Consider the following 922,746-nt stretch of genomic DNA (forward strand, 5'->3'; position numbering starts at 1 on the left):
GCTACTGCCAGAAGTCACGTGAATTGCTGGGAGAGTACAATATACCATTTTATGAGTATGATATTGAGAAATCCCAGGTGGGCAGGTTTCAGTATGATCGCCTAGGCGGTAAAGGTGTTCCTGTCTTGCTTATCAATGGAGAGGTAATTCACGGATATAATGCTAAAAAAATATTAAGTGCTTATTCAAATACTCAGAGTACTAGCTTTTTGTGATTAAGGTTGAGAATGATAATAAAAAAATCGTTTCGTACAATAGCCCTTGCAATTACTATGGCTGTGGTATGTAGCTGTTTAGGATTCAGCTCTATAGCAGTTGCAAATACTATTAGCACCAAGCTGGAAAAGAAGGGAAATGGTAACTGGTTTGTTACCTTTGTGTCAGAAAAGCCAATAAAGAAGCTCGCCTTTAAAAGCTCTCCGGATAACTCAAGAAGCAAGCGTTGGGCTCCTACTTCTAACGGGTATCAGTTTGAGTTTGTTGATGAGGTAGAGAGTTTAGTGCGTGAGGACGGCAGTGCCTTTACAGAAGCTACTTTTCATCTTACCCCTACTTATACGGCCCTCCCCAAGGAATATGCCCCTTTCACCCCGTTTTCGGATGGAAGTTATCTATTGCATACGGGGAGATTTTTTGCCTGCGCAGATTCTTGTCAACCTAGCCTAAATAAGTGGTATTTGACGATTGTTACTCCCGAGTCTGACAATATTATCCTGCATGGCAGGATCTATCAGGGGAGTATTGGGTGGACGGCTTTTGATGAAGGCAGCAAGGTCTATATTGGTCATGGAGAACCGATACAGAGTGATCACTTTGTTAGCGTGATCGATGAACTTCTACCAGAGAAGCTGCTACATCAGATGAGCACTCAGTTGCCTGAGTTGATGGATTTCTTTGCCGATAAAATGGGCGCACTTGGCTATAGGCCCGCATTGTTTGCTTCTTTTAGTTCTACAGACGATGGTCGACATGGTCATCAAGGCGGAACTCTGCCAGGCCAGATATTTATGCATTGGTATGGTAAGAAGTCTGTTGTTGAGGCAATTGATGTCGATGAACTGTTTTGGCTTTTTTCCCATGAAGTTGCTCACTTATATCAGAGAGAGGGCGCAGATGTTATAGATACAGCTGACTCCTGGCTTCATGAGGGAGCGGCTGATTATTTTGCCGGTTTGGCGTTCGAGAGTATCCTTTCTAAGGGTTATCTGTCGCAGAAGATAAAGTAAGCAGAGCAGAAATGCCTTGCCAGCCTGGGGGAAAATCCGGTTTATCTGGATGCGTCACGTAAGAATCCACGCATTCACTATAATTGCGGTCTTCTGATTATAAATGCGATAGATACATACTTGAAAGAGCAGGGCTCTATTTCCATTTATGAATTATGGAATCTCTATTCTTCTAAGATTTCAACTGAATCACCAGCCGGGGCGGCTCAATTTCTGTTTGCAGCCAAGCCTTATCTACCGTCAGCAATGGTTAAAAATTTAGAAAAATTAAACACCCCTGGCTTCTCTGCTTTAAAATTTATTAGCAAGTTGATAGCTGACAGTACCTAATAATCAATTTTTCAATACTAAGGTTTTCTTACTGATGGGTGAGTTTGGGCTTACCCTCTAAATATGTTGGACCTAATTTTTATATATGTGTTCGAGCTGATTTGATAGGTCGCTTAGGGACAATATCAATTAACTGGTTCTGCTGTACCACCTCCTAGGAAGTAACTTGCCAAAATAGTTTACGCCTCGCCATTTACCACTTGTCTGTGGTTTCTAACTCCATTCAGCCCAAAGATTTCCCGTTTATCCCTCTCCTTCCCCTTTTGTCGCACGATGAAGACCACCTCCATAACCAGCGCTAATCTGCTCCCAACCTAAACGCAAGGAGAGAAATCATGAAGAAGATTATTGCAGCGGCACTGATTCAACTGGGTATGTCTACTTCCGCTTTTGCCGCAGTGGATGCGCAGTTAGAAGGGCTATATAACAAGGCGGCGCAGCAGGGTGGGGATGCCATTGAAGTTTCTTACGAGGCTTTCAAAATTGCCCAGCAGCAAGACCCCACAGACCCTGCAGCCCTATTCTACCTGGGTGCCAGTGAGACTCTGATGGCCAAGGAGAGTTGGTTGCCGTGGAAGAAGGTGAGCTATGCAGAAAATGGGATCGCCCGTATGGACAAAGCCCTATTGATGTTGGAGGAGCTTGAAAATCCTGGCCGCTCGGCTAGGGGGGTGCCCCGGGATTTACTTTTTAAGGGGATTGCAGCCACCACTTTTACCAAGGTACCCGCTTTCTTCAATGCTTTTGATCGAGGATTTGAGCTCTATGGGGAGCTGATGAATGATCCGCGTCTGTCGCACATGCCGGTACAGGCAGTGAGTTGGATCTACTGTGGTGCCCTGGAGGCTGCGGATTTGGGTGAAAAGTCAGATCAGAAAAGTGAGTGGCAGGCAAAGGTCAATACAAGAGGGGCTCAGGCACTTTGTAAGCTGGATACTGAGTAGTAATTGGGATTGGAGAAAGACCGATGTTGCAGCTGACACATATAGAAAAGACCTATACGACAGGTGAAATAAAGCACCAGGCTTTGCGAGATGTCAACCTGGCTATTCGCCCCGGTACTATGGTGGCCCTCTGTGGGCCTTCAGGCTCCGGTAAAAGTACCATGCTAAATATCTGTGGCTTATTGGACCAAGATTATTCCGGTGTGGTGCATTTTGCCGGTGAATTAATGACCAGGGACTACCAGCAGGCAATGAAGATACGTCGCACTCAGATGGGGTTTATCTTTCAGAAATTTAATTTGGTTCCGGTGATGAGTGCCTTTGAAAATGTTGCCTACCCATTACAGCTCAATGGAGTGAATTCTGCTGAGGTAAAACAGCGGGTAATGCAGATGTTGGATTATGTGGGTTTGGCCAAGTTTGCCCGATATCGCCCCGACCGCCTCTCCGGCGGCCAACAACAACGGGTGGCGATAGCTCGAGCACTGGTGCACAAGCCCAAATTGGTGATAGCTGATGAGCCCACCGCTAGCTTGGATAGTGTAACGGCTCAGCAGATTATTGAATTAATGAAACACCTTGGCAGGGAACAGAAAACGGCCTTTATTGTGGCCAGCCACGATGATCGTATGACTCAGCACTGTGACAGAGTGATCAATTTACAAGACGGTGTGATTTTGCAGGAGGAAGCCCCATGCGTCGCTTAAAACTGGCAGTTTTGAATTTATTACGCAACCGCCGCCGCAGCCTTTTGACCGTCGCAATTGTCGCTATTGTAGTGATGGCTCTGATGACTTCCGGGGGCTTTGGTCTATACACTTATAAATCCCTGAAAGAAGGCGCGGCGCGCAGTCAGGGGCATCTGGTGTTTACCCAGCCGGGATATTTCAATAGCGATGAAGAGTATCCATTACAAAATGGCTTGGAAAATGCCGACGAATTGAGAAAGCGCTTATTGACCGATAGCCAGGTTAAGGCGGTACAACCACGTATCTATTTGAATGGCTTGATCTCCAATGGAGATAAGTCGACCATATTTTTGGGGCAGGGGATTTTGCCGAGCGAGTTTCGGGTAAAAGGGCCTTTCTTAAATATGACCGAAGGTGGCATTCTGAGTAAGAATGAAGATCCTACCGATCCGCAGATTATGCTGGCCAAGGATCTGGCCAGAAATCTGAATGTAAAAACAGGGGACTATATCACCCTGATGTCGACTACTGTAGATGGGGCTCTTAACGCACTGGATTTTAAAGTGCAGGGAATTTTTGGAACTGGTGTTCCTGATATGGATAAGCGTCAGGTGTATCTCTCGATAAATTCTGCCCAGTTTATTCTCGATAGTGAAAAGGTCAGCACCATGCACCTGTACGGTTATGAGCTGGAAGACACCGAAGTATTAAAGGCGCGTCTGGCTGAGCAGGCTCCCGAGTTGGAAATTACCACCTGGGAGGATCGCGCCTTCTTTTACCAGGGGGTGAAAAGTCTTTACGACCGAATTTTTGGTCTGATGGGCGTGATCATGGCGATGGTGATTTTTGTTTCTCTCTTCAACACCTTGGCGATGTCGGTTACAGAAAGAACCCGTGAGATCGGCACTCTTTCCGCATTGGGTACGTCCCGCGCCGAATTATTGCTGGGCTTTGTGTTGGAGGCATTGGTCTTGTCCCTGGTAGGAGCGATCGTGGGCATCTTGCTGGCAGCTGCAGTGAGTATGGGTTTGATGGTGTTTGAAGTCACCATGCCGCCCCCTCCCGGTAAAACCGAGAGCTATCCCCTGGTGGTGTATTTCTCAATGAATCTTGCTTGGATGATCTCGTTAACAGTAGCGGCAATCTGTGTTCTGTCTTCCTTTATGGCAGCGCGCAAAGGTGTAAACAAACCGATAACAGAGGCATTGGTACATGTATAAGTTAGCGAAACTAAAAACTGCTTGGAAAGTTTTGGGCAGCGCTCTGGTAATAGCAATGGCTCCAATGGCATTGGCCAATTCACTCAATACCAATAGTGGGGCCAGCAACGAGATTATCTACACCACGCAGCAAGTGGAGGGCATGCTTGCCAAAGCCGATTTTTACCGTCTGCAAGAAAATTCCGCGCGAGTAGTCACTGAGGTGCAGGTCTACAAAAATGGCGAGCTGGACAGTATGGATAATTACCATGTGTACACCCGCCCACAGCGCAAATCTCTAGTGGTATTCAAAGGCAAGGGAGAGGAGGGCACCAAAATGTTAATGCTGCAGGATAACTATTGGATGCTGATGCCGCGCAGCCGCCGCCCTATACGGATTACACCCATGCAAAAATTGTTGGGGGGGGCATCGGTGGGGGATGTGGCCACACTTACCTGGAGTGAGGATTATCAGGGCGTTTATGCCGGGCAGGAGACATTACAGGATCAGCTGGTAAACCGTTTGAGCCTTACCGCTAAAACCAAAGGGGCCAGTTATCAGCGTATTAACTTGTGGGTGGATAGCAAAAGTAATTTTCCGGTAAAAGCCGAGCTTTACCTGAAATCCGGCAAGTTGGCTAAGGTTGCGCACTTTACCTCTGGGCAAAGAGAGGGGCGGCAGTTAGTGGTGGAAATGCGGCTGCAGGATACGATCAATACTGGCACAGAGACGCGGGTTATTTATGAGAGTGTCCAGGCCCATGATTTGCCGGAAAAGTATTACAACCCGGCTTACCTAAGTCGCCAGTCAACCGCTGAGCTTTAACGAACTTTGCAGCCGCTATTAAGCGGCTGCAATAGCTTTCTGGTTAATTATTTCCTGGGGTGACTCCAATTCCTGGGAAAAAATGGCTTCAATAGCCTCAGCCTCGCGCAGGCGTTTAAGTTTCTCAAAAAATACTTGGGCCTCTGGAAACGCGAGCTTGAGATAGGCGAGCCACTGCTTGATCCGGTTACCCAGATACTTGGCCGGGTAGACTTCCCGGGTAATTTGATAGTAACCCCAGAGTAACTCGACAATCTGTGGCCATGCCATCGGCTGATATTCTACTCCGGCGCAGAAGGCCTTGATCTGCAGCCCCAAATCAGGCCTTGCCAACAGGCTGCGGCCAAACATAAAGGCTTGGCAACCGGTTTGCTCGTGGCAGCGCTGAAATTCCGCCAGTGTCCAGATATCGCCATTGGCGACTATTGGAATCTGCAGTTTTTCCCGAATCTCACCGATATATTCCCAGTAGGCCGGGGGCTTGTAGCCATCGACTTTAGAGCGTGCGTGAACCGCCAACTCATTGGCTCCACCGGCGGCTGCGGCCAGGGCGTTATCCATATAAGTAGAGCGATCGTTGAACCCCAGGCGGATTTTCGCGGTGACAGGGATGCGATCCGGTACGGCCCGGCGCACAGCGCCGACAATCGCCTCTACCCGATGTGGGCTTTGCAGTAGGCAGGCACCCCCATCGCTGTTATTGACCGACTTGGCTGGGCAACCAAAATTCAGATCGATCGCCTTTGCCCCCACGGCAACCGCTTTGGCGGCATTGATGCCCATGGCCTCGGGATTGCCGCCCAGAAGTTGCAAGCGTACCGGGACATCATTGGCGGTTTTGGCGCCCTCCAAGAGCTCCGGGCACAGACGTGTAAAAACCCTGCGGGGTAGGCGGGTATCGGTAACGCGCACAAATTCGGTTACACAGATATCGACTCCGCCAATCATTGAAAGCAGTTTGCGCACATGGTGGTCGATAACACCTTCCATGGGGGCCTGGTAAATCTTCGGCTGCAGGGAAATTGTCTTATCGGTCATAAAGCTGGAAATAGGAAAAATTGGTGTGATGGTTGGCGCATATTCTATCAGCAAGTGATCGCTATTCCGTAACAATGATCATTCGGCTGGTAGTTTTAATAGGAGATTTGAACTCAAATTCGAGCGTGTTTGCACCAATAAAGGACGCAATGAACCATGCGCCACCGTTGCCACTGAAACCATTAAGTGTTTGATTTTAAAAGCAACTTGTATTGATAATAGAAAATTGACTGCACTTCCATGCTGCAGAAGAACCCTCTGGCAGTAGATAGTATGGTTGCTTGTCGGGGTGGAACCGCCAACGAGGTTGTATTTGCCCTGCTTGAAGACTAGATTGCCGGGCGTAAATGGGTTGCCAGCCAGGCAGGTTACCAATTAGATCACTGCGCTCAGTCGCAGAATTTTGGGGATTGCAGTTGGAGTGGCTTGGTGTTGGTCAAGCTGGGAATTGTGCGGAAGTTTAGCGGTGCTGTTTGGCAGTTTTTATAGGCGCCCAAGCATAGTGGCTGCTTAACATTAAACGGCCACAGGCCGAAGAATAATCGCCCGGATATTAACCTTTTATTATCCGAAGGCTTAGGGGGATACAGAGTGCAAGATACGCTACTTCAACAGGGGTTGGATATTACCCTGTTCGGTATGGGAATTGTTTTTACCTTCCTGCTGTTACTGGTGATAGGCACCGGTATCATGTCCCGAATTATTACTCGCCACTTTCCCGAAGCGGAGCCCGTCGCCACTCCGCCCGCTAGCGGTAACGATGACAATGCCCGCTTGCACGCCATTATCAAGGCGGCCATCGAACAACATCGAAAAAAACGTTAATCGCCAAATTTCGCTTCATTAGAACATCCAATAATTTCTGCCGAGAGAGATAACCCATGACTGAGGTTAAAAAGCCATTGGGGATTACCGATGTAGTCCTGCGTGACGCCCACCAGTCACTATTCGCCACCCGCCTGCGACTGGACGATATGCTGCCGATTGCAGAAAAGCTCGATCAAGTCGGCTTTTGGTCGCTGGAATCTTGGGGGGGCGCCACCTTCGATGCTTGTATTCGCTATCTCGGCGAAGACCCCTGGGAGCGGATTCGCGAATTAAAAAAAGCCATGCCCAACACCCCGCAGCAAATGTTGTTCCGAGGGCAAAATATTCTGGGATATCGCCACTACGCCGATGATGTCGTAGAAAAATTTGTTGAGCGTGCCGCGGTCAACGGGGTGGATGTCTTCCGCGTATTCGATGCCATGAACGATATGCGCAACCTGAAGACGGCCCTGGCCGCGGTAAAAAAACAAGATAAGCACGCTCAGGGCACTATCTCCTATACCGTGAGCCCGGTACATACCATGGACTTGTGGGTAGAGCTGGGGCGTCAGATTGAGGATATTGGGGCGGACTCCATTGCCATTAAGGATATGGCCGGCCTATTGCGCCCCTACGAAGGCTACGAGTTGGTAAAGCGCCTTAAAACAGCGGTGGATATTCCCATCCATCTGCATTGCCATGCGACCACGGGTCTTTCTATTGCCACCGCACTCAAATGTATCGAGGCGGGCGTCGACAATGTGGATGCCGCCATCAGCTCCATGTCCATGACCTATGGCCACAGCCCCACGGAAACACTGGTTGCCATGCTTGAAGGTACCGAGCGGGATACTGGCCTGGATATTAATCTGCTCGAAGAAATTGCCGCGTATTTCCGCGAGGTGCGTAAAAAGTACGCGAAATTTGAAGGTTCCCTTAAAGGCGTGGACTCGCGCATTTTGGTGGCCCAAGTGCCCGGTGGCATGTTGACCAATATGGAAAACCAGCTGCGCGAGCAGGGTGCCAGTGAGCGCCTGGATGAGGTACTCGAAGAGATTCCCCGCGTACGCCAGGATCTTGGTTATATCCCCCTGGTAACGCCCACCTCACAAATTGTAGGCACCCAGGCAGTATTAAATGTGCTGACCGGTGAGCGCTATAAATCTGTCTCTAAAGAAACGGCAGCTGTTTTGAAAGGGGAATACGGCGCGACCCCTGCCGAAGTGAATCAGGAGCTGCAGGTGAAGGTATTGGAAGGCGCAGCGCCAGTGACCTGCCGCCCTGCGGATTTGATCGCTCCAGAGTTGGACAGGCTCACCTTGGAGTTACAGGAAAAAGCCGGGGCAGAGGACATTGCCCTGACCAATGGCGAAGGTGAAATTGACGATGTGCTCACCTATTCACTCTTCCCACAAATCGGCCTCAAGTTCCTGAAAAATCGCGGCAACGCCGATGCCTTTGAGCCGGTGCCTACTGGCAATGAAAACTCCACAGTGAAAAATGACAACGGGGAAGAGGTGTATACGGTCACTGTGGAAGGCCAGAGCTACACCGTGACAGTGGCCGATGGTGGCGATCTGACCAATATTGCCCCGGTAGGTGCGGCCGCCCCTGCAGCCAGTTCAGCCAGTTCGGTTCCAGCCACTGGAGGTGAGCCGGTCAATGCGCCCCTAGCGGGCAATATCTTTAAGGTGATGGTGATGCCTGGTGACAAGGTCAGCGAGGGCCAGGCCATTATTGTGCTCGAAGCCATGAAGATGGAAACCGTAGTGAGTGCGCCGCGCAGTGGCAATGTTGCCAGCGTAGCGGTAAAAGAGGGCGATTCCGTGGCGGTGGGTGATGCCCTGCTGTCTATCGCATAGATTGGGGTAGGAGTCGCAAGTGGATAATTTACTCACGCTTTGGCAGTCCTCCGGCATCGCACAAATGATGCCGGGGCAGCTGGTCATGATCTTTGTTGGATTGGGGCTGCTGTTTCTGGCTATTCGCAAAAACTTTGAGCCACTGTTGCTGGTGCCAATTGGCTTCGGCGGTATCCTGGCCAATATTCCCGGAGCAGATCTGGCACTCTCTGCAGCAGAGACCGCATTGGCCCAGGGAAATGCAGCAGTTCTTGCCCAAATGGCCCAGATCTTGGGGTTGGAGACTGTTGCCAGTCTCGAGGATTTAAAAGCTGCCCTGGGTGCTGCCCCGGCTGCGGTGCAGCTACAGGCCGCAGAGTTTGCCAGCGATGCCGGTTTCAGCAACGGCATGCTGTATAACTTTTATTCTGTGGCTATTGCTTCGGGTGTCGCGCCGTTGGTGATTTTTATGGGGGTGGGGGCCATGACCGATTTTGGCCCGCTGCTCGCTAATCCGCGTACCCTGTTCCTTGGTGCGGCGGCACAGTTCGGTATCTTTGCCACTGTACTGGGTGCTGTCGGACTCTCAGTTGCGGGGATTATGGACTTCTCCATCGCCGATGCCGCGGCTATCGGTATTATTGGCGGTGCAGATGGCCCCACAGCAATCTACGTTTCCAGCATTTTGGCCCCTGATTTGCTCGGTGCGATTGCGGTAGCAGCCTATTCCTATATGGCATTGGTGCCCATGATTCAGCCACCGATTATGCGCGCACTCACTACAGAGCAGGAGCGCAAAATTGAGATGGTGCAGCTGCGTCATGTAAGCAAGCGCGAGAAAATTACCTTTCCGCTGTTGCTGTTGATTCTGGTTGCCCTGTTTCTCCCTGCTGCAGCTCCGCTGTTGGGTATGTTCTGCTTCGGTAATCTGATGCGTGAGTGTGGTGTGGTGTCTCGCCTTTCCGAAACCGCTCAGAATGCGTTGATCAATATCACCACGATTTTCCTAGGTCTCTCGGTCGGCTCGAAACTGGCCGCAGATAAATTCCTTGACCCAAAAACTCTGGGAATCCTCGCCCTGGGTATCGTGGCATTTGCCATTGGTACTGCCGCAGGGGTATTGATGGCCAAGCTGCTCAATGTATTCAGTAAGCACAAGGTAAACCCACTGATCGGTTCTGCCGGTGTATCTGCCGTGCCCATGGCTGCACGGGTATCCAATAAAGTGGGGCTCGAATCCAATCCGCACAACTTCCTGCTGATGCACGCTATGGGTCCGAATGTGGCTGGGGTTATTGGCTCTGCGGTTGCTGCGGGAGTCATGATCAGCATGGTACGCAGTTTAACCGGCAGCTGACTTGGCCCACAAAGCCATTCCTGATAAGGCGAACTTCGGTTCGCCTTTTTCTTTGATAAAATTTAAAGTGGAATATGGCTGTATTTGCAAGGTATTTGTCAGGAATATCTATTTACCTGTTTAATTTTCGATGGACAGGCAAACAAAATACGGCTCTCTAGCTCCCTGAATGCTTTTAAATGGCTTCTTACTACATATTCTCTCAAGAGCTGCGTGGGTAGTATTAATGGGTGCTCGACACGATTCATTTTGAGTTAAGGTTTTTTGCGCTATATTCCTTCCCGAATTTTGGCTTGTAATAAGAAATTTTACTGGAAGTAAGACCATGCGTAGTTTGCCGCTTTTAATTTCCCTTGCTCTGTTCTCCTCTCCTGTACTGGCCCACGACAATCATCGCACCGCTGAAGATTTGCACGAGATTAAAAGAGAGATGGTAAAACTTCGCAAAGAAGTACATGCCCTGAAGGATGAAAATCAAGAGGCGGATGAAATGCGCAAACTCAAGAAAGAGGTTGTCAGGTTGCGCAAGGATATTCGCTCCATGCAGGACCTGATTGTGGACCTACAGGCCCTGGTAGAAGGTCAATCTAACAATGCCCAACCAGAAGTCGTTCTCCATCCAGTAAAGGAGCGCCCCAGATGGGCCTGCTATATGAAAGATATGCGGGCTGGCGGTATGCACTCCAAAGGCTTTTCTGAGGTAGAGGCCAAAGGCAAACTGCTGGAAACCTGTTCTACTCGGGGCGGTGTTTGTTTTGAAAATAGAATTACCTGTTCAGCTGAGTAATACTGGGTTCACTACAGTTTAAGACACTCGGGGAGAGATCTGGAGCATACCTAAGGAAGCTTTGCTGGCCAATGAGATATATATCGTTTTAAGGCCAAATTTCAGTGAAGGGTAGTGGCTATATATTTCTCTGTTTTAGGATTCAAGGCTTTGTCGACGGATAATAATGTTTACGTTAACTTATAAAGCAAGGCTGTAGTGCTTGGTTGACTCAGTAGCGTGAGCTTTGATTTTATTGAATTTTTGGTTTTCGTTTTTGGCTTAAAATTTTGATTGTTTTGCTTTAGGTAAGTTGGATATGTGATTTTTAGATACACCAGATTCTAGGTCTGGTGTATCTAATACGTTAACTTTCAAATGTCTTATTCACCCTGAACTGTAATCATTAACGTACCTGTAAAAGGCGCGTCAGGTTCTCTACCATTCCATACTGTGGCTGCGATATCAATATCAAATCGTGCATTGTCATTAAGGCAATTACTTGCCTGTATTATCTGTCCTCCCAGAGCAACACCAGCCATTACAGGCTGTGCTGGTCCTCCAGTACTATTGGCGTAGCCTACATTGTAAGGAATGGCTGGCGTGCCATTATTACTCTGTAAGAGAAAGGTTGGGTCTGAGCCAACATTAGCAAATGTGATGCTAAAACTACCAAAGCCACTTGCTGCAACACAGAAGATGTCTGATCCCATTGCATCGCTTCCGGGAGTCGGATCTGCAATAGTTACTGCATCTACATTATCTATGATAATAAAATTAGAAAATGTCAAGGTGATAATACTTGTATCGCTATCCATTGCTTGAGATAGCGCAATATTGGTTGAGCCTAATGTCAGGCCAGCCACAATAATGGATGTGAATAGCTTTTGCTTGAGAATTTTCATAAGAAACCTCCTTGTGAAAAATAATTTTCTTCAGTTAATGTCAGCGCCAAAATATAGCCTTGTGTAGATGGCTAAAAACTCTTGGTGAATGAATGATAGCGGATGTTATATTTTTTGGTGTGGAAGGTTATGTTTTGCAGGGGAAATTTGGGAATAAATTATTGGCGCTTAGGAATAATTTCTTATTTGTTTTTGATGTCAGTTTAAGTTTTTATTGTTAGGGTGGTTTTTTATATGTAGGTCGTATAATTCTATGGTTGTTTATTGTGGTTGGAAATGATTTTTAGAGGGTCACTTTGAGGTGTTTGTATTGTGTTGCAGTTGTTAATGTGTCTGTAAGTTGGTTGTTGGGGGGGGGCTGTCGTTTCATACGTAAGTGGTGTTTAGGTGTCAAGTGAAGGTGAGTTCCAAATAATTCCGTTATATGTTTAGGGCTCTTTTATTGGGAGTGTGCGTTTTATGAGTTTTCGGGGGTGAAGTTAAAAATTTTTTAAAGGTTCAGTGTTGAGGGGTGGGGGCAAGGTCTAGATCGGTAGCGGCTAAAGGTGTTAGTGATTTGAGGGTGGAGATTATTGTAGCTACTTCCTTTTGCATAAAAGTACACAATGGTTGTGCATAAAAAATATTCAAGCTAAAGATAAGTGAAGATGCTTGTTGAGTGAGTGTGATTAGTTTTTGATTCAAATAAAATCTAGAGGGGAGGTGCTAATAATTGAGGGTGGTTTGTTGGTTGGATCATGTTTTTAAGTTTTCTATTTTTCTTTTTAAGTGCTGCGCCAGAATAAAAGCCTGGCGCAGCTAGAGATGATGAAGGCTGAATTTAAGCTTATTCAGCCATGACCATGATCTCGAGTACGCCAACAAATGGGGCGCCGGCTGCTCTGCCAGTCCATTCTGCATTGGGAATGCTGATATCAAACTTTGCGTTATCCATTGTTGGGTCCATGCACATAGCTGTTTGTATCATGTTTCCAAACTCGGGTGTGTCGGGGGAGACCATCATGCCTGGTCCTGGACTAGTGTCGTTTTTAAAGAAAACTTCATAGAATATTGGTGACTCGCCGGGTACGGAAGAGTCTAATTCAAACGGTCCACCTGTAGGATTGTTTGGATTTCTAAAAACAATACTAAAAAGTGTAAAGCCCATTCCAGAAACGCAGAATGTATCATCGTCGACTATGGGGCCTGGAGTACCATCTGGTGGTGCCAGGAGGTCAAGATTATCCACAAAGGCGATGTCAATAATTGGCGTAGTCATGTAATTTAGTGTGATAGTGCTGAATTCGGTATCCGTTTGGGATAGTACCGATGTGGTAGAGCCGAGTGCTAGGACGGCAGTGGCTATGGATGCCAGGGCTTTTTGGCTTAATATCTTCATTTGAAACATCCTTGTACAAAAAAAATAACATTCATGTTATAGAAAATGCAAAGATCAATCTTTGGTAAGCAGTCTTTGCCTAAAAATAATAGACCGTAAAGTAAGCTGAATGATCTCAGGCGTTTTTTCTGGAAGTATTCGGGAAGAAATTACTATTTTGTGATAGTAATTTCCTATTTTTGGGAGAGGTTTTTTTGTAAAGGGCGCGGGTTGATTGGGTGTCTACTTGATTGACTTTTTTTCTGCATGAGGCGCTCTTTTGATGTGGATTATTTATGACTCTTTAATGTAATTTTTTATTGGCCGCTTAATGAAGTGATTATTCAGTAATTCAAATAGTATCTCACGGTTAGCTAAGTGATTGTTCTCAGGTGATCCGTATTTTTGGGTGTACTCTGGGAAGAGTTGTGTGACCTGTTGTTGCGACCACTCCAAGTGAAATTGAAGGCCCAGAATATTGTTTTTGTATAAAAATGCTTGATTTTGGCATAGCTCTGAACTTGCTAGGCGCTTAGCGCCTTCTGGAATGTCAAAATAGTAACTATGTGCTTGGAATGCTTTATCTATTGTGAGGGGTTCTTCAGCCGTCCAATGAATAGGCTGCCAGCCTAGTTCTTCCTGCTCCATTGATTTGATATCTGCTCCCAGTGTATGGGCAAGGATTTGTGCACCGAGGCAAATGCCCAGAATGGGGGCTTGCCGATTAATAATACTTTTTACCCAGTGTATTTCACCGGCAAGCCAGGGTAGTGAGATGTGATCTTTTACGTTCATCATCCCTCCTAAAATAATCACTCCTCTAAAGCCCGTATTGGGAAATGTTGAGATCTGTGGTTTGATAAGAATTGTCGGAATCTGGCGTTGACTCGCCCAATCTGCAATATATCCAGGCCCTTCGTGTTCTTCATGCTGGATAATAAGAATTGGCTCTTGCATTTTATTGGAAGTCCCGTGTTTCCAAATAAACTTGTCTACGAAAAGCAATACCTGCTTCTTTGAGAGCTTCAGGCCAATTTTTTTCTGAAATGGGAAGTTTGCTGCCGGTATCTATGGATTTAGATAGAGTTGCTTTTGCTGTAACTTCCACGATTTGGTCAAAACTTGGCGGGGAGGCTATTTCATGAATAAGTAGACTCGTGTCGCCCAGATGCACCAGGCGGTAATGACCATTCTTTTTACGGGAGAGCGGTAGGTCTAATAGCTTGTCGGTTACCGTAAATTCTATTGAGCTAAGCAGAATTTTGCCTTTTCGCTCAAAGTGGCCATTAAATACTTCGCCGCTAAAGAGGCCTAACTTACCGTTGCGCAATTGGTTTAAAGAGAAAACTTCAGGCTTGAGAGAGATAAGCGGCGTGTTCTGGGCCAGATTCATCACTTCTTCTTTATTTTCAGATTCCAAAGCAAGAATAAGCTGATGTCCGTGGCGTTTACCGTGAAGAGGCATATGCGATGCAATGAGCTGCCCGTTAACTGAAAATAACGCCATTCCATGAGTGCCAATGGAGTCGTCTGCATAACTGATTGTGGAGGCCATGGTTAAGACAGCTGCGATAGTAATACTGCAGAGCCTATTAAGCGTGATCATAAATCATTCAGTTCCTGTTCTTTACGGGTTAGCGGCAGGCTTTCCTATTGAGCCTCTGCGTACTTGGCAGCAAGCGATTCTAGACGTACATTAGTTACGAATCGATTCATTTTGGGCAACTTTTGATTCCAATATGGAAATAGAAGATCTTGAAAAATTTCTTGTTATTGCCGCGACAGAAAACCTGCAGCGCTCGGCAGATCGTTTAGATACAACGCCAGGGGCCTTAAGTAAGGTTTTACGTCGCCTGGAGACGGCGCTGAATACTCGCGTGTTCGACCGGGTAGGTAAGCAAATCCGACTAAATGATGCTGGTCGCCGGCTACAAGGTAAAGCGGCTGAGATCACTTCCATTGCACGCCAGGTGCAATTTGAACTGGGTGAGCTGGGAAAGTTTTCGGAGTGCCGGGTAGCTGCCCCAGCAGTCTTGCAATTGACTTGGGCTGCATTTATTCAAAGCAAGCTGGCAGAAATCCAGCCAAAAGCGTGCCTTTCATTGACTTCCGCCTATGAATCCTTGGCCTTGAGAATGTTGGTTAGGGGAGAGGTAGATTTGGCCATGATTACCGGTGCGCTGTTGGGACAGGTCCCCACCCAGATAGCAACGCGTAAGCTGGGCACAGAAAGCTTGTGTATTGTCGCGGGCTCCGGCCACCGATTGGTTTCTGGGGAGTGGGCAAATGTGGAAGTGCCAATCGAAGTTATTCAGCAGTATCCCTTTGCGGCTCCTAGAATCTCTCCTTTCTGTGGCGAGGAGAGGGGTATTGGCAGTGATGGGTGGGGGGATAACCTACCTGTCCGTAAGGTCCAGGTTGTGGTAAATGATTACGGTGTATTGTGCGGCCTGGTAAAAACGGGACAGTTTCTTGCCTTATTGCCAGAGGGGTTGGCAGAGGATATCGGTGGGGTAAAAATCGATGTCGCTGGCCAATTTACTGGGCCCAGAGAAGAGATTTTTATTGCCTGGCGAGGGGGAAGTGATGGTTGGTTAGAGGACTTGGCTCAGGCCATCTCAGGAATTGAGGGGCTCAATTAGCGCCCCTCTTATTTGGATTTATCAGGGGTTAACTTTTAGGGGTTAACTAGATGGTGCCTGGGGTGGGCAGGGCGTTCCCGCGGCTATCCAGCTTTTCAATGCCTCAACTAGCTTGCCGTGGGGGATATTGACTGGTTCTCGTTTACCCCCAGGGTTCCATCCCCATAAAGCTAGGGGGTTCTCACTCATAAACAGCATCAATTGCTCTGGGGAGCGGCCGCCATTGTCCTGGGGAGTGGTTAACAGCGCACAGATTTGGGCCGATGACATACGAGACCAATTAAGGGTTATTGGAGCCATGGCCCAACCGGGTGCGCCGGGTGCGCCTGTCACAGGGTTGTTCTGGTCAGAGTGGCAGTTACTGCAGCGCATTGTCCCCATCCCCATATTTTCGGGTCCTCGCTCAACCCGGGGTACATGGGGGGAGCCCTGATTGATAAGTGGCAATTCCAGCTGGTGACAGTTTAAGCAGCGGGGGTGCAGGAGAACTTCGACAATCGTCTCCCAGTCTTGATGGCCAGTATTATCAACCTGGGAAGTTTGTGACTGGCTATCCTGACCAGTAGTGTCCTGTCGGTTTCCACATCCTGTAAATGCCAGTAATAAAAGAAGACTTATTGTTATGTGGCGCAATAAGTCTACCTCTTGCCGCAGTTTCATTTAGCTGTTCCTCATTTCCTATGAGAATGCCCTGTACATCATTGTGGCAGATAGCTGGGGACTGTTAGGCAACTAAATGTACCTGGCAGTGATCGAAGTGACGGCTTAATGTGAGGCTCATTTGACCTTGTGGTCACGCCTATCCGTTGACGCTCTCTTACACGTGGTAAGATAGGCCGGATGTAAATGTTTGATTTAGATGACAGTGGAGCGCTATTTGGCGCTCAGAGGAGAGAATATGTCCTGGTTAGGGGCGGGTATAGGTGCCGGATTTGGTTTTATGTTTGGGGGCCCTATTGGTGCGGCCTTGGGTGCCTGGATAGGTAGCTCCTTTGGTTCTGGCCTCAAGCGCCTGGGTAATGCCGCTGCGGTTCTGAATAGGGAAGGGGCTCAGAAAGTTTTTATCGTTACCCTGTTTTCCATGCTGGCGAAGATGGCTAAGGCAGATGGCCAAGTATCCAAAGCAGAAGTTCAGCTGATTGAGGATTTTATTCAGAATAATCTTCGTCTGGGCGCTGAGGATCGCAAGCATGCCATCAAGATTTTTGAGAATGCGAAAACGGATAAGTACAGCATTTACGATTACGCAAAGCAGTATCGGATGTTGGTGCAGAATCAGGCGATGCGGGAAATGGTTTATCGCCTTCTATTTGCAGTGGCGTATGCCGATGGTGAATTACATGCTTCTGAAGAGGTAATTCTCAGGAAAATTACCGCGGATCTTGGTTTACATGAATCGCTTTTTGATGCCATGCAAAATCAATTTGGGCATGGGAGGGGAGGCAGTGCTTCCGATCTTCAGCAGCATTACGCAGTGCTAGGTTGCACTGAGGAAACTAGCGATAAGGATTTAAAACTGGCCTATCGCCGCAAGGCTGCTGAGTATCACCCTGATAAGATCGCTTCCAAGGGGCTTCCAGAGGAGTTTATGCGCCACGCTGAAGATCAAATGAAGAGTATCACCGTTGCGTATGAGGCGATTGTTGATGCGCGAAAGAGTAAAGCAAAAGTTGTCAGTTAATCTTGGTGTGACATTAGCGTATTAGAGCTTGCCAAACGGCGGGATAACCTGCGGGTAATTTAGTGGTTTGCTCTGGCTAGATATTACATAGGTTGATTGTTTCAGCGCAATTTCTGAATTTAAACCCCTGCATAATCATCTGGAACACTGCGAAGAGAGTTTATGAGTCTTGCAAAGCAAATTGAAGAAAAGTTAACTGCCAATTTCCATCCCCAATTTATTGAGGTTCAATGCGAAAGTCATTTGCATAATGTGCCGGCGGGGTCTGAAATGCACTTTCGTGTGGTGCTTGTGAGTGAGGTTTTTGATTCCGTTCGGAAAGTCCAGCGTCATCAAAGGGTCTATGCAGCGCTTGCGAATGAAATGGCTGGCCCGATCCACGCCCTTGCCCTTCATACTTATGCGCCGGATGAGTGGGATGGCGATGCTCCCAAAAGTCCTGAATGCCAGGGTGGTAGCAAGAAAGGGTAAGTAGCAGCAGAGTTTAGCTAGCAAACTCTAGAGTTTATTTGCGAATTTAACCTGCTATTTCTTGCAGGTTTTAGTGACGCTCCTTCCTCAGAAGTACGCTATGGGTTGGGGCGTTTGAGATCAAAAAGTTGGCTGGAGTTCCACTGGATTGAATAGCCTGAATCCCTTTCGCCAGTGAAGTCACAATTTCCCTGTGTATCTGTTTGTTGTTTCTTATTTACCTTTTACCGGCTAATTAACCTCTGTGTGCATTCAGTTGGATTTCACTTCTCCCGAAATATCATAACTTGGCGCTTTTCGGCGTCTCTGTCTTTTTTTTTGAGTGAGAATATTTCAGCTCCTGTTCAAAGCAGGTTGTGGAATTCGAAGCAGTGCACGTTGTCCAAATTTGCAGTGCAGTAATAATGGGTGTCGTTGGTTTTCTCTTGGAAGCAATACCAATATGTGAATTTCAACGACAAAAGATATTTTGTGTGCCATTAAAACGTAGAATTATATTTGAGCGCCAACATTTGTTTGTTTTTTCTACATCTGTGATTTCGTGCGACTAGACTGACCATTGATTGGGCTGATTGCTGTTTGATCTGCTGAATATCAATGGAGTTACCACAAATGAAGATGACGCGTATTCTGATCCCCGTTATGACGCCCCTCGCCTTAGCAATCTCTAGTGTCGCTTCGGCAGGACCTGCTGGCTATGCCCCACCACCCCCTCCTCCTACCCAGGAGTTTAAGATACGGATTGGCGGTTCATACTGGTCACCAAACTCAGACAATGTAACCTTTGCTGATCGGTGGCTGCGCTTTTACGATGACGATGATTATGATGATGACTATCATCGTTTCCGTGATTGGGGTGCTTTCCGAACCAATCTTGATCCAGATGGCGAGTGGGGTTGGTTTATTAATGCTGAATGGAAGCCTATCGATCACTGGAGTGTTTCACTGAGTTACCAGCAAGGCGATCGCCATACTGGTGGTAGTCGTGATCCCTGGCTTTATCGTTTTTGGGATGATGACTGGGATGACGATATATTATTTGATCGTCGTCGTCGCGGTGATTTTGCTCGTTGGAAGCCCCAAACGACTGCTGCATACCTGAATTGGTATCCACTGGATCCCAGCTGTTTGGTGCAGCCTTATATTGGTATCGGTATTAACTATACCGACTTTAGTGATGAGCGCCTAAGACACTGGGGCTTCTGGCATCGTAACGATGATGATGATCTGGTTTTCCGTGACTGGGATGGCCGTGTGAATTTTGGCGATAGCTGGGGTTATACATGGCAAATTGGTGTTGATTTCACCTTTGGTCACGATAGTAGCTGGCTGATCAATCTGGCAGCTATTTACTATGATGTCACTACCGATGTTGAAGTAGATACCTTCTATCGCAACTTCCGTGATGATGATGATGACTTCGGTCGCTTTTGGGAGCACAGATTCGGAGGTGACTACGAGTTTGATCCCTGGGTGTTCCAAATCGGTGTAGGCTATAAGTTTGATTTCAACTGGTAATCACTCTTATCCTTTGAAAAGGGGCGCGTTGCGCCCTTTTTTATTGTTTTTATAAACACTTAGAGGGTGAAGTTGAGGTTATTCTGCGTTGTGTTTAGCGACTTTAACCCAACCTTCTTCCGTACCTGCTGCATTTATTTTTTCTAAATTTGTCTCGGTATTTTCGAATTTTTCCTTTCCATTCATCCATTTTTTTACCTGATCCGCCCTTTTTCCTTTTTTCCTGGTAGTGCTCAATTTTATTGCTCCAGCTTTGGCACTGTTTCAGCGTCGCACTCTGGGCTAGAGCTATAGAAGATGTAGAGAGCGTAAGCAAGAAAAAAGGTAAGGCTGAAAATACTTTTATTTTTGTTTTTTTATTGGTTCTTTGAAACATATCTATCTCCTAAGATTGCTGGGCTTATGTTATTGCCGATACATCAAGGGAGGCTTGATTGTTTAGATGGGGAAGGAGTGCTTAAACGGTTAGAGGGCGGGTATCCGCCCCTAACTTTAATAATTAGCCATTGCTTGGGAAACTGTATTGTGCTCCCTCTCTCACCCCACTTGCCGGCCAACGCTGGGTGATGGTCTTACGCTTGGTATAGAATCTTACAGAATCAGGTCCATAAGCGTGCAGGTCCCCAAATAAGGAGCGCTTCCAGCCGCCGAAGCTGTGGTGTGCAACAGGTACTGGCAAAGGCACATTGATGCCGACCATGCCTACTTTAATGTTGTCACTAAAGTAACGGGCAGCTTCCCCATCTCGAGTAAACAAACAAGTACCGTTACCGTACTCGTGAGCATCAATGATATTCATCGCTTCCTGCATGGTATCTACACGCATTACGCAGAGGACGGGACCAAAAATTTCACTGCGGTGTATCGCCATCTCCTCGCTAACACGATCAAATAGGCAGGCTCCCAGATAATTGCCCCTTTCGTAGCCTGGAACCTTCATATTGCGGCCATCTACCACCAGCTCCGCGCCTTCTTCGATACCGGCACTGATTAAGCCTTCCACCTTGTTTAGGTGTGCTTGGGTAACCAAAGGTCCCATATCGTTTTGGTTGTTCATGCCATCGCCAATCTTTAGTTGGGCAATTTGCTCTTTCAGCTTTGCTACTAAAGTGTTGGCTGTTTCATCGCCAACCGCAACGGCTACAGAAATAGCCATACAGCGCTCGCCACAGGAACCATAGGCTGCACCCATTAACGCAGCGACCGCATTGTCCAGGTCAGCATCCGGCATTATGATGGCGTGATTTTTTGCGCCACCGAAGGCCTGAACTCTTTTGCCGTGGGCAGTCCCTGTGGTGTAGACATATTCTGCAATGGGAGTTGAGCCAACAAAACTGACCGCTTGAATACGCTTGTCTGTCAGCAGTGTATCTACTGCCTCTTTGTCGCCGTTGACGATATTTAAAACCCCAGCTGGGATGCCAGCTTCGATACCCAGCTCGGCAATAAATAAGGCGCAAGAGGGGGTGCGTTCAGAAGGTTTTAAGATAAAGGTGTTACCGCAAGCAATCGCCATTGGCCACATCCATAGAGGCACCATGGCGGGAAAGTTAAATGGGGTGATTCCCGCACAGACGCCCAGAGGCTGGAATTCACTCCAGGAGTCAATAGCCGGGCCTACATTCTTACTATGCTCCCCTTTGAGCATCTCTGGGGCAGAGCAGACATATTCAATGTTCTCGATGCCCCGTTGCAGTTCACCCATGGCATCATTAAGTACTTTGCCGTGCTCCAGAGTGATCAGCTCGCAGATCTTCTCCGCATTTTCTTCCAGCAGGTCGCGCAAGCGGTACATGATGCGTACACGCTTTGCTGTGGGTAGGTTGCGCCAGGCGGGGTAGGCAGCTTCTGCGGCAGAGATAGCCTCTTCAACGGTAGCTTTACTGGCCAGCGCGACCTTGCCGATTATTTCATTCGTTGAGGGATTGGTTAGGTCTTGTAGGCGAGGGTGCTGGGCCGAATCGTCGCTGGCAGATAGTTTGCCATTAATCAGGTGACCAATAACTTTCATGGTTTCCTCTCGTTGGGGATTTATACGTTATTTTTTACCTCTTTGTGCCTTTGTAACACAGGTAACCCCAGGTAGGAAAATTCATCAGTTGTTGCAGCCCGAAATAGAATGGACCTCTTGTACCGCTTTAATTTCTTACTAATTAAATGAGTTTTTGGTCCTTAATCATGTTTGGGGAAGCCCCTAAGTACGGCGAGAAAAGCATCGCCGAAACGTTCCAATTTGCTATCGCCAACACCGGAGACGGCCAGGAGTTCACTGTGGGTTTGCGGGTGTGCTTTAACCATTCCGCGCAAGGTGGCATCGTGAAAGACGACATAAGGCGGTACCCCGCGCTCTTCGGCCAGTTGTTTACGGCAGCTGCGAAGTGCTAGCCAGAGGGGCTCCTCTCCTGGCTCTAGGTCTTCTAGAACTGCCGTATTTCGGGTTTGCGCGCGAGGGGCTTTCTTGGGGAGTTTGCGCAGTTGCAGTTTTTCCTCTCCACGCAGTAATGGGCGGCAGTTTTCTGTGAGTTTGAGCCCCTGAAATTCACCTTCAACTTCCAAATAGCCTCTTACAATTAATTGGCGCACCACAGCCTTCCACTCACTGCCGCTGAAATCCTTGCCAATGCCGTGGGTAGTGAGTTTGTCGTGATTGAACTTGCGAACCTTTTCATTATCTGAGCCGCGCAGCACGTCAATGACATGACTGGCACCAAAGCGCTGTCCTGTGCGGTAAACGCAGGAAATCAACTTGATAGCGGCTTCGCTGCCATCCCAGGTAGCGGGTGGCTCCAGGCAGATATCACAGTTGCCACAGGGTTGCTCGAGAGTTTCAGCAAAATAATGCAACAGTGCTTGACGTCTGCAGCTGGTCATTTCGCATAGCCCCAGCATGGCATTGAGGCGTGTGCGTTCATGGCGTTTGTGCTCTTCACTACCTTCGGAAGATTCCACCATTTGTCCGAGTTTGACCACATCTTCCAGGCCATAGAGCAGTAATGCTATAGAGGTTTCTCCATCTCGTCCCGCTCGCCCGGTTTCCTGATAGTAGGCCTCGACGCTTTTGGGCAGGTCTAGATGCACAACGAAACGCACATCCGGCTTGTCGATACCCATACCGAAAGCAATGGTTGCGACTACGATTACCCCTTCCTCGCGTAAAAAGCGACGCTGATGTTCAGCGCGGGTTTCCGCCGGCAGACCCGCATGATAAGGGAGGGCGGTATAGCCCTGCTGGCTGAGCCATTCGGCAGTACTTTCCACTTTGGCGCGGGACAGGCAGTACACGACGCCTGCTTGGCCTTCCTGTCCATTTTTTAGAAATTGCAGGAGCTGTCGTCGCTGGTTGTCCTTGGGCTCGATCCGGTATTGGATATTCGGTCGGTCGAAACTGCTCACAAAGTGTCGGGCGCTTTCCAAATCGAGGCGCAGGGCAATCTCCGCGCGGGTGCGCTTGTCCGCCGTAGCAGTCAGCGCTATGCGCGGTACTCTGGGGAACTGCTCGTGCAAACAGCTGAGTTGCAGGTAATCAGCGCGGAAGTCATGGCCCCATTGAGAGACACAGTGAGCCTCATCAATGGCAAACAATGAGAGTTCTACTCTCTGGAGAAGAGCCAAGGTTCTGGGTTGTAGCAGGCGTTCCGGGGCCAAATAGAGCAAGTCGAGTTCGCCGTAGAGCAACTGGTTCTCAATGGCCTGGGCCTCGTCATAGGAGATGGAGGAGTTGAGGTAGGCGGCTCGAATACCGGCTTCCTGCAGGGCTTCCACCTGGTCCTGCATCAGGGCAATTAGTGGAGAGATCACCACGCCGCAACCGGGCCTGGCCAAGGCAGGAATCTGGTAGCACAGAGATTTGCCGCCTCCGGTGGGCATAAGTACCAGGGCGTCATCGCTGGCCATCAGTGTATTGATTACCGCTTCCTGAGGATCGCGGAAGTGGGTATAGCCGAAGACGTGTTCGAGAATATGTTGTGGGGAATTCATGGCGGCGGAGTATACCCCGCGTAGCGACTTTGTGCGGTGGGTTTTAGGATGGGGTTGCCTTGAAATACCCTGCAATGGCAGCTTAGGAGTTGTGACTGAATTCACGGGTTATAATCACATCTCACCCCGCATCTCATCACAGCGATCGCCTAAGGATAGGTCTATGCGCACATTGATCGTGCTTTTTGTGTTGTGGTTGACAGTTCTGGCTGGGCTTTCTGGCTGTTCCTCTAGTGCTCCGCGTAGTTTTGCGCAATCTATTGTAGCGGATACTCACCTGGGCTGGCGGCCAGCACCGGAGAATCAGTTAGCCTTCTCCCTGGCGACAGTTTCCGGTGTCGCGCAGGTCGAGCTGCAGCCGTTACCGGAGCAATTTACTCTGGTAACTTTGGAACTCCCCGGCATGCGCAATGTGGAGGGGATTCAATGGCAGGGTGAAGAGGGGGAATCCACCATGCTTTACGATGGGCAAGCCGGGCTTGATGGCGTCAGCTTGCAGAGTCGCGATCATGGTTTTCGGCTGCAGTTGCAGCTCTCCTCTATGGACTACTTGCGCAATGGTGGGGTGCTGACCGTGATAGATCGCAGGCGCTAGCCTTATTGGGCTGCGCTTTTTCTAAACCCCAGCCCTTCAGGCCGGATCAGGTACAGTTGTTTCCAAAATTTTCCTGTTACCCAGAGCCCATTTCGCTTCTTATCCCAGGCGATCCCATTGGCAACCGTGTCAGGGTGTTTACGGACATTGGGATTTAACCGATTCAGGTCAACAGCACCGCGCACTTGTCCGCTTATGGGGTCTATGGCGATGATGCGGCTGTCTTGCCAGATATTGGCCCAGATCAGGCCCTCGGCGAATTCCAGCTCATTCAGATTCGACCAGACCTCCCCGGCGCCATGTACCTTGAGCTGACGCTTGACTTCAAAAGTATCTGGATCGCGGTAGGTCAGTTTATTACTGCCATTACTCATAATCAGGGACTCGCCGTCACTGGTAAGGCCCCAACCCTCGCCGTTGTATTGCTTAACCTCCAAATGTTGTAGGTTGCTGGCATTGTAAATATGTAGCTCACCGGCTTTATAAGTCAGTAGGTAGAGCTTATCGCCCAGAACAGTAAGACCTTCGGCAAATAGCCTGCCCGGCAGCCACTTTCTCCTTACAGGTTTTTCACTGGGGTCGGTATACTCGGCAAGCCAGGAACGACGGTAAAGGCCACTGCTTTCCCACCAGCGCTGGCCATCGAAATAAAGCCCCTGGGTGAAATGATTCCCACCACGTTGACGCTCCTCCAAAATGGAGAAGGGGGTTGCCTTCAATTGTGCTTGTGCTGCTATTGGCAGCAGGCAGGATAAGAGCAGCAGTATGTAGCTGCGGATAGTAAGTCGGTACATCAATTATCTATGACCAGAGTAAAAACCTTTGTCACCTTGACCCTTTTGGGTGGTTTGGCGGTAGTGCTGCCCATTGCAATCTTAGTACTTTTATTCCAGTGGCTGTTTGGCCAGGTCAGTGAAATTGTCGCCCCCGCCGTTACTTGGCTGGAAGCCCATACGGAGTTTAAGGATACCCTCGCCAGACTTGTGGTGATAGCACTGATTCTTGGGGGCTGTTTCTTGATTGGTCTATTGGTAAAGACCAGCATTGGTAACTGGCTACACCGCCATGTTGACCACTGGCTTGGTCGCCTGGCACCTGGGTATAGCACTATTAAAGATTTGGTTGTGCAATTTATTGGCGGTGGTGATGAGGGGGTACTTTCCGGGCCTGTGGCTCGGGTGCGCATCCACGGTGCAGACAATCCGCTTGCGGTAACGGCGATAGTGACCTCTCAGCATGCCAATGGTGAGATGACGGTTTACGTGCCAACGGCTCCAGTACCCACTTCGGGTTTTGTATTCCATGTGCCGGCGGAGTGTGTAGAAATACTGCCCGGTGTTAGCGTTGAGGCTGCCATGAAAACCATCGTGGCCTGTGGCGCCGGTAGCGCTAGTCTGTTGGCCCCACCGGGGAGGCCTCAGGCAGAGAAAGCTTAGGGAGGGGGCGTTTAAAAGCTTTGCGATAAGAGGAGCCTAAGCCCCACTCGACTAGCGATTTTTACCCAGGTTGCGGATGGCAAAGCGCGCTGGATGCAGGGCTTTCGCCAGATCTGAGCTAACAGGTAAGGGCCCGCCCATAATCCAGCTGGCGAGTAATTCGGCGGTTAGCGGTGCGTAGGTAAAGCCGCGTGAGCCCAGGCCGCCCATTACATAGAGTCCCGCCTGATAACCTGAGTGCTCGGGGATGAATAATTTTCGGTTTTTACGCAAGCTTGCGTAGGTGTTGTTCAGGGACTCCCAGTCGGGAATTGGTCCGGCAACTGGTAAATAATCCGGTGTAGCGGCGCGCAGTGCGGCGCGGCCATTGAAATCCTGGCTGGAGAATTCCTCGGCAAAGTGTGGCAGCAGTTCTGCCAGTGTTTGCAGGTTCTCCTTGTGTTCACTTTCCCGTAACTCTGTGGCGGTTTCCTTGAGCTTGAAGGTGGCCCCGAAACTCTGGCACCCCTCGTGGGCGGGTGTGATATAGCCTTCGCCACAGAGGGCAATTTTTAATTTTGCAGAGACCTCTGTGGCGTGCACGCGCGATACCTGACCGCGTATTGGCCGCAGGGGTAGGGCTGCAGCCGGTGCAAAGCTGCGGATATCATTGGCCCCACAGAGAATGACCGCTTCCGTTTCTATCTCTTTGCCTTCTGTACGCAGCAGCCACTTGTCATCTTGGCGAGTCAGTGATTCTACTGCGCGGCCCTGATAACGGGTGATGTTTCGGTGTTCCAGTAGCGCAGCACATACCTTTTGGGGTTCCAGCCAGCCTGCATTGGGGAAGTAGAGCCCGTCAAAAGGAAGATCTACGCCGGCGAGCTGACAGGCCTCCTCACGGGTAACCATTCTGGCCAGGTTTTGCCCTTGGTGTTCTGCCAGGCTAGCGGCGATCTGTTCCTGTAGCAGCTTTTCCCTATCACTCTGAGCCAGTTGCAAGAGGCCGTTAAAATGTGCGAGCCGTGGGCAGTGCTGTTTGTAAAAGCGCTGGGCGAACATCAGAGCGTGCAGGTTGAAGTCCCCATTGGGACCCGGCTTGGGGGATAGCTTGCCGTAGAGTATGCCCTGGTCGTTGCCGGAGCCACCGCTGCCGGGGGCCGGCCCGCGTTCAATAATTTGTACCTGCACGCCGCGCTCTGCCAGTGCCCTGGCAATGGTGGCGCCGGAAATACCGCCGCCGATCACTGTGGCAGATTGTGGATGCTGTGCTTCGGTGCAGGGTAGGTGCCAGGGGGTGCTGTGCTGCTGGCAGTCGTGTAACTGCTCCAGGGTGCCACACAGCATTTCCCGCTTGCTGCCAAATCCCGGTACTTTGCGTAGGGCGAAGCCCGCTTCTCGCAGTCCGCGCTTAACCAGCCCTGCGCAGGTAAAGGTGGCGAAGGTGGCACCGGGGCGGCTCAAGTGGGACATATTGGTGAACAGCTCTTCTGTCCACATGTCCGGGTTCTTGGCCGGCGCAAAACCATCCAGGAACCAGGTGTCGATGTAGCGATCGCGTTTCTCTTGTTGTAAGCGCAGGCTATCCAAAGCCCGGCTGGCCTCCCCAATAATCAGAGTAAGTTTTACTGGGCCGAACTGTAGGCGGTGAATACCTTCGGCTAATAATGGTGGGTAGGCTTCAATCAGTGGCTGGGAGTAGGCCTGCAGTTGTGGCCACAGTGCTAGGGCACGCTGCAAATCCTGGGGGTGTAGGGGGAATTTCTCCACACTAACAAAGTGCAGCTGTGCACTTTTCGGAGCGGTTTTCTGCCATAGCTCCCAGGCGGCGAGAAAGTTTAAGCCGGTGCCAAATCCGGTTTCGCCGATAGTAAAAGTGGCATTCTCGGGCAGGGTCGCCCAGCGTTCCGCCAGGGCATTTTGTTGCAGGAATACGTAGCGAGTTTCCTCCAGACCGGAAGCTGTGGAGAAATAGATATCGTCATAGGCGAGGGACAGGGGTTGTCCGTCTTCGCGCCATTGGATGTCCGCGTGTTTGCCGGATTTGCTCACTTCACTACTATCCTCAGGCTCCGTCCTTAAGGCCGAATTCATGCATTACCTGGTCACACCAGCGGCCAATACGCTCTTCACTGAGGTCAAATTCATTCTCTTCATCGAGGGCGAGGCCGACAAATTGGCTGCCATCTTCAGTCAGTCCTTTGGATTCCTCAAATTCATAGCCCTCGGCAGGCCAGTAACCCACGGCGCGGGCGCCGCAGGCGAGCAGTTGGGCATGCAAATAGCCCAGGGCATCCTGGAACCACTGTGGATAGCCTTCTTGGTCCCCGAGCCCAAACAGAGCAAAAGTCTTACCGCTCAGATCGAGCCCGGCCAGGTCGTCCCAGATATTCTCCCAGTCTTCCTGCAGTTCACCGTAATCCCAGGTGGGAATGCCAAATAGTAGGAAATCGTAGCTTTCGGCCAGGGCAATATCCGCTTCGGCTACGTTGTGTAGGTCGATCCACTGGGGGCCAATGTATTGGCGGATTTTTTCTGCAGCCATTTCGGTGTAGCAGGTGCTGGAACCGTAAAACAGGCCTATTGGAGCTTGGGAGCTTGGCATAACAAAAAATTCTTACTGCTGGTCTATGGCGCCGTTGAAGTCGAGCTGTCGCCAGGCTTCATAGATCACAATGGCGGCGGCGTTGGACAGGTTGATACTGCGGCTCTCGGCGCGCATAGGAATGCGCAGGGTGTTCTCTGGGCCCACCATTTGTAGAAACTCCGCCGGCAGGCCGCGAGTTTCGGGGCCAAACACAATCGCATCGCCGTCTTGGTATTCCACTGATGTATGGCTGTGGCTGCCTTTAGTGGACAGGGCCAACACCCGCGAAGGTTTCTCACTATCGACAAAAGCCTGCCAGTCTGGGTGTCGAACCACGCGGCTGTATTCACTGTAATCAAGCCCGGCGCGGCGCAGGCGTTTGTCGTCCATATCGAAGCCAAGGGGTTCGATTAGGTGTAGCTCGGCGCCAGTATTGGCGCAAAGTCGAATAATATTGCCTGTGTTCGGGGCAATTTCCGGTTGGAACAGAACAATTTTGAACATTACTTGGCGGATGCCCTGGAGCGGTACTATCTAGCTTGAATGATTTGAGCCGGGCGGTGGGCCCGGCTCCGCATGGCAGCAGATTATTCCACAATTAGAGGGGAGTGGCGATCTCCTCGCAGTCGATCTCCACCCCCAACTCATTGGCGATCTGGTCGAGTTCGTCGCGCAGGCCATCGAGATCCATATCTTCATCCACATTGATCTTGCACTCGGCAGTGAACAGAGGCTCGCCACTCCACGGAGTACTACTGTAAGTAGTTTCCAACTGATCCATATTGATATGGTGGGCGCTGAGTGCGCGGGATATTTCCCGCACAATACCGGGGCGGTCGTTGCCTACCAGCTTCAATGTCAGTGTCTGTTGAGGCTTAGTGGAAACGGCGATCGCGTCTTCAACGATCAGGTTATAGCCATCCTGGGCGAGGCTAGTGAGAGCGACTTTTAAGCCTTGGGTTTTGTCACCGGGAACAGCAACGCGCAATATACCGGCAAATTTTCCGGCAAAATGGGCCATATGGCTGTCTTCCCAGTTGCCACCGTTATCCGCAATGACTGCAGAAAGCTTTTCCACAACACCGGGCTTATCGTTGCAGATCATGGAGATAACGAGATGCTGTTGCATATAGTGTTCCTTTGCTTCAGTGGAGACGTATCATTTGCATTGTAATAGGATCTCGTCGGATAACTCTATCGTCCAATCTCAAAGCCATTTTTCTTTTCCCGGCAACAGGTAACTTAGCGAGGGACTGTCAATGAAGGTCATTGCCGATTTGTGCGTGATACCCATGGGTGTGGGGGTGTCTGTCAGTAGGTATGTTGCGGAGTGTGAAAAAGTACTGGTGGAAGCCGGACTGACACACCATCTACATGCCTATGGCACCAACATAGAAGGGGACTGGGATACGGTGATGGCTGCGGTAAAAACCTGCCATGAGCGAGTACACGCGATGGGCGCCGATCGCATCACTACCAGTCTGAAATTGGGAACCCGTATAGACCGGGAACAGTCATTACAGGATAAGATCGACAGTGTGCGATCGAAGCTGGATTAACGATAACAACACAGGAACGATTATGACGATCAATATCAAGAAATCTCTGCTCGCTATGGCCGGCGCTCTGGCCCTGGCTGGTGGCGCCCAGGCTGCCGACTTGAATTCTGTCATTCAGGGGGATCACCGCAGCAAAGAGTACGTTGCGCGAGACCAGTACCGTAACCCGGCAGAAACCCTGGAATTTTTGGGCATTAAGCCAGATATGACGGTAGTAGAGGTTACTCCTGGCGGTGGCTGGTACACCGAAATCCTAGGGCCCTACCTGGGCAAGAAGGGCAAGCTCTATGCAGCGCACTTCCCCGAGGATAGCGAGTCTTCTTACTATCAGCGTTCTTTGAAAAGCTTTAAAGACAAGCTAGCTGCCGACAAGAAGGCCTATAAGAATGTCGTAGTGACCGAGTTTTCACCGCAAACCGGCCGTGAGATAGCCCCAGCAGGCAGTGCCGATGCGGTGGTGACTTTCCGCAACGTACACAACTGGATGTACCGCGGTTATGAAGATAAGGCTTTTGCCAGCTTTTACAGCGCTCTGAAACCCGGCGGTGTTCTCGGTGTGGTTGAGCATCGCGCCAAGCCTGGTACCAGTAAAGAGGATATGGTCAAGAGCGGTTATGTGACTCAGGAGTATGTTATCGAAGCAGCCAAGAAGGCTGGTTTTGAGTTGGAAGAGAGCAGTGAGGTCAACGCCAACCCGAAAGATAGCGCCAAGCACCCGAAAGGTGTCTGGACTTTGCCACCCTCTCTCCGCTTGGGTGATGAGGACAAAGACAAGTACCTGGCCATCGGCGAGAGTGACCGCATGACTCTGCGCTTCCGCAAGCCAAAATCCTAAGTTTAAATAACCACTTACCAGTACAGGTAAACACCGGGAGCGGCGTTCGTCGCTCCCATCTCACCCGGATATGAAAGTTGTATGATCATTCCCTTTGCGCAGTTGGATCCCAACACTTTGCAGAACCTATTGGAAGAGTATGCTACCCGTGAGGGCACCGAGTATGGTGAGCGCGAGGTGGAACTACCGGAGAAGGTGGCTAGCCTGCGCCGTCAGTTGCAGTCCGGTGACGTGGTAATTTGGTTCGATCCCGGCGAGGAGACCGTCAATCTGGTGCTGGCCGAGGATCTGCCTACCGATGTCTGAATACCTCATTGATGAGCCTCAAGCTCCTAAAGCGCGCTTTCTGTTTGCCCATGGTGCCGGTGCGCCCATGGACAGTGAATTTATGCAGACGTTGGCCACTGGGTTGTGTGAGCAGGGTATCGAAGTGGTGCGTTTCGAGTTTCCCTATATGGCCCAGCGCCGCAGCGGAGGTGGCAAGCGGCCGCCTAACACTATGTCGCAGTTACAGGAGAACTTTAACGCCCAGATTGAGCAGTTTGCCGGTGATTTACCCCTGTTTATTGGGGGCAAGTCGATGGGAGGGCGGGTAGCGAGCCTCCTGGCCAATGACAGCTATGCGCAGGGGGTGGTTGCCGGACTTATCTGCCTGGGGTATCCATTTCACCCCCAGGGCAAGCTGGAGAAGCTCCGCACTGAGCACCTGCTAGATTTTGCCTGCCCCACTTTGATTGTGCAGGGAGATCGCGATCCACTTGGCAGCCTTGCAGAGGTGAATACTTATGGATTGGCGGAGGCTATTGAGATTGAGTGGCTTGCCGATGGTGACCACGATTTTAAGCCCCGTCGCGCGAGTGGATTTACCCAAGCCCAACACTGGCAGACTGCGGTGGATAAAGTGGCGGGGTTTATGCAGCGGTTTCCAGGATCGTGACGCGCTCTTCCCCCACTAGCAGTGGGGCCAACTGGGCCATTTGGGCGCGTCGCTCCTCGCTGGTGTACCAGTGTTGCCAGTGCAGTTCTGACTGCCACTTAGACAGGGTAAAGCGGCGCAATGGATTGCCCTTTTCGATATAGGTCTGTCCCTCGATAAAACCGACGGTGCGGTAGGCACAGGTAAGGACTCTTCGTGCGGCCTCCTCGTAGCTGCTCTGCATTTCGGCGGCAATTTCTCGCTCAATCAATACATAGATCATCATCTCCCCACAATGCGATAGGGCCTAAATGGATTTTAGCGCGGCTGTCAGCGGAAGAGTCGGCAGCCAGTTTCTAGATGACGAAGTGCGCTAAATTGCGCACAATAAATACTATGAAGTTTGATCACACCCTCGATGCCCGCGGCCTGTTGTGCCCGGAACCCGTAATGATGCTGCACTCAGCGGTGAGAAATGTTGCCGATGGGGAAGTATTGAAAATGATGGCCACCGATCCCTCGACGCAGCGGGATGTGCCCAAGTTCTGCCAGTTTCTCGGCTATGAACTGGTGCAGCATGCAGAGGAGAATGACGAGTTCGTGTATTGGATCAAGAAAGCGGAATAGTTGGTCAGATAGCGCCCCGGTCCCGCTTCGACGGCACCGGGGGCACACTCCCGAATAAGTTTTGTACTGACTCTATGGCCTGTTAACTCTTATGGCGCCGTTACTAGAGCGGCGATCGCGGCTAGTGCCTCAGGGTCCTCAGATTTGATCTTGTTGGCGATATGATGTTGGAAGAAGTAGCGAAAGCCTTCACTCTCCTGTGCTGGGTATAGACAGTGATCTCCCGGTAGTACCGGAGTGGTCTCAACGACATCGTGATCGATCAGCATACCGTGAATAACGCCGTCGGCGTGCAGCCTCCAGCTGATGACCTCGATCAGTGTCAGGTTCTCCCTGTCCTTATCCATAAACACCGCATGGGTGCCGATGGTATCGGGAATCTCCTGCAGAACTTCCTCGGGTTTGCTGCTCTCAAACTCAAAGTATTCCGCCGCAGTCTCCAACTCGACGACTTTGTGGATTGGGGGATGGTGGAAGATGTCTTCAATACCGGGGTCGTAGTAGCCTTCGAAGCGTCCATCCAAAGGGTCCTTGATATCTGGACAGGCCACTATGGTGTTTAACCAGGGAACGAGGCCAACGACCTCGCCATTCGCTTTAAGCCCCCAGCAGAGTATTTTTAAGCTGTATAGGTCTGTACCGCTGGAGTTGTTGGAGTAGAGCATTTCCAAGCCGTCTAGCTCCGGCGAAAGGCGAATAAAGCGCCTGTCCGCAGAAGTTTCGATCGGCTCGCCGGTGAAGAGGTCAACCACATTGTTGATGCTGTGGTCTGTCATGGAACACCTCCTGGCAGGGCCGGTTATATACCGTCTCCGATCAGATCAAGGTGCGACTGCCAAGGCCCTATCTCTGAAAGAAGACCGGGGCAGGAGGGTATTTGACTGCATTAGACCCCTCCTCGGGGAATACGCTGAAAAGGCAGGTGTTCAGCGGCCTCCCTGTGAGTAAAGGTATATGTTGATTTCCGGAAATACAACCGGCCCGCTAACGCCTGCAGAAGCGGCGCGGCTTTGATCGAGGCGCTCCCGTTGATATAGTCCCCGCCTTTGCGGTATCCCGGAGAATATCTTGCCCGTCACTCACTTAGAAATGGCTCCAGTTTCTAATACTCCCCTAGCAGCCAGATCCACTGCCGAGCGTATTGTGGCGGTCTTCAATCGCTGTTTTTCCAGTCCAGAAGGACTAAATACCCGACTTTGCGGCGGTTTTTCCGAACCTTACTATCGGCCCGCCGGGGGCCAGCAGGGCCATCATCAGGTCGAGTTCACTCTCGACTATGCGGCCAGCGCACTGCACGAGGTGGCCCATTGGTGTGTGGCCGGTGAGGCCCGCCGGCAGTTGCCCGACTATGGCTATTGGTATGCTCCAGATGGGCGTAGTGCCGAGCAACAAGCAGAATTCGAGTTGGTGGAGGTCAAACCCCAGGCGCTGGAGTGGATTTTCGCCCGTGCCTGTGGCCTCCGCTTCCGTGTCAGTGCGGACAACTTGGAGAGTGGCCTTGGTCCCAGCACCAGTTTCAAAGAGGCTATTTGGCGCCAGGTTCAGCGCTATTGTGCGGAGGGGCCCAATGAGCGGGCGAGTACTTTCGCTCTTGCGCTCGCAGGGGCGTTTACTCAGCCAGATCCTTTGAGCGGCGATGTCTATCAGCTGCGGGAGCTATCGTGAGCAGTTATCTGGTCGACTCTTCTGTCTATATCTTTCGCTACTACTTCGCCTTGCCACCCAACTGGCAGAGTCGCAGTGGTTACGACACAGAAGCGGTCTACGGCTTCACCAACTTCCTGGTGGATCTTTTGGCGAGAAATCCACGTCATATCGCCTGCGCTTTCGATGAATCTCTCGGCAGTTGCTTCCGCAATACGCTTTACCCGGACTATAAATGCAGTCGCGCATTGCCAGATGAAGCCCTGGCCTTTCAGTTGGCGGCCTGCCGGGAGATGGCGGAAGCCCTGGGTATCGCCAGTTTCTCCAGTGAGCGTTATGAGGCGGACGATATTCTCGCCAGCTTGACGCGAAAACTGCGCAATCATGCCCCAATCATTGTGAGTCGGGATAAAGATCTGGGGCAGTTACTGGCTCGTGGAGCCTCCAGTCTTTGGGATTTTGCCGCAAACCAGCATATGGACAGCGTGGCCATTGAGCAGAAGTTTGGTGTAAAACCCGCTCAGATTGCCGACTACCTGGCGCTGGTGGGTGATAGCAGTGACGATATTCCCGGAGTACCCGGCATTGGGGCCAAGACTGCAGCGCGATTGCTAGGCGAGTTTGATGATGTCGAAGCGCTGTTGGCACAGCGAGAGAGAGTGACAACACTGCCCATTCGGGGTGCGAAAGGGCTCGCCCAGCGGCTGGAGGAATATTCCGACCAGCTGCGCTTGGCAAAACGCCTCGCAAGCCTGATGGAGGATATCCCCCTTGGCATTAAGGTGAGTGATTTGCGTCGGCAACCTGTGGATGTTGACTTGGCCACGGCTCTGGCCAAGGAGTTCGGGATCGGCGGGCTGGCAGGAAAAATAGAGCGCACACTAGTGAGCGCTGAAGGAGAACCTACATGAGTGAAAGCCACGCACAGGGCGTTGGCCTCAAGATTGTTGCCGATGAGAATATACCGGCACTGGAGCAATATTTTGGCGATCTGGGTAAGCTGGTTCGCTATCCGGGCCGCACACTGACGCGCGAGCAATTGATTGATGCCGATATCCTACTGGTGCGCTCCGTCACACGAGTGAATCAGAGCCTGCTGGAAGGCACGCCGGTACGTTTCGTGGGTAGCTGTACCATCGGCACCGATCATCTGGATACCGATTGGATGGAGCGTAATGGTATTTACTGGAGCGCCGCGCCGGGCTGCAATGCCAACTCCGTGGTTGAATATGTATTTTGCACTTTGGCCGCCCTAGACGTGGACTGGCGCGGGCGCAGCTTTGGCATTGTCGGTTGTGGCAATGTGGGAGGGCTGCTGCAGAAGCGCTTGCATGCCCTGGGTGCGAGCTGTGCTGTCTACGACCCCTGGCTGCCAGATAACCCCAACTTTGCCCCCCTTGAGCACGTACTGAGTCAGGACATTGTGTGCCTGCACGCCCCCCTGGTTAAAGATGGGCCCTTCCCCAGTTTGCATATGATCGGTGCTGAGCATTTGGCACAGATTCGCGACGGCGCTGTTTTGATTAGTGCCGGTCGCGGTGCGGTGGTGGACAATCGCGCGTTATTACAGGTGTTACAGCGGGCAAAGCGTTTTATGACCGTGCTGGATGTCTGGGAGGGGGAGCCGGGAATTAACACTGAGCTGTTGGAGTTGGTGGACCTGGGTAGCCCGCATATTGCCGGCTATAGCCTGGATGGCAAGCTCACAGGCACCCGCATAATTCGCGAGGCGCTCTCCAATGCGCTGGATCTGGCCCAGCCAGAAAACACTGGCGCCACCTGCGATACGCAAGCTGAAGTCTCTAGAAGGCAACTTGAGCCGGTGATTAGTGGGGCGGCGCCAATAGCGAATTTGTTATTGCAAATGTATGACCCACGCGAAGATGATGCGCGCCTGCGCGAAGCGGCTCGAGGGATAGAACCTATGGCCAAGGCTTTCGACCGCCTGCGCCGAGAATACCCCGAGCGTTTGGAGTTTTCCCATTACCGCGCCGCAGCGCAGGCCCTGGGTAAAAAAGAGAGAGAAGAGTTGGCAGTACTGGGGCTCATGTGCGATTAGAAAAACAAGTTAAGAAGCTGGGTTTGATTATCAATCCTTGGGCCGGTGTTGGCGGCCCAGCGGGGCTTAAGGGCAGCGATGGAGCCGAGACAGTGGCGCAGGCCCTGGCGGCTGGTATTGAGCCGCAATCCCACCAGCGCGCCGCGATTGCCCTGGAGGCCTTGCTACCGTTTCGGCAGCAGCTGGAGTTTTTGTGTTTTGCCGGTGATATGGGGGCGGATACGGCTAGTGCACTGGGCTTTGCCGTGCGTGAGGTGGGTGCAGCCGAGTCCTCCCCATCAACCTCCGAGGACACTGAGAGAGCGGCAATGGCGATCCGCGACGCCGGTGCCGACCTGATCGTCTTTATTGGCGGTGACGGCACTGCGCGCAATATGACCAATGTCCTGGGAGATCACTTTCCAGTACTGGGTATTCCCGCCGGTGTCAAAATGCACTCCGCTTGTTTCGCGATTTCCCCCAAGGCCGGTGGAGAAGTTTTGCGTAAATTACTGGCCGGTGAGCTGGTGGATTTGTGTGAGCGCGAGGTGCGTGATATCGATGAAAATAGCTTCCGCCAGGGGCGGGTGAGCACTCGCCACTACGGCGAGCTGCTGGTGCCCCAGGAGGGCCACTTCCTGCAGGCAGTAAAGAACGCCGGGCGCGAGGTGGAAGAGCTGGCTGTGGCGGATATCGCCGCGGAGATTGTCGAGGAACTAGAGCCGGATACCTTGTATATCGTCGGTCCCGGTTCAACTACCTTAGCTGTCTTGAGTGAATTGGGGTGTGACGGCACCCTGCTGGGGGTGGACCTGCTGTGTGATGGCGCCCTCTTGCAAAAAGATGTGAGCGCGCCGCAGATTGAGGCAGCGATTGCCGCACACAAGAGTGTGAAAAAAAATGGTCAGGTAAAAATTATTCTCACTGCCATCGGAGGCCAGGGCCATCTGATCGGCCGCGGTAACCAGCAATTCTCCCCCAGAGTCCTAAGCCAAGTGGGTCGTGAAAACCTGGTGGTTGTCGCCACCAAAACCAAAATAACTGAACTCGGCGGGCGCCCCCTGTTAGTGGATAGTGGTGACCCCGAACTGGATCGGCAGTGGAGCGGCTTTATCCGTGTGGTAACCGGCTACCGTGATGCGATCCTCTACCCCTTAAGCAATGGAGAAGTCTGAGTGTCTACCGATTGGCAAGTGTTGCTGCAGCAAGTAGAGCCCAAGTTAGTTCAGGGCGGCGGTGACAGCCGGCGTTTGTTTCATGGGCGTGGTCGCTGTTTTACAGGCCTGGAGCAGGTTTGTGTCGATAGTTTTTTCCCTGCATTACTGGTTACTTTTTTTGAGGAGTACGAGGGGGAAGGGGAGTTGTGCGAGAAGCTCTGGCAGATGGCCGAATCATTCGGTTATCAGGGGGTGGCCGCGCAGCGTCGCTATCTCCCCGGTGCACCATTGGAGTGGTTGTGTGGCGAATCGGTGGCCGCACCAGTGGCACAGCGCAACGGTCTGCAGTTTCCGCTGACCTTTGATCGCCAGAATGTTGGCTTCTTTCTGGATATCGAACCCGGTCGTGCCTGGCTTGAAGCGCAGGTGCGGGAGCGCTCGGAGCGCGCATCGGTGAAGATGCTGAATTTGTTCGCGTTTACCTGTGCTTTTTCTGCTGTGGCTCGAGCCGCTGGGGATATTGAGATCGTCAATGTGGATGTGAACCGGGGCGTTTTGAATCGCGGCCGAGAAAACCATGAGGTGAATGGCCTGTCCCTGCGAGGTATTCAATTTTTGCAATTCGATGCACTGCGCCAGTTCAAGCGCTTCGACCGCCGGGGGCCCTTTGATCTCGCTATCGTAGACCCACCCACACGCCAGAAAGGCCGCTTCGATGTGAGTCACAACTACGAAAAACTGCTGCAACAACTGCCTGCCTGCCTCGCGGATGAGGCAGACCTGCTGATGGTGATCAACTCCCCGCGCCACAGCGAAGCGCACTTTCGCGAGTTGATACTCGGTGCCGATAGCGGCTATGAAGTGGTAGAGCGGCTGGCGCAAAACCCGGATTTCCCCGATCGGGACCCGGATGCCGCCCTAAAAATGCTGCACGTTAAATATCGTCGTCAGAATTAGCGATACTAAATAGCGGTGATGCCCAAACCACTCTATTTACAGTGCGGCAAACTCCCGCATCAGGCGCTCCACCAGCGCTTGTAACTTTGCAGAGGAACCATCGCGCACGGCGCTGTTGAGCAGCTGTGCGTTACTCTGGCCAGAATTTTCTTCCTTGTTGATCAACAGCAGAAATCCCCGGTGGCTCAGTACCACTTCCTCCGCAGCTTCCTGGCGCACCAGCTGGGAGAAGTGAATGTAACCGCTCTGTTTTAACCAGCTGAGGGCACCCAGACAGGCCAGGTGCCGTGGTGAGTGCAGGCCGAATTCGTCGGGGGTGTCTGGCCCGGCAATGTCCTCTACGTAAATGGTGGAGGGCAGGGGGAACTGGCCAAACAGTGCCAGTAGAATTCTGCCGGCATCGCGATAAAAGTCGTGGATATGTAAATCGTCCAACATCAGCGGGTATATCGCTCCAAAAAGTAACCCAGCCGCTCAATCGCGTGGGAGAGGTCGTCGGCGCGGGGCAGAAAGACAATACGCAGGTGATCGGGCGCGTCCCAATGGAAAGCGCTGCCCTGTACCAGCAGGATTTTCTCCTGGCGCAGGAATTCCAATACCAGCTGTTCATCACTATCGATTTTGTGGTGGTCCAGGTGCAGCCTGGGGAACAGGTAGATGGCGCCACTAGGTTTGACACAGCTGACACCGGGAATGTCGTTGAGCATGCGGTAGGACAGATCGCGTTGCTGGCGCAAGCGGCCGCCGGGCAGTATCAAGTCGTTAATACTCTGATAGCCCCCCAGTGCGGTTTGCACGGCATACATGGCCGGTACATTGCCGCACAGGCGCATAGAGGCGAGTATTTCCATCCCTTCAATAAAGCCTTTGGCGCGATGCTTGATTCCACTGATGATCATCCACCCGGAGCGGAAGCCGGCCAAGCGGTACGATTTGGACAAGCCATTGAAGCTCAGGCAGAGCACATCCGGGGCCAGTTTGGCCATGGGGGTGAACTCGGCGTCGTCGTAGAGGATCTTGCTATAGATTTCATCGGCAAAAATCACCAGATTGTGGCTGCGCGCCACCTCTACAATCTCTTCCAGCAAAGCCTTGGGATAAATCGCCCCCGTGGGGTTGTTGGGGTTGATCACGACAATGCCGCGGGTGCGAGGCGTGATTTTTGCTTTTATGTCCTCAATATCGGGCAGCCAGCCGGATTCCTCGTCACAGCGGTAGAGTACCGGGTTGGCACCAGCGAGATTGGTAGCGGCCATCCACAGGGGGTAGTTGGGCATGGGCAGCAGCAGCTCATCGCCATTGTTGAGCAGTGCCTGGGTGGCCATGGAGATTAACTCGGAGACACCGTTGCCCAGATAGATGTCATCAATTTCAACTCCCTGGATACCCAGGGTCTGGCACTCCTGCATAATAGCTTTACGCGCGGCGAATAGTCCCTTGGACTCCACATAGCCCTGGGCTTGGGAGAGATTGTGGATGACGTCCTGGATGATTTCATCGGGGGCGTTAAAGCCGAAGGGGGCGGGGTTGCCGATATTCAGCTTGAGGATACGGTGGCCTTCCTCCTCCATGCGATGGGCTTGCTCCATCACCGGGCCGCGAATCTCATAGCAGACGCCGTGCAGTTTTTCAGATTTATGGATGTCCTTCATGTTGGTGCGGCAGCCCTGTAGCTTGGCAGGAGCAGCCTCAGCCGCGAGCGAGCTGCGCGATAGGCGGGATGTCCACTGGCGGCGGTTACCGCTCCTGCGAGAACGATTAAAACGGAACGAGACAGTATGGCAAAAGCAAAAGACGATAACTACTGGCGAGATCAGCTGACAGATGAGGAGTTTGAGGTCTGTCGCAAAGGGGGGACAGAAGCGCCATTTAGCGGGGAATATTGGGATGTTTTTGACAAAGGTCTCTACCGCTGCCGCTGTTGTGGCGAGGTTTTGTTTGATGCGGGAGCAAAATTCCAGAGCTACTGTGGCTGGCCCAGCTTCGATGAGGAATTTAGCGTGGGGATTATTCGAGAGCTAGCCGATAATAGTTTTGGTATGGAGCGTATCGAGATTCGCTGCAGTCAATGCGACAGTCATCTAGGGCATGTGTTCGATGATGGGCCTACTGAAACCGGCCTTCGCTACTGTGTCAATTCCTTGTCGGTGAGGCTGGACCAGGAGTTCAACGAAGACGGCGAAGAGGAGGGCAAGTGAGGAGAGTACACTGGAGCCGCTGGCTACTCAGGGTGCAGTGGGGGCTACTCGGGATTATTGTGCTCGCAGGCATGGCACTGCGGTTCGGATTGCTGCGCTTCGAATTGGTCTTCATGATATTTACTTACGCGGGTGGGGCGGCACTGATTGTCGCACTGGTGAGTTTACTGGTGTTTGTCTGGGGGTCGCGCAATCACAGGCCTCAGGCACGCAGCAATGCCCTCTGGGCTGCGTTGCTGGGACTGCTGCCAGTAGCTGTGCCCCTCATTACTGTGGGCAAAGATAATTTCAATGCGCCAAAAATCCACGATATCACTACCGATACCCGCAACCCCCCGGCATACCAAGCAGTCCTCGACTTGCGTAAGCCTTGGGACAATAGTGCCGCATACGGCGGCGAGCCTGTGGCGAGCCTGCAGCGTGAAACCGATATCTATTCCGACATCTATCCACTGCATGTCCATATGCCTGTTGCCCGCACCACTGAGCTGGCGGCGGAGGTTGCCAAGAAGCTGGGCTGGAAGATTGTGTCTTACGAACCGGAGAAGGGGCATATCGAGGCAACCGACCGAACCCTGCTGTTAGGCTTTACCGACGACATAGTGGTGCGAGTACGGCCGGAAGATGATGGTGGCTCGCGGGTGGACGTGCGTTCCAGTTCCCGTGTGGGAGTCAGTGACCTAGGGGCCAACGCAAAGCGTATTCGTGAGTTTATTGAGGAGCTGCACCTGCGTGTACTCAGCGAGCAGTACGGAGTGCCCTCTGACGCCTAAATTATCTTCCCGCAACCGGCAGTGTTAGGTAAGTATCTGACAATAAAAGAAAAAAAATTCAATTCGGGTGTTGACAGTATCCCGAACGGTACATAGAATGCGCCCCACTTCTGACGCAGAGCTACACTTTAAAACGCAGCGAAACGACAGAAGGTTTCTGGGTCCCCATCGTCTAGAGGCCTAGGACACCGCCCTTTCACGGCGGTAACAGGGGTTCGACTCCCCTTGGGGATGCCACGCGGGAATAGCTCAGTTGGTAGAGCGCAACCTTGCCAAGGTTGAGGTCGCCGGTTCGAACCCGGTTTCCCGCTCCAAGTTTCCGCTTTGCGAGATGATCTCTAGTCAGCTCACAAAGCACGCCACCGAGAAATCAGTGGCATTGCCATGGACAGCATGGCAGCACCGGACCATAAGGTCGAAGTGCAAGTTTCTGTCCCCATCGTCTAGAGGCCTAGGACACCGCCCTTTCACGGCGGTAACAGGGGTTCGACTCCCCTTGGGGATGCCAATACGACCCGGTAGCAATGCTACCGGGTCAAATTGCGGGAATAGCTCAGTTGGTAGAGCGCAACCTTGCCAAGGTTGAGGTCGCCGGTTCGAACCCGGTTTCCCGCTCCAATTTTATTTTTGGATGGATCTTTGGCCCCATTCAAAAGTAAAGTCACCGCGAGGTGGCAAAGCCATGGACAGCGTGGCAGCACGGGACCGAAGAGGTTGTAGTGCAAAGTTTCTGTCCCCATCGTCTAGAGGCCTAGGACACCGCCCTTTCACGGCGGTAACAGGGGTTCGACTCCCCTTGGGGATGCCAATACGGCCCGGCAGCAATGCTGCCGGGCCAACACAAAATGCGGGAATAGCTCAGTTGGTAGAGCGCAACCTTGCCAAGGTTGAGGTCGCCGGTTCGAACCCGGTTTCCCGCTCCAAAATAAAAAAGCCGCTCAATCGAGCGGCTTTTTTATTTTCCGATATATTGCTTCTAAGTTTATTACTTGCACTGGTATTGCCGGAGTGCGACTGTGCGCCTGGAATTCCGCCTCCGCGGCTTTGGGCTTCCCTGTGTTTCCGCCGGTTGAAATTATTCGGGCAAGCACGTTGAATGGCGCCTTCAGCATAGGAATTCACAATGACCGCCGCGCTATCTATCCATAACCTGCAAAAAACCTACGAAGGCGGCTTCCAGGCCCTGAAAGGGATCAGCTTCGAAGTACAGCCGGGGGACTTCTTTGCTCTGCTGGGCCCCAATGGTGCAGGTAAGTCCACTACTATTGGCATTATCTGCTCATTGGTGCGCAAGACTGCCGGTAGCGTGTCGATTTTTGGTGTCGATATCGACAGTGATTTTGCCGCTGCCAAGCGTCTTTTAGGCGTGGTGCCGCAGGAGTTCAATTTCAGTCAGTTTGAAAAAGTCTTCGATATTGTGGCTACTCAGGGGGGATTCTATGGAATGCCGCGCAAGTTGGCAGAGGAGCGCACAGAGCAATATCTGAAGCAGTTGGGACTTTGGGACAAGCGACACACCCAGGCGCGTATGCTGTCTGGGGGGATGAAGCGCCGCCTGATGATTGCACGGGCACTGATTCACGAGCCAAAACTACTGATTCTGGATGAGCCTACTGCTGGGGTGGATATCGAGCTGCGTCGCTCCATGTGGAGCTTCCTGGAGGAAATTAACGCTCGGGGTACCACCATTATTCTCACTACCCATTACCTGGAGGAGGCGGAGAGCCTGTGCCGCAATATCGCCATTATCGATAAGGGCGTTATCGTTGAGAATACCTCTATCAAGTCCCTGCTGAAGACTCTCAACCGCGAGACATTTATTCTCGACTGCAGCGAATACCTAAGTAAGGCACCGGAGCTTACGGGGTTTAAATGCTGCCTGTTGGATAATCATTCCCTGGAAATCACTGTAGAAAAAGGGCAGTCACTGACAGAGGTCTTTGTCGAGCTCAAGGCCCAGGGCGTTACCGTGACCAGTATGCGCAACCGTGCCAACCGCCTGGAAGAATTGTTTATTTCCATGTTGTCCGAGGAAAAAGAAGAGGGGTTGGATTCGTGAGCGGTAAGTTGACCTGGATATCCTTCAGCACCATTTTCCGCCGGGAGGTGCGCCGCTTTATGCGCATCTGGCCACAGACCCTGGTGCCGCCGGTGATCACCATGACGTTGTACTTTGTGATCTTCGGCTCTCTTATTGGCAGCCGTATCGGGGAAATGGGCGGATACCCTTATATGGAGTTTGTGGTGCCTGGGCTGATTATGATGTCAGTGATCACCAACTCCTATGGCAATGTCGTGTCCTCTTTTTACAGTGCTAAGTTTCAGCGCAGTGTTGAGGAGCTGCTGGTATCGCCCACGCCAAATTGGGCGGTGATGGCTGGCTATGTACTGGGCGGTGTGGCGCGTGGCTTGGTTGTAGGCCTGATTGTCACTCTAGTAGCGATGTTTTTTACTTCTCTCAGAGTCGAACACCTGGGAGTCACCATCGCTATTGTGTTTCTCACATCGGCGCTATTCTCTCTGGCGGGTTTTATCAATGCGATTTATGCCAACAGCTTTGACGCCATATCGATTATTCCCACTTTTGTTTTGACCCCGCTTACCTATCTGGGTGGTGTTTTCTACTCCATCGATCTGTTGTCGCCCTTTTGGCAAGGATTGTCGAAATTGAACCCGATTCTCTATATGGTGAACTCCTTTCGCTATGGAATCCTGGGTGTTTCCGACATTAATGTGGCCTGGGCATTTGTTGGGGTCTTGGTTTTTATTGCGCTTCTCGCCAGCTGGGGACTTTACCTGATGAGTCACGGCAAGCGATTGAGGCACTGAGGTTGAGTATGAGCAGAGAAGATTGGCAGAACCTCCCGCTGGGTCGGGAAACCGTTTACGAATCCAGCTATAACCCAGAGCTACTGCACCCGATTCAGCGATCCATTTCCCGAGCCCAACTGGGGCTGTCCGTTGGCGCCCTGCCATTTTTTGGGGAAGATGAGTGGTGGGGATTTGAGCTCTCCTGGCTCAATACCAGAGGCAAACCCCAAGTGGCGGTGGCGCGCTTCAGCTTTCCCGCGGAAAGCCCCTGTATGGTGGAGTCCAAGTCCTTCAAATTGTACTTAAACTCCTTTAACCAAAGCCGCTTCGATTCCTGGCAGCTGGTTCAGGATACCTTGGTGCGGGATCTAAGCGCTGCGGTGGGTATGGCTGTGGAAGTGACTCTGCTGGAGGTGGAAGATATCTCCCTGGATGTGCAGAGGCCGCAAGGGTTCTGTCTCGACCAGCTGGATATTGCCGTAGAGCAATACCAGCCGGACTCGACACTGCTGGCGCTGGAAGGGAGTGGTGTGGAGGTTACTGAAACTCTCTACAGCCACTTGCTGCGCAGTAATTGCCCGGTTACCGGCCAGCCGGATTGGGCGACGGTAATGGTGGAATACAAGGGGCCGATGCTGCAGCGCGAAGCGCTATTGGCTTACATTATTTCCTTCCGTGAGCATCAGGATTTTCACGAACACTGTGTGGAGCGGATTTTTTGCGATTTGCAAAATCTTGCGGACTTTTCCGAGTTAACAGTTTGTGCCCGCTATACCCGCAGGGGAGGGCTGGATATCAACCCGCTGCGCTCCACCCGTATTGAGAAGCCTCTACCGCCGCGCTTCGCCCGTCAGTAAATTATTGCTAATACAGGTGATATTGGTCTCAGGTATTTCTGTGGCCAATATCGTCAAATCCCACAGCATTAAAACACTCCGGCCTTAAACCTTGTGTCACACGTGGCGCTGTTCCCTCTTGGGCTAAGCTTTCCTGGATAGCTTTTTGGGTGCAGGTGTATTGGATGTAGCCTATCGATGGGCCTGTACAGTTACATTAGTGGCTATTCACTTTTCTTGGCTCGATAAAAAGTAAATAAGCTGCAATTGGTGTATCGCCAATGATTTACACAGATCCATAGGCCCCCTAGATATGGAAATCCAAACACAGTCTCCAGCGCTACCCGCTGTGCTTGTGGTTTTCATCCAAATTATTTCCTCCACTCCCGCCAATGCCCAGGTTTATGTTGAAGCCGATCAATTGATGAAGGTGATCGAGGCGCAGCAGCGCCAACTCGAGGCACAGGAAGCGCAAATCCGACAGCAAAAGGCTGATCTAGAGGCTTTGCGGCAACAGGTGGAGGAGCTGCGCAGGACGAGGCCCCCAGAAAATTCCCCGGCTGCGCCAGTTCCGGCAGTACCAATGCCGTCAGTTCCTCCATCGAGAGAATACAGTGAGCCTGTGAATGGCGTTGCGCTCGATGATTTGCGCGATCAATTAGAGCTCATACGCAAAGATATCCCGCCTGGCTCCCTACCGCCCCCTCGGGCCAGGGGAGACCCAAAGCATCCGGAGCAGACGGATATCGAAGAAATCATTTCCAGTGTACCGACCGACTGGCCGGGGTCTATCCCTGTGCTCGGCAGTCGCACTCGAATAAAAATTAATGGCTTCGCCGAGCTGGATGCTAACTATGACACCGGCGCCATTGTCAGCCCGGCTGAGTTCACGACCAGTGCTATTGTCACCAGCAATAGAACTGCAGCGGAGGGTGAGGATGGTCAGACCAATGTTTCCGTTCAGGTATCGAGATTGGTGCTCAAGTCAAGAACGCCCTGGGGCGGCCGTTTAATCGAAAATGAATTTTCTATGGATTTCCTGCGGGATCCGACAGTCAGTGAGCCTCTGCTGCGTCTGCGCAAAGCATACGGCCAGGTCAGTGATATTTTACTGGGCGGAGATTTACGGTTGGGCCTCGACTGGTCCACGTTCAGTAATTTAACCGCCTCACCAAACACCCTGGATTACGAAGGCCCCAACTCACTGTTAGCGCTCATGCGCCCGGTTGCACGTTGGAGCCGTAAATATGATCCAACTCTCACTCTGCAAGTCTCCCTGGATGCGCCAACTGATCGGGTTTTTCAGAATGCACTGGAAGTGTCTCGCTGGCCGGACTTTGTGGTAGCGGTTATTTCCCAAACAGACCGCATTAACTTTCAGGGCAGTTTTATCCTGCGGGACCTGCGTGGCAGTGGGGAACCACAGTCTGCCGTTTCGGATACCGGATGGGGTATCAATTTAAGTGGCGTGATTGATATGCCCGGTAGGCTTGCGCCGGATTTTGCCTCCTACTCCTTTAGCTATGGCTATGGCTATGGAAGCCTTCTGGATGATGAGCCCCCCGACGCGAGCTATGACTTCGTCAATAATCGGCTGGAGGCAATTCCAACTCTGGGTTGGTATCTGGCTTATCAACACTGGTGGAGCCCGTGCCTCTATACCGTGGCAACCTATGGGCTGGTGCATCAGGACAACCTGGATTTCCAGCCGGGCTCCTCATTTTATCAAACCCAATACAGCAGTATTAATCTGACCTGGACCCCGACGCCGCATTGGCTGTTTGGCGTTGAGGCCCTTTATGGAACCAGGGAGGACAAAGATGGAGCCTATGGTTCAGTCTGGCGGACTCAGTTCACCAGCCGTATCTCGTTCTAGTGGTTTCAAATGTGCGATATCAATAATGTTGCGCTTTATTTTGCTATGCGGTTTTTTAACCTCCTGTAATTCACCGAGAACAGTGGTGACTGACACTTGGCATTCGCCGCTGATTGCGGAGCGCTCGCTGGGAAAAACTTTGGTCCTGGCCTTTACCCTGGTTCCTCGCCCAATAGTTGGCATCTATGTGGAGAGTATTTGGGTGGAGCAGTTGGGTTGCTACGGCGTGAATGCCCTCTCATGGAGTGATTTTGCGGCCGATGGCAAGGTTCCCACGATGGGAGAGCTGGCTGATGTCCTGGCTGAATATCAATTTGACACGCTATTGGTGACACAGTTGATCAGCTTTAAACAACTGAATAGGAATGTTTCCAACTCTCAAGTGGCCATTGTCGAAACCCGTTTATATTTTGCGCCATCGGAAGAGGTGTATTGGTCCCTGGAATCTGAAAGTTTCCTGGCGAACTATATGATGGGGGAAATTCGCCGTCCCAGGGAGGGAGATGCCCTGGAATATGTGGAAACAGTTATTCAACAAATGATGAAGGATGGTGTTTTCTAGGCGCTGATGTCATCGTTTCATGGAGTTGGTCACCACAAACCATTTCCTCCTGCGGGGTAGGTGAAGTTAAAACATAATTTGTTCAGCTATTCTGGTGAGAAGAGCCGTACGGAAGGGTGTGCTGAGCATCTGATGTGGTTTATGTGTACGGTGAATTTTTTGTGGCGGGTAATCTGATAGGAATGCCTGCTGAATCCTAAGGTCGGTAGGCATTGCAATGGATTGGAATACCGTGGCCCCTGTCAGGTTTGTGCAATACTGGGTTCGCTACTGGGGATGTATTGAGCACCGATCCTTCTGGTTAGTATGCCTTCTTTTCGCATTTCTTTTTCTTTTTTTGATTCCCTCTTCAAGCTCTGCCACTGAAAGTTTTCTGATGCCTTTGGGGCCCGTTGCCCATGAACAGAAAACCCATTTTTTCTGGGCGACAGCACTTACCATGGTAGCGGTGCTGCCCGTATTTATTCTGGTGCCAGTCATTCTATTTAAGTATCGCCGTAAGAAGGGAAAAGGTATTTATGCGCCCAAGTGGGAGTCTTACGGCCCTTTGGAAGTCGTCATGTGGGGTGTTCCCTTTATGGTGATTTTTGTTCTCTCTTTTATGCTTTGGCGCGCAACTATTGCTCTGGATCCCTATGAGGAAATAGAAGGCGTATTTCCTCCTGTCCAAGTGCAAGTGGTGGGGCTGGACTGGAAGTGGTTGTTTATCTACCCAGACTTAAAAATTGCCACAGTAGGTGAACTGGTTGTTCCTGTACACACCCCGGTCTCCATGATTTTAACCAGCGATACCGTGATGCAGTCTTTTTGGATTGCGGCGTTAGCGGGGCAGATCTATGTGATGCCGGGCATGACCACACGACTCAATTTTATTGCGACTAAGAATGGTAAAACCCAGGGTGAAAACACCCAATATACGGGCAAGGGATTTACTGAGCAGAAATTTGATGTATTGATTAAGAGTGAAGAGGATTTTCAGGCCTGGGTGGCACAGGTCCGCGCCAGGGGGGTTGAGCTGGATGCTCAGACCTATAATCGCCTGGCTGAAAGAAGTACCCGCAAAGAGATGCAAAAGCAGTTGGCCACGCCTCAAATGCCCAGCAATGCCCTCTATTTTACCATTGCCGATCCCGAGCTGTTTCAAAGCATTGTTATGCGATATCACTCGGGCAAGCCCCTTAGTATGGAAGAGCAACCCGGCACGGTGAAGTTTGGTCAGGGTGAGGATAAAACAGAGGGTGCGCAGCCATGAATATTACCGACTATGGCTGGCTGGGAAAGCTGGGCTGGGATTCTATCGTTTTCAGCAAGCTGTTTACCGATTTTTCGGTGAGTGAAGTGGTGGCCAGTACCGCTGGTGCCATTGTTGTTTTTGCCACCATCGCCATCCTCGCTCTACTGACCTGGTTTCGCGTATGGGGCACTTTATGGTCTGAATGGCTGACCAGCACAGACCATAAAAGAATTGGCATCATGTACATAGTCTTTGCACTGGTGATGATGACCAGAGGACTACTGGAAGGCATGGTGATGCGGGCACAGCAGGCTGCTGCCCCAGATGGTTTTCTCTACGCAGATCACTTCGCTCAGCTATTTAGCACCCACGGCACAATAATGATTTTCTTTGTTGCCGTGCCTTTTGTTGTGGGTCTGGTCAACTTTGTAATGCCATTACAGATTGGTGCCCGCGATGTTGCTTTCCCAGTACTTAACCAGATTAGCCTGGCGGTCACCGTGTCTTCTGGGATTCTGTTGATGGTCTCGCTGGTGGTGGGGGAATTCTCTACTGGGGGCTGGTCTGCCTACCCGCCTTATACGGGGGCGGACTTTAATCCCGGCGTGGGACCAGACTACTGGGTGTGGGCGATTGTATTTTCCGGGGCCGGTACCACTCTTACGGGGATTAACTTTACCGTCACCATTTTAAAATGCCGTGCTGCGGGCATGAAATTTTTCCGCATGCCCATGTTTTGCTGGACGGTATTGTGTTCCTCCATCCTGATGATTTTTGCTATGCCGCCACTCAGTGTTGCGGCGTTAATGCTCGGTTTCGACCGCTATTTGGATTTTCACTTTTTCACCAATGATCTCGGTGGCAATATGATGAACTATGCCAATTTATTTTGGCTGTTCGGGCACCCGGAGGTCTATTTGTTGGTGCTGCCGGCCTACGGTATTTTTTCTGAGGTGTTCTCCACTTACTCCGCTAAGCGCCTATATGGCTACAAGTCATTGGTAATTGCCACCATGTCGATTGCCGTATTGAGCTTTACCGTGTGGCTTCATCACTTCTTTACCATGGGGCAGAGTCCCACCATCAATATTGTATTTGGTATCGCCACCATGCTGATCGCGGTGCCAACCGGGGTCAAAGTCTACGATTGGATGGCGACGATGTATCGCGGGCGAATTCGCTTTACCACTCCAATGATTTACGCCATCGGATTTTTGATTTTATTCGTGATCGGTGGCTTGTCTGGAGTGATTCTGGCGAACCCCACGGTAGATTTCCAAGTACACAATACCCTGTTTTTGGTGGCGCACTTCCATAATGTACTAATTCCAGGAGTGCTATTTGGTTTGCTGGCCGGATATAACTACTGGTTCCCCAAGGCGTTTGGTTTTCGCCTGGATGAGCGCTTGGGTAAGTGGTCGGCATATCTTTGGGTAGCCGGGTTTATGCTCACTTTCTTTCCCCTTTATGGTGCAGGATTACTGGGGATGCCAAGGCGCTCATTCAGCTATATGGATCTGACTTTCAAGCCCTACATGGTGGTGGCTTTTATCGGGGCCATGGTGGTGTTATGCGCATTGATCAGCCTGGTATTGCAGTTGCTGGTCAGTTTACGGGATCGCAAGAAAAATCGCGTTCCTGTGGGGGACCCTTGGGATGGGCGCTCTCTGGAATGGTCGATCCCAGCCCCTGCGCCTTCCTACAATTTTGCGGAACTGCCGAGGGTAACGGACCGGGATGAATTTAATGAGGCTAAGGAGCAGGGGCGTGCTTATTTACCGCCAAAAGTCTATCGGGATATAGAGATGCCCAAGAATAACCCTTTGGGATTTATTCTATGCGCTCTGAGCGGCATCCTGATGTTTGCATTGGTCTGGTACATGTGGTGGTTGGCCCTGATTTCCGTTCTGGCCATTATCATTGTGGTAATCGTCTCTACCTTCCGCTGGGACAGTGAGCAAATTATTCCGGCGAGTCAGGTACAGCAGGATACGGAGAAGTGGCTGACACTAGTGAAAAATACCGAACCGGTGGGCAGGGATCTGGAAAATACTCCGCAAAACCATGGCTACGCTAAGTTGGAGCATTAGTTACCGATGAACGGGAATTCATCAGCGCTAAATAAGGGGATGAGAGAGAGCCCTGGAGCCATTCATAAAGACCCGGATATGGTGATCTTTGGATTCTGGGTTTTTATGATGAGCGACCTGATTTTTTTCGGGGTCGTTTTCGCTATCTATATCACCATGATTGGTGCGACCGCAGGCGGCCCTGGTCCCAGGGAGCTATTTGATTTCGGCAGCCTTTTTGCGCAGACCATGTTGCTACTCACCAGCAGTCTCACTGTGGGGATAGCCACTATCACCATGAAGCACCAGCGCAGCCAGGGCAGTTTCCTGTTTTGGGTGGTGGTGACTTTACTGTTGGGGCTGGGCTTTTTAACTCTTGAGTTGCTCGATTTCTCTGAAATGGCAGCCAAGGGAGGGACGCCCCAGCGCAGCGGCTATCTATCAGCCTTCTTTGGTTTGGTGCCCCTACATGGTTTACATGTCAGCTTTGGCTGCCTGTGGATGTTGGTCATGATCGCACAGGTACTTACAGTTGGCATGACTGATTTGGTGAAGTTGCGGTTTTTACGGTTGGCGCTGTTCTGGCATTTCCTGGATTTGATTTGGATTGGGATTTTCTCAGTAGTTTATTTTGGTGGCTGGGTCTATGGCTGAAAAATCCGGTTTTTCCGCACATTTGCGCACCTATCTTACCGGGTATGTGCTGTCGGTTGTGTTTACGTTGGCTGCATTCTGGGCAGTACTGGCTCTGGGTAAGGAATACAAGAGTGTACTTATATTGGTAGGTTTGCTTGGGGTAGCCCAATTGGCGGTACAGCTCAAATGCTTCTTGAATGTGACAACGCAAAAGGAAGGGCGGGATAACCTGGCTCTGATCCTTTTTTCAACGCTGATTTTACTGATTATTGTCTTGGGGACTGCCTGGATCATGGGGAACCTGGCAATGAGAATGCATACCACAATGTGACGGGTCCCTAAGCTCAGATAATTACTTTGCTTTTAAGGCTGGTTGTGGCTTTTTCCAGGGATTGCAGTACCTTGACCTTGTCGTAGTTGCGAATCTTATCCAGGTCTAGGTGCATAGAAAAGCCTGGGGCGTGCTCCTCCAGGTAACTCTGCTGTCCGCCGAGATTCTTGCGCAAGTCGGTGACTTGGTAGACTTTAACCGGGGTGCTGATGCCCTTCACCGTAATATGCCCTTTGTCCCGGCACATAACAGTGTGCTTGATCATTGCCCAGGTCTCATGGCTAATCAGGATTTCCCCCGGCTGTGCTGCGCCTTCCAGGCGGGAAGCCAGGTTCACGTGGGTGCCCATTACGGTGTAAGACTGGTAGTTGGCTGTGCCGAAGATACCCACGGTGCAATAGCCAGTGTTAATGCCCATGCGCACCTGCAAAGGGCGTGAGATCCCTTTGTTGTACCACTCCTGCTTCATTTCCCTCACCCGCTTGCGCATCGCCAAAGCCATAGCCACACAGCGCAGGGCGTCGGATTTGGGGCCCTTACTTTCATCATCCCCAAAGACCACCATCACCGCATCGCCGATAAATTTGTCGATGGTGCCCCCATACTGGCCTGCGATTCGGGCCATCTCCGAGAGGTAGTTGTTGAGTAGGAGGGTAAAGGTTTCCGCTTCGAGCTCTTCGGTCAACTGGCTGAAATCTTTGATATCGGAAAAGAACACCGTAAGCAGCTTGCGCTGGGTAGTCAGTGCTTCTTCATCGCCGGTGGTTACGGAGCGCCACAGGCGTTGTGGCAAATACTTGGAGAGTTTGTAAGAGCGCACCTTGCTTACGCGCTGCTCTGTTGCCAGGGCGTGGTTGGCTTCCTTGAGCTTGCCAATCTGGCGGTGAGTAAAAAAGGCATAGGCACAGAGGTAGACCAGGATACCAATCAGGCTCATGGTGCTTATGGTGAGGTCGGCGTTAATCAATAATGCCGGCCTGTGCATCAGGTAACCCAGTACCACGCCGACTAAAAGGCCGGTGTTGTGCTCAAACCACTGGCGCCCCCCCCCCAGGGAAAGCGCATTGAGTTGAACCATCGTAATGAATAACAGAGATGGCAGCATGCTGAAATTAGCCAGGGCAACGGTAATGCCTACCAATACGGTATCGGAAAATCTCAGGATGCGACGGGTTTTATAAGCCTTCTTATCGCGGGATCTGTAGAGTATGAATTGAGCAAAAGTGCAATAAACCAGCATAAAAGCCGCTGCACCAACATTGAGCAGTTTGTCTGGTTGCCAAGAAGATGACCACTCGATTGCAGTTACCAGGGTTCCCGCAGCCGCAAAAAGAATTAGGCAGCGAAAATAAGTCGAGTAATGCGGGCTGATATTTCGCCCTTTGTTCCCCTCAAGCTGGTCCTGCATTTGTGGTTATCTTTTTGTCCGTTAAGCAGTAATAAACAAACCGCGGGCAGGCCACAGATTGGTCCCGGAAAGTTCTGGGAGCGAGTGGTTGCGCAGTGATTTACTGGGCGAAGTGTACTCCTACAAAAGCCAGATTGCTAAAAAACCGATGCCTGTACAGGGTTTTTATGTGGGGCGTACGTATGCGCTGCGCAGATGGGTTAGGGTACACTCAGCGCTCAGTCAGTAAATGGAGAGAACGATGGATGCCCTGACCGCCCTGCATAATAGAGTTTCAACGGGCAAGCTGGTCGAGCCTGCACCCAATGAGCAGCAGCGGCAAAATATCTTTCGCGCAGCACTGCGTGCAGCGGATCACGCCTGCCTACGCCCCTGGCGGTTTCTAATGGTAGAGGGCCAAGAGCGCGAGCGCCTTGGGGAAATATTTCTAAAAGCGGCTGAGCAGTCTGAAGGTGTTCCTCTAACTGAAGCTCAGCGTCAACGCACCTTGGCGATGCCCCTGCGCGCCCCCTTGATTATTGTGGCAATTACACGGTTACAGGAACACCCCAAGGTTCCCCATCTGGAGCAACATATGTCCACAGCAGGGGCGGTGCAGGCAATGCTCACAGCCGCTTATGCCGAGGGGGTGGGTGTTTACTGGCGCACCGGACCATTAGCCAATAATCCCCAGGTTGCCCAAGGTTTGGGTTTGGCTGAAAATGAACGTATTGATGGGTTTATTTACTGTGGAACCCCCGATAAAGCGGCACGCCAGGCACCGGATTTACAAGTGGATGATTTTTTTTCACAGTGGAAAGCAAATTAGTACTTGCACAACCGGAAACATTTGGGTAAAGTGCGCGCTCTCTCGATGAGACGGCAGCTATCTTCCTGATTTCCTTGAAGATTTTGCTAAAGAGAGAGCTCCTCTGAAAAGAGGATTACCCTCGCGGAGGGTGACAATTTGGTGAGGTGTCCGAGTGGCCGAAGGAGCACGCCTGGAAAGTGTGTATGTCGAAAGGCATCGAGGGTTCGAATCCCTCCCTCACCGCCATATTTTAAAGCCCGGCTGATGCCGGGCTTTTTCGTTTCAAGAATCTTCAGTCCCCTGTCAGGCCTCCGCTTTGCTCCTTAACAGGCAATTATTCAATGATGGTCGTAGATAGAGAGCAGCTCGGCTTCGACCTAGCATTATGTGTTGCTATCAAACCTTACATCTATTTCAAGTACTTCAAGCCTCGATCTTCTGGCTATGCCAACTCACGGCTCCTGGGTCTATTTGTCGTTGATGAGGAAAGCCTTTTTCTTAAATCATTCGATAAATACTACTATGTTTATAGTCTGTGAATCTTTCGACTTTATGTCAACGAGGTATGCTAAGAAATTTTCTAGATATTAAGGCTGATGCCATTCCACATCCCTCGCCATATTAATTTGTATTACTCTCGGCATGGATAAATCTAATTCACTATACATATTGCAAATCGGGGCAGCAGGCGACAGCACCAAGTGTTTTATAGGTGGGTAACTGTTGTTCTCGTGGCATACCAATCGCTGACTTGCTGGGTATGCCACCTTCTACTTTATGTGGTGCAACAGGGAGACGAATTAATCTTCGTCAGGAACCGCATTTGCTTAGGTATAATAAAGGTCAGTGGGGTCGAGAATGTCGTAGGATTTGGGGTTGGCAAGATAGGTTGCTTGACCCTTAATTATGTCGAGCACTTGCCCATTTTTAGCAGCTTCCTTAAAGCGGCGTCAAATCTAATTTTATATCTAATGTGGATGTTTAATTTCGAGTGTAACTTTGTTGCTATCATTCTTGATGTGAGTCTGTTGGCAGGTAAATCAATTAGGCTAAATGGAAGTATGTGTTAGTAAAGTAAGAGATAACACTAGGGTGCTATTGTGAAAACTTTTTTTCTTTTTCAGGTTGCGGTCTTTTGGGTGTTTGTTAGCTTCCCTTTGATTGGTTTCTCAAAAATTATTTACATGGCGACGGATGGGGATGATGAAAATTCAGGGCTTTCTCTTTCTGATCCCGTCAAAACCTTGAGCAGGGTGCATTATCTAGTCGATTTCAGTGACGGAGATACTACTGTTTTCATTAGGGGGGGAGTCTATTATGGTGAGACTATTTCTTGGACTAAAACATCGCGTGAATTTAAGTTGAAATTAACTGCTTACGGTGATGAAAAGCCTGTTTTTGAGGGGGAGGGGAATGCTGTATTTTTTAGGCTAGAAGTGGGAGTTGGAGAGTGTACTAATGTAGAGATAAGCCGTCTAACTATAAGTCACTACGCTAGCTATGCAATTCTTCTCAATGGTGGGAGGGATAATAGATCAACAACTTGGAATGGGTGTAACCATATACATGATAACTATTTCATAGAGATTGGGACTCTTTTTGATGTATCTAATTGTCCTGGTGACTGCAAAGGGTATGGCGTAGTCGATTTTGTAAATTCAGATAATAATTCAATATATAACAATGTGTTTTATAGGGCGGAAAATATATCTTCTCAGGAATCCTTGCTTCATGCGGTCTATCTCGCCCATGATAGTGTAGGCAATAAAATTTATGACAACTATTTTTACTTGGTCTCTGGTGATCCGATCAGAGTTAGAGATCGGAGTAGTGATAATCGTATATATGATAATTACGCAGATAGAGTTGGGCAGAGGGCGTTTTTATCTAGCTGGCATAATTCTGTTAATGGTGAGCAGTCCTCATATGACAATGTTGTTGAAAATAACATTGTAACCTTTCCATATAAAACATCTGAAAATATTAATCTGACAGCAAATCTGGGTGGGAGCGGGGATGAAAGTACTTTTGTTGATGAAGGGCAAAAATACTTCCATGGGGCCCAGATTGATAGCGAGGAGGTTGTCGCTACAGCCGCGGGCGACTTTGATGGAGATGGGGTGGATGAATTGCTGGTTGCCTTTAATTATGGCACTTTTAGTAAGGTTGTAAGAACAATAGGCGGGCAGGGTAGGTATCTAAAAGACGTCCTTTATATATCTCCTTATCTTAATGTTACTGATTTTGCTGTTGGGAATTTTTCGGAAAGAGGTAAGGATGAGGTCATAACTGTATTTGAGCTTGACGGCTCTGGGCACACGATTGTTTTTCGTGGAGATGGTGACTCTAGCTTACTGAACTATGGCCTCATTTACTCAAGTGGGCGAGTGAAAGTATCCGCGATGACCTCTGGTGATTTTGATGGTGATGGTGTTTCAGAGGTAGTGACTGCTTTGAAGATGAACTCTGATGAAACTAAGGTTTTTCGAGGCGATGGGGTTAGAAGTATATTAAATTTAGGTAGTCTCTACAGTATCAATAACTGGGATATAACTGCAATGACTTCCGGTGATTTTTCTGGTGTTGGTAGAGACCAGGTTATTACGGCTTATAAGTCTTCATTTGGGACAAGGATCTACCGAGGTGAAGGTACAAGCTCTGTTGTTAATTATGGGTATTTCTACTCAAGTTCCCAGTGGACCGTTAGTGATATGGAGGCAAATCGTTACAATAATTCGGTGGTGCCCTCCTTGGTCACGGCATTTAGGCATGAATCGAGTGGGGACGTTAAGATTTATAATGCGGATGGAATAAATTCTGCGACTACTCATTCTTTTTATGATAGTACGATTTGGGATATTTCAGCACTAACCTCAGGCGTTTTTGATGATAACGGAGTGGTGAGTTTGGTAACCTCTTTTACAACTTTACACCTTACTCATACTCAGATTTGGGCGGGTAATGGGACAACAAGTGCTTTAAACAATGGAATTTATCATAGACTGGATCTAAGGTAGTAAGTAACTCTTCTGAGATTGATTAAGAGTTTTTTCCAAAATGGGGGGGATAAGGTTAACCCCCTCTATGTCAGAACTCTATAAAAACCCCATGCCGGTTATCCTTCTTCAGTAGTGATCTTGCCCCGATAAAATGGACATAGCACTTTTCATACTAATATTCGCTCATCTGTAGTAGTTCAAACTTAACCTGATAGAGCACCTCCTGAAAAACCGGTAACTGTCAGATCATGTCTGAACTAATCCAGCTAATACTTATATTTTTGGTACAATGAATTGTCTATTATAAGAGTCTGGTTCGCCCTTTTCTGGTTTGATTCTTGAGTCAATAGTATGCATTATCATTCCTGCTGGCATTTCAGAGAACCAGTTGGCGATCCTGTATGATTTGGATTTGTATAAGTTTTCGGATATATGCCAGTTATTCTCTTCCATTTTCCAAGCTATGGCGGCAATAAGTAGTTTTCCTTCAATACCAAGTTTTGAGCCATAACCAGACACTACATACTCGGAGTTTTCCAGATCTAACTCTATGTTGTAGTTCGCGCTAGCAACCCTGATGGTTATGTTAAGAAAGTCTGGGTTACTCTGAGATTTTTCCGTAATAAATCTTACTGATTGACCATCAACAGATAAATCTGCCTGTATGGATGCGTCAGATTCTTCTACTTGAAACTGCGCTCTATTTGTGAGTTGAACTAAGTCTGAGCGAGAAATATCTTCATTGGCTATTGAGCGTTCGGAAACGGATTTTAGCGAATTATAATTCGAATCCTCTAATACGTTATCCATGCTTTTATTGGCGAATGTATTACTTGAAGAAAATAAGTTAATTATTAATGCAAAAATTATCGGGTAGGCCCTCATTGGTCCTCTCCATTTTTGATTAGGCGGCGATGCAAAATTTAATGTAAGGCGAAGTTAATATGTCAAGCGGTAAACCTATGCTGGCAGTTTAATAAGCGATAAAAGTTAATGTGGTGCCATATTGGCAAGTAGAATACCTTTGACTTTCTCTTTGTCAGAACTATATAGAAGCCCCATACTGGGATAAGTACGAAATTCCTTAGCTAAATGTCCCGAAATTCCCTGAATGCGGGGTTTTTTGTGCCAGTTTGGCGAGTTGAAACTTAAGTCAATACATACAGCTGTATAAATTTACAGTTGTATGTATTGACAGTGTGTGTGGGCGGGGGTTACTATACCCATAGCTGCTCTGGTTTTCATGCAGCGACCGTTCATCCTTTCTTAAGCCGGCCCCCAGCCGGTTTTTTTATGCCTAAAATTTGAGACTGCCAATGTCCCAAAAAGACTACTTCACAGAGCCGGAGTTCACCTGTTGTTGTGACAAAAACCATTTCAAAGATGAAACGCTCAATCGCCTGATTAAAGTCAGGGAGTGCCATGGCAAGCCAATAGTCATTAATTCCGGTTGCTGCTGCCCCGTACACAACGCCCATGTTAATGCCACCATGACTCATACTGCCAGGCAGGCTGTCGATGTGCAGGTAGCTTTAGGGGGAGCCTATCGGTTAATCCAAATAGCCCAGGAGGAAGACTTCACCGGTATAGGGGTAAAACAGAAGGGAGCATTTAAAAGGACGATTCCTTCACCTGGATGACCTTGAATCTATGCCAGGCGAGCGCACCTGCCTCACAGAGTGGAGTTACGATCCACTAACAGCAATTTTTGATGCAGGCACAATGGCTATTGAGCGCATATGGCCTGACCCGGTTAAATGTGCTGGGGAAGTACAGAAGCTGAAGGAGCTCAAGCAAAGGGGCAGCTTGGTAGAGCTAAATACTCAAATTCAATTGCTTCTCGGACAGCTGGAGGTCAACAAAGCCGAAGCCCGGCATAAAAGCATATTTGTCGCTGGCTGGCGTCCCTGGATTGGATGGGTTGGGGGCTTGGCCTTCGCTTATCAGTTTGTTTTATATCCATTGCTGTGTTGGGTCTGGGCCCTCTACAGTGCTAAGGGTTCAATACTTACAGGGGTGACTCCACCGCTAGTACTAGAAACTGGTGCGCTGTTCTCGATGATAGCGGCCATGCTCGGAATGGGTGCCATGCGTTCATATGATAAAACGCATGGTACTCAGACGGACAAATTATAAATAGTGATTTTTAAGGGTTGTCAGTTAATCAAGCTTCACTTTTTGGTTTATAGTTTTCCCAGATTTCAGGGTATCTTTCCCAAGGAGGGGCTTCAGGACTGAACGCGCTATCAGAGTTAGCGGCATCTTGATACCAAAACTGTATTCGTTTCATGAAATCTGCGTCATTCCTGTTTCTATAGATAAATCTAATTTCTGCATATGTAATTACACGGTTTTTTAAACCATTACCGAAGTCATACTGATACATTGTTTTTCTTTCAAATGGAAATTTTGCTTCTACTAAACCTTCACCTTGTCCTGGTTTAGTAATTACGGCATTCCAATCCATATCATAGTCTATTGCAAAATGTATGAAGTGATGGTGTTTTACTAAGAACTCGATTCCAGCTTTACTTTTTCTTCTGAACCTTTTGTTGTCTTCAGATTCCTCCCCTGTTTGGGGTGGCTCTGTACTGGAATCATCTGATACAACACATTTATATTTCTCTTTACTACGACAGAAATTATTAAAGTCTTCATTTAAGTAATGACAATCGTGTACAGCAGTGCCGGTTAGTAATTGATCAAGCCATGCGACCGTGTTTTTGCTGGCAAAATCCTGCATGGTTCTTTGCGTTAGCTGTTGAATTAGCCTCGCTCTACTTCCCGAAAACCCATAAAAAAAGTCTCCAGAACAGTATCTTCTCCATGGTTCTGCGAATGGCATAGTGACTCTCCTTGTAAAAGCACCACTAGGTGGCATGAGTAGACTTTTATACTAACTAAATAACCTTGCTCTAACATGAACAATTTTCTTGGATATCGCTTGGCTGGTTTTAAGTTTTGGACATAAATTTTTAGATTTTGGACCTTTTTTAAAGCGAGGGATGTCGAAATATGGGCACTTAAAGGGCTATAATCGAAGTCCCTTTTGCCCTCAAAGCAAACCTTCTATCAATCAAATTTCGTAGAAAATTAATTCTGCTTGGTAAATCCTATGACCCAAGCAGCAGAATGTTGGCATCTTAGCAAAAGCATAATTATTACCCAAATTGCCAGCATTATCTTATTGGTGGCTGGTTTTTTCATGTAGGGTTCTTATGTTGAGAAAGGGATAACCGCCAACACCCAGGCAATTCAGCATGAATCAGCTATGCACGTTCTGGGGCAAAAACACATAGTTGAGTTTAAGGGCGACATTCAAACCAGGCTCCAGCGCATTGATAGCAAGTTGGAGCGGTTGATTGAGCAGGCCACAAAGCTCATTGAATTGGTTCTGGCTGACAAAGAGCTAGGCCAATTCTTTGAGGCAACACAGCAAACAATCAACAATTGGAAGAATAAGCATCCCGAACTTTTTGAGTCAAAAAAAGGGTAAGAATTTAGCTGATGCCAACTAGCGGAGAGCCTCTTTCGAATATAGCTATGAGACCGTAAAGAACATGCAGTACAACAGCAATTCTATCATTCAGGAATATACAGAGTGCTACCCTCCAGACGCTATAGCTTGTTTAGTCTGGCCTCACAATTGGGTGGCTCAGTTCCAGAATGAGCAGGCTGGTAAATAGTACAAGCCGATTCCCTGTGAGTGTGAAACTCCCAATAGATGTTTGAGGCTACAGCAGGTTTGTTACCTCACCTGCTTACATCAGCAGAGGTATTTGTCTTGGTTGGTAGCTTGAGGGGTTAAAGAAATAAGTCTTGGCGTGGCATTGAGGGTCAGCGAATATTTTACTGTCACTCTTACTTACCACAATACTCTTCAAAATCATCTGAGGTGTTTGGAAAATCAGCCTTCTCTGCCAGCTCCCATGGGCGTTCACACGCGTTTGTTTTTGCGCACCAAAGGTAGCCAGCTGAAGCTATACATCCATGTTTATCCTTATCTGAGCCTACACCAGGGCTAGGATCTCCAGAATTATCTGAAGAACATCCCATTAAAAGTAGCATCAGAGTAAAGCTAGTAAGCTGCAAATATTTCAATATAAAAATCCTCGTTAAGTTAAAAATTGAGATACTGGTTAAATGCGTGTGGAAATCTAGGCTAAAGAAGTTTCTTATGATCATCAAATGATAGTTTTGTACTATTCCAGCCAATAGTAGCAGAAGTGTATCCAGATACCATTAAGTGGCTGGATAAACGGTAATCTACTTCTATTAGAGGAATGTCTTGTGTATGACTAAGTATGCAATAGTGGTTGTATGTTCGATGAGGATGTAGGGGTTGCACTTGGCTCTTGATTTGGATGCCGAGATTGTGTTGGATACTTTCTTTTTGCCCTTTACTGGCCGGCTGGTCAGCCTATATAAAGTTTTTTTATGACATTGATTTTCAGGCTCTTTCAAACTGATTGTTGGCCAGTAGTTGAACGCTTGTTCTTCTTGGGGTTTGGTTCTTTATAAGCCTTCTTCTTAAGGTTAAATAGAATAATGATCTTTTTCTTAAGTTAGGAAGTGGAGGTTTGTTGAGACTTTTTTATAAGTTTATGGTTTTAAATATTTAAGTACGGTATTGCAATGGTTTTCTATTTCTGATTTCGTTGATGAATGCTGATTGTTTTGATTGGGTGAAGCTGTAAATTATTTTGTGCTTGTAATGCCCATTTATTGGATTCTGGTTCTAGATAATAGCCGCTGAATGGGTTGTTATATTTGTAATTTTAATTTAAAAAATTTCACATGGCTTATCTTTTAAATATCATTAGAGGTTCGCCTTTTACTTAATTTTCTCCAGAGCTGCTAATTTCTATTCAAGCAGATTAATATCTAATTAGAGTACTTTTGTTATTTCCAATTAGTCTTCTCGGAAGCGGGTAGTGGTTTGAGCAGGTTAAATCTTGCTGAAAAGTTGATTGAGAGTCATTTGATTAGTGGAAAAATGGTTCCAGGGGAGGTTTTGCAGCTCAAAATTGATCAGGTTCTCAGTGAGGATGCCACGGGTACATTGGTCATGCTAGAGCTTGAGGCTCTGGGGGCTAGATCTGTAAAAGCTGAGCTTTGTGCGCAGTATGTAGATCATAACCTTCTGAAGGCAGACCACAGAAATGGGGATGATCATGTTTTCCTGGAGAGCGCCTGTCGAAAATTTGGACTTTGGTATTCACGCCCCGGAAACGGAATTAGTCACCCTGTACATATGTCTTGTTTTGGAATTCCTGGCAAAACAATGCTTGGAGCTGATAGTCATACCTGTGCTGCAGGTTCACTTTCCATGCTGGCAATGGGCGCAGGGGGAATTGAGATTGCTTTAGCGATGATAGGGTGTCCACTCACCTTGGTCATGCCGAAAGTTTTAGGGGTGTATTTGGAGGGTAATCTGCAGTCATGGGTAAGTGCAAAAGATATTATTTTGGAGCTTTTACGTAGATACACCGCTAGTGGCTGTTGGAATAAGATTGTTGAATATCACGGACCCGGATTAAAAAACCTAACCGCTATGGATCGGCATGTTATTGCCAATATGGGGCATGAGATGGGGGCTATAACCAGTGTTTTCCCGGCTGATGATCAAGTTAGGTTTTTTCTTCGCCAGCAGTCTAGAGAGGAAGATTTTACGGAGCTGAGCGCTGATGAAGGTGCTACTTATGATGAAGAGGCCTTTATTAATCTGTCCGAGCTCGAGCCAATGATTGCTTGCCCTTCGCGACCAGATAAGGTGGTGAAAGTTAAAGAAGTTAGCGGTAGACCAGTCTCCCAGAGCTATATAGGGTCTTCGGCAAACCCCGGATTACGTGACTTCTCTATACCGGCATTAATAGTGAGTGGTCGTCATGTGCCAGATAATATGTCTTTTGATATAAACCCCTCCTCGCGCCAAGTGTTACATGGCCTGATCCAGAGCGGTGATCTCGAGAGGTTAATAGGGGCGGGTGCTAGCTTACATGATACCGGTTGTGGTGGTTGTATTGGGATGGGGCAGGCCCCGGCGAGTGGTCATAATAGCCTCAGAACGGTACCGCGCAACTTCCCTGGCCGCTCAGGAACCAAAGAGGACCAGGTTTATTTGTGCAGCCCAGAAACCGCTACTGTGAGTGCGCTCACTGGGAAAATTACAGACCCCAGAGAAATGGAGATGGATTATCCCGTTTATGAAGAGCCGGAAACCTTGTTGGATATGCGACCGCTGATGGGGGCCCCGCAAGAAATTCCCGTAAAAGTGGAGTTAAAAAAAGGGCCCAATATTAAAAAACTGCCGGTTATGGAGAAAATGCTTAGCGTGATTGATGGGCCGGTTATATTGAAAGTAGAGGATAATGTCACTACGGATGATATTATTCCCGCTGGTGCTGAGGTATTGCCAATGTGGTCAAACATCCCAGAATTGAGTCGCCACACCTTTTCCAGAATTGATAACTCCTTTTATGAGCGAGCGAGAGAAATTGAAGAGGATCTATTTCTTGTAGCGGGGCACAATTTGGGCTATGGATCTGGACGAGAACATGCGGCAATTACTTTGCGCTATTTAGGTGTTCGTTGCGTCATCGCTAAAAGTGTTACTTTGCCCTATAGGAAAAACCTTATTGATCACGGAGTATTGATATTGACCATGGGGAATGAGAGTGATTATCAGTTTTTTGGTGAGGGAGATAGACTTCAGTTTTTTGATCTTGCGAGTCTCACTGGTGACAATACGTATTTGGAGCTTAAGAATCTTAGCCGTAATAAAACGATATGGTTAAGGAATGACTTATCTGATAGGGAAGTTGAGGTAATTAAGTTTGGCGGAAGGATTAACTATATCAAGGGTGTTTCTGGTGGGTAAATAGAAGGTGGTGGAATATTTTAATTAAAATTGTAGGTTTTGTTGGTAGGTTGGCTTATCAGAAAATTGTATACTTATTAGGATAAGCGTTTAGAAGTGTTGTTACTTTTTCGGGTTGTTTTTTGATGTTCCTACGTATTATATCCATGGTATTGATATTTGTAATTGTTGGTTGTAATGAGGGTACATTGCAATCGTCATCTGATTTGGCGGGGCCTATAGAAGGGGAGGCTTCAGAGGATTGTGAAAGCAATCGGTATAAGTTGTTAGTCCGCCTTTCCCTGGCTCCAGTCACACTGGGCGGAGAAGATGGCTGCAAGGTGGCCTCAGGTTTGTGGATGGACCCCTATAGCGGCAAGTTTATTCAACAGGCTTCCGATCTGGATGTTGAATCGGTTGTTCCTGAGTCGTGGGCTCTTCGTCATGGCGGGAGGGGCTGGAGTAGCAAGCAACGTAGGATCTTTGCTGAAGACCCGGCCAATACCTGGTTGATTGGCAAGGGGCACGGCCTGAGCCGGAATGGCCGAGGGCCTGATAAGTGGTTACCTCCTTATCAGCCCGCTCGAACTATTTATATGCAGCAGTTTAGAGCTATTGCCAGAAAGTACAGGCTCGCTCAGTAAAAAATTGAGAAGTACACCCCATAGCAAGCCACTTATTACTGGCTTGCTATAAAGTGATCTCTTACATTGTGTGTAATCATTTGCAATCAAATTATATTGTTTCAAGGCTGCTAATTCTGTTATCGATCCTTCCTCTTCTTTTTTGAATTTCCAATATCCCATTTTACTTTCTTGGCTGGCTAATTTATTTGCTGGTAGCTGGTTGTTGTATCTGAATTGTGGACATCAATAGAAATCTCTTTGGGGTTCTTAAAGAATTCTGACATTAATTTCAGCTTAGTGATAAGGGACACCTTCTACCTTTGGCTTAAAGGCTAGGTTCTGCGATCACTTGAACTTCTAGTGCGTTGGGGATTGTGGTAGTGATTATTGAAGGCCGCATAATTGAAGATATTCTTGATCCGTTAGGCATCATAAATTGGTAAAGTAATTCCTTAAATCAGTTTCCAGTTAGAGGAGAGGGTATGAATAGAATTGCGGGAGTTTCGGCCGTAGGTATGGGGCTAATCTATATCGCTGCTTTTATATTTTTTGGTTTATTTTGGGCTTTCCCGTCCGCCGGAAGCCCTGCTGAAAAGATGAATTTTTTGGAGGAAAGTCAATTGCTTTTTAATATTGTATACACATTGATGTATTTAGTCTTTGCTGTCTTGTTGGGGTGTTTGGTAGTAGGTTTATATGAAGAGCTAAAAAATAAAAATGCTGGACTCACCATTTTGGCGTCGCTGTTTGGGGCAATCTGGGTGGGATTGGTAATTGCTAGCGGTATGATTGCCAATATTGGGCTTGCCTATGCCATTGGATTGATGGAGCTCAGCCCGGATAAGGCTTTTGAAGCTTGGGGTGTGATTTACCTGATGGTTGAAAGCCTGGGGGGTGGCAATGAGTTGGTGGGTGGCCTCTGGGTACTCATAATAAGTTCAGTCGCTTTGCGAGCGAGAGTGTTTTCAATATACCTGAATCTAGTTGGCCTGATCGTTGGTACTGCAGGTGTCGCCACTATTTATCCAGAGGAAATTTTTAAGGAAATATTTGGCGTAAGCCAGATCGTCTGGTTTATCTGGATTGGAATTTCCCTGCTTGGGAAAGAGCAAGAGGGAAATGATTGGGTGGGAGCAGAGATAGTTAATAGGTAGCTGAGAGATCAAGAGAATTTTCCGACGGTTCTTTGAATGGCACGCCAAAAAATGAAAAAAGCGTCTATCCTTTCATTGGGTCAGGTAGTCTTTCACGAGGTGCCTTGGCTAGTGTTTCCGCTGTTATGGAGCTGGAGTGAGGCCTGTAAGGTAGTAACTCGCTATATTGCGCACAGCCCAAAGTGACCAGTCGGTGTCGGCTTGGTCTGCTCCTGGGAAGCGAGCGGATTGCATATTACCTGCTGTCAATTCACGGGGTAATGCCCCTGAAAACCTTGGAGATTTTATTGTGAAAAGCACGCATTTCATCCTTCCCTTGGTAATTGCCAGTCTTGCTGCTTCTGCTGCCCTGGCAGACAAACATCCCAAGAAGCCAGCAAAGGACTGGACCTGTGCCGACTTCCTGGCTATTGACGATGAATTTAAGCCAAAGGCGGTGTACTGGGCTTCAGCTTACTCAAAGCGTGGTAAGGAAGAGGGTGACATGTTGGATATCGATGGCACTGAAAAGGTGACACCGATGATTATTACGGCTTGTACCAAAGCGCCGAAGGAGTCTTTTTGGGCCAAGTTTAAGGATGAATGGCATAAAATGGGGCGTCATCACGGCAAGGACAAGTCTGATAATAAGATGATGAATATGCAGGGTGGTAGCGGTACTAATAATACAGGTACCAGCCCGAATGGCACTACGAATCCAGGCACAACCCCCAATGGCACTAATGATGGCAGCGGTAACAATAATATGCAGAAGCAAAAGCAGAAACAGTAGCGCCTATCAGCTAACTAAGGTGATACAAGCCCGGCTCAGCCCGGGCTTTGCTTGTTTGGGAGAGGGGCTTGGGGAGGCCTCTAAGCGTGCTGTTTTGAGGAGGAGCTGCTATTGTTGCCCGATAGTGCGCAACAAAGGGAGTTGAGTTATGACGAAGGCGGCGAGGGAAGAGGCGAAGCGAGGCAGGAATATAAACCGCTCTGCTAGGATGTTTTGGGGTGGTCTTCTTCTGGCGGGGCTTTTTCTGGCGCTTTTTATGCATTCAGCTAAAGCTCTGGTTTCATAAGCTGGCAGAGGTGTTGAAGTAAAGTTGATGCGTTGCGGGGGAGTGATTAATGGCGCCCCCGGGTGGACTCGAACCACCAGTCCGGACTTAGGAGGTCCGTGGTTTATCCTGTTAACCGACGGGGGCAGATCGCAGTTGGTTGCGAAGGGCGGCCATTCTATCTGTTACGAGGACAAATGTCATGTCGTGTTTATCTTCTCTGTCTATCTGAGAGTGTCCCCTTACTTTCCCAGAAACCGCTAAAAATTTGAACCTTGTCACTTGAAGTAACATGACGGCGACAGGGTTACTGCACTTCCCGCAGTTTCTCTTCTCTTTCACTTTCGGCAATTCTTGGTAATTTTCTCAACTTATCTTGTTAGCTTTGTAACATTTAATGGGTTAATTCGCGGATGATTTTGCATGACGGAATTTTAAAAGATTCTGCAGTAAACCTGTCATAGTTGTCTTGTAAATTTCTGCTTGACCAGGATTGTTTGGCATCGCTAATCTGCCAATGCACCGTAAAGTGCGATAAGGATGTTTCTGCTTTCACGGATCAAGATTATGGAGTTTCGTATGGGTGTTAACGTAAACGAAAAGCACATGGTTTTTGATGATGTGGATATTCCACAAATTGCAAATGAAGTACTAAGGCAAGCTACATCTCAGCCGCCACGGGATGCTCGTCGCATGGTTGAGGATAAACTGGAGGAAAGACGCTTAAGTCGAGAATTAATGGATTACGACTTTGATGCCTAGTTAAAAAACAATTAACCAATAGTCTTAGGATAGTGCGGTGTCTGTCAGGTTGATGTAGGTGATATAAGAGCGTTAACAGGGTTCGCCGCACAATTAAATTTTTCGCCTTTGCACTCTTTCTTGTTAATGCTTGGTTTGCATTAGTACCAGCTAATTGACGCAAGCTGGATCTGCGTTATAAATATCTCCCCTACTTTCTTTCGTCTCTTTCGGTTGATAAAAATCAAGTGGCCAACAGCCGGTCATTGAGCTTTACCCTGAGGGTTTTTGGTATTTTTAAACCATCTCTGGTGCTGATTTCTAAAATGGGAATTAATTTTGGGGTTGGGTAGGAAGGGGGTGCCGGCCATAGGCCAGAACCCTCTGTGAAACATGAATGGCCAGAACAATTTACATTTGTGTAACCGTATCTTCCTTGTCTTCTTTTTTCTTGCCGCCAAACCAGCCCATCAACTGCTTGAGTTTGTAAGAAAACTTTCCTCGCTTGGCTTTGCGTTCTTTATCGGCAGCGCTTACCAGCCAGGCAACTTGAATAACCAGGCGCTGTCCCTCAAAGGGGAGGTGGCCATGGAAGGAATTCTCGGCGCGCTTAAAAGCAGCAAGTGTTCCGTAAGAAGGGGGAACTTCTGGGGCGACGGTATCTTCGAAGTCGTCAATGCGCTTTAGGAAGCGTAAGCAGCCGTTGCCATCCAGCGTCCACTCAGGATTGAGGTAGAGTAAGGCCGTGGCAATTTTCGATTTGCCGTCGGTGTGAATTCTGCCGTGACGCTTTTTCAGGGTACGGCTGATAGATACATAGGTTGGATACTGGGAGAGTTTTTCTATTCCTAGATTTTCCCCAATCGCATCGGCGAATTCTGGATGGGTAAATTCCTCAATCAGGGTATTGATGGAGTCTCCACATTCATGTTTCTCGTAAGGGAGGTAGCCGGCCCCTTTTAATTGGGGAAAGTCCTTTAGAAATGAAGGCATCATCTCTTTGGTTAAAACGTCGCTGGCTACAAAGAATGGGAAGGGTTGGTGATTGACTAAGGTATCGTCGCTTTTAATGGCGCTGGTATCAAGCCAGCGTTTGGCATCCATAGCTAGGCTAGTCATTATTGTGTGTCCTTACAGGCTGGTCCGGTGTTTTTATTCAGCACCGGGTTACATCAAAAGTTTTTGTTGATGTTGACTACTGAGTCTCCCTCGAATTCCTATGAGGGGTGGTACTGGGTACCAACTCACAACCCTCAGGAAAATATCAGAGCTTGTGCATGGGGCCAATACTGGCGTAAAAAAACCCGCTGAATTCCTTAAGATTCTTGCTTGAGATCAAGTTAGTGAGGTCAGGAGCGTTGAATATCATGCAATTAGCACAAGTGCCGGTATAATGCCGTTCAGATTTTCATCAGAGTGGTTTAATCCAAGCAATGTCTGTGACTCCCAAGTCCCCAGCTGTATTGCAAGTGCGCGACCTCGCCTGTGAGCGAGATGGCCGGCGCTTGTTTGAGGGTCTTGATTTCTCCCTGGATGCCGGTGGGGCAATCCAGATCAAGGGAAGTAATGGTGCCGGTAAGACCACACTGTTACGTACCCTGATCGGTAGCACCAGTGATTTCAATGGGGAGATTCTATGGCGCAATAGCCCCTTTCCCAAGGGACTGCGCGCTATGCGTGAGTCCCTTTTGTATATCGGCCACCGCGGTGGGGTTCGGGGAGGTCTTACGCCTCTGGAAAACCTTACTTGGTATGGGGCTACAGAGACCTCGGCGATGGAGGCTCTGGACAGGGTTGATCTATTCGGCTTTGAGGGTGCTCTTTGCAGCAGCTTATCGGCGGGCCAGAACCGCCGAGTGGCGCTGGCGCGACTCTTTCTTCCCTTGTCGCCCTGCTTGTGGATTCTTGATGAGCCTCTGACCGCTCTGGATGTCACCGGTGTTGCGGCACTGGAAAAACAAATGGCTGACCATCTTGCATGTGGCGGCTCTCTCCTTCTGACCTCCCACCAGCCTCTCAACTTGCCTGGCTTGGACTTTGTCGATTTGTCTGACTATGCAGTTGAGGAATCTTTTAATGATATGGGGGGAGAGCATGTCTTTAACTGATGTCCAATTACAGTCCGTTGGAGCACGCGCTACTCCAGGCTTTGTGGCGCTCTTTAAAATTGAAATGCTCCTGGCATTGCGCAAGCGAGCAGATATTGCCAACCCACTATTATTTTTTGTAACAGTTCTCGCCCTCTTACCATTGGGAGTGGGACCAGAGCCCGAACTGTTGGCGAAAATGGCGCCGGGAATGATTTGGGTGATGGCGCTACTTGCCACCATGCTCTCTCAAGAGAGTTTGTTCCGTGGGGACTTTGAAGATGGCACTTTGGAGCAGTTAGCACTGTTGCCCCAGCCCCTGTATTTTGCCGTATTGGCTAAATCCCTGGTGCATTGGGTCGCAACGGGCCTGCCACTGGCACTTTTATCTCCGCTCCTGGCGTTGATGTTGAATCTGCCCTCTGAAGGGTATTTGTGTTTGTTCGTGTCGCTGTTTCTGGGGACCGCGAGCCTCAGCCTGATCGGCGCCATAGGTGCGGCGCTCACTGTGGCTCTGCGCCGCCCAGGGTTGTTGCTGGCGTTAATTGTTATGCCACTCTATGTGCCCGTGCTAATCTTCGGCACCGGCGCGGTGCAGGCGGCAATAGATGGCTATGCCTACAGCGCGCAGCTGGCGATTCTGGCCGCACTGTTGGCTGCTGCCGCAGCCCTGGCACCACTGGCGGCAGCGGGAGCAATACGTATCAGCCTGGATAATTGATTCGGAGGTCTTCTTGGCTTGGCAATGGTTTCACCGTTTGGGTTCACCGCGTTGGTTCTATCAAAAAACCAGTGGCTGGTTGCCCTGGCTGGCATTGGCCAGCGTTGTTTTGTTGGTGACGGGTTCGGTATGGGGTCTGGGGTTTGCCCCTGAGGATGCCAAGCAGGGCAACAGCTACCGTATTATCTTTATCCATGTGCCGGCGGCCTTCCTGGCCCTGGCGGGCTATTACATTATGGCAATCAGCGGCGCCATAGGCCTTATCTGGAAGATGAAACTCTCCTTTGCGGTGATGCGCGCAGCGGCCCCAATCGGCGCGGTACTCACCTTTATATCCCTTTTTACTGGCGCGGTCTGGGGAAAGCCCACCTGGGGCACCTACTGGGTTTGGGATGCCAGGATTACCTCGATGTTGATCCTGCTGTTTCTTTATATCGGTGTGATGGCGCTGTCCCAAGCGGTTAGTCGCGAGCAGGTGGCGGACAAAGCCAGTGCGCTATTAGCCCTGGTCGGGACGGTGAATATCCCAATTATTTACAAGTCGGTAGACTGGTGGTTCACCCTCCATCAGCCGGCAACTATCCGCCTGACAGAATCCAGCAGTATCGATCCCAGTATGTTTTACCCGCTGCTGGTAATGATTATCGGTTTCTATTGTACCTATGCCTGGACCCTGCTTATGCATACTCGCGCGTTGATACTACGCCGCGAGATGAAAACCCAATGGGTACAGCAGGAATTAGCTGGGGAGAAGTAAAGTGCAGTTTCAATTTGCCAATTTTGCAGACTTTCTGGCGATGGATGGCCACGGCATTTATGTGTGGATTTCCTTTGCTGTTACTTTTGCGGCCCTCGCAGCCTTAGTTCTCTACCCACAGTTGGCGCGGCGGCGTCTACAGCGGGAGTTGCTTAAGCAGCAGCGCATTGCACAGCGCCGGCGCAAGGCTAAGGCGCAGCAGGCAGATATGGAAGAGCCAGCCTAGCTGGTAATTGATAGGGTTTTTCGCCCGGTGGCTACAGCGGCCGGGCAGATAAGATCAAAAACTTATGGAGTTCACCTAAACAATGCATCCCGTACGCAAGCAACGTCTGATCCTGGTACTTGTTCTGGTCGCCCTTTCCAGTGCCGCAGTAGGTTTTGTCACCTATGCGATGCGAGAAAATATGGATTATTTCTATGCTCCCAGCGCATTTGCCGCAGGTGAGGTGCCTTTTGAGAAGCGCATCCGCGCCGGTGGTTGTGTCGTGCCGGGCAGTGTTCAGCGCGCGGAAGACAGCCTGGATGTTCAGTTTGTTATTACCGATGGTGAGGCGGAACTGGCGGTCGTGTTCGATAAGATTCTGCCGGACCTATTTGCGGAAGGTGAAGCTGCAGTGATTAGCGGGCAGCTGATGCCCAGTGGCGTCTTGCGTGCCGATCAGGTACTAGCCAAGCACGATGAAAACTACACGCCTCCTGAAGTTGCGGAAAGTATGGTTTCCCACGAAGGCTGCACCGATGGAGCGAAGATATGATCCCTGAACTGGGCCATTTTGCGCTGATAGTCGGCTTGCTGCTGTCTCTTGCGCTTTCGATATTGCCAATAGCTGGCAGTTATAGTGCACGCCCCCTGTGGATGGAGGCCGCCAGGCCACTGGCCTTGGGCGTCTTTGCGTTTGTTTTTATCGCTTATGTCTGCCTGACGGTCGCTTTTATCCAGAGCGACTTCACCGTTAACTATGTAGCGCAGAACTCCAACAGTATTCTCCCGATTTACTATAAGATCACCGCGGTATGGGGTGGTCACGAGGGCTCTATTCTGCTGTGGCTGTTGATCCAGGCAGGCTGGGCTGCGGCTGTGGCGCTATTTGGCCGCCAGTTGCCGCCGGAGCTGTTAGCGCGAGTGCTTTCAGTGCTGGGTATGGTACTGATCGGCTTTTTCCTCTTTATTATATTGACGTCTAATCCCTTCGATCGCACTTTGCCATTCCCGCCTATGGAGGGGTCCGACCTGAATCCGCTGCTGCAGGATCCAGGGATGATTTTCCATCCGCCTCTATTGTATATGGGCTACGTGGGGTTCTCTGTCGCCTTCGCTTTCGCCATTGCTGCGCTCTTGGGCGGGCATTTGGATGCGGTTTGGGCTCGTTGGGCCAGACCCTGGACGGTAGTCGCCTGGGCTTTCCTCACTCTTGGAATCGCTCTGGGTAGCTGGTGGGCCTATTACGAATTGGGCTGGGGCGGTTGGTGGTTCTGGGACCCCGTGGAGAATGCCTCGCTGATGCCCTGGTTGGTGGGCACCGCACTAATGCACTCATTGGCAGTCACGGAAAAGCGCGGCTTGTTTAAAAGCTGGACAATTTTGCTGGCAATTTTTGCATTCAGTTTAAGCTTGCTGGGTACCTTCCTGGTGCGCTCCGGGGTGATTACTTCCGTGCATGCTTTCGCCACTGACCCGTTGCGCGGTAGCTTTATCCTCGGATTCCTGGCGGTGGTTGTGGGGATTTCCTTACTGTTGTTTGCGCTGCGTGCGCCAGCAGTGAGTGCTCGCAGTGTATTTTCCTTCCGCTCATTGGAGACCTTCCTGCTCGGTAACAATATCCTGCTGATCTTGATTATGGCGATGGTGCTGACTGGCACTTTATATCCGCTGGTGGCAGATGCCTTGAACCTGGGCAAAATCAGTGTTGGTCCTCCCTTCTTCAACCTGTTCTTTGTGCCCCTGATGGTGGTGCTTTGCCTGCTGCTAGGGATGGGGGTGCGTGCGAACTGGAAAGACAGTCGCTGGGACAAGCTTCTCAGCGCCTGGCGCCTGCCATTCCTGGCAGCCCTGGTGGTGGCTCTGGTTTGGCCTCTGGCCTTTGACCATTACCACTGGGGTGCGGTACTCGGCCTCTTTATTGGCGCCTGGGTATTTTGCGCGAGCCTTGCAGATATCGTTTCCAAAACCCGCAATGCCAAATCTTTTGTCGCCGGCCTTAAGCGTCAGCGCGCCAGTTACTACGGGATGCATCTTGCCCATATAGGCTTGGCAGTGGCAGTGCTGGGGGTAGTGTTAACGACCGTATACAGCGTGGAAGAAGATTTGCGTATGGGTGCTGGCGATAGCCACAAGGTGGCTGGCTATGACTTTGATTTCGGTGGAGTACGCCTGGCACAAGGCCCAAATTACCGTGCTTTCGAGGGCGTGATTCACGTTAGCAAGAATGGCAAGCCGGTTGCAGAGTTATACCCGCAGAAGCGCAATTATTTCTCTGGCGGCAACACGATGACCGAAGCGGCAATTGATACTGGCTTATTCCGTGATATTTACGTTGCCCTCGGCGAGCCATTGGACCGCAGTAATCCCAGTGGGGATTGGGCCGTGCGCCTGCAGTACAAGGCCTTTGTGGTGTGGATTTGGTTGGGTGCCTTGCTAATGGCTATTGGTGGTGGCATTGCCGTGGCGGATAAGCGTTACCGCAAAGCTAGGGCGGCGCGCGAGGCATCTCTCAGCGGTAATTTGGCGGCGGCCTAAGTTTCGGGAAGAATTAAATGTCGAGATTAAAACTCTTTTTACCCCTGATAATTTTTGTGGCCCTGGCGCTTTTGTTTTGGCGTGGTTTGTTTTTGAATCCCCAGGAAATGCCTTCGGCATTGCTGAATAAGCCAGTGCCAGAGTTTTCCCTGGAAAAGGTTGCTGATAACAAGCAAGTCATGCAAAAAGGCGACCTGCCTAAGGGGCCGCACCTTCTCAATGTTTGGGCCACCTGGTGTGTGGCCTGCCGTGTTGAGCACCCCTACCTCAACGCCCTTGCAGAGCAGGGCGTACCTATTATTGGTGTTAACCTCAAGGATGATGATTCAGCGGCTATAAAATGGCTGGATAAATTTCACAACCCCTATCTCTTTAGCGTTGCCGACAGGGACGGGCGCCTGGCCCTGGACCTGGGAGTCTTTGGTGCTCCAGAAACCTTCCTGGTGGATGCCGAGGGCACTATCCGTTGTAAACACGTTGGCATCGTGGACGATAAGGTGTGGCAAACTAAGCTACAGCCACTTTACGAAAAACTAAAAAGCCAGCGCTGGGACGCATTTGCCGGTGACCTATCAGATTCCCTCATCTCCCGTTGTCAGTGAGACTGAAGAGAAGAAAAGCCGTTTTATCTGTTGGTTGGGACCAGTAACAGATAAAACGGCCTTTCAGCATCAACTCAAACAAATTCGCCAGCAGTACCCGGATGCCAGTCATCACTGCACGGCGTTGATTATCGGCAATCCCGCCAACCCCACTATGATGCAATCCGATGATGATGGTGAGCCCGGCGGCAGTGCAGGGCGCCCAATGCTGGAGCTGCTCCTCAAGCAGGGTGTTGGCAATGTGGGCGCTATAGTGACCCGCTATTTTGGTGGAACCAAATTAGGGGTTGGCGGCCTGATGCGTGCCTATCGGGGATCGGTGGGTGCTGCTTTACAGGCTATGCCTTTGGAGAGCTTTGTGCCGTTACAGCAGGCTTCTGTATGCTGTGATTTTGCCCAGGAATCTCGCTTGCGTTTTCTGGTGGCCCGTCATCAAGGCAGTTGCGGCCAGGCGGATTATGCTAGCAAGGTAACAGTGTCTATTTCTTTACCGCAAGATCAATGGCAGTCCCTACGAGAGCTGCTGCTAGCGGAGGCATTTGAGTTTCAGGACTAATTTTTCCAGCTTGCTCGAGGTGTTTAAATAATCCCGTAGAAGCTGAGCTATTTGGGCTAGATGATACGTTGTTTGGCGAATTTTCCGATCTCTTCGGCTGAGTAACCCAATTCTTGTAAGATAGACTCATTATCTTCCCCCAAATGTGGAGCTCGCCGGAATTCTACCGTTTCATCTCCACAGTGTATTGATGGCGCCAGGATTTTGATCTCGTTGCCCGCATCGCTAGTCATGGAGCGAATTCTGCCGGTTTCCGCAACAAAAGGATTATTCAGGGCTTGCTCTACATCATAAATAGGAGCTGCAGGTACCCGCCCGGTTAGTATCTTGAGCCACTCTGTTGTAGTTTTTTTTGAGAAAATTTTGTCCAGCTCTGTCGTTAGACTGTCGCGGTGTTTTAAGCGCGCTTTAAAGTCAACAAATCTTGGGTCTTGGCACAGCCCTGAGTGCCCTACGGCATTGCATAGCTCAACCCAGAATTTTTCCTTATTGCACATCAAGTAAATCCAGTCATCTTTGGTGGTGTATAGCTGGCAGGGGGTTAGGGAAAAGTGTGCAGAGCGAGGCGGTCTCTGTTGATTGTGACCGGCATTTAATTGCCACATGGCGACGTAACAGAGGTTATACAGCGCGTTATCAAATAAACTGACATCTATATCGCGGCCGCGACCCATTTCCTGGGCGCTGAGGATGCCGGATACCAGGGCTAGAGCCATAGCCACTCCCGTAGATAAGTCCACCAAAGAGAGCCCACAGCGCGTAGGGGGGCTGTCGGGTTCTCCTGTTAATTTGAAATATCCCGCCTCTGCTTGCATGGGGTAATCATAACCGGGCCAGGTTGCTCTGCTTCCACTCCTGCCATAGGCCGTAAGGTGGGCACACACAATTCGTGGATTAATTTTTCTTAAGGCTTTGTAGGTGATGCCTAGCTTTTCTGGGACATCGCCGCGAAGGTTACAGCTAACTCCATCGGCAGTGGCAATAAGTTTTTGCAGTATCTGCTGTCCCTCCTCGGTTTTGAGGTTGAGTGACAGGCTTTTTTTATTGTGGTTAAACCCTTGGAAAAATAAGCTGGTGTTATCCTTGTTTTCCTCCTCCTCTTCGCCTTTTACAAAGTAAGGGCCAACTGTTCGGCCTACATCACCACCCTGAGAGACATCTTCCACCTTGATGATTTCCGCACCTAAATTGGCCAAATAGAGTGTGCCAAAAGGACCGGCACCATATTGCTCTACAGCAACTACGCGTACGCCTTTCAGGGGGAGCATAGAGTGACATTCCCGATGATTTCTATATTGATGAGTGCAAGTTTAGGTTAGATAAAAAGTGTATAGCGGGAAGGTTCTTTGCATAGGCAAGGTTATTGCTAAATCTAATGTACCTTTTATTTTAAGGCGGAGGTCGGCTGCTACTATGCATGGGTACAAGAACGGTCGGGGAATGGGTCCAATAAGTGAATACTACTGCCATGCATTTAAAGAAGAGCTTTCTTTGTCGCAGCATTTTATTTGTGCCTGCCAGTCGACCGGATAGATATCAAAAAGCCTTCACGAGTGGCGCAGATATAGCCTGTGTAGATTTAGAGGACGCCGTCGCCCCAAAGTTTAAAAATGCGGCGCGACAGAATGTAGCAGAATTTTTTCCACCGCCAGACACTCAATCGTCCTTGAGAGCGCTGCGTATCAATCAATTGTCATCAGAGGCGGGGTTAAGGGATGTTTTGTTACTGTTGGGGCAGGGGCCAAAACCAGATATTGTAATTCTCCCCAAAGTGGAATCTGCCGAAGAAATCACCTGGTTTAATGACTTGATGGCGCCCGTTGAGCAATCAATCGGGCTTTTGCCGCTGGTTGAATCGGCAAAAGGCCTGCAGAACAGTTTGGATATTGCCAGTTCCGATAATGTACTGGCCATTGGTTTTGGTTTTGCAGACTTTTGCGCAGAAGTGGGGGCAGATATAAGCTGGGAATCTTTACGTTATGCTAGGGGGCGTATTCTACAGGCTGCGGCATACGCGAATATAGATGCTGTGGATGGCCCATATCTGGATCTAGAGGATCTTGAGGGTTTGTTACAGGAAACCCAAAATGTAGCCGCATTAGGTTTTCGAGGAAAAATAGTTTTGCATCCAAGGCAAATCGACCCTGTTCACCAAGGGCTTTCCCCCACAGAAGAAACTGTGCAAAGAGCGCGAAAAATCGTGCAGGCGTTTAAAGAGAACCCCAGTGGTGTAGTGGTGGTTGATGGGCGCATGGTGGATCTACCAGTGGTAGAACGGGCGAGAAAATTGGTTACCTTGGTAGATAGACAGTAATTCAAGCAAGACTACCGGTATTAATGCCTAAAACAGAGGGCTCTTATGGATCGATATCGTTTCCCCGCGTATATTTTTCTTGGTAATAATCGCTACCGGGAGCGTTATGGTTTGGATTTCGAGGATTTTAAGGTGGGGCAGGTTTTTCGTCACCGACCGGGGGTGACGATCAGTCAGCAAGATAATGTCGAAGAATGTGTGAATACTTTTAACCAGGCGATGATTCATTTTGATGAGTACTATGCCGAACACACCGAATTTAAAAGACCTCTCATTAATACTACTCTGATCGTTCAGCGCTTAATGGGTATGATTTGGAAAACTTACTACCGACGCAAGAGAATTGTTGAGTGGGGTAGTATTGATATGCTGGCTCCGGTATTTGGAGGTGATACTTTATATGCCGAGAGTGAAGTGCTGTTTGTCGGTGCCAATCTGAAAGATTCGGAGTCTGGCCTGATTGAGATTTTACTGAGCGGCTCCAATCAAAAACAACAAAAAACTTGTGAGATACGTTGTACCATGCTGCTTTACAAGCGAGAACATCTGCCATTTTCCGCAAAAAATTATTGATTACTATTTTGCTTGGGAGAGAGTTGTGAAGGATTCGTTGCATTTTCTCAGGGAGGTTGAGCCAAATACCTATATCGAAACCTGTGGCGTTGACTTTGAAGATTTCGAAGAAGGGCAGGTATTCGAGCACCGGCCAGGCCATACTTTCTCTGAGGCTAGCTGCTTACGCTATGCGCGCCACTCTTTTGATTTGAGCCCTGGATATTCTGACCAACGCTACGCTCGTAGAGTTTATGGTGACAGAGTTAGAGTGCCTGAGACCTTTGTTTTGAGTGCAATGGCTTTGACAACCCGGACATTTGGTAAAGTGGTTGCCAACTTGAGCATGGTAAATTGCAAAGTGGATGCGGTTTACGCTGGAGATACTTTATATTTGGAGTCGGAAGTATTGGGTAAGCGAAAATCCAAATCACGCCCCGATCAAGGTTTACTGCATGTTAGTTCCCTTGCTCTCAACCAACATGGTGCCTGCGTATGTTCTTTTGAGCGTAAGCTATTGATCTATCGACGCAATCTTGGGCCCTATGAAAGGGCTGGATATTAACTTCGATACAATCGAGAAGCTCCAGATTCTTGTTCAAGAGCGCCTACAAGAATTCCTGATGTTCAACCAATGTGATAATGCCCTCCCTGTGGGACCTATAGGTTCCTGAAAACAGCTGCCCTTTACTGACAGCGGTACACAGATCGCACTTGATAGTTAATACTAATTTGTGGTTTTTACAGTCAATATGCACTATTTCGGCATCGAGAAAATCGAAGTATTGCTTAACAGTAGGGTAGAGTGCCTTAAATAAGCTCTCTTTAGTAGAAAAGGCAATGGTCATCCACTGTCGGAAGGGTAACCCGCTTTTACTAAGGAGGGCTTCCTCTGCTCGGTTGATTATATGGCTTTTTATTTCATTCGCAGTGTTTATAGCGATTGTCGGCTCATAATCAATGCCTAGGGCCTGTGGCTTATTGTTTATGGCACATATGGCAAGGTTATCCGCATGGGTGATAGAGCCTGCGATATCTGCTGGCCATAGAGGGCTTCGGTTGGGGCCAATGGGTATAGGTGTGTTCATAAGCCCAAAATAACTTAGTGCAAGGTGCGCACAATACCTGCCTGCAAGGAATTCGGCTTTGCGTTTTTTATAAGCGTGGGTGATTTCAGATGGGAATTGGATACCCAGCTTTGAAAACAAATCATCCTGATAATTGTCCTGGTCGAATTGGCATTCCAGTACCAGGCCTGAAAAATTCAGGGGCTTAATGGGTGAAGCATCTGTAATAAATCCAAATTTATAGTTTAAAGGTGCTTCTTGCTTGGTGTGTAACATTACGGCTATTGATGCTTGTGGCTGCTGCCTCTACCTGCTTGTAGAGTGAGTTTTACAAAGTAAAATTTTGTAAGACATTCTGCCATAGAGCAGTTGCCGATGCAGCTGTACTTGGCTGCACCGGGGCATGTTGTATGAATGACTATGCTCCAGAACTAAAAATCAGTAATTTTTATGGGAGCCGGATGCATCTAATTAAAAAAGCCAGTAAGGGCTATTTTTGGCGTAAATCTGCCACAATCGTTCCAAAACTCCGTGCCTCCTCCTCATGAGCGGTCTCCCTCCAGGGTTCTTGAATCGCATCCGCTATCCACTTTTGCATTGAAGGAAGATTGTGAATCAGCTCAATATACTGCTTCGCGGTTTTGCTAACAGGTAAATGATAGTTTTTGGCCCTAATTGTTACTGGAGCAAAGAAGGCGTCGACAGCGGTAAATTCCTCGCCAGCCAAAAATGGTCCGCCGAATCTCTGGATACCTTCATTCCATAACTCATCAATCCGCTTGATATCTTTTTGCAGGGGCTCTGAAATTTCATGCAGCTCAACGCTTAGGCCGCAGTTCATTGGGCAGATATTTCTCAGCGTAGAAAAACCAGAATGCATTTCTGCGGAAGCGCTGCGTGACCAGGCACGAGTTACTCGCTCACTCGGCCAGACCTGCGGGAAGTCTTCGGCAATGTACTCAGTAATCGCTAGGGAATCCCAAATCGTCACGTCTTCTGTTTTCAGACAGGGCACTTGTCCGGTTGGAGAGAAGCCGTGAAATTTTTCCCAACTGCCGCCTTCCTCAAAGGTAACCAGCTTTTCATTAAAAGGTATCTCCAAATGGTGCATCAACAACCAAGGTCTAAGAGACCAGGAGGAGTAGTTTTTATTTCCAATAAACAATTGATACATAAGCTTCCTCTATATGTAGTTTTGGTGTTGGAGACATGGTTGGACAGCGGTTTTTGGCTTCCATCATCGCCGGACGATATCTGATCAATATCACTGCCTGAGGAATAGTATCCTCATAATTGCTATCCGCTGCGATTGGCCTGAAGGCCAATTAGCGCTAACTTTGCGCCAATGACGTTTTCTTTGTGGTTTAGTCGGAACGTGCAAGGAATTTGGTTATAGGAGTGGAGACCAGCATGACAGGAAAGGGGGAGACTTTACACGTAGACATATTGGCACACAGTGAGGTTGCACAGGTTGAATTGGGGTGTCCTACATAGAAAGGCGCTGGAGTCGGTGAGTTATCAGCCCAGCTGGTCGGTTTTGAAAGTTGCACCACTCTTCGTCACTACTTTCGCAGAGCCTTCGGGGTTTCAGCCAGTCAGTACCGCGGGAAGTTTTCTGCTGAAGTCGGGTTCTCTGGTGTTTTGGCGTTAGGGACAGCGATATACGTACTCCGGTATGGCTGGAGCAAGGCCTGGAAGTGGATCCCTTCGGCTGATACAACCTCGGGCGCGAACAGGTTATGATTCCTCCTCTATTGCCTGAACTCAGTACGGAAAACGAAGGATTTATGAGCAAACAGCGCGTATTGACCGGTATCACGACCACCGGTACTCCCCATCTGGGTAACTATGTTGGTGCGATTCGCCCGGCCATCGCCGCAAGCCAGGACGAGAACAACCAGTCTTTTTATTTCCTGGCGGATTATCACGCGTTGATTAAGTGCCAGGACCCGGAACAGGTGCATCAGTCCACCTTGGAGATTGCGGCAACCTGGCTGGCGCTGGGATTGAATACAGATAATGTGGTTTTCTATCGTCAGTCGGATATCCATGAAATCCCCGAGTTGACCTGGCTGCTTACCTGTATGACTGGTAAAGGCTTGATGAATCGCGCCCATGCCTATAAGGCCGCCGTGGATTCCAACCGTGCAGATGGCGAAGACTCCGATTTTGGCGTCACCATGGGGCTCTATAGCTACCCGATCCTAATGGCTGCAGACATATTGATGTTCAATGCCAACAAGGTGCCGGTGGGTAAAGACCAGGTGCAGCATATTGAGATGGCCCGCGATATCGCTCAGCGCTTCAATCATCACTATGGTGAGCATTTTGCCCTACCCGAGGCGGTAGTGGATGACCACGTGGCTGTTCTGCAGGGACTGGATGGCCGTAAGATGAGCAAGAGCTACGGCAATACCATCCCCTTATTCCTGCCTGAGAAAAAACTGAAAAAGCATATCAACAAGATCAAGACCAATCTCTTGGAACCGGGCGAGCCCAAAGACCCAGAGACTTCCACGGTTTTTCAAATTTGGCAGGCATTTGCTACTCAGGAGCAAACTGCTGAAATGCACAAGGCCTTTGCAGAGGGCATTGCCTGGGGTGAGGCCAAGAAGCAGCTATTCGAACTGGTCAATGGCCAGATTGGCGAGGCGCGTGAACGCTATAATGCTCTGCTTGAGAACCCTTCCCAAATTGAAGAGGAGCTGGAGAAAGGCGCAGCCAAGGCCCGTGCCTACTCGGCACCGTTTATCGAGAAGTTGCGTCACGCGGTGGGTATTCGCAAGATTGGCCAGTAGTCATTTTTACAACGTGGGAAGCTACGGTTAAGAAGTTCTTCCCACGCCTTTCACTCTAATAATAAATAACGAAAGTACAGGGTTTCGATATGGAAAACGTTCAGGCAAGCCCCACTGGGGGCGATGATGCCAATAACAAAAATGGTTGGATCAACCGGGCTCTAAATTTTATTGAGGTCGTGGGTAATAAACTGCCCGACCCCGCGGTGCTCTTCCTGGTATTGATGGTGGCCATTTGGGTGCTGTCCTGGCTGCTATCTGGTGTGAATTTTGATACTTTGCATCCAGCCACGGGAGAAGCGATTCAGGTAACCAATCTTCTCTCCAGTAGTGAGCTGGCCCGCTTTCTCTCTAGTATGGTGACAACCTTTACTGGCTTTGCGCCTCTCGGCGTCGTGTTGGTGGCTATGTTGGGTGTGGGTGTCGCGGAACAGAGTGGCTTTATCAATGCAGTGTTGAAAAAGCTGCTGGCGATAACGCCACAGATGCTGCTTACCCCCATGTTGATTCTGGTGGCGATTGTCAGTCACACCGCAGTGGATGCCGGCTATGTGCTGGTGATTCCCTTAGGTGGTGTGATTTTCTATGCGGCCGGTCGTCATCCACTGGCGGGAATTGCCGCCGCTTTTGCCGGCGTGTCAGGTGGTTTCTCGGCGAACTTTGTGCCCTCGGCAATTGATCCCTTACTCCAGGGCTTTACTCAAACCGCGGCACAGATCGTTGATCCGGAGATGCAGGTCAACCCGCTTAACAACTGGTTCTTCACCTCTGCGTCCTGCCTAGTGGTGACCATGTTGGGCTGGTGGCTGACCGATAAGGTGATCGAACCCCGCTTGAAGAATGTTGCCATTGATGGCGATAAAGAAGATATGCCGGTAATGCAGGAGCTGGGCGCCCGCGAGAAGAAGGCGATGTACCTGGCAGTTACCGTAATGGTTGCCGGTATTGTTGGCCTTATCGCCTGGATGTTGCCGGAGACCTCTGCATTGCGCGATTCCCAGGGGCAGCTCGCCTCCTTTGCTGCGCCGGTGATGAAGTCTATTGTGCCGCTGATCTTCCTGTTGTTCATTATCCCGGGAGTCGTTTTTGGCTTTGCCGCTGGGACTTTCCACAAGAGTAAGGATGTAATCGATGCGATGTCCAAGACCATGGGTTCCATGGCCTATTACATCGTGATGGCCTTTTTCTGTGCGTTGTTTATTTCCGAATTTGCCCGCTCAGGCCTAGGTACTTTGTTGTCGATTGAGGGGGGTGGTCTACTGGCGGCTATGAACCTGCCGGGCCCGATCACCCTGATGGGGATTATTGTACTGGTGGCGTTCATCAATCTGTTTGTAGGGTCTGCCTCCGCCAAGTGGGCGTTGCTCTCCCCGATTTTTGTGCCCATGCTGATGCAGATTGGATTCTCTCCGGATCTGACTCAGGCGGCTTACCGGGTTGGTGACTCCTCCACTAACATCATTACGCCATTGATGCCTTACTTCCCGCTGGTAGTGGTTTATTGTCAGCGCTATGTGAAGAGTACAGGTATAGGTACTCTGGTATCTATTATGCTGCCTTACTCGGTGGTGTTCCTGATCTGCTGGACCCTGTTCCTCGTTCTTTACTGGAACCTGGGTTTGCCTTTGGGGCTGCAGGCGAGCTATACCTATCCGACACCTTAATGAGTGGTTGGCCCCAGAGTGTGTTTACCCGCTTTGGAGCCAAAACAATTCTCTATAAGAGGCGCCCCAATTCTGGGTGCCTCTTATCCCTCTCAGCTGCGGTTGAAAATTAACCGAACACCTGCCAGCCTGCTCTGCACGCTCTCGCCAAAATATAAAAATATTGGCTAATTTCTGCTCTTACAGATTGGCTGTATTAATCAGCTCCATCGTGCCTAAGGTTCTCAACTTATCATTTTTGGGGTGTCAGTTAAGTTTCTACCCCGGTTTAGTCCTGTCTGTTTACGAGTCTTTGTCTACTTGGTGAGTTGCACTAGTAAAAAAATGTTCTAATAATGTTGTAAGTGATAACGATTCCCATTAAGATCCGCGTCATCAAATGTCGGCAGCAGCAGCTGTGGCAATAAAAATCTTCCAATGATTGTTGAGGGATCCCCATGGGCACCGCTCGTTTCCAAGGTTTACGCCAAAACTCCTCTCCTGTTATCTCCGGCCTTAGCCGTTCTCTGTTGGCGCTGGCTGTTGCTGCAGGCAGTTCAGCAGCTTTTGCTGCCGAAGATAAAAATGAAATTCTTGAAGAGGTTAACGTAACCGGCGAGCTCAACCTGTCCCGCCAGACTTCTATTGGTAAGCAAGATATTCCAGTTGATGAGACACCGTTCTCTATCTCTCTGCGTGATAAAGACTTCTTCGATGTTACTGGCTCTAAAACTGTGCAGGATATCCTGCAGTACTCTGCTGGAGTGAATGGCGGCTTGTTTGGTGTTGATGCTCGCGGCGACTGGTCTACCGTGCGTGCTGTTGACCCAGTCATGTTTGTCGATGGACTAAAAACAACCTTCGGTAGCTATACCGGCTCACGTGCAAACCTCTACGCTTTTGAGCGCGTGGAAATTCTTAAAGGGCCGTCTTCAGTCCTTTATGGGCAGGGTTCTACTGGAGGTATCGTCAACTTGGTTTCCAAACGTCCCAAAGAGGAGTTTGGTGGTGAACTGATGGTGCAGGGCGGAGACTATGATCGTAAGGTAATTGCTGGCGATGTTACCGGAGCCCTGGATAGCGATGGAGAGTGGCTCTACCGCGTAGTGGGTTATGCTCGTGATGCCGATGCTCAGGTTGATCATGTCGATGACGACAGCATTCTGTTCATGCCTTCCATTTCCTGGCGTCCCAGTGCGGATACCGAAATTACTTTCTTGGTGAACCATCAAGAAGAAAACACAGGTACCACTGCGGCCTTCCTGCCCTGGGGCGGCACCATTGTTGATAATGTAAACGGTGAAATCCCGACCGATACCTTTATTAGTGAGCCAGGTTGGGATAAGTACGACACGGAACAAACCGCTTATAGCTTGTGGGTTGATCATCGCTTAAACGATAGCTGGGGCATCAATGCAGGCCTCCGTTATTCAAAAGGGGATGTCGACTACAACTCAATGTATGCTGACTACACTCATGATCTGCGCTTACAAAAAGATCTTCGTGAAGTGTCGCGTACTGTCTATATGAAAGATGCGAAAAGCGATCTTTTGATTTTTGACCTGCGCTTATCAGGCGAGCTGACTACTGGTGCTTTTGAGCATCAGATTTCTGCAGGTATTGATAGCCAGAATGCAGAAATCGATAACAGCATTTTGAGAGTGCGTGGCCTCGGTGGCGACATTGATATTTTTGACCCGGTTTATGGTTCTGTACCAGAAGGACTGGAAGAGCGGGAGAGAGAAAATACCGATGTCAATGCTGAGCAGGTAGGTATTTATTTCCAAGACCAAGTTAGCCTTGGTAACTTTATTTTTAACTTGGGCTTGCGTGAAGATAGATTATCATCGAGAACACAAAGTAATGTTGCTAAAAATGTAAGTGGCAAACAGAGAGAGACGGAACTCACTAAAAGATTTGGCTTAATGTATGCCTTCGACAGTGGTGTATCGCCTTATGTTAGCTATTCAGAATCTTTTGAAGCTGTTTTAGCCGATCCGAATAGCCAGGGTGGTACCTACGAGCCTGTTAAAGGGGAGCAAGTTGAAGCCGGTATTAAATACCAGCCAGAAGGTACTAATATCCTGATGACTGCTTCTGCTTTTGAGATTAAGCAGAAAAATCGCTTAACTTACGGACTTGACGGATCTTTCCGACAAATCGGTGAGGCGCAGATTGATGGATTTGAGCTTGAGGCCAGTGGACAGTGGGGCAATCTGACACTGGTGGCTAATTACAGCCAGATGGATACTGAAGTACTAGAAAGCAGCAATCCATTTGAGGTTGGCACTGAGATCGAGACTGTACCTGAGGAGCAATTCTCTCTCTGGGGCAACTATGACTTTAGTGAGTGGGTTCCCGGTCTAAGCGTTGGGGCAGGTGCTCGTCATGTTGGTGAGAGTTATACCGGTATTGATAAAGTGCTTCCACTTTATGCACTTTATTATGGTGGCCTTCCTGCTGGCTCAGCAGATTTTCCCACAGAAAATCCATCCTACACCTTATATGACGCAACCATCGGCTACACCCTGGAAAGCTGGAAATTCCAGCTCAATGTGAAAAACCTGACCGATGAAGTTCACACCACTTCTTGCTTGAGCCGTGGTGATTGCTTCTACGGCGAGCGTCGCTACGTGACTGCTGAGGCACGTTACACTTTTTAAGTTAGAGTAGACTGGGAGTTTGTCCGCAGGGGGAGTCTGTGGGCAAGCTCCCTTTTTTGCGTTTCACTATCGGGCGGGAGTCGAAATCTCCCAGTGTGATATTTATGCCGAGTTCCTTCTATTTTATTGCCGGACTGGCCACTATTTTTGCCATTGCCGGTATTTTTAGCCTCTATTCAGCCTGGCTGCGTAGCGGCTCCCAGCCGTTGCGCCGCTGGAGCGGCTGGGGCCTGCTGTTGTTATCGGCATTCGCTTGGAGTGCAGTGGTGGGGGTGGAATATGGTGTGAGTATTGCCACTCTCCTGGCCATGCTGGCCGCCCTGACCTTGCTCGTATCAAAAGGTGATTGGCCGAGCGGCCCCCCGCGGAAGGAAAAACAGAGGTCGGGTGGGGCTGCATCTAATGAGGCCTTGCTGCAATTATGGCTGCGAGGTGTTTTACGTTTCCTGGCTATCGCATTGTTACCAACAGCCAGTGGCCTTTTGGCCGGCCTTCTTTATTTTGGCTTCACCGGGTTTGGTGAGAGTGCCCGTCTTGTAGGGGGCGCTTTTGTTGCCGTTATTGTTTGGACCCTGGCGATGGTTTGGTGTAGTGCGGATAAGAAACTGCTGCGCCCCAGTGCAGCGCTAGTAGTTTTTTCACTGGCGAGTGGCTTTGCCGTAATGCCAGCGGCGTAAGCTAATAACGATTTTGAGATCAAAGAGACCTCACTAGGAATTCAACGTGAAATTTTCCCTAAAGCCAACCCCTGCTTTTGTGCGTGATATGACTGACGGACATTCGGTTCTCGGTCTGGCCATCTCCACTTTGCTCTATATCGTTTGTGTCAGTGGAACACTTGCGGTTTTTTACAATGAATTTGAACGCTGGGAGCAGGCTTCAGAGCTGGAAAATCTCGATGTCAGTCCCTCTGTATATCAGCTTGCCACTGAACAGGCGGTTGCCCTGGCGAAAGAGCAAAACGAAGAATTTGAATCAGTAAAATTTACCATCCCCAACTCAGATATGCCCAGGTTGACTGTGGAAGTGGGTGATATTGAGCGTTATGTCGACGAGGATGGTTCTTTATTGGGTGAGGTTCAGCACGAGTGGACGCACTTCCTCGCCTATTTGCATTTTGCACTAAATCTGCCCTTGGGGTTGGGGGTTCCTCTTGTAGGCTTGATCGGTGTATTGATGACCGCACTGATTATCTCTGGATTATTGGCACACCCGAAAATCATTAAGGATGCCTTCTCTCTGCGCCTGGCGGGTTCAAAGCGTTTGCAGCAAGTGGACTTGCACAATCGACTGGGCGTCTGGGCTGCACCATTTCACTTGGCGATTGCTATTACCGGCGCTTTTATTGGACTTTCACAGGTTGCGGCTTTTGCAATTGCTGGTGTTTTCTTTGCTGGGGATACCGAGAAAGTTGAGCATATGTTGTATCGCGAGCACCCGGTGATGAAAGAGAATGCCGCACAGGTGCCTCTTCCAGATTTTGCTGCGATTCTTGCGCAAATGGAGCAGATCGCACCGGGTGAGGAGCGTACTAAGCTAGAGGTTGCCTTCCCTGGCCGCGAGGGGCAGGTAGTGGAGGTTTGGACGCGGGTTCCCGCAAAGCTGGTTTGGGGAGAGCGCTACCACTTTAATGGGGATGGCAGCCTGATAGAAAAAGAGGGATGGTCTGAAGGTGATGCGGCCAAGCAAGTATACCTCTCCACATTCCGTCTGCACTTCGGGCATTTCTCCGGTTTCCCAGTAAAAATTGCCTATTTCTTACTGGGCATTGGCATGTGTGTGCTGGTGGTTTCAGGTATTAATATCTGGTTGGTGCGCAAGCGCCAGCGGGGGCAGCCAGCGGTGCGCCTTGAGCGTATTTGGATGGCTCAGGTCTGGGGAATTCCTTTTGCTATTGCATTCAGTGCTGTGACTTACCTAGCCTTTGCTATTCCTGCCGCTCAGGTATTCTGGTTGACCACAATCGTTTTAAGTGGGATAGCTGCTTTTGTGGGGACTGTTGCCGGTTGGTCTATGTTGCTCCGCGGAGCTACCACCGCAGCCTGCATTCTGGCTGTGGTTGTTCACGCTTCCCTGTATGGGGCGGATTCCTTTGTGAGGGCCTCACTGGTTGCCAATGCTGTGTGGCTGCTGATTGCTGCAGGTATCGCGGCCTCCTGCCTCTATACCTGGGTGCGCCACCGGGATGGCGCCTTTGCTTCCACTGTTGGTGGGGCAGTTGGAAGTAACTAAGCTGGTATAGCCCGGTATCTACTCCGATGCCGGGCGCAACATTTCGATATGAGGTATACCGTCTTCCTCGTAAGGGGTGGAGACCTGCTCAAAGCCAAAATCTCCATAAAACTTACGTAGGTGCTCTTGGGCGGAAATACGAATCCCCAAACCTGGATATTCATTCAGGGTTTGTTCTACCGCGCGGCGGATCAGTTCTTTGCCCAGCCCTGTGCCACGGCTAGACTCTGCGGTAAGCACACGGCCTATTGAGGGCTCGGAATATTTTTTGCCCGGAAATACCACTCGTAGGTAAGCCATCAATCGTGGGGATTGGCTTTCCTTGTCCCAGCAGATTAGGTGCCAGGCTTCTTGATCTTTGCCATCTGCATCTTGATAAGGGCAATCTTGCTCTACCGTAAAAACTTCCTGGCGTGCCCGCAAGATTTCATAAAGCTGATCGATAGAGAGTTGTTGAAAGCTACACCATTGCCACTGCACTTGTATTGCCTCTTGGTTTACTAGGTTTGTATTTTTTATTAGGAGTAGATTGGATATTAAACCGGCAGGTAGGGTAAAAAAAGTCAGTATGTAGTGGGCCTCTGATTTTTTCACAAAGGCCCAGTGGCTGGTTGCTATTTTAATTGAGAGGGGCTTCCTGAGTACCCCTTGCAAAGGAGCCGTGCTCGAGATAATGGAGTACCTGCGCAATAACCTTTTTGTCCTTCATCATGAAGACATGGGTGACTGGCATTTCCAAGTGATCATTCATGCCTTCCAGCTTGGTACTGGCAACCGAGACTTTTCCGTCATCAGTCTCAGGGATTAGTCGTGACAGTATCAGGTTGATACTGCGAGTACCCGCAATAATACCCACATCAAAATTAGCGCTGCCTAGTTTATTGGGGATGCTCAGCTCGCCTGTACCTAGTTGTAGGCCGGCATCTCCAAAGGCAAATTCAAACCCTGGGAAACTACCGAGCTTATCCACCACCTCACTGCCCTTATTGGGAGGGCCCAGCATAACCACTCGGTTGAGGTTCTCAATCTTAACCTGGCTCAGATACTGGCGAACCAATATGCCCCCCATGGAGTGGGTAACAAAATTGATTTCAGTCTGTCCTGCGCAATGATCCAGTGCCGGTGCTATGGCCCTGCCGGCCAGCTCCTCAATGGGGAAGCGGGTAGAGGGGTAATCTACATTGACGGTCTTGTAGCCTGCGGCGCTGATCGCTTGCTCCAGCTTTGTCATGGAACTATCCGATTTGGCCAGGCCGTGCAGCAATATTACACAGGCCGAGTGGGCGTTTACTGACGGTGCGCCCAGGAATACAGACCCAAGGCATAGCGATAGGGTGAGAAAAAACTTCTTCATTGATTTTCTTTCAGCAGTGGCTCTCGTGGCCGCAGTATGCTGCGGGGCCTGTAAAAATCCAAGATGCTCGCTCAGTGAGGAGGGGAGCATCATTGAAGGGTACCGCTTGGTCATCTAATACGTTGGCGCAGTAATTCTGCCATGCGTTCGGGTTTGTCCGGGGTGATGACCAGAGTTTTACCGGGGAAATATAAAACAACAGCTTTCTCTTGATCCGTGACGAAGGCCCGATAACGACCCAGTTGCTGGTTTTGGAAGAGCCCGATGTAGCCAAAGAGGCCGGAGTTGCCAAAGATGCGGACCGATCCTTGCATGGCTGTTGGGTCGACTTTGACCTCCTGCAAGCCTTCTAGGGAGATGGAGGTTCTCCAGCCTGGTCTTAGTATCTGCAGGCAGTCGTTGGCGAGGGTATAACCGCGGATGGCAAATACGGCACCTAGTAGCAAAATGACCGGTGGCAGGGCAATAGCAACGCTATAGAGGAGGGAAGGGCTTTGCTGGGATTTTGCTATCAGCACGAAGGGTATTGCCAAAAGTAGTAAAGTACTCAATGCGCTGATTATTTTCAGTTGGCGGCTCCAGGGGGCTTGAAAAACAACAAGAGGCATAAATTACTCAATAAGTAATGGACAGTTTGAATGTCTCAATCATAGTGCTGATGGAATCGGCTTGGCAAAGTCGCAGTCTATGTAATTGGCCCTTTATAAAAGGAGAGGCTAAATAGATTTAGCGCGGCTTAGGTTTTCAAAAATAGATTTTGAGCAACATCGATTTTCACAATGGATTAACTATGGCGAATCGGATTGAAGAGCGAGATAGCACGTCAGCCCTTGTGGTAGAGGGTGGCGCTATGCGCGGAATTTTTGCAGCCGGAGTTTTGGATGCTTTTATCGAGGTGGATTTTTGCCCCTTTGACTTCGCTATTGGCGTTTCTGCGGGGTCAACCAACCTGATTGGCTACCTGGCGGGAGACCATGGCCGCAGCCGCCAGATTTTACTTGACCATGCCACGCGCGCGGACTTTATTGACTGGCGGCGCTATTTGCGAGGGGGGCATTTTTGCGATATCAGTTGGTTATGGCATGCCTCTTACAATGATGTCCCTCTGAATATTGAGCGCTATACGGAAAATGGCGTGCCTCTCTATGCGGTGACAACTAGCATCAACAGCGGGCAGCCCCATTATGTATGCGTCACGCCCGAGAATATGCATGAAGTGTTCCCTGCATCCTGCGCTATCCCCATGGCTTACCGGGAGTTCCCTCCTGTTGCTGGGGAACCAATGACCGACGGTGGCCTGGCTGACTCAATCCCGGTTATTCGAGCATACGAGCAGGGGGCGCGGGATATTACTGTGATTCTGTCTCGCCCACTGGGTTATAGAAAACCAGTGGGTTCAGCCCCTAAGTTCATCAAGCAGTTTTTCCACGATCACGCCCGCCTGTTTGAAGCGGTCTTGGAGCGCGGGGAGCGCTACAACCGCGCCTTAGACTTTATCCAGGCGCCACCACCGGATTGCCGGGTGTCTGTGATAGCGCCTCCTGCGAACTTTCCCGTTAAGCGTTTCACTCAGGAGGTTGAGTTGCTGGAGAAAGGGTATCTGGTTGGCAGTGAGCTGGGTCGAAGCTTCCTAAGAAATTCAGGGGATTAGTTGCCGCCAATAGGACCTGACAGCCCGTAAAGGGCTGCGGGTGCTCACCACTAGGGTGGCAGCTGCATGTATGCCAGTAAGGCTGGGGGGCGTGTTGGCTAGAGGCTTTACTGGAGTTTGCCCAGTATTGGCATTTACTTCTTCTTTGACCTGTAGGAGTCTTGTGTGAAGGGGGGAGAATGTTGCTAACCTAAGGAACCTTTGAATTTTCATAGTGTTTCTGCCGGCTTGAAGGGTTGCCTGGCTCGGGTTTAGTAAGTTGCCCCTTCTTGCCGTGATGGGATGAGTTGTAGGGCTATAAGGAGAATGGTTCTGTGACTCGTGGGATTCCAAGCAAAATTTTGAATAACAAACTTAAGGTAAAGGAGTAGATAATGAACGGAAAGTGCCTCTGCGGCGCTGTTGAGTTTCAGCTGGAAGAGCCGCTGCCCGGTCTCTATCAATGCCACTGCTCACTCTGCCGCAAGTTAAGTGGTTCCGCATCAGATACCGCATTATTTATCAGTCGTGAACAGTTTCGCTGGGTGCGTGGATTGGACAAAATTTCCTCTTATCGAAAACCTACCGGTTTTCGTTCTGACTTTTGTAGTGAATGTGGTAGCTCTGTTCCTCACTTGATGAGTAATACCACGCACTTTTGGGTGCCGGCTGGACTGCTAGACGGAGAGTTTCGCGGTAAGGTGATGGCCCATTTACATGTTGATTCCAAAGCGTACTGGGATGAGATCGGTGGTCAGGCCGAGCATTTTGCGGAAATGCCTGAAATGGATGAGCTGAGTAGACTGCTGCACGAAGTGATCGAAAGAGAAGAGGGTGAGTTACTGGAAAGTTGAGGCACAGCAAACTCTAAAAAGCCTCTAGGCAATTCTACTTTCCTCAATCTCTGTTGATTATTGGCGCATACAAAAAAGCCCCGCTCTTGCGAGCAGGGCTTTTTTGTATATGGCGGACCGGACGGGACTCGAACCCGCGACCTCCGGCGTGACAGGCCGGCATTCTAACCAACTGAACTACCGGTCCGCATTCCTGCTTCTCTTGATGGCTCTTGCCTGGCAAGAGTAAGAGAAGTGGTGGGTGGTACAGGGGTCGAACCTGTGACCTACGGCTTGTAAGGCCGTCGCTCTCCCAACTGAGCTAACCACCCCGTGTCAGGAGCTGCGTATCTTAATGATTTTTTATCTGTGGTAAATAGCTTTAACAAAAAAAATTAAATAAAAATTTATTTAGATCGAAAAATCATCAATTCTCAATTGTTTTTTTTAATTTACCTTTTAGCTGAATGTTTTTCTGGCAGATAAAGAGCTGTTCTGTCTTTGCTGGTCGTCAGTAAAAATTAAATCTAAAGAATATTTCGGTGTGGACTGGCAGATTATTTCATCGGGTGAAGTGATTGATTTGTGTGGCCCACAAAGGAAGCTTTTGGTAAGAGTTTGCTTCGATGAGGTTTTCTGTAGCAGGCTGGCGATCACTCAGACTTGCGCCGCCCCTTTAACGGGTTGCCGGATATAGTTTCGAAATTTAATTAATTTTTTTAACAAAAATTTCTTTGAGCTGCTTATGGGATCGGAGCATATACAAAAAAGCCCCGCTCTTGCGAGCAGGGCTTTTTTGTATATGGCGGACCGGACGGGACTCGAACCCGCGACCTCCGGCGTGACAGGCCGGCATTCTAACCAACTGAACTACCGGTCCGCATTCCTGCTTCTCTTGGTTGCTCTTGCCTGGCAAGAGTAAGAGAAGTGGTGGGTGGTACAGGGGTCGAACCTGTGACCTACGGCTTGTAAGGCCGTCGCTCTCCCAACTGAGCTAACCACCCCGTGTCAGGAGCTGCGTATCTTAATGATATTTTTTTAGCGGTCAACAACTATGGCAAAAAAATTCTAAAAACTTGATTTAGGATAAAAAAACATCAGTTAGGTGGTGGATTTTCTTTCAGAGTTTTATCCGCTGAATTTATTTTACTTAAAAATAACTTGCTGGTTTTTTATCCTGCTGACAATTAAATGGTAGTGAAAGAAACCCGTTTCGGGTTGGGAATTGCTGGTTGCCTTGTTACTGGCGATTAAAATTGTGTGCACGTGAGGCTGGTAATAATGGTTGTGCGGGGGGATTTTTTACTGCCGTGTATTGTTGTTAATTACTTGAGTTGCTGCAGGTGGGTGTTGGGTGTGGCGCAGGAGCTTGGAGAAGGAGTTTTACAGGGTGTTAATGTCTGCGCATACAAAAAAGCCCCGCTCTTGCGAGCAGGGCTTTTTTGTATATGGCGGACCGGACGGGACTCGAACCCGCGACCTCCGGCGTGACAGGCCGGCATTCTAACCAACTGAACTACCGGTCCGCATTCCTGCTTCTCTTGGTGGCTCTTGCCTGGCAAGAGTAAGAGAAGTGGTGGGTGGTACAGGGGTCGAACCTGTGACCTACGGCTTGTAAGGCCGTCGCTCTCCCAACTGAGCTAACCACCCCGTGTCAGGAGCTGCGTATCTTAATGATATTCTTTGCGGCGTCAACGCCTTTTTTGAATTTTTTTTTGTCTTTCAATGAGTTAAGGCGTTTAAGAACGAGATGGTGGGCGTGTCCGGCAAGTGGCGACACTGTTATAATCGCGTAAATTTCCAGGGTGTGAGCGTGGAGTAAGCCGTGAAACAGATGAGCTGGTTGGGGCAATTTCTACTTGCGTTTGGCCTCTTGTGCCTATCCGTAGTGGCGCAGGCGGTGGTGGAGACGGAGAAGTTGTCCTCTTCGGAACTGGAGGCGCGCTACCGGGTGCTGATCGAAGAAATGCGTTGTCCAAAATGCCAGAACCAGAACCTGGCCGACTCGGATGCGTCGATTTCCGCAGATTTGCGGCGGGAAATTCGCCGGCTACTGGAAGAGGGTTTTACAGACAAAGAAATTACCGACTACATGGTGGCCCGCTATGGGGACTTTGTTCTCTACAGGCCCCCGGTACAGCGCAATACTCTGGCGCTTTGGCTGGCTCCCGGCATCTTTGCCTTGGTGGGTCTACTGGCTTTGATTGTGATTGTGGTGCGTTCTCGCAGTGGCACTGGTGCCAGTCAGGACGATGACTCTGGAGAATTGACTGCAGAAGAGAGGCGCCGTCTGAAAAAACTGCTAGGTGATGACCTGGACGATTTGACTGACCCTGGGAAGAAGAGCAAATGACTGATATTTGGTTTGGTTTAGCGATCCTGTTATTGCTGTTGGCATTTATCTTCCTTTTACCGGGATTGCGTGGAGCCGGTGCCCGGCGTTCCGGTGGAGATAAGCGTGAAGCCCTGGCGCAGCTGTATCGAGAGCGCACGCGGGAGCTTCGCGCAGCGGTGCAAAGTGGCGCTATGGATGAGCGGCAATTTGCCCAGCTGGAAGCGGAGATGGCACGCGAATTATTGAGCGCCAAAGAAGAAGCGAATGCCGTAACTCCCTCGCGTAAAGGCTCCGGGTTACTGATTGGTCTGGCCGTTCTTGTACCTGCGATTGCAGTGGGGGCCTATGTCTTTTCTGAGCGCCCCCAGGAAGTATCTCTGTACCGTGAAATGTTGGCCAGTCAGCAGGGGCAAACAGACTCCTCAGCTGAAGAGCGCATCACCCAGCAGTTAAAGCAGCGGGCAGAAACTCACCCTGAGGATTTGAGCAGTCGCTTTGTTCTGGCTCAACGGCTTCTGGTCACTGGTGATATCGCCGGAGCGGTAGAGGCCTATCGCTATGTGCTGGCACGCGAACCCGAGGCAGTTATGGTTAAGGCCGAGCTGGCGCAAGCGTTATTTTTTGCGGGCGGCTCTAAAGTAACGGATGAAATTCGCACTCTGGTCGATCAGGTGCTAGAGGCCCAGCCCAGCAATGGGACAGCATTAGGCTTGGCGGGAATTGCAGCCTATGAGGACAAGGATTACCGCAAGGCGCGTGATCATTGGCAGGGTGCCCTTGCGCAGCTGGCTCCAGGGTCTACGGCGGCAGAGGCATTGGCGGCGGGTGTTGCCCGCGCCGAAAAGGCCCTGGGCGAAGATGGTAAAGATGGTGCGGTTGAGATAGTTCAAGCCGCTGTAGAGGAAAATGCTGGAGCTGAGGGTGAGGCCGCAGCGGAAATTCGAGTGCAAGTGAGCTTGGGTGACCAAGTTAAAGCAGATCCGTCAACGCCGGTGTTCATTTATGCCCGCAGCACTGATAGCCCAATGCCTTTGGCGATTGTTCGGCTAACCGCTGGCCAGTTACCAGCCGAAGTGGTGTTGGATGAATCCCGGGCTATGATGCCAGGGCGCTCCATTTCAACCGTAGATACGGTGCAATTGGTCGCACGCTTGGCTTTGCGTGGTGACGCGCGCCCCGCGGCGGGCGATTGGCAGGGCTCTATCAAGACCCTACCTAAATCCAGTTGGAGTGAGTCGCAGTCTATCGTTATTGACCGGGAGCTTTAGGCCCTATTCAAGTATCGCGTTGGCAGGCTGCAGTGTTCAGGGGAGTGCTGCGGCCTGAGAACTATTTGGCGCCTGGGCGGTCACAGCCGCACGGGTAGAAATAGATTTTGTTTTGCCACAGGTGATGATTTTGTGCCGCTTGAAATGTTGGCATTGGGTACCAGTTAAAGCCATTGCGCGATCTTGACTTGACCACTGGCCATTCCGGCCGATAATCCGCGTGAAAAGATACTGTGAAAAGCCGCGCTGAAAGCCCCGGTGGCGCCATGTACAATTGAGTGCTTGGTGATCGGGCCGGCAAAGATAAAAATACCGAGTTTAAGAATACATGCGTCTGAAGTGCATCAAGCTTGCGGGTTTCAAATCCTTTGTTGACCCCACCACTGTTTATTTCCCGACAAACCTCAACTCGGTGGTTGGCCCTAACGGCTGTGGTAAATCGAATACGATCGATGCTGTGCGCTGGGTAATGGGTGAGTCGTCCGCAAAAAATCTGCGCGGCGACTCTATGACAGACGTTATCTTTAATGGCTCCAGTGGTCGTAAACCTGTAGGCCAGGCCTCTATTGAGCTGGTATTTGATAATTCTGCCGGCAAATTAACTGGCGCCTACGCCGCATTCTCCGAAGTTTCGGTAAAACGTAAGGTCACGCGCGAAGGCCAGAATAACTATTACCTAAATGGGGAGAAGTGCCGTCGCCGCGATGTAACTGATCTGTTCCTGGGGACCGGTCTCGGTCCGCGTAGTTATGCGATTATCGAACAGGGCATGATTTCCAAGCTGATTGAGGCCAAGCCCGAGGAACTCAGGGTCTATATCGAAGAGGCTGCAGGCATTTCCAAATACAAGGAGCGGCGGCGGGATACGGAAAACCGTATGCGCCGTACTTCGGAAAACCTGGAGCGTCTCACCGACATTCGCGATGAACTGGATCGGCAATTGTCTCGCTTGGAGCGACAGTCCGCCGCGGCAGAAAAATACAGCCGCTTTAAAGAGGAAGAGCGCAGCCACAAGGCAAATTTGCAAGCCCTAAAATACCGCGAACTCAATGAGCAGGCTGTCGCCAAGCAGCAACAGATTGGCGAACTGGAGCTTACCGTTGAGGAATTGGTAACCCGGCAGGTGAACTGTGATACCGGCATTGAGCAAAAGCGCGTTGGCTATCACGAGTTATCCGATGGTTTTAATGAAGTGCAGGGACGCTTCTATGCGGTGGGTGCGGACATTGCCCGCCTGGAGCAGAGTATCGCCCATGCCCGCGAGCGCTCCACTCGCCTGCATTCCGATTTGACTCAGACCGAGCAGGAGTTCCGCGAAGCGGAGACCAACCTGGAAGTAGATCGCGAGAAGGCTGCCCAGTTTGAGGAAGAGCTAGAAGTAATTGTTCCAGATCTGGAAATGGTGCTCGCCGCAGAGGAGGATTCCGCCACCGGGCTACTCGAAGCCGAAGAGCAGATGCGCAACTGGCAAAACGAGTGGGATCAGTTTAATCAGGGGGCTTCTGGCTCTCGCCAGAAAGCAGAGGTGCAGCAGTCTCGCATCCAACATCTGGAGACTTCCGGGCAGCGACTTCTGGAGCGGATTAACAAGCTCACGGCAGAGCAGTCCGGCCTTCAGGTTTCCGAGGATGATGAGGAAACCCAGCAGTTAAATGAACAGCTTGCCGAACTGGAAATGCAGGTACACGAGCGTCGCGAGGAAGCTGCCGAGCGGACAGAATCCCTGCAGGAAATACGCAATCGCGAGCGGGAGCTGGCGACAGAGCTGGACCAGCTGCGCCTGCAGTTGCAAACCAGCCGGGGCCGCCAAGCTTCTCTTGAGGCGCTGCAACAGGCTGCGTTGGGGCAGGGCAAAGCGGTGGAAAATTGGCTGCAGCAGCAATCCCTGAGCGATCGCCCACGCCTGGCTGACCAAATCCAGGCACAAGCGGGCTGGGAAACAGCGGTGGAAACCGTTCTCGGTCAACAGTTACAGGCGGTCTGCGTCGAGCGGTTGGAAAGTCTGACTGAGAGCTTGGAGCAGCTGCAAAATGGCCAGGCTGTCTTTATCGATGGCACCGTGATGGGAGCAGCGACCGTTGGGCAGCTGCCCACGTTGGCAAGCGTTGTACAGGGGCCGTCCTCTCTTACCGGTCTGCTCGCCGGCATCTATACCGCGGACACTCTCAATGAAGCGCTGGCACAGCGCACTGGCCTGCAACCCCATGAGTCTATTGTGACGCGGGATGGGCTCTGGCTGGGTCCTAACTGGTTGCGAGTGAGCCGTGCCAGCGATGCCGAGACTGGGGTGCTCGCCCGCAAGCAGGATCTGGAAACACTGTCCGCAGAGATATCCCTGTGCGAAGAGCAGATTGAGCAGTGCAGTGAGCAGCGTGAATCTCTGCGCGAACAAGTGACCGGTGTTGAGCGGGCGATTGAACAAGCCCGCAACGACTCCGAGCAGCTCGGGCGGCGCGAAGCCGAATTACGCAGCCAACTCTCTGCCCGTCGCGCTCGCGCCGAGCAGATGAGTGAGCGCCGCAATCGCATCGAACAGGAAATTGCCGAGGTGCGTGAGCAGCAGGAAATTGAAGGTGAGTCGCTTTCTGAGGCGCGCCTGATGCTGCAGGAAGCCGTGGAGGCCATGAGCGATGACACCGATCGTCGCGAAATGCTGATGGAGCGGCGCGAAGCCCTGCGCGAAGCTCTGGATGCCGCCAGACAGCGTGCGCGCGAGGACAAGGATCGCGCCCACGAGCTGGCTATGCGCGAACAGTCGGTGCGCACCCAGATGGTTTCTCTGGAGCGCACATTGCAAGTGATGGGTGAGCAGCTGGAGCGCTTGCGTAGCCGCCGGGCCCAGCTGCAGGAGCAGATGGCTGAAACCCAGGACCCCTCCCAGGATTTCCAAATGGAGCTGGAGGAGAAGCTGGGTGAGCGTATTGAGGTGGAAACGGAGCTGGCTGAAGCCCGTAAAAAACTCGAAGAGGTGGAGACGGGGCTGCGTGAACAGGAACAGGAGCGACACAAAGTAGAGGCGGCTTTACAGGGGGTGCGCGCCCAGCTGGAGCAGGAACGTCTCTCCGCACAAACCCTCGAAGTGCAGCGCAACGGCCTGGTAGAACAGCTGCGCGAAGATGAACAGGATTTGGATCAGCTGCTCGAACAGCTACCCGGGGACTTGACGATTCCCCAGGTGCAGGAAGATCTGGAGTTGGTAGCCGCGCGTATCTCACGTTTGGGCCCGATCAACCTCGCCGCTATTGATGAATACAAACAGGAGTCTGAGCGTAAACATTATTTGGATCGCCAGTACGGTGACCTGATGGAGGCGCTGGAGACTCTGGAAAATGCAATTAAGAAAATCGACAAAGAGACGAGAAGCCGCTTTAAGGAGACCTTCGATCAGGTCAATGCGGGCTTGCAGGAACTCTTCCCGAAAGTTTTTGGGGGCGGTAACGCCTATCTGGAGCTGACTGGCGAGGACCTGCTCGATACTGGGATCGCGATCATGGCGCGCCCGCCGGGCAAGCGCAACAGCACGATTCACTTACTCTCCGGTGGGGAAAAAGCGCTGACGGCAATCGCCCTGGTATTCTCTATTTTCCGCTTGAATCCAGCACCTTTCTGTATGCTGGACGAAGTGGATGCTCCTCTCGATGACGCTAACGTAGGTCGCTACGCACGAATGGTTAAAGAAATGTCAGAACACGTTCAGTTCATCTATATTACCCACAACAAGATTGCGATGGAGATGGCTGATCAGCTGTTGGGTGTGACCATGCATGAACCGGGTGTCTCTCGCCTGGTATCGGTGAATGTGGAAGAAGCAGCTGAGCTGGCTTCTGCATAAGGCGTAAAAGGAGGAGCGCTTAAATGGATAACTGGCTGGTTACGATCCTCGTGGTAGTGCTGCTTGTAGTGGTGCTGGACGGCGTACGCCGCGCAATTTTACGGCAGAAGGCCGCGGTGAAGGTATCGCGAAATCTGTCCAAAGCGATGCAATCCGAAGTGGGGGGTGATGCGGACCCCCTTGTGCAGGAACCGGCTCGCCCGCCTGAAATAAGTGGGACCCCCGGAGATTCCCAGGAAGAGACAAAGCCGCGACCGGCAACCAGTGAATTGCCAGGTCAGGTGCGTGTTGTGCAGAGGCGTGCTATGGAAGATGCACTGCATGTGAACCGCCAAGTGCAGGAGAGCTTTATTTCCTCGCGCAAGCCCCTCGCAGGCAGTGCACCGCAGCGCAACGCCCATGAGCAGGGGGTGCTGGACCTGGAGGAGCAGGTGCCCACTTTGATGGATTCTGTGGGCGAGGAGCAGCGCTTTGAGCCGGCGCTGGATGAGTCTGAGAGCTTCAATGCGCTCACCGAAGAGCGCCCAGAGCCCATATCCCCACGGGATGAACCCCAAGCCCGCGAAGCCGATACGGTTGTGTCGCCAAGCAAAGAATCCGCTGTAGAAAAAAGCTCGGTCCGCGATGAAGTGCTGGTTATTAATGTGATGGCACCCGAAGGCGATTACTTTGAGGGCAACGATCTTCTGCGGGTAATGGTGGCCTCTGGTATGCGTTTTGGAGAGATGAATATCTTCCATTACCACGAGGGAGGCGGTGCCGATGGTGCGGTGATATTTAGCCTGGCCAATATTGTGGTGCCGGGTGTTTTTGACCTGGCACAAATGGAGGAGTTTGCCACCCCGGGGGTCAGTATGTTCCTGGCGTTACCGGTTGAGGGCGAGGCGATCCAGGCATTCAATCAAATGCTTTCTACCGCTTACAAAATTGCCGAGTTGCTCGGGGGCGAGTTGAAAGATGAAAATCGCAGTGTTTTCACTGCCCAGACTGCTGAGCACTATCGTCAGCGAGTCGTGGAGTATCAGCGTCGCCGGGCCCTGAGCAAGGCGCAAGGCTGATAACCTGCGACACTATTTGTTCGCATAGTTTTACAATTCTTGCTTTGTTACAACGCGGCCCCAGGCCGCGGTTGAGCCTGAGGGCTTTTCCGCGAGCTGGGGCCGTTGTTGCATTTGAGTTTAATTTTTTTGATTTATTTTCACTCGAACTGTCGATGACCAAACAATCCATACCCCAGTCAATACGCGAGCGAGTAGAGGCTTTGCACGAGCTGCTCCTAAAAGCTAATTATCAATATTATGTGCTGGATAATCCGGAATTACCGGATGTGGAGTACGATCGCCGCCTAAGAGAGTTGCAGGATATAGAGCAACAATACCCAGAGTTGCTGAGCCCGGATTCGCCTACCCAACGGGTCGGCGCAGAGCCGCTATCCTCCTTTTCGGAAGTGCGCCACGAAGTGCCCATGCTTTCTCTGGATAATGCCTTTAGCGACGAGGAGCTGCTGGAGTTTGATCGGCGGGTGAGAGACCGCCTGAATAGCAAGGGCGCAATCGAATATGCCTGTGAGCCCAAGCTGGATGGTATCGCTATCAGTCTGCTCTATCGCAATGGCATTTTGGAGCGTGCGGCGACCCGTGGTGATGGCACAACTGGCGAAGATATAACGCAGAATGTACGCACTGTGGGCTCGGTGCCACTGCGTTTGCGTCAAGAGACGGGGGTCACAGCGTATCCGGCAGTGCTGGAGGTGCGCGGTGAAATCTATATGCCCAAGGCGGGCTTTGCCGAGTTAAATCGCAAGGTTGCCGCCGCGGGCGAGAAGCTGTTCGTCAATCCTCGCAATGCGGCGGCGGGCAGTCTTAGACAGCTCGATTCCCGCATTACCGCGCAGCGCCCGCTTGAGCTTTGTGTCTATGGTATTGGGCTGGTCGAGGGGGCCTCTCTGCCGGAAGAGCATCTGGCAACGCTCGAGTTACTGGGGCAGTGGGGATTTCGGGTGAATAGCGAAATGCGTTTGGCGGCGGATATTCAGGCCTGCATCGAATACCACCGCGAGCTCGGCGATAAACGCGAGGGCTTACCCTACGATATCGATGGCATTGTGTTTAAGGTCAATAGTATCCCTCTGCAGCGCCGTTTGGGCTTTGTTGCCCGGGCGCCGCGCTGGGCCATGGCCTATAAATTTCCCGCTCAAGAAGAAATGACCGAGCTTCTGGATGTGGAGTTCCAGGTGGGACGCACTGGGGCAGTGACCCCAGTGGCGCGCCTTAAGCCGGTGTTTGTGGGCGGGGTAACCGTCTCCAATGCGACTTTGCACAATCGCGATGAAATCCAGCGCCTCGGTGTGATGATCGGCGATACCGTGGTAATTCGCCGTGCTGGGGATGTGATTCCCCAGGTGGTTTCGGTTGTGGAGAGTAAGCGCCCGAAAGATGCCCGTGTAATTGAATTTCCAGCGCACTGCCCGGTGTGTGATTCGCCGGTAGAATCCACTCCCGGGGAAGCCGTTGCCCGTTGCAGTGGTGGTTTGATTTGTAGCGCTCAGCGTAAGCAGGCGATCAAGCACTTCGCTTCGCGCAAGGCGATGGATATCGATGGCCTGGGGGATAAATTGGTAGAACAGTTGGTGGATGAGGGGCTGCTGCACTCGGTTTCCGGCCTCTACCACCTCGATCTCGAGCAGGTTGCCGGGCTCGAGCGCATGGGACAGAAATCTGCACAAAATCTACTCGATGCCTTGGAGCGCAGCAAAGATACAACCCTGCCCAAATTCCTTTATGCCCTGGGTATTCGCGAGGTGGGAGAGGCGACTGCGCGCAACCTAGCTCGCCATTTCGGCTCCCTGGAGGTATTGATGGCGGCCAGTGAAGAGTCACTACAGGAGGTGGAAGATGTGGGACCTGTTGTTGCCCATTTTGTTGCCGAGTTCTTCCAGCAATCCCACGCCCAGGAAGAGATCGAAGCCTTGCGCCAGGCGGGTGTGCACTGGGTGGTGGAAAAAGTCGCAGCCGAGGAGCAACCCCTAGCGGGCCAGACCTGGGTGCTGACTGGAAAATTGGAAACGCTGTCACGCAGCGAGGCCAAGGATTACCTGCAACGTCTTGGTGCCAAGGTGGCTGGTAGTGTCTCTGCAAAAACGCACCATGTAGTGGCGGGCCCCGGTGCCGGTTCAAAATTGAACAAGGCACGGGAGTTGGACATTCCGGTGATGGATGAAGAGGGTCTGATGGATATGTTGCGCCAACGGGGATTTGAAATTTAATCTGTCGCTGCGGGCACTGTGAATTGGTGCTCGCGCTTCTCGTTAAATCTCACAAATTATTTATAAATAAATCGGCGATGGTCATGGTAATGCCAATGATCACCTGTGGAGTTATGGCTTTCTGGCCGCTTCGCCGTTAAAGTGCATCTCCTAGATCTTTTTTGCCCTGGGTACCTGATGTCCGGTGGCGCTGTGGTAAGGAAAGGAATTAATGCTTCAGGGCGATCAGGAATCCATAGTCTACGGTTGTATCAAAGACAGCAATAGCCTTGCCGGAGGTAGCGAACGCCGTCGCATTAACCGCAATGCGGTACTCGCTCTGCCCAGTGCCGACGAGTGGCCCTTTCTCTGTCGCGATATGTTTTCTATCCCCACCATTAAAATGAAGCAATCCCAATACCAAACGGATGTGATCCACTTTGGCGCCTCCTATCGTGCGGTAGAGTATGAATGGGATATGTGGATTCAGAAGTTTGAGGAATTGTTGAGAAGCATGTACTGGGTGTCCGCCACTGTACACTTGGAAACCGAGCTTTCCGGAGTGCATTCCTTTAGTTGGGAGGCTGCTGGCCTCTATCATGAACCCGGAAGTGGTGACATGCAGGTACGCTGTGAATGGACTCAGGAGGGGCGGGTGAGTGTCTAACTTGGCAAGCTCACTCTGCGCCTCAATCCCCGGTATCTTGGGTCTTTTCTTTTAGCTCTTAATAATTCCTTCTTTCAGAGGCTTCCTCTGCCTAAGGCTTTTCGCGAGGCGTCAGTCACAGATTTTGGCGCTCGCCTTCGGTTCGGCAACTATATTCCCTGGAACCCCCTTTCAGTGGGACTTTGGTCTGGTAAAGTGCTGTTTGCCACCCCGCCGCAGAATGTGGGGTTGGTGGGCTGTTCAGCCAGATGATAAGAATTGGCGTCGTAGGCGCCTTATCAGGAAGCAAAGATTATGATCAAAGTGAACTCTCTACTTTTCGCCAGTGCCTTGATGTTGTCGCCGCTGTTACAAGCTGCGGAACACGGCAGCAAGACCGAAGCTGCGGAACACGGCAGCAAGACCGAAGCTGCGGAAAAAGCCCCGCAGCAAACCAAGCTCTATATTATCTCCCCGAAAGATGGCGAGAAGGTGCCACAGACTTTCACTGTGAAATTTGGCCTGTCCGGCATGGGTGTGGCTCCGGCGGGTGTAGAGCGTGAAAATACCGGCCACCACCACCTGCTGATTGATGTGGATGATATGCCGGACCTGAGTAAACCCCTGCCCGCGACTGAAAATATCATTCACTTTGGTGGTGGTCAGACAGAGACACAAGTCACCTTGCCGCCCGGTAAACATACGCTACAACTGGTGCTGGGCAACTATATGCATGTGCCCCACAAGAATCCGGTGGTATCGAAAAAGATTACCGTTGTAGTCGAGTAGATCCCGGGCAATTCCACATTTCTGAACGGTGCACAGGAGTGCACCCTGAGGGACACAAATGGGCGATAAATTCCGCATTGAAAAGGACAGTCTCGGCGAGATCCAAGTGCCACAGGAGGCGCTTTACGGAGCACAGACCCAGCGTGCCGTAGAGAACTTCCCTGTCAGTGGCAAGCCCCTACCCGCTGAATTTCTCCGGGCCATAGTGCTGATTAAAAAGTCTGCTGCCGAGGCCAACAGGGATCTGGGCTTGCTGGATAAGGCGAGGGCGACAGCGATTATCGACGCCTGTGATCGACTTGGCGATGAGGAGTTTGCGCGCCATTTTCCTGTGGATATTTACCAAACTGGTTCCGGCACCAGTTCAAATATGAATGTGAACGAGGTGTTGGCGCACCTCGCTGCAGAGGGCAATGGCTTGTCTATTAGCCCCAATGATCATGTCAATATGAGTCAAAGCAGTAATGACGTGATTCCCACGGCGATACATGTATCGGCTCTGCTGGCAGTGCGCGACAAGCTGCTGCCGGCGTTGCGTAATCTTCATACCGGGATATGCAATAAGAGCGTCGAGCTGGAGAGCGTGGTCAAGACAGGCCGAACCCATCTGATGGATGCTGTTCCTATCACTATGGCGCAGGAGCTGAGTGGTTGGGCGGCACAGGTGGAAGCTGGTCGAGAGCGCATCCGTGGCTGTATGCCGCGCCTGGCACAGTTGGCCCAAGGCGGCACTGCGGTGGGTACTGGTCTCAATGCCCACGCTGACTTTGCCGAGCTTTTTGCGCAAAAGTTGAGTGCACACACTTCTCAGCAATTCCGCCCAGCGGAGAATTTTTTTGAGGCGATTTCCAGCCAGGATACTTCAGTGGAGCTGTCTGGGCAGCTCAAGGTTTTGGCTGTATCCATGATGAAGATTGCCAATGACTTGCGTTGGATGAACAGTGGTCCCTTGGCAGGTCTCAAGGAGATTGAGCTCAAAGCCCTGCAGCCGGGCAGCAGTATTATGCCCGGCAAGGTGAACCCGGTAATTGCTGAGTCTGCCGCAATGGTGGCGGCAAGGGTGATGGGTAACGACGCAACCATCACAGTGGCCGGACAAAGTGGTAATTTCCAGTTAAATGTAATGCTGCCCCTCATGGCCAGCACATTGTTGGAGAGCGTTCACTTGCTCGCCAATGCCGCGCAGTTGCTGGCGGATCGGGCTATCGCAAGCTTTACCGTGAATCGCGCCCATATTGACGAAACCCTGGGGCGGAACCCTATCTTGGTTACCGCCCTGAATCCGGTCATCGGGTATCTGAAGGCCGCTGAAATTGCTAAAGCGGCCTATAAAAGTGGTCGTCCGGTGATGGATGTGGCGCTGGAGATGACCGATTTGGATCGCAAAACTCTTGAGGGACTGCTGGATCCGGCACATCTGGCGAAGGGAGGGTTGGTGGGGGAGTAGCGACTCTTTAAATAGGGGGGGGTTAGGCGAAGACCGCGATGCCCAGCATTATCAGGGTGACAATCAGTGTCATAAGTATCATCCAGCGGAAGAGACGCAGCAGGGTAGCCTGATCTTCGGGTTCCAGCATTCTTCTGGGCATTTGCGCCTCCTGCGGCGTTGACAGATACCTGCCGATCCCTCACGATTCGACGCCGCGTCGGTAGCTGGGGAACATTTGATTAATTTCACAATGTTTCATGGGGGCTTTTTACAGGCTCTTAGGTGCCGACAATACAATGGTAGCGCCACAAGAAGTGGCTATCTCACCTGTTTTAAAAATCAATGTATCCAGATCACCATGGCCAATAAAAGTCGCCGCTCCTTTATTACCAGCGTGCTCGCCTGTGTCGCATTTGTTGCGGCGGCGATCTTTAGCTGGGACCTGCCTGTCAAGGATGTCCTTTATTACCTGGTCCTTTTGCTGTTAGCGCTGTTTGTCATTATTGCAGCTGCGTTGGGTTTTGGGGCCGTATTGAGCTGGTTACGCAGGCGAAAGTAGACAGATGGCGGCATCAGAAGAGGATATTCGTATACCCATTGCCTACCTGGAGCGATTGCTAGAGGAGGCGATACGCCACGGCTGCGACAAAGCCGAACTGCTCGAGTCGGTCGGTATTGATGAGCATGAGCTGGAGGGTGTGGCGGCATTTTCCGCGATAAAATACGGCCGTCTTTACCAGCGGGTTATGTGGCTGGCCCAAAATGAATGGTTTGGCATGCTCAGTGGCGGGCGAGTGCGTTCGGGCTCTTTCCGTTTGCTGTGTATGGCGGTGGTCAATTGTGCCACTCTGCGCCAGGCAATTACGCTCTGTGCCGAGTTTATGGAGATCTGTCGCGGCTTTAAGGTGAAGCCGGAGCTGCAGGATGGAGAAAATGGCCGCGTGCGGGTAGAAATCCACGGTATCAGCTCCCTGGAAAAAGGGGAGTTTGATCGGCTGTTGGCCGCCACTAGCCCCAGTGTGGTGCGCACTACCTTGGCAGTTTGGCACCGTTTCTACTGCTGGTTGGCAGGGCGTGAAATCCCGCTGGCACGTTTGCATTTTTCTTTCTCCTGTCCGGAAGAGTTTCGCAGCTTGGCTCAGAGCGAAGCGGGCGAACTGTCTTTTGAGCAGCCATTCAATGCCCTCGAGTACGATGCACGTTATCTCGATTACCCGGTGGTGCAGAGCCCCCAGATGGTGGAGGATTTTATCCGCACCGCGCCTTATCATCTGGTGATTAGCGACGGCAGTGCCAACAGCATCAAAACCAAGGTTAAAACCATCCTCAACAGGGATGTCAGCGAATCCATGCCCGCCGCCGAAGCTGTGGCAGAGCGGCTCAATATGTCGGTGACTACTTTGCGCCGCCGCCTGCAGCAAGAGGGCACTTCTTACCAGAAATTGAAAGATGAGTGCCGTATGGAAGCGGCATTCCACTACCTGAGTTGCCCGGATCTCTCCAATGGACAGATTGCCGAGATGCTCGGGTTTGATGAATCCAGTGCTTTTTTCCGCGCCTTTAAGAAGTGGACTGGGATCACGCCAGGCGAATACCGCCGCGGGGGGCGAGCCGCTGCTGGCCTGGATATTTGACTGGCTTGGTCACATTTTTTCGAATTCCCGCCTCGATTTGTCACCGCTTTGGACGGATTTCGCCATAGAGAGGGCTGTAGCCTTACTACTATGATGAACCAATCTTATTAATTAGTCACAAATATGACCGGGCAGTTTCTGGCTGGTCTTAACATAACCGAATTGAGGGTATCAGGATGACCGATATCAAAGTGCCACTGCGTGAAATGCGTTTCGTAATGCGCGAGATGCTGGACTCAGATAAGCATTACGAGTCTCTGGGTTTTGAGGAGGCCACTCCTGATGTCGTGGATGCCATCCTGGAAGAGGGTGCTAAGTTCTGTGAAAACGTACTAGCTCCGCTGAATCAGATCGGCGACCAACAGGGCTGTACCTGGAAAGACGGTGAAGTCACCACTCCAGAAGGCTTTAAAGAGGCCTATCAGCAGTTTGTAGAAGCCGGCTGGCCGGCGCTGCCCCACGATCCCGAATACGGCGGTCAGGGCCTGCCGCCCTCTCTGGGCACCATCATGAGTGAAATGGTGGGTATTGCTAACTGGTCTTGGGGTATGTACCCCGGTCTTTCCCATGGTGCCATGAACACCCTGGAAGAGCACGGTACCGACGAACAGAAGGCGGTTTATCTGACCAAGCTGGTTGAAGGCAGCTGGACCGGCACCATGTGTCTGACCGAGCCTCACTGTGGTACCGACCTGGGTATCCTGCGCACCAAGGCTGAGCCCAACGACGACGGTTCTTACGCGATTACCGGTACCAAGATCTTTATCTCCGCCGGTGAGCACGACATGACCGATAACATCGTGCATATCGTGCTGGCACGCCTCCCAGATGCGCCGGCTGGCACCAAGGGGATCTCCCTGTTCATCGTGCCCAAGTTTATGCCTAACGCTGATGGCTCTATCGGTGAGCGCAACGGTGTTGTATGTGGTTCTCTGGAACACAAGATGGGTATTCACGGTAATGCCACCGCAGTACTGAACTTTGACGGTGCTAAAGGCTTCCTGATTGGCGAGCCCAACAAAGGTCTGAACTACATGTTCACCTTTATGAATACTGCGCGTCTGGGTACCGCTTTGCAAGGCCTTGCCCACTCCGAGATCGGCTTCCAGAAGTCCTTGGCTTACGCTAAAGATCGCCTGCAAATGCGCTCCCTGTCTGGCGTTAAGAACCCAGAGGGTCCCGCTGACCCAATTATCGTGCACCCTGATGTACGTCGCATGCTGATGACCCAAAAGGCCATCTCTGAAGGCAGCCGTATGTTGGTTGTTACTTGTGCGCAACTGGTTGACATCACTCATAAAGGTGATGAGGAAGCGAAGAAAGAAGCGGAAGATTTGCTGGCATTCCTAACGCCGATCGCTAAAGCATTCATTACCGAAGCCGGTCTTGAGTCCGCCAACCTGGGCCTGCAGTGCTTCGGTGGCCACGGCTACATCGCCGAGTGGGGCATGGAGCAGAATGTACGCGATGCGCGTATCTCCACCATCTACGAAGGCACCACTGGCGTTCAAGCACTCGACCTGCTGGGCCGTAAGGTATTGATGAGTCAGGGTGAGCTGCTGCGCCACTTCACCAAGAAAGTGCACAAGTTCTGCCAGGCGGAAATTGATAATGAAGCGCTTGCGCCTTTTGTTACCAAGCTGCAAGAGCTGAACAAGCAGTGGGGCGACCTGACTCTGCACGTAGGCGGTAAGGCCATGGAGAATGCGGATGAAGTTGGTGCGGCTTCCGTGGATTACCTGATGTTCTCCGGCTACACCGTGCTGGGTTACCTGTGGGCGCGTGCTGCTAAAGTAGCTAACGAAAAGTTAGCTGAAGGCACTGCTGAAGTAGATTTCTATCAAGCCAAGCTGAAGACTGCCCGTTTCTATTTCGAGCGCATCCTTCCGCGTACCTCCAGCCATGCTGAAACCATGCTGAGCGGTGCGGCCAACCTGATGGATCTGGACGCAGAACATTTCGCGTTCTAAATCCAATCTCAATAAAAAACCGCCGGTCTTCACCGGCGGTTTTTTTTACCGGCGCCGAAGTGGCCAATGACGGAGACATTCCGATGCAATTGCCGGATTCAGTTCAGGAGCGCCTGCGGCGCATAGCTTGTTTGCACCCACTTGCTCGGGTACAGTTCCGCCTGCCGGATGCCTGTGACTTTTATGTTTACGTAAAAGGAGCTCCGAATGATCTCGAAGTGGTTTCTGAGTTCGGGCAAACGGAAGAACCGGCGCTAATATTGGAAATGGCTAATCACACTTTGAATGCGATTTTGGCTGGCCATTTAAACGCTAGACATGCTTTTTTGTTGGGAGATGTCCAATACTCTGGAGATAGAGAATTGGCCGCTGCGTTGGCAGGTTTGTTTCCTGCGCAGGGTAAAGAGGACGATGGGTTTGGAGAGGCATGAATAAGCCTCTTTTTTATTGTCTCGCAACATACTACAAACAATAAATAAATTCTCGCTGGCTCCGAAAAATGGCAGGTTTCGTCTATAAGGGCGAGAGATGTGAGCAAGCGATAACAACAATCAGGAATGGGAGAAGAGAGTTGGACATTGATCGCGGCATTCTCGATGTATTTAAAGGCGCTTGCGCCAAATTTGGTGACCGACCGGCTTTCACCTGCCTGGGGCGAACTCTGACTGTCGGTGATATCGACACCTTGAGCGCGAAGTTCGCATCTTATTTGCAAAATCACACCAATTTGAAGCCCGGTGATCGCATCGCTATCCAGCTGCCCAATGTACTGCAGTACCCTGTAGTTGTATTTGGTGCTTTGCGAGCTGGACTTGTGGTCGTCAATACCAATCCGCTGTATACCCAGCGTGAATTAAAGCACCAGTTGAATGACTCCGGTGCCAAAGCATTGGTTGTACTGGCGAATATCGCTGATACCGCTTCGGCTGTTGTTGATGAAACTAGTGTTGAGAAAGTGATCGTTACTGAGATCGCAGACCTGCACAGCCCTTTAAAGCGGGTTCTGATCAACGGCGTTGCCAAGCACATCAAAAAAATGGTGCCGGAATTCTCTTTTGCCCAGCAGGTAAATTTCCGTGAGGTACTGGCTCTCGGTGCACAGAAGGGCAGTGAGGATGTTGAGCGCGCACCAGAAGATATCGCCGTGTTGCAATACACCGGTGGCACCACCGGTGTTGCCAAGGGTGCGATGCTGACCAACCGCAACCTGGTTGCCAATATGCAGCAGGTTCTTGAAGCGTTTGGTAGTGGTATGAAAGAGGGGGAGGAGTTCTATATTGCGCCGCTGCCGCTCTACCATATCTACGCTTTCACCATCCATTGCATGTGCCTGTTCTCCACCGGCAACCACTCTCTGCTGATTCCAAACCCGCGCGATATTCCCGGCTTTGTGAAAACCCTGAAAGGGCAGCGCTTTACCGGCTTTGTTGGCCTGAACACCCTGTTTAACGGCTTGATGCTGAATAAAGATTTTGCCGAATTGGATTTCAGCAAACTGCACTCCACGGCTTCTGGTGGTATGGCTCTGACCAGAGACACTGCCAAGCGCTGGGAAGATATGACCGGCTGTGTGGTTATGGAAGGCTACGGTATGACCGAGACTTCTCCGGTTGTTTCTTTTAACCCCACCGAGGGCGTACAGCTGGGTACTGTAGGTATCCCGGTTCCGGGAACTGAAGTTAAAGTCGTGGATGAAAATGGCAACGATCTGCCGAATAATTCTCCCGGTGAGCTCTGTGTGCGTGGTCCCCAGGTAATGAAGGGATACTGGCAGCGCCCAGAAGCTACTGCTGATACCCTCGATAGTGAAGGTTGGTTGAACACCGGTGATATGGCGGTGATCCAGGATGATGGATACATCAAGATTGTGGATCGCAAGAAGGACATGATTATTGTGTCTGGCTTCAACGTATATCCCAACGAAATTGAAGATATCGTCAGTGCCCATCCAAAAGTGACCGAAGCCGCTGCAATTGGTATTCCCGATGAAAAAAGTGGTGAACAGGTGAAGCTTTTTGTTATCAAGGCTGACCCGTCTTTGACTGAGAAAGAAGTTATCGCTTTCTGTCGAGAGAATATGACGGCATACAAGGTGCCGAGAAAGGTCGAGTTCCGTGAAGATTTGCCAAAGACTAATGTCGGTAAAATCCTGCGTCGTGAACTGCGCGATGAAGAACTGAAGAAAAAGGATGCTATCGGCGCTTAGTTATAAGTTTATCCGGCAATTAATTGGCGGATAACTGCGACACAAGGATGTGTCGCCAACGATAGCCGTTTCCTAAATCCCGCCCCCTAGTAAGCCTGTTTAAATCTGCCATTCTCCGCTGGTCTCAACTGTTTCAATATATCTTCAGTTGCGACTAGAACACTTAAGTGCACCTTGAAAAAGTGCTCGGATCTTTCCGCTGTTAATGCTTTCGTGGCCAACTTTTTTTATTGTTAATTTCCTTATCTTTTTTTGGGATAACCCATTGAAGTTAAAGTGACCATTTATTAGTAGGCTATCCTCACCCCGATGTACACAGGTCTAATGGAAGGGGGCTCTCTATAACGCGTGACAATTATCTAGGATTTGCTTGGGTATTTTTATCTTGTGTAGGGGGAGTTTAGCTTTTGTCCGATTGCCATGCCTCGCGATTAAAGTGACGGCAGGTGCTGCAAAACTGAATGAATCAATTTCCAAAGAGTTTATAGTGGTGGCAAGGTCGATGAGGAGGATATGGACTCTACGGCAGTAGTACTGATGGTATCACTGCCGTAGAGTGGCTGGAGAGAGGGTTACTTACGGGCTTCGGCACTCGCATCGCGAATTGCGCGGAACTCGTTGCCCTCATACCAGTTGGGCCAATCGCGGCTGTTGGCCAGTTTCAGGCCTAGTTTTAGGCCAAGCTGCAGGTCCATTGCCGAGCCCTTCAGATTCCAAGAGGGGTCGTACTCATCGCCAGGCTTGTGGTAGTGCTGGCTAACATACTCGGCACCTTTTGCCTGGGCCCACTCGCGGCCATGCTCAAAGTTGTCGCTGCCGGAGTCGAAATACAGCATGGGCACGCCTTTCTTCGCCAGGCTGAAATGATCTGAACGATAGAAGTAGCCGCGCTCCGGGTGCTCTTCCGGGGCTAAATAGCGGCCTTGTCCTTTGGCGGATACCTCCAGCATTTGCTCCAGCTCACTGCTGCCATAACCGATTACAGTAATGTCGCGGGCTGGGCCCAATACGTTCATGGCATCAAAGTTAATGCCAGCAACGGTTTTCTCCAAAGGAGCGACAGGTTTTTCGGCGTAGTACTTGGAGCCGAGCAGGCCTGACTCTTCAGCCGTTACGGCAACGAACAGCAGTGAGCGCTCTGGGCGATCCAGCTTCACCGCCTCAGCGGCCATAGCGATTAAACCAGCGGTACCGGTGGCATTATCGACGGCCCCGTTAAAGATCTGGTCTTCACCATCTGCATTTTTGTTAACGCCCAGGTGGTCCCAGTGCGCGGTGTAGACAATCACCTCGTCGGGGTGCTTGTTGCCCGAAAGCTTGGCAACCACGTTGCGAGAATTAGACTTCTGCAGGCTGTTTTTCAGTTGTAGGCTGGCGGTTATCCCCAGAGCCTTGGGTTTGAAGCCCTGAGTTTTGGCTGCGTCCATTTCCTTTTGCAGATCGAGGCCGGCGGAGCGGAATAGCGTATTGGCGGCTTGATTGGTCATCCAAGCTTCAATAGCAACCCGGTCTGCATTCTTATTTTCGGCTTCGAGGCTGACTTGCGCACCGGACCAGGAGCCACTAACCACTTCCCATGGATAGCCCGCAGCACCGGTCTCATGAATGATAATCGCACCGTCAGCTCCTTGGCGGGCGGCTTCCTCGAACTTGTAGCTCCAACGGCCGTAATAGGTCATGGCATTGCCGTTGAACAAGGCCTTGTCCTGGGTCGCGTAACCGGGGTCATTCACCAAAATAACCGCAGTCTTGCCTTTCATATCCAATCCGGCGTAATCGTTCCAGTTATTTTCTGGAGCGACAATGCCGTAGCCCACAAATACCAACTCGCTGTTCTCCAGGGAAGAGCCTGCGGTCTGTCTTTGGGTGAAGGCCACCATATCGTCTATTGGTTGCAGGTTTTGCTCGAAACCATCGCCCTTGAATGTCAGGGGGGTGGTTTCAATTTCCATTTCCACGATAGGGACTTGCTGGAACCAGCTGGGTTTGCCGGCCGCATCCATAGCCCCAGGCTCCAGACCCAGCGCCTTGAATTGCTCTGCCAGGTAATTCACGGTGAGTTCTTCACCCTTGGTAGCGGGAGCGCGCCCTTCAAACTTGTCGGAAGCAAGGATCGCAATGTGTTTGTGCAGGTCTGCAGCTATGGCATCGACCTGAGCCTGTTCGGCTTCACCGAGAGATAACTTGGCACCGTCAGCATGGTGGTGTTCGGCATGGGCTGCGTTGTGATCAGCCTCCGGCTTGGCCGCTTCAGTGGTGCTTTTGCCACAAGCGGTTAGTGCGCTGCCGACGGCAATGGTCAAACCAAGGCGACGCCAAAGAGTAGGGATTCGCATAATTATGTCCTGTGAGTCTTGCTCAGACACGGATTATGCACGATATAGAGCAAACTAACGACAATTCTTCGGTAGTCGGCTAGTCAAGCAGGCTGGTACCGCTGGGAAGAGAAAAGGGAGAGCCCGCGCATACTAACGCGGGCTCTAAAGGATGTTTGTAAGTGAAGAGTTGGGCTGGGATTACTCGCTGCGCAGCCACTGGCCTTCAGTGGATTGGTCTTGATAGTTAATCCAGACCTTGTCGTAGCCCGTGGCTTCCTTCGCTGCTTTTAGGGCTTGGTTGTCTTTGCTGTTGGTGGGTACCTCAAAGACGTATTGGCTGCCAAGGGCTTGGCAGTTGGCACTACCGTAAGCCCAGGGTCCGGTAGAGGCAGTGGCTACCCAGCTACCGTCGGTTACATTCTTGCAGGCGAAGCTGTATTGATTGCTGCAGTTGGCATCATTCCAACGTCCGTTACCCCACTGCATTGCACAGTCTTCATTGTTGAGGTTATTGGGTTCGTTCTGATCCCAGGACCAGATTGCGGCGGCGATACGGCCGTCACTAGTATTCATATTGTCCAGGTTGATAATGTTATGCCCCTGGGCAAAGCCATTGCGTACATCGTTAGCGGTGATCCTCTCAATACCGCCATTGAAGATTTCTCCAATGGTGCCGATAGTGGTGCTGTCTTCCCAGACGCGACCAATCTCACCGAGGCCGGTAAATGCCATATTCTTCATGCTGTTATTACCCGAGCATCCGCCATCTTTCCATACGACAACCTGTTTTCCGGCAGCCAGTACCTGATTCTTGGTCAAGGTGCTTGGAAAACTCTGGCAGCCGCCGCTGTAGTAGATTCTATTGCCAAAGCGGCTGGTAATCTGGTCGTAAAGATCCTTGTGGCGTCCGTCGGAGTGGTCTTCGATGTATAGGATAATAACCTCATCCTGGTTGGCGCTGTCCTCAAGCCAGGCTTTCACCTCATTAAAGCCCTCGGTAGCATACTTGTCGTTCAGGCTGCACAGCCCATGGCAAAGCAGCAAGCGTTTGGGGTAGGAGAAGAGGTTCTCCATTTTTGCCGTCCAGTGGACGTCCAGTTCAATAAACCTTGCTCCCATTCGCAGTTGATCCTTAATGGAGTATTCCTGCTGGGGGTCGAGATAGCGGCAGCCAACGGAGAAATTACAGGCTCGATAGACCTCTGAGTTGTAAGTGTTGTGGGTGCCGAGAATATTATTCTCACTCATTGGGGTGTGGTTATCGATTTTACGTTGCAAGTCCAGGGCTCTGCCTGTCCAGCTATTTTGAAAGTCGGAAACTGTGTCTGCCCATAGTGGTGAACAGATAAGCAGCGACAAAACGGCTGTAATCTGGATTGATTGCATGATATTGAGTTTCATTATTATTCTCCGGGGGCTTTCTGGATAGATAGCCTTTTCGTTCGTTTGGGGTTTTAAGATAAAGAGAGAGATTTTTTAATCTTTTATGTTCAATTATTTTGCGGAACCCTATTGGTACCTTTTTATTGTTTTCTTTTTTTACTATGGGCGGATTTTTCTGTCTAGAGAAAGTGGTGTGATTTAGCAGCTTTTGGGATATTGGTTTGGTTTTGTTGGGATTGCTTGGATAGAAAGTTCCAATATCCCATTGATAATGTTCTGTAGTGACCAGGCATTCCATTTTTGCGGGGTTTTTTAATACAAAAATACTCCAGTTAAGGGTCGCTATTGATGCCATAGGGCAAAGTTGTTGGCATGATAAACCCCTTATACCCACTTGCCTCGGAAGCTGTGTGATGGGTTGGTGGGTTTTTTTTCTTTTTGGCTATTGCCATAAGCCATAGATGTTTGATCTGAACTTTTTGTTCCTTTTGCCTTTGGAAGGGGGTGGGAACTCAGGATTTGAAGTTGCGATACTATTTCATTCAATTTTAAGTGGATTTATGGGGTGCCAATATTGAGCTATTTTGAATCAATAAAATTCATATTTTTTTAAATTTTATATTGCTCTTTGGTCGCCCTCTAAGATAGCAGTACTTGCATATGATTAGTTGCTTTTGGGGGTGTTCTGCAAAGTGTACATCGGTTTGACTTGAGTTTAAGTGATTTCAGCTTTTATGCTTTTTTGTGTTCTTGTAAATGAGGTATAAAATTTTATGTGTTACAAGAGGGAAAAGTATATTGCTCTCTAATTTAATGTTGGATAATTGCTGGTGCTAAAAATGATAAAAATAAATTGTTTGTTGATAAGTTTATTCTTTGGTTTTTCTGTTGCTGTCAATGCGTATCAGTCAGCGTATTGTGCCGATCCCATCCTGGAAGTAGATTTTGATGGAGTTGTGATTGCTGGTTCCAAGCAGAGACTAGTGAATGTTGCCCTCAGTGGGGAGCCGATGCGGGTGGGTTGGGATTTGGATTTCGATGGAGATAAACAATCAGATCTCACGCATTGGTCAGATGCACAATTTACCAGTGTGGTATCGGGAGAGGTGGCGACCAAGGTCCAGTCTGTACACCGACAAATTCCCAGACTTGAGGATGGAAAAATAGAGCTTTCCACAGATTTTGGGCAGTGGCATGGTCTGCTGGATAGTCGTGGGATTCTACTCGGGCGTTTTGAGCACTCCAAAAGAATAAATGAAGATCGCGTCCATTCAATCTGGTGCTTTACCGAGCCCACTCGTAAAACCTGGCAAATGGTGTTTCAACATGATCGCGCCGGTAACACTATCGAAGGTAAAAAGTCCCAGTTAGTGGATGCTGTAGAAGGAGGGTGGGCGATACGGCTTGGTAGGCTAGATTTGACAAAGGAAAAATTAGAAAAAGAAATTGCTGCAAACAAAGTAGCGGAACTAGTACCTATCTCAGTGCAAATTTCACCTGAGGGAGAAGTCATTGCGCAATTACCGCAAACTTTTCTTCCAAAGCATTTCCTGGATTCCAGTATCAACCAATATGCAAATAGTAAGGTTCTTTGGGGGGCTAAAGTTAGTACTGCAGGTGAGCTTGATTTAATTTGGGAGGATTTACACAGCGGGCAGATCTCTCGTCAACGGCGCAGCCAGATGGGGCTGGCTTGGTTTGTTGAGCGACCTGTAAAGTGAATTGCTGATAGGCTCAGTTTTATTTCGGAGAATGCCCCGGCTTATTGGGCCGGGGCTCAAGCTGATTTGAAATTACTTCAGGATTTTTAGGGTCTCGCGTATTGGGAACAAAATATCGCGGGCTAATTGCTGGCTGCGGGCTGGGGACCACCCCTCTGCAGGGTCAGGCAGGTTGTCGTTATCCTTAAATGGCATTTCCAGGGTCAATGCCAGAGTGCGGAACTGATGACCGGCCCAGGCGGTGCCAATGGTAAGGTTGGCTTCGCCAGGTTTGTCTAGCTCATAACCGTGCTCGGTTTGAAAGTCGGGGCTGATAGCCTCGTAGGCCTGTTTAAAGGTTTCTTCCAGTTTTGCGTGGCGCTCGTCATAGCCGGGAATACCTTCACAGGCAGCAACGAAGTTATAGGGAAGTGCTTCGTCTCCATGAATATCTAAGAAGATATCCCCGCCGATTTCCAACATCTTTTCCCGAACGAGGAATACTTCCGGGCTGCGATCCATGGTGGGATTGAGCCACTCGCGATTCAGGTTGGCACCAGCGGCATTGGTGCGCAGGTGGCCGCGAACGCTGCCGTCGGGGTTCATATTGGGGACTACGTAGAAAACGGTATCTGCCAGCAGTTTCTGGGCTTGAGGGTTGGCATCATCCAACAGCGCCTCAAGGAAGCCCTCTACAAACCACTCCGCCATGGTTTCTCCGGGGTGCTGGCGTGCAATCATCCATACCCGATGCTTGGCGGTTTCGGCATCTCCGATAGTGAGCATGGTCATATCGCGTTGGTCGAGGGTTTTGCCAAGGGTTTGGATTTTTACCCGCTCATTGCTCTGAGCCCAGGCCAGCAGATCCAGGTGGCGCTCCCAGGAGTAAGGTGCGAAGTAAGCCAGGTAAATACTGGGCTCATCCAGGGTTACGGTAAAGTCGAGAGTCTTGCCATCGTAATTGGCGCCGATGCGGAACCAATTCTGACGGTCATAGGAGGCGCACACCCGATAGTTTTCCCAGCCTTCCGGGTAGGCGGATTTACCTGCATTGGCAATACTCAGTGGATAGCTTGCGCCCACCTCACCCTCTAGTCGAAAGTGAAACCACTGGTAGAAATCGGAGTTATTATCCTGGCGTATAGCCAGCTGAATAGGGCTGCTTTCAGCGTTGATCACTTCGATATTGCCGCTGTCAAAGGCACTGGTTATGTACATGTAGTGAGCTCCACTCTTGTTGTTGGGCGCAGGATACAGCTCTGGAGGGATTTTTTCAGGGGGAGAGTGGGGGATTTCGCCACTTGAGGGTGCAATTTTGCGCTTTCTGAAATTAAAAAAGCACGGTACCGAATTCGATACCGTGCTTTAGCCATTCCATGGCGGCACCCGCTACGACTACTGCTCCCTGAAATTTCCGGTGTCGGACCCCTGGCGACTGCTCACTGCCCGGCCTGATCACAAGTGCGTCAATCCACACTGTCAGAAATCGACTACATCTCCTTAACATCCCGCAACAAGTGCTGGTTAAAGTTTAGGCAGTTCGATTGGGCAATTGTTGTACGTTGGTGCAGATAGGCGTAAATTTGCTTATCTTTCACCCCGTCGATAATGAGTTGATTGAGAGCTGTAGGGGAGAAACACGAAAGCTTGGCGGAGCCCATTACAGGGGAAGTATCCGCCTGGACAATATTATCAAAGTTAATAATAGAGGTAGGCCATGAATAGAAATCTAAAGCGTGGCATTGTATTCAGCGGTTTGCTGACCGTGGTGATCAATATGAGTGCTTGTGGTTACTTCCTGTATCCTGAGCGCAAAGGGCAGAGTGGTGGACGGGTTGACCCGGCTGTATTGATACTAGATGGGGCCGCACTGTTATTTGGCATCATCCCCGGTATTGTGGCTTTTGCGGTAGATATCACCAATGGCACCATTTATTTACCGCCGGGGAGTAGCTCTGTAATCGACCGTCACGTCAGTAGCCTGGATGGAGGCGAAGTGCGTCAGGTAATCGACGAAGAGGGGCAGGCCTGGCTTGAGATGCCGATAGAAACTTTCACCTCGCAAGAGAAGACCCTGCAAAGCCTGGGGAAAACCTTATCTGATGTCACCGAAAGCCAGATCGATGCCAGTGATATCGTTTGGCTAGAGGATTCCGCAGCCTTGCGGGCTGCAACTGCCACCCAGACCGCATCGCGCTAAATTTTTTCGCTTTCTTTCCTTCATTTATGGGGACTACAAGTTGGCACTTGTAGTCCCTTTTTCCTGCGTCTCAATGAGCGCTGGTTCAATACAGACCTTCTAGCGCCAAAGGAACCACGCTGGCTGCCAGTAAAAGGCCCATGGTGATATTAAACAGTCTCAGGTGGTTGGGTTTGGTCAGAAAGCGCTTTAGCCCTATACCAAAGAACAGCCAAACAGCGACACAGGGACCGCCTATGGCTATAAAGGCTAGGGCGATCTGCAATATGTCTTTCCACACTTCGCCATTTGGGCTGGTGAATGCTGCTAGGGCACCTATGGCCATAATCCAGCCTTTGGGGTTGACCCACTGAAAGGCGATGGCCTGAAAAAATGAAAAGGGGTGGCGATCGCTGGCGGAGTCTATCTCGCGTGTTGAAGCGATCAGCCAGGCCAGATATAGCAGATAGCCAATGCCTACCCAGCGGATAATCTCGTGAAGTACTGGAAATTGGCTGAAGACCGAGCCGAGGCCCAACCCTACTGCAATGACCATTGCGGGAAACCCAAGCCAGATACCCAGCAAGTGTGGTAAGGAGCGGCTGGCGCCGTGATTTAATCCAGAGGACATGATCATTAAGTTATTGGGGCCAGGGGTGATACTGGTGGAAAAGACAAAAAGGGCAATGGGCAACAGCGTTTCTATCAAGGGGGCCTCAGGGTCCATTGTGGGCATCATGCTAAGATGCAGGCAAAACCAGAGAAGCACAAGTGAAATTGATCGACAGCCATTGTCATTTTGATTTTCAAATTTTCGAGACTGATCGGGCTCAGGTCTGGCAGCGCTGTGTCGCCAAGGGGATCAGTCAGCTGATTATCCCCGGTGTTTGTAAATCCCAGTGGCAAAAGCTTGCGCTATTGGTTGACGGTCAGCCCCATTGGCATGCGGCTGCTGGAGTCCATCCTTGGTGGGTGTCAAAAAACTGCCAGGAAGATGAAGAGTGCATCAATGAGGTGCAACTGAACCGTGCACTAGCCGAGCATCTACAGCAGTATCGCTGTATTGCTGTCGGAGAGTGTGGCCTGGATGCCGCTATAGCAACTCCGTTGGAAAAACAAATTGCTGTATTTAAAACACAGCTGGAAGTTGCCAGTGACTTACAGCTACCACTGATTTTACATGTGCATCGGGCGCACAACGAAGTACTTAAGCTATTGAAGCTATACCCTCTACCAAGGGGAGGAGTGGTACATGCATTTAGTGGTGGTGAGCAGATGGCTATGGACTACTGGAAAATGGGCTTTTATTTGGGCGTTGGTGGCACTATCACTTACAGTCGCGCGGCCAAAACCCGCAAGACCGTTACACGTATGCCGTTAGAGAGCTTGATACTGGAATCCGACGCACCCGATATGCCACTGTCAGGGCGGCAGGGGCAGCGAAATAGCCCGGAAAATCTGCCATTAATAGCCGCCGAATTAGCGGCGCTGCGCGGTATTTCTTTACAAGAAATTGCCAGCGCAACACGAAAAAATACTGAGATATTATTTACCCTATGAGTTTTTCTGCAGAGCAATTCAAGAAGCAGTTTCCACTTTTTGCCCAGGAGGAAAATGCAGGGTTAGTCTACCTGGATAATGCAGCTACCACGCAAAAACCGCTATCCGTTATTAATGCGATGCGGGATTACTATATTCACAGTAGTGCCAACACTCATAGATCTAGTCATCGATTAGCGCGCAGGTCTACTGAAATGGTCGAGCAGGTGCGCAATGAAACCAAGCAGTTTGTGAATGCCGTTAGTGCCAAAGAAATCATTTTTTGTCGCGGTGCAACTGAGGCCCTGAATCTGCTCGCCCATTGTCTTTGTAGTGAATTACAGCCTGGCGATGAGATAGTTATTTCCACCGCTGAACATCACGCGAATATCGTACCCTGGCAGATGATGGCCAAGCGCCATAATCTGATTCTGCGTTATGTGCCCCACTCTGCAGGAATTCCCCAGTTTGATCGACTGGGAGAGGTGTTGAACGATCGTACACGAGTGGTTTCTCTGACCGGTGGTTCCAACTCAATAGGTTTGCGTCCAGATCTCTCATTAATTCGAAAATTGTTACGACCTTGGCAACTTATATGGATCGTGGATGGCGCTCAGTTGGCCGCTCATGAAGAAATTGATGTACAAAAAATTGGTTGTGATTTCTTTGTTTGTTCCGCACATAAGTTTTACGGCCCCAGTGGGATCGGTTTTCTCTACGGGCGTGAAACCCTTTTAGAGTCAATGCCCCCTTGGCACGGTGGGGGTGAGATGATCGCGGAAGTGGAATTCCAGCAGAGCCACTATGCAGAATTACCTCATAAATTTGAGGCGGGCACATCACCTCTGGCTGCAATAGCCGGGCTGGGGGCGTCACTGGATTTCCTCTCCCGACAGGATCGTACCGCTATGGCCGAACATGAACAAAGACTGACACACTGGCTGCACCGGGAACTCAATGCATCCCCAAACTTTCGTTTGATCAGTCAAGCTAGTCACAACCTCGGAATAATTTCATTTGTGCCGGTCGAAGGCAGTGCTACGGATTTAATGCACTGGCTGGATGAGCGGGATATTGCCGTGCGGGTGGGGCATCACTGTGCGCAAATACTGGGGCGAACGAGTGGCAATCAGGTTACGGTGCGCGCCTCTATAGCGGCTTATAACACCGACGATGATATCAGGGCATTTCTGCAGGCGTTAGAGGACTATTGCGAGGTCCAACAGCTGGCCACATCTGGGGTAGAGGTTCACTCCAAAAGCTGGGCAAGAGATGATTTTTCCCTGTTGCAACTTGAGCGTCTGGCCTCTTATCAAAATTGGCAGGGGCGTTATCGTGAGCTATTGCAGTGGAGTAAAGTGGTTACCCGTAAGCCCGAGATCCGCAATCCGGAGAATCTCGTTCGTGGCTGTGAATCTGAGGCCTGGTTAGTACACAGGGAAATAGATGGGCGTCACTTCTTTGGACTCGACAGCGATAGCCGGGTTGTGAGGGGGCTCGGGGCACTGTTGCTTTCTCAGATAGATGGTTGCACTTCGGATGAGGTCCAAGCATTGGACCTGCCCCAACTATTTAATGAATTGGGGCTGAGTAAGCACTTGAGTCAGTCTCGCAGTAATGGGTTCTATGCTTTGATGCGCCGCGCATTACATCAGATAGAGAGCGGCGCAGAGCGGTCTTGATAGGGTTATACACCTTGGTTGGCAGGGCTGAGGCTTGGGACTCTACCGGGCGTTTTAGCTTTCAGGCCGAACAGTAATCGCAGCAAGGGCACCCGCCGAATGATAAATTCATGAATAGCGAGACACCCTATCACCGTTATTAAAAAGACCAGTAGGGGCTCGATAACCGGCCCCATGGAAAACTCTTTCAACTTAAAGAGCGCCGCAACAGTAATTGTCTGGTGCAGGATGTACCAGGGGTAAACTGCCTCTGTGGCATAGGGCAACCATGTAAACGGGCGGTTGAGGCAGTAGTGTCCCCAAGCTAATACTGTAAGTAGCCAGAACCAACGATTGGCATAAATTACTATTAGTTGAATTAAAGACTGCCCAGGAATTATATCCTCTTCCAATACCCGATCGAACAGTAGGAATAGGCAAAAACAAAGCGGAGCCCCAATCAGCAGGAAGAAGCGCAGGCGCACTAGCAGTTTCCATGGAGCCTCATTGCTGACAAGCAGGTAGCCGAATAGAAAGAAAGTGAAAAATTGTGCATGGGTATACCAATCACCAACAACGGCGTAGTTAATTCCACCAAAAAGCGGGAAGAGATAGAGGCCGTATAAAGTGAGGGGTAGCAGCGGCATGAATAGAAGCTGCCAGGCTCTAAAGCGAGATAGCCAGTTTCCTAGTCCTGGCCCGTAGGTATGCAGAAAATAAGATACTGGAATAATGGCTAGCGTGTAGCAGAGCAGGTAGGGTAAATACCAGAGGTGATTCCAGGTGAAGCCAACATGGCTACCTGCAAAGCTCTCGGCCGGCCAGGGTTGAAACGTAAAGTATTGCCAGAGGAAGCTTAGGTAACCTGGCTCTATGACGCCGTTGGAGAGCGCCTCATAGTAAGCTTGTGGTGGCACTATAACCAGTATGCCGAAGAGAAGTGGGATAAGTAGCTGTCGCAATCGCCTCAGCAGAAACCGAGCGCTCCCAAGCTTAGCTAGCAGAAAGTATGTTGCGGCCCCAGAGATCAGGAACAGCAATGGCATTCGCCACTGGTTAACTGCCAGCATCAGGATCTGCAAAGGTTCACTCTGGTAAGTGCTCTTTACATGCCAGCCCCATTCAGCCACATAGGCCATCCCCAGGTGATACAAAATGAGTAGGGCAAAAGCGAGCACGCGCAGGGCATCAATGTCATGGCGGCGATGAATGTTTTTTTGCATGGCGTCCTTCATTTGGATTTGAAACAAGTTTCGCTATGTTCCTTGGGAAAATACCCTGTCTGCTATGCAAAGGACGTGAGATGCATTGCTAAAGGTGTGAATGGTGGTTTTCAGGGATGAGTTGAAGCTATGCTACCGGCAAAAATGCATGGGGATTGGAATAAATGACGGTACAAATGTACCTGGCGCGCAGGCGGCAATTTGAAATAGGGCTCTGCATTCTGTTCTTATTCGTACTATGGCTGGTGCAATTTACAGTAGTGTACCTGGAGCATCTCGGAGCGGAGTCCAGATTTAAGCCTTGGGAGTTTTTGGTTTGGGAGGGCACCAGTATTCTGGTTGTGGGGCTGTTGTTCCCATTGATTCTGATCTGGGATCGTCGCTTTCCCCTAAGTAAGGAAACACTTGCTCGACATTTATTTATACATCTACTGCTGACCCTGCCTTGGTCGCTTTTACATGTTGTTGCTATGGTGGCACTGCGTACGGCGATCTACTACCTCGAAGGTGGCTCCTACAATTTTGGACACTGGGGAATTGAATTTTTCTATGAGTACCTGAAAGATTTTCGTACTTATGGCTTTCTACTGGGGGCTGTTTATTTATATCGTTTTCTCCTACGCCGCATACAAGGTGAGTCACTAGAACCCCCGGATGAAGGGCGACCTAAAGACTCTATTGAGCGCCCGGAACGCCTTTTAATAAAGAAGCTGGGTAAAGAATTTCTGGTGAATGTAAGAGATATCGAGTGGGTGGAAGCCGCTGGGAATTATGTAAATTTACATTTGGGAGACAGAATTTATCCCCTTCGCGATACCATGGCAAAGTTACTGGAACGTTTAGACCCAGATGACTTTGTGCGGGTGCACCGCTCTTATATTGTGCGTTTGGATTCCATTGCCGAGATAGTTCCCCTTGAAAGTGGAGATGCGCGTATTTGCTTAAAAGGTGGCCAACAAATCCCTGTAAGTCGTCGCTACAGGGATCTGCTCAGGACTCAGTTGAGGTCGGCTTAGCTTGTGCTTTTTGCCTGTAGAAGCCTTTCTATAGCTCGGGAAGCTGCCACAAAGCCAAAAGTGCCGGTAACCATGGTGGCTGCACCAAAGCCACCACTGCAATCTAATTTAACCCCATTCTGCATGGCGCTTTTCTGCTGGCAAACGTCACCATCGGGTTTCGGGTAAACCATCGACTCGCGGGAGAAAATGGCGTCCACACCGAACTGCCGTTTGCTGCTCTTTTGGAAATTGTGAAAACGATAGAGATGCTGACGCACCTTGGCCAGCATGGGGTCGTTGATGGTGCGACCGAGATCCGCACACTCAATGGCCTGTGGGGAGCGCTTACCACCGGCGGAGCCAACGGTGATCAGGCGCAATTTTCGCGCTTTGCAGTAGGCAACCAGCGAAGCTTTAACTCGCGCATTATCGATGGCGTCAATAACAACATCCAGACAATCTCTATCGGGGTCGATCAGCTCGGCCAGATTGTCTGTGGCGATAAAGTCATCGATAGAGGTGACCTGAATCTCCGGGTTGATCTGCCTGAGTCGGTCGGCCATGACCTCGATCTTCATGTGTCCAACCGTTGAGGAGAGGGCGTGGCACTGGCGATTAGTGTTGGTGATACATATATCGTCGAGATCAATTAGTGTCAGGGCGCCTACACCACTTCGGGCAAGTGCCTCAGCGATCCAGGTACCCACACCGCCGATGCCGATAACTAATATATGGGCCCGATTCAATATCTCCAGGGCATGGTTACCATACAGGCGGGCGATACCGCCAAAGCGTTGTAGGTATTGTTCAGACAGACTCATTGGGGCTCTTTTCCGATACTTCTTCCAGAAAGCGGTGCTTGTCTACCGCAGAGGGCAGTAAACAACTACTGCGCCGGCCAAACCAGCGGTAGCGATTGCGCGCTACCAAATCGTAGAGCCAATCCCGCACTGAGCGCGGAATGTAGCGCAAAACCACAAGATAACGCCAGTAGCCATCAAGGTTGGCTGAGATACGAAGGGCCGCCTCACTCTTATGGTATTGCTGGAAGCAATCTCCCTGTCGCTCTAATAGAATCACGCTCTCATAGGTTTTCAGGGGTAGCCCAAGCTTCCTCAAGTAGTGCTGGCCAGCCTGGGACTGTACTCGGCAGAGCGTGAAGCGACAATGAGGGTCGTACTTTATGAGCAGATGGCTCCAGCCGTTACAAAGGTTACACTGGCTGTCGAAGAGGACGATTTTTTCAGGAAGAGAGGGGGGCATGGGGGAAAATAGCGGCCCGGAGGCCGCCAATATCTTTAGTGAACGTGGCCGTGATCGATTTCTTCCGCGGTTGCGTCGCGCACTGAGATAACTTCGATCTCAAAGTGCAGCTCCACTCCGGCCAGAGGGTGGTTGCCGTTAATAGTAACTTCATCGCCATCAATATCGATAATTTCGACTTCAATGGGGTGGCCATCGGTGCTCTGGGCGTGGAAAGCCATGCCAACTTCGAGCTCTTCTACACCGGAAAAGGCGCTGCGGGGCATAGTTTGGATCAGCTCTGGGTTTTGCACGCCGTAACCTTCCTCAGGAGAGATCACCGCAGTGAACTTGTCCCCTGGTGCTTTTTCCAGCATTTCCCGCTCAAGGCCAGGAATAATATTGCCCACGCCCTGTAAGTACTTAAGCGGCTCCCCATTTGCGGAGGAGTCGATGACCGTTCCGTCAGCATCTTTCAGGGTGTAGTTGATTTCCACAACTGTGTGGTTGGCAATCTTCATGGATAGTCTCTGATTGAAGAGTGAGTGAATTAGCGCTTACCGCTGCGCTGGAAAACGGGAGGTAAAGGCTGTGAGGATGCAATTGTATTGAGAGGTTACATACGCCGCAACTTGTGCGGCGCAAGTGGGGTTAACAAGCGATGGAAAGGTCTTGCTCACAGCCACCGTAAAGACTACTCGCTGTTTGTATAAGACTTGTACTAAGTTGCCATGGAAACCCCAGCTCTTCCAAGCGCGCTTCCAGATATTCGAGCAGGGCGTCAAACAGAGCTGGATTCAGGCCGCGAGCCAGAAAGCTGGCGCGACTACTGCGATCAGGCTCGGGCTGTTCAGAAAAGGCGTGGTTTAGGAATTGTGCTTGGCGGCTTTGTTGTTTGCGATGATCACAGGTTTCGTAACTGGAAAGGTGGCGGCCTATGGTTTCGTAAAATTCATTGACTGTATGACAGACAAATTTAGCACCACCGACCTGTTCTAACAGGCTGTTCATATCTCTCCCCCCGGTGAGCAGTTGGTACTGAAATATAAAATTCCGCAGAGCCCAAAATATTGTGATAGAAAAAATGCACAGGATGCACTGGCTCATTAACGGTACAACATTAATTGCTCAGCAGCGTAAGTCATATTCTCTCGGACTGCCAACGTGCTTTAAGAAAATTGTCATTTTGTTCGACAGGTAGTAGTCCAGTTTGCCTTTATCTACGCCAAATAAAAAATTGCTTTTAAGATAGTGTTTTTTATCCCTTTATTCTGAGTTTTTTAGCGTAGATGTTAGACTGCACGCTTGAACTAAATAAAAAATTTGCAACTGATTGGATTAAATTATGGCAAGCATTTTTACTCAAATTTTGAATGGGGACTTACCGGGCCACTTTATCTGGAGGGATGAAAAAGCGATTGCAATCATGACCATTTCCCCCATTAAGCCGGGGCATTGCCTGGTAATCCCGGTTGAAGAAATTAACCACTGGGATGATGTTCCAGCCGAGCTTGCGGCACACTTAATGTTGGTTGCACAAAAAGTCGCCAAGGGACTAAAGGCAGTGTATTCACCCAAGCGTGTAGGTGTGATGATTGCAGGGCTGGAGGTACCGCACACCCATATACACCTGATTCCTGTCGATGAATTGACAGATTTTGATTTTTCCCTGCAAAAGAGTGCAACATCTGAGCAGTTGGCTATTGAGGCTGAGAAAATTCGTAGCGCACTCGTTCAGCAGGGCTGTTCGGAGGCAGAGTGTGTCAGAGGTTAATTTCTGAACGCATTTTATAGACTATTTGGTCACCCTCGTTGTGCCTTCATAAATTTTCTGGAGGCACTGCATCCAATTCGTATACTCGGGTAGTCAAGTAATACGTAACAGTGATAATTACGAGAATTTTGCAATGGCAACCATGAAAAAAGCTTTTTTAGCCCCGCTGTTTGCTCTTTTGGCCTTTTTTGTCCTCAGCAGCGCCCAGGCTGAAGGAGATAAAAAAGAAACTAAAAGCTTCGATGTCAATGGCTTTACCCGGGTATCTCTACGAGGCAGTTCTCACGTTGAAGTGATTCAGGGGGATCATTTTGCCGTGAATGCCAGTGGTCCGGCTGAAGTTATGCCCCATGTCAAAGCGGAGGTGAAGGGCAACACTCTGGAGCTGTATGTGGATGACAACACTCAACACTGGTTTGGTGTGATTACCATTACCCGTGATAGGGACCAGAAGGTGCACTTCACGGTCACCATGCCAAAGGTTGAGGCATTAGAGGTAGCTGGTTCCGGGCAGGCCGTGGCAGAAACCTTAGAAAGTGAAACCATTGACCTTGGAGTCACGGGTTCTGGTACTGTGCGTGTTGCCAAGGCTGCGGCAGAAAATCTCAGTGCTTACGTGACAGGCTCTGGGGACTTGATTCTGGATAAGGCACTATCGGTCAACAGCGAGATTGCGATCAGCGGTTCCGGCGATATTTTCCTCGGAGGCATCACAGGAGAGAAGCTCTCAGCGGAAATCAGGGGCTCCGGTGATATGCGAGTCGGTGGCCGTGTAGCAGATGTCAATATTCGTATCATGGGATCTGGTGACTTTGTCGGCCGCAGCCTGCGCGCAGATAATGCCAGTGGCGCGGTCATGGGATCAGGGGATATCGTTCTAAAACGCCCGCAAAGTGATTCTTTTTCCGTTATGGGGTCTGGTGATGTTGCACTGGTAGACTAACCACTCTATTGATCTGCATAGTAGGCACTGCCACAGCGCAGTGCCCTCCTCATTAGGGCCAAACCTTCTTCGGCCCAGTTTTCTATTTTGGAAGTGAACTCCCCATGGAATCGCAGGCGACAGGGTCCGGGCAAGTGAGCCTGGAGTACCCTTTAGATCAAGCAGACAAACGCAGTAAGCGTCTCAAGGAAAAGTTGCGTCACTGGGGACGGGGTGCGCAGGAAAAATCTCATTGGTTGGCAGAGCGCCTTATGGACCGCCGTGTCTGTGTTGGAGTGACAGGTTTGAGTGGGGCTGGTAAATCGACTCTGCTTACCAGCCTTATCTACCAGTTGAGTCACCCCCAGAAAGCACAACTACCGGGCTTTGCCCCAGCGTTAAATGGAGACCTTTTGGGGGCGGAGTTAAAGCCCGCTCTCGATTCTGGTCTGCCAGTCTTTGACTATGAAGGCTGCTTGAGTGCTTTGATGTCGCATCCACCGAGATGGCCAAAAAGTACCCGAGATGTATCGGCAATGGAATTGCACATTCACTTGCGACGGCATCGTCGTTTAGGGGGGGGCGATTATAAAACCTTGATCCTGGAGCTGCGGGACTACCCAGGTGAATGGTTGATGGACTTGCCGATGCTGAGAATGGATTTTCGCGACTGGTGTCGCCATCAAGCCCATATTATTGCGAGCGATACGCGCGCGGGGCTGGCCCCGGGGCTGCTGACACGCTTGGCAGCGCTCTCCCCCGAGGCTGAGGCAAAGGAGTCAGAGCTGCAGGCATTGTGGCGGGAATATCGTCAATTTCTATTGGACTGCCGCGAAAAGCGAAAGCTCAGCTATCTGCAGCCTGGACGAGCATTGTTGGATGACGAGGATTATCAGCTATTACCTCTGCTGGATCTCAGAGGCTTTAGTGCCGATCAATTGAAACAGTTGCCTGATGGTAGTAATTATCAGGTTCTGCGTCGCCTTTATGAGGCTTATGTGGAGGGGAAGGTGGCCCCGTTTCTCGAGAGCCATTTTAAACACCTCGATCGGCAGCTGGTCCTGGTGGATATGATCGGCACCCTGTTTGCGGGTGAGCAGGCCTTGGAGGATATGCGCCTGGCTTTTACCCATATTGCCGATACTTTCCGCTATGGAGAGTCTGGGTTCTTGAGTAAGTTATGGCGTCCTAAGGTGAATCGCTTGCTCTTTGCCGCGACTAAGGTTGATCAGGTGCTCGCGGCTGATCACGATGCCTTGCGTCAGCTGCTTGGCCAGCAACTGCAGCAAACTTTTACCGGAGCGCGCCACCGTGGCTTGCCGATCTTTAGTGAAGCCATCGCTGCTGTGCGTTGTTCCCACGAGGATCAGCGTAATGGGCGGCGTATGCTGGTTGGATATGACCTGGATGGTCGCTATCTGGGTTTTGAGAATGCCGAGATATTCTCGCGCCTGCCCAGTGAAAAGAGTGGCTGGGGTCATTATACCGGGGCTGCTCCACCCCAGTTGCGTCCCCCGCAAGGTATGGACTCAGGTTCCATTCCTCATATCCGCGTCGATGCGCTTTTGAATTTGTTGCTTGGAGATAAAGTTTGATGGGTGATGAGAATAAACAGGCTCCTCGCCGGGTAACGCGGATAGAGTCCCTGCAGGAACCAGAAAGTGAAGCCCCTCACCGGGATACTACGCGTGTAGAAACCCTGCAAGAGGAAGGGGAGGACATTCCGAGATCTATTACCACGGGAGAATCACTACCCGATAGGATTGCCTTTTCTGAGTTGCGCCTGCCTGTTTTTCGCCTGAAATGGTTAAAGCCGGCACTGCTTTCAAGCGTAGCATTAATAGTGGCTGTACTCGCTTGGGAATTACGCCAGATGTATACCTGGGCGGCAGATAAGCACTGGAGCCTTGGTATTCTCGCGGGAGTGGTGATAGCGAGCCTTGCAGCGGCAATAGTCAGTTCCCTGTGGGAATTTTTCCGTGCTGGTCGGCCACTGCGCAAGCTGCAAAAAACACAGGCAATGGCGGCCGACATGCGAGAGTGTCGCAGCCATGAAGAAGCGGAATCTCTCCGTCGACAGTTGCAGCTGCATTTTTCAGGAAAACCTCAGGGTGTACTGCTCAACCGGGTACTGGATGAGGCGCCAGATTATTATGACAGTAGTGAGTTACTGCAGCACTTGGAAGTGACTTTTCTCGATGCACTCGACCAGGAGGCACAACGCCGCGTAGTTCGTCACGCAACAGCAACTGGGGCATTGGTAGGTCTCAGTCCTTTTGCCAGTATTGACATCCTTGTTGCCCTGCGCCAATCGTTACGAATGATTGATGATGTTGCACAAATTTATGGCATTCAACCTTCGCTTGTAGTGCGCTGGCGCCTTTTCAAGAAAGTACTTGCGCTGGTGGCTTATAGTGGTGCAAGTGAATATGCGATCAGCGAGATATGGCCAGATTTGGTCGGCGACAGTGTTGTTAGTACAGTTTCTACCCGTTTGGGGCAAGGTGTGGGCGCAAGTTTTTTTGTGGCGCGTATTGGACTTTCTGCGATGCAGAGCTGTAGACCCATCCCTTTTACTGAAAAACAGCGCCCGCGCCTAGGCGCATTGGTTAAACGCATTGGAATCGGGTTGAAAGAGCGGATGCCGGATGTTTTTTCTATGGTCGGGCTTGGCAGTCGGGCTGGCAGCTCCCCCGCTAAGCCCGCGACGAAGTTCACCAGAAAAAGCTGATTTCGTCGCTGCGACAAGGCTCGCAAGATACTGCGGGCCGAATGTTTTCAGGATGTAGTGACGGCCCTACTGGAACTGCTTTTTCATCAGCAGACGTGTATGGTGGCGATCCACCAATTCTGCCAGGGTGGCAAAGCGTCGTTTGATAAAGGGGGCGGGGTTGTTATTTCCAGCATCGTCCCGGTATTCAACACCTGAGCGGACATGTTGCAGTTCTCGAGTTAACTCGTTTATCGCCGAAAAAATATTTTGAGTATCGTCCTGGCTATGAAAAACGTAAGCGTTATTGGTATCCACCAAGTAGGCGTTACATTCATTTAGCCACTCAAGCCGCTGTTCAAGAAATCGAATTGTATTGCGGATACCGCCTTTATATTCTGGGTTGAAGTGCTCGTTTACATATTTGTCTAGGCTGCGCATGCCTGCCCCGACAAACTGCTCTACCACACTGCTGCAGTATTCTTTTGTGAGATAACTAGGATGGGTATTGGCATTGCTAAGGGAGCTTGAAATCAGCAAAGACAAAAGCCCCAAGGTTCGAAGGATGGCTAAAGAAGGAGAGTTCATTGTCTTGCCCATGGGTTACTCTTTCTAGTGACTGTTATTCTATCCGCCAAACCTGCTCAGTTGTTCTAACACTTTGTTTAGCGAAGTATTTTTTGTGATAGTTGTCACATGAATATAGAAGCGACAAATAGGTGTCAACGGTTATTAAGTGCGGAGTGACAGCTCTGGCGCGAAAGGTGTGTTGTGGGGAAGTATCTCCTGCGTTGTAAGTTAGGTAATAAATTAAAGACAGAGGTTTGCTTTGGCTGAATATGAATTTGATCTATTTGTGATTGGGGCGGGCTCTGGTGGTGTACGAGCTTCGCGTATGGCTGCCGCCCAGGGAATGAAGGTGGCAGTGGCTGAAGATCGCTACATGGGGGGGACCTGCGTAAACGTCGGGTGCGTTCCCAAAAAATTATTCGTCTATGCCAGTGGATTTAAAGAGGACTTCACCGATGCTAGAGCCTATGGTTGGAACAGTTTGCCGGCTGAATTTCACTGGCCAACATTGCGTGAAAATAATGCACGTGAAGTGTCCCGCCTCAACGATATTTATCGAAACCTATTAGCAAACTCAGATGTGACGGTCATTGACGGCCGTGCCAAAGTTACTGGTGCCAATAAGGTGATGGTGAATGGTCGCGAATACACCGCACAGAGAATTCTGGTAGCAACAGGAGGTTGGCCTTTTGTCCCAGATATTCCTGGAAAAGAATTCATCCTGACTTCCAACGAGGTGTTTTCCATGGAAGCCTTCCCCAATAGGGTACTGGTTGTTGGTGGGGGGTATATTGCCGTTGAGTTTGCTGGGATATTTGCTGGTTTAGGTGCTGAGACCCACCTCTCTTACCGGCGTGATTTATTCCTACGTGGCTTTGATCGCGATATTCGCCATTTTGTCCGTGATGAGATGGTAAAAAAGAATATTGATTTGAAGTTTAACCATCAAGTGAGTGCCATTGAAAAGTTGCAAGATGGTAGTTTTTTAGTACATGTCGAGGATGGCTCCAGTTTAAATGTGGACATGGTCCTCTATGCAACAGGCAGAGTTGCCAATACTGAAGGGCTCGGTTTGCAGGAGCAAGGGGTCGTGTTGCATCGCGATGGCACAATCTCAGTGGATGACAATTTCCGCACGAATGTCCATTCTATCTATGCCCTTGGGGATGTTACCGGTGAGCCACAGTTAACGCCTGTGGCCCTTGCGGAGGCGATGGCTCTAGTAAAGCATTGGCGTACTGGAACAACTGCGGAGATTGATTATAACAATATTCCCACCGCAGTATTTTGTCAGCCCAATATTGGAACTGTAGGGTTGTCAGAGGAAGAGGCCAGGGACTCCGGAGTTAGAGTTACCATTTACAAGTCAGAGTTCAGACCAATGCGTCATACAGTAAGTGGGAATACCGAGCGCACCCTAATGAAGTTAGTGGTCGATGCCGACACTGATAAGGTGATTGGTGTTCATATGGTTGGTGATGATGCTGGTGAGATTATCCAGGGCTTGGCTGTTGCTTTGAAAGCGGGGGCGACCAAAAAAGTCTTTGATGAAACCATCGGAATTCACCCAACGGCAGCAGAAGAGTTCGTCACTATGCGTACACCAGTGCAGTAAGGTGTTTATCTGGTAGTGGATATAATTTGTGGTGACTATGCTCGAGGCGCCTCTTGAGTATTTAGCTCTAAAATTGAGGGCCGCTAAAGAAAAATCTTAAAATCCCCCCCCTGCTTTTAAAGCGGGGTTTAATGCAAAAACGGCGCTGGTGCGCCGTTTTTGCTCTCTTCTAGGATTCTTCTTCGACTTCATAAAGCGCCTGATGACGCTGCGCTTTTTTGCGCTCGCTACGCTCTTTTAGGCAGCGTTCTGCGGAGGCAAATGTGTCATTCACCGCTCGGTGGATAGACTCATTTTCATTACTGATGGTCACGGGATTGCCACTAATGGCAAGTTCAAGGGAGGCTTTGTATTGCTTGCCTTTGCTTTTGTGTTGGTGGGGAGCTTCCAGAACTACACGACTATGTATGATGTCGCCACAATAACGTTCCAGTTTGTGTAACTTCTTAGATACCGTATTTGACAGGGCAGCAGATTTGTCGATATCGCGGAACACAATGTTATCGTTAGGCGCTGATTTCATGGATAAATACCTCCGGTTATAGGAAACCATGCAGGCCGCTTGTGCGGTTTGCTATTCAAAGAAGGTAGGGCGCCCTAATGGGAGGGGTCGAGTCCGCAGTTGAATCGCCGAGTCGCCGGTAGCGCAACGAATAATTGCTGTCTGAGCAGCTCTGGGTGTTTTACGTCCGGGTCGGGTTTCCGCTGTGTTCAGCGATCGTCTCCCTGTTACCCATAATGCTTCCGCTAAAAAAAAAATCAAGCGCTATCGCTTGAAAATGTCACATAAAATTCGGCGAAGCGTCATTAAGACGACTTTAGCACTTAGGTTTAAGGGGATTATTCATCAAATGGGGGCAAAGGGTGGACGAGAGGTCATTGCTCGCGAGCTCAGGCCTGCGTAAAATTGACAGTGCTGCGACAGAGTACATAAAGTTTTGAACAAAATTTAACCTCTGTGCTTTTATCTTACGAGTGTCGAAAAATCGAGAAACAGGTTCTGGACAATGGCGGTAAAGCGGTATTGCTCGCTCTTCTTTGCGGGCTTAGTAGTTTTTAGCGGAATGGCAGCGCAGGCGCAGTCAAACCTCACTGTGGAAAAAAACCGACTGGCGCGCCTGGAGCAGTCCCTGGAAAACAGGCAGGTTGAGCTGGAAGATATTGAGAATGAATTGCTTTCTTATGAGTATAAGCTCGAGCGTGCGCAGGAATCTCTCAACGAGCTTCGCAAAGAGTATGAGGCGAGCCGTGTCGAGCTCGAGGAGGCGCGTAGGCTCCATGAATCCAATGGCACCTCAGATTCTGAGCGTCGCCTGACCAAAGCCAAGCACGGCTTTGCAATGGCCGAGCGAGGGGTGGATAGCCGCAGCCGACGTTTAGAGTTTATCAAGGTGAACCACCAAGAGCTTTTGGCTAGGCTCGACGAAGAGAAAAAAGGCATTGCCGAGACCAAGGCCAAGGTTTCTGCTCAGCAGGATAAGATTAGCCAGGTGGTGGATTCTATGCTGGCCAAGGCAGAGGCTTCTGAGAGGCGTGCCGCTTTGGCAAAAAGTGCTAAAGCTGAAGCAGCAAAGCCAAAGCCTCCTAAGCTGAAGACAGCGGCAATTGAGAAACCCCAGAAACGACAGGTGCAACCTGAGCCGGTTCCGACTGTTAAGAGAGATATTGATCCCGAGTTGCTTGCCTATGTCAAGCGGGAACAGAAACGTCTGAGTCTTTTACTTTCCGATAAAGAGGGGGAAAACAAACAGACTTTCCGCAATTTGCTTCTGAAGCCATCTAGTGGGGGGCGTCAACCTTTTGAGTTCCTGGGGAAGAACCAGTATCGTTTAGTGGCAACAGTTCATGCTGGTCGACAGACATACAAAATCAACACTTGGAAGTTCCGTCGTACCATACCTGCAGAAGATGATGGCGAACGCTATGTTTTTATTTTTGATGCTCGGCGCCTTTCACGTCCCCGCCTAGTGATGTATCCAGAATATGTCTTAGACGCTCTCAAATAGGAAGTCTCAGCCTCTCAAGAGGATGCAAAAAGTCCGCTCAGTGCGGGCTTTTTTATTCTACGCTTTAGTCATTTAGTAAGGGTACTTTGAGTAAGGAGTGGTAGTGGCTTTTTCCTGCCAGGGGAACACTCTCATAAAGAATGACATTTTCGACTAACACGGATGAGTTTAGGTTGCGCGGTGCAATATGCTGAAATCCCTCTTTATTGCGACTGCGCGCTAAGGTGATATGGGGTCGATATTCCTGACTTTCTGGTTCCATTCCAAGCTCGCCAATAAATTGCCGGCATTCCTCATGGAGTTCAGTTAAATTAGGATTTAGGGCTAATTCTACAGCAAGAATTTTGGAGTGCTGTTTTGGGAAAGGGGTTAAAGAACAAACCCTACTTTGAAAACTTCCTTTGCAGTGTGCAAGCTCAATAAGTCCCTGCTTAAGCTGGGGGATTTTTTCTTTCGGAGTGCTCCCAAGAAAAGCCAAGGTCAGGTGCCAGTTATTGGGGGTTGTCCAGCGTATATGGTTAGTAGTTGTGTCTTTTAGCTGCTTTTGGCACTGAGTGGTTATCTCGTCTAGGAATGCTTGTGATGCCACATCAGGTTTAATACCAATAAATAACCTGCTAGTGGATTGATCTGACAAATTTTCTTCTCTTTGCATTTTTTCCCTTTGGGACCTTGAAATAAAACTTGTGGCCCATACCTATTGAGTACGGCTGGTAGCTTTGAGTGTGAAAGTGCCCCGTTAGCAATGCTCGTGCTTATTGGCGAGCAAAATTGAATATTGCTCTGAATTGAGGATATAACTATGCGTAATTTTGATTTTTCCCCTCTGTATCGATCTGCAATTGGTTTTGATCGTATGGCCAGTCTGCTGGATGCAATGAGCTCCAGTGAGCAAAAACAACCCTCATACCCTCCCTATGATATAGAACTTACTGGTGAAGATAGCTATAGAATTACTATGGCTGTGGCTGGGTTTGAGCAATCTGAACTCGATATTCAGGTTGAGCAAAATCGCTTAAGTGTGAGCGGTAAAAAACCAGAAGATATTGCACAAAGAAACTTTCTCCATCGAGGAATTGCTGCGAGAAATTTTGAGCGACGCTTCCAGCTAGCAGATCACGTCAAAGTGACTGATGCGAAGCTTGCCAACGGCCTGCTTCATATAGAGCTGGTTAGAGAAATACCTGAAGCGATGAAGCCTCGAAAAATCCAGATCAGTGAAGGCGCTTTACTGAATCATGAGCAGGCTGAAAGCGTCACGGCGAAAAAAAAGCCTGACACGGTAGCTGCATAAGTTGACACTTTCTTGCCCCCTGTGCCGCCATCGCGCGGCACAATTCTATTATCGAGATAAATTTCGCAGTTATTACCAATGTAATAACTGCGAATTGGTGTTTGTACCCGCAGAATATCATTTGACTCCAGTTGAAGAGCATGCCTATTACAATCTGCATGAAAATTCTATGGAGGATGAAGGGTATCGCCGTTTCCTAAGCCGTTGTGCCAAGCCCTTATTGAAAGAGCTTTCTGTTACTAGTGTGGGGCTGGATTTTGGCTGTGGACCAGCGCCATTATTGGCGCGAATTTTAGAGGAGCAGGGCCATAAAGTTGAGTTGTTTGACTGTTATTACTTCCCTGAGCGTCGGGTGCAGGAAAAAAGCTACGACTTCATAGTGGCGACAGAAGTGGTGGAGCACTTGAGCGCGCCTGGCGATGAGTTGTCGGCTTTGTGGGCACGATTACGTGTTGGCGGTGTGCTGGCACTGATGACCAAGCTGGTTATTTCTCGAGAACGCTTTGCCAGCTGGCATTATATTCGCGACCCAACACATATTTCCTTCTTTTGTGTTGAAACCTTTCAATGGCTGTCGCGAAAATTAGGTGCGGAACTACACTTTGCAGATAGTGATGTTATCTTCCTGAAAAAATCAGGTATTGACCCGGAATAGCTTGGCTCTGACGGTGGCCCGATATTCGCTTGGTGTAGTGGCAAGGAATTTTTTGAACAGTGCAGTGAAGTGCCCCATATCCTGGTAGCCGACTTTTTCGGCAATTTCATTCACGGATAGATTACTGGATTGCAGCAGTTCCCGAGCCATATCTACGCGAACATTTTGCAAATATTGCAGCGGTGTCTGTCCTGTAGCTAATTTAAAGCGGCGGTTGAAAGAGCGCACACTCATGTCGAACATTTGTGCCACCTCACTGAGGCGCACCTCGGTATTACAGTGCTCTTTTAGCCATGCCTGGGCCTGTACAATATCCTCGTCTGGATGTAGATGCACGGAACCTTCTGAGTAAGCAATTTCCTCAAATGGTCGGCGAATTTCATGGGAGAAGTTACGCTCCACATGACTGGCTACAGCGGCTCCATAGAGCTGGCGAATCATATGAACCGTGACATCTGCCAAGGCATTTACGCTGGCGGCACAAAAAAGTTTGTCAGCCTGAGTGATAAAATACTGGCGCTTCAATTTAACTTTTGGGTAGTCCGCGCTGAACTGGTCGAAATAGTGCCAGTGTGTAGTGGCGGGTTTGCCATCAAGGAGGCCTGCTTCGGCTAGAAAGCAAACTCCAGTACCCACGGCGTTGATCGCAGCTCCACCTTCGGCCTGGCTCCGTAGCCATCTTAAAAGCTTTCCACTGCGCTTCAGGGCTGGGCGGGGATTGCGCCAAAGCGCAGGAATGTAGATCAAGTCGCTGTCTGGTGCCTCTTCCAAAGACACGTCAGGTTGAAAGGTAAAGCCGCAGCGGGTTTTTACCGCTTGTCCATCTACGCTGGCTGTTACTAGGCGCAAGGGCTCTGCCAGCCTTTCCACTCGGGCGCGGCTTTCGGCACCGCGCAGCATTTCTAAGGGCAGAACTGTGCCGGTGGCCAGCATTTGATCAATCAGAAGAAAGGTAACCGTTCGCATTACATACTCAGGCGGGGTTGCGCCATTGGCCAAAACACTCAATTTTGCTGGCCAGTATGCCCATAACTGGACGGAATCGCCAGCCCCTACACTCCCAAATATCAAATTTGTAGTGTTTAGCTTGGCTGGAGGTCAGGATGCAGCGCCTTCCCGTAATTACCGCGTTCGGTGGTTTTAACCCTGCAGGACGCAGCTCCTTTCACCGGGGCTATGCCCGCATGGTGCTCGACAAACTCGGACAGAGGGAGCGGACTGATACGCTTTCTGATCTCGCCGCATTGATGGGGTTGCGTACAGGCGTCGAGGCCAAAGGCCCCCTCGAGTCAGCGCTGGAGGAAAAGGTTCTCAAGGGCACCTTGGTGCGAGAATTGGAAGCGCGAATCTACGATTATCACAGGTGTCATTTTCACCAGGCGGCGAATCTTTCAAATCCCGCTGGTATTTCTTTTGAGATTTCTACCCGCCAACTGCCCCATCCACTGCCAGAAGGATGGCAAGTGGAGACTATTGGTAGTGGCAGGGTTCGTGTGGCTACATCAAGTTTGTCAGTCATGCTGGATAGCTTTCGCGAGATCCCAGTGGGGGCGGCAGGACAGCTGCCCACAGGCTTTGAGCCTGGTGAGCTTTACAATTCCCGATTCCACCCGAGGGGATTGCAGTTGGCAGTGTTGGGTGCATCTGATGCTGTTCTCTCTATGGGGGTGGATTGGCAGGATGTTGTTGCTGCAGCTGGTCCCGGTAATATTTCTGTTTACGCCTCCTCAGCCATGAGCCAACTCGACCCCTATGGAAACGGAGGCTTGATGCAGTCCCGCTTGCGCGGTTCCAGGGTTAGCTCCAAGCAGTTGGCGCTTGGGCTGAATAGTATGCCGGCAGACTTTGTGAACGCCTATGTATTGGGTAATGTTGGATCTACTGGGGCGGTTACCGGAGCTTGTGCGAGCTATTTGTACAATTTGCGCGCAGGGGTAGAGGATATTCGCAGTGGTCGGGCCAGGGTGGCCGTTGTTGGTGCTACTGAAGCGCCATTGGTTCCCGAGATTGTTGATGGTTACTCAACCATGGGAGCGCTTGCTACCACTGAAAATCTGCGAAAGATTTCTTCGGGCGAAGTGGACTTCCGCCGCACTAGTCGCCCGTTTGGGGAGAATTGCGGTTTTACTTTGGGGGAGGGTACCCAGTGGGCCATCTTAATGGATGACGCTTTGGCTGTTGAACTGGGGGCGAGTGTCCACGGTGCGGTTACAGGGGTGTATATCAATGCTGATGGCTTCAAAAAGTCGATTTCCGCACCGGGGCCAGGTAATTATCTAACGATGGCCAGGGCGATGGCGGAGTCGAAAGCTATTGTCGGGGATAAAAGTCTGAAGAAGCGCAGTTTTGTTCAGGCCCATGGATCTAGCACACCGCAAAATCGCGTAACAGAGTCTGCGATTCTCGATCGTTTGGCTTCCGTTTTTGGTGTGCAGGAATGGCCGGTTTGTGCTGTTAAAGCTTATCTTGGGCACACGATAGCGGTGGCGAGTGGTGACCAGTTAATTTCGACCCTGGGAGTTTTTGATAGGGGAATTTTACCGGGTATCGTCACGATTGACAGAGTGGCAGATGATGTTCACCAGAATAACCTGCAGATCTCTTGTGAGCATGTGGAGAGGGATCCCGCTTCACTGGATCTCGCTTTCCTGAATTCTAAAGGTTTTGGGGGGAATAATGCGACTGCGGCTGTACTCTCTCCTCACTTGACCCGCTCAATGCTGGAAAAACGCTATGGGTCAAAAAAGATGCTTGCTCATCATAGAAAAAATGAGTCTGTCGTGGAGCTTGCTGTAGCGTACGATGAAAAAGCAAGCAGGGGAGATTTACAAACTATCTACCGTTTTGGAGAGGGACTGGTAGATGATGCTCAAATAGGTCTTTCTGTCGATAAGGTCTCATTTCCAGGGTTTCCTCCTGTAGAACTCGATGTTGATAACCCCTTTACCGATATGGTTTAAAAGGCCCGTGCATCGGTAATGTATGATGCTTAAAATTTTTCCTGCCAATTAAGGGGGAGACCTCCTTTGGCAGTTGGCGGAGTGAGAGATTCAATGTCAGACATGGATGTTTGTAGTGAAGTTAGTGATGCCGGGGATCTAGGTGCCCGGCTGAAGCTGGTGCGAAAAATTTATGGGATTTCCCAGCGACAACTTGCGCGGCAAGCGGGCGTTACCAATGCCACTGTGTCTTTTATAGAGCAGGGTCGGGTCAGCCCATCTGTGGGATCGCTTGAGAAGATATTGAATAGTGTGCCCATGTCTCTGGCTGAGTTTTTCTCCCTGGAACTTGCCGAGCCAGAACAAATTTTTTTTCGCGCCAATGAAATGCCCGATATTGGTAATGGTCGGGTTTTCTGTCATTTGCTCGGCGGCTCCCGCCAGGGTCGCGCCATGACAATCCTTCGTAAAGTGTTTCCCGCTGGGCAGGATACCGGTTCAGGCCAATTGCTACTCAATGGGGAGGTGGGGGGGATTGTTATTGCTGGAGAGTTGGAGGTTACAGCAGGATCAGAGTTTGCCCTGCTAGAGGAGGGGGATGGTTATTACTTAAATGCCCGGCGCCCACATCGCTTCCGCAACCCCGGAAGTATTGACTGTGTGGTTTTCAGTGCCGTGGCTGCCACTCCCTCATCGAATATTTCCTGCGCTTCCCGTCCAAACGAGCCTTTCTATAAAGGGTGATTTGCGCCACCGTGCTGAAAAGGTGGATTGATCCGCGATAGACTGGCTCCGCCTGTGTAACCAGCCTGTGAGATATGGCTGGTTGTTTTCTGTACTTTGGCGCTCTTGGTGCCAGTTCTTTTGTAAGAAATAGTATTCAAACAATCGTTTGAATCTGGCTATACTACGGCTGACCATATTGGGCCAAAGTGTCACCGCACCCTGCGGGGCGGCCCTTGGTTGCAAAAAAATTCCGACCCCGGGTCCAGGATTGCGGCCCAGAATAAAAGAGGTCAATCAATGTTATTTAGTGGCAAAGCGCTCACGGTTCAGATGCTGGATAACGGCATCGCCGAGCTTAAATTCGACCTGCAAGGCGAATCCGTCAACAAGTTCAACCGCCAAACGGTTTCCGAATTCTCTCAGGCTCTGGATGCAATTGAAGCAGCAGATGGCATCAAAGGTGTGCTGCTGACCAGTGGCAAGAGCGTCTTTATTGTCGGTGCTGATATCACTGAGTTTGGCGGTGCTTTTTCTGCAGGCGCAGAGGGCGTTGCTGATCTGATGAATCAGAACAACGAAAATATCAACCGTCTGGAAGATCTGCCGGTACCGACTGCGGTGGCAATTAATGGCTACGCGCTCGGTGGTGGTTTTGAAGTGTGTCTTGGCTGTGACTTCCGCCTGATGGGCGAAGAGGCCAAAGTTGGCCTTCCGGAAGTTAAACTGGGCTTGATTCCGGGCTGGGGCGGCACCGTTCGCCTGCCGCGTGTAGTGGGTGTTGATGTTGCTGCTGAGTGGATTGCAGCAGGTAAAGAGCAGAAGCCGGCTGCCGCTCTGGAGGCTCACGCTGTTGATGCGGTGATCCCCACTGACAAACTCAAAGATGCAGCGGTCAAGCTGCTTGAGCGCGCTATCAATGGCGAGCTGGACTACAAAGCCATTCGCGAACTCAAGAAATCTCCGATTCCCTTGAATGATACCGAAGCGCTGATGGCCTTCTTTACCACCAAGGCATTTGTGGGTCAGCAGGCGGGCAAAAACTACCCTTCTCCTGTAGCTGCGGTTGAGTCAATCGAGCAGGGCTACAAGCTGACTCGCGATGAAGCGCTGAAAATCGAGCAAGAGAAGTTTATTTTCTGCGCGCAGACTGGCACTGCGAAATCTTTGGTAGGGCTGTTCCTGGCTGACCAGGCAATCAGTAAGGTTGCCAAAGGTTGGGAGAAGAAAGCCGATAAGCCGATTGAGCGTGCGGCAGTATTGGGTGCTGGCATTATGGGTGGCGGTATCGCTTACCAGTCTGCCTACAAGGGCACTCCGATCAAGATGAAGGATATCGACCAGAAGGGTATCGACCTTGGTCTGAATGAGGCGAACAAGCTGCTGTCCAAGCTGGTTGATCGCAAGCGCCTGACCCCCGTTAAAATGGGTGAAGTGCTCAACCGTATCGAGCCTACCTTGAGCTACGACGGCTTCAACGATATCGATGTTGTTGTGGAAGCCGTGGTTGAAAATCCCAAGGTGAAGCACGCAGTATTGAAAGAAGTGGAAACCAAAGTAAGCGAAGACACTGTAATCGCTTCTAACACCTCCACTATTTCTATTAACCAGCTGGCTGAGCCGCTCTCCCGCCCGGAAAACTTCCTCGGCATGCACTTTTTCAACCCAGTGCACAAAATGCCGCTGGTTGAGGTGATTCGCGGAGAGAAAACTTCCGACACAGCTGTAGCTCGCGTTGTTGCCTACGCAAACAAGATGGGCAAGAAAGCTATTGTTGTACGCGACTGTCCGGGATTCCTGGTTAACCGCGTTCTCTTCCCTTACTTTGCCGGTTTCTCCATGCTGGTGCGCGATGGCGCTGACTTCCAGGCCGTTGACAAGGTGATGGAGCGCTGGGGTTGGCCGATGGGGCCCGCTTACCTGATGGACGTTGTTGGAATTGATACCGGTGTTCACGCGGAAAGCGTAATGGCTGAAGGCTTCCCCGATCGTATGGGTAAAACCTTTACCGCTGCTTCCGACGTTATGTATGAAGCGGGTCGTTACGGCCAGAAGAACAACAAAGGCTTCTACAACTACGAGCAGGACAAAAAAGGTCGCCCGAAGAAAGTGGCTACTGAAGAGTCCTACGAGCTGCTTAAGCCGCACGTTGCTGAACGTCGCGAGTTTGAAAAAGACGAAATTATCGAGCGCATGATGGTGCCTATGGCAACCGAGCTGGCTCGCTGCCTGGAAGAGGGTATCGTGGATTCCCCAGCTGAAGCCGATATGGCGCTGATCTACGGCATTGGCTTCCCTCCATTCCGCGGTGGAATCTTCGCGTGGCTGGACAGTATTGGTCTGGATGAGTTCGTGAAGATTGCCGATAAGTACGCCGATCTGGGTGAGCTGTACAAGCCGACCGATCGCATGCGTGAAATGGCCGCAAGTGGCAAAACCTACTACGGCGAAAAGTAAGGAGAATAGCGATGAGTTTAAATCCTAGAGATGCCGTAATCGTCGACTACGCGCGTACGGCCATGGGTCGCTCGAAGAATGGTGTATATCGCCATGTTCGCGCTGATGATATGTCCGCTGAACTGCTGAAAAAGTTCATGCAGCGCAATGACAAGCTCGATCCTGCCGAGATCGATGACCTGATCTGGGGCTGTGTTATGCAGCGCGATGAGCAGGGCTTTAATGTAGCTCGCTTTATCCTGCTGCGCGCAGGTCTGCCACACACTATCCCGGCGCAAACCGTCAACCGCCTGTGCGGCTCCTCTATGTCCTCCCTGCATACTGCAGCTGCCAACATCCAGGCTGGCGTTGGCGATGTGTACGTTGTGGGTGGTGTTGAGCACATGGGTCACCTGAACATGATGGAGCATGTTAGCCCCAACCCAATGCTGGGTCGCTATATGGCTAAAGCTGCCGGCTCCATGGGTATGACCGCTGAATACCTGGCGATGATGCACGGTATCCAGCGTCAGCAGATGGATGAGTTCGGAGCGCGCTCTCACCATCGCGCCGCTGAGGCTACCAAGGCTGGCAAATTCAATCGCGAAATTATCGCTATTGAAGGCCATGACGATGACGGCGTACCTTTCCTGGTTGAGACGGACCAAACCATCCGTCCTGACACCACCGTGGAAGGTCTGGCTCAACTGAAGCCGGCATTCGACCCGAAGCACGGCCAGGTAACAGCTGGCACTTCCTCTCAGATCACCGACGGTGCTTCTGTGATGCTGGTAATGTCCGCTGAGCGTGCTCAGGCTTTGGGTATGACCCCTATTGCTCGCGTGAAGGAAATGACGCTGGCCGGTGTTGATCCGTCCATTATGGGTTACGGTCCGGTGCCTTCCACCAAGAAGGCGCTCAAGAGAGCGGGTCTAACTGTCGGCGATATCGACAAGTTTGAGCTGAATGAGGCATTTGCAGCGCAGGCGCTGCCGGTGCTGAAGGACCTGGATCTGCTCGAGCAGATGGATGAGAAGGTCAACCTGTACGGTGGCGCTATCGCTCTTGGCCACCCCTTCGGTTGCTCAGGCGTTCGCATTACCGGTACCTTGTTGAGCGTTATGCAAAACGAGGGTGGAAACCTTGGTGTATCCACCATGTGTATCGGCTTGGGGCAGGGAATCACTACGATTGTTGAGCGAGTTTAATCTCCCGCACCCCACAAAAGGCGCCTTTCTGGCGCCTTTTTTATTTTTTTTCAGTAAAGTGTTGATGCCTTTAAAATGCTGTGGCACAATCTGCACCCCTTGTCGCGATGAGGTCTTAAAAAAGATCGAAACCCTATATATATCAATGGGTTAGCGGTAAGAGAGTTTCGGGGACGTGGTGAAATTGGTAGACACGCCAGATTTAGGTTCTGGTGCCGAAAGGTGTGGGAGTTCGAGTCTCCCCGTCCCCACCAAATCAAAAACCTTGAAGTCCGTGTGACTTACCCTGGAGGGGTGGGTGCGGGCTTCTTGTGTATTTGGCGGAAGCTCAAAATCTTGTTTTGATGTTTCCCCATGAGGTTGCTGACTAAGTCTCGGTGACCCGGTATTCGTTGGCGCTGCGGCGCGATTAAAGAGATAGTCTCACGAGGATAAACATGCAGGTTTCCATCGAAACTACTTCCGGTCTGGAGCGTCGCTTAACGGTCAACTTGCCGGCGGAAGTCGTCGATAAAGAAGTGGACAAGCGCCTTCAGCAGGCGGCTAAGACTGTTCGTATAAACGGTTTCCGCAAAGGCAAGGTGCCGATGAAAGTTGTGCGTCAGCGCTTTGGTGCCGGCGTTCGCCAGGAAGTGCTCGGCGAGGTTATGAGCCGTTCCTTCTACGATGCGGTTCAGCAGGAAGAAGTTAAGCCTGCCGGTCAGCCAAGCATTGAGGCAAAGCAAACTGCAGCTGGCGAGAATCTGGAATACGTCGCCACTTTTGAAGTTTATCCAGAAGTAGAATTGGCCGACCTGGCTGAGGTTAGCGTTGAGCGTCCAGTTGCAGAAGTAACTGATGCGGATGTTAACAATATGGTTGATGTGCTGCGCAAACAACAGTCTTCCTGGAAGGATACCAAGCGCAAGGCACAAAAAGGTGATCGTGTTGTGATCAACTTCTTGGGCCGTAAAGATGGTGAAGAGTTTGAGGGCGGTAAGGCCGAAGGTCACCAGTTGGTACTGGGCTCCGGCCAGATGATCCCCGGTTTTGAGGAAGGTATCCTCGGCATGAAGCCCGGTGAAGAGAAAGATCTGGACCTGACCTTCCCTGAAGACTACCAAGCTGAAGAGCTACGTGGTGCTGCGGTAACCTTCAATATTAAAGTTACCTCTTCTGAAAAGCCTGAGCTGCCCGAGCTGAATGAAGAATTCTTCGCGGCATATGGTGTTCAGGAGGGTGGAGAAGAGAAGTTCCGCGAAGAAGTTCGCGGTAACATGGAGCGTGAGCTGAAAAACGCAGCGCTGAACAAGGTTAAAACCCAGGTGATGGACCAGTTGTTTGAACAGCACCCGGTCGAATTGCCTTCTGCCCTGGTCGCAGGTGAGGTTAGCACTCTGCGTGGACAAATGGTTCAGCAGTTTGGTGGCCAGATCAAAGCTGAAGATGCTGAGCGTATGTTGCCGGACACTATGTTCGAAGATCAGGCCAAGCGTCGTGTAGTTCTAGGCCTTGTTGTTGGTGAGATCGTTAAGAAAAACGAACTGTCTGTAGATGCAGACCTGGTGAAGGCTAAGGTTGAGGAACTGGCTTCTACCTACCAGCAACCGGAAGAAGTGGTTGAATACTACTACAATAACCGCGAGCTGCTCTCTGGAGTTGAATCGGTAGTTCTGGAAGATCAGGTTGTGGACTTTGTACTGAAGTCTGCAAAAGTCGAAGAAGTTAAAAGTACTTATGACGACGTGATCAAGCCGCAGAAGCAGGGTTAATTATCCCTTTATCTCCGAATGCATTGGCGCCCGCTTCAGTCGGGCGTCGTTGCATCTCCTTCCTTTTTACCGGCTGGCTTTATCCTGCCTGACCGGTTAAGCTCTGAAAACCTAATTTTCAGCACGGGCGCCTAGCGCTTGCATGCTGGCCTGCCGAACACGCCACAAAAGGAAGCAATGGTACCTATGGCACGAATCGATTATCCCCAAGCCTCAATTGACCCCTTAGCGACTGGTTTGGTGCCCATGGTGGTAGAACAAACTGCCAGGGGTGAGCGTTCCTTTGATATCTACTCACGTCTATTGAAGGAAAGGGTTATTTTCTTGGTTGGCCCTGTGGAAGACCACATGGCTAATCTGGTAGTTGCCCAGTTACTGTTTCTCGAAGCAGAAAATCCTGATAAAGACATTCATCTGTATATCAACTCTCCCGGTGGATCTGTAACTGCAGGTATGTCCATTTATGACACCATGCAGTTTATCAAGCCGGATGTGAGCACCATGTGTATTGGTCAGGCTTGCAGCATGGGAGCCTTCCTGCTGACGGCAGGAGCGCCAGGTAAGCGGTTTGCCACCCCTAACTCCCGGGTGATGATCCATCAGCCCAGTGGTGGCGCTCAAGGGCAGGCTAGCGATATTCATATTCATGCTCAGGAAATCCTCAAAATTCGTCATCGCTTAAATGAGTTGATGGCCCACCATTCTGGGCGTCCGGTCAGTGATATTGAGAGAGATACTGAGCGTGACCACTTCCTGAGTGCCGATGAGGCGAAGGAGTATGGTCTAGTGGATGATGTACTTTCCCGCCGTCAGGCTCTTGAAAAGTAACACTATCAACAAAAATATTTTGCTAAAGGCGTGAAGAGAGAACCAGAGTTCTTTCAAAGTCATTTCTCAGGCAGAGGGGGCTTGAAAAAAACGCCAAGAGACAGCATCTTGCTGTAATAGCTGAATTAAAGGCCCTGGTAGGCCAGTGACCACGGAGTATTTTGATGACCGACAAAAGCAGCGGAGAAGATAGCGGCAAATTGCTGTACTGCTCCTTCTGTGGCAAAAGCCAGCAGGAGGTGCGGAAGCTGATTGCTGGGCCGTCAGTCTTTATCTGCGATGAGTGTGTCGAGCTCTGCACCGATATCATTCGCGAAGAGGTCCAGGAGACTGCGGAGGGCCCGGAGGGGCGCCTACCCACGCCGCGTGAAATCACCGAGATTTTGGATCAGTACGTGATTGGCCAGGAGAGGGCCAAGCGTGTCCTGGCGGTTGCGGTTTACAACCACTATAAGCGCCTGCGTAGTAAAACTGGCGTTAAAGGCAAAGATGATGTTGAGCTGAGCAAGTCCAACATTCTTCTGGTGGGTCCAACTGGTAGCGGTAAAACCCTGCTGGCTGAAACCCTTGCGCGGCTGCTGAACGTGCCGTTTACCATCGCCGATGCCACCACTCTTACTGAGGCTGGCTATGTCGGTGAGGATGTAGAAAATATCATCCAAAAGCTGCTACAAAAGTGTGATTACGATGTTGAGAAGGCCCAGCAGGGAATTGTTTACATCGATGAAATTGACAAGATTTCACGTAAATCCGATAACCCATCCATCACCCGGGACGTCTCTGGTGAGGGTGTGCAGCAGGCACTGCTAAAACTGATTGAAGGTACTGTGGCTTCCGTTCCCCCTCAGGGTGGTCGTAAGCACCCGCAGCAGGAATTCCTGCAAGTGGATACCTCTAACATCCTGTTCATCTGTGGCGGTGCCTTTGCGGGCCTTGACAAGGTGATTCGCGATCGCTCAGAGAAGGGGGGGATTGGGTTTAGCGCTGAAGTGAAGTCTAAGGATGGAACCAGTAACTTTGGTGAAATTCTGCGTGACCTCGAACCCGAAGACCTGGTTCGCTATGGTCTTATACCAGAGTTTGTTGGGCGCCTGCCGGTTACCGCGACCCTGGAGGAGCTCGATCGCGAGGCTCTGGTGCAAATTCTCACTGAGCCGCGCAATGCTCTGACCAAGCAGTATGCAAAACTCTTCGAAATGGAAGATGTAGAGCTGGACTTCCGTCCAGACGCCTTAGATGCTGTGGCTACTAAGGCTATGGAGCGCAAAACTGGTGCCCGGGGACTTCGCTCTATCATGGAGTCGGTGTTACTGGAAACTATGTATGATATTCCATCTTCTGATGATGTCGCTAAGGTCGTTATCGATGAGGCGGTGATAAAGGGGGAGTCGGCACCGCTGTTGGTTTACGAAAGTGAAAGCCAGCCGCAAAAGGCGGCGCCAGAGGAATAACTCTCCATATTAAAAAGCCCCACTTGTGGGGCTTTTTTTATAGCCAATTGTTATTCAAATCTATCCTTTCTACCTGTTTGACATGCTTAACTACCAGCGGCCAGCCAGTATTCAGTTGAATTCGGCACAAATTGGTCGCGAGATTAGACTTGTATTCCGGGCTCTCCCCCCCCATCTCTAGCAACTGACGGGCGGTGGCCCAAATTAAGCTGTCAATTTCAACAGCAGCATGATGCCGCGCCAAATACCCAGTGATAGGGCCGAGAGGAGTTCTATGGATCAGTCATCCGACACCAAGCTTGAATATCCATTGTTGCCATTGCGCGATGTTGTTGTTTACCCCCACATGGTGATTCCGCTGTTCGTCGGCAGGGAAAAATCCATTGAGGCTCTGGAAGAGGCCATGCGCAGGGATAAGCAAGTGCTACTCGTAGCCCAGAGGAGAGCATCGGAAGATGACCCTGGCGCCGAGGACATCTATCGCGTTGGTACTATTGCCAGTGTTCTGCAGCTTCTCAAGCTTCCAGATGGCACTGTGAAAGTGCTTGTGGAAGGGGGGGAGAGGGTCAATATCCTCGATGTTGCCGAGCACGATAATCACTTTGAGGCTACTGTCGAGCCTATAGAAACTACTGAGCTGTCCGAGGGAGAGGCTGAAGCCTTGGTGCGCTCGGTTATGTCTCAGTTCGAGCAGTATGTCTCCATCAGTAAGAAGGTCCCCAATGAGGTCATTACCTCGCTGTCTGGCATTGATGAGCCGGGGCGCCTGGCGGATACCATCTCCGCGCACATGTCCCTCGAGCTGGCTCAGAAACAAGAGCTGCTGGAAACCTCCAATGTCAAAGAGCGGCTGGAACATTTGCTCGGTTTGATGGATTCCGAGATCGACCTGATACAGGTGGAGAAGCGTATTCGCGGCCGTGTTAAGAAGCAGATGGAAAAGAGCCAGCGCGAGTACTACCTCAATGAGCAGATGAAGGCGATTCAAAAAGAATTGGGCGAAATTACTGAAGAGCCCAATGAAATTGAGGAGCTGGAAAACAAGATTGCAGATTCAGGAATGTCTGCAGAGGCGGAAAAGAAAACCCGTGCCGAGCTGGCCAAGCTGAAAATGATGTCGCCCATGTCGGCAGAAGCATCGGTATTGCGTAGCTATATTGATTGGATGTTGAGCCTTCCTTGGAAAAAAGCTAGCCGGGTGCGACATGACCTAAAGAAAGCCGAAGAGATTCTCGAGAAAGAGCACTATGGCCTAGAAGAGGTGAAAGAGCGCATCCTCGAATATCTTGCTGTGCAAAAACGTGTCAAGAAAGTGAAGGGGCCGATCCTTTGCCTGGTTGGGCCTCCCGGGGTTGGTAAGACCTCACTCGGGCAGTCTATCGCTCGTGCGACTAACCGCCAGTATGTGCGTATGGCCCTTGGTGGCGTTCGTGATGAAGCAGAAATCCGCGGGCATAGACGCACTTACATAGGTTCTCTGCCAGGTAAGCTGGTACAGAAAATATCCAAAGTCGGCGTTAAGAATCCGCTTTTCCTGCTCGATGAGGTCGACAAAATGGGTATGGATCAGCGTGGTGACCCCGCGTCGGCCCTGCTCGAAGTACTTGATCCAGAGCAAAACAAGACATTTAACGACCACTACTTGGAGGTGGATTACGACCTTTCGGATGTGATGTTTGTGTGCACCTCAAACTCCATGAACATCCCCGGTCCCTTGCTGGATCGCATGGAGGTTATTCGTATCCCCGGTTATACCGAGGATGAGAAGCTCAACATTGCTCAGCGCTACCTGGTACCCAAGCAACGTAAAGCCAATGGGTTGAAAGAGGATGAGCTGGAGCTTTCTGACCAGTCAATCCGGGATATCGTTCGTTACTACACTCGTGAAGCGGGTGTGCGGGGGCTCGACCGGGAAATTGCCAAAGTTTGCCGCAAGATTGTAACGGAGCATGTCCGTAATCCTTCGGACAAAAAAGCGATAGTGCAGCCTGAGGAACTGGAAGAGTTGTTGGGTGTGCGCAAGTTTGACTTTGGTCGCGCCGAGGAAGAGAACAAGATCGGGATTGTTACCGGCCTAGCCTGGACAGAGGTGGGTGGTGAACTTCTCAATATTGAGGCCTCTGCTGTTCCGGGTAAAGGGCGCATGATCAAGACCGGTTCTCTCGGCGATGTGATGCAGGAGTCTATTCAGGCTGCATTGACAGTGGTGCGCTCACGCTCCCAGGCACTCGGTATTGGCCCAGATTTCCATGAAACCAGGGATATCCATATTCATGTTCCGGAAGGTGCAACGCCAAAAGATGGGCCCTCTGCGGGTATCGCCATGTGCACGGCACTGGTTTCCGTACTGACCAATATTCCAGTTCGTTCGGATGTGGCAATGACCGGAGAAATCACCCTGAGGGGAGAAGTTTTACGAATTGGAGGTCTGAAGGAAAAGTTATTGGCGGCGCATCGGGGCGGTATAAAAACTGTGCTGATTCCTGCCGATAACGAGCGAGACTTGAAGGATATTCCCGACAATATTCTTCAGGATCTGGTGGTAAAACCGGTTAAATGGATTGATCAGGTTCTTGAATTGGCGCTTGAGCACAAACCCGAGTCTCTTACTGATGAGGAATATTCTGCTTTGCAAAAGCAGGCTGAAGAGCGCTCACAGAGATCCGTTCAAACCCATTAATCGCATTCGGGGTGACAACTGTCACCCCGTAACAATTTACAAGACCAAAATCTAACCACAAAATTGATTTTTGTTACCTGAGGTTTGTCTTACCGGCCGGAAACCCGCATGGTTCCTTGACCCGCTACCGGGCAGTTGGTATAAAACGGGCCTTATTTGGCCGGCGCTAAAATTGCCGGTGGTTAGAAAGTTACGAGAAGGGATGCCTTGCCTGAGGGCATGCCCTAAACATATTTAAAAGAACAGAGGGATTAAGCGTGAATAAGTCCGAACTGATTGAAGCTATTGCTGAGTCTGCAGATATTCCTAAAGCTGCAGCTGGCCGTGCTTTGGACGCAATGGTTGACAGCATTACTGATGCGCTTAAAAAAGGCGATCAGGTTGCCTTGGTGGGCTTTGGTACTTTTGCAGTAAAAGAGCGTGCAGCCCGCACTGGCCGCAACCCACGCACTGGCGACCCGATTGAAATTGCAGCGGCAAAAATTCCTAACTTCAAGGCCGGTAAAGCCCTGAAAGACGCCGTAAACTAAGTTTCGGTGAACTTCGAAACCTTGTAAAAGTCGAAGTGCAAAGAGGCGTGTCAATTTCGATACGCCTTTTTTGTATCTGCTAACAGTTGAACAATTAGAGTGAAAATTCGGAGCTGAGCATGCTTCAGTCCATGCGCGATAACCTGAAGGGAACGGCAGCCATTATTGTTGCGGCATTCTTTGGGTTCATTATGGTCATTGGGGGAATCGATTTTTTTACCGGTGCCAGTGGTGGTGCCACCGACGCGGTCGCCGAGGTCAATGGTGAAAAAATCACTAATATGGATTTGCAGCGGGCCATACAAAACCGCCGCAGTATGATCATGAGCCAATACGGAGAGGATGTTCCGGCGGACTTGATCAGTGATGAGCAGCTGCGTGAACCGGTTTTACGCCAATTGATTTCCACTTCAGTCATGCGCCAGGCTGCTCAGGAGAGTGGTATGGTAATGAGTACCGCTGCGGTTAATAAGGCGATTACCGATATTCCGGCCTTCCAGGTCAACGGTACCTTTAACACCCAGCTATATCGTGATGCTTTACGCCGTATGGGGTATAGCACAGCTAGTTTCCCGCAAATTGTTGAGGGCGATCTGTCTTTGCAACAATATGCGGATAGCGTTACTGCCAGTGCCTTTACCACCAAGGAAGACGCTGAGCAGATAGTTGCAGCCTCTATGGAAGAGCGCGACTTTTCCTACGTTGTGTTGCCTGTGCAGGAGTTATTGGCCTCTACAGACGTTAGTGATGCTGAAGTTGAGCAGTATTACCAAGCCAACCAGAGTCAATACCAGCGGCCTGAGCAGGTAGCGGTTGAGTATATCGAGCTGACTCCGGAGGTTTTTGCCTCCAACATTGATATCTCTGAAGAGGATGTTCGCGCTCAATATGACCTGGAGCTTGCTAATTTTGGTTCTGATCTTCGCCGTCGTGCAGCGCATATTCTTTTGGAAGATGCAGATCAGGAAAAATTGAATGAAATTCAGGTGAAACTCGACGCCGGTGAAGATTTTGCTGAACTGGCCAAAAGTTACTCGGAGGATATTGGTTCCCGTGATGAAGGGGGAGACCTCGGCTTCACTACTGGCGATGTATTCCCGCAAGCTTTTGAAGAGGCCCTTGCTTCTCTGGAAGTTGGGCAGGTTTCTGCTCCAGTTACCACTGATAGTGGCACTCATTTTATTAAGCTCTTAGAAGTGGAAGAGAGTGAGCCGCCGGTTTTTGAAGAGCGTAAGAGCGCTATTGAAAATCAGTTGCGTACTGCGGCAGCGGAAAGAGAGTTTCTGGATGCCCTGAGTCGCTTGGCAGATCTGGCCTACAATGCTGAAAGCTTGGCAGGCCCGGCTGAGGAATTAGGGGTATCCTTACAAACCAGCGGTCTTTTCTCTCGCTCAAATGGTAGTGGGGTACTGGCTAATGGCCAGGTAGTAGAGGCTGCTTTTTCTCCAGAGGTGATGGAGGACGGCAATACCTCTGATGTGCTGAATCTCAATAATGAGCATTCTGTCGTATTGCGAGTGACAGACTCCAAACCTGCAGGTATTTACCCGCTGGAAGAGGTGCGCGAGCAGATTGTTGACGTTCTGAAGCGTGACAAGGCGAGCGCTCAGCTTGCCCAAAAGGCGGAAAGCTTGAAAGAAAGTTTGGCATCTGGCGGTGATTTTGCCGAGCTGGCCCAGGAGCAGGGCTTGACCCTGGAGGCTAGTGATAAGACTCGTCGAGGTGGTTTCGGTGAGCGCGCTGAGATCAATAGTAAAGCTTTCTCTATGCCTGTGCCTACGGCAGGTTCTGAGGAGTTGGCTGTTTTTGCAGTGAGCAACGGCAACCAGATTGTTTTGGCATTGCGTGATGTGCGTCCAGGCGACCTCTCCCAGCAGAGTAAGGAGCAGCGCCGAGCCTTGATGCAGCAGTTAGCATCAGTGAATGGTGGTGCAGAATTGGCTGCAATTCGCCGTTACCTGTCTGATCAGGCCAAAGTGGAGCTTAGTTCTACAGGCGAATAGCAGGTAAGCCTGTATAGGCCGGTCAATTTGGCCAATAAAAAACCCGGCTTTTGCCGGGTTTTTTATTGCGGTTAATAGCGTTTGGAAAAAAGATTAGCTGTTATGTGCACTATCGACGAAGAGAGTTAAACGCTGGCCGGGTTGTAGATATTTCGACTTGGGAATTTTGTTCCAGCGTAAAATATCGTCGATTTTGATACTGAACTTATTGGCAATTCGGTAGAGGGAGTCTCCGTTTCTTACCTTGTATGAGAGTTTGCGAGTGGTACGGTTGCTGCTACCTGAATCCCCATTGTAGGCAACCAGTGTCCGGCCTGGGCGAAGGGTGTCCCCTGGAGCCATGCTATTCCAATGAGCGAGCTCCTTGACGCTCACTTTCAGTTTGCGCGAGATGGCCCAAAGGCTGTCACCGGGTTGTACTGTGTAGCTCGACCTCTGCCCTTGGTCAGTAGCTTGGCGCTGTTTCACTCTCTGGTCTACGGTGTACGCATACTGGCCCTCTGGACCAGAGGCGCTAGGGATAAGTAGGGTTTTACCCGCGCGAATATTGTTATTTCGCAGCTTGTTGGCTTCACGAATGGCTGAGATGGTTGTCTGATAGCGCCGCGCGATGGTAGAAAGCGTATCTCCGCGGGCGATAGTATAGCGCTCCCAGGTTACGCGTTGCTCTACGGGCAGTTCTTCCAAGGCCGACTCAAAGCGCTCTAGGCTTTCTACTGGAATAAGCAGGTGGTGATTGCCATTGGGGTCAGTGGCCCATCGGTTAAACCCGGGGTTGAGTAGGTAAAGCTCATCTAACTCGATTTGAGCAAGCTCTGCGGCTTGGGAAAGATCTATCTGGCTGCCAACATTGACGCGGGCATAGTAGGGTTCGTTAGCGACTTCGTGTAGAGGTACCTTGTAATGCTCTGGGCGGGATACTACCTCAGCAAGTGCTAGAAGCTGTGGTACATAGCGCTTTGTTTCGCGTGGTAACTTGATTTCCCAGAAAGAAGTTCCTTGTCCTCTGCGGCGGTTGCGCTCTATTGAGCGACGCACAGTTCCTTCCCCAGCATTGTAAGCTGCTAGAGTAAGCTCCCAGTCGCCATCAAAACGCTCGAATAAGTATTTGAAGTATTTTACGGCTGCGCGGGTCGATTCATGTACATCTCGGCGTCCGTCATACCACCAATTTTGCTGGAGGCCGAAAGAGCGACCGGTTGCGGGGATAAATTGCCACATTCCGGAGGCTTGTGCATGCGAGTAAGCAAAGGGATCGTAGGCGCTCTCCACTATAGGCAATAAGGCGAGCTCAAGAGGCATATTTGCCTGCTCTAACTCCTCTGCAACATGAAAGATATAGCGGCGAGACCTCTCTGTAACCCGCGACATATAGCCTTCATTACGAGAGAAATAAGCGATGTAATCCTGCACTTTCGGATCTTCAGTGCGGTGATTGAGGCGAAATCCCCGGCGCAGGCGCTCCCAGATATCTGTAGGGGGCGGGGTTGCTTCCGTGGAAATAGGGGAAGATATCTCAAGGTTATTTGCAGGGCTGGTTTCTTGCGTCTGCTGACTTTCGCTATCGGGAGATGAGCCAGTCTCAGGTATTTGCGAGCAAGCTCCAACCGTAGCGGCCAGCAATGCTGCGGCAAAATTCTTGTGAACCATGTTTGATATCCGCGAGTAATTCTTTTAATTCCCACTCAGCTCGCGCGAAGGCGCTTATTTTTTGCTAACACTGAGCATTGGATCATAGCCTTCTGATTCTAATTAGTGGGAATAGTTTCGGTCAATGTAGATGGATAAAAAACAGACAGTATTTGAGGGCGCTAAGCGGCTGGTCATGACTTATGGCGTTATGGCCACCTCTATTAGAAATGGTCTTTCCAGTCGCGAAGGCTGGAAAATATTTCAACTTCACTGAGCTCTTCGGGCGTTTCCCGCCCCAGATGATGGGCACCACTTTGAGCAACCTCTGGAAATTGGCAGCGCAAGAAAGGGTTTGTTGCCAGTTCCTCGGAAATGCTGCTAGGCAGGGTCGGCTCGCCGGATTGCCGCAAGGTTTGGGTGTGGGCTAGTCGTTCACTAACCGCAGTATTTCCAGGTTCTACAGTATGGGCAAACCGGAGGTTACTGAGCGTGTATTCATGGGCACAGTAAACAAGGGTATGTTTTGGTAGTTTGGTTAGCATTTGTAGGGAATTGAGCATCTGCTTTGGGGTTCCCTCAAATATGCGGCCACAGCCGGCGGCAAAAAGTGTATCACCACAAAATAGATGAGGCTGCCGACTGCCGCTGGCAGATTCCTCTTTCAGAATTATCGCTAAGTGGTCCAGGGTGTGGCCGGGAATACCCCGGACTTCAGTTGGTAGTCCTAACAGTAAAAATGTATCCCCGTCGGCAATTGGATTGGTTACTCCTTTGATGGATTCGGGGCCGAACACTGGGCATTCATAATGCTTGTGCAGTGTTTTGATGCCGCCTGTATGATCATAATGATGATGAGTAATTAAAATGCCACTTAGGGGGGCTTCCCCTAAGGTCTTGATTACCGGCTCGGCTTCACCGGGATCGACGACCCAGTGCTCACCATCCTTCTCAAGATGCCAGATATAGTTGTCATTTAATGCGGGAATAGGGGTTACGGAGAGCATATTTGTTCTGCCTGCCAACTCAATGCCGGAACGATATCATGGATATTAACCGAAAGGTGTAGAGGAGTGTGCTTGCCTAGCAGCAAGCTTTCTGTAGTGTCTCGTAAATGAATGATCGACATGATGTTAAACTGCATAGCATTTAGAGCTAACCACCGTAAAGGATGGCTACGGGAGTGCAGGATAATCAATTTGATTTCTGCCTGGTTCTTAAGGAGAGTGAATGACTGATAAGTCCAGATCTCGTGAGTCGATAGAGTCATCGCTATTGCGCAAAGCCAGTCCGGCCCTTTCTCACTGGTTTTCAAGTAGTCTAGGGCAGGAGATTCTTTCTCAGCAATTGGCGCTGACCCAGCCTTTGGTTGAAGGATTCTTTGGTTACCATCTATTGCAGGCGGGGGTTACTGATGCCGTAGATTTTGCCGCTTCTAGCCGTATTAATCATTGCTTTCGCTTGGCGGTTTGCCCGGAGCAGCAAGGGTCGGCTATTGTAGAGATGGAACACCTGCCACTCCCCTCTGAGTCAATTGATGTGGTCCTTTTACATCATTTGCTGGACTTTTCCACTCATCCCCATCAAATTTTGCGTGAAGCGGCGCGAGTACTGATACCTGGCGGTCACATGCTGCTAATGGGGTTCAATCCCTTTTCTTTGTTGGGTCTATCACGCCTGTTATTTTCACGTGGAGCCTATCAAAAAGGCAATCAATTGAGGGCAGCCAGGATTGCTGACTGGATGAACCTACTGGATCTCCAGGCTGAACAGATGCATCGAGGCTTCTTCCGTCTGCCTTTACAGCAACGTGAGCTACTCGCTAAGTCGGCCTGGATGGAGAGGCTCGCTAACCGCCTGCGCTTGCCTTGGGGTGGCTTTTACATCATAGTCGCGCGCAAAGAAGTGGCGCGGGTGCGGACAATCAAGATAGATTGGCGTGCTGAGCGTAAGCCTGCCCTGGTAGCAACACCTACAAGTCCCCGTGTCGCTGCACGGGGAAAACATCAGAAGCGATAGCTCTGGGGGAGTCTCCAGAAGCTGATTTACTCCTATTTCTGGCACTGATTTTGAAGCAAATTACTATCTACACAGATGGCGCCTGTCGTGGCAACCCGGGTCCAGGTGGCTGGGGAGCTCTACTGGTTTACGGAGAGCATGAAAAAGAGTTATGTGGAGGGGAGTCCCATACCACCAATAACCGTATGGAGCTGATGGCTGCGATCAAGGCATTGGAAGCCCTGAAGCAGCCCTGTGAGGTTGAATTACATACCGATTCCCAATATCTAAGGCAGGGGATCACTGGTTGGATCAATAACTGGAAAAAGAATGGTTGGAAGACGGCGAGTAAAAAGCCAGTAAAAAATGCCGATCTCTGGCGTCAGTTGGATGAAGGCGTTGCCAGGCATCAGGTCGAGTGGCACTGGGTGAAGGGCCATGCTGGCCACCCTGGAAATGAGCGGGCTGACCAGTTAGCCAATCGTGGTATAGATGAGCTGTAATTCTGACGGGGAGTGAGTTATGCGCCAGGTTGTACTGGACACCGAAACTACCGGCCTAGATCCCAAGAATGGCCACCGAATTATTGAAATAGGCTGTGTGGAGCTTGAAAACCGTAAGCTTACAGGGCGTCATTATCATCAATATATAAACCCTCAGCGGCAGGTTGATGATGGGGCGATTGAAGTTCACGGTATCACCAACGAGTTCCTTGCGGATAAGCCCGTTTTTGCGCAGATCGCCGACGAATTTATGGCTTTCTGCGAGGGTGCTGAGCTCGTTATTCACAACGCCCCGTTTGATGTTGGCTTTATAAATGCCGAGCTAAAGTTGTTGGGCAGTCCACGCTGGCAGCATGTGAATGCTCATTGCAGTGTGTTGGATACTCTGGCCCTTGCGCGAGAAAAGCATCCTGGTCAAAAGAACAACCTGGATGCGTTGTGTAAACGTTATTTCGTCGACAATTCACAGCGAGATCTGCATGGCGCTCTGCTAGATGCGGAGATACTTGCCGACGTCTACCTGATGATGACTGGAGGCCAAACCGATTTGGGGTTGGCTCAGGGGGGCGATGGGCAAAGCTCTGAGGAGAGTGAGCAGGCAAAGGGGGAGAGTGTATCATCGGTAATTCGCAGGCTTCCGCAGAATCGGCCCTCTCTCAGGGTAATCCAGGCTTCGGGACATGAGCAGGAAGCGCACCTGTCTATGCTTGAGCTTTTGCAGAAATCTGCTGGGAAGCACTTCTGGTAAGCAATAAAAAAGCCCGCTAAGCGGGCTTTTTTATTGCTGGTTACTCTTCTTATCGTTGGGTCATAGCTTTGGGGCTGCCGGCTAATACTGGGTATTTGCCGGCGAATTATTCTCTAGAGAGTGTAAATCACACAAAACAGAGCTACAGCACTGAGTACTAATGTATAGGGTAGGGCCATAATCACCATGCGGCCGTAGGATAGGCGGATGAGGGGCGCAAGGGCCGACGTCAGAAGAAATAAGAATGCCGCCTGCCCATTAGGTGTGGCAACACTCGGTAAGTTGGTGCCAGTATTGATGGCAATAGCTAGTTTGTCGAAGTGCTCCCGAGTTATATCGCCAGCAACGAGAGCCGATTTAACTTCATTGATATATACGGTGGCGACAAACACGTTATCACTGATCATGGATAGAATACCGTTGGCAACAAACAGTAAAGCCGGTTGTTGTTCAGGCTTTTGCGATAGTACGAAGTGAGTCACGGGTTCAAATAGGTGTTGTTGATGAATGACTGCAACAATCGCGAAGAACACAACTAAAAGTGCAGTAAAAGGCAGTGCTTCTTCAAAGGCATGGCCGATACGAGCTTCTTGAACCACCCCATTAAAGGCCGTTAGCAATACAATAATCATCAGGCCAATCATGCCAACTTCTGCAACGTGGAAGGCCAGGGCGAATACTAGAACTAGTGCAACAATACCCTGTATCCAGAGCTCAGCAACCTGGGCGCTGGTACGTTTGCTTTCTTCTTCCTTGGAGAAGTTTACTAAAACTTCCCTAACCGCTAGGGGAAGCTGTACGCCGTAACCGAATACCTTGGTTTTTTCCAAGACTACGCAAGTTATTAGTCCGGCAAACAGGGTGGGGATGGTCACTGGAGCCATTTGTAGGAAAAACTGCACAAATTCCCATCCGGCTTTCTCGGCAATGAGGAGATTTTGCGGCTCGCCCACTAAGGTACATACTCCGCCGAGTGCGGTGCCGACAGCGCCGTGCATGATCAGGCTGCGCAAGTAGGCCCGGAACTGATCTAAATCCTCACGGTGATACTCGACCACATGCTCATCGTTGGAGTGATCGTGACTATGGTGGTGATGGGGTTGTTGTGATGCAACCCGGTGGTATACCGAATAAAAGCCAACAGCAACGGCAATCAAAACAGCTGTTACGGTAAGTGCATCCAAAAAGGCGGAAAGCACAGCTGCCACTGCACAGAACAATAGTGACAATAGGCTTTTAGAATTTACATGAATAAGGATCTTGGTGAAGACAAATAGTAACAGGCTCTTCATAAAGTAGATGCCTGCCACCATAAACATTAGCAACAAGATAACTTCTATATTCTCTACTACCTCGTGGTAAACCGCATCAGTACTGGTCATGCCCATCAACACGGCTTCGATTGCAAGCAGTCCGCCTGGTTGCAATGGGTAGCATTTTAAAGCCATGGCCAGGGTAAAAATAAATTCCCCGATTAGCACCCAGCCGGTGATGAAGGGGCCGCTGACATAGAGTAGGAGAGGGTTTAAAAGTAGGAAGGCGGCGATGGTTAATTTGTACCAGTCCGGAGCCTCACCGAGAAAATTATCTGCAAAAGCCCGGCCAAAACCGCTTCCAGACGCGGTAATTGCATTGTTGTAGGTGTTCATCATTTACTTCCATGGTTTACCCAGTTAAGGGCCAAATTGGAGTGTTGGAATTGATTGGCGAGAATAGCAGTGATGTGCCTACTCCCCTGTCTCTTCCCCTTGCGGCAAAGCTGTTAATTTTTGTACTGGTTGTTTTTTGTGCGCAAGAACAAAATGCGTACAGACGCAAATATCAAAATAGCAAACGCTACTGGGTTTTCCGGAAAATTCAAGTAATTTAGGGCTGTCTGCCTTATTGCCGGGGGTTTTGTCGAATATTCGGTGGAATTTGTCTGCGGAAAGGTGGACTCTTTTCGCTATTGGTATAAATTGCCGTTTATTAGGCCTACTCCACTGGAGTTGGTTGTTTTTTGTTCGGTTACAGGAAGAATGTAGTGGTGCAGGCAAAAAGTGAATTGCGCAAGATCAACATCACTTCTGTCAATGTAGTCAAGGACGAGCTGGTTGTTGCAATAGACAATGCCGCCGCTCACCTGGATAAGTTTGCAGCAGATACCACCCAGAAACAGTCTTTGGAGCAGTGTGTCGCTGTTCTTAGGCAAGTGAGTGGAGTGCTGCAAATGGTGCAACTCCATGCGGGTGAATTGCTAGCGCAGGAAAAGATCGCCGCTTTGACCGAGGTGCTGGAGGGGCGCCAACAGCCCACAGAAGAGCTGATGGAAGCCTTGGGTACGGGTTTTTATGTGCTGGGTCGTTATCTTGACTTCGTGCAAAACCGAGCGATTGCGCGCCCAGAGCTGTTAATACCTTTTATTAACAATTTACGTGCGGCGCGTTCCGAGCCTCCTGTGCCAGAGAGTCACTTTTTTAGCTGTAATCTAAGTGCTTCGATACCTGGCCTGGGGGCTTCGGCGGTAATGTCCGAAGACCTTCGCAGTTTTGTGCGCAGGTTTCGTCATATGTACCAAGTTGGTTTATTGGCGCTGTTGCGTGGAAAGCCTAGGGGGCCCGCTTTCACGATGATGGCGCGAGCACTAGAGCGTATTGCCAGTATTACCACAGGCCGCCCCAATGGGCGCCTATGGCTGGTAGCTGGAGCCGCACTTGGCGGCATGGCTGCGGCTGAAATGCGGATCAGCCGTTCGCGGGTGATGGTTTTCAGTATGTTTGACCGCTGGCTGCGTGCATTACAGAAAGAGTGTGATACGGCCCTGGATCAACCGGCTCCGCCAATTCTTTTAAAAGAATGTATCTATTGGCTGGCTCTTTCACGCCCTGATAAAAGTGGAGAGAAACTGCTTGAAGCTTTTTCTGCGGAGGAACTCGAATACACTGAGGATGAACTGGAAAGAGAGCGCGCAAGCCTCGGCGGCCCTGGTGCAACGGCTATTGCTGCAGTTGCGGGTGCCCTTGATGAAGAATTGTCTAGTGTGCGGAGAATGCTTGATGACATCGAGATGATTGGGGTATCGGGTATTGATGAGGATGATGGCCTGACTACTACCCTGCAAAAGGTTGCCGGCACCTTACAAATGCTCAATTTCAGACGGATTGGGGAGAGCCTGCGTAATGCCATAGCTGAATACCAGAGCGAAGCAGGTGCTGGTGGCTCCGTTGCGGATGCAGCGTTGCAAAAGCTCACAGGCCAAGTGCTAATGGTAGATAGTACTGTACGGGCGCTAAAGCAAAGCACCAGTATTGATCTTGATGAGTACGGTCATGCGGATATTGCATTTGAGTGCAGCCAGCTGGCCGAGGCCGAGGTGGCAGTACTTAAAGAGGCGGAAGCGGGCCTTGCCCTCATCAAGCGAGCGCTGGCTGCCTATGCAGACTCTGGTTTTGATCACGGGCATATCCGCAATGTTTCCACCACTTTAAATTCCGTTCGAGGGGGGCTGATTGTGCTCAACCTCCGCCGTGCCGCAGCCGTGGTTGAAGGTTTGCTGAACTTTGTTGAAAGCTCGGTGGATAGGCATGATGCGGCCCCTGAGGTGGAGCAGCTGCTGGATATCTTTGCCGATGCGATTATTAGCCTGGAATACTACCTAGGCGAAGTAAAGCTACATCGCCAGGCAGATGTTCAATCTCTGAATCTTGCAGTGGAGAGCTTGGCAGCGCTAGGTTGTCCTGTTGAAACGGCCTAACTTGAGAAAGGAGTCACTTTTTGGTTGATCGCTTTGAGCCTGCCGCAAATGTTTGGGAGGCTCCTGAGTTCTCCCAGCAAATTATTGTAGCGGAGGGCCTGGTTCTCTGTAGTGGAGACCGGTTCATTCACGAGGTGGATCAATTGCCACCTACTACTGCTATCTCAAGCCACTATCTCGGTGAGCTGGGAGGTCGCAGTTGCGGTGTTAGAGTACTTTCAGCTCAGTTTGAGATTCATGGGCATGACTGGCGTAACCTGCGTAGTCTACTTACTTCGACAGAGGAGTATCTATTTGCTTTAGCTGGCCGAGCTCTGCAGGTGGCTTATTGGGATCGAGATCACCGCTTTTGCGGCCGCTGCGGCACGGAAACCCATTACCATTCTCTAGACCGGGCCAGGACCTGCCCAAATTGTCAGTTGACGGTTTACCCAAGAATTTCTCCCTGCGTAATCATGTTGGTTACCCGTGGGGAGGAGTGCCTACTCGCTCGCCATGCCAATCGAAGAAATATCACCTATACCGCGCTGGCTGGATTTATTGAACCAGGTGAAAGTGCAGAGCAGGCTTTAAGGCGAGAAGTCCGAGAGGAAGTTGGACTTGAGGTGGGAAAACTCAGGTACGTCGGTAGCCAACCCTGGCCTTTTCCGGGGCAGTTGATGTTGGGATATCTGGCAGAGTGGCAGGGGGGGGAGCTATGCCCCGATCCAAATGAGATTGAGGAGGCTCAGTGGTTCCACTATCGTTCGCTGCCAGCTATTCCGCCAGTGCAAACTTTATCTGGACAGTTGATTCATACGTTTGCCAATTTATTGGCAGGCGGATTGAAGCTGTAGACCTTCCGTTTTTAAGGAATTGGCAGAGAGGAGTTAAGTATCATCATGTATATCGTGATCACCTTCCTAATAGCGGTAGTGGCTCTGTTCCTCGTCTTTTGGGGAGCGAGGGTACTATTGAGTGGCTCTTGGGTGATGGGTTTTTTGCGCGGCTCTGTAGGGCTGGTTTTCTTTGGTTTGGCCCTTTGGATCGTTTTGGTTGCTGCGGATGTATACAGTTATCGAAATCTAGGTAATGAGCATAGCGTTGGCGTTGTGTCATTTAAAAAGATCGCGGAGCAGCAGTTTGAAGTGAAGTTTTCTGATGCCGATGGTATTTCGCAAAAATTTGAGCTGTATGGAGATCAGTGGCAATTGGATGCCCGTATGCTGAAGTGGCAAGGCCCTTTGATACGCTGGGGTATCGAGCCAGCTTATCGCCTGGATCGCCTGAGTGGTCGTTATCTTACCTTGCAAGATGAAAGAGTACGCGAACGCTCTGTGCATCAAATTGATGGCGCAAATTATGGGGTTGATATTTGGCAGTTTGTACGAGGGTTTGATAAAAATCTTCCTTTCGTTGATGCCGTCTACGGGAGCGCAACCTTCTTGCCGATGGAGGATGGTGCAGTTTATGAGGTGCGTATCAGTCACAGTGGCTTGTTGGCGCGACCATTAAATCAGCAGGCGACCACTGCCTTGGATGGTTGGCAGTAGGGCGGCTAAATAATTTTTAATTTGCATGGCAGCAATCTGGAGTATAAGTGGAATTTTTAATTGAATACGGCCTGTTCCTGGCAAAAATAGTAACTGTTATCGTTGCTCTGATGGTGTTGATAGGTTTTATTTTTGCTAATCGAGAGCAGCTTAAAGAGAGGGTGCAGGGACACATCAGTGTTACTCGATTGAATGACCGCTACGAGCAGTTTAAAGAAACTCTGCTCGAAGCTGTTATGGAAAAACATGAGTTTAATCAACGTAAAAAGCAGCTAGCAAAGGATAAGAAAGCTGAGGAAAAAGCCCTGGCTAAAAAGCATAAGGCGGCGGCCAAAGAGAAAACCTCCAAAGAAGGTAATCTAGGCGGTGAGACGAAAGAGCCACAAGCTGATGCCCGAGAGGCAGAGAAAATCTCGGATTCGACAGATGGGCGCAAGCGTATTTTTGTCACCCACTTTAATGGCGACATCAAAGCCAGTGAGCTTTCGCGTTTGCGGGAGGAAATTACTGCAATTCTTCAAGTTGCAGAGGCTGGTGATGAGGTACTGCTCTGCTTGGAAAGCCCCGGAGGAATGGTGGCCAACTATGGTCTGGCCGCAAGCCAGTTGGCACGTGTACGTAGTGCGGGCATTCAGCTCACTATTGCAGTGGATAAAGTGGCGGCAAGTGGCGGTTATATGATGGCCTGCGTGGCAGACAGAATTCTCGCTGCACCTTTCGCAATGTTGGGCTCTATCGGTGTTTTGGCGCAGCTGCCTAACTTTAATCGCTTGCTAAAGCGTCACGATGTGGATTATGAGCTTTTCACTGCGGGTGAGTTCAAGCGCACAGTAACCATGTTCGGAGAAAATACTGAAGAGGGACGTGAGAAGTTCCAGAGTGATCTGGAGGAAATACATGTACTTTTCCAGCACTTTATCAGTGAGTACCGCCCCAACTTGGATGTTGCCAAGGTTGCGACAGGAGAAGTTTGGTTTGGGCAAAAGGCTCTGACAATGGGCCTTGTGGATGAGCTGAAAACATCTGATGAGTACCTGACAGATTGTGCTAAACATGCTGACCTGTTTCAGGTGGAATACAAAGAGAAGAAAAATATCGCCAAGAAAATGGGGTTGGCTGCTGAGGCCGGGGTAGAGTCGGCCCTGACACGTCTATTCTCAAGATTGAGCGCATGGCGTCATCACGCCCAGTAAGAGATATCGACAAGGGCAATTTATAGGGAAGTTTGTCATTAGGATAAAGCAGGCATGAATAGTTCTCAGGAAAGGGAGTTTCGGGCCATTAGGGTGGAAGAGGTGGCCGCTGGAAAATTTGATCAACTACTGGTGAAGCGACATCTCCGAGATTTGCCTAGTAACCCCTTGTTGCTTAGAGTTTCCTATTCCTCTCTGAACTACAAGGATGCTATGTCTGCATTTGGAAACCGCAGTATTACCAGAGAGTACCCGCACACTCCAGGGATTGATGCGGTAGGCTCAGTGCTCGAAGACCAAAGTGGTAAATTCACGCCAGGAACTGAACTCTTAGTCACAGGTTATGATTTAGGCATGAATACCCCAGGCGGCTTGGCGGAGGTTACTGCTGTTCCCTCTGAGTGGGCTCTACCGCTTCCAGAGGGGCTCAGCGCCAGGGAATCTATGGCGCTTGGTACTGCTGGGTTAACCGCAGCCCTCTGTGTGGACCGGCTATTGGAGGCTGGAGCCATGCCAGAAGATGGTGAAGTATTGGTCAGCGGTGCTACTGGCGGAGTCGGCTCAATTGCGGTGGCGCTGCTGGCAAAGTTGGGCTTTCGAGTAGCTGCGGTGACCGGGAAACTTGAAGCGGCAGACTTTCTCGCTGAATTGGGTGCTTGGAAGGTACTTGACCGAGATACTTTAGCGCCATTTGCCAACAAGGCCATGGCTAAACCCTTATGGGCTTGGGCTGTAGATACAGTAGGCGGTGAAACCCTTTTTAATGTGGTTAAATCCCTAGCATACGGTGGTGGTGTAGCGGCATGTGGTATGGCTTCGGGCGCACAGTTTCATGCAAATGTATTCCCTTTTATTTTGCGAGGTATCAGTCTGCTGGGTGTTGATAGTGTAGAGCTGCCAGTAGAAAAGAAAGCTGCGGTTTGGCAAAAGCTAGCTGGCCCATGGTATATCGGCGATAAGCTAAAACTTATTGCGGAAGATATATCACTTGAACAGGCACCGGAATTTCTGGCACGGTTACACCGAGGCCATGGCATCGGCCGCTATGTCGTTAATATGGCACTTTAGATTTCTTGAGTATTTCAGAGTTTATTTGGAGAAAAAATTACAGCTGAACAGGCGATTGACAGTCATCTGCCTCTTTATATAAGTAATGGTGTTTGTCTGTGCCTGTGCTTTTCAATAGCCTTATAGCCAGTAGCGTGATTTATAGCCTGTTTCTGTTGGAAGATGACAGTGTCTCAAGGTAACGAAAAGTCCCTGATTCCGGTGCAGAACAGCGCGTTAGTGCTCTCGGGTGGTGGCGCCCGTGCTGCTTATCAGGCCGGGGTTCTCAAAGCCCTAGCAGAAGTTGTGCCCGAAGATAACCCGCGCCCTTTTAAAATTATTTGCGGCACATCTGCTGGCGCTATGAATGCCATGATGCTGGCCGCTCACCCAGGTACATTTAAAGAAGCGATCGAGAGTATGTGCTCGGTGTGGATGAACCTGAGTGTGGAGCGGGTGTACCGCACTAGCTGGTTTAGCTTAATAAGTAATTTATTATCTATTAGCCGTTCGCTGTTTAATCAGGGTGTTGGGCGAGAAAAACCTCTTGCACTTCTCGATAATTTCCCCTTGCGTCAGCTTTTACTGGATGTAATTAATTTCGATAATATCCAAAAAAATATCGACGCAGGCCATCTACACGCAACTTGCATTAATGCGCTTTCATATAGTGAGGGCGAGTCGGTGAGCTTTTATCAAGCTGCGGATGGTGTGAGAGGTTGGCAGCGCTTTCGCCGGTTTGGAGTTTCCACCCGCTTGACGGTGGATCACCTGCTCGCCTCATCTGCAATCCCCGCAATTTTTCCTGCAGTAAAAATCGACGACATTTACTACTGCGATGGTGCAATTCGTCAAATGGCTCCCATCAGCCCGGCCTTACACCTTGGAGCTAAGCGTGTCTTTATCGTAGGTGTTTCCGATAACCGCTCTCCAGTTCACTGGGGTAGTCGGCGTAGCAATAATCAGGTCCATTCTCCTTCAATGGCCCAGATTACTGCTCAGTGGTTCAATGCTGCTTTTATTGATAGCTTGGAAGGGGATTTGGAACATTTGGATAGGGTTAATACCTTACTGGATTCTGTGGAAGAAGATAAATTTGCCGATCTCTCTCCTCTTCGGCCAGTAGAATCCGTGGTTATTGAACCATCGCAGAGTCTCGCCAGATTGGGAGGGAGAAAATTAAAGTATCTACCGCCGGCGTTGCGTTGGTTATTTCGCTCCACAGGTGCGACGCGGTCTGGAGGCGGAGTCTCCGCGGCAAGTTACTTGCTTTTTGAGCGGCCTTATATTGAGGAGTTGATTGAGCTTGGCTACCAGGATGCAATGTGGGAGAAAGATAAATTGCGCTATTTCTTGAGGCCTCAGCCCAAACTTGAGGTGGAGCGAAGAGGCCTCTTTGGTTCACGTAAAAAGAGTATCGAGGATCAGCTTGGGCAGGGAGATGTTTCGTCGTAATTTGGACTGCCTGCTAACGATTTGAATTAAGTGTGATTTCTATTTGGGAGATCTCGCTCGAACACAGTGTTTCTTGGTTTTCTAATTTTATTCCCTTTGCTTCAGTGGTTGAGTGCATCAGACCAGCCAAATGTCTGCAGAAGCTTCATGAACTTTCCTCGTGGTTCGGCCTGTAATACTAATAATTTTTGACTAGCTGGGTGCTGTAATTCTAATTTTACGGCATGTAGTAGCAGTCTCCCACAATTAAACTGCTGAGAAAAAAAATGGTTGTGGGAAGATTTTCCATATTTGGGGCAACCAATTAAGGGGTGGTGAATATGCTTGAAGTGTCTGCGGATTTGATGTCGGCGACCAGTTTTCAGCTGAATTTCTACCAGTGAATATCGGCTGGTGGGATAGCGATCCACCTCATAAGGTAGTTCTATGGTGGCGAGCCGCTGAAAGAGGGTGATGGCCTCCTGGCGGGGAAGCTCTGACTTGGGGCGTTTCCTCTGGTGTTTAAAGTCTGCTACCGGTGGGAGTGGGTAATCAATGGTCTCCTGTTCGGGGCAGTATCCGCGGCAAACAGCAAGATATTTCTTTAGGGAGCCCTTACCTTCCAGTTGATGTTGGAGCTGAGCGGCGACCGCACTGCTTTTGCCAAAAATAATAACTCCAGATGTAGGCTTATCTAGTCTGTGAACTGGGTATAAATGATAACCACTTAGATTGCGGAGGTGCTGCAGGAGGATACGTGTCTCGTGACGGTCTATCTCGGAGCGGTGAACGAGCCAGCCTTCAGGCTTATAAGCGGCAAGCAGGTGTTCGTCCTCATAGATAATCTCTGGTTCACAACTCATGGTTTGATCTGATACAGGCTCATATGTCGGCTGCTTAGTGTATTGCCGAAACGTAGTGATTGCATATAAAAAATGCCTCAGTTAATTGGTATTAATACCTGATAGTAACTTGCTGAGAAAAAATACTAAAAAGTAGTTTAAATTTAGGTTGACTTATTACGGCTAGGCAATAAAATTTGTCACATAGTTTGTTGTCGGCATGAGTTGCTTAAAGCTGGCATTTTTTATTAGTTATTTCTTGATTGACGTGGAACGCAGCCACGAAGGAGCCATGAAATGCGAAATGTGGATATTAACAACCTATTTTTTTGATCGCTTTTCATGTGCATCTGCTTGAAAAGTGATTGAGCTTTTCAAGCCAGAATTCTCTAGAGCCCTGGCATTTGCCGGGGCTTTTTTGTTTGGGGCTTTGGAGGGCTTTTAATGATTTATTGGATCAATCCAGGGACTCTATATGCCTGTAAAAATTGTGCTAAATAAAAATGCACAGCAAGGTAGTGTGCCGGTAAAAATATATACCGATGAAATCGAGCCGCAGGCCTTGCAGCAGCTAAAAAATATTGCTCAGTTACCAATCGTACACTCCCATGTTGCGGCAATGCCGGATGTACATTTAGGAAAAGGGGCAACCGTTGGTTCTGTGATCCCAACAGTAGATGCGGTAATCCCATCAGCGGTAGGGGTGGATATTGGCTGCGGAATGAATGCAGTGCGAACTTCGTTACATGCCCATCAGTTGCCTGACAACCTGAAAGCATTGCGGGAGGCCATTGAGGTGAAAGTACCCATTGGACAGGGTCGTCACAAGATGATCAGTGCCAGGGAATCTGCCTGCAAACTTTTAGCTCCCGGTGTGGATAGGTTGTTTGAAAAACATCCTGGGCTACTAAAAAGGCTGCATCAGCCACAGAAAACTTGGGTTACCCAGATGGGGACCCTGGGTGGCGGCAATCATTTTATTGAAATTTGTCTGGATGAAAATAATGCGGTTTGGGTGATGCTGCACTCAGGCAGTCGAGGTGTTGGCAATGCTATTGGACAGCACTTTATCCAGTTGGCTCGAAAGGATATGGCAGGACATATACGTAATCTGCCAGATAAAGATTTGGCTTACTTTTCCGAAGGTAACCACCATCTTGATGATTACATCGAGGCGGTAAGCTGGGCCCAGGAGTACGCTAGAGTTAATCGGGAAGAAATGATGAGGTTGGTTTTGAATTGTCTCAAAAATTTTCTGCCAAAATTTACGCTCACCAGTGAGGTAATCAATTGTCATCACAATTATGTAATGCGCGAACGCCATTTTGAGCAGGATATTTTTATTACCCGTAAAGGGGCGATCAGTGCGAAAAAAGATCAGCTGGGAATTATTCCAGGCTCAATGGGAGCCAAGTCCTATATTGTGCGTGGACGTGGTATTGCCGAATCATTCCACTCATGCGCTCATGGAGCTGGCCGCAAAATGAGTCGTAGCGCAGCGCGCCAGAGGTTTACCAGGCAGGATCTTGAAGAGCAGACTAGGGGTGTTCAATGCCGTAAAGATAAGGGAGTGATTGATGAAATTCCGGCGGCCTATAAAGATATAGATCAAGTTATGGATAATCAGTCAGACCTTGTCGAAGTGGAGCATACCCTGCGTCAGGTAATATGTATTAAGGGGTAGACTTCTAGTTTGTAGCAGTTTTGAAAAGGAGTTATTTGATGTGGCATAAGCCGGTTACTTGGCTGAGACTAGCAGGAAAATACCTTAGCTGTTGGCACTTAGCTGCCAAAATTTTCGACAAAGGAGAATGTATATGAAAAAAAATCCACCTAAGGGGAGTGGGAAATTTCGCAATTATATCGCGCGTAATCCACTTATGGGGAAGGGTGGTGCGCACGTTAAAGCAAAGTCAGGAAAACGTTTTTTAAATAAACAAAAAATGAGGAAGGAGGTGCGGGAGTGGAGGGGCTCCCGCGATACTTACTCTCTTGTAGTTGCAGTTCGTTTTATTTTGCCACTGACTCTTGCCGGTTTTTAGGTTCTGCCTTCTTCAGGCCATTCGGGGAGCGCTTCCAGATACACCCACTTTTTTTTGTAGAGTTTGAACAGGGATACTTCATGAATTACATGTTCCTGCTCATTTTCTGAATACCACGCCTTAAACTCTACCACCGATCTCTTCAGGCCAGCTTTGCTTTTAATAACCTCCAGTCTCGTCCACTGGGTCTCCAGGTCCTCCTGGCGAAGATCTGGATAGGTGTCTGGATGCCAAGTTTTGCGCAGATAGGCCAGGTTTCCCATCGCATAAGCGCAATAACGGCTGCGCATCAGGTTCTCTGCAGTATTGGGATAGGCTTGCCCAGAGAGGAAGAGGTTGCAACAGCTCTGAAATTTCTTACCTGAGCCGCAGGGGCAGGCGTGATCCGTCATAAGTAACTCCGTAATCGGGGGCGCTGACTTTCACTGGTTAGGTCAGCGCGTTTCGTAAACACTTTTTAACCTTGCTTGACGGTGACAGAGGGTAGCATAGCTTGATCTTTTGCTGAGGAGCGTTAAGATACCGACCAGCCGGTTGGTTTGTTGGGTAATCCCGGGAGGTCATGTGTCCAGAGTCGATAAATCTGCCATTGTCCGTGCTGCCGAAGAGGTGGTGCGAGAGAAGGGGGCACGCAAGCTCACTCTCGATGCAGTGGCTACCCAGTGCGGGTTAAGTAAGGGTGGTTTAATTCATCACTTCAGAACCAAACAGTCTCTTCTCAAAGCGATGTTGGAGGCAGCGATTGCCAGGGAAGATGCCAGTGCTGAAGCTTGCACCAAAGCTGGCGGTGACTTGTTGACCTCTCGGCTGAGTTCCATTTTTGAACTAATGGAAGATGATGAAGGCTTGCCCCGTTCATTGATTGCAGCAGTAGCCGAAGATCCGGCGCTCCTGGAACCAGTTAAGGTTAAGGAGGCTGAATTGCGCAGTGAAATCTCCCAAACCTACAAAGACCCCGAGTTTGCACAGCTGTTGATTCTCGCAGCCCAAGGTATGTTCTTTGGGCGTGTGTTGGGTGTGGTGGAGCCAGAAGATCCGATGCTCACCCGTTTACGCGAACGTTTGTTGATGCTTTCTGCAGATCTCACCTGATTTTTTTCTTAAACACGCTTTTTGGATGACGAATATGAAATTGTCGGTAAGTTCTCGTGCCCCACTAGCCCTGCTTATGGCAGCGGTGGTCATTCTTGCGGGTTGCTCCGGCTCGGAGAAAGAAGAGCAACGTGCTGAGCGGTTGTGGCCGGTGAAAGTGGCCACCGTTCAGAGCACCAATAAAGTGGCAGATCGCCAATTTGCAGGCAGGGTAAAAGCTGTGCAGAGCGTGGACCTTTCTTTTCAGGTTGGCGGTAAGCTCGATAAGCTAAATCTTCGAGAGGGCGAAATCATTCCTAAAGGCACTTTGATTGCCGAGCTTGACGATCGCGATTACCGACGCCGGGTAAAGGAAGCCCGGGTAAATGTAGAGCTTCTGGAGAAAACATTGAATCGACAGCGCTCACTGGCAAGTTCCAAAGTGATTTCCCAGCAGCAGCTCGATGAAACCGAGAGTAACTTTGACCTTGCCAAAGTAACCCTGGAAAGAGCGGAACAGGATTTAGCTTATACCAAGCTGACGGTTCCCTTTGATGCGTTGGCAACACGGCAGCTTGTCGAGAATTACACTAACGTTCAGCCAGGCCAGCCCATTGTGCGCTTACAGAATATTTCTGAGGTGCGTATACAAATTTCTGTGCCGGAAAAAATGTTGGCTACTGTCAACGAAGAGCAAATAAGCTCAGTGTTAGCGGAGTTTGAGTTTCTTCCGGGTGAGCAGTTTGCTTTGCAATACCGTGAACACCAAGCGGAAGCCGACAGTGTAACCCAGACCTACGCGGTGGAACTGGGGATGCCGCGACCGCAGAATGTTCAGATCCTTCCTGGTATGACTGCCCGAGTGACGGTCAAAATGAAAGAGGGCAGCGGAGATTTTTGGATTCCTCTGGCGGCGGTGCAGAGCAATAGTGAGGGGAAACCCTATGTCTGGCAAATTAATGAAGATCAATCGGTTTCCAAGGTTCAGGTGGCTCTTGGCCGTACCAATGGTGAAGCCGTACAGATCACTAAGGGCTTGTCAGCAGCGATGAAGTTGGTAGCTGCGGGCGGTCAGCATCTCTATGACGGTGCAAAAGTTCGCAATTATGTACAGCACTAGTTTTTTGCTTGAGAGCTCTGGCCCTGTGAACAGGGGGGAAATGTTGTGAAGATTTCTGACACATTTATCGAAAAGCCGGTTTATAGCTGGCTACTAATGTTGATTTGCCTGATCGGCGGACTCTGGGGGCTTTCGGATATTGGCCGCCTTGAAGACCCTGCCTTTACCATTAAAGAAGCGCGAGTGTATACCTTCTATCCCGGTGCCAGTGCACAAAGGGTGGAAGAGGAGGTTACGGAAAAGCTTGAGGTTGCTATCCAGCAAATGGGACAGCTGGATAAGGTAACCTCTACCTCTAGTCCGGGAATGTCGGAAATCCGTGTAGAGATTAAGGATCAATACGCCTCCGCAGAACTGGCTCAGGTATGGGATGAGCTGCGTCGCAAAGTTAATGATGCCCAAAGTGACCTTCCCAGTGGGGCATATCCCTCGGTGGTCAATGATGACTTCGGTGAAGTCTACGGTATTTATTATGCGATTACCGGCGAGGGTTTTTCCCTGACCGAAATGCGTGAAATCACCAAAGCGATTCGTCGTGAACTGCTCGGTGTTGAGGGGGTGGCGAAAGTTTCCCGTTCTGGAATCATTGATGAAGTCGCCTATTTGGATATTGATGAGTCCCGACTCGCCCAGTTTGGTTTCTCTCTCGATGATCTAGCCCAGGTTCTGCAATCGGAAAGCTCCACACAGAAAGTTGGGGAAATCGGTGGTCAGGATTTGCGCACCCGCATCGTAGTGGATAATCCTGCAAGTGACTTGGAAGCAATCCGTAATATTCTTGTGGGCGTACCTGGTTCAACGGCAATGTTGGCCATCAGAGATATCGCAGATATCTCCCTGGGTTACGATGAAAGCCCTAGCTTTATCGCCCGTTATGATGGAAATCAGGCGGTATTACTTGGTATAGCGGGAGCTGAAAATACCAATATTGTTAATGTTGGTAAGGCTGTAGAGGCCAAGCTTGAGGAGATAAAACAGGCACTGCCGCTGGGGGTGGAAATTCACCCGGTTTATGCCCAGCACCAAGTGGTAGAAGAGAGTGTCGATGGCTTTCTGTTTAATCTGGTCTCTTCAGTTGTGATCGTTACCCTCGTACTCTGTGTATTTATGGGCTGGCGCTCTGGTGTGGTGGTGGGTACCGTACTTGGTCTTACGGTTCTGGGTACCGTATTAATCATGAACCTGTTTGGTTTGAACCTGCAGAGGATTTCTCTTGGTGCCCTCATTATTGCCATGGGTATGTTGGTTGATAATGCTATCGTAGTTGCAGAAGGCATGTTGATGGGGGTTCAACGAAATGAGGAGCCCAAGAGCGCTGCCAGCCGGGTAGTGCGCCAAACATTCTGGCCGCTTTTGGGGGCCACTGTAATTGGTATTATGGCTTTCTCTGGTATTGGACTGTCTGATGATGCCACCGGTGAATTCCTCTTCTCGCTGTTTGCTGTGATTGGGATTTCATTGCTGCTCAGCTGGATTCTCGCTGTAACTGTAACGCCCTATTTGGGGTATCACCTGTTCAAACCCGGTAAGAATTCAGATTCTGAAGACCCCTATAATGGTCGTTTTTATAACATGTATTCCGGAGCCTTAGCAGGAGCATTAAGGCATCGTGGCCTCACCATCGGCTTACTCGTTGCCGTTACATTAGTAAGCTATTTTGCTTTTGGGTTTGTAAAGCAGGGATTCTTCCCCAACTCCAATGCACCGCTGTTCTATGTGAATTACTTCTTACCACAGGGCAGTGATATCAACCGTACTGATAAGGCTCTTCAACAGGCAACAAAGTATTTTAAAGAGCAGGATGAGGTGGTTTCGGTAACGGCTGTAGCTGGTCGGGGAGCCGATCGCTTTATGCTCACTTATGCTCCTGAACCGCCCAACGCTTCCTATGGTCAGCTAATTGTTCGCACTGAGAATCGCGAGCAGATCGCTCAACTGATAGAGAGGGCAAAGGCGCAGTTACGTGAAGAGCAGCCTGAAGCATTGATTACCTTTAAGCGCCTGGTGTTTGGCCCTGGTGGTGGTGCCGATGTGGAAGTGCGAATTTCTGGTCAGGATTTTCAGACCTTGCGTGCGCTTGCCGTAGATGTTGAGCAACAGTTTCGCGAGAAGGGCCTGGAAGATATTCGCCATGATTGGCGCAGTAGAGAGCCGACTATCCATGCGCACCTTGATGATGAGCGCGCTCGCGTAGCTGGTGTCACGAATACCGATATTAGCCGGATGATTCAATTTGCCTCTGCCGGTTATACCGTGGGTGATTTTGAGAGCGGCGATCGTATTATCCCTATTATTGCGCGAATGCCGGAAGGGGATAGGAATCAAGTGGGTTCCCTGGAGGATCGTTTGGTCTGGAGCCCTAACGAGCAAGGGTATATTCCGGCGGGACAGTTGATCACGGATTTTGAGGTTACTGCAGATGAGGGCCTGATCCAAAGACGCGATAGGGTTCCGACCATCACTATCAGTGCCGATGCTCCGGAAGGCGTTACTGCTATGGCCGCGTTTGGGAGAATTCGCCCCTGGGTAGAAAGTATGCAGTTACCACCAGGCTTTAAAGTGGAATTTGGTGGTGAGTATGAAAGCTCTACCGATGCACAGAAGTCTCTGGGTAAAGGCTTGCCACTTGGCTTCCTAATCATGATCCTGGTATCGATCTTGTTGTTCGGTACTGTACGTGAGCCCGTAATTATCTGGCTGGTAGTTCCCATGTGTTTGGTGGGCGTAGTTGTAGGCTTGTTGGCGACGGGGCTGCCTTTCGGATTTATGTCACTTCTTGGTGTATTGAGTTTATCCGGAATGCTGATTAAAAACGCTGTGGTTTTGGTCGATGAGATCGAAGTGCAAACACATGCGGGCCTGCCCAGACTCACTGCTATTCAGCGTGCTAGCGTAAGTCGCTTGCGTCCGGTCTTCCTTGCAGCTGTGACCACTATTTTAGGAATGTCGCCACTGCTATTTGATGCTTTCTTTGCGGATATGGCCGTAACCATTATGGGGGGGCTGGGTTTTGCCACTGTGCTTACGCTGATTGCTATCCCTGTTTTCTACGCGGTCTTCCACAAGGTTAAGCCTAATGAGGTGGAAGGTAATCTAGATGAGGTGAATTTAAAGTCGCAGCCAGCCCCTGCTAAAGAGATTGTCTCTGTATAGTGCGATGAGCCTGCGTTGATGGTGGGTAATTCGAGATCCTGCGCAATGCCTTTTTAAGTATTGCGTGGGATCATCCTTCCTTTCCCTGGTACTCGTGGTTTCTAACTGCCTCCGTTGCGCCGGTTCATACACTTATTTTTTCCTTTCGCTGCTTGTAGGTAATTAATGGTTTCGTTTTACCTCAGTTTGAACCGGTACATACAATCCCGATCAGTTTTCTAGTAATCTAAAGATCTGATTTGATTGGTAGTTGATGTATGAGTGTTCGGTCAATTTCAAGATTTTGTGTGTGCTTCTTTTTATTTTCTTTCAGCTTTTCTGCTCTGGCGATTAGTTATGAGAGATCAGAGTGGTTACCCAAGTGGTCTGATACAGATAGGGATTGCCAAGATACCCGACATGAGCTGTTGATACGGTACTCCCTTTCGCCAGTTACTTATACTCGCGCCAACGGCTGTAAGGTGGATACTGGGTTGTGGCTAGATCCTTATACCGGCAATTTTTACAGCAAAGCTTCTGATCTGGATGTGGAGCATATTGTGCCCCTTAAGTGGGCCCATGATCATGGAGGAGCTGGGTGGAGCCGCGCAAAGAAAAGGCACTTTGCTGAGGATATCGATAACCTCTGGTTGGTGGATGATGGCCGCAATCAAAGTAAAGGGCACAAAGGGCCTGATGAGTGGATGCCACCCTATGCGCCCGTCGGTAAAATATATGTTCAGCGATTTATTTCTATCGTAGAGAAATATGGACTGAGCCTGAGTCGAGATGAATCTCGCAAACTACGCACAATAGCGAGTGAGGGCTAGCCAGTCTAAATGCCAACTGGCACATTGAGTGGGGAGTGTCGTCCCGGTGGTACAATTTCGGGCAGGACTTTGCCTCTAATTGGAAGCATGGATGGTTATGCGGGACTCCTCCAAGTTGTTGGTCGAATATTTCAGACGCTGCTATCAGGCGGATAGTCATGATTTATCACTGAGTAATATTGCCCGGCTTTCGGGTAATCGCCGGGTATTTTTCAGAGAGCGGGACTTTTTAGCCAGTGGAGAGTTGCCCAGAGTACCATTGGTGGGGACCTCGGTTACTAAGCTCGTAGAGCTAACGGATGCTTACCGAAAAGAGCGCAGTTTAATCTATTCGGTGTTCTTGATCTCTGGTGAACTCCCGAGCCAGCTAGGGCTTAGTTCCAAGCGTCAATTGTGTGCCCCGCTACTGTATTTTCCTGCCCGTCTTTGTTCTGACGAAGAGTATTTTGTGGAGGTCAACTCGGCTGATCTCCATATCAACCTTCCACTGCTGCGCTTGATCCTTAAGCCGGATATAGACTCAAGAGTAACAGATAGCTTCCCTATACCGAGCTTTCCGCTGGATAGTCCCCAGGTGGCAGCCATGGGGCGCTGGCTGGAACAAAACAGTCGGTTAACCGGTATTGAAGAGATTAGCCGCTGGCCGAATCTACAGGCGGTTGATTGTGATGAGTTGGGCAGGGCTCCAGCTCTGGCAATAAGTAGTGCTTGCGCCCTCATTCTGGCTGATAGGTCGCGGGGATCGCGAGGTGTCCTTCATGAGCTGAAACTTCTAGGCCGAGAACGAAACTTTTCTGCTCCATTAAATTTGGCCCTTGGGGAGGAGGTTGTTGATTTCCTGCAAAGTGACAGTGAGCCGGAGATGCTGCCGGGACTTTTGAGTGAAGCTCAGGAAAGGACATTGCAAAATGCCGCGAAGATGCCCTTGAGTCTGGTTTCTGGCCCGCCAGGCACCGGTAAGAGTTTTACCATTGCCGCAATGGCGATTGACCAAATGCTGCATGGCAATACTGTTTTGGTAGTTTCTAAAACCCCCCAGGCCATAGATGTTGTACGGCAGAAGTTGCGTGAGGACTATGACTTACAGGAAGGGTATGTACATGCGGGTGAAAAGGGGTTTATACCCAGCCTGAAATTTCATTTGGATTCTTTGCTCAAAGAAGGGGTTGAAGCTCCCGAGGTGAGCGCTGCCAACCTAAAGCGTGGTCTTAAAGTAACACTCAAATCAATGCGTAAAGCTGAGCGCCGCTTTAATGGGGCGTTAAGAGCTGCTCAGAAACTCGGTTCCGATGGTTTTGCCGCTTGGTTGGTGGCATTGAGATTGCGTATTTTAGGTAGGCAACTGGATACGGAATCACTGTGGGAATTCCAGGAGGTAATCGGAACCTTGCGTAAAAATTTTGAGCGGCATGCGTCTCGATTTATTAATGCTTATCGAAAAGAGGCCCTTCTAAATCTTTTAAAGCATGAAAGAAGGCATTTATCGGCTTTCAATCAGGCTCTCAGGGCTAGAACCTCCAAAACACAAGCAGAGCATTTTGCTCAAACGAATATGCAGGTTGTTTTACAGGCGTACCCAATTTGGCTTGTGAGCCTGGATGAGCTAAATGAAGTATTGCCTCTCTCCCGCGAGCTCTTTGATCTCGTTATCTTTGATGAGTCCACCCAGTGTGATATCGCCAGCGCCCTACCAGCATTGCAGCGAGCAAAACGTGCGGTTGTCGTCGGGGATGGCAAGCAGCTGCGTCACGTCTCCTTTTTATCTGTGGCGCAACAACAACAGTTGTGGGAAGACCTAGGCAGCCTTGAAGAATTACCTATGAAGTTGAGTTACCGGGACCAGTCCTTGTTGGATATTGTCTCTGACTCCCTGGGTAGTCAGCAAGCCGTTACCTTACTGGATGAACACTATCGTAGTCAGCCGGAGTTAATTGCTTTTAGCAATAACTCTTTTTATACAGATCGACTCAAGGTAATGCAGGCTAGACCGGTAGCCTCCAGTGAGAGGACTTTAACTCTGCATTACTTGGAGGGAAAGCGAGCAAAAAATGGCAGAAATCGGCTGGAAAAGGATTGGATACTTGAGCAGCTGCGTGAACATACTCATCGCTATGCCGACTCACCACTCAAGCCAACGGTTGGAATTCTTTCTCCTTTCAGGGAGCAGGCGGATTATCTGGCATCCGAAGTGGATAAGGCCTTCCCGGCAGATGTGCTGCGCAGTTTCTCCGTCTTGGTTGCAACCCCTTACGGATTTCAGGGAGAGGAGCGGGACCTGATGCTCCTGTCTTTTTCTGTAGACAATCAGTCCCTGCGTGCAGCGACTTATCTTAATCGTGCCGACATGTTTAATGTTGCTGTGACCCGGGCTAAAGAGAGACAGTTGGTAGCTTATTCCATCAGCCCAGAATCCCTGTCACCTGAGCACTTGCTGCGCCGCTATGTTGATTTTGAACATGAGGTGGGCCTAAGTGCTCCACAAAAAGTTTTTCCCTGCGAGTTTGCTGAAGAGGTAAGTGCGAGCCTACGGATGGCGGAGGTCAGACATTGGGTTGCATTCCCTATCGCCGGCCAGCGTATTGATGTGGTTTGCGAATACCACGGCCGAGTCCTGGGGGTGGATTTGATCGGTTTTCCTGGGGAGTATCGGTATCACTTTACTACTCAGACTTATAAAGTGTTGCACAGGGCGGGGGTTACTGTTTTGCCATTACCCTATGCCAGCTGGAAGCGTGACCCAGAGAACTGCCTTAGACGTATTCTTGCGGTTTTGAAGAGGGATCACCTTTAGGGTAGTGGGGGGCTCACTCTTAGAAGTGGATACACAAAATGAAAGTTGCGCCGGGGCTGCTAGGCTTTATAGGAGTTCAGCTTGCAGTTTAGCCGAGTACGCCTATGAAATTGTGGTTATTAATACCCTGCTTTTGGGTGACTGCCGTAGCAGCTGTGGATGTGATATTTGTGGATGCCCAGCAGCAACAGGGGGTGCGAAGCCCGACCTTAAGCTTTTGTCAGGCGCGATTCTATGAGGAGGATGACGGCCGCCTTTACTGTAACTGGGCAGTCAATTTTCGCTATGCCTGTTTTGTATGGTGGCCAACCAATAAAATAATACCGGCAGGAGCCAAACTCTCTGAACCAGAGGTTGTCGGTAAGTGTGGTAACGGTGAGCCGGTTTATAAGCTCCATCACTACTAGCTATTCAGCGGGCCTGGTTGCTAGATTTTATAGCATGCTCTGTCTTCGAGTTTAGCGATTTACTTCCTATTGGTACTGCATGATAGAGCATGTTAGCTTCTCTATTGTTCGGTATTGAGTCCTTGATCTTGCAGTTCTCGCGCTTGCTTAAGGATTTCAGGCATGGCGCTGTCTTCCACCGATAAGGCATCAATGATGGCTGCCAGGAGATCTGCAGAAAACATGCATTTGCTCACCTTGCTACGCAGGTTTTCCGTGGTCATTGAAATCCCTCTTTCGGCCAGGGCCTGGGCGAGATCCCCGTAACGCATACCCCGCAAAGCCATAGATGCGCGCACATAGCGGGCGATAGCCTGTTTGTACGGAGCCAGTGCTTGCTGGTTACTGAGGCTTTGCTTGTGGTCCATGGGCTCGACTCCGTTACAGTTGATGTCACTTATGTGGTAAATATTATCTTTGTGTGTATTATTTGCAACATAAGTTTGAAATAAGTTATTGACCGCCTTTTTTTTGATGCTATATTTGTGACTAATATTCCACAGCGAGGGAGTCGAGATGACCTGGAACCATGAGAATCTACGCCATTTGGCGGAAAGCCACACCGGATGGGTGGTGGAATCTGAGGGAGAGTGCCTCAGTATTTCCAATGACGAAGGAGTCGATGCATTCGTTTATGTCGGTGAGAAGCAAATCGTTGTCGAGAGCATCTTGTTCCCGGTCAGCCAGGTAGCCGACGTGGTCTCCCTTAATGAGTTGATTCTCCAGACTCATCAACTGGTTCCTCTGACGTCGATCGCCATCACCATGATTGGCGGTGAGCGTTACTATGTCGCTTTTGGCGCTTTGTCTGTGTCCAGTAAGGACGAAGTGGTAATTGAAGAAGTTGAAACCCTGTTCTCCAATGTGGGTGACTTCCTGGATTTATATGCTGATCATTTTGAAATGGAGGGTGTAGCATGAGCCTGAGAAAAATTTGGACTGCCTTGAAAGGCGCGGTCAATGAAGGAACTGAAGCCGTTGCGGACAGCCAGTCTATCCGTATCCTCGATCAAGAACTGCGGGAGGCAAAGGCCGAATTGAAAGCTTGTGATGAGAACCTGACTAAAATCATGGCCAAGCGCAAGCTGGCAGAAAGTAAGGTAGAGTCTCTAAAAGCCGATATTGAGACTTACAGCAACCACGCAATCAGTGCCAGCGAGAAAGGTGATGATAGCCTGGCCTTGGAGTGTGCCGAGCGTGTTACTGAGCTGGAAGCTCAACTCGAAACGGAACAGAGCCTCTTAGATGGCTTCATCAACTCTGAGCGTACCCTGAAAGGGAATATCTCCAAGGCGAAAATTAATGTCCGCCGTATGGAGCAGCAGATTGACCAGATCAAGGCCACCGAATCTGTGCAAAAGGCCCAAGTAGCCGTTTCCTCCCGCCATATGGGGGCTAACAGCAAAATCAAAACGGCCCTGGACAGCCTTGATCGTATCAAGACCAAGCAACAGGAGCGTGCTGCGGAGCTGGAAGCTGCTGAAGAGCTGGCAACAGAGGAAAGCGGCTCTGGTCTGGACGCCAAGCTGAAGGCGGCGGGCATTAAGCCCGGAGGCCAGGTCAGCGGCAGCGACAAGCTGGCCCAGCTACTGGCGAGCCGCCAAAAGGCCTGATCCAGTGCTACTTTATCGAGTGCGGCGCCTTCTGGCGTCGCTTTTTGTTAAGGCCAATATACTAACCATTCTTGTCGGCGTGCTGGGTTATGTAATGGGGAGTTACCTATTACTCAGTGCTGCAGGGGAGCATGAGATTGTTGACCCCGCCAACTTTATATATTGGCTGATAGTGACTGCTTCCACAGTAGGCTATGGCGATTTCTCGCCGGTAACGCCCGCAGGTAAAGTGGTTGTGGCAACCTGGGTGATCCCCTTTGGATTGAGTCTATTCGCTTTGGTGCTTACCAAGGTGGGCTTTGTAATTTCAGAGTTTGTGCATAGAGGAAAGAGAGGGTTGCGCATGACAAACCATGTAAATCACACGGTTATAATTGGCTGGAATGGAACGCGAACCCTTCGTTTGATAGAGCTGCTGTTATCGAAAACCAATGGTACAGCAACAGATATCGTGCTTTGTGTCGAAGCCGATATCGAGAATCCCATGCCGGGTAAAATTGATTTTGTCCGGGTTGAATCCTTTTCCCATATTGAGAGCATGCAGCGCGCCGCACTTGTCGATGCCGCGCGAATAATTATCGATAATCCCCTGGATGATGTCACGCTCACCACAGCTTTGTTCTGTGACAAACTCAGTCCCAATAGTCATAAAACAGCCTATTTTCAGGATGAAAATGTCGGTGAGCTATTGCGCTCACACTGCCCGAATATTGAATGCATCCCCTCAGTAGCGGTGGAATTACTGGCTAAATCCTCCCTGGACCCCGGTTCTGCCAGATTACACAGGCAGCTACTGGATAGCACTTATGGAATGACTCAGTACAGTATTGAGTATCAGGGTGAACGGCCTTTGTTATTTTCTGCTCTGTTTGATCATTTCAAAAAGAATTTGTCCGCAACCTTGATTGCCGTGCGTCGTCAGGGAATAGTTAAAATTGATGTAAACCCCGCGTTGACCGATGAGGTGAACAGGGGGGATATGCTCTATTACATTTCTGCTAAGCGGCTTACAGAAAAGCGCTGCTTCGATATAAAAATGAATGAAGGAGAGGGGACAGGTACGTGTTTACCAAGCTGATTGACAAACTCAAAGGTAAAGATATTCCAAAGGTGAAAACCCCGGAAATTATGGGATTGCGACTCGGCGCAAGTTTTGAACTGGACCCATTGGCTATTCGCCTGATACTGGATGAACTCACGATTGAATCCTGTTCTCCAACGCAGATTATCAAAGCCGCCGGAATTGTAGAGCTCGATGGAGCCTGGGTTTATCGGTTTTATACCGATGACGATGCCTGGCTACAGGTTGTGGCAGAAGGCGGTCAAAGTGATGAGCATGTAGTAGACGTAAAGCTGTTTCACTTTTACGATACCCTCGATGTCGCCAATCAGCAGGTTTGGGACAGGCTTCTAAAGCAGGAAATCGGTGCGGCTAATTACCAATTGCAGGACCGTAACTATCAGAGAGTCTGGACTGCTACTGGTGATTATCACAACCCGGTGCATATGGCCGAGAAGACCTATGACGCCGATGGGGACTATTCCCTCACCGACCAATTCACCATGCTTTTCGAACGCGATTTGTCCGATCAGCGTACCGAATCCCTGTTCCTTTCAGCGGAAGAGAAAGAGGAGGACGCAGGTTACTTGAGTCGCAGTCTGGTGATTAGTACCGGTATAACTTTGACACCATCACAGCTGACTATTCACGGATAATAAGGAGATGTATTAATGGACCAGCCCTACGATTTGATGACTGGTATCCTCCATTTTGCGGCCTATTTTGGCCTGTCACTGGTATTTTTAATTGCGTTTAAATTTCTTTATGCACTAGTGACACCCCATGACGAATGGAAGTTGATCCGTGAAGACAAAAACGCAGCCGCTGCCATTGGATTTGGTGGTGCGGTGCTGGGTTTTGCCATTGCTGTTGGCGGCGCTGCCAGTAACTCTGTTTCCATTATTGACTTTGCCACTTGGGCAGTGGTTGCTCTAATCGCTCAGCTTATTGCCTTTGCGATTATTCGTTTTGGCTTTATGCCACGTATTGTTGAGCGTATTGAAGACGGTGAAGTTAGCGCGGGTATTATGCTGGCAGCTACCACTATTTCTGTTGGTGTCCTCAACGCGGCTTGCATGAGCTATTAAGCGGAGGTGAGGATGAAGCGTAGTAAAAATATTAATCTTGCGCGGATGCGCAAGGGCAGGGGGGCAAGTTTTGTTTTACGCCCCCTGGCTATGGGTATCACCGTGGCTCTGGTGGGCTGCTCCTCCGATGAAGAGGTTAAGGTGGTGTCCTCTGTCGAGGACTGTGTGAATAATACACAGCTCGATGAAGCCCAATGTGAGGCGGCTTACCAGAAGGCCCTCGCGGAAGCTGAGCGGACTGGGCCCAAATATGCCAATTTGTCCCAGTGTGAGACGGAGTTCGGTAGTTGTCGCGAGAGTAGCAGCGGTTTTTGGATGCCACTGATGACCGGTTTTATGGTCGCCTCCATATTGAATGATAACGACCGGCGCTATCACTCCTACGGTCATTACAACCCGGTATACCGTTATTCTGCCTCTGGCTCCCGCTATTATGATCGCTTGATGACCGCTGATGGTCAGGTTATCGGCCGCTACGGTAAAAACTCCTATACCGTAGATAAAACTGCGATGGATCCCAAGCCCAAGGTTACCAAGACGGTTTCACGCGGGGGCTTTGGAGCAGTCGCTTCAGCCAAATCCAACTGGGGTGGTGGACGCTCTAGTAGCAGTCGCTCCCGAAGCTGGGGGGGGTGATTGGTGCTGAGGTTGCCGATCGGTGAGCGCCCGCGCTGGAAAGAGCGGGCGCAGGAGTTTGGTTTTCATTTTCACACCATGTATGGGGAGCCATACTGGGATGAAACTGCTTACTATCAGTTCACTTTGGAACAGATAGAGCAGGATATCGAGGACCCTACCGAAGAAATCCACGCAATGTGCCTGGATGTTGTCGCTAAGGTGCTTGAGGATGAGGCGTTGTTAAGGCGCTTCCGCATACCGGAGCAGCACTGGGATTTTGTCCGCGATTCCTGGAAAAATGGTGACCCCAGCCTTTATTCTCGCTTGGATTTTGCCTATTCGGGGCAGGGGCCGGCCAAACTTTATGAGAATAACGCCGACACGCCTACCAGCCTATATGAAACGGGATTTTGGCAGTGGCTTTGGTTGCAGGATAATGTAGATAGGCGGGCACTTCCCCTACAGTCTGATCAATTTAACAGCCTGCAGGAAAAGCTGGTTAATCGCTTTCGCGATGTACAGTTCCTGACCCCTGGTCGAGAACTACATTTTGCCTGTTGCAAAGATACGGTAGAAGACCGCGGTACGGTTCAATATTTGCAAGATTGTGCCAGTGAAGCCGGCATCACTAATCATTTTGTATTTATCGAAGATATTGGTTGTGATGCGCAGGGAGATTTTACCGATTTAGACGATCAGGTAATTACCTGGATGTTCAAACTGTACCCTTGGGAGTTTATGTTCCGCGAGGAATTTGGCTCTCTGTTGGGGGGCAATAACGTACGTTGGTTGGAACCACCCTGGAAGGCGATATTATCCAATAAAGCACTCCTGCCCATGTTGTGGAAGTTGTTTCCTGGACACCCCAACTTACTACCTTCATTTTTCGAAGATGAGCTAGATAAAGCTGAGGGCTATTCGGAGCTGGTTAAGAAGCCCATTTTCTCCCGTGAGGGAGCCAATATTTCAGTAGTACGCGGAGAAGATGTGCAATCGCTTTCGGATGGGCCCTATGGAGAAGAGGGCTTTATCTATCAGGCTATGCATCCACTGCCGAAGTTTGGTCAGAGTTTTACCCTGGTGGGTAGCTGGCTAGTGGATGATATGGCTGCGGGTATTTCAATTCGCGAGGATAGTAATCTTATAACTCAGGATATGAGTCGCTACCTCCCGCATATTATCCTTTAAAATACTTGCCAGTGTAATTTCTCTGGCAAGTATTCGTGTAAGTGTGCCACTTTCTTAAAGTAAGTGGCTTTTTTGCTTTAAGACACAAGTTATTTTAGATATTCAAAGCTCTGTTGTTATCAGTTGCCCGCTTAAAATCAATTCCTCAATTTTGTTGCTGAGCCTATCGTAAGTAAAAGGTTTTTGGATACAGTCGAGAACCCCATCTTTGATAACTTCCTGGACTTTGCTATCGACACTAAACCCGGTTGAAAGCAATGCTTTCACCTCCGGGTTGATGCGCTGCAGAAAGGCGAATAGTTCCTGGCCATCCATTCCGGGCATAATCATATCGAGAATCACCAGGTCTACCTGTTCGTAATGCTGTCGGTAATAGGTGATCGCCTGTTCCGCCGAAGCGAAAGTGGTTACGCTGTGGCCATTCATTTCAAAGAGTGTTTTCGAATAGCTGCGGACAATGGCTTCATCGTCCACCACCATAATACGAAGTTGGCGTTTGACAGATTGCGGTACAGTTTGTTTTTGCTGTCTACTTACTTTTGCTTCGGCAATCGGCAGGTACAAATTAAAGGTGCTGCCCTCTCCCTCAATGCTATGGCATTGTATGGCCCCCTTATGCAAATGGATGGTGCCATGCACTGCGGCGAGACCCAGTCCGGCACCCCGACCGCATTCCTTAGTGGTGAAGAAAGGCTCAAAAATTCTGCGGCGCACTTCAGGGGGCATACCTGTACCATTATCGCGAATGGTGATTAACAGGTAATGACCAGGTTGCACTTCAAAATCTGCGATAGTAGTAATTTTTTCAAAGGTAATATTACTACTACTAAAACGCAGAGTGCCTCCACTCGGCATGGCATCCTTGGCGTTGATGCCGATATTTAATAATGCACTTTTCAACTGGGCTGGATCGCCGACTACATGAGGCCGGCCAGCTTCTAGTTGCTGTTCAACGCGAATACGCCGATCAATAGTGCGCTCAAGCATGGCACAGACATCGCGGGTGATTTCATGGGTATTGCAATCTTTTAGTTGATAGTTACCTTTGCGAGCAAAGGTAAGCAGCTGCTTAGTCAGCTCAGCGGCATGGCGGGCAGTAGTGAGTATATGATTGGTGTATTCGCTGATACGAGGATCTTCCGCTATCTGCTGGATAACCTCGGCATAACCACTGATTCCATGAATCATATTGTTGAAGTCGTGTGCGATGCCGCCGGCTAGCTCGCCAATAGCCTGCATTTTTTGCGCTTGACGCAACTCCTCCTCCAGCAAGCGCTGTTTGGTGATATCGGTTCCAATACTGAGTATGCCCGTTGGGCAGCCACTTTCATCTGAAAGGATTTTATTAGTCCAGGCGATCCAAACCCTCTTGCCAGACTTGGTGATGTTCTCGTTAATGTTGTAACGATGTTCTTGTGGGTTATCGCAAACATGTTGAATGAGTTGACGTAGATCCCGGCCGCTGGACTCGCAGGCGGGCACTATGGTGCCGATCAGATGCCGCCCAATAATTTCTGTTTCAGAGTAGTCAAAAAGTTGTTGAGCATACTCATTAAAAGAGGTGATTCGCCCGTGCCTGTCGCAGCGCATAATGATGGAATTCGCATGCTCAACCAGTTCGCGATAGCGCTCTTCACTTTTACGTAAAGCCTCATAGACTTGCTGGGAATCCCGGCTTTGGCTACTGGTGACATAAGTGGATGTGGGGAATACCGGCAAGCTGTTTTCCTTGATCACCTATTCTCCTCCGGAATAATTATTGAGTATTTTTTCACCAGAAACTGCATCATGTGGAAACAAAAAAGTATATAGGGAACCTGGGGCCTTTTAAGAGCTGGTTTGCAGTCTTTGCTGACATGCCGACATTTGTAAACCCTTTTGTAATTGTGTGTTTATTCAAATGTGATGGGTATCCACTTGCAGAGCAGATGAGTTTCTCGTTAATTCTTTGGGGCTTTTCTTCTCAGAAGCGAACTTTTCTTCTCTAAGTAGTGGCTAAGGTCAGACAAACTGATAGCATTCACCGCCATCTTCAAAACCATTGGATGAATAACTATGCAGCTGCATTCTCGAGTTTTCGGGCGCGGCATCGCGGCTTTGCTTTGTGCCTCGCTGTTGGTGTCTGCCTGCGGAGAGAAGAAAGCCGGGAGTGAGCAGAGATCTCTGGATTTTGCTCGCCTGGATGCTTTCCCTTCAACTTATTCTGTTGCTCAGTCCCGGCCAGTGCTGATTCAGGATGCCACTTTGCTTACTGGGACTGGGGAGCAATTAGAGAACACAGACCTTTTATTGAAAGGCGGAAAGATTGCAAAGATCGGTCAAGATCTTGAGGCTCCCAAGGACGCCCTGGTGGTCGATGGCAAAGGTAAGTGGGTGACCCCCGGAATTATCGATGTGCACTCTCACCTGGGAGATTATCCCGCCCCCTCTATTGAGTCCTCTCAGGATGGCAATGAGATGACATCCCCCAACACCGCGCAGGTATGGGCGGAACACTCTGTATGGACACAGGATCCCCAGTTCCCCTTAGCCCTGGCTGGCGGTGTGACAACATTGCAGATTCTACCGGGCTCTGCCAACTTGTTCGGTGGCCGCAGTGTAACCCTCAAAAATGTACCGGGTCGCAGCGTACAGGACATGAAATTTCCCGGTGCGCCCTACGGTCTGAAGATGGCCTGTGGCGAGAATCCGAAGCGTGTTTATGGTGGTAAAGGTACTTCCCCATCAACCCGTATGGGTAATGTAGCTGGCTACCGCAATGCCTGGATTGAGGCCAGCAATTATAAGAAGAAGTGGGAAGAATATGTAGAGAAGGGTGGAGATGAACCAGAGCGAGACCTGGGCCTAGAGACCCTGGCAGGCGTTCTGAACGGCGATATCCTGGTACATAATCACTGCTATCGCGGAGAGGAAATGGCGGTGATGATGGATGTCGCTAAGGAGTTCGATTTCCAGATCTCTACGTTCCACCACGCAGTAGAAGCATACAAAGTCGCCGACCTGCTGGCGGAGAACAATGTATGTGCTGCGATGTGGGCTGACTGGTGGGGCTTTAAGCACGAAGCCTTCGATATGACAGAGGCAAATATTGCTATCGTCGATCAGGCCAAGGCCTGTGCGATGATTCACTCGGATTCCGGTGTGGGCGTTCAGCACCTGAATGAAGAAGTTGCTAAAGCGATGACCGCAGGTCAGCGCGCAGGTTTCGATATTCAGCCAAAGGATGCTGTGACCTGGATGACCATGAACCCCGCTAAGGCACTGGGTATCGATAAGCAAACCGGCAGCCTCGAGATGGGTAAGATGGCCGATGTTGTTATTTGGTCTGGCAACCCGTTCAGTGTTTATACCCATGTTGATCAGGTCTTTATCGATGGGGAGCTGATGTACGATCGCTCCGATAAAAAGCGCCAACCGCGCAGTGATTTTGAGCTTGGTATTCTCAATGCAGAGGGAGAGCGACTGTGAAAAAAATAGCTGTATTCTATGCGCTGGCCCTGGGGGTTTTGACAGCAGGGGCTCAGGCGCAAAGTATCCTGATTAAGGGCGGCAAGGTACACACCCTAGCTGATATGGGTACACTGGAATCTGCCGATGTGCTGGTAGTGGACGGTAAAGTGGAGCAGGTGGCTCCCTCGCTGAATATACCTGCCGATCGGGTAATTGATGCGAAAGGCAAGGTGGTGACTCCTGGAGTTATTGCACCCATTTCTGAATTGGGGCTGGTGGAGATCAGCGCAGCCAGTGGCACCAACGACCATGCGGTAACTGGTGAGAGTATCGGCAGCGCCTTCAATCCTGTACCCGCATACAACCCCAAATCTACATTGATCCCTTTTAACCGGGCTGGTGGTGTTACCAGCGCCGTGGTGTTTCCAGCTATCAGTACTTGGGATAGCGCTGCGGTAGAGGCCCAGAGAGTGTTTGCCGGACGCGGCTTTGCTATCAAACTCAATGGTGAGTTCGATAGTGTCGAGGCGGAAGATGTTGCCCAGAAGGCTTATTTGGGTGAGGCCGGTGCTCAACTGGCCGGTGGTAGCCGTGCAAACGCCTATGCGAAAATTGAGAATGCCTTGAATGAGGCTAAGGAGTACCGGGACAATCGTGCAGCGATTCGTCTGGGAGAGTGGCGAGAGCTGAATTATAGTCTTGCGGATCTCGAGGCCTTACAGCCGGTGATTAATGGAACGGAACCGCTATTAATTACAGCCAATCGTGCCAGCGATATCCTTGCAGCTATTGAGTTGGCCAAGACTTACAGTGTAAAGCTGGTGTTGCTGGGGGCGGCTGAAGGTTGGATGGTGGCGGAGCAGCTGGCCCAAGCTCAGGTGCCTGTCGTGATTGATGCGATTAACAACCTGCCCATTTCTTTCTCCAGCCTTGGCGCCCGCCTGGATAATGCTGCTTTGTTAACCAAAGCTGGTGTGAAAGTTGCCATTAGTGGTCCCGACTACGCTTCTACCCACAATGTATACCTCTCACGTCAGTCTGCTGGTAATGCTGTTGCCCACGGGTTGTCCTACGAGGAGGCTCTGAAGTCTATCAGTACAAATGTGGCAGATATCTTTAGCCTTAGTGGCGGTACCCTGGAGAAAGGGGCCGATGCTGATATTGTAGTTTGGAGCGGTGATCCACTGGAAGTAACCAGCTACCCTGAACAGGTACTGATTGAGGGAGAGCCCCAATCTTTGGTTACTCGTTCAACCCGCCTGCGCGATCGTCATCTTAAGCCGAGCAAGGGGCACGAGTTTGGCTATCGCAATTAACTAGTGCTTAGTTTGTGAGCAAATGAAGAGCGGGCAAAGCCCGCTCTTTTTTTGTGTGACGAAAAATGAACAAAAAGGTCCAGCCACTTGTTTAGCATTGGTGTGGTGGGCTGTGTGGTGATAGGGATATATTTACATCTCGTATTAATAAGAAAAAGGAAAATGCCATGGTAAATATTACAGCGCTGTATGCCAGCCTCTGTGCAATCCTCATTATCTACTTGGCAGGCCGGGTCGTTCAGTTTCGTCGCACTAAGCGAGTAGGCATTGGCACTGGCGAGGATCGTCATAATGAGATTCGTGTGCGCGTGCACGCGAATGCGATTGAATATACCCCCATCGCATTATTGCTCTTGTTGCTTGCGGAGCTAGGGGGCTTATCTGCACTGTGGTTGCATGTCTTTGGAATCGCCTTTTTTCTATCCCGCATTTTCCACGCTTATGGCCTGACAGCGGGTAAGGGAGGTACCCATGCCGGACGCTTTTGGGGAACATTAATCAGTTGGCTGGTGATACTTATACTCGCAGTGATCAATATTGTGATATCGATAAGATCTCTGTAAAAGCGCTTGTAGCAGTAAAGAATTTTTTAGGCGATCTGGAACGATTAACGATCTTTATGCGGTGAGAGGCTTCAGCTAAATACTGAAGCCCAGCAAAAAAGCCCGGTTGAACCGGGCAGAGTACAGGGATGAAACTTTAAACTACTACCAGAAAATTTCTTCTGGTAGTTTTACTGGTTTGCAGCAAAGGGAGTAACGGTCTCGTCGGAGGACTCTTCACCGCTCTCATCTTCTTCCAACAGAACTTCTGGTTTGCCTTTGCAGGCTTTGGCCAGGGCATCGCGACGCTTGGCCAGCAACAGGCCGATCTCTTCGCTCACCTGCTCATCAATACCTTCAATACTGCGCTCAATGAGCGTGGTAATGTTGGCTGCAAGCTCCAGCATCTTATCGTGTTCTTCAGCATCTTTTTTGTTGTCGAACATTGCTCCGTCTCGATCGCATTTCCAAACAGCTACTACGGCCATGATATGCCTCCCAATTGCCTTTAAGACATTCCAGTTTGCTTGTATGGCTATACGGTAACTGTATAAATATTCAGTGTCAATGGTGGTTGGAACTGAAATGGCGGCTGTTTCGTTGCGCTCAAGAGAGTGGCTATTGCGATAATTCGTCTTTAGGAAGCTGTTGTAACTGTCATAATGCGCCACTGCAGCCGGATGTACTCCCCCCAGGCATCCAGGCTGCAACCTCCGCACTGTGCAGGCCCGTTTGCGGGCCTGTTTTTTTGGAGTGCCTAATCATCATTCTTACGGGGGAAAGTTTCGATTTTGGCACGCCTGTACGGAGATGGTGCTTAGGTCCTACCCACTAAATAGTGAATACCAAACGTGCGGCCAAGCCAATCAGGAGCAGACCAAACAGCTGCTGGATGCGGTGGCCGAGGTGCTTGCTAACCAGTTGACGTTTGCGGCTGGCATGAACTGCCAGGGCAACGATGCAATACCATAGTGTATCGACTCCTGAAACCATGGCAGCCATTCCGAGCTTGGTTGTGAGAGCCTGCTGCTCAGATACGAACTGGCTGAATAGGGCAGTAAAGAATACCGCGATCTTGGGATTAAAGAAGGCCACCCCGAAACCTTGTACGATCGAGCGGCGAACACTCATGTGGGGGGCTTCCAACTGGGTCGTTCCTGAGCCGGGAGCCGGGGCTCGGAAGGCCTTCCAGCCCAGGTATACCAACATGGCTGCACCGGCCCATTGCAGAATACTGAATAGTAGTGGAGAGCTGGTAATCAGTACTGCGAGGCCAAAGGCTGTCAGCGCAGCGTAAACGGCAACGCCCGCGCCGTGCGCAATTGCGCTGGCGAGGCCCTGCCGAAGACCGGAGGTGGAACAGCGCATTACGATAAGCAGGCTAGGGCCTGGTGACATTGCGCCTAGGGCACAGATACCTGCAAGTGATAACCATCCGAGTAAATCCATTATTTAAAGCCGCCCCCTTGTGCCAGCCAGTGCTTTTCTTCATCAGTGGAATTGCGGCCTAAGGCCGCATTGCGATGCGGATAGCGGCCAAACTGCTCGATAATCGCCTGGTGGGCCAGGGCGTATCGATAGTGGGTGGCGAGATAAGGGGCGATGGACTCATCATCCCCGTACTGCTTCTGCAACTGGGCGAAGTATGCCACGGAGCGCTGTTGGATAGCGGAGTTTTCACTGTGCTCAAGTGGCATGCCGACAAAAATCTGCTGAAATAGCCCAAGTTTTTGCTCATCTGCCCTCTGTAGAATCGACTCGGTGATATCGAGAGCCAGTGGGTCCCCCTCAAAGGCCAGAGGGTTACCGCGGTGGATATTGCGGGCGAATTGATCGCATAACAGCAACAGGGCCAGCTCGCCCTCCAGACTTTGGCGCCAGTGATCCAGCTTTCCCTCAAGGGCCATATTGGTGATTTCGGTAAAGTCTTCAGCCATTTGCTTGTCCAGCTTTGGGTCTGCCGAAAACCACCGCTTCTGCCGCTCAGGTGTAGGGCGGTAATTTAAAGCGGGATCACCAAACCAAAAGATCAGTATTTCCTTAATACCGGTCATCTACGAGCTCCCCAATGGTTACAGGCCGATTATTGCGACTTTTGTACTTATTGGTCCAGTAGCCATAGGAAGTAGTCCTTCTACAAAATGTTTAAAAAAATATTTTTGCGCCTGCATCCAAAATCGGTTCTGGCTCCGTCATAGAGGTGTGCAAGGAAAAGCGATCTGGAGGTCACAATGTTTACTGCGGGATCATTTAAGAAGGTACAATTTTGCGCCGTACTGATTTTGGCGCTTGGCGGCATGCAGGCCGGAGCGGCGGAGCTGGGATTCTCGGTGGATGATATTCATCGTCAGCTTACTGAGAAAACAGACCAGCACTTTATGCAAAAGCTCAATGAATGTAAGTCAGGCAGTGAGGTTGAAGGCAGCGGGCTTCCCTACCCGGTGCGGATTGCCGAGGAGAGAGCTCCCCAAGGCGCCACCCCCGGACCTTACAGCCGAGGCCGCATGACAGTGATGTAGCGTGCAGGGCTTCCCCGGGCCGACGGTTAAACAGTACAAGAAAGACAACGATTAGAGAGTAACTAATGAGAGCGAGAAATTCACAACCCCTGCGGGTAGCTACCTACTGGTTGGCGGCGCTGGCAGCTACTTTTGCCGCGATGGGCAGCTGGGCACAGGATGACAGCAGCACAATACCCAACCCGCCAAAGCCGCCGGCAATGGAAAGTGAGGGATCTAAGCCAGATACGCGTGTACGCATCATGCGTGATGAGGAGGGGGTGCTCACCATCAAAACCCAGGGAGAGGACGGCGAGCGCAGTGAGGTCCAGGTGGACTTGGGAGCTGAGTTCGGAGGCCCTCTGAGCCAGCGCATTATCGAGAAACTGGAGCGCAAGGGGATTCTCGATGAGCGGGGACAGGTGGCTGAAGAGGCGCTAGATAGTGTGCCAGACAATGTGCAGATTGGCCTGTCAAAAAAATATGGCTCTTCACATGAGGGTTGGGAAGAGTCTCAATCAGATTCTGGCTTCCACCAAGTGGTGACTTTACCAATTCTGGCCTTACTTTGTGTGTTCGGTATGCCGGTGTTGATCGTGTGGCTGGTAACTCGCAATAGCTACAGGAAGAAACAGCTGGTGATGGAAAATATCAATAACATGGTGGCCGATGGTCGGGATGTGCCGCCTGAGATGTTGGATATGCTGGAAGATAGCAGCCCTAAGAATACTGGGGACAGAGGGATTACTCTAATCGCAGTGGGTGCTGCAGTGTTTATCTGGCTCACTTCCCTTGCAGGATTTGGGGTAGGTAGTCTGGGCTTGATCCCACTGTTTATCGGCCTGGCCCGCTTTATCAACTGGAAGCTCGATACTAAGCAGGCGTAGGGACCGAAATATGGACCTCAATGATGAGGATTTGATCAGGCGCACCGTCAAAGACGGGGACCAGCGGGCATATGCCCAGCTGGTGCGTCGCTATCAATCCCAGCTGCGATTCTCGCTCCGCAAGCTGTGTGATGGCGATCAGGGCCTGGCCGATGATATGGCGCAAGAGGCCTTTATTAAGGCCTATAAGGCGCTGCCGGCATTTCGAGGAGATGCCCGCTTTAGCACCTGGTTGTACCGGATCGCCTACAATCTCGTCATGAGCCACAAACGCAAGAACGCCCCAGAAGTGGATCAGGAGGCGGTCGATCGGGCCCAGGCGGAAGAGTCGGTTGAAGAGTCTCAGCGCCTGGGGATGGCCCGGGACCTGAACTCCGCAATGGACTCTTTAAGCGATGCCCAACGCCAGGCGATACACTTGTGCATGCAGCGGGGCTTCTCCCATGAGGAAGCGGCAAGTATTATGAAGTTGCCGCTAGGTACGGTAAAATCCCATGTCAACCGCGCGCGAGCAAAGCTACAGAGCTTGTTGCAGCCGTGGCGCGAGGAGGTGGTCAATGGTTAACTTTGAACAGCGCAACACAAAGGGTGGCGCCTTGGGCGATTTAACTATAGAGGGCAAAGACCCACAATTTGATGCTTGGCTGGCAGAGCAGCTGCAGTTCGATGAGCCCTACCTGGACGATGACGGTTTCTGCGAGAGCGTCATGGCAAAATTGCCAATGCCCTCCAAGAAGAACGAACGTCGCGCCAGTCGCGTTCAATACATCGCTGTGCTGGCGGCTTCGGGTATTGTTGCCTGGCAATTTCCTTTTGGCGAAGTGCTTAACGAAGCCGCGCGCCAGTCTATCAGTCTTTATAGTTTGGTTGGTGTGGGAATGCTCTCCTCGTTGGTAGTGATGGCCGGCGGTATCTTTGCCGCTCGTCGCTGATCATCTTGTAGCGGGGAAGCACACCACACAAAATCTGTGCCGCCTCTAATGATGAATTAGAGGCGGACTATTATACCTTATACCCCCAGGCTTCTATGGGCTTGGAGATTCCTCTCTTCAAAAGCCCGATGTCTTTTATAACTTAAGGCCCCGATTTACTGAGCAGCGCTAATGCATTCAGCATTGAGTTGACTTGAACGCTATATTTTCTATGCACCTTGGTTGGCTGGTGTGGAGATATGGCGGTGCGCCACATGTCACGATTCTTCCAATTTGATAAAGCAGAAAATCGCTCGAACAGTATCACGAACTTCCTTGCCATCGAGAAGAGTGCCACCACACTTAATATGGCAGTGGGCAAAGCCTGTATAACGCTCTGCGGTAATATTCAATTCTTCTAATTCAAACAGTGATGGAGCCTTAAAAGGTGGCTGCCATTCATCAAAGCTCTCCATAGGCTTTACTGGCCATTTTTCTTAAATTTTATGTTGGCTGGCATGGATGAATTAGGTTGGAACTTGTGGCTCTTAATAGGCAGCAAGCGAAAGCTATAATTTTTCTCTGAATGGAAATTCTAGATTACATCTTTAAGAATTCTCACTATTGAAAGCTATAGCTTTATCAGGTTGCAGTGTATTATTGAGTCTTTATATTTAAATAAATTGCTCAGTACTATGTGTGATAAATAGGATTCTTGTGGCGGGTGACGGTATGTGTTTTCCGTGAGATTATTCTGTCAGGAATATAATTGACTCGCTTTATTCGCAGAGACATGGGCTTGGATCTTGGAGGCGGGCTCTGATAGCTATCCGATTCGCGCTGCTGACTTTAATTAATTATCAAGTATATATTCCAGTAGCCGCTGGATTGCGGACTTGTCAAGACAAGTCCGCTTTTTAGATTCACTCAAATGGTTTTAGGCGCTCCATAAGAAGCTTGCGGATATCTTTCATTGATTTTTCTGCAGTATCACCAGCGGAGTTCATCGCGATTAGAAAAATTATGTTGTGCTTTGGCATGATACGTGCGTCAGTGAGCCAATAGCCGTTACTACCGGTGTGTGTAAGCAGCAATAACTCTGGATCGTACAATGCCCCCCAGCCCAGTGCGTAATGACCATTTACGGGTGAGTGTAGTTTGCGATAGGTTTCGGACTTCAATAATTTACCGCGGCCGTGTACGCCATTGAGTTGGTCCTCTGCGAAGAGAATCCAATCTTTAAGAGAAATATTGATTGTGCCGGCAGGGCCGAGCGCTTGAGGATTATCACTTTGTATGTCGGCGGGATCGAGTGGTACGAGCTTGCCCCACCAGGTTTTTTTATGACCACGCGGTTGGTCCAACTTGCCAGAGGATCCGGGCGCTGCAAATCCTGCATTCTTTATGCCGAGCGGAGTAAAGATCTGTTCCTTGATGAGATCCTCCCAAGTCTTGCCTGTTCGTGCCTCGGCGATGGCACCCGCGATAATGTAACCGAGATTGGAGTATTTAAATGAACCAGTTGCGGATGTAGGTGGCATTGCAAGGTAACTGCGTGCAACCGCAATACGTTGCGCCCGAATACTGGGTACTGACTCGATTAAATCTTCAAATTGAGGAAGTTCATTATCGTCGGTCAGAGGTGGTAAACCTGCGGTATGACTGAGCAATTGCGTGATCGTAATGTTGCGGTAAGCGGGGTCCATATTTTTTGCGAAAGCCGGAAAAGAATCAGCGAGTGTATCCTCAAATCGCATGATACCTTGCTCAACTAAGCGTGCGATCATTGTTGCAGTTAGCGCCTTGGTATTCGATCCAATATGCCAACGATCGTCGATAGTGACTGGTTCCATATGACTATGCGCACGAAAACCGTCTGCAGCTATAGCAGCAGTCTTGCCATCGATTTGAATCAGCGCGGCGACGGCAGGAAGATCGTTTTTGTCACGTGCTGTGGTAAGTGTCTGTTCGAGAAATGTCTGCAACGCTTCGTCCGCACGTACAGCAACGGTTACTGCTAAGAGTGCAGTTGTAAGAAAAATCTTTGACAGAATTTTTGTGTGCCGACTATGCATCATGATAAGCCTGTATTAAAAGTAACATGAAAACTGAGTCAGATCTTAGTTACCGCTAAAAGTGGTACGAAATTTCGAGGTTATTGGCGTACTACTTCGATTTCTGACTAGATCGTTTTGTTTAAGTTCCTAAAAAGCATGTAATTGTGAGGGGGAAATCCTATGCAGAAAATTTCTGGCGGTAATTTATACAGTAATGATGATGTTAATAACCTCCAATACCAAGAAGCTGCTTGTGCATAGCTTGTAAAAGAAGTTGAGAGTATAAATAGGATAAAAAGCATTTAATAGAGTTTCTATTAAAAATAATATCAAATAATTTATTTAAGTCATGCGTTTATAAGGTTATTAGAAATAGTAAGTTGTGATGGTCTGCTATATCTAAATCAAATAAGCCGCAGTAGTAAATACCTGCGTACAACTTTAAGAATCTTCTAGAGTTTTTCTTCTTGATAGATTTTGAGAGTGAGGAAGCCGGATGTTTGTAAAAGCCAGCTGCCCGAAGGCAGCACTATGAAGTAATTGCTCAGCCTAAGCCCAGTTCTTGCTCAATTTGGGCTTTGCGCCAAACGGAATAGTGAGAAGGGAGTTTTGCTTCTTTGGTGTTATCAGCAATGATGGCACGTTTCATACTGGGCCAGGATAAAACGGCTAAAATTTTCGGAGCGATCACCTGAAAGACCTTGGGCGGCCCCATCAAAGTTTTCAGTTTCTGGATCAGCGGAAGCCAAGAGGCGGGAACTACTTGCTCGGCGATTGCCCAGGATGCTTGGGGTTCACTACCCAACTGTTTGGTAAGGGATTCGTAGCGCAGGGTTGCTGCACGCAGCGCTGCTTGAGGGGGTGCCACTAATACAGTACGAGCTCTCCGCTCGGCGCAAAGAAGGCAAATTTCTCTGGGGAGACTACTGAGTTCAGCCAGCTTAGGGTTAATCGCCCAGCCGTTGGCATTAATATGGCACTGACAAATTGAGCAGGAATACCTCGGGGGTTCAGTGGTGAATAGTGCAGTCACTTTTTGTGGGCGTTCACCGTTGCGCCAGAAGAGTGGGTATTTTTCAAAAATTGCACCGGCAAAGTATCGTGCGTAAATTAACCAATCGATAGCGGTAACATTACCAAAGCGGTCTTTGTGCAGTAAATCTGGAATATCCAAACTATAAAGGTGGCGCAAGCAGTGCGGACAAGGCTTTAGGTTGTCTCGCGGAAAGGATTTTTGTACGGCGGCGAAGTCGCTGCTCGCCCAGAGGGGCCCTTGGTAATTACTTACCGAAGGGCATTTGGGAGAAATATGGACCTGCCCAAAAGAATCTTCCTGTGTTGAGGGTGAATACTCAAGACCAAATACAAATACTGGGATGCCCCGGTAGCGCCAACCGCAAGAAAGTATATCGAGGTCTGAATAGTCCAGCTGAATACCTAAACGAATGGCGCTCGCCAAGCTATTTCGACTCGGCTTGCAAATAGTTTCGGGATTGAGAAGATTTTGAGGGCTTTGCCTTTGACGCTTATGAATAGGCCGCAAGTCGGTTAGTTTCACAGGGCCTCCTCAAGAATCTGCAAAATGTGGCTTTCAGAGTCTCGCACTACTCGGAATGCAACGCGACGAGAGCGATCTGGATCCTCAATACCATTGTTATTGAGGACCGGGCGGGCGGATGAATAACCTACGGCTGCAACTTTTGCACGTACTAAAACGGCTTGATTTGGGGATAGTAGCGAGTGGGCATATTGCATTACCGCCCGTGACCGCTGCTGAGAAAGACGTAAGTTATGAAAATACCCCTCCTCTGGCGCCGACTGCTCACCCCACTCAGAACTTGTGTGACCTTCAATTTGTATTGCAGCAATGGAATCCATATAGGGGGTGAGTGCAGCAATATAGCGGGGCACAAATGAGGACATAATTTCACGCGCATTGTCACTCAAAGTAAAATCACCAGTCTTGAACAGCGCATCGCTATTGTTAAAAGAGATAGCTAGGGTCTGTTTATCCAGAGAGGCTCCCCAGCGAGTAAGGTCGCGGGAGAATTCCTGTTGTAAAGTTTGATAAATTGCCAGCTGTGTATCGCGATAGGACTCGGCAAGTTCTCGAATTTTGGCTCGTTCATCTATTAGGGAACGCATCACGAAGACGGTAATACAGAGAAAGACCATCATTAGGCCGGCCATCATATCAGATAGGCTGATCCATTGGCTTTCACTGGATTCACTGTTGGAGTGAGCGCTCTCAAACATGCTCCTCTCCAGCGGCCTGCTTCACTTGATTGTCAATTCTTTTCATTTGCTGGATTAACTGGCGAAAATCCCGTGAAAACTCACCGCTCAAGGTACCTAGGGCATCACCCATCGCAGCCATTACACTCTCGACTTCGCTATGTAAGCGTTGATCCAGTAACTCATACTGGCGCTTGATGCTTACGTCTGCATTAGTCAAATCACGAGTGATCACTTGGGATAACTCAGTAATCATCTGTTGATGGGTCTTGGCAATAAGCTGCGCAAGCTCAACCATTGATTCACGATGGCTGTTTGCAGTCTCTTGTATAATGTTGGAAAAGTGGTTGGGGTCGATATTATTCAGGACATCGGCAAGAGCAACGACCTTATTCGTCCTCTGTTCAAAGACTTTCGCCTGGGTTTCACTCAGGGAGATTAGATGTTGAACTTGAGTGCCTAACTGCTGATTCGCTTTTTCGATTCCCTGGGTAATCGACTCAAACTTGGGCGCGATATCCGGAATAGATTTTTGTAGTATTTCAATGGATGCCTGCTGTTCATTAAGCATGACAGAGATTTGTTCGGAGTGAGTGCGCTGCTGTTCAACCAGCGAAGGAATAACGTTAAAGATTTTCGGTAATTCAGTAATACGTTGATGTAACTGCAGAAGGTTCTCCTGCGCACCGTTAATTTCAATCAGTAGAGATGTAGTTTGCTCACGGTAGATTGCAGCAAGCTCGGCGTGTTGCTCATGCTGATCGATTAATGCTTGCAAGGCAGGGGATACGGCCTTCAGCTGCTGAATAAACTGCTGTAAGTTATCACCCATTTGTGCGTTCAGCCCCTGATTAAACTTCTCCACAACTGAAGTTAGTGACTGCAGAACCTCTTCACTAATACTGTGTTGAAACTTTGCCAAATCCTGGCGCTGGTGATTGATCGCTTGCAAAATATCATCTGCAGTGGCTTTGGTTGGCTGATCTTTGCTGAATATTTGGAAGATAGTGCGCAAGACCAATGAGAGGAAAAGGCCTAAGATGCTAGTCATAAAGGCGGTTTCCAGACCTTGCATAAGTTCTGAAATTGAGGTGTCGATATCAGCAAGGTCAAAACCATAGATACCAAGAATAATACCGATAAAGGTACCCAGAATTCCAAGAGCGGTCAGTAGAGAAGGCGTTTCTTTTACGAAGCGTGGAAACTTGCCAAATGGGTAAAGGGTCAAGGCTATAGTGCCAAGGGCAAGCATAACTATAAGAAAGGTGTCTGTTACCTGCTCAGGAGATAACTTAGTCAACCAGTGGTAGAAAAACTGGGTCATTATTGATCCTTTACAACTTTCTGCATTGTTATTTCGTGATAAAAGGGCCCGTTGGGTATTCTTCCAGTGCCCTGACTTAGAACTTTCATTTGTGGTAGTGCTTTCACTACATCGGTAATAGTGCGGAACTTTGCCTGCTTATTTCCAGCTGCTTGGATATAGGTTCCAACAAGGCCTGATGGCTGAATCTCGAAAACACCACAATTAACCGGAAGTCGCTCTTGCTTGAACAACAGAAAATGCATCACAGCGCCATTGCTGAGATACTGATATAGCGCATGCGTGATTAACTGAATTTGTTCAGTGGAAAAGAAATTCAGAAGATCCCAGAGTAAAATACAATCCAGGTTTTCAGGCAGGGTGGCCTGTCGTAATGCTGCCTGTACCGCGCTATCAAAGGGTACCTTGCGGCTACATTGCCAAAGAATTGCAGAATAGAGATCGGAAATAAATAGTTCACCCACTTCTCGCTGGAGGTGCTGCATATTCCTTCCGGCTTTTTTCCCTACATCCAGAGCTTTACTGACGGGAGAGCGCTTGGCGTGCATTAATGCTTGATCAAGTGCTGTCAAAGGGATTTCGGTAAGGCTTGTTTGTCTAAAGGCGGAAATTGCAGCTGAGGTTCCCCCCGCACGTATAGCGTTTTGTGACTTTACATTACCGTATTCAAACATCAGCTCAATAAGGTCTTTACGCATGCCTTTTCTATGCAGGAGAGAGGAGCGCAGAGAAAAGTTACCCATGGTTTTCATCAGGTTGAGCGAAGAGTATCGGTATGTAGGTAATGGCTCCGGTAGTGCTAGGGGGGATGAGTTAAAAGTGAAGCCGGACAAACGCTTGAAGTCAGCGGGGGCTTTAGGCATTGTGCCGGTGTAGAGCATTGTGTGGAAGACAGTGCCAGCTTTTAAGTGAGGTCGGATTTCCTCAATTAATTGGGCAATAAGCTCGGGTTCCATAAAGTTGAACAGGTCCCAGCAGAGCACGACATCAAGTTTTACCCGTTGCGGCTTTCTGGTCAGGTGTTCAGTTAACTTTATAGTTCGTGTCTGCAGGTCAAATGAGTGGATTTCAAGTAGCAGGCTACGTAAATCCTCAATAAATGTCTGGCAGGACAGTTCCAAAAAGGTTTGTGTAGTGCCAAATGAGAGGCACCCCAAATCCAATACTTTACCACCTGGTTGAATCACCTCGTCCACCAAGGCGGCAATACCAAACGAATGATGCTGCAACATACTTTCACACCAAAAGCTAGAGCCCCGGCAATAGCCGGGGCTCGTATGGAGGATTAACTGAGGAAGTTAACTCAGCTCTCCACTGTTTCCTCTTCAGTCTCCTTGGTACCGAACAGATAGTCGCTGGTATCGGATAGACGGGATGAATCACTCGCAGTTGAGCTGCTAGAAGTGTAGGAGGAGTTATTCTGGGAGCGGTTTGCTGGCTTGTCTTCCGTTGCCGGCAGATCTGGGTGCACCAATCGGTCTGAGAATTCCTTGTGGCGTTCTTTCATTTCGGAGTCGGTATCTACCATATCCATAGAGCCACGGAACTTACCACCGTCGTCGAGTTTGATTCGAGGGGCAATCAGGTTGCCGTTTACCTGGGCAGTATTTCTGATCTCAATTAACTCATCGGCAAGTGCGTCGCCGTCCAGTGTGCCTTCAACAACAATATTTTTTGCATGGATGTTTGCAGTTACTGCGCCGCCGGTACCAACAGAAAGGTTGTGGCCAACCATAATTACTGTACCGTCTACGGTGCCTTCTACATGAAGATCTTCGGTGCCAATCAACTCACCGCGAAAATTGATACCCTCACCAAGCACTGATTTGGCGCCTGAATTCGAGAGAGATGATTGCTGTTCACCAGCGCTCATGCCTGCTAGAAAAGGTGTGGAGTCATTACTTTTGTCAGTGCTCATCTAAATAAATCTCTTCGTTGTGGAAAAAGTCAGCTATAAAACTCTTGTAGCCAGGCCCTCGGCTGAAGTCTTATCCGTAAGCTAGGTAATACATTGAGTCGAAAAATCACGAAAGCTCAATGCGTGAACCGTAATCTCTCGATGGCAAAAGATATATGTTCATTTTTTCACAGAAACATGGGTGCCATTAAGCAAATATTTTCTATTATTAAACCATCTTTATCTCTTATCCATGCTCTTGGTATTGGAGAATTTGGCTGAAATACACATTTCATTCAGCAAGAAAATTTACGTACTTATGGTTTCACCTGTACATAAATCGCTGGTAGATTTTTCATACCTACTCTTAGTAGATTCAACTTTTTCACAGGCGGTTTGTGCCAGGCTAGAAAATTAATTTAGGCCAGTATGGGAGCATGACAACAGTGAGCACACCAAGCAATTTACAAAACTGAACCCACAACCTTTAACTGTACAAAAATAGTCCTACTACCTAATTCTAGTGACGATGAATTGCTGGGATATGCTCGACATAACGTCACATTCTTACTTTTACATTAAGGTGTAATTTGTAAGTGAATATTTACTTTTTGTTGTGGAGGGCATACTGCTTATTATCTGCTGATGGGTATTGAGTTCTACTGGGCATACATCAATATAGATTGAGTTGTTACTACCTTACAGCGCGAAAGCCACCGTAAAACGGCTCGGCAATCAATCAAGCTGACCTCGACTTGAATGGGTTGAATTTAGCACGGATTCCACGTTAAAAGTGTGACACGGAGCACCTTTTCCCAGCCCTGACTTGGCTCGCAGTTGCTTTGGTGTTCCAAGTGCAGCAGTGTCAGTGCCATACGCTATTAAGGAGTGTGTTGCTGGGTAGGTAATATGAAACGTGGAACAATTCCTCATGTATTATGAGCTGGCAAAGATGATCTTTAGAGTCTAAACCACAAAATGCGGGTAGTGTCTATGCGTAAATGGGGAAAGCCTAAACAAAAGTTTCCGGAAATAAAAATTCCAGCTAGAAAGCACTTTCTGGTCGGTAATATTTCGCTCGTTGGGTGAGCTGTACATAAAATCCGGACTCCTTTTTGTGGTTATTAAATAATGATCGATTTGGAAAAAGGTTATTCCTTAATTAATGACATCTTTCCGGAAGGCCAGCTTGAGGTTCTTCAAAATGAGTTTGAAGATTTAAAGCTCGCTAGGGGGACGGGAGGCATACGCAATGTAGAGAAAAAGCATAGCTCTATAGCGGCCTTGGCAACATCGGACTTGATTGTAAATTTAGCGCAGAGGTACTTAATTCAGCGCCCTCGATTGGTAAGGAGTATCCTATTTGATAAAAATGAAAAATGTAACTGGTTTGTTACTTGGCATCAGGATAAGACTGTAGCGGTCTCTTCAAAATTTACTAAGTCTGGATGGGGCCCCTGGAGTGTTAAGGATGGCTTTCACCATGTGCAGCCTCCTCTACATGTTCTTAAGCAAATGATTACGATCCGTATTCATCTGGATGATACTGATGCTAATAATGGCTGCTTAAAGCTTATTCCTGGCAGCCAGCAACATGGAATTTTGAAGAAAGAAGAAATATATCAATATGTTAAAGAGCATGATCCAGTTGCCTGTGAGGCAAAATCCGGTTCTGCACTAATTATGTATCCTCATATTCTTCATGCTTCTGATAGAGCTTTATTCCCTAGGCGTCGCAGAGTGATACACCTGGAATATAGTTGCTATGAGTTGCTAGCTGGAGTTACTTGGGCATAGTGCAACTAGATTCAGTTTTTAGTAATGATGTACGAGTTAACGCCCATTACACTACCTTGCTATCAATTAAGATGTTCGTGCTGTATGTTACGTTACGATCGAAATTAAAGCATGAAAGGTCGTGTGGCGTTACCTGTCGGGGTGCGGTCCACTGCTTTTGCTTTCTTCTTGAGGCTGGGTAAAAAATATAATTATTTACATAGTATTCAGGTGTTCTGAAGGGTTGGTCGGCGATTATGTTTCCTTAAATAAGTCGATGATTTTTTAGCTGTCTTGGCTAAATTAAGGGCTCTTTAAGTGCTGGAAAATACTGTTGGCTGCTTATCAATTTGTTGTTTAGGTCTTTCCTATTTTTGTATTTTTTGTCTTGGATTTGATCTTTTCTTATTTGAAAATTTAAAATTTGTTTTTTTATTGGTTTCTCTATTTGGTGGCATTTCGTCTGTTAAAATCATCTGCGGTCAGATAAGGGGTTGGTTTATTTGATTGGATGGAGGGTTTAACCTTCTAAATATAAGAATGGTCATATTGAAAATGGTGAAAAATGAATAATCAAATAATAAGGATTTTAGCTTGTTGGGTGTTTTTTTGGGGCTCTATTCAAGCTAAGGCATTTGAGCCTAAATCAGATTTATCGGTGAGCTTGGAGCGTGTCCGCTACTGTCAAAACTTTTGGTGTACCCAGCAAGCTACTCAATCTGAGTATCTAGCTTGGGAGCAAGAAGGTGTCAGTAATACTTACCAATTATACACTCAGATTGCAAGAGTACGGCAGCCAGAACGAGAAGATGTGCGAAATTTGGTATTTATTGCAGCTGGACAACAGCCTCCGGGATACGGCTCTGAAAGTGCGGTAACAGGCCAAGGAGATAATTTTAAAAGAAACTGTGGTATCTCAGAAAAATCCTGTTCCAGAAGCATAGATGGCCGCTCGCTTGCCCGGCAGGTTTTGGATTCAGAGTATTTTCCAGCAGATGACACCTTCTTTGCCGTAGCTTTTGATGCACAATTTAACTATATGGTGAATAGTGGTGAGAAATCTCGTATAGAAAGTGCCTACCTTAATTGGTTAAAGTCAAAAGCTTATGCTTCCAATCTTGAAAGCATCTACTTGGCGGGATCATCCAGAGGTGGTTGTTTAGCAATGCGCTTGGCAAAGGCTCTGCGTAATGATCCGGACTTTCGTAGCATTCGAACTATTGTTCATAGTTTTGATGGCGTCTGTAAATGGGATCAGAATGAAATGGGAGTAACTTCTTCTTTTTTCCGTAACCCCGAAAACTCAACTTATTTGAGCTACTATACTGATCTCAATGCTCAGTTCCCCTATAAGGACAATTTATACATCCGTCAACTGGCAGGCGGTGACGAAGTTATTGAATTTACAGGGGTGCACTCTTTTGTCTATGCAGTAGAAGATATCAATCTAGGTTGGTATGCTCAAAGTTGGGTCAATTTGGATCATATTACTATTGATCGAGATATGTACCCAGCTGTGAGAGATCAAACCGTGGTACCCTTTTTAAAGCATTTGGAAGAAGTTTTTTAATTCGTTACCTTGATTTTAATTAATCTAAAATTCAATATTTGTATATCTAATTGATTGAGTGTGAGGGCTGCTGTTAAGCAGTCCTCATTAACTAGTTAAGCTTTTATTCTGTGGAGTTTCAATAAGTGAGTGATTAACTTGTACTTACGCCGGGTAGTTAGTTGCTGAGCCAATAAATGATAGTTTAATATAGCCAGCCTGTTCTGAAGGAAATTCCTACGTATACGAATAGAACGGAGAGAAGTGTTACTGGAATTATATGATAAGCGAGTGCTTTTAGGTTTCTGGTGGAAAGATGCGGAATAATCCTGAGTCTTGCGTCAATAGCAAGAAGGAATGTACAGCCCAATATGATTAGCTTATATGAAATAAGTCTCGAAACCGGATTCGAGAAGTTAAACCACTGGGATATATCGGGCAAGAGATTGAAAGCTAGATAGATGCCAGAAATAATCTGTACAAGAAGGGCAGGGATACCAATTTTTTCATAGCTGCTTTCGAACCTTGAGATAAATTCTATATCCTGACTTCTTAGGGTGGAAGGGAGGATTGTACATGCCAGCACCAGATGCCCCCCAGTCCAAATAGTTGCACCTAGCAAATGCAAAAAAAGTACTACCTCGTACATCTTTATTCCTTTTTAGTCCTTTTAAGCACTATATCTATAAATGCAATGGGTGCCCACTAATTTCTTGGGTGGGTATAATGAATATTTTTTAGGTATCGTTAGTGGGATTGTTTTATGTAGAAAACGAGGTGGAAATTGATGTTAATCAAGAAAGTAAGTTGGATTATGTGGTAAGAGTCTGGTGACTAATGGTGCTGAGATATCATGTCCTTTGTATATTAGCATTTAACTAATTTGCCCTACATTACTCCATTATATAACTACCTTTATCTATGAAACCTAGTCGCAGTTGACGGCACCTTCGGTGACTGGGGGCAGTGTGAAGCTGGCGAACTGAACTAATTACTGATTAACTGGGCATGTTAAGAGATTTCTACATGCCCGAGTTAACTGGTGCTTCTACTGTAAGGCTGTCGATCTTTGATCAATCTTAAGACCGACGCCTTTACTAACTGCAACAATACTCTTCTTTATACTTGATTCCTGAGAGTCTGAATAAAAAGTAATACTTAAAAGCTTGTTTGTTTCCATTCATTCACAGCATTCAGGGAAAATTTCTGACCAGTGTCACTACTGTTGCACCTATAAATTTGAAGTTGTTCTCCATTGTCGGCACTTGCCCCTGGTGTATCAATACAGTATTGCCAATCTTTGTCGCGATTTTGAATAATACCGCTTTCCTGTACCTGCCATTTTTCTGAATTGCCACCATCGCAATCCCACAGGTGCATTTTATCACCATTGTCTGCAGAGCCCGTGTTGTAGTCGACACAGTATTTATTGTTGCCTTTAGGTCTTAACTGTCCCTCAGCGGTGTAGACAAACTGCTGTTCGTTGCTCGAGTTGCAGTTGGCCAAGGTCAGGTTGGAGCCATTGCCATAGCCTTGAGAAACATTCATACAGAAATTTGGGTTTTGGCTGGACTGAATACGAAAATAACCAGGTAGGCTTCTTCGCACACCGACAAAGGGTATGGCTTGGCTGGTATGGCTCGGCGTGTCATTGACGGTATTTGGATCCATGCCAATAGCGGTAGCGCCGTGTGCAGCCGCGATATAGGAATAGCCAAAATCTGTATTGCTGAAATCGCCAGAGCTGCTCCACAAATGCATCAATTGTTTACTGTTCGCCGCTTCATTGGCTGTTATTTGGTAGTGATCGCCGGCTTTTACATTACCGCAAAATACCTTCTGGGAGCTGCTGGAATCCATGGAATCTATATTGCCAGAAAACTCTTCAGGATCGGCAGTATCTACATCAGGGCAGAGGAAGGCATGTAATGGGTAGTTATCCAGTGCCGATTCCATACGATTATTGACATTGCCACTCTGGCCACCGGTAAACATGACCAGGACTTTCTTATTCTGCGATTGCAGCTCGCCCAAAGTAGGCCAACCTATATTCTTTAGGGTGTTTCGATAATCGGAGGAGGGGGAGCTTGCCTGTAGATGTGCTAGTAAGTCCTGGTAGCTGAATTGCAAATCGCCTAACTGTTGCTTGATATATTGATCCAACACATAGATCTCATCGGCATACCAGGCAGCGAACCAATTACTGTCTGGCTTCATATCAATATATAGCATTAGCGGTGCATTGAGTTCGTTGTTGTCAAGCCATGCCTTGATGTCGTCAAGGCAATGAACCAGTCGATCATTGTCGCCATTACTACGACACATATGATTGCCGATATCACTCTGGCCGTGGGCTACATAGGGCCCATGATTACTACCCTGCCAGGGGCCGTGGTCAACAACATCCAGTTCCAACGAGCGAAAGCCCTTATCCAGCCAATCCGTAAGAGATTCTTCAGTTGCAAGGCGTTCATAACTGTTGTGAGGCTGGAGGTAGTAGAGTTGGTCGATACGGTGATCATCTTGAGGGAGTTCCGCTATTAATTTTGGTGTAGAAGCGATGCTTGCTTGTGGGTTTGCACAAAAAAAGAGGAGTAGGGAAAATAAAAATGAAAAACTGACTTTATTTGGCATAAGGATATCCATTTCGACTGTTATTATAAGGCTGCCTTAATTGATAGGGCGGCAATATTAGTATGGGTATGTGAAAATGATATGACATCTAATAAGATGTTATATTTTCACGGCATTGACCATGCTTTTCGATTTTTATTTAAAAGCATTATTCTAGAGAACAGACTGTGCGTTTGGATTTTTCGGCGACTAGTGGGTTAAATTTAGCAAGCCTGCTCTCTCGAGGCGTTAATAAATAAAGAGCGCCTGCACTGATTAAAATGGTTTGTAGATCTTTTATAAAGGTGTACACGGAGGAGAGCGTTACCAGGCTTGAAGCGGTAAGGCTGTGTCTTGACTTAAGGCTTCTTTTTTAATCTTTTCTCTACCTGCTTTTTCTCCCACTCAGGCCCAAACAATGTAAAAGGTTTAAAAGTTCGCACAGCGTGGGAGGCGATTCCGATGCCCCAACCAAGGGCTGCCCAGAGAGACCAAAGGTACTCTGGGGTGAGGATTAAATTAGCTATTAAAAGTCCAGCAATCACTATCAAATAAGTAATTAGGTGTTGGTAAAAGCCTTTGAGCTTTCTTACATGCTCGATGGCTTCCTTCTCTCTTGCAGAAGTTGCTTGCTCAGGCTGCATTTTTTGATCTCAGTGATAGATACTGCGGTGGTTATATTTTATTGCCTATGTGCAGAATCTTAACCACTGCGCGCTATGGTGGGCAAGTGTAAAAGCTGGGATAACAGTTGAGTTTTGTTAAGAGTTTTATGACTGGATATTCATGTAAGCCAGAGCCCGGATAAGCCGGGATCTGGCTTACTTAAATAGACTATACAGTGCTATCGGGCTGTTTTTCGGGGTGAGCATCAATAAAGGCCGCTAATTCGTTACAGGCCTGGGTGATCTTTTGTATTTTGGGGTACTGATTCATATCCATACCAAAACGTTCGGCGTTATACACCTGCGGCAGTAAGCAGCACTCAAAAAGCCCAGGGGTGTCACCAGCGGCAAAAGGCGCGGGTTCTAGCTGCTTCTCCAGGGCGGCAAATCCCAAGTGAATCCAGTGCTGAATCCACTGAATTTTCTGCTCTTCAGTCACTTTGAATTCAGAAACCAGATATTTGAGCACGCGGAGGTTTTGCAGGGGTTGGATATCGCTGGCAATGCTTTGTGCCAGGGCTCGAATATGGGCGCGAGCCTCGGCATCTCTGGGCAAGAGCGCTGGCTCTGGGTGAGTTTCTTCCAACCACTCCAAAATAGCCATAGATTGAGTGAGGCTGATGTCCCCGTCATTGAGCGTTGGCAGAAGCCCCTGGGGGTTTAACTGGCGATACTGCTCGCTGTGTTGATCGCCTTTAACTAGATTGACTGGGAGATAGTTATAGCTCAGGCCTTTTAAATTAAGCCCAATACGCACTCGGTAGCTTGCGGAGGAGCGGAAGTATCCGTAAAGGTCCATTCTCTTTCCTTTATTGTCAGTCATTATGGTGGCGGCTGGGAAAGCTGCCGATTAATTTATTAATTATTTCCCCTGTTATTGTGGCGTTTTCCAGGAGTTCACGTAATCTTCAAACTCTATCGCCTCGGCATCCGGCAGTATATCCCATGGGGTGCGGCTATCGATCATTACCGCCACTTCATCGGTTGCCTTGCGAGCATGTTTTACGCCGGTGGCAAATGCCTTTGGGTGGGGCCCGTGGGTGAATCCCATGGGGTGCAATGTGAGCATGCCGGGGTGAATATTATCCCGGCTGAAAAAATTGCCGCGGTGGTAAAAGATAAGCTCATCGTAATCGTCATTACTGTGAAAAAACGGCACTTTTAGAGCGCCGGGATCACTCTCAATGGGGCGCGGCACAAAAGTGGCTACGACAAAGCCCGGGCCCACAAAGGTGGTATGGGCAGAGGGGGGCAGATGGTAGCGATGACTCATTACTGGGCGAATATCTCTCCAATTGATTCTTACTGCGAGGTTGTCACCGGTCCAACCAGTGGCATCTAGTGGGTTAAATGGGTAGGTGATCTTGGAGAGTTGTTGGCGTGCCTTCACGACTACCTGCCACTGGGTGTCTCCCTGTTGGGCGAGAAAGGCTTCGTCGATGCTCGGCACATCCAGGATTGCCTCGTCAAAGATAGCATTGGGGCCGAGAATCCCCTTCTCTGGGAGCTGGAAATGCCCACCGCTTGCCTCGATCAGCAGTAATTCCAGGGGCTCGTTTTCAGTGGGGGAGAGTCTCCACATGGTCCCGCGCGGTAGGAGTATATAGTCACCATCGCGGATACTCAGCCGGCCAAAATCACAGAACAGCTTCCCACTGCCGTTATGGACGAAGAGAAGTTGGTCGCCATCGGCATTGCGTATTAAGTGGTCCATGGGTTCCCGGCAAATCCACAGGCCCACCAGGCTATTTTCATTGCGCAGAAGGGGTTTCTGGTCCCAGGGGCTATCGCCTGAATGTTGCAGTTTGGTGCTGTCGAAGGCGTGTGGTCGCAGTGGGCCTGTGAATTGACTCCAGCCTGTGGGGGGATGGCTATGGTAGAAATGCGTACAGGGGCCAAAAAAGCCCTCCTTGCCCATTTCCCTCTCAAAGGTATTGGCCGGGAAATCTGCATGGGCCTGTCGGCTGGTCTTCCCTTCAACGCGGGGAAAGCGAATCCACTTGTTCATGGGCGGCCTCGCATCTTGCTCGCAGGGCGGCTGGCGGAACATTGATCAACTCGATGGACATGCCACGCATGTTTTTTGCGTTTAACCGGCAGACTGGTAACAAAAATGGCGCTGAAAACCCTATACTGTGCGACCAATTTTGTCCGGTGCTCCAGGATGTTGCTGCGCAACATTCGCGCGTGCAGTGGTTACAATTGAAACCAATGTTAGTTAAATTGGACATCTGGTACAACCGGGGTTCGAAGATAGGCAGGTGTGAGAGCAGCCATGACCAATGACCACAATTCGCCGGATGCGGCGGTAAAGCAGGATGAGTTGCGCCTGGAGAAGTTCTTGCCATATCGCCTTTCGGTGCTCTCGAACCGCGTGAGTAACGCCATCTCTCAAGCGTATGGTGCGCGCTTCCATCTCACCATTCCCGCCTGGCGGGTGATGGCCATTCTCGGGCGCTTTCCCGATCTTTCCGCCGCTGAGCTGGTGGAGCAGACAGCCATGGATAAAGTGGCCATTAGCCGCGCTGTTTCCTCTTTACTGAAGAATGATTACATCACTCGCAGTGAAGACCCTGCGGATCGCCGTCGTCAGGTGTTGAACCTGTCTGAGCTGGGGAGTGAGGTGTATGCGCGCATAGTGCCGCTCGCGCAGCAGTATGAAAATGATTTGATCGCCTCGCTCTCCTCTGAGGAGCGGGAGCAACTGGATGGCATTATCGAAAAACTGATGGTTCGCGCTAAGGAGTGGTCCGAGCGCGGCTTGATAGACCAATAAATAGGATAAATAAAGGAGTTTTCAAATGTTTGAGCATTTAAGCAGCCTACCGCCAGACCCAATTCTCGGCCTGCTGGCCAGCTACCGTGCGGATGAAAACCCCAGCAAAATTGACCTTGGGGTAGGGGTCTACAAGGATGAGGCCGGCCACACTGCCGTTTTACAGGCGGTAAAAGAGGCAGAGACTCGCTTACTGCAAAGCGAGGAAACCAAAGCCTATATTGGCCCTGCGGGTACCCCAGGGTTCAATTCGGTGATGCAGGAGCTGATACTGGGCGCTGGCCATTCGGCCATGATTGGAGGCCGAGTGCGCTCAGCGCAAACCCCCGGTGGATGTGGAGCCCTGCGCGCTCTGGCAGAGCTGATCAATCGCGCCAAGGCTGGGGCCACGGTTTGGGTGAGCGATCCTACCTGGGCGAACCATGTTCCCCTTCTTGGTAACGCTGGCCTCAACATCAAGAGTTATCCTTATTACGACCGCGCTACCAGCAGCTTGCAATTCGACAAAATGGTGGAGACCCTAAAGAACGTGGGTGAGGGTGATGTGGTTCTGTTCCACGCCTGCTGCCACAACCCCTGCGGTGCGGATCTTTCTCGCGAGCAGTGGAAAGTACTGGCAGAAATGGCGCAAAAACAGGGCTTCACCCCATTTATCGATATGGCCTACCAGGGCTTTGGCGAAAGCTTGGAAGACGATGCCTATGGTCTGCGCCTGATGGCTGAATCTGTGCCCGAGATGTTAGTGGCAGCCTCCTGTTCTAAAAACTTCGGCCTCTACCGTGAGCGTGTAGGCCTGGCGATGGTGATCTATGCCAACGGTGAGAGCGCTGATAAAGGCCATAGCCAGATGCTGAGTGCCATTCGTGGGAACTATTCCATGCCACCTTCCCACGGTGCAGCGATTGTGGAATCTATCCTTACAGATGCAGGCCTTAAAGCGAACTGGGAAGCGGAATTGACCGAGATGCGTGAACGTATCAACGGGCTACGCGCCGGTTTGGTAGAAGGCTTGGCCGCTGCCGGAGCTGCTGGTGATTTCGGCTTTATCCGCCAGCAGAAAGGCATGTTCTCCTTCCTGGGCATTAGTCCAGAGCAGGTGCAGCAGCTGCAGAAGGACTATTCCATCTATATGGTGGACTCCAGCCGCATCAGTATTGCCGGTTTGAGCTCCAACAATATGGAATACTTCTGCAAGGCAGTTGCCAGCGTGCTGTAAATTCGGCACATTTGGGGGTGAGCGTATTGCTCACCCTTAAGTTTTACCCAAAGAAGTAAGAGTGAAAGATGGAAGTTGAGCTAGGAGTCCCAGTGTCTGAATCCCCCACCCAAATCTGGACCCCGCAGAGCTGGCGAAACTTCACCGCACACCAACAGCCCAAATACACCTCAACCGATGATGTTGCCCAGGTTGCCAAACAGTTAGCTGGCCACCCACCTTTGGTATTTGCTGCCGAAGCGCGTGAGCTGCGCCGTCAATTGGCCCAGGTAGCGGAGGGTAAGGCGTTTTTGTTACAGGGCGGCGACTGTGCCGAATCTTTTGCCGATTTCAACGCAAACCGCATTCGCGATACATTTAAAGTGCTGCTGCAAATGGCTGTAGTGCTGACGTTTGCAGGTAATTTACCCGTAGTAAAAGTGGCTCGGATGGCAGGCCAGTATGCCAAGCCCCGATCTGCCGATACAGAAACGATTAATGGCGTTGAGCTGCCAAGTTACCGTGGAGATATTATCAACGGTATCGATTTTACTGCGGAAGCTCGCCAGCCAGATCCTCAGCGTATGGTCACCGCTTATAACCAGTCGGCGGCGACTCTCAACCTGCTGCGCGCCTTCGCCCAGGGCGGCCTGGCTGATTTACACCAGGTGCACGGTTGGAACCTGAGTTTTCTTAAGAATAATCCGCAGCGTGAAAAATACGCACTCTTAGCCGAACGCCTGCAAGAAGCGCTGGAATTTATGGCGGTGTGCGGTGTTACCTCAGAAAATACTCCCGCAATTCGAGAGACGGTGCTTTACACCTCACACGAAGCACTATTACTGGAATACGAGCAGGCGCTCACTCGCACTGATAGCCTTACCGGTAAATGGTATGACTGTTCTGCGCATATGCTCTGGATTGGTGAGCGAACTCGCCAGCTGGATGGGGCCCATGTGGAATTCCTCTCCGGGGTTTGCAATCCTGTCGGCGTAAAAGTCGGCCCCAATATGCAGACTGATGAGCTGCTGCGCTTGATCGATAAGCTCAATCCTGAGAATGAAGCTGGCCGCCTTACCTTAATTACCCGTATGGGAGCAGATATCCTCGCCGATAAGCTGCCCGCACTGGTGCGTGCAGTGCAAGCAGAGGGGCGCTCTGTGGTCTGGAGTACCGACCCCATGCATGGCAACACGGTAAAAGCTGGCAATGGCTACAAAACCCGCGATTTCGATAAAGTTTTACGAGAGATCCGCGACTTCTTCTCGGTACACTGGTCCGAAGGCAGTCACCCCGGCGGTATTCACCTAGAAATGACCGGTGAACATGTTACCGAGTGCACTGGTGGCGCCTGGAAAATTTCCGAAGCGGATCTTGCCAGTTGCTATCGCACCCAATGCGACCCAAGACTGAATGCCGACCAAGTGCTGGAGCTGGCTTTCTGCGTATCTGAATGGCTGCGTGCAGGTCGGATTGCCTAGCGGCTTAATTTAAATACTAATACATTAAAACCCCTTGCTCTGAGATCGACAGTTGGACAAGGGGTTTTTCTTTACTTGAAATAAAGCTGAGAGTTCAAAGCCGGGAGCTAAGAAATGGCCCCCAGCTTGAGTGCCAGTTAGTAGTTCCAGCGTTCAATAATTTCAAATTTGAAACCTATATCCATTTCGCGACCCAAACAGACCAGAGATTTCGGTCGTCGTGACCGTTATTTCTGAGTATTTGTAGATTGGTGATGAAAGTCTAATGAAATCAACGGGTTGGATGCGGCAAGAAATCTTTGATAGTGGTCATGATGACCATTTTTCCATTTGTGAAGATGGTGCCACTTGATTGTATCTAGTTGATTTTTGAGGGGAAGTCAGAGCCATGGCGGGAATTTGCATCTGAAATAGTAATCAAGATAATAGTGGTCGTGATGATCACTATATAAATGTTATTGGTCGCTCGCTCCAGTTTTGTGAGGGTTCCGTTAAGAATAGCAGATGATTATTGAGGTGCTGTATAAAAAAACAGTATTGGCGGGGGAGCCCATAGTCAACGGTTCGACCTTCGTGTAAGCTTCGAAGCTTCAGCGACGCTCGCATAACGAAGTTGATGCGGACGGCGCAGCCGCTTCGAAGCAAGGCCGCGAACCTAGAGCTGCTAATTTCTCTCTCCGAATCTTGGTAGACAGTAGCAAGAAAGATATTTGTAGTGGATTTGTACACAATGCCACGAGCAACAAATAACAACCCGATGATGCGGAAACCTAAAAGTTGTCATTCCCTTTGCTTACGCAAAGGTACCGCCAACTTCCTTAACGGTTCCGCATATCTATTTTCGTTATTGGTCGCTCGCTCCAGTTTTGTGAGGGTTCCGTTAAGAATAGCAGATGATTATTGAGGTGCTGTATAAAAAAACAGTATTGGCGGGGGAGCCCATAGTCAACGGTTCGACCTTCGTGTAAGCTTCGAAGCTTCAGCGACGCTCGCATAACGAAGTTGATGCGGACGGCGCAGCCGCTTCGAAGCAAGGCCGCGAACCTAGAGCTGCTAATTTCTCTCTCCGAATCTTGGTAGACAGTAGCAAGAAAGATATTTGTAGTGGATTTGTACACAATGCCACGAGCAACAAATAACAACCCGATGATGCGGAAACCTAAAAGTTGTCATTCCCTTTGCTTACGCAAAGGTACCGCCAACTTCCTTAACGGTTCCGCATATCTATTTTCGTTATTGGTCGCTCGCTCCAGTTTTGTGAGGGTTCCGTTAAGAATAGCAGATGATTATTGGGGTGCTGTATAAAAAAACAGTATTGGCGGGGGAGCCCATAGTCAACGGTTCGACCTTCGTGTAAGCTTCGAAGCTTCAGCGACGCTCGCATAACGAAGTTGATGCGGACGGCGCAGCCGCTTCGAAGCAAGGCCGCGAACCTAGAGCTGCTAATTTCTCTCTCCGAATCGTGGTAGACAGTAGCAAGAAAGATATTTGTAGTGGATTTGTACACAATGCCACGAGCAACAAATAACAACCCGATGATGCGGAAACCTAAAAGTTGTCATTCCCTTTGCTTGCGCAAAGGTACCGCCAACTTCCTTAACGGTTCCGCATATCTATTTTCGTTAAGAGGCAAGTATGAGGCTAATTAAATACGGTGTAATCTGGTATCTTATGGGTGCATTCAGTTGGTACTTGTCCGGCGTTGCTATTAGTTTTTTTGAGGGCCCAGAAATTTATTTTAAAGGAATCGCCTTACTAGCTAGCCCTATAGTTGTACCGTTTACTTTGTATGATTTTATGTGGAACTCTCAGGAAAAGTTAGAGAGTAGCATCGTTCCTATGGGGGTATGTTACGCGCTTGCTTTAATTCTAGTGTTAGTATTTTGGTGTAGAAATAAAAATGCCTCTTAACGAGGCCAGGAAAGATTGCCTAGCCGGTGGCTGGACAGCCTACGCTCTGCTTCGGCTGCCCTTGCTGGCAGTGTTAGGTGTACGGATGGAGTATCATGACAATCAAGATGTTCGGCTCGGGGATATCGTAGAGTTAGGTATGCCAGATGGCCGAGAAAAAGCAAGAGTTGTTATGCTAGGTGATACCTATAAGCGTCTTGAACTTGAGGCCTCTTTTGAGTCGTGGGTAAAAAAAGATAAAATTTTAAAATCTGACTCAATTGTAATTGAATGGCTTGGTAAAAACCCTTTATCTCATAGTGACCCAAACTATGCTCTGGTTGGTAATTATTTGTTTACCGGCATTAGTGCAGATTTAAAACTCATTGGTAGGGCTAGGCATGAGTAAAACACCTAACAAACAGCAGCACGCAAGCCCGGCAAAAGACGCCGGGCAGGACGGCCTACATTGCGCTTCGCTTCATATCGGCCGCCCGTGTGCTGGGCGTTATGCATCGGTGTCGTAGGTCGGTGAGAATAAAATGAAATTATTGTGGTTTTTAGGAATTCCTTATTACATTTTTGTTGCGCTGATTATCGGCCAGATGTCCAAGGGAGCTGTTTGGTACCTGTTACTTCTAGTCCCATTGCTCCTCGCTTATGACAAACTCAGTCAGGTGGCGTACTCATCGGCTGTGGTTCACCGTGGAGTGTCAAAAGTGTATTTTTCTGCATTTTGGGTGCTAACCCAATTAGTGCTAATTTCTGTTGTGGTAGGTTTGGTTGGTAGTTTGGTGGGTATCAATGCATAACAAACGCAAGCAGTTTGCTCCGGCCCTTCGGGCCTCCGCGGGACGCCCAATGCTATGCACATTTTGTTCGGGTCGCTGCGCTCCCAGTTTCACACAAAATGTACATAGCATTGGTCACCCCTGTTGCGGGCGTTATTGGTCGCTCGCTCCAGTTTTGTGAGGGTTCCGTTAAGAATAGCAGATGATTATCGGGGTGCTGTATATAAAAACAGTATTGGCGGGGAGCCCATAGTCAACGGTTCGACCTTCGTGTAAGCTTCGAAGCTTCAGCGACGCTCGCATAACGAAGTTGATGCGGACGGCGCAGCCGCTTCGAAGCAAGGCCGCGAACCTAGAGCTGCTAATTTCTCTCTCCGAATCGTGGTAGACAGTAGCAAGAAAGATATTTGTAGTGGATTTGTACACAATGCCACGAGCAACAAATAACAACCCGATGATGCGGAAACCTAAAAGTTGTCATTCCCTTTGCTTGCGCAAAGGTACCGCCAACTTCCTTAACGGTTCCGCATATCTATTTTCGTTAAGCCTCTATGAATATTGAGCACTATAAAGAGTTCAGAGAATTCGAAGAAAAGGGATTGAAGAAGCAAGCTTCAAAATCAGTTCGTGCTTTTATTTCTTCATTTCAAAGCAGCAAAGAGATTGAAGAGTGGGTGTGGGAGTATTTGCCAAAGTTAGAGACAAACAGGCACTCAAGAATACGGCACGAAATATTCCATGAGCTGGTGTTTCCAATCCTTAGAGACGGCTATGCAAAAGGAGATTTAGCGAGCACACTCTGGCTAGGCAAGCTCTCACAAAATATATATCAATCAAAAACTGCTCATGAGGCACTTGATTGGGTAACTGAATTAGACCTTTACAATAAGTGCCATGAAATTGACCCAGAAAATGATGAGGCTAGGTTATTGCTGCTTCAATCGATCGTGTCATGGCTTGAATATGCTGAGCACGAATGGCCAAGTGGCATACTTTATGGCAATGACGGTGCCACAATCGAACAGTGTGACGAAATCAGCTCCGAAGTTCAGAGGGTTCTTTCCCTTGACAAAGAGTTTAAATATAGTGAGTTCATCAAACAATTTAACAAGAAGCTTAGCCAGTACCGGGCAAGGCTTAACAAGTAAAGGCACGGGACGCCAAAACCGCCGCTTCGCTATGGTTTTGCCGCCCGTGCTTTAGGCGTTAAGCAATACAATGAAAATTGAAGCGCATATTACAAAGAAAGACCTTATAAACCTAAGCTGCTATTTTTTTCCAAGAAACAGAGGCACCTGGATATATTTTATGGTGCTATTTCTCGGTATGTTTGTTTTTCTTAGCTACAAGGATGGATTTACATTTTTCACCAAGAGTACGCTCATTGGAGTTGTGTCCAGTTTTATTGGTGCGCTTGTAGCCACACTGATAGCATGGTTATGGAACTTGGGCTGCATCTTGCTAATGTCTAACTCTAAATCGGGTGTATTGGGTAAGCATGAATACGTTATTACCGAGGAAGGGTTATCCGAGAGCACCGAAGCTAATGAGGCGCTTATAAAGTGGTCAGGTATAGATAATGTTAAAATCAATAAAAATTACATACTAGTCAGAGTAAACCAGTATCTATTCCACATGCTGCCAAGGCGTTCGTTTAGCTCTTTAGCTAAATACGAAGAGTTCGGTAATATACTTTCTAGTAGGGTAGGCGAAAATGCTTAACAAAGGCCAGCACAATCGCCAAATGCAAAAAGCGCATTTGGCTGGACTCGCTACACTGCGTTTCGCTCGCCTGTGTGGCCGGCGTTAAGTGATACAAGGAGAGTAAATGAAATCATTCATGGTTAATCTTATCGGACTGGTTGGATCTTGGTACATGGTTGATCTTACTTCCGAAAACTCGCTTAATTCCATTTTTTCTCCATTGGTTTTTGCTGCGTTTTTAATTTCCAGTGTGCTGTGGTTTATTGTGAAATTTGGAGTAACCCAGGGGTCTGGCATCGGTGGTTATTTTGGCAGTGGTGATTCTGGTGGTTTCAGTGGTGGAGATGGAGGGGGTGGTGATGGTGGTTGTTAGATCACTTAACAAGTGCCGGCACAATCGCGCACTTCGTGCGCTGGACTCGCAACAAGTTGCTCGCCTGTGCGGCGGGCGTTAGTAGCTAATAGACAGAGCATGAATCATACAGAATGTGTGGCCAATACAGAGTCGGTTTTAATTGGGCTGTCTGAAGTGGCGGATGTGCCATATATAGAGGGAGATTTCTCCCGCTTTGAAGATGAATTTGTGAACTCTGGTCAGGAAGAAGCACGTTTCACTCTGAAAGAAGGCAGTTTTGAAGTATCAGTTCTTTTGGAGAAATATGAGGGCTACTTTTTTGTGTCAATCGTTGGTTAGGGTGAGCGGTTTGAAAGGGCCAAAGACTATCTTGTCTCAAATAAAGATTGAGGCTACTAACAAACGCAGGCAGGCGACGCAAAATGCGCGCGCCTGCTACGGACGTTAGGCAATAACCGGTATGAAATTATTGTGGTTGCTGATACTTCTTGTCTTTTCAATTGCAGTTTGTGCTGAAAACTTCGACGCACGAATTCTGTTTGCTGAAGCGGCTATACAATCTGAAGAGGGAAAGAAGTACGAGAAATTGGTGCGGGAAAGTGCGTGGGACGTTGATAGAGAGTGCTTTCAAGCTTCAACAAAAATTAGAGCAACCTCAGGATACTATCAGCTAGTTGCTACTATAGATCTGGACGGCAAGGCTAAAATGGTTGAGGTGCGCCCCATAAACCATTATTCATCGTGCGAGGCTATCTGGTTTGCGAATAACAGGTTTCCAAACCCACCACGAGATAGTTGGCCCATTCGCTTGGAGGTAAATATCCAGCCATAGTGGGTGATTCATGCCTAACAATCACAGGCAGTTTGCTACGGCCCTTCGGGTCTCCGCGGGACGGCTTACCTTGTGCACCTTTGCGCGGGTCGCTTCGCTCCCATTTTCGCGCAAAAGGCGCACAAGGTAAGCCGCCCCTGCTGTGGGCGTTAAGGCATCATGAGAACTACATTGAAGCTAGTCGCAATAATTCCAGTGTTTTTAGCTTTGACCTGCGCTGTATTTCTTGGTTTCTACCAATGTGGTGGTTACATTTGGGTTCGGCAAGCTGTTACTGCGGTAGCTGGAGTAAGTCTTGTATTATCTGTGGTTAGCAGTTATCGGGTCTCCGGTAGCTCTCTAAAAATCGCAGTGGGTGTGACAGCTCTACTTATAGTTCTACTTGTCATGGCTTGGTACAGTGGTCAGGCACTGTATATTACACCCAGTAGTATTTCTGAGTTTTTCGGCCCTGGCTGCTAGCAAGCCTTAACAAACATAGGCAGTTTGCTACGGCCCTTCGGGCCTTCGCGGGACGGCTTACCTTGTGCACATTCTGCGCGGTCGCTTTGCTCCCATTTTCGCGCAAAATGCGCACAAGGTAAGCCGCCCCTGCTGTGGGCGTTAGGCACCCCAATTAATGAGCAAATTGCCACTTCAAAATATAGTCGGCTCTAGAATTGAGTCGGCAAAGTTTGATAAACCATCGAAAAGTTGGCTTATCCACTTTGCCAATGGAGACTCACTTAATATTGAGTGTATGTGGCGTCTGATCGAGGATGGTTGTATATGCTCAACTAGCGATGACCATGATCAAATGTTCGGCCGTGACAAACCATTTAATGGTGAGGCCGCTCTAAATGAAATGGCAGAGCATGAAATCCTGTCAGCGCAATGTAATGATTTAGTTGGTGACATCAGTATTAAACTGGGCGAATATTTTGTTCTTGAGGTTGTAGCTATTTCAGCGGGCTACGAATCATGGCAATACAAACAAAATGGCGGCAATAGCTTTGTTGCAGTTAGCGGGCAAGTCCATAGCTACTAAATGCCTAACAATCACAGTCAAAGCGACGCAAAAAGCGCGCGCTTGCTGTGGGCGTTATGTGTCAGAGATAAAATGAGCGATTCTAAACTAACAAAAGAACAGGCTTTCTTGGCGATGTACGCATTTCTAGATGAGTACTACCAAGCAACAAAGTCTGAAGATGTTGGCGGCTTACTCGGTAGCATATCACTACTTAGCGATGGTGGATCAGCTGACCCAGTAGTTCAGAACGAGTGGGAAGAGGCTATTCAAAAAGTTATGGATGGTAGTGTTAATGCGCAGCTTAGTATCAAAAACACATAACAAGTTTGTCAACGATCGCCCTTCAGGCTGGACCGCTAAAAGCGTGGCTTCGCCACAACGCAGCTCGTTACAAAGGCGTTAGGCAGGGAAATCTAATCGAGTATGGAAGAAACGATAGAAGACATGAATCACATTCATCTGGAAAATGGACTGGATCTCTATTTAGAAGATGATGATGAAGTTCAGATTACTCTAAGAAAAGATGGCCAGCTTTTATCAAAAGTTGTTCTGCCTTGGCCGAGTTCAGGATATGGCGGAGGATCTCTGATAGTTTCAGATAGTCAAAATTACTTAGTCTTTAGCTATTATTCCGGACAGAGTGAAGAAGCATTTAAACTCTATCAGCTAACCGATGAGATAAATGAGATATTTAGTTTAAATTATCAATTTGGAGAAGCTGCTAGCTTTGGCTTTAACCAGGCTGAGTCTACTTTATTAATGGCCTATCCATTATCATGTTCTGAATGGTGGCAGCCATGGGAAGATGATGACCTAGAGGTTTCCGAAAGTGGTGAGAGATTCCTCTATTTTGGAGATATAAAAGTTCTTGATATTAAGCGCAATTCAATTACGCATCATGAAATAAAACTAAAGATCCCGAATGGCTGGGAGCCCTCTACAGAAGAGTATTCCCCTTATTTATTACCCAGCTTTACACCTGAAAATTCTGTGGACTTATCAATGCCATGGGGAAAAATGTCTTTGAGATTTCCATTTGGCAAAAACATATTAATCGACATGGCGAGTAAAGCGAGCAATGCCTAACAAGGCGCAGCAACGGACTGTCAAACCTGTCACTTTTTGTGCTTTTAGCACAAAAATCGCCATGTTCGCCAGCCGCTGTGCGCGGCGTTAAAGTTTCCATGAAAAAGATCACCGGCATACTGATAGTTCTGTTGTCATTTTCAGTAAAAGCGGAAGTTACGGTAGAGCAACTCGAAGAATTTGATGGCTGGGTAAAGAAACCTTCCCCCATGGAGTAGACGCCTACCTTTTGAATAGGGTAGAAAAAAATGCCGAAAATACTGAGTGAAGAGCGGGTTGTTGAATATTCAACAGAGTTCAAAGTTAGAGTGGTAGCTCTCACTAATCAACTGAAAGTAGATGCGACTACTATCGCTAACATTATTGGTTTGCATCCAACAATGGTGTATAGATGGCGACAGGAAAGTAGAGAAGGCAAGCTGGTCGAGAAGCCCAGTCGTAGAATAAGTATGACAAAGATAACGAAAACTCAGTCTCAAACTGATGATAAAGAGATAAAACGTCTTAAAAAGCAGGTTGAGAAATTACAAAAGGAGAATGATTTCCTAAAAAAGTGGGAAATGTACCTGAAAGATCCAAAGCCGAAAGATTCTCGTTCATATCTCTTAATCGATCAGACTTTGGTGTCAGGTACTTATGTAGATACTTGAATGTTTCACCCCAGGGGTTTTATAAGTGGCTCAACCGCGATGAGAGCACTCAAGAAATAGAAAATAGGCGAATTCTAGCGTGTATCGAAACTATCTATGCGCAGCATGATGGTAATTATGGAAGTCCAAGAATTTGCGCAGAGCTGAAAGCTAATGGTGAACGAATAAATCACAAACGCGTTGAAGGCCTTATGAGAGAAGCTGGAATCGTGGGGAAAGCTGGAAGGATCTATCGTCGACGCCCTTTGCCTGGAAATCCTTGCATTAAGATTCAAAACTTACAAAAAGAGCATGGTATGCCGAGTAAACCAGACTCTCAATGGGCAATGGTAATATTTAGCTGTGATTATTGATCTTTACTCCCGAAAAGTGTTGGGTTGGGAGCTGTCGGATACTCGAACCGTTGAGCTAACACTGTCAGCTCTAAATAAAGCTGTTCGTCGTAGAAATATAGAATCAGATCTAATATTTCGCAGCGACCGAGGTTCTGAGTACGGTGCTTATGCATACCAAAACCGGCTCAAAGAGCTGGGTATTGAGTCGAGCATGAATCGTCCAGGGTTTATGAATGACAATGTGTATGTAGAATCATTTTTTCAAACACTGAAAACTGAGAGTTTTAAAGGGTTTAATTTTGAGTCCGTTGAGGAGCTAAGAACTAACTTAGCTTGGTATCTTGACAGTTACTATAACTTTAAAAGAAGACATGGTTCACTTGGGTTCAAAAGCCCAGATGAATATGAAAGAATGGCCGCATAAGATGAATATAAGGTGGCGTCTACTTTAAGGGGGGAGGCTTCGCCTCCGGTCTAGACGCGCTAAAGCGCGTCGCTGCTTTGGGCGTTAGCTGCCATTTAGCATTTACTTTTTTTTCAGAGAATTGAAATGGATTGGAACAATATTTTTACGTTTATTGCTGTGGCAACATTGCTCGTGATTTCTCCTGGGCCTAATGGATTCCTCATAACGAAAACAGTTCCTTTGTCAGGGCATCGAGCTGGTTTGGCCAATATCTCGGGGTTCGTGGCTGCTTTCTATGTACATGGTACGCTATCTATATTTGGTATATCTATTCTCTTGGTGCAATCTGCAAACGCCTTTCTTGTTTTTAAAATGCTGGGCGTTGCATATTTAATTTGGCTGGGTTTAAAAGCACTTAGAAATGCTATAAGTAAAAGCATAGCTGCAAATAACTTAGAAGCAGTATTGCAGCAAAAGCCAACATCTATAAAAGGGGCTTTTTTTGAAGGCTTTTTAACTAATACACTTAACCCCAAAGTATCAATCTTCTATCTCGCTGCTTTTCCGCAATTTATGCGCGTAGATGGCAGTGCTTTCAGTGCATACTCTCTTGTTACTGCACACTCACTGGTTAATGTTGTATGGTTTTCGGCTATGGTCTTCACTTTAACCAAGGTAAAAAATACTACCAGCCACCCTAAATTCAAAACTTGGTTAAACTCTATTACGGGTGTTGTATTTATTGGATTTGGCACTAAATTGGCCTTGGCGAAGAGCAGCTAACAAACCAAGTAAGCGGGACAATTATACGTGGGCTCCCGTCACTCCGTTCCGTATTATGACCCACCTGTTATTGCCCCATCTTGGGTTGTTAGATATACATAAAATCATGGCGACTCTATCAAAAACTAAAGCAAGCTTGAGGTTTATCGGAGATGAATTGTTACCTGACGAAATCAGTGAGTTATTAGGCAGTTAGCCTACAGCGAAGATGATTAAAGGTGAGCCATTTTCGTGGATGCGTAATGGAAAACCACGCATAGCAAGGTCTGGAATGTGGCGTATTGAAGCTAATGAAGAAGTGCCAGGTGATTTAGATTCTCAAATATTCGAAATTCTAAATAAGTTGACTCATGATCTAGAAGTTTGGAAAAAACTCGCAGAGAAATATAGTTTAGATTTATTTTGTGGTCTCTTCATGGAGAGCTCAATGGAGGGTATAAGTATAAGTTCAGAAGCGCTGCTTACGTTGGGGCAGCGTGGAATTGAAGTAGATTTTGACATGTATGGCCCGGATGATGAAAATGTATAGCAAGCGCAAGCGCAAGCACAACTGGCCACTTCGTATCTTGGACTTCCAAATCGCTGCGCAGCTTTACCGTCTGTCCAGCAGGCATTAGGTGATCATGAGTGCAGATGGAATAGCCTTAGTCAGCTACATCTTATTTTTAATATCCTGTATCGCCGCGTTGGCAGTTGGGTTCATTGTTTTTTTCTATATCTTGGAGGTGAACAAGAACATGAAGGAAGGAGGAAAGTGGGGCGAGGAAATGCCGTTTGCAGTTTCTACGCCTTCGTTTTTCTCGTGCTACGAGCGTTATGTATAAGGCTTATCCATGAAAAGAATCTTTACCTGATGAAAGCCAATAAAGAAGATTGGAGAGCGATCACATTTGCTTTTTACTCCCTAGTACATAATGACCTAAGAGATTGGGAAAAACTTCCAGATGAATTGAAAAATAGTGATATGGGAGGTTTATGTCAGAAATATATTGATACTAAAGATATCCGGTATCTAATAGAAGCAGGTGAAATGCTTGCAGGTAAAAACTGGTATACAGCGCTCGGAAGAACATTTTGAGCTTTAAAATAACATAAAAAAAGAGTTGATGGTCAAGGATTGTTTAGCATTTCATAATCAAGTGTGATTGTGTTGCCTTATGTCTACACATTAAGAAAAAATGCTTCCGATCTGGGTTGAACTAAGTACCTCTGGTGGAGGCATTTAATTTAAAACGGTCCATCTCAGTATTCTAGGGCAGGCGTCGCTTTTCAAAGAGTATGTGTTAGAAGCTGTTTCATAACTTCTTTAGCGTAATTAACATGCAGGCAATATAGAAAAAGCTCTGTATGAAGATAAGTAACGATCCCACCTGATAATTAAACGAGGGTAGTTCCCTAGCCATGCAAAAGTTCGCTCAACGTTTCCAACGTCGTACATATCTCCTAAGCTTTCTGCCATCTTGTTTCGAAGGTTTTCTTCTATTCCTACGGTGAGGGAAAATCAGGTCAATTTCACGGCGGGCCAAACTATGGCGTAGTGGATCAGAATCTGCAGCCTTGTCGTACACTAGTCGTCGAATTTTTGTATTTTCATAGGTAACATCGAGTAGTGGATGTAATAAATTTGCTTCTGCTGGTGAGGTCGAAGTAACGGTGCCTCCCAATGGAATACCTTCGCCATCGACCACCACCATCCACTTTGTACCCTTACCTCGCTTAGTTTTTCCGACTTCTGCTCCCCTTTTTTTGCTGAAGCAAAGCTACTATCCGAAAAGACTTCTTCCCAATTAAGCAGGGATCTTTGATCGAGCTGTCCGAGAAATTTTCTCCAAGCCTCCAACCAAGCGCCTTGCTCTTCCCAAAACTGAAGCCTTCTCCAGCAAGACTCGGCGAAGGGTAAGATGGGGGGAGATTCTTGCATCGTGCTCCTGAGCGCAAAATTCACAGGATACCTTCAAAACATGCAGGGTTATCAATGGGTTTGGGACCTCCTTTTCCACGTTTTAGCTGGGGAAGGCAAGGCTCAATCAATTTCCACTGAGCGTCGGTTAATTCTGACTTAAATCCACTCACACTTACTGGTCTTATCATTCCATGAGGTCGCAAGAATAACTGATTTCAAGTTATGAAACAGCTTCTAGACTGTTTTATCAAGTGTAGTAAAAGCAAAGCGCCCCATTTGTACGAAAATAAGGGGGTTGAATTTTGTGATGCGTCAGTTGAGTAACTTCGCAAATGAAAAGTCAAAGTGTTTGGTCTTGGTAAAATTGTCTCTTGTACTATTTGAAAGTTTGACAAAGCCAATAAAGTGCTGAGAGCTAGGATATGGTTTACTTGGGTTCAAAATTTGAGGTAATATGAAAAAATTTCCGTATAAACTGAATAAAGGTGGTATCTACATTGAAATATCTCTCCCTAAGCTTGCTAGGTGATCTGTTGATGTTTTAAGTTGGTGATCGACAGATATAATTTTTTTATTACATTTAGCTCGTGATTTTCTTAGTGCAGTTTTAAAAGGTTGAAATTATATGGGAGGGTATTGGATTAAAGTGTTTTCTTGTGAATTTTGATTTTTATTGATGGATATAGAAAATTGAAGGTAAAAAGCAGTCGAGGAATATTTCTCAGCATTGTAGCTATGCTCTGTATAGCCGGTATGGATGCAACCGGTAAACTACTTGTTCAAACCTATCCTATTGTGCAAATTATGGCTGTTCGATTTGCAACTTTTTTTATTATTGTAATGCTTATAGCTTCACTCAAAGGTGATCTCAAGCAGGTTCGAAGTAATATTTGGGGTACTCAAGTTTTAAGGTCACTTTTACTTGTGGTTGAGGTTACGGTATTTATACTTGCTTTTAGCATGATGCCATTAGCAGATGTCCATGCAATCGCTACAATGGCCCCATTGTTCGCTATGCTAATGGCTGGATGGTTTCTTGGGGAGAAGGTAGACCGAAGAAGTTGGATTGCTGTCGCTATTGGCTTTATAGGTGCTTTGATTATTATTCGCCCTGGATTGGGTATTTTGAGCTGGTATGTTGTTATACCGATCAGTGGAGCCATTTTATGGGCATCCTATCAAGTCCTTTCTCGTCATGTCAGCCAATTTGATAGTTCCGCTACAACAGTCTTTTATACGGCCTTTATAGGCCTCATTGTATTTGGTGGACTAGCACCCTTTAACTGGGTAGACCCAACTTTTATTGGCTGGCAACTATTAATACTTAATGGGCTTTTTGGTGCAATGGGCCATTATTTATTGATTAAAGCTCTTACCTATGCTCGAGCTTCAACTTTGCAGCCTTTTAACTATACCTTGTTATTTTGGGCGATAGCGATTGGTTTTTTTATCTTTGGCGAATTCCCAGATGGATTTACAATACTTGGGGCGATTATAGTCTTGAGTGCTGGTATTTATACATCAGACGCTGGTCGGAGAATGAGTGGTCTTTCATTAATTGCAAGTAAAAAGGAGTTTAATTTTATTCGAAAATTTTCGAATAAAATTACTTAAGCTCTAATTGATTGCTTTCTGATTTTATCATGGTCTATGAAGTATGGGGAAGCTTTTGTGAATGTTTCTGGCTTGGAGCATTTTAAAGTTCTTGTCTTAACTTTCTAGGGTATTAACTTGGGATGTTCAGTTTGAGGTTGACTATGGTGATTGATGCTAGCCTAATTATCTCTATAGCCTGCTGTATCTATATCTTTTGTTAGGTTTGATTTTAATAGCAGGATATGCTCTATGAGAAGTCGGTCTTCAATATAAATTTAAGGAGGGAGTATGCATATTCTTGTTCCTGTCTTTTTTAAGGCGCCGTTAGGTGGGCTTCACTCACATGTGTACGCTCAAGCTAAAGCAATTATCCGTGAAGGATGGCGTTGCACTATATTATGTAAGCCTGGCCCTTTCGCACAACAGTGTCGTGATAGTGGTATAGAAATTATTGAGGATGATTTTAGCGATTTATCCAAATCAATTGCTGAAATATCTGAAAGTTTTAAGTTCGATCTCATTCATGCGCACCCCTTTGCATCCCGGGAGATAGGCCAAGGTATTGCCAAAAACTTAAATATACCCATATTACTTACAGTCCACGGTAAGTACACTGATACTTTAGTAGATGATTGTGATGAATTCAGCCGTATTTATTGCGTCAGTCTTGGAGTCAGGGATCATCTTGTTAAAAACGGTATTAAAAGCCTTCATAAGATTTTTGTGTACCCAAATGCAGTTAACACTGAAGTTTTCTACGCCGGCCATGAAAGTAGATTAGATCGTCTTAAAGAAGTTGAATGTTTTATTGATAATAATATGATAAAGGGCTGTCGAATAATTATTTTTTCTTGTCGAATGGGGATAGATAAAAAATTTATTTTAAACTGCGTTAAGGATGCCTGGATATATCAGGCTAGGTATAAGATAGACTCTTGGCGGTGGATTGTAGCTGGTGATGGCCCTGGAAAAGCTGATTTAGAGCTGGCGGCAAATGAACTTAATGAGTATCTTGGCCATAAGTGCATAACGTTTTTAGGTTGGCAGTCGGAGGATAAGCTTAATGCTCTTTATCAATCGGCTGACTTAGTAGTGGCACCAGGGCGGAGCGCTCTCGATTGTCTGGCGAGTAATCGGCCGGTAATAGCGATTGGTTCACAGGGCTATATTGGTGCTATAGATGAAGGAAATTGGTATAAAGGTTCCTATTCAAACTTTGGAGGTGTTGGTGAAAAAGATTATATATCTGGTGAATTGTTTCAGGATATAAATTCTATCATCTATGATGATGAAAAACTTGATTCGATTGGTAAGTTTGGAAGAAAGCGGGTTTTAGACTCTCATGATCAAAAGTATTGGGATGTGTGGTTGTTAGATCAGTACCGTGAGATTATGGCATTATATGATGAAGCTAGATCTCTTTCTTGTGAATTGTTGGAAGAATATAGTGTACCAGATACTTGAGTATGACTCTGATGATTTGGAAAGGATTAATGTATATCTTATTGCGAGAATAGATCTATGTGATTTGAAATGCTCAGATTTTTACTGATAAAAATTTTCTACGGCATAATAGTTAATTTTAGGAATAGGAAGGGAGGTTGTGAGGGTTAAACTTTAGTGTTTTGTGGAATAGCTTAAGTGTGATTGATGAGTTTTTGGATGCATTTGCAGTTATTGCTTCTCTAGTACATCTCGTTGCTCTAATCAGAGCTCAGAAGGAAGGAGTCGAAATTGCTTCTATAGATGGTATTTGTCACGGATAGGGAGGGGGATGCGATATGTCTATGCAAAGGCGATAAAAAATTTTGACTCTTTATCTAGTTCAGACACTTTACTAATTGTAGGGTTACATATCGTTTTTTTAAGGTTTGGGAGGAAGCTTTTTTGCAGTAAAACCAAATAGAGTGAATTGTATCACTTGGGATTCAATGATTTCTCAATACATATAGTATATTTATTTATGCGACCTTTTAGGGGGATCTGGAAGACTTGCTCCAATTTTTTTCTCCAGAGTTTCGGGGTGTGTGAACTCAAGAAATTCAATTAATTTTATTTTATCAAGTTCAGCTTGAAAGGGATAATCGTGACCTCGGTTTTAATTTTTTTATAGGCGCAAAAAAACTGGAATTTTCAGCTCACAAAGAATTACTTCCCCGATTAAATTTTATGCAATTTTGATAGGCTTTTTTTTGCTGTCCTATTGTAATTCCAATCGAGTATTCAATAGGTCGTGTAAATGAAGTGTTTCTATTTTGTCAAATGGTATAGGGAGTGCCTGGTTACGATAAAGTTTTGCTGACTTCATATTTGGGCAGTTAATGAGCAGTTAATCCTTAGAGAATCAAAGTTCCATATCATAGATTCAGCTGCTTGCTGAAAAGGATGAAAGCGATCGAGCTATAGCGCAATGACTCGAGCTGAATAGCTCTGTCTAATGAGGGCTTCGATCTGGTATCGCTCTTTCAAGGTCAGCTGTTTGGTGTGGGTTCTCATGGGGTTCTTGATTTGTTTGTGTGGAAGTGAATCAGCCTACGGCTAGTTGGACTCCGTTACTATTGCCAAGTGTGTTGGTTATTGTGGGAATCTAGGATTCATGAATATAAACGAAAGGGAGCATATTAAAATGTATGTATGATATCTGTAGGTGGATGGTATTTATTGTCACTCCCGTAAGTCTCTAGTAGAAGATTTGTTGCAGTATAAACTGTACCAATCCGTGAAGGATACTTATAGAAATCGTAGGGGGTCCGCTCAACGATTATAATTAGTTCCTTCACGCAAGAAAGGAGGCTACTAGGCATCAACGAAGATTACTTCGCCAGTTATAAATCCATCTACAGAACGCTCAAAAGCTTTTCCGACCAAGTGCCCCGGTACGGGCTCAAAGCCTGGCATCATGTCACCGTAGACATCCCAGGCTTCTTCCAATACCGTCGGATTAACCGCATTGATTCGAATCCCCCTGGGGAGTTCATAAGCAACGCATTTGACAAAGGTATCAATTGCTCCACTGGTTGTTGCATCGGCAATTGCCATGGGGATCGGCTTTATGTTTAGAATGCCGGATATTAGCGTAAAGGATCCTTTATCGGCGATATACTCTTGACCTATTCTTACAAGATTGATTTGCCCCATCATCTTGCTCATTACCGTTGTCATCCATTGCTGCTCAGTCATATCGACAAAGTCTGCGTATTCACAGAAACCAACGGTGTTTACGACAGCATCGAAGTCACCCACTGTCTCAAACAGTCGTCTGATAGACTCTTCATCAGTAATATCAACCTGATAGTCACATCCCTTGCCCGAGCGACTTGCTGTGATAACCCTGTGGCTGCTTAACCCTGTTAATGCGGCCTGTCCCATTTTACCTTGTGCGCCAATGAGGATAACATTTTTCACTCTAAGTACCTGTTTTATATGAAGAATTTGCTATTTGCTGCAATGCGATGCTGCTCAATTACTAGGAGAATGCTAGTTTTATTGTGATACAATGTTAAACAGCATTTATTTGTAAGAGATACAAGTGTGAACCAAATAAATCGATTGGAGGTCAAGCAACTCCGAATATTCCAGGCATTAATATCTGAAAGAAGTGTATCTCGTGTCGCAAGCCAGATCGGCCTTACTCAGCAAGCTGTCAGTGAACATTTAAAAAAATTGAGAGATATTTTTAGTGATGAACTTTTTCTCCGGAAAAGCAATGGACTAATTCCAACGCCGACAGCAATAAACTTAGGAGAAAAGGTTGATGCGATCCTCCAAGGGTTAGATAAATTGCTGGAGCCATCAGTTTTTGACCCAGCTAAAATAGCGCAAACCTATACCATCGCTGCGACAGATTATTCCCAGCAAGTGGTGCTTCCCAGCTTATTGCCTAAACTCAGAGCGTTAGCTCCCAACTTGAAAGTGGTAATACGGGATATTGCTACAGACAGACTGGAAAAGTTAATGAGTGAAGCCAAGGTGGATTTAATCGTTGCAGATTCGGATGTAAATTCTGAGCTGTACTCCTCTATCACGTTATTTACTGATTACTATGTCTGCGTTACGGCGAAGAGTTCGCCTCTGACCAAGAAGAAACTGAGTTTGGAGGAAATAGCTTCTGAGCCGCATCTTATGGCATCTCCGCTTAAGTCTGGGGCGTCAGGAATTATTGATGGTTGGTTTGCAAAGCACCGTTTGCGTAGAAATGTTGTTATGTCTACACCATGTTTTACCACGGTTCCACAATATCTAAAGAAAACAGATATGCTTGCTTTTTTACCTAATCGGGTAGCGAGTGATTCAAACCTTGCCATTCTTAATCTGAAAAACAAACCGATAGAGTTTGATGTTATAGCCGCATGGCACCCACGTTCAGATCATGATGCTTTACATAATTGGGTTGTAAACTTGTTGAGAGAGAGTGCCTAGTATTCTGTAGTTGATATTAAAGTGCATAAAGGTACGAGAGGGCATAGAGATTTCTGGAGGTGCTGAATAAATGAGATCTTTAGAAACGCAATTTTATCAGAAAAACAAATGACTTTTGATTTTTGTTCGTACAATAAGAAGTTGAATAGGAGGGGCACGTCGGAGAGGGTGGCGTAGAAATATATCAAGCCCTTAAATGTAGAGATTGTAATAGAGCATGAGACTTTGCTATTCCTGTTGGGATGCCACGGTTTAGCTCTGTGGGTGAGTATACCCATTGTGATATTGAGGAGATGTATATCATTTTAAAAGCTAAAGGTACCATGGCTATCGAAGGCGAGAAGATACGAGTTTCCGCTGAATGTATAATTTTAACTAAAAAGCTGGAGACCATGGATTAGTTAATGACTCTTCGAAAGAGATGGAATTGTTAATTAATCAAGCCAGTTTGAAGTGGTACCAGCTTAGTAAGTCAGTTAATTTGACGGTAGAGAATTACCAGGCTTTAATGCCCCAATTTTCATTGGGGTGACGATTTAATAACGTGATTGAGAGTGGGGAAGAGTGTTGAAAGTGCGAAACTTCTTAAGAATGGTAATTATCGGGATTGGTTTATCTGTGGTCAATGTGGCTGCAGAAGAAGTCGAGATAGATAAAGACCTCACTATTTATTATGAACACTCGGGGAGTGGAGATACTGCCATTATTTTTATTCCTGGCTGGATGATGTCGGCAGACGTTTTTGAGCATCAACTTGCCCACTTTAAAGATTCTAAAAAGTACCGCGCGCTGGCATATGATCCCCGTGGGCAGGGCAAATCATCAAAGCCCGTCGAGGGGCACACCTACCAACAACATGCTAGAGACCTGGCTAAGTTAATAGAGAAATTGGATATAGACAGCGTGATCTTGGCAGGTTGGTCATATGGCGTAACAGAGCAATTGGCCTATTTGAATCAGTTTGGTTCCGATAAACTGAAAGCGATGATCATGATTGATACTGGACCAGATATAGCGGGAGCAAGCCGTGATGAGTGGGTTTGGTATCTAAATGATGATTCGGACGGCTATTCACGCTCATTTACTGAGGGCATTATAGAAGATCGAGATAATGTAATTAGTGAATTTGTGAAATGGATGCTTGAAAACCCTTCAAAGGAAAATATTGCCTGGGTTACCCAGATTGCTAATCAGACCTCTAGTAGTGTCGCTTCAATTACCAACGCGACCGGGTTTTACCTGGACTATAGTGATGATCTTGTAACATTGGAAGGTAAATTGCCCCTATTGTATGTTGTGAGAGAGGAAGTTAAAAGCGTTGCGGATAAATGGATTAAGGCCAATACACCGTCTGCCACTGCTGTTTATATGGGAAAACACATGATGTTTTGGGAGAGACCTAGAGAGTTTAATCAGGTGCTCGATCAGTTTCTTTCTGCCATGGAGAATGATAAATAATATATAAGCCCCTGCTTTACTTAACTTGTATTTAGAGTGGTTTCGTGGTGATAAACACAGAGGATCAAGAAAATCTGGTTCTCTGTAGTTTTGTTTCAAAAGTTAAAGTGCTCCCCAATGGGGAATGATTTGTAAAGCGCATATTATGTCTAGAAAAATATTATCCTTAAAGGTAAAAAAAAATACGGAGCCTAAAAAGGTTGATAAAAAGCAAGAGGATACTTCTGATCCAAAGAAGCGGTTCTTAAATGGCGTAGCTATTAATCCATCTGAGCCTATTCGCCTTGAGTCAGGTTCTCAGCAACTTACAGTACGGGCGATGGATTTGATTACGCCAATTGGCAAGGGGCAACGGGGCTTGATTGTGGCTCCACCGGGCTGTGGCAAAACCACTATCCTCAAGCATATCTGCCAAGCAGTGGGGAAGGCTTACCCCGAAATAAAGCTGTACGCTCTGCTTATTGATGAAAGGCCAGAGGAGGTTACTGACTTCAAGCGAAGTGTACCGGCGGAAGTTTATGCGTCCTCTTCTGATCATAGCTATAAAGAGCATGTGCGGGTAGCTAATGAACTCCTTGATAGGGCCTGTAAGGAAGCCGGTGAAGGCCAGGATGTAATGATTGTGGTTGACTCGTTGACAAGGCTATCACGGGTGCATAATGCGCAGCAGAGTGGTAGGGGACGTACAATGTCAGGTGGGATAGATGCCAGGGCTATGGAGATACCCAGAAAGCTGTTTGGCACTGCGAGAAAGATTGAAGGTGGTGGATCACTTACGATTCTGGCAACGATACTTGTGGATACCGGAAGCCGAATGGACCAGGTGATATTTGAGGAGTTTAAGGGTACGGGAAATATGGAGGTAGTATTGTCAAAGGAAGTTGCGAGACAGCGAATTTTCCCTGCCTTGGATATTGCTAAAAGCAGTACTCGCCGTGAGGAAGTCCTGTTTAACTCGAAAGATATTGCAACTATAAGAGCTTTACGAAGAACGCTTGCCAGCCTCAAGACTGTAGACGGCACTAAAAAACTTATTGAACTCCTTAAAAAGTACCCGACTAATGCGGAGTTACTTGGCCACTAATTTTGGTTAAGTTTAAGGGGAGTATTTAGCCGCTTAACATTTTAGGGGTTAGTTACTGAAAACCCGAGCCCTTATTATGACAGCTGTTAGTTAGTTGAGGGCTTCACACTTTAATTCTGTGGTGTGTTTTTGCAGGATGCTCTTCAATAGCTTCTCCCTCTAGTATTTCACTACCAGTTTGGTAGCGCATTGTCATCTGGCCAGTTGCAAGCAGGGTTCCTACACTGTCATAAACTTCGGTATAGGAATAAAAGATTTTATGTCCCGAGCTGGTCAACTTACCTATGGCGGTTAACTGGTTGGTTTTGGCTCTACCGGTGAAATTGGTTGTTAATGAAAGCGTGAGGGACTTACGCCGACGATTTGGGTATGGGCAGTAGAGACCACAGTAGGAACCGGCAATATCAATTAACGTTGTAATAAATCCCCCATGGGGTACTCCGTGGCTATTCAAATGCTCAGGAAGTACGGTTACGCTGATCACTACACGGCCCTCCTGCCACTCATCAATTTTCACACCCAAATGATCATTGAACGGTGGTTGTTTTTTATTTTGCCAGCTCATTTGGACTTACCTTTTGGAAAATTAGTTCGGAATAGGGTGCGTTCGGGCAGCCTGCTGTGTGGAGAAATACACTGTGAGCAGACCTGCTGTAACCACTATACAAATTCCTATCAGCGCAATTGTGTTAGGTAGATGTTGCCATATCAGCCAGCCAAAAATGCCCGCAATAACCACTCCAAAATAGCTGATTGGTGAAACTACACTGGGTTTTGCATAACTATAAGCTTTGGTATAGAGCCATATCGCTAATAAAACAGAAACCCCATTAAAAGCCAGGTAGGGAATAGTCCAGCTAGGTATTGATTGCCAGTAGTAGATACCCAGGGGAAGGCTGCACATAAATGAGATAAGGACATAGTAAAACAAAATAAGACTCGGCTTATCAGTGTGAGACAGAATACGTGTGCCCACCATAGAGGCAGCTAGAGTAATACCTGACAGTAAGCCGAAGGCGTGGCCACTACTGATACCATGGATATCAGGTTGAAGAATCAGTGCGATACCAAGTAGCCCAAGCACAATGGGTAGCCAGCTTGTGGCGGGAATCTGTGCACGCGCCCAAAGCCAGGCTACAAGCGGAACAAAAATAGGGGCGGCATTCCGCAGTAAGCCTGCCTCCATCAATGAAATACGGCTGAGTGCATAAAAGTAGGAAAAGAAGCAGAGCCAGCCTGCAAAGCCGCGCAGTAAATGGGTTTTCCAGTGTTGTGTTATGAGCCGTTGGGGTGACTGGCGCACCAGCCAGGGAATAAGTAATAGTAAGCAGATGCTGTATTGGCTGAGAACTATTAAAGGTACTGGTACCGCGGGTGATATCCATTTACTGGCTGCGGCGGCTGTACTGGCAACCATAGCGGTGGCCAGTGCGTAACCTATGCCTTTCCAATTGTTTCTCTTAACCTTGGCTTGGATCGCTTTGTGGTGATCTGGCGGTTCTGGTGACTGTTCGAGCTGCAGCTCATTAAGACGCATTTGGCTCGGTCGTAGTTTCGATTCTATTAACGTATCAGGCCTTATCATTGTGTTGCCAACTAAAAATCTCTCAACTTTGGCAAAAAGGGTAACCGGTACTTTTACCGGTTACCCTTGAGAAGCGAATACTATCGCTGATCGTCTGCCCAGTCCGTAAATGTTTTACCTTCTTTTACCAGTTGGACGAGCAATGGTGCAGGAGTCCAGTTGGCTTCGCCATATAGGTCACGGAATGTGCAAATAGTATCGTAGATCTTTTTCAGGCCGATGCTATCTGCGTAAAACATGGGGCCGCCACGATGGGGAGGGAAACCATAGCCATAAACATACACAACATCAATATCACTGGGACGTTGGGCTATTCCATCTTCCAGAATCCTGGCTCCCTCATTAATTAAAGAGAAAGTAAGGCGATTAAGAATTTCTTTATCAGAGATGTCTCGCCGCTCTATCCCATAAGCTTTGGCTTGAGCCTCTATAATTGCTTGGACTTCGGGGTCACTGGTACGAGCGCGAGTTTCTGGGTCATAGCGGTAATAACCGGCTCCACTTTTTTGGCCCAGGCGTCCCATCTCTACTAAAGCATCCGCAATGCAGTAGGTTTTGGGGTCGCCTTTTTCTGCTTCGCTCAGGCCCTCGCGGGCTTTGTGGCCAATATCGAGACCGGCCAAATCTCCAACCGCTATGGGCCCCATGGCCATGCCCCAGGATTGCATTACGGTATCTATTTGCTCCGCGGTGGCTCCTTCTATTAAACAGAGTTGTGCTTCACGGGCATAGGGCCGCAGCATCCGGTTGCCAATAAACCCATAACAGTTTCCGGCCAGCACGGGAACTTTCTTGATAGTTTTTGCCAACCGCATTGCGGTAGCAATAACATCGTCGGCGCTCTTTGAGCCACGAACGACTTCTAGAAGTTTCATAACATTGGCGGGGCTGAAAAAGTGTAAGCCGATAACATCTTCTGGCCGATTGGTAGCAGCGGCGATCTGGTCGATATCCTGGTAGGAAGTGTTTGTTGCGAGAATGGTGCCGGGTTTACAGTATTGGTCCAGCTTGGAAAAAATTTCCTTTTTAAGCGTTACATTCTCAAACACAGCTTCGATAACGAGGTCTACCTCTACCAGGTCGGAATAGTCAGTGGTTCCCTGGATTAGTGAGAGACAGTGTGCTTTTTGGGGCTCTGTAATCTTCCCCTTTTTCATACTGATATTGTAATTCTTGTCGATTACTGCTCGGCCACGTTCTACGGCAGCTTGATCGATATCTAGCAGCTTGACTGGGATACCGGCATTGGCAAAATTCATGGCGATACCTCCCCCCATCGTGCCGCCGCCAATAATGCCAATACTGTTTATTTCTCTGATAGGGGTATCTTTGGAGAGACCCTGAACTTTTGTCGCACGTCGCTCGGCAAAGAACATATGCCTCAGGGCGGCAGACTGACTTGAGAGTAGGCATTCGATGAATAGATCCAGCTCTTTAGCCAGCCCTTTATCGAATGGCAGCTTCACCGCTGCCTCCACACAGGAGACAATATTCTGTGGGGCCAGTTGACCAGGTGCTCTTTTTTCCAGTCGCTGGCGGAAATCATCGAACAAGCCCTCTGGAATACTGGCTGGATCTATTGTGATGTCCCGGACTCTGCGTGGTGGGGCTTTCTGGTCAATTAGCTCGCGAGCAAAGGCGAGGGCCCCTTCGAATAGATCATCATCAACCACGTGATCGATCAGCTTCATGCTTTTGGCTTTCGCGGCCGGGATTGGGGCACCTTTGGTGATCATTTCTAATGCAGCCGCAACGCCGGCCAGACGTGGAGTGCGCTGAGTACCACCGGCCCCAGGCAATAACCCCAATTTAACTTCAGGCAGGCCGACTTTGGCAGATGCCAGGGCACAGCGATAGTGACAAGCCAGTGCCACCTCAAAGCCCCCGCCCAATGCGGTCCCGTGAATAGCGGCAATCACCGGTTTAAGAGAGTTTTCGATTTCTGTAATCACCTCAGATAAGGCAGGTGCCTGTGGTGGCTTACTAAATTCTGTGATGTCTGCACCAGCAATAAAAGTGCGGCCTTCACATATTAAAACCAGTGCCTGAGAGGCATCTTCCTGGGCACTCTTGATCGCTCCCCAAATGCCTTCGCGCAGCCCGTGGGAAAGCGCGTTGACAGGGGGGTTGTTAAGTCGAATAACACCAATATCGCCAATAAGTTCATAATTTACGGTAGACATTGTTATCTCCAGATCTTAAATGACTATTAGATGGTTTCTCCTAGAGGGTCTCGCCGGTTTTTATATACGCTCTATTATCACTGCGATTCCCTGGCCAATACCAATACACATGGTGGCTAACCCGTAGCGCCCGCCGCTACGCTCCAGCTGGCGTAATGCTGTGAGTAGAATGCGGGCTCCGCTGGCGCCGAGCGGATGCCCAACTGCAATTGCACCACCATTGGGGTTTACCCTGGAGTCCTCGTAATCAATCTCGAGCATTTTCAGGCAGCCCATGGCCTGTACAGCAAAAGCCTCGTTAAACTCCATGACATCCATATCTGCCAGGCTCAAGCCTGCACGAGCCAATGCCTTACGGGTAGCCGGGACCGGGCCTAACCCCATTACTCTTGGCTCCACTCCCGCAATAGCACTGGCGAGAATACGTGCGCGGGGCTTGAGATCTACGGCCTGCCCGGCCTCCTGGCTGCCAATAATGAGTGCTGCGGCACCATCGTTGATTCCAGAAGCATTTCCAGCAGTTACTACGCCGCCTTCAAATAGCGGGCGTAGCGTTTGCAGGCGCTCCAGGCTGGTATCGGGGCGGGGATGCTCATCAGTATCGATAAGGCGGGGTGGTTGCTTTCGGTCCTGTGGCACCTCGATAGGAATAATTTCATCAATAAAAAAGCCATCAAAACGCGCGCTTTCATATTTTGCTTGTGAAGCTAGTGCAAAGATATCGCACTCTTCCCGCTGAATATTGAGGTCTGCGGCGATATTGTCTGCAGTTTGCGGCATGGTATGGCTGCCAAATTTTGCAACAATATCGGGATTGGTGAAGCGTGGACCCAAAGTGGTATCCGCCAATTGCTGGGTGCGATCGAAAGGGCTGCTTGCTTTGGAGAGGACCAAGGGGGCACGGCTCATGGATTCAACACCACCGGCAATGAACAAATCACCTTCCGAGGCCCTGATGCAACGGGCTGCATCGGCAACGGCAGATAAGCCTGAACCACATAGGCGGTTTACCGTAATACCACCGGTGGAGATTGGCAGTCCTGCAATTAGCCCGGCAAAGCGGGCGATATTACGACTGTCCTCACCGGCCTGATTGGTATTTCCGGCAATCACATCCTCAAATTGCTTGTGATCGAAATTATTACGTTCAACCAGGGCTTTAATGACATGCGCGAGCATATTGTCAGGCCTGATACTGGAAAGGCTACCTCCATGGCGACCAAAAGCACTTCGGCCGCCATCATAGATATAAGCTTGTGGCATTGTCAGTTTTCCCAATGATTGATTATTGTTTTGTGAGCAGTAGTAAATGTCCGCGCTTAATCAAACTCCAGCGCTACCGGAATGTTTTCCAATGCCTCCTCTGCTACCGTTTTAGCTGAAGGTTTTTCCAGACGAACTTTTGCAACCTGGCCCAGGGCACTATCAAAACGGGCAGAAAACTCTGCAGATATATTTTTTTCCTGAAGTGCCAGGCCAATAACATATTCGGTAGCGCGATTGCGCAAAGCGGGTTTGAATACCTTGGCTACTGCGGTTAGGGGAATTTCATCAATAATCTCTACCCGCTTGGGTATCGCTGCACGTTCAGAAATCTGGGTGCGGCAGTAGTCGATAAGCTGCTCTTCTGTGGGTGGATTTTCGGACGGGTATAGAGTGACGTAGGCCACCGGAACCTCACCGGCATAGGCATCGGGCTGGCCAACGGCAACAGCCATAGCCACGGCGGGGTGACGGCTTAGTGGCTCTTCAATCAAGGCTGGATCTATATTGTGGCCGCCACGAATGATTAAATCCTTGGCTCGCCCGGTCAAATAAAGATTGCCATCGCCATCGACATATCCCATATCGCCAGTATTAAACCAACTGTGGTCAACCCAAGCCTTGGCGTTATCCTCTTCGGAGAGGTAGCCTGAAAAAATATGTGGCCCCCGTGCAAGTACAATACCGACTTCACCGGTGTTACAGGTTCTCACTAGCCGGTTTCCATCCAGTTCGGCAATTTTCATTTCCATATAAGGGAGGCGGCGGCCGACGCTGCCCTCGGGTGCTTGCATATCTGTTGGGGGGCGGGCCAGCAGGCAGCTGGACTCTGTCATGCCATAGCCGTTACTTACCGTCACATTGAATTTTTCCTCAAACGCACTCTTAAGCGCTGCGGGTAAAGGCGAAGCCCCGCAGCCAACATCTGTCAGGCAGCTGATGTCATTGTCGCCCACAGGGATTTGCATCAAGATGCCGAGAATAGTGGGCACGGCGCCAAAGCCCTGTACACGGAAGCGGGCGACGTGATGCCACCAGTTGGGGAGCACATTGGGGGAGCGAAAACCTGAGGGGGTCATTATAACAATCGTGCGGCCGGCGAGCAGAGTGCCAATGCCGGCGACCACAGTGCCGAAAATGTGAAACAGAGGAAGGCCACTGAGGGTAGCAAATCGCCCCTTACTGGATGTTGTGTCCACACTCAGCTGTGCGACAAACGCAATATTACTGTGGGTCAGGCGTGCAATTTTAGGCCGCCCGGTTGTCCCTCCGGTGTGGAAGTAACTGGCAATTTCATCGCCTTGAATAGATCTCCCACTAATTAAATGGTCATTTGGCTGTTGGGCAATAGCCAATACAAAATTCTCTACCTTAATGCCGGAAGGTATGGATAGGGTGCTAACCGGTTTTTTACTGATTAGCAGCAGTGCCTTCAAGGTTGGAACCTGCTTAATGACCTGCGCAACCTTTTCCCAAATCTCCTCACTGAGATCCTGCCCAAGGCTGACTAATACCTTAGCTTTGGTGGCATTCATGATCTCGGCGATATGCTCCGGTTCCAGCAACGGATTGATAGGGCTGGCGATTCCCGCGGCTTGTCCACCCCAGAGTGCAAAATGCGTTTCAGGAAGGTTGGGTAATAGTAATGAAACGGTATCTGTCGAATTAATACCGAGAGAATGGAGTAGATTGGCGGTTTGGTGAACTTTTTCGGATAGCTGCGAGTAGCTCACTGTCACACTTTCTTCATCTGGTACAGCGGTGGGAAGAAATTCGATGGCTGCATCTTGTTGGTAAAGACGGGCGGCCTGCCGAATTAAATCGTAGGTGTTTTCCCAGGGATAACGTTGTAACAAAGGTACTTTTTCATATTCCTGGATTTCTGCAAGAGATTGCAGCATGGGACTGCCAGTGGAAGTGGACGTGATAGACATGGGGGCTTCTCTCACTATGGTTATTATGTTGGTGACAATATCAAAAGTGAAAAGAGCATTCCACTCTGCGGAATTCAATGGTAATGTTTTGTGCGTCGAGTAGTTATTTGAAAGCTAATTGGTGGGAAGTGGCGGATAAATATTTACACCAGCTATATATAAACGCCACTAAGTAGAAAGTTGCGTCAATAGAGTTGGCTCGATAATTGAGGACCTACTTGCGTGAGTCGGAAAAAGTCAAAATAGCGATGCTCAGATATCAATATCATCGTGAAATTGTTTGTAGATAGGTTTATTTAAGACAAAGAGTGGAGCTCGCCGAGCCAGATCGAAAGTGAATTTATTCCGCTTGTATAAGGGAACTTCCGAATTTAGTACATGTTGATTGTGCAAGTTGGTGAAGGAAGTTAGCTGAAAAATCTCTGCCAATTGCACCCATAAAAACAGGAGCAAGCGAATGAATATAGATTTTTCCCCCGAAGAATTAGCTTTTCAGCAGGAAGTTAAGCAATTCCTGCAAGAGAAGCTTCCGGCGGATATCAGTGAGAGGACTCTGGATGAAATTCCCCTGGGAAAAGAGGACTATGAACGCTGGCAAAAGATCCTGTACGAACAGGGTTGGGCTGCGACTAACTGGCCAGTTGAATATGGGGGTACCGGTTGGACGCCAACACAAAAATACATATGGGCCAATGAGTGTGCCAACTTCGGCGCGCCAGATGTAATTCCTTTCGGCTTTAAAATGGTTGCACCGGTTATCTTCACTTATGGTAGTGAAGAGCAAAAACAGCGGTTTTTACCGGATATTTTGGCAAGTAATGTTTGGTGGTGCCAAGGGTATTCGGAGCCAAATGCGGGCTCTGATTTGGCGTCGTTAAAAACCACAGCAGTGCGAGATGGCGATGAGTATATCGTTAATGGCACCAAAACCTGGACTACTCTGGGACACTGGGCCGATTGGATTTTCTGCCTGGTTCGTACCGGAGGCCCCGAAGTCAAAAACCAGGCCGCAATCACTTTCCTGTTAATTGAAATGAACCACCCGGGCATTACTGTATCGCCCATTATGACTTTGGGTGGTCATCATGAAGTGAATGAAGTGCATTTTGATAATGTACGGGTACCAGTGGCCAACCGTATTGGCGAGGAAGGTCACGGCTGGACCTATGCCAAGGTACTGTTGACCCATGAACGCACGGGCATTGCACGGGTTGCCACTTCCAAAAAACGTTTACAGACTTTAAAAAAGCTTGCAGGTGATACTTGTGATGGTGACGCCAGCCTCCTGGAAAATCCAGCCTTTGCGCAAAAGCTCGCAGAAGTTGAAATAGATCTTTTAGCTTTGGAGTTTACTGAGCTAAGAGCACTCGCGGCAGTGAGTACCGGTAATGCACCGGGACCGGAATCCTCCATTTTAAAAATTAAAGGAACTGAAATCGCCCAACTTATTGATGAACTTTACATGGAAACTGCGGGTTACTACGGAATGCCATTTGTCCGAGAGCAATTTAAAAGCGGATTTGATGGCGAGCATGTAGGCCCTGGAGTTATTACCAGCAGCGTGCCCCGTTACTTAAATAACCGTAAATCCTCGATTTATGGTGGCAGTAACGAAATTCAAAAAAATATTATCAGCAAGTGGGTACTTGGTCTGTAAACGCGACGTTTAATGAGGATTGGAACGATGGATTTTTCCTATAGTGAAGAGCAGCAGATGCTACAAAGCAGTGTGAGCAAATTTATTCAACAGGATTATGACTTTGATCGTCGCAGTAAGTTAATAGACAGTGATACTGGGTTTAGTGAAGATAACTGGAAGTTATTTGCTGAGCTGGGCTGGCTAATGGTTCCATTTAGTGCAGAAGACGGTGGTCTGGGTGGTTCTGCTGTTGATCTGATAGTGGTGATGGAAGAGTTTGGTCGTGGTCTGGTGGTGGAACCCTTCCTGGCAAGTGCAGTTTTAAGTGGTGGGCTAATAGCAAACGGTGCCAACGAGGCGCAGAAGCGAGAGCTAATAAGCTTGTTGATGGAAGGCAACTTGCAGCTGGCATTTGCATTTGCTGAGCCCCAGAGCCGTTTCAATCTTTCTGATATTACCACCAAAGCTGTAAGGAACGGAGACAGCTACGTAGTGAATGGCCACAAAGCCGTTGTTCTGAACGGTTCAGCCGCAGATAAACTATTGGTGGCAGTACGTACTAGCGGCGGCCAACATGATTGTGAAGGTATCACTTTATTATTGATAGATGCCAACACTGAGGGTGTTCACCGCCAGGGGTATGCCACTGTGGATGGGCACCGTGCGGCTGAGGTAAAGTTTAATAATGTCATGGTTCCTGTGGCAAACCGAGTTGGGGAAGAGGGAGCAGCTTTACCTGTAATCGAACAGACAATTGACCGGGCCACACTGGCGCTGTGTGCCGAGGCAGTAGGAGCCATGGAGAAAATTTATAGAAAGACCGTGGAATATACCAAGACCCGGGAGCAGTTTGGCGTTCCCATAGGTAAGTTCCAGGCCTTGCAACACCGGATGGTGGATATGTTTACCGAATATGAACAGGCCCGCTCTATTCTATTAATGGCAGCTTTACAGTTGGATGTGAATAATGGCGTTGCCCCTAAGGCAATTTCTGCAGCAAAAAGCCGCATTGGAAAAGCTGCCCGGTTAGTAGGCCAGGAAGCAATTCAGTTACATGGTGGTATAGGGGTTACAGAGGAGTTGGATGTGAGCCATTATTTTAAACGCTTAACCACAATCCAGTATTACTTCGGTAGTACAGATTATCATACTCGCCGATTTGCCGGGCACTAGCGAGGCAGGCAGCCGTGAGGTGATGAGTTGTCCCCCAGGTTGGTCGCATTGCGCTACTAACCTGGGGTTAAGCTATCTAGTAGCGGATCAGCATGGCCTCTATATTGCCGACCATATTTTTCAATAAGGGGGCGACTTCTTCTTCCAGGAATTCTGGACTCAGACGGTAAGCAGGTCCGCCCGCATTAAATGTATAAATGCGCCCCTGGCTTAATTGTAGGGGGACAGCAACACCATTAACATCGCGGTTCCAGTCGCCAAAGGAGCTACAAAAGCCGCGCTGCTTATAGCTTGCTACCGCTTCTTCAATTCCAACCTTGATTTTCGGCCAGCGCTCGCTATTTCTTTTCTCCAGGTGCCCATAAAAGTACTCGCGCTCCTCTTGAGGTAGCGCTGCCAGGAAAGCCCTTCCTGAACCACTGGTAGCTAAAGAAACACGGTTACCTATTTCGTAGCGAAAAGTCGTAACATTAGCGGCTGCACAAAACTCGACAAATATCATGTCGAGTCGATCACGGTCAGACAGCCCTACAGCAGTTCCTGTGGAGTTTGCAAGGTCTTGCATTAGGGGTTTGGCAACCTGCCGAATAGCCAGATTAGAGACGAAAGAGTAACCCAGCGCTAGTACGCCGCTACCTAATTGGTACTTTTCCAGTCGGTCTGAGTAGGTCAAATAGCCTAATTTTGTCAGAGTATAGGTTAACCGTGAAATACTGGAGCGAGGCAAGCCTGTGCGTTGGGCGATTTCAAGGTTACCCAGAAAGCCATCACCGGGCTGAAATGCCCGCAGTACATCCAGTCCTCGGGCGAGGGCTTCAATAAACTTGCGATCGGGTTCTGCGCTTTTCTTTCTTGGGAGATCACTCAGCGGAGCCATGGTCTTAAATCCTGCATCTATAGTAGCAAGTATACAAATTTTACTCCTGGATCTGAAGTTAGATACTTAGCCTTAAAGAGAAATTTAGGCCTGTGAAGGGTGTTTGGAAAATAATGAGCAGTAACGTAAATTGTGGTTGTACTTGGGGGGCAACTGTGAGTCCCGGGAAGAGTGTTCTTTAAAGCCGATATGGTTTAATTGTATTTTTTGCGGAATACCTATATATACATTCTATTTATCGTATTTTGCATAGTTGCTCCTTGTCTCAAAGATGAAATTAGTGTTTGAATCCGTTGCCAGTGAAATTTTCCAGGTTTGAGCTCATTTAAAAAAGAATTTTAGATATGATAATAAGGCATCTCATTAGTATCACAATGGCTTTGATTGTCGTTAGTAACTGTTATGCCATAGATGATAATGTTGGAAAAGAAATAAAATCAGCTCTGGAAGAGCTATCTAATAGCAACCGCTTAATTGGCTCACATTTTGTTGCGGTAGTTGATAAGAACGGGCTTGATTTCTTTTATGCCTATTCTGAAGGTGGCCCTCAAGTTACAGAGAGCACGCCTTTCTTAATCGCAAGTCACACAAAGTCTTTTACCAGTACTTTGATGGCTATCCTGCATAACTCGGGCAAGTTAGATTTAGATAAACCCATATCATCTTATAAGCTCCAGCTGGGGCTTGAGGGAAAAGTTGATACCAATAAAATCAGTGTTAGGGATTTACTTACCCATACGTCTGGATTTACAAGTGTTCAACATACCTTTAAGTCAGCTTTTTTAGGTTATTTCGGTCCAGAGGAGCTGGTACATTCATTAAGTGAAAATCTACTCATAGCGCCAGATTACAACTTTAGGTATTCAAATACGGGCCCGATAGTCGCCTCGATGATTGCAGAGAATGTCACTGGAAAAGCTTGGGGAGAGCTTATAGAGAAGTATATAACTGAGCCTCTGGATATGAATTCGACTACGAATAAGGTATCCAAAGTGGATAATTTTCTTCCATCTATTATCACCTCCAGTGATGGTAATATCTTCACTTCAGGACATTTCAAGTCTGATCAAACGATGCACCCCGCAGGAGGCTTGATTTCTACTGTAAGTGATTTGGCGACATGGCTTCAGGTAAATATAAATAAAGATAGGTCAAATGTATCTAAGATTAATATTTTTGATGAGCTTCATGAAAAGCAGGTAGATCAATCAAAAACCTATTTCACCTATAAGAGAACAGGCTACACCTTGGGGTGGGATCTGGCAGAGTATAATGAAGAGACTCTTTTAACTCGGTTTGGAAATTATGGTGGATATAGCATCCATGTATCATTTATACCAAAAAGAGAGACAGGTGTAATTGCATTTACCAATCAGGATGCGGCTTATATGTTACCCCATGTAATAGCTAATTATACTTATAACTCAATTTTAAATAAAGCAAATAGAGATACGCTGTTTGAGCAGGAGATTAAGCGGCTAAAGAAGTCTGTCCGAGGCGAGCTATTGGAAGCGCCAGATCCTGTATTGGTTGTCAGTGCCGAAAATTTTCCAGGAAACTTGCTTGGTATCTATGTGAATAGTAATGGCTGGCCGGAGCAAAAACTCTATATTGAGGGTGATAAAATAATGGTTAGTTGGGGAGGGCTCAGTGGACCACTGCTAAAAACTGGGGAGGTATATAAGGTGCATTTAGGAGCGCTCCAAAGAGATCTTTCATTTCATTTTCAGGGTAAGGGCGTTGTAATGTCTCAGAATGGATCAGTCAAGTTTATTAAAATATAGGCTGGGTGCTAAAGAGGTATTCCATGAAAGAAAATACAGATTTTTTTGTCAGTAAATCCTTGGTCTCCTGGGATGAGGCTGGGCCTGTTCACTGGGAATTCAGCAAGCGGCTACTTGAGAAAGTCTCCGAGTCTAATTTTAATGCCTTAGAGCAAGACTTTGATGGCATGTTGGATGGGTTTGATCTTTCCGGAAAGTCAGTGGTTCAAATTTGCTGCAATAATGCGAAAGATTTAATCTCCATCAAAAAGAAAGGCGCCGGGCTCTGTGTGGGGATTGATGGATCCCAAGCTTTTGTCGATCAAGCTCGGCTTTTGGTAAATGCCTCAAGGTGTTCGGATGTAGAAATCGTATGCTCTAACATCTATGAGTTGCCTGATGAGTATATCGGCCGTTTTGACTTTGCGGTTATCACTATTGGCGTACTTAATTGGATGCCGGATCTAAAGCAGTTTATGAGAATTTGTACTTCCTTGCTGAAGCCGGGTGGTTATCTTTTAATGGAAGAAATACATCCGGTTCTAAATATGTATGAGGAAGGTAATCCCTCACACATTGCCATGTCTTATTTTAATCGCGAGCCGCAAAAGGATGACCAAGGTTTGGGCTATTTGGATGGTAGAAAATATCAGGCTAAAGAAAATTATAATTTTCATCACACCTTGTCAGATATTTTGATGGCGGCAATTGAAAGTAATCTATCTCTAAAGAAGTTTGTTGAACTCGGGAAGAATGTGGGTAATTGGTGTGGAGATTTGGAAAGCTCTGAATGTGTTCCGCCAATGGCAATGCTGGCTTGTTGGAAAAAGGACTTATAGATTTTGACGTTCACCAAGGTCCTAAGCTATAGAGCCAGTAGAAATAGGCTAAGAAAAGAGGCCTGCCATTAAATTTGAGTCTTAAATTCCTTAATTTTCGTATTTATACGGACAATATTTCTTCCGGCAGTGATACCTCAATATTTTAGAGGGCGTGCCACTGTTGTCTACTTGATGTTCTGTAGATCTCTTGGGCAGCAGCATCTGTATTGAGATCGCCCAATTTGCTTTATTGAGAGGCTAAATGAGCCACATTGGCTAATTATTCGAATGATTTATAAGTTGAATGAAACCACTTAATAAATCGTTATCAAGATAAAGTATACTCTTTATGCCCATGGTGGCGCCGGTAGTCCAAAGGGGGAGGTTGTCGCACAAATCACTCACTTAGCCGCAGTTTCAGACTGCTGAGACGGTAGAATTGGCCGGCATAGGCCAAGAGAGGGTAGAATCCCGCTCTTAAAACTATTAAAAGACCCTTTTTTACGAGGAGATAGCAAATGCGTCAGACAATGATCGCACTAGCCGTAGCCGCATCCCTGGCGGTTGTGGGCGGTTGTGGTGAAAAGGCAAAACAGGCTGAGGTAGCTAAAGACACTGTGAAAGCCGAAGAGTCCATGGCTGTAACTCCAGAGCACGCCAGTAACATGCTGCTGGCAGAGTGGACTGGTCCCTTTGGTGGTGTACCTGCGTTTGACAAGATGAAGCTGGAAGATCTCAAGCCCGCAATTGAAAAAGGTATTGAGATAAGCCTTACCGAGCTAGGTGCGATCGCTTCAGATTCCGCTGAGCCAACCTTTGCTAACACCATTGTGCCGATGGAGCGCAGTGGCGCCGAGCTAAGCCGCGCAACGGCTTACTATGGAATCTGGGCTGCGAATATGTCTTCACCAGAGTTCCGCAAAGTTCAGCAAGAGCTGGCACCGATCTGGGCTGATTACGAGTCCAAAATTTATCAGAACAAAGACTTGTTTAAGCGCATCAAGGCGATCTACGACCAGCGCAACGCGATGGACCTGGATGCTGAACAGAAGCGTGTGGTTGAGCTGATCTATACCCAGTTCTCTACCAATGGTGCGACCCTGGAAGGTAAGGCCAAGGAGCGCTATGCGGAAATCAACAAGCGCCTGGCTGAACTTTATACCAAGTTCTCCAACAATGTACTGGCCGATGAGGAAGGCTACGATATCTTCCTGAGCAAAGATCAGTTGAGCGGCCTGCCGGAATCCTTTGTTGCAGCGGCGGCAGCTCTGGCGGAAGAGAAGGGCGAGAAGGGCAAGTACGCAATTACCAATACCCGCTCCTCCATGGACCCATTCCTCACTTACTCCGATAACCGTGAGTTGCGCAAGCAAGTGTGGACCAACTACTACAGCCGTGGTGACAATGGCGATGAGCGTGATAATAACGCTATCATTGCTGAGATCTTGAAGCTGCGCGATGAGCGTGTGGGCCTGCAGGGCTTTGACAACTACGCTGAATGGCGCCTGCAAGACCGTATGGCTAAAAATCCTGAGCGGGCCATGGACCTGATGGAAGCGGTATGGCCCGCAGCAGTTGCCCGCGTAAAAGAAGAAGTAGCTGATATGCAGGCGGTGGCGGATGCCGAGAAAGCCAATATCACTATTGAGCCCTGGGACTATCGTTACTACGCCGAGAAGGTTCGCAAGGCCAAGTACGACCTGAACTCCGATGAAGTGAAGCAGTACCTGCAGCTAGATAACCTGCGTGAAGCCATGTTCTACGTAGCTGGTGAGTTGTTCAACTTCAAATTCACCCCGGTGAAAGAGGGTTCCGTACCGGTATTCCACGAAGATGTTAAAGTCTGGGAAGTCACTGACAAGACCAGTGGCGACCATATCGGCCTCTGGTACCTGGACCCATTCGCCCGTGCTGGCAAGCGTTCCGGTGCTTGGGCAACCATGTATCGTGACCACTCCACCTTTGATGGCAAGAAGAACGTCCTGTCTTCTAACAACTCCAACTTTATCAAGGGCGCGCCGGGTGAGCCTGTGCTGGTGAGCTGGGACGATGCCGAAACCTTCTTCCACGAGTTTGGCCACGCGCTGCACTTCCTTGCTTCCAACGTGACTTACCCGACCCTGAACAGCGGTGTTCGCGACTACACCGAGTTCCAATCCCAGCTGCTGGAGCGCTGGTTGTCTACCGATGCGGTTATCGATAACTATCTGGTGCACTACAAGACTGGTGAGCCTATTCCTGCGGATCTGGTGAAGAAGATTAAGAAAGCCGCCAAGTTCAACTCTGGTTTTGCCACCACTGAGTACCTGGCCTCTGCGCTGATTGATATGAAGTTCCACACTGCTGATCCAGAGGGTATCGACCCAGATAAGTTTGAGCGTGAAACTCTGGATAAGCTGGGCATGCCGAAAGAGCTGGTCATGCGTCACCGCACCCCGCACTTTGGCCATATCTTCTCTGGTGAAGGTTATGCAGCTAGCTACTATGGTTACATGTGGGCCGACGTGCTGACTTCCGACGCCTCTGAGGCCTTCTCCGAGTCTAAAGGTGGCTTCTACGACAAAGAGGTAGCAGCCAAGTTGGTGAAACACCTGTTTGCACCGCGTAATGCTGTAGACCCCGCTGATGCTTATCGTGCTTTCCGTGGTCGTGATGCCAATATCGAAGCGTTGATGCGCGATCGTGGCTTCCCGATCCCGGAGAAGAAAGAGAGTACGGTTGCCTCCAAGAACTAGTTTATTGATTTAATAAATTGTTCATGAAAAAGCCGCATCTTTGGATGCGGCTTTTTTTGTTTAAGTGGTCTTTGAGTTAAGAAGTGCTCGAGAATAAAAATTCATTAACCATATGTTTGCGGCATATGCAATCTGCATTGTAAAAATTTCCTATTCAATATTGGTCTCGTGATCCCCTCATTGGCTGGTAAGTAGATACCCAGAAGTTATTTCTAGGACGAGTTTTCAATACTGGGCAAGGTCTTCATTTCTAAAAGTAAGTCCCTAGCTATATCTGCTGCCCTCTATTTTTAGCGGAATCAGATAGCTGGTTCTTATGTTCCATTTCTGATTGGTCGTTGTTTTTTTGTTTTGTTATATGTTAAAAAAATTTAACTAAAAATATTAGGTTGCTTGTTGAAGTGTTCTTCTCTTTTTCTGCCCTTGTGCTTATAAATTAGCAATAAATATCCTATCGACCTTAAATTTCAACGGCTGTATTCTTGCCCACGTCGACATGCCCATTGATATTTTATTATTTTGACTTATATCAATTGGTTTTGTCGCCTTTCAAAATCTTAAACACCAGATTAGGTTACAAATCCGTGAATTTTCAGAGAAGGAACATGAAAATGAAAAAGTTAACCGGTGCAGTGCTGGGGGTTACCACAAGCTTGGCCTTATTAAGTCAATTGACACTGGCATCAGGCCAGGCAGTGGCTAATAGCATTCCAAACTTTACCGAGAATGAATTTGCACAACTGGAAGAGCAATTCTCCTCAAGGAAGGTGATGGTTGATGGCAAACTCTATCAGTTAACTGGGGATATGCTGGAGCTGGTTCCACAGGAATCCGGGCAGGTCAGTATAATGTCAGCCTTTGAGTTGTCAGCAAATAAGTGGCCTGAAGGTGTTGTCTATTATGATTTTCATGAAGACGTAACAGAAGAAAACCGCCAGCGATTCGTTGATGCTACCAAGGTTTGGGAAGAGGTCGCAGATTTACATTTTAAATTGCGCAAAGACCAAACCAATTATATCTACGTGCGAAATGGCAGTGAAAATCGATCTATGGTTGGAATGTCTGGTGGCGGGCAGTTTTTCAGTATGAAAGACTGGAGTATGAAATATATTATTGTTCATGAGCTGGGTCATGCCATCGGCATGAGACATGAGCAGCAGCGTTCTGATCGGGATCAATATGTGATGATCCTGGAAGACAATATAAAGCCAGCGTATATCTACAATTTTGATGTTCGCCAATCACACAGCTACAGCGAATACGACTTCCTGTCAGTCATGCACTACCCCTCCCGCGCATATAGTGCTAATGGGGGTGCGACAATTGTCCCCAAAAAAGGCTATGAGAAATATGATGGCATTGTAGGGCAGCGCGTTGACCTCGGAGCTGGTGATCAGGTAGGGGCGGCTTCTCACTATGGTACTGTGAATATCAACATTCCTGATCCGGCATTTAAATCTTATTTGCTTGCTTACTTTGATGCCGATAATAATGGTGAAATAAGTAGTTTAGAGGCGGCGAAGGTTGAGAAAATTCATACCCCTGGAAACGGTGAAATTCAATCTTTGCAAGGTATACATCTTTTTCGATATCTAAAACATCTTACTGTTGCTAGTGAAAATCTAACCGAGATTCCTGAGTTACCCAAGCGCTTGGAGTCTATGAATTTCTCTGGCAACCATTTGGATTCCGTTCAATTTGAGTGGGTAATGGATAAGCCTTTCCTGAAAGAGGTAGATTTCACCAATAATTTATTGGATGTTTATTCCTGTGAAATGCTCACTTTTATCAATGGTGTGATCGAGGGCGGTAATATCCAATACAGCCCGGTTAAGGGTGGTGAAACATTTATTTGTGATGAAGAGGCGGAGCGAACACTTATTTCTGGCAAACCAAGGGTCGACTTACGGGGGAAAGATGGCAAGCTATTTCACATTGATGTCCCTGAAAATGCTCAAAAACTGACTATTCAAACAGAAGAGTCGGAAATAGGCGGTGAGATGAATGTATATGTGGCTCATAACCGCCTACCCGATACCACAGATTTTGACTACAAGTCTGAAAATGCCGGTAATATCGAATACATACAGATCATCTCGCCTCAGTCAGGCCGTTGGCATGTATTGCTCACACCGGTAGAGCGTTCATTTGAAGGCGTGGATCTAACCGCAACTCTGGATTTGGGAGGTGAGCCTGGCAACCAGCTAGTCAACCTTCAGGAAATAGGTGGGTTGGCTGCCAGCAAGGGGGAGGCCTTGTATTTCACCATGAACGTTCCCCAAAATGCTAAAGATCTACAGTTTGCCATGAATGGCGGCAGTGGTGATGCAGATCTCTATGTGCGTTTTGGTGAGAAGCCAACTGAATCTGTCTACGACTACCGCCCCTATTTAGGTGGTAATGACGAAACTGCTTCAATTGCTAATCCCAAAGCCGGTGAGTGGCATATTATGCTATTGGGTTATGCGGATTTTGAGCAAGTCTCTTTAATGGGTTCCTTCAAAACGTTTACCCCAGAAGAGTTCCTCGTAGCTGGTGAGACCATTGCAGACTTGGATGGCAAAGCGGGTGATGCGCTCACTTTTAAAATTCAAGTGCCAGAGGGTTTAGCCAAACTCTCTATTGCCACCGGACCTTCATTTATCGCTTCTCTTGGTGATGCAGATTTGTATATAAAGTACGGTGAGGAGGCTTCTGTGAGCAATGCGGATTTCACTTCAGAAAACTGGACCAGTCATGAGTCTATAAATGTGAGTGCGCCTCAAGCAGGCGTCTGGTATGTTACCGTTTATGGCTACACTGATTTTGAAAATCTCTGGTTAAGTGTTGATTATTAACGGCTAGGTAATTTATTTATTTTGGGTGATGGGTTGATTTAAATTTAAATCAACCCATTGCCTGCTTTGCTTTTAAAAAATTGATCAATTGCAATATTTTGTGTGTGTGCTTGATTCAGTGAAAGCGACTTAGGGAAGGTTGGGTCATACTTTATTGGCGATATTGGTTGAAACTACTTAGGGCTTCATCCTAGGAGGGGTTAAAGCTCAGTTGATCTCTCACTTCCATAAGTGCAAAGCCCATAAGGTTAAGGCCTGCCCAGGTTCTTGGGTCTTGTATTGTCGAGCTATCCTGCGCTTGACCTACCCCCCAAATTTTATCAACGGGGCTAGCCTCCACTAAAACCCTATCCTTTGTATTGAGCAGAAATCTCTTCAGGTCATTATTTTGGGAAAACTTAGCAAGGTTACCATTAACGACAATCTCAAATCGTTTTTTTATCCAGATATCATGGTTAAAACCAACAACCTGCCGGCCTAATTCCTTGGCTTTACCTGGGTGGTCTGAGGTTAGAATCTTCTCACAGGCTTTATGGTCCTTAAAAAGTTTGGCCTTGTGATACATCATGTAGTGCTCAGCGGTAATAAAATGATACCCATCTTCCTCGAACTTGGTGTCATACCACTGGCTAAGACAGCTCTTTGAGATCTGGTTATCTATTTCTTGATGCCCCCAAAAAAAGACATAATTAACTGTATTTCCGTTATCTACGAAGTCGATAAGTTGATCTCTTGACCTTATATTCATTTTTACTCCAGTAGTTAATTTATAAGACTTCTATGGTGGCATTTAAGGCTTATTACAAAAGTAAGGATTACTTTTGTGCAAAACTCCATGTTCGGCGAGTTTGCTACTGAAAAGTTATAGGCTCATTTTTTAAAAGTACATTACAGATGCATTGGGGCTCCAGGAGCCCCGGATCGCCTGCTTATTGGTATGGGTTTACCCAAGCATGTAGCGATTTATCGAAAAATGGTAGCGCCAAGCCAATTTTGGCTATCGCTGATACACTTTTTCCCCTTCAACCCAAGTCTGTAAAACTTGTACCTGCCAGATTTCTTGTGAATCTATTTCAAAAATATTCTTATCTAGCAAGATAAAATCGGCAAATTTTCCGGGCTGTAGGTTGCCTATTACTTTCTCTTGGTGGCCGGCATAGGCCGCATCCAGGGTAAATGCGCGCAGGGCTTGCTCCAGCGTCATTGCTTCTTTGGTGCGCCAGCCTTTGCTAGGGTTACCCTGGCGGTCGCGGCGGGTGGTTGCGGCATGAAGGCCAAACAAAGGGTTGGCGGGTTCAACCGGGAAGTCGGAGCCAGCGGCTATTGGTGTGCCCTGGTTGAGAAGTGTTTGCCAAGCGTAGGCGCCGATCAGGCGTTTATCACCAAGGCGGTCACCCGCCATATTTTTGTCGCTAGTGGCGTGGGTGGGCTGCATGGAGGCAATCAGGTTGAGCTGTGCGAAGCGGGGAATATCCTTCACCTCTATAACCTGTGCGTGCTCTACGCGGTGGCGATACTCTTGCTGGCTTTTCTTTTTATCCAGGGCCTCAAGATGGTTGAGTACGATATGATTGGCTCTATCGCCAATCGCATGTACGTTCACCTGGAAGTTGTTATCCGTGGCCAGTTTCAGTAGCGATAACATTTTGCTCTCTGGGTAGAGCAGCAACCCCTTCTCCTGTGGGCGGTCGTGATAGGGTTCCAGAAGCGCTGCGCCACGGCTGCCCAGGGCACCATCGGCAGATAATTTAATGCTGCGCATATAGAGTCGCGTTTCTGGGCTGCCGATATGGCCAGCCTTCAGCAACTTCACATAGTTGTGGCTGTCCACCGATAACATTGGATAAACCCGCATAGGAATGGCGTTTTCCTTGGCCAATTCTCGGTAGGCAGTGAGGGTTTGTTCGTTGATACCCGCATCGTGCACACTGGTCAATCCCAGAGAAAGCGCCGTAGTAAAGGCGTTTTGCAGGGACTTTTTTTCCTGGGCTAGGGTGGGGGAAGGTACTGCCTGTTGTAGCAGGCTCATGGCGTTGTCAATTAAGATCCCAGTGGGTTCCCCTTCGCTATCCCGCAGAATCTCTCCGCCCTCAGGGGCCTGCGTGCTCTTATCGATACCGGCAAGATGCAGGGCTTTGGAGTTTGCCCAGCCTGCGTGGCCATCTACCCGCCGCAACCAGATGGGGTGATCAATCTCCAGAGCGTCCAGTTGCTCACGACTGGGGAATTGCTTACCGGGCCAGGTGACTTGGTTCCAACCGCGGCCAAGCAGCCACTGGCCTGGTTCCAGTCTCTCGGCTTGGTGTTTTATCGCCGCAAGGGAATCCTCCAGAGAGTGGTCGCGCAGATCCAGCAACTCATTAAGTTGCCCAAGGCCCAGCATATGTCCGTGAGCATCAATCAGGCCGGGCAGTAAGGTCTTGCCCTTGGCATCTATCCGTTCAGCATCTGAATACTTTTCATCCAGCTCAGTAAAATTACCAGTATCCAGCACCTTGCCCTGGTCGAAGGCCATGGCATTGAACTGAATTAACGCTTTATCCGTGGTTTGGTATCCTGAAAAGTTATGGATTAGTGTCACTGCTTGGGAGCTGAAAGAAGTGGCGGCAAGCAGTGTCGCCGCCAAAGTTTGGGCTAGACGCATATTGGAATGCCTTGTTGTTTTCGTTATTGGCCATTCTATGGTGGCTTCATACCCCATGAAAAGTAGATTAAATGGCTACTGGGTTAATGAGTGTGGGAGTAGGGGCTTCTTACTGATCGGGTTCTATACGAAGTAAATGGCCCTGGGGTCCATCGGTGATGATGTAGAGATTACCGTCTGCTCCGATTTCAGCGTCTCGAACCCGCTCACCGATGACAATTCTTTTCTCAATATTCAGCGGATCCCCTTGCGGATTGATTACCCTCAGGTCTTGGGTGACCAAACCAGCGGAAAGGAGGTGACCACGCCACTGTGGAAATGCTGTGCCGGTATAAATGGTTAGGCCGCCGGGGGCATGAGTATCAATCCAGGCAAGGAAAGGAGAGGTAAATTCCGGGCTGGCAATTTTGAAAGAGATGTTGGATCCATCCCGATAATCCCTACCAAAGGTCACCCTGGGCCAACCGTAGTTAGCGCCCTTTTGGACTTGGTTTAATTCGTCTCCAGCTGCAGGACCGTGCTCTGAGGACCAGATAACCTGGCTTTCAGGGTCGATAGCAAGCCCCTGAGGGTTGCGGTGGCCAAAACTCCAAATCTCTGGGAGGGCGCCTTTGGTATTAACAAAGGGGTTGTCACCAGGTACTGAACCATCAGGGCTAATACGGATTATTGAACCAAAGTGTGTTTGTAGATTTTGTCCCTGCTCACGGGCAAAGATGTCGAGAAAATCCTGTGGGGGGTTGCCGCCGTCCCCAATACTGGCCAGCAGGGTACCGTCAGGGAGAAAGGCAAATCTCGAACCAAAATGTGCGCTATTCTTTTTACCCTGAGCTGCCTTGAATATCTCTTGAAAGTCCACCAGCTGGCCACTTTGCCACCTTCCCCTACCAATAGTTAGGCGGTTACTTTCGGTATTGCCACTAGCGTAACTAAAATAAAGTAGCTGGTCTTTGTCAAAGTTTGGGCTGGCAATTACATCCAGAAGCCCTCCCTGCCCCTCAAAGAAAACCTGCGCTGGAAAATCAATAGCTTCGGAAAGGGTATTGTTGCTTATGGTGCGTAACTTACCATCTCGCTGAGTGATGATTAGAGTGCCATCAGGGAGCAAGGCTATACCCCATGGATATGGAATAGGGCCTGTCACCTTACTAATCTTAATTTTGTCTATCACGGGGATCGCGCCCCGGGAAAGAAAAGTATCAGCAGAGCTTACACCAGAGATGATTGTGCAAGTGAAAGCTAATAATGTTGTATAAAAAGAAATCCTTCTCACTTTAGGCGACCCCTGGGGTAGGTGGGTGTGCCGAACAGTATAACAATAGGGCTATTGACAACAATGTCGATTTGCCTAGTGCAATGAGCACTACGCATTGCATGAAGAGTCTCTTTCTTAGTGCTACCTAGTCTATACTGAATTATTTTTTATTTTGTAAAAATTCAATAGTGAGATAATCAATCTTTTCAGCTTATCAGCTAAAAGTAGTAGGAGAATAATTTACCCAAAATATTTTAGGTTTTTCAATATTCTACTTATGTCGAGATTGTGATAATGGTACTGAAATTAGTTGATGTGGCGCCAAAATACTTTTGACTTGTGGGAGTAGATGGGTGTCAATGAATAGCAGATAACGGGGGGAATATCAGCTCTTTTGGTGAAAAAAATAGATAAGGGGGATGGTTGTTTAGGGTATGTAATACCTATGTTAATGCTATGGCCTTCATTTTCTGGGGTTTAAGATCTACATTGACAGGCCTTGATAGTCAAGCAGGCTATAGCAACTCTTAAAGAGTTCTTCTCAAGAAAATCTGATGTTTCAGCGGATTCTACCCCAGCCTCATTGAGGCTAAACAAAGAAGTTAACTCCCTTCTTTTTGAAAGCAAGCATACATGTACTCCATGTATCAACCAAGGAGTAATGGCTACCGGCACAGGCTGGAGTTAAAGAAAGCCTGTTGCTTTTCCTTTCATTGGTGAATATCTGTTACTCAGGTGACTAATAATTTAGTTTTACGCAGGATAATAAGCCATATCTACTAGTTAGGGTTGTTATTTGTTGAGATAGAAATAACGTGTTAAGCAGCTCTTTATTTTTTTTATTTCAAACAAAACTATTTTAATACTTTTGTCTTAGTGACGATTGTTGTGTTTAGCAGTTGCTTTTATATTTGCCACTTGCCTTACCCCAAGCCCGAACCTTTTGGCAACTGCTGATCGAGATTCACCAAAGTGCAAAGCTTGTAAAATCTCACGATTACGTGCCTGAATGTCGATTTGTCGTGATGTGGGTAAGGTGAGATAGGTACCGCCATAGATGTCACTAAGGGTTTGCAAGGATTGGATGGGTAGGATATCTATCAGCTTGCTTCTCTCTGGATATTTAGGGATATAAACATCCTGCCCTCCAAAAGAAGCTATCAGTATAAGCATATCGCTATAGCCAATTAGCTCGATAAGCTCTTGCATCAGATCTGGTAGCTTCTTGTGATCAATCTCCACATTATAAAAGCGGTTTTGGTTCCCTTGCTGCATTTTGTCATCCTTGTCAGATATAACATGCAACGAGAGTACGATTAACGATATACCCTGGCGTAGAGTGAAATGGTTCCCAATGCGTTATGGTGTGGCTTTGTGCTCTTTTGATTTTTTTAGGAATGGATGAAAGTGAAAAAATATTTTATGATGAAAGGAAAGGTAGTATTTACAAGTTGTGGGGAAAAGTAACATCGGAGTTTGCAGTATCCGGGGTTGAATTTTGATTTTTGTAGATATTTAGGGAATATATGTGGGCTCAAAGGCATTGACCTGCTAGCCGGTAGCCAAATACTTTAATTCATCGTTCTATGGTGGCTCGTTGTTAATGATGAAGCTTGACATTTTTACTAAATGTCAATGATTTAATGCTTCTTGGTTAGGTGGAATTAATCGTTGGTTGATCTCTACTTAAACCTTTCTTTTTTAAGAGGCGTTCTATGAGGCAAGCTATCTTGAAATGATTGTCTGGGAGAGGAGCTGATAAAAGTTAGTAGCCGCTTAAAATCAAGTTGATGCAGCTATCAGAGGAGTAATGTTTGCCCATATTCCTAGGAGTCAATCCTTTGGTGCTTTATGCTCTTTAGCTGTGATTTATAAGTAGGACGATTCTAAAAAATGAAAGAGAATGTTCACTTTAGAGAATAGTTGTTAGAGGCTGTTTCATAACTTGAAATCGGTTATTCTCACGCAATTACATAGAAAAAAAGTTCAGCAATAGTGAGCCGATTCAAGTCAGAGTTAACCAATGATCAATGGAAATTGATCGAACCATGTCTTCCTGAATTAAAACGAGGAAAGGGAGGCCCAAAACCCATTGATAATCGGGCTTGTTTTGAAGGCATCCTGTGGGTTTTGCGTTCTGGAGCGCGATGGAAAGATCTTCCTTCACACTATCCATCACCGAGTACATGTTGGAGAAGGCTTCAGTTTTGGGAAGAGCAAGGAGCTTGGCTACATGCATGGAGAAGATTCCTGGAGCTATTGGATCAACAGTCTTTGCTTAACTGGGAGGAAGTCTTTTCTGATGGTAGCTTTGCACCAGCAAAAAAGGGGGCTTCGAAGTCGGGAAAACCAAGCGGGGCAAGGGTTCAAAGAGGATGGTGGTGGTCGATGGCGAAGGTATTCCACTGGGAGGCACCATTACTTCGGCCTCACCAGCAGAAGTAAAGTTATTACATCCATTGCTTGATGTTACGTATAAAAATACAAAGATTCATCGCTTAGTTTATGATAAAGCGGCGGACTCTGATCCTCTTAGAGATAGTCTGTTGAGTCGTGGAATCGACCTTATCTGTCCACACAGGATAAATAGGGAAAAAGCCTCAAGGCAGGATGGTAGAAAGCTCAGAAGGTATACTCGCCGTTGGAAAGTTGAGCGGACTTTTGCGTGGTTGGGAAATTACCGCCGTTTGGTTGTTAGATGGGAGCGATATTTGTCCACTTATCGTGCTTTTTTCTATATTGCATGCATGTTAATTACGTTAAATAAGTTATGAAACAGCTTCTAGTTTATTGGGTGAGGGGTGGCATTCAAGAGTTGAATGCACATGCCGCACGCCCTTCTATCATTCTATGGGAAGAGAAGTCTATATAGGTGTTTGAGGCTACTTTTCTCCCTATCTTCTTTGCGGTACAGACTTTACTTTACAGCTTATGAGGATGCTCTACTTGTCTTTATTTGATTAAAAGAGGTAAATAGAAAGTAAGAGTTTAAAAATTTATTTTTGAATTGTGATGTAATTCACTTGCTGTGTAAGTGAATTACATTGATGTGTAGAGTTTAAGTCTTAAAAATTGGCTCCATGTAGGATCGCAATAGTGCTTGTGGGGAATTATTTCTCTAAGAATTTAGTGGTTTTTTCTTAGAGGTGTCAGTGTTTTTAATAAATTTTGGTTTTGAAGCTGGCTAAAAACTATTTTGTAATTAGGAGGGTGGTTGTCTGGATATGATAGGTGGCACTGTATGGTAATGTTTGATGTAAGTGCGCCCAGCGGATGGCCAGGCGCTATTTTCCTACTGAGTGTCAGGTCTGTTGTACAAGGTGTCTTCAGGTTCTAGCAACTTTTCGCTGTTTGAATTCCTGGCTGCATTGGGGGCAAAAAATAACTCTGCGCAAACCCATATTGCTCCAATGCCTGGTATGGCAACGATCAACATACGACGGGGTAGCCCAGAACTGCGAAGGCGTTTGCTGCATACTGTTAGCGAAACCCAGATTATGCTTAGCTGAACCGGGATACTGACTACCGCCATAAATATTTCTGCAGTTTTCCAAATTCCATCGCTGAAATTAAAATTGCCATATTCCAATATTAGCCCAGTAATAAACTGAATGCAGAGCACCGGTATTATAAAAAGCAGCCAGAACTGTCGCCGCGTTACGTTACCATCAAAGTTGAAATAAAAATCCAGATAGTCTTGATCCCTCATGAGTATTTCCTCATCTGATTGTCAGAGCTTATATGGTGTGGTTCCGAGGTGATGTATTATCATCGGGAATTGCTTCACTGTTTTTCTTAAGGCTCTCAAGCCGGGATCGATAATCGGCTTCTCTCTGAAATATTTTGCGAACATAATGGCGGGTTTCTGTGCCGCGGCAATAGCCATATTTTACCTCTGGACTATTGTAGAACTCTGCTTTTTGCAAGAGTACGATGTAATCTTCAACTCCTTTGCTGTTGGTGGTTGAGAACCATTGATTAGGGTTCATCCCATCCTGCAGAGCTAGTCGGCGGGCATCTAAGACGTGTCCTGCACCTGCGTTATAGGAAGCAAAAGTAAAGGCCATGGCATCCCGTTTCGGTAAATTCATCCAACGTTGATATTGATTCAGATTGTACTTGGAGCCACCTTGGATATTTTGTGCCGGGTTAAAGTTATCTTTTACTCCCATTTCATTGGCAGTTTCAGGCATTAACTGCATTAGCCCCTGTGCCCCGGCGCGGGATATGGCATTAGGCCTAAAGTTGGATTCTGTAGATGCTTGTGCGGCAAGCCATACCCAATCGAAAGGTTCAATTGCATAGCGTTTAAAGAGCTTGTCCCAGGGGCTTAGCGTATTATTGGGTAGGATATATTCTTGTTGGTAGCCTATTCTTAGCTTGTTCAGTTGGCTCAGAAATTTCTGAAGTATTGTCTGTGCCTCTGCACTTTTCAGCCAACTGTTGAGGTCGTCGAGGAGAGAGGTATCATTATCCTTAGTTAAAGCAAAAGCAACCTTTCGATTTTCCCCAAATACTAGCGAAGTATCTAAGTTATTTCTGTAACCATTACTTCCATTCACGATATGTTCATCGGCGATAGTGAAATCTATTTCCCCCATGCTAACGGCATCAATGAGCTCAAGAATTGATACTGCTTTATCCGCAAAGCCAATTCTGATTGCTTTCATGTTTTTTGAGTTTCCGGGATAGGTCAGGGGAATTTCTTGAGATAGTGCTTTCTCCTCTATCTCATCAAGATAGACGCTATCTTGATGAATAGTGAGCGTTTTTCCTTTTAGATCCTTGAATACTGCTACAGCTTTTTTTTTTCGCTGTACGAGCACCTCCCGTGTTTCAAATAATGTGTGACTAAACGTTATTTGTTTTTCCCGTTTGCGGGTGTGAGTAAGATCTGCAGCTGCTATGTCTACATTTCCTTCTTTCACTAAAGTTAAAATTTTGTTAATCGATGACGCTTTTTTGAATTCAATATTTACGCCCAGGTGCTCTGCATAAGCTTGTAGTAAATCGCATTCCAGCCCGGCAGGCTGACCACGATGATAATAACAGCCCACTCCATCCATTCGTGTGGCTACAGTTAACGTATCTATTGCCAGGATACTGTTGAGTCGATTCTTCGGGATCTTGCAGGCATAGATAATGACTCCTGAGAGGATCATTGCTGAAAGAAGGAAAATCCAACTTTTATTGAATGACTTCATGATAGCTCCTTGACTTGGTTTAAATCTTGGAGCCTATCGATGTCTCGCTAAGCCAAAAGGAGGAAGCAATTCCCGATTAACTGGTTATAAATCGCGGTTTAGAGTGATCGGGCTACATACCTAGCAACCCTCTAAGAGAAGGAAAAAACATGTCTGATGAAACTGATAGCAACTTGGAAGGAATTGATCCCTCGCCTTACCGGGATCGGCTCGACCCCAAAGTATCTGATGAAACCACTTCAAGTGCTGCAAAAAGCCTAAATCTAGATGGATTGCGCGATCTGTCTGCACTTTCCAAATTACAGGTACGTGAATTTACTCATACCAGTTCTACCCAGATGCAGGCCACATCCAATGCCATGACACAAATGGCTGCGGCTGGCGCCACTGCGGTAAATGCTATTTTGGGTAATGGTAGTAAAGGGGAGGGGCAGAAAGATACTGCACAGCTATCTAATCGCTGATGGAGAAAAGTTTCCCGATTATCAGTGATTGGGATTTTCCGTACAGTGATATAGCCCAATAACTGGGTTGATTAATTAACTGATTGAAAGGAAAAAATTATGTCTGATGAAACCAATACTGTAGACGGTATTCAACCTTCCCCTTATCGCGATCGTGTTGACCCTAAAGTCTCTGACCAGACAACCAGTTCTTCAGCACAAAGCCTGAATCTGGATGGTCTACGTGACCTGTCTGCGCTTTCCAAGCTGCAGGTTCGTGAGTTTACTCACACAGGTGCAACACAAATGCAAGCAACCTCCAATGCTATGACGCAAATGGCGGCGGCAGGTGCAAAGGCCGTAAATTACATCATGGATGGCGGTAAGTAAGGTTTTTGACCTTCAAGGGGTAGCGGTTTATCGCTACCCCTTAATAAAAGGAGCAAGTTATGAGAGATACTTTCCGAGATCGCCTGGCGACTAAAGTGGTTGATCAGATGGCAACTTCTTCAGCACTTAGCCTTCATCTAGATGGTCTGCGCGATTTGTCTGCACTATCTAAACTACAAGTACGTGAATTTACCCATACCGGCGCAACTCAAATGCAGGCAACAGCAAATTCAATCCTGCAAATGTCGGCAGTTGGGGCGCGCACATTTAGAGATACCTTCTAATTTACTGTCTGAAAGGATGAACAGATGGCAAAGGATGATGATACACCAACGCTTAGGGAGCTCTCCGCAGGGAAGGGGAGGCTGATTGATGTGATGTCTAGTGCTTACTTGCAGCGTTCCATCAATAGCGCTGTGGAAACTACGCTGCAAGATCAAGTCAATGCACGCAACCAGCGTATGTTGTTGATGACTAAGCAGCTAAATAAAATAGTTGATTTGTAATTTTATGAAAGACGAGGGGGGGGCGGCAAAAGAAGGGAAGCGTATGTCTTCCTCTTTTTTAGTTCAAAGTGCAGCCGATCATGTAAGGGATACAGCCTTGCAAACCTCTACAGTTGCCGGGAAAGCTTTTCAGAAATGGTTGACCCAACCATTCAACCTCATCTTCCTGCTGATAATCATCGTTGCACATATACAGTTGATCGTGGCTGTGATTCAGAGTTTCTTGATGCTGTTGCTTTCAATGTTTATGCGTTAAGGATTTCAACTTATGCCTAATACAAAACCTACAAGAGAAAGTTACCTCCCTCCGGATTTTGAAGAGCAGCTGGATAAACTGATTAGCAGTCAAGGCACCGATGTTGACTTGGGTGAAGAGCTACAGCAGTCAATCATGGCTATCTGTCGAGAAGTTAACGATGCATTGACAAAATCCTTTTCGGATATATCAACTACAGGCTTTGAGATGGATGACCAAATAAAGGGGCAAGGTGAAAATAATGAGTAATCAGACTAAAAATACTTTTCAGCCGGATGTGAGTAATATTTCCAAGCAAATTGTGAGAAACGCGGTAGAGCTACAAGGAATTCACATTTTACAAGGAAAATCTGACTCGTTAAGGGATGAAAGACTTAGCAATATCATGTTAAAAAATAGTGTGATGATGAAGTGGCTTCAGAATCCATCCAATACCAGCTATAAGGAAGTATTAAGTGGTATAGGTGTCAACTCACTAAAAGACGATGTCAGAGAAGCTTATCAGTATGCTCTTGAAATGGTCCATCAAAAGAGTGATAAAAGTTAACATAGCGCTCCAGCTGACCTTTAGTGACTAGAGGGCAATAACTCGTGGGATTTCCTGGAGAGACCGGGGAGAGAAAATACAGCAAGGAGCTTGCTGCAATGCAGCCAGATTATGATTTTGCGGTTTTTATCGGCCGCTTCCAGCCATTTGGCTGTGATTTAAGGTCGCTTACAAGAAACCAAATTTTTATGTATTGAGATAATTCTAGTTCTCTAGAAAAAATTTTCAGAAATTTAGATGAGCGACGATTGATTGGATAGAGGGCTTGGTTAATCTGTTTTTCTACACCGCTCGTTAACGGCTTCTCCAATACTTAATCTATTCACCATGAAATAAATGTATATGTAATCAAGCTAAGGATTAAGATACAAAGTAAATGCCAAGAGTATACAAAAAGGAGAAACATAAAGACAAAAAACCTTTCTGGTTAGCCCTAGACTTCTGCTAGCTATGTCAATGTAGCTTATTGAACACTCTGTAATTTTTTAAGATAGGAATTAATGATGCCAGTAACACAACTTAGCCAATTACCTAATGCTCGCGCAATTTGGAGTGCAATAGATCAGTACAATATTTATGTGGTCGCCACAATGAGCGATGCTTTCGCACAAATACCGGACACTGGAGCCGACTTTCAAATGCCACCTCCGATACTTATGTATCATGAAGGAGACATGTGTGCACTTCTCATAATGGGAGAAAGGCATGGCGCACAATCTCAGGATATAAGAGCAGCTGCAAAAAATACTGCAACTGCAATTTTAAATATTCCCGACACGATGATAGCAGTTGAAGAACCTATTGAAGTTAATGATAGACTCTATTCCAATGGTGGGGCCCAGAAACAATTATCATTAATTGGTGATCAAAACCTACTTACATACGACCCCTCTTTGAGAGGTGCAATTAGCGCCGAGCTTGCTGATCAAGGCTATCGTCTAAATACTGATGCTCAGCCCTATCGTTTTTCTGCAGAACAAGGAAGGCGTTATGATCCTAGATATGGACAAAATGGAAATGCACCATTGATAAACAACCAAATGGCCACTTCTTTAAGCACCTATGCTAACACGGGGGCACTTATAGCTTATCCAGTTGGACCCGACCATCTAAGGTTTGGGCCCGATGCCTACGTCAGAAATGAGAATGAAACTTTACAAGGTCAACTCCTAGCAAAAAATTGGACGGTACTTGAAATTTCAGAACCTCCTCGTGGCGGTAACGGTAACGGTAACGGTAACGGTAACGCTCAAAATTGACAGATAAATAAACATATCAAATTATTAATCTGTTGTAGTTCAGACTTGATCTGACAGTCACCGGTTTTTCAGAAGGTGCTCTGTCAGGTCAAATTCAGTTTACGAGCTCCTCCTTCCAGATACTTTTACCCTCTTCAAGGGTTGCTATCGGTGTGCGACCATAACACTTTTTACCCTGATGAGTTCGATCATTATTGTAATATATGAGCCATTCGTCCAGATCCTTTTGTAGGTCTTCTATTGATCCATAGATCTTTCGTCGCAATGATGGTTGGTAGAACTCTTGTAATATAGTTTTATGGAAGCACTCACGATGGCCAGTACCAAACGATTCGCGAGCAGCAGTTAGGAGAGTGTATCAATCAGCTTCGCCCGGTAATTCGCGATGGCAAGCTGTTGGTCGATCAGGATTTTAAGGTCGTCCGCTTACTGGCAGAAATGCCCACCCAGGAGGGAATGCTGGCAACAGCTATCTGAGCTCTTCTTATTGAGCCGGCTTATACCGGCTTTATCATTCATTGGCGACTGATAGTCCAACCTTATAGAGATCTTCTGCCAAGGTGTGAATTTCTTCCGACAAAGAGATTTGCTGGGCCCATTCCTCAGGTATTCCAGAAACTCCGTAGTAAGCTCCGGCTATTTGTCCGCAAATGGCTGCTGTTGTATCAGCATCGTTGCCAATATTGGCTGCCAAAAGAATGGCTTCCCGAAAACTATTGGTATTGAAAAAACACCAAAGCCCCGACATTAGGGACTCGATAACGTAACCACTTCCGGTTAACTCTTCATAGTGCTGGTCTAGAAATTGCCCACTGGCAATGGTTTTTACTTTTTCATTAGTTGGAGTTTTTTCGATAGAAGCGAGAAGCTCATTTTTATTGATGCCAATAAATATGGAAAGTATAAGATTACAGAGGAGTCGGCAGCTTTCGATGCATTCGTCCGAGCCATGAGTGGTTCTGGAGCTTTCCCCTGCGAAATAAATGGCATCCGAAGCTGTTGAAGAAAAAAATATGGGAATTGGCGCTAAGCGCATGAGTGAACCATTACCTGACGAGCGAGTAGATGTTGAACCACTAATAGGATCACCTGTTTGCAAATATCGATTTAATGCGGATAAAACTGTTGAACCAATATCGAAGCACTCACCCGTAGAGCTCATATACCCATACTGGTACCAGTTACAGTAATGATTCATCTGATCAGTCGCACTGAAGCCTTTTTTCTGGAGTAAACTGTGGGCCAGGCAGAGCGCCATGGAGGTATCATCGGTCCATTGCCCCTTTTTTAATCCAAATGGGCCTCCACCTTCCATGTCTGATAAAGGAGTGAATTCCCCTTTGTACTTAAACTCCAACGTGGTGCCCACAGCATCACCGCATGCGAGTCCGACTAAACAGCCTTTTACCTTGTCTAGCGTTTCAATATTCACCTATAAAATCCTTCTTATACTTGCTTGAGAGTGATTGCTAAATAAAATTAGGGACAATGGGGCAGGGCTATTGCTCCAGATTCCGCACGAAAGTATGTTTCCCTGAACCTGGACGCAAACTGTACAACGCGGCCGGGCGACCACGTTCAGTACGTTTTTTACCGGTATTTATCAGAAGATCTGCCTGCTCAATCCTTCTGCGAAAGGACTTTTTTTGCAGTGGCTTGCCGATAATGACTTCGTGCACCTGTTGAAGCTCGGGTAGGGTAAATTTCTTTGGCAGTGCGTAGGCAGGGATAATACTGTAAAGAGCCTTTTGAATAAGACGCTCATGTGCCCTATTAATAATTTTGAGATGGTCAAAGGCCAAGTTCATTTTCTTGACTTTTTCGATAGGCAGCCAGGCGACATCGGAGATGGTTTCTAATTCGCTTTCACAGGCCTGATGAGCGATCAGAGCCGTGTAACAAATGGTTACAGACCAGCCCCGCTGATCTCTGGAGGCGCCACCAAAGGTAGCTAGCTGCTCAACATAAGGGGGAACAACTCCGGTTTTCTCCTTGAGCTTTCGGGTGACCGTATCCTCTAGGGTCTTATCTTCGCTCTCGGAAATGAAACCTCCCGGCAGCGCCCATTTTCCCTGTTCGGGATGATTAGAGCGCTCTACCAGCAAAACTTTGAGTTGACCATCTTGATAAGTAAACAAGACGGCATCTACGGTAAGTAGAGGGGCTTCAAAGTTGCCCTTGTTGTAGGCGGCGAGGAATTCTTTCTCGTTCATTGCTTTACTAAGTGTCAGTTAGTCACTTATGGTGGCTGTCTAATCCTGTATGCTCAAGAGGGTTAGAGGGGTAAACAAATTCTTCTTATCACTTGAATAGAGCAAAATGAGAGGAGAGCTATGTCACGCTGGTTGATAATTACTGGATTGGTCCTGATAGTCGTTGGTATAGCGCTGCACTTTGCCCCCTGGCTATTTAACTGGTTTGGCCGGTTGCCGGGGGATATTCGTATTGAATCTAGCCGCACTCGTTTTTATTTTCCAATTGTCTCGATGATTATTGTCAGCCTGATATTAAGCCTCTTAGTGAATTTTTTCCGCAGATAAATATTCTACTGGTGCAGCAGAATAAAAAAAGGCCGCATGGGGGCGGCCGCAAGGGACTTATAGGAGAGTATGAGAAAAGGAGGGTGCGTTCTCCGCTAGTCAAAAAAGGTCGTCCGTGACCTACCTGATTCAGCCTCTGAAATTGCGCAAAAGCGCAGAGTGATTTGTATTTCAGGGGCTTTGCTGGCCGTGACCAGCGACGACGCTTCCTTGCGTCGTATCAAGCCGGCTATCCACAAATTAGCCGGATTAATAACTTAGAAATCGTACTTAATGGATGCAGAGAAAGTACGGCCCGGAGCAGAGTTTACGTAGATATCACTGTCTTCATCCCAGCCAGCAACATTTAGGTATGGCACATACTCCTTGTCGAGCAGGTTGTTGACGGCCAGGTTGAGAGACATCTGCTCCATCAGCTGGTAGCTCAGACTCCAATCTACAGAGCCATAGCCTGGAGTCCTTGTTTCGCCTTCATTGACATGTTCCATGCGGTCTGCCCAGCGCACTAGTACTTGGCTGGAAAGTTGTGCCACTGTGTAGCTGGCACCAACAACACCAGAAAGCGGGTTGATACTGGTGAGGTATTCGCCAGTGGTATCGTTTTCACCGCGTTGATAGCTGGCATTTGCAAATAGCTCGAATGCTGGAGACAAGTACCAATTTGCGCTCAGCTCCACTCCTTTGATCGTCACTGAGTCGATGTTTTGGTATTGGTATTGCTCAAACACGTGCGAGAAACTGCCATCGTTGTTGAAGAAAGTTTCGCTGTCTATGAGTTCAGTTTGGAGGAAGTCATCATACTCGGTATAGAAGGCGGCAGCGCTGAAGGCGATGGGGCCCAGGTGTCCACGCAGGCCGAGTTCGAAGGAATCGCTGGTTTCTGGAGACAGATCGTCAGCTGGTAATACCTCGTAAGCATAAGTAGAAGTTGGCTGTTTATAGTGCTCGATATATGCCAGATCGTAGGCTGGTACTTTGAAACCCTGGCCGTATTGGATGAAGGCAGACAAGCGAGAGTTGATTTTGTAGAGGGCTCCCAGATTGAAGGAGAGGTTGCTCTCCTCAATCGTGGCAAAAGGAGTACCGTCAGCTTTTTCTGCACCATCGGGGTCCATTTCGTACCAATCGTAGCGTACCCCTGGGGTTACAATCAGCTGTCCATTGGCAAAAGTCATTTCATCGTTCAGGAATAATCCTGCACGGGAGACTGCATTTTCTGGGAACTTTTCTGTTGGGATATTCATTGTGGATGTACCAGCCACTTCGCGGTACTGGAGTAAGGTACGGCGGCTTTCGGTTTTTTCCAGGTCTAGGCCGTATCCCAGCGTGTGGGTCTCGCTCAGAGTCTTGCTGGCATTGGAGAGGAAGCCAATAGTATCTTGGCTATAAAGGCCAGTTTCCCACATATCACGAATTTCAAAAACTCCGAACATAGGGGCGTTGATGTCTAGCTGGCCATACTGTTCATCTTGCTGTTCGGATTCGTTTTTATACAGGCTAATATTCAGCTGGTCAAAGACTGCACTGGGAGTCTCGCTGTGGTAACGCAGTTGGTAAGCGCGGACCTCTTTATCGGAGATCGATTCTTCCTTGACGACGTTGTAGCCGTAATCGGCCAGCCCGCGGAAGTAGTGAAGCAGGCCGTCGGCGCTGTCGCCGGTACTTTCCTGATTCCAATGATCGATGCTGAAACTGACAAAGTCCTCACCGCCAAGGTTGTACTTGGCCTTGTAAAGCAGGCTCTTTGACTCGATTTCGAAGGGGGCTTGGCTCTCGTCGAAATTTTGTTGCTCTTCTCCATCGCGGAAGGTGGTATGCAGTAGTTGTTCAAAGTTGCCGGTGCGCAGAGCCAGGGTAGGGGAGATGTGTGATTGATTGGTAATACCGGTGTATCCGGTTTTGATCGCACCGCCGAATTGCTCTCCGTCCTCTAAGTAGTCGCTGGCATCTTTGGTGGTGAAAACCACGATGCCGGCAAGCGCGTCAGAACCGTATAAAGAAGACGCAGCGCCCTTGGCCACCTCTACCTGTTTCAGGGTATCTATTTCAATAAAGCCGCGGCCCACGATGTCATTTTTACCATTGGCTCCATAGCCTTCGTTAACCCGCATACCGTCTTTGATAATCAGTACCCGGTCGCCACCCATGCCGCGTACCAGGATATTTTGTGCACTGCCGGCGGCGCCTGTTACTTCAACTCCGGGCTCGTATTGGAACAGCTGATTCATATCGTTCAGCTGAAGCTGTTCGATGTCCTCATTGGTGACAACAGAAACACTTCCTGCGACATCTTTCAGCGGCTTTTCCGCGCGGCCGCTGACCACAATCAGTTCCAGGTCGCTGTTGGCTGCTGAACCTGAAGTTTCGGCATGCAGGTTAGCGACGGAAGCCAGGCCCAGTATGGCCGCTGCAATTGGGCGAAGTTTCATGGTGTTGTCCTTGAGGTAATTTCTGTACTTCTGCTCTTGTTGGTCGGCAGTGGTTGGTTGCTCACCACTGTCGCCGATTGAGGGGGATTATAGGGATGATTTTCTTAATGTAAAGCTAAATGCGAATCACTATCAATTAGATTAAATTTGACGTTGATAGGGAGTTCCGTTAGTTTCCGCGGCCATTAATACAGAACGAAAGTGCTGGGCTGAGGAGACTTGCAATGAATATTTCGATAATTGAGAACCTGATGGCCGATGTGGCTGATTTGTTTATGGCCCCGGTATTGCTGGCGATTCTGGTTCTTTTTATCTACGCACTTTACGCAACGGGACGCTTTCTCTCCCTATGGCTGCTGCGCCGCCGCAATGCTGGCACCTACAGCTTGGCCTTAAAGCAAGGTCGGAAAGAGGAGCTGCCCGGCTATCAAGTGCACAACTATTACGTGCGACACCCTTTGGCATGTGATGACGAGTTGGAAGTTTTTGCACTGAAAAAGTTGGAGATGCTGCGTATGGCTACACGCATTGCCCCCATGTTGGGCTTGATCGCCACCATGATCCCGATGGGGCCGGCGTTGCGAGCCTTGGCCAATGGCAATATCCAGGGGATCAGTGAAAACCTGATTATCGCTTTTGCTGCTGTGATCTGGGGTCTCGCAATTTCTACCCTGACCTTCTGGCCGGCCTCGGTAAAGAAGCGTTGGTTTGCTGCTGAGCTAATTAACATTCGCAAATTGAAGGAGGCTGTTTAATGCGCTTCCTGGATGAAGATGAAGAGCTCAACCCGATTTTGAGTGCGGTTAACTTGATTGATGTTTTTCTGGTGATTATTGCCGCACTGCTTATCGCTATCGCACAAAACCCGCTAAACGTGTTTTCCAATGAAAAGGTCACAGTCATCAAAAATGCCGGTGAGCCCAATATGGAAGTCATCGTAAAAGATGGGGAAGAAATTAAGCAGTACAAATCCACCGGTGAAATTGGTTCCGGAGAGGGCACTCGCGCTGGTGTTGCTTACCAGATGGCAGACGGCAGCCTGGTCTATGTACCGGAAGGAAAAGAAGAGTCTGCAAAAGACAAGGCTGTAGGGGGTAAATAGTCATGTTGAAGAAGGTTTGTATGCAATTGGCATACTTCGTCGTAATAGCCTTCACTACGATGATGGTGCAGGCTAACGATAAACCCAAAGTTTTGCTGATGATGTCCAGCCATACCGCGAAAGCCAAGGGGGAGCTGTTATCTGATTTGGCTGCGGACCAGCCGTTTACCCTGGAGATATTTAACAGCAAAGGGAAAAGTGAAGAGCAAATAGCGCAGGCCTGGGGTTCCTCCAGCCTGGTGATGCTTGACGGTATCAATCCGGCACTCTCCCAATTTATGTTTGGAAAATACCAACCTCTGCTAACCCAGTACTCCAAAGTGCCGGTGGTTTCCCTGGGGGATGCCGATAACGCCTCCATGAACCAGGGGCTGACCTCTGAACAGCACAAATCCATCGCTGCGTATTTCAATAATGCTGGGCGTCAGAACTACCGGCATTTGATGCAGTTCCTCTCCGCGGGAGTCTTTGGCCTTACCGAGCTGCCTGTAGCCGATCCTATTATTGTGCCTAAAGTGGGTTTTTATCATCCAAGTCTGCCAAACCTGGTGGCTGACAGTGAAGGGGATTTCTTTAATTGGCTGCAGGTATCCGCAGAGCAGCCGGTTATAGGTTTGGCTATCCATCGCTCAGTCGTGGATTACGAGCAGCAGCAGGTTGTAGATGCCATCTTGGCTGGCCTAGAAGAAAAAGGTGCTAAGGCTTTTGCCTTTTTCTTTGAAGGTGAGGATCTGCCGCTTTCCTATCCGGAGTTACTGCAAGACGAAGCGGGGCAAACGCGTGTTGATCTTATGATCAATTACCGCTCTCTCCATTATGTGAGTAAACGTCGTGCGGAGTTCGAAAAGTTGGGTGTCCCGGTGATTCATGCTCTGAACTATACCGAGGGCAGTGAAGCGGATTATCTTGCCGATAATAGTGGGGTTTCTCCTTCGTTAACTCCATTCTTCTTGGTGATGCCTGAAGACACCGGTAGTATCGATCCGGTAATTGTTGCCGCAAGTGAAGGTGGCAATAAGGTTGTAATGACAGACCAGCTCGATGCATTGGTGGAACGCGCCTGGAGTCACGCCTCTCTTGGCTACAAAAAAAACAACCAGAAAAAAGTGGCTACCTTTATCTGGAACTACCCTCCCGGTGAGAAGAATATTGGTGCGGCCTTCCTCGATGTCCCTTCTTCTATTGAGTCTATCGCCAAAGCCATGGAGGAGCGTGGCTATCAAATAGAACAGCAGGACTCCAAGACCCTGATCGCCTGGGCAGGCCAATTGCTGCGCCCTTACTATCGCCGTGAAGACAGGGTGGCACTGATTGATAAAGGTTTGGCGGACTGGATGCCACTTTCCACCTATGTCGATTGGTTTAATCGTTTGCCGGCCTCTGTGCGTGATCCCATTGTGGAGCGGTGGGGTAAGCCGGAAGATAACGCCATGTTGGCAGATTATGATGGTGAGCGGGCTTTCGTTATCCCACGCATGACATTGGGTAACCTGATTGTCCTGCCACAAGGGGTGCGCGCGGATAATGCCAAAGATCACGCCTCCCTCTACCACGATATGAAAACACCGGTAAATCATGCCTACCTGGCGGTTTATCTCTACGCGCGCAAAACTTTCGGGGCAGATGCCTATATTCACTTGGGAACACATGGTTCCCAGGAATGGTTAACCGGTAAGGAGCGCGGGCTCTCTGTGTTCGACGCCCCAAATTTGGCTCTGGGTAATATCCCGGTATTTTATCCCTACATTATTGATAATGTAGGTGAAGCTATGCAGGCCAAGCGTCGCGGACGTGCGACGATGATCAGCCATTTAACACCAGGCTTCGCTAAAGCGGGTCTTTATGCCGAAGTGGCAGAACTCTCTGAGTTGATTGGTAATTACTTGATTCTGGAAGAAGGGCAAACCCGGCTGAATACCCAGGAGCGTATTATCACCCTGGCGGACAAGCTGAATATGCTCAAGGATCTGGAAATCAGCGCTGAAACCCTGCAAGCTGATTTCGATGGCCAGCTCAGTCGTCTTCAGGACCACTTGGCCCAACTGGCTGAAATGAGCCAACCACTGGGTATCCATCGTTTTGGTCAGCTGCCCAAGTCAGAGCATCTCACCAGCACCATGCTACAAATGCTGGGTGAAAACTATATTTCAGCTGCTGGCCAATATGAGAAGGAGCAGGGCCTGGCTTTGCCGGCGGAGCAGCTGCTGGATGAACGCAATGTAGTCGCCTTAGAAGCACAGCCGGGTTATCAGCTGTTAAATGCCTACCTGGCTGGCCACCAATTGCCGGAACTTTCTGAAGAGCTGCAAAATCACCTCCAGCAGTGTCGGGAGTATGCCGATAACTTTGCCGGTATCGCCGAGCTACAAAACTTGATGTTGGCGCTTGACGGTGAGTACATTCCGGTGAGCTATGGGGGTGACCCTATTCGTAATCCGCAGGCAGTGCCTACCGGTCGCAACCTGATTGGATTCAACCCGGCTAAGGTGCCATCCAAGGAGGCTTATGAGGCCGGTGTTCAACTGATGGAGCAGACCATTGCCGACTATCGGGAAAAACATGGCCGTTTCCCGAATAAGCTGGCATTTTCCCTTTGGTCCCTGGAGACGATGCGCCACCAAGGTGCGTTGGAAGCACAAATACTGCATGCGCTGGGTCTCAAGCCCAAATGGAATCAGCAGGGCAATGTTACTGGAACTGAGGTGATTCCCTATTCAGAGTTAAAGCGCCCTCGTATCGATGTGGTGATCTCTGCTACTGGTCTTTACCGCGATGCTTTCCCTAATGTGATGCTGTGGCTGGCGGAAGCCATCGATAAAGTGGCGCAGATGAAGGAGGAGAACAACTTTGTCTATCGCCACAGTCAGGCCTTATTAAAGCAATTAAAGGAAGAAGGCAGTTCCGAAGAAGATGCGCGCTATCTTTCCTCTGTACGCATTTTCTCCAATGAAAGTGGCAATTATGGTACCGGCCTGAATGGTGCCAGCCTGGCTTCCGACAGCTGGGAGACAGACGATAAACTAGCCGATCTGTATATGCGCCGCATGGGCTTTGCCTATGGTAAGGATGAATCCCGTTGGAGCGATGACCAGCGCAATGTTGCACTTTATAGCAAGGTGCTTTCCGGTACCGATGGAGTGATATTCTCGCGCTCCACCAATCTCTACGCAATGATGACTAATGATGACCCTTTCCAGTATTTTGGTGGTATGGGGCTTGCGGTGCGCAATCTCGACGGTAAGACACCCGAAATGTATGTCTCCAACTTGCGTCGCAAGGACAACATTAAGACCCAGACCCTGGGAGAATTTGTCAATCAGGAAATGCGTAGCCGTTATTTCCATCCCCGTTGGATTGAGGCGATGCAGGAATCCGGCTATGCCGGCGCAACGGCAATCCTGGATCGCATGAACAACATGTGGGGCTGGGAGGTGATGACTCCGGAAACCATCCGTGACGACCAATGGCAGGAGATGTTTGAGGTTTACGTGGAGGATAAATACCAAATGGATATGCGTGAGTTCTTTGAGGAGCACAATGCGGAAGCCCTGGCGCAAATGCTGGAGCGCATGCTGGAGGCTGTGCGCAAAGGCTACTGGCCTGCCGATGCAGAAACGCTAAGGAAAATGGTGGAGACTTACACCGAGCTCGCCAACCAGCACGACGTAGCAACAGACAATGAGAAATTTAGTGACTTTGTGAATCAGCAGGCCCTTGGATTTGGTCTTGCCCCGCTTGTGAGTGGCCAGACGGTAGATAATGTCGCTGCCAGCGCTCCCGCGTCTCAGCAAGTTAGTGGGCAGAAACTAGAACAAGTAAAAGAGCCCACAGCTCAGGACAAGCCCCGGGACTTCTTGTGGTTTTTACTGTTGGTAATTGTTATCACTGGATTTATTAGCGTATTTTTTGAGCGCTTTTTTGAGGGGGGAGGGCAGCGAGTGACCCATATCTAGGCATTGGGGATTACCCTTGGCAATAAAAGCCAATCCTAAAGTCACTTTTTGATCAGTTAAGGCCAGCAACTCTTACCAGCGTTGCTGGCTTTTTCTTTTTTGGCAGAAAAAATTTTGAGCTAATGTTGTTGTTATTTTTCAGGAACCTGTCGATATTTTTTCGTATCCAGCAGGTAAAGTCAGAGAACACTCACAGGCTACCCGTACAGGAATGACATTTTTGTGAAATAATTCTGAAAAATTAATTGCGTGGAAATTAGCATTAAGCGTCTCAGCATAGTGGTCCATGTTAGGAAAGGTTAAGTCTCGGTTTTGCTGTAGCTCATTAAGTAATCAGCACCATTGAGATTTTTTCTGAGCTAGCATAAATATTTTGCAGTGAGAAGCTAATGAGAAAAATAATTCCACTGATTGCTCTCCTTTGTGCGGGAGGGTATTTTTTCTGGGCAAAGAGTCATACAGATAGCCCACAACCGATTACTGAAAAACCAGTCTCACCTCCCTCCAAGAAAATTGTTCCAACTGAAACTAAATCTACAGAAGAAGTGGTAGTGATGCCTTCCGCCCAAGAGCAAGAGGCGAACCCTGATAGTGCCTTGATGTGGGCAGAATCGGATGTCGCAAGGCAGGTTTTACATGAGTCAGGACGCTTGCCGCTTGATTTAAATGGAGAGACATATCTTGAGATTGATGTAGAGGCTCTGAAGAATTTATCTATTGGAGACTATGTTGATATAGAAATGCCTGGGGTGAAGGGAAATTACGATGCTCAGGTGGATAAAGTCCAGGAGCATGCCAGTGGGAATAAAAGTGTACAAATGAACCTGCCTGGTTATGGTAGCGTGTATTTTGTAAATTTCACAATTGGCAAAAACTCGGTATATGGTAATTTAACATTGCCTTCAGGCTCATACTCCCTAGAGGCGCAGGGAAATTATGCTTGGGTGGCTTCGAAAAAAGATTTAACCAGGAGTCACTTGGAGGAAGAGGTAAAATTAAAGTAAGAATTTATCTAATGTTGGGGTAGGAGTTTTCTGACCTGGCTAGCAGCAAAGGGAGTGCTGCTTGAAGTGCCTGTTACTGACAGAAGCGATTGCTTTTACAGGTGGAAAAGAGAGTAGGGAGTAATCTATTTTCCAGTTAAGGCGAGTGCATTTTGTGATTTGATCAGTTTGACCAAATATGTAACCGGTTTCATTGGTTGGATCACAAAGGTTGGGGTAAATAATTTAATAATAAAAGGAACTGCTATGAAGCTAAGAAACAGTTTGGCTGCCGCTATAACGGCTCTTACCATCTCTGGGGCGGCAAGTGCGGAGACGATAAAAATTGCGGTTTGGTATACCGACCCTGCGGCTCAGTATACTGGTGATATTTCCGTAATGGTTGATAATCTGATCAGTACTTCTAACCGTATTTACGAGAATAATGGCCTGGATATTCAGCTGGAATTGGTAGACTCAAGAGAGTATTCCAAGGAGGACCTCCTCATTAATGGAGACAACCTCAATGAATTTTCTGGCTTAACTGAGTACTTTGCCGAGGATAGTACGCCGACCTACGCTGAAATTACGCAAGTTGCTCCCGGCCCAGTTGGGGTGCAGCGTCAACTTTTTGAAGCCGACATGGTTGCTCTGTTAGGCAAGGGCGAAGAAGTTTGGGAAGATGGACGCTTTCTTGGTACCCGCTGTGGAGTAGCCTGGGGCGGAATAGGTAGTAACGGTGTAATGGATCCTAGTGCCAAGCGCTTGGCCTATAGTTTGACTGCAGTTGATTGTGGGGGTACTGATCTTACATTTATTCATGAGCTGGGCCACAACATGGGGCTGACTCATTCTCGCCAACAAGGTGATACCAGTGGTTATGTTTACCGTTGGGGACTTGGTTACGGTGTAAATAACAGTTTCTCCACTATTATGGCGTATCCATCTGCATTTGGAAGCGCTGAAAGACTGGATACATTTTCTGATCCAGGCAAAATCTGCAACGGGTTACCGTGTGGCGAGAGAAATCGGGCTGATGCTCATAGAGCATTGGAGCCGATTATTGATGATGTAGCTGGCTATTATTAATCTACTTTTACTCTCTTGATTTGTTGAGAAGTTATTGACTGTTAACTCCATTGTTTTGGGGAGGGCTTTGCCCTCCCTTTTTTTGTTCTTTAACTTTTGGGTTGACTTGTTCTGCAGGTGTCTTTTTTATCTTTTGGTGTAATTTATCGCATCCTTTTTTTTGGTTATAGCTTTATAACCATTTAAGTTCCTCAAGTGGATGAACTTCTCAATATTTTTAAGGACTTATATTTGTTGGTTGCGATGAGGTTTGCAGTTTTTTATGATTTTGTTGTCGTCTTCAGTTGCGATCATTTTTTTATTTTCTTATCTGTGAAGTGTTTTAAAAAAAATATTTTGAGGTCCTGATACCATTCTTCGTCTGAGTCTGGGCGATGGCGAGAATGTCTGGAAGTAACCTTTTCTGGTTGATGTTGCGAGAAAAAATTTTCTTCTGAAGCTTGGGGGTTTCGGGAGTGTTATTTTAATAAATGAATGTTGGGGTAGTGAGCTGTGAAGAAGTTGATAATTCCTGTTTTGGTGATCTTGCTAGGGGCTGGATATTATTTTTGGTCTAAAGGGCAGTCTAATACTGAAAGACAGGTCGCAAAAATTCCAGAGCCTAAACTGGCTATTGATAGGTTTCCTGTAGAAGACTCTTTGGATGAAGTTGTTGAAGGTGAGGCATCTGCAATGGATGAGCCTTTGGAAGAAGTTGAAAATATTCTTTGGGAAGAGTCAGAGTTAGCCAAGCAGGTACTTCATGAAAATGGTCGCCTACCAAAAGATCTCAAGGGTGAAACTTATCTTGAGCTTAACGTGGATATGTTAAGGAATTTAGAGATAGGCGAATATGTTGATATGGATCTTCCTGGAGTGGAAGGTGACTACGATGCTCAGGTGGGAAGTATTCAACAGCACGCGAGTGGAAACAAAAGCTTGGAATTAAACTTTCCGGGGCATGCACGCCTCTTTGGGGCCACAATAACGCTAGGAAAGGATGTGGTTTATGCTCAGCTGAACCTGCCATCGGGCTCTTACACTATGGAGGCACAAGATGGTTTTGCATGGATTGCGCCTAATGGGGCTTTAATTCAGGGTCATGTAGAAAACGGTGATCTACGTAGAAAACCATCGTCCCAAGGTAAGAAATTAGAAGGCGGCGATCTTTTAGTTGAAGATGAGCTGTAAAGAATCTAAAGATGAGGGATGCATAGTTTCAAATCTTTAGGTCGACAAGGGATGTGTCTATAGGTAACCCGTAAATATTAAGAGTTTATTTTCTCGATAGGTTGGAAAAAAAGGATGGTTTCTTTGCGGGTTAGGGTGCAAAAGCATGTCATGTTGGCAGTTGATCAATTTTTGCAGCTGCCAAAAAAGTACATGCATTAATTATATAAAAAAAAGGAAGACTACAATGAGTCTCAAAAAAAGTTTAGCTGCTGCCGTTGCAGCTGCTGCAGTTTCCGGTTTTGCACAGGCTGAAACTGTTGATGTAGGCATTGTATATACAGATCAAGCGGCAGCTTATACTGGCGATATTTCTGCAAAAATTGATCAGTATATTGCTTATGCCAATAATTCTTTTAAAAATAACCTTGTTGATATTCAGCTAAACTTGGTAGGTACAGCGAGAACCTCCACAGATCGCCGCCCTACAGAAAGTGACATCGATACTATCACCGCGAGTAGCAGCTACCAGAACTGGCGTGCTTCAAAAAAAGCGGACATGATCATTTTGTTGGGCATGGCCGAAACTGATGGTCGTTATACCACTTGTGGTATCGCCTGGGTTGGTCAAGGTAGCAATGGCACAATGTATGCTTCTACCCGTGATCAAGCTTATAGCATCACTGCCGTAGACTGTGGCTACAACACTTTCGTTCATGAGCTTGGCCACAATATGGGCCTGAGTCACTCTACTGCTCAGCAAGGTACTCCTGGCGTGTACTCCTATGGCTATGGCCATGGTGTACAAAATAGGTTTACCACGATTATGGCTTATCCGCATGTATTCGGTACTACAACCCAGTTTGATATTTTCTCAGATCCGGATTGGGTAGCCTGTGATGGTTTACCTTGTGGTGAAAGAAGAAATGGTGTTGATATCTCAAACGCGTACCGCGCAATTGGCCCGATCGTAGATGATATTGCAGGTTATTACTAATAACTCGCTGTATCTATATGATCAAAGCAAGCCGTCATTTTATATTTAGTGGCAGTTGCTTGCACCTCTAGTCTTTGACTAGAAAAAAGCCGGGGTTTTCTCCGGCTTTTTAGTTTGACGACTGTTAGTCGCTAAAATTACGCGGATACCACTTAAGCTATACACGTCTGGAGCAGGCAATCTTTAAACTTATTGAAAAAAGCGAATACTGAGTGGGTAGCGCCAAAAAACGCCCTCATTGGCTCGGATGGCCCCAATAAGAATAAAAGCTACATTGATTAAAGCGAGCACGATCAACCCCAAAAGACCTACGCCGAGAACGATAAGAATAGTACTCACAATAGAGTAAATAAACAGGCTGATCATCCAGTTGAAAATCATCTTTCCATGCCTGTCAATCTCTGGAACCTGATCTTTTGTGGTTGCCCACATAATGACTGGTAATACAAAGCCTGCACCAGGAATAATAATCCAGGCCAGTTGACTCAGGTGTAGGAGCATTAGAAACGTATTTCTATCTAGTCCCCATGGTTTATAGCTATCCATAAATGCCTTCTCTTGCGATTTTACGTTTCATGTAAACTTTAATATGGCTGAATTTCACCCGGCTAGCGTTCTGTTGCTAGGCGAGCGGCAAGGCCAAGGAAAATAGCCCCCAGGATGCCCTCCGAATGTCGAGTAAATGCTGCAGGCTGTTTAAATACGTGTCCCAACCGGCTAAATGAAAGAGAAAATATTGTATTGACTATGAGGGCTGTGGTACTGAGCAGAATGCCAAGAAGTAATATTTGGGGCGTAAGGGGCTCTGTACTTGTGGTGAACTGCGGTAAGAACAAGCTAAAAAATAAAAGCGCCTTCGGGTTCATTAAATTATTAATCAGGCCTCTACTGACGAGCTGCCAAGGAGTTAGCCTTTCTGTTACAGGTTTAGTGTTCTGAACAGAGAGGTTGGCGCGCCAGCTACGCAATAGATTAAATCCAAGCCAGGCAAGATAGAGGGCTCCGACAGTTTTTACTACTATGGCGACCAATGGCATGGCCTGCATTATTTGGCCGAGGCCAAATGCGACGAGTAGCGTTTGAATAAGTCCTGCAATGAAAATCCCCAAACCGATTAAAAATCCAGCCAAAAAACCTCTTGTGGCGGAGTAGGTCGATATCAATACTAAATCTGGACCTGGTGAGATGGCCAATAGGGCAGATGCACCAAGGAAGGCGGTCAAAATATGAATCTCGGGCACAAAGAAAGCTCCTAGGGGACTTGTAGCTGGGGGATTATAACCCTGGGATCAGTACTTCCCCTGAAAAGTAATGTCATGTTATGAGGAAATGCAAATTGTACTTTTGCTTTAGATGATGCAGCGTAATTATCTGGAGAGGAAGGTTATTGGTGAGATAATCAGAGTCTTGGGTTTAAGTCAGAAAATGAGTCTTTATTAAGAGTATTTATTTGTGAGTCTCTTGGTTGTAAAGGGGTATTCACCTTTTTCGAAAGCAGGCTAGGGTTGATAGTGTAACCTTAAGTTTATTTGGATCTTCGCACAATCAACCCCGCCTCTGCTTCTCAGTAGGCCCCTACTGCTCCTGTATCATTTCCACTGGGCCATGATCATCACAGTGATCACCGTGTACATGATGCAGGTGTCCATCTACCAGATAATCGACGTGATCTCCATGGGGAATACGTTCGTGTCCGCAGTTTTCCCCATGGACATGAGTGGCGTGTGTGCTGGTAGTGATAGGATTGCAGCTCGCGGGATTTTTGCTGCTGACTTCCAGCACGTGCTCATCATAGTGGCCATGGTGGGGATGGTGTAGATGGCCATTGTGCAAATAACAAACATGGTCTCCATGCCGTATAGCGGCATGCCCGCAGTGGGGGCCGTGCTTATGGGAGTGGTTGTCCGCCTGATGACATGAAGAACTGGTCATTTTGAGCCCTCAATGGTGGCACTGAACTTCTAAATACATCCTTGTCAGCTACATCAAGGATTCCTTCCGTGTATTCACATAATTCTACTTTAGAAACGCATTGGCCCCTTTCAAAGCAATAAATACGTCTTAAAGTCTGTGGCAGCGTCTGCTCACTTCACCGGGAGGATGTCTGGCGGAATCTTACTTCCTTAGCAAATATGACCAAATACAGGAAATAGCCACAAATTACCCTGCCAACCGCATTGCAATCGATTGCAATCCTGCTTTATAGTTGTTCCAAAGTGTCGTCTCACAGGACGGGTACATAAATTGCAATCGTTTGCATTGGCGTGTGCCAGACACATCTCAAAATCCAATAAGAATGACGATGAGAGGGAAGTTTTAATGAAGAAGAATCCTCTAGCGCTGGCTATACCTCTTGGGGCCATGCAGCTGGGCTTCTGGGGCTATGCCACAGCTCAGGAAGCCACTTCACCATTGGCGTCTGAAGATAGGGTGATTGAGGAAGTGATCACCACGGGAACCCCAGGTGGTGCCGGTATAAAAAAGCTGGATGCGAGCTTTTCAATCACAACCCTGAGTGACGATGAAATCGGTAAAGCCTCCCCGTCTAGCACTGCAGATTTGCTGAAGTCTATCCCAGGTCTTTGGGTTGAAAGCTCTGGCGGCGTATCTGGTGCAAACATTGATGTACGGGGATTTCCGGGCGGCAGTGACGCTCCGTTTGTGACGGTCTCTATGAATGGCTTGCCACTTTACCCGGCACCGACTCTTTCTTTCATGGAAAACTCCTCTCTATTCCGTGTGGATGAGACGATCCAGCGTGTAGAAGGCCTGCGCGGTGGCCCTAATCCGGTCTACTCTAACGGCCAGCCGGGTCTCACGACCAATTTCATTTTGAAAGAGGGGACCGAAGAAACCGAGGGTCGCTTTAAATACACCACTTCGGACTATGACCTTCAAAGGGCTGATGCCCTTCTGACCGGGAAGCTCAGCGAAGATGTGTACTACATGATGGGTGGGTATGTGAGTTCTTCTCCCGGTATTCGCGATGCCGGTTTTGATGCGGAAGAAGGTCACCAGTTCACCTTGCACCTGACTAAAGAGATGGACAACGGCAAAGCCGGTTTCTACGTACGAGATACTAAAGATACTGGCACCTGGTATCTGCCAAATGCTTCCTTCCTGGCAACTGACTACACCCAAGTGGGTCCCAGCAATCGCAAAGTTTCAGTGCCCATTTCCCAGGCCGACGGAAATGGTGGCTCTGAAACGCGCTGGGAAACTTTTGATATGGGAGAAGGCCGTGGTTGGGACGGCAGCGTATCTGGCGCCTACCTTGAGCTGGACCTGGGTAATGGCTGGAGCCTTACTGAGCGTTTTGGTTTGACCAGTGGTAATGCTGATACTTTAGGTTTTGTACCCAATGGTCGCCCGGTATTACCTAGTGAGTTGCGATACGACGATGGTACAAGCGTGACTTCAGCTACTACCGTGTCTGGGGCTGAGGTCAGTAATGAAACTTTGTTGCAGCAATTCGGTGCTTGGGTAGTACGAAAAGATATTGAGGCAACGACCAACGATATCAGCCTAGCCAAAGAGTGGGATGACTTTAAGGTAACCGCAGGCTATTACACTTCTAGTTGGGAAGTTGATGAGTGGTGGAGTCTTGGAAACCAAGCGTACTATGTACTTGGTCATGATGGTGAGCAAGTTGCTGGCGATATTTCTTGTGATGATAAAGAACTCGACCCAGTTCTCTGTTGGAGCCATGATCTTGAAGCGATAGGTGATGCCCGAGAAAACGCATTCTACATTGCTGGTGAGTTTTACCTGGGCGATTTCACTTTTGATTTGGGTGTGCGCTCTGCAAATCGTGAAACTAACTACTCAGTAGATGAAGGTGTTCGTGATGGTATTTTTAACACCTATAAGGCGGATGAAGAGGGTACTGCCTATACAGCTGCAGTAGATTGGGCCTTCGCTGAGAATATGGGGGCTTTCTTCCGTATAAATTCAGGCTTCAAATTCGCGGACTTTGATAATTATCGCGAGTTTGGCGAGAGCTTCCGCGCGGGTTCCGATCTGATTATCGATATTGACCAATATGAGCTGGGCTACAAGCTGCAGGATCAAGACTACTCGCTGTTTGCCACCCTTTTCTACAATGAAACCCAGGGAATGCCTGATTGCATTATTGGTAGCACCACATGCGCTCGCCTGGAAACAGAGGCGTTGGGCCTTGAGCTTGATGGCAAGGCCCACTGGGGTGACTTCACTTTGGGCCTGAATGCAACTTTGCAGAAGCCAGAAATCACCCGCGGTGACTTTAAAGGTAATCAAGTGATGCGCCAGCCCGAGTACCAAGTACGCCTAAGCCAGAACTATGATTTCACGATCAGCAATATTGATATGGCGATGTTTGGTGGAGTAAGCCGAGTGGGTGATCGTTTCAATGACAGTAAAAACTCGGTGACGCTGCCGGGTTATACCAAAGTGGATTTTGGAGCAGTGGCCTACTTAAACGATATTACCGTTCAGCTTGCACTGGATAACCTCACCGATGAGGAGGGTATCACCGAGGGAGACCCAAGGGATCCTCAGGCAACCAATGTTCGTTATATCCTGCCGCGCAATATCAAGTTAAGCATCGCTTACGACTTCTAGTTTGACTCAAACCTCTCCCGCAGGTTTTATGAGCTTTGCCGCACAATTTCTATTGTGCGGCTTTTTTATGCCTTCTTGCCACTTGTCCTTAAAATGCTCGACTTGGTCAAATTTTCAGCATTATTAAGATTGATTATTGTCCCTATCAATTAACGAGCCTCTTATAAAGTAAATATTATAGTGATTTCCCTGGCAAAGGTTTTCTGGGATAGTGCTTGTAGATGTTGCTGGCTAAATTGGTAAGTTGTACGAGTTGTTCTTTCGGCAGGTATATTTTTCAGTTAAATATGCAGCATTAAGAGCTACGTCTGTGTCGGGTAAATAGTGTTATTTGATTTAGGTGAATGAGGGACAGGAGTTACTGGTTTGACAATGTTTTGGGTGCCGATACTCACCGTAGATATTATGTAAGCTATAAATTCCAAGGAAGATTATGAAAATTTATACCGCATTTTTACTCAGTGTTCTTTGTAGCTCAGTTTGGGCGCAAGATGAGCATAAATATGAGTTTGTTACCATTGGAAGGAATACAATATCCTATCTTTGTAAAGAGGAGGGTGAGGGTAAAAAAGTAGTATTGATGGTTTCAGGTATGGGGTTAGATGCGCATAGTACCTATAAAAATACCTTTCATAAATTCTCTTCTAATGATTTTATGCTTTGTATCTACGATCGGCCTGGAGTTGGAAAAAGTGCTCATGCCGTTCCAAAAGTTAGATCGATGGATGTGCTTTCTGCTGAGCTTGAGGCTTTTGTGGAGTTTAAAAAATGGGACTCCGTAGTTCTTGTGGCCCACTCATTTGGTGGTTTAGTAGCAAGGGCATTTGCAAGTGAAAACCCCAGCAGGGTGTCTGCCCTTCTATTTGTGGATGCAGCCCATGAATCCTGGTACAGAAACCTGAAGTCTTCTTTATCCAAGGAGGGATGGGCAACGATGCAGTGGATTATGGAGTGGGAAAAGGAAAAGCATTCCTTCGAAGATTTTGCAGAGTCTGCATCAAAACCAGAGCGTTATGAGTTAAAGAAAGAGATTCCAATCACGGTTATGAGTAGAGGGTTGCCACATACCGCAATTCGTCAGACTAAAATGAGTTATGCAGATGTAGACGTTTACAACAGGACTTGGGATCAGTCGCAAATTGAACTCACCAAGATTAGTGACAACGCCAAGCATGTAATTATGAAATACTCCTCGCATCTGTACGATAAAACCGATCCGTGGATTGTACTTGAAGAACTGAATCAACTTTTATCTAAAGTTAAGCCTTCCCCTGAAGAAGGCCTGGGACGTAGGACATCAAACTAAAGTTTGATGATATTAAAGAGTCCCGAGCTCAATTTTAGTGAGAATTTTTATTTTTATAAATGTGTTCAGGGTTGATCTGGTAATGTGTTGTCCCTAAAAAGGGTAATGGTCAAATTAAGCCTGAACCAATAGGTGGGACGGTTTTCATGGTACGGGCTTAATAAGTAGTGCCTACTTGCAATGACCAGCCAAAGAGTACCTGTGATCAAGATGTAAACTGGGTCAAAATAATGTGAATCGCGACTCAGTCCCAAAGAGTTAGGCCTGTGTTCCTCTGTTGGCACTTCCTGTCTCAGGTGAATGGTTTAGTTGTACGTCAACTTTTCTTGGCTATTAAATCCAATTGCCTCGGTTTAATTAAAAAGAAGCCTAGTCATCAACTTAGATTACACTTCTATAGCACCAGAACACTATTTTATGTAAAGATCCCAATCTCAGTTCAATAAGAGGGTTGCATGTCTATTGATCTTATCGATGCACAGGTTTCATCTACAGGGCAGTTTGAGATCCTATCCAAGTATGAAATTAATCGGCTTAGTAGCGAGAGTCGTGGTTCACAATACCAAACCTTTAGAAACTGCTCACTAGCGGTGCTAAATAGTGGCGGTTTTATGGATGATGGTAAGGAGCTTCTGGAAACCTTTGCTAATTTTGATATCTCTGTTGTCCCCACAGAGCGCAGTATAAAACTACAGCTTAAAAACGCTCCAGCCAGTGCTTTTGTTGATGGCAAAATTATCAGTGGTATTGCAGAGCATTTGTTTGCGGTACTGAGAGATATTATTTATGTAAATAGTGAAATCACCGGCAGTAAGTTACATGACTTAACCTCCTCTCAGGGCATTACCGATGCGGTTTTTCATATTATGAGAAATGCCGGTACCTTCGATAGAGTCCGCACGCCTAGGCTGGTAGTATGCTGGGGAGGGCACTCAATCTTATCTGAAGAGTACGATTATACTAAGCAGGTAGGTTATGAGTTGGCTTTGCGCCACCTTGATATTTGTACCGGTTGTGGGCCGGGAGCAATGAAGGGGCCAATGAAGGGTGCCACTATTGGACATGCCAAGCAGCGCGATCGCCATGGACAGTACCTTGGTGTTACCGAACCCGGTATTATTGCTGCAGAAGCACCAAATGCAATCGTCAATCAACTGGTTATTCTCCCAGATATTGAAAAACGCTTAGAAGCTTTTGTACGCACAGGCCACGGAATTGTGGTTTTCCCAGGGGGGGCGGGTACTGCTGAGGAGATCATCTATCTCCTGGGGATACTCCTACACGAAGAAAATAAGGATCAGCCATTCCCTGTTATCTTCACCGGCCCACCTAGTGCAACGGAATATTTTGTTCGTATTGACGAATTTATCGCTTCTACTTTGGGTAAGGAAGCTCGTTCAAGATACCAAATTATTATTGATAACCCACAGGAAGTGGCTAGACAAATGTCGGTAGGCATACAAGAGGTCAAGTCCTTCCGCAAAGCAACGGATGACGCCTATTATTTTAACTGGAAGTTAAAAGTCGCTAATGAATTTCAGCAGCCGTTTATACCAACTCATGAAAGTATGCTGAACCTCGCTTTACATAAAAGCCAAGAACCCTATCTATTAGCTGCCAATCTGCGACGTGCATTCTCTGGCGTTGTATCTGGCAATGTGAAAAATGAAGGGATTCGGATGGTTGAGGAGTATGGACCTTATGAGCTGCGTGGTGATTCGAGCATTATGCGCAGCATTGATATTATGCTGGAGTCTTTTGTGAAACAACAGAGAATGAAGTTGCCGGGTAAAGAGTATGTTCCCTGCTATAAGGTAATTTCCAAGTAGTTTCAGAATTTTCTACCAGAAATAGTAATGTGCAAGGGGGTGCTAGGTGGGGTAGGGTTCTTTACAGTGCTGTCCTCTATTTGAGAAGGCCCCTGGGAAAATAATTATTATGTACAGAATAACTACACTCCCTTTGTAAGTTTGCTGTGAAACCTAGATATAAGAAGATGTTTAGTGGGGCTAAAGAGAAATTTTTGCCTTAATTGGGTTGTTATTATGACCAGTTAGTTGTTAATAAGGATTTATATGAAGGACCATAACTATTACAACAAGATTTGCAAAGGTAAGCTTCCAGGGCTTCTCGGGATTGAACTTGTGAAAGTTGCTGAGGGCGAGATCCATGCAGAGATGAAAATTTTGGAGCCTCATTTGGCACCTAATGGTTACTTACATGCTGGTAGCGTCGTTTCTTTGGCCGATACGGCCTGTGGTATTGGTTGCTTGGCGAACTTACCAGAAAAGGCTTCTGGCTTTACTACTGTTGAACTGAAGTCGAATCATCTGGGAACAGTTCGGGATGGGATTGTTCTTTGTGCTGCAACACCTGTTCATATGGGGCGGACCACTCAGGTATGGGATGCTTCTGTAGTTTGTAAGAGTACGGGTAAAAAGTTGGCATTGTTTCGCTGCACGCAATTGATTTTATACCCGTGACTGAGGATTGCCCCCAGCTTGAACAGCAGTACTTATTTGCAGGGGCTCCTTCTGGAAGTTATATTCTTACCATATTGGGAGGATGATCGATCAGTGTCACTCTTCCCTTGCCTTATAAGAATAACCCGCTGGTGCTTTTCTAATGCTTCGTCCATTTCTACTTGCTCTAATATTGCTCTCTTTAGTTTTTCCCGTTCTCGCAGAAGAAAAGGCATCTGACCAGTTAGATGGTTGGCGATTGGTGAGCTTTAAAAATGAGCCGTTATTGAATTTACATCTATATTTGTATGAATTGGCAAGAGATAAAAATCTATATGCGGCTTTAAAGAAGGAGGAAGGCATTGTTGCTGATCAGTTGTACCTCTTCGAGAGGGCGATCAATGATTATATTACACATGGGGCTGAACAAAATATTAATATTATTCGGTCTAGCGGGGAAGTGGCAGATCTAACAGCCCTGCTTTTATCAGGCACTCCTGTCGATTCTGAATCAGTTAATAATAACTTATATGCTCATTTGCAGGAGCTTTCCACTCTTTATAATGAGCAAATGTGGGGTCTGCATAGAGAAAGTAACTTTAGGTGGTATCTAAGCTTACGGGAGAAACTGGATGTGTATGGTGACCCAATTGCTAGCCGGCTCGAAGACCTCTTTGGTGAAAAACTGCTAGTAAATGCGCATACAGTAAATATTGTCTATAAGCCTGGTATGCGACAGGGAGCTACCACTTCAGGAAGAAGTTCTCAAACTATTATCAATAGTACCTATTCAGATTACTCAGGCTGGCTTGCATTAGAAATGTTTTTTCATGAGTTAACACATGCTAACAGTGTAAATCGCAAAAGCAAACTTCAAGGGATAATCAGCAGTGAGTTTGATAAATATGGCTTAAAGGCTCATAAACATATATGGCATCCAATTCATTTTTATACAGTTGGTGAAGTTGTTAGAAGAGTTATTTCAAAGGAAGAGCCAAATTTCACAGATTACGCAACACTGAACGGTTTATATGTTGGGCGCTGGAATTATAAATCCCTTCTTGATAAGTATTGGATACCTTACTTGAATGGTTTGGTTTCAATGGAAGAGGCGATAGCTAATATTGCCAAAAATCTGTCAAAAGAAAAACGTGAGAATTAAGTGCCTCTTTGGTTGGGATCAATTTTAAGGTTATTGTTAATTTCATTATAGGTCTTAAAGGAATAGTCATGCAGCCTATCAAATTATCTGAACACCCTGAAGGGGGGAGATTTCTTGAAGTGTTCAGGTCCAATGCAGTGGTGACCAATAACAAAGGGCAGAGAAGATCAGCGCTCACTCACATTTATTTTTCATTAGATAAAGGCGAGGTAAGCCGATTTCATAAAGTGCAATCGGATGAGGTGTGGAATTTATATCAAGGCGCAGGACTCTATCTTTATACTTGGAATGACTTGGATAAGAATGTTCAGAGGATGGAAATTTCGTCCAATAATAATACGTTTTGTCAGGTTGTTCCAGCTGGAACTTGGCAGGCAGCTGAACCTATTGGAAAGACAGTACTGGTAGGCTGCTCCGTTGGGCCAGGATTTGAATTTGCTGATTTTAGTCTGATAGATCCACAATCGATTGAGGCTAAAAAATTAATTTCCATAAATTCCGACATGTTGAAGTTTATTTAGTTTTAGATGGGTGGTTGTTCTCATGCAAATGAAGGGGTAAAAGGGTGTCAATAGCATTGTAGATCATATATTCCTTACTATATTTAGGGGTTGATCGTTGGTTTGGGGTTTATAAGTCTGGGGAAATGGGGCTGGTAATTTTGCTCAATCACTCAGTGAATTCTTAGGAAAGGTCAGATACTTATTCTGGTTTTTATTTCTTCGAGTACACGTATTTTCCATATATGCGTAGGGTGATTTCTCCCCAATCTATTGATTGGTGGCCCTTTCTTTCATATCTCGTTTCTGTCGGGGTTGGTTTTTGGAAGTAACCTTAGTGCGTGTTAAATATATTGTAGCAGTAAAGTTTAGCTTTAGGGAGAGACTGTTAGTAGTCGCTATTTAGTGGGCTACCTCTTTACAATATTAGAAAGCAAGTAATGCTGAATAGAAGGAGAGCAATCTTTCTATTCAGCTTGAATATTGATTTTGAAACAGTTCTTACATTTAACTGATTGAAGCTGCGTGGATAGCAGAAAGAAAAAAGTCTTTAGGGACGAACTCCGACAGGCTGCCGACAATAAAATCAGCTTTTCTCAGGGAATTTTCACTCCCCACCCCAACAGCAGTCATTCCCTTGGCGGCTTTGATCGCAGCGACCCCGGCAGCAGCATCCTCAAAGGCAACACAGAGTTCAGGTTCAACTTGTAGGCCTTGCGCTGCTGCGAGGAAAATATCCGGGCAGGGTTTAGGTGCGGACTGTTCTGGATCGGCAATTGTTGAGAAGTAATGTGATATCTCCAATGCTTGCAAAACGGCCTGCGCATTCTTACTGGCTGAGGCCAGGGCGATGGGGATTTGTTTCTCGTTTAACCAGGCGAGAAGCTCCCCAGCACCGGGCAGTAGATCTTTTGGAGATAAGCTGCGAATCAGTTTCTGATAATAACTATTTTTTCTGCTAGCTAGATCGATCTTTTCCTTTTCACTAAACCGATCGCTCTCTTCCCCAAGAATCACTTCCAATGAGGCCATACGCTCCAATCCCTTAAGCCTTTCACCGGTATCTTCAGCCCATGGGCGCTTGAGTTCTTGGGCCAGTTGGTGCCAGGCTTTCAGGTGTAGTCGTGCGGTATCTGCGAGTACACCATCCAGATCAAAAATTGCAGCACGATAGATCACTGTGTTACCTCCACTGGCGGTGCTATCTCAAATGTTTGGGTTTCGCCTACTGCGAGAAATACGGGTTCATGAATGTGATGAAGGCTGATGGGCTCGCCAGTTATCAGGGTATAGCTGGCATTACTGTAATTGATGTCCACTTCCAGGGTGCGACCACGGAATTGCAGACGGAAGCGATAACCTTCCATACCCTCGGGTACAAACGGGGCGAAGCTCAATTCGGTACCATGCAGGCGCATACCGGCAAAGCCCTGCACCATGCACATCCAGGTGCCGCCCATACAGGCGGTATGGATACCGTGCTGGGTATTATTGTGGTGATTGTCCAGGTCCATTCGTGCTACTTGCTGGAAGTAGTCGAGCGCTTTTTCATGGTATCCCACCTCGCTGGCAATAATGCTGTGGATGCAGGCGGATAGGGTGGAATCGTGTGTAGTGAGCGGTTCGTAAAAGTCGAAGTCGCGGCGTTTTTGTTCGATGGAAAACTCGGAACTTTCGAGCAATAGTCCCAAGACTACATCTGCCTGCTTGCAAACCTGATGTCGATAAATTACCAGTGGATGGTAGTGCAGTAGCAGGGGGTAATGATTTGCCGGTGTTTGCTCAAAGTCCCACACTGGCTTGTCGAGGAAGCCATCATCCTGCGGGTGGATGCCTTGGGATTGGTCGTAGGGAAGGTACATGGCCTTTGCGGCTTTTGCCCAAAGCATGGGCTCCTGTGGGCCCAACTCTATACGCTGGGCCAAGGCCAGGCACGCTTCTGGATCAAAGGATTGCAACCATTGGTATACCTCTGCAGCATACTCCAAATGCGCACGGGCCATCAGGTTGGTATAGAAGTTGTTATCTACCAACGCAGTATATTCATCCGGGCCAGTGACTTCATTAATACAAAATTGGTTGTTTCGGCGAGGGTTGAAGTGGCCAATTTCCATCCATAGGCGGGCCCCCTCAATAACCAGCTCCGCCCCTTTTGCCCGCAGAAACTCTGTATCGCCAGTGACTCGGCTGTAGTGGCGCACTGCATAGGCGATATCCGCATTGATATGAAACTGGGCGGTGCCGGCAGGGTAGTAGGCAGAGCACTCCTCTCCGCCAATGGTGCGCCAGGGAAAGAGTGCGCCCTTGCTGATCGCCAGCTCTCGGGCACGGGCGCGGGCCGCATCCAGGATCGAATGGCGATACTCCAGCAGGTGGCGGGCCATATTGGGCTGGGTGTAGAGAAAAAACGGCAATACATAGATTTCTGTATCCCAGAAGTAATGGCCGTCGTAACCATCTCCCGAGAGCCCTTTAGCAGCGATATTCGTACGTCCATCCCTGCCCAGGGATTGGAATAGGTGGAAAAGATTAAATCGAATACCTTGCTGTAGACTGTCGTTGCCAAGTACCTGGATATCGGATTCTTGCCAGAATTTATCCATCTCTATGCGTTGGGCCTTGGCATATTCGGCAAAACTTTTATTGGCGCTAAGTTCAAGGTATTGGCGAAGTGATCCAACTTCAATCGGCTCAGCCCTTTGCTCTGCGAAGTAGGCTAGGTATTTGGTCAGGCCTATGGGTTTACCCCGTTGGGCAACACATCGGTATTCGGTGGCTACTCGGTTTTCATGGCGCAGATTAGTCATTGTGTGGCCCGCACTGGCCTGCAGCCGGTGTGTGGCGGCACAGCGAATCTCATAGCCACTGCTTCTAACTGAGAGTGCCAGTGCCAAGTAGTCACCATCGGCGACGTTATTCAGCCATTGGATATCCCCTTGGTCAATGGGGGAAGCCAGGCGTGGATCGTCACTGCGCTCGGCTTGGTCGAGATTGCCATCCAGCCCCGTTAACAAGCGTATCTCCCCACCAAAATCCAGTGGAGTGATTTCAACATGGATGAGCACTAGGTGTTTTTCAGTTAGGCAGATTTGGCGCTGGGTTTTGAGCCTGAGGGTTTTTCCAAGAGGTGAACGCCAGGTAAGGCTGCGCGCAAGGGTTGCGTTGGCCATATCCAGATGGCGTTCATACTCGAGTATTTCACCCTCAGCGAGGTTGAAACGCTCTCCATCAACCCAGATTTGAATACCCTTGCCGTCCGGTACTGTTAACATGCGCTGATTATTGCGGGCGTAGCCGTAAGCAGCTTCGCCGTAGCGAATAGGTTCACTGGCATAGACCCCATTGAGGTAACAGCCATCAGAAAAGGGCTCGGGATCAAAGCCTTCCTCAAAGGTGCCTCTCAGGCCAATAAAACCATTGCCCAGGGAGAATAGGGTGGCGTTAAGAGGGTAGTCATCCGCTTGAAACTCTCTTTCCAGCAGGCCCCAGGGGTGAATTTCAAGCTTATGTTGTTGTTCTTTCTTCATACCACTTACACAGAAACTGATGGTTAGGTGCTTTGCCAAAGTAATTAGTACTTCGGGCAACTTCCCGCAGTCTATCGCTTGTACACATTGGAATGCAATCGATTGCAAATCGGAGGTAAAAAATCTCCCTGTACGGTAACTATGTGCTATCTGTGAGTGTAAATATTCATTAACTTATTGATAATAAAGAATTTATGGGCATTGTTGTTATCTAGTAACCCGCTAGTCTGACCGGCGATTGCTGAATGGTCTCTATTTGGCAGTTTGAAATATTGCAAACGATTGCAATTCTTTTGTGGTAAGTCATACTGCTGAGTTCTGGGGGCGTGAAAATTTACAGTCATCAACCCACACTAAGAGATCAAAAAATGTACAATAACAGGCTGGTACGGCTGTACGCCTGAGCCATAGACCGATAAAGATTTCCTTATGAACAATCAGCGCATACTGCTTTCCCTATTCGCCATCTACTTTGTGTTCGCCATTCTCTTGAACAGTGTCGGCACTGTGATACTGCAGGTGATTAATACTTACGGCGTGAGTAAGTCTGCAGCCAGTGTATTGGAGGGCTTTAAGGATATCCCCATCGGCATCGTATCTTTTCTGGTGGCTTCGCAACTGCCGCGTTTCGGATTTAAGCGGGCCATGCTGATGGGGCTCGCTATTGTTACCGGGGCTTGTATTGCCATGCCCCTACTGCCAGGTTTCTGGACAGCAAAACTACTGTTCCTTTCCGTGGGAGTCGCATTTGCCTTGGTGAAGGTCGCGGTTTATTCAACTGTGGGCCTGTTAACACGTGGTCCAAATGAACATGCGAGTATGGTGAATACCCTGGAGGGGGTATTTATGGTGGGGGTTCTTGGTGGGTATTGGCTGTTTAGTGCCTTTATCGACTCTGCCAATCCAGGTTCTACAGCTTGGCTGAGTGTCTATTGGGTGCTGGCTGCGATTTGTCTGTTTGCCTTTATTTTATTGTCGCTGACAAAAATGGATGAGTCGGGTACCCGGGTTGAGGGCACCAGTCCACGGCAGGATTTCTGGGCAATGATAAAATTGATGGCCAAGCCCTTGGTTTATATTTATGTAATTTCCGTTTTTATCTATGTGTTGATCGAACAGGGTATCGGCAGCTGGCTGCCCACGTTTAACAATGAAATTTTGAAGTTACCAGCGGCGATGAGCGTCCAGGCTGCCAGTATTTTTGCCGCAGGGCTCGCCTTGGGCCGCTTGGGAGCAGGGGCTATTATGCGGCGTTTACACTGGTACCCAGTGCTGAATGTCTGCCTGCTGGCAATGGCATTACTGGTGGTACTGACTCTGCCGCTATCCAGTGATGTGCAGGCCAACCCGGATATCAACTGGTTCAATGCGCCGATTGCGGCCTTTATTCTGCCTCTGATTGGCCTGTTTATGGCCCCCATTTATCCGGCAATCAACTCGGTGATGCTGAGTTCACTACCGACCCATCAGCATTCGGCGATGACCGGGCTTCTGGTGATTTTTTCTGCGCTAGGGGGCACTACCGGTTCACTGATTACGGGTTCGGTTTTTGAAGCCTTTGATGGTCAGGTGGCCTTTTACTTATCACTGGTGCCGATCTCGGTAATTCTAGTCAGCTTGTTCTTTTTCCGTAGGGCTGTGGAAGGGCGAGAAGTTGGGGCCTCAGCTAAGTTGACGGTTTGAGCTATCAGAGTTCATTTTACAAACTCTTGTAGCACGCCTAAGATGGCGTATTTCCCGCGAACAAGGTGAAGTACGCATGCCTAAGGATTCCTCCTCTCCCGTCTCCATGTCCGATATTGCACGGCTGGCGGGAGTTTCTGAATCCACTGTTTCCCGCGCGCTGAATAACAACCCGCTAATCAATGAAAAGACTCGGGAGCGTATTCAGCAAATCGCGCGTAGTATGAATTACAAAATCAACGAGAGTGCACGCAATCTGCGTTTAAAACGCAGCCATACCATTTCTGTCGTCATCAATACCGGAAGCGCCGGAGGCCAGACTTTTTCCGACCCCTTTATGTTGGACATGATTGGCGCGATTGCCGATCGCTTGGCCGAGCACCGATATGATCTACTGTTTTCAAATCGTATCGTTACAAGTGACGATTGGCATGCCTACTTAATGGGGTCTCGCCGCGCCGATGGGGTAATTGTGATTGGACAAGGGGTGGACGACAGCCCCCTGCGTGAACTACAACGCCAGGGCGATCCGTTGGTAGTATGGGGAGGTACTACCAAACCAGATCTTGATTACTGCATTGTAAGTAGTGACAATCAGATGGGAGGGCGGCAGGCCACCGAGCACCTACTCAAGCTGGGCCGTCGTAACATCCTCTTTCTTGGTGATACTGCGCACCCCGAGATTTACGGTCGCTACGAGGGTTATAGGGCCGCGCTTACCGCAGAGGGGCTGGGTAATAGCGAGCGTCAAATTCAGGTTTCTTTCTCCAGTGAAAGCGGTTATCAATCCATTGCAGACTTGCTAAAAACCGAGGGGTTGAGCTTCGATGCGATTTTCGCCGCAAGTGACAGCATTGCAATGGGAGCCATCAAGGCTTTGCAGAGCCAGGGTTACAAGGTTCCCGACGATATTGCAGTAGTTGGATTTGATGATATCCCCATCGCGCCTTTCTATACGCCCCCACTAACGACTGTGCGACAGAATATCCAGCGCGGCGGTGAGCTGATGGTGGAGAAGATGATGCAGTTGATCGGTGATAAGACAGCAGAGCCAGCAGTGCTGCCAACCGAACTGGTGGTACGCTCTTCCTGTGGCGCTAACCCTGATTTCCAACCGATCCAGGAATATAGTCAGTAATCAATCTTGGCAGCTCCCCCTGGAGTTGCCTGATGCGTTTTTGGACTTCTTCTGGTTTCTCCAGGCACGCCAATCTTCCACCGAGTCCGTTGCTCTACGACCTAATAAGCCAAACTGTCAAAGCAATGGTCTTTGCTCTGATGAAAGAGCGCGCTCGGTAGAACTCAATGGCAGATTCCAATACTTCCAAAAGTAAAGAGAGGTTGTTGGCGCTGATTGGCCTCAGCTTCGCTGTATTTTTGGTGGCAAATGATCTAACCATATTCCCCGCCGCCATCCCCACCATTGAGCAAGAGTTTAATTCTGACATTACAAGAGCCCAGTGGATTATCAACGGCTACATCCTCGTATTTGGTGTTCTGATTATCACGGGTGGACGCTTGGCTGATATTTATGGGCGACGACGCATTTTTTTTATAGGTGCAGGTTTTTTTGCCTTCTTTTCGCTGATTGCCGCTTTATCCATGGATATTTGGATGCTGCTAGTGTCCAGGGCCTTGATGGGAATTGGTGGGGCGCTGATGTGGCCGGCAATATTGGGGATGGTCTATGAGCTCATACCAAAAGAGCGCGCGGGCCTGGCTGGCGGCCTGATCATGGGAGTGTGTGGAATCTCTGACTCCTTTGCCCCAATGTTAGGAGGCTTTTTAACCGAGTTTGCGAGTTGGCGATGGATATTTCTTCTCGATGTTATAGTCGCTGCATTAGTGTGTTTAGGGTGCTGGAAAACGGTCGCTGATGATAAACCAGAGAAGATTGAAGAGCATATTGACTACTTGGGAGTGACGACACTCTCTATTTCTTTGTTTAGCTTGTTAATGGCCTTGGATCTTGTCGTAGAGCTGGGCTTTAAAAGTCCGATAGTTGTCCTCTTATTTATCATTAGCGTGTTTTTTCTAGGGGGCTTTACTGCTGTTGAGCGCAATGCCGGTAGTGATGCACTAATTCCCAAAGATGTTATGAGTGACAGGCGTTTCTTTGCGGCATGTATAGTGACCTTATTGCTTTCTGTAGTCTTCTTTTCTGCGCTTGTATATATTCCACAGTTTCTCACCAAAGTGCGGGGTTATTCCCCAACATTGGCCGGTATTGGGCTGATGCCGATGATGATGGCTTACGGCTTGGTTTCCTATATATCCGGTAGGCTTTACGAAAAAATAGGAGCCAAGGTGATCATAGCGATAGGCTCGGTATTTATCAGTGCAGCAATGTTTATGCTCTCCCATATACAAGTAAATACCAGCTTCCGAGAGTTGATACCAGGCCTATTGGTACTTGGTACCGGGGTTGGTTTTTTCTTTTCGACAGCGACTACTGTTGCAGTGACTATTGTTGCCCGCAACCGATCGAGTCTGGCTGGTGGGATTATCTATATGTTCCAGATTGCCGGCGGTGCATTGGGCTTGGGAATGAATACCACCATAATTGCCTTAGCCCCAGATCTGTCAACCGGTATAGACCGAGCTTTCACGATTAATGCCTACTTAGCACTCATCGGTCTGGTGGTATCAGTTTTGTTTATTGAGGGGGAGCCTCGTAGGGTAGGGAGTACAAAATAAAATTTCTAAAAGGGTAGTAACTCCATTTATTATCAGAAAACCTAAAAACTCTTTTTTTTCTAACAATCAACATTGTCTGGATATTTATACCAGCATTAATCTTTTTTGGGGGCAATATGGCCTCTAGGAGGAATCACTCTTAGGTAGGCAGTCTTTATAGAGTTGGTTGTGTAGGGTGAGAGTGTACGAAGGGTTGATATGGAGGGGAATTGCTAAATTTTAGAGCTTGTTTCTAAGGATATTTTAAATCTTAGTCCGTATTATTTGCTTGGTAACTACCAAGAGTTCGCCCACCATGCGGTAATCAGTCAACATTATAATTCCTCTAAATGTTTCCTGTTTAGTCAGGAAGTGGCAAGAAACACAGAGGGCGGATTAGTCTATGAGTATAGGGATGTTACAGAATTACTCCCAGGAAACCTTGGGAGCTAAGATCTGTATCGATAATAGTTGGCCTTTTTTTCTGCGCGCCTTGGATTCTATACCAAATAAAAAATTTTGTACCACTATCGATTATGGCGCCGCAGATGGTGGTACTTCTATGGAGTTATGGGGGCGAGTATTTAAAAAACTCGGTGATAAAACGATATGCCATATCGCTAATGATTTACCATCCAGTAATCTGTTAACACTCGCTGATAATCTAAACGAATTAAGAGCTAAGTTTGAAAATCTAGTGGTCTTTATACAACCCAGTAGCTTTTATAGTCATGTGGCACCCCAGGCTTCAATCAATATTGCTCTGGCGGCTACCACAATGCACTGGCTATCTAAAATACCTGGCACTTTTATAGAGCACATACACGCAAACAAGGTGCGTGGTTTGCGGCGCGAACCCTTTAGAGCGCAGTCCGTGAATGATTTTGATTCACTGCTTGAGGCGAGAGCCTGGGAGTTTGAAGTGGGTGGTCAGTTTGTCCTTGTGGATTTGGCTCAGGATGATAGCGGCCATTTGCTGGGTAATAACGCAAAAGATAAAGATATGTTCGACACGCTGTATGATATTTGGTTGCAGCTGTATAAAGCTGGAGAAGTATCGAAAAGTGCCTTTGAAGGGGCAGTCTTTCAAAATTATTATCGCACAGGTGAAGATATTTGGCAGGTTTTAAATATGCCTCATCATAAGAAAAACTGGATCGTACATGAAGTATCAATACAAATGACACCATGCCCATATCGCAGTCAGTTTGATTTGGATGGAAATGCTTCAGCCTTTTCCGAGGGGCTGATGAAAACTATACGGAGTTGGAGCGAGCGAACATTCCATACATCAATTGTTGAGCATGGAGGAAGTTCAACTGCGATTAAAAAGTTATATGATGAGTTGCAAGAGCGTATTTTCAATAGTCCCAATCATTATAGTATGGATTATGTTCATCACTATATTCGTTTGGAGCGTCGCTAATACGATGGATCTATTATGAGTGTAGATTTACTTTCGATTGAAATGTCATGTGGGACAATCCATTTCGCTTGCGCTAAAAGAAGTTCAATGCCAGCGAATGGCGGCCTGAGAGTATTAGAGTATCAGAAGGATGAATATGCTGCTGATGAAGCCTGTCAGTTAGCAGAGCGAATGCAGGTTAAGCACCAAACTTATCATACAGGATTTAGGGGTGGGAAAATTGTTGCAAATGTCAACAGTATATCGCAAGCATCCTTTGATGAAATTATTACCATAGCAGCATCAGAGCTCAACAAAAGAAAAGGAGATATGTTCACTGGCGCAGACCTTAACTTTGGAGATACACAAGTGATGCGTCTAGCTGCGAAAACTCAATATGTGTTAGCCGCATTAGGTTCAAAGGTGCATTATGCAGAAGCTACGGCGTCAGGTGCTTTAGGTGCGATTGCAGCGGGAAAGTCCGCACTCAATATCCCCAGGGCAAGAGTTCTAGTGCATGGTGCAGGTGCTGTTGGGAGCAGAATCGTTAAAAGGCTGGTAAAAATGGGAGAGCTGGTATCTGTCTATGACCATATCTTGGAGCGAGGGAGTATTTCAGGTGCCGTCAATTCTGAAAATATAGAAAATTGGATTTCACAGGACTGGGATATTGTTGTTCTCGCCTCAGCCTCTCGGATAATTGATGTTGCTTTGGCTAGGAATCTAAAGGCTAGAGTATTGGTTTGTGTGGCTAACTTACCTTTTGTATCTGGAGCTCAACAAATATTGGAAGAAAAAGGCACGATAGTATTTGATGAAGGACTTTCTAGTGCCGGTGCAGTGATGGCTGATTCTATTGAGTTTTACAACCCAGAGGTTTGGCGGTCTGTGAATCCACGGCAAGTCTATCATTTTATATTTAGTAAAATTTCTGAAGCCTGCTTTAAAAAATTGGAATCCGGTTACCCCCATCTTAGTTATTTAGGACGACAGTTTGTTGGCTACGGTTAGAGTGTCAAGATGACAAGCTACTATGATGTGATAATCATTGGTGCGGGTATGGCAGGGCTTAGTTCGGCTTATGCGCTACGCAAATCTGTGGATTCCATTCTAATTTGTGACCAATTCCAGATTGGAAATACTTTTGGTAGTAGCTCCGGTAGTACGAGAATGTTCAGAGCGATGTACTCCAATCCGTATTACTGCCAAGCTGCAAAATATTCTAATGTACTTTGGGAGTCTCAGGAAAAACATTATGGTAAAAAACTTAGAGTATCCCATGGCTTGTTATTTTACGGTGAAGACTGGGGAGAGGAAACCATTGAAGGGAGTATCTGTGCGGCTAAACAAGTCATGCAGAGGCAGTCAATACCTTTTGAAGAGTTGACTGCAAAGGAAATTAGTGCGCGCTGGCCACTGCGCACCAAGCCCGGCTGGCAAGGGCTATTTGAGCCAGCAGCAGGCGCTGTGTTATCCGGCGAGTCCTTAAATTTTTGGAAAAATGAAGTGATTCGTTGCGGCCATAAAATTAGGTTAGGAACCAAAGTGGTTTCGGTCTCTGATGGTGCTGATGTAAATGTCCTGCTTGAGGATGGTACTAAAGCTTCATCCAAGCGTTGTATTATAGCAGCAGGCCCTTGGTCTAGATATTTCCTTGAACTATTGGGGTATCAGGTACAGCTTCAGATTTGGCCAATGTTATGGGCGTACTATACGATTGAAAGAGATCGTATGGATACCTATCCACAGTGGTTCTGTTTTCAGGAAAAAGCAAAGAATGATCCTGATCAAGGGCTTTACTATGGGTTTCCTTTTATGGGGGATAAGAAGAACGGCACAGATTTGATCAAAATAGGTATTGATTGGGCACCAGACAAGTTAAAAAGGTCAGATTACACTCCCTCTGCGAATATGACGATTCCTACAGAGCTACTGCAAATTCTAGACGATTTTGTATTTTCTTATATAGAAGGTGTTAGATCCCGCTCAGAGGCGCACTTATGTCCTTATACAATGAGTACAGATGCAGGGTTTGTATTAGACCGTTTGAGCAAAAATATTTTTATTTTTAGCCATGGTTCAGGTCAAGCCTTTAAGTTTGCCCCAGTGATTGGGGAAAATTTAAAGCGCCTAGTATTGGATGAGGCACCTTTGTTTGATTTGTCACCTTGGTCTGTAAAAAGAGCCGCTTTGCAAGTTTGAAGTGTTAAGGGGGCGCGAGGATCAATTAAGATAGGTTCTAAATGTTCGCGTAAATGTTTTTATTTTTAAGTCAAAAATAATTGCCGATTAAGTTTTTGATTGGTTGGTTATGCGCCCATAATTTTTTTGTTGAAATCCAAGACCATTTGTGGTCTGTCGGTAAATACTCCATCCGCACCCTGTGAGGCAAGTAGTGCTAAGTCGTCAGGGTTATTTACTGTGAAAATATAGTTTTTTAACCCTCGATATTTGGCATCGTTAAGTAAATCTTTGTGGAGGAAGTCCAAGGCAGTATGTAGTGAATAAGCTTTCAAAGGGGCTGTACATGCGGCTAGATCGAGGGGAACCCCAACTATTATTACACCGCGACGAACTTCTGGTAGTAGGCGTAGGCATTCATATAATTGTAATTGATCAAATGAAGATACTATATATTGATCAAAAGTAGCCCCGCTATCTGTAACAAATGTACGAATCTCTTGTGCCAATAGTGTCGCACAATTAGGGCCTTTGAGTTCTATGTTTAATTGAGCCTTGTCACCTATTAAGTCTAAGACTTCTTGTAGCGTTGGAATCTTACTGCCGCAGGGTAGAGGCATAGCTCTAAGAGTTTCTGGTTGCATGTCTGTAATAATTGTATTCCCAGGTTGCAAACGACCTAGGCGCCTATCATGAGTAACAAGAAGTTGACCGCCAATATTCCATATATCAATTTCTACTCCTCCAACCTTCAAATCCAGTGCTTCGCCAATTGCCTGTAGCGTGTTTTCACTAAACAAGCCTTGGTAACCTCGGTGAGCAAAGCAGAAGAGGGTGCCTAATGCCATTTTCAGAAAGTCCAAGTAGTTGATATAAATAAATGATTTATAAGGTATATTCTAGAAGATTGTGTTGTTATTAATACTAATCAATATTGGTTTGTAAGTGTTAATGGGTGTTCTCTCAAGTAGTAATGTGTTTCCTTAGCTAATTTGGCTGAGTCTTAATAGGTCACTGTAATGGGTTGAATTATGAATCCTTGTGGGGCTTACCATTTAACAGTGGCGTGAAATGTTGTGATACAACTATCTTTATGGCATAAATAATAAGTGGCTATATTTAACTCTATCTTAAAGATGGTGTATTTGATAGGTTTTATGGTTTGGGTGTATTATTCGATTCTATGATTTATAGGTTTGGTATTTTAAATATGGAATTATAATGTCACGAATATTGGTTGCAGGTGGCGCCGGCTTCTTAGGGGCTCATCTATGTGAAAAATTATTGGGAGAGGGGCATGATGTCTACTGCGCTGATAATTTACACACGGGGGTAAAGCACAATATAAAACATCTGTTATCGAATTCATGTTTCAATTTTATTCAGCATGATGTAACAAACGCATTATATGTTGATGTTGATGAAATTTATAATCTGGCTTGCCCAGCTTCGCCAATTCATTACCAGGTTGATCCAGTACAGACGCTAAAAATTAATATTAATGGCGCAATTAACATGCTTGACCTTTCAAAACGGGTTAATGCCAAAATACTCCAGGCTTCATCAAGCGAAGTCTATGGAGACCCTGAAGTGCATCCTCAGTCTGAGCAGTACTGGGGAAAGGTAGATCCGGTTTGTATGCGTTCATGTTATATTGAAGGGAAACGGTGTGTTGAAACCCTGTTTTTCAGTTACTTCCGTCAATATGGATTGCAAATTAAAGTAGGTAGGATTTTCAATACATACGGACCAAGAATGCACCCAAATGATGGACGTGTAATAAGTAACTTCATCGTTCAGGCGCTTAAGGGTGATGATATAACCATATATGGTACAGGCCAACAAACACGAAGCTTTTGCTACGTTGATGACTTAGTTGAAGGATTGATTCGCTTGATGGGGGCTCCAGCAAACATAACGGGACCCATCAATCTGGGAAATCCATCTGAGATTACTATTAGTCAGCTGGCTCAGCGTATACTTTCATTAACGGGGTCATCTTCAAAATTGATCTACCTACCATTACCTAGAGATGATCCTCGTCAGCGTAAACCAGTTATTGATCAGGCAAAATCTTTACTTAATTGGGAGCCCAGAGTAAAGCTAAACGATGGACTTAAACAAACCATTATTTACTTTGAGAAGCTGCTTTGTATAAGAGGGAGCTCTGGGTTATTGAAAAATTAATTTCAAAGCCTTAAGCATTGAAGTTGGCAATATTGATTGATAGGTTAATACACATTAACTTCCTATCCGTTCATTCTGGTGAAAATAAAATGCTTTTGCATTTTGCCAAAGAACTTGGTTAGCTCCCGTTTCATCCAGAGTATTTTTAATTAATGTGACATCCTCATCTCGAAAAGGACGCGGTGCTCTAGTAGACGGTAAATCTGAACCGAACATAAGGCAGCTAGGGTTAGCCTGATAAAGATCTTTAATGGCGTTAGATGGATTGAAGTCCAGGCGCCCAAATCCTGTTGCTTTCACTCGTACACCTTTTTCGGCAAGAGATAGCAGCAACTTGAGCCCAGATTGACTCAACCCCAGGTGATCAATAGACACGCTGGGTAAGGTTAGTAAGGTGCTTTCTAGAGGGGCCAAGTTGGCTGAATCTACATAGAGTTCTACATGCCAATTGGCCAGATCATAGACTCTTTGTGCGAAATCCTTGATAGTTGCTGCAGAGATTGAATCCCCACGCTTTAGATTGAATCTTACAGCACGGACGCCATGTTCATTGAGCGCCAGTATCTTTTCATCACTGGTATCTGGCGGAAGCTGGATCACTCCTACAAAATTCTTCCCTAGGTTTTTTAGAGCATCCATTAGGTAGGTGTGATCATTTCGCTGAAAAGACCCAGAAATAACTGCACCACCGAGAAGGTCGTAATTTTTTACCCGGTCCAAATAGTCGCTGGTGGTAAAGAAATCAGGCGTAAATCCTTGATTTGAAAAAAGAGGAAAACCAGGGGTAATAATGTGAAAATGACTGTCGAAAATAGCAGTTCTATCTGTAGGCATAATAAATAACATCTAAAGACTTTGGGTTGAGTGACTTTCTAAAAGTAATGCGCTCACAAAAAATTAATACTAAAAGGGTCAGATAGGCCAAACTTTCTAGAATGATTTTTTAGTTCGTGCTGTAAAAATAAGTGCCGGGAAGGATACCATGACAGAAACTAGGACTCCCCTGACAAAAACCCAATTTTGGGGTTTGGTAGCACTCAGTCTAGCGGTATTTCTTATTGCAAATGACTTCACAGCTTTCTCTGTAGCGATTCCTGCAATGGAGAAGGAGTTTAACTCTGATATCACTACGGCTCAGTGGGTAATAAACGGATATACCCTGGTTTTTGGCGTTCTAATCATCTCTGGAGGGCGCTTGGCCGATATGTTTGGGCGCCGACGTATCTTCTTTATCGGCACTGCAATCTTTGTCTTTTTTTCTCTTCTTGGTGGACTGGCTGTAGACATGTGGATGCTCCTAATATCTCGGGCACTAATGGGTATTGGAGGCGCAATGATGTGGCCGGCCATTCTTGGGATGATCTATGGATTAATGCCGGAGGATCGTTCAGGCTTGGCGGGTGGCCTAATTATGACAGTCTGCGGAGCATCCAATGCCATTGGGCCAATGTTGGGAGGAATACTAACTGATTTAGCTAGTTGGCGCTGGATCTTTTTTATTAACATCCCCATTGCGATTCTGGCTTGCCTAGTTTGTTGGAAGGTGATCGCCGATGACAGTCCGGATAAAATTGATGAAAAAATAGATTATGCAGGAGTAACGACCCTGTCTATCTCTTTGTTTGGTTTGCTCGTTGCGCTGGATTTGGCGGTAGACTTTGGCTTTAAAAGCCCCTGGATAGTCTCTTTATTTGCAGTTTTCTTGATATTTTTGGGGCTTTTTATCATCGTAGAACGCAATGCTGGCAAGAATGCCTTAATCCCTGAAGATGTAGCTACAAATAATAAGTTCTTTGCGGCGGGCATGGCAACATTACTACTCTCTGTGGTCTTTTTTGCAGCATTGCTCTATATCCCTCAGTTTCTGACCAAGGTTAGGGGTTACTCAGCAGCATTTTCTGGAATAGGGTTGTTACCAATGATGGCGGTATTTGGCATAGTTTCCTATATATCTGGCAGTTTGTATGAAAAGCTTGGAGCTAAAGTGATTGTTTCTGCCGGTACCATTTGTATGTGTATCGGAATGTTTATGCTTTCGCATATGACTGCCAATACCACCTATCCGGTGCTTATTCCCGGCTTGATGATTCTGGGTGCGGGGGTTGGGCTCTTCTATTCCACAATAACGACTGCGGCGATAACGGTAGTCGATCCATCGCGATCAAGTCTAGCTGGAGCAATACTTTATATGTATCAAATAGCCGGTGGGGCATTAGGATTAGGAATGAATACCACCATCGTTGCTATGGCTCCAGATCTTCCCACAGGTATTGATAGAGCTTTTACAGTCAATGCCTACCTTGCCTTGGCAGGCTTTGTAGTGTGTGTTTTGTTTGTAACAGGTAAAGATGTGAAGGTAGATTATGAAGAAGAGGGGATTTTGTGAAGCTCTTTAGAGAATTTATTAGGTGCTCTAACTTAAGTTATTAGGGAGGCCATAGATTCTCAGTGATCACTCTTCAATGATTGAAAGCTATTTAATCAATAGAAACATCTTTGGTAAATAAAAAGCACGTAAAACCGGATCTAAATCAAGCTATTCTATGATGTTTGATAGTCTACAATCATCTAGGCACTTTTTAAGTGCCCAATAGAAAAACAATTTTTCAGTCAAATCGATTGTATTAATGCTGAGAGTAATTTGCTGATGTTGAGAGGATGCCTATGAATTATACTTTTATACAAAAGTTATCTGCAGAATTGATTGGTACCTTCATTCTCGCTGCAGCGGTATTAACCTCTCTAACCCCAACCAACCCTTTTCCCATAGCGACACCTATTGCTGCGGGGCTTGCATTGGGCTTATGCGTATATCTCCTTGGGGGCATTTCTGGCTGTCATATCAACCCAGCAATTTCTTTTTCCATGTTAATTTCCAAGAAGATTAGCTTTAAAGACTTTCTGGGTTATGTAATTGTTCAAATTTGTGGAGGAGTTTTGGCGTTACTGATGGTAACTATGTATGTGCCATTGGGGCAGGAAGGTTGGCTGGTTTCTCATAAAGCCTCTGTTTTTAGCGGCATTGGTGAAGCATTGGGGACTGCTTTCTTTAGTTTTGGGGTTATGTCTACGACATATAATAAAGATATAAGTAAGGCCACCTCAGGGATTGTTGTGGGTGGCTCACTACTGCTAGGGTTGATTGTATCCCACAACGCTTCATACGGAATTTTAAACCCGGCTGTGGCTTTGGCAACAAAGGCCTGGAGCTGGGATTATTTATTCATGCCCTTTGTTGGTGGAGCTGTAGGAGCATTGATTAGTTATTTACTATTTAGGCCCAGTAAACATACTCAGTAGCATTGTAGAATCACCCCTCTTAAGTATAAGTTTGATTTTTATTGTAAATAGATTTCTTTCCTTGGAAGGATTCATAAAATTTCAAATGTGAGTCGTAAGAAAAGGTATCTAGCCTTGTTTTATAATCCTTTATCCAATTAACCAGCATATTTAGATTTGAATCTTGAGCTTCTTTAGAGTCATACTTATGCGGTTCCCATGGCCTAGACTTGGCATTGTGTATACATTGCTCAATGCTAAGATCCATAAATATGATTTCAGTGGCTTGGTCAGCCAGAATTTCTAATAAATCTGTATAACACCCCTCTACCACCCAGTTTTCATGTTTCTCTAGAAAGTCAATGACCTTCAATTGAGATTCATCTAGAGGCATTCTTTGCGGGGGAGAGGTTGGCAGCCATGCTAAAGTGTCTAAATCTAAATGTGCAAGTCCTAACTTCTGGGAAAGATACTTTGCTAGAGTGGATTTCCCTGAGGCTGAGTTACCAAATATTAACACCTTGCTCAATGATGTATCCTATAAAATAGTTGAAGAGAATTAGTTAATAACTCTTCCTGTTGATTTTAAGAGCAGAAGTAGTAGCAAAGAACGATGTATGTGCCTAGCTTGTCTCGATACTAAGGTTGACCAATATTACTATTTCTGCGCTTTGAATAGATATTTTCTTGTGATGTAAAATAGCCGATAGTTATACTCTACCCCATAATAACTTTCGCCATATTCAGATGCGGATGCTGTGGATTATACTTAATTCCGTTGTTCGGAGAAAAACCGTAATGCTCTGCCAGCGCTGTTACAAGCACGTAAGTATAGAAGTCGCCTATGGATGTATCGCCACTGAATTTGCCAGCAGCATCTAAGAGTTTCTGCTTGTTTTCTGATAATTCTAGACCGGTTTTATTAAAATTTTTAAGGTCTCGTATATCGCTATACATCCACGCGACAATAATTGTATTTCCTACCGCTGTTGGTGCAAAAAGACCAATGATATTTGAAGCAATAGCCAGAAAATCACGACGGACAGCTCTATAGTGTTCGCTCCAACTGGTATCCACCGCCCCAAGATTTTGTTTTAGACTTTTAAGTGCAAGTATAGTGGCCACAATTCCATTGATCTTTGAGGGGATATCATGGATGGATGAGGCTAAAGAAGAAGTTGAAATGCCAAGGTTAATTTTTCTGTCTTTTTTGAGAGCATTGTTTTTCTCAATTTTATTGTCAATATTTTTTGCAAGGTGTGCTGTGGAGCAAAGTCTTTGATAATCTACAACCGTCAACAAAAAGCTGTTTTTCATCGCGTCAAGCTGTGAGATTTCACTAGCTGGCACTTTAGAAGTTAAGTATTCCCTGAGAAAGGAGTGAATAGCCAAAATACAACTAACTTCACTGTTAAGGTGATTCCAATATATCTGACCTTCTATAGAACGATCGCGGCCAGCAACGTAGTTGTTGCTGACATCTCTCTTGATAATTTTACCCCATACATCATAGCCAGTAGAGCAAAATTTAATCATTTGCTGGATTTTTAAGTCGGTGAAAATATCTGGAGTCATATGAAATCCCTTGATGAAATTAAATGTTCAGCATTTTCTCATTATTATTAGTTCTTCAAGCGTAAGAAAATTACTTAACCAAAAGGTATAGGTATAGCAAGACAGGTTGTGAGTAAAATATGATATAAACCATATTTTGAAGAGGCTGTATACCAAATGCCTTTACCTATAGCTACCCGTTACAAACCGAGCGAATACTAGCATACTCACTTCTCAAGCAAATTACCTCTTGGCACACTGACTTTAAGGGTTGGATTACTGGCTTGAGATGAAAGAATCTGAAAAGAGTCAGCTATGAACACTTACACCTAATTGGCACCAATGTGCACACTTCAGTGGGACTTCAATATCTGTACTGACGTTTTAGTTAGTCTCTTTATGAGGCAATGATGAAGTGGAATGTACCAGATATGGAAAGTTTGGCACCTTATGAATCTTATCATATGTCGGTCTGATACCCCTGCAGGGTATGATTTGAACGATGTTTCATTGAGTTGCAGCACTGCAAGCGCAGCATTCTTTTCATAGCGATAGTACAAATAATACGATATAGCTGACCCTTTTGGATCTTTCAGGGTTCGAAATGCTTTATTGGATTAATATCGATTTAACCTAAAGTTAACAGTTTACTTAACTTAGTAAATCAAACCCAGAGCTCTGTCGATTGACCAATATGCACTAACTACTCCAACTGGATAAATAATGTAGCTTGACGGCGCCAAGGTATATTTATAAAAAAATGAAACGCTCCATCTTGAAAAGATCCACTTGATCAGGAAAATTGAAGCAATCAAGACTAAAACAAAGAGTATTTGCCCAAGCTCTACACCTATATTAAAGCTAAATAAAGCGATGATTTTCTGACTTTGTGGAAGACCTAATTCTGTTAATGCGCTGGCAAACCCAAACCCATGTAACAACCCAAATCCACCAGCTACAATAGCAGGATAACGCCAGGTCAAAGTGTTTTTATTACCTCGCTCAATGGCGTATACAATTTCTGCGGCTAGAAACATAATGCTTAATGGAATCAAAACTTCTACAACATCAATTCTAATGGAGAATAGATTTAAACTTGCGAGCCCCAATGTGAGGGAGTGTCCTAATGTAAATCCACTAATAGCGACTAAAATACTCTTAAGACCTTGGGCAATAAATACTAAACAAAATACAAAAAGCAAGTGATCATAGCCCTCTAGTATATGTAGAAATCCAGCTTCGATATACTGTTTAACGCACTCCCAAATGGTTAATTTGTAAGGCAAGTCTATTACTAAGATCTTTGGGCCATTAAAGATGTTGATTGTATCACCCTTAAATTTTTTATATTGAATTAAGCTTGATAAGGCAGGGTTAGCAATTGGGTATGAGATTTTTAGTTTAAGGGTGTTTTCTGCTCCTTTAAAATCATGAAGGTGGGAGGCTTGACATAGATAGCTCTTAACATGACGTCCAGAAAAATCTAATGTAGTTGAGTGCCTTTGGCAAAAATTTCCTGTCAAACTTACTTCAGGCTCAGTACCTGGTTGCATAACTGGCGGTGTTTTCCAGCGAAGGTTGTATCTGCTTTCCGAGATCTCTTTTAATTCAATGTAAAGCGGTCTTCCATCATGCGCAAAGCTTAGATTATTAAAGATTGTACCTAGTAACGAAATTATAATGGTTGTAATGGTCTTGTAGAGACTTCTATTTAGCATAGGTTGTGTCCATAGGCACATAAGGTAAGGAGTTATCCCACTCAACTCTATACTCAGCCAGCAATTCTTTAAATTTCATTTTTTTATTCACTTCCAGTTTTTCTCGTCGATAATCCTCTAGAACTAAGGGGTAGGCCTCGGTAAGGCTGGGTAGGCGACTTTTTTTGTGATCGCTAACCAATATAAGGTGTAGACCATAGGGGGACTCAAGCGGGCCAGACCAGGTGTTTAAGGGCAGGTCGAAAACATTCTGCGCCAAAGTATTTCCGAGATGGCTAGCTACTAGTTGATAAGTTCGTTCTACATAGTTTCGATGGAAAAGAAACCTATCCCCATAGAGGGAGGATTTTTCAAAAGGGATTGATTGTTTTAAAAGTTGATCCAAAGTCTGCTTGGCGGTCTCCTCTAAATTTTCTTTAGAGTAATGCCTTGCATCAAAGAAAACATGGGTGAAAGTAATTGATGCTTCGATGCGATATTTTTCTTGATTAAGTTGAAAGTAATTTTTCAAATCTTCATCAGTGATACTTATTTTACTAGAAAATCCTCCAGTTACGTAGTCCAGCTTTTGAATAAGGCGTCTTCGTATAATTTGATCATGTTCCTGTAAACCTAGATTAATCGCTTCTCGATAAAGTATTTCTTCCCTAATGTAATCATCAATCAAGTTGAATTTTTCAGTTTGAGTTAGGCTTTGCCAATAGCGTCTAGCAAATGTCTGGTTGAATGTTTTTTTCTGAAATTGGAGGTGTTCAATGATCTTGTCTTCGTTTATAAGTAGGGTGTATTCTTGATTGAATTTATTATCTTTGTTTAGAAATTCTGCAGCGATGAATAGCATTAATGCGATAATGAAAAAGTGTAGCAGGGGTTCTTTTCTTAGTTCTTCAAACTTCCACTGCATTTAATGTCCTCCATTGATATTTATAGAGAGTTTCTATTCTTCATCAGAATGGATTAACGAAATTAACCATCAGGCTTCTTTAGTTATCGGGTTTATTAAAGATGTTAAGGGGTATACCAGATAGGAGAGGTGTAAGCACGCTCCTGGAGAACCGCGGGCCCTTCAGGTGGTATCTGAATACTTCCATCATTAATTTCTTTTGAGGCTACGGCATCGTAGAGTGAATGGCGTGGAGTAGGGATCTGCAATACTCGAACATAGTAAAAAGCGCGTGCATTTACATCAAAATCTGGGTCTTGCCATAAAGTGGATAATTCAATAGAACCAATCTTATTGGTATATTGTCCTGTTTCTCGATTTACTGTATCACCCACAGAATCTAATTTCCCTTGGTTGTTAAGAGTACGTTCCCCAGACCAAGCAACATTGAATATTTTTTCATGGCTTTTTCCTGTCGTATCCAACCAGGATTTAACAACTTGGATTCTATCCAGATTTGCTCCTTTTGGATCTTTAACCGCACGTATGAGCAGCTGAATTGGTTTGTTAGCTTCTTGTGGTTTGGTCAAATCTCCTCCCATAGGTACGCCATGGATGTATCCCAATTCGGCGATATTTTCAGCATCTATGGCGTGCTTAGGGAAGTTCCAGCCGGCAAAGACACGTACCTGTATTCTAGGTCCGGTAGTGGCATAGACTTCACGGCGTTTAAACGCAGCGAAAAGGCTCTCTCTTGTATTTTCTTCTGCCCAAGCGGCAGCGAGTCCCGAAGCAGACATATTCCAGCCAGTAGCCTTGGTCCCGCCAATGACAGTGTTGGTACGCTTGCTAGTTGGTATGGAATCATGGGCAAATTTACCCCAGAAATTGTTCTCCTCTGCAGTAGACATACCAGTATGTGAATCCGTGGACCCTATAAAACCCAACTTATAAGGGTTTACACCAATCTTATCCTGTATCTCAAGGCCAGTACGTAAGGCGGATCTAATGAAGTCACCTTTAGCAATACGGTAAGCCTCTGGATCAGATTGTAAGTAAAATGGATAATTTTCGAAGTCGGCGAAGGGATCTCGCGGTGAAAGTTTTGAATGGGTTTCTGAATCCCCCTTAATTTGTGTTATTTCGACTAAGGGCTCCCAGCGCATACGTGTGCGCGCATACTGTGCATCAATTGGCTCACCGCGCAGTGTGGTTTCTGCGAACATGTAGCCTTTGGAAACATTGGAGTTATGAGGAATGGCAATAAATTCACTGCCAGTTCGTTGAGAAGTCTCATCTAACCAGTACCATAAATCCTCTGGATACTGGCTCTGGTCAGACCCAAAAGGAAGATACTGCTTAGCCTTTTCTGCACCATCTGGGGACACCACGACCCGGTGTAAATTAGCCCCGGTTGGTGTTGAACTCCATTCCCAGCCAATAAAGCTGGTGAAGGTACCGGGGTTATTGTGACGCTCTGCGGCGTCGATTATATCGTTCCAGGCGTTTGTCCGGGTTTTATTCAAATCTCCAAGCACTGGTTCCGGGGGCTGGTTAGCTGGATCCTGGACAGGATCAAGGTAGGTTTCCGAGTCTAGTGCTTTAGCTGGCAGGAGCTGATTGAAAATATCCATACCCTCATTGATCGATACCTTATAGCGAATATGCTGCTTGGCAAACCAGCGCATCATCGACTGATAAAAGGACATCTCGCTATCGAGCTCATCTGTTTCATTAACCACTGCTCTCATAACACCCAATCCTTCAGCGTGATCCGATACTACTAGAAAATCCAGAGGTGTATCGATACGTACTTTTGCATGGGTATAAGGGTGAATGACCGGTTGCCCCTTTGCCCAGCGGTAAGCGGTATCCGGGGTTGCCGAATAATTTTGGCTTAAGAAGGCATCAAATGAGTATGAGGTATGAAGGTGCATATCTCCCCAAAAAAGCTGAGTCGGCTCATTGGCAATAGCAACATGATGCACAGTGATTACTGCCAGCCCGGTAAGATACACAACTTTTTTTATAAGACTTTTCATGTTTTTAATTGTTATAGTCGGTTAGCTTTTTTAAAGCATAGACTCACTTAACATGCCAAGATTGTTAGGATAATCTTGACAGGCAAGGAAATGAGTCAGTGGATGCTAATCGATTGGCTTATAGGTTTCTTTGCCGATAAGGCCAATCTCTTGACTAATTAGGACATATGTGTAAATGGCTGAGTATGGACACACGACCATTGCAACCTGGGTATTACCCATTATTGAGACCTTGAAACCATATTGTTCTGCCCAAGAAATCCTACGGTGTGCAGAAATTGACCCAAAATGTATTGAGGATGCAAATCAAAGAATACCTCTAGATAATATGAAAAAACTATGGGAATTCGCCGAAGCTATCTCAGGTGATGATTGTATTGGATTGCAAGTTACTAAGTACGTCAAACATACAAATCTTCACGCTCTAAGTTATGCTCACTTGTCGAGTAGCTCCATTAGAGAAAGTTTATTGAGGTCAGCACGATTTTCAGAGGTGGTCACCACCGCAATGAGAATTAATATACATGATGAAAAGAAGCAAGTTATAGTATCTTGGAAAAAAGTCGATGACTTTATTTATGAACCAAGTATTCATGCTATAGATGCCTTTATGGCTTTGCTAATAAAGTCCATTGGGAAGATATGCCCAGATGTCCATCAACACTTAATATCTATTAATCTACAGAGACCGAGACCTTCCGTTCTTAAATACCATCAACGGATGTATAGATGTCCGATCAATTTTTCGGCTGATTCTTGTGAGATTAGATTTAAGCAAGAGTTTGTTGACCGGAAGCTCGCTTCAGGAAACAATGAGTTAGTTAGCATTAATGAACAGGCCTTGATAAGTTATTTAGAGCGATTGCGGAAGAGTGACATAGTCAGCATGACTAATAGAGTGCTTATTGACCTGATGCCCTCAGGAGATTTTTCACAAGAGGCAGTGGCCAGGGAGCTTGCTATTAGTTGTCGTAGCCTACATAGAAAACTCAAAGAAAAAAATTCCAGTTATCAGATCATTCTGGATAAAATACGTAAATATCAAGCGGTTCAATACCTTAAACAACATGAGCTTCCTATCACTTTAATTGCCTATAAACTAGGTTTCTGTGATACTAGTAGTTTCTCTCGAAGCTTCAAAAAATGGACTGGACAATCACCGCGCGAATTCCGGAATAATTGTAGTGAAAATGTCTCGATTGAAATAGGTATAGACTGAGTGCGAGTATGATCTTCCAAAGAGACAACGGCTATATTTGAATTTTTTATATGTGAGACTAATTGAGTCTAAATATTCTTTTGTTTGGTGTCGGTGACCCTGACATTCTTGAGGCTTGATCTTGCCCCGATAAAACGGACACACTACTTTTCATACTGCTATTCGCTCATATTCTATTGGTGATTGATAGCCTAGAGCTGAATGCAGCCGCCTACGGTTGTAAAAATCATTAATATATCGAGCCAAAGCATACTTTAGATGGCTCATTGTCTGGAATCTAGTTTCTCTAATCAGTTCAGCTATTAAGCTATGAAAGAACGACTCCATATGGGCATTATCCGTACATTTACCCGCTCTACTCAAGCTATGCTGGATTCCATATTTTTTCAACTCTTTTTGATACTCGGACCCTCTGTACTCTACACCTCTGTCCGTGTGTAATATTAATCCCGGTTGTGATCCTCTTTTCCTTACAGCATTCATCAGGGTTCTTCGGGTTAATTCTGTTGTTCTTTTCGTATCTAAACTCCAACCGATTACTCGGCGAGAATACAAATCCATCACCACTGACAAGTACTGCCATTGCCCCTTAATTTTAAGGTAGGTTATGTCAGCAACCCAAACTCGATTCTTGCTTTTACGCACAGCTCCATCCGGTCTAAGATTCTCCCCAGAGGCTAGGAAACGCTTTATGCCTGGTGCCCTACGTGTCACTCTCGTAACTCTGGCTACGACTCCTAATTCCTGCATCAGCCGGGCTACGCGCTTACGGCTAACTTCATATCCCTTGGTCAGCGGGGCTTTCCAAATTCTTGGACTACCATAGCGCCCTGCAGAGTCATCCGAAATCTTTTGAATCTGAACCTTTAGATCATCATCTTGGTGTTTTCGGTGCGATCGCTGCCTCTTCAGCCAATCATAATAGCCACTGCGCGATACTCCCAGCCACTGACAAGTTCTTTTGATACCTAGTTCTGATCCGAACCTCTGGATGAATCGATATCTTGCTGATGTTCCTCCGCAAGAAACCGTTGCCACTTTTTTAACAAATCAAGCTCCTGCTTTAATTTACGATTCTCCGCCTCTAAACGCTTTACCCTAGAAAGTTCTTTCTCTGCTTTAGAGACTGCACCAGTAAGCTTTCTTCGTTTATCTGCCACAATCTTCCCCTCCTGAAACTCTTTTCGCATCGTGACAGCATAAAAGGGTGAATATCGAGAGTTTCGGCCACTTCCTTAACTTGAACACCCTCTATCAAGCTAAGCATTACCGCTTTCACTTTGAATTCATTTGAATACTGCCAAGTCTTTCTAGGTTTGTTGTATTTCGGCATAAGACACCTCGTCTGTTTGACTTTGGTGTCCGTTAAAACGGGGCAAGATCAGTGTCCATTTTGAACGCCTTGTTATATGTTTTTATTAGCATGTAGGGTCTCTACATAGTATTCAAGTGGTTTATTGGGCGACACTAAATCTATGATTGTAAAAGGTAGTAGGAGTATATGACTATAATGTTTTTCATTAACTGAATAGGTATTAGAATGATGGAGCTCTCCGTTTTTATAGAGGTCAAATTTATATATGAAGAGGTCTTTATTTTCTCCCCAAGTTGGGATGAGGCCTAAGCTCAGCGCACTAATAAAAGAATCGCCACCTGCACCTCCGTGCCAATATTTGATATCTATATCAAGGTGGTAATTGCTCTTAGCTTGGGCTGTGTGTACTGGGACGGAGTCTAGCCTAACGCTAGTATTTAGGGATTCTTTGGTTTTTTCAAGAATATCATTCCTAGTCCATACTTTTGTATTTTCACTAATACTAATTGAATAAGAGTGTATTTTTATGGGAGATTCATGGGTTGCTTGCTTCACTACGGGTTCTAACTGGTAGGTGGTACAGCCAGAGACAACCAGAATCAATATGAAAAAATAACCTTTAAATTTCATGAGATGCTTCCATACATATAACGCCCCGCATAACCGGCAGACCGTGCAAAGCGTGGGCTGTTCGGGAAGCCTCCCCCCTTAAAGTAGACGCCACCTTATATTCATCTTATGCGGCCATTCTTTCATATTCATCTGGGCTTTTGAACCCAAGTGAACCATGTCTTCTTTTAAAGTTATAGTACCTATCAAGATACCAAGATAAGTTGGTTCTTAGCTCCTCAACGGATTCAAAATTAAATCCTTTGAAACTCTCAGTTTTCAGTGTTTGAAAAAATGATTCTACATACACATTATCATTCATAAATCCTGGACGATTCATGCTCGGCTCAATACCCAGTTCCTTGAGTCGGTTTTGGTATGCATAAGCACCGTACTCAGAACCTCTGTCGCTGTGAAATATTAGATCTGATTCTATATTTCTGCAACGGACAGCTTTATTTAGCGCTGACAGTGTTAGCTCAACAGTTCGAGTGTCCGACAGCTCCCAACCCAACACTTTCCGGGAGTAAAGATCAATAATCACAGCTAAATATTGCCATTGCCCATTGATCTTCAGATAGGTTACATCACCAGCCCATTGAGAGTCTGGTTTAATCGGCATACCATGCTCTCTTTGTAAATTTTCAACCTTAATGCAAGGATTTCCAGGCAAAGGGCGTCGACGATAGATCCTTCCAGCTTTCCCCACGATTCCAGCCTCTCTCATAAGGCGTTCAACGCGATTGTGATTTATTCGTTCACCATTAGCTTTCAGCTCTGCGCTAATTCTTGGGCTTCCATAATTACCATCATGCTGCGCATAGATAGCTTCGATACACCCAAGGATTCGCCTATTTTCTATGTCTCGAGTGCTCTCATCACGGTTGAGCCACTTATAAAACCCTTGGGGTGAAACATTCAAGTATCTACATAAGTACCTGACACCAAAGTCTGATCGATTAAGAGCTATGAACGAGAATCTTTCAGCTTTGGATCTTTCAGGTACATTTCCCACTTTTTTAGGAAATCATTCTCCTTTTGCAATTTCTCAACCTGCTTTTTTAGACGTCTTATCTATTTATCATCAGTTTGAGACTGAGTTTTCGTTGTCTTTGCCATACTTATTCTACGACTGGGCTTCTCGACCAACTTGCCTTCTCTACTTTCCTGTCGCCATCTATACACCATTACTGGATGCAAACCAATAATGTTGGCGATAGTGGTCGTATCTACTTTCAGTTGATTAGTGAGAGCTACCACTCTAACTTTAAACTCTGTTGAATATTCAACAACCCGCTCTTCACTCAGTATTTTCGGCATTTTTTCCTACCCTATTCAAAAGGTAGGCGTCTACTCAATGGGGGAAGGTTTCCGGCGGAAGCCACGTAGTGGCTGGAGCGAAGTTGATGTGCTTGTTATGAGTTTCTACCTTGGGCCCATAGGCTTGATAGTCTGAGGTCTGGAAACTACTTTCTTTGGAGCAATAGAACTTTTAGAGCATTTTGGGCAACGAAAATCTTCTATATTTTCTTTGTAACCTGCTGACAACATTATTTGAGGAGGAAATGTGCACTTGCAGAGGTTATATCCCAAAGCTTGAGCAATCTGAGCTTCCGCCAATTTCGATGCTTTTTCAGCTTCGTTAAGCCGCTTATCAATTAGATCTTTATCTTTCGAATTAGGCAGAGCATCTTTAGTTTTTTTGGCAAGTCCAATGGCATCTGAGAGTAATGACAAACCAACCTTTACACTCTCCATTGCGCCGTTAACTTCATCCATAAATTCACCTTTTTGATTCATAACAGTGTATTCAAAAGCAGCTGTATTATATCCCCATTCATATATCCCAACACCATAAGCTACCGGCCTAGCGAAAAAAACAAGAAAATTCAGTCTTTAAGACATAATTAGTACGAACGTAAAAATGTGGATATAAGAAGCTGCATAGTTACCTTGTTATTTCGTGGCTTTTGATTTTGGCATAATCGAGCGAACAGCGCCGTAGCTACATTGTTTTAAGCATTATTGCCATTTAACAGTGACATCTGTGGGTTTGGCTAAATAGGGTGGGGCTGTGAGGTGGGGAGGGGGTGATCGGTGATTGTGATTTTAAAGTAAAAAGAGCGGGCTTGGCCCGCTCTCTCAGCGCTGAAGGCTTACTGCCCCAAGCTAAACAGTTGCGTATTACCACCAGTGGCAACGGTATTGATGGTTTTGGTTTTTTCGGTGGCAAAGCGGAACAGGTAGTGGGGGCCGCCGGCTTTGAAGCCGGTGCCGGAGAGGCCTTGGCCGCCGAAGGGGTTTACACCTACCACTGCGCCTACCATATCGCGGTTTACGTAGCAGTTACCCACGTTCACACGCTTGAATACCGCGTCGGCGCGGCCTTCGATGCGGGAGTGCAGGCCGAAGGTGAGACCGTAGCCGGTGGCGTTGATACGGCGGATCACGTCTTCCAGTTCTTCGGCTTTAAAGCGCACTACGTGCAGGAAGGGGCCGAAGACTTCGCGCTTGAGCAGGGAAAAATCTTCAATTTCTACCACTTGCGGGCCGAAGAAGGTGCCTGTGTTGGGCTTCTTGTTTTCATCGCAGGCGAATAGCGGTTTGGCTTCTTTGGCCATACGCTCGCGATGAGCTTCCAGCAAGCCCAGGGCTTTTTCGTCGATTACTGGGCCGATATCGGTTTCCAGTTTACTGGGGTCACCAAGGGTCAATTCTTCACAAGCGCCTTTGAGCATATTGAGCAGGTTATCTGAAATTACGTCCTGCACACACAAAATACGTAGGGCGGAGCAGCGTTGGCCGGCACTCAGGAAGGCGGATTGAATTACATCGTCCACTACTTGCTCGGGCAGGGCAGTGGAGTCTACGACCATGACATTCTGGCCGCCGGTTTCGGCGATCAGCGGTACGATCGGGCCCTCTTTAGCGGCCAACTGTTGGTTGATCAGGCGCGCAGTTTCTGTGGAGCCGGTAAAGGCTACGCCGCCCAGGCGCGGATCTTCGATCAGCAGTTTACCCACGGCGGCGCCGGTACCGGTAATCAGGTGCAGTACCTTGGGGGGAACGCCGGCGTCGAGCATGATACGCACGGCGTGCGCGGCGATGATTGGGGTTTGCTCGGCGGGCTTGGCCAGTACGGCATTACCGGCGGCGAGGGCGGCAACCACTTGGCCAGTAAAGATGGCCAGGGGGAAGTTCCAGGGGCTAATGGCCACAAATACGCCGCGGCCGCCAAGGAACAGTTGGTTCTTTTCACCGGTAGGGCCGGGCAGCTCGGTGGGCTCAGCAAAGTGTTGGCGCGCGGCATTGGCGTAATAGCGGCAGAAGTCTACCGCTTCGCGCACTTCACTAATGCCGTCGTTGAGAGTTCGACCCGCTTCCAGGCAGATAATGGCTGCCAGTTCGTTGGTTTTCTTCTCATAGAAGTCGGCGATACGATCGAGAATCTCAGCGCGGCTGTTGCCACCCTGTCGGTCCCAGTCGATCTGCGCTTCGGTGGCGGAGGCGTAGGCCCGCTCAATTAAATGTTTGTCGGTATTGGCGGTATGGCCGATTACTTCGCCGCTGGCTGGGTTGTAAACCGGCTCTTCAGACTTGCCCATTACGCCATCAACAATAGGGCCACCGAGGAAGTGCTTGCCTTGTTGTTTTTGTACTTCTTCCAGCAGGGGTTCTACTGCGAGTGGGTCGGTCAGTTCTATGCCGTGTGAATTTTTCCGTGGCAGGGCCTCTGCGCCCATATAAATATTCTCCGGTACAGGAATTTGCGGGTGGCGGAGTGGGTTGCAGGCTTCGCTTAAATCGAGGGTATCCTGCACCAGTGCTTCAATGGGTGTGTCTTCATCCATAAAGCGGTTCACAAAGGAGCTGTTGGCGCCGTTCTCCAACAGGCGACGCACCAGGTAGGGCAGCAGGTCGCGGTGGGCACCCACAGGGGCGTAAACCCGCACGGGTACACGCTTGCCGTGTACGGCTTCGATCTGTGCGTAGAGCAGGTGACCCATGCCGTGCAGGCGTTGGAATTCAAAATTGGTGCGCTCGCCGGCCATTTCCAAAATCAGGCCCACGGTATAGGCGTTGTGGGTGGCGAACTGCGGGTAAATCGCTTCTTCCGCGTCCAGCAGTTTTTTTGCACACACTTGGTAGGACAAGTCGGTGTGGCATTTGCGCGTGTACACCGGGTAATCGCTCAAGCCCATTTGTTGGGCGTGCTTGATTTCGCTATCCCAGTAAGCGCCTTTAACCAGGCGCACCATCAGCTTGCGGCCGGTGTCGCGGCCCAGGGCAATCAGCCAGTCGGCCACATGGGGGGCACGCTTCTGGTAGGCTTGCAAAACAAAGCCGAGGCCCTGCCAATCTTTCAGTTCCGGGTCGCGGGCCAGGGCTTCAAAAATATCCAGGGAAATATCCAGGCGCTCGGCCTCTTCCGCATCGATATTCAGGCCCATATCGTATTTGGCGGCGGCCACACACAGGCGTTTTACCTGCGGCAGTAGTTCGCCCATTACACGCTCGCGCTGCAATACGCTGTAGCGGGGGTGTAGGGCGGAGAGTTTGATAGAGATGCCGTTGGCTTCGACGACATCGCGTTTACTGTTGTCTTTGCCGATGGCTTCGATGGCCATCATATAGGCGTCGTAATAGCGCTGGGCGTCGGCCATGGTGCGCGCACCTTCGCCGAGCATATCGAAGGAGAAGCGGGTGCCGGGCAGGTTTTCCTTGGGGCCGCGCTTCAGGGCTTCCTCGATGGTGCGGCCCAATACATATTGGCCGCCCATAATTTTCATGGCCTGCATCATAGAAGTGCGCACCATGGGTTCGCCGATGCGGCTGATCAGGCGCTTCATCCAATGAGAGGGGCGCTCGGTGATATCCGGGTCCAGCTCGACCACGCTGCCGGTGAGCATCAGCCCCCAGGTGGAGGCGTTCACGAACAGAGAATCTGACTGGCCACGATGGCTGGACCAGTTGCCGGAATGCACTTTCTCGGCAATCAGTTTGTCGGCAGTATCAGCATCGGGAACCCTGAGGAGGGATTCCGCTAAGCACATCAGTGCCACGCCTTCTTTATTGGAAAGGCCGAACTGCTGCAGGAAGGCATCGAGTGTGCCGCGCTTGCTGCGCTGCTGGCGCGAGTGGCGCACCAGCTCGCGCGAGGTGTTCAGAATTTTCTTGCGTAGGGCGTCACTGGGGCGGGGGGCGGCCAGGAGCTCGCTAACACATTGGTTTTCGTCGGCGTGCAAATACTCGTGTGCCCGCTCTCGGGCATTCTGGAGATCTCCGGCGAAGTTTGTCGACATATCGTCTCCCAAGCTCTATATCTAGGGTCAGAATAAAAGACCGGATTATGTGCGAAAGTGCTTAGAATTAATCGCCATTTTGGCGACGGTTGTGGTTAAATATCACGCCTAAATGCGTGATTGCCAGTAGGGTATTTTGTAATGTCTCGACAGTTGGAAGATCTGGATCGTATCGATCGCCAAATACTGCGGATTCTTCAACGGCATGGCCGCCTGCCAAACGTGGAGTTGGCGCGCCGTGTGAACCTCAGTCCCACCCCCTGCCTGGAGCGGGTCAAGCGCCTCGAGCGAGAGGGCTTTATCCGTGATTATGTGGCGTTGCTGGACCCTCTCAAGGTTCATGCCGGCTTGGTGGTATACATCCAGGTGACGTTGAATAACACCGCTACCGAGGCCCTGGAGGCCTTTAACCAGCATGTGGCAGGCCTTGAGGAAGTGCAGGAATGTCATATGGTGGCCGGCGGCTTTGATTATCTTGTGAAGATTCGCATTAAGGATATGCTGGGTTACCGCCGTTTTCTCGGTGAGAAGCTGGCCTCGGTACCGGGTGTACGGGAAACCCACACCTATGTGGTGATGGAGGAAGTAAAAACAGATACTGCCGTGGCGGTACCTGATCCAGAGCCTAAAGGTAAAACTACCAGGCGCTAGGCCTGCGTTTGAACGGTCAAGGATGGCCGAAACGCTCACCACTTGGCAGATAATAAACAAACAAGGTTGCCGAGACGGTGGGGGAGAGAGCACTCTTAGGTATCTTTCTGGGATAAGCTCGAACAGGGCTACACACCTAAACACTTCCCAGCACGGCAAACCTTTCTATTGATTGCAGATTTCCCAGGGGAAAATGGCGAATTGGCAACCAATTTCTGCCAGGATTTTATTATCCTCAACATTATGAGTGAGCGGTGCCCTGTGCCGCCCATCCAACCGCGATAACGATAAAGTAGGTACTGTATGGATTTTTCACTGAGCGAAGAGCAGCAGATGATTCAGGATGCGGCGCGTCAGTTTGCCGAGAGCGAACTGAAGCCCATCGCCGCAGAGCTCGATAAAACCGGTAACCGCGAGTTGATGCTGGCCAAGCTGAAAGCCTTGGCTGAACTGGGTTTTATGGGGATCAATATCGATCCCAACTACGGTGGCACCGGTGCCGGCACCATAGCTTTCAGCCTGGCGATTACCGAGCTCGCCCGCGGCTGCAGTTCCACGGCTACGACCACTTCTGTTACCAATATGGTGGCCGAGGTCATCCAGGCCGTCGGCAATGAAGAGCAGCGACAAAAGTATTTACCCAAGATTTGCAGCGGTGAATATGCCGCGGGTTCTTTTTGCCTGACAGAACCGGGGTCAGGTTCCGATGCCGCAGCCATGCGCACCCGCGCCGTGAAAGACGGTGACGAATATGTGCTCAGTGGCAGCAAACTGTTTATCAGCAGTGCTGAGTTCGCTGGCATTTTTGTAGTTTGGGCAGTAACCGATCCCGAGGCGGCCAAAGGCAAAGGCATTAGTTGCTTCCTGGTGGAGGCTGGCACACCGGGTCTGATTATCGGTAAGGCCGAGGAGAAGATGGGGCAGAAGGCGTCTGTTACCAATGAAGTATCCTTCGACAATTGCAGAATCCCCGCCGCCAATCTGTTGGGTGCAGAGAACCGCGGTTTCCGCATTGCCGCCGGCGAGTTGGCCGGTGGGCGCATTGGTATTGGCTCACTAGCGCTGGGCATCGGTCTTGAGGCATTGGACTGTGCTCGCAGTTACATGCACGAGCGCGAGCAATTCGGCAAGAAGTTGGCGCAATTCCAGGGTTTGCAGTGGCAACTGGCTGATAAATATACCGAGTTGGAAGGTGCTCGTTTGCTGTTGTTACAAGCCGCATGGCAAAAAGATGCCGGTCAGGCATTCGGCCCTGCGGCCTCTATGGGCAAGCTGTTTGCCAGTGAAAAAGCCAATGAAGCCTGCTACCTGGCCCTACAAATTCACGGTGGGGTGGGTTATACCCGCGAGTATCCGCTGGAGCGTATGAGCCGCGATGTACGCATTACCACTATTTACGAGGGAACTAGCGAAATACAACGCCTGATTATCGCCCGGCATCTACTCGATGTGCGTTGATGGATTTATGTAGCCAGTGACTTGTGGCCCTGGGGAGGTGGACTATTTCCGACTTGCCCAGTGCCCCCGGAGCCGCACCTTATAGTGTCCCAGCCAGGACACGCTGGCTGGCCCCGCCCTTCATAGCGGGGCTAGTGACTAACGACCTTCCTCTGCCAGCCTATAATCCTTCCTATTCTCTACAGAAGAGCCTCTTCTTCCACTTTGCTCTCAACCATTATTTTTTACTAATAGGCAGATCCACTACAGGGATTGGCGCAATTTAATATCGGGTGAGAAAAATGAAAAAAAACCGAGGTGCTATTGCTAGAAATGGCGCTCTGATCTTATTTTTTTTGTTATTCATTCCCAGTTTACTGTTGGCGTACGAACCAAAGCCTGCCAGCGTAATTACAAAAAAAGCAAATCAGGCGGTACTGAAAGAGTTGCCCTTTGCCAATCGGGAGGATTTTGCCAATGTAAAAAGGGGATTTATTGCCCCACTTTTGAATGACGGTATTATCAAAAATGAAAAAGGTGATCAGGTATGGAACCTGCAGGCCTTCCAATTCGCCAATGACCAACAAGCCCCTGCCACAGCTAACCCCAGTCTCTGGCGCCAGCTTCAGTTAATCTCCCAGGGCGGTCTCTATGAAGTGATACCGCGAATTTACCAGGTGCGCAGCGCAGATCTTTCCAATATCACTTTTATTGAAGGGGATACCGGGGTCATTGTTATGGATCCCTTAATCTCTACGGAAACCGCAAAAGCCGGCTTGGATTTATATCGTGAGCACCGGGGAAATAAACCGATAGTGGCAGTGATTTATACCCACAGCCATGTCGATCATTACGGCGGTGTACGTGGGGTAGTTAATGAGGAGGAGGTAAAATCTGGCAAGGTGAAAGTGATCGCACCCAAAGATTTTTTAATTGAGGCGGTCAGTGAAAATGTGTTTGCCGGTAATCATATGGCACGCCGTGCCAGTTTTATGTATGGCAACCTTATACCCAAAGGCCCAATGGGTACTCTGGGATCGGGCTTGGGGCTGGAAACGTCCACAGGTACCGTCACTCTGATTGAGCCTACTGATACGATCAGTAAAACTGGTGAAACAAGAAAAATTGATGGCCTCACGTTTGAGTTTTTGATGGCACCGGGCTCCGAGGCCCCAGCAGAAATGCACTTTTATATTCCCGAATTAAAGGCGCTTACTGCTGCGGAGAATGCCACTCACACACTGCACAACCTTTATACCCTGCGCGGCGCCAAGGTGCGCAATGCCCGGGCCTGGTCCCGCTATCTCAATGAGACACTTCAGCGTTGGGGGGGGCAGGCGGAGGTGCTCTTTGCTCCACACCACTGGCCCACCTGGGGGCAGGAGAAGGTCGTCAACCATTTGAAAAAGCAGCGCGACCTGTATAAGTACCTCAATGACCAGACCCTGCGATTGGCTAATCATGGCTATAACATGGTCCAGACTGCTGAGTTAATGCAACTGCCCCCAGAGCTTTCCCAATACTGGGCCAATCGTGGATATTATGGCAGTGTCAATCACGATACCCGCGCGGTATGGAACTATTACCTTGGGTTTTTCGATGGAAATCCAGCGCGCCTCTACCCGATGCCACCCACTGCTGCGGGTAAAAAATACGTCCAATATATGGGTGGGGCCGCTAATGTCATAAAACAAGCCAAAAAGGACTATGAGGCTGGAGAATACCGCTGGGTGGCGGAGGTGTTGGATAAGCTCGTTTCTGCTGAGCCTAACAACCGCGCCGCACGTGATCTGCTGGCGAATGCGCTGGAGCAGATGGGTTACCAACAAGAAAATGGAACCTGGAGAAACTTTTTTTTAAGTGGCGCCAGGGAGTTGCGCGATGGTATAGAGCGATTGCCAGTACCATTAACAGCAAGCGCCGATACAATCCGCAGTATGCCTACCGTACTTATTTTTGATTACCTGGGGATTCGATTAAATGGTCCCAAGGCCACCGGGAAGCAGATTGCTATTAATATTAGTTTGCCGGACATACAGGAAGCTTACTCTCTTGTGCTTGAGAATGCTGTGCTCAACTACGGCCCCCCAATAGAAAAGCCCCAAAGCTTCGTTACTCTTAATCGCAATGATCTCAACGATATTATCCTGGGCGCATCCTCTATAGAGGAAAAAATGAATGAAGGTGCGGTGAAAATTGATGGGGATGTGGGGCAATTAAAGGTATTGCTTTCCCTTATGGATAAGTTTGATTTTTGGTGGAATCTGGTTACTCCAGAACCTATGAATATAAATGCTCCAGAGGAACAGCCGTAATGCCATTTCTTATACTTCTTGTTGGAGATGGTTTAGTGTTATGTAAATCTTTGTGTTTTAAATCTTCCGGGCTTGATTCGGAGTGTTTATGGATGAAGCACCTGGGTAGAAATGCTTGAAGGTAATGGTGCTCTGGAAGAGATTGCGAACTTTAGAGTTTCTTGGAGATAAAATATAAAGATTTAATTCATGGTGATTTTTACTCTGACTGTTTATGTGTGGGCTTGTAAGGCCACATTATCTAATTTCTATAGCGAAGGTGTATTAAAAAAGATGTGTGGCCCATGATGAAAAGTTGATTTTTAATATTTGTAAGTGAGGTTCAATGAGTAGCGATTTCCTCTGTTTGATTGCTTGTTAATCGTGTTGTTTCTGGCTCTATAGCATTTTTTCCCTTCTGAAAGGTAAGGATTCCATCCGCAATAGATCCCTGTAGTAAAATTTTGCAATCCTGTTCGTAATTGTTCAGTAGGCGCCACGGATATTTATTCCCCTGGCGGGGAAGTGCATGATTACCTCTTCTGACATAACCGGAACTCAGGCTGCTCATCACAGAGTCACTTTCTGCGCACCCCTCGCTATCAACCGGTAGACATATATCAAGTTGATGCTCGTCCATATAATTGATTAAACGGCAGATGTAGCGTGCAGAGATATCTGCTTTTAGGGTCCAGGGGGCATTAGTATATCCAAACACCCAAGACATATTGGGGACACCTTCTAAGAGCACAGCTTTGTAAGTGAGCTTCTCACTGATGGGTACTTTCTTGCCATCAATACTCAGCTGCATGCCTCCGAGCACTTGGATATTTAATCCGGTAGCTGTGATAATGATATCCGCATCGATCTGTTGCCCTGATTCCAACTCGATACCCTGTTTGTCAATGGCTTTTATCTCCCCAGTTTCTACTGAGGCTTTGCCTGATTTTATTGCTGCAAAGAAATCATCATCGGGCACTGCGCAAATACGTTGATCCCAGGGGCTGTAGCTCGGTGTGAAGTGACGCATATCAAAGTCGTTGGGTAGGCTTTTGCGAACACCCCGCAGGAACAGTTTACGCATAAAATGTGGCCAGTGTTTAGAAGCCTTAAAGAGCCAGCGTTGTATTTTTATATTTCGCCAGCGCGCAAAATTAAAAACCCAGGATTTTGGTAGAAACTTTAGTAACAGCGCCGAGAGTTTATCGAACGCGGGTACGGAAATAACATAACTAGGAGAGCGCTGTAACATGGTGACATGCTTGGCTTGATCAGCCAGGGCGGGTACCAGGGTAATAGCGGTGGCACCACTGCCAATCACAACAATTTTTTTGTTTTGGTAATCCAGTTCTTCCGGCCAGTGCTGGGGGTGGATGTAGTCACCCTGAAACTGTTCGGCACCAGGAATTTTTGGGAGATATCCCTGGGAATGATCGTAATACCCGGTACATGAGATTAAAAACTTACAGCTGTAGTAACAGGGCTTGCCGCTCTGAGTATTGCTTCCCTGCAGAATCCATAGTTCTTTTTGGCTATCCCAGTTGGCGCTGAAGAGGTCGACATTAAAGTGAATATCTCTACTAACTGCATACTCGTCTGCAGTATCAATGAGGTATTGGCGGATAGAGGGTCCATCAGCCAGTACTTTCAGTCCCGGCCATGGGCGGAAGTCAAAGCCAAAGGTGAACATATCTGAATCCGAACGAATACCTGGGTAGCGGAATAAATCCCAGGTGCCTCCGATTTGAGAGCGACGCTCTAGGATGGCAATTTTCTTGGAGGGGCATTCGCGGCGCAGGTGGCAGGCGGTTCCGATACCGGAAAGCCCGGCTCCAATAATTAGCACATCAAAGTGAAGTGGTTGCAAAATCATCATCCTTCTTGTGTCTTTAGACGCAATAGACTGCGTAGATGTGGAGCCTTTTTATTGCTACATTGCGACAAAAAATTATCTTGAGGCGTCAGCTGGCGCCCTGGAGGAGCAATGGGTAGTTTGATACGAGCCAGTGTGCTTACGGGGTATAGCGAACTGGCATCGGAGCTTGGAGGAGATGCCCGCACATTTCTTACGAAATTCAGTCTTCCTGAGGATATTGTCATATCGGATAGCCGCTTGCTGTCACACTTGGATGTAGCGCGCTTGCTGGAGCTAACCGCCGAGCGGTTAGAGTGCGCTGACTTTGCCCTTCGTCTGGCAGTAAGACAGGGGGTCGATCGATTGGGGGGGATTGCGGTGATAGCCTGCAACTCCACGTCGGCCAGAGAGGCGATTCTGGCGGTGGCTAGGTTTATGTCATTGCACAGCCCCGCTATTCACTTGCGGATTGAATCGGTCCCTGGTGGTACTTTAGAGCGCGTGGTATTCGATCAACTCGATCCGGCTTTATCGTGCTTTCACCAGATCCATGAGCAAACCTTGGGGAATGCGCTGGTGATGTTGCAAATGCTGATGGGCGCGAATGTGGCACCGCAGCGAGTCCTGTTGCCACATGCCGCTCTGACCGATCCCGCCGATTACTTTGAATACTTTTCCTGCCCGGTGGAATTCCTTTCCGGTTACTGCGCCATGGAGTACCCGGCACAGCAGCTGGATACTCCGCTCGCTTGTGCCGATCCGGTTACCAAACGGTTGGCCATCAATTATTTAGAGCAGCAGTCTGTTTCTTCTGATGCCTCTCTGAGTACACAGGTTAGGGACTTGATGCGGCAATTGCTGCCTACTGGCCAGTATCAGGTGGGGGTGGTCGCGGCCCACTTAAGCCTGCACCCACGTACTCTGCAGAGACGTCTGGCAGGTGAGGGTTTGCGCTTTGATGCCTTGTTGGACCTGGTGCGTAGGGAGATGGCTGCGGAGTACTTGGCAAATACCGGGCTGGCTCTGGGACAGATTACCGGGCTGCTGGGATATGCGGAGCAGAGCACTTTTCAGCGCGCTTGTCGGCGGTGGTTTTCGGATACGCCGCGTAACTACCGTCGCCGGCTGGCCCCTGCCGATCAATAGTCTGTGGGCTCAACCTCTCCTGGGCGCCAGGTCTTCTCCAGCCAGGGCCCCAGGGGGCCATAGAGTCGCAATATCACAAAAAAACCCTTGCCCGGCACTGTCTCCAGCCAGTTGTGTTCGAAGCCCTTGGGGGCTTGGGGACCAAAGTAGATGTCGTAAGAGCCGTCGGAATTTTGTTTGATCCCTTTGCTCTGGCTGCTTACCGAGGGGAATTTCTGGCTTGTCTTGAGCTGTGAGCGGGTCTGGCTGTCGTAGATATTAACGGCCCAGAAAGCGTTGACAGGCACCTCCGGCGGCAAGTGCAGTTTGTACTTCTTGGCACCATCGAAGGGCTCCTTATTTTCATCAACAAAGGCGATGGCGTAATCAGAGCCCTTGCCGGGCTCAAGGGCAATCATTGCCGGACTTACTCCAGTGTAGGGGTAGAAATAGCTGACCCGTGCATCGCTATTGATGGTTTTGCCATCGGGGCCATTAAAGAAAATATTCTTGCCGGGAAATGCCATTACCCAGGCGCTGTCGGTGCCGGGGTAGATCTTGATATCGGCAAGGGATTTGTCGGTGCGGGGATACCAGACGATAGAGCGGGCGATGCCATTGCCGATGGCAACGGCATCGGTAAGGATCTTGGTCATGCGTTCATCGGGGCTAAACGCTTTGCCTTTTTCGATACCAATAGAGGCAAACAGGCCGCGGGTTTCCGGGTTCAGCATGCCAATCCATTCGTACTGAATGACTTCATTGAGGTGTTTATAAAATTTGTAGTTGTTGGGATGAATGGTATTGAAGGCCTTGCCCGAAGCGCTAATGAACACCATCGGCGGGGGAGTTCCCTTTCTGGAGAGGGGGTAAATCCTGAGGTGGTCTTTGACACTTTGGGCGGCGGCTTCCAATGGCTGTTCCCCAGGTGAGCGCATAAATACCCATACTCGAAAAGAGCGAGGGTAGACGGGAAAATACCCAAAGGGCAGATTGCCTTTGTAGTCTGGCGGAAGAACCAGATATTTACCGCCGCGCCCTTTATCTGGCCCGGAGCGACCAATGTCCTCCACATAGCGGAACCAGGCATCATTAAATGCTCCCGAAACCCCTGGTGGTGAATGCAGCACAGTGGGTCCATCGCGCTTGAGATCCAGAAAGGCGAGGGTGTAAATCGTCGATGTGTTTCCGGTTAGAAATAGAGATTCAGAATTCATCAGCCGATCAAAGATTAAAACCTCATTGGCGGCTTTAGCTCCCAGCTCACGAGCGCCTTTCATTAATCCGTGCACCGAGGCTCCTTGAATGCCTTTTAAGAAGCTATCTACTGCACGCATATGATCCAGGTAGTCGTAGAGTTTCTCTGCCGTATCGGGATAAGGGGCGCCATCGCGAAACTTGAGCAGCCCAATGCTGCTTTCTACTTTATCTGGTGTACTAATGGATTCTACAGACTCCCTACTCACATCAGCGCTTAGGTTAGGATGCAATAGCGCAATGAGGATTAATGGAGTGAGAAAAATCATCCGCGAGTTTATGTTGGATTTTTGCGGCTGGTGGGTGAGCGGCAATGGCCAACTGTTCAATCTCAATTCCTCTTTGATTTTCTATGACAGCTCATAAGACTGATGCAGTAAAAACTCGGGCTGCAAATCACATAAATCATCTTTATCGTTTACAACTTCTGTAGCGAGATGCATTGACCGGAATGCGGTTCAAAAAACTATCGACGCAAGCACATCCTGGGAAATATTTAGTGACTAATGGTTCAGGTTTTTGCGGCGGCTGGAAGCCAATAAATCGGCTTCTGCCTTGCCTATATTGTTTCCAGTGAAACTATTTGTGTCGCATGAAATTAAAAGCCAAGTGAATCCCGCAAGACTCTTCATGATCAAAATCAAGCGTTGGTCTGATTATATTAGCCGCTTCTTCTAAAAGCCTTTTTTGGCTTAATTTTCCACCAATTCTTGTTAAGGATTTGGCCGTTAGCCTGATGGAAGTGTCGCCAATAACTCCCCAAAGAGCGCACTGGAATGGCTGTGTTGGCTCTGAGCTCGTGGTGCCTGATGCATTTAATGCCGAGAAGCACAGTAAATAATTTTTTTGTTAGATGTTTAATGTAACAAAAGGTCAACAACTTAAAGATATAATGTCAACTTTAAAGGTTTAGGTTGTTCATGTGGCTATTGGGAGTGGCGAGATACTTTAGAGATAAACCTCATTAATAATGGAAATAATTTGCACATTAATAACCGATTTGCGGAATTCAAGGTGTCACTAAAAAATAGTTTCCCTTTGCTGCCCACCAATAAAATTATTTTTCTGCTGAATGTCCTGTTCAATAATAATCAAAAGTCAACATAAAAAAAATTTAGGAAATTATGACTTTCCTGAACTGCATGAGCCGGAATGAAAACTTCATCACAGGATTTCAAGATAATGCTTGTCATTATGGAGAGCTCACTTTATAAAATGATCGTGCCATCTAGGTAGCTCCAGTTTCTTTTTTGGGGGGAAGTCGGGAGCTATAGAATAATTTTTAAAAAAAATATTTGGACTAATGATGTTCTCGCTTGCCGACCTGTTCGATAGGGTTATTAGTGGCTTCTGGAGTGGAAGCCTTGAAAATCTGACTGGGGAAAACTTATCAAATCAATGCTGTGAGAGGGCTCTGTCTCTTTTGCAGTTGGCCGATACTCCGTTGGTCCATGGAGACAGGCTGGTAATCAGAGCGCAAAACGATATTCCTACAGTGGCAACAATGTTGGCGGCCTGGCACCTCGGTTTGGTGGTGGTTCCCGTCAAGGGTGATGCCTCACAATCCGCAGTGAGTGCAATAGCAAGCGACTGCAATGCCAAGGCCATTGTGGAAGGTGAAAAAGTTATTTCGCTGGCTACTTATCGACCGCAGCAGCGATTATTTGAACTCAACACACCTGTCAGGGTGACAGGTGTTGACCTGGCCCTCATTATCTATACATCGGGAAGTACCGGTAAGCCAAAGGGCATAATGCTCACCCACCAGAATGTGCTTACTTCTCTGGATTCACTCTCGCAGTATCTTCGCTTGGCTGAGACGGATCGCATACTCTGCCTTTCACCATTGTCATTTGATTACGGTTTATACCAGGTGTTGTTTGCCCTCAAAACGGGGTGCTCAACAATTCTTTACGATAAAACGTTCAACCCTCTTCATGCTTTGAAAGTAATATCTGATCAGAAAATTTCAGTGTTACCCATTGTTCCGGCGATGGGGGCTGCCTTGGCAAAACTTTTGACACTGGTAAAACCTGATCTTTCTGTACTTCGCGCTTTAACCAATACTGGTGGGCACCTACCTGAGTATGTCATTCGCACTTGGAAAGAATATTGTCCGGCGCTCGATGTTTTCTCAATGTATGGTCTCACTGAGTGCAAAAGGGCCCTTTATCTGGAACCGGAGCTTTGGGAGCAGAAGATGGGGTCTGTGGGTAAGCCTATTCCCGGCCTAGATGCTCGAATTTTTCTGATGGATGCCGGCAGCAACGCCTATAGAGAGGCCGAGGCCAATGAAATTGGTGAGCTTTTCGTGCGTGGCTCCGGAGTTATGCAGGCATATTACGATCCCTGTGCTCAAGGGGGGGCACAAATCTTTAATGGTCTGTACCGGGATGATAACTGGCTTGCTACTGGTGATTTATTTAGTCGGGACCAGGAGGGCTTCTATTACTTCAGGGGGCGCTCCAAGGATCTGATCAAGCAAGCAGGTTTTTGCCTTTTCCCCAAAGATTTGGAAGCCGTAATTGATACATGCCCGTTGGTACACCTCAGTGTAGTGCTCGGTTCTTTAGATAAGTTTCAAAATGAGGTTGCGGTTTGTGTAGTTGAACTGCAGGAAAACACGCCCGAAAATCAACAGCAGCTCAAAGTGTGGTTGAAAGAGAATCTGGATGCTGATTACACTCCGAGGGAAGTGCGATTTGTTGAATCAATCGACCTAACAGCAAACGGCAAAATTGATAAGAAAAAACTTGAACAAGAGCTTCAAGCATGAGTTTTCTCAGTTGGAAATACTGAGACTATTTGGTCGGCGGGCAGCGTACTAGCTTATTAATAAATAATATTTTAGACCGGTAAGTCGTAAATACGGCTGAAATATTTGTGCCCTATATAAGAATGAATTTAAATTTATCCTGGTGATATCATGAAAGCTTCATTGGAAAAGCTCGTTGCCCAGCTGAGCCAGCAAAGGCAACACTTTTCAACACCGTGCTATGTCTACTCCCTAAAAGATATTGCCGATAACTACCAAAAACTGAAAGGCCGCCTGGGAACATCTCTCATATATTCCCTAAAGGCGAATAGCTGCCTTGATCTTGTCGTACGTAGTGGTCATGTTTTTGAAGATGGAGTTGAAATTGCCTCTGTGGGGGAGTTGAATCTTCTCCCTCGAGGTGAAAGCCCTCGCTATATCAATAACCCTTCCGCAGATAAAAGTTTCCTCAGAGCGGCAATTGCAAGTAAGTGCACACTGGTGATCGATAATCTATCCCAGTTAGAAATCGTTAAGGAGTTTCAGGGGAAGCGTCCGATTAATCCGCTGATACTTCGTTTGAACCCCAGTACCTTGGATCAATTTGAGAAGGCTCCGGTAACCACGAGAAGAGACCACTTTGGCTTTGGTTGGAGTGATGTTGAAACGGCCTTGGCATTCTGTAAAAAACATGAGTTGAAAGTTGCTGGATTCCATGTGTTCCGAGGATCCTATAATTTCGCAAAGCTCGCTTTTAATACTGCACAAGCAGCTTTGCAAATAGTTGAGAAATTTGAGAGGGAGCTCGGCTATGCCATTGATTTAGTTAACCTTGGCGGTGGCTTTGATCTGAATTGGGAAAGTATTGATTTTAATTTTGAACAATATAGGGAATTACTTGGTGAATTTCCCTCTCACATAAAAGTCGCCCACGAAAGTGGGCGTGCTCTGGTTGCCAGTGCGGGATATTTTGTAACTCAGATTCGCTACGTGAAATCGATAGAAGGGCAGCAGTACGGAATCTGTGATGGCGGCATGGCGCAGAACTTCCTTTTAGCGAAAACGGAAAGTACTTTTAAACGCTTCAGTCAGCCACTGATATTGCGTGGCGATGAAATATTGGAATTTGAGAGCAGTACAGAGAGCTGTTTGCTGGTAGGTACTTCCTGTAACAAGGAAGATGTGATCGGTGAAATAAAAGGCGGGCCTGTACAGCCTGGCGACTTGGCTGTTTTCAGCAATTGTGGAGCCTATAACGCGAGCTATACCGTTGCTCCATTCCTGAGTTTACCTTCTGCTAAATCCTACCTCATGGAGTAACTTATGGAACTGCAATCTATTGCCGGCAGCTTTGTAATCAATCAGCTTTCTTCCGTTTCTCCAGTGCCAGCTTCACTGCAAGGGCTTCTTGAGGAGGCCTGTGTGCGTCTGTTCGACGCTTCAATGATCATTGAAGACCCTCTGACAGAGCCTGCCCCTCTTCGAGAGCCATCGGTCAAGCAGCCACTAGAACAATTTGAACAAACTTTTGTTATTGATCAAATTATTGACAAGGTGCGCGATGAGGGGTTGGCCCACCATTTCCATGAAATGATAGGACTGTTTGGTTCCATCATGATGAGTCTGACGGCGACTGAAGATCAGCTGGCTCAAGTGAATAACTGGGTGGAGCAGGGGATTTTTGGTCACTTCTTGATGACAGACCCCGGTGGCCCAAGCCTGCAGAGCTGGAAGACTGAGATACAGGATGATGATGGTGTTTTGCAGCTTAATATCAATAAAATTCATGGTATAGAGGCACAAAAGCTAGGGTTTGCCATGGTTGTTGCCAAACAGGCAGCAAGGCCATTCCCAGTTACATTGATGCTGCCTCCTGAACTCTGTGCTGAATTGAAGCAGTCATCTGTTGGTGAGCCCTTCCTGGATGGCAAGCTGCAACTGGGGAACTGCCGTGGTCGTGTCCCAGTTACTAAAGAAATGCTGCTTAGCAAAGGTGGTCTGGGGAGTGTTAATCGCTTCCTGACACTTGTGCGTCCCCGTTTTGTGAAGTCTCTGATGCACTTTGTGCTTTGGTTACGAGATCAAGGGGAGGTTGAGTTGTCTGTTGCGGATCAGGAGATTGTCGAGTATCTGATTTATCTCTGTAATGAGCAAACCTCGGCCACCATCTTCTCAATGCATAGTGTGAATAGAGTGCTGGCAACAAAATTTGCCAGTAACGAATTACTTTTGCACTTGGTATCTTCGGGTAAGGTACAAAGCAAAACTCGCCAGCGGGATTTGCTGGCGTTTACCAAGATGGAAGGAAGTTCCTACCGCTGCTTTTTCGAGATTTATAGTAAGGCGAAAGGGCATCGGCTATGAGCTTATACCTGAAGTCAGCGGCATTTACCCCCATAGAAAATATTACTTTTGCAGAGAGTGGAGGCTTGCAAGAAGCCTTCGCACAAATCGGTGAAATTATATCTGAACAGAGTGCTCGTGTAACAGAGGTTATTCCAGAGGAGGTAAGGGCTGAGATTAACCGACACTTTCTTTGTTCAACCATGATTGAGCTACCTTTTACGACTGGGGCCGTTAATACGGACGATTTAAACTCTCTGAAAAATCGACCAAGTATTCCTGTGACCAGTTTTGTGAACACTTATGAGTGTGCATCCTGGGGTTACAGCCTGCGCTATTACTTGCGACAAAATCCAGCTGTACGTTATGTACTAGTCAGTATTCTGGATGCCAATGTGCTGGATTTAAGCTTTTGGCAGAGTAATGAAAATTGGGGCAGGAGCGGCTTTGGTTTATGCACATTGCTCTTGGAAGTCGACTCATTCAGAGTGGAAGATATTACAGCCGGTTGTGCGGTTACCTATAACACAACACCAGAGTTTGCAACAATTATCAGAAAGATGGCCAGTGCTGGGAAGGATCTAACTTTATCTTTGCCATTTTTTCCAGAAAACATACGACAAATATTTACCCGTTTACTCAGTAGTTTCCAGCAGCTTCCCGATCTTCATGAAAGGTGGGGGCACTGTTTTGGTAGTGATCCCTGGTTAAACATTATTAGCCACGGAGTTGAGGGTAGATTCCAAGAGGAAGAGAAGCTATTGGTATGTTCTATTGCTCTCAATGGCTATTACTGTACGGCTGAAGTTAGGGTTGACCAGGGTAGCACTTTTTACTTGGCGGAGGCGGTATGAGTAAAGTGATAGAGCTTTCCAGTAGGTTACTGCGCAATCCCTATCCGCAAACCCCTAAACTTTGCGCAGCCCAGACATTGCCCTTGAAAGGTGAATCTGATTTTCTAGCAATTTCTCAGTTACCGGTGGGTACAACTCCAGTACTTTTAAGCTTTGCTGAGCACTATCAACTCTTGGTTGAGCTATTGGAGTGCTTGGATCAATCTGGGGTTTTGATCGAAACAATCTTGATGAGAATGCAGATGCCTGCTGGTGGAAGAATGCCAAAAGTATTTCTACATGAGCGGGTCTTAATGTTGCAGGATATTCAGGCTGAGGAATATATCTTACAAAGGGAGGGCAAACCGTATCTGGTTATTGAGGATAACTTGGTACGACACCCTCTGGAAGCAGGCAATAATAGTATTCACATCAGGATATCTGCTACAGAGAACTGTGAAAAATTAGTTTCTTTATACTCTGAAAAATTATTGGAATTAGGTTTTGGTGCCATTGAAAAAATGGCCAGGGAAGGAACCGCATAAAATGTATATAAGAAGCCTCTGGGTTGATCATAAAGGGGAAACAGAGCAACTGTTGAACTCCCTAAACCATTACCTTTCAGGATTGGATTATATCCCAGAGCTTGTATATATCGTTTCAGCCGGCGAGGCTAATGTGTTACTGGAGCGACCGGTTGTTGAGTTTCTAGTTCAGCTGGAAGAGGCTGGGCATAACATTCAATTTGTAGGTAGTGCATGTACCAGTTTTCATGCTGCGCTTTTAAGTTATTCCAAACGTCATGAAGAAGACGCCCTAGTTATAAATTTAGAGCTGGGTAAAGAGCGGCAGCAGGAATGCCTGGATGCCCTGGGTATAGGAATAAAGCCTGGGCAGGACGGTTTGGATGTGATTACAGGAGTGGCAGTTTCCTGGTTATGTAGGCATTACCACGAACGGAGTTTATGCCAAATTTCCAGTTGTGATATTTTATCGCAAGCGCCATCACTCAATGGGGCGCCTGAGCTGGTGCAAAACCTCAAGAAATTAATGGCGACTGATCTGGACAATTCCTGCCGTGTAGTGTCCTTTGATATTCAATCTCGCTGGGCGAAAGGATTGCTGAAAGGCTTTTCTCATGAGGATAAAACTCATTGGCTGCCTAGTGTTGAGCTTGATGGGCTTCACTATCTTAGTATTAAGCCTCTTGCGGAGATTGATAAATATTGTTTGAGAGACGAAATTGAAGGTCTCTGGATAATCACTCTTGGTGGCGGTGGTAGGGCTGGTTGCCTCCGGGTACACAGAACCCCACAAGCAAATGGACAGCTGCTTTCCCGTCTGGTGAACACAGAGACCGTTTCTCTTGAAGAGGCTTATCAGGGTTTTAATGCAGCACAAAGTCTCGAAGATGCATACGGCCAGGATCACCTTCCTCATGTTCGCGGCGCCATGATTTATCCCCAGAAAAAATACCGGGGAAGACATAATCAAATATTTCACTGGGTGCTGGGTTCCGGCAGCTGGCGGTCACTCTTGGAAAATCAAGGAGCCAAACATGGGTAGAAATATCTATAAGTCTGATTTGCGGGAATTTAAATTTCTTATTGAAGACCAGTTTCATCAGGCCAAAACACTATTTGAGCACCCACGCTATAGTGATTGCTCTGCTGAAATCGTAGATGATGTTCTGCAGCGTGCGAAAAAATTTGCTACTGAGGTATTGGGACCAGGTTATCAAGAGGCTGATGAACAAAGTTGCCACTTGGTTGATGGCAAGGTACAGCTGCCTTCCTCTTTTCCGGAGATGTGGAGTCGTTTTAAAGAGGAATGGGGAGACTTATCTTCTAGCAGTGGCGGTCAGGTAACCGATCTTCCGCCCTTTATAATGCAAATGCTGTTAGAAATGTTTATGGGGGCCAACCCCAGCTTTATGACCTATGGTGGTTTTTGTTTGCCATCTTCTACCCTGGTAGAAAAATATGGTTCAGAAATTCAAAAAGCACTATTTAAGGACAAATTGGCTACTTCTGAGTGGACTTCTTGCCTTTGTTTGACTGAGCCACAGGCTGGCAGTGATGTTTCCCTGGTCGATACCAAGGCCGCGCGGCAAGCAGACGGTACCTATTTACTCACCGGCGAAAAGTACCTAATCAGTGCTGGTATGCACGACCTAACAGATAATACCTTGTACTTTGTGATGGGTAGAGGGGAGAAGAGTGGCTCGGGAACCTATGGCTTGTCTTGCTTTATCGTACCCAAATACTGGGTTGAAGAAGATGGTAGCCTAGGAGAGTTTAATCATGTTGAATGTATCTCCCTTGCTGACAAAATGGGTTTTAAAGGTTGTGCCAATACTCACCTTACCTTCGGCAAGAATGGCCAATGCCGTGCATATTTACTAGGTGATCGGGAAAATGTTGGATTATTGCAGTTCTTGACCCTGATGAATCAGGCAAGAATTAGCACAGGGGTTTATGCCCTGGGAATGGCTTCCTCGGCTTACTACAACGCTCTAGCCTATGCCAGTAAACGCATTCAGGGTAAACGTTTTCATGAAAGCTTCAGCGCTACGGCAAGCAGGGTCAATATTGTTGAGCATGTAGATGTGCAGCGCATGTTACTGGAAATGAAATCCAAGGTTGAGGGCTGCAGGGCCTTGATCGCCAAGCTGACCCTATCTGAAAGCTTACTCAAGACATTCGAGGGGGATGAGGCTAAGAAAACTGAGGCTACCTATCATCAGGGGCTGGTAAACCTGCTGACTCCCGTGGTGAAAGCCTATATCAGTGATCAGGCATGGCGCATTTGTGAACTGGCCATTCAGACCTGTGGTGGCCAAGGTTACCTGAAAGAATTGGGTATTGAGCAGTATGCTCGGGATATCAAGGTACTCGCCATTTGGGAAGGAACTAATTATATCCAAAGCCAGGATCTTATCCGAGATAAGTTAGGGCTGGGCAACTCCAGCAAGCTGTTTCAAATTTATAAGAGTGAGTTTGAATCATTTATTAATAGAGCGGGTGATTTCCCCAATTTCAAAACCGAATTTAGCCGCCTTCAAGAATCCTTTGAGCACTTGGAGACTGTCCTGAAAACCGTACATGTGTGGGTCAGGACCAAAGAGATGTTCAAAATTCCGGCTTACAGTACTCGTATTCTGCACATGATGGGGGACATTACTCTTGCCTGGTTGTTGCTAGAAGCTGCCTGTAGTGCATCCAGTCGCCTGAGTAAAGGAGAGGGGGATAAAGCTTTCTACGAGTCGAAGGTCACTAGCGCTAAATTCTTTATCAGGAATGAATTACCCAGAACCAAGATGGTGATGGACATTATTCAGGATCATGATTCATTTTGTCAGGTTGACTCTCCCGTATGGGATTCTCTTCTCACTGGGGTGGAATCGCTGTGATGAATGCTTTCGATCAAATACAAAAAGAATATGACGTTGTCATCATTGGCGGTGGCTGGGCCGGGTTGACTCTGGCTCGGCAAATTAGACGCGGTGGCCAGGATGTTTCAATTTTGGTTGTAGAAGCCAGTGATAGTTTCCGTGCAAAAGTGGGGGAGGCTACTGTTGAGATGACCGGCCATTACTTTATGAAGCAGTTGGGCTTGGTTAATTATCTCTATAGGAACCACCTTCCGAAAAACGGTTTGCGCTTTTTCTTTGATAAACCTGATCACAGCTTGTCTCTAACCGAAATGAGTGAGCACGGAACTACTAGTATTCCGCCTCATCCAGCCTTCCAGCTGGACAGAGCTCGCCTGGAGGCGGACCTGGTTGAAATGAACCGGGAAGATGGTATTCAAGTTCTTATGGGTGTGAAAGCCAAGGGCCTCAGTATTGAGTCTGACGATAACCGTCATTCCATTCAGCTGTCTGTGGCTGATTGCAACACTGAGATTGCAGCCCGCTGGTTGGTGGATTGTAGTGGGCGCAATCGCTTTGCAAAGAAACATAAAAAGTTAACACGCCAGGAGAATGTACCCGAGCACTTCTCTTCCTGGGGACGCTTCAAGAATATCCGGGATATTGACTCCATGGGAGATGAATCTTGGAGAAAACGGGCTTTTGGCCGTTTCTTATCTACCAATCATTTTTCCGGAGATGGCTATTGGGTGTGGTTTATTCCACTGAGTGGTGGCTACACCAGTGTCGGAATTGTCGGTGAAAAGGATAAGTTTGAAAAACCACCCACCAAGCGTGAAAGCTTCCTGGAATTCCTGATGAATTATCAGGCAATTTCAGAATTGTTAGATGGCGCTGAGCTGGTGGATTTTGAAGCTTGGGGGCAGCTTGCCTATCGTGCGGATGAATTTATTTTCCCCGATCGTTGGGCTACCTCTGGTTTTGCCTCTATGTTTCTTGATCCCCTGTTCAGTGGTGGTGGCGATATGATCGCTTTGTTTAATGATCATATCTGTAAATATATCCTTATGGATCTCGCTGAACCTGATAGAGGTAAAGCCCAGAATATACTGAATCAGGAGCTAGCCATTGCGAATCAGACCGTAAAAGAGTTTTATCAAGGCCTCTATGCTCATGTGGCCAATGTATACCCGGTTATTGATTCTGCTGAGCTTTGCTCACCTCTGTTGGCATATAACACTGCTGCTTATTTTCTGGAAATCGCCTGGGACTATATGTCAGACAGTTACCTGGATCAGGAGTACTGGCAACGTAAAAGTTACCTGCGCCGGGGTTATATGGCATTGGAGCTTATATTGCAGAGGCAGTTGATAGATACCGCGAAAGTTCTTAAATCGGAAGGTCGTTATTACCGTAGGAATGATGAAGGATTTTTTGAGTCTGGAGCGGATCATTACAAGTATTTTGTCTACCTGATGGGTACTGCTGGTCGGGATGGTTGGCGCATTGATTTAAGGGTAAAGCTGTGGGTTGAGATATTTCTCAAGGTGATTGAGGCCAAATTGGATTTCCCTGGGCTAGCTAACAAAATGGTAGTTCAGCAAAGTATATTGTTGCCGGATTTATTGGGGAGGCCCAATTTAAGCACTGCCGACAAGGGGTGGTTGCTGGAGAAAATTTCTGAAAAATTCTCAGGAATACTCTCAGATGAGGCGGAGCGCCCTGTTCAAGTTAGAGTGACGGAAGACTCTTTCCATACGGAAGCACTGGAAATTAAGGATTCTTCCGGAGAGCTAACTATAGATGAACTTGACAAGCTCGCTAAAAAAGCCAAATCGCTCTGGTCTCAAAATCAGGAATACATTGCGATGCCAGGTATGGTACCGGTTTTCTTGGCATTTGCACGTAGCCAATCCGACAGCATTATGGATTCTGTAATTGACCAGAGAAAAGCTATGGGAATGGATCAACAAGCCTCAGAAAGTCCTGTAGTGGAGGCGGTGTGATTCAAGAGTTTTTCAAAGCGCGTGATAGTAAGAATCTGGCATTTCGCTGGCTGCCAGCAGAAGATACAGAGACCGCGCTCATATGTATGCACGGCAGCACTTTTAGCAGTCAGTGGTATTTAATGTTTGGGCGAATGCTACACAAACAGGGAATGTCCATTTGCTTACCGGATTGGCGAGGGCATGGGAAAAGTGAGGGGCGTCCTGGAGATCTGGATTATCCGAACCAATTACAGGATGATCTGCAGGATCTGATAGCGCACCTCAAGGAGAGAGGAGTTCGCCGTTTTGTACTCGGTGGGCATAGCGCCGGCTCTCTTGCCTCTCTGAGATACCTCGGAATATATGGTACCAAGGACATCGTGGGTTTTTTTGCTATAGCACCACCGCTAACCCAGGCAGAAGAAACTCGAAAGTATGATATTGCCACTTCAGGACTTGAGTACTTTATCCGCTATTTTCGTAAACGGCGACACAGCAGACCAATGGCGGGCCCAGAGCAGCAAAATTTGCCCAAAATAAATCTTTGGAAATATTGGCTGGCGATGCTTATTCCTGCATTCAGGCGGATGCCTGTTTTAAGCTTCCCTCCAGTAGGTTCAGCTGCTGGTAATCAGGGTAGGGTACTTGATTGTAGCTTCAACTTACTTAGTGCTTACACTATTAAGAGATATACCGATCTATTCGCCAGTATTGATATCCCGTGTCATATCACCGTGGGCCAGTACGATGAAGTAGTCGATGCACATACCTTATATACGGTAATGAATTGGTATATCTCACCTAAAGTAGAATCCTATTTAACTGAGATTCCCAATGCTACCCATATGTCAGCTATCTCAGCTTCGGCTAAACCGATCTCCAGCTGGCTCGATAAGGTGGTAGAGAGGCGATTGGAGGCTGCTTTGTGAAACAAATGGTTTATGATATTTCTGGGGTAAAACCTGTAACACTAGCAGTGGGTGCGGAGTTCTCTGTGTTGGACTTATACCCCGATAAATATAAAAAATTATTGAGCACATCAGAGGTTAAGCATAAGGGTGTTATCCAGAGAAGTGATCGCAATTGCTTTCACATTAAAGTTGCAGATTTGTTCAATTTGCCCCTGTATTACTTTACCCTGAATGAGCAACTGTTCATCAGTGCGAAATTGTCCTCATTTTTGGCCGTAGGTGCAGATAAAGTCGATCTGAACTATTTGGTTGAGCTTGAATATTTCGGTTTTCCTACTGAAAGAAAAAGCCTGCTGGAAAATGTCAGAATGATTTTTCCGGGTGATGAGGTGACGATCACAGCTGAATCATTAATCTGGCTGGATGATACTCTTGCTACAGAACCTAATTTGAAGGCTGCTTTGGTAAAGCCTCAAAGCAGAGGGGAGGCCTTATACAATCTTCTCCCCATGGTGGCTTCACAATTATTTACACCTTTCGATCATGTGTTCTTTGCTCAAGTGTTTGAGCAAGTAGAAGCTTGTGAAGAGCTTTTGTGCGAAATTAGTAAAAATAGCCTGCCGCGAAAATTTGGGTTTAATCGTCAAAGGTCAGATATCTTTAAAGCGGCGCACAAGTCCAGAAAGGTTGAAGGTATTGATCTGAAAAACTATGTTAGAGAGATTAATGATCAGCTTGAATCGAGCTGGGAAGCTTCTGGTAAGGAACAGGATAGGGATGTCTACCTGGCAGAGTATTTGTATCATCCTTTTATTCTTTTTCATCTGAATATTCTGGCTGCAGAGTTAGGTAAGGAGGTCAGGATTGTCGACGAGAGTAATTTGAAAGAAAAGGGTGGTCTGAATCAAATTTTCTCTTTGGATGACAGCCCTATAGTTAATGTTTATGAGTCTTTTCAGAGGGTGTTTTTTTACGGAAACCGATGGCTTTCACGCATCTGGTTTTTTATACCCCCTATGATTAGCGCCAAGATTATTAAGCGGCAACAGAAATACTCTGAAGGTGAGCAGCATGTATGTATATATGCTTTGACCCTAGATTATTTGTTGCGATTCTATCCCTTGAAAGTTGGTAATGTAACTGGAGATTAGGTATGTCTACAGCAGTCGTAGAGAGCAAAGTACAGGAACTCTGTGAGCAGATCGCTCTTATGCTGAATGTTGATTCTGTTGATGCGGATACCCCTATTGCTGAGTTGGGTGTGGATTCACTCAATATTGTTGAAGTGATATTGATTTGTGAACAGCTTTATCCTGGTGTGATGAGCCCAGAAAATCTGGTTTTTGATGAGCACACTACCCTAAAGGAAATGGATACACAGTTGCTCGAAAATTCAGCTGAGATTTAAATCTTTTTTAGGGGGTAGCCCATGTTTAAGAAAATGCTAACAATATTAATAAGTAGTCTTCTGATTGGTAACATTATTGCCTGGTTTTCAGGGGCTGCTCCCATTGACTTCAAAAAGATAGACTATAGCAAAACTGAATTTGAACAATTGGAGTTTCTGACAGCTGAGCTGGATCAGAATCAATCTGACCCTGAATTAATGTTGCAACTTGGGCAGCTGTACAGCTACCACAATGAAATAGATAGAGCGGATAATTTACTGGCTACCGCCTACCAACAAGATCCTGAAAATATGCTGATTAAAGCAGCCTATTTTTCCAATGAAGGTAAGTTGGCTGGTGCCATGTTCGATCCGGCCATGGGGTTGTATAAACTTTATCGTCTGCGTCAAGCGATGAATCAAGTGGATGAAGCGGCGCTACAAGCTAGCTCTGACTTTAATGTGCGACTGGTTCGGCTGCTCACTTTTTCTTTTGTTGGTGAAGTTAGCGGTCACTTTGACAGAGTGTTTGAAGATGAAGACTGGTTCATAGCTCTGATAGAAAAAGATAATGATGCTTTACCTGGGGAAGTCAAACAACTTGTGTATCTGGCTCTCGCTAATGCCTACATGATTAAAGGGTTGGATAATAGTAATGAACTTAATATAGCTCTGGATTATTACCAGAAAGCAGAAAATTTGGCTGAATGTCCTTCTACCATGCTGGATGCCTGTGAGCAGTTGAGTCAAATGGTTATTACTTTGGGCGAAGCCTAATGTTGGTTGAATTGCGCAATGTATCCAAGCGCTATGCTATGGGTGATATCTGGGTAGACGCCCTAAAAGATATCACTCTTTCCTTGGGAAAAGGCGAATTTCTCGCTGTGAAGGGGCCTAGCGGTAGTGGTAAGAGTACTTTGCTTAATATTTTGTCGGCTCTTGATCAGTGCGATTCCGGCACTGTTCAGGTTGGCGGTGTCAATATCGGTAAATTGGGAGAGCACAAGCGTTCAAAATTCCGAAACCGGCACATTGGCATTGTATTTCAGTCCTTTAATTTGATACCAGTGCTTACTGCCCTGGAAAATGTGATGTATCCACTGACTCTCAGGGGAGTGAAGAATGCCAAAGCAAGGGCTCTGCAGGCACTGAAAGATGTAGGCCTTGAAAAACAGGCTGGGCAAAGACCAACCCAGTTATCGGGGGGGCAGATGCAGCGGGTAGCTATAGCCAGGGCGATTGTCACACGGCCTGATATTGTATTAGCAGATGAGCCTACGGCAAATCTGGACTCGAAAACCTCAGAAACGATCATGGCGCTGATACAGAAGTTGAATAGAGAGCAGGGCATAACCTTTGTTATTTCAACACATGACGATTATGTAACTAGCCTGGCATCCAGAGTGATTACTATTTTGGATGGAGAGTTAGTGAGTGATCGCCTTAGTGGTGACGTTCTGGCCAGTGGGTATGATAGATCCAGTATTACAAGTTCGGGGGTTGAGGTATGAAAATACTTAGCACACAGGATTTTCTGAAGGTACTTACAGTTTTCTTTTTTCTGTTTGTCAGCCTTCCAAAGGTGATTGCTGAGGAGTACATACCCCCTTCAGAGATCCCCTCTTCTAACCTCGAGAGAGTTCGCCTGGTTGAAGATTTAAATGAAGAATCCACACCAGAACAAAAGAAAATTGCGTATTTGGCCGAATTGGCATTGCTGACTTCCTCAGGGGATACACGAGTTGAACAAGTGGAATCCCTGGAACAAAAAATGACCAAATTGAAGAGCACGCTGAACAATGATCCAGAGTTGAGTGCCGCTCTAGGATCGGCAATTTCCTTTCGATCTAGTTTCTATCTCGATCAATTGGCAAAGCTATCCTTATTTTCAAGGCGGGGAAATCGCATGATGGATAGGGCAGTAAAGCAGGCCCCTTTCAATCTTGGGGCAAGATTGCAGAGGGGCATCAGCTGCGCAAATATGCCGGCCTTCTTGAAACGGGCCCGCTATGCAGTAGAAGACCTGGAGTTAGTTCAACAAAAAATTGGTGGTAAGTACGGTAATGAGTTCCAGGCATTTGTCGACTACTACCTTGCACAGGCCTATGAACGTAATGATCAGGCAGATAAAGCCAGAGAACTCTGGACAAGGTTGACAGCTTCAGAAACCGAGTGGGCAAAAAAATCTCGCCTGGCCCTGGAGAAACTTTAGTTATGACTCTGGGTTGGAAGGTAGCGCTGTTAAATATCCTTAGAAACGGTCGACGCAGTATAATCACCCTTGCGGCGGTTATTTTTGGCTGTACCAGCTTGATTGTGTTCGGTGGTTTTGTTCAGTCCATGTACGATGGCATGCGTGAAAGCATGATTCGCTCGCAGCTAGGGCATATCCAGATTTATGCCGATGGCTACAACCAATATGGTAAAGCCGAGCCAGAAAAGTACCTGATTCCCTCTGCCAGCTTAGAGCAGATTACCCAGCTAATTGAAGAGAAGAGCCAGGCTTTGGTTGTTGCACCGCGACTGAATTTTAATGGTCTTCTGAGTGATGGGAAGCAGTCAATTGCAATATCGGGTATTGGTATCGATGCTGAAAAAGAGGTACTACTTTCCTCTGCAATCCATATTGTAGAAGGTGAAGATCTATTTCCTGAGGATGTTGCTGCTGCGCATTTGGGAGAGGGGTTGTTCAACTCCCTGGACGCTCAGGTAGGGGACTACCTAACATTGCTTGCAAGCACCCAGGATGGAGCAATAAATGCGGTAGACATTCAGATAGCCGGTGTGGTGACCACTGGCGTGAAGGAATTGGATGATCGCTTACTCAGAGTCAATTTGCCACTTGCGCAGGAATTACTTTATACCTCGGATCTAACCCGGCTGGTTGTATTGCTTGAAGAAACTGAACAAACCGATCTGGCTGTAGACGCCTTGCGTAAGGCATTTAAGCAACAGAATCTAGGGCTGGAATTAAGAAGCTGGTGGGACTTGGCGGCTTATTATCATCAGGTTGTTGGCCTATTTAATGGAGTGTTTGGTTTTATCACCGTAATTGTCCTGGTGATTGTAGCTCTAAGCATATCCAATACCATGTTGATGGCTGTGATGGAGCGCACCCGAGAGATCGGGACTATTCGAGCCATGGGCGGGACACCTACGCAGGTAGTTGGCTTAATTCTTTTAGAGTCTGTGTTTTTAGGTATTATCGGTAGCATCGTAGGATTGCTTATCGGAATTCTTGCGGCAAAGGGCATTACTTATGCCGAATGGATGATGCCGCGGCCGCCGGGTAGTACTCAGGATTACCCGATAAGGGTATTTGTGGTTAATGAAATTCTTATCAAAACCTTTGCCTTGGGTTTTTTGGTCTCCTTAATTTCTAGTGTTTATCCAGCAGTAAAGGCTTCCAGAATACCGGTAGTGAATGCGTTGAGATTCACTTGACGGTAATGCAATAGGTTTATAGGTGTAGGGTAAAAAGATGAAAAGAAGCCGTTTTATTTTTTTTGTTGGGTTTTTATTCTCCCTAGTCGTGCCAGCAGTGGCTGAGGTAACGGCTGAATCCCTGGTGAATCGATTAGATGAAGTTAGGGGGTATAAGGATCAAGGATTTGTTTTTAATATTACTAATATCAGCTATAAGAAAGATAAAGAACCTCGAACTAATACGCTCAGTGTTAAAGTGTTTAACGATAAGTCTTTGATTCACTTTGAATCTCCCGCTCGTGAAAAGGGGAGGGCCATGTTAAAGGAAGGTAACAATATGTGGCTCTATATTCCCGGAACTCGCCGAGTTATTCGTATTGCACCGTCTCAGCGGCTGATCGGGGAAACCAGTAATGGAGATGTTGTTGGGACTAATTTCTCCAGAGACTATCGTGCAGAAATTATTGGAGAAGAAACCCTCGAAGGGCAGGATTACTGGTTGTTGGAGTTAACTTCAACGGCTTCTGGTGTGGCTTATGCAAAAGTGAAAGTGTGGATGGAAAAGACAGAAGGAAACCCACCCTTTAAGAGTGAATTCTATTCCCGGTCAGATCGCCTACTGAAAACAGCTTTTTACAAAGAATATAAAACCTTTGGCGATGAATTGAAATTACATAAGCTCCTTCTCGTGGATGCCTTGTTGCAGGAAAACTACACCTGGATGAAATTCGATGATTACCATCTCAAGGAATTGGATCAGGCTATTTTCCAGAAGGCTTCATTGGGTAAGCTGAATTAATATAGAAAGACCATGGCGATGCCAAATTTAACCCTGCATAAACTGGCCATAATCTTAAGTGTCTCTGCCTCAGCTGCTTTAGCTAGTGCACAAGAGTATAAAGACCCTTTCTCTAATGAGCTCTCAGAAAGTTCTAAATCACAAGATCTTTCATCCAGTAATGGGGGAAGTGGTTATTATTGGAATTATGATATTTCCGCTATTGCCTATCAGCAGCAGAATAGCGTGCGGGAAGACCAGTATTTTAACCCTGGAAATCTACAATTTGGTGAAAGAGAATCTTTGCTAGCACTGGATTTCAGTAGTCAGTTTTTATCGGGGCCACACTTTTCTACTTTTACTCGCCTAGCCTTTATTCAAGACTATAAGGTGGATGACGGTGGCGCCTCTTCAGAAGAGTTCAATGCCTACTTATTGGAGGGCTACTTATCTTCGTACACATCTAACCGGAGACTGGGAATTAATATTGGCAGGATCAAACCTCAGTGGAGTAATGGTTACAATTGGTCCCCTGCCAACTTACTCAAGCCTGTCTATGACCGACCAAATCTGGATACAGATGATCTGACTCAACAACAGGGTTGGGATATGGCGCATCTGGATCTTCGCTACGGTGACTGGAACGCGGGTATCTACATTGCTGAAGTGGAAGATAATCTGGATCGGAAACTGGATCATCCGTTTGCTGACCACGAGTATCAATATGCATTGGTTCTGAATAGGGAGGGAGATCTGGATACCAGGTTGGTAGTACACCAGTTGGACGGTGGAGAACTGAATGCGGCCCTGGGTTTGAGTGCATTGGCACGTGATAATATTACTCTACGATTTGAGGGGGCCTGGGAACAGCAGCGCGAGCTGCCAGTGGTTAGTGATATCTCCTATGGAGGTCTACAGGAACACGGTTACCTAAAAGCAGTGCTAGGTGCTCAGATGAGCCTTAAAGGCGGCTGGGATATTACGGCAGAATATCTATACAACGAACATGGGTATGAGTCAGAAGAGTGGGACCAGGTTATCGAACAAGTGGATCTTGCCAAGCAAGGTTTACTGTCTGTTCAGGCGCCAGCTGCCTTTAATTTCCTGATTGATAGCTATGAGCTGTTATCGGTGGGGCAGTTGCGCCGGGAGTATTTGTTTTTTATGTGGGGTAACACCCGGATTGAACGCAAGTTTCAGTATCGTCAGAGTATTCAATATAACCTTGATGATCAGAGCCAGTATCATAACGTGGAATTAATCCAAAATTGGACAGAGCATTTCAGCACTCGACTTCAGGCCCAAGTGTTTAGTGGCTGTGAGAGTTGTGAGTTTGGTCTAATTCCGAATGAGCACTTGCTCCGCTTAAGTTTCTATTACGATTTTTAGTAATCTACTAATTGTTTATCTTCAACTAAAACAGTAAGAGGCTTTTGGGACTACTGATTGCTTCCAGCAAGGAAGTTTTCATATTTTTTTGCCTTCTCCAGGTTGCCGGATTCTCGATTAATGGAGATTAAAGCCCGAAGGATATCTATTGAGGAAGGGAATTGCTCAACCCCCTTCTCAAGCGTTGCCAGGGCTTGTGTAGAGTCGCCAGCGGAGTGTAGTGCGATCGCATAGACATATATATAGCGGCTATCAGTTTGTGTAGACTCAGCGGCCAGTTTGAGATAATCGATAGCCTCTGAGTAGCGTTTCTGTCGTATTAAAGATAGTCCTAAGGAGTGTTGTATTACTGCCTTCCTCTCGGCCTTATCCAGGGCATTTCGTAACACTTCTTCTGCACTTTTCTCTTTTCCCTTTATTCGATAAAGGTCTGCCAGATTGATGTATGCAGCTGTGTAATAGGGCGCTTTACTTATAGCTCGATGATAGAATACTTCTGCTTGCTGAGAGTTATCTCTCTGTTGATGTAGACCCGCCAAGTTGGATAAGGATTCTGGTCGATCACTGTTAAACAATTCTGAGGTTATATATTCCTGAAGTGCCAGAGAAAATTGCTGGCGAACCTGAGCAGGGTAATTTCCCAGGGGTAAGGTTGCTAGAGCATTGGCGGCCAAAGAGCGGGTGACGCGTTCTCGCTCGTAGAGTAGAGGTATTCCCAAGGCAGGTCGTAATTGCTCCGGTATTCTATCTAATGACTGTGCCAGTGCCAGACTGAGTAGTGGTTCATTGCTTTGTGCTATGGATTGCAATAATTGTACAGAATCGCGGCTGAGGTATTCCGCCAGAAAGGTTATAGCGGTTGCTCTAGCGATTGCTGGCTGTTCTCGGTCTAGGATCAATTTACTTAGTTTCTTCTCTGCATCCCATTCTCTTGTAAGGCCTGCGTGTAGAGCCTCGCCAAAGTGGTTTGTCTCTGCTGGGCCAAATCGCTTGCGCAGAACTTCAGCAGCCCACTGATTGCTTTGATTCTTATGGCAATTGATACAGGCATTTGGTGTTTTTAATTGATCTGAAAGGTCTGGACGGGGGATGCGAAAACTGTGATCGCGGCGGCTATCTACCTGCATAAAGTTCTTTGCTGGCATATGACAATTGATACATCGCGATCCGGGGCTGTTTATTGGGTGAAGATGATGATCGGTTTGAGCGAACTTCTCAGATAGATGGCACTGGGCACAAACCCCGTCGCCACTGCTACGTAACTGTAAACTATGGGGCTCATGACAATTGCTACAGGTGACGCCTGCGCTATACATTTTACTTTGTAAAAAAGAGCCATAGACATAGACTTCTTCGTTAATTTGACCATCCGCATGATAGAGGGGTGGTTGTAGCAGGGCGAGGTTATAGTGATCCAAAAATTTACTCCCAGCAGTTGCGCCAGGTGAGAATGTCGCGCGCCTGGAATGGCATTGTGCACAAGTTTGTATTTCTTTGGCGACCTTGGTTGATTTGCTTGAGGCTATGCCAGTTTCAAGGTTCATTTTCCACTGGTTTGTATTTATCCTCTGTAATTCATGAGTAAAGCCAAAATTTTGAAGGCTCTGTTGTTGATTCTGAGCCCATTCAAGATGCTTGGAGGCGGGCCCATGACAGGATTCACAAGCGATATTTATCTCAGACCAACTGGTTTGAAATGTATCGGTTTGAAGATCGTAATTTTTTTGTAGATTAGTAGAGTGGCAATCCGCACACATAAAGTTCCAGTTTTGATTAATCCCACTCCAGTGTAGGTAGTCTGTATGTTCGATCTTTTCATTCGGGTATAAATGGAACCAGCGTTGACCACCATCTACTGCTGGGCGGTTATCCCAAGCGATACTGAGCACCTGTAGCCTCCCGCCGGGAAATTGAATCAAGTATTGCTGGAGAGGAGTTACCCCAAAAGTGTATGAAATGGGGAATTTTTCTAGAATACCTTCAGTTCCTTCGGTCTCGATAAAAAAATTTCCTTTGCGCTTGTAAAAGGTTGTAGTTACTCCGCCGTGGTCAAAGGTGGTTCCATCGAAGTTGCCGAGGACAGTGTCTTCACTGGCTGGCATCATGGCTTGCGCGTGATGGGAGTCTTTCCAGGCAGTGCTTTCTTTTTGGTGGCAGTTTTGGCAGGATGCTGAACCGGTATATGTTGCGTGCTCTTTCTCCGAATGATTTATCTGATGAGTAGTGGTTAAGATAGATTCGTTTTCATCAGTTTTACCCATTTCGGATTTTTCATTGTTATGCCCGCCACATCCAGCTAGTGGTAATAGAGCGAGAACAATGAAAATTATGTAAATTTTTCCAGCTATATTTATCATATATTTAGTTTTATTGACTTTTCTGTTGGATTGATCTGGCTTTGACAAGCCAAGATTAGTTCATTGTGTGCCACTTCAAGCAATCCATGTTTACTTGAGTCTCTTAACCTAATGGCTTTCTCTCAAAGAAAATTGACAGTTTTTTGCTTGCTGCTTCTGATAAATATTTTCTTTTCCAGCACGGGTGTGAGTGCAGATCTTCCATCATGGAATAATACGTCAACAAAATCTGCCATCGTAAGTTTTGTAAAGAAAGTGACGCAAGAAGGCAGTTCCGACTTTGTTCCTCCAGAGCTACGTATTGCTGTATTCGATAACGATGGCACTTTGTGGGCGGAAAAGCCTGCTTACGTTCAGTTACTTTTTGCGATAGACGAGATTAAGCGATTGGCACCTGAGCACCCGAAGTGGCAGAAGGAGCAACCTTTTGCCTCCATTCTAAAAGAAGATTTTCATAGCTTATTGACCCTTGGCAAAGCGGATAGATTAAAAATAATCAGTACTACTCAAACAGGTATGACAGATACGGAATTTAATAGGGTTGTAAATTCCTGGCTTACTGACGCCAAAAACCCCCTTACGGGAAAGCCTTATCGAAATATGGTTTATCAGCCGATGCATGAATTGCTGGAGTACTTGCGCGCAAATGGTTTTAAAACCTATATATCTTCAGGTGGTGGAGTTGATTTCATTAGGGCACTCTCAATGAGCTTCTACGGCATCCCGCCGGAACAGGTAATTGGTAGCCGTTTTAAATTACGGTATGAAGATGATGATGGTCATCCTCAAATCATTACAACGGATAAACTTGACTTCGTGAATGATGGTGTAGGCAAGGCTATTGGCATAAGTCAGGTTATTGGGCTCCGTCCAATTTTTGTTGCTGGAAATTCAGACGGTGATTTACAGATGTTGGAGTGGTCTACTTCCGGTAAAGGGCCTCGTTTTGGCATGTTAATTCACCATACCGATAGTAAGAGGGAGTGGTCTTATGATAGTGGCTCTAAGGTAGGGCACCTGGATAAGGCTCTAAAAGCTGCCAAGCTCTATGGGTGGACGGTTGTAGATATGACAAAAGACTGGGCAGTGGTTTTTCCTCAGTCTAAAGTCACCACACCTGAAAAGGAAATATCTGAAACACCGGTTGAAGATGGTGGTTAACATCCATCTTTCATGCCCTTAAATTCATTGCCGCAAAAGCTTCTCTAATGAACGCTTTAAACAAGTTTGTCTAATCTTGTTGTATTACCCTTCCTAAAAAGCGTGAATTTACATCTATTGGCACCAGTAATTTTTAAAAGGGTTTTGTTGTCAATAGAGGTTTGTTTGTCGCTATATGCACTCTCTATAGATGTTAAATGATTTATGAGACCCAATATGTTTTCATCCACTCTGGTATTCCGTCGATTGTTCATGGGTGCAATTGTATTGTGTTTTTTGCAATGGCACGTTATTGCTCAGCCTCAGCCTCAGCCTCAGCCTCAGCCTCAGCCTCAGCCTCAGCCTCAGCCTCAGCCTCAGTTGGAGGGGCAGGGGCAAACTCAAGCCCCACCGGAGCTTCAAGCTCAGGACACCCCGCTTACAAAGCCCAATATCCTGGTAATTTGGGGGGATGATATCGGTATTTGGAATATCAGTTTTAATAGTCGAGGCATGATGGGTTATGCCACGCCCAACATTGATCGATTGGCTGTTGAGGGGCTGTCATTTACCGATTACTACGGCCAGCAATCTTGTACGGCCGGAAGGGCCGCTTTCCTGGCAGGTAATGTGCCAGTGCGTACTGGAATGACCAAAGTAGGGCTCCCAGGAGCTAAGGAAGGCTGGCAAAAGAGTGATGCGACAATTGCCACGGTTATGAAAAGCCTCGGTTATGTTACTGGTCAGTTTGGTAAGAATCACCAGGGTGACCGGAATGAACATCTGCCCACTAACCATGGGTTTGATGAGTTTTTCGGAAATCTCTACCATCTCAATGCTGAAGAAGAGCCAGAGAATCGCGATTACCCCAAAAATCCTGAATTCCGCAAAAAATTTGGCCCACGCGGAGTGATCAAGTCTTATGCGGGTGGTTCCATTGAGGATACAGGCCCGCTCACTAAAAAACGCATGGAGACAATTGATGATGAAACTCTAGCTGCAGCTATTGACTTTATAGAGCGTGCTCATCAGGCCGGAAAGCCTTTCTTTGTCTGGTGGAATGCTACTCGGATGCATTTTCGTACTCATGTGCGAGAGGAGCATAAAAATCTGGCTGGACCGAACAGCAACGAGTATATGGATGGCATGGTAGAGCATGACATCCTGGTGGGAAAATTACTGAGTTTACTCGATCGTCTGAAAATTGCTGACAATACGATTGTATTTTATTCCACCGATAATGGACCACACTTCAATACCTGGCCTGACGCGGCCACAACTCCCTTTCGCAGTGAAAAGAACTCCAACTGGGAGGGGGCTTATCGGGTACCGGCTTTTGTTCGCTGGCCTGGAAAATTTCCAGCTGGCACTACCCTAACAGGCATCGTTTCCCATGAAGACTGGCTGCCAACACTGGCTGCCGCCGGCGGAAACCCTAATATCAAAGAGCAACTAAAGCAGGGGGTAGAATTGAACGGTCGCCGCTATCGCAACTATGTCGATGGTTATAACATGTTGGATTACTTTTCTGGTAAGGCCAAATTGTCACCACGAAAGGAATTTATATATGTTAATGATGATGGTCAAATAGTCGCTATGCGTTACGAGCCATGGAAAGCCATTTTCCTAGAGAATCGTGGTAAAGGTTTTGAAGTCTGGCGCGAACCTTTTACTGAACTGCGTATTCCCTTACTGTTTAATTTACGTCAGGATCCTTTCGAAAAAGCACAACATAGCTCCAATACCTATAATGATTGGTTTATTGATCGTGCATTTGTATTGGTTCCTATGCAGCAGCTCGCTGCCAAGTTCCTGAGCACCATGAAGGAATACCCCCCCAGTCAAGTTCCCGGCTCTTTCAATTTGGAAAAGGTACAAAAACAGCTAGAGGCTGGAGCTTCGGGTAGTAACTGAATTTTCATAGGGCGCTAAATTAGGTCACAGGGCATGAAAAGGTGATGAATTACTCTCTAAACAGAGAGGGAGGGTAGGAAGCTCAGGTCTATAGTAATCGCTTTAAGTCAAGTAAAGCACATAGGTGATTTTTCCTGGATGCACTTTGATGCGTAGCAATAAGCTGTTGTAATTAACAACGCTCTGGTTTGATACAAATTGTCATTCAGGTTTAGGGGTGTCAATTATAGTTGCTGTAGTTTTAAAGGTAACCTAATGATTTTGCCCTTAATCTAAAACAAGGCGTTTCCCCAAAGTTTGAATAGTGTTCAATTCTTAAAGTTAAAAAGTTATTTTAAGTTATCTTTCCCCTTGTTTCGGTTCTATCGTACCTTATCTGCCTGATCAAAAGTTAAATTAGCTTACTTCCTTTATATGCCTGTATAGTGTCTCAGGCGCCTTATCGGCGTCTCTGTATTTGAAATTTACAAATGGAATTTGGTGATATGTATAAATTTATAGTATTCATCGCTTCAGCGGCTCTTTGGTTGCCCTTACAATCAAAGGGCGCTGATAGTGCTCCACAACAAGCAAAACTTTTGTTTGAACAGGCCGTTTCCTCAGATACTGTTCCTGGTATTAGCGTGGCCGTTGGCGATACTAATGGCACTCAGTGGGCTAAAGGATTTGGGTATTCAGATCTTGAGTCTAAAGTTCCTATGACCAAAAAAACAAAACTCCGTATTGGAAGCGTTTCTAAGGTGATTACTGCGGCTGCTTTGATGCGTCTGGTAGAGCAGGGAGTTTTAAATTTGGATTCAGAGGTAAGACTTTTGGTGCCAGACTGGCCTGAAACCCACCCAGCGATAAGCTTGCGCCAGTTAACCAATCACACTTCTGGAATTCGTGACTACATTATTCCGCATGAGTTTCTCTCGAATGTGCAATACAACAACACTTTAGAAGCTTTGAATATTTTTAAAAATGACCCTTTGCTTTTTGTTCCCGGTTCGGATCAGAGTTATTCTACTTATAATTGGACTCTTCTGAGTGCGGCAATGGAGTCAGCAAAAGGGGAAACCTTTAAGGAGATAGTTAGTACTGAAGTTTTTGAACCTCTAGGATTGAAGAGAACTACCTTTGATGATGCGGCACCAATTATCCCAAGTAGACAGGGCGCTTATTCTTTTTTTACAGGTGTGCTTATAAATTCTCCAGAGGTGAATAGTAGCTATAAGTATGCTGGCGGTGGAATATTATCCACGCCAAAAGATGTGGTGAAATTTGCGCTTTCTCATCTGAAGCCTGGTTTTCTGCAGGAGGAATCCATTTCTGAGCTATTTACTAACTCTAAACTTTCAGATGGAACAGAAACCAATATTGGTATTGGTTGGTTTCTTGGGGGGCAAGATTTCTTAGCTGGATATAATTCGGAAGAGTATGCGGATATAAGGCGTATTCTCGAAGTACACCCTAATTTGCTATACCACACGGGGCTAAGTATAGGAAGTACAAGTGTGCTTATACTTTGTCCTGAACACCAGCGGGCAGTGACTGTTATAAAGAATGTGGACTTGGAATCCAGTGCGGATCTGGTTGCCCTTGCTCTAAAGACCCTAGATCTCTTTCATAGTAATGAGCAAGTAAAATAGAAGACTCAACTCTCTGCGTGTACCTTAAGCCGGCCTCGTAGTCTCTGGATTGCGAGGTATCCCCGATCCTGAGTTGAAATTAATTGCTGTTTACCCGGTATTGTATTTATATACAGTATTTGATAGGTTTGTAGTAGATGGAGTGCTGACCTGTGGAGATTTTGAGTTTAAGAATGAATTTTTAGTCATTGCTACCATGCATCTTTTAGCTCTGCAGTTATTGCATCCCATTGAGAGATGGTTCTATCTAATGCCTTTTTGTCTTCTGTAGAGTTGTTTTAAGTTTGATTGATTTTCTAAATGTACCAATTGGAGGGTTTTATGCCACATGTAACAATTACAACAGTTAAAGAGCTAGTTGATGAGCGTGTGAAGAAGGAGTTGCTGCAAAAAATCAGTGATATTATGGTGGAGGTCGAAGGCGGCGGAGATGAGAGTTTTAGGCAGCATGTGTGGGTTTCTTTAGACTTGGTTGAGGCAGAAAACTGGTCGTTAGGTGGGCAAATCTTAACGAAAGAGATGGCCTTGCAAATCAAAGAGAAAGCAGATTCTAGCAGAGCATTGTAGAGTATTTCCTCCTGATACTTTTACACTGGGCTTAAAATAAGCTTAATGTGAAAAATGGGATGGCACTGTCCACACCATATTTTTAATTCCTGACTATAGATTATTGGAAATGGGATTAACGAGATGATCAAAGCGATAGATATCGGTATTCCTAATGCCCTCGCTTTCAGGGTATCTGATTCAATTACTGAAAGTGATGTTTCCGAGACTTTGGCTCAAGCAAAGTCGCTTGGTGAGAAGTATAAGAGGATCACTATCTATGAGGAAATTGAGTCATTTAAGGGGCTTGAGTTCTCGGCAGTGCTAGAAAAATTGAAATACTTGGTTAATGTTGGTATTTCTAATATCTCTGCGGCAGCCATTCTGACGGATAAGCAATGGCTACAAAAGATTGTGAAGGCTGAAGATAAGATATTTAGGAATATAGATATCCAGTGCTTCCCTTTGGAACAGCGTGACGAGGCGGTTCAATTTCTCAACCGTTACAGGCCAGAAAAACTCGATTAACTCAGCAAGAGGTAGTTGTGGAATTTTTCTTCGGTTTGGGGCTCAAAGCAAGGAAATTACTACAGGGAAGTAGCTACCCTTAGCTTTAAGGTGAACCCCTTTAGTTGTTCATCCATGCACTTAGCTGTGTATTGGAATACAAGTAACATCAATAATTGATAAAAATGAGGTAGTTATGGTCGTTGAACAAATTCCCGGCTTTGATCTGGTGGGGCTCTGCGCAAGAACAAAGAATGAGAATGAGGCGGATGCCTCTACTGCGCAAATAGCCCCCCTGTGGGAGAAGTTTAGTACCGAGGCAGCTCCCAAGTTTACGGGAGCTCCCCAGATTTATGGGGTTTATACCAACTATGAGTCAGACCATAGCGGGTTGTTTGATATCTATGCTTGCTCAGATCTGCTTTCAACAGATATGTCCGAAGATTTCAAGCCGATACATGTGCAATCGGGTAAGTATCTGGTGTTTTCCGCCCAGGGAGAAATGCCGCAGACGGTTATCGACTTATGGGGTGAGATATGGAATTACTTTTCCTCACCGGATTGTCCTCATCAAAGAGCCTACACCACAGACTTTGAACATTACCTGAGCCCAAATGAGATAAGAGTTGCCATTTCAATCAAATAGTGGCCTTGGGGCTCCTAAGAAGACTGTGCCTACAGTTTCAGGGCCCCTCTATCTTGCTTCGCTTCTACAAAGAGCTTTTGCCGAAAGGCTTTCTGATGGTTGAAAAATGATCGCCAGCTTTACCGAAACTTCAAGACGCTCAGATAGACAGCATGGTCACTATGGACATGTTCCTGCGCCAAAATAGACAGTACTACTATTGCTGTTTCTGTTTGCTTGTGCGCTAGGTGCTGGTTGGTGACATCCTATTTCCCACCTCTTCGATACTTTGTCTTTGTAGGTACCGATTCTTCCTCCCTCAAGCTTTCTAACCACATTTTCCTAACTTCCCCCTGAGAATTCCCATGAAACTATGGGGCTTGGAGGGAAATACAGATGGGCAGTACACTTCTCCTCACAGGCTTTGCAGTTGTTTATTTTTTACTCTCTTTGCCCCTGGAGTCGTTTAGTCTCACCCCTGAGAGCATCGGTAAAAAGCAAGCTAGCATGATTAAAAGGCACTTATCTTGATCCCAAGGTACAGAGGGTAGGCCTTGTTAAAGTCCATAACACTAGATAGTCTTTAAGCCCCCATGGACTGGCGGGTCTGTGCAAATTAATGGCTCCCTTTGCATTATTCAGTAAGGTTGGAAGCTTTTTGCGCAATATGTCTCGTCTATCACCGCATTGAAAAAGCAGGTTTATGAGCAACAACGAAAAGCGTCCCTTATATATCCCGCATGCTGGCCCCTCTCTACTGGAAATGCCACTGCTAAACAAAGGCAGTGCATTTACCCTAGAGGAAAGGCTCGAGTTTAATCTGGCGGGTCTCTTGCCGACCAATGTAGAGACTATTGAGGAACAGGCTCGACGGGCCTATTACCAGTACCAACAGTGTAAGACAGGCCTGGATAAGCATATCTTTTTGCGTGGTATACAGGACGATAATGAAACGTTGTTCTTTTACCTGATTGAGCATCATATTGATGAAATGCTGCCGATCATCTATACGCCTACCGTTGGGGCGGCCTGTGAGGAATTCTCTAATATTTATCGCAACCATCGAGGTCTGTTTGTTTCCTACCCAGACCGAGAATACATAGATGATATCTTGCGCAGTGCCACTAAGGAAAACGTCAAGGTTATCGTCGTTACCGATGGTGAGCGTATCCTCGGTCTTGGCGACCAGGGTATTGGCGGCATGGGGATTCCCATTGGTAAATTATCTCTATATACCGCCTGTGGTGGTATCAGCCCAGCTTACACACTTCCGGTCACTTTGGATGTTGGCACCAATAACCGCACTCTGCTCAGCGATCCTATGTATATGGGTTGGCGCCATGAGCGTATCTCTCAGAAGGAGTACGATGAGTTTTTAGAGCAGTTTATCGAGGCGGTGAAGCGTCGCTGGCCCAAGGTTTTGGTGCAGTTTGAAGATTTTGCTCAAACAAATGCCATGCCGTTACTGCAGCGCTATAGGGATCAAATCTGCTGTTTCAATGACGATATCCAGGGTACTGCCGCTGTTACCCTGGGCACTATTTTGGCAGCTTGTAAAACCTGGCAGGAACCCTTAACGGCCCAGCGGGTTTTGATTGTGGGTGCTGGTTCTGCCGGTTGCGGAATCGCTGAGCAGGTGGTGTCTGCCATGGTACAGGCGGGGCTCAGTGATACGGATGCGCGCTCGCGTATTTTTATGTTTGATCGCTATGGATTGGTCACCTCGGATATGAAGGGGCTGCATGACTTCCAGGCGGCGCTGGCTCAGTCACCGGATATCTTCGATGGGGCGCCCGAGTCAGACCTGCAGAGTCTGATCAGTAAGGTGAAGCCGAGTATTCTTATTGGCGTATCCGGGCAGGGTGGGTTGTTTAACCAACAAGTAATTGAGGCGTTACAAGCTGGCCATGAGCGCCCACTGGTGATGCCGCTTTCAAACCCCACCTCCCGCGCGGAGGCGACTCCTACGGAAATATATACCTGGACTAAGGGAGAGGCGCTGGTGGCTACCGGTAGTCCTTTTGCTGCCGTGGAAATTGATGGACGCCACCACCCGGTTGCTCAGTGCAACAATGTGTATATTTTCCCTGGTATTGGTCTTGGGGTGATCGCAGCCAACGCCACGCGGGTTACCGATGGCATGTTGATGGCAGCTTCCAACGCCCTGGCGGAGCAGGCACCAGTGGTGAAGCAGGGGGAGGGCGCGCTGCTGCCGCACTTGGATGATATTCGTGAGGTGAGCATTGATATCGCCAGAGCTGTAGCTGCCCAGGCACAGCTCGATGGAGTTGCCCCGAAAGTGAGCCACGAGCAGTTAGAGAGGTCTCTCAAGCGCAACTTCTGGCACGCAAACTATCGCAGCTATCGACGCCGTTCCTTCTAATCACCCTTAAAAAATCTATGCCGGGTACTTTTTACCCGGCTTTCTTTCCTTAAGCCAACTGCTCCCCAGAGTAGAAAACTTCCGGCCTGCGCAGAACAAGATAATCCTCCCATTGAAATCCGTTGCTTAGGAACTCGATCGCCGCCCTTACGCCGGACAGGAACAGGTGTTCGCAGTGTTCTCCTGGCATGGCGAAATCCAACCAGTGGGGATGCTCGCCGTTGGCCATAGGTTCTATAGCGATCTCTTTCACCAGCGTGTGGTATTCCGCATTTAGGCTGGCCCGCACATGGTTGTCGAGCATGTTACGGCAGGTATTGATTAGCCCCATGGCAAAGCGCCCCACCTTGTCAGACTTGGGTTGATAGTGGTCCACTTCCAGCTTAATGCCAAAAGTGGGTAGTTTGGGGGTACCGACTGGCTTGTGGAAGATATCAAAGGGGAAGTTGGATACTAGGCCACCATCCACAAACTGAATTTCTTTAGGAAAACCATTTTTAAAGAACAGCCTGGGATCACCAATTCCCTTGATACTGCGCCAGTTCTCGGCCACTGAACTGCATTCATCCAGCTGGGGAATATTTTTCACTGTATAGGGTTTGAAAAAGCCCGGCACAGACATGGAAGCCCGTACGAATTCGGCGGGATTTATCGCATCCGGGTTGCTAAAGTAGAGAGGGGCTTTTGCCGGAAAAACAGCCCGTGTCTCAGTGGTAATATCCGCTGCTACCAGCGCCACTTCTGCAGCGCCCACCTGATGATCGGGTTCTCCCCGATAATGGAGAGTGGGAAACTGGTTGATACGCTGCTTAAGTTGCGCGGTATTGGTAATGCCCAGCTGGCGTAACTCTTCTTGCAACCATTGGCTAAAAGCGTCGCCAGGATTGAGGCCCTTATCTCGCAATAGCTGTTTGCAGGTACGCAGGGAGTCGAATGGGTGTAGGGCCAGGCTACTAAAAAGCCCTTTACCTTTGAGCAGGCGCTGCACCGTTTTACGCGCAAAGCGCTCACCATCTTCAAAGCTGGCAAAGTCCGCCTTAGCCATAATATCCAGTAACTTTGCACTCTTAAGTGAGCTCGGCGTACCGGCAGCGGCTAAAAATAGTGCATTGATGGCACCTGCAGAAGTACCTGCAACCTTGCGAAAGCGAATACCGGCCTTCTCAAGGATGTAGGTGTAGCCCACCAGGGCAATTCCCAGCATGCCACCGCCTTCCATCACCAGGTCGACATACTGGAGGCCGTTAGAGTCCTGCACATCACTAAATGACTTGCCTTCGATCGATGTACGCGAATTTTGCCAAAGAGTATCGGCTTCGGAGATGGCGCTGGTCACCCACGCTGTGTTACTCATATGATCTTTCCCTGAGGTGGCAGTAGGTTCCATACGAAAGTTGAAATTAGTATCGGCTAAAAGAATGGGGCAGGGTATCACCCAGAATCAAATTCGCCATAGCGTCCAGTTTGTTTTTCGTGCCTTCCCACCTGGGCATCACTAGATCCAGTAAGCGGTAAAATCTCTAAGGCAGTGCTTTTACTAAATGAGGATACAAAGGTGGGCGTGCACGGATACGGTTTTCGTTGCTACGGTGGCCTTCATCGATAGGCGCAATCAGGTCTGCACTGAAGGTGAAGTAATCCGGTGATTCGATTTGAGATTCGGCTGGAAGCTCAGCGCCTTGTCCCTTGCCTGTAGTACCATAGTCAAGGGCTTGCCAAAATCTGCGGTATGCTAATGTATGCCACCCACCTTCGCTGCCAAGCTGCGCAATAAGCTCTAGTAGCCGTACAGTGCCAAATACCTGCCAGTAACGTACAGCGATCCTACAGTTTTTATTGTTGAGCCGAGTACGGTAGCGGGATCACCTTCAGCAGCTGTTGGAGCGACGGTTAGCTGATCAACAGTAGATCATTGGATCATTGTCACCCAGGACCAGCTCTCTGCAGGCAGTGCTTTGTTCCGTGCTGGGCTGCACACTATGTCAGTTAAGTGGTCTATAGATTTTTATGAAAGTGGCCAATTTTCACCAGCAAAATGAAAGGTCCACTGGCGCCAGCTCTTGGTGCAGTATTTACGAGAGCACACCCGGCTCAGATTTCTATTGGGGGCTTCGTGACTTCGGAGTGAGACAGAAACTTAATCCTGACTGTATAGTATTGGCCAGCGCGGGGATCTTCACTGCGTATTCTTTTCGTAGTTTCGGTACGGCTATGTAATCAATTCCACGATAATAGATATCTCCAAAGGGAAATCTGTTTCTTATTGAGATAAAATTTTTTCTGGGCTGTTGAGAAACTGATAAAGCGCTATTGCCAGTCCGCTACTAACGAGCTTGTGTTATAGGTGATATAGGTTAGAGGCCTGTGAGGTTGCAGGCTTGTTTAAAGTAGTGGGCAAGTTGTTGTTTCTACTATCCAGTGGTTTTGGGGCTGGGTAGGCTTTGTTGTGAGTGACTGTGCGTAGTTTCCGAGTACTAATGTCACGGCTAGAGCATTAAACTTGTTATTAATGCGCCACACCCTAAAAATGCGAGAGGTTCACTTTTTGGGTTGGGCTGCCAAATAGCTAGTGAATAATTCATATTATCCACTAGCTGAAATTACTGACTGTTAAATTGATACACCCATATTGTCTTTAGTGCCGACACAATATCCAAATATTTCGTGGAAATAGAGGCTTTTACATTCAAAGTTGGATTCGATATGGAAAGTGTCATTTGGGAATTTAGGATCGTAGAGTCCCAGGTTGCTTTCGGTTCCCACACAGTAGATATCACCTCTTGGGTCACCGGGCCTAAAGGCAATCCAGTCCAGTTTCCAGCCGCCCAGATCACCCTGATCATCCCACTTGTTGTCAATGGGGTTCCATTTGCCTACGTTACCTTTTTCACCAACACACCACATTTCTCCGGAGTTATCGAAGGCAATCATTTTTAGGTCCCAGGGCTTTTCAATGTCCGGTTCCTCCCATGCTCCAGTGGTGGTATTCCACTTGGCAAGATTACCTTTAGTTCCAACGCTCCACATTGCATTTGACTTGTCAAATGCAATCATTTTGGAATCCCAGGATTGGTTGTACTCTTTTTTGTCAACGAGGCCAAAAGTTCTTGAATTCCACTTTCCGATGTTATTCGAAGTTCCCACACACCACAGGTTATCTTCTCTATCAAAAGTGACCATATTTAAGTGCCACGTTGAGAGGAATCCTCTGTCTTTAAAGTTCATTTCCATGATTAATCTCCTTTGGGTTTTTGGATCGGGGCTTTCTAGTGCTTCGAGGTACCAAAATCTGAAGACTTAAAGTGAATTCATTGGATAATTAATTAATAAACCAGCTGGAGCCTTGGTAACATTTTTGTTGGCAGCTTTCAGGAAAAAGTATGCGTAGCCTTTTGAAAGGATAAGTTTTTTATTTACGCTTAGTACTTCCCAGTAAAGACTTACCATGTGCCGGCTTATTTATTTTCTATTCGCCGGGTACGGTCTATTCAATGGCGGCTATTGCTGCAAAAAGTGAGATTGAGGCCTTGTGGCTGGTTATATTTCTGTCCACTAAAGGGCAGAACTGAAGGGTAGAACTGGCCACTCGGCTTGATAAAAACCTCCTAATCAGTTGTTTCAAGCGATCTTAAAGCAAAGGTCTGTAATTTAATATCCTCCCCCGCTAAAAGGGCGGGGATTCCTACAGGTGGTTGGTGCCATCTTGGAAATGGTCTTCCAATAGAAGAAAAGTTAGAAAAATAAAATAATTGCGGGATCCCTAGATGTCGGGGATGGTGATTCAGCTGCCGGATGGCGTCAATGGCATTTATACCCTTCTATCCTGAGCGTGATGCAGCGGCTTAGGTCGTGGAAGTCACTGCCGGATAATTCGTGTTGGCGACAGACTCTCCTTGAGTGTTTTTGTACAGCTGTGGTGGGCCTTCGGTATGGCTGGCTAATCTATAGAGAGCCCTGTTCGCGGAAGGACTGTTGAGGCGCTAATGGCGCCAGAGCAGTGGCTGGGGCTTGTTAGCAGGGAGAGGAGGTCAAATATGATTCGGCATATTGCATGTATCTTGGCAAGCCTGATTCTGGGGCCTTGTGGGAGTTTGGGCCTGGCAGAGACGGAGCAAAATAAAGGAAGGTATCTCGGGGCCTTTAATGACCCCGTGGCTTATTGCCGAGTTGTGGTCAATGCAGATAGCCCGGAAGAACCCTATATAGGCCCGGCAAAACCGCAGGTAGTGTTATCGGGTATTTACCAGGCGGCTGGTATTTCTGCCGGTGCCCCGAGGGATTGGGTTGCGGGGGGTACTTTTTGGCGTTGTATGCATGGCGGAGTCTATGCGTGCTTTGTCGGCGCCAATCTTCCCTGTGAAGAAAAGGCGGACACTTCGAAGGAGCCAAGTGAGGCAATTGCCGCTTACTGTAAGAGCAATCCTGCGTCGGAATCTATACCAGCCGTTGTGACTGGACGGGTGACTATCTATGCATGGCACTGTGAGAATGGCGTTCCAGAAATTACCCGCCAGGCGCTACAGGTTGATGAGCGGGGTTATATTGCTAATTATTGGTATCGGATGGATCGATCAGGATAAAGAGTAATTTTCGCGAAAGTGGTTTGCCTTATGGTAATGGAGGGCTTCTGCTACTGAGGTGTAAAAACATAACGCCGTTGTGAAATGCGGGCAAACTATTTTGGGTTTAGCGCACTTGGGGTTAGCGTACTTAGTGTTAGTGCCGGAAAGGCCCTAGGGGAGGGGGTTACTCCCCCGCTGCTTTTGTGGTCTCTAAAATCTGCAAATTTTCTCCTTTAGGTCTGCTCGTTATCCAGTTTTTTCGCGAGCTTGTGCCCTTCATCAGAGTCCCCAAGTTTCCAGTAGCTGGAAATGTAAATATGGGTTTTGGGGATTTCTTTATCGTGCTTAAAAAATTTCCGTAACTGCCGCATGCTACTAAATTCGCAGGCGGCCCAGATGGCGGCTTGGCCTGGAAGCCAGGGCAGTGCCTGAATCTTAGGAAGCAGTAGTTCGCCGGTGGGGAAGGAATTTACCACCCAGTACAGTTGCAGGTTTTTTGGGTGTTTCAGTGGCTGAACATCTGATTCGCTTGAAACTTCTATCACCGCATATCCGCTGGACTCGTCAGGTAGTTGGGCCAGGTTAACACTGATGGCGGGTAGTGCGGTCATATCACCTGCGAGCAGAAACCAGTCGGCCTCGGGGTTAACCAGCTTTTTGGGGCCTGGGCCTCCTATCAGAATAGAGTCTCCGGGTTGTGCATTGGCCGCCCAATTTGAGGCAGGCCCTTCATGTTCATGCAAGGCGAAGTCGATATCGATTTCTGCCTGCCGTTGGTGCCTGATGGTATAGCTTCTCATCAGTGGGCGTTCACCTTCACCCTGGGGGAAAACCAGTTTTATATAGGCGCTTTCCTGGTCGCAGGGAAAGGATTCCAACCCTTCGCCACCCAGAGTGATACGTAACATGTGTTCTGAGACTTTGGTGGAGCGCAAAACGACCAGCTCTCGTGTGCGTTTTTCAGCCATAGTATTGAGGCTCCTTAATCTGAAGTAGGATGTTTGGTCAGGTTCTCAATCATAACGCTGGCGATATGGGCAAACGCCTTGAGTTCTTTTTCGCTCAGGTTGTGAGTCATTACAGCGATAACCTCTGTTTCCAGGTTATGCACTTTTTCAAGAATCTTTTTTCCTGATGCTGTGGGAGCAAGGAACTGACTGCGGCGGTCATTAGGGTTGTCTGTTTTTTTGATAAGTTTGGATTGAACCAACTCATTAAGTACCCGTGTAATCTGGGCCTTATCTTGATTCATTTTCAGGGCAATTGACCGTGCGGTACTCTGAGGATACTTGCAAATTCCCTTGAGCACGCGAATATGATTTACCGGAAGGTCAATTCTTTGCTCCTGAATGCTGATCCGCAGCTGCTTTTTGTAAGCGTGGATCAGCTGGTGCAGGGTTTCGTTGACTGAGTAGCTCACAGGGTTGCCGCATTAACTTGATTGATATTATCAACTTTATTTTAGGTGGTTGATTGTGTCAACTAAATTGAAGAGTATTGTTTTGGGTCGAAAGAAGCTTTTCGGCGGGGGAGAAATTAGGGTGTGAGCTTTGCAAAAACGTTCGCCTTTGGGCGCAGAGTATTGAAAGCTAAAAAGCCGACTAAAGGGGAGGGGGGAGCCCCTCCCCAAGAGCGAAAGGAGTCGCGCTTACCAGGTTAAGCTGATATCGGTTCCATCAAACTTTACATCTGAGTCATACACATATTTCAATGTGCCCTTCCAGAAGGAGCCGTGCCACTCCCAGTCGGCATCGTAGCTGACCTCATTGAGCACCTTTTGACTAAAGGCTTCAAAGCTGCCATAGCGCTCCTCGCTACCCATAATCACTACCCAGGTTTGTTCGTTCCAGTCGCAGCTAACGGTATTGGAATCGCCGTTACCGCAGGGATAGCGCACGGCGATATAGCCGTCGTCTTCCTTGCCGAATTTCCAGTTACCGCTGCGCTTCTCCTCCTCAAAGCCTTCTGGCCATTGCAATGCCACGTTGGAGCCGCCGGAATGGAACAGTTCAATTGCCGGATAGGGGTTGTATTGGATTACGGCAACATTATTCACCTGCTTAATCTTGGGATGGTGATCGTTTTGCATGGTGCTGTTGCCATCGCCAACCTTCGCCCAGACCGATTGGGTGCCGGTAGTGGCGATCCAGGGAGTTTGCTGATAGCCCTGGCGACCACCCCAGTAATTCTGAATGGAGTGCATCATCACACCGCCATCCTTATACATGGAAAAGTTAGCGCCAGAAAGCACGGAGCTGCGGCTGAATACCGCTCCGGCCTTGGCGGCAGCAGGGGCGGCAGCTTCTGAAAGCCCCAGGAACTGGTCGAAGGCTTTCAGTCCTTCATAGCCTTCAAGCTGATATTTACTGACGAACCAAGCGGTATCGGCAGCTACATCCGGGTGGAAATAAGCCCCTTGACTCCAATAGAAGGGCACACGCTCTTCGCGGGGGAAGTCAGCATAAATATCGTTTTTGGCATCGCCGAGAGAGTGGCCTACCGAGTAATTCATATTCAGGTCTTTACCGAAATACTTGAAGATCTCATCGGTAATTTCCAAGCCTGAGGTGGCCAGCATTACACCTGCGGGGCTCGGTGTTCTCACTGATTCCTTACCGAGACCCGTTAGCAGGTAGATGATGCGGTTGATGTTGCCGCCGGAACCGTTCCTGCGGTAGCCATCATTACTGCGGCCTGCGGCTGAGAAAAGGATGCCCTGGTCGTTGGTGACCAGCAATATGTCCTGCAGCAAGCGTTGCGCAGCGCCCGTAGCCAGCTCGCGAATTTCTGCATCTTCAGAAAAATCGACGAGGTTAAGTAGCGCAGATAGGGTGTAGGGGTAATAGACCGGGGAGTAAAACTCATAGAAACCATACTGGTTTTTTACTTCCAGGTATCGCTTTAAGCGCTTGTAAGTTCTGTCGTCCTCAAATGCACCGTACTTTTCCTGTAGAAGATACTGGGCAGAAGTGTACATGATCATATGGTTTTCAGAGGCGAAGACGTGATCCCCAGTGCCGCCTTCCTTAAACCAGAATTGATACCCGTCCAAAGCAGCAAAGAGTTCATCTTTGATTTCTGGGCGGAAAAACAGGATACGGATGAGTCTGGTAAGGGTGAAGTCTGAATTCTTCTTGCCGCCATTACGCAGGACATCCAAATTCTTATTCAGCGCCTCCCAATTGAGCTCATCGCCGGTGTATGCCTGTAAGACGACAGCGGTATCATTAGTGGAAGAAACGCCCTCTTCAATATATTGCAGCTGCCTATCTTGATAGGCGCTCTCATCAAAAGACTGCGCATTGACACTGGCTGAATGTATCGCCAATCCTAAAAAAATCGGGTACAGCATTCCTACTACTGGTACTTTCATCAGTACTTGTTCCTATATTGATTTTGATTTCTGGTGTTAAACACCATAAATGTACCACTTGTGTATTACAGGAATTTATTGGATTAAACGATAGGTATTTTCTCTCGCTGAAGGTTGCCGATTCGATCAGTTGGGTCCCTTGGTTCTCACTTTTAAAATATATTTTGTTCAGGTTTCTTTTGGGTCTGATTGTTTATTTTTTATGTCTTAAAAGTGAATTTTAGTGTTTGTTAATTGGTACGGTATGGTATTAAAAATAAGTTTGCTATTTGCTTAGGGAGTAGATGGTCTATTACAGATTGGTGGGTTTTGTAGTCTTTTGAGGGCTGTGCAGAAGGGCTCGAATAAAAGACGTTGAACGGTTGCTGCTTTTTGCTGCCGTAAAAATTTGTAGTGGTGGTGTTGGTCTGTTGATAAGGAGATTGGCTTGGAGGTCTCTAATTTATTCAGGCGTGAAATCTTGGCGCGGATTTAAGTTTGCTACTTTAAAGTCAGCGTTTAAGGTTTAGGCTTCTACAGGTTCTGGGGCAAAAAATGAAAAAACTACTAATTTTCTTTGCGGCCGGCTGTTTGGGTGCTGTGGCAAATAGCGTTGTGGTCTGGTTGTTTGGGGATTTTGGAATAACCCCATCTCTCGGTGTATCTATCACCCCTACATTATCTGCTGAATGGCTATATCCCAGAGTGGTATGGGGTGGCATTTGGGGTCTGTTTTTTATTCTTCCTTTCCTACCATCAAGGCTGTTGTTGAAAGGAAGCATCTTGAGCCTACTCCCCACGGCGTTCCAGCTTTTTGTTGTTTTTCCTGTGATGGCCGGTAAAGGTATGGCAGGGCTTGAGCTGGGGGCGCTTACCCCAATTTTTGTAGTATTTTTTAATTGGATCTGGGGGATTGTTACCGCGCTCACCATAAAGTGGGCTGAGTAATTCCGCTTGGTTCCTTTTTTGATCGGTTTACATTAACAGGATTCTTTTGGCGGCTTTCAAGCCCCGGCTGGTCGTTGTTGAAAGCCCCTCCAGCCAGTGATCAATAATGCGGTAAGCAAGTTCGTGTCTTTGCGGGCCGCTTCTACTCTCAGTTAATTCCCCCAGAACCCAGTGATTGTGTGCTATCCAGGTATCCCGAGCGATAGATCGAATTTGTGGGTCTGCCTCGCAAAATAGGGGCAGCGCCGAACTGAGATTGCTGGATTGTTGTAAGGTCTCCCTGCTAATAGGTGGTTGCCCTTGGGCTTTCCACCAGTCTCGGGCGCCTTCGGGGTCGTGTCCAAAACGTTGTTTGAAAGATTGGGTGAATGGGCTGAGGAAGGGCCAGTTGCCTCCCTCTACTATCCGCTCAACGATTTCTCTGGTGGTTGCTCGGTCGCCAAAATTCTCCGGATCGTAGAGCACACGGTCTTTAGCTGCGGCATGTATTGGGCTGGTGGCATCGGCGGTAATCTGGGTATTTGCCGGCAGGGCAGCTGCGGCAATCGGCAGCAGTGATGGAGCACCGAGTCCTAGGCAGTGGAATCTTTGCAAGGGTATGTTGTGATCCTGGTAGCCATCTGTAATGCCTTTAAGCACTTGTGCCAAGCGCACATAACGGCGTGGTACAGGCCTATCCAGTTTGAAGGAGGCTCGGTTGAGCACAAAGAAGTCTGTCGCATTTAAATCCCCGCAAATACTGGCCAGTCCTAGGGCAGCTGAATGCACCCCGCTTTGTGCGGCCAGCCGACCGGCGTCCCGGCCGGTGTTGTAATCCATTGCGCTCAGTACTGCATAAACAGTCAAGCCTTGGCTTAGTGGGTGTTCAGCGATTTTTTCCCATAGTCTCAGGCTCTGACGATTGCGCGCGGCGATACGCTCTGGTCGCCAGCCGGTAATTTCCCGCTCCAGGTCCAAAGCCACCAGGCAGGTAGTGGCAAAGTCCTCCTGAGCGATCAGGTGGGTGGGGTGCATTAATAGCTGGCGTTGCAGCAGGAGATTGGTATCAATGCTATTTGAACGCTCATTACAGTTGGCCAGTACTCTCTCCGCCAGTGTATCTGCCAATATGCGCAAATCTTTTGGGACTTCATTGCCGCGGGGCAGTTGACCCAGTTGACGGCGCAGAGCTTTTACCCGCAGGGTTACTTGTCGAGCTTCTTCAGAGAACTGCGAGATGACCGCATCAATCAGTTGTTTGGTGCCGTTATCGGCAAACAGGGGCAGCCCTCTGCGGCGCACTTCTGCCGCCATTTGCAGATTGGGATTGGTAATCCGGTGGGCAGATAGCAGGTAGCCTCCGGCGGTAATCATATGGCTGGCAAAGGCATCCAGTGTCTGCCGGCGTAAATTGGCGATAAATCGCATGGTGGTCATTTGCCAGCAAAAGTCTCCTCAAATCAGTGCGTGGGAGCAGGCTTTGTATTCATCGAGTAGTGCGTGGGCTACTTCCAGCTCAATTTCGAGCTCCAGGGCTATCTGTTCGAGCAGGTCCCAGGCAGCGAGCACGTCTGGGTGAGTTTCAATGCACTCGGATACTGCGTGATCCATTGGCTCTATGGGAAAATCCATTTCATCCTTTTGATGTAAGTTGGGCAGGCTGGGTATCGCTGTCTCCAGGCATTCGCTGCGCACTGCCTCTTTGGCGGCGTGCCACTCCGCTTTTGCCAGCTGTGCCATCGCCAGAAGTACATCTAATTCCGCAATCTGGTCGTGGACTCTGTCCAGTTCTGTCATGCATCCATCATCTGGTGGCATAGTAGCCCTCCTAAGGACGAATTAGGGGCGTAAATAGTAGCTCTCCGGCCCCCAAGGTGGCCTCAGAGTGCTCATCAACTTGGTGGGCACCAAGAGACCAGTAGAGATTGGCGTTGCTACGCCAGGGCTGGAACCAACGGTTGGCGAGCCTTATAAAGCTCACTTCGAAGCTGGACTTACCAATCTCGGCCAGGGTCAGGGAATCGACCTCAACGGCGGGTTTACCATCGAACAGGCTTGAGTGATGTCTATAAGTGCCACTGAGTCTGCAGAAAGCGCCTGGACAAATACCGGCATGAGGTAGGTGAGCAAAGCGCACCACGGCATTTGCCTCGGCATTACTGGAGGGATCTTTCAACATCAGGTGGCTTAATAGCATGCCGCCCTCCTGAGGTGGGGAGGTGACCTCTTCGACAAAGCCCCTGATTTCAACAAACTCTCCCTCTGGACTGGCTTCTAGCTTCGATAGTTCTATATTTTTACCATTGGGAAGCGTTGTCGAAAAAGGCATGGTGTAGATATTTTTCTGAAGGTTTTTGGTCTCTCTATCGGAATTAAGGCCCTCGCAACCAAGCGCAAGTCGATAACAGGCAGCCTGGCTAGCGATGGCGATGCGGGTGAGAAAGTGCGCATCCACCGCGAGATCGCCAAGCCTCTCCGCCAGGCCGCCACTACCACGTCGCAATAATTCGGTGATTGTGTTGTGTATTACAGCTTGAGCGCTTGCGAACTGGGGGAGCTTGCTCTCAATATCTCCGGCCAGAAACAAGCACGCCTGTTTGATCTCCACTGATTTTCCAAGAAGTAGGGCGCTGTAAATACGCTTGTGACCACTTTTAAGTAGGCTGGAAAATACTTTTATAATCGTTTTAATGGAATGTATATTGCGCTTGGAAAAGTCGGTACTAGCTGCTTCAGTATCTAGAGCAATATTGAATTGAGCATGTGTTAGCGCGAGTAGCCCTCGACTTAGGCACATGATGACAGCATCTGCAACACTGTTTAATCTCAGGGCCATTGAAGATGTATTTTCTGGAAAATAAGCCTTTAACAAGTCTATATTTTTTATCTCCCCATTAGCTAATCTGGCCATGGATTCCTGCAGGTTAATTCTCTCGTCCAGGCCTGCAATTTTTTTGCGTAAACGCGTGAGAGTCTGTTCTGAGAGCTTATTACCAGCTAATTCTTCTGCTTTAACGAGAATCTTATTTAACCGATTTTCGGGGTCCATACTGCGAATTCGCCGCTCGAGGTTTTCAGCCCATTGGTTTCGACTCTCGCCAATAGCAATGCCACGCAGCACAAACAGAAACTCTAAACCCATACGGTGATGCAGAGTGTGCAGATAGTTGGTGCTTTCTAAGAGACCTTGAAGATTGCGATACTCACCATAGCCCAACCCTATACAGAGCCGTGCCTGTTGATCTAGTTCTTTCCATGAGTGAGATAATATCGATTGTTGAAGAGTCAGGACCTCGCGAAAGAGTTTCAATAATTCAGTAGGCTGTTTGTTAAAGGCAGGGAGTAAATCAAACCGGGCACGCTTTAAAGTATCTTTGAGTGGGTAGGGGCTTTCATTGGCCATTGGCATCGGTGTCTCCTGGATGCGATGGGTGGCTCAATATTTACTATTGGCGGAATTGCAACCTTTTCTATTTGGCATGTTATTAAGCATAGTAAATTGTTGAGCGGATATACTTTCGGCGGCTTATTTGCTTTGATGCTTACTTGGGGTTGGGGCTTATATAAAGATAGGTCGGTCTGATTAAGTTTAAAATTTTAGGTTTTCAGGGGGTATTTTAAAAGCCCTTTAATTCAACGATTTTATTGGATTGAAAAAAGGGTGCGGTATTTATAGTTCTATAGGTCTGAGCATATGAGCTTCCCGTCAGGCATGCTGTTGAGAAATCTATCCCTTATTTCAATTTTCACTGGTTATTGAGGTGCTCATTGCGCTGGGTTTGGCGCTCTTTATTTGAGATGTGAATATAAATATATTTCTATTTCCGATTCATTATAAGGGGTGGCATATTGGTTACAGTTAAAGCTTGCTATATTGGGCTGCGCCTAAATCAAGGTGTTTCTTGGAGATCCCAGGTTTCATCTTAAATATTCATTAAGAGAGAAATAAATATGTCACAGGTAAGTGATGACGTAGATTTGGTGGCGGAGAAAAGTTCCAGTCCAGTGGTGGTGAAACTTTCATTAGCAAAAGCTTTCAAGCATAGTGCTCAATCTATTCGCGAAACTCAGAATACGTACAAGCAGAATGTAGTTGCAATAAACACTCTGGTGACTAGCGTTTTGTCCTCAAGCTTGCCTACCTTAAATCAAAATCCGCCGGATTGGAGTGAGTTTGTAGAGGCCTATACACAGGCCAATACCGACGCGCTCGATTGGGTAAATAATGTACTGGCCAGGCTTCTGGATGTGCCGAGTGAGGTGCAAAGTTACAACGGTATTATCAGTCAGTTGTTGCAGGATGCTTTAACCCAGGCGAATACACTCAATAGTGACCCAGGTAATACATCGGCTCTTAATATATTGAAGAACGACCTGGATTCAATCAACTCTCAACTGGGTATTGTTTCGACCTTTATCAGTGGCGCAGTTCAGGCAATTCAAGGGTTTCAGGATAAATTGCCTGATATGGCGACTCAATTGCAGTCAATTGCCGATAAGTCTGTTCAGGATGCGCAGGCCGATGAACAGCAAATTGCTGATTTAAAGAAAGAAATAAAAAATCTTCAGGCAGATATCAAATCACTGACAACAAGCATTGTTGCTCTTGGTATTGCGGATGCTACTGCTATTTCTTTGGGTACTGTCGCTTCTATAGTAGCCTTCCCTGAAGGTCTGCTGACCTGGTTCGTTATGGGGCCGGTAGCTGCAGTGGCAAGCACCTTTATTGCATTGGATGCTGCCAAAATTGTTGCAGACCAAAAGAGCATCAAGGCTAAGCAAGCAGAAATGAATCTGGTAACTGCAGATGTATCAACTCTTCAGATGTTGTCGCAAAGCTTTGGGCAGCTCGCTGAGGAGACCCAGCAGGTAGAAGATAATTTGCAGGCTGTATTGCAAGAGTGGCAAACTCTTGAAAGTGATGTATCTGGCGCCATTAGTGACATTCAGACAGCCATTTCTGACGAGGAGGGCGCTAACTTCTCGGCCGTGATCAATGACCTCAATGATGCGATCACTGAATGGGATGATGCCTATTCCCAGGCGGGCAGCTTGTATCTTGAGCTTAATGTGAATGATGCAGATCTAACAATTGGCATGAGCTCAGATCAGGTTCAGTCTGCTTTTGCCAGTGGCAATGCGGTTGGAGTAATTCAATACTACAACAGCCTCTAGAAATAGATAACGCAATATTAATTCAAAGGCTTATTTCGAGGGAAATAAGCCTTTTTTATTTATCAATTAAAAAATCTATCTATTTTTCCTGCTGTTATACTTAGGTTATGAGGAGTTGGCTTCTACTCTTCGTAGCGGATTTCAGTAATAAAATAAGTCTGCCATTTTTCCCCCTGACGAATATCTATCTCATCGTCGAGTCTGCGCCCTAGCAATGAACGAGCTACGGGAGAATCCATAGAGATCAGGCCGGCTTTTACGTCAAACTCATCTGGGCCAACGATTCTGTAGCTTATGACTACACCTTCTTCATCTTCCAATGTGACCCAGGCACCGAAGAAGACTTTTTCACGGTCTTCAGGCACTTGATCTACTACGGTGATTTCCTCCAGGCGTTTGGTCAAAAAACGCACACGGCTGTCTATTTCCCGCAGGCGCTTCTTGCCGTAGATATAGTCGGCATTTTCCGAGCGATCGCCCAGTTTAGCGGCATCACTTACCGCCTGGGTGACTCTTGGGCGCTCCTCCTCCCACAGATGCTTTACCTCGGCGCGCATACGTTGCGCGCCCTCCGCAGTGATATAGCGGGAGCCGCGCGGGCGCGGCGGTCTCCATCTTCCCATGGTTTTACTGGCTTCCTCTCAAGGTCTGGGATGATTGATTACAGATTTTCAATGGTAATTCCGGGGCCGGCTTCAGCCAGGGGAAAATTGAAAATACGGCTGTAAAATTCCAGCTCTCCCTCCAGGGCCATTTTGATGCTGTCTCCACTACGGAAGCCGTGCCCTTCATTGGCAAAGGTGATATGGGAAACCGGAATACCGCGCTCTTTCAGGGCTCTCACCATAGTTTCCGCCTGGTTTGGTGGTACTACCTTGTCTTCCAAACCTTGGAAGAAAATCACCGGACAACTCAGTTGCTCCACATGATGAATAGGAGAGCGTTGCTGATAGATTGCTTCGGCGGATGGCCAGGGGCCGACTAATTTGTCCAGGTAGCGGGATTCAAACTTGTGAGTGTCTTTAGCGAGACTGCTCAATTCACCGATTCCATAATGACTGGCCCCGGCTTTGAAAGTGTTGTGAAAAGTTAGTGCTGCTAACACGGTATAACCGCCTGCGCTGCCACCTTTGATCAGAAGCCGCTCTGGATCGGCCAAACCCTGATTGACCAGGTATTCGGCGCCTGCACAGACATCTTCCACATCATAGATGCCCCACTTATCGGTAAGGCGGTCACGGTACTCGCGGCCATAACCGGTGCTACCGGAATAATTCACATCCAGAATGGCGAAGCCGCGGCTGGTCCAGTACTGTACTTTCAAATTGAGGCCGGCAGAGGTGGCTCCAGTGGGGCCGCCATGGCTAAAAACAATAAGCGGAGGTTTTTCGCCCTCTGGTGCCTTGAAGTCCGGGTTGTGTGGGGGATAGTAAAATCCGTGTACTTCTCGCTCATCGACATTGAAAGTAATGGCCTGGGCGCTGGAGAAGAGTTCGGCAGGCAGTGAGCGTTTGTTACTGCTGGCGATTGTCTCAAGGGCCTCACTTGCCAGATCAAAAGAGATTATTGCAGGGAAGCTGTCTCTTGCGGCGGCAATCATAATCGCTTTGCCATTTTCACAGCGCAGGCTCTCGATATCACAGTAGGGCTGCTGGATCAGCTGGTGTTCACCAGTAAGGGTATTTACGCTGGCCAAATACCAAAGGCCATTCTCGGTGTAAGTACAGAGAATTTCCTCGGCACTGATAAAGCCATAAGTGGACATGCCAAACACCCACTGCGGTGTGGCGAATTCTGCCTCTTTTTTCCAAAGCGGAGTATCTTGCCCCAGCTTGCATAAATTCCACCAGTTGTTGCGGTCAGAGACATAGTAAAGTTCTCCCAATGGCGACCACTGGGGTTGGAAGATGGATTCGTTATCTCCGCCGGCCACTTGTGTGACCTCGCTGACCTCTCCTTGATCACTCAGAGTGGCCAGGCACAGTTCGGTGCCATCCCAAGGCAGGTTGGGGTGATGCCAGCGCAAGAAGCTCAACTGGTCTCCGCTGGAGTTCAAGGTGGGGTTTGAGTAGAAGTCTGCGCCTTCAACCAAAACCCTTGGGGGGGTAGTCAGTGGAGACTGTAGGTCGATGGCGATAATTCGTGCGCGTGCTTCCTGTCCCTGAGCGTGGCCGCTGTCGTCTTCTTCAATACAAATCAAACGATTTCTTTTTGTGTCGAGGTGCAGGTCCGCATAGCGGGATTCGTTTTCTGGAGTAATGGCCTCAGGCAGGTCGCTACCGATTTTCATCCGGTAAATACGCTGATCCTCTGCAAGTACAAAGTACAGGGCGTCGCCGTGGACAAGGTAGCTACCACCGCCATATTCGTGCGCCTTGGAACGAATACTCAGCGGGGTGGGGGTGAGATCGCGCCGGCCCTTTTGCGGGCAATACTGCACCAGAACATTACGCCCTTTTTCTGAAGGGCGCGACTCTAACCAGTAGTAACGCCCATCCACCAAGCTGGCTTCCGCCAGGCGAACACTGCCTTCAACCAATAATTCTGCGTTGATTGCAGATTTCCAGCTGCCATAAGGGGTGGAGTTTGTTATGGAGTGATCACTCATCGGATACCGGTTTCCTAAATTAGATTTTTTTGCATTCTGCCGGGCCTGTTTTAGCGATACAAGGTGCCTTTTTACGGGTTAAAGCCTGTGTTAGTCTTTGGTGACCAAGCAAGCGCTTGGTGGCGGGGTTTGGTACCTCCTTCATTAACCCCAAAGTATGGATGCGGCTCAGGGTATTTCGCGCACGGATGAGGCGCAGGTACTGAGAGCATGGCAATCAGCGGAATTCGGCAAAGCCTAGTGTGCCGAACCTAAAGCGGCCCAAATAAAGATAATTCAGGAGAGCCTGCGATGTCCGATGAAGTGGTAATCACCTGCGCCCTAACCGGGGTGCTCACCAATCCGCAACAACACCCGGTTCCGGTAACGCCGGAACAAATGGCAAACTCAGCCCGCGAAGCCTTTGATGCCGGGGCTTCGGTAATGCATGTACATTTTCGGGCTCAAGAGCCGGGCAAGGGGCATCTTCCAAGCTGGGAACCGCAAGTGGCGTTGGAAATTGCCGATGCAATCCGGGCTAAGTGCCCCGGAGTTATTTTAAATTTTTCCACCGGCACTATCGGTCGGGACCAGCGCGGACCTCTCGAGTGTGTGCGCGCAGGTAAGCCGGAAATCGCCGCTTGCAATGCGGGCAGCTTGAATTACTTAAAAGCCCGTTCCAACGGCACCTGGGCCTGGCCGCCGATGGTGTTCGATAATCCGGTAGACAAGGTGGAGGAACTGCTGGCGGTATGTCGTGAAACGGGTACCAGGCCAGAGTTTGAGTGCTTTGATGTAGGTATTGTCCGCTCCGTTGGTATGTATGCCGATGTGGGTATGGTAGATAAGCCCAACTATAACCTGGTGATGGGGGTGGCTTCTGGTATGCCAGCGGATCCCGAGCTGTTGGAGTTGCTGCCTAAATATATGCGTACAGATAGCTTGTGGCAGAGTACTGTGATTGGGCGTGAGGAAATCTGGCCGGTGCACCGCAAGACCGCGGAGCTGGGCGGCCATTTACGCTCTGGAGTAGAGGACACTTTCTATTTGCCCGGTGGCGAGCGCACTTCTGGTAATGGCCAGTTGATTGAGGCTTTGGCCGTGATCGCAGAAGAGAGTGGTCGTAAGGTGGTGTCTCCAGAGCGGGCGCGGGAAATCTTCTGCTAATTCTTTTCAGTGCATAGACCAGTGGGCCCTCAGTGTCACTGGTCTATCTCTCAGAGCCCACCTTCTGTCGATTTTTCCCCATTTTATGCCTGCTCTATCTTGCTTGGGCGCCAAGAGCCGAGAATCCTTTTCGCCTCCCTTTCCAGCTGGTCTGGATTTTTTAAGCGCCGTAGAACCAAGTGATTCTTACTTTTCCTGCAAAAGGTCCGCTTGGTTACCTACCAGATAGCACTGTAGCGGCTGCTAGTCTTTAGTGGGGATAGCCGTTTCCAGCGGTTGATCTATGCATAAATATAGGCTGTGCCAGGGAGCGGTGGATGCAAGAGTTGTTGGACCGAATAATCAAGGCGATTGATTGGGCCAACCGGCTTTTGTGGGGAGGGATTGAAGGGCAGTGGTGGCTCGGTGTCCTGATTATCGCTTTGTTACCTATTGGCCTTTACTTTTCCATTCGCAGTCGCTTTATTCAATTCCGCCACTTTGGTCATATGGCGATGGTAATGGTGCGCGGTATTCATAAGGATCATCCGGGCTCAATTTCCGCGTTTCAGGCGTTTGCCACCAGTGCCGCAGCACGGATTGGCACCGGTAGTTTGGCGGGTGTTGCCGTGGCAATTACTGCTGGGGGTCCTGGGTCGGTTTTTTGGATGTGGATGGTGGCTTGGCTCGGTATGGCCACCAGCATGGTCGAAAATACCCTCGCGCAAGTCTATAAAGAGAAAGGTGAGCAACCTGGGACCTTCCGTGGAGGACCGGCTTACTACATCAAAAAAGGCCTAGGCCCTAACTGGAAGTGGCTTTCAGTAAGTTTTTCCATCTTCTTACTGATGTGCTACGGCTTTGTCTTCAACTCCATTCAATCGAACGCTATGGCCACGGCCCTAAACGACGCCTGGGAAATCAACCCCATGCTGGTCGGGGTTGTGGTAGCCGTGATTGCGGGCATTATTGTGTTTGGTGGTATCCGCTCTATCGCGCGCTTTGCCGGAGTGGTGGTGCCTTTTATGGCTATCGCCTATTTAACAGTGGCGTTTATGGTTTTGCTGATGAACTTGGGGGAGTTGCCCAAGATTCTGGGTATGATATTAAGGAATGCTTTTGGGCTGGAACAGGCTGGCGCAGGAGCCCTGGGGGCGGTAGTTTCCAATGGAATAAAGCGTGGGCTATTTGCCAATGAGGCGGGGCTTGGCTCTTCACCGAATGTGGGTGCAGCAGCGGATGTTAAGCATCCACTAGTGCAGGGCTATGTGCAAATGGCTTCCGTTTTTCTAGATACCATTGTTATCTGTACCTGTACCGCGGCAATTATTTTAGTTGCCGATGTGTATATGGTGGGCAATGTTGAGGGAGTTAAATTAGCTCAGGACTCTCTGTCTAGCGTGGTGGGTTCCTGGGGAAGTGGTTTCGTGGCGTTTGCACTGCTGTTTTTTGCCTTTACTTCGATTATTGGTAATTACTATTACGGTGAAACCAATATTTTTTATCTTTACCATACTCCCACTTCTATATTTTGTTATCGGATAATTTTTTTAATTTTTATCCTGTTTGGTGCCTGGGTTTCTTACAGTGGAAGTACTGAGAATTTTACCTTGCTCTGGCGCATGGCAGATGTGGCGATGGGATTTATGGCCTCTACCAATATATTGGCTATTACCTTGCTCTCCGGTGTCGCTTTCAAAGTGCTGGGAGACTATGAAGCACAGCTTAATCAAGGAATTAAGGAGCCGGTGTTTGATGCGAGAAAATACGATATTAAAGGGATTGATCACACAGTATGGGATCGGAATTGAGCTCGCTGCCCACTGAGCTGTGAGCACTGGCTTTGTGGGCAAATTGAATAAAAAGTTGTATTAGAGAGTAGGCTTTTGAATTGCCAGATAAAAAATAAAGCCAACCTGCACCATGGCCAAAAGAGCCGCGATAATGCGTGTGCGTTGAGGCATGGATTGGCGCAGTGCGAAGAATCCGGCAATCACATAACCGAATACCAGTGCAACCTTTACCGCAAGCCAATGAAAAACAGCCGGATTCCAGCTTCCGATAACAACCAGCGCTACAGCCGCAGATAACAGCAGGGTATCATTGGCATGGGGCATCCAGCGGAGGAAGGTTTTTCTCCAGTGAGGCTTTCCTGAGAACTCCAACCCCATTCGCAACAGAAAAAGAGAGAGGCTAAGTACTGCGGCTGTGATATGGGTATGCTTAATCAGTGTGTAGGTAAACATCTATAGAGCTAAAGGGTTGTTTCAAATTAAATTTCTTAGTCATGGTGTAAAGGTCACCAAGTTTGCTATGAGCGCAACTAGAGCCACTGCTGATAATAGCGACTCATCGAGATTCTGTACATCAAAAAGATAGAAGAGTATTTTTCTGCATAAGTAATTGAGCCCTATCCATATTCAATATTTATCAGTTATTGATAGAGGGGCAACCGGTTCCATGTTGACATTTGGATAAGTTGCTGGTGAGTTGCTTTCCGGTAATGTTCTCTAAGGCTTACCCCTATTTCTTTTAATCTTGGAGTGTTTGTTGCGTTCCTGATACAAGATTATGTAAGGGTCTGAGGAGATAAGAGGCCTTTATTAAATTTCAAATAATATCAACCGAGTAGATACAGGGTGTCAAAGATATTTGTTTGAGTGATCAGTGAGCTTTTGCAAAGCAACTTGCTTTCAAGAGATACTTTGACTTTACTATTCAGTCCTGTTCCTATCGCACGGTTACAGTTAGCCTACATCTGTTTGGTGGATATTCTTGAACTCTCTCCCATGGTGAGTAGACTGAACAATTTGAAATGGCCGGTAAATACGAGTGTTACTCGAGAGTCAGTGAGAGAAATTGTTTACGGCTTAGTGAAAGCTAATTTTCTTAAAGGATATGTCGATATGCTTAAGGCAGAGTATCGTGAGCGCGGCCCCGTGCCGCAGGATGTGATTGAGGCGGTTCCGTTCAATGAGCCGGAACTGGAAGAGGGGCAAGTATTACTGGAAATGCTGGCCACACCTATCAATCCCTCAGATGTACTCACGCTGACCGGTGAATATGGCATGCTACCGCCTCTGCCTGCCATTGGCGGGAACGAAGGTGTTGCCAAGGTAGTTAAGCAGGGTCCGAATGTGTCAGGCCTTGATATTGGCCAAACTGTTCTGTTGCCCGTTGGCAGTGGCACCTGGGCCACCCACATGGTGGCAAATGCTAAGGGACTTATCCCTCTGCCAAATGAGGTAGACCCCATACAACTATCCATGATTACCATTAATCCCCCAACGGCCTATCTCCTACTCAGTGAGTTCGTCGATCTGAAAGAGGGAGACTGGGTGATTCAAAACGCAGCAAACTCTGCGGTAGGAACTTATCTGACAAGTCTGGCAAAAATTCGTGGTCTGAAGGTTGTCAATGTAGTACGCAGATCCTCGCTGATCGAGCCAATGCTGGAAGCCGGTGCCGATGTGGTGCTGGTGGATGGTGATCAGGAAGGGGAGAGCCTAGCCAAGAGGGTTTTAGCTGCAACCGCAGGTGCTGAGATTCGCTTGGGTATAGATGCCGTTGGGGGAATGGCTACTGCTAGGCTGGGTGAAGCCCTTAGCGAAGGTGCCACACTGGTTAACTATGGTGCCCTGAGCGGTGAACCATGTCTGCTCGCTCCAGGGGTGATTATCTTTAAGGACATTACTGTACGCGGATTCTGGCTGGCCAAGTGGTTTGCTAATGCTTCACCTGAGCGGCAGCAGGAAGTGTTTGGAACCATTACGAGCCTCGTTGCCCAGGGTAAGCTTTCTGCACCCATTCATGCAACTTATCCCCTTAGCGAAGTGAAGGAAGCCGTTAAAGTTGCTGCGGCAGGTGAGCGTAACGGTAAGGTTCTTCTAATTGGTGAGTCGCTACACGTTTAACTTACAAGACATCTTCTGGTAAGAAAAACGTCACGCTGACTTATAGGTGCCCTTTTAGGGCACTCTATAGTAGGAGTTGCGGGGTAGCTTATTAACTTCAGGCTATCCTTATTTTACACTCTAATCAGCTAGTTAATTTTTCACCGGAGAAAATAAGAATCTGTATTTTATAGTTTTCGCAATTAATAATGCGTAAATATGTAGTCTGCTTTAGGAAAGTCCGCTAATTAAAATACTTTACCAGCCGCTCAGATCTTCTGTATCTTCACCCCAGGAGCTTGTAGTCTCTCGCTCTATAGTACCGGTAACAACCTCGCTGCCTTTTTCCATTTTGGTAATCTCCAGGTTATCCATAAAGTCCCATAAAGGAGATTTGCTAATGCGCAAGGCTTTTTCGCTGGGAATATGAAATGGTGGCCAGAACTGGTCTGGAGTATATGCGATATGCAAAAGGTGTTTGTCTGACAAATTTGTGTAAAAATTAAAACGCCAATTTAGACTTCGGTTACCGTCGATAATTTCGTACCAGTTTCTGCCCTTGAGTTTGTATTCTTTAATTTCTTCTATGCTCCAGGCGCTAAAAACGTAATTGAATCCAGAATCAAGGAAATGGCCTAGATTATCTTTGTGCTTATTAAATATAAATTGCTTTAACTGGTTGTGATCAGAGAGGTCGAAGACTCCAGATTTGGATGGTTCCCGTATCTGGATCACTCGAATCTCGAAGCAAGCAGTGCCAACAATCCAGGTATCATTCGGCCCGACATCTACGCTGCAGCCGACATTAATAGGGTGAAATTCAAACCAAATATAGGGGCTTTTATTATCCCATAGGCTGCGCCCATCTGAAAATCTTGGGTAGCTTTCTTCAGCGTTAATAGGCGTATTGTATGGGGTATAATTGTACACCCCATAAGTTTGTATTTCCAACTTCCCATTAAATGATAGATGCCATTCGCCTAGGTCGTAATGATGTATGGGTAGCGCATCGAAGGGCAACCAGTAAATATCATTGAGTTGCTCAATAATAGGGTGGCCTAGATCCAGTGAGTCTACCTTAGCCATACTTAACCCCATCCTTCTTTGAAGTTTCTTACAAATCTTATAGCCGCGTCTGAGAAAGTACGATTATTGTCAATGCTATTCATATATTTATTTTGATAATAATTGCTGCCCCCCTGTATCATTTTGTCGAACTCAGACCAGGGCGCATCCATTTTCTGGAGGCCAATCACCGCGTTATCTCCATCCTTTACTTGGTGCACCTTACTGGCTATATCATCCAGGCTATGCCTGTAACTGGTCTTTTTCGTCTGTGCACCTACGGCTTCAATTTCCCGCATTAAAAGCCCTAGATTTTCTCGTGGATTGACAAAATAAAAACAGTGTTGCTGTAGTTTTTTCCCTCCGGCTATCTGGCTAAACTCTTTTAGGGTGCGATGGAGTATCTTGGCTCCTTCTCCAAAAACATACCAATGATGCTTTAAAGTTTGATCTCTCTCATCCCAAGGTAGAGATTTATATAAAAGGCGGGCAAGCTCTCGAGGTCCGGCGTCTGGCCCAGAGAGTTTCTGAGTCGCTGTTTTCCAGACTCCAAGCTCATCGACGAGATAGCTTGGAGCATAGTAGAGCGAAAAACAGTCGTTTAGTTGCTTTTGGTTTGCATTTCCTGAGGTTAGAAGATACTTACCATATTTTTTTGCGCTAGTTATTGCGCTGTAGGCTGTGCCATTAAATTCTGCGCCAATTGCCCCAATTACTGTAGGAATAGTGTCATCTTCAATAGGTTCAACTCCCCATCCTTCCCGTCCTAATTTCGAGAGATAAAATCCTGCTGGCAGAGACTCCGCTCCGGAAATTCCGTTGGCTCGCTTGAGCTCTGTGATATAAACACCAGCACCTCTATTATGACTATTGCCCTCTTGGTACACGGTATAGCTAACCTGTACAGCCCCTATATTTTCGCGGTGTTGAAAGCCATTAGTTTGGTTACTTTCGGAGGTGATTCCAGCAGCGGTACTGCTGAGCTGATTCATTTGGTTTGCCGTTTTTCTGCCCGCCTCCGAGTTGATATCGATCAAATCAATAAACCGAGGAAGCAGTTTCGGATCAATAAAGACAGGCTTTCCATTTTGTCCTTTAGTGGTTTCGTGGAAAAAGATAAAGCCTGTGTAGTCAATATTGTGAGGGTTAGTCATATACTCTCATCCCTGATAGTCGTTCACCATAGCGCTAAGGCGCTAAATCCATTGCGCGATCATATCATGGAGTGACTTGATATCTGCCAATCTAAACTACTGCCGATAAGGGTTTTTATGTGATTTATTTCACATAGAGAGAATGTGGTACGTGTGTGATATTTTGAGGTTGTGGGTGATGAGATTGAGAATCTTGCTTAGGTGTAATTGGCTGTAATTATCTGTACTGAGAATAACCTTGACATAGTTATCTGAGAGGAGGTTGGGTGTGTCCTTATTGGTTAAAGCTGTTGTTGGATTGCTTGATTTTCTGCAGTCTTAGCGTTTTTTTTGTGTTTTGCGATACGTATTTTTGCGATCCACAAATTATTTCCTATTTTTTTCTTGCAGAGAAAATTTCTGTAAAAACTTGGTTTACTGTTTGCTTTTTACTGCAAGTCCTATTCTTTTTTCTTTTTTCTTTTTTCTTTTTTTCGCTTTATAGAGGTTGGGAGGGGGCAGTTGAGGTGATGCTCTTCAGTGAAGTTGTTGGTCTGGATTTTATGGTTGGCTCTTAAATCCAGTTGTTTGAATTCATTATTTGGGTAAGAAATACAGCCCCCTTTGTATGGTTTTATTTCTCTTTTTGGCTGGTGATTTCAGTAAAAAATATAAATTATTTTAGCTATGTTGAGTGAGGGGCTTGGTCTGTTTTCCAGGTGCGGATATAAGTATGGGCTTATGTGCGGGTCAACTGTATGCTTTATAAGGGTTGGCACTATTAGCATGAACATGGCGTCTTTGATGTCTAATTAATTTATTTGGGGGCTTTCCTGTCAGATAAAAATAGAAGCTTTTGTTTCTTATGTGCCTATCCAGCCAACCAAATTTGGTTCCATTCTATGATTTAATTATTTGTTTGATTAATATCTAGAGGTTCCGACTTGGAATGTATGCCTTTCGCAAGGCAAAATAACAATAAAGTCACTATAGTGACACAGGTATATCATGACAATAAAAAAACAAATGATCAAATTATCCCTTTATGGGCGGCTAGTAATTCTTATGGTGGGCCTTTTTCTAGTTCCCGGCGTCAAGTCGACAACAACTCAGGGTGTTATACAGCTGTCCCTGCAAGAACAGTTAGATAAAGATGTGCCTTTCAACCATTCGCAATGGGTGGGTACCCACAACTCTTATAATGCGCGGGAGTGGGACAGTGCCTACTGGGCGGATCCCAATCAGGATATTTCAATCTTTGATCAGTTAAACTCCGGTGTGCGTGAGCTTACTTTAGATGTCGGCGATTACGGAACATTTTTTGGGGAGAATCAGCTGCGGTTATGTCATGGTGTCTGCTTTGGTGGTGAAAAAAAGTTTCGCCGTGGGCTGGAAAGTATTGTTCGCTGGTTGGAAGAGGGGAATGTTCAGTCAGTCATATTGTTGAAACTTGAAATAAATTCTGATCATTATGGCCAGATAGCCAGTCAGTTACGTGCTGAGTTAGGAAGCTATCTTTATGAGGCGAGTTTATCTGGAGGGGGATCTAATCGTTGTGCCGGTCTGCCGGTGGATTCCTTGAGTAAGCAGAATGTGTTGGATTCTGGAAAAAATATAGTCGTTGTAAATACGGATTTAATCTGTCCACAATCAGGGAGCTTTAGGTCTGTGGTACATCTCGGTTTGCAATATCAGGGGTTCCACAAAGACAAATTTAGTAAACCTACAGACCCCAATACTTGTGAGTTAATGACAACCTCGGCAAGCAAGCAAATGACGCGGTTACACGATCCAAGCACTCTTTATGGCATTGGTAGTGGTGGTAAAGGGCCGCAAGACAAGGAAATCACTGAGTCTAATGTAAAAAACTATCTTTCCTGTGGGCTCAATATATTTGAAATGTTCTGGTTCAATGGTGATGGTAGTGCGGGGCATCTTGAGCCCGAAGACCTACTCTGGTCTTGGGAAGGTACGGAGCCGAACAACTGGAATGGCAATGAGCATTGCGCAATTTCAAAGGCGAACGGTCGTTTTAATGATGTGGTGTGCTCCAAAAGCTATCGCTTTGCTTGCCGTGATGAAGGTGACTGGAAGATTACTGCTGCTGATGCGGACTGGTCTCAAGGAGAAGTGGCTTGTAAATATGAGTATCCGGGGTCAGTTTTTGATGTTCCATTCAATGGCTATGACAATGCACGCCTTATGAGTGCCAAGATCGGAGCTGGGGCTTCCACAGTTTGGCTAGCGTATCACGATCTAAATCAGGAAGGCCTTTGGCAAAAGGGTGTGAACAAACAATAGAATAATACTGCTGCTTCACATAGGAAGAAATCAAGGAGAGAGGTGGCCTTAATGATGAAGTAATATTTACCAAGTATTCTCGCAATTGTTGGGGGCTGGGTTTATCGCTTGTTCTTTGCCGAGAAAAGTGCAACACAGCCCCGAATTTCTATTGAATATTCTGAGAATCTACTTTGCAGGAAATTCTCCAGATCTTTCTGGCTGTCTAGGGTGTTAGAGAATATTCCTTTCTTGTTGTAGAAGGTCATTAATCGTTTGGCGATTGCACTTTTGTAAACACCTTCATGTAAAATTGTAGAGCCAAAGATAGTGCCATGATCTGAGAGTAGTTTATTAAGGTAATCTATGGCAATAAGCTTTTCTGATAGTCTCCCCGGTAAGCAGTGGAATAAATAATTAACAGAAATGGAATCAAATGGCTCTATATCATTAGGCATTTCACTCAGTACGTTTGTGTGAAATAGGATAGGTTTGTATCTTGCAACACGCTTTGCTGAGATATCCAAGCAGTTCTGGTTTAAATCCATAAGTGCCAATCTGATATGAGGTGAGGGGAAATGACATTTATCCATAAAATAGCCAGTGCCGACACCCACGTCCAAGTGGTTGACGCTTACATTTTCATCAAATTGCTGAAGAATTATTGGTGTAGGGCAGCGCCAAATAAAGCGATTTGATAAAAATAACACCCAAAAATCATATAGCCATAACAGTGTCTTGGAATATGCGGCTTGGCCCTTCCAGACTTCTTTACTTATTCTCATGATACTCTCCAAGCTATTGGGGTGGCCGATAGCTGATAAGGTTGCTCCTGATTGAGGATGTAAGCGTTTATCGTGGGAAACCCGCCAGAATCTTTTAATTGATCTCCTGAGTTTAATTATATGAATCGTACATTTGTGGCCTTTAAGGTCAGTATCCTTGCCTCGGTTTATGTCTGCGCCATCTATTGATGGATTGGTTGGACACAGTGGGATATAGCAAAACATGAAGATGTTGGTATGAAATGCTAATGGATTAATAGGTCATATCAAGGGAAAACCGATCAGTTACTCCAGGCATAAGTAGCTACAGATTAAAAAGAGTGGGGAAAATGAAGGTGAGCGATTATACGACAAACCACCGCCGTTTATTGGCCAGCGGTGGTGACATATGGCGTTAAGCCTGGGTAGTAAGGTATTTCAGAATATCGATAACTTGTGTAGGGCTCTGGGCCCAGGCTTGGGCTGAACCATCGACTTCTTTCAAGGCGTGAACCAAGGATTCATCGTGTAGGGTGATATAAGGCTTTCCCAGAGCCGCGCAGTAACCGGCATCGAATGCGGCGTTCCACTGCTTATATTTTTCTCCAAAGCGAATGATGGCCAGGTCGCAGTTCTCAATAGAGTATTTGATTCGGACGGCATTGACCTTGGCCGATTTATGATCACGCCAAAAAGAGTTGGACTCTTCACCAAGGCCATCACCCGCTGCATCACTGGCATCGTGATCAGTCACTGCGGATGAAAAGGTGATATCTAACCCTAGATTTTTGCAACCCTCTATAATTTGGGTTCTCCAGTTAGAATGAATTTCACCGGAAAGGTACACTTTTAGCTTCATGGGGCCGCCTCTTGGGATAATAAGCACTATGTATCGTATAGTTCGGCTTATTTTACATGATGCTGCAGTGGATAGGAAAAGACACGGTATTGGCTGTAGCCTCTACAGTGAATGTAGGGCTGGCCCTAAGGCCAGCACATTGAGCTTAACTTTAACTTTAAATTTAGAGTTTTTGCTTGATAAAGGTTACTTTATCGGGCGTTTTACCAGCTGGTAGCCGGGTAGAATGCATTTGGCGGAGTAACCAGTTCCCATCTACCTTGGCTAGGACGGCACTCTCCAGCCAGATAACATCCTCGCTTTTGTTTTTCTGGGTAAAGTTGGCTTTGTTCCAATAATTGACAGTCAGTAATTCGCCTTGCTGCTCGTAGTTGATGATGCTGAAGTAATTCGTTCGGGTGTAACCAGCGGGCTTAACTACATTAACAAGATCCTCTATAGTCCAGATCTCCCCATGTTCTAAAAGGATGAATGAATCAGTAACCGTATTTCTCATTGCCTGATGATCAAAATTTGACATGGCGGCAAAAAGTTTGTCGATGGTGTTAAAAGCTTCAGGCCTCTTGTCGGCGTAGCAGCTGGCGGTGACGAAGAGGAGTAGCAAGCCGAAGAAAGTTCTGGTCATAATGTGTATCTCCCTATACTCGTGCATTTTGATGTAAACCTTTGCAGGTCTGCAGTGATTATATCTTTGCAAAGCAATGGCCGGTCAATACTGATCTTATGTGGTTGGTATCTTGAGCTGTATTATTTAGGAAGGCTTCACCCATAAAGGCTCCCCTTTAATTCCTGTTATGTTTATTTGGGGGCTCGGCAGGGCTTTTGCCGGGTTGATGAGGTGGGCTTACTAAGGAGCTACTAATCCGGCCGGGATGCAGCTAACTCTAATATCGCCTGGCATTGAGATTCGATGGCGCTTGAGTCACAAGAGGCCTTTTTTGCACTCCATTGCAGTGCATGCCAAAGCACACATAGATATTTATAGATAAGCCGCCAATGGTAAAGGCGCTGCCTATCATCTCCATTTGGTGGGCGATGGAGATAATTGACCAGTAGCTGTTGTTGCTCCGCAGGGGAAAATTGGTGCTCCTCAACCAAAGCGGCAAGGTCATAAAATCGATCTCCCATGGAAGCATATTCCCAGTCGATTGCGATTAGCTCTCCGTTGGTACTTTCGATCAGGTTTTCTTTGGTAAGGTCATTATGACAGAGACTGGGAGTATCACTTACAGCCTTTAAAGCGCTAATACTGCTGGATAGTTGACCGTGTAATTGTTTAAGACGTGGATAGAAATCAGCTTGAGTATTAATCGATGACCAATAGCGGTCTATTTTCTGATCAATATCCAGGTGGTTCTTAACCGGCGAGAGAGAGTGAATGCTATTAAGTCGTTTGGCAAGCCGCTTCAAAGCGCTGGGGCCCTCTTTGTGCCAGGGCTGGCCTTGAATAAACCTTGTTACCAAATAGTGATAATGAGGGTCACAATAGATAAGGGGAGCACAGAGCCCGGCGCGAGAGGCCTGGTTGAGGACTTGGGCCTCTGTTGCCCGGTCGAGATCCAGCGCTTGGCTAAGTGGGGAGTTATGGCGAATAACCAGGAGCTCTTCCCCTGATGAAACTAAATAGGTTCGATTGGTCTGCCCACCTGCCAAGGTCTGTATAAACCTAGGTCTGGACTGGCTCCACTGATGCCAGTCGCAGGGAATGATGTCGCTTGGGCTTTGGCTCATAGATATAGAGAGGGCGAATTGCTACTGTAAAGCGGCGGAAGCTTGTCTTCCCGTTAAAGAGGTTAGTCCGGGCTGATTTTGCTTATTGTAGATGGATTTCCACTGGAAAAAGCCAATAACAACCAATACCACGTAGAGTAAAAAGAGGAGCGCAGTCAGGTACAACCCTCTATCCAGGTAAAGGTAGATGGAGGCCCCATCCACTACAATCCAGTAGATCCAGTTCTCCAAAACTTTGCGGGTCACCATATAGGTGGTGACCACAGCTCCCAAAGTGGTGAAAGAATCGAGATAGGGTAGGGCGGCACTGGTAAAGTTATCTAGCAGATAACCGAATACTAGGGTTAGCAGGAAAACACCACTAATCACCATCAAGTGGGTTTGCAGTGGCCAGCGATGAATTCTTAAATCTTTGTTTTTATCCTCGTGATGACGCCATTGCCACCAGCCAAAAATCGCCATGCCCAGGTAGAACACTTGCAGTGCTGATTCCATTAGCAGGCTGACATCCCAAAATAAAACTAAATAGATTGCCGTGCTGATAAAGGCAGCATACCAGCAGCTGATTTTCTCGCGCATCGCCAATAACAGGTAAGCAAGGGCGAGAACAACAGCTGCCACTTCCCAAAGAGACATGGCTGCAATTGAGGTGCGCAGAATTTCTAGGAGCTCTGAGTTAAGCATGGGGTTTTGCCGGGGCTAGGTCGCCATCAATAAATTTACAAACAAAAATAGCGCGTCCAAACTGCTCATAGGATTTGCGCATTTCTATTTTGAGAACATCCATTAGCAAATCATATTCGCCAAATACCTGAGTGCTCATAGTGTTAGTGATTACTCTCAGGCCTGAATGGCTATTCAGGCGTCCAATAAAGGCTCGAATACTGGGTATGTACTCATCTTTGAGAGGGTACATGCTGATTTCTGCGGAGAGCTGCATAGCTTTTCTCATTATTCACCGAGATCCAGGGGGTAACTATCCTTGGCTCTTATTTATCCAGCCCGATTAAGTCCGTGAATTATCAGATAGCTATGTATCTGATGATTCACGGGCGTTAACCATTGGCTATTTGCTAAATTACAAGGTGTCCTATTAGAAAGTATAAGTACCGGTTATCCCGGCAATACGTGGTTCACCCTGTTGATAATAAGCCTCTGAGGTATAGCCATTAACTGGGTTATTTCCAAAATAAAAGCCTCTGGTATAGTAATCCTCACCTGTCAAGTTTCTACCCCATAGAGAGACTTCCCAGTTATCAAGCCTATAGGTGAGGCGGGCGTTAACCAATTCGTATGCAGTGGATTTTTCATTGTGGCTATTAGAGAAGTAAAACTCATCCTTGCCTTCCAATTCCAGACGCAGTACCCAGTGGGTAGTGAGATCAATCTCGGTGCCAGTGAAGAACTGATAGCTTGGCGCATGAGCTACATCACGCCCATCCAGATTTACCGGTAGTACCGTACCGGTTTCTTCATCCTTCTCTGTATCTACGTGGGTACTGCTTATAAAGTTTTCAAACTCGGCGTTTAGCCAGCCTGCAGAAGCGAAGAGGCGCACAGTATCCGTGGCTTGGAAATTTATTTCCGCCTCAAAGCCGTAAGTTTCACCACCTGCTGCATTACCCAGGTATTCCCTAAACTTTTTACTTTCTGGATTAAAGAGTGATTGTTTGGCTTGAACATCGCTGCGGTCTTGGTAGAAAGCTGCTAGCTGCGCCTGTAGGCGGTTATCCAGCCAGTTGCCTTTGGCGCCGAGTTCGTAGTTAAGCAAATGCTCTGTATCAAACTCGAACATCTCCCTGTAAGTTTCTTCATTACCCGCGAACTCTGCGATGATCGCACCGTTCACCCCCCCTGCCTTATAGCCGCGTGAAACGGTGGCGTACAGTAGCGTGTCTTCAGAATAATGATATTCCAGGGTTATATTTCCACCCCACAAATCCTCATTGCTATCTGCCTTAGTGGAATAGGAATCAGAATAATCCGCGCTGCGTTTTTCCAGGCGAAGCCCGGTAATCAGGTTGAGAGCGTCGGTTAGTGTGGTGCTCAGCTGTCCGTAAACAGCGCTGTTTTTGGTATCAAACTCACTGCTAAAAAAACTGTATTCCGTGATTGTGCCTTTAGTTTTTCCTGAAGTCTGCAGGAGGTCTTCTTGCTCATTACGATGATAAACCCCCAGTACCCAGCTAGTGCGCCCCGCAAAGAGTTTGGAGCTTTCAGTGGAGAGCAGGCGTAAATCCAGGCTGGCGTTGTCTTTGTCCCGCTGGTAATTGTCAGTTTGGCTGTATTCCCAAGGGTGAAATCCGATATAGCTCCAGTCCTCATCGTATCCGTATTCGGTATCGGAATTGGCATGGCTTAGGGTGGCTTCAAGAGTGAAATTCTCGTTACCAGACCACTGCCCAGTTAAAGCGCCAGCCCAGCTTTCCTGCTGGTCCCGACCGGGCTTGTCGGAGAGGGTCTTGCGGGTATTGTATAGCGAGAAGGCATCGTAGCCGTTATCGGCGTCAAGGTAGAAAAGGGTGAGGCCGAGTTTTAAATCGTCACTGGGAGAATAGGCCAGCTTACCGCGCAGTACGGATTCATCAATATTGTTCGTGTCATCGCGGCCCAGGTACTGATTTTCCATATAGCCGTCGGACTTTCGCTCGCTGGCGGCTATACGGTAGCCAAGCTGCTCAGTCAGGCTGCCGCTGCTAATGGCGGTAAGGCTACGACCACCGTATTCACTCAACTCGGCGGAGACTTTGCCCGTTGTTTCTGAAGTGGGCGCGGCACTGTGCATATTGACCAGGCCTGCTAGGGCATTGGCACCATACAAGGTGCCTTGCGGGCCTCGTAGAATCTCGACTTGTTCTATGTCCAGGGTGTTGGCGGCCAGGCCAAGGCCTGTGAAGTCGATACCATCAATAACCAGGCCGACTGAAGGGTTTACTGGGTCGATAAATTGGCTGCGTTCACCGATACCGCGAACCTGGATAAAGCGTCCCCGTGAGGCGCCCGTAGAAAAATTGACATTAGGTGCCATGTTCAGGAGTTGGTCCAGGTTTCCAGCTCCGCGCGCCTCAATACTGCTGGTGCCAATTACACTGACACTGCCGGGTAGATCTAGCAGGTTGGTATCACGTAATTGAGCTGTCACTACCACTTCCTCAAGCCCGCCCTCCATGGGCTTAGCGGCCATTGCTAGCCCAGCGGACAGGCCAGCCACAAGGCCGATAGATTGAGCAATCGGGCGGATTGTGAACAGTTTTTTCATGGTTCTCTCTCGAATCAACACTAATGAAAGAGACCCGGAGAGCGACGAGGAGAGGGCTTTGGCACGCCTACCTATTCCTACGCCGGTATTAACCGGATCAGGTTCAAGGGTTTGCTTAAGGTGATCTTCTTGATCCCTTTGCATCTCAGGCCTTGGCCACCCCTTAGGTTTTTGCGGGCGCGATGATAGCAGATGTTTCGCCTTTTATGGGCAGGAAGGCGCTTTTGAGTAAGATTGTGCCGCCTGGCTATGGGGGATAGAAGTATTGGTATTGAAGGATATTCAATATAATTTTAGTTTTCGGTTGCCAGGTTATGGCTAGATTTAGGTGTTGGAGTAACAGTGAAAAATTGTCCCGGTTGTAATGAGAAGCCTATCTCTCTGATTGGCTGGTGTAGTGGTCTCAACTCGATAAAATGTGTCTGTAAAAGCTGCGGTTTGAATTTGTCAGCAAATTTTGTCACTTGGCTTGTAATGTTTGTCATTGTTGTAATGATGGGTGCAGTTGCTTATACCGCATTAGTTCACTTCGATGTGCATTTTAAGCAGGACCGGTGGTTGCTGATTGGTTTGATCTCTATCCCAGTGCTTATCGGATCGTTGCTGGGGTATTTGGTTGGTGGCTACAAGGTGCAGAAAAGGGGCGGTAGGTAGAGTAGGGTGTATACAAGTATTCATCGTGTGGTGACTTCCTACGTTGAAGGGGCTAATAGTGGCATTTCAAAGGCAGTGTCACTCTCTTGAATAGTAACTTTTGGCTATTGCCTCATGGTAGATTTGTAGAGAGAAATTGATGGAATTGGTAGTACAAGAAAAATTAAAAGCACTTGAAGCTGAGAAAGGTATAGAAATTTTATATGCCTGTGAGTCTGGTAGTCGGGCGTGGGGCTTTGAGTCGCCGGATAGTGATTGGGATGTACGTTTTATTTACAAGCGAGATCTTAACCACTATTTGACACTTGGGACTCCAAGAGATGTTGTAGAAGTGCCTTTCGATAAGACCTTGGGGGATGAGCTTGACCTTGTTGGCTGGGATATCAATAAAACCCTGGGACTGTTAAGGGGCAGCAATCCGACATTAATCGAGTGGCTGTTTTCACCAAAAGTGTATTTCAAACGGCAAGATGTTTTGGATGAACTTCGGAGCCTGGCACTCAAGTGTTGGCAGCCGCGAGCCTTAGCGCATCACTATATCAGCATGGGGTTTAATCATCATTTGAGGTTCGTGCAAGAAAAAAATAATGGCATCAAAGAAATTAAAGTTAAAAAGTTGCTATATGTAATGCGCTCAATTCTGAATGCGCTTTATATAAAAAGATTTCTATCGATCCCTCCAGTCAACTTTATGCAAATGTGCGGAGAATTGCTGGTGGGCGATCAAGAGGAATGGCTATTGGAGCTGATAGTCAATTTGATTGAGCAGAAAAAGGAGTTGAATGAACGCAGTTTGGTGATTCTGGATGCTCAACTTGATGATTGGATTAATGCCAAGCTGGATCGCGGAGTGGCTAACTCAATTGAAGACCGACCTAAATTAGATTTGCAAAGTTTTGATAAGGTTTTCCATTGGGTGCTTGGTGTAAATCTTAAGTGATATTTCTTTAAAGTTTGGGGCCTGGCTGATTCAGTTTGGATAGTGGGTATTTTATTCTCGGCTTCTCAGCTTTATTGTTTCCGAGCTTAAGTTAGTTCATTTTCCAAAAAATCAACAAAGACTTTTGTTTTTGCTGGCATAGCTCTACCTCTTGGAATTAGGGCGCTTACCGGTGGTCCTGGCACTGCTTTTTCAGGGGGCTGTTGAACAATTTCACCATTCCGGATGGATGTAAATGGATTGGTTAAACCTCCTGTAGTTTTCTCAGTAGATATTGCTTGTATTGTAAATGCAACTCAAGCATCAAGTTTTCTTCTTTCTATTTCACGGGAGGCCAGCTTTTATCATGACTCTCTTTTAAATAATGGTTTAAAAATTTATGGGTATCATTACATGGTCTTACAGGTGAAGGGTAATTTTCACCTTGAGGCATTTTTAAAATCATAGTGTTCATTAGCTGTTCATGCTGCTTTCCATATTCTTTCAGTGAACTTTAGGGAGATCCCCTGTTTCAACTTTATTCACCGGATGGAAGGAAGCATCTTATGACTGAGGCAGAGAAAAGACAGAGAGCAAGAAGTCGCTGGAGACATTTGCGTTCTACATTGAAAACGCTGGGGCTTTTAGGTCGCTCAAGGGGGGCAAAAATGGTAGCCACTCCTTATTGGCCGGAAGTTCATCATCCCAACCACCAGGCGACCCATGGCCGTAATGGCAATGTCCGCTATCTCTCCGACCGGGATAGGCAGAAACATCTGGCCACATTTACAGGAAACATGCTGGTTATTCCTCCGCAAAGAAGGTTTGAGCTGGGTATCCTGCAAAACACTGCGGGCAACATAATTTATGTTGTGGATTCACAGCGTAATTTCTATGTCGGAAGAAAAAATTTAGGTCATTTCCATCATTCCTCATTTCTGGCTGGTGGGTCGGTGTTGGGTGCAGGAACCATTGTGCTGGGCGCTGGTTATCAAATACTTGAGGTCAATAACCACAGTGGCCACTACAGGCCAGGTGCCCGGGAATTGAAGCGGGTGGCGCTTGCTATTAGTACGCTCGGTGGGGATTTGAATCAGATACCATTTCGTGTATCGGGGGCTGGGCCCGATGTTGTTTATGGTAATGGGTTGGCACTTCTCGACGCGGCGATCTAGTTGGTTTGGTTAGTGCTTAATAGGGGGAGCTGGGAAGGGCTTGGGTAGACCTCGGTTTTCTGTATATGAGATTTGTGAGGGGGTTCAGGCAAGGTATTTAATTGGGGAAATAGAAGAGGACAATGCCGGGGTAGAAGCAGTGTGCCCCTGCCTATGTGGACAGGGGCACACTCAGTTGAGTATCGACCTTAGAAGCGTCTGCGGAACATTGGCAGAGGTTGATCTACACCGGACTGGTAGCTGTCCCCAAAATCCTGTAGGGATTCTCTCAGGCTGGTGAGGGATTGGTTGCCTTCAAAAGCGTAGGCGTTAAAGCCACAGCGCTGCAGGTAAGTGAGCTGGTCGCGCATAAAGCCACCCACCGCACGCAGCTCTCCTTTAAAGCCAAAGCGCTCGCGCAGCATACGCCCGGCGGTAAAGCCACGGCCATCGGCAAATGCCGGGAAGTTAACTGCGATCAACGGAAAATTATTCGCCTCGTTGCCGATAAGCTCAGCACCTTCGTCACTGTCTATCCAGACCCCCACTTCTGCACTGCGTTCTGCCAGGGCCTCCCGATGGGCTAACCACTGGCGCAGCGGTAGGATTAGCTTGCCGGAGGGTAGGGTATTTGGATCAATGGTTTCCTCTTCCTCCAGTTGCGGTAGTAGCTGCCAATCATTGGCGCTGACCTCACCATTGAGAATTAGCTCGGAGGGGTTGCCCGGCTGTGGGCCCAGCTTAACTGGCTTTGGCATAGACTCTCTCCTTGAAGGGCTGCAGGCCGATGCGGTTATAGGTATCGATAAAGGGCTCTTCTGTCTGGCGCTGTTCGATGTAGAGATCGAGGATCTTGCCGATCACCCCGGTAACTTCTGCGCGAGAGAAGCTGGGGCCCAGCACCTTGCCCAGACTGGCTTCGTTGGAAGCACTGCCTCCCAGTTGTATCTGGTAGAACTCCTCGCCTTTCTTGTCCACACCGAGGATGCCGATATGGCCCACATGGTGGTGACCACAGGCATTCATACAGCCGGAAATGTTTAGATTCAGATCGCCCAGGTCGTAGAGGTAATCCATATCGTCGAATTGGCGCTGAATGGCTTCGGCGACAGGGATCGACTTGGCGTTGGCCAGGGAGCAGTAGTCGCCGCCGGGGCAGCAGATCATATCGGTGAGAGTGCCAATATTGGGTGTGGCAAAGCCGTGTTTGCGCGCCTGTTGCCACAGCTCGTACAGTTGGCCCTGTTCCACATCGGCCAATACTACGTTTTGGTCGTGGGTGGCACGGGCTTCGCCGAAACTGTAAGCATCGGCCAGATCGGCGATGGCCTCAAGCTGGCGGTCGGTGACATCACCAGGGGGCACACCCGTTGGCTTGGTGGAGAGCTTGATAGCGCGGTAACCCGGTACTCGGTGAGGGTAAGCATTGCGGTCCAGCCAGCGCGCAAAAGCCTTGTCGCTATCAGCCTGCTGCTGCAGGGCCGCCTCGCTGGCTGCACCATCAAAGCTCTTATAGTCAGGCTCGGTAAAGAAGGACTTGGCCCACTGCAGAGCTTCTGGGGTCAATTTCTCTACCCCGTCTTTAATGTGCTGCCACTCTTCTTCCACGCGGCGGCCAAATTCTTCGGGGCCTAGGGCTTTCACCAGAATCTTGATGCGCGCCTTGTATTTGTTATCGCGACGGCCCAGCTGGTTGTATACCCGTACAATCGCCTCCAGATAGGAGAGCAGATCTTCCTCCGGCAGGAAATCGCGGATGGTTTCGGCGATAACCGGCGTGCGGCCCTGACCGCCGCCGACAAGCACCTGGAAGCCAATCTCTTCGCCGCGCCTCACAATCTGCACACCGATATCGTGTACACGAATCGCAGCGCGGTCCTGCTCGGAACCGCTAACCGCGATTTTGAACTTGCGCGGCAGGAAAGCGAATTCCGGGTGGAAGGTGGACCATTGGCGGATTAGCTCGCAGTAGGGGCGGGGGTCGACAATCTCGTCGAGAGCGATGCCCGCATATGGGTCAGAAGTGGTGTTGCGGATACAGTTACCGCTGGTCTGTACAGCGTGCATCTCCACTTCAGCCAATTCGGCCAGAATAGCTGGGACATCTTCCAGCTGGGGCCAGTTGTACTGCAGGTTCTGGCGCGTGGTGAAGTGCGCGTACCCTTTATCGTAGTCTCGGCTGACGCGGGCGAGACGGCGCAGCTGGTTGCTGTTGAGCAGGCCGTAGGGCACGGCGATGCGCAACATGGGGGCCAGTCGCTGAATATAGAGGCCATTTTGCAGGCGCAGTGGCAGGAATTGTTCCTCACTCAACTCGCCGGCGAGGTAACGTTCCGTCTGGCCGCGGAACTGGGCAACGCGATCATTGATGATGGCGCGATCCCGGTCGTCGTATCGATACATAACAGCTTGATTCCATTGCCTTTGTGCGCGGATGGTGGAGAGAGGGGCAAGCCCCGGATGGTTCTCCGCTGGCGCCTAACATACCAGTACGCTTATGCAATAAATAACAATATTTTCCGCTATGTCTGTAACCAACAGTTATAAGAGGGGTACCACTGGCTTAGGAGAACCGGAAAGTAAGCGTCTTCTGTCCCCGTTGATCATATTTGATTGTGGTTGTACCTGTGGAGTATAGCGACAACGCTTTTCTGAGGGGTAGCTTGGGTAACTCGTGTGAAGCCAAGGAGCACCAATGGAGAGGGCAACATTGATGCTCACCTTTACGGTCTTCGATAATGGTCATGAGCTTGTTATGGAGGTTGCTGGTTTAAGAATCTCTGGGGGAGATGCTCAAGTATGTCGATTCTGGATTGCTGTAAGTCTGATCTTATTGGCCGGGTGGCTATAGCGGCTCTCGCAGGATTACATTCCTAGGAGTCCCCTCGTGTATTCTCAGCGAGGATGAATCCAGATATCGCTGACACCAAGAGGCTCGATTTGAGGTTGATGCAGCTGTACTGAGCTTATAAAGAGCGTAGATTGTGGGTGTAGCTTCGGCTCCGATAATGGAATTCTTGCAAGGTGGCAAAGAAATGGGGTTAGTTCTTCATTATTGGCGCCCCGTTAATGCTCTCAATTCACTTGCCAGGTTCAGATCACATTTGAATAACATTTGGTGAAGACAAGGGGGAAAGAATTCAGTTTTGGTTGGCACTGATTCCGGTTAGGCGTGGTCTCCGCAGGCTCACCGGCGTTAGAAAAAGCCCCGTCTAGGCTCCAGAAGGTTTCCCGGCCAGCATTGAGGTTTCCTCCGGAATTTAGCCTGAAAGAAAAGATGGATGCTCCACCCGAATCCTCTCATCCTTGCCCCTCTATAACGTGCCGCAAATTATTCCCTTTAATGCTATTATATTTGTACGTGTTATTCGTACCTTCATTTTAATAGCCATTCCCGCTAACCACGTAAAGGGGAGAGATGTGATCGGCTTGTTATTGTTGTAAGTCCAGCCTGATAAATCTTTCATGCTAGTTTTTTCTGTAGAATTTTTTCACTTTATGAATCCTGAAAAAGCTAAGAGCTATTTGCGCTGCGGAGTTTTGCGGAAAAATTATTTTTCACAGCCCTTATATAAACATAAATATGGCATGCGTAGGGCGGTATGCTCAAGATTTTCTTCTGGGGCACGTAAAGTTTTGAGGGCTTCACTCTTTCCGGGTAAGGCTGTTTATTTGTTGCCATACACCATTAATTATTCTTTTTACTTTGTAAGCTTGCCATGGGTGATTTTTCCCCGAAAATCAGTATTGCGTTATAGTTCTCGATTAGTCATCGAGAGATGTTTCCCTAGTAGCTTAGCAATTGTTTCCTAAGGGTGTCCGCAATCTGTAAAGCTGGTACCGTTCGTTTTCGCTCAATTGGTGGTAGCTTATTAGTTCTTTTCTCTAGGTTGGGAGGGGCGAATCAATCACCTGAGTCTCCCTTACCAATTGTACTTATTGTTTGAGATCAAGAAGCCATGAAGTGGTTTCTAGTATTTTAATTGGCCGGTATCTGAGATTTGTTAGAAGTTTTAAGTTTGGACTTTAGCCACAGATTAATATCTTTAACCACCTCTTTGCGCATGTTTCTCCCGTTGATATCCTTTAGTCCGTGGTCAAGTTCTTTGTATTTTCGGTATTCAATATTATCTTTTCCAAGATCTTCAAGGGTTAGCATCATTTTATCAACCATTTGAGGAGAAACAGATAAATCTCTCCCACCTTGAATAATTAGCAAAGGTATGTCGACGCTCATAAGAACTTCTTGTTGATCAATTGCGAGTGATTGATGCCACCAGTTATAGCTATGTTGGCTTGCTTCAAAGTCAAATTCTTCACTGTTAAGAATCTGAGCTGCAAAATTTTTAACTTCTTTAATACTCATTTCTGGATCTTCACTAACTGGGTGATTTGATGTAATACTGTGTATGAGGTCGTCAATAAACTTGCGGCCTCCTCCGTTAAAAGAGATGGTTGCATCAATATAATCAATCCTTGCTGTAGCTAAGTTGGCTATTACTGCGCCCTCGCTTCCTCCAAGTATTATATAATTTTGATATTTATAATCTTTTCTGACAGCATCTAAAACATCTTGAATGTCAGATACACGCTGTTCAGGGTTATCATTTTGGATGTACTGATCAGGGCAGTCAGCTCGCTCATCCTCTAGGCTGTAGCTTAATTTGCTGTCGATGCCGTACTTTTCAATTAGAAGGAGATCAGCTTCTGGCCATATGTTTTTATAATCGGTAAATATTGATTCTATTTTTAAAACACTATTACAGTCTGAGCCTTGAAGTATCAGTAGTAAAGTTTCACTTGGCTTGCTAGGTGATTGCTGAATTTGATAATAGGATATATTGGTGCCATCAGCTCTTTTAACTCTATGCTCATCAATGCTGTTGGCCTTAGCGGCACCGGCAAGAAAGATTATAAAAAATAATTTAAGGATAGTTTTCATATTGCGCCTCAGTAACTTATTCAAAAAGAATGCTCTTAGATCCTGTAAGGAGTCTTTCTTGACGTATTGATGCGGTAGTTTAATTGATTGCACCTTGGTGGTATGTATGTTCAAGTTAAAATTGATCCATCATGCTTTATGGTTTATTAATTCTAATAAGGTATATTTAGGAAAATCCTAGTGGCTAAATTTACGTTATATTTCCATGATAATAAGGTTGGCGCTTGTAATTTTTTAAGTTTTAGTGAGCATCCTAAAGTTGTCTGGGGGAAGATTAATTTGCTCTTTGATATGTTCTATTGATATTTCAATTTCCATAATAAGCCTGGCGAGTGAGTTTACACCGTAAGCATTTCTGGCTTAAGCTGTAATTGTTTGCTGGATTTAAATATTAACAGCCAGCCAAATTTCTCTAATATCTTTATGATCGCTGGACTCTTAGAGTTCGATTCTCGAGTAAGATTTAATTTTATCTGCTCGTGTGGCGCTATCTGTTGTACATGTATGGCTTCAAGTGAAAGCCCTTTCTTTATCTCACTTTCATATAAATATGGCGAACACCATCCCTTCCAAAAAAAATCACTAAAGGCCACATGTGATAGTGTTGGTATAGTTAAGGCGTATGTCAAAATGCTAGTTTGATATAAATGTTTATAGTTTTTCTGAACGGCAAGGAAGGGCAGGGTCTGCGCAGGCTCTCCTTGAAAATAAACAAATGTTGCTTCATCGTTATATGCTCCCTAATAGGAAGTTGTGTTTTATATTTTTTTACTCCTTGTTTGGAGTTGCTGTACTGCCAGCTAAAATGCCATCATCGATATTCAAATCAGTGCCAGTTATATATTTAGATTCTTCTGAGGCCAGATAAAGGGCTGCGTATGCAGCATCCTTTGGCTCTCCCATAACCCCAAGAGGTATTTCTTTAGAAATCCCTTCTATTGCTGTTTCACGCTCACTGCCTTGCCCTAGCATTGCATCCCACATGGGGGTCAGAATTGCCCCAGAGTGAATAGAGTTGCACCATTTAATTTATAACTGAGGTCTATGTTTCGGAAAGGTAATTTCCTTTTTAATAGGTTTTATATTTTACTTCTTGTAAATCTTATTAGTAGGGGATAAAACTTGCAATACATTCGTTCTATCGCGAACAGATTTATTTGTGCATCACTAAAAGATGCACCAAAATCTCTCAATCTATAGAAAAATTGCTTGCGCACCGGTGAAGTTGATCTCACTTGCGAAGTGCTAGTGGTACAGCAGTGCATTTTGAAATAGTTTTCGGTACTGTATCTTCGGCAGAAGGGTGGGTAAGTTGGAGTATAACTGCTCTAAGTAAGCACACAGATTCCAAGCGTTTGAGCAAAACACTTTCGTTCGGTAAAAAGGCTTCTTTACCTTTCAGGTCCGTGCCAGTAACCATGTATAGAGTTGCAGTAGCTGCTAAATACGATTGCTATGGGTATTGTTATGGTTGATGAAGTTCCGCCACCGGTCATTGTGAAGGTGTCGAACTGTAAGGCTATCGTCACCCATGTGTTAGTTTCCAATTATATTGGCATCTTACCCAGGGAGTTTTGCGTGAGCGAATCCGGCTTGGAGATCTATACTATTCCTCTGTAGGTGAGCTCTTCATTCAGTGGTAGTACCTCGGCGCTCAGAGTGCTCAGTAGTTTCGGTATTAATGACTCTCAGGGAGGGGCGGGTATCAGTAGTGGCTCCCCTCGCTGGACGAATTACTCCTGCGATACTCTCGTACACAACCAGAGATGCCTTCGGTCACATAATGATTCGTTTCGATTACATAGGCTTCAATTCCTATAGCCAACTGAGCATTCTTCGGAATTTTAGCCGTTGGTTCTTCAATATGTACCCGCTTGTAAATGTATCGAGTTTAAGGGCAAGTAAGTGGCCAATGGTGAGGGCTACTTGCGCGGTGTAGTAACAGCCTGCAACGTACTCGGTTATAAAGTGGGTGTGCTCGGTGTAACCGCCCCCGCAGGCAGTGGTTACTATTATCGGGTTAAGTGCATGAACCTGTGTGGCCGGGTGGAAGAAGTCCTGCTTGCCAATGATCTCACTACTACAATCCACAAGATTACTGCCTCTGCAGTATGTCTCGCGGAGTTCAACCCCGGTGTGGGTCAAGTGTAGAATTTGCATTACGACTAGAATGCCATCGGCAACCTGCTCTCTAAAACTGGCCTCAATGGTGATGGTAGCAATCGTAAGGACCTGAAAGAACATTTTGAAGTGCGGGGGCCTCAATCGCAGCGTTAGGCGCACCCCTATCAGGTCGGCGGTCAAGCTACCACCAAGAAGATTCGCTACAATGATGACGGCAATATCACCTATAAAACTGGCGTTGGTGGCCATGAATATAATGCCTCACGTCCCCATCCATGCGGTAACCAAAGCCGCAATATCATCTCTCAGTACGATACCAACGGCAACATGTGTGGCGACTCGGGCAGCCGTACGCTGGACTACATAATTCTAGCTTGGTGACTAAGAGCGGCCACGATACACACCTTACTTTCGGGCCAGACCGCAGCCGCTCCAGGCGTGTCGACGACAATAGCAAAGGTGCTGTAACCACCCTGCAGATCGACAGGGTAGCGAAAGCGACAGAGTGCAGCACCTCCGGTGCCACTATCAAGAGCTTTTATCGCCGTAATATCACAGGGATTGCTATCAAGTGTATCGAGCTGAATGCATCCGATGAAGCCGCCAGTACATAGAATGAGCGCAAAGATCTCTAAGGCTCCTTGAATCTCATCACCGATCGTTCAGGCATGTTGACAAAGATACTGCTGGTAACAAACTAGTTTAAAGAATTGATGGCCCAAACGGGTACCAGAATACCCTGATTAGGAAATTGAAAAGATTTAATTTCCGTGCTTATGAAGATGAACAGCTTCACTCTGTATAACAACTCCCTTATCTCCCATATTGAGATCGCTCATTTTTATTTGAGTAATAATTGCACATAAGAAGTATGGCTGTGTAATTTGGATTGAAGCGAAAACTTAAATTAACTTCATAAAAGGAAATGTTATGTCATTACCAAAAGATATAGAGGAGATGGGAGCCGCTGTTCATTCTGTTGGTGATTTTGATTTGCACTATCAAAATCCAAAGCCCCATGAAAATGGTAGCCGTTCTATTTTGACGATGAATGTATCGGTATATCTTGAGCTCGGTTATCAGTCTAAGCACGATAAAATAGTGCATGGATATTGCAGTAAAAACGATATACAACAAAGAAATACCGATGGAAGCCAGATTTATTATAAGGATAACCCTAGTGCAGATAAAGTGCTGAGTACCTTTTACAAGGCGCGTGCAGAGACTGCTGCAGTGATAGTAAAAGATTACTTTGTTAATCAGTGGTTAAAAGGACAGACACTTCAAGAAAATAAGAAGATGTTCCCCTCTGTACAAAAAAATGAGCAAGACGATGGTTATCACTATGATGTTACATGTTACTACACTCCGGATACCACCTATGTAGTATTTCATTGTCATCCGCCGAAAGATATCAGGGTCGCACTCTAATTATAGTTAAGTGAATTACAGTCTTAAGTAATGAAGTTCTGCTGTTGAAAATTATGAAATAGACAATGTGGCCTTCAAGAGAGAGGTTCTCTTGGGGGCTGTATTGTGAATATTTCTAAGAGTAATGTAAGTATTGTACAGGTGTGCAATTTATAGATGATATTGGTCGTTTTGTGAGTTTTTGCAGATGAAGTTGTAATAGTTTGTGGCCATGAGTGTAAGGGTCGCTCAGCTGATATCTTGAAGTTGCACTTTTAATATGGGTTGTATTTTTGTAAGCCTTGCCCTTTGCATTTTTAGGTGTTTATTGATGTCGTTTTTTTTGGTTTAACTATTCCGCCTAAATGTTGGTTGGATGGGACTTATGCCGGTAAAGGCTTTAGTGTAGGGGCTAATCACGCACTTTTAGAGTGGAAATTTATTTTCTGTGTAAGCTTGATTTGTTTGATCTGAAATTTAATTGATGTGGATCAAGGTATTTTATTCTCGGGTGTTTTTTGGTTGGTTTTTGTGAGGATTTTTGGTGGCTAAATAGAGTTTCTAAATCTGAACGATGGTTTCAATTGGAGTATAAAGACAGTTTGTGCATTTTAGTAAGGCGCATAATTTCCCTTTGGAAAGCTTATACGATAGACTCCGCGACCTGTTTTTGAGGTGGAAGCCTCGTAGTTAATTACATCGGAGTTCAGTGTGTCCAGGGATTGGAAGGCTATTTTTAGCATTTTTACATTTGTATTTTTTTACTTTTCTTTCTCTGGTCTTGCCTTGGCTGGAGTCATATCCGGAACAACCAATAGTTCCACGGGAACTGTCAAGCTTACTTACTCTAAGATTTCTCCTGCCTCAAAGGCTGAGTTTAGAATTTATAAGAGTGGTTCGCTCTATCGAACCTATAGCGTAAGTCCTAGCGGAGGAACAAAGACTTATAACTTAGGGACTGGAACTTATCGTTTTGATTTGTGGGCTGGGAATGAATGTCTACAATGGGGTCGCAATGGGCACTGCTATGAACCGGGTTTTTTCTTTAAAAGAGGTAGCCATACGGTCAAGGTAAGTATTGCTGGACCAGGCGCTGTTACTTTACCTAAAACTAGCAAAACTGGCGGGTTTAAGGTTAGTTGGGGTAAAGCATCAAAAACTCCAGGTAAGTACATATTGTGGGAGCGAAAGAACGGAGGAGCCTGGAGTGATATTTACTCCGGTGGGGGGCTTTCAAAGACATTGGCTGGTCGATCAACGGGTAAATATGAATATAGAGTGCAAGCATGCTTTACTGCGTGTAGCAGCTATGTGTACTCTCAGGCAATAACCGTTGCTAGAACACCGACCTCGGTTACTGTCCCCTCTAAAAGTACAAATGGGAGTGTTGCAATCTCATGGAATGCGGGTTCTGGTGCGTCAAAATATATACTGCAAGAGAAGAAAAACAGTGGCTCATGGGTCGAAGTATATAAGGGAAATCTCACTAAAAAGACGCTGACAGGTAGGGGAACCGGTATCTATAGCTATAGGGTTGCCGTGATTCAAGGGAGTTTGACAAGCTCGTATAAAACTTCATCAAATGTCACTGTTTCCCGGGCTCCAGGTGTTCCTAAGAATCTTGTTGTTCCCGGTAATGATTCTAACGGGGTTTACAAGATCAGCTGGGACTCGGTATCTGGCGCCTCTAGGTATAAAGTTGAACAGACGGGTGATGCTACAGGGAGCTGGAGCCAAACAGGATTAAGTAAAACATTCACTAAAACAAAAAACGGTAGTTATTCCTATCGTGTGAGGGCATGTAAAACATATAATAAGGTTGAGTCCTGTAGTGGATGGACAAGCAAAAAGACAATTAATCTAAAGTTGCCCAACATTGCATTGCAATCAGTATCCAAGTCTGGAAAGGTAACTTTAGTTTTTAACACTGATTGGCCAAGGGCCGAGCGCTGTGAGTTAAAGCGAGATAATGTCAAAGTTAGCAGTGCTAAATTCAGTTCTGGGGCAATATTCTCTGAGACTTTGAGTGCTAGTGGGACCTACAGCTATCGATATTCATGCCAAACGTGTTTATTAGGTAGCTTTCCTAACTGCCCGGAGCCTGATTTTGCCGGTTATGCATCAGTTTCAGCTACGGTAGTCATTGTTCCCAATAAGGCTACTCTCTCGATAAAAAATAATAAATCTTACAATGGTAATGCCAGTTTAAAATCCCATAGTACTGGGCCGATCAGCTCCGTACGTTGGCAGAAGCGAAAAAAAGGCACTGTTTGGCCCTCTGATAGCTCTTACAGCACAGCTGGAGCAGTAGATTTTACTGCTACAGGTTTAACAGATGGAAGCTGGGAGTTCCGTAGTAAAAACTGTAACTCTTCAGGTTGCAGCGTTAGTTGGAGCGCTACAGTAGGCATTACTGTTTGGAATCAGCCTCTTCCGTCTGCCCCCGTTTTGGACTCTATAGCCAATAGCTCTAACGGCAGTATAAGTTTGAATTGGAGTGATCGCTCCAATGAGTTTGTATATCAGTACAAAATTTATGAAGGAGGTAAATTTTTAAAAACTGTTTCTACTAGTTCCACTTCTCCATCCAAGGTTACAGGTACACAATTGAAGCGGAATGATGGTGTTTATAAATATCATCTTGTAGCTTGTAACTTGAGGGGGTGTTCGGGAACGGGTAACTCTAAGTCTGTTATTGTGGCTAAAAAACCGGGTAAGCCTAATAGTTTAAATTTATCTCCGCTTTTCTCCCGAACGGGAAGTGTTGACCTGAATTGGGGAAGTAGCAGTGGCAACTTGGTTCGTTATGAAATTTTTTCAGGTACAGCCACTTCCGTGGATGGAACTGTTTCTTGGAATAACTCTACAGTAATCAAACATACAAACCTGGATAATCTGTCTAAGTCTTTTAGTCTTGATGGTGGATTCTTTGCTTATAAAATCCGTGCCTGTAATCAGGTTTCCAGTTTTTCTAGTTGCTCTGCTACAGCAGTAACAGAAGTTGTGCAGGTAGAGCTTTCATCTCCTCCTGTTTCCGTAGATACACCACCACACAAGGCTACTGCCCTAGCGAATACTGATCCCGCAGTATTGGCCTCAGATCGTGTAGGTATTGTGCCTGGAGAGTTTCGTGTCAGTGAGTCTGGTGCGGCCACCTATAGCCTACCGATTCCAGTTGGTCCCTCATCGGGCAGTAGTGTGCCTAGCGTTAGTGTTAGCTATAGTAGTTCTGGGGGGCATGGTCCACTGGGTGTTGGTTGGGGCATTAGTGGGCTCTCAGCAATAACCGCTTGTCGAAAATCTTTTGAAGAAGATGGAGTGAATGGCAGCCAGTTTGATAGATTCTGTCTCGATGGCCTGCGCCTAAAGTTAGTCTCATCTGGCCAATACGGTGGTATTGGCACTCAATATAGAACATCCCTGGATTCTTTTGTCAGGGTCAAGGTGGTATCGACTGGCGTCGGTAGTAAAAAAGGCTTTGAGGTCTATCGTAAGGATGGGTCCATTTCTTACTATGGCCTAACAGATGATTCTCAGAGTACCAATGCCTGGTATATCAACAAGCAAGCAGACAGTGTCGGCAATCGAATTGAATACTCCTATCTTAAAGATAGTAATGTTGGCGAACACCTCATTGAGTACATTGATTATTCGGGTGGAAGTAATGATATTCTCGTTAACCGAATAGAGTTTAACTACGATACTAATCGTTCAGATAAACGCTATGGCTATCGTTTTGGACAAAAGTCCGCTTCGACGAGACGATTGACCTCAATCATCTCTACGGCAGAGTCCGAGGAAATACGGCGCTATAAGTTTTCCTATAAAAAGAGTGGGACAGGTCGATTATTGCTCGAAGAAGTAGAGGAATGTGTAAAGAGTAATTGTCGTAAACCAACGGTATTTACCTATTCAAAGTCTGATGGTGCTGGTCTAGTTAAAGGGCTTGCGAATCCCAATATTTTTCACTCTGGGTTTGAAGGTGGTAAATATGGCGATGTAAATGGTGATGGACTTACAGACTTTGTATTTATTCGCTACGACGGTAGTCATGGAAAACGCTATATTCGAGTTGCTTTAGGCACGAAGCAAGGGTCGCTTGCCATTCAGCCTGGGCAAATGCGAATTCGTTCCAATGAGCGTGAGGAATGGCACCTCTTAGACTACAACAACGATGGTAAAGATGATTTACTGCATGCGCCAATTTCCGACAGTTCTACATATTGGGAAGTCAATTACTCTAATGGATCTGGGTTTAGTGTAACTGATACTCCTACAGCAATTACTTTCCAAAAAGGTCAGTTGGGTAAAATGCATGATTTTAATGCAGATGGTTTGCCCGACTATATCTATTTTACTGGGGGTAACGCTGATCATTTCAGGAGTCAATCACCTAACCTTAAAATCAGGGAGCTGCAGCGCAGCAGCTCGGGCAAGTTATCATTCAAAAATAGTGAAGTAGTAAGAAGTTTGTCTCTTCCCAGTTCTACCCCGCCTGGGGGAAGAACTGGCTTATATATAAATCGAACTAATGTGAATGTGCGCGATAAAGATATCGTGGCTGATTTCAATGGTGACGGAATTGCAGACTTAACTGCGATTGTGTCAACTAACTGGCGTTGTACCGAGCCATCTATCGATTGTTATAATGATATTACTTCAAGGACCGATTATCATTTTGTTGTGTTGATGTCCAATGTTAATGGTGGGCATTCTACTGTTTTTTCAAGGCAAATATTTAATAGTGGTGGGTCCACTGAGCACATGGTGAGTGATCTCAATGGTGATGGCTTACCTGATTTACTCTTTAGGGGCAGCAATAAAAGTGCCTGGAGTGTTTATCACTTTAATGGGGTTAAATTTATAACCGCAAAAGCTCTACCAGCCATCGTAGATGACAATATTCAGTTATATGACTGGGATATGGATGGCCTGGTCGACATTCTTTACCCGAACGCTAACGATAAAATAAATAACGAATACCAGTATTTATATGTGCTCCCCAATAAATCAAATGGCTTTGGTACAGGAGTCAAGACTGGGTTAATACTTGGCGTAGATAAGAGTGACCACAGTCACTATATTATGGATGTGACTGGGGATGGTCGCCCTGAAATCGTTGAAAAATGCGCTAACCGTGATGAAAAAGAAAACCACTGTGATGATATGCGCACCCGCTCAGGGTTCTTTAGTGGTTCTGGTTTTACAGATAAGTATGTGCGTATCCTCAAACCTAAGCATGGTAATAAACCAGTTGATATTCTTGAATCTGTTGAGAATGGTTTCGGCGTTAGAACAGAAATTCAATATGCACGCCTAAATGACGACAGTGCTAATATTTATAATCGCAAGAAGGGCTCCTTCAAGCTAAATTATGGGCGCGGTTCACCCGTTTTTGACTTGTATTCACCGATGTACGTGGTGAAGAAAGTGATTTCTGATGCGCCGGCGGCGAATGACAATAACAATACTGTAGAGGCTCATTACCACTATGCAGGTGCGCGTATGCAGAGTGGTGGGCGCGGTTTCCTCGGTTTTGAGTCGGTTACTACTTATGACCCTCAAAACAAGGTGAAGATAACAACCCGGTATCGCCAAGACTACCCTTACATAGGGATGCCTTCACAAACGGCTAAGGTAATAGAGCCCAATGCCAGCAATATCAAAACTCCGGCTTCCTGTAGTGAATCCAGCCTTAAGCTGATTAGCTGTTCTATTAATACGCTTAAATCGGTTGAGCCGGTATCCGGTAAAACCGTAATGCCCTATATCAGCCAAGCGCAGGATAAGTCCTATAGCTTGGATGGACATTATCTGGGCAAGGTGGTGACTACCACTAATTACACGGCTGATGTTGATATCAAGTATGGCAATGTCAGCTCTGTGGTGGTTAAAAATTATGATGCTTCAAATAACCTTGTTCAGAGCAAAACCACAAGTAACAAATATAATAATGTGGTTAGCAGCAGCCGTTGGCATTTGGCGCGACTGAGTGAGAGTAGCGTCACTACTCAGAGGCAAGGTAGCTTGGCTGCACCACAGATCAAGCGCACTGTACATTTTGGTTATGACGGCCAGACCGGCCTTTTAACTGATGAATGGGTAGCCAAAGGTAGCGTAGAAGAATTGCACACCCGTTACGAACACGATCGCTTTGGTAATCGTATTGCAGCTACTGTGACCGATGCGCTTGGTCAAAGCCGTACTAGTCATACGGGTTATGACAGCTATGGGCGCTTTCCGACCAGTAAGACTAATGCGCTTAGTCAAACGGTAGAGCAGTATTTGGGAATGGATGCCTTTGGCCAACCAAGTAAAGTATTTGATATTAGTGGGGTGGCCACCACTTATGCCTACTCTCAATTTGGTACTCGCTACTTTGAGCATCATGAGACAGGTAGTCATAGCACGACCCTGAGTACATTCTGCGCTGACAGCGGTGGCTGCCCTACGGTCGCTGGTATACCGGCGCATTTTAAGGTGACTACTACCGGTATCGATAAAACAAAAACGGTAATGTACCACGATCGTCTGGGCCGGGAGATCCGCAAACAAACTCAGGACTTTCATGGTAAATCTGTATTTGTAGATACCCAGTACGATGTGCAGTCCCGTGTTAAAAAGATTTCCGATCCCTATAAAAGCGGTAGCTCTCCGCGTTGGACCTCTTACTCCTACGATATTCTAGGACGCACCACCAAAGTGGATGCACCCAGTGGCCAATGTGATAGCACCATTACCTACAATGGTCTGAGAGAAACTACTAAAAATTGTGCACAGCAAACTAAGGTTACCCAGAAAAATGTGCTCGGTGAGCTGGCCCAAGTCACTGATAACATCGGAGGAAAACTTAAGTATGAATATTTTGCTGATGGCAACCTCCGACATGTTCGTGTATTGAATAGCGGAGGCGGCGAAACTTCAGTAACCAGTATTGAATACGATAATCTGGGTCGTAAGAAACGCTTGGTAGATCCGGATAAGGGCACATGGACCTACGGCTATAACGGTTTTGGCGAGTTGGCTTGGCAGAAGGATGCCAAGGGGCAGGGTACCACCATGACCTATGATGCCCTTGGCCGTATGGTGACTCGAGCCGATTACACTAGTTTCAATTCCAGTAGCCAAACAGGCAAGCTACAGAACTTTAGCCGTTGGTACTACGACCAGGATCCTGGTTGTAATTCCAAATACCGATTCGATGGTAAACTGGTGGCCGTGGCACAAGCTTCCGTAGTTATTAACGGTAGCTGTAATACAAATATGGAGGACATTAGCTTCCTTAAGTTAATGCACTACGATATCTACGGTCGCCTGGGTGAAACTACGACGGTGCTGGGTGTACTTGATGGCGAAGGAGATTTTTATGAGAAGGTCACCTATGACAAATACAGCCGTGTCAAGCGTAGCTTTGACGCCAGTAATCAGCAGGTAGCTCGCCAACAAAATTACCTATATGGCATGGAAACTGTTTATAACAGCTATGGGTATAAGGTGGGTGTGCGGGATGTGAAGGCTCCTGCCGGGCAGGGTTACTACTACCGTGTGAAGCGCATGAACCTGCGCGGACAGGTAGAAGAAGTATTGTTGGGTAATGGCCTCACAACCACTTATGAGTATCACCCACAGCACTATCGCCTCACCAGTATCCTCACAGATATTAATCCTGGGGTAGGTCAAGTGCAGAATCTGCATTACGACTGGAATGCTATCGGCAACCTTTTGTCTAAAACCGATCTCAGTGGAGATGGTAGTTACAGCAAGGATCTACAGGAAAGTTTTGAGTACGATGGCCTGAACCGCCTGCGCTATGCACGGCTCTATAGTGGCGGTAGCGAAGCTAGCGTGCAGGAAGTGCGTTACAACGATGCCGGAAACATCAGATTTAAAAGTGGGGTTGGAAATTATAGTTACGATAGTGCTCGACCTCATGCTGTGACAAAAGCTGGAAGCCTTAGTTATGAATACGATGAAAATGGCAACATGGTGCGAGGTTCAAATAACCGCATAAGGGAATATACGGTATTTGATAAGCCAAGTTTACTCACCAAAGATAGTCATAAAACCCGCCTTTATTATGGTCCCGACCGTAGTCGCTTCAAGCGTGTGGACGACAATGGCAAAGGTACTGTGACTACCTTGCAGATCGGCAGCGTCGAGAAAGTGATTGAGCGCAGTACTTCCGGTGCCCATATAAAGAGCTTCTATCGCCGCAATATTGCGGGGGTCGCTGTTGAGCGAGTACAACTAAATGCATCGGATGAAATTGCCGGTACTAGCACTCAGTATTTACACAAAGACCTACAGGGCTCCCTGGATGTCATTACTGATAGTAAGGGGCAGGTTGCAGAAGATGCTGCAGGTAACAAGTTGCTATACAGCTTTGATGCCTGGGGCAAACGCCGCAACCCGTTGAACTGGGAGCGTATCGGTTCTGGCCCCTCGAATACGGTTAAGACTTTAAACGTTGGTGCTTTTAATCATTTAAGTAGTAACCGTGGTTACACAGGTCATGAAATGATGGATGAGGTGGGCCTTATTCATATGAATGGTCGGGTGTACGATCCCAACCTGTCACGCTTCTTAACAGCGGATCCGATCATTGATGGTATTACTTCTGTCCAAGGCTACAATCGTTATGCCTATGTGCACAATAATCCGCTGACTTATACGGATCCTTCTGGGTATAGTTCCTGGAATAAGTGGAGAGACTCTGTAGTAAAGCCGGTGGTCGCAGTTGTGATCGCAATCTATACCGGTGGCCAAGCCCTAGCAGCACTGAATACTGCTCAGGGATTAACTGCGGCTGCAGCTGCCTCTGCAGCTCAGGGAATGACAGCCAATGCATTTATGTATTTAACTGCAGCTAACAGTGCAATGGCATCTGCAGTTGGTTGGGCTGCAATTGGTGGTGCGATTGCAGGTGGTCTTAATGGTGGAGCAAGGGGGGCGTTTGTCGGAGCCTTTACCTCTGTTGCCTCCATGGGAATTGGTCAGGCATTTCAAGCTGGGCGCTCTATAGGTCATACTGCAGCAAACATTACTTCTCATGCATTAATGGGTGGTGTTGGTGCGACCCTTGGAGGAGGGAAGTTTGCTCATGGCTTCCTCAGTGCGGGCTTTAATGGAATCGCCAAGCTTGGGGTGTCCATGATACCGGGAGAGGGCTTTAGTCCTTTGCGAGTATCAGCAATGGCTGTTGTCGGTGGAACAATTTCTAATACAACGGGTGGTAAATTTGTGAATGGAGCTGTAACTGGAGCTATTCAGCAGGCCTTCAATGGGGAGTTTAGCCGTGATAACCACAGGTTTTGGAAGGTAAAATTAGAAAAATCTTTGATGGTGGATGGAGAAATACCTAAGTCTTGTAGTTGGATGGCAGTTTGTAATGCTACATTTTTAGAAGATTCACTTCATGTTGAGCCGGATGGAAGTATTGGGCCTTTATCAGATGGAGAAAATACTAAGTTAGGGGTTTTTGCCTGTGGAATCAGTTCTTGTTCCTCTGAGGCAGAGATTGAGGTTCATTTCTTGAGAGCAATGGTTACAAAGTTCCAAATTGAAAGAAAGGGAGTAAATCCGTCCTTAGTACTTTATGGGCAAAATGATGTGAGGATTTCGTTGAATCAAACAGGTGTAAGATATGAACCCTTTGTTGTGACAGATTTTAATTATCATAAGTTCAATCATTTTAGCGGTCAGCTTGGGTTGGGAGATATGTTGAATGAACTTGCGAATGACTAAACTTGCAATTTTTCTCTGGGTGATCTCGATTTCTTTTTCTTGCGAAGGGCAAGTGATAGATCGGGAAAGTAAATATGAAAATTTGGAGTTGTCGACTTGCCATAAAATTGGCTGTTTGTTTCGCACTACTCCTGCTGATATGGCGGGTTCATATCTTTGGGTTGAATCTTTTTTTCCTATGCGGATAGATGGTGTAGGTAAATTAAATCGTATATATGTTGGTCAGGGGGTTGGAGATATTGAGGTTTTGAGGGTGCCTATCGAAGGGTATATTTCTGGTAGTGATAAATCCCAGTATATTTCGGGTTTTAGAGTAAAAAAGAATAGTTTAAAGCAAGTTTTCATGGTGGTTGTTTATGGAGCTGAAGATGGCCATGCAAAGCAGTTTAAGATCGAAGGTTTTCAATCTTTACTTTAACTATGTATAAGGGCTATATGTTAATAAGGGCGGGTCAGATAAGATTGATTCGTAGTAAAGTTGAATTCTGGTTTTAACCAATTTCCTGAGCTGTTCTTTTAGAGCCCTTTCAGGTTAGTCTGAGAGGGCTCTTTTATCTGTGTTCGAATTTGCTTGAATCTGATGCCAAGATTATATATGAGGAGGTTGTTTTGCTCATGCCGGCATCTAGCTTGCCACCAAAGGGCTAATCGGAAATGTTGTCTAAAAATCAGTGCTGGTAGCTAAGAGTATTTTGGTTCAGATTTTAGATGTACCCCCTGGATGAGCCAAGTTAATCTGAGTGATATATTGATATATATTGATATATATTGGAGGTCTGATATGGATTTCCAAATAGGGTATACGCAGCATTTCCGATTTAGATGATTTTCGGTTTAGTATGGAAATTGCCGGTGCGTTGGCGAATATAGTTAGCGCCCTCAGCGTGGGAGCCTGTAATAACCCAAATTGCAATTGCATTAATATCGGTCATTAAATGCTGGGTAAGACAGACCTTGTCCCTATAAATGGACGGATCTACAATCCAGCCCCGGCCCACCTTGCAACTGCAGACTCAATTTGCTCTACTTGATATGCCGCTGCCTGCGGCTCACCTACTTTGAATAACAATAATGTGTAATCGGAGAAATTCGATGAAGGAAGAAGTAGCTGTTACCCCGGAAGAAGACAATTTCGCAGATGCCATCGCCGCTGTAGCTCTGGTCGCTATCTTTGTTGCAACCTGTATTTTCTGGGTTGCTACCCGCTGAACCATTTGATGTCCCGACCCGGAGCCAAGCCGTACCGGGTACTTCTCCGTAAATCCCTCTTTATAACCCACAGCAATACCTTCCATAGGGCTATCTGCTAGGGTTGAAATCTATTTATGCAGAAATTTGAGTGATCAAGCGGGCGAGCTGCCCGCTTTAGCTGAGAGAATTCTAGTGGGAGAGAGCTTTAGCCCATATTGCCCAGTACGGTCTTTACGATCAGTATCAGGGTTAAGACAAACAAAATGGTGAAGACAATTCCGGCGACAACAAAGTGCATCATGCTGCCGCTTTGAAAGTCCTTCTCTCGGTTCTTGTTGCTCTGAACTCCAATGGCCCCTGCCAAAGTGCTTAGTACAATCTGGCCTAGTCCGGGCTTCCTTGCTCGTTTCTTATTATTTTCCTGCATGGGGGGATCCTCATTCTTCGAGATTTGGGCGCAGCCAGCGCTCCAGTTCCTGTTCACTAATTCCTTTGCGCTTGGCCAGGCTTTGCAGCTGGTCCCGACCGATTTTACCGACATTAAAGTATTTGGCCTGCGGGTGGGCGAAGTACCAGCCGCTGACTGCGGCCGCTGGCATCATGGCGAAATGCTCGGTCAGGCTGACCCCGGCATTTTCTTCGGCGTTCAATAAACTGAACAAAGTCGCCTTTTCTGAGTGGTCCGGGCAGGCGGGATAGCCGGGCGCCGGGCGGATACCCTGATAGGCTTCTTTGATTAGCTGCTCATTGCTCAACTCTTCATCTGCCGCATAGCCCCAGTATTCCTTGCGTACTTGGCGGTGCAGGGTTTCAGCAAAAGATTCTGCCAGTCGGTCCGCCAGGGCCTTCACCATAATTGCGTTATAGTCATCGTGCTTGGCTTCGTAGCTCTGTGCCAGTTCGTCGGCGCCGATGCCAGTGGTAACTGCGAAGCCGCCGACATAATCGATATAGCCGGAATCCAGAGGCGCGACAAAGTCTGCCAGTGAACGGCACAGACCATCGCCGCCCATCTTTTGTACCTGTTGGCGAATATGATGTAAACGCGCCAGTTCATCATTGCGCGCTTCATCTTTGTACACAATGATATCGTCGCCGACGCTATTGGCGGGCCACAAACCGAACACGGCGCGGGCGCGCAGCTGCTTTTTGGCAATCATCTCTTTCAGCAGGCGCTGGGCATTGTGGTAGAGATCGCTGGCAGCCTCGCCGACCACTTCATCCTTGAGGATAGCCGGATACTTGCCCGCCAGATCCCAGGATAAAAAGAAGGGTGTCCAATCAAGCGTATCGAGGAGGTTTTCCAGGGGAAAATCTTCGATAACGGTAATTCCCAATTTTTTGGGTTTTACGGGTTGGTAATTTTGCCAGTCGAATTCAGGGGCGTTATCGCGGGCTTCCGCATAGGTCAGCCGGGTGTCGTTGCGCTTTCTATTCGCGGTGCGGGTGCGCACCTTTTCATATTCCGCGCGGACCTTTTCAACAAAGGCGGGGCGCAGTTCATCGGAAATCAAGCTGCTGGCCACCCCCACAGCGCGCGAGGCATCGGCCACATACACCACCTGATTGCGATTGAATTGGGGATCAATCTTTACTGCGGTGTGGGCCTTGGAAGTGGTGGCACCGCCAATCAGCAGAGGAATATCGAACTTCTGGCGTTCCATTTCTGCGGCGACATGCACCATCTCATCAAGGGAGGGGGTGATTAAACCGGACAGGCCGATAATGTCACAATTCTTTTCCCGGGCGGTTTGCAGAATAGTTTCTGCGGCTACCATCACGCCGAGGTCGATTACCTCGTAATTGTTACAGGCCAGCACCACCCCGACGATATTCTTGCCGATATCGTGCACATCGCCTTTTACCGTGGCCATAAGGATACGGCCGTTGGGCCGGCTGTCCTCGGTTTTTTCCGCTTCGATAAACGGTTGTAAATAGGCGACGGCCTGCTTCATCACCCGTGCCGATTTCACCACCTGGGGCAGGAACATCTTGCCCTCGCCAAACAGGTCGCCAACGATATTCATACCGTCCATCAGCGGACCTTCGATCACATCCAGGGGGCGGCTGCTATTGGCGCGGGCCTCTTCGGTGTCTGCCTCGATATAGTTGTTGATGCCTTTTACTAAGGAGTGCGCCAGACGTTCTTTGACCGGCAGCTCACGCCAGCTGAGGTCTTCCTTGCGCGCAGTGCCGCCGCCTTCACCCATATATTTGGGGGCGATATCCAACAGGGCTTCGGTGGCTTCGTCATTGCGATTGAGGATGACGTCTTCCACCTTTTCCCGCAGTTCTTCAGGCAGCTCGTCATAAACTGCCAGCTGACCGGCGTTGACGATACCCATATTCAGGCCGGCTTTGATGGCGTGGAATAGGAATACAGAGTGGATCGCTTCGCGCACTGGGTTGTTGCCGCGGAAGGAGAAAGAAACGTTGGAGACGCCCCCACTGATCTGAGCACCCGGTAGATTCTCACGAATCCAACGGCAGGCCTCAATAAAGTCCACCGCGTAGTTGTTGTGCTCTTCAATACCAGTGGCGACAGCGAAAATATTAGGATCGAAAATAATATCGGTGGGATCGAAACCGACTTCTTCTACCAATACCTCATAACTGCGCTTACAGATTTCGATTTTGCGCTCAAAGGTATCCGCCTGACCCTGCTCATCAAAGGCCATCACCACTACGGCGGCACCATAGCGCAGGCACAGTTGCGCCTTCTCAATAAACTCCTCTTTGCCTTCCTTAAGGCTGATGGAGTTCACGATGGGTTTACCCTGAATACACTGCAGCCCGGCCTCGATCACCTCCCATTTGGAGGAGTCCACCATAAAGGGCACCTTAGCGATGTCGGGCTCGGTGGCTGCCAGGTTGAGAAAACGGCGCATGGCGGCGTGTGCATCGAGCATCGCCTCATCCATATTGAAATCAATCACCTGCGCGCCATCTTCCACCTGTGCGGCGGCGACCTGCAGGGCAGTATCGTAATCCTCTTCCAGAATCAGTCGCTTGAAACGGGCGGAGCCAGTCACATTACAGCGCTCGCCCACATTGACGAAGAGGGCGCTTTCGTCGGCCACAAAAGGCTCCAAACCGGAAAGGCGTAGAGCCGGTTTGATCTCGGGCAACTGGCGCGGAGGGATATCGGATACCGCCTCTGCAATGGCGCGGATGTGTTCTGGAGTGGTGCCGCAGCAACCGCCGAGAATATTGATAAAACCACTGCGGGCAAATTCCGCCACGATCGCCGCGGTTTGCTCCGGGGTTTCGTCGTATTCGCCAAACTCATTGGGCAGGCCGGCATTGGGGTGCGCGGAAACATAAGTGACACAGGCACCAGATAGGGCCTCCACATAGGGGCGCAACTCAGTGGCGCCGAGGGCACAGTTAAGGCCAACGGAGATGGGTTTGGCGTGGGCGATGGAATAGTAAAACGCCTCGGTAGTCTGGCCGGAGAGGGTGCGGCCGGAGGCGTCAGTAATGGTGCCGGAGATCATAATCGGCAACTCGAAGCCCAGCTCCTCAAACAGCTTCTGCATGGCGTAAATGGCCGCCTTGGCATTGAGCGTGTCGAAGATGGTTTCAATCAGGATCAGGTCACTGCCGCCCTCTATTAGGGCGCGGCCGGCTTCCACATAATTGTGTACCAGCTCATTGAAAGTCACATTGCGCGCACCCGGGTCGTTGACATCTGGGGAAATACTGGCGGTGCGAGAGGTAGGGCCAATTACCCCGGCCACCCAGCGGGGGCGCTCTGGGGTGGAGAGGGCATCCGCCGCGCGCCGGGCCACTTCTGCAGAGGTTCGGTTCAGCTCTACTACAAGATGTTCCATGTCGTAATCAGACTGGGACAGCTCAGTCGCATTAAAAGTATTGGTCTCGATAATGTCGGCGCCAGCTTCCAGGTATTGCCGGTGGATTTGTTCGATCAGGTAGGGGCGAGTAATGCTTAAAAGGTCGTTATTACCTTTCAGATCCTTATGGAAGTCAGCAAAGCGGGCGCCGCGGTAATCTTCTTCCTGTAATTTTTCCCGCTGAATCATGGTTCCCATAGCGCCGTCGAGAATCAGGATGCGCTGAGCGAGCGCGGCTTTGAGTTGCTCCAGGCGTTGATTGCGGGAAAGCGCAGACATTGACCAATCCTTAATTGTCTATGGCGGGAAAGGCATCAATCTTAGCACACGGATACTTGTCAACAGGGGCTAAATTGATGGACAAAAAATACCACGACACAATAACCGGTAATTTTTTGCTAACGGCGTGCAATTTATATCTATAGTTTGGCCTTCAGCAGACATAAAAGCTCAGGAGAGGGCCTGGCTCGCCAATGGTACAAAAGGTTGTGCCAAGTGAAAGTCTGGCTCAGTGAAGGAGGCACATCGTGCAATCAATGGATAAGAACCGCCGGGTTGTATTGGCTTCCCGGCCCGAAGGGGCACCGAGCGAAGACAATTTTAGTATTGAGGAGTTGGGGGTGCCCGAACCTGCTCGGGGTGAGGTGTTGTTACGAACGGTTTTTCTTTCCCTGGACCCCTATATGCGCGGCCGTATGAGTGATGCCAAATCGTACGCAGAGCCGGTACCCCTGGGGGGCGTTATGGTGGGTGGCACAGTAAGTCGGGTGCTTGTGTCACACCTGGATGATTTCGAAGAGGGAGACTGGGTGCTGGGATATTGCGGATGGCAGGATTATGCAATCTCAGATGGTGAAGGGTTGGTGAATCTTGGTAAAAATCCCAGCCATCCCTCCTATGCACTCGGTGTTTTGGGTATGCCGGGTATTACCGCCTATTACGGGCTGCTGGAAATTGGCCAGCCAAAAGCAGGGGATACTCTGGTTGTCGCTGCAGCTACTGGCCCTGTGGGCTCCACTGTAGGGCAGATTGGTAAAATTCAGGGATGCCGGGTAGTTGGTATTGCCGGTGGAGCAGAAAAATGCCGCTACGCGGTAGAGGAGTTGGGCTTTGATATCTGTCTCAACCACCGAGCAGAGGAGTTTCCCGAGCAGTTGGAGGAGGCCTGTCCAGACGGTGTGGATGTGTATTTCGAAAATGTGGGCGGAGATGTATTTGATGCGGTTTTACCGCTTCTCAATGACTTTGCCCGGGTTCCCGTGTGTGGGCTGGTTGCTCACTACAACGCTACGTCACTGCCCGAGGGTCCGGATCGCCTGAGCTTGTTGATGCGTGAAATCCTTACCAAGCGCCTTAAAATCCAAGGATTTATTATTTTTGATCAATATGAGCGCTTCGGCGATTTTATTATTGGTTTAAGTCACTGGGTTGGCGAGGGTCGCATCAAATACCGTGAGGATCTGGTTGAGGGGTTGGAAAAAGCGCCCCGCGCCCTGATGGGGTTATTACAGGGGGAGAATTTTGGCAAAGTCGTGGTGCGCTTGGGTACCGACGATTAATTGCAGAACTGAATCAATAACAGGCACCAGGGAGGTCGCCGATGAAAATTTTAATGGTTTTGACTTCACACGATAAGCTGGGCAATACCGGTAAGAAGACTGGTTTTTGGCTGGAGGAATTTGCCGCGCCTTACTACGTCTTCAAAGATGCCGGGGCGCAAGTTACTCTGGTTTCCCCCAAGGGCGGGCAACCACCGCTAGACCCCAAAAGTGATGAACCAGATTTCCAGACCGATGCCACCCTGCGTTTCCGTCAGGATCCGGCAGCCCAGCAAGCGCTTGCCAATACGGGCAAGCTTGCCAATGTGCAGGAGGCGGATTTCGATGCTGTTTTTTACCCCGGTGGTCACGGCCCCCTTTGGGATCTGGCAGAGGATAAGGATTCCATTTCCCTGATTGAGGCGTTCTATGGGGCTGATAAGCCGGTTGGTGCTGTGTGTCATGCACCGGCCATTTTTCGCCATACCCGGCGCAAAGGCGGCCATCCCTTGGTTTCCGGCAAGAGTGTCACTGGCTTTAGTAACTCCGAGGAGGAGGCGGTGGGATTGGTGGATGTTGTGCCCTTTCTGGTGGAGGGTATGCTTAAAGATCGCGGAGGTAACTACTCCAGCGAAGACGATTGGGCACCCTATGTGGTCGTGGATGGCAAGCTGGTCACCGGTCAGAACCCCGCTTCTTCGGAGGATGTGGCACAAACCCTGATGGGAATGATCCCTGTTTGAGCCATTTTTCGGGGGGCTGCTCGCGGCCGTTACCCTCACGAAAAACACACCGGTTTCACTTGGGCGTTTCTGAGAGTAAAATACCCGACAAAGAAGCTCGGTTATTTGAGAAGGCTTATGTCAGAACTGAATGTCACCATCACTGAATCCGCGCAGGAGTACCTGAAGGAACTGCTGGCCAAGCAGGACTGCGAGGGAATCGCGATTCGTATGTTTGTCTCCAATCCAGGTACTCCCAGTGCCGAAACTTGCATTGCCTACTGTCGCCCCGGCGAGGAGGAGGCAGAAGATGTGGTGATGGAGATGAACGGCCTCAAGGCCTACTTTGAAGGCCGCAGTGTGCCTTACCTGGACGATGCCAGGGTTGACTACTCCTCCGATAAAATGGGTGGCCAGCTCACCATTCGCGCGCCCAACTCGCGAATGCCGAAGATCACCGATGACAGCCCAATAGAAGACCGTATTAACTATGTACTCTTCAATGAGGTAAACCCCGGGCTGGCGGCTCACGGGGGCCAGGTGAGCCTGGTGGAGGTCACAGAGGATAAATTTGCCGTGTTGAAGTTTGGCGGCGGCTGCCAGGGTTGTGGCATGGTGGATATGACCTTGAAAGAAGGTGTTGAGAAAACTCTAAAAGAGAAAATCCCCGAACTGGCCGGTGTTAAAGATATTACCGATCACACTGATAAGTCTCAGGCTTATTACTAATAGTTGGGTCCGTATGCTCTTCCCGGAGAGCATTAAAAGGCGAAGTAATACTTCGCCTTTTTTCTTGCTTATCTGAACTGGTTAGTTCCTCTTATGATTTTGCCTCCCTTCTTACCTGTCGCTGCACCCCTTATTAACTTCTGAAGGCGCCTGGGCCGCCCCGGACTTTGCCTGCCCCGTATATATTTTAAAGACCTCTTGGATTTGTAGCTGGGGTGGTATCCACGCTCAAAAGGGGTGTATGGCGCCTTGTGGGCGCTCTGACTTCAGTGGCTATAGCGGGCAGGCCGGGATAGAGTTCTATGTTCGATCAGGTGGTATTCGCCGGTGGAGGAGTGCGCTGTACCTGGCAGATTGGGTTTTGGCAGTCTGTTGCAGACAGGATTCAACTTAGACCCAGGGTGGTGAGTGCCGTCTCAGCCGGCGCCCTGGTTTCCAGCCTGATATTGATGGGCAAGTCCTTGGATGCAGTAGAGTATTTTGCCGAGGCCTTCGAGGAAAATCCCAGTAATGTTCACTGGGGCAATCTCTTTCGTAAAGACCCGCTATTTCCCCATCACCACATCTACCGTAATGGTATGAACCGACTGTTTGAGGGTGGTTTTGAACGCCTGCGAGAGGCTGCAGAAATGCGAATAGCAGTTAGCCATTCGCCGGGCTGGTTAAATGGCTCTTTAGCACTAATTATCGGAGTTGGTATTGATTACTCCGATACCTTTCTCACTCGTTCTCTGCACCCAAACACCGCCAAGCGCCTTGGTTATCGACAGTCCTTTTACTCGGTACGAGACTGTAACAATGTGGGAGATCTGCAAAAACTGATCCTCTCCTCCTCTTGCACGCCACCTTTTACGCCCAGACAACAGGACGGGGGTAGAGAGGTTCTGGATGGCGGTATCGTAGATAGCGTGCCGGTAGGTGGGCTTAAGCCGGGGCCAGGCCAGGTACTGATTCTGTTAACCCGCAATTACCCCCAGTACCCAAATCATTTCAGTTGCCAAAAGGGTGAGCAACTCTGGACCTATGTGCAGCCGAGCCGGCCCTTGCCGGTGAGCGTCTGGGATTTTTCCAATCCACAGAGTGTGTGGCAGGCCTTTGATGCGGGTTATGCCGATGGGGAGGCATTCCTGGCGGCATATTCTCCAGAGGGGAGCGCCAAGTGAAGAATTGGGTTATTGCTAGGTGGAGCAATTAAAGGGTGTTTGATCAGGTGGTATTTGCCGGTGGGGGTGGCCGCTGTACCTGGCAAATTGGGTTTTGGGAAGTGATTGCCGACCAGATAAAGCTCAAACCGAGAGTGCTCACAGGGGTTTCTGCGGGGGCCATGATTGCAGGTTTGATATTGATTGGTAGAGCAACTGCTTCGGTGGATTACTTCTCATCGGTATTCAATGCGAATCCTCGCAATGTGTATTGGAGAAACCTTTTGGGCAAGGCGCCAGTGTTTCCCCATTATGAAATCTATAGGGAAGGTATCCAAGAGCTATTTAGCGACCGCTTTAAAGACTTGAAATCCGCCGCGGAACTCAGGGTTGCTGTTTCCCGGCCACCCAATTGGCTGCCAGCATCAGTGGCATTGGCTGTTGGAGGGGCAATTTATTATTCCAACAAATATTTGCACCGCAAAATGCATCCAAAAGTGGCGCGGCGGTTGGGTTACAAACAGGATTTTTTCTGCGCTCAGGAATGTACTGATATCGGAGAATTTACGCAGCTGATCCTGAGTTCATCGTGCACACCACCATTTACGCCAAGGTTGAGTTTGGCGGGGAAAAAAGTTTTGGATGGTGGGGTAGTGGACAATGTACCGGTTGAGGGCATTGACCCTGGTGAAGGGCGAGTGCTTATTTTACTGACCCGTCGCTATCGGGGCTTTCCCGATTGGTTTACCCAGTCTCAAGGCAGGCAATTGTGGACTTATGTGCAGCCATCACAGTCGCCCCCCATTAGTGTTTGGGACTTCACTAATCCTGAAGGCTTGATCAATGCTTATGAAATAGGGCGCCGCGATGGACGTATATTTATGCAGAACATGTTGGCTGAGCGGGGTTTTTATACGGGCTCGCAGAAAAAGTAACCCGGTATTTTAACCGGCATAAACAGTTGCCAAGAGATGATTGCTACAGATTAGATTTCTTCAACGGGGGAAGTTCGGTAAGTGCCGGCTCAGGAAGAGCGGTACAGTGGTAACAGGGAGCTTTTCAATGTTTGATCAGGTAGTTTTTGCCGGCGGTGGCGGCCGTTGTATCTGGCAGATTGGTTTTTGGGAATCTGTATCTGGTGAAATCAATCTATCCCCCAGAGTGGTGAGTGCTGTGTCGGCGGGTGGTCTTGTGGCGGGCTTACTGCTGATCGACAGGGGCCCGGAGGCGGTGGACTATGTTCGCTCAGTTTTTAGTACCAATCGCAAAAATATCTATTGGGGTAATTTATTTAGGCAGGAGGCGGTTTTTCCTCAATACGCTATCTGCCGCGATGGGATTCGACAGCTGTTTGAAAACGGGCCTCAGGCCCTGCAGAGTGTGGCTGAGCTGCGTCTGGCGGTTAGCCACCCGCCCGCCTGGATGTACGGCCCTTTGGCGCTAACTTTTGGTGCAGTTATTTATTATGCCGACAAGGGATTTACCCGCAATCTGCACTCCACGGCAGCCACTAAACTTGGCTTCCGCCAGAATTTTTACCGCGCTCAAGATTGTAAGAATATGGATGAACTGGAACATCTAATTCTGAGTTCCTCTTGCACCCCCCCATTTACTCCAAGGCTCCATCTGAATGGCAGGGAAATTCTGGATGGCGGAATCGTGGACAATGTGCCGGTTGGCGGTTTGGATAGCAAAGAGGGCAGGGTGTTAATCCTGCTAACCAGTCGCTTCCGTGATTTCCCTGACTGTTTCACCCAGCGTCAAGGTGAACAGCTATGGACCTATGTGCAGCCCTCTAAAACGTTGCCGATTAAAGTGTGGGATTTCACTAACCCGGAAGCGGTTAACAAGACTTTGGAGATAGGTCGAGCTGATGGTAAGGCCGTATTGAGAAGGCTTAGAGAGGGCTCAACCCTTAGTGATGACCTAATCGCGCTTTAAGTTAATTTTGTTGGTTAATTTTAAAAGTTGGGTGGCTCCGCGTGGGAGTAAAGGGGGCTGCTTTCTTGGTGGAAATACCGGGGATGGCAGTGCTGAGGCCCCTGGTTGCACTAGCCTGCTGAATCCATTAGCTTATGCAATTAGTTGCATATAAGCTTTGTGCGGCGGTGCCCTAAGTGGAGAGCGGTTTTAGGCTTTATAAGGGCAGTTTGCCCATTGAACAGGAAAGGATGCATGTTTGATCAGGTTGTATTTGCAGGTGGCGGCGGTCGCTGTACCTGGCAGATTGGCTTTTGGGAGTCTGTTGCCGCAGAAATCGGGCTTTCTCCAAGGCGGGTAACCGCAGTTTCTGCTGGGGGGTTGATGGCAAGCCTGATCCTGATGGGGCGAATTGAGGAGGGTAGGGAGCACTTCTGGTCGGCTTTTGCCGCCAACCGCAAGAACGCTTATTGGGGCAACGTGCTAAAGAAAGAGCGGGTGTTTCCCCAGTACGGCATTTACCGCAATGCCATGCTGGAGTTATTTCGCGATGGCCTTGAGCCACTGAGTGCGGCCGCAGATCTGCAGATTGGTGTTGTACACCCGCCGCGCCTTTTGCCTGCTGGGTTGGCGTTTGGGGTGGGGGCTCTGGCCTATTACACCGATAAGCACTTATTGCGCAGTCTTCATCCAAAAATAGCTCTGGGGCTGGGCTTCAAGCAGAACTTTTACCGCGCACAGGATTGCCAGAGTGTGGAAGAGTTAGTGGAGCTCATTCTTTGCTCATCCTGTACGCCGCCTTTTACACCGCGTTTGCGTCGTGCAGGAGATCCCGTACTCGATGGTGGGGTCGTGGATAATATCCCCGTGGCTGGGCTGGATAGTGAGGCGGGGCGGGTGCTGATACTGCTCAGCCGCTGCTACCCCCGTTACCCAAACCGCTTTACCAGGCGCCGCGGAGAGCAGCTTTGGACCTATGTGCAGCCCTCGCGGCCGCCTTATCTCAGCGTTTGGGACTACACCAACCCTGAGTTGGCACAAAAGACTTACGAGCTCGGCCGTACCGATGGTCGGGAGTTTTTACAAAAACATATGCTTGAACAGGAGATGCTCGATGAGCAATACCAATAACCCAATAGCGGAGTCAATCGCCCTGTGGCACGAGATGGTTGCGGAGCGGGACCTCAGTCGCCTGCCCACTATCGTTGCGGAGGATGCGGTTTTCCGCTCACCGGCGTTCTTTAAGCCTTACCACAGCTCTGCGGCGGTCTGCCTGATCCTCAATACAGTGATGCAGGTATTTGAAAGCTTTGAATACGATCGTAGCTTCACCACCGAGTCAGGTCACGACCTGGCTTTGGAGTTTAAGGCCAGCATCGGTGACAAGAGCCTTAAGGGGCTGGATATCATTCGCTTTGATGAGAATGGCAAGATCGTGGAGTTTGAGGTGATGATACGTCCCCTCAACGCCCTGCAGAAGCTGGCGGAAGAGATGTCCGGCCGACTGTCCCAGTATGTGACTCAGTACAAGGACTCCCAGCCGGCCTGATTCCCAATTTCCACCCATCCAGTTGGTGATGGGTGGAGTTTTAGGCTCCATGAAAGTGAGGTTTACGCTTATTCCTCGGTTTCGAGGGAATCGAAATACTCAAAAACGTCGATGCCATCCATATAAGCACCATCGAAGCCCGCATCTACGATCCTGAAGATATAGGAGCTGTTGTTGCCATAGATAATGTCCTGCCAGCCGGCTTTCCAGTACTCCACGTAATAGTTGCCCGATTCATTGGGGACTTCGTCCAGTAGCCAGGCCGGTGGATCGGCGGGCCAGGAGCTTTGCCAGTAGTAGCGGTTACTCTGGGCCATGCCAATATTGACATAGGCCATCAGCAGGCGATTCCTGCCATTGTTCTTCTTCTTTAATTGCTTGATCTGCTCTTCTGTATAGGTCTGGTTATCCCTAAAGAATAAGTCGATGATCAGCAGGTCGTAGTCGGTTTCGGATAACTTGTCCACGAATTCCTGGGGTGTGGAGAAGCTCGTAGTATTGGTGATATTAAGGAAATTTTTGACATCTTCCAGTTTATCAATGTCGTCATTGTTCACATTGAAAGGTTTTTCTGGGTAGGAAGGAATATTGTCCAGAAGCGTATCGTCGGCAGCGAAGGAGACGTAGCCGGCGTTTTCGTTCTTCTCGTAAGACTCGTCAATATTGCGTTCGCTATTGGCAAAATCGGTCACCAGGATTTCACGGCCTTTCTCTTTGGCCAGGTTGAGATAGTCCTGCAGGCGCTTACTTTCAGTTTCACTGGTGGGTTGGTCTACATTACCGTTCTGCCCAAAGAAGACCGCCTCCTGGGCGATACCATCGGTAGAGTTCACATAGGCGTCATCTACCGGGCCATTGGTCCTGGTATTGGTGGTGATCAGCTCAATACCGTTTTGCGGAACGATAATAAAGTCTCGCTCAAGGTCCTTTGCATACTTGCTGATATCCTCCACAAACAGGCGCATTTCTTGATCGTAATCGATATTTACGGGAATAATGATGTCAGGTAAATCATCACTACAGCCAAGAAAGAGTAGTGGGCTGAAAAATAGCGCTAGCTTCCTATGCAAGGTCGTTCTCCAACTAGATGTAATAGTTAAGCTTAGATGTTTTGTCTGTTAGTAATCTATTGGCAGAAAAGTACAGATATTGTTCCCCATTGGCAAACGCCAACTTAAATTGCTGCAATCTAGTGGGGGATTGCTGAATGCTGACTTAATAGGGCTGAAAAGCTTGATTTGGGGCTCTTAGGAGCCCCTGGGGTTATCCATTCTCTTTTTAGTCTTGTTGGTGGCGACCGCGGTACGGGGGTCATCTGGCCAGTAGTGCTTCTGATATTTGATACGCAACTCCTTTTTGACCTCTTCGTAGGTGTTTGCCCAAAAATTAGCCAGATCGCGAGTGATCTGTACCGGGCGACGAGCAGGGGAGAGCAGGTGAATCATTAGCGGGTATCCCCCACGCAAAACTGCGGGGGTTTGTGCCAGGCCGAAGAGTTCCTGTAAGCGCACTGCCAGGATTGGTGGGGATGCTTCGTAATCGATAGCAATGCGTGAGCCGCTGGGTACGGTGTAGTGGCTGGGAGCCAGCTCATCAACTTGCTGAATATGGGCCCAGTCGAGTTGTGCGCGCAGAATATTGAGCAGGTCCAGCTGCTTGAGCTGCTCAAATTTATGGAAGCCATGTAGATGCGGTAATAGCCAGCGCTCAAGGTCCTGCAACAGCGTATCATCACTCAAGTTGGGTAGCGGAGTGTCTCCCAGTAGAGATTGACCACTTTCCTCTGTTCGCAAAAATTCCACTCGTGCGCGAAATTGCAGGGCTTCTTTACTCCAGGGCAGTAGCGAGAGTCCTTTCTGGCGAATGGCATCGAGTAGTGCCCGGCTCAATAACTCTGATGGAACATCTTTGGCGACTTGCTGCTGCAGCACTAGTTTGCCCAGTATGACCTGCTCCAGGGCTTCGGCACGCCCGGCGGTATCATCCCAGCGAATAGTGGTATTTAGCTCGATTTGGTCGGCAAAACAGCGCTGTAAGGCGTTTTTTGAAATTGGAGCGGCCAGCTGGATTCTCGCATCGCGCCCCAGTCCATCCAGTTCGGCAACCACAAGGAAGTCGCCGAGAGCCAGGGCGTCTTCGTGCGAGAAATATGCGCCTCGGCCGCTGCAAAGCAGGTAGCGGCGTGCACTATCTTGGCGGCTTTTGGCAATTCTATCCGGATAGGCGAGCCCCAATAGCACCCCGATTCTATCGGCCTGGTCAATGCTATCGCTGTTACGAGGTTCTTGCGGCTTGAAATCCTTTAATTGCCCCTGCCAAGTGTTGGCCTGCTGGCGAATACGTTGCACCGCACCGCGGTCGATATTTTGCCCCTTAGAATGGGCCTGTAGTGCTTCGATACGTTTGCTGATGTCTCTATCCCAGCGTGCTTCTCCCCGGAAGATATCCCTCTCTGACAGTAGCGCCGCGAGTAGGCAGGCCTGTTGTGATAGATGCCAGTCGAGGCTGCGAAGCATCATATGGGCGAGGCGTGGATGGCAACCCAGGGTGAGCATGGCGCTGCCGTGTGGAGTGATGCGCAAGTCTTGGTCTAGTGCGCCCAGTTGCTTTAATAGTGCCTGGGCTTGGGCTAGAGGACCTGTGGGGGGAAGGTCCAGCCAGCTCAGCTCGGTGGGATCACTGACTCCCCACTGGGCTAATTCCAGCGCCAGGGGGGCCAAATCGCTGCGTATTATTTCGGGGGTGTTTTTACTGCTGAGGCTGCGTTGGCGGCCCTCGCTCCACAGTCGCAGGCAGAACCCTTCGCTGAGGCGCCCGGCGCGGCCGCTGCGCTGGGTGGCAGAGGCTTGTGAGATTCGGCAGGTCTCCAGCCGATTCATACCGCTGTTAGGATCGAAGCGAGACTCTCGCATTAAGCCGGAATCCACAACTATGCGGATTCCCTCAATCGTCAGGCTGGTTTCTGCCACATTGGTTGCTAGCACCACTTTGCGTTGATCGGGAGCGGCCGGAGCGATGGCCTGATCCTGCTGTTCGCGGGTCAAGTCTCCATAGAGTGGGGCGAGAATAATACTATCTGGTTTGAGATCATCCGCAGAGGCGAGTTGTTCGCGCAGTAACTCCTCTACCTTGCGAATCTCTGAAACTCCCGGAAGAAATGCGAGTACACTGCCTGACTCTTTGCGAAGTGCTTCGAAAATCTTGCGACTCATGAGCGCGGGCATAGAGCGGTGATCTTCCGGCTCCTCCCGCTGACCAAGGTAATCGATATGTACGGGGAAGCTGCGCCCCTCACTACTGACCACTGGCGCACCGCCGAGCACCCTGGCTACCGCCTCGGTTTCCAGGGTTGCAGACATTACTAATAGTTTCAGGTCTTCGCGCAGATATTCCTGGGATTGCAGGCACAGTGCCAGGGATAGGTCGGCTTGCAGACTGCGCTCGTGAAACTCATCAAAAATAACCAGCGAGGTTTCTGACAGTTCCGGGTCAGACTGCAGCAGCCGGGTAAGAATACCTTCGGTAACAACCAGGATACGGGTTTTCGCACTTCGCCGCCGTTCCCCGCGTACCTGGTAACCCACAGTCTCGCCTAGCTTCTCTCCGAGCTGGGCAGCCATACGTGCCGCAGCCGTGCGCGCAGCCAGGCGACGAGGCTCCAACATAATGATATTGCGTTGCCCCAACCAATCGGTTTCGAGCAGGGCCAAGGGAACAACGGTAGTCTTGCCTGCGCCAGGAGGAGCTTGCAGTACCACATTGTTGTGTATTTCCAGTGCTTTGAATAACTCTGGTAGGGCGGAATAAATTGGTAACTCTGGCATAGCAGAGAATTATAGAGGATTAAGGGGTGTGAGTGTATGGGGCTATTGTACTCCTACAAAGTAGTAATTATTTGGCACTGAGTACTATTTGTAACTGATGACTACTTATAATGCCCCATCTTTGCTAAGAAACTGAGTGGTATTTCTGAAAAGTAAACTAGCCAGTAACCCAGTGAGAGATAAGCAGAGAAAAGCGATCATTAACGAATGAAATCCAGAGTGAAATGATGCTTGTCCCCACTCCAAAACTTGAGAATGTAGCGAAGAATCTGGGAAAACTCTTGTTATTTTTTTAAGAGGTTGAGCTCCAGTTATAAAGGGGAGAACATCCAGCATATTAACTTGGTGCTCATTGGAGAGAGTTTCTTTTGAGAGCTTTGTGAAAGTTCGGACACTGACAGTGCTTACTATTATTCCTGTGAATGATATTCCTGCAGCATACCAGAGGTAGGTGTTAGAGATGAACAGCCCATAAGCTGCTCCCTTTTCATTTTTTGGGGCACTTTGAACTGCTGCAAGATTGGTTGAGGAGTACATTATTCCAGCAGTAATGCCCATAAAAACCATGCCGAATATGAGGTAATGCCAGGACAGTTTATCTGGCATCAGTATTAGTGATAGAGCAGCTGTTAGGCAGGTAAATTGGGCAAAGACGATGGAGGGGATGGGGTTGAATTTATTATTGAATATTCCAGCCGCAATTGAGGAAAAACATAAGAATATTGTCATTGTGAGAATGATGAGGCCAACCTTGGCAGCTTCATAGCCAAGTATATTCTCTAGGTATAAAGGTAAAATAAATAGGAAAGAGCCAAATATCATTTGAAAGCATGCGCGAGTTATAAGTAATCCTTGGAAAAGTTTGTTTTGGAGTAGGTTCAGGTTTATCAATGGTTGGGATAGGGTTCTCTGCCAAAGGAAAACAAAAATTAAGATAACTAAAGAGGATGCAAGAGGTAGAATAAACTGAAAGCTGGCTATTCCTTTGTGAGGTTCAAGGTTAAGTGAAAGTAATATTAGGAGGTAGGCCGCTAGAATAAGAAATCCTGATTTGTAATGAATATATATTTTTTTGTTTTGAGAATCTCTTTTTGCGAAAATTTGCAAGATGGTGAGACATAGCAAGCATACAGGAATATTGATTAAAAAGGCCCATCTCCAACCCAGGTGGGTGACAATAAAGCCGCCTAGAATCGGGCCTATTGACTGAGCTGTAGCGGTAAAGATCACCAGTAGGCCAACGGCTAGGCCTTGTTCAGACTTTTGAAAGTGGCTTTCCGCTAGAACAAAAATCATGCCGAAAGAGGCTGCCATGCCAGATCCTTGTATAAACCTGCCGGCGATTATGGTCTCAAGGTTGGGGGCTGCACTAGCAATTACTGATCCTAGAAGAAAAATGGTTATGCCCAGCATGAGGGTGTTTTTATGACCAAATCGATCTCCAAACTTACCCGTAGTAATGATTAGCCCGCCCATGGCAATAAGATAAATATTGTTAACCCACTGCAGCTGATATATTTTTGCGGAAAAATTTTCTCCTATAGTAGGGATCGCAAGGTTGATCACGGTGACATCAATATTGATGATCATTAGGCCAAGTCCAAGGCCGCCTAGTACCCACCATCGATGTTGATAAGGAAGTTCCGTTTGCTTACTCATGCCGTCCAATTAATCATGACTTTAGGGGAAGTGAGGGGATCTTTTTAGCTTGTAAGTAAAATATCTCAATAAATTAATATGTATCTGCTATCAGAATTTTGGAGTGTCTTTAGTGTCTCTAGAATCTCATTATGTATGGTAATTGAATGCTTGATATTAAAAGTTATAGCTTTGTTATAGGGGAGCTATTACTTATTGGGTTGGACAGTAACAATATATGACAGTGATGTTCATTATTTGCTTGCCTACTTTAACCTATCAAATTTTAGGGGGCATCTATTGTTGATTAAGTTGATCTGAAATCTGAGTGGAGAAGGGTATGGGGCTAAATTTAAGGCGTGTAGTAACAGGGCATGATAATTCTGGTAGACCTATTGTGGTTCTAGATGACAGCGGTGAACATATATCTAGCTGGCGCTCGTATATGGAACAGCAACAATTCTGGACAACAGTTGAGCTGCCCGTAGAGATTGACTCAGAGAATAGTGATAAGGGCGCACGTGAGGTTGGCACTGTGATACCTGGTGGCTCAATCTTCAAGGTGGTGGAGTTTGGTCCTGGGGTAACTCCTCGTATACACCGCACAGATAGCTTGGATTATGCAATTGTACTCTCCGGAGAGATCGACATGGAGATGGGGGAGGATACGGTAATCCACTTATCGGAAGGTGATGCTTTAATTCAGCGAGCTACCGTTCATAACTGGGTCAATCGGGGAGATAAACCCTGCAGAATTGCGTTCGTATTAATCAGTGCCCAGGGCGATACTGCTATCGGTTAGCGACGGGCTATTAAAAGATAGTGGGGAAGGATACGCCACCCATGAGTTAAGTGAAGAATTATTGATTGTGAGCCTATCGGAGCAGGCTTGCTATTCATTAGAAATACATCTCTCTGGGCATCAGGCGGTGTAAATATACAACGCTGAAACCGGGCTAAATTTGGGGCTTGGAGAGAATAGGTTCATCAATATCCTCAGTGTGCCCCAGTGCAGCTTCAATTCCGGCATGCACTCCGAGAGCCGCTGTCTCTCTCGACATGCTGGGAGTGCCGATGTTTTCTGCCAGCGCGGCTACTTGAGGTAATTGAGGAAGGTGTATCCAGCCTGCGCGAATATCCAGCTGATTGGTAATAATATAGTGAAGTACCCCGTACATCAGGTGGTTACAGCAGAAGGTGGCGGCAGTGTCGGAAATATCTGCGGGAGCGCCGGCATTGCGCATGGCTTTCACCATGGCGCGAAGCGGTAGATTACTGCGATAGGCCACCGGGCCATTGGGTATGGTGGGCTCATCCTGCATCTCCACCCCGCGGTTATCTTTAAGGCGGTAGCGTGTTGAGTCATTATAGTTTTGTGCGATTCTCTCTACAGTGATAACTGCACGGCCGGCATATTCACCGAGCATCATCACTATTTGTGGGCGAAGTTCGTTAATAGCCCTCGTGACGATCTCGATACATTCGAAAAAATTATTTGGTACAAGTAGACCGCAGACTTCAGCGCTGCCAATACGGGTGCCATCCAGTACACGCATCACGGATTCGGCCGGGTTGATTGGTGTATGGCCAAAGGGTTCAAATCCAGTAACAAGAACTTTTGTCATGGCAGTTTATTGTTGATAGTAATTCGATGAGATCCGTATCTAACTAAATCCCCGAATTCACATTTATCAGATCCGGGGTTTTTAGCTCCTGGGGTTTACTGGATCAGCCCAAGCTCCTCAAGGAAAGAGTATTTATCCCAATCCACCCAGCTTTCTACCATCTTTCCACCTTCGTAGCGATCAGTATGGGTGCCTGTCCAGCTGCTGGTTTTATTGGTGGCCTCATACTGCATGAATTTACCTGTGTGAGTGGCCGTTACGCGCCAACGGGTACATACATAATCACCCTCTGCAACTTGCAGTAAAATCTCCATTTTTACGTCGGAGAAGCTATTGTGAAACTCCTTCACTAAGTCTTGCCACTCTTCCAGTGTTTCTGTTGATGTACCTCCAGAGGCATCTGGCATTTGGTGATTTTTGTAATTGGCAGATAAATAATCTGAGGCTTCATGTGGGGTATTGTCCCCCCAGAGCTCAAGTAACTTTTTAGAGGTTGCTTTATGGTTGGCGGACATAGTGCTCTCCAAGATTGTGGATGGCGACATTTGTGTTGTTAGGCAGGGCAAGCATAGTGTAGAGAAGGAAAAATGCCCTATTGAGGCTGCTAGAAATTTTCCTTTTACACGGCTATTCGACCAGTCTTCCGATTGTGTATTGTTTTGATATTGTTCGACAAAGGTTTCAGAAAGGTTCAATCAACAAGAAAGGGGCCTTGCGGCCCCTTTAGTTTGCTTCGCAAACTCTATTGATAGGTCATCAGTTACTAATCCTGTTAGCGGTAGTTGCTGATGCACTGATTGTATTCGCGGATGTAGATCTTACCACCATTCGTATGGTTACGGTTCGCCTTGTCTGCCGCGAAATTCATGCAGCCTCTTACTTGGTCTTGAGTCAGACCGTAGTAGCGAGGCGTAGGCGCACGCCAATAGTAGTTAGGACGAGAACCGCGCCAGTAATAACGAGGCTGAGAACCGCGCCAGTAGTAACGGGGCTGAGAACCGCGCCAATACATATTTCTGGGCTGCTCATATTGACGGATAGCAGTGGGCGGATTTACTGGGTAAAAATAACGGCCTTGTTCATTAAAGGCATAAAAGGTATTTCCGCTTTGATAGTAAGTCTTGCCGAGTATTTGTACTGGTGAAGAGCCGGCAGGTAGCTGAGCGAGACGCTCTTGGGCTACACCGTACCCCGCAAGAGAGAACAGTAAGATCATTGAAAATAAATAGCGCATAACGTTTTCTCCTTCTCCCAACTTGGCAACAAGTCTACTCAAATGTGTGTTGTGTCCCAATGCGCTCTATTGGAAGTTTCGGTTGCTTCACCACTAGTTTTAAAGACTACAACGAAATAAAGGAAAATAAACCAATAGTAAAGTTTTCTGATATATTCTTGGGGTGCAAAAATTGCTCTAATTGATGATGTTTTTAGGGAATTTAAATTCTACTCCATGGCAAAGGTAACAACAGGGCAGGTAAAAGAGTTTTCAGTTGGGGGGATATGAAGTTGACTGTCTTTTGGTCGTCTAGCGCTGAAAAGGGCTTCGCCATGAGATGAATGTATTTTTTTATTTTCAGTTGCGTGGCTGTGGGGGGGTGAATTCTGTGATTATTAATGATACCTGTTGTGTTTAACCCATATAAGGTCACTATTGGGGCCTACTTTGCTGGAGGTGCGGATGTCTCCAGGGAGTGATGTTTGCCATGCAGAGCCGGGTTGGCTAGTGGCTGGATAGGGTATTTACTAGGTTTTATTGCTACATCGGTTGACTTGGTGGGATTGTTGCTTTGTATTTGGCTGGTTTTGCTAGTTCTTAATCTTTTATCAAAGCGTATTGTTGAGCGCAGATGAAAAGTCACCCAGTCTAGCTATTAGTCGTAGTCGCTCGCAAAAGATAGAGGGGTTTAAAAAGTCTTCTGAATTAAGCTCCTCATTTACTACGGGTTTGGTAATAGCCTACGGGTGTTTTCTAAACACACATTGTATTCGCGTATATAGACTTTGCCGCCCTTAGCAGGATTGGCATTAGCCTTGTCTGCTGCCATATTCATACAGCCTGCAATTTGTCCTCGAGTCAGCCGCGGACCTGGTTCCGGACGAGTAGAACGAAAAGATAGGTTTCTTGGGCGTTCATATTGGCGAATAGCGGTAGGAGGATCTACCGGATATTAGTAACGTCCTTTTTCACTAAATGCATAGAAGTTATTGCCACTTTGGTAGTAAGTTTTTCCGAGAATTTGTAGTGGCTGGGCGTCAGTTGGAAGCTGTGCGAGTCGCTCTTGAGCCGTGCTAATATTGGCAATAGAGAATAACAATAGTACCAAAAATAAAAAATGCATTGTGCGACCTCCCTCGCGCAACCAAGCAGAATTTTACTTTAGTCAAATGTAAGCCCCAATGTGCGTTTTAGGGCTCCTATCTGCTGTGAGAAAGATAATTTTAATGCTATTTACAAAGAGAGCTTCACCTTTCCAAAAAAACTGAGCAAATTAACCTATAGAGAGGTAACATATGGGGAACTAAGGTCTAAATTCGAAAGCTTTTGGTTTCATAATCTGTTTGTTAGCGCTTCACCCTGGATATCACCAAGCCAGCTTGGTTTATGTAAAAGGTATAGGTTTGTCGTTGAGATAAAGAGAGGTTGTGACAGGTGTGGCTTTGGCTACCGTTTGTAGCGACATACAGGCTTGCCGGCAGCAGTGGGCAAACTCCACGAGTTTTTCCTCGGTCTCATCACTTTCTATAATCAAGTGAATCTCCACCCGGTCACCCTGGCCAAATACCTTTTCGGGTTGAATTCCACCAAAGTTAAGAGTGGTTGAAAATTCGGTCTTTTGTTCAAGCCTTACCTGCTTAAGTTGAATATTAGAGAGTTGTGCCAGCATCTCTACATGAGACATCATGCAGAGTGCCAACCCTGCAGAAAAGTACATGATGGGTGATGGAGCGCTACCCCGGCCTCCAATCGCAGTTCCTTCATCACATATCAGCTCCCAAGTTCCTCCATTAGGCACATTCGAGAAAATAGTTGCCTTCTTTAGGTGATGTCCTTGGGGCATTTGTTCCACATTGATATGGGCATGAAATCTTAAAAGCTCCCCCTGTTTCACTTTGTCCAGGTGAGGTGGGGGAAATGTATCTTGCTCAGCGTCATCATTAAGCTTACGAACAATGGTTGTTGAGGACATATCCCATTCTACGGATTCCATAGTGGGTACCTCTTAATGGTTGTGGGTTGGCTTTGAAAGTGCCAGATGCTGAAAAGAGTATATAAATGTCAGTAGTTTAGAGTTTCTGATGAGGGCTCCCCAATTGCTGGGGGAAAACCAGGGTGTTTAAATGTGGGGTTTTTCGCAGAGCCTCAGGAGTTATGGTATTTGTCTAATGATCTTAGGCAAGCAGTGCTAGGCCTGTCCGTTGTTCTAACTCATAGGCATAGCGTTGAGCTTCTTTTAATTGCTGGTAGGACCTTGCCGTAATGCCCTCATTAAAAGTCGCGTATTTGAAAATAAGCACTACCTGATAGCTGGTATGGCCACTTTTGCTCTCTTTAGAGTGGCTAGAGTAGGAAACTATTTTAATACCTTTGAAAATCGTGAGGGGCTTTTCTTCTGTCCAGTTGTGCCAGAGAATTCGATTTTGAGACACGTATTGCCTAGTTTCAAAATCAATATAGTGATCTTTCTTGAACGAAAAAGTGATTACGGCGAGAAGGCAAAGTAGGGTGGTGGCAATCCAGGAGAATACAGAGCCAGTATCTAGGGCAAAGCTAAGGCTCACAAAGAGCCATATCAGAACAAAACCACCCAGTATATAGGTAAGTATTTTATTAGACTGCAGTTCCATTTAGCTGCTTCTATTCTAAAAGATTTATTCTTGATCAATGTTTATACAGGTTTGGTTCCCTGCCTATCTGGAAAACCGCTTCCTATGCCCTGTTTACTGTGGGGAGGGTACTCCTACGGCGTCCCATTGTCAGCCTTTCTGAGGCTTTTGGTGGTTAGGAGATATCTAAGCTCGCCATGAGGGCGCTTGGGAGGGGCTGGCAGCCAGTATTAGAAATAAATAGCTGCCAGTTAGAGAAAGGGGGGGCACAGCCCCCTATAAAGTCACATACTTAGAAAGTTCTACTCTTCAGTGGCTCTCGCAATTGTTCGGCCATACCCAGTAATAGGGACTCGGTAGTTTCCCAATCGATACACTTGTCGGTAACAGAGACGCCGTATTCCAGGTCATTCAGATTGGCGGGAATCTTCTGATTACCGGCTTTCAGATTACTCTCCACCATAATGCCAATAATTGATTGATTACCATCAAGAATCTGGTGAGTCACGTTATCTACCACCAGGGGCTGTAATTCGTGATTTTTATTGGAGTTGGCGTGGCTGCAGTCGACCATGATATTGGGGGTAATACCGGCGCTACGCAGTTCCTGTTCACACATGGCAACACTGACCGAATCGTAATTCGGTTTTTCATTACCGCCGCGAAGCACAACATGGCCATAAGGGTTGCCGGAGGTATGAATAATGGCAACCTGACCGCGCTTGTTGATACCGAGGAATCTGTGGGGATTAGCGACAGATTGCAAGGCATTAATCGCTACTTCTAATCCGCCATCGGTACCATTCTTAAAGCCCACAGCAGAGGAGAGGCCGCTGGCCATTTCCCGGTGGGTTTGGGATTCGGTAGTACGTGCGCCAATGGCTGACCAGGAAATCAGATCTTGCAGGTATTGGGGAGAGATTGGATCCAGTGCTTCTGTCGCGGTGGGCAGCCCCAGTTCGGCGACATCTAAAAGTAGCTTGCGGCCGATATGAAGGCCTTCCTCAATCTTGAAGGAATCATTCAAGTGAGGATCGTTAATCAGGCCCTTCCAACCAACTGTGGTGCGGGGCTTTTCGAAATAGACTCGCATTACTATCAGCAGGGTATCGGAAACCTTATCTGCCACCGCTTTCAGGCGCTTGGCATAATCCATTGCAGCGTCCACATCGTGAACGGAGCAAGGTCCGATAACCACCATCAAGCGGTGGTCTTTACGATCGAGGATATCACGCACGGCGCTGCGCCCTTTGGCGACGGTCGCTTCGGCTGCATCGCTAATGGGTAGCTCTGCTTTCAGCATCTCCGGGCTGATCAGGACTTCCTGGGAGACGACATTCAGGTCGTCGAACTGCTGTGTAGTCATAGCGTCTTCTGATTACTCTGTTCCTTAGTGCCGCTCTGCACCTGCAGGCGGATGACTTATCCTACTGTGCCGCAAAGAATAGGGCGAGGGTTTCATTTGCAACCAAATATTTGGCCTGATTTTGGGATGTACATTTGAATTTTTCCTATGACAGTTTGGCACTTCAGGAGCGTTTAGAGGAAGTCGCTTAGGAGAGTTTTGGCGTGGAAGAAGTGATGATTTGGAGCTTCATCAGTTGAGTACAAGCCTACCTATGAGTACCCAGTGATTAAGAGGTGATCAATGGGCCTTCCTTTCGGGGTTGTTCATGCTGAAAGGAGCTAGCTTATGGTGAGCCACTCATTATGTGAGAAGTTCAGTTTTACAGAGGTAGGAATAGCATTCCAAGTAACCACCTTGATAGATCTAATGCCAACTGCTTAGGTGGCTTAACTCAGGGTAAAAAATTTAGTCTGTAGCTAAAACTACTTATATAACCTGTGCAGGAGAGTTCAGAAGTACCCCTGAAAATGAGGGGCAGTATTCATGGCGAAAGCTGATTTCCCCGGACTGCAACTTGTGTCAACAAAGTACTAGGAAAGCTTAAGATGAAGAGGGATTGATCTCTAAGGCTTAGATGACCTTAGATGTTGCGCTCATCCCTGAGCTTTACTTTTATAGACTTTTCAAGTCTGTTGATGTTGCAAAGAAATCGTTAGTTACTCAAGAAGCGCCAATAAATAAAGTAAAAACTAAAACCTATCATTAGGCACAGGCAGGCATAAGTATAAACTAAGTACCACCCTTTTAAGTGATACTCTCTTGGTACCCATTTCCCGTTCATAACAAGAATGTTGAGTAAAGCAAAGATTGGAGCACAAACGAAAGATAAAGTAGTTACAAAGTCGATAAGGTTTTTTAACTGATCAGCAAATAGGGAGATAATAAACCAGCTTATAAGGCTTAGTATAACAAGGGTGGATACGTAGACTCTATTTTCTGGAATCTTGATGCTATTCGATGATCTCAAGGCACTTCGCCAAACTTGAGGAAAGCCATCGGAGACTGCAAAGGTGGTTGAGAAAAGCGCGACAAAACAGATAATGCTGATTGTTAAATGGCTCCAGTCACCAAGAGATTCGGTATAAATATTGATTAGCTGACCAGCAAATATGCCTGCAGATTGGGATAATTCAATATCTTTCCCAAACATTACTAGTGCACCTAACCATACAAATACAATCGCTAATAACAAACTGGTGAAATAGCCAACCTTAAAGTCAAATACGAGAGATTTCCTGGCATACCCTCTATCTGGTTTTTCCTTTATCCTTCGCTCCGACCAAATAGAGTGCCAAACAGAAACTTCAATCGAAGTTGGCATCCAGCCGACTAAGGCGACAACAAATGCGATGCTCACAGCTGGTGCTATATCGGCTGTTAAATAGGATTTAGAGGGAAGAAGCCCATATTGACTTATTGCAGAAATGAGTGTGATCAAGCTGGCAATAGCCAGTATGAGGACCATCCACTTTAAGCTTTCATTCAGCCATTTAAATTGGCCAGCAATCAATATTGCACAGGTAATGACCAGAATGATGGCAGACCACTCTGAAACATTTAGGATATCGCCAAATAAATTGAGCGCTAAAGCAGCGGTGACAATCGTAACTGCAGCTTGAACAAAGAACATTGTTAGAAATGTGAGAGCCATATAACTATAAAAACCAACTCGACTGTGTTTTTTATAGCCTTCCAATAAACTCTCGCCGGTGACAGCTGCATACTCTGGACCGATTTTGAAAAAAGGGTATTTGACTAAATGAGCTAGGAAAATAAAACCAATCAAAGCGAAGGCGTAATCTGCTCCTGCGCGAGTAGACTGTACGATATGAGACACGCCAATACTGCTTGCGGCCCAAATAATTCCAGGGCCTAGGTTTGAGAAAGTGCGTTTAAATACATCCATTAAATCAGAACTGCTCGGAATGATGTTGCTCAAAATAGCTCTTAGCCACATCGATAAAGGTTTTAACCTTCAAGGAAAGCTCGCAGCGATGAGGGTAGAGCGCAAAAATAGTCAGTGGCTTTATTGTGAATTTAGGTAAAATCTCAGTGAGTTGGCCAGAGTCGACATAAGATTTGACAGAGTAAAAAGGCGCTTGGATTACTCCTTGTCCTTCAGCAGCTGCTTCATTCAATAGCCTCCCATTGTTAGATTGCCAAGCCCAGGGGAGTTTGATTTTTTTTATCTCTTCTTTGTCTTGAAATAGCCAGTGATCCCCTCGTATGCTGTGGTTAAAGAAAAGTAATTGATGCTTCTTTAATGATTCCATGTTTTCAGGGAGCCCATTCTTCTCAATGTAAGAATCACTTGCCCAGAGTGCTAGCTTAGTTTTCGCGATAGATTGGACGATATAGCTAGAGTCGGGTAATTCTGGTGCGATTCTAAAAACGAGATCGATTTTATTGTCGAGTAAATCGAGTGGGTCATTGCTGAGGTGAAAATCCAGAAATACCTGAGGGTATAGCCTGCGGTAATTGGCAATCAATCCTGAAAAATATTGACTGCCTAGCTCTATGCTGGTCGATATCGATAGCCTGCCTCTGGGCTCTTGATTATATTCTGACATCGCCTGGTCGACGGAGTGGAGTTTTTTTAGTATTGGTGAAATTTGCTTATAGTAATCATCGCCCGCTTCGGTTATTGATACTTTGCGTGTATTGCGCATCACCAGCAGGCAGCCAAGTTCCTCTTCTAACTGCTTAATGTACTTACCAACCATTGCTGCGGAAATGCCGAGTTCGCGAGCAGCAGCTGCAAAGTTTTGCTTTTCGCATACCAAACAGTATGCCTCAAGGGCGTGTAACTTGTTCATTGACTCCCCTGATGGCTAGTCTTCTTCTCTTCTTACGGTGGGCGTAAACTGGAGTTTACCGATAAGTATAATAAACCAATAGTTTATACACTATAAACTTAAATGACATTTAAAGTGCATCCCAAATGACGCAAAATTTTGCTATTAGGTTAAAAATCCCCACAGTCTTCTTTTAGATAAGTACATGAAAATAAAACAAATTTTTATTCTAGTGGCTCTATGCATTGCTACCAACGGCGTTGTATTCGCAGAGGATAGTAAGCTGGAGCAAGTCTTGCTCATTAACGCCAATATAGTGGACGTTAAATCGCTCAAAATTGATGAAAGACAGTCGATTCTTATCGAAGGCGATAAGATCAAGAGAATCTCTTCAACGAATAAGCTCTCCAAAGTGAGGGGGGCCAGTGTTGTCGATTTAAAAGGGAAGTTTGTAATCCCCGGCCTGATAGATGCGCATGTCCACCATGCAACAGATCCGGATAGCTGGGATAAATTGTCAATCACTACTGAGCGACTTCGATACCTGCTTCGTGGTGGCGTCACTTCTGTGAGAGATATGGGCGGTGATGCGCGAGCCTTGGCCTACTTAAGACGTCAAGCAGAGGTCGACGCCATCGCTTCGCCAGATATCTACTTTTCAGTCATTATTGGTGGGGAATCCTTCTTCTCGGATCCGAGAACCATTGCCTCAGCTAAAGGGCGTACACCAGGCCACACAACATGGATGAGAGCGGTAGATCATAATTCAGATATGGACTCAGTAATGCTCCAGGCCATAGGCGCTGGTGCAACAGGCATCAAGATATATGCAGATGTTGAGGCCGAGACAGTGCCATTGCTTGCAAATGCAGCCAAAAGACATGGTTTAAAAGTCTGGTCGCATGCTTATATTGGCCCCTCCAAACCTTTGGATATTGTCAATGCTGGTGTTGAGACTATTTCACATGCCTCTGATATGTCCGCTCAGTTAGTTGATAACTTCAAGGCGTGGCGCAGGAAAACTGCTGAATTCGATGATTCAGCTTGGGAAAAAATGCTACAAAAAGATAGCTATTTAGATCTTTTTGACGCGATGAAAGAGAAAGGGACAATATTAGATGCGACGCTTACAGTATTTGAAAGAAGAAATGACTTAAACGAAAAATACAGGCAGCTTGATCAGCTCAGTACACAAATGACACAATTTGCCTATCAAAGCGGCATTACCATTGCTGCTGGCACGGATGCATTTAGTGACCTTGAAAATGACACTACACCGATGATTCATCATGAGCTAAAGCTGCTCGTAGATGAAATCGGCATGACACCTCTCGAGGCAATTCAAGCTGCAACTTTAAATGCTGCGAAAGTGATAGGGATAGAAGGTTCTGTCGGTAGTATTGAAGAGGGAAAGAAAGCAAACATGGTTGTGCTTTCAGAAAGTCCCGAAACAAATATTGAAAATAGCCAGGCGATAGCTCATGTAGTAAAGAACGGTCGTTTTATTTTTATTGGTGACGATCCACAGTTGCCTTTCTCTTCTTCACGTGAAATGAATGGAACCATTTGGTTATCCGGGCAAATCGGTAATCATCCTTCAACTTTAACCTTGGCAGGTGAAAGTCTGGAAGCTCAGATGCATCAAACAATGAAGAATATTGGCCAAGTTCTTGAGAGCAAAAACCTGGGCTTTGACGATGTAGTTAAGTGTACTTTGATGCTCGCTGATATTGATGATTGGCCAGCGGCGAACAACGTCTACATCCAGTACTTCAGTGGGAAAAAACCAGCGAGGAGTGCTTTTGCAGCGAGCGGCCTGGCACTTGATGCCAAAGCTGAAGTGGAATGTATTGCTTCACGAAGCACTGATTAATTCTGGAGTGGGGATCTTATGAGCGATATAAATAGAAGAGCACTAATTAAATCTCTAGTATCAGGTGGCGTTGGTTCATATTTGGCTATTAACTCGGGTATATTAAATGCTTTTTCTGGGGGTAATGCAGGAAAATCAACGTGGAATTCATACGGTTCATCGATTGTAATTGATGGTCTCAGCGTAGCATTCTCGCTCAGGGAGCCAGTCTCTGAAGAAGCCCTGGGAATATTCAAGAGCTCGGGGATTAGTGCCTTGAATATGACAGTTCCCTATCCAGGTGATGACTATTCCGAGACTTTAAAGAAGGTTGAAAAAGCCAAGTCCATCATCGAGCAGAACTCAAACTACTTGCGCTTAATTCAATCCGCATCAGATATCCTGAAAGCGAAGCAGGAGAGTAAGCTCGGTATCATAATGGGATTCCAATCAACTGAAATGTTTGATGAGTCACTTTCAGGTATTTCAGAATTCGCCAAAATGGGCGTTAAGATAATGCAGGTATCCTATAATGGTCCTTCTATCCTTGGCAGCGGTGGTCTCGTTAAGGAGGATTCAGGGATAACTTCCCTTGGCAAGAAAGCCATAGAAATAATGGAGGCTGAGAAAGTTCTGATCGACCTCTCGCATTCAGGAAAGAAGACAGTTTCCAGTGCTATCCGTCAATCAAAAAGACCGGTTGTGATCTCTCATACTGGCTGCAACGCAATTTACGACCACCCTAGAAATAATGACGATACAGAATTAAAAGCTGCTGCAGACACCGGTGGCTTGGTTGGAGTCTACTTAATGCCATTTTTGGAAGGTGGCGAGCATGAAATAAAGGCCGATGTGGTAATAGAACATATACTGCATGCCTATAAAGTATGCGGTGAAGATCATGTTGCCATAGGTAGTGACCAAGGCGTAGTGCCGGTCAATGATGGTCCTGAGTATCGAGAAAGTATTCGTAAGGAAGTTGAGCGTCGTATTGCGGCTGGAATTTCGGCGCCCGGCGAAACACCAAATCGTCCACCGTTTATTCCGGAATTAAACTCCGAGAGACGGATGGAGCTTATTGCCTATAAGTTAAGCCAAAAAGGAATTCCTGATCGAGTGGTAGAAAAAATAATTGGTAAAAACTGGTTGCGTGTTTTTGCTACCGTATGGAATTAAAGGAAGGTGAGATTCAATGGTTAAATATATAAAGTTTGATGATGTTCTATCTCGACTGGTTGTTTGTGTTACGCTTCTCTTTCCACCTTTGCTTTTTGCTGAAGAGCTTAGCACTTACTCAGAATTTCCAAAAGATTCAAAGACTGAAGTAATTCCTTTTCCTGTCGAATTTGCCTCAGATATCACCTTGAATGGTATTGAAGAGCTTGTGTTTCTGCCTGGCATGTATAAACAAGAAAAAGAAGATTTTTTTAGCTATGCTTTTTCTTGGACCCATAAGCCAGAGAAGAATCAAGTTTTTGGAAAGTTAGAAATTCAGGATTTTATAGCCGCCTACTATAGGGGGTTGTACAAAGCTGTCACTGAAGGCAAAGAGTATGAGCCTGCTATTACAATGGAGTGGGTTGATGGCAAGTATACTGGCCAGATAAAGTGGATTGAGCCATTTGTAACTAAAAAAGAACAGACCCTCTACTTTAAAGGGGATCAAGTTAACTGTAAAAAAACGAGTGAGCTTCGGTGGTACTTTATTGTTTCTCCACAGAATTCCTCTCATCCTGTATGGAGAGAACTTCAGTCGATAAAGCCCAAAAGCTGTTAGTGATAAAAATCAAATGTTATCAATCCTTATAAAGTATTTTATTTTAGGGGAAACCATAGAAAGCGCACAGCTTATACTCATCTGATTTTCAGAAATTTTTTTGGTCTTTTAGGTGAATAGGCCCTAAGTGTTTCTCTGCTTTGGGCCAGCTCCATTCGTCATACGCAATGACTTGGCTGTCTGGGGTAGCAACCCAGCCGGCAATTTATTAGTATCCGGCTATCAGTAAATTCTTTTTTATATAAAGTATCCCTTATCTTTAAAGGATCTACACTACTACCAGCATTCAAAGGCTGGGGGATGGCTATCTATCTCTTTACGAGAAACACACCTGGTTGGGCTCATAACATGGTTCGTTTTTCCTAACAGCAATAGTCGAGTAGATTTTTATCTCCAGGTCTTAATGCAAAAGCTAAAGTAGTAGTTAGGCGTTGCTTTCAAAGCCCTTTTGATTGCTATTCTTAGCAAGTCGATATGCTTAAAAGACCATTTGAAGCGCGGGGAAAAGAACGAGATGAATATTATTGTTATGGGCGCCGGAGCCCTCGGAAGCTACTTTGGTGGCCACCTGGCGAGGGCAGGACACAAAGTGCTCTTTATTGCTCGAGGGAGGCAGCTGAAGGCACTTAAAGAGCGTGGTTTAACGGTGCTGCCACTTGAAGAAGAGCCCTTTACTATCCAGGTTGATGCTGCGGAAACTACGACTTCGGTGGGAGGAGTGGATCTAATCCTATTCTGCGTTAAGACTTACGATACCGAAGCAGCCATAAAGCTTATCGCCCGTGCTGTAGGTGAAGACACAAAGGTGCTTACCCTGCAGAATGGTGTCGACTCCTTGGATTCCCTGAACGAAGCCTTTGGGCGAAAAGCTATTCTGGGCGGTATCTCATGGACTAATGTGGCGATCGAAGAGCCTGGAGTTGTGCGGCACAGATATCCCGGCCCACTTGTCTTTGGTGATCCAAATGCAACTGGCTCAAAGCGCACCCAAGTGCTTAAAGATACATTTCTACAAGCTGGGGTTGTCGCTGATGTCAGTGATGATATCACTCGGGCTATTTGGGAGAAGTTCCTGTTCATCTGTGCGGTGAATGGAATGACAGCACTCACACGATTGCCTGTGGGTACGCTTCTAGCCTGCCATGCCTCTCGTGAGTTATTTGTTGACATTATGTGTGAGGTTTATTCCTTAGCACGGCGAAGTGGAATAGAGCTTTCGGAGGATACGGTTGAGCGTACAATTAGGCATATGGAGAGGGAGTTGCCTCCTGGAGTACTCAATAAGACTCTTGGTTCGATGTACTTCGATATAGCATCTGGAAGGCGCCTAGAGCTTGAGTCTCTAAATGGTGCTGTTGTGCAAAGAGGGAAGCAGCTGAAGGTAGCAACACCGGTTAACAGTTTTGTCTACGGGGCATTGAAGCCCTGGGCCAATGGCGAGCCTATGCGCAATGGGGTATAACAAGTTGAGCAAACAGCCCGTATATAGCGCTTGATTCAAACGTTTTGCTCCCATTTCCTTGATCAGTGTACAAAAATAAGCCGTTGCTGAGTCGGATTCGGGGTTACTTCATAAAAACACAATCATGGAGTTCTTGGGTTAATGGTTTGGAGTAGTTGATAACTCCCGTTTAACCAGATTCCGCCAATGTGGTCATGTAGTGACCTATCTCGCCCTCCCCATTACAACTACGCCTCAATGGTCTCGTGTATCCGGAATCCCCTGGAGCTACCGGATCAGTGTGATGTCATTATCGAAAACGATTATTATAGTAATAATATTAGCTGGAGGGGCCCGTGACTGTGTTCCTCACCTAGAAGGTGGCTTCAGCACGGACCATAGATAGCAGGCAGCAGGTAAATGAAGGGGAGGCATCCCCACTAAGTAAAGGCACGCTCGTAACAACTAGAGGACTAGATTCTGAGAACTAGAGAAGAAGCATTTCAGCTATTGGACAATCTGGATGCGCCCCAGCATCTCATTAATCACGTTACATTAGTTGGTGAGGCGGCCGATCTCCTGATTAAAAAGTTTATCGAAATGAAAGTGAATTTCGATCCGGACTTTGTCCGTGTTGGTGTAGTGATACATGATATTGGGAAAATTATACATACCAATGAAATGTATGGCCCAGGGTCACAGCATGAACCTGAAGGTGAAAGGATATTACTATCAAAAGGTTTTACACCAGCAATCGCTCGATGCTGTCTTTCTCATGCCCGTTGGAGTGATATGGAATGTACGATAGAAGAGCTAGCGATAGCGCTCTCAGACAAGTTGTGGAAAGGTAAGCGCGTAGAGGAGCTTGAGCTCCAAATAATAGACCGAATATCACATATCTTAGATGTGGAACGTTGGGATATCTTCTCCGAATTAGATTTATGCTTTGAGAGTATTGCTAGTGAAGGCCTTAAGCGGTTACAGCGGAGTGTCACTAGAGGATAGATTATTCGAGATTCCTCTGAGTAAAATGGTACGTTTTCTCTAATAAGAAGCATTCAAAATTGACGTCACTTTATTAAGAAACTCCAAGATTATAAATTAACAGCCAATTGATATATCTCTTTCCTTAAATCCTGATATGGTTACTGGGAAAAATGATGCACGTGTTGGCAGAAGCCAGTGATTATCTACTGCTTGATCTGCTTTTGTAGGATGTGGAAACCGATGCTAACAGATCAAGGGGGTATTGTCGACTTGATTGTTTTGAGTAGTCTTAAGCCTTGATAGCCGAATTACTGTGAACCTTACTTAAAACATAGAAGTTTTTGGGTTTATTTTTGGTTGGGATTTGAACTCATTTTTAATTGGCGCCGTAATCTTTAGATTCGATAGTGAGTTGAAATATAACTTGCATCAGGTTTGAGGGTGAAATGATACTCGTATTAGATAAAGATTATAAATAAGGTGCTGGGCACCAAGGGAAGATTGTAATGTGCAGCAAAGAAAAGTTGGCTGGTTGGGCATTATCAATATATGCTTTTCTATCACTTATAATATATATTTTGGGTTTTGTTGTTTTCTATTTTTTCTTTTTTAGTGAATTTCCTGAGTTGTTATCGTGGGCATTCATAGTTCTTTTAGTGTTATTGATGTCTATCAATTCTATTGGTCTGGCAGCAGGTATAAAGCTGATTCAAGAGGATAGAGGGGCATACAAAATAGCTATCCCTTATTCAATATTCTGCTTACTCAATTTCCCTGTCGGCACAGTGGTCGGCTTTTTCTGTCTGTGGATATATTATGAGAAGGACGGTTAAGTCATGGTGGGTAGATATTTTGTAGCCAGCCTCTCTGTGGTGAAGAATCTATGTATTCTTATGTTGAGTGCTTAATATTGTTGGCCACATTTATGGAGTCATGATATGAAGATGAACTATGTGGTTCTCGGTAGTAATGATCTGGAGGCATCAATAAGGTTTTACAATTCACTTTTTGAAGATACGAGATTTGAACAACTATTCTCTAATGAAAGGATGACTTTTTGGCGGTACAAAGAGTTTACATTTTCGGTGGCAGAGCCCTTTGATGGGGAAGAAGCTACGAATGGAAATGGAACAATGGTTGGATTTAATGCTGAATCAAAGAAAGAGGTGGTAAGACTATATGATAAAGCGGTTGAATTGGGTGGCACCTGTGCGGGTAAACCAGCTCAGCGGGGCTTGAAATTTGCCGCATATGTAAGAGGTTTAGATGGAAACAAAATATGTTTTTTTGAATAGGATTTATGTTATTTCAATGAGGTGGGTGGTTTTTAACTTTAGGTTGTCTGCTTTTGGTGTAATAGTTTATAGAGTTATAACTATCAATTGATAGAGTTTGATAGGAAGCGTCTTGAAAAGAAGAGTAATGCATAGCGGCCTTATGGCAGCTTTTGTTAAAGCTTAAGTCTGCTAAAATTGTTTTTTATTGCCGCCAAAAGGGAATGTAGGCAAGTTATATGCTATTGAAATTTAGAATGTCATGGAAAGAGCTGTATGAATAACGTCAGGGTTTCCGAGCTGGATTGGTTGAGAGTCATATTGATTTTGGCGGTATTCCTACACCATGCATTAATGCCATTTAATGGGGATGAATGGCATATCATGAATGCGGAGTCTAGCAAGCTGCTTGATGATGTTATGGTATATTTTGAGCAATTCAGGCTGCCAACACTATTTTTTATTGCTGGTGTAGGAAGTGTATTGTTGCTCCGTAAAGTCTATCCATCTCAGTTTTTGCGAGATAAATTTTTTAGATTATTTATTCCTTTGCTTGTAGGGGTGTTACTTGTTGTGCCGCCTCAGAATTATATTGAGGATATTGGTCAATATGGCTCATTTTTGCAGGCCTTCCCTCAGCTTGCACTTAAGTTTGATTCAAACCACCTATGGTTTATTGAATACTTGGTCTTCTTTTCATTGCTTGCAGTACCGTTTTATTTTTTTCTAAGGTCACAATGGTCAAGTTCATTTAAAGGATTTGTAGAGTGGTTGTCCGATACATCAAGTGGTCTATTTGGATTGGTTTTGGTATTGATTGTAATCAGAGTGGGGCTGAAATTATATTTTCCTGATAATGGTCATGGCATAGGCAATCTGTCTTCCACTTTGTTTTATCTTTATTTCTTTTTTGTCGGTATGTTTTTCATACAATCTCGGAAGATTTGGGCATCATTAGAGAAGTATCGGAAGGTAAACTTTGTGTGGTTACTGGTCAGCTCATTAATTTTTTATGCTTATTACTATTCTCCGGACTTAAGCGAGTATTTGTCGTTGCAAGCTCGTTGGTCAATTTGGTGGTTTGTAGGTTGTTTAGTCGCCTGGTCAGCGTTATTGACCCTGTTAGGTTATGCTCAACGCCACCTAGCAAGCACCCCTAAATGGCTAAAATTTAGTAATGAATTGATATATCCATTTTACATTTTTCACCAAACAGTCATCGTTGTGCTTGGTTACTTTGTAATTAACTTGTCAATGTCTTTGGCGTATAAAGCTATGGTACTAGTTGTTGGTTCTTTTTTGATAACTACAGCTATATGCTTGTTAGTTGTATATCCATTCAATGTAACACGTAGACTCTTTGGGCTTAAGCCTAGAAGAAGTAACGTAAGTGATGATATTGCTTGTAATAAAACAATTCACGGGACTGTCAGGTAATAGTAGTGTAAGTATGAGAATTGCAGTTTCTAACTGATAAGGCATGGTTGTTATAAAGAGTAGATGGAGTACCGTGATGAGCTTTTTTAACTTTATTAGGAGAGCGGTCACATAATAATTTATAGGGCTACTTTGGTTGAGGACACCTGTCTCTAATCAGCAACTTTTAGCACCTAGTATTGTAGGTGAGACGTATGTTTTAATTTTTGGATGTCACTGGTTCTGAGAGTTAGTATTAAAATCTTAACTTCCCACTGATGACCTGTAAGTGGGCTCTGCGATGAAAGGGCTTACTGGAGGAGCGTGGTGGTCTCTTAGACGGTAGATGTACTTAAATGGAAAAGAGTAGCAAAGAAACTCTTGCAAGTTTAATTGGACTACGGAGCTTGCCTGGCCATGAATGGTAATCCCCACTACAGCAGAACAGCTCAATATATCTAGTACAAAAATCTCACCTAGAAGATGGCAAGTAAGACCATGGTATCAATTTTACTTCAGAGTAAACCCGGACTACTCAGCGTCTCGCCCTATCATATATTGATTCGGAAAACTGCTCTTCTTAAGTTGATAGTTTTGATTAAGTAAACTGTAAGGATAGCAGTTACTTAAAGTGAAAATTGGAATAATTTTTTAATAAAAATTAAAATCAATGTTATATTCGATTTTTGAGAAGCTTCTTTGTACAACTTCGTTTCAAAAGGATAGGGGTAAAATGAAAAGATTAATACTTGGTATGTTTCTGCTGATGTTGAATTTAAATGTGTGTTTTGCTGATGTGGTAGAGGATAGGCAAAGGCGTTACAAACAAATTTTGGTGGAAAACGTTAAAATAGGTGAGCCTGGTGTCGCGGTTATTGTCAGTAAAAAAGGAAAGGTGATTTTCCAGGGGGCTCATGGCCTCGCAAATCTAGAGCACAATATACCTTTGACAGCTAATAGTGTATTTCGCTTGGGTTCTATCACTAAACAGTTTACTGCAGCAGCAATAATGATGTTGCAGGAACAAGGTAAGCTTTCACTAACGGATAATATTCATAAATATGCACCTGATTTTCCAACTGAAGGGAGTGATGTAACCATTGAGCATCTTTTAACTCACACTTCTGGTATTGCTAATTACACTGAAGATGAGGAGATTTTTGCTAAAGAAATACGGTTGCCGACAACCATTGACGATATGCTAATTCGATTTGCCAAGCACCCGATGAAATTTAAGCCAGGCGAGCAGATGCGTTATTCGAATACGGGTTATGTTCTTTTGGGAAAAATTATTGAGGTTGCTAGTGGGCAATCATATGCTGATTTTATCGATGAAAATATTTTTAAGAAAGTCGGCATGAAATCTAGCTACTATGGTGGTTCCAAAGTTATCCCAAATAGGGCTAATGGTTATGATACATCACCTGATGGCGTAGTTAATGCTACGTATATCGATATGATGTGGCCTCATGCTGCTGGAGCACTTTTATCTACTGTGACAGATCTGGATATATGGTTCAAAGCTTTACGAGATGGCGAGGTACTTTCCAAAGAAAGTTATCAGAAAATGATTGAACCGTTCAAGTTGAATGATGATTCTATGTCAAATTATGGCTATGGGTTGGGCATCGGAAAACTTAATGAATATGACATGGTAGCACACAGTGGTGGTATACCAGGTTTTACTACTGATGCATTTTATATTCCATCTGAAGATTTGTACATTGCCGTCTTAAGTAATCTAAGTAGCCGTAACCCAAGTTTAATTAGTAAGTTATTAGCAGCTAAAGTTCTTGATATACCTGTGCCGAAGTTTAAATCAGTCGAATTAGATGAAAGTAAAGTTAAAGGGCTTCTGGGTAGCTATAAGATTGATGAAAATTCCGTTAGGACATTATCTTTGGAAGATGGGATTTTTTATTCTCAACGAAGTGGTGGTCCAAAATACGAAATTATTCCAATGTCTGAGAATAGTTTCTATTTCGAGAATACTTTGACCTATATGGTTATTGAGCAGGATAAAAATGGTAAGCAGGTAATGAGTTTCTATAATGATCTCGCCGTAAAGCCCCAGCAGGCAGTCAAGTTGTAGAAATATTTTGCCCCCTCTTAAAAGAAGGATAGAGAGGGGGTAAATTGCCGTCATCAGGTATAAGGATAATATGAAAGTTGACTTAATCTTTCTTTATCGTATTCATGTGTAATCAAATATGGGAAAGCTTCTTATGGATAATGCTTCCACTGCTACGATAGGTATATTCTTAATGCCTATTCTAATAACAGGAGGGGTAATCCCAGAAACTCATGAAGATTCTTGTAGTTTTGTTTCGCACAGTAGAATTAAAGTAGAAGGCTCGACAGAAGTCGCTTGGGCAATCAACTGAAATGGCTTGGATAAATTAAAAGAAATGTCGGAATCACCCTGTAGAAAATCAAAGAGTAATATCATCATATTCAGTAACCATATCTGAAGAATTTGTAATTCAATCTACCAATTGAGAATTATGAAAATACACCATTTAGAAATTGTTACTCTAAATGTAGATAAAGTATGTGCAGCATACGAAGCTGCTCATAATGTCCGATTTGATGATGCCGATGAACTTCTCGGTGGAGCTCGAATATGTAGCTTAAAAGATGGCAGTATCGTCGGTTTGCGTCGACCTTTACGAGAGTCAGAAGAGCTCGTAGTTCGCCCATATTGGCTGGTTGAGGACATAGAAAAAGCCATAAGCTTTATTAAAGCTCAGGGGGCAAAGATTGCGGTTCCACCATTAGAGATACCTGGTAAAGGGATATTCTCTATTTATATCAATGGCGCTGTTGATCATGGATTTTGGCAAGTTTGACAAGGGTAATTTTATTAGCCATCGAGTAATAGCTCAAAAATTGTCTTGAATTTATTACGATGATTGAATCTAGGTTCACTCTCTACAAGCCCTACAATCGATCAATTTTCGATCCCCATATAAATCATCTTTGTGGTAGATGAGAAGGAATTTAGGGGACGTGGATTCGCCCTCTAACAATTAGTTTAATTCTTATCTTAACTCAATAATCTATATGCAAGTATTCCGCTTGAGAATGATTAAAGTACCTCTGGCTCAGCTGGCTCCAGATTTAAGCATGTGATCAAAGCGTTGGGTCGACGGTTCGGTACTTAATCTAATTATGTAGCCTGGTCTGAGTAGAATAATTTTTACAAGATCGCCATATATCCCTGCTTAGACAAGTAATACAGTTAAATACGTATTTTGGATACATGTAAACTTTAATAAGGAAGCCTTTAACTACAGTTTAATCCGGCAAATTTGGGGTGACTAAAAGACCTTGGTTTCAAATGGTTCTTTTTTATATGTTATAATGGATTTAGATTTTAGGTTTAAATATGCGCCAGTTGACGGGCTTTACGTTTTACGTTGGGCTTTTCATTGTTCTGAGTGTTTTCATTAAAACATTATATTTTAAGGTTAAATCTATGTCGAAAGTTAAAGTAGAGTGGAAAGTTATTTTACTCTCCGCTTTTGCTGGTTCTTTCTTAACCGGTGTATCCCAATATTTACTTTTAAATGCTTCATATGATAATGATATAAAAAAGGCAAGATTATTAGTAAGGCAAGAGCTCCTTATGAAAGAGCTAGAAGAGCGTAAAAAAGCATACAAAGGTATAAGGAAAGCTGTCCTGGAGTTTCATAACGCCAGGTCTGAAAGAGATATGCTGGTTGCAGGAGTTAAAATAAATGCTCTTAAGCCATATTTTGAAAGGGTATATAGATCTCAAGCAAGTGTTGAAGCTTGGCGGGAAAAAATGATGGAAAAAATTAAAAATAAAGATAAAGAAGCCTCTGACGATTTTTTTGAAGAGATGGAGGCGGCTTTTCATGCAGATTTAAAAAGAATTGAAAGTCAAATACTTGAATAACCTCTAATCAGCACATCCGTCAATTAAATTTCCTATGCTTCTGAACACTTATTTTGAAGACGTAAGATAATGGTGTAGCTTTTTAATGATAGATTTAACTTAAACCTGTAACTCTAAATTAAATGTAAAATGTGATCAGTAAAATACTGATTTATACCCCCTTAAATGAGCATGGCTTTTCATACTTCATTTCGACGGCTTTTTGTTCACGATATTGACCGAGTAGTGAGATTCCTATTCCGGCCATGATAATAATTCCTCCAATAATTTGAGCAAAGTTTGGAATCTCTTGAAGGATAACGAAGGCGAAGAAAGTGCCTGCTACGGGGGTGATGGCGGTAGCGATAGAGATGTCGGCAGAGCTGGCCCCTCCTTGGAGCCCTTTAAACCAGGTGATCTGCCCAAAAACAATAATGACCGCTCCATATACAAGCATCCACACCCAGAGGAATGGGGAAAGGAGGTCGTTAAAGTGGTTGGCTCCAAATACAGAGAGGACAATGACCGAGAAGAGGATCACACCCGCAAGCATGCGGAAAACTGAAAAGACGCCAATAGGGACGCGATCAAGCAGTTTCCGACTGACCTGAACGGCAATGACGCCTAAGAGTGTTGCTACAGCGGTTAAAATTTCTCCAGCTTTGGGGAGGGTTTCTAGGAATTGGTTCATTGCTGGATTTCCAAGATTCAGCATTTTCATGCTCATTGGATCTTCCATCGGAGGTTGATGTAGCACAAAAATTGCAATAACACCAACCGTTACCACAAGGGCACCCACTATTGAGAACCCTGTTGGCTTCTCCCGGAACATTAAAAAAGCAAATAAGAGTCCTAAGGGAGCATCTAAAGTTGCGATTAAAACGACATTGGTCACCTCTGTGATCATTAGAGCAATAAAAAAGAAAGCTGGGGCAAGAACACCAGACATCAAGATGAGCACAAACATGTAAAACCAGTCTTTGAAAGGGTATTGTTTTAAGATGCTGAGGCGCCAATCTTTTCTATAGATTATCAAAAGGGTGATACCCGCCAAGAGATTTCCTGCGAACAAGAGATTGCAAAAAGAGATGGGATTGTTTCCATTAATGAGATGATGGGCACCGAGCTCCCCGATTTTCGCAACAACAGAGTTGGAAGCAGCAAAGATAAGAATCGAAATCCATAGCCAAAATCGGGTACTTTTTACGGTGTGCTGATTTTCCATTTTGAATCCCCTGAGTGCTATGGCAAGCTTAAGCGGATTTACCTCGCCCTTTGCCAACTACGACTTATCTGATAGTGAAGGTGGGTCATTCTAATCTGGATTAGTTTAGACTAAATCTCATAATCGGCTGCCTAAAAGCAGTTAAAATTAATCTATATATCCACTTCAGAGTGATTTTTCTGGTCAATGTTTGAGGCAATGTTACACACTTTCCACCTGCGCTCAGTAAAATATTCGAATTTAGTTCGGAAAACATGATTGTGAAATCTGATTTGGTGGATGGATTTTATAGGCGTAATTTCATCTCTTATGCTGCATCGTCAAACAGTCTAGAGATGGATATTTTCTACGAGTTGAAAGTTTTTATGACTTATTGACGCTAATGGATGAAACTGGATTTTCGACTGCCTAAGGTGGTAGATCTCTTCTCGGTGGATAGGGTGAGGCCTAGGGCTTGGAAGTTCATAACTACTTGATCGTTTTTCACTTCCTGCACTGTGACTGAGACACTGTAAATAATTCTTAGTTTTGGACGGTTGAGCGCTAATGGTTAATCGGCTCGTTTTCTGCTGACACTCAAGATCAAGGTAAGTATTCTGAGCTGGGGAAGCTTGGTAATAAGTGGTGCCTGTAGTCTCAGTTTGGTGAACATAAGGGTAGAGAGTCTCGACTTGTTAAAGGTGGGTGTCAGGTTCCCAGTGATTAGGGATTTTTTCCAGAGTAATGAATATATTTTACTCTTTTATCTCGAACCAACTTGGCCAGCTGGTTCTTCATGCTTCGTTTAACTTTCTTCTTCAGTCAATAGTCTTGGTAGTTTATACTTTGCTGGTGGGTAGCCAATGGTTACTTCGACTGTATCTTTGTGAAAGGAGTGCTAGATATCAAGCCGTTTCATCTATCGTTCGTTGTTCCAGACCTAGAAAAGGCAAGGGAGTTCTACGTAAATCTACTTGGCTGTACTGTAGGCCGAGATACAGGAGAATGGATTGATGTAATATTCTATGGGCATCAGATTACTATACATCAAGAAAAGGATGGAATGGTAGCCAAGCCTATAGATCACTTTGGCCCATTACTTGAGAAAAAACAGTGGAGTGAAGTATTAGCTTTACTCAAAGACAGTTCGATTCCATTTGTACTGGAACCACTAGTGAGAGGCGAGGACTCTGAAAATGAAGCTGGTAAATTTGTAGTTAAAGATCCGGCGGGCAATTTACTTGAGTTTAAGTACTACAATAATTTTCAGGCACTGTAGCTGGTAATGATAAATAAAAAAGACAGATGGTAGCTATAGTTGTATATTACTTAGCAAGTTAGTTCGATAATCCAGGCTTGATGTATCTTGCAGTTTAATCAAGTTCTACCTATTTATCTTTACTGAAAATCAATTCAGGGTGTTTCCCGATCGGGAAGCATTGTGAGCGATGCCTGGTGCCTGGCGGCGGAGTAGGTGATGGGCTTTTAATGGGGAAGGTGGGCAATTAATGGGGAAGGTGGGCAATAGGCTTTTAAAGCTTGGGGGTCTCTTCAATTTATTCAGGGTGATCGAATTTCATATTAAAGGATGTAAAGTTGGCTGGTTGATTTTTAATTTTTCTAAGTATTCTTTTTAGCTGTTAGTCTAGATGAATTGTACTTCTGTTTTGTCGGTGTCTAGGGGTATATGTTTTCAATAGGGTTGCCAGATTCGGATTAAGATTGAAGAAATAACTGTACTAACTATGACAGCAGTCCAACTTCTTTAATTGTGGTCATTAATGCCTAGCTTATCAGCGATTAGGTAATCTAAGCTAAATCGACCAGGGCCTGTAGTTATTAACCATACAAATAAAATAATATATAAAACTTGGGGTAGGTAAATAAACCAGCTTAGCCAATCCAATGGCCCTATGCCTTTGGGGATGACATGCTCAATTTCAACAGTGGTGATAGCCACAATCATTACGATAATTAGTATAATCGCAACAATTGAAGAAAAAAGCCCTGCTATTAATAGTAAGCCACCAAAAAATTCTACAGAAGCTAAAAATATAGCCATAAGTTCATGAAAGGGCACTCCTATTTCTTTCATTAAATTTATTAGGTCTGCATGTCTCTCAGGTACAAATAGCTTGTTATACCCAGATACTGAGAAGAATAACCCCAATGACACACGTGCTACCAAGATAGGTATCCATTCCCAATTATGAGCACCAACAAGTATTTTCTTCGTCAGTGGGGAATCTTGTGTGAACATAAGCGCCTTCTTCTATAGCTGTATTCTAACTGTCAGTTTTAATTTTAAATGCTTTGTATGATTTTAAAGTCTTCTTTGTAGTCGGTACCAAATATTGGAATATTTTTATTCTCACCTGTAGGTGTGTATATTTTAACGTCTTTTTTACTGAGAGCTGTCTGCAAGTAAGTAACCAGCTCAGTCATTAATGTTGTGCCGTTAATAAATTATTTTTATTTAGGTGTTAAGCATGGCTAAAATAGCTGGTGCAGACGCAAATTGCCTTACTCGTTATACACCGAATCGGCATGATTGCGCATATCCTAAATGCCAGCGACCTATCTTGACTGCGCACTCAATTTCGGAGGCGAAAGCTAGAGAGATATTAAAAAACACGACAAATGCAATACAATCCGCAATGCTTTCACCATCTTAGCCTATTCAAATGTCAGGGCAAATTAAATCGATGATTGACCTTTTCCGCGCCATATGACGTGTTTGTGGTTAGGTAGCCCACAGAGCTCCTTATCCAATGGGAGCTTTGGTGCTATTTCTAATTTTTGCCGGGACTCACTCATGGTCAAGTGTGGAGATGGATCAGAATATCCTATAGCCCTTTTGAAATCGTGGTGAATAAAAAATCGGTAAGGAACAGGAAGCAGTGAGTAGCTATGTCAAGGGAAGAGATTTTAATGGGGAGAAATGTACAAATGAAAAATGCCACCTAGCTTAATTCAAGAATTTATAAGAAGCTCGGACAAAAACAAGAGCAAAAAAGCATACTCTTTCTTCTTTAAATATTTGCCCCTTTAGCCTCCTCTTCTGTAGCCGAAATAATATTCCCAGCTGTTATTCTTTACCGTTTCGGTATTTTTTATCAATCTCTTTCTTTTCTACCGGTGCTCAAACTGCGGTGGGCATTCCTTGATGAGTTCACTTGGAAAGTGGCTTAAAGCCGGAAGGTAAGGTTGGGGCCTGGGTTGTGTTCTTTGTATAGTAGGTATGATAAATTTTGTAAATGTAAAGATGCATAATATAGAGCAGCTATTTTTGAATTAACTGTTAACCTCTTTAAGAGATCATAAATTGAATATTAAAATTCGTAATGAAAGTGGTGGAGATGCTGAGACAATCCACCGAGTTACAGTCCTAGCATTTCGGGATGCTCCACATACTAATCACACTGAGCAGCTTATTGTGGAGGGTCTTCGCAAGGCAGGTGCATTATCTTTATCTCTGGTGGCTGAGTCAGATGGAGAAATTGTAGGTCACGTTGCCATTTCACCAGTAAACATTTCTGATAACTCGACCAACTGGTTTGGACTTGGGCCGATTTCAGTACTACCTGAGTATCAAGGAAGGGGAGTTGGCTCGAAACTTATGGGGAAAGCTCTTGCAGACCTTAAAGAAAAGGGGGCAGAGGGTTGTGTAGTACTTGGGGATACTAATTATTATGGGCGCTTTGGCTTCAAGGTGATCGATGGATTGGTTTTGCCAGGGGTTCCAGCAGAGTACTTCCAGGCACTGTCATTTGGTAGCAATTTTCCGCAGGGAGAGGTTGTGTACCACGAGGCATTCTCGGTTCAAGGTTAAGAATCGGCTACACAGCGACTGACTTTCTACCGTTTTGCGGCTCTGGGCCGACGCGTGGCCTGAGTCAAGCACGGTTTATACACCGTTATTTGCTAGGGTTGTCTCTATAGAGATTATTAAGGCTCTTTTTTTTGGGCCTCCTTCCTTGGAGAATCTACTTTCAACGCTTCCCATTGCCTGCTTTCGCTCGTTTCCGATACGTACATAGATCTCTTCTCCGGTTGATAGTCTTGGCGATTTATATTCTTATTTGGCGGGTGCCTAGGTTTGCCATTCGAGTTTTCCTACAAAGTTGAATTTACGAGTCGTGAACCTCTACAGCCAAATCCGCGTAAGAAATCCACGATTATCAGCTCGATTAACCTTAGATCCGTGGCAACCACATTCCCATCGTAGCGGCAAAAATACCAATGGCCATAAACACAGTCAAAGGTATCAGGGTACTGACAAAAGCAATCTGAGTACCTTGTGCGGTTCCACGCTTTTGACAGTGAAAATACCATTCCAGCATGGCCAGCGGGAGGAGGTATTGGCCGAAGCCCAGTGCATACAGGAATGGCCCGGTAAAAGATTCCCAGTCGACTCCCCAGCCGCCGGTGAGCATTGCCCAGCCCATCAAGGCTACACGAAAGAACCACACCGCACTGGCAGCCATAAATAGGCGTAAGGCCCAGCGACGGTGCTCAGCAAAGCGTCTGGCCATCGCGGTACGCACCGCCAGAAAGGCAAACATCAAAATTAGTATGCCGTCCATGGTGATACTGATCTGTGATACCAGATTACCAATAGTGTGCCGCGTCCAGGTCATGTAGAGCCCCGCAACACTGGCGATGACGGCAGTCAGCAGATAGCTGTGTCCCAACCAGCGATGGAAGTTGGGGGCATGCCGTCGCACTGAAGGGATCAGCTGCAGGGGCCCACCGCCGATTACAATTGCGGCCAATAGCACGTGACTCACCGAAGCGAGATTACCCAGTGTATCTCCCTCGCGGAATCCTGCCGGAAGGTGCAGTCCTTTCAAGCCGTGCACCCCCGATTCGGCAATGGGTGGGTAGAAGACGGCCAGGATATAGGCAAAGAAGATCGCATGGCCGATGGCCGCGATGCAGAACCAGGTTTTTACCGACAGGTAAACGGCCCGCCGGGTGTCGAATGATCGCGGCAGTGTTTGGCTGAGTACAGCGTCGTTCATGGGGTTTCTCCAGGCGTTTATGGTGCGTACTTGGGCTGAATGTGCCTGCCGAGCATGTTCGGTTTTTTCAGGCACACGCACATCGGCCACAGGCAGGAATCGGGCCTCCCCCAAAAGGTGGAGATGCGACTGCTCCCGCCTCCCCCGAAAGCCCCATGACAGCTGGTTGCGCCTGGTTTAGCATGCGGAAATGAAATCGTCGTCCCTAAATACACCTGCGCCGAATCCGCTCAACACCAGCTCGGAACTACCCAAGCTTCCGGTGTGGCAGCCCTTCCGCGGGCCATTCGAACGCTGGCCGCACCTGACTGATCTGCTCATCGCCTTGCTCATGTTTTTGCTGACGCTACTGATGTGGTCGCGCGACGAGGCGCGGGAAGAGCTGGCCATGCAAAATCTGGGGGATGTTATTGCTTTCCAGTGTGCGTTCATTGGCTCCTTCGCTCTGTTGTGGCGTCGCACACACCCCTGGCAGGTACAGGCCGTTATTCTCGGCGCAACAATATTGCTGGAACTGGGTTTACCGGCGGATGGCATCGTTGCCATGGCGGTTTCGCTGTATAGCCTTGGCCGCTACGAGGCCAATACCCGAGCCAGTTTTATCGGAGTCATCGCAACGCTGGTTTTTGTGGCGATTGATCAGGGTATTCCGGTTCAACCAACTGCGGCAGGCACAGTAACGGTGATGCTGGTATGGGCGTTGTGGTATATCGGTCGTCGGCTGCGTTTTCGCGGCGAATATCTCCGTTTACTGGAAGAGAGAGCTGAGTATTTGGAGCGCGAACGCAATGCCGAATCTGAGCGTGCGGTAGCGGCCGAGCGCACACGAATCGCCCGCGAGATGCATGATGTGGTGGCGCATCAGGTGAGCCTTATGACCGTGCAAGCCGGTGCCGCCAGGGCCATCAGCCGCAATAACCCGCAAGCCGCCAGTGAGGCCATGGCTTCGGTGGAGGCTGCTGGCCGTCAGGCCATGACAGAAATGCGCCATCTACTTGGCGTACTGCGCCCGGCCAGTAGCGACACCGCGCTCACGCCGCAACCGGGTCTCAATGATTTACCGGCTCTGATTGAAAAGGTCCGGCAGGTGTTAAGCGAGGTCGACTACGAAACCCACGGCATGCTGGAGAATGTACCGACCAGCGTCGCTCTCACCGCCTATCGTATCGTTCAGGAATCTCTCACTAATGTCATCAAGCACGTTGGAGCCGCTGCGCGGGTTCAAGTGAGCCTGCGCGTAGACCATGAGACTCTAGTGATTCGTGTAGCCGATGATGGCAACACCATTGGCGACCGGCCCATGGTGGAAACAACTATTGACGAGCAGCCTGGCGGTGGGCACGGCATTGCAGGCATGCGCGAGCGCGCGGAATTGCTCGGCGGCCATCTGTATGCGGGCGCGGTCGATGGTGGTGGTTTTGAGGTGTATGCACAACTACCTACAGGAATGGTGAAAACATAATGTTGCGAGTGATGGTGGTGGATGACCAGGCTTTGGTACGGTGTGGTTTTGCGCTGATCCTGAACAATGAGCCCGATATTGAGGTGGTCGCCGAGGCGGGTACCGGCATTGAGGCAGTTAAAGCCGCACGAGCGCATCAGCCGGATATCATCCTGATGGATATCCGCATGCCGGAGATGGACGGGCTGGAAGCCACGGCACGCATCCTGGAAGCTAGTGATGCAACTTGCCGTGTCATTATTTTGACTACGTTCGATCCCGATGAATACGTGTTTCGTGCGTTGAGGGCCGGGGCCAGTGGCTTTGTGCTCAAGGATATTCCCCCGGAGGCACTGGTGCAGGCAGTACGCACCGTAGCAGAGGGCGGTGCCATGCTTGCACCGGGCATCACTCAACGCCTGATCAGCCAGTTCGCACAGAAATTGGGGGCAGGGCGCAACCTGTCAGAACGCCTGGAACGCCTCACTACTCGCGAGCGTGAGGTACTGGAGGCCATCGCCGCTGGCAAGAGCAATGCCGAGATTGCCGAGGCTCTGTTTATTGGCCCCGCCACTGTGAAAACCCACGTTTCCAGCTTGCTCTCCAAACTGGGGTTACGCGATCGTGCACAGGCGGTCGTGTTCGCTTACGAATGTGGCCTGGCCACCGTAGGGGAGCGCGATGTCGGTTTCTAGGCCAACACGCGCTTTGCAACGTAATGCACTGTATCGGCTTGCTGCCATCGGCGCAGTAATTCTGGGGCTGTTCCTCACCCTCGGAGCTCAAGGTCACTTTACAGCCGTTTGGCCACTGGTAACCAGCGACGGAATGGGTTTATCCCGTCGCTTGCTGTTGATGTTGCCCGGCATGATGCTTGCCGGCACCGCGGTGTTGAACTTCCTGCTCTGCAAACCACTCTGGCAAGAACGTGGTTACGGCCTTAACGTTACACTTGCGGGCAATCTGCTTGCTATGAGCTATTTGCTCTACCTGTTGTTACGCGGCGTACCCAATCACCCTATTGGCGTTTTCCTCGCATTGGAGATGTCTTTTGTACTGCTGCTCGTAGTAACAAGGGCGGGACTGGTCTGGCCTGCGGTAGCAGAAGCGCCGGTTGAGAAGGGCATGCAGTAATGTATACGCTCGGGGATTGCACTAGCTACCCGGCACCTTAAACCTCAAGCTTGTTATTAACTTGCTAGCTTCTTTCTGAAGTCAGACAAATCGATTTCTCTTTGTACTTTTGAAGCCCTGACCGGGTCGTTTTTGGAAAACAACTTCACCCGTCAAAATGATTTTGATCTCCACCAAAACTTTCAAAGTAAAACACCTGTCCGCTAGTATTATCACGAAGTGACTCGAAAAGAATCTTCCCGGTAAGTGCATTGCTTTTTCTCCGAAGCTCGATCGATAGCTTCCCGCATAAACTTTGCTGAAACAAAATTTATCTGCTTGATGATTAATGTTTAGACCAGCAAATCCTTGTTCAGAGTTCTATCGAAATCTTACTTTAAATATATGTGCCAACTAAAGTGAGGGTTCTTGGTCTTCTTTGTCTTTTTCGCTTACGAATGTGGCCTAGCCATTGTGTGGGAGCGCGGTGCCGGCTTCTAGATCAAAACCCGCTTTGCAACGCAATGCACTGTTTTCTCCCTGAAAATTTCAATTAACTTTGTTTTTTGATCGTAAGTTTTCTCTGCTACAATCGGTGTGCGTGAAAACGTTATCTTTATGGCAAGAAGTCTGAAAGATGGATGAACTATTAAATAATTTAGATAAGTTAGCAGTTAATAATAGGCTTGAATCTCAAGCTCTTGAGGGGGCAAAAAAATGGGTGAGTTCCAAAGATTTTGATATAGATAATTCCGTAACTAGAAAATTCAAGTATGAGTTTCATGCTAATAAGCTATGTTTCAAGCATGAGTTTAAGGCTGTTCCATATATAGAAACATACTTTAATATTGTTCTTGATGAAGTTGAGGTGGGTTATTATTGTTGGGTTTCTGATCTAAATGGTGAAGTCCTTGACGATTTGTTAGTAATAACAGATCGCGAGTTGAAGTGTAGATAACAAGGCTCTGATATAAACAAGGGGCCTTAACCTTAATCCGCCGCTATAAGAATCCAAATGAGTAGATTTCAAAATTGGAAAAAAACAAGTAATAGACTTGGAAGTTATATGTTCCCTTTGGCGATCGTTTGGCTGGGGATTGGTTTAGGAAATGATCTCAAAAATCAAGAGTATGGTAATATTGTAACCACAATAAAAAATCATGAATTTCAAAACAGTTGTAAATTAAAGCTGGATGTTGATACAGAATTTCCACTTGGTTGGTCTCCATCCAGTTTTGATGTTAAATTGGAAAGGGATGGGAAAGTGGTAAGTACTTCAACAAGTAAGTACTTCAAGCCTGATAGGATCGAAAGGTCCCCAGGTGAGTTTTACTACATGTTTAAGTGGTCTGAAATGCAAGAAGGGCGATTAATAGCCTCATATCTAGAGATGGAGATTGAAAGAGGAGATGCACTCAAATGGATAAAGGTCTCCGCTTGCGAAGTATTGGAGGGGGACGACTATTTTTACGCTAAAGCTGATTTTTGTGTGGATGAAAAGAGAGTCGTAGTTCAATGCTCTTAATGATTTTGTCTTGCGGACTGTTTCGGTTTTTCTTCAACTATTCAAAATAACAGCATTATTATGATAATCACGTTAAATAAAGCACTATCTGATAGAGGGTGGCTCCTCAAGAGATTAGGATCTGTTCGCTTCCTACTGATGCTAAAGTTTGGGTAGATATTTAGCGGGAAATAAGCACGGTAATTGATGATATAACTCAATGTGAGGGGTAGATCGTGCCGATGAATTTTGGGCTTATAGAAAAGCGTGGTATATAGCCACTGTAAAATTAATTATTGCTCTAAAAGGCAGAGTTTGAGTCGCTGCCTTGAAAATGGAGTAAAAATTGGACGTTGTATTAAAGGCAAAGAAAATTCGTTCCGAATTAGAGAGGTTTAGCCTTTCGACAGTTAAGCTTTTTCCAAAGGCAGAGAAAGCTGAGCATATTTGGAGTACTAAATTTGGAGGAAAACCATATTGGCCAAAAGGTAAGATATACCCTGTTTCAGATGATGGAGCCAAGTTGATTCTTCTAGCCAAGCTCAACTTTGATGAGTTACCTAAATTGGATCAATACCCTAAAAGTGGAATGCTTCAATTCTTTATTGAGGATGATGATGTTTACGGAATGAAATTTGACCGACCAATCAAGGAGGTAATTTCATCGCCAAGGGGCTATTGGGTAATTTGTCATCCTGATTTTGAAAGAAACGAATTGCATCTAGAAAACGATCTGCCGGAAACAAATGATGAGAGCTATCTTCCCGCTTGAAGGGAATATCGAATCGAGTGTACTCTCGATAAAGAGGTTCCATCACCTACTGACTACAGATATGAGATGTATGTATCTGATCCTCTTGAGTATGAAGAAGACCTTGCTAAATACGTTTACAATATTTTTGCTGCTGAAGGTAGCAAGATCGGCGGTTATGCTAACTTTACACAGGAAGATCCACGCATCTCTGAAGAAAAAGATAATTGGCTTTTGTTATTCCAAATGGATTCAGAGTTTCTTGGTGAAAATCAAATAATGTGGGGTGATATGGGGGGTAGGTAACTTCTTCATCGAAAGAGAGGCGCTTAAAAACAGAGATTTCTCCAGAGTCTAGTATAACTGGGATTGCTGTTAAGGGCCGAAAGCTAACAATAATATCTAGGTGGCAAGCTACGGGAAGTCTAATTTAGGTGTTAGCGTGAAATTAAAGCTTTAAAGTATCCTATTTTTTAGTAAAAATTAGACAACATTGGGGGGGCAGGCCTCCTTCCTCGGAGAGTTCGTATTATAACTAATCCACATTATCTACTCTCTCTTCCCTTTTGAGTCACACGTCGATTTCTCCTTGATGAAGAAAGGAGGGAGCATGGATGCCTACCTTTACTTGATTGTCTTTTACTTTCAGTACTTATATTGAGATTTATGTTTCAATGCGTAGCTTATCGCTTAAGAGGGTGTCCGTCGTTGATGGGTAAGATCATAAAAGATGTCACATTCAGAAATGGTGAAAAGGCTACCATGTTCAAGCATGCCAATGGATATTGGCATTGTCCTGTATGTGGTAGCCCTGAGTTGGGGTCTCCTGCTTACTTAGAGGATGGTAGTGGCTCTTTTCAAATATGTAGCTGCGGATTTGAGTTTGGTTTCGATGATGAACCATCGGCATCCGGTACAAAAATTGACTCTGTCATTGGTAATTGGGAAGTTAAAAGGCATCGTAAGTTGCAATACTTATCTTCCAAGTCCGATCAATATAAAGAACTGCTAACAAATTTAAGATGTATCGGTATTGAGCTAAGCACATAGTAAAAGCATGTATCTCTGCCCCCCATCGGGTGATTCCGGCTTTGTGTATCTTAACTGGTCCTGTATTTCATCTAAAATAGAAAGTGGAGCAGACCTTTAACGATTGTGTTCAGTAACTTGAAACGAGCTATGCAGCCTATCGAACCAGTAGTTGAATACATAGGTATATATCACGATGTAAATCACCATGACTATCTCAAGCATAAATGCTTCTAGGATAGTCAGATTAAAGCTCCAGGCGATTACTGGCAACGTCAGTACCAACATACCCCCCTCAAACAATAACGCATGTATGGCTCTAACGATAAATGTCTTTTCTGGTTTTTTACGTATATTCAATAAGTACCAGTCAAAGGCGTGATTGAAAATCATATTCCAGACCAACGCAAATAGTGATAGTCCAGCAGCAATTGCCAGCGACTGGTGTACCTCCAAATCAAACATTGGAACCACTAGTAAGCCACCCGTGAGCAGCAGAAAAAACTCGTAGGAAATTGCTTGCACTAAACGATTCTTCAATGAATAAGTCATCAACCATACTCACTCTGCTTGAGAAAATATGCTTGAATGATATATAGTTAAGTTAGATGGAAAAAGTTAGATACCATACGTTAAACAGATAGATTGAGTGAATGGCAGTTTCTATTGAACAACTGGAAGCATTTGTAGCTACTGAGCAGGCTGGCTCGTTCTCAGCGGCTGCACGTAAATGTGGAAAGGCACAGTCGGTAATCAGCTCACTGGTATCGAACCTGGAGGTTGACTTGGGAGTCAATCTATTTGATCGAAGTCAACGATACCCGCGATTGACGGACGCTGGTGAGTCACTGCTGGAACGCGCACGGAATCTTATCGAGCAACGTGAGCGATTGATGGCGATCGCACAGGGTTTGTCTCTGGATGTCGAGGCCCGGTTGACGTTGGCTATTGCCCAGCATGTTCGTATTAAAAACCTGGGTGGACTCTTTCAAGAGTTTGAGACCAAATATCCGCATGTTCAAATTACGCTCAGAGCGGGAAGTGTTCAGGATGTACAGACCTGGGTTGAAGGGGATATAGCCCAACTCGGGATTATCACACAACTGGATGAAGTGCCCGCTGGATGCGATTTCAGAGCCCTGGGCCATCTGAAGCTCACAGGCATCGCCTGCGTTGATCACCCGATTGCGAGACTCACTGAAGTTACCTGGGAAGACCTGAAACAATACCGACAAATCTTATTGCAGGAGTTTGAGATATCCAGCCAAACTCGCTGGCTGGTGTCTCCCGACGTGTGGAGTGTGTCACGTGTCGATGATGCACTTGACCTTGTCGAGGCCAATTTGGGCTGGGCAGTATTGCCACTACACGTGGTTGCGAAGGGGATAGCGGCGAAAAAACTGATACAGCTTCCCCTTGTATTTGAGCAGGAGAAAGAGCTGTCACATGGTGTAGATATTATCTGGTCCAGTAAGCGTCCACTGGGTCCCGCAGCCACTGATTTGATGAAGTGGCTGAGCACAGAGGACGCAATACTGAACAAGGATCAGTCGCTATGAAGCGTTTGACAGATCTCGGGCAAAATCTGTGATAGTTGTATCTGGTTTACCTAACACCTGCCAGGTTTTTTGACTCACTGGTTGCTCCTTTAGCTGCTCTACGTAAGTCAGCATATGCTCCATGAATACTGCCTGTTCTTCGGGCAGTCCCATTTCTGCAATGGCGGCGATAGGGTGGAGGACAATTTCTGTTCCCGGAGAATAGCCCTCGACAAACTTCTTGGCTGCTTCAGGCAAAGACATCCCCTCAGTACCCTGAACCGAAAAACTCTGGTTGTAAGCCATCTCATTCCCGATAGCATTACCGATCATCTCTGCCAGATCTGTTGTATTAGTGTAATAGATAGGGTGAACATGATTACCGATGATAGCAAATTGATCGTTCTCAATGAATGTAGGAAAAGTATCTAGGAAGAACGAACAGAAGAAGAAAGTGTAATCAATGCCAGAATTTTTAATGGCCTCTATACCTGGTTTACGGATTATATTGGTCTCATACTCTAGGCCCTTGTCTGCTAATTCCGGGTGTAGATAATCAATACCCGCAATCTGCATAATGTGCTGCACACCAGTGACCTTTGCAGCCTCAACGATATTAATCACTCCTTCACGTTCAGTGTGAAAGGGTAAGCTAGGGTCAAGTGACGTAGTATTCAGGGTAATATAAAGCGTTTTGGTACCAACCAGTGCCGAGACCAAGCTCTCTTTGTCCGAGACATCTGCTTCGACAAGCTGGATACTCTCTGGGAGGATAGTGCGAGCGCTAATTACGTCCCTCACGATCGCAGTTACCTTTACACCTTTATGATCCAGTTTTCGTGCTACCTGACGACCTAAATGGCCTGTGGCGCCAATAATCGTAATAGTTTTCTGCATGATTCAACCTTTCAAGTAATGACTGAAGTAGCCCATACTTTGCCTAAGGTATAAAAAATCTTACAGTTATGTACCATCTACCAAACAGATACTACAGCAGTTTTCACTGCATCAACGTATCTAAGCGGCCGACAGGTTTTAGGGGGTAATTAATTTAAAGTGGGCCATGACTGACTACTCTTCAGTCTAAATACTAAAATCTCGTCTGCATCAAATTTGAAATTTGTGATTTCGCCTTCTGATTAATTGATCACCTAATTTGGGTGGCGGGTGTCATCGGGTATTGGTACTCAGTTTATTTTGCTAATCCATTTATTATTAATGTATAGCAAGTATTCCATTCGCTATAGGTTTCTTTACCACATAGCAAGTCTCTTAGAATAACTAGCGTCCATTTATCGCCAAATACATCCAGTCCGTTCACGATAGGGCAATCGGAACGCATAAATTGATCGTCAGGGCTCGTACACGCACACTTATACATTAAAAATGAAATGGTAGATTAGTGACTTCAATTTCGTAGGTAATGGTAGAAATTCATGCCCAAAACATCAGGAGAGTGTTTGTACCGTTTTATTAGTTATAATTGCTCCGAAGAGACTGTAATGGCTGGACACGGCCATTGTACAGATTGTCAGAAAGTTAGTGCCGAAGGACACATTGCCTATATTGCTGTTCCTCACGGAATTTAATCATAAGCGGTGATATTGCGTTTCATAAGAAGCAGGCGGATAGTAGAAATACAGTAAGGAGGGGTTTTTGTCCTCGCTGCGGTTCGCATAATTATGCAGAAAACAGTGGTATGCCGTGGTTAGAATTTGTCCATGCCGGAAGTCTTCATGATTTGGAGCAATTCAACCCTACGATGATCGTATATGAAAGTAGCGGCGAACCTTGGGATAATCTGGACCCAGATTTACAAAAGATTGAAAAAGTGCCAAAGATGTGATTGTAGCCACTCGGGCCAGAGGCCTACAAGACAGTTCGAGCTATGTCTAGTGGGTGCTTATTACGTTCCTGCTTGTTTGAGATTGTTATTAAGCGGCGTTTTATACAACGTTTGAAGATTTGTATTTCTACGAGTAAGCCTGCATAAGATGCCATAAAGGATTTACCCCTCGAGAGAATCAGCCAATGAGAAATTTAGCCATATTGATATTTCAAACTCTTGACGGTGTAATGCAAGCACCCAGTATACCCGAGGAAGATTTTTCAGGCGGCTTCCGTCATGGAGGTTGGGCAAAGGATTGTTGGAATGATGTTATGGAACAAGTTATAAAGGAGGCAATGTCGGAACAGTATGACCTGCTATTAGGCCGTAATACATATAATTTATTTGCCTCAAATTTTGCCAGTGCTGAACCTGATAACCCAGTAGCAGACAAACTAAATCGGGCAAAAAAGTATGTGGTGACATCAGATACTGATGATCTAACATGGAATAATTCATTCAAACTAAAGGGCTCTAATGCAGCTGTAGAGGTCGCTAAAATTAAAGAAATAGATGGGCCCCTGTTACAGGTTCACGGTAGTTGGCAATTAGTGCAGTTACTTCTTAAGCATAACTTGGTAGATGAGCTTAGACTTTGGACCTTTCCAGTAGTTGTTGGTGAAGGAAAACGCTTATTTGAAAACGATGAAATTTCGTCGAAATACAAGCTCATAAAATTTGCGACGTGTCCTTCAGGAGCCTTTATGCACTTCTATCAATCACTAGATCGCAGTGCAGTATGAAATTTTACTTAGATAGACACTCACTCGTATAGTCTCTGATGCAAGGTAATATATTTCTTTTCGGGTTGAGTAATTTTCGCGGTTAACGCAAAAGTGAATCCACAGAGTGACCAGTGATGCAAATGGCACTCGACGAGATTAAAGAGCACATTGAGCTATTTGCAAACCAGACACAAAATGATAGTTTAATCGACGATGAAGATTTTAGGTAGAATATTTCATACCATATCCATTCGAATAGATTGTAGAATGGCTGAAATCAGACTAGTAAAATCGATCAATATTTACACAATGAGTTGTCTGAAATCCCAATCGACTTCATCCCCTTAGGTTAAAAGGCATAACCGGTCAATACATCAGCCGGTAAATAATGCAGTTACTGACTTAGGTGTTTGTGCGATATCTGTATCTTACAGTCTAATACAGTTTTATCTTCTATAGACAAGACTCAGCTGGAGCTTCCTTCCTTAAAGAGTTTGTTCTTAACACACGTCCAGTGTCTACTTCTTGTTCTTTTTTACGCTCACAATTTGCTAAATTTGCAGGATCGTCTTTCGGCTCTGTGTACTTTAATATATCGTTTGAAAAGCGCCTTTGGCCTGAGTTCCCCAATGGTGGAGCAGCGCGAAGGAGAAGAAAGTTAGGTATAAACCTCGGTTAACGGCCTAGTCTATATGGCATTGAAGCCTTGGATCTATCGCTGGCCCGTGCCCAATCTCGTGCGTCATTACCAGATACGTTGAGCGCGCTCACACTGGATGAGGGGCTGGAGAGAGGTTTAGCTGCCAAATGATCTAGATACGTCAGAGAATCTTATAAATCTCATATCTCTGCTTGAGGTAATATTTCTAGAATAAATGAAATACCGTTACTATAAAGGGTACTATTGGAGCAAGAGTAAAGAACATAGGCCTCTTGCGGCACATTTTGAATACATCCAGGTAGACTTGCAGTCGGGAGTTTGCGTTATAAGGCTTTGCATGGGGCCTATTCAGCCAAACCGGCTATTCACTAAGCCCAATAATACGATCAGTATCAACGTGCATCTTTATTTCGCAATACTATTGAGTAGCCCTTTAATCGGCGTATCTACATTGGTGACTTGGTGATTCATTTATCGTAGTCTTGACTGACAACTGATTAGCACCAAATTCACTTTGAGCTAATCAGAAGTTCCCTAGGATTTGAAATGGAACTATTGCCAAACGAAACTGTGACACATAATAATTAAGGCGGTGACAATCCTATGTTAAGTTTTGAATTTAATACTACAAAATCGATTATAAACGGCCCTGGCGGGTTAAATAAAATTAGTGAGATATGTGACCAATTAAATATCACTAAGTTGTTAGTGGTCACTGATCAAGGTATTGTAAATTGTGGTTTGGTTAAGAAACTGAAGGAGCAATTACATAGTAAATTCGCGACCATTATCTTTGATGGCGTTAGTGCTGATCCTAAAGAGCAGATCGTATTGTCGGCAGTAGCCTTAGCAAAGCAGCATAATGTTGATGGTGTAATTGGATTTGGTGGTGGCAGTTCAATGGATACCGCTAAAGTGGTTGCTGTAATGATGGATTCTAACCAACCTCTAGAACAGCTATATGGGCTTGAACGAGTTCAAGGAGGTCGCGTACCTTTGGTTTTAATACCTACCACTGCTGGCACAGGTTCAGAAGTAACACCCATCGCGGTTTTAACAACAGGAGAAACCACCAAAGATGGCATCGTCTCTAAACAATTATTACCAGATGTTGCCTTATTAGATGCACAATTAACTCTAGGGTTGCCAGCTCATGTGACTGCTGCAACTGGCATTGATGCTATGGTGCATGCCATAGAGGCATATACGTCTAAGCATAAAAAAAATGCCTATTCAGATATGCTAGCTAAGCAGGCGTTGCTATTGCTTTCAAGAAATATAGAACAGGCCACACATCATGGCGAGGACATAGATGCAAGACAAAATATGTTATTGGGTGCCTGCCTTGCAGGTCAAGCTTTTGCCAATGCACCAGTTGCCGCTGTACATGCTCTAGCTTACCCATTAGGGGGGCATTTTCATGTGCCTCATGGATTGGGCAACTCGTTAGTATTACCACATGTAATGCGCTTTAATCAGAGTGATACAGCCAAGCTCTATAGTGAATTGGCGCCATATATTTGTGAACACATAAATACGTCTCAATCAGATCAAAAAGTGTGTTCTGATCTCATTGCCTTTATTGAGCGGCTAATTGAACGATTAAAATTACCCCGGACCTTAAAGCAATTAGATATTGGCGAGCACCATTTAGAGGTGCTCGCCACTGATGCAATGCTACAAACTCGCTTACTAATCAATAATCCGAAACCGCTGTCTCATGATGATGCACTCCTGATTTATCAGGCTGCTTATGAGGAGGCTTTGTGAGTAAGCAGGCTGTGTTACGTACAGATTATTTTTATTTTGAAGAGTTAACTACCAGATGGATGGATAATGATGTGTATGGGCATGTAAATAATGTAGTTTACTACTCCTATTTTGACACCATTGTGAACAGCTTTTTGATTAATAAGGCTGAATTAGATATTAAAACCAGTGAGAACATTGGTTACATAGTCAAATCTGATTGTAATTATTTGGCCGGTATTTCTTACCCTGAAAAAATACTTGGTGCTTTTAGGGTTAATAGAATAGGCAATTCTTCGGTGGAATATGGTGTCGCGATTTTTAAAGAAAATCAAGAAAATGCATGTGCGCATGGCTCTATGACGCATGTCTTTGTTAATCGCCATACCGAACAGCCGACAAAAATTTCTGGTCAATTGCTCAGGGCGTTACAAAGTGTATCATTTGGTGCTGGTTAACTTTTTAGTCGATAGGGTTGGGGGTTATACTTTTTAATTGGTTGGTGTCCAGGGTTACTCTTTACACTGATGGCCTATTTTCTTTCAGCTGGTTATGAAGATGAATGGGAAAAGGTAACTGATAAAATTAGAGTATACAGATTGCAGTAACGCTAACTATGTCTTGAACTCAGCTGATCCTCCTAATTAGTGTTGATTTTTCAGTTATAGAGGGTGGGGAGTTACTTTCTGATAAGTGTGAAGATAAATGTAGGATTGTGACATTGCCCATCATAGAAATAGTGTGCGCTCAAAGGTGCCACTATGATGATGAAAGAGGGGAGGAGGTTTGGTTGGTGTTCCCTCCATTGTGAATCAGCTCTCACCGTCTTTCGGTGCCTACTTTTTGTTCTCTTTTGATACGCGTATAGATCCCTTCACGATGGGCGGGGAGGGATTTGGGGGCGCGGATGCCTATCTTTACTTGATTTCCTTTCACTTCCAGCACTATTACTGAGACGGATGTCTCAGCTTGTAGATTTTCGTCGGTTTGGCGTTGTGGAAGTGGATCAGTAAAAGACGGGGATTAGGTACTGGGAAGTTGGGGAGTCGCTTCAAGTTTCTGAGTTAACTAATTGGATTCGCTATGACTCTAATGGCAAAGGGGATCGGGTTTGCGGCTGGCTATGGCTCGTCGTTAAGCATTGAAGTAATATCGCTTACCAGTATGGGATTGAAACTTATGGAGTGAGTCAATGGGTCTTAATGTTTTGAGCTTTACACGGGATGATGCCATAGGGCACGCAAAACTACACAAACGTGCCAATCAAGTCTATATGAAGAGATTTGATGTGGATGTGGTGCTTAGGAAAGGAAAGCTTGATAATCCGCAGATCGATAAGGTTAGGTATCGTGAGGACCATCGGCCAATGATGGTGAAAAACAACAGAACGGGTGAAGAAAGGCCCAAGCGAAACGATATCGTAACCTACCGGATGCCAGGCTCTTCAGAGCCGTATATTTTGGCTAAATCGGGTGGGGTATCACTTTTCGATGGTATCAGTAGCAAAGTTCCATTTAGAGAGGGAAAGGATGCTTGGTGGATAATTACCAAAGATGCGAGATTGGAACCAGGGTTGATTATTGCAAAAGATATGTTTCCCGATGCAGAAGGCAATACCCACTACTCGATTGAAGCGGAAATCGACATGCCTGTTTCCGAGTATTTTGAAAAGCTTGCCGCCTTAAAAAAATATATGAGAGTTAAGTAATGTCTTATAACTACAAAGATTTGAACTATATACGAGAAGCCCTTGCTTGCTACGAAGAAAAATTATGTGATGTTGATATTAATGAATGTGATGATGAAGAAGCTGAAGAGCTTCAAGAAGATATTCTATACATGGGGCGTTTGAGGGCGTTGACCGATAGAATGATTGACGAGTGGGAGAATAGGGGCCCCACTTTAACCTCAGTCTGAAGGTCGGGACATAAAGTAAAAAGGTTAAAGTAGTTAAGGCCTCCCTTATGTAGGGAGGTCGTATTTAGCTAATTATTTAGACAAATATAGGTACAGGTTGCATCTGCCTTCAACTGCCTAACCTAGGTTTTTGTTTCATGAAGAGATTTATACTCCTGGCATGCAAACTTCTATTGGTAACCGCTGCATTTATACTGCTGCTGTTAGTGTCATTTCTAACTACTACGCTATTGGTGCAAGGAGATCAACACCCAGAAAGCTGGGTGATAAATGTCTATGATATTTCTGCTATGGCGATAGTAATTGCCCTTTATATTGCCGTAATGGTATTTACGTTCAGAAGATTTATTAAGACAGAAAAGCGCCTCAGGGAGTAGAAGTATAGTGATGTGATTAGCTTTCGCTGTGTGTCCAAAAAATTCACGCTTGGGCTTAAGATAGATTGACCTTTATATATGATGTAGATTGTGGAGATTCGTTTGAAACTTAAAGTAGTAACCTCTAAAGCTGACCATAATAATTTTTGTGACTATGTGGTATGTAGTCGTTTGAAATCTCATACATGGATATCGATTCTTAAGATCTTAGTTGTTTGGTTGGCTATCGGTTTAATTTTTATGTCTTGTGTTCAGTTTAAGGCTGGGAAAATTGAGCTGAGTCCGTTCATATTAGTTATGGTAATATCACTTGCGTTTCTTTTTTATGTTGCTCTTAGTAGGTTGTTGGCTGTAAAAATAGGCGAGTGCTTTACACCAAACAAAGATGGAATAATATTAGGCTCTAAAGAGTATGAGATTACTCCAGAGGGTATTAAAGAAACTTGTTAACATGGCCATAGTTTCTATAGTTGGGCAGTGGTTGAGCAGGTAGAGGAAGTTAATGGGGCAGTTTATGTTTTTGTGGATCAAGCATTAGCTTTGATTTTTACAGCTGAATCATTAGAGCAAATTGATTTTAAAGATGATCTTTTAGATACATTGAAAATGCATACATAATACACCCAAGATACATTTAGGCCAGAATGCGGCATCTGGCCTTTTTAAGAAAAATACTATTTCCGGTCTAACAACTTATCATGTGAAAAAGTATAGATTATGAACCGAATAATAGTTTAGGATATCTGTGCCCCTATAAAAGTGTTAGGAATATTTGTTTCTGAATTTTCAGGGGGAGAGAGATACTTGATCCATTTAATTCTGAGGTATGCTTGCTTCCTACTGATGCTTAAGGTGTGAGCGGGAATCCCTGTTGGGGGAGTTTGGTAAGGGTGGTTTGCGGGTGGGGAACGATCGCCGTGGGCAGAATACCGAAGTGTGGTTGCCAGTCATCCTGAGTCGGTGCTTAACTATAGCTTTTTGAAGTTACATCTTTTTATATAGTTTCTGTACCAATTTTCTAGCCTGGCTACTGTTACACTGCTAGGTAGTCTATGTACTGGGTGTCCAGAGTTTGTTTCCTTGATATTGTCTCGCGAATGTCAATGTTTCACAGGAGGAAGTATGACCTCTAGACTCTTCGCCACTCTGTGAGAGTTATATATTTAATTGAGATAGATCGTGAAAAAAGTTCTTAAAGGTTTGTTAATGTCAACGGCACTGGTCACCACGGGCTTTTTCCTGGGTTGGTGGGCAAATTCTCCAAGTTATGACCTGCTCTGTTCCAACCCCTCCGTTTATGTTTTGAGTCAGGATGTCACGGCTCAAGGTATTAGCATAGCAGCCGGCACGGAGGTCGATCTTCGCTCATGTGAGTATGCAAACAGGTTTACGGTCAGTTTGTATGAGGAAAAGGGCTCTAGAGAAGAGTTGTTTCAATTTAAAAATAGCGCTCCAAATATAGGTAACCACGGTGCCAGCCAATATCCTATTGAAGAGCATTAGTAAATGTATAATCAGGCAGAGCTTTATATACCTTTTGCACGATCGCTACGCTCCTATCTTCATACGAAAAATCCACAAAGCAAGCTCCGACTGATGTCTACATAAGTACCATTCTCAAAACTTGATACATCCCTATCTGATAGAGGATGGTCTCGAAAAAGATAGGGGTATTGTAGGCTCCTTCCTTGAAGAATCTGATCTCGATACCTTCCATTGCCTATTTTTCGATACGCACGTGGATCTCTTTACGATGGGCTGAAAGTGATTTGGGGGCGTGGATGCCTGCTTTTCACTTCCAGTACAGTAGCTAGTACATTTGTTCCGTTTTAAAGGCTTTCGCAGGTTCGGTGCTTTATGGTCAACCTATTTGATTCCAGCTAATACGCAAGCCGAGAATGGGCGTTCCTCGGTTGGGGAGTTTAGTAATTGGTTCTTTGGGAACCGGAGTGGCCGTGGTGGTACAGAATAGGGTATGGTGGGCTCTATTCTTCCCAAGTTGGTATTTCTCTATAACTTATTGAATTTACATAATTTTTTTAGTTTTAATATTAATGCCCTGTCTGGTTTCTGCTGTCAAGCTCGCGATTTTATTTTATGGGTGCCAAGGATGAAGCTATTAGTTAGGTTTCATTTTCACATAAGATGCATATAGAATTTATTGGCATCGCCATGGATACTAAGTGTAAGAACAGTTATGAGCAGCTATACAAAAAAACAAGTATTATTTTATATAACTTTAGCCGGAAGTTTATCTTCCATTATTACGTATTTTTCACCTAGCGTTTACGACAAGTATATATCGCAAGGAGATAATAGTCCTGTAGTTAAGTCAGAAGGTGGATCTGTAAGTATAACTTATGATCAGAAAGCAAATTTAATTGATTCTATTAGATCATCTAAGCCGGAAATTTCTCTCTCTCAATTTAAGATGTTAAGAAAAGGGATGACTTACAAAGAAGTGGAGCGTATTTTAGGTCAAAAAAGCGATGTATATTACAATGGTCAATTCTCTGAAATGCACGGTTGGGGGAGTGAGACATTTCTTTACATAACGACAACATATGAAAATGGTAGATTGATTGCGATGTCCCAAAGTGGATTGTGAATGTTGAATACGTGATCAATTATTTTAATTTAATTTTTAGGACTTTAGCTCCCTATAAAGTTACTTCTTATTCCCCGGCTATTGTTGAATACTTGACTTCAAAAAGGTGTGAAGGACTTTGTTAGGTAGCACTTTTAGATAGATGGGAGCATGAAAATTATATGTTGAGGCTCAAGGTGAGCCTCTGTTCTTTGATAGTCCCTTCGTAGCGGCTTTCATTGACTATTTTTCATCCCGATTTGTGTGTATATAAATCTCTTCACGATATATGGAAAGAATCTGGGGTGTGGACGTCAATCTTTACTTAATTACCATTCACTTTCAGTACTGTGATTGAAACAATGGCCCAATTCTGGGCTTTCACTGGTTTGGTGATTCATGGTTAATCTGTATGCTTCTTGCTGATATTCAAGCAGTGGGTGGGTATTCCTTGATGGGGGAGTTTGGTAAGTAATGCTTTCCAGGTCGGGAGCGACCTTGGAGGATTAGATTGGGAGGTATGGACACTAGCCCTATAACTTTTTGAACTTACACCGTATTTGTAGCTTCAATGGATACCACTTACGCTTGTACTTGTTAGCTGAATAATTTCCAGTAAAGCGATTCATGCACTTATTTATATTTTTTCGTTGCATTCTAATCAAGAAACTTAGCCTTCCATTGAGTAACTAATATTCCCTTTGGTGTAAATCTTCAGTTAATAGCCTCGGTAGTTTATATTTTTACCGTAGTCATAGCTATAGGATGAAAGATCTATTTACGTTACTCTAGAACGTGATAAGAAGAACTGGAGACAAGTATGTCAAATAGATTGCAGCTTCCCATTATAGAGATCCTTAAAGATGGAAAATACTATAGGCTGGATTGGGATGATCATAATTCAGAGGCTGATAGGGTTTTATACGAAAAAAAGGATTCATTAGAAGGTTATATTGAAGGATATTTTGATGCATTAGAAAATAATAAAGGACGGATTGTTTGCCTTGCTAGTAATACTGGGACGATCAAAAAGCTTACAAAAGAAAATGCAGAAAAGCTGAAAAGTATGCTTGAAAGAATCCTCTACCCTATTGTGACAGCTAGATATAAAAAAATTCAATATCTTGAGAACCTTCCTGAAGTAAAGGTTCAGAGAAAACGGGAAGGTTCCTAATAAAAGATTGAAGCTTATACCTGCTTTTTTAGAAGGCTGGTTGGCATACGTCTTTATACCATCAGTCTTATACTCATGATATCAAGCATGATAAGAGGCCCACATGAAAAAATTACTTTTAGATAAAGATCTTTCTAAGGATTTACTTCAGAGTATTGGCTATTACATGTTATTGGCGGGAATTGCTAGGTTTTGCATTCCTTCTGTTAAAGCAGCGACTTTTTTTCCTAAGTTAGGATTTGTAATTTTTTTTATTGGATTGTCATGGTTTATCAGTGTATATATTTTCATTCATGTGGTGCATCCAATTGTGAAAATTTATCATCCAGAATTTTCATTGCCTGAAGTAGATCTAGAGAACGAGCGTAAAATAGCCTGGAGAGAAATTGTCTATACAAGGTCATTTATATTAATGATGGTTTTGTATTTAACAACACTATATCTAGGTTTCGTGATTGTTGGCTGGGCGCTCCCTAAGTAATTACTTGAAATTTTTAGTTAGAAGTTAATGGCATTTTTGATTGATATAGTATGCTTTTGAGGGTATATGTATGATTAGTGAAGAATATTCTGTTTACTGGATAAGATTGCATAATCATAAAGATATTTATAAGCAAGGATATATTGGCGTAACTAATAATATTGAGCGTCGTTGGAATCAACATAAAAGCCAAATTTTAGAAACTGACAAGAAAGTTAACAAGCGTCCCCTATATCGTGCTTTTCGTAAGCTTGGTTTGGAATGTTTCGATTTTAGTGTAGTGGAGGGAGGGTTAGATAAGTGGACTGCGCACAACCTCGAGTTTTGTTTACGACCACATAAAAATATTGGTTATAACTTTGCGCAAGGGGGGAACTTGTATGGTAGTCCACTTCTATGTAGCACTTTGTCATCAATCGTAGCTGACCCCAAAAGTAGACAGAAAGTGTTATCAGGCTTCAAGGAGGCAATTATATATTACAGTAAGACGGAGAAAGAGCATAACAATAGAATGTATCTGACAATTAAAAATGTGCTTCCGTTTCAGAATGGTCCGTTTTATCTTTCGAGCAATTTCAGCCTTAAACTAAAATAATACAATGCTTATTTTGATTGATTTTTGACCGCGCTACAGAAATACGACAGCAAAAAAAGTAGTATTTAGCCATGATTATCAATCTACATGATATATCGATGATAGTGATGTCTCAACGAAGATAAATCCAGTTTGTAAGTTAGTTTTGCGGATATAGTACTTGTAGCAGAGAATGTTTATATCCTTCCAAATAAAATCGAGTCCTTAAAGGTGGCACTAGAAAACGATGCATGAAAACATTGGAAAATTGGCCAGTACCATTACAGAGCAAGGTGCCGGGATGATGCTATCACGCAACTGGCTCTAATTCAGGGGCATTATCATGAAAGAGTCTCATTGATTGAAGATTTTGAATTTTCTCGTAGGGAGGTCAACCCCAAGGATTACCCTTTTCAAGTTGAGCTACCAAGTGCAATTTTTGAATGGCTCATTTACCTCAATTCTAAATTTGGGAATCCAGAATTAGAAAAAGTTATTGTTCAGCGTATTTTGAGTACGAACTTTTTTGAAGAAGAGCTATAACAAGTGTTTATAGCAGACGAAAAGAGCTATGTGGATACGATAGTATCTCCTAGTAAAGAGTTCTTCTTCCGAAGATTTTCACTGTGAGTATTTAGCGAGTTTCTCAGGTGTCTCATTTCTTGGAGAATCTATCCTCAGCTCCTCCATCGCCTAATTTTTGTTCATTTTTGGTGCGCACATAGATCTCTCCTAGATGGGCGTGGATGGCTATCTTTACTTGATTATTTTTAGTTACTATGATTGTAGCATTCATACCAACTTATAGTTTTTTTAGCGCAGTGCTTTTGGAGCAACCTATTTGCTTCCAGCTGATACTCAAGTCGTGGGAGAGCATTCCATGATGGGGAGGCTTGGTAGGTGAAATAAGTATTACGAAGCCAACGAGATCTTAGGGCCAGCCTTGATAACATGGAAATAAACATTTCGTAAAGCCGGCTGATAAACTACTGTCAGCTTCAGGTTGCTATTTTATTTGGTGGATGACCTTAATCGCACAGTGTAATATTTACAATTACTTTTAGAATAGGATGCCAAGCAAGCATGAAAAAAATAATAATTTCATTTGCGCTAATGATCGTACTGACCGGATGTGCTGGAACCAAATTTGAATTCCAGAAAGCGAGGCAGGTTAAGGTTGGTATGACGGAGGCTCAGTTGACTGAGATGATGGGTTCCCCTTACTCGGTTACTGCACGAGGTGAGGACCAAATTTGGGTGTGGGTTGAAGTAAATCCAATTACCATGGCGAGCAAGTCTGTTTCTTTTATTCTTCGCGATGGTAAGGTTCGGGAAGTTCCAAAAATTCCTGAATCATTTCAGTAAGTTGTGACGTGCATCCAGTAGCTATAAAAATTATTTCTGATCATGGTTGCAAGCGCATTGATGACCGCTTTAGAGTCTGCTCGCCATAATAAGTATACGGCTCTCTCGGGAGCTTCGATCATCTACGAGCGTTAATTTATAAGAAAGTATAGAAAATAAATAGCTAAATAACAGAGGCTTGGTGTTATTCCCCTTCCGTGGAGAACTTTCCCTCAACGCCTGCCATTGCTTACTTTTTGTTCTCTCTCGATGCGGACATAGATCCCTCCTCGATGGATGGGGAGGGATTTGGGGGCATGGATACCTATCTTTACTTGGCTACCTTTCACTTTCAGTGCTGTGATTTAGACACTTGTCCCGATTCTCAGGCTTTCTCCGGTTAAGTGCTTTATGGTCAACGTGCCTGCTTCGCGCTCATTTTGGGTATTCTTTGGTGGGGGAGTTTGCTAAGTAATACTTTGCGGGTGGGGAATGATCGTAGTGGTGCAGGATAGGGAAAGGTTGGGGTAGTCTTCCTGAGTTGGTATTTCACTAGAACTTGTTGAGTTTAAATGATTTCCATAGATTCAATGCTAATTTTATCATCTGGCTTCTGCTGTCCTGTTCACCATTCTAGAAAGCGGGCGTCCAGAACTATAAGCTTTTATTAGATATCCAGAATTACTAAGAATGAAGCTTTGCAAATCCAGAAAAAGGTGATATATAGATGCCGATCATTAATAACTGTTAAGGTTCGCATATGAGATTCCGTGACGGTGTTAGAAATCTTCTCTCAGCACATCCCGATGGCCTAACTCCTCAGGAAATCCGAGATCTAATAAAAGAAAATTATCCAATATTGTATGGTACGGAATCTCATAGGAAAAATGTCGAAAAGGGACATTTTAAAGATTTGGATCATGCAGTTTTAGCGCAAATATATGTAGTTCAAAAAAATGCTAGTGATATGTACTCAGATCGATCACAGAAACCTATGAAAGTGTTCTTGATTGGTGCTAATGCTATAGATTCGGCTGAGACTGATGGAACGGAAGATACTATTTCTACAGAGGTTTTAGAAAATTTAGAACGGGGAATCGGAACTCTTTATATACTTGGAACAAACCTTTATACCGAGAATAGAAAAGAGATTGTGAAAATTGGCATAACGACAGGCTCGGTAGAGAATCGTATTAATCAGTTATACAACACTAGTGTTCCATATCGGTTTCGAGTTATTCAAGAAATCGAAACTACTAACTATAGTGAGCTTGAACAGGCTATGCACAAGATTTTCGATCCTTACCGCATAAATAGATCACGTGAATTTTTTACAGAAGAATGTTTAGAGTTTGTATCTCCATTAATTGATATACATATGAAGATAGCAAGTGTAAAGGAAGTCGAATCGCTGTAAGCGAATTGCTCTATTTAGCTGCTTAAAGTAGTTTACGTAGATTACCCTATGAAGCCAAGGGGTTTACTGGACCACTATACCTCCTCCTTTGAATATTTTATTCTCAACGCTTCCCGCTGCCTACTTCTCGCTCTCTTTTGATGCGTACATAGATCTCTTCTCGGGGAGCAGAGAGGTACTTGGGGGCGTGGATACCTATCTTTACTTGATTGCCTTTCGCTATCAGCATCATGACTGAAACATTGGTTCCAATTCCTAGTGTTTTTCCAACTCGGTGCTTTAGGGGCAATATGTTGTTTCCTGCTGATATTAAAGCTGTAGATGATACTATTTGGTTGGGAAGCATGGTAAGTGATTATTGGAGGAAGAGTGGGGTGTGGCGTTGGGTGATGGGCTCAGAATAGGAAATGGGAGGGCGAGGCTTCCGGAGGTTGACGAGGTTTCGTAATAAAGTAGTTTACTTAACAGGTGCGTGATTATAGCATTATATAAAAGCGATATATAAGGATAAACTGTGAGCCTGGAAGTAATTGTCATATCTTTTATAGTTTCGTTTTTCGCTGGAATAGCGGGTATCAAATATATTCGTTTTAGGGAAGATCAGATCCGAAAGAAGATTGAAGAGATAGACTCTCATCAAGAGTTTGTCGAGAAGTTGAGCAAAGGGAATACTAAGCTACTGAGAAGTTCACTTACGCTAATTTTTATTTGTTTCTTTCTTCTTTTTATTGTCGTCGCACTTCTGTTAATGATTCATTTTTTCAATCCACCTTTGTTACTTCGGAGCATAATTTACGGCCTCTGTCTTGGTGGGCTTGGTACTGGAGCAGGCGTTTGTTTTTACTTTGCAAGAGCCATTATCCAGAGTAATGACCTGCGAAGTACTAAAGCTAAGTTGCATGAAAAACGAGAAAAGCTTGAGAGTAAAATTACATAGTAAGTGTGTGTTGTCTGAATTGATTTTTTAGCTAGTAACCTTACATTGTATGATTCACTACTAAAAATAGAGGCCATGTGGTTTGGGTTGGAGTATTGGTGTCAGAGGCTACATACTTGCATAACTTTTCTCCAACAGAATCACTCCTATGCTAAGGCCTTCATCGTTACATGACGACTCTTAGCTTCCCGTTAGGCTCATGAGAAATAGCTTTGATTTTATATAAATACATGTCCTTTCAAGCAGCTCAAGCAGTAGTGGATAGCTTGTCGATAGGGTTCTCTTGCTTAGAGGATTTGAATGATCCTTTCGAGTGCACGTCATTCGGATTCGCTAATGATGATAAGTCTGGCACAACTGCTAGTTTGGCAACAACTGCATGCAAGAATAGATTTTCAAGAAACTACGGGATATTGTCATTAACTAGACAGCCGCTAAACCCTTTGATGTGGTCGCACTACGGGGATGAGCACCAAGGCGTTGTTGTTGGAATAGATATAGACAAGGCTGGATTGTCAAATATTGATACGTGCATAATCCCTAGTCAGTATGGAGAGGTAATTTACTCTGCTACCAAACCACATAGTAATTTACCTATCCCTAGTTATGATCAGCTCATGAATATTGGTAATGCAATAGAATTTGACGCCGATTCCTATAATCTTTTAAAAAGAGCGTTTTTATACAAATCTACTGAATGGAGCTATGAAGAAGAGGTGCGGGTTGTGAAGCAAATTTCACATTTACCATTCGGATACTATCACTCAACAGGTCGTTATGGAGAGTGGAGTAAGATTAGTGTTTCCGGGCGTCCATTATATTGTCTAGATATACCAGAAGGGGCAATTAAGGAAATCTACTTAGGTCGCCACATTTATAAAAATGTGTCAAAGAAGGAGGCGCTTAGCCTCAAGGGCCTGAAAGATGTTTTACAAGCTTGGGGAGCAATGGATATCCAATTATTTTCATGTGAGCCAGATATTAATTCCTGGGGCTTAAAAGCACAAAGGTCTATACATCAATGCTAACAAAGCCATTGTAATGCGAGGTTAAATGGTATCTGTCTTTAGCTGTAGTATAGGGGCGATATTGATACTCCCTACCTTCTGATAAGGATTGATCCCTACAGTAATGGAGGCTCGATACGTAATCTCTCTCCGTAGAGAATTTGTTCTCAATCTCTTCTACAGTCTGCTTCTTGTTCTTTTTTGATACGCACGTAGATCTCTTTTCGGTTGATAGGAAGAGATATAGGGCGTGGATGCCTAGCTTACTTTCCTATATTGCTATTGATAAAAACTGATAAGATGCTCGAGTCATTACGATTGATAACATACGGGCTTCACGGTGCGCCTATGCTATCGCTTAGGCGACCCTTTGGAAGGGGTTGCACTCTACATATAGGATTTACATTGAGCGAAAACTGGACAGATGAAGAATTAAAAGCAGCAGTAGAAGCTTATCTTGACATGCATGCCAAAGAGGCTAATGGAATATCTTTTGTAAAGAGGGACATCTACGCTGATCTATCTAGTCGATTTGGTAGAACAGAAAAGTCATATGAATATCGAATGCAGAACATTTCTTATGTCTTCTCGATTATGGGGCGGGATTGGATTTCAGGTTTAAAACCTGCAAAGAATGTCGGATCGAATACAGCTTCAACAATTGAGCGCTAAATTTCAGAAGTTGAAGAGCAAAAATTTCCAAAAGTTGCAGAGTTTGAAAGTCAGGTTCTAGCCTATAAGTCGAAGAATTCGTTAGTTAAACCAGAGGGAATTAAGGAGCCAAACAAAACATATTCCGAAATTACGAGTTATGTTAGGGACCCAAAGGTAAAGGCATGGGTTTTAAAAGAGGCTTCTGGTCAATGTGAATGTTGCGGATCTGATGCTCCTTTCATTACTACTGAAGGGGAGCCGTTTCTTGAGGTCCATCATCTGCGTCGATTAGCTGACAATGGCTCAGACACTATAACTAATGCGGTGGCACTATGCCCGAACTGTCATAGAGAGTTCCACTATGGCATAAATAAGAAAGTGTTAGTTGCAAAGATGTATGAAAGCGTTGACAGGCTCCGGCGTGAATAGAAATATAGCAATTTGGCTAAACTCTTTCTGGTAGCTTCGGAGTCTCTGTTGGATTGCCTCTTCGTGATCTGAGCTTGCCGTTTAGTCAGCGTTAGTACGATAATCATGGATTAATATGTCGTAGTTTTGGCAGGGCGCAGCCTCTAAAGAAAGTAGAGTTCAGGTTGATCTCCTTCCATGGAGAAGCTTTCCTCAACGCCTTCCATTGCCTAGTTTTTGTTCATTTTTTATACGCATATAGATCTCTTCACGATGGGCGGGAAGGGATTTGGGGGCGCGGATGCCTATCTTTACTTGATTTCCCTTCACTTCCAACACTGTGATCGAGACATTCGTACCAATTCTTAGGTTCTCGCCTGTTCGGCGCTTTAGGGTCAACATGTTTTCTCCTACCGATACTCAAGATGTGGGTGGGTATTCCTTGGTGGGGAAGCTTGGTAAGTGATGCTTGGTGAAAGAGTAGAGTAGAGTAGAGTAGAGTAGAGTAGAGTAGAGTAGAGTGGAGCGCGGGGGCGGTGGGTGCAGAATAGGAAAAGGCGGGCGCTAGGCTCAAATGGTCATTCGCGTTATCATTACCCATCCATATCAGGCTTTCACTTATTAATGTCCATGATTGGTCGGACCGCAATGAACCGGGAAAATACTGCCTTCAGTGAGGGCTAAAGGCGGATCTCAACAGGCAGATTCAAGGAGAAGAAATGCAACCGTCACATAAGGAAACGTTAGAACGGTATGATGTATTTCGAACGCAAGCAAGAGATATAGCAAAAGAAAGCCTGCCCGGAAACCTGAAGGGCGTTCTAAATGTTGAAGGTATAGATCACAAAACCTTAAATGCTTTCCAGGCTTGGAAGGATACCGCTGAACGAAAGGTTTCATGGGATTGGGAATTTTCCCGGAGCTATAAGATTTTCTATCCGAAGTCATTCGATATGTCAGTTTGGTTAGGAAATACTTTATGTTCAATGTCCCTTGGTCGCCCTACATTCAAGGGCACCGAAATGCGTTTAGATTTTATAGAGAGAGCCCCTAAGAATTGTCCATACGCCGGTGAAATGTTCAGTATTTCTCTATTGGCGTATGAAATTTATGGGGATCTAATTGGTGCAAAGAAAATTCGCATCATGGAGCCTATGAATGACAAGCTCATAAAGTACTATATGTCTCATGGTGGGTTTAAATTGGTTGGTTCAAAGAAAGGCAATCCACATTATCTGGTAAGAGACTTATGAACGATAAAGAAAGATACGAACAGGCAAAAAAGAAAGCCGAAGAGAGGGCAAAAGAGTTGTTCAAGCCACTTCCTGAAGATATTAAGGAAGAGCTTGAAAAAGATAGCACTTTGGGCTCACCGGAAAACCTAATAGATCGTAGTGATGAAGAAGAATAGGTTGAAAAATGACCTCAGTCTTCTGCGAGCTAGTTATACTGCTTGTTCGATCCAATTTGTGTTGACTTTTACCTTTCTGTGGAGAGATGTCTTTTTGTAGTTGTGAAGAGGGCTGTATAAGTTCACTGCCCTATACCTCGAAGATAACTAGCTATTAATAGCGTCTTTATTGAGGTGGAGCCTCCTTCCTTGGAGAGCCATTCTTCAACACCTTCAATTGCCTACTTTGTGTTCTCTTTTAATACGCACATAGATCTCTTCACGATGGACGGGGAGGGATTTAGGGGCGCGGATACCTATCTTTACTTGATTTCCCTTCACTTCTAACACTGTGATCGAGACATTCATTCCAATTCTGAGGTTTTCGCCTGTTCGGCGCTTTAGGATCAACATGTTTGTTTCCTAGCGATACTCAAGCTGTGAGTGGGCATTCCTTTGTGGGGAAGCTTGATAAGTGATGCTTGATGGAAGAGTGGGGTGGGGCGCGGGGGCGGTGGGCGCAGAATAGGAAAAGGCGGGCGCTAGGCTCCCAGAGCTTGGGGAATCGCTCCAAGCTGCTGATTGTGCTCCACTTTATTGAAGACGAGCGGGTTTCTAGCGTAGTATGCATACAGCCATCTTGATAGTGTCCTTATCAATTTGGTTAGCTGGCCCCTGGTGTTGCAGCACCTTGGGTCAGCGCCTTTTCTCTATTCTTACTTCACGTTTCGGCTCTCTTATTGATAGTGTGGATGCTTCAGAAATTTTGGGATCTTTGCTAGAGGACAGCGACCGTAGAAATTTGCTTGATCGCAACCCGCCATACCGATTGATATCTATCAATTCTACTCAGCTGTGACACTGAATAAAACTTAATATATTCCAATAAGAAAATTTACGCGCCTATATTTCTCTAAGATTTTGTGCCGAAAAGCTGGTTTCCTTGAATGCTCATTGTGCTCCTGTATTTGGTGCTGGTTAACGCTTTAGTCGATAGGGTTGGCGGGTTATACTTTAATTGGTCGGTATCTAGGATTGCTCCCGTTGCAATGCACAGTTTTTGTTATTGAAATCAATGTGCAGGACATCTCAGTTCTGTCTTTAGTGAGAATAAATAGTTGGATGGTTAAATGTCTGGATGGATACAAAAAGATATTGGCGGGAATTGGACTGTTAATGGTCATATTGAAGCTTGCATCCTTAAGTTACAGTGCCCTAGTAAGGATGAGTTTTCCAATGATAAGAGTAGAACAGAAAATATTGAAATTGTTAAAGATTTGCTCAAGCCTGGTTGTGCTGGTCAAGGAGTACTTTCTGAAGAGGTGGCAGGTCACCCTGCGATTGTTTTAGCTCCAGAACTGGCTTTTGGTTCTCCGGACTTCAGCGTTATAGATGATCTGATAAAAAAATATGAATGCAACTTAATTTTTATTTGCGGTTTTGGATTTAGTTCAGGATCTTCCTTAATCGACATTGAAATGAATGAAGGTGTTGAGGGTATTTGGGATTCGAAGCCTTTAAATGATAAGAAATATAATGGGGGGTGGGTCTGGGTAAAAAGTGGGGATAGTGTAAAGAGCTATATTTTCTTAAAAAATTTTTTCGAGCAATCCACTGAAATTTCAGTCCCAAAGTTAAAGCAGGGTAATAATATTTTAAGGCTGGAAGGTAATGATGTCGTAATTTTTCCGCTAATTTGTGCTGATCTTATTTGCACTGAAGAAGGAAGTCCAAGGGAAAGAGTAATTAGCTCCATAAAAGGTCCTGGAGTTTCAAATAAAAGGCTTTTGATTACTGGATCATTACTAAACGAAAAGTCATCTAGCGGGCACTGGAAAGCAGCAATAGGCGACTTTCTAGAAAAAATTAAGGCATCCGATGCTGATGGTCGCCTGATGCTGAGTAATTGCATGAACCGTACCCCTGTTATAGATGAAGAAGATGATAAATGGCGTTGTTTATCTGGTGTTTTTCAACACAGGCAGGGGGGCAAGCGGCCTAAAAATGCGCTCCCTAACTTGAGATATGTCGATGATACAAAATTTTGTGGCTTGGTTGTAAGAAATACTATACCTGGCGCAGCCTTAGGGAAACTCAAGTGGACAAATACTTCTTCTGAAGGGCTCCATGTATTTTCAGAATGTGAGCAATATATATGGCGTAACCAAAAACTTGAGGCTAGTGATGGGCTGTATGAAGCCGATGAACTGTATAGATTTCTGGAGAGAATTAAAGGGAAAATGCTTCAAGATTATGAAGGCGTGAATGATAAAAATAGGGAAGCTACAAATGCTCAAATTAATGAACTGAGGGATGCGCTATATCCTCAATCCAGCTCTAGTACCAGAAAGATTGCTAGTGAAATTTTTCAAAAGTGTTTAATGGGTACACTTAAATCCCCTTTTTATTGTCCTGATGATGTTTATAAAGATGCAGATAATCTAGCGAGTGCCATTCCTGTTATTAAGTTGCTTCAAATGGCAATAGATGCATCTCTTCTGCCTGTCTTGCCTCATGAGTTGAGAGTGGAATATGGACATTTGTTATCTAAAGACAGAGGGCATGAATTTCTTATTTGGGATTCTAGGCAGCACTCTGCTGGTCAGTTGTATAATAAAGTTAAGGAGGAGGTTGTAAAAGAGGGTGGGAGCGCTCGTCCATTGACAATTATTTGTCGCGGAAAAAATATAGGATCTTTGCCGGAAGACGGCAGAATTAGGAGTGATAGACTTTCGGATATATCGAGTGCCGCATTTTCAAAAACTCAAGTAGAAATTACTCAAGAGGATAAGGATATTTGTGAAGTAAGCGATAGAGTAGTTTATTGGAAAAATCAGGGAAAAATTGACGACATATTGTTCTCTGCTGAGACGACTGCACAACTCAAAGAAAAGCTCGAAGAAGAGGTAGCGTTACCATAATGATGATAAATCAAGATGCTGTATTTCTAGATGTGCACAAGCTTCTTTCTGAGTCCGGCTTTCAAGATTGGCCCATGTCAGATCTAAATAAGGGTGTGTTTGTTATGCATAATAAATACGCTCTGGCTGCTTGCTGTATCCTTCCCGATTCTGTAAATAACATTGAAGTCTCTCTTCAGTCTATGAAAGAGGATATGCATAACTTCGTTAGAAGTATCTTATCAAGTCTAGAAAGTCAGAGAGGACTTATTGTTGATGGTTATCTTTTAATAATTCTGAGCAAGGAGCCGAATAGTGATATACGGGAAGTAATCCAAGAACTAGAGCAAGATACTAAGGTATGCAGAAAGCATGTATTGTGGCCATCATCTGATGGTTCTGGTTTAGAGCGAGCACAATACGTAACTGTTCTTTCATTGCCTAAGCCCCTAAGTAGTGTATCTCAACCAATGTCATCATTCTCATTAAGCACAAATGCAGAGAAATTGCTCCTTGAGTATAAAAAACAGGGAAATCTCGATCGACTGATGGATTCAATTAAAAATGGAGTACTAAGAGATGCTGATAGATAAGCTACAGATTCAAAAATTTAGGGGCATTTCTGAAAAAATCTCGCTAGATTTATCCGCTCCATTGACAGTTATATATGCTCCTAATGGAACCGGGAAAACGAGTATTTGTGATGCTCTAGAGTGGCTTTTATGCGGTCATATAAAGCGTTTAAGCTCATTGGAGCTTCATGACATAAGATGCCGGTTTGGCGATGAGCAACTCGAGACGTTTGCTGAGGCGATTGTACCATATAATCAGCAGTCGCTGGTTTGGAGGAGGGTTTTAGAAGATTCAGCAAGCCAGCTCTATAAAAAGGATGATCCACTAAATTACAAGAAAATTTCAGATCAAGATTTGCTTAGTCAAATCGTAAGAACCCTTCCTCCTGGGAGCAATCCTAGTCGTGCAAAAATTGATTGGCTACGTTCAACACGATTCCTAGAAAGTGAATCTCTTAGTTTATTGATTGATAGCGATGACGATTCTAATGATACACGGAAACTAATTTTTTCAAATCTTTTTGGGGTATCTGAGTATCAAAAGTCTGAAAGCAATTTAGATAGGGTGCTAAGGAAGCTTCCTGCTGAAAGTACTTTAGAACGTGAGATAAGTAGATTAGAAGGGAAAATTGATGAGTATAGGAGGTTGATTGATAATTATGCCTCTATAAAAAATGATTTCTATTACAAACATGCTCGGAGTTTACTTGAGGCCGTTGCGAGTTCTTTAGATGTCAAGGAGATTATTTTAAATGCCCATGATATATATGATTTGCATGACGAGCTTGAAGTTTCACTTACCGAATCCCAAAGCAAGGTTGCTCAAGAATATTCAGAGGTAGAGTATTTCCAAAAGGAGCTAGGTATTTATGAGGAAAGTTTTTCAAAAATACAAGGGGCTGAAAAACGAGTTCAATTTAAGAGAGATGAGCTTGATGGATATACAAGTAAGGCTTCACAGATTAGAGCTAGGATAAAGGAATTTGAATCAAGCTGTAGAAAAGATGATCAGCTGATAGGCCAGGCTTCTGAATCTATAAGCCAATTGGGCGATGATTTAAAATTGTTTCATGTGTTATTTGAAGTGTTTGGAAAATCAGAAATCAATTTACTGAGGGAAGAGGGTGGGTTAGAAAAGCTCTTTTATTTGACGAGTTCTGCTGATAGAAAGCATAAACAGTTAGAAGATACTCATAATCGTATTTTAAAGTGTTTGAGCGAATATCCTTCGTGGTTTGAAAGGAAGACAGAAATATATGATTTAGAAGTTGAGATGCAGGACTTACAAAAACGTCTCTTCAAGGAGGGTGAAAGACAGAAGTTATCTAATGAATTTGCGCAGGTAAGGAAAAAATTAGAATTGTTAAGGGGTTCTAGAGAGCAAGCGCTGAGCGAACTAGGACTGATGCTTTCATTAGGTAAGGAATATATTGAGGAACATGCTAATATTCGAGAGTGCCCCCTATGCGAACATGAATATAAAAGTAACTCAGACCTTAAATTACGTATTGAAAGAAAATTTTTGATGCTCTCGGAGCGCTCTCAAGCTGAATCTCAGCTAGCGGTTGAATTAGAAATTGTAAGTAGAAAGCTTCAGCTTGAAAACGACTACCTAAAAAAATATAGAGATTTGTCAGAAAAGAAGGATCGAATTTTAGAGGGGTGCAATGAATTGGAGCCTGTTTTTTTGGGCTTGGGAGTTAGTCGAGAAGCTTTAGCTGATCAAGAAAACGCTTTAAGAGAGTTAGAAAAGCTTCGGGATTCCAGTAAGACAGCGATTCGGCACTCAAAAATAGAGATTGAGGTACTTGATAAGGCATATAAAGCTGGCAAAGATTTATCGGACATATTGTTGCGTGTTGAATCTTTGCTTTCTCAATGGTCAGCAGTAACTGCTAATAGGGCTTTCTCGTTGTCTATTGAGGGGCTGGATAAGTCAATAGAAGCTTTTATTCAGTTGCTTAATGATGTTGTGGGGTCGAGGAAAAAGGCTAGAGAAATTAATAAGCGGGAGCTTAGCATACTATCCGTTGAACTTAGTAAAATAGAAGGGTGTAGAGAAAAAGCTGAAAGCGAGCTTTCAACCTTAAAGTTGCAGCATGATGAGATTCACCGATCTCAAGCTAATTTTTCCCAGCGGTGGAATGTTCTATGCAGGGAAAAAGTTGTTAGTAGAAAATCAATTGATGTCATTGCTTCTGAGGTTGAGGAGAAGGAAAGGGTCACGCTAGAAGCTAATGCTTTACTTGTAAAGGTGAAAGATTGCTTCGAAAAAATTGCTGAACAAAATAAGAAAGATAAAGAGGTGATAATTTTCAGGAAGGAATTGAATGAAGCAGAAAAAGCGCGTTCGGAATTGATTAACCAAAAAGTTGCTAGATCAATAGTTGAAAATGAGATATCTGATATTCAAGCCGAGGTGAAGGACTTTGTTTCCAGAGAAATTAAGCCGCTATCTGAAACAATCAGTTCATTGTATCTGCGTGCTCAAGGAAACAGATTTATCGACTCTATTTCTGCAGCGCCAACTGAAGATGGGTTCCTAAAGTGGATTGCGAAATTTGATGGTCAGGATAATGCTTTTGATAAGATGCAAGCTTTAAGTCAGGGGCAGCGGCAAGATCTTGCCTTGTCAATCTTTTTAGCCAGAGCTAGAAGCTTGGGAGGTACATTCGTTTTAGATGAGCCTTTAGCTCATTTAGATGACCTTAATAAGGTCGCACTGATTGATACTTTAAGAGTTATTGTTTCCGAAGCTAATTCCATTAATAATCTGCGCCTTGTTTTGACTACAGCTAGTAAAAATTTACTAAGACACTTAAGAGAAAAATTTAGTTTGGTCGAAAGTGGCGATGGAGCGCCAGCCCTACGGATCTATAAAATGATGGGTAATCCTAAACTAGGTTTAGATCTTGAGGAGCCAGAATTAGTTTTCTCCCCAAATAAGTTGGTGGTGTCTGGCTAGGCTAGTTGTCAATAACCATAACTATGCAAGCAGCTCGGGGTAATCTCAAGTGTTTCATAAGACTTCGGTATTTGGCGAATATGCCGCTTCAGCTTATCGCTAGGCGGCATGGTTAAATAGATTGAAGGCAGTGGCTTTTGCTACAAGTATTGTTTTATGTCTTTATTCTATAATCTCAGGGTTAGGATAAGGGAGGCTGATCAGCTTCAATCTGTTACATTTTCTTTACAGTGCAAATTTAAGCATCGCCATTAAGTCCCCCCTAATCCAACTCCACCAACCTCCGCATCAACGGAAAATACAGCGCACACCGAATATTCCGCTCCCCCCGCGCATAAAAGAGCTTGCGGTAATTCTCTAACTGATTCCGATACTGCTCCAGCTGAGCCACAATAAACTCTTCCTGGCTTTCTTCACCACCGGGCTCAGCCGTTTTGTAATCGACAATCCAGCGGGTACCTTCGTAATCGATAAATGTGCGGTCCACAATGGAGCGCCGTAACTGTCGGCCGCCGCTGTGGAGTTCCAGTTCGCAGGCGGATTCTCTTAGTGAGCCATCCAATAGCCAACGGCCGGTGGGGCAGTTGAGGCTGTTGCGTACGGCGATCTCCACTTTCTCGGCGGCGCGGTCCAGGCTGGTGGCGGATAGCCCTAATTGTTTCAGGCGCAGTTGCCATAGGGGGCGTTGGGCTTCCAGTTTGCTGGGTGTCCAGTCGTTGATATTGGTCTCGGCAATGGTGGCGAGGGTTTCGTGGGCTACGGTGCCGGCGTGTTTTAACCAGCGCAGGGCTACCTGGCCCAGTTCGGGAATATTGTCTTCTTCCTCAGTTTTGGGTTGGTAGTCAGGCATGCGGTATTGGGCCAGCCATTCCTGCCGGGGCATGGCTTGGGGTTGCCATTGGTTGGGTAGGCGCAGTAAGTAGTCGTGATCTCTGCTGGCTTCTTCCTGGTTGAGCAGGGGTTCTTCCGCTTCCAGCCAGTGGCACCAGTCGCTTTCCTGATGGTGCAAAACACTGGGCCAGATGCCGGCGAGTAGGGCGGCGCTACCGGGGGCTTTTAGGTGGCCCTTTTTTTCATCCCGGTTGATGCAGGCCAAAAGATGCAGAGAGCGGATGGCGCGGGTGCAGCCTACATACAGCAGGCGCGTGCCTTCCAGACGTTCGCGTTCGCTGTTGTCGTGCTTAAGGTATTCAAAAACCGGGTCACGGCCGCCGCGCGCATTTTTGGGGGCGAGCAGGAAGCGGCTTTCGCCTTCGCGGCTGAGCCACTCGCTCCAGCGCAGCAGTTGGTCGCTGCCGGGTTTGCCGCCTTGGTCCAGGCCTGGGATCAGTACGTGTTCGAACTCCAGCCCTTTGGATTTGTGAATGGTCATCACCTGCACTTTGGCATCTTGGGCGGGGCGGGCGTAGAGCTGTTCCAGGGCCAGGGTGAACTGTTGCCAGTCGGTAATGGCTCCGCCGGCATCGAAGGCTTCTAATAATTGCAGAAAATCCTGCACATTATTCAGATCAGATTTTTGCGCTACGGTGGCGGGGCCGCCCAGTTCCAGCCAGAGGCCTTCAATCCAGGTGCGCAGGGGTTTGCGGCCGCGCTGTTGCCAGGCGTGCAGCAGTTTGGGGGCCACTTGGGCAAGCCGCGTGCGCCCTTCATCGCTGAGCAGGGCGATATCGTCCACTTCCTGCAAGGCCATTAATAATGGGCGCGCGCTGGTGTCGGTTACGGTGATATCCCCATTGCCCCAGTTGGCTAGGGTGTAAAGGTCTGGCAGTTGCAGTCCGCACCAGGGGGCGCGGAGTACGGCCAGCCAGCTGATTCGGTCGCTGGGGTCGAGCAGGGCGCGGGTGAGGCTGAGTAAATCCAACACCACCATTTTACTGGCGAGCGGCGCCAGCTCTGGGGCCTGGAAGGCGATATTGGCGGCGCTTAGGGCCGGCAGAATTTTTTGCAGGTGTTTTTTCTTGCGCACTAGAATGGCGATGCGGCTCTCTGGATCTTGCGCTTGTAATTGCTGCACTAGTTCAACCGCTTGGGTGGCTTCGCGGTTGCGGTCTTCGTCATCGATGCAGCCGTAAAAATTGACCGAGGGCTCGGCCCATTTGCAGCCTTTAAACGCTTCGGATTGCAGATAGCGCACGGCGCCGCGACCGATATTGTCCGCTTGCGGGAAGGCCCTTTGGAAAGTCTCGTTAACCCAGTTCACCACCGCACTTTCGGAGCGGAAATTTACCTGGAGGTCGAGGGCTTCCAGGGGCACTTCACCGATACCGCGTTCGCGCGCATCCAGGAAAATACCCACGTTGGCATTGCGGAAGCCGTAACAGGATTGCATGCCGTCGCCGACAATAAATAAGGTGCGGCCGTCTCCCTGCTGCCAGCCGGCAGTGAGTTTTTCCAGTAGTTGTAGCTGGGTGTGGGAGGTGTCTTGGAACTCGTCCACCAGAATATGCTGGGTTTGCAGGTCCAGTTTCAGGGCCAGGTCTGTGGGGTTATCGCTATCGCCCAGGGCGATCAGTGCGGCCTGGGCCACTTCGGTATAGTCGGTGGCGCCAAGCTGTTGGAAGACCAGCTTTAATTCTGCGACTAACTTGGGCAGTACCTGGGCGAGCCCTTGCAGCAGTTGCCATTGGCTCTGTTGCAGTCCGCTGGGGAGCTTGCCCACTTCCCGCAGTGCGGAGAGCAGCGGTTCGTTGCTGGCCAGTTCTGCCAGCAGATCTTTCATGCGCTGTTTGTATTCTTCGGCGATGGGGCGCTCGGGATCTTTTTTATCCGGCAGGCCAAAGCCGAGTTTTTTATTGATGCCGCCGCCTTTGCGCAGATCACCGGTGGTGGTGAGGAGCAGGCTGCCGAGGGAGAGCCAGGCGGGCAAGCCGCTGCTATCTGTGCTTGGGAAATCGTCCAGTTCGGCGAAGAGGCACAGGCCGTGGCTGGGGTTTTCCTTTTGTAAATTGCTGCCGGCATAACTGGCCAGCTCCAGCAGTTCCCCGGCATAACTGCCGAGGGCTGTGGTGAGGTCTTGCAGCTTTTCCGCTACCAGTTCATCGATGACAAAATGGAAATAGTCCTGGGCGCCGTCGAAGTTAACGCTCAAAAGTGGGCCGAGCCATTGCTCGCGTTTGTCCAACAAAATACGCAGTAGCTTATTGAGCTGGCTCAGGTCGTTGTCCAGGTGGAGCAGTAGTTGCTGTAGGTCTGCGTCTGGGGTTTCGCCATCGAGGTGTTTGAGCAGGTTCACCACGGCTAACTCGAAGGCAATTTGGGTGCGCTCCAGGGGTTCGCCCGGTGCGCCCAGGCCGCTTTCGATCGGCAGTTGGCTGGCGAGGCTGCGGCAGAGGCCGTCGATGGTTTGAATACGCAGGCGCTGGGGAGTTTGCAGCAGTTCCCATTCCAGTTCGCGATCCCGCTCCAGCAGGGCGCGGGCTAAATCCCAGGTGATGGCATCGTGGGGGTTATCTGGCCTGGCTTGGTCGCGGGCGCTGTGCAGGGCGTCGATCAGGCGCTCGCGCATTTCACCGGCGGCTTTGCGGGTGAAGGTAATGGCCAGCACTTCTTCCGGTTGCTGGCAGGCGGCGAGCAACTTTAATACGCGCTGGGTGAGCAGGCCGGTTTTACCGGAGCCCGCTGGGGCAGACACGGCAAAGCTGCGACTGATATCCAGGGCTTGGCTGCGGGCGTCGGCATCGATGGGGCGGCGCAGGGCGGGAGTGGTCACGACTTCGTTCATTCGGTTATTTGCTCCCTTTCCGGCCAGCGGTTTAGGGGCCAGAGTTCACTGTTGTTGTCGGAGGGGCGATCAAAGGCGAGGGTGGCAACACCACTGCGATATTCGGTGGCGAGGGATTCCAGGCTGTAGCGCCAGTGCTCCACCAGGTTGCTCCAGGTGCCGTAGGGGGATTCTTTTTCGGTATCGCCCACGGCTTTAATGCCGGTAATGGGGTGCTCCAGGTCTCCGCAGCCATTCCATTTGCAGTCGCCGTTGCGTACTTGGCCGAAGGCGATGGCGTGGGCGTCCGGTTGGAACAGGGCGTAGAGCGGCAGCTGGGGTTCGCGGATGCGCTGGGTAAGCCAGTCGCGAATACTGGGAATTCCGGTTTTGTAATCGATCACCAGTTGCTCGCCGCTGGCGAGTTGGTCCAGTCGGTCCAGGCGCAGGTTAAAGTGCAGCCCGCCGATTTCCACGGCTTGTTCCCATTCCACTTTTTCTACGGAGAAATTGGGCCTGTCCAGTTCCACGGACAGCCATTGTTGCAGCAGGCGCTCCAGGCGCTGCTTTTCCATGGCCCAAAATCCGATCGGCAGGTGATTGTATTTTTTGCGCACACTGCCGAGGGAGCGCTCCACCGAGCGCTCAATTTGCGCTTGGCGTTGCTCGTCGTCCATGGCTTGCAGTTGTGCGAGGGTGCCGCACTGTTGCCAGAATTCCGCCAGCACCTGGTGCACCACATTACCGCGCTCGGCAGGGCCGAGGCCGATATCCGGTTGGGTAAAACTGCTGGCACCGAGGCGAAAGCGCAATTGTGCATTTAACGGGGACAGGGCCTGGGCCTTGAGTACCGAGGCACCGCCGCGCACTTGTTCGCATTCGGCGGGGGTGAGTGGCGGTAGCTTATTGTCTTCGATTTTTTCCAGCTGGCAGGCTTGCGCCAGTTGGCTGTAGTGATTGTGCAGGGCGCCTTCGGCAAAGTGCTGGGCTTGTTGCGGGCTTTCAAACAAGCTGCTCAGCCCCTGCTGCACACCGTCTTCTTCACAGGTGTAACTCACGACGATATCGCCGCTGGCATTCTGCAGGTCGGCGGTGAGTTCGCGGGCCAGTTCCAATTCCCGCTCGGCGCTGGCGCGGGGCATCTTCCAGTGTTTTTGCCATTGAATCGGCAACAGCGGATTGGGTACCGGTGCCGGTGGCCATTGCTGTTGGCCGAAGCCGACCAGGCGCAGGTGATCGAAGGCGAGGCCGCCGGCTTCCAGTACCCCGAGAATTTGTAAGGGGCCATCGCGGGTTTCCGCTTGGAAGGGGGTGCGGCTGGCAATCTGACGCAGCAATTGCAGGGCCTGGGTGAGGGTGAGGTTGCCACCACAGGCGCTGAGTGCGGCGAACTCTTCCAGGATGGACTCCCATTGCATCAGCTGCTGGTATTCCTGGCTGTCCGGGTTGCGGCTGCCGGGCCAATTTAATGCGGTAAGTGTTTCGGAAAAGCGCGCGGCCCAAATTTCTGCGGGGGCTCGCTGCCAGCGCCGGGCGCGTTCGGCCATTTGTTCCAGCTGGCGGGGCAGTTGCGGCGATTCCAAGTGGAGGACTTCTGCGGTGCGCTCGGCCCAGTAGCGCAGGGTTGCGCCGTCGATACGGCGAAGTTCCAGTTTTTGTAGGCGGCGGAACAGGGCGCTGCGCAGCCAGGTTTCACTGTCGTCACCCCAGAAGGGGCTGAACAGGATATTTTGCAATTGAGGGTAATCCCATTCGTCTTGCAGCAGCGATAGCAATTGTAAGGCGGCGCTGCCGACCGGTGTCTGTGCCAGTGGCGTGCCGGCGGAGAAGTTAAACGGGAGTGTGTAGTGCGGTTGCTGCGGGTCCAGGTATTGGGGTTCGAGCACGCGGGAAAATACCGCTTCCACCTGGGCGCGGCACTGGCCCAGATTATTAACCACTATGCCAACGCTGTGGCCGGGGTTTTCGGCGAGCTTTTGTCCGGCCCAAAGAGCTGCTTGGTAGAGTTCTTCATCCAAATCGGCACAGGCGGCTACGGATAATTCACTCTGCTGGGTAAGTCCCGGCCTTTCATTGACGGTTGTTGCACCTGCGTGAATCAGGGCATTGGCGAGGGGCGAAATCTGGGCAAAGCCGGCGGTATCAATTTGCGCGACGGGTTCCAGAATGCCTTCCTGGAATGCGCGCAGGATCAATTGATCGCGCTGGTCTGGGGTGATGGCGCTGTGGGCCTGAAGCTCAGTGGCAAAGGCCTTGATCATGGCGCACAGCGGCAGTTCGTCGCTGCGCATAGAGAGTGCGAACTGCTCCAGTAAGGGAGTTAGCGCTTCATCTATTTGCGAGAGATCGGAAATCAGCTGCCATTGGAGCAGCTGCGCCAGGGCGCTATCGGCATCCCGGCACAACTGCTGGCTGTTGAGCAGTTGACGATCCAGGGATTCATCCAAGGCGCGCTGCCAGAGCAATTGCCGTTGCTCACGATTCAATACCTGCTGCAAGGCGGGCTGCCAGTTGCGCTGTTGCAGCTGGAACCAGAGCTTGTCCAGCCAGCTGCGCAGGGACTCCACCGGCGGCGGCATCCAGCAGGCACCGGGCGACTGCTGCGCGGCAAACACCTGTTGGCAGCGGTTGCGCAGACGGTTGTTGGGGGTGAGCAGCAGTCCTCCGGGAGGCAGCTGCGCAAATATTTCGAGAGCGGGAAATGCCGGCTTCAGCATGAATTCGGGTACCGGTTAGGGCTTGTTATTCGGGGAACGGTCGCGGTTTGTGACGGAGCTGTCAACCTTGACGAGCAGTTGTCACTATTTCGATGATCCTAGAGGTTGGATTCGAGGGGTTCGGCAACTGGGGCGAACTCGCGGAAGGCCCTCTCTATATTGCCGGTTAGGTCAACCGTGCTGGTGATCAGGCGGCCAGTGTTTGGAGCATCCGGCAGCATCAACTCAAGCTCATCCAGCCACCAGCGTACGCGCCGGGCGATGGCTTCGCCGGAATCCAGCCATTGGATTGAGCGGGGGGCGAACTGGTCCAGTTCTTCCCGCAGCAGGGGAAAGTGGGTGCAGGCCAATACGGCGATATCCACTTGGTTGCCGCCGGCGGTGTGGAATACGCGGTGTAATACCGGCTCCAAATCCTCTGCGGTGATAGCTTCGCCGCGCAGTTTGCTTTCCGCCAGATGCACCAACTCCGGTGCGGGCACATTAATTACCCGGTTGCCGTTGGCAAATTGCTCGATAAGCTCTCGTGTGTAGCGGCGATTGACGGTGCCTTCGGTGGCAATCAGGGCAATAGTGCGGGAACGGCTGGCGGCAGCGGCGGGTTTCACCGCGGGCACAACGCCCACTACGGGTTTCTTCAGGGATTCGCGCAGTTGGGGCAAGGCCAGGGTGCTGGCAGTATTGCAGCCCACCACTAAAATATCGGCCCCGCAGTGTTCCATCATTGCCTGGGCCTGCTGGACGATGCGGGGGCGCAGCTCCTCTTCGCTTTTATTGCCGTAGGGGTAAAAGCCGTTGTCCACACCCAGGTGCAAGGTCAGGCCCGGCATCAGGCGGCGGATTTCCCGCGCAATGCTGACGGCGCCCACGCCGGAATCAAAGATCAGGGCGCTGGGGGCAGGGCTATCTGGGTGGGCGCTGTGTTTGTGCATGCGTTCTGGAGTACCAACATCGAAACCAATCCTCAAAGAATACCCTAAAACCCTTTGTAAGTTACTGCTGCGCCACGCATCCTCGGTAGGCTTCATTGGGGTTAAGAGTACTTTCCCTGGCCAAGCTGTTAGAATGGCCGCCTCGCCCACGGCTAGTAGTGGGTATGTCGATTGCGGGCGCTTGGTCTGAGCAGAAGCCTGCTTCACACTTCTATTCCGGGTCTGGGAGTACCTCTATATGCCAGCGTTCCCGCTGCAATTAAACGCCGATCACGCGCTATTGGCGGCTATCGCCTTGTTTATTTTGCTGGGACTCGCCTTCTGGGTGGGCCGTTCTGCTGGGCGCAGACGAATCCTGCAAGCGCAAACAGCGCAGCAGGAGGCGGTAGCAGCTCAGAGAGAAACTTTAGCGGCGCAGCAAGTCATACAGGCACGCCTGGATACCAGCCGCGAGCGGGAAACTCAGCTGGGTGAAGAGGTGGATACGCTGCGCGGTGAGCTGGCGGCTAAGTTACAACAGCTTACCCGCAGCCAGGTGCTGGTAGAAAAAGGAGAGCAGGCCCTGGCAGAGCAGCGCAAGCTGATGGAGCAGATGCGCGTTGCTATGGGGGAGCAGTTCGAGAATCTGGCCAACCGGATTTTCGAGGAGAAGCAGCAGAGCTTCGTGCGCCGCAGTGAAGATAGCCTGCGCAAAAGCCTCGATCCACTGGAGCGCCAGCTGGGGGATTTCCGCAAGCGGGTAGAACATGTCTACGATCGCGAAAATGCCGAGCGCAACAGCCTGCTGGGGCAGATAAAAGCCCTGCGCGAGCAAACCCAACGGATCAGTGATGAGGCCCTGAACCTGACTTCGGCCTTGAAAGGAGACCGCAAGATTCAGGGTAACTGGGGGGAAGTGGTGCTTGAGCGCTTGCTGGAGGAATCCGGCTTGCAGAAGGGGCGCGAATATGAAACGCAAGTAACCCTCACCAGCGATGGCCGCAGGCGCCAGCCGGATGTGATTGTGCGCCTGCCGGAAAACAAAGACCTGATTATCGATTCCAAGGTCTCTTTGGTGGATTACGAGCGCTATAGCTCGGCGGAAACCGATGAGGAGCGCACTCAGGCCCTGAAACAGCATGTGAATTCCCTGCGCGCGCATATCACGGGCCTTAATAAGAAAGCCTACGAGCAACTGGAGGGTGTGCGCACCCTGGATTTTGTCTTTATTTTCGTGCCTATTGAGGCTGCGTATATGTTGGCCATGCAGGCGGACCCGGACCTGTTCCGTTTCGCGTATGAGAAGCAAATTGTCCTGGTAAGCCCCACCAGCCTGATGGCGACTCTGCGCACCGTCGAGAATATCTGGCGCTACGAGAAACAAAACAAGAATGCGGAAAAAATCGCCGACGAAGCCGGCAAGCTGCACGACCAGTTTGCTATGGTGCTGGAGTCACTGGATGCTTTGGGTGACCGCCTGCGCCAGGCCGATGACGCTTATCAACAGACTTACAAGCGACTGGCGACAGGCCGCGGTAATGCAGTGAAGCGTATCGACAGTCTGCGTAAGTTGGGTGCCAAGACCCGCAAACAAATTTCTGCTGACTTGCGCGATAAAGCCGAAGAGTCTGCACTCAAGGCACTTCCCCAGGCTGAACTGGCACTGGACGAATAAATAACGATGGAAAATCTGGCTTTTGCTTTGCTGGTTACCGGCCCGATCTTTTTAATGATCGTCGGTGGTTATCTGCTCACACGGCAGGGTATGCTGCATCAGCCATTTATTAATGATGCTACTGCATTGGTTTTCAATGTAATGCTGCCGGCGCTGCTTTTTAACAGTATTTATAGTTCCACCGTGCAGCCATCCAAAGAAATCCCCTTGATCACCGCAGCAGTTTTGGGGACTTTCGCCATATTGCCGTTCTCCTGGTTACTGGCTAGACCAATAGCAGTGAAAGATAGAAGCGCGTTTATCCAGGGCGCCTTCCGCGGCAACGTAGCTATTGTCGGTCTCGCTTGGGTGGAAAAAGCCTTTGGCACTGTTGGGGTTTCTCAGTCGGCCGTGCTGGTGGCAGCACTCACCATCCAATTCAATGTATTCGCGGTGATCCTGTTCGTTTTTTACGATAAGGACAAAAAGTTTGGCCTGGGTATGTTACTGGCTGAGCTGGGTAAGAATCCGCTCATCATCGCTGTAATTCTGGCCATTCTTTTTAGAGTGGTGAGTATTCAGTTGCCAGAAGTGGTGCTCGATACGATTCAAATTCTGGCCTCTGCCAGTCTGCCTATGGGGCTAATTTGTATAGGCGCCAGCATGAAGTTTGGCCAGCTGTTGCGCAGTTCCCCAACGGCCTTAATGTCTTCATTTCTGAAACTAGTGGCTGTGCCGGCGCTCACAGTAGCTATTGGTTGGGGTATGGGGCTGAGCCCACAGTATCTCGGCTACCTGCTGCTGATTACCGGCTCACCCTGTGCGATATCGGCATTTGTTATGGCCCACTCCATGGGTGGTAACAGCCAGCTGGCGGCCAATATTGTTGGTCTCAGCACTTTGCTTTCTGTTGTATCTGCCAGCATTGGGCTGGCTTTGCTTAAGGTGTATATCTAATGACGGAATTTCCCATCTGGTTGCTGGTTATTGCGGCTTTAATTATCTTCACCCTCGCCGTTATTGCCGGCTACTATCTGCGCAAGCTCTCCGCAGCGCAAAAAAAACAGGCCGAACAACTAGCTGAATTGGAGCAGGCCGCACAAGAGCAGCGCCAAAGAGTGAACGATAGCATTCAGATTATTGCGCGTTCACTACTGGATGATGGAGTAGGGCTTACTGAAGCTTCCATTCGCATCCGCGTACTTCTGGATGCGCTTCAGGTGGAAGATAGTGTGCGAGAAGAGTTTGTTGCTTTCTACACCATTGCAGAAAAAACCAGCCATATTCCAATTCTAAAAGAATGGAAAGCACTCCCGCGCAAAGAACAATTCCAGTATGAGTTGGAGATGGCGCAGGTGGAAGCGGACTATAAAGATTTCGCCCTAGATGCAGCTAAGCGTATTTTGGGTCGTACTTTTTGAACTCAAAAACTGACAAGTGATTCATTATTTAAAAGTACTCAGCGAGCAGAAATCTGCTCGTTGAGATTAGGCGAAGCCTTCCTCTTCAAGCTATTCTGAATTTCCTCTCGGACTAATTTTTTATTAAATCTCATATTTGTGAAAATATATCCCAATTAACTCACCTGCTATTAAATGTAAACGCCAGCTTAGATATGTTTCCTTGTTTTTATAAGTTGACATATAGCCTGCTTTTTAGCCTAATCCGCTCAAGGTATCTAAAGCCAAAACCAGCTTCGTCTGTTTGCCGCACTTGGGAGTGGGATAACTCATTGATTTTTAATGAAATTAGCAGTTTTATCTAAAGTAAAGAAAGCGAATATGTAAAGAGCCGGTGTTATCTGTCTGCCAGGTGACTCTATCGTCGATAGCTTTCATTTACTGAAGCTCTTATTTCTGCTTTTTAAGCAGATTAGAGATGTAGAGAAGGGTGTTATAAAAGCGCCTGCATAGAGTTAATTGCTAGCTGATATAAAGCGTATGGAAGTATTAATAGTCCTCTTTTTCTCCATTATTTTTCGAAAAGCAAACGGGAAGCATATATTTCGACCTAATATGAAAGGTGCAACTTATGTGGATAAGTGGGTTTCAGGTTGCTCATTAAGTATCTTTCGAGTGCTTGGCGGGGCTAGTAATTGCTTGTGGATTAAAATCACAGAGAGAGAAATAGAAATTGGCCCTCACTTTCCATTATCGCTATTTTTCTTTCCAGAGATTTGGGGGTGTGAGTGCCAGTTGAAGAAAATAGATCTTGTAAAAGTTGAGAAGTGTTCCGTGGGAGTTTTGCTCTTATATGAAAAAATGGTCAGAGAAAAGAGCTCAGACTATATCCTTCGGACCCAAAGAGATTCATTCGGACGGTTAATGACTAACAAGCCTAAGTAGAGCGCTGGATTTTCTATTGCATCCTTGACCTCACTGGGAGATCGCATTCGCTGGGTGCTACGTCATTGGTGGTTGGTTATGAATAGTACAAAAAAGGAAAGATAATATTCTAGAAGGAATTGCAGGGGTTTCCTGAAAAAATATTTTTTTGGTATTTAAAATTGTGGCTGGATATATTCAGGAGTTTTAAGATGTGCCCTTTGGCCAAAGAAATAATGTTAGTCAAATATGTGAATATTTTATGGGTGGCTTCTTAAGGCCCGAAGGCTCACTGTTTGAACTGGTGAGGTTTGTTAAGGTTGTGCCAGATAAGCATGAGGTATGAATTCAGTATCTTAACAGCTTGACTGATTGATGTGTTTAATTTTCAAGATGAAGTATAGAGGTTAAAGTGAAAAGTATGTTATTTTTGGTTGCGTTTATTTCTGTGGGGGTGTCTGCTCAGCAGCCTAAGGTTGATTTGGCTATGGAGTTGATGGCGATTATGGATTTTGATTCTCAAACGGATGTTATAGTTCAGAATCTAAGTGCTATGCAAATTCGTCAGTTGGAGCAGTTCGATATTCCTGAAAAAGCCAAGCCATTAATGAGGGAGTACATGGACGAAATCAATAATCTACTCTTCTCTACATTTCAGTCCGAGGAAGTAAAGAGGCAGTATGTAGATTTGCACGCAAGTGTATTCTCGGAAGAAGAGCTGAAAAGTATACTGGCATTCTATAAAAGTGATCACGGAAAGGCTTTCTCGAAAAATTTTCCAGAAATTGTGGCGGGCATAACAAAGATATCAGAGGGGCAGGTTCAATCTGTACTTCCGCAATTAGCTGCGATAGATCAAGAGTTTAAAGAAAAGCTGGAGGGGCTTGATTAAGAATTGAGGGGTGCTTGGGGGCTAAATTAATTTTCCATTATTTTATTGTGATGCGCTTCTGCCATGTGTAAAAGCTGAGATAAATGACGTGTTAACTATGAAGAAAGTTGAAGATTACACCATTCAAGAGTTGCAAGAAGCTATTGATGGAATAGATCAGGAAAAGTACCGAGAAAAATATAGTGAGCTTCAGTCTGAACTATCCAAGAAGAGGGGGGAGATTCAAGAGCTAAATGCTCAGATTGTGAAGTTGTCTGGATCCACCCCTTTGCAGGGGGCGATGGATGAAAGTCAAAACACATTTACTTTCAAACGTTGCTTTTTAGCATGCTGTTGCAGTATTGGGTTGTTATGGTTGCTTCTTGGCATTGTTGGGTTTTTTGGTCTTGGAGCAATCACTGTAAACGGTGAGCAGGCATACGGTATTAGTGCATTGGCTGCCGCAATGCTCGGTGGTGGCATGAGCTGCTTAATGATGGGTTTTATGATTTGGGTGGGTGAAAAAGTCCTTCGGATTTTCGAAAGTGCATGAGAAAATTGGGCGAGCGAAACGATAAATCGTTAAGTGTAAATAATGAAATCCAAGCTGGAAGTAAAAGATACGTTGTTTCTGTCTCGCATTTTTATAGTGAAAACCACTGACAAGCTATATAGAATTCGTTTTTATCTGTTTGGATAACTGTCTAAATTAACCCCTACACTGAACTTGAGGTTCTGGATATGTCAGTCTAAATATGAGTGTCACCATTTGTTAGTGGATGGTGAAAGATGTGCGCTGTTAGCATTTCGGATATTGCGGGGGGAAATGTAGTGAAAATAGAAGCAAGACAAATGTTTCAGTCAAATGGGTTGATTGATGATCTTGTCCTATATGCGAATTCAGAGGATTACTTACGGCTCGCTGATATTGTTGGAATAGCCATTAGTTCGAATAAGCCAATGCTCATGATGTCTGAGTCAGAAATATCAATCGAGATTATTTGTGATGAAACAAAAGAGGAGCTTTTTACGGCTCTTCAGAACAAGGCTAACGACTACTTCTCAATGGATGATTGGAATAGCCGAAACATTTTAAGAGTATACGGAAGTGGTGATATCCTAGCTGACTTTCAGCAGTTTCTGGTCAAACTATCTGGGCGAGGTCCCGGGTACAGTTATATCAGTGAATACTCAGAAGACTATAGTTACTCACGCTATTCACCTGAGTGGAGGCTTCATGTTGAATCCTGCTGATAAGTTAATAAATATCGTCACCCGATAGCCGCACTCTATGTTGTTAGTTCTTAGTTGTGGGCGCCTGAGGTTTTAAGTACAAATTAGATTATGAATGATATTTTACTTGGGGTGATTTTATTTGGACTTCTTGTCTTAGGTCTGGTTGGAATCATTTTTTTGATTCCATTGTGGGTAAAGGTGTCAACCGAGTCAGAACAAGATCCCAATCATCTTTACAGTATTTTTTGGGAGGAGGCTGGCTTTAAGGGAGAAAAAATTTCATCCGCTTCAGGGTGTCTTTTCCCCTTCATTGTTTTGGCTAATCCTAATTTCGATATTGAGGGGCTGATTTTATGTATTGTTGTTTCGGTAGTTTGCGGGCTATATCACTCTTCTGTTTATAGAGGTTATGCGATAATTACCGGCAAAATGAAAGTGGCTGGTGTGGCAGCTCTATGTATGCTTACTGCCGTTAGCTTTATGGTAAGGTATCAGGCGTTATCAAGCTTTTATATTATCTTCTGTGTCGCTTTAATTGGTGCTGCTTGGGGTAGTTATGCTGTCTACAGGCGCGCTTACCTAATTCGATTAGAAAGGGTGGTATGGAGAGTAAAAAACCAGACTAAGCCGCCTCTTGTAAGCTGAGCCCATATGAATTCTACTAATAGGCGAAGTGGTGCAACCTATATCTGGCTAAGAGGCCGCAGGAGTACAATATAGACGGCTAAAGCGACTGTCATTACATCTCTATTAGGCTGGGTGGTTATCATTTCTGATACAGAGGTCTATAAATGGTGATGTTTCACGTTTCATAAGGGGCTGCCCTATATGAGCATAAAACCGTCAAAGATTTTACTGATAAATATATTGATTACTGGCGCATTTTATGTGGCCGGTTTTGTCGCATTAGGCAGCTCGTATCCAACTATCGATTCTAGTGGTGAGCAAATAGTCCATTGGTTTTTAAATAATGGATCGAATGCTCGATTTTATGCTTGGACAGCCGCTTTCTTTTCTCTTGGCCTCGCTATCTTTGGTGGGCAGGTTTCAGCTCTGTTACCAAAGCCGAGTAGGTATATCTTTCTGGCAGGTGTACTAGGGTTTGCCATCACTGCCCAGGTACAGGCTTGGCTATGGGCAGGATTGGCACTGCATCCTGAAGGATTAGAGCCAGCAGTTGCTCGCACACTCTTTGACATATCTTCTTATTGGGGACCTTTGGTGAATGGGTCAACAACTGCGATGGCGGTAGCTTTTCTTGTTGTAGGATTTGATAAAAATGTTGAGATCCCGCGTTGGCTTACATGGCTCAGTATCATTTTCTTTGTAGAGCAGGCAATTGAGACGATTACTGTATTCGGTCACAAAGGCTTTATAGCCCCGGGGGGAACTATGAATGTCTATCTAGGAGGCCTTATAGGGTTTCTATGGATTGCAGGGGTTGTACGTTGGGCGATACCACGCATCAATCAGTCCTCTTAATATAAAATTAGTAATCGCAGTTTTATTTCGCTTATGTGCTGCACTAGGAATACCTGATGCGAATTTTCAGCATTGGGCTGTATGAAATTTTAGGTAATGTAAGGGCTGAATCTAAAAGATTAGGAAAGAAACTTAGCGGGGGTTCCTTTGGTATCTATGAAAACCTTCTCAGCCGTAAAAATTTTATCCCAAAACTAATTGATCAGGGTTCTTTAGATTTCTCCATTCGTTTGAGAGCTGCAATCTGTTATGGTGACAAATGAGTAAGGTATGACAAGGCATAAACAGTAATAGGTTGTACAGACCTTTGGTTTTCAATCAGAAAGTAATGCTACTTGCCTGTCGACCCAGTTACGGATATTAGAGGCTCAGGAGTAAAATGACACAAGCAATTTCTATGGCCAAGAAGGCTAAAGTCTCTCATAAAGTACATGAATACAAGCATGATTCATCGAGTGAATCATACGGATTGGAGGCTGCTGAAAAATTAGGGGTGCCCAAGTCTAGGGTCTTCAAAACACTAGTTGTTAGCCTGGAAAACAAAGAGCTGGCCGTTGGGATAATTCCTGTTTCATCAATGCTCAGTATGAAGCTCTTAGCAAAATCTGCTGGCGCTAAGAAAGCCACAATGGCTCCAAAATCAGATGTAGAAAGATCAACTGGTTATGTGTTAGGAGGTGTTAGCCCATTAGGTCAAAAAAGGCGACTTAAAACCATCATTGATTCTTCGGCTAGAAATAACGCTACGATTTATATTAGTGCGGGCCGCAGGGGGCTTGAAATAGAGCTGGCTCCTGATGACTTGGCAAGTCTTGTCAGCGGAGTTTTTTCTGAAATATGTCAGTAATTCGATATCTAATTGTATTGAGTGATTAAACTAGTAGGGGAGTGATTATGATCAAAATACAAACTTTCAAGAGCTAAACTTAGCAATTCCATACGCTTCAAACTACACAAGGGGTGTGCTGGTAATGGGGATTGATACACCATTGCGAACAATAAAGCTGAAAATACTATGAAAGCTATCGAATATCTAAAATTTAGCGAGGTTAATCCGCACAAATTTCTGCCTATATTAAATGGCTATAAGACAAGAAAACATTTGATTGAGCATGAGATATTTACACTTAAAACAGTAACAGAGTGGATGCATTCAAAAATAGAGGTAGATAAAGAGGCAGGTTGTAGAGTTAGAGCCATTATTGTTGATGATGAATTAGCTGGTTGGTGTGGAATTCAACAAGAATGTGGAAAATATGAGATCGCGATTGTCATTGATGACCAGTTTTGGGGAGTAGGTAGAGTAGTGTTCCAAGATTTAATGAGGTGGGCGCGGGAGCTTAATCATGATGAGGTATTGGTCAACTTTCATCATACTCGTCCTATTTATAAGTTCTTGGAAAAAATCTCTGAGGATATTTATGAATCTAAAATATATGGCAGTAAATTTACAACGTATAAAATTAAGTTGAAATGACGCTGAGCAAAATTCAATGTCGATAGGCACCAGAAAATTAAGTATTCAGGGTGATTAGAACGTTCATTGCTACAGACTTTCCAAGAATCTTGGAGATCTATACTCTCTCTAAGCTAGATGAGCTTAGATTTGAAACTGTGGAATTTGAGTTTCTGCCGTTGGGAAAAGATACGAAAAGGCTGTCTGCACTAAGGGAGTCAGATATTTACGTCTACGAAGATGAAACAATTCTTGGCTATGGCGCAATATTCCAGCAAGAAATTCGAGCTCTGTTTGTATGCCCGAGTGCCAGAGGGGAAGGGGTAGGGAAGTCGATACTTGAGTTTCTGCTAGCAAAGATCAGTGGCCAAGCTAAGTTGTTCGTTGCAAAATCTAATTGGCCAGCAATCAAGTTTTATCAAAAGGTTGGATTTGAAACAACCAAAGAGTTCATTGCTGAATACAATGGTACGCCGGTGCAGGCTATCGAAATGGTTTGTTCAAATAAGAAGTGTTAGCATCTCGATGTTTATTACTCAGACCCTACAGGGCTCCCAGAGGTTGCCCTAGCTTTACCTAGGTGCTGGGCTAGATCTATCTAAGGAATCAAATATGACAGGAAGACTTAATTATTTGGGATTGGCGGGAATACTTACTCTGATCGTTGCAGGTTTGCATGTTGGTTGTATTCTGTTTGGTGCGGAATGGTATCGATTTTTAGGTGCCGGAGAGGCAATGGCTCAAATGGCTGAAGCTGGAGATTCTTATCCTACAATAGTTACAGGGATTATTGTGAGTGTTTTGCTAGTTTGGTCTGCCTATGCTTTTTCCGGGGCTGGCCATATACTCAGAGTCCCATTATTACGCACAGGGTTGACACTTATATCTCTAGTGTTGCTTGCGAGGGCGCTCGGTTTTTACTTTATAATGCCGGCTTTTCCAGATAGCTCATTAACCTTTTGGCTTGTTAGTTCAGCATTGTGTTTTACTTTAGGTGTAACCTACTTGCTAGGCTTGTATCAGTCATGGGAGCGTTTATCCCGCGAGGCCTAACCAAGCTGTTAAGAATTGTCACTAAAAATACAACAGTAAGAACCTAAAGCATCGCTTAATTTGCATGATCCTTTTGCTCAAAATAGAAGTAGTTTCTAAAAGCTTTGCATTAATATCTGATGTGGCCAACATAACTTTGCTATCTCAAAGAAGAGGGTATATGGGGTTGGATGTATCTCTAAAAGAGTAACTCATACCCAGACTTTTTAAGTTCTTTGTTCACGAGTCTACGTAATTTGGCTGTGCACCTGCGGTTAGCTCTCTGGTTATATAAGCGGGATATCGTTCTTAGAGAAGGGAGTCTGCGGCTACCAATGCCGTCAATAACCACAAAATGACCATTAATCTCATCCCATACAATATTAACTGTCCGTAAGTCACGAACGACAATAAAGGTCTGCTCTAGCCATTTCAGTAGGTCAATAAGACCGTCGATATGCTTTTGGTTGAACTCCTTGCTGCTGATCAGTTTATGAAGAGTATCAGCCAGCTCTCCGGTATGTTTTTTAACGGCTCTTACAGTAATACCCAGTCCTAAGTTAGTATCCACGAATCCTTTAAATTCTTGTACAAAGTGCGTATCTTTCACTTTACCTTCACGTAAATAGATGTGCTCAGAAACCTCCTTTATGTATGGCCAATAGTAAGTAAGTCGGCGTAGCCGAGTGGAAATGGAAAACTTGTAATCCATTGTTCTTCTAAACTGATCACTGATTACTTTAATAAGGAGATCATCTGACTCCGGGTGAGGAAATACTAGTTTCTCATTTCCCTTTGCGATGGCTTGGTCTAACCTTAACTGCATATCCATAGTGCTTGCTCAAGAAAGCTAGTCTTTTTTATTTTGTATTCCACTTTGAGGCTTGGTAGCTGATCAAAGGGAATGACTGCTTAATTATAGTTAATATTTATTTTTTCTCTTGCGAAATGTTAGTTAAAAGAAAATGAGTTTAACTGCTGTGCTGATACTGGCTGTAAACTCTAGTGGACTTTATTTGTATAGGTACGGTGGTTTAGAAATTGGTAGTTAGGGAGTGAGTAGATGTATGTTTCTGAAGACTAAGAGAGTCTCTGAATAATTTCGTGATGCCGCTGGCTTTAAATCAAGACGTGGCTTTGCTGGAGTGTCTAGACCTTTCAAACAGTCGCAATGCTGAGTATGAATGGCTCTGCAAGCCCCGTAAGGGCTGGCCATGGAGGCCACTGATGCTGCGTGCACGAAAAATAATCGAAAATCTGATTTGAGAAAGTAATAGAGAGTGCTAAGCAAAACGTTTGAAGGAATATATTTTTATAAATTGAATAGAGGTTATATGTGTGCTAAGGGTGCTCTTTTGGGAAAGCTGCCGTCAATGGCTATGTGGGCATACCTATTGCCGGTGAGGAGCAGAAGTATTTTCTTTAGGTTTAATGAAATCAGATAATGCTCGATTTTTTAAAGATTAACTTATGCTCTTTATCATCCACTACGATGATTTTCTATCTTAAATTTGCAAACACGTGAAACAGTCTAACCGAAGCCTAATGATTATTTTCCCCCACTATTGACTCTATCAACTAAAAGAGTCATGCACTTTATCTTTGGGGTTTATCTATCAATACCCTCACTTCGCCGATACTTCGCATTTGAGGTGTTGAAACTCATTTTATTAAAGTGCCTACTGTAAAAGAGGAAAGTGAAGTTTTCTTTATAGAAATCTTTGTAGTTAGTGTTATGTTGCGGTCTTATAAGAATGATTAATGTAAAAAGAGCGGGTTTAGGTGCATTAGTAGTTTCATCGGTCCTTATGGGGTGCTCTGTTGCCGATAATAAGACTGGTGTGACTGATAAGAAAGCCATTGACGATTCGGTGTTACTCTATAGCTTAGCGGATCAGTATGCCGAAGTATATTTAGAAAATTTCCAACCATATGCTTACTTCTCAGATATGGAGCTGGACAGGCACAACCTTTTTTTAAGTAACTCCCCCGCGAACTCTGCCTCTCTAGCGGCCTCTGAGGACAAAATTCTCAGTAAATTGGCTGAAATAGATCTGAATGGGCTAAAAAGTGATCAAGAGAAAGTGTTCTACTTCAAGCTGAAAGAGCGATTGGAGTCGAATGTTGGTTTAAGGGTCTGTAAGACTGAACTCTGGTCTGTTGATCATATGTTCGGTCCCCATATTATACTTGGCTTTTTGACGGAGGTTCAGCCAGTTGAAACTGCCCAAGACAGGGCAGATGCGATTGAGCGCTGGCTTGACGCGGCTCGTTACTATGAGCAAGAAATAGCCAATCTTCGCCATGGCTTGGAGCAAGGTTACTCTGCACCTCAGAGTGTGGTTAAGCGAGTCATTCAGCAAGTTGATGGTTTGACCCAAGTACCCATTGATGAGCACCCCTTCTTGGGTTTAGCGAAGAAAGCTAAGGACCCGGAATTTGAGGCAGCATTTAAACAGGTGCTTTCAGATCACGTTATCCCCTCAATGGTGAATTATAAGAATTTTCTAGAATCCACCTATTTACCTGAAGCCAGAGCCGAGCTTGGCATCCATGCGATTCCTAATGGCCGTGAATGCTATATGGCTCAGTATCGTTCTTATACGACATTGCAGAGAACACCAGAAGAAGTTTTTGAGTTGGGTTTAAGTGCTGTCAACGCAAACAAGAGCGAAGTGGTTCGCTTAGGCAAGGAGTTCTATCAAGTAGATTCCTATTCTGAGGCAGTGGCAAGTGCCAGTGAGGATAAAACTCAGAAATTTAACAGCGCTGATGAAATGCATCAGTTTTTTGAGCGCTTGGTAGATAAGTCTAGAGATTTAACCGTAGACTTTTTCCATGAAATGCCTTTGATCGAAATGGAAGTAAAGGCCATCCCTGAACATGAGCAGGGTTCTGGTCGCAGTGCACACTATATTCCGGGCACTAAGGAGCGAAAGGCAAGATTTGGATATGACCCGACAACCTATCAGGATGAGTCATACGCTTCTGCAGAGAAGGTAACTATCCATGAAGGATACCCGGGCCATCATATGCAAATTGCTCTCGTTCAAGAGCAGGAAAAGTTTCATAAAATAGAAGATGCCTTGTCTAACTCTGCTTTTGCTGAAGGTTGGGGCAGGTACTCTGAACATCTAGCGGAAGAAGCTGGGATGTATCAGTACGGGTCCACCAAAATCCTTAGGCGTGCTTGGCCTGCCCGAGGTATGGTAGCGGATAGCGCAATGCATGTACTCGGTTGGAGTGATGAAAAAGTTGCGGAGTTTTTGCAGGATTCTGGCGCTTCATTTGCGAAAGGCCCGAGGACTCTAATGGACCGAATGGCAGTAATGCCCGCCCAGCTTACCTCTTATGATTCTGGTGCCCTCGAGATTTTCGCCTTGCGAGAACTGATGCAGAATGAACTGGGTGAGGACTTCGATATTAAGGACTTCCATGAGATTATTCTGAGAAATGGCAATGTCCCTATGGCCGTACTGAGTGAACAGGTAAGGGACTTTATCGAAAAAAAGAAGAAAGGTTAATTTAGGATCTTTACTAACTCAGTCCCACACCCATGCGGGACTGAGTTATAAATAGGCTTAGCAAGAGGCTTTTATCCTGCTCCTCTAAATTCCCATCTGCCTGGAAGCCAGATCCCGCATTATTTCTTCAGATCCGCCACCAATCGCATTCACCCGCACTTCACGATAGATACGCTCAATCCGACTGCCACGCATATAGCCTGCGCCACCTAACACCTGCATCGCTTCCCGGGCGCAGAATTCAAGGGTTTCTGTGGCTTGGACTTTGAGTAGAGCGATATCGGCTACCTTGAGCTGATGTTGTTGCTCTGCCCAGGCACAAAGGTCGAGATAGGCTTGGGTGGCATTGATGCGTTGAAGCATCTGGGCAAACTTGTGCCGAATCACCTGATGATTGGCGAGGCGCTTTCCGAAAGTTTGGCGCTCTTGGGCCCACTCAATGGCGTCCTGCAAACAGACCCGGCTGAATTCTACACAGGAAGCGGCAATGCCCAGGCGTTCGCGATTGAAGTTGTGCACTATGGGTAAGAAACCTTGGTTCTCACCGCCAATTAGATTGCTCGCGGGCACGCGCACCTGATCAAAAAAGATACTGGCCGTATCAGAGCACCACCAGCCCTGCTTTTTATCGAGCAGCTGCCGGCTAACCCCTTTGGTATCCGCAGGGATTAAGAGCAGGGAGATACCGCCGAAGCCTTCTTCACCAGTGCGCACGGCAGCAGTAAACCAGTTAGCGCGCATGCCGCCGGTGATATAGGTCTTTTCGCCGGTAACGATATAGTCATCCCCATCACGCTCTGCGCGGCACTGGAGATTGGCTACATCGGAGCCTGCGCCTGGTTCGGTAATTGCCAGGGAAATATGCTTATCACCACGTAATACCGAGGGGATAACCTGATCTTTTAGGGCCTCGCTGCCATAGTGCAGTAATGGGGGCAGGGCAATGCCGTGGACCATTAGGCTGGCGTAGAGTCCACCGGCGCCGGGGCGGGCTAACTCCTCTGCGGCAACAATCATATGGAAGACATCGGTTTCGATGCCGCCGTAGTTTTCCGGATAACTCATCTGCAGAAGGCCAACTTCTGCCGCTTTTTTCCAAAGCTCGGCGGGCAGTTGGCCGTCTTCGTCCCATTGAGTGATATAGGGAGTAATCTCACGGTCGACAAAGCGGCGCAACTGGGTGCGCCATTCCTGATGACCTTCGTCATAAAAGGGGCTTGCCATACGGGAGGCATCAATATCGTACATGCTGATCTCCTTTAGGAAGTGGCGTCGCTGGGGATTTTGGCGGTTTCAGTTGGTGTGTCTTCGATCTGCACCAGCAGCTGGCCACCGCGCACCTGGTCTCCTTCACAGGCGCCCAGTTTAATTACGGTACCGTCGCGGTCTGCGCGCAGGGCGTGCTCCATTTTCATGGCTTCCATTAAGGCGATGGTGTCTCCCCGCTGAACGCTTTGATTGGGCTCAACCAATACCTGCACCAGGCAACCGTCCATAGGAGCCGTGATGCGGCCACTGCCTTCGTTAAAGCTCGATTTGGCCGGGGCGTGGGTGATATCGACAAAATGGAATTGCCTACCGTCTAACAGGAGATGCAGATTGCTTTGGTTGGCTTGGAACAATCTCTTTTGGCTAACGCCATCCAGCAGGAGTTCAGCACTGTAAAGTCCACTTTCTTTTTGTGATTTCTTAAAATGGACCCACTGAATCAGGAACTGCTGTTCGCCTACTGAGATTTGGTAAGAATGATCTACTAACACCAGCAGCTCACAGTTTAGAGTTTGTCCTGAAATTTCCAGTCGGTAGTTGGTCGGCACGCTGTTGTCGCCACTGCGCCAGTCACTGCGGCCGCTGCGCCGATCCTGAGGGTTGGCTTGGTGCAAGTGATTCAGTAATGCGGCTTGGGCTGCAACTACTGCTGGAACCGATTCTACGGATGTCAGCGTGCTGTTTTGGTCGAGAAAACTGGTATCGGCATCGCCAGCGATAAACTGTGATTCGGCCAGGATCTTCTGCAGGAAATGGATATTGTTTTTAGGGCCGATAAATTCCAGCTGGCTTAGGGATTGGGTTAGCTTGCGCCGAGCTTCTTCTCGATCCTGCCCCCAGGCAATTAATTTGCCGAGCATAGGGTCGTAAAATGGCGTAATTTCGCAGCCACTTTTCAAGGCGTGGTCGATACGGATTCCTTGCCCCTTTGGCGCCTTCCAGTGGAGCACTTTTCCGGCCTGGGGTAGGAATTGTTGTTCCGGGTCTTCGGCATACAGGCGGACTTCAATGGCGTGCCCCTGCTGGGTGACTTGCTGCTGGGAAACGCATAGAGCTTCGCCGCGTGCTACTGCCAGTTGCCAGGCTACCAGGTCAAAACCGGTTACCATTTCTGTTACCGCGTGCTCTACTTGCAACCGGGTGTTCATTTCCAGGAAATAGAATTCGCCGTTGGGGCAGAGTAGAAACTCTACGGTGCCCGCGCCTAGATAACCGCAGGCTCGCGCGGCATCGACTGCGGCTTGCCCCATTCTTTCCCGCAGCTGGGTGTCGACCGCTGGGGAAGGGCACTCTTCGACCACTTTTTGATGGCGTCGTTGTACGGAGCAATCTCGCTCCCCCAGGTGAATACAGTTGCCATGACGATCCGCAAATACCTGGATTTCGATATGGCGAGCGTTGACCAGTGCCTTTTCCAGAATTAACTCGTCGCTGCCGAATGCACTCATGGATTCACTGCGGGCAGCGCGCAGCTGGGAGGCCAGTTCGCTGTCTCCGTGAGCCAGGCGCATGCCGCGCCCACCACCACCTGCGGCGGCTTTTATCATTAACGGGAAGCCAATGCGCCGCGCCTCGGCGATCAGGGTATCGTCGTCCTGGGCACCCTGAAAGCCGGGAATACAGGGTACGCCGGCAGCGGCAACAAACTCCTTGGCTTTGCGTTTGTTGCCCATTAGTTCTATGACTTCGGCACTCGGGCCAACAAAACTCAGTCCATTCTCTTCGCAAGCGCTGGCAAATTCCGCATTCTCAGCGAGAAAGCCGTAGCCGGGGTGGACGGCAGTGGCTCCGGATTTTTTAGCTGCGGCGAGAATTTTTTGGATATCCAGATAGGACTCCGCCGAAGTCTGCCCGCCAATGGGTACGGCGATATCGGCAGTCTGTGCGTGAAGTGCATAGCAGTCCGCATCGCTGTAGACGGCGACTGTGCGATAGCCTTCCGCTCGGGCAGTACGCATAATTCGCAGTGCGATCTCGCCGCGGTTGGCGATTAACAGGGTCTCTGTTGTCGACATCAGTGCTGCCACTCCGGTGATCGTTTTTCCAGAAATGCACGGGCGCCTTCGCGCCCTTCATGGCCTTGAATTGCGCGGGAAAACTGCTGTGCGGCGCCGTCGAGTAGTTGGCCGAGTGCAGTTTCATCGCTTACCCGCGCTGCATCCAGCAAGATCTGCTTGGTCGTTGCCAGGGCGCCGGGTGCGCAGGCATTGATTGCGCCCAGGTGTTCCTGCAGCGCGCCTTCGAGGGCTTCGGAATTATCGAGTAACTCATGGATTAACCCAATTTCCAAGGCCTGCTGTGCGTTGACTTTTGCTCCGCTGAGGGCCAGGCGTCGGGCCTGAGAGAGGCCGACCCGTGCTACGACAAAGGGAGCAATTTGTGCAGGCGGTAAACCCAGGCGGGTTTCCGGCAGGGCAAAGCGGCAGCTGCGATCGGCGATGGCAATATCGGCACTGCAAGCGAGCCCGAAACCACCGCCCATTACGGCACCTTCCAATACGGCAATGACTATTAAAGAGGTGCGATTAAACCGTTCCATCAATTCACCGAAACGACGGTTTAGGTGAAAAAATACATCACTATTTCCATCGCTCGCGCCCTGCTGCGCATTGAGCATATCGGCAATATCCCCACCGGCGCAGAAATTGTGTTCTGCGCCCCGCAGCACCAGTGCTCGCACCTGCGGGTCTTCTTCCGCTTCTGCGAGCTTTTGCAGCAGCTCATCTACCATTTGCAAACTGATGGCGTTGCGCTGTTGTGGCCGGTTTAGCGTGAGGTGGCAGGCGATGCCAATGGTTTCATCAATGATTGTCTGCATAGCCTGACCTTATGCGTTGGGTTTACGCTTGCCGGGCAGTATGCCCATCAGCTTACAGATAATGCCGAGCATTACTTCATCTGCGCCGCCGCCGATAGCGGTGAGGCGGCTATCCCGGTAAGCGCGGTTGATAACGGTTTCCTCGATATAGCCCATGCCACCCCAGAACTGCAGGCACTGATCGGGGATAGAGCGGGACAGGCGGCCAGCCTTGAGCTTGGCCATAGAGGCGAGGGTAGTGACATCTTCACCAGCTACATAAGCTTCCACCGCACGCCAGGTTAATGAGCGCAGGCACTCCACTTCGGTCTGCATTTCCGCGAGGGCAAAGTGAATGGTTTGATTGTCGATCAATGGTGCTTTAAAGGCCTGACGTTCGCGCACATAGTCGATGGTGCTGCTCACGCAGTTTTCCAGGCCTTTTAAATTGAGTGCGGCGCCGGCGAGGCGCTCCTCCTGGAATTGCAGCATTTGCAACAGGAAACCGGCACCTTCATCGCCGATACGGAAATGTTTGGGTACCCGCACATTGTCAAAAAATATAGGGGCGGTTTCTGATGAGCGCATGCCCAGTTTGTCGAGCTTTTCGCCGATGCGTACCCCTGGCGTTTTTGCCGGAATAATGATCAGGGATTTGTTGCTGTGGGCTTTGCCCTCACTGGTATTGACCAGGGTGCAGAAAAAGTCTGCGCAGGGGGCGTTGGTGATCCACATCTTGCTGCCGTTGATCACATAGTCGTCGCCATCGCTTTTGGCGGTGGTTTTAATTGAGGCAACATCGGAACCGGCGCCGGGTTCGGATACAGCGATTGCGCCGATCATCTCTCCGTTCACGGCGGGAATCAGGAACTGCTCTTTGAGGTCCTGGCTGCCGAAGTTGGCCAGGGCAGGGGTACACATGGAAGTCTGTACCGAAATCGACAGAGGCACGCCGCCACAGTGGGCACCGCCCAGCTCCTCCAGGAAAACGGTTTCATAACTGAAGTCGAGACCCAGGCCACCGAAGTCTGTGGACTTGCTGATGCCTAGCAGGCCCAGACCGGCCAGTTGTTGGAAAATTTCGCGGATGGGAAAGCGGCCGGCCTTTTCCCATTCGGCCACGTTGGGATTGATTTCCTGCTGTACAAAGTTTTGTACGGTGCGCTGCAGTTCCCGGTGTTGATCGCTAAATATCATTATTATTTTCCCTGCCTTGAAGTGTGAACCCGGTGATGGTGTGAATGGGCAACTGCACTTCCTTGTTGCCCAGGTTTTTCGAATTAAAACCTAGCTACGCCAAAGGTATTTTTGTTGAGTTTGCTCTGCTCTGCTTCATTGCAAACTTCTAACAACATACCTAAAAGTTTGCGCGTATCGCGGGGATCGATAATGCCGTCATCCCAGAGACGCGCACTGCAGGCGAGAGCATTGGAATTGCCCTGCATAAATGCGCTGGTATCGTTTTCCAATTTGTCTAATACCGCCTCATCCACATTGCCGCTGCGTTGCATTTTTTGCTCGGTGACGATGCGCATCACCTTACCGGCCTGGGCTGCGCCCATCACTGCGGTGCGGGAATTGGGCCAGGCAAAAATAAAGCGGGGATCGAATCCGCGACCGCACATGGCGTAGTTGCCGGCCCCATAGGAACCGCCCACGACAATACTGAGTTTTGGCACGCTGGCATTGGCCACGGCCTGAATCATTTTGGCGCCGTGCTTGATGATGCCGTTGCGCTCCACCTCGGTACCCACCATAAACCCGGTGGTGTTATGTAAAAACAGCAGTGGCGTGCCACTCTGTTCGCACAACTGAATAAACTGCGCGGCCTTGTTGGCGCCCTTGGGGGTGATCGGGCCGTTATTCCCAATAATTCCCACAGGGAAGCCTTCGATACGAATATGGCCGCACACGGTTTGTCGATCGAATTCCGGCTTGAAATCCAGCATGGCGGAGCCGTCGGCGATACGAGCCAGTATTTCGCGCACGTCGTAGGGCTTTTTGCTGTCTGCTGGAATCAGGCCGAGCAGGTCGTCGATAGGGTGCAGTGGGTCTCGGTAATCTTTTTGTACTGAGCTTTTAATGGGTGAGGGTAGGGCGGCAACAATCTCTCTTGCTATGCGAATACCATCGGCGTCGTTCTCTGCTAAGTAATCGCCACTGCCGGATTCGGTACAATGCATTTCCGCTCCGCCGAGGCTTTCCGCATCGGCAATTTCACCGGTGGCAGCTTTCAGCAGCGGCGGCCCAGCCAGGTACATACCGGTTTGCCCGCGCACCATGACGACATAATCTGACAGGCCGGGCTGGTAGGCGCCGCCAGCAGTAGCGCCGCCGTGTACCACAGTAACTTGCGGAATACCGGCGGCGGACATTCGCGCCTGGTTGGCAAAACCCCGCCCACCGGGAGCAAAAGTGTCGCTGGCGTACATCAGGTTGGCGCCACCACTTTGCGCCAGGGCGACTACCGGCAAATGATTTTCCAGAGCGATCCGCTGCATTCGCAGGGCTTTATCCATACCGGCTGGTGAGATGGTGCCGCCTTTTACGGCATAGTTATCAACCCGCACCATACAGCGTCGACCACTGATTTGACCGATGCCGCAAATGGCACCGCCACCTGCACCGGTACCATCCTGGTCGTCAAACAATTTATAGCCGGCGAGGGAGCACAGTTCGACAAAAGGGGCGCCGGGGTCGAGGAGCAAATTGAGGCGCTCCCGTGGCAGCAGCCAGCCCCGTTCACGATAGCGGGTCGCCTTACTATTTTCCGCTTGAACCGGGCGTTGCTCAGCTTCACGAAACTGGTTGATCTGCTCCAGCATGGCAGCCTGGTTATCATTGAATTCTGCCGAGCGGTTGTCGAGCTGGGAATCAATCGGCTGCATTAGAGCTTACCCTCCGCTTCCAACTCTTCCACTACCTGCGGCCGGCGTTTGCGATGAAATCCGTTAAAGCGTTTAGAGTTGTTCGCGGCTTGTGGCTGCCAAAGAGGAGAGTGGTGCTTGAGGCTGGAGCCACCGTCGATACGCAGGGTTTGCCCGGTAATATAGTTGGCCGCATCGGAAAGTAGGAAGCACACGGCCCCGCTAACTTCCGCTTCCTCTCCCAATCGGTAGAGGGGAATGCTGTCGCGGAAGCCCGGTAGTAGCTCGCGCAGGAATTTGGGGTCGTAAGTATCAAAGCCGCTGGAAAGAATATAGCCTGGCGCCACGGCGTTAACTCGAACGCCAAAAGGCGCCCACTCCAATGCAGCGGTTTCGGTAATATTTTCCATGCCTGCGCGAGCGGCACCGGAGTGGCCCATCATTGGCATGCCGCCGGCGTTATCTGCGGTGATATTTACGATACTGCCGCCATGTTGTTTCATCGACTGCACAAAAACTTCGCGGGACATTAAGAATCCACCGAGTAGGTTGCTGCGTACAACAGCATCGAACCCTTTTGTGTTGATCTGCTCAAGGGGGGAGGGGAACTGGCCACCGGCATTGTTCACCAATCCATGAATTTGGCCTCGCGCTTGGACAATTTGCCCAACCGTTTCCTGAACACCCTCTTCATCGCGAATATCCAGGCTGAACAAACTGCACTCGCCACCATCGTTATTGATTTCACCGGCAACCCTTTCCAGCTTGTCCAATTTACGCCCAATCAATACAACATGGGCGCCGAGGCTGGCCAGTTCGTGGGCGATACAACGGCCAATACCACTGCCGCCACCGGTGACGATATAGGTTTGCTCGCTAAAGCTGCCTGAGCGCAGCTGGCTTTGATAGCGCATGAAAGTTTCCTTTTCTTGGGCCTTTAAGGCCTATTCAGTTTTTATTGTTCTTGTTGGCGCTTGCGCCTGCGTGTGGGAAAACGCAGAATAGCTTAACGCTACCAAGCAAGCGCTTGGTATTCAAGGGTTGGCGCCTTTTTGATTGTGTGATTGTTAGGTTGCCGATTAGTCTGCAAAACAAAGCAAAAAAGAAAGCAAAGAATTGGGAGTGTTTCGTGCAAGAGGGCGCACAAGTGGTGGTAGAGGTGCAAGGTGCTATGTCGCCACAGCAACTTATTGGAACCCTGGTAAAGGCAGGAGAGCTTACAGACCCGGCCTCCCCGCGGGGGCGTTTGCTCAATGCTGCCGCGCGCCTGTTTGAGCAAAAGGGCTTTTCACGTACTACTGTGCGAGACCTGGCGGCGGAAGTGGGCATTCTGTCTGGCAGTATTTTTCATCACTTCTCCAGCAAAGAGCAGATTCTCTGCGAGGTGATGAAGGAGGTAACTATTTTCGCCAGTGCTCGTATGCGTAGTGCGGTGGAGCAGGCCGCGTCACCTCAGGAAAGACTGCGGGCCTGTATTCAGTCTGAGCTTGAGGCGATTCACGAGCGGGCGGTGCCGGGCTTTTCCATCTTGGTAATGGAGTGGCGTAGTCTGTCAGATAAAAGCCAGAAAGAGGTGTTGTTGCTGCGCGATGAGTACGAGCAAATATGGCTGGATGCGATTAATTCCGCCCGTTGTCCAGGTGGGGATGCCACAGTGGTGCGCCGACTTATGGTTGGTGCATTGAGCCATACCTACAGCTGGTTTAAAGCTAGGGAAAATGGATTGACCATTCCCGAGCTCGCCGATCGGGCCTATCAAATCTTCGCGCCCAAATCCTAAGCGTTAACAATACGAGTTACTGGCAAGGTGCCGTTAAAACTGTGCACTTTGCCACCTTTCCTGCCAATTTCTCTCTTTTGAAGAATTTCCTGAGAACTGGTGCGCACCTGTTTTTCTCCGAATCTTTTACCCTGCGCGCAAGATGATAAGAATGTGACAATAAGTGTCACTTGGTGACAGGAGAAGGGAATGGCGGGCCAGGATTTATACCAGGTGGTTTCCACGGGAAGGACACTCCACGCCAAAGAAGCAGGGGCTGTGACTCGGGATATCGCCAAACTATTTTCGGTTCCTGAGGCCCAGGCTCGCAGATTACTGTTAAAAGGCTGGGTGATTAAAGACAGCCTGGCATCGTCACAGGCCCTGGAGTACAGGGCCAAGCTGCACAAGATCGGTCTTCGTGCCGAGGTTTGCCCTACGGGAAAGTTCGATAACCAACAGCTGATTGCAAAAATCAAAGTGGCCCAACGGCGCAAGGCCAATGCAGCAGAAAAGATGCCGACAAGTACGGCCTCGGCAGGTGCATCCAAGGCTGGGACTGCACGAGAGCAAGAGGTAGAGAAACCGCTTTCGGTGAGCAATGCCAAAGGAAGCGTTGCCCCCCCTCTGGATTCCGAAAAGGTCAAACCACAGGCAACAGAGCCTGAAGCCAATGAAAAGAGGGCGTTCTTCAGCAATAGAAAAACGCAGCTGGCTACAGTGGGTTGGCGAGTGCTTTTCGGATTACTCCCTGCTTTAACGGTACCTACAATTTTTATCGGCTTGGCAGCTCTGTGTCTCTATGGTGCCGGTGCACTGCTCTGGCAAACTCCCTTGGCAGTTTGGCAGGGGGAGTTAACTGGGGGCACTTTACTCATCAGTCTAGGGGGGGCGGCAGTCTTTATTTTTTTATTGTTGTTGGTCGCTTTGCCTTATTTTTGCTTCCCTCGAGAAATGCGTCCAAGGCCTGGCGAAGTCCCTCTGAAGCAAGCGGACAACAAAGATTTATTGCCCTTACTTGAGCAATTGTCTAGTGCAACAAAACTGCCCAGGGTGCAGGAGCTGATAGTCAGCCCAGACGCTCGTATTTATTGCGAGCCCAGGTTTTCTGAGGTGATGCGTCAGCAATTGCGGTTAAACCTGGGCCTGGCCAGTGTGGCTTCCCTTAGTGGCCGCGATACCTTGGCGTTAGTGGCACGCAGCCTTGGCCTTTATCAGGGAAAACTCAATGGGCTACTGGCCTGGCTGGTGTTAGATGGCGTTAGGCGCTTGGAGCTGATGCAGTGGGCACTGGAAAATGATCGAAGTGTGCTGTACCGAAGCGGGGAACCGGGTCCGCTGAAATCCTTGCATCAATTACTGGCAACTTGTGGCCACTTTCTATTGCCATTGATTGAGCGGCTAGAAAATCTGCACCGTATTGTCACTCGGGGCAGTGCACGCTATCTGGAATGCCGGGCTGATTTCTGGGCTGCTGACTTGATTGGCAGTGGGGCTTTTGCCGAATTTGCCGGGAACTGGCATCGCCTGGTGCATGCTGACCTAATGGTTGCCGAGACTGCCCGCGAGGCCTCGGCAGTGGGGCAGTGCTTTGAGAACATCCCTGCCGCTGTAGCCTGGACATTGAACAATCTGGATGAGGAAACCAGTAATACCATTGAGCTCGCGATGGCTCAGGCCAGTGATCCCTGGGATGTTTTTGAGGCGGCGGATCTACAGCGTATTGAGGTGGTTCAAAAGCGCAATATTAGTGGGCGTCTACAACGGGAGCTTGGCTGCACGGAGCTTTTTGCCGATTTTCCCAAGTTGGCCAGTGAGGTCAGCGGGGAGGCTGGCGCGTCGGACTGTCAGGTTGTGGAGAATCGCCGATTACTTTGTGCCAGTCGCGAAGCGGAGGAGGCGTTACAGATCCTGGATGTTTATTTTAACCGTCTGCCGCCGCTCAACCTGCTGCCACTACGCAGGCCTGCGACTCAGGAAATGCAGGCGATGGATTTACAGGCCAGTATCAATTGGCTAAGGAGCAAGCTCATTGAGCTGCGTGAACTCCGGGAACAGCGTGAGAACACACGTCAGCTTATGGTGTCGGTGCAACTTGGCGCGGCGCTGATTCGGGCCAAGGTGCGTATCGAGCCACAGGAATACTCTCTGAATAGCGCAAGCCTCGCAGCGGCGCAGGAAGCATCGGCGTTAAAGCGGTCTGAGTTGGAGGAAATCGAGCGTCAGCTGCAGAAGATCTACTCGGTGTTTTACCAACGGTTGTGCTTGGCTTTAGTCGCTATGCCGGCACGGGAGCGCCAGCAGGCAAGGGGAATGCTTAGCCAGTTGGCTGCCTACGACGCTCTGGCCACACACCTCGAGCGCCTTGCGGGGTACAGCACCAGTCTCTCTGTATTCTCACGCCGCTTATCCCCAGGTCTTGCCGAGCGGGAATTGGTACAGAAATACCTGGCCCTCTCTGCTCGGGAGCTGGATGCGACCTTTGCCACAGTGGAGTCTTCTGAGCTATTAAAAGCCCAGGGATTGGATAGCGCACTTTGTATCAAGGCAAAGCGCGAGCCATTGCAACAGCTACCGCAGCGCCACCAGGAGGCATTGGCCGTGGTGCGTACTATGGAGTCCCGCTGTAATTATGCAAGTACGGTAATTCTGGAGCGCTATCAAATCCAGCTGGCGGCCCTGCTGCAACGTTGTCTGCATAGAGAAGGGCAGCTGGAAGTGAATCCTTTACGTCTCCTGCAAGCGGTTTAGAGCCTGTTGGTATTCAATGAGTTGTCGCCAGGCTCTATCCGCCGGCAAGCTTCACTTTGTAGTTTTTGGATTCCAATAGCGCTTTGATTTCCGCGCGCTTGTCGCCCTGGATTTCGATCACACCGTCTTTCAGGGCACCACCGCAGCCACAGCGTTTTTTCAATTCCGCCAGTAGTAACTTCAACTCACCATCGGTGCCGTCCACGCCACGCACACAGGTAACCCCTTTGCCCTTGCGTCCTTTAGTCTCTCTTTGGATGCGCACAATCCCATCACCCTGGTGACGCTTCTCTGCTGCGGGCTCTTCTTTGATACGACCGCGGTCGGTGGAATAAACGAGACGGTTCTCCTTGGCCATGGTTGGGCGCTCTCCAAAAAATTGTTGCACAGGGTAACTGGGGCGCGATTGTGCCCGAGGCGTGGGGGAAGTCAAAGAGGTAGCGGCTGAATATCTGGATGAGAATGGAATAGGGGGCGACCCACCAGCCCCCAGCAGGTAAAATTTGAGCGCAAATCCTTGGTAGCTGGTAGAAGAGGTTGATCCATGGCGTTGACTGGACGTCGAAAACTGCTCAATGAAGTGATCTTTGGCACCGAGACGCCCGCTGGGCGCAACTTTGATGTGTTTTTGATCTGGGCAATTTTAATTAGTGTGGGACTGGTACTGCTGGCTTCAATTGGACCAATAGCTGACCGCTACGGCACGCTCCTGATCACATTGGAATGGCTTTTTACCGGGCTGTTTACCCTGGAATATGCCGCCCGTATCTATTGTTCAGTAAACAGGCGCAAGTATATTTTCAGTTTCTACGGTGTTGTTGATCTGCTGGCAATTCTGCCCAGCTATCTGGCTCTTCTGTATACCGGTGCAACCTACCTATTGGTAATCCGTTTGCTGCGGGTGTTGAGAATCTTCAGGATATTGAAGCTGGTGCGTTATTTACAGGATGCCAACCTGCTACTGCGGGCCCTGGGTTTGGCCCGGCGAAAGATCCTGGTGTTTTATTCCAGCGTACTAGTGATGTGCGTCATCTTCGGCTCATTGATGTTTGTGGTAGAGGGGCCGGAAAATGGATTTACCAGCATCCCCACCAGTGTTTACTGGGCCATTGTAACGATTACCACGGTTGGCTACGGGGATATCTCTCCGCATACGCCACTGGGTCAGGCGATAGCGGCCATGACCATGTTGATTGGTTATTCAATTATCGCTGTACCCACCGGAATTTTGACTGCAGAGCTGGCCGGTGAGATGCATCGCGAACGCAAGCATCACCGCTGCAACAACTGCGGGCGCAGTGTCCATGATCCAGATGCTGAGTTTTGCAAGTTTTGTGGTTACCGGCTCGAGCCGTCTTTACAAGTGGAAGAGGTTTGATTTGATTGCGGGTGCCTCACAGAGGCTCCCGCTAACCCTAATTTTTGCGGATTACCATTCGTCGGGTACACGTACCGCGACTACGTCGGCCTTAGCGCAGAGGCGCCCGTCACTGCTGAGTTCACAGTGCAGGATAGTTTTCTTGGGGCCGCGCTCGACAATGGTGGCTTCTAAGAGTACTGGTTGATCAATAGCGGCGGGAGCCAGGTATTTTATGTCCAGCTTGCCGGTGGCGAACCAGATCTTGTCTCCGCTACCCACCTTGCGGCCAGCCTGCAGATAGCCATCGGCGATAGCGGTACACACAGTGTGGCAATCGATGACTGTGGCGATAATGCCACCGTTCAAATATTGAGCGGGCCCTGCATTGTGGTAAGGGCTGGGAGTGAATAGACAGCGGGACTTATCCGGCTCTACCCAATAGCTTTTAATACGCAGGCCTTGGTCATTGTCCGGCCCGCAGCCAAAACAGTGGTTGCCTTGAATCTGATCCTGAATGGCGATTTGCTCAGTCATAACTATCCCTCGCTGTGGACGCGCATAGTAACGATTTGCGCCAGGGAGGGGAAGAAACTAACCTTGCGGACCTGCAATAGAGTTACCCAAATTATTTGGACCTAGATACATGGAAATATACGGCTTTTGCGCCCCCGGTTTTGAAGCCCTGTTCGAGGCTTTCGCAAAGAATTTTCGCGAGTGTGGAGATACCGGTGCCGCCTTCGCGGTGCGCCAGCATGGCGAGTTGATCTGCTCCCTGTGGGCGGGCAGCGCCGATCGGGATGGGGAGCAACCCTTTACCGAAGAGACTCTGGTCAATGTGTTTTCATCCAGCAAAGGTGTACTAGCACTGCTAGCTATGCAGCAAGTACAGGCTGGTAAGCTGGATCTGGATCGCCCGGTTGCAGACTATTGGCCGGAATTTGCACAGAACAAAGAATCTGTCACCGCGCGACAATTACTTAGCCATCGCAGTGGTTTGGTCGCTTTTCGCGAGCGGGTTAAAGACAACCTTATTTACGATTGGCAAGCGGCCTGCGATGCGGTTGCCGAAACAGCCCCCTGGTGGGAGCCGGGTAGTGAACAGGGGTATGCGCCTTTTCTCTACGGCTGGAGCCTGGGCGGCCTGATCGAACGGGTTGCTGAAAAACCTCTGTTGGAACTTTATCGGGAAATGCTAGCCAAACCCCTCAATCTCGATGGCGGCTTTGGTGCGCTGGGGCATAGTTCAAGCCGAATTGCCGATGTGAGCCCATTGAAACAGCCATTGCCGGAGTTGCGTGAGAATGCCATTGGCCGGGCAATTAAAGAGGATCGCAAAGGCCCCGTGGCCATGGCGTTTAGCAACCCCGTTAGCTTGATGATGGGCACCAATAGCCCCGAGTGGCGCGGTGCCCTGATTCCTGCAGCCAATGGCCATTTCAGTGCGCGGGATCTTGCTGCAGTTTACGGGGACCTGGCGGGGGGAAATCCAATTACCCTGGGGCAAAAATGGGTCGATGAGGCTTCCCGAGAGCAGAGCCGTGGGCGGGATAAAGTATTGCAGGCCGAGGTGAGTTTTGGCTGTGGTTTTATCCGTAGTACTCAGGCGGCCGATCTGCGTTTTGGTGGAAAGCAAGGTTTTGGTCACCCTGGTGCTGGGGGTAGCGTCGGCTTTGCCGATCCGGAGCAGGGCCTGGGGGTGGGTTATATCACTACACGACTGGGGCAGAGCCTGTTTATGGATCGGCGCGCGGTTAGTTTGGTCGAGACTCTGTACGGATTATTGAAATGACAGAAGACGTTTTAAAACTGATGGAGCGAATCGACGAGCTGGAGACTCGCTTGGCTTTTCAGGAAGATACGATTTCTCAATTGAATGATGTCATTGCGCGCCAAGATGCGGATATTCGCTCTGTAGTAGCAAGAATGCGTGAGCTTGGAGAGAAGTACAGCGCGCTAACCTTTGAAATGCAGGCTGGCGGCAAGCCAGTCGACGAAAAACCCCCTCATTACTGAGGAACATTAAAAGTAGGGCAATAAAGTAGGCGGGCACGCCACTTGGTTGCCTTAATAATATGCTGGCGCAGAAATACAAATTTGCCGGCTAAGATGAAATTTATGTCGACAGGCATCGCCAAAATTTATTGAAAATAACTCGATGTCACTTCGGCGCTGCCTTAAGTATTAAAGCGTCTAAAAAAGTTTGTATTGTATCGTCTTTGCTATTGACAAACTTTTCCACACTCAATAGTGGGCTAACTGGCGCTCTAGTATTTATCGGCCCAGCTGGTACATAATTTCTTCCGTCGCCTATAACTCGTTGTTTTTAAAGAGAAAACTAGGGAGTTTAAAAAATAAACAAATCGCTGTAAGCGAGAGTCAATGCCGCCTGGCGGGGACCTTCGTTTATTAATGCACAAAGTTATCCACAGAAGCTGTGGAAGAAGTTTGCAGCGTTTACTTTTTGTGCAGCAACTTAGTGCGAAAGTGCCGCAAGCTGGAAATTCGATGCTTGCAATGGGGACTGGTCAATAGAACTGGTAATGGCTTCGCCGTAATCTTCACATAATTTGGTTGGGTTGATTCAGCCGCCGGTCAGCTTTTAGCTGGATAATGCCGGCACTGTGATGGAGCACTGGGTTCAGTGCGTCCCGATACCCATTTATTAAAAGTGCGTTAGGAGAACCAATAATGAAACATTGGGTAGCAATTCTCGCTATGGGCTCACTGGTAGGCTGTTCCACCCTGGATCCCTACACCGGTGAAAGCAAAACCAGTAATGCCGCCAAGGGGGCCGGAATAGGCGCCGTAGCGGGTGCTATTGTCGGCGTGGCAACAGCGAGTAAGAAAGACCGCAAGAAGGGAGCTCTGACTGGTGCTCTGGGCGGTGCCGCGATTGGTGGCGGTATCGGTTACTACATGGATCGCCAGGAAATGGCTTTGCGCCAGCGTCTGGAAGGCAGTGGTGTACGAGTCCAACGTGAAGGGGACAACATTCGCCTGATCATGCCGGGCAACATCACTTTTGGTTCCAATCGCTCAGATATTCGCACGGATTTCTATGACACGCTCGAATCCGTAACGGTAGTTTTGCAAGAGTTTAATAAGACCGCCATCCGCGTGAGTGGCCATACCGACAGCACTGGTTCCGACGTGTATAACCAGTCCCTGAGTGAGCAGCGGGCTAACTCTGTGGCGAGCTTCTTCAGCCATAACGGCGTTTCTTCCGGCCGCGTACAGGCTGTTGGTTATGGTGAGCGCTACCCGCTGGCCAGCAATAGTTCTGAGTCTGGCCGTCAGGCCAACCGTCGTGTTGAGTTGGAGTTACTGCCTCTGTAAACACTTTGTGCAGCGGGTAAACGGCTGCACTGTCAATCACTGCGTCTCGATAACCCCAAGCCCAGGTGGAAGTCTTGTACGCAGTGAAGTTACTTTTCTTTTTCAACTAATAAAATTCCAGTTGAAACCCTTCCCTCTGTATAAATCTTCTCCTTTCGATTTCTATTAGGCACTGAGTTGCACAAGGTTCTAGCGGACACCCTGGACGTTTTTTGCACCCATATAAGTTTTGCTCCGACAAATGATTCCGGTGCATAGCTGAAGGCTAAAAAATCCGGCGACTGGCTGGTTGGCTGTGCTATCTCTACATCTACTAATAAGTAAATAGTGGAGCAAAGCCGTGAGTCATCGCCTGTTCAAATGGAAATCCTTATGGGTCTTTGCCTTGGTGCTAGTGGCCATCCAGGTTTTTGCCTGGCAGGAGCAAATGGCGGAATCCAGCACTAACCTGGAAGTCCGATTTGGCGCGGCTGCCGTAGTGGCACAGGTGGAGGTCATTGGTATTCACCGGGATGTAGACAGCGCGCTGTCGGAGCCGGGTGTCACGGCGATTTCAGGTTATGTCTATTCCGCGGTGCCAGGCCAGGTCTGGAAAGGTATTGTGGCGGACCAAATTACCTTTCGCCTGGGATTGGAATATTGCGACAAGAAGCTTGAAAAGGGCGAGCGCTATCTGATTTTTGCCAGGCTCGATAGCTACGGCAGGTTGCAGTTGCAGAGCTGTGATTCCGCGGTTGTTGAATCGGAGGCTGAGGCACTGTTGGCTGAGCTCAATGAATTCAGCTCCCAAGGCTGATTTCTCCAAAAGGCCACACTCATTAGAATATTCGGTTGTAAGTCGCGGGCCAGTTACAGCAATCCAGACTCTTCTGCGTAACCCCCGTGCCTTGAAGAACCCTCATGCCGGGTTATTCTTATCATTATTGGCGCCACCTTCTTTGGCCGATTGAAGTTGAACTTCCTTTGCTTCGGCGTCAAGAGGCTGCAAGGCCAGCGATTATCGCGCGGAAGTAGGTTCCCAGAACCCTGGGGGCTGGCCAAGCAAGAGCGCAATTCTTGTAACTGCCTGGGGTCGAGAGGTCGATATATGAAGAAGCTATTGATTCCACTGATCATCCTGCTGCTGATCATCGGATATTTTATGTCGCGTAGCGGCGAACATAAGGCCAAGGAAGCCTACGATTCGATGAACACTCCCAATAGTGAGCAGATGAATGACAGTTCCAAGCCACCTGGCAGCGGAAGTGATTCGACTACTCCCAATAGTACTACCACGCCACCAGACGGTATGGGTAACCCCGATGCACAGATGCCACAGGGCTCTGGGCAGACAGATCCAACACCGCCTGGGGGGAGTGGCTCCAGCAGTGGGGAAGGCCCGGATACTATGGGGGCTGGATCGACAGGGGATGCTGGGGATGTTGGCGCCGAGGGTGCTCTTCGTGGGCGTCCTGGTGAGCCTGGCGCAGAAGGGGACTCTGCAGATACTCCCAATGCAGATTCAGATACCCCAGCGGGCAGCGTAGCGGAAGATGCCGCCAATGAGGCCCAGAAAGCTGTGGAAGGTGCAGACAATATGGATAGCACTACACCGGATGGCGATAGTGAGATGGATCAGGGCGTGGACAACAACGAAGACCAGCCCTAGTAAAAGGATTATTAGATACTCGGTTAATAAGGAGATATTGCGGGCCACCTGTTGAGGCGGCCCGCAACCTGTGCAAAATGATCGAACATAAATGGCTACAGGGACATACCGTTTTACAGGTTCGGCCGCGTGGAAAATTTACCGCAGAGGATTTTCATCAGCTGGCAGAAAAAATAGATCCGATTATTCGCGAGCAGGGCAGGATAGAGGGTTTACTGATTGACGCTGAAGATTTTGCGGGCTGGGAAAATTTTGTCGCGATGGTCTCGCATTTTCGCTTTGTACATAATCACGAGAAGCATATCCAGAGGATTGCGGTGGTGTCAGACAACCCGGTTCTTAAATTTATGCCGCACCTGGTTTGCCATTTTATCAGTGCGGAGGTTCGGCCTTTCCCCCTAAATGATTATCCTGAAGCCCTGGCATGGTTAAAAAATCCGGGTTAGCATCGCGCACCGTTTAACTGTTATATGGAGTGCCGGTGAGCCCAGTCTTGGCCATTATTGCGACGACTTCCGCAGACCTGCCCAACGCCCAGGAATTATCCAGTCAACTCAACCTTCCCTGTTTGGGAGTTGCTTCCCCCAGCGAAATTAATGAGGTTCCCCAAGTATTAGCTTGTGGAGAGCAGTTGCAACTCTGTGCGACCGGGCGCAAAGCACCGGGGCCAGTTTCTGTTGATTTCGTTGGTGGGGCTTTAGCACATAGGCGCAAATATGGTGGGGGTAAAGCCCAGCCGGTTGCCAAGGCTGTGGGTTTGCGCCCTGGTTTTTACCCTCGCGTGTTGGATGCCACTGCCGGGTTGGGCCGTGATGCTTTTGTCCTGGCGACTCTGGGCTGCGAAGTGAAGATGCTTGAGCGCAATCCGGTTGTGCGCTTGCTCCTTAAGGATGGCTTGAGGCGATTGCAGGAGGCTGCCACTGCCGACCCGGAATTGGCCGCCATTGCTGGGCTTTTATCTTTGGCCGATGATATTGCACCGGCCGCAGACTGGTTGGCTCAGCAGGCTGAGGAATCTTGGCCGGTTGTTTATCTGGACCCCATGTTTCCGCCCCGGGGCAAAAGTGCCAAGGTAAAAAAAGAGATGGTGGCTTTTCATCATCTGGTTGGAGAGGACCTGGATGCGGACGATCTGCTAGAGCCAGCACTCAGGGCCTGTTATTACCGCACCGTGGTCAAACGTCCCAAGGTGGCACCATATCTTGCAGATAAAAAGCCAATGCTTTCTTTTGAAGGGAAGTCAGGGCGTTTCGATATTTACACCAAGCACGGTGTGCCGGGGTAATAGGCGGATTTTAAATAGAGTTGGCACCTACTAGTATTTTTGGATTTTCTACACCTTAAGTCATTGTCTAACTTATCTACACTGGCAGATAGTCATTCGCTAAGTGCCTAATCCGATAGAGTGGGGGGGTAGCTGTGAGGCGTAATATCGACGAATCGCAGCAGCCAGATATATCCAACCGTAAAATATTCTCTGCCAGCGCTCTAGGCTTTCTCACCGCGGCAACGATCGTAACCAGCCTTCGCAATTTGCCCATGATGGCGCAGGAGGAGATGACGATGTTTTTCTACATCGGCATTTCCGCCCTTTTATTTTTGATTCCGGCAGGACTGGTGGCAGCCGAACTGGGCAGTGCTTTCTCCGACCGCACCGGCGGTGTTTATACCTGGGTGGGAGAGGCTTTTACGCCCAAAATGGGTTTTGTCGCTATTTGGCTGCAATGGGTGGAGTGTGTGGTCTGGTATCCCACCGAGTTGGGGTTTGCCGCAGCCGCTATTGCTTATGCGCTCGGAGAGCAGAATCTCGCCAGTAATACCTACTATATCGGCGGCTTCTGTATCGTTGCCTACCTTATTGCCACTGCTGTCGCCCTTTCGGGAACCAGGTTTCTGGTGGTAGTCACCAAGTATGGATTCCTGGTGGGCACACTAATGCCTTGTTTGATTCTTATTGCCCTGGCAGTGGGTTGGGTGGTGATGGGAAACCCCTTGGGCTGGGAAACCGCTACCGACCCGGCTGTAGCTGTAAGGGAAGATGGGCAAGTACACCCACGCTGGTTTCCCCACATTACTGGTCTCGGTGCAGTAGCCTTTCTTGGAGGGATACTGCTCTCTTTCGCAGGAATTGAGGCCCAGGCCAGCCATGTCTCAGAAATGCCCAACGCCCGCCGTGGTTATCCGGTTGTTATTGGCATTGCCGCTGCCGTTTCTTTTCTGATCTTTACGCTTGGGGCGCTCGCCATTTCTGCCATCCTTCCCTATCAACAGATATCTATAGAGACGGGGTTATTCACCGCGTTTGGTCAGGGGTTTTCCCAGTTGCTGGGTATTGGTTGGCCGGTTCAGATTCTGGCGGGATTGATTGCTTACGGTGCCCTCGGGGGAGCCCTGGCTTGGTTGGCCGGTCCCAGCAGAGGGCTATTGGCCACCGCCCAGGATGGCATGCTGCCCCCCTGGTTTCAGCGGGAAAATGCTCGCGGCGTACAGAAAAATATCCTTTACGCCCAATGCCTGATTGTCTTGCTCATCTCATCGATTTATATCCTGGTGGATAATGTGTCGACCGCCTTTGTTTTGATCCCGGTTATGGCGATAAGCCTGTATATCATTATGTACTTAATGATGTTTGCTGCGGTTATCCGTTTGCGCTACACACAGCCAGACCTTCCCAGGGGTTTTAAAATTCCCGGTGGAATCACCGGCGTTTGGATTACTGCAGGCACTGGCGTTGTCGCAGTTTCTTTTGCGCTGTTGGTGTCCTTTTTTCCTCCTCAGCAGCTTTCAGTGAGTGACCCAAGGCTGTATGTAGCTTTGGTCTTTTCCGGGATTGTTATTACGGTGACTATTCCGCTATTTATTTTCTACTGGCGTAAGCCCTCCTGGCGTAATGAGGGTGGGCATAAGCAGCAATCTTTTTCAGATATTAACGAGTGACAAGGAGGTCGGTCGTGAAGCAAAAGTCGCCATTCGATATGTTTTTCGATGAATACAATGAGGATATCCCCGAGGATCATTTCCCCAGGGGGAGTATCTCTGCGCATGCGGCGGAAGCGATTGTTACCAGTGAGACCTGGTCTGATGCCAAGCCGGCCATGAATCTTTCTTCTTTTGTCACTACATTTACCGAGCCAGAAGCTTTCGATGTCGCTAAAAAACATTACCTGAAAAATTATATCGACCACGATATGTATCCGCAGTTATTTGCTATGGAAGCGCGTATGGTGCGCTGGCTGCATCAACTGTGGAATGGCCCTAAAGGAGTGGAGCCCTATGGTGCTGCAACTATAGGATCCTCTGAGGCTTGTATGTTGGCGGGATTGGCCCATAAATGGAACTGGCGCAAAAAGAGAGAGAAGGCCGGCAGGGATGCTTCCAAGCCAAACCTGGTTACCGGGGCCAATGTTCAAATTGTCTGGGAAAAATTTATGCGCTATTTCGATGTGGAGCCGCGCATAGCAGCCCTAAAGCCTGGGCATTACCGCTTTAATAGCGAACATCTGGATGAGCTGGTAGATGAAAATACCATCGCGGTAGTGGCGATTGCCGGGCAGACTTTCACAGGAGAAGACGACGCCTTTCGCGCTATCCATAATTGGTTAGACCGCTACCAGCAGAAAACAGGTCATGATATCCCAATGCATATTGATGGTGCCTCTGGGGGATTTGTGAACCCGTTCTTATACCCCAACTACCACTGGGATTTTCGCCTGCCGCGAGTGAAATCTATTAATGCGTCGGGGCATAAGTTTGGCTTGGTGCCACCGGGGCTGGGTTGGGTGATTTTTCGCGAGCGTTCCGTTTTTGATGAAGATCTGATGTTTTATGTCAATTACCTGGGGGGAGAGATGCCCACGGCAACTTTGAACTTCAGCCGGAATGCATCACCGGTTGCCTATCAATACTACAACTTTATTCGTCTCGGTTTCGAAGGTTATAGAGATATTATGCAGCACACTTTGGCGAATGCGCAGCTATTACGCCATCGTCTGGTAAAAAGCGGCTACTTCGAAATTATGAATAAAACCCAGCGTATTCCTGTAGTGTCGATGACCCTGAATTCTAAATATACCAATTTCAATGAATACGATATATCTGACAAGGTACGTGAACGCGGCTGGGTGTTATCCGCTTATTCCATGCCGCCTAATGCTCAATCGGTAAATTGCTTGCGTATTGTAGTGCGCCCACACCTTAATCTGAATGCGATTGAAGGCCTTGCTGACGACATTATCCATGCGTGTGAGTGGCTAGAGCAGCATGGGGGTAATGCCACCCCGCCGAAATTGCATGATCCTCATAAGGTAGCGGCGAGTAAATGTTAAGAATTTGAGATATCTCTGTAATGACTGTTTAAATAATCGATGAGTAAAAAAGTAGAGCGGCTTAAATTGTTCTGCAGAGAAGATTGAATCCAACGGTAAATCCTATGGAAAGGTGTGTGCTGAACAGCGACTTGCAGGAACCGGAAGGCCCGGTTTGTTTACCTGACGGCCAGATATTCGTTGCTGAAATGTCGAGCGCGCGGAATTGTGTTAGTCGCATTGATATACGAGGAGGATATCATCAGGTCGGCCATCCCGGCTGGCGGCCCAATGGAATGGCGATCGATGGCGATGGCAATTTTTGGATAGCGGGAGGCGGGGGGAAAAGGCTGGTACGCATGAGGCCCGATGGGACAGTCCTCAATACTTATGAGGGGCCTGCAGATCGCCCCTATCTTTGGCCCAATGACCTGGTATTTAGCCAAAATGGTTTGCTGTATATGACGGACTCCGGCATTGATCCGGATAGCTTTGTTGAGGGGCAGGCAATCCGCCCTGACTTCCGAAAGTGTGATTATGATGGGAGGGTATTTGAAATTGACCCTCGTAATGGCTACGTATTGCGCTTAGTAGATACGGGTTTGTTTTTCCCAAATGGCATTGCATTTGATGCTGATGATTTACTTTATGTGGCAGAAACCCTAACAGGAAATATCTACCGTTACGATCTCAGCTCCTCAGCCCCCTGTGAACCTGAGCTATTTGGCAATGTTAACCTGGGATCACCAGAAGAATTCATTGGGCCTGATGGAATGGCTTTTGGTGATGATGGCCGGCTTTACTGTGCCGTATTTGGTCAGGGTGATGTGAGTGTTTTAGATCACGATGGCAGGGTGGCTGAGCGCATTCCGACTTGCGGGAAGCGCCCCACCAATATCGCTTTTTGTGAAGACCAAAAGGATGGGGCGGTGGTGACAGTTTTAGATGCCGGTTGCCTGGAGTGGTTTGGCCTGTCCTGCCGAGGTAGAGACCTCTATCGCCCTAAGATACAAGATTTATCTAGGGAATAATAAATTTTAATAATGAAACAGTGGGGTTGATTGGTCTTAGCTGCTAAATTTCCTTGGTCAATGTGACTGCCTTTCGCGTTTAAGTCTTGCTCAGGGTCAATAGCCTGTGATTCTCTAATTTCTTCTCGAAGGTTATCGAATTATCTGAGTGGGCTTTATATAACCATTTAAAAAATTTTAATTTCTTATTTTAAATTGGTGTGCTGTTTTCTGTTGTTTCCGTTATTTAGTTTCTTGTTGCTTGTTTGGGTGGTGCAGGATTTGCAGGTTAAAAAATATGACTGCTTTGTGGTTGTGAGTCGTGATTTATTTGAGTGAGGCTGTATAAAAATTTGAACTTTTCTTGCATATTTTGATACCTGATTGTTAAAACTTTTTTCTTTTTTATTACGTTGATTTGGTTTTTTTTATCTTAAACATCATTTTAATGAAACTGCATCCCGATTTTTGTTGACCGGAAAGTCAAAATAAATTTTAGGTCAGGTTTTTGGTTTGTTTAAAAAATATGCGGCTATTATACTCCGCGCTCCCTCGGGAGCAGTGTATTTAAAGGGGTGTGCTGTGATCTGAGGATGCTTATTTTTAAGAAGTTTGATTTAAAAAATAATACTTCTAAAGCATATTTATAAGGTATAAGTTTCCATTTTTTGCCTTGATAGATTGAATCCCCGTTGATGTCTTTGTAGAGATATTTATGCGTATTTCGTTGTTTTTTCTGTTGGCTTTTTGTGCCGCTTTCTCTTCTACAGTAGTTGCAGCTACGGGGATTCAAAAAAATGGATATACCATTTATCAGGGTGATATCGACGATGATGGCCGTGAAGACTTATACTTTGAGTATAATCGCCCATTAGTTCTTTTACATGGAGATATTGTTACCCCTCTGGTAATGCCTCAGTTACCTAATTTTGTCTTGTACTTAAACAAGGACAAGGAAAGTTATGACGATCCGTTAGAGACGACTCTTACCGATTTGGAAGTTGCCAATCTTCAAAAATTAGAAAAAAACCTTTCCTTATTTGGCGATTTTAATGGTGACGGTGCAACAGATTTGCTCCTTCTTGCCTCTATGCCTCTGATTATTCATGCACAGGGAAATGGCTTGCCAGCGCTTATTCAAACTCTCTCCACCGACAACAGTGATGACACAATAGCTTATGCGGCAGCAATCCTCGCCAGTGTAGGTGTCGACTCTATTGTGATACAGGATAAGAATGAAGATGGCAGAGAGGATATCACTGCGGGGGACTTTGTTTTTCATGCAGACGAATCCGGCGCTTTTGGTGAATATTCCACTCCAGCCACTATCCAATCGCCCAATATGGCTGGGGCTTCTGGTGGGCAATTCCGGGTCAATGAATCCGGCGCGGCAACCTACTCCTTCCCAATCGCAACAGCTGCAGGTACAGCAGGAGTTGTACCAGAAATTTCTCTGAACTATAGCAGTAGTGGTGGCAACGGCCTGGTTGGTAAAGGTTGGGCTATTGGTGGCCTTTCTGGAATTTCCCGCTGCCGCCAGACATTATCAATTGATGGTAATGCTCGGCCTATTAGCTGGACCGAATCAGATCGATTCTGCTTAGATGGTCAGCGCCTAATACAAGAGAGTGGCTCTCAATATGGCGCAGTTGGTGCGGTATATAAAACTGAGATGGATTCTTTTGCCACAGTCACATCAATAGGTGGCAGCCTTGGTAAGCCGTCTTATTTTAAAGTGGAACGTAAAGATGGATCGGTCAGTTACTACGGGAATAGTAGTGATTCCAAGCAACTTGCAGGGAGCAATGTACTCACTTGGGCACAGAATCGTTTTGAGGATAGTGTTGGTAATCCAATCGAGTTTTTGTATGAGGGTGATTCGGAGTCAGGGCACCGAGTTCGGTCTATCCGCTATGCCTATGGTTCGGGCTCCTATGAAGCGGAAGTAAGATTTTTCTATGAAGACCGCCCAGAGCACCTTCGGGGCTATACCGCAGGCTATGAACTTAAAACCACTCAGCGCCTGGAAAAAATCACCTCCAGCTCTAATGGTAAAGTAATTCGTGAGTACAATCTGGGGTATAACCCAGTTCTGCCCTTCATTCCCAAGGAAAATTATAAAGATCGAACTTCCTTGCTGACATCCATACAGGAGTGCGTAGGTTCTAGTTGCCTCCCTGCGATCAGCTTCGAATGGCTACAGGCGCCATGGCACCAATTTGGAGAGAAGTGGGAAGCTATCGATTTCTCGCCCACTAAGCACCGTTTCCTATCTGATTACAAGTACGCCGATTTTAACGGTGATGGTAAGCAGGATATCGTCTGGATCGAAGGGTACGATGATGATGGGAACGATACGGATATTCGCGTTAAATATGCGATTTCATATGGTTCAGTTTTTGTAAAGCAGGACTTTACCGGCGGCGTGTTTACTTCTGAGTACTTTACCGGCGCTAATGTTGGTGAAGACTTCGCTATCCGGGTATTGGATTTTAATGGTGACGGTCGCCATGATCTGGCCATATATGACCCACGCTCCAATTATGGTGGTCTCCCTTCGAACACATGGCTTGTTTATCTAAGTCGTTACGATACCTCGAGCAAGCGCTGGAAATTGGATTCCAGGCCAATTACTACCCGTAGAACCAATAAAGATGTCATTTTTGCCGACTTTAACGGTGATGGCCTGGCAGATTATATTTCTATTAGCTACAGCAGCAGTTCTGGAGCGAAAGTTGTTGTACGCCTTTTAGAGTCAGCAGGGAGAGAGGTGTCAATTAAAAATTACTATAAATTCAGTGATGAATACACCAGTTACCCATTGAATATTTCTGGCGCTGCCAGTATGAAGTCCAGCGGACGTCTGCCCGATACCTTGGGCGATTTTAATGGTGATGGCGCTATGGATATTCTGGTGGCCACTTCCGCTGGATTCGAAGCCGCCGTATTTGATCAAGAAGCGAAGGAATTCCGCTCTATCGGCGTGCTCTCGACGACGAATACTTCAAAAAGCCCAATTGCTATAGATATAAATGGCGATGGCCTCACGGATATTGCCTACCCTGGAAATTCCGGCAGCTTTTATAGCAAAATCAGCACTGGCACAGGCTTTAAGGATTTGGGATACCTTGGAAGTAGCAGGGGCTCCTTTGTAGACCTGAATAACGATGGTTATCAGGATTTCGTCTGGCCGGTTTCTTCTCCTTGGAATGATGTGAAAGTTCGCTACTTTGATCAAAATACCGGCGAATTTATTGACTCTTCCGATAGCAGACTTTTTGATCATCTCTCTGATTGCTCGGGCAGTGCTACCTATTGTGGCACTATAGCTTCAAGTGACATGATATGGTTTGCGGACACGAATGGCGATGGAGAAGCCGATTATCACCGTTATGATGCTTCTAGTGGTATCGTTTACACCCGCCTGGATAATACCCGCGATTCTCAATATAAGAATATTCCGCGAAATGTAATTAATAAGATAGATAATGGCCTTGGTAATATTACCAATATTACTTATCAGAACATGCGCTACGACGAGCTTTACACTCGTTTGGATGTAGCAACGGAAGGCAGCATTGATGCTTTCTATACCGCACTCAATGGCGATTGGGATTTACCTGCGGATAGTCACACCTTAGGTAAAGATAAGCCGGTATTGGATATTCTGAGCCCTATGTACCTGGTTGCTAAGGTGGAAAGTTCTGCCCCTGCCGCCGCTGCCGCACCGGGTTCTGTTAACCAGTCTGCCCTCAGCTCGGTTTCATACCACTACCATCAGATGAAACTCCAGGCCGCTGGCCGGGGTATGTTGGGTTTCCAGAAAATCAGCACTACCGATAACCAAACTGGCGTAGTGACGGAAACTACCTACCGTCAGGACTTCCCCTTTGTGGGCATGCCACTTAAGACCGAAACTCGCACTGCCGATGGGCAGCTGCTAAGCCGGGCGAGCAATAATTGGCGTCTACAGGGCTGGAATGGTAGCGGGAAACCACTGCCGCCTTATCAACCTTATATTTATCAAGCGGTGGAAGAAACTTATGACCTGAAGGATGCCGGTAGCACCCAGGGAGAATTGCTGCAAAGCGTTACCACCACAAACAGCTACGATGCCTATGGCAATGCGCTCAGTATCGACGTTGTCACAAAAGACGGCATCTCCGGCGATCAGTTTATTAAGAAAACAGAAAATACCTATGGCAGCAGTGTCTGGGAAAAAGAAAAGGGCCGCCTAACTGCAACAAAAGTGACCAGTACTCGCCCGGGTATGCCCAGCCATATCCGCGAGTCAGCCTTTACTTATTACGCATCGGGCGTGCTCAACGGCCTTTTAAAAACCGAGGTTATTGAGCCTAATAAGCCAGAATACAAGCAGACTACCGCTTACGAATATGACAATTTTGGCAACGTTAATAAGAAGACGGTAACTGCTCCCGGCGAAGCCGCTCGTAGCGCAAGAACGGTGTATGACCTTTCCGGCCGCTATGTATTTGAAAGCTACAATGCCCTCGATCATCTAACCGAAAGGGTGGTTTCCCGCAATCACTTTGGCGCACCGCTGGAAGTGAAGGGGATGAATGGGCTGGAAACCGGGTTTGCCTACGATAAGTTCGGCCGTGAAACCATCAGTCAGAGTAATACCGGCGCGGATAAACTGACGGACTATGAGCGCTGTGTTATCGCCTGTCCGGCCGGTGCACAATATATGGTGACCACTCATAGCAGTACCGGTAGCTGGAGTAGGGAATACTTCGACGCACTGGGGCGCTCTATAAGAACTGAAACCAAGGGCTTCAACAGTAAAATCTATACCGATAAAGAATACGATAACCTGGGCCGCGTGAAGTTCGCCAGTGAGCCTTATTTCTCTGGTGATACCCGCCTATGGTCCAACATGGAGTATGACCTACTCGGCCGCCCAAGCCGTGTCACTGCGCCAGATGGCTCAGTGTCCAGCATCACCTATAGCGGCCTTAAGACCATCACCACCAATGATAAAGGTCAGCAAAAAACTGAGATCAAAAATGTGGCTGGTGAGTTGGTAGAAGTTATCGATGCGATCGATGGCCGCCTCACCTACGAATACGACAGCCAGGGCAATTTGCATAAAGCCAAATCCTGGGGTAAGGCGAATACTGCCGGTGCACATATCGATGAGGGCGACGGTCTCAGTTATCCCATTGTGGTTACAATCGAATATGACGATCTGGGCCGAAAAATACGAATGGACGACCCGGATAAGGGAGAGTGGCACTACGAATATACCGGCTTTGGTGAGTTGAAAAAGCAAACCAATGCGAATGGCCACACCGTAGAGTTAACCTACGACCAATTGGGCAGACAGTCCACGCGTATTGAAAAGTCTAAAGGCTCTTCCGCCCCCACTAGCGATGTCTCCTGGTTGTATGACAGTGCCACCAATGGCTTAGGGCAGGTGGAGATGGTTATGGACAGCGTCTCTGGATATCAGGCGGTGTATGAGTATGACCAGGTTGGCCGAAATCATATCCAGGCGGTGGACTTTGATGGGGCTGGTACACAACCCTCTTATGTCACCACCACGGTATTTGATGGCCATGGCCGTGTCGAATACAGCTACGATGCGCTCGACAGCATGCTCGATGGTGGCAAATCAGGGACTCAGAATTTCTACAATACCTATGGATATCTCTACAAGGTAGTAGATCTGGCCACCGGGGACCTGATTCAAGAGGTGAAAGCCCAGACCGCTCGCGGCCAACTGAAAGAGCAGCTATTGGGTAACGGCGCAACTTCTAATTTTACTTACGAAGCGGCCAGCGGCCGCCTAACAAAGCAGACCTCTACGGTATTGGGAGCCTTTGGTATCCAAGATATCAGCTACCAGTGGGATACCCTCGGCAATCTCACCAGCCGTCACAACCAGAGCGGAAGCAAGGATCTGCGCGAGAGCTTCTGCTATGACAAACTCAACCGTCTGATTAAAACCCACATAGGTAGTAGCAACTTCAGCTGTAGTGGCCTCAGCGTCTCCGAGCAGGATATCCGCTACAACGCCATCGGTAATATCACTTACAAAGCCGGCGTAGGGGATTATATCTACGGTGAAAATGGCGCTGGCCCCCATGCAGTAACAACCGCTGGAGGCGTTAGTTATAACTATGACCTCAATGGCAATATGACCTCCGATGGTTTTGACGGTGGCCGTACTATTAGTTACACCACCTTCGATAAAGCCTCTCTGATTAAAAAGGGAAATAACACCACTGAGTTCCTCTATGGCCCCAGCCATAGCCGCTACTACCGCAAGGACACCAATAGTAGTAACGGGGAAGTGACAGAGACCTGGTATATCGGCGGTATCGAGCGTATCCAGAAGTCCAGTAAGCCCAATGAGATCGAGTGGAAGCGTCACCTGGTGGGTACGGCAGTCTATACCGTAAAAACCGACAAGGATTTCAAGGTACTCTCCACCGATAAGCTGTTCCTCTACAAGGACCACCTGGGCTCCATGGACCTGATTACCGATAAAACCGGTAAGGTAGTGCAGGAAATGTCCTTCGATGCCTGGGGGCAGCGCCGCAACAGCGCCAACTGGAATGCGTTATCCCTGACTGCACTTTCAAACTTCGATCACAGCCGTACCACCCGTGGTTACACAGGCCATGAAATGCTGGATGAGGTGGGGCTGATTCATATGAATGGCCGTATCTATGATCCGCGTTTGGGGCGCTTTATGCAGGCGGACCCGTTTGTTCAAGCCGCTGCCGATACGCAGATGTATAACCGCTATAGCTATGTGCGCAATAACCCGCTGAATGCTAGTGATCCTAGTGGCTATTTCTTAGATAAGGTTTGGAAAGAAATTAAGCCTTATATAGGTGCGATTGCCGGAATTGTGCTTTCAGTTTGGGCTCCGTGGGGTATGGGGCTATGGCAGAGTTTCATCTATGGCGCGATTGCAGGCGGTATTGGTGCTGGGGCTAATGGAGGGAATGTTTTTAAGGGGGCGCTAATGGGTGGGGTTAGTGCTATGGCCTTCTATGGGGTTGCACAAGGGTTCGCAAAGTTGGGATCTGTTGCGAAAACTGCTGAGCATACAATCAGGGCAGGAAAAAACCTTTACCTTTCAGCTAGTAACTTTGCCAAACTGGTTGTTGCCCAGGGCTCCGTGGGGGGAGTGATGTCAATCCTTCAGGGAGGTAAATTTGGGCATGGCTTTGCCAGTGCTGGTCTTACAAAATTAGCAACGCCAGGAATCCTTAGCTTTGATAATGTTGTTGCAGAAAGTGTAGCTTCTGGTGTGGTTGGCGGAACGGTTTCTGAGATAACCGGAGGAAAATTTGCCAATGGAGCGACATCCGGGGCATTCCTATATGCGTTTAATGCATTAAGTTCTGGTTTGGCAGAGAATACGCAAAATAGTTCTTCTGGTAAAAGTGGTTTCGCTGGGGCGGCAAGGGGAGCTAAAGATGGGTTTGTTTCAGTATTTAAAGGAGTTGGGAAATCCTTTAGATACCTTGGTCGGTCTCTTGGTTTATATGGTGAGGCAGAATTTAATAACGCAAACTTTGAAGGTCATGTGATGGATAAAGCTTTATCTGTTGCAGGTCGAGTCGTGATAGAAAACCCAGAATTAGCGGTCGACGCTGCTGTAGAAGTAGGTACCAGAATTTATGATAGTGCGGAAGCGAATGCTAATGCGTATAACGTGTCACGAACTGTTACACGTGTGGTAACAGGAATTATCTTGGCACCTTTAGGAGCTTTGGCTGGCGTAGGGGATGTTACCTATGGGATTGAGCAAGGGCGAAGGTCTGCTGAAGAAATTGTACGGAGCGCTGCTTATGGGACAGACTAATAAAAAAAATCTATATTATGTTTTAGGTGCATTTGTCGGAGTAATACTTTTTATATTATCTTTTTATGGTAAGCAATATGTTCTTATTTTTTATTCAGTTGTTACTGTAGGTTTTCTTTCTGTAGTTGGTGTCAGGGTAAGCAAACCCCTGGTGGTAAATCTAATACTTGTGCTTTTTAGTTCAAATGTTGTTGCATGGCTGTTAACGATAATTTATTGGGGTTCTTAGTTTGTCCTGATGAAAGAATAATTGGGGGTAGAGTAAAGTATTGTCGTTATATGGCTCTTAGTGAGAATGATAGGCTTGGGAGTAAGTGGCCGATGCTGATTTGTCCTTCGAGAATGACTTTTTATAGTGTATTTTGATGGCTAGGTCTTTGATAGTTTTAATAGTGCTTCTCTGTGGCTGTTCTCAGGCACAATCAGATGCTGGGCATTCAGATTTGAATGGAAAGGTATCTGGTTTTATGGATGGGGCAGAGTCAACTTTAATAAAATTGATTCCGGAGATACGTAATTATTCGAATGGTGAGCCTGTCTATACTGATAAGTTTTTATGTTCTATAGATCCTGATACAAATGAGAGGGAAAAGTATTATTTCATAAAGAACTCTTTGCTCTTGATGACAGGAGAGGAGTTTCCTTGTGAGCGAGGTATAGATGCTTATAGGCGATACTTTACATTAGAAGATGAAGCTCTTTACTGGGTATCGTTGGCGTCAGGAAATGAGAGGTTTCTCAATTATTTTGAGAGATTAAACGGTGTTTGTAAGTTGAGTGAGCGGTACCCTGAGTCCTTAGAGTTTCTAAAGTACCGTGGTCATAAAGATATTGCTGAAAGGCTTGAGATTAAGTGGCTGGGTTGTGATCGGCAATAGCTAACTTTTACTGGGGTAAGAATAAAGTATTGGCGTTATATGGCTCTTTGTGAGAATGCTAGGGTTGGGGGTGAATTGCCGATGCTGGTTTGGCTTTCGAGAATATCTTTTTGGCCAGGTAAGGCCAAGTTAAAGGCAAGATAAGATCTGTCTTATTTTCTTTGAGCTGTTTTTATTGTTTCGTTTGTGGTTTTTTGGAGGTTGGTGTGAAAAAAGCATCCATTTTATTGTTTCTTTTTATTCTATCGGCAGAGTCGTTAGCTGTGACTAATATTGGTCTGGTTGATAGGATTTACCCTAGTGGCGAATCTGTAAAATTCCGGTTAAAAGAAGATTCGTGTAATGGCTCTCTTAATGAGTACTATGAATTTGCACTTGATTCTGAAATTAAAAAAGCATGGTTCTCTATATTGCTATCAGCGGCAGCTACAGGTGCTGAGGTTGCAGTGAGGGTTGAGGTTTGTGAGGGTAATAGAAAGTCAATAGATTATCTTTATCAGGATTTCTAACCTCTTAAATTTCCAAGTGGGCTTTGTGATTTTTTATCGGCTGAAGTTTTAATGCTTGATAATAAGGTTTTGAGGCTACTCTGGTAGCTTTTGGTAGGGTGGCAATCAGTATGTCAGGTCTTGCCTGTTAAGTGCTGTAAGTATGGTTTGCGGAATTTTTTTATGAAAAAAATTATTTTTGTCTTTTTATTGTCTTTTGTTGCTCAGGCTTCTTTGGCGGATACTTCCACTCCGTTAATTACTATTAAAGCTATTGGTACCGGCTGGGGGTCAAGTGACCTTTTTATTGAGTCCAATGAAAATGTCATTGTGGAAGATTGTTCAAATGTAAGGTTGAAGGTAAGTTCAACCAATCCGATGTTTAACCATATCCTCTCCATAGCACTCTCCGCTTACCATACCAAGTCGAAAGTAACCCTTAGGGTGAAAGGCTGTGATGGAACCGATATGAATGCAGTGGCGATCAAGATTACAGACTAATCCCTTAAGCTCTTAGGCTTATGAGTGTGGGCCAAATAGAATCCTGCGTGGTTAGGATTTGTTGTTGAGTCGAATGATAGTATCGGAAGTTTTTGTGAAAAAATTTATTTGCGTTTTTTTGTTGTTTTTTATTTCTCAAATCGCTATGGCGGATACAACTACGCCTCCAATTACCATTAAAAGTGTTGGGATAGGTTGGGGCTTGGCGGAGCTCTATATCGAGTCTAATGAAAATGTCATAGTGGAAGACTGTGCTTCTGCAAGATTGAAGGTCAGTTTAACTAATCCAATGTTTGATCATATTCTCTCCATAGCACTCTCCGCTTATCACACCAACTCGAAGGTGACCCTTAGGGTGAAAGGCTGTGATGGCAGCGATATGAATGCTGTCTCTATTAGAGTGTCCGAAGACGTTTAAGGTTTGTGGTAATGATAGATGCAAAGGCAGTGGTAAAGACTAACTCTGTTGCCGGCTGCCTATAAGCTAGGTAAGTCAATGAATTCTAATGACCTGATCAAGTTTATTAAGAATTTATAATGTGGCTTTCCCTATAAGCGCTGGGTGTTACTCCACCCCAACGCTTAAAAGCTTTTCCAAACGCACTCTCATCCGTGTACCCAAGCGCTACAGCGATTTCCAGGTTGGTTTTTTCCCCCTCTCTTAACCACTGTTTTGCATAATAGCTGCGTACCTCATCCTGTAGTACACGGAAGTTAAGCTGTTCTTCTTGTAATTTTCGCGCTAGGTGCCTTGGGCTAAGGCAAAGGCGCTGTGCGACCTGTTCACGTGTTAAGTTTGGAGTTTGCTGCAGCAATAGGGTTACTTTCCGGTGCAGGGATTTCTTTGTAAGCGCCTGTAGGAGGGCTTCTGCCTTTGGCTTTAAGCAGGCCTCCACTTCTTTATCTGCGGCGATTAATTGCAGCGACAGGTCTTTAGTGGGAAATTGGATTGCCGAAACCCCTGCATTAAACTCAACGGGTATTTGTAACAGTGCCTGATAGCGTTGCTGCAGGGCAAGGCTAGGCGCAGGGTAGGCGAGTAGTAGTTTAAGGGGCTGAAACTTCCCGCCAGTTAAAATTCGGGTTTGCGCAATACAGGCAGCGAGCACCGTTTCCACCCGGATTTGCGCAAAATTCAGGAAGTTGGGGTGATAGCAGAGGTTTACCGAGAATGCATCGCGTCGCAGTTCAAAGTGCCCACCTTCGCCCAGCAAGGGGTGGTAACTAATCAATTGCTCTATCGCCTCTCCCAAATCTTTTTGCGTCATCAGCAGGTAACCAACTAAGCCGATTTGGTTGGCCTGCATGGCAAGCCCGAGCTTAATGCCCAGTAGAGTGTCGGGGTAGCTATTGATTACCGACTCCCACAGCTGCTCCTGCAGATGAATAGAGATGCGTTCCTTTTGGTGTATTTGGGACAGGATTTTATTGGTTTCCCCCGGTATAGGGAGATCCATGCTGGCTAAAGCCTCTAGTAAAGCTTTGGTATAGCTCAGATTAACGCTTCTGGTGTCGGTCAAATCCATTATGAATGTCCCAAAATAACCAGTACCTGCCCGATAATGACGATCCTTAGGGTGTTTGTCACGATATATTCCTTCTGACACGGCTCTTAAACAAGTCATCAGGGAGGGGCAACTACCGTGAAACCTTACGCCGTAATTGGTGCCGGCCCTATGGGGCTTTGCACCGTTCGAAATTTACTCAAGCATGGTATTCCCTGTATCGGCTTTGAGTTGCACGGTGATGTGGGTGGCTTATGGGATATTGATAACCCCACCAGCACTATGTATGAGTCGGCCCACCTTATTTCCTCCAAGAAAATGACTGAATTCGCTGGGTTTCCGATGGGGGAGAGTGTTGCTGACTACCCAAGCCATCGGGAGATGCGGGATTACTTTTGCTCCTATGCGAGAGAATTTGGCCTTTACGGCCATTACGAGTTCGACACAGAAGTTTTGAGATGCGAGCGCAGTGGAGAAAACTGGCTGATTACCACTCGTAGAAAGTGGCAGGAAAGAACTCGGGAGTTTAGCGGATTACTCATTGCCAGCGGCACTTTGCACCACCCCAATCAACCCGCACTTCCAGGCCAATTTAGCGGGGAGTTGTTACATTCTGCACAATACCAGTCCTCTGAAATCTTTGCTGGAAAAAGAGTCCTGTTGATTGGTTGTGGCAACAGTGGAGCGGATATTGCCGTAGACGCAGTCCATAAAGCGAAAAGCGTTGATATCAGCCTGCGCCGAGGCTATTACTTTCTGCCGAAGTACATAGCCGGTAAGCCTATCGATCAGCTGGGCGGCAAGCTTCGGTTACCGCTCTTTGTTAAGCGGCGCCTTACAAAAGCGCTGGTCAAATTCTCTTTAGGCAGCCCATCTCAATATGGTTTGCCAGAGCCCAATTACCGACTCTTTGAATCCCACCCGGTAGTCAACTCCTTACTGCTGCATCATATTGGCCATGGCGATATCAACCCCAGGTCTGATATCAAATCGGTGCATGGGAATAAGGTGAAGTTCTCAGAGGGTGGATGTGGAGAATATGACCTGATCGTACAGGCCACCGGTTACAAGTTGCACTATCCGTTTATCGATAGCAGTGAACTGAACTGGAGTGGTTATGCACCGAGCCTGTATCTGAATGTATTTCATCCTGAATCCGATAACCTATTTATGATGGGTATGGTGGAGGCGGCTGGATTGGGCTGGGAAGGGCGTAACAAGCAAGCAGAGCTTGTTGCCCTTTATATTCGCCAATTAATTTCTGGTGCGCCGTCTGCTAGTAGATTTAGGAAAATCATCCAGCAGAGATCAGCAAATCGTGTAAACGGCGGTATGCATTATCTGGACCTTGAGCGCATGGCGTATTACGTACACAAAGACGCCTATTTAAAGGCACTCAGAACGCACAAGGCAGGTTTGCAAAAAGACCTGCTACCACGAGAGGAGGTTTTTCATACAATTAGATCAGAAGCGACTTCCTGACAGGAGCCTCAGAATGAACAAACGGGTTTTGATTACTGGGGCGGCGGGATATATCGGTCATCAGCTCGGGGAGCAATTGAGGAAGACTTTCCCTGTGATCGGGGTGGATATTCGAACTAGAACCGCAAGTTTTCCCGTTCTGGCGCGGGATATTTGTGATAAAGACCTTGGCCAGTTTATTCAGGCGGAATCTATAACCCATGTGATTCATCTAGCGTCGGTGATGGCAGCGGGCCGTGATCATGCTGCTGAATACCGTATAGATGTGGAAGGCACAAGGAATGTATTAGAGGCCTGTCTCTACGCTGGGGTTGAACATATCACTGTGACAAGTAGCGGCGCCGCCTATGGTTATTATCCGGATAATCCGCCCAAACTCGAAGAGCATCACCCTTTGAGGGGGAACCCTGAATTTGGCTACTCCAATAACAAGCGTAAAGTAGAGGAGTTGCTGGCTGAATACCGTGAGCGGTATCCGTATCTCAAACAGCTGGTTTTTCGCGTGTCTTCTGTGTTGGGTGCAAAGACCAATAACAAAATCAGCGCACTTTTTAGCCGAAAAGTACTTCTGGATCCCGGTGGGCACAATTCCCCCTTTGTTTTTATCTGGGACCAGGATGTGATCCGCGCACTTACGTTTGGTGTGAGTACTGGGGCTAGTGGCATATTCAATCTAACCGGTGATGGCAGTCTTAGCCCCAGGGAAATAGCTCAGACTCTGTCTAAGCCACTGGTAAGGCCACCAGTCTGGCTGATAAAAGCGGTTCTCTGGCTGGGTTACAGCCTCTACTTAACAGATACCCACCCAGACCATGTAGCCTTTTTGCAATACAGACCGGTATTGAATAACCGCCGCTTGAAAGAAGAGTTGGGCTTTATTCCGGAGAAGACTTCCAGAGAAGTCTTCCGCCTGTTTGCAGAAAAATCTCTCGGCATTGTAGCGCTCTCCAGTAAATCGCCCTTGCTTGTGGAGGACAGTTGAAATGGACAAAAATCAGCCGGAAAATTTACAGAAGACTTTTGTGATTACAGGGGCTGCCGAAGGCTTGGGTTGGGCAATTACCCTGTGCCTTGCAAAAAAATATAGAGCTGAATTTGTTCTGGTCGATATTTCAACCGAAAAACTTCGCCAAAGAGAGGCCCAGCTTAGGGCTCTCGATGTTCGGGTCAGAATATATACCGTTGATCTATCAAATTATTTGGCCGTAGAGGAGCTGGTTGAATCCTTACGGAATGAGTACTCGAGAGTTGATCTGTTGGTAAACAATGCCGGCATTACGCATCGAAGTCTCTCTTCACAAACGTCCAGCACGGTTATTCGCAAGGTGATGGTGGTGAATTACCATGCACCGGTAGAGCTTACTCAAGGCTTGTTTGCGGGGCTAAAAGCGGCCTCTGGCTGTGTGGTAAATATCAGTTCAATGGCTGGATGGATGCCGGTATTGGGGCGCGCGGGCTATTGTGCAGCCAAGAGTGCATTGCACCAGTATTTTGAGGTGTTCCGTGAGGAAGTGCGGAACGATGGAGTTAGTGTATTAATGGTTTACCCAAGTTTCCTGGCTACAGCGATTGAGCAAAACGCTCTAGCTGGAGATGGTGGGCAGGCCAGGCACCAAAGGAGCACCGTGGGAGCGGTGCGTAGCCCTGAGTGGATGGCCAATCAGATTTTGACGTCACTGGAAAAGGGCAGGGAGCGTTGGTTTCCAAAAGATATAAGCCTGATTGGAGCCTACTTGTACAGGCTGGCCCCGACGACCTTTCTCAAACAGTTAAGAAGGCGCTTTCGTATGGAGCTAGGTACCACTCCCTAAGGTACCACTCCCTAAGGTACAACTCCCTAGTGGGAGCACTCTAGGACGCTGAGTGAACTATAGCTTAGGAGGAAAATCTTTAAAGTAGGCCATTTATAATACAGCTATTGAGTTATCTGCTTCATTCCTTCCCTTAATTTCTATTTTTATAGACAAGAGTTAGCTTTAGGTGCTACTATCCTGATAGCTGGTATAAACGCCCAGTTTTTATTTTAGTTCAACTCGTAGTTTTAGTCATAATCCTTCGTTCTGTCTCTTTTAAATTCTCAGTTTTTGCCCGCTCGACCAACAGGTCAACTATGATCAATTTATTTTCTCAGGATATTTATTATGTCTAACACAACGACTGGTACTGTTAAGTGGTTTGATGAAGCCAAGGGTTTTGGTTTTATTGCACAAAAATCCGGCCCCGATGTTTTTGCACACTTCAGCAATATTGCCAGCAGTGGCTTTAAAACATTGCAGGAAGGGCAAGCTGTAGAATTTACAGTGACCCAGGGTGCCAAGGGCCCTCAGGCAGAAAATATTATTTGCCTTTAATTTTTAAGTCTTATTGCTTTTTAGTGATGGCTTGTTTATCGCCCTTTCGAGTTTTGCTCGTAAGGGCGATATCGTATAAATTGTATATATAGTTTATTCTATTTCTTCGAGTAGCCAATCAAGAAACACACTAACCTGCTTGTTATTTATATTACGGCCTGGGATTACTGCGTAATATGAAAGCCCTTCAGCCTTTTGCTTTATAGCTGTGCTTTTATACGGCAACAACCATCTGTTCTGTAAGGCATTCTGAATCAGCAGGGAACTGACTAAAGCAATCCCCTGGCTAGCCAATGCGGCTTGTATGACATGATACTCCTGATCATATTGACGAATGGTAAGGTTTTTATTGAAGTCGCCAAGTAAGGATTTCCAACTGAATGGGGTTAAAGATTGGTTGATCCATTTGGTTTCTAATAGCTGCGCCTGCTCGAGGTCGGTTATGTTTGCTAAGTAGTTCCGCGTAGCATACATACCCACTGATTCAGTAATAAGCCTTGTACTATTTTTGGCTTTTGGATCAAATTCACCGTAGCGAATAGCTACATCAATGTGTCGGTCGCGCTCAATATCATCTATCTGTTCACCGGTCGAAATGGATATCTCGATACCAGGATGCTTCTGATAAAAGCGCTCCAGGTGGGGAACCAGCCACAGAGCCGCAAAAGATGAAGTTGTACTGACAGCAATCACACGATTTGAGTTAGCGATTTCACCTATTGCTGCGGCAAGTTGCTGAAAGGCTCGTGAAGTTGTTTCTGCGAGTAGCCTTCCTTCTTCTGTTAATTGTATTGCGCGGGTTTTACGCTCAAACAGCTGACTGTCTAGCGTTTCTTCCAGGCTTTTTATCTGATGGGATACTGCTGTAGGGGTAATAAAGAGTTCCTCTGCAGCTTTCTTAAAGCTACCGAGCCTCGCAGCCGCATCAAAAACCTTTAAGGAATTGAGGGAGGGTAGGTTTGGATACATGGACTACTCTTCCTTATAGATGAAATTAATTCATCTATAAGGAAAAATATCTCATTTGTCAAGAATGCTTGTAGGCTGCACTATCGCTGGACCAAATGATGAATTTTTCGAGGTCTAGTAGATGAAAACCCTTCTTCATATTGAAGCCAGCGCCCAGATTTTTGGGGCTATTCAGGTGCCGGAGGAGTATAGGGACATACCAAAACACTCCTCTATCTCCAAGGCCGTTGCCGCAAGTTTTGTGAAGCGTTGGCTTGGGCTAAGACCAAGAGATAAACTCATCTATAGGGATGTTGGCCAGACCCCGCCAGGATTCATTACCCAGGATTGGATTGCCTCTGTATTCACTCCAGAAGATCAGCGTAGTGAAGAGCAAAAATCCCTAGTTGCATTATCGGATACTTTGATTAATGAGCTTGACCAGGCGGATGTCATAGTAATGTCTTCCCCAATGTACAACTACGGTATGCCGGCGGCTTTAAAAGCTTGGTTCGATCAGGTGATACGTATTAATAAGACCTTCACCTTTGACTTGGCCCGTGGAGACTATCCGCTTGAGCCCATTATGTCGGGAAAGATGCTGGTGCTAATTACTTCTGCTGGAGAATTTGGCTTTGCAGAGGGAGGAATACGCGAGAACATGAATCACTTGGGTCCTCATATCAGGACACTGAGCCATTACCTGGGGGTCGATCAAGTATATGAAATCAATGCGGAATTCCAGGAGTTTGCGGATCAACGGCATCGAAATTCGGTAAACCAGGCTTTATTGCAAAGTCAGTCATTGGCCGAAGAGCTTGCGACTAAACTCAAAAGCCAACTTACTCACTCTCATTCAACACAGCCCAAAGCGCTCGCCCTAAGAAAGCAAGGTATTGCTCAAATGCAAGATTGAACTGCTGGCGCTGGTGTCCTATCGGGTAGAGGCCAAGCTTGGCCTCTTTACTGGCCTTTGAGCCCGCCACCAGAAGAGTCATAAAAAGAAGATGTCCATGGCCGACCACCGATTCTATTTCGTCCCCCAAATTTTTTAGCTCTATGAAATAAACCTCAGAGTTTGGTCGATCGCTTGCTCGGTATTACAACGCTGCACCTCTAAATGATGAACACCGCATTTGCGAAGCTTTTCCTGAATTTGAGCTAGCTCCTCATCACTGGTGAGGAGAGGATGTCTGGTAAGGCGTACTTGCAGAGATGTTCCAGCCTCGACGAGTAGTTCTACACATTGCCAGGGTGCTGTACCGCTACCATCTACCCCGGTAATGGCAGGGTAATTTTCCGGTAACGCTTTTATATCCAGCCCAACCCAGTCCAAACTGGGGATCAAGCGACTCAGTTTCCGAGGGTAGATCCCGGCAGTATGTAAACCTATCCTAAACCCCAGGCTTCGGGCTTGGGCAATGGCGGCTTCCAGTGCCCCCTGGGCAGTTGGCTCTCCGCCAGAAAATACCACCGCATCCAGCAGTCCTTGCCGGCTGGCGAGAAACTCCAATATCTGGTCCCAGTCGTAAGCACTGGGCGCGCGGGCCGGCAACAGATCACCATTATGGCAATAGCGGCAACGCCATGGGCATCCCTGGCAAAAGACCACTGCGGCCAATTCACCAGGGAAGTCGATAGCGGTAAATGGTGTAAAACCGCCAATGCGCAGCTTTTCAGCCATGGTTATTTGTCACTACCAGCAACAAAAAAGCGGCGCTCCCTGTGTTCCGATTGTTTGCCTGGATTCCAGAAGGAAACTGGGCGGTGATAGCCCATCACCCGGCTCCAGACTTCACAGCGGGTGCGGTCTTCATTTTTGAGTGGTGAGGTTGGTTTATTCATGATGTCTCTCTTTGGTGGTTGGTTTTAATCGCTGCAGCAAGATTGCTCACGAGCGAGCAGGGCCTCATCGCAGCGGGGACAGAATTCGTGTTCGCCGCTCAGGTAGCCGTGTACTGGGCATATAGAAAAGCTGGGAGTTACTGTGATATAGGGCAGCCGATAATTTTTCAGGGCGCGCTGTAATAAGCGGCGGCAGCTATCGGCATCTGGCAGTTGTTCACCCAGGTATAGGTGCAGCACAGTGCCGCCCGTATAACGGGATTGTAGGGATTCCTGCCGGGCCAACGCTTCGAAAGGGTCATCGGTAAAGCCGACTGGCAGCTGGGATGAGTTCGTATAATAAGGTGCTTCCGTGCTGCCAGCCTGAATAATATCTTCAAAGCGCTTTTGGTCTTCGCGGGCAAAACGGTAAGTAGTTCCCTCAGCCGGTGTGGCTTCGAGATTATACAGGTGGCCAGTTTGTTCCTGGAGCTCTGTCATTCGCAAACGAATATGGTCGAGCAACTGCTCGGCAAGTTTTTTACCGGTATCTGTGACGATACTTTCACGGTCTTCACTAAAGTTTCGCAGCATTTCATTAATGCCATTAACGCCAATGGTGGAGAAGTGGTTACGCAGAGTGCCAAGATATCGATGCGTGTAGGGAAACAGGCCGGCGTCCATATGCCGCTGAATCACTTTACGTTTCACTTCCAGAGAATCCCGTGCAAGTAGCAGTAGTTTATCTAACTGTGCGAGGAGGAGATCCCAGTTTCCTTTATACAAATAGCCCAGGCGTGCACAGTTGATCGTTACTACACCGAGAGAGCCGGTCTGTTCCGCGGAGCCAAATAATCCATTGCCACGTTTAAGCAGCTCTCGAAGGTCCAGTTGTAGGCGACAGCACATGGAGCGCACCATGTTTGGACTGAGGTCTGAGTTAATAAAGTTTTGGAAGTAGGGCAGTCCATAGCGGGCAGTCATGGCAAATAGCCGCTCCGCATTTTCGCTCTCCCAGGGAAAGTCCTCACTGATATTGTAAGTTGGAATTGGGAAAGTGAAGACCCTGCCGCGCGCGTCCCCTTTACCCATCACCTCAATATAGGCGCGGTTAATCAGGTCCATTTCCACCTGCAGGTCACCATAAGTGAATGGCATTTCTTTGCCGGCAATCACCGGCACCTGGTCTCGCAAGTCTTGAGGACAAACCCAGTCGAAAGTGAGGTTGGTAAAGGGAGTCTGGGTGCCCCAGCGGGATGGCACGTTCAGGTTAAAAATCAGCTCTTGCATGCACTGGCGCACACTGGCGTAATCCAGCTGATCCCTGCGTACAAAGGGTGCGAGATAAGTATCGAAGGAGCTAAATGCCTGGGCTCCAGCCCATTCGTTTTGCAATGTGCCAAGAAAGTTAACGATCTGTCCAACTGCACTGGTCAAGTGGGCGGGCGGTGCCGACTCCACTTTGCCGGGAACCCCATTCAACCCCTCGTGCAGCAGGGTGCGAAGTGACCAGCCTGCGCAATAGCCGGCCAACATATCCAAGTCATGGATGTGTAAATCACCATCCCGGTGGGCTGCACCAATCTCCGGGGAATAGACATGATTTAGCCAGTAATTGGCAATCATTTTACCGGCACTATTTAAAATCAGGCCGCCGAGAGAGTAGCCCTGGTTTGCATTGGCAGCGACACGCCAGTCCGCCTGCTCCAGATATTCTTCAATGGAAGCCCCAACATCTACCAGTGTTTGGCGATCATTGCGTATGCGCGCATGTCGCTCCCGATAGGCGATGTAGGCCCGTGCTGTATCTATGTAATCGCAATTGATTAATATTTGCTCGGCGATATTTTGGATTTCCTCAATATCGACTGGTGTCACAGCATCAAAGCGATGATTAATCACTTTCAGGATGCCCTGGGTTAGCCAATCAACTTCACCCTCACCAAATTCACCAGTAGCCTGCCCGGCCCGCACAAGTGCCGAAGTAATACGTTGAGGATCAAAAGCCACAGCGCGACCATCCCGCTTTCGTACCAGTAAGCTGCTCGGGTCTTGAACAGGAGATGTGGCTCTGTCAATTTCAGGGGTAGAGGTACTGGTCATGGGCTTTCCTTCACAGATTGTGCGGGAAGCTTATAAAAGAGCAAGGTAGAAGCACTTGATCTGGATCACTATATATAGTGCGTACTGCTAACTTGTGGCACATTATGTGGTGTCAAGTAGCTGGGGTGTCTAGCTAAAAAATATTAAGGAAGTGGCAATTTGAAAATGGGGAAAGATGTGAAGACCACGAACGGAGGTGTAGCTAGCACGTTTCATTTACTACCTGGAATTGTCGCTTCTGCAAGCCCGGCAATGGCCGGAACCTTTGTAGCACCAAAAGCCGAGGTGAGCTTAATAGCTAAAGCTTGACTCATCGGAGCTTAGTGGCTGCCAAGTTTGTACCGACAAAGGGTGGAATGCTTACTAAATCTATACCTGGCTCCCAGCTGATAATTTTAAAAACAACTGCACTGACACGTGTCAGTCCCCCGATTTTTTCGCTAGAGTTGCCCGCTTGCAAACATTCCCATCAAGGCCCGGTTTTGCTAGCTTTGAGCTAATCAGATGGCGCATTAACAACCATTGTCACAGGTACGAGATATGATGTATTTGTGATAATCAGGGGAAACCTATGGCTAGAACTAGACCTGTGAATAGGTTGGAGTCAGTCACTGTGCCTGGCTCAGGACAGGCTGAGATCGTGGAGCAGCCAAAGCAGTTGGCTCATATCCTGTGGGCAGCTTCGCGGGGCGATACAGGGAAGCGGAATGTAGCTCTGATTTGGATGTTATTTGGTAGCGGACTAAGGATCAATGAAGTCGCACAGCTAAAAATTGGGGATATATACCACTCAACAGGTGAGCTAAAGCAGGCTTTTAGGCTGCCTGGAACATATACCAAGACAGGGAAGCCTCGAACGGTATACCTTTTAGTTCCACAGCAGAGAGCTTCACTAGAGGATCTTCGGGCACAGCGCATAGAGGATCGTGTAATGCTCAGTGAAGATGGGACTTTTGGTGGGCTAGCACCAGATAGTCCGGTATTTCTATCTCTGAAAGGTAAACAGTGGCGCAAGCTATCTTTCAATTTCAAGAAATATCCTGATGCCGATGGAAATATAAAAACAACTCTGGTGTGTGGTTCATTCGAGAACCTTGCGCGTGACATTATAAAGCAAGCCGGAATTCATGGTGGTTCTAGCCATAGTGGGCGGCGTAGTCTTGCGAGCTGGATGGACCGTAAGGGATTTGACCTTCAATTGATTCAAGATATTTTGGGTCATTCTACAGCAGATATGACCTTAATTTATATCGACCCTTGGGAAAAACGTATCAAGGAAGTATTTAAGAATTCTTGTTTAGGGTTGAAATTGCCTGATTTTCATTAAGCAGGGCGGTGAAAAGACGGCAAGGTAAGTTCCCTCCTTTTCCCTGACGAAACTGATTAATATTTTGTTTTTTTACGCCAATAAGGTTGGCCAATTCAACATCGGTAGTGAGATCTAAACGATCTTTCATTTGATCAATAATTTCGTCAGGGGTGAGAATTTTCTTCAAAATAGGTAAATAATATATTGACTGATGGGGTGGTACATAATATATTTACTCTCAATAGGACGCAAGGGTTGATTGTCCAGTGACCATAAGGACTGAGGAAGCAAAACTAATGGATTTTTATATGAATAAGAAACTACTTTTTCAGTGCAAGCATTATATGACGCAGTTTGTGTTTGATACTGCCGCACTGGAAGATTCACCTTTCACATTGCCAGAGGTCCAAACGCTGTTAGATGGGATTACAGTTGGTGGGCATACCCTGAGCGAGCAGAACCTGGTGCTAAACCAGAAGGCCAGCTGGGAGAAGCTATTTGGACTGATCGAGGCCGAACGCTTCGCAGTAACAAAAGAGGTAGCGTGCAGTCTTCAAGACCTGGTTGCCAAAGAAGAGGCCCTGGATTGGGGCTGCTTTAGAACTGGCAATGTACGAATCTCTGGTACTGAATACACCCCTCCAAAGGCAGAAACCCTGGATGCCAAGTGGAACGAAATGATCGGCAAACTGGGGACGATTCAGGACACTAAGGTACGGGCTTGCTCCCTATTTTTGCAGATGGCTCGCAATCAGTTCTTCTGGGATGGGAATAAGCGCACTGGCCGGCTGATGATGAATGGTGCCCTGCTGTCCGAAGGTATTTCCCCTATTTTGGTGCCTGCAAAAGCAAAGCTTGAATTCAATACCAAAATGATCCGGTTTTATGATAACGGTAATGAGTCTGAGATGATCGATTTTCTGGCAAAGTATCACGTTGACTTTGGATAACAGCAACTCATTTTGAAAGGAAGCAAAATGCCTGAATCAATTCAATACGGCCTCCAAGAGAATGGACTAAAAGCGTTAGTTGCATCAGGTCGTATTATAGAGTTTGAACTTGAGGTAGTTAAACCGAAGAAGGCTGCCAAATCACGGTGCTTTCACCTATGGATAGCAGATGCCTCTGATCCATGTAAGCCACGCTATCTTCTAATGCTGACTGGGCGCCCTGGAGCCAAAGTTTTCCGAAGTGCTGATCGAGTAGTTGAATATGTTGAGAAAATAAAACCTGGTAGTGGCAAGTTAATGGTGACTCGATTAACTGGATCTACGGAATCTTGATCAAATCAGAGGATATAGGAAGATGAGAAGCTTTGTATTGTAGATGAATTTATTGCAACGATTCTCTATTGGTAACTTCTCGATTTTTGGGCTGTTCGTGTGCAACCACTTGTAGGTAGTTGCACCACTATAAAGGATCATGCCTTGGAAGCGTTAGAAGCAAAAATTGACGAGGACTTTAATGCAAACCCCATACTAGAACTTCCGTTTTGTATGGCATTCAACTTAATGTGTGAAATAACCGCTCTCCATCTAGTCGAAACCGGCACACCAGATTCAGCCTTTCTCACCCCATTTATGTTCATCTTCGAAAAAGACAATTTCGATTTCACACCTATGAGCACGATAGAATGCCGAAATCGATTATTAGAAATTGAACATAGGGATTTCGATATTTTGTTCCAGTGCGCTACTTTGAATCAAGTATTTCCGTTACTTCACGCTGGTGTTTATAAGTTTGAGCGAACAGATAACGAAAGTTCATCTATTTTCTATGCCTCCGAGGAGATAGCTAAGTTTGAGATTCGTGACGAGGTATTGACACACTTGAGTCTGCCTTTTTATAAGAACTCTCAAGGTAACGATTCTGGAGCAAAGCTTGAATTTCATAAAGCTACAAAGCGACGCTTATTTCGGAGCGAACCGCTACAGGTACTGAAGGGAAAAACACTCATCAAACGGCTTTACGAGCTAAACGCTAATTCCTTTAGTGAAGCTTTCATTGTGCCTGATTCCTTCTACTGTGAAATAGGATTCTCGAGCCCTAAAGGTTTTAGAGACACTAGGCGGGCATTTCTGGCTATTTGCGAAGCCTACTTGCTTGCTACTCAATCAGTCTACAGCTACCTCGAGGTAAATCAGCTCATAGGAAGTGCTGCCGAAAAAGATCTATACCATGACCTCGCAATGGTTGTTGCTAAGAAGTCGGAGTTGAGGAGTCTGGTGAACGAATTGACCAAATCAAATGGTCAGGACTTTGAAAAATTCACCGAGTTCTTCTTCAGCGATGCTGATAATCGGGAAAGTATCAGTAAAAGGTTTTTACCTCCATTTTGGAATTTACAAGAGCAGATCTACTTCTCTCCAGGGGCGACAACAACACTACTATCAAGCAGAAATCTCGTGATAAGTATTATGAATAACAAGTCTCTGAGGAGAAAATATAACTTCGATAAGAAGATTTCCAGGGAATTTGAACCGATATTGCTAAATAGAGCTAAGGAACATTTTGAGTCGAACGGATATAATGTTTTCCTTGGGAAGGATATTGGCAGCACCGAAATCGATCTATTAGCATATTGCGAACGGACTAGCGTTGTCTTGTTAGTTCAGGCCAAAGCCACACTCTATCCAGAGGGCGCACGTATGGTAAAGAACCTGGAGAGACGTATAAATTAGGCGATTACTCAACATGAGAAATTTGACACCCTTTCCGAAATAGAAAGAACTCAGTATATAGTAGATTGCTTTCCCCATATAATTGATACCAAAGCTCTTACCTATCAAAAAGGGGTTCTGGTAAATTCCAGCTTTGGATCATATAAAAGTTGGAATAATTTGGAGTCCGCCAGAATTCAAGCACTTAACTGCAATATTTTGAAGAATGTACTTCCCAAATGTGATGGATTAGCGCAGTTGCCTGATCTCGTAGATAAGTACATTGAGCGCGTGACAAAGCTTGCTTCTCCAACGCTAGAGAAAAAGGTTTTTAGGCTCAAAGGTCATACAATAAATCAGGAAAAATGGGACATTGACACTTCAAAACTATATAGATCTGGGCTATACGGGGAATAGAAGCTGGAGAGCATTGGAATATGAATCAGGAGCCGATAATCATCATTGATAGAAAGGCGACTACCGAAGCTCAGGCGATGACAATCCGCTTACGAAGCAAATAGGTAGAGATGTATGGTATTAATAATGGTGTCTTGTAAATCAGATTGGTGAAATAGTGATAGGTTGACTAAGTTCATAATGAACCTGGTAAACTGTGGGGAAAAACGTTTTATCATCGGTTTTAGCCGATGATGGCGGTGCACAGAAATAGCAAATATCTCACATGTCGTTGCGACAGGCTATAAAATTGGAAGGAGACACTATATGAAAAATGTAATAAAACACGTTTCAGCATGGTGCATTTCACTATCGGCGGGCATTGTAGTCCCAAATGTGAGTTTGGCAGGCGCAAAAAATTACTTAATGTGGCAATTACCTACTAATGTTAGCTACCCGGTTTATGTGTATAGTGGAGGCGTACAAATTGATTATCTATATAGTTCTACGCAGCAGGCATTTCTTGGAGAGTATAACGCTAGTTTAAAAGGTACCTATAAGCTCTATTACAAAAATAAAAAAAATGAATGGATAAGCTGTACATTTGCTATGAAAAACGGAAAAGTTAATAGTAAGTCTACAAGCTGTCCTGGAGCGGTTATTAATAATCCTGTGAGTAATTCAAATGTGTATGCAGTTGCCTTTGGTGCACAGGTTTGGCCTGGGAAATCGGCCCCGAGTAAGCCGGCAATAACAAATTATGGTAATCGTAAAATTACCTTTAAGAATCAAACAAAATACCCAAAGATTCAAGTTGGTATGATTTGCACCAAAAAGGTCAACCCAAAGAACAATAATTGTAAAAATACGCAAAATCTGTTTGAGATTGACAAAGGGTCCAGCAAGGTTTTTTCGGTTGATGTTAAATCAGGGGGGGGTTCTAAATTTCTCGCTGGATTAAAGTCATCCGCATTTACTATGACCGCTTACCAAATATGCCCAAACAGTCAATGCGAATGGGTGAATACGGGAGGTTACGGAAATGGTAAAAATCCCTATGCCACAAAAATTGAATATACAAGTTTGTCTGTAAAAATAAACAAAGATAATGAACAAATCCCAAAGGGCGCTACTAATTTTGATGTGTCTGCGGTGGACGGGTATAACATCAGTGTAATAGCTTATCCCGCAGCGCCAGCGTATTGTACCTATACAATACCCCCAGAGAACTCAAATATTCTAGGTGCCGGTTATTATGATTCTAGTAATCCTTTGGGTGTGCTGCGTATCGACGAATCTGTTTGTAAAGCCAGCTCTCAATTACCTACAAAAAATGACGGGAAGCCTTGGGATCTTACTTTGCTATCTAAAAAAAATAACTTTAAAGGCTGTATGAGCCCCTGTACATATGCGAGAATTAAATCTAACAATGAAGTCGATTTGTTTTGCTGTACAGGGGACTACAGTTCGCCGACAAGTTGTGACCAGTCTCCAGGTAAAATTGGGGCGAATAATTCTACGTATGTCAAAAACTTAAAAGCGCCCACGTCTAAACATGTTTATCGCTATGCTTTTGATGATGCCATCGGGGATTTCGCGTGTCCCGCAGAAACAGATTTTGTTATTGTTTTTAAATAGCTGGAAGTTGTCAGACAAAGAGAAAGTACAGGAAGTTCCTGAGGCGTGGTCTGAAATCATCTGGAAAGTAGTCTGCCCAGAGTGTAAGAATGAATTTGTTGCGCCAGAATATAAGTGTATGTCAGGCGCAAAATTTCAAGCAGAGTGCTCATTGTGTTTAAACAAATTCCCAGCTTGGGGGATTCAAGGGCTATTGGAATATGATGTCAATAGTCAATATCTCCCAGCTGGTGGGAAGAGGTGCTGCATAGAATTTTCAGCTACTTTGGATGATAAGTGGCCAGCACTCTACTTGTTGCTAGGTAATAGCGGCGAAGAAGCCCTTTGATATAAGGCGATTGGGGATAGAAAAAATCTATGATTACTTGTCGTCTTAGTGACGTGTCCGTTGTTTATGGGTAGGTTCAATAGCAGAAAGAAAGTGCCGGCAGTCAATTGTGACTGTACTAAGCTTTGAAAGCGACTTTCAAAGTTTAGTTTGATATAGAGCCAGTATTTGGTGAATTCCCCAGCTGTTTTGAACAAGGGGAAGTGCCTTTGACAATAAAAATAATCTTTCCTTATAAGCCAATCCGATTTGAAATTTCCTTCAAACGAATAACCTGCTGAACATAGAGTGGTAACGCAGATACCTTCCCAATAAAGTCGAAGACGTACATTAACAGGGCAACGATCAATCCATAGTTAACCAGGCCCCCATCGATTGCCGCTATGGGAGCGTAAACAAACAAAGCGACTATGCCAGCCCATAATATAAAGTAGGTGCCTGTTTCCAGGTCGCTCAATTCAATATTCCACCGCATAAGACGCCGGAAGTGGGCTTTTGCGTGCTCAACATTTGGCTGTTTAATCGCATCAACCTGATATTCCAGCTCATTATTATAAGATTCATTCAGCTGGTAATTGGTATTCCCGATTACGCAATAGATCAGGGTAATCAGAGCTAGGAGAGCCAGGCAAGCGAGAAAGATATTGAGATTGATGGCGCTAATAATAATGAGTAACCCCACCGTGCCAATAGTAACGGTAATAATTTCCGGTAGGCTGTTTTCAAAAAATTCGACAATTTCAGTTAACAAACTGGAGCGCGCAGTAATAGTCGACACCGACTGCTTCTTTACTTTTTCACGGGCTACCATTTCCGAAGTAACTACTTGATAAATATGTGCGTAGACTCTGGTATCGTAAAATCTTCGGGCGCTTCCTATAAGAATAGAAATGCTACCTAAGGTTGCCAAAAGATAGATGCCATTGTAGGACTGTTCTAATAGACTATTGATAGCCCAGCCGATGGCAAGTGGAAAAAGTAGTTCGAGGAGTGTTTCAATAACGACTAGCGATAGGGTCAAGGATACTCGCCACTTAAATCGGGTAAAAATCGAAAGTAAAGAATATTTGTGCTTGCCTTTTGTATAATCATCATCTGTTGACTTTGAAACAGTGGTAACTGGCTGTGTCATTTAACAACGCTCTCAATGCTTAACGTGCAACGCCATGGCAAAATGTGTGAAACGCTAAATCGGCCAGCGTATCGTCATCTATGGATTCTGAATTTTTTGTTAGCCAGGATGTATAGAGCAGTCCTTCTGTCAGGTTTACCACCCAAGCGGTGGGAAGTTTTTTGGACAAGCTGCCTTCGGACTTGGCGTACTCCACCAAGGTGGCGATTTCATTCTCTTGCTTTTTATAGATGGCGGTGAGCTCTGGGTCATCTTCATCAAAGTCTCCCAACTTCATTAAAAACTCCATTTCGGCCGACAGCGGAAAAATCGCCTTGAACATCAGGTGGAAGGCTTGCAGAGCCGATTCAGCCTCGCTTTCCAAGTGTTCGGTGGCTTTATCAAATGCCTCCAGGCAGTGAATCGCAACCGCCTTAATCAGCTTTTCTCTCGTGTCATAAAGGCGGTAAAGGGTAGTGCGCCCAACTCCGGCCGCCCGGGCAATATCGCTAAAGGATGCCTCCCTATTTTTGCTCAGGAGTTCCATACCCGCCTTCATGATCGCAGTTTGTGACTTCTGAATACGTACATCTAGGTGATCAGCCATGGAGTTATTACCTGAATTTTATGGAACATACTTGTATCATAATGTGCTATTAGTTATGGTTCAAGTGTGTTCCATAAAATGTAAGTTGCCTAGGCATGATGAAAATGGCGGGAATCTGGTTAAAGCGGCGGGCTGCAGGTATTGTTGCCACCAGCTTGCTGGTCTTGGTGGGGCTATGGCTTATGGCTGAGCAGCAGCCTGCAGCCATGGTGGAGAAGCCCAAAGAGTCTGGCCTTACTGTTACTGTCGTGGAGGCAGTACCGACGGATGCTCAGCTTGAAGTCAAAACAACAGGCATAACACAACCCCGCTGGGCGACTGAGGTTATCGCATCAGTGAGCGGGCGTGTCACCCATATTGCTAACCACGCAATGCCGGGCAGTCTCATTAGGAAGGGAGAAACACTGGCGTCGCTACAGGATACTTTTTACCAGGCTGAACTCCGTGCTGCTCAAGCCAGAGTGTCAGAGGCTGAGCTCAACTTGGCCGAAATACTCATGCGTCAATACGTGGCAAAACGCGGGGATAAAGCGAAGTCATCATTTGGCCGACTGGAGCCGCATGTCAAAGCCGCAGAGGCAAATCGAGAAGCGGCGAGGGGAGCTCTCGCATCCTCCCAGCAGAGGCTGGCTGATACACAAATTAAAGCACCTTTTGACTCGGTGGTTATTGCCGATTTAATCAATCCTGGCCAATGGATAAATGAGGGGGGTGTACTCTTTCGAGTAGCAGCCAGTGACTACCTGGATGTCAAAGTTGAGCTTTCCGAGCAGACTTGGCAGCGCTTAAACGGCCTTCAGCAAGGCCCCTACAAAATCACAATAGAGGCGCCTGATGGACAACAATGGCAGGCCTCGGTCCGTTACCTAAGCCCAATTATGGATGCGGACACCCGTCAGCGCAGCCTTATGTTGCAAGTGGCTAACCCCTTTCAGCGCGAGACCCCTTTGCTTGCTGATCAGCAGGTTGATGTAGTGTTTGCAGGCAAAACACAGAGCTATGTTGTCAGTGCACCAGCATCGGTTCTTACAGAAGATGGGAAAGTATGGAGCGTTTCTGAACAATCCCTACTTTTGGAAGAGATAGAGCTACTGGATATGCGGCCGGATTCGGTTCTATTTCGTTACAAGAATCGGCCCCACCAGAATCGTCAGCTTGTTCGCTTTCCTTTGACCAACTTTTTAGAAGGTCAAGCGGTTGCAATGACTATCCACTAAGGCCTGCATATGAAAACACTCACACGTTGGTTTCTAGATAACCCGGTAGCCGCTAACCTCCTCATGGTGTTTATTCTGGTTGCCGGCTTGCTGACCTTTCAAAATTTGCGGGTGGAAAGCTTTCCACAAATTCCCCCCACGGAAGTCGAGATCTCCGTGATCTACCCCGGCGGTACCGCCCGCCAGGTAGATGAGGGCATTACACAGCGTATTGAGGAAGCTATTAGTGGTGTTGCGGGGATAAAGCGTATCACCAGCCAGTCGAGCAAAGGTTACGCTTCATTAGTGGTAAAAAAAAATACTGATGTGAATCTGGACCGTTTGATTGAAGATCTTCGTAATCAAGTTGAAAGTATCGAAGGCTTTCCCGCACTGGCGGAGCGGCCGCGTATTTATCGCAGTGAATATACAAATCTTGCAGCATTCGTCATGGTTTACGGTAGTGACAGTGATGATTCACTGCAGCAGGTATCCTCACGGGTAGAGCGAGCGCTTAAGAAACATCCCGCAATCTCTAAAGTGACCAACCTGGGTAAAAGGAAGCAACTATTGGCTGTAGAGCCAGACCTAAACAAGCTCAGGCGCTACGGCTTATCTCTTGAAAACCTAGCGGAACGTATTCGGCAATGGTCAGTAGAGTATCGTAGTGGTGAATTAAGAACGGCAAATGGCAATATTTTGCTGCAGGGCAGTTCCCTGGCTGACAACCTGGCGGAACTTAAGAATATTCCCATTATCACTACATCTACGTCGCGCGTGAGACTCAGTGATATCGCTACTGTTAAGCGAGACTACGAGCAAACTGACAGTATTGTTCGATATCAAGGGCAACCTGCGGTTGCACTAATGGTGTCCACCAGCCAAAAGGACAATCTGTTTCATATACACGAAGCCACAAAGTCCGTATTGGCATCATTAGAACCAACATTACCTAAAAACATGAAGTTGGATTTAATGGCGGACATGTCTCCCTATATTTCCGAGCAGTTAGATCTGCTTAGTACTAATGCCTTGCAGGGATTATTAATTGTTTTATTGCTGCTGGTGCTTTTTTTGGATACTCGGCTGGCTTTTTGGGTAGCCCTAGGTATCCCCATATCCCTGGCCGGTGCGATAACCTTGATGGGTTTACCTTACTTTAATTACAGTATCAACGATATTACTTTATTCGGTATGATTTTGGTGCTGGGAATATTGGTAGATGATGCCGTTGTGGTCGGTGAAAGTATCCACCAGGCGAGACAAAGTACAACTGATACGAAAGAAGCAGCCTGGCAAGGGGTTGAGGCCGTAGCGGTTCCCACTATTTTTGGTGTGTTGACTACAATCGCAGCTTTTTCACCGATGTTATGGATTGAAAATGAGCTGGCAAAGGTGTTGTCAGGATTCTCTGCTGTGGTGATATTTGCACTGATATTTTCATTAATTGAGAGCAAATTTATATTGCCCGCCCATTTGAGTTATGCAAATGCGCCTATTCAAAATAAAGGGGTAATAAGACGGTGGGTTGAGCACGCCAGAGGGAGATGTAACCGTTTATTAAATCAATTTTCAGATAAAATATATATTCCACTTTTGTCATTGAGTTTAGCAAACCGGAAAGTGAGTATCACTCTGTTTGTTACCTTTTTGCTACTGGCTTATGGCGCTATATTTAAGGGGCATATCGCTTCAGTCTTCTTCCCTGAAATTCCAGGGCGCTATGCCACGGTTAAAGTAACCATGCAGCATGGAGCTGCAAATACTTTAGCGGAACGTAATACCGATCAACTTGAACAGGCCATCAAGCGCACCGCAAATAGATTGCAACAGAAGTATGAACTTCCGGAGTCACCTGTTAGCAAGTATATCGTGTCAAAGGAAGGCACCAAGACCATAGAGTTGACAGCGGAATTAACACATGACGCCCTGGCCAGAGTAGAGAGCAACCGCTTTTTGCAGGAGCTACGGCTGCAAACAGGTGTTTTGGAGGGGAGCTATGCGGTGAAGTTTAGTCTTACGGAAGAACCAGCGGGTGATACAGCGATTGCTGTTTCTGCCAGTAGTCGCGATCTGGCGAAACAAGTGGCTGATCGCCTCAAGGCTTCACTGGCAGAGTTACCCGGTGTGAATGATGTATACGATGATAGCCAATTGGCCAAAAGGCAGCTGAAAATTATGGTCAATGAGCGGGGAGCCAGCCTGGGAATTGATCAAAGTCATCTGGCTTCTGTGATTGGAGGTGCATTCGGCCAGATTGAGATACACAGGCTGTTGGATAACGGGGAAGAGACATTGGTATTGGCTCGCTTACCTCAAATGCAGACTAAAACAATCGAGCAGTTAAAAGCCACTCCCATTAACCTGGGCAACAACAGCTACGTAAGCTTAGGTGAAATAGCGAAGCTGAAGTATGAGCGGGAACCGGAGGTAATTTATCGGCGAGATCGCGATGAAGTGGTCAGCATCTACTGGCGTCAGAATCGTTCTGTCAGTTCACCGGAAAAAAACTGGGAGCGGCTAAAGGAAGAGCTGGTGCTAGAACTGGAGCGCCTTTACCCAGGTGTCCAAATTAAAGCCGTTGGTGAATTTGCCGAAATAGTAGAAGTACAGGCTGGATTTAAGAAGTCCATGTTGCTGACGCTTTTACTTATCTACGTTTTGTTGGCGATACCATTAAAATCCTATTGGCAACCAGTGATTATTATGTCGGTGATTCCAATGGGCTTTGCGGGGGCAATTATTGGACACGGCCTACTGGGCTCCCCAGTAAGCTTATTATCCTTATTTGGAATGATGGCAATGACTGGGGTAGTGATTAACGATTCCCTAGTATTAATGAGCCGATTTAATCAACTCTACACGCAGGGTGTGCCAGTAAAAACAGCGCTACTTCAAGCTGGGAAAAGTCGCGTAAGGGCAATTTTCTTAACTACGGTGACTACTATCTGTGGGTTGCTACCCTTATTAGCCGAAACCAGCGAGCAAGCCCAATATTTAAAGCCAGCGGCTATATCCCTAGTGTTCGGGGAGCTATTTGCTACACCGATTACTCTAATCCTGATCCCTCTGTTGCTTTCTTTTAGGCAGAGCAAAATTGCTTCGAAAAGCGATAGTGCTTCTTATCCTGGGCAAGTCTCGCTTAGGTGATTTAAGCTGTAAGGTTAAGCTGATGAGTTAACGTTTAGGAGCGAGCGCTGGCTAGACGTTCATTTATTTGCTGCTAAAGCCTCCAGTTTTTTGCGGAAGCAGGTGCTCGGCTGTCATCAATAAGCAATTCGGGAGTGCTCATGCTGAATAATATCCCCCATTTTGAATAGAGCTTTATGAGTGTAGAGAGCATCTCTAACGCAATTTGTATATAGGTGACAAATATCGTCAGAAAGGCACCGATATAGGCAGGCTTTAGTTTCTTCATTTTTTTAAATGCGACACAGAAAATTATTCACGAAAAAATAAAATTCTTTTCGTATTTTCATTTCGTGACTCATTGGAACTTAATTCTTAATCCTTACCTAACACACAAATCAAAAAATAAGATTTCAGGCGATTATGGACAAGTTATTTAGCAAAAATTTACTGGTGCTGGCATTAACTGCAGCTTTGGCTGCGTGTAGCGGAGGAGGGGGCGGTTCTTCAGACTCTGAACCTGAGACACCAGCTGTGGGTGATGGTGGCAGTAATAATGGTGGTGATCAGGGTGGCGATAACCAAGGAGGTGATAGTGGTTCCGGCGATACTGGGAGCGATACGCCCCTTCCCGATAATGATCCCTCAACGGTAACGGTTGGAGATGTTTCTACTTCCGATCTGGGGTTTGCCACTATAACTGCTACAGATATCACCCTACCTGATGCAATGGTAAACGCCCAGGAAGTTTACCAGCTTGCACACTATATTGGCCGAACAGATAGTGAGCAAGATGAAGAAAATATCGATATCCCTATTCGTAGCTACACTGCGACCTGCGCGACTGATACAGATAAGCCTCGGATGTTTGTATCCACGACCTTATCTGAAGGACAAAGTGCCTCAAATCCAACCTATGGCTCTGTCTATGAACTCCAATACAACCCTGAAACTTCAAGTTTTGATCAAACTGGCAATACCACGATTCTGAAACAGTGTTATGAGTCTCACGGTATAACAGCTAGTGCAGACTGCTCCAGGGTTGCTGTTTTGTGTAACACAGAATATAAGGCTAGTGAGCGATACGATGTTAAGAAAGATCTAATTGAAGAGCACGGTATTGGCTGGATGAAGATTGAGGACAATCTTGACGCTGTTGCAGGTACCGATAATGAGAAAAAGTATAACGATCAGATTTGGCTGATGGAGTGGGATAACAAGCCTTTGTCCGAAGTACCTGATGCTTACGTTGTTAATAAAATGCATGGTGGCACTCATCTTGGCACCCAAGAACTATTATATGTTGAGGATGACAGTAAGGGACGAACCAGTTATGCATTTTCCGTGACTGCTCGAGTACTGGTTAGCGGTTCTCACTATTCTGCGGGACTTACAGTGATCGACCGGGACGACTGGTCAATGACCATGACTGGGGATGAGCGTAGGGGGTGGTATTGGCTATGTGGACATGGTCATGTACTGAATATCCGGGCTTTCTATAACCCTGGCAACGAAATGTTTGGTGCGCTCTGTACCAGTGATGGGAATAAATACCATCCCTCTCCTGGCTTGAATGCAATTGCCATCAAAATGGAAGATGATGGCTCCTCTGTCCTTGAAGGCACCTACAATCACGTGGTTCCTACAACAAGTGCAATGATTTCCAACGGGGGAGGGCACACAGTAGTCCCAGTTGATGCTAATACTAATTTATCTGTTATCGTCTCACCGAAGTACATCGAAGATGAGGATATGGATAGGTTCTTACAGGATACACTCGGTATTGATACCAGTGGAGATGGTCCCTTTGATGATCAATGTGCTGATAAGGCCAATAAGAATTGCTTCTTCTCGTATCTCGAGGAAATCGAATATGATGAGGGTGACTATTCACTGATACCAAGGCAAGGACTCTATTCTGGCGGCGCCCTGGATGAATCCTCCTTAACTCGTGTAGGTATTGCTAAGGTTGATTGGGAAGGTAATATTGAGGGAGTTGGCATCAATTGGTTGGCGGAAGATTCCGACTGCCAAATTAGTGACCCCCAGCTCGTCGACTTGAAGAATGGCCGCTACTTGTTTGGTTATGCACAGTTCCAGTGTATTTCCGATAACCTTCCCTACAATCGCAGTTACAACAAGAAAGGCGAGGCTATGCGTATGTTGGTACCTAAAGCCTACTATGTGATGGAGATTGACGCAGACCTCAATGTACTTGAAGGGCCAGTAAAACTCACCGATTATGGATGGGGTGGATTGGATGAGCCAATGTATCTAGGTAACGGCAAAGTTGCCTGGAACTATATCAAGAACCCCACCTTTGAGAACTACATCGGCGGGCAGCAGAACGTCTGGCAAGCGATTGTTTACCACTCTAAAAGTGTGAACTAATCATCTTTTTACGGGGGTAGGCTTGCCTACCCTCGCAATTTCTGATGCTTATATTTGCACCGCTTCTGTGAGTTTAAAATAATTAAAGGCTCAATTCGTATCTATTTAATATGATTTTAACTTGCCACTGCAGTCTTAGTATTACATCTTTCAACTACATCATAGATTTTTTTAGATAGCTCTTTAAGCATATTAATTTGAGGCCTTTCTGCACTCCTGTTGGTGAGAATGACAAGTGCAAGCCCTGTTTCAGGAGCAACATAAGCGGCCGTGTATACCCCAATATTGCCACCCCAATGGCTTAAATAGGAGCGCTTTTTGTAGTTATAGCTATTCCATGCAACAAGTTGACTTTCCAGATGGTCTGGAATGCCACTCATGGAGCGCTCAGCAAACATCTCTTGAAGCACCTTTTGGGAGGAAATAGTCTCCCTCATAAATACACCTGAATTAGCAACCGCACCGAAGAATTTTGTCAAATCTGAAACTGTTGAGCGCAACATTCCTGCCGGATATCCGGGAGTACTACTTTGTGCAACTGCGACAAGCTGGCCATCAGAAAGGGTTTGATAAGGCGTTGCGACTTCTAACCCAGACGTATCTGCTATAGTCCAGAAAGTATGATCCATTCCCAGTGGCTCAAAGAAGTTTTTCTGAGTCCAATCTTTTAAATTCAATCCAGATTGTTGCTCGGCCCAGTTGCCCAACAAGTTGTAGCCCATATTGCTGTAGCTCCATTGCTCCCCGGGCGGGGATTTCAGGAAAGACTTATCTGCTGAATAATATTTGCCACTCTCTAGAAGGACATCTTCCAGCAGCTCGGAAAGCTTCATTGCTGAATCTTGCCCGGGTGTTCTGAAATCCACCTCATAATACATACCATCCTGTATGCTGGATGTATGTGTAAGCAATTGGAGTAGGGTGATTTCCTTTGAGGGGTGATGGGGGTTCGCTAGGAGAGAGCCTGGTTCAAGGGCCACAGAACTTTCTAGTTCGAGCAAGTGCTTATCAGCAATCTCCATTACCGCCAAAGCTGTGATTGGCTTGGTTACAGAGGCTATCTGGAAAATAGTGGAGGGAGTAACCGGTGTTTTGTGTAACTTGTCAGCAAAGCCAAAACCTTCTTCATACACCAACTCTCCGTTTAACGCTGCTCCTATCGCTACTCCCGGTATATCGGCCTCAACTCTAAGGGCTTCAATATCCTTTGAAAGATCTTGTAATTGTACAGAGCAGTTTGTTTGCGCTAGCGCTTCCCAAGGCTGTAAGAAAAGAGTGAAGATGATCCATTTTGTCCGCATTAGCTACTTTCCATTAATATATTTATAAACATATTTATAAATATATTTGAAGGTTATGGTAGAATCAAGCATCAATACTCTGCTGATGAGCCCCAAATTAATTTGAAAGATGGATGAGAGTTGTCTTTTATGAGCCCTGAGAATTACTTTATTGGCAAGACTGCGGAGACTATCTCTACTCTTATCACCAAGCAGTGCGAGATAATTCTCACGAGAAATGGTGTGCAAGTTCCGGTTAAATCCTGCTCAATCATCGTGACTTTGCATCGATTGGATGGATTGTCATTGAATGAAATTGCTCGTGAGACAGACTCCTCCCCTCAGCTGATTAAGCAGAAACTTCCGAAGTTACTTAAGCTCTCACTCATTAAGCATGAAGATGACGCAAGTGATAAGCGAAGGAGGCTTTTCTTTCTGACAGATAAAGGAAAGCTGCAGGTAGAGAAAATACTTGAAACATTTCAGGAGTTAGAGCGTTCACTGGATAGGCTCAATAAACATCTGGGGTTCAGCCTTCCCGAAAAGCTCGAGGAAATAAAGCGGGCACTTACTGAAGTTCCACTTCATTCAGATGGCAAGCATTCTATTAAACAATAATTTGCCTTTGAGGAAGGTGAATTATGGAGTAATAACACCTTTGCTCAATAATGCTCATGGTCTATGAAGCTACTAAGAGAGAGCTGAGTAAACAATTGATAGGGGACATGAGACATTCCAGCAATACCGTGGTTCTAAGGTTCCAATTGAATAGTTCTTGATAGTGATCCTGCCTTAATGACAAGAGATGAGCATGTTTTGGGTGTGAATTTTTGAAAGGGCAAGCTTGCCGAGGCCAAACCCAGCCCCGGCATAAAGAAACCCATCAGCAGTTAACGGCGTTAACCGCCAGCCCGCCCAGAGAAGTCTCTTTGTATTTACTCTGCATATCGATACCGGTCTGGCGCATGGTTTCGATCACGCTATCTAGCGGTACGATATGGGAGCCGTCACCGCGTAGGGCCAGGCGTGCGCCGTTGATGGCTTTTACCGCGCCCATGGTGTTGCGTTCGATACAGGGCACTTGCACCAGGCCGCCGATGGGATCGCAGGTGAGGCCCAGGTTGTGCTCCATGCCAATCTCGGCAGCGTTTTCGATTTGCTGATTACTGCCGCCTTCCACGGCGGCCAGGCCTGCGGAGGCCATTGAGCAGGCTACGCCGATCTCACCCTGGCAGCCCACTTCGGCGGCGGAGATAGAGGCATTTTTCTTAAATAGCATGCCGATGGCGCCGGCAGTGAGCATAAATTTCACCACCTGCTCTTTGAGTTCTCCGTGCACTTTCGGGTCGTGCACAAATTCCACGTAATAGGCGATCACTGCGGGAATAACACCGGCGGCCCCATTGGTTGGGGCGGTAACGATACGTCCGCGAGCAGCATTTTCTTCATTGACGGCAAGCGCGAACAAACTCACCCAGTCGAGGATGGCGAGGCCGCGATTGCGTTCTTCCGCTGTTTGTTTGCTCAACTCCTGATAGAGCTCGGCGGCTCGGCGGCGTACCTTCAGGCCGCCGGGCAGAATTCCTTTTTGTTGGCAGCCCCGCTCTATGGAGGCTTTCATCACTTTCCAGATATTCCACAGGCGGTCTTTGACTTCCTGCTCGCTGCGAAATGCTTTTTCGTTTTCCATGGCCAACTGGGCAATGGTCCAGTCGTGCTGATCGCAGATCTTCATCAGCTGTTCGGCACTACTGAAATCGTAGGGCAGCAGCGTGGCAATTTCTTCCTTGTGAGCGAAGTCTTCCTCTGAGAGAACAAAGCCGCCGCCGATGGAAAAATAACTGCGCTCGAATAGCAGTTCTTCGCCGCAATAGGCTTGGCAGGTCATGCCGTTGGAGTGTTGCGGTAGGAACTCTTCCATATGGAAGAGCAGGTCGCGATCGCGAATAAATTCTATTTTGTGGTCACCATTAAGTGTCAGCGCTTGTTCGCTGTGAATGGCGGCCATCTTCTTATCGATACTATCGACATTGATGGTATCGGGGGTTTGGCCAAGCAGTCCCATCAGTACCGCCATATCGGTGCCGTGGCCGATACCGGTCAGGGCCAGGGAACCGTAAAGGTGTACTTGAATGCGATCAGTTCTTGCGAGTTGGTCGCGGTCGCGCAGGTCCTGAACAAATTGGCGGGCGGCGACCATTGGGCCCACCGTATGGGAGCTAGAGGGGCCTACGCCAATTTTAAACAGTTCAAATACGCTAATACTCATATAAATTCTCTGCGCTGGGCCGCAGACAGTCGCGGCCTTCCCTTAAGGATATAGTTGCACCATTTGGGGGCGCACTTTGCCCTACAAGGCGCAACAATCAAGATGGCAGTCGCTATTCCGTACAAAATTCTATTTGTTACGGCTTTTGCGGAATTTATGAGTTTCCAGATTGTGGCTGTGAAACAAGCTATGGCGCTTCCGCGACCAAAACAGCCCGTTTGGGCGCGGGGTGACCTTCTACTGTTTTGTCCGGTGATTGCGGATCGAGAAAGTCGGCCAGTGACTCAAAGTGCATCCAGTCGGTGCGCCGCTGTTCCTCCAGGCTGGTGATATTCAAGTCTACTGTCCTAGGATTGCGAAAACCGCACTTTCGTAGCCAACTTTCCAGGGTGGCGCAGCTGGGAAAGAACCATACATTGCGCATTTTAGCGTAGCGGCCCTCTGGTACCAGGCAATCCCCGAGCCCGCCATCAATCACTAAGGTCTCCAGCACCAGTTGTCCACCAGGGCGCAGGGTCTCACGCAACTCGCGCAGGTGGTCCATCGGCGAGCGGCGGTGGTAGAGCACACCCATTGAAAAGGTGGTATCGAAGGCGCGCAGATTTGCGGGCAGGGCTTCGATGCCGAGTGGCAGCAGGTCTACCGGCTGTTCGTCGCCGAGATATTTTTTCAGGGCGTAAAACTGCGCGACGAATTTTGCCGAGGGATCTATGCCGATCACCCGCCGGGCCCCAGCGCCATAGGCGCGCCAACAGTGGTAGCCGTTGCCGCAGCCAACATCCAGTACCAGTCTGTTTTCCATAGGCGCGAGGTGCGGCAGCACCCGGTCCCACTTCCAATCGGAGCGCCACTCGGTATCGATAGGCAGGCCAAATATTTCCCAGGGGCCTTTGCGCCAGGGGTGTAGTTTTCTCAGTTCCTGTTCCAGTCGCTGCAATTGCTGAGGCGAGGCGTCGCTGGCCTTGCCGATACGCACGCTATTGCTGAGCTCGATGCTGGAGGGAGCGATATTCGGTAGGGCTTCGACAGCTGCGCGCCAGTCGGGCAGGTCGCCCCAGCGATGAGGGCTAAGGTTTTCGGCTACCTGTTGAGGAAGCTGAGCCAGCCAGCTGCGCAGCTCTGGGATATGTTGCAAGCCTTGGTAGAGTTGGGTGTAGTCAATCACGGGTAGTTACTTATCGGGGCTGCCTTTGATAGCGATCAGGGAGGCAAAGTTAAAACATTGGAACCAGACATCGACGCTAGTGAAGCCGACGCTCTTAAGACGAGAGCGGTGGGTGTCTAAGGTCTCTGGAATCAGCACATTTTCTAAAGCGGAACGTTTCTGTGCAATTTCCAGTGCGCTGTAGCCATTGGCGGCCTTGAAAGAGTGGTGTAACTCAATCATCAGTTCATTGTGGTCTTTATCGGCGAAGTCCACTTTCTCGGAAATAATCAGGATGCCGCCGGGGCGAAGCCCCTGCTGGATTTTGCGCAGGATTTCCTCGCGCTCCTCAACCGGAATAAATTGCAGGGTGAAATTCAGAACCACAACGGAGGCGTTTTCAATCGCTACGTTTTGCAGGTTGTCGCAAATGAGTTGCACGGGAACTTCACCGCTATCCGCTTCGAGTACCGTGCGCGCCTGGGATACCATCGCTTCGGAATTATCTACGGCAATGATTTCGCAGTCTGCTGCGGGAATACGGTGGCGCATGGCCAGGGTGGCGGCACACAGTGAGCTGCCCAGGTCATAACAACGGCTGCCCGCTTGGGCATAGCGTTCCGCGAGGGTGCCGATCATGGCCACGATGGTGGTGTAGCCGGGCACGGAGCGCTTGATCATGTCCGGGAAGACTTGCACCACCTGACGATCAAATTCAAAGCCGGCCACCTGGCCCAGTGGGTTTGCGTAGATATTATCTTGTTTGCTCATCGGGACTTCGCTTAGGGATCACGGCATGGATCCAGGAGAAATGATTACTGCCGAGTACTATTTGTCTGCAAACGGGTTAAACCGGCGCCCCGGCAGTAGATACTGCCGGGGGCCAGGCTCAATTACAGTTTTTCTTCTTGCAGGTTGAGCTTCGCAGCCGCTTCACTGCCCTGGGGGCCGGTGACAATCGCGGTGCTGGCTTTGGACGGTTCCAGGTAAGTGGCACCAACGCGCTGAAGGTCTTGCAAAGTAACTTCGGTCACCCGCTTGCGGAACTGCTGGCGTACTTCGTGGCTGCGTCCATAGAGGCCTGAGTGGAAATTCTTTTTGGCCTCGCCGGCGGGGGAGCCGGGTTTATCCAGGCCGCCGATCACACCGAGGATCGATTCCTCCACTTGCTCTTCTTTGTGCTTGCCTTCGGCCAACCACTGCAGAGAGGCATCGAAGTCCTCTAGAGTTTCTCCCATACGCGGATCGCGATAAGAGTAAAAGCGGAATACCCCGATATTGCTGTCGTGTCCGGCACCACCACCGTAGGCCCCGCCCTGTTCGCGAATCGTGCGGTGCAGGAAGCCATTGCGCAGGAAACCGCTCAATACGGACAGCGGTGCGGCATCCGGGTGCGACATGGGTACGGTGGCGTAGGCTTTGGAGCAGAAATTCACCTGGCTGTTGGCCACCCAGAGTTCCTGTACCCGTCTGCGCTCGAAAGGTGCGTCCGGATTGGCCGCAGCCGTGCTGGATGAAGAGATAAGTGGTGCCAGTGCTTGGCTGAAGTCACTGAGTTTTTCCTCTTCGCCAATGAGCAAGAACTGGCGCGGGGCGGCGAGGATTTTGTTGTGGATTGCCTGGAAGTGCGCAGAAAGTTGCTGCAGGCCATCTTTCTCATCGAGCCCTTTGACCATGGCTCTCAGGTTGCGCAGGCCAAGCAGTCCACCGCTGGCGTGGCTCTCCCAGGCTGCGCGATTGTAGCCAGCACTGGCGGCTGCCATGGCGAGGGCATGGCCGTTGCCGACAACACCCTGTTCGCGGCGCGCCAGGGTCTGTTGCAATAACTCTTTGATACGGGCGTGCTCATCGAAGCGCACCTGTGCCATAGTGGCCTGCATCAGCTCGGTCAGTTCACCCTGGTTTCGAGAGAGTGCCTTGCCGGAGAGAATAAAGTGGCCGGACAAGTGATCGAGGTTGTCGATGGCGGTGCGGCTGCTGGTGAAACCGTGCAGGGCACCGGCGACGCGGGTCTGCCACTGCTGGACTTCCAGGTAGTCTTTATCGGCGAGGCCAACCTCACTCAATACCTGGCAGTAGTAGGGCAGTAGCGCCTTTTCTTCTTCGCTAAATTCGGGCAGTGCACACACCATTTGTTGGTAAACCAGACCATTGGTGCCAGCGCTGTAGCGGGTGAGTTTTTGTTCACCGATCTCAGTGATTTCACCCTCGACATCCGGCATTTCTGCGGGAATATCTTCTACCCCCACTTTGGGCAGGATGGAGGCATCATCTTCGCGATTCTGGCGGTCCGTGAGGGCCTTGGCAGTTTCGACTATTTGCGCTTTTTCCTGCTCGCTAAGGCGCGCTTTGATCTGTGCCAACTGCGCCTTTTCCGCCTGCTCTTTACGCCCGGCCAGTTTATCGTCCGGGCTCATTACCAGACGCACGCGGTGCTGGTTTTCCAGTAGGAGTTCGCGCGCTTTATTGGCGATAAACATCGGGTCTTTGATCTGATCGCGCAATTTTTCCAGGGTAGCGTCGATATTCAGTAGGCCAACCGCATCACCGCGGTGAGTGGCGCCGGTAAGCGCGGTGAGGATCAGTTGCAGGCCATAGGGGTAGCCATCGCCTCCAATTTCGCGCTGCTGCAGTTCCAACTGATGCAGACTGGCAGCTACTTGCTCGTAGGGGATGCCTTTCTCGGCAACTTCTTCCAATACGGCGAGCACTTGTTTTTCCAGCTCGTCGGCGCGCTCGCGCTCGCTGCCTTCAATGCCACAGACAAATACCAGCTCCCGCTGGGAATCGTCCAGCCCGATAAGGGGGGAGGGGGAGGTGCCGAGGTCAGTGGTCTCGAGCAGTTTCATCAGTGGGGAGGCGCTGTTATCCAGCAGCACGCCGGCGAGCAGGTGTGCAGTGAGGGCCTCTTCCAGATCGGTAACGTCGCCGAGTAGCCAGCTCAGAACGATATGGGTTTTTTCTTCCAGTGCTTCACCACTAAGCGGGTAGTGCTCTTCCACCTTGAGCGGGGCGTGATAGCGGTCTTCGCGGCCCACTTCGATCGTCTTGTCCAGCTTCTCAAATTTGTGCAGCGCTTTTTCTTCGAAAGCTGCCTGGTGTTCGGCGGCGGAAATATCGCCGAAAGTCATAAAAATGGCGTTGCTGGGGTGGTAGTGACTGCGGTAGAAATCTACCAATTCTTCATAACTGAGTTTGGGGATATCTGTAGGCTCGCCACCGGAGTTGAAGTGGTAAGTCGTGGTGGGGAACAGATATTTACTCAGGGTGTGCCAAAGCTGCGAGCTGACCGAACTCATGGCGCCCTTCATTTCATTGAACACCACGCCTTTGTATACCAGCTCGCTGCTGGTGTTTTCGGTTTCGGCGAATTCCAGGCGGTGCCCTTCCTGGGCAAAATCCAGTGGGTCCAGTGTGGCGAAAAATACCGCATCCAGGTAGACATCGAGAAGGTTATTGAAATCCTTGCGATTCTGGCTGGCAAAGGGGTAGGCGGTCCAGTCTGAGCTGGTGAAGGCATTCATAAAGGTGTTGAGTGAACGCCGAATCATCATAAAGAAAGGGTCGCGCACCGGGTATTTGTCACTGCCGCACAGTGCGGTGTGCTCGAGAATATGGGCCACACCGGTGGAATCGTGGGGCACAGTGCGCAGTGCCACCAGGAAAACATTTTCCGCATTGTCTGCGGCAATGTGTAGGTGTTGGGCACCGGTGGTGGTGTGGCGGTATTCCTCGACACGTACGCCGAGGGAATCGATATCTGCGCTGGTAACCAGTTCAAATGCAGGATGTGAGTTGTTCAAAAGACAGCTCCCTGGAGTTATAGAAAATTTTCTGGCCGACCTCTGCTGCCGGCGAAAGGGCGCTATTCTACCGCTTGCACACACCGGAAAGACAGTGTTGACAAGGATGTCAGCAAGGCGAAGACTTCACCTACCGAAGCCCCGGCATAAATGTAGACGAACAGGGAGATAGAGGTTGTCCTGGTTGGATATCGCCAGCGTCACTGGCTTTTTAATCACATGGGTCGGTTACACCGTCTTTGCACGCAAGAAAGCCAAAGAGACTTGGTGTCTCACATCATCATTACAGTGGTACCGGGTGGAGTGGATGCTGCGCATGCTCGATCGGGATATGCGCATGGCAGATACCGCAATCCTCAGTAACCTTGAGCGGGTGATTGGTTTTTTTGCCTCCACTAGTATTCTAATTTTGGCGGGCCTGGTGACGGCCTTGACGGCGAACAAAGCTGCCATCGAAGTGCTCACCAGCTTGCCTTTTGCCGAGCCCACCACGGTTGAGCAGTTCGAACTGAAAGTGATGCTGCTTATCCTGATTTTTATTTTCGCCTTTTTCAATTTCACCTGGTCTTTGCGTCAATACTCGTTTGCCAATGTGTTGATTGGAGCCGCACCTCCGCCGGAAGCGGGTGAACTGTCGGAGGATGAGCGCCTTCGTTTTGCTATCAGCACCGCTAAGGTGATCGACCACGCCGGGCACAGTTATAACTATGGCCTGCGCTCCTATTACTTCTCCATGTCGGTGCTGGGCTGGTTTATCCATCCGCTGCTGTTTATTGCCGGTTACCTTTTTGTGGTTTGTGTCTTGTATCGGCGGGAATTTATGTCCCGCGCACTCAACTCGATTTTGGCGGCGCGGGAGGGCGGCCTGGAGAGGCAGCAGAGGAAGAAGTTCAGTGGAAAATAGTGAAATTGTGGCGGCCTTTGACAAGGTAGCCAAGCTGCGGGGCTGGGAGCAACTACATACTGCAAAGAACCTGGGGGTGGCACTTTCGGTAGAGGTGGCTGAGTTGAATCGGCATTTTCAATGGCGCGAAGACGCGGATATTCATTCGCTGATGCAGAGTGAGAATGCTAAAGAAGTTTCTGCAGAGCTGGCGGATATCCAGATGTACCTGTGTAAGTTGGCAGAGGTGCTGGGGGTGAATATGGATTTAGCGCTGCGCAATAAGATTGCGGAAAATGAGCGTCGCGCGAGAGAAGTTGTAAATGGTGGGGCTCCATGAGTGAGGCAGGTTTCAGCGACAGGAACTTTGACGACCTGGCGCATCGATTTCGCGATCGTATTTATGGCGGCCTCAAGGGGGATATCCGTCTGGCGGTGTTGAATCGGGATTTAGCTGCGATCGTCAGCCGGGAATCGCGCACCTTAAAAATCGTGGATGCAGGCGGTGGCCAGGGGCACTTTGCCATGGACCTGGCGGCTGCGGGGCATCAGGTGTGCTTGGCAGATATTTCGGCACAAATGCTGGAGCACGCAGCCGCTGAAGTTGAGGCGAGACATTTACAAAAGCGGGTAACCCTTTTGCACAAGCCCCTACAGGCGCTGGCACAGATGAAAGCGTTGCAGGGCGCGGACCTTGTGATTTGCCATGCAGTGCTTGAATGGCTGGAGGAGCCACGCTTGGCCTTACAGCAGCTACACCGTTTGCTCAAGCCGGGTGGCCATTTGTCCCTCACTTTTTACAATCGGCGCGCGCTGGAGTTTCGCTTGTTGCAGCGCGGCAGCTTTCGTCAGTTGGAGCGCAATATCGATGAGGATTACTGGGGTGGACACCCCGGCAGCCTGACACCACAAAACCCACTGCTATTGGAGTGGGTGAGTGATTGGCTGCAGGAGGCCGGTTTTGAGGTGATCTGCCACAGTGGTATTCGTTGTTTTCACGATTTTATGACGCCTGCTATTCGTGACAAGTTACCCGCTGCGGCAATTGTACAAAAAGAGTTGGAGTATTCTCAGACCGATCCTTATCGCCAGTTGGCGCGCTATGTTCACCTCTTGTGTCGTGTACCAGAATAACTTTGCCCTGATAAAGAGTCGCGATCAGAGCGTATTCAGCAGCAGTTCTTTGGCGGCATTTACTCGTGAGGCTAGATAGTCGTTGCCGCCGCGATCCGGGTGTAGTTTTTGAATAAGCTTGCGGTGAGCGCCGATAATTTCATCGCGTCCGGCATTGGCGCCAACGCCTAGAATTCGTCGCGCTTCGTGTTCACTCAGAGGCGGCCCTTGGTCGGCCTGGGCGGCTTTTTGTTCCTGACGGGGTTCCTGCTCTTGTTGTTGGCTTTGATTTTGTCGATTGCGCGCATAACGCTCGAACAAGGGGGCCAGCCAGGGCATTAAACGAGTGAGTTGATTGAGCAGGCGGCCCAGCACCGGTAGGATCAGCAGAACCATGGCACCGACCCAGTGCAGCCTTCCGCTGACGGCTAGTAACACTACGATGACTGCTGCACCCAGTAGGGTGATAAAGAAAATCTGTTTGCGCCTATCGCCTTTAGAGCTGGACTTGATTTTCTGCCAGGCATACCAGATGCCGAGTAAGATCAGTATTAGAAGAATTAAACGTGCCAATGGCGGCTCCTTAGGTTATGCACTTGCCAAGTTTGTGCCCAGGGCTTAAATATCTTTTCGATCCCATGGATTGTCAGGTTAACATGGCTCGCCTCAAGCCTTTCCAATCTCTGGGCGGAATGAGGGCTTGTGGCTATCCTGTTTGAAGAAAATTTCAGCACTTGAGATAACAGTATGCAATACGACAAATTCCAGATCCCGGATGCGGATCAGATTTTGCCCGGCCGACCACAGCCGATGGAAATCACCGGTATCCATCATGTCAACGGCAACTCAATCCAGGAACCATTCCCCGAAGGCATGGAAGTCGCAATCTTTGGCATGGGATGTTTCTGGGGTGCAGAGAAACAGTTTTGGGACATTGAAGGTGTCTATGCCACTGCGGTGGGTTACTCGGATGGTGCCACCGAGAATCCAAATTACGATGAGGTATGTAGTGGGCGTACCGGGCATGCCGAAGTCGTTAAGGTAGTGTTTGACCCCAACAAGGTCAGCTACTCGGAATTACTAAAAACTTTTTGGGATATGCATGATCCCACCCAGGGAATGCGCCAGGGCAATGATATCGGTTCCCAATACCGCTCCTGTATTTTCTGCACTCACGAAGGGCAAAAGAAAGAAGCGGAAGCGAGTAAAGAAGCGGTGCAAGCAGCCTTGAACGAAAAGCAGCGCGGTGAGATTACCACCGAGATCAGCATGGCCCAGCCATTTTATTACGCCGAGGAATACCACCAGCAGTATATGGCGAAAAATAAAGAGGCCATCTGTCCAATATTGCGCAACCCCATGTACGATTGAGTCAGATCCGTTCGGCCAGAGGGGCGGTAACCACCGCCCCTTAATCCTGCCTGCCCAATAATCTCATTTTATTTCTTACTCAGCTTTTTCATGGCCTGTCATGTCAACTCATGGTGCGTTTATTGAGAGCACTGCTTTCCGCTTTATTTCCCTTGCCGTTGATGCGCGCACCAGTCACTCCAGCTGCCGGGATAGAGCAGGGAGTCCCGGCGTCCGGCAAGTTGTTGGGCAAAATAGTTCACACAAGCTGTCACCCCGGAGCCGCAGTAATTCAGAATCGGGCGTCCATCGGAGCGAGCGTCCCATAGTGCTTGGAGTGCCACCGTTGACTTCACTTTACCTGCATCATCGGTCATTTCGCGCCAGGGTTGGTTGATCGCACTGGGAATATGGCCGGCAATTGGGTCTATGGGTTCGTGTTTTCCGGCGAAGCGATCCTTATCGCGGGCATCGATCAGCTGCCAGGGTGCATTGCCCAGGGAGGCCTTGAGGGTTTCGTAGTGTACCAGCAGGTTATCTTTGGGGTTTGCTTTGAAATTACCCTCTGGTGTGGTGGCGGGTTCACGGGTCTCTAGCGATAGGCCGGCATCGAGCCAAGCCCGCAGGCCTCCATTGAGAACCTTAATATTGGTGTGGCCAAAGAAGAAAAACAGGAACCAAGCCCGTGCGGCAAAGCCCAGGCGATTATCATCGTAGACAACGACTGGCGTATCGGTGTTGATCCCCAGTTTGCGAGCGAACTGTTGGAACTGAGCGCTGTTGGGCATAGGATGGCGCCCACCTAATTGATGGGTAGGGGCCGATAAGTCCCTATGCAGGCTGGCGTAGTGGGCTCCGGGAATATGCCCCGCTGCATACGCCTGGGCGCCACTCTCATTATCGGCGAGGTCATAGCGGCAATCCAGAATCCCTACGGTTTTGTTAGCGATTAATTCCTGTAAGTCTTCCACCTCAATAAGCGAAGCGCTGCGAACTCTGTCCATGCTTTTTCCTGCTGTCGTTCAAAGACACCAATTGATTAAGGGCTGCTTTCTGGGGCCTGTACTCCGCTGGAAGGAGCCTCTGTCTGTTCATCTTGGTTCTGCCCCTGCTGTTCATCCTGGATCTGATCGGCCAGTTCCTGCTGGCGGCAGGTTTTGGTGGGCTCGGTCTGGTCGCTTGTCGGGTTATCGAGAAAGCGTGCTGCCGCTTTTTCGGCACAGCTGCTGGCGGAAATAATATCGTGAGCCAATTGAGGGAAGAGCAGCCACTGGTGATTGGGTAGTGCCTTGCGCGCTACATCTACATCTTCGGCTGATAAAACAGGATCTAGGCCGCCGTGTAACACCATAACCGGCGCGGGAGTGGCGATGGGTTGTGATTCCAGCAGTGGTGCGGCGGGGATCGCCCAGATTCGGCATTGTAGTTGCAGCAGCTTCAGGTCTGAGCGCACGGCGCCACCGAGAATGCCGGTGTCCTCGGCGCTCTCGCGGGCCTCGTCGAAATCGACAAAGGGGGCTTCCTCATAGCAGAAATGGCTAACTCCGGCGGCATCGCCGAAGTAGGGGTCCAATACGATCTCCATAAAGTGCCCTATGGCCTTTTGCGCGGGCTTCAGACCTTCATCGCTACTGTTTTCCAGGCCCTCAATGAGTTTTGGTAATTCACTGTAAAAGTTCTCGTTGTATAGGGCCTGGAACAGTACCCGCAGCAAACGTTGGCCAGTGAGTACAAAGGGATAGGGCTGGTTGGAATAGCGGTGTTTGATGGAGATCGTGCGCGGTTCTTCATCCAGGGTTTGCACCAGATTTTCCAGGCGGCGGCGCAAGTCTGGGTAGCGGCTGTTGCATTTCGCATCTTCAATACAGTGCTTGAGGCCGCGCTCGTAAGCTGCCAGTGAATCTTGTGCCAACTGTTGGGTGTAGACAATATTAGGAAAGACGGCGCTGTTGAGTACCAAGGCGCGGGTTGAATCGGGAAAATCCCGCGCATAGGTGAGGGCATAGCGAGAGGAGTAGGAAACGCCGTAGAGGTCGAGTTTATCGATTTTTAACCGCTTGCGTAGTTCATCTACATCCCGCGCAATCACCGAGCTGTTGTATTGCGCCATATCTGCGCCCTTGCTCAGGCGGCTATAGCAGCGCTCCATACTGAAGGCGAAGACTCGTGCTTCTTCTTCCGGGGAGAGATTGCGCTGGAAAGCTGTCTGCGCATCTTCGATAAATTCGCTGCAGGTAAGGCGCGGCCTTGCCATGCCGGTGCCGCGCGGGTCTATCACAATCAGATCGCGCCCATCCTCTACAGTCATGGCGGCGTAATTCAGCCATAGCCAATCGCTGGCGTTTTCTGGTTCCAGGCCCATGCTGGCACCGGGGCCACCCGCCCCGAGATGCAGCAGCGGGGCCTTGTTTGGCGCTGGATTCTTGGCGCGAAAGTGTATAACCGGGAAGCGGATTTTGCGCCTTTCTGGATGGGCGTAATCCTCCGGTACCTCCATCATGAAGCACTGAGTGGCGGGCCAGCTGTCGTCTGTTTTGAACCAGCAGGATCTGGGGTATAGGTGGGTATAACTTCTGGGCTTTTTCGCTGCGGGGGAAGTTGCCCCCTGTTCAGACCGATCACAGGCACTCATCAGCAGGCCGATCAAAATGATGGAGGCGGTCAGTGGGCGGAAGTTTCGCACTAAGAGTATTCCTGTGGGCCGAAAAAGTTCTGGGTTTTGTAAATTGAGTCGCTCAATGATTGCCAAATCGGGCAATGGGAGCGGATAGATTCCATCGCAAGGCCGCTAAGCGAATTGACAAGGTCACCACTACAGCGATGGCAATCACCAGATCCCCCGGCAACTTGCCACTGGCATCCAAGGCAACTAATACAGCGGCGCCGGTAAGAGCTGCTGTGGCATAGATCTCCCGGCGCAAGAGCAATGGGATATCGCCGGAAAGTACATCGCGAATTACTCCTCCGAAGGTGGCGGTCATCATGCCCATTACGATCGCAATAGTGGCGGAATAGCCAAGTTCTAAACCTTTCTGCGTGCCGATTACTACAAACACCGAGAGGCCGATAGCGTCTGCCACCATCAGCAGGCGCATGGGTACCTGTAGATAGCGTATCAGGTAAAAACTAATTACACCGGTCGCGACAGCAATCCACAAATAGTAGGTGTCCTGCAGCCAAAATACGGGGATATTGAGGATGATGTCCCGGATGGTGCCCCCTCCCGTAGAGGTAACACAGGCGAGTACTACTGCGCCAAATAAATCCATCTGCTTGTGACCTGCAGCGAGTACGCCACTAAAGGCAAAGACTGCGATACCGATCATATCGAACCAATGCAGCAGCTCATCCATATCATCATTACATCCTGGAATTGGCGGGCAGGGGAGAATAGCACTTCTATTTAAGCAAAGGGAATCGTCTACTTTGCCGCTGGAGAGAAGTGTGAGGTCGTGCAGAGTGGGGCATTAGAGCAATTCCGTTAGCGGTTGCTATGTTTGGCAGAGCGGGGAGTTGTTTTCTTCCGCTCCAAAAATTTTTACCCCCCTATAAACGCTAAAAAGAGAGCCTGCTGAAGTGGCAGCGAAACGGGCAGAAGCACAGGATGGATAACTCTTAACATGCCAATTCATAGCATTTTAAAAGCACTGGCTTGTGTATTCATCATTGGTATGGCCTATCCGATTGTTAAGTTGGCTCTCAGTGATGTTCCCCCTTTGATGCTCACGGCGATGAGATATGCCTTGGCGTCTATTCCATTTGTTTGGTTTTTCCCTTTTCCAAAAACCTCAGTATGGAATGTTGTCCTGATCGGCGTATTTTTACAGCTTCTCACTACGGGACTGGTTTACTTGGCGATGCGCACTGATGCGCAGGCAGGAATTGCCTCGCTGCTGGTGCAGTCACAAGTGATTTTTACCTTAATTTTCAGTATCTGCTTTTTTGCGGAAAAAATAAGTTGGCAGCAGCTTGTGGGTCTGTTGATAGCGGCCGCTGGCTTTACATTGTTTTTCATTGATGCTGATAAGGGAGGGGCCACAACGCAGAAAGGGTTTTTGCTCTTGATGGGCTCGGGTATGGCTTGGGCCATTGCTAATCTGGCTTTGAAAAGAATGCGGGGAGTAAATTTATTCCATCTGATGGTCTGGGCATCGCTGGTGCCGCCAATTCCTCTATTCGTATTGTCCTATTTCCTGGAAACTCGAAAGCCCGTTCAGCATTTACTGGAGGCCTCGCCAATAGCCTGGGGTGCGATCCTCTATCAAAGCCTATTCCTTACGTTGCTCGCTTATGTTTGGTGGGGGGACTTGATTAGGCGTTATTCAGCTGCTTTTGTTGCCCCCTTTGGGCTGCTGGTACCGGTATTTGGTTTGATGGGATCCTGGGTGATTTTAGGCGAATCGATGGATGCGATGGAGTGGGGTGCATCTCTATTGGTTTTTATCGGAATTGCTTTTTGTGTGATTAATGTGCAGGCGATAGAGGCACAGGCCAGGCAATAGCAGTGCGCTAAAAGGGAGAGAAGTTTACTGCGAGCGCGCCACCCGCGTATGCCGCGGGTGGCGCCCGGTGAGGCGTTAGACGAACGCTTGTAGGCCGGTTTGGGCACGGCCCAGAATCAGGGCGTGAACATCGTGGGTGCCCTCGTAGGTATTTACCGCTTCCAGGTTCATCACATGGCGAATCACGTGGAACTCGTCGGAGATACCATTGCCGCCGTGCATATCGCGGGAAACGCGGGCGATATCCAGGGCCTTGCCGCAGTTATTGCGTTTCACTAGGGAGATCATGGTGGGGTCGAACTGCTTGTTCTCATCCATGATGCGGCCAACGCGCAGGGAAGCCTGCAGACCCAGGGTGATTTCGGTTTGCATGTCGGCCAGCTTCTTCTGGAACAGCTGGGTTTGAGCCAGTGGGCGGTTGAACTGCTTGCGGTCCAGGCCGTACTGGCGCGCTGCGTGCCAGCAGAACTCACCGGCACCCATGGCGCCCCAGGAAATACCGTAGCGGGCGCGATTCAGACAGCCGAAGGGGCCGCGCAGTCCGCCAATTTCGGGGAACTTGTTTTCTTCGGGTACGAAGACATTGTCCATCACGATCTCGCCGGTGATGGAGGCGCGCAGGGAGAACTTGCCCTCGATCTTCGGCGCGCTCAGGCCTTCCATACCCTTCTCTAGTACGAAACCGCGAATGATGTCTTCGTCATCTTTGGCCCAAACCACGAATACATCGGCAATGGGGCTGTTGGTGATCCACATCTTGGCGCCGCTGATACGGTAGCCGCCGTCTACTTTTTTGGCGCGGGTTTTCATACCGCCGGGATCGGAACCTGCATCCGGCTCGGTCAGGCCAAAACAGCCAACCCACTCACCGCTGGCCAGTTTGGGCAGGTACTTCTGCTTCTGCTCTTCGCTGCCGTAGGCGTAGATCGGGTGCATTACCAGGCTGGATTGCACGCTCATTGCGGAGCGGTAGCCAGAGTCCACTCGCTCGACTTCGCGGGCTACCAGGCCGTAGGAAACGTAGTTGAGACCGGCACAGCCGTAGCCTTCGATGGTGGAGCCCAGCAGGCCCAGCTCGCCCATTTCGCTCATGATTTCACGGTCGAAAATCTCGTGGCGGTTGGCCTCCAAGACCCTCGGCATCAGCTTGTTCTGACAGTATTCGCGTGCGGCATCGCGCACCATGCGTTCTTCGTCGGTCAACTGCTGGTCCAGCAGCAGGATATCGTCCCAGTGGGCGAGTGGCTGATGTTTACTCATGGCTAGTCTCTTCTACTTCTTCCGTTATTAATCGGCACTGGGGTTTGTCGCCAATCCGGCAAAAAGTTGCCGAATCTTGAAAGGGACATTGGCAAGCATCCCGCGGCAAAACCCAGTGACCATTCAGTTTATTGTGGCGCATCATACCTAAGTAGCTGCGATGGGGCACTCCTAACGGCAGCAAAATTTAGACTGGTTTGAGCATGGCTGTGTAAACAAGGGTAAAACGCCTTGCGAGCTATTTTTGTCGGAAGATAATGGGCGCAATAATTCTCTGTTTTTCCTGTTTTTAAAAACTTTTCCGGTGATTTTTCTTGGGCTTTTACCGTGTTTTGGCAATTTGTGTTCCACTGCTGGCCAGCTGTTCCTCTCAGCCCCTTGAGACTGTCGAGCCGCAGGATATTTTGTCTCTGCCGCAGACATTCAGCGCCTCGGGTACTGAGGCGGCCGATGTCCGGTGGTGGCGAGGGTTTGAAGATCCTCAGCTCGACCAGCTGGTAGAACTGTCTCTGCGGGATAATCCCAGCTTGCAGGCCAGCTATTGGCGCCTGCGCCAAGCTGCGGCGGCGGCCCGTGGAGCCCGTTCAGGGCTGTTCCCCCGAGTGACGGCCCAGATAGAAAATACCGAGCAGCGCTACTCCTCTGGGGAATTTACCGACCCTTCCAACGAGGGTAACAGCTGGAGTACCCGTATCGCTGCCAGTTATGAGCTGGATCTCTGGGGACGCGTGCGCGCCGGAGCCAGCGCGGCTGAGGCAGGGCTTCAGGCCCAGCAGCAAAATCTACAGACCGCCGCTCTGAGCCTCGCGGCGGAAGTCTCCTCAACCTGGTTGCAGCTGTGCGAACAGTGGGGGCAGCACAACTTACTGCTGCAGCAGCTGGAAATTAATCGGAAGTCTCTCAGGGTGCTGGAGTCGCGTTTTGCACGCGGGGTCAGCGATGCCGCCGATGTGCTGCAGCAACGCCAGTTGGTGCAGCGCTCTGAGCAGGAGCTGGAACAGACAGGCGCCGATATTGAAGTGCTGAAGGTGCAACTGGCCACTTTACTGGGCGTCAATCCGGATCAGTTGACTGGATATATCCACAAAGAGGCGAGTCTGCCGTTTTTGCCGGCCCTGCCTGATACAGGCATCCCATCGCAACTGTTGCTACGGCGCCCAGATGTACGGGAAGCCCAGCGCAAGCTGGTGCAGGATTACCACCTGGCTGATCAGGCCTGGGCGGACAGGCTGCCCGTACTGAGTCTATCCGCTGTGGCCAGTAACGGTACCAGCCTCATCAGTGATATTACCGAGAACTGGCTGTTGGCTATCGCCGCCTCCCTGGAAGGGGTGATCTTCGATGGCGGTGCGCTCAGTTCCGCAAGGCAGCAACAGGATGCGGCTTTGCAGGAACGTTGGGCGCTATATCGAGAAACCGTGAATCAGGCACTGTCAGAAGTCGAGCAGGCCCTGATTCGCGAAGGTGCCTTGAATCGGGAACTCGAACATCTGCGAGAACGAAAGCGTTTATCCGACCTGATCGTGCAGCGGCGCAACCGTGCCTATACACGCGGTGCTGTCGATTTTCTCAATCTGCTGACGGCTACCACCGAACAGCAGAGCCTGGCTCGTGAAGTGTTGTCTGCCGAACGCCAGCTGCTGCAAAACCGAGTCACCTTATATCGTGCACTGTCCGGGGGGCTGCCGCAGCAAGACCTGCCCGAACCGGAGCCCGCAGACCTGGAGCTGTATTTGGAGGGAAATAGTTGATGTTAAAGAAGTTCAATCCGCGCTCGCTCATACCTGTGGCTTTACTGGTGTTGGCAGCTGTGATTGCCGCCTGGATGCTGCGGGAGAAACCCACAGTCTCTCGCGGTGAGCGCAAGATGCCACCGCCGGCAGTGGATGTGGCCGTGGCGGAGCAGGGGAGTTTCCCCATGACTTTAAGCGCCCTGGGAAAAGTGACCGCGCGCGAATTGGCGGAGTTGCAGCCTTTGGTAGACGGGCAGGTGGAATGGCTCGACTACGATCTGGGGCCGGGCGCGGTTCTACCCAAAGGTAAAGTGCTGCTGCGTATTGATTCTGAACCCTACCAATTGGCCCTGAAATCCGCTCAGAGCACCCTCGCTGGCCGGCGTGCGGAGTTACAGCAGGAGTTGGGGCAGCAGCAGGTGGCACAGGAAGAGTACGAGCTGCTCGGCACTGCTCTGGGAGAAGCCGACCGCGCACTGGTATTGCGTGAACCCCAGAAAGCTGCAGCCGAAGCAGCCGTGCAGTCGGCGGAGGTCGAGGTGGCTCTGGCGCAGCGCAATCTGCGCCTGACCGAAGTGCGTGCTCCTTTTGACGCATTGGTGGTGGCGCGTAATGTGGATGTGGGGGATCGAGTATCCCCCGGGATTAATCTCTACAGTTTGGCCAGCGCTAGCCGCTTCCAGATTGCTGTTGAGGTACCTGCTAGCCAATTACACCGTCTGGATAGCGGCGATGTGGAAGTCCGCATTTATGGCAGTCAGTGGTCCGCCGGCAGTTTCCGCCAGGGAGAGTTTGTTCGGGTGATACCGGTGCTTGAGGAGCAGGGGCGGCTGGCACGCGTACTGGTGGAATTGAAAGATCCTCTCTCTGTATTGGACCCCTCTCAGCCGCAGCTTTTGCTGAATGATTTGGCCAGGGTGGAAATTGTCTCACGAGCTGAGGAGGCGCTGGTGCGAATCCCCCTTACGGCCCTGCAAGATGACAACCTGGTTTGGGTAGTGCGCGACAATCGCACCAGTATCCAGCCGGTTGAGGTTGCCTATACCAGCGGCGATTTTGCTGTGCTCGATAAGGGGCTAAACGGTGGCGAAACACTGGTTACGACTCGCCTGATCACTGTTACTGAAGGTATGCCGGTGCGGATTGCCGCAGGCCCCCGTTCGGTCAAAGAGCTGCCCGCCGATGCTGCCGCTTCAGCCAGTGAGGCCCCAGGTGCCGGAGCGCGGCGCCGTGAAACTGGGGGTGACAATGACTGAGCGCAAAAGAAGTGATGCGACTATTGATACCCGCCAGGGCGCTATCGCCTGGATGGCGCGCAACCATGTAACCGCCAACCTGTTAATGTTGGTCCTGATTGTGGGCGGGCTGGTTTTCTCCCTGGTGGTGAAGAAAGAGGTTTTTCCTGAGTTCAGTCTGGATAGGGTGACGGTTTCCATTTCTTATCCCGGCGCCAGTCCGGAAGAGGTGGAGCGTGGTGTATTGGTGGCCGCCGAACAGGCGGTACAGGGTATTGTTGGCATTAAAGAGATGCGCGGTGCGGCCAACGAGGGTAGCGCTTCACTGATTCTGGAACTTGAGGGCGATGCGGATGCCAATTTGGTTTTTCAGAATATTCAGCAGGCCATTGATTCGGTGACCACCTTCCCCGGTGACATTGAGCGCCCACAGGTGAGTCTGGCCGAGCGCAAGCGCGACGTATTGGACCTGGTCCTGCATGGCAATCTGGATGATCGCAGTTTGCGCGCCCTGGCCATGCAGGTGTACGACAAACTGGAGGCGCACAGCGGTATCACCCAGTTGGAGGCCCAGGGCGTTCGAGATCTGGAAGTGGCCGTTGAGATACGCCGCGACGATTTGCGGCGCTATGGCCTGACTCTGACAGAAGTTGCCCAGGTGGTAAAAAACGCGGCGGTGGATATTCCCTCCGGCAGTGTTAAATCCAATGCCGGCGAAATCCTGGTTCGGGTTACCGAGCGGCGTGATTGGGCGCGCGAGTTCGGCAATGTGGTGGTGACCCGTGGCAGTGGCGGCGGCCCGGTGTATCTGCGTGATATCGCCAATATCAGCGATGCCCTCGAGGACGAGGCGCGCAATATGGTGTTTAACGGGGAGCCCGCCGTCAGTATCAAAATTTACCGCGTAGGTGAGCAGACACCGATGAGTGTCAGCGAGGCGGCGCGGGAAGTGATCGATGAGGTCAGAGCCAGCCTGCCGCCAGGAGTGACGCTGACCATTCGCGATGACGACTCGGAGATCTTTAAAGAGCGCCTCTCTCTGCTGTTGAAGAACGGATTTATCGGCCTGCTGCTGGTATTTGTGGTACTCGGTGCCTTCCTGGAATTGCGTCTGGCATTTTGGGTGACCCTCGGTATTCCCACCAGTTTCCTCGGTTCACTGCTGTTTCTGCCTGGGCTGGATATCTCAATCAGCATGGTGAGTATGTTCGCCTTTATTATCGCCCTGGGTATTGTGGTGGATGATGCCATTATCGCGGGGGAAAATATTCACGAATGGCGGCAGAAAGGTTATAGCAATATAGAGGCGGCTATTGCCGGTGCTCGCCAGGTAGCGGTACCACTGACCTTTGCCATCCTCACCAATATCGTCGCCTTCATTCCTTTAATGGAATTGCCCGGCTTTATGGGCAAGATTTTTGGCGTAATTCCTTTCGTGGTGGGCTCGGTATTTATCATCTCCTGGGTGGAGGCGCTGTTTATTTTGCCGGCGCACCTGGCCCATTCACGTCGGGGTTATAAGAGCCGGCGGGCCCGCCGCTTCGCCGCTCGACAAAAATTGTTGGCTCGTGGTCTGGACCGTTTTGTGCAGAGGCGTTTCCGTCCCTTTTTGAACCTTTGTGTAGCGCACCGCTACAGCACCATTGCCATCGCTATTGCCATCTTGTTGGTGATGGCGGGCTATGCGGCCAGCGGGCGTATGGGCTTTACCTTAATGCCGCGAGTGGAGCGGGATTCCGGACGTTTCGCGGTAACTTTCCCTACCGGTACCCCTCAACAGCAGTTGGAAAAAGCGAGGGCGCAGATTATTGATGCGGCCGATAGAGTGCTCGAACAATATGATCGGGATCAGGTTTTCCTCGGTAGTCGTGGCCTGATCGGGGATGATGCGATTCAGGTGGATGCCTATTTTGTTGCGGCGGATCAGCGCAGTTTTTCTACCGGGGAGTTTGTACGTCAGTGGCGAAGGGAGGTAGGGCCGATAGCCGGTTCTCTCAGCGCAATTACTGCATCCGATCGCGGTGGGCCCGGTGCCGGTTCCTCTCTCACTGTAGAGCTCCGCCACACGGATACGGACATACTGGAACAGGCCGCATTACGCTTGGCTGGTGAGCTGGAGAAATTCCCCAATGTCAGCGACATCGATGCAGGTATTTCTCTTGGTAAAACCCAGCTCGACTTGACCCTGACGGAAACGGCCAAGAGCTTGGGCGTTTCTGCGGAGGAAATTGGCCGCCAGCTGCGTGCCTCCCTCTATGGGGCCGAAGCCTTGCGTCAACAGCGCGGACGCGACCAGGTGAAGGTGATGGTGCGCCTGCCGGAAACTGAGCGGGTTACGATGGACGATATACACAATATGATGATCCGCGCCGGCAATGGCCAGTGGCTGCCACTTCTCGACCTGGTCGAAATTGAGCAGGGGCGGGCCTACGCCAAAATCAACCGTCGCGAAGGGCGTAGGGTGACCACGGTTACTGCTAATGTGGAGCCCAGCGATCAGGCGGCACTGGTGATTAACGAGCTGAATATCAGTGTGATGCCGCAACTGAAAGCGGAATTTCCCGGCCTCGGTATCTCCTATGAGGGACGTCAGGCGGATGAGCGTGAGGGACTCGCCTCATTGGGGATGACATTTATGCTGGCTATGGCGGTGCTCTACCTGTTGCTGGCGATTCCGCTGAAGAGCTATATACAGCCATTAATTGTGATGATTGCCATTCCCTTCGGTGTGATCGGCGCATTGCTTGGCCATTTGGGGATGGGCTATGGCCTCAGTATGGTGAGCCTGCTGGGTATGGTGGCGCTCGCCGGGGTGGTTATTAACGATACCCTGGTGATGATCGAATACAGCAACCGCTTGCGCAATGAGGGTGCTGATCTGGAAACTGCAATTAAGCGCGCAGCGGCGCGCCGTTTTCGCCCAATTGTGCTGACTACGGTTACCACGTTCTGCGGCCTGGTGCCGATGATTTTTGAAACCTCGGTGCAGGCGCGCTTTATGATTCCGATGGCAATTTCCCTCGGCTACGGAATCCTCGCAGCTACAGCTATTTCTCTTTTGTTGGTTCCCTGCCTTTACCTGATGTTCGGAAAGGATATTCCCTTACTGTTGGTGAAAGCGAAAGTAGCGATTAAATCCCTAGTCAGGCCTGCGCAGGTTTAATCCCTGCGCAGTTCGTCTTTGGTGGCGATAGGGTTGGGAAAATTCATCACCACGATATAAGAGGACACCAGGAAGGTCAGGATGGCGGTGGCCTGTATCAGGTGCGAGGCTTCGCTGCCGATGAGATTCTGGCTAAAGGCCAGTAGGGCGATCAGCAGGGAGAATTCACTGATTTGCCCCAGGCGGAAGCCGATATCCCAGGCCAATATTTTGAGTTCGCTGTGGCCACCGAGTAGATAGCGGAATACCACCGGCTTGGCTAGCAGCACCACCACGGCAGTTACCAGTGCAGGAACCAGAATTTCCGGCAGCATTGACAGTTTGAACTGGGCGCCAAGGCTGAAGAAGAACAGGATCAAAAAGAAATCCCGCAGGGGTTTCAAGTTGAGGGCTATGTACTGGGAAATCCGGCTGGCAGCGAGGGTGATGCCGGCGATAAATGCGCCGATCTCCCGCGACAGCCCCAGCGTTTCCGCCAGTTCCGCCATGCCCATGCACCAGCCCAGCGCCATCAAAAACACATACTCGTGAAAACGGTCGAAACGGCTAAATAGTGGCAGCAACAGGTATTTCACCACTACCCAGGCAAACGCTACTAATAAGGGCAGGGCCCCGAAAGATAGGGCTACTTGCCCCAGGTGCATATCCCCACTGCTGTCACTGAGCAGAATCATCAAGCAGACGATGGCGACAAAATCCTGAAACAGTAACAGGCCCACCATCAACTCCCCCAGCTTCTTGTGGTGTAGTACCGTGGTAGGCAATAACTTGATACCGATAATGGTGCTGGAAAACATCAAGGCCATACCGATCACCCAGCTCTCCATGGTGGTAAAGCCAAACAGCTGACCGATAGAAAAACCAATACCCAGGAAGATGGCGCAACTGATAATGCCAACAAAAGTGGCTTTGCGCAGCACCGAGACCAATGCCTGGGGCTGCATATCCAGCCCCAGCAGGAACAGCAGGAAAATGATGCCCACGTTGGACATATCTGAGAGCAGGCGCAGATTATCGATGACCGCAAGCCCAGATGGTCCCAGCAGTACACCCAGGGCGATATAGGCGACTAATAAGGGTTGGCGGCCGAAGAGTGCCAGGGTGGCAACTATCGCGGCGCCACTAAAAATGAGAAAGAAGGATTGGAAGAGGGAGCTGTCCGCCACAAGTCATCCTTGAAAGTGAGCGAGGTCTCATCATTATCCACAGATGGGCGAACAGCTAAACCCTTATCACTCCTGGTTTTCTGAGGGAATGGGCAGCTCAGTGGTGCTTTTGATCTGCTCCAGGGCGAAATTTGAAATGATATCGCTGATGCCTACGTGCCTGATCAACTCCTTGTAAAAGCGGTCATAGGCAGAAATATCGCTCACTACCACTCGCAGCAGGTAGTCGTAGTCCCCGGCCATTCGGTAACAATCCACCACCTCCGGTAGTTGTCCTACATGCTTTGAGAAGGCTTCTGCCCACTCCGGGGTATGCTGGTCGGTTTTTACCTGGGCGAACACCGAAACTGGCAGGCCCAGAATTTCCGCATTGAGCAGGGCGACCTTGCGGCGGATGATGCCGCTTTTTTCCAGCTTCTGCACCCGGCGCCAGCAAGGGGTCTTTGTGAGTCCCACACGCTCCGCCAGCTCCTCAATAGAAAGGCTGACGTCCGATTGCAGAATAGCGAGCAGGTGTCTATCAATCGCGTCAAGTGAGGACATAGTGCTACAGCGCTCCCTTGGCCTAGGGTCTTGTGTCCCTGTATCGAAGTAGAAGCCCTCACTGGCATTGCCCTGGCGGTGGTTTGATGTTCTGGGTGGTTAGAAGGCTGGCAGGTAGTTTGCCTCTTCCTTTTCCACCTGACGTAACGATAGGCTCATGGGAATTGCGCCGGTAGTGGAATTTTCCCCAAGTGCAACTTCAATGAGAGCACTTTGTGCAAATAGGAAGTGGATGCGGGTATTGAAAGGATATGGGAGAGAGTGCCGGGCGCTGCGGTAGCGCCCGGCAGATAACTTTTAGGCGGCATTCTTCGGTGGGAAGCGGGGCTCGAACAAACCAAGCTCAATGGCTTCGCGCACCATGGCCATCAGGTCAATTTCGGTAAGCTCCTGCAGCTGCTGCAAATTGTTCAGTACATAATAAACCGGCTGCACAATGTCGATACGATAAGGCGTGCGCAGTGCGTCGATGGCGCTGAAGTCGAAGCGCTCTGGTTCATTACTCAGTGCATAGAGGGTTTCCTTGGGAGAGGAAAGGATACCGCCTCCGTAAATACGCAGGCCGTCTTCGGTGCTGAGCAGACCGAACTCCACGGTGAACCAGTAGAGTCTCGCCAGATAAGCACGCTCTTTAGGGGAGGCTTTTAGACCTAACTGGCCATATTTCTCGGTAAAGTTGGCGAAGGCCGGGTTGGTGAGCATGGCGCAGTGGCCAAAAATTTCGTGGAAGATATCCGGTTCCTGTAGGTAGTCGAATTCCTCAGGGGTGCGAATAAAAGTGGCAACAGGGAATTTGCGATCGGCGAGCAGGCCAAAAAAGGTTTCAAAGCCGATCAGAGCGGGTACACGTGCCACTTCCCAGCCAGTCTCCCGGCGCAGTACAGAGGAGATTTCCTCAAGCTGGGGGATGCGATCGCGGGGCAGGTCGAGCAGCTCAAGGCCGTGCATATACTCATCACAAGCGCGACCGGGCAATACCTCTAGCTGGCGCTCTATCAGGCGCTGCCAGGTTTGATGTTCCAGCTCGGTGTACTCAATAAAGCCCTCGGCGTTGGGCTCTCGGGCCACGTACTGGGTGCTCTTCTTGGCTGCTTCTTTTTTCATGATTTTGTCTCCTGCGGCCTGCCAGTCTCTCCAAGTGTTGAAGGCTAGTGGCCCTGCCGCTGAATCCTTGTTGTTATGTGTCTCCTCTATTTTTAGTCAGAGGCCTGCCTTTAGGGGAGGCTTAGCGTGGAGGTATTGCGCCCTCCAATACAAACCTCTTACACTTTTTGTAAAGAAAACTTTACAGGTGGGCTGGTGAGAGTCGAAATAACCTGCGCTAATCGTGTCGGTATTTTGCATGAAATTATGCAAATATTTGGCGAATATCGGATTAATGTAACCTCTGGGGAGCTGGGGGGGGACAGTGGAGATAAGGTCTACCTGTTGGCGCCAGGTATGCTCACAACCCAGTACCAGGCTATTGAGAAGTCTCTCTACCGTGTTCCCGGTGTCCAAAGGGTCAGGCGCATCTCGTTGCTACCCTTGGAACGGCGATATTTTGAACTGGATACCCTCTTACAGCACGTGACCGATCCAGTGCTCAGCGTGGACCATGCCGGCCGGGTTATTGCCGCTAACGTTGCTGCTGCGCGCGCCTTCGGGGTCAGTCTCGATCGGGTACCGGGTTTACAGTTACAGCGTTTTCTACCGTTGATGCAAGTGGCCGAGCTGCTGAGAGATTTTGCGGTGCCCCGTTTTGGGCTCCCGGTTGTGGTGCGGGGTCAAAATTTCCGAGTGGACTGGTCACCGATAGCCTTAGATAACACTGGTGATGTGGACTCTTTGGCCGGTGCCGTGTTGCGTATGCAACCTGCGGAGAAAAGTGAGTTTGCTGCAGGACTTCCACGCCCTGTGGCGCTGTGGGATTTTGATTTACGCCGGGAGACTTGCCTGCAACTGCAGGACCTCTCTGAATTGAATTCTCCTTTGCTGGTTTGTGGCGAGGCGGGGACCGGTAAAACTACTTTTGCCTGTGCGGTGCATTATTTATCACCCGCTGCTGCCCGTGCAGATTGCCACCGTATTGTGCCCCAGAATGGGAAAATGGAAATCCCCAAGCATCTGCGCTCAACTGGAACCTTAATTTTGGAGGATCTTCACCAGCTGGATGGCGAGGCCCAGCTGACAATCGCCCGCCGTTTGCGCGGCCTGCCACCTTCAATACGCTTAGTGGCCACTTGTTCCGAGCCTCGGTCATTGGTGCCGGCTCTAGCTCAGCACTTTAGTGCGCTCTCCTTGGTCTTGCCTCCTTTGCGCAATATGCGACCGGCGCTACCACGATTTGCTGAAACACTCTTGCGACAGGAGTTCCCCGATCAGGAGGCGCCTGTTTTGGCGTTGGAGGTGCTCGAACTGATTCGCCGTCATGACTGGCCGCAAAACTTCAATGGTTTACGTGACTACCTGGCAGCTGCCCTGGGCAGCTGTAAACGTCGTGGCGCCAGCACAATAGATATTGAGGACCTTCCGGACTTAACCGTGTCGGCGAGTTTACCCTGGCGGGAATGGGGCAGGGGGCTCAGCTACAAAGAGATGATGGAGCAGCTGGAGCGATCATTACTCAGTGAATTGTTGGTGGGGCGCTCCTCTACTAGAGAGCTAGCCAAGGAGTTGGGCATTTCCCATACCGCTGTGGCCAACAAGCTGCGTAAATACGGCCTGTCGGCCCACAAAAAATAGGCGAGTTCAGCGTTCAATACGCCCCAACAGCATATCCTTAAACATCACAAAGTCCCCCATAAAACTATAAAAGGGGTACTTAAAAGTGGCAGGACGATTGTGTTCAAAAAAGAAATGCCCAATCCAGGCAAAACCATAACCAGCCAGCGGTGTAGCGGCAAACCACAGCATATTGCCTGTGCTGATCGCTGCGATCACGGTGGCAAATACGAGGCTGGTACCAATAAAGTGCAATCGTCGGCAGGTTAGATTGCTGTGCTCTTGCAGGTAGAATGGGTAAAAGTCGCGGAAAGATTCGAATTTTTGGGCTTCTATAGCAGCCATGCTATGCCTCCTTATTTTTATTGCTCCCGCAGTGTAAGGCCAATTCAATAGTCTTCCAAGCTGGGCGCATATCGGGAATATCTGTTAGTCTGCCGCAAAAATTTTCGGGGATGCACCCCGTATTAGTGAAACGAGGAAGTTATGGCAGGACCGCTCGCGCATCTCAAAGTACTCGATCTCAGTCGTATTCTTGCAGGCCCCTGGGCCGGACAGGTTTTCGCCGATTTTGGCGCCGAAGTGATTAAGGTGGAGCGCCCTGAGCGCGGTGATGACACTCGTCACTGGGGCCCTCCCTACCTCAAAGACGCCGAGGGCAATGACACCGCCGATGCTGCGTATTACCTGAGCGCCAACCGCGGCAAGAAATCGGTCACTGTAGATATCACCACGGAAGCCGGCCAGGGCTTGATTAAACAACTGGCTGCCCGCTGCGATATTCTTCTGGAGAACTACAAGGTAGGTGGCCTAAAAAAATACGGCCTGGATTATGACGCTATCAAGGCCATTAATCCTGGAGTGATTTATTGTTCCATTACCGGCTTCGGTCAAACGGGCCCCTATAAAAACCGCGCCGGCTACGATGCCATGATTCAGGGGATGGGCGGATTGATGAGTATCACTGGTGTGCCCGAAGGGCAGCCTGGTGCTGGGCCGCAAAAAGTGGGGGTGGCCGTTGCCGACCTGATGACGGGCATGTATGCGGTTTCCTCGGTGCTTGCCGCTGTAGTGCACCGCCAGCAGACGGGAGTGGGGCAGCATATCGATCTGGCCCTGCTGGATACCCAGGTGTCCTGGCTTGCTAATCAGGCCCAGAACTACCTCACCTCGGGCAAAAGTCCCGAGCGCCAGGGCACAGGCCACCCCAATATCGTGCCTTACCAGGCTGTGCCCTCGCAAGACGGCTATTTTATGTTGGCGGTTGGCAACGACGACCAGTTCAAGCGTTTTTGTAAGATCGCGGGTATAGAACAGCTTGCAGAAAATCCCGCTTATGTCAGTAATTCCTCACGGGTAATAGCCCGCGATGAGCTGATCCCTCAAATTGAGAATGCCACCCGCAAGCAGAACTCTGCCTGGTGGTTGGAAAAACTCAGCGAAGCCCATGTGCCTTGCGGACCGATCAATACTCTCGAAGAGGTCTTTGCCGATCCACAGGTGCAAGCGCGAGGTATGGTGGTGGAGCAGGATCACCCGCAAGCCGGCAAAGTAAAAACTGTTCGCAACCCGGTACTCTTTTCCGAATCTGCCCTCGATTACCAGCAGGCTCCACCGGTATTGGGTGAGCACACTGAAGAAGTACTGCGCGAGTTACTGGGAAAAGATGAGCAGCAAATTAACCAACTGCGCCGCAACGGCGTCGTGTAGTTAATACCCGGGCCCGGCAAACATTTTTTGCCGGGCTTAAATCACAATATCGAGTCAGATTTAACTGGGGAGGCAAGGAAGCCCTGCTTTTAAGACATGCTGTGAATAGATCGCGATAGGCTCGTAAACGGGTTATCTTTTGCCTATATCTTATAAAGGAAATAGCACAGGGAAGCGTTATGCAATTGGACCATTTCAATATTACTGCACCTTGGAGTCAACTGCTGCAGGTGCGGGACTTCTATACAAATGTTCTTGGTCTTATAGAGGGAGAGCGACCAAACCTTAAAAACAACGGATTTTGGCTTTACGGTAATGGCAAACCGATTGTCCATCTCATGGAGGGAGAAGTCTCTGAGCAACAAGCTACAAAGCCCTATTTGGACCATATGGCTTTCCTTACCGAGGATCTTCAACCGATAAAACAACAGTTGGATTCGATGGGTGTTGCCAGCGAGCAAAGGGATGTACCGGGCCGTAATCTAAGGCAGTTGGTATTTTTTGATCCGGTGGGGATCAAGGTGGAAGTGAATGCGCTGGTTTAGGTGGTTAAAGACCCGCTAAAAGGCTTTATGTTACTGATCTGAGATGTTCAATCTGACATTGGAAGAGCTTATCAGTAGTTATCATCAGTCGGCTGGGAGCAACAGGTTTGTCAACGTTGTTGTCGCTCAGCATGATCAATTGGAAATTTATAGAGCTGTTGGTTTTAGACTTTTCCATTTCTGGATAAAGAGTATAGATATGGAAGTGACTTTGAAGGAGTATTGTAAAATAAATCCAGCAAAGCCACTCATTTCCACTTTTAGAGTATTAGGGTTTAACTAAAACTATTGGTGGTTACGGTAAGCTTCCTCGAGCAGATGCTGGAGGGGGAATTCCGCGGTGGGGAATTCGTTGCCGCGCTCGTCTTTTGCGAGTACATGAATGAAGTGTTCATCCCCTTCAGGACCAGAAGTTGTAGATATGTTGAGTTTGTATGGCGCAGAAAATTTAGCTTCATTGTTAGCCATAGGGATCGGGATGTATAGCTTTGCTTCCCCGTTTCCAAACCATAGTGAATCAATAACGATGACACTCTCATGGTTGTTGTTTGGGTTCGCCGCTATCTTGTCGTTTAGTGATAATCTGAGCCTGTTCCCGTCGAGAGTAAGAATTTTAATATCAGTGACTTTTCCTGGGGTTACATCAACCAAGCGACCTCCGACATGAAATAATGGCTGTCCTTGGTTTCCTGGTTGATTTGCACCGATAAAACTCTCTGCTTCAGATACAAAGCCGTCAATGTAAATATTCTGATCGCTAGAATTTTGAAAATCTACACCATGCACTTCAATGTTGAGTTGGCGGTATACCCAGGTGTTGCCAACTGTGGCCCGGTGTAATCCATTAGTGGAGTTGAAATTCCTTACGGATAATTTGGATGCATTGGGGAAGTTTACATCTAGCGAGGTTATCACAGCGGGAGATGAAGGATCTGCTTGATCAATGATCAGTGTTGCAGAGTCGGCTCCATTTAAGTCGAGGCCTGGATACTGTAATGAGGCATTAGATGAAGTAATATCTTGAATTTCGTATTTGAAGGTTTTTGCTTGTGCTTCAAAGGCAATGAAGGCTGCAGAAATAGCTGCTGTTACTAAGGCATATTTAGGAAACATATCAATCTACTGCTTAATAATTGTATTTTTTCACCAAGTGATGCTGAAGGTCTAAATAGTGAAGTTTTTGGTCTGCCCACTTGACGTGTTAAATGTCACACTTTGGAATAGTGTCTCTTGAAAAAAGCTCTTTAAATCTTGAAGTGTGAAATAAGTTGTGAAAGTTTTCAGTTTTTTCAAGCGATTGATCGCTTGAGGTAAAATATCTGAATTAATTTATCCCTCCGTGATTAAAATTATCCGATAATTTGTGGAGAGCTTACAGTACGATTTTAAATAAGTAAATAAAGCTGGTTTCAAGGTGTACACTGTATTTGGTACTGTAATTCCATATTTGTTAGTCTTTTGCTCTTTTAGGGTTCAATTATGATTAGATGAGCTTGAGTGAATGTGCTTCGTTATTTTGGCAGAGTAGAAACGTGTATGAATATTCATGCGAGTGAGTTTACTTTTACGGTGAGTGGGTTTAGGTAGGGCCTAGCAATGTGGCTACGATGAGCCCCGTCCGTGTTGGCTCGCTTTTGGGTTTACGTTGTTTCGATGGACCTTCCATTACTCAGAGAGGTTTTGAAGAAATGGCCGAGATGGATCCAGTTAGAATGTTAAAAGTTGGCGCACCTGGCTACCCAGATGTTGATTTTTAAATCACTGGCGGCGTTATTACTTTGGCATGGTAAGTAGCTAAGATTTTTCTTTGCAACTGTTCTATCACCAGCAATCTTTTTCATGTTTGGTATAGATGTCTATAAAAAATCGTCAAAACCATATATGTAGGGTTAGTCCACGCTACTAGTATCTTGATACCCTCTATACCTTTCACAGGCAAGGCAATCCTACTTCCAGTCACTTCTCATTCGCACATTTACCACTTCATCTGTACTATATCCGCGTTAAAAACAGCATGCAGTGTGACTGAGTCAATAATTCAGTTCACGCTGTCAGGATTGATAAGGAAAATAATGATGAAGCGTATTCCTGAGCCATTCCGGATTAAGATGGTTGAGCCGATCAAAATGACCACTTTGGCCGATAGAGAGAAGGCTCTGGCAGAAGCTGGTTTGAACCCTTTCTTGCTGCGCAGTGATGATGTCTATATTGATCTGCTAACAGATTCTGGCACTGGGGCCATGAGCGATAACCAGTGGGCCGGTTTGATGTTGGGGGATGAGTCTTACGCAGGTAGCCGCAACTATTACAACTTGTGCCAAGCAGTGGAGCACTTTTTTGGTTATAAATTAACCGTTCCCGCCCACCAGGGCCGTGGTGCTGAACAGATCCTGTTTCCCGCTCTGATTGAGCGTATGCGCCAGGTACGTGGTGGTACGACACCAGTCTTTATCTCCAACTATCACTTCGATACCACCGCGGGCCATATTGAGTTGAATGGTGGCAAAGCGGTTAATGTGTTGGACAAGCGGGCCTTTGATACCTTAACGGCTTATGACTGGAAAGGGAATTTTGACCTGGATCTTTTGGTCGAGACCATTAAGGAGCATGGGGCGAATAATATTTGTGCAATTATCACCACGGTAACTTGCAATAGCTCGGGTGGCCAGCCAGTTTCCATGGCGAATATGCGCGCAGTATATGAGATAGCCGCGAAATACGATATTCCAGTAGTGATCGATTCGGCACGTTACTGTGAGAACGCCTACTTTATCAAGCAGCGCGAAGAAGGTTATCAGGACAAGTCGATCCTGGAGATTATTCGCGAGATGTATCAATACGGCGATATGCTGACCATGTCTGCCAAGAAAGATCCGATGGTGAATATTGGTGGCCTATGTTGTATCCGTGATCATGAGGAGCTTTTCCAGGCTGTGCGTACCCGCTGCGTACCTATGGAGGGCTTTGTAACTTACGGGGGCATGGCGGGGCGTGATATGGAAGCATTGGCGCGGGGTCTTTATGAGGCCGCCGATGAAAATTTCCTGCAATACCGCATCAGCCAAGTAGCCTACTTAGGTGAGCGTTTGCGCGAGGGTGGGGTGCCCATTCAGTCTCCAACAGGTGGCCATGCGGTGTTTGTCGATGCGGCTAAGATTCTGCCGCATATCCCACCAGAGCAATTCCCCGCACAAGTTTTAACTAACGCGCTGTATCTGGAAGCGGGTATCCGTGCGGTGGAAATTGGCTCCTTATTGTTGGGGCGTGACCCGGAAACCGGTGAACAGAAGAAGGCGGATTTGGAATTGATGCGCCTGACGATTCCGCGTCGTGTATATACCAATGATCATATGGACTATATCGCTGATGCGATTATAGAGCTGCAGAATCGAGCACATGAATTGAAAGGGCTGACCTTTGAATATGAGCCGCCAGTGTTGCGACATTTTACGGCTAGATTTAAGTCTCTGTAAGTAATGGATGGCTCAGGAAATTTCTTTAGGTTTTTTCTGCTGAGTCATTTACCTCCCTAAGAGGGCCCTTCGTGGGCCTTTTTTGTTTTTGTCTGAAGTTCTGATCTGCTACCACGCGCTGGCCCTTTCTTTCCCTGTCCGTTGGCGATAAATGTACCCAGGTGCTAAAGGCTGCTCCCCAGTTTTCTAATGAGCCAAGGGCTCCTGGAGTGACGGGGCAGTCTGGCAGTACTTTTTGTGTGAGTGCCTCGGAGAGCCTCTTTAGTTTGTGACTTATTAGTCTGGTTTTCATCTTGTATTCCCGGCAAATATCCAATTTAATTAATCATGTGATTAATTAAATTGGATATCAAGTTGACTAACACCACACCCAGTCGTGGCCGTGGACGGCCCAGGGACCCGGAGCGTGAAAGGCAGGTACGCGAGTCCCTGATGCAATCTGCCCATAGACTTCTTCGTAAGAAAGCGTTTCGTGATATCTCAATTCGCGAGATCGCTCAGGGTGCTGGGGTAAATTCCGCCATGATCAGCTATCACTTTGACGGTAAAGAAGGGCTGATTATCGAGGTTATACGTGGTCAGTTTATGCAGAGTGGCCCGGCATTTCTCACTATGAGTCTGGGGGATAAGGAGCCCAGTCTAGAAACCCTGAGGGATGCAATGGCTCGTATTATCCGCCTTTATATCCGTGAGCCCTGGATACCCCGTTTTATTGTGGGGGAGGTGGCCTCCAAGCCTGGTCGAATGCGCGATTTATTTACCGATAGACTGGCATCTGTACTGGGCCCTATGTTGCGGGAGCTCTTACATGCACTTCAATGCGCCGGCCACCTACGTCCAGATTTAGATATTAATCTTATGCCGATTTCTTTTGTCAGTTTGGTTGCATTCCCCTTTATCGCGGGGGATCCCTTCAAGGAGATTTTCTCTTTTAGGTTGGATGAAGAAACCAGCGATAAGTGGATTGACCACACCGTTAAGTTGCTGCTCCATGGAGTGGCCAATAACGCTATAGCCGAGTAACAGTCGAATATTGGGAGATTGGTGGTGATGAAAAAGGTCCAACTACAGAAACTGATGAATCGCCGCCTGGCGCTTCCTATTCTTGTTGCCGTTGGTATTTCTCTTTCAATGGCATTGGTCATGAGTAAGAGCCCGCCCAACCACGATGTGCAGGATGCACTGATCACCCCGGTAAATGTTGTGTTGGTGCAAGAGCTGCCGCTACGTGCCCAAGCAGTAGCTTACGGTGAAGTGAAACCCAGCACCTTTCTTGAAGCCAATGCTGAGGTGAGTGGTCGGATAGTCTACACGGCGCCGGAGTTAGAGAGTGGAAATATTATTCCTGCCGGCACCCTGGTATTGAAAATTGATGACACTAGCTACCAATTAAACTTGGCGCGGGCTGAAAGTGATTTGGCAGCTAACCGTGCTAATTTGCAGGAACTCAAGGTGGAGGAGGTCAATAGCCAACGCTCTTTGGAGATTGCCGAACGTACGTTGAAGCTGGGTGAGAAAGAGTTAGAGCGCAAGCAAACGTTAGTGGCCAAGGGCACGGTTTCTCGCTCAAGTGTGGATGTCGAAGAGCAAAATGTGCTGCGCCTGCGTCAGGAAGTGCAAAACCAAACCAGTCAGCTCTCCTTATTTCCAACGCGCCGCAAGGTAATCGAGGCCCAGATTGCGCGCTCTGAGGCTCAAGTGCGGGATAGTAAATACAGTCTGGAGCGTACCCAGGTAACCTTACCCTTCGATGCGCGTATTGGTGAGGTCCATGTAGAGAAAAATCAATATGTGGCAGGCAATGCGCGCTTATTCGATGCCAGTGGTCTGGATCAGGTGGAAATTGCCGCTGAGCTTCCCATGCTTCATGTGGCGCCACTGTTGCGTAATCTCAGGCCAGGCAGTGACCTTGTGCCAGCGCCAGAAGAGCTTCCCAAAATACTATTGGGCTTGGAGGCGCGCATCACTCTGGTTGGTGGGCCTGGAGACAATGAGTGGAAGGGCCAGGTCGTACGTCTGGGAGGGGCCCTCGATAGTACCAGTCGTACGCTTTCAGTAGTGGTTGCCGTAGATGATCCCTATGGCGAAGCCCTCGCCGGAAAAAAGCCGCCGCTGTTTCGAGGCATGTATGCTCGTGTGGAATTAATAGCACCCTCCGCTCCAGCCCTAGCCATTCCCCGCCGGGCCTTGCATGAGGGTAGGGTGTATCTGGTGGAGGATGGCAAGTTACGCCTGCGGCAGGTGCAGGTGGATTACCATCAGGGGGATACTACGGTGATTCGTGCAGGCTTGTTTCCCGGTGAGCAGGTTATTGTCACCGATGTGATACCGGCGATTGATGGCATGGACGTGTCTGTGAGCAGCGGCCAGCAGGCCGTGGTGGTGAATACTGGAGGTACACTGCAGTGATTCGTTTTTTTGCCGCACACCCCACCGCAGCGAACCTGTTAATGGTTGCACTCATGTTGAGCGGACTGTTTGTCCTACCCAGTATGAAGCGCGAAACCATGCCGGAAATCGATAAATTCGAAGTGCAGGTTTCCGTCCCCTATGCCGGTGCCGCCGCTGCTGAGGTCGAAGACAGTATTTGCCTTCCTTTGGAGGAGGCCACTGACGGTATCAGCTTTATTGATGAACGCCTGTGTGAAGCTAAGGATAATCTCGGGCTGATGACCCTGAAAATGCAGGAAGCTGGAGATATGAACCAGTTTGTTGCGGATGTGGAGTCTGCGGTTGATAGCATTGATTCGCTGCCAGCAGAGAGCGAGCGCCCGGTAGTCAAGGAAATGGGGCGCACTCAAGGCGTTGTAAGTATTGCTATCAGTGCCGATCTGCCATTGCCACAATTGAATCAATTGGCGGAACACTATCGCCGCGAATTACTGCGTGACCCAGCCATCCCTATAGTGCGTATCTCGGGCTTCTCAGATCATCAGCTGCAGATCGAAATATCCGATTACAACCTGCGCCAGTACGGGCTCAGTGTGATGGAGTTGGCCAATATTATTGATCAGCAAGCCATTGATATGCCTGCCGGCAAGGTATCCACACCTGATCGTGAATATCAGCTGCGTTTTACTGAAGAGCGCCGTAACGTAGAAGAGTTGGAAAATCTTGTAGTCCTTAAAGGCGAAGATGGTGCCGAAGTGCGCCTTGGCGATATCGCGAAAATTTATGATGGCTTTGAGCTGGCGGAGGACAAGATTATTTTCGATGGTCATCGCGCAGCCTTGCTCAATGTAGAAAAAAACAGTGTGGATGATAGCCTGCGTGTACTGGAAGCTGTGCGTGCTTTTGTCGATCGTGAAAGTGCGAAGTTGCCCGAGGGGATCAAGCTAACCCTTACCCAAGACAGCGCCTCCATCGTTGCCGATCGATTGCAAATGATTATCTCCAATGCCTGGCAGGGCCTGATTCTGGTCGCCCTAGCGCTATATCTTTTCTTTAGTGGTCGCTATGTATTCTGGGTAGTGATGGGACTGCCGGTATCCTTTCTAGGCTCCTTTGCCCTGATCACCGCCATGGGCGTATCCATCAATATGATCAGCTTGGTAGGTTTACTAATTGCTATCGGTATTTTGATGGACGATGCCATAGTACTTTCAGAAAGTATTGCCAGCGAACATCGCGATGGTCGCTCCCCGTTAGAGGCTGTAGTGATTGGGACCAAGCGCGTTGCCCGTGGAGTCCTGTCTTCTTTTGCAACCACAGTGATGGTATTTGGTGGGCTGATCTGTATTAAAGGGGATATGGGGCAGGTGCTTAAAGTGCTGCCGATTGTCCTGATTTCAGTATTAATTGTTAGCTTGTTAGAAGCCTTCTTAATTTTGCCTGCACACTTGCGCCATGCGCTTGAACACAAAAGCCGAACACCCGCTTGGAAGAAGGCTTTTGCCAAACGCTTTGAAGGCTGGCGTGAGAGTGTGGGGCGTGCGGCAGATTGGGCTGTTAAATACCGTTACGCCTTTGTTGGTGGGGTGCTCGGTCTATTCTTCTTGACTGTAAGTTTGTTGCCGGCTGGGATTGTGAAGTTTCAGGGGTTTCCAACTTTGGAGGGCGATCTGCTGCAAGCTCGCATCCTAATGCCTCAGGGTACCTCCTTGCAGAATATGGAAAAACTGGTCGATAAACAGTTAGATGCTCTTGATTTAGTAGCCGCTGAATTTTCTGAAAGGGAAAGCGCTCCTCTCGTCAATCACGCAAGTGTAACCTTTGGTGTCAATGGCGATGCCTTTGAAACTGGACCCCATGTGGCAACGATTAATGTCGACTTACTGGCTGCGGAAGGGCGTAAAACCAGTTTGGATGAATTGCGCCATGCTTGGCGTGAGGCTGCAGGTGAAACCCCTGGTGCGATCGCGATTCTTTATAAAGAACCAGCCTTAGGTCCCGCGGGCCGTGCTATTCACATACGCATCAGCGGACTGGAGCTGGATCAGCTGAAAGAGGTTTCTATTCGCTTGCAGAATTGGCTGCGAGGATACGACGGTGTAGTGAATGTGGTGGATGACCTACGTCCAGGCAAGCCGCAATTAAACATAAAAATGCGTGAGGGTGCCTACGCATCTGGCCTGGATGCCAGTAATGTTGCCAACCAGTTACGTGCGGCTTATCAAGGAATGGAGATTGATGAGATTCAGTACCGGGGAGAAACCTATGAGATCCAAGTGCGTATGGATGCGGATTCCCGTGGAGCCCTGAGCCGTTTTGATGAACTGGTCATTATCCATCCTGTTACCAAGCAGCGCGTCCCCTTGATTGCCATTGCCGATGTTGAGATGAATCGTGATTACGCACGGGTTCAGCGAATAGATGGTGAACGAGTAGTAAGTGTATTTGCCGACGTCTTTACTGAGAAAGCTAATGCGGGCCAGGTGCTTGGGGATACCCAAGAGAAATTCCTCGCTGAACTTAAAAAAGAATTTCCCGGTCTTCGTGTCGATATGCAGGGAGAGATTAAGAACAGTGAAGTCACAGGTAAGTCCATCGGCAGCGCCTTGTTGGTCGGTGCTATTGGTATCTACCTGATATTATCTTTACAATTTCGCAGCTATGTAGAGCCCTTAATTGTATTGGTCGCCATTCCACTAGCGTTGATCGGCGTTATCTGGGGCCACCTAATTATGGGGCAGAATATGTCTATGCCAAGTATGATGGGCTTTGTCTCTCTTGCCGGTATTGTGGTGAATGACTCCATCCTATTGGTGGAATTTGTAAAACGGCGTGTACGCGAGGGTATGGATGTTCATAGCGCTGCAAGCCAAGCCAGTCGAGACCGCTTCCGCGCAATCTTCTTGACCTCCCTTACAACGATCGCTGGTCTTTTGCCCCTACTGTTTGAAACAAGCTTGCAAGCCCAGGTGTTGGTACCCCTAGTAACCAGTATTGTATTTGGAATCAGTAGCTCAACGGTGTTGATCCTTTTGGTGCTGCCGGCGCTTTATGGAATTTTGGAGGACTTTGGGTTTACGGAAAACCTGGAGGAGGGAGACACGGCAGGTTCGCATCAGAAAGAAACACTTGTTGTAGCCTAGTTAATCCTAGACTTGAAGAAAGTCGTATGATCTTTCATGCGGCTTTCTTAATCGACTTTGCGCTTGGTGGGTTTAGGCGTTCGACCAGTTTTATTATTTTTACCGCTTGAACCCATATTGAAGTGTAGTGAGCAGTCTCGGTATGAGTCATGCTGACCTATTCAGCTTGATAAGAAGATGCATTGGATTGTCAGTGAAGCTATCGTTGGAGTGGCTGGAAAGCAGAATATGAATATAAGTACCTATACACTCTCTGCAGGTTCTGCAGCGGTTTTCTGATTGAATTTGAATCCGGACTCCCTGGCAAAGTGGTTAACTAAGGTTTATCCAAAAATTCCTGTGCGTTTTTGCTAATGTTTGATTTATAGCTAGGCCTCCCAGACTATCCACTCTTTCTAGCCTAATTCCACTTAATTACTAGATGACGGCTTACGAATCTTCGTACTTGGTTGTTATCAATTTTGGTTTAGTTCCCACCATTAATTGCTGCGCAAAAAATCATCGGGAGATGAAGACCGGTAGAGCCATCTATTATTTGACGGCGTGCGACTCTTGTCGCATACTTGCCCTCGGTGTAGCGAAAATGCGATTAACGTCACGAGAAAAAAATAAATGAAAGAAGCCAAACCCTCCCCCTCAGAGCTTACTTTGCTAAAGGCGCTCTGGAAGCAGAGTCCACTAAGTGCAAGAGAGTTGCATGAAGAGGTGAAATCAGAACTCCGCTGGTCCTATTCATCCACCAGGAAAACGTTGGACAGAATGCGGGATAAGTCTTTTGTGATTCAGTCTGAAGTACACGGCATTCAAGTCTATAAGGCAGCCCTTGAAAAGGTCGAAACACTTGCACAATATGCCACAGACTTCGCCTCACGGGTTCTTGAACTGGATGGTCCGCTTCCTATAGCTATGTTTGCTAACAGTAAATTAATGAATGACCAGGATCTGGAAGAGCTACAGGAAATGTTGAATGCCTGGCCTGAAGCAGACTGAATCGGGGAGGCTGTGAGATTATATGCAGGAATTACTATCCTCGTTGTCATTCTTTACGCCCAATCTTTTTGTTACATCCATATTTTCCGTAATTTGGGCATGCTTCATTTATATCACTGTAAGAGCAATAACCTCTCTGGCCAGTTTTAAGTCTAGGCGTGTTACTAGCTGGCGTAGCTTTTGGGTGTGTGTTTTATGTGTGATTAGTCTGCCATTTTTTCTTGCGCAATTTTTGGGTTTCTTTTCAACGGGCTTGGTGCCTGAGTTTAGATATGATCTTACGCCTCCAGAGGCGGCTTTTAATTATACAGTAATTGAAAGTGCTCAGCTGGAGAATAAAACACTAACTTTGAATTATATCGACATTCTAACGGGCTCCTGGATGATTTTGTATCTTGGTGGGGTATTACTGAGCCTGATAATAATGTTTAGAAGGCATAGTCGATTGGTTAAAATGCTGGATATTGCTAATGAGGTGGACCTCAAGCGACAAGTTGTCAGTAATCTGCTAACCAGTAAACAGTCTGATTACCTGTCTAAAAAGAATGTAAAACTAATTGTTACAAAGGCCCAGTGCTCACCTTTCGTTTTTGGTTTGCTTAACTTGAGGCTCGTTTTGCCTGGTTATCTAATGTCGATGGATGCGAAGGAAAGACAATTAATTATGGAGCACGAATTAACCCATATAAGAAGGCGAGACCCTTTGCTTATCATGGTTGCCCATGTTTTGGTGAGTTTTTTATGGTTCATTCCATTTGTTAGGTGGGCTAAAGAGCAAATGTTATGGGCTATTGAGTTATCCTGCGACCGAGAAGTATTAAAATCCTCCGAAATAGGAAGTGGAAGAGTATATGCCCAGGCAATGCTACGAACATTACAGCAGTGCTCTGGGCAAACCAGCTGTAAGGGTGTTGCTGCCTTTTCAGTATTTGAAGAGGCTAATCAGTTAACTTTTTTTAAAAAGAGAGTGGTGTATATCAGGGAGGCTGCTTGTGAAAGTTCTGAGCTTAATAGATTGGTTTCAGGGATCTTTAGAGGAGCACTTGTATTTTTTACCATATTTCTAATATTTTTTGGAGTTTTTGTAAATTCTAGCTTTTCAATCGCTAGCTCTAAAAAAGAAACATGGATAGCCCCGGTTGAAGGTGCACGTATAAGCAGTCAATTTGGAGGTTTAGAGGAGTTCAGAAGGAAACCTCACCTTGGTACGGATTTCGCAGCTCCGCTGGGTTCGCCAATAGTTTCTGTTACTAGTGGAATTGTTGTTGTTTCAACTGATCACTACAAACATAGAAATTACGGAAAGATAATTATAGTTGATCATGGAGATAATACACAGACACTTTACTCGCATTTAGATTCTCGGGAGGTGAGGGTTGGTGAAAATGTGAAAGCCGGACAAAAGATTGGAACAGTTGGTGTTACCGGGAAAGTAACAGGTCCTCATCTTCATTTTGAGTTGATTGAGCAAGGTGAAAGAGTTGATCCGGAACATTTGCTTGCATTGTGGTTTGGTTGAGATATGAAAAAGTGTCTAGTTGGAAATGCTGATTCTGAAAGAATACCGTTTTCTTTTGGTAGTATTACTCTTAAATTGATTTATATTCTAATGATGGTACTGCTATACCCAAAGGTACTTCAGGCAAAGTCTTTTGATCAGAAAGAGAGTATCTTTAAGCTTAATGAAGATGTTCTGTCTATATTTTATTCGGCAAAAACGGATAGGTTCTATTTGAGGGTGGAAAATACTCAAATTGATGAGTCTGAAATGGGTGGTGTATCCCTTGTTACCAATAAATATGACCGAATAAAGTCCGTATCGCTTGCTAAAAATCAGGGTTTGTTATCCTTGCTTATTGAAAACTCCGTTGGTAATAAAGATGCATATAGAGTCATACAGCTTTTATCTGAGCACTTTGATGTCAATGCAATACCAGTGGGGAAGGTTTTTCAATTAACTTTTGATGAGCAATCACGGTTTCAAAGTATTGGGGTGAAATTGGCATTTGCTGAGAGTCTAGAGATTAAGAAATCTAGTCAAAAACTCATCGTTTTCAAGAAGAAAAACCCAACTACTTTGCAAAAACATTATGTTGAAGGTGAGATTGCAGGTAGCTTATATAAGTCTGGTCTACAGCTTGGTCTGAATAATGCGATACTGACTAAGCTGAATGAAATTTTAAGTTACGAGATAGATTTTCAGCGTGAGATTCGTTCAGGTGATCGCTTTTCCATCTTTTATAGTACTTTGCGGGATGATATAGAGGGTGATGAAGTTTTCAATGCAATACATGTTGCTAAGATTTCTCTAGAAAGTGATTCCGTTTCCCTTTATCGCTATCAAGATCATGAGTCAGGCGTTGTTGATTACTTGGACCCTAGTGGAAAAAGCTCAAGAAGCTTCCTTATGAAGACTCCATTAAAGAATGCACGTCTATCATCATATTACGGCAGACGTAAACATCCAGTATTGGGGTATACAAGAATGCATAATGGCCTTGACTTTGGTGCTCCATCAGGTACACCAATACTTGCCGCTGGAGATGGCACTATAGAAAGGGCCTCTTACTTTGGTAGCTTTGGAAATTATATTCGCATTGCCCACAAATCGGGTATTCAAACTATTTATGCGCACCTTAAAGGTTATGCCAAGGGTATCAAGACCGGTATGAAAGTGAAGCAAGGGCAGGTGATAGGTTATCTCGGGGCTACAGGTAGGGTTAAGGGGCGGCATTTACATTATGAAATTCATAAAAATGGTAAAGCAATAGATCCACTTAGATTGGACCTTCCTACTTCTGATCGTTTAACAGGAAAAAGTTTGGAACGTTTTTATGAATTTGTTGAGGCGGTAGATGACACCTTAAGGGTCTACAAGGCACTTAAAAGCTGAAAGATTATTTATTTATTTGTTTGTTTGAGCTAGGGGCCCAGTATAAATGATAGAGCATTTTTTCTATCTTACGTGGGTGGCAGAGCTTGAGCTTAGCTGTACTGCATGTTTGGTTTCGATAGTGATCGTTTATTAATAATGAGGGTAGGAAAGCAGAGACCTGAGATTTACCTTTGAGTGAGATAATTGTCTCGGTTGGATATAAAAATCTAAACTCCTTACTTGTTGCCAAGTAATTTTTTATTTTCGCTTCTATGCCGCGTGTCTCTCATATACCTGTGGTAATTGATGCTTTTATGATCTGATTGCTATTTGGGTAGGAAAAGGTTTTTAGAGTAGAAAGTAAACTCTGAGGAGTAGGGTGTGTATAAGTTAAAATATATTGTAGTCGTGTTATTCCTATGTTCCGTTCCTGCGCTGGCTGAAGAACTTGTTGTTCCCAAGCCTGGAGCTTTTGAGCTAGATAATTCTGAGGTTTTTACAATTCATTCAAAAATATTAGGGCGAAAATATGATTTATACATTAAAACGCCTGCTGGCTATTATGATGATTCTCAGAGTGATCAAACTTATCCCACTCTTTATCTAAATGATGGCCCTTATACTTTCAAAGTTGCTGCAGGTGTGACACATCTGAAAAGTATGAATAAGGCGATTGTAATCGGTATCTCTTTTGCGCAAGGGGAGCTGGGACAGTTTAGTCGAGTGCGGGATCTTACCCCGGTGGTTGATAAAAGTTGGAGGCGCTACAAGACCGGCGGTGCTCCAGAATATCTTAGGTTTATTGAGGGAGAGGTTATCCCGTTTGTAGAGAAAAATTATCGTACAAATCCTATAAAAAGAATCTTGGCTGGTCAGTCTTTAGGCGGGTCATTTGGAGCCTGGGTATTGTTGAATAAGCCGGATCTGTTTTCCAGTTATATTCTCACTAGCCCATCGCTTTGGTATAAAAATGAAATGATTTTTGATGTTGAGGAGGCGTATTCAAAAAGGAATAAATCATTAAGTGCAAATATTTACCTTGCAACTGGTGCTCTGGAGACTCAAGAAAACGGGAGGATGAATCATGACATGGTGGGCGGTCACAAGGCCTTTGTTGGGCGTTTGCGTTCACGAAATTATCAGGGTATGTCTCTCAATGATGAGGTGGTAAGCGGGGCTGATCACTATTCAACCTTTCCAATTGGCTTGGCAAAAGGTTTAAGGTGGCTTTATCAGGATCAGTGGAAGATGCACTAATGCATCACGACATTGAATTCAGGTAAGCTCTTTGATCATCTGCTCAAAGTAAATAGGTGAAACCTAAGTAGTGGAGGGCACCTTGGTGTGTATATGAAGCTAGTCTTTTTATAGCATTTCGGTATACCAAATCTTAGGTGTACCTATGACTTCAGCCTCTTTTCGGGAGTCATGTAACTCGTTACTGTTCACGAATGCTTCAGCTTTCACCTTGGAGGTGAATTCATGAATCACGGTCACATTATTGGGGCTGCCTATTTCTTGATACACTGATGTATTTGTACTGCCCATTCGCTTTAAAATTGGCATGAAGTCTATAAGGACTCTCTGCCATTTATCAAAATCTTTCACTGAGGCCTGCATAAAGAGGTAAACCATTAGATATTCCTCAAGCAGTGGTTATTAGGGGGCGTCTGGACTAACTATAGCATCGAACACTTCTCTTCGATGTGGTCAGTTAGAGGCCCGGCAAAAGAGAACAGAACTTGCCTAACTCTTCGCCGGGTTATAGGTGCAGGTGCCTTGATAAAGAATTTATCTTATAGCCAGATATTAGTTCATCACACCAAGCTTACAGCCCTTGTTTTTAATCTTAACCCATTTACTCATAAAGTTAACTGGTGATGTGTAGGCTTCATAGATTACCGCTTGTCCCCAGGGAGTTACTGCACCTTGCATAGGTTTTGAATAGGAGAAGGCCCCCATTACCCAGGCACTCTTGGTAACGCAGTCTCCACTTGTGGGAAAGCTGGAGGTAAGAGTTGGGTTGTGGTTATAAACAAGATTGGTGGCGTTCAAGAGCTGTTGGGCTCTATTTACAACAGTTGCTACTTCGGTATTTGTAGCAGGGTGTACATAGATAGTGATGTCATTTGCTGAGCTTGGGTAGAACATAACATCATTTACAGTCCCATGGGTTTCACCAGTGGCAGAGTTTTGTGCCCAGGTTTGCCAGCTGCTGTCGCAGACTTCGTCCCAGCTCTGTAATCCGTTGGCGTCCACAACAAATGGTGATACATGTCCACCGCCTATGGTCTTCTTAAAATTACTAAATGACGTTAGGGTTTTACCTGCTTGTATCATAACACCTATACAACGCATATTGGCTTGAGGTACTCCCAGAGCGGTGCTCAGATCGGCGAGCATGTCATTGCAACTGGTAGCAGTAGTGCGACTCCGGACTTGATTGGGCATAGCGTATTCTCCTTCAATATAGGGGGTTGTTTCTATTGGGTTCTTTTTAAGGTGGTTTTTTAAGGCAAAACGAATTGATGTTGATTTAAATCCGTAGTTATTTTCAAAAGGAATGTTTAAGTGGCCACTTCTTTAGTATTACTTACAGTTAAGGTAAATTAAAAGAGAGTGGATTAAATAAAATCTTCAGGGAAAAGCCTTTTTTAATTTTTGCCTACAGTATTATTTAGTAAGTCTGTAGGCAGTAAAGACCTTCGATTGTTATTGGTTTGCTTGCTTGTGTTTAATAGCACTAAATGGCTTTATCGGCTCTTTTGAAAAGAGTTATTGCTTTCAGAGACATTTCTTTTAGCAGTTCGATAAAACGTGTTGCTGTCATATTTCTTTCAGGGGAAATGTAATATTGCCCAGGGCCTTGCTCAGTAATTCTTAGGCCGTTTGGAGGGGTTGTTCCGGCAGGGAAGCGACAGACCCATCCGATGAGCGTTGATTGATTAATGCTCTCTTGGTCGAAGATTCTTATTCCTTTTCCGTTTGCAATAACGATGCTGATATTATTTAGAAAGGTAGTATCCAGATTAGATATCAGCATATTGACATCCTCCTCTCTGGAATAACCAAATTTTGGTAAGGAATTGGAGTCAATATAGATTTCTCTGAGGGACATCTCTTTCTCCCTTTTAAAACCAATTTGGCCATTGGTCAATAGCTGTTGATAGTTGCTAATTCAGAAGCTTTTTATCTTCTCTGCTTTTTTGAAAGCAGAAGTGTTTTTTTTAATTTTTTTGCTTCATGACTTGAATCATAACTGTGGCTTGGTGTTTGGCGCAACAAGTACGATTGTTTAACTGTTATATTTTATAAAATTCGATAATTGGCGAGTGTAAAGTTCACACTAGTTCACATTTTGTCGCCTTTTGTAACTCCGGGGGAGTTCAACTCGCAAGTTAATCAAAAATTCCAGTTTATGAGGGTAATGGCTTTGATAGAGGCGTTGTTGGAGAAGGTTCTCTTGGGGTTGAGATTGGAGTTCTGGGTGGCGAAAAGGCTTAGTTTGTTATAACTCATTGTGCTGACATTTTGCGATGCTCGTTTTAAAACGAGATTTTACTGGTTGCTTAAAAATACGTTCTAGATAGGCTTGAAAAGCTTTAGAGTTAAATAATTAGTATTGGTTTTTTAGATTGTATCTGTTTCATCCCTTAGCGTGCGTCGTGCAGCCTTTAAAACATTAGAGCGAATAACTAATATGGATAAGAAGAAAACGCCGGAGAAAAAAAATCATCTAGCAGGCATTGACCGAAGAACTTTTACCAAGCGCGCCCTTCAAATGGGCTTGGCAGCAGGTGCTGTTGCTTCTGGGTTTGGCTCTGCATTTTCGGGTAGTTCAAATCAGTTTTATGATGTTTATGATTACGTAATTGTTGGTTCTGGTGCGGGAGGGGGTCCATTAGCGGCAAACCTGGCAAAGGCGGGCTTTTCGGTATTGGTGCTTGAGGCGGGGGCCAATGACCCTAGTGATGACACACATAATATTCCCGCTTGGCACCCTTTTGCGTCAGAAGACCGCAAGCTGAGCTGGGATTTCTTTATTAAGCATTACGCGGATTTTAATCAACAACAGCTGGATGATAAGTATATTCCAGGTAAAGGTGTTTTATATCCGCGGGCTAGTACTATAGGGGGCTGTACGACACACCATGCGCTGATTACTGTCTATCCCCACAACAATGACTTTGACCGTATTGCTCAAGCGACAGGAGATAGTTCTTGGGGCAGCAGCAATATGCGGCGATATTTTGAGCGGCTTGAGCGATGCCAATATGTTTCCCGTCCAATTTTTTCGAATCCCTCTCGCCATGGTTTTGATGGATGGCTTCCTACTAACAGAGGTAATCCGGCTTTGCTGTTGGAAGACCCGGCAATATTAAAAATCGTCAAGGCAGCATTGGCGAAATACGGACTGGAGGGAGCCCTTGAACAGATTATTTCTGGAAACCTACGCTTAGATATCAATCACTGGGATGTGGCCTCGGGAGAGGAGGGGCCTTTTATTGCCCCGATGGCTGCAGATAGCAGGAGTCGTCGCAAGAGCGTACGGGAGCACCTTTTGGATACCCAGAGTCGCTATCCAAACCTGTTACATATTCGCACCAATGCGCTGGCAACAAGGGTGATGTTTGAAGGTAAAACGGCTATTGGGGTGGAGTTTATGGAGGGGGCGAACCTCTATAAGGCTGACCCATATCACGATGATGCCGGCTCCATTGGTACTATGCGGCAGGTGAGGGCGAGTAGGGAGGTGATTCTTTCGGGAGGGGCATTCAATAGTCCTCAGCTGCTGAAATTATCCGGAGTGGGTCCTAGCCAAGAGCTTTTTCAGCACGGAATTGATCAGATAGTTGACTTGCCGGGTGTAGGTGAAAACTTGCAGGATCGCTACGAAGTCGGCATTGTTAGTGAGATGACCGAGGATTTGGCCCTTCTCAAGGATTGTACCTGGGGCGAGCAGGGTGATCCCTGTCTGAATCGATATCGCTACGGTTGGCTGAATAAAGGCCCCTACAGTGGCAATGGTCCAGTACTGTCTTTGGTGAAGCGCTCCCACCCCGACCTACCAGATCCTGATTTGTTTATTTTTGGAGCGCCCTCTGATTTCCACGGTTATTACCCCGGTTATTCTCAGGCGCTAAGGGACTACAAAGATCGCTTCTCCTGGATCGTACTTAAAGGTCATACTAATAATACGGCTGGGCGGGTAACTTTGCGCTCTGCCAATCCGCAGGACACCCCAGAGATTAATTTTCACTATTTTGATGAGGGTAGTGGTGATTATGAAAAAGACTTACAGGCGGTAGTCGAGGGTGTAAAAATATCCCGGGATATTATGTCGGCCCCTATCGTTGGCCAGCAGGTAGCCAGGGAGTTATTGCCCGGTGGAGATGTGCAGACCGATGAGCAAATCGGTCAGTTTGTTAAAAATCAGGCATGGGGTCACCACGCTTCCTGTTCCAATAAAATGGGGCCAGCCAGTGATCCAATGGCAGTAGTGGATAGTAAATTTCGGGTACATGGCACCAATAATTTACGAGTGGTGGATGCTTCGGTATTTCCACGTATTCCGGGCTTCTTTATCGTGGTGCCGGTGTATATGATTAGTGAAAAAGCTAGCGATGATATTATTGCGGCGGCAACGGGCCAGATTGCCTGATAGGGCCTGCTAAACCCAGGTTGAAAAAGAAAAAGCCCCGCAGAGCGGGGCTTTTTAATTAGAACGAGATGTTCTTTGGTGTGCGCGGGAAGGGGATAACATCGCGGATGTTACCCATGCCAGTTACGTAAGACACGATGCGATCGAAGCCCAGACCAAAGCCTGCGTGAGGCACTGTGCCGTAGCGGCGCAGGTCGCGATACCAGTCGAGGTGATCTTTGGGGATGTTCATTTCATCCATGCGTTCGTCGAGCTTCTCAAGGCGTTCTTCACGCTGGGCACCGCCGATAATTTCACCGATACCCGGTGCCAGTACATCCATGGCGGCTACAGTTTTACCGTCATCGTTCATACGCATATAGAAGGCTTTGATATCCTTCGGATAGTTCAGAACAATCACTGGCTTCTTGAAGTGTTTCTCAGCCAGGTAGCGTTCGTGCTCAGAGGCCAAGTCTATGCCCCAAGAGACGGGGAATTCGAACTTCTCTTTACAGTTTTCCAGGATTTCGATGGCATCGGAGTAGTTGATGCGAGCGAAATCATTCTCGATGATGTTCTCCAGGCGGCTGATGGCCTCTTTATCGATGCGCTGGGCGAAGAAGGCCATATCGTCGGCACGTTCTTCCAGTACGGCTTTGAAGATGTACTTCAGCATTTGCTCAGATAGATCAGCGATATCGGCCAGATCGGCAAAAGCCACTTCCGGCTCTACCATCCAGAACTCGGCTAGGTGGCGAGTGGTGTTGGAGTTCTCCGCACGGAAGGTGGGGCCAAAGGTGTAAACCTTGGATAGGGCCAGACAGTAGCTCTCAACATTCAGCTGGCCAGATACGGTAAGGAAGCTCTCCTCGCCAAAAAAGTCCTTACTGTAATCGATAGCGCCCTGCTCGTTGCGTGGCAGGTTTTCCATATCCAGAGTGCTAACCCGGAACATTTCTCCGGCGCCCTCACAGTCAGAGGCGGTGAGAATGGGCGTGTGTACGTAGTTAAAGCCGTTCTCGTGGTAGAAGCGATGAATCGCCTGAGCGATACAGTTGCGAACTCGAGCCACCGCGCCGCTGACATTAGTACGGACGCGTAGATGCGCGTGTTCGCGTAGGTGCTCCATGGTGTGGCGTTTGGGGGACATTGGGTAGGTGTCCGGGTCTTCTACCCAGCCGACCACTTGAACTTCAGAAGCTAACAACTCGATCGATTGGCCCTTGCCTTCTGAAGGCTTGACGGTTCCAACAATATCCACTGCACAGCCGGTGGTCAGGCGCTGCACTTCAGACTGGTAATTGTGCAGATGATTCTCGGCAATGACCTGAATAGGGTCAAAGCAACTGCCGTCGTGTACTGCCAGGAAAGAAAGACCGGCTTTGGAGTCGCGACGGGTTCTGATCCAGCCCTGTACGCGAACTTCTTCGCCCTCACGGCCGGTGGATTTTAATAGGCTATCTACGGATTCGACTTTTACTGTCATTTTCTATCGGTTTCTCGCTAGTCCTGAAGGTGGTGTTCTGCCGGCTTGCCTAAAAGCTGACCACGCCACCAAGGTGAAGTTACGGCGGGCATATTGACCTGTTGCTGAGGGGAAATCCAGTCCCTTGGCAATTTGAAAGCTTGCCGGGATAGGGGCCTATTTGGGTGGCGCCATTGAAAAGCATCAGGATTGCGTGGGTAAAGAAAGCGCTTGGCGGCTTGCGGAAAGAGGGAGTGGGGCTTGGATTCGATACCTGCCCCAAAATCGCACGGGCCTAGCCGCGCGGCTTCTTCACCGTGTGCAGTACTGTGTCTCGCTCAAAGAAGACATAGAAGTCGTTGTATTCCCAGCGGGTGATAGCGGGCTCGCCGACGGGGCCCATAATACTGAGGGGCTCACCAAGGCGCGTGCTGATATCGTTTTTCTTCATGCCGCGAGCTTCACCAAAGGACAGCTCTGCGCCCTGGGAGCCTACAGGAATCTCCAGGGTTTTTGCCTGGGCGCCAAATGCCAAAAGAAGTGCCACGGTACCAGCGATCTGGGCCACTCCGTTGCGATTTCTGCTGAACATTTATTGTTCTCCGATTTAGGTGTTCGAATACGCCGGGCCATTAAAACAGAAAAAATGCCAAAACACTTGGACTTCTTCACGTTTTTATACCGAAGAAGGCGCCTTGCAGGGGAAAAAGGTCCGGGGAAGGAGGGTATGTGTGTGCTAGGCTGACCATTGGGCTTAGTCCTGTGGGCGGGCATGGATGCGACTCTCAAAAACCTTCTCAGTTCTGGGGCTATTGCTTGGCGCTATTCTCTTTGCTCTCTCTCTTACGCCCTCTCTGATTCCACGCACTGCCCTCATGCAAGGTGTTCTCGCCGGAACCTCCTTCACTTTTGGCTATGTGATCGGCTTGTTTATGCACTGGCTGTGGAATTACTTTGAGCTTCCCGACATTCCTCTCAGTCCTGGGGTGCGCAGAGTGCTTAAACGCTTAGCGCTGGTTGCCTGCATATGCCTGATCATTATTTTTCTTTGGCAGGGGGCGCACTGGCAGAACTCGGTGCGGGCCTTGATGGGTATGCAGCCGGTTACCGGGATCGGGCCCTTTACCGTGGGGTCCGTGGCCCTGCTGGTCTTTCTCACATTCTGGGTGATGGGTAAAGGGTTTCGCCGAGTCATTCATGCTGTTACCAAGTATCTATCCGTGCATATTCCTGAAAGGGTGGCTTTGCTCATTGGGTTGCTGGTGGCAGTGGCACTTTACTGGGGCATTCTAAATGGGGTGCTCCTGAAGGTAGGGGTGCATATTGTCTCGGTCATTTGGGAAAAACATGATCAGGCAATTGCAGAAGGGCTGAAGGCACCTGAGGACCCCAACAAGGTTGGCGGTGCGGACTCTCTATTAACTTGGAAAAGTGTCGGGCATCAGGGGCGTCGCTTTTTAACCCTTGGCCCCTCTGTGGAGGATATCCGTGAGGTTGCCGGGTTAGGCAAAGAGCCGATAAGGGTCTTTGTGGGTTTGCGGGCTGCAGAAACTCCATTGCAAAGAGCCTTCCTGGCACTTGCTGAACTAAAGCGCCTCAATGCATTCGATAGAGAGATATTGCTAATTGCGACACCCACTGGCGAAGGCTGGTTAGATCCTGGGGCTATAAACTCCCTGGAATTTCTTTATCGAGGGGATGTGGCTACCGTTGCTACCCAATACTCCTTTTTGCCAAGCCCGATTGCATTATTAACAGATAATCAATATGGGCTGGATTCCGCCAGGGCTTTGTTTAAGGTGATCTACGAATACTGGGAGGAACTGCCAGTTGAAACTCGCCCAAGACTGTACCTCTTTGGCTTGAGTCTCGGTGCTCAGTTATCGGAAGCCTCCTTTGATTTTTATGACATTATTGATGATCCTATCGATGGCGTGCTCTGGGCAGGGCCGCCATTTGGCACAGGCATCTGGCGCATCATCACGGATAGTCGCGACCCCGGAACCCCAGCCTGGTTACCGCAGTTTAAGGGGGGAGAGGTTGTTCGTTTTGGTAATCAATATGGCGGTTATTTAGGGCAGGAACCCTGGGGAAGCTTTCGAATCGCCTTTTTGCAGCACGCCAGTGATCCAATAGTCTTTTTTGATCTGCGTTGGATGTTTCAAATGCCGGATTGGTTGGAGCGCCCACGAGGGCCGGATGTCTCTCCAGACCTCTACTGGTTTCCTATAGTGACCATGCTGCAACTACTGGCAGACCTAAACTTGGGGATTGCGCCACTGGGGTTCGGGCACCGCTATGCACCTGAAGGGTATGTCCTCGCTTGGATGGCGTTAACCGAGCCGCCCGACTGGAGTGACGAGGAGTTAAAGCGCCTACGGGAAAAGCTCAGAACTTATCCAGTGCGTTGAGTGCGGTCTGCCGTAAGAAGGTACTCTTTCAAGATCAAAAACATTTCTGGCTGTTTATTGGGTTACATGGGGCTGTTCAGTGAGAAGTTGGCGCAAGCCATTTTGATCTGGGCTCAAGCTTATCGGCGGCATGAATGCAAAAATTAACCGCTTTCTCAATTTCAGGTTTACTGTTGGGCGCGATATTCTTCGCTCTGAGCCTCACTCCTTCTCTGATTCCTCGCAATGCCTATGTGCAGGGTATTCTTTCCGGTTTTTCATTCACCGTTGGATATTCACTGTCTGTGCTGGTCCGCTATGTTTGGAAGTATTTGGGGGTTCCCGATATCCCGCTAGACCATCGGCAGCGACAAATACTGAGGGGGCTGATAATTATTTTGGGTGTCAGCCTTATTTTAGTTTTTCTTAGGCAGGGGACGGAGTGGCAGAATTCAGTGCGCTCATTGATGGGCATGCCGGCAATTTCTGGCGTCGCCCCAATTACGATTGGTGTTGTTGCGCTCTGCGTATTCCTGCTCTTTAGATGGGCAGGCAAAGGCTTTCTCAGGGTGGTTTTGCGCGTATCTGCCCGTTTAGAAAAGACTATCCCGCCAAGGGTGGCAGCCCTTACTGGGCTGCTTGTCGCGTTGCTACTTTATTGGAGTGTGTTGAATGGAGTGTTGTTGCAGTCGGGCCTCTATGCAGTCTCACTTATCTATGAAAAGCTGGATCTGATTGTTGTTGCGAACTTGCCGCCTCCGCAAGATCCCAGCAAGTCAGGTGGAGCGAACTCGCTACTTGCCTGGGATAGGTTGGGACATGAGGGGCGCCGATTTTTGTCTCTTGGGCCATCTGCGGAGGATATTCGGGAGGTTGCAGGGGAGGGCATGGACCCCATTAGAGTTTATGTGGGAGTACACTCAGCAGACACGCCACAGCAGCGTGCACTTTTGGCACTTGAAGAGTTGAAGCGCGTAAAGGCGTTTGAGCGAGAAATTTTGCTGATTGCAACCCCGGTTGGGGATGGCTGGATCGATCCAGGGGCAGTGAATTCTCTTGAATTTCTGTACCGAGGAGATGTAGCTACAGTGGCCGTACAGTACTCGTATTTACCGGGCCCCATCGTATTGTTTACAGATGCTCAGTCGATCAGAACATCCGCTCGCATACTGTTCAAGGTGATTTACGATTACTGGGAGGAGTTACCGGTAAACACTCGCCCCAGACTTTATCTATACGGGCTGAGTTTAGGAGCCAAGCTCTCTGAAGACTCCTTTCAGTTCTACGATGTGATTGATAGCCCCATTAATGGTGCTCTTTGGGCTGGCCCTCCGTTTAGTATGCGGTCCTGGAGAATGATTACCGATAATCGTGATCCCGGCACCCCCGCTTGGCTCCCCCAGTTTAAAGGGGGAGAGGTGGTGCGCTTTGGAAATCAGTACGGTGGTTATTTGGGGCAGAAGCCCTGGGGTAGATTCCGTATCGCCTTCCTGCAGCATGCGAGTGATCCGATTGTCTTTTTTGACTTTCGCTGGGCGTTTCGCAGACCTGACTGGCTGGAGCGCCCCAGAGGGCCCGATGTGTCTCCGGACCTTCGCTGGTTCCCTGTTGTCACTATGTTGCAGCTGTTAGCGGACTTTAATGTAGGGGTCACACCACGGGATTTCGGACACCGCTATTCGGCAGCAGGATACACGCTCGCCTGGATTGCCCTGACCGAGCCTCCGGATTGGAGCGAGGCAGAGCTGCAGCGCCTGCGGGCTAAGCTAAAAATTTTTCCCAAGCGCTGAAGTTGTCTAAATCCTTGGATTTCTTGACTATTTTCCGTTTAAATCGGCTCTATGTTAAAACCTGTCCCCCTTTTTATTGGCCTGAGATATGTGGCTGCCCGCCGCAGGCAGCAGTTCATTTCCTTTATTAATGGCTTCTCCCTGATTGGCATGGCGTTGGGCGTTCTTGCCTTGATCGTCGTGACTTCTGTGATGAACGGCTTCGATCGTGAGTTGAAAACGCGAATATTGAGCGTGGTTCCCCACGGTTTTATCGAGCGCGAAGGCGGCTTGCAAGAGTGGCAGGGCGTGGCTCAGAAGCTTGAACAGCAGCCCCATGTGGAGGCGGTGAGTCCCTTTGTAAAAGGGTTTGCCCTGTTGAGCGCCTACGGCGATAGCCACGGGGTCGAGTTCCAAGGTGTAGATCCCAAGGCCCTACGCGATGTCTCTGAAGTGGGCGAACACATGGTGATGGGCAGCCTGGATGAGTTACAGCCCCGCAGTTACCAAATAGTGCTCGGCCGTATTCTCGCCCAGCAGCTCAATGTGCTGCCCGGCGAGTCTGTCACTCTGACCCTGCCCGAGGTGGCAGTAACTCCCGCTGGTATCTTCCCACGCACCAAACGCTTTACCGTCGCCGGAGTTTTCTCGGTAGGCGCTCAGGTGGACCAAAATGTGGCATTGATGAATGTAGAGGATGCAGCCCGATTAATGCGCATGTCCGGCAGGGTGCAGGGATTACAGCTGCGTTTTGACGATATGGATAATGCTCTGGGTAGGGTTGAGCCCTACGCCGCGGCCCTCGGAGAGGGTTTTAGTGGTGAGGATTGGAGCCATTCCCAGGGAAGCCTGTTTCAGGCGGTGAAGATGGAGAAGACGGTGGTCACTTTAATGTTGATGATCATCGTAGCCGTAGCGGCTTTTAATATTGTCTCGGCCCTGGTGCTGATGGTGGCGGACAAGCGCTCCGATATCGCCGTGCTCAGAACCCTTGGGCTCACTTCACGCCAAATAATGGCAGTGTTCGTTGTCCAGGGCAGTGCGATCGGGCTGATAGGCGCATTTACCGGCGCCTTGCTGGGAATCCTAATCGCGCTCAATCTCACAGAGATGGTGAGCTGGATGGAAAACCTTTTGGGCGCCAAGATTTTTGATCCGCGGGTATTTTTCGTGAGCTATTTGCCATCGGAGTTTCGTGTTGGCGATGCAGTGGTAGTCTTATCCGCCGCTATCTGTATGAGTTTATTAGCGACACTGCTGCCCGCATGGCGGGCGGCCCAAATCGAGCCAGCGGAAGCTTTGCGTTACGAATAATTGTTATATAAATCATATAGATACGATCAGTATCTAAAGTGATTTCTCAAAATTTGGAAGCGGCAAATATTGATGAATAGTCGAGTGGAAATAGACACTGAGAAGGCGAGGCCGGCAACGGCTCCCGGTGATGCTGTCCTGGCTTGCCGCCAGCTGCGCAAGAGCTATCGCCAGGGCGGCAGAGATCTTGAGGTTCTGCGTGGTGTGGAGTTGCAAGTAGAGCGGGGTGAGAAGCTTGCCATCGTGGGGGCCTCGGGCTCCGGCAAATCCACCTTGCTCAACTTACTCGGCGGGTTGGATACGCCGAGTAGTGGAAAGGTTTGGGTGGCTGGCCAGAACCTGGCGACACTCAATGCCAATGAGCGCGGCTGGTTGCGTAATAGCAGTCTGGGTTTTGTCTACCAGTTTCACCATCTGCTCAATGAATTCAGTGCCCTGGAAAATGTGGCAATGCCACTGCTGATCGGTAAGCACAGTGTGGCCAATGCCCGGACCGAGGCCAAATCCATGCTGGAAGCGGTAGGCCTGGGTGAGAGGGTTGATCATAAGCCTTCGCAGCTCTCCGGGGGAGAACGCCAGCGTGTAGCGATTGCGAGGGCGCTGGTGACTCGCCCTGCCTGTGTGCTGATGGATGAGCCCACCGGCAACCTGGATAGAACCACGGCAGGGGAGATTCACAAATTGATGGACCGACTCAATCAGGAGATGGGTATCAGCTTTGTGATTGTCACCCATGACCCGGACCTTGCCGCGGCCCTGGATCGCTGCTTGCACCTAGTGGATGGCGAGCTTCTCAGTGATTGGCACCAAGGTGATCATGTTTAAGCCACTCCCAGCCTTTATCGGCCTGCGCTATGCCGGAGCCCAGCGCCGCAGCGATGACTCCGTAGGCCTGGTGTCATTTATTTCCGGCCTGTCGATGATTGGTCTGATTCTCGGCGTTGCCTTGATGATCGTGGTGATGTCGGTAATGAATGGCTTCGATCGCGAGCTGCGTGAGCGTATTCTCGGCATCATGCCCCACGCGACTATCTATAACGCCACTGTGGCGGTGGATTGGCCTGCTCTGCGCGATCAGCTGGCGGCGGATGCTGAGGTGGAGTCCGCGGCGGAAGTTTGGCAGGTGAACGCACTGGCTCGTCGTGGCAGCGAGGTTACACCACTGCTGGTGCAGGGGGTAAATCCGGACACCATCGTCAATGTATCGAATATCAATGATTTCCTCAGTTCCAATGCTTTTCCAGCCATGCTCGATGATTCCGAGCCGGGTGTAATTCTCGGGCGCGGAATCGCAGAAAAACTGGGAGTGGAGCAGGGCGATTACCTGTCTTTGATAGTGCCCAATAACGATGCGGCCTCGGGTAGCCGCCGCGCCGCTCGTGTGGCCGGTTTCAAGGTGGCGGAGGTCTTTCATTCTGGGACAGTTCTGGATCAATCTCTGGCCCTGGTTTCCTGGGAGCAGGCCCAGGGCCTGGCTGGCCAAAAGGGTGGCGCCGGCATCCAGTTACGTGTGAACGAGATGCTGGAAGCCAACTGGATTATGCGGCGACTTTTGAAAGACCTGCCTCGCGATGGCTATTACGGTACTGATTGGAGTCGCACCCACGGTAATCTCTACCAGGCGATCCAGATGTCCCGCAATCTGGTGGGGTTGCTGGTGCTGCTGATCATTGCCATTGCCGCTTTTAATGTGGTCTCGACTTTGGTGATGGTGGTAATCGACAAGCACTCGGATATCGCCATTCTGCGCACAATGGGCGCTAGCACACGGCAGATTCTCCTCGCCTTTGTCAGTCAGGGGGCGTTAGTGGGATTAGTTGGCGCACTCGTTGGCGGTGTATTGGGGGTCCTGGCTTCACTGGCGGTCACCGACCTGGTGGCGGGCCTTGAATCCACATTAGGCATTCAGTTCCTTAAGTCCGATGTGTACCCGGTGGATTATCTGCCATCAGAACTATCTTGGGCAGATGTGGCTTTAGTAGTTGGTGCGGGCTTCCTGCTCAGCCTGCTGGCCACGCTCTATCCTGCGTTCCAGGCCAGTCGTGTGCAACCTGCCGCGGCGCTGCGAAACGAATAGGCGGTTTTGATTGGTGCCGAGCAAGGCTTTCCATGTTTTGCGCAAGCTGCTGCCGCTACCGGCGGCACTTACTGCCTGGGTCCTCGTTCTTGTGGCGAGCCTTAAATTTGAAAGCTGGCGGGTAATGACCTTCTGCCCGGATGGTATGCGCGAAGGATCTGTGTGCTATGCCGCAGGTTGGCAGGTCTTACCTCTATGGTTGATCTGCCTGGGCGCTATGATCTCTGCCTTGGTGGTGGTTTGGGTGGTGGCCTTAACCGCCGCAGGAAGTCGGGTTAAGGCTGCATCCATATCTTTTTTGCTAGGGACTTTTGTAGCCCTGGCATTGGGGGCTGTCACCGATCATGCCCTGCCAGCATTGCTGGCCATAGCAGCAGGCGCTGCGGCTTTGGGTTGGGTCGACAAGTGCTTTGGAAGTGAGGCTAGCTGCTGACCGCTGAGCGGCGCTCAATACGTAGCTTCCAGCGTTTTACTACATGCCAGCGCCACAGGGCGCGCATAGAAAAATAGGCGATAGTGGCAAAGAAAACCCCCGCCAGCACTGAGCCAAAAAACAGCGGCATCCAGATTTTCCCTACTTCTTCCGTCAACCACTCCCAAGAGAGCTCGATATCAAAGTCCACCGGGGGCGTGCCCAGAATCCATGCGCCCAGTTTATAGGTGCTGTAGAAGATTGCCGGCATAGTCACCGGATTGCTGATCCATACCAGAATAATCGATAGCGGAAGATTGCAGCGCAGCCATAGAGCGAGCAGTGCGGCAATAATCATCTGCCCTGGCAATGGCAGGAAGCTGGTGAACACGCCAACGGCAAAGGCGACTGAAACTGAGTGTCGGTTCAGGTGAAATAGGTTGGGATCGTGGAGAAGAGTCCCCAGAAACTTGAGCCCATTCTTGGCTCGGATTTCTTCGGGGCTTGGCAGCCATCGCCTGATAATACTCTTCGGCATAACTCTATCTGAAACCTGGGTGCTGGCAGCCTTGTTAATGAGTGCTGTACCGGGGTTTGGAAAATTCGTTCGTCGGGATTTTTTCCCTACCCCAGATAAGCATAGAGCGCCCAGGGTGGTAGGGCATGCCGTATCTGGCGCGGGCGCTATTATGCCCACTTAGTGATGGCAAAACTACTACCGTGAAAGAAGTCATTTTACGCCATTAATTGTCAACAATTAGTCATGTGGATTCGAGTTGACGCCCAGGTCGCACTCATTTATGGTCTGCAATCCCAAAGAATTGTCGACAATGTTAAAGTCATATGGGTGTCACTGGAGCCAACAGCCCCTTGCGGGAGCCACATCAGAGCCTGGCTGAGCGCCTGTTTTTGACCTTGCGCGGTGAAATTGTGGAAGGTCGCATACCTGCAGGCAGCAAGATTAGTGAGCCGGAATTGGCCCGCCGCTTCAATGCCAGTCGCGGCAGTTTGCGTGAAGCCCTGATGCGTTTGGAGTCTCTGGGTTTGCTGGAGCGCCGGGTAAACATAGGTGCCCGTGTGGTGGAGCTGAGTGAGCGTGGTCTGCTGGAACTCTACGAAGTGCGCGAAGCTTTGGAGGGCATGGCCTGCCGCCTTGCCGCTGAGCAGCGCAGCGAGGAAGACCTGTTGGAACTGCGCCAGATGTTGTCGCGCCACGAACAGCAGGAAGAGCTGCAAGCCGGTAAGGCGTATTTTCAGCCGGAGGGAGACTTCGACTTCCATTTCCGTATTGTGCAGGCCTCGAAGAATGATCTGCTGATCGACACCCTGTGCAACCGTCTTTATTACCGTGTTCGTATGTATCGCTATCAGCTGGGCATGGCCAGCCCCAGGGCACAGCGCGCTTTTCGCGAACACAGCCACATTATCGAAGCCATAGAAGCGGGGGATGGTGAATTGGCGGAGCTGTTGATGCGCCGACATATCCGTGCTTCCAGGCAGAATATTGAAAATAAACTGAGGTAGAGCATGAGCCAAAAGCCTTCCGCCGGCGCGCGTTTCCGCAGCGCCCTTGCCGAGAACCAACCGCTTCAAGTGGTTGGCACCATAAACGCCTATTCCGCCATTATGGCCGAGCGTATTGGCCACAAGGCGATTTACCTTTCCGGTGCCGGTGTTGCCAATGCCTCCTACGGCCTGCCGGATCTGGGTATGACCAGCCTAGACAATGTGCTAGAGGATGTGCGTCGTATTACTGCAGCCAGTGAGCTGCCGTTGCTGGTGGATATCGATACCGGCTGGGGTGGCGCTTTTAACATCGCCCGTACTGTCAAAGAAATGATTCGCGCCGGTGCCGCAGCGGTGCATATCGAAGATCAGGTGGCACAGAAGCGCTGTGGCCACCGCCCGAATAAAGAGATTGTTTCCAAGCAGGAGATGGTGGATCGCATCAAAGCTGCCGTGGATGCACGCACCGATGATGACTTCTTTATCATGGCCCGCACTGATGCCTTCGCCCAAGAAGGTTTGGATGCCGCTGTTGAACGCGCTCAGGCCTGTATCGAAGCTGGTGCAGACGGTATTTTTGCGGAAGCTGTCACCAAGTTGGAGCACTATCGCGCATTTAAAGACGCGCTGAACGTGCCGATTCTGGCGAATATCACCGAATTTGGTAAAACCGAGCTCTATAACGCCAAAGAGTTGGGCGAAGCCGGCGCAGATATCGTACTGTATCCGCTGTCGGCGTTCCGAGCTATGAACCGTGCGGCGGAGAATGTGTATACCAGCATTCTGCAAAATGGTGACCAGAAAGCGGTAGTGGATACCATGCAGACCCGCGAGGAGCTTTACGACTACCTCAATTATCACGTATTCGAGCAGAAGCTCGATGAGCTGTTCAAGAAGTAATTCACTTTATAAACCGTGTGAGATGCCGGGTTAGGTTGCTTGCATGGCGGTTTTCGGACGAACACAGAAACTGTGCCTACAAAGGGGAGATAAGGAAGATGGCAGAAAAAGCATTGAGTGGCGCCGGCTTGCGTGGCCAGGTAGCGGGTAAAACTGCGTTGTCCACGGTAGGTAAATCCGGCTCTGGCCTCACTTACCGCGGTTACGATATCAAAGACCTGGCCCAACACTGCGAGTTTGAAGAAGTTGCCTACCTGATTTTCTACGGAGAGCTGCCCACCAGCGACCAGTTGGCGGAATACAAGGCCTTATTAAAAGGTTTGCGCGGTTTGCCGCAAGCACTGAAAGAAGTGCTGGAGCGTATTCCCGCCGATGCCCATCCGATGGACGTAATGCGTACTGGATGCTCCATGCTGGGCAACCTGGAAGGGGAAGAGTCCTTCGCGCAGCAGCTGGAAAAAGCCAACCGCTTACTGGCTGCTTTTCCCTCCATCATTTGCTACTGGTATCGTTTCACCCACGACAACGTGCGCATTGAAACGGATACCGACGATGACAGCATCGGCGGCCACTTCCTGCATATGCTGCGCGGTGAGAAACCCAATGCCCTGCATGAGCAGGTGATGAATGTTTCCCTGATCCTCTACGCAGAGCACGAGTTTAACGCGTCCACTTTCACTGCGCGTGTTTGTGCCTCTACCCTGTCTGATCTGTTTAGCTGCATTACCGGTGCTATCGGCACTCTGCGTGGCCCGTTGCATGGCGGCGCCAACGAGGCGGCAATGGAAATGATCGAGCGTTTTGCCAACCCGGATGAAGCAGAGAAAGAACTGCTGGGTATGCTGGAGCGCAAAGAGAAAATCATGGGCTTCGGCCACGCGATTTATCGCGAATCCGATCCGCGCAACGAGATCATCAAAGCCTGGTCTGAGAAACTGTCTGAAGATGTGGGCGATAAGGTCTTGTACCCGGTTTCCGTACGCTGCGAAGAAGTCATGTGGCGCGAGAAAAAGTTGTTCTGTAATGCCGACTTTTTCCATGCATCCGCTTATCACTTTATGGGAATTCCCACCAAATTGTTCACGCCGATTTTTGTAATGTCGCGTGTTACTGGTTGGGCTGCCCACGTATTTGAACAGCGTGCAGACAACCGCATTATTCGCCCGAGCGCTGAATATGTAGGTGTCGAACCGCGCGAAGTACCGCCTATCGCCGAGCGCGGTTAATTTTCATTTCACTATTGAAATGAGGCACACCCAGTGTGCCGGCTTCAGGTTGCCTTTTTGGGTGATCTGGAGCCTCTCTCAGAAGAGACACGACTTTAAAAAGATTCGACTGAACTGATTTACCTAGCTATGAATACTGATTACCGCAAATCACTGCCCGGTACCGACCTCGATTATTTCGATACCCGCGCCGCCGTTGACGCGATCCAGCCCGGAGCCTATGCCAAACTGCCGTATACCTCACGTATTCTGGCGGAAAACCTAGTGCGTCGCTGCGAGCCGGAAAAACTGTCCGACTCGCTGAAGCAGATTATCGAGCGTAAACGCGAGCTGGATTTTCCCTGGTTCCCGGCGCGAGTGGTGTGCCACGATATCCTCGGCCAAACCGCATTGGTAGACCTGGCCGGTCTGCGCGATGCCATTGCCGATAAAGGCGGTGATCCCGCCAAGGTAAATCCAGTTGTTCCTACCCAGTTGATTGTGGACCACTCCCTCGCGGTAGAGCACCCCGGTTTTGAGAAGGATGCTTTTGAAAAGAATCGTGCGGTAGAGGAGCGTCGTAACGAAGATCGCTTCCACTTTATCAACTGGACCAAAACCGCATTTGAAAACGTCGATGTGATTCCCCCCGGTAACGGCATCATGCACCAGATCAACTTGGAGAAAATGTCTCCGGTGGTGCAGGTGCGTGAAGGCGTGGCCTTCCCGGATACTTGTGTTGGTACCGACAGTCACACGCCGATGGTCGATGCTCTGGGTGTGATTTCTGTGGGCGTTGGCGGCCTGGAAGCTGAAAGCGTAATGCTCGGCCGCGCCTCTTATATGCGTCTGCCGAATATCGTTGGGGTGGAACTTACCGGAAAATTGCAGCCCGGGATTACCGGTACCGATTTGGTACTGGCTCTCACTGAATTCCTACGCCGCGAGCGTGTGGTCGGAGCCTACCTGGAATTCTACGGTGAAGGGGCTTCCAACCTGACCCTGGGGGATCGCGCCACTATTTCCAATATGACTCCAGAGTATGGCGCGACTGCGGCCATGTTCTCCATCGATGAGCAAACCATCGACTACCTCAAACTCACCGGCCGCGATGATGAGCAGGTAGCTTTGGTAGAGAAGTTTGCCAAGGAAACGGGCCTCTGGTCCGATACCTTGAAGGATGCCGAATACGAGCGCGTACTGAAGTTCGATCTGGACAAAGTAGGTCGTAACCTTGCAGGCCCCTCCAACCCTCACGCGCTGCTGCCGGCCTCGGAACTGGCCAATCGCGGTATCGCCAAGGCCTGGGAAGAGAAAGCTGGTGAGATGCCCGATGGTGCTGTGATTATCGCGGCGATTACCAGCTGCACCAATACCAGTAACCCGCGCAATATGATTGCCGCAGGCCTGATTGCCCGTAATGCGAACAAGCTCGGCCTGACCCGCAAGCCCTGGGTGAAATCCTCCCTGGCGCCGGGCTCCAAAACGGTAAAAATGTATCTGGAAGAGGCCGACCTGCTACCGGATCTGGAGCAGATGGGCTTCGGTGTAGTGGCTTTCGCCTGTACCACCTGTAATGGCATGAGCGGTGCCCTGGACCCGAAAATCCAGCAGGAAGTGATCGACCGCGATCTGTATGCCACCGCGGTCCTGTCCGGAAACCGCAACTTCGATGGTCGTATCCACCCCTATGCCAAGCAGGCTTTCCTGGCTTCACCGCCGCTGGTCGTTGCCTACGCTATTGCCGGCACCATCCGTTTTGATATCGAAAAAGATGCGCTGGGATACGATGCCGATGGCAACCCGATTACCCTGAAAGATATCTGGCCCAGCGACGAAGAGATCGATGCAATCGTACGTCAGAGCGTGAAGCCGCAGCAGTTCCGCGATGTGTATATTCCCATGTTCGAAGAGCGGGATGCCGCAGAAGAGCAGGGTCACGCACTCTATGACTGGCGCCCGATGAGTACCTATATTCGCCGTCCACCTTATTGGGAAGGTGCCCTGGCAGGCGAGCGCAGCTTGAAGGGCATGCGCCCGCTGGCGGTGCTGGGTGACAATATCACTACCGACCACTTGTCTCCCTCCAATGCCATTCTGGCCAGCAGTGCTGCCGGTGAATACCTGGCGAAGATGGGATTGCCGGAAGAGGACTTTAACTCCTACGCAACCCACCGTGGTGACCACCTCACTGCCCAGCGTGCAACTTTCGCTAACCCGAAGCTGCTCAACGAAATGGTTCGCGATGATAAGGGCGAGATTCGCCAGGGCTCTCTGGCTCGTGTCGAGCCGGAAGGGCAGGTTACCCGTATGTGGGAGGCGATCGAGACTTATATGGATCGCAAGCAGCCGCTGATTATCATTGCCGGTGCCGACTATGGGCAGGGCTCTTCCCGTGATTGGGCTGCGAAAGGTGTACGCCTGGCCGGCGTGGAGGCGATTGCCGCCGAAGGCTTTGAACGTATTCACCGCACTAACCTGATCGGTATGGGCGTGTTGCCGCTAGAGTTTAAGCCGGGAACTACTCGCGAAACCCTGGGTATCGACGGTACTGAAAGTTTCGACGTAATCGGTGAGCGTACCCCCCATGCCACGCTGACTCTACTGATCCACCGCGCCAACGGTGAGACAGTTGAAGCTCCGGTAACCTGCCGCTTGGATACTGCAGAAGAGGTTTCCATTTATGAGGCTGGGGGTGTTTTGCAGCGCTTTGCGAAAGACTTCCTCGAAGCAGAGGCGACGGCTTAAATGTTGAAATTTGTTCCTCAAGTCAAAATCCCCGCGACTTATATGCGCGGGGGCACCAGTAAGGGCGTTTTCTTCCGTTTACAGGATCTACCCGAAGTTGCGCAGGTTCCAGGAGAGGCCCGTGATAATTTGCTGTTGCGGGTAATTGGCAGCCCGGACCCTTACGGAAAGCATACCGATGGGATGGGTGGAGCCACTTCGAGCACCAGCAAAACAGTGATCCTGTCTGCCTGTGATAAGCCCGATCACGATGTGAACTACCTGTTTGGCCAGGTTTCCATCGATAAGCCCATGGTCGATTGGAGTGGTAACTGCGGTAATCTCACTGCGGCTGTTGGAGCTTTTGCGATTAATAGCGGTTTTGTGGATGCTGCGCGAATTCCAGAAAATGGTATTTGTACAGTGCGCATTTGGCAGGCCAATATTGGCCAAACCATTATTGCCCATGTACCTATTACCAACGGTGAAGTGCAGGAAACCGGAGATTTCGAGCTGGATGGTGTAACTTTCCCGGCAGCCGAAGTGGAAATTGAGTTTATGGACCCCTCGGACGGCGAGGGTGCCATGCTTCCCACCGGTAACCCAGTCGATGATCTCGAAGTGCCAGGAATTGGTGTACTCAAGGCGACCATGATCAATGCCGGTATCCCCACGATCTTCGTCAATGCGGAAGATATTGGCTATACCGGCACCGAGCTGCAGGATGCCATTAATGGCGATAGCAAGGCGCTCGCCATGTTCGAGACCATCCGTGCCCACGGTGCGGTGAAGATGGGCCTGATTTCCTCTGTGGAGGAAGCCGCGGCTCGGCAGCACACGCCGAAGATCGCCTTTGTCGCCAAGCCGCAGGACTACATTGCCTCCAGTGGAAAAAAGGTAGCGGCGCAAGATATTGATTTGCTTGTGCGAGCCCTCTCCATGGGTAAGCTGCACCACGCCATGATGGGTACAGCCGCCGTGGCTATAGGAACTGCAGCGGCTATTCCCGGCACCCTAGTCAACCTTGCCGCCGGTGGGGGTGATCGTAACTCCATTTGCTTTGGCCATCCTTCAGGCACATTGCGGGTTGGAGCCCATGCGAAAGTGGTTGATGGCCAGTGGGTTGCCACCAAAGCCATTATGAGCCGTAGTGCGCGCATCCTGATGGAAGGCTGGGTGCGAGTGCCAGGCGATAGTTTCTAGTCTTGGTATAATCACATCTTTAGGGGCGTGATACGCCCCTTTTTAGTGGTCGGCTTGTACTCTTGAAGGGTTTCTATTTTATTAGCCGGCTCACACAATACTTTCGTAGACTCTCATACAGCTTTGGGCTACCTTTCCCTGCACCCCGAGCCACCCATTCCAGCCCCTGGTTTATCCTCGGCCGCAATCTCACTCGGGTCTTACGCTGTTTCTATAAGAATACAGTTTGATTATTAGGTAGTGCTCTTGGCGAAATTACACATCGCCGTGCTTCTTATTGTTAGCAGGAAATAAACTTGGTAGCAGCCAAATCGTTAATGTCGCTCGGTGGCGATAACACTATCGATGAAACTCTATTTGCACACATCGCTAGGGATCTTACCGAGCAGGGCTATAGTATTCGCCATGCCGCACTACCCGAATCACTCTCCAGTGCGCTTTTTACCTATCAGCAGGAAATGAACGGAGAGAAATTTATTGATGCAGGGGTCGGGCGAGGTGACGATTACCTACGGAATGAATTCGTGCGAACGGATGAAATTTGTTGGATTACCGGGGAATCTGCTACAGGAAGAGATTGGCTCAGCTGGGCGGGCCAGCTTCAGGTTTATCTCAATAGGCATCTTTTTCTGGGGCTCTTCTCATTTGAAAGCCATTTTGCCCATTACCGGCCTGGGGACTACTACAAAAGGCACTACGATGCATTTCGCGGAGAGGCGAACCGGGTGCTCTCATTGGTCGTCTATCTTAATCCAGGCTGGAGCACTTCGGATGCTGGTGAGCTTGTGCTCTACAAAGATGAGCAGGATAGGGTCGGCACCAAAGTAACGCCGTTAATGGGAACGGTAGTGACTTTCTTAAGTGAGGAGTTTCCCCACGAAGTTCTACCAGCTAATCGGGATCGCTACTCCATTGCAGGCTGGTTTCGGGTAAATACTTCAGTAACCGATCGGGTTGATCCGCCCCGTTAAATTAATGAGTTACCCGCTTAAAATTAACCTCTAGTGAGCCACCTACCTAGGTAAACCTACTAGTACCCTGCGGTAACCGCAGGGTTTATAGGGTACTAAATCACCTTTCGATTGATTTAGAGATCCGATTGATCCTAATCGCGATCCGCCCCATCGTATCTCAGTTTCACAGAACTCTCCTTTTTGAGATTTTAACCTAGCCGACGTACAGCCGACGGCCCGTAGGTAAGCCACGCATAACAATCAAACCGGCTTTCCTGTTGCAGCAGATTGGAGAGACATCAATGACAATTAAAAAACCACTTACCCTTGCGATTGCAATGGCCAATATAGCGGTGGCCTCAGCCTGGGCACAGGAAGCTAGTAATCAAGAAGATGACTGGGCGTTGGAAGAAGTCACTGTTACTGCGACGAAGCGCGAAACCAACCTGATGGAAACTCCAGTAGCCATTTCCGCTTTCACCCAGGAAGAGTTAGATCGTCAGGGTATTAAGAATGTAAAAGATCTGGGCAGTACAATTCCCAATGTGGATATCGGCTATGATGCTTCTCAGTCTTCACCAGTGATTTCTATGCGTGGTGTTCGCTCTACCAATACTACTGAGTTTGGTGATCCAGCTGTTGGCTTACACTTCGACGGTATTTATTCTTCGCGCCCCCAGTCTGCAATGGCAATGATGTTTGACTCTGAAAGGGTAGAAGCCATGCGTGGGCCTCAAGGTACTCTTTACGGGCGTAATTCTACTGTTGGTGCCATTAATGTTATTTCAAAAAGACCGGTAATTAATGAGTTCGAAGGTTCCGTGGGCGTTGAGCTTGGTCGCTGGAATCAAGAGCTGGTCAAAGGCGTTATCAATATTCCGGTTTCAGATACCTTTGCTCTTCGTGCGTCCTTTATGGATGAGACACGGGATTCCTACCTTACCGGGTTTTATGACGTTAACCAGTGGGATAATCGCTATATTGATGCTGACTCTGTAGGTGCGGGTGTATTAGCTGATAACGCAATCACAACTTTTATTCAGGCGAATAACGCTGAAGGAGCCACAGACTATCAGCTGGTTAGGGCGGATGCTGAAGATTTTTATGGGAATGTTGATCAGCAAGCGGTGCGTATAGGTGCGTTATGGGAACCGACTGACGATATTTCTTGGTATGCCGTAGCGGAACACTATCAGGATAGTAGTGCAGGCGGCATCAACACTATTGACTGTGAAAAGGCTGAGCAGCGCGAAGATGGAACAACTTGTGAAACCTACTACGGCTCCGGTGCTGATGAGTACACCGTAGCGGTGAATGTACCAGGTGAACTTGATCTCACCATGACTTCATTCCGTTCTAACTTCCGCTGGGATTTCAGCGATACCATGGCGTTTGTGTATAACACCGGGTATGCAGTTCAGGAACGAAGCAACCTGATTGATATTGATGCTGGTCGCAATACCTGGGATATGAGTATGAGCATTACAGACTCAGAAAATGTCTCTTACTCCCATGAGTTACAGTTGCAATCTACAGGTGATGGTCCCCTACAGTGGATTACAGGTTTGTTTTATTTCCACGAGACCACTGATCTGAATGGTTACTTCCTGGCCTCATTAGATAATGCCGTATTCTGGAGGCAGCCAGATAGAACTATAGAAGCCAGCGCAGTATTTGCTCAGGCTACCTATGACCTTACTGATACCCTTCACCTAACTGTTGGTGGTCGATATACGGAAGATGAGAAGAGTGATGTAGGTGGTAACAACCTGAGTTGCACTCGAGACTGGTCCACTGAATCAGATGAAGAGTATGGCTGCTTCCCTGCCTATTTACAGGGCACCTTTAATAGCTTCTCTACGAACCACTTTGCTGACAGCTCAATTTATACAATTGATACTTACAATGATGCCAGCAAGAGCTGGGATTCATCCGACTTTCGAATTGGTCTCGATTATGACCTGACAGATGAAGTCATGCTGTATGCATATGTTGCAAGTGGATTTAAGTCCGGTGGTTTGGGTGATGTTGTCATCCAATATGAGCAAGACCCGGACACAGCTGAGTACATCTACGATGATGAGGGAAATCGGGTTGTTCAACAGGTAATTGACACTAGCTATGATGAGGAGAAGGTCATTACTTGGGAGCTAGGAGCAAAAGGTACTTTCTTGGATGGTCGACTAAATCTGGCTAGTACCTTCTTTTTCTCCGACTATAAAGATATGCAGCTAGCTGCACCTGATACTGCATACTCGTACTATGCGGTAGAGCGAGAAGGTGAGAACGCAGGTGAAATTACAACCGAGCCCGTCGTCATTTACCTTACTAAGAATGCTGCTAGCGCAGAGATTATGGGGCTAGAGTTAGAGTTTGACTGGGCCCCCTATCCGAATGGCCGAATCAGTGGTTTTGCTACCTGGATGCAAACAGAAATCACCTCTGATTTTCAGAACCGCTGGAATTTCAATAACCAAGCGTTATTCGAAATTTCGGATTACGGTTTAGCTCATGACAATACTAATGAAGAGCTCTTCCGAAATTTGAAGGGTAATGAGTTGCCTGTATCACCTGAATTCAGCTTCACAATCAATTATGATCACACCTTTGAGTTGGCCCAGGGTGGTGCAATTATTCCGTTTATAGGCATCCACTGGGAAGATGAGTCTTACCTGACCTACTGGAATGTTGACAAGCACGACTTCCCCACTGGTGATACTTCTGCTTTTGATGACAGTCGTGATTCCTTCTGGATGGTAAGTGCTTCCGTGAAGTATGTAAGCCCGGACGATCAGTGGAACGTTGAAGCCTTTGGTAATAACCTGACTGATGAGATTGTTCCCTACTACGCTGATGGAAGTGATGGCCTCGTATCTGGGCCATTCTCCACTCCAATGAGCTACGGTGTACGCTTTAACTACAACTTCTAAGTAGCTACTGTTACTCCATAGTAAAAAGCCGGGTCAATTTAGATGGTCCGGCTTTTTTTATGACTCGTGAGTGAAGTCAAAACTTCTCACGAGTACTTTAGCCCATATCAAGACATGCGTGTATCTTGGGGCTATGTAAACTGCTAGGTTCTGGTTTTACGCCAAATTATGCGAATCAGATAAAATACAAATAGGGCGATAAGCATCCAGGGTAAAAGGTAGGCGATTGCAGTGATTGCCTCAGATAGCCCATCAGACAAATTTTCACCAAAATGAGATAGGGAGTCTAATATGGGACTCCAGAAAGAAGTATAAGATTTTGAGTGTAATTCAATTTCAACCACATCCATCTGAATTCGCTTGAGCAGTTTAGCTTTTTTACCTTGTGAATACTCAATATCAGATTGTACTGATGCTAACCTTTCAGCAACCTTTATTAGAGTATCAATGTCACTCGCAGATTTTTGTTCCAGTTCTATAAGTCTCGATTGATACTGGAGTAACATTTCAAGTCGTTTTTGACTGTCGATAATTACATCCTGTAAATCATCTGCTTTGGTTTCCCGCTGTATCACTCCTCCTTGCTTTGATGCCAGATCAATGATTTTATCGACTCCGGTGGGGTGTATTCTAAGGTGAATCCTTCCGTAGGGCTTTTCATCATTACGGAGACTAGAATGCAATATAGTGCATTTTTTCTCCATCTCCTGTTGGCAAAGTAATTGGAGTTTGTGGAATACAGGTTCAACTTCTTCAGCAGGTAGTTCAGCTGTCAGGAAATGTTCGTAAGCAATATACTGATCTTGTTCACCTCGATTGCCCCCTGTGATAGGTTCCGGGAACCGGATATCTGCAACCCTGTTGCTGGTGGTATGGGCATTGGGACTGTATGAAGTTGTTGATCTATCACTGCTTGATTCTGAGCAGCCAGAGCTACTGCCCAATATAAGCAGGGCAAAGAAGTAGTTAAAGAGTCTCATTTTGATCCCGTTTTTTAGTTAATCCGAATAGATTCGAATCTAACATTGTCCGGTTTGCTTATAAAGATATGCGCCGCTGTACATGTTGTTTACTTGGAGTCATGCATTTGGGATTCATTAAGGGTCTCAACATTTGTGTTATTCTCATATGGGGCTGAGTGTTTGTTCTAAATTTGTGTATTGTTGGAAAATAGGTTATGTCGACAATAGAACTGGAAGAAAGGCGAAAGTTAGAGCTAATCGAAAAGATTAGGGGTTATTTATCTAAAGAATTTGAGTTGGAGATTGGCAGTTTTGAAGCGGAGTTCTTTATTGATTTTCTTGCAAAGGAGATGGGGGCAGGGTTTTATAATCAAGGTCTACATGATGCTCAGGTAATAGTGTCCTCTAAGTTGGAAGATATTTCTGATGCAATTTATGAAATAGAAAAGACTGTCGACTAGAAATATTGCCCCTATTGATGGCAATTTGATTCTATTGTTCTTGAGTTGTTCAGGGGTATTTTTTCTTGGGTTTTTCTGCTTGGATAAATAACATGGCTGCAAATACTAAGATTATTCCAGGTATAAAGTTGATAGAGAATTTCGTCATTTCCAATGCTGTAGCCAATGCCAGTACAAATACCGGATTCAAGAAGCTGTATGCTGCAACTTTGGTCGCCCCGATTCTTATTGTGCTAAATTGCAGTAGGAAAAAACTGATTAATGTTGTGAATAAGGCTAAATAGAATAGCCCTCCGTAAGTTTCGACAGGTATATTCCGCCATTCTATTTGGCTTAAACTTGGGAATGAAAGCAGTAATAACCAGAGGGCGCCAAATAGAATAACCCAGAATGTCATAACCTCTGTAGGCTCCCCTGAGTGGACTCTCTTGATCAGTGGATTATACAAGCTGAGCGATATAGCACCTAAGGTGAATATCCAATCCCCTCTATTTAGATCCAGCGTTATCGCTGTTGTAATACTCCCTTCAAATACAATCCAGGCCGCACCCAATGTTCCAAGGGTAAGACCGATGACTTTGCGGGCGCTGCTACGCTCACCATTGATGATCAAGGCAAAGACGGCAGTCATTGCAGGAACGGTTGTAAAAAGGGCGCCGGTATTTACTGCTGTGGTGTATTTGAGCGCTTCAAACATACACCAGAAAAAGATAACCAATGGGATGCTGAGTAGCGCATAACCCAGTAGCTTTTTGAGGTGTGGAAGCTGAAATCCATGCTTTAAGAATATGAAGGGAGCAAATAGCCCTGTTGCAATTAAGAACCGAATCATCATCAAGCAATCTGCCGGTAACGAATCGGCGATTAACGCACCAACAGGAAATGAGCCAGCGACAAGTAATGTGCAGGCTATCATCAAGCCGTGAACCCACCACAATGATGTGCCGCTGCTTGCCGTTGCTGTAGGGTTGATACCCCTTGAAAGTTCACGCATGACTCTTCCCTCAATAAAAGCGAGATCAGAGTAACTCGTTTCTGATAAACTGATAATCCATCAATTAAGATACATACTGTTGAGAAAAAGGAAACAGTAATTTATGGAAAGTTTTGCAGCCATACCGGTATTTGTCACAGTGGCCGAAACCGGTGGCTTTTCCCCGGCCGCCAAGTTGCTGGGGATATCCAAGTCTGCAGTTAGTAAACGGGTCAGTCAGCTGGAAGAGCAACTTGGGGTAAAACTATTACATCGCACCACCCGCAAGCTGAGCTTGACAGAGGCGGGTGAGCATTTTTTTCAGCATGCCCGAATCGCTTATCAGGCCGCACAGGACGCTCAGGATGCAGTGACTCAGCTTCAAGGTGAGCCTCAGGGGCGCTTGCGAATCAATGCCCCAATGTCCTTTGGCAGGTTGCATTTGGCACCACTTATCCCAGTGTTTCTCAAGCGCTATCCAAAAATCACGATTGATCTGGTGATGGACGATAAGGTGGTAGACCTGATTGGAGAGGGGTTTGATATCGCTATCCGTGGTGGTGACCTGCCTGATACCAGTTTGATTGCCCGCAAGCTGGCGCCTCTGGAAAGCGTGCTCTGTGCCTCTCCCGCGTACTTGGAAGAGTTCGGCAAACCGATCGAGCTTGAACAGTTAACAGAGCACAATTGTTTGATGTTTACTTATTCCAGAGATGTAAAAGAGTGGAATTTTATTCAGGATAACCATCTGCACACCATAGAAGTCAGGGGTAACTACCAGGTCAATAACAGTGAAGCGCTGCGGGAAGCCATTCTCCAGGGGCTTGGCATCGGCCGCCTGCCGACTTTTGTCGCAGGAGCGGATATCAAGAGTGGTCTCCTGGTGCCTTTGTTTGAAGAATATCAAATGCCGGCCAAGACTATTTATGCCGTATTTCCGGAGCGGCAGTATATGCCTGCCAAAGTACGGGCCTTTATAGACTTTGCCATTGAGTACTTTGGTGGCGACATTCCCTATTGGGATTGTTAGTTTGTAAACTTTTTCTCAACAATCTTTTAACAAAAGAGCCCATTATCAAGCCAGGAGAAACCCAATAAGCTTTCTCTCATCGACATTCACAAGATGATTAATTGTCAGAGGGAAATTATGGACCTGTTCACTGCTGTTGAAACTCGCCGTTCGGTCAAGCATTACGATGTATCTGAAAAGATGACATCAAGTGAGTTTAACCAGCTTATCCAAGCCACAATGTTATCGCCAACATCCTATAACATTCAGCATTGGAGATTCCTGCGAGTAACAGATTCCAGGCTTCGAAGCAGACTTAAGGATGCTGCCTGGGGTCAACAGCAAGTGGAAGATGCGTCTGAGCTGATTATTCTTTGTGCAGATATAAACGCTTGGAAAGATCGACCAGAACGCTATTGGGCTGATGCACCCAGAGAGGCGAGGGAACTTTTAGTCCCGATGCTAACTGACTTCTATAGAGATAAACCCCAATTACAGCGAGATGAAGCAATAAGGAGCTGTGGCTTAGCGGCGCAAACTATGATGCTTGCGGCAAAAGCACTGGGCTATGACACCGGCGCGCTGGTTGGATTTGACTCAGATAAAGTGGCCGAGCTTATAAACCTGCCAGAAGGTTATCTGATCGGAATGATGATAGTCGTGGGTAAGGCTAGCAAAGCAGCGAATGGACGTGGTGGCCAGTTAGCATTGGGTGAAGTGTTATTTGAAAACCAATTTTGAGCATAACTTACATACCGTAGTTTAGTATTTATGCTTGCAATCTGTAGGGCTGTTCTTGTGATCAATTATCCATATCTCCGCTAGTGGGATAATTGATCACAAGCGGATTAGAGCACAAAGTCAATTGGCGGTTATTGGGTGGGTAAAAAAATGAATCGGGTAGTGAATTGTTGTTCTCCGTGTGTCGCTGGCACCGAAGTTAAATTCCTGAATCTTTGCCATTAACTGATCGGTAAACGGCTTGGAATCGAGGCTGGAGCTGGCCAATGCGATATTGGCGACTTCGCCACTAGGTTCAATATCGATAATAAATTCCGCGCCGCCTTCAAGGTCAGGGTCTTGTTTGCGCGCACTTAAGTATAAACGATAAAGCTGGCCTTTGTGTTTATCAAATACCTGCTGAATTTCTACTCTGCTACGCTCTCGCTTTTTCTTAACGGTTTTTTTAAGGGTGGCATCTGCTATGGCTGGTGGTTTTTTATCAGAGAAGCTGGCGTTTCCGCTTTGATCGACCCACTGATAAATTTCCGCGCTTGCAAGATTACTGGAGAGTGTGAGACTGATACAGAATAAGCTTTGATAAGTAAATCGGTTCATTTATCCATTCATACTTCGATATTCTTGACCAAGTACTTAGTCTACTTTAGGTGCTACCTCTAGGGGGAGATTAGCGTATTGATTGGTTAAACCTAAGGTTCGTGAATTTTCTGTAACAATTAATCGCCAGGCTTTACAAGGTATCTTTGTACAATTTTCCCATCTGCTTCGATCTCAGAATCCAATAATCCACCACATGCCTTAATTGTATTGGCAGAGGCGGGGTTGTCTTTGTGACAGTGAATGTGAATTGTCCCGGCTTTCATTTCCTGAAGCCACTGGATCGAGAGCTCCATCAGGCGTTTACCGTACCCTTTACCTCTATACTTGGGTCTGATCCCCAAACCAATGTGCCCACCGCAGTGGGTAATTCTATCGTTCAGGTAGTGGCGAATATTGGTGACGCCTACGATTTCAGTTTCATCAACAAGCCATAGTGTAGAACTTGGGACAAAGCCTTCCGGTAGGTTTTTACCCTTTGCAAAGTTAATGAGCTTTTGGATGAGAGCTTCGAAGTCCGCATGATCAAAATCCATAGGAAAGGGATAGCGCTCTTCATCACCCAACTCTTTTATATATTGCTGATAACTAGCCTCATAGATAGCTGAAGGGGGTACTAATTTCAAGGTAATGCCTGGGAATTCGAGTAATGAATATGGTGAAAGCAAAATTTAGCATATAAAAATTAGGTGTGTAATCTCTAAAGAATTGTTAAAACATTTGAGTTGGCAGAAGGGGATAGAGGGACGGGTGTAAATGACTGCATCTCGGGTGCCCTATGCCAGGAATAGGGCACCAAGACGGTAAAAAAATTTTAAGCCGCCTGGAATTTCAACAAGACAGTACATCCTGTTTCTGACTGGGGAATATGTGCTGAGCCAATGGGGTTGTGAATAAATGATCCCTCAGGATGATCGTCTCTGCCATCATTAAAGACCCCGGAAATCACAAAAATTTGTTCTGCACCGTCAACATGTGTTTCCACACCTGGGAATCTGGCTCCAGGTAGAAACTCGAAGACAGACACCCAGCTTCCTGCTTCCTCTCTCCATAGACTTCTCTCGAATATGCCGGGGGCAACCTCCCTGGCTTCAATCTTCTTCCAGTGACTAGATGTGATGCCAGAAAAATTCACTTGATCCATCGAAGTACTCTCCCATCTTAAACAACAATATTTTGCGTACAAACTATTGTTGTTTAAGTTCGGGTTTACCGTCAAGTACTTTGCGCGCATAATATATGGGTCTGTTCAGTGAGTAATCAAGATGACCCCAAAAGAGTTCAATCTCCAAGAGTTGGTGTGTTTTGCCTTATATTCGACAGCGAACTCTATGGTGCGTGAATACAGGCCGGAGCTTGATCAGTTTGATCTTACCTACCCGCAGTTTCTGGTGATGATGAGCCTTTGGAATGAAGACTCTATTTTTATCAAAGAGCTAAGCCATCAGACTTACCTGGATGCAGGCACCTTGACTCAAGTTCTGAAACGCCTAGAGGCTAAAGGGTTTATCGAGAGGCAAAAGTCCAGCGTGGACGAGCGGGCAAAAGTGATTGTCCTCACCCAAAAAGGGTGCGATCTAAAGCAGAAAACCTCTCATATACTTGAAGATATGGCCTGCAAGGTCAGATTAACGGCTGAAGAGCAACAGGACTTGACCTCACTGTGTCATAAAATTTTATCCCGGCTGAAAAAATAGGGTTGGACCTTATTCAATCGTCCATCACTTTGGTTTGTTATTTACGATTTTTTAATAACTCTTTGGCTTTGTTTGGAACTGACTCATAACTTGGGTATTCAGGAGCCCTTGATGCACAAAGACTCAGTAGCTTTATCGCTTCCTTTTTCTGATTGACTTTAAGGTAAGCTATCGCTAGAGAAAGTTGTGCATCTGGTAGGCAGTAGTGGGGCTTTAGATCAATGGCTCTTTTTAAAACCGCTATAGATTGTTTCCAATGATTTAATTCTTGGAGGCACATACCATAAGCGATGTAATATCTTGGGTCATTAGATGAGGCCGTTAACTGTGCATAAAGCTGAAGAGCTTGAGAAAGCTTCCCAGAAGTTTGGAGCTCACAAGCCCTGCGATAGCTTTTATCTCTGTCCATATTGATAGTGCTAAATTTAATCGTTAATTCCTACATATATTTCAATCCGATCCACATTCCCGCTCTCATCCAACACTGCAATTTGATGCTGCCCACTCTGTGGTGAGAGTGCAAAATTTTGAGTGCCCAATGTTTCATCCTTTGGTTCGCCGTTGATAAACCAGTAGCGTTTCCCTTGTCCTCCTATCGCGCTGAGATTTATACGTGGTAAAGGAGCGCTGTTACCGGTAGGAAGGTATTGGTTACCATTGATGGCACCGACAATTTTCAGTGGGGTACCCGTAGTTGCGGTTGGGGCGTTACATTCGGGCGCTGTCGGTGGGATTTGTTGGTTCCGAGTTTGGTTGGTGGGCAACCAGGACTCCAGCTCCTTTGGCCACAGGGCAAGGCTTCTCTTTGTAGCAGAGGAGTCCATACAGCTGGGTTTTACCCGCAAGCCCTGTTGGTTGGCAAAGAAGTGGTAAGTTTGTGCAGCACGTAAAGGTTCTCCTTTTGGGGGGAGGGTTCGGGGCGCCCGGCCCTTGATAAGCCAGGCATTGCGCAGTTGGTGGCACAGTTCATCTTCGGTTAACGACTTCTGGCCTCCTAACGGCCAGCAGATTTCTGTTTGGATTATTGATTCGGGTCTTGCCAGGCGTTGCTGCTTGTTACCTGGTAGAGATGAAATCACTGCGTTTAACAATGGCGTTGCACTGATGGAGCCGTAGTAGCCGGGGAGGGGGGTGCTGTCTGGGCGACCTACCCAAATTCCTACGGTATAGCTGGGGGTTACACCGATCGCCCAAGCATCGCGGTAGCCGTAACTAGTGCCTGTTTTCCAGGCAATATCTGCTTTGCTTTGCCTTACTAGATTGCGCCAGCGGCGTGAGCCACCACTGTTGGAAGCCAGCATCTCAAATGTGATCCAGGCGGCCTCTGCAGACATCAGGTACCGCTCTCGCAGTGGAGTTTCGGGTAAATAGCGGGGTGCTGCGGATAGCCCGCCGCGTGCTAGGGCTGCATAAAGTCCGGTGAGTTGGTCCAGGCGGGTGCCAGCGCCACCTAAAATCATGGCTAGATTAGGTTTGCCGCCGCTGGGGAATTGCAGTGAGAGGCCGGCATTTTCCAGTGTCGCTGCGAATCGGCCGGGGCCGTAGTGCTCCAGCAATTGCACGGCTGGGACATTGAGAGAGCGCTGCAAAGCGGCAGTAGCACTGACCGGGCCGGAAAAACCTCGATGGAAATTTTCTGGGCGGTAATCTCCATAAATGCGCGGTGCATCACTGAGCAAGGAGGCGCTGTGGATAAGGTCTCCATCGATTGCCAGTCCATACAGAAATGGTTTGAGAGTAGAGCCGGGCGAGCGCGTGGCTCTCGCCATATCTACATAGCCATATCGACGTCTGTCACCGAAATGAGAGGCTCCCACATAGGCGCGTACAGATAAGTCGGAATTCTCCAGTACTATAACGGCGGCAGAAGTTTTCTGCGGATAGCTCTCCATATAATCGCGCAGATAGTCCTCCAGTCCACGCTGAATATTGCCGTCAATGGTGGTGATAATCACCTCTTGATCACCGATGCTTTCTACCAGCCAGCGGGATAAATGAGGGGCATTCTGTGGAAATTCCAGACGCTCCGCATAAACGTTTTCTAGCTGCGCGCGCTCGACCTCGTTTGCGCTCCAAACGCCGTAGACCTGTAACCGGGTCAGAACTTTATCCCGAGCTTTTTGTGCTCGATTTGGGTACCTGTCCGGTCGCAAGCGACTGGGCGCTTGGGGTAATACTGCCAGGAGTGCCGCTTCGGCGTGGGTGAGATCAGCGGAGGATTTACGCAGGTATAAACGGCTGGCGGCTTCCACGCCTTCAATATTGCCGCCGTAAGGTGCCAGATTGAGGTAGAGATCGAGAATTTCCTGCTTGCTGAAATGCCATTCCAATTGCAGGGCGCGCAACATTTGTTTGGTCTTACCGATTAAAGTCCTGTGATGTGGATCTAGCAGGCGCGCTACCTGCATGGTCAGGGTGGAGCCACCGGAGACCACATGCCCATTGCGAAGGTATTGGCTGGCCGCCCGAACGAGCGCAAAGGGATTGATACCTGGGTGCTGATAAAAATAGCGATCCTCATAGGTGAGTAGTGCCTCGATAAATCGTGGCGCTACTTCATCTTGCGTGATGGGGTAACGCCACACGCCGCGATTATCAGCGAAGAAACGCAGTGGCTTACCATGGCGATCAGCCACTACCCGCGCAAAACCATGTGTTTCAGGCAAAGGTGGGGGGAAAATAGTATCCAGGGCCAACAATGTGACTAAAAGAAAGAAAGGTGAGATCAGCAGCACGCGAAACATGCGGCTGCTGTTTTTCCATCGAGCTATTAGTGTGGCTAACAGTTTCAATGCTTGCCGATTACCTGTACTTGCGCCATTGGGTTCTTGCCAATGGAAAAGCGTTCAGGGTTATACATATCCTCCACAAAGGGAGGTGGTACCTGGTAGTGACCGGGAGTTACTGCTCGGGCGATATAAAAGAGGTTGGTGGGTTTCCACTCAGATTGATCCAAGGCTGCCACAAATCGATCATCGCGGAATTCCATGTGTTGTATATTGTCCTGGTCGTCCTGCCATTGGGCGATACTCTTACCGTCGAATTCAAGCTCATCCACTTTGACACTATCGGCGAGGTTCTGGTTTTCCAGCTCAAACCCTGCGGGCAGCAGGTCTACTGCGAGAAGATCGGGCAGGCGTCGGTCCGCGTCGATTTGCAGGCGCACCAGATAGAGTTCACCTTCCCGCACCTGAGTTGGTACTACACTTGAACCATCCAGATTATGGTAGCTGCGCGTGATTTTAACGCCTTTATCCATCACCTCTGTAGGTACCTGTTTGCTGTAGCCATTAATGGTAATAGCAGCGAAGAGTTTTTCTATTTGGCTGGTTACCTCAAATACCTCTGCAGCTTCACGACCACGGAAAAGAGTATTGTGCGGATTATCATCATTCACTTCCCGTAAACCATCAATGGTTTTTAATAAAGCAGACCAATTTTCACCGCCATTAAGCTGTAACTGAACGCCGGCCATAAATATACTGCCTCGTTCCTGCGTGCTTAGGTACTCCCGTTCACGGAGCAGATTCACCATTTCAAACAGCATCTCTTCGGCTTTGTCGGTAGCCAAATTATGCTCCAGCAATAGGGAGATCATCTGCGCAGTATCGCGCAGGTTAGAGCCATAATCGCCGTAGTAACTAAGGCGCTTGCGCTCAATGGAAAGGGCTTTTTGTAAGGCCTCTTGAGACAGGGTGTTATCGCCCATGGCCTGGAGAGCAATTGCCATATGTAACTGTGGTAGAGGGGATCGGGTTAAGTCAGCACCGCTTTCGTAAAGGCTGCGCAATTGGCCGAGCGAGATTTTTTGCACACGGGATAGCACATAGGCGGCATAGGAGCGGGCAGCATAAGCGTAAAAGTCAGGGTCACTACTATAGCGCTGTTGATAAAAACTCCCGCGCTCGCGGGCATATTCCTGCAGACGCTTGAGGGTGGACTCCAGGCGTGTGTTATCGAACACAATACCTTGATCACGAGCGCGCAGAAGTAAGTCGGCCACATAAGCGGTGAGCCATTGGTTCTCTGCTGATTCCGCACTCCACAGGCCAAAACCGCCGTTGCTTTTTTGCATACTGAAGATACGTTCGATACCTGCATCAATACGTCTCGCACGCTCGATTTCGTCCAGGGGTTCGATGCCCAATTTTTGTTGCTGTAGCGGCGTTGCCATCACCAGTGGATAAACACGGCTGGAAGTTTGCTCCAAGCAGCCATAGGGATAGCGAAGCAAATTTGCTAGGTGGTCCTGAAGTTGCAATTGCGGGCGGCTATCCAGGGATACTAATGTTTGTACCGTGTCCGGCATCAGAGAATCCAGGAAAGCCTTATCCGGGCTGAAACTCTCATCCTGCTCTAGAAGACGGCGCTGGGTGTGCGTGGTGGCGGGCCAGGCTGGGCGAACACCCAGGCGCCACTGGCGTTCGATGGTGATATTCTGGCCATCTTCATCTATTGCACCATTTACTATCAGTTGGAATTCCGCTTCACCAGTGGCGTTTTTGGCAGTAATTGGGAAGCGCAAAGTCTTGCGTTCGCCATCGGCCAGTTCTAACAAACGCTCCCTCATTTTCATGTCTACTGCACCGACAGATTGCATTTCCACCGTTAGTTTTTGCCTACGGCCACTCAGATTATTGAGGTCCAGCGCCAGCGTGCTGCTATCCCCGGGAGCCATAAAGCGGGGTAGGGCAGCTTGGGTCACCAATGGAGAGGCTACTGTTAGTTCTCCTTCAGTGCTGCCGAACCCCTCATTACTAAATGTCACCGCCATTAGGCGCAGGCTGCCATTGAATTCTGGCAGTTGAAGGGAAACTTTCGCTTTGCCTTGCTGATCGAATTTCACTGGCCCGGAAAATAGCGAAACGATCTGCACATCGGAATTGGGCTCTTCTCCACCACGCGCCAGTTCAGCATCTCCACCGAAACGTTGCTCCAACAGCTTGCCATTACCAGACTCAATAATTCGGTGATAGATATCGCGGACATCAACACTGTAGCGGCGCTGGCCGAAAAAGGCTTCAAAGGGATCTGGTGTTTCAAAGCGGGTGATATTGAGCACGCCCACATCTACCGCTGCCAAGGTGGTCCAGGCTGCGCCGCCATTTTTGCCGATGGAGTCCAGGTCCGTGATTACGGTGACTTCTATCTCTGAGCCGGGCAGGGCGCGTGCCGGGGCTTCCAGGCGCACAGGCAAGCGTCGAGCTTCCCGGTCCAGTGGCAAATGAGCCAGTCCGAAAGCGCGATTAGGGGCGATACGCTCATTCTTATCGGCCGGGCGTAGTGCAGTTACGGAAATATAGGTATCGTGACTGTCCCAGTCTGCTGAAATGGGAATTTCAACTTTGGTGCCCGATTTCTCTACCGATACACGCTCGGACCACAGCAATCGATCGCTCTCTACCAACACCAGCGCTTCACCGTCTGCCGGTGGCACTATAGTGAGCTGTGCTAAATCTCCAGGTGCGTATTTGGGTTTATCTAAAGATAAAGCCACGGTATCCGGGCGGGCTGCCTGGCCTTTCGCTACTTGGTCCTTACGCCACCAGTAATACCAGTCGCGCCCAGCATGGAAGCGCAGGCTGCTGGTGGCTCCGCTATTAGTATCGGTAATTTCCAGACGGTAGTGGCCATATTCGACTGGTACCGTGAGCTTTAGGGGAGTCTCTTCATTAAAATGCAGTTGGCGGCTGAAAGATTCGAACTCGGCAGTGGAGTATTCATAGTGCCAACCCTGGTTAGCGGAGTACTCCCAAAAATATTGACGATCCTCTGAGATTAATACCGCATTGAGGTTGCGACCTATGACGGGTTCACCCAGTGCATCGGCTACAACAATTTCGAATTCCGGTCGGCTATTGGCCGAGGGGTTCTCCTTGCCAAAGTTAGGGCGAATGCCGACTACTGGATGCTCGGGCCAAACCAGAACGGGATGTTGCCGAGTTACGGGGCGGCCGCCGGACTCGAACAGGCTTGAAACCAGATTAATTTTCAGGGGGCTCTTCGCGTGATTCCAACGGGATCGCAGCGGTAATTTGCCAAGCCCTTCAGCATCCAGCTCAATGGTGGATGCATTAAACTGGCGCGCGGGCAATCGCTCAGTGGCGTCCCCAAACAAAAACCCTTTCCATTGAGGGAAGGGTTCCCGGTAGTGGCTGACTTGTACTAGAGTTTCCAAGCGGTTGTTGGCGGCCGGAGCACCGTACAGATAGCTACCTTCAACTTCCAGTTCCAAGGCTTTATCGTGCCCCTGAACCAGGCTGCGCTCTTCACCATCCTGTAATACCAGCTTCATACGTTCCGGTAGAAACTCCTCCACCTTGAATGGGTAGCGCACTTTGCGTCCATCGGTCAATTCGACATCCAGGCGCCAGTCACCCGTCGGAGCATTTTGAGGTAGGGGAAGCAGCTTCTCGTAGTATCCCGGCGCGCTGGCGTGCCAAGTGAAAGTACGGGCACTGGTGTTATCGGGTTTAATCAAGTCCGCCTTGATCGGCAGGTCTTTTAAATAGCGCCCGTCGTAATTGCGTAGCAGGCCGCTAACTTGTATGGATTCTGTGGGACGGTACAAATCCCGGGGACCATAGATAAAGAACTCCATCGGCCTGGAAGGGCGTTGGCCCAGCTTGAAGTCCGACAGGTCCAGCGCCGGTTCGCGCAAGTCTAACAGAGAGAAATGGCCTGTATCTGGGTCTCGCGCAACAAAGAAGCGCTGGGAGTCCTCCTGCTCCTGGCTGAGCAGAAAACGAACATGCCCTTCTTTGGAGGTCGTCTGCTGCTTGATCAGTCCTCCTTTGTTATCCAGTAGCTCCACCTGGATGCCTTTCAATGCTTGACCCTCATCCAGAGAGGAAACATAGAGGTCAACGCTTTCCGGGTAGTAACGGGCATGTAAACCCAAGTTGGAAATAGAAAAGTGGGTGACATCGAAAAGGTTGGTGTTGTACACACCGGCCGGTTGCATGACTGCAACATAAATGCCTGGCTGCTTTAGAGGCTCAATATGGCCGATGGAGAGATCGAAATCCCGTTGAACATATTTTTCCTGGGTAAGATCAAAATGTGCACTGTAGATTAATTCGGCAACATTGTTCAGTGCTCTTAGCTGGTAGTAGTACCTCAGGGACTGATTGTTGACCAGGCTAAGGAAGGCGGAATAGTGTTCAGGCTTCACTCTGTGAAAATGGATTTGCACTGCTTCAATGCTGACGGCAGTCACTGGCAAGCCAGGTGTTACCGTAACTGGAAATATACTGCCGTTACTGGAGAAGCTGATACTGGGTTCGATACGCCGAGTGTGAACAGTTTCCTTCTTTAACTTTCGTAACTCGAATCCATCCTTACTGGGCAGGCCGGGGTGTATCGCTACACTGTAGCGTGTATTTGGTTCGATGTTGGTGAAGTAAAGGATCTTTTGGTTGTCAGATAAAACCCAGCCCCCATCGACATCTTCACCATTTTCCTGGGTGAGGGTTAGGTAGGAACCAAAATGGGCATTCCCCAGCAGTGGCTCAGAAAAGATCACCGCAATAGCTCGCGCATCTTTGTAGACCCGCTCACCTATATGGAGCACCGTAAGAGCACTTTCCGTTGAATCCGCAACCAGCGGCATCGTGTCGTTGTTGGAAGTAGCAGCCTGCGAAGGAGCTTCTTCACTGAACTTGCTTAGGGGTTTGGTATCGGAAGTTGTTGATCCAGTCTCACTACTAGCCTCTTTAACACTAGCCTTTGGGGCAGAGACTAATGGGGGTGTTTCTTCCTTTGAATTTTCATCACCGCTTTTGAGTGCCCCATGGGTAGATGCCTTTTTAGTAGAGGGCTCGCTCAGCTTTTCTGGCTTCTCAGGCGTGCAGGCTATAGCAACAAGACAGAGAAGAATGACCGCAATCCAACGCGGTAAGCGGTGAGGGAACATGGATATTTCCTAGTTGGTAAAGAAAGTGGCGGACAATTTAGTTGGTCTTGAACGTTGTCTCAAGCTTTCGTATTGCTCAATGTGAGTTAGTAAGGGTATTGAGCTTGGAAATGAGTATTAGCGAAGGTTGGATAAGGAGCCAAGGAGATATCGGCAATAGGAGAATATGGTTCGTTATTGCTAAAAGAAGTCGCGCAAGTAGGGTCGCTTAGGCTCGACTAAACTGCCAACACGTCTTTGCCTAGGTAGAAATAACAAGATACTAATTATTAGACTGACTTTCTCTTGCGTTTGAACAGTTTTACCCAAAAGATCCCCTCAAAAACAACACCCAAAGCGAGAAAAAAGGCCCCGCCAACAGGCACACCAAATACATAGCAGGCAATGGCTGCTAGTAAGAATAGTAGGGCGACGGTGATCCTCTTCAATTTGGTGCTCCTTTTTGTTTTGTGTGTGGGCACAGGCTCAAGCTTGGCACACTTCAAAGACTATACTGAATGCCAGACCGAAACCCAACATAAATAATGCTTAGGCAGAGAACTGCAGAGCAGAATGCTAAAGGTAGATAGAGTTTGTGGGAACCATGTTTGATTCTATTAACTGTGACCAATACGAATGAGCCTAAGGCCAGGAGAGTCGATAGACACAGCGCCATGAAGATGACTCGAACTTCTGTAATACCGCCATTGCCAGCAACTAAAGTCGGTTCTGGATAAATTAGGTCTGTCTGCCCGACAGATACCATAGCTGAAACACTTCTGGCTAGAAACAACTCGTTACCATCTAGGCCTAGCCAGTATTCCATAGTGGCAATAAGAATTGATATTGAGCTTGCTATAAGGCAAAGACAGATTTTTGAAACAGTCATCATTTTTTATGGTATTCGCTGCAATTTTTTCTAGCACTTAGCCTGTTAAACTTATGGGGATATTTTTTATAAATAAGAACTTCTTAAGAAGTAGTATCTATTTGTGTGGGAAGCCCACAGGGTATTTTTAATGTCTAGTTCATTTTTTGTTAAAATGTCTTTTCGTATCATGGTACTGCCAGAGAACGTTAATAATCTTCCAGTCATTTTTTTCATTCTTATATAAGTGCATATAATCAATCCAATCATCGACTGTAAGCTTTACCGAGGCTACCCGGTTATCAATATCAAGTATGTTGATGTCAACCCTGGGGGACTCTGTAAATTTATCGCCTTCCTTATTGTAGTTTTCGGCCAACCAAACCATGGTTTCATAGTCTGTCTCCATGATGAATTCTGAGCCGTCTTTGGATTTCCAGTAGGTTCGCTTGGCTAGTTTCGTATCTAAACCTCTTTCCATTAGGCTTGGTTCAACTTTTTGTTGTGATTCAATGTAATCGAGTACGGCTCTGCGTATTTTGGTGTTGTCCTCAGCGGAATTGGCATATACATATGAATTTAAAAAAGTTAACAGGATTAAAGGTATTAATTTGTACATCATATTTCCTTGGATAACTCTTGTTGTGGGGTTTGTAGAATAACGGTTTATTGGTTAGTTGATGAGCTATCAGATTCTGCTTTGACAGATTGCTGAGTAGATGAATCATTAGAAATCATTGCGTCAATCCAGCTTGCATAATGACTTAAGCGAATGGAATAGGAAGTCTGGCCATAGGTGCCAGGGCGGAAGGTTCGTATATCAACGTTTTCCGCGTGCTTCCAGGATGTGAGTCCTGCGAGTAACCACTGGCCATCAATTTCAATTAGTACTGGGCCGCCACTATCGCCATTTGTAGACATACCTTCAAGTGGCAACGCATTTGGGGCCTGATCAAAGTCATAGCCAAGCCAACGATTTTGAGTTGATGAGATAATGTTAAATGCTCTGCGGAGTTCTGTTCGATTGGGGCCTTTGGGGTCATGGCCGAGGTCAGCTGTACCCGTTGCTCCTTTTCCGATCAGCTTTACTATTTTTCCTTGCTCATCACTTTCACGGTAAATTCCTACCGGATTAACACCAATGATAGGCTGAGAGAGTTTAATTAAGGCAATATCATCGGATGTGGCCAATAATGCTTCAATTTCACTGGCATCTCCCGTTTCTAGTGCCTCATCAATCATTCTTTGAGGTATTTTCTTGTAGCCGGGGTGTATCACCAGCTTATCGATCCTTCTGGAAGTGCCTTTAATGGTGACCTCTTCAATACAGTGTTGCCAAGTAACGGCATGCGCAGCTGTAGCAATCCACTCTGGGGAGATAAGTACACCGTGTCCTTCTCCCGGTAAATCTACAAGTGCGGGGAGTTCAGAGGCATCTATACGGTATCTTGAGTCACTCACATCATCGCGAATGGTTATTGCTATTACCACAGGTGTTAATACTAATTGGAAGGAAAGAAAAAGATATTGAATTGTGCGTATCATGAGCGATCTTTCTGTAAGTTATTGGTTATATAGATCATTGATGTCTGAAAAATTAGATCTGACGTAGAGGCCTTGGCCTAGTTGCCACTAGTGAATCCTATCGCCAGATATTGTGCTGTAAATTAGAGGCTCCATTGAATTTAATTTCGGAACCTCGTATCCCTGAATTGAAGCTAACTAGCAGTAAAAGCTATATTTTACGGAATCTTTCAAAATAGGCACTAATTGTTGGTTAGGGGATATCACTTCCTTAGTTTGACGGCAGTCCCAAAGACCATCATTTCACAAGACCCTTCCATAATGGCACTTGTTGAAAATCGGATACCTACTACGGCATCGGCTCCTTTCTGCTGGGCACTATCAATCAACCGTTGAAGGGCCTTATTTCTGGCTTCGGATAGCATTTCTGTATAGCCTCTTATCTCACCGCCAACGATACTCTTTAAGCCCGCCATAACATCACGACCAATATGCTTGGATTGAACAACGTTACCGGTAACCACTCCGAGTATCTCTTTAATTTCATATCCTGGTACGGTTTCAGTGGTTGAGTAGATCATGATACATTTCTTAATGTTGCTTGGTATGGTTCTTACTATGATTGCATGGGACATGCCTTGAAAAGAAGAAAGTATTACATTTTGATGAAACTAAAAATACGCCTTATTATTGGTGATGCTTGGAATTAGACTGGGATTTTGACACCCAGCTTCTTGCCATCATGATCGCAATAGAGAACTATCTAAGATATTCAAGAAAGCATTAAATGCTCTTTTTTCTCCGCCTCTACGAAATTTAAGTACGCACTTACCACATGATCAGGCGCCTCCCAATGCGGATAGTGCCCAATCTTTCCCAGCTCAATAATGTCTGCTGCCCGATCTATCAATTGACGAAATCGATCCACCATATGCTTCCCTGAAACTGGATCCAATGAGCCATTGATTAGCAGTAGGGGGCCAGGGTATAGGTTTAGCGCGTCGATCCAACGCTGACGATGTTTGCGCCTGTCGTACATGTAGGTGATCAGTTTATAGAGGAGCCGGTTGCCATTCTTATATTGGAGAATTTGCCACAAGTCTCGCAATTCTCTGTCGGAGGGTTTTGTCTCTGGTCCGAAAATGGCACTGAAGCTGCGGCAAAACTGCTGGTAGCGTATTAGTTTATTGATTAGAGAGCCAATAGGAGAAAGCAGGAGTTTCTGCACGAGGCGAGCTTGATGAGTTTCTGGGAATAGACCGCCATTCAGCAGGCATACCGAGATATACCCTGTAGTGCCGCCGTTGTTGGCTCTGGCGAGTAACTCCTGTGCTACGGAATCCCCATAGTCATGCGCCAACAGGTGGACCTTGTTGATGTTTAAATGTTGCAGAAGAGCTTCATGTAAATCAGCTTGCTGGTGGATACTGTAGTTATGTTGTTTGGGTTTGTCTGAATAGCCAAAGCCCAGCATATCCATAGCAATACAGCGATAGTGCTCTGTCAGTTGGGTCCATACCTTTTGCCAGTCATAACTACTGGTTGGAAAACCGTGAATCAAAAGCAGTACTGGTTTATGTCGACAGCTTGGGTTGCTATCGACATAGAAGAGTTGGTGGTTTTGATAATCAAATATCTTTCCATTTGATAACCATTGCTGAGGTTGCATTGGCTGCTCCATTTCTTATTGTTGTACTTGCTGTAAAGATTGCACGATGAGCGCGCAACCTCAAGCAGCGGCTATCAGATGGAAAGTATTTATCTTGTTCCTTGCAATGCGTAAATCGCGGGCTTGTTGATTATTTTCCATACAGAAAGCAGGGTAACCGAGGCGGTCAGGCCGATAATAAGCAGTGGTGGCAGCAGCCAGCCCCAGAGGCTGGTTTCAATGCTGAACTCGCTTTGCTCAAGCCAAAGTGCCAGTGGGACCACTACCAAAGTCGTTACAGCGATACCGATAACTACGGGAATCAGGCTATCGATCAGGGTGTGATAGAAAATCGTCGCTGGGCGGGCGCCGATTGCCATGCGCACGCCAAGCTCAGTGCGCCGCAGTTGTACACTGTAACTGAGCACTCCAAAGATACCGATGGCAGCGAGGCTGAGTGCCAGTAATGTTAGGGCGGTGGTTACCCAAACTGAGACTCGGTCATTGCTTAGGAGTAGGTCTCGCGCCTGCTCCAGGGAGAATAGCTCGGAAACTTTGTACTGCCTGTTTACGTGGGCAAATTCCCGATTTATTTCTGTGGTGCTGAGCGGTTGGTGAGGCTTATGTCTGAGTACGAGTAGGGGATAGCTCACGTTGATACCGCGCACAAATAAGCGGGCGGGTTCCTTTTTGCCTGGCAGGCTTGCATTACGCACTACACCGACTACTTGATGGGGCAAATCACCTCGCCAGTAGTAGCGCTTGCCTAATACTTCTCCATCGGGTTCCAGCTGCTGGGCCAGGGTTTCGTTAACGAGCATCATGCGATTGTTATCGGAAAACTCAGCCGCATTGATATGGCGGCCAGCTACCAGTGGCATACGCAAAATGGAAAGGTAGTTTTCGTCGACTACTGTGGTCTTGGCCATCACCGGGTTTTGTCGGCTGGCATCATGACTCAGGGAGGTGGTCCAGAGTGGCCGGCTGATAGAGATAGGAGTGTTTAAGCTCAGGCTGGCATTTTGTACTTTAGGGTGCTCCAGCAACCTCTGCCTGATGGCCTTTAGGTAACTCTCCCGTTCGGTAGTGGGGGCGCTCCTAAGATTGCCGATATTCAGAGTCATCACTTGAACGTTGTCCAAGGGGAAGCCAAAGGGCTGGTTAATCAGTCGGTTAGCTTGCAGGAAAATCTGTAAGCTGGCGATGATAAGCAAACTGGTCATTGCCACTTGGCTGCTGATGAGGACTTTGCGGATCAGTGGTGAAATTTGTACACCGGAGCCTTTGCCGCTGCTCTGCAGCATTTGATTCAGTGCGCGGTAATTAACCTGTCGACTGACTATGGCGGAGAAGAACAGGGCGAGAAGTAAGGCGCACAACAGTGCGAAAACCAATGTCTGCCAGTTTAAGGTGAGCTCTTGAATGCGAGGAATTTGTTCCGCAGCCATCACCTTTAGTACTTCTGTCGATCCCAGGGCTAAAAGTAGAGAAAGTAATGCAGCCCCTAACATTAGTAGGCCGATTTCACATAGCAGGGCCAAAAAGATATGTTTTTTGTGTGCGCCCAACGCGACCTGTATCGCCATATTGCGTTGTTGTTTGGCTGCGCGAGAAAGAATCAGGTTGGTAACATTGGCGCAGGCAATTAACAGAAGCACCAGTGTTCCGCCCATTACCATTAGAGTTCGCGTGGCGCTGTCGCCAAGGATTTTATTGGCGAAGGGGGTGAGTCGGTATTCAACGGACCTCTCTACCGAAGAGGATCTTCCCGCTAGGGCCGCTTGATACTGGGCATCCATTAATGTGCTCAATTCATGCCCTGCGCTGGTGGGGTCAATGCCCGGCTTCAACTTCCCTGTGAGCATGCGAAAAGGTAGGAAGCCTCTCCAATTATTTCTGCGCTCTACTTGTGTATCGTTAAAGTCCCAGGGCAGCCAGACCGCCGTTTGCCGGCCCTGTTTATAGATCTGGGGTTCAATGAAGTCTTTGGCAGTGACGCCGACAATACGAAAGTCCACCTCCCCAAATTGCAGGCTTTGCTCCAAGACATTTGGGTTGCGCCGGAACATCTGCTCCCAGGTTTGATAGCTGATAACCACCACGGGAACCCGGCTGTCGAGCCCTTCATCGGTATTGAATTGTCTGCCCAGGGCCAAGGGTGCTCCAGCCAGCTGGAGATATTCTGGAGAGACATAGGAAACGTTAACCCGTGGTGATCCGGATAAATTGCGAACCACATCTTCCCAGAAGTACACCAGGGCGCTGGACTCGAAGAAACTATCGTTCTTATAGATTTCAACCAGGGCGGGGTATTGGCTGTTGTTTTCCAGCCGCAGCTGCTTGTTCTGGTAGAGATTACCATTCACGACATACAGCCGATCTTCGTCAGGGTAGGGTAGGGGTGCGGCTAACAGTTGGTAGTTGAGATTAAATAGTGTTACCAGGGCGCCGAGAGTGATACTCAGGGTCAGAATAATAGTGGTGGCGTAGCTCCGCGCCCGGTTGAGGGACTGGAGGGCAATGGACAGGTCCCTTGTCGTGATCATAGGGCCATCTCATGGGGCGCTAGTATGGGCTGCGGCGTTGAGATTTTTCCATCCAGCAGATGCAATTGACGGCTGGCCATGTCAGCGTAACGAGGATCATGGGTCACCATGCACAGGGTGGTCCCTTCATTGTTGAGCTGCCGCAGCATTTCCATTACCGCATCGCCATTGTGGGAATCCAGATTGCCGGTGGGCTCGTCCACCAGTAGCAGGGATGGATTGCCAACTAGCGCCCGGGCTATGGCGATTCGCTGCTGTTGGCCACCGGACAACTGGTTAGGTTTGTGAGAGGCCCTGTGACCCATCCCTACCTTCTCCAGGCAATGTTTCACTTTTTTGTCGGCTTCAGACTTGGGAATGGGATTGCGGCGGTATCGCAGGGGCAGGGCGATATTGTCGTAGACAGAGAGTTCGTCAATCAGGTTAAAGGACTGGAAGATAAAGCCTACTTTCTCGTTGCGAATAGTCGCCGCCTCACTCAGCGACAATTGAGCGACTTCAAAGCCTTCAATCTGATAGCTGCCACTGGTGGGGAGGTCCAGCAGGCCGAGAATCGAGAGAAGTGTGGATTTACCGCAACCCGAGGGGCCGCAGATAGAAACAAATTCCCCCGAGTAAATACTCAGGTCAACGCCCCGCAGGGCGTGAGTTTCCATTTCTTCGGTGCTGAACACCTTAGTGATCCCGGCCATATGAAGGATTGGCTTGGACATAGCGAACTCCCTGTTCTTGCTTTGGGGAGGCTCTGAATAACTCCGTGATGCCTCTGGCTTGCAGAGCGGTTCACAATCAAGGCGCGGCTTCGCAGGAATGTCTGGACCTTTCAAGAAGTCGCAACGCGGAGTGTGAATCGCTCTGCAAGCCCCGAAGGGCGGGTCTTGAAGGCCGCATCTGCTGCGTTGCAGCTCTTGCAAAGGGCTACGGCCATTCGCGGCGAGCTGCGCCTAACATCTACAGTCTTCAAGACCCGCAGAGGTATTACGGAGTTATTCAGAGGCTCCCTAGTTTCAGGCTTTAGTCAACAATCTGGATATGCTCAGCTTCATTAAAATTGGCTATATCCGAGAGGATGATGCGGTCCGCTTCATTGAGGCCTTGGGTGATCTGGATATATCGACCTGACTCCTCGCCGAAGCTGATGGGTTGGAGTGCCGCTTCCTCCCCGTTTTCGTTAATCAGGAAGAGATTGGCCTCACTGTGCCTCTGCACATTGATAGGTCTCTCGACGAACAGTGTATCTTCCATAGTGGCGGTGAAGATCCGGGCATCGACGTTGAGTTGTGGCCTGGCAGACTCTGGGGCGCCTGCGCTAAAAGCAATTTCCACTTCAATATTGCCGTCCCGAACCTCAGGAGTAATACGGGTAACCACACCTTCGACTTTTTCCCTGCGGGTATCAATTTCAGCGGGCTGGCCAACCTCCAGTTGCTCTGCTTTGGATTGTGGGACTTGAACCAAGGCGAGTAGATCTGTCTCGCTGCCGATCAGCGCCAGCTCCTGGCCGGGATCGACACCTTGCCCCAGCTCTACCGGTAGTCGTTGCAGTATGCCGTCCAGGCCGGCGCGTACGGTCAGTCGGTCTGCACGTTGCTGGATACTCTGCAGTTGGGTCTGGGCTTGGTTGATTTGCTCGCGCTGGATTAACTCTGATTCGACGGCGACTTTGCGCAGGTGGTTGATACGCTGTTTTTGCAGGTCCACACGTTTTTTCATCTGTTCCTGGCGTAAGACGGTGGTTTGATAGGTGAGCTGGGAAACCACTCCACTTTTTACCAGCTCGTCCTCAGCTTCGCGACGCAACTTGATCACTTGGTAATTGGAGTTCAGTTCCGCGAGTATGGCTTCCTCCGCGAGAACATCGCGCTGGTTGTTCAGAACAAGCCGGCGCAGATTAGCTTCCTCTTGCTCCAGGGAGGTTTCGGCTGCATCCAGGTCGCGCATTAACTCTGGATTACTCAGCTGCATAATGATGCTATCACTTTGTACTTCTGCACCGGGACGCAACATGATTTTTTCAACATTCGCTGCGGTTAGTGCGGTAATTAAAGTCTGCTTGTCTGAACGCAGCCTACCGTAGCCATCTACCACAACCTGCAGGTCTCCCCGTTGGACGGTACCTAGCATTAGCTGTTTCCGCTCAACCTTATAGGCGCTGTCAGGAAGTAACAGGAGGGTGCTGGTAAATGCCACAAAAGCAAGAGCAGCACTACCTAGCATTAAAGGGTGCTTAATCAGGGGGCGTTTCTTAGGTTTAATAATATCCATATTGCGGCATTTCCTTGGTTAAGCAATCGTTGCACGCTTTTCTACTGTGAAACCTTGATGCGGGGGCGAGTTAGAGGTGGAAAATCATAACTATTTAAAACGAGTGTATTCCTGTTGGAACTCCGAGGGAGGGCGGGTTTTTATCTTGTAATTAGTACTGTCGAGCATATTTTTGTGATCAAAACTCAGGGCTTTAAAAGGGTTGTAGGTGAGGCTGAAAATGCAGGAAAATTGGCACAAGAACCAGTTGCTTGCGGTGAATGGTGGGGAAATACAGGACGGTTTGAATATTATGAGGTGGGCAGTCACTTGAGAGGTTTAACGATTACCCAATGCATTTTGAGGATAGGTTCACAAGTAAAATTGTGGATATGTAGTGGGAATAAAGGTGTCGTGGCTTAGTGAATCCGGTAGATTGTCTTAACCACTACACCTTTAACAAAATATATTTGCAAAACGGGAGGCTTGATAAGCCTTAGTGCAAATTACAAACCCAGGGTTATCCCAGAGCTTTGACCAATAGCGCCTGTTGAAGCTGATCGTCATCGACTCCTTCTGGTCGAGGTATCTGCACGATATGCCCGGATCCTGGAGCTACATCGATCGCTTTGCCTTCCGTATTCTCCATTTGCTCCAAGGGGAAGAACAAGCTACCGCTGGGAGTCATTAACTCCAATTGATCACCGCGTTCAAAGCGATTTTTAACATCAATCGTCAAATACTCAGGACTGCCGTCAATAAGCTCGCCTACGAACTGTTGGCCCGGAGTTGATATCAACCCCTTTTCATATTGCTGGTATTCTGCTGGTGGATGGCGACGGTAGAAACCTTCCGTGTAGCCTCTGTTCGAGAGGGTTTCCAATTCGTCCATCATCTTCATGTCGAAGTCTTTTCCTGCTGCAGCGTCGTCTATGGCGCGACGATAAATCTGAGCAGTACGAGCCACATAATAGTGGGACTTGGTGCGACCTTCGATTTTTAAAGAGTGGACCCCCATTTCCGTGAGGCGCTTGACGTGCTGTACGGCCCGCAGATCTTTGGAGTTCATGATGTAGGTACCGTGCTCATCTTCGTAAGCCGGCATATATTCTCCAGGGCGACCTTCTTCCTGTAGTAAAAAGGCTTGGGAAGTACTGTCACTGGCGGAGGTGGGTTGCTGGATGGGTTTTTGGATAGATTCCTGATTTTGCACATGAATCAATTCGCCAACTTCATTCTCTTTGGCTTCATGGGCTTGGTATTGCCAGCGGCAGGAGTTGGTGCAGGCGCCCTGGTTGGCATCTCTATGGGTCATATAACCGGATAGCAAGCAGCGCCCGGAATAGGCGATACAGAGTGCACCGTGGACAAAGACTTCCAGCTCCATCTCAGGCACTTTCTGGCGAATTTCCTCAATCTCATCCAGGGACAGTTCTCGAGAAAGTATCACCCGAGATAACCCCTGGCGATGCCAGAACTTTACGGTCGCGTAGTTTACCGCATTGGCCTGTACGGATAGGTGGACTGGCAGATCAGGCCAACGCTCCCTTACCATCATTATCAGGCCTGGGTCGGACATAATCAGGGCGTCAGGTCCCATTTCAACAATTTCTTCCAGGTCCCGCAGGTAACTGCGAACTTTATCGTTGTGAGCGGCGATATTGGAAGCGATATAGAACTGTTTTCCTTGCTGGTGTGCTTCTTCTATACCCAGGCGCAGGGTTTCAATATTTTTAAATTCATTATTGCGCACACGCAAGCTGTAGCGGGGCTGGCCTGCATAAACGGCATCGGCACCATAGGCAAACGCATATCGCATATTTTTTAAAGTCCCTGCGGGGGACAGTAACTCAGGTTTAAACACGGAAAAACTCATAGTGGAATAGTCGGACGCGGCCGCATGTTAACGGTATTCAAGATCGCGCTAATTGATATAAATCAATTAGCGCTGGGGTGGGGGTGATAAGCTGATCTGGAGGGAATCTATGCCTGTTACTCTAGCCGAATAAAAGACCTCTAACCTCTAATTTTTGCTGCTTACTTTTTAGTTCTGTAGGACCTGTTGATAGCCTTGTGTATAGACCCAGTCATTATTCTTGGCTGGTAAGTGGCATCCAAAACAGTTGTTAAGCCCGCTGCCCTTCCAGGTTTTGGTTTCACTTTTTGCTACCCCTGGCTTGAATAAAGCCCATCCCCAACCTTCTGCCCAGGCCTCATTCTTGGGAAATCTCCCTTCTGTGTCCTTTACCATCATAAAGGTGAACTCGAGATCAGTAGAGTAGTAAGCCAAGCCTGTGGTTAATGGTTCTGATTTGGTGCTGTTGACATCTTTTACCAGGACTGCGCCATCCGGGAATTTTCCATTTTTGCGAAAGGCTTTAACTGCTTCAGGTTGAGTGTAAACAATGTGAGTATCCCAGCCCTTGCCACTGGATGACTTTACTTGGTAAGAGCCGAGAAATGTCCATTCTTGGCGGTAATCCTTGGGTAATGTGATGTTTCCCTGTGCGTCAACGAAATGACTGAAAGTGGACTTTAGATTCTCTTGGGCTATGGCCTGTAGGCTAAACAGTATTCCCAGTGTTACTAAGCAGATTGTGCGCATAATGCCTCTTCCTATGTTGATTCCATGGAGGTGGGGACTAGGTCTAGCCCTCATTTTTTGGAAGTATAGGGAGGAGAGGGACGATCAACTGTCAGCTAGCTGACACTAAAGCCAAAATTAGCCTTGCGCTAAGCCTTCGAGGGCGCCTTTGTTTAGTAGGCAAATATGTTGGCGTGTGTAATCAATAATGCCTTTGTGTTTCCAGGTGCTAAGTAGTTGGCTAACGGTTTGTCTACTGCCGCCGGCCATAGCCGCTAGCTCAGATTGGGAAAGCTTTACATCTAATTCATGCCCGTGAGCGCAAGGTTGCCCCCGAAAATGAAAGAGTTGGGATAATAAACTTGCCAATCTGACAGCTAGGGGCGCGGTTATATGCTGAAATATACGCTGTTGTAATAAAGACTCTCTGTTGGCTAGATGCTCTATAAGGTCTTGCTGGGTTTGTGACAGTGAATGTAACAGGTTATTGAGATTTTCTGGAAAAGCGACTTCTAGCTCACAACCTATTTTGGCAATTGCTTCTATTTCTTGTGAATTTCCGCCAAGACCTGGGCCAAACCAGGAGCCTGGCCCATACAGGTCTACAAGTCCCCGGTTGCCATTAAAGTCCACTTTATGGATAAGAACATAACCGGCATGTATAAAATAAATATTTCGGGAGGTCACTCCCTGACGAAATAACACTGTGTCTGTGGTACAGCATACTCTTTTTATTTTAGTCGCTATCGTTTGCAATTTAGTGTTTTCTTATTGGAGGTTGGAGTGTATAGACTAATCACAAACCCACTTACCTTTTCAATCTTGGTCGAATATTAGTGAAATTCACAGGATGACAATATACACAAAAAAGCAAGCCATCAATGTCGTAGCGCTCAAATCTTGTTATCCATTTACAAAGTGAAAGATACAGCTAAAAAATTACTAGGCTTATTTAATTTCTTCACAGTACCATCAGGCCTTCTGCTATGCGCACCGACTCAGACCAAACTGGCCATCTAATTTATGATCAGGTAATCCAGGATATTGCCGATTACGTTCTCAATTTTGAAGTTTATTCCAATGAGGCCTGGCAAACAGCGCGCTACTGCCTGATGGATTCCTTGGGCTGTGCTTTTCTTTCACTGCGTTTTCCCGAGTGTACGAAACTATTAGGCCCTCTAGTTGAGGGGACGGTGGTGCCCAATGGGGCTCGTGTGCCGGGTACCCAATTTTGCATGGATCCGGTTAAAGCTGCCTGGGATATAGGCTGTACTATCCGCTGGCTGGATTTCAATGATACTTGGCTGGCAGAAGAGTGGGGGCATCCATCTGACAATCTGGGCGCTATCTTGGCGGTGTGCGATTTCCTTTCTCAGAAGCGGCTGAGTGCAGGGGAAGAGCCCCTGACAATGGGAAAGGTGATGGAGGCGATGATCAAGGCTTATGAGATCCAAGGTGTACTGGCATTACAAAACAGCTTTAACCGCGTCGGCTTGGACCATGTATTGTTGGTTCGCGTGGCTTCTACAGCGATTGCTACTTGGTTGATGGGGGGGGGAAGGGAAGAATTACTGGCGGCGATTTCCCAGGCCTGGGTAGATGGTAGCGCCCTGCGTACCTACAGGCACTTCCCCAATACGGGTTCGCGTAAATCTTGGGCGGCAGGAGATGCCACGGCAAGGGGAGTTCGCTTGGCGGATATGGCCATGCGTGGTGAGATGGGTATACCAACCGTACTTACGGCGAAGCAGTGGGGCTTTTATGACGTGGCTTTCAGTAAAACCAATGCTGATCAGGTAATAAAACCGTTGGAGGAGCGGCAGTTCCGTTTTCCGCGTCGATTCGGCTCCTATGTAATGGAGAATATCCTTTTCAAGATTTCCTTCCCTGCAGAATTCCATGGTCAGACGGCCTGTGAAGCCGCGATAGTTTTACATCCATTGGTAAGGGGCAGGGTGCAAGACATAGAGAGAATTGTCGTGACTACTCACGAATCCGCAATACGAATTATTAGTAAAACCGGCCCCCTCTCCAATCCGGCGGACCGCGATCACTGCCTGCAATATATCGTGGCTGTGGCTCTTTTATTTGGGGATTTGCAGGCTAGTTTTTATGAGGATGAATTCCATCAGTCCCATCCGGAAATTGATGAGCTGCGCGGGAAAATTACCGTTGTTGAGGATGGCTGCTATTCGAAGGATTACCTTGATCCGGATAAGCGTTCAATTGCGAATGGTGTGCAGGTATTTTTTAAGGGGGGCAAGGCAACAGAGAATGTAGTGGTGGAATACCCCCTTGGTCATCGTCGCCGTCGTAAAGAGGGGATACCGCTTTTGTTGAAGAAATTCCATTCCAATCTGGCTGCACGTTTCCCTTCAGGCCAAGCAGAGAAAATATTAGCTTTATTTGCTGATCAACAACAGTTACAGGCAATGCCAGTTCATCTTTTTATGGATAAGTTGGTTATTTAATAAGCTGCCGCATTGCGGCTTTGGAACTTCCAATAAAAAAGGCGACCATAGGCCGCCTAATTCAAGCTCTTAAATCATACGACGGTCAAACAGCACTTCCCAATTCGGATGATCGTCGTTAAAAGCGCTCTTAGAACTTGTATTCAGCACCGATACCGGCATAGCTGCGGTCGTAATCGCCATCAGCTGTTTCGTCGGTGTAGAAGCCGAATACTTTAGCGGCGCTGTTGAACTTGTAGTCAACACCCAGGCTGTAAGTTTCGCCGTCTTCTTTCTTAATGTCAGACTGACCGTACTGAGCTTTCAGAGTCCACTGCTCGATTTTGTAAGCTACAGAGCTCATCCAGCCGTCAGCGTTTTCACCGTCAGCGTTTTCCTGGTCTTCAAACAGGGCACCAACCTGTACAGGGCCGATGTTGTACTGGGCTACAAAGCGCTGAACGTCAACGTCCTGGCCTTCAACGTCTTGGTCGAAAGCGTAGGCCATGTAAACGCCGTTGTTATCGTAAGCAATAGCAGTGGAGATGCCGTTATTGCGCTTGATTTCTTTGCCTAAGATGTCACTGCCATCATCATTTTGGCCAATGATCTCGTAACCAATTACCTCATCTTTATTGCTGATATAAGCAGCAGAAGCTTTGAAGCCCGCGAAAGACGGGGTAGTGTACTGCAGAGCGTCTTCTTCGCGGTTGTCGCTGCTGGTGATCAGGCTTTTAATATCGCCTTCCAGGTCGTTGAACAGGTCAACTTTCTTCTGGGCAACTTTCAACGGGGTGTCGAACTTACCCGCGATTACCTGACCGAAGCCGCCTTCCAGTCCAGCGTAGATGTTGCGTTGAGAGAAAGTGTCATCAGCGTCGCCGTCCATATCTACTTCGTATTCCATACGGTAGATACCCTTGATGCCGTCGGTCAGGGCGATCTCACCCTTAACGCCCAGGCGGGAAGCGTTGCTTTGAACATCGGTTACAGAGCCGTCACCTTCGTCAGCAGACTGGAAGGTAACATTGGCTTTGCCGTAAAAGTCGAGGACATCGCCTTCTTCTTGGGCGTTGGCCAGAGTCGGGATCATGGCAACAATGGCCAGAGAGAGAGCGGTCTTATTCATAGTCGTCTCGCACAGTTTATGGTTGTGGGTTGAGGGGAAGCCTTCCGTTCAGTCTGTTGGTTGCCCCTCGATTTGGTGCGGATTCTGCGACCTGAATATTACAAACATGTTAAACATGGCATTTTTCTTAAAAAAATATGACCAGCGGGTGCCATGTATAGCAGTTAAGGCAGTCACTATGCGGCATGGCGCGCCGGTTATAGTCATCTTTTGGTTCTATGGTGCCTGTTTTGTGTGCGGTGTCAAATTTTCTGATCTATTGCTATCACGGGGCTTCGGACAAGGATGAGAACCATAAATCCTGTACAAAAAAAGTGCAGGCTGGATGTGGATTGGGACCCTAAGACTACTCTGTGGCTATGGAGCCCTACGCTGGCCCTTTGGGTCTTCTCTCTATCAGTTGCTGCCATTGGTTTGTTGCCGTCTCTACCAGAAATAGGGGGAGTACTGTGGCTATATATTATTGCCTTCCTATTGTTGGTTTCCCTCCCTCAAACACGCGCTCTCTGCCTATTACTTGTCATCTCGTTGCTCGGTGCTCTCTGGGCTTTATCGAGCAATAAAGCCGCGCTTGAGCAGCGTTTATCTGAATCGGCTCATGGCATTGATCAACGCCTAAGGGTTGAGGTTGTATCCCTCCCCGAGGTCAGGAGTAATCCAGCGTTACAGAGGGGTGCTACCCGGGATATACGCTTCCAGGCGAGAATACTGGAGCCGGGGCCGGGGGAAGTTCATTCAGGTAGCCTTCTTTATCTCACCTGGTACCGCGCAGATGTTGAGGTGCAAAGGCTGCTGCGAGGTAATAGCCACTGGGATTTACCGGTGCGGTTAAAGCGTCCACGCGGTAGTGTAAATCCCCATACCTTTGACTATGAGGGCTGGCTCTTACGGCGGGGTGTTTATGCAACGGGGTATGTGCGCCCGCAAAATGGTGACCCACAGTGGTTGAGCCAGGGCATGGGGCTATCCGCCCTGCGAGATGCTTTTAGGCAGAAGCTTCAAAGGCTACCGATAAACCAAAGCGCCCTGGTTACAGCACTGTTACTAGGGGATCGCAGCGGCCTTTCCCGTGCCGACAGTGACCTGTTAAAGCAGACAGGGACGGCACACCTTTTGGCAATATCGGGCCTGCATGTGGGCATGGTGGCTGGGTTTTTACTGCTGTTGGGGCAGGTATTGGCGAGGGCTCTCGGGGTATTGATGGGGACCTGTCCCAGGTGGATTCCGATGTTGTTGGCGCTTATTGGCACTCTAACCTATACCTTGTTGGCTGGCGCTCCTCTCTCCGCCCAAAGGGCCCTGGTGATGACCTGGGTATTGCTGCTGGCTTGGCATTGGCGGCGACGGGTAGGCGCTGGCTTGGCTTTTTCTCTCGCTTTGGCATTAGTGCTAATTATCCAGCCATTGGCTTTCTTCGGAGCCGGGTTTTGGCTGTCATTCGCCGCTGTGGGTGCGCTTCTCTTGGGGTTTTCTGGGCGTAGCTCTGTTAGGCAAGAGAGGACAACGGAGAACGGTGTGGAGGGAAGTGAGGCGAGTGCTCATGTGGGGATGAAAAGGCACGTGGAAGCTTGGTTTTTACGCTGGTTCTCCACCTTTGTACAATTATTGCGCAGCCAATGGCTGGTGGCGCTGGGTTTGATTTTACCCTCGGTAGTGTATTTTTCTGGGTACAGCTCTGGCGGGATGCTGCTGAACCTGATGGCAATTCCCTGGCTTGGTTTGATAATACTGCCGGCCTTGATGCTTGGCACCTTACTGTTAGGGACTGGCCTTGGAATCTGGTGCTTTAAATTTGCCGACTGGCAACTGACTCTTCTCATGGAAATGCTGAAGTATGCCCGGGATTTTGTTCCTACCTGGCAGCCTTTGATAACGCCTCAAAGCACAACCCTGCTTGTCTTATCTGCACTGGGCGCCCTGTTATTAATCTTACCCAGGGGTGTGCCGGGACGATATCTGGGCTGCTTGTTTCTGCTTCCTTTGCTCCAATCTATGCTGCCTGTTTCGACACCAGGTCGTCAGGGGCTTACTTTCACCGCTTTGGATGTTGGCCAGGGTCTGGCTCTCTCGGTCCGCTCCCAAGAAGCGCGCCTTGTCTTTGACACCGGACCTCTCTCGCCATCGGGTTGGAGTGCTGGAGGGGCCATTGTTGCTCCTTATTTGAGTGGAGTCGGGGTGAGAGAACTCGATGTGTTGGTTGTCAGCCATGGTGACAGGGATCATGCGGGTGGGGTGGCGGCGCTATTGCAGTCACTGCCCGTCAATAATTTCTATGCTCCAGGGCAACTGGGAAAAAAACTGGTGGGGGATTTTGATATTCGAGCAGACTCCTGTGTCGCGGGTGAAAGGCTTTATTTCGGTGAGCTCTCTGTACGTTGGTTATGGCCACTGCAAAGAAAAATTGATGGAGAGGAAAATGATCAAAGTTGTGTGGCTCTAATTGAATGGCAACAAGTGCGTATTTTACTTACTGGTGATATTACAAGCTCGGTAGAACGCCGTCTTGTGGAGCTTTATCCAATGGAGAAGCCAGTAGATTTATTGGTGGCGCCTCATCATGGTTCTAAGACTTCTTCATCCCAGACTTTACTGAGCTGGGCAAGGCCTGAGCGAGTGATATTCAGCGCAGGCTATCGTCATCATTTTGGCCATCCCCATGCGAATGTAGTCGCACGTTATCGTGCGATGGATACACAAGCTTTTAATACAGCACAAAGTGGAGCTGTCGAGCTTTCTTGGAAAAGAGGCACCTCGGAGCCTGTGATCAGCTGGGGTCGTTCAGCGCCACGGTTTTGGTATGCGGATCACAATGGCGAGGCTGAGCCGAGTGGAAGACTTAGCCGCCGAGAGCAGCTGTGATAAAGTGCGACTCCTGCGTCTAAGATGCAGAAGAAATTCCTGAAATCCCTCTCGCTGTTTAGGGCCAAGAAAAGTGTTTGAAATAATAAAATCTGGCGGCTGGTTGATGTTGCCGATCCTGTTGTGTTCCGTTGCTGTTATTGCTATCAGCATTGAGCGTTTTTGGACGCTGAATCCCCAGCGTATTGCACCGCGCACTTTACTTGGAGAAGTGTGGGGGTGGCTAAAAAGCAACCAGGTCAATAGTGAGAAACTTAAGGAGCTACGTGATTCCAGCCCACTCGGACGAATTTTTGCCGCAGGACTTTCCAATTCCCGCCACGGCCGTGAAGTAATGAGAGACAGTATTGAGGAAACTGCAAGCCAGGTAGTACACGAGCTGGAGCGTTTCCTCAATGCCCTCGGCACCATCGCCGCGATTGCGCCATTGATCGGTTTGCTTGGGACTGTCATCGGTATGATCCAGGTTTTCACGGCAATTATGCTGGAGGGCACCGGCAATGCGGGTATTTTGGCCGGTGGTATCAGCCAGGCTCTGATTACTACAGCGGCGGGTTTGACTGTGGCGATTCCAGCGCTAATGGCGCACAGATACTTCCAGCGCCGAGTGGATACTATTGTGGTAACCATGGAACAGGAAGCCGTGAAGCTGGTGGATGCCTTACACAGTGACCGCAAAATTGAAAAAGCGGCCTGAGTGAGGTAGCAATAGATGCAATTTCGCCGCCAAACCAAAGAGCAGGATGGGGTAAACCTTACGCCATTAATCGATGTGGTCTTTCTTCTGCTGATTTTCTTTATGGTGTCGACCACATTCACCAAAGAGAGCCATTTGAAGTTAAATTTGCCCGAGGCCGCTGGGCCTCAGGCAGAAGAGCAGCCTCGTTCTGTTGAAATTCTGATCAGTGCCGATGGTTCTTATTCGGTAAATGGCCAGGGGTTGATCAACAAAAAGTTGACCACTTTGAAATCTGCGCTGTCGGAAGTTTCTGCAGGCGAGTACAATCGCCCGCTTGTGATAACCGCCGACGCTACAGCTCACCATCAGGCTGTGGTGCGGGCAATGGATGCCGCTGGACAGCTAGGCTTTGTCAACCTAAGCATTACTACACGGCAACCAGAAGAGAACTAGCGCGCTGGGCTTTGCTTTAATGCCAGGGATGGACGATTAGCCTTGCGAGCGTACTCGCCCCACTGCCTAAGGGGTTGGGGCGAGTCCAGTCATTGGTCTGTATGAAGAAAGTAACCATGCCCCCCCGTAAACCACAGCACGGGGCGCACACCTATCGTCGTTTACTCGCGTACGCTCGGCCGCACCTAGCGATTTTTGCTGTTGCAGTGCTGGGATTTTTCCTGTTTTCCACCATGGGCGTCAGCTTAATTGCCGTTACGGAGCTGCTGTTAGATGCGGTGGGCGCTGGCATCCAAGAAAGCAGAGGTTTTCTCTCGAAATACGTAGCCTCCTATTATCCCGATGGGGTAATGCCACAGGAGACTGCGCGTTGGCTGGTACCTCTGGCCATGCTCATCATTATTCTGCTGCGTGCGATTGGTAACTTTGTTGGCAGTTATGGTCTCGCCTATGTGGGGCGCGCAATTATTCACCAGTTGCGCTCGCAGTTGTTTGAGAAGATTGGCCAGCTGCCTAGTGCCTATTTTGATCGTTACACGGGTGCCTACCTGATTTCCAAAGTCTCATACAATGTTGAGCAGGTTACCAATTCCATTACCAAGGCGGTTAAGGTTTTATTTCGCGAGACTTTTACTACCGTTGCGCTGCTGGCTTACTTGTTGTTGGTGAACTGGAAGCTGACATTGACCTTTTTCCTTTTTGCCCCCTTGATTGCTCTAATCGTGCGTACGGTGGGCAAACGATTCCGTAAACTGAGCCATCGCATCCAAAACTCCATGGGTGATGTCACTCATGTTACCCAGGAGGCGATTAATGGCTATCAAGTAGTACGGATGTATGGTGGCCAAGAATATGAGAATTCACGTTTTGAATCTGCCAGTGACAATAACCGCCGACAATTTATGAAGCTGGTGGTGGCCAACAATGCCAGCGTGTCGGTGATTCAGATTCTGGTTGGCCTATCTACTGCAACTATTGTGTGGTTTGCCCTGGCTCCGGGTATGGTGGAATCCATGACCGCGGGGGTCTTTGCCGCTTATATTGGTGCCGCAGCTTCTCTGGCCAAGCCTGTTCGCAGCCTTTCAGAAGTTTTTGCAGATATTCAGAAGGGAATTGCCGCCGCGGAAAGTATTTTCGAAGTAATGGATACCCCCAGTGAGCCAGAGGGCGGCCGCGAGGTGTTGCCCAAGCCGGTGCGTGGTGCGGTTACCTTTGAGTCTCTCGATTTTAGTTACGATGAGGCCGCTCCCCAGGTGCTGTCGAATATTAGCTTCTCGGTGGAGCCGGGCGAAACAGTTGCGCTGGTAGGGGCGTCGGGTTCTGGTAAAACAACGCTTGCCAGTCTGCTGGCGCGTTTTTACGAGCCTACTGGCGGGCGCATCCTTCTTGATGGAGTCGATATTTCAACGGTTCCCCTACAAGATTTACGCCGACATATCAGCATGGTGTCCCAAAATATCGTCCTATTTAACGACAGCGTCTATCGCAACATCGCCTATGGCGATTTGGAAGGGGCACCGAAAGAGAATGTCTTGCGGGCTATCGAGTTGGCGCATGCGGCTAACTTTATTGAGGAGCTACCTCAAGGTTTGGAAACTGTATTGGGAGACAATGCCCAGATGCTTTCCGGTGGCCAAAGACAGCGATTGTCTATTGCGCGGGCGCTATTAAAAGATGCACCGGTATTGATTCTCGATGAGGCAACTTCAGCACTGGACAATGAATCAGAGCGCCATATCCAGTCGGCTCTGACAGAAGTTATGAAAAATCGCACCACCTTTGTGATAGCCCACCGTCTCAGTACGATTGAAAGTGCCGATCGAATCCTGGTTATGGAGAAAGGGCGTATCGTAGAGAGTGGCAAGCACAGCGAACTGCTCGCCCGCGGTGGGCGATATGCCACATTATTACAACAGCAGACAATGGGTTAGGGCACTGGATGTCACTGGAAGACTGGTTCAACAAGCGCTGGTACAAGAAAGACGGTACAAGCCCTGCCTTATCTCTGCTTACGCCTTTGGAGTTGCTCTATAGCGGAGTGAGTAATCGGCGCAGGGTGATCAGTTCCCGCACCCCACCGGAACCACTATCGGTACCTGTTATTGTTGTAGGCAATATCACCGTCGGTGGTGCCGGTAAGACGCCATTGGTGGCAGAGTTGGCTCGCTGGCTAAAAGAGCGGGGTAAAAATCCCGGGATTGTTAGCCGTGGCTATGGCGGTCGTGCAGAGCAATATCCCTACCAGGTAACTGCTCAGTCTCACCCTCTGGAATCCGGTGATGAGCCGCTGATGTTGCATTTGATCACCGGGGTACCGGTGATGGTTTCTCCCAATCGCAGCGAAGCGGCGAGGGCGTTAGTTGATTACCACCAGTGTGATGTGATCCTCTCTGATGATGGTTTACAGCATTACAGCCTCTGGCGAAGCTTTGAAATCTGCGTGGTGGATGGCAGTCGCGGTCTCGGTAATGGGCATATGCTCCCTCGTGGCCCTTTGCGGGAACCCATTAGTCGTTTACAGAGTGTCGATTTGGTGGTGAGTAATGGCGAGCCTGAAGCCAGTGTGAAACAGCAGTGCGGTGCGCTACTGGAATACCAGATGACTCTGGAGCCTGCCTGCTGGCACCAGTTTAACCTTGATCAGACCTCTACGCTGCGCCTGACCTCAGGCCCTGAGCCAGGCCCCTGCCATGGGGTGGCAGCGATAGGAAACCCCAAACGTTTTTTCCGCGCACTGCAACGTATGGGCTACAAGGTGATGGAGCAGCCCTTTGCGGATCATCACCAGTTCAGTCCCCAGGAGCTGCATTTCGATGGCGAGACACCAGTGATTATGACGATGAAAGACGCGGTGAAGTGTCGCGATTTCTGGGAGAGTCACTGGTGGGCGCTGGAAGTGCGTGCCAAGTTGTCAGATCTTTTTTATCAGAAGGTGCACCAGCACCTGCAACAGTTCTCCAAAGATGAAAAATAAACACTCATTTGATGTCATTATTCCCGCCCGCTTTGGCTCCAGTCGTTTACCGGGCAAGCCTTTGGCAGATATTGCCGGCAAACCCATGGTTCAGCATGTCTTTGAGAGGGCTTGCGAGAGTGATGCAGAGAGGGTCATCGTCGCCACCGACGATATGCGAGTAGCGGAGGCAGTTCGAGGCTTTGGCGGTGAGGTGTGCATGACCTCTGCTGATCACGCATCGGGCACTGACCGCCTACAGGAAGTCGCTGTTAACCTGGGTTTAGCCGATGACCGTATTCTGGTGAATGTACAGGGGGATGAACCCTTAATTCCCGCTCAGGTAATTAATCAGGTAGCCGCTAACCTTGCGGAAAATACCCGCGCCGGTGTGGCTACCCTGTGCGAACCTATTCTTGCGGTGGAGGATTTCCGCAACCCTAATATTGTTAAGGTGGTTGCTGCACAATCCGGGTTAGCCCGCTATTTCTCCCGTGCGCCGATACCTTGGCCGCGCGATGCCTTTGCTGTGCACGCAAATGAGTTGCCGCAGGGGTTGGAACCGCGCCGTCATATCGGTATCTATGCTTATCGTGTAGCGCTGCTGCAAAGTTTTGTTACTTGGCCAGTGGCGCCGCTGGAGCAGTTTGAAGCCCTAGAGCAGCTGCGTTTTTTGTATCACGATGAGAATATTCATGTGGCTGTTGCCTGCGCGGAGGTGCCCGGTGGTGTAGACACCGAGCAGGATCTCCAGCGAATGCGTGAGCTTCTCGGTTAAAGTTACCTGCATGATAGAAACTGATATTGACCTGCAGCCCCACAACACCTTGGCAATTTCGGCTCGTAGCGCCCACTTTGCCAGGGTGCAAAACCTGGATCAGCTGCGAGAGGCATTGACCTTTGCCAGAACACAGAAACTACCAATCTTACCCTTGGGGGGGGTAGCAATGTTGTGTTGACCGATGATTTCCCAGGTCTTGTTATCCAGGTCGACTTGCGAGGACTTTTAATAGAGCCCAATAGTCAGGGGCATACTATTGAAGCTGCGGCTGGGGAAAATTGGCACCAGCTGGTTATGGCTACTGTCAACAGTGGCATAGGTGGACTTGAAAATCTTGCACTGATTCCCGGTAAGATTGGTGCGGCACCGATCCAAAATATAGGTGCCTACGGTATCGAGTTGTGTGATCGCTTTACAAGCTTGCAGGCTATGGAAGTTGCCACAGGTGAGCTGCACGATTTTACTAAAGACGATTGTGGTTTTGCCTATCGGGATAGTGTTTTTAAAGGGCGTCTGCGCGACCAGTATATTATTACCCAGGTGAATTTGCAGTTGCCACAAGACTGGCAGCCGCGCGTAGACTACCCGGCACTGCGCCAATATATTTCGCAGCACAATTGGGATGCAAACCACCCGACACCTACTCAGATTGCTCAAGCGGTTACTGATATCCGGAGTAACAAACTGCCTTTGCCTACTGAGATCCCCAATGCCGGGAGTTTTTTCAAAAACCCGGTGGTAGATACGGATCTCTATCAGAGTCTAAAAGCAGAGCATCCCGATCTAGTTGCTTTCGCGGCCGGCGAGGATTGGAAGCTTGCCGCTGGTTGGTTAATAGATCGCGCTGGCTGGCGTGGTTTACGGCGCAGTGCGGTTGGAGTCCATGAGCGCCAGGCACTGGTGCTGATTAATCCTGGTAGGGGAGCAGGCCGTGAATTAGTACAGCTTGCTCAGGATATTGCTGCCGATATACATTCAAAATTTGGTGTTTCCCTCGAGCCGGAGCCACGCTTTTACCCTTAAAGCTCAGTAAATAAACTGCCTTTCGAGTATTCGCAAAGTGCGAGCCCCAAGTCCTGTTTGGCTTTGATGACAGCACTTTATACTGGTTTCTATAAAGAATTCTGCTATAGCTGTTAGGAATATAAAAATCTATTGACTATTGCAAAGTACAAATTTTTTTTTTATTTCTTGAATTTTCGTTTCCTCAAGTCATGCGGCAAAGGCCGGCTTGAGTGCAGAATGATTAGCTGTTACGTTTCTAGGTTATAATTAATCGCTATATACAAGCCAAGATCCTGCGGCCAAACAACAGTTAAACAGCATTTGAGACGGTTGTGGCGCTTTGCAGTAGCGTTTTTGTCTGGTATGTTGCGACTGGATTCTTGGGGAGGATCTGCGCGGAGTAGTTTCTCCGTGAGTAAAAAGAAGAACGCAGTTCAAGAGCACGCGCGAGGGGATTGTACGCCGCGTAGCCACTGCACTTATCCGTAGTTGGGGATAGCTTGATCAAAGTCTTAGTGGTGGATGATCACGACCTTGTGCGAATGGGGATTTCGCGCATGTTGAGTGACGTCGAGGATATTGAAGTTGTTGGCGATGCGAATTGTGGCGAAGAAGCGCTGGAATTCGTGCGTGAGACTGCGGTTGATGTCATCTTGATGGATGTAAAAATGCCAGGAATGGGTGGCTTGGAGGCTACCCGCAAGCTGTTAAACCGCTGTCCTGAAGTCAAAGTAGTGGCTGTTAGCGCCCTGGATGACGACCTGTTTCCTGGCCGCCTAATGCAAGCCGGTGCTATGGGCTATGTGACCAAGGGGGCAGATCTTGAAGAGATGGTGCGTGCAATTCATACAGTAATGAATGGTGGAGTTTTTATCAGTAACTCCATGGCTACCAAAATGGCTCTGCGCAATGTCTCAGGTCAATCGGATAACCTTTCTCCCTTTGAAAAACTTTCTAAACGTGAGTTGCAAACTGCGGACATGATTGTGAATGGAGCCAAGGTTGCTGAGATTGCCAAGTCCCTTTCGGTCAGCCCTAAAACCGTAAATAGCTACCGTTATCGGATATTTGAAAAGCTGAATATTAACAGCGATGTGGAATTGACCTTGCTTGCCGTCAAGTACCAGATACTCGACCCCGAAGCAGCGCTCTAATATCCGTGTATTTACTGAAGCGGCAAGACCGGTTGTCAGATGTTCGATAGCAAGCGTTTTCTCTCTACAGTTACCCGTAAGCCTGGCGTCTATCAAATGTTCGATGCCAGTAACCATATACTTTATGTGGGTAAGGCGAAAAATTTACGCAATCGGCTTGCCAGTTATTTTCGCAGTTCTGGGCTCACAGCCAAGACCATGGCGCTGGCGCAGAAGATCGGCAACATCGAAGTAACTGTTACTCGTAGTGAAACCGAGGCATTAGTACTCGAACAAAGCCTGATTAAATCCCAGCGTCCGCCTTACAATGTGATGCTGAAAGATGATAAGGGCTATCCTTACATCTTTCTTTCCAGTGTTGACACTTTTCCTCGTATTGCACTCCATCGTGGAGCTAAGCGAAAGAAAGGCCGCTATTTTGGTCCTTTTCCCAATGCCTCTTCTGTACGTGATAGCCTGAATTTTTTGCAAAAGACCTTTCGTATTCGCTCTTGTGAAGACAGCGTGTTTCGCAATCGATCCAGGCCCTGCCTGCAATATCAGATTGAGCGCTGTACGGCACCCTGTGTAGACTTCATCAGTCCCGAGGAGTATCGCCAGGATGTACGCCACGCAGAAATGTTTCTCACTGGCAAGAGCGATAATATTATTCGTGAACTGGCCGATGAAATGGATGAAGCCTCAAGAGCGTTGGAGTTTGAAAAGGCCGCGCGCTTCAGGGATCAAATATCCGCACTACGGCGTCTTCAAGCGGATCAAGTGGCAGAGGGTGATACGGGGGATGTTGATGTCCATGGTGTTGCCACCGAGGGTGGTAGCTGCTGTGTGCATGTACTCTTTATCCGACAGGGGAGAATTCTTGGTAGTCGCAGCTTTTTCCCCAGTGAGCGATTGGGCTTAAGCCACCCTGAATTGCTTTCGGCCTTTGTGGCTCAATTTTATCTCGGTAGTCCAAGAGAAATTCCCCGTGAAATTCTAGCCTCGGAATCTATAGAAGATGTGGTTCCGCTGCAGCAGGCACTCGGTGCTCAGGCAGGGCGAGACATTTCAGTTACCCATAAACTGCGAGGCAAGCGCGCTACCTGGGTGGAAATGGCCCAGCAGGCGGCTCAGCAGAATTTAAGTAGCCGCACTGCAGCGCAGCAGAAGTTGTTTAGTCGTTTTGAGGCCCTTCAAGAAGTGCTTGGACTGGAACAGTTGCCTGAGCGGCTGGAATGTTTCGACATCAGCCACTCCTCGGGTGAGGCCACGGTTGCTTCTTGTGTGGTTTTTGATTCAGGCGGTCCAGTTAAGTCAGATTATCGTCTCTTTAATATTGATGGCATTCAGGCTGGTGATGATTATGCTGCAATGGGGCAGGCACTTAAGCGTCGCTACACGCGCCTATCGGGAGGTGAGGGTAAGTTCCCTAATATCCTGTTAATTGACGGTGGCAAGGGGCAGGTCAGTCAGGCGGTGGACACCCTCAATGGCCTGGGCGTTGTAGGTGTTCAGATAATCGGAGTGGCCAAGGGCACTACCCGTAAAGCAGGTTTTGAGACCTTACATATCGTTTCCAGTAATCAGGAACTGGTACTTTCGGCGGACTCCCCGGCATTGCACCTGATTCAACAGGTTAGAGATGAGGCCCATCGATTTGCAATTACCGGGCACCGCGCGCGGCGTGACAAAAAACGAAGGGAGTCTCCTCTGGAGGGTATTGCTGGCGTGGGCCCTGCACGTAGACGCGCATTGCTTCGCCATTTTGGCGGTCTTCAGGAAATTAAGAAGGCTACAGTGACAGAAATTGCTAGTGTAGATGGCATCAGTCGCAAGCTTGCGCAGGATATATACTCGGCACTACATCACGAGTAAAAATGCAGGGCACAGGCGGCGGATTTTTTCTCCGGGTTTCTCATTGAGCGTTTCAATTTGTCCCACAGCTTGATAACGTACGCCCTCCGCAAGAACAGAGAAAAGTATGACACTCGCCAACCAACTTACACTGCTTCGCGTCGCACTGATACCTGTCCTGGTTTTGGTTTTCTATTTACCTTATAAGTGGAGTTACATTGCTTCTGCAGTTATTTTTTCAGCTGCCGCAGTTACCGACTGGCTTGATGGCTACCTGGCAAGGAAACTTAATCAGAGCACTGCCTTTGGCGCCTTTCTTGACCCTGTTGCAGATAAGTTAATGGTGGCTACTGCGCTTGTATTACTTGTGGGCCTGCACAAAAGTGCCTGGTTCACGGTGGCTGCAGCCATTATTATCTGCCGTGAGATCGCGGTCTCAGGTTTGCGCGAGTGGATGGCAGAACTGGGGCAGCGCAGTAGTGTCGCTGTGTCCTATGTCGGGAAGATAAAAACAACCGCACAAATGGCGGCAATCATAGTTCTTCTTGCTTTTGATGTTCGCGACTTTCCTGTAATGGAAACGCTGGGCTATCTACTGCTGTATATTGCCGCGGCTCTGACCCTTTGGACCATGGTGATGTACTTACGAGCAGCCTGGCCTGTATTGATGGCTGATAATCATAAGTCTCTGTGATCTAGATCCCTGTTATTGCCAATCTTGTTATTTTAGGTGCCCTTCTGCATCCTGTGGGGCACCTATCCCTCCACGACTTAAATTCTTTCCACTCTGGCAGAACCGCAGGGCCTCTGTAAGTCCTGGCCACTCATAAAAACTTTCTAGTTGTCGCCACTTATAGCGCTCCTATGACACCTTTCTTCTAGAGTGATGCATTGGGGTTGTAACACTGTTAATAAAAGTATTGCACTTCCAGCCACACTTACTGAGGGAGGATGGACTGTGAAAGTGAGGCAAATCTTGATCGGGTTACTGGTGTTTCTGAGCTGGATGCCTGTGCAGGCACAGATAGTACATGACGCTGAATACTATGTGTTGAAAATGCAAAATGGTGAGCGCTGGCAGCAAGAAGACTCAGAAATAACCAGGCGGTTACAGGCTCTACGGGATAAATATGGGCAGCCCCCCAATATTGTTTTCCTTCTCTGGGATGACACCGCCTTTGGCGCTGTTGGATTTCCTGCATTACAAAAAAATTTCGGTTACTCAACACCCAACTTAAATAAGATGGCCGCAGAGGGTATCAACTTTACTCGCATGTACTCTGAACCTTCCTGTACCCCAACCCGCGCTGCTGTGCTTACCGGTCGCCATCCGGTGCGTTATGGCATGGGGGCTGTGGGGATGCCCCATGAATTTTCTGGGCTTCGTGCTGAGGAAGTAACCATTGCGGAGGTGCTGTCCAGAGCCGGGTATGCCACTGGGTTCTTTGGGAAAGGCCACTTGGGAGATATTGAGGAGAGCTACTTGCACAACCAGGGGTTTGATGAGGCGTTATTTACCCCAATGAACCAGATAACCTCTCTCTTTAACCCTCAAGCTAATGCCGTAAATGCGGTGCTGGGTATGTTTCCTGAGATATACCCTCCCGACCCTTATCGCCTGGATAATCCCGGTTTGGTTCCCACCGGTTGGGTCATGAATATTGAAGGTGAAAAAGGACAGCCTGGTAGGGAGTGGTGCGGCACTTCCAATGAGTGTTTCAGCAAGTTCGACCCCGAGGCGGAGCGTCGTACCATAGCATTCATTCGTAAGAACGCCGAAGCCAACAAGCCTTTCTTTGTGGCCTACTGGCCTAATTTTTTGAATTTTATGGCTGCCTTTATGCCCAAGCCATCCGTTTCTGGTTTGATGGTGGCGGATTCATTTCCCGCAGTGGATGACTTCGCCGGCCAGTTAATGGCGGAGCTACAAGCGCTGGGTATCGCAGAAAACACTCTCTTTGTAGCCATGGCAGACAATGGTCCCATGGTGCACAGTCCCCCTGCGGGTTGGGGTATGCTCCCCATGTTATATCGGGGAGGCAAAGGGGATTTCACTGAAGGAGGGGTAAGAGTCCCAGCCTTTGCCTGGTGGCCAGGTATGGTTCAACCCGGCCAGGTAGTGGGAGATATTATTCATATCGCCGACCTGTACACCACATTTGCCAGGCTTGCTGGCGCCTCTGAGTATATTCCAACCGACAGAGTGGTGGATGGTTTGGATCAGACTGCACTGCTGCTAAATGGCGATACCCATAGTCGTCGGGATTATGTCTTTATCTATACCGGCAACCAACTAGGAGCTACGGTAAAAGGGCGCTATAAGCGTCACTGGATAGGCGCTGGTGAGGTTGCGTCTTCAGGGATGCCAGAGGCCTACTACGATCTTTACATGGACCCGCGTGAGGAATATCCGCAATTAGTGCCTTTGATATACACCCAAGGGCAGTTCAATCATATGGTTGCACGGCATCGGCTCTTTAAGAAAAAGTATCCTGATGTGCCAAGCGGAAAGGGTATCCCCTACACCGGGCTTGCCAATGCGCGCCCTGAGACCAAAGCCATTGGCCAACGAGTTCGAGCAGTCGTGGAAGAAATGCCATTTAGCATTGAGGAATACCTGGAGTTTCAAATCCCTGGGGCCGATAAGGTTGGGGATTGGGGGCATTAATCACCGGATTTTGATCTGGACAAACTGGTTCAATCATTCGAGAGGCAGGTTAAGGGTGCTTATTAATAGAAAAAAACTTTCAGCTTCTATTGTCGGTTTGCTGTCTGTCTGCCACGCCTCAATGCTTTGTGCGGATGACTCACCAAAAGGGAAGTTACAGCTTGAACTAGTAAATGATGCACTTTTCCAGACAGACAGAGACTATACAGGCGGTTTCTTTGTTCGTTGGAGCCCTATAGGAAAGCCCTACACCTTGAGGTTTGGTCAGGAGATTTATACTCCAGATCATCTTGGTAGATCTGAACCCATTAATGAAGAGCATCCCTATGCAGGTTGGAGCTATTTAGGCATAAGATACAAATATCAAATTTTAAATCAGTGGATGATTGATTTAACACTTGATGCCGGAACAGTCGGCTCTAGAGCGGGCGCTCGCCAAACACAGAAATTTATGCACTGGATTGTCTCGTCTTCTCCCCCCAAAGGATGGGATTCCCAGGTCTTCAATGAATGGGGGCTGATGCCTGAGCTTAAGTTAGATTATCACTTACTCCAGAATGTCATATGGGGCACAAGCTATCGACTAGTGCCTTACCTTCGTTGGAAAACAGGTAATATCGTCAGGGACTTTGGTGCAGGGGTGCGAGTTTTATTGGGAAGCTCTTTACCCGCCTTTAGTGCCGCGTCCTCCCCCCTTGAGGGTGGGCGTTACTGGTATTTACAGGCTGGGTTAGAGCATAGAACTGTTCAAAGGAATGTATTGATGGAGGGCAATTCAAAGACTAAGGGAGGAGTAAAAATCTTCAGCTATGGTGTCACCCCTGAGAAGGAGGTGACGTTTGCGAATATCGGCGCTTTCTTTGGTCGAAACTCTTACGAATTCGGCTTGAATATCAGGTATAACACAAAAATTTATGAGTCCCAGTCCCATCCTGACGAGGGGTTCCTCAGTCATAACAGTGCACCAATGGGTAACTTTGTAATGTCCCTGATCCTTACCAAGCAAATTTAGCGGGTGAGTATTGAGGAGGGCAAGCAGGCGGCCCTCCACAGACCGACAAGTAGTAAATCAAGCGAAAGAGTTACCGATATTGGTTCAAGTGAATGACCCCACTTCTATTCACCTTAATTGAGGGAAGTAGTGATTTACGCAAGCCTATTTTTGCTTCTAGTTCATAGGGTATTGAGTGCTGATTTAAGTTAATGAGGTTTACAGCGGCAAAGATTGAGCCGACTATGCTAGCTGTTGCATCCACAGCGATATCATCCTGGCCGTAGGGGGCGATGGGCATCAGGTTATTTGAGGTTCCCGTCAAAACCTTATGCCCACCTAGCCGCAGAGTGTAGAAAAGACCGGAGAGTGCCAATTCACTATTGTTTGGGTTGAAAACGCGAAGGTGAATTCGAAATCTGAGATTATTGCCATCTCTTGTAGGAAGAGGTTCCACGGCGACCACTTCTACTTCAGGTTTTTGGAAGCTCGGTGAAAGTGCCGCACAGCCACTAAATAGTACTGTAATCAACAATATTAGAATAAATCGATAATAATTTGTCACTATGATTCCTTGGTTTTCCTAAATATTGACCTGGACACCAGATTAAGGTGATGTTGTGTGTGTATTTTGAGCGTATTGACTTTTAATTGATCGTTGAGTGTTTCCAAACCTAGCTGGCTCCTGACATGCCGCAACGTCTCAGGTTATAACCCCAATCGTGTACAAGACTACTGGCATCAGGAAATCATAATGAAGACTTGGCTTATAAGTTTGACAGCAGTGGCATTAATATTGTTCGCGAGCTGGAAATGGCTTTTGCTGCCAGGAATTGAGCGAAGTTTAAACAAGATTAGTGTTGGTGAGCCCCCTAAAATTCCCGAACAAGCTGAAGCTTTGCATAGATCACTCATTGTTGGTGATTTGCATGCAGATAGCTTCCTCTGGTCTCGTGATTTGTCAAAGGAGGTAAACTATGGCCATCTGGATCTACCCAGGGCACGGCGTGGTAATTTGGGAATGCAGGTTTTTACCTCTGTCACTAAGTCTCCCCGGGGCATGAACTTAAATGAAAACTCTGCTAGTGCTGGTGACAATATAACCTTACTGGCAATTGCTCAAGGTTGGCCGCCGCGAACATGGAATAGCTTGTTGGAGCGGGCACTTTTTCACTCTGAAAGGGCTACTAAGCTACAGGAATCTTCTCCCGAGAAATTTCGCATTGTGCGTAATGCGGAAGATCTGAGGCAAATCCTCCAGGCCCGGCAACAAGGCGCTAGCACCCTCGCAGCAATTCTTGGTATTGAAGGGGCCCACCCATTAGAGGGTGAGTTATCCAATATTGACCGCCTTTATGAGGCCGGTTTTCGAGTGATGGGATTACAGCACTTTTTTGACAATGAACTGGGTGGATCTCTGCATGGGCAAAGTGGGGCTGGTTTAACAGAGTTTGGTCGGTCAGCTGTGCAGGAGATGGATAAACGTTCAATTGTTATCGACGTAGCCCACTCCTCAGAGCCTGTTGTGAGGGATGTGTTGGCTCTGACCAAAAGGCCTGTAATTATTTCTCATACTGGCCTGAAAGGTATGTGTGATTCGCCGCGGAATATTAGCGATGACCTAATGAAGGAGATTGCCGATCAAGGGGGCTTGATCGGCATTGGATTTTGGGAAGAAGCGGTATGTGATAATAGCCCTCACAATATTGTTAAAACAATCCGCTATGCCATAGATCTATTAGGGGTTGATCATGTTGCCCTTGGTTCAGATTATGATGGCACTGTTGAAGTTTCTTTTGATGCTGGTGATTTGGGGATTTTGACCGCAGAAATGCTAAGTCAAGGGTTCACTGAAGAGGAAATTCGAAAGGTCATGGGTGAAAATATGCGAGACTTTTTCCTGAAGAACTTACCCCAAGGGGATTGAAATTTACTTTCTGAGGTTATTCGAGAGAGAGTTGTCATTCCAACCTGTAAGAACTGGATCAGAGTTATTGGGATGTATTCGGGAGATGGTGATTCTTGAAGGGCATGTGAATCACTATCCATTTGTTCGGAGCCTGACAATCTCCTAACAATTTAACTTCATCTAGATATTAATCCAGACATCTGGAAATATCCGATCTCGCATAACATTGTAACATCAAGGGTAAATAGGGTTGCTTTGACTTGTTGACTACTATGAGCTCCGAAGTAGTTGCAGTGAATAAAATGACAAGGACTAATGATTTATTCGAGTTATGTAGTATGTTTGTGCTAGGTAAATTGAGACGCTTTCTCTTTGTACGCCCCTCTTTCAAGGGGCGTGCGGTAGAGAAAATTAGCAGCAACTCCCATTGGCGCAAGAGTTATCTAGATTGTGGGTGCTTGCCTTGTTACCTCCAAGAAAAGTATTTTCTGATAGGTAGAAATCTGTAAAGAGCTTTTCGAAATCTTCAGGTACTGATTTTTCTGGCAATCCAGTATTTAGAATGGCAGTTTGCCATGCCTTTACTTTTGGGTAGTCGACAATGAAGTCGTACCCGGAACGTGCTTTGATAATGGCAGCTCGGTGAAGAAGTGGTAGCCAGGCAATATCGACATTACTTAGCGTCGCGCCTTTAAAAAATGGCCCCTGTCCTAAAGCCTTTTCAGCTCGCTCAAAAACTTTGCTCAGTTTTTCGCTGCGCTCAGCCAGTGTTTGCTCATCTTTACTACGCTGAGCAGAGCACTGTAGCAAATAGTTCTTTGCTGCCTGGTAACTCCAGGCTCGGTCGCGCGCACGTTGTTCTGGAGTGAGCCCTGACTCTAGAGGTAGGGCTATTTCATTTAAGTACTCAACAATCGCATCGGACTCAAAGAGGGCCTCCCCAGAATCGGTGATCAGAACTGGTACCTGGCCAGTGGGCGAGATATCCAGGAACCACTGAGGTTTATCATTCAAGCTAATGTATTCAATTTCATAGGGAATCTCTTTTGCTTCAAGAAGGGCGGTTACTCGCTGAACAAAAGGGCATATTTTAAAGCTGACAACCTTGATCATAATTCGTCCTCGTCATTGGTTTGTATTTATATGACGGAGGCTTTTTGAAAAAGACGAAACTATTTAACAATTTTTATGGTGTTTTGATTTCGGCACATAATCGATCACTGTTCCATGGCTGTCGTGAGTGAAATGGCAGCAGTCCTCAAATAGTTTGCGCAGTTGGCTTCTACCTTTTTGTACTCTGGATTTTAAGGTGGAGTAGGGGATTTTATGCTCTGTCGCATAAGATTTTTGTGACTGACCTTCCAGTTCAATAGCCTTTAGTAGAGCAGCTGACTCCTGGGGGAGCGCGTTAACAAAAGGCTCTATACAGGCTGATAACCTACGCTGCGTTTCTGAATCCTCTTCAGGTAACAACAAGTTGTCTTCGAGTTCTACTTCCTTGAGCCTTCCATTTTCACGGTAGAAATCAATAACTGTCCTGTTGGCTATCTGAAATAGCCAAGATTTGATACTTTTTTGATCCCTTACTGTATGGAGATTCCTGTGAATCTTTATCAGGATCTCTTGGAGCAGATCATCAACTGCATCGGCAGATGAAACCTTTGAGCTGAGAAAAGCTCGCAGGGCTGAACGATATTCTTTCCAAACAGAATCAATAGTCATATTTTTTATCGCTCTTGCGTTATGCATTTTTTTGACCAGCTGGTTTCAGCCACTTGTTCGAAATTAGATGATAAGAACCCTTTCGCTTTCATCTAAGTTTAGCGGCGGTGCAAGACACTAATCAAATCCAGTAGATAAGAGTCGGTTAAAGGGTAGGGCCAGGTGTGTAGAGAAATCACTAGAGGAAGGTGGAGTAACTGGATACTTCTCGGGGGTCGAGCTTTGTCTAGAAGTTGCCTTTTTTAATAGTCGCTAATGACACATACTTAACCGTTGATGATTAAAGCCCCGACCAGTGTGAGGAGGCTACCTGGGGCGCAGCCGAACCTTTTCACTGACCGGTGAACTGCGACGCCCCAAACTCTGGTCAGACAGCTTCTAATGCTCTTCCGGCAAGAGTGATACGGTGCATTAGGCGGAACTGTCCCTGATAATCATTTTCGGCAGAATGCCAGGTAGAGCGGTTATCCCAAAATGCGACTGAGCCCGGCTCCCAATTGAAGCGGCATGTATAGCCATTAGTGAGCACGTGGGCAAATAGGAAGTTCAATAGAGGTCTACTTTCCTCAGGTGTCCATCCCTCAAAGCGCAGTGTGAACCCTGGATTTACATAGAGAATCTTGCGCCCGTTATCGGGGTGCTGGATTACCACCGGATGAATCGCTTCTCCAACTTCGTTGACGCCCCCTAGTTGTGATGACAAATCTGTTGATTGGTAGTAACCATCCTCACCATATACGTGGACATTGGAATGTACGGCCCTAAGTGTTTCCAGTGTTTGCTTTAGCCCATTGGAAAGACTTTCGTACGCCTTTTGTAGGTTGGCGAAGTGGGTATCGCCTCCGGATTTGGGTAATTCTCTGGCAACCAGAATCGAGCCGAGGGCTGGTTCCTGATCATAAGAATGATCAGTATGCCAGCCACCGCCTACATTGGTTTCCTGATCTTTCTCCTTGCGTACTTCAGCGATGCCTGGATATTCCTGAGTGTGGGTAAAAAACTTATTGATGACAATTTCGCCCCAGCGGCGGGCGAAGGTCAGGTGCTCCTCAGGGGATAGAGACTGGTTGCGAAAAAATAGCACGCCATGATCAGCGAAAGCTTGGCGTAGGTCGCTTAGCTCGTTACTAGATAAATTAGCTAGCTGTATGCCTTCCACGAGCGCACCACAGCCTGTTGAGAACTGAGAGATATGCATGATAGGTGTCGCATCAAATGAATGTCATCGCATAATAAGATATTCGTGAAGAGGTTCAACCTTTTGTAATTCACTTTTCCCATTGAGTTTGGCTCTATCAAAATAAAAGGAAATAAAATTAATGAGTTACAAAAATTGATATATTTTGCGTCATATTTCTATAGATCTATAGCAACTATCTCATAACGCAACTTTGATGCTAAGCAAAAAAATCTCAATATTTAATAACTTGATGTACTTCCTGAGTCCTGTGCTGGTTGCACATTCATCTGGTGCGACCTTCTCTAGAAATTACTCTGAATGGCGATATCTCCCACAGAGTAATGGCTATCCTGCGGGAATTAGGTGCCAAAGTGGAGGTTTACAGTCTTACATGTATTTCTACATGCCTTACCCCATGAGCCCAATTACTACAGTCGCAGCGCGGCCCCATACTCCACCGGTGCCACGGGGGTGATCGTGCGGCTGGTAAGAGAAGCCATTGCGGATTGATGGCCTCCCGGCTGCCGCTTTATGAAAGCGGCAGCCGGGCTAGGCGTAATAATCCCCCGTGCCCTCAGTCAGGGAAATGGGGCAGGGAAGGGGAAACCATGTAGACGATGGACCGGATCAATAAAAAGCTTGGTCACGGGACGCTGTTTCTAGTAGCCGAGGGTATCCAGAAAAAGTGGAAGATGCGGCAGGCGTTTACATCGCCTGCCTATACCACCCGATAGGGGGATTTGCCGAGGGTGGTGACTTGAGTTGTTTAAGAAATACAACTTAGCCTGGTAATTTCAAGCGTTAAGTAATTAAACTTCAACAGGGGTGTCTATGGGTTTGCTTTCTTGGGAGTGACAATTATTTTCTGGTTTGAAGTATATCCTGGCAGCAGTATCAAAATCCGTACAGTGATGGGTTTTGCGGGCATTAAAACAGTCAATATCAGAAAATCTTCCAAGTTGGATCAATACTTTACTAATTAACCGTCTGTGGGTTAAAGGATCTTCGTTAGAAAATCCTATCTTTGCACCATTGTTTATCTCGACCCCATCTTTTACTTGAAAAAATAGCTGGTCTGATAATGCTGAGTAGATATCATAAATTTCTATTACTTTTTCTTGAGTAAAAGGTACCTCAGAATAGGCAATTTTCATTTCGGCACTTTCGAATTCTTCATCTAAATAGAGCAGGTAAGGTTGGGCGGTATCTTCATTAAGGCCCGCAGGATCAATATTAAAATCGGATTTTTTATTTCTTGGAAAGCAATTCTGATAGAGTGCGCCCGTATCAGAAAATGTAATCTTGAGGTCTGTTTCAAGTTGTGAAAGTAAATCGAAGAATTCCTTTCTGTGGGTAAAATAATTTGAGAAAGAGTTTTGGAGTTCCGCTCTTTTTAGACTCTCGGCAGACTGAGCTGACCTATGGTTTGTCGCTACGAATGCTGTAAGTGGCAGCGCAAGAGCAAGAGCAGCGATAGGGAATTTATAGATTTCGAAGAGTCGATTTAAGCCGACATAAGATGGATCCAAGGGAAGGTCAAGCCGAGCGGCTATCCATGAAGCGGAGATAATCGCCGTGAGCAGGGGAATGAAAAAAACCGTCTTAAACCTGCCTGTCTGCCAAAGAGTGCGCTTCTCAATGGGCCCCTTCGGCGACCACCAGTTTACAAGCCTTGCCCATGCCGCCTTTAAGTCTAATTCAGCCATACGTCCATCCATTTTTTGACATCGGCAAATTATTAAACTGGGCAGTATTGATGTCTAGTGGCTAGATTATTTTACGTCTGTGATTACAGAGTTGGGTGAATTTCAAATAAAGTGATCAAGGGGGGAAGCTCAGTAACACTATAAAAAAGATACATGAGGAGAGGACAATTATTTAAGAATCAATTTTGAGAATGGGTGCACCAAATTTGCACCAAAAGGTATCTAACTTGTTGATTCTGAAGGGATGTGTGGTGCCCGGGGCCGGACTTGAACCGGCACGGCCGTGAAGCCGGGAGATTTTAAGTCTCCTGTGTCTACCAATTCCACCACCCGGGCAGCTCCTTTGCGAGGTGGGATTTTAGCACTTTTGCTCTTCCCTGGATCCTCACGTTCAATGCAGTTCACAGGATTCTGCAATGAAAAGGAAAAATGGAGGCTAGGGTCGGAATCGAACCGGCGTACACGGAGTTGCAGTCCGCTGCATGACCACTCTGCCACCTAGCCTTTGTTCCACATCTTGTGTGGATGAGAACGCTGCGAATTCTATCTGATAAATCTGAAAAATCCTAGCGTTTTCTTATACTTACGTGCCCTTGGCTGCGTAAGTGGGCGCTATTCTATGGACTATCAGAGATTAGTCAAGCGTTGTTTTCAACAAATTGTAAAACTTGAGGAAAAAAGTCTGGAAAGTTCACGGATGACCTTATGGCAATAGACTTAATAACTTTTAGTGCGGTTGCCAATGAAGCTATTTCCATTTGTTCTTAATTTATTGGAAGGGTTGCTGGCAATCCATTGAGGGTGTTCGATACTGTCTTTATCTGGCTAACATGTCTCCCCCCAAACGTGTTATGCAATGCCGGTAGGGCACACCAGGATGGTATTTGCCCGTAGTGTAGCAAGGATGAAATCCTCCAAGTTTCACTCCTAATGGTCTTGGCCCTGACGCTCTCCCCCCCCGTCGTCAGGGCTTTTTTTTATCTGTTGTTTGATGTCCTTAGAATTTTTCTCGGTGAGGTTTTTTAAGGCCAGTGCTTTTACGGGTCTACCAGCTGCTTGTTCTGACAGCTTTCGAAAGCGTTCCAAAGTCACTTCGCCACGGGTACTCGCGAGTGCTTTCGCAACCTCATCAATACTGGCTTTACCGTCGCTTGCTTCACGAATCTCTTTATCGAGTTCCAGCATAACTCCCGCTGCCCGCGCTGTAACTGGCCCTGAGGAGCGTTTCACCAATAGGGTGGGGGCCTTTTTTCCCCAATTAATCAGTTTATCCATTGCCTCTTGGTAGCGGTCATCACTGATGCCACCAGTTCTTCTTAAAATTTCAAGGGAGTAAAATTCTGCAAGGCCCTCCACAATCCAGTCACTCTGGTCATCTCCATGGATACCTGTTCCAACATGTACTAGCTCGTGGATCATGCTACTGGTGCGGTTTCCACTGATCAAAGGCCGATCGGCATGCATAAATAATGAGCGCGTCCCGGATAATCCCCCTCGCCACATAGGGTCATCAGCGGTAACGATCAATAAATGGTCTGGAAATAGAGGGAAAATTTTTTTAAGTTCTGGCAGATTCCAATTGAGAAATGCAAGAATGTCCTGTCGACGGATGTTTTGCCCCTTAGGGCCGGAAATTCTGGTATCTGTGTTGGCAATCAAATCCTGGCGGCTGCCGATCTTACCAACAATCATCCATCCCTTTGGTCTGACAAAACGTCGCTTTTTGTCGGATATTTGATAGAGATTTTCTTCGATTTGAGGGTAGGGCAGAGCGGAAGACCAACCTTCAGGCATCTCTAACTTCAGGCGGGTATCCGTGGCCCGTCCTCGGCTGGTAGCAGAAATTGGCGGAATTAATTTATCGCTGCGTAGAATTGCCCAGTCTTTGGTAATGCGTGAATCATAACCACCGTTTTTCCTTTGGTTATTGATAACAAAACTATAACGGAGTTTTGCCTCGTTGCCGGCGGTGTGCCAAATAGCATTTCCTTCCTTTTCTTCCAAAGGCTGCGCGCTCTTCAGGTCCTTATAACGGCCTGAAGCCAGGTTCAGGGTTAGCTTACTGGGTACGTCTTCACCGCTCAGAGCTACCTCAACCAAGGCCCTCTTACTCTCAGGGTCGATTTTTGCCGTGTATAAGAGCTCATATGCCCTAGAAACCGGTGAAAGGATAAGAACAAACAAAGACAAAGAGAGAAGTTGTTTACGCATCATTATCTGGCAGAAAATCCAACAAGTTCCAATTTGGACAATGAGCAAGCCTACAGGTGCCGAGATGTCGCCATCAAGCAAATGAGTCACGGCACCTGGGTTTAATCATTCGTTCCGGTGCGTCTGGTTAGTGCATGTAGAAGCAAATTTGACTATTAAGTCGGATTAAAGAATACACTTATAAAGACGTTATCAATGTAAGTGGTATATTTTAAGTACAACCCAATATGTCACTAGAGGTTGTGTTATGTAGAAAAGCGCCGCCGAAAAATGTTGATAGGGGAAAGGGTGGTTGATTTTTATTCAAGCTGTGTGTAGGGAAAATGGCCCATGCGCAAGCATTGAGGAATGACGTAGGTACAGAGGCCACAGGTTCCCGTGGCCTCTGTGGATGTTTCTACCAATAACGAATGGAGCGTGGATCCATAAAGGGCATTCCATAGGCAAAGGCGAAGCCGTCTGGGAAAGTACCCATCACTGGTTGTTGGGGGGGCATTCCGCTAACCTCTGCCCCGTAATAGGCCGGGACAAACTGATGGCCGGACCAGTTTGCTCCAGCCCCCGCATACCCTTGCATTGGCGGCACGCTATATCCGGTATAAGGAGAAGTATGTGGGCTTGTGGGCTGGGCGGCAGATACACCAATACCTTCGGTTTTTGCCATTTCTTTGGCTGACTCGAATAGAGAATCAATACCAAATAGCCTGGGAACACCGGCTCCTACTCTATCTGCCCCAAGATTCATTGGTGATGTTAGTGTTCGGATCAGTTGGAAGAGGCCGGTTGTACGCGAAATATCACGCTGTCTGAAAGTGGTTTTAAATAATGGGTGGTGGGCAAGTAGCAGGGCAGCCAGACCAGTGATATGAGGTGCTGCCATGGACGTGCCTGACTGTACATCAAATCCTTTATCTGGTACCGATGACACAATACCCACTCCCGGAGCCGCTACTGATACTTCTGGTCCATGGCAACTAAAGGCGGGTAAGAAAACACCATCTGCAGTAACGGTTGATGGAATAACGGTTTGAGCATCCCAGGAGTCTCTTGGAAATTCATTGAGCATTCCTATCGCCCCTACAGCCATAACATTGGGGGATCTTGCAGGATACTGAACAGGGCCGCCAGAATTGCCAGCGGCAACAATGCAGGCGATACCATGTTGCACAGCATCTTCAATTTGCTGTTCAACGGCTTCTGATGAATCTGTGCTCCCCAGGCTCATATTGATCACATCAATACCTATTTCAATGCAGTGAGCGATTGCATCAATCAGGCTACTAAATTGGCCGCCAGGGAAGACTTTAAATACATAAATTTCGGCTTCTGGTGCAAAGCCACGTATAGCATCAGTCCCAGAGGGTTGGCCGGCAATGATACCTGCGCAATGGGTTCCATGTCCGACAATGTCTTCTGCCCAGCTTTTGCTGTCGTAATTATTAGTGACATCAATGCCATTTTTTAGATGCGAGAGTATTGGATGTTGGTTATCGGCCCCCGAGTCAATGATGGCGATCTTAATACCTTTACCGGTATATTCATCGGGAAGTTGATCTAAGCCCATGTACTTTTGCCCCCAGCCATAGGGAGCGTTATTTGGAAAGCTGGGGATTGCCTCGCTTAGTGAGTGCAATTTGACCAGATTTACTCCTGTCAGAGAAAGTGAGGGGCAACGAATATATTTATTCCAGAAATCTTTAGAGGGGCGGATAAGAAGGGATTTGATCTGGGCCCCGCCACTCTGGGCGAAAATATTGATCGCCACTTCCCCTTTGTTGTTGGTTACGCCCTCTTGTGGGAAGCCCGCACTTTCTACAATTACTTGAGCATCCCGAATCGGTTCACCCTTTGAGCCGACCACTCGGAGCCGGACTTGTTGGGCCTTAGCATGATATTCACGCAAGAGACCGGGCTGCTGGGCAAAAATTGCAGTAAAACTTGGTGCAAAATTAGCTTGCCCATAAGAAAGTAATGAATCCAGTTCAACGGCAATATTGGGAGGGGCCGTTTGGTAGAGAGTAGCGGCAGCATCAACATCCATACGCACTTTGTAGATGTTTGTTGCTTCATCTGCAGTTGAAAGTGTTTTTAGCTTTCTACCTGGCCTAATTTCGCGAAGCACTTCACAACCGGGCTGCCTGGCAATAGTTGAAATTATATTGTGCATTGAGCCAGCGTTTAATAGCTGGACTCCCATAGACTTGGCCACTTGGCTCCGGCGGGGAGAAATAAGTAACTCGACCTTCTCTGCAACCTCGACCGAAGGTTCTCCTGCGGCCTTTTCTTGTCGGGATTCAGTCATGTTTGTGTTCCTTCGCTTTCAGTGCGGTGCTGACTTTTAGCGTGTACTTAACGTCCGAAAGTAATGAATCGAGAGGGTATTCAATATTAGCCGATTGGCTGAATAGGGCTGTCTGGATCTATGATCACTTTCCCGCCTAATTTCCTTCTTAAGTTTTCAACTGCATCTGGTGTAGCTCGTAGTGTGACATTGCTTTTGCGCAAGACGACTTCTTTCACATCTGGGCAGTTTTTTGCCTCGCGTGCCAGCTCCTCCAATTCTATGGCGGTAGCTAATACCTTGCGGTTAGGGACAGCCACATACTGCTCAAATTTTTTCATTATTTTTCTCTGATAACGATCAACTTAAAGAATGCCGGGGCAAGTTATATAAAACTGGTGGCGGAAAATCCGCCACCAAGAATCAGTGTTTGATTAGTGTAAATAGGATTGCTGCTGTAGGGGTGAGTTAGGCTGCTGCATGGCCTGGAATGGGTATGCCTGGCCGATACCACTTAAATTTTGCAATCCTTGATATGGAGTCTGTGGTATTACCTGAAATGGCAATGTATGGCCGATACCCGTCATTGGGTTCATCATTTGAGCAGGGAGGGTCCCCAGCTGCTCTTGAATCTGGGGAACAGGGGTAAACTGATTTAAATAGGGCTGTGTCGTTAATTGTGGAACGAACTGAGGCATGGCCTGAAATGGCAGTAGCTGACCTAGTCGCGCAACATTGTTGAGAAGTTGGCCCTGTGGGCCACCAATGTAGTTGCCAATTACCGGCGCAGCGCGGTTTATCAGTTCTCCTAGGAAACCCTGGGGCGTATATTGTGGCGCAGCCTGGAAAGGCAGCAACTGACTGAGGTTATTCACAGCATTCACAAATTGGTTTTGGGGTGCACCCAAATAGCCCCCAAATTGTTGCGCTGCCCGGTTGATTAATTCTCCAATATATCCCTGAGGAATGAATGGCTGGGTAAGTTGAGGCTGAATTTGTGGTAATGCTTGGAAGGGAAGCAATTGACCAAGACCGCCGAGGGAATTGATCAGCTGGCCTTGAGGTCCACCAACAATACCGCCAATTAATGGCGCCGCCCGACTCACCAAATCACCCAGGAAACCTTGGGGGCTCAGTTGTGGTACAGCATGATGAGGGAATATATTGGTGAATCCTGCGACTGTGTTGATTGGAGGAATAGCGTAGTTAAGTGGCTGTCCAAAAGTCCCTTGAGCGTATGCATATGGCTGGTACATGAACGTACTCCTTGAGTAGGCCTTTATCGATATAAAAATCTATCGTCCAGGTATTTCATGGTTTCTGGGTTGAGAGTATTGAGACTTGATAAAGCCCCATTAACAATTTGACCAGCTAGAAGTAAATCAGGTGCCAATAATAGAGGGAATGCTTTAAGTGTCGAGTATCCAGCTGGCTGAGCAGAGTATAGAGAAGCTTTCGCAGTGTGCTGGAAAAGTTTAAGAATTTTTGTGGCTAAAATCGATTGAATATAAAGGCATGAAAAATGTTTGTACCTTTTTAAAAATGTAACGATTTTTAGCCGATAATTCACTCAATTTTCTATAAGATGGCAAGCCGTGTTGGTTCTAAACTTATACATTATATTGTTCGGAGGAGGCGATGTATTCATCCCCGCTCAAAAGTTTCAGGGTGTGACTTCAAATAGGCAGTCTTATTTAAATTCCTCCTAAATAATAATCATAAAGCATTTCTTCTTTTCTGAGTTGCTTTATGTGTAAGCTTAAAATTCTTCTCTATGGAATCAATGAGGGGTAGGGCGGAGGGCTTTTTTATTCTGCATGTTTCACATGGATCTTTATCAATCTATTGGCTTCGCCGGGTTTAATAGCAATAGGTAGTACTGAATGAAACTCTATGTGTGCTGTGAAAAATCTTGGTGCAGTTAAAAAGGCGTAGTATCCAGGATCAAGGTAGAGGTCACCTGGTATCAGGCTACGAATAATGTGATGGACACCCATTAACTTGGAAGGCACTTAAATAGCGATTGAAAGAATACACTTATAAAGCCGTTAACATATTGTTAGTTCCAAGCAAATACCATCTATTTCTGGTCACCAGTGTTGAGGTGAGCGGTATCTACGCAGCAGATGATGCCCTGCAATTGCAGGAGTTCATTGCTCACCAAGTGCACCGCATGCGGTATTTGCCGTAATGAAGGAGCGAAATCAGCAGGAGTACACTATTGATTGAAATATATCCAAAATAAGACTCCCGAATAGGCAAGCCGGTTATTTCAGAGTGGGCGATAACATAAAGTCAAAGATGTTCGTATAGCGGAGAGATAAAGCCTTCAAAAGCCATAAAGTAAGGTGGTTGGATGCAAAATGCACGAAGATGAAATTTGCGTCGAAAATACTTGACCGATAAAAAGTGGGCGCGTAGTATTCGCGACCTCGGTGAGTAGCGCAGCCTGGTAGCGCACTTCGTTCGGGACGAAGGGGTCGGAGGTTCGAATCCTCTCTCACCGACCATTATTTAAAAAGCCCGCATGCTGCGGGCTTTTTTGTGTCTGTCAGCTTGCTTCTTTTCTCCTGAGTATTTCTAGCACCAACTTTCCACATGGTTCAAAAGCCTTATTAATAAACTCCGGTTATTGTGCTTGAGAATGGTCTGTACTTTTTCCATTTTTTGCTCTTATGGGGCAGGGGTTAAGAGGGTGCCCCACATGTAGATGAAGGTATTTTCGCGAGCCCCTAAAGCGAAATGGCTCCATACTTCTCACACTTCAAAAATGCAGAGTGGCCTGTTACGTATCCTAAGAAGAAAACTGCCAGCTTATGTCGGCGAGATCGCCAAATTGGTAGCGATTGTCTTTGTGGATTAGAAGGGACTATTCACTCGTGGAGATCCTGAAGCTATTTATGAGATTTTCAGGTAAAAAGGTTACGCCGCTCATTCCCGGCTGGGCTATCTCTACCGATACAATGAGTGGCGCTTTCTTGTCTGGCTTTAGTTATAACCTTTCGATTTAGCTTTTAATTTGTCGAATGAGGCCTTCTTGTGCGGTAGAGGCTACCAACACGCCATCGCGGGTATAGATCTGGCCGCGGGTAAATCCACGTGCACCACCGGCAGACGGGCTATCAGTGACGTACAAAAGCCATTGATCTAGACGGAAGTTGCGATGAAACCACATGGCGTGGTCAACGCTGGCTGGCATCAGGTGTGGATCGAATAGGGAAATATCATGTGGCTGCAGAGAGGTGCCCAGTAGTCCCATATCAGAGGCATAGCAGAGTGCTGCTCGGTGCTCGATAGGGTCATCAGACATTTCGCCCTCTGCACGCAACCAGAACATACACTTGGCTTCTCGGGTTTCGGCACCAAAGTAGCTTTGTGGATCTACTGGGCGGAAGTCGATCATATAGCGGCGCTGGTCATACTGCGGGCTAACGAGGCCAGCCTCCAGAGCCAGCTCCTGAGTGTTTTTTAAGCTTTCTGGGTCAGGTATGTCCACAGCAGGCATGTCGGCCTGATGATCGAAACCAGGCTCCTGGATCTGGAAAGAGGCCGACATGTTAAAGATCGCGCGGCCGCGCTGTTTGGCCACAACGCGGCGGGTGGTAAAGCTGCCCCCGTCACGTATTGGGTCCACCTCATAGATTACCGGTAGCTCGCTTGATCCAGGGCGTAAGAAATAAGCATGTAGGGAGTGTGGCAGGCGATCCTCGACGGTACGGGCGGCGGCCATCAGGGCTTGGCCAAGCACCTGGCCCCCAAAGAGTACTTTTCGATAATTTTCGACGTGATGGCGACTGCGAAAGAGGTGACGATCCAGCTCTTCGACGTCGAGAAGTTTGCTCAGCTTTTCCAACATGGACGACTCTACCTGTTACCTATAAGTGATAGTCGGGTTTGCCTGGGCTGGCATTGGAGGTCTGCCCAGAAGAGCGATAATAACAGTAGATGACGTAAAGGCCATTATTAGTCATTAATTTTGCATCAAGTTTCATTGGTGGCTGATGGTTCACTTAGTTGAGCGCTTTGCGTTAGCAATGTGATGTCATTCATGGCGAAAATGATGGCTAACTTGGACCTTAAATGTCGTATTAGGACAAAATTTAGGCGGGCTGCTCTCTCTTTGGGCGTATTTTCTAGGCTAATTTCCCGATTCTCTTTTCCAAGCGACTCGAATTGCCTATCATTCATGAATGAATAGTCAATTTCAGTCCCCAACATTACGGGCAGAGAAGGTCGGAAGTATGGATAAGGCAAAAGAGAAGGTTCAGAGGTTTCGCGCGCGTGAGCAGCGCATCCTGGATGCGGCTCTGGAGCTTCTGCTGGAGCATGGTGAAGAGAAAGTCACGGTTGAGCAGATTGCTGAGCGTGTAGATATAGGCAAAGGCACCATCTACAAGCACTTTATCTCTAAAACAGAAATCTATATGCGGCTGCTGATGGACTATGAAAAGTCCCTGGCAGAGCGCCTGAAGATCGCAGTAGAGAATGCAGAGAAAGGCGACATTACCGCGCCCGCCCGTGCCTACTTTGAGTCCCGTATGGCTGATCCTGGTAAGGATCGCCTCTTTCAGCGCTTGGAAGAAAAGATTATCTCTCTCAATTTGGCGCCTGAGATGATCTCCGAATTACACGCTATCCGTAACTCCAACACCTCGGCTTTAAACCGAGTATTTGAGCGCAGGATAGAGCAGGGGATGCTGAAAAAAGTGCCTGCCTATTTCTATTACTCCACTTACTGGGCCCTAGTGCAGGGCGCAGTAGAGCTCTATCACTCCAAATCCTTTGCCGATGTGATCGAGGATCGTGAGGGATTGATGGAGTTTATTATGGATGTGGGTGTACACATTGGTGATACCTCACAGCGTAAACCCATGGAGAGCGGCCATTCTGGCGACACGGCGGGGTCCTCCTTTGGCTGAGCCACTTTTTCAGCAACTGCAAAAGTTGCAAAAGGAGTTCCACGGGCACCCACCGGTTGACCGGTGGGACCCGGATTTCTGTGGCGATATGGATATGGTGATCAAGAGTGATGGTCGCTGGATTCATGAAGGAACCGAAATCCGCCGCCAGCCACTGGTGAAGTTGTTTGCTAGCATTCTGAAGAGGGAAGGGGATGAGTACTTTCTGGTCACTCCTGTCGAAAAGCTGCGAATACAGGTTGAGGATGTCCCCTTTGTAGCTACTCAGGTTGCGCGCAGTGCCTCAAAGGGTGAGGAGCAGCGGCTATTATTCACTACGAGTGTGGGCGATGTCATTGAGCTGAATCAAGGTAGCAATTGGCAGCTTCAAGAATTCGGCACACCTGCGCAGCCAGTCCCCTACGTAGAAGCCCGAAATGGCCTAATGGCCAGGGTGTCCCGTGATGTCTTCTACCAGCTGGTAGACTGGGCAGAAGAGAGAAGGCTGGGGGAAAATGGTTCTGGGCAGCTGTTTATACGCAGTGCAGGTGGCGAATTTCTTTTGGGTTCTTATTAGCAAATGCCCTTTTCTAAACCTGGGGTTGTTTTCTATTCCCCCAGGTTTATCTAACTACTTAGATAAGCCCCTCTTGAAATCGCCTTTAACGTAAGTTCTCCCTGGATTCATAACTTTCCATATTTCTTTTGCAGTCTTGTGCAAATTGGCAAGATTTAATGGTTTTTATATTTCTTTCATTTTTCTGAAAGCGTATGTAAATCCAAGGGAAATAAAAAATACAATTAAATGTAAAGTTCAAGTTTCTAGTGCAAAAATTACTGAAAACATATAAAAAGTTAACAAATTCGCAACACGCCGTTTCTACACTCCCCTCCGTCCTATTCGCTTAGGCGTAAAAACAAACATAGTGTTCAGGCAGTCAATTATTTGATTTCAAGTTTTTACCTGTAAGTAAAAATCTGAGGTCAATATTCATAGGCTGCTCATATTTTGGATATTAATTCCTTTAGGGGGGAGTATGAAGCGTATACAAAATCGAGTTGTCCTGGCTGCCGTAATTGCGGCTTTATTGGCGGGTTGTGATGGTGGTGGTGTCAGTGTTGAGCCTAAGACCGTAGATAATTCAGTAGATAACTCTGTTGATAATTCTGGAGGCGGTTCTTCAGAAAACCCCTGTGCAATTGTTGAAAGCTCTGGTGTGCAAGGTACCTATGAGAGTGGTAACTGCCGATATGGAACCGATTTTGTTTCTGCATCCAATCCTTTAACTGAAGATTTGTACCTCCCGGCGCTTTCAGAAGGTGGAGCCCATATTTTTGATGGTAGTCTTTTTGTTGGTGAAAATTTCTCTAGTGATGCCGACTTGCAGGCCGCTGGTATCACCAAGGGTGGAGATAGCGTAAAGCTGGAGATACAGGCTGGGACAACCGTTGCGTTCAAGGATAACTCGGCTTTTATGGTCGTGAATCGTGGCTCGCAAGTTTTTGCCCGTGGTACTGAATCCGCACCAATTACCTTCACTTCTGAAACTGATGTTCGCGGCACTGTGACTGCTGATGCAGTATCCCAGTGGGGTGGAATGGTTATCAATGGTTTTGGTGTTACCAATAAATGTAAATATAAAGGCTCTATTGGCGGCGGAGATTTGGTCTTGGATGGAGAGTGTCATGTTGCTGCTGAGGGGTCTACTGACGATAACACTTCATACTACGGCGGCGACAACAATGCGGATAACTCTGGTGAGCTTTCCTATGTCGTCGTAAAACATACTGGAGCTTTGGTCGCTAGTGGCGATGAACTCAATGGTATCTCATTTGATGCGGTTGGAAATGGGACTGTGGTAAACAATTTGCAGGCTTATTCCACTTTTGATGATGGGATTGAGTTCTTTGGCGGTGCGGTAGATATTAATAATTATGTTGCCCTTTATGTGCGAGATGACTCAATCGATATTGACGAGGGTTACCGTGGAAGTATCACCAATGCCCTGGTGATTCAGAGTGAAAATGATGGCAACCACTGTATTGAGGCAGATGGAATCGGTTCTTATAAAGACACGATTGATTACACCGCACTGATTAATCAAGGGCTTAACAGTCGCCCTATGATTGATGGTCTGACTTGTATCGTTTCTGCTCAAAAAGAAGGTACGCATGATCCGGGTGCTGGGTGGCGCTTGCGTGAGGGTATTTACCCAATGATTACTAACTCAATGATCGTTGCCTCATTTAAAGCTGACGAAACGGCTGATGATGGTAGCAACTACTGTTTACGTATGGAGAGTGCTCAAACCCGTAACGAAGCGACCTCCGGAACAGAGCTAGCCCTGACCTCAAACATTTTTGCTTGTGAAGATCGCACTAAAACCGACGAAGCTTCATTCGATTTAGTGGCCTGGGCTGAAGATAACGGAAACCAGTTTGCCCCGATTTCTGGTGCGGTGAGCCCAACCATCGGTATTGATACCAATTTTATTTTGCTAGACGGAACCCCTGCAATCTATACGGTGGCTGCTGATCAACAGCGCATCAATGATGCCGTGCCTACTGTAACTGCGTTTGAACGCGCCTACTTGGGTGCCCTCGATATAAATGGCACTGACTGGACTCAAGGTTGGACTTACGGCCTTCACCAGGGCAACCGTGCACAGCCTCTCTGGTTTGAATAATTAGCTTTAGGGATTGTTAGGAGTATTTCTCCTGAACCTGCAGGGCGCCGCCTTCGCTGATGGGGTTGGCGCCTTGTTTGGTTTTGATGCCCCAAAATAGGAATGATAAGAGGCCCGTGTAATGGCTAAATATGAAAATTTCCAGAGACTGCCGTTGGTAATGGCTATTACCGCGGCCTCTGCTATGGCTCCTGGTGTATTTGCCCAGGATGCGGATCTGGTGGAAGAAAGCACTGGTAAAGCACGAGGGATTGAAGAAGTGGTAGTTCAGGGGCGTTTGCGGGACTCTGCGGAGGCCCTGGTCAGTGAGCGCCTGGAAGAAGAAGTGGTCACCGATATCCTTGGTGCCGAGATGATCGGTCGGGTAGGGGATTCTACAGTGGCGGCTGCGTTGCGTAGGGTATCGGGACTATCGCTCGTGAGTGATAAGTTCGTCTATGTGCGTGGATTGGGGGAGCGTTACTCAAGTACCACGCTAAATGGTGCGATAGTACCCTCACCGGACCTGACTCGAAATGTGATTCCTCTCGATTTATTCCCTACTTCCATAGTGGATTCCCTGGCTGTTCAGAAGAGTTACTCTGCTGATCAGGCTGCTAGCTTTGGCGGTGGCAATGTGGATATTCGCACAAAGGGAATTCCCGATGATCTGACTTATTCTGTAGAGTTCGGCACAGGAAGCAATACGGAAACCAGTGACGAGGTTCTGAGTTATCAGGGTGGAGATGATGACATCTTCGGAACTGATGATGGTACCAGGGCACTCCCAGGAGAAATATCCGCAGCGCTAAAACGCTTTAGGGGAGGCTTGGGTATCTCCGATATCAGAAAAGTTCTGGTTGAGGAGGGAAATCAGTATGCCAGTGAGCATGAAGCCGATGATGCAGCCCAAGCAATAAATCGTGAACTGGCCTTAAATCTCAATCGTGATATTTCTATCGAAGTGGATTCCAGTGATCTGGATAGGGATATGAAAGCGAGTGTAGGCAACCGTTTTTCCTTCAATGATCTTTGGGAGTTGGGATTTCTGGCTGGAGCCTCTTATAAAAGTAAGTGGAGGGAGTCTGAGAGAACCCTGCGCAACTTTGGTGCCCCCAAAGAGCAATTGAATAATCGCAACAAGTCAACTTATTCAGTGGATATCAGTGGGAATTTAAATTTAGGTATACGCTTTGCTGATGAGCATGTGATTCAAACTACGAGTATATTCCTGCGCAATACTGATGATGAAACCTCTATTACGGATTACTTTAATGAGAACCGGCAGGTATCAGACGGTTCAGGCTATCGTGAGTATTTGTTGAAGTATGAAGAAAGAGAGCTAAACCTAAATCAGGTCAAAGGCAATCACTCTCTGGGACCCGAGACCAAAACCCTTCTTCCTTTTGAGTTCTTCAATCTGGTTCCGGAAGAGGTGATTGTTGATTGGTTTTATTCGGATGCAACAGCGACCACAGATATCCCCAATCAGGTCGACGTCATTTCCGATACAGTTACTGATCCTACGACGGGTGAAGTGCTTAGCTCTAAGGTCAGTACGGGTTCTCGAAGTGCAGGTTTCCGATTTACAGAACTTGAAGACGAAGTCAAAAATTACGGTTGGTCAGTCAACTTGCCTCTAGAATTTTCATTTTCAAGTTTGGAGTTGACGGGTGGCTTCGCGAGGATGGAGAAGGGGCGCTCATACAAGCAAACTGAGCTGCGCCTAGATATCTTCAGTGTGGCTACTGAAGATGTACTCGTTGGCCCGCTGGGCGAGGTATTTGGTGATGAAAATATCACCAACAATGGAAATGACTACGTTTTCGACTTGGCGGGAAGTAACAAGCAAAGCTATTTAGCAGCTACGGCTACAGATGCAGTATTTGGTAAATTCGATTGGACATTATTTGAAACCTGGCGAATTTCGGCTGGGGCGCGCTGGGAGGATTACAGTCAAGTGGCACTTGAGTGGAATCCTTATGGCTACACCATAGATGACCCTCAAGTAATAACTGACCCGAAAGAACTGCTGGAAGCTGTATATTCTGAAGATGACATTTACCCATCTTTCTCACTGACTTATATGGGAGAGTTTTGGGCGGAGACTTTTCAGCTTCGTTTTGGAGTCTCAAAGACAGCTGTACGGCCGGATCTTCGTGAAATTACCGATGCGTATTATATCGATCCTATTACTGGAGAGCAGGTCAAAGGTAACCCCAGTGTTCGTCCCTCTGAAATCCATAATTATGATCTGCGTGCCGAATGGTTCTTCGATAGTGGGGACAACTTAACGGTTTCCGCTTTTTATAAGGATGTTATTGACCCCATAGAATTTTTTGAAGCGGCTTCCAGTGACACCAATGTAGCCAGGGAAATTATTAATGCCGAGTCTGGAGAAATTACCGGTATTGAAATCGAGGGCATGAAGCAGCTCGGCTTCCTGGGTGACTCTATGGAGAGTTTCTTTGTGCAGGGTAATGTCACTCTACAGGAGACGGAATTGGTTGCGGGGGGTGAGGCTGATGCGCCTACGAATCCTGAGCGGGAAATGACGGGGGCTTCGGAGTTTGTCGTGAATATGCTTTTGGGCTTTGATAGTCCTGATGGCAACCATTCGGCAACATTGGGGTATAACGTATTTGGTGAGAGGTTGCATCTCGCCGGCCGTAAACTTGATCCAGACTCATATGAACAACCTTTTCATTCTTTGGATTTGACTTACTCCTGGTATCCCATCGAAGAAGTGACAATAAAAGCCAAGATGCAAAATTTGTTGGATGAGTCTATCGAGATTGAGCGTGATGGCGTCATCGTATTCGAAGAGAAGCTTGGCCAATTCTTTGCCTTAAGTGCTCAGTATAAATTCTGATTTTCTGCCTGCTAAATCCTGCTTCCGACTTCTGGAAGCAGGAGTTCATCTAGTTTTGCGATCTTAGAAGAGCGCTGACTAATAACGCGGATACAAAAATGGCGCCCGAAGGCGCCAGAAAGCAAACTGCTTACATATTTGGGTAGTTGGGGCCGCCGCCACCTTCTGGAGTAACCCAGACAATATTCTGGGTTGGGTCTTTGATGTCACAGGTCTTACAGTGCACACAGTTCTGTGCATTTATCTGGAAACGTTTGCCGTTGGTATCTTCAACCACTTCATAAACGCCTGCAGGGCAGTAACGCTGAGCCGGTTCATCATAAATCGGCAGATTGTGGTTAAGCGGAATCTCCGGATCCTTCAGGGTTAGGTGACAAGGCTGGTCTTCCTCGTGGTTGGTGTTAGAAATAAACACAGAGGAGAGCTTGTCAAAGCTGAGTACACCGTCGGGTTTGGGGTAGTCAATTTTTGCGCAGTCCGCAGCCGGTTTCAGTTGTGCATGGTCAGCTTTGGTGTCGCGCAGGGTCCAGGGCAGCTTGCCTTTGAAGATATTGATATCGACAAATGCGTAAGCTGAACCGAGGATGTTGCCCCACTTGTGTTGTGCCGGGCCGAAGTTGCGCTGCATATGCAGCTCTTTCCAGGCCCAACTATCACGATACTTGGCGGTGTAGTCGGTCAGCTCTTCACTGTTGCGCTCTGCGGCAAGGGCTTCCACTACGGACTCAGCGGCGATCATGCCGGACTTCATCGCGGTATGATTGCCCTTGATCTTGGCGAAGTTCAGGGTGCCGGCGTTGTCGCCGATCAGCAGGCCGCCAGGGAAGGTCATCTTTGGCTGAGACTGCAGTCCACCTTTAACAATGGCACGTGCACCGTAAGCGACACGCTGACCACCGTCCAAGTATTGTTTGATTACCGGATGATGTTTGTAACGCTGAAATTCGTCAAAGGGGCTTACGTGTGGATTGCTGTAAGCGAGATCGGTAATTAGGCCAACCACAACCTGGTTGTCTTCCAGGTGATAAAGGAAACCACCACCGTGGGTGCCGCTTTGCTCCAAAGGCCAGCCTGCTGTGTGAACTACCAGGCCTTGCTGGTGTTTGTCCGCAGGAACTTTCCAGATTTCCTTAACGCCAATGCCATAATGTTGCGGATCGGCATCTGCATCCAGCTTGAAGCGCTCAATCAGTTGCTTGCCCAGATGGCCGCGACAGCCTTCGGCAAAAAGAGTGTACTTGGCGTGCAGCTCCATGCCTGGCATATAGGAGTCTTTCTGCTCACCATTTAAGCCAATACCCATATCGCCGGTGGCAATACCTTTTACAGAGCCATCTTCGTTGTACAGAACTTCTGCAGCGGCGAAGCCGGGGAAAATCTCCACCCCCAGGTTCTCTGCCTGCTCGGCCAGCCAGCGGCAAAGGTTACCGAGGCTGATAATGTAGTTGCCCTCATTGTGCATGGTGCTTGGCACAAACATGTTGGGCACTTTGATGGAATTCTCATCGCTGCGCAGAACGTAGATATCGTCGCCCTTGACCTCTGTGTTCAGCGGGGCGCCGCGCTCTTTCCAGTCTGGGAATAGCTCATTCAGAGCAGTTGGCTCAAAAACTGCGCCGGAGAGAATGTGGGCGCCGACCTCGGAACCTTTCTCCACAACGCATACTGAGACATCTTCATTGAGCTGGCGAATACGGCAGGCCGCTGCCAATCCGGCCGGACCGGCACCCACGATCACTACATCGTATTCCATTGATTCGCGTTCCACGGCACTCTCCTCAGCAGTTGTATTCAACTTTTTGCGGCCATTCCGGCCTTATCATTTATATAGAGGGCGGATTATATAGGCGTTTATTCAACCCTACCAATTGCATGACTATTCATTTGCTATGGCAAATGTGCTGTATTTCAACAGCTTAGGGAAGCTGAATAGATGGTCTCTATTTCCTGAAATAGATTGCATGAATGGCAGAAGTCACTTCTATTTGGCTATTGATTTTGCGGTATAGAACCGCCACCATACACGCCGTTCAAACACCTGTTTGACCAGAACACCGTATCCGTTCGCGATGAGAATCGTCAGTCGCGGCTGTTAAAAAGCATATTTGAGACGGGATTTCCATGAAAGTTCTTGTAGCTGTGAAACGCGTTGTCGACTACAACGTCAAGGTTCGCCCCAAGGCGGACGGCACTGACGTTGATACTGCCAACGTCAAAATGTCTATCAACCCCTTCTGCGAAATTGCAGTAGAAGAGGCGGTTCGCTTGAAGGAAAAAGGCGTTGTTAGTGAGATAGTCGCCGTTTCCATGGGTCCCAAGCAGAGCCAGGAGCAAATTCGCACAGCACTGGCGCTGGGAGCCGACCGAGGCATTCTGGTTGAGACCGATGCCGAACTGCAGCCTCTGGCTGTGGCTAAGTGCCTGAAGGCGATTGTCGATAAAGAAGAGCCGCAAATGGTTATTCTCGGCAAGCAGTCTATCGATGGCGACAACAACCAAACTGGCCAGATGCTGGGCGCATTGACTGGTATGGGGCAGGGCACCTTTGCTTCCGAAGTGGTTGTAGAAGGCGACGCTGTGAAGGTAACCCGTGAAATCGATGGCGGCCTGCAGACTGTTGAGCTGAAGCTGCCAGCTATCGTGACTACCGACCTGCGTTTGAATGAGCCACGATATGCATCTTTGCCGAATATCATGAAGGCCAAGAAGAAGCCTCTCGATACTACTACTCCCGATGAGTTGGGTGTAGACATCGCTCCTCGCACTAAAACCCTGAAAGTCGAGCCACCAGCAGAGCGTCAGGCTGGCGTTAAAGTTGCCGACGTGGCGGAACTGGTAGAGAAACTGAAAAACGAGGCGAAGGTAATCTGATGAGCATCCTGGTTATTGCTGAACACGACAACGCCGAACTGAAGGGCGCTACGCTCAACACTATCGCCGCAGCTAAAGCTATCGGTGGTGACATCGCCGTCCTAGTCGCTGGCGCAGGCTGTTCTGCTGTTGCAGACGCCGCTGCTAAAGTTGATGGCGTAAGCAAAGTATTGTTGGCTGACAACGCTGCTTACGAGCACCAGTTGGCTGAAAACGTTGCCAAGCTGGTTGCCGATCTGGGTAAAGATTACGGCCATATCCTGGCGCCAGCCACTACCACCGGTAAAAACATGTTGCCGCGCGCCGCTGCGCTGCTGGATGTTCAACCGATCTCTGACATTATCTCTGTAGAGAGTGCCGATACTTTCAAGCGTCCAATCTACGCTGGCAACGTTATCGCGACCGTGCAGAGCTCTGACGCCATAAAGGTGATTTCCGTTCGTACTACTGCTTTCGACGCAGTGGCTGCAGAAGGTGGAAGTGCAGCTGTTGAGGCTGTAGATATTGCCGATGACGCCGGTATTTCTTCTTTCGTAGGAGAAGAGCTTGCTAAATCCGACCGCCCTGAGCTTACTGCCGCTAGCGTGGTAGTTTCCGGTGGTCGCGGTATGCAGAATGGCGACAACTTCGAGATGCTATACAAGTTGGCAGACAAGCTGGGTGCGGCGGTTGGCGCCTCACGTGCTGCAGTAGATGCTGGATTTGTGCCCAATGATATGCAAGTTGGCCAAACCGGTAAGATCGTTGCTCCAGACTTGTACATTGCCGTTGGTATTTCCGGTGCCATCCAACATTTGGCTGGCATGAAGGATTCCAAGGTTATTGTGGCTATCAACAAAGATGAGGAGGCTCCAATCTTCTCCGTTGCTGACTACGGCTTGGTGGCAGATTTGTTTGAAGCAGTCCCCGAGCTGGAAGCAAAGCTGTAATTTCTGATTAGTATACTGATCAGTACTGGAAAAGGCGGCGTATTGCCGCCTTTTCTCATTTTTGGCTTCTGGACTACGGAACTAGTGTGCAATTTCGGGGACGAAGTGTTGGTTTGCAACGTTTAACTGGGCAGGAGCGTTGCCTTTCGAAGGCGAAGGCAACAAAATAGGCGTCAAAAACCAATAACCTAAGAAAGTTGAACTTGTATGTGGGTATGTTCATGTCCCCATTAAAGCGAGCCATTAGCTCAGTCGGTAAAGGCTTTAGCCAGGGCGATTCACGCAGATCGCTCTCTCGTGGCACCATGGCGGCATCTGCGGTGGGGTTGCTGTGGGTATCTGGCAATCTACTCGCCTATGGCTCTTTACTGATTCCTGCAGAGCCGGAAGAGTCTCTGCTGGCCGAGCGCAATGATAGTCGTGTGAGTGCCCCCCAGGCAGCTTCAATACCGAACACTCCCTTCTTTGGTTATGCCGAAGCCAAGAAGCAAGAAGCTGTTCCCGAAGTTGATCTCTCCAACCTCCCTATAACCCAGCTGAACATCGTCCTCTCTGGCGTTTTGGATAATTCGGACAAGAGTAAAGCCAGCGCCCTGGTTGCCGAAAAAGGCAAGCCTGCAAAGCGTTTGTATGTGGGAGATTCCCTGCCTGGTGGCGCAGAACTTTATTCTGTTGAGGTAGACCATGTAGTTCTTCGTCGTAATGGCAGGATGGAAAAGCTGACATATCCCGAGATGGATGGCCGCCCCAATGTCCCGCTGAAAAACTACTCAAGCCTGTCACGCAAATCTAGGCAAAGTAGTAGTGCGGGAAGTTCCTCAAGACGTGAGGCGAGCCAGGAAAGTATTCGAGAGCGGATGGAAAAGCTGCGTGAACTGGCCCGTGAGCGTCGTGCTCAGCGCCAGCCCCAATAAAAACTGTCTAACTAGATTGTTTTGAGTTTTTTGAACATTTACTAGAGCCAGATAAATAATGATGAAGATGTTTTATCGACGGCTGATTGCGGTCGGGTTTAGTTTTTTTGTGTCTACTGCAACGCTGGCTCAGGGCCCGGAGAGAGTTACCCTTTCTCTCGACAATGCCGATGTTCGCGACCTGATTAACTGGGCAGCGGATTTCACCGGAAAAAATATAATTGTCCACCCCAATGTAAAGGGAAAAGTCACCGTTGTTGCCGGTGACCCTATGACACATGATGAAGCTTTCGATGTTTTTATGTCGGTGCTTCAAGTAAATGGTTTCAGCCTGGTAGAGCAGGGTGGTACCTGGAAAGTGGTACCCGATGCCCTTGCCAAGCAGCAGGCGATACCGGTTGCTGATGAAAATACCCGTGCGCCGGCCGAATCATTAGTCGTTCGTACTGTTCGAGTTGAGAATATCTCAGCTTCCCAGTTGATCGCTATGTTGCGCCCGCTGATTCCTCAGACTGGCCACCTGGCAGCTTATGCTGATACCAATACCCTGATTATTGCTGATCGTGCGGCGAATATTGACCAGATTGTTCTCTTGGTAAAACAGCTCGATCGTGCGGGTGCCATCGATATTGAAGTGGTGCCACTGATGTTTGCTTCCGCCAAAGAAGTGAAGCAAATTCTCAATGACTTGCTGCAGGCGTCTGGTGGCAAGGGCGCTGGCCGGGAAGTTCAACCGTTGCGAATCGCAGTGGACGAGCGTTCCAATAGCGTTCTTTTGACCGGTGACCCAGTAACACGCCAGCAGATCAGAACCGTTATTGCCCGCTTGGACCAGCCGCTGGATGGTGATGGCAATACGGCTGTGGTTTATGTCCAGTATGCCAATGCCGCCGACCTGAAGCCAATTCTGGAAGGCATGAGCGGTAGTATTCAGAATACAGAAAAAGACCAGCAGGCTGCGAACGTTGAAGTCAGTATTCAGGTCAACGAATCCCTCAATGCGCTGGTCCTCACCGCGCCCCCGGCACTACTGGAAACAATGAAAGGCGTGATCGCACGCCTGGATGTACGTCGTGCTCAGGTGCTGATTGAGGCCATTATTGTCGAGGTTAAAGAGGATACCAATAATAACCTTGGTATCAGCTGGATCACGGGTGATGAAAACCTTGTTGCCGGCTGGAACAACCTACCGGCTGAAGACGGAGATGGGAATATCAATCCGTTCTCCCTTCCTTTCACGAGTATCACTGGCGCGAATGCATTACATTTAGGCTATTTGAGTGGAAGTGATATCCGAGTTGCAGTGAATGCGCTTGCCACTGCAGGCAATACCAATATTCTGTCTACGCCGACCATTATGGCTTTGGATAACGAAGAGGCTGAAATCCTCGTCGGGCAGAATGTACCCTTTATTACTGGTGAGCAATTGTTGTCCGGTAGCAATGACGACCCTTTCACCACTATTCAGCGGGAAGATATTGGTACCACCCTCAAAGTCACTCCACGTGTAAATAACAATAACTCGGTAACTTTGGAAATTGAGCAGAAGGTTGAAAACCTGCTTTCCGCTGCAGCTGATGCCGCTGTGGGTGCCTCGGACATCGTTACTAGTAAACGTGAAATTCGCACCAAGGTATTGATTGATGATGGTGCGATTTTGGTTTTGGGTGGGCTGATAGAAGATAATGTTACTGACTCCGTGCAGAAAGTGCCTTTGTTGGGGGATATTCCAGGAATAGGGCGTCTGTTCCGAAACAATACCAAGAAAGTCGTAAAAACTAATTTGATGGTGTTCCTGAAACCCAAGATCCTGAGCACCCAGTTGGCTGGCTATGAAGAAACCCGCAAACGCTACATGGATATGCAGCAGAAGCAGATTTTCTTGAAAGACAGAACGAGCCTGCTGTGGGATTGGCACCGCGGTGATGCGCTACCTGACCTGATGCCGCCAACAGGAACTTATAACGAAAGCCCAGCGCCGGTAGATGGCTCTATCAATGCCGTTGACAACCTGGAAGACGCCCTAGAGGGAGTACCTGGCGAGGTTGAAGTGTTGGATGGTGAGGTTGAGGTGCTGGAGGTAGAAGAATCTAAATGACGGTTGATACAGGAACAGGGACTCCAGCAATTCGTCGCCTTCCATATGCTTTCGCTAAGCGCCATAAGGTCCTGCTACTGGAGCAGGAGGGGCGCCCGCTGTGCCAATACGTTGCACCGCTGAGCCCCTCTGCGATTGCTGAGGTGCAACGTATCAATGGTGGTGCGTTAAGCCTGGAGTCGGTAGAAGATGAAATTTTCCAGGTAGCCTTGCAGCGCCTCTACGAAAACCGTGAAGGGGGCAACCTCTCCGAAGTAGAGGGGCTGGGTGATGACTTGGATTTGGCCGCAGTTGTAGATTCGCTACCGGAAACAGAAGATCTACTAGAGCAGGAAGACGATGCGCCCATCGTTAAGCTGATCAATGCGATTTTTGCGGAGTCCCTGAAACAGGGGGCTTCGGATATTCACATTGAGACCTTTGAAAAACGCTTGATTGTGCGTTTTAGGGTAGACGGCGTGCTGCGCGAGGTGCTGCAGCCTCGGCGCGCCCTGGCTCCGCTATTGGTTTCCCGTATCAAGGTAATGGCCAAGCTGGATATCGCTGAAAAGCGTATTCCCCAGGATGGCCGTATTTCACTACTGATGGCCGGGCGTGAAGTCGATGTACGTGTTTCCACCATGCCGTCCTCGGCAGGTGAACGGGTGGTGATGCGCCTGCTTGATAAGCAAGCAGGTAAAATGGACTTGTCCAAACTTGGCATGTCCGAGCGGGACCACAATGTCATGACTGAGCTTTTGGCTCACCCACACGGCATTATTCTGGTTACGGGCCCGACGGGCTCAGGTAAAACGACCACTCTCTATGCCGGCCTCGGCAGCATTAACAGCCGCGAAAAAAATATCCTGACGGTGGAAGACCCGGTCGAATACAACCTGGAAGGGGTTGGACAGACTCAGGTCAACACCAAGGCAGATATGACTTTTGCACGGGGCTTGCGCGCAATTTTGCGTCAGGACCCGGATGTGGTGATGATTGGTGAGATTCGAGATCTTGAGACTATGCAGATCGCCATCCAGGCGAGTTTGACAGGTCACTTGGTACTCTCAACCCTGCATACCAATACTGCACTTGGTGCTGTTACCCGTCTGATGGATATGGGCATCGAACCTTTCTTGCTGTCCTCCAGTTTGATTGGAGTTCTGGCACAGCGCCTGGTCAGGGTGCTTTGCCCTACCTGTAAGCAGCCCCATGTTCCCGATGAAGGGGAGAGGCTAGTGCTCGGCGTCGCTCCCGCTGAGGATGCTCTCATCTACCGCCCCAATGGTTGTGATGAATGTAACCATAGCGGCTATGTGGGCCGAATCGGTATTTATGAGTTGGTGCCGCTCAATGAAATTATGCGCCAGCTGATCCACGATCGAGCCTCCGAGAGCAAGCTGGTGGCAGAAGCACGTAAATTGGGGCCGAGTATCCGCGATGACGGTATTGCCAAGGTCCTGGCCGGCAGGACTTCCCTTGAAGAAGTCATGCGGGTAACCCAGGAGTCTTAATCGTGGCAGCGTTTGAGTACACAGCCCTCGCGGCATCCGGTCGAAAAAGCAAGGGAACCCTAGAGGCCGATAGTGCCCGTTCGGCGCGGCAGCAATTGCGTGCTAAAGGCATGGTGCCTCTGGATGTTACCCCTGCCGCCGAGCAATCTGAGAAGAGTGCTGGCGGTTTTATGTCCGGAAGTCCCGGGCTCAGCATTAAAAATCTGGCCCTGCTTACCCGCCAAATTGCCACTTTGTTGCGCGCCGGTATTCCGTTGGAGGAGACCCTAGGGGCAATTGCCAACCAGACTCGCAACCAGAAAATCCGGCGGGTAGTGCTGGCGGTGCGTGGAAAGATTTTGGAGGGCCACAGTTTTGCCCAGGCCCTTGGGTGTTTCCCCAAGGCTTTCCCCAAGCTCTACCGGGCTACCGTGGAGGCTGGTGAGCACTCCGGACACTTGGATGCGGTGCTGGAACGTTTGGGAGATTACACCGAGGGGCAGCAGCAGTTTCGTCAGAAAGTGCAATTGGCACTTATTTACCCCATGGTATTGGTCTTTATCTGTGTCCTCGTGGTTACTGGCCTGATGGTTTATGTGGTGCCGGATGTTATTGAGGTCTTCACCGGCACCGGACAAATTTTGCCGCTGCCCACTCGGATACTGGTCTCAATGAGTGACTTTATTGCCGCCTGGGGCTGGCTGGTGCCTCCAGCGCTAGGGGCCATTATTGCGGGTGTGGTCATTATGCTGCGCCGCCCGGCGATCAAATATAAGTTTCACCATCGCCTATTGGACCTGCCGGTAATTGGTTGGATGGTTCGCGGTGCGCAGAGTGCCCGTTATGTGGGAACCTTGGCGATCCTTACCGGTAGTAGTGTCCCACTGGTGCAGGCAATGGGTATTGCGCGCGGGGTAATGACCAATGAGTTCTTAAAGGATCGTCTGGAAACTGCACAGAAGACGGTACGTGAGGGCGGTAGTTTGCACCGAGCCATGGAAGATATTGGGTATTTCCCGCCAATGATGATCTACATGATCGCCAGTGGTGAGTCTTCTGGCACCCTGGACGAAATGCTGCAGAGGGCTGCGGAGTCCCAGGAGCAAGACCTTCAGGGGGCGGTGACTGCTTTTGTGAGCTTGTTCGAACCGCTGATGTTGCTTGTTATGGCCGCTATCGTACTATTTATCGTGATGGCCATCATGATGCCAATTATGAGCATGAACGAACTGGCTATGTAGAGTTCAAAGTAGTGAAGTCCACAGATTCAGGATGCAGGTTATTTAGGAGGGGAAGATGAAATCCTTACTAAACAGCCGTGGCTTTACCCTACGCGAGGCCTCAAGGGTACTTATTGGACTCGGCTTAGTAGGGGTGCTCGGCTTCTTACTGCTTTGAGAGTGTAGATAGATCTCTTTTTACAAAAACTGAATATTTTTAAATTGGGGCCACGATTCCCTTCGTGGCCCTGGGGGTTCCCAGCTTTCAGCTGAACTTGGAGAAAAAAATGCGAAACCTACGCAGAAGTGGTGGCTTCACCTTGATTGAAGTCATGGTGGTGATTGTGATCCTCGGTGTTCTCGGCGCCATGGTGGTTCCCAGTGTTTTGGGCAAAACTGGTGAAGCCCGTATGAAGGCCGCTCGCGTTGACCTTCGTGCTATCGAGACTGCCCTCGACATGTACCGCATGGACAACTTTGTTTACCCAAGTTCTGACCAGGGTCTGGAAGCTCTAGTTTCCCGTCCCTCCGGTTTTCCCGAAGCTAAAAACTGGACTGAACCTTACTTAAAGAAAGCACCCAAGGACCCTTGGGGTAATCACTACCAGTACATCAGCCCCGGTAGTGCCGGCGCATTTGATCTGTTCTCCCTGGGTGCGGATGGTAAGCCTGGTGGAGAGGGTGAAGCCGCCGATATTTTTGCTGCTGACCTGTAACTCGGTTCAATCAGCAATCGATGTATAGGCGATCAGCCCGCAGTAGGCTCAAGCGTAATCAGGGTTTCACGCTGGTCGAGATTCTGGTGGTGATTGTTATCATCGCCAGCTTGGCTGGCATGGCCATGATGTCCCTGGGCAGTTCCGGGGTGCGTGTTTGGGAAGGGGAGACTCAACGTCTCTCCGCCTTGTTGCAGCTTGTCGCGGACCGTGCCCTAATTGATAAAGCCCATTACGGCGTAGTGCTTGAACCCGAGTCTTATACGGTAGTGCGATTTGATCCCACTTCAATGACTTGGCAGGCTCCCGATATGGCTGCTGCCGGTCGGCGCAGCCAGCGATTTGCGGCTCATGAGCTTCCCGCTATCGTTCGTTTGGAGGTGCTTGAAGAGGCGGAGCTGCCTTCCACCCAATCCACAGAGTTTGCTGAAGAGCAGAGCGATGAGGAAAAGATCAAGCCGCAGTTTGTCGCTTTATCGAGTGGTGAAGTACTCCCGATCAAACTAGCCGTTTTTCTGGTTGAGGATGGCGACTTCTCTCGTGGCGCGACAATTTCTTACAGTAGCCTCTATGGCTTGCAGCTAGAGTGGCAAGCCGATGACCTTTAAGCGCAATTCCCTGGCCCGACAGGGCGGTTTTACCCTGGTTGAGGTTTTGATCGCCCTGGTCATCTTTGGGGTTATTGCCGCCAGCGTATTGCGCACTATGCAGAGCAGCGTGCAGCGCCAAAGAGTTATGGAGGAGCGGCTCGCAGCTAACTGGGTCGCTCAACAGGTACTCTCGCAAATTAGAGTACAAACTCCCTGGCCTCCGATTGGTGAGAAAAAAGAGGAAATGTCCTTTGCGGAGAGAGACTGGGAAGTGACCGCAAAGGTAGAGGCAACCAGCGAAGAGCGCCTTCGCCATATCGTGATTCAAGTGGGTTACCCCGATGCTGAAAACCCAACTTTGACACTGGATGCCTGGGCGGCGCAGGAGTAGCTTCTATGCAGATTTCTCCAATAAAGGGCCAGTCAGGCTTTACTCTGGTTGAAGTGCTCGTCGTACTGGTGCTGGTGGCGATTATCAGTGTTGGTTCGTTTTCCCTTCTAGAAGTTTTCCATAATTCCGACAGTGTTGTTGAGCGTCGTGCAGAAGAGTTGCGCCGTTTTTCCATGGCTCTCTATCGTCTGGAGGAGGACCTGCGCCAGGTAACAGCGCGACCGATTAAAAATGCCTATACGGGCTATGAACCCGCTTTGCGCGGTGATCAGGACGAATTCGAATTTACCCGCCTTGGGGCGGCAAACCTTATTGGTGAGCCCCGGGGTGAACTTCAGCGGCTGGGTTACAGTATCGGCTACCCAGAAGACGATGAGAGAAGCAGCTCCTTTACTGAAGAGGAAGATCCTGGGGCTTTGTTATTGCGCAGTCGCTGGCAAGTTTTAGACCGAGGCCCTGACTCGGAGCCAATTGTTGAACCTCTGCTCGCCGGTGTGGAGAGCCTGACTTTACAATATTTTGACCCTAGCTCAGATGCCTGGGTTGCCCAATGGCCGCCAGCCGGTACTACAGCATCTACTACCAGTGCAGATAGCCGCCTGCCAAAGGCTATCGAGATCGTGTTAATGACCCGTCAGTACGGTGAAATACGCCGCGTATTCTCCTTCTCAACTGTAGAGTTCAGTCCTCCTGGAGCTAATTCCGGCAACGGTGGTAATGGAGGTGGGAACAACTCTGGAGGTGGGAACAACTCAAACGGCGGCAATTCAGGTGGGGATGATTCCGGCGGAGGTGGTAACGATGAGCGGCTCTAAGTCGATAAAGACTTTTCGCCGCCAGCGGGGCGTGGCCTTGATTACGGTTTTGCTTGTAATGGTGATTGCAATTGCCTTGGTCTCGCACGCCATTACCCGAGATCAGATTTCCATCACCCGAAGTGGTGCTCTTTTAGCTAATTCGCAATTAGCCGAGTTTGTCGCTGGGGCTGAGGCCTGGAGTAGGGTGGCGCTACTTAAGGATTATGAAGAGGATAAAGACGCTGCCCAACCTGCCGATCACGCTCTTGAGGCCTGGGCAGCACCGGCCTTGCAGTTCAATCCTGATAACGGAAAAATACGCATAAATATCAAAGACTTAAACTCTTGCTTTAATGTAAATAATCTTGTCGATAGCGGTAACGGCACCGATCAGTTTGATATTTTTCGCCGACTGGTGAGCAATGTCACAGGAAAATCAGACTTAGCCGGGACTATTGCCGACTGGATGGATGACAACGACACACCGCGTTCTTCAGCAACCGAGGACGATGGCTATCTCGGTAGGGATCTTGCCCATCGCACCCCAGATACCTTAATCAGTGATATATCGGAACTGTCTTCTGTACAGGGTATGGAGCCGGAAGACTGGCAGAAGCTGGCTCCATTCCTGTGTGCGCTGCCGGAGACTGGAAGCAAGATCAATATCAATCTGGCTTCTCAGGAGCTTTTGGAAGCGGTGGACCCCTCCGCGAGTGTGAGTAAGTTGCTGCTGTTTCGAGAGTCTGGCGGCATCCTTAGCCAGTCGGGGGATCTGTCCTCTCATGGCTTCAACAACACCAACCAGTTTGTGTTTCATAGCCAGCACTTTCTGGCGCGTATTGCTGTCCAACTGGGAGATAGTGAAGACTACCGCCAGTATTGGGAGACGTCTCTATGGCTCGATGAGGCCGGGGACGGTGAAGTCAAAGTTGTACAGCGCCAGCGGCGCACTTTTTCTGGTGCAATGATGCAGGAATTACTCGACTACAAGGCACCGTAGCGAGTCTAGATAGTAGATAGCCAATAAGATTGTATGTTTAAAAAGAAAAGCGTAAATGAAATCGGCATGCCTGCAGTGCCACCCAAGCCAGCTTTGGTCTTGCTGCGGCTCTCTGAAACTGGCGCCGGTGGGCTCACCTTACATCAGTGGGAGAATGGCTCTTGGTGTGAAGCTGCTCTGGATGATGAATTCCTTTCAGCCTTCAATCCAGAGTTTGAGGCATCGGCTGTACCCGACATCCACCCAGCGTTGAACTTGCCAGAGGGCAGTAAGGCGCTGCTACTTCTGCCTGGTAACTGGGTTTGGAGTGGCGTTGAATCTATCCCCAAAGCAGCTAGACGTCAGGCCAACGCTATTGGTTATATGGTCGAAGAGCAGCTTGCAGAGGATGTAGAAGATCTGCATTTTGTCTGTGCGCCTCGCAATGGTGATATCTGTAGCATTTACGCGATTTCCAAAGACAAGATGGAAATTTTGCACAGTCAGGTGGAGCGACTCGGCTGGCCTTTGGCTGAGGCATTACCAGAATATTTACTATTGGATCTACTCGATATTGACCTTTCCCTTTGGTTGGATGGAGAGCAGGCTCATTTTTGGCAGTCGACAGGGCAGGGATTGTCGATCCGCCGCGAATACCTCCAGCCTCTGTTAGGCTCCCTTCTTGGCGCAGATATTACTTCTGAAGAAGGTGCTGATGAGGAGGAAGGGGAAGAGGGCAAAGAACTCCTATTACTGGGTGGCGGTGAAGAGGACGGTCTTGTTGTTGCCGAGCTGGAATCACTTTTTGCCGATCGCCTACAAGTCAATCAGCGCCCACCTGAAGAAGTTTTTCTCGAGCGTTATAAGCCCGGCAAACTTAGTAATTTGCTCAGTGGCGATTATCAACTAGCCAGCGGCAAAACTGAGTCGGTATGGTGGCTAAAGCCGGCCAAAGTAGCCGCCTTCTGTTTTGCCGCACAACTTCTGTTTTTTGTCGGTGCTGGGGCCTACTACCACTGGCAGGCCGAGCAGGCAGAAGAGCAGGCTAGAGCCATGTTCACGGAGATGTTCCCCAATGTACGTCCCTCGGCCCAGCTGCGTAGGCAGCTAAATGGCTTCTTAAAAAATGCGGGGAATCAGGGCGGCGCCTTTACCACCCATATGCAACAGCTCAGCAAAGTATGGACTCAACAGCGAGGTAAAGAGTTGCAACTTCAATCACTTCGCTTTGATGGCCAGCGCGGTGAAATGGTATTGCAGCTTAAGGCACAGAACCTCTCAGATTTGGACACTTTTGTCAGCAAGCTGTCTGGCAATGGTTTGCGTGCAGATTTACTTGGTGCCAATGAGTTGAAGAAGGGCGTATCCGGGCGGGTGCGTGTGCGCTAGAGGCGCAAGGTATAAGGCGAAAGAATTCGGTATTTAGAGCAGAATGAAAGAACAAATCGAGCAGTGGAAACAGAAGTGGCAGGCGCTGTCACCCAGTGATCAACGCGCCTTAAGCATCCTTAGTCTTTTTGCCGGGGTGCTTTTTATTGTCTATGGCCTTTACAGTCCGGCCAAAGGTTTTTTCGATGAGTCGCGCGCGCGAGCAGAGGAGTCACAGGAGCTGGTTCTGTGGATGGAGTCCCAGCGACCCGTGCTCTCCCGTGTTAAACCCAATAGTGGGGGCGGCCAAGCTTCCGGCACTTTGTTGCAGCGGGTAACCAATGCGGCCAAGCAAAACCGGGTCACGATTAAACGATTTGAGCCCGAAGGGGAAAATCGTATTCGTCTATGGGTTGAAGAGGTGCGCTATCAGGATCTTCAGCCATGGCTAAACCAGTTGATGAAAGAACAATTGGGTGTTCGCACCATCAACCTTGATGCTTTGCCGGAGCAGGGTATGGTTTCCGCTCGTCTGACTATTGAGGGCTAAAGGAGCCCTATCTTTTTTTATAGAATTTGGAGAAGTCCGGATAAGATTAGGCTTCTCCTTATCAATCCATATGTGTTCTGCAGATCACAAGCTCTTTACAATTATGTGCTCCTCCTTGCCCTGTAGCTGCATTTCTTTTTTACATCATTTCAATAAACCCTAATTTAGCCAGAATTGTCGCCAAAAGCCCTATACTGAAGATGGGAAGTGGAAAAAGGTGCCACTATGCTTTTTAAAGATGTAACCACCAAGCACTTGGTTGAGGTGGCAGATGTTGTCACGCTCTCGAATCCCTATGAGCTCACGGTAGTTGGCCGCTATCTGTGGGGGGAAGAGGTACAAGACCCAGAAGTTTTCGATAAAACAGACTTGTGTTTTCTGTCTGGTGAGCCACTACCAAGATGTTGGCACGATAGCCGCTATCGTGAGAAGGAAGTGCGTCGTTTGCGCTGTGGAACCCACGCGCAGGAAGATGGTGACTATTATCAGGGTGCTTGAACTGCCAGTCATGTTAATGGGTGAGCTGACCGACTGTATTCGGCCAAGTCTTACCTGTAGCTGTTAAGCGCTGTACAATGCGCGCCAATTTTTACAAGCGAAGATTTGCATGACTTTTGAGCAGTTTGAAGAGTATTCCCTGTGGTTGGGAATTGGCGCACTAATCTTATTTATGGTGTTTATCGTCTGGAACCTGGCCAAGGATTCTAAAGCGGGTAGGTTTGGCACCTTTATCCTGTTTCTGGCACTCGGTCTTGGACTGCTCGGCTTTATTATAAAAACAGTACTGGTTGAAGTACTTGGGATAGGCTAGGGACCTCTATGTCACCGGATACCCAATGCTCCAGGGAAGGTCGCTATGACATTATTTGATCGCCCTGAACTCAAGGTGCAGAAGGATCGGCGTATTTGCCGTGCCACCGATATGCGTATCGCCAAATATAGCCGGCGAGGCATGGTGCTCTCATTCTGTGCATTTTTGATCGCGGCCACCATCGGTGATATGCGCCTGGAAGCTCCGCGCTTATTGCTGATTCTAGGGGCCGGGTTAGTGGTTCTCACGCTGATCCGCGGTTACTACGTTTTTCGTTTTGGTCATTTGTATAGTTCGGGACCCAATCGCTGGCGTAATCATTACTTTTTTGTATCGATTCTTGGCTCTATCTGGTGGGGCCTGACTTTATTCTATTTTGTTTACTATATGGGGTTTGCCCCAGAGACCCACTTTCTGTGGATCTATACCGTCATCTTTTGCTCCAGCGTGACCACGGTATTCTCGCCTTATCACCGTTTTCTCACTTGGTTTACGGTTACTTCTCTACTGCCAGCGGCATTGATGGCTCTTTTCTCTGGCATGATCCTCGGTACTATTTACGGGACGCTCACTCTGGCCTTTATCTGGCTGACCGCTCACCAGGGGCGGCGAGAGTCGGAGAATTATTGGGAACGCCTGTCGGCTATGCAGGAGTTGCAGCAGCGTGCGAGCAGCCTGGCTGCAGCACGAAAGCACTCTGAAGCGGCCGTTGAATTGACGAATGAATTTATTGTTAATATTGGTCAGGAATTCCGCAGCCAGCTTTCTGATGCCTTGGGGGCCTTGTCTCTTTTGGAGGCAGAACCGCTCAGCGAGCGTCAAAAAGAGTGGGTGGGGCTGGCCAAAAATGCCAGCAGCCAACAGCTTAAGCTAGTGGACAATGTGGGGCTCTTTACCCGCGTTGCTCGCAAAGATATCCGTATGCGCCAGGGGCCATTTAACCTGGTCAAAACCATTGAAAAGTCCTTCAAGTTCGCTGCGCGAGCAGCCCATAGTCAGTCTTTGGAATTTAACTTTCAGATTGATGACAGCCTGCCGGTGATGGTCACTGGCGATAATCGCAAAACAGCTCAGTTGATTCGCAATCTGGTGGACTCGGCTACGGGAATTGCCCAACGGGGAGAGCTTTGGGGCGAAGTGAGTTTTACCCCGATCACCTCTGTAGAAGGGCAGTTGAATATTACTCTGAAAGATGACGGCCGCGGTGAAATCCTGCCCGATGAGAGCGAGCTGTTTGGTGCTTTTTCCAGAATGGATACCAATCAGGTAACTACAGGTTTAGGGCTGTCTATCGCCAAGGGTCTGGCGGAAGCTATGGGGGGGTATCTACAACTGCACTCCAATCAAGACGGTAACCGCTACCAGGTCGTAGTCAAATTTACTATTGAACCTAATCAGCGTACTTACTTAACCCCGGACCGCCGTTTGCAGGATAGTGAGGTTTTACTGATACACCAAAAGGGCCTGTTTATTTCCGGCTTGATGCAGATGCTGCGCTCCTTTGGTATGGACGTAAAGTCCCAGCGCTGGTGTGAAGGTTGCGAGTGTGAAGTACAGCAGCTCCTTCAGCAGGCTTTGGAGCGAGGGCAACTGATCATGTTGGTACCCGCCATGGGCGATGAGATACTCTTCGAATCAGTTACACCATTCTTTGAAAAGACTCATGCTGAGGACCGTGATTGCCCATTGATATGCCTGGGCGGCTTTGGTCAAAAGTCCTCTTTTGCGGAATTGCAAAGACTCGTACCTTCAGCTCTCTACCTGGGACGACCGGTAACCCGTAAGGAGTTGCACGATACTCTGGTGGAGAGAATCTTTGGCGGCGCCAAGCGAACTACTCGGCGTGTAGTAAAAGGTGGTGCCGACCAGCCGCGGCAATATTCCCTGCTGTTGGTGGAGGACTCCCGTCCACATCAGTGGGTAACGGAAGAGATGTTGCAGGCACTCGGTTACCAGGTAGATATCGCCAGCAATGGAGAGGAGGCCTTGCTGCGTTTATCAGAGGGGCATTACGACCTGGCCCTGGTAGATTGTCAGCAAAATACCGATCACAGTGCCGAGATAATCGAGATACTGCGCCGATGGGAAACAGAGCACAGGCCTGATGATCGATTACCAATCGTTGCTTTAACCAGTACCACAGAAGAACAATTCGAAGGGCGTTGTTTAGCGGCAGGAATGGATGATTATCTAACCAAGCCCCTGAGCAAGGATCTGTTACGGGAAACCTTGGCCCGTTGGTTGGGTAGCGCCTAGAGTTGCTGAACTAGGATTATTTAATAATTGGATACTAGAAAGCCGCGGCAATTGCCGCGGCTTTCTTATGGTTAGAATTCGTAGCGAACGCCTATACGAGCGCTCCAATAAGACGGTTCAGCAACCCGTGTCTGGCCTGATGGCTCTAAGAATTTATTGAAAACGTAGCGGCCTTGATCATCGATATCAGCCTCTACAGCGGCCTGATAGCGCGGGAAGTCTCCTTCATACATCACGCCCCAATCATCGTTAATCAAGTTCCCCAGGTTTTCTACGATAAAGTAGGCGTTGATCCTGTCATCCGCGCGCCAACCGGGTAATTCCTGGTCAATACGTAAGTCGAACTTGGTCCACCAATCACTGTGGATTTCATTTCGCTCCATAATCTGACCGCGATCAAGATCTTCAGAATCAACAAAAGCGAAAAAGGCTTCGGTATCGAAGTCTTCAGCAAATACTACATTTGCGTCATCGCTACCGGTTGGGATGTACAGTAGGCTGCGGCCGGAGCCTGCATCGCCAAATAAGCCGCCGCCAAAGGTATAGCTATAGGGTAGCCCTTCATTTGCACTGCCAAACAAGGTAAAGCGTGTTTCATAGCCTGCAAAAAACTCGTGAGCGTAGTCCATTTTGAGAGTGAAGCGGTGGGGTACCACATAGTTGGAGGTAGCGGCCCCCGGATTCTCAGCATCGACAGTTGCAATTTTGGTGTAGTTAGACCAAGCCACAGAACTGGTCATTGGATTCACATCCTCGGCTTCTGTGTAGGCATAGCCCAAGGCTACATTGAGACCAAAGTCGAAGGATTTGCTTAGACCCAGGGATAGAACGCTGGAAAAACCGGAATCTCCTTTTACGTTAGTGAGCATAAAGTCTCCGCTACGACCATTGGCGCTTTCATAAATTGGGCGCCCATCCACAGCAGTATCCACTTGTTGCAGGGATATATCGCGGACAATGGCTGCATCTTTATAGTCGCTATAGAGGTAGTCAGCAGAAAGCAAATAGCCGGATTCAAACTCGTAACTAGCGCCGATGGCATACTTCCAAACTGAAGGGATTTCGAAATCCGGGTCCATTAGATTGACGCCACCGGATCTTCCCTCTCCAATGGCAACCTGGTCATATAGATTTTGCGGTATGCCATAGATGGGGCGGCCACTGCCAGTCCAGTCCATATCGAAGAGCGGGGTTCCACTACTATCGGTGGTTTCTATCTGCAATACCCCGTTGTTGGAATAATTGTTGGAAATCCAAACGTTGGGATTGCCACCAGAATATAGGCCCAGGCCACCGTGTAGCTCCAGGCTGTCATTGACATTCCAGTTGAGACCGAGACGTGGCTGTAAAAGGTCTATGCCATCCATATTATGCTGGTTACTGAAACCGTACGTTTCTTTGATATCCAGATTCTTCACCGGCCTATCGTCGCTGCTGTAGCGGTCATAGCGCAAGCCTGCTACGACTTTGAGATCAACTTCGGCAAAAGTGTATTCATCCTGCAGGTAGAAAGTATCGATGTCATAAGCAAACTCTGCTGCAGCATCCAAGGGATTATTGGTGATGGCAGCATTTTCATAGATAATTTTGCTGGCAACGCCGTTTTCAAAATCTTCGATACTAGCAAACCGGTACTCCCCCTGTGCTTCCTGAATAAACAGGTTAAATACATCGAAACTATCATGTTCATAGCCGGCGGTGAGATTGTGCTCACCCAGCAATAAGCGCCCGGCGAGTTTTATGCTCAAATTATCGTAACTCAGCTTATTGGCATGGCGGGAGTCATCAGATCCCAAGTAAACCGTTGCGCTCTTTAGGCCTTCTTCGTCCTTACTGGTGACCTGGACTTCACCAAATTCAGTACCACCGAGAGAGAGTTGCCAGTTATCCAACTCTGAATAACCGATCTTCATTTCTGTAGAAAAGATATCGCTCCAATCGGAAAACAGCTGAACAATATAAGAATTCAGTTCGGCACCGCGCTCATAATAATGATTGGATAGCTCTAGCTCATTGTAGTCGTCGTCGGATTCGGCAATAGAGTAGCCATCGTTGTAGTTATAGGTAAGAGAGGCTCGATGATTATCGCTGATATTCCAGTCTAGCTTGATCAGCAATTTCTCATCTTCTTCCGGCAGGCTTGAGGGGAGCCCGCCAGGGTTATAATCGTACACATCATTCGCGATGCGCACGATTTCCTGCAGCTGCTCCTGAGATACGCCCTCAACCTCAGAGGGAGAGTTACTACCTGTTGGTCCACGGTCAAAAGTAGCGACACCTTCTAGCTTTTCGTAAGCGGTGAAGAAGAACAGTTTGTCCTGGATAATGGCTCCACCTAAGGTAGCGTTGTAGCGCTTTTCATCAAAGCTGGCTACAGGGAAGTCTTCACCCTCAAGAGAATCTCCACGGAAACCATCATCGGTATAGTCATAAAAGAATGAACCATGCCACTCATTGCTGCCGGACTTGGTCACTGCATTGATGTTACAGGCGCTGAATCCGCCGTACTGCACATCGAATGGAGCCAGCTCTACAGCAACTTGCTCGATTGCATCGTATGAGAAGGGCATGCGCTCTGTTGGATAGCCATTGCTATTCAAGCCAAAGTTGTCATTCATGCGCACCCCGTCAACAGTAAGGCTGTTGAAGCGCGGGTTGGCGCCAGTACATTGAATAGAGTCATAACTGGCTTCGTCGATGTAAACTCGTGGGTCCAGACGTAGCAAGTCCTTGATATCGCGGTTTACTGCGGGTGCACTGGCTAGGTCATCGCTATTGAAGTGAGATGCCGGGCCTACCGCTAGTCGGGAAGTAGTGATAGCTTGGCCAAGCACGCTGACTTCCTCAAGGTTACTTGTGTCGAGGGATACCATCAGGGGCAGGGTATCGCCTACTGAGAGATAAATATCTTCAAAGGTACGATCCCCCTGTTCGGTTTCAATTTTGACGATATAAGGGCCACCCACACGCAAACCACTGAGATTAAACTGTCCTGATTCTCCTACCTCGGCCACTCGCCGACTATTGGATGGCGTGTGCACTACAGTAATTTTTGCATCGCTGATGGCTTCGCCTGCGCTACCAGTAATAGAGCCGCGAATGGCTGCGGCAGTTTCCTGAGCGTAAGAGATATGTGTTGAACCAATCGCGGAGATAATCGCGGCGGATAAGCACATGCGCCGGAAGATAGAAGGTTTCATAACTAAATCCTGGTCTTTAAGTGGGCCAACAGCGTGGCTTTGAGAGAACTGGTTGTAATCGGCTCCCGAGACTCATCCCCAGGTCTCGGCCAGAGTGCTTTTTAGCGGGTGAAATTGAAGGGCTGGTTAACGATTTGTTGCAATTTTGTAACAGGTTCGTGAGATGACATTGATGCATACCAATTTGTCACAAATGTTTATTAAGCTTGCCGCAAATTTCTGCAGTGGATGATTGAGATGATTAACCTAAAAAAAATAATTTGTATAAATATTCTATTGGTTGGGCTGCTCAGCACCCTAAAAGCCCATGCTTGGGGAGATGATGGCCATAGAGTGGTTGGAGAAATCGCTTGGTATTATTTGGCACCTAATGTAGCCGCAGAAGTTGAATTGTTACTTGATGAGGTTGGGGAACCACATCTGGCAGAGTCAGCCACCTGGGCGGATCGTATTCGTTCCAACGAGCAATATAATTGGGCAGCGCCCATGCACTATATCAATCTATCCCGTGACTGGAACCGCTATGACGCGGAGAGGGATTGCCCTCCAACAGGGTGTATTGTCAAAGCCATTCAGCAGTTTGAAGAAGTTCTTGCAGATCGCACCCGGTCAGGGACAGAGCGTGCCGAGGCCTTAATGTTTATTGCGCACTTTGTAGGGGATCTTCATCAGCCGCTACACACAGGTCTTTATTCGGATCGTGGTGGCAACGATGTATTCGTGCACTTTTATGGAGAGGAGACCAATTTACACGCTCTTTGGGATATCCATCTTGTCTCAAGAGTGGTTACCGATTGGCGGGGTTATGCAAAAGAACAGACAGAAAAAATTGGTGCAGTCCAGAGCCAGCTTTGGCAGTCTACAGATGCAACAGACTGGGTAAAGGAGTCCCATCAGTTGGCTCATAAACTGGCATATACCAATGAAACTCAATTGGGGGAAAAGTACTTCTTGCGCTGCAGGGATTCCTTAGAAATGCGTCTACAGCAAGGTGGTGTGCGCTTAGCTGCCGTACTTAACAAAGTTTTGGGTGGAAGATCATTGAAGATGATCGATCGATAATTAATCTAGTGGTTTTATTGTGGTGTTAGCCTCCACGAAATAAGGGAAACTAGCATCCATCGCTCATTGCGTGAAGGAGTTTTCCTAAATACCGGCTTAAGGATGGCAGATTCTAAATAATGCAATTCGAGCTCTTTTGACAATTAAAGTGCCCATCCAAGCCCGAATTGCTTCTAAAAACTGGACATTAGTTTAGAGCTACTTCTCCTTGAGTATGTGAGTGCAAAAGCAACTGTTTGGAAGTATTTGAATACATGTTATCTCCCAAGCTCAACCTGGAAGAACTCCCAGGCTAACTGATTATCTGAAGCGGACAGGTTACGATTTGCGTCCGCCATCACATATTTTCCGTGGGCTGTTTTCAAAGTGATTTTGTCATTTTGATTCAAACAGGCCCATCCGTTGGAATGGTTGTAAAGGACAAATTTCTCCCAGCCTAAAAGCACACTGGCTCTTACATCGACATTATGGTTGTTATGTGGAGTGGCACGTAAGTAATGACCGTTATGGGCGCGCAGTGAAACCGTGTCACCACTCTGAATACAGCGGTGATCCACCCACTGCTGGGTGTTCCCTTTTTGCTCCAGCGCAAGAGTAAAAGTCTCCCATTCTGCAGCCGCAGCAGGCATATTTTTTGCCTCATCGTTACCACCGTAGACAGCCTGAATGCGTGTGTTGTGGTGGGTATTAAGCAGGGAAGCTGTATGTGCCCTCGCATACGTGGATGAATAGGCGGCAGCGTGATTGGTCCAACTTAATGTTGCCGTAATGGGGTTGTGATCACTGATGCTCTGGTGGACTTCATCATACCGGTTGGTAGAGAAGCTAATTTGCGAGTTGCCGCGAAAAGCAATATGGTCAACTCCCTTACAGGGTCCCTTTACATCGTTAATATTCGTATTACCTGCGGCATAACTTACCTGGCTACAGGACCAGGTTAAGCCCAACTCGGAAGCCCAGCGCCCCAACTCCGACTGATTAGGGCCTGGCTGCCAGCCGCCGTTGTCAATCCATGCATTAAAGTCGCCCATTACAATCACTGGATATCCGGCCGAATTTTGTTGAATAAAATGTTTAAGCTGGTTGAACTGGCCTGTTTTCTCCTGGCCGTTACTGGTGTCCATGTGAGTATTGTAAAAGTGTACTTTTAGGTCCTTGGCTAGCTGAACTTCAGTGAAGGTGAAGCCTTTTTCCGTCTCACAATCGGGACTTGAGCCGTTTGTGATAAAGTCTGAGTAGGTACCCTTACAGCTTGAATACTCAACATGCAGCTGCCTTCCATTAATAGGGTGTTTGCTGATAGTGCTTAAACCATCGCCAAAACTGAAGACCCCGCCCTGGAAATGATCACTTCGATAAGGATATTCTGTTTGGCTAAGGGGAGACATCACCGCGTAATTTCTGACCCAGTTTTCCTGGAGTCCGACAATATCGTAGGCCTGCCCAGCAATATAGGTGGATGAAAAAAGAGATGCCTGGCCATCAGAAATACCCTGTAAACCTTCAGGAAAGCCCTTTATGTTGGCTGCCATTACTTTAATCTGGCCACTTTGCCCAGCCAAGCTTCCCGGCCTGCTATAGGCTTGATTGCCCACAGTGCCGGTAAAACCTACCTGAGTGCTGGAACTAACCAGAATATCCCATATTTCTGACAAAGTTATTGCTGAAGCAGAAGCGCTTAGGCCCAGGCTTCCTACGATAAGAGCTGATCTTAATAGTTTGTTTTTCATTTATTGTTATCCGTTATTTAAATTGTCCGATTTTATTTTTCTATCAATGGTGTATCTCGGATATCGGTCTATTGGTTGTGCGTGGTAAGGGGAACGATTTTTAATTAATTATGAGGCCTCCTTAATTGACAAATATTACTAGCAATATTTAAGCGATTTTATTTGGCGCCTACCGGACGGATAAAAGACTTCAGTAATAGATACTAATTGTCATTTCATCAATAAGTAAGATAGAAAGAGCTTTAACGGGCTATGGCCAAAATAAAAGGTTGGGCAAGCGTACTAGAAAGCAATTGCCGGAATAATAAAGGATTGGTGATATGAGTGGATACTGGATTAGTAAATTTTAAAATCAATAATAGACTGGGCAGTTCCGCTTGTTGTCTTAGCTGCCAGCCTGATTAACAATGGTTGCAGTTTAAGTACACAACGCCCACCTCAGGCTCCAGAGCCTGGGAAATATTAACAATAATGTAGTAGGTGTACATACATGGAACTGGTAGGACCTCACCGGAGCCTAAGGCTCTTCTGCGCCCCTCTTATTGTGGCTTTACTGACGAGTGGTTGCTCGGAATCCAGCGACAGTAGCCCTAAAAACCGTTTGGCCTTAGCCCAACAAGCGCTGACTTTGGCGCCCGCTGATCCAGAAATTGCTGAAATCTATCAGCGAACCTGTCGCAGCTGTCACAGCACTGGGGTCAGCGCTGCGCCACTCACTGGGGACATTGCCGGCTGGGAACCGCGTCTCGACAAGGGAATGGATGTATTGGTTGAAAACGCGATTAATGGTTTCCAGGGGATGCCGCCACTGGGTCTTTGTTTCGAGTGCTCACCGGAGCAGTTTGAACAGTTAATTGCCTTTATGGCCTCTGCGGAGTAAGGGATTATGCAGCAGTCACGTCGCCGCTTTATTACAACTATTGCCGCTGGTTCTACAGCTATCGCTGCTACTCCAATCTCCTCTATGGCACGCACCTTGGTACAGGCGAGTGGCCCAGTAAAGCGTAAGGGTATCCGCTGGCGCAACTGGTCTGGTTCGCAAGACTGCCTGCCCAGTGAACGTCTGGCACCAAAGACAATCGCCGAACTACAGCAACGTGTAGCTGATGCTAAAGGTACTGTTAGAGCTGTGGGGGCTGGGCACTCCTTCACGGCCTTGGTACCCACCGATGACACCATTCTCTCGCTCGGGCGTATTAGCGGTGTGGCCGATCATAGTAGCGAAACCACCCAGGCTACGATTTACGCGGGTACACGTATAGCCGATCTTGGCCAGCCGCTTGAAGATATTGGTCAAGCCTTGATTAATCAGCCGGATATTGATGAGCAAACTCTCGGCGGATGCCTGGCCACTGCCACTCATGGCACTGGGGCCGGTTTAGGTTGTATGTCCAGCTATGTAACGGGATTGGAGCTGGTTACGGCAGATGGCAGCACTCTGTGGTGCGATACAGAGCAAAACCCAGAGACTTTCATAGCAGCCAAAGTTTCCCTGGGTAGCCTGGGGTTAGTGACCAAGGTGCGTATGCAGAACCAGTCCAGTTACAAACTCCGGCGAGAATCCTGGGTGGCTCCCATGAGGGAGGTGCTTGAGCAGGCGGAGACACTTGCGGAGTCAAGTCGCAATTTCGAGTTTTACTATATTCCTTTCTCCGGAATGTGTATGGCTGATAAGCACCAACTAACGGATGAAGAGATCTTTACTACCGCGCGTGAAGATACTAACGAAGCTGTAATGACCCTTAAAACTGTTCGAGACTGGCTTGGCTGGTCGCCCAGATTACGGCAATACGCCTTACAGTCTGCAATGGAGGATATTGAAAAGGAGGTGGTTGTGGAGTCCTCTTGGCGAAACTACGCCAGTGAGCGAAATGTTCGCTTCAATGAGATGGAATACCACCTTCCCAGGGAAGCCGGACTGGCCGCTTTTGAGGAGCTACGCCGTACAATCGAAGAGAACAATCTTAATGTGTTCTTTCCTATCGAAGTGCGCTTTGTAAAGGGGGATGATATTTGGTTGAGCCCCTTCTACCAGCAGGATTCCGTATCTATTGCGGTACACCGTTACTTTGAGGAGGATTACCAGCCCCTTTTTAAGGCACTGGAACCCATTATGCGCAAGCATGGCGGCAGACCGCACTGGGGGAAACTTAATACCTTGCACCGGCAGGACCTGACTGGTTTATACCCCCGCTGGCAGGATTTTCTTGAGGTAAGACGTGAGCTTGACCCTAAAGGAAAATTTTTAAACCCGTACCTGAAAAAACTAATTGGTTGATAGGGCCCTTATTCATCTCAGGGCTGAAGAGAGACTAGGGGAGCTAACTGTGCAGAAAACGCGGAGAAAATTTTTACTGGGCGGAGCGGCATTGGGGGTTGCGGCCGCATTTCCTTTGTTAAGGCCTGAAGCTTTGGGGCAGGGGGGGCACACTAACTATTTTCAAAGTCTCTCTAAGGCTCTGGATTCCGCAGGTTTCTCTGGTCCCACAATGGTAGTGGATTTAAACCGCCTGAGAGCCAATGCGACTGTGCTTTCTGGACATCTAAATGGGCACTTTGACTATCGAATTGTTGCCAAATCGTTACCAGCTCTGGGGTTACTGGAGGCAGTTGCCAAACAGACTGGTACGCAGCGGTATATGGTTTTCCATCTACCTTTTTTGCAACAGTTGGCGCAGTCACAACCACAGGCAGATATTTTGCTGGGTAAGCCTCTTCCGATTGCTGCGGCCAAGAGCTTTTATAGCCGCCCAACAACCAGTGGATTTGACCCTAGAACACAACTTCAGTGGCTGATTGATAGCCCTAGGCGGCTACAACAGTATGCGGCACTAGCCGGTAGCCTTGAGCAAAGGTTACAAATCAATATCGAGTTGGATGTGGGGTTGCATCGCGGTGGAGTCAGCGATGCTCGGGACCTTACTGAAATGCTCAATATTATTAAGGCAGAACCACTGCTTACTCTGTCGGGATTTATGGGCTATGACGCCCATGCGGCTAAGATGCCGGGTATTTTAGGTGGCCCAGAGAAAGCCATTAATCGCGGTTTGGAGATTTATACTCAGAGGCTTGAGCAAGCTAAACAATTGTTGGGTGACCAGTATCCTAAAAGGTTGACGTTGAATGGCGCCGGCAGCCCGACTTACCAGCTTTATAAATCACGCTCAGATAGTGCACCCTGTAATGAGCTGGCGGCAGGTTCCTGTCTTGTTAAACCTACAGATTTTGATATCCCCACCCTCAGTGATCACAAGGCGGCTGCATTTATCGCCAGTCCAGTATTGAAGAAGTTACCGCAGACTCAAATTCCTGGTTTGGAGAAACTAACGGGTACGATGCGCTGGTTAAACCCAAATCGCGAGCAGACATTCTTTATCTCTGGGGGGTATTGGAAGGCGCTGCCCGAATCTCCAGAAGGTCTTTCGATCAATCCTATTTATGGGCGCTCTACAAATCAGGAAATGCTCAATGCTTCCAATCAGGTTGTCCTACAAGAGGATGACTGGGTTTTCCTGCGACCAACTCAAAGTGAGTCTGTATTTCTTCAGTTTGGGGATATAGCTGTGTATGACAAAGGGGAGATCGTGGAGCGCTGGCCTGTATTAAGTAACTCCTGAAAAAACATCTTTACATGGTTCTAAATAGATGACGCTGTACTGTATATAGCCGTATGTAATCACAAGTAATTATTATAATAAATTTGGAGAGTAACGTGATTTTTGAGCTGGTTTTAGTGCTAAATACTATTTGGTTTTTAATGGGTTTCAATGTTTTCTCCTTGCGGGGAAAGATTTTTGCCAAGCTGGTTGTTCCTAGAGAGCATAGGGATACCCCTGTCTTTGGAATACTGGCTGAGTCAGGTAAATTTCTAGGCGGGTTTAATTTTTCATTGGCGCTAATGAGTATTCTTTTATTGGTTAATCACGCCTCCTTTTCTGGGGATATTCAAAGATCTATATTGCTTTTTGTTTTTTCTGTTACACATGGTTCTCAGTTTATTTATAACTTGCCAGTCGCGCTAAAGAACCGAAAAGGGGGTGGGCCTTGGAAAGTGAAAGGTGTGATGAAGTTTATATTTATTATGGACTTTATCATGATGATGATTAATTTAACCCTGGCGCTTTGGTATTGGTTGTAATGAGGCTGGTCGTTCGGTGTCGGCTAGTGTTGCCATTGCTGTTATGGGTGGCTTTTACGGTTTGATAGGTGATGCGATATTGAGTGATATTTTCCATATGAATATGCTGCGTTGAAGGGATGTGAAATAGGTGCTTAAATTAACAGATGTACCTACTGAACAAGTTTCGGCAATAACAGACTTGGTATTGGCTGTATTGGCGTTGTTTATATTTCTTTATTTTATTAGGCCGGAATTCAAGTCTGGCTGGAAGAGAAATTGCTGGATTTGTTTCTTTGGGGTGATGTTTATCGTTGGCCTATTGGGTTCGGTAATTCATGGTTTTCAGATTGCCGGGCCTGAAAGAATATTCATGTGGCATGTTTTATTTTTTTCCCTCGGTCTTTTTCTGGTGTCGTTTACACTTGCTATTATTGGTGATCTTGCCGGTGAGCGAATATCAAGAAAGTTATTGCCCTACATATTTTTAATTGGCCTGATATTTTATTTCATTGCAGTATCTAGAATTGATGGTTTCATAGTCTTTGTGGGTTATCAAGCGTTAGTGATGATTCCTGTTGTTATTGGTTATACGTGGATGGGGTTTAGGGGGCGTTTACCCGGGGCTTGGTATATGGTTGTCGGCGGGCTTATTTCTCTCCTGGCTGTGGTATTACAAGTCAGAACGGCTCTGGAGTTTACGTTTGTTTGGACGTTTAACCATAATAGTCTTTATCATCTGGTTCAAACAATAGGCGTGTTGTTCTTTTTTGCAGGAATAAGAAAGTCATTACGGGCATCAATATAATTTTCCGTAATTTAATCCAAAAGGTTTTTATGAATAGAAACCCTCTACTCAAAGTGGTGCGATCTATAAGGGTGGGGCTGAGAAAAGGCGCCCACACCCCCCCTAAGTATTGATGATTGAAGCTTTATAATAAGGCCCCTGGCCAGCTTTAGGTTTATAGTGTTTTAGGCTGCAAAATTTATAAAGAAGGCATTCTATGGGCGCCCGAAATACTATCTATGAATATGGGGCAGTAGCTAAGTGGCTTCATTGGATAATAGCATTCTTAATTCTAGGATCTTACGTCAGTGTCTATTACCTCCAATGGTTTACTGAAGAGGATACCCCAGCAAACTGGATTGCCTTACAGCTGCACTTGTCTATTGGCATAACGATTGGTGCTTTTGTACTGTTACGGATATTTTGGCGTTTGACTAATCCCACTCCGAAACTGGAACCTGGCTCCAGGCTAGAGCACTTTGCCGCGCATACAGGCCATTTTCTGTTATATGTAGTCATGATACTTGCACCATTAACCGGATACCTAGGAACTGGGGTGAATACTGAGTACTTTTTCCTGTTTGAAATCCCTCAGTTTGCTGACACTTCCCTTTTTGCCCACCTTGTTCAGAATAAAATGGGCTTGACCTTCAAACAGTTCGAGGAACCTATCGATTTCATTCATAAGGAAGTGCTGGGTGAATGGCTTATCTGGTTACTTATTTTAGGACACTTCTTGGCAGCCCTTTATCATCACTTTATAAAGAAAGACCGTACACTGATTAGGATGACTACGGGTAATCAGTGAAACAAGTACTCTTATAAAGTCATTTACCTTGCCCGTGATTTAAATGGCTCTACTATGTGTTCGTTGGTCGATAACCATAAAGCCAGAGTGCTCTGTTTGACCCTTGATAATGTTGCCGAGACCAGGAATGTATTTTTGAAAATCAGTTGTGCCTGCATTAAGGTTTTATTTATGACTCTAGTGAGGAAATTACTTTACCTAATCACATCCTCAAAGATCTAAAAGGCTTTACTGGCGATTAAGTCCAGTATCTGAAAAGTTGCAGGGGGCTGATAATCTTGGTCTTTCATACCTATGTAAGCGCTATTGAGCTAAAAAGTTCTCCGCACCTGACAGAGTTTTGAGACTAGTATTGGCGCCAGATTTCCGTGCCGTTCCCGCAATTGATGTTTATATAAATTTTGGAGATCCTTCTAAGGAAACCTGAATGTTTATTGTACTGAGTAATTTGCATATATAACCCCGCCAAGATTTTACCCAGGTGTATTGGCAGAATTTGATGCCAATTTGGCATAGAAGTTTGGCGCTCGGTTTTCTAATCTTCTGCCCATAACAATGTACCCATCCATAGAGATGGCCTGATAGTTTGGAGTCTAAGTAATAACCGGTATGGTCGTTTACTGCGGGTCCTAAGTGGTAGCTTATGTGTAGTCGTTTATCTTGGATATTGTGGTCCGGAGCTCTCTTGTTATTGGCTGGCTGTGATCCCCCCGGGGAATTCCACCCCATAGCGAGGGTGGAACCATTGGTCATACTTTCAATTGAAAGCCTCTAATCAGCTATCTGATTAAGTTACTGCATTGATCATCGGGTTGTCTTCTTCGTTGTGTTTTGGCAATGCAAGCGAAATGAAGGTTGCCAAAAACAGCAAGCACGTGGATACCAACAGGCAAGCTTGTAAACCGGCAATCTGGAAAATCCAGCCCGACAACAGAGTTCCGGTAAGGCGGCCCAGAGCGTTTGCCATGTAGTAAAACCCCACATCCATAGAAACGCCATCTTCTCTGGCATAAGCGACGATCAAGTAGCTGTGCACAGAAGAGTTCACTGCAAATAACACAGCGAATACCATGAGGCCCAACAAAATGCTGAGTTGAGGGTGGAAGCCGATATAGAGTGAGAAGGCAATCAGCGCAGGTATCAGAGTTAATGCGCAGCCCCACAATAGGGCGGTTCGCCCATCAGGCAGTGCCGAAGAAAAACTTCCAGTGATCCTTGGGGCAAAGGCTTGTGCTGCGCCATAACCGATGATCCAGCAGGCTAGGAATGCACCGACTTGCCAGTGGCCCCAGTCGAATTGGCTCGCCAGGAAAACGGGCAGGGCGACTACAAACCAAACATCACGAGATGCAAAAAGGAACAGTCTTGCTGCCGCAAGGATATTCACCGGGCGACTCTTAGAAAATACATCTTGAAAGCGGGCTTTCACCTTTGCTTTGCCCAAGTCTTTTCGTAAAAATTTCTTACTCAATAGCAATACTGAGGCGAGAGCGACTGCCATTGCGAATATAGCCCCACGAAATTCCAGTAATGCCAGTAGGCCTCCCCCCATAAAGAACCCAATGCCTTTCAGGGCATTCTTGGAGCCAGTCAGTAGTGCAATCCAGCGATAAAGAGTTCCTTGGGTATTGTCGTCAGGTAGTAAAAGCTTGATTGAGCTTTTCGCGCTCATCTTGTTTAGGTCTTTGGCTATGCCAGATATTCCCTGAGCGGCCATAACCAAAGGCACACTGAGATAGCTAGAAGGGACCAATAACATAGCTAAAGCGCAAACCTGTAATATCAGACCAATATTCATGGTGCGATTAAGGCCTAGCCGGGCACCGAGCCATCCGCCCACCAAATTGGTGACCACTCCAAAAAACTCATAGAAAAGAAACAGTAGGGCTATTTCGAGAGGGGTGTACCCCAGGGTATGGAAATGCAGAAGTACCAGCATGCGTAGGGCACCATCGGTTAGAGTAAAAGACCAATAGTTACCAGTCACCAATAAATATTGGCGTACCGAGGGCGAAAGGGTGGAGAAAAACTGCATGGGTTTTGGCTCTAACTACTAGGGGCTCCTGGCCTGAAGATCAGGCCAGCCCCGCGGGTATTTATCAGTTTTTTATTGGTGGGATCTAGGACATTGGCTTATCCAATCAGGCGAGCCAGCTCTGCAGTACGGTTGGCATAGCCCCACTCGTTGTCATACCAGGTATAAATTTTCACTTGAGTGCCATTGACCACCATGGTGGACAGTGCATCAACAATGCTGGAACGTGGGTCGGTTTTGTAATCCACAGATACCAGAGGACGTTCCTCATAACCGAGAATATTTTTCAGCTCGCCCTCTGCTGCGGTTTTCAGTAGGTTATTAACTTCATCCACAGTTGTTTCCCGTTCTACTTCGAAAACACAGTCCGTCAGGGAGGCATTGGCCAGCGGGACTCGTACGGCATGGCCGTTCAGCTTGCCAGTCAACTCCGGGAAGATGGCGGTGATTGCTGTGGCTGAGCCGGTAGTAGTGGGTATCAGACTGGCTCCACAGGCCCTTGCGCGGCGCAGATCTGCATGGGGCGCATCAAGGATTGTCTGGGTATTAGTGATATCGTGGATAGTAGTGATAGAGCCATGCTTGATGCCCAGTTTTTCATGTATCACTTTTACCACCGGGGCTAAACAGTTCGTGGTGCAGGAGGCTGCAGTAACAACTTGATGCTTGGCTGGATCATAAATGTGCTGATTCACCCCCAAAACAATATTTGGTACCCCGTCTTCTTTTACGGGAGCCGAAACCAGCACACGCTTTACCCCCTGCTTTAAATAGCCCTCCAATTGCGCGCTAGTCTTCATTTTCCCAGAGGCTTCAATAACCAGGTCGCAAGCACTCCAGTCTGTGTCGGCAATGGCGAGATTATGGCTACAACTTATTTCCTGGCCAGCAACCGTAATTGTGTTGTCCTTAGCTTCTGCATAATGCTGCCAACGCCCGTGTACCGAATCAAAATTCAGTAAATGAGCAAGGGTGGAAGCATCTCCAGCGGGGTCATTGATTTGCACAAACTCCAACTCTGGCCAGTCCCAGGCTGCGCGCAGCACAAGCCGACCGATACGACCAAATCCATTGATTCCGACTTTGATAGCCATGTTGTAACTCCTGAGTAATCTGAATATATGAAAAATCGCATATATCCAGGTAAATTTTTTAGCGACTTAGTGATATTACTTGCCAGCAAAATACCTACTGCCGTGACTTAGCAGCATAGGCTAGCTCTTTGGGGCCTATCTCCCATTAGGATCAAGTTGCGAAGATCTTCGGCAATAAAGTGCTGATTTGCCTGCAAAGTGTCTTGAAGGATCGATTTGGCCCAGCTGCCCAGTTCAGGGTTGATGCGGTAAAAGATCCACTGTCCCTGGCGGCGGTCCCGCAATAAATCAGCGCCGCGGAGTAGGGCTAAGTGCCGAGATATTTTGGGTTGGCTCAAACCCATAGCAGCAGTGAGCTCGCACACGCAAAGTTCTCCCTCGTGGGCGATCAGTAGAAGCGTACGCAGGCGGGTATCGTCTGCCAGGCACTTGTAGAACTGAACTGGGTTCAAGGCTTACCCCAAATCTTGTTTATGCCGCTTTAGCGGCCTTGTTATACACCAGTACAAAAAGTTTGATGCGGGTACTCAGTTCCAACACCGTTGTGTAAAAGGGTTTGAAGCAATGCCGACTGGCAGGGTCTTCAAAATTCCATGAGATCAATTTTCCGTGCCCAGCGGCAGGCACATATTCATTGTGGCTTTTATCACATAAGGTAATGACTAAATCAAAATCCCGGTCAGCTACCTCTTGTAAACTCTTGGAATAAAGCCCTTTGATCGGGATACCAAAACGTTGGAGAGCCTTGATGGCACGAACGTCCACCGGGGTGGGGTCTGTCCCTGCACTTGAAACCTCGAAGAACTCTCCCCCATAGTTACGCAGTAAAGCCTCAGCTATTAATGAACGAGCCGAATTCCCCGAGCAGACAAACAAAATCTGCCTCTTCATAAATTGCTCCCGAACGGTAAACCGTCCGACTTAGTCCGCATTATATATGGAAAAACGAATATTCAAAGGACCAAAAAAACCGGGAGCAGATCCCGGTTATTCACTAAATGCTTAGAGCTTGAACTCTGCCCAGACCGGCGCATGGTCTGAGGGGCGCTCCATAGCGCGGATATCATAATCTACCCCTGTGGCCACACAATGTTCCATCAGAGGGCTTGTGGCCATAATCAAGTCGATCCGCAGCCCACGCTTGGGCTCGCGGTCAAAACCCTTACTGCGATAGTCAAACCAGCTAAATACATCATCTGTATCAGGATTCATCGCACGGAAAGTATCCGCCAAGCCCCAGGCCTCAATTTTCTGCAGCCATTCGCGCTCTTCTGGAAGGAAGCTGCACTTGCCGTCGCGCAGCCAGCGCTTGCGATTGGGCTCGCCGATACCGATATCTTGATCACTCGGAGAGATGTTCATGTCGCCAATAACCAGCACCGGGGCTTCGGGATCGCAGGTGGTTTGTAGATAGGTATCAAGGTCAGCGTAGTACTTTTGCTTCGCCGGGAATTTTACTGGGTGTTCACGATTCTCGCCCTGGGGAAAGTAGCCGTTGATGACGGTGAGAGGTTTACTGCCGCCAATATCGAACTTTCCCATGACCATACGGCGCTGGGCGTTATCGTCGTCGGTAGGAAAGCCATATTCGCGATCGATAAATGGTAGGCGTGAGAGCAGGGCAACACCGTAGTGTGTTTTTTGGCCAAAATAGATTAGCTCGTAACCCAGGTCGCGAATGGCATCTACAGGAAAGTCCTCATCGGTGACCTTGGTTTCCTGGAGACCAATGATATCGGGTTGATGGCTATCTACCAGAGCCTGCATTTGGTGCAGGCGAGTGCGAATACTGTTGACGTTAAAGGAAACGACTTTCATTTCTTCCCCCAAATGAAAAAGGTCGGGCAAGCCCGACCTAATTGTTTACTGTGCGCATGGGTGCGCTTGGCACACCCAAAGGGCATCACATCTTTAGAAATTGGCGACTTGCGGCGGTGCCTTGCTGGCTTTGTCAGCCAGTCCAATAAAGTCCGCCATTATATAGCCCGCTTCGTTCAAGATTGGATCTTTTTCCAATTTGATTTCCACAGGGCCACCAATGGTTGCCACTTCTTCAGACTCACTCTCTTCATAAGCCTCGAAATCCTTGTAGGGTTCAAGCCCTTTTGCTTCGCGACGGCGGTTCTCCATGGAGAGCAGGCGCTGGTTCACGTTTTCACGTTCCTGCTCTCGCATTACCTCATTAAGGGAGAGATGCTTTCTGTCGGCGCGTTCGCTCTCAAACTTGAATTGATCGCGCAGGAATATGAAGTCCGGATCTGATGCTGTGCGCTTATTGTGCTTAGTGAGCAGATTAGGAATCAGAGTCTTCAGATTAAAGTACTTGGCGTGTGGTACGGCGTGGATACGGTCCCAGGGCAGGGCGGTATCGTAAGCGCTTTCACCAACACTCTCCGCATCAATAAGTTGCGGCATGGGGATATCGGGTTTCACGCCCGCGTGCTGGGTGCTATCACCGGATACACGGTAGAACTTGGACTGGGTAATTTTTAACTGGCCTTCTTTCAGGGGCGCCATGGTTTGCACGGTGCCTTTACCAAAAGATTGATTGCCAACAACCAAGCCGCGGTTGTAGTCCTGGATGGCGCCGGCGAAGATCTCGGAAGCTGATGCCGAGAGGCGGTTAATCAATACCATCAGCGGGCCGCGATACATTGCGCGAGAGCGGGAGCGGTTGTGCCGTGAAATCTGCTCATTAGCGTGGCGGATTTGGACTACTGGGCCCTGATCGATAAACAGGTCGGTCAACATGGTGGCTTCCTGTAGGGAGCCGCCGCCATTGTTGCGTAGATCCAGAATGATACCGTCTACCTTTTCCTCTTTCAGTTCGCTGAGCAATCTAGCCACATCGCGGGTAGTACTCTTGTAATTGGGGTCGCGGCGACGGTAGGCGTCAAAGTCTATATAGAAGGTCGGCAAGTTGATTACACCGATCTTGTAGCTCTTCTTACCATCTGAAAATTCGAATACGGCCTTCTTGGCAGCCTGATCTTCAAGCTTCACTTTACTGCGCTTGATCAGGATGGTTTTGTGCGTGCCGTCGCCGCCGGTGGGAATAGTTTCCAGGCGCACGAAGGTGCCGGCCTTACCGCGGATTAGATCCACCACGTCATCCAGCCGCCAGCCGACGACATCGACCATTTCACCATCTTTATCCTGGCCGACCCCTACAATCTTGTCGTTAGGCTTGATCTTACCGGTGCGGTCAGCAGGACCACCTGCTACCAATCGGGCAACCTTGGTGTATTCCTCATCCCCCTGCAGCACGGCACCGATGCCCTCCAGAGACAACGACATGCTCATGTTGAAGTTTTCCAGGGAGCGTGGGGACAGATAGTTACTGTGGGGATCATAAAGGCGAGTCAGCGAGTTCATATAGAGCTCGAATACGTCATTGCTGTTTTGCTGCTCAAGGCGCTTCTTTTGACCTTTATAGCGGCGTTCCAGCAAATCGCGAATATCCTCATCCTCTTTACCTGTGAGCCTCAGGTTTAAGACGCTGCTCTTTAGGCGCTTACGCCAAAGATCATCGGCATCACTAATGGAGGTAGGCCACTGACTCTCCTCACGGTCGAGTTCGAGGGATTCATCGCGATCGAAATCGAAAGCGGGCAAGCCTTTTTCGAGCTGGGATAGGATATTGTCCAACCGATCGCCCATACGCAGGCGGAAACGGTTATAAATCTCAAAGCCTGCTTTGACATCGCCAGCGCGTAGCTGGTCATCCAGCTTGGTTTGCCATTCGCGGAACTCATTGATGTCTGAGGCGAGGAAGTAGCTTTTGGTGGGATCTAGAGCATCAATGTACTCGTCCCAAAGGTCTTCCGACATTTCGTCTCCGACCTTGATTTTGTTGTAGTGCAGCATTTCTAGCTTGCCGACAATCTCCCTGGCAGTACTGCCCTGGTCCTTTTCAGGTGCCAGAGGCTCGGTCTCTGCCAGAGCGGTTGTGGAAAGCAGGCCAATGACCAAGAAGCCGGAAAATAGAGCGGCGATCCGATTGGTAAGCATAGGGAGTCTCTTTATACGTCCTACTTCATAGGCGACCAGCCTTTATGGCTTAGCGACCTATAGCTTAGGACAAGTATAAAGGCTGAAAGCTCCGAAGGGCATGAAATACCTCCAATCAGAGATGGATCTTTTCCACATTAGGCACATTTAGCAAAATAGAGTTTCCTACTATCCATTATTTAGGGCATTTGGTCTCAAATGGAGGCGGTTGGCACGGCTCGGTTTTGATGATTTTTACGCCGGAAGAGCATCTTTGACCAGGTAGTCGAGTATAGAGTGATTGAGTGCCGGGAAAATGGGTACCGCTAAAAAGAAAAGGAATTGAGTTGATACGCCCGCTGTTTTAAGAGCCCCTAAACAGTTCCGGGATGTCTCTAGCGTTCTGAGTGGTTCGGGTGAAAGTGCGGCTTCGCAAGGATATCTAGCTCTCAGAATGAAATCGCAACACAGAGTGAACTGCTCTAAAAGACTTACCGGAAGGGCCCCTAAGGCCGAATTTTCTTTTACGGCGAGCGGTGCCAAGCAGCGGCAATCCTCAAGTCCCGCAGAGTCATTCTGAATTAGTTCAGAGGCCTTTTAAATGCATACTGCTTCAACGTGGCTTAACGGTCACGCCCGAGGGCTCAATTAATGGGATTGGTTACCGATTATTTATATCTAAGACATATGTACTGATATTGAAGGTAGGCATCTAGGCGAGAGTTAATTGCGGTTCAGGTCAACCTTTTCTGCTTAATACTGCTCATTATTCCCGGTAAAAATGTTGCACTGAATCGATCTACTGGCTCCCTAGTGCTGTTCCATGGAGTTGTAGGATGAAGGTTGAATTTGCAACGTCGCGTTCACAAGAAATCTATGAGATGGCTGACCTAGCGGTAATAGGTGTAAGTCCTTTCAACAGCTACTTTTCCGAGGGGCAGATTGCTCGGCTTGCAAAGTGGGCGCAAAGTCACTTTAAGCGAGTCATGTTTTTTATTCCCGATAATGCTGCTGAATATACACAGATCGCACTTGGCTATGAGGAAGAGAAGGCGAGAAAAAGAGCTCGACGACAGTGCCACTATCTGCATAACAAGGTCTATCGCGCTTCGGGCTCATGTGCTGTAGACAGTGAATTGGTTGACTCCGAGTGGTTAAAACAATCTGAGCTCTATTCTCGCTGGCTCTATCAGTTTGAGCAGGAGTTTCACTTGAATGATGGTTTCCGCGAGGGTTGTCTGGAAGCCAGTAGATGGGTGCTGGAGCACCATCTAGCGGAAGAAGAAGTTACATTCGAGATGGTTTCAATAGCGGTGAGATATCTTTTGGCGGAGTTGCCGGTGATTTTGCATTCTGCAGATATCGTGGGTACAGATTCCTCATGTTTCTGCTATCACAGCTGTCCCAGATATTTAGATGACCTCTTTCACGAGAGTGGTCAAGAGGCTGCGGGAGAGAGAAATGGTTATGTGATTGTGAGAAATGACGGTGAGTAATAGTAGACGCTATGGCCTGCGAATGTGGTGTGAAAGGACACAGTTAAGCTAGAAAATACATTAATTAATAGATGTAATGCATTGATATATATGTATTTTTTAAAACTTAATGTAAATTCTAGCTTTCAGGGGGCGAGGGAAGCAAAAGCTCCGCTCGCCTTTGGTTCATTGGGTTAATTTGGTAGCTGCTTGGTCATTATGATGTGGTCGATATTGTAACCGTGCTTAGTGACAGCCAATTCAAGCAGCTCATCGACAATGGCCTCATCCAGCTGTGGAGTTCGACTTAGAAGATAGAGGCTGCTGCGATCGGGGTCCCCAACCAGGGACCATTGATAAGCGGGATCTAGCTCCAGGACCCAATAGTTACCGTTGGTCTTACCATCGAAGAATGAAACCGCAAGTTTGCTATTCGTATCATCTAGAGGGGTAGCGGTACCTTGCACGCTGATGGGAAAACCGTACTTTGGGTGTAGGATTCGGCAAAAGTTGAAAACACTGAGTGTGCCATCATCGTTGAGACCGTAGTCTGCCGTGACTGCTGTACAGGCAGGCTGGAAGATCTGTGGCAGTCGGGCTATTTCATACCACTTGCCAACGTACTGATAGACGTCCACGTAGGGGACCGTCTCAAGCTCAGATTCATTATCAGCCCAGGAGAGCTGCCCTCCAAAAGCCAATAGAAGAACCCCCAAACCTTTTACCAAACCCTTCATATTCACATTTCCTTGTCATTGGATTGAATTACTTTCCACCGTACCAATTGTGCGATGGCCAACTCTTTACGGGAGGTAAGCTGGAACGGATTAATCAATTGTCCGTTTGGGGCAAAGTTTCACAATAACTTCAAGAATGGCCAGCACTGCCCGCTGAATTTAGGCCAATCGATTGACAAAAAAGGCAATCTTGACTAATTGCCTATCCATTAGCGCAGTAGCAAGGGAGCAACAGTGAGCAAAACGCCATCACTATCGGCCGTAGTTACATTGACATGGGCGGTTAGTTGGAGGGCGATCCTTATCAACCTTCCGATTTATATGCCGTTTTCCATTCTATCTAAACTGGGCTACGGGTTTCCTGTTTGGTTTTGGTACCTTCTTTGTATCTTGGGTGGATTTTTGTCTTATGTTCTTGCGTTTTGGTGGCCCTTCTCGCGAGGTTACGGCGACCCAAATCTCCGGAAATTGAAAATAGTTGAATAAAAAAACAGCAACAAGCAAGTATCAAACGAGATAGATTGAGGTTGCTTTTCCGGCATCGTCGCAAATTCATTGCGGCAACTAGGGCTGATAACTACTCCAATCATGCCAAACCAATAAGCAGGCCATCCTATGTCACAGGAAATTCCCGTTGATGTACTGATCCTAGGAGGTGGTATTCAGGGGGTAACCCTGATGAGAGAGCTGATGCCAGAGTACTCGGTGGTACTGGTCGACGATGAGTTCGGTGACGCCGAGTCTCTGCATTTTCACGGTTATTTCTCTTCCGGCTGGAATGCGGCTAACCCCCTAGCTGCTGAAATTTACCGATGTGCCGCACAGCGCTGGCACAAAGAACTTGCGACTAGCGGCGTGAACAGTCGAATAACAGATTTCCATGCAGCGCTGACTCCGGACTTTCTAAGCACTGTTGAAGATAACTGGGCCAGAGCGGCTATTCCCTTTGAGGAAGTTGAGTTGCCTGAGATCTTTGATCCGGATAATTTGCCATCAAATCGCAGGTTCAGATTTCCTGATGATCTTATTTTTGATGGAGCTGCAGCCTATCGCAGTGTGAGCGAACCCTTGAGGAAGCAAATCTATCGTGGGAGGTTGGCCTCGTTTCAGCTTGGAGGGGCAGGGATTGAGCAAGTAACTCTGGATATGGATGGTCGCTCGTGTGAGTTAAAACCAGAGCTGGTGATTTCTGCCTGTGGTGCGGGGAATGCTGAAGTAATTCGGCACTTGGGTGTGGCAGAGGAGCAGATACAAAATGCTCAGTTAGTAAGACCTCTGCATATGCTCTTGGCTCGCGGCCCCAATATCCCGCCAGTTTCAGCTTTGTTGATCGACTTGGTAGTGATGTATCACCCGCTGGAGGATGGGGAAGGGCTCTGGATTCTTACTCTTAACCCAGAAGTTCCCAAGTTCAAGGCGGGTGTTGTCGATATGTGTATTCCGCCAGAAATAGAGAATGATCTACTTTGTGCATCTTTTGAGCGCCTTTCCAGCGCGATGGTGGCTTTTGAGGCTTGGGCGCAGGGCTGCCAGTGGTCGGTATATGCAGGCTGGAAAACAGATGCACCGGGACCAGATGGTGATCTATTAGTAGGCTTGGATTATCCCACTCCATACCAACTGGATGATTATGGCGTGAAAAATTTTCTCGCGGTGTGGCCAAACCATTGGGGCTTGGCTGCTAATGTCGCCGATGATGCTGGAAACTGGGTGCGTTCCAAGCTCAAAAGCCGTCACCCCCAGCCGGGCGCCGATAGTGGATTGTCTCCAGGCTCGGGGGTTGGCCATCCCATAGAAAATAAGTGGCAGAGCGACAAGCTCAACTGGCTGTGCTGGGAAGATTTCGCTCGAAAAGTAGGCTATCACCATTAACTTAAACCTCTTCGGGTTAATCAATTTGATTGGTTTCTGTTCGCTGTGGATATAAATACATCGCTCTAAGGAGCAAAATAAACGTCATGCAATGAAACTGTTGCTTGCAACGGTGAGTTTTTTCTGTATCTTAAAAACAAAATGTAACCGGTTACATTTTGCTACAAGGGTCCGTGAAAGAAGAAAGAAATGGACCAATAGCGAGGCAAGATACTTGGCCGGATAGAGACTCAAAATAATAAGAACCTGGTTGCCAGAGGCAGCTATACGGGAAGTGGTATGGGAAAAAAAATAAGAATGGGCATGGTCGGTGGTGGAGAGGGTGCCTTTATTGGTGCTATCCATCGTATGGCAGCTTCCCTCGACGGTGAGATAGAGCTAGTGGCGGGATGTTTTAGCAGTAATCCCGAGCGTGGCCGTAGCAGTGGAGAGAAGTTGGGCCTCAACCCAGAGCGCGTTTACCAGAGTTATGAGCAGATGTTCCTGGAGGAATCCCAGCGTCCTGTTGATGAGCGCATAGAGTTTGTCTCTGTGGTAACTCCCAATGATTTACATCTACCAGTTTCTTTTGCCGCACTGCGAGCGGGGTTTCATGTTCTCTCTGATAAGCCAGCCGCTTGCACACTTGAGGAAACCCTTGCGCTCAAAAACGAGGTCGTGCGAAGCGGCTATCTCTATGGTTTGACTCATACCTATGCGGCTTATCCACTTGCGACACAGGCCAGGGCAATCTTAGCCAGGGGAGAGCTAGGGAAAGTCCGCCGAGTGACTGTTGCCTATCCACAAGGCTGGCTGGCATTGGCTGGCGACTCCAGCGGAAGTAAACAAGCCAGTTGGCGGACAGACCCCACACGCTCGGGAGAAAGCGGCTGTTTTGCAGACATTGGTACCCATGCTCATCACTTGGTCGAATTCTTTACCGGTCAGCGTATCTCTGAGGTCTGTGCGGACTTGCAATCAGTAGTCGACCAAAGGGCCCTGGATGATGATGGTGCGGCGCTATTTAAATTAGATCAGGGTGCGCGCGGCACCCTGACAGCCAGCCAAGCCTGCGGTGGGGAAGGGAATAACCTGAATATCAGCGTTTATTGCGAACATGGCTCGCTGTTCTGGGAGCAGGAATCTCCCAATCAATTGCAGTTAAAGCGTAGGGGGGAGCCAGTGGCCCTTTTGAAGGCTGGTGCAGACTGTGGATACCTGGATGACGAGGTCCGAGCTCTTTGTCGAACACCGCAGGGGCATCCTGAAGGTTATATAGAGGCCTTTGCGAATATTTACCGCGACTTTGCTGCCCAGGTTCGATGCCGCCGGCAAGAACAACCCATTAAAGAAAGTTCTGTCGTGGGGGATATTGATGCGGGTGTCCGTGCTATGGCATTTGTGCGCGGTGCATTGGAAAGCAGCCGTGCGAGTTCTTCTTGGGTGGCGCTGTCGCCATATTGGGAATAAGCAGCTAAATCGTATTGATTCATTTTCAAATAATTTAGGAACCTCTGGCAGGGTGGAAATCCGGCAGTTAGTACGGCACAGGGAGGTGTCGATGTCGGCCCAGTGCCAGTCCGCTTTTGGAAAGACAGCATTGTGCTTTTCAAAAGAAGCAAGCTGATCACCCAGGAAGGATTGATTGGTTGCAGAGGTAAATAAGTACAGCAGTAAAAAGGATAAGAATAAATGAAGGCACCCAGAATTCAGGGGCCCGGGATATTTCTCGCCCAGTTCCTCCCTCCGAGCGACCAACCGGCTTCACTGGAGTCTATGGCTTGCTGGGCATCGGATCTGGGTTATAAAGGCATTCAAGTTCCCACTTGGGACAAGCGTATCTTTGATCTGGAATTAGCCAGCAGTAGCCAGGCTTATTGTGACGATGTTTTGGGAATCTGTGAGAAGGCGGGAGTCGAAATCTCAGAACTGTCCACGCATTTGCAGGGCCAGCTGGTTGCAGCGCATCCAGCATATAAAGAGATGCTGGATATTTTTTCCCCAGAGGAAGTGCGAGGCAACTTGCCAGCCCGCGCTGAGTGGGCGAGCAATCAACTGATGTTGGCTGCTCGTGCCAGTGCCAATCTAAAGCTTAAGTCGCACGCTACATTTTCTGGCGCACTACTTTGGCATACTTTTTATCCTTGGCCCCAACGCCCCGCAATGTTGGTGGAAGAGGGCTTTCGCGAACAGGGCCGGCTGTGGCGCCCTATATTGGATGCGTTTGACAGTGCTGGAGTTGATGTTTGTTATGAGCTTCACCCTGGTGAAGATCTGCATGATGGGCTGACCTTTGAACGTTTCCTCTACGAAGTGGAGGACCACCCAAGAGCGAATATCCTCTATGACCCCAGCCACCTGCTTTTACAGCAGATGGACTACCTGGCTTTTATCGATATCTATCACGAGCGAATCAAGGCGTTTCACGTGAAAGATGCTGAATTCCATCCGAGTGGTAGGGCCGGAGTTTATGGTGGTTATGCCCCTTGGATTGATAGACCTGGCCGCTTCCGTTCCCTGGGCGATGGTCAAGTGGACTTCCGTGGGATTTTCAGCCGCTTGACCCAATACGGTTACGACCGCTGGGCGGTACTCGAATGGGAGTGTTGCATTAAGGATCAACAACAGGGGGCCAGTGAGGGTGCACCATTTATTCGGGATCACCTGATTACCGTGGCAGGCAAGGCTTTTGATGATTTTGCTGGTGCAGAAACAGATCGCGCGCGAAATCGTCGGATTTTAGGATTGGATTAAATTTTTCCAAGCCAAGTGAATAACCAATAACAATAAATCATGCGGAGACTGGATAGATGAGTACGATGATAACGCCCCAGAACAAGAGAATATTCTTGGTGGGTAATCTCTCCATTTTTATGATTGGCTTGGGCATGGCTGTGCGGACGGTGATAGCCACTAACTTGCAGGAAGATATCTATAACCATATAGACCTAGCTAACTCCACAACTATGCTCGGTGAAGCAATTGGTATTACCTTTGCTGGATTTGCTTTCACACTTCTATTTGGAAGCGCACTTGTGGACTTGGTCGGTATCAAGCGAATGCTGATGCTCTCATCTATAGGCTATGTATTGGGCAGTTTGCTTATTATTGCTGCCTCTTTTGTGGCTCCTGGGGAGGGGGTAGAGAATCTGGTACTAGCCGGCCTGTTACTGACAGGCTTGGGCTGGGGTGCCGTGGAGGCAGCCAGTAATCCTATGGTTGCTGCAGTCGACCCAGAAAATAAAACGCAACGTTTAAACGTACTACATGCTTGGTGGCCTGCAGGCATTGTGGTTGGAGGATTACTGGGATTGTCAATCTCTGCCCTCGAGCTTCCCTGGCAGTTGAACCTTGTCGTGTTGGCACTGCCGGCTGTAGTTATGGCTTGGCTAGTGGCTAAAACTGATTTCCCTGTAACTGAACGGGTTTCTTCCGGTATCAGTTATGGCGAAATGTTTAAAGAGGTATTCAAGCAGCCGATGTTTATCCTGCTGTGGGTGTGCATGTGGCTGACCGCCGCAACCGAGTTGGCCCCTGGGCAGTGGGTAGACCTGACCCTGTCACGCGTTGTTGGCATGAAGGGTATTCTTATTCTTGTTTATGTCAGCATGTTGATGTTTGTGATGCGCCACTTTGCCGGACGGCTGGCAAAGAAACTGTCCTCTATCGGACTTCTATGGTTAAGCAGTCTCCTTGCCGCAATTGGGCTCTATTGCCTGGGTATGGCTAGGACGCCAGTAACTGCATTTTTGGCAGCGACTGTCTGGGGCATTGGTGTTTGTTATATGTGGCCCACTATGCTGGCCACAGTCTCCGAGCGTTTTGTGCGCGGTGGGGCATTGTTTCTGGGATTGCTGGGTTTTGCCGGTGGTATGTCTATCCAATTTGTTCTGCCAAAGCTTGGCGCTATTTTTGACAATGCCAAGATTGAGGCAGCGGGGGGCTTGGAAGCCTTTGAAAAGCTGAGAGGGGATGAGTTGGATGCGGTATTAGCCACCGCTTCTGTTGAGTCATTCCAGTCATTGGCAGTAGTTCCACTTATCCTGCTCCCCATTTTTGCCTTTATTTGGCTTTGGGATCGAAGGCAAGCAGCCAGCAAATCAGAAGCAGCCGTTTCAGTGGGGAATCCGTAGATGGTATCCATCTGTGCGAAAATAACCCGCTTCTAACAGGTAATTAGCAGGAAATTATGTCAAACATTCGCGAAGTTGCACGCCGCTCCGGCGTATCGGTCGCGACCGTATCCCGAGCATTGAAAGATCCGCAGATGGTCTCTCCGCGAACCAGAGAGCGGGTGCTAAAGGCTGTAGAGGAGGCGGGCTACCGGCCGAACCTCCTTGCGCGGAACTTCAGTTCGGGCAAGTCATACGCAGTGATGGTTTTGGTTCCCAATATAGCTAATCCATTTTTTTCTCGGGTCATTCGCGGGATTGAGAAAGCTGCACAGGATCAAGGCTATTCGGTGCTGCTGGGGGACACAAAAGGGGATTCCAGCAATGAGCAATTTTATGCAGGTATGGCGCTAACCAATCAAGCGGATGGTGTTATCCAGCTCGGTAGTCGCTATCCGTTTGCAGAGAAGGACGCAAACCTGGCTGCATCTGTTCCTTTGGTGAATGCCTGTGAGCGCATAGTAGAAGATGATCGTTATCCGGTGGTGGAGTTGGATAACCATGGTGCGGCCCAGGAAGTTGCGCGGCACTTGATGAAGATGGGACACCGTCGCATCGGGGTTATTACCGGGCCCTCGCAGAGCCCTATAGTGCGAGACAGGCTGTCCGGATTTTCCGAGGCGCTAAAAAAACGTGGGTTAGAACTTGATCCTGAAATGGTCGTTCATGGGGAATTCACCATGACCTCTGGGCAGAAAGGCGCAGAGACTTTGCTATCGACCCATCATCGGCCGACTGCCATTTTTTGTATGAACGATGAGATGGCAATTGGTGCTGTGCACCAAGTAAAGAGAATGGGCCTCAGGGTGCCGGAAGATGTGTCTGTTACAGGGTTCGATAATATTGAATTCTCACAATTCACAGATCCGCCTTTAACTACGATCAACCAGCCCGCAGAGGAGTTAGGCCGTTACGCAATGGAAACGCTGCGATTGATCATCGATGGCAAGCCATTGAAATCCAGCCGGACTATTTTGCCATTTGAGCTGGTGGAACGGGAGAGTACAGGTCCTTGTTCGTACAAGTGAGAGCCGCAGATTCCCATGGACTGTTGCCCTAAAAAGAGCGGCATTGATTAGATAACAGCGTTAGGTGTGGAGATAATAATGATGAAAAACCTTACTAAAGCCAGATCCAAACTATCCGTAGCGATTGCAGCAGCAGTGATGCTGGGTTCTGCAGGTTGCGAGCGGGTGCCCGTGTCGAATGCCCAACAAGTGGGCGGAGAGTGGCGTTACCTGTTTGATGGAGAAACGTTACAGGGCTGGACTGGCACAAATGGCTCGCAAATTGGAGAGGCCTGGCAGGTTGTTAATGGCAATCTGGTCTTAACTGCCGGAGGTGCTGGGGATCTGGTAACAGCTGAACAATTCGAGGATTTTGAATTGCAGCTGGAGTGGAAAATTTCTGAGGGCGGCAACAGTGGCATTATTTATCGTGTCGCTGATGGAGATGCGCCAGTTTGGATGAGTGGCATGGAATACCAGGTGTTGGACAATGCTGCGTTTCCCAATCTGGAAAAGCCAAGCCACAGCGCCGGCTCAGTGTTTGATATGTATGCGCCCAGTGAAGAGAGTGTCAAACCTGCGGGGCAGTTTAACCAAACTCGTATACGCGTAGAGAACGGAAAGGTCGAACATTGGTTGAACGGCAACAAGATTGTTAGCTACGAGCTATGGTCAGAGGATTGGGGCAAGCGTTTGGCGGGCAGCAAGTTTTCGAATTATCCAGATTTCGCACGCTCTGAAAGCGGCTATATCGCTTTGCAGGATCATGGTGACAAGGTCTGGTATCGCAATATAAAAATTCGGGAGCTATAAGCTCATGGGTATTTCAGGAATCAGTCTCTGGCAAATCCTGATAGTACTGGTGCTTGCAGTTTTACTGTTTGGCAGCGGCAAGATTCGTCGTATGGGAGAAGACCTGGGGGGAGCAATCAGTGGCTTTCGCCGCTCTTTAAAGGATAACGGAGAAGAAGGCTTCTCTGCAGAATCTCCCTCAAAATCTTCTGCTGAGGTTTCCCAAATAGGAGGGCGGCAATGACTATCAATAGAAGGCGGTTTTTGGCAAATAGTGCAAGGCTGGCAGCTTTGGGGCTTGCTGCTCCCCTTATTGGGTTTAGTCGTCTTAGCCACAGCACTGCAAGTGAACGCTTTTTCAAAATCTCTTTAGCCCAGTGGTCCCTGCATCGGCAACTGCGAAGTGGAGCTCTTAAGGTTCTGGACTTTCCAGTAAAAACACGCAAAGTTTTTGGCATTGAAGCGGTTGAGTATGTCAATCAGTTCTTTAAGGGTCAGGCAAAGGACTTGAAGTTTCTCGCTGCAATGAAGGCTAGAGCAGAAGACCATAATGTTCGCAGTCTGTTGATTATGGTTGATGGCGAAGGCGACCTAGGCGACCCCGATAAAGGCAAGAGAAAGCAGGCCATAGAGAACCATTACAAATGGGTCGAAGCGGCTAAGTACCTCAATTGTCACTCTGTGCGTGTCAATGCCGCAGGGCAGGGGAGCCGCGAAGAAGTGGGTAAGGCTGCTGTTGAGGGGCTGCGCGCGCTTTCGGAATTCGCCCAGAATTTCAATATTAACGTGATTGTTGAGAACCATGGTGGCTATTCATCGAGCGGGGAGTGGTTGTCACAGGTCCTTCAGCGTGTAGATATGTCCAACTGTGGCAGCTTGCCGGATTTTGGAAACTTCGGAGATTACGATCGCTATTTGGGGGTTCAGCAACTGATGCCGTTCGCCCAGGGTGTTAGTGCCAAAAGCTTTGAGTTCGATTCAGCGGGAATTGAAATCAATACGGATTTTGCTCGGATGTTACGGATAATTCGCGATGCGGGTTATCGAGGCTATATCGGCATTGAGTTTGAAGGGCCGGGAGATGAGGACCATGGAATCCTGGCAACTAAGCAGCTGCTTGAGCAGCTTGGCAGGAAGGTGGAGCTGTTCGCGCAACTAAATGAAAAAAATTGATAAAATTTAGTTTCGCATGTAACCGGTTACATATTTTTAATTTCTCCAGACGTAAAAATATGTACTTTAATGTCTGTTTTTTTAAGAAATCAGACTCCAACGCTAAAAATTTTAAATCTAGACTTTATAAACGCCGAAAAAATCAGAAAAATTTTCCAAAAATGTAACCGGTTACAGGAAAATATTTCTAGCTGATAGAATTTATCCGGTCAGAAGAAAAATAAATGATCATGTAGGAGAGATGTTATGGCGAGTGAAGATATCGAGAATAAAGAGTACGACGCCTTAATAGTCGGCTCTGGTGCTGGGGGCGGCATGGCTGCCTATGTGCTGGCCACAGCCGGTTTAAAGGTACTGCTGCTTGAAGCGGGACGATCCTACGACCCGGTCAAAGAAACCCCTATGTTTAACTTGCCCAAAGACGCACCCCTGCGCGGTGGTAGTACGCCAGAAAAACCGTTCGGTTTTTACGATGCGACAGTGGATGGTGGCTGGCAGGTACCCGGCGAGCCCTATACCCAGGGATCTCAAGAGAAAGGTCGACGTTTTGACTGGTGGCGAGCGCGTATGCTGGGTGGCCGCACGAACCATTGGGGGCGTATTTCCCTGCGTATGGGTGAATACGACTTTAAGCCCTACTCAAGGGATGGGCTCGGCTTTGACTGGCCCATCAGCTACCAAGACCTGGCACCCTACTACGATAAAACCGAGATGCTTATTGGTGTCTACGGCACCAATGAGGGATTGGAAAATACTCCGGACTCTTCCGACGGCGTATTATTGCCGCCCCCTAACCCCCGTGCTTATGAACTGCTAGCGAAAAAAGCTTGTGATAAGCTGGGTATCCCCGTGATCCCCTCACACTTGGCGATTCTCAGTGAGCGCCTCGACCATGAAAATATTCCGCAGAAGCTGTTCCCCGATAACAAGCTTGCCCAGGATGTAACCCGCGAATCGATGAAATCCCGCGCTGCCTGTTTTTGGGCCACACCCTGTGGTCGCGGTTGTTCCATCAAGGCAAATTTCCAGTCCACCACAGTACTACTGCCTCCTGCGTTGGCTACAGGCAACCTAGACATCATCACTGACGCGATGGTGCGCGAAGTTACCGTTGATAAGAAAGGCAAAGCCAACGGGGTTGTTTACATTGATAAAGATACCCGTCAGGAAAAGTTTGCCAGTGCCCGCGCCGTTGTCGTCGCGGCCAGTGCCGCCGAGACATCGCGTATTCTTCTCAATTCAAAAAGTACCTTATTCCCAGACGGTATCGCCAACGGCAGTGGTGTTGTAGGTAAATACCTGATGGATACTGTGGGTGCCGGAGTCGGTGGCCAAATTCCAGCCCTGGAAAATATGCCCGCCCATAACGAAGACGGCGCGTCGGCAATGCATATGTATATGCCCTGGTGGCTATATAAAGAGCAGTTGCGCGGAGACCTGAATTTTGCGCGCGGTTATCACATTGAATTCGGTGGTGGCCGCAGTATGCCTGGAGCAGGTGCCTTCGGTGGTATGGGTGACTTTACCGAAGGTGCCTATGGTAAAGATTTGAAAAAGGCCTGCCGACGCTATTACGGCTCCTTTGTTTGGTTCGATGGTCGTGGGGAAATGATCCCTAATGATGATAGTTACTGTGAAATTGACAAGAATCAAGTTGACCAGTGGGGTATCCCGGTTCTGAAATTCCACTGGAAGTGGAGCGACCAGGAGCTCAATCAGGCTGCCCACATGCACAAAACCTTCGCCGAAATTATCGAGGGTATGGGCGGCAATGTGACCACAACGGTACAGACGGATGGTGCCAAGGCCATTATCAACGGTGGTGCAATTATTCATGAAGTTGGCACCGCGCGAATGGGTTCCAACCCGAAAGACTCTGTGCTCAACCCTTACTGCCAGTCTTGGGAGGTTCCGAACCTCTTTTTAACCGACGGCGCTCCCTTTGTTTCCAATGCCGATAAAAATCCAACCCTGACCATTATGGCGCTGGCTTGGCGTACCTGTGACTACATCGTGGAACAGTTTAAAAAGAGGAACATTTGATATGAGCAAGGATAAAACAAACCTGAGCCGCCGTAATGCCCTGCGTTTGATTGCTACTACTGCGGCTGCGGTCCCAGTAATCGGTTGTTCTGAGAAAGCAGCACCAAAAGTTGAGTTGAAGGAAGATAAAGCAGCTACAAAACCAGCGGTTAAGAATCTTGACGCACCTAAACAAACTTTAGCCAGGGGTACACCAACAGATCCTGATCTGCTTAACCCCGTCGTACCATGGGAAATGCAATTAGATGCGCGTGAGTTGGCGGTACTCGCAGCACTTTGCGATGTGATTATACCTGCAGATGAAATTTCACCGAGCGCTTCTTCAGTAGGTGCACACCATTACATCAATGAATATGTCAGCGCACCTTATTCCAACAATAAGGCGGACCTTGTCACTATTCGCGGAGGGGTGGTCTGGCTAGATGGAGAGTCCAGGCGCAGGTACCAAGGCCCATTTGTTGAGCTGAATGAATCTCAAAAAAATGCAATCTGCGAGGACATCAAATGGACTCGTAACGCGAAGCCAGAATTCCAAGCCGGTGCACGTTTCTTTGCCAAGGTAAGAGTTCTTGTATCTACCGCATTCTACACCACCGAGGAAGGCATGGCGGATATTGGCTACGTAGGTAATAGGCCTATGGCCAGCTTCCCTGGCGCACCTCCTGAAGTATTAAAACGACTCGGCTTAGAAAGCTGATAACCGTGTAAGGCAACCCCCTGGGAAAGGGGTTACCTATAAAAGTAAGCCAGGGATGGATAGATCTGGAACCGGGCTTATTCCGAAAACTTGGTATGAGGGTATGCCGAGTTTAGAGGGTGCACGGAAGGCTCAAAAATTATAATAAAAGTGATGCTTAGCTATGAAAGAGAAAACCCAAAAAGAAAACCGCAGGGCGGAGTTACTTCGCACATCCGCCAGTGCACTGGTGTTATGCAGTGTCGTCGGCATGGCACAGGCGCAAAATACAGAGGAAGCCCAAAAAGAAAACTTGGCTCTTGAAGAAGTAGAGGTATTGGGCATTCGACAGAGCATGGAGAAAAACCTCGATGTAAAGCGTTTTTCCAATGCGGTGGTGGACTCAATTACCGCTGAAGATATTGGCAAGTTCCCAGATAAAAACGTAGCCGATGCCTTACAGAGGGTGCCAGGAGTCTCTATCGTACGTAGTGGTGGTGAAGGTGCGGAAGTGAGTATCCGCGGTACTGCTCCGGAGCTTACCTTTACCCAGCTGAACGGTAACTATATTGCTACTCCGGGCGATGAGCCGTCACGCTCGCTAGATTATTCCTTGTTGCCCGCAACAATGATTGCCCGTACAGATGTTTATAAGAGCCCTGAGGCAAAGCTGGATGAAGGCGGAATCGGTGGTACTGTCATTTTGCATACCCGCAAACCTCTGGACCTGGACGCGGGAGAGGGCATGCTATCGGTTGAAACAACCTACGCGGATGTCACTGAGAAGTATGAGCCACAATACACGGGTTTTTACTCATGGAAAAATGATCAGGAAACCTTTGGTGTATTAGTTGGTTATTCCAAGCAAGACCGTCAAAATCGTGTGATTAGCACCACCACAGAAAACTGGGGATGGCAAGGTGACGTTAAGCCCCATGAAGGGGTAGAAGAAAGGGGGCCCATGGTAGATATCGACGGTAATGAGTACCGGGATTTCTATGCCCCCAGAGCCGTAGTGGGTAGCGTTTTTGAAGAGGAGCGTACCCGCGAGGGAATTCAGCTCAGTGCTCAGTGGCGTCCGGTTGAACAACTTGAGCTAGGTGTCAATTATTTTCGCTTTGAGCAGGGTGGCAACTCAGAGAATTACCGTATTGTATTTCCAGAGTGGAACTATGGTGATGCAGTTGCACCCGGTAGCCTTAAATTTGACGAGGATGGCGATACCTTACTCGGTATTGGCATGTTGGACAGAGGCCAGGCCGAATTGCAGTCTCCTCAAGTCGCTGGTGACTACACGCGAGCTGAATATGTGTCAGATACCTTGGATTTTAATGCTATTTACCAAGGAGATGGATATAGCGTGCGATTGGTTGTAGGCAGCACCAGTGCGGAAGGCGGACCTTCCGAGAAATTGTTTGCCTCAGTAAACTCTCGCTATGGCACTGTGACTGACTGGAGCTGGGACCTAAGCAGTGGTACTGCAGAGATTGATACCAGTGCCGATCTGGGAGACCCCAATACTTACCCCTTATACGATTGGTTTTCTTCGCACTGGACCAGTAGTGAGGATGATGAAAACTACTACCAGCTAGATGTATCTATCGATATGGATTACGGTTGGCTGACTTCCCTTGATGTAGGACTTAAATACCGCGACCACGAAATTAACCGACGCATTACTAAACAAGCTTGGGATGATGATAACCCGCCGTGTCCGACAATTAACTGGCCGAATGAAGACGGTAAAGATGGTCTTTGCTATCCCTGGTGGCCGGACGATTCTTTCCACACCGACCCTAATGGCGTTCCGGATACGATTGATATCCTTTCCAGTGGCCCACTCGATAATATTATTGGTGGTGTAAAAGTGCCCAACTTTGCCCACCTGGAGTTTGAGAAGCTAAAAGAGTTTCTCTATGAGGCTTATGGTGATCCTACAGTAACCGTAGAACGGGACCAGGACTATCGCATCGGTGAGGAAGTTACGGCGGCCTATGTACAGCAGAATTTTGCTTCTGCCACTTTGCGCGGTAATTTTGGTGTTCGCGCGGTGCAGACCAAGCAATATGCCCGAACATATGACAATATTGACGGGGTTTTGCAAGATGAGCCCAATATTCGCGATAGCAGTAACACCGATTTTCTGCCAAGCGCCAATATCGCTTGGGATATTAACGATGATTTAGTAATGCGTGCAGCCCTCGCAAGGGTTGTTGCCCGAGTTAATTATGATGACCTCGGTGGTTCTGAATCAATACACGCCCCACTGCCAGGAGCGACTGTAAGAGATGGGTTTGCGGGGAACTCCGAATTGAAACCCTATAAAGCGGATCAGTTTGATTTGGGTCTGGAATGGTACTTCGACGATGCTTCCGCAATGGGAGTAACCCTGTTCAGGAAGGATATTGCATCATTCGTCATTAACGGCAGTTCCCTGGTAACCAGGGAAATAGATGGTGACATTTGGAATGTAAACATGTCGATGCCTGTTAATGGCACCGATGCCACCGCTCAGGGTGCCGAGCTGTTTGTGCAATATGCCTTTGATAACGGTTTTGGGGTTTTTGCCAACTACACCTATACGGACACAGAGCTGGCCAATCTTGACCTCGAAAGCGGTGAAACAATCAAAACAGAAATTGCGGGTACCTCTAAAGATCAATACAACCTATCGGTGTACTACGAGAATGACCTTTTCAGTGTGAGAGCCTCTTACAACTATCGCAGCGCCTATGCGGATGGCTATAGCAACGGCGTGAATACGTTTACTGATGAGTATGATCAGCTTGATGTAAATGCTTCTTATAGTTTGATGGAAAACCTAACTCTCACTGCCTCCATTATTAATCTCACCGAAGAGAAGGTGGATAGATATTGGGGGGAAGAAAACAGAGTCTTGGGTTCCTCCTACTCAGGTCGCCGCGCCTATATGGGGCTGACTTACAGCTTCTGATCCCGCCATAACTTCGGCGCACAGATACAGTAATGTCTCTGTGCGCTTTCCACTTGAGACAAATCATTGTGATCAGCAAAAGAAAATTCCTGAAATACTCCTTCCTGGGTACTGCTGGCGCCCTAGCAACCTCTTCAGTGGCAGCTATGGCAAGGCGTTATACGAAGAAGGGAAAAAAGCCCGTAGTCATATCAACCTGGAACCATGGGGGCCCAGCCAATGAGGCAGCTTGGCAGGTTCTCAGCGAAGGTGGCAGGGCTTTGGATGCCGTAGAGGCAGGTGCTCGGGTGCCGGAAGCTGACCCGCAGGTAACCAGTGTTGGCTATGGCGGTTTTCCCGATCGCGATGGTGTAGTGACCCTTGATGCCTGCATTATGGATGACAAACAAAATTGTAGTTCAGTGGCTTTTTTACAGGGTATCAAGCATCCCATCTCGGTTGCGCGAAAGGTGATGGAGGAAACTCCACATGTAATGTTGGTCGGCGAGGGCGCACAGCGTTTTGCAGTTGAACAGGGGTTTGACATTGAGAACCTGTTAACTCCAAAAGCTGAAGCCGCCTGGCGTGAGTGGAAGCGCGAGTCCCGTTACCAGCCGGTAATCAATATAGAAAACCACGATACTATCGGCATCTTAGCCGTGGACCAGGACGGCAACCTCTCAGGTGCCTGCACCACCAGTGGCGCGGCTTTCAAGATGCACGGGCGGGTAGGGGACTCACCGATTATCGGCGCCGGACTCTATGTCGATAATGAAGTGGGTGCGGCTACTGCCACGGGTATGGGCGAGCTAATGATCAAGACTGTCGGTTGCCATCAAGTAGTGGAGCTGATGCGTCATGGCTACACACCGGAGGAAGCCTGTCGTGAGGCGGTGGAGCGTATTGCGCGCAAGCTAGGGGACTATAAGAAGTTCCAGGTGGGTTTCCTGGCTTTAGATAAAGCCGGTAATTACGGTGCTCACTGTATTCACCCAGGCTTTAATTATGCAGTAAGAGATGCGAGCGGTGCACAATTAGTCGATTCGAAAAGTAAACTCGGCTGATTGTCTTCTAGGGGCAAGCAGCAGTTAGTTGACTTGCCCCAATAGGAAGAAAATTCGAATTTGCTCAATACACTGCTCAGTGCAAAGTTCGTGCTTGCTGCCTGTTTAGACGCAGTTCTGGGGAGAAGCGAATCATATCTAGGAGAGCATCAAAATAATGTTCGCCTAAGTCGCCAAGGTCTACAAAGCGAGGAGAAAGAAGCCAGTCTTCCAGAACACCAAAAAGGCCTCCGTGAAGCATTTGTTGGGCCAGTTTCAAATCCAGGTCAGCAGGTAATTGACCGACTGATAGTGCAATCTCCAACAATTCTCCCATTCGCTCCAGCCGCTCTGTGCGGCCTTGCTTAATACGGTGAGTGGACTCGCATACTTCACTGATTGGGTCACATGGCAGGAAGATAATCTCCAGCAAGCGCTGCCATTCATCATTACAGGCAATCTCATCGAATAGCCATATCCAGCGGGTACGCAGGGTGCCTAGAGGGTCTCTCTTCAACTCATCATCACCGGCCGCCGCGCAGAGGTCTTCACCGGGCAGGCGCATGCGCTCGGTTAGAGCGTTGAGTAGCCCAACTCTGTCGCGGAAATGGCTATGCAGGGAATCACGAGTGACTCCGGCAAGCTCTGCGACTGCCGTTAGGGAGGCGTGGGTGACGCCAGATTCGTGAAAAACACGAATCGCGGCGTCTAAGATACGCTCTCGGGTGTTAAGTATTTGCTCTTCTCTATATTTAGCCATGGGCAATGCAGCTTCTTCATTATCGTAATCGCCTCATTTGACCGCATATTCACGGCTGTTCGCCGCATGAAAACAAATGAGACTTTAGTGCAAACCCTTGAAAACACTGGGTAAAAGTGCATGTTAGTCGATATTCATGCGCTGATGAATAGTTGATCGGATTTCATCACTACACATAAAATGCGTGGCCACTGGAGTTAGACCTTCCTGTCACCATCTCTTTTTCTCCCGAACTGACCGCAGTATCCAGGCCGTCAGCCCTGATCGAGGTAACCATGCTCAATAAAAAAGCGTTTATCAGTCTTTTGATCACTAGTGCATTGCTTGCCGCTTGTGATGAAAGAACCGCTGCGCCACCGATGCCGGCGCCACAGGTGACTGTGGTTACGCTGGAATCCGAGCCGGTTACGCTTACCAGAGAGCTACCTGGTCGCACTTCACCTTTCAAGGTGGCGGAAGTTCGTCCACAGGTAAATGGCATCATAAAACAGCAATTGTTCCGTGAAGGTGGGCGTGTCGATGCAAATCAGCCACTTTATCAGCTGGATGACGCCATTTACCAAGCGGATGTGGATAGTGCGCGCGCCAAATTACAGGGGGCAAATGCGGCCATGAATATCGCCCGTCTTAAGGCCGAGCGCACCGCAGGCCTTGTTAGGAGTGGCGCTGTCAGCAAGCAGGAGAATGATGTCGCGGAGGCAGACTTGCAGGAAGCCCGCGCCTCTGTTGCAGCTGCCAGGGCGGAGTTACACCGAGCTGAGATCCAGCTGGACTACGCCCAGATTACCTCACCGATTACTGGCCGTATTGGTAAATCCAGTGTCACTCAGGGTGCCTTGGTAGCGGCCAATCAGGCCGCAACTTTGGCCACTGTGCAACAATTGGACCCCATCTATGTGGATGTTACCCAGTCTGCCGCAGAGCTGGTCAGCCTGCGTCGGGCTCTTCAGGCGGGTAAATTGGCAGATGCCACAAACCTGCCAGTTAAGATTTTGCTGGAAGATGGCAGTGAGTTTGAACATCAAGGCAAGCTCGAGTTTGCCGAAGCCAGTGTCGATCCCTCTACCGGAAGTGTGTTGCTGCGAGTCGTTGTCCCCAATCCAGACAATATGCTACTGCCAGGCATGTACGTGCGCGCGATAGTGGGTAGCGGTGTACGGGAAAATGCCATTCTGGTGCCTCAACAAGGTATTGCAAGGGACCCGAAAGGCAACACTTCGGCAATGGTGGTCAATGAAGAGAATATTGTTGCCCAACGTTCCGTGCGGGTCAGTCGCACAGTTGGTAACCACTGGCTGGTAGAAGAGGGACTGGAGCCCGGTGACCGTGTCGTAGTGGCTGGATTACAGAAAATTCGCCCCGGCGCGCCGGTGCAGCCTAGTGAACGTGAGGATAAACAGGTACCTGCAGCAGCTGGTGACGGCAACGCTGCTGCTGAGCAGGGTTCCTGAGGGTAGGGGTTATGGCGAGCTTTTTTATCAACCGGCCCATCTTTGCCTGGGTTCTGGCAATTATCACCATGCTGGCAGGTGCATTGTCCATCAGCAAGTTGGCGGTGGAGCGCTATCCGAATATCGCACCACCCTCTATTAATATTGAGGCCAGTTACCCCGGCGCCTCCGCCAAAGTGGTGGAAGATTCGGTGACGCAGATTCTGGAGCGGAATATGAAAGGGCTCGATGGCCTTCTCTATATGTCTGCTGTCAGTCAATCTAACGGTGGTGTGTCTGTCTCCCTTACGTTTGAGAATGGTACCGACCCGGATACCGCACAGGTGCAAGTCCAAAACAAGGTGCAGCTGGCAATGCCGCTGTTGCCCCAAGAGGTGCAGTTACAAGGGGTCAATGTCAGTAAGTCCCGTGGCGGCTTCTTGATGGTTGCAGGTTTTGTCTCCGAAGACGGCAGTATGAACCGCAACGACATTGCTGATTACATCAACTCAGCGATTGTGGACCCGGTTAGCCGGGTGCCAGGTGTCGGTAATGTGCAGGTGTTCGGCTCCAAATATGCAATGCGTATCTGGCTCGATCCCAACAAGCTGACTACTTACGATTTGACACCGAATGATGTAGCCGCGGCGGTACGGGCCCAGAATGCCCAGGTCACAGTGGGCAGCCTTGGTGGCGCACCGGCGGTGCCAGGGCAGCAACTCAATGCCTCTATTACCTCCCAGGAGCGCCTGCAAACCCCGCAACAGTTCCGGGAAATCGTGGTACGAGCCAATGATGATGGCTCCATACTGCGGCTTGGCGATGTCGCCCGCGTTGAGTTGGGGGCAGAGAGTTATGAATTTATCTCCCGCTACAATCGCCAGCCGGCTACCGGTATCGCCATTAACCTTGCCACCGGTGCCAACGCACTGGACACCGCCGAAGGCGTGAAAGCGAAGCTCAAAGAACTGGAGCCTTTCTTCCCTCGGGGGCTTACCTCTGTCGTACCATTTGATACCACGCCCTTTGTCGAGGTCTCCATTAAAGGCGTGATCAGCACATTGATTGAAGCAATTGTGCTGGTCTTCCTGGTGATGTATCTGTTCCTGCAGAATTTCCGTGCAACCCTGATCCCTACAATCGCAGTACCGGTGGTGCTGTTGGGTACCTTTGCCGTACTCGCAGCACTGGGCTTCTCGGTCAATATGCTCACCATGTTCGCTATGGTATTGGCCATCGGCTTGCTAGTGGATGACGCTATTGTGGTGGTGGAAAACGTAGAACGGGTGATGCGCGAAGAGGGCTTATCGCCGAAGGAAGCCACTAAAAAATCCATGCACCAGATTACCCCGGCATTGATCGGAATCGGTGTCGTGCTGTCGGCAGTGTTTGTGCCAATGGCATTTATGGATGGCGCCACTGGCGTAATTTACCGGCAGTTCTCAGCAACCATTGTTGCTGCCATGGCCTTGTCCGTATTAGTGGCAATTATCCTGACCCCCGCACTATGTGCCACCTTGCTGAAACCACTTTCAAAAGGGGAAAGTCACGGTGAGAAAGGCTTCTTCGGTTGGTTCAATCGCAATTTTGAGCGCGGCAGTCAGCGCTACCAGGGCGGAGTGCAGGGCATCCTAAAACGTAGCGGCCGCTTTATGCTGTTGTTTGTGATCCTTTCCGCTGTGATGGCCTTCTTATTCCTGCGTTTACCCAGCTCCTTCCTGCCCGATGAAGACCAGGGCGTGCTCTTCTCTATGGTGCAGGCACCCGTGGGCGCGACCCAGGAACGCACCATGGAATCTATCCGCAAAGTAGAAGACCAATTCCTGGATAACGAGCAGGGCACCGTGAAGTCAGTATTTTCGGTGCAGGGCTTTAGCTTTGCCGGTAGCGGCCAGAATACCGGTATCGCCTTTGTGAATATGGAAGATTGGTCTGAGCGGGAAGAAGAGTCGCAAAGTACTGGAGCAGTCGCCATGCGTGCTATGGGCGCGCTGATGCAAATTAAAGATGCCATGGCTTTTGCCTTTGCACCGCCGCCTCTGCCAGAGTTGGGTTCTTCTGGTGGCTTTAACTTTTACTTAAAAGATAACGGCAACCTGGGGCACGAAGCGTTGACCGCTGCCCGTAACCAATTCTTGGGAATGGCCGGGCAGAGTAAATTACTCTCTAACGTACGCCCCAATGGCCAGGAGGACACGCCGCAGTTTCGAGTGAAAATCGACAACGCCAAAGCTGCGGCCCTCGGCTTGTCTATTGCCGATATTAACAGCGCGCTGAGTACCGCTTGGGGTGGCTCCTATATCGATGATTTTATCGATCGCGGTCGGGTTAAGCGGGTTTATATGCAGGCGGATGCGCCATATCGCATGGTGCCGGAAGACTTCCAACTTTGGTCTGTGCGCAATGATAAAGGCGATATGGTGCCTCTATCTTCCTTCGCCAGTTTTTCCTGGGAGTATGGATCTCCCCGCTTGGAACGCTATAACGGTGTGCCCTCCATGCAGATCAATGGTCAAGCTGCAGCGGGGGTCAGTTCTGGCGAGGCCATGGCAGAAGTGGAGAGCTTGGTAGCGCAATTGCCGGCGGGGGTTGGCATTGAATGGAGCGGCCTTTCTTATCAGGAGCGCGCCGCTGGTGCACAAACACCACTGCTCTATACCTTGTCATTACTGATTGTATTCTTGTGCCTCGCGGCTCTTTATGAGAGCTGGACAGTACCGACCGCCGTATTGTTGATGGCACCGCTCGGTATTCTCGGTGCCGTGCTTGCCAACAGTTTGCGCGGCATGGAGAGGGATATCTATTTCCAGGTGGCTATGCTGACCACTGTCGGCTTGACCAGTAAGAACGCTATTCTGATTGTGGAGTTTGCCAAGCAAAACTTAGAGGATGGTATGGAGCTGGTGCAGGCTACTATGCGCGCAGTCCGTGATCGGCTGCGCCCAATCCTTATGACCTCCTTGGCTTTCGGTTTGGGAGTTCTTCCTCTGGCGATAGCCACCGGTGCAGGTTCCGGCGCACAACGGGCAATTGGAACCGGGGTACTGGGCGGAATGGTTGTGGGCACTCTGCTTGGAATCTTCTTTATACCACTGTTCTTTGTAGTGGTGCAGAGACTGTTTGGGCGTAAAGCTAGCAGTACTGATACTGGGCAGGATCAAGTTCTTGCCAATAAAAAGACAGAAGCTGCGGAAGCTTTGTAAGTCTCAAGCCTGAGAAAAGCCAGGCCGCACTTTCCGGCCTGGCTTTTTTGTATTCGCTCTTTGATAGGGCACACCTTAAATGTAAGTGAACTCAGTATTTCCCAGGCTGGCAGTAGCTTCGGCTATTTTCTTCGCCCCATGCCCAGCTTCCGAGAAATGCGTTCATTTCATAAAATGAACAGAGTAATCCTTGATTCAAAAAAGCGGGATTTTGATACTGAAGCTTTCTTGTATTTTAGAGGCAGGGGCAGGATGGAACACTGCAAGTACGACATTATTGGCGATATCCATGGCCACGCCAGCGCATTGATTGAGTTGCTCGATGTGCTGGGTTATCGGGAAACAAGCAGTGGTTATGCTCACCCTGAGCGAAAGGTCATATTTCTTGGAGATTTTATCGACCGCGGTGAGCACCTGGTGGAGCATCGCAAACTCCTAAAGGTAGTTATGAGCATGGTAAATAATGATCATGCCAAAGCAATTATGGGCAATCACGAGTTTAACGCCCTGGCTTATCATACCGAAGTCAATGGCAAGCCCCTGCGCCCACATACCGATAAAAATACAAAACAGCACCAGGCTTTTTTGAATGAGTACCCGGATAACGATCCAGAAAAATCTCAGGTATTGGATTTCTTCAGATCATTGCCTCTGTGGCTTGATCTTGGTCCTCTGCGTGCGGTACACGCTTGCTGGGACGAAGAGAAAGTTAATTTTTTAGCATCGAGAACCGATAGCGGCAGGTTAACGTCTGAGCTTTTGCTGCAAGCTAGCTCCCCGGGCAGTGATGCCTTCAAAGCGGTGGAAACTTTGCTCAAAGGGTGTGAAATTGAACTGCCTCAAGGAGTGAGTTTTCTGGATAAGGATGGTAATCGCCGCTCTGCTGTCCGCGTTCAATGGTGGAACGCTTCTGCAAAAGCGCTGGGGGAGATAGCGTTACCGCGTGGTGTTGATATCGGTTCCGCCGCTAGCTTGCCTGTGCCTAGGGGTATTCCTTATTACCCTAAAGCAGATAAGCCCTGCTTTATCGGTCACTATTGGCTTAAAGGTGTGCCAGCACCTCTAACCGAGAAAGTTGCTTGTCTCGATTATTCCGTGGCGGGTAACGGCAAACTGGTTGCTTATCGTTTTGATGGTGAACAGGTCTTGAGTGAAGACAAGTTTGTGTTTGTGAAGTAGATACCGCCCGCTTGAGTTTCCATTACAGGTTTCTAATGGATAGCTGGCCTGCCTGTAAGCTCCATGCCGAGAATTGCTGACATTGACACATAGTAAGGCCACTTCGCAGAAATTACGCTGTAAAAGCCAGGCTTGAGAATAGAGCCTGGCTTTTTTAATTCAGCAATATTCTTCGTTTAAGCAAGTTCAGCAATACGTTCATTTGCCGCAGTGGTGGCTTTCTCTTTTGCCTCTTCACCAGTGGCAAGCCCTTCGGAGTAAACAAACTCAACATCAGTGATGCCCACAAATCCGAGGAATTGCCGCAAAAATGTGCTTTGTGCATGGTTGTCACCGTAGTAGCCCCCCGAGCAACAAAGATGATCGCTTTTTTATTTTTCAGTAACCCTTCTGGCCCATTTTCCGTGTAGCGGAAGGTGATGCCGGCTCGGGCGATATGGTCAAAATAGGTGTGCAGGGTAGAGGGGATTGTAAAGTTGTACATAGGTACGCCGAGGACCAAGGCATCTGCCGAAGAGATCTCTTCGATCAGTTTGTCTGAAAAATCGACAATCGCCTGCTGATCTGGAGTGCGCTGATCAGCCGGGGTATTGAAGGCCTGGAAGCGATCCAAGGATAAATGGGGTACCGGATCTGCTGCCAGATTACGCTGAACAACTTCGCCCTCCGGATTATTCGCCTTCCAGCGCTCAATATACTTTGCCGCCAACTGGGAGGTCTGGCCACCGGCTTGAAACATGCTGGATTGGATATTGAGCAACTTTGTCATGACGGGTTCCTTATGAATCATTTAACTTGAGCACTATTGAATCATTGATTAATTAGATAAAAAATTAGAAAATTTTGCTGAAATCCATCTAAAAATCCGATACATGACTGATCAGTTAGCGAACCCGGCTTTAAGCCCAAAGATCACTCTGGAGCAATGGCGTTGTTTAGTTGCGGTTGTTGAAGGGGGAGGGTATGTACAGGCGTCGGAACTCCTACACAAGAGTCAGTCTTCCGTGAGCTATGCGGTACAAAAGCTAGAATCCATCCTCGATGTAAAGGCATTTACAATCACTGGTCGCAAAGCGGCACTTACGGCTGCTGGGCAAATGTTATATCGCCATGCCAAACAATTACTGGAAGATGCTTCGGCAATGGAAATGGCTGCCCGGCGTGCTTCTGTGGGTTGGGGGTCGCTGGTGTCAATTTCTGTGGAAGTGCTGTTTCCAACTTGGCTATTGCTAGATTGCCTGGAGGTATTTGGCCAAGAGAGCCCACATACCCGGGTAGAGGTTTACGAAGTGGTGATTAGCGGTGCCCTCGATGCCCTTACTGAGGGGAAGGTGGACTTTGCGATTGATCCGAGAATTCCTCCCGGTTTCAATGGCGAGTTACTGCCAGCACCGGCGCGCATTATCCCAGTGGCCCACCCCAGTCACCCATTACATCAACTGGAACGCGAACTAACCTTGAAGGATCTGCGCAGTCATCGGCACCTGATCGTTAGAGATTCAAACCCCCAAAGCGATAGTGAAACCCTAACAGTTGAAGTTGCCAAGCGATGGACGCTGAGCAATATGGCAACGGTAATCGGGGCAACTTGTAGGGGCTATGGGTTTTCTTGGTTGCCGCAGGATAAGATTCTTGGGGAGCTGGCCGATGGAACACTCAAACCTCTCCCCTTAAAAGGAGGGCAAGAAAGGTGGCAGCCTCTGTATCTTATTTTTCCTAATCGCGATGACATATCGCCCGCAGCGCGCCGGTTGGCGGAGATAATCCGCCAACGACTTGAAAGCTTACATATTGGTGCGTGATAAGGCGTTAGGCGCTGTCTTTTAGTTGCTTGGTTTTTTCAAACCAGAAAGCATAAAAATCTTCTGTTACCAGCTGCTCGATATTGGTTGCCTCTTCACGGGGACAAAATACGGTCGCGGTGATGACATCATGGCCAAGATCATTAGTGGTCACACTTACTTTTGCGTCAGGGCCAGAGAGCTCCACACCCATCCGATTTTCAATCAGCTTGCAGTAGCGCTCGGCAACTTCCCGAAAAGATTCGCAGTGCTCTTTCAGCCGTTCGGCAATAAACTTCTTGGCTTCAAAGGGGTTTATCTCACTGCGCTCACGGGTTATCGAGAAAGTGTGCTCGATATAACGGCGCATAAAATTCAGGTTCTTTACCGGCTGAGTAAAAAAAGCATTATTGGGAATATAGAGAGTGGTCCCGGTATAACCATTGCCGAGGCCATGGGGGTCAATCTCCAAAAGCGTGGTGCTTAACCAGTCACTATCAGTAACTTCGCCAAATTGGTCGCCCACTTTAATCCAATCGCCAACAGTAAAGGAGCGCATATTGGCTTGGTATAGGCCACCCACCAAGCACTGCACGGCCTCTCGCAATGCGAGGACAATCGCTACAGAAAAGGCGGCAATAGAGAGGGCAAAATCTCGTAATTCTGTCACCCAAACGGCAATTACACCGATGACCAATAGCAGGTTGCCGATGTTGTGTACGGTGTTGATCCTACGACGCTTATCGGCTTTTGCCCAGTTACTGCGAGCAATGGCAAGGGTCAGTAAGCCGCGGACTAAAAGAATGACGGCAACTACACAGAGAGTAATAAAGAGTTTGCTGTGGAAAATCTGTTCCAGTAACTCGGGATTCATTCGGGGTGGTAGACCTCAGTTTTTTTGGTTGTTTCTTTGGTTGTTTCTTTGGTTGTAGCCTTATAAGCCCATCTGTTTAGGTAGGTGCATTGAGAGCACTGGGCCAGTTGAAGGCGAAATCAGTGGGCTGTAATAAGAAGGAAGGTGCGCAATGTATCTTTAGGTGGCCCTTTTTGTAAATGGGCAGAGTAAATTACAGCCTTGATTGGCTATTTCACCCCATTACTGCCTGCTCCGAACGTTGTTATCGGTAATCGGGATTGGAGAAGTCGGGCTTGCAACCTGCATCCCAAGCAGATCGCCGGTTCCCATGGGCGGGTATGCCCCCCGCATCTTTTATCATTCGGGCCATATGCATTAGGTTCCAGGTCATGAAGGAGGTATTCCGGTTGGTAAAATCATTTTGTGGCCCGCCAGAACCGGGGTCGAGGTAAGAGGGGCCTGGACCGGCTTCGCCAACCCAGGCGGCATCTGCTTGTGGTGGAATGACATAACCCAAGTGTTGCAGGGAATAAAGGATATTCATTGCACAGTGTTTAGCGCCATCTTCGTTACCTGTTATCAGGCAGCCGCCGACTTTTCCATAATAGGCATACTGCCCCTGATCATTAAGGTTTGACGAGTTGGCGTAGAGGCGCTCTATGGCTTGTGTGCAGATGGAGGATTTTTCACCGAGCCATATAGGGGTTGTGATGACGAGAATATCTGCCTCGTTAACCTGGTGATAAATTTTGGGCCAGTCATCGTTTTCCCAGCCGTGCTCGGTCATATCTGGATAGACACCGAAGGCGATATCATGGTCAACGGGCCTGAGCAGGCTTACCGATATGTCATTTCTTTCCATAATCTCTCGTGAAATACGAATCAGTCCGTCGGTATGGGAGAGTTCTGGCGTTGGCTTGAGGGTACAGTTTAGGAACAGTGCTTTCAGATCTGAGAAATCCCAGTGGCTGGATTCGCACTCTTTGATTTGTTGATTGTTGAGAGGCATCTCAGAGTTCCTTTTGCAGCAACTATTGAGCAAGTGTCGAGATTTGAATACAGGTATAGCAGCCAGGGAGCTAGTAAAGCTGTCGGTTGGTTCCAACAACCAATGGCTAAAGGCATGAGATTAGCGCGACTGCTGTTCTCGCTGCCATAGATCCCAGTGGTGAACTTCAACGATTGATAATGAGAGCGAAATGGGCAGGGGGCTACAGGCCTGCCAGCTGAAATTTGAATTGGCGCTTCTCTTCCACTAAAAGTCTGAAAATTTTAGGAGGTACCTGGGTTAATCCGCTACTTTATTTACTTAAAGTTCACAAGCGACTTACCGAGGTGCACCATGAAGGCGAATCTACCTCTGACTTATAGGTTCCTACCGGCCGTTTTCATTCTGACAGTTCTTTACTCTGCTCCATTGAGTGCAAATCCTGACATGAAAAATACTTTAGATGGCACTTGGTGTGCTGTCGATGGGGAGTCGTTTATTTTATATGAAAGCCAAAAAGACGCTTTGGATGTAGGTAAGGATATTTATTGTCGAACTTTCAAAGTCCTTAAGAAAACTAAAACCGGTGGGGGTGGCCGCTTCATTGACAGCTTCAAGAAGCCTGCTGACTTTAAGCATAAATTGGGCGGTCACGAAGAGACAAAAAATGGAGCGAATACCAATAAGGATGTCGGTATCTTTGTCTTTTCGAACTCCGGTGATACCACTCGTATAGTGACTGTCGACGTATCAGATGAAAGCGTGGGCAACTTTACTCTCGACAGTAGCGGAATAATGCAGGGGTTTACCGAGGAGGTGACTTCTGATGCTCAAGTTCACGAAGCGCATGTGGGAATTTTGACTTTCAAGAGGGCTCCAGGCCCTATACCAGCAGCAGCAAAATTTGATCAGGAGTGGGAGTCCGTCTTCCAGGCGACACATAAGAAGCAATAAGTGTTGGGCCTACCAGCAAAAGGAAATAGCCGCGTCTTTCGAAAAAGAGTGAAAGTCGCAAAGAATCACCAAGAAACAATCTAGCAAGGGGAGGATTGCGGCTTAGAGAAGCTCTGCCATTTTCTTTATTAGAATGGCCGAGGCGTTCTCACTAAACTGCTGCCCCTCCTCAATATACTCCCACACGGTGGCGTCGCTCTTCCAGCCACCTTGCTTCTTGATAAGCTCAAAGCCAATCTTTTCACGAGCCGCAGAGGTCGATAAGCCACGGCGAAAGCTGTGGCTGCTTAACTCGTCAACAAAATCGAATCCGCAGGAGGTACCCAAGTTTTTTAGTAAGTCATTAATTGCTGCTGGGTTTAGCTGCCTGCTTTGCACCGTATCCCACCGGTTCACCGCTCGAAATACGGGCCCACTTTCAATGCCGCTGACCTTGAGCCAGGTTTTCAGAGCTCTTGCAGGGCAAGCCTCAGGAGCGCCAAAGGGCAGGGCGCGCATCATTCCTTCGCCACTTTGGTCTGTTTTTGACTTGGGAAGCCTTACGATCACGCCTTCCTCCTCCCATACCAGGTTTTCCACCTGAATAGCCACTAGCTCACTGCGACGAAAGGCACCAAAGAACCCTACCAGGATAAGAGCCAGATCACGTGCGCTCTTCCTCGTCTGGGGTTGAGTGCGTAAATATCGGGTCATGCTAGCAATATGCTGCAGGCTGAGGGCTTTTGATTTCTCTTTAGGTTTGCCGTGAGTGCGACGGACACCACGCATGGTTTTCTGAACCAATGGATCTGTGACGGGGTTTAGCATTCCCTGGTATTGATGCCATTGCCCGATTGCGGTGAGGTGAAGGTCTAGAGTGCGAGGATTAAGCTCCTCAGCGCGGCCGAGTACATAGCGCACCAAAGTGCTGCCATCTGTGGGTAGCCTCCCTCCCCATTTTTCAAACTGGCGAATTGCCGAGCGATAAGCCCTGCGGGTGTTATCGGATGTGGCGGCACTCAGGTATTTCTGAATGTCCTCATCGGTCAACAATACACCAGTGCCCCCGTGTGTACTGGGAGTGTTCTTTTCGAGATGCTTTTTGGCGGTAAGAGATTTGTGATGTTTCATGATGCTCGAATTGCTGGGAAACCTCCTGTTTGTACTGGAGGTACGTTATTACGGGAATCTTACAGAAATATAACCTGCGATAATAGTCATTATCGAAGGTTATACAGCGGAATTTTTCAGGTATGAAAAATTATAAAATAATGTAATATTACGTATTATGTAATTTGTAACGAAATAATCTAAGGTGAAGCTTATGGCACGCACTGGGGTCACGTATCTGGATATTGTTCAGGCCGCCAAGGCCATCAAGGCCCGTGGAGAAGAGCCCACCGTTGATCGAGTGAGGGCCCAGTTGGGAACCGGCAGCAAAAGCACTATTGCCCCTCTGCTTAAAAGATGGCGCAGTGAATCTGCGAGCAATACGGATAGTAGTGGGCTCCCACGAGACCTGGTGGATGCACTGAAAGGCCTACATCAAAGGATCCAGGAAGCGGCAAGCAAGCAGGTAGAGGAGCTTCAGCAGGAGTTCCTCGTGCAGGAAAAAGAGATCACTTCACAGTTAGAGGAGTTGAGAGCCACTAGTAACCAGCAGGCCGCCAGTATTCGTGATCTTGAGCATAGGCTTTCGTCGACCGAGGCGGAAAAGCGTAGATTCAAGCAGTCCTTACAAGAGACCCAGACTGCCCTGGAAAAAAGTGAGTACCAGAAGCAGGAAGCTATGCAGCGTATTGCGGAGCAAAAAGTGATGATTGAGGAAGTAAAGCAGGAAAATAGGGATGTCCGCGAACACTTTGAGCACTTTCAACAGCGTACTGCCAATGACCGGCAATATGAGAGAGACCAGTATCGCTCAGCTGCGGAGCAACTGAAGGGGCAGATCGCAGTACTTACTGAACAGCTGACCCTCTCAGAGCGTAGATTCAACGAGCAGGAGTTGCTTTACAAGCAGGGACAGGCTCTGATTGCTGAAATCAATCGAGAGAAGCAGCAGCTTAGCGAACAGGTTGGGGTGGCCAGTACAGAGGCTGCAAACCTAAGGGAGCAGGCAGAAGAGCAGGCGTGTGAGCTGAAAGACAGGCAGGCAGAGGTGGCTAGCTTGCGCGAGCAAATCTCTAAGCTGCAACGTGAAGGTTCTTCGGCTCAGAAGGAAGTGCAACTACAACAGAGTGCCCTAAACAGATTAGAGTTGGAGCTTACCACTACAAAAGATCGCCTCGAACAACTCGCCGATGAGAACCGCACCCTGATTCAGGAGAAAGCGGTGATTCAGGGGCAGTTTTCTCAGCTGGAGAACTCTCTAAAACCCTAGACAAGTCTTGGGCTGGCTATACTTCTAGATGAAGCTCTAATTGAGCGATTCAGGGCAAAGAGCCTCGCTTTTACTAAGTTTCCAGCCCTTACTTTGAAACTGCTAGACCGCAAATGGCAGTTTGCGGCAGTATGTCCAGGCAGTCTCGCCCCAAGCTGTCTCTAAAAATGAACTTATCGCCTTGGCTGACTAATTCGTAGGCAGCTAAACTTGCTAGCAAGCCACTCAGTTTGCCTCTACCCCAAACAAACGGATTCAGCCCCACATTTTAACTCCAGGCTGACAAGCACGTTTCTTTTAATTGGCCTAATCAGTTCTTTGAGTATCCTGGAGAGAAGTATTGGCAGGAAACTTTCAGCGGATCATCGATAAGCCAACTTTCTTTGGGGCGCTTGGCTTGCTTCTCATGGTTACCCTTCCGCTCATTATTTATCCAAAACTGGGTGCGAAGTGGATTCTGAATGCGAAGAACTTTGTAACGGATGACTTGGGTGTTTTTTATCTGTTGCTGGGAGTTGGTGCATTACTGTTTATGACCTACATCATTTTTAGTGATATCGGTCAAATCAAACTTGGAAAACCTGAAGAAGAGCCAGAATTTAGCACCTTGTCATGGGCCTCCATGCTTTTTTGTACAGGCATTGGGGCATCTATTTTGTACTGGTCAATGGTGGAGTGGATCTATTATTACCAAACGCCACCATTTGAGTTAAAAGGGCTTACTCCGGAGGCTGCCCGCTGGGCAATCGCTTTTGGTATATTCCATTGGGGTCCTATTGCCTGGTCGATTTACCTGATTCCGGCTCTACCAATTGCTTACTTTTACTATGTAAGGCACCGCAATGTCTTAAAAGTAAGTGAGGCGCTTATGCCTGTTTTAGGTGAGCAGCGGGCAAAAGGGTCTATTGGCAAGTTGATAGATGTTTGTTTTGTTTTTGGTATGTTAGGTGGTGGGGCAACGACATTAGGAATTGCTGCGCCCTTGATTTCTGAGGGTGCACATGAACTATTTGGTGCGCCTACAGGACTGACTACACAAATTTTTATTCTGATGCTCTGCACTGCAATATTTGGCTGCAGTGTGTATGCCGGGCTTAAAAGGGGAATTAAGACTTTATCAAACTTGAATATGTGGCTTGCGATGTTTTTATTGGCTTTCGTCCTTATTGCTGGCCCTACTTTATTTATGCTTAATGCGGGATTGGATTCTTTGGGGAAAATGCTTAACAGTATTCTTCATATGGCCACATGGACAGAGCCCTTTGGTCGATTCAGAGAATTCCCTCAAACCTACGTCTCTCAAGACTGGACCATCTTCTATTGGGCCTGGTGGTTGGTGTTCGCCCCAAGTGTTGGATTGTTTATTGCTCGCATATCACGCGGGAGAACCATTAAAGCTATGGTTGTTGGTGCAATATTTTATGGCACCCTGGGCTGCTTCTTATTTTTCCTAACTCTGGGAAACTATGGGGTTTACCTGCAGTTCTCAGGTGAGCTGAATGTGGTACAGCTTCTCAACCAACAGGGGGGTACTGCAACTATATTCGCTATCTTGCAAACACTCCCTATGAGTAATTTGGTCATTATTGTTTTCACTTTACTCGCGATAATTTTCACAGCCACTACATTTGATTCTATATCCTATATACTCGCTGCCGTTGTTCAAAAGGAAGTGAAAGATGAGCCAGCTCGCTGGAATCGTTTGTTTTGGGCGTTTGCATTATCGGTGATGCCTATTACGCTTCTCTTTTTGGGTGGGCTGGAAGCCCTACAAACAGCAAGTATTGTCGGTGGTGTTCCGTTGCTACTTGTTGCAATATTGCTTTGCGTATCGATTGTAAAGGCAGCTCATTACGATTTACGCCACCAGCCGAGCTACGAGGAAAAGGAAATCTATATCGAGCACCCGCCAGAAGATACCCCCTGGAGTGAAGAGGGCGATTGGGGGACGGCTTGTAGCTCTGTAAAGAAAGATAGCAGCAAAGAAGCTTCCAGAAAAAAGAATCCTTAAAGGCTTATATACCCTCAGTCTTAGGGGCAATTCAGTGAGAAGGGTATATGAGCCCACTATAAAATACCTATGAGTGCGCATATAGGCTTTACACTTAAATTCCAGAGCCTGCATACATTCTGATCTATTTGGGAATAATGGGCGGTCAGGTTGTATTCATAAAGAGGTTATAAAACCGGCAGGCTACAGAGTTTAACGTCTTTTATCTTATCTTCTAAGCCCTTGTTTGATGGCCAGATTGTTTTGCTTTTGAACACTAAAAACAGCCTGTTATTGAAATTAATGGCCTTCCTGTTAAAATTACAGACCAAATAATAATCACATCTAACCAATCATATTCCGTCTCTATAAAAGTTATTCCACTCTACCATCTGTCTTCATTTCCTTTCGGAGATCGAACCCACTTTTATTTTGTCGGCTTTGTACACTGCTCGGAGAAGTGCATTGACTAAGAGTTTTAGAGAAATTATCGACAAGCCAACATTCTTCGGATCACTTGCACTACTTTTGCTAGTTACAGTTCCACTGATTGTTTTCCCTGAAGTCGGATCAGTATGGGTTAAAGTCGCAAAGGATTTTGTTACCGACCAGCTCGGCGTCTTTTATCTATTACTGGGGGTAGGGGCCATCCTCTTTATGGTTTATATCGTATTTAGCGATATAGGCCAGATAAAGCTCGGTAATTCGGAAGAAGATCCGGAGTTTTCTACAGCGTCCTGGGCATCCATGTTGTTTTGCTCTGGTATTGGAGCTTCAATCCTCTACTGGTCGATGGTGGAATGGATTTACTACTATCAAACTCCACCCTTCCAAATTGAGGGGGGAACACCTGAGGCTGCACGCTGGGCCGTTGCCTATGGCATTTTTCACTGGGGGCCATTAGCTTGGGCGATTTACCTGATTCCCGCTCTGCCGATTGCTTATTTTTACTATGTCAGAAACCACAGTGTGCTGAAGATTAGTGAAGCGCTAATGCCCGTGCTAGGTGAAGAACGCGCGAAGGGTGGTATTGGCAAGTTAATTGATGTGCTATTTATCTTTGGCATGCTGGGAGGAGGGGCAACTACATTGGGGATTGCCGCTCCACTGATTACCGAGGGAGCACATGAGCTATTGGGAGTACCAAGAGACTTGGGTACACAGGTTATTGTGCTTATGATCTGTACACTTATTTTTGGTTACAGTGCTTTTGTGGGTCTAAAAAACGGTATCCGAGCCCTCTCCAACATTAATATGTGGCTTTCAGTATTATTGTTGGTATTCGTGTTTCTTGTTGGTCCCACCCTGTTTATGTTGAATACCGGCCTGGATGCTTTGGGCAGGGTACTTGACAACATCTTCCATATGGCTTCCTGGACTGAACCTTTCGCACAATTTGAACAATTTCCTGATACTCATTTTCCTCAAGATTGGACCATTTTCTACTGGGCATGGTGGCTGGTTTTCGCACCCAGCGTAGGCTTGTTCATTGCCAGAATATCCCGAGGCCGCACCATAAAGGCAATGGTAGTCGGCTCGATTTTCTTTGGCACTCTCGGCTGTTTCTTGTTCTTTATGGTTCTGGGGAACTATGGGGTCTACTTACAGTTTTCAGGTGAATTGGATGTGGTGCAGGTATTGAACCAGCAGGGAGCAACTGCAGCAATATTTGCCGTTTTACAGACTCTGCCAGCGAGTCAGTTCGTAATATTGATTTATACCATTCTTGCACTGATCTTCACGGCCACTACCTTTGATTCTATTTCCTATATTCTTGCCGCAGTAGTACAGAAAGAAGTAGATGAGGAACCAGTGCGCTGGAATCGGGTCTTTTGGGCATTTGCCCTGTCCATTATGCCCGTAACACTGATGTTTCTTGGTGGGCTGGATACCTTACAAACAGCCAGTGTTATTGGAGGTGTCCCACTTCTGATTGTTGCGCTTCTGTTATGCATCTCAATCGTTAAAGCGGCTCACTATGATTTACGCTACCAGCCCAGTTACGAAGAAAAAGAAATTTACATTGAAGACTTTCCTAAGGATGACCCTTGGAGTAAAGATGGGGATTGGGAGTTACCGGCTTCTTCCCCCCATGGGGTATCTCATGACGACAAACCACATATTGAAGGGGATCCAGGTAGTCATCCGTCTCGTTTATAAACGATAACAAACGGCTGAAACCTATGGGAGGTTTAAACTAGGGGTATAGACAGCGGGAGCAGAGGGGCACTATATATTACTGGTGCCCTTTACTTTATCTTGGCGCGGCTCAAAAGCTGCACTTACCTTGTCTACACAGTACTTTCTAAGGAAGTTAGCGTCGCTAATACTTTCCCCATGCTCAAAGCACTGCCTCAGTTGACTCGTGTAATTTTCAAACAGTAGCCTTGCCTGCTCAATAGGTAGAGCTACTAGATGTTCGATAAAGTGGCGAGATCCCACCTGGAAGTGCATGTAATCAATAGGCACATCCCAATCTCCGCCCCAAACGGCAAAACCATACATGGCAAATAGAGAGGTTACATCTTCAGACATCCCGGCACGAACCGGTTTTCCTGCTCGATACTTTGCTCGATTTAGGTAACCTTCCTTCGTATTTTTTGGTATCAAGATTGGCTTAGAGGATTTATCAATATAAAGGTAAGGGTTCTGCATTGGGTTAATATCAATCGCAACCCCATAAGCATGTTCAGACCATTTGCTGCCATCGGTAATGGGTCGAGAATCAAATGCCAGAGAATTGTTCATATCCTCTGTTTTTCGCTCCTTTTTACTGAAGTATTCTATTGGGATAGCAGACTTAATAGGGAACTGCCGTTGATAGAGTTCTCCAAATAGAGCGAGAACATTATCGGCAACAACATCAAGAACTATAATCGCTCCTTTTTGTCTATTTGTATCATTTTTATTTTTTAAATCATGCTCACTGTTCAGTGCGCCAGCAATATCTGAATCCTCCAGTAGAGGATAAAAATCAAAAACTACTTTTTTTAATCTTTCGCAACCAACCGGGGATTCCTTTATTATTATTTTTCGATACATCATTAATTCGCACTCACTCTGAGATACATTAAATATGCCTGTTTCAGCCCCTGGTTGAAAATCTTGCTCCGTGATATCTCTCAAAGAGTCTTTGCCACAGGCAATTAGGCCAAAGACAATCAAAACAAAAATTATGTAGTGGGACATGTTTAACTAACCTCAGCACCAATAGCATGTCGTTTCCGACGCCCGTTCTTCACGAACATTACATGTATAAGTTCAGATATACTGGATTGTGGCTGATTTTTAAAAATATATCCGTATAGGGAGATATGTGCCGTTATAGTGGATGATTGACGCCCAATTGGTTATTAGAAGTGTCGTTCTCATTATTGGCGTAATTTAACCACACCCAAAACCTAAGTTGTTGCTCTTCGGAATGGAGATAGTCGTTGAGTAAGGGGTCAAGAGAGCTGATTGATAAGCCCACTTTTTTTGGGGCAATCTTATTGTTACTGATAACGACAGTGCCGTTGATCTTGTTTCCAGATTTGGGCTCACTGTGGATTTTGGCGGCAAAGGAGTTTGTAACAGAACGTTTTGGTATTCTCTACCTTTTACTGGGAATAGGGTCGATTATTTTTATGGCTTATATCGCTTTTAGTGATATAGGCCGCATCAAGCTTGGAAGCAAGAAGGAATCCCCTGAGTTCTCGACAATTTCTTGGGTTGCCATGTTGCTAAGCTGTGGCATCGGCGCCTCCATTCTGTATTGGTCAATGGTTGAATGGGTTTACTATTATCAACAACCGCCATTTCAGGTTGAAGCAAATACACCGGAAGCGGCCCGCTGGGCAGTGGCCTATGGCATATTCCACTGGGGCCCTCTGGCTTGGTCCATCTACCTAATCCCGGCGCTGCCAATCGCTTACTTTTACTATGTGCGCAGAAGTAGGGTATTAAAATTTAGCCAGGCTCTTGTCCCAGTGCTGGGTGAGCGCAGGGCCAAGGGTGCCACTGGAAAGCTTATTGATATCTCTTTGGTATTCGGTATGTTGGGTGGCGTCGCTACCCGGTTGGGTATAGCTGCACCCTTAATCACCCAGGGGTTTCATGAATTGTTAGGGTTACCTATTAGACTTGAGACGCAAATAGCTGTACTTATACTCTGCGCTCTATTGTTTGGTTACAGCGCTTTTGTTGGTTTAAAGCGTGGGATCAAAACCTTTTCCAACTTTACTATGTGGCTTGCCCTATTATTATTGCTCTTTGTTCTTATTGCAGGGCCAACTCTATTTATACTCAATAATGGGCTGGAGACATTAGGGCGGATGTTACACAGCTTCCTGCGAATGGCTACCTGGACTGAATCCTTCTCTTATTTTGAGCAACTTTCCTACTTTCGTTTTCCTCAACAGTGGACCGTTTTCTATTGGGCTTGGTGGTTAGTCTTCGCACCAAGCGTTGGCCTTTTTATCGCCCATATCTCTCGGGGGCGGACAATAAAAGAGATGATCATTGGTTCTATATTTTTTGGGACCCTCGGTTGTTTTCTTTTCTATATGGTGCTTGGCAACTATGGGGTATACCTGCAGTTTTCTGGAAAGCTTGATCTGGTGCAGCTCCTAAACAACCAGGGAGCCAATGCCACTATTTTCGCCATACTGAAGACTTTGCCTGCAGGTCAGTGGGTTGTACTGGTGTATACATTGATTGCACTGGTTTTTACTGCTATTACCTTTGATTCCATTTCCCATATCCTCGCCTCAGTTGTACAAAAAGAGGTAGACACAGAGCCTCTTCGCTGGAACCGAATTTTTTGGGCATTTGCCTTGGCATTACTGCCGATTGCCTTAATGATACTGGGTGGATTCGAAGCGTTATTGGCGGCGAGCATTATTGCTGGCATCCCTCTATTATTAGTTGCTCTATTACTTTGCCTCTCAATCGTTAAAGTTGCACGGCATGACTTAGGCTCCCACCCAACTCTAATTGAAAAAGAAATAGTTCTTGAAAAGTTATCCGCAAAGGGGCCATGGAGCCACGAAGAGGGGGGCGAGCAAGATGGAACCACTTTAGGTTCTTCTGAAAACGCTAAACAGGGAAGTGCGGGGGAGAGGTCTTAGGATTTTAAGAGTGAGAATACCGGGGCTCAGGCCCCGGTATAAACTTCTAACCTTAAAGGTTGAAAGTGCGAGCGACAGAGAAAACGATACGCTCGTCGGTATCCTTCGTATCGATAGTAGTGTTCTCAGCAGCAATATTGAAATCAAAACCGTTTAGAGAAGTCATGTATTCTACACGGTAGTGGTTGTAGGATTTTTTATTATTGCCCCAACTCCAGTTGTCCAAATTGGTAGAGGTAGAGCGGTCCACACTGAAACGAACGTTATGCCCCTCTGCAAATTCAAAAGTGTGAGCCAGCATCATAATGTAGTGGCTGCCGCCCAGACCAAAGTAGTCCCAGCTGTACCAGCCATTCACTTCGGACTCGCCCAGGTTGGAGCTATAACCCAGCTTGGTATAAGCTTCTGGGTAGTCATAGTTTCTAGAGACATCCTTATCACCATGATAGGTGTAGTAAGCAATACCAGTATCCAGACTTACCTTGTCATTAAGTTGTAAGAATTTGCCAGCGTAGAAATCTAGCTCGAGATTGACATCATCACCTACAAAATCCACATTGGAAGCCCAGGAGCCAATGTACCAACCGTTATCGAAGCCGTAGTCCAGGCTTGCCTGCAGGGCTGGGTCGCTTTTGGTCTGGCTAACACCATTAAAGGTGTAGTCGGTGGTCAGGTTTACAGTAGAAGACAGCTCTGCTTGGGATTGCTGAGCAAGTACCAGCAGGGAAGCACAAGTGAGTGCAGAAAGTTTCAACGTCGATTTCATTGTTAAATTACCGCTTATTTATATTTTGTAGCCCCCACCTAAGAGGGTGGGGGATTTCAACAGTTAGCTCGCCAGTTCGATCTTGTTAAAGTCGATTTTGTTTTCTTTAGGCGAGGAGTCGATAGCTGCTACCGCTCTGAAGCGCTTCACCAGGATGTAACCCAGGCAGCAGAAGAAGATGCCAATCACCAGAGCGCCTATCCACTGGATTTGCAGGAAGTCCAGCTTGAACAACAGGGTGAGCAGGCTCATTGCAGCCAGGTTCAGCACGAAGTACTTCCACTTGCCCAGGCGCGCAACGGTCATGCCCAGATTGTCGGTGTACAGGCGAATCAGGGAATCCAGCGAGTTGATCACGAAGGTAATACCCACAATCACCATAGCCAGGTTGTAGAAGCCACTGGTATCCAGGCCTTGGCTGGAGTAGTAGTAGAGCACGGTGAACCAGAGTGCGATGGGGATGGATGGGAAAATCAGCATCGCCGCCAGCACTTGGTAAGTGCGCAGGCCGCCCACAAAGCGGGAGGTAAACTGGCCGATCATAATGCTCCAGGCAAACCACCAGAACAGGTAAAACTCGTGATAGTCATTTAACGGCAGCACGAACTGGTGGATGTTGCCAAAGTAACCGCCGAGCATCGCAAAAGTTGAGGCGAAGTCGCCAACGCTACCGTTTTCACCGGTAAAGGCGCCTACCCACATGACCGCAATCAGACCAATAAACATCCAGGTGGTTGCCAGGCTGAGGAAGCGCACATAGCGCAAGCTGGTAGATGAGTAGACCGCTGCGGCGATCACTGCAAATACGATCAGGTAGAAGGTACCCACAATGGTTTCACCATCGCCAACTTGCGGCAGATACCAGGGCAAGTTGCTGAGCAGCAAGTAAGCGGTAAAGGCGCAGGTTCCGATAATCACCACATTGTTGATTAGTTTTACTGGTCTCAACTCAAAGAATTTAACTTTGGGTTCGATAATGCAGAAGTAAAAACAGGTGAGGAAGTAGAAGCCCCAGATCAGGAAGGCCCAAAAACCAAACTCAATCGCGAGTGGGTTGGTGAAACCATATTCTGGGCTATTGGCTAAGTCTGCGTAGCCACCGAACTCGGTGAGAGGGAACATGATCAGGCCTACATCGAGGCCGGAAGTGAAAAGGATCGCTATAAAAGTGAAGGTTTTGACCGGGGTTACCCCGACCATCTTCACATTTCCCCATTTAATCAGCGAGAAAATTATTGCCGTGAAGGTAAACAATAATCCCGCGGAAAGCCAAGCTGTCATGCTGAGTCTCCAGCTAGTTATTGGTATGCCGGCGCCCCTCAAGGGCGTTACTGTGCGAGATTTGAATATCCCCGTCGCGTTTGAAGGGGGCAGTCAAATCTCTGCCAGAGCGCCGACGTAAATTCAGCTCACTGAGCGCGCAGGGCGGCCAGGTCGCTGAGTGCTGGCAGCCTTGGTCGCTACCGGTGCCTCGGAGGGCGCCAATACGGGGCGCCCTAAAATCAGGTCAGCAGCCCGCTCCGCCACCATAATGGTGGGCGCATTCAGGTTGCCGTTGGGAATGGTCGGAAAGATGGAGGAATCTACAACTCTCAAACCCTGCAAACCGTGTACACGGGTTTCCGGGTCTACCACTGCCATTGGATCGGTACCCATCTTGCAGGAGCAGGATGGGTGGTAAGCACTCTCGACGGATTCCCGCACGAAAGCGTCAATTTGTTCATCAGTCTGGATATCGGTACCGGGCTGGATTTCATCGCCTCGGTATTCGTCGAAAGCCGGCTGATTGATAATCTCACGAGTCAGCCGCACACAAGCGCGGAAGCCCTCAATATCCTCTTTCTCCTGTAAATAATTAAACAGGATGGAAGGGGATTTCTTGGGATCACTGCTCACCACTTTGACCCTGCCGCGACTCTTGGGCTTGTTGTGCCCGATATGCACCTGGAAGCCGTGGCCATCGAAAGCTTCGCGGCCGTCATAGCGCATGGCTGCCGGCAGGAAATGGTATTGCAGGTCCGGCCACTCCACGTTTTCTTTGGAGCGAATAAAACCGCAGGACTCGAAATGGTTAGTGGCTCCGAGACCGTCCTTCTTCAGTATCCAACGAGCACCGATCAGGAATTTATTCCAGGGGTCGAGCTTGCCATTCAGGGAAATCGGCTGGTTGCAGCGGAACTGGAAATAGAACTCCAGGTGGTCCTGCAAGTTTTGGCCAACGCCGGGAAGTTCGTGTTGGAGTTCGATACCGGCTTCTGCCAGTGTGTCGGGATCTCCGATTCCGGAGAGCTGAAGAAGGTGAGGGGAGCCGATGGGACCTGCGCTGAGGATGACTTCCTGCCGCGCCTTGAATTCCAGGATCTTCCCCTTGCGTTCAAGTTTGATTCCGACTGCCCGTTTACCTTCCAGAATCACCTTATGAACAGTGGCGTGGGTCAATACCGACAAATTGGGGCGCTGCATGGCCGGCTTCAGGTAGGCGTTGGCGGTAGACCAGCGCTTTCCATCTTTTACCGTCATATGCATAGGGCCAAAGCCCTCTTGCTGCTCACCGTTGTAATCTGCGGTGTAGTCGTAGCCAGCTTCTTTACCGGCTTCGATAAAGGCTCCATAAAGGGGGTTGGCCATTTCGTTGCCGTTATTGACCCCCAGTGGACCTTCGTCGCCACGGTAATCGTCACCGCCGAAAGCCCAGGTCTCAGAGCGTTTGAAGTAGGGCAGACAGTGGGCGTAGTCCCAGCCTTCGGCGCCGTGCTGTGCCCACTCATCAAAGTCTTTGGCGTGCCCGCGCACGTAAACCATCCCGTTAATCGAGGAAGAGCCACCGAGTACCTTGCCTCTGGGGCAATGCATGCTGCGGTTGTCCAGGTACGGCTCTGGCTCGGTCATAAACTGCCAGGCGTACTTGTCGGTATTCATGGGAATGGATAGTGCGGTGGGCATCTGGATAAAGATGCTGCGATCGCTACCCCCGGTCTCTACCAAGAGGACTTTTTTATCTTCCTGGGCAGACAGGCGGTTGGCCAGAACGCAACCGGCAGAGCCGGCGCCGACAATGATGTAGTCAAACTCACTCATACAGGGTACCGCTTAAAATGGACTTTCCAGTGGTGCCAGGCCCACATACACCGCTTTTAGCTGGGTATAGTGGTTCAGGGTCGCAAGTCCATTTTCGCGTCCGATTCCGGATAACTTGTATCCGCCCACCGGCATTTCTGCCGGGGAAGCGCCGTAGGCATTGATCCAGCAGATACCCGCTTGCATCTGGTGGATCACGCGGTGGGCGCGAGTGATATCACGGGTAAATACGCCGGCGGCGAGGCCCAAACGGGTATCGTTAGCGCGGCGGATCACTTCGTCTTCATCATCAAAGACCAGTACCGACATTACCGGGCCGAAGATCTCTTCGCGGCAAATGGTCATATCGTCATGACAGTCGGTGAATACGGTGGGAGCAACGAAGTAACCGTTAGGTGAATTTTCTGGTGAAAGGGTGTGGCCGCCACAGAACAAGGTCGCGCCTTCCTCTTTCCCCTTGCTGATGTAGTCCATCACCAGTTGCTGGTGCTTGGCAGAAATCAGGGCGCCGAAGTTAGTGTCCGGATTCATCGGATCACCGGCAATAATATTTTGCTCAACACGCTCTTTCAGGCGAGCGAGGAACTGATCGTGGATGCTGCGGTGTACAAATACCCGGGTACCGTTAGTGCAGATTTCACCCTGGGTGTAGAAGTTGCCCAGCATGGCAGCAGAAACGGCTTGCTCCAGGTCGGCATCATCAAAGATCACCAGCGGGGACTTGCCACCCAGCTCCATGGTGACTTCTTTCAGATTGGAAGCCGCTGTGGCCATCACTTTCTTGCCGGTACCCACTTCGCCGGTAAAGGAAACCTTGGCGATATCCGGGTGGTTAGTCAGCCAGGCACCCACGGCACCATCGCCTTGGATTACGTTGAAAACACCCGGGGGCATGCCCGCTTCAATAAAGATTTCAGCCAACTTCAAAGCACCTTTGGGGGTCTCTTCGGAAGGTTTGAAGATCATGGCGTTACCGCAGGCCAGGGCCGGGGCGGCTTTCCAGCAAGCGATTTGTAAGGGGTAGTTCCAGGCACCGATTCCGGCGCAGATGCCCAGGGGCTCGCGGCGGGTGTAGTAGAAGTCCTCACCGACTTGCTGCTGATTGCCTTCAATGCCTGCAGCCAGGCCGGCAAAGAATTCTATGGAGTCAGCCCCAGTCACCACATCCACAACACTGGCTTCCTGCCAGGGCTTACCGGTATCAGCCACTTCGATAGCTGCCAGTTCATCGTTGCGCTCGCGCAACAGTGCTACTGCTTTCAGCAGGATGCGACTACGCTCTACTGGCATCATCGCTGACCACTGGGCAAAACCGCGCTTGGCACTCTCTATGGTTTCTGCGAGTACCTTCTCGTCGGCAACCTCAACCTGGTAGCTGACCTCGTTGGTAGCCGGGTTATATACATCAAAGCACTCGCCGCCCTCATTCGACAGGTAGCGGCCGTCTACAAAATTCCGTTGTTTGTCCAGTGACATCTGTCTCTCCATACTGCTTTAACAGAAGGTCAGTCAGTTATTTGTTAGCGATGGGGCAGGGCGGTGAATAGCCGCCCAGTGACCCATTGGCCATCACAAAAAAATGGGCTGGTCTGACGTGGAATTTTGTGCCAAATCGTCAGGCTCCAGCCCCGGCCCGACGGTCAAATGTCGGGCGATATGGCACAAAATGTAACATATTTTTAATTTGAACTCTAATTGTTAGCACTCAATGCAACAAAACCGACAGGTTCACAGGGGGTTCATATTTCTGCAATATGAGAGAAAAACCCTTGATACAAGGATAAAAACCGAGCTGAATTGGGCCAAAAATCTCATTTGAACTCTACAAAAAGAACTGTACAAATTTTGACCCACCCTTAGGGCGCAAACTCAAAAGTGAATTCGATAGCTCAGCATTAGATGCCTGGGTGGAGTAAGTTGAAAACCGTAATGCTGCGTGACTAGGGGAGGGATGGCCTCCCCTTGGAACTTAACTATTTACTTCGCGCAAAGGCGATGGCTGGGGGAGAAAATTAGCCAAATAAAACACAATCAGACCCAAGGCTATACCAGGTAAGCCCTCATAAATCAGGCTATGAAGGTCCAATAATCTCCAGGCGATTGCTGTCGTAAACCCAACGGTTACAGCGGCAATAGAGGTCGCTTGTGAGGGTCTTCCTCCAAAACAAAGCACCAGCAATAGGGGGCCAAATGCGCTGGCGAGGCCAGACCAGGCAAAGATCACCATATTGAAGACGCTTTGGTTGTTGGCAAGCGCCAGAAGTAGTGCGCCCCCGGTAATAACAATTAAGAAACCAAGTCTTATCAATCTTACGGGGAAGAATATCGTGAGTAATGGCTGCGGAGCAGCTAAGAAGCAGTGAATCTGCAGTGGACATGGTTGCAGCAAAGATACCTGCCAGGATCAACCCAACTACGATCGGTGGCAGCAATTCTATGGCCATGGTCGGCAATGCTAGCTCAGCATCAAAGCTGCCGGAATCGGCGATGAAAACTCTGGATAGCAAGCCGACCCCTGTGGCCATAGAGTAAAAGAGAACAAACCACAGGTAGTACCAGCCCCGCGCCGTGCGCATTTTGCCGGGATCACTCAGAGTCATGAAGCGGACCATTATGTGGGGCTGGCCAATCACAGATAGCCCCGCAATCCCCCAACTGATGACAAAAATAACGAGCCCGCCCCAACCAGAAAAGGCCAGATCTTGGGGAAACCAGTTCGTAAATCCCTCGACGGCTTGCATTTGCCCCATTGCACTTGAGACACCTCCCAGGCTGGTAAGGGCTACGGCCAGAAGTGTGCCCATAGCGACGATCATAACAATCGACTGTGCAGCATCAGTCCAAATGGAAGCGCGTATGCCGCCGGCCAGGCAATAAAGACATACCAGCAACGCCCCAACCACAGCGCCAGACCAGAGAGGCCAGTCCAGTAGTACATGTAGCGCCTTACTGCCGGCAACCATCTGTGCTGATGCATAGGTGAGCAAGAATAGTAAAGATATGATACCTATAATCCGCTGTAGGGCAGAGTGATTTTGCCCATACCAATTGCTAAGCACGCCGGCATAGCTGACTTCACCACTTGAGTCAGTGGCAGTTCTTATTCTTTTGTGTACATAAAGTGAAGCAATAAAGTCACCAGCGATCCAGCCCACCATTAACCAGACAGAAGCGAACCCGGTCATGTAGGTATAACCAATAACCCCGATGAACATATAACCGCTATTGTTAGTCGCCACTGCCGACAGGCCCACTAACCAGGGGGGAACTCCACTGCTAGCCAGGTAATAATCGGCCTTAGTGTTGCGACTAAAAAGCGCTGAGAATACACCTACCAGTACGAATAATAATAAAAACCCAACAAATGAATAAACCAATGATATTCCTTATTTCAGCAATTTTTGTTTTTATTTTTGAAACACAAATTTCGTGCGTATTTACGTTCTAGCTTTTGTTGTTTTATTTAACACATCAATTAGTTACATCATATAAACAATGTGCTCGGGATAAATTTGACCACCTCACTATTTTGTAGCCTCTTCAATATAAGTCGCCAAAGAATTAATCTGCTCTTTCGTCATCAAGTCATTGTATGCTGGCATAGCGCCAACGCCATTGGTAACAGCGTTTTTCACGCTTTCTGCATTGGGTTTCAATTCATTAAGGTTGGGACCAATAAGGCCTTCTGAGCCAGCATCCTTCAGGGTATGACAAGCTCCACAAGAAGGTTGAGACTCGAGATAGACTTGCTTTCCGGCTTGACCCTCTGCAGATAAAGAGACCGATTCGCGCTCTGGGGGGGTGCTTTCTTCTTTCACCATATGTTGATCGGTTGCTGCAACTTTCTCCTCAGGTGGCTCACCCAACAGGTTTACCGTAAGTGCTGCATCCAGCCAGCCGTTATGTGCATAGCCACGTTCGTTCTCTACACGTTCTTTAGGTTGGATATCCCCTTGGGTATCTGTGGCGCGCGAGACGATGGTGTGCGGACCCTTTGGTAAATTTACGGTATAAGAAAAAACTCGCCAAGCGTTGGGGCCGAGGTCCAAATCCTCTAGCGTTGCATCCTGCCAGGTTTTGCCCATATCGAGCGAGACTTCTACTTTCTTCACGCCGCGTTCACCAGAAAGCGCAACACCGTAGAAAGTCACTTCTCCAGCTAGAGCTGGGGTATTGTCCGCACCCGGGCCATTTACCCAAGACTTTACAGGCATACGCCACATGCTTGGGTAGTCTGGGCCAGGGGGAGCGCCAATGGGTCTAAGGCGGTAACCCGTTTTTTGGATTTTGGCCTCGGATTCTTGCGGTGCGCAGGTGAGAGTCTTAACGTACTTAATGTTGTTACAGCCGAAATAACCTGGAACAATGAGCCGTAAGGGGCCACCATGCAGCAGCGGTATTGGAGCGCCATTCATTTCCCAAGCCAATATAGTATCGTCCAACGCCTTCTTGATAGGGATTGATCGCTCTACGACCAGATCATTGTGTTCCATCCCCTCAGGAATGATCTCGCCTCCAGTGGCGGTCAAAAAGTTCATACCCGCATCCACACCGCCAAAATGATCGAACAGGGTTTTCAGCCGAACGCCCGTCCAGATAGCGCAGCCGGCTGCGCCAACTCCCCATTTAGAGCCTGCCGGTTCATGCTCGAAAAAAGCGCGGCCGTTGCCTGTACATTGAATAACTGCACCGACGGCATCTAAACCCAGCCCTTTCAGCTCTGCTACAGAGATAGCAGTGGGCTGCTTTACGCCTTTGACTTCAAGCACCCAGGTGTCCGGTCGTTCAACAATCTGGGGGGAGGGCAATGGCAAATTGTTGCGCACAAAAAACCGGGCCTCAGGGGTGATAGCGCTCATGCCCATCAAAGACCGACGGGTTTCTATTGTCAGTGGGTTAACCCCATGAATAATGAAATTTTTGGGGTTAACTCCACTTGGCAATTTGGGCGTTGATGGGGGAGTAAGGGCAACACTTGCAGAGGGTGCTAGTAAGGCGCCTGCAGCTGCGGTCATGGCTCTTAGAAAGCCACGGCGGCTTCCATCAAGGCTTGATTCACTCATGGCTTTATTGATCCGCGTATTGATACTTGAGCTCACATAGTCTTATAGCTTTAAAATGCCAAGGTGACAGCTTGCTAAGTATCTTTTTCGCGGCTATGTGGCGGCGGGGTTTGAGCAATAACCTTGTCTAGATCCTTGAAAACGTCACTTACCGCCAGTGGCTGTAAGGCATTGTCACTGAGAATTTCATCCCGATAACTTTCTCGTCTCTTAATAGCCTCAGCCAGATACCGTAGCGCTTCATCAAACTGCTCCATAGCCGTATAGGCACAAGCTAGCTGGTAGAAGGCATGGCTGTTATCTGGATCAATACCTAGGGCTTGCTGACAAAGATTTGCAGCCCATTGGGGCTCGTTCAACTCCAGCACTGCATCAGCTTTGTATGTCAATGCTTCAACATCTTCATGACGAAGACGCAGAATCTCATCATAGATCGCGATCTAGTTGGCGATTGAGGATTCCTGCTGAGCGCGCAGCCAGAGAGATTGCACTTCTTGAGTCAGCTCAATTTCTTCGCGATTCTCTTCAATGTGCTGGGTCTTTTGTTGCAATTGACTCTCTATGACTTCCAGACGTTTCTCATACTCTTGAACCAGCTTTGATATCTCCTCATCCGCTAGGGAGTGCACACGCTCTTTAATATCTTGTAGCGATCGCCAACCCACTAAAACCAATATGGAAGTGGCGGCGGCTATGAGATAGAAGAAGTAGGTGACCGTATCGGTTGCGTAAGCAACCGCTCGGTCCACGGAATTATGCTCTCGGTCGACAATCTGCTGGATCAACTCTTGTTTAGCTTTGGCTTGGTCGATACGCAACTGTTTGATTTCATCCAGCACATACCGCTCTATAAATGGTGTATAGAGCGGCTTCTGTAAAGATTCCACCTCTTTCTGCGCACTGTCTTCTTTATTCGCTTCCGTTTCCTGGGAAACGGAAGCCGGGGAAAGCAAAAGAAAAGTCAAAAAACAGGTGTTTAGGAGGCGAGGCATATTGCGGTCCCATGGTCATAAACCTCAACCAGTGCCTCATGAAGTGTTCTAATGGCAGTGTCATAATCTGGTTCACTAACAACAAACTGCATGTCCACATGCCGCATAGAATGGTGCATGGCGAGTACTGAAATATCGTTTGAAGCCAGTGATTGAACCGCTTTTGCCAGCACGCCGGGGATTTGCATATCGCTCCCGATGGCAGAAACAATAGCCACTTTCCTTTGGTTCAATTCTGCTTCCGGGAAGCGCTCTTCCAGAGATGCCTGTATACGCTTGATGGTTTTCAGATTAGTCGCCAAAAAGTGGGTTAGGGTATTGGCGTTGGTGTTTTTAGACACAATATGGGCCTTGTACCTCTTTATTACCGTAAGCACTTCCCGATCATAATCGTGGATCGTGCCCGCCATATCCTGATCAAAAAGTTCCAGCGCATAGACACCTTTACAGCCGGCAATAATCTCCACACAGGGCGAATCACTCACATAGTCACGGGTGATTAATGTACCGGTATGCTCTGGCTCAAAGGTATTCTTTACCCGAAGTGGGATATTCTTCTGGCGTAAACCCTTTGCCGCCTTGGGGTGAATTGCCTCCATACCGAGATTGGCCAGTTGATCGGCCACATCGTAATTTGTACGACCAATAGGCACAGCGTTATCTGGCCCAACTAGGCGAGGGTCGGCACTGCTCAAGTGGAACTCTTTGTGAATTACCGCCTCTTTGGCTTCTGTGAGTACGGCAAGGCGGCTAAAGGTCATTTCACTGTAACCCCGGTCAAAGGAAATAAGCAGGCCCTTATCGCTGTGGGCGTAACCGGTAACAATCGGTAACTGTTGATTCAAGTCGATGTTGGCAAAGGCATCACGAATGCGCTCATCCAGTGGTATATGCTTGCTGGTACGCCAGCCCGTTAGATCTACAAAACACGCATTGACTCCATCCCGCTGCAGCAGCTTTGATGTATTCCAAGCGCTGTGAGCCTCGCCAAGGCTGGCAAGCATTTCTCTTACTGTTCCCAGGTGAGCATCTAGAGAGAAGTGGCCATGCTGGCAGAGGCTTTGTAAATCTCGAAGGCACTTTTTAGCCCCTTCCAGGCGCTCATCCAAGAAGAGGTTGGCCTCCTTGAGTAAGTCAGTGTCACCAAATAGACGGTCGTTGATCTGTCGCAGTTGTGTGCGAAGCTCACCAAACTTCACCAGCCAGCTATCATCCTCAATACTGCTGGAAAAGAGGCCATAAATACCAGGCTGGCCACTCTTTTTATGCTCTAGAAGTAGATCGGTAATACCACCATAAGCTGAAACTACAAAAACACGATTGTAGAGCCTTTTGGAGTCACCTTTAATAATGTTGTCCCGGACAGATTCATAGTCCGACATTGAGGTGCCACCAATCTTTTCTATCGTATGCATTGTCTCTTACTGGTCCTTTCTTTCTCTTGATAACGGCGTATCCAATGGATGAATGCCACTGGATTGAGTTTCATATCAGATAACAGAAATCGATTTCCTCGTGCAGATATATTCTGGCCGTGGTGGGAGGCTACAAAATGGGTCTTCTACCTTATTGCTCAATGCATTAAAGACAAAAAACAAATTGGATCTCGGATATGGGCTAATATTGCTGCTGGAGCCGTGCATCAGGTTGCAATCAAATACGACTAAACTGCCAGGTTTACCTGTAACAGATTTTATGCCCCCTTCAGATGTCAGCCTGCGTAGGTGATCATCTGACGGAATTCCGAGCTCTTGTTTTTTTAAAGAACTTAAATAATGCCCCTCAGGGGTTTCACCATCACAGCCGATGTAGTGGTGATGGGACTTCGGAATGAGCATTAATGGGCCGTTGTAATTCCGGCTCTCGGTTAAGATTACGGATACACTGAGTGCGCGCATTCGCGGCATTCCATCCTCGACATGCCAAGTTTCAAAGTCAGAATGCCAATAGAAATCCTTACCACGAAATCCAGGTTTATAGTTCGCCCGAGATTGATGGATATAAACCTCATCATCCAAAATATATCTCGCGATATTTGATATCCGATTATCCCTTGAAAGCTTCCTGAATAGGCTGCTGCGTTCATGAATTCGAAATACCGAGCGCACCTCTTCACTTTCTAACTCAGTAATGAGTTCATCAGAGCTGCGGATGTCATTGTCTTCCTTGAGGGTTTCCAGCTCTTTTTGAAAGACCTGAACCTCCCTCTCAGAAAATACATTTTCAAGAACGATATATCCCTGCTGCCTGTAGGCGTCCACCTGCTCAAGATCCAGCAGGGGAGGGGGATTTGGTCCACCATAAACTACTGGATCTCTACGCAGTGTTACTCGACCTGCGACTCCTCGTTTTCTGGAGGGGTACATATCATTTCTGAGTGAATGGATGCGTTCTAGCAGGTACTTCATTTCAGCTGCTGCCCTGTAATTGACTACCTATTCAATGGGGTCGGCTTCTAGTTCATATGCGCCCTCAGAATTGTGTACCTCCTTTCCATTCAAAGGAGGGTTAAACACGCAGGCCATGGTCATTTCTTCAAATGCCCTCAAAGTGTGCCGATCATGTTTGTCGAGGACATAGATGGTACCAGGCTCGATAGGGTGCTTTTTCCCATCATCCATCGTCTCCACCTCTCCTCTGCCGGAAACGCAGTAAACTGCTTCCAGGTGGTTTTGATAGTGCATTTGGAAGTCAGCACCGGTGTATATGGTGGTGATGTGGAAGGAGAAACCAACGCCATCATCCTTTAAAAGTAGGCGTGTACTCTCCCAATTGCCATCCGGCGAGACGATTCTTCGGTTTGATTTTTTGGCTTCTTGTAAACTTCTAACAATCATGAATATTCCATTATGTTGTATGTGTAACTATATAGCCTGGTTATCAGCAGGCTTAGCTTTCCAGCTGGACCAATGAGTTTTGGATACAATTGGGTCTAGCAGGCCTCGAAATAGACTCTTTCTTCAGGGATATCCTGCTCTCCAGCACAGACTTCTCGAATTGCTGATTCAATAATGTCAATACCTTTCTTAAGATTCTGGTCAGTGATGACCAGAGGGCAGAGCAGCTTAACGATTTGATCATCTGCGCCACTAGTTTCAATGATTAACCCCTGCTTGAAGGCGAGTTTGGTAATCTTTTCTGCAAGTTCGCCACTCACACAATCAATACCTTGGAACATGCCACGGCCTTTAGTGGTGAAGTTACCCTCACCATATTGACTGACAATACTTCCCAACCGCTCGGAGATGTACTTCCCTTTACGCTTGATTTCCCGCGAAAAGTTATCATCTGACCAATAGTGATCAATTGCCGCTTTGGCCGTAACAAAAGCCAGATTGTTTCCACGAAATGTGCCGTTGTGCTCACCAGGTTTCCATTGGTCTAATTCGGGCTTCATTAAAACCAGGGCAAAGGGCAACCCGTAGCCACTAAGTGACTTGGAGAGAGTAATAATGTCAGGCTCGATACCTGCTTCTTCGAAACTGAAAAAATTTCCAGTGCGGCCACAGCCAGCCTGAATATCATCAACGATAAAGAGCAGCCCGTGCTTTTTACAGACAGCCTGTAGGTTTCTCAACCACTCGATACTGGCCGCATTGATACCTCCTTCACCCTGAACGGTTTCGACGATAATCGCCGCGGGAGAATTGATCCCGCTGCTGGAGTCTGCAAGCACCTTGTCGAGATACTCTGTAGTATCAATATTTTTGCCAAGATAGTTGTCATAGGGCATGCGATGAGTGCCATTCAAGCTAACCCCAGCAGCATCCCTGTGATGAGAGTTGCCCGTAGCTGCCAGGGAGCCCAAACTCACACCGTGAAAACCATTGGTAAAGGTCACAATGTTTTGCTGCCCGGTGACATTGCGGGCAATTTTCATTGCAGCTTCAACCGCATTTGTCCCGGTTGGACCAGTAAACTGAACCACGTATTCCATATTGCGTGGCTTGAGAATTTTATCGTTAAGCGCTTGCAGGAACTCGCCCTTGGCTTTGGTGTGCATATCCAAACCATGGGTAATGCCATCACTCTGAATGTAATCCTGCAGAACTTGCTTAAACAGCGGGTTGTTGTGTCCATAATTGAGAGTGCCAGCGCCTGCCAGAAAATCCAGATATTGATTTCCCTCCTCATCCCACATGAGTTCGCCTTTTGCACGATTGAACACTCGCGGAAAGGAGCGGGCATAACTTTGTACTTCAGATTCAATCTCATCAAAGATTTTCATTCTTCTCTCTTTTTTTAAATTGTTGTTTGAGCAATAGGCCCGATACGCACACAGGTTTCGGAGTCATGCAGACCATCAAAGTGAGTCTGGGAATCCATCCAAGGGGAGGATTGGAGGCTTGCGGAGAGCTTCTCTGCAGCGCTCTGGAAGAGGGCCCAGGAGGGAAGGTTGTGTTCAGTGATCGTTGTCTCGATAAATCTCACCGACCTGCATTGGGGGCGTTCGATGATATTTCTGAGCATGATAGAGGCTAGCCCCAGCCCTCTTGCCTTTTCCGCCACGGCAACCTGCCAAATAAACAGAGTGTCTGTACGACCTGGAATCAAGTATCCGGAGATAAACCCCAACTTCTCATCACCTTCTTCTGCGATCACTGAAGTATCGGCAAAGTGACTGCACTGGAGGAGGTTGCAATAGCTTGAGTTGGCATCCAAGGGTGGGCAGCTGTCGATTAATTTGTGAACAGCCATGCCATCCTCCAGGGATGGTGACCTCAAAAAAATATTTTCTGGACTAGACAAAATAACTTCCTATACGACAACCCATAGTTTCACCTCTAAGTATTTTGGTGAGTGATAAATGTACAGATGGATCATTATTCATACTTATTTTGGTTTTTTTCGTAAAAAACCACAACCAAATACTTAGAACACTAAATATCGTACACAAACTAAATATAAAATCTAGTGGGTGAAGAGAATCTGATCACAATATCCGCCCTAAAAATGGGCAAATTTATTGGGCAAAAGCCCTGGAAATGGGCAGAAGCGCCTATGAATGGTGGATTTTCGTAATTCAGGGTTCCAAACGAAGGGGTATGTTCTTGGCAATTGTTTAGTGCTGTAGATATTTTCCTGGAAGAACCATAAGCGTTTAGTAATTGGGATATAGGGTTATATAATCCGCCCAATCGCCCTGATTATTAGATTGAGAGGTAGCTTTGAACAGTATTGAACAAGTGCTAGTGGCCCTTCGGCGTGTAATAAGAGCTACAGATTTACACTCCAAGCACCTGGCCAAAACAACAGGCCTGACCGCTCCCCAGGTGTTATTGTTACAGGCCATTAGAAATAAGGGCGAAGTCACCATCGGTGAACTGGCCAACGAAGTGAGCCTCAGTCAAGCTACAGTGACCAACATCTTGGATCGCCTTGAGAAAAGGGGGCTTGTCTATCGCCAGCGCTCTCAATCAGATAAGCGTAAAGTGCATGCTTACCTCACAGATCAAGCTGCGGAAACACTGAGAGATGCACCTATCCCGCTTCAAGATCAATTCGCCCGCCAATTTGGTGACCTGAAGGATTGGGAGCAGAGTATGATCATTGCTTCGCTCCAGCGTGTAGCCCAGATGATGGATGCCCAGCATATTGATGCCTCCCCTGTTCTGGATATCGGTGTTTTAGACAGGCAGGGAGCAGCTATGGATAAGTCAAGCTCTTCCTTGGGGTATGGCGAAGTAGCTGATTCAGCGGAAAAGCCTGGGAGAGAAACACCCTAGTACCCCCCCTTTGTGGATATCAGCAACCGGTTCTACCCCAGGTTGCTGAGCCCCATGTCAAAGTTGTCTAAGCTTGCAGCAATTGCTCTTTGTAGTTGAGCGGAGGCGCTAGCATGTACTGCTGCCTCGAGCACCTCTTCATAGATTGTAAGTGGTGAATATGGACATTCTGGTTATTGGTGCCGGCCCCACCGGGTTAACTGCTGCAAACGCTTTAGCGTACAAGGGGATGAATTGTCGTATTGTTGAGCGTAAAAATGCGCCCTCGGAACTCTCCCGAGCCGTTGGCATTATGCCTGCGACTATAGAGGCTTTGGGCGAGCTGGGTGCTGCAGATCCACTCCTTGCTGAAGCCATGCCCCTCAAGAAAATGCATATTTTACGCGATGAGAGGACCCTCGTTTATCTGGATAGCAGTGGCAATGAATTCAGGAAGAGGGTGCCGCTCGGTTTGCCGCAAAACCGCACCGAGGGAATCCTGCGTGATGTGCTATCCGGCAAAGGTGTTGAGGTTGAGTATGGGCTCTCAGTTACCGGCATAAGTACCACGCAAGACAGCGCATTGGTTAGTTTTTCCAATAATACTAGCGACTCATTCGACTGGGTGATAGCTGCCGATGGCATCCAATCAGCAACCCGCGAACAGTTGAAAATCCCCTATCCGGGAATAGACTTACCCAGCAAATGGTCCATTGCAGATGTGGATTTGGCGGGTGACTTCGATCCAGAAGAGATCACTTTGGATCTCTATGGGCCTGATAACCAGTTTTCCCTGATATTACCAATCGAGAAGCACCGCGCACGCATCGCATCCTCGACAGAAGATGCTCTATCAGCAATAAAACTGCCCTTGGATATCACCAACGTTCGACGAACAGCAGCCTTCAAAATCTCAATACGGCAGGCCGAATCTTACCGTAAGGGCCGGATTTTACTGGCAGGGGATGCTGCTCATTGTCATTCTCCTGTTGGTGGGAAGGGTATGAATCTTGGTATGGCGGATGCGATTGCTGCAGCAATGGCAATCACTAACGGGAGCGTTGATGAATACTCGCGGTTACGCCATGCAGCAGGTAAAGCTGTGGTGAAGAAAACTGAGTTGGCAAGGCATTTAATTTCTTCCGCAAATCCCATGGCAAAATCCCTTTTATGGTTATCGTTTAAAGCAATCTCCTCAATCCCTGCCGTCCATCGGGCCTTTATGAAGCAATGGACTGCGATTTAATCAATCGCGAACTCTAATTGTGAACAACCTATAGCTGATTTTACTCCCCTTGAGCGAATGAGAAGTCAAGATAGATTATTAACATTCTCTTGAATATTGGGACACAATGATTACCAGGAGTGAAGATGCCCGCCACACCTATAGATATTGAAAGCTGGAATAGAGGGGACCACTTTAAATTCTTTATGGGTAGTGCTGGATCGACCCGTTTAAGTTTAACCCAGCCTCTAGATGTCACGGAGTTAGCCTTTTTTTGTAAGAAAAATACAATATCTTTTTATTACAGCCTTATTTTTCTTGTTACTCAAACCGCAAATGAGATAGCCGGATTTAGGCATAGGGTAGTTGATGGTCAACCCTTTGAGTTCGATATCTTGCATCCGCTGTTCACTGATTTGAATAAAGATGATGATCTCTTTAAGCTTGTCATGGCTGAAATGGAAACGCACCTCATTGACTTCGTCAAAAAAGCAAAGCAACTCTCAAAAGATCAATCAGAATACCTCCCGGTAAATACATTTATGGATCGCTACGATATTTTGAATATCACCTGCTACCCCTGGGGTGACTTTTCAAGCATGCAAGTGAAACCGGTCCAACAAGAAAACTGTGATCCAGGGATACCTTTTATTGCCTGGGGTAAGTACCAACAACAAGCCAACCGACTTATGACCTCATTACATACTGAGGTAAATCATTGCTTTCTTGACGCCATTCATCTGTATCAATTCAAAACGCATCTGGAAGATAAAATCAAACTCTTAAAGTAAGGACGACGAATCTTCTAGTTAATACAAGCAAGTCAATATTACTGATTGGCTCGCATTAATGACCAGAGGCTATTTCCCAAGCAGGAAAAATAAGCCGTAAAAGCCTGATTAATTCTTAGACGCTGCTGACCCTGCGGATATAAGCCTAGTTTTGCCTCCTGGCTGGCTTTAGAGCCTGCAACCAAAAAATTATTATTGATACTGGAATCCTGAATAAAGGCCTCAAAAGCCCTGGCACAAAGTTCTACTGGCTGGCTGTAATAAATAGAGCCATTTACTTTATCGACGTTAACAGAAGCTTTCACCAGTTCACTTGGGTTATTGCCACCTTCATCCAGCATCACCGTTTTAAAGCATGCAAAAAGCAGGTCATTCAGAGGGTGGGGTACCGGGGTTGCATCGCGTAGCCAGGCCTCAGAGGCATACATGCTACTCGAAGTGTCGCTAAATACTTTTTGCGCAAGATAGTGATCCAGTGCATGAAACCACTCATGGGCAATAGCTCCTGGACCGGCATTTTTAGCCAGGGAAAACGACTTGGCTGAAGGGTCATAAAATGCGGAGACTCCAAGGCGGCCACCAATACCGTATTGAAAAGAGAGGTTCCCGCGCAGGGAAATCAATGTTTCGGGCCCCTGCAGTATGACCATTAAGTCGGAAAGCGCATCATAAAACAACCCTGCTGCGCGATCGCGCTCCTCAGCAGTCACCCAGCGGCCAATGGCTATAGATCTAAAGCCAAAACGCCTGCGAACATCGACAAAGGATACCTGCTCACTACCGCGCACATCCGGTCCACGGCGATAAAATTTTCGGGTTGCTACCATAGCTAGCTTAGGTGAGAACGGATGACTGGAATTTGCCCGGGATACTATTACAAGCTCGACCTGCTCTACAAGAGGATTACCTGATCGGGCCCCCGAATAAACGGCTACACTTTGGCCAGGCACCTAAAAGCTCCTTTTGCTAAGCCTTTGGTGACTCTAAATGCCCTGAAGTTGCTTATTGTGGAAAATCGAATCAAGAGCCCTTAGAGCTTTTACACCTACTTCTGCCTGTAGCAGTTTTATCTTGCCTATCAAAACCAGTAATTCACCGGGAGTCTAACTATGGTCAAGTCCAAGCGCCCTCTAATCTCTATCAATCCTTTAAACGGTGAAACTTTAAAGACTTTTCATGAGATGACTCCAGATGAACTCGATAAAGCTATCGGTCGAGCGGATAACGCTTTCGTGGAGTGGAGTAAACGAAGCTTTGGTGAGCGAGCAGCAATACTCAAGCGCGCTGGACAGCTATTCGAAGAGCGCGCCGATGAACTCGCCAAATTAATGGCACAGGAGATGGGCAAGAAGGTTAACGATGGGCTGGGCGAATTAGCGCTCTGCGCAGAGATTTTTGCTTATTATGCCGAGGAAGGTGAGAAGATTTTGGCTCCGCAACACCTTTCTACCCGGGAGGGGGAGGGCACGCTGGTATTTCAACCCCTCGGTGTTGTCTATGGTATCCAACCGTGGAACTTTCCTTTCTACCAGCCTTCCCGCTTTACCGCAGCCAACTTAATCGCCGGCAATGTAGTTCTAACGAAACACGCCTCAAATGTTCCCCAGTGTGCTGAGGCATTTGAGCAACTGTTATTCGATGCCGGTGTGCCCAAGGGGGTCTACACCAACTTGCCAATTACTTCCGCAGGTGCCGCACCAATTATCGATGATGATCGGGTAAAAGGGATATCTTTTACAGGCAGCAATGCAGCGGGCGCGAAGGTTGCTGAGCAGGCAGGGCGCAATGTGAAGAAAACCGTGATGGAACTCGGTGGTGTGGACCCATTTATCGTACTCGAAGATGCAGATATGGATTTGACCGTTGAGCGATTTGTGGAAGGTAAGCTTGGAAATTGCGGCCAAATCTGCTTAGCGGCAAAGAGAATCATCCTGACGGAACCTATTGCCGATGAATTCCTTGGGCGAGTCACCAAACTGTTTGAACAATTGAAACCGGGTGACCCCCTTGAGGACATCACAGATTACGGGCCCTTGTGCACCCAAAAAGCCGCGGAGCAGCTGGAAGAGCAGGTCAGTGAGTCAGTGAAAGCCGGGGCTCACTTGCTGGTAGGCGGGAAGCGCAACGGAGCGTTTGTTGAGCCGGGTATTCTAACCGATATACCGGCAGGCTCACCTGCGGCCGAGGAGGAACTCTTTGGACCCATCGCTTGCGTCTGGGTGGTAAAAGATGAGGAGGCAGCTATTGAGATGGCTAACGATAGTCGCTTTGGCCTGGGAGGCTCGGTCTATACCAAGGATCACGAGAGGGGGCAGCGTGTAGCTGAAAAACTCGAATGTGGAACTGCCTTCGTCAATCATGTGGCTTCAAGCTATGCGAGCATGCCGATGGGTGGTGTAAAAAAATCCGGTTACGGCCGTGAACTGGGCGAGCTGGGCATCAAAGAGTTTGTGAATCAGAAGTTGATACGTCACTTTAACTGAGCAGTTAACCATTCCTATTGCCCCTGTGAACCACAGGGGCTTTAAAGAGGTTTTTAGTGAAATTTTTATAGGTATTGTTCACCAGGCAAGTCACTTTAGACAGAGGGCTGAGTATTTAAATAAAAGCACTTTGTTGGAATACCCTCATCGTCATAACATATACCCCCCGGCAGCATTCCCGCTTTTAGTAAAACGCGTTCTGAAGCAATATTTTCAGGCGCAATAGTCGCAATGAATTTGTCAATGCCAGAAGCTATTGTAGCGTAGTCGATCAACCCAACCACTGCTTCAGTCGCTATGCCTTGCCCCCAGTACTCCCGGGAAAATGCATATTTAATTTCGGGATCAACTTGGTCATTAGGGTGTACAATACCGCAGAAACCAACAACCTCTAAAGTATTTTTTAATCCTACAGCGAACATACCATAGCCACGGCTCATATAGTTTTTATGGGTGACTTTCATCCATGCCTTGGATTCCTCATAACTTAATGTATTTCCATCCCCAACCCATCGCATTGCCTCACTATCGCCATATACCTTTTGAATCATAGAGAGATCTGAATCTTTCCATTTTCTAAATATTAAACGATTAGTAGTAAACAAACTCTCTCGCACTGCACTATTATCCCTTTCGCGCTAATGTTCAAATAACTAGTAGACAATGCATATCATAGCCTACACATCGGATAGCTTGAAGGATCGGGGCGTAATTTATCCATTGCTATGATTGAATTCACTTTGCCTTTTAACACTTGCCGCAGGAATTGATAACCGTTTCATAGCCGCTTTGTTAATACTAACTATATTTAATTTGCCAAATCTGCTTTACCGATAGTCTTCAAAATAGCAGCGGGAATATTACCAAGTAGCGAGCTTGATTTGACGGAAATAGAAAATAACTTCCCTATAAAATTTTTGTGAAAAGGGTAGGGTAGGCTTTATGGGCAAGTAAAAACCAATATTAAGTACGATGTGGAATGGAAGGACATTGCTAGTGGCGGCGTCAATTCGATATAACCATCCAATATTTAACTTCGCTTATAATGGCATTAGTTAGATACACTTTTAAATTCAAACGATATATTTATTCTACAGTACACTCGTTTAAGTATTGTCGATTCCAAAAACAACCTAATTGCTGTGAAAGTTGTTCACCACTCTTACTTGTTTGAATTTGCCAATGTTTGGGATAAAGGTTTTGATAAAACATATCCGCAAAACGGTAGTCAGCCAAAATAATCACGCCCCGATCTGACTCAGTGCGAATCACTCTTCCCGCTGTCTGCAATACCCGAGTCATGCCGGGATAGCGGTAGGCAATATCAAACCCATTGACCGCTGAGGGGGTCTGTGGGTGCTCCGCCGACTGTCGTAGCAGTTCTTGCTCTTCATTTACTTGGGGAAGACCCGTACCTACGATAATTGTGCCAATCAATTTCTCCCCTACAAAATCAATGCCCTCAGCAAAAACGCCGCCCATAATGGCAAAACCCAGGCTCTGTGCACCCTCACTAAACGAGGCCAGGAAGGCTTCTCTTTCGCGATCACTGGCGCCTGGCGTCTGTTGTAGCGGCTGTATTTCCGGATAATCCTTCTGGAAATGCTCTACGACCATTTGCAGAAAGCGGTAAGAGGGGAAAAACACCAGGTAATTGCCAGGACGGCTGAAATAAACTCGGGCAATCAAGTCCACTAGTGCTGGGAGTGCACTTTGCCGGGCCTGATAGCGGGTATCCACAAAAGGACAAAGAAAAACTCCCTGGTGGGAAGCCTCAAAAGGTGATGGCAGCATCAAGTAAGGCGTTTCTGGCTCAATTCCAAGCTGTGCAGTGACAAACTGTGTGGGTCGTAAGGTGGCTGAGAAGAAAAGAGCTCCATGAAACTGGGCGCAAGATTCCTGTAGGAAACCCGCGGCATTCATACACATCAGCTTTAGTTGGTGTTCCTGCCAGGGGGCGTCCTGATCGATCACACGGGTCAGGGCCTGGTGTTGACCAGAAAGAATTTGTTCTATGCAGGCGTATCGATAAAGACTTTTCAACCATTCCCCGATCTCTTCAGGGGGGAATTTTTCCTGTTCAGATAATTCACTCAGTGCATCTAGTACCTTCTGGGTAGCGCGAGATACAGTTGTAGGGCGATCCTCTTCGGAATTCAGCGGGCTACACCAGGCTTGTACATTTTGGCTTGAGCGTATTTCCTTATAGAGGTTTTGTTCTTGAAACCGTTTGCTCCATTGAGCAAGTGCGCGTACCAGGGATTGGATACGCCGGTACAACTGTGGGTGGTTGCTTTTACAGGCCAGGGCCGCGCGGCGACTATCCCTGCGGCTCAAACTAGCGCTGTACATTTCCCGTGCGCGCTCGCTTAAGTTGTGCGCTTCATCTACCAATAGTGCGCGCCTGTAACGCGGATCTTGTAATGTGGAAATACGCACCAAAGGATCAAAGACGTAATTAAAGTCACAGACCACCAAATCCGCCCAGGGCAGCATTTGCAAGGACAACTCAAAAGGGCAGAGATGCCACTGATCTGCAACCTTCGCGAGCGCTTCCGGTGTGATCCAGGGTTGCCCCAGCAGTTGTTTGCGCGCTTGCGGCAGGCGGTCGTAAAAGCCCTGTGTGCGAGGACAGGTGCCTTCATCATCGCGGCTACACAATCCCAGTTTGCAAGCGCAGGTCGTATCACGCGCACGCAGCTCCAATAGTGAAAGCTTTAGCCCAACTCCATGTAGCTTAGCGATAGTCTCTCGCACCACCTGCCTGCCAGAGTTTTTCGCCGTGAGGTATAGCAGCTGATCCAGCTTTTCCTCACCAAGGGCTTTGATAGCGGGGAACAGTGTACTAATGGTTTTGCCAATACCGGTGGGCGCCTCCACAACCAGTTGCCCTGCATCCCTAAGGCAGCGATAAGCGGATACCGCCAGCTGGCGCTGACCGGGTCTGTAATCAGGGAAGGGGAATGGGAGGCTTTTTGCTGTTTGAATCACTTGTTGCCGATGCGCCTGCCAGGCCCTATGCCAATGGATATACAGACTGAGGGCATCTCCAGCAAAACTTTCCAAAGCCTCCCAGCTGAACAGGCTTTGCTCCGGGTAGGACTTTTTCTCTTTGAGGTTGTACCAGACCATCTGCAGGGAGACCTCTTCAACCGAACTCCCTTTTTGGCGCTGCTGTAGCAAATAGCAGAAACCGTAAATTTTAAGCTGAGCCCAATGGTATAGGCGGGTGGTCTCGGGAAGCTTATCTGGATGGCAATAGGTGGTTTTGATTTCATCCAGTTGTGCCGGCTGGTGCAAGTCAGCTTGCGGATGAAGGATATCGACCCGTCCCTCCAAGAGGATATCCTGGCCTGAGCACTCCAGCTGAACCTGTAAACGGTATTCCGCTTCTGCGCCTTTGGGGCGACGTTTTTGCAGTTTTTGGTGAGCGCGAATGCCCTCTTGGGCGGTTGGGCCTGGCCCGCCGGTATGGATCAAATCCCCTCTGCGGCAAGAGAAAGCCACTAATTCACCCACAGATAACTTTAGGGGAGAGGCGCTTGCGGAGGTGTTATGCTCTTCAGTAGGCTCCGCCAGTAGCCCTGCAACTGTAGGCTTACCCCTCAAGGCTGTAACCATTCCACATGTATCACCCGGTGGGGAATATTGTGAGCGGCAAAGAAAGTCAGCCAGCGCTGCTGGTTTTGCTGGAGACGATCACCGGGGCCCTTGACTTCCAACAACTCATAACTTCCTTTTTTGGGAAACAGAATCAGATCTGGCAGACCATTGCGGTGATGATTGATATCACTGAGTAAACGTTGAAATAGTACGTGCCAATGTTCTGCAGGAATACGATCCAGGGCCAGCTCCAGCAGTTCCTGGGGTAGTGCTTCCCAGGCTACCAGTGGATTGGCAATACCCTGTTTTCCACGGTAGGTTTGCATAACCCGCAGCTTTAGCGAGCTTTGACAAAGCTCCGACAGCCGCGATTCAAACAAGCTCTGGCGTGATGAGTAAAAATTTGGGCTACGGAAATCACTGGGGGCTATTTGGAAGGGGTTATAAAAGGCACCAGGCACTGAAGCAAAGAGAATGTCCCAGATATAGAGGCCCAGTACCCCATTGAATAGACTGTTCTCTACATAGTGGCAAACACCTTCTTCCTGCTTTGCCGCTTCCGCAGCTGCCAGAATTTCTACTCTTACTGAGGCCTGGGGTAGGGTAAACATTTCTTGCGGTGGCTGATAAGGCTGGGGGTTCTTCCAGGTTTGAGCACAGCCCATGCGCTTGGCCGTGCGATACCCAAAACTCTCGGCAAAACATCGTTCGGCTTCATTGAGGGGAGATTCGAGAATTTCACGGCATAGGGAGAGCGCCTGATCGAAATTACCACGCTTTGCGACAATTCTCGCCCGGCGTTCACGGGCAGGCGGCTGACCACAACCCTGATAGAGTCTCTCTGCAGCTTCCAACTGATCCAGTCTTTCCAGTTGTCGCGCCAGCTTCAAGCGTAGACGATCCACTCGCCTGGCCAGAGTCAAATCTCCAGGAATGCCAGCGGGTAATTGACCAGTCAGTTTATGGATTCCACCGGTATCACTAGAGAGTACCCCCTCAGCTTGTTCAAGGCAGCTGTAATAGAGTAAGTACTGCTCAATCTGCTCTCGACTCTGGAAGGGCAGCTGGTGACTATCTAATGGGTAGGGCTCATATTGGTATAACCCCAGGTCCTTCAGTACGTATTCCGTAAGGCTCTGGTTCAGATTGCCAAAAAAACAAAGCTGAAAGGTTTGAAAGCACTCGGCCCTTTGAACTGCAAGCAATGCCTCATCGGCTATTAACCGTTCTCGCCATTCAAAGGAGGCCGCCAATAAAGCTTCCTCTAACTCTCCCCGTTTTAGGGACTTGCGTAGGCCAGCAGGCCCCGCTGAGAGCAGTTCCGCCTTGGTAAACAGCGCTATAAGTTCGCGGTCTGCCAGGGGTGGATTCCTTTTCAAAAAACCAGCAGAGCAAAGAGAGTCAATGGCCTTGCCAAGATCGTCAATTTCTCTGTAAGACAGTTTTCCCTCTCTGAACAGTGCCCCCAAAGATGATGGAATACCCTTACGGGATAGCAGCCGAACATAAAGGCGCTGACTGTCAGCATCGAGCTCGTAGAACTCACGATAAAAGTTAATCTCAGCAGGGGAAAGTAGCTGCTTGTAGCGGGACACTACAAAATCAACCAAGGCTCGGAAGTTGGTCAAATAGTAGTCAGGTGCTAGCTCGATAGTGGCGGCCATGATACGGGCAATAATGTGTCAACAATAAATCGTGGTGGGTAATATTGATATAAGAGCTGTATGGTTATACAGCATATCATTTCTGGAGACAAAACCATAGGCTGACTTTGCGGACATATAAGAAACACAGCAGCAGTAAGCTTTGAATGATTCTGAGTAGCTTCCTCGTTGTTTAAAGTATCAATACCTCAAGAGATTATTGGAAAAGCTATAATAGAAGAAGTGAGAGCCAATAGGGAATAAACTTAAATAGGTGAGTTGAGACACTTAACGATTTTACCCATTGGTATGGAAGTAGCCTTGTAAATATGTTTGTTAATAGGAGGGGAAAATTGCCCCTCCTATTCAGCTAAAAAGCGATGTAAAACTCAAGAAGCTTGAATTGAGGTTTTACTTTGATGCGCGCTCGATCTGGGAACCTGTACTCTATATTCTGGGAACATATTTACGGTAACAGTAAAATCACACTTAGTAGGACCAGCAACATGCTTCAGGCCCCACCAGTATTTTATTTTAACGGTTTCGCCTGGGGCGATGGGGTGGCCGTAGCTTACAAAACCATCTTCTATGGGAGTACCTACTGAATTACACAGATATGCATCCCAGGTCATACCATTGTCATCGAGATCCAAGAATACTTTGGCGTCGAGGATAGGAAATTTTCCAGTATTTTTGAGCTCTATAAGCCCCTGAATATAACTTCCTTCTGTAGAGTCCTCGATACCAGTCCATGCAGCCCAGTGAAAACTGGTAGCCTCAAGACTATCAGAAATAAATGGCTTATCTGTATCCCAACCTTCAACATGACCAATATTTGACATGATTAATCCTTTTCTTCAGAGATATCATTAAAAAATTAATGACTGCAAGTGGGTACCGCCTATTTTTAAAAACGAAAGCATGAGAATAGGGTAAGCAAAACAATAGCAAATCAAAAAACACGAGATGTATGTTCTGGGCTTTACCCTAAGATTCCTGCTCACTGTGCACCCCTTGGTGCACAAGCGGAGTATTGGGGCCATAAAAGTTGAGATCAACCCTTAAATATTAGATGGGCAATAGTTGCGAGAATAACAACGCCAAAATTTTTACTGGGGGGCAGTATGGCATGCCATATAAAGCTTTCTTTGATCAATGGCCTGGCATTGCGCCGGCAACAATTGGCCGTCTTAAAGGCTGCAAAACTAAAGTAAATTCCACCAAGGCATCCAGGGCTATGATTTTGCAGGCACGCAAATAGAAAAAATCGTCTAACTCTTATTTAATATACCGAAAAACTTTACGATACCTGAAAATAATAAACCAAAGAAATAGGGCTAATGGTGTAATCATTAATACAGCCATTTGGTTTTTTAATACCGCCATATTCATTGTGATGATCACAGTCCCCAATTCATAGATATCGGTGGCAATGATCACAGGAAGGAAAAACGCCCAAAATCTCGCGCTGCCAATTTTTTTGGCAAAAGCCAACCCAAAGAAACCCACAAAATAAGTGGTATAGATGATCAGGCTTGCTATCAACCACCAGATCGACTGATTGTATTCATTGTAAGCAAAGGCTTCATACTGAGAGATCACTTCTATCGGAACCAGAAGAAAAAACAATACCTTCCAGAGTATACTTGGCTTGTAGATTAAAGATTCATTACCAAGAGCACTCTCTGGGGCCCGGTAGAGTTCCTGCATGAAACATCCCTATTGTTATTACTTTGCAGTTCAATAAAGCTTATGTTACTAACACAAGATCCTTGAAGCTTCTCGAAGAAGGAGCCTATTAGTGGGCGCCTCAATCAACGAGAGGGCGCAGAGGATATTCTGATCCCAGGCAAAGTCAACTAATTCAATCCCCATTTTTATAACAATGCGAAATCAACCTGAAAACTCTTGTTTTTAGTCAAATTCATACTGTTTGAATACAGAAAAACCGAGGAAAAATCGGGGCAATACCTATTAGGTGGTAAATTTCTATGACGATAAACGCAAAGTCAGGTTTTAACCTTTGGTGACATAAGTTACAGGTTTTATACATTTCCTCTTCACGGAATCATTCTTTTTTATCGCCCGTTTAATAAATACTAAAGGTAACTTTGACCGTCACCCCGCTGGCTCAGGCCGACTCCAAATCCAGATTAGCCCACAACCGATGCCACCAACTGCGAAAAAGAGTAAATACAGATTGGAAATGTGATGAACGGCAAGAGCCATAGAAAGTGCCATGGTCAGCGTAGCCAGTAGTTTGGTTCTCCTACTGATGAAACCACTACGCCAGGTTCTTAATAGGTGACCAAATAAGTGATGTTCCTCAATCCACTGATGCAGCCGTTCAGAGCTTTTAGAGGCCGCCCAGGCACCAACAACAATAAATACCGCAGAGGGTAACCCAGGCAGGATGGCACCAATAATTCCGACAAGCATAAAGAAACAAGCCACGACCCCCCATAGCCAACGCATCCACCCTTTGGCTAACGGGGGGGTTTCCATGTCAGGTACTTCTTCATTATGTTGACTCAACCTGAATCTCCAGTTTTAAAATCTGTTAAACAGATAAAACAATGGCTATTAGCAGCTATCTGCTCACTATATCAAAGAGGCACTAATGAGTGACACCTGCAACTTGCATTCTTACCGCAGAGATTGGCTCTCAATATACAGTTGTGGGGCCGGCAAGATTGTTACAAAGGCAACCATTGTTGTTTTCTAATGTGCTACAGGGGCACGTCTTCATACTTTTATTGATAATCCGTAATGTCCAGAATGATAAAAAGTACCGCCTAAAAACTGTCGTCATCAATGCTCTTAAACAGAAGAAAATAACAATACGACTTTCTTCCCTTATGCCTGTAACCCAGTGTTGAAAAACACTTCTGCTTTAACACTACACTGATTAACAAAGCCGCTCTCGGCTACCAAGCTGCATGTTTTATTATTGAGCATTAAGCACTATGGATTATCGGCTACAAGCGCCCGATCTGGAGTGCCTTATACAAGCAATCCGCGATAGAGGATTCCTGCTGTATGGGCCCAGATTGACCGATGGAGCCATCACATTCGGTGAAGTTCACTCACTCTCAAATCTGCCTCAGGGCTGGACCGATGAGCAGCAGGCTGGGCAGTACCGAGTTAAGCGCCGGGAAGATGAAGCTTACTTTGGCTATGCCGTAGGGCCTCACTCCTGGAAGAAATACCTGCAATTACCCCGCCGGCCCATATGGAAGGTCTCCAAGCAACATCAAACCATAGAAATCGTTGAGATTCAGGAGTCAGCCCCAAAGCAGGCATTCCTGGGAGTTCGAAGCTGTGAGCTGCACGCCATTGCTATCCAGGATCGTATCCTGTGCCAGGGGGAATATCCCAGTGAGAGTTACCACCAAAGGCGGAAACAGTTGTTTACCGTTGCGGTGAATTGCACCTCGGCAGCAGATACCTGCTTTTGTACTTCGATGAATACCGGTCCAGAGGTCACTTTGCCCAGCGATCTCACCTTGACAGAGGTGATTGAAGCCGGGGAGCACTTTTTTCTGATCAGCAGTGGCTCGGATGCCGGTAAGGAAATTATGGAGCAACTCCCCTTGCTTCCAGCAAGTGAGGGGGAAAGTAAACTGGCTAAATGTAAGGTGAAGCGCCTTGAGGAGGAAATGCGGCGTGGACCACGCCACTTCGATAGCTCAGATTTGAAAGAGCTACTCTATAGAAACCTCGATAGCCCGAACTGGGATAAGGTCGCTGATCGCTGTCTATCTTGTGCCAACTGCACCATGGCCTGTCCAACCTGTTTTTGCTCCACCGTTGAGGACACCACCGATCTCAGTGGCGAACATGCTGAGCGCTGGGAGCGTTGGGATTCCTGCTTTACAGCAGATCTCAGTCATATTACCGGCGGCTCCGTACGCGCCGATACCCGGTCACGCTACCGGCAATGGATGACTCACAAACTGGCCAGCTGGCACGACCAATTTGACAGCTCTGGTTGCGTGGGCTGTGGTCGCTGCATCACCTGGTGCCCTGTGGGTATCGACCTCACCGAAGAGGTCCGAAATATCCGAGCCCTGGATCAAAAACAGACGCCCAGCCAGGAGTCACCATGAAGACCATTGCCGATCTTCTTCACGAGCATCCTTTCTTTCAAGGTTTGGCAGAGAGAGATCTGCAGTTTCTGGCTTCCTGCGGTGAGAACTGTATTTATCACAAGGGCGACTACCTGGCGCGGGAAAATAGTCAGGCAAACCACTTTTTCCTGATTCGCAGTGGCCGGGTAGCAGTAGAAACTTTTGTACCCAATCGCGGCCCTCTGTGCCTGCTCACACTCCATGGCGGTGATATTTTCGGGTGGTCCTGGCTGTTTCCTCCCTATATCTCTGCTTTTGATGCCCGCGCCATGGAAGATGTTCGCAGCCTGCGCTTGGGCGGGGAATGCTTGCGCAATAAATGCGAACAGGAACCTAAACTGGGTTTTGAGCTGATGAAGCGCTTTGCGCGAATTGCTACTGAACGGCTGCAGTCCGCACGTATTCAGTTGCTGGATATTTACGGCCCAGATCACCAGGGCCACCCAACATGATTCCCTCCGTTTACCGGGTGTGCCAGCGGCGCGTGGAATATCCGGGGACTTTCACATTACAGCTGGAAGCTAAGAACGGTAGGCGGCATAAGCCACCGATGAATTTTGCTCCCGGTCAGTTCAATATGTTGTACGCCTTTGGTACCGGAGAATCTGCCATTTCCTTTAGTGGACTGGGGAGCGAGGACGGCAAGCTCATCCATACCATTCGCGCCCAGGGGAATGTCACCCGGGCCCTAGAGCGCCTACAGGAGGGAGACACTTTAGGTGTAAGGGGGCCTTTCGGCATCGGTTGGCCTCTAGATACTGCCGCTGGCAAAGATCTTTTGATTATTGCCGGCGGTCTCGGACTGGCGCCGTTGCGCCCAGTAATCTATGCGGCGCGGCGGGAGCGACTTACCGCACGCGAGGTGCGTCTCTTTTATGGTGCCAGACGCCCAAGTGAATTGCTGTATAGAGAGGAGCTCGCTCAGTGGAGCGCCCAGCTCAAGCTTGAGACTTCGGTAGATCACGGTGATGGCTCCTGGCCTGGGCATATTGGTGTGATTACCGATCCTCTACAGGCCGCACAAATAGATGGCGCCAACTCGGTAGCGTTTCTGTGCGGCCCTGAAATTATGATGCGCTTTTGTATCCAGGTTTTGGTGCGCAAAGGTGTGCCAGAGTCCTCTATCTATCTATCCATGGAGCGCAATATGAAATGCGCCATCGGTCTCTGCGGACACTGCCAGTGGGGTCCAAACTTTATTTGTAAGGATGGCCCTGTTTTTTGCTATGAGGATATTCGCCCATGGCTGCAGATTCGCAGCTTATAAGCCGGCAGCCCCACAAACCCAAACTGGCGGTCTGGAAATTCACCTCCTGTGATGGCTGCCAACTCAGCTTGTTGGACTGTGAGGATGAGCTATTGCTGTTGGGGCAGGAAGTGGAGATCGCCTATTTTATGGAGGCCTCCAGTAAGGTGGAGGAGGGGCCCTACGATATCTCCCTGGTGGAGGGCTCCATTACGACACCCGCCGACCTGTTGAGAATTCAGGAGGTGCGGCGTCAGTCAAAGTTCCTGGTAAGTATTGGCGCCTGTGCCACTGCTGGCGGTATCCAGGCACTGCGCAATTTTGCCGATGTCGTCGAGTTTACTTCTGTGGTTTACGCCGAGCCCTCTTATATCCACACCCTAAAAGAGTCCACCCCCATTGCCGCCCATGTGCCAGTGGACTTCGAGCTGCAGGGCTGCCCGATCAACAAACTGCAACTGTTAGAGGTCATCAGTGCTTTTCTGAATTCTCGTGCACCTCAGGTTTCCAGTCATTCAGTGTGTATCGAATGCAAACTTAAGAACAATGTCTGTGTGTGGGTAGCCCACGGCACCCCCTGCATGGGACCGGTAACCCATGCAGGTTGTGGCGCGCTTTGCCCTAGTTACAACCGCGGTTGCTATGCCTGCTATGGCCCGAAGGAGAACCCTAATGGTGAATCCCTGTGTCACTGGTGGGAACAAAATTTAGGAGCAGACAGATCAACCGTCATTGAAAATCTACGTAATTTCAATAGCTTATCACCTCATTTTAAAGAAATTAGTCAAGATAGAGAGCATCGCCAAAAGGGAAAATCCTAACGGGTAGAGCAACTAATGGCCGGTAAAAGTAAAACCATCAAAGTCGATTATTTGGCACGCGTTGAAGGCGAGGGTGCGCTCTATATACGCTACGACGATCATGGCGTGCACGAAGTGCAGTTAAAGATCTTTGAGCCCCCACGCTTCTTTGAAGCCTTTTTGCGGGGGCGCGATTACACAGAAGCACCGGATATCACCGCCCGTATTTGCGGCATTTGCCCAGTGGCCTATCAAATGAGCGCGCTGCACGCCATGGAGAACGCGCTGGGTCTGGTTCCTACTGAACCCCTGAGAAATCTGCGTCGCTTGCTCTACTGTGGAGAGTGGATCGAAAGCCATATGCTGCATATCAGCATGTTGCATGCACCGGACTTTCTCGGCTATCCCAATGCCGTGGCCATGGCCAAAGACCACCCAGAGGTTGTACAGCGAGCGTTGGAAATCAAAAAAACTGGAAATGCGTTGGTGCGTCTGCTTGGGGGTAGGGAGGTCCACCCAATCAACGTGCGCGTAGGGGGCTTTTATCGAGTGCCCGGCCTGGAGTCCTTTCAAGCACTGCGCCCCCAATTGTTAGAAGCCCATACCCTGGCAGAACTCATGACGCGTTGGGCGGCGGGTCTGCCATTTCCCCATTGTGAGCAATCCTATGAATGCGTCGCCCTGTCCAACCCCAGTGAATACCCCATGAATGAGGGGCGTATTGTTTCCAATCGCGGGCTGGATATTTCGGTAAAGGACTACGAAAAACATTTTCGCGAACAGCAGGTACCGCACAGTACGGCATTGCACAGTCTATTGATCGAGCGGGGCGCCTACCTTGTCGGGCCCATGGCGCGCTACAACCTCAGCTACCCCCAACTCTCGGGAGAAGTGAGAAGCCTTGCCGAGGCGTTGGGTTTCCGAGCACCCTGCAATAATCCCTTCAAAAGTATTGTGGTGCGCTGCCTGGAGGTACTCTACGCCCTGGAAGAGGCACTGCGCCTTATCGATACGTTTCAACCCCCCGATGAACCCTACCTGGCAGTAGAACCTAGAGAGGCTAGTGGCTGTGCCGCTACCGAGGCCCCCCGCGGACTGCTCTATCACCGCTACGCCATGAATGAGCAAGGCAAAATTACTTTTGCCAAGATCGTCGCTCCCACCTCTCAAAATCAAAAAACTATCGAAGATGATCTACGCCTGATGCTGCCAAAATTCATGCACCTGCCCGAGCAACAATTACAGGGTTTATGTGAGCGCGCCATTCGCAATTATGACCCCTGTATTTCCTGCTCAACCCATTTCCTGCAGCTACATTTGCAACATGAGCCAAAAAGAATCTCCTGAGCGCTGGCTGCTGGTCAGCCTTGGCAATCGCTTCCGGGGAGACGATGGTGTGGGGCCCTATCTGCTCGACAAGCTGCGCAGCCAATTAAAAGGAAGCGCAGATTTTCTGGAGAGCGGCAATGACATGGTAACCCTTGTGGGGCATTGGAAAGATCGTCAGGTTTGCCTGGTAGATGCGATTTTGTCCGATGAGCAAAAATCGGGCGAACTAATCCGAGCCGATGGCCTGGCCGATATTATCGCGCCCAGTAACTGCACGACCTCCAGCCACGGTTTTAACCTCAGAGAAGCGGTCGACTTGGGCAGAGTGCTGGGGGCACTGCCCCGCAGACTGGAAATTTTTTCCATCTGTGCCGAGAACATCACCTCCTGTGATTGTCTCACTGCCGCAGTGAAGTTGGGCGCGGAGCGTGCCGAGCAGGAGCTACTTGCATTTCTACAAGGCGATAACGGACAAAGCTGATAACGGAGACCAGTGATGCATGAACAGTCCTTGATCAGCAATCTGATCGAAAAAATACAGCAGCTTGCCGATAACGAAGGTGCCAGGGTAGTGGGTGCTAAGCTGCGCCTAGGTGCCCTTGCACATATCTCCGCCCCACATCTAAGGGAACATTTCGAACAGGCAACTTTCGGGACCAGCCTGGAAGGATTGCAACTGGAAATTGAAGAGCTCACCGATATTCACCATGCCGAAGCCCAGGACATTATCCTGGAAAATCTGCAATTTGAGGCCAGTGATGGACAATGAGCGTCGCCGGCTAGCGATTAAAGGCCTGGTTCAGGGCGTAGGGTTTCGACCCTATATTTATCGCTTAGCGCGGGATTGCCAACTGACCGGCTGGGTTGCCAACCATAGTGGTGGATTACAGTTGGAGGTTGAGGGAAACAGCACAGGCATCGAGAAACTCCTGCAGCGTTTGCCTCTGGAAAAGCCACCGCACAGCCTGATACTCAGTATTGATAGTGAGGTAATTCCTGCCGAGGGTGACAGCGATTTTGAGATTCGAGAAAGCACCGTTACCGCCGCACAATCTACCCTGGTGCTGCCAGATATAGCTCCCTGTAACTCCTGCCAGGCCGAATTGCAGGATTCCCGTAACCGCCGGCACAAATACCCATTCATCAACTGCACGCACTGCGGCCCGCGCTTTAGCATCATTGATAAGATGCCCTATGATCGCGCCAACACTGCAATGGATCAGTTTCCTCAATGCGCCAAATGCCAAGCTGAATACACCAATCCCGAAGACCGCCGTTTTCACGCCGAACCCAATGGCTGTCCAGAATGTGGCCCACAGCTGCAGCTCTGTGATAGCAAAGGCAAGGTGCTTCTCACCGGCCTTGCAGCCTTGAATGAGACGTTCGCCAGCCTGGCCAGTGGAAAAGTTGTTGCGTTGAAAGGTGTAGGGGGGTTCCAACTATTGGTAGATGCCGGCAATAGCCAGGCATTACAGACATTACGCAAACGCAAGCAGCGCCCACACAAACCTTTTGCCCTGTTGTATAGCTCTTTATCGGCAGCGCGACGTGATTGTCGGATTTCTGAGTTGGAGGCAAAACTGCTTACTTCACCGGCACGCCCCATCGTACTACTGGAAGCAAAACCGGAAGCGAATGCCAGGGTACACGAGCTGGTAGCGCTGGGTTCACCAGATCTGGGGGTGATGTTGCCAGCCTCACCACTGCACCTACTACTTGCCGAAGAGTATGCGGCCCCCCTTGTCGCCACCAGCGGCAATTTGGCTGAAGAGCCAATTTGCATTGAAAATACGGAGGCTTTGCGGCGCCTTGGCAAAATTGCCGACCGTTTTTTACTGCATAACCGCCGCATAGTGAGGCCATTGGATGACTCGGTACTGCGCGTAGTAGAAGACCGCCCCTTGATGTTACGCCGTGCACGCGGCTATGCCCCACTACCCATTACCCAGGCAAAACTGTCACAACAGGCACTCACGCAATCCTATTTAGCCCTGGGAGCAGATTTAAAAAATTCCGTGGCGCTGTCCCACAATGGTTGGATTTATCAGAGCCAACATATTGGCGACCTGAGTAGCGCCACCGCAATTGAGCACTTTGACCGCACAATTGCGGACCTCACTGGTTTACAACAACGTCGACCGCAAACTCTGATCCACGACCAGCACCCAGGCTATAGCTCTCATCGCTGGGCACTGCAACAGCAGGCTCCACGCCTGGGGGTACAACACCATGTTGCCCATCTATTTTCCTGTATGGCCGAACACGGTCACAGTGGTGCCGCACTCGGCGTCTGCTGGGACGGCACTGGCTATGACAGCAGCGGCATAGTTAGGGGCGGGGAGTTCCTCCTCTGGGACGGTAAATCGCAAGTAGAACACGTCGCCAGCCTGCGCACATTTCCCCTGCCAGGTGGAGAAAAGGCTGTGCGCGAACCACGGCGGGCTGCTGCGGGCCTGCTATATGAAATTTCCGGATACATGGCACTGCAACACCAGCTGCTCAAGCGCTGCTTTACCCGCAGTGAACGCCGTAACCTGGTCACCATGCTGGAAGGTGAGGTCAACAGCCCTCTATGCAGCAGTGCCGGGCGCCTGTTTGATGCAGTGGCCGCACTATTGGGGCTGTGTAGCCAGTCGAGCTATGAGGGGCAGGCCGCCATGGTGCTGGAATATAGTGCCCGAGGAATTCAGAGTAGTGACAGCTATCCATTCGACCTGTATCAGCGTCAAAGCAAGTGGGAGCTGGACTGGGCCCCCTGTATTAGCGCCTTAATACACGATGAGGGTAAGTCGCTGCCGCAGCGGGCTGCGGCCTTCCACAATACCTTGGCAAATATGATTCTGGCAGTGGTCAATGAGATCGGTGAGCGTCAGGTCTTTCTCTCCGGCGGTGTTTTCCAAAACCGAAGACTAACGGAACGCACCGCGACACTGCTGCGTGAGCGGGGATTTACCGTGCATTGCCACAGCCAGGTTCCCCCCAACGATGGCGGCATCGCCCTTGGGCAACTCCACTATGCCCACTGCATGGCTGCAGCCGGACAATCTGCGGGGGACTAAGTGGGCATGTGCTTAGGTATTCCCGGCCTTATTGAAGAGATCACAGACAATTCCCCCCTGGAACGCCTGGGCAAGGTACGTTTTGGCGGCATAGCTCGGCAAGTCAACTTATCCCTGGTGCCAGATGCCAGCATTGGCGATTATGTGGTAGTCCATGTGGGTATCGCCATCAGTCAGATACGGGAAGAAGAAGCCGAACGTGTTTTTCGCGACCTGGAATCCCTGAGCGGGCCGAGCGGCCAGGAGTGATGCCGTGAAATTTGTCGACGAATACCGCCAGAGCGAGACTATCCAAAAGATAGCCACAGAAATTCGCAAAGAAACCACGCGCCCCTGGACGATTATGGAAGTGTGCGGTGGACAAACCCACGCCATCGTTAAGAATCGCCTCGACCAGTTACTACCGCAAGTAATAGAGTTGGTTCATGGACCGGGTTGCCCGGTTTGCGTGACCCCCCTGGAGACCATTGATCGGGCCATTGCCATCGCTGCATTGCCGGGAGTAATTTTCTGTTCCTTTGGCGATATGTTGCGAGTACCTGGGTCAGAGTACAGCTTGCTCGATGTGAAAGCCGATGGTGGCGACATTCGCATTATCTATTCCCCCCTACAGGCAGTGAAGATTGCCGAGGACCACCCCACAAAGCAGGTGGTCTTTTTTGCCGTAGGATTTGAAACAACCGCAGCCGCGAATGCCATGGCTGCCACCCAAGCCAAACAAAAGTCGCTTAAGAATTTTTCCCTGTTGGTTTCCCAGTTTTTGGTGACACCGGCCATCGCTTCTATATGCGCCGCCAAGGATACACGTGTGCAGGGATTTCTTGCCGCTGGTCATGTGTGCTCAATAACCGGTTACGAAAGCTATCTACCCCTTGCCGAAAAGTATCAGGTGCCGATTGTCGTTACCGGCTTTGAACCCCTGGATATTCTTGAAGGTTTGTTGATGTGCCTGCGCCAATTAGAGCAGGGCAGTTATCAGGTGGAAAACCAGTATCTAAGAGCGGTAGAGCGAACCGGCAACCGCCCGGCACAAGTGTTACTGAACAATGTATTTAGTGTTTCTGCTCAGTGTTGGCGGGGGCTGGGTGAAATTCCAGCGAGTGGCTTGGCACTTGCTGAAGAGTTTTCAGATCTCGATGCAACAAAGAAATTTGCATTGCCAGAGATCAAACCCCGGGAGCAACACCAGTGTATTAGTGGTGCCATTATGCTCGGCCTCAAAAAGCCCGGCGACTGTCCCCATTTCGGCACAACCTGCCGCCCAGACCACCCCCTGGGCGCCCCCATGGTTTCCTCCGAGGGTGCCTGCTCCGCCTACCACCGCTATAGCCAACAGGTAAAAACCCGTGAATCTTCAATGTCCTCTCCCAACAACCAATAAGGACAGTATCCGCCTGGGGCATGGCAGTGGTGGCGAGATGACCCAGCAACTTCTGAAGGAGTTTATCCAACCTCTGTTCAAAAACACCTGGATCGACCAAGCCCACGACAGCGCTACCTTGCCTTGGGATTCTGATCGCCTGGTATTCACCACCGACTCATTCGTAATTACCCCTTTGTTTTTCCCCGGTGGGGATATCGGCAAATTGGCCGTTTACGGAACCGTCAATGACTTGGCCATGGGCGGTGCCGAGGCAAAATTCTTGAGTTGCAGCTTGATACTGGAAGAAGGGTTGCCGTTCAACACATTAAAAAAAGTGCTGCAATCCATGGCTGGCGCAGCCGAGGAAACCGGTGTAAAGCTGGTTACCGGGGACACCAAGGTCGTGGAGAGAGGCAAGGGCGATGGTATTTATATCAATACCAGTGGAGTGGGTAGCTTACTGAGTAATCATCCAATAGACCCCAGTTATATCCGCCCCGGTGACAGAATTCTATTGTCCGGGGATATTGGCCGACACGGCATCACCGTTATGGCAAGCCGTGAGGGATTGGAATTCGAAACTGCACTCACCAGTGACTGCGCCCCGCTCAATGCTGCAATTTCAGCATTGCTGCAGGGCGGTATTCCGCTTCACTGTTTGCGGGATCTCACTCGCGGTGGTCTCGCGACGGCCCTGGTGGAACTGGCCGAAACCAGTGGGCAGGCCTTCGAACTGGATGAAGCGCAGATCCCAGTCTGCGAATCAGTCTACGGAGCCTGCGAAATGCTGGGCCTAGACCCCCTTTACGTGGCCAACGAGGGGCGTTTCGTTGCATTTATTCCCGCAGAGTACGCTGATCAGGCCAGCGCTATCCTAAGAGAGGAACGGGTAGGGGCATCCTGTGCAATTATTGGGAAAGTCACTGGCAAGCCCAGTGCCCAGGTTATTCTAAAAAACAGCCTTGGGTGTGATCGCCTGTTACAGCGCTTGCCAGGAGAACAATTGCCAAGAATTTGTTAGCCAATAGCATTTATAAACATCCTGCGGAAACATTGATAGCAGCCTCAACCTCCCTGGCATTGTTCATTTTAATGTCATGCATTGCCCTGATTCCCGCCCCGCAGTTTCGGGTAAGGTTCTGATTAAACTAAGTGCTAGAGCGCGATTAGTTGGCAGTGGCGTTTTGTCACAGCAAGCGGCTGGCTTGATTTTTACTAAGCTTCCCAGTCTAAATGCATGACTATTCATTGCTAAGATCAGTCGAAACTAAGCTCAGTCGAAAACTGTGAAAGGTAATCCGATAAAGGTGAACCGTGCTTCAGACAAGGCCTGAGAAAAACTGGCACTCAATGTCCGCAGATACGGTGTTCTCCGAGCTGAAGACCAGTATGGCCGGAATCAGTGAGGACGAAGCTGCGCTAAGACTGCGAACCTACGGGCCTAACTGCCTGCCAGCACCAGCTCGCAAAGGGTTTCTGCGGCGCTTCTTCTCCCATTTCAACAACCTCCTGATCTACGTCCTGCTCGGGGCGGCGCTTATCACAGGCCTACTACAACACTGGGTAGATACCGGGGTCATCCTGGCGGTGGTTATCGTCAATGCGATTATCGGCTTTGCTCAGGAGGGTAAAGCGGAAAGGGCCATGGATGCTATCCGCCATATGCTGGCTCCACGCGCCGCAGTCCTCCGCAACAATCAGCGGCTCACTGTGGAGGGAGAGAAACTGGTACCCGGCGATATTGTGCTCATTGAGGCTGGTGACAAAGTGCCTGCCGACTTGCGGCTGTTAAAAACGCACGGTCTGCAGGTACAAGAGGCCATCCTGACCGGGGAATCCATCCCGGTAGAAAAACATACCGATCCGGTTAACACCGATACCCCCTTGGGGGACCGTAGTTGCTTAGCCTATAGCGGAACCACTGTCACCAATGGGCAGGGAGTGGGGATAGTAGTGGCCACCGCAGCAGAGACCGAGATCGGTCATATCAGTGGCATGCTTGCCAGTGTTGAAACTTTAACCACTCCGTTGGTTGAACAGATGGGTTTCTTCGCCAAATGGCTGGCCCTTTTTATTCTGGCAGTTGCTGCGTTGATCTTCGCCTTTGGGCTGTTTGTATTGCAGCACAATTTTAATGAACTGTTTATGGCCATTGTTGGGCTTTCGGTAGCGGCCATTCCCGCGGGCTTACCGGCAGTTCTAACCATCACATTAGCGGTCGGGGCCCAGGCGATGGCACGGCGCAACGCCATTGTCCGGCGCCTGCCGGCTATCGAAACCCTGGGATCAGTATCGGTAATCTGTACCGATAAAACCGGGACGCTCACCCGCAACGAGATGTGCGTCGCCACAGTAGTTACAGGCGCACAACGCTATGAAGTAGAGGGCGAAGGCTATGAACCGCGGGGTGAAGTCATGCTCGGCAACGCGCCGGTAGCGATGTCGGCCCCAAACCCACTGCAGGAGTTAGCCCGTGTCGCGGTTCTTTGTAATGACGCCGAGCTCAGAAAAGAGGAGGGCAACTGGCTCGTCGAGGGTGATCCCATGGAGGGGGCCTTACTGGCCTTCGCAGCAAAGGCGGGAATGAATAGCGAGGAGGTGCGCAAGCTGTGGACCCGTACCGATATTATCCCCTTTGATGCCCAGCATAAGTTTATGGCCAGCCTAAACCACAACCATGAGAACCATGCACTGATCGCCGTTAAAGGGGCGCCGGAACAGGTTTTGGCAATGTGCAAAACCTATCGCAGCGAGGATGGAGGCTGCGAACCGCTGATGGAGACTTACTGGCGACAAAAGACCGAAGAGGTCGCGGCATTGGGACAGCGTGTCTTGGCGCTCGCCACAAAAGAGGTAAAGCCAGAGCACACGGTGCTGGAGCACTCAGACGTGAAGGGAACTATGACTCTTCTAGGCTTGGTGGGATTGATCGATCCACCACGTCAGGAGGCTATAACCTCAGTTGCGGAGTGTAGGGGCGCGGGTATTCGAGTGAAGATGATTACCGGCGATCATGTCGCGACCGCAAAAGCCATCGGTCAGCAGATAGGCTTGCAGCGGCCTAACAAAGCCCTAACGGGAGTGGATATCGACAACCTGAATGACGCGGCATTGGCGGCAGAAGTCCTGAAGGTGGATATCTTTGCCCGCAACAGGCCTGAACATAAATTGCGGCTGGTAACCGCATTGCAGGCCCACGATATGACTGTGGCAATGACTGGCGATGGCGTAAACGATGCCCCCGCTTTAAAACGCGCCGATGTGGGTATTGCCATGGGCCGGGGGGGGACAGAGGCAGCCAAAGAGGCCTCCGAGCTGGTTCTAGCCGATGATAATTTCGCTTCCATCGGCGCTGCGGTCCGTGAGGGGCGCACGGTTTATGACAATATAAAGAAAGTAATTAGCTGGACGCTGCCCACCAACGCAGGGGAAGCCTCAACCATTATTGTGGCGCTGCTCTTTGGCATGGTACTGCCGATAACACCGATCCAAATACTTTGGGTAAACCTGATTACCGCTGTTACGCTCGGTATTGCGCTCGCCTTTGAGCCCACAGAAGAAAATACCATGCACCGCCCACCACGGTTGCGCGACCAACCGCTCCTTACCAGTGTACTGGTATGGCATATCACATTAGTTAGCACCTTATTCCTGTGTGGCGTATTCGGAATATATACCTACGCCATTCAGCAGCACTACTCATTGGAATTGGCGCGAACCATGGCCATGAATACATTGGTGGTAATGGAAATTTTCCACCTGTTTTTTATTCGCAATATGTATGGCACCTCTCTCACCTGGAAGGCAGTGCGCGGCACCAAAGTGGTGTGGATGGCAGTCATCATGGTCACTTTGGGGCAATTTGCCATTACCTATGTCCCACTCCTGCAGGAAGTCTTTGCTACTGAGGCAGTGCCACTTTTTGATGGCATTCTGATTGTTGCGATTGGCGTAGCGCTGTTTGCCATTATCGAGATCGAAAAACAGATGCGTATACGCCTTTCCCGCCAGACACAAAGCTTCACTGCCAGGGAAAATTCTTAATTCCGTACCTTGACCTGTTCTCAGCCTGACCAACCCTACAGCCTAAGCCCCGCTTTAATTGGCTCGCAATTTGCTGCCTCTTTATGGGTTTATTCTTATTACTAGTGATCAGATGCTCTCAATGTGTGTTGAAAGCCAGCGCAGCTCTACCAAAACTGAAACTTTCAGTGACATAGAGCACATTTTTGCAGGTTGGCAGCAGGGGCAACACCGTCATAGACACTTTGCAATACTCTTGAGCTTAACCGTGCTAGAGAGCTTTTCAGGGATCGCGTTTAACACAAGGTTAAAACCCGGAACAGCAGTGTAGCGAGCAAGTAAAACTTTCCGCCAAAAAACCTTATGACATTTAGTGAAGATCCAGGCCGGGCCCCGGTAGGGAGTGATGAGATGCCGTTTAAACAAATCCTACTTCCTCTTGATGGCTCAGCTATCGCTGAAGAGGCCATCGCCCATGGAGTTATGCTGGCCCAGAACAGCGGTGCAAAAATACACCTTCTTCATGTACAAAATTCTGAAGAGCAGAGCATAGATCCGGTGGACTGGCGGCTGCGCAGAGTAGAGCTGCGTAGCTACCTCAACCGTTTGGCTGAGCCCATTTCGGAGCAGGGTATTACTGTAAGCCAGTCTGTGGTGGAGGGACGCCCAGCAGAGCAGATTGTAGAGTACTGCGATGAGGTCGATATCGATCTGATTGTACTCACTGCATACGGCAAGGGTGGCGTCAGCCGTTTCGACTTCGGCAGCACCGCCCAAAAGATTTTTAGTGGCTCTGGGCGGTCCTTCATCATAGTGCATCCGGGTTTAAAACCTCCGGCCCAGGAAAACATGGCTTACCGCCGTATTCTGGTCTCGATGGATGGTTCCTCTCATTCCGAGTGGGTTGCTTGCCAGGCGGCATCAATGATGCGTGGGCAAGAAATGGAAATGATTCTGCTGCAAGTGATTGCTGTGCCAGATATGCCCCGCAAAATGCCGATCACCCGCGAAGAACACGCCACACGGGAAAAGTTTGTCGAATGCAATCGACGCGCGGGTGAAGTCTGCTTGGAGGAGATGGCTCGCCAATTGGAAAACGGCATCAAAGTACGGCCCTTGCTGCTGGTTGCACAGAATGTCGCCGAGTGTATTTATGCCACTGCTGCGGAAGAGGATGTCGATCTGATTGCCATGAGCGCGCACGACTGGCAAACCGGTGAGCAACACGTAACGGGTACCGTCTGCCACTCCGTTATATCCCACAGTAACCTGCCGGTTCTGGTATTCCAGGATTTGCAGGAATCCCAATTACAGGCTCTGCGCGCTGACAACATAGCCTGCCAAATTCGCCACTCAACTCTTCCGGTAAGAAATGAAGCGCATCGATGAAATTGCGGTTTTGGAAAAAGCAGGGCGCTCGCCAGGGGTACAAGTTCTTTGTACATGCAAAGTCCGAGCAAAGCGGTACTCAATCTGGGAGTACCGCCCACGGGATTGGTAACAATTCGAACCGGGATAATGAACAGCAGCGCCTGGAAGACATAGCCGCGCTGGCCAAGCAGCACGCAAGCCCTGTCGGTACCGGTGGTGGCTACCGCTTGCGACTGCACTTGCGTCAGTTAGAAAAACATTTCGAGAAAATCTATCGGCATCTCGCCACTAGGGTAGAGGCGGGCGAAAAAAGTACTCGCAGTGAAGAGTGGCTACTAGATAACCGCCATGTGGTCCAGGAGGCCCTGCAGTTGGTATGTGAGTCCCTGCCGGTGAACTACTTAAAGCAGTTGCCACAAGTTTCTGCCGAAGACGGCAGTGTCGACCTGCGTTTGCATGTCCTTGCCGATGCATTGATCACCGATTTCTCCCAACCCGTAGATATTCAATCCATTCACCTGTTGGTTGAGCACTACCAGGAGGATGCTGTTTTAACCACCGGCGAACTCTGGGCACTGCCCGCACTTTTGCGCCTTTGCCTATTGGAGCACTTGGCGCAGCTGGCCGAGGATGCCCTGGGAGGACATACCGCTACAGAAGAGGAACTCAGCGTTGGCATTGCCAGCGGTATCATTAGCCTGCGAGAGCTGCGCAGTTGTAACTGGCGGGATTTTGTTGAGTCCCTCAGCCGTGTAGAACATATATTGCGCAAAGACCCTGCAGGCGCCTACCGCCGAATGGATTTTGAAACCCGCGATAGATACCGGGATGTGATAGAAAAGCTGGCGCGTGGCAGTGGCAAAACTGAACAGCAGGTTGCCCAGTGTGTGGTGGAACTGAGCGACGTACAGGAAACCGATAAGCGCACCCGGCATGTGGGATACTACCTGATAGATGAAGGGCGTCCACAACTGGAAACCCTGCTGGAATATCGCCCAGGCTTTCTGCAACGCCTTCATTGGCAGCTATTGCACAAGGCATCCAGGATATTCTTTTCCGGATTGGCACTTTTCTCGATTCCACCGCTACTTGCCCTTGCTGTTTATCTACTCTGGAGCGGTGCTTCTATCATTTTGACGTTATTGGTACTGCTGGTTACCGCAGTGCCAGTGGTCGGTATGGCCCTGGCTCTGGTCAACGGCTTGATTACCCACTGCTTGCCCCCGCGCCTGCTGGCAAAACTGGATTTTGATAAGGGCATATCCAGTGAATACCGCACGGTTGTGGTTATGCCGGTACTATTTGCCGATGCGGAGGATATGCAAAGGATTCTCGAGTGTCTGGAAATCAATTTCCTCAACAACGGAGATAGGAATCTTGTTTACGCAGTTTTAAGTGATTTTGCAGACGCGGATACGCAAAGTACCAGTGAGGACACAGCACTATTAGAAATCGCCAAAGCATCTATTGAAACTCTGAACGAACGCCACAGGGTCGATGAGGGCAGATCACCGTTTTTACTATTACATCGTGAGCGTCGCTGGAATGCGTTGGAAAACTGCTGGATGGGCTGGGAGCGCAAGCGCGGCAAATTGATCGAATTCAACCGACTATTGTCGGGCAATGAGGAGCACAGTTTTACCACTTGTTTTGGCGATCGCAAACAACTGCAAGGCATTCGCTATGTCATCACTCTCGATGCCGACAGCCAGATGCCACCAGACACCGCACGACGCCTCGTTGGTGCCATAGCGCACCCACTCAATCGCGCAGTGGCCAACAGCAGCACACAAAGAGTGGTAGCAGGTTATGGATTTTTACAGCCCCGGGTGGAAACCGACCCGGCTAGCTCTGATGGAACCCTATTCAGCCAGATTTTTGCCGGTGATCGCACCGTAGACCTCTACACCCACGCCGTCTCGGATGCCTACCAGGACCTGTTCGGCGAGGCGATATTTACCGGTAAAGGAATTTACGACCCGGAGGTTTTCTCCCAGACCCTGGCCGGGCATCTTCCAGAAAATGCCATCCTCAGCCACGATTTAATCGAAGGTGCCATCGGTGGTGTAGGGCTGCTGTCGGATGCAGTCTTCTATGAACAATACCCACCTAATGTTTTCGCCATGCTGCGCCGCTCGCACCGCTGGATTCGCGGTGATTGGCAGATACTTTCTTGGCTGGGCAAACGTGTACCGGTCGATAGCGGTGAACATGTCGACAACCCTTTACCGCCAATTCAGCGCTGGCAAATCGTCGATAATCTGCGTCGCAGCCTGGAAGCCCCCTGCCTGTTGGCACTTTTTCTGCTCGCCTGGAGCGGTTGGCTGCCGGGCCACGCCTGGGCTTGGACTTCGGCGCTACTTTTGTTGTCTTCCGCATCGGTATGGCAGGAATTACTATCGATGGTCTGGCGCAGCATCGCTGATCCCAGCCGCGCCCATCTTCATTTCCGGGGAGGGCCGGCGGTTCTACAGCAGCGCTTTTTACACTGGCTGCTATCGCTGGTTCTGCTCCCGGTGCAAGCGATTAACGCGTTGGATGCGATCGTACGCACACTCTATCGGCTGCGCGTTTCCCACCGCCATTTGTTGCAGTGGACATCAGCGGCACATGTGAATCGCTCTGTCAGCAGTGCACTGACTGCGTTTGGCAGTTGGCGTGCGATGTGGGTTTCCCCACTGATCGCTCTATTGGTAACTGCAGGCTTGGCTTATTGGCTTCCCGCCAGTCTCTTACCTGCAGCACCGTTTTTGTTGGCCTGGCTCTTTGCACCCCAACTTCTTCACCATATCAATTTACCGCGAGAGCTGGAGCCATCAGTTCTAACAGAAGAGGACAAGCGCGAGTTGCGTTTGCTAAGCCGGCGAACCTGGTTTTTCTTCGAACACTTTATGGGGCCTGACGATCACTGGCTGCCGCCAGATAATTATCAGGAAGAACCCCTGGCGGTCCTGGCCCGGCGTACATCCCCCACCAATATCGGGCTGGGCTTGCTCTCTATTCTCAGCGCCTACGATTTTGGTTACGTTGATCTCAGCCTGCTATTAGCTCGACTCAACAACAGCTTCGACCGTATGCGCGGACTGGAGCGCTATCGTGGACACTTCCTCAACTGGTATGAAACCCGCGAACTACACCCGCTCAACCCCCGCTATGTCTCCACCGTGGATAGCGGCAACCTGGCCGGCAGCTTACTAACCCTGGCCTCCGGCCTGGAATCCCTAAAAAGTGAACCACTGAGTGGACGCCAGCTGGTACTGGGGATCACCGATACCCTCGATGCCATGGCAGAAACCCTGCAGCCGGTCGATACGGACTCCGCCCCCAACGAAATCCGTGAGATCAACGCGCAGCTAGCGCAGTTTCGCCAACGTTTACAAGCCGGCGCGGAGCACAATCGCTGGTGGCAAACCATCGACGATATCTATGAGAGAGATGTACCCTGGCTACAGAAGCAGATGCTGGCGCTGATCGAGGGTGACGAAAAAAATTTTAGTGCAGAGGATCTCGGTCGACTACGCCAATGGCTCGATGAACTGCACCGCCATGCAGTGGCCGCGAGGCGCTATCAGGAGGCGCTCGAACCCTGGCTGCGACTTATGCAGGTACCACCCAAAGTCTGCCGGGAGGGTGTGAAGCATGTCAGAAAAGCTTATCTCGCCCTGGCAGATACTTTGAAAATCCCGGTTTCCTTATCGACCATGCCAGACTTTTGCGATGCTGCAGAGCAACAACTGCTGCAACTGCAAAAACACCTCGCTGCAGAACCACAAGAGCACGATGAAGCCGCCTCTTGGTGTGAAAAAATGCACAGCGCACTGGAAAGCGCACGGGAAAATGCCGCCAGTTATTGCCGAGACATCACCAGCCTTTCCACCAGGGCACTCAACTGGGTGGAAGAGATGGATTTCGCCTTCCTCTACGATCGCGATCAGCATCTATTTCATATCGGTTACAACATTACCGATGCTGCACTTGACGCCAACCACTACGATTTACTCGCCTCAGAATCTCGTCTGACCGGCTTCCTCGCTATTGCCAAAGGCGATGTACCGGCGCGCCACTGGCGCCACCTTGAGCGACCATTTCGGCACCTTCATCGCCGGGTGGTGTTGATGTCTTGGAGTGCGACCCTGTTTGAGTATTTAATGCCGCGGCTGTTTATGGAAACGCCAGAGCACAGTTTGATAGGGCGGGCCTGCCGCAATGCCATTGAAGTGCATCGCAAGTTTACCGGCCGCTTCGAACTACCCTGGGGTATCGCCGAATCCGGTTACTACGAACTGGACAGCCAATTGCACTACCAATACCGTGCCTTTGGAGTGCCCGGCATCGGTTTTCGTCGCGACCTCGGTGAACGCCTGGTTATAGCGCCTTATGCTTCCATGATGGCACTACCATTCGATGCCGCAGGGGTTATGGAGAATCTGCGCCAGCTTCGTGCCGAAGGTGGTTACGGCCAGTTCGGTTTGTATGAAGCGATTGACTACGGCCGTACGGCCAAAGCTATACCTCGACGCGCACGCACTGTGCGCTCCTATATGAGCCACCACCAGGGCATGATCCTGCTGGCCATTAATAACTACCTCCACGACGACATAATGCAACAACGCTTCCACAGCGATGTGCGCATTGCCGGCCTGACGCCACTACTGCACGAACGCCTGCCCACCGCGCGGCCGGCCCTAAGACCCTGGCAGCAGCCGGGGCTACAGCGCAGTTTCCACGCCGAGGGAGCCCTGCAGAGCTGGTCTGCTCTTCCGGGGAGACCCTATCCGCAATTCAACCTGCTCTCTAACGGCCACCACACCCTGCTGCTCGGAGCAGATGGTTCAGGTGGCAGCTATTGGCACAATCTTGCCCTGACACGCTGGCAGCCAGATCCGACCCAACACCAGGGCGGACACTGGAATTATGTCCGCGATCTGGACAGCGGCGAGCTGTTTTCTGTGGGGCTCGCCCCCTGTGGCGGAGACGCCGGCCACTGTATGGCCAACTTCTCACCACAGGAAGTAGAGTTCCAGCGCCGTGAAGCTGAGTTATTCTGCCGCTTACACATTGCCCTCAGTTCCCAGCATGACTTAGAAGCTCGCCGACTGGTGATCAAAAATGAAAGCAATCGCAGCCGCCACCTGCTGCTGGCGGATTATGCCGAGGTGGTGCTGGCGCCAGAACGCGATTACCAGCGTCATCCCGCCTTTGCCAAACTGTTTGTGGAGAGCCAGTACCTGTCCGATGAGCAGGTAATGCTCTATCGAAGGCGGCCTCGCAGCGGCGAGGAAAAACCGATCTATCTGGCCCACTGCGCATTGGTTTCTGCCGATGTAAGTCACCAGCTGGGCTGGGAAACCGACCGGGTACGTTTCCTCGGCCGCGGCGGGTCCCCGGCAAGGCCTCTGGCCCTGCAACGAGGCCTGGAAGGCTTCACGGGAACCACAGGCCCTGTATTAGACCCGGTAATTGCCTCAGCCCAGGAAATTTCTATTTCGCCTCATTCTGAAGTCGAAGTGATCTATCTGACTGGCGCCAGCAAGTCACGCCGGGAGTTGTTGGCTGTGTTGCGCTCTTATCGCTCGCGGCCCAAGGCACGCTGGGTATACGACCTGGCGCGAATGCAGTCTGAACAGGAGTTACACAACCTGCGTATCCCCGCGGCAGACGTCTACTGGATGATGGAGTTGCTCTCCGCTGTGCTAGCTCCCTCCGGCGGGCTTCGCGCCTCTTCCCGAGTATTGGCCCGCAGTCATCATATTCAGCGTTGCCTGTGGAGCCGTGGCATCTCCGGAGATAACCCAATCCTGTTACTGCAGGTGCGCAGTGAGCAGGGCATTGATTTTGCCGAGCCCATTCTTCAAGCCCACACTCTCTGGAGCGGCCGCGGCCTGGCTATAGACCTGGTTATTGTCGATGAGGATTCCGCCGGTTATTCCCAGCAGACCCGCGACAGGTTACAGGAGATGATCGCCGATATTCGCGGTCGTACTATGCGCAAACTAAACGGCTCAGTGGTGATGGTGCCAGGCCAGGAGCTGCCAGAGTCTGATCGTATGGGCCTTTTGGCTGCAGCACGGGTATTACTCGATTCCTCAGCAGGGCCAGTGGCCACACAGCTGGAGAATAGTGCCACCGCACTACAGGCTCAGATGCAGCCGCTACCTCCTTTTGTACCGGTGCAATCTGCAGGTTATGTCCAGTTACCAACACCAGCCCTGCAACGCCCAAATGATCTTATATTTGATAATGGCCTGGGCGGTTTTTCAGCGGATGGGCGCGAGTACATCCTGCATCTACAAGCAGGCAAGCCGGAAGAACCGGGCCAGCGCCCTCCAGCACCCTGGGTAAATATCATCGCTAATCCCAACTTCGGTTGTCTGGTATCCGAAGGGGGCTCCTGTTGTACCTGGAGTGGCAACAGTGGTGAACACCGGCTGACCGCCTGGAATAACGATCCGGTCCGCGACCCAAGTGGTGAAACCCTCTACCTACGCGATGAAGAGAGCGCCCAGGTTTGGTCGCCAACCCCGGCCCCGCGACCCGCCGAGACCGACTATCAGGTAAGGCATGGGGCAGGTTACACCGAGTATCGCCATAACAGCCACGGCCTTGAGCAGTCCTGGCGTATTACGGTCGATCGCACTGCTCCGGTGAAAATTGGCCGGCTGACATTGAAAAATGGCTGGAACAGGCCACGCCGCTTAACGGCCACCTACTACGTGGAGTGGGTAATGGGACTGACCCGCGGCAACAGTTGGGCTCATCAGGTCAGTGAGTTCATACCAGAAAGCAATACGTTATTGGCCCGCAACGCCTTTGTCCCGGATGCCAAACCCGGTGTCGCCTTCCTGACTGCCAGCCTGCCACCTCACGGTCTGACCACAGATCGGCATGAGTTTATTGGTAGTACCGGGAGCCCACAGGCACCGGAGGCACTGTTTCGGATTGGCCTCTCCGGAAGGGTGCAGTCTGGCGGCGACCCTTGCGCCGCTTATCAAGTCCATATTGATCTGGCTATCGGCGAAACCCAACACATTTATTTTGTGATGGGGGAGGGGATTGATCGTGCCCAGGCATTGGATTTGGCCGGTGAATTCCGGGATCCACAAAGAGCCGCAAACTCCCAGGCCGAGTTCGAACAGTTTTGGGAGAATTATCTGGGTTCTGTTCAGGTGCGAGTGCCCGATAAGGCCACCGAGCTGATGGTAAACCGCTGGCTACCTTATCAAACCCTGGCCTGCCGCCTCTGGGGCCGCAGCGGCTTCTATCAATCCAGTGGTGCCTTTGGTTTCCGCGATCAGCTTCAGGATGTACAGGCACTGCTGTGGACACATCCCGATTGGACACGCCAACATATTTTGCGCACTGCCTCACGCCAGTTCCAGGATGGAGATGTACTGCACTGGTGGCATGAAAATCCCTTACGCGGTGTGCGCACCCGCTGCTCCGACGACTTATTGTGGCTGCCATTTGTTACAGCCCAATACATTCGCACCACGGGTGATTACCAAATCCTGGATGAACCGGTCAGCTATCTTGCTGGGGCACCACTGGGCAAAGATGAGCACGAACGCTACGCCGAGTTTGAAAGCAGCGATGAATCCGGGTCTCTTTACGAGCACTGCTGCCGCGCAATTGAGCGCGCCGGCGCAGTAGGACCGCACGGGCTACCGGTAATCGGCAACGGCGACTGGAACGACGGCTTCAGCCGTATCAGTACCACCGGCCGCGGTGAGAGTGTATGGATGGGCTGGTTTTTACTGCGAGTTTGTCGGGATATGGCGCCCCTGTGCGACTACATCGGCGATTCTGCACTGGCGGAATATTACCGTCAGCTGGGAGAAAATTTCCGTCAGCAGGTAGAAGACAGCGGCTGGGACGGCGCCTGGTATCGGCGCGCTTATTACGATGACGGCTCGCCGATTGGTTCTAAGGACAGCGATGAATGCAAAATCGACCTGATTGCACAAACCTGGTCGGTGCTATCCCAGCAGGAACCCACTGAGCGATCCCGCAAAGCGATGGAATCGGCCGACCAGCACCTGGTAAACGAGTGCGCCCGGCAAATACTGTTGCTTAAGCCACCGTTTAACAAAACCAAGAAGGACCCCGGCTATATCAAAGGTTATCCACCGGGAATTCGTGAAAACGGTGGCCAATACACCCACGCCGCCACATGGGCCGTCTGGGCCGCGGCCGGACTCGGACAGAGCGAGCGGGCTTGGCATTACTTTAATTTGTTAAACCCAATTACCCACACCGATACCCTTGAAGGCGTAAAGCGCTATCGCACAGAGCCCTATGTATTAGCCGGCGATGTCTACGGCGTGGCCCCCCATGTGGGGCGCGGTGGCTGGACTTGGTATTCCGGAGCGTCCGGCTGGCTGTATCGCAGTGCACTAGAGGCATTACTTGGGGCAAAAATTCTTGATGGCGATCACTTGGTGATCGAACCCTGCCTACCGCAAACCTGGCATAACTATCACTTATCGCTGCGCTTTGGCAGCAGTCGCTATGAGATCGACATCAGTAATTGCGGTGGCTGTCCGCGAGAGATCGAATCACTGACGCTGGATGGAGAAAGACTCACTTCAGGAGAAATTCCGTTAAAAGACAGCGGCCAGGAGCATCAGGTAGCTTTAGTATTCAAGCCTGTTTTTAATCCCCCCAAATAACAACGAAATACTTCACTATTAAATTTTTCAGTGTGGTCAGCAGGTTGCCTTATATGGCTTCAAATACGATCAATACAAAATTTTTTCTCACGATAGCTTTTAGCGTTCTACTTATTTTGGTTACCCCCACCATAATAACGACAGTGATTTACTGGTTTATTGGTAGTGATTTCTCAAACAGGGCAAAATCTGATGCGGACCGACTTCTGGGAATAGCTAACTACTGTATTATTGCCCCACATAAAAGATCGGAGGCTGCATATTTTATCACCAATTTTAAACATGTAAATTTGAAGGAGGTTATAAAGCAGGCTGTATATACTTCAAGTTATACTTGCCTTCACAGGAAGTTGGAAGTGGATTAGCCAGCGCAAGAAAACGAAATTACCACTTTGCTATTTATAATAGTGATGCCATGTATTATTGGAGCCTCAGGGAAGATAGGTTTATTAAATCTCCCGACTATGTATATATAGCTTTTCAGCAAATTCTGAAAGTCTACTCCATGTACAATGGGAGGCCAGATATTTTAGGAAAGGGTGGCTTTTCGCAACCATCATGGGATTATTATGATTGCCCCCATTGAAAAGAAAGCATTATTGAACTTATCCCAGTTCTGACCGGGTCTAGCAGTTTTCGCTTTTTCATTGGTAGCACCAAGCCTTTCTTTGAAAATTTAGTGAACTTCGCTGTCTGAATACCACTCATGCTCTTAGTGTCATGATGAAGCGCCAACCGCCTCAGTAGTGATTTTTCTTTCCTTGCGAGTTTAGAAATTGGCAAGATACCCAAAAGACGCATTGATGATCCAGTGTTCCGAACCAATACTCGCCCAAGGAAGGTGTTAAATTACTTGAGTTCGCTGGGTTTTTTGGCGGGCAGACGTGTGTCACTTATGTTAGCAATCTAGGTAGCTCTTCATATTTAAAGCATGGGTTGGACTTCGTTATAGAAACCGGGGGATTACTTACAAAGAACTTTTTGGCTGAAATCTAGTCAGATCTGGAACCGCGCAAGCCAACAGGTCAGATCTTTTCTTTTTGGGTGCTTGCCGAGGCATTCTACGGAAGTGATATTTAAGTCAGATGGAACTCCAGCCTCCCCCTCAGTATATAAAGATAACGAAACATCAATTTCATGGAGCCTTTGGGTTTCCCTGGCGATAGCACTGAGTTTGCATATGGTTTTATTGACAATTCCAGTTTCCGTGCCACCAGATAATCAGTTGAACAAACAATCTACAATTAGGTTTATCTTAAAACATAAAAAACCGACTGCGAGCTCGCCAATAAACAGCCCAGACAGTGCAGGTAGGCCCAAAAGGTCTGTAACCACTACAAAACCGAAAGTAGGGCAGAATGAAGTATTGCCTGCAGCTTCAGCTACTGCAAAACCGCCCTCATCCGGAATTCAGCAAAAACATGAAGCCCCGAGTAGAGAAACAACCAGTGAACATAGAGACCTAGCAAATATCACTCAGCCCGAAAACTTATCGTCTCAAAAAGCCGTTACTTTACCGGTTCCCGCTGAATCTGGAGCAAAAAGCAAAGCGGTGGTTTTTGATCCGAGGTTAAAGAGAGCTTTGGATCGAGAGAACAACAAAGTTCGCCAGCTTCAAACAAAAGATGCCCTCTACACAACAGCGACAGGAACTTTTGTTCAACTCAGCGGTAAATGCTTTAACCTGAAAGATTTACCGGCTGGCAGTGATAGCGATCTGAACCCCTGGTTTAGAGCCAAATGCCCCAAGAACTCTAGATCCCAAGCGGATATTGATCGCCTCGCTGAAAAATATGGTATACCTTAGACACACAATCATTTGTGATGAATAGTATGAGCAAGGCCTCGTCGATACAGAGGAGACCTCACATAAGAATACCAACTAGCGTTTGAACAATCTTATGGGTGAATAAATTGGAGCCGAACTTTTTGCAGTCTTAGAAGGTTGGTAGCAGCATCAAACCTTACCCTTGCAAGGTAATAACAGCTTTGTGTATTAATCGGGCGGCTAGGGATGTTAATTGCGGTTGATCCATTAGCTGCATCAGTGCTCGTACTATTGACTACAAGCGTGAATGTTATTGCACCAGCGCCGAAGGCCGGTTGACAAACCTCAAATAGCATAGCTGCCATCGCAGAATTAGGGTCATTATCAGTCCACCACCACCGAAAAAACTCCACGGTTCCCCCATTGGGTAGGTCCCAAAATTGGGCATCGGCAAACCGCTCAGTGCCTAAACGGCTCAGCTCAGTGCCACCTCCTACGGAATATAACCATTCCGTCCCAGTAGTATCCTGCCGCCCAATAAATGACTTCGGCATAATTGGTGAATAGTCTGTGCTCCCTGTGGGGAATAGCCCCTCTTGGGAATCAGGATTACCCGATGCATATAAGGAAAAATCAAATGGACTTTCTGGATCAAGCCCTTCAGCTACATATACATTAGACGCCGCACTATCAAAACCCATGGCTTCAAGTGCCGCCGGATTAGTAATTAGATTATCTTTATTGCCCGCAATTACCATCTGTGAAGCCGCTGTGAAACTGACAAGTGTGGCGAGGGTATATTTAAGCCACCGGTAGGACATCTTCATATGAACTCTCCAAAATTAGTATCGAAATTATTATCAAAATCCCCAGTAATGAGTAAATTCTGAGCATCCTTAACGACGTAGGGATAAGGTATGTAATTAGTAGAGAAATGAATTTCTGCAAGTAATCTCAACACAAAGGCGGAAAAACCTCTCAGAAATACCCCTCAAAACTTATTGAGAAACCCCAAGCGTATACATAAATAAATTCAATCGATTCAGCATGCATCTCACCAGGAGGTATTGATCTAATTAAATTTCTAAGATCAAAATGAAAACACCAAGTTACCCATTTTAAGAGATAAACTTACCCCCTAAATTAAGCCCAGATGATTTTGCGCTGGGGTTTTCAACTATTTCCCATGTGGCCCGCTGAAACCACAAAAACTTGAACTGTCTTTTGCTAATGTTGGATTATGTTAACAATTGGTGATCGCCGGCCGCTATGTAATTCGTTCTTGTCAATTCCATCCCAGTCACGAAGTATAAAAACTATGTGTTCTTACTGTACGTTGAGTGGGTAGGGGCCTTCTTAATAATAGAGAGAAGAGTTTGAGCTCTTCTCTGGACTTCCAAGTTAAGGTACACGCTTGTAGATATAGGTTTTATCATCTTGGCGGAGGGTCAGCGAAACAACAGGGCCCACATCGGCTCCCTCAAATTCGATAGTTAGCCCTGGTACCATCTTAGATGCATATAGTGTGGATGATTGCGGTCGAATGACGAACTCTCCGTATCCCGCTGAAACAATAAGGCCCGTATAGCCACGACTAATCTCGATGACATCGTCCTTAGCCTGCTCATAGCGTCCGATTCCCCTTAAAAGAACTTTCTCAGGTAAAGTAATGAAATCTGGGGTAGGGACGATCTTAGTAGATACTGTTTGCTGGGGGTTCAAAAAATGGTGGCCGATATCGTCTAATCCTTCGCCACTCGCAGCATCTGCCAAGGCAACAACACCGGCTCTCCGTGCTGGGTTAAAGCCCATAAATGTGCGTGATCCATCGCTGCTGCCGTTAGACCAATAATAGGTTTCTCCATGGGTCGTCGTTCTGCGCCAACCCAGGGCCATACGAGTGATATCACTGCCTCCAGGCCTATCGACCGACAACATCAAACGCGAGGCAGCCACCAAATCCTTAGGGCCCTGGCCGTTGGTGAACAAGTCGAGAAGAGTGAGGAGATCGTTGGCAGTAGAGCGCAAACCACCAGCCGGAGCGAGCACACCATCACTAGTGGGGCCAATCGGGCTGAGGTAAAAGTCATGGCCTTGAGCGCGTCGTGCTGCCTTTCTCGGGTCATCCTCTAAAGTAGTGTCACTCAACCCTAGTGGCTCTGTCACACGCTCTCGCAGTATCTCTGCAAAAGAGCGGCCTGACTTCAAAGCAATGCCTTGACCTAAAAGTCCAAAAGCCAGGTTTGAATAGTTAAATTGAGAGCCTGGACTAGTTTGTAGATGGTAGCTTGGTAAGCTGCCATAGAGCTGTTCAAAGGAATAACCTGCATATTTATTCGGCGCATCGGGTACCGATGTAGCAAGGTTGTTGGGCCTAAGCGGCAATGCAGCACCATGTGTAGCCAGGTCGGTGAGGGTGATTTGTCGTCCTTTAAAAGTTGGAGCCTTTACTCCATCTGGTACGTAATCCTGAAGTGGGTCGTCGAGCCTTACGCGCTTATGTACGACTTCAACAGCTAGTAGCAGAGCGGTAAAAATCTTAGTTAGCGAGGCAACTTCAAAAATGGTATCACCGCCTAGCTGGTAGTCATCCTTGGCTTCAGGGTCCCGAACGGTAATGATGCGACGACCAGAGGGCTTCAGGGTGCCTGTAACCGCGGCATGTGCCCCATGCTGCTTAAGAATACGATGACGTACAAGACGTTGAAGCTCGTCTACACCTTTCGCTGTATTATTTGATAAAGCGTCTAACGCAAAGAGTGGCTGGGGCAGGGTATATGCGATGGCAGCCCCCAAAAAAACTTTAGAAAAATCACGTCGATCCATGGCGATCAGTACCTATTGAAGAAGTCAGTCAGGAAAATCAATATACGTTTACAATACCTAACCAATAGTTAATTTAAAACAATCAAATTGCTGAAAGAGTATCGACTACCAATATCTACAGAAGTTTCAGTATTTCATTCGTCATATTGTCAATGAGTACAAAGGAGTGAATTAGATTGAGCGACTTATGAAGAAATCGATATCCACAAAGGTCAGTTGTTTCCTTGTCAGCCTACTCAGGGGAATTAGCCAAGTCATCCTACAGAAGAACGCATTGAGTGGAGCTTTGTTTTTGTTTGGTGTGGCAGTTAACTCCATCACCATGGCTATTGGAGTCCTAGTTGGTGTTATCTCCTCAACAATTTTTGCACATATTGAACATTATCCGGTGAATGATATTGAAGAGGGGCTATTTGGATACAATGGTGCATTGATTGGTGTAGTCATTTTCTCTTTATATGCACCATCATCAATCACCGTTTTCTTAATTATTGCTGGAAGCGCTCTAACCGTTTTAATAATGCGCTTAATGATGATTCACTTTCCTCTTCCAGCATATACCGCACCATACATTATGGTGATATGGGTTATCTGGGCCATGGCTCCGGCACTCAATCTAGAGCCAGCTATAACATCGATGAGTGAGAAAATCTCAACTTGGGGGATATTCGAAGGTATAGGACAGATTATCTTCCAAAATAATGCCATTACGGGGGCTTGTTTTTTGCTTGGGATTTTCATTTCCAATAAGTTACATGCCCTTTGGGGCATCATTGGTGGGCTATTTGCTACATTATTGGCTGAGCTTCTATCTTTATCGACAACACTCATTCTTTCCGGAATCTTTGGCTACAATGCATCACTTTGTGCTATTGCCTTAACAAGTAGAAGTAAGCTATGGTTTGCTCCACTTGTGGGGAGTGCACTAACCGTGCCCATAGCAATGGCTTTTATCAATGCTGGCATCATTGTATTAACAGCACCATTTGTACTTTCCAGCTGGGCAATATTGTTACTTAAGAAAAGGTTTTCATTAACTTACTGATAGAAAGGTCAGAGTGTGGCCAAATCTTATGACTGATTCAGCCACAGTATTTAACTAGGCATACTTGAGCTTTTTATCTTCACAAAGAATAACTTAATAGATATCTGTTAGTTTCTTCCAGCTATAACACCACCATCTACATCCCAAATTGCACCGGTAACCCAACTAGAGTTTCCACCTAGAAGGAAGTTAACAACATTTGCAACATCATTTGGCACACCAATTCTCCCAATGGGGTGGAAAGAATCAAATCCGGATAGTGCTTCATCTATTTCATTTGGATCAATAAAGTTCTCATAAATTGGTGTTTTCACGACTGCTGGAGAGACTGCATTAACTCTTATGTTGTACTCGGCAAGCTCCATGGCTAAATGCTGGGTTAGGGCATGGAGCCCAGCCTTTGCCATTGAATATGCTGAAGATGGAGTGGCTTTAATTGCTTGCTGGGCCCACATAGAACCAATATTAACTACACTACCAGAGCCATGCTTTATCATATTCTTCGCAACAGCTTGGGTAATAAAAAATAACGAACGATTGATTTCTAGATATCTGTCATAGTCATCATTTTCATGCAATAGAAATGGCTTGGGGTTGAAATAACCCGCAGCATTTACCAAGTATCGATAATGAGCTTCATCTTTCTCGATAAGCTCAATGAGAGCACTGACATTTTTTTCTTGGTAAAGATCTGCCTGGAGCGTTTTCACTTCACCATAGGTAGATAGATAATCCTCTGCCTTTTTTAGCTTTGCTTCCTTACTACCAACGATTATGGGCGTTATCCCTTGTTTTATCAGCTGCTCCGCAGTAGCTAGCCCAATTCCACTTGATCCTCCCACAACAAGGGCCAACTCACGTCTATCTTTGTCTTTAGCTTCAACTATAGTCTCGTTCACAAATTTTCCTCGATAAGATAATGTAGATAGCGTGCAAGTAGTCTAGGCAAAGCAAAGCCCTGATGAAAAGTAGGTACAATTCGGTGTATTAGTTACTTTTTGGTAAGTATTTATGGAACCAAACAAAAAGAAAGTCCTAAGAAAGGCGCCACCAAAGCAAAGCGCCCGGATGGTTGAGACTATCTATGGCTGTAAATGGTCGCTTACAGTCTACCGCTTGCTGGCTTTGGAAATAAATCGACCAGGAGAGATGGTACGCAGTGTGGAGGGTCTGAGCGCAAAAGTGCTTAATGAATGTCTCCGTAAAAACGTAGAGTTTGGTATCTTGGAACGCGTGAGCTATAACGAAATTCCTCCCAGGGTTGAATACACAGTTACAAAATTTGGTAAAAAATTTTTAAATGTATTGGAGGAATTAGAGAAACTGCAAGATGAGATAGATCAAATGAACTCACAGTGAAAAATTACCTACAAGGATCATATTCACATCCAAATCAAAACCATTTCACTACGTTTTCCAATATATATTGCGCAAGCTATCTGATAAGAGTTGAGTTTGAAGGTAAACCGGAACACAAGATTCCATTTGATTAATAGCTACACTAAAACCTTTAACGTGGTGTATTTCTAGGCACAACTTTTCCATTATGACCAAAGAATAGCTGAATGTTTTAATTAACAAACTAAGGACGGTTATAGCATGAAAATTGTAGTGATTGGCGCTAACGGAACCATTGGTAAATCAGTTGTGGCTGAACTTAAAGACCATGAAGTTGTAAAAGTAGGTCACAGCAAAGGCGACTACAGAGTTGATATTGAGGACAGGGCATCTATCAAGGACATGTTTGAGAAAGTCGGCCAAGTTGACGCAGTAGTTTCAGCCACAGGAAATGCAGTTTTTGCGCCAGTTGAGGAACTGACATTTGATCAAATTAAGGCAGCTATCAACAGTAAGTTGTTAGGGCAAATTAGTATTTTCCAGATTGGCCGTGACTATATTCGAGAGGGTGGCAGTATCACTTTAACTTCAGGTGTTTTGGCTCAACATCCTATGCGGGGCGGTTCTGCACTCAGCCTGGTAAATGGGGCCATTGAATCCTTTGTGAAAGCCACAGCGTTAGAGCTCGGCCATAAGCTTCGTTTGAATGCTGTTAGTCCACATTTTGTGAAAGAAACCATGGATATGATGGGTATGGATAGTTCTAGCGGCATCTCAGCGTCGGACTCTGCAAAAGCGTATCGTCATGCAGTTTTAACCAATGAAACTGGGCAGTCTTTTGACGTAGTGGATTATATATAACCCTCAAAACTGAAACTTATTGTGAGACTTTTTATATCGATGATATGCAGTTTATTGATGGTTATGTATTAATTGATACACTAGCTTTTTCTTGGCGAGATTGATCAAGACGTGAGTTAGTGAAGTAACTACATAGAATATCCACGTAAATGCGATTGACTCCGAGCTGGTAGAAAATACATCCTTCAAGGAGAGAAAACAGCAATAGCCTGTACGAAATACAATGATGAAACTATTCCTGCTCAATCGCTATACATTTTTTGGCTGTTGTGTTCTCACGACTATCGTCAGCCTGCCTCTGTTGGACTCTTACTCCTGGCTCTGGCCTATTGCCGCAATCAGCAGCCTTCTGAGTCTCCTAGGAATTTACGATCTGATTCAAAAAACCCATGCGGTGCGCCGTAACTACCCCATATTGGGCAATATTCGCTATCTCATGGAACGTGTTCGCCCAGAGCTACGCCAATACCTGTTAGAAGGAGAAGAAGACGAGCTACCTTTTTCCCGGGCCCAACGCTCCCTGGTCTATGCCCGGGCCAAGAATGAGAATGCATCCAAACCCTTTGGTACCTTGATAGACGTCTACGAACCTGGTTTTGAGTTTATCAATCACTCCATACGCCCCAAGGAGGTCAGAGAGCACAAGAGCTTCAGGGTGCTCATAGGGGGACCCCAGTGCAGCCAGCCTTATTCGGCCTCGATCTTCAATATCTCCGCTATGAGCTTTGGGTCCCTTAGTGCCAACGCCATCAGGGCCCTGAACAAGGGCGCCAAGCTAGGGGACTTTGCCCACGATACAGGGGAGGGCAGCATCAGCCCCTATCATCGCGAGTTCGGCGGCGATCTGATTTGGGAAATAGGCTCGGGTTACTTTGGTTGTCGAGCCCAGGACGGCAGCTTCGATCCAGACCGCTTCAAGGCACACGCTCGTAACCCGCAAATTAAGATGATTGAGCTAAAACTCAGCCAGGGCGCCAAGCCCGGCCATGGCGGCATCCTACCCGGGCACAAGGTGACTGCGGAGATAGCATCCACCCGCGGCGTGCCTGAGGGCGAGGACTGCATCTCACCTTCGAGCCACAGCAGCTTTTCTACCCCCCTTGAGTTGCTGGCTTTTATCAAACAACTGAGGGAACTTAGCGGCGGTAAACCAGTGGGTTTTAAGCTGGCCCTCGGACACCCCTGGGAGTTTATGGGCATCGCAAAGGCCATGCTCCAAAGTGACATATTGCCAGATTTTATTGTGGTAGATGGCAAGGAAGGGGGTACTGGAGCTGCACCGTTGGAATTCACCAATCATATCGGCGTGCCCCTGCGCGAATGCCTACTGTTTATCCACAATACCCTGGTAGGCCTGAACCTGCGAGACAAGATCAAGATAGGTGCCAGCGGCAAGATAATCTCGGCGTTCGATATTGCCAGCGTGCTGGCTATAGGGGCCGACTGGGCCAACTCGGCACGCGGCTTTATGTTTGCAATCGGCTGTATCCAATCCCAATCCTGCCACACTAACCAGTGCCCCACGGGCGTAGCCACCCAAGACAAGCTGCGACAGCGAGCCCTGGTGGTGCCGGAGAAAGCCGACAGGGTACATAATTTCCACCACAACACCCTTAGTACCCTGGCCGAGATGTTAGCCGCCGCCGGATTAGAGCATCCAGCACAGCTAGAAGGAAAACACCTAGTACGCCGTACCGGTGGCACAGAAGTTCAGCTATTTTCGCAAATCCACGTCTACCTCAAGCCAGGTGAATTGCTCAGGGCGCATAACGAGGGGGGCTTCTATGTCCGGGCCTGGCGCATGGCACGTGCCGACAGTTTTGATCCAACCGAGTACGACCCAGCCGGAATCGATTCGGAAAGCGAGGCCGGCACAGCTGAGCTTGCGCTCAGTTGACCAGGGATCATGAACGCCTATAAGGCAGGGGAGACCATACCAATGATGGACTAAATCAACAAAAAGTTTGGCCTAGCAACTCTGTTTTTAGGTGCTGAAGATATTCAGAATGAACAGAAAGTGCGGCAGGCGTTTACATCGCCAGCCAATACCATCTGTGACCTATACTTCTTTAGGCTAAAGAGAGTGCAAAGCTGAATAACATGAAGATCCATTCTAGAAGTGAGTACTTGGCGCATTTTGTTGATTTTTCCACATTTAGCGGAGCACCTCATTGTGATTTTCTCCATTAATAGCTTGGCAAACCCCGGTTTCTCATGGCCTAGTGTTCTCTCTATGGCACTCGCTAGCAAGTTATCATATGAGGAGAAGGAAGTTGTCGAGAGCACAGCATTAGATGATTGGGGCTACTTATACGCTTTATTTCTGGATATAAAAAATACTGAGTGTTTTCTTGCTGAAACCAATTCACACGTATTGTTATCATTTAGAGGGACTCAAGGAATTGGCGACTGGGTTGGAAATATTAACTTATTTCCAATTCACAACCCCAACTATGGCACTGTGCATAATGGTTTTTTTGATGCGTTTTATGATGTTGAAAAATTGCTAATAGAGCATCTTCCCAAGGATAAACCTATGTGGATAACTGGGCATAGTTTAGGGGGAGCCTTAGCAGCAATTGCTAGTGTAGAATGGCGTAGTAAGTTTGAAATCTATGGTATTTGTACATTTGGGCAACCTCGTACAGGGCATCAAGATTTTTCTGAAACAATAAGAAGTTCATACCCAGACAGTTTCTTTCGGTTTGTTAACAATAGGGATCTTATTACTAGAATCCCACCAGGATTCCAGCATGCAGGTTCTCTTTATCATTTTGATGCAAACGGGGACATACAAGAAATTTCGGCTGGCTTTCTTCCAATATCTCCAGATCCCGAACCCCTCACTTTGGATGAGTTCCATCAATTTCAAGAAAATATAAATAACATTCGTAATAAGATTGAGATGAAACCTACAGAGAATTTTGCAGGACATTTTGATTTATTAGACGACATATTAAGTCGTCAATACAAATCATTATCTGACCACAAAATAGATCGCTATATAAAAAATATAAGCGGACAAATCCTTGCGAGCCCTGATTATACCTAACTAACATTCGTCCAATACTTTCACCGCTTGATAACAGTTTAGTAAGGAGGCTTTAGTTGATGTATCCATAGTCTAGATCAAAAACCTATTGACGATCGGTTTTTGACGTTCTACCATCACTTAAAGAATGATTTTCACTGTTGGAATAATGGTCTATGCGACTTGGCGATCTTGAGAAACAGGTGCTCCAATATCTCTGGGATAGAAAATCTGCGGATGCCAAACAGGTCCACTCGGACTTGAGCCGGGCCCGTGGAGGATCTCTCAATACCATCCAAAGCACGCTGGACCGCCTCTACAAGAAAGGTTTGCTGTCCCGGGAGAAGCAGGGGCATGCATTCCAATACAGCCCGGCAGTGGAGCGCTATGAGTTTGTCGGGCAGCTGATTCAAGACGTTACTCGTGAGTTTGTTGATGATGAGAACGGGCTGGTAGCCGCATTTACCTCTATCTCATCGGAACTGAGCGAAAGTCAATTAGAGCAACTGGAGCAGTTGATCGAAAGCCAGAAGGTAAAACGCCAGCAGGGTGATCGCGAATGATTTTGGGGCAGGTTGCACTCTGGCTAAACCTGCTGACTATTGCGGTGCTTGGCCTGTTTGTCGGCATTATACTGGTGTCAGCTGCCTGCCTTTATGCTTCCCGGCATTCACTTCACTTGTCTGCCAGTAGTCGGCGTTTACTGCTATGGAGCGCGGTATTGCTGCCGTGGTTCGCGGCTTTCTCTGCCGCTGTTATCCTGGCATTCCCAAACCTTTTAGGGGGCGTTGCATCTCTGGCGCACTGGCACCATATCAACGCTTTTAATCTCTACAGTTGGCATGGTGTTTTTACCATTGCGTTTCTTTTCCTTACCGGGTTTTTGGTGTTTCAAAGTTTTAAACGAGTCCATCGTCATTTGGCGCAGCTCCGATTGTTAATGCAACTTTGCGAAAGGGATAAGTCTGATCAGAGTATTATCCAGGCCCAGGGTTCCCAAGCTTTCACCAGTGGTCTGCTCCGTCCACAAGGGTTTTATACCAGCGGTCTGCGAGACCAGTTAACAGCGGAAGAGTTTGAGGTGGTGCGCCTACATGAGGAAGCCCATGCGCAAAAATTTGATCCTCTGAAGAAATTAATATTCGCTTTGTTTGCCAGCTTTTTCCCTACGCGTTTGGGGAATTATCTGAATCGGCAGATGGCGCTGTGTATGGAGCAGCGTGCAGACGCTTATGCCCATAGGCAGGGGTGGAGTGAGACCTTTATCGCCCAAACCCTGCTTAAGGTAACCCGTATCTCCAATGGGTTGCAGCCCAAAGAGAGAAGTTCAGCATTGGTCTGTTATTTCGCTCTTGACCAGTTGGATGCCCGTATACGTTACTTGCTGTCTGATAATAAGGGGCGCAACTTATCCCCTTTATTGTTAGCTGGATTGTTTGTAGTTCTCACTGGCACTTGCCTTGTGTCGGTGGATGCGCTCCACCACACCGTCGAAACCCTGTTCTCCCACTAAGGAAGCCGAAGTGTTTAATTGTTTGCGTTTAGTCATAACTAAAAAACCGACTATAGATCGGTTTTTTATGGCCGGGGCTGTGTTCATTTTAGTCGCATTGAGTGGGGCCCTTAGGGCAGAGCAGGGCGAGGAGTTATCGGGCCTCACTTATGAGCAGGCAATTCTTAAAAGCTTGCAAAATCACCCTGAACTGGCGGGTTACCGATATCAGTTTGAAGCTGTGGATGCTCTATCCGAGCACGCCAAGCTAGGACCACGACCGGAGCTTAGTGTTGCCGCTGAGGGGGTGGGAGAGGATAAGAGCAGCGATGGCAACGACAGTTCCCAGGTAACAGTCGGCATCAGTTGGCTATTACAGGGTGATCTCGCAGAAAAACGTGTATTGGCTGCACGCAGCAAGACTCCTGTGATTGAGGCCCAAAAGCAGGTTCTTGAATTGGAAATTGCCGCTAATACCGCGCGTTACTTTTTCCAGGTCCTGGCGCACCAGGAACGCCTGAAAATTGCTAAAACAGCTGTCGACCTGGCTCGCAATATGACCGCTGAAATTAATCGTCAGGTTAGTGTTGGCAGAACGAATGAAGCCGATGCTTTTCGGGCTGAAGTCGATTTGCAGCGTCGACTCTTAGCTGTGGAAGATGTCGAACACGAATTGGATATTGCCAGATATCAATTAGCTGCCCAGTGGGGCTCCAGAGAGCCCAGCTTTCTTGGGGTGGCGGGCTCTCTTTCCAGTGTCATTCCAGAAGTTGATTTATCTAGATTGCGAAGCTTGGTTGCGAGCAACCCAAATTTGGAAATATTCATGAGCCGCGAGCGCGTGAAGCAGGCGGAAATTGATTTGGCACGTGCAGAAGCGGGCATTCAGTGGCGGATTGATACAGGAATTCGTCGCAACGAAGCGAGCGGAGATTATGGATTGGTGGCCGGCTTCGCAATCCCACTAGGAAAGGGCGATCGCAATCGCGGCAAGGTATCTGCTTTGAGGGCGGAACAGAATCGTTTCCGAGCAGAAAGAAATGCGAAAGAGATTGCATTGGATACACAACTCTTTGTGATGACCCAAAGGCTACAGCATCACCGGCACGTGGCTGCCGCCCTGAATGAAAAGATGATTCTCAGTCTGGATAAGGCGCTCACCGCTACGCAAAAAGCCTATCGACGTGGCCGCTATAACTACTCGGAATTGGCACTAGCCCAACAGGGACTTACCGATGCGCAGCTTTCACTGCTCCAGGCACAGTACAACGCACACCTTAGCCTGATTGAAATTGAAAAACTCACCGGCCTGTCAGTGGCACAGATAAGCGAGAGCGAGATATGAGATCCGCAGTTTTTTCCAGCCTGATATTCAGTGCTTTACTTTCCTTGTTCCTTAGTGGCAGCGGCAGTGTCTATGCGGCCGGAGCTGTCGCAGGGGCGGAACCGGAAAAAGGGCCCAATCGTGGGCGCATGTTGCGAGAAGGTGATTTTGCCGTTGAGCTAAGTATATATGAAACTGGTGTTCCCCCAGAGTTTCGGGTTTGGGTGAGTAATGATGGAGAGCTGGTTAATCCTCAGCAGGTTGATCTTAAAGTGGTTCTTACAAGGCTTGGAGATGGAGAGGATCACATCGAATTCAGGCCCGAGGGGGATTATCTGCGTGGTGATATGGTGATCTATGAGCCCCACTCATTTGTTGTGACTCTAACAGCCAAGTACCAGGGGCAAGAACACCGTTGGCAATATGATAACTTTGAGGGGCGAACCCGTATCGAATCCGGTATTGCTGAATCCATGGAAATTGATACGGAAACCGTTGGCCCAGCCAGGATGAGTGAAACCAGCCGCGCTTACGGCAGGCTTATGGTAGACCCAGAGCAGGTACGTGAAATTAGTGCACGTTTCGACGGCTATGTAGAAGCTGTGCAGGTGGGATTGGGGGAGCGCGTTAAAAAAGGGCAACCCCTAATTGCCATTAACAGCAATCAAAACCTAAACACCTACACTATTCAATCACCAATTGCCGGTGTAGTAGTCCAGCGCAATGTAAACCCTGGTGAACAGACCGCAGGTCGAGTTTTATTAATGGTTGCCGATGATACTGCTTTGTTGGCAGAGCTGGATGTTTTTCCCTCGACACGCCCCCAGATTCGCCAGGGCGCGCCCGTTTCCGTCAATATCAAGTCCTTGGATACTCCTCTGCTCGGGGTAGTGAAACAAATTGATACTTTGATGAAACCCAATCAGGCCACCGCCGTTCGAGTGTCACTGCAAGATATTCCCGCAGGCCTCGCACCGGGTTCTTTTGTAAGCGGCGATATCCAAGTTGCTGAATATGAGGTGCCTCTTGCCGTCAAGCGTTCCGGTTTACAGGCGTTCCGCGATTTTACTGTCGTTTATGCCAAGGTGGGCGACCAGTATGAAGTGCGTATGTTGGAGTTAGGGCGTGAAGCCGGTGATTGGGTTGAAGTGCTGGGGGGGATTCGACCGGGAATCTAGTATGTCACCGGTAACAGCTACATCATTAAAGCGGACATTGAAAAGTCCGGTGCATCCCACGATCACTGAGGGTTCGACATGCTTGAGTACTTGATAAGAACCTCAATTCAAAATCGCGGACTGGTTATTGCCCTTGTGCTATTACTGTGCGGTTTGGGCATTTGGAATTTCACCCGGCTGCCCATTGATGCAGTACCAGATATTACCAATATCCAGGTGGTTATTAATACGGAGGCACCGGGGTATACCCCAAAAGAAGTTGAGCAACGGGTTACATACCCTGTGGAAAATGCAATGGCTGGATTGCCGAGCCTTGCTTATACACGTTCCGTTTCGCGGTATGGGTTGTCCCAGGTTACGGTGATTTTTGAAGATGGCACCGATATTTATTTTGCCCGCCAGTTAGTGAATGAACGGCTCACTAGTGTACGTGGTGCACTGCCTGCTGGTTTGGAGCCGGAGCTTGGACCCATCGCCACGGGTCTTGGTGAAATTTTTATGTTCACAGTGGACTCTGAACCTGGAGCCACCAATGCTGATGGCAGTGCCGTAACACCTAAAGACTTGCGTTCGGTGCATGACTGGATTGTGCGCCCGCAGTTACTGCGTGTACCTGGTGTGGTGGAAGTCAATCCGATCGGCGGGTTCAAGAGAGAAATTCTGATTGCTATAGAGCCGGATAAACTGCTGGCATTCGGCCTGACGCAGGAAGACCTGATTCGCTCGATCGAGGAGAATAATCGTAACCGCGGTGTAGGCTTTATTGAACACAGTGGCGCCCAGTGGTTGTTGCGGGTTCCGGGGCAGGCAAGCTCGTTAGAGACACTGAAGGATTTCCTGGTTGCGGAAGTGAATGGCGTTGCTATTCGCCTTGGCGACTTGGCCAAGATCGAAGAGGGGCGCGAAATGCGCACCGGGGCGGCTACTCAGAACGGCAGGGAAGTGGTGATGAGCACCGTTTTCATGCTGGTTGGCGAAAATAGTCGCACCGTTGCAGGTGCAGTTGGTGAAAAGCTAGAGGATATCAAACAGAGCCTACCGCCTGGTATCACATTGACTGCGGTTTATGATCGTACCGGTCTGGTTGACCAGACATTGCGCACGATCCAAACCAATCTTATGGAAGGTGCGCTGCTGGTTATCGCGGTTCTTTTCCTGCTGCTGGGGAATGTTCGCGCAGCAATTCTCACTGCGCTGGTCATTCCGGTAGCCATGTTAATGACTATCACCGGCATGGTTCAGGCCCGCGTAAGTGCAAACCTGATGAGTCTGGGGGCGCTGGACTTTGGCTTGTTGGTGGATGGGGCCATCATAATTGTCGAGAACTGTCTGCGACGTCTCAGCGAATCCGCCCGCGAGCGTGGCCAGTTGAGTCTTAAAGAGCGGCTTACCCTGGTATTTCAATCGACGCGGGAAGTGATTCGCCCGGCCATGTTTGGTGTTTTCATTATCACAGCCGTGTATTTACCCATTTTTGCCCTGACCGGAGTGGAGGGCAAGATGTTCCATCCGATGGCAATTACCGTGGTGATTGCGCTGCTTTCTGCGATGTTTCTTTCCATCACTTTGGTGCCAGCCGGCATAGCGCTGCTATTTCGCAAACCGGTGATCGAAAAGGAAAACCCTGCACTTGAGAAGCTGAATAGCTTTTATCGCCCGGCCTTGGAGTTTGCACTGCGCCAGCGTGGCATGGTTGTCGCTATTGCTGCGCTACTGGTGTTGGTTTCCTGTTATACGGCAAGCAGAATGGGTAGCGAATTTGTGCCGAATCTGGATGAAGGCGATATTGCCATGCACGCCTTGCGTATTCCCGGCACATCCCTGGAACAAGCGATTGCACTACAAAAATCCCTGGAGGAGCGGATTAAAGAGTTGCCCGAAGTGGAGCGTGTATTCGCCAAAATTGGTACTGCGGAAGTGGCTACCGATGCCGTTCCCCCAAGTGTTGCCGATAACTTTATTATCCTAAAACCCAGGTCTCAGTGGCCAGATCCGGATAAGCCGAAAGAGCAATTGGTAGAAGAGCTGGCAAAGCTGGTAGAGCCAATCCCCGGCAACCGCTATGAATTTCTCCAGCCAATCCAGATGCGCTTTAACGAGCTTTTAGCGGGGGTGCGTGCGGAATTGGCGATCAAAGTCTTTGGCGATGATTTCGAGCAATTAGAGCGTTTGGGCGGTGAAATTGAAGCGGCTATTGGCAGTGTAGAAGGCGTTGCTGATATACAGATGGAGCAAACCAGCGGTTTACCGGTTCTCGCCATTGTTCCTGACCAGGCCGCACTAACCCAGTATGGGCTGGCTATCAATCAGGTACAGGAGCAGCTGGCAACCGCCCTGGGAGGTACGGTTGCTGGCCGCTTTTATGAAGGAGACCGCCGCACCGATATTGTTGTGCGTTTGCCAGAGGTATTGCGCCAGGATTTGGATGCGCTAAAGAAACTGCCGATTCATCGACCCAATGGCAACTATGTGCCCCTGGAGGAAATTGCCAGCTTGGAACTCACTGCCGGTATCAATCAGGTTTTCCGCGAGAACGGTAAACGCAGGGTAGTGGTAACGGCCAATGTGCGGGGTAGGGATCTGGGTAGCTTTGTTGCTGATGTACAGCAGTCCGTTTCCGATAAAGTGGAAATACCACCCGGTTACTGGGTTGAATACGGCGGAACCTATCAAACGCTACAGTCTGCTACTGAGCGCCTATCGATTGTAGTGCCGCTGACCCTTGTGTTGATTATGGGGCTTCTCCTGCTGGCGCTTCGCTCCATAAAAGATGCGGCAATTATCTTTACCGGTATACCCCTCGCATTAACCGGCGGTGTGCTCTCTTTAATGTTGCGGGATATCCCTTTCTCCATTTCCGCAGCCGTTGGTTTTATCGCACTTTCCGGGATTGCCATCCTTAACGGCCTGGTAATGGTTTCCTTTATTCGGGACCTGCGTGACCAAGGTTACAGCATAGAAAAGGCCATTATTGAGGGCGCCCTGATCCGCTTACGTCCGGTCATTAGTACCGCACTGGTTGCCTCACTCGGTTTTGTGCCCATGGCCCTGAATACTGGTATTGGCTCTGAAGTACAGCGCCCACTGGCTACGGTGGTTATTGGCGGTATTGTCTCATCAACAATCCTGACGCTTTTAGTCTTACCGGCACTCTACAGAATTTTACATGGCAGGAATGCCAAGTCTGAGAGCTTACAAGATAACCCTGAAGTGGCTCTGGCTGGAGCCAGTTAACTGGGCCTGTGTGCGCTTTGGTTCACAAGAATTTAGAACTTTAAAAACGGGAGATAGTAACGTTGCTCAATAGTTTAAAAACAGTTTTCGGCTTGATGACGCTGATAGCAGGTATGGTGATATCTATACCGCTATTTGCCCATGGAGTGGACGATGCGACCAAGACTTTTCTTGCCGGCAACGAAGGGGTATCTATTATTCCCTTTCTATATATTGGCGCCAAGCATATGGTGACTGGCTATGACCACCTGCTGTTCCTGGTGGGAGTCATTTTCTTTTTATATCGATCAAAAGATGTTCTTATCTATGTAAGCTTCTTTACGCTCGGTCATAGCTTAACTTTGTTATTTGGAGTGCTTAACGACACCCATGTGAATGCCTATTTGATCGATGCCATTATTGGATTATCCATTGTCTATAAAGGCTTCGATAATCTCGGCGGCTTCAAACGGGTTTTTGGCTTCCAGCCTAATACCAAGGCTGCCGTACTAATTTTTGGACTCTTCCACGGTTTTGGTTTGGCAACCAAATTACAAGAATTCAAGCTGTCCAGCGATGGGTTGGTGGAGAATATCCTGGCCTTTAATGTTGGAGTAGAAATTGGTCAGTTTGTTGCGTTGCTGTTTATTCTTCTCGCCATCAATTATTGGCGTCGCTTTGACAGTTTTCTGCGCTTTTCCACTATGACAAATACCTTACTAATGAGTGGTGGACTGATGTTGGTGGGTTACCAGATGACAGGCTACTTCGTAGGTTAGTTAGCCAGAAAGTGACTTTATTAAGTTAATTGAACAGAAAGAACTCAGATTTAGAGCTTACAGAATGAATACAACTGAAATGCCAGTGCAGTCTGCACAAACACTGATTAAATCCACACTTGCTGCTGGCGTGCTTGCAGCCATTATGTTGGCCACAGTAATCCTGCCGGCTGAATACAATATAGATCCTACTGGAATCGGCAGTGCACTGGGGCTGACTGAATTAAACAGTCAAGAGCAGGAAATTGCTGTACCAGAAGTAGTGCAGCGTGGCGAGCAGTCCTTTGCTTATCGGACTGACACTACAACTATTGAAGTGCCCGCTGGTCGTGGAATTGAATACAAATTTCAATTGGATAAATACGGTCATTTGGAATATGAGTGGGTAACGGAGAGTGGTGAACTTTACTTTGATTTTCACGGCGAACCCACAGGCGATACTACCGGCTACTTTGAGAGCTTTGCTATTGCTACCGCAAATAAAATGAGTGGCTCTCTCACCACGCCTTTTGATGGTTCCCATGGCTGGTATTGGAAGAATAACGGTCAGGAATCTGTGAAGATCACTCTAAAAACAAAGGGGTTCTACGAGGTTATTGGACTCAAACAGTAACGCTTTTTGATCAACATTCGCTAAAACCGAGAAGAAAGAGAGTATTATGAACAAACTTATTCGAGTCATCTGTGTATCAGTTACCTTAGGCTTCGCAAATCTTGCTTTCGCCCATGGTGACCATGAGAGAGACAATTTTGCCACTGTATCCATGGTAGAAGCCAAAGGCATCGCCAGCCAGGAAGTCGCTCGCCTAATCAAAGAGGGTAAGCTTAACGAGTCCTGGTCTGACAAGCCGCTAAGCGCCGCTATGCAGCGTATTAACAATCAGCGTCAGTGGGTTGTTACAGCAAAAGAGCAGGGTGGTGTACTGAATCAGCAGCTACAGGTTTTCTTAAGTACCGAAGGTTACTTTCTGACTTTTAAAGTGCAGAACCTCTAACTGATAAGATATACGCTGGCAGCGGTAAATTAGCCGCTGCCTTCAATGAAAATTCTTCACACACCTGATAGGCATATTGGTCGAACTTTATACGGCCGAAAATGCCATGAAGAATTTAAGGCCTTAAATGCGCATGTGGTTGGTAGTATCAAATTAGACAGCATGTAAGATGTGCACAGACTCATGACTGCCATCAAGACACCTTGCCATCTCAGATCAGATTTGCCGATCCAGAAAATCGAGCCTCCATACATCGAAGTGATTGGGCCCAACTGATCGCTGCCAGCTCTGCGTAGTCCGGGTTTAGAAGTGTATGCGTAAGCGAAACGACAGTGCCAAGCTCACTGCTTCTGAACACTACTTCGACCAATGACGAATTCTTTTGCGGTTCGGTGCCATGTGGCAAGCTGAGATTGCAATGTTTATGGACCTCAAAATTTAGAAACTTCGGTCTATCGACACGACGATATACTCCAGACATTACGCAAGAGCTACCGTCTGGAGCTGTCATCTCAAAAGCAAAACTCCCGCCAACCTCTGCCGTGAGATTGAGCACACGCGTAGTGAAACCGTCAGGCCCCCACCATTTTTCAACCATGCTCGGCGTAACCCAGGCAGTAAAAACCTCTTCCGGAGTTGCTCTGACGGTGTAGGAGATAGGCTTGGTTTGAACGTCCGCTTGATAGGAAAAATCGATCACTATTGCACCTTGTTCTTTTTATCAGGGGGTTTCCTGCTTTCTGTTAACACTAAAACATAGCTTTTAGGGAGGAGATGAAGCACTTTTGTTAGGGGGGGTTACGGGCATTAGCAAACCGCGGCCATTGCCTAACGATTTTACACCTATATACTTAGTCAAATGGGTAACAATCACGAAAATCTGAATACAGTCTTCCAAGCCTTAGCAGATCCAACGCGCCGCGCTGTCATTCAGCACCTGATCAGCGGACCGGCATCAATCACCGAGCTCGCTAAACCGTTTGAAATGGCACTACCTTCATTCATGAAGCACATTGGTGTGCTGGAGGATGCGGGTTTGATCCGATCCAAGAAAATTGGGCGCGTACGAACCTGTGAGATCAAGCCGAAGCAACTGACAGCTGCAGAAACTTGGATTAATGAACAGACGGCCCAGTGGGAAGGCCGGATGGCAAGAATGGCGAGTTTTGTCGAAGCACTTGGCGCTGAAGGACAGGATGACTGAGTACGATAGAGATACAGGGTGCCATATTACAAACCCTGTAGGTCACCACTCCATTCTAATAGCCGACTACTTGATCTTCTGTTAAAAAAATGGAGGGCGTGATCGGCTCACATACCGCACCCCCTTATGACATTGCCGATCATAGTTGTTATGTCATTGCACCTCACTTTGAGCAGATAGAGGTCATTTGTCTTACTCTTTTACGCCACTAGTAAGTTATCCATTGACCTAACTATTATTGCTTTTTATAGTTATCCAATCGGCTAACTATTAGTCGGTAGCCTGGGAACTGCCATTAAGCAAAGGGACTAGCATGAGCCAACAGTTATCGCACGACACCATATCCATCAGTAAAACAATCAAAGCACCAGCAGAACAGGTTTTTTCAGCATGGGAAAACCCAAAAGCCCGCTCAATATGGGGGGCACCATCTAAGGATGAGGCAGTCGAGTTTATTGAAAACGACTTTCGCGTCGGAGGCCTTGACGTACATCGGTGCGGCCAAAAGAATGATCTGCAATTCCGAGTCGAAACACACTACTACGACATCCGTAAGCCGCATCGCCTGCTTTTTACCGAGCGTGTATATACCGACGACTCTTTATTGAGTGCCTCTTTGATCACCGTGGCGATTAGCGAAAATAAGCGCGCGACTGAATTTAAGGTGACGATACAGATCACCTCTCTGGTCGGTTCGGGAATGATCGACGGAACGCGCAATGGATGGCAGTGTGCTCTTTCTAATCTCACCGCTTACCTGGAGGCAACGAGGGTGGAAGTCAAATAAAGAAGATCAATAAGCTATCTCTTCAACTCTCAATGGTGATTGAAAGCAATAGCCTAAGCACAACTCGAGACGCCATTTTGATCAACAAAATCACCAAGGAAGAACTGTGTGCGAAAAATAACTGTAAACACATTTGTTAGTCTGGATGGCGTGATGCAGGCTCCCGGTGGTACAGAGGAGGACACTTCAGGGGGCTTTGAGCATGGTGGATGGGTGGTACCTTATTTCGATGAAGGTGTAGGTAAATTTATGGGAGATGTCTTCGCAGCCCCATTCGAACTCCTGCTTGGCCATCGGACTTACGATATTTTTGCTGCTCATTGGCCAAAAGTAGCTGCTGCCCCTCCACCTGAGGGTGTTGATGATGGAGAAATCCAGATGGCCCAAAAAATTGACAGTACAATACGGTATGTGGCCTCGCGCACGAAACCTGATTTTACCTGGGAAGGCAGCGAATGGCTGGGCGATGATCCGGTCGCACGACTTCGTGAAATCAAGGCTATCAATGGTCCTGACTTGCTGGTTCCGGGCAGTGCCAATTTTATTCAGACTCTACTTAAAGCAGACCTGGTAGATCAGTTTAAACTGCTGATTTTTCCCTTGGTTCTGGGCAAAGGAAAGCGCCTCTTCGGTGCTGGTGTGATCCCTTTGGGGTTCCATGTACAGCAATCTACGACGACAGATAGTGGCGCTATTTGCGTAACTTACATGCGGGATGGAAGTATCACCACTGGAGACTTCTCGCTTCAACAAGATTAACGCCGGCAGCCCAATCGCAAACTGGCATATTATGACGCTGATCAAAACTCACAGATAAATATGGAACGCCATAGTTGCTAAATTACGGGGGTTCAAAGGCAGAAGCCGTAGGGGAGGGGACATCAAAATCTAACTCCGGAAAAATGATAGTTTGATAGTGGCAGGGACTTTGTTCGTACGGGACAACCGGTTATGGCAATGATTTCAGATATCGCAGATTATTTTTCGAAAGGTTGTGGACGTTGTGAACGCTTTGCAACGCCTGATTGCTCGACCCAGAAATGGAAATCCGGCCTTAATGAGTTGCGCCGGATATGCCAGAGCATGGATCTGGAAGAGCACGTAAAATGGGGGCAGCCTTGCTACACATTCGCCGGTCGAAATATTGTCATCCTTGGAGCGTTTCGAGAGAAATTCCTCATTAGCTTTATGGATGCGGCGTTATTGAAAGACCCCAAAGGCTTACTTCAAAAGCTTGGTGAGAATACCCAACACCCACATATGATCCCCCTGAAATCCAACGACCAAGTGACAAAGCTCGAATCAGTTATACGGGCTTACATCGAGGAAGCGAAGGGATATGCCAAAGCCGGCATTAAGCCCCCAAAAGCAGAACGCGATATCAAGCTCCCAGATGAACTGGTTGAAGCCATGGATGCCGACCCCGAGCTTGCAGAAGCGTTTCATGCATTAACACCAGGGCGCCAGCGAAGCTATGCCTTCAACTTAAATTCAGCCAAGAAACCGTCTACACGGGTTTCGAGAATAGCCAAGTTCCGCAGCAAAATAATTTCAGGCAAAGGCGCTATGGAGCGATAAAAAACAAAGTATCGATGAACAACTCGCATCGATCCCGAGCAACCTTTGGCATAGCGCAGACTTGGCTAAGCAGTTTTAGACGATATTTATCATGCTGAGTGAGGTAACAGAACATCCTCCTCGAGAGGGTACGGAGACCGCCATTCATCACAAACACCGAAGGGGCAGGGGTCTTTATCGAACTCGAACCAGGGCGCAGTTACGATATGGAGCGCATTGCAGCAACCTTCAAAGCTGACGGTGAAGAGACCGCATACTGTCCAAAGCATAGGAGAATACATATGACTGAACTCGTAAACTGCCTGTGGTTTGACTATGGCGAAGCAAAGAAGGCGGCGAAATTCTACGCCGCAACTTTTCCAGATAGTCATGTAGATCGAGTTAATCAAGCGGTGACCGACTACCCTGGCGGTCAGGAAGGCAGTGAACTGACTGTCGAATTTACCGTACTCGGGCGCAAGTTTATTGGTCTGAATGGCGGTCCGAATTTCAGGCCAAATGAATCCGTTAGTTTCATGGTTGTCACCGAGAATCAGGAAGAAACCGACCGCTACTGGGAGGCGATCATCAGTAATGGTGGACAAGAAAGCGCCTGTGGTTGGTGCAAGGATCACTGGGGCCACTCGTGGCAAATTACACCAAGACAGCTTCTGGATCTGACAACGAACTCTGATCGTGACAAAGCGAAGCGTGCCTTTAAGGCGATGATGTCCATGAGTAAGATCGATATCGCCACGATAGAGGCAGCCGCCGAGGAAGTATGAGTTCATGGGGAGGTACTCTTCTCAACTTAACTCAAGATCTGGAGCTGATTATGGCTTTAATTCAGAACAGGAAAACTAAGGAGATCTCCGGAGTAGTCCGGCAGATCCTGTCACCGGAGGCCTGGAAGGATGAACTCGCTGAACTCCGCAAAGCAGAAAAGGAGCTCACCCGTGCGCATGACCGGCTGGCAGAAAAACGACGGTATTCGGGTTGGGTGAAGATCGAACAAAATTATGCCTTTACGGGTCCAGGAGGCACTGCGACTCTGGCTGACTTATTCGATGACCATTCACAACTCATCGTTTACCACCATATGTTGAAGCCCGCTGATCCCAGCCCGTGCGAAGGCTGCTGCATGGTCGCCGATCAGATTCCTCATCTTGCCCATCTGCATGCCCGAGACACCTCTCTCGTCTTTGTGTCAAAAGCGCCAACCGTTGAGATAGAGGCATTCCAGAAACGTATGAGTTGGGCCATCCCCTGGTATGAAACCAAGGACAGCTTCAACGCTGATTTCGATGTGGCTACCGGATTTGGTATCAACGTTTTCTATCGCGATGGAGAGGACCTCTATCGAACCTATTTCACTAACGGCCGAGGTGTCGAAACACTTGGCACGGTGTGGACTCTTTTGGATCTCACACCGCTCGGCCGCCAGGAAAACTGGGAAGCGGCTCCCGACGGCACTCAGCAGACACAGCCGTATCATTGGTGGCGGAGACACAACGAATATGGCTAATACGGGTGCCTGCAACACATCACCCAGCTACAAAGGGAAGAATTCATCTACTCAATCGCTTGTTTAGGAGAAACAGGATATGAGGCGTTTAGTTGTTTGGAATGTGATGACGTTGGACGGGTACTTTGAAGGCACTACGCCCTGGGCGCTGGACCATCACGGAACAGTGTGGGGCGACGAGTTAGAAGCTTTCTCTCTTCAACAGGGCGATGAAATCGGCACCTTGTTGTTTGGACGCTGCACCTATGAGGGGATGGCCAGTCATTGGAGGAATGAAACCGGGGCGGTTGCTGACATGATGAACTCACTTGAGAAAGCTGTCATCACGCGCACACTTGAAACCGCCGATTGGTCAAACACTCGCCTTTTAAAAGGCGAGGCCGGCGAACACGTTCGCGTGCTGAAGAGGGAGACAGGGAAGAGAGATATCTTCGTTTTCGGAAGCGCAAACCTTGTAGATACTCTGCTCGCAAGGGGCTTGGTAGACGAATACAGGATATGCCTTGCGCCCATCGTGCTTGGAGCAGGCTCACCTCTCTTCAAAGCTAACGCCATCCAGAAGAATTTCGAACTAATGCGGGCGGACGCCCTTAAATCGGGCGGGGTGATCCTTCGCTACAAGTGCTTGCAGAAAGGTGGAGAAGTATAACAAATCGCAAAGTTTCTATTTTCTTTAAGGGCATTAGGCCTTCACGGAAATCCGTGGAACTCCTATATTCCAGCAGTCATATGGATTGATTGATACAGTTCAAATAGCCATCTATCTTATAGCGGTGTAATCACCAATTTTTATACTGTCATGATAAGGCCTCAACCTTTTCGGTTACCACTTGATTCGGATAGAAGGCGATACAAGCATTAATTACTTTGGCAAAGTTGAATACGGCTTTGTAAGTCCATGCAATGGTTGAAGTAGCTGGAGCGGACAATGGGCGTCTTTACCTCAATATGAACCAGTTAAAAGAAGTGAAGAAGTGTGCTGAAAAGTTGAAGTAATTCATCAATATATATTGGATAATATTATGGAATTTAATTTCCCAAATCGTGACGGTGTAGAATTAAAGGGTAAATTAGAGAATTCCACCGGGAACCCAAAGGCCTATGCAATTTTTGCACATTGTTTCACATGCTCAAAGGATATCATTGCTGCGAGCGCTATTAGCAAATCATTGACTAGCAAAGGAATATCAGTATTAAGATTTGATTTCACTGGGTTAGGTAACAGTGATGGAGATTTTTCCAATACTAACTTTTCATCTAATGTTGAAGACTTGCTTAGTGCTTACAATGAAATTGAAAACCGCTTTGAAGCACCAAAATTGCTAATTGGGCATAGTTTTGGTGGTGCTGCCGTATTAAAAGCCGCTGGTATGCTAAAGACAGCTAAAGCTGTTGTTACTATAGCCGCTCCAAGTGATGTAAAACATATCCAACATATGTTTAAAGATGAGCTCGATAACATCAATAAAACAGGACAGGCAAAAGTGGTGCTTGCTGGCCGAGAGTTTACACTTAAAAAGCAGTTTATCGACGATATAAATGAAGCAGACATCTTGGTTAACCTTAAGGAATTAAGGAAAGCTTTACTAGTTATGCATTCACCACTAGATAGCACTGTTTCTATTGATCATGCTGCAAAAATATTTAGCGCCGCGCACCATCCAAAAAGTTTTATATCCTTAGATAAAGCCGATCACTTGCTTATGAAGAAATCAGATGCTGAATATGTCGGCAATGTTATTGGAGCTTGGGCTCAAAGATATATTAGTTAATACGACATATAATAGAGAATAATGTTGGAGCTTAGAATCCAATAAAAATATGGGCTCGTCTGTTAATGATTAAATTGCATAACTGAGCTTTACTGACTTCCAGGAACCTTTGGATCAAACAACATAGCCAACACCAGGATGTAAACCCTTGTTTTTGTAAGCATAGATCTTCCGCAAGGAATCATCGCGTCAATCTATCGCAGCCGCTACCTATTAAAGAATGAGTTACTTTAGTTTGACTGCCACTCTGCGTGAATTTTTCGAAATCATATCGTTCACGACGAGAAAGTAAGCAGTTACGGATAGAGATGGAAACCTTAAAAAAAGGCCAGCGCCTTCTTTGTGAAAAAAATGAAATAATGCACAGCATTATTAAGGTACAGCAAGGCAGCTTTCAAGTGAGGTTGCTCTGCGGGGTAATGCAGGTAATGCACTACAAGCAAAAATGTACGAGATGCCGGGGCCTGAGCACAGAAATTCGTTAGCTGTTACAACGATCAGCATCGCTGTAATCAATTCAATTTTGTTACAGCCAATCAGCGTCATCGAGGAGAGGATTATGAAATAACTCGTCTTATTCTTTCCCACTCCGTTATATATATTATGCCTATCAAATTGGTACACTGGATTCACTACTCTCACTATCAGACACAACAAAAAAGGAAATTTTGATGTTGAATCTTAAAACTTTACCGAGTCAGAACGGCAATTCTTGCGCCGCTCACTGCACCGAGATCGCAGTATCAGGATTTGATATCCGTGCGCCAAGGCCACAGAGTTTTGTGGAAGACACTCTGTGGCCCGCCATCAAATGGCAGAATGCGGACCTACCTCCTATGCCAAACGGTGGTGACCATCCCTTAGTGGCGGACAACAATAGCTCGCCGATGCGTGTGCGAGCCTATGTGAATAACCAGTGCCCTGGACGAAATAGTCGGATTCTATATGACGCACAGCAGAAAAACGTATGCCTTCAACTCGCACAGGCGACCAATACAGCTGATTATAATGCGTTGTTTACAAATCTCATTCAGCCAAATAGTGATGGGGTAATGCCGAGAAACTTACTTACCGACACCTATTACAATTGCGCTTTTATGATGTTTCAAGGCCCTTCCCCTGTGTCTACTGCAGAAATAGGTTTCCATAATATCCTGGTTGCCAAGGATGGGACCACAGTCAAATATTATAACCCGAATGAAGCTCAACCAGTTTGGAGAAATGATGTTGGATGGCGAACGTTGCGTTATCAAAACGGTGGGGCGCATAGTTACGTTTGGAGTGGTATTGCAATCGAAATCACCTAGCAGTTAATGTTTGATGATGCGATCATTAGTATGGATCATGGGGTTTATCCTTGGTTTTGCTTTTAGCTTTAGGCACTTTCATCAAAACCGGTAAACCCTTCTTATTCAAGACGATCTGTCAGATTTGGTCTGATTTAGTCCACATCTTTACACCTTCCTCCAGCTTGTTCGCTCCCTTATTTGTTAAGAAATACTAAATTCCTGCTAGAACTGAATGTAAGTTACTCATGCCAGCCACTACTAATAAATCGATAAAATAAATTCGATTGTATCCGTTTTCGCAACATTGTTTCTCTATTCGAACTGATTATTGAGTCAATGTGATGTAATAGGATAGATCCCAAGTTTTGGACATTAACCCAACGCTTCAGGAGCTTGAAATGAAAGCAAAACTTATTTTACCAATGATTCTATTAAACATGCTTGGCGGAGTAGGGTCTGGCATCATGATCTATATATCTGGTGGCGATCCGGTTTGGGTCGGCGCACTTTTAGCGACCTTGCCTTTACCATTTTTCTTGATGGTCCTGACAAATGTGTTCAGCATTTCAAGAACGTCAGAAAGATTACCAGTTATTCAAGCCGTTAACTTTATAGGAGTTGCATTGGTTGCTTATTCAACTTATTCGAACCAGGCTCCAATGTCCTTGTCTCTATACATTCCTATTGCAGCTGCTGCTCTGGGCTTCCTATCCCTTCACTGGTATCTCTGGTCATTCTCCGTCTACAACCGTAAAAAGAGCAAAGCCATATCAAAAGGCCAAAAACTGCCTGAAATGAACTTTAATCGATTAGATAAATCGGGTGTGTCTTCCACTTCTTTTGACGAATCTAAAACACTAATAGTGTTCTTTAGAGCCAACTGGTGCCCATTCTGTATGAACCAGTTAAAAGAAGTGAAGAAGTATGCTGAGACACTTAAGCAATATGATGTGAAGGTAAAGTTTATCTCTAACCAAGGCTACGACAACTCAAGGAAGTTAGCCGACAAGCTTGACCTGCCTGGTCATTTTGAAATTCTTCAAGATGACAACCTAATGGGTGCTAAAGCCTTAGGCATTGAAGATATTGGCGGTTCTCCTGCAGGAATGCCTGGGTACCCTAAGGATACCGTTATGGCCACGGTGATAGCACTGGATGAAGGTGGCAAGGTTCTATTCGGAGATGAGACCGACAATTATCGCAGACGCCCAAATCCTACGACTTTCCTGCACGTTTTTGCGGGCTCAGTACCACAGCTAGAAAAGGACAAACCAACCTTTAAAAGTATTGCCTAGCGAAAGGCCTAAACTCAGCAAGCTGAAGGTTTTCGTCAGCCAATCTCCCCCTTTCTAGAACTAGAGAGGGGGTTCCTTCGATGAAATTTTCCTGCGATTTCACCTGACACCATAAATCCTAATCCAGCACGCTTTGTAGAAAATCGATAAAAACTCTCGTTTTCGCAGGCATCGCTCTACCACTGGGAATCAGTGCACTAACCGGTGGACCGGGTACTACTTTCTCAGGAAACAACTCAATAACTTCGCCAGTCTGAATAGAAGAACCGAGAGCAGTATCATATACCTGAGCAATACCCATACCAGCGACTACTGCATCTATCAGTGTTCGTCCATCTCTAAAAATAGCTAGCGGGGAAGGGGAGAATTCAGTAATTGAGTCATCATTTTCTCGAAATGACCAGGCTCTTACTTTTCCTGTAGGCGCTCTGAAAACAAGAGCATCATGCTCTCTCAGCTCCTCCAAATTATTAGGTTTACCTTTCTGCGAAAGATATTCAGGCGAAGCACACAAGATACGTCTAGATCCGCATAATGTTTTTGCGATAAAAGAACTATCCTCTAGTTCGCCAATTCTAACAACGACATCCCATTCACCTTTAATAGCGTCCTCCAGGCTATCTGAAAGAGAGACCTCGACCGTAACCTTGGGATGCAACTGCGTGAACCCCTTTAACGCACTGACAATATTTCGGCCTATGCCTATTGGCAAATTGATACGCAATCGTCCGGCAGGCTCATCCTTCCTGGCATGCAGCAAAAGCCTGGCCTCATTGATTGTTTCTAACGCATGTTTTGCGGCATCTAGAAATATTTTGCCTTCTTCTGTAAGCCTGATACTTCGTGTGGTTCTGTTGAATAGCTTAAGACCCAATTCCTCCTCAAGCTTCTTAACTGCCTTACCAGCGCCTGATTTGGTTGAGTTCAATGATGCCGCCGCCTTTGTAAAGCTGCCGTGTTCGGCTACGGCAATAAATACGACTATTTCGTTCAAATGGGCTTGCTGAAACACAGATTGTGTCCCTAATGGATACAATGAGTTTCAAAATAGCATGTTTATAGCGCAAATCAAAGTAACTAATCTTCCCAATAGTGGTTTGGCGTAAGTACCTGCATAGAGACCAATTGGAGAGTTAAGCACGTCGCCTCTTGGTCCATCGAAGGCTTACCCAAAGCTCGCGCTTCCAAACTTTAAACCATTAGAGGAATAGGTTATGTCTCTTCAAGACAAACTAGATGCTTTCAAAGAAGTATTTAAGCAACAGGCCCCGGAAGGAGCATTTGAAGCCTTTGCCAGATCATCCAAGGAATTGGCTGCTAGTGGCCAAGTTGAACGTTCGATTAAAGTAGGGGAGAAAGTCCCTTACTTTACATTGCCAGATTCAGAAGGTAATGACGTTGCCCTGGAAGAACTCCTTGCCAAAGGACCCGTTATTCTAACGTTCTATCGAGGCGTGTGGTGCCCTTACTGCAATATTGAGCTGCAAGCGTTAGAAGAAGTTGCTGCAGAGATCAAAGCTCGTGGTGCAACCCTGGTTGCTATTTCCATGCAAAGGCCCGCCGAAAGCCGCAAATCTCAGAGAGATAACAAGCTAAGCTTCCCAATTCTGACTGATCAAAGTGGAAAGCTTGCTGAAAAGTTTGGTATCCGCTGGACATTACAACCTAATGTAATTGAGTTCCACAAGGTGTTCAAAGTCGAACTCCCGACCATCCATCGTGACGGCGCGTGGAACTTACCTATGCCTGCAAGATATGTCATAGATACCGATGGAACAATCGCATATGCGGAGGTGAATCCTGACTATACGCGTCGCCCCGAACCCAGCGACTTATTTCCCGTACTTGAAAAGCTGAGTCAGTCTACAACTGCATAGTATGTAAACACCTCCACCTCTTTAGCGCTGACTAGTGCCAAAGAGGTGGAAGCACTCAATGTAAATCGATATCGAGCACCGTAAAACCCAGCTTATATGGTAAGACTCATGGTCAATTTTACACGTTACACAATTGAAACAGCACCAGAAGCCTCTAAGCCCACTCTAGAAGCCGCTAAAAAGAAAATGGGATTTGTACCCAATCTAATGGCAACCATGGCCGAATCACCTGTAATGGTAGAGAGCTACCTAACACTTATGGGATTATTTGATAAATCTCGCTTGAGTGAAACGGAGCGAGAGATAATCCTGATGACAAACAGCCGCCTAAACGGTTGCACCTACTGCATGGCTGCGCATACCGCCGTTTGCAAAATGGCCGGTGTAGATGAAAATGTCATCAAGGCGCTGCGTAGCGGCAAAACACTCGATGATCCTAAACTCGAAGCGCTCCGAGCATTCAGTGTCATTATCAATGAGAAACGTGGATGGGCCACAGAAGAGGAGGTTGAGGCGTTTCTTGCAGCAGGTTATACGAAAGAGACGGTTCTAGAGGTGATAGTTGGAACTAGTCTAAAAGTACTCTCGAATTACTCTACCCACAACCTGAATGTCAGTCTCGATGATGCGTTTTTGCCAATGGCTTGGAGTAAGGATATGGATTCGAATGATTGAGCGTAAAGGCAAATAAAAAACATGTATCCGATTCAAGCGTCTAATCAAGACTGAGCCTTGGGAAGAGGGCGCCTGTCCAGATCATAAAAGTGACGATAAGAACCCCACTGATTCACCAAAGTAATGAGGCCCATATAGCCACTATGGGCCTCTACTACATTGTCCGAGATATACTCGTGGTATCTAAGCCCCTAAACAATATATCCTCTTGAATACAGCCTTCTTTTGGCTTATCGCAATCACTCCATTTCGCTACGAACAATGCCGGGTGTTTTGGCTTGTCCCCGTACTCGGTCAGGATGATCGCGCTCGTTAAAGCGCCTCAAGCCTTCGGATAGTTCTGCTCTGGATTCAGAGTCGCTGAATAATCGGTTGAAGCACTCAGCCTCAATTCGTAGACCTTCATCAAGATCCTTTCCATAACCACGAATGGCAGCTTCTTTATCAGAGTGAATCGCTGGCTGGGGAAGGGTAGAGATATACTGTGCTAACTCAACAGCACGATCTAATGCGGCTCCCTTTGGCACCACTTCGTTGGCCAACCCAATGCGATAAGCTTCTTTAGCATTAATAACTTTTCCCGTGATGATTAACTCCAGCGCTCGCCCCATACCAACAATACGCGGCAAACGCTGAGTACCACCATCGGCTAAGCCGATATTCCAACGACGACAGGTCATTCCAAAGGATGCGTGTTCTTCTACAATCCGCATATCGGCAAAACATGCCCACTCAAAGCCACCCGCATAAGCAATTCCGTTCACAGCCGCAATGATAGGCTTATAAATATCGGTCCAGCGGGATGGACCTATAATCCCTGGAGCTTCACCTCGATTATGCAGGGCAATATCAGCGGGCTCTACAGGACATAAAACAGCCACGTCAGGATCGGGGTGATTGGTGGGTTCGGTTGCAGCAAGGTTGCTTTTCAAATCACCCCCTGCACAAAATGCAGAATCGCCAGCACCGGTGATTACCGCAACTTTTGCTCCGTCATCGGTACGAAAGCGATCGAATGCATCCACCAGCTCACGGTGAGCACGTGTCCCAATGCAGTTCTTAACCTCTGGACGGTTAAAAGTAACGATGGTTACAGGACCATTTTGCTCGTATTTAATATGATGATATTCCATATCATAAGACCTTTATCATGTGGCGTTGAAGTAATATCTGGAATCTAGCCTTGAGCTGTCAATCTAATTCGGTACTCGTTTAGTGATTTCTAGCATGAAGAAGGAGAAGAGCCCAGAAAGCTGATTTAAGCTGGCGATGTAAGGAAGTTACTAAGCTAGAGGGCTTGTTACAACCCCACTATTTCCGATATTTGTGAATATCGGATATTTTATAAGTACCCGATATTACGTATAATTTGCCGCATTCCAACAACAACTCCATATTTCTATGTCTGTTTCCAACCGGCCACCAGCACCAATCATCGACAACCTGAGCAATCTTGAGAATCCATTTCGCTGCACCAGCTTTTCAGCTAGCCGTTATCTCAGCAAGCAGATTCCTGGTGCTGATACCGATCTGGAGTTCACGCTTAAGTTTCTTTACAGCTACAACGGCAGCCAGGCAACGTTCAACAGCTACCGCCGTGAACTTGAGCGCTTGCTGCAATGGGCGTGGCGCATTGAAGAAGTTTCAATAATGACTCTGAAGCGCGAACACATTGAGGAGTTTGTGCAGTTTTGCATTGAGCCGCCAATTGCCTGGATCGGAACTAAGAATGTTGCCAGATTCAAAACACAAAATGGCGAGCGCGTTGTGAATGCCGATTGGCGGCCATTCGTAGTCAGTGTGTCCAAAGTTGAGTTTCGTGCTGGTAAAACGGCTTCTCCCAAGGAGTTCCGGCCATCCCAGGCAGCGATTAAATGCATCTTTACTGCATTGTCGTCCTTCTTCGATTTTCTCTATCAAGAAGGCTTGGTTCCAGCCAATCCTGTGGCACTGATTCGCCAGAAAAGTAAGTTTGTTCGACGTGAGCAACAAAGCCAGGTTGTACGTCGAATCAGCAACTTGCAGTGGGACTATGTTCTGGAAACTGCTGAGATCATGGCCGAGACATCACCTACTGATCACGAGCGAACTTTGTTTATTATGAACGCCCTATTCGCTATGTATTTGCGAATCTCTGAGTTGGTTGCGGATGAAAGATCGGCACCAGTTATGGGTGATTTCAAGAAAGATCGCGACGGAAACTGGTGGTTTCACGTTACGGGTAAAGGAAACAAGGGCCGGGCAATCACTGTTTGCGACCAAATGCTGAAGGCCTTGAAGCGCTACAGAAATTATTTGCAGCTCCCTGCTCTGCCCAGCATCAATGAGCAGACACCTCTGGTGCACAAGTCCCGTGGCAAGGGACCAGTTACCAGTACCCGACAGGTGCGCCTGATTGTTCAAAACTGCTTTGATGCTGCCCACCAACGGATGGTTGAAGAAGGCTTAGGGGAAGATGCTGAAGATCTCAAGGCTGCCACTGTGCACTGGCTCCGCCATACGGGTATTTCTGAAGATGTGAAGTACCGCCCCCGCGAGCATGTGCGCGATGATGCGGGACATGCAAGTATGGCTACGACCGATCGCTACATTGATTCCGACATGCGGGAACGACATGAAAGTGGACGGAGTAAGCGGGTAAAGGAGGAGCGGTAATACTACCGCCCTGCCCTATAATGAGGCTCAGGAGTCCTTAGCCGGCCTTACTAGGTTTTCTGGAGTTCCTATTATGGTCTCCTTATCAATTGAGTTACGACCAGTAAACATGGAGTCAGATGATTTCGGAAGTTGGTAACTCAGGCTCTACCCGCCACTTCCTACCATAAATAATCTTCTGGCAAGGTTGCTGCTGTAGTGGAATATAAATATCGTAAGTAATCACACCGACTTGAATATATATTCCGGAGCTGTCTTCACAGAAAAATATGGGTAATTTTCATCATAGTGAATATCTAACACCAACTCCTCTACAGTTTCTCTTGTATGGGAATATCGCAAAAATTGCTGAGGTATGTAACTGAGCTTCTTATTGTTTAAATGAATTTCAGGTGCTCCCTCTATTGCCACCTCTCCACGTCTTAAGTCTACTGAGTACGACATTGAAAAACCTTAAGGGTAGCCAATATGATATATTTGGGGGCTATAGGTACTCAGCCCCCGAGAGATATCATTATTGCCTGTTGATATTACTGCTAAGCGGCCTTAGCTATGTTAAGCTTTATTTGTTCTTCTTTCCGCGGATGAACTTTTCCGGTTTCTGAAAAGACTTTCAACTCCTCAAGCACAACCTTGGCAAGTTTGTTAAACTGCCTCTTCATTAGTACTCCCATAATCTGAGCAAATATGGGGAGCAAAGTTACACCAATTTCAAAGCTAACTCGTGACTGCCCATTAGCAACCGGTTCAACTTTCCAAGTATTAATCATGGATCTAACAAAGAATGGCATACTAGACAGCTTTACCTCATAGGAAAAAGTGTGCTGACCACTATCCACATTCACTAATGTTTCACTGGCAATGGCTCCATCAGGCAACTCGCACTTTCGACCATCACCTTTCGGTAAATCTGGATTTTCAGTGGATACAACAACGGCACTGGTCCAACTACTAATCTCGCTAAAATTACCTGATAATATTTCCCACACTTTATCAATAGAAGTGTTGATATTAATTTGATTGACAATCTTCATTTGCACTCTCCCAATTAAAAATTATGACGTAAAAATATAGTATTCTGTTTTTAAGATATACGAACCCCTAAGCCTTAATTGCCTATTCATTAAAAATCTGATTTTTAATATGTTTTACTGTTCGATATCTATAGGACTTTACCTATATATTCAAACAGGAGTGGTTGGCCTTGTTACCGGAAATTGAATCTCACAAACGCAATCTTCAGGGTCCCCTTGGGATGGTGGCTTTATAAATATTTCTTTTGCAGGCCCTGATATTTGAAAATCACTATTCTCTATCCACCTACCTAGCTGAGCATATTTCTCATACCCGTTTTCAAATGCTCCTACCCTGATCGTAGAAATAACACTCTGCTCTGATTGGAGAACCCGCCCTTTAACTTCACTTCCTCCAGGTAGCAGTAGAGCTCTTTCGATACTCCTCTTAACTGGAAACCCTACTTCGATATCTACGTTTTCAATACTAAAAGCATTACCGTGAAGTATGATCGTTAGAGGGCCAAGCTGGTCTTTCCCCGCCACGTCAGGTACATATTCCCTTAGCTCGGTCACCAAGTGGATTGTGTCAAATAGGTTTGGCATTATCTTTCTAACAGAATAGAAAGGCTGCTCAGCAATGCTTTTTAGAATAATTCCATCGAAATTCAAACTCTCAGGCCTTTCAGCCTCTTTTAGGCGTGCTTCAATGATCTTTAGGTGATTAATTTGTTCCTGAACAGTTTGTTCTATTTGTGCTTTTCTCAGCAGTAACATACCTTGAATTTCTTGCACCGATACGTCCTGAAGAACCATGACCTTAATTTGTTCAAGCGAAATTCCCAGCTCTTTCAAGGCGATAATACGGTTTAATTCAGGCAACTGATTAGTGCTGTAGTATCTATACCCTGTGGACTCGTCTGTGTGATCAGGCTGAAACAGACCAATTTGATCGTAATACCGTAATTGTGAAACAGCGGTCTGGGCTATTTTTGAAAACTCACCGATTCTAAACATAGTTCCACCTATCTGTTCACCCTTCTGCGCGTGAGTTGAAGTATGGACTCTCAAGCCACTTGAGAGTCAACAGATAGATACAAGAAAGATCTCCTTGAGAGACAAAAAGTTATAACCGAAGAGTTAGATATAACTTTTAGAGCTTGAAAGGCAGAAGGCCCTCGTGAATTAAGGCCCGCGAACTATTAGAAACGGGCACATTGCAAGTCGAACGGATCGCTTGGCAAGTGGGGTATGAGGATGTCAGCGCATTCCGGAAAATGTTTCACAAACAGACCGGTCTTTCTCCTCGGGAGTATCGACAGAGATTCTCAGGTGGCTCTAAAATGTAATTCCCCGAAAAGGCGGACTAATTGGTAAAGCACCCAATTTCACTAAAGAGATTGATCGAAGAGATTCCTGTTAAGCCCAGTAGCTTGATAGGCAGCGGAACGCCTCTATTTAGGATGCGTAGATCAATATAAAAGTTAAACAGATATAACAATAAGATTAAAAGCTTCCTAAAACCTAAAAGCTCTAACTAAAAAGTTGACCACATTCAGATAGTTAAGGGGTCATTTATCGTTCGAGTAAATATTACACCACCAACCGGCTAGCAGAAATACGAATCATTTCTCTTTGGAGATGCGGATAAGTATCCCCTCAACTCTACACTTCCTCGCCATCTCAGAAATTGCCCTGCAATTTTCAAAGGTAAATAGCAAGACTTCAATCTCGTCAAATACAGTGCCCGCAATGTGTAGGTCAAGTTCTGAGTAATATTTGAAAAAATATTTTGTGAACAATTCTGGATATTCCAAAAATCAACAAATTTTTTGTTAAATCATGGTATCAGCTGAACGAGCTCCCCTATATAGTTAGTGGTACCGCCTAACTTTGATTAAAAATAGGTTAGTTTTCATTCTTTTTTGAGATTTGGGAGAGATACCAAAGTGATTAAGAAAATTTTTTCGAAAAGAGATCTAAAGCTTCCAATCATTGGCGGCTTGATAGCGGCAGCAAGCTTGCTATCAACAACGGCAACAGCCGAAGTTGATATAAATCAATTACGTCAACAATCAAAAATTATGTTCGGCACTCTCTCAGAAACTATGCCAGGCAGTGAGAATGACACCCCAGCTATGGTTGAGCTTGGAAAAACACTGTTCATGGACAAACGACTTTCAGTCAATGATAGCCAGTCCTGTAACAGCTGCCATCAAGTAGGGAACTACAACGGTTCGGGCGTTGACAATGAAGCGACATCACCGGGAGCTTTACCTGGTACCAAGGGTGATCGAAACTCTCCAACGGTCTGGAATTCAGGATTCCAAATGGCTCAATTTTGGGATGGTCGCGCAGAGGACCTGAAGGAACAGGCCAAAGGTCCAATTCTAAACCCTGTAGAGATGGGAATGCCTTCAGAAGAGGCTGTTGAGACAAAGATTTCAAAAATTGCCGAATATCAACAAAGTTTCAAACACGCCTTTGGTAAAGAAAATGCTATCTCTTACGACAATATTGCTCAGGCCATAGCTGCATTTGAGCGCACCCTGATTACGAATGATCGTTTTGATGATTTTATGAGCGGCGATGATCAGGCTATGACAAAAAGTGAGTTAAAGGGCTTGCAAACCTTTATCAACACTGGTTGTTCGGCATGCCACAATGGTGCAACCTTGGGTGGAAACATGTACCAGAAGATGGGGCTAGTCAACCAATACCCACACCAAGAAGATTTAGGTCGTTATAAAGTTACAGGCCTTGAAAAAGATAAAATGATGTTTAAAGTTCCAATGTTACGCGATATAAGCAGAAGCGCTCCTTACTTCCACGACGGGCGTGTAGAAACCATTGAACAAGCAATTTACGATATGGCTTGGTACCAATTGGGGCAGAAATTAAGCACACAACAAGTAGATGATATTGCAACTTTCCTAAATGCTTTAGAGCATCAAACCCATTAAGGTATTTCCCACCCTTCGGGGTGGGCCCCTTTCGCTCTATTTAATTTTGGCTAGGCTCGCGGATTTTAAATCACTACTCATTGATAACTTATTATCACTCTGCCCTACCTTTGTGTATCAGCCACGTTCAGAGATAGAAGCTAGCGGACTAAACAGTTTCCTAATTGCTAACCAGTTGGTAATGTATAGCCCTCTAACAATATCTATACCAAGTCGGAAAAGTGAAATCCATGGTGAGGTGTACAGTTTTAGCTATCGCTTTGCGGCAGCTACATTAGATTACCGTTCACTACCTGAGCATTCAGTTATCAGTTGTCTTTATCAGAAGGTGTTCTGTCCGTTTAAGGTCAAGTAATCTGATTTATTCGGCGGAAGGTATCAAGTTAATCAGTAGTGATTAGCTTAGCTTTAGACGATAGTATCGAATTCACATCTTTTCAGCTATTAGCTACTAATACAAGTTGCGACAGTCATGCCTCTGCTAATTAGATTTATTTAGATAAACCATTTGCACAAGGCGAGCCAAAGTCACTTTCTCAACACAGAAACCTAAGAGTATTACGAAATTATTAACGCAATATTTCATGAGATTGCAGAATCAACTTTTAAAATCTTCGTGAGATCAGTTTCTCACTATACGCCATCTCTGTTTGACCCGATCAACAACAAAGTCTTACATTGCTGAACGAATTTTGAAGTTCGAACAGCCAGCATACATCACTTACTTTATCCAACAATAATTTAATATGCGGCATTGCATGAAATTCGTTGAACTTTCTAAATTATATGATTAATTTTTAACAAAAAATATTTCCCCTCCAAAGAGTTACTTCTATTTGGTCAAAAAAACAATATAGGACTTGATCATGAAGCTCAAAAAAATAGGTGCGTGTATCGCACTTACGTTTATTCTAATTTTACCAGCATATGCCCATGCAGGATTGTGGGATAAATTTACAACCTGGGTTGTTGATACTTGGGATACTGTTGAAGAGAGAGTTGAAGAGATTATTGAGGATGTCGTTACAACTGTAGAGGATGGTGTAACGTCAGCCATTGGTTTCTTTGTAGATACCGGTGAGTGGATATACGATGGACTAACGACCGTGGTTGAAGGTTCACTTAATTTCTTCTACGGCGTTGCCGATGGTACAGTCACGGCATTAAATTACTTCGGCATGGATCTCGATATATCGGACTGGTTCACCACGGGGGGGCAGAATTCCGAGGACGGTGCGCGGCTGTGGAGCCTTACAGACTATGATACTTCCTCGCATCCTGCATATTTAAATGCCTTCCGTGATCGGCAGGTAGCTTATATCGAACGCGTTCTTGATTCATCCAAAGCTGAACCTAATAACGATCATTATGTACTCAGGGCATATTATGATTTACCACTAGATAAAGAGGCTCTGGCTCGGGGGCTGACCGATCTTTTTACACCAGGAAAGCACGCTTACAAAAACCCTGATATGCGCCTGATAGAATATATTAGACTATTGGCGGAGAGTGATGAGTACGATGATATTATCCTGAGTGAAATTATCAAACTACCTTATTGGCAGGATGAAGATACTGAAGGAAAGCGAGTATACACTTCTGAAAATCACGTACTTATGTGGCTATCTTCCAGCTGGTTACTATCTGAAATGGAAGGTTGGGATATAGGTGGTGGGCCCGAAAAACTAAGGGAGCGTCTTGTACGTTATCTGGAGGTTAAAAAGCAGTTTGGAGTATATGAGTCTACTTCAAATGTTTATAGCCCATTTTCCCTAACAGCATTGTTAAATTTATACGACTATGCCCAGGATACAGAGATTAAAACCCTAGCTGGACAGGTTGCCCTCATTTTTCTTAATGATATCGCTATGGTCACCAACGACCTTGGTGCTGCTATAGCTGTCGATTCAAGGACCTATGAAGGTGTTCACCAAGATCTTAACTTCTTGAATAATAAGTTCGCACGATATACCGCGTTGATTACTGGCAAAGGTCCACAAGATTTTACGGGTAGTACCCATATGGATATTTTTGCCATGACTACACTTGATGTAAGCAGTGTTGCCTATAATCGCCTTGAAAAACTTAATGGTGAAATTAACATAAGCTATTCTTCCGGCCATCCTATCTCTGAAGTTGATACCGTATGGGCTGGGTTGGACCTCCAGGATAAGTTAATTTTCTCTCAATCTGCCGGCGCCTATGCCCACCCAGAACTGATTGATGAGATGCTGGAATATTACCTGAATCCACTTGCCGGTCTGAACTTCTTTTTGGAAGATTTGATTGTGGAGTCTAACCTGGCAGATGACGTAGTCGACATGTCAGGTGTTCTTCTTACTGAAACCAGTGCACCTTTCACCACAAGCTCAATTATTTCAGAAAAAACCATGGATCTGTATCGCCATGGCAATGTGCAATTATCGTCATACCAGGATTTCCATGCGGGGAATGCAGGTTGGCAGCAGCTGCCCTGGATAGCAACAACCGGTACTATACCGGTTTATACTCGGTCAGGTGCGGAATACGGTGGCTGGAAGGCTGGTGGCCAGGAGCAAATGAACACGCACTTACCCTATATAAAGCAAAATAAGAATGTAGCCATGGTTTTGTACAAACCTGCGATGGAGCTGCGCTTTATGGATGGTGTTAACAGAGCAACTGACTTCTTACCTGTAGATGACTTTCTAACTGCACCAGTAAATTTGCATTGGCCAACAGAGCAATTCGATGAAGCTACCAGTTTCCAGAACTGGTTGTTTGCACGTGAGGGTGATGGTTATGTGGCTGTTTATCGTCACTGCCTGGATACCAAAACCTTTATTCGTAATGAGGAGGTTGTAGAAATTTACAGCTGTAGTGCTGATGAACAAGTCTGGGCAACAGTTGTTGGTAATACCCAGACTCACGAAAGCTTTAGTAATTTCATTTTTACTGTGTCACAAGCCAAGATCAAAAGCAAATGGTACTGGAGCTGGGCAGAGACCCGCCATGTATGGGAGACAACTTTAGAAGTCGATGGAAAGACCTTAAGTTTTGGCTGGGAAGCAAACGTAGATGATTTAACGGATAGAGAAATGTGGGAATTGGCCAGTGCTAATAACGCATCTACTATCGAAATGGCTTCGGTGAGTGGATTCCAGGTCAATAATGTAACAGACACAGAAACTAATACCGGTCATGGCAACTGCGAGAGTTCAAACGATGTGCTTTTACATCAAAATGTAAGCTTTAACGGTTTTGATCCAACAATATTACGTATGGCAGAGGCCGATAACGGTGAATGCTATCTGATTAACGTAGAAGATCAGTCACAAGATATGGAATTGATCCATGAAGGTGAAAAGGTCGATGTAGTGCGTTTTACTAACCGGCGCTTTGTAGGTGGCGAGGCTGATAAGGCTTACGGGATAAATCACGAATGGACTACTATAGAGTTGGACTTCAGTTATGAAAACCCTGTGGTGTTTGCTTCAGTAATTGGTATTGCCGGCACTGACCCGATAACAACTGAGATTCGCAATATCACTTCAACCAGCTTCGATGTGCGTGTTGCGGAGTTTGCCTGGAACGATGGCATCCATACAACGGAAGTGGTGCATTATGTAGTGATGGAGGCTGGTAGTTACTCAATTGCCAATGGATTGCAGCTTCATATTGGCGCCGTTGCACTGGAAGATAATTTGAGTGGCTCCCCGGACTTTGAAACTGTCGGGGTCGACTTACAGGATTACTTGCTTATCAGCCAAGTACAAGGTAGTGACAGGGATGAAACACTAAGCACGCGTGTCAGAAATAAGAAAACTGGCACATTTGAAATGAGCCTGATGGTACAGGAGGCAAACAGTGATAATGAGGAAACTATAAAGGCAGTTGTAGGTTATTTGGCTGTCGGAAAGCCCCCAGTCAAATCCTTAAAAGTGGCACTTAAAGGTGCCCACGGGAAGTATCTGGGTGCAGCAGGTAATGGAGGAAATGGCAAAACTGCCAACGCCAATGCCTCAGTAATTGGTAGCCATGAGACTATTGTCCTTACAGGAAATAGCCTGCAACAGGGTTGCCTAATAGACGGGGATGAAGTGTGGCTGCAAAGCACCGGTGGTTATTACTACAGTGCCCAACAAAGTGGTGCTTTAGATGTCGATAGAACGGCTAGGTACAGCTGGGAAACATTTAAGTTGATCAACCATTCAGACAATACGGGCTGTTTACGAAATGATGACTTGATTTCCTTATACAACCCTGAACATGGTAATTACATCGTTGCAGAATCAGATGGCCGGGCTAATGCGAATCGCAAAGCAATAGGTTCCTGGGAGAAATTTATTGTTTACGATCTAAACGATAACTAACAAGTACCAAGCGGGCACCCACATCCATTCTTACTGGGTTTGGGTGCCCTAATCTTTGGAGATTACGTATCTGCAAAATTATCCTGTGTCAATAAGCTAGACAGATACTCATCAGTGATCCTAACTCGGAGCTTTTCAAGCTCCAAACTTTGGCTCCGGGAGCCCCCGAACACCAAGGCCATGAATAGCAAAAATACTACCTGGCTGCGGGTGACGAGCCAGTTCCTCAGGAGTTACAAATGATTGCTGTGAAGTAACATAGAGAGTTTCATAATTGTCGCCGCCGAATGTAACGCAGGTGGGACTTCGGATCGGTAGGTCAATCTCACGATCAAGGCGGCCCTTAGGATCAATCCTTAAAATCTTACCGCCAAGATTCAAAGCAAACCAATAATACCCTTCAGCATCGACTGTTGCGCCATCTACAATCGCGGGCTTACGCTCTTGAACTGAAAAGAACGGCCTTCGGTTACTGATACGGCCCTCATCCATATCCAAGTCAAATACATAGACCATGCCACCAATGGTATCGCCAAAGTACATACGAGTGTCCTCTGGGTCGAAGGCAATCCCATTGGAACATACAAAGGAAAAGTCCTTAGCAACCTGGCGCACACTAAAATCAGGCTCAAGACAATATAAATGAGAGACTTTACCTTTCAATTGCGTATCCATACTACCGCACCAAAAACGCCCTCTTCGATCGATCTTTCCATCGTTTAGCCGGTTTTGGGGTAGATTCGGTTCCGGATCAACAACTGTCTCAAACTCCCCTGTTTCGAGGTCGATGGTGCAGAATCCTGAATTGGCAGCGCCAACTAACCCTCTCCCCTTACGGAAACCAAAGGACCCTACCTGCTCCGGCATTTCCCAAGTCTTTCTTTCACCAGTAGAGATGTTTAGCCGCCGAATCGATGGCCGCCGGGGCCCTGCCAGATCAACCGAAGGGCCGACATGATCCGCCCAGTAGATAGAGGTGTCTTCTGCATGCCAGATGGGTGTTTCTCCCAATCCATCGTTACACTCCCAAAGACATTCAATCTCCATTGTCAAAACCCTTCTTAATAGTTTCAGTAGGTCTTAGACTTGAAACTTGGATGGAATAGGAACATCAATATCCTCAGTATGTAGCAATGCGGCCTCTATTCCAGCATGGACACCAAGTGCTGAGGTCTCTCTGGACATGCTGGGTGTACCAAGGTTTTCGGGCAAAGCCGCTACTTGAGGTAATTGCGGAAGGTGAATCCACCCTGCGCGTATATCCAGTTGATTGCTGGCAATAAAGTGCAAAACGCCATACATCAAGTGATTACAGCAAAAAGTGGCGGCATTATCCGAAATATCTGTAGGCACTCCGGCTTCACGCATTGCCCTAACCATAGCTCTGAGAGGAAGATTACTACGATAGGCTACCGGTCCACTGGCAACCGTAGGTGCGCCCTGCATCTCTACGCCACGATTGTCCTTCAGGTTGTATCGAGTAGAATCGTTAAAATTTTGAGCAATTCGCTCTACCGTAACCATCGATCGCCCACCATATTCACCCATCATGATCACTATTTGTGGACGGAGCTCATCTATAGCGCTAGTTACTACGTCAATACACTCAAAGAAGTTACTAGGAACCAGGATTCCAAAAACATCTGAATTCCCAATACGGGTACCATCCAAAACACGCATTACCGATTCTGCAGGATTTATTGGCGTATGCCCGAATGGTTCAAAGCCGGTCACTAAAACCTTTTTCATGACAATGCTCTTTGAGTAGTTTGAAATTGGCCTTCAGAAATGTGTTGTCTGATTCTATTTATCAAGAATAGAAACTTTTAAGGGCTCAGACCTAAAAGAACGACTTTGCTGATGTGTTTGATTGGCACAATATGCCAATTAAGAGGCTGTTTTGAACCATAGATCTGTAGAAAGACAGCAGAAGCGTTTTTCAGATAGACGTGAACTTGGTCTCCAATAACTAAAGAACAATCTGCAGGCTTATATCTCGGTATGTCGACCAGTGCCTAGCGACACGCATCTCTCACTGAGAGTGAGTGTACTTAAACTCTCCCTGATATCACACGCCTGGAATGCGCCGCCAGTAAGTGTGGTACGGTGCATCATAACTTCCGGAGCGAACCTGCCCTGCCCTACATATACAGAGTTTTTTCTGCCTCAATTTGTAATGATAAATATTTGTGCAATTAAGTACTTTACTTGGCTGTCCACCGTATACCAACAACAACTTCATTTCCTTTCTATGTCTGCCTCCAATCAATCACCAGCACCAATCATCGACAACCTGAGTAATCTTGAGAATCCATTCCGCTGCACCAGCTTTTCCGCTAGTCATTATCTCAGTAAGCAGATTCCTGGTGCGGATACCGATCTGGAGTTTACGCTCAAGTTTCTTTACAGCTACAACGGTAGCCAGGCAACGTTTAATAGTTATCGCCGCGAACTTGAACGACTACTGCAGTGGGCTTGGGGTATCGAAGAAGTTTCAATCTTGTCACTCAAGCGTGAGCATATAGAGGATTTTGTTCAGTTCTGTATTGAACCGCCACTTGCCTGGATCGGTACAAAGAATGTCGCCCGGTTTAAAACTAGAAACGGCGAACGTGTTGTTAATTCGGATTGGCGACCATTCGTAGTCAGTGTATCTAAGGTTGAGTTTCGTTCAGGTAAGACACCATCCGCCAAGGACTTCCGGCCATCTCAGGCGGCCATCAAGTGTATCTTTACCGCACTGTCTTCTTTCTTCGACTTCCTCTTTCAGGAAGGCTTGGTTCCCGCCAACCCTGTGGCATTGATCCGGCAAAAAAGTAAGTTCATCCGGCGTGAGCAACAAAGCCAGGTAGTTAGGCGCATCAGCAATCTGCAGTGGGATTATGTGTTGGAAACTGCTGAGGTTATGGCCGAGATGTCACCACTTGAGCACGAGCGTACATTGTTCATTATGAACGCCCTATTCGCTATGTATCTGCGTATCTCTGAGCTGGTTGCCGATGAAAGATCGGCACCCGTTATGGGTGACTTCAAGAAAGATCGCGACGGAAACTGGTGGTTTCACGTCACCGGTAAGGGTAATAAAGGCCGAGCCATTACCGTGTGCGACCAGATGTTAAGTGCCTTAAAGCGCTACAGAATCCACTTGCAGCTCCCTGCTCTGCCCAGCATCAATGAGCAGACACCCTTGGTGCAAAAATCTCGCGGCAAGGGACCTGTCACCAGTACACGTCAAGTTCGACATATCGTACAGAACTGTTTCGATGCCGCTTACAAACGGATGGTTGAAGAGGGCCTTGGTGAAGACGCGGAAGACTTGAAAGCTGCCACGGTGCACTGGCTAAGACACACTGGAATCTCCGAAGATGTGAAATATCGTCCCCGGGAACATGTTCGTGATGATGCAGGCCATGCAAGTATGGCCACAACCGATCGCTATATTGATTCCGATATGCGGGAACGGCATGAAAGCGGACGAAGCAAGCGGGTTAAGGAGGGGCGGTAAAACTACTGCCCTAATCTACTAACAAGTATGCCCTATTCGCCGAGGCGTTTGTATTATGCACGCGGTTGCTGTGCAGGATCTTCTTATGCGTAATTGGGAGGATACAAAAGCCTGCGTACTAAAGGCCTTTTTAGAGTTACTATCTAGTTAGACATCAATCATTTTGCGTTAAACAAGGGGATTATTTATAGATGTTGTGAATTACAAGATAATCACTAAAGTCTAACCTTTTACTTTCACCTCAAGATTCTGTTAGGCAAAAAAAACATCAATACCAATGAAAGAAATAAAAATATATTTATAGAAAAAAGGGCGTTTTTCAGACCAGTATTTGCGGCTCTCGAAACTATATCTGAATAAGCTAATCTGATTTTTTCTGGCAACTCTGAGACATACTTTTCTTCTTCAGGGACAGAGATACTATTAAATATATCTTCTAATTTGACAACCTCTTCCTGGCGAGTTCTATCTGATAAGGTTTTTCCCTCTATATTGGCATACGAGTCTGCCATACTTGTATATACGGATCCAAAAAGTATAGAACCCGCAAAAGCAACAGCAAAACCTTGCCCTAATATTTCTTTCATAGTTTCAGTTAAACCTGACGCTGCTCCACTATTTTCAGGTTTAACATTCATCATCGTAACTCCCGTATATTGGGCCATTATTAATCCGCCCCCTATTCCCGTAATAATCATAGGAACTAGCAACACAAGAGGTGTCATATCCATTCTGGCCAACTGCCCGGATAACCATATTCCCAGGAGCATGCAGATTGCACCAAAAATCAGAATCCATTTTGGTGCAATTTTTTTTCCGAGGGGTGGAGTTAAAAATGATAATATCGCTAAAATTGCTGTGAATGGTAATGTTGTTAGGGCCGTTGAGAGCGAGTCCATCTGAACACCAGCCTGTAGATATACAGAAACAACAAATAGAAACCCCGCATTTACCAGAAAAAAGAAGCCACCAATGAACAATCCTAATGAAAATGATATATTTTTAAACAGGGTTAAATCTAACAATGGGACTTTCCCCTGCTTCTTCAATCTAACACATCGAACAATAAACAAGAATATTGCAATTAGACTCACCCCATAAATAATTGGAACAACTGACAGCTCTCCAAAGGTAATAGTGTTTCCAGCGATTACTAATGGCCTCTTCTCCCACAACCAACCATACTGCCCAGCAAGAGTTGTGCTTACTAAGAAGAAACCAAAACCTAGCGTCGACAAGATGACACTTCTGACATCTATGCTTATCGTTTTATCGCCTTCTGTTTCAGGAAGGGAATAAGCCATCAATAAAGTAATTATTCCAAATATAGGAGATAAAGAAAGTGATACGCGCCAATTAACATTGTCAGCTATTAAACCAACAATTACTGGAGCTAATGCCGATACAGCTGAAAGAACAGCTCCATAAACCCCAAAAGCCAACACCCTCTGGCTACCATGATAATAATTCATGATTAAAGCGATTGATGTGGGCACAACCATAACCATCCCCAGAGGCCAAATAATGGCCCACCCTACAATGAAAATAAGGGTATTTGGGCTTAAAATGACAATTATCATCCCAAGAACATAAATGGCCACTCCAATAGAAAATATTTTCTTTTCTCCATATTTATCACCGAGCCTTCCTGCTGTCACCATTAATGCCCCACCAATTAACGAAGCAGAAACAATAACGGCCTGTAAGGTTGAAACCGTACTTTGAAGGTCATTTACGATCGGAGATATAAGAACATTTACACCAAAAGTTGTTATATAAAGCATCACATTTGACAGAGAAATAACAATCATTGGAAACCAGCTGCGCTCAACTTTTGACATTTTATTTAATCTTAAATTAAGAGCTGAAATACTAAGACTAATGATAACTAGTTAATCCATGGAGGAATAATATCCCGTTGAAACACCTCATCTTGTGTTTCAGGTCGCTTAATCCAGCTAGCTTTATGGCCACTCACCAATAGCATACCCGGTCGAGGGAGAGCGTTAAAATTACACGCATAGGTTTCTATATATGAACCAGTATTGAGGAACGCCAATATATCTTTTGCAGCAACTTCTGGCATCATGACTTGCTCAGCAATACATTCATAATTACACGTTATTCCTACAACATCATATGGAGCATACTCGGGTGAATTTGCTCTGTTGGCTAATAAAATATCAAATGGAGGATTTGTATTTAAGCTGCCTATACCTAGGAAACACTCAGAGGTATCAGTCTCTATCCAACTGCGGGCAATATAGTTTCGTTCCAATTTTATGTTATGAACTTTTGTTAAATGGATAGCAGTTTCATTGTGGAGTGCTCTTCCTGGTTCAATCTCAAGTACAATCCCTTCGGTTGAAAGACCTAGCTTTTGCATTGATTTTCTAAATTGCTTAGTAATCAACTTTGCATAATCTTTAGGTGTAGGAGTTTCATAATCCGTTACCGGGACTCGGGTCTCATGATCATTAGAGGCTGCAAAGCCACCACCCACTGAAACTATTCTCGGTACCCAATCCCCTCCCATTAACATACTTATTTTACCTATAAGTGATGCATAGTCTCTCATTAAAGCCTTCCAGAAGGCCGCTTTCTTAGAATGGCGTCCTGCATGAGTATGTACGCCTATGAGATCACACCATTTCGAGCTTTTAAGCTGTGGAATCATATCTACAAGCTCACTGTGAGGGATACCATACTTAACAGTTTGTGTCATTTCTCGAATAGTACGATCAGGGTAAAAATCTGAATTTAGATCAAGATTCTTTAGCCAGGGCTTGACTCTAAGTATTACAGTAGCTTTCTTTTTTAAAAATTTAGCTTCCTGCTCACAATATAAAAGCTCTATAGGACTATCTAAAACAATGGGAATACCTAGATTTATAGCTTTACTTATAATCTCTCGTCCCTTAATAGATCCATTTACAGCTATATCCTTTAATGGAACGTTTCCTCGAAGAGCCAGCTCCAACTCCCCCTTACCGAAAGTGTCACAACCGGCTCCTTCTCTTGTCAGTATTTTACGTATTGCTGTAACAGGATTTGCCTTAATCGCGGCCATAATTCTGACCTTACCCTCAGGCCATTCAGACTCAAATGCCTTCCTATATGATCTTAAGTTTTTAACCAAATGGTTTTCTGATACAACAAATAATGGGGTTCCATATTTCTCAGCAAGCTCAACCGTATCACAGTCTTCAATGAACAAATGGCCATGCCTAACGGATAGAAATTTATTTAAATATTTATATTCCATGCAAAGTCCATTTAAAGTAAATTAAACTATAAAATCCTCATTTGTATATCACAGGCTTGCCTTACCCATAGCTAAAGGCCATTCAGTCTTTTGTTTTTCTCCCTTACGCTTAGCTACACAATCCGCCAGCCAACAGAGCAGTTTCCAACTAATACCGCATGCTATATATGCGTCTCTATGTGTAGAGTCTAGGTATGGAGCATATTCACATACATCAGCACCAACAAGATCAATGTCTCCATTTTTTCTGAGATATCGAATAATGTCCCATATTTGTCTAGACTTTAGTCCAAAGGGCTCCACCGCTGAATTGGAAGCATTATCCGTAGCGTCAAGGCTATCGAGATCTAGAGTGAAATATGTAGGTCCATCTCCAACAACCTCTAAAATCCTTTCTGCAATTTTGTCCGTCCCCAGCTCAAATACTTGATCGGCAGTATAAGTAGTTACGCCAAAATTTTTTGCATGTCCACCAACCAAGGCTGTCATCCTTCCCCGGATACCCATAGTTATCATACGTTCTGGGTCGAGATATCCCTCTGCCATATTTTTTGTGAATTGATTGCCAGAGTGATATGGATAGTTAAAATCCGCGAAGGTTACCAGGTCATAATGCGCGTCGAAATGAATCAAACTTAATGGGCCAAATTTTCTGCCGAGAACATTAATTGGTGCATAGCTAATTGTATGATCACCACCCCAGGTAAATGTGACACAGTCATTATCTAGAACTATCTTTTCATATTCCTGGATTATTTTAGATACCTCATCAGACAAATCAAATCGCCCGTAAGTATCAATATTTCCATAATCTATGATTCTACATGTATCGAAAGGTATATCCCAACCTCCATCAGGATTTGGTTCGATAGTCCCCATGGCATTCTTTGAAAACTCACGAAGGACTTTTGGACCATATTTATGAGATGCATTCATCGGCGCAGCCTTTTCTAAGGGCTGGCCAACTATTACGAGGTCTGCATTTTTACAGTCCCGAGAGTAAGGCGACATAAAGCCACCTAAATAATCCTTGTTTAGGTTACCAACAACTTCTAATCCAACGCCGCCCATCTTACCCATTCTTTGTAGGTGAGACGCTACTTCCGGGTCTATCCCATCAGAGCTTCTAGAATGTTTCCATAAATCCTGAAGACGTGCTTTTTTCTCTTTCGACATTTCTGGATAAGGGTAATTCCTTTTACTCATTTTTACGTCCACTTAAATAACAATATGAAACACCTTAAATTATATCTAAGTATGAGCCAATTTATTGAATGCAGAGATAGAAAGCCCTGCACTAAAACCACCATCAACATTAATGGCTTGACCATTGATAAAGGTACAGTCATGTGACGCTAGAAAATGTATCAAAGCGGCAATTTCATCTGGATGTGCAATGCGTCCCAAAGGAACAGCAACTTTTTCCATAGCTAATTGCGGTTCGCCGCCTTCTGCTTGGGCCATTGGTGTATCAACGGAAGTTGGGCATATGGCATTTACCCTAATATTTTGTGCCCCTAACTCCAATGCTGCTGTCTGTGTAATACCAACAACTGCCCATTTTGATGCAACATATGGAGCAAGGTAAGGAACGCCAGATTTTGCGGCGGCTGAAGCAACATTGACTATGGAGCCACCATACTTCATATGAGGTGTGGCGTATTTTATACCAAAAACGACTCCCATTGTATTGACGCTGTAGTTTGCCCCAAAGTCATTGCAATCTACGTTAAGCAGCGTTTCATATCCTTTGTTTATGCCTGCACAATTAACCAAAGTATCTATTTTCCCAAATTTTTCTGCTGCGTAATTCATTAATTCTTTTACTTGTGACTCACTTGATACGTCTGTTTCAACAAAGTCGCCGCCTTCTATATCCCGAATTGCATTATCCCCACTACCAATACCCGCTATAATGACGTGAGCGCCAGCCTTATGGAAACGTTTTGCAGTGCTCAATCCAATTCCTGAGTTTCCTCCAGTTATCACTGCCACTTGGTCATTAATATCAAAGAATCTATTCATAGCTTATGTCTCCAAAATTCGGTTTTCCTAGGAACTGTTAGTTTTCGGCTGCTATCATTTTTTTGTTAAGGTTTTTGACCTTTTAATTGGATTAATTTTTTCAAAAGAAATGAGTGAGGAAGCGCAAGTGCTGAGCATTTTGAATGCTCACATGGAAATCTTATTCAATACAATATAATTATATGAACCTAAAAGTAAGCTATTACCTCTTAAATATTACTAAATTCCTGGAGACAAGCCTCCACTTACAGGTAATACAACACCTGTAATATACGATGCCTCATCACTTGCTAAAAAAGCTATTGCCGCAGCAACCTCAAAGGGTTCTGCTGGGCGCCCTAACGGTATAGATGAGTTTTCTTGTTCGGCTGCCTGAGAAATAGAAATTCCTTCGCCTTCAGCTATTGCCGCATAAGCTTGCTGCAACATATCTGTATTGATTGCACCAGGTGCTACAACATTAACCCTTATGCCCTTGTCTGCATATTCTAAAGCTAAAGCTTTGGTTGCACCTACCAATGCATGCTTTGTAGCTATATAAGGATATGGCATACCCGCAGAAACCCCGATACCAGCTGTAGATGCAACATTGACTATTGCCCCAGAACCCTCTTTTTCCATTATCTTCAGTACTCCCTTACACATAGATAATGCACCTTTTACATTGATGCTGTAATTAATATCCCAATCCTTATTCTCATTTTCATTTAAAATGGCGGATCCAAATCCAACCCCAGCGTTATTGACTAAAATATCAATTCGACCAAATTTATCTGCCAGGTCATTAACTGCATTATCTATTTGATCAGGTTTTGACATATCTATAAATATATATGTAGCCTCCCAGCCACTAGATTCTATTTCTTTAACATTACATTCAAGGCTATCCTTTGACTTTTCTCTCCCTGCAAGGATCACAGTTGCTCCTAATGAGGCTAGTTTTATTGCTACAGCTTGACCCAACCCTTTTTGCTTGGTAGCACCAGTTATAATCGCGATCTTACCTGAGAGTTTTTTCATAAAGCAGGCTCTGAGATTAATAGCTAGTTATATAGTAGCTAACTACCTAATTGTTTAAATATAAATTTAGAGCTAGATTTTAATTTACTACAATTAATTTTTTGGATAAATCATAAAATTATAGTTTGTAATTCTCCTTTGATACCCATCTATACTTTGACCAACAGGTTAATATAACTGGAAGAAAATATGAATGCTGATGCACAAACGAGAAAAACAAGTGGAGATTTTTTAAGTTACTGCATTAGAAGGATATGGAAAGCTGAGGGGGCAAGCGATGAGCACTGCAATGCGGTGGCAAATGCATTAATGATCGGAATATTCCAGGGCAAACTAAATCAGGGACTCGGTGTTTATGAAGCCATAGATTTGACCCATAAAATGGGAATGTTGGATATCAAAGCTGAACCTGAGATCGTTGATGAAGGTCCTACTTGGGCATCAATTGATGGTAAACGCTCATCTGGATACTATACGATGACGAAAGTTGCCCAGACTGCGATCAAAAAAGCAAAAGAGCAAGGCATTTCAATAGTATTTGCTCATAATCATAATGATGCTGGCAGTTTTGGCGCATACACGTGGCTTGCTCATCAAGCCGATTGTGTAGCACAAGCGTCGAATAACTCTGTACCCATGTGCTCCCCACTGGGCGGTATGGGAAATACAATTGCCGTACCGCCGCTTGATGCCATAGGCCCAAGCGGAGAACAGCCACCGGTCTGGATGAGCACGAAACTGTGTGAGTGGTATGATGCAGATACTGCACAGGCTGTTTTGCAAGGTACCAAGCTTAAATATAATGCTGTAATTGACCCGGATACAGGTGAGCTGGGTAATGATTTGGCTCCTTATGCAATTCCAGTCGAGGGATATGGTCGTGTATATGATCAGACCTGCTTCCAGAATCTTCACGAACCCCGGGTTTATATGCTGAATCTATGGAACGAGTTACTAACAGGCATCATAAATCCTAGAGGTATCATAACCCCAGAGGTTCCCACTTTAGCAGACTTCATAAACGGTAAGGCACAGGCTACCTCAGTAGGTGGTAGTTACTATATATGTATTGATCCCTCTAAATTCGGCCCTATTTCCGAAGTAAAGGCTAAGTCTGATCGTTTTGCGAAAGCTATACAGAATACTCCCCCGTTACCGGGCGGTAGAAACTGTCGTATGCCAGGTGGTACTGGTTGGAAGAAGTTAAATCAAAAGTCTGATGAAGTTGAAGTACTTGAAAGTCACTGGGTTCCATTTTTTGAAACCCAAGCCGGCCGACATGGTTGGAGTGAGGAAAGCTTGAAAAAGGAATGGGAAGCGCAGCGGGAATAACGAGGCTATTCATATTTATTACATCAAATTAGATTGGTTTTAAGCTCTACTCTGGCCGCTTCTGCAGCTTTCTTTATAGTGATTTACATGCTTGGACTCGATCCATCAACAACGGACACATCATTTGTCTACCAGTTGATCTTCAATTTCGTCTAGGCTGAGATAAGCATTAGGGATGTTAATAGCGGAATTTCTGAGATTATGGCCGAGACATCGCCAACTGTTCACGATCTATCCTTATTCATTATGAGCAGCCTATTCGCTATGTACTTGTGAATCTCTGAGTTGGTTGCCGTTTAAAGATCGTTACCCGCTATGGGTGATTCCAAGAAAGATTGCGGCGCAAACTAATGGTTTCACATTTTAGGTAAAGATACAAAGGCTGTACGATCACTGTTTGCGACCAAATGCTTAAGGCGGCTATTGTCCACTGGTTTCGCCATACTGGTATTTCTGAAGGTTTGAGGTACCGTCCCCGTAAGCATATCCGTGATGATGCGGGAACGGTATGAGAGCAGGCGAAGTAAGTAGGTTAAGGAAGTGCGGTAAAACTACCACCCTACTCTACTGGCAGGTATGCACTATTCCAAATTGAAACGATTGTGGCTCACTAGTGGGCTTGAACCTGCAGGATATTAAATGACAGTAATAATAAGGTATAGATGTTTAAGCTATATTTTTTAGGGTCAGCTAAGCTGATATATCAAGAGTAAGCTGTCGCGGGATATCACCAGATGAGTGATTTATGGAGCAGCAAATCTATCTACGCGCCATATGAACAAACTGCAGTTACTAATTGAACTCAAGCAATATGAAAGCCAAGTCAATTTTAGCCAGAGTGCTAACTGTTATCTCAATATGCATAGTTATCCCAGCCTGCTCTCAAAGAATAGCTAGCTCAATAGAAAAAGCTGAAAACTTTTCCTTTGTTGACAGAATAACTCCCGAACGTATTAAGAAGTTAGACTTTAGGAAAAATGAATATTGCCCATCTAAGAAAAAGGTATGTATAAGCTATTATTACGGCTCACCTTTAGACGAAAATAACCTTAACTACTCTGTAACATTAAACCGTGGCGAAAGAGAAAATATCGTTAAGATTAACTTAAATAGAAATTCTTTAGATCGAAGTTACTTTGGTACCGTAGTCTTATTGCATGGATTCCGTACTTCAAAAGAGTTTATGTTGGATTCTGCTCTATATTTCCGCTTTCTTGGATTTCAGGTTATTGTTCCGGATCTTCTCGGTCACGGTGATACTGGTGGCAGGAGGAAATATGGAGTAGATGATAGTCAATATATTAGTGCTCTTATCGACAACCTAATTGAAGAAGGGACTATCAAAGGTGGAAAAATATATATTGTAGGAAGCTCTATGGGAGCCTTAACGGCATCACATATTTCCACTTCAAGATCAGATATCAGTGGAATCATTCTTTTAGCTCCGATGCTGCAATTTGATGAGGCTGTATACAATTATGCAAAAATTGATCACCCCATACTTAGCAGGATTATCCCTGAGAGAGACATACGCAACGGGGCGATTTTGGCTCTTAGAAAATCTAACATAGATTTGAAGGATACAAACATAAAACCCCTCTTAAAATCCTCACAGACTCCGACTCTACTAATACTCTCAGATTCAGACCAAATTTCACCATATACAAGTTACAAGCAGTTGAAGAAAGATAATATCAAAATATTCAAAATTAATGGCAGGTTTCATCCAAGCATGAATACAATAGGTAATATCGAGCATAATGCAATTGTTAAATGGCTAAATACTATTCAGTAATACTGTCTATAAACTTTTCGGATATATTCAAAATTTAAATATCGTTGGGTGAATCTGCCAGAGGCAAAGCGAGATAGAGTAGTTACCTTAGTTGATCCTATAAGTTTTTTTCATAATAAGCTTGGATAAGCCACGACCACGACTACCTAATGACCAAATAAAGGTCATGTTTTTGGGTGTTCCCACACACTGTCTGGTCGATAGCGATATGGAAACAACCATTAATCAACGACTGCTATTATTTGAGTTTGAGTAAATGTCTGCTTACATCCTACTCGCCCCTTGACTCATAAAGGAGATGTGCATGAAGAAGCATTCATTCTTATTCATAATGATTTTGATTGCTCTTGCCTTAATAGGGTTTAACACAGCGGCTGAAGAAGGTAAGCCTAAGCCTCCTCAAAGTAGTGAGGGCAATATTTGTAGTAATGAATATGTCTTATGCACTTCCGCCCCTTGTATCCCGGACCCCAGAAATCCGGATTCAAATGCAATTTGCCAATGTGATGTTAACAAGGGTTTAAACTTCGGGATGTCAGCATGTAAAGCCCGGATTCCTGTAACTCACTCAACCGGTGTAAAAAAAGTCTTATCGACTTTTTCTTTCGCTCAGGCACCTACTAAACCAGTGCTTTCCTGTCCAGAAGGTAAACCTTGGACGGATTGCCTGGATCAACCCTGTATTGTCGACCCAATGAATCCACTCAAGGCCATTTGCACATGCAAAATAGTACGTGATCAGCCTTTTGTAACTTTTGGAGGAGACTGCGTTACGTTGACTTGTGATACCGGCTATTGGTCAGGCGCAACAGTAGGGTCCTATATTGGGGCAAGCAGGCAGCTGATGAAGGCTTTTGGTTTAGACCAGACACCTGCTAAATATTGTGCGGGAACAAAGGCGAAAGTCTCAGAGTGACCCAGGCTTGACTGGCAAGTCGCCCTACAGGCGTCTAATCTAATGCCAAGATAATATCTACTCTTCTAGCTCTCCCCCTTGCCATAACCTTATGAGGCTTCCTATGAGAAAAGCAACCAGTGAACAAGTAAGCGCAAAGGATCAAGCCAGACTTAAGGCTCCAACTGATTTGGGCGAGAACGCTAGGAGTAGCATTACTACTGCCGTCAATACGCTACTGGCAGACACCTTTGGCTTATACATGAAAACGAAGAATTTTCACTGGCATGTGAGCGGTCCGCACTTCCGAGACTACCATTTACTGTTTGATGATCAGGCCAGTCAAATTTTTGAGATGACCGATGTCTTGGCAGAGCGTGTGCGTAAACTGGGGGGAACCACACTTCGCTCCATTGGTCAGATCGCCAAACTACAACGATCTTCAGATAATGATGCGGATTATGTAGACCCACAAGATATGCTCACGGAACTTGCTGAAGACAATCAGCAAATGATTGCGAATATGCGCAAAGTCCATGAGCTTTGCGATGAGCATCGTGACATTGCAACTGCGAGCATACTGGAGGAGTATATTGATCAGGCTGAAAGGCGATCTTGGTTCTTATTTGAGGCTAGCCGGAGTTCAGGATTAACGCACCACTGAGCGTCGCCCCAAAAGACCCAATAATTTTGTGCTCTAGTTGAAGAAGGGAGTTGTTGTATTTTAGCGGACAACAATTCCTTTCTTACATCTCTACTAAAACTTCCACTTATTTACAGCGTAAAATTTACAGTTTCAGCCTCAATTTTCTATAAAATTTATCTCTCCAGTTATGGAACGACTGGATAAAGTGAGGGATACTTTATTGGGATTTCAGGTTTGCCCAGGTGGCTGAAATACCAATCTTTTCAACAAGGAAATCAATAAACACCCTGACTTTTGAAGTGAGTACATTAGATTTAGGGTAGACAAGCCAAATCGCTGCCTGGTCATCAATTCTGTAATCTGGCAGTACCCGAACCAGTGTGCCCTCTTCTAATTCAGAATAAATATTCCATAACGAACTCATACAAACCCCAACCCCGGCCTTTGCGGCTATACGCATGCTGGCGCCATCATCACAAATTACTCGAGACTTGCCTTTCGGTGGAGGAAATGATCCAGCTTGTTTATCACTTTCAGATATCAGCTTTCTGGGCTTTGAATTCATAAACACCAAAAGCTGGTGCCGAATGAGATCTTCAGGCGTATTTGGAGCACCGTATTTCTTTAAGTAGCTGGGGGAAGCGCACAGGATTCTCTTGTCTTCTGCAAGTTTACGTCCAATAAGACTACTGTCTTCTACGGCATAGTTGCGTAGGGCTAAGTCAAAGCCTCCCTCGATGAGGTTAACTTGTGTATCAGATAGCTTAAGCTCCACATTCACACCGGGATATCGCTCAAGAAATTCAGGCAGTATCGGTGCTACAAAGCGCTGTACAAATGTGCTTGAAGCCGCAAATCTTAGCGTTCCGCTCACATTTGAGCTGCCTTTACCCAAAGCTGCCAAGGCAGCATCTTCTTGGGCAAGGATCTCTCTAGCATAGGGAAGGAATTCGGCTCCTTCTGTCGATAAAGTGACCTTCCGAGTGGATCTATGGAATAGATCCGCCCCTAATTGAACCTCAAGCTTTGACAGGCGCGCACTGGCTACTGATGGAGCCAACCCAAGCTGACGCCCCGCGGAACTGATATTGAGCATGTCAGCAGCCAGCACAAAAAGCCTTATTCCGTTCGTATCCACCAATTATATCCAAAATCAGAATTCTGAATCCATTTATACCTCATTTATTCGTAATAAACAATGAATTAGGCTTTGACCAGCTGTTGAGTAGTTGCCTCAAAAGGTCTTGTAGCTAAGCAATAACAGGAAGTTCGTTCGCGATTAGAAGAGATCAATAGATGGTATTTTCTCTCTTCAGAACATTTATGGGATATGAGCCAACTGATCCCAATTGTGCAAAGGACATGGCAATGCCAACAACCATAACCCGCTGTGTCAACTATGTTGAAGGGGATGTTTTGTGACTTCTGGCCAAAGAGATAGAAAAGTTTGGTTTCCCGAAATCAATACTGGCTTCAATAGCGTATTTAAACCTGGACGACTTTCTATAGGCCTAGTCGTCCCTATTGAAAACTACTCGACAACCTCTGTGCCAACTATGGCAGATCATATTGAGAGAGTTCAACTCGCTGAGGAGCTGGGTTTTAGCGCCGTTTGGCTAAGAGACGTGCCGTTCAATGTGCCTTCATTTGGTGATGCCGGGCAAGTGTTTGACCCTTTCGTCTACCTTGGGTTACTTGCAGGTGCTACTTCAAAGATTAGCCTCGGCGTAGCGAGTCTTATTTTGCCATTACGTCACCCGGCACACGTTGCAAAAGCAGCTGCCTCAGTTGATCAACTCTCCGGAGGGCGACTTATCCTTGGCATTGCCAGCGGCGATCGCCCTGAAGAATATCCAACGATGAATGTTCCTTATAAGGAGAGGGGGGCGATTTTTCGTGAGAGTTACGAATACATTCGAAAAATAACAGCCCCCTACCCTCATTTTGAGAATCGCCTTGGGGCTGTATCTGGCGAAGTGGACCTTTTGCCAAAGCCTTATGGCCAACAATTGCCGTTACTAATAACAGGATCCTCCCAGCAGGCCCCAGATTGGCTAGCGAGCAATGGCGACGGATGGATTACATATCCCAGGCCCCATACAGAGCAGAAGCATTTTATTAAACAACTAAGAAAAAACATCTGCGAAGAAGGGGTCCCTGCCAAGCCAGTTATGGAGCCACTGTATATTGATGTTATTGACGACCCTGATTGTCCGCCACAACCAATACATTTGGGGTTTCGCATCGGCATCAATCAATTAGCTGCGTATTTGAAGTCAAGAGCGGCAATTGGCATTAATCATATTGCGCTTAATCTACGCTTTAATAAACGAGACGTACAAGAAACACTTCAACAGATTGCTACAAATATTCTTCCAGAGTTGAAAGGATAGGAATAATTAATGACGAAGACAATTTTACTAACAGGCGCAACAGATGGTATTGGACTGGAAACGGCAAAGCTATTAGCGTCAAAAGGCCATACTTTACTGTTGCATGGCAGAAGCAAGTCTAAATTGGCACAGGTAAAGAAAAGCATCTCACAAGATTACCCTGAAACCACAATAGACACTTTTCTGGCAGACCTCACTAACCTATCTGAAGTTGAGGCACTGGCAGTAAAAGTTAAAAGTCACTATTCAAATATTGACGTGCTAATAAACAATGCTGGTGTACTTAAAATACCCAATCCAGTTACAGACTCAGGGTACGATATTCGTTTTATCGTAAATACTATTGCACCATATATATTAACCAAGCACCTTTTAACTCTGTTCAATAGTAGTGGCCGTGTCATCAATCTATCCTCTGCCGCCCAGGCGCCTGTGAATCTGGAAGCGCTTAAAGGTGAGCAACTCCTCTCTGATAGTGATGCTTATGCCCAGAGTAAATTGGCTATTACGATGTGGACCTTCCAATTATCCAAATCCCTTGGCAATGAAGCCCCAGCATTCATTGCCATTAACCCCGCATCATTCTTGGGCAGCAAAATGGTGAAAGAGGCTTATGGCTCGCTTGGGAGAGATATAGGTATTGGGGCTGATGTATTGGTTCGAGCAGCTCTTAGTGATGAATTCTCCAGTGCTACCGGCAAGTACTTTGATAACGACCTGGGCAATTGGTCTCAGCCACACCCCGATGCTCTTGATGAGGCAAAGAATGAATTGCTTATTTTAGAAATTGAAAGCGTTGCTAATGAGTTAGGGGCTCAAATCCCCTAAAGCATAACCTGTAACTTAAACAATCAATACCTTCCCCCCCTAAAAGGACATAATGATGAAGTATGAAGGCTTTACTACATTCTCAACCGCTCAAAAGGAAGGCATTTTAACCGTCACATTTGATTTTGGGCCAGTGAATGTCCAGGGGCAAGAAATGCTGGCGGACCTTAACAGTTTAGCCATGCGCCTGGAACGGGATCGCAATACCAAAGTGGTAGTTTTTCAATCGGCAAACCCTGAAATTTGGGTCTGCCACTATGACACCGAGCTCTTAAAGGATATGTCTGATGAGGCAATATCCCGAGATGAAGTTAAGTTACTCGATTTACAAGCGGTTTGTGAGCGAATTAGTAAAGTTCCACAGGCAACCATTGCCAAACTGGAAGGCTTTGCTCGAGGCGGCGGCCACGAGTTGGCGCTGGCAATGGATATGCGCTTTGCCGCACGTGGCAAATTTAAGTTTATGCAAATGGAAGTTGGTATGGGAATACTGCCCTGCGGTGGTGGCGCATCTCGGATGGCTCGCCAGACCGGGTTAGGGAGAGCATTAGAGATCATTCTAAGTGCTCAAGACTTCGATGCGGATGAGGCGGAGAGGCTAGGCACAATTAACAAAGCACTGGACCCTGATGAAATCGGTGAATATGTAGATTCACTAGCAAAGAGAATCTCTCAATTTCCTGCTGAATCTATCAATGCCTGTAAGCAGGCCGTATATGAGTCCATCGACAAGCCGATAGATGAAGCATTGAAGGCTGAAGCCTACTGGTTATATCAAGCGACCAGTAAAACACCTGCACTAAAGCGGTTTTCGATCGCTGATGAGCAGGGATTAGAGCACGATATTGAAAATCAACGCAATTGGAGTGAACTGGTTATGCAAGTACAGAACATCAATTAACCCTTTGAAAGTTTTCTCTTTCCAATAGAAAAATAGAGTCTCTCTATTCTAAGGGCTGACTATTAATAATTCACCTCGGTGATCAGTCCAAAATCCTGATTAGTTACCATTATTATCCGTGATATTTGAGAATTAAAAATGAAAGCAATGATAGTAAATGCCTTTGGCAGTCCAGATGTATTTGAAGAATCCGATGTAGTAAAGCCAACAATTAAGGCTGGGCATGTACTGGTAAAGGTTGCAGCAACCAGCGTTAACACCGTCGATACGATGATCCGAGAAATGGGCACGGAACTGCCCTTCTCTCCACCTCTCCCCGCCATCTTAGGCATGGATTTCGCTGGTACGATTGAAGAGGTTGGTGAAGGTGTCAGTGACTATAAGGTTGGCGATGAAGTCTATGGTTGTGCCGGTGGTTTAGCAGATTTGCCGGGCACCCTGGCCGAATATATGATTGCGGATGCCAACCTGATCGCATTAAAGCCCACAAATACAACCATGCGAGAAGCAGCTGCTTTACCACTGGTTGGTATTACCGCGTATGAAGGGCTAAAACGTGCTGGTATTCAAGCGGGTCAGAAAGTCCTTGTTCATGGTGGTTCGGGAGGCGTTGGGCATATTGCCTTGCAATTAGCCCGTCACTTTGGCACCGAGGTCTTTTCAACAGGCGCCGGTGAGCCTCAAATGGCTCTAATCAAAAAGCTCGGTGGAACACCAATCAACTACAAAAAAGAATCGGTCGAGGAATACGTCAAAAAACATACAGATGGCAAAGGCTTTGATATCGTATTCGATTCTGTGGGTGGCGTTAACATGGCAAAATCATTCGAAGCAGCCACACTCAATGGGCAAGTGATATCAACTGTTGCTATGGTTGAGCTTGACTTAACAACGGCCCACCTTAAAGGCCTTTCTTTGCATGTCGTTTTTATGTTGATCCCTATGATTCATAATCAAGGGCGCAAAGCCCATGGGACCATTTTAAAAGCCCTTAAATCTATTGTAGAAAAGGGTGATGTCAAACCCGTACTCGACGAATCATCCTTTGGCTATAAGGAGATTGGCAAAGCTCACGCAAGGCTGAGTAGCGGTAAAGCTATGGGCAAAGTTGTGGTTACTATTGACTGACTCTTGAAAAATTCAAAAGCTACGGCCCACTTGTTGGGCCTAAACAAACCATTTAACATCGAACTAGGATCCTAGCTGAGCAATTGCGAGCAAACAAATTTTACTCATCAGGCTTATAACCCGGATTATATATCGAATATACCCTAACATACGAAAACTTGTTACTTGGACTTACATCATAAAAAGCACACATCATAAGCCTGAATTTTGAGCCGGCATTATAAGTTATGCCATTCCACTCAAGATCCTCTTTACAGAGGAAATCTATCGGCGCTTCAGAAGCTACAGTTTTTTCATCCGCCAAGAAATGAGTATGACTTAGAATCACCTCCTGCATTTTTTCAGCAACGCCCTCCCAGAAGGCCAGAATTTGGTCGCGCCCAATATTTTTACGAGCTTGAGGAACATACTCAAAAGTTGCATTCTTTTCGTAATACTGACCAAAGAAATCATCCAAGCTGACTCCTCCAGTGAAAGTAGAGTTAAAATCACTAATATACTGCCGATATCTTTTCTCAGTAAACATTTAAATAACTCTTACACTCTCAAACTAAAGGGGAAGTTAAAATTTCTTAAAATGAAAATTTCAACACCCATAATAAGAACTAAAAAGCTTTCACTAACATTTACCAAAATTGTGTCAAGTTAAATTGTAGTGGCCAGGTGCAATGACGCCATTTGGATCGAAAACCTTCTTAATATCCCTTGTGACCTGCCAAAAAATATCGTCAGGATCAACTACAAGATCCATAAAATCAACAAATAGACGGTTAGGATGGAAGCCAGCCTTGATGAATTCTTCATTAAGCTCCTTTGCCAAGGATCGAGATTCCTCTCGCGCTACTTTATCGGTACGTATAAAGTGCGTTGATATACTGAAATGAGTTGTCTTGTCATCAACAAGGCCAAATGCATAACTTGCTTGAGCCTTACTGTAATGTGTATTTACTTTGCGAACAATTGAGTTTGCCTGCTGAACATATTCAACATTCATGGGCACTGTTGGAAGAATGAAATGCATACCAATGTCAGTGTGATCCGGATTCTCCCATCCTTCAGGAAGTTCCGTTTGAGCCGGCCAATAAATGCTCATAATAGGTCGATCACTTGGCTCACCCAATGCCATACGATAAAAGCCTGCATTACAATGAATAAAAGAGTTCATTTTTTTCCAGCCGACAAGCTTGGAAGCATACAACCCTAAGTTAATCAACCTATCCGTTACATAAAAAGTCATACCCCAAGGACTCAATCTCTTCAACTCTTTTTTTGCTGCTTTTATCTGGTATTTGGTGCCACTGATATTTGAAAATATTACACCTGCACCAAATGAGTATCGATTCAGAAATCCCATCAAACTCTCGCGATCTATATCAACACCCTGCCCCTTAAGATCTTGATACATTACAGGAGCCAGACCATTTTTAACCCGGACATTTTCATAGTAATGAGTAATAGAATTAACCAACCCAAGTTGTTTAATTCCTTTGAGGGCATTGATTGCATCACCCAGGTAACTTTCATCCTTTAAAACCGTCAAAAACATGCACTTTTTTTCAGGCCTTCTCCTCAACTCTATTGTTGCACGAGTTACAACTCCAAAATTTGATTGCAAAAAAATCCGAAGATATGATGGCCCTATTCCTTCCGGAAAGGTATTAGTTGCTTTACAATTTGCATAATGCCCAAATCCCGTCTTAAATATTCTCCCATCCCCTAGAACAACCTCCAGATTAAGAAGTTGCTTATATCGCTCCATATTGTACCCCACCCCTTTGTCTAGAGCGTTGCCTACTATACTTGTATCCTTTGCAGAGCCTGTTGTGTCTGAAAAATACTTTGAGCCAGTCTCATTGAGGTAATTAAAAAGTTGAAACTGTGTCACTCCCGGCTCAATAACTGCATAGCCAAACTCTTCATTTACTTCGATAATCTTATTCATTCGATGAAGATCAACAAGTATTAGATCACCCTGCGTTGATAATTTTGAACCAAAACCCCAGGACTTTCCGGTACTAAAAGGCTGTATACAAACTTTAAATTTATTTGCATTTAAGACTATCTGTCGAACTTCCTCAGCAGACTCAGGATATAAGATTAAAGGAACATCTACGTTATATGATGTAACATTTTCAATATGCTGTACTATTTCATCCTGCTCAGATACAACTTGATCAGCCCTAAAAGTTTTTTTTATCTCCAGCAAAAAATCTCTAATCATAACCACTCCACACAGCCCTATACTGGTTCAAAATCGCGACATCCTAGTGCTTTACTGGAGATCTACTATTACTCTAAAAGCAAAAGAGCAAACAAATAGGCCTAAACCAAACAGCGAAAAGACAAACAAACCTTAGAGTTCATTTAGGTGACAAAAATAGAAGTTAAGCGACAAATCAATATATAAGTCACTTCTACACATATTAGAGTGTAACCCTTCGTGTTGAAGATATTTAGAAAGACAATAGTGAGATAGAGTATGTATATAAAGGCGCCCACCTCCTCAGACACCCCCTTGTGGGATCGCCTGATGGGCAACTACACCTTTGCTTGTCTGAAGGTTGCCGCTCAACTTGATATTTACGGCCTGATAGACAAGGGCTACAACACTAGCGACAAGATCTCTCAGGCACTGCAACTTAGTAGCAAGGGTGTTGAGCAATATCTTTTGATTCTTAATCACCTGGGTTATATCAAAATGGAACTGGCCCAGTATGAGAACACTGAGCTGGCAAAAAATTATTTAGATAAGAACAGTTTATATTATTGGGGGGAAGTCTTACTGGACCCCTTTGCTATTTACGATATCAATCATTTGGACAAGAAAATTATAACCAGCCTTAAACGGGAATATGAATTGGAGTGTAAGGGGCGTTCAGTAACCGATATGTGGCAAAACGATGAAATGGATAATGAATCGGCAGCGGCGTTTACTCATCTAATGCACTCTCAGGGTTTCGCCTCTGCAGTTAAAGCCGCTTCAGACGGTATTTTCAAACAGGTTGATACCTTACTTGATGCTGGTGCCGGCTCAGGGACTATCGCCCTGGCCTTTTGTGAAACATATCCAAATCGCACTGCTGTACTCTTTGATCTTGCTCCAGTCTGTGAAATTGCCAAGGAGTATGTACAAAAATTTAACAAAACACAGCAAATAACCATTGCAAAGGGGGACCTATTCAGCGCTGAGTGGCCCACGGGCTTTGACGGCCTCTGCTTTAGCAATGTACTACACGACTGGCAAGAAGCTATCTGTGAATCCTTACTGAGTAAGGCCTTCTCTCTACTGCCCAAAGAGGGTTTTATCTTTATTCATGACATGCTCCTAGATGAGAGCCAGCTTACACCGAGCTTATTTAGCTTCCATCTTTTTATGAATCATGGTTCACGGTTATATTCTGAAAAGGAGCTATACCAAATGCTCACTAAAGCCGGCTTTAAAAACCCGCAAAGCCACAAAGCACTCGGCTATTTCTCAGTCATTTCAGCACAAAAGCCCTAGCTGATGTATTCATAACTATGGCCATCCATCCGGCAAGTCAATAAAGAAATGGAAACACGGAGCTCCCCATGACCATCGGACACTTAGATTGGAGCCAGCTGTTACACCATGCCAGATCAATATCTGAACAGGGGGGGCTCAGTGTGCCCCCAAACGCCAACCGGATTGAAGACCTACCTATCAGTGGGCCGAAAGAAATTTTAAAAGTCACCAAAGCCTTGGCAAAAACAGAGGGCGCTATATTAATGTCCAGCGGTGGTACCACAGGAAACCCCAAGCTGGCCTATACTCCCTTCCATCAGGCAACACAGAGACTTCTACAACAGTGGAAACCACTTGGGCCTGGCGATGTACTTCTCAACCTTTTCAACCCCGGCCGCCTATGGGGTGCCCACTACTTTATTCAAACTCTCGCCGAAAAAAGCAGAGCTATCACCGCACCTGTAGGGCCCTTTACTCCCACTGAAACAGGCGCTTGGCTGGAGACATTTCGCAAGATAGAGATTAATGCCCTTGCTGGGGCCCCCACAGGATTGGCGGACTTCGCCCAGGGCATCCTAGATGGCAATTGCAAACTGAACATCAAAACAATTATTTGGATGGCGGAACCCTGGACCGAGAAAAAGTTTAATACGGTGCGTATGACCTTTCCAAATGCCGGCTTCTGGTGTGACTACGGTTCGGTGGAGACCAACAGCATCGCTGTTAACGAGCCCGAGTGTGATCGGGATACTTACCACCTTTTAGCGGATCAATTGATTGAACCCGACGATCACGGGGCCCTACTCACACGTATTGGCGATGGCTGGACAGTACCAGTTATACGCTATCGGTTAGGGGATTTGATTCGGCAAGCCACTTGCCCATGTGGTCAGCCAAATGCATTGCTGATTGAGGGGCGCGCGGACGATGATGTGAGTCTTTGTAGTGCGATTCTTAGCGTTAGGAACATACTTGCTATCGCTAGAGAAGAGGATGGTGTTGAGGAGGCGCAGCTGATTCTCACAAAAAGCGGGGAAACACGTAAATCTGCAAGCGAACTTACTTTAGCTTATACCGGTATTACAGAACCGGACATAGTTCGAAAACGAATTCTAGTTGAGATTCATAACTTGGCATCTGTAGTCCAGCAATACCCTGGTGCCTTTAGCACAAAACGGGTTGAAAGGCTGATGAGGGTCAAAAGAACTAACAAGGTGCCGCCTATTATTCAGGCAGACGATATCAATTTGTAGATTTCAGTCAAGCACTAAAGATACAGCATAGGAAACATAGAAATGAGGTCCATAGCTAATTTGCCAGTGCTATTCTCAACCCTACTGTTACGCCCTATACGTGCTGTATGTTCTCAAATGATTGCCAACTTTATAGAAAGCTCTAAATGCTTCCCATTTGATGACATAATAACCATTGAAAGAATTATAAAACATGGTTTTAAGAAAGATAAATATTGCTTTGTAAAGGATGACATCTGTATAAGCTATTATCATGGAGCCCCTTTAATAGACCAAAATTTACAATACTCTGTTACATTTGAAGCAAATGGCAGTGAAAGTACTGCCAGCATGAATTTGAATAAGAGTTCTTTAACAAGGATATATTCTGGAACGGTAATATTATTACACGGATTTCGGGTATCCAAAGAATTCATGTTGAACTCGGCAATATATTTTCGTTTCTTAGGTTATCATGTTGTTGTTCCAGATCTCCTCGGTCATGGTGAATCAGGTGGGATTAAGAAATATGGAGTTTATGATAGCAAACTCATTAACCCTTTTATTAACAACCTCATTGAAGCAGATATTATTAAGAAGGATAATTTTTATATTGTTGGGAACTCAATGGGCGCCTTAACCGCTACATATATCTCAAATTTGAGAACGGATATCAGTGGAGTTATTTTATTAGCCCCAATGCCGCAATTTGATCAAGCCTTATATAATCACTCTAAAGTCACACATCCAATACTTAGCAAAATCATTCCGGAACAAGATATTCGCAAAGGCGCCAGTTTAGTCTTGGAAAAAAACAATATTAACCTGGAGGATACAAATATAATCCCCCTTATCCAATCATCTAAAACTCCAATACTTTTAATATCCTCAGATACCGATCGAATCGCTCCTTACTCAGATTACAAAAGCTTAAGCCAAGATAATATTGACTTAGTCAAGATTCACAATAGAAACCATCAGAGTATGACTACAATTGGAGATGACGAACATATCTCGATTATTAGATGGCTCAATAAAACTGAAAAGGAATAATGCTAAATTTACACATCCTATTTATACCCGAATAAATAAATCATCTTACCAACCAATATAACAGTCACGTCCCTGGGAACTTAGCGATATTAGCTCTTAGTGCACCATAGATTTCAAAAATTATACCGCTATATAAACATGACAATACAGGCATAGACTGATGCCGGCGATTCAGCCTATTCAGGCCCTGGTGAATGATACAAGGTCATGAACGCTGCAAGCCTGGAAACAAAAACCCTTGATCACTATCGAATTTGTAGTCTGGATGCTCCCAGGCGATCATCTTACCCGGATTGAGTAGCCCCTTGGGGTCTGTCTGCCTTTTGAATGCAAGCAGCACCGGGTCAATTTGCTTCATCCCCCCTTCTTCCAGGGTGTAACGGTGCGGATTGAAGATCGTACACCCGAGCGCCTCATGCCGTTTGATAATTTCATCAAGCCGGGTTTTATCCGTGAAGCGAACAATGGGTAGACCAATGGGAACTAGGCCTCCGTTGTAGCGGATAAACTCCAGATGGCCAGGCAACTCTTCAGCGAATATGCTCTGCAACTTGCCGATAGTCTCAAGTGGCTTCACATCAGGATAACGGACCTGAAGATAGGTAATCGATGGGTCAACGCTTAGGCCACGCAAGGTTGTGTGGTTCCAGGTGAGTTCATAAGCCGGCGGTAAATGCGTGATATCTTCGGCGGTTGCGCTATCGGAGCGGTACAACATCTCAGCACCCGGCGATCGACTCAGGAGCCCATCCAATGCCCCCATGGCAAACGCTGCCACCATGAGAACAACAACGGACTGTTCCTTGCGGATAAATTTCTTGTGTCGCAAGAAATAGTCATGGGGCAACGGCGCTTCAATCGTAGCGATATTTTTTGTCAGAAGACCATCCATGTTGGCGAGCTCTTCAGAAAAACGGATCGCATTTATAAAATCATCAAACCCGACGAGCACATCGATCCAGTCATAAGCTTCTGTTAGCGGTACTTCGATCTCGGTGATGATGCCTGTCGTACCGTAAGCGTGTATAGCCTTTTGTACATCGCTTCCTGTCAGCTCCAGAACCTGCGGCTCCGCCTCCATGGTTACCATCCGCAGACGGATGACGTTACCCAGATCCCTGAGCCCCCCCCAATTCACCGAGCCGACCCCCGCAGCCCCCCCTGCAAGAAATCCTCCGATGGTCGCGATACGGTAGGTGGAGGGATGTATGCGGAGCGCATGACCGGTCCGGGGTATCGTCTGCGCATCGATATCCGCCATAACGGCTCCAGGCTCGGTAACAACAACGCTTGGTTTAATATCCTTGACGGCATCCATTTCCGACAAATCCAGGACAACGCCACCGGAAAGTGGCATGGCCTGACCATAATTGCCGGTCCCCGCCCCCCGAGCTGTCACCGGAATGTCCGCGGCGTAGCACACTTTTAGAACGCGAATAACCTCGTCAACATTTTTCGGGCTGACAAGCAGATCACCGGTCACAGCATCAAGTTGCTCCTTGAGGATCGGGGAATACCAAAAGAAATCCCGGCTCTTTTTTCTCACTATCCGTGGATCATCCTCAACCTTGATACCGTCGAGATTCGCTTTCAAAGCGGAGATGTCAGTCATGGGCGTTGCGCTCCCATGTGCATGTGATGATCCAGTTCGCGGAAATCCGGCAGGTCCTTGTCAATGCTGCACCCTGCGCGCAGCACATGTCGTGGACCATTTGGGCGTGAAAGGAGTTCATTCCAATTGCGCGCACGAAAGAGAATCAGATCTGCCGACTCACCGGCCCCAATCCAGCCGGCAGAAATCCCCATTATATCTGCCGGCGTGGTCGTTATTGAGCGAACCCAGTCTCCAACCGGATGGTCCAGATGCAGAGTGCGAGTTGCCTGAGCGTAGACTTCAATCAGATCGAGGTCACCGTAGGCGCAAAAAGGGTCCCGTGTATTATCCGAAGCAACAACAACATCTATTCCACGGGAACGCATTTCATGCAACAGCGTGACACCCCGGCGGCGCGGAGTCCGGCCCATTACCCGGTCCTGAAGATAAAGATTGCTCACCGGCAGAGTCACGACCGCGATCCCCGCCTTAGCCACCAGGTCCAACGTACGGTCCACCTCGTCATCAGGCTGTACCGATAAAGTACAGCAGTGCCCGCACACAATTTTCCCCTGAAAGCCCAGGCGCAGAGCTGTTTCCGCGATGTGGCGCAAGGTCATTCCGGATGGGTCGAGCGTCTCATCGACATGAAAGTCGAGGTCCAACGCATGCTCCATAGCCGCGCGGAACATCGCTTCAAGATACCGATCTAGATCGGGCACCATGTAGGTCGCTGCTCCCAAGATGCCCCCGGCAGCCTGCACCCTAGACGCAATGCGCCCTAAATATTGATCGTCTGCGGCAAGGCGATGGATGCCGAACAAACACACGCCCTGTAGTTCGACTCGGCCCGCCCATTCGGTGCGAATCTCGCAAAAGAGCGGCCAGGTGATCTCATCTTGCAGCGGCGAACTATCCAGGTGCGTCCGGATGACGGCCGTGCCATGGGTATAGGCACAACGCAGCCCAAATTCCATACGCACCCGAACATCCTCTGCTGACCAATTTTTGCTCCGATCCCTGTCAACCGCCTGCATCGCCCCCATGAAAGTGCCGTCGGGATTGGATGCACGCGGCCAGATATGCCCTTTATCCAGATGAGTATGCAGATCAACAAGAGCCGGTAGGACCAAGCCGTTATCCAGGTCGAGCCCGCCTGACGCCTCTGGCAGACTGGCCGCCGGAGCAACCTCTATCAGCGTTCCGTTACGAAAGATCAAATCGCAGGAAACAAGATCCGATGGCTCAGAATTGCCAGGGTCACGCAAGACACAGGCAGGGATCGTTGCATTTCTTATGGTGCCAGTACCTTTGAAACTGGAGCCCCAACTTGCCTGCATCTACACCTCCCGTTCCAATGCGCCCGCACACAATTTGCGCATAGCTGGTAAGAAAAGAGATTGAAAGACAGAGATACCAAAATGCATGCAACAAACCTGTAGGGAATGTTCTGCTGATACTCTGCTCCAGTACAAATATGGCAAGGCCAAGTCCGGAATAGGATATGCCCACAATGAATACGACTGCATCTATCAAATACTGGCCGCCAGCGATCTGCTATTCGCCCAGGAGATGCTGTAAGGACACGCTTGATTGTCTTGCAGGCTAAGTCACCGGCCGATTTGCCTCACCAGCAGCTTGCACCCGTAGTTAAAACCGGCGCTATTTGCGTGATGTTGCACATCTTTGATTGTAGCCGGCTCTCTGCTTCTGCGATTTGGATATCTGATTAGTTTGAGCTGCTTTTTCTTCTCTAAGCCTTAACACTTGTCACTGCCCTAGCTGACGTGTCCTTTCACTATTCAAATGAGACTAATTAAGCTCCCCTACCGGCAGTCTGGAGCGACTTCGCCCTAAGGATCGGTGGAAGCTTCAGATAGGTTAGTGCCCGCCAAAACCACTCTAAAGGCCCCATACGGAAAACTTTCAGCCACAAATCAGAATAAGCGAGCTGAAATAGGACAAGACCAATACAAACACCAACAACTTCTACTCTTGTCAGCGCACCATATAGCCCCATTCCAAAGCCATAAAATATAAACACACCAATCAAAGACTGAGCGAGGTAATTGGTAAATGCCATTCGGCCAACCTGTTGTATTTTATTCTTAATCCACAGATGTGTATTACTCTGATACCAGAGACAGGCCAGGCCAACATAGCCAATACTGGTGAAGGTAGCCCCTACCAGATTAAATGCATCGCCATATAAGAAGTAGTGATTAATATTCCAATCATTGCTGTAGTTCCAAACCAAACCCAATGCGGTAAGGATCAAACCAATGGGTGTTGCGACAACAGCCATCTTTTTATAAGTCTTAAAACTAGCCTCACCACGTAAGATACCAACTTTATAGAGCCCCATACCTATTAGTATCATCGCGGCGATTTTCAAAATAAACGACAAACTGAAAAATAGCATCACAATATTCGCCTCCATATCTGCATCGCTATCTTCAGCTGCGAATCGGTGATTGACCAACTCCCAGAAACCACCTGTATAGGCCGCAACTTCCCTTTGAATTTGTGCTGTATCAGGTGCGAAGATATCTGAGACTATATATTTAGCTTCTCCACTGAGCCCGGATAACACAACACCGGTATAGTTTGAAACCAGTACAGCGCCCATTAAACTCAAAGTTCCTAGCGTAATGAGCCAACTTCCACGCAGCCCACGGAATATATAAAGCACCATAGCAACTAGCGCATATACTGTCAGTATGTCGCCCTCCCAGATATAGATCGCATGGAGCAAGCCTATAACCAGTAGCCAAAAGTTGCGGCTGTAATGAATCTTAGCGGCAGATTTTTGCTGGTGTAAACGCTTCTCAGCAAGAAGGACTATACCCGCTCCAAAAAGCATGGCAAAAAGTCCCATAAATTTCTGATCGGCAAATATATGTAAGAAAATAAAAATCAGATCATTAAGTGGTCCATCTGCCAGATATGCTTTAGGGTTCAAATAGGCAGCCATGGGCATGGAAAAACTAACCATATTCATAAAAGGAATGCCCAATATGGCAATTCCTCTCAGCAAATCCAATTGTGAAATTCGGGCTGGCATGCAAATCCTTTTAAGCAAAAATAGAGCAGGTTAATGCTAGTGTAGGTTTGACACAAGATTGAACCCTTAAAATAATTATTCTTTTATTGACCTAACGTACCAACTTAAAATATTACCCGGTTAACACCCCTTTTGGGGACGACTGGACTAATAGTTTTTTTAGATCGGTTAGAAAAAATATTTGAAATCTGTTGAGCGCGCATCACCATAATACAAAAATTGCCACTTCCGCTGTCCATACAAGACCTTGGATATCACAATCTTATCAATGGCAATTTATATAACGATTAGACTATCACCACAGACTTAAAAATTGTCCGCTTCTATTATTAATGTAAAGGATATTTAATCTCCTTAGCCATCCCCCACATCTTATAGTCTGCCGGCATTTCGGAGAGGTAATTTAGAGTGTTATAGATCAGGCTCTTCTCCATTTGGTCTATTCCCAAAGATTTACTCCAACCCTCAGCTGCCAATCGATAGCTCATTACAATCAGAAGAAACTTCTGCTCATTCGATAGCCCACTGCCATGCCCATTAATTAAGAGGTGCATTGAGACAAGGTCATAATCCAGATCAAACTTAGATTCATTGACCTGGATATTAATTTGGGCTGATCGCCCAGACACTGATGATCCACGAGCAACTATCTGCATCTCGTCCAGAAAAAAAGATACATGGGCGTTATCTTTATCAGAACTATTCACATAGCGCCCTCTTAACGCCAGTTCCCGAATCTGCCTTTTGCTAATTTCACCCCGGAGCCATAAGTTGGTCATTTTTGTAAGGGGACCGTAGGATTCAGCGGCGGGGGTGTTTTCTTCTGCCGCAAGAGGCAATGAAATGAGAAGTACGACAAGACAAATACAGATCCTTGTTACAGCCATTGCTACTACCACTCAAAATCAAGAATTGACCACATAAGCGACACAAGGCGTTATCGCTATTAATGAGTATATTCAATGATTGGTATACGAACATTGCTTTGGGGCGCAACGACACTCATTGACGGCTTTATCGGTCGGGGGTTTAAATTCCAGATTAATTTGAGCTCTATCGGCTCGCCTTCTCTCTTTGTGTCTCTGCAATGACTCTTTCGTTGATGCATGAAATCCTCCAGAGAGAAAATACCCCATGAATATGTCAACCTTCTCATCCAGGCTAAAACTACTCTTCCCCAGACCTATCCGGGAGTTAACTTTCGACAAACTGTAAGTCAATAAAATATCTTGACCATCACGATCGAACAGGTTAAATAGGCCTATCGCCCAATCGGTTTCCAATACATGTGAGAGCGTGTAAAACTTATCCACAAATTCTAAATAGATTAAGGAAAAGTCTTCACCTCCTTGAAGAAATCTACTTACGTAAGTGGACTCCTCCTCCCGTAAAAAATCCAACGCTGCCTGGATTGTTATTTCCTGAATATCATTGGCAAGAACATAACGGCCCAGTTTTTCGACTTCAGCCACACTCATACCGAGTTGATAAAGCTCTGTTTGGTTTTTCACCAACATGCGCCAAGAGGATAACGGCATTAGCAACCGGTATGCGGTCATCCACTCAGGATGTTCTTTTAAATTCACCTCATACCAAGTCGGGCTCTTTTTTTCAAGGCCGTGCTTTTGGAGGAAAGACAAGTCTTCACCGTCATAACTCGCTTGGCGAACTGCTTTCATTCGCAGCCAAGCTGTCAAATTCCGTTCCCTACTCAGTATCCAGTCGCTATCAATTTTCTTATTGAGATCATTCGCCGTAGCATGCAATATCTGTAAGGCATCTTGATTAGAGCTAGCGACAGCCGAAGTAGTAAAGATGATGCTCATTAAAGAAATCAACAATAAGGCGGCATTTGGAAGGAATGGCATTGGGGGAACCTTAGGTCGCTTTCGATAGCTATATGTGACTTGGCCCATTATTCAGAGGGGCACAGCTTAATTATCGCTTGGAAACCTGCCTCGAAGAGAAAATGGATGTCGGAATTCCCACCATAGGGTTCATGGGAAATTGCTGAGCCTCGTTTATATTTTCATTGCCTGGAGAAACTTGAGAACACCAGCCAGTCACGCGGTGAAGGTAATCTTTGTCGGGTGGCCGATCTCTGGTGTATGATTTACTAGTAATGAAGCACTACTCTTCCACATTTCGCGCCAAACTGATTGCTATGGCGGCCCTGCTCCTGCTGATGTTCCAGGTGCAAACTGTGCTTGCCTGCGAAATGATGGATAGCCCTGAGCCAGCCGCGGAGTGCTGTTGTGACCACATGGTTACCAGCTCAGAGCCCGATGAAGTCGACTGCTGTGAATACGACACCCAGGTTTCTCTCAAGACCTCCCTGGATGATCACGAAGTCGCCTTAACCGCTGCCTTCCTTGGCCTTGAACTTCCTCAGCTGGCACCACCGCCCACTTACCAGTGGCCGCAAATATTAGCCCCACCGCTGCTCAAGGCGGTTACACCCTTCCAACTAGCCTCCACCTTCCCCGGCAATCGAACTTGGTTAGCCACTCTACGCCTGCGTATTTGATCACTCCCTCTCTCTGATTTGTGAAATTTCCCGCAGCATCATTCAACTTTTGTCATTGCTGCTGTTGGGCTTCAGAAAGATTGTTCTAGGAGTGAACCCTTTGATTTCCCTACAAGCCGTTGCTGCCAGTAGCAGCAAAGAAATGGGCAGTGCCTTTGATTTCCAACTTGGCACCCCACACAGCACCGAGCTCGTTACCCAAATTCTGATCCCCTCTGTCTTTGGAGGTGTGCTATGAGCCGCGCAAAAACGCTGAGCCTGGTTTCTTTCGTTTTTTTACTGGCGGCGGCGGGCGCTGCCTTCTATTGGAAGAAAACAGCTGGATTAGCGGTAACCGACCATATTGAGTTTATTCCTGCCGGCCCCTTCCAGATCGCAGTAACCGTAGATCCACTGCAGCCCCGCGCTGGTAAGAACCAGATTCGCATCGAAGTTAGGGACAGAGAAAACCGTCCAGTCAGCGGTGCCGAAGTTCGCGCAGTCGCGGAAATGCCCGCGATGGGTGCTATGCCAGCTATGCGCGCCCAGGCGGACATCAACGAGACCAGCCCTGGTATTTTTCAGGGGGAGATAGAGCTCGCGATGGTGGGCTCATGGCCCATGGTGGTAGATGTGGCTACCGGCCACGATCGCCACGTGGACCTGGCCTTTGATATGAGTACCAACCGCAAAGGTTTGCGCTTGAAATCTGCACCTGAGGCCTCCGATACCGCTTACTACACCTGTGCCATGCACCCGTCTGTACGAGCTGCACAGCCAGGCACCTGCCCGATCTGCGGTATGGACTTACAGCCGGTCAGTCATGATGAGCTGCAAAGCGGCAGTATTGTGGTTGAAAGTGGTCGCCGTCAGGCTATCGGTATCAAAACCGGCACGGTTGAAAGACAGCCATTCGCCCTCCCCATTCACCTGCACGGTCAGGTGACTTACGACGAAACCCGCCTGCGGGATATCAGCCTGCGCTTCGATGGCTGGATTGGAGACCTGGATGCCGACTTTGAGGGCAAGGAAGTTAGACGCGGTGAAGTGCTGTTTTCTGTGTACAGCCCGGAGCTTCTGGCCGTTCAAGATGAATACCTGAAAGCGCGCCGCCGCGGCGACTCCCTGGAAAAAGCCGCACGCAGGCGCTTACTGCTTTGGGGACTCTCAGAGGAGCAAATCGATTGGCTGGTAGAGCAACAGAAAGCGCAAGACTATGTGCCGATATTCGCTCCGGCCAGTGGCGTGATTATTGAGAAGAATATTGTTGCCGGTTCGTCCTTTCAGAAGGGGGACAACCTGCTGCGTATTGCCGATCTGAGCCAGGTCTGGATAGAAGCCCACGCCTATGAGGACCAGCTGCCACTGCTGGAAAAAGGTATGCCGGCCAAGGTGCGTTTAACCAATGTCTACCACGAGGAAATTCCGGCAACCCTCACGCAGATCGACCCGTTTCTCAATCACAGTAACCGCAGTGCGCGGCTGCGCGTAACCCTGCCCAATACCGATGGCGAGCTTCGCCCCGGACTGTTCGCGGACATTATGTTAAGTGCCAAACTGGGGAATCTGCTGGTGGTTCCCAGGGATTCTGTGCTGATCTCCGGCAAGAAGCGCATCGTTTTCCGTGATCTGGGCCAGGGCCGCCTGGAGCCGGTGCAGGTACGCACCGGTTACGGGGATAGCGAGCGCATTGTGATTCGCTCCGGACTGCAGGAAGGCGACAAAATCGTCACCTCTGGCGTGTTCCTGATCGCGGCAGAGAGCCGCCTGAAATCGGGGGTACAGCAGTGGTAAATACCGAACCCAAAGGGCTGATCGCCCGTATTATTGGGGCCTGCGCTGGCAAGCCGGGGATCACGCTGATCCTTGTGGCGATTGCCGCCCTGGCGGGATACCGGGCCCTTATCAGTGTTCCCCTGGATGCTATCCCGGACCTCTCCGATGCCCAGGTGATCGTCATGACAGACTGGCCCGGCCGCAGTCCAGACCTGGTGGAAGACCAAATCACCTATCCGCTTTCCACCGCCATGCTGGGGTTGCCCAAAGTCAAATATGTCCGCGGCCAGAGCTTTTTTGGGCTCAGTTTTGTCTACGCCATTTTTGAAGACGGCACCGATATTTATTGGGCCCGTTCGCGGGTGCTCGAATATCTCAACCAGGTGTCAGACCAACTCCCCGAGGATGTTCAGCCCACTCTGGGGCCAGACGCCACCGGAGTCGGCTGGGTATTTCAGTATGCGTTGGTGGATCGCAGCGGCAAGCAAGATCTGCAAGAACTGCGCGCACTACAGGATTTTAAATTGCGCTATTGGCTCACTTCTGTGGAGGGTGTGGCCGAAGTCGCGTCTATCGGTGGTTATGAGAAGGAATATCAAGTCCAGATCGACCCCCATCGATTGCAGATGTTTAATGTTCCACTGGGCAAAGTGGTCGAAGCCATTCGCCGCAGTAACAACGACACCGGCGGGCGGGTACTGGAGATCGCCGGCCACGAGCATATGGTCCGTGGCCGCGGTTATATCCGCAATGTTTCTGATCTGGAAGAAGTAGTCATTGGGGTAAACGCGGCAAAAATTCCCGTAACCCTGGATCAGGTTGCCGATATTACCTTGGGGCCGGCCATGCAGCGCGGCATTGCCGAGCTGGATGGTGAGGGACAAACCGTCGGCGGTATTGTGGTAATGCGCTACGGTGAAAACGCCCTAAAGGTGATTGAAAGGGTTAAAGAGCGCATCGAACAGATTCGCGCTGGCTTGCCGGAAGGCGTCGAGCTGGTGGTGACTTATGATCGCTCAAAGCTGATTAACAGTGCGATCGACAACCTTAAAAACACCCTGATTGAAGAGATGTTAGTGGTCGCCGCTGTGATCGCCATTTTCCTGCTGCACGCACGCTCTGCTTTGGTCGCGGTGATCACCCTACCCATTGCTGTATTGTTGGCTTTTATTCCACTTTCTCTACAAGGATTGACCGCCAATATTATGTCATTGGGGGGGATTGCTGTAGCCATTGGGGCCATGGTGGATGCCGCCGTTGTGATGGTGGATAACATCCATAAAAAGCTGGCAGCCTCTGGCGATAAGGCATTGTCTACTGCTGAGCGAAGAAGGTTGGTTGTTCGGGCAATGCAGGAAGTGGGGCCGAGTATCTTCTTCTCCCTGATTATTATTACGGTTTCCTTCCTGCCGGTGTTTGCGCTGGAAGCCACCGAGGGCCGTTTGTTCAAACCCCTCGCCTATACCAAAACCTACAGCATGGCCTTTGCCGCACTGCTGGCGATCACCCTGATCCCAGCACTCGCCGTACTGTTGATGCGTGGCAAGATCCGCACCAAGGAAAACCCGGTCACCCGCGCCCTGGTTTTTACACTGCAACCGGTGATCCACTTCTGTGTGCGCCAGCGCAAAATGGTGGCGGCCCTCGCGGTAATCGCTCTGGTTTCCGTGGCCTATCCCATTAGTAAGTTGAGCGGTGAATTTATGCCGCCACTCAATGAGGGCAGCATCCTCTATATGCCCACTGCCCTACCCGGTATGTCTGTGACCGAAGCGGGCAAAGTACTGCAGCAAATGGATGAAGAGCTAAAAACCTTTCCCGAGGTTGAGCACGTGTTCGGTAAAATTGGCCGCTCAAACAGTGCGACTGACTCTGCACCACTCTCCATGGTAGAGACTGTGATTACCCTGAAGCCCAAGGATGCATGGCGGCCCGGCATGACCTGGGATGACCTGCTAGCGGAGATGGATGAGAAACTGCAGTATCCCGGTATGCCAAATATCTGGTGGATGCCCATCCAAACCCGTACCGAAATGCTCGCCACCGGTATTCGCAGCCAGCTGGGTATCAAGGTATTTGGCGATAACCTGGAAGAAATCGAACAAACCGCATTGGCTATTGAGGAAGCCCTGCGCAGCGATCAGCGGACCGCCGATGAAACCCGCAGTGTCTTTGCCGAACGCCTCACCGGTGGCTACTTTTTGGACTTTGATATCGATCGCGCACGGGCCTCCCGCCACGGTTTAAATGTGCAGGATATCGAAGATGTGATTGCCGCGGCTGCCGGTGGCTTGGCTGCAACCCAGACAGTCGAAGGGCGCGAACGTTACGACGTGCTGGTGCGCTACGCCCGCGACTACCGGGATACCCCGGAACAGCTGGAGCAAATCCTGGTTCCCGCTTCCGACGGTTCCCAGGTGCCTCTCAACCAACTGGCTGATATGGACTTCCGCACTGGCCCGCCCATGATTCGCAATGAAGACGGGCAGTTAGTGGGATTAGTATTTGTCGACCTGAAAGGCGATGTGGGTGTTGCCGACTATGTGAGCCGTGCGAAACAGGTGGTCGCCGACCAAGTCAACTTGGTGCCCGGTCAGCGCATCGCCTGGGCTGGCCAGTATCAATATCTGGAGCGGGCCAAGTCCCGCCTGCAATGGCTGGTGCCCTTGACCTTACTAGCGGTTTGTTTCCTGCTTTACCTGCACCGCGGCAGGCTGTCTGACACCCTGTTTGTACTCACCGCTATGCCGATGGCACTGGTCGGGGCCTTCTGGTTGCTGTATCTGCTTGACTACAAACTCAGCGTCGCCGTATGGGTGGGCATGATCGCTATGGCCGGCCTTGCCGCAGAGATGGGGCTATTGATGCTGCACTATTTATCGGCTGCTGGAACCAATAAGCCGCAGCAAGACAATACCGCTGCAGTCGCACAAGCGGCAGCGGGCCGTATACGGCCAATGTTAATGACCAGCCTTACGCTCTTAATTTCATTAATTCCAGTCATGGTTTCCGACGGCACCGGCGCAGATGTCATGAAACGCATTGCCGCACCCATGGTCGGCGGCACCCTCACGACACTCTTGTTTGTACTGTTGGTTATGCCCGGAGTGTTTTATCAGTGGAAGGCTCGTACAGATAAGGAAAGCTAGAAAAGCGGGGGCATTGGCTCAACTTGGCCCATTGCCCCACCGATTTTCTACTGATCATTTTTCATCAGCGTAAATTACCTATTTGTCAGCTGTGCACTGCTCTAAAGGCAGCGGGCAAATAGGTTTCCTCAGAGTTAACTGTTAAAATGCCAGGCAAGATTTGTATTGCCCAGATTGCAACATTGCATTAATGACAAAAGCTAGAATGTGAAAATCACTTTCCTGGCTGGTTGAGTAATACGCGTATTTGACATTCAACGACTCCAGGATTTACCTTGACTGCCCCCTTTTCCGAACTCCCCTTGAAGCCAGCCCTGCTGAAAAACCTGGCGTCTCTCAACTACACATCAATGACCGAGGTTCAGGCCAAGACACTTCCGCTCATACTCGACGGCAAAGATGTCATTGCGCAGGCAAAAACCGGCTCCGGTAAAACGGCAGCCTTCGGTTTGGGGGTGCTGCAGCGGCTCAGTGTTGAGCGATTTCGGATTCAATCGCTGATTCTGTGCCCCACACGGGAACTTGCCGACCAGGTTGCGCAGGAACTGCGCCGAATGGCCAGGGCAATACACAATATTAAGATTCTGACCCTGTGTGGCGGCATGCCGTTTGGCCCACAGATTGGCTCCCTCGCCCATGGGGCGCACATTGTTGTTGGTACACCAGGGCGCATCGAAGAACACCTGCGCAAGGGAACCCTATCCTTAGAGCATGTCGACACCCTCGTCTTTGACGAAGCCGACCGGATGCTCGATATGGGCTTTCAGGACGTTATTGATACCATTCTCGCGCAAGTGCCAGCTCGGCGACAGTCGTTACTGTTCAGCGCGACTTACCCGGATCAAATTGAACGGCTCAGTACACGAGTTATGCAAAAGCCGGTGATGGTACGCATAGAGTCCGCGCACAGTGAGGATGTGATCGAACAACGCTTTTACAAAACTGAGAGTTTCGATGATCGCCTGGAGATGACCCGCCGCATTTTACTCAATGACAGGCCAGTCAATACCCTGATTTTCTGTAACACCAAGCGCGAGACCGATGACGTCGCCAGCGACCTAAAGCAGGCAGGATTCAACGTGCTGGCCCTGCATGGGGATATGGAGCAACGCCAGCGTAACGAAACCCTGATCCGCTTCGCCAATGGCAGCGCCTCTATTCTGGTGGCCACCGATGTAGCGGCGCGCGGCCTGGATATCGACAAACTGGATGCAGTAATCAACTTTCATATTGCCAAAGATCCGGAAGTACACACCCATCGCATCGGACGGACTGGCCGCGCCGGTGAACGCGGTTGCGCCTACTCCCTTTTTGCCGAGAAGGAAGGCCACAAACTGGTTCGTATGGAACTAACCCAGGACCCACTATCCGACCCAGATACACCACCACCAGCCAGTATATTGAGTGAACCTCCTTTCCAGGCACCGATGGCTACCCTGCAGATCGATGGCGGCAAGAAACAGAAAGTTCGCCCCGGCGATATCCTGGGTGCGTTGACCGGCGGCGATCGTCCGATAAATGGAAAAGATGTTGGCAAGATAAACGTACTGGATCAAACTGCCTATATTGCTATTAAACGCAATGTGGCATCCCAAGCACTGAAAAAGATCGAAAATGGGAAACTGAAAGGGCGTAAATTCCGGGTACGACGTATACGAGGCTAAGCTTTAAGGGCCAATGAGTTGGGTCCGTATGGGCCTAACTCCCTGAGCTGGGGATTAGCTTTAAGGTGTGGCGTTAGGTTAGAAAGCCTATAAATACTTAAGTCCCAGCCTTTTGGAGCTGTATCCATGTCCAAAATACTGATTCCCCTTGCAGATGGTGTTGAAGATATTGAGGCCATTGCTATCTACGACATTTTAAGTCGGACGGATGCGGAGCTAACACTAGCTTCTATTATGCCGAGTAATCGCATCACTACTCTACGAAATCTTGTTATCGAAGCGCCTTATCGTATAGAGGAGTGTTTAAATACCACTTGGAATTTAATAGCTCTGCCAGGAGGTAAGGAAGGTGCCGAGTGTATGCATAACTCGGAACCTCTAATGGAGCTTATCCGCGCACAAATCGAATCCAGCCGTTGGTTAGGGGCAATTTGTACCGCCCCAGTAATCGTACTTGGCCGACATCAGTTAATTACCAATTTTAAAGCAACTTGCTACAAAGCTTTTCGTAGTGAGCTTAGTCAATATGTAAAGGAAGTCAGCGATCAGCGAGTGGTTGTTGACCGGAACTTAGTGACCAGCCAATCACCAGGAACCGCGATAGAGTTCGCACTTGCACTCGTAACCTGCTTGTTTGGGGAAGAACGAACACACTCTATTGCTCACACTATGAATGTGTTATTACCAGGTAAGTAATCTAACATTATCCTGACATTCAGTTTTTCAATCGAATTCCACGCTGCCGAGCTACTCGGACTCCGCTGAAACTAACAAATCAAAATCTGACTTTCGTAAACGCCTTTCTAGAAAACTCAAAAACAAATCTATTTTTTTTGAGCTATTACGCCTAACTTTATACAGAGCGCCAACTACTTGAACCTCTTGCTTTAAATCAGGAAATATCTCTATTAGTTGACCGCATTTAATGGCTGGCTGACAGAAATAAGAAGGCAATATAGCAATACCATTGCCATTTATTGCCGCAGCACGGATATGAGTGGTCTTGTTAGAAACAAGATTACCCTTAAACTGATAGAACTTGCCATTGAATAGCCACCCATCTTTCAAACCATTAAGCCTGGCCAACAAAATATTATGTTTTCCGAGTTCTTCGATTGAGTCTGGATGCCCTTTCTTTTTTAAATATTCAGGAGATGCCACAAAAATGGGATGAATATGAAAAAGTGGCAACGCATAAAACTGGCTATCTGGTATTGCCGACCAAACACGGATGGCAATATCAATATCATCCTCAACCATATCCAAATGGTGTGGCGTAAAGATCAGCTCGAGATTAAAGTCTGGAAAGGCTTCTTGAAAGTCAATACATATTTGGCTAAAGACATTTTCACCCAATGTTTCAGGGAAGGTTAAGCGCAATTTTCCCCGGTCCAAGGCCCCAATTTCAGCAACCCGATCTTCCAGGTCAGTAAAGGCATTGATTATCTGCTGCCCTTGCTGGTAAACAAGCCTGCCTGCATCGGTTACCGAGACCGATCTGGTTGTTCGGATCAATAGTACCTGGCCCAGCACCTGCTCCAATTGAGCCAGTGTCTTGCTCACAGTTGGCGCTGACAAGCCCAAATGGCTACCGGCTTTGCTTAGAGAGCCATGATCCACTACCGCACAAAAGACACTGATCAAGTGGTACTTATCATATTCCCGCCGCACCGACTATTTCCTTAAAGCTAATTATGACTTTCCGCTGATGATCTTTATTAAGATCGGCCAAATAGTAAACTTTAAACCCATACTAATCCACTCTGGAAATTAACCCATGAATCACTTAACTTGTCACTGTGGGGCTATTCATTACAAACTTTTCAACAGCTCAGTTTCCCCTAAGGTAGCTGGGGCAATAAGTTTTGTTGAGACTTCCAATCCAGCGCTCATTGAAGATGCCTCAAAACAGCTTAATACCTATTCTTTTAAATCTGGACCAGTAAAAGAATATGGATTTTGTAGTCGGTGTGGTGCGGGTATATATCAAACAGATCGCCGTGGACAAACCCATCTCGTAATACATAGCCAGCAAAATTATCAAGCCGACTATAGTGGAATTCTGAGCTTTGGCTTTTAATTAGCCTTGTCAATCCTTCAGTCAGAAAATTAACTTAGTCCGTCACTCTCTAAGATTCGCTGTTGCATAAAAGTGTGCATGTGGTTAAACCTCATCGAATGGTTGATCTCCCAGCTCCTCAAGAATGTGATTGATAAAGCTAGTAATACGTGATGAAAGTGCCGTGTTACGGTAGTAAACCGCATTAATAGATTGTTTCATGTCTAAGGTTTCACTAGAGAATAGCTGCACCAATCGCCCAGCTTGGCGATCTCTCTTGGTCATAAAGTCTGATAAACATACGATTCCTGCATCTGATAGTGCTAGTTGCCGTAAAGTCTCGCCACTAGATGAAGTAATCGTTGGCTTAATGTGCAGCATGTCCCCACTCTGCTCATACAGCGGCCATTTGTTGAGTGATTCGGGCTTTGTAAAGCCAAGCAAGGTGTGTTGGGCGAGTTGCTCCACATCCTCCGGGGTACCATGTTGTTGCAAGTAGCCAGGACTGGCTAGAATTCGAACTCTACTAGAACCTATTGGCCGGGCATATAAGGTTGAGTCTTGGAGCTTACCGATACGAATGGCCACATCAGTGCGCTTCTCTATCAAATCGGTTATCCCCTCATTACTGTTTAGCTCAAGCTCTATCTGAGGGTATTTAGTTCGGAAGCTATTTACCATAGGTGCTATTACATGCAGCATAAATGGTGTGGCGGCGTCTATACGCAGAAGACCAGAGGGGTGCTTTTTGCGGGCCGCCATCTGCTCCTCGGCCTCTTCCACTGAGATGAGAATATCCCGTGCATATTTGAGGAAAGCTTGCCCCTCCTCTGTTAATTCCAGACGCCTGGTAGTGCGCTGTAGCAATGTAGTTTGAAGTTTATTCTCCAAACGGGCTAATGCACGGCTAACCCCGGAGACAGTCTGCTCTAACCGTTCGGCAGCCGAAGTGATCGAAGCGGTATCTACCACAGTGGTAAATACCTGGAGCTCTTGAAGGGTAACCTGCATTGTTGACCTTAAATCAATAGTATATTGCCTATATACGGCTTTTTCATCAAAAGCTATTACCCCACACTGACTCCATCGACCCAATACCTTCGGCTACTACAAACAGGCCATATCGCCATAGTAATCAGCTGCAGTTTTTATGCTAAGTACATTGGTAACGGGACGTAACTGGCTAGTCAGGCATTTTTAACCGCCCGACCACATAGTCAAAACCTCTTAAATTAAGAATTTCATTGATGGGAGAAGCAAGTGAAGCTGAAAAATCTATTGCCCAGTAAGCTCGGATTTGGCACAGCACCTCTTGGCAATATGTTCCGCGAGATTCCGGATGCTGAAGCCTTAGCAACGGTACAGGCGGCCTGGAATAGCGGTATCAGGTATTTTGACAATGCGCCATTCTATGGAGCCGGTCTTGCAGAAATTCGTATGGGTGAGGCGTTGTCCAGCTTCCCACGCGAAGACTATGTTATCAGCACCAAAGTTGGCCGCTTAATTTTGGATGAAGTTGAAGATGTAGCGAACCGAGATATTCAAGATAAGCGTGAGATTTTCAAGCATGGCCGCCCCAATAAGGTTGTTAATGACTACTCATACGATGCAACAATGCGCTCGATAGAAGGCAGCCTCAAGCGGTTAAAGACCGATCGTATTGAAATTACATGGGTTCACGATGTTGCACAGGATTTCTATGGTGACGAATGGCTTGGTATTTTTGAAAGCGCACGGAAAGGTGCTTTCAGGGCTCTCGATAAACTGCGTGATGAAGGCGTAATTCAAGCTTGGGGCCTGGGGGTAAATAGAGTGGAGCCGATTGAAATACTTCTTGATCTTGAGGAACCTCGCCCCGATGGCTTTTTACTCGCTGGCCGCTACAGCTTGCTGGATCACTCTCGAGCTCTCCAGAGAGTAATACCACAGATAATAGGACGCGACCTCGGCATCGTAGCTGGAGGCCCCTATAGCTCCGGGGCGCTAGTCGGAGGACCAAATTTTGAGTACGCGCCAGCATCAGACTCGATACTGCAAAAAGTTTCCAAAATCAAAGCGATTGGCGATAAGTACGGAGTTAGCACTAAGGCTATTGGTTTGCAATTTGTACTGGCCAATCCAGCCATTGCTGCGGTGATACCAGGTGCGAGCAAACCTAGTAGGATCAAAGAAGATGTTGAGGCTATGGAAACTAATATCCCTGATGCTCTATGGCAAGAATTGCGTCAAGAACATCTTGTCGATGACTCCGCTCCACTGCCAAATGGAAAGTAAGGGTAAACATCACTAGCTATACAATATTAATCCCGGACTATAAACATTATTGGTGGGATTATTAGGGAAATTTAACTTAATATTTAGTCGTTCGAACTTGATTTGACAGTAACCGATTTTTTAGAAGTCGCCCTGCCAGGTCAAGTTCAGCTTTACAATCATTTACTACACTCAATAATCTCTATAGCCAGCTGACTAAAAAAATTTTAAACACAACGGAGAGAAGAAAAATTTATGCAAGCCTGCAATTTTGCATGGCAACTTGATAAAGTTAAAATAATTTCCAGAAATCCTTGTAACTTGGGAAGTTCCAAATATAAAAAGTAATTATACTTTCAGAATCTCGCAACTTAATCTAAAAGAAGCTCCAAAACCTACTAGCGATCGGTCCCAGAGCACGCTCTCTATTGCGGATAATACATAAATCAAAACTACTAAATGCCTTGATGCCTTCTACATTGATTGGGACGAGTAAGCTCTTCTTCAGCTCATCCTCTATAAAATGCCTAGGAATTCTCCCCCAACCAAGCCCAGCAAGAGTCAACTCTTTTTTTGTATGGTAATCATTAACAAGCCACCTGCGCCCAACATCTAGCAAACTAATATTTCCTTTGTTTTCCGAGTGGCCGGTATCCCTCACAACAATTTGCGGTAACTGTGCAGCTTCCAACTGTGAGACACTTTCCCCTGGGAAAACCCCAGGCGCCACAACATTCACAAGCTCAACCTCACCTATTTTCTTCCATTCATGTTTACTCTCAACACCGTATAAAGTAGCGAATGCTAGATCAGCTTCATTATTATCGACACGTTCCATAACACCCGATAATAGTTCAGTACTAATACTGAAATCTGTATTGGGAAAAGACAGCACTATGGGTTTGATCTGTTTTAATAAAGGAGATAGCTCAACGATACCGCTGATGACCACGGTGAATTTTGGCTCTATTCCCGCTCCAAGCTGGTGCCCCATTACGGAGAGCTGTTCAAGGCTCTGAATAACGCGCTTAGACTGCTTATAAAAAGCCTCCCCCTGCTTTGTAAGACTTGGACGATAGCTATCCCTATGGAATAAGGGAAAGCCAAACTCTTCTTCCAACTTCTTAATTGCATTACTGATTGTCGGCTGGGTTTTGAAAATGGTCTTTGCCGCACCTCGAAAACTGCCCTGTTCAACTACAGCGATAAACATCTTGAGTTGTTCCTGGGTCATAACAAAACCTGATTCAACTGATTAATCATGTTGATACAAATATACCATTATCTATCTATCGTATACATAAATATCCTACGCCCTATCAACACAAGCAGAGTTAAGCGATATGGCTAAGAATCATCTAAATCTGAGTCTTTTTTCATCAGGAAATCTCGGATCAATAGAAACTGACAACC

792 protein-coding genes, 18 tRNA genes, 10 pseudogenes and 1 riboswitch (2 of these 821 cut by a window edge) are annotated in these 922,746 nt (G+C 47.8%); of the genes and pseudogenes, 526 read left to right on the forward strand and 294 right to left on the reverse strand.

Annotated features, from left to right (window positions below; all coding sequences use genetic code 11):
- The 7 genes from MJO52_RS07050 to MJO52_RS07080 form a co-directional block, all read left to right on the forward strand.
- Positions 1-215: the 3' portion of a glutaredoxin family protein gene (locus MJO52_RS07050; protein ID WP_252085244.1), read on the forward strand. It extends 139 nt beyond the left edge of the window; 215 of the gene's 354 nt are visible here — the last part of the coding sequence; its start codon lies off the left edge, out of view; its stop codon occupies positions 213-215.
- A gap of 12 nt (positions 216-227) precedes the next feature.
- Positions 228-1,226 carry a hypothetical protein gene (locus MJO52_RS07055; protein WP_252085245.1) on the forward strand — a complete coding sequence of 333 codons (999 nt, stop codon included), beginning with the start codon at positions 228-230 and terminating at the stop codon, positions 1,224-1,226.
- Between the two features lie 120 nt (positions 1,227-1,346).
- Positions 1,347-1,556 (forward strand): hypothetical protein, encoded by a 210-nt coding sequence (locus tag MJO52_RS07060; protein ID WP_252085246.1) that lies wholly within the window; start codon positions 1,347-1,349, stop codon positions 1,554-1,556.
- Between the two features lie 335 nt (positions 1,557-1,891).
- Positions 1,892-2,500 carry a hypothetical protein gene (locus MJO52_RS07065; protein ID WP_252085247.1) on the forward strand — a complete coding sequence of 203 codons (609 nt, stop codon included), beginning with the start codon at positions 1,892-1,894 and terminating at the stop codon, positions 2,498-2,500.
- 23 nt (positions 2,501-2,523) lie between these two features.
- A complete protein-coding gene (locus tag MJO52_RS07070) occupies positions 2,524-3,207 on the forward strand; it encodes an ABC transporter ATP-binding protein (protein WP_252085248.1) in 684 nt (227 codons plus the stop codon).
- Positions 3,195-4,409 (forward strand): ABC transporter permease, encoded by a 1,215-nt coding sequence (locus tag MJO52_RS07075; protein ID WP_252085249.1) that lies wholly within the window; start codon positions 3,195-3,197, stop codon positions 4,407-4,409. Before MJO52_RS07070 ends, MJO52_RS07075 begins: the two co-directional genes overlap by 13 nt.
- Positions 4,402-5,214 carry an outer membrane lipoprotein-sorting protein gene (locus MJO52_RS07080; RefSeq protein ID WP_252085250.1) on the forward strand — a complete coding sequence of 271 codons (813 nt, stop codon included), beginning with the start codon at positions 4,402-4,404 and terminating at the stop codon, positions 5,212-5,214. Before MJO52_RS07075 ends, MJO52_RS07080 begins: the two co-directional genes overlap by 8 nt.
- A gap of 18 nt (positions 5,215-5,232) precedes the next feature.
- Here the strand turns inward: MJO52_RS07080 and MJO52_RS07085 are convergent, their stop codons facing one another.
- Complete coding sequence (locus MJO52_RS07085; protein ID WP_252085980.1) at positions 5,233-6,252, reverse strand: tRNA dihydrouridine synthase; 1,020 nt, start codon at positions 6,250-6,252, stop codon at positions 5,233-5,235.
- A 591-nt stretch (positions 6,253-6,843) separates the two neighbouring features.
- On the opposite strand from MJO52_RS07085, the gene MJO52_RS07090 reads away from it, so the two are divergent.
- The 4 genes from MJO52_RS07090 to MJO52_RS07105 all read left to right on the forward strand — a co-directional run bounded on the left by MJO52_RS07090 (position 6,844) and on the right by MJO52_RS07105 (position 11,044).
- Positions 6,844-7,077, forward strand: a complete 234-nt coding sequence (locus MJO52_RS07090) for an OadG family protein (protein ID WP_252085251.1) — start codon at positions 6,844-6,846, stop codon at positions 7,075-7,077.
- 56 nt (positions 7,078-7,133) lie between these two features.
- A complete protein-coding gene (oadA, locus tag MJO52_RS07095) occupies positions 7,134-8,921 on the forward strand; it encodes a sodium-extruding oxaloacetate decarboxylase subunit alpha (RefSeq protein WP_252085252.1) in 1,788 nt (595 codons plus the stop codon).
- A 19-nt stretch (positions 8,922-8,940) separates the two neighbouring features.
- Complete coding sequence (locus MJO52_RS07100) at positions 8,941-10,257, forward strand: sodium ion-translocating decarboxylase subunit beta (RefSeq protein ID WP_252085253.1); 1,317 nt, start codon at positions 8,941-8,943, stop codon at positions 10,255-10,257.
- Positions 10,258-10,582: 325 nt separating this feature from the next.
- Entirely contained in the window at positions 10,583-11,044 is a 462-nt protein-coding gene (locus MJO52_RS07105) for a THO complex subunit 7 family protein (RefSeq protein WP_252085254.1), read from the forward strand.
- A gap of 362 nt (positions 11,045-11,406) precedes the next feature.
- On the opposite strand, the gene MJO52_RS07110 is transcribed toward MJO52_RS07105, so the two are convergent.
- The 4 genes from MJO52_RS07110 to MJO52_RS07125 form a co-directional block, all read right to left on the reverse strand.
- Positions 11,407-11,928 (reverse strand): hypothetical protein, encoded by a 522-nt coding sequence (locus MJO52_RS07110; protein WP_252085255.1) that lies wholly within the window; start codon positions 11,926-11,928, stop codon positions 11,407-11,409.
- Positions 11,929-12,754: 826 nt separating this feature from the next.
- Positions 12,755-13,306, reverse strand: a complete 552-nt coding sequence (locus MJO52_RS07115) for a hypothetical protein (RefSeq protein WP_252085256.1) — start codon at positions 13,304-13,306, stop codon at positions 12,755-12,757.
- 273 nt (positions 13,307-13,579) lie between these two features.
- On the reverse strand, positions 13,580-14,242 hold the full coding sequence (locus MJO52_RS07120) for a type 1 glutamine amidotransferase (protein WP_252085257.1): 663 nt from the start codon (positions 14,240-14,242) through the stop codon (positions 13,580-13,582).
- Position 14,243: 1 nt separating this feature from the next.
- Positions 14,244-14,891 (reverse strand): hypothetical protein, encoded by a 648-nt coding sequence (locus MJO52_RS07125; protein WP_252085258.1) that lies wholly within the window; start codon positions 14,889-14,891, stop codon positions 14,244-14,246.
- A gap of 133 nt (positions 14,892-15,024) precedes the next feature.
- Here MJO52_RS07125 and MJO52_RS07130 point away from each other — a divergent pair, with 133 nt between their 5' ends.
- The gene (locus MJO52_RS07130) at positions 15,025-15,927 is read left to right on the forward strand and encodes a LysR family transcriptional regulator (RefSeq protein ID WP_252085259.1); all 903 of its coding nucleotides are present in this window, start codon (positions 15,025-15,027) and stop codon (positions 15,925-15,927) included.
- Positions 15,928-15,969: 42 nt separating this feature from the next.
- Here the strand turns inward: MJO52_RS07130 and MJO52_RS07135 are convergent, their stop codons facing one another.
- Positions 15,970-16,587, reverse strand: a complete 618-nt coding sequence (locus MJO52_RS07135) for a hypothetical protein (protein ID WP_252085260.1) — start codon at positions 16,585-16,587, stop codon at positions 15,970-15,972.
- A 238-nt stretch (positions 16,588-16,825) separates the two neighbouring features.
- On the opposite strand from MJO52_RS07135, the gene djlA reads away from it, so the two are divergent.
- The 3 genes from djlA to MJO52_RS07150 all read left to right on the forward strand — a co-directional run bounded on the left by djlA (position 16,826) and on the right by MJO52_RS07150 (position 19,597).
- Positions 16,826-17,608 (forward strand): co-chaperone DjlA, encoded by a 783-nt coding sequence (gene djlA, locus MJO52_RS07140; RefSeq protein WP_252085261.1) that lies wholly within the window; start codon positions 16,826-16,828, stop codon positions 17,606-17,608.
- A gap of 162 nt (positions 17,609-17,770) precedes the next feature.
- Entirely contained in the window at positions 17,771-18,079 is a 309-nt protein-coding gene (locus tag MJO52_RS07145; RefSeq protein WP_252085262.1) for a BolA family protein, read from the forward strand.
- A gap of 612 nt (positions 18,080-18,691) precedes the next feature.
- Positions 18,692-19,597 (forward strand): OmpW/AlkL family protein, encoded by a 906-nt coding sequence (locus MJO52_RS07150; RefSeq protein WP_252085263.1) that lies wholly within the window; start codon positions 18,692-18,694, stop codon positions 19,595-19,597.
- A 103-nt stretch (positions 19,598-19,700) separates the two neighbouring features.
- Here the strand turns inward: MJO52_RS07150 and MJO52_RS07155 are convergent, their stop codons facing one another.
- The 3 genes from MJO52_RS07155 to recQ form a co-directional block, all read right to left on the reverse strand.
- Complete coding sequence (locus tag MJO52_RS07155; RefSeq protein ID WP_252085264.1) at positions 19,701-19,973, reverse strand: hypothetical protein; 273 nt, start codon at positions 19,971-19,973, stop codon at positions 19,701-19,703.
- Between the two features lie 123 nt (positions 19,974-20,096).
- Positions 20,097-21,608 (reverse strand): CoA-acylating methylmalonate-semialdehyde dehydrogenase, encoded by a 1,512-nt coding sequence (locus MJO52_RS07160; RefSeq protein ID WP_252085265.1) that lies wholly within the window; start codon positions 21,606-21,608, stop codon positions 20,097-20,099.
- Between the two features lie 161 nt (positions 21,609-21,769).
- Positions 21,770-23,575, reverse strand: coding sequence for a DNA helicase RecQ (gene recQ, locus MJO52_RS07165; RefSeq protein ID WP_252085266.1), 1,806 nt, complete (start codon positions 23,573-23,575; stop codon positions 21,770-21,772).
- A 163-nt stretch (positions 23,576-23,738) separates the two neighbouring features.
- Between recQ and MJO52_RS07170 the strand changes: the two genes are divergently transcribed.
- Complete coding sequence (locus tag MJO52_RS07170; protein ID WP_252085267.1) at positions 23,739-24,170, forward strand: hypothetical protein; 432 nt, start codon at positions 23,739-23,741, stop codon at positions 24,168-24,170.
- Positions 24,171-24,172: 2 nt separating this feature from the next.
- Here the strand turns inward: MJO52_RS07170 and MJO52_RS07175 are convergent, their stop codons facing one another.
- Positions 24,173-24,964, reverse strand: a complete 792-nt coding sequence (locus MJO52_RS07175) for a glutaminyl-peptide cyclotransferase (protein WP_252085268.1) — start codon at positions 24,962-24,964, stop codon at positions 24,173-24,175.
- A gap of 9 nt (positions 24,965-24,973) precedes the next feature.
- On the opposite strand from MJO52_RS07175, the gene MJO52_RS07180 reads away from it, so the two are divergent.
- Entirely contained in the window at positions 24,974-25,606 is a 633-nt protein-coding gene (locus tag MJO52_RS07180; protein ID WP_252085269.1) for a DUF502 domain-containing protein, read from the forward strand.
- 51 nt (positions 25,607-25,657) lie between these two features.
- Here the strand turns inward: MJO52_RS07180 and mnmC are convergent, their stop codons facing one another.
- The 4 genes from mnmC to MJO52_RS07200 all read right to left on the reverse strand — a co-directional run bounded on the left by mnmC (position 25,658) and on the right by MJO52_RS07200 (position 29,301).
- Positions 25,658-27,637: a bifunctional tRNA (5-methylaminomethyl-2-thiouridine)(34)-methyltransferase MnmD/FAD-dependent 5-carboxymethylaminomethyl-2-thiouridine(34) oxidoreductase MnmC gene (gene mnmC, locus MJO52_RS07185; RefSeq protein WP_252085270.1), complete on the reverse strand. Its 1,980-nt coding sequence runs from the start codon at positions 27,635-27,637 to the stop codon at positions 25,658-25,660.
- A gap of 13 nt (positions 27,638-27,650) precedes the next feature.
- Positions 27,651-28,190, reverse strand: coding sequence for a flavodoxin FldB (gene fldB / locus MJO52_RS07190; protein WP_252085271.1), 540 nt, complete (start codon positions 28,188-28,190; stop codon positions 27,651-27,653).
- A gap of 12 nt (positions 28,191-28,202) precedes the next feature.
- Entirely contained in the window at positions 28,203-28,676 is a 474-nt protein-coding gene (gene trmL / locus MJO52_RS07195) for a tRNA (uridine(34)/cytosine(34)/5-carboxymethylaminomethyluridine(34)-2'-O)-methyltransferase TrmL (RefSeq protein ID WP_252085272.1), read from the reverse strand.
- Positions 28,677-28,770: 94 nt separating this feature from the next.
- Positions 28,771-29,301, reverse strand: coding sequence for a glycine cleavage system protein R (locus tag MJO52_RS07200; RefSeq protein WP_252085273.1), 531 nt, complete (start codon positions 29,299-29,301; stop codon positions 28,771-28,773).
- A 130-nt stretch (positions 29,302-29,431) separates the two neighbouring features.
- On the opposite strand from MJO52_RS07200, the gene MJO52_RS07205 reads away from it, so the two are divergent.
- The 4 genes from MJO52_RS07205 to MJO52_RS07220 all read left to right on the forward strand — a co-directional run bounded on the left by MJO52_RS07205 (position 29,432) and on the right by MJO52_RS07220 (position 31,503).
- Positions 29,432-29,731 carry an MTH1187 family thiamine-binding protein gene (locus MJO52_RS07205; RefSeq protein ID WP_252085274.1) on the forward strand — a complete coding sequence of 100 codons (300 nt, stop codon included), beginning with the start codon at positions 29,432-29,434 and terminating at the stop codon, positions 29,729-29,731.
- Between the two features lie 22 nt (positions 29,732-29,753).
- Entirely contained in the window at positions 29,754-30,566 is an 813-nt protein-coding gene (locus MJO52_RS07210) for a class I SAM-dependent methyltransferase (protein ID WP_252085275.1), read from the forward strand.
- A gap of 81 nt (positions 30,567-30,647) precedes the next feature.
- Positions 30,648-30,872 (forward strand): YheU family protein, encoded by a 225-nt coding sequence (locus MJO52_RS07215; RefSeq protein WP_252085276.1) that lies wholly within the window; start codon positions 30,648-30,650, stop codon positions 30,870-30,872.
- A complete protein-coding gene (locus MJO52_RS07220; protein ID WP_252085277.1) occupies positions 30,865-31,503 on the forward strand; it encodes an alpha/beta family hydrolase in 639 nt (212 codons plus the stop codon). The genes MJO52_RS07215 and MJO52_RS07220 overlap by 8 nt, the downstream gene beginning before the upstream one ends.
- On the opposite strand, the gene MJO52_RS07225 is transcribed toward MJO52_RS07220, so the two are convergent.
- Complete coding sequence (locus MJO52_RS07225) at positions 31,478-31,765, reverse strand: antibiotic biosynthesis monooxygenase family protein (protein WP_252085278.1); 288 nt, start codon at positions 31,763-31,765, stop codon at positions 31,478-31,480. The two genes, MJO52_RS07220 and MJO52_RS07225, sit on opposite strands and share 26 nt — an antisense overlap.
- 77 nt (positions 31,766-31,842) lie before the next feature.
- Between MJO52_RS07225 and tusA the strand changes: the two genes are divergently transcribed.
- Positions 31,843-32,109 (forward strand): sulfurtransferase TusA, encoded by a 267-nt coding sequence (gene tusA / locus MJO52_RS07230; protein ID WP_252085279.1) that lies wholly within the window; start codon positions 31,843-31,845, stop codon positions 32,107-32,109.
- 89 nt (positions 32,110-32,198) lie between these two features.
- Here tusA and MJO52_RS07235 read toward each other — a convergent pair whose 3' ends face one another.
- Positions 32,199-32,885: a hypothetical protein gene (locus tag MJO52_RS07235; protein ID WP_252085280.1), complete on the reverse strand. Its 687-nt coding sequence runs from the start codon at positions 32,883-32,885 to the stop codon at positions 32,199-32,201.
- Positions 32,886-33,177: 292 nt separating this feature from the next.
- On the opposite strand from MJO52_RS07235, the gene MJO52_RS07240 reads away from it, so the two are divergent.
- The 5 genes from MJO52_RS07240 to MJO52_RS07260 are packed head-to-tail and all read left to right on the forward strand — an operon-like array spanning position 33,178 to position 37,905.
- Positions 33,178-33,774 carry an elongation factor P hydroxylase gene (locus MJO52_RS07240; protein WP_252085281.1) on the forward strand — a complete coding sequence of 199 codons (597 nt, stop codon included), beginning with the start codon at positions 33,178-33,180 and terminating at the stop codon, positions 33,772-33,774.
- Positions 33,771-34,664, forward strand: a complete 894-nt coding sequence (locus MJO52_RS07245) for a 5'-3' exonuclease (RefSeq protein WP_252085282.1) — start codon at positions 33,771-33,773, stop codon at positions 34,662-34,664. The genes MJO52_RS07240 and MJO52_RS07245 overlap by 4 nt, the downstream gene beginning before the upstream one ends.
- Complete coding sequence (locus tag MJO52_RS07250; RefSeq protein ID WP_252085283.1) at positions 34,661-35,812, forward strand: 4-phosphoerythronate dehydrogenase; 1,152 nt, start codon at positions 34,661-34,663, stop codon at positions 35,810-35,812. Before MJO52_RS07245 ends, MJO52_RS07250 begins: the two co-directional genes overlap by 4 nt.
- Positions 35,803-36,966: an ATP-NAD kinase family protein gene (locus MJO52_RS07255; protein ID WP_252085284.1), complete on the forward strand. Its 1,164-nt coding sequence runs from the start codon at positions 35,803-35,805 to the stop codon at positions 36,964-36,966. Before MJO52_RS07250 ends, MJO52_RS07255 begins: the two co-directional genes overlap by 10 nt.
- Positions 36,967-37,905, forward strand: coding sequence for a class I SAM-dependent methyltransferase (locus MJO52_RS07260; protein ID WP_252085285.1), 939 nt, complete (start codon positions 36,967-36,969; stop codon positions 37,903-37,905). It abuts the gene before it with no gap.
- 36 nt (positions 37,906-37,941) lie between these two features.
- On the opposite strand, the gene MJO52_RS07265 is transcribed toward MJO52_RS07260, so the two are convergent.
- Together MJO52_RS07265 and MJO52_RS07270 are read right to left on the reverse strand one after the other, a co-directional pair.
- A complete protein-coding gene (locus tag MJO52_RS07265; protein ID WP_252085286.1) occupies positions 37,942-38,343 on the reverse strand; it encodes a hypothetical protein in 402 nt (133 codons plus the stop codon).
- Complete coding sequence (locus tag MJO52_RS07270) at positions 38,343-39,557, reverse strand: pyridoxal phosphate-dependent aminotransferase (protein ID WP_252085287.1); 1,215 nt, start codon at positions 39,555-39,557, stop codon at positions 38,343-38,345. Before MJO52_RS07270 ends, MJO52_RS07265 begins: the two co-directional genes overlap by 1 nt.
- Before the next feature lie 126 nt (positions 39,558-39,683).
- On the opposite strand from MJO52_RS07270, the gene msrB reads away from it, so the two are divergent.
- The 17 genes from msrB (at position 39,684) to cyoD (ending at position 51,231) form a co-directional block, all read left to right on the forward strand.
- On the forward strand, positions 39,684-40,103 hold the full coding sequence (msrB, locus tag MJO52_RS07275) for a peptide-methionine (R)-S-oxide reductase MsrB (RefSeq protein WP_252085288.1): 420 nt from the start codon (positions 39,684-39,686) through the stop codon (positions 40,101-40,103).
- Complete coding sequence (locus MJO52_RS07280) at positions 40,100-40,876, forward strand: DUF1499 domain-containing protein (protein ID WP_252085289.1); 777 nt, start codon at positions 40,100-40,102, stop codon at positions 40,874-40,876. Before msrB ends, MJO52_RS07280 begins: the two co-directional genes overlap by 4 nt.
- A 161-nt stretch (positions 40,877-41,037) precedes the next feature.
- Positions 41,038-41,113, forward strand: a tRNA-Glu gene (locus MJO52_RS07285).
- Position 41,114: 1 nt separating this feature from the next.
- Positions 41,115-41,190, forward strand: a tRNA-Gly gene (locus MJO52_RS07290).
- Between the two features lie 118 nt (positions 41,191-41,308).
- Positions 41,309-41,384, forward strand: a tRNA-Glu gene (locus tag MJO52_RS07295).
- Positions 41,385-41,418: 34 nt separating this feature from the next.
- Positions 41,419-41,494: transfer RNA gene (locus MJO52_RS07300), tRNA-Gly, on the forward strand.
- A gap of 114 nt (positions 41,495-41,608) precedes the next feature.
- Positions 41,609-41,684: transfer RNA gene (locus MJO52_RS07305), tRNA-Glu, on the forward strand.
- A 39-nt stretch (positions 41,685-41,723) separates the two neighbouring features.
- Positions 41,724-41,799 (forward strand) — tRNA-Gly (locus MJO52_RS07310).
- Positions 41,800-41,999: 200 nt separating this feature from the next.
- Positions 42,000-42,935: an ABC transporter ATP-binding protein gene (locus MJO52_RS07315; RefSeq protein ID WP_252085290.1), complete on the forward strand. Its 936-nt coding sequence runs from the start codon at positions 42,000-42,002 to the stop codon at positions 42,933-42,935.
- The gene (locus MJO52_RS07320) at positions 42,932-43,705 is read left to right on the forward strand and encodes an ABC transporter permease (RefSeq protein WP_252085291.1); all 774 of its coding nucleotides are present in this window, start codon (positions 42,932-42,934) and stop codon (positions 43,703-43,705) included. The genes MJO52_RS07315 and MJO52_RS07320 overlap by 4 nt, the downstream gene beginning before the upstream one ends.
- A gap of 8 nt (positions 43,706-43,713) precedes the next feature.
- A complete protein-coding gene (queF, locus tag MJO52_RS07325; protein WP_252085292.1) occupies positions 43,714-44,544 on the forward strand; it encodes an NADPH-dependent 7-cyano-7-deazaguanine reductase QueF in 831 nt (276 codons plus the stop codon).
- Between the two features lie 292 nt (positions 44,545-44,836).
- Positions 44,837-46,399: a SlyX family protein gene (locus MJO52_RS07330; RefSeq protein WP_252085293.1), complete on the forward strand. Its 1,563-nt coding sequence runs from the start codon at positions 44,837-44,839 to the stop codon at positions 46,397-46,399.
- An 85-nt stretch (positions 46,400-46,484) separates the two neighbouring features.
- Positions 46,485-46,961, forward strand: coding sequence for a hypothetical protein (locus MJO52_RS07335; RefSeq protein ID WP_252085294.1), 477 nt, complete (start codon positions 46,485-46,487; stop codon positions 46,959-46,961).
- Positions 46,962-47,337: 376 nt separating this feature from the next.
- The gene (locus MJO52_RS07340; RefSeq protein ID WP_252085295.1) at positions 47,338-48,213 is read left to right on the forward strand and encodes a ubiquinol oxidase subunit II; all 876 of its coding nucleotides are present in this window, start codon (positions 47,338-47,340) and stop codon (positions 48,211-48,213) included.
- Entirely contained in the window at positions 48,210-50,285 is a 2,076-nt protein-coding gene (locus MJO52_RS07345; RefSeq protein ID WP_252085296.1) for a cbb3-type cytochrome c oxidase subunit I, read from the forward strand. Before MJO52_RS07340 ends, MJO52_RS07345 begins: the two co-directional genes overlap by 4 nt.
- Positions 50,286-50,291: 6 nt before the next feature.
- Positions 50,292-50,918 (forward strand): cytochrome c oxidase subunit 3, encoded by a 627-nt coding sequence (locus tag MJO52_RS07350; protein ID WP_252085297.1) that lies wholly within the window; start codon positions 50,292-50,294, stop codon positions 50,916-50,918.
- Positions 50,911-51,231, forward strand: a complete 321-nt coding sequence (gene cyoD, locus MJO52_RS07355; protein ID WP_252085298.1) for a cytochrome o ubiquinol oxidase subunit IV — start codon at positions 50,911-50,913, stop codon at positions 51,229-51,231. Before MJO52_RS07350 ends, cyoD begins: the two co-directional genes overlap by 8 nt.
- A gap of 13 nt (positions 51,232-51,244) precedes the next feature.
- Here the strand turns inward: cyoD and MJO52_RS07360 are convergent, their stop codons facing one another.
- Positions 51,245-52,639, reverse strand: a complete 1,395-nt coding sequence (locus tag MJO52_RS07360) for an adenylate/guanylate cyclase domain-containing protein (RefSeq protein ID WP_252085299.1) — start codon at positions 52,637-52,639, stop codon at positions 51,245-51,247.
- Positions 52,640-52,880: 241 nt separating this feature from the next.
- Between MJO52_RS07360 and MJO52_RS07365 the strand changes: the two genes are divergently transcribed.
- The 3 genes from MJO52_RS07365 (at position 52,881) to MJO52_RS07375 (ending at position 56,446) form a co-directional block, all read left to right on the forward strand.
- Positions 52,881-53,447, forward strand: coding sequence for a nitroreductase family protein (locus MJO52_RS07365; RefSeq protein ID WP_252085300.1), 567 nt, complete (start codon positions 52,881-52,883; stop codon positions 53,445-53,447).
- A gap of 140 nt (positions 53,448-53,587) precedes the next feature.
- A tRNA-Ser gene (locus tag MJO52_RS07370) sits at positions 53,588-53,675 on the forward strand.
- Positions 53,676-54,529: 854 nt separating this feature from the next.
- Entirely contained in the window at positions 54,530-56,446 is a 1,917-nt protein-coding gene (locus MJO52_RS07375) for a hypothetical protein (RefSeq protein ID WP_252085301.1), read from the forward strand.
- 255 nt (positions 56,447-56,701) lie between these two features.
- Here the strand turns inward: MJO52_RS07375 and MJO52_RS07380 are convergent, their stop codons facing one another.
- The gene (locus MJO52_RS07380) at positions 56,702-57,313 is read right to left on the reverse strand and encodes a hypothetical protein (RefSeq protein WP_252085302.1); all 612 of its coding nucleotides are present in this window, start codon (positions 57,311-57,313) and stop codon (positions 56,702-56,704) included.
- Positions 57,314-57,744: 431 nt separating this feature from the next.
- On the opposite strand from MJO52_RS07380, the gene MJO52_RS07385 reads away from it, so the two are divergent.
- Positions 57,745-58,068, forward strand: coding sequence for a D-Ala-D-Ala carboxypeptidase family metallohydrolase (locus MJO52_RS07385; protein WP_252085303.1), 324 nt, complete (start codon positions 57,745-57,747; stop codon positions 58,066-58,068).
- 10 nt (positions 58,069-58,078) lie between these two features.
- A complete protein-coding gene (locus MJO52_RS07390; RefSeq protein ID WP_252085304.1) occupies positions 58,079-58,564 on the forward strand; it encodes a 3TM-type holin in 486 nt (161 codons plus the stop codon).
- A gap of 28 nt (positions 58,565-58,592) precedes the next feature.
- On the opposite strand, the gene MJO52_RS07395 is transcribed toward MJO52_RS07390, so the two are convergent.
- A complete protein-coding gene (locus tag MJO52_RS07395; RefSeq protein ID WP_252085305.1) occupies positions 58,593-59,273 on the reverse strand; it encodes a hypothetical protein in 681 nt (226 codons plus the stop codon).
- Positions 59,274-59,699: 426 nt separating this feature from the next.
- On the opposite strand from MJO52_RS07395, the gene MJO52_RS07400 reads away from it, so the two are divergent.
- Positions 59,700-59,924: a hypothetical protein gene (locus MJO52_RS07400; protein WP_252085306.1), complete on the forward strand. Its 225-nt coding sequence runs from the start codon at positions 59,700-59,702 to the stop codon at positions 59,922-59,924.
- Positions 59,925-60,289: 365 nt separating this feature from the next.
- Here the strand turns inward: MJO52_RS07400 and MJO52_RS07405 are convergent, their stop codons facing one another.
- On the reverse strand, positions 60,290-60,529 hold the full coding sequence (locus tag MJO52_RS07405; protein ID WP_252085307.1) for a hypothetical protein: 240 nt from the start codon (positions 60,527-60,529) through the stop codon (positions 60,290-60,292).
- A gap of 838 nt (positions 60,530-61,367) precedes the next feature.
- Between MJO52_RS07405 and MJO52_RS07410 the strand changes: the two genes are divergently transcribed.
- The 4 genes from MJO52_RS07410 to hdeA all read left to right on the forward strand — a co-directional run bounded on the left by MJO52_RS07410 (position 61,368) and on the right by hdeA (position 65,839).
- Complete coding sequence (locus MJO52_RS07410) at positions 61,368-63,308, forward strand: aconitate hydratase (RefSeq protein ID WP_252085308.1); 1,941 nt, start codon at positions 61,368-61,370, stop codon at positions 63,306-63,308.
- Between the two features lie 125 nt (positions 63,309-63,433).
- The gene (locus MJO52_RS07415; protein WP_252085309.1) at positions 63,434-63,931 is read left to right on the forward strand and encodes an HNH endonuclease; all 498 of its coding nucleotides are present in this window, start codon (positions 63,434-63,436) and stop codon (positions 63,929-63,931) included.
- A gap of 464 nt (positions 63,932-64,395) precedes the next feature.
- Entirely contained in the window at positions 64,396-65,067 is a 672-nt protein-coding gene (locus MJO52_RS07420) for a hypothetical protein (protein WP_252085310.1), read from the forward strand.
- A gap of 289 nt (positions 65,068-65,356) precedes the next feature.
- Positions 65,357-65,839, forward strand: a complete 483-nt coding sequence (hdeA, locus tag MJO52_RS07425) for an acid-activated periplasmic chaperone HdeA (protein WP_252085311.1) — start codon at positions 65,357-65,359, stop codon at positions 65,837-65,839.
- A gap of 336 nt (positions 65,840-66,175) precedes the next feature.
- On the opposite strand, the gene MJO52_RS07430 is transcribed toward hdeA, so the two are convergent.
- Positions 66,176-66,251, reverse strand: a tRNA-Arg gene (locus MJO52_RS07430).
- A 432-nt stretch (positions 66,252-66,683) separates the two neighbouring features.
- On the opposite strand from MJO52_RS07430, the gene MJO52_RS07435 reads away from it, so the two are divergent.
- The gene (locus MJO52_RS07435; RefSeq protein ID WP_252085312.1) at positions 66,684-66,866 is read left to right on the forward strand and encodes a PA3496 family putative envelope integrity protein; all 183 of its coding nucleotides are present in this window, start codon (positions 66,684-66,686) and stop codon (positions 66,864-66,866) included.
- Positions 66,867-67,256: 390 nt separating this feature from the next.
- Here MJO52_RS07435 and MJO52_RS07440 read toward each other — a convergent pair whose 3' ends face one another.
- Positions 67,257-67,964, reverse strand: a complete 708-nt coding sequence (locus tag MJO52_RS07440) for a 2OG-Fe(II) oxygenase (protein WP_252085313.1) — start codon at positions 67,962-67,964, stop codon at positions 67,257-67,259.
- Positions 67,965-68,278: 314 nt separating this feature from the next.
- Between MJO52_RS07440 and ccmA the strand changes: the two genes are divergently transcribed.
- From ccmA to MJO52_RS07480, 8 genes are all read left to right on the forward strand, one after another.
- Positions 68,279-68,953, forward strand: a complete 675-nt coding sequence (gene ccmA / locus MJO52_RS07445) for a cytochrome c biogenesis heme-transporting ATPase CcmA (protein ID WP_252085314.1) — start codon at positions 68,279-68,281, stop codon at positions 68,951-68,953.
- Complete coding sequence (gene ccmB, locus MJO52_RS07450; RefSeq protein WP_252085315.1) at positions 68,940-69,653, forward strand: heme exporter protein CcmB; 714 nt, start codon at positions 68,940-68,942, stop codon at positions 69,651-69,653. The genes ccmA and ccmB overlap by 14 nt, the downstream gene beginning before the upstream one ends.
- Positions 69,654-69,666: 13 nt before the next feature.
- Positions 69,667-70,410, forward strand: a complete 744-nt coding sequence (locus MJO52_RS07455; protein ID WP_252085316.1) for a heme ABC transporter permease — start codon at positions 69,667-69,669, stop codon at positions 70,408-70,410.
- 1 nt (position 70,411) lies between these two features.
- Positions 70,412-70,636, forward strand: coding sequence for a heme exporter protein CcmD (ccmD, locus tag MJO52_RS07460; RefSeq protein ID WP_252085317.1), 225 nt, complete (start codon positions 70,412-70,414; stop codon positions 70,634-70,636).
- Positions 70,637-70,718: 82 nt separating this feature from the next.
- Positions 70,719-71,168: a cytochrome c maturation protein CcmE gene (ccmE, locus tag MJO52_RS07465; RefSeq protein ID WP_252085318.1), complete on the forward strand. Its 450-nt coding sequence runs from the start codon at positions 70,719-70,721 to the stop codon at positions 71,166-71,168.
- Entirely contained in the window at positions 71,165-73,150 is a 1,986-nt protein-coding gene (locus MJO52_RS07470; RefSeq protein WP_252085319.1) for a heme lyase CcmF/NrfE family subunit, read from the forward strand. Before ccmE ends, MJO52_RS07470 begins: the two co-directional genes overlap by 4 nt.
- Positions 73,151-73,167: 17 nt before the next feature.
- Positions 73,168-73,752 carry a DsbE family thiol:disulfide interchange protein gene (locus MJO52_RS07475; RefSeq protein ID WP_252085320.1) on the forward strand — a complete coding sequence of 195 codons (585 nt, stop codon included), beginning with the start codon at positions 73,168-73,170 and terminating at the stop codon, positions 73,750-73,752.
- Positions 73,715-74,308 carry an IMPACT family protein gene (locus MJO52_RS07480; protein ID WP_252085321.1) on the forward strand — a complete coding sequence of 198 codons (594 nt, stop codon included), beginning with the start codon at positions 73,715-73,717 and terminating at the stop codon, positions 74,306-74,308. Before MJO52_RS07475 ends, MJO52_RS07480 begins: the two co-directional genes overlap by 38 nt.
- A 56-nt stretch (positions 74,309-74,364) precedes the next feature.
- Here the strand turns inward: MJO52_RS07480 and MJO52_RS07485 are convergent, their stop codons facing one another.
- Positions 74,365-75,576 (reverse strand): CaiB/BaiF CoA transferase family protein, encoded by a 1,212-nt coding sequence (locus tag MJO52_RS07485; protein ID WP_252085322.1) that lies wholly within the window; start codon positions 75,574-75,576, stop codon positions 74,365-74,367.
- A 185-nt stretch (positions 75,577-75,761) separates the two neighbouring features.
- On the opposite strand from MJO52_RS07485, the gene MJO52_RS07490 reads away from it, so the two are divergent.
- Genes MJO52_RS07490 through MJO52_RS07500 form a run of 3 tightly spaced genes read left to right on the forward strand, consistent with a single transcriptional unit; the run spans position 75,762 to position 77,739 of the window.
- Positions 75,762-76,622, forward strand: a complete 861-nt coding sequence (locus MJO52_RS07490) for an HpcH/HpaI aldolase/citrate lyase family protein (RefSeq protein WP_252085323.1) — start codon at positions 75,762-75,764, stop codon at positions 76,620-76,622.
- A gap of 45 nt (positions 76,623-76,667) precedes the next feature.
- The gene (locus MJO52_RS07495) at positions 76,668-77,195 is read left to right on the forward strand and encodes a MaoC family dehydratase (protein ID WP_252085324.1); all 528 of its coding nucleotides are present in this window, start codon (positions 76,668-76,670) and stop codon (positions 77,193-77,195) included.
- 25 nt (positions 77,196-77,220) lie between these two features.
- Positions 77,221-77,739 carry a MaoC family dehydratase gene (locus tag MJO52_RS07500; protein ID WP_252085325.1) on the forward strand — a complete coding sequence of 173 codons (519 nt, stop codon included), beginning with the start codon at positions 77,221-77,223 and terminating at the stop codon, positions 77,737-77,739.
- A gap of 43 nt (positions 77,740-77,782) precedes the next feature.
- Here MJO52_RS07500 and MJO52_RS07505 read toward each other — a convergent pair whose 3' ends face one another.
- Both MJO52_RS07505 and MJO52_RS07510 read right to left on the reverse strand, forming a co-directional pair.
- Positions 77,783-78,517 (reverse strand): 4'-phosphopantetheinyl transferase family protein, encoded by a 735-nt coding sequence (locus MJO52_RS07505; protein ID WP_252085326.1) that lies wholly within the window; start codon positions 78,515-78,517, stop codon positions 77,783-77,785.
- Positions 78,518-78,731: 214 nt separating this feature from the next.
- Positions 78,732-79,415: a glutathione S-transferase family protein gene (locus tag MJO52_RS07510; RefSeq protein ID WP_252085327.1), complete on the reverse strand. Its 684-nt coding sequence runs from the start codon at positions 79,413-79,415 to the stop codon at positions 78,732-78,734.
- A gap of 613 nt (positions 79,416-80,028) precedes the next feature.
- Here MJO52_RS07510 and MJO52_RS07515 point away from each other — a divergent pair.
- The 5 genes from MJO52_RS07515 (at position 80,029) to MJO52_RS07535 (ending at position 87,577) form a co-directional block, all read left to right on the forward strand.
- Entirely contained in the window at positions 80,029-81,039 is a 1,011-nt protein-coding gene (locus MJO52_RS07515) for a tryptophan--tRNA ligase (RefSeq protein ID WP_252085328.1), read from the forward strand.
- 89 nt (positions 81,040-81,128) lie between these two features.
- Positions 81,129-82,703 carry an AbgT family transporter gene (locus tag MJO52_RS07520; protein WP_252085329.1) on the forward strand — a complete coding sequence of 525 codons (1,575 nt, stop codon included), beginning with the start codon at positions 81,129-81,131 and terminating at the stop codon, positions 82,701-82,703.
- A gap of 437 nt (positions 82,704-83,140) precedes the next feature.
- The gene (locus MJO52_RS07525; RefSeq protein WP_252085330.1) at positions 83,141-85,345 is read left to right on the forward strand and encodes a TonB-dependent siderophore receptor; all 2,205 of its coding nucleotides are present in this window, start codon (positions 83,141-83,143) and stop codon (positions 85,343-85,345) included.
- A gap of 38 nt (positions 85,346-85,383) precedes the next feature.
- Positions 85,384-86,022, forward strand: coding sequence for a hypothetical protein (locus MJO52_RS07530; protein WP_252085331.1), 639 nt, complete (start codon positions 85,384-85,386; stop codon positions 86,020-86,022).
- A 46-nt stretch (positions 86,023-86,068) separates the two neighbouring features.
- Entirely contained in the window at positions 86,069-87,577 is a 1,509-nt protein-coding gene (locus MJO52_RS07535; RefSeq protein WP_252085332.1) for a PepSY-associated TM helix domain-containing protein, read from the forward strand.
- 18 nt (positions 87,578-87,595) lie between these two features.
- On the opposite strand, the gene MJO52_RS07540 is transcribed toward MJO52_RS07535, so the two are convergent.
- The 3 genes from MJO52_RS07540 to MJO52_RS07550 form a co-directional block, all read right to left on the reverse strand.
- A complete protein-coding gene (locus MJO52_RS07540; protein ID WP_252085333.1) occupies positions 87,596-88,057 on the reverse strand; it encodes a GNAT family N-acetyltransferase in 462 nt (153 codons plus the stop codon).
- Positions 88,058-88,196: 139 nt separating this feature from the next.
- On the reverse strand, positions 88,197-88,931 hold the full coding sequence (locus MJO52_RS07545) for an esterase/lipase family protein (protein WP_252085334.1): 735 nt from the start codon (positions 88,929-88,931) through the stop codon (positions 88,197-88,199).
- 110 nt (positions 88,932-89,041) lie between these two features.
- Entirely contained in the window at positions 89,042-89,539 is a 498-nt protein-coding gene (locus MJO52_RS07550; RefSeq protein WP_252085335.1) for a PH domain-containing protein, read from the reverse strand.
- Between the two features lie 182 nt (positions 89,540-89,721).
- Between MJO52_RS07550 and MJO52_RS07555 the strand changes: the two genes are divergently transcribed.
- Together MJO52_RS07555 and MJO52_RS07560 are read left to right on the forward strand one after the other, a co-directional pair.
- Positions 89,722-90,582, forward strand: a complete 861-nt coding sequence (locus MJO52_RS07555) for a patatin-like phospholipase family protein (RefSeq protein ID WP_252085336.1) — start codon at positions 89,722-89,724, stop codon at positions 90,580-90,582.
- A gap of 374 nt (positions 90,583-90,956) precedes the next feature.
- Complete coding sequence (locus tag MJO52_RS07560) at positions 90,957-91,415, forward strand: GFA family protein (protein ID WP_252085337.1); 459 nt, start codon at positions 90,957-90,959, stop codon at positions 91,413-91,415.
- 110 nt (positions 91,416-91,525) lie between these two features.
- Here the strand turns inward: MJO52_RS07560 and MJO52_RS07565 are convergent.
- The 6 genes from MJO52_RS07565 to MJO52_RS07590 all read right to left on the reverse strand — a co-directional run bounded on the left by MJO52_RS07565 (position 91,526) and on the right by MJO52_RS07590 (position 93,044).
- A tRNA-Asp gene (locus MJO52_RS07565) sits at positions 91,526-91,602 on the reverse strand.
- A gap of 48 nt (positions 91,603-91,650) precedes the next feature.
- A tRNA-Val gene (locus MJO52_RS07570) sits at positions 91,651-91,726 on the reverse strand.
- A gap of 471 nt (positions 91,727-92,197) precedes the next feature.
- A tRNA-Asp gene (locus MJO52_RS07575) sits at positions 92,198-92,274 on the reverse strand.
- A 48-nt stretch (positions 92,275-92,322) separates the two neighbouring features.
- A tRNA-Val gene (locus MJO52_RS07580) sits at positions 92,323-92,398 on the reverse strand.
- Positions 92,399-92,843: 445 nt separating this feature from the next.
- Positions 92,844-92,920: transfer RNA gene (locus MJO52_RS07585), tRNA-Asp, on the reverse strand.
- A 48-nt stretch (positions 92,921-92,968) separates the two neighbouring features.
- A tRNA-Val gene (locus MJO52_RS07590) sits at positions 92,969-93,044 on the reverse strand.
- Positions 93,045-93,228: 184 nt separating this feature from the next.
- Between MJO52_RS07590 and MJO52_RS07595 the strand changes: the two genes are divergently transcribed.
- The 13 genes from MJO52_RS07595 to MJO52_RS07655 all read left to right on the forward strand — a co-directional run bounded on the left by MJO52_RS07595 (position 93,229) and on the right by MJO52_RS07655 (position 110,747).
- Entirely contained in the window at positions 93,229-93,747 is a 519-nt protein-coding gene (locus MJO52_RS07595; protein WP_252085981.1) for a cytochrome c-type biogenesis protein, read from the forward strand.
- Positions 93,744-94,997, forward strand: a complete 1,254-nt coding sequence (gene ccmI / locus MJO52_RS07600; RefSeq protein WP_252085338.1) for a c-type cytochrome biogenesis protein CcmI — start codon at positions 93,744-93,746, stop codon at positions 94,995-94,997. The genes MJO52_RS07595 and ccmI overlap by 4 nt, the downstream gene beginning before the upstream one ends.
- Before the next feature lie 328 nt (positions 94,998-95,325).
- A complete protein-coding gene (gene smc, locus MJO52_RS07605; protein WP_252085339.1) occupies positions 95,326-98,829 on the forward strand; it encodes a chromosome segregation protein SMC in 3,504 nt (1,167 codons plus the stop codon).
- A gap of 23 nt (positions 98,830-98,852) precedes the next feature.
- Entirely contained in the window at positions 98,853-99,887 is a 1,035-nt protein-coding gene (gene zipA, locus MJO52_RS07610) for a cell division protein ZipA (protein WP_252085340.1), read from the forward strand.
- Positions 99,888-100,042: 155 nt separating this feature from the next.
- Positions 100,043-102,094 carry an NAD-dependent DNA ligase LigA gene (gene ligA, locus MJO52_RS07615; RefSeq protein WP_252085341.1) on the forward strand — a complete coding sequence of 684 codons (2,052 nt, stop codon included), beginning with the start codon at positions 100,043-100,045 and terminating at the stop codon, positions 102,092-102,094.
- A 211-nt stretch (positions 102,095-102,305) separates the two neighbouring features.
- Complete coding sequence (locus MJO52_RS07620; protein ID WP_152456343.1) at positions 102,306-102,740, forward strand: hypothetical protein; 435 nt, start codon at positions 102,306-102,308, stop codon at positions 102,738-102,740.
- A 294-nt stretch (positions 102,741-103,034) separates the two neighbouring features.
- The gene (locus MJO52_RS07625) at positions 103,035-103,508 is read left to right on the forward strand and encodes a DUF4399 domain-containing protein (RefSeq protein ID WP_252085342.1); all 474 of its coding nucleotides are present in this window, start codon (positions 103,035-103,037) and stop codon (positions 103,506-103,508) included.
- A 58-nt stretch (positions 103,509-103,566) separates the two neighbouring features.
- Entirely contained in the window at positions 103,567-104,955 is a 1,389-nt protein-coding gene (locus MJO52_RS07630; protein WP_252085343.1) for a class II fumarate hydratase, read from the forward strand.
- A gap of 340 nt (positions 104,956-105,295) precedes the next feature.
- Complete coding sequence (locus tag MJO52_RS07635; protein ID WP_252085344.1) at positions 105,296-105,496, forward strand: hypothetical protein; 201 nt, start codon at positions 105,296-105,298, stop codon at positions 105,494-105,496.
- 4 nt (positions 105,497-105,500) lie between these two features.
- Positions 105,501-106,571, forward strand: a complete 1,071-nt coding sequence (locus MJO52_RS07640; protein WP_252085345.1) for an AraC family transcriptional regulator — start codon at positions 105,501-105,503, stop codon at positions 106,569-106,571.
- 176 nt (positions 106,572-106,747) lie between these two features.
- On the forward strand, positions 106,748-108,541 hold the full coding sequence (locus MJO52_RS07645) for an acyl-CoA dehydrogenase C-terminal domain-containing protein (protein WP_252085346.1): 1,794 nt from the start codon (positions 106,748-106,750) through the stop codon (positions 108,539-108,541).
- 83 nt (positions 108,542-108,624) lie between these two features.
- Positions 108,625-108,972, forward strand: coding sequence for an SCP2 sterol-binding domain-containing protein (locus tag MJO52_RS07650; RefSeq protein ID WP_252085347.1), 348 nt, complete (start codon positions 108,625-108,627; stop codon positions 108,970-108,972).
- A 140-nt stretch (positions 108,973-109,112) separates the two neighbouring features.
- Positions 109,113-110,747: an AMP-binding protein gene (locus MJO52_RS07655; RefSeq protein ID WP_286037011.1), complete on the forward strand. Its 1,635-nt coding sequence runs from the start codon at positions 109,113-109,115 to the stop codon at positions 110,745-110,747.
- A gap of 572 nt (positions 110,748-111,319) precedes the next feature.
- On the opposite strand, the gene MJO52_RS07660 is transcribed toward MJO52_RS07655, so the two are convergent.
- Together MJO52_RS07660 and MJO52_RS07665 are read right to left on the reverse strand one after the other, a co-directional pair.
- Entirely contained in the window at positions 111,320-113,083 is a 1,764-nt protein-coding gene (locus tag MJO52_RS07660; protein WP_252085348.1) for a M28 family metallopeptidase, read from the reverse strand.
- Between the two features lie 180 nt (positions 113,084-113,263).
- On the reverse strand, positions 113,264-114,466 hold the full coding sequence (locus MJO52_RS07665) for a hypothetical protein (protein ID WP_252085349.1): 1,203 nt from the start codon (positions 114,464-114,466) through the stop codon (positions 113,264-113,266).
- Between the two features lie 821 nt (positions 114,467-115,287).
- Between MJO52_RS07665 and MJO52_RS07670 the strand changes: the two genes are divergently transcribed.
- Positions 115,288-116,169: a hypothetical protein gene (locus MJO52_RS07670; protein WP_252085350.1), complete on the forward strand. Its 882-nt coding sequence runs from the start codon at positions 115,288-115,290 to the stop codon at positions 116,167-116,169.
- Between the two features lie 72 nt (positions 116,170-116,241).
- Here the strand turns inward: MJO52_RS07670 and MJO52_RS07675 are convergent, their stop codons facing one another.
- A complete protein-coding gene (locus tag MJO52_RS07675; RefSeq protein WP_252085351.1) occupies positions 116,242-117,366 on the reverse strand; it encodes a M14 family metallopeptidase in 1,125 nt (374 codons plus the stop codon).
- Positions 117,367-117,865: 499 nt separating this feature from the next.
- Between MJO52_RS07675 and MJO52_RS07680 the strand changes: the two genes are divergently transcribed.
- Positions 117,866-118,348 (forward strand): hypothetical protein, encoded by a 483-nt coding sequence (locus tag MJO52_RS07680; protein ID WP_252085352.1) that lies wholly within the window; start codon positions 117,866-117,868, stop codon positions 118,346-118,348.
- 85 nt (positions 118,349-118,433) lie between these two features.
- Here MJO52_RS07680 and MJO52_RS07685 read toward each other — a convergent pair whose 3' ends face one another.
- Entirely contained in the window at positions 118,434-119,066 is a 633-nt protein-coding gene (locus MJO52_RS07685; protein ID WP_252085353.1) for a LysE family translocator, read from the reverse strand.
- Between the two features lie 32 nt (positions 119,067-119,098).
- Here MJO52_RS07685 and MJO52_RS07690 point away from each other — a divergent pair, with 32 nt between their 5' ends.
- Both MJO52_RS07690 and MJO52_RS07695 read left to right on the forward strand, forming a co-directional pair.
- Positions 119,099-119,887, forward strand: a complete 789-nt coding sequence (locus tag MJO52_RS07690) for a TatD family hydrolase (RefSeq protein WP_252085354.1) — start codon at positions 119,099-119,101, stop codon at positions 119,885-119,887.
- On the forward strand, positions 119,884-121,548 hold the full coding sequence (locus MJO52_RS07695) for an aminotransferase class V-fold PLP-dependent enzyme (RefSeq protein ID WP_252085355.1): 1,665 nt from the start codon (positions 119,884-119,886) through the stop codon (positions 121,546-121,548). The genes MJO52_RS07690 and MJO52_RS07695 overlap by 4 nt, the downstream gene beginning before the upstream one ends.
- 5 nt (positions 121,549-121,553) lie before the next feature.
- Here MJO52_RS07695 and MJO52_RS07700 read toward each other — a convergent pair whose 3' ends face one another.
- Entirely contained in the window at positions 121,554-122,750 is a 1,197-nt protein-coding gene (locus MJO52_RS07700) for an acyltransferase family protein (RefSeq protein WP_252085356.1), read from the reverse strand.
- A gap of 164 nt (positions 122,751-122,914) precedes the next feature.
- On the opposite strand from MJO52_RS07700, the gene MJO52_RS07705 reads away from it, so the two are divergent.
- Complete coding sequence (locus MJO52_RS07705; RefSeq protein ID WP_252085357.1) at positions 122,915-123,766, forward strand: LytR/AlgR family response regulator transcription factor; 852 nt, start codon at positions 122,915-122,917, stop codon at positions 123,764-123,766.
- On the opposite strand, the gene tcdA is transcribed toward MJO52_RS07705, so the two are convergent.
- The 4 genes from tcdA to MJO52_RS07725 all read right to left on the reverse strand — a co-directional run bounded on the left by tcdA (position 123,763) and on the right by MJO52_RS07725 (position 126,001).
- Positions 123,763-124,569 (reverse strand): tRNA cyclic N6-threonylcarbamoyladenosine(37) synthase TcdA, encoded by an 807-nt coding sequence (gene tcdA / locus MJO52_RS07710; protein ID WP_252085358.1) that lies wholly within the window; start codon positions 124,567-124,569, stop codon positions 123,763-123,765. The genes MJO52_RS07705 and tcdA overlap by 4 nt on opposite strands.
- Complete coding sequence (locus tag MJO52_RS07715) at positions 124,556-125,011, reverse strand: thiol-disulfide oxidoreductase DCC family protein (protein ID WP_252085359.1); 456 nt, start codon at positions 125,009-125,011, stop codon at positions 124,556-124,558. The genes tcdA and MJO52_RS07715 overlap by 14 nt, the downstream gene beginning before the upstream one ends.
- Before the next feature lie 35 nt (positions 125,012-125,046).
- On the reverse strand, positions 125,047-125,511 hold the full coding sequence (locus MJO52_RS07720) for an FKBP-type peptidyl-prolyl cis-trans isomerase (protein ID WP_252085360.1): 465 nt from the start codon (positions 125,509-125,511) through the stop codon (positions 125,047-125,049).
- 130 nt (positions 125,512-125,641) lie between these two features.
- Positions 125,642-126,001, reverse strand: a complete 360-nt coding sequence (locus tag MJO52_RS07725; protein WP_252085361.1) for a hypothetical protein — start codon at positions 125,999-126,001, stop codon at positions 125,642-125,644.
- A gap of 334 nt (positions 126,002-126,335) precedes the next feature.
- Here MJO52_RS07725 and MJO52_RS07730 point away from each other — a divergent pair, with 334 nt between their 5' ends.
- The 4 genes from MJO52_RS07730 (at position 126,336) to MJO52_RS07745 (ending at position 130,417) form a co-directional block, all read left to right on the forward strand.
- The gene (locus MJO52_RS07730; RefSeq protein WP_252085362.1) at positions 126,336-126,764 is read left to right on the forward strand and encodes an HIT family protein; all 429 of its coding nucleotides are present in this window, start codon (positions 126,336-126,338) and stop codon (positions 126,762-126,764) included.
- A gap of 133 nt (positions 126,765-126,897) precedes the next feature.
- Positions 126,898-127,707 (forward strand): GIN domain-containing protein, encoded by an 810-nt coding sequence (locus MJO52_RS07735; protein WP_252085363.1) that lies wholly within the window; start codon positions 126,898-126,900, stop codon positions 127,705-127,707.
- 104 nt (positions 127,708-127,811) lie between these two features.
- Entirely contained in the window at positions 127,812-129,281 is a 1,470-nt protein-coding gene (locus MJO52_RS07740; protein ID WP_252085364.1) for a YcjX family protein, read from the forward strand.
- Positions 129,281-130,417: a TIGR01620 family protein gene (locus tag MJO52_RS07745; RefSeq protein WP_252085365.1), complete on the forward strand. Its 1,137-nt coding sequence runs from the start codon at positions 129,281-129,283 to the stop codon at positions 130,415-130,417. The genes MJO52_RS07740 and MJO52_RS07745 overlap by 1 nt, the downstream gene beginning before the upstream one ends.
- Before the next feature lie 66 nt (positions 130,418-130,483).
- Here MJO52_RS07745 and MJO52_RS07750 read toward each other — a convergent pair whose 3' ends face one another.
- Positions 130,484-130,996: a hypothetical protein gene (locus MJO52_RS07750; RefSeq protein ID WP_252085366.1), complete on the reverse strand. Its 513-nt coding sequence runs from the start codon at positions 130,994-130,996 to the stop codon at positions 130,484-130,486.
- Positions 130,997-131,225: 229 nt separating this feature from the next.
- Between MJO52_RS07750 and gorA the strand changes: the two genes are divergently transcribed.
- A complete protein-coding gene (gorA, locus tag MJO52_RS07755; RefSeq protein WP_252085367.1) occupies positions 131,226-132,581 on the forward strand; it encodes a glutathione-disulfide reductase in 1,356 nt (451 codons plus the stop codon).
- Between the two features lie 169 nt (positions 132,582-132,750).
- Here gorA and MJO52_RS07760 read toward each other — a convergent pair whose 3' ends face one another.
- Positions 132,751-133,104, reverse strand: coding sequence for an HPF/RaiA family ribosome-associated protein (locus MJO52_RS07760; RefSeq protein WP_252085368.1), 354 nt, complete (start codon positions 133,102-133,104; stop codon positions 132,751-132,753).
- Between the two features lie 484 nt (positions 133,105-133,588).
- Between MJO52_RS07760 and MJO52_RS07765 the strand changes: the two genes are divergently transcribed.
- The gene (locus tag MJO52_RS07765; protein WP_252085369.1) at positions 133,589-134,587 is read left to right on the forward strand and encodes a coiled-coil domain-containing protein; all 999 of its coding nucleotides are present in this window, start codon (positions 133,589-133,591) and stop codon (positions 134,585-134,587) included.
- Positions 134,588-134,651: 64 nt separating this feature from the next.
- Here the strand turns inward: MJO52_RS07765 and thpR are convergent, their stop codons facing one another.
- Positions 134,652-135,242: an RNA 2',3'-cyclic phosphodiesterase gene (gene thpR / locus MJO52_RS07770; RefSeq protein ID WP_252085370.1), complete on the reverse strand. Its 591-nt coding sequence runs from the start codon at positions 135,240-135,242 to the stop codon at positions 134,652-134,654.
- Positions 135,243-135,389: 147 nt separating this feature from the next.
- Between thpR and MJO52_RS07775 the strand changes: the two genes are divergently transcribed.
- Together MJO52_RS07775 and MJO52_RS07780 are read left to right on the forward strand one after the other, a co-directional pair.
- Complete coding sequence (locus MJO52_RS07775; RefSeq protein ID WP_252085371.1) at positions 135,390-135,881, forward strand: Hsp20 family protein; 492 nt, start codon at positions 135,390-135,392, stop codon at positions 135,879-135,881.
- A 1-nt stretch (position 135,882) separates the two neighbouring features.
- Positions 135,883-136,536, forward strand: coding sequence for a class I SAM-dependent methyltransferase (locus MJO52_RS07780; RefSeq protein ID WP_252085372.1), 654 nt, complete (start codon positions 135,883-135,885; stop codon positions 136,534-136,536).
- Here the strand turns inward: MJO52_RS07780 and MJO52_RS07785 are convergent.
- The gene (locus tag MJO52_RS07785) at positions 136,516-137,502 is read right to left on the reverse strand and encodes a GlxA family transcriptional regulator (RefSeq protein ID WP_252085373.1); all 987 of its coding nucleotides are present in this window, start codon (positions 137,500-137,502) and stop codon (positions 136,516-136,518) included. The genes MJO52_RS07780 and MJO52_RS07785 overlap by 21 nt on opposite strands.
- A 137-nt stretch (positions 137,503-137,639) precedes the next feature.
- On the opposite strand from MJO52_RS07785, the gene MJO52_RS07790 reads away from it, so the two are divergent.
- The 11 genes from MJO52_RS07790 to MJO52_RS07840 all read left to right on the forward strand — a co-directional run bounded on the left by MJO52_RS07790 (position 137,640) and on the right by MJO52_RS07840 (position 153,085).
- Positions 137,640-139,496: a beta-ketoacyl synthase gene (locus MJO52_RS07790; RefSeq protein ID WP_252085374.1), complete on the forward strand. Its 1,857-nt coding sequence runs from the start codon at positions 137,640-137,642 to the stop codon at positions 139,494-139,496.
- Between the two features lie 93 nt (positions 139,497-139,589).
- Complete coding sequence (locus MJO52_RS07795) at positions 139,590-140,219, forward strand: helix-turn-helix domain-containing protein (protein WP_252085375.1); 630 nt, start codon at positions 139,590-139,592, stop codon at positions 140,217-140,219.
- A 279-nt stretch (positions 140,220-140,498) separates the two neighbouring features.
- On the forward strand, positions 140,499-142,655 hold the full coding sequence (gene fadB, locus MJO52_RS07800) for a fatty acid oxidation complex subunit alpha FadB (protein WP_252085376.1): 2,157 nt from the start codon (positions 140,499-140,501) through the stop codon (positions 142,653-142,655).
- Positions 142,656-142,666: 11 nt separating this feature from the next.
- Positions 142,667-143,842 (forward strand): acetyl-CoA C-acyltransferase FadA, encoded by a 1,176-nt coding sequence (gene fadA / locus MJO52_RS07805; protein WP_252085377.1) that lies wholly within the window; start codon positions 142,667-142,669, stop codon positions 143,840-143,842.
- 169 nt (positions 143,843-144,011) lie between these two features.
- Positions 144,012-144,096, forward strand: a tRNA-Leu gene (locus MJO52_RS07810).
- A gap of 183 nt (positions 144,097-144,279) precedes the next feature.
- Positions 144,280-145,593 (forward strand): trigger factor, encoded by a 1,314-nt coding sequence (gene tig / locus MJO52_RS07815; RefSeq protein WP_252085378.1) that lies wholly within the window; start codon positions 144,280-144,282, stop codon positions 145,591-145,593.
- 186 nt (positions 145,594-145,779) lie between these two features.
- A complete protein-coding gene (gene clpP / locus MJO52_RS07820; RefSeq protein ID WP_252085379.1) occupies positions 145,780-146,421 on the forward strand; it encodes an ATP-dependent Clp endopeptidase proteolytic subunit ClpP in 642 nt (213 codons plus the stop codon).
- A 164-nt stretch (positions 146,422-146,585) separates the two neighbouring features.
- Positions 146,586-147,872, forward strand: coding sequence for an ATP-dependent Clp protease ATP-binding subunit ClpX (gene clpX, locus MJO52_RS07825; protein WP_252085380.1), 1,287 nt, complete (start codon positions 146,586-146,588; stop codon positions 147,870-147,872).
- Between the two features lie 274 nt (positions 147,873-148,146).
- Positions 148,147-150,552 carry an endopeptidase La gene (gene lon, locus MJO52_RS07830; protein ID WP_252085381.1) on the forward strand — a complete coding sequence of 802 codons (2,406 nt, stop codon included), beginning with the start codon at positions 148,147-148,149 and terminating at the stop codon, positions 150,550-150,552.
- A 257-nt stretch (positions 150,553-150,809) separates the two neighbouring features.
- Positions 150,810-151,082, forward strand: a complete 273-nt coding sequence (locus MJO52_RS07835; RefSeq protein WP_067086576.1) for an HU family DNA-binding protein — start codon at positions 150,810-150,812, stop codon at positions 151,080-151,082.
- 119 nt (positions 151,083-151,201) lie between these two features.
- Positions 151,202-153,085, forward strand: coding sequence for a SurA N-terminal domain-containing protein (locus tag MJO52_RS07840; RefSeq protein WP_252085382.1), 1,884 nt, complete (start codon positions 151,202-151,204; stop codon positions 153,083-153,085).
- Positions 153,086-153,178: 93 nt separating this feature from the next.
- Here MJO52_RS07840 and MJO52_RS07845 read toward each other — a convergent pair whose 3' ends face one another.
- Both MJO52_RS07845 and gloB read right to left on the reverse strand, forming a co-directional pair.
- The gene (locus MJO52_RS07845; RefSeq protein ID WP_252085383.1) at positions 153,179-154,735 is read right to left on the reverse strand and encodes a LysM peptidoglycan-binding domain-containing protein; all 1,557 of its coding nucleotides are present in this window, start codon (positions 154,733-154,735) and stop codon (positions 153,179-153,181) included.
- A 203-nt stretch (positions 154,736-154,938) separates the two neighbouring features.
- Complete coding sequence (gene gloB, locus MJO52_RS07850) at positions 154,939-155,721, reverse strand: hydroxyacylglutathione hydrolase (RefSeq protein WP_252085384.1); 783 nt, start codon at positions 155,719-155,721, stop codon at positions 154,939-154,941.
- Between the two features lie 223 nt (positions 155,722-155,944).
- Here gloB and MJO52_RS07855 point away from each other — a divergent pair, with 223 nt between their 5' ends.
- Genes MJO52_RS07855 through dnaQ form a run of 3 tightly spaced genes read left to right on the forward strand, consistent with a single transcriptional unit; the run spans position 155,945 to position 157,963 of the window.
- Positions 155,945-156,733, forward strand: coding sequence for a class I SAM-dependent methyltransferase (locus MJO52_RS07855; protein ID WP_252085385.1), 789 nt, complete (start codon positions 155,945-155,947; stop codon positions 156,731-156,733).
- A 50-nt stretch (positions 156,734-156,783) separates the two neighbouring features.
- Positions 156,784-157,215, forward strand: a complete 432-nt coding sequence (gene rnhA, locus MJO52_RS07860; RefSeq protein WP_252085386.1) for a ribonuclease HI — start codon at positions 156,784-156,786, stop codon at positions 157,213-157,215.
- A 19-nt stretch (positions 157,216-157,234) separates the two neighbouring features.
- Positions 157,235-157,963 carry a DNA polymerase III subunit epsilon gene (dnaQ, locus tag MJO52_RS07865; protein ID WP_252085387.1) on the forward strand — a complete coding sequence of 243 codons (729 nt, stop codon included), beginning with the start codon at positions 157,235-157,237 and terminating at the stop codon, positions 157,961-157,963.
- Positions 157,964-158,076: 113 nt separating this feature from the next.
- Here dnaQ and nhaB read toward each other — a convergent pair whose 3' ends face one another.
- Positions 158,077-159,612: a sodium/proton antiporter NhaB gene (nhaB, locus tag MJO52_RS07870; RefSeq protein ID WP_252085388.1), complete on the reverse strand. Its 1,536-nt coding sequence runs from the start codon at positions 159,610-159,612 to the stop codon at positions 158,077-158,079.
- Between the two features lie 374 nt (positions 159,613-159,986).
- On the opposite strand from nhaB, the gene MJO52_RS07875 reads away from it, so the two are divergent.
- From MJO52_RS07875 to MJO52_RS07900, 6 genes are all read left to right on the forward strand, one after another.
- The gene (locus MJO52_RS07875; protein WP_252085389.1) at positions 159,987-161,696 is read left to right on the forward strand and encodes a hypothetical protein; all 1,710 of its coding nucleotides are present in this window, start codon (positions 159,987-159,989) and stop codon (positions 161,694-161,696) included.
- A gap of 20 nt (positions 161,697-161,716) precedes the next feature.
- On the forward strand, positions 161,717-162,532 hold the full coding sequence (nudC, locus tag MJO52_RS07880) for an NAD(+) diphosphatase (protein ID WP_252085390.1): 816 nt from the start codon (positions 161,717-161,719) through the stop codon (positions 162,530-162,532).
- A 45-nt stretch (positions 162,533-162,577) separates the two neighbouring features.
- Entirely contained in the window at positions 162,578-163,228 is a 651-nt protein-coding gene (locus tag MJO52_RS07885; protein WP_252085391.1) for a cation/multidrug efflux pump, read from the forward strand.
- Positions 163,229-163,275: 47 nt separating this feature from the next.
- Positions 163,276-164,421 (forward strand): protease SohB, encoded by a 1,146-nt coding sequence (gene sohB, locus MJO52_RS07890; RefSeq protein WP_252085392.1) that lies wholly within the window; start codon positions 163,276-163,278, stop codon positions 164,419-164,421.
- A gap of 54 nt (positions 164,422-164,475) precedes the next feature.
- The gene (locus MJO52_RS07895) at positions 164,476-165,489 is read left to right on the forward strand and encodes a YhdH/YhfP family quinone oxidoreductase (RefSeq protein ID WP_252085393.1); all 1,014 of its coding nucleotides are present in this window, start codon (positions 164,476-164,478) and stop codon (positions 165,487-165,489) included.
- A 168-nt stretch (positions 165,490-165,657) separates the two neighbouring features.
- Entirely contained in the window at positions 165,658-166,923 is a 1,266-nt protein-coding gene (locus tag MJO52_RS07900; RefSeq protein ID WP_252085394.1) for a patatin-like phospholipase family protein, read from the forward strand.
- Positions 166,924-167,024: 101 nt separating this feature from the next.
- On the opposite strand, the gene MJO52_RS07905 is transcribed toward MJO52_RS07900, so the two are convergent.
- Positions 167,025-167,765, reverse strand: a complete 741-nt coding sequence (locus MJO52_RS07905) for a pseudouridine synthase (RefSeq protein WP_252085395.1) — start codon at positions 167,763-167,765, stop codon at positions 167,025-167,027.
- 454 nt (positions 167,766-168,219) lie between these two features.
- On the opposite strand from MJO52_RS07905, the gene MJO52_RS07910 reads away from it, so the two are divergent.
- Together MJO52_RS07910 and MJO52_RS07915 are read left to right on the forward strand one after the other, a co-directional pair.
- Complete coding sequence (locus MJO52_RS07910; RefSeq protein WP_252085396.1) at positions 168,220-169,428, forward strand: RtcB family protein; 1,209 nt, start codon at positions 168,220-168,222, stop codon at positions 169,426-169,428.
- Between the two features lie 133 nt (positions 169,429-169,561).
- Positions 169,562-169,786: a hypothetical protein gene (locus MJO52_RS07915; protein WP_252085397.1), complete on the forward strand. Its 225-nt coding sequence runs from the start codon at positions 169,562-169,564 to the stop codon at positions 169,784-169,786.
- On the opposite strand, the gene MJO52_RS07920 is transcribed toward MJO52_RS07915, so the two are convergent.
- Entirely contained in the window at positions 169,783-170,178 is a 396-nt protein-coding gene (locus MJO52_RS07920) for a YchJ family protein (protein ID WP_252085398.1), read from the reverse strand. The two genes, MJO52_RS07915 and MJO52_RS07920, sit on opposite strands and share 4 nt — an antisense overlap.
- A 172-nt stretch (positions 170,179-170,350) precedes the next feature.
- Between MJO52_RS07920 and MJO52_RS07925 the strand changes: the two genes are divergently transcribed.
- The 6 genes from MJO52_RS07925 (at position 170,351) to MJO52_RS07950 (ending at position 179,137) form a co-directional block, all read left to right on the forward strand.
- Positions 170,351-170,878: a TetR/AcrR family transcriptional regulator gene (locus MJO52_RS07925; protein ID WP_252085399.1), complete on the forward strand. Its 528-nt coding sequence runs from the start codon at positions 170,351-170,353 to the stop codon at positions 170,876-170,878.
- A 34-nt stretch (positions 170,879-170,912) separates the two neighbouring features.
- The gene (locus tag MJO52_RS07930) at positions 170,913-171,977 is read left to right on the forward strand and encodes an efflux RND transporter periplasmic adaptor subunit (RefSeq protein ID WP_252085400.1); all 1,065 of its coding nucleotides are present in this window, start codon (positions 170,913-170,915) and stop codon (positions 171,975-171,977) included.
- A 45-nt stretch (positions 171,978-172,022) separates the two neighbouring features.
- Complete coding sequence (locus MJO52_RS07935) at positions 172,023-175,130, forward strand: efflux RND transporter permease subunit (RefSeq protein ID WP_252085401.1); 3,108 nt, start codon at positions 172,023-172,025, stop codon at positions 175,128-175,130.
- Between the two features lie 257 nt (positions 175,131-175,387).
- The gene (locus MJO52_RS07940; protein ID WP_252085402.1) at positions 175,388-175,939 is read left to right on the forward strand and encodes a GmrSD restriction endonuclease domain-containing protein; all 552 of its coding nucleotides are present in this window, start codon (positions 175,388-175,390) and stop codon (positions 175,937-175,939) included.
- A 91-nt stretch (positions 175,940-176,030) separates the two neighbouring features.
- Positions 176,031-178,730 (forward strand): DEAD/DEAH box helicase, encoded by a 2,700-nt coding sequence (locus MJO52_RS07945; RefSeq protein ID WP_252085403.1) that lies wholly within the window; start codon positions 176,031-176,033, stop codon positions 178,728-178,730.
- Between the two features lie 104 nt (positions 178,731-178,834).
- On the forward strand, positions 178,835-179,137 hold the full coding sequence (locus tag MJO52_RS07950) for a hypothetical protein (RefSeq protein WP_252085404.1): 303 nt from the start codon (positions 178,835-178,837) through the stop codon (positions 179,135-179,137).
- 101 nt (positions 179,138-179,238) lie between these two features.
- Here the strand turns inward: MJO52_RS07950 and MJO52_RS07955 are convergent, their stop codons facing one another.
- Complete coding sequence (locus tag MJO52_RS07955) at positions 179,239-179,544, reverse strand: DUF6471 domain-containing protein (RefSeq protein ID WP_252085405.1); 306 nt, start codon at positions 179,542-179,544, stop codon at positions 179,239-179,241.
- Positions 179,545-179,692: 148 nt separating this feature from the next.
- Between MJO52_RS07955 and MJO52_RS07960 the strand changes: the two genes are divergently transcribed.
- From MJO52_RS07960 to MJO52_RS07990, 7 genes are read left to right on the forward strand one after another with little or no spacing between them, the layout of a single operon-like run.
- Complete coding sequence (locus MJO52_RS07960; protein ID WP_252085406.1) at positions 179,693-180,097, forward strand: DUF2170 family protein; 405 nt, start codon at positions 179,693-179,695, stop codon at positions 180,095-180,097.
- A complete protein-coding gene (locus MJO52_RS07965) occupies positions 180,094-180,789 on the forward strand; it encodes a PspA/IM30 family protein (RefSeq protein WP_252085407.1) in 696 nt (231 codons plus the stop codon). Before MJO52_RS07960 ends, MJO52_RS07965 begins: the two co-directional genes overlap by 4 nt.
- 4 nt (positions 180,790-180,793) lie before the next feature.
- Entirely contained in the window at positions 180,794-181,867 is a 1,074-nt protein-coding gene (locus MJO52_RS07970) for a potassium channel protein (RefSeq protein ID WP_252085408.1), read from the forward strand.
- The gene (locus MJO52_RS07975; RefSeq protein ID WP_252085409.1) at positions 181,852-182,505 is read left to right on the forward strand and encodes a YjfK family protein; all 654 of its coding nucleotides are present in this window, start codon (positions 181,852-181,854) and stop codon (positions 182,503-182,505) included. Before MJO52_RS07970 ends, MJO52_RS07975 begins: the two co-directional genes overlap by 16 nt.
- Before the next feature lie 15 nt (positions 182,506-182,520).
- Complete coding sequence (locus tag MJO52_RS07980) at positions 182,521-182,937, forward strand: DUF350 domain-containing protein (protein ID WP_252085410.1); 417 nt, start codon at positions 182,521-182,523, stop codon at positions 182,935-182,937.
- Positions 182,938-182,949: 12 nt separating this feature from the next.
- Positions 182,950-183,573, forward strand: coding sequence for a DUF1190 domain-containing protein (locus MJO52_RS07985; protein WP_252085411.1), 624 nt, complete (start codon positions 182,950-182,952; stop codon positions 183,571-183,573).
- A 3-nt stretch (positions 183,574-183,576) separates the two neighbouring features.
- A complete protein-coding gene (locus MJO52_RS07990; RefSeq protein ID WP_252085412.1) occupies positions 183,577-184,743 on the forward strand; it encodes a glutathionylspermidine synthase family protein in 1,167 nt (388 codons plus the stop codon).
- Positions 184,744-184,845: 102 nt separating this feature from the next.
- Here the strand turns inward: MJO52_RS07990 and MJO52_RS07995 are convergent, their stop codons facing one another.
- Positions 184,846-186,480: a PAS domain-containing sensor histidine kinase gene (locus MJO52_RS07995; RefSeq protein WP_252085413.1), complete on the reverse strand. Its 1,635-nt coding sequence runs from the start codon at positions 186,478-186,480 to the stop codon at positions 184,846-184,848.
- A 318-nt stretch (positions 186,481-186,798) separates the two neighbouring features.
- Between MJO52_RS07995 and MJO52_RS08000 the strand changes: the two genes are divergently transcribed.
- The 3 genes from MJO52_RS08000 to MJO52_RS08010 all read left to right on the forward strand — a co-directional run bounded on the left by MJO52_RS08000 (position 186,799) and on the right by MJO52_RS08010 (position 190,072).
- A complete protein-coding gene (locus MJO52_RS08000) occupies positions 186,799-188,211 on the forward strand; it encodes an amidohydrolase (RefSeq protein WP_252085414.1) in 1,413 nt (470 codons plus the stop codon).
- On the forward strand, positions 188,208-189,509 hold the full coding sequence (locus MJO52_RS08005; protein WP_252085415.1) for an amidohydrolase family protein: 1,302 nt from the start codon (positions 188,208-188,210) through the stop codon (positions 189,507-189,509). Before MJO52_RS08000 ends, MJO52_RS08005 begins: the two co-directional genes overlap by 4 nt.
- A gap of 167 nt (positions 189,510-189,676) precedes the next feature.
- Positions 189,677-190,072, forward strand: a complete 396-nt coding sequence (locus MJO52_RS08010) for an MAPEG family protein (RefSeq protein WP_252085416.1) — start codon at positions 189,677-189,679, stop codon at positions 190,070-190,072.
- A 170-nt stretch (positions 190,073-190,242) separates the two neighbouring features.
- Here MJO52_RS08010 and MJO52_RS08015 read toward each other — a convergent pair whose 3' ends face one another.
- The 3 genes from MJO52_RS08015 to MJO52_RS08025 all read right to left on the reverse strand — a co-directional run bounded on the left by MJO52_RS08015 (position 190,243) and on the right by MJO52_RS08025 (position 192,105).
- A complete protein-coding gene (locus tag MJO52_RS08015) occupies positions 190,243-190,539 on the reverse strand; it encodes a YebG family protein (protein WP_252085417.1) in 297 nt (98 codons plus the stop codon).
- A 343-nt stretch (positions 190,540-190,882) separates the two neighbouring features.
- On the reverse strand, positions 190,883-191,500 hold the full coding sequence (locus tag MJO52_RS08020; protein ID WP_252085418.1) for a LysE family translocator: 618 nt from the start codon (positions 191,498-191,500) through the stop codon (positions 190,883-190,885).
- Positions 191,500-192,105 carry a DUF924 family protein gene (locus MJO52_RS08025; protein ID WP_252085419.1) on the reverse strand — a complete coding sequence of 202 codons (606 nt, stop codon included), beginning with the start codon at positions 192,103-192,105 and terminating at the stop codon, positions 191,500-191,502. Before MJO52_RS08025 ends, MJO52_RS08020 begins: the two co-directional genes overlap by 1 nt.
- A 177-nt stretch (positions 192,106-192,282) precedes the next feature.
- Here MJO52_RS08025 and MJO52_RS08030 point away from each other — a divergent pair, with 177 nt between their 5' ends.
- The 4 genes from MJO52_RS08030 (at position 192,283) to MJO52_RS08045 (ending at position 194,368) form a co-directional block, all read left to right on the forward strand.
- Complete coding sequence (locus tag MJO52_RS08030) at positions 192,283-192,570, forward strand: hypothetical protein (RefSeq protein WP_252085420.1); 288 nt, start codon at positions 192,283-192,285, stop codon at positions 192,568-192,570.
- Positions 192,571-192,635: 65 nt separating this feature from the next.
- Complete coding sequence (locus MJO52_RS08035) at positions 192,636-193,436, forward strand: DUF6249 domain-containing protein (protein ID WP_252085421.1); 801 nt, start codon at positions 192,636-192,638, stop codon at positions 193,434-193,436.
- A 10-nt stretch (positions 193,437-193,446) separates the two neighbouring features.
- Positions 193,447-194,001 carry a sigma-70 family RNA polymerase sigma factor gene (locus tag MJO52_RS08040; RefSeq protein WP_252085422.1) on the forward strand — a complete coding sequence of 185 codons (555 nt, stop codon included), beginning with the start codon at positions 193,447-193,449 and terminating at the stop codon, positions 193,999-194,001.
- Positions 193,994-194,368: a hypothetical protein gene (locus MJO52_RS08045; protein WP_252085423.1), complete on the forward strand. Its 375-nt coding sequence runs from the start codon at positions 193,994-193,996 to the stop codon at positions 194,366-194,368. The genes MJO52_RS08040 and MJO52_RS08045 overlap by 8 nt, the downstream gene beginning before the upstream one ends.
- 257 nt (positions 194,369-194,625) lie before the next feature.
- Here the strand turns inward: MJO52_RS08045 and MJO52_RS08050 are convergent, their stop codons facing one another.
- The 7 genes from MJO52_RS08050 to MJO52_RS08080 all read right to left on the reverse strand — a co-directional run bounded on the left by MJO52_RS08050 (position 194,626) and on the right by MJO52_RS08080 (position 201,881).
- Positions 194,626-194,823, reverse strand: a complete 198-nt coding sequence (locus MJO52_RS08050; protein WP_252085424.1) for a hypothetical protein — start codon at positions 194,821-194,823, stop codon at positions 194,626-194,628.
- Positions 194,824-195,270: 447 nt separating this feature from the next.
- Positions 195,271-196,425, reverse strand: a complete 1,155-nt coding sequence (locus tag MJO52_RS08055; protein WP_252085425.1) for a serine hydrolase domain-containing protein — start codon at positions 196,423-196,425, stop codon at positions 195,271-195,273.
- A 523-nt stretch (positions 196,426-196,948) separates the two neighbouring features.
- A complete protein-coding gene (locus tag MJO52_RS08060) occupies positions 196,949-197,962 on the reverse strand; it encodes a hypothetical protein (protein ID WP_252085426.1) in 1,014 nt (337 codons plus the stop codon).
- On the reverse strand, positions 197,959-198,660 hold the full coding sequence (locus MJO52_RS08065; protein WP_252085427.1) for an OmpA/MotB family protein: 702 nt from the start codon (positions 198,658-198,660) through the stop codon (positions 197,959-197,961). The genes MJO52_RS08060 and MJO52_RS08065 overlap by 4 nt, the downstream gene beginning before the upstream one ends.
- Positions 198,653-199,963, reverse strand: a complete 1,311-nt coding sequence (locus MJO52_RS08070; protein ID WP_252085428.1) for a MotA/TolQ/ExbB proton channel family protein — start codon at positions 199,961-199,963, stop codon at positions 198,653-198,655. Before MJO52_RS08070 ends, MJO52_RS08065 begins: the two co-directional genes overlap by 8 nt.
- Entirely contained in the window at positions 199,963-201,195 is a 1,233-nt protein-coding gene (locus MJO52_RS08075; RefSeq protein WP_252085429.1) for a hypothetical protein, read from the reverse strand. Before MJO52_RS08075 ends, MJO52_RS08070 begins: the two co-directional genes overlap by 1 nt.
- A gap of 71 nt (positions 201,196-201,266) precedes the next feature.
- Entirely contained in the window at positions 201,267-201,881 is a 615-nt protein-coding gene (locus tag MJO52_RS08080) for a bactofilin family protein (RefSeq protein ID WP_252085430.1), read from the reverse strand.
- 1,110 nt (positions 201,882-202,991) lie between these two features.
- Between MJO52_RS08080 and MJO52_RS08085 the strand changes: the two genes are divergently transcribed.
- Positions 202,992-203,657 (forward strand): phytanoyl-CoA dioxygenase family protein, encoded by a 666-nt coding sequence (locus MJO52_RS08085; protein ID WP_252085431.1) that lies wholly within the window; start codon positions 202,992-202,994, stop codon positions 203,655-203,657.
- A 544-nt stretch (positions 203,658-204,201) separates the two neighbouring features.
- The gene (locus MJO52_RS08090) at positions 204,202-205,206 is read left to right on the forward strand and encodes a hypothetical protein (protein ID WP_252085432.1); all 1,005 of its coding nucleotides are present in this window, start codon (positions 204,202-204,204) and stop codon (positions 205,204-205,206) included.
- A gap of 184 nt (positions 205,207-205,390) precedes the next feature.
- Here the strand turns inward: MJO52_RS08090 and MJO52_RS08095 are convergent, their stop codons facing one another.
- From MJO52_RS08095 to MJO52_RS08115, 5 genes are all read right to left on the reverse strand, one after another.
- Positions 205,391-205,834 (reverse strand): copper resistance protein CopD, encoded by a 444-nt coding sequence (locus tag MJO52_RS08095; RefSeq protein ID WP_252085433.1) that lies wholly within the window; start codon positions 205,832-205,834, stop codon positions 205,391-205,393.
- Positions 205,835-206,343: 509 nt separating this feature from the next.
- Positions 206,344-207,819 carry a ricin-type beta-trefoil lectin domain protein gene (locus tag MJO52_RS08100; protein WP_252085434.1) on the reverse strand — a complete coding sequence of 492 codons (1,476 nt, stop codon included), beginning with the start codon at positions 207,817-207,819 and terminating at the stop codon, positions 206,344-206,346.
- 338 nt (positions 207,820-208,157) lie between these two features.
- Positions 208,158-208,442, reverse strand: a complete 285-nt coding sequence (locus tag MJO52_RS08105; protein WP_252085435.1) for a 2TM domain-containing protein — start codon at positions 208,440-208,442, stop codon at positions 208,158-208,160.
- A 190-nt stretch (positions 208,443-208,632) separates the two neighbouring features.
- Positions 208,633-209,262, reverse strand: a complete 630-nt coding sequence (gene maiA, locus MJO52_RS08110) for a maleylacetoacetate isomerase (protein ID WP_252085436.1) — start codon at positions 209,260-209,262, stop codon at positions 208,633-208,635.
- A 75-nt stretch (positions 209,263-209,337) separates the two neighbouring features.
- The gene (locus MJO52_RS08115; protein WP_252085437.1) at positions 209,338-210,471 is read right to left on the reverse strand and encodes a homogentisate 1,2-dioxygenase; all 1,134 of its coding nucleotides are present in this window, start codon (positions 210,469-210,471) and stop codon (positions 209,338-209,340) included.
- A gap of 267 nt (positions 210,472-210,738) precedes the next feature.
- Here MJO52_RS08115 and MJO52_RS08120 point away from each other — a divergent pair, with 267 nt between their 5' ends.
- The 19 genes from MJO52_RS08120 (at position 210,739) to MJO52_RS08205 (ending at position 224,834) form a co-directional block, all read left to right on the forward strand.
- Complete coding sequence (locus MJO52_RS08120) at positions 210,739-211,239, forward strand: MarR family winged helix-turn-helix transcriptional regulator (protein WP_252085438.1); 501 nt, start codon at positions 210,739-210,741, stop codon at positions 211,237-211,239.
- Positions 211,240-211,264: 25 nt separating this feature from the next.
- Positions 211,265-212,455, forward strand: a complete 1,191-nt coding sequence (locus MJO52_RS08125; RefSeq protein ID WP_252085439.1) for an aromatic amino acid transaminase — start codon at positions 211,265-211,267, stop codon at positions 212,453-212,455.
- A gap of 68 nt (positions 212,456-212,523) precedes the next feature.
- Positions 212,524-213,915, forward strand: coding sequence for a class II 3-deoxy-7-phosphoheptulonate synthase (locus MJO52_RS08130; RefSeq protein WP_252085440.1), 1,392 nt, complete (start codon positions 212,524-212,526; stop codon positions 213,913-213,915).
- A 1,900-nt stretch (positions 213,916-215,815) separates the two neighbouring features.
- Positions 215,816-216,214 (forward strand): hypothetical protein, encoded by a 399-nt coding sequence (locus MJO52_RS08135; protein ID WP_252085441.1) that lies wholly within the window; start codon positions 215,816-215,818, stop codon positions 216,212-216,214.
- 133 nt (positions 216,215-216,347) lie between these two features.
- Entirely contained in the window at positions 216,348-216,617 is a 270-nt protein-coding gene (locus MJO52_RS08140; protein WP_252085442.1) for a hypothetical protein, read from the forward strand.
- Positions 216,618-217,147: 530 nt separating this feature from the next.
- A complete protein-coding gene (locus tag MJO52_RS08145) occupies positions 217,148-217,744 on the forward strand; it encodes a hypothetical protein (RefSeq protein WP_252085443.1) in 597 nt (198 codons plus the stop codon).
- Positions 217,745-217,814: 70 nt separating this feature from the next.
- The gene (locus MJO52_RS08150) at positions 217,815-218,318 is read left to right on the forward strand and encodes a YcxB family protein (RefSeq protein WP_252085444.1); all 504 of its coding nucleotides are present in this window, start codon (positions 217,815-217,817) and stop codon (positions 218,316-218,318) included.
- Positions 218,319-218,424: 106 nt separating this feature from the next.
- Entirely contained in the window at positions 218,425-218,673 is a 249-nt protein-coding gene (locus MJO52_RS08155; RefSeq protein ID WP_252085445.1) for a hypothetical protein, read from the forward strand.
- A 99-nt stretch (positions 218,674-218,772) separates the two neighbouring features.
- Positions 218,773-218,994 (forward strand): hypothetical protein, encoded by a 222-nt coding sequence (locus tag MJO52_RS08160; protein WP_252085446.1) that lies wholly within the window; start codon positions 218,773-218,775, stop codon positions 218,992-218,994.
- 121 nt (positions 218,995-219,115) lie between these two features.
- Positions 219,116-219,487, forward strand: a complete 372-nt coding sequence (locus MJO52_RS08165) for a hypothetical protein (RefSeq protein WP_252085447.1) — start codon at positions 219,116-219,118, stop codon at positions 219,485-219,487.
- A 619-nt stretch (positions 219,488-220,106) separates the two neighbouring features.
- Positions 220,107-220,514: a hypothetical protein gene (locus MJO52_RS08170; protein ID WP_252085448.1), complete on the forward strand. Its 408-nt coding sequence runs from the start codon at positions 220,107-220,109 to the stop codon at positions 220,512-220,514.
- A gap of 72 nt (positions 220,515-220,586) precedes the next feature.
- A complete protein-coding gene (locus tag MJO52_RS08175; RefSeq protein ID WP_252085449.1) occupies positions 220,587-220,817 on the forward strand; it encodes a hypothetical protein in 231 nt (76 codons plus the stop codon).
- Between the two features lie 102 nt (positions 220,818-220,919).
- Positions 220,920-221,582, forward strand: coding sequence for a hypothetical protein (locus MJO52_RS08180; RefSeq protein ID WP_252085450.1), 663 nt, complete (start codon positions 220,920-220,922; stop codon positions 221,580-221,582).
- 248 nt (positions 221,583-221,830) lie between these two features.
- Positions 221,831-222,232 (forward strand): transposase, encoded by a 402-nt coding sequence (locus MJO52_RS08185; RefSeq protein WP_252085451.1) that lies wholly within the window; start codon positions 221,831-221,833, stop codon positions 222,230-222,232.
- Positions 222,136-222,585 (forward strand): IS3 family transposase, encoded by a 450-nt coding sequence (locus MJO52_RS21395; RefSeq protein ID WP_353505472.1) that lies wholly within the window; start codon positions 222,136-222,138, stop codon positions 222,583-222,585. Before MJO52_RS08185 ends, MJO52_RS21395 begins: the two co-directional genes overlap by 97 nt.
- Positions 222,575-222,991 (forward strand): DDE-type integrase/transposase/recombinase, encoded by a 417-nt coding sequence (locus tag MJO52_RS08190; RefSeq protein ID WP_252085452.1) that lies wholly within the window; start codon positions 222,575-222,577, stop codon positions 222,989-222,991. The genes MJO52_RS21395 and MJO52_RS08190 overlap by 11 nt, the downstream gene beginning before the upstream one ends.
- A 126-nt stretch (positions 222,992-223,117) precedes the next feature.
- On the forward strand, positions 223,118-223,756 hold the full coding sequence (locus MJO52_RS08195) for a LysE family translocator (RefSeq protein WP_252085453.1): 639 nt from the start codon (positions 223,118-223,120) through the stop codon (positions 223,754-223,756).
- Between the two features lie 208 nt (positions 223,757-223,964).
- Positions 223,965-224,285 (forward strand): DUF4279 domain-containing protein, encoded by a 321-nt coding sequence (locus MJO52_RS08200; protein ID WP_252085454.1) that lies wholly within the window; start codon positions 223,965-223,967, stop codon positions 224,283-224,285.
- Positions 224,286-224,609: 324 nt separating this feature from the next.
- Entirely contained in the window at positions 224,610-224,834 is a 225-nt protein-coding gene (locus MJO52_RS08205) for a hypothetical protein (RefSeq protein WP_252085455.1), read from the forward strand.
- A 337-nt stretch (positions 224,835-225,171) separates the two neighbouring features.
- Here the strand turns inward: MJO52_RS08205 and MJO52_RS08210 are convergent.
- Positions 225,172-225,471: pseudogene (locus MJO52_RS08210) on the reverse strand (transposase); the annotation flags it as partial.
- A gap of 878 nt (positions 225,472-226,349) precedes the next feature.
- Between MJO52_RS08210 and MJO52_RS08215 the strand changes: the two are divergent.
- Together MJO52_RS08215 and MJO52_RS08220 are read left to right on the forward strand one after the other, a co-directional pair.
- Positions 226,350-227,273, forward strand: coding sequence for a DMT family transporter (locus MJO52_RS08215; RefSeq protein WP_252085457.1), 924 nt, complete (start codon positions 226,350-226,352; stop codon positions 227,271-227,273).
- 270 nt (positions 227,274-227,543) lie between these two features.
- The gene (locus MJO52_RS08220; protein WP_252085458.1) at positions 227,544-228,719 is read left to right on the forward strand and encodes a glycosyltransferase family 4 protein; all 1,176 of its coding nucleotides are present in this window, start codon (positions 227,544-227,546) and stop codon (positions 228,717-228,719) included.
- Positions 228,720-229,655: 936 nt separating this feature from the next.
- On the opposite strand, the gene MJO52_RS21400 is transcribed toward MJO52_RS08220, so the two are convergent.
- Together MJO52_RS21400 and MJO52_RS08225 are read right to left on the reverse strand one after the other, a co-directional pair.
- Entirely contained in the window at positions 229,656-229,751 is a 96-nt protein-coding gene (locus MJO52_RS21400) for a helix-turn-helix domain-containing protein (RefSeq protein ID WP_353505473.1), read from the reverse strand.
- Between the two features lie 300 nt (positions 229,752-230,051).
- On the reverse strand, positions 230,052-230,660 hold the full coding sequence (locus MJO52_RS08225) for a short chain dehydrogenase (RefSeq protein WP_252085459.1): 609 nt from the start codon (positions 230,658-230,660) through the stop codon (positions 230,052-230,054).
- 126 nt (positions 230,661-230,786) lie between these two features.
- Here MJO52_RS08225 and MJO52_RS08230 point away from each other — a divergent pair, with 126 nt between their 5' ends.
- The 3 genes from MJO52_RS08230 (at position 230,787) to rho (ending at position 234,216) form a co-directional block, all read left to right on the forward strand.
- Complete coding sequence (locus tag MJO52_RS08230) at positions 230,787-231,674, forward strand: LysR family transcriptional regulator (protein ID WP_252085460.1); 888 nt, start codon at positions 230,787-230,789, stop codon at positions 231,672-231,674.
- A 564-nt stretch (positions 231,675-232,238) separates the two neighbouring features.
- Positions 232,239-233,132: an alpha/beta fold hydrolase gene (locus MJO52_RS08235; protein ID WP_252085461.1), complete on the forward strand. Its 894-nt coding sequence runs from the start codon at positions 232,239-232,241 to the stop codon at positions 233,130-233,132.
- 124 nt (positions 233,133-233,256) lie between these two features.
- Positions 233,257-234,216, forward strand: coding sequence for a transcription termination factor Rho (rho, locus tag MJO52_RS08240; protein ID WP_252085462.1), 960 nt, complete (start codon positions 233,257-233,259; stop codon positions 234,214-234,216).
- Between the two features lie 103 nt (positions 234,217-234,319).
- Here the strand turns inward: rho and MJO52_RS08245 are convergent, their stop codons facing one another.
- From MJO52_RS08245 to MJO52_RS08265, 5 genes are all read right to left on the reverse strand, one after another.
- A complete protein-coding gene (locus MJO52_RS08245; protein ID WP_252085463.1) occupies positions 234,320-234,781 on the reverse strand; it encodes a PaaI family thioesterase in 462 nt (153 codons plus the stop codon).
- 21 nt (positions 234,782-234,802) lie between these two features.
- Positions 234,803-235,753, reverse strand: a complete 951-nt coding sequence (locus MJO52_RS08250; RefSeq protein WP_252085464.1) for a DMT family transporter — start codon at positions 235,751-235,753, stop codon at positions 234,803-234,805.
- 128 nt (positions 235,754-235,881) lie between these two features.
- The gene (locus tag MJO52_RS08255) at positions 235,882-237,984 is read right to left on the reverse strand and encodes a 3-hydroxyacyl-CoA dehydrogenase NAD-binding domain-containing protein (RefSeq protein ID WP_252085465.1); all 2,103 of its coding nucleotides are present in this window, start codon (positions 237,982-237,984) and stop codon (positions 235,882-235,884) included.
- A gap of 60 nt (positions 237,985-238,044) precedes the next feature.
- Positions 238,045-239,247, reverse strand: coding sequence for a 3-oxoadipyl-CoA thiolase (locus MJO52_RS08260; RefSeq protein ID WP_252085466.1), 1,203 nt, complete (start codon positions 239,245-239,247; stop codon positions 238,045-238,047).
- A gap of 56 nt (positions 239,248-239,303) precedes the next feature.
- The gene (locus tag MJO52_RS08265; RefSeq protein ID WP_252085467.1) at positions 239,304-241,181 is read right to left on the reverse strand and encodes an acyl-CoA synthetase; all 1,878 of its coding nucleotides are present in this window, start codon (positions 241,179-241,181) and stop codon (positions 239,304-239,306) included.
- Positions 241,182-241,638: 457 nt separating this feature from the next.
- Here MJO52_RS08265 and MJO52_RS08270 point away from each other — a divergent pair, with 457 nt between their 5' ends.
- On the forward strand, positions 241,639-242,838 hold the full coding sequence (locus tag MJO52_RS08270; protein WP_252085468.1) for an acyl-CoA dehydrogenase family protein: 1,200 nt from the start codon (positions 241,639-241,641) through the stop codon (positions 242,836-242,838).
- Between the two features lie 27 nt (positions 242,839-242,865).
- Positions 242,866-243,993, forward strand: a complete 1,128-nt coding sequence (locus MJO52_RS08275; protein ID WP_252085469.1) for an acyl-CoA dehydrogenase family protein — start codon at positions 242,866-242,868, stop codon at positions 243,991-243,993.
- A gap of 76 nt (positions 243,994-244,069) precedes the next feature.
- Here MJO52_RS08275 and MJO52_RS08280 read toward each other — a convergent pair whose 3' ends face one another.
- Positions 244,070-244,870, reverse strand: coding sequence for an IclR family transcriptional regulator (locus MJO52_RS08280; RefSeq protein WP_252085470.1), 801 nt, complete (start codon positions 244,868-244,870; stop codon positions 244,070-244,072).
- 374 nt (positions 244,871-245,244) lie between these two features.
- On the opposite strand from MJO52_RS08280, the gene MJO52_RS08285 reads away from it, so the two are divergent.
- From MJO52_RS08285 to MJO52_RS08300, 4 genes are all read left to right on the forward strand, one after another.
- Positions 245,245-246,654 carry a serine hydrolase domain-containing protein gene (locus MJO52_RS08285; RefSeq protein WP_252085471.1) on the forward strand — a complete coding sequence of 470 codons (1,410 nt, stop codon included), beginning with the start codon at positions 245,245-245,247 and terminating at the stop codon, positions 246,652-246,654.
- A gap of 23 nt (positions 246,655-246,677) precedes the next feature.
- Positions 246,678-247,472, forward strand: coding sequence for a class I SAM-dependent methyltransferase (locus MJO52_RS08290; RefSeq protein WP_252085472.1), 795 nt, complete (start codon positions 246,678-246,680; stop codon positions 247,470-247,472).
- Positions 247,473-247,972: 500 nt separating this feature from the next.
- Positions 247,973-250,189: a M3 family metallopeptidase gene (locus MJO52_RS08295; RefSeq protein ID WP_252085473.1), complete on the forward strand. Its 2,217-nt coding sequence runs from the start codon at positions 247,973-247,975 to the stop codon at positions 250,187-250,189.
- A gap of 611 nt (positions 250,190-250,800) precedes the next feature.
- A complete protein-coding gene (locus tag MJO52_RS08300) occupies positions 250,801-253,026 on the forward strand; it encodes a pre-peptidase C-terminal domain-containing protein (protein ID WP_252085474.1) in 2,226 nt (741 codons plus the stop codon).
- Positions 253,027-253,216: 190 nt separating this feature from the next.
- Here MJO52_RS08300 and MJO52_RS08305 read toward each other — a convergent pair whose 3' ends face one another.
- From MJO52_RS08305 to MJO52_RS08320, 4 genes are all read right to left on the reverse strand, one after another.
- On the reverse strand, positions 253,217-253,774 hold the full coding sequence (locus MJO52_RS08305; RefSeq protein WP_252085475.1) for an NADAR family protein: 558 nt from the start codon (positions 253,772-253,774) through the stop codon (positions 253,217-253,219).
- Between the two features lie 249 nt (positions 253,775-254,023).
- Complete coding sequence (locus MJO52_RS08310) at positions 254,024-255,670, reverse strand: amidohydrolase (protein WP_252085476.1); 1,647 nt, start codon at positions 255,668-255,670, stop codon at positions 254,024-254,026.
- Between the two features lie 109 nt (positions 255,671-255,779).
- Positions 255,780-256,841, reverse strand: coding sequence for a PQQ-dependent sugar dehydrogenase (locus tag MJO52_RS08315; RefSeq protein WP_252085477.1), 1,062 nt, complete (start codon positions 256,839-256,841; stop codon positions 255,780-255,782).
- 957 nt (positions 256,842-257,798) lie between these two features.
- Entirely contained in the window at positions 257,799-258,200 is a 402-nt protein-coding gene (locus MJO52_RS08320; protein WP_252085478.1) for a hypothetical protein, read from the reverse strand.
- A 720-nt stretch (positions 258,201-258,920) separates the two neighbouring features.
- Here MJO52_RS08320 and MJO52_RS21405 point away from each other — a divergent pair.
- Together MJO52_RS21405 and MJO52_RS08330 are read left to right on the forward strand one after the other, a co-directional pair.
- Entirely contained in the window at positions 258,921-259,370 is a 450-nt protein-coding gene (locus MJO52_RS21405) for a transposase (protein ID WP_353505431.1), read from the forward strand.
- Positions 259,271-259,699, forward strand: a pseudogene (locus tag MJO52_RS08330) (IS5 family transposase); the annotation flags it as partial. The gene MJO52_RS21405 and the pseudogene MJO52_RS08330, both read left to right, overlap by 100 nt.
- A gap of 518 nt (positions 259,700-260,217) precedes the next feature.
- On the opposite strand, the gene MJO52_RS21410 reads toward MJO52_RS08330, so the two are convergent.
- Positions 260,218-260,634: a DUF805 domain-containing protein gene (locus MJO52_RS21410; protein ID WP_353505474.1), complete on the reverse strand. Its 417-nt coding sequence runs from the start codon at positions 260,632-260,634 to the stop codon at positions 260,218-260,220.
- Positions 260,635-260,662: 28 nt separating this feature from the next.
- Complete coding sequence (locus MJO52_RS08335; RefSeq protein ID WP_252085479.1) at positions 260,663-262,129, reverse strand: transporter substrate-binding domain-containing protein; 1,467 nt, start codon at positions 262,127-262,129, stop codon at positions 260,663-260,665.
- A gap of 149 nt (positions 262,130-262,278) precedes the next feature.
- Between MJO52_RS08335 and MJO52_RS08340 the strand changes: the two genes are divergently transcribed.
- From MJO52_RS08340 to MJO52_RS08375, 8 genes are all read left to right on the forward strand, one after another.
- Positions 262,279-262,593, forward strand: a complete 315-nt coding sequence (locus MJO52_RS08340; protein WP_252085480.1) for a hypothetical protein — start codon at positions 262,279-262,281, stop codon at positions 262,591-262,593.
- 99 nt (positions 262,594-262,692) lie between these two features.
- Positions 262,693-262,962, forward strand: coding sequence for a hypothetical protein (locus MJO52_RS08345; protein WP_152453976.1), 270 nt, complete (start codon positions 262,693-262,695; stop codon positions 262,960-262,962).
- 59 nt (positions 262,963-263,021) lie between these two features.
- The gene (locus MJO52_RS08350) at positions 263,022-263,246 is read left to right on the forward strand and encodes a hypothetical protein (RefSeq protein ID WP_252085481.1); all 225 of its coding nucleotides are present in this window, start codon (positions 263,022-263,024) and stop codon (positions 263,244-263,246) included.
- 24 nt (positions 263,247-263,270) lie between these two features.
- Positions 263,271-263,468 carry a hypothetical protein gene (locus tag MJO52_RS08355; protein WP_152453974.1) on the forward strand — a complete coding sequence of 66 codons (198 nt, stop codon included), beginning with the start codon at positions 263,271-263,273 and terminating at the stop codon, positions 263,466-263,468.
- 4 nt (positions 263,469-263,472) lie between these two features.
- Entirely contained in the window at positions 263,473-263,724 is a 252-nt protein-coding gene (locus MJO52_RS08360; RefSeq protein WP_252085482.1) for a hypothetical protein, read from the forward strand.
- Between the two features lie 12 nt (positions 263,725-263,736).
- Complete coding sequence (locus tag MJO52_RS08365) at positions 263,737-263,973, forward strand: hypothetical protein (protein WP_252085483.1); 237 nt, start codon at positions 263,737-263,739, stop codon at positions 263,971-263,973.
- The gene (locus MJO52_RS08370; protein WP_252085484.1) at positions 263,966-264,271 is read left to right on the forward strand and encodes a hypothetical protein; all 306 of its coding nucleotides are present in this window, start codon (positions 263,966-263,968) and stop codon (positions 264,269-264,271) included. Before MJO52_RS08365 ends, MJO52_RS08370 begins: the two co-directional genes overlap by 8 nt.
- Before the next feature lie 503 nt (positions 264,272-264,774).
- The gene (locus MJO52_RS08375) at positions 264,775-265,530 is read left to right on the forward strand and encodes a hypothetical protein (RefSeq protein ID WP_252085485.1); all 756 of its coding nucleotides are present in this window, start codon (positions 264,775-264,777) and stop codon (positions 265,528-265,530) included.
- 94 nt (positions 265,531-265,624) lie between these two features.
- On the opposite strand, the pseudogene MJO52_RS08380 reads toward MJO52_RS08375, so the two are convergent.
- From MJO52_RS08380 to MJO52_RS08390, 3 genes and pseudogenes are all read right to left on the reverse strand, one after another.
- A pseudogene (locus MJO52_RS08380) lies at positions 265,625-265,843 on the reverse strand (integrase core domain-containing protein); the annotation flags it as partial.
- 198 nt (positions 265,844-266,041) lie between these two features.
- On the reverse strand, positions 266,042-266,962 hold the full coding sequence (locus tag MJO52_RS08385; protein WP_252085486.1) for an ADP-ribosylglycohydrolase family protein: 921 nt from the start codon (positions 266,960-266,962) through the stop codon (positions 266,042-266,044).
- Positions 266,963-267,029: 67 nt separating this feature from the next.
- Positions 267,030-267,743: an NUDIX hydrolase gene (locus MJO52_RS08390; RefSeq protein WP_252085487.1), complete on the reverse strand. Its 714-nt coding sequence runs from the start codon at positions 267,741-267,743 to the stop codon at positions 267,030-267,032.
- 120 nt (positions 267,744-267,863) lie between these two features.
- Here MJO52_RS08390 and MJO52_RS08395 point away from each other — a divergent pair, with 120 nt between their 5' ends.
- A complete protein-coding gene (locus tag MJO52_RS08395) occupies positions 267,864-268,070 on the forward strand; it encodes a DUF2905 domain-containing protein (RefSeq protein WP_252085488.1) in 207 nt (68 codons plus the stop codon).
- Between the two features lie 257 nt (positions 268,071-268,327).
- Here MJO52_RS08395 and MJO52_RS08400 read toward each other — a convergent pair whose 3' ends face one another.
- On the reverse strand, positions 268,328-270,499 hold the full coding sequence (locus MJO52_RS08400) for a TonB-dependent hemoglobin/transferrin/lactoferrin family receptor (protein WP_252085489.1): 2,172 nt from the start codon (positions 270,497-270,499) through the stop codon (positions 268,328-268,330).
- A gap of 224 nt (positions 270,500-270,723) precedes the next feature.
- On the opposite strand from MJO52_RS08400, the gene MJO52_RS08405 reads away from it, so the two are divergent.
- From MJO52_RS08405 to MJO52_RS08435, 7 genes are all read left to right on the forward strand, one after another.
- The gene (locus MJO52_RS08405; RefSeq protein WP_252085490.1) at positions 270,724-271,254 is read left to right on the forward strand and encodes a MotA/TolQ/ExbB proton channel family protein; all 531 of its coding nucleotides are present in this window, start codon (positions 270,724-270,726) and stop codon (positions 271,252-271,254) included.
- Positions 271,254-271,601, forward strand: coding sequence for a DUF2149 domain-containing protein (locus tag MJO52_RS08410; protein ID WP_020414951.1), 348 nt, complete (start codon positions 271,254-271,256; stop codon positions 271,599-271,601). The genes MJO52_RS08405 and MJO52_RS08410 overlap by 1 nt, the downstream gene beginning before the upstream one ends.
- A 20-nt stretch (positions 271,602-271,621) precedes the next feature.
- Positions 271,622-275,554, forward strand: a complete 3,933-nt coding sequence (cobN, locus tag MJO52_RS08415) for a cobaltochelatase subunit CobN (protein ID WP_252085491.1) — start codon at positions 271,622-271,624, stop codon at positions 275,552-275,554.
- 389 nt (positions 275,555-275,943) lie between these two features.
- Positions 275,944-276,558 carry a hypothetical protein gene (locus MJO52_RS08420; protein ID WP_252085492.1) on the forward strand — a complete coding sequence of 205 codons (615 nt, stop codon included), beginning with the start codon at positions 275,944-275,946 and terminating at the stop codon, positions 276,556-276,558.
- 246 nt (positions 276,559-276,804) lie between these two features.
- Entirely contained in the window at positions 276,805-277,626 is an 822-nt protein-coding gene (locus MJO52_RS08425; protein WP_252085493.1) for a zinc-dependent metalloprotease family protein, read from the forward strand.
- Positions 277,627-278,118: 492 nt separating this feature from the next.
- Entirely contained in the window at positions 278,119-278,796 is a 678-nt protein-coding gene (locus MJO52_RS08430; protein WP_252085494.1) for a hypothetical protein, read from the forward strand.
- A gap of 226 nt (positions 278,797-279,022) precedes the next feature.
- On the forward strand, positions 279,023-279,772 hold the full coding sequence (locus tag MJO52_RS08435) for a M12 family metallo-peptidase (RefSeq protein WP_252085495.1): 750 nt from the start codon (positions 279,023-279,025) through the stop codon (positions 279,770-279,772).
- Positions 279,773-279,961: 189 nt separating this feature from the next.
- On the opposite strand, the gene MJO52_RS08440 is transcribed toward MJO52_RS08435, so the two are convergent.
- From MJO52_RS08440 to MJO52_RS08450, 3 genes are all read right to left on the reverse strand, one after another.
- The gene (locus MJO52_RS08440) at positions 279,962-280,318 is read right to left on the reverse strand and encodes a DUF4870 domain-containing protein (protein ID WP_252085496.1); all 357 of its coding nucleotides are present in this window, start codon (positions 280,316-280,318) and stop codon (positions 279,962-279,964) included.
- 62 nt (positions 280,319-280,380) lie between these two features.
- The gene (locus MJO52_RS08445) at positions 280,381-281,013 is read right to left on the reverse strand and encodes a LysE family translocator (protein ID WP_252085497.1); all 633 of its coding nucleotides are present in this window, start codon (positions 281,011-281,013) and stop codon (positions 280,381-280,383) included.
- Between the two features lie 334 nt (positions 281,014-281,347).
- Positions 281,348-281,704 (reverse strand): hypothetical protein, encoded by a 357-nt coding sequence (locus tag MJO52_RS08450; RefSeq protein ID WP_252085498.1) that lies wholly within the window; start codon positions 281,702-281,704, stop codon positions 281,348-281,350.
- A 387-nt stretch (positions 281,705-282,091) separates the two neighbouring features.
- Here MJO52_RS08450 and MJO52_RS08455 point away from each other — a divergent pair, with 387 nt between their 5' ends.
- From MJO52_RS08455 to MJO52_RS08480, 6 genes are all read left to right on the forward strand, one after another.
- Complete coding sequence (locus MJO52_RS08455; RefSeq protein WP_252085499.1) at positions 282,092-284,374, forward strand: TonB-dependent receptor; 2,283 nt, start codon at positions 282,092-282,094, stop codon at positions 284,372-284,374.
- A gap of 433 nt (positions 284,375-284,807) precedes the next feature.
- Complete coding sequence (locus MJO52_RS08460) at positions 284,808-285,680, forward strand: alpha/beta fold hydrolase (protein WP_252085500.1); 873 nt, start codon at positions 284,808-284,810, stop codon at positions 285,678-285,680.
- Positions 285,681-286,135: 455 nt separating this feature from the next.
- Positions 286,136-287,509, forward strand: coding sequence for a nucleotide 5'-monophosphate nucleosidase PpnN (ppnN, locus tag MJO52_RS08465; protein ID WP_252085501.1), 1,374 nt, complete (start codon positions 286,136-286,138; stop codon positions 287,507-287,509).
- A 246-nt stretch (positions 287,510-287,755) separates the two neighbouring features.
- The gene (locus MJO52_RS08470; RefSeq protein ID WP_252085502.1) at positions 287,756-288,163 is read left to right on the forward strand and encodes a PaaI family thioesterase; all 408 of its coding nucleotides are present in this window, start codon (positions 287,756-287,758) and stop codon (positions 288,161-288,163) included.
- 142 nt (positions 288,164-288,305) lie between these two features.
- Entirely contained in the window at positions 288,306-289,304 is a 999-nt protein-coding gene (locus tag MJO52_RS08475; RefSeq protein WP_252085503.1) for a hypothetical protein, read from the forward strand.
- Between the two features lie 68 nt (positions 289,305-289,372).
- A complete protein-coding gene (locus MJO52_RS08480) occupies positions 289,373-289,825 on the forward strand; it encodes a cupin domain-containing protein (RefSeq protein WP_252085504.1) in 453 nt (150 codons plus the stop codon).
- A 486-nt stretch (positions 289,826-290,311) separates the two neighbouring features.
- On the opposite strand, the gene pgmB is transcribed toward MJO52_RS08480, so the two are convergent.
- Entirely contained in the window at positions 290,312-290,983 is a 672-nt protein-coding gene (gene pgmB, locus MJO52_RS08485; protein WP_252085505.1) for a beta-phosphoglucomutase, read from the reverse strand.
- Positions 290,980-293,331 carry a glycoside hydrolase family 65 protein gene (locus tag MJO52_RS08490; RefSeq protein WP_252085506.1) on the reverse strand — a complete coding sequence of 784 codons (2,352 nt, stop codon included), beginning with the start codon at positions 293,329-293,331 and terminating at the stop codon, positions 290,980-290,982. Before MJO52_RS08490 ends, pgmB begins: the two co-directional genes overlap by 4 nt.
- 429 nt (positions 293,332-293,760) lie before the next feature.
- Between MJO52_RS08490 and MJO52_RS08495 the strand changes: the two genes are divergently transcribed.
- The 6 genes from MJO52_RS08495 (at position 293,761) to MJO52_RS08520 (ending at position 301,297) form a co-directional block, all read left to right on the forward strand.
- Positions 293,761-295,014: an MFS transporter gene (locus MJO52_RS08495; RefSeq protein WP_252085507.1), complete on the forward strand. Its 1,254-nt coding sequence runs from the start codon at positions 293,761-293,763 to the stop codon at positions 295,012-295,014.
- A gap of 76 nt (positions 295,015-295,090) precedes the next feature.
- A complete protein-coding gene (locus MJO52_RS08500; protein ID WP_252085508.1) occupies positions 295,091-296,152 on the forward strand; it encodes a LacI family DNA-binding transcriptional regulator in 1,062 nt (353 codons plus the stop codon).
- Positions 296,153-296,319: 167 nt separating this feature from the next.
- Positions 296,320-297,711 (forward strand): MFS transporter, encoded by a 1,392-nt coding sequence (locus MJO52_RS08505; RefSeq protein ID WP_252085509.1) that lies wholly within the window; start codon positions 296,320-296,322, stop codon positions 297,709-297,711.
- A 382-nt stretch (positions 297,712-298,093) separates the two neighbouring features.
- Positions 298,094-299,116, forward strand: a complete 1,023-nt coding sequence (locus tag MJO52_RS08510) for a class I SAM-dependent methyltransferase (protein WP_252085510.1) — start codon at positions 298,094-298,096, stop codon at positions 299,114-299,116.
- A gap of 15 nt (positions 299,117-299,131) precedes the next feature.
- Entirely contained in the window at positions 299,132-300,106 is a 975-nt protein-coding gene (locus tag MJO52_RS08515) for an NAD(P)-dependent oxidoreductase (RefSeq protein ID WP_252085511.1), read from the forward strand.
- Between the two features lie 9 nt (positions 300,107-300,115).
- A complete protein-coding gene (locus tag MJO52_RS08520) occupies positions 300,116-301,297 on the forward strand; it encodes an FAD-dependent oxidoreductase (protein WP_252085512.1) in 1,182 nt (393 codons plus the stop codon).
- A gap of 107 nt (positions 301,298-301,404) precedes the next feature.
- Here MJO52_RS08520 and MJO52_RS08525 read toward each other — a convergent pair whose 3' ends face one another.
- Positions 301,405-302,124, reverse strand: coding sequence for a glycerophosphodiester phosphodiesterase (locus MJO52_RS08525; protein ID WP_252085513.1), 720 nt, complete (start codon positions 302,122-302,124; stop codon positions 301,405-301,407).
- A 373-nt stretch (positions 302,125-302,497) separates the two neighbouring features.
- Here MJO52_RS08525 and MJO52_RS08530 point away from each other — a divergent pair, with 373 nt between their 5' ends.
- Positions 302,498-303,463, forward strand: a complete 966-nt coding sequence (locus MJO52_RS08530; RefSeq protein ID WP_252085514.1) for a UDP-glucuronic acid decarboxylase family protein — start codon at positions 302,498-302,500, stop codon at positions 303,461-303,463.
- A gap of 54 nt (positions 303,464-303,517) precedes the next feature.
- On the opposite strand, the gene MJO52_RS08535 is transcribed toward MJO52_RS08530, so the two are convergent.
- On the reverse strand, positions 303,518-304,309 hold the full coding sequence (locus MJO52_RS08535; RefSeq protein WP_252085515.1) for an amidohydrolase family protein: 792 nt from the start codon (positions 304,307-304,309) through the stop codon (positions 303,518-303,520).
- A 136-nt stretch (positions 304,310-304,445) separates the two neighbouring features.
- On the opposite strand from MJO52_RS08535, the gene MJO52_RS08540 reads away from it, so the two are divergent.
- Positions 304,446-305,849, forward strand: a complete 1,404-nt coding sequence (locus MJO52_RS08540; protein ID WP_252085516.1) for an MFS transporter — start codon at positions 304,446-304,448, stop codon at positions 305,847-305,849.
- A gap of 278 nt (positions 305,850-306,127) precedes the next feature.
- Positions 306,128-306,763, forward strand: coding sequence for an MIP/aquaporin family protein (locus tag MJO52_RS08545; RefSeq protein WP_252085517.1), 636 nt, complete (start codon positions 306,128-306,130; stop codon positions 306,761-306,763).
- Between the two features lie 19 nt (positions 306,764-306,782).
- Here MJO52_RS08545 and MJO52_RS08550 read toward each other — a convergent pair whose 3' ends face one another.
- The 5 genes from MJO52_RS08550 to MJO52_RS08570 form a co-directional block, all read right to left on the reverse strand.
- A complete protein-coding gene (locus MJO52_RS08550; protein ID WP_252085983.1) occupies positions 306,783-307,262 on the reverse strand; it encodes an AAA family ATPase in 480 nt (159 codons plus the stop codon).
- A 197-nt stretch (positions 307,263-307,459) separates the two neighbouring features.
- On the reverse strand, positions 307,460-308,317 hold the full coding sequence (locus tag MJO52_RS08555; RefSeq protein WP_252085518.1) for a hypothetical protein: 858 nt from the start codon (positions 308,315-308,317) through the stop codon (positions 307,460-307,462).
- 635 nt (positions 308,318-308,952) lie between these two features.
- On the reverse strand, positions 308,953-310,014 hold the full coding sequence (locus tag MJO52_RS08560; RefSeq protein ID WP_252085519.1) for a HupE/UreJ family protein: 1,062 nt from the start codon (positions 310,012-310,014) through the stop codon (positions 308,953-308,955).
- Positions 310,004-310,918 (reverse strand): peptidyl-prolyl cis-trans isomerase, encoded by a 915-nt coding sequence (locus MJO52_RS08565; protein WP_252085520.1) that lies wholly within the window; start codon positions 310,916-310,918, stop codon positions 310,004-310,006. The genes MJO52_RS08560 and MJO52_RS08565 overlap by 11 nt, the downstream gene beginning before the upstream one ends.
- A 104-nt stretch (positions 310,919-311,022) precedes the next feature.
- Positions 311,023-312,939, reverse strand: coding sequence for a DUF3604 domain-containing protein (locus MJO52_RS08570; protein ID WP_252085521.1), 1,917 nt, complete (start codon positions 312,937-312,939; stop codon positions 311,023-311,025).
- 175 nt (positions 312,940-313,114) lie between these two features.
- Between MJO52_RS08570 and MJO52_RS08575 the strand changes: the two genes are divergently transcribed.
- Positions 313,115-314,158, forward strand: a complete 1,044-nt coding sequence (locus MJO52_RS08575) for an AraC family transcriptional regulator (protein WP_252085522.1) — start codon at positions 313,115-313,117, stop codon at positions 314,156-314,158.
- 150 nt (positions 314,159-314,308) lie between these two features.
- Here MJO52_RS08575 and MJO52_RS08580 read toward each other — a convergent pair.
- The 6 genes and pseudogenes from MJO52_RS08580 to putA all read right to left on the reverse strand — a co-directional run bounded on the left by MJO52_RS08580 (position 314,309) and on the right by putA (position 321,385).
- A pseudogene (locus tag MJO52_RS08580) lies at positions 314,309-315,491 on the reverse strand (IS3 family transposase).
- 72 nt (positions 315,492-315,563) lie between these two features.
- Positions 315,564-316,103, reverse strand: a complete 540-nt coding sequence (locus MJO52_RS08585; protein WP_252085523.1) for a hypothetical protein — start codon at positions 316,101-316,103, stop codon at positions 315,564-315,566.
- Positions 316,104-316,209: 106 nt separating this feature from the next.
- Positions 316,210-317,097 (reverse strand): IS3 family transposase, encoded by an 888-nt coding sequence (locus MJO52_RS08590; protein WP_252085524.1) that lies wholly within the window; start codon positions 317,095-317,097, stop codon positions 316,210-316,212.
- Positions 317,098-317,156: 59 nt separating this feature from the next.
- Positions 317,157-317,402, reverse strand: a complete 246-nt coding sequence (locus MJO52_RS08595) for a transposase (protein WP_252085525.1) — start codon at positions 317,400-317,402, stop codon at positions 317,157-317,159.
- A 105-nt stretch (positions 317,403-317,507) separates the two neighbouring features.
- Entirely contained in the window at positions 317,508-317,861 is a 354-nt protein-coding gene (locus MJO52_RS08600; protein WP_252085526.1) for a hypothetical protein, read from the reverse strand.
- A 377-nt stretch (positions 317,862-318,238) separates the two neighbouring features.
- Complete coding sequence (putA, locus tag MJO52_RS08605) at positions 318,239-321,385, reverse strand: bifunctional proline dehydrogenase/L-glutamate gamma-semialdehyde dehydrogenase PutA (RefSeq protein ID WP_252085527.1); 3,147 nt, start codon at positions 321,383-321,385, stop codon at positions 318,239-318,241.
- Between the two features lie 141 nt (positions 321,386-321,526).
- Between putA and MJO52_RS08610 the strand changes: the two genes are divergently transcribed.
- From MJO52_RS08610 to MJO52_RS08620, 3 genes are all read left to right on the forward strand, one after another.
- Positions 321,527-322,036, forward strand: a complete 510-nt coding sequence (locus MJO52_RS08610; protein WP_252085528.1) for an Lrp/AsnC ligand binding domain-containing protein — start codon at positions 321,527-321,529, stop codon at positions 322,034-322,036.
- 303 nt (positions 322,037-322,339) lie between these two features.
- Positions 322,340-323,494 carry an acyl-CoA dehydrogenase family protein gene (locus tag MJO52_RS08615; protein WP_252085529.1) on the forward strand — a complete coding sequence of 385 codons (1,155 nt, stop codon included), beginning with the start codon at positions 322,340-322,342 and terminating at the stop codon, positions 323,492-323,494.
- A gap of 281 nt (positions 323,495-323,775) precedes the next feature.
- A complete protein-coding gene (locus MJO52_RS08620; RefSeq protein WP_252085530.1) occupies positions 323,776-325,788 on the forward strand; it encodes an alkyl/aryl-sulfatase in 2,013 nt (670 codons plus the stop codon).
- Between the two features lie 322 nt (positions 325,789-326,110).
- Here the strand turns inward: MJO52_RS08620 and MJO52_RS08625 are convergent, their stop codons facing one another.
- Positions 326,111-327,640, reverse strand: coding sequence for a flavin-containing monooxygenase (locus MJO52_RS08625; RefSeq protein ID WP_252085984.1), 1,530 nt, complete (start codon positions 327,638-327,640; stop codon positions 326,111-326,113).
- 111 nt (positions 327,641-327,751) lie between these two features.
- On the opposite strand from MJO52_RS08625, the gene MJO52_RS08630 reads away from it, so the two are divergent.
- Positions 327,752-328,768 carry an AraC family transcriptional regulator gene (locus MJO52_RS08630; RefSeq protein WP_252085531.1) on the forward strand — a complete coding sequence of 339 codons (1,017 nt, stop codon included), beginning with the start codon at positions 327,752-327,754 and terminating at the stop codon, positions 328,766-328,768.
- On the opposite strand, the gene MJO52_RS08635 is transcribed toward MJO52_RS08630, so the two are convergent.
- Entirely contained in the window at positions 328,762-330,213 is a 1,452-nt protein-coding gene (locus MJO52_RS08635) for a DUF1254 domain-containing protein (protein ID WP_252085532.1), read from the reverse strand. The two genes, MJO52_RS08630 and MJO52_RS08635, sit on opposite strands and share 7 nt — an antisense overlap.
- A 1,097-nt stretch (positions 330,214-331,310) precedes the next feature.
- Here MJO52_RS08635 and MJO52_RS08640 point away from each other — a divergent pair.
- From MJO52_RS08640 to MJO52_RS08720, 17 genes are all read left to right on the forward strand, one after another.
- The gene (locus MJO52_RS08640) at positions 331,311-332,780 is read left to right on the forward strand and encodes a class I adenylate-forming enzyme family protein (RefSeq protein WP_252085533.1); all 1,470 of its coding nucleotides are present in this window, start codon (positions 331,311-331,313) and stop codon (positions 332,778-332,780) included.
- 150 nt (positions 332,781-332,930) lie between these two features.
- The gene (locus tag MJO52_RS08645; protein WP_252085534.1) at positions 332,931-334,079 is read left to right on the forward strand and encodes a PLP-dependent decarboxylase; all 1,149 of its coding nucleotides are present in this window, start codon (positions 332,931-332,933) and stop codon (positions 334,077-334,079) included.
- 3 nt (positions 334,080-334,082) lie between these two features.
- Positions 334,083-335,123, forward strand: coding sequence for a hypothetical protein (locus MJO52_RS08650; RefSeq protein ID WP_252085535.1), 1,041 nt, complete (start codon positions 334,083-334,085; stop codon positions 335,121-335,123).
- Positions 335,120-335,956 carry a hypothetical protein gene (locus MJO52_RS08655; RefSeq protein WP_252085536.1) on the forward strand — a complete coding sequence of 279 codons (837 nt, stop codon included), beginning with the start codon at positions 335,120-335,122 and terminating at the stop codon, positions 335,954-335,956. Before MJO52_RS08650 ends, MJO52_RS08655 begins: the two co-directional genes overlap by 4 nt.
- Positions 335,953-336,480 carry a hypothetical protein gene (locus MJO52_RS08660; RefSeq protein ID WP_252085537.1) on the forward strand — a complete coding sequence of 176 codons (528 nt, stop codon included), beginning with the start codon at positions 335,953-335,955 and terminating at the stop codon, positions 336,478-336,480. The genes MJO52_RS08655 and MJO52_RS08660 overlap by 4 nt, the downstream gene beginning before the upstream one ends.
- A 1-nt stretch (position 336,481) precedes the next feature.
- Complete coding sequence (locus tag MJO52_RS08665) at positions 336,482-337,501, forward strand: hypothetical protein (RefSeq protein ID WP_252085538.1); 1,020 nt, start codon at positions 336,482-336,484, stop codon at positions 337,499-337,501.
- A complete protein-coding gene (locus MJO52_RS08670; RefSeq protein WP_252085539.1) occupies positions 337,494-339,347 on the forward strand; it encodes an acyl-CoA dehydrogenase in 1,854 nt (617 codons plus the stop codon). The genes MJO52_RS08665 and MJO52_RS08670 overlap by 8 nt, the downstream gene beginning before the upstream one ends.
- Positions 339,347-341,314: an NAD(P)/FAD-dependent oxidoreductase gene (locus MJO52_RS08675; protein ID WP_252085540.1), complete on the forward strand. Its 1,968-nt coding sequence runs from the start codon at positions 339,347-339,349 to the stop codon at positions 341,312-341,314. The genes MJO52_RS08670 and MJO52_RS08675 overlap by 1 nt, the downstream gene beginning before the upstream one ends.
- Entirely contained in the window at positions 341,311-342,225 is a 915-nt protein-coding gene (locus MJO52_RS08680) for an alpha/beta hydrolase (protein WP_252085541.1), read from the forward strand. The genes MJO52_RS08675 and MJO52_RS08680 overlap by 4 nt, the downstream gene beginning before the upstream one ends.
- Positions 342,222-343,358 (forward strand): hypothetical protein, encoded by a 1,137-nt coding sequence (locus MJO52_RS08685; protein ID WP_252085542.1) that lies wholly within the window; start codon positions 342,222-342,224, stop codon positions 343,356-343,358. The genes MJO52_RS08680 and MJO52_RS08685 overlap by 4 nt, the downstream gene beginning before the upstream one ends.
- A 2-nt stretch (positions 343,359-343,360) precedes the next feature.
- On the forward strand, positions 343,361-343,615 hold the full coding sequence (locus tag MJO52_RS08690) for an acyl carrier protein (protein WP_252085543.1): 255 nt from the start codon (positions 343,361-343,363) through the stop codon (positions 343,613-343,615).
- Between the two features lie 21 nt (positions 343,616-343,636).
- Positions 343,637-344,371, forward strand: coding sequence for a hypothetical protein (locus tag MJO52_RS08695; protein ID WP_252085544.1), 735 nt, complete (start codon positions 343,637-343,639; stop codon positions 344,369-344,371).
- Positions 344,371-345,105, forward strand: coding sequence for an ABC transporter ATP-binding protein (locus MJO52_RS08700; RefSeq protein ID WP_252085545.1), 735 nt, complete (start codon positions 344,371-344,373; stop codon positions 345,103-345,105). The genes MJO52_RS08695 and MJO52_RS08700 overlap by 1 nt, the downstream gene beginning before the upstream one ends.
- Positions 345,102-345,806 (forward strand): hypothetical protein, encoded by a 705-nt coding sequence (locus tag MJO52_RS08705; protein ID WP_252085546.1) that lies wholly within the window; start codon positions 345,102-345,104, stop codon positions 345,804-345,806. The genes MJO52_RS08700 and MJO52_RS08705 overlap by 4 nt, the downstream gene beginning before the upstream one ends.
- Positions 345,807-345,808: 2 nt before the next feature.
- Positions 345,809-347,038 carry an ABC transporter permease gene (locus MJO52_RS08710; protein WP_252085547.1) on the forward strand — a complete coding sequence of 410 codons (1,230 nt, stop codon included), beginning with the start codon at positions 345,809-345,811 and terminating at the stop codon, positions 347,036-347,038.
- A gap of 37 nt (positions 347,039-347,075) precedes the next feature.
- Positions 347,076-347,819, forward strand: a complete 744-nt coding sequence (locus MJO52_RS08715; RefSeq protein ID WP_252085548.1) for an outer membrane lipoprotein-sorting protein — start codon at positions 347,076-347,078, stop codon at positions 347,817-347,819.
- Between the two features lie 12 nt (positions 347,820-347,831).
- Complete coding sequence (locus MJO52_RS08720; protein WP_252085549.1) at positions 347,832-349,187, forward strand: hypothetical protein; 1,356 nt, start codon at positions 347,832-347,834, stop codon at positions 349,185-349,187.
- A 50-nt stretch (positions 349,188-349,237) separates the two neighbouring features.
- Here MJO52_RS08720 and MJO52_RS08725 read toward each other — a convergent pair whose 3' ends face one another.
- Complete coding sequence (locus tag MJO52_RS08725; RefSeq protein WP_252085550.1) at positions 349,238-351,448, reverse strand: multiheme c-type cytochrome; 2,211 nt, start codon at positions 351,446-351,448, stop codon at positions 349,238-349,240.
- Between the two features lie 207 nt (positions 351,449-351,655).
- Here MJO52_RS08725 and MJO52_RS08730 point away from each other — a divergent pair, with 207 nt between their 5' ends.
- The 7 genes from MJO52_RS08730 (at position 351,656) to MJO52_RS08760 (ending at position 360,290) form a co-directional block, all read left to right on the forward strand.
- A complete protein-coding gene (locus MJO52_RS08730) occupies positions 351,656-352,705 on the forward strand; it encodes an HAD family hydrolase (protein WP_252085551.1) in 1,050 nt (349 codons plus the stop codon).
- Between the two features lie 216 nt (positions 352,706-352,921).
- Complete coding sequence (locus tag MJO52_RS08735; protein WP_252085552.1) at positions 352,922-354,598, forward strand: arylsulfatase; 1,677 nt, start codon at positions 352,922-352,924, stop codon at positions 354,596-354,598.
- Between the two features lie 470 nt (positions 354,599-355,068).
- Positions 355,069-356,229, forward strand: a complete 1,161-nt coding sequence (locus MJO52_RS08740; protein WP_252085553.1) for a serine hydrolase domain-containing protein — start codon at positions 355,069-355,071, stop codon at positions 356,227-356,229.
- A gap of 321 nt (positions 356,230-356,550) precedes the next feature.
- Complete coding sequence (locus MJO52_RS08745; protein ID WP_252085554.1) at positions 356,551-356,796, forward strand: tautomerase family protein; 246 nt, start codon at positions 356,551-356,553, stop codon at positions 356,794-356,796.
- Positions 356,797-356,919: 123 nt separating this feature from the next.
- Positions 356,920-357,303, forward strand: coding sequence for an STAS/SEC14 domain-containing protein (locus tag MJO52_RS08750; RefSeq protein WP_252085555.1), 384 nt, complete (start codon positions 356,920-356,922; stop codon positions 357,301-357,303).
- 175 nt (positions 357,304-357,478) lie between these two features.
- Positions 357,479-357,928 carry a GyrI-like domain-containing protein gene (locus MJO52_RS08755; RefSeq protein ID WP_252085556.1) on the forward strand — a complete coding sequence of 150 codons (450 nt, stop codon included), beginning with the start codon at positions 357,479-357,481 and terminating at the stop codon, positions 357,926-357,928.
- 682 nt (positions 357,929-358,610) lie between these two features.
- Positions 358,611-360,290, forward strand: coding sequence for an NAD-dependent malic enzyme (locus MJO52_RS08760; protein ID WP_252085557.1), 1,680 nt, complete (start codon positions 358,611-358,613; stop codon positions 360,288-360,290).
- Positions 360,291-360,339: 49 nt separating this feature from the next.
- Here the strand turns inward: MJO52_RS08760 and MJO52_RS08765 are convergent, their stop codons facing one another.
- A complete protein-coding gene (locus tag MJO52_RS08765) occupies positions 360,340-361,644 on the reverse strand; it encodes a patatin-like phospholipase family protein (RefSeq protein WP_252085558.1) in 1,305 nt (434 codons plus the stop codon).
- A 1,256-nt stretch (positions 361,645-362,900) separates the two neighbouring features.
- Positions 362,901-363,521: a hypothetical protein gene (locus MJO52_RS08770; protein WP_252085559.1), complete on the reverse strand. Its 621-nt coding sequence runs from the start codon at positions 363,519-363,521 to the stop codon at positions 362,901-362,903.
- An 803-nt stretch (positions 363,522-364,324) separates the two neighbouring features.
- Here MJO52_RS08770 and MJO52_RS08775 point away from each other — a divergent pair.
- Positions 364,325-364,870, forward strand: coding sequence for a hypothetical protein (locus tag MJO52_RS08775; protein WP_252085560.1), 546 nt, complete (start codon positions 364,325-364,327; stop codon positions 364,868-364,870).
- A gap of 215 nt (positions 364,871-365,085) precedes the next feature.
- Here MJO52_RS08775 and MJO52_RS08780 read toward each other — a convergent pair whose 3' ends face one another.
- The 3 genes from MJO52_RS08780 to MJO52_RS08790 all read right to left on the reverse strand — a co-directional run bounded on the left by MJO52_RS08780 (position 365,086) and on the right by MJO52_RS08790 (position 368,225).
- Positions 365,086-365,820, reverse strand: coding sequence for a siderophore-interacting protein (locus tag MJO52_RS08780; RefSeq protein ID WP_252085561.1), 735 nt, complete (start codon positions 365,818-365,820; stop codon positions 365,086-365,088).
- Between the two features lie 14 nt (positions 365,821-365,834).
- Positions 365,835-366,272, reverse strand: coding sequence for a MarR family winged helix-turn-helix transcriptional regulator (locus tag MJO52_RS08785; protein ID WP_252085562.1), 438 nt, complete (start codon positions 366,270-366,272; stop codon positions 365,835-365,837).
- Between the two features lie 228 nt (positions 366,273-366,500).
- Positions 366,501-368,225, reverse strand: coding sequence for a hypothetical protein (locus MJO52_RS08790; protein WP_252085563.1), 1,725 nt, complete (start codon positions 368,223-368,225; stop codon positions 366,501-366,503).
- A 534-nt stretch (positions 368,226-368,759) separates the two neighbouring features.
- Here MJO52_RS08790 and MJO52_RS08795 point away from each other — a divergent pair.
- On the forward strand, positions 368,760-369,152 hold the full coding sequence (locus tag MJO52_RS08795) for a hypothetical protein (protein ID WP_252085564.1): 393 nt from the start codon (positions 368,760-368,762) through the stop codon (positions 369,150-369,152).
- 27 nt (positions 369,153-369,179) lie between these two features.
- On the opposite strand, the gene MJO52_RS08800 is transcribed toward MJO52_RS08795, so the two are convergent.
- Genes MJO52_RS08800 through MJO52_RS08810 form a run of 3 tightly spaced genes read right to left on the reverse strand, consistent with a single transcriptional unit; the run spans position 369,180 to position 372,540 of the window.
- Entirely contained in the window at positions 369,180-370,568 is a 1,389-nt protein-coding gene (locus tag MJO52_RS08800) for a hypothetical protein (protein WP_252085565.1), read from the reverse strand.
- Between the two features lie 18 nt (positions 370,569-370,586).
- Positions 370,587-370,949, reverse strand: a complete 363-nt coding sequence (locus MJO52_RS08805) for a hypothetical protein (protein WP_252085566.1) — start codon at positions 370,947-370,949, stop codon at positions 370,587-370,589.
- Between the two features lie 10 nt (positions 370,950-370,959).
- Positions 370,960-372,540 (reverse strand): hypothetical protein, encoded by a 1,581-nt coding sequence (locus tag MJO52_RS08810; RefSeq protein WP_252085567.1) that lies wholly within the window; start codon positions 372,538-372,540, stop codon positions 370,960-370,962.
- Between the two features lie 542 nt (positions 372,541-373,082).
- Between MJO52_RS08810 and MJO52_RS08815 the strand changes: the two genes are divergently transcribed.
- The gene (locus tag MJO52_RS08815; protein WP_252085568.1) at positions 373,083-374,306 is read left to right on the forward strand and encodes an enterotoxin (HBL); all 1,224 of its coding nucleotides are present in this window, start codon (positions 373,083-373,085) and stop codon (positions 374,304-374,306) included.
- Positions 374,307-374,428: 122 nt separating this feature from the next.
- Here the strand turns inward: MJO52_RS08815 and greB are convergent, their stop codons facing one another.
- Positions 374,429-374,929, reverse strand: a complete 501-nt coding sequence (gene greB, locus MJO52_RS08820; protein WP_252085569.1) for a transcription elongation factor GreB — start codon at positions 374,927-374,929, stop codon at positions 374,429-374,431.
- 38 nt (positions 374,930-374,967) lie between these two features.
- Positions 374,968-376,914: a S9 family peptidase gene (locus MJO52_RS08825; protein WP_252085570.1), complete on the reverse strand. Its 1,947-nt coding sequence runs from the start codon at positions 376,912-376,914 to the stop codon at positions 374,968-374,970.
- 291 nt (positions 376,915-377,205) lie between these two features.
- On the opposite strand from MJO52_RS08825, the gene MJO52_RS08830 reads away from it, so the two are divergent.
- Positions 377,206-378,060 carry a 3-keto-5-aminohexanoate cleavage protein gene (locus tag MJO52_RS08830; RefSeq protein WP_252085571.1) on the forward strand — a complete coding sequence of 285 codons (855 nt, stop codon included), beginning with the start codon at positions 377,206-377,208 and terminating at the stop codon, positions 378,058-378,060.
- Between the two features lie 317 nt (positions 378,061-378,377).
- Complete coding sequence (locus MJO52_RS08835) at positions 378,378-379,850, forward strand: alanine/glycine:cation symporter family protein (RefSeq protein ID WP_252085572.1); 1,473 nt, start codon at positions 378,378-378,380, stop codon at positions 379,848-379,850.
- Between the two features lie 60 nt (positions 379,851-379,910).
- Here MJO52_RS08835 and MJO52_RS08840 read toward each other — a convergent pair whose 3' ends face one another.
- Positions 379,911-380,285 carry a SirB2 family protein gene (locus MJO52_RS08840; RefSeq protein WP_252085573.1) on the reverse strand — a complete coding sequence of 125 codons (375 nt, stop codon included), beginning with the start codon at positions 380,283-380,285 and terminating at the stop codon, positions 379,911-379,913.
- 660 nt (positions 380,286-380,945) lie between these two features.
- Between MJO52_RS08840 and MJO52_RS08845 the strand changes: the two genes are divergently transcribed.
- Entirely contained in the window at positions 380,946-381,953 is a 1,008-nt protein-coding gene (locus MJO52_RS08845; protein WP_252085574.1) for a zinc-dependent alcohol dehydrogenase family protein, read from the forward strand.
- Positions 381,954-382,190: 237 nt separating this feature from the next.
- On the opposite strand, the gene MJO52_RS08850 is transcribed toward MJO52_RS08845, so the two are convergent.
- On the reverse strand, positions 382,191-383,018 hold the full coding sequence (locus MJO52_RS08850) for a hypothetical protein (RefSeq protein WP_252085575.1): 828 nt from the start codon (positions 383,016-383,018) through the stop codon (positions 382,191-382,193).
- Positions 383,019-383,020: 2 nt separating this feature from the next.
- Positions 383,021-384,151 carry a hypothetical protein gene (locus MJO52_RS08855; RefSeq protein WP_252085576.1) on the reverse strand — a complete coding sequence of 377 codons (1,131 nt, stop codon included), beginning with the start codon at positions 384,149-384,151 and terminating at the stop codon, positions 383,021-383,023.
- Between the two features lie 987 nt (positions 384,152-385,138).
- Between MJO52_RS08855 and MJO52_RS08860 the strand changes: the two genes are divergently transcribed.
- Entirely contained in the window at positions 385,139-386,431 is a 1,293-nt protein-coding gene (locus tag MJO52_RS08860; RefSeq protein ID WP_252085577.1) for a hypothetical protein, read from the forward strand.
- Between the two features lie 101 nt (positions 386,432-386,532).
- On the opposite strand, the gene MJO52_RS08865 is transcribed toward MJO52_RS08860, so the two are convergent.
- From MJO52_RS08865 to MJO52_RS08895, 7 genes are all read right to left on the reverse strand, one after another.
- Positions 386,533-387,195 (reverse strand): class I SAM-dependent methyltransferase, encoded by a 663-nt coding sequence (locus tag MJO52_RS08865; RefSeq protein ID WP_252085578.1) that lies wholly within the window; start codon positions 387,193-387,195, stop codon positions 386,533-386,535.
- A gap of 394 nt (positions 387,196-387,589) precedes the next feature.
- Positions 387,590-388,033 carry a YtoQ family protein gene (locus MJO52_RS08870; RefSeq protein ID WP_252085579.1) on the reverse strand — a complete coding sequence of 148 codons (444 nt, stop codon included), beginning with the start codon at positions 388,031-388,033 and terminating at the stop codon, positions 387,590-387,592.
- 163 nt (positions 388,034-388,196) lie between these two features.
- The gene (locus MJO52_RS08875; protein ID WP_252085580.1) at positions 388,197-388,658 is read right to left on the reverse strand and encodes a nuclear transport factor 2 family protein; all 462 of its coding nucleotides are present in this window, start codon (positions 388,656-388,658) and stop codon (positions 388,197-388,199) included.
- A 233-nt stretch (positions 388,659-388,891) separates the two neighbouring features.
- Entirely contained in the window at positions 388,892-389,764 is an 873-nt protein-coding gene (locus MJO52_RS08880) for a choline/ethanolamine kinase family protein (protein ID WP_252085581.1), read from the reverse strand.
- Between the two features lie 21 nt (positions 389,765-389,785).
- On the reverse strand, positions 389,786-390,448 hold the full coding sequence (gene pnuC / locus MJO52_RS08885; protein ID WP_252085582.1) for a nicotinamide riboside transporter PnuC: 663 nt from the start codon (positions 390,446-390,448) through the stop codon (positions 389,786-389,788).
- A complete protein-coding gene (locus tag MJO52_RS08890) occupies positions 390,441-390,716 on the reverse strand; it encodes a hypothetical protein (RefSeq protein WP_353505475.1) in 276 nt (91 codons plus the stop codon). The genes pnuC and MJO52_RS08890 overlap by 8 nt, the downstream gene beginning before the upstream one ends.
- Before the next feature lie 141 nt (positions 390,717-390,857).
- Positions 390,858-393,023, reverse strand: coding sequence for a TonB-dependent receptor (locus MJO52_RS08895; protein WP_252085583.1), 2,166 nt, complete (start codon positions 393,021-393,023; stop codon positions 390,858-390,860).
- Between the two features lie 57 nt (positions 393,024-393,080).
- A riboswitch (TPP riboswitch) is annotated at positions 393,081-393,197 on the reverse strand.
- A 619-nt stretch (positions 393,198-393,816) separates the two neighbouring features.
- Between MJO52_RS08895 and MJO52_RS08900 the strand changes: the two genes are divergently transcribed.
- The gene (locus MJO52_RS08900) at positions 393,817-394,617 is read left to right on the forward strand and encodes a nucleotidyltransferase domain-containing protein (protein ID WP_252085584.1); all 801 of its coding nucleotides are present in this window, start codon (positions 393,817-393,819) and stop codon (positions 394,615-394,617) included.
- A 545-nt stretch (positions 394,618-395,162) separates the two neighbouring features.
- Entirely contained in the window at positions 395,163-395,771 is a 609-nt protein-coding gene (locus MJO52_RS08905; RefSeq protein WP_252085585.1) for a hypothetical protein, read from the forward strand.
- Positions 395,772-395,959: 188 nt separating this feature from the next.
- On the opposite strand, the gene MJO52_RS08910 is transcribed toward MJO52_RS08905, so the two are convergent.
- From MJO52_RS08910 to MJO52_RS08925, 4 genes are all read right to left on the reverse strand, one after another.
- Positions 395,960-396,508: a DUF934 domain-containing protein gene (locus MJO52_RS08910; protein ID WP_252085586.1), complete on the reverse strand. Its 549-nt coding sequence runs from the start codon at positions 396,506-396,508 to the stop codon at positions 395,960-395,962.
- A complete protein-coding gene (locus tag MJO52_RS08915) occupies positions 396,492-398,153 on the reverse strand; it encodes a nitrite/sulfite reductase (RefSeq protein WP_252085587.1) in 1,662 nt (553 codons plus the stop codon). Before MJO52_RS08915 ends, MJO52_RS08910 begins: the two co-directional genes overlap by 17 nt.
- Before the next feature lie 1,576 nt (positions 398,154-399,729).
- Positions 399,730-400,692 (reverse strand): alpha/beta hydrolase family protein, encoded by a 963-nt coding sequence (locus MJO52_RS08920; protein WP_252085588.1) that lies wholly within the window; start codon positions 400,690-400,692, stop codon positions 399,730-399,732.
- Positions 400,693-401,460: 768 nt separating this feature from the next.
- Positions 401,461-401,721 carry an SDR family oxidoreductase gene (locus MJO52_RS08925; RefSeq protein WP_353505482.1) on the reverse strand — a complete coding sequence of 87 codons (261 nt, stop codon included), beginning with the start codon at positions 401,719-401,721 and terminating at the stop codon, positions 401,461-401,463.
- A gap of 876 nt (positions 401,722-402,597) precedes the next feature.
- Between MJO52_RS08925 and MJO52_RS08930 the strand changes: the two genes are divergently transcribed.
- The 5 genes from MJO52_RS08930 (at position 402,598) to MJO52_RS08950 (ending at position 414,388) form a co-directional block, all read left to right on the forward strand.
- Positions 402,598-402,843: a hypothetical protein gene (locus tag MJO52_RS08930; protein ID WP_252085590.1), complete on the forward strand. Its 246-nt coding sequence runs from the start codon at positions 402,598-402,600 to the stop codon at positions 402,841-402,843.
- Between the two features lie 347 nt (positions 402,844-403,190).
- Positions 403,191-403,430 (forward strand): hypothetical protein, encoded by a 240-nt coding sequence (locus MJO52_RS08935; RefSeq protein WP_252085591.1) that lies wholly within the window; start codon positions 403,191-403,193, stop codon positions 403,428-403,430.
- Positions 403,431-403,746: 316 nt separating this feature from the next.
- A complete protein-coding gene (locus tag MJO52_RS08940) occupies positions 403,747-404,247 on the forward strand; it encodes a hypothetical protein (RefSeq protein ID WP_252085592.1) in 501 nt (166 codons plus the stop codon).
- Between the two features lie 690 nt (positions 404,248-404,937).
- Positions 404,938-413,970 (forward strand): RHS repeat-associated core domain-containing protein, encoded by a 9,033-nt coding sequence (locus MJO52_RS08945; protein WP_252085593.1) that lies wholly within the window; start codon positions 404,938-404,940, stop codon positions 413,968-413,970.
- Positions 413,963-414,388 carry a hypothetical protein gene (locus MJO52_RS08950; RefSeq protein ID WP_252085594.1) on the forward strand — a complete coding sequence of 142 codons (426 nt, stop codon included), beginning with the start codon at positions 413,963-413,965 and terminating at the stop codon, positions 414,386-414,388. Before MJO52_RS08945 ends, MJO52_RS08950 begins: the two co-directional genes overlap by 8 nt.
- A gap of 978 nt (positions 414,389-415,366) precedes the next feature.
- Here the strand turns inward: MJO52_RS08950 and MJO52_RS08955 are convergent.
- The gene (locus MJO52_RS08955; protein ID WP_252085595.1) at positions 415,367-415,588 is read right to left on the reverse strand and encodes a DUF2970 domain-containing protein; all 222 of its coding nucleotides are present in this window, start codon (positions 415,586-415,588) and stop codon (positions 415,367-415,369) included.
- 10 nt (positions 415,589-415,598) lie between these two features.
- Entirely contained in the window at positions 415,599-419,294 is a 3,696-nt protein-coding gene (metH, locus tag MJO52_RS08960; protein WP_252085596.1) for a methionine synthase, read from the reverse strand.
- Between the two features lie 257 nt (positions 419,295-419,551).
- Here metH and MJO52_RS08965 point away from each other — a divergent pair, with 257 nt between their 5' ends.
- The 8 genes from MJO52_RS08965 to MJO52_RS09000 all read left to right on the forward strand — a co-directional run bounded on the left by MJO52_RS08965 (position 419,552) and on the right by MJO52_RS09000 (position 426,615).
- Positions 419,552-420,574, forward strand: coding sequence for an NADP-dependent oxidoreductase (locus MJO52_RS08965; protein ID WP_252085986.1), 1,023 nt, complete (start codon positions 419,552-419,554; stop codon positions 420,572-420,574).
- Positions 420,575-420,615: 41 nt separating this feature from the next.
- Positions 420,616-421,296, forward strand: coding sequence for a type 1 glutamine amidotransferase domain-containing protein (locus MJO52_RS08970; RefSeq protein WP_252085597.1), 681 nt, complete (start codon positions 420,616-420,618; stop codon positions 421,294-421,296).
- Between the two features lie 117 nt (positions 421,297-421,413).
- Complete coding sequence (nfuA, locus tag MJO52_RS08975) at positions 421,414-422,004, forward strand: Fe-S biogenesis protein NfuA (RefSeq protein WP_252085598.1); 591 nt, start codon at positions 421,414-421,416, stop codon at positions 422,002-422,004.
- A 302-nt stretch (positions 422,005-422,306) separates the two neighbouring features.
- Complete coding sequence (locus MJO52_RS08980) at positions 422,307-423,167, forward strand: patatin-like phospholipase family protein (RefSeq protein WP_252085599.1); 861 nt, start codon at positions 422,307-422,309, stop codon at positions 423,165-423,167.
- 35 nt (positions 423,168-423,202) lie between these two features.
- Positions 423,203-424,081: a patatin-like phospholipase family protein gene (locus tag MJO52_RS08985; protein ID WP_252085600.1), complete on the forward strand. Its 879-nt coding sequence runs from the start codon at positions 423,203-423,205 to the stop codon at positions 424,079-424,081.
- Positions 424,082-424,208: 127 nt separating this feature from the next.
- Positions 424,209-425,087: a patatin-like phospholipase family protein gene (locus tag MJO52_RS08990; protein ID WP_252085601.1), complete on the forward strand. Its 879-nt coding sequence runs from the start codon at positions 424,209-424,211 to the stop codon at positions 425,085-425,087.
- A gap of 234 nt (positions 425,088-425,321) precedes the next feature.
- Positions 425,322-426,197: a patatin-like phospholipase family protein gene (locus tag MJO52_RS08995; protein WP_252085602.1), complete on the forward strand. Its 876-nt coding sequence runs from the start codon at positions 425,322-425,324 to the stop codon at positions 426,195-426,197.
- Positions 426,181-426,615, forward strand: coding sequence for a nuclear transport factor 2 family protein (locus MJO52_RS09000; RefSeq protein WP_252085603.1), 435 nt, complete (start codon positions 426,181-426,183; stop codon positions 426,613-426,615). Before MJO52_RS08995 ends, MJO52_RS09000 begins: the two co-directional genes overlap by 17 nt.
- 68 nt (positions 426,616-426,683) lie before the next feature.
- Here the strand turns inward: MJO52_RS09000 and MJO52_RS09005 are convergent, their stop codons facing one another.
- The 3 genes from MJO52_RS09005 to MJO52_RS09015 form a co-directional block, all read right to left on the reverse strand.
- The gene (locus MJO52_RS09005; RefSeq protein ID WP_252085604.1) at positions 426,684-427,685 is read right to left on the reverse strand and encodes an endo alpha-1,4 polygalactosaminidase; all 1,002 of its coding nucleotides are present in this window, start codon (positions 427,683-427,685) and stop codon (positions 426,684-426,686) included.
- 177 nt (positions 427,686-427,862) lie between these two features.
- Positions 427,863-430,439 carry an ATP-dependent helicase HrpB gene (gene hrpB / locus MJO52_RS09010; protein WP_252085605.1) on the reverse strand — a complete coding sequence of 859 codons (2,577 nt, stop codon included), beginning with the start codon at positions 430,437-430,439 and terminating at the stop codon, positions 427,863-427,865.
- 105 nt (positions 430,440-430,544) lie between these two features.
- Positions 430,545-432,098, reverse strand: a complete 1,554-nt coding sequence (locus tag MJO52_RS09015; RefSeq protein WP_252085606.1) for an MFS transporter — start codon at positions 432,096-432,098, stop codon at positions 430,545-430,547.
- 319 nt (positions 432,099-432,417) lie between these two features.
- Here MJO52_RS09015 and MJO52_RS09020 point away from each other — a divergent pair, with 319 nt between their 5' ends.
- Complete coding sequence (locus tag MJO52_RS09020; protein ID WP_252085607.1) at positions 432,418-432,879, forward strand: cupin domain-containing protein; 462 nt, start codon at positions 432,418-432,420, stop codon at positions 432,877-432,879.
- A 154-nt stretch (positions 432,880-433,033) separates the two neighbouring features.
- Here MJO52_RS09020 and pcp (MJO52_RS09025) read toward each other — a convergent pair whose 3' ends face one another.
- The 9 genes from pcp (MJO52_RS09025) to MJO52_RS09065 form a co-directional block, all read right to left on the reverse strand.
- Positions 433,034-433,702, reverse strand: coding sequence for a pyroglutamyl-peptidase I (gene pcp, locus MJO52_RS09025; RefSeq protein WP_252085608.1), 669 nt, complete (start codon positions 433,700-433,702; stop codon positions 433,034-433,036).
- Positions 433,703-433,797: 95 nt separating this feature from the next.
- Positions 433,798-434,217, reverse strand: coding sequence for an ester cyclase (locus MJO52_RS09030; protein ID WP_252085609.1), 420 nt, complete (start codon positions 434,215-434,217; stop codon positions 433,798-433,800).
- Positions 434,218-434,474: 257 nt separating this feature from the next.
- The gene (locus MJO52_RS09035) at positions 434,475-434,978 is read right to left on the reverse strand and encodes a hypothetical protein (RefSeq protein WP_252085610.1); all 504 of its coding nucleotides are present in this window, start codon (positions 434,976-434,978) and stop codon (positions 434,475-434,477) included.
- 892 nt (positions 434,979-435,870) lie between these two features.
- The gene (locus MJO52_RS09040; RefSeq protein ID WP_252085611.1) at positions 435,871-436,041 is read right to left on the reverse strand and encodes a hypothetical protein; all 171 of its coding nucleotides are present in this window, start codon (positions 436,039-436,041) and stop codon (positions 435,871-435,873) included.
- A 261-nt stretch (positions 436,042-436,302) separates the two neighbouring features.
- The gene (locus MJO52_RS09045; protein WP_252085612.1) at positions 436,303-436,911 is read right to left on the reverse strand and encodes an OsmC family protein; all 609 of its coding nucleotides are present in this window, start codon (positions 436,909-436,911) and stop codon (positions 436,303-436,305) included.
- A 181-nt stretch (positions 436,912-437,092) separates the two neighbouring features.
- The gene (locus tag MJO52_RS09050; protein WP_252085613.1) at positions 437,093-437,548 is read right to left on the reverse strand and encodes a hypothetical protein; all 456 of its coding nucleotides are present in this window, start codon (positions 437,546-437,548) and stop codon (positions 437,093-437,095) included.
- Positions 437,549-437,819: 271 nt separating this feature from the next.
- The gene (locus MJO52_RS09055) at positions 437,820-438,893 is read right to left on the reverse strand and encodes a 3-deoxy-7-phosphoheptulonate synthase (protein ID WP_252085614.1); all 1,074 of its coding nucleotides are present in this window, start codon (positions 438,891-438,893) and stop codon (positions 437,820-437,822) included.
- A 694-nt stretch (positions 438,894-439,587) separates the two neighbouring features.
- Positions 439,588-440,874: an NRAMP family divalent metal transporter gene (locus MJO52_RS09060; RefSeq protein ID WP_252085615.1), complete on the reverse strand. Its 1,287-nt coding sequence runs from the start codon at positions 440,872-440,874 to the stop codon at positions 439,588-439,590.
- The gene (locus MJO52_RS09065; RefSeq protein ID WP_252085616.1) at positions 440,846-441,751 is read right to left on the reverse strand and encodes a LysR family transcriptional regulator; all 906 of its coding nucleotides are present in this window, start codon (positions 441,749-441,751) and stop codon (positions 440,846-440,848) included. Before MJO52_RS09065 ends, MJO52_RS09060 begins: the two co-directional genes overlap by 29 nt.
- A gap of 184 nt (positions 441,752-441,935) precedes the next feature.
- Between MJO52_RS09065 and MJO52_RS09070 the strand changes: the two genes are divergently transcribed.
- From MJO52_RS09070 to MJO52_RS09120, 11 genes are all read left to right on the forward strand, one after another.
- Positions 441,936-443,603 carry an amidohydrolase family protein gene (locus MJO52_RS09070; RefSeq protein WP_252085617.1) on the forward strand — a complete coding sequence of 556 codons (1,668 nt, stop codon included), beginning with the start codon at positions 441,936-441,938 and terminating at the stop codon, positions 443,601-443,603.
- 18 nt (positions 443,604-443,621) lie between these two features.
- The gene (locus MJO52_RS09075; protein ID WP_252085618.1) at positions 443,622-444,758 is read left to right on the forward strand and encodes a dipeptidase; all 1,137 of its coding nucleotides are present in this window, start codon (positions 443,622-443,624) and stop codon (positions 444,756-444,758) included.
- A 16-nt stretch (positions 444,759-444,774) separates the two neighbouring features.
- Positions 444,775-445,359 carry a hypothetical protein gene (locus MJO52_RS09080; protein WP_252085619.1) on the forward strand — a complete coding sequence of 195 codons (585 nt, stop codon included), beginning with the start codon at positions 444,775-444,777 and terminating at the stop codon, positions 445,357-445,359.
- A 514-nt stretch (positions 445,360-445,873) separates the two neighbouring features.
- The gene (locus MJO52_RS09085; RefSeq protein WP_252085620.1) at positions 445,874-446,821 is read left to right on the forward strand and encodes a 2-dehydropantoate 2-reductase; all 948 of its coding nucleotides are present in this window, start codon (positions 445,874-445,876) and stop codon (positions 446,819-446,821) included.
- A 489-nt stretch (positions 446,822-447,310) separates the two neighbouring features.
- Positions 447,311-447,805, forward strand: coding sequence for an HD domain-containing protein (locus MJO52_RS09090; RefSeq protein ID WP_252085621.1), 495 nt, complete (start codon positions 447,311-447,313; stop codon positions 447,803-447,805).
- Positions 447,806-448,293: 488 nt separating this feature from the next.
- Positions 448,294-448,620 carry a hypothetical protein gene (locus MJO52_RS09095; protein ID WP_252085622.1) on the forward strand — a complete coding sequence of 109 codons (327 nt, stop codon included), beginning with the start codon at positions 448,294-448,296 and terminating at the stop codon, positions 448,618-448,620.
- 105 nt (positions 448,621-448,725) lie between these two features.
- Entirely contained in the window at positions 448,726-449,082 is a 357-nt protein-coding gene (locus tag MJO52_RS09100; protein WP_252085623.1) for a VOC family protein, read from the forward strand.
- A gap of 255 nt (positions 449,083-449,337) precedes the next feature.
- The gene (locus MJO52_RS09105; protein ID WP_252085624.1) at positions 449,338-450,498 is read left to right on the forward strand and encodes an acyltransferase family protein; all 1,161 of its coding nucleotides are present in this window, start codon (positions 449,338-449,340) and stop codon (positions 450,496-450,498) included.
- A gap of 712 nt (positions 450,499-451,210) precedes the next feature.
- Complete coding sequence (locus MJO52_RS09110) at positions 451,211-452,569, forward strand: serine hydrolase domain-containing protein (protein WP_252085625.1); 1,359 nt, start codon at positions 451,211-451,213, stop codon at positions 452,567-452,569.
- A gap of 412 nt (positions 452,570-452,981) precedes the next feature.
- Complete coding sequence (locus tag MJO52_RS09115) at positions 452,982-453,326, forward strand: VOC family protein (protein ID WP_252085626.1); 345 nt, start codon at positions 452,982-452,984, stop codon at positions 453,324-453,326.
- Between the two features lie 629 nt (positions 453,327-453,955).
- Complete coding sequence (locus tag MJO52_RS09120; protein WP_252085627.1) at positions 453,956-454,399, forward strand: hypothetical protein; 444 nt, start codon at positions 453,956-453,958, stop codon at positions 454,397-454,399.
- Between the two features lie 151 nt (positions 454,400-454,550).
- Here the strand turns inward: MJO52_RS09120 and MJO52_RS09125 are convergent, their stop codons facing one another.
- Positions 454,551-455,603: a DMT family transporter gene (locus tag MJO52_RS09125; protein WP_252085628.1), complete on the reverse strand. Its 1,053-nt coding sequence runs from the start codon at positions 455,601-455,603 to the stop codon at positions 454,551-454,553.
- A gap of 874 nt (positions 455,604-456,477) precedes the next feature.
- Here MJO52_RS09125 and MJO52_RS09130 point away from each other — a divergent pair.
- The gene (locus MJO52_RS09130; RefSeq protein ID WP_252085629.1) at positions 456,478-456,861 is read left to right on the forward strand and encodes a VOC family protein; all 384 of its coding nucleotides are present in this window, start codon (positions 456,478-456,480) and stop codon (positions 456,859-456,861) included.
- 486 nt (positions 456,862-457,347) lie between these two features.
- Here MJO52_RS09130 and MJO52_RS09135 read toward each other — a convergent pair whose 3' ends face one another.
- Positions 457,348-457,842, reverse strand: a complete 495-nt coding sequence (locus MJO52_RS09135; RefSeq protein ID WP_252085630.1) for a DoxX family protein — start codon at positions 457,840-457,842, stop codon at positions 457,348-457,350.
- Between the two features lie 1,065 nt (positions 457,843-458,907).
- On the opposite strand from MJO52_RS09135, the gene MJO52_RS09140 reads away from it, so the two are divergent.
- Positions 458,908-459,414 carry a GNAT family N-acetyltransferase gene (locus MJO52_RS09140; RefSeq protein WP_252085631.1) on the forward strand — a complete coding sequence of 169 codons (507 nt, stop codon included), beginning with the start codon at positions 458,908-458,910 and terminating at the stop codon, positions 459,412-459,414.
- 364 nt (positions 459,415-459,778) lie between these two features.
- On the opposite strand, the gene MJO52_RS09145 is transcribed toward MJO52_RS09140, so the two are convergent.
- On the reverse strand, positions 459,779-460,606 hold the full coding sequence (locus MJO52_RS09145; RefSeq protein WP_252085632.1) for a DUF2306 domain-containing protein: 828 nt from the start codon (positions 460,604-460,606) through the stop codon (positions 459,779-459,781).
- A gap of 190 nt (positions 460,607-460,796) precedes the next feature.
- On the opposite strand from MJO52_RS09145, the gene MJO52_RS09150 reads away from it, so the two are divergent.
- The 8 genes and pseudogenes from MJO52_RS09150 (at position 460,797) to MJO52_RS09180 (ending at position 466,465) form a co-directional block, all read left to right on the forward strand.
- Positions 460,797-462,068 (forward strand): sensor histidine kinase, encoded by a 1,272-nt coding sequence (locus MJO52_RS09150; RefSeq protein ID WP_252085633.1) that lies wholly within the window; start codon positions 460,797-460,799, stop codon positions 462,066-462,068.
- Positions 462,068-462,742, forward strand: a complete 675-nt coding sequence (locus MJO52_RS09155; protein ID WP_252085634.1) for a response regulator — start codon at positions 462,068-462,070, stop codon at positions 462,740-462,742. The genes MJO52_RS09150 and MJO52_RS09155 overlap by 1 nt, the downstream gene beginning before the upstream one ends.
- On the forward strand, positions 462,729-463,181 hold the full coding sequence (locus tag MJO52_RS09160) for a hypothetical protein (RefSeq protein ID WP_252085635.1): 453 nt from the start codon (positions 462,729-462,731) through the stop codon (positions 463,179-463,181). Before MJO52_RS09155 ends, MJO52_RS09160 begins: the two co-directional genes overlap by 14 nt.
- A gap of 616 nt (positions 463,182-463,797) precedes the next feature.
- Positions 463,798-464,118 (forward strand): hypothetical protein, encoded by a 321-nt coding sequence (locus tag MJO52_RS09165; protein WP_252085636.1) that lies wholly within the window; start codon positions 463,798-463,800, stop codon positions 464,116-464,118.
- A 57-nt stretch (positions 464,119-464,175) separates the two neighbouring features.
- Positions 464,176-464,685, forward strand: coding sequence for a hypothetical protein (locus MJO52_RS09170; protein ID WP_252085637.1), 510 nt, complete (start codon positions 464,176-464,178; stop codon positions 464,683-464,685).
- A 325-nt stretch (positions 464,686-465,010) separates the two neighbouring features.
- Positions 465,011-465,721, forward strand: a pseudogene (locus tag MJO52_RS09175) (YwqG family protein).
- Complete coding sequence (locus MJO52_RS21415) at positions 465,702-465,773, forward strand: DUF1963 domain-containing protein (RefSeq protein ID WP_353505483.1); 72 nt, start codon at positions 465,702-465,704, stop codon at positions 465,771-465,773. Before MJO52_RS09175 ends, MJO52_RS21415 begins: the two are co-directional and overlap by 20 nt.
- 353 nt (positions 465,774-466,126) lie before the next feature.
- Entirely contained in the window at positions 466,127-466,465 is a 339-nt protein-coding gene (locus MJO52_RS09180) for a hypothetical protein (protein ID WP_252085638.1), read from the forward strand.
- 96 nt (positions 466,466-466,561) lie between these two features.
- Here the strand turns inward: MJO52_RS09180 and MJO52_RS09185 are convergent, their stop codons facing one another.
- Positions 466,562-466,984 (reverse strand): PACE efflux transporter, encoded by a 423-nt coding sequence (locus MJO52_RS09185; protein ID WP_252085640.1) that lies wholly within the window; start codon positions 466,982-466,984, stop codon positions 466,562-466,564.
- Positions 466,985-467,097: 113 nt separating this feature from the next.
- Between MJO52_RS09185 and MJO52_RS09190 the strand changes: the two genes are divergently transcribed.
- Entirely contained in the window at positions 467,098-468,003 is a 906-nt protein-coding gene (locus MJO52_RS09190; RefSeq protein ID WP_252085641.1) for a LysR family transcriptional regulator, read from the forward strand.
- On the opposite strand, the gene MJO52_RS09195 is transcribed toward MJO52_RS09190, so the two are convergent.
- Positions 467,998-468,879: an SDR family oxidoreductase gene (locus tag MJO52_RS09195; RefSeq protein ID WP_252085642.1), complete on the reverse strand. Its 882-nt coding sequence runs from the start codon at positions 468,877-468,879 to the stop codon at positions 467,998-468,000. The two genes, MJO52_RS09190 and MJO52_RS09195, sit on opposite strands and share 6 nt — an antisense overlap.
- A gap of 688 nt (positions 468,880-469,567) precedes the next feature.
- Here MJO52_RS09195 and MJO52_RS09200 point away from each other — a divergent pair.
- The 4 genes and pseudogenes from MJO52_RS09200 to MJO52_RS09215 form a co-directional block, all read left to right on the forward strand.
- Positions 469,568-469,828: pseudogene (locus tag MJO52_RS09200) on the forward strand (GFA family protein); the annotation flags it as partial.
- 185 nt (positions 469,829-470,013) lie between these two features.
- Positions 470,014-470,613: a dihydrofolate reductase family protein gene (locus MJO52_RS09205; RefSeq protein ID WP_252085643.1), complete on the forward strand. Its 600-nt coding sequence runs from the start codon at positions 470,014-470,016 to the stop codon at positions 470,611-470,613.
- A gap of 1,246 nt (positions 470,614-471,859) precedes the next feature.
- Positions 471,860-473,026 carry an iron-containing alcohol dehydrogenase gene (locus MJO52_RS09210; protein ID WP_252085645.1) on the forward strand — a complete coding sequence of 389 codons (1,167 nt, stop codon included), beginning with the start codon at positions 471,860-471,862 and terminating at the stop codon, positions 473,024-473,026.
- Positions 473,023-473,463: an acyl-CoA thioesterase gene (locus tag MJO52_RS09215; protein ID WP_252085646.1), complete on the forward strand. Its 441-nt coding sequence runs from the start codon at positions 473,023-473,025 to the stop codon at positions 473,461-473,463. Before MJO52_RS09210 ends, MJO52_RS09215 begins: the two co-directional genes overlap by 4 nt.
- Before the next feature lie 361 nt (positions 473,464-473,824).
- Here MJO52_RS09215 and MJO52_RS09220 read toward each other — a convergent pair.
- Positions 473,825-474,001, reverse strand: a pseudogene (locus MJO52_RS09220) (carbon storage regulator); the annotation flags it as partial.
- A gap of 196 nt (positions 474,002-474,197) precedes the next feature.
- Between MJO52_RS09220 and MJO52_RS09225 the strand changes: the two are divergent.
- From MJO52_RS09225 to MJO52_RS09275, 11 genes are all read left to right on the forward strand, one after another.
- On the forward strand, positions 474,198-474,713 hold the full coding sequence (locus MJO52_RS09225; protein ID WP_143731642.1) for a hypothetical protein: 516 nt from the start codon (positions 474,198-474,200) through the stop codon (positions 474,711-474,713).
- A complete protein-coding gene (locus tag MJO52_RS09230; RefSeq protein WP_143731643.1) occupies positions 474,713-474,922 on the forward strand; it encodes a hypothetical protein in 210 nt (69 codons plus the stop codon). The genes MJO52_RS09225 and MJO52_RS09230 overlap by 1 nt, the downstream gene beginning before the upstream one ends.
- A 479-nt stretch (positions 474,923-475,401) precedes the next feature.
- Complete coding sequence (locus MJO52_RS09235) at positions 475,402-475,749, forward strand: hypothetical protein (RefSeq protein WP_252085647.1); 348 nt, start codon at positions 475,402-475,404, stop codon at positions 475,747-475,749.
- 27 nt (positions 475,750-475,776) lie between these two features.
- Positions 475,777-475,917: a hypothetical protein gene (locus tag MJO52_RS09240; RefSeq protein WP_252085648.1), complete on the forward strand. Its 141-nt coding sequence runs from the start codon at positions 475,777-475,779 to the stop codon at positions 475,915-475,917.
- 561 nt (positions 475,918-476,478) lie between these two features.
- Positions 476,479-476,802, forward strand: coding sequence for a hypothetical protein (locus MJO52_RS09245; protein ID WP_252085649.1), 324 nt, complete (start codon positions 476,479-476,481; stop codon positions 476,800-476,802).
- Between the two features lie 694 nt (positions 476,803-477,496).
- Positions 477,497-477,907, forward strand: a complete 411-nt coding sequence (locus MJO52_RS09250) for a hypothetical protein (RefSeq protein ID WP_252085650.1) — start codon at positions 477,497-477,499, stop codon at positions 477,905-477,907.
- 799 nt (positions 477,908-478,706) lie between these two features.
- The gene (locus MJO52_RS09255) at positions 478,707-479,060 is read left to right on the forward strand and encodes a hypothetical protein (RefSeq protein ID WP_252085651.1); all 354 of its coding nucleotides are present in this window, start codon (positions 478,707-478,709) and stop codon (positions 479,058-479,060) included.
- Between the two features lie 103 nt (positions 479,061-479,163).
- Positions 479,164-479,541 (forward strand): hypothetical protein, encoded by a 378-nt coding sequence (locus MJO52_RS09260; RefSeq protein WP_252085652.1) that lies wholly within the window; start codon positions 479,164-479,166, stop codon positions 479,539-479,541.
- Between the two features lie 70 nt (positions 479,542-479,611).
- Positions 479,612-480,136, forward strand: coding sequence for a GIY-YIG nuclease family protein (locus tag MJO52_RS09265; protein ID WP_252085653.1), 525 nt, complete (start codon positions 479,612-479,614; stop codon positions 480,134-480,136).
- Positions 480,137-480,472: 336 nt separating this feature from the next.
- Positions 480,473-480,658, forward strand: coding sequence for a hypothetical protein (locus tag MJO52_RS09270; protein ID WP_252085654.1), 186 nt, complete (start codon positions 480,473-480,475; stop codon positions 480,656-480,658).
- A gap of 540 nt (positions 480,659-481,198) precedes the next feature.
- Positions 481,199-481,480 carry a hypothetical protein gene (locus MJO52_RS09275; RefSeq protein WP_252085655.1) on the forward strand — a complete coding sequence of 94 codons (282 nt, stop codon included), beginning with the start codon at positions 481,199-481,201 and terminating at the stop codon, positions 481,478-481,480.
- 212 nt (positions 481,481-481,692) lie between these two features.
- Here the strand turns inward: MJO52_RS09275 and MJO52_RS09280 are convergent, their stop codons facing one another.
- Positions 481,693-481,824, reverse strand: a complete 132-nt coding sequence (locus tag MJO52_RS09280; RefSeq protein ID WP_353505485.1) for a carbon storage regulator — start codon at positions 481,822-481,824, stop codon at positions 481,693-481,695.
- Positions 481,825-482,219: 395 nt separating this feature from the next.
- On the opposite strand from MJO52_RS09280, the gene MJO52_RS09285 reads away from it, so the two are divergent.
- On the forward strand, positions 482,220-482,876 hold the full coding sequence (locus MJO52_RS09285) for a GIY-YIG nuclease family protein (RefSeq protein WP_252085656.1): 657 nt from the start codon (positions 482,220-482,222) through the stop codon (positions 482,874-482,876).
- A 103-nt stretch (positions 482,877-482,979) separates the two neighbouring features.
- On the opposite strand, the gene MJO52_RS09290 is transcribed toward MJO52_RS09285, so the two are convergent.
- On the reverse strand, positions 482,980-483,222 hold the full coding sequence (locus MJO52_RS09290; RefSeq protein ID WP_353505476.1) for a carbon storage regulator: 243 nt from the start codon (positions 483,220-483,222) through the stop codon (positions 482,980-482,982).
- 168 nt (positions 483,223-483,390) lie between these two features.
- Here MJO52_RS09290 and MJO52_RS09295 point away from each other — a divergent pair, with 168 nt between their 5' ends.
- The 4 genes from MJO52_RS09295 (at position 483,391) to MJO52_RS21420 (ending at position 485,903) form a co-directional block, all read left to right on the forward strand.
- Entirely contained in the window at positions 483,391-483,813 is a 423-nt protein-coding gene (locus tag MJO52_RS09295) for a hypothetical protein (protein ID WP_252085657.1), read from the forward strand.
- 212 nt (positions 483,814-484,025) lie between these two features.
- Positions 484,026-484,841 (forward strand): DUF2971 domain-containing protein, encoded by an 816-nt coding sequence (locus MJO52_RS09300; RefSeq protein WP_252085659.1) that lies wholly within the window; start codon positions 484,026-484,028, stop codon positions 484,839-484,841.
- Positions 484,842-485,225: 384 nt separating this feature from the next.
- Positions 485,226-485,492, forward strand: coding sequence for a hypothetical protein (locus MJO52_RS09305; protein ID WP_252085660.1), 267 nt, complete (start codon positions 485,226-485,228; stop codon positions 485,490-485,492).
- A gap of 129 nt (positions 485,493-485,621) precedes the next feature.
- Positions 485,622-485,903 carry an HNH endonuclease gene (locus MJO52_RS21420; RefSeq protein WP_353505486.1) on the forward strand — a complete coding sequence of 94 codons (282 nt, stop codon included), beginning with the start codon at positions 485,622-485,624 and terminating at the stop codon, positions 485,901-485,903.
- A 192-nt stretch (positions 485,904-486,095) separates the two neighbouring features.
- Here MJO52_RS21420 and csrA (MJO52_RS09310) read toward each other — a convergent pair whose 3' ends face one another.
- Positions 486,096-486,284: a carbon storage regulator CsrA gene (csrA, locus tag MJO52_RS09310; RefSeq protein WP_252085661.1), complete on the reverse strand. Its 189-nt coding sequence runs from the start codon at positions 486,282-486,284 to the stop codon at positions 486,096-486,098.
- 317 nt (positions 486,285-486,601) lie between these two features.
- Here csrA (MJO52_RS09310) and MJO52_RS09315 point away from each other — a divergent pair, with 317 nt between their 5' ends.
- Together MJO52_RS09315 and MJO52_RS09320 are read left to right on the forward strand one after the other, a co-directional pair.
- Complete coding sequence (locus MJO52_RS09315) at positions 486,602-487,135, forward strand: hypothetical protein (protein WP_252085662.1); 534 nt, start codon at positions 486,602-486,604, stop codon at positions 487,133-487,135.
- A complete protein-coding gene (locus MJO52_RS09320; protein WP_157954055.1) occupies positions 487,132-487,293 on the forward strand; it encodes a hypothetical protein in 162 nt (53 codons plus the stop codon). The genes MJO52_RS09315 and MJO52_RS09320 overlap by 4 nt, the downstream gene beginning before the upstream one ends.
- Positions 487,294-487,506: 213 nt before the next feature.
- On the opposite strand, the gene csrA (MJO52_RS09325) is transcribed toward MJO52_RS09320, so the two are convergent.
- Complete coding sequence (gene csrA, locus MJO52_RS09325; RefSeq protein ID WP_252085663.1) at positions 487,507-487,686, reverse strand: carbon storage regulator CsrA; 180 nt, start codon at positions 487,684-487,686, stop codon at positions 487,507-487,509.
- 716 nt (positions 487,687-488,402) lie between these two features.
- Here csrA (MJO52_RS09325) and MJO52_RS09330 point away from each other — a divergent pair.
- The 3 genes from MJO52_RS09330 to MJO52_RS09340 all read left to right on the forward strand — a co-directional run bounded on the left by MJO52_RS09330 (position 488,403) and on the right by MJO52_RS09340 (position 493,709).
- The gene (locus tag MJO52_RS09330) at positions 488,403-490,193 is read left to right on the forward strand and encodes an ABC-three component system protein (RefSeq protein WP_252085664.1); all 1,791 of its coding nucleotides are present in this window, start codon (positions 488,403-488,405) and stop codon (positions 490,191-490,193) included.
- A gap of 74 nt (positions 490,194-490,267) precedes the next feature.
- Positions 490,268-490,765 (forward strand): ABC-three component system middle component 1, encoded by a 498-nt coding sequence (locus tag MJO52_RS09335; RefSeq protein ID WP_252085665.1) that lies wholly within the window; start codon positions 490,268-490,270, stop codon positions 490,763-490,765.
- Complete coding sequence (locus tag MJO52_RS09340; protein ID WP_252085666.1) at positions 490,752-493,709, forward strand: AAA family ATPase; 2,958 nt, start codon at positions 490,752-490,754, stop codon at positions 493,707-493,709. Before MJO52_RS09335 ends, MJO52_RS09340 begins: the two co-directional genes overlap by 14 nt.
- Before the next feature lie 262 nt (positions 493,710-493,971).
- Here MJO52_RS09340 and MJO52_RS09345 read toward each other — a convergent pair whose 3' ends face one another.
- The 3 genes from MJO52_RS09345 to murI all read right to left on the reverse strand — a co-directional run bounded on the left by MJO52_RS09345 (position 493,972) and on the right by murI (position 501,265).
- Entirely contained in the window at positions 493,972-497,430 is a 3,459-nt protein-coding gene (locus MJO52_RS09345) for a UvrD-helicase domain-containing protein (RefSeq protein ID WP_252085667.1), read from the reverse strand.
- Positions 497,427-500,126, reverse strand: coding sequence for a PD-(D/E)XK nuclease family protein (locus tag MJO52_RS09350; RefSeq protein ID WP_252085668.1), 2,700 nt, complete (start codon positions 500,124-500,126; stop codon positions 497,427-497,429). Before MJO52_RS09350 ends, MJO52_RS09345 begins: the two co-directional genes overlap by 4 nt.
- 98 nt (positions 500,127-500,224) lie before the next feature.
- Positions 500,225-501,265 (reverse strand): glutamate racemase, encoded by a 1,041-nt coding sequence (gene murI, locus MJO52_RS09355; protein ID WP_252085669.1) that lies wholly within the window; start codon positions 501,263-501,265, stop codon positions 500,225-500,227.
- A 31-nt stretch (positions 501,266-501,296) separates the two neighbouring features.
- On the opposite strand from murI, the gene rmuC reads away from it, so the two are divergent.
- From rmuC to MJO52_RS09420, 13 genes are all read left to right on the forward strand, one after another.
- Positions 501,297-502,712, forward strand: a complete 1,416-nt coding sequence (gene rmuC / locus MJO52_RS09360; RefSeq protein WP_252085670.1) for a DNA recombination protein RmuC — start codon at positions 501,297-501,299, stop codon at positions 502,710-502,712.
- Between the two features lie 6 nt (positions 502,713-502,718).
- Complete coding sequence (locus MJO52_RS09365) at positions 502,719-503,648, forward strand: AEC family transporter (RefSeq protein ID WP_252085671.1); 930 nt, start codon at positions 502,719-502,721, stop codon at positions 503,646-503,648.
- Positions 503,648-504,112, forward strand: a complete 465-nt coding sequence (locus MJO52_RS09370) for a DUF2489 domain-containing protein (RefSeq protein ID WP_252085672.1) — start codon at positions 503,648-503,650, stop codon at positions 504,110-504,112. The genes MJO52_RS09365 and MJO52_RS09370 overlap by 1 nt, the downstream gene beginning before the upstream one ends.
- Positions 504,113-505,436: 1,324 nt before the next feature.
- The gene (locus MJO52_RS09375; RefSeq protein WP_252085989.1) at positions 505,437-505,907 is read left to right on the forward strand and encodes a DUF2059 domain-containing protein; all 471 of its coding nucleotides are present in this window, start codon (positions 505,437-505,439) and stop codon (positions 505,905-505,907) included.
- 97 nt (positions 505,908-506,004) lie between these two features.
- Positions 506,005-506,439: a hypothetical protein gene (locus tag MJO52_RS09380; RefSeq protein WP_252085673.1), complete on the forward strand. Its 435-nt coding sequence runs from the start codon at positions 506,005-506,007 to the stop codon at positions 506,437-506,439.
- Between the two features lie 278 nt (positions 506,440-506,717).
- Entirely contained in the window at positions 506,718-507,140 is a 423-nt protein-coding gene (locus MJO52_RS09385) for a hypothetical protein (RefSeq protein WP_252085674.1), read from the forward strand.
- A gap of 90 nt (positions 507,141-507,230) precedes the next feature.
- Positions 507,231-507,767 carry a hypothetical protein gene (locus tag MJO52_RS09390; RefSeq protein WP_252085675.1) on the forward strand — a complete coding sequence of 179 codons (537 nt, stop codon included), beginning with the start codon at positions 507,231-507,233 and terminating at the stop codon, positions 507,765-507,767.
- A 183-nt stretch (positions 507,768-507,950) separates the two neighbouring features.
- The gene (locus tag MJO52_RS09395) at positions 507,951-508,604 is read left to right on the forward strand and encodes a hypothetical protein (protein ID WP_252085676.1); all 654 of its coding nucleotides are present in this window, start codon (positions 507,951-507,953) and stop codon (positions 508,602-508,604) included.
- Positions 508,605-508,660: 56 nt separating this feature from the next.
- Positions 508,661-508,867 carry a hypothetical protein gene (locus tag MJO52_RS09400; protein WP_252085677.1) on the forward strand — a complete coding sequence of 69 codons (207 nt, stop codon included), beginning with the start codon at positions 508,661-508,663 and terminating at the stop codon, positions 508,865-508,867.
- Positions 508,868-508,983: 116 nt separating this feature from the next.
- Positions 508,984-509,451, forward strand: a complete 468-nt coding sequence (gene ybaK, locus MJO52_RS09405; protein WP_252085678.1) for a Cys-tRNA(Pro) deacylase — start codon at positions 508,984-508,986, stop codon at positions 509,449-509,451.
- A 168-nt stretch (positions 509,452-509,619) separates the two neighbouring features.
- Complete coding sequence (locus MJO52_RS09410) at positions 509,620-510,081, forward strand: N-acetyltransferase (protein WP_252085679.1); 462 nt, start codon at positions 509,620-509,622, stop codon at positions 510,079-510,081.
- Positions 510,082-510,218: 137 nt separating this feature from the next.
- Positions 510,219-510,578 carry a GNAT family N-acetyltransferase gene (locus MJO52_RS09415; RefSeq protein ID WP_252085680.1) on the forward strand — a complete coding sequence of 120 codons (360 nt, stop codon included), beginning with the start codon at positions 510,219-510,221 and terminating at the stop codon, positions 510,576-510,578.
- A gap of 94 nt (positions 510,579-510,672) precedes the next feature.
- Positions 510,673-511,113: a hypothetical protein gene (locus tag MJO52_RS09420; protein WP_252085681.1), complete on the forward strand. Its 441-nt coding sequence runs from the start codon at positions 510,673-510,675 to the stop codon at positions 511,111-511,113.
- 178 nt (positions 511,114-511,291) lie between these two features.
- Here the strand turns inward: MJO52_RS09420 and MJO52_RS09425 are convergent, their stop codons facing one another.
- Positions 511,292-511,924: a YrbL family protein gene (locus tag MJO52_RS09425; RefSeq protein WP_252085682.1), complete on the reverse strand. Its 633-nt coding sequence runs from the start codon at positions 511,922-511,924 to the stop codon at positions 511,292-511,294.
- A 1,009-nt stretch (positions 511,925-512,933) separates the two neighbouring features.
- Here MJO52_RS09425 and MJO52_RS09430 point away from each other — a divergent pair.
- Entirely contained in the window at positions 512,934-514,616 is a 1,683-nt protein-coding gene (locus MJO52_RS09430) for a DUF885 domain-containing protein (protein WP_252085683.1), read from the forward strand.
- An 84-nt stretch (positions 514,617-514,700) separates the two neighbouring features.
- On the opposite strand, the gene MJO52_RS09435 is transcribed toward MJO52_RS09430, so the two are convergent.
- The 6 genes from MJO52_RS09435 to MJO52_RS09460 form a co-directional block, all read right to left on the reverse strand.
- Complete coding sequence (locus MJO52_RS09435) at positions 514,701-515,864, reverse strand: acyl-CoA dehydrogenase family protein (protein WP_252085684.1); 1,164 nt, start codon at positions 515,862-515,864, stop codon at positions 514,701-514,703.
- A gap of 11 nt (positions 515,865-515,875) precedes the next feature.
- Positions 515,876-517,900, reverse strand: coding sequence for an acetyl/propionyl/methylcrotonyl-CoA carboxylase subunit alpha (locus MJO52_RS09440; RefSeq protein ID WP_252085685.1), 2,025 nt, complete (start codon positions 517,898-517,900; stop codon positions 515,876-515,878).
- Positions 517,900-518,703 carry an enoyl-CoA hydratase/isomerase family protein gene (locus MJO52_RS09445; RefSeq protein ID WP_252085686.1) on the reverse strand — a complete coding sequence of 268 codons (804 nt, stop codon included), beginning with the start codon at positions 518,701-518,703 and terminating at the stop codon, positions 517,900-517,902. The genes MJO52_RS09440 and MJO52_RS09445 overlap by 1 nt, the downstream gene beginning before the upstream one ends.
- Positions 518,704-518,712: 9 nt before the next feature.
- Positions 518,713-519,879: an acyl-CoA dehydrogenase family protein gene (locus MJO52_RS09450; protein WP_252085687.1), complete on the reverse strand. Its 1,167-nt coding sequence runs from the start codon at positions 519,877-519,879 to the stop codon at positions 518,713-518,715.
- A gap of 83 nt (positions 519,880-519,962) precedes the next feature.
- Complete coding sequence (locus tag MJO52_RS09455) at positions 519,963-521,570, reverse strand: acyl-CoA carboxylase subunit beta (RefSeq protein WP_252085688.1); 1,608 nt, start codon at positions 521,568-521,570, stop codon at positions 519,963-519,965.
- On the reverse strand, positions 521,570-522,463 hold the full coding sequence (locus tag MJO52_RS09460; RefSeq protein ID WP_252085689.1) for an SDR family oxidoreductase: 894 nt from the start codon (positions 522,461-522,463) through the stop codon (positions 521,570-521,572). The genes MJO52_RS09455 and MJO52_RS09460 overlap by 1 nt, the downstream gene beginning before the upstream one ends.
- 215 nt (positions 522,464-522,678) lie before the next feature.
- On the opposite strand from MJO52_RS09460, the gene MJO52_RS09465 reads away from it, so the two are divergent.
- Positions 522,679-523,329: a TetR/AcrR family transcriptional regulator gene (locus MJO52_RS09465; RefSeq protein WP_252085690.1), complete on the forward strand. Its 651-nt coding sequence runs from the start codon at positions 522,679-522,681 to the stop codon at positions 523,327-523,329.
- A 189-nt stretch (positions 523,330-523,518) separates the two neighbouring features.
- Positions 523,519-526,059, forward strand: coding sequence for a hypothetical protein (locus MJO52_RS09470; protein ID WP_252085691.1), 2,541 nt, complete (start codon positions 523,519-523,521; stop codon positions 526,057-526,059).
- A gap of 34 nt (positions 526,060-526,093) precedes the next feature.
- On the opposite strand, the gene yciH is transcribed toward MJO52_RS09470, so the two are convergent.
- A complete protein-coding gene (gene yciH / locus MJO52_RS09475; RefSeq protein ID WP_252085692.1) occupies positions 526,094-526,417 on the reverse strand; it encodes a stress response translation initiation inhibitor YciH in 324 nt (107 codons plus the stop codon).
- A 186-nt stretch (positions 526,418-526,603) separates the two neighbouring features.
- Here yciH and MJO52_RS09480 point away from each other — a divergent pair, with 186 nt between their 5' ends.
- Positions 526,604-527,437: an ion transporter gene (locus MJO52_RS09480; protein WP_252085693.1), complete on the forward strand. Its 834-nt coding sequence runs from the start codon at positions 526,604-526,606 to the stop codon at positions 527,435-527,437.
- Positions 527,438-527,488: 51 nt separating this feature from the next.
- Here MJO52_RS09480 and MJO52_RS09485 read toward each other — a convergent pair whose 3' ends face one another.
- A complete protein-coding gene (locus MJO52_RS09485) occupies positions 527,489-527,953 on the reverse strand; it encodes a PaaI family thioesterase (RefSeq protein ID WP_252085694.1) in 465 nt (154 codons plus the stop codon).
- Positions 527,954-528,062: 109 nt separating this feature from the next.
- On the opposite strand from MJO52_RS09485, the gene MJO52_RS09490 reads away from it, so the two are divergent.
- The 16 genes from MJO52_RS09490 (at position 528,063) to MJO52_RS09565 (ending at position 547,845) form a co-directional block, all read left to right on the forward strand.
- Positions 528,063-529,208 carry a serine hydrolase domain-containing protein gene (locus MJO52_RS09490; protein WP_252085695.1) on the forward strand — a complete coding sequence of 382 codons (1,146 nt, stop codon included), beginning with the start codon at positions 528,063-528,065 and terminating at the stop codon, positions 529,206-529,208.
- Entirely contained in the window at positions 529,205-529,432 is a 228-nt protein-coding gene (locus MJO52_RS09495) for a SlyX family protein (protein WP_252085696.1), read from the forward strand. Before MJO52_RS09490 ends, MJO52_RS09495 begins: the two co-directional genes overlap by 4 nt.
- Positions 529,433-530,107: 675 nt before the next feature.
- A complete protein-coding gene (locus tag MJO52_RS09500; protein WP_252085697.1) occupies positions 530,108-530,755 on the forward strand; it encodes an OmpA family protein in 648 nt (215 codons plus the stop codon).
- A gap of 340 nt (positions 530,756-531,095) precedes the next feature.
- Positions 531,096-531,551, forward strand: coding sequence for a hypothetical protein (locus tag MJO52_RS09505; RefSeq protein WP_252085698.1), 456 nt, complete (start codon positions 531,096-531,098; stop codon positions 531,549-531,551).
- 291 nt (positions 531,552-531,842) lie between these two features.
- Positions 531,843-532,403 (forward strand): hypothetical protein, encoded by a 561-nt coding sequence (locus MJO52_RS09510; RefSeq protein ID WP_252085699.1) that lies wholly within the window; start codon positions 531,843-531,845, stop codon positions 532,401-532,403.
- Positions 532,404-532,480: 77 nt separating this feature from the next.
- The gene (locus MJO52_RS09515) at positions 532,481-532,849 is read left to right on the forward strand and encodes an STAS/SEC14 domain-containing protein (protein WP_252085700.1); all 369 of its coding nucleotides are present in this window, start codon (positions 532,481-532,483) and stop codon (positions 532,847-532,849) included.
- 35 nt (positions 532,850-532,884) lie between these two features.
- A complete protein-coding gene (locus MJO52_RS09520) occupies positions 532,885-533,688 on the forward strand; it encodes a class I SAM-dependent methyltransferase (protein WP_252085702.1) in 804 nt (267 codons plus the stop codon).
- Positions 533,689-533,822: 134 nt separating this feature from the next.
- Positions 533,823-535,340 carry an amino acid permease gene (locus MJO52_RS09525; RefSeq protein ID WP_252085703.1) on the forward strand — a complete coding sequence of 506 codons (1,518 nt, stop codon included), beginning with the start codon at positions 533,823-533,825 and terminating at the stop codon, positions 535,338-535,340.
- Positions 535,341-535,354: 14 nt separating this feature from the next.
- On the forward strand, positions 535,355-536,728 hold the full coding sequence (locus MJO52_RS09530; protein WP_252085704.1) for a glutamate decarboxylase: 1,374 nt from the start codon (positions 535,355-535,357) through the stop codon (positions 536,726-536,728).
- A gap of 116 nt (positions 536,729-536,844) precedes the next feature.
- On the forward strand, positions 536,845-537,738 hold the full coding sequence (locus MJO52_RS09535) for an SMP-30/gluconolactonase/LRE family protein (RefSeq protein ID WP_252085705.1): 894 nt from the start codon (positions 536,845-536,847) through the stop codon (positions 537,736-537,738).
- A gap of 694 nt (positions 537,739-538,432) precedes the next feature.
- On the forward strand, positions 538,433-545,560 hold the full coding sequence (locus MJO52_RS09540; protein ID WP_252085706.1) for an FG-GAP-like repeat-containing protein: 7,128 nt from the start codon (positions 538,433-538,435) through the stop codon (positions 545,558-545,560).
- On the forward strand, positions 545,547-545,789 hold the full coding sequence (locus MJO52_RS09545; protein WP_252085707.1) for a hypothetical protein: 243 nt from the start codon (positions 545,547-545,549) through the stop codon (positions 545,787-545,789). Before MJO52_RS09540 ends, MJO52_RS09545 begins: the two co-directional genes overlap by 14 nt.
- A 136-nt stretch (positions 545,790-545,925) precedes the next feature.
- Positions 545,926-546,438, forward strand: coding sequence for a hypothetical protein (locus MJO52_RS09550; protein ID WP_252085708.1), 513 nt, complete (start codon positions 545,926-545,928; stop codon positions 546,436-546,438).
- A 206-nt stretch (positions 546,439-546,644) separates the two neighbouring features.
- Entirely contained in the window at positions 546,645-546,947 is a 303-nt protein-coding gene (locus tag MJO52_RS09555) for a hypothetical protein (RefSeq protein WP_252085709.1), read from the forward strand.
- A gap of 162 nt (positions 546,948-547,109) precedes the next feature.
- Complete coding sequence (locus MJO52_RS09560; RefSeq protein ID WP_252085710.1) at positions 547,110-547,427, forward strand: hypothetical protein; 318 nt, start codon at positions 547,110-547,112, stop codon at positions 547,425-547,427.
- 94 nt (positions 547,428-547,521) lie between these two features.
- Complete coding sequence (locus MJO52_RS09565; RefSeq protein WP_252085711.1) at positions 547,522-547,845, forward strand: hypothetical protein; 324 nt, start codon at positions 547,522-547,524, stop codon at positions 547,843-547,845.
- A gap of 106 nt (positions 547,846-547,951) precedes the next feature.
- Here MJO52_RS09565 and MJO52_RS09570 read toward each other — a convergent pair whose 3' ends face one another.
- Positions 547,952-548,953, reverse strand: coding sequence for an AraC family transcriptional regulator (locus MJO52_RS09570; protein WP_252085712.1), 1,002 nt, complete (start codon positions 548,951-548,953; stop codon positions 547,952-547,954).
- Positions 548,954-549,070: 117 nt separating this feature from the next.
- Here MJO52_RS09570 and MJO52_RS09575 point away from each other — a divergent pair, with 117 nt between their 5' ends.
- The 4 genes from MJO52_RS09575 (at position 549,071) to MJO52_RS09590 (ending at position 552,765) form a co-directional block, all read left to right on the forward strand.
- Positions 549,071-550,414 (forward strand): flavin-containing monooxygenase, encoded by a 1,344-nt coding sequence (locus MJO52_RS09575; RefSeq protein WP_252085713.1) that lies wholly within the window; start codon positions 549,071-549,073, stop codon positions 550,412-550,414.
- 13 nt (positions 550,415-550,427) lie between these two features.
- On the forward strand, positions 550,428-551,396 hold the full coding sequence (locus tag MJO52_RS09580) for an SDR family oxidoreductase (protein WP_252085714.1): 969 nt from the start codon (positions 550,428-550,430) through the stop codon (positions 551,394-551,396).
- Between the two features lies 1 nt (position 551,397).
- On the forward strand, positions 551,398-552,225 hold the full coding sequence (locus MJO52_RS09585; protein WP_252085715.1) for an SDR family NAD(P)-dependent oxidoreductase: 828 nt from the start codon (positions 551,398-551,400) through the stop codon (positions 552,223-552,225).
- Between the two features lie 330 nt (positions 552,226-552,555).
- Complete coding sequence (locus tag MJO52_RS09590) at positions 552,556-552,765, forward strand: cold-shock protein (protein ID WP_020412807.1); 210 nt, start codon at positions 552,556-552,558, stop codon at positions 552,763-552,765.
- Positions 552,766-552,858: 93 nt separating this feature from the next.
- Here MJO52_RS09590 and MJO52_RS09595 read toward each other — a convergent pair whose 3' ends face one another.
- Positions 552,859-553,734: a LysR family transcriptional regulator gene (locus tag MJO52_RS09595; RefSeq protein ID WP_252085716.1), complete on the reverse strand. Its 876-nt coding sequence runs from the start codon at positions 553,732-553,734 to the stop codon at positions 552,859-552,861.
- Positions 553,735-553,855: 121 nt separating this feature from the next.
- Here MJO52_RS09595 and MJO52_RS09600 point away from each other — a divergent pair, with 121 nt between their 5' ends.
- Complete coding sequence (locus MJO52_RS09600) at positions 553,856-554,629, forward strand: FMN-dependent NADH-azoreductase (RefSeq protein WP_252085717.1); 774 nt, start codon at positions 553,856-553,858, stop codon at positions 554,627-554,629.
- Here the strand turns inward: MJO52_RS09600 and MJO52_RS21425 are convergent.
- The 3 genes and pseudogenes from MJO52_RS21425 to MJO52_RS09610 form a co-directional block, all read right to left on the reverse strand.
- Positions 554,556-554,711 carry an LPD1 domain-containing protein gene (locus MJO52_RS21425; protein ID WP_353505487.1) on the reverse strand — a complete coding sequence of 52 codons (156 nt, stop codon included), beginning with the start codon at positions 554,709-554,711 and terminating at the stop codon, positions 554,556-554,558. The genes MJO52_RS09600 and MJO52_RS21425 overlap by 74 nt on opposite strands.
- A gap of 59 nt (positions 554,712-554,770) precedes the next feature.
- A complete protein-coding gene (locus MJO52_RS09605; protein WP_252085718.1) occupies positions 554,771-555,397 on the reverse strand; it encodes an anaerobic ribonucleoside-triphosphate reductase activating protein in 627 nt (208 codons plus the stop codon).
- Positions 555,398-555,399: 2 nt separating this feature from the next.
- Positions 555,400-557,640: pseudogene (locus MJO52_RS09610) on the reverse strand (ribonucleoside triphosphate reductase).
- A 571-nt stretch (positions 557,641-558,211) separates the two neighbouring features.
- On the opposite strand from MJO52_RS09610, the gene MJO52_RS09615 reads away from it, so the two are divergent.
- The 5 genes from MJO52_RS09615 (at position 558,212) to MJO52_RS09635 (ending at position 563,971) form a co-directional block, all read left to right on the forward strand.
- Complete coding sequence (locus MJO52_RS09615; RefSeq protein WP_252085719.1) at positions 558,212-558,967, forward strand: tyrosine-type recombinase/integrase; 756 nt, start codon at positions 558,212-558,214, stop codon at positions 558,965-558,967.
- 290 nt (positions 558,968-559,257) lie between these two features.
- Positions 559,258-559,899 carry a Fic family protein gene (locus MJO52_RS09620; RefSeq protein ID WP_252085720.1) on the forward strand — a complete coding sequence of 214 codons (642 nt, stop codon included), beginning with the start codon at positions 559,258-559,260 and terminating at the stop codon, positions 559,897-559,899.
- Positions 559,900-560,376: 477 nt separating this feature from the next.
- On the forward strand, positions 560,377-561,630 hold the full coding sequence (locus tag MJO52_RS09625; protein ID WP_252085721.1) for a hypothetical protein: 1,254 nt from the start codon (positions 560,377-560,379) through the stop codon (positions 561,628-561,630).
- Positions 561,631-562,332: 702 nt separating this feature from the next.
- Positions 562,333-563,643 (forward strand): thaumatin family protein, encoded by a 1,311-nt coding sequence (locus MJO52_RS09630; RefSeq protein WP_252085722.1) that lies wholly within the window; start codon positions 562,333-562,335, stop codon positions 563,641-563,643.
- Positions 563,624-563,971 (forward strand): hypothetical protein, encoded by a 348-nt coding sequence (locus MJO52_RS09635; RefSeq protein WP_252085723.1) that lies wholly within the window; start codon positions 563,624-563,626, stop codon positions 563,969-563,971. The genes MJO52_RS09630 and MJO52_RS09635 overlap by 20 nt, the downstream gene beginning before the upstream one ends.
- Before the next feature lie 232 nt (positions 563,972-564,203).
- On the opposite strand, the gene MJO52_RS09640 is transcribed toward MJO52_RS09635, so the two are convergent.
- Both MJO52_RS09640 and MJO52_RS09645 read right to left on the reverse strand, forming a co-directional pair.
- Positions 564,204-565,103: an ABC transporter six-transmembrane domain-containing protein gene (locus MJO52_RS09640; RefSeq protein WP_252085724.1), complete on the reverse strand. Its 900-nt coding sequence runs from the start codon at positions 565,101-565,103 to the stop codon at positions 564,204-564,206.
- A gap of 19 nt (positions 565,104-565,122) precedes the next feature.
- Complete coding sequence (locus MJO52_RS09645; protein WP_252085725.1) at positions 565,123-565,689, reverse strand: TetR/AcrR family transcriptional regulator; 567 nt, start codon at positions 565,687-565,689, stop codon at positions 565,123-565,125.
- A gap of 104 nt (positions 565,690-565,793) precedes the next feature.
- Between MJO52_RS09645 and MJO52_RS09650 the strand changes: the two genes are divergently transcribed.
- The 3 genes from MJO52_RS09650 to MJO52_RS09660 all read left to right on the forward strand — a co-directional run bounded on the left by MJO52_RS09650 (position 565,794) and on the right by MJO52_RS09660 (position 572,405).
- Positions 565,794-566,906 carry an efflux RND transporter periplasmic adaptor subunit gene (locus MJO52_RS09650; RefSeq protein ID WP_252085726.1) on the forward strand — a complete coding sequence of 371 codons (1,113 nt, stop codon included), beginning with the start codon at positions 565,794-565,796 and terminating at the stop codon, positions 566,904-566,906.
- 9 nt (positions 566,907-566,915) lie between these two features.
- Positions 566,916-570,035 (forward strand): efflux RND transporter permease subunit, encoded by a 3,120-nt coding sequence (locus MJO52_RS09655; RefSeq protein ID WP_252085727.1) that lies wholly within the window; start codon positions 566,916-566,918, stop codon positions 570,033-570,035.
- Between the two features lie 402 nt (positions 570,036-570,437).
- Entirely contained in the window at positions 570,438-572,405 is a 1,968-nt protein-coding gene (locus MJO52_RS09660; protein ID WP_252085728.1) for a hypothetical protein, read from the forward strand.
- Between the two features lie 116 nt (positions 572,406-572,521).
- Here MJO52_RS09660 and MJO52_RS09665 read toward each other — a convergent pair whose 3' ends face one another.
- Positions 572,522-573,706 (reverse strand): serine hydrolase domain-containing protein, encoded by a 1,185-nt coding sequence (locus MJO52_RS09665; protein WP_252085729.1) that lies wholly within the window; start codon positions 573,704-573,706, stop codon positions 572,522-572,524.
- Positions 573,707-573,835: 129 nt separating this feature from the next.
- On the opposite strand from MJO52_RS09665, the gene MJO52_RS09670 reads away from it, so the two are divergent.
- Positions 573,836-574,303 (forward strand): hypothetical protein, encoded by a 468-nt coding sequence (locus MJO52_RS09670; protein WP_252085730.1) that lies wholly within the window; start codon positions 573,836-573,838, stop codon positions 574,301-574,303.
- Between the two features lie 265 nt (positions 574,304-574,568).
- On the opposite strand, the gene MJO52_RS09675 is transcribed toward MJO52_RS09670, so the two are convergent.
- The 4 genes from MJO52_RS09675 to MJO52_RS09690 all read right to left on the reverse strand — a co-directional run bounded on the left by MJO52_RS09675 (position 574,569) and on the right by MJO52_RS09690 (position 580,901).
- Positions 574,569-575,954 (reverse strand): L-serine ammonia-lyase, encoded by a 1,386-nt coding sequence (locus MJO52_RS09675; protein ID WP_252085731.1) that lies wholly within the window; start codon positions 575,952-575,954, stop codon positions 574,569-574,571.
- A 187-nt stretch (positions 575,955-576,141) separates the two neighbouring features.
- The gene (gene cmoB / locus MJO52_RS09680) at positions 576,142-577,119 is read right to left on the reverse strand and encodes a tRNA 5-methoxyuridine(34)/uridine 5-oxyacetic acid(34) synthase CmoB (RefSeq protein WP_252085732.1); all 978 of its coding nucleotides are present in this window, start codon (positions 577,117-577,119) and stop codon (positions 576,142-576,144) included.
- A 6-nt stretch (positions 577,120-577,125) separates the two neighbouring features.
- The gene (cmoA, locus tag MJO52_RS09685; protein WP_252085733.1) at positions 577,126-577,869 is read right to left on the reverse strand and encodes a carboxy-S-adenosyl-L-methionine synthase CmoA; all 744 of its coding nucleotides are present in this window, start codon (positions 577,867-577,869) and stop codon (positions 577,126-577,128) included.
- A 122-nt stretch (positions 577,870-577,991) separates the two neighbouring features.
- On the reverse strand, positions 577,992-580,901 hold the full coding sequence (locus MJO52_RS09690) for an insulinase family protein (protein WP_252085734.1): 2,910 nt from the start codon (positions 580,899-580,901) through the stop codon (positions 577,992-577,994).
- Between the two features lie 175 nt (positions 580,902-581,076).
- Between MJO52_RS09690 and MJO52_RS09695 the strand changes: the two genes are divergently transcribed.
- From MJO52_RS09695 to MJO52_RS09705, 3 genes are read left to right on the forward strand one after another with little or no spacing between them, the layout of a single operon-like run.
- Complete coding sequence (locus tag MJO52_RS09695; protein WP_252085735.1) at positions 581,077-581,805, forward strand: DUF599 domain-containing protein; 729 nt, start codon at positions 581,077-581,079, stop codon at positions 581,803-581,805.
- Complete coding sequence (locus tag MJO52_RS09700) at positions 581,795-582,124, forward strand: nucleotide pyrophosphohydrolase (RefSeq protein ID WP_252085736.1); 330 nt, start codon at positions 581,795-581,797, stop codon at positions 582,122-582,124. Before MJO52_RS09695 ends, MJO52_RS09700 begins: the two co-directional genes overlap by 11 nt.
- A complete protein-coding gene (locus MJO52_RS09705) occupies positions 582,121-582,918 on the forward strand; it encodes a methyltransferase (protein ID WP_252085737.1) in 798 nt (265 codons plus the stop codon). Before MJO52_RS09700 ends, MJO52_RS09705 begins: the two co-directional genes overlap by 4 nt.
- A gap of 24 nt (positions 582,919-582,942) precedes the next feature.
- Here MJO52_RS09705 and MJO52_RS09710 read toward each other — a convergent pair whose 3' ends face one another.
- Positions 582,943-583,470, reverse strand: coding sequence for a molecular chaperone DnaJ (locus tag MJO52_RS09710; RefSeq protein WP_252085738.1), 528 nt, complete (start codon positions 583,468-583,470; stop codon positions 582,943-582,945).
- A 174-nt stretch (positions 583,471-583,644) separates the two neighbouring features.
- On the opposite strand from MJO52_RS09710, the gene msrA reads away from it, so the two are divergent.
- Positions 583,645-584,268, forward strand: a complete 624-nt coding sequence (gene msrA, locus MJO52_RS09715; RefSeq protein ID WP_252085739.1) for a peptide-methionine (S)-S-oxide reductase MsrA — start codon at positions 583,645-583,647, stop codon at positions 584,266-584,268.
- 143 nt (positions 584,269-584,411) lie between these two features.
- Here the strand turns inward: msrA and MJO52_RS09720 are convergent, their stop codons facing one another.
- Genes MJO52_RS09720 through MJO52_RS09730 form a run of 3 tightly spaced genes read right to left on the reverse strand, consistent with a single transcriptional unit; the run spans position 584,412 to position 587,600 of the window.
- Positions 584,412-585,251, reverse strand: a complete 840-nt coding sequence (locus tag MJO52_RS09720) for a sulfurtransferase (protein WP_252085740.1) — start codon at positions 585,249-585,251, stop codon at positions 584,412-584,414.
- A gap of 35 nt (positions 585,252-585,286) precedes the next feature.
- On the reverse strand, positions 585,287-586,930 hold the full coding sequence (locus tag MJO52_RS09725; RefSeq protein WP_252085741.1) for an alpha/beta hydrolase: 1,644 nt from the start codon (positions 586,928-586,930) through the stop codon (positions 585,287-585,289).
- A gap of 52 nt (positions 586,931-586,982) precedes the next feature.
- Positions 586,983-587,600 (reverse strand): trimeric intracellular cation channel family protein, encoded by a 618-nt coding sequence (locus tag MJO52_RS09730; RefSeq protein ID WP_252085742.1) that lies wholly within the window; start codon positions 587,598-587,600, stop codon positions 586,983-586,985.
- 267 nt (positions 587,601-587,867) lie between these two features.
- Here MJO52_RS09730 and MJO52_RS09735 point away from each other — a divergent pair, with 267 nt between their 5' ends.
- Positions 587,868-588,749: a DMT family transporter gene (locus tag MJO52_RS09735; protein ID WP_252085743.1), complete on the forward strand. Its 882-nt coding sequence runs from the start codon at positions 587,868-587,870 to the stop codon at positions 588,747-588,749.
- Between the two features lie 75 nt (positions 588,750-588,824).
- Here the strand turns inward: MJO52_RS09735 and MJO52_RS09740 are convergent, their stop codons facing one another.
- Positions 588,825-590,009 (reverse strand): acyl-CoA dehydrogenase, encoded by a 1,185-nt coding sequence (locus MJO52_RS09740; protein ID WP_252085744.1) that lies wholly within the window; start codon positions 590,007-590,009, stop codon positions 588,825-588,827.
- A 314-nt stretch (positions 590,010-590,323) separates the two neighbouring features.
- On the opposite strand from MJO52_RS09740, the gene MJO52_RS09745 reads away from it, so the two are divergent.
- Genes MJO52_RS09745 through MJO52_RS09755 form a run of 3 tightly spaced genes read left to right on the forward strand, consistent with a single transcriptional unit; the run spans position 590,324 to position 596,140 of the window.
- A complete protein-coding gene (locus MJO52_RS09745) occupies positions 590,324-591,760 on the forward strand; it encodes an efflux transporter outer membrane subunit (protein ID WP_252085745.1) in 1,437 nt (478 codons plus the stop codon).
- Positions 591,760-592,998: an efflux RND transporter periplasmic adaptor subunit gene (locus MJO52_RS09750; RefSeq protein WP_252085746.1), complete on the forward strand. Its 1,239-nt coding sequence runs from the start codon at positions 591,760-591,762 to the stop codon at positions 592,996-592,998. The genes MJO52_RS09745 and MJO52_RS09750 overlap by 1 nt, the downstream gene beginning before the upstream one ends.
- A complete protein-coding gene (locus tag MJO52_RS09755; RefSeq protein WP_252085747.1) occupies positions 592,991-596,140 on the forward strand; it encodes an efflux RND transporter permease subunit in 3,150 nt (1,049 codons plus the stop codon). The genes MJO52_RS09750 and MJO52_RS09755 overlap by 8 nt, the downstream gene beginning before the upstream one ends.
- On the opposite strand, the gene MJO52_RS09760 is transcribed toward MJO52_RS09755, so the two are convergent.
- The 3 genes from MJO52_RS09760 to phhA all read right to left on the reverse strand — a co-directional run bounded on the left by MJO52_RS09760 (position 596,137) and on the right by phhA (position 598,953).
- Positions 596,137-597,306, reverse strand: coding sequence for a cation:proton antiporter (locus MJO52_RS09760; RefSeq protein ID WP_252085748.1), 1,170 nt, complete (start codon positions 597,304-597,306; stop codon positions 596,137-596,139). The two genes, MJO52_RS09755 and MJO52_RS09760, sit on opposite strands and share 4 nt — an antisense overlap.
- A gap of 66 nt (positions 597,307-597,372) precedes the next feature.
- A complete protein-coding gene (locus MJO52_RS09765; RefSeq protein ID WP_252085749.1) occupies positions 597,373-597,849 on the reverse strand; it encodes an Lrp/AsnC family transcriptional regulator in 477 nt (158 codons plus the stop codon).
- Between the two features lie 297 nt (positions 597,850-598,146).
- Positions 598,147-598,953, reverse strand: coding sequence for a phenylalanine 4-monooxygenase (gene phhA, locus MJO52_RS09770; RefSeq protein ID WP_252085750.1), 807 nt, complete (start codon positions 598,951-598,953; stop codon positions 598,147-598,149).
- Between the two features lie 195 nt (positions 598,954-599,148).
- On the opposite strand from phhA, the gene MJO52_RS09775 reads away from it, so the two are divergent.
- Positions 599,149-600,573: a TyrR/PhhR family helix-turn-helix DNA-binding protein gene (locus tag MJO52_RS09775; RefSeq protein WP_252085751.1), complete on the forward strand. Its 1,425-nt coding sequence runs from the start codon at positions 599,149-599,151 to the stop codon at positions 600,571-600,573.
- 6 nt (positions 600,574-600,579) lie between these two features.
- On the opposite strand, the gene MJO52_RS09780 is transcribed toward MJO52_RS09775, so the two are convergent.
- A complete protein-coding gene (locus MJO52_RS09780; protein ID WP_252085752.1) occupies positions 600,580-600,897 on the reverse strand; it encodes a DUF962 domain-containing protein in 318 nt (105 codons plus the stop codon).
- Between the two features lie 141 nt (positions 600,898-601,038).
- On the opposite strand from MJO52_RS09780, the gene MJO52_RS09785 reads away from it, so the two are divergent.
- A complete protein-coding gene (locus MJO52_RS09785) occupies positions 601,039-602,262 on the forward strand; it encodes a CaiB/BaiF CoA transferase family protein (RefSeq protein ID WP_252085753.1) in 1,224 nt (407 codons plus the stop codon).
- A gap of 179 nt (positions 602,263-602,441) precedes the next feature.
- Positions 602,442-602,807 (forward strand): VOC family protein, encoded by a 366-nt coding sequence (locus tag MJO52_RS09790; RefSeq protein ID WP_252085754.1) that lies wholly within the window; start codon positions 602,442-602,444, stop codon positions 602,805-602,807.
- A 285-nt stretch (positions 602,808-603,092) separates the two neighbouring features.
- Here the strand turns inward: MJO52_RS09790 and MJO52_RS09795 are convergent, their stop codons facing one another.
- Positions 603,093-603,920 carry a hypothetical protein gene (locus MJO52_RS09795; RefSeq protein ID WP_252085755.1) on the reverse strand — a complete coding sequence of 276 codons (828 nt, stop codon included), beginning with the start codon at positions 603,918-603,920 and terminating at the stop codon, positions 603,093-603,095.
- 962 nt (positions 603,921-604,882) lie between these two features.
- On the opposite strand from MJO52_RS09795, the gene MJO52_RS09800 reads away from it, so the two are divergent.
- From MJO52_RS09800 to MJO52_RS09835, 8 genes are all read left to right on the forward strand, one after another.
- Entirely contained in the window at positions 604,883-606,280 is a 1,398-nt protein-coding gene (locus MJO52_RS09800) for a tryptophanase (RefSeq protein ID WP_252085756.1), read from the forward strand.
- A gap of 354 nt (positions 606,281-606,634) precedes the next feature.
- The gene (locus tag MJO52_RS09805) at positions 606,635-607,303 is read left to right on the forward strand and encodes a TetR/AcrR family transcriptional regulator (RefSeq protein WP_252085757.1); all 669 of its coding nucleotides are present in this window, start codon (positions 606,635-606,637) and stop codon (positions 607,301-607,303) included.
- A gap of 27 nt (positions 607,304-607,330) precedes the next feature.
- Positions 607,331-608,689, forward strand: coding sequence for an efflux RND transporter periplasmic adaptor subunit (locus MJO52_RS09810; protein WP_252085758.1), 1,359 nt, complete (start codon positions 607,331-607,333; stop codon positions 608,687-608,689).
- Positions 608,686-611,814: an efflux RND transporter permease subunit gene (locus MJO52_RS09815; protein ID WP_252085759.1), complete on the forward strand. Its 3,129-nt coding sequence runs from the start codon at positions 608,686-608,688 to the stop codon at positions 611,812-611,814. The genes MJO52_RS09810 and MJO52_RS09815 overlap by 4 nt, the downstream gene beginning before the upstream one ends.
- Before the next feature lie 612 nt (positions 611,815-612,426).
- The gene (locus MJO52_RS09820; RefSeq protein ID WP_252085760.1) at positions 612,427-612,804 is read left to right on the forward strand and encodes a BlaI/MecI/CopY family transcriptional regulator; all 378 of its coding nucleotides are present in this window, start codon (positions 612,427-612,429) and stop codon (positions 612,802-612,804) included.
- Positions 612,805-612,826: 22 nt separating this feature from the next.
- Entirely contained in the window at positions 612,827-614,323 is a 1,497-nt protein-coding gene (locus tag MJO52_RS09825) for a M23/M56 family metallopeptidase (protein ID WP_286037012.1), read from the forward strand.
- Positions 614,324-614,326: 3 nt separating this feature from the next.
- Positions 614,327-615,697 (forward strand): M23 family metallopeptidase, encoded by a 1,371-nt coding sequence (locus MJO52_RS09830; protein WP_252085762.1) that lies wholly within the window; start codon positions 614,327-614,329, stop codon positions 615,695-615,697.
- A 363-nt stretch (positions 615,698-616,060) separates the two neighbouring features.
- On the forward strand, positions 616,061-616,936 hold the full coding sequence (locus tag MJO52_RS09835; protein WP_252085763.1) for an alpha/beta hydrolase: 876 nt from the start codon (positions 616,061-616,063) through the stop codon (positions 616,934-616,936).
- A gap of 108 nt (positions 616,937-617,044) precedes the next feature.
- Here MJO52_RS09835 and MJO52_RS09840 read toward each other — a convergent pair whose 3' ends face one another.
- From MJO52_RS09840 to MJO52_RS09850, 3 genes are all read right to left on the reverse strand, one after another.
- The gene (locus tag MJO52_RS09840) at positions 617,045-617,314 is read right to left on the reverse strand and encodes a hypothetical protein (protein WP_252085764.1); all 270 of its coding nucleotides are present in this window, start codon (positions 617,312-617,314) and stop codon (positions 617,045-617,047) included.
- Between the two features lie 174 nt (positions 617,315-617,488).
- Positions 617,489-618,130, reverse strand: coding sequence for a hypothetical protein (locus tag MJO52_RS09845; RefSeq protein ID WP_252085765.1), 642 nt, complete (start codon positions 618,128-618,130; stop codon positions 617,489-617,491).
- Positions 618,131-618,422: 292 nt separating this feature from the next.
- Complete coding sequence (locus MJO52_RS09850) at positions 618,423-618,797, reverse strand: hypothetical protein (protein WP_252085766.1); 375 nt, start codon at positions 618,795-618,797, stop codon at positions 618,423-618,425.
- 582 nt (positions 618,798-619,379) lie between these two features.
- Here MJO52_RS09850 and MJO52_RS09855 point away from each other — a divergent pair.
- The gene (locus MJO52_RS09855; RefSeq protein ID WP_252085767.1) at positions 619,380-621,341 is read left to right on the forward strand and encodes a GMC family oxidoreductase; all 1,962 of its coding nucleotides are present in this window, start codon (positions 619,380-619,382) and stop codon (positions 621,339-621,341) included.
- Positions 621,342-621,399: 58 nt separating this feature from the next.
- On the opposite strand, the gene asnS is transcribed toward MJO52_RS09855, so the two are convergent.
- Both asnS and MJO52_RS09865 read right to left on the reverse strand, forming a co-directional pair.
- On the reverse strand, positions 621,400-622,806 hold the full coding sequence (gene asnS / locus MJO52_RS09860; protein WP_252085768.1) for an asparagine--tRNA ligase: 1,407 nt from the start codon (positions 622,804-622,806) through the stop codon (positions 621,400-621,402).
- Between the two features lie 274 nt (positions 622,807-623,080).
- Positions 623,081-623,377 carry a hypothetical protein gene (locus MJO52_RS09865; RefSeq protein WP_252085769.1) on the reverse strand — a complete coding sequence of 99 codons (297 nt, stop codon included), beginning with the start codon at positions 623,375-623,377 and terminating at the stop codon, positions 623,081-623,083.
- A 184-nt stretch (positions 623,378-623,561) separates the two neighbouring features.
- Between MJO52_RS09865 and MJO52_RS09870 the strand changes: the two genes are divergently transcribed.
- The 6 genes from MJO52_RS09870 to MJO52_RS09895 all read left to right on the forward strand — a co-directional run bounded on the left by MJO52_RS09870 (position 623,562) and on the right by MJO52_RS09895 (position 630,768).
- Positions 623,562-625,196 (forward strand): alpha/beta hydrolase, encoded by a 1,635-nt coding sequence (locus MJO52_RS09870; protein ID WP_252085770.1) that lies wholly within the window; start codon positions 623,562-623,564, stop codon positions 625,194-625,196.
- A 134-nt stretch (positions 625,197-625,330) separates the two neighbouring features.
- Positions 625,331-626,965, forward strand: coding sequence for an alpha/beta hydrolase (locus tag MJO52_RS09875; RefSeq protein WP_252085771.1), 1,635 nt, complete (start codon positions 625,331-625,333; stop codon positions 626,963-626,965).
- Between the two features lie 51 nt (positions 626,966-627,016).
- Entirely contained in the window at positions 627,017-628,258 is a 1,242-nt protein-coding gene (locus MJO52_RS09880) for a lipoprotein-releasing ABC transporter permease subunit (RefSeq protein ID WP_252085772.1), read from the forward strand.
- 72 nt (positions 628,259-628,330) lie between these two features.
- Positions 628,331-629,083, forward strand: a complete 753-nt coding sequence (gene lolD / locus MJO52_RS09885; RefSeq protein WP_252085773.1) for a lipoprotein-releasing ABC transporter ATP-binding protein LolD — start codon at positions 628,331-628,333, stop codon at positions 629,081-629,083.
- On the forward strand, positions 629,076-630,335 hold the full coding sequence (locus MJO52_RS09890) for a lipoprotein-releasing ABC transporter permease subunit (protein ID WP_252085774.1): 1,260 nt from the start codon (positions 629,076-629,078) through the stop codon (positions 630,333-630,335). The genes lolD and MJO52_RS09890 overlap by 8 nt, the downstream gene beginning before the upstream one ends.
- A 10-nt stretch (positions 630,336-630,345) precedes the next feature.
- The gene (locus tag MJO52_RS09895) at positions 630,346-630,768 is read left to right on the forward strand and encodes a hypothetical protein (protein ID WP_252085775.1); all 423 of its coding nucleotides are present in this window, start codon (positions 630,346-630,348) and stop codon (positions 630,766-630,768) included.
- Here the strand turns inward: MJO52_RS09895 and MJO52_RS09900 are convergent.
- On the reverse strand, positions 630,758-631,285 hold the full coding sequence (locus tag MJO52_RS09900; protein WP_252085776.1) for a DUF2062 domain-containing protein: 528 nt from the start codon (positions 631,283-631,285) through the stop codon (positions 630,758-630,760). The two genes, MJO52_RS09895 and MJO52_RS09900, sit on opposite strands and share 11 nt — an antisense overlap.
- A 332-nt stretch (positions 631,286-631,617) precedes the next feature.
- On the opposite strand from MJO52_RS09900, the gene MJO52_RS09905 reads away from it, so the two are divergent.
- From MJO52_RS09905 to MJO52_RS09935, 7 genes are all read left to right on the forward strand, one after another.
- Positions 631,618-632,271 (forward strand): GntR family transcriptional regulator, encoded by a 654-nt coding sequence (locus tag MJO52_RS09905; RefSeq protein ID WP_252085777.1) that lies wholly within the window; start codon positions 631,618-631,620, stop codon positions 632,269-632,271.
- Between the two features lie 3 nt (positions 632,272-632,274).
- Positions 632,275-633,153, forward strand: a complete 879-nt coding sequence (gene prpB / locus MJO52_RS09910) for a methylisocitrate lyase (protein ID WP_252085778.1) — start codon at positions 632,275-632,277, stop codon at positions 633,151-633,153.
- A 98-nt stretch (positions 633,154-633,251) separates the two neighbouring features.
- Entirely contained in the window at positions 633,252-634,379 is a 1,128-nt protein-coding gene (gene prpC / locus MJO52_RS09915) for a bifunctional 2-methylcitrate synthase/citrate synthase (protein WP_252085779.1), read from the forward strand.
- Positions 634,380-634,508: 129 nt separating this feature from the next.
- The gene (acnD, locus tag MJO52_RS09920) at positions 634,509-637,106 is read left to right on the forward strand and encodes a Fe/S-dependent 2-methylisocitrate dehydratase AcnD (protein WP_252085780.1); all 2,598 of its coding nucleotides are present in this window, start codon (positions 634,509-634,511) and stop codon (positions 637,104-637,106) included.
- The gene (gene prpF / locus MJO52_RS09925; protein WP_252085781.1) at positions 637,107-638,288 is read left to right on the forward strand and encodes a 2-methylaconitate cis-trans isomerase PrpF; all 1,182 of its coding nucleotides are present in this window, start codon (positions 637,107-637,109) and stop codon (positions 638,286-638,288) included. It begins immediately after the preceding gene.
- Between the two features lie 296 nt (positions 638,289-638,584).
- Positions 638,585-639,259 carry a 2OG-Fe(II) oxygenase gene (locus tag MJO52_RS09930; RefSeq protein WP_252085782.1) on the forward strand — a complete coding sequence of 225 codons (675 nt, stop codon included), beginning with the start codon at positions 638,585-638,587 and terminating at the stop codon, positions 639,257-639,259.
- 284 nt (positions 639,260-639,543) lie between these two features.
- Positions 639,544-642,171: a TonB-dependent receptor gene (locus tag MJO52_RS09935; RefSeq protein WP_252085783.1), complete on the forward strand. Its 2,628-nt coding sequence runs from the start codon at positions 639,544-639,546 to the stop codon at positions 642,169-642,171.
- Between the two features lie 143 nt (positions 642,172-642,314).
- Here the strand turns inward: MJO52_RS09935 and MJO52_RS09940 are convergent, their stop codons facing one another.
- A complete protein-coding gene (locus MJO52_RS09940) occupies positions 642,315-643,151 on the reverse strand; it encodes a DUF4349 domain-containing protein (RefSeq protein ID WP_252085784.1) in 837 nt (278 codons plus the stop codon).
- Between the two features lie 197 nt (positions 643,152-643,348).
- Here MJO52_RS09940 and MJO52_RS09945 point away from each other — a divergent pair, with 197 nt between their 5' ends.
- Positions 643,349-643,594, forward strand: coding sequence for a DUF2164 domain-containing protein (locus tag MJO52_RS09945; RefSeq protein ID WP_152453703.1), 246 nt, complete (start codon positions 643,349-643,351; stop codon positions 643,592-643,594).
- Between the two features lie 49 nt (positions 643,595-643,643).
- Here MJO52_RS09945 and MJO52_RS09950 read toward each other — a convergent pair whose 3' ends face one another.
- Positions 643,644-644,588 carry a DMT family transporter gene (locus MJO52_RS09950; protein ID WP_252085785.1) on the reverse strand — a complete coding sequence of 315 codons (945 nt, stop codon included), beginning with the start codon at positions 644,586-644,588 and terminating at the stop codon, positions 643,644-643,646.
- A gap of 103 nt (positions 644,589-644,691) precedes the next feature.
- Here MJO52_RS09950 and MJO52_RS09955 point away from each other — a divergent pair, with 103 nt between their 5' ends.
- Complete coding sequence (locus MJO52_RS09955; RefSeq protein ID WP_252085786.1) at positions 644,692-645,597, forward strand: LysR family transcriptional regulator; 906 nt, start codon at positions 644,692-644,694, stop codon at positions 645,595-645,597.
- 117 nt (positions 645,598-645,714) lie between these two features.
- Positions 645,715-646,317 carry a nitroreductase family protein gene (locus MJO52_RS09960; protein WP_252085787.1) on the forward strand — a complete coding sequence of 201 codons (603 nt, stop codon included), beginning with the start codon at positions 645,715-645,717 and terminating at the stop codon, positions 646,315-646,317.
- Between the two features lie 120 nt (positions 646,318-646,437).
- Here the strand turns inward: MJO52_RS09960 and MJO52_RS09965 are convergent, their stop codons facing one another.
- The 3 genes from MJO52_RS09965 to MJO52_RS09975 form a co-directional block, all read right to left on the reverse strand.
- Positions 646,438-646,914 carry an AgmX/PglI C-terminal domain-containing protein gene (locus MJO52_RS09965; protein WP_252085788.1) on the reverse strand — a complete coding sequence of 159 codons (477 nt, stop codon included), beginning with the start codon at positions 646,912-646,914 and terminating at the stop codon, positions 646,438-646,440.
- Positions 646,915-647,033: 119 nt separating this feature from the next.
- Positions 647,034-647,540 carry a GNAT family N-acetyltransferase gene (locus tag MJO52_RS09970; RefSeq protein WP_252085789.1) on the reverse strand — a complete coding sequence of 169 codons (507 nt, stop codon included), beginning with the start codon at positions 647,538-647,540 and terminating at the stop codon, positions 647,034-647,036.
- A gap of 188 nt (positions 647,541-647,728) precedes the next feature.
- Positions 647,729-648,058, reverse strand: coding sequence for a cupin domain-containing protein (locus tag MJO52_RS09975; protein ID WP_252085790.1), 330 nt, complete (start codon positions 648,056-648,058; stop codon positions 647,729-647,731).
- A gap of 121 nt (positions 648,059-648,179) precedes the next feature.
- On the opposite strand from MJO52_RS09975, the gene MJO52_RS09980 reads away from it, so the two are divergent.
- A complete protein-coding gene (locus MJO52_RS09980) occupies positions 648,180-648,611 on the forward strand; it encodes a MarR family winged helix-turn-helix transcriptional regulator (protein ID WP_252085791.1) in 432 nt (143 codons plus the stop codon).
- 37 nt (positions 648,612-648,648) lie between these two features.
- Here the strand turns inward: MJO52_RS09980 and MJO52_RS09985 are convergent, their stop codons facing one another.
- From MJO52_RS09985 to MJO52_RS10035, 11 genes are all read right to left on the reverse strand, one after another.
- Entirely contained in the window at positions 648,649-649,020 is a 372-nt protein-coding gene (locus MJO52_RS09985; protein WP_252085792.1) for a tetratricopeptide repeat protein, read from the reverse strand.
- 16 nt (positions 649,021-649,036) lie between these two features.
- Entirely contained in the window at positions 649,037-651,355 is a 2,319-nt protein-coding gene (gene pbpC / locus MJO52_RS09990; protein ID WP_252085793.1) for a penicillin-binding protein 1C, read from the reverse strand.
- A 44-nt stretch (positions 651,356-651,399) separates the two neighbouring features.
- The gene (locus MJO52_RS09995) at positions 651,400-656,526 is read right to left on the reverse strand and encodes an alpha-2-macroglobulin family protein (protein ID WP_252085794.1); all 5,127 of its coding nucleotides are present in this window, start codon (positions 656,524-656,526) and stop codon (positions 651,400-651,402) included.
- Positions 656,527-656,795: 269 nt separating this feature from the next.
- Positions 656,796-656,954 carry a hypothetical protein gene (locus MJO52_RS10000; RefSeq protein ID WP_252085795.1) on the reverse strand — a complete coding sequence of 53 codons (159 nt, stop codon included), beginning with the start codon at positions 656,952-656,954 and terminating at the stop codon, positions 656,796-656,798.
- A 579-nt stretch (positions 656,955-657,533) separates the two neighbouring features.
- Positions 657,534-657,992, reverse strand: a complete 459-nt coding sequence (locus tag MJO52_RS10005) for a nuclear transport factor 2 family protein (RefSeq protein ID WP_252085796.1) — start codon at positions 657,990-657,992, stop codon at positions 657,534-657,536.
- A gap of 47 nt (positions 657,993-658,039) precedes the next feature.
- Positions 658,040-658,918, reverse strand: coding sequence for a S1 family peptidase (locus MJO52_RS10010; protein WP_252085797.1), 879 nt, complete (start codon positions 658,916-658,918; stop codon positions 658,040-658,042).
- A gap of 242 nt (positions 658,919-659,160) precedes the next feature.
- Positions 659,161-659,478, reverse strand: coding sequence for a heavy metal-binding domain-containing protein (locus tag MJO52_RS10015; protein WP_252085798.1), 318 nt, complete (start codon positions 659,476-659,478; stop codon positions 659,161-659,163).
- A 191-nt stretch (positions 659,479-659,669) separates the two neighbouring features.
- Complete coding sequence (locus MJO52_RS10020) at positions 659,670-660,566, reverse strand: alpha/beta fold hydrolase (RefSeq protein WP_252085799.1); 897 nt, start codon at positions 660,564-660,566, stop codon at positions 659,670-659,672.
- An 89-nt stretch (positions 660,567-660,655) separates the two neighbouring features.
- Entirely contained in the window at positions 660,656-663,091 is a 2,436-nt protein-coding gene (locus tag MJO52_RS10025; protein WP_252085800.1) for an ABC transporter permease, read from the reverse strand.
- Positions 663,088-663,804: an ABC transporter ATP-binding protein gene (locus MJO52_RS10030; RefSeq protein WP_252085801.1), complete on the reverse strand. Its 717-nt coding sequence runs from the start codon at positions 663,802-663,804 to the stop codon at positions 663,088-663,090. Before MJO52_RS10030 ends, MJO52_RS10025 begins: the two co-directional genes overlap by 4 nt.
- Before the next feature lie 301 nt (positions 663,805-664,105).
- Positions 664,106-665,356: an efflux RND transporter periplasmic adaptor subunit gene (locus tag MJO52_RS10035; protein ID WP_252085802.1), complete on the reverse strand. Its 1,251-nt coding sequence runs from the start codon at positions 665,354-665,356 to the stop codon at positions 664,106-664,108.
- Between the two features lie 174 nt (positions 665,357-665,530).
- Here MJO52_RS10035 and MJO52_RS10040 point away from each other — a divergent pair, with 174 nt between their 5' ends.
- Positions 665,531-665,758 (forward strand): hypothetical protein, encoded by a 228-nt coding sequence (locus MJO52_RS10040; RefSeq protein WP_252085803.1) that lies wholly within the window; start codon positions 665,531-665,533, stop codon positions 665,756-665,758.
- Between the two features lie 97 nt (positions 665,759-665,855).
- On the opposite strand, the gene yegQ is transcribed toward MJO52_RS10040, so the two are convergent.
- The 3 genes from yegQ to MJO52_RS10055 all read right to left on the reverse strand — a co-directional run bounded on the left by yegQ (position 665,856) and on the right by MJO52_RS10055 (position 668,624).
- Complete coding sequence (gene yegQ / locus MJO52_RS10045) at positions 665,856-667,154, reverse strand: tRNA 5-hydroxyuridine modification protein YegQ (RefSeq protein ID WP_435583634.1); 1,299 nt, start codon at positions 667,152-667,154, stop codon at positions 665,856-665,858.
- Between the two features lie 225 nt (positions 667,155-667,379).
- Entirely contained in the window at positions 667,380-667,940 is a 561-nt protein-coding gene (locus MJO52_RS10050) for a cytochrome P460 family protein (protein WP_252085805.1), read from the reverse strand.
- A 117-nt stretch (positions 667,941-668,057) separates the two neighbouring features.
- Entirely contained in the window at positions 668,058-668,624 is a 567-nt protein-coding gene (locus MJO52_RS10055) for a Crp/Fnr family transcriptional regulator (RefSeq protein ID WP_252085806.1), read from the reverse strand.
- A 281-nt stretch (positions 668,625-668,905) separates the two neighbouring features.
- On the opposite strand from MJO52_RS10055, the gene MJO52_RS10060 reads away from it, so the two are divergent.
- Entirely contained in the window at positions 668,906-670,390 is a 1,485-nt protein-coding gene (locus tag MJO52_RS10060) for a bifunctional 2-methylcitrate dehydratase/aconitate hydratase (RefSeq protein ID WP_252085807.1), read from the forward strand.
- Positions 670,391-670,520: 130 nt separating this feature from the next.
- On the opposite strand, the gene MJO52_RS10065 is transcribed toward MJO52_RS10060, so the two are convergent.
- Positions 670,521-671,498 carry a porin gene (locus MJO52_RS10065; RefSeq protein ID WP_252085808.1) on the reverse strand — a complete coding sequence of 326 codons (978 nt, stop codon included), beginning with the start codon at positions 671,496-671,498 and terminating at the stop codon, positions 670,521-670,523.
- A 327-nt stretch (positions 671,499-671,825) separates the two neighbouring features.
- On the opposite strand from MJO52_RS10065, the gene MJO52_RS10070 reads away from it, so the two are divergent.
- The 13 genes from MJO52_RS10070 (at position 671,826) to MJO52_RS10130 (ending at position 686,895) form a co-directional block, all read left to right on the forward strand.
- Positions 671,826-674,357 (forward strand): DNA internalization-related competence protein ComEC/Rec2, encoded by a 2,532-nt coding sequence (locus tag MJO52_RS10070; RefSeq protein WP_252085809.1) that lies wholly within the window; start codon positions 671,826-671,828, stop codon positions 674,355-674,357.
- A 73-nt stretch (positions 674,358-674,430) separates the two neighbouring features.
- Positions 674,431-675,054 carry a MotA/TolQ/ExbB proton channel family protein gene (locus tag MJO52_RS10075; protein ID WP_252085810.1) on the forward strand — a complete coding sequence of 208 codons (624 nt, stop codon included), beginning with the start codon at positions 674,431-674,433 and terminating at the stop codon, positions 675,052-675,054.
- Positions 675,055-675,069: 15 nt separating this feature from the next.
- Positions 675,070-675,489 (forward strand): ExbD/TolR family protein, encoded by a 420-nt coding sequence (locus MJO52_RS10080; RefSeq protein ID WP_252085811.1) that lies wholly within the window; start codon positions 675,070-675,072, stop codon positions 675,487-675,489.
- A gap of 116 nt (positions 675,490-675,605) precedes the next feature.
- The gene (gene msbA / locus MJO52_RS10085; RefSeq protein ID WP_252085812.1) at positions 675,606-677,420 is read left to right on the forward strand and encodes a lipid A export permease/ATP-binding protein MsbA; all 1,815 of its coding nucleotides are present in this window, start codon (positions 675,606-675,608) and stop codon (positions 677,418-677,420) included.
- An 8-nt stretch (positions 677,421-677,428) separates the two neighbouring features.
- Positions 677,429-678,463 carry a tetraacyldisaccharide 4'-kinase gene (gene lpxK, locus MJO52_RS10090; protein WP_252085813.1) on the forward strand — a complete coding sequence of 345 codons (1,035 nt, stop codon included), beginning with the start codon at positions 677,429-677,431 and terminating at the stop codon, positions 678,461-678,463.
- On the forward strand, positions 678,453-679,220 hold the full coding sequence (gene kdsB, locus MJO52_RS10095) for a 3-deoxy-manno-octulosonate cytidylyltransferase (protein WP_252085814.1): 768 nt from the start codon (positions 678,453-678,455) through the stop codon (positions 679,218-679,220). Before lpxK ends, kdsB begins: the two co-directional genes overlap by 11 nt.
- 10 nt (positions 679,221-679,230) lie before the next feature.
- A complete protein-coding gene (locus MJO52_RS10100) occupies positions 679,231-679,401 on the forward strand; it encodes a hypothetical protein (protein ID WP_252085815.1) in 171 nt (56 codons plus the stop codon).
- Positions 679,395-680,246 carry a UDP-N-acetylmuramate dehydrogenase gene (murB, locus tag MJO52_RS10105; RefSeq protein WP_252085816.1) on the forward strand — a complete coding sequence of 284 codons (852 nt, stop codon included), beginning with the start codon at positions 679,395-679,397 and terminating at the stop codon, positions 680,244-680,246. The genes MJO52_RS10100 and murB overlap by 7 nt, the downstream gene beginning before the upstream one ends.
- Before the next feature lie 482 nt (positions 680,247-680,728).
- Positions 680,729-681,382: a response regulator gene (locus tag MJO52_RS10110; protein WP_252085817.1), complete on the forward strand. Its 654-nt coding sequence runs from the start codon at positions 680,729-680,731 to the stop codon at positions 681,380-681,382.
- A 39-nt stretch (positions 681,383-681,421) separates the two neighbouring features.
- Positions 681,422-683,236, forward strand: a complete 1,815-nt coding sequence (gene uvrC, locus MJO52_RS10115; RefSeq protein WP_252085818.1) for an excinuclease ABC subunit UvrC — start codon at positions 681,422-681,424, stop codon at positions 683,234-683,236.
- Between the two features lie 106 nt (positions 683,237-683,342).
- Positions 683,343-683,909 carry a CDP-diacylglycerol--glycerol-3-phosphate 3-phosphatidyltransferase gene (pgsA, locus tag MJO52_RS10120; RefSeq protein WP_252085819.1) on the forward strand — a complete coding sequence of 189 codons (567 nt, stop codon included), beginning with the start codon at positions 683,343-683,345 and terminating at the stop codon, positions 683,907-683,909.
- 264 nt (positions 683,910-684,173) lie between these two features.
- Positions 684,174-685,883: a sulfatase-like hydrolase/transferase gene (locus MJO52_RS10125; protein WP_252085820.1), complete on the forward strand. Its 1,710-nt coding sequence runs from the start codon at positions 684,174-684,176 to the stop codon at positions 685,881-685,883.
- A gap of 55 nt (positions 685,884-685,938) precedes the next feature.
- Positions 685,939-686,895, forward strand: a complete 957-nt coding sequence (locus MJO52_RS10130) for a lipid A deacylase LpxR family protein (RefSeq protein WP_252085821.1) — start codon at positions 685,939-685,941, stop codon at positions 686,893-686,895.
- Between the two features lie 70 nt (positions 686,896-686,965).
- Here MJO52_RS10130 and MJO52_RS10135 read toward each other — a convergent pair whose 3' ends face one another.
- Positions 686,966-687,439, reverse strand: coding sequence for an LEA type 2 family protein (locus MJO52_RS10135; protein WP_252085822.1), 474 nt, complete (start codon positions 687,437-687,439; stop codon positions 686,966-686,968).
- 189 nt (positions 687,440-687,628) lie between these two features.
- Here MJO52_RS10135 and MJO52_RS10140 point away from each other — a divergent pair, with 189 nt between their 5' ends.
- Complete coding sequence (locus MJO52_RS10140; protein ID WP_252085823.1) at positions 687,629-688,801, forward strand: dipeptidase; 1,173 nt, start codon at positions 687,629-687,631, stop codon at positions 688,799-688,801.
- 393 nt (positions 688,802-689,194) lie between these two features.
- Here MJO52_RS10140 and MJO52_RS10145 read toward each other — a convergent pair whose 3' ends face one another.
- The 3 genes from MJO52_RS10145 to MJO52_RS10155 all read right to left on the reverse strand — a co-directional run bounded on the left by MJO52_RS10145 (position 689,195) and on the right by MJO52_RS10155 (position 691,703).
- Positions 689,195-689,896: a glutathione S-transferase family protein gene (locus MJO52_RS10145; protein WP_252085824.1), complete on the reverse strand. Its 702-nt coding sequence runs from the start codon at positions 689,894-689,896 to the stop codon at positions 689,195-689,197.
- 63 nt (positions 689,897-689,959) lie between these two features.
- The gene (gene sigZ / locus MJO52_RS10150; RefSeq protein ID WP_252085825.1) at positions 689,960-690,505 is read right to left on the reverse strand and encodes an RNA polymerase sigma factor SigZ; all 546 of its coding nucleotides are present in this window, start codon (positions 690,503-690,505) and stop codon (positions 689,960-689,962) included.
- 367 nt (positions 690,506-690,872) lie between these two features.
- Positions 690,873-691,703: a TauD/TfdA dioxygenase family protein gene (locus MJO52_RS10155; protein WP_252085826.1), complete on the reverse strand. Its 831-nt coding sequence runs from the start codon at positions 691,701-691,703 to the stop codon at positions 690,873-690,875.
- A gap of 599 nt (positions 691,704-692,302) precedes the next feature.
- On the opposite strand from MJO52_RS10155, the gene MJO52_RS10160 reads away from it, so the two are divergent.
- Positions 692,303-692,419 (forward strand): DUF4113 domain-containing protein, encoded by a 117-nt coding sequence (locus MJO52_RS10160; RefSeq protein WP_252085827.1) that lies wholly within the window; start codon positions 692,303-692,305, stop codon positions 692,417-692,419.
- 75 nt (positions 692,420-692,494) lie between these two features.
- On the opposite strand, the gene MJO52_RS10165 is transcribed toward MJO52_RS10160, so the two are convergent.
- From MJO52_RS10165 to MJO52_RS10195, 7 genes are all read right to left on the reverse strand, one after another.
- Positions 692,495-693,391, reverse strand: coding sequence for a hypothetical protein (locus MJO52_RS10165; protein WP_252085828.1), 897 nt, complete (start codon positions 693,389-693,391; stop codon positions 692,495-692,497).
- Between the two features lie 249 nt (positions 693,392-693,640).
- Positions 693,641-693,727, reverse strand: a tRNA-Leu gene (locus tag MJO52_RS10170).
- Between the two features lie 94 nt (positions 693,728-693,821).
- Positions 693,822-693,895, reverse strand: a tRNA-Cys gene (locus MJO52_RS10175).
- A 423-nt stretch (positions 693,896-694,318) separates the two neighbouring features.
- On the reverse strand, positions 694,319-695,491 hold the full coding sequence (locus MJO52_RS10180) for a hypothetical protein (protein ID WP_252085829.1): 1,173 nt from the start codon (positions 695,489-695,491) through the stop codon (positions 694,319-694,321).
- A 508-nt stretch (positions 695,492-695,999) separates the two neighbouring features.
- Positions 696,000-697,904, reverse strand: a complete 1,905-nt coding sequence (locus tag MJO52_RS10185) for a S8 family serine peptidase (RefSeq protein WP_252085830.1) — start codon at positions 697,902-697,904, stop codon at positions 696,000-696,002.
- 86 nt (positions 697,905-697,990) lie between these two features.
- The gene (locus tag MJO52_RS10190) at positions 697,991-698,224 is read right to left on the reverse strand and encodes a hypothetical protein (protein WP_252085831.1); all 234 of its coding nucleotides are present in this window, start codon (positions 698,222-698,224) and stop codon (positions 697,991-697,993) included.
- 93 nt (positions 698,225-698,317) lie between these two features.
- Positions 698,318-699,139, reverse strand: a complete 822-nt coding sequence (locus MJO52_RS10195; protein WP_252085832.1) for a hypothetical protein — start codon at positions 699,137-699,139, stop codon at positions 698,318-698,320.
- 1,177 nt (positions 699,140-700,316) lie between these two features.
- Between MJO52_RS10195 and MJO52_RS10200 the strand changes: the two genes are divergently transcribed.
- Positions 700,317-700,393: transfer RNA gene (locus tag MJO52_RS10200), tRNA-Pro, on the forward strand.
- Between the two features lie 497 nt (positions 700,394-700,890).
- Here MJO52_RS10200 and MJO52_RS10205 read toward each other — a convergent pair.
- Entirely contained in the window at positions 700,891-701,739 is an 849-nt protein-coding gene (locus tag MJO52_RS10205) for an acyl-CoA thioesterase (protein ID WP_252085833.1), read from the reverse strand.
- A gap of 385 nt (positions 701,740-702,124) precedes the next feature.
- Here MJO52_RS10205 and MJO52_RS10210 point away from each other — a divergent pair, with 385 nt between their 5' ends.
- The 4 genes from MJO52_RS10210 to MJO52_RS10225 all read left to right on the forward strand — a co-directional run bounded on the left by MJO52_RS10210 (position 702,125) and on the right by MJO52_RS10225 (position 708,319).
- A complete protein-coding gene (locus MJO52_RS10210; protein WP_252085834.1) occupies positions 702,125-702,802 on the forward strand; it encodes a TetR/AcrR family transcriptional regulator in 678 nt (225 codons plus the stop codon).
- Positions 702,795-703,358 (forward strand): DUF1285 domain-containing protein, encoded by a 564-nt coding sequence (locus MJO52_RS10215; protein WP_252085835.1) that lies wholly within the window; start codon positions 702,795-702,797, stop codon positions 703,356-703,358. Before MJO52_RS10210 ends, MJO52_RS10215 begins: the two co-directional genes overlap by 8 nt.
- Positions 703,359-703,818: 460 nt before the next feature.
- Positions 703,819-705,468, forward strand: coding sequence for a serine/threonine protein kinase (locus MJO52_RS10220; RefSeq protein WP_252085836.1), 1,650 nt, complete (start codon positions 703,819-703,821; stop codon positions 705,466-705,468).
- A gap of 121 nt (positions 705,469-705,589) precedes the next feature.
- Positions 705,590-708,319, forward strand: coding sequence for a TonB-dependent receptor domain-containing protein (locus MJO52_RS10225; RefSeq protein ID WP_252085837.1), 2,730 nt, complete (start codon positions 705,590-705,592; stop codon positions 708,317-708,319).
- A 130-nt stretch (positions 708,320-708,449) separates the two neighbouring features.
- Here the strand turns inward: MJO52_RS10225 and MJO52_RS10230 are convergent, their stop codons facing one another.
- Positions 708,450-710,087: an electron transfer flavoprotein-ubiquinone oxidoreductase gene (locus MJO52_RS10230; protein WP_435583635.1), complete on the reverse strand. Its 1,638-nt coding sequence runs from the start codon at positions 710,085-710,087 to the stop codon at positions 708,450-708,452.
- Positions 710,088-710,440: 353 nt separating this feature from the next.
- Between MJO52_RS10230 and MJO52_RS10235 the strand changes: the two genes are divergently transcribed.
- The 16 genes from MJO52_RS10235 to MJO52_RS10310 all read left to right on the forward strand — a co-directional run bounded on the left by MJO52_RS10235 (position 710,441) and on the right by MJO52_RS10310 (position 726,281).
- On the forward strand, positions 710,441-711,190 hold the full coding sequence (locus tag MJO52_RS10235) for an electron transfer flavoprotein subunit beta/FixA family protein (protein WP_252085838.1): 750 nt from the start codon (positions 710,441-710,443) through the stop codon (positions 711,188-711,190).
- Positions 711,190-712,119 carry an electron transfer flavoprotein subunit alpha/FixB family protein gene (locus tag MJO52_RS10240; RefSeq protein ID WP_252085839.1) on the forward strand — a complete coding sequence of 310 codons (930 nt, stop codon included), beginning with the start codon at positions 711,190-711,192 and terminating at the stop codon, positions 712,117-712,119. The genes MJO52_RS10235 and MJO52_RS10240 overlap by 1 nt, the downstream gene beginning before the upstream one ends.
- A 221-nt stretch (positions 712,120-712,340) precedes the next feature.
- A complete protein-coding gene (locus tag MJO52_RS10245; RefSeq protein WP_252085840.1) occupies positions 712,341-713,033 on the forward strand; it encodes a type II secretion system protein N in 693 nt (230 codons plus the stop codon).
- A 58-nt stretch (positions 713,034-713,091) separates the two neighbouring features.
- The gene (gene gspD / locus MJO52_RS10250) at positions 713,092-715,131 is read left to right on the forward strand and encodes a type II secretion system secretin GspD (protein ID WP_252085841.1); all 2,040 of its coding nucleotides are present in this window, start codon (positions 713,092-713,094) and stop codon (positions 715,129-715,131) included.
- Positions 715,128-716,624 (forward strand): type II secretion system ATPase GspE, encoded by a 1,497-nt coding sequence (gspE, locus tag MJO52_RS10255; RefSeq protein ID WP_252085842.1) that lies wholly within the window; start codon positions 715,128-715,130, stop codon positions 716,622-716,624. Before gspD ends, gspE begins: the two co-directional genes overlap by 4 nt.
- A 2-nt stretch (positions 716,625-716,626) precedes the next feature.
- On the forward strand, positions 716,627-717,844 hold the full coding sequence (gene gspF / locus MJO52_RS10260; protein WP_252085843.1) for a type II secretion system inner membrane protein GspF: 1,218 nt from the start codon (positions 716,627-716,629) through the stop codon (positions 717,842-717,844).
- A gap of 266 nt (positions 717,845-718,110) precedes the next feature.
- Positions 718,111-718,539: a type II secretion system major pseudopilin GspG gene (gspG, locus tag MJO52_RS10265; protein WP_252085844.1), complete on the forward strand. Its 429-nt coding sequence runs from the start codon at positions 718,111-718,113 to the stop codon at positions 718,537-718,539.
- 20 nt (positions 718,540-718,559) lie between these two features.
- The gene (locus MJO52_RS10270) at positions 718,560-719,147 is read left to right on the forward strand and encodes a prepilin-type N-terminal cleavage/methylation domain-containing protein (protein ID WP_252085845.1); all 588 of its coding nucleotides are present in this window, start codon (positions 718,560-718,562) and stop codon (positions 719,145-719,147) included.
- Positions 719,137-719,520, forward strand: coding sequence for a type II secretion system minor pseudopilin GspI (gene gspI / locus MJO52_RS10275; protein WP_252085846.1), 384 nt, complete (start codon positions 719,137-719,139; stop codon positions 719,518-719,520). The genes MJO52_RS10270 and gspI overlap by 11 nt, the downstream gene beginning before the upstream one ends.
- A gap of 5 nt (positions 719,521-719,525) precedes the next feature.
- Positions 719,526-720,335 (forward strand): type II secretion system minor pseudopilin GspJ, encoded by an 810-nt coding sequence (gene gspJ / locus MJO52_RS10280; RefSeq protein WP_252085847.1) that lies wholly within the window; start codon positions 719,526-719,528, stop codon positions 720,333-720,335.
- Entirely contained in the window at positions 720,262-721,317 is a 1,056-nt protein-coding gene (gspK, locus tag MJO52_RS10285) for a type II secretion system minor pseudopilin GspK (protein ID WP_252085848.1), read from the forward strand. Before gspJ ends, gspK begins: the two co-directional genes overlap by 74 nt.
- Before the next feature lie 33 nt (positions 721,318-721,350).
- Positions 721,351-722,685 (forward strand): type II secretion system protein GspL, encoded by a 1,335-nt coding sequence (gene gspL / locus MJO52_RS10290; RefSeq protein WP_252085849.1) that lies wholly within the window; start codon positions 721,351-721,353, stop codon positions 722,683-722,685.
- A 43-nt stretch (positions 722,686-722,728) separates the two neighbouring features.
- Positions 722,729-723,214 carry a type II secretion system protein GspM gene (gspM, locus tag MJO52_RS10295; protein ID WP_252085850.1) on the forward strand — a complete coding sequence of 162 codons (486 nt, stop codon included), beginning with the start codon at positions 722,729-722,731 and terminating at the stop codon, positions 723,212-723,214.
- Between the two features lie 225 nt (positions 723,215-723,439).
- The gene (locus MJO52_RS10300; protein ID WP_252085851.1) at positions 723,440-723,712 is read left to right on the forward strand and encodes an acetyltransferase; all 273 of its coding nucleotides are present in this window, start codon (positions 723,440-723,442) and stop codon (positions 723,710-723,712) included.
- Between the two features lie 109 nt (positions 723,713-723,821).
- Positions 723,822-724,025: a DUF2788 domain-containing protein gene (locus MJO52_RS10305; protein ID WP_252085852.1), complete on the forward strand. Its 204-nt coding sequence runs from the start codon at positions 723,822-723,824 to the stop codon at positions 724,023-724,025.
- Positions 724,026-724,070: 45 nt separating this feature from the next.
- Positions 724,071-726,281: a response regulator gene (locus MJO52_RS10310; RefSeq protein ID WP_252085853.1), complete on the forward strand. Its 2,211-nt coding sequence runs from the start codon at positions 724,071-724,073 to the stop codon at positions 726,279-726,281.
- A gap of 71 nt (positions 726,282-726,352) precedes the next feature.
- Here MJO52_RS10310 and MJO52_RS10315 read toward each other — a convergent pair whose 3' ends face one another.
- Positions 726,353-729,481, reverse strand: a complete 3,129-nt coding sequence (locus tag MJO52_RS10315; protein WP_252085854.1) for a TonB-dependent receptor — start codon at positions 729,479-729,481, stop codon at positions 726,353-726,355.
- Between the two features lie 237 nt (positions 729,482-729,718).
- On the opposite strand from MJO52_RS10315, the gene MJO52_RS10320 reads away from it, so the two are divergent.
- Positions 729,719-730,543, forward strand: coding sequence for a S1/P1 nuclease (locus tag MJO52_RS10320; RefSeq protein ID WP_252085855.1), 825 nt, complete (start codon positions 729,719-729,721; stop codon positions 730,541-730,543).
- 257 nt (positions 730,544-730,800) lie between these two features.
- On the opposite strand, the gene MJO52_RS10325 is transcribed toward MJO52_RS10320, so the two are convergent.
- Positions 730,801-732,273: an endonuclease/exonuclease/phosphatase family protein gene (locus MJO52_RS10325; RefSeq protein WP_252085856.1), complete on the reverse strand. Its 1,473-nt coding sequence runs from the start codon at positions 732,271-732,273 to the stop codon at positions 730,801-730,803.
- A gap of 490 nt (positions 732,274-732,763) precedes the next feature.
- Between MJO52_RS10325 and MJO52_RS10330 the strand changes: the two genes are divergently transcribed.
- From MJO52_RS10330 to MJO52_RS10355, 6 genes are all read left to right on the forward strand, one after another.
- A complete protein-coding gene (locus MJO52_RS10330) occupies positions 732,764-733,153 on the forward strand; it encodes a c-type cytochrome (protein ID WP_252085857.1) in 390 nt (129 codons plus the stop codon).
- Between the two features lie 6 nt (positions 733,154-733,159).
- The gene (locus MJO52_RS10335) at positions 733,160-734,551 is read left to right on the forward strand and encodes a D-arabinono-1,4-lactone oxidase (RefSeq protein ID WP_252085858.1); all 1,392 of its coding nucleotides are present in this window, start codon (positions 733,160-733,162) and stop codon (positions 734,549-734,551) included.
- 49 nt (positions 734,552-734,600) lie between these two features.
- A complete protein-coding gene (locus tag MJO52_RS10340) occupies positions 734,601-735,890 on the forward strand; it encodes a DSD1 family PLP-dependent enzyme (RefSeq protein WP_252085859.1) in 1,290 nt (429 codons plus the stop codon).
- Positions 735,891-735,985: 95 nt separating this feature from the next.
- Entirely contained in the window at positions 735,986-736,411 is a 426-nt protein-coding gene (locus tag MJO52_RS10345) for a hypothetical protein (protein ID WP_252085860.1), read from the forward strand.
- A 130-nt stretch (positions 736,412-736,541) separates the two neighbouring features.
- Entirely contained in the window at positions 736,542-737,198 is a 657-nt protein-coding gene (locus MJO52_RS10350; protein ID WP_252085861.1) for a DUF6962 family protein, read from the forward strand.
- A 196-nt stretch (positions 737,199-737,394) separates the two neighbouring features.
- The gene (locus MJO52_RS10355) at positions 737,395-737,985 is read left to right on the forward strand and encodes a cytochrome b (protein WP_252085862.1); all 591 of its coding nucleotides are present in this window, start codon (positions 737,395-737,397) and stop codon (positions 737,983-737,985) included.
- A gap of 787 nt (positions 737,986-738,772) precedes the next feature.
- Here the strand turns inward: MJO52_RS10355 and arsJ are convergent.
- The 6 genes from arsJ to MJO52_RS10385 form a co-directional block, all read right to left on the reverse strand.
- Positions 738,773-740,020, reverse strand: coding sequence for an organoarsenical effux MFS transporter ArsJ (gene arsJ, locus MJO52_RS10360; protein ID WP_252085863.1), 1,248 nt, complete (start codon positions 740,018-740,020; stop codon positions 738,773-738,775).
- A gap of 98 nt (positions 740,021-740,118) precedes the next feature.
- Positions 740,119-741,114, reverse strand: coding sequence for an ArsJ-associated glyceraldehyde-3-phosphate dehydrogenase (locus MJO52_RS10365; protein ID WP_252085864.1), 996 nt, complete (start codon positions 741,112-741,114; stop codon positions 740,119-740,121).
- 107 nt (positions 741,115-741,221) lie between these two features.
- On the reverse strand, positions 741,222-741,566 hold the full coding sequence (locus MJO52_RS10370; RefSeq protein ID WP_252085865.1) for a metalloregulator ArsR/SmtB family transcription factor: 345 nt from the start codon (positions 741,564-741,566) through the stop codon (positions 741,222-741,224).
- A gap of 19 nt (positions 741,567-741,585) precedes the next feature.
- Positions 741,586-742,005 carry an arsenate reductase ArsC gene (locus tag MJO52_RS10375; protein WP_252085866.1) on the reverse strand — a complete coding sequence of 140 codons (420 nt, stop codon included), beginning with the start codon at positions 742,003-742,005 and terminating at the stop codon, positions 741,586-741,588.
- A 111-nt stretch (positions 742,006-742,116) separates the two neighbouring features.
- Complete coding sequence (gene xthA / locus MJO52_RS10380) at positions 742,117-742,932, reverse strand: exodeoxyribonuclease III (protein ID WP_252085867.1); 816 nt, start codon at positions 742,930-742,932, stop codon at positions 742,117-742,119.
- 93 nt (positions 742,933-743,025) lie between these two features.
- On the reverse strand, positions 743,026-745,125 hold the full coding sequence (locus MJO52_RS10385) for a carboxy terminal-processing peptidase (RefSeq protein WP_252085868.1): 2,100 nt from the start codon (positions 745,123-745,125) through the stop codon (positions 743,026-743,028).
- Positions 745,126-745,940: 815 nt separating this feature from the next.
- On the opposite strand from MJO52_RS10385, the gene MJO52_RS10390 reads away from it, so the two are divergent.
- Positions 745,941-746,600 carry a tRNA-dependent cyclodipeptide synthase gene (locus MJO52_RS10390; RefSeq protein WP_252085869.1) on the forward strand — a complete coding sequence of 220 codons (660 nt, stop codon included), beginning with the start codon at positions 745,941-745,943 and terminating at the stop codon, positions 746,598-746,600.
- 173 nt (positions 746,601-746,773) lie between these two features.
- On the opposite strand, the gene MJO52_RS10395 is transcribed toward MJO52_RS10390, so the two are convergent.
- Positions 746,774-747,316: a lipocalin family protein gene (locus tag MJO52_RS10395; RefSeq protein ID WP_252085870.1), complete on the reverse strand. Its 543-nt coding sequence runs from the start codon at positions 747,314-747,316 to the stop codon at positions 746,774-746,776.
- A 615-nt stretch (positions 747,317-747,931) separates the two neighbouring features.
- Here MJO52_RS10395 and MJO52_RS10400 point away from each other — a divergent pair.
- The 12 genes from MJO52_RS10400 (at position 747,932) to MJO52_RS10455 (ending at position 763,026) form a co-directional block, all read left to right on the forward strand.
- A complete protein-coding gene (locus MJO52_RS10400) occupies positions 747,932-749,188 on the forward strand; it encodes an FAD-dependent oxidoreductase (RefSeq protein WP_252085871.1) in 1,257 nt (418 codons plus the stop codon).
- A gap of 279 nt (positions 749,189-749,467) precedes the next feature.
- The gene (locus MJO52_RS10405) at positions 749,468-750,637 is read left to right on the forward strand and encodes a Gfo/Idh/MocA family protein (RefSeq protein ID WP_252085872.1); all 1,170 of its coding nucleotides are present in this window, start codon (positions 749,468-749,470) and stop codon (positions 750,635-750,637) included.
- A 222-nt stretch (positions 750,638-750,859) separates the two neighbouring features.
- Entirely contained in the window at positions 750,860-751,921 is a 1,062-nt protein-coding gene (locus tag MJO52_RS10410) for a sugar phosphate isomerase/epimerase family protein (RefSeq protein ID WP_252085873.1), read from the forward strand.
- 56 nt (positions 751,922-751,977) lie between these two features.
- Positions 751,978-753,300: an MFS transporter gene (locus MJO52_RS10415; protein WP_252085874.1), complete on the forward strand. Its 1,323-nt coding sequence runs from the start codon at positions 751,978-751,980 to the stop codon at positions 753,298-753,300.
- 56 nt (positions 753,301-753,356) lie between these two features.
- Positions 753,357-754,367, forward strand: coding sequence for a LacI family DNA-binding transcriptional regulator (locus tag MJO52_RS10420; protein WP_252085875.1), 1,011 nt, complete (start codon positions 753,357-753,359; stop codon positions 754,365-754,367).
- Positions 754,368-754,445: 78 nt separating this feature from the next.
- Entirely contained in the window at positions 754,446-755,159 is a 714-nt protein-coding gene (locus tag MJO52_RS10425) for a 3-keto-disaccharide hydrolase (RefSeq protein WP_252085876.1), read from the forward strand.
- Positions 755,160-755,163: 4 nt separating this feature from the next.
- On the forward strand, positions 755,164-755,382 hold the full coding sequence (gene tatA, locus MJO52_RS10430) for a twin-arginine translocase TatA/TatE family subunit (protein WP_252085877.1): 219 nt from the start codon (positions 755,164-755,166) through the stop codon (positions 755,380-755,382).
- Positions 755,379-756,311 carry a sugar phosphate isomerase/epimerase family protein gene (locus MJO52_RS10435; RefSeq protein ID WP_252085878.1) on the forward strand — a complete coding sequence of 311 codons (933 nt, stop codon included), beginning with the start codon at positions 755,379-755,381 and terminating at the stop codon, positions 756,309-756,311. Before tatA ends, MJO52_RS10435 begins: the two co-directional genes overlap by 4 nt.
- A 246-nt stretch (positions 756,312-756,557) precedes the next feature.
- Positions 756,558-758,354 carry a GMC oxidoreductase gene (locus MJO52_RS10440; protein ID WP_252085879.1) on the forward strand — a complete coding sequence of 599 codons (1,797 nt, stop codon included), beginning with the start codon at positions 756,558-756,560 and terminating at the stop codon, positions 758,352-758,354.
- Position 758,355: 1 nt separating this feature from the next.
- Positions 758,356-759,051, forward strand: a complete 696-nt coding sequence (locus MJO52_RS10445) for a gluconate 2-dehydrogenase subunit 3 family protein (RefSeq protein ID WP_252085880.1) — start codon at positions 758,356-758,358, stop codon at positions 759,049-759,051.
- A gap of 163 nt (positions 759,052-759,214) precedes the next feature.
- Positions 759,215-761,983 (forward strand): TonB-dependent receptor, encoded by a 2,769-nt coding sequence (locus MJO52_RS10450; protein WP_252085881.1) that lies wholly within the window; start codon positions 759,215-759,217, stop codon positions 761,981-761,983.
- 32 nt (positions 761,984-762,015) lie between these two features.
- Positions 762,016-763,026, forward strand: a complete 1,011-nt coding sequence (locus tag MJO52_RS10455) for an isoaspartyl peptidase/L-asparaginase family protein (protein WP_252085882.1) — start codon at positions 762,016-762,018, stop codon at positions 763,024-763,026.
- Positions 763,027-763,102: 76 nt separating this feature from the next.
- Here the strand turns inward: MJO52_RS10455 and MJO52_RS10460 are convergent, their stop codons facing one another.
- Positions 763,103-763,765 (reverse strand): TetR family transcriptional regulator, encoded by a 663-nt coding sequence (locus tag MJO52_RS10460; RefSeq protein WP_252085883.1) that lies wholly within the window; start codon positions 763,763-763,765, stop codon positions 763,103-763,105.
- 275 nt (positions 763,766-764,040) lie between these two features.
- Here MJO52_RS10460 and MJO52_RS10465 point away from each other — a divergent pair, with 275 nt between their 5' ends.
- From MJO52_RS10465 to MJO52_RS10475, 3 genes are all read left to right on the forward strand, one after another.
- Complete coding sequence (locus MJO52_RS10465) at positions 764,041-765,216, forward strand: efflux RND transporter periplasmic adaptor subunit (RefSeq protein WP_252085884.1); 1,176 nt, start codon at positions 764,041-764,043, stop codon at positions 765,214-765,216.
- Positions 765,217-765,227: 11 nt separating this feature from the next.
- Positions 765,228-768,398 carry an efflux RND transporter permease subunit gene (locus tag MJO52_RS10470; protein WP_252085885.1) on the forward strand — a complete coding sequence of 1,057 codons (3,171 nt, stop codon included), beginning with the start codon at positions 765,228-765,230 and terminating at the stop codon, positions 768,396-768,398.
- Between the two features lie 252 nt (positions 768,399-768,650).
- A complete protein-coding gene (locus tag MJO52_RS10475; protein ID WP_252085886.1) occupies positions 768,651-769,577 on the forward strand; it encodes a metallophosphoesterase in 927 nt (308 codons plus the stop codon).
- A gap of 154 nt (positions 769,578-769,731) precedes the next feature.
- Here MJO52_RS10475 and MJO52_RS21560 read toward each other — a convergent pair whose 3' ends face one another.
- Positions 769,732-770,346 carry an FMN-dependent NADH-azoreductase gene (locus tag MJO52_RS21560; protein ID WP_435583636.1) on the reverse strand — a complete coding sequence of 205 codons (615 nt, stop codon included), beginning with the start codon at positions 770,344-770,346 and terminating at the stop codon, positions 769,732-769,734.
- Between the two features lie 103 nt (positions 770,347-770,449).
- Between MJO52_RS21560 and MJO52_RS10490 the strand changes: the two genes are divergently transcribed.
- Positions 770,450-771,379 (forward strand): LysR family transcriptional regulator, encoded by a 930-nt coding sequence (locus MJO52_RS10490; protein WP_252085887.1) that lies wholly within the window; start codon positions 770,450-770,452, stop codon positions 771,377-771,379.
- Between the two features lie 7 nt (positions 771,380-771,386).
- On the opposite strand, the gene MJO52_RS10495 is transcribed toward MJO52_RS10490, so the two are convergent.
- Both MJO52_RS10495 and MJO52_RS10500 read right to left on the reverse strand, forming a co-directional pair.
- Entirely contained in the window at positions 771,387-772,232 is an 846-nt protein-coding gene (locus MJO52_RS10495; RefSeq protein WP_252085888.1) for a mechanosensitive ion channel family protein, read from the reverse strand.
- 244 nt (positions 772,233-772,476) lie between these two features.
- Complete coding sequence (locus MJO52_RS10500; RefSeq protein WP_252085889.1) at positions 772,477-773,223, reverse strand: flavodoxin family protein; 747 nt, start codon at positions 773,221-773,223, stop codon at positions 772,477-772,479.
- A 426-nt stretch (positions 773,224-773,649) separates the two neighbouring features.
- Here MJO52_RS10500 and MJO52_RS10505 point away from each other — a divergent pair, with 426 nt between their 5' ends.
- Positions 773,650-774,156: a hypothetical protein gene (locus tag MJO52_RS10505; protein ID WP_252085890.1), complete on the forward strand. Its 507-nt coding sequence runs from the start codon at positions 773,650-773,652 to the stop codon at positions 774,154-774,156.
- 102 nt (positions 774,157-774,258) lie between these two features.
- Here MJO52_RS10505 and MJO52_RS10510 read toward each other — a convergent pair whose 3' ends face one another.
- Positions 774,259-775,269, reverse strand: coding sequence for a site-specific integrase (locus MJO52_RS10510; protein WP_435583643.1), 1,011 nt, complete (start codon positions 775,267-775,269; stop codon positions 774,259-774,261).
- A gap of 190 nt (positions 775,270-775,459) precedes the next feature.
- Between MJO52_RS10510 and MJO52_RS10515 the strand changes: the two genes are divergently transcribed.
- From MJO52_RS10515 to MJO52_RS10525, 3 genes are all read left to right on the forward strand, one after another.
- Positions 775,460-776,515, forward strand: a complete 1,056-nt coding sequence (locus tag MJO52_RS10515) for a DNA-binding protein (protein WP_252085892.1) — start codon at positions 775,460-775,462, stop codon at positions 776,513-776,515.
- A gap of 340 nt (positions 776,516-776,855) precedes the next feature.
- On the forward strand, positions 776,856-778,526 hold the full coding sequence (locus MJO52_RS10520; protein WP_252085893.1) for a BCCT family transporter: 1,671 nt from the start codon (positions 776,856-776,858) through the stop codon (positions 778,524-778,526).
- A 444-nt stretch (positions 778,527-778,970) separates the two neighbouring features.
- The gene (locus MJO52_RS10525) at positions 778,971-780,665 is read left to right on the forward strand and encodes a BCCT family transporter (RefSeq protein WP_252085894.1); all 1,695 of its coding nucleotides are present in this window, start codon (positions 778,971-778,973) and stop codon (positions 780,663-780,665) included.
- Between the two features lie 69 nt (positions 780,666-780,734).
- Here the strand turns inward: MJO52_RS10525 and MJO52_RS10530 are convergent, their stop codons facing one another.
- Positions 780,735-781,694 carry a M15 family metallopeptidase gene (locus MJO52_RS10530; RefSeq protein ID WP_252085895.1) on the reverse strand — a complete coding sequence of 320 codons (960 nt, stop codon included), beginning with the start codon at positions 781,692-781,694 and terminating at the stop codon, positions 780,735-780,737.
- Between the two features lie 245 nt (positions 781,695-781,939).
- On the opposite strand from MJO52_RS10530, the gene MJO52_RS10535 reads away from it, so the two are divergent.
- The gene (locus MJO52_RS10535; protein ID WP_252085896.1) at positions 781,940-783,613 is read left to right on the forward strand and encodes a BCCT family transporter; all 1,674 of its coding nucleotides are present in this window, start codon (positions 781,940-781,942) and stop codon (positions 783,611-783,613) included.
- A gap of 52 nt (positions 783,614-783,665) precedes the next feature.
- On the opposite strand, the gene MJO52_RS10540 is transcribed toward MJO52_RS10535, so the two are convergent.
- From MJO52_RS10540 to ectA, 13 genes and pseudogenes are all read right to left on the reverse strand, one after another.
- Positions 783,666-784,379 carry a TorF family putative porin gene (locus MJO52_RS10540; RefSeq protein ID WP_252085897.1) on the reverse strand — a complete coding sequence of 238 codons (714 nt, stop codon included), beginning with the start codon at positions 784,377-784,379 and terminating at the stop codon, positions 783,666-783,668.
- A 63-nt stretch (positions 784,380-784,442) separates the two neighbouring features.
- On the reverse strand, positions 784,443-785,660 hold the full coding sequence (locus tag MJO52_RS10545) for a BCCT family transporter (RefSeq protein WP_252085898.1): 1,218 nt from the start codon (positions 785,658-785,660) through the stop codon (positions 784,443-784,445).
- A 123-nt stretch (positions 785,661-785,783) separates the two neighbouring features.
- On the reverse strand, positions 785,784-787,457 hold the full coding sequence (betA, locus tag MJO52_RS10550; protein WP_252085899.1) for a choline dehydrogenase: 1,674 nt from the start codon (positions 787,455-787,457) through the stop codon (positions 785,784-785,786).
- Between the two features lie 12 nt (positions 787,458-787,469).
- On the reverse strand, positions 787,470-788,933 hold the full coding sequence (gene betB / locus MJO52_RS10555; RefSeq protein ID WP_252085900.1) for a betaine-aldehyde dehydrogenase: 1,464 nt from the start codon (positions 788,931-788,933) through the stop codon (positions 787,470-787,472).
- 493 nt (positions 788,934-789,426) lie between these two features.
- Positions 789,427-790,834 (reverse strand): annotated as a pseudogene (locus tag MJO52_RS10560) (sodium/proline symporter).
- A 147-nt stretch (positions 790,835-790,981) separates the two neighbouring features.
- Positions 790,982-792,520, reverse strand: coding sequence for a molybdopterin-dependent oxidoreductase (locus MJO52_RS10565; protein WP_252085901.1), 1,539 nt, complete (start codon positions 792,518-792,520; stop codon positions 790,982-790,984).
- Positions 792,521-792,594: 74 nt separating this feature from the next.
- Entirely contained in the window at positions 792,595-792,960 is a 366-nt protein-coding gene (locus MJO52_RS10570) for a TPR end-of-group domain-containing protein (protein WP_353505488.1), read from the reverse strand.
- The gene (locus tag MJO52_RS10575; protein WP_252085903.1) at positions 792,961-793,512 is read right to left on the reverse strand and encodes a hypothetical protein; all 552 of its coding nucleotides are present in this window, start codon (positions 793,510-793,512) and stop codon (positions 792,961-792,963) included.
- The gene (locus MJO52_RS10580; protein WP_252085904.1) at positions 793,497-794,927 is read right to left on the reverse strand and encodes an aspartate kinase; all 1,431 of its coding nucleotides are present in this window, start codon (positions 794,925-794,927) and stop codon (positions 793,497-793,499) included. The genes MJO52_RS10575 and MJO52_RS10580 overlap by 16 nt, the downstream gene beginning before the upstream one ends.
- 75 nt (positions 794,928-795,002) lie before the next feature.
- On the reverse strand, positions 795,003-795,920 hold the full coding sequence (gene thpD / locus MJO52_RS10585) for an ectoine hydroxylase (protein ID WP_252085905.1): 918 nt from the start codon (positions 795,918-795,920) through the stop codon (positions 795,003-795,005).
- Positions 795,921-795,947: 27 nt separating this feature from the next.
- Positions 795,948-796,349 carry an ectoine synthase gene (locus MJO52_RS10590; protein ID WP_252085906.1) on the reverse strand — a complete coding sequence of 134 codons (402 nt, stop codon included), beginning with the start codon at positions 796,347-796,349 and terminating at the stop codon, positions 795,948-795,950.
- A 95-nt stretch (positions 796,350-796,444) separates the two neighbouring features.
- Positions 796,445-797,740 carry a diaminobutyrate--2-oxoglutarate transaminase gene (gene ectB / locus MJO52_RS10595; protein ID WP_252085907.1) on the reverse strand — a complete coding sequence of 432 codons (1,296 nt, stop codon included), beginning with the start codon at positions 797,738-797,740 and terminating at the stop codon, positions 796,445-796,447.
- A gap of 14 nt (positions 797,741-797,754) precedes the next feature.
- The gene (ectA, locus tag MJO52_RS10600; RefSeq protein WP_286037013.1) at positions 797,755-798,261 is read right to left on the reverse strand and encodes a diaminobutyrate acetyltransferase; all 507 of its coding nucleotides are present in this window, start codon (positions 798,259-798,261) and stop codon (positions 797,755-797,757) included.
- Between the two features lie 419 nt (positions 798,262-798,680).
- Between ectA and MJO52_RS10605 the strand changes: the two genes are divergently transcribed.
- The 3 genes from MJO52_RS10605 (at position 798,681) to MJO52_RS10615 (ending at position 801,233) form a co-directional block, all read left to right on the forward strand.
- On the forward strand, positions 798,681-799,238 hold the full coding sequence (locus MJO52_RS10605) for a MarR family winged helix-turn-helix transcriptional regulator (RefSeq protein WP_252085909.1): 558 nt from the start codon (positions 798,681-798,683) through the stop codon (positions 799,236-799,238).
- A gap of 160 nt (positions 799,239-799,398) precedes the next feature.
- The gene (locus MJO52_RS10610; protein ID WP_252085910.1) at positions 799,399-800,463 is read left to right on the forward strand and encodes an FAD-dependent oxidoreductase; all 1,065 of its coding nucleotides are present in this window, start codon (positions 799,399-799,401) and stop codon (positions 800,461-800,463) included.
- 125 nt (positions 800,464-800,588) lie between these two features.
- Positions 800,589-801,233, forward strand: a complete 645-nt coding sequence (locus MJO52_RS10615) for a CatA-like O-acetyltransferase (RefSeq protein WP_252085911.1) — start codon at positions 800,589-800,591, stop codon at positions 801,231-801,233.
- Positions 801,234-801,271: 38 nt separating this feature from the next.
- Here MJO52_RS10615 and MJO52_RS10620 read toward each other — a convergent pair whose 3' ends face one another.
- Entirely contained in the window at positions 801,272-802,183 is a 912-nt protein-coding gene (locus MJO52_RS10620; RefSeq protein WP_252085912.1) for a CLCA_X family protein, read from the reverse strand.
- A 159-nt stretch (positions 802,184-802,342) separates the two neighbouring features.
- Here MJO52_RS10620 and MJO52_RS10625 point away from each other — a divergent pair, with 159 nt between their 5' ends.
- Positions 802,343-803,716, forward strand: a complete 1,374-nt coding sequence (locus tag MJO52_RS10625) for an NAD-dependent succinate-semialdehyde dehydrogenase (RefSeq protein ID WP_252085913.1) — start codon at positions 802,343-802,345, stop codon at positions 803,714-803,716.
- A gap of 95 nt (positions 803,717-803,811) precedes the next feature.
- Here the strand turns inward: MJO52_RS10625 and MJO52_RS10630 are convergent, their stop codons facing one another.
- From MJO52_RS10630 to MJO52_RS10655, 6 genes are all read right to left on the reverse strand, one after another.
- Entirely contained in the window at positions 803,812-804,333 is a 522-nt protein-coding gene (locus MJO52_RS10630) for a GNAT family N-acetyltransferase (RefSeq protein ID WP_252085914.1), read from the reverse strand.
- 469 nt (positions 804,334-804,802) lie between these two features.
- Positions 804,803-807,337: an ATP-dependent DNA helicase gene (locus MJO52_RS10635; RefSeq protein ID WP_252085915.1), complete on the reverse strand. Its 2,535-nt coding sequence runs from the start codon at positions 807,335-807,337 to the stop codon at positions 804,803-804,805.
- Complete coding sequence (locus MJO52_RS10640) at positions 807,322-808,983, reverse strand: VRR-NUC domain-containing protein (protein WP_252085916.1); 1,662 nt, start codon at positions 808,981-808,983, stop codon at positions 807,322-807,324. Before MJO52_RS10640 ends, MJO52_RS10635 begins: the two co-directional genes overlap by 16 nt.
- A gap of 368 nt (positions 808,984-809,351) precedes the next feature.
- Entirely contained in the window at positions 809,352-809,804 is a 453-nt protein-coding gene (locus MJO52_RS10645) for a hypothetical protein (RefSeq protein ID WP_252085917.1), read from the reverse strand.
- Between the two features lie 436 nt (positions 809,805-810,240).
- On the reverse strand, positions 810,241-810,672 hold the full coding sequence (locus MJO52_RS10650; protein WP_252085918.1) for a hypothetical protein: 432 nt from the start codon (positions 810,670-810,672) through the stop codon (positions 810,241-810,243).
- Between the two features lie 408 nt (positions 810,673-811,080).
- Positions 811,081-811,497: a YbaN family protein gene (locus tag MJO52_RS10655; RefSeq protein WP_252085919.1), complete on the reverse strand. Its 417-nt coding sequence runs from the start codon at positions 811,495-811,497 to the stop codon at positions 811,081-811,083.
- A gap of 431 nt (positions 811,498-811,928) precedes the next feature.
- On the opposite strand from MJO52_RS10655, the gene MJO52_RS10660 reads away from it, so the two are divergent.
- From MJO52_RS10660 to MJO52_RS10730, 15 genes are all read left to right on the forward strand, one after another.
- Positions 811,929-813,071, forward strand: a complete 1,143-nt coding sequence (locus MJO52_RS10660; protein WP_252085920.1) for a 4Fe-4S dicluster domain-containing protein — start codon at positions 811,929-811,931, stop codon at positions 813,069-813,071.
- Positions 813,068-813,544 carry a cyclic nucleotide-binding domain-containing protein gene (locus MJO52_RS10665; protein WP_252085921.1) on the forward strand — a complete coding sequence of 159 codons (477 nt, stop codon included), beginning with the start codon at positions 813,068-813,070 and terminating at the stop codon, positions 813,542-813,544. The genes MJO52_RS10660 and MJO52_RS10665 overlap by 4 nt, the downstream gene beginning before the upstream one ends.
- Positions 813,541-814,359, forward strand: a complete 819-nt coding sequence (locus MJO52_RS10670) for an FAD/NAD(P)-binding protein (protein WP_252085922.1) — start codon at positions 813,541-813,543, stop codon at positions 814,357-814,359. Before MJO52_RS10665 ends, MJO52_RS10670 begins: the two co-directional genes overlap by 4 nt.
- Positions 814,335-815,159, forward strand: coding sequence for an oxidoreductase (locus tag MJO52_RS10675; RefSeq protein WP_252085923.1), 825 nt, complete (start codon positions 814,335-814,337; stop codon positions 815,157-815,159). Before MJO52_RS10670 ends, MJO52_RS10675 begins: the two co-directional genes overlap by 25 nt.
- A gap of 15 nt (positions 815,160-815,174) precedes the next feature.
- Positions 815,175-816,485: a Ni/Fe hydrogenase subunit alpha gene (locus MJO52_RS10680; protein ID WP_252085924.1), complete on the forward strand. Its 1,311-nt coding sequence runs from the start codon at positions 815,175-815,177 to the stop codon at positions 816,483-816,485.
- Entirely contained in the window at positions 816,463-816,948 is a 486-nt protein-coding gene (locus MJO52_RS10685) for a hydrogenase maturation protease (protein WP_252085925.1), read from the forward strand. The genes MJO52_RS10680 and MJO52_RS10685 overlap by 23 nt, the downstream gene beginning before the upstream one ends.
- Before the next feature lie 15 nt (positions 816,949-816,963).
- Positions 816,964-817,236 carry a hydrogenase/urease maturation nickel metallochaperone HypA gene (locus MJO52_RS10690; RefSeq protein ID WP_252085926.1) on the forward strand — a complete coding sequence of 91 codons (273 nt, stop codon included), beginning with the start codon at positions 816,964-816,966 and terminating at the stop codon, positions 817,234-817,236.
- Positions 817,226-819,526 (forward strand): carbamoyltransferase HypF, encoded by a 2,301-nt coding sequence (hypF, locus tag MJO52_RS10695; protein WP_252085927.1) that lies wholly within the window; start codon positions 817,226-817,228, stop codon positions 819,524-819,526. The genes MJO52_RS10690 and hypF overlap by 11 nt, the downstream gene beginning before the upstream one ends.
- A 6-nt stretch (positions 819,527-819,532) precedes the next feature.
- Positions 819,533-819,775, forward strand: a complete 243-nt coding sequence (locus MJO52_RS10700) for a HypC/HybG/HupF family hydrogenase formation chaperone (RefSeq protein ID WP_252085992.1) — start codon at positions 819,533-819,535, stop codon at positions 819,773-819,775.
- 4 nt (positions 819,776-819,779) lie between these two features.
- Positions 819,780-820,907 carry a hydrogenase formation protein HypD gene (hypD, locus tag MJO52_RS10705; RefSeq protein WP_252085928.1) on the forward strand — a complete coding sequence of 376 codons (1,128 nt, stop codon included), beginning with the start codon at positions 819,780-819,782 and terminating at the stop codon, positions 820,905-820,907.
- Positions 820,873-821,910 (forward strand): hydrogenase expression/formation protein HypE, encoded by a 1,038-nt coding sequence (gene hypE / locus MJO52_RS10710; RefSeq protein ID WP_252085929.1) that lies wholly within the window; start codon positions 820,873-820,875, stop codon positions 821,908-821,910. Before hypD ends, hypE begins: the two co-directional genes overlap by 35 nt.
- Positions 821,911-822,203: 293 nt before the next feature.
- The gene (locus MJO52_RS10715) at positions 822,204-824,933 is read left to right on the forward strand and encodes a cation-transporting P-type ATPase (protein ID WP_252085930.1); all 2,730 of its coding nucleotides are present in this window, start codon (positions 822,204-822,206) and stop codon (positions 824,931-824,933) included.
- 390 nt (positions 824,934-825,323) lie between these two features.
- Positions 825,324-826,301, forward strand: a complete 978-nt coding sequence (locus MJO52_RS10720) for a universal stress protein (RefSeq protein WP_252085931.1) — start codon at positions 825,324-825,326, stop codon at positions 826,299-826,301.
- Positions 826,298-834,952, forward strand: a complete 8,655-nt coding sequence (locus tag MJO52_RS10725) for a GH36-type glycosyl hydrolase domain-containing protein (RefSeq protein WP_252085932.1) — start codon at positions 826,298-826,300, stop codon at positions 834,950-834,952. Before MJO52_RS10720 ends, MJO52_RS10725 begins: the two co-directional genes overlap by 4 nt.
- Positions 834,953-836,021: 1,069 nt before the next feature.
- Positions 836,022-836,759 carry a hypothetical protein gene (locus tag MJO52_RS10730; protein WP_252085933.1) on the forward strand — a complete coding sequence of 246 codons (738 nt, stop codon included), beginning with the start codon at positions 836,022-836,024 and terminating at the stop codon, positions 836,757-836,759.
- A 92-nt stretch (positions 836,760-836,851) separates the two neighbouring features.
- On the opposite strand, the gene MJO52_RS10735 is transcribed toward MJO52_RS10730, so the two are convergent.
- Together MJO52_RS10735 and MJO52_RS10740 are read right to left on the reverse strand one after the other, a co-directional pair.
- Positions 836,852-837,547, reverse strand: a complete 696-nt coding sequence (locus MJO52_RS10735) for a hypothetical protein (RefSeq protein WP_252085934.1) — start codon at positions 837,545-837,547, stop codon at positions 836,852-836,854.
- Positions 837,548-838,121: 574 nt separating this feature from the next.
- Positions 838,122-839,546 (reverse strand): serine hydrolase domain-containing protein, encoded by a 1,425-nt coding sequence (locus tag MJO52_RS10740; protein ID WP_252085935.1) that lies wholly within the window; start codon positions 839,544-839,546, stop codon positions 838,122-838,124.
- Positions 839,547-839,733: 187 nt separating this feature from the next.
- Here MJO52_RS10740 and MJO52_RS10745 point away from each other — a divergent pair, with 187 nt between their 5' ends.
- Positions 839,734-840,591: an urea transporter gene (locus MJO52_RS10745; RefSeq protein ID WP_252085936.1), complete on the forward strand. Its 858-nt coding sequence runs from the start codon at positions 839,734-839,736 to the stop codon at positions 840,589-840,591.
- Positions 840,592-840,698: 107 nt separating this feature from the next.
- Here MJO52_RS10745 and MJO52_RS10750 read toward each other — a convergent pair whose 3' ends face one another.
- Positions 840,699-841,490, reverse strand: a complete 792-nt coding sequence (locus MJO52_RS10750; protein ID WP_252085937.1) for an SDR family NAD(P)-dependent oxidoreductase — start codon at positions 841,488-841,490, stop codon at positions 840,699-840,701.
- Positions 841,491-841,602: 112 nt separating this feature from the next.
- On the opposite strand from MJO52_RS10750, the gene MJO52_RS10755 reads away from it, so the two are divergent.
- The 13 genes from MJO52_RS10755 to MJO52_RS10810 all read left to right on the forward strand — a co-directional run bounded on the left by MJO52_RS10755 (position 841,603) and on the right by MJO52_RS10810 (position 854,802).
- Positions 841,603-841,950 (forward strand): winged helix-turn-helix transcriptional regulator, encoded by a 348-nt coding sequence (locus MJO52_RS10755; protein ID WP_252085938.1) that lies wholly within the window; start codon positions 841,603-841,605, stop codon positions 841,948-841,950.
- A gap of 240 nt (positions 841,951-842,190) precedes the next feature.
- Positions 842,191-842,790, forward strand: coding sequence for a short chain dehydrogenase (locus MJO52_RS10760; RefSeq protein ID WP_252085939.1), 600 nt, complete (start codon positions 842,191-842,193; stop codon positions 842,788-842,790).
- A 223-nt stretch (positions 842,791-843,013) separates the two neighbouring features.
- Positions 843,014-844,687 carry an FMN-binding glutamate synthase family protein gene (locus tag MJO52_RS10765; RefSeq protein WP_252085940.1) on the forward strand — a complete coding sequence of 558 codons (1,674 nt, stop codon included), beginning with the start codon at positions 843,014-843,016 and terminating at the stop codon, positions 844,685-844,687.
- Positions 844,688-844,741: 54 nt separating this feature from the next.
- On the forward strand, positions 844,742-844,885 hold the full coding sequence (locus MJO52_RS21430) for a DUF4113 domain-containing protein (RefSeq protein WP_353505489.1): 144 nt from the start codon (positions 844,742-844,744) through the stop codon (positions 844,883-844,885).
- Positions 844,886-844,909: 24 nt separating this feature from the next.
- Positions 844,910-845,842: a lipase family protein gene (locus MJO52_RS10770; RefSeq protein ID WP_252081665.1), complete on the forward strand. Its 933-nt coding sequence runs from the start codon at positions 844,910-844,912 to the stop codon at positions 845,840-845,842.
- Between the two features lie 155 nt (positions 845,843-845,997).
- Positions 845,998-846,384: a BlaI/MecI/CopY family transcriptional regulator gene (locus tag MJO52_RS10775; protein ID WP_020415315.1), complete on the forward strand. Its 387-nt coding sequence runs from the start codon at positions 845,998-846,000 to the stop codon at positions 846,382-846,384.
- Positions 846,381-847,334: a hypothetical protein gene (locus tag MJO52_RS10780; RefSeq protein ID WP_252081666.1), complete on the forward strand. Its 954-nt coding sequence runs from the start codon at positions 846,381-846,383 to the stop codon at positions 847,332-847,334. The genes MJO52_RS10775 and MJO52_RS10780 overlap by 4 nt, the downstream gene beginning before the upstream one ends.
- Before the next feature lie 79 nt (positions 847,335-847,413).
- Positions 847,414-848,658 (forward strand): TolC family protein, encoded by a 1,245-nt coding sequence (locus tag MJO52_RS10785; protein ID WP_252081667.1) that lies wholly within the window; start codon positions 847,414-847,416, stop codon positions 848,656-848,658.
- Positions 848,655-849,815 carry an efflux RND transporter periplasmic adaptor subunit gene (locus MJO52_RS10790; protein ID WP_252081668.1) on the forward strand — a complete coding sequence of 387 codons (1,161 nt, stop codon included), beginning with the start codon at positions 848,655-848,657 and terminating at the stop codon, positions 849,813-849,815. Before MJO52_RS10785 ends, MJO52_RS10790 begins: the two co-directional genes overlap by 4 nt.
- A 78-nt stretch (positions 849,816-849,893) precedes the next feature.
- Positions 849,894-853,049, forward strand: coding sequence for an efflux RND transporter permease subunit (locus MJO52_RS10795; RefSeq protein WP_252081669.1), 3,156 nt, complete (start codon positions 849,894-849,896; stop codon positions 853,047-853,049).
- A 62-nt stretch (positions 853,050-853,111) separates the two neighbouring features.
- On the forward strand, positions 853,112-853,807 hold the full coding sequence (locus MJO52_RS10800) for a HupE/UreJ family protein (protein ID WP_435583612.1): 696 nt from the start codon (positions 853,112-853,114) through the stop codon (positions 853,805-853,807).
- Positions 853,808-853,871: 64 nt separating this feature from the next.
- Positions 853,872-854,420, forward strand: a complete 549-nt coding sequence (locus MJO52_RS10805; protein ID WP_252081670.1) for a hypothetical protein — start codon at positions 853,872-853,874, stop codon at positions 854,418-854,420.
- A gap of 46 nt (positions 854,421-854,466) precedes the next feature.
- The gene (locus MJO52_RS10810; RefSeq protein WP_252081671.1) at positions 854,467-854,802 is read left to right on the forward strand and encodes a DUF6488 family protein; all 336 of its coding nucleotides are present in this window, start codon (positions 854,467-854,469) and stop codon (positions 854,800-854,802) included.
- 211 nt (positions 854,803-855,013) lie between these two features.
- Here the strand turns inward: MJO52_RS10810 and MJO52_RS10815 are convergent, their stop codons facing one another.
- A complete protein-coding gene (locus tag MJO52_RS10815) occupies positions 855,014-855,502 on the reverse strand; it encodes an SRPBCC family protein (RefSeq protein WP_252081672.1) in 489 nt (162 codons plus the stop codon).
- A gap of 159 nt (positions 855,503-855,661) precedes the next feature.
- On the opposite strand from MJO52_RS10815, the gene MJO52_RS10820 reads away from it, so the two are divergent.
- From MJO52_RS10820 to MJO52_RS10865, 10 genes are all read left to right on the forward strand, one after another.
- The gene (locus MJO52_RS10820) at positions 855,662-856,006 is read left to right on the forward strand and encodes an ArsR/SmtB family transcription factor (protein ID WP_252081673.1); all 345 of its coding nucleotides are present in this window, start codon (positions 855,662-855,664) and stop codon (positions 856,004-856,006) included.
- Positions 856,007-856,319: 313 nt separating this feature from the next.
- Entirely contained in the window at positions 856,320-856,793 is a 474-nt protein-coding gene (locus tag MJO52_RS10825) for an SRPBCC family protein (RefSeq protein ID WP_252081674.1), read from the forward strand.
- 108 nt (positions 856,794-856,901) lie between these two features.
- Complete coding sequence (locus tag MJO52_RS10830) at positions 856,902-857,552, forward strand: dihydrofolate reductase family protein (protein ID WP_252081675.1); 651 nt, start codon at positions 856,902-856,904, stop codon at positions 857,550-857,552.
- A gap of 192 nt (positions 857,553-857,744) precedes the next feature.
- A complete protein-coding gene (locus tag MJO52_RS10835) occupies positions 857,745-858,371 on the forward strand; it encodes a YdeI/OmpD-associated family protein (RefSeq protein WP_252081676.1) in 627 nt (208 codons plus the stop codon).
- A 281-nt stretch (positions 858,372-858,652) separates the two neighbouring features.
- A complete protein-coding gene (locus MJO52_RS10840) occupies positions 858,653-859,135 on the forward strand; it encodes a VOC family protein (RefSeq protein ID WP_252081677.1) in 483 nt (160 codons plus the stop codon).
- Positions 859,136-859,185: 50 nt separating this feature from the next.
- Positions 859,186-859,875 (forward strand): DUF899 domain-containing protein, encoded by a 690-nt coding sequence (locus MJO52_RS10845; RefSeq protein WP_252081678.1) that lies wholly within the window; start codon positions 859,186-859,188, stop codon positions 859,873-859,875.
- A 79-nt stretch (positions 859,876-859,954) separates the two neighbouring features.
- On the forward strand, positions 859,955-860,524 hold the full coding sequence (locus MJO52_RS10850; RefSeq protein WP_252081679.1) for a dihydrofolate reductase family protein: 570 nt from the start codon (positions 859,955-859,957) through the stop codon (positions 860,522-860,524).
- Between the two features lie 373 nt (positions 860,525-860,897).
- Positions 860,898-861,647 carry an alpha/beta hydrolase family protein gene (locus tag MJO52_RS10855; RefSeq protein WP_252081680.1) on the forward strand — a complete coding sequence of 250 codons (750 nt, stop codon included), beginning with the start codon at positions 860,898-860,900 and terminating at the stop codon, positions 861,645-861,647.
- A 671-nt stretch (positions 861,648-862,318) separates the two neighbouring features.
- Positions 862,319-862,954, forward strand: coding sequence for a hypothetical protein (locus MJO52_RS10860; RefSeq protein WP_252081681.1), 636 nt, complete (start codon positions 862,319-862,321; stop codon positions 862,952-862,954).
- 380 nt (positions 862,955-863,334) lie between these two features.
- On the forward strand, positions 863,335-864,231 hold the full coding sequence (locus MJO52_RS10865) for a TlpA family protein disulfide reductase (RefSeq protein ID WP_252081682.1): 897 nt from the start codon (positions 863,335-863,337) through the stop codon (positions 864,229-864,231).
- Positions 864,232-864,349: 118 nt separating this feature from the next.
- Here the strand turns inward: MJO52_RS10865 and MJO52_RS10870 are convergent, their stop codons facing one another.
- The gene (locus MJO52_RS10870) at positions 864,350-865,243 is read right to left on the reverse strand and encodes a LysR family transcriptional regulator (protein WP_252081683.1); all 894 of its coding nucleotides are present in this window, start codon (positions 865,241-865,243) and stop codon (positions 864,350-864,352) included.
- Between the two features lie 202 nt (positions 865,244-865,445).
- Between MJO52_RS10870 and MJO52_RS10875 the strand changes: the two genes are divergently transcribed.
- The gene (locus MJO52_RS10875; RefSeq protein ID WP_252081684.1) at positions 865,446-866,108 is read left to right on the forward strand and encodes a peroxiredoxin-like family protein; all 663 of its coding nucleotides are present in this window, start codon (positions 865,446-865,448) and stop codon (positions 866,106-866,108) included.
- 108 nt (positions 866,109-866,216) lie between these two features.
- The gene (locus MJO52_RS10880) at positions 866,217-866,783 is read left to right on the forward strand and encodes a carboxymuconolactone decarboxylase family protein (protein WP_252081685.1); all 567 of its coding nucleotides are present in this window, start codon (positions 866,217-866,219) and stop codon (positions 866,781-866,783) included.
- A 239-nt stretch (positions 866,784-867,022) separates the two neighbouring features.
- Here the strand turns inward: MJO52_RS10880 and MJO52_RS10885 are convergent, their stop codons facing one another.
- Positions 867,023-867,916, reverse strand: coding sequence for an enoyl-CoA hydratase-related protein (locus MJO52_RS10885; RefSeq protein WP_252081686.1), 894 nt, complete (start codon positions 867,914-867,916; stop codon positions 867,023-867,025).
- A 268-nt stretch (positions 867,917-868,184) separates the two neighbouring features.
- Here MJO52_RS10885 and MJO52_RS10890 point away from each other — a divergent pair, with 268 nt between their 5' ends.
- Complete coding sequence (locus MJO52_RS10890) at positions 868,185-869,438, forward strand: tyrosine-type recombinase/integrase (RefSeq protein ID WP_252081687.1); 1,254 nt, start codon at positions 868,185-868,187, stop codon at positions 869,436-869,438.
- 536 nt (positions 869,439-869,974) lie between these two features.
- Here MJO52_RS10890 and MJO52_RS10895 read toward each other — a convergent pair.
- Entirely contained in the window at positions 869,975-870,472 is a 498-nt protein-coding gene (locus MJO52_RS10895) for an SRPBCC family protein (RefSeq protein WP_252081688.1), read from the reverse strand.
- Positions 870,473-870,622: 150 nt separating this feature from the next.
- Positions 870,623-871,468 carry a MerR family transcriptional regulator gene (locus tag MJO52_RS10900; protein WP_252081689.1) on the reverse strand — a complete coding sequence of 282 codons (846 nt, stop codon included), beginning with the start codon at positions 871,466-871,468 and terminating at the stop codon, positions 870,623-870,625.
- A 167-nt stretch (positions 871,469-871,635) separates the two neighbouring features.
- On the opposite strand from MJO52_RS10900, the gene MJO52_RS21290 reads away from it, so the two are divergent.
- The 3 genes from MJO52_RS21290 to MJO52_RS10915 all read left to right on the forward strand — a co-directional run bounded on the left by MJO52_RS21290 (position 871,636) and on the right by MJO52_RS10915 (position 877,766).
- The gene (locus MJO52_RS21290; protein WP_286037020.1) at positions 871,636-871,800 is read left to right on the forward strand and encodes a helix-turn-helix domain-containing protein; all 165 of its coding nucleotides are present in this window, start codon (positions 871,636-871,638) and stop codon (positions 871,798-871,800) included.
- Between the two features lie 600 nt (positions 871,801-872,400).
- Entirely contained in the window at positions 872,401-873,414 is a 1,014-nt protein-coding gene (locus MJO52_RS10910; RefSeq protein WP_252081690.1) for a cytochrome-c peroxidase, read from the forward strand.
- An 866-nt stretch (positions 873,415-874,280) separates the two neighbouring features.
- Entirely contained in the window at positions 874,281-877,766 is a 3,486-nt protein-coding gene (locus MJO52_RS10915; RefSeq protein WP_252081691.1) for a fascin domain-containing protein, read from the forward strand.
- A 135-nt stretch (positions 877,767-877,901) separates the two neighbouring features.
- On the opposite strand, the gene MJO52_RS10920 is transcribed toward MJO52_RS10915, so the two are convergent.
- Both MJO52_RS10920 and pcp (MJO52_RS10925) read right to left on the reverse strand, forming a co-directional pair.
- Entirely contained in the window at positions 877,902-878,813 is a 912-nt protein-coding gene (locus MJO52_RS10920) for an SMP-30/gluconolactonase/LRE family protein (protein ID WP_252081692.1), read from the reverse strand.
- Between the two features lie 33 nt (positions 878,814-878,846).
- A complete protein-coding gene (gene pcp / locus MJO52_RS10925; RefSeq protein ID WP_252081693.1) occupies positions 878,847-879,515 on the reverse strand; it encodes a pyroglutamyl-peptidase I in 669 nt (222 codons plus the stop codon).
- A gap of 427 nt (positions 879,516-879,942) precedes the next feature.
- On the opposite strand from pcp (MJO52_RS10925), the gene MJO52_RS10930 reads away from it, so the two are divergent.
- Positions 879,943-881,271, forward strand: coding sequence for a tyrosine-type recombinase/integrase (locus MJO52_RS10930; protein WP_252081694.1), 1,329 nt, complete (start codon positions 879,943-879,945; stop codon positions 881,269-881,271).
- A gap of 236 nt (positions 881,272-881,507) precedes the next feature.
- Here MJO52_RS10930 and MJO52_RS10935 read toward each other — a convergent pair whose 3' ends face one another.
- The 5 genes from MJO52_RS10935 to MJO52_RS10955 all read right to left on the reverse strand — a co-directional run bounded on the left by MJO52_RS10935 (position 881,508) and on the right by MJO52_RS10955 (position 887,581).
- A complete protein-coding gene (locus MJO52_RS10935) occupies positions 881,508-883,112 on the reverse strand; it encodes an MFS transporter (RefSeq protein WP_252081695.1) in 1,605 nt (534 codons plus the stop codon).
- A 47-nt stretch (positions 883,113-883,159) separates the two neighbouring features.
- Entirely contained in the window at positions 883,160-884,536 is a 1,377-nt protein-coding gene (locus MJO52_RS10940) for a diaminopimelate decarboxylase family protein (protein ID WP_252081696.1), read from the reverse strand.
- A 48-nt stretch (positions 884,537-884,584) separates the two neighbouring features.
- Positions 884,585-885,742, reverse strand: coding sequence for an arginase family protein (locus tag MJO52_RS10945; RefSeq protein ID WP_252081697.1), 1,158 nt, complete (start codon positions 885,740-885,742; stop codon positions 884,585-884,587).
- A gap of 45 nt (positions 885,743-885,787) precedes the next feature.
- Positions 885,788-886,561: an SDR family NAD(P)-dependent oxidoreductase gene (locus MJO52_RS10950; protein ID WP_252081698.1), complete on the reverse strand. Its 774-nt coding sequence runs from the start codon at positions 886,559-886,561 to the stop codon at positions 885,788-885,790.
- 219 nt (positions 886,562-886,780) lie between these two features.
- Entirely contained in the window at positions 886,781-887,581 is an 801-nt protein-coding gene (locus MJO52_RS10955) for an SDR family NAD(P)-dependent oxidoreductase (RefSeq protein WP_252081699.1), read from the reverse strand.
- A 189-nt stretch (positions 887,582-887,770) separates the two neighbouring features.
- Here MJO52_RS10955 and MJO52_RS10960 point away from each other — a divergent pair, with 189 nt between their 5' ends.
- The 4 genes from MJO52_RS10960 (at position 887,771) to MJO52_RS10975 (ending at position 892,267) form a co-directional block, all read left to right on the forward strand.
- Positions 887,771-888,913: an Ldh family oxidoreductase gene (locus MJO52_RS10960; protein WP_252081700.1), complete on the forward strand. Its 1,143-nt coding sequence runs from the start codon at positions 887,771-887,773 to the stop codon at positions 888,911-888,913.
- 811 nt (positions 888,914-889,724) lie between these two features.
- Positions 889,725-890,708 (forward strand): alpha/beta hydrolase, encoded by a 984-nt coding sequence (locus MJO52_RS10965; RefSeq protein ID WP_252081701.1) that lies wholly within the window; start codon positions 889,725-889,727, stop codon positions 890,706-890,708.
- Between the two features lie 304 nt (positions 890,709-891,012).
- Positions 891,013-891,624: a hypothetical protein gene (locus MJO52_RS10970; protein WP_252081702.1), complete on the forward strand. Its 612-nt coding sequence runs from the start codon at positions 891,013-891,015 to the stop codon at positions 891,622-891,624.
- A gap of 103 nt (positions 891,625-891,727) precedes the next feature.
- A complete protein-coding gene (locus tag MJO52_RS10975) occupies positions 891,728-892,267 on the forward strand; it encodes a Dps family protein (RefSeq protein WP_252081703.1) in 540 nt (179 codons plus the stop codon).
- Between the two features lie 199 nt (positions 892,268-892,466).
- On the opposite strand, the gene MJO52_RS10980 is transcribed toward MJO52_RS10975, so the two are convergent.
- Together MJO52_RS10980 and MJO52_RS21435 are read right to left on the reverse strand one after the other, a co-directional pair.
- On the reverse strand, positions 892,467-893,153 hold the full coding sequence (locus tag MJO52_RS10980; protein ID WP_252081704.1) for a substrate binding domain-containing protein: 687 nt from the start codon (positions 893,151-893,153) through the stop codon (positions 892,467-892,469).
- A gap of 63 nt (positions 893,154-893,216) precedes the next feature.
- Positions 893,217-893,387: pseudogene (locus MJO52_RS21435) on the reverse strand (LysR family transcriptional regulator); the annotation flags it as partial.
- A gap of 280 nt (positions 893,388-893,667) precedes the next feature.
- Here MJO52_RS21435 and MJO52_RS10985 point away from each other — a divergent pair.
- From MJO52_RS10985 to MJO52_RS11000, 4 genes are all read left to right on the forward strand, one after another.
- Positions 893,668-894,642 carry an LLM class oxidoreductase gene (locus tag MJO52_RS10985; protein ID WP_252081705.1) on the forward strand — a complete coding sequence of 325 codons (975 nt, stop codon included), beginning with the start codon at positions 893,668-893,670 and terminating at the stop codon, positions 894,640-894,642.
- A 9-nt stretch (positions 894,643-894,651) separates the two neighbouring features.
- A complete protein-coding gene (locus MJO52_RS10990; RefSeq protein ID WP_252081706.1) occupies positions 894,652-895,470 on the forward strand; it encodes an SDR family NAD(P)-dependent oxidoreductase in 819 nt (272 codons plus the stop codon).
- 52 nt (positions 895,471-895,522) lie between these two features.
- On the forward strand, positions 895,523-896,371 hold the full coding sequence (locus MJO52_RS10995; protein ID WP_252081707.1) for an enoyl-CoA hydratase/isomerase family protein: 849 nt from the start codon (positions 895,523-895,525) through the stop codon (positions 896,369-896,371).
- Positions 896,372-896,509: 138 nt separating this feature from the next.
- Positions 896,510-897,499, forward strand: a complete 990-nt coding sequence (locus tag MJO52_RS11000; RefSeq protein WP_252081708.1) for a zinc-dependent alcohol dehydrogenase family protein — start codon at positions 896,510-896,512, stop codon at positions 897,497-897,499.
- 100 nt (positions 897,500-897,599) lie between these two features.
- Here MJO52_RS11000 and MJO52_RS11005 read toward each other — a convergent pair whose 3' ends face one another.
- Both MJO52_RS11005 and MJO52_RS11010 read right to left on the reverse strand, forming a co-directional pair.
- Positions 897,600-898,025 carry a nuclear transport factor 2 family protein gene (locus MJO52_RS11005; RefSeq protein ID WP_252081709.1) on the reverse strand — a complete coding sequence of 142 codons (426 nt, stop codon included), beginning with the start codon at positions 898,023-898,025 and terminating at the stop codon, positions 897,600-897,602.
- 114 nt (positions 898,026-898,139) lie between these two features.
- Positions 898,140-899,720, reverse strand: a complete 1,581-nt coding sequence (locus MJO52_RS11010; protein WP_252081710.1) for an FAD-binding oxidoreductase — start codon at positions 899,718-899,720, stop codon at positions 898,140-898,142.
- 258 nt (positions 899,721-899,978) lie between these two features.
- On the opposite strand from MJO52_RS11010, the gene MJO52_RS11015 reads away from it, so the two are divergent.
- The 3 genes from MJO52_RS11015 to MJO52_RS11025 all read left to right on the forward strand — a co-directional run bounded on the left by MJO52_RS11015 (position 899,979) and on the right by MJO52_RS11025 (position 903,268).
- Entirely contained in the window at positions 899,979-901,001 is a 1,023-nt protein-coding gene (locus tag MJO52_RS11015; protein WP_252081711.1) for an acetylserotonin O-methyltransferase, read from the forward strand.
- Positions 901,002-901,069: 68 nt separating this feature from the next.
- Entirely contained in the window at positions 901,070-902,236 is a 1,167-nt protein-coding gene (locus MJO52_RS11020) for an AMP-binding protein (protein WP_252081712.1), read from the forward strand.
- A 42-nt stretch (positions 902,237-902,278) separates the two neighbouring features.
- Complete coding sequence (locus MJO52_RS11025; RefSeq protein ID WP_252081713.1) at positions 902,279-903,268, forward strand: alpha/beta hydrolase; 990 nt, start codon at positions 902,279-902,281, stop codon at positions 903,266-903,268.
- A 205-nt stretch (positions 903,269-903,473) separates the two neighbouring features.
- Here the strand turns inward: MJO52_RS11025 and MJO52_RS11030 are convergent, their stop codons facing one another.
- Both MJO52_RS11030 and MJO52_RS11035 read right to left on the reverse strand, forming a co-directional pair.
- Positions 903,474-904,880: an FAD-binding oxidoreductase gene (locus MJO52_RS11030; protein WP_252081714.1), complete on the reverse strand. Its 1,407-nt coding sequence runs from the start codon at positions 904,878-904,880 to the stop codon at positions 903,474-903,476.
- The gene (locus MJO52_RS11035; protein ID WP_252081715.1) at positions 904,877-906,202 is read right to left on the reverse strand and encodes a cytosine deaminase; all 1,326 of its coding nucleotides are present in this window, start codon (positions 906,200-906,202) and stop codon (positions 904,877-904,879) included. The genes MJO52_RS11030 and MJO52_RS11035 overlap by 4 nt, the downstream gene beginning before the upstream one ends.
- Positions 906,203-906,287: 85 nt before the next feature.
- Between MJO52_RS11035 and MJO52_RS11040 the strand changes: the two genes are divergently transcribed.
- Complete coding sequence (locus MJO52_RS11040; RefSeq protein ID WP_252081716.1) at positions 906,288-906,443, forward strand: hypothetical protein; 156 nt, start codon at positions 906,288-906,290, stop codon at positions 906,441-906,443.
- A gap of 235 nt (positions 906,444-906,678) precedes the next feature.
- Here MJO52_RS11040 and MJO52_RS11045 read toward each other — a convergent pair whose 3' ends face one another.
- The 3 genes from MJO52_RS11045 to MJO52_RS11055 form a co-directional block, all read right to left on the reverse strand.
- Entirely contained in the window at positions 906,679-907,926 is a 1,248-nt protein-coding gene (locus MJO52_RS11045) for a DUF418 domain-containing protein (protein ID WP_252081717.1), read from the reverse strand.
- Positions 907,927-908,255: 329 nt separating this feature from the next.
- On the reverse strand, positions 908,256-908,813 hold the full coding sequence (locus MJO52_RS11050; RefSeq protein WP_252081718.1) for a hypothetical protein: 558 nt from the start codon (positions 908,811-908,813) through the stop codon (positions 908,256-908,258).
- 72 nt (positions 908,814-908,885) lie between these two features.
- Positions 908,886-909,794, reverse strand: a complete 909-nt coding sequence (locus tag MJO52_RS11055) for a hypothetical protein (RefSeq protein WP_252081719.1) — start codon at positions 909,792-909,794, stop codon at positions 908,886-908,888.
- 236 nt (positions 909,795-910,030) lie between these two features.
- On the opposite strand from MJO52_RS11055, the gene MJO52_RS11060 reads away from it, so the two are divergent.
- From MJO52_RS11060 to MJO52_RS11080, 5 genes are all read left to right on the forward strand, one after another.
- A complete protein-coding gene (locus MJO52_RS11060; RefSeq protein WP_252081720.1) occupies positions 910,031-910,453 on the forward strand; it encodes a hypothetical protein in 423 nt (140 codons plus the stop codon).
- A gap of 234 nt (positions 910,454-910,687) precedes the next feature.
- Entirely contained in the window at positions 910,688-912,226 is a 1,539-nt protein-coding gene (locus MJO52_RS11065; RefSeq protein ID WP_252081721.1) for an efflux RND transporter periplasmic adaptor subunit, read from the forward strand.
- Positions 912,220-915,357, forward strand: a complete 3,138-nt coding sequence (locus MJO52_RS11070; protein WP_252081722.1) for an efflux RND transporter permease subunit — start codon at positions 912,220-912,222, stop codon at positions 915,355-915,357. Before MJO52_RS11065 ends, MJO52_RS11070 begins: the two co-directional genes overlap by 7 nt.
- Positions 915,358-915,632: 275 nt before the next feature.
- Complete coding sequence (gene dbpA / locus MJO52_RS11075) at positions 915,633-917,021, forward strand: ATP-dependent RNA helicase DbpA (RefSeq protein WP_252081723.1); 1,389 nt, start codon at positions 915,633-915,635, stop codon at positions 917,019-917,021.
- Positions 917,022-917,147: 126 nt separating this feature from the next.
- A complete protein-coding gene (locus MJO52_RS11080) occupies positions 917,148-917,717 on the forward strand; it encodes a DJ-1 family glyoxalase III (RefSeq protein ID WP_252081724.1) in 570 nt (189 codons plus the stop codon).
- 51 nt (positions 917,718-917,768) lie between these two features.
- Here MJO52_RS11080 and MJO52_RS11085 read toward each other — a convergent pair whose 3' ends face one another.
- Positions 917,769-918,692: a LysR family transcriptional regulator gene (locus MJO52_RS11085; protein WP_252081725.1), complete on the reverse strand. Its 924-nt coding sequence runs from the start codon at positions 918,690-918,692 to the stop codon at positions 917,769-917,771.
- A gap of 106 nt (positions 918,693-918,798) precedes the next feature.
- Between MJO52_RS11085 and MJO52_RS11090 the strand changes: the two genes are divergently transcribed.
- On the forward strand, positions 918,799-919,101 hold the full coding sequence (locus MJO52_RS11090) for a hypothetical protein (RefSeq protein ID WP_252081726.1): 303 nt from the start codon (positions 918,799-918,801) through the stop codon (positions 919,099-919,101).
- 84 nt (positions 919,102-919,185) lie between these two features.
- Here the strand turns inward: MJO52_RS11090 and MJO52_RS11095 are convergent, their stop codons facing one another.
- Positions 919,186-920,091 carry a LysR family transcriptional regulator gene (locus MJO52_RS11095; protein WP_252081727.1) on the reverse strand — a complete coding sequence of 302 codons (906 nt, stop codon included), beginning with the start codon at positions 920,089-920,091 and terminating at the stop codon, positions 919,186-919,188.
- 249 nt (positions 920,092-920,340) lie between these two features.
- Here MJO52_RS11095 and MJO52_RS11100 point away from each other — a divergent pair, with 249 nt between their 5' ends.
- Positions 920,341-921,354 (forward strand): aldo/keto reductase, encoded by a 1,014-nt coding sequence (locus MJO52_RS11100; RefSeq protein WP_252081728.1) that lies wholly within the window; start codon positions 920,341-920,343, stop codon positions 921,352-921,354.
- A gap of 355 nt (positions 921,355-921,709) precedes the next feature.
- On the opposite strand, the gene MJO52_RS11105 is transcribed toward MJO52_RS11100, so the two are convergent.
- Positions 921,710-922,546, reverse strand: coding sequence for a LysR family transcriptional regulator (locus MJO52_RS11105; protein ID WP_252081729.1), 837 nt, complete (start codon positions 922,544-922,546; stop codon positions 921,710-921,712).
- A gap of 130 nt (positions 922,547-922,676) precedes the next feature.
- Between MJO52_RS11105 and MJO52_RS11110 the strand changes: the two genes are divergently transcribed.
- Positions 922,677-922,746: the beginning of an alkene reductase gene (locus MJO52_RS11110; protein ID WP_252081730.1), read on the forward strand. The gene runs 1,019 nt beyond the window's last position; the window shows 70 of its 1,089 coding nt (coding positions 1-70); its start codon is at positions 922,677-922,679; its stop codon lies off the right edge, out of view.

The sequence above is a fragment of the Microbulbifer variabilis genome (assembly GCF_023716485.1).
Classification (GTDB): domain Bacteria; phylum Pseudomonadota; class Gammaproteobacteria; order Pseudomonadales; family Cellvibrionaceae; genus Microbulbifer; species Microbulbifer variabilis_B.

Bases quoted from the DNA above. Each gene is read 5' to 3' on its own strand.
- MJO52_RS09065 (WP_252085616.1), bottom strand. From the start codon at position 441,751: ATGAACAAGTTACACGCCCTTGAGGCATACTGTTTGGTATGCGAAAAG.
- MJO52_RS10165 (WP_252085828.1), bottom strand. From the start codon at position 693,391: ATGGCTGAATTAGACTTAAAGGCGGCATGGGCAAGGCTTGTAAACTGG.
- yegQ (WP_435583634.1), bottom strand. From the start codon at position 667,154: ATGCGATATGCGTTTGCCTATGGTGCCGATGCCGTTTATGCAGGCCAG.
- MJO52_RS08205 (WP_252085455.1), top strand. From the start codon at position 224,610: ATGAAAGCCAATAAAGAAGATTGGAGAGCGATCACATTTGCTTTTTAC.
- MJO52_RS09955 (WP_252085786.1), top strand. From the start codon at position 644,692: ATGGAAAGTTTTGCAGCCATACCGGTATTTGTCACAGTGGCCGAAACC.
- MJO52_RS07680 (WP_252085352.1), top strand. From the start codon at position 117,866: ATGAATAGAAATCTAAAGCGTGGCATTGTATTCAGCGGTTTGCTGACC.
- ybaK (WP_252085678.1), top strand. From the start codon at position 508,984: ATGACACAAGCAATTTCTATGGCCAAGAAGGCTAAAGTCTCTCATAAA.
- MJO52_RS07225 (WP_252085278.1), bottom strand. From the start codon at position 31,765: ATGATCTATGTATTGATTGAGCGAGAAATTGCCGCCGAAATGCAGAGC.
- MJO52_RS08715 (WP_252085548.1), top strand. From the start codon at position 347,076: ATGAAAAGAAGCCGTTTTATTTTTTTTGTTGGGTTTTTATTCTCCCTA.
- MJO52_RS09980 (WP_252085791.1), top strand. From the start codon at position 648,180: ATGACCCCAAAAGAGTTCAATCTCCAAGAGTTGGTGTGTTTTGCCTTA.
- MJO52_RS08075 (WP_252085429.1), bottom strand. From the start codon at position 201,195: ATGTTGCAGCATCATTCGTTTGGTATTGCCGCCTTGGTGGACGAGGTG.
- MJO52_RS07470 (WP_252085319.1), top strand. From the start codon at position 71,165: ATGATCCCTGAACTGGGCCATTTTGCGCTGATAGTCGGCTTGCTGCTG.
- MJO52_RS10160 (WP_252085827.1), top strand. From the start codon at position 692,303: ATGGACCGGATCAATAAAAAGCTTGGTCACGGGACGCTGTTTCTAGTA.
- recQ (WP_252085266.1), bottom strand. From the start codon at position 23,575: ATGAATTCCCCACAACATATTCTCGAACACGTCTTCGGCTATACCCAC.
- MJO52_RS07700 (WP_252085356.1), bottom strand. From the start codon at position 122,750: ATGCAAAAAAACATTCATCGCCGCCATGACATTGATGCCCTGCGCGTG.
- MJO52_RS09810 (WP_252085758.1), top strand. From the start codon at position 607,331: ATGAAAAAGGTCCAACTACAGAAACTGATGAATCGCCGCCTGGCGCTT.
- MJO52_RS10920 (WP_252081692.1), bottom strand. From the start codon at position 878,813: ATGGAGATTGAATGTCTTTGGGAGTGTAACGATGGATTGGGAGAAACA.
- smc (WP_252085339.1), top strand. From the start codon at position 95,326: ATGCGTCTGAAGTGCATCAAGCTTGCGGGTTTCAAATCCTTTGTTGAC.
- MJO52_RS10610 (WP_252085910.1), top strand. From the start codon at position 799,399: ATGGACATTCTGGTTATTGGTGCCGGCCCCACCGGGTTAACTGCTGCA.
- MJO52_RS11050 (WP_252081718.1), bottom strand. From the start codon at position 908,813: ATGGCTGTAACAAGGATCTGTATTTGTCTTGTCGTACTTCTCATTTCA.
- gspJ (WP_252085847.1), top strand. From the start codon at position 719,526: ATGCAGATTTCTCCAATAAAGGGCCAGTCAGGCTTTACTCTGGTTGAA.
- MJO52_RS08610 (WP_252085528.1), top strand. From the start codon at position 321,527: ATGTCTCGACAGTTGGAAGATCTGGATCGTATCGATCGCCAAATACTG.
- betA (WP_252085899.1), bottom strand. From the start codon at position 787,457: ATGAGTGAGTTTGACTACATCATTGTCGGCGCCGGCTCTGCCGGTTGC.
- MJO52_RS09030 (WP_252085609.1), bottom strand. From the start codon at position 434,217: ATGTCCGCCAACCATAAAGCAACCTCTAAAAAGTTACTTGAGCTCTGG.
- MJO52_RS07440 (WP_252085313.1), bottom strand. From the start codon at position 67,964: ATGACTAGCCTAGCTATGGATGCCAAACGCTGGCTTGATACCAGCGCC.
- MJO52_RS07735 (WP_252085363.1), top strand. From the start codon at position 126,898: ATGGCAACCATGAAAAAAGCTTTTTTAGCCCCGCTGTTTGCTCTTTTG.
- MJO52_RS08910 (WP_252085586.1), bottom strand. From the start codon at position 396,508: ATGCCAAAGCCAGTTAAGCTGGGCCCACAGCCGGGCAACCCCTCCGAG.
- MJO52_RS08345 (WP_152453976.1), top strand. From the start codon at position 262,693: ATGTCTGATGAAACCAATACTGTAGACGGTATTCAACCTTCCCCTTAT.
- MJO52_RS10540 (WP_252085897.1), bottom strand. From the start codon at position 784,379: ATGAAATCGACGTTGAAACTTTCTGCACTCACTTGTGCTTCCCTGCTG.
- MJO52_RS09095 (WP_252085622.1), top strand. From the start codon at position 448,294: ATGTGCAGCAAAGAAAAGTTGGCTGGTTGGGCATTATCAATATATGCT.
- MJO52_RS09135 (WP_252085630.1), bottom strand. From the start codon at position 457,842: ATGTTCACACAAGATTCCCCACTGACGAAGAAAATACTTGTTGGTGCT.
- MJO52_RS08365 (WP_252085483.1), top strand. From the start codon at position 263,737: ATGCCTAATACAAAACCTACAAGAGAAAGTTACCTCCCTCCGGATTTT.
- MJO52_RS09420 (WP_252085681.1), top strand. From the start codon at position 510,673: ATGACAGGAAGACTTAATTATTTGGGATTGGCGGGAATACTTACTCTG.
- MJO52_RS09170 (WP_252085637.1), top strand. From the start codon at position 464,176: ATGAGTAGATTTCAAAATTGGAAAAAAACAAGTAATAGACTTGGAAGT.
- MJO52_RS09205 (WP_252085643.1), top strand. From the start codon at position 470,014: ATGAGAAATTTAGCCATATTGATATTTCAAACTCTTGACGGTGTAATG.
- MJO52_RS09145 (WP_252085632.1), bottom strand. From the start codon at position 460,606: ATGAACGACGCTGTACTCAGCCAAACACTGCCGCGATCATTCGACACC.
- MJO52_RS09945 (WP_152453703.1), top strand. From the start codon at position 643,349: ATGTCGACAATAGAACTGGAAGAAAGGCGAAAGTTAGAGCTAATCGAA.
- MJO52_RS08520 (WP_252085512.1), top strand. From the start codon at position 300,116: ATGACAAGCTACTATGATGTGATAATCATTGGTGCGGGTATGGCAGGG.
- MJO52_RS09160 (WP_252085635.1), top strand. From the start codon at position 462,729: ATGTCGGTTTCTAGGCCAACACGCGCTTTGCAACGTAATGCACTGTAT.
- MJO52_RS08880 (WP_252085581.1), bottom strand. From the start codon at position 389,764: ATGAGCCAAAGCCCAAGCGACATCATTCCCTGCGACTGGCATCAGTGG.
- maiA (WP_252085436.1), bottom strand. From the start codon at position 209,262: ATGGACCTTTACGGATACTTCCGCTCCTCCGCAAGCTACCGAGTGCGT.
- MJO52_RS10455 (WP_252085882.1), top strand. From the start codon at position 762,016: ATGTCTCTGTGCGCTTTCCACTTGAGACAAATCATTGTGATCAGCAAA.
- MJO52_RS09085 (WP_252085620.1), top strand. From the start codon at position 445,874: ATGAATATTATTGTTATGGGCGCCGGAGCCCTCGGAAGCTACTTTGGT.
- nhaB (WP_252085388.1), bottom strand. From the start codon at position 159,612: ATGAACACCTACAACAATGCAATTACCGCGTCTGGAAGCGGTTTTGGC.
- MJO52_RS07115 (WP_252085256.1), bottom strand. From the start codon at position 13,306: ATGAAGATATTAAGCCAAAAAGCCCTGGCATCCATAGCCACTGCCGTC.
- MJO52_RS09445 (WP_252085686.1), bottom strand. From the start codon at position 518,703: ATGCAGACAATCATTGATGAAACCATTGGCATCGCCTGCCACCTCACG.
- MJO52_RS08250 (WP_252085464.1), bottom strand. From the start codon at position 235,753: ATGCGTCTTAATGAGCTGCAGCTCGAACAGTCACCAGAACCGCCAGAT.
- MJO52_RS10675 (WP_252085923.1), top strand. From the start codon at position 814,335: ATGGCTGCAGATTCGCAGCTTATAAGCCGGCAGCCCCACAAACCCAAA.
- MJO52_RS09965 (WP_252085788.1), bottom strand. From the start codon at position 646,914: ATGAACCGATTTACTTATCAAAGCTTATTCTGTATCAGTCTCACACTC.
- MJO52_RS21400 (WP_353505473.1), bottom strand. From the start codon at position 229,751: ATGAGAACCCACACCAAACAGCTGACCTTGAAAGAGCGATACCAGATC.
- MJO52_RS07620 (WP_152456343.1), top strand. From the start codon at position 102,306: ATGCTTCAGGGCGATCAGGAATCCATAGTCTACGGTTGTATCAAAGAC.
- MJO52_RS10855 (WP_252081680.1), top strand. From the start codon at position 860,898: ATGGAATTTAATTTCCCAAATCGTGACGGTGTAGAATTAAAGGGTAAA.
- clpX (WP_252085380.1), top strand. From the start codon at position 146,586: ATGACCGACAAAAGCAGCGGAGAAGATAGCGGCAAATTGCTGTACTGC.
- MJO52_RS07910 (WP_252085396.1), top strand. From the start codon at position 168,220: ATGCCTGTAAAAATTGTGCTAAATAAAAATGCACAGCAAGGTAGTGTG.
- MJO52_RS09670 (WP_252085730.1), top strand. From the start codon at position 573,836: ATGAGCCCTGAGAATTACTTTATTGGCAAGACTGCGGAGACTATCTCT.
- MJO52_RS08105 (WP_252085435.1), bottom strand. From the start codon at position 208,442: ATGCAGCCTGAGCAAGCAACTTCTGCAAGAGAGAAGGAAGCCATCGAG.
- MJO52_RS10010 (WP_252085797.1), bottom strand. From the start codon at position 658,918: ATGATACGCACAATTCAATATCTTTTTCTTTCCTTCCAATTAGTATTA.
- MJO52_RS09115 (WP_252085626.1), top strand. From the start codon at position 452,982: ATGAAAATACACCATTTAGAAATTGTTACTCTAAATGTAGATAAAGTA.
- tig (WP_252085378.1), top strand. From the start codon at position 144,280: ATGCAGGTTTCCATCGAAACTACTTCCGGTCTGGAGCGTCGCTTAACG.
- MJO52_RS08220 (WP_252085458.1), top strand. From the start codon at position 227,544: ATGCATATTCTTGTTCCTGTCTTTTTTAAGGCGCCGTTAGGTGGGCTT.
- greB (WP_252085569.1), bottom strand. From the start codon at position 374,929: ATGGGAAGATGGAGACCGCCGCGCCCGCGCGGCTCCCGCTATATCACT.
- MJO52_RS07960 (WP_252085406.1), top strand. From the start codon at position 179,693: ATGACCTGGAACCATGAGAATCTACGCCATTTGGCGGAAAGCCACACC.
- MJO52_RS10725 (WP_252085932.1), top strand. From the start codon at position 826,298: ATGAAATTGCGGTTTTGGAAAAAGCAGGGCGCTCGCCAGGGGTACAAG.
- MJO52_RS07560 (WP_252085337.1), top strand. From the start codon at position 90,957: ATGAACGGAAAGTGCCTCTGCGGCGCTGTTGAGTTTCAGCTGGAAGAG.
- MJO52_RS10970 (WP_252081702.1), top strand. From the start codon at position 891,013: ATGAAGAAGCATTCATTCTTATTCATAATGATTTTGATTGCTCTTGCC.
- MJO52_RS09840 (WP_252085764.1), bottom strand. From the start codon at position 617,314: ATGGTTTACCTCTTTATGCAGGCCTCAGTGAAAGATTTTGATAAATGG.
- MJO52_RS08775 (WP_252085560.1), top strand. From the start codon at position 364,325: ATGATTCGGCATATTGCATGTATCTTGGCAAGCCTGATTCTGGGGCCT.
- MJO52_RS09255 (WP_252085651.1), top strand. From the start codon at position 478,707: ATGTCAAATAGATTGCAGCTTCCCATTATAGAGATCCTTAAAGATGGA.
- msbA (WP_252085812.1), top strand. From the start codon at position 675,606: ATGCCCCCCCGTAAACCACAGCACGGGGCGCACACCTATCGTCGTTTA.
- MJO52_RS09935 (WP_252085783.1), top strand. From the start codon at position 639,544: ATGACAATTAAAAAACCACTTACCCTTGCGATTGCAATGGCCAATATA.
- MJO52_RS07105 (WP_252085254.1), top strand. From the start codon at position 10,583: ATGCGTAGTTTGCCGCTTTTAATTTCCCTTGCTCTGTTCTCCTCTCCT.
- MJO52_RS08135 (WP_252085441.1), top strand. From the start codon at position 215,816: ATGCCTCTTAACGAGGCCAGGAAAGATTGCCTAGCCGGTGGCTGGACA.
- prpC (WP_252085779.1), top strand. From the start codon at position 633,252: ATGGCAGAAAAAGCATTGAGTGGCGCCGGCTTGCGTGGCCAGGTAGCG.
- phhA (WP_252085750.1), bottom strand. From the start codon at position 598,953: ATGAAAAAAGAAGCAGCCAAGAAGAGCACCCAGTACGTGGCCCGAGAG.
- ligA (WP_252085341.1), top strand. From the start codon at position 100,043: ATGACCAAACAATCCATACCCCAGTCAATACGCGAGCGAGTAGAGGCT.
- MJO52_RS11020 (WP_252081712.1), top strand. From the start codon at position 901,070: ATGACCATCGGACACTTAGATTGGAGCCAGCTGTTACACCATGCCAGA.
- MJO52_RS09340 (WP_252085666.1), top strand. From the start codon at position 490,752: ATGCTGATAGATAAGCTACAGATTCAAAAATTTAGGGGCATTTCTGAA.
- MJO52_RS09800 (WP_252085756.1), top strand. From the start codon at position 604,883: ATGAAGCGTATTCCTGAGCCATTCCGGATTAAGATGGTTGAGCCGATC.
- MJO52_RS08625 (WP_252085984.1), bottom strand. From the start codon at position 327,640: ATGATTTTGCAACCACTTCACTTTGATGTGCTAATTATTGGAGCCGGG.
- MJO52_RS08200 (WP_252085454.1), top strand. From the start codon at position 223,965: ATGATTAAAGGTGAGCCATTTTCGTGGATGCGTAATGGAAAACCACGC.
- MJO52_RS08905 (WP_252085585.1), top strand. From the start codon at position 395,163: ATGACTGAGGCAGAGAAAAGACAGAGAGCAAGAAGTCGCTGGAGACAT.
- msrB (WP_252085288.1), top strand. From the start codon at position 39,684: ATGGCAAAAGCAAAAGACGATAACTACTGGCGAGATCAGCTGACAGAT.
- MJO52_RS10375 (WP_252085866.1), bottom strand. From the start codon at position 742,005: ATGAAGAGGCAGATTTTGTTTGTCTGCTCGGGGAATTCGGCTCGTTCA.
- MJO52_RS10930 (WP_252081694.1), top strand. From the start codon at position 879,943: ATGATAAATATTTGTGCAATTAAGTACTTTACTTGGCTGTCCACCGTA.
- MJO52_RS09165 (WP_252085636.1), top strand. From the start codon at position 463,798: ATGGATGAACTATTAAATAATTTAGATAAGTTAGCAGTTAATAATAGG.
- betB (WP_252085900.1), bottom strand. From the start codon at position 788,933: ATGTCACTGGACAAACAACGGAATTTTGTAGACGGCCGCTACCTGTCG.
- MJO52_RS08090 (WP_252085432.1), top strand. From the start codon at position 204,202: ATGAATAATCAAATAATAAGGATTTTAGCTTGTTGGGTGTTTTTTTGG.
- MJO52_RS07525 (WP_252085330.1), top strand. From the start codon at position 83,141: ATGGGCACCGCTCGTTTCCAAGGTTTACGCCAAAACTCCTCTCCTGTT.
- MJO52_RS08990 (WP_252085601.1), top strand. From the start codon at position 424,209: ATGTTTGATCAGGTAGTTTTTGCCGGCGGTGGCGGCCGTTGTATCTGG.
- MJO52_RS07515 (WP_252085328.1), top strand. From the start codon at position 80,029: ATGAGCAAACAGCGCGTATTGACCGGTATCACGACCACCGGTACTCCC.
- MJO52_RS10680 (WP_252085924.1), top strand. From the start codon at position 815,175: ATGGCCGGTAAAAGTAAAACCATCAAAGTCGATTATTTGGCACGCGTT.
- MJO52_RS08295 (WP_252085473.1), top strand. From the start codon at position 247,973: ATGCGTCAGACAATGATCGCACTAGCCGTAGCCGCATCCCTGGCGGTT.
- MJO52_RS09830 (WP_252085762.1), top strand. From the start codon at position 614,327: ATGAAAAAGTGTCTAGTTGGAAATGCTGATTCTGAAAGAATACCGTTT.
- MJO52_RS08125 (WP_252085439.1), top strand. From the start codon at position 211,265: ATGTTTGAGCATTTAAGCAGCCTACCGCCAGACCCAATTCTCGGCCTG.
- MJO52_RS08850 (WP_252085575.1), bottom strand. From the start codon at position 383,018: ATGGCTAAGGTAGACTCACTGGATCTAGGCCACCCTATTATTGAGCAA.
- MJO52_RS10865 (WP_252081682.1), top strand. From the start codon at position 863,335: ATGAAAGCAAAACTTATTTTACCAATGATTCTATTAAACATGCTTGGC.
- MJO52_RS07630 (WP_252085343.1), top strand. From the start codon at position 103,567: ATGGGCGATAAATTCCGCATTGAAAAGGACAGTCTCGGCGAGATCCAA.
- MJO52_RS10835 (WP_252081676.1), top strand. From the start codon at position 857,745: ATGGCAATGATTTCAGATATCGCAGATTATTTTTCGAAAGGTTGTGGA.
- MJO52_RS10365 (WP_252085864.1), bottom strand. From the start codon at position 741,114: ATGGCTATCAAAGTCGGAATCAATGGATTTGGTCGTATCGGTCGGCTT.
- MJO52_RS08865 (WP_252085578.1), bottom strand. From the start codon at position 387,195: ATGAGAATAAGTAAAGAAGTCTGGAAGGGCCAAGCCGCATATTCCAAG.
- MJO52_RS08540 (WP_252085516.1), top strand. From the start codon at position 304,446: ATGACAGAAACTAGGACTCCCCTGACAAAAACCCAATTTTGGGGTTTG.
- MJO52_RS11010 (WP_252081710.1), bottom strand. From the start codon at position 899,720: ATGATTAGAGATTTTTTGCTGGAGATAAAAAAAACTTTTAGGGCTGAT.
- MJO52_RS07340 (WP_252085295.1), top strand. From the start codon at position 47,338: ATGCCTTTGGGGCCCGTTGCCCATGAACAGAAAACCCATTTTTTCTGG.
- MJO52_RS09550 (WP_252085708.1), top strand. From the start codon at position 545,926: ATGGCTAGGTCTTTGATAGTTTTAATAGTGCTTCTCTGTGGCTGTTCT.
- MJO52_RS08505 (WP_252085509.1), top strand. From the start codon at position 296,320: ATGGCAGATTCCAATACTTCCAAAAGTAAAGAGAGGTTGTTGGCGCTG.
- MJO52_RS10515 (WP_252085892.1), top strand. From the start codon at position 775,460: ATGGCACGCACTGGGGTCACGTATCTGGATATTGTTCAGGCCGCCAAG.
- pgsA (WP_252085819.1), top strand. From the start codon at position 683,343: ATGACACTCGCCAACCAACTTACACTGCTTCGCGTCGCACTGATACCT.
- MJO52_RS08570 (WP_252085521.1), bottom strand. From the start codon at position 312,939: ATGAAAAGTCTTATAAAAAAAGTTGTGTATCTTACCGGGCTGGCAGTA.
- MJO52_RS08755 (WP_252085556.1), top strand. From the start codon at position 357,479: ATGGTCGTTGAACAAATTCCCGGCTTTGATCTGGTGGGGCTCTGCGCA.
- gspG (WP_252085844.1), top strand. From the start codon at position 718,111: ATGCGAAACCTACGCAGAAGTGGTGGCTTCACCTTGATTGAAGTCATG.
- MJO52_RS09735 (WP_252085743.1), top strand. From the start codon at position 587,868: ATGCCAATTCATAGCATTTTAAAAGCACTGGCTTGTGTATTCATCATT.
- MJO52_RS07360 (WP_252085299.1), bottom strand. From the start codon at position 52,639: ATGCAGGACCAGCTTGAGGGGAACAAAGGGCGAAATATCAGCCCGCAT.
- MJO52_RS08170 (WP_252085448.1), top strand. From the start codon at position 220,107: ATGAGCAAATTGCCACTTCAAAATATAGTCGGCTCTAGAATTGAGTCG.
- MJO52_RS08620 (WP_252085530.1), top strand. From the start codon at position 323,776: ATGAAAAAAAACCGAGGTGCTATTGCTAGAAATGGCGCTCTGATCTTA.
- MJO52_RS11105 (WP_252081729.1), bottom strand. From the start codon at position 922,546: ATGTTTATCGCTGTAGTTGAACAGGGCAGTTTTCGAGGTGCGGCAAAG.
- MJO52_RS10465 (WP_252085884.1), top strand. From the start codon at position 764,041: ATGCTCAATAAAAAAGCGTTTATCAGTCTTTTGATCACTAGTGCATTG.
- MJO52_RS07715 (WP_252085359.1), bottom strand. From the start codon at position 125,011: ATGCCCCCCTCTCTTCCTGAAAAAATCGTCCTCTTCGACAGCCAGTGT.
- MJO52_RS08560 (WP_252085519.1), bottom strand. From the start codon at position 310,014: ATGCTAAATAGAAGTCTCTACAAGACCATTACAACCATTATAATTTCG.
- MJO52_RS07775 (WP_252085371.1), top strand. From the start codon at position 135,390: ATGCGTAATTTTGATTTTTCCCCTCTGTATCGATCTGCAATTGGTTTT.
- MJO52_RS07980 (WP_252085410.1), top strand. From the start codon at position 182,521: ATGGACCAGCCCTACGATTTGATGACTGGTATCCTCCATTTTGCGGCC.
- MJO52_RS08130 (WP_252085440.1), top strand. From the start codon at position 212,524: ATGGAAGTTGAGCTAGGAGTCCCAGTGTCTGAATCCCCCACCCAAATC.
- MJO52_RS08940 (WP_252085592.1), top strand. From the start codon at position 403,747: ATGTCATTACCAAAAGATATAGAGGAGATGGGAGCCGCTGTTCATTCT.
- MJO52_RS07150 (WP_252085263.1), top strand. From the start codon at position 18,692: ATGAAGATGACGCGTATTCTGATCCCCGTTATGACGCCCCTCGCCTTA.
- MJO52_RS10500 (WP_252085889.1), bottom strand. From the start codon at position 773,223: ATGCCTCTCAACAATCAACAAATCAAAGAGTGCGAATCCAGCCACTGG.
- MJO52_RS10645 (WP_252085917.1), bottom strand. From the start codon at position 809,804: ATGTCAAATATTGGTCATGTTGAAGGTTGGGATACAGATAAGCCATTT.
- MJO52_RS09075 (WP_252085618.1), top strand. From the start codon at position 443,622: ATGAGCGATATAAATAGAAGAGCACTAATTAAATCTCTAGTATCAGGT.
- MJO52_RS09785 (WP_252085753.1), top strand. From the start codon at position 601,039: ATGGCAGGACCGCTCGCGCATCTCAAAGTACTCGATCTCAGTCGTATT.
- MJO52_RS08085 (WP_252085431.1), top strand. From the start codon at position 202,992: ATGATCGATTTGGAAAAAGGTTATTCCTTAATTAATGACATCTTTCCG.
- MJO52_RS08050 (WP_252085424.1), bottom strand. From the start codon at position 194,823: ATGGAGAGCTTTGATGAATGGCAGCCACCTTTTAAGGCTCCATCACTG.
- MJO52_RS08795 (WP_252085564.1), top strand. From the start codon at position 368,760: ATGAAAAAACTACTAATTTTCTTTGCGGCCGGCTGTTTGGGTGCTGTG.
- MJO52_RS09655 (WP_252085727.1), top strand. From the start codon at position 566,916: ATGAAAACACTCACACGTTGGTTTCTAGATAACCCGGTAGCCGCTAAC.
- MJO52_RS10270 (WP_252085845.1), top strand. From the start codon at position 718,560: ATGTATAGGCGATCAGCCCGCAGTAGGCTCAAGCGTAATCAGGGTTTC.
- MJO52_RS08800 (WP_252085565.1), bottom strand. From the start codon at position 370,568: ATGACCACCATGCGATTTATCGCCAATTTACGCCGGCAGACACTGGAT.
- MJO52_RS08245 (WP_252085463.1), bottom strand. From the start codon at position 234,781: ATGAGCTGGCAAAATAAAAAACAACCACCGTTCAATGATCATTTGGGT.
- MJO52_RS07125 (WP_252085258.1), bottom strand. From the start codon at position 14,891: ATGATCACGCTTAATAGGCTCTGCAGTATTACTATCGCAGCTGTCTTA.
- MJO52_RS07930 (WP_252085400.1), top strand. From the start codon at position 170,913: ATGAAATTGTCGGTAAGTTCTCGTGCCCCACTAGCCCTGCTTATGGCA.
- MJO52_RS08740 (WP_252085553.1), top strand. From the start codon at position 355,069: ATGGAATTTGGTGATATGTATAAATTTATAGTATTCATCGCTTCAGCG.
- MJO52_RS09125 (WP_252085628.1), bottom strand. From the start codon at position 455,603: ATGGAAAATCAGCACACCGTAAAAAGTACCCGATTTTGGCTATGGATT.
- MJO52_RS08995 (WP_252085602.1), top strand. From the start codon at position 425,322: ATGTTTGATCAGGTTGTATTTGCAGGTGGCGGCGGTCGCTGTACCTGG.
- clpP (WP_252085379.1), top strand. From the start codon at position 145,780: ATGGCACGAATCGATTATCCCCAAGCCTCAATTGACCCCTTAGCGACT.
- MJO52_RS10760 (WP_252085939.1), top strand. From the start codon at position 842,191: ATGAAAATTGTAGTGATTGGCGCTAACGGAACCATTGGTAAATCAGTT.
- MJO52_RS08475 (WP_252085503.1), top strand. From the start codon at position 288,306: ATGCTTCGTCCATTTCTACTTGCTCTAATATTGCTCTCTTTAGTTTTT.
- MJO52_RS08045 (WP_252085423.1), top strand. From the start codon at position 193,994: ATGGTTAACTTTGAACAGCGCAACACAAAGGGTGGCGCCTTGGGCGAT.
- MJO52_RS10185 (WP_252085830.1), bottom strand. From the start codon at position 697,904: ATGACTGAATCCCGACAAGAAAAGGCCGCAGGAGAACCTTCGGTCGAG.
- MJO52_RS07955 (WP_252085405.1), bottom strand. From the start codon at position 179,544: ATGGACCACAAGCAAAGCCTCAGTAACCAGCAAGCACTGGCTCCGTAC.
- MJO52_RS07390 (WP_252085304.1), top strand. From the start codon at position 58,079: ATGCCAGGCGAGCGCACCTGCCTCACAGAGTGGAGTTACGATCCACTA.
- djlA (WP_252085261.1), top strand. From the start codon at position 16,826: ATGTCCTGGTTAGGGGCGGGTATAGGTGCCGGATTTGGTTTTATGTTT.
- MJO52_RS10005 (WP_252085796.1), bottom strand. From the start codon at position 657,992: ATGTACAAATTAATACCTTTAATCCTGTTAACTTTTTTAAATTCATAT.
- cyoD (WP_252085298.1), top strand. From the start codon at position 50,911: ATGGCTGAAAAATCCGGTTTTTCCGCACATTTGCGCACCTATCTTACC.
- MJO52_RS08185 (WP_252085451.1), top strand. From the start codon at position 221,831: ATGCCGAAAATACTGAGTGAAGAGCGGGTTGTTGAATATTCAACAGAG.
- MJO52_RS10330 (WP_252085857.1), top strand. From the start codon at position 732,764: ATGGAACTGGTAGGACCTCACCGGAGCCTAAGGCTCTTCTGCGCCCCT.
- ccmE (WP_252085318.1), top strand. From the start codon at position 70,719: ATGCATCCCGTACGCAAGCAACGTCTGATCCTGGTACTTGTTCTGGTC.
- MJO52_RS10840 (WP_252081677.1), top strand. From the start codon at position 858,653: ATGACTGAACTCGTAAACTGCCTGTGGTTTGACTATGGCGAAGCAAAG.
- MJO52_RS10915 (WP_252081691.1), top strand. From the start codon at position 874,281: ATGAAGCTCAAAAAAATAGGTGCGTGTATCGCACTTACGTTTATTCTA.
- MJO52_RS08425 (WP_252085493.1), top strand. From the start codon at position 276,805: ATGAAGCTAAGAAACAGTTTGGCTGCCGCTATAACGGCTCTTACCATC.
- MJO52_RS07400 (WP_252085306.1), top strand. From the start codon at position 59,700: ATGCACGTTCTGGGGCAAAAACACATAGTTGAGTTTAAGGGCGACATT.
- MJO52_RS08805 (WP_252085566.1), bottom strand. From the start codon at position 370,949: ATGCCACCAGATGATGGATGCATGACAGAACTGGACAGAGTCCACGAC.
- MJO52_RS08015 (WP_252085417.1), bottom strand. From the start codon at position 190,539: ATGGCCGTAGTAGCTGTTTGGAAATGCGATCGAGACGGAGCAATGTTC.
- MJO52_RS10780 (WP_252081666.1), top strand. From the start codon at position 846,381: ATGATTTTGGGGCAGGTTGCACTCTGGCTAAACCTGCTGACTATTGCG.
- MJO52_RS07365 (WP_252085300.1), top strand. From the start codon at position 52,881: ATGGATGCCCTGACCGCCCTGCATAATAGAGTTTCAACGGGCAAGCTG.
- MJO52_RS09260 (WP_252085652.1), top strand. From the start codon at position 479,164: ATGAAAAAATTACTTTTAGATAAAGATCTTTCTAAGGATTTACTTCAG.
- MJO52_RS10625 (WP_252085913.1), top strand. From the start codon at position 802,343: ATGGTCAAGTCCAAGCGCCCTCTAATCTCTATCAATCCTTTAAACGGT.
- MJO52_RS08565 (WP_252085520.1), bottom strand. From the start codon at position 310,918: ATGCAGTGGAAGTTTGAAGAACTAAGAAAAGAACCCCTGCTACACTTT.
- MJO52_RS09940 (WP_252085784.1), bottom strand. From the start codon at position 643,151: ATGAGACTCTTTAACTACTTCTTTGCCCTGCTTATATTGGGCAGTAGC.
- gloB (WP_252085384.1), bottom strand. From the start codon at position 155,721: ATGCTCTCCGTAACCCCTATTCCCGCATTAAATGACAACTATATCTGG.
- MJO52_RS07945 (WP_252085403.1), top strand. From the start codon at position 176,031: ATGGTTATGCGGGACTCCTCCAAGTTGTTGGTCGAATATTTCAGACGC.
- MJO52_RS09820 (WP_252085760.1), top strand. From the start codon at position 612,427: ATGAAAGAAGCCAAACCCTCCCCCTCAGAGCTTACTTTGCTAAAGGCG.
- MJO52_RS07145 (WP_252085262.1), top strand. From the start codon at position 17,771: ATGAGTCTTGCAAAGCAAATTGAAGAAAAGTTAACTGCCAATTTCCAT.
- MJO52_RS09600 (WP_252085717.1), top strand. From the start codon at position 553,856: ATGAAAACCCTTCTTCATATTGAAGCCAGCGCCCAGATTTTTGGGGCT.
- MJO52_RS07380 (WP_252085302.1), bottom strand. From the start codon at position 57,313: ATGAGGGCCTACCCGATAATTTTTGCATTAATAATTAACTTATTTTCT.
- MJO52_RS08700 (WP_252085545.1), top strand. From the start codon at position 344,371: ATGTTGGTTGAATTGCGCAATGTATCCAAGCGCTATGCTATGGGTGAT.
- MJO52_RS08840 (WP_252085573.1), bottom strand. From the start codon at position 380,285: ATGTTTACCTACACACTGATTAAGCATACCCATATCACAGCCGCAGTA.
- MJO52_RS08375 (WP_252085485.1), top strand. From the start codon at position 264,775: ATGCCAGTAACACAACTTAGCCAATTACCTAATGCTCGCGCAATTTGG.
- lpxK (WP_252085813.1), top strand. From the start codon at position 677,429: ATGTCACTGGAAGACTGGTTCAACAAGCGCTGGTACAAGAAAGACGGT.
- MJO52_RS07920 (WP_252085398.1), bottom strand. From the start codon at position 170,178: ATGACGGATCACGCCTGCCCCTGCGGCTCAGGTAAGAAATTTCAGAGC.
- MJO52_RS08450 (WP_252085498.1), bottom strand. From the start codon at position 281,704: ATGACCAGTTCTTCATGTCATCAGGCGGACAACCACTCCCATAAGCAC.
- MJO52_RS09390 (WP_252085675.1), top strand. From the start codon at position 507,231: ATGAATGATATTTTACTTGGGGTGATTTTATTTGGACTTCTTGTCTTA.
- MJO52_RS09870 (WP_252085770.1), top strand. From the start codon at position 623,562: ATGCGACTCTCAAAAACCTTCTCAGTTCTGGGGCTATTGCTTGGCGCT.
- MJO52_RS08420 (WP_252085492.1), top strand. From the start codon at position 275,944: ATGAGAAAAATAATTCCACTGATTGCTCTCCTTTGTGCGGGAGGGTAT.
- MJO52_RS11015 (WP_252081711.1), top strand. From the start codon at position 899,979: ATGTATATAAAGGCGCCCACCTCCTCAGACACCCCCTTGTGGGATCGC.
- MJO52_RS09265 (WP_252085653.1), top strand. From the start codon at position 479,612: ATGATTAGTGAAGAATATTCTGTTTACTGGATAAGATTGCATAATCAT.
- MJO52_RS10050 (WP_252085805.1), bottom strand. From the start codon at position 667,940: ATGCGCACAATCTGCTTAGTAACACTGGGAATACTGTTTAGCCTACAG.
- MJO52_RS07550 (WP_252085335.1), bottom strand. From the start codon at position 89,539: ATGCCTCTTGTTGTTTTTCAAGCCCCCTGGAGCCGCCAACTGAAAATA.
- nfuA (WP_252085598.1), top strand. From the start codon at position 421,414: ATGTCAGAACTGAATGTCACCATCACTGAATCCGCGCAGGAGTACCTG.
- MJO52_RS08670 (WP_252085539.1), top strand. From the start codon at position 337,494: ATGGGTAGAAATATCTATAAGTCTGATTTGCGGGAATTTAAATTTCTT.
- MJO52_RS09950 (WP_252085785.1), bottom strand. From the start codon at position 644,588: ATGCGTGAACTTTCAAGGGGTATCAACCCTACAGCAACGGCAAGCAGC.
- MJO52_RS08525 (WP_252085513.1), bottom strand. From the start codon at position 302,124: ATGGCATTAGGCACCCTCTTCTGCTTTGCTCACCGAGGTTACCAAGGC.
- MJO52_RS07660 (WP_252085348.1), bottom strand. From the start codon at position 113,083: ATGCGAATCCCTACTCTTTGGCGTCGCCTTGGTTTGACCATTGCCGTC.
- MJO52_RS08825 (WP_252085570.1), bottom strand. From the start codon at position 376,914: ATGAGTGATCACTCCATAACAAACTCCACCCCTTATGGCAGCTGGAAA.
- MJO52_RS08555 (WP_252085518.1), bottom strand. From the start codon at position 308,317: ATGACTCCAGATATTTTCACCGACTTAAAAATCCAGCAAATGATTAAA.
- metH (WP_252085596.1), bottom strand. From the start codon at position 419,294: ATGTCTGCGCTTTCCCGCAATCAACGCCTGGAGCAACTCAAAGCCGCG.
- MJO52_RS10080 (WP_252085811.1), top strand. From the start codon at position 675,070: ATGCAATTTCGCCGCCAAACCAAAGAGCAGGATGGGGTAAACCTTACG.
- MJO52_RS09055 (WP_252085614.1), bottom strand. From the start codon at position 438,893: ATGACTACACAGCAGTTCGACGACCTGAATGTCGTCTCCCAGGAAGTC.
- MJO52_RS10305 (WP_252085852.1), top strand. From the start codon at position 723,822: ATGACTTTTGAGCAGTTTGAAGAGTATTCCCTGTGGTTGGGAATTGGC.
- MJO52_RS09020 (WP_252085607.1), top strand. From the start codon at position 432,418: ATGGGGCTAAATTTAAGGCGTGTAGTAACAGGGCATGATAATTCTGGT.
- MJO52_RS07795 (WP_252085375.1), top strand. From the start codon at position 139,590: ATGTCAGACATGGATGTTTGTAGTGAAGTTAGTGATGCCGGGGATCTA.
- MJO52_RS08405 (WP_252085490.1), top strand. From the start codon at position 270,724: ATGAATATTTCGATAATTGAGAACCTGATGGCCGATGTGGCTGATTTG.
- MJO52_RS08055 (WP_252085425.1), bottom strand. From the start codon at position 196,425: ATGATGCATAGTCGGCACACAAAAATTCTGTCAAAGATTTTTCTTACA.
- MJO52_RS10020 (WP_252085799.1), bottom strand. From the start codon at position 660,566: ATGCAACCTCAGCAATGGTTATCAAATGGAAAGATATTTGATTATCAA.
- MJO52_RS09495 (WP_252085696.1), top strand. From the start codon at position 529,205: ATGACAGAAGACGTTTTAAAACTGATGGAGCGAATCGACGAGCTGGAG.
- MJO52_RS10935 (WP_252081695.1), bottom strand. From the start codon at position 883,112: ATGTCAAAAGTTGAGCGCAGCTGGTTTCCAATGATTGTTATTTCTCTG.
- MJO52_RS10885 (WP_252081686.1), bottom strand. From the start codon at position 867,916: ATGGAATATCATCATATTAAATACGAGCAAAATGGTCCTGTAACCATC.
- MJO52_RS08665 (WP_252085538.1), top strand. From the start codon at position 336,482: ATGTATATAAGAAGCCTCTGGGTTGATCATAAAGGGGAAACAGAGCAA.
- MJO52_RS10435 (WP_252085878.1), top strand. From the start codon at position 755,379: ATGACTATCAATAGAAGGCGGTTTTTGGCAAATAGTGCAAGGCTGGCA.
- MJO52_RS09960 (WP_252085787.1), top strand. From the start codon at position 645,715: ATGGACCTGTTCACTGCTGTTGAAACTCGCCGTTCGGTCAAGCATTAC.
- MJO52_RS09080 (WP_252085619.1), top strand. From the start codon at position 444,775: ATGGTTAAATATATAAAGTTTGATGATGTTCTATCTCGACTGGTTGTT.
- MJO52_RS08140 (WP_252085442.1), top strand. From the start codon at position 216,348: ATGAAATTATTGTGGTTTTTAGGAATTCCTTATTACATTTTTGTTGCG.
- MJO52_RS09845 (WP_252085765.1), bottom strand. From the start codon at position 618,130: ATGCCCAATCAAGTCCGGAGTCGCACTACTGCTACCAGTTGCAATGAC.
- MJO52_RS07270 (WP_252085287.1), bottom strand. From the start codon at position 39,557: ATGAAGGACATCCATAAATCTGAAAAACTGCACGGCGTCTGCTATGAG.
- MJO52_RS07685 (WP_252085353.1), bottom strand. From the start codon at position 119,066: ATGATGCCCACAATGGACCCTGAGGCCCCCTTGATAGAAACGCTGTTG.
- MJO52_RS10440 (WP_252085879.1), top strand. From the start codon at position 756,558: ATGGCGAGTGAAGATATCGAGAATAAAGAGTACGACGCCTTAATAGTC.
- MJO52_RS10895 (WP_252081688.1), bottom strand. From the start codon at position 870,472: ATGAAGATTGTCAATCAAATTAATATCAACACTTCTATTGATAAAGTG.
- MJO52_RS08760 (WP_252085557.1), top strand. From the start codon at position 358,611: ATGAGCAACAACGAAAAGCGTCCCTTATATATCCCGCATGCTGGCCCC.
- MJO52_RS09890 (WP_252085774.1), top strand. From the start codon at position 629,076: ATGTTTAAGCCACTCCCAGCCTTTATCGGCCTGCGCTATGCCGGAGCC.
- MJO52_RS08835 (WP_252085572.1), top strand. From the start codon at position 378,378: ATGCAAGAGTTGTTGGACCGAATAATCAAGGCGATTGATTGGGCCAAC.
- MJO52_RS10450 (WP_252085881.1), top strand. From the start codon at position 759,215: ATGAAAGAGAAAACCCAAAAAGAAAACCGCAGGGCGGAGTTACTTCGC.
- MJO52_RS08615 (WP_252085529.1), top strand. From the start codon at position 322,340: ATGGATTTTTCACTGAGCGAAGAGCAGCAGATGATTCAGGATGCGGCG.
- MJO52_RS09675 (WP_252085731.1), bottom strand. From the start codon at position 575,954: ATGAGTATTAGCGTATTTGAACTGTTTAAAATTGGCGTAGGCCCCTCT.
- tatA (WP_252085877.1), top strand. From the start codon at position 755,164: ATGGGTATTTCAGGAATCAGTCTCTGGCAAATCCTGATAGTACTGGTG.
- MJO52_RS10670 (WP_252085922.1), top strand. From the start codon at position 813,541: ATGATTCCCTCCGTTTACCGGGTGTGCCAGCGGCGCGTGGAATATCCG.
- MJO52_RS09560 (WP_252085710.1), top strand. From the start codon at position 547,110: ATGAAAAAAATTATTTTTGTCTTTTTATTGTCTTTTGTTGCTCAGGCT.
- MJO52_RS08150 (WP_252085444.1), top strand. From the start codon at position 217,815: ATGAAAATTGAAGCGCATATTACAAAGAAAGACCTTATAAACCTAAGC.
- MJO52_RS09150 (WP_252085633.1), top strand. From the start codon at position 460,797: ATGAAATCGTCGTCCCTAAATACACCTGCGCCGAATCCGCTCAACACC.
- MJO52_RS07675 (WP_252085351.1), bottom strand. From the start codon at position 117,366: ATGTACATAACCAGTGCCTTTGACAGCGGCAATATCGAAGTGATCAAC.
- MJO52_RS09210 (WP_252085645.1), top strand. From the start codon at position 471,860: ATGTTAAGTTTTGAATTTAATACTACAAAATCGATTATAAACGGCCCT.
- MJO52_RS09585 (WP_252085715.1), top strand. From the start codon at position 551,398: ATGGACAAAAATCAGCCGGAAAATTTACAGAAGACTTTTGTGATTACA.
- csrA (WP_252085661.1), bottom strand. From the start codon at position 486,284: ATGTTGACCCTAAAGCGCCGAACAGGCGAGAACCTAAGAATTGGTACG.
- MJO52_RS08915 (WP_252085587.1), bottom strand. From the start codon at position 398,153: ATGTATCGATACGACGACCGGGATCGCGCCATCATCAATGATCGCGTT.
- MJO52_RS10755 (WP_252085938.1), top strand. From the start codon at position 841,603: ATGGAACCAAACAAAAAGAAAGTCCTAAGAAAGGCGCCACCAAAGCAA.
- MJO52_RS07160 (WP_252085265.1), bottom strand. From the start codon at position 21,608: ATGAAAGTTATTGGTCACCTGATTAATGGCAAACTATCTGCCAGCGAC.
- MJO52_RS09605 (WP_252085718.1), bottom strand. From the start codon at position 555,397: ATGGCTGAAAAGCTGCGCATTGGCGGTTTTACACCATTTACCGCTATC.
- MJO52_RS08575 (WP_252085522.1), top strand. From the start codon at position 313,115: ATGGCTGAGTATGGACACACGACCATTGCAACCTGGGTATTACCCATT.
- MJO52_RS09350 (WP_252085668.1), bottom strand. From the start codon at position 500,126: ATGCTGAAGCCGGCATTTCCCGCTCTCGAAATATTTGCGCAGCTGCCT.
- MJO52_RS09050 (WP_252085613.1), bottom strand. From the start codon at position 437,548: ATGGAACTGCAGTCTAATAAAATACTTACCTATATACTGGGTGGTTTT.
- MJO52_RS09315 (WP_252085662.1), top strand. From the start codon at position 486,602: ATGCAACCGTCACATAAGGAAACGTTAGAACGGTATGATGTATTTCGA.
- rmuC (WP_252085670.1), top strand. From the start codon at position 501,297: ATGCCAGCGTTCCCGCTGCAATTAAACGCCGATCACGCGCTATTGGCG.
- MJO52_RS10400 (WP_252085871.1), top strand. From the start codon at position 747,932: ATGTCACAGGAAATTCCCGTTGATGTACTGATCCTAGGAGGTGGTATT.
- MJO52_RS07750 (WP_252085366.1), bottom strand. From the start codon at position 130,996: ATGGGCAAGACAATGAACTCTCCTTCTTTAGCCATCCTTCGAACCTTG.
- MJO52_RS10790 (WP_252081668.1), top strand. From the start codon at position 848,655: ATGAGATCCGCAGTTTTTTCCAGCCTGATATTCAGTGCTTTACTTTCC.
- MJO52_RS10395 (WP_252085870.1), bottom strand. From the start codon at position 747,316: ATGAAGGGTTTGGTAAAAGGTTTGGGGGTTCTTCTATTGGCTTTTGGA.
- MJO52_RS07495 (WP_252085324.1), top strand. From the start codon at position 76,668: ATGGATCGATATCGTTTCCCCGCGTATATTTTTCTTGGTAATAATCGC.
- MJO52_RS08025 (WP_252085419.1), bottom strand. From the start codon at position 192,105: ATGACCGGTATTAAGGAAATACTGATCTTTTGGTTTGGTGATCCCGCT.
- MJO52_RS07345 (WP_252085296.1), top strand. From the start codon at position 48,210: ATGAATATTACCGACTATGGCTGGCTGGGAAAGCTGGGCTGGGATTCT.
- MJO52_RS08490 (WP_252085506.1), bottom strand. From the start codon at position 293,331: ATGAAGAAAGAACAACAACATAAGCTTGAAATTCACCCCTGGGGCCTG.
- MJO52_RS09985 (WP_252085792.1), bottom strand. From the start codon at position 649,020: ATGGACAGAGATAAAAGCTATCGCAGGGCTTGTGAGCTCCAAACTTCT.
- MJO52_RS09250 (WP_252085650.1), top strand. From the start codon at position 477,497: ATGAGCAGCTATACAAAAAAACAAGTATTATTTTATATAACTTTAGCC.
- MJO52_RS08875 (WP_252085580.1), bottom strand. From the start codon at position 388,658: ATGACCAGAACTTTCTTCGGCTTGCTACTCCTCTTCGTCACCGCCAGC.
- MJO52_RS07940 (WP_252085402.1), top strand. From the start codon at position 175,388: ATGAGTGTTCGGTCAATTTCAAGATTTTGTGTGTGCTTCTTTTTATTT.
- MJO52_RS07505 (WP_252085326.1), bottom strand. From the start codon at position 78,517: ATGTTACACACCAAGCAAGAAGCACCTTTAAACTATAAATTTGGATTT.
- MJO52_RS08900 (WP_252085584.1), top strand. From the start codon at position 393,817: ATGGAATTGGTAGTACAAGAAAAATTAAAAGCACTTGAAGCTGAGAAA.
- MJO52_RS09455 (WP_252085688.1), bottom strand. From the start codon at position 521,570: ATGCAGCCGATTGATTCCCAGCTCGACAACCGCTCGGCAGAATTCAAT.
- MJO52_RS08890 (WP_353505475.1), bottom strand. From the start codon at position 390,716: ATGAGAAAAGCTATGCAGCTCTCCGCAGAAATCAGCATGTACCCTCTC.
- lon (WP_252085381.1), top strand. From the start codon at position 148,147: ATGGATCAGTCATCCGACACCAAGCTTGAATATCCATTGTTGCCATTG.
- MJO52_RS09865 (WP_252085769.1), bottom strand. From the start codon at position 623,377: ATGTTCAGCAGAAATCGCAACGGAGTGGCCCAGATCGCTGGTACCGTG.
- MJO52_RS08310 (WP_252085476.1), bottom strand. From the start codon at position 255,670: ATGCGTCTAGCCCAAACTTTGGCGGCGACACTGCTTGCCGCCACTTCT.
- MJO52_RS08285 (WP_252085471.1), top strand. From the start codon at position 245,245: ATGGCTTTGATTGTCGTTAGTAACTGTTATGCCATAGATGATAATGTT.
- MJO52_RS07790 (WP_252085374.1), top strand. From the start codon at position 137,640: ATGCAGCGCCTTCCCGTAATTACCGCGTTCGGTGGTTTTAACCCTGCA.
- MJO52_RS11065 (WP_252081721.1), top strand. From the start codon at position 910,688: ATGAGCCGCGCAAAAACGCTGAGCCTGGTTTCTTTCGTTTTTTTACTG.
- MJO52_RS07385 (WP_252085303.1), top strand. From the start codon at position 57,745: ATGTCCCAAAAAGACTACTTCACAGAGCCGGAGTTCACCTGTTGTTGT.
- MJO52_RS07840 (WP_252085382.1), top strand. From the start codon at position 151,202: ATGCTTCAGTCCATGCGCGATAACCTGAAGGGAACGGCAGCCATTATT.
- MJO52_RS07215 (WP_252085276.1), top strand. From the start codon at position 30,648: ATGATCATTCCCTTTGCGCAGTTGGATCCCAACACTTTGCAGAACCTA.
- gspE (WP_252085842.1), top strand. From the start codon at position 715,128: ATGACGGTTGATACAGGAACAGGGACTCCAGCAATTCGTCGCCTTCCA.
- rho (WP_252085462.1), top strand. From the start codon at position 233,257: ATGATTTGTAAAGCGCATATTATGTCTAGAAAAATATTATCCTTAAAG.
- fldB (WP_252085271.1), bottom strand. From the start codon at position 28,190: ATGCCAAGCTCCCAAGCTCCAATAGGCCTGTTTTACGGTTCCAGCACC.
- MJO52_RS10310 (WP_252085853.1), top strand. From the start codon at position 724,071: ATGACATTATTTGATCGCCCTGAACTCAAGGTGCAGAAGGATCGGCGT.
- MJO52_RS08920 (WP_252085588.1), bottom strand. From the start codon at position 400,692: ATGAAAACTATCCTTAAATTATTTTTTATAATCTTTCTTGCCGGTGCC.
- hypF (WP_252085927.1), top strand. From the start codon at position 817,226: ATGGACAATGAGCGTCGCCGGCTAGCGATTAAAGGCCTGGTTCAGGGC.
- MJO52_RS07155 (WP_252085264.1), bottom strand. From the start codon at position 19,973: ATGTTTCAAAGAACCAATAAAAAAACAAAAATAAAAGTATTTTCAGCC.
- MJO52_RS10335 (WP_252085858.1), top strand. From the start codon at position 733,160: ATGCAGCAGTCACGTCGCCGCTTTATTACAACTATTGCCGCTGGTTCT.
- MJO52_RS07235 (WP_252085280.1), bottom strand. From the start codon at position 32,885: ATGACAGACCACAGCATCAACAATGTGGTTGACCTCTTCACCGGCGAG.
- MJO52_RS09000 (WP_252085603.1), top strand. From the start codon at position 426,181: ATGAGCAATACCAATAACCCAATAGCGGAGTCAATCGCCCTGTGGCAC.
- MJO52_RS09190 (WP_252085641.1), top strand. From the start codon at position 467,098: ATGGCAGTTTCTATTGAACAACTGGAAGCATTTGTAGCTACTGAGCAG.
- MJO52_RS10965 (WP_252081701.1), top strand. From the start codon at position 889,725: ATGAAAGCCAAGTCAATTTTAGCCAGAGTGCTAACTGTTATCTCAATA.
- MJO52_RS10590 (WP_252085906.1), bottom strand. From the start codon at position 796,349: ATGATTGTTAGAAGTTTACAAGAAGCCAAAAAATCAAACCGAAGAATC.
- MJO52_RS07170 (WP_252085267.1), top strand. From the start codon at position 23,739: ATGCGCACATTGATCGTGCTTTTTGTGTTGTGGTTGACAGTTCTGGCT.
- MJO52_RS08035 (WP_252085421.1), top strand. From the start codon at position 192,636: ATGAGAGCGAGAAATTCACAACCCCTGCGGGTAGCTACCTACTGGTTG.
- queF (WP_252085292.1), top strand. From the start codon at position 43,714: ATGAGCAGAGAAGATTGGCAGAACCTCCCGCTGGGTCGGGAAACCGTT.
- MJO52_RS08500 (WP_252085508.1), top strand. From the start codon at position 295,091: ATGCCTAAGGATTCCTCCTCTCCCGTCTCCATGTCCGATATTGCACGG.
- MJO52_RS10490 (WP_252085887.1), top strand. From the start codon at position 770,450: ATGACTGATCAGTTAGCGAACCCGGCTTTAAGCCCAAAGATCACTCTG.
- MJO52_RS08645 (WP_252085534.1), top strand. From the start codon at position 332,931: ATGAAAGCTTCATTGGAAAAGCTCGTTGCCCAGCTGAGCCAGCAAAGG.
- MJO52_RS10385 (WP_252085868.1), bottom strand. From the start codon at position 745,125: ATGCTTACCAATCGGATCGCCGCTCTATTTTCCGGCTTCTTGGTCATT.
- MJO52_RS10470 (WP_252085885.1), top strand. From the start codon at position 765,228: ATGGCGAGCTTTTTTATCAACCGGCCCATCTTTGCCTGGGTTCTGGCA.
- MJO52_RS10735 (WP_252085934.1), bottom strand. From the start codon at position 837,547: ATGAAGATGTCCTACCGGTGGCTTAAATATACCCTCGCCACACTTGTC.
- MJO52_RS10565 (WP_252085901.1), bottom strand. From the start codon at position 792,520: ATGAGTGAATCAAGCCTTGATGGAAGCCGCCGTGGCTTTCTAAGAGCC.
- MJO52_RS09365 (WP_252085671.1), top strand. From the start codon at position 502,719: ATGGAAAATCTGGCTTTTGCTTTGCTGGTTACCGGCCCGATCTTTTTA.
- MJO52_RS08950 (WP_252085594.1), top strand. From the start codon at position 413,963: ATGACTAAACTTGCAATTTTTCTCTGGGTGATCTCGATTTCTTTTTCT.
- MJO52_RS10030 (WP_252085801.1), bottom strand. From the start codon at position 663,804: ATGTCCAAGCCAATCCTTCATATGGCCGGGATCACTAAGGTGTTCAGC.
- MJO52_RS09995 (WP_252085794.1), bottom strand. From the start codon at position 656,526: ATGTTCCCTCACCGCTTACCGCGTTGGATTGCGGTCATTCTTCTCTGT.
- MJO52_RS07475 (WP_252085320.1), top strand. From the start codon at position 73,168: ATGTCGAGATTAAAACTCTTTTTACCCCTGATAATTTTTGTGGCCCTG.
- arsJ (WP_252085863.1), bottom strand. From the start codon at position 740,020: ATGCAGTTTTTCTCCACCCTTTCGCCCTCGGTACGCCAATATTTATTG.
- acnD (WP_252085780.1), top strand. From the start codon at position 634,509: ATGAATACTGATTACCGCAAATCACTGCCCGGTACCGACCTCGATTAT.
- MJO52_RS10740 (WP_252085935.1), bottom strand. From the start codon at position 839,546: ATGGATCGACGTGATTTTTCTAAAGTTTTTTTGGGGGCTGCCATCGCA.
- trmL (WP_252085272.1), bottom strand. From the start codon at position 28,676: ATGTTCAAAATTGTTCTGTTCCAACCGGAAATTGCCCCGAACACAGGC.
- MJO52_RS10015 (WP_252085798.1), bottom strand. From the start codon at position 659,478: ATGATCTACTCAACCACTGAAACCGTACCAGGATATGAAATTAAAGAG.
- MJO52_RS09440 (WP_252085685.1), bottom strand. From the start codon at position 517,900: ATGTCGACAACAGAGACCCTGTTAATCGCCAACCGCGGCGAGATCGCA.
- MJO52_RS07635 (WP_252085344.1), top strand. From the start codon at position 105,296: ATGGCCAATAAAAGTCGCCGCTCCTTTATTACCAGCGTGCTCGCCTGT.
- MJO52_RS08435 (WP_252085495.1), top strand. From the start codon at position 279,023: ATGAGTCTCAAAAAAAGTTTAGCTGCTGCCGTTGCAGCTGCTGCAGTT.
- MJO52_RS10315 (WP_252085854.1), bottom strand. From the start codon at position 729,481: ATGAAACCTTCTATCTTCCGGCGCATGTGCTTATCCGCCGCGATTATC.
- MJO52_RS21560 (WP_435583636.1), bottom strand. From the start codon at position 770,346: ATGACAAAGTTGCTCAATATCCAATCCAGCATGTTTCAAGCCGGTGGC.
- MJO52_RS07130 (WP_252085259.1), top strand. From the start codon at position 15,025: ATGGAAATAGAAGATCTTGAAAAATTTCTTGTTATTGCCGCGACAGAA.
- MJO52_RS08410 (WP_020414951.1), top strand. From the start codon at position 271,254: ATGCGCTTCCTGGATGAAGATGAAGAGCTCAACCCGATTTTGAGTGCG.
- MJO52_RS10355 (WP_252085862.1), top strand. From the start codon at position 737,395: ATGGGCGCCCGAAATACTATCTATGAATATGGGGCAGTAGCTAAGTGG.
- MJO52_RS08290 (WP_252085472.1), top strand. From the start codon at position 246,678: ATGAAAGAAAATACAGATTTTTTTGTCAGTAAATCCTTGGTCTCCTGG.
- MJO52_RS11025 (WP_252081713.1), top strand. From the start codon at position 902,279: ATGAGGTCCATAGCTAATTTGCCAGTGCTATTCTCAACCCTACTGTTA.
- MJO52_RS08370 (WP_252085484.1), top strand. From the start codon at position 263,966: ATGAGTAATCAGACTAAAAATACTTTTCAGCCGGATGTGAGTAATATT.
- MJO52_RS08980 (WP_252085599.1), top strand. From the start codon at position 422,307: ATGTTCGATCAGGTGGTATTCGCCGGTGGAGGAGTGCGCTGTACCTGG.
- MJO52_RS08265 (WP_252085467.1), bottom strand. From the start codon at position 241,181: ATGTCTATCACGTCCACTTCCACTGGCAGTCCCATGCTGCAATCTCTT.
- MJO52_RS07350 (WP_252085297.1), top strand. From the start codon at position 50,292: ATGAACGGGAATTCATCAGCGCTAAATAAGGGGATGAGAGAGAGCCCT.
- MJO52_RS08195 (WP_252085453.1), top strand. From the start codon at position 223,118: ATGGATTGGAACAATATTTTTACGTTTATTGCTGTGGCAACATTGCTC.
- MJO52_RS09615 (WP_252085719.1), top strand. From the start codon at position 558,212: ATGGCTAGAACTAGACCTGTGAATAGGTTGGAGTCAGTCACTGTGCCT.
- MJO52_RS10900 (WP_252081689.1), bottom strand. From the start codon at position 871,468: ATGTTTAGAATCGGTGAGTTTTCAAAAATAGCCCAGACCGCTGTTTCA.
- MJO52_RS09590 (WP_020412807.1), top strand. From the start codon at position 552,556: ATGTCTAACACAACGACTGGTACTGTTAAGTGGTTTGATGAAGCCAAG.
- MJO52_RS10235 (WP_252085838.1), top strand. From the start codon at position 710,441: ATGAAAGTTCTTGTAGCTGTGAAACGCGTTGTCGACTACAACGTCAAG.
- MJO52_RS08155 (WP_252085445.1), top strand. From the start codon at position 218,425: ATGAAATCATTCATGGTTAATCTTATCGGACTGGTTGGATCTTGGTAC.
- MJO52_RS08720 (WP_252085549.1), top strand. From the start codon at position 347,832: ATGGCGATGCCAAATTTAACCCTGCATAAACTGGCCATAATCTTAAGT.
- MJO52_RS07785 (WP_252085373.1), bottom strand. From the start codon at position 137,502: ATGCGAACGGTTACCTTTCTTCTGATTGATCAAATGCTGGCCACCGGC.
- MJO52_RS10140 (WP_252085823.1), top strand. From the start codon at position 687,629: ATGAAGACTTGGCTTATAAGTTTGACAGCAGTGGCATTAATATTGTTC.
- fadA (WP_252085377.1), top strand. From the start codon at position 142,667: ATGAGTTTAAATCCTAGAGATGCCGTAATCGTCGACTACGCGCGTACG.
- MJO52_RS10155 (WP_252085826.1), bottom strand. From the start codon at position 691,703: ATGCATATCTCTCAGTTCTCAACAGGCTGTGGTGCGCTCGTGGAAGGC.
- MJO52_RS09660 (WP_252085728.1), top strand. From the start codon at position 570,438: ATGGACAAGTTATTTAGCAAAAATTTACTGGTGCTGGCATTAACTGCA.
- ccmA (WP_252085314.1), top strand. From the start codon at position 68,279: ATGTCTGTGACTCCCAAGTCCCCAGCTGTATTGCAAGTGCGCGACCTC.
- MJO52_RS11040 (WP_252081716.1), top strand. From the start codon at position 906,288: ATGCAACAAACCTGTAGGGAATGTTCTGCTGATACTCTGCTCCAGTAC.
- MJO52_RS07595 (WP_252085981.1), top strand. From the start codon at position 93,229: ATGAGCTGGTTGGGGCAATTTCTACTTGCGTTTGGCCTCTTGTGCCTA.
- MJO52_RS08730 (WP_252085551.1), top strand. From the start codon at position 351,656: ATGGCTTTCTCTCAAAGAAAATTGACAGTTTTTTGCTTGCTGCTTCTG.
- MJO52_RS10975 (WP_252081703.1), top strand. From the start codon at position 891,728: ATGAGAAAAGCAACCAGTGAACAAGTAAGCGCAAAGGATCAAGCCAGA.
- MJO52_RS09040 (WP_252085611.1), bottom strand. From the start codon at position 436,041: ATGCATTTTTTATTTTTGGTACTATTGTTATTCTCTATTGCCAATATT.
- cmoA (WP_252085733.1), bottom strand. From the start codon at position 577,869: ATGAGCAAACAAGATAATATCTACGCAAACCCACTGGGCCAGGTGGCC.
- MJO52_RS08535 (WP_252085515.1), bottom strand. From the start codon at position 304,309: ATGTTATTTATTATGCCTACAGATAGAACTGCTATTTTCGACAGTCAT.
- MJO52_RS08710 (WP_252085547.1), top strand. From the start codon at position 345,809: ATGACTCTGGGTTGGAAGGTAGCGCTGTTAAATATCCTTAGAAACGGT.
- MJO52_RS07120 (WP_252085257.1), bottom strand. From the start codon at position 14,242: ATGCAAGAGCCAATTCTTATTATCCAGCATGAAGAACACGAAGGGCCT.
- MJO52_RS08180 (WP_252085450.1), top strand. From the start codon at position 220,920: ATGGAAGAAACGATAGAAGACATGAATCACATTCATCTGGAAAATGGA.
- MJO52_RS09070 (WP_252085617.1), top strand. From the start codon at position 441,936: ATGAAAATAAAACAAATTTTTATTCTAGTGGCTCTATGCATTGCTACC.
- pcp (WP_252081693.1), bottom strand. From the start codon at position 879,515: ATGAAAAAGGTTTTAGTGACCGGCTTTGAACCATTCGGGCATACGCCA.
- MJO52_RS08735 (WP_252085552.1), top strand. From the start codon at position 352,922: ATGTTTTCATCCACTCTGGTATTCCGTCGATTGTTCATGGGTGCAATT.
- MJO52_RS11090 (WP_252081726.1), top strand. From the start codon at position 918,799: ATGAATCACTTAACTTGTCACTGTGGGGCTATTCATTACAAACTTTTC.
- kdsB (WP_252085814.1), top strand. From the start codon at position 678,453: ATGAAAAATAAACACTCATTTGATGTCATTATTCCCGCCCGCTTTGGC.
- MJO52_RS08745 (WP_252085554.1), top strand. From the start codon at position 356,551: ATGCCACATGTAACAATTACAACAGTTAAAGAGCTAGTTGATGAGCGT.
- MJO52_RS09500 (WP_252085697.1), top strand. From the start codon at position 530,108: ATGAAACATTGGGTAGCAATTCTCGCTATGGGCTCACTGGTAGGCTGT.
- uvrC (WP_252085818.1), top strand. From the start codon at position 681,422: ATGTTCGATAGCAAGCGTTTTCTCTCTACAGTTACCCGTAAGCCTGGC.
- MJO52_RS09545 (WP_252085707.1), top strand. From the start codon at position 545,547: ATGGGACAGACTAATAAAAAAAATCTATATTATGTTTTAGGTGCATTT.
- prpF (WP_252085781.1), top strand. From the start codon at position 637,107: ATGTTGAAATTTGTTCCTCAAGTCAAAATCCCCGCGACTTATATGCGC.
- MJO52_RS08495 (WP_252085507.1), top strand. From the start codon at position 293,761: ATGAACAATCAGCGCATACTGCTTTCCCTATTCGCCATCTACTTTGTG.
- MJO52_RS08895 (WP_252085583.1), bottom strand. From the start codon at position 393,023: ATGAAAAAACTGTTCACAATCCGCCCGATTGCTCAATCTATCGGCCTT.
- pcp (WP_252085608.1), bottom strand. From the start codon at position 433,702: ATGACAAAAGTTCTTGTTACTGGATTTGAACCCTTTGGCCATACACCA.
- MJO52_RS10530 (WP_252085895.1), bottom strand. From the start codon at position 781,694: ATGTCCCACTACATAATTTTTGTTTTGATTGTCTTTGGCCTAATTGCC.
- MJO52_RS07905 (WP_252085395.1), bottom strand. From the start codon at position 167,765: ATGAGTTGTGAACCAGAGATTATCTATGAGGACGAACACCTGCTTGCC.
- MJO52_RS09540 (WP_252085706.1), top strand. From the start codon at position 538,433: ATGCGTATTTCGTTGTTTTTTCTGTTGGCTTTTTGTGCCGCTTTCTCT.
- MJO52_RS09380 (WP_252085673.1), top strand. From the start codon at position 506,005: ATGAAGAAAGTTGAAGATTACACCATTCAAGAGTTGCAAGAAGCTATT.
- MJO52_RS09650 (WP_252085726.1), top strand. From the start codon at position 565,794: ATGGCGGGAATCTGGTTAAAGCGGCGGGCTGCAGGTATTGTTGCCACC.
- MJO52_RS10300 (WP_252085851.1), top strand. From the start codon at position 723,440: ATGCTTTTTAAAGATGTAACCACCAAGCACTTGGTTGAGGTGGCAGAT.
- MJO52_RS07625 (WP_252085342.1), top strand. From the start codon at position 103,035: ATGATCAAAGTGAACTCTCTACTTTTCGCCAGTGCCTTGATGTTGTCG.
- MJO52_RS09795 (WP_252085755.1), bottom strand. From the start codon at position 603,920: ATGTTTCCTAAATATGCCTTAGTAACAGCAGCTATTTCTGCAGCCTTC.
- ppnN (WP_252085501.1), top strand. From the start codon at position 286,136: ATGTCTATTGATCTTATCGATGCACAGGTTTCATCTACAGGGCAGTTT.
- MJO52_RS10880 (WP_252081685.1), top strand. From the start codon at position 866,217: ATGGTCAATTTTACACGTTACACAATTGAAACAGCACCAGAAGCCTCT.
- MJO52_RS08725 (WP_252085550.1), bottom strand. From the start codon at position 351,448: ATGGGTAAAACTGATGAAAACGAATCTATCTTAACCACTACTCATCAG.
- MJO52_RS08765 (WP_252085558.1), bottom strand. From the start codon at position 361,644: ATGAGTAACACAGCGTGGGTGACCAGCGCCATCTCCGAAGCCGATACT.
- tusA (WP_252085279.1), top strand. From the start codon at position 31,843: ATGACGAAGTGCGCTAAATTGCGCACAATAAATACTATGAAGTTTGAT.
- MJO52_RS07545 (WP_252085334.1), bottom strand. From the start codon at position 88,931: ATGAAGAAGTTTTTTCTCACCCTATCGCTATGCCTTGGGTCTGTATTC.
- MJO52_RS07555 (WP_252085336.1), top strand. From the start codon at position 89,722: ATGGCGAATCGGATTGAAGAGCGAGATAGCACGTCAGCCCTTGTGGTA.
- MJO52_RS07745 (WP_252085365.1), top strand. From the start codon at position 129,281: ATGGGTGATGAGAATAAACAGGCTCCTCGCCGGGTAACGCGGATAGAG.
- MJO52_RS09595 (WP_252085716.1), bottom strand. From the start codon at position 553,734: ATGTATCCAAACCTACCCTCCCTCAATTCCTTAAAGGTTTTTGATGCG.
- MJO52_RS08600 (WP_252085526.1), bottom strand. From the start codon at position 317,861: ATGGATGAAGTTAACGGCGCAATGGAGAGTGTAAAGGTTGGTTTGTCA.
- MJO52_RS09155 (WP_252085634.1), top strand. From the start codon at position 462,068: ATGTTGCGAGTGATGGTGGTGGATGACCAGGCTTTGGTACGGTGTGGT.
- MJO52_RS08095 (WP_252085433.1), bottom strand. From the start codon at position 205,834: ATGTACGAGGTAGTACTTTTTTTGCATTTGCTAGGTGCAACTATTTGG.
- MJO52_RS07205 (WP_252085274.1), top strand. From the start codon at position 29,432: ATGAAGGTCATTGCCGATTTGTGCGTGATACCCATGGGTGTGGGGGTG.
- MJO52_RS09645 (WP_252085725.1), bottom strand. From the start codon at position 565,689: ATGGCTGATCACCTAGATGTACGTATTCAGAAGTCACAAACTGCGATC.
- MJO52_RS08640 (WP_252085533.1), top strand. From the start codon at position 331,311: ATGTTCTCGCTTGCCGACCTGTTCGATAGGGTTATTAGTGGCTTCTGG.
- MJO52_RS09290 (WP_353505476.1), bottom strand. From the start codon at position 483,222: ATGCTTCCCAACCAAATAGTATCATCTACAGCTTTAATATCAGCAGGA.
- MJO52_RS07315 (WP_252085290.1), top strand. From the start codon at position 42,000: ATGACCGCCGCGCTATCTATCCATAACCTGCAAAAAACCTACGAAGGC.
- MJO52_RS10875 (WP_252081684.1), top strand. From the start codon at position 865,446: ATGTCTCTTCAAGACAAACTAGATGCTTTCAAAGAAGTATTTAAGCAA.
- MJO52_RS11045 (WP_252081717.1), bottom strand. From the start codon at position 907,926: ATGCCAGCCCGAATTTCACAATTGGATTTGCTGAGAGGAATTGCCATA.
- MJO52_RS09730 (WP_252085742.1), bottom strand. From the start codon at position 587,600: ATGGATGAGCTGCTGCATTGGTTCGATATGATCGGTATCGCAGTCTTT.
- MJO52_RS08020 (WP_252085418.1), bottom strand. From the start codon at position 191,500: ATGGATTTACTCGGATGGTTATCACTTGCAGGTATCTGTGCCCTAGGC.
- MJO52_RS10825 (WP_252081674.1), top strand. From the start codon at position 856,320: ATGAGCCAACAGTTATCGCACGACACCATATCCATCAGTAAAACAATC.
- MJO52_RS07705 (WP_252085357.1), top strand. From the start codon at position 122,915: ATGACGGTACAAATGTACCTGGCGCGCAGGCGGCAATTTGAAATAGGG.
- MJO52_RS10325 (WP_252085856.1), bottom strand. From the start codon at position 732,273: ATGAAAAACAAACTATTAAGATCAGCTCTTATCGTAGGAAGCCTGGGC.
- MJO52_RS09100 (WP_252085623.1), top strand. From the start codon at position 448,726: ATGAAGATGAACTATGTGGTTCTCGGTAGTAATGATCTGGAGGCATCA.
- MJO52_RS10245 (WP_252085840.1), top strand. From the start codon at position 712,341: ATGTCCCCATTAAAGCGAGCCATTAGCTCAGTCGGTAAAGGCTTTAGC.
- xthA (WP_252085867.1), bottom strand. From the start codon at position 742,932: ATGAAAGTCGTTTCCTTTAACGTCAACAGTATTCGCACTCGCCTGCAC.
- MJO52_RS09490 (WP_252085695.1), top strand. From the start codon at position 528,063: ATGGAAATATACGGCTTTTGCGCCCCCGGTTTTGAAGCCCTGTTCGAG.
- MJO52_RS07855 (WP_252085385.1), top strand. From the start codon at position 155,945: ATGACTGATAAGTCCAGATCTCGTGAGTCGATAGAGTCATCGCTATTG.
- MJO52_RS09045 (WP_252085612.1), bottom strand. From the start codon at position 436,911: ATGGAATCCGTAGAATGGGATATGTCCTCAACAACCATTGTTCGTAAG.
- MJO52_RS10795 (WP_252081669.1), top strand. From the start codon at position 849,894: ATGCTTGAGTACTTGATAAGAACCTCAATTCAAAATCGCGGACTGGTT.
- pbpC (WP_252085793.1), bottom strand. From the start codon at position 651,355: ATGTTTCGCGTGCTGCTGATCTCACCTTTCTTTCTTTTAGTCACATTG.
- MJO52_RS09765 (WP_252085749.1), bottom strand. From the start codon at position 597,849: ATGTCCTCACTTGACGCGATTGATAGACACCTGCTCGCTATTCTGCAA.
- MJO52_RS07415 (WP_252085309.1), top strand. From the start codon at position 63,434: ATGTTCCTACGTATTATATCCATGGTATTGATATTTGTAATTGTTGGT.
- MJO52_RS07915 (WP_252085397.1), top strand. From the start codon at position 169,562: ATGAAAAAAAATCCACCTAAGGGGAGTGGGAAATTTCGCAATTATATC.
- MJO52_RS08335 (WP_252085479.1), bottom strand. From the start codon at position 262,129: ATGAAGTCATTCAATAAAAGTTGGATTTTCCTTCTTTCAGCAATGATC.
- MJO52_RS09900 (WP_252085776.1), bottom strand. From the start codon at position 631,285: ATGCCGAAGAGTATTATCAGGCGATGGCTGCCAAGCCCCGAAGAAATC.
- MJO52_RS08870 (WP_252085579.1), bottom strand. From the start codon at position 388,033: ATGAAGCTAAAAGTGTACCTTTCCGGTGAAATTCATTCTAACTGGAGA.
- MJO52_RS08845 (WP_252085574.1), top strand. From the start codon at position 380,946: ATGCTTAAGGCAGAGTATCGTGAGCGCGGCCCCGTGCCGCAGGATGTG.
- MJO52_RS07845 (WP_252085383.1), bottom strand. From the start codon at position 154,735: ATGGTTCACAAGAATTTTGCCGCAGCATTGCTGGCCGCTACGGTTGGA.
- MJO52_RS09750 (WP_252085746.1), top strand. From the start codon at position 591,760: ATGTTAAAGAAGTTCAATCCGCGCTCGCTCATACCTGTGGCTTTACTG.
- MJO52_RS10420 (WP_252085875.1), top strand. From the start codon at position 753,357: ATGTCAAACATTCGCGAAGTTGCACGCCGCTCCGGCGTATCGGTCGCG.
- MJO52_RS09740 (WP_252085744.1), bottom strand. From the start codon at position 590,009: ATGAGTAAACATCAGCCACTCGCCCACTGGGACGATATCCTGCTGCTG.
- gspM (WP_252085850.1), top strand. From the start codon at position 722,729: ATGAAAGAACAAATCGAGCAGTGGAAACAGAAGTGGCAGGCGCTGTCA.
- MJO52_RS07720 (WP_252085360.1), bottom strand. From the start codon at position 125,511: ATGAAGATTGCCAACCACACAGTTGTGGAAATCAACTACACCCTGAAA.
- MJO52_RS07435 (WP_252085312.1), top strand. From the start codon at position 66,684: ATGGGTGTTAACGTAAACGAAAAGCACATGGTTTTTGATGATGTGGAT.
- MJO52_RS08030 (WP_252085420.1), top strand. From the start codon at position 192,283: ATGTTTACTGCGGGATCATTTAAGAAGGTACAATTTTGCGCCGTACTG.
- MJO52_RS08675 (WP_252085540.1), top strand. From the start codon at position 339,347: ATGAATGCTTTCGATCAAATACAAAAAGAATATGACGTTGTCATCATT.
- MJO52_RS07395 (WP_252085305.1), bottom strand. From the start codon at position 59,273: ATGCCATTCGCAGAACCATGGAGAAGATACTGTTCTGGAGACTTTTTT.
- MJO52_RS10035 (WP_252085802.1), bottom strand. From the start codon at position 665,356: ATGGATATTATTAAACCTAAGAAACGCCCCCTGATTAAGCACCCTTTA.
- MJO52_RS07200 (WP_252085273.1), bottom strand. From the start codon at position 29,301: ATGCAACAGCATCTCGTTATCTCCATGATCTGCAACGATAAGCCCGGT.
- MJO52_RS09825 (WP_286037012.1), top strand. From the start codon at position 612,827: ATGCAGGAATTACTATCCTCGTTGTCATTCTTTACGCCCAATCTTTTT.
- MJO52_RS08400 (WP_252085489.1), bottom strand. From the start codon at position 270,499: ATGAAACTTCGCCCAATTGCAGCGGCCATACTGGGCCTGGCTTCCGTC.
- MJO52_RS10505 (WP_252085890.1), top strand. From the start codon at position 773,650: ATGAAAAATACTTTAGATGGCACTTGGTGTGCTGTCGATGGGGAGTCG.
- MJO52_RS09285 (WP_252085656.1), top strand. From the start codon at position 482,220: ATGAGATTCCGTGACGGTGTTAGAAATCTTCTCTCAGCACATCCCGAT.
- MJO52_RS10390 (WP_252085869.1), top strand. From the start codon at position 745,941: ATGAAGGTTGAATTTGCAACGTCGCGTTCACAAGAAATCTATGAGATG.
- MJO52_RS07175 (WP_252085268.1), bottom strand. From the start codon at position 24,964: ATGTACCGACTTACTATCCGCAGCTACATACTGCTGCTCTTATCCTGC.
- MJO52_RS07640 (WP_252085345.1), top strand. From the start codon at position 105,501: ATGGCGGCATCAGAAGAGGATATTCGTATACCCATTGCCTACCTGGAG.
- MJO52_RS09120 (WP_252085627.1), top strand. From the start codon at position 453,956: ATGTCGAAAGTTAAAGTAGAGTGGAAAGTTATTTTACTCTCCGCTTTT.
- MJO52_RS08010 (WP_252085416.1), top strand. From the start codon at position 189,677: ATGGTAAATATTACAGCGCTGTATGCCAGCCTCTGTGCAATCCTCATT.
- MJO52_RS10990 (WP_252081706.1), top strand. From the start codon at position 894,652: ATGACGAAGACAATTTTACTAACAGGCGCAACAGATGGTATTGGACTG.
- MJO52_RS09480 (WP_252085693.1), top strand. From the start codon at position 526,604: ATGGCGTTGACTGGACGTCGAAAACTGCTCAATGAAGTGATCTTTGGC.
- MJO52_RS10460 (WP_252085883.1), bottom strand. From the start codon at position 763,765: ATGGCTAAATATAGAGAAGAGCAAATACTTAACACCCGAGAGCGTATC.
- MJO52_RS10820 (WP_252081673.1), top strand. From the start codon at position 855,662: ATGGGTAACAATCACGAAAATCTGAATACAGTCTTCCAAGCCTTAGCA.
- MJO52_RS10065 (WP_252085808.1), bottom strand. From the start codon at position 671,498: ATGAATAAGACCGCTCTCTCTCTGGCCATTGTTGCCATGATCCCGACT.
- tcdA (WP_252085358.1), bottom strand. From the start codon at position 124,569: ATGAGTCTGTCTGAACAATACCTACAACGCTTTGGCGGTATCGCCCGC.
- hrpB (WP_252085605.1), bottom strand. From the start codon at position 430,439: ATGCCAGAGTTACCAATTTATTCCGCCCTACCAGAGTTATTCAAAGCA.
- MJO52_RS10960 (WP_252081700.1), top strand. From the start codon at position 887,771: ATGAATGCTGATGCACAAACGAGAAAAACAAGTGGAGATTTTTTAAGT.
- MJO52_RS07085 (WP_252085980.1), bottom strand. From the start codon at position 6,252: ATGACCGATAAGACAATTTCCCTGCAGCCGAAGATTTACCAGGCCCCC.
- MJO52_RS09435 (WP_252085684.1), bottom strand. From the start codon at position 515,864: ATGTACGATATTGATGCCTCCCGTATGGCAAGCCCCTTTTATGACGAA.
- MJO52_RS08530 (WP_252085514.1), top strand. From the start codon at position 302,498: ATGTCACGAATATTGGTTGCAGGTGGCGCCGGCTTCTTAGGGGCTCAT.
- MJO52_RS10850 (WP_252081679.1), top strand. From the start codon at position 859,955: ATGAGGCGTTTAGTTGTTTGGAATGTGATGACGTTGGACGGGTACTTT.
- MJO52_RS10665 (WP_252085921.1), top strand. From the start codon at position 813,068: ATGAAGACCATTGCCGATCTTCTTCACGAGCATCCTTTCTTTCAAGGT.
- MJO52_RS10060 (WP_252085807.1), top strand. From the start codon at position 668,906: ATGCGCACCGACTCAGACCAAACTGGCCATCTAATTTATGATCAGGTA.
- MJO52_RS07065 (WP_252085247.1), top strand. From the start codon at position 1,892: ATGAAGAAGATTATTGCAGCGGCACTGATTCAACTGGGTATGTCTACT.
- MJO52_RS09630 (WP_252085722.1), top strand. From the start codon at position 562,333: ATGAAAAATGTAATAAAACACGTTTCAGCATGGTGCATTTCACTATCG.
- MJO52_RS10775 (WP_020415315.1), top strand. From the start codon at position 845,998: ATGCGACTTGGCGATCTTGAGAAACAGGTGCTCCAATATCTCTGGGAT.
- MJO52_RS08000 (WP_252085414.1), top strand. From the start codon at position 186,799: ATGCAGCTGCATTCTCGAGTTTTCGGGCGCGGCATCGCGGCTTTGCTT.
- thpR (WP_252085370.1), bottom strand. From the start codon at position 135,242: ATGCAAAGAGAAGAAAATTTGTCAGATCAATCCACTAGCAGGTTATTT.
- MJO52_RS09425 (WP_252085682.1), bottom strand. From the start codon at position 511,924: ATGGATATGCAGTTAAGGTTAGACCAAGCCATCGCAAAGGGAAATGAG.
- MJO52_RS09330 (WP_252085664.1), top strand. From the start codon at position 488,403: ATGTCTGGATGGATACAAAAAGATATTGGCGGGAATTGGACTGTTAAT.
- MJO52_RS11000 (WP_252081708.1), top strand. From the start codon at position 896,510: ATGAAAGCAATGATAGTAAATGCCTTTGGCAGTCCAGATGTATTTGAA.
- MJO52_RS07760 (WP_252085368.1), bottom strand. From the start codon at position 133,104: ATGAAATCAGCGCCTAACGATAACATTGTGTTCCGCGATATCGACAAA.
- MJO52_RS08970 (WP_252085597.1), top strand. From the start codon at position 420,616: ATGAAAATTTTAATGGTTTTGACTTCACACGATAAGCTGGGCAATACC.
- MJO52_RS08855 (WP_252085576.1), bottom strand. From the start codon at position 384,151: ATGACTAACCCTCACAATATTGACTACACAGGCTTTATCTTTTTCCAC.
- MJO52_RS10195 (WP_252085832.1), bottom strand. From the start codon at position 699,139: ATGTACCAGCCATATGCATACGCTCAAGGGACTTTTGGACAGCCACTT.
- MJO52_RS10210 (WP_252085834.1), top strand. From the start codon at position 702,125: ATGGATAAGGCAAAAGAGAAGGTTCAGAGGTTTCGCGCGCGTGAGCAG.
- MJO52_RS09875 (WP_252085771.1), top strand. From the start codon at position 625,331: ATGCAAAAATTAACCGCTTTCTCAATTTCAGGTTTACTGTTGGGCGCG.
- MJO52_RS08255 (WP_252085465.1), bottom strand. From the start codon at position 237,984: ATGTCTACCGTAAATTATGAACTTATTGGCGATATTGGTGTTATTCGA.
- asnS (WP_252085768.1), bottom strand. From the start codon at position 622,806: ATGACAGTAAAAGTCGAATCCGTAGATAGCCTATTAAAATCCACCGGC.
- MJO52_RS10700 (WP_252085992.1), top strand. From the start codon at position 819,533: ATGTGCTTAGGTATTCCCGGCCTTATTGAAGAGATCACAGACAATTCC.
- MJO52_RS08815 (WP_252085568.1), top strand. From the start codon at position 373,083: ATGTCACAGGTAAGTGATGACGTAGATTTGGTGGCGGAGAAAAGTTCC.
- fadB (WP_252085376.1), top strand. From the start codon at position 140,499: ATGTTATTTAGTGGCAAAGCGCTCACGGTTCAGATGCTGGATAACGGC.
- MJO52_RS07695 (WP_252085355.1), top strand. From the start codon at position 119,884: ATGAGTTTTTCTGCAGAGCAATTCAAGAAGCAGTTTCCACTTTTTGCC.
- MJO52_RS10685 (WP_252085925.1), top strand. From the start codon at position 816,463: ATGAGCCAAAAAGAATCTCCTGAGCGCTGGCTGCTGGTCAGCCTTGGC.
- MJO52_RS08650 (WP_252085535.1), top strand. From the start codon at position 334,083: ATGGAACTGCAATCTATTGCCGGCAGCTTTGTAATCAATCAGCTTTCT.
- csrA (WP_252085663.1), bottom strand. From the start codon at position 487,686: ATGTTGATCCTAAAGCGCCGAACAGGCGAAAACCTCAGAATTGGAATG.
- MJO52_RS08790 (WP_252085563.1), bottom strand. From the start codon at position 368,225: ATGAAAGTACCAGTAGTAGGAATGCTGTACCCGATTTTTTTAGGATTG.
- MJO52_RS07485 (WP_252085322.1), bottom strand. From the start codon at position 75,576: ATGCTCCCCCTGAAAGGCGTACGCGTAGTTGCTGTAGAGCAATATGGT.
- MJO52_RS11080 (WP_252081724.1), top strand. From the start codon at position 917,148: ATGTCCAAAATACTGATTCCCCTTGCAGATGGTGTTGAAGATATTGAG.
- thpD (WP_252085905.1), bottom strand. From the start codon at position 795,920: ATGAAGTACCTGCTAGAACGCATCCATTCACTCAGAAATGATATGTAC.
- MJO52_RS09720 (WP_252085740.1), bottom strand. From the start codon at position 585,251: ATGGACAGAGTTCGCAGCGCTTCGCTTATTGAGGTGGAAGACTTACAG.
- MJO52_RS09230 (WP_143731643.1), top strand. From the start codon at position 474,713: ATGTCTTATAACTACAAAGATTTGAACTATATACGAGAAGCCCTTGCT.
- MJO52_RS11030 (WP_252081714.1), bottom strand. From the start codon at position 904,880: ATGACTGACATCTCCGCTTTGAAAGCGAATCTCGACGGTATCAAGGTT.
- MJO52_RS10945 (WP_252081697.1), bottom strand. From the start codon at position 885,742: ATGAGTAAAAGGAATTACCCTTATCCAGAAATGTCGAAAGAGAAAAAA.
- MJO52_RS08860 (WP_252085577.1), top strand. From the start codon at position 385,139: ATGACAATAAAAAAACAAATGATCAAATTATCCCTTTATGGGCGGCTA.
- msrA (WP_252085739.1), top strand. From the start codon at position 583,645: ATGCAATACGACAAATTCCAGATCCCGGATGCGGATCAGATTTTGCCC.
- MJO52_RS10320 (WP_252085855.1), top strand. From the start codon at position 729,719: ATGATTAACCTAAAAAAAATAATTTGTATAAATATTCTATTGGTTGGG.
- gspD (WP_252085841.1), top strand. From the start codon at position 713,092: ATGATGAAGATGTTTTATCGACGGCTGATTGCGGTCGGGTTTAGTTTT.
- MJO52_RS08690 (WP_252085543.1), top strand. From the start codon at position 343,361: ATGTCTACAGCAGTCGTAGAGAGCAAAGTACAGGAACTCTGTGAGCAG.
- MJO52_RS10805 (WP_252081670.1), top strand. From the start codon at position 853,872: ATGAATACAACTGAAATGCCAGTGCAGTCTGCACAAACACTGATTAAA.
- MJO52_RS08830 (WP_252085571.1), top strand. From the start codon at position 377,206: ATGTCCGATGAAGTGGTAATCACCTGCGCCCTAACCGGGGTGCTCACC.
- MJO52_RS09105 (WP_252085624.1), top strand. From the start codon at position 449,338: ATGAATAACGTCAGGGTTTCCGAGCTGGATTGGTTGAGAGTCATATTG.
- MJO52_RS08355 (WP_152453974.1), top strand. From the start codon at position 263,271: ATGGCAAAGGATGATGATACACCAACGCTTAGGGAGCTCTCCGCAGGG.
- MJO52_RS08300 (WP_252085474.1), top strand. From the start codon at position 250,801: ATGAAAAAGTTAACCGGTGCAGTGCTGGGGGTTACCACAAGCTTGGCC.
- MJO52_RS08360 (WP_252085482.1), top strand. From the start codon at position 263,473: ATGAAAGACGAGGGGGGGGCGGCAAAAGAAGGGAAGCGTATGTCTTCC.
- MJO52_RS21425 (WP_353505487.1), bottom strand. From the start codon at position 554,711: ATGACTCTTCTGGTGGCGGGCTCAAAGGCCAGTAAAGAGGCCAAGCTT.
- MJO52_RS07510 (WP_252085327.1), bottom strand. From the start codon at position 79,415: ATGTATCAATTGTTTATTGGAAATAAAAACTACTCCTCCTGGTCTCTT.
- MJO52_RS10575 (WP_252085903.1), bottom strand. From the start codon at position 793,512: ATGCCTCGCCTCCTAAACACCTGTTTTTTGACTTTTCTTTTGCTTTCC.
- MJO52_RS08100 (WP_252085434.1), bottom strand. From the start codon at position 207,819: ATGCCAAATAAAGTCAGTTTTTCATTTTTATTTTCCCTACTCCTCTTT.
- MJO52_RS10765 (WP_252085940.1), top strand. From the start codon at position 843,014: ATGATGAAACTATTCCTGCTCAATCGCTATACATTTTTTGGCTGTTGT.
- MJO52_RS10640 (WP_252085916.1), bottom strand. From the start codon at position 808,983: ATGGCCGCCACTATCGAGCTAGCACCTGACTACTATTTGACCAACTTC.
- MJO52_RS09570 (WP_252085712.1), bottom strand. From the start codon at position 548,953: ATGGATTTGACCGACACCAGAAGCGTTAATCTGAGCTATACCAAAGCT.
- MJO52_RS08630 (WP_252085531.1), top strand. From the start codon at position 327,752: ATGGGTAGTTTGATACGAGCCAGTGTGCTTACGGGGTATAGCGAACTG.
- MJO52_RS07740 (WP_252085364.1), top strand. From the start codon at position 127,812: ATGGAATCGCAGGCGACAGGGTCCGGGCAAGTGAGCCTGGAGTACCCT.
- MJO52_RS07075 (WP_252085249.1), top strand. From the start codon at position 3,195: ATGCGTCGCTTAAAACTGGCAGTTTTGAATTTATTACGCAACCGCCGC.
- MJO52_RS07725 (WP_252085361.1), bottom strand. From the start codon at position 126,001: ATGAACAGCCTGTTAGAACAGGTCGGTGGTGCTAAATTTGTCTGTCAT.
- MJO52_RS08440 (WP_252085496.1), bottom strand. From the start codon at position 280,318: ATGGATAGCTATAAACCATGGGGACTAGATAGAAATACGTTTCTAATG.
- MJO52_RS08965 (WP_252085986.1), top strand. From the start codon at position 419,552: ATGGATAAGAACCGCCGGGTTGTATTGGCTTCCCGGCCCGAAGGGGCA.
- MJO52_RS10660 (WP_252085920.1), top strand. From the start codon at position 811,929: ATGGATTATCGGCTACAAGCGCCCGATCTGGAGTGCCTTATACAAGCA.
- MJO52_RS07670 (WP_252085350.1), top strand. From the start codon at position 115,288: ATGATAAAAATAAATTGTTTGTTGATAAGTTTATTCTTTGGTTTTTCT.
- MJO52_RS08305 (WP_252085475.1), bottom strand. From the start codon at position 253,774: ATGAATATAAGGTCAAGAGATCAACTTATCGACTTCGTAGATAACGGA.
- MJO52_RS09620 (WP_252085720.1), top strand. From the start codon at position 559,258: ATGAATAAGAAACTACTTTTTCAGTGCAAGCATTATATGACGCAGTTT.
- MJO52_RS08750 (WP_252085555.1), top strand. From the start codon at position 356,920: ATGATCAAAGCGATAGATATCGGTATTCCTAATGCCCTCGCTTTCAGG.
- MJO52_RS10720 (WP_252085931.1), top strand. From the start codon at position 825,324: ATGCCGTTTAAACAAATCCTACTTCCTCTTGATGGCTCAGCTATCGCT.
- MJO52_RS08515 (WP_252085511.1), top strand. From the start codon at position 299,132: ATGAGTGTAGATTTACTTTCGATTGAAATGTCATGTGGGACAATCCAT.
- MJO52_RS09335 (WP_252085665.1), top strand. From the start codon at position 490,268: ATGTCAGATCTAAATAAGGGTGTGTTTGTTATGCATAATAAATACGCT.
- MJO52_RS08705 (WP_252085546.1), top strand. From the start codon at position 345,102: ATGAAAATACTTAGCACACAGGATTTTCTGAAGGTACTTACAGTTTTC.
- MJO52_RS08040 (WP_252085422.1), top strand. From the start codon at position 193,447: ATGGACCTCAATGATGAGGATTTGATCAGGCGCACCGTCAAAGACGGG.
- MJO52_RS09015 (WP_252085606.1), bottom strand. From the start codon at position 432,098: ATGAGTAAGCAAACGGAACTTCCTTATCAACATCGATGGTGGGTACTA.
- MJO52_RS09225 (WP_143731642.1), top strand. From the start codon at position 474,198: ATGGGTCTTAATGTTTTGAGCTTTACACGGGATGATGCCATAGGGCAC.
- MJO52_RS10475 (WP_252085886.1), top strand. From the start codon at position 768,651: ATGGAACACTGCAAGTACGACATTATTGGCGATATCCATGGCCACGCC.
- MJO52_RS09640 (WP_252085724.1), bottom strand. From the start codon at position 565,103: ATGACACAGCCAGTTACCACTGTTTCAAAGTCAACAGATGATGATTAT.
- MJO52_RS10495 (WP_252085888.1), bottom strand. From the start codon at position 772,232: ATGAATCCCGAGTTACTGGAACAGATTTTCCACAGCAAACTCTTTATT.
- MJO52_RS08260 (WP_252085466.1), bottom strand. From the start codon at position 239,247: ATGCCACAAGCTTATATCTATGATGGCGGCCGAAGTGCTTTTGGTCGC.
- MJO52_RS09180 (WP_252085638.1), top strand. From the start codon at position 466,127: ATGGGTAAGATCATAAAAGATGTCACATTCAGAAATGGTGAAAAGGCT.
- MJO52_RS09395 (WP_252085676.1), top strand. From the start codon at position 507,951: ATGAGCATAAAACCGTCAAAGATTTTACTGATAAATATATTGATTACT.
- MJO52_RS09780 (WP_252085752.1), bottom strand. From the start codon at position 600,897: ATGGCTGCTATAGAAGCCCAAAAATTCGAATCTTTCCGCGACTTTTAC.
- MJO52_RS07985 (WP_252085411.1), top strand. From the start codon at position 182,950: ATGAAGCGTAGTAAAAATATTAATCTTGCGCGGATGCGCAAGGGCAGG.
- MJO52_RS08655 (WP_252085536.1), top strand. From the start codon at position 335,120: ATGAGCTTATACCTGAAGTCAGCGGCATTTACCCCCATAGAAAATATT.
- MJO52_RS07250 (WP_252085283.1), top strand. From the start codon at position 34,661: ATGAGTGAAAGCCACGCACAGGGCGTTGGCCTCAAGATTGTTGCCGAT.
- MJO52_RS08080 (WP_252085430.1), bottom strand. From the start codon at position 201,881: ATGAGCACTGACAAAAGTAATGACTCCACACCTTTTCTAGCAGGCATG.
- MJO52_RS07665 (WP_252085349.1), bottom strand. From the start codon at position 114,466: ATGAAACTCAATATCATGCAATCAATCCAGATTACAGCCGTTTTGTCG.
- MJO52_RS10415 (WP_252085874.1), top strand. From the start codon at position 751,978: ATGAGTACGATGATAACGCCCCAGAACAAGAGAATATTCTTGGTGGGT.
- ectB (WP_252085907.1), bottom strand. From the start codon at position 797,740: ATGAAAATCTTTGATGAGATTGAATCTGAAGTACAAAGTTATGCCCGC.
- gspI (WP_252085846.1), top strand. From the start codon at position 719,137: ATGACCTTTAAGCGCAATTCCCTGGCCCGACAGGGCGGTTTTACCCTG.
- MJO52_RS07950 (WP_252085404.1), top strand. From the start codon at position 178,835: ATGAAATTGTGGTTATTAATACCCTGCTTTTGGGTGACTGCCGTAGCA.
- MJO52_RS10745 (WP_252085936.1), top strand. From the start codon at position 839,734: ATGAAGAAATCGATATCCACAAAGGTCAGTTGTTTCCTTGTCAGCCTA.
- MJO52_RS07220 (WP_252085277.1), top strand. From the start codon at position 30,865: ATGTCTGAATACCTCATTGATGAGCCTCAAGCTCCTAAAGCGCGCTTT.
- MJO52_RS07965 (WP_252085407.1), top strand. From the start codon at position 180,094: ATGAGCCTGAGAAAAATTTGGACTGCCTTGAAAGGCGCGGTCAATGAA.
- MJO52_RS10615 (WP_252085911.1), top strand. From the start codon at position 800,589: ATGCCCGCCACACCTATAGATATTGAAAGCTGGAATAGAGGGGACCAC.
- MJO52_RS09375 (WP_252085989.1), top strand. From the start codon at position 505,437: ATGTTATTTTTGGTTGCGTTTATTTCTGTGGGGGTGTCTGCTCAGCAG.
- MJO52_RS08480 (WP_252085504.1), top strand. From the start codon at position 289,373: ATGCAGCCTATCAAATTATCTGAACACCCTGAAGGGGGGAGATTTCTT.
- MJO52_RS10100 (WP_252085815.1), top strand. From the start codon at position 679,231: ATGATAGAAACTGATATTGACCTGCAGCCCCACAACACCTTGGCAATT.
- cobN (WP_252085491.1), top strand. From the start codon at position 271,622: ATGCAATTGGCATACTTCGTCGTAATAGCCTTCACTACGATGATGGTG.
- MJO52_RS09855 (WP_252085767.1), top strand. From the start codon at position 619,380: ATGGATAAGAAGAAAACGCCGGAGAAAAAAAATCATCTAGCAGGCATT.
- MJO52_RS11095 (WP_252081727.1), bottom strand. From the start codon at position 920,091: ATGCAGGTTACCCTTCAAGAGCTCCAGGTATTTACCACTGTGGTAGAT.
- MJO52_RS10860 (WP_252081681.1), top strand. From the start codon at position 862,319: ATGTTGAATCTTAAAACTTTACCGAGTCAGAACGGCAATTCTTGCGCC.
- MJO52_RS10940 (WP_252081696.1), bottom strand. From the start codon at position 884,536: ATGGAATATAAATATTTAAATAAATTTCTATCCGTTAGGCATGGCCAT.
- MJO52_RS09195 (WP_252085642.1), bottom strand. From the start codon at position 468,879: ATGCAGAAAACTATTACGATTATTGGCGCCACAGGCCATTTAGGTCGT.
- MJO52_RS09460 (WP_252085689.1), bottom strand. From the start codon at position 522,463: ATGCGCTATCAAAGCCAGCTGCGCTCAGGCAGCTTTAGCGAGCAAACC.
- MJO52_RS07650 (WP_252085347.1), top strand. From the start codon at position 108,625: ATGCAATTGCCGGATTCAGTTCAGGAGCGCCTGCGGCGCATAGCTTGT.
- MJO52_RS10025 (WP_252085800.1), bottom strand. From the start codon at position 663,091: ATGATCACGACAAGGGACCTGTCCATTGCCCTCCAGTCCCTCAACCGG.
- MJO52_RS11035 (WP_252081715.1), bottom strand. From the start codon at position 906,202: ATGCAGGCAAGTTGGGGCTCCAGTTTCAAAGGTACTGGCACCATAAGA.
- MJO52_RS09400 (WP_252085677.1), top strand. From the start codon at position 508,661: ATGCGAATTTTCAGCATTGGGCTGTATGAAATTTTAGGTAATGTAAGG.
- MJO52_RS08065 (WP_252085427.1), bottom strand. From the start codon at position 198,660: ATGTTTGAGAGCGCTCACTCCAACAGTGAATCCAGTGAAAGCCAATGG.
- MJO52_RS07265 (WP_252085286.1), bottom strand. From the start codon at position 38,343: ATGTTGGACGATTTACATATCCACGACTTTTATCGCGATGCCGGCAGA.
- MJO52_RS09370 (WP_252085672.1), top strand. From the start codon at position 503,648: ATGACGGAATTTCCCATCTGGTTGCTGGTTATTGCGGCTTTAATTATC.
- MJO52_RS09580 (WP_252085714.1), top strand. From the start codon at position 550,428: ATGAACAAACGGGTTTTGATTACTGGGGCGGCGGGATATATCGGTCAT.
- MJO52_RS09665 (WP_252085729.1), bottom strand. From the start codon at position 573,706: ATGCGGACAAAATGGATCATCTTCACTCTTTTCTTACAGCCTTGGGAA.
- MJO52_RS10950 (WP_252081698.1), bottom strand. From the start codon at position 886,561: ATGAATAGATTCTTTGATATTAATGACCAAGTGGCAGTGATAACTGGA.
- MJO52_RS10995 (WP_252081707.1), top strand. From the start codon at position 895,523: ATGATGAAGTATGAAGGCTTTACTACATTCTCAACCGCTCAAAAGGAA.
- MJO52_RS07520 (WP_252085329.1), top strand. From the start codon at position 81,129: ATGGAAAACGTTCAGGCAAGCCCCACTGGGGGCGATGATGCCAATAAC.
- MJO52_RS08460 (WP_252085500.1), top strand. From the start codon at position 284,808: ATGAAAATTTATACCGCATTTTTACTCAGTGTTCTTTGTAGCTCAGTT.
- MJO52_RS08115 (WP_252085437.1), bottom strand. From the start codon at position 210,471: ATGAACAAGTGGATTCGCTTTCCCCGCGTTGAAGGGAAGACCAGCCGA.
- MJO52_RS08070 (WP_252085428.1), bottom strand. From the start codon at position 199,963: ATGACCCAGTTTTTCTACCACTGGTTGACTAAGTTATCTCCTGAGCAG.
- MJO52_RS11005 (WP_252081709.1), bottom strand. From the start codon at position 898,025: ATGTTTACTGAGAAAAGATATCGGCAGTATATTAGTGATTTTAACTCT.
- MJO52_RS10650 (WP_252085918.1), bottom strand. From the start codon at position 810,672: ATGCAGGAACTCTACCGGGCCCCAGAGAGTGCTCTTGGTAATGAATCT.
- MJO52_RS07420 (WP_252085310.1), top strand. From the start codon at position 64,396: ATGAATAGAATTGCGGGAGTTTCGGCCGTAGGTATGGGGCTAATCTAT.
- ccmI (WP_252085338.1), top strand. From the start codon at position 93,744: ATGACTGATATTTGGTTTGGTTTAGCGATCCTGTTATTGCTGTTGGCA.
- MJO52_RS09320 (WP_157954055.1), top strand. From the start codon at position 487,132: ATGAACGATAAAGAAAGATACGAACAGGCAAAAAAGAAAGCCGAAGAG.
- MJO52_RS08595 (WP_252085525.1), bottom strand. From the start codon at position 317,402: ATGCCGAAAATACTGAGTGAAGAGCGGGTTGTTGAATATTCAACAGAG.
- MJO52_RS10225 (WP_252085837.1), top strand. From the start codon at position 705,590: ATGGCTAAATATGAAAATTTCCAGAGACTGCCGTTGGTAATGGCTATT.
- MJO52_RS07330 (WP_252085293.1), top strand. From the start codon at position 44,837: ATGGAAATCCAAACACAGTCTCCAGCGCTACCCGCTGTGCTTGTGGTT.
- MJO52_RS10690 (WP_252085926.1), top strand. From the start codon at position 816,964: ATGCATGAACAGTCCTTGATCAGCAATCTGATCGAAAAAATACAGCAG.
- MJO52_RS10240 (WP_252085839.1), top strand. From the start codon at position 711,190: ATGAGCATCCTGGTTATTGCTGAACACGACAACGCCGAACTGAAGGGC.
- MJO52_RS08545 (WP_252085517.1), top strand. From the start codon at position 306,128: ATGAATTATACTTTTATACAAAAGTTATCTGCAGAATTGATTGGTACC.
- ccmB (WP_252085315.1), top strand. From the start codon at position 68,940: ATGTCTTTAACTGATGTCCAATTACAGTCCGTTGGAGCACGCGCTACT.
- MJO52_RS09755 (WP_252085747.1), top strand. From the start codon at position 592,991: ATGACTGAGCGCAAAAGAAGTGATGCGACTATTGATACCCGCCAGGGC.
- MJO52_RS10190 (WP_252085831.1), bottom strand. From the start codon at position 698,224: ATGAAAAAATTTGAGCAGTATGTGGCTGTCCCTAACCGCAAGGTATTA.
- MJO52_RS08350 (WP_252085481.1), top strand. From the start codon at position 263,022: ATGAGAGATACTTTCCGAGATCGCCTGGCGACTAAAGTGGTTGATCAG.
- MJO52_RS10955 (WP_252081699.1), bottom strand. From the start codon at position 887,581: ATGAAAAAACTCTCAGGTAAGATCGCGATTATAACTGGTGCTACCAAG.
- yciH (WP_252085692.1), bottom strand. From the start codon at position 526,417: ATGGCCAAGGAGAACCGTCTCGTTTATTCCACCGACCGCGGTCGTATC.
- MJO52_RS07055 (WP_252085245.1), top strand. From the start codon at position 228: ATGATAATAAAAAAATCGTTTCGTACAATAGCCCTTGCAATTACTATG.
- MJO52_RS10405 (WP_252085872.1), top strand. From the start codon at position 749,468: ATGGGAAAAAAAATAAGAATGGGCATGGTCGGTGGTGGAGAGGGTGCC.
- MJO52_RS09790 (WP_252085754.1), top strand. From the start codon at position 602,442: ATGCAATTGGACCATTTCAATATTACTGCACCTTGGAGTCAACTGCTG.
- MJO52_RS09345 (WP_252085667.1), bottom strand. From the start codon at position 497,430: ATGAACGAAGTCGTGACCACTCCCGCCCTGCGCCGCCCCATCGATGCC.
- pnuC (WP_252085582.1), bottom strand. From the start codon at position 390,448: ATGCTTAACTCAGAGCTCCTAGAAATTCTGCGCACCTCAATTGCAGCC.
- MJO52_RS09470 (WP_252085691.1), top strand. From the start codon at position 523,519: ATGGCGGGCCAGGATTTATACCAGGTGGTTTCCACGGGAAGGACACTC.
- MJO52_RS10425 (WP_252085876.1), top strand. From the start codon at position 754,446: ATGATGAAAAACCTTACTAAAGCCAGATCCAAACTATCCGTAGCGATT.
- MJO52_RS08145 (WP_252085443.1), top strand. From the start codon at position 217,148: ATGAATATTGAGCACTATAAAGAGTTCAGAGAATTCGAAGAAAAGGGA.
- MJO52_RS09450 (WP_252085687.1), bottom strand. From the start codon at position 519,879: ATGATATTTAGCGATCAACACCGGGAACTGCAGCGCACCGTACAAAAC.
- zipA (WP_252085340.1), top strand. From the start codon at position 98,853: ATGGATAACTGGCTGGTTACGATCCTCGTGGTAGTGCTGCTTGTAGTG.
- MJO52_RS08120 (WP_252085438.1), top strand. From the start codon at position 210,739: ATGACCAATGACCACAATTCGCCGGATGCGGCGGTAAAGCAGGATGAG.
- MJO52_RS08175 (WP_252085449.1), top strand. From the start codon at position 220,587: ATGAGCGATTCTAAACTAACAAAAGAACAGGCTTTCTTGGCGATGTAC.
- MJO52_RS07210 (WP_252085275.1), top strand. From the start codon at position 29,754: ATGACGATCAATATCAAGAAATCTCTGCTCGCTATGGCCGGCGCTCTG.
- MJO52_RS08395 (WP_252085488.1), top strand. From the start codon at position 267,864: ATGTCACGCTGGTTGATAATTACTGGATTGGTCCTGATAGTCGTTGGT.
- MJO52_RS08390 (WP_252085487.1), bottom strand. From the start codon at position 267,743: ATGAACGAGAAAGAATTCCTCGCCGCCTACAACAAGGGCAACTTTGAA.
- MJO52_RS08660 (WP_252085537.1), top strand. From the start codon at position 335,953: ATGAGTAAAGTGATAGAGCTTTCCAGTAGGTTACTGCGCAATCCCTAT.
- MJO52_RS08275 (WP_252085469.1), top strand. From the start codon at position 242,866: ATGGATTTTTCCTATAGTGAAGAGCAGCAGATGCTACAAAGCAGTGTG.
- MJO52_RS10205 (WP_252085833.1), bottom strand. From the start codon at position 701,739: ATGTTGGAAAAGCTGAGCAAACTTCTCGACGTCGAAGAGCTGGATCGT.
- MJO52_RS08955 (WP_252085595.1), bottom strand. From the start codon at position 415,588: ATGCAGGAAAATAATAAGAAACGAGCAAGGAAGCCCGGACTAGGCCAG.
- MJO52_RS08695 (WP_252085544.1), top strand. From the start codon at position 343,637: ATGTTTAAGAAAATGCTAACAATATTAATAAGTAGTCTTCTGATTGGT.
- MJO52_RS09110 (WP_252085625.1), top strand. From the start codon at position 451,211: ATGAAAAGATTAATACTTGGTATGTTTCTGCTGATGTTGAATTTAAAT.
- MJO52_RS10220 (WP_252085836.1), top strand. From the start codon at position 703,819: ATGAAGCGTATACAAAATCGAGTTGTCCTGGCTGCCGTAATTGCGGCT.
- MJO52_RS08160 (WP_252085446.1), top strand. From the start codon at position 218,773: ATGAATCATACAGAATGTGTGGCCAATACAGAGTCGGTTTTAATTGGG.
- MJO52_RS08320 (WP_252085478.1), bottom strand. From the start codon at position 258,200: ATGCAGCAAGGGAACCAAAACCGCTTTTATAATGTGGAGATTGATCAC.
- MJO52_RS07895 (WP_252085393.1), top strand. From the start codon at position 164,476: ATGAATAGTTCTCAGGAAAGGGAGTTTCGGGCCATTAGGGTGGAAGAG.
- gspL (WP_252085849.1), top strand. From the start codon at position 721,351: ATGTTTAAAAAGAAAAGCGTAAATGAAATCGGCATGCCTGCAGTGCCA.
- MJO52_RS07765 (WP_252085369.1), top strand. From the start codon at position 133,589: ATGGCGGTAAAGCGGTATTGCTCGCTCTTCTTTGCGGGCTTAGTAGTT.
- MJO52_RS11055 (WP_252081719.1), bottom strand. From the start codon at position 909,794: ATGCCATTCCTTCCAAATGCCGCCTTATTGTTGATTTCTTTAATGAGC.
- MJO52_RS09850 (WP_252085766.1), bottom strand. From the start codon at position 618,797: ATGTCCCTCAGAGAAATCTATATTGACTCCAATTCCTTACCAAAATTT.
- MJO52_RS09510 (WP_252085699.1), top strand. From the start codon at position 531,843: ATGAAGAAGCTATTGATTCCACTGATCATCCTGCTGCTGATCATCGGA.
- oadA (WP_252085252.1), top strand. From the start codon at position 7,134: ATGACTGAGGTTAAAAAGCCATTGGGGATTACCGATGTAGTCCTGCGT.
- MJO52_RS10845 (WP_252081678.1), top strand. From the start codon at position 859,186: ATGGCTTTAATTCAGAACAGGAAAACTAAGGAGATCTCCGGAGTAGTC.
- MJO52_RS07180 (WP_252085269.1), top strand. From the start codon at position 24,974: ATGACCAGAGTAAAAACCTTTGTCACCTTGACCCTTTTGGGTGGTTTG.
- MJO52_RS07080 (WP_252085250.1), top strand. From the start codon at position 4,402: ATGTATAAGTTAGCGAAACTAAAAACTGCTTGGAAAGTTTTGGGCAGC.
- MJO52_RS08810 (WP_252085567.1), bottom strand. From the start codon at position 372,540: ATGCCAATGGCCAATGAAAGCCCCTACCCACTCAAAGATACTTTAAAG.
- MJO52_RS09410 (WP_252085679.1), top strand. From the start codon at position 509,620: ATGAAAGCTATCGAATATCTAAAATTTAGCGAGGTTAATCCGCACAAA.
- MJO52_RS10890 (WP_252081687.1), top strand. From the start codon at position 868,185: ATGTCTGTTTCCAACCGGCCACCAGCACCAATCATCGACAACCTGAGC.
- MJO52_RS09515 (WP_252085700.1), top strand. From the start codon at position 532,481: ATGATCGAACATAAATGGCTACAGGGACATACCGTTTTACAGGTTCGG.
- putA (WP_252085527.1), bottom strand. From the start codon at position 321,385: ATGTCGACAAACTTCGCCGGAGATCTCCAGAATGCCCGAGAGCGGGCA.
- MJO52_RS09880 (WP_252085772.1), top strand. From the start codon at position 627,017: ATGTTAAAACCTGTCCCCCTTTTTATTGGCCTGAGATATGTGGCTGCC.
- MJO52_RS08270 (WP_252085468.1), top strand. From the start codon at position 241,639: ATGAATATAGATTTTTCCCCCGAAGAATTAGCTTTTCAGCAGGAAGTT.
- MJO52_RS08510 (WP_252085510.1), top strand. From the start codon at position 298,094: ATGAGTATAGGGATGTTACAGAATTACTCCCAGGAAACCTTGGGAGCT.
- dnaQ (WP_252085387.1), top strand. From the start codon at position 157,235: ATGCGCCAGGTTGTACTGGACACCGAAACTACCGGCCTAGATCCCAAG.
- MJO52_RS10810 (WP_252081671.1), top strand. From the start codon at position 854,467: ATGAACAAACTTATTCGAGTCATCTGTGTATCAGTTACCTTAGGCTTC.
- MJO52_RS09485 (WP_252085694.1), bottom strand. From the start codon at position 527,953: ATGACTGAGCAAATCGCCATTCAGGATCAGATTCAAGGCAACCACTGT.
- MJO52_RS08470 (WP_252085502.1), top strand. From the start codon at position 287,756: ATGAAGGACCATAACTATTACAACAAGATTTGCAAAGGTAAGCTTCCA.
- MJO52_RS08455 (WP_252085499.1), top strand. From the start codon at position 282,092: ATGAAGAAGAATCCTCTAGCGCTGGCTATACCTCTTGGGGCCATGCAG.
- MJO52_RS10545 (WP_252085898.1), bottom strand. From the start codon at position 785,660: ATGACAGCTTGGCTTTCCGCGGGATTATTGTTTACCTTCACGGCAATA.
- MJO52_RS09975 (WP_252085790.1), bottom strand. From the start codon at position 648,058: ATGGATCAAGTGAATTTTTCTGGCATCACATCTAGTCACTGGAAGAAG.
- MJO52_RS10145 (WP_252085824.1), bottom strand. From the start codon at position 689,896: ATGATCAAGGTTGTCAGCTTTAAAATATGCCCTTTTGTTCAGCGAGTA.
- MJO52_RS07730 (WP_252085362.1), top strand. From the start codon at position 126,336: ATGGCAAGCATTTTTACTCAAATTTTGAATGGGGACTTACCGGGCCAC.
- MJO52_RS07645 (WP_252085346.1), top strand. From the start codon at position 106,748: ATGACCGATATCAAAGTGCCACTGCGTGAAATGCGTTTCGTAATGCGC.
- MJO52_RS08585 (WP_252085523.1), bottom strand. From the start codon at position 316,103: ATGAAATTTAAAGGTTATTTTTTCATATTGATTCTGGTTGTCTCTGGC.
- MJO52_RS07070 (WP_252085248.1), top strand. From the start codon at position 2,524: ATGTTGCAGCTGACACATATAGAAAAGACCTATACGACAGGTGAAATA.
- sigZ (WP_252085825.1), bottom strand. From the start codon at position 690,505: ATGACTATTGATTCTGTTTGGAAAGAATATCGTTCAGCCCTGCGAGCT.
- MJO52_RS08340 (WP_252085480.1), top strand. From the start codon at position 262,279: ATGTCTGATGAAACTGATAGCAACTTGGAAGGAATTGATCCCTCGCCT.
- MJO52_RS09275 (WP_252085655.1), top strand. From the start codon at position 481,199: ATGAAAAAAATAATAATTTCATTTGCGCTAATGATCGTACTGACCGGA.
- MJO52_RS10580 (WP_252085904.1), bottom strand. From the start codon at position 794,927: ATGCATACGATAGAAAAGATTGGTGGCACCTCAATGTCGGACTATGAA.
- MJO52_RS07885 (WP_252085391.1), top strand. From the start codon at position 162,578: ATGTATATCGTGATCACCTTCCTAATAGCGGTAGTGGCTCTGTTCCTC.
- MJO52_RS07135 (WP_252085260.1), bottom strand. From the start codon at position 16,587: ATGAAACTGCGGCAAGAGGTAGACTTATTGCGCCACATAACAATAAGT.
- MJO52_RS09705 (WP_252085737.1), top strand. From the start codon at position 582,121: ATGAGTGAGGCAGGTTTCAGCGACAGGAACTTTGACGACCTGGCGCAT.
- MJO52_RS07110 (WP_252085255.1), bottom strand. From the start codon at position 11,928: ATGAAAATTCTCAAGCAAAAGCTATTCACATCCATTATTGTGGCTGGC.
- MJO52_RS10445 (WP_252085880.1), top strand. From the start codon at position 758,356: ATGAGCAAGGATAAAACAAACCTGAGCCGCCGTAATGCCCTGCGTTTG.
- lolD (WP_252085773.1), top strand. From the start codon at position 628,331: ATGAATAGTCGAGTGGAAATAGACACTGAGAAGGCGAGGCCGGCAACG.
- MJO52_RS08165 (WP_252085447.1), top strand. From the start codon at position 219,116: ATGAAATTATTGTGGTTGCTGATACTTCTTGTCTTTTCAATTGCAGTT.
- MJO52_RS21410 (WP_353505474.1), bottom strand. From the start codon at position 260,634: ATGAGGGATCAAGACTATCTGGATTTTTATTTCAACTTTGATGGTAAC.
- MJO52_RS08770 (WP_252085559.1), bottom strand. From the start codon at position 363,521: ATGGAAATGAACTTTAAAGACAGAGGATTCCTCTCAACGTGGCACTTA.
- MJO52_RS08780 (WP_252085561.1), bottom strand. From the start codon at position 365,820: ATGGCTGAAAAACGCACACGAGAGCTGGTCGTTTTGCGCTCCACCAAA.
- MJO52_RS10410 (WP_252085873.1), top strand. From the start codon at position 750,860: ATGAAGGCACCCAGAATTCAGGGGCCCGGGATATTTCTCGCCCAGTTC.
- MJO52_RS10635 (WP_252085915.1), bottom strand. From the start codon at position 807,337: ATGGTTACAGCCTTGAGGGGTAAGCCTACAGTTGCAGGGCTACTGGCG.
- MJO52_RS08280 (WP_252085470.1), bottom strand. From the start codon at position 244,870: ATGGCTCCGCTGAGTGATCTCCCAAGAAAGAAAAGCGCAGAACCCGAT.
- prpB (WP_252085778.1), top strand. From the start codon at position 632,275: ATGAGCCAAAAGCCTTCCGCCGGCGCGCGTTTCCGCAGCGCCCTTGCC.